This window comes from Nonomuraea rosea, assembly GCF_039539705.1.
GTDB lineage: Bacteria > Actinomycetota > Actinomycetes > Streptosporangiales > Streptosporangiaceae > Nonomuraea > Nonomuraea rosea.
Map to the genome: position 1 here is coordinate 1 of NZ_BAABDQ010000001.1, position 819,345 is coordinate 819,345.

General features: G+C 69.9%; 812 protein-coding genes, 3 tRNA genes, 1 other RNA gene and 4 pseudogenes. 342 read left to right on the top strand and 478 right to left on the bottom strand.

Going from position 1 to position 819,345, the window contains the following annotated elements; translation table 11 throughout:
• On the top strand, positions 1–257 hold a 257-nt coding region (locus ABEA43_RS00005; protein WP_345557258.1), incomplete at its 5' end, for a MerR family transcriptional regulator.
• A gap of 393 nt (positions 258–650) precedes the next feature.
• Here ABEA43_RS00005 and ABEA43_RS00010 read toward each other — a convergent pair.
• The 7 genes from ABEA43_RS00010 to ABEA43_RS00040 all read right to left on the bottom strand — a co-directional run bounded on the left by ABEA43_RS00010 (position 651) and on the right by ABEA43_RS00040 (position 4,378).
• Positions 651–1,250 carry a hypothetical protein gene (locus ABEA43_RS00010; protein ID WP_345557260.1) on the bottom strand — a complete coding sequence of 200 codons (600 nt, stop codon included), beginning with the start codon at positions 1,248–1,250 and terminating at the stop codon, positions 651–653.
• A gap of 92 nt (positions 1,251–1,342) precedes the next feature.
• Positions 1,343–1,651: a hypothetical protein gene (locus tag ABEA43_RS00015; RefSeq protein WP_345557262.1), complete on the bottom strand. Its 309-nt coding sequence runs from the start codon at positions 1,649–1,651 to the stop codon at positions 1,343–1,345.
• Between the two features lie 67 nt (positions 1,652–1,718).
• On the bottom strand, positions 1,719–2,039 hold the full coding sequence (locus ABEA43_RS00020; RefSeq protein WP_345557264.1) for a GlsB/YeaQ/YmgE family stress response membrane protein: 321 nt from the start codon (positions 2,037–2,039) through the stop codon (positions 1,719–1,721).
• Between the two features lie 227 nt (positions 2,040–2,266).
• Positions 2,267–3,238 (bottom strand): LysR family transcriptional regulator, encoded by a 972-nt coding sequence (locus ABEA43_RS00025; protein ID WP_345557266.1) that lies wholly within the window; start codon positions 3,236–3,238, stop codon positions 2,267–2,269.
• Between the two features lie 73 nt (positions 3,239–3,311).
• On the bottom strand, positions 3,312–3,509 hold the full coding sequence (locus ABEA43_RS00030; RefSeq protein ID WP_345557268.1) for a hypothetical protein: 198 nt from the start codon (positions 3,507–3,509) through the stop codon (positions 3,312–3,314).
• A 148-nt stretch (positions 3,510–3,657) separates the two neighbouring features.
• Complete coding sequence (locus tag ABEA43_RS00035; protein ID WP_345557270.1) at positions 3,658–3,831, bottom strand: CsbD family protein; 174 nt, start codon at positions 3,829–3,831, stop codon at positions 3,658–3,660.
• Between the two features lie 235 nt (positions 3,832–4,066).
• Positions 4,067–4,378, bottom strand: coding sequence for a UBP-type zinc finger domain-containing protein (locus tag ABEA43_RS00040; protein WP_345558744.1), 312 nt, complete (start codon positions 4,376–4,378; stop codon positions 4,067–4,069).
• Between the two features lie 125 nt (positions 4,379–4,503).
• Between ABEA43_RS00040 and ABEA43_RS00045 the strand changes: the two genes are divergently transcribed.
• On the top strand, positions 4,504–4,695 hold the full coding sequence (locus ABEA43_RS00045; protein ID WP_345557272.1) for a hypothetical protein: 192 nt from the start codon (positions 4,504–4,506) through the stop codon (positions 4,693–4,695).
• Positions 4,696–4,725: 30 nt separating this feature from the next.
• Here the strand turns inward: ABEA43_RS00045 and ABEA43_RS00050 are convergent, their stop codons facing one another.
• From ABEA43_RS00050 to ABEA43_RS00070, 5 genes are all read right to left on the bottom strand, one after another.
• A complete protein-coding gene (locus tag ABEA43_RS00050; RefSeq protein ID WP_345557274.1) occupies positions 4,726–4,941 on the bottom strand; it encodes a hypothetical protein in 216 nt (71 codons plus the stop codon).
• Between the two features lie 525 nt (positions 4,942–5,466).
• Positions 5,467–6,309: a slipin family protein gene (locus ABEA43_RS00055; RefSeq protein WP_345557276.1), complete on the bottom strand. Its 843-nt coding sequence runs from the start codon at positions 6,307–6,309 to the stop codon at positions 5,467–5,469.
• A 169-nt stretch (positions 6,310–6,478) separates the two neighbouring features.
• The gene (locus ABEA43_RS00060; protein ID WP_345557277.1) at positions 6,479–8,977 is read right to left on the bottom strand and encodes a cation-translocating P-type ATPase; all 2,499 of its coding nucleotides are present in this window, start codon (positions 8,975–8,977) and stop codon (positions 6,479–6,481) included.
• A gap of 75 nt (positions 8,978–9,052) precedes the next feature.
• Complete coding sequence (locus ABEA43_RS00065) at positions 9,053–9,538, bottom strand: CBS domain-containing protein (RefSeq protein ID WP_345557279.1); 486 nt, start codon at positions 9,536–9,538, stop codon at positions 9,053–9,055.
• A 63-nt stretch (positions 9,539–9,601) separates the two neighbouring features.
• Positions 9,602–11,887, bottom strand: a complete 2,286-nt coding sequence (locus ABEA43_RS00070; protein WP_345557281.1) for a phosphoketolase family protein — start codon at positions 11,885–11,887, stop codon at positions 9,602–9,604.
• A gap of 86 nt (positions 11,888–11,973) precedes the next feature.
• Here ABEA43_RS00070 and ABEA43_RS00075 point away from each other — a divergent pair, with 86 nt between their 5' ends.
• The gene (locus tag ABEA43_RS00075) at positions 11,974–12,615 is read left to right on the top strand and encodes a response regulator transcription factor (RefSeq protein ID WP_345557283.1); all 642 of its coding nucleotides are present in this window, start codon (positions 11,974–11,976) and stop codon (positions 12,613–12,615) included.
• A gap of 52 nt (positions 12,616–12,667) precedes the next feature.
• Positions 12,668–13,129 carry a pyridoxamine 5'-phosphate oxidase family protein gene (locus tag ABEA43_RS00080; RefSeq protein ID WP_345557285.1) on the top strand — a complete coding sequence of 154 codons (462 nt, stop codon included), beginning with the start codon at positions 12,668–12,670 and terminating at the stop codon, positions 13,127–13,129.
• On the opposite strand, the gene ABEA43_RS00085 is transcribed toward ABEA43_RS00080, so the two are convergent.
• The 3 genes from ABEA43_RS00085 to ABEA43_RS00095 form a co-directional block, all read right to left on the bottom strand.
• Positions 13,070–14,779, bottom strand: a complete 1,710-nt coding sequence (locus ABEA43_RS00085; RefSeq protein WP_345557287.1) for a sensor histidine kinase — start codon at positions 14,777–14,779, stop codon at positions 13,070–13,072. The genes ABEA43_RS00080 and ABEA43_RS00085 overlap by 60 nt on opposite strands.
• Before the next feature lie 66 nt (positions 14,780–14,845).
• The gene (locus tag ABEA43_RS00090; RefSeq protein ID WP_425570137.1) at positions 14,846–15,394 is read right to left on the bottom strand and encodes a hypothetical protein; all 549 of its coding nucleotides are present in this window, start codon (positions 15,392–15,394) and stop codon (positions 14,846–14,848) included.
• Positions 15,395–15,504: 110 nt separating this feature from the next.
• Positions 15,505–16,485, bottom strand: coding sequence for an Acg family FMN-binding oxidoreductase (locus tag ABEA43_RS00095; protein ID WP_345557290.1), 981 nt, complete (start codon positions 16,483–16,485; stop codon positions 15,505–15,507).
• A 188-nt stretch (positions 16,486–16,673) separates the two neighbouring features.
• On the opposite strand from ABEA43_RS00095, the gene ABEA43_RS00100 reads away from it, so the two are divergent.
• Positions 16,674–17,414 carry a magnesium transporter CorA family protein gene (locus ABEA43_RS00100; RefSeq protein ID WP_345557292.1) on the top strand — a complete coding sequence of 247 codons (741 nt, stop codon included), beginning with the start codon at positions 16,674–16,676 and terminating at the stop codon, positions 17,412–17,414.
• Between the two features lie 50 nt (positions 17,415–17,464).
• On the opposite strand, the gene ABEA43_RS00105 is transcribed toward ABEA43_RS00100, so the two are convergent.
• Complete coding sequence (locus tag ABEA43_RS00105; protein WP_345557294.1) at positions 17,465–18,316, bottom strand: universal stress protein; 852 nt, start codon at positions 18,314–18,316, stop codon at positions 17,465–17,467.
• Between the two features lie 342 nt (positions 18,317–18,658).
• Between ABEA43_RS00105 and ABEA43_RS00110 the strand changes: the two genes are divergently transcribed.
• Entirely contained in the window at positions 18,659–20,065 is a 1,407-nt protein-coding gene (locus tag ABEA43_RS00110; protein WP_345557296.1) for a wax ester/triacylglycerol synthase domain-containing protein, read from the top strand.
• On the opposite strand, the gene ABEA43_RS00115 is transcribed toward ABEA43_RS00110, so the two are convergent.
• Positions 19,976–20,749: a DUF6544 family protein gene (locus ABEA43_RS00115; RefSeq protein WP_345557298.1), complete on the bottom strand. Its 774-nt coding sequence runs from the start codon at positions 20,747–20,749 to the stop codon at positions 19,976–19,978. The genes ABEA43_RS00110 and ABEA43_RS00115 overlap by 90 nt on opposite strands.
• Before the next feature lie 165 nt (positions 20,750–20,914).
• On the opposite strand from ABEA43_RS00115, the gene ABEA43_RS00120 reads away from it, so the two are divergent.
• From ABEA43_RS00120 to ABEA43_RS00130, 3 genes are all read left to right on the top strand, one after another.
• Complete coding sequence (locus ABEA43_RS00120; protein WP_345557300.1) at positions 20,915–21,583, top strand: pyridoxamine 5'-phosphate oxidase family protein; 669 nt, start codon at positions 20,915–20,917, stop codon at positions 21,581–21,583.
• A 233-nt stretch (positions 21,584–21,816) separates the two neighbouring features.
• Positions 21,817–22,227 (top strand): ATP-binding protein, encoded by a 411-nt coding sequence (locus ABEA43_RS00125; RefSeq protein ID WP_345558746.1) that lies wholly within the window; start codon positions 21,817–21,819, stop codon positions 22,225–22,227.
• A gap of 331 nt (positions 22,228–22,558) precedes the next feature.
• Positions 22,559–22,972 (top strand): STAS domain-containing protein, encoded by a 414-nt coding sequence (locus tag ABEA43_RS00130; RefSeq protein ID WP_345557302.1) that lies wholly within the window; start codon positions 22,559–22,561, stop codon positions 22,970–22,972.
• 116 nt (positions 22,973–23,088) lie between these two features.
• Here the strand turns inward: ABEA43_RS00130 and ABEA43_RS00135 are convergent, their stop codons facing one another.
• Positions 23,089–23,592, bottom strand: coding sequence for a DUF5994 family protein (locus tag ABEA43_RS00135; RefSeq protein WP_345557304.1), 504 nt, complete (start codon positions 23,590–23,592; stop codon positions 23,089–23,091).
• 855 nt (positions 23,593–24,447) lie between these two features.
• Here ABEA43_RS00135 and ABEA43_RS00140 point away from each other — a divergent pair.
• On the top strand, positions 24,448–25,533 hold the full coding sequence (locus ABEA43_RS00140; RefSeq protein WP_345557306.1) for an AI-2E family transporter: 1,086 nt from the start codon (positions 24,448–24,450) through the stop codon (positions 25,531–25,533).
• A 242-nt stretch (positions 25,534–25,775) separates the two neighbouring features.
• Here ABEA43_RS00140 and ABEA43_RS00145 read toward each other — a convergent pair whose 3' ends face one another.
• The 6 genes from ABEA43_RS00145 to ftsE all read right to left on the bottom strand — a co-directional run bounded on the left by ABEA43_RS00145 (position 25,776) and on the right by ftsE (position 30,782).
• Positions 25,776–25,985 (bottom strand): hypothetical protein, encoded by a 210-nt coding sequence (locus ABEA43_RS00145; protein WP_345557308.1) that lies wholly within the window; start codon positions 25,983–25,985, stop codon positions 25,776–25,778.
• 111 nt (positions 25,986–26,096) lie between these two features.
• Positions 26,097–26,480: a transfer-messenger RNA gene (gene ssrA, locus ABEA43_RS00150) on the bottom strand.
• 291 nt (positions 26,481–26,771) lie between these two features.
• A complete protein-coding gene (locus ABEA43_RS00155) occupies positions 26,772–28,628 on the bottom strand; it encodes a penicillin-binding transpeptidase domain-containing protein (RefSeq protein ID WP_345557311.1) in 1,857 nt (618 codons plus the stop codon).
• Positions 28,629–28,648: 20 nt separating this feature from the next.
• Positions 28,649–29,116: an SsrA-binding protein SmpB gene (smpB, locus tag ABEA43_RS00160; RefSeq protein WP_345557313.1), complete on the bottom strand. Its 468-nt coding sequence runs from the start codon at positions 29,114–29,116 to the stop codon at positions 28,649–28,651.
• A 47-nt stretch (positions 29,117–29,163) separates the two neighbouring features.
• Positions 29,164–30,072, bottom strand: a complete 909-nt coding sequence (ftsX, locus tag ABEA43_RS00165; protein WP_345557315.1) for a permease-like cell division protein FtsX — start codon at positions 30,070–30,072, stop codon at positions 29,164–29,166.
• A 20-nt stretch (positions 30,073–30,092) separates the two neighbouring features.
• A complete protein-coding gene (gene ftsE / locus ABEA43_RS00170) occupies positions 30,093–30,782 on the bottom strand; it encodes a cell division ATP-binding protein FtsE (RefSeq protein ID WP_345557316.1) in 690 nt (229 codons plus the stop codon).
• A gap of 202 nt (positions 30,783–30,984) precedes the next feature.
• Between ftsE and ABEA43_RS00175 the strand changes: the two genes are divergently transcribed.
• Positions 30,985–31,176: a hypothetical protein gene (locus ABEA43_RS00175; protein WP_345557318.1), complete on the top strand. Its 192-nt coding sequence runs from the start codon at positions 30,985–30,987 to the stop codon at positions 31,174–31,176.
• Here ABEA43_RS00175 and prfB read toward each other — a convergent pair.
• Positions 31,162–32,277 carry a peptide chain release factor 2 gene (gene prfB, locus ABEA43_RS00180; protein WP_345557320.1) on the bottom strand — a complete coding sequence of 372 codons (1,116 nt, stop codon included), beginning with the start codon at positions 32,275–32,277 and terminating at the stop codon, positions 31,162–31,164. The genes ABEA43_RS00175 and prfB overlap by 15 nt on opposite strands.
• Before the next feature lie 47 nt (positions 32,278–32,324).
• Here prfB and ABEA43_RS00185 point away from each other — a divergent pair, with 47 nt between their 5' ends.
• The 4 genes from ABEA43_RS00185 to ABEA43_RS00200 all read left to right on the top strand — a co-directional run bounded on the left by ABEA43_RS00185 (position 32,325) and on the right by ABEA43_RS00200 (position 35,921).
• Positions 32,325–33,356, top strand: coding sequence for a DUF8094 domain-containing protein (locus ABEA43_RS00185; protein ID WP_345557321.1), 1,032 nt, complete (start codon positions 32,325–32,327; stop codon positions 33,354–33,356).
• 242 nt (positions 33,357–33,598) lie between these two features.
• Positions 33,599–34,081, top strand: a complete 483-nt coding sequence (locus tag ABEA43_RS00190) for a Clp protease N-terminal domain-containing protein (RefSeq protein WP_345557323.1) — start codon at positions 33,599–33,601, stop codon at positions 34,079–34,081.
• Positions 34,082–34,176: 95 nt separating this feature from the next.
• Complete coding sequence (locus ABEA43_RS00195) at positions 34,177–35,079, top strand: ABC transporter ATP-binding protein (RefSeq protein WP_345557324.1); 903 nt, start codon at positions 34,177–34,179, stop codon at positions 35,077–35,079.
• Positions 35,076–35,921 carry an ABC transporter permease gene (locus ABEA43_RS00200; RefSeq protein WP_345557326.1) on the top strand — a complete coding sequence of 282 codons (846 nt, stop codon included), beginning with the start codon at positions 35,076–35,078 and terminating at the stop codon, positions 35,919–35,921. Before ABEA43_RS00195 ends, ABEA43_RS00200 begins: the two co-directional genes overlap by 4 nt.
• 75 nt (positions 35,922–35,996) lie before the next feature.
• Here the strand turns inward: ABEA43_RS00200 and ABEA43_RS00205 are convergent, their stop codons facing one another.
• The 4 genes from ABEA43_RS00205 to ABEA43_RS00220 form a co-directional block, all read right to left on the bottom strand.
• A complete protein-coding gene (locus ABEA43_RS00205; protein ID WP_345557327.1) occupies positions 35,997–40,871 on the bottom strand; it encodes an NAD-glutamate dehydrogenase in 4,875 nt (1,624 codons plus the stop codon).
• 38 nt (positions 40,872–40,909) lie between these two features.
• The gene (locus ABEA43_RS00210; RefSeq protein ID WP_345557329.1) at positions 40,910–41,713 is read right to left on the bottom strand and encodes a tryptophan 2,3-dioxygenase; all 804 of its coding nucleotides are present in this window, start codon (positions 41,711–41,713) and stop codon (positions 40,910–40,912) included.
• Positions 41,714–41,798: 85 nt separating this feature from the next.
• The gene (locus ABEA43_RS00215) at positions 41,799–41,999 is read right to left on the bottom strand and encodes a zf-HC2 domain-containing protein (RefSeq protein ID WP_345557331.1); all 201 of its coding nucleotides are present in this window, start codon (positions 41,997–41,999) and stop codon (positions 41,799–41,801) included.
• Positions 41,999–42,544 carry a sigma-70 family RNA polymerase sigma factor gene (locus tag ABEA43_RS00220; protein WP_345557333.1) on the bottom strand — a complete coding sequence of 182 codons (546 nt, stop codon included), beginning with the start codon at positions 42,542–42,544 and terminating at the stop codon, positions 41,999–42,001. The genes ABEA43_RS00215 and ABEA43_RS00220 overlap by 1 nt, the downstream gene beginning before the upstream one ends.
• 129 nt (positions 42,545–42,673) lie before the next feature.
• Here ABEA43_RS00220 and ABEA43_RS00225 point away from each other — a divergent pair, with 129 nt between their 5' ends.
• The 5 genes from ABEA43_RS00225 (at position 42,674) to ABEA43_RS00245 (ending at position 48,904) form a co-directional block, all read left to right on the top strand.
• Positions 42,674–43,306: a DUF4142 domain-containing protein gene (locus ABEA43_RS00225; protein WP_345557335.1), complete on the top strand. Its 633-nt coding sequence runs from the start codon at positions 42,674–42,676 to the stop codon at positions 43,304–43,306.
• Entirely contained in the window at positions 43,303–44,724 is a 1,422-nt protein-coding gene (locus ABEA43_RS00230) for a DUF1996 domain-containing protein (protein ID WP_345557337.1), read from the top strand. The genes ABEA43_RS00225 and ABEA43_RS00230 overlap by 4 nt, the downstream gene beginning before the upstream one ends.
• Positions 44,725–44,792: 68 nt before the next feature.
• Positions 44,793–45,641 carry a hypothetical protein gene (locus ABEA43_RS00235; protein ID WP_345557339.1) on the top strand — a complete coding sequence of 283 codons (849 nt, stop codon included), beginning with the start codon at positions 44,793–44,795 and terminating at the stop codon, positions 45,639–45,641.
• Between the two features lie 28 nt (positions 45,642–45,669).
• Entirely contained in the window at positions 45,670–47,295 is a 1,626-nt protein-coding gene (locus ABEA43_RS00240; RefSeq protein WP_345557341.1) for an NADH-ubiquinone oxidoreductase-F iron-sulfur binding region domain-containing protein, read from the top strand.
• Between the two features lie 259 nt (positions 47,296–47,554).
• Entirely contained in the window at positions 47,555–48,904 is a 1,350-nt protein-coding gene (locus tag ABEA43_RS00245; RefSeq protein ID WP_345557343.1) for an FAD-binding oxidoreductase, read from the top strand.
• Positions 48,905–48,959: 55 nt separating this feature from the next.
• Here the strand turns inward: ABEA43_RS00245 and ABEA43_RS00250 are convergent, their stop codons facing one another.
• Positions 48,960–49,643 carry a L,D-transpeptidase family protein gene (locus ABEA43_RS00250; protein WP_345557345.1) on the bottom strand — a complete coding sequence of 228 codons (684 nt, stop codon included), beginning with the start codon at positions 49,641–49,643 and terminating at the stop codon, positions 48,960–48,962.
• A gap of 225 nt (positions 49,644–49,868) precedes the next feature.
• Here ABEA43_RS00250 and ABEA43_RS00255 point away from each other — a divergent pair, with 225 nt between their 5' ends.
• Positions 49,869–50,504: a GNAT family N-acetyltransferase gene (locus ABEA43_RS00255; RefSeq protein ID WP_345557347.1), complete on the top strand. Its 636-nt coding sequence runs from the start codon at positions 49,869–49,871 to the stop codon at positions 50,502–50,504.
• A 143-nt stretch (positions 50,505–50,647) separates the two neighbouring features.
• Here the strand turns inward: ABEA43_RS00255 and ABEA43_RS00260 are convergent, their stop codons facing one another.
• The 3 genes from ABEA43_RS00260 to ABEA43_RS00270 are packed head-to-tail and all read right to left on the bottom strand — an operon-like array spanning position 50,648 to position 53,996.
• On the bottom strand, positions 50,648–51,514 hold the full coding sequence (locus ABEA43_RS00260) for an ABC transporter permease (RefSeq protein ID WP_345557349.1): 867 nt from the start codon (positions 51,512–51,514) through the stop codon (positions 50,648–50,650).
• Positions 51,511–53,082: an ABC transporter permease subunit gene (locus tag ABEA43_RS00265; protein WP_345557351.1), complete on the bottom strand. Its 1,572-nt coding sequence runs from the start codon at positions 53,080–53,082 to the stop codon at positions 51,511–51,513. Before ABEA43_RS00265 ends, ABEA43_RS00260 begins: the two co-directional genes overlap by 4 nt.
• Positions 53,079–53,996 (bottom strand): ATP-binding cassette domain-containing protein, encoded by a 918-nt coding sequence (locus tag ABEA43_RS00270; RefSeq protein WP_345557353.1) that lies wholly within the window; start codon positions 53,994–53,996, stop codon positions 53,079–53,081. The genes ABEA43_RS00265 and ABEA43_RS00270 overlap by 4 nt, the downstream gene beginning before the upstream one ends.
• Positions 53,997–54,131: 135 nt before the next feature.
• Here ABEA43_RS00270 and ABEA43_RS00275 point away from each other — a divergent pair, with 135 nt between their 5' ends.
• Positions 54,132–55,427 carry a sensor histidine kinase gene (locus ABEA43_RS00275; RefSeq protein WP_345557355.1) on the top strand — a complete coding sequence of 432 codons (1,296 nt, stop codon included), beginning with the start codon at positions 54,132–54,134 and terminating at the stop codon, positions 55,425–55,427.
• An 8-nt stretch (positions 55,428–55,435) separates the two neighbouring features.
• Positions 55,436–56,104: a response regulator gene (locus ABEA43_RS00280; protein WP_345558748.1), complete on the top strand. Its 669-nt coding sequence runs from the start codon at positions 55,436–55,438 to the stop codon at positions 56,102–56,104.
• Between the two features lie 36 nt (positions 56,105–56,140).
• Here the strand turns inward: ABEA43_RS00280 and rhaS are convergent, their stop codons facing one another.
• From rhaS to ABEA43_RS00305, 5 genes are all read right to left on the bottom strand, one after another.
• A complete protein-coding gene (gene rhaS / locus ABEA43_RS00285; RefSeq protein ID WP_345557357.1) occupies positions 56,141–57,226 on the bottom strand; it encodes a rhamnose ABC transporter substrate-binding protein in 1,086 nt (361 codons plus the stop codon).
• A complete protein-coding gene (locus ABEA43_RS00290) occupies positions 57,223–58,206 on the bottom strand; it encodes an ABC transporter permease (protein WP_345557359.1) in 984 nt (327 codons plus the stop codon). Before ABEA43_RS00290 ends, rhaS begins: the two co-directional genes overlap by 4 nt.
• On the bottom strand, positions 58,196–59,236 hold the full coding sequence (locus ABEA43_RS00295; RefSeq protein ID WP_345557361.1) for an ABC transporter permease: 1,041 nt from the start codon (positions 59,234–59,236) through the stop codon (positions 58,196–58,198). Before ABEA43_RS00295 ends, ABEA43_RS00290 begins: the two co-directional genes overlap by 11 nt.
• Positions 59,237–59,338: 102 nt before the next feature.
• Positions 59,339–60,835 carry a sugar ABC transporter ATP-binding protein gene (locus ABEA43_RS00300; RefSeq protein ID WP_345557363.1) on the bottom strand — a complete coding sequence of 499 codons (1,497 nt, stop codon included), beginning with the start codon at positions 60,833–60,835 and terminating at the stop codon, positions 59,339–59,341.
• 177 nt (positions 60,836–61,012) lie between these two features.
• Entirely contained in the window at positions 61,013–61,966 is a 954-nt protein-coding gene (locus tag ABEA43_RS00305; RefSeq protein ID WP_345557365.1) for an AraC family transcriptional regulator, read from the bottom strand.
• Between the two features lie 118 nt (positions 61,967–62,084).
• On the opposite strand from ABEA43_RS00305, the gene ABEA43_RS00310 reads away from it, so the two are divergent.
• Positions 62,085–63,806, top strand: coding sequence for a zinc-binding dehydrogenase (locus ABEA43_RS00310; RefSeq protein WP_345557367.1), 1,722 nt, complete (start codon positions 62,085–62,087; stop codon positions 63,804–63,806).
• Here ABEA43_RS00310 and ABEA43_RS00315 read toward each other — a convergent pair.
• Genes ABEA43_RS00315 through ABEA43_RS00325 form a run of 3 tightly spaced genes read right to left on the bottom strand, consistent with a single transcriptional unit; the run spans position 63,787 to position 67,595 of the window.
• A complete protein-coding gene (locus ABEA43_RS00315; protein WP_345557369.1) occupies positions 63,787–65,754 on the bottom strand; it encodes an acetoacetate--CoA ligase in 1,968 nt (655 codons plus the stop codon). The genes ABEA43_RS00310 and ABEA43_RS00315 overlap by 20 nt on opposite strands.
• Positions 65,755–65,811: 57 nt before the next feature.
• The gene (locus tag ABEA43_RS00320; RefSeq protein ID WP_345557371.1) at positions 65,812–66,669 is read right to left on the bottom strand and encodes a serine hydrolase; all 858 of its coding nucleotides are present in this window, start codon (positions 66,667–66,669) and stop codon (positions 65,812–65,814) included.
• Positions 66,666–67,595 carry a LysR family transcriptional regulator gene (locus ABEA43_RS00325; protein WP_345557373.1) on the bottom strand — a complete coding sequence of 310 codons (930 nt, stop codon included), beginning with the start codon at positions 67,593–67,595 and terminating at the stop codon, positions 66,666–66,668. Before ABEA43_RS00325 ends, ABEA43_RS00320 begins: the two co-directional genes overlap by 4 nt.
• Before the next feature lie 108 nt (positions 67,596–67,703).
• Here ABEA43_RS00325 and ABEA43_RS00330 point away from each other — a divergent pair, with 108 nt between their 5' ends.
• Positions 67,704–69,296, top strand: coding sequence for a penicillin-binding transpeptidase domain-containing protein (locus ABEA43_RS00330; protein WP_345557375.1), 1,593 nt, complete (start codon positions 67,704–67,706; stop codon positions 69,294–69,296).
• Here ABEA43_RS00330 and ABEA43_RS00335 read toward each other — a convergent pair.
• The 5 genes from ABEA43_RS00335 to ABEA43_RS00355 all read right to left on the bottom strand — a co-directional run bounded on the left by ABEA43_RS00335 (position 69,280) and on the right by ABEA43_RS00355 (position 72,749).
• On the bottom strand, positions 69,280–70,011 hold the full coding sequence (locus ABEA43_RS00335) for an HAD family hydrolase (protein ID WP_345557377.1): 732 nt from the start codon (positions 70,009–70,011) through the stop codon (positions 69,280–69,282). The genes ABEA43_RS00330 and ABEA43_RS00335 overlap by 17 nt on opposite strands.
• Positions 70,012–70,113: 102 nt before the next feature.
• A complete protein-coding gene (locus ABEA43_RS00340) occupies positions 70,114–70,740 on the bottom strand; it encodes an HAD family hydrolase (RefSeq protein WP_345557379.1) in 627 nt (208 codons plus the stop codon).
• 172 nt (positions 70,741–70,912) lie between these two features.
• Positions 70,913–71,365 carry a DUF2690 domain-containing protein gene (locus tag ABEA43_RS00345; protein WP_345557381.1) on the bottom strand — a complete coding sequence of 151 codons (453 nt, stop codon included), beginning with the start codon at positions 71,363–71,365 and terminating at the stop codon, positions 70,913–70,915.
• A 101-nt stretch (positions 71,366–71,466) separates the two neighbouring features.
• Complete coding sequence (locus tag ABEA43_RS00350; protein ID WP_345557383.1) at positions 71,467–71,976, bottom strand: DUF6912 family protein; 510 nt, start codon at positions 71,974–71,976, stop codon at positions 71,467–71,469.
• Positions 71,977–72,089: 113 nt separating this feature from the next.
• The gene (locus ABEA43_RS00355; RefSeq protein WP_345558750.1) at positions 72,090–72,749 is read right to left on the bottom strand and encodes an HAD family hydrolase; all 660 of its coding nucleotides are present in this window, start codon (positions 72,747–72,749) and stop codon (positions 72,090–72,092) included.
• Between the two features lie 204 nt (positions 72,750–72,953).
• On the opposite strand from ABEA43_RS00355, the gene ABEA43_RS00360 reads away from it, so the two are divergent.
• Positions 72,954–73,748, top strand: coding sequence for a F0F1 ATP synthase subunit A (locus ABEA43_RS00360; protein ID WP_345557385.1), 795 nt, complete (start codon positions 72,954–72,956; stop codon positions 73,746–73,748).
• Here ABEA43_RS00360 and nagZ read toward each other — a convergent pair.
• From nagZ to ABEA43_RS00390, 6 genes are all read right to left on the bottom strand, one after another.
• Positions 73,745–75,040 (bottom strand): beta-N-acetylhexosaminidase, encoded by a 1,296-nt coding sequence (nagZ, locus tag ABEA43_RS00365; protein ID WP_345557387.1) that lies wholly within the window; start codon positions 75,038–75,040, stop codon positions 73,745–73,747. The genes ABEA43_RS00360 and nagZ overlap by 4 nt on opposite strands.
• Before the next feature lie 62 nt (positions 75,041–75,102).
• Complete coding sequence (gene ptsP / locus ABEA43_RS00370) at positions 75,103–76,773, bottom strand: phosphoenolpyruvate--protein phosphotransferase (protein WP_345557389.1); 1,671 nt, start codon at positions 76,771–76,773, stop codon at positions 75,103–75,105.
• On the bottom strand, positions 76,770–77,030 hold the full coding sequence (locus ABEA43_RS00375) for an HPr family phosphocarrier protein (RefSeq protein ID WP_345557391.1): 261 nt from the start codon (positions 77,028–77,030) through the stop codon (positions 76,770–76,772). Before ABEA43_RS00375 ends, ptsP begins: the two co-directional genes overlap by 4 nt.
• Before the next feature lie 156 nt (positions 77,031–77,186).
• The gene (locus tag ABEA43_RS00380; protein ID WP_345557393.1) at positions 77,187–77,633 is read right to left on the bottom strand and encodes a PTS sugar transporter subunit IIA; all 447 of its coding nucleotides are present in this window, start codon (positions 77,631–77,633) and stop codon (positions 77,187–77,189) included.
• Positions 77,634–77,643: 10 nt separating this feature from the next.
• Entirely contained in the window at positions 77,644–77,880 is a 237-nt protein-coding gene (locus tag ABEA43_RS00385; protein ID WP_345557395.1) for a PTS sugar transporter subunit IIB, read from the bottom strand.
• A gap of 51 nt (positions 77,881–77,931) precedes the next feature.
• Entirely contained in the window at positions 77,932–78,966 is a 1,035-nt protein-coding gene (locus ABEA43_RS00390) for an SIS domain-containing protein (RefSeq protein WP_345557397.1), read from the bottom strand.
• Positions 78,967–79,090: 124 nt separating this feature from the next.
• On the opposite strand from ABEA43_RS00390, the gene ABEA43_RS00395 reads away from it, so the two are divergent.
• From ABEA43_RS00395 to ABEA43_RS00410, 4 genes are all read left to right on the top strand, one after another.
• A complete protein-coding gene (locus tag ABEA43_RS00395) occupies positions 79,091–79,831 on the top strand; it encodes a GntR family transcriptional regulator (RefSeq protein WP_345557399.1) in 741 nt (246 codons plus the stop codon).
• Positions 79,832–79,918: 87 nt separating this feature from the next.
• Complete coding sequence (locus ABEA43_RS00400) at positions 79,919–81,313, top strand: PTS transporter subunit EIIC (protein ID WP_345557401.1); 1,395 nt, start codon at positions 79,919–79,921, stop codon at positions 81,311–81,313.
• 119 nt (positions 81,314–81,432) lie between these two features.
• A complete protein-coding gene (locus tag ABEA43_RS00405) occupies positions 81,433–82,668 on the top strand; it encodes a PTS transporter subunit EIIC (RefSeq protein WP_425570138.1) in 1,236 nt (411 codons plus the stop codon).
• A 241-nt stretch (positions 82,669–82,909) separates the two neighbouring features.
• Positions 82,910–83,269 (top strand): Rv3235 family protein, encoded by a 360-nt coding sequence (locus ABEA43_RS00410; protein WP_345557405.1) that lies wholly within the window; start codon positions 82,910–82,912, stop codon positions 83,267–83,269.
• A 243-nt stretch (positions 83,270–83,512) separates the two neighbouring features.
• Here the strand turns inward: ABEA43_RS00410 and secA are convergent, their stop codons facing one another.
• On the bottom strand, positions 83,513–86,305 hold the full coding sequence (secA, locus tag ABEA43_RS00415) for a preprotein translocase subunit SecA (protein ID WP_345557407.1): 2,793 nt from the start codon (positions 86,303–86,305) through the stop codon (positions 83,513–83,515).
• 295 nt (positions 86,306–86,600) lie between these two features.
• On the opposite strand from secA, the gene ABEA43_RS00420 reads away from it, so the two are divergent.
• Positions 86,601–86,861 carry an HGxxPAAW family protein gene (locus ABEA43_RS00420; protein ID WP_345557409.1) on the top strand — a complete coding sequence of 87 codons (261 nt, stop codon included), beginning with the start codon at positions 86,601–86,603 and terminating at the stop codon, positions 86,859–86,861.
• 325 nt (positions 86,862–87,186) lie between these two features.
• Positions 87,187–88,386 carry a winged helix-turn-helix domain-containing protein gene (locus tag ABEA43_RS00425; RefSeq protein WP_345557411.1) on the top strand — a complete coding sequence of 400 codons (1,200 nt, stop codon included), beginning with the start codon at positions 87,187–87,189 and terminating at the stop codon, positions 88,384–88,386.
• A gap of 575 nt (positions 88,387–88,961) precedes the next feature.
• On the opposite strand, the gene ABEA43_RS00430 is transcribed toward ABEA43_RS00425, so the two are convergent.
• The 6 genes from ABEA43_RS00430 to mtrA all read right to left on the bottom strand — a co-directional run bounded on the left by ABEA43_RS00430 (position 88,962) and on the right by mtrA (position 96,716).
• On the bottom strand, positions 88,962–89,660 hold the full coding sequence (locus tag ABEA43_RS00430) for a response regulator (RefSeq protein WP_345557413.1): 699 nt from the start codon (positions 89,658–89,660) through the stop codon (positions 88,962–88,964).
• 170 nt (positions 89,661–89,830) lie between these two features.
• Positions 89,831–90,493: a ribosome hibernation-promoting factor, HPF/YfiA family gene (hpf, locus tag ABEA43_RS00435; RefSeq protein ID WP_345557415.1), complete on the bottom strand. Its 663-nt coding sequence runs from the start codon at positions 90,491–90,493 to the stop codon at positions 89,831–89,833.
• Positions 90,494–91,120: 627 nt separating this feature from the next.
• Positions 91,121–91,819 carry a ComF family protein gene (locus ABEA43_RS00440; RefSeq protein WP_345557417.1) on the bottom strand — a complete coding sequence of 233 codons (699 nt, stop codon included), beginning with the start codon at positions 91,817–91,819 and terminating at the stop codon, positions 91,121–91,123.
• Between the two features lie 720 nt (positions 91,820–92,539).
• Positions 92,540–94,282 (bottom strand): LpqB family beta-propeller domain-containing protein, encoded by a 1,743-nt coding sequence (locus tag ABEA43_RS00445; RefSeq protein ID WP_345557419.1) that lies wholly within the window; start codon positions 94,280–94,282, stop codon positions 92,540–92,542.
• On the bottom strand, positions 94,269–96,020 hold the full coding sequence (gene mtrB, locus ABEA43_RS00450; protein ID WP_425570139.1) for an MtrAB system histidine kinase MtrB: 1,752 nt from the start codon (positions 96,018–96,020) through the stop codon (positions 94,269–94,271). The genes ABEA43_RS00445 and mtrB overlap by 14 nt, the downstream gene beginning before the upstream one ends.
• 18 nt (positions 96,021–96,038) lie before the next feature.
• Positions 96,039–96,716: an MtrAB system response regulator MtrA gene (mtrA, locus tag ABEA43_RS00455; protein WP_043620615.1), complete on the bottom strand. Its 678-nt coding sequence runs from the start codon at positions 96,714–96,716 to the stop codon at positions 96,039–96,041.
• A gap of 539 nt (positions 96,717–97,255) precedes the next feature.
• Between mtrA and ABEA43_RS00460 the strand changes: the two genes are divergently transcribed.
• The 5 genes from ABEA43_RS00460 (at position 97,256) to ABEA43_RS00480 (ending at position 102,703) form a co-directional block, all read left to right on the top strand.
• The gene (locus tag ABEA43_RS00460) at positions 97,256–98,287 is read left to right on the top strand and encodes a DUF7847 domain-containing protein (protein ID WP_345557424.1); all 1,032 of its coding nucleotides are present in this window, start codon (positions 97,256–97,258) and stop codon (positions 98,285–98,287) included.
• On the top strand, positions 98,284–99,120 hold the full coding sequence (locus ABEA43_RS00465; RefSeq protein ID WP_345557426.1) for a DUF4129 domain-containing protein: 837 nt from the start codon (positions 98,284–98,286) through the stop codon (positions 99,118–99,120). The genes ABEA43_RS00460 and ABEA43_RS00465 overlap by 4 nt, the downstream gene beginning before the upstream one ends.
• A complete protein-coding gene (locus ABEA43_RS00470) occupies positions 99,117–100,295 on the top strand; it encodes a DUF4350 domain-containing protein (protein WP_345557428.1) in 1,179 nt (392 codons plus the stop codon). Before ABEA43_RS00465 ends, ABEA43_RS00470 begins: the two co-directional genes overlap by 4 nt.
• A gap of 13 nt (positions 100,296–100,308) precedes the next feature.
• Positions 100,309–101,265: an AAA family ATPase gene (locus ABEA43_RS00475; protein WP_345557430.1), complete on the top strand. Its 957-nt coding sequence runs from the start codon at positions 100,309–100,311 to the stop codon at positions 101,263–101,265.
• Between the two features lie 64 nt (positions 101,266–101,329).
• Positions 101,330–102,703, top strand: a complete 1,374-nt coding sequence (locus tag ABEA43_RS00480; protein WP_345557432.1) for a DUF58 domain-containing protein — start codon at positions 101,330–101,332, stop codon at positions 102,701–102,703.
• Positions 102,704–102,804: 101 nt separating this feature from the next.
• On the opposite strand, the gene ABEA43_RS00485 is transcribed toward ABEA43_RS00480, so the two are convergent.
• Positions 102,805–103,797, bottom strand: coding sequence for a stage II sporulation protein M (locus tag ABEA43_RS00485; protein WP_345557434.1), 993 nt, complete (start codon positions 103,795–103,797; stop codon positions 102,805–102,807).
• 51 nt (positions 103,798–103,848) lie between these two features.
• On the opposite strand from ABEA43_RS00485, the gene ABEA43_RS00490 reads away from it, so the two are divergent.
• Complete coding sequence (locus ABEA43_RS00490) at positions 103,849–104,913, top strand: RDD family protein (protein ID WP_345557436.1); 1,065 nt, start codon at positions 103,849–103,851, stop codon at positions 104,911–104,913.
• A 33-nt stretch (positions 104,914–104,946) separates the two neighbouring features.
• Here ABEA43_RS00490 and ABEA43_RS00495 read toward each other — a convergent pair whose 3' ends face one another.
• A complete protein-coding gene (locus tag ABEA43_RS00495) occupies positions 104,947–106,320 on the bottom strand; it encodes an LVIVD repeat-containing protein (RefSeq protein ID WP_345557438.1) in 1,374 nt (457 codons plus the stop codon).
• A gap of 231 nt (positions 106,321–106,551) precedes the next feature.
• Positions 106,552–107,952, bottom strand: a complete 1,401-nt coding sequence (locus tag ABEA43_RS00500) for an LVIVD repeat-containing protein (RefSeq protein WP_345557440.1) — start codon at positions 107,950–107,952, stop codon at positions 106,552–106,554.
• A gap of 167 nt (positions 107,953–108,119) precedes the next feature.
• On the opposite strand from ABEA43_RS00500, the gene ABEA43_RS00505 reads away from it, so the two are divergent.
• Positions 108,120–108,755, top strand: coding sequence for a DUF305 domain-containing protein (locus ABEA43_RS00505; protein WP_345557442.1), 636 nt, complete (start codon positions 108,120–108,122; stop codon positions 108,753–108,755).
• A gap of 161 nt (positions 108,756–108,916) precedes the next feature.
• Here the strand turns inward: ABEA43_RS00505 and ABEA43_RS00510 are convergent, their stop codons facing one another.
• Together ABEA43_RS00510 and ahcY are read right to left on the bottom strand one after the other, a co-directional pair.
• Positions 108,917–110,152, bottom strand: a complete 1,236-nt coding sequence (locus ABEA43_RS00510) for an adenosylhomocysteinase (protein ID WP_345557444.1) — start codon at positions 110,150–110,152, stop codon at positions 108,917–108,919.
• Between the two features lie 357 nt (positions 110,153–110,509).
• Positions 110,510–111,937 (bottom strand): adenosylhomocysteinase, encoded by a 1,428-nt coding sequence (ahcY, locus tag ABEA43_RS00515; protein WP_345557446.1) that lies wholly within the window; start codon positions 111,935–111,937, stop codon positions 110,510–110,512.
• A 104-nt stretch (positions 111,938–112,041) separates the two neighbouring features.
• Here ahcY and ABEA43_RS00520 point away from each other — a divergent pair, with 104 nt between their 5' ends.
• Positions 112,042–112,380, top strand: a complete 339-nt coding sequence (locus tag ABEA43_RS00520; RefSeq protein ID WP_345557448.1) for a MerR family transcriptional regulator — start codon at positions 112,042–112,044, stop codon at positions 112,378–112,380.
• A gap of 107 nt (positions 112,381–112,487) precedes the next feature.
• Here ABEA43_RS00520 and ABEA43_RS00525 read toward each other — a convergent pair whose 3' ends face one another.
• The 5 genes from ABEA43_RS00525 to ABEA43_RS00545 are packed head-to-tail and all read right to left on the bottom strand — an operon-like array spanning position 112,488 to position 116,510.
• Entirely contained in the window at positions 112,488–113,432 is a 945-nt protein-coding gene (locus ABEA43_RS00525; protein WP_345557450.1) for a cation diffusion facilitator family transporter, read from the bottom strand.
• 49 nt (positions 113,433–113,481) lie between these two features.
• Positions 113,482–114,588 (bottom strand): SIS domain-containing protein, encoded by a 1,107-nt coding sequence (locus ABEA43_RS00530; RefSeq protein ID WP_345557451.1) that lies wholly within the window; start codon positions 114,586–114,588, stop codon positions 113,482–113,484.
• Positions 114,585–114,752: a Trm112 family protein gene (locus ABEA43_RS00535; RefSeq protein ID WP_138694732.1), complete on the bottom strand. Its 168-nt coding sequence runs from the start codon at positions 114,750–114,752 to the stop codon at positions 114,585–114,587. The genes ABEA43_RS00530 and ABEA43_RS00535 overlap by 4 nt, the downstream gene beginning before the upstream one ends.
• On the bottom strand, positions 114,749–116,098 hold the full coding sequence (locus ABEA43_RS00540; RefSeq protein WP_345557454.1) for a phosphomannomutase/phosphoglucomutase: 1,350 nt from the start codon (positions 116,096–116,098) through the stop codon (positions 114,749–114,751). Before ABEA43_RS00540 ends, ABEA43_RS00535 begins: the two co-directional genes overlap by 4 nt.
• 43 nt (positions 116,099–116,141) lie before the next feature.
• The gene (locus ABEA43_RS00545) at positions 116,142–116,510 is read right to left on the bottom strand and encodes a DUF3499 domain-containing protein (protein ID WP_113700081.1); all 369 of its coding nucleotides are present in this window, start codon (positions 116,508–116,510) and stop codon (positions 116,142–116,144) included.
• Positions 116,511–116,734: 224 nt separating this feature from the next.
• Between ABEA43_RS00545 and ABEA43_RS00550 the strand changes: the two genes are divergently transcribed.
• Positions 116,735–117,175, top strand: coding sequence for a metallopeptidase family protein (locus ABEA43_RS00550; RefSeq protein WP_345557457.1), 441 nt, complete (start codon positions 116,735–116,737; stop codon positions 117,173–117,175).
• A gap of 25 nt (positions 117,176–117,200) precedes the next feature.
• Here ABEA43_RS00550 and ABEA43_RS00555 read toward each other — a convergent pair whose 3' ends face one another.
• From ABEA43_RS00555 to ABEA43_RS00580, 6 genes are all read right to left on the bottom strand, one after another.
• A complete protein-coding gene (locus tag ABEA43_RS00555) occupies positions 117,201–117,488 on the bottom strand; it encodes a DUF1905 domain-containing protein (protein WP_345557459.1) in 288 nt (95 codons plus the stop codon).
• 17 nt (positions 117,489–117,505) lie between these two features.
• Positions 117,506–117,889, bottom strand: a complete 384-nt coding sequence (locus tag ABEA43_RS00560; protein WP_345557461.1) for a VOC family protein — start codon at positions 117,887–117,889, stop codon at positions 117,506–117,508.
• 108 nt (positions 117,890–117,997) lie between these two features.
• Entirely contained in the window at positions 117,998–119,305 is a 1,308-nt protein-coding gene (locus tag ABEA43_RS00565; RefSeq protein WP_345557463.1) for a DUF5719 family protein, read from the bottom strand.
• 46 nt (positions 119,306–119,351) lie between these two features.
• Complete coding sequence (locus ABEA43_RS00570) at positions 119,352–122,159, bottom strand: glycosyltransferase family 2 protein (RefSeq protein ID WP_345557465.1); 2,808 nt, start codon at positions 122,157–122,159, stop codon at positions 119,352–119,354.
• A gap of 114 nt (positions 122,160–122,273) precedes the next feature.
• Positions 122,274–122,534: a WhiB family transcriptional regulator gene (locus ABEA43_RS00575; protein ID WP_020546325.1), complete on the bottom strand. Its 261-nt coding sequence runs from the start codon at positions 122,532–122,534 to the stop codon at positions 122,274–122,276.
• A gap of 318 nt (positions 122,535–122,852) precedes the next feature.
• Positions 122,853–125,015, bottom strand: coding sequence for a hypothetical protein (locus ABEA43_RS00580; RefSeq protein ID WP_345557468.1), 2,163 nt, complete (start codon positions 125,013–125,015; stop codon positions 122,853–122,855).
• A gap of 182 nt (positions 125,016–125,197) precedes the next feature.
• Here ABEA43_RS00580 and cofD point away from each other — a divergent pair, with 182 nt between their 5' ends.
• The 3 genes from cofD to ABEA43_RS00595 all read left to right on the top strand — a co-directional run bounded on the left by cofD (position 125,198) and on the right by ABEA43_RS00595 (position 128,258).
• Positions 125,198–126,136 (top strand): 2-phospho-L-lactate transferase, encoded by a 939-nt coding sequence (cofD, locus tag ABEA43_RS00585; RefSeq protein ID WP_345557470.1) that lies wholly within the window; start codon positions 125,198–125,200, stop codon positions 126,134–126,136.
• Complete coding sequence (locus tag ABEA43_RS00590) at positions 126,133–127,428, top strand: coenzyme F420-0:L-glutamate ligase (RefSeq protein WP_345557472.1); 1,296 nt, start codon at positions 126,133–126,135, stop codon at positions 127,426–127,428. The genes cofD and ABEA43_RS00590 overlap by 4 nt, the downstream gene beginning before the upstream one ends.
• 92 nt (positions 127,429–127,520) lie before the next feature.
• Positions 127,521–128,258 (top strand): lytic polysaccharide monooxygenase, encoded by a 738-nt coding sequence (locus tag ABEA43_RS00595; RefSeq protein WP_345557474.1) that lies wholly within the window; start codon positions 127,521–127,523, stop codon positions 128,256–128,258.
• 47 nt (positions 128,259–128,305) lie between these two features.
• On the opposite strand, the gene ABEA43_RS00600 is transcribed toward ABEA43_RS00595, so the two are convergent.
• The 7 genes from ABEA43_RS00600 to ABEA43_RS00630 form a co-directional block, all read right to left on the bottom strand.
• Complete coding sequence (locus tag ABEA43_RS00600; protein WP_345557476.1) at positions 128,306–130,054, bottom strand: substrate-binding and VWA domain-containing protein; 1,749 nt, start codon at positions 130,052–130,054, stop codon at positions 128,306–128,308.
• Positions 130,055–130,135: 81 nt separating this feature from the next.
• Positions 130,136–132,688 carry a bifunctional FO biosynthesis protein CofGH gene (locus ABEA43_RS00605; protein WP_345557478.1) on the bottom strand — a complete coding sequence of 851 codons (2,553 nt, stop codon included), beginning with the start codon at positions 132,686–132,688 and terminating at the stop codon, positions 130,136–130,138.
• A gap of 52 nt (positions 132,689–132,740) precedes the next feature.
• Entirely contained in the window at positions 132,741–133,634 is an 894-nt protein-coding gene (locus ABEA43_RS00610) for a DNA-3-methyladenine glycosylase family protein (protein WP_345558752.1), read from the bottom strand.
• 191 nt (positions 133,635–133,825) lie between these two features.
• Entirely contained in the window at positions 133,826–134,905 is a 1,080-nt protein-coding gene (manB, locus tag ABEA43_RS00615) for a mannose-1-phosphate guanylyltransferase (RefSeq protein WP_425570140.1), read from the bottom strand.
• Between the two features lie 32 nt (positions 134,906–134,937).
• Positions 134,938–136,053: a glycosyltransferase family 4 protein gene (locus ABEA43_RS00620; RefSeq protein WP_345557482.1), complete on the bottom strand. Its 1,116-nt coding sequence runs from the start codon at positions 136,051–136,053 to the stop codon at positions 134,938–134,940.
• Between the two features lie 93 nt (positions 136,054–136,146).
• Positions 136,147–137,025, bottom strand: a complete 879-nt coding sequence (locus ABEA43_RS00625; protein WP_345557484.1) for a lysylphosphatidylglycerol synthase transmembrane domain-containing protein — start codon at positions 137,023–137,025, stop codon at positions 136,147–136,149.
• A gap of 77 nt (positions 137,026–137,102) precedes the next feature.
• Complete coding sequence (locus ABEA43_RS00630; protein ID WP_345557486.1) at positions 137,103–137,930, bottom strand: class I SAM-dependent methyltransferase; 828 nt, start codon at positions 137,928–137,930, stop codon at positions 137,103–137,105.
• Positions 137,931–138,024: 94 nt separating this feature from the next.
• On the opposite strand from ABEA43_RS00630, the gene ABEA43_RS00635 reads away from it, so the two are divergent.
• The 3 genes from ABEA43_RS00635 (at position 138,025) to ABEA43_RS00645 (ending at position 141,364) form a co-directional block, all read left to right on the top strand.
• Complete coding sequence (locus ABEA43_RS00635; RefSeq protein ID WP_345557488.1) at positions 138,025–139,209, top strand: SPFH domain-containing protein; 1,185 nt, start codon at positions 138,025–138,027, stop codon at positions 139,207–139,209.
• 112 nt (positions 139,210–139,321) lie between these two features.
• Complete coding sequence (locus ABEA43_RS00640) at positions 139,322–140,395, top strand: TFIIB-type zinc ribbon-containing protein (RefSeq protein WP_345557490.1); 1,074 nt, start codon at positions 139,322–139,324, stop codon at positions 140,393–140,395.
• A gap of 9 nt (positions 140,396–140,404) precedes the next feature.
• Positions 140,405–141,364, top strand: coding sequence for a lysylphosphatidylglycerol synthase transmembrane domain-containing protein (locus ABEA43_RS00645; protein WP_345557492.1), 960 nt, complete (start codon positions 140,405–140,407; stop codon positions 141,362–141,364).
• Here ABEA43_RS00645 and ABEA43_RS00650 read toward each other — a convergent pair.
• The 3 genes from ABEA43_RS00650 to ABEA43_RS00660 all read right to left on the bottom strand — a co-directional run bounded on the left by ABEA43_RS00650 (position 141,265) and on the right by ABEA43_RS00660 (position 145,398).
• Positions 141,265–142,326, bottom strand: coding sequence for a glycosyltransferase family 4 protein (locus ABEA43_RS00650; RefSeq protein ID WP_345557494.1), 1,062 nt, complete (start codon positions 142,324–142,326; stop codon positions 141,265–141,267). The genes ABEA43_RS00645 and ABEA43_RS00650 overlap by 100 nt on opposite strands.
• 2 nt (positions 142,327–142,328) lie before the next feature.
• On the bottom strand, positions 142,329–143,258 hold the full coding sequence (locus ABEA43_RS00655) for a glycosyltransferase family 2 protein (protein ID WP_345557496.1): 930 nt from the start codon (positions 143,256–143,258) through the stop codon (positions 142,329–142,331).
• 106 nt (positions 143,259–143,364) lie between these two features.
• A complete protein-coding gene (locus tag ABEA43_RS00660; RefSeq protein WP_345557498.1) occupies positions 143,365–145,398 on the bottom strand; it encodes a hypothetical protein in 2,034 nt (677 codons plus the stop codon).
• A 157-nt stretch (positions 145,399–145,555) separates the two neighbouring features.
• Between ABEA43_RS00660 and ABEA43_RS00665 the strand changes: the two genes are divergently transcribed.
• The 4 genes from ABEA43_RS00665 to ABEA43_RS00680 all read left to right on the top strand — a co-directional run bounded on the left by ABEA43_RS00665 (position 145,556) and on the right by ABEA43_RS00680 (position 151,273).
• Positions 145,556–147,076 carry a hypothetical protein gene (locus ABEA43_RS00665; RefSeq protein WP_345557500.1) on the top strand — a complete coding sequence of 507 codons (1,521 nt, stop codon included), beginning with the start codon at positions 145,556–145,558 and terminating at the stop codon, positions 147,074–147,076.
• 144 nt (positions 147,077–147,220) lie between these two features.
• Positions 147,221–148,855: an LCP family protein gene (locus ABEA43_RS00670; RefSeq protein WP_345557502.1), complete on the top strand. Its 1,635-nt coding sequence runs from the start codon at positions 147,221–147,223 to the stop codon at positions 148,853–148,855.
• Positions 148,856–149,030: 175 nt separating this feature from the next.
• On the top strand, positions 149,031–150,254 hold the full coding sequence (locus tag ABEA43_RS00675; RefSeq protein ID WP_345557503.1) for an acyltransferase family protein: 1,224 nt from the start codon (positions 149,031–149,033) through the stop codon (positions 150,252–150,254).
• 56 nt (positions 150,255–150,310) lie between these two features.
• Positions 150,311–151,273, top strand: a complete 963-nt coding sequence (locus ABEA43_RS00680) for a glycosyltransferase (protein ID WP_345557505.1) — start codon at positions 150,311–150,313, stop codon at positions 151,271–151,273.
• Between the two features lie 5 nt (positions 151,274–151,278).
• Here the strand turns inward: ABEA43_RS00680 and ABEA43_RS00685 are convergent, their stop codons facing one another.
• Positions 151,279–152,094, bottom strand: a complete 816-nt coding sequence (locus ABEA43_RS00685) for a hypothetical protein (RefSeq protein ID WP_345557507.1) — start codon at positions 152,092–152,094, stop codon at positions 151,279–151,281.
• 89 nt (positions 152,095–152,183) lie between these two features.
• Positions 152,184–152,639, bottom strand: coding sequence for an RNA polymerase sigma factor (locus ABEA43_RS00690; RefSeq protein WP_345558754.1), 456 nt, complete (start codon positions 152,637–152,639; stop codon positions 152,184–152,186).
• Between the two features lie 93 nt (positions 152,640–152,732).
• On the opposite strand from ABEA43_RS00690, the gene ABEA43_RS00695 reads away from it, so the two are divergent.
• Positions 152,733–153,446 (top strand): acetoacetate decarboxylase family protein, encoded by a 714-nt coding sequence (locus ABEA43_RS00695; protein ID WP_345557509.1) that lies wholly within the window; start codon positions 152,733–152,735, stop codon positions 153,444–153,446.
• 9 nt (positions 153,447–153,455) lie between these two features.
• Here ABEA43_RS00695 and ABEA43_RS00700 read toward each other — a convergent pair whose 3' ends face one another.
• The 6 genes from ABEA43_RS00700 to ABEA43_RS00725 form a co-directional block, all read right to left on the bottom strand.
• Positions 153,456–154,340, bottom strand: coding sequence for a glycosyltransferase family 2 protein (locus tag ABEA43_RS00700; RefSeq protein ID WP_345557511.1), 885 nt, complete (start codon positions 154,338–154,340; stop codon positions 153,456–153,458).
• Positions 154,341–154,527: 187 nt separating this feature from the next.
• Entirely contained in the window at positions 154,528–155,295 is a 768-nt protein-coding gene (locus tag ABEA43_RS00705; RefSeq protein WP_345557513.1) for a CDP-alcohol phosphatidyltransferase family protein, read from the bottom strand.
• Positions 155,273–156,313, bottom strand: coding sequence for an iron-containing alcohol dehydrogenase family protein (locus ABEA43_RS00710; protein WP_345558756.1), 1,041 nt, complete (start codon positions 156,311–156,313; stop codon positions 155,273–155,275). Before ABEA43_RS00710 ends, ABEA43_RS00705 begins: the two co-directional genes overlap by 23 nt.
• 28 nt (positions 156,314–156,341) lie before the next feature.
• On the bottom strand, positions 156,342–157,076 hold the full coding sequence (locus ABEA43_RS00715) for a phosphocholine cytidylyltransferase family protein (protein ID WP_345557515.1): 735 nt from the start codon (positions 157,074–157,076) through the stop codon (positions 156,342–156,344).
• 110 nt (positions 157,077–157,186) lie between these two features.
• Positions 157,187–157,795 (bottom strand): DUF5941 domain-containing protein, encoded by a 609-nt coding sequence (locus ABEA43_RS00720; protein WP_345557517.1) that lies wholly within the window; start codon positions 157,793–157,795, stop codon positions 157,187–157,189.
• An 11-nt stretch (positions 157,796–157,806) separates the two neighbouring features.
• Entirely contained in the window at positions 157,807–159,222 is a 1,416-nt protein-coding gene (locus tag ABEA43_RS00725; protein ID WP_345557519.1) for a CDP-alcohol phosphatidyltransferase family protein, read from the bottom strand.
• A 144-nt stretch (positions 159,223–159,366) separates the two neighbouring features.
• Here ABEA43_RS00725 and ABEA43_RS00730 point away from each other — a divergent pair, with 144 nt between their 5' ends.
• Together ABEA43_RS00730 and ABEA43_RS00735 are read left to right on the top strand one after the other, a co-directional pair.
• Positions 159,367–160,656 (top strand): SDR family NAD(P)-dependent oxidoreductase, encoded by a 1,290-nt coding sequence (locus ABEA43_RS00730; RefSeq protein WP_345557521.1) that lies wholly within the window; start codon positions 159,367–159,369, stop codon positions 160,654–160,656.
• 26 nt (positions 160,657–160,682) lie between these two features.
• Positions 160,683–162,419, top strand: coding sequence for a CDP-glycerol glycerophosphotransferase family protein (locus ABEA43_RS00735; protein ID WP_345557523.1), 1,737 nt, complete (start codon positions 160,683–160,685; stop codon positions 162,417–162,419).
• Here the strand turns inward: ABEA43_RS00735 and ABEA43_RS00740 are convergent.
• Entirely contained in the window at positions 162,416–163,432 is a 1,017-nt protein-coding gene (locus tag ABEA43_RS00740; RefSeq protein WP_345557525.1) for a glycosyltransferase family 2 protein, read from the bottom strand. The genes ABEA43_RS00735 and ABEA43_RS00740 overlap by 4 nt on opposite strands.
• 80 nt (positions 163,433–163,512) lie before the next feature.
• Here ABEA43_RS00740 and ABEA43_RS00745 point away from each other — a divergent pair, with 80 nt between their 5' ends.
• The 5 genes from ABEA43_RS00745 (at position 163,513) to ABEA43_RS00765 (ending at position 167,945) form a co-directional block, all read left to right on the top strand.
• A complete protein-coding gene (locus tag ABEA43_RS00745) occupies positions 163,513–164,955 on the top strand; it encodes an LCP family protein (RefSeq protein WP_345557527.1) in 1,443 nt (480 codons plus the stop codon).
• 34 nt (positions 164,956–164,989) lie between these two features.
• Positions 164,990–165,337 (top strand): STAS domain-containing protein, encoded by a 348-nt coding sequence (locus ABEA43_RS00750; RefSeq protein ID WP_345557529.1) that lies wholly within the window; start codon positions 164,990–164,992, stop codon positions 165,335–165,337.
• Positions 165,338–165,454: 117 nt separating this feature from the next.
• A complete protein-coding gene (locus ABEA43_RS00755; RefSeq protein ID WP_345557531.1) occupies positions 165,455–166,285 on the top strand; it encodes a GNAT family N-acetyltransferase in 831 nt (276 codons plus the stop codon).
• Complete coding sequence (locus ABEA43_RS00760; protein WP_345557533.1) at positions 166,282–167,121, top strand: LLM class flavin-dependent oxidoreductase; 840 nt, start codon at positions 166,282–166,284, stop codon at positions 167,119–167,121. Before ABEA43_RS00755 ends, ABEA43_RS00760 begins: the two co-directional genes overlap by 4 nt.
• 86 nt (positions 167,122–167,207) lie before the next feature.
• Positions 167,208–167,945 (top strand): DUF4097 family beta strand repeat-containing protein, encoded by a 738-nt coding sequence (locus ABEA43_RS00765; RefSeq protein WP_345557535.1) that lies wholly within the window; start codon positions 167,208–167,210, stop codon positions 167,943–167,945.
• A gap of 51 nt (positions 167,946–167,996) precedes the next feature.
• On the opposite strand, the gene ABEA43_RS00770 is transcribed toward ABEA43_RS00765, so the two are convergent.
• Positions 167,997–168,821, bottom strand: coding sequence for a hypothetical protein (locus tag ABEA43_RS00770; RefSeq protein ID WP_345557536.1), 825 nt, complete (start codon positions 168,819–168,821; stop codon positions 167,997–167,999).
• Positions 168,822–169,037: 216 nt separating this feature from the next.
• Between ABEA43_RS00770 and ABEA43_RS00775 the strand changes: the two genes are divergently transcribed.
• Positions 169,038–169,208: a hypothetical protein gene (locus ABEA43_RS00775; protein ID WP_345557537.1), complete on the top strand. Its 171-nt coding sequence runs from the start codon at positions 169,038–169,040 to the stop codon at positions 169,206–169,208.
• Positions 169,209–169,264: 56 nt separating this feature from the next.
• Here ABEA43_RS00775 and ABEA43_RS00780 read toward each other — a convergent pair whose 3' ends face one another.
• Positions 169,265–170,404, bottom strand: a complete 1,140-nt coding sequence (locus ABEA43_RS00780; RefSeq protein WP_345557538.1) for a hypothetical protein — start codon at positions 170,402–170,404, stop codon at positions 169,265–169,267.
• Between the two features lie 180 nt (positions 170,405–170,584).
• On the opposite strand from ABEA43_RS00780, the gene ABEA43_RS00785 reads away from it, so the two are divergent.
• Complete coding sequence (locus tag ABEA43_RS00785) at positions 170,585–171,040, top strand: hypothetical protein (protein WP_345557540.1); 456 nt, start codon at positions 170,585–170,587, stop codon at positions 171,038–171,040.
• An 11-nt stretch (positions 171,041–171,051) separates the two neighbouring features.
• On the opposite strand, the gene ABEA43_RS00790 is transcribed toward ABEA43_RS00785, so the two are convergent.
• On the bottom strand, positions 171,052–171,474 hold the full coding sequence (locus ABEA43_RS00790) for a nuclear transport factor 2 family protein (protein WP_345557541.1): 423 nt from the start codon (positions 171,472–171,474) through the stop codon (positions 171,052–171,054).
• A gap of 311 nt (positions 171,475–171,785) precedes the next feature.
• Here ABEA43_RS00790 and ABEA43_RS00795 point away from each other — a divergent pair, with 311 nt between their 5' ends.
• A complete protein-coding gene (locus tag ABEA43_RS00795) occupies positions 171,786–172,115 on the top strand; it encodes a helix-turn-helix domain-containing protein (RefSeq protein ID WP_345557543.1) in 330 nt (109 codons plus the stop codon).
• 505 nt (positions 172,116–172,620) lie between these two features.
• Here ABEA43_RS00795 and ABEA43_RS00800 read toward each other — a convergent pair.
• Positions 172,621–173,049, bottom strand: coding sequence for an ATP-binding protein (locus tag ABEA43_RS00800; RefSeq protein WP_345557545.1), 429 nt, complete (start codon positions 173,047–173,049; stop codon positions 172,621–172,623).
• A 186-nt stretch (positions 173,050–173,235) separates the two neighbouring features.
• On the opposite strand from ABEA43_RS00800, the gene ABEA43_RS00805 reads away from it, so the two are divergent.
• The 3 genes from ABEA43_RS00805 to ABEA43_RS00815 all read left to right on the top strand — a co-directional run bounded on the left by ABEA43_RS00805 (position 173,236) and on the right by ABEA43_RS00815 (position 175,686).
• Positions 173,236–173,532, top strand: coding sequence for a putative quinol monooxygenase (locus ABEA43_RS00805; RefSeq protein ID WP_345557547.1), 297 nt, complete (start codon positions 173,236–173,238; stop codon positions 173,530–173,532).
• Positions 173,533–173,534: 2 nt separating this feature from the next.
• The gene (locus tag ABEA43_RS00810) at positions 173,535–174,731 is read left to right on the top strand and encodes a helix-turn-helix domain-containing protein (RefSeq protein WP_345558758.1); all 1,197 of its coding nucleotides are present in this window, start codon (positions 173,535–173,537) and stop codon (positions 174,729–174,731) included.
• 580 nt (positions 174,732–175,311) lie between these two features.
• Positions 175,312–175,686 carry a hypothetical protein gene (locus tag ABEA43_RS00815; RefSeq protein WP_345557548.1) on the top strand — a complete coding sequence of 125 codons (375 nt, stop codon included), beginning with the start codon at positions 175,312–175,314 and terminating at the stop codon, positions 175,684–175,686.
• Between the two features lie 477 nt (positions 175,687–176,163).
• On the opposite strand, the gene ABEA43_RS00820 is transcribed toward ABEA43_RS00815, so the two are convergent.
• Positions 176,164–177,327: an acyl-CoA dehydrogenase family protein gene (locus tag ABEA43_RS00820; RefSeq protein WP_345557550.1), complete on the bottom strand. Its 1,164-nt coding sequence runs from the start codon at positions 177,325–177,327 to the stop codon at positions 176,164–176,166.
• Positions 177,328–177,452: 125 nt separating this feature from the next.
• On the opposite strand from ABEA43_RS00820, the gene ABEA43_RS00825 reads away from it, so the two are divergent.
• On the top strand, positions 177,453–178,766 hold the full coding sequence (locus ABEA43_RS00825; protein ID WP_345557552.1) for a UDP-glucose dehydrogenase family protein: 1,314 nt from the start codon (positions 177,453–177,455) through the stop codon (positions 178,764–178,766).
• Positions 178,767–178,813: 47 nt separating this feature from the next.
• Here ABEA43_RS00825 and ABEA43_RS00830 read toward each other — a convergent pair whose 3' ends face one another.
• The 3 genes from ABEA43_RS00830 to ABEA43_RS00840 form a co-directional block, all read right to left on the bottom strand.
• Positions 178,814–179,695 (bottom strand): GNAT family N-acetyltransferase, encoded by an 882-nt coding sequence (locus ABEA43_RS00830; protein ID WP_345557553.1) that lies wholly within the window; start codon positions 179,693–179,695, stop codon positions 178,814–178,816.
• Positions 179,696–179,960: 265 nt separating this feature from the next.
• Complete coding sequence (purE, locus tag ABEA43_RS00835; RefSeq protein ID WP_345557555.1) at positions 179,961–180,470, bottom strand: 5-(carboxyamino)imidazole ribonucleotide mutase; 510 nt, start codon at positions 180,468–180,470, stop codon at positions 179,961–179,963.
• The gene (locus ABEA43_RS00840; RefSeq protein WP_345557557.1) at positions 180,467–181,615 is read right to left on the bottom strand and encodes a 5-(carboxyamino)imidazole ribonucleotide synthase; all 1,149 of its coding nucleotides are present in this window, start codon (positions 181,613–181,615) and stop codon (positions 180,467–180,469) included. The genes purE and ABEA43_RS00840 overlap by 4 nt, the downstream gene beginning before the upstream one ends.
• 353 nt (positions 181,616–181,968) lie before the next feature.
• On the opposite strand from ABEA43_RS00840, the gene ABEA43_RS00845 reads away from it, so the two are divergent.
• Positions 181,969–182,451, top strand: a complete 483-nt coding sequence (locus tag ABEA43_RS00845) for a GtrA family protein (RefSeq protein ID WP_345557558.1) — start codon at positions 181,969–181,971, stop codon at positions 182,449–182,451.
• Here the strand turns inward: ABEA43_RS00845 and ABEA43_RS00850 are convergent.
• The 9 genes from ABEA43_RS00850 to ABEA43_RS00890 all read right to left on the bottom strand — a co-directional run bounded on the left by ABEA43_RS00850 (position 182,435) and on the right by ABEA43_RS00890 (position 189,643).
• Complete coding sequence (locus ABEA43_RS00850) at positions 182,435–183,712, bottom strand: ATP-binding protein (protein ID WP_345557561.1); 1,278 nt, start codon at positions 183,710–183,712, stop codon at positions 182,435–182,437. The genes ABEA43_RS00845 and ABEA43_RS00850 overlap by 17 nt on opposite strands.
• A 3-nt stretch (positions 183,713–183,715) precedes the next feature.
• Positions 183,716–184,384 (bottom strand): response regulator transcription factor, encoded by a 669-nt coding sequence (locus ABEA43_RS00855; protein WP_043620820.1) that lies wholly within the window; start codon positions 184,382–184,384, stop codon positions 183,716–183,718.
• A 309-nt stretch (positions 184,385–184,693) separates the two neighbouring features.
• Positions 184,694–185,179 (bottom strand): bacterioferritin, encoded by a 486-nt coding sequence (gene bfr / locus ABEA43_RS00860; protein WP_345557564.1) that lies wholly within the window; start codon positions 185,177–185,179, stop codon positions 184,694–184,696.
• A 25-nt stretch (positions 185,180–185,204) separates the two neighbouring features.
• Complete coding sequence (locus ABEA43_RS00865; RefSeq protein WP_345557566.1) at positions 185,205–185,381, bottom strand: (2Fe-2S)-binding protein; 177 nt, start codon at positions 185,379–185,381, stop codon at positions 185,205–185,207.
• A gap of 129 nt (positions 185,382–185,510) precedes the next feature.
• Positions 185,511–186,131, bottom strand: a complete 621-nt coding sequence (locus tag ABEA43_RS00870; RefSeq protein WP_345557568.1) for an MBL fold metallo-hydrolase — start codon at positions 186,129–186,131, stop codon at positions 185,511–185,513.
• Positions 186,132–186,159: 28 nt separating this feature from the next.
• Positions 186,160–187,245 (bottom strand): S-(hydroxymethyl)mycothiol dehydrogenase, encoded by a 1,086-nt coding sequence (locus ABEA43_RS00875; RefSeq protein WP_345557570.1) that lies wholly within the window; start codon positions 187,243–187,245, stop codon positions 186,160–186,162.
• 15 nt (positions 187,246–187,260) lie between these two features.
• Positions 187,261–188,238: an adenylate/guanylate cyclase domain-containing protein gene (locus tag ABEA43_RS00880; protein ID WP_345557571.1), complete on the bottom strand. Its 978-nt coding sequence runs from the start codon at positions 188,236–188,238 to the stop codon at positions 187,261–187,263.
• A 14-nt stretch (positions 188,239–188,252) separates the two neighbouring features.
• Positions 188,253–188,768, bottom strand: a complete 516-nt coding sequence (locus ABEA43_RS00885) for a PH domain-containing protein (protein WP_345557573.1) — start codon at positions 188,766–188,768, stop codon at positions 188,253–188,255.
• 53 nt (positions 188,769–188,821) lie between these two features.
• On the bottom strand, positions 188,822–189,643 hold the full coding sequence (locus ABEA43_RS00890; RefSeq protein WP_345557575.1) for a biotin--[acetyl-CoA-carboxylase] ligase: 822 nt from the start codon (positions 189,641–189,643) through the stop codon (positions 188,822–188,824).
• Between the two features lie 59 nt (positions 189,644–189,702).
• Here ABEA43_RS00890 and ABEA43_RS00895 point away from each other — a divergent pair, with 59 nt between their 5' ends.
• The 3 genes from ABEA43_RS00895 (at position 189,703) to ABEA43_RS00905 (ending at position 193,897) form a co-directional block, all read left to right on the top strand.
• The gene (locus ABEA43_RS00895) at positions 189,703–191,907 is read left to right on the top strand and encodes an FdhF/YdeP family oxidoreductase (protein WP_345557577.1); all 2,205 of its coding nucleotides are present in this window, start codon (positions 189,703–189,705) and stop codon (positions 191,905–191,907) included.
• Positions 191,904–192,743, top strand: coding sequence for a formate dehydrogenase accessory sulfurtransferase FdhD (gene fdhD / locus ABEA43_RS00900; RefSeq protein ID WP_345557579.1), 840 nt, complete (start codon positions 191,904–191,906; stop codon positions 192,741–192,743). Before ABEA43_RS00895 ends, fdhD begins: the two co-directional genes overlap by 4 nt.
• A gap of 74 nt (positions 192,744–192,817) precedes the next feature.
• Positions 192,818–193,897: an alpha/beta fold hydrolase gene (locus ABEA43_RS00905; RefSeq protein WP_345557580.1), complete on the top strand. Its 1,080-nt coding sequence runs from the start codon at positions 192,818–192,820 to the stop codon at positions 193,895–193,897.
• A 29-nt stretch (positions 193,898–193,926) separates the two neighbouring features.
• Here the strand turns inward: ABEA43_RS00905 and ABEA43_RS00910 are convergent, their stop codons facing one another.
• The 3 genes from ABEA43_RS00910 to ABEA43_RS00920 form a co-directional block, all read right to left on the bottom strand.
• The gene (locus ABEA43_RS00910; RefSeq protein ID WP_345557582.1) at positions 193,927–196,545 is read right to left on the bottom strand and encodes a phosphoenolpyruvate carboxylase; all 2,619 of its coding nucleotides are present in this window, start codon (positions 196,543–196,545) and stop codon (positions 193,927–193,929) included.
• Positions 196,546–196,612: 67 nt separating this feature from the next.
• On the bottom strand, positions 196,613–198,178 hold the full coding sequence (locus ABEA43_RS00915) for a hypothetical protein (protein ID WP_345557584.1): 1,566 nt from the start codon (positions 198,176–198,178) through the stop codon (positions 196,613–196,615).
• Positions 198,175–198,951: an ABC transporter ATP-binding protein gene (locus ABEA43_RS00920; protein ID WP_345557586.1), complete on the bottom strand. Its 777-nt coding sequence runs from the start codon at positions 198,949–198,951 to the stop codon at positions 198,175–198,177. The genes ABEA43_RS00915 and ABEA43_RS00920 overlap by 4 nt, the downstream gene beginning before the upstream one ends.
• Before the next feature lie 36 nt (positions 198,952–198,987).
• Here ABEA43_RS00920 and ABEA43_RS00925 point away from each other — a divergent pair, with 36 nt between their 5' ends.
• From ABEA43_RS00925 to ABEA43_RS00955, 7 genes are all read left to right on the top strand, one after another.
• The gene (locus ABEA43_RS00925) at positions 198,988–200,577 is read left to right on the top strand and encodes an acyl-CoA carboxylase subunit beta (protein WP_345557588.1); all 1,590 of its coding nucleotides are present in this window, start codon (positions 198,988–198,990) and stop codon (positions 200,575–200,577) included.
• On the top strand, positions 200,574–200,783 hold the full coding sequence (locus ABEA43_RS00930) for an acyl-CoA carboxylase subunit epsilon (RefSeq protein WP_345557590.1): 210 nt from the start codon (positions 200,574–200,576) through the stop codon (positions 200,781–200,783). Before ABEA43_RS00925 ends, ABEA43_RS00930 begins: the two co-directional genes overlap by 4 nt.
• 107 nt (positions 200,784–200,890) lie before the next feature.
• Positions 200,891–201,832 (top strand): NYN domain-containing protein, encoded by a 942-nt coding sequence (locus ABEA43_RS00935; RefSeq protein ID WP_345557592.1) that lies wholly within the window; start codon positions 200,891–200,893, stop codon positions 201,830–201,832.
• Positions 201,833–201,984: 152 nt separating this feature from the next.
• Complete coding sequence (locus ABEA43_RS00940) at positions 201,985–203,388, top strand: AlkA N-terminal domain-containing protein (protein WP_345557594.1); 1,404 nt, start codon at positions 201,985–201,987, stop codon at positions 203,386–203,388.
• Entirely contained in the window at positions 203,385–203,885 is a 501-nt protein-coding gene (locus tag ABEA43_RS00945) for a methylated-DNA--[protein]-cysteine S-methyltransferase (protein WP_345557596.1), read from the top strand. The genes ABEA43_RS00940 and ABEA43_RS00945 overlap by 4 nt, the downstream gene beginning before the upstream one ends.
• Positions 203,886–203,928: 43 nt before the next feature.
• On the top strand, positions 203,929–204,057 hold the full coding sequence (locus tag ABEA43_RS00950; protein WP_345557598.1) for a hypothetical protein: 129 nt from the start codon (positions 203,929–203,931) through the stop codon (positions 204,055–204,057).
• A 129-nt stretch (positions 204,058–204,186) separates the two neighbouring features.
• Positions 204,187–204,411: a hypothetical protein gene (locus ABEA43_RS00955; RefSeq protein WP_345557600.1), complete on the top strand. Its 225-nt coding sequence runs from the start codon at positions 204,187–204,189 to the stop codon at positions 204,409–204,411.
• A 46-nt stretch (positions 204,412–204,457) separates the two neighbouring features.
• Here ABEA43_RS00955 and ABEA43_RS00960 read toward each other — a convergent pair whose 3' ends face one another.
• Entirely contained in the window at positions 204,458–205,612 is a 1,155-nt protein-coding gene (locus ABEA43_RS00960; protein WP_345557602.1) for an MFS transporter, read from the bottom strand.
• Positions 205,613–205,703: 91 nt separating this feature from the next.
• Here ABEA43_RS00960 and ABEA43_RS00965 point away from each other — a divergent pair, with 91 nt between their 5' ends.
• Positions 205,704–206,135: a MarR family winged helix-turn-helix transcriptional regulator gene (locus ABEA43_RS00965; RefSeq protein ID WP_345557604.1), complete on the top strand. Its 432-nt coding sequence runs from the start codon at positions 205,704–205,706 to the stop codon at positions 206,133–206,135.
• Here the strand turns inward: ABEA43_RS00965 and ABEA43_RS00970 are convergent.
• From ABEA43_RS00970 to ABEA43_RS01025, 12 genes are all read right to left on the bottom strand, one after another.
• Positions 206,132–207,073, bottom strand: coding sequence for a hypothetical protein (locus tag ABEA43_RS00970; RefSeq protein ID WP_345557606.1), 942 nt, complete (start codon positions 207,071–207,073; stop codon positions 206,132–206,134). The two genes, ABEA43_RS00965 and ABEA43_RS00970, sit on opposite strands and share 4 nt — an antisense overlap.
• Positions 207,073–207,699, bottom strand: coding sequence for a hypothetical protein (locus ABEA43_RS00975; protein WP_345557608.1), 627 nt, complete (start codon positions 207,697–207,699; stop codon positions 207,073–207,075). Before ABEA43_RS00975 ends, ABEA43_RS00970 begins: the two co-directional genes overlap by 1 nt.
• The gene (locus ABEA43_RS00980) at positions 207,696–210,458 is read right to left on the bottom strand and encodes an AfsR/SARP family transcriptional regulator (protein ID WP_345557610.1); all 2,763 of its coding nucleotides are present in this window, start codon (positions 210,456–210,458) and stop codon (positions 207,696–207,698) included. Before ABEA43_RS00980 ends, ABEA43_RS00975 begins: the two co-directional genes overlap by 4 nt.
• A 69-nt stretch (positions 210,459–210,527) precedes the next feature.
• Positions 210,528–210,944, bottom strand: a complete 417-nt coding sequence (locus tag ABEA43_RS00985) for a TadE/TadG family type IV pilus assembly protein (RefSeq protein WP_345557612.1) — start codon at positions 210,942–210,944, stop codon at positions 210,528–210,530.
• Positions 210,931–211,332: a TadE/TadG family type IV pilus assembly protein gene (locus tag ABEA43_RS00990; protein WP_345557614.1), complete on the bottom strand. Its 402-nt coding sequence runs from the start codon at positions 211,330–211,332 to the stop codon at positions 210,931–210,933. The genes ABEA43_RS00985 and ABEA43_RS00990 overlap by 14 nt, the downstream gene beginning before the upstream one ends.
• Positions 211,329–211,835: a TadE family protein gene (locus ABEA43_RS00995; protein WP_345557616.1), complete on the bottom strand. Its 507-nt coding sequence runs from the start codon at positions 211,833–211,835 to the stop codon at positions 211,329–211,331. The genes ABEA43_RS00990 and ABEA43_RS00995 overlap by 4 nt, the downstream gene beginning before the upstream one ends.
• Positions 211,774–212,013 carry a hypothetical protein gene (locus ABEA43_RS01000; protein WP_345557618.1) on the bottom strand — a complete coding sequence of 80 codons (240 nt, stop codon included), beginning with the start codon at positions 212,011–212,013 and terminating at the stop codon, positions 211,774–211,776. The genes ABEA43_RS00995 and ABEA43_RS01000 overlap by 62 nt, the downstream gene beginning before the upstream one ends.
• A complete protein-coding gene (locus tag ABEA43_RS01005; protein WP_345557619.1) occupies positions 212,013–212,933 on the bottom strand; it encodes a type II secretion system F family protein in 921 nt (306 codons plus the stop codon). Before ABEA43_RS01005 ends, ABEA43_RS01000 begins: the two co-directional genes overlap by 1 nt.
• A complete protein-coding gene (locus tag ABEA43_RS01010; protein ID WP_345557620.1) occupies positions 212,926–213,774 on the bottom strand; it encodes a type II secretion system F family protein in 849 nt (282 codons plus the stop codon). The genes ABEA43_RS01005 and ABEA43_RS01010 overlap by 8 nt, the downstream gene beginning before the upstream one ends.
• 3 nt (positions 213,775–213,777) lie before the next feature.
• Positions 213,778–215,073 carry a TadA family conjugal transfer-associated ATPase gene (locus ABEA43_RS01015; protein ID WP_345557622.1) on the bottom strand — a complete coding sequence of 432 codons (1,296 nt, stop codon included), beginning with the start codon at positions 215,071–215,073 and terminating at the stop codon, positions 213,778–213,780.
• Positions 215,070–215,786, bottom strand: a complete 717-nt coding sequence (locus ABEA43_RS01020; protein ID WP_345557624.1) for a hypothetical protein — start codon at positions 215,784–215,786, stop codon at positions 215,070–215,072. Before ABEA43_RS01020 ends, ABEA43_RS01015 begins: the two co-directional genes overlap by 4 nt.
• 1 nt (position 215,787) lies before the next feature.
• Complete coding sequence (locus ABEA43_RS01025; RefSeq protein ID WP_345557625.1) at positions 215,788–216,414, bottom strand: hypothetical protein; 627 nt, start codon at positions 216,412–216,414, stop codon at positions 215,788–215,790.
• A gap of 479 nt (positions 216,415–216,893) precedes the next feature.
• Between ABEA43_RS01025 and ABEA43_RS01030 the strand changes: the two genes are divergently transcribed.
• On the top strand, positions 216,894–222,620 hold the full coding sequence (locus ABEA43_RS01030) for an FtsK/SpoIIIE domain-containing protein (RefSeq protein ID WP_345557627.1): 5,727 nt from the start codon (positions 216,894–216,896) through the stop codon (positions 222,618–222,620).
• Between the two features lie 326 nt (positions 222,621–222,946).
• On the opposite strand, the gene ABEA43_RS01035 is transcribed toward ABEA43_RS01030, so the two are convergent.
• On the bottom strand, positions 222,947–223,507 hold the full coding sequence (locus tag ABEA43_RS01035) for an ArsR/SmtB family transcription factor (protein WP_345557629.1): 561 nt from the start codon (positions 223,505–223,507) through the stop codon (positions 222,947–222,949).
• Positions 223,508–223,586: 79 nt separating this feature from the next.
• Between ABEA43_RS01035 and ABEA43_RS01040 the strand changes: the two genes are divergently transcribed.
• Entirely contained in the window at positions 223,587–225,110 is a 1,524-nt protein-coding gene (locus ABEA43_RS01040) for an alpha/beta hydrolase family protein (protein ID WP_345557631.1), read from the top strand.
• A gap of 86 nt (positions 225,111–225,196) precedes the next feature.
• Complete coding sequence (gene eccB / locus ABEA43_RS01045) at positions 225,197–226,612, top strand: type VII secretion protein EccB (protein WP_345557633.1); 1,416 nt, start codon at positions 225,197–225,199, stop codon at positions 226,610–226,612.
• A gap of 10 nt (positions 226,613–226,622) precedes the next feature.
• On the opposite strand, the gene ABEA43_RS01050 is transcribed toward eccB, so the two are convergent.
• Both ABEA43_RS01050 and ABEA43_RS01055 read right to left on the bottom strand, forming a co-directional pair.
• A complete protein-coding gene (locus ABEA43_RS01050) occupies positions 226,623–227,489 on the bottom strand; it encodes a hypothetical protein (protein ID WP_345557635.1) in 867 nt (288 codons plus the stop codon).
• 9 nt (positions 227,490–227,498) lie between these two features.
• The gene (locus ABEA43_RS01055) at positions 227,499–228,605 is read right to left on the bottom strand and encodes a hypothetical protein (RefSeq protein ID WP_345557637.1); all 1,107 of its coding nucleotides are present in this window, start codon (positions 228,603–228,605) and stop codon (positions 227,499–227,501) included.
• Positions 228,606–228,875: 270 nt separating this feature from the next.
• On the opposite strand from ABEA43_RS01055, the gene ABEA43_RS01060 reads away from it, so the two are divergent.
• Genes ABEA43_RS01060 through ABEA43_RS01085 form a run of 6 tightly spaced genes read left to right on the top strand, consistent with a single transcriptional unit; the run spans position 228,876 to position 233,251 of the window.
• Positions 228,876–229,211, top strand: a complete 336-nt coding sequence (locus ABEA43_RS01060) for a WXG100 family type VII secretion target (protein ID WP_345557639.1) — start codon at positions 228,876–228,878, stop codon at positions 229,209–229,211.
• Positions 229,212–229,254: 43 nt separating this feature from the next.
• Positions 229,255–229,566, top strand: a complete 312-nt coding sequence (locus ABEA43_RS01065) for a WXG100 family type VII secretion target (protein WP_345557641.1) — start codon at positions 229,255–229,257, stop codon at positions 229,564–229,566.
• A 48-nt stretch (positions 229,567–229,614) separates the two neighbouring features.
• Positions 229,615–229,974 carry a hypothetical protein gene (locus ABEA43_RS01070; RefSeq protein ID WP_345557643.1) on the top strand — a complete coding sequence of 120 codons (360 nt, stop codon included), beginning with the start codon at positions 229,615–229,617 and terminating at the stop codon, positions 229,972–229,974.
• Positions 229,974–231,422 carry a hypothetical protein gene (locus ABEA43_RS01075; RefSeq protein ID WP_345557645.1) on the top strand — a complete coding sequence of 483 codons (1,449 nt, stop codon included), beginning with the start codon at positions 229,974–229,976 and terminating at the stop codon, positions 231,420–231,422. Before ABEA43_RS01070 ends, ABEA43_RS01075 begins: the two co-directional genes overlap by 1 nt.
• On the top strand, positions 231,419–231,835 hold the full coding sequence (locus ABEA43_RS01080; RefSeq protein WP_345557647.1) for a hypothetical protein: 417 nt from the start codon (positions 231,419–231,421) through the stop codon (positions 231,833–231,835). Before ABEA43_RS01075 ends, ABEA43_RS01080 begins: the two co-directional genes overlap by 4 nt.
• 21 nt (positions 231,836–231,856) lie before the next feature.
• Complete coding sequence (locus ABEA43_RS01085) at positions 231,857–233,251, top strand: hypothetical protein (protein WP_345557649.1); 1,395 nt, start codon at positions 231,857–231,859, stop codon at positions 233,249–233,251.
• Positions 233,252–233,293: 42 nt separating this feature from the next.
• Here ABEA43_RS01085 and ABEA43_RS01090 read toward each other — a convergent pair whose 3' ends face one another.
• From ABEA43_RS01090 to ABEA43_RS01100, 3 genes are read right to left on the bottom strand one after another with little or no spacing between them, the layout of a single operon-like run.
• Entirely contained in the window at positions 233,294–233,731 is a 438-nt protein-coding gene (locus tag ABEA43_RS01090; protein WP_345557651.1) for a YbaB/EbfC family nucleoid-associated protein, read from the bottom strand.
• Positions 233,732–233,775: 44 nt separating this feature from the next.
• Entirely contained in the window at positions 233,776–234,738 is a 963-nt protein-coding gene (locus tag ABEA43_RS01095; RefSeq protein ID WP_345557653.1) for a hypothetical protein, read from the bottom strand.
• Entirely contained in the window at positions 234,738–235,064 is a 327-nt protein-coding gene (locus ABEA43_RS01100; RefSeq protein WP_345557655.1) for a hypothetical protein, read from the bottom strand. The genes ABEA43_RS01095 and ABEA43_RS01100 overlap by 1 nt, the downstream gene beginning before the upstream one ends.
• A gap of 110 nt (positions 235,065–235,174) precedes the next feature.
• Between ABEA43_RS01100 and ABEA43_RS01105 the strand changes: the two genes are divergently transcribed.
• Positions 235,175–235,609 (top strand): YbaB/EbfC family nucleoid-associated protein, encoded by a 435-nt coding sequence (locus ABEA43_RS01105; protein WP_345557657.1) that lies wholly within the window; start codon positions 235,175–235,177, stop codon positions 235,607–235,609.
• Between the two features lie 13 nt (positions 235,610–235,622).
• Here the strand turns inward: ABEA43_RS01105 and eccD are convergent, their stop codons facing one another.
• Positions 235,623–237,080: a type VII secretion integral membrane protein EccD gene (gene eccD / locus ABEA43_RS01110; protein ID WP_345557659.1), complete on the bottom strand. Its 1,458-nt coding sequence runs from the start codon at positions 237,078–237,080 to the stop codon at positions 235,623–235,625.
• A 101-nt stretch (positions 237,081–237,181) separates the two neighbouring features.
• On the opposite strand from eccD, the gene eccCa reads away from it, so the two are divergent.
• From eccCa to ABEA43_RS01125, 3 genes are read left to right on the top strand one after another with little or no spacing between them, the layout of a single operon-like run.
• On the top strand, positions 237,182–241,159 hold the full coding sequence (gene eccCa / locus ABEA43_RS01115) for a type VII secretion protein EccCa (RefSeq protein ID WP_345557661.1): 3,978 nt from the start codon (positions 237,182–237,184) through the stop codon (positions 241,157–241,159).
• Between the two features lie 36 nt (positions 241,160–241,195).
• Complete coding sequence (locus ABEA43_RS01120; protein WP_345557663.1) at positions 241,196–241,528, top strand: hypothetical protein; 333 nt, start codon at positions 241,196–241,198, stop codon at positions 241,526–241,528.
• Positions 241,525–242,631 carry a transglycosylase SLT domain-containing protein gene (locus ABEA43_RS01125; RefSeq protein WP_345557665.1) on the top strand — a complete coding sequence of 369 codons (1,107 nt, stop codon included), beginning with the start codon at positions 241,525–241,527 and terminating at the stop codon, positions 242,629–242,631. Before ABEA43_RS01120 ends, ABEA43_RS01125 begins: the two co-directional genes overlap by 4 nt.
• Positions 242,632–242,692: 61 nt before the next feature.
• Here ABEA43_RS01125 and ABEA43_RS01130 read toward each other — a convergent pair whose 3' ends face one another.
• The 3 genes from ABEA43_RS01130 to ABEA43_RS01140 form a co-directional block, all read right to left on the bottom strand.
• Positions 242,693–244,912: a serine/threonine protein kinase gene (locus ABEA43_RS01130; RefSeq protein WP_345557667.1), complete on the bottom strand. Its 2,220-nt coding sequence runs from the start codon at positions 244,910–244,912 to the stop codon at positions 242,693–242,695.
• Positions 244,913–245,036: 124 nt separating this feature from the next.
• Positions 245,037–246,179 (bottom strand): S8 family serine peptidase, encoded by a 1,143-nt coding sequence (locus ABEA43_RS01135; RefSeq protein ID WP_345557669.1) that lies wholly within the window; start codon positions 246,177–246,179, stop codon positions 245,037–245,039.
• A 159-nt stretch (positions 246,180–246,338) separates the two neighbouring features.
• Positions 246,339–246,611 carry a WXG100 family type VII secretion target gene (locus ABEA43_RS01140; RefSeq protein ID WP_165960088.1) on the bottom strand — a complete coding sequence of 91 codons (273 nt, stop codon included), beginning with the start codon at positions 246,609–246,611 and terminating at the stop codon, positions 246,339–246,341.
• A 125-nt stretch (positions 246,612–246,736) separates the two neighbouring features.
• On the opposite strand from ABEA43_RS01140, the gene ABEA43_RS01145 reads away from it, so the two are divergent.
• The 4 genes and pseudogenes from ABEA43_RS01145 to ABEA43_RS01160 all read left to right on the top strand — a co-directional run.
• Positions 246,737–247,456: an SDR family NAD(P)-dependent oxidoreductase gene (locus ABEA43_RS01145; protein WP_345557676.1), complete on the top strand. Its 720-nt coding sequence runs from the start codon at positions 246,737–246,739 to the stop codon at positions 247,454–247,456.
• Between the two features lie 75 nt (positions 247,457–247,531).
• A complete protein-coding gene (locus tag ABEA43_RS01150; protein WP_345557678.1) occupies positions 247,532–249,277 on the top strand; it encodes an ATP-binding protein in 1,746 nt (581 codons plus the stop codon).
• A gap of 125 nt (positions 249,278–249,402) precedes the next feature.
• The gene (locus ABEA43_RS01155; RefSeq protein WP_345557680.1) at positions 249,403–250,785 is read left to right on the top strand and encodes a hypothetical protein; all 1,383 of its coding nucleotides are present in this window, start codon (positions 249,403–249,405) and stop codon (positions 250,783–250,785) included.
• Positions 250,786–251,157: 372 nt separating this feature from the next.
• Positions 251,158–251,334 (top strand): annotated as a pseudogene (locus ABEA43_RS01160) (IS630 family transposase); the annotation flags it as partial.
• A gap of 130 nt (positions 251,335–251,464) precedes the next feature.
• On the opposite strand, the gene ABEA43_RS01165 reads toward ABEA43_RS01160, so the two are convergent.
• Positions 251,465–251,722 (bottom strand): helix-turn-helix domain-containing protein, encoded by a 258-nt coding sequence (locus ABEA43_RS01165; protein ID WP_345557682.1) that lies wholly within the window; start codon positions 251,720–251,722, stop codon positions 251,465–251,467.
• Positions 251,722–252,336 (bottom strand): DUF2975 domain-containing protein, encoded by a 615-nt coding sequence (locus ABEA43_RS01170; protein WP_345557684.1) that lies wholly within the window; start codon positions 252,334–252,336, stop codon positions 251,722–251,724. Before ABEA43_RS01170 ends, ABEA43_RS01165 begins: the two co-directional genes overlap by 1 nt.
• Before the next feature lie 155 nt (positions 252,337–252,491).
• Here ABEA43_RS01170 and ABEA43_RS01175 point away from each other — a divergent pair.
• Positions 252,492–252,616, top strand: a pseudogene (locus ABEA43_RS01175) (IS630 family transposase); the annotation flags it as partial.
• Between the two features lie 456 nt (positions 252,617–253,072).
• Here the strand turns inward: ABEA43_RS01175 and ABEA43_RS01180 are convergent.
• Together ABEA43_RS01180 and ABEA43_RS01185 are read right to left on the bottom strand one after the other, a co-directional pair.
• A complete protein-coding gene (locus tag ABEA43_RS01180) occupies positions 253,073–253,462 on the bottom strand; it encodes a hypothetical protein (RefSeq protein WP_345557685.1) in 390 nt (129 codons plus the stop codon).
• Between the two features lie 316 nt (positions 253,463–253,778).
• Entirely contained in the window at positions 253,779–255,089 is a 1,311-nt protein-coding gene (locus tag ABEA43_RS01185) for a DUF5994 family protein (RefSeq protein WP_345557687.1), read from the bottom strand.
• Between the two features lie 207 nt (positions 255,090–255,296).
• Between ABEA43_RS01185 and ABEA43_RS01190 the strand changes: the two genes are divergently transcribed.
• Positions 255,297–256,556, top strand: coding sequence for a PP2C family protein-serine/threonine phosphatase (locus ABEA43_RS01190; protein ID WP_345557690.1), 1,260 nt, complete (start codon positions 255,297–255,299; stop codon positions 256,554–256,556).
• 70 nt (positions 256,557–256,626) lie between these two features.
• Here ABEA43_RS01190 and ABEA43_RS01195 read toward each other — a convergent pair whose 3' ends face one another.
• Positions 256,627–256,833: a cold-shock protein gene (locus tag ABEA43_RS01195; RefSeq protein WP_103960032.1), complete on the bottom strand. Its 207-nt coding sequence runs from the start codon at positions 256,831–256,833 to the stop codon at positions 256,627–256,629.
• 576 nt (positions 256,834–257,409) lie between these two features.
• On the opposite strand from ABEA43_RS01195, the gene ABEA43_RS01200 reads away from it, so the two are divergent.
• Positions 257,410–257,721, top strand: coding sequence for an STAS domain-containing protein (locus tag ABEA43_RS01200; protein ID WP_345557697.1), 312 nt, complete (start codon positions 257,410–257,412; stop codon positions 257,719–257,721).
• 29 nt (positions 257,722–257,750) lie between these two features.
• Positions 257,751–258,290 (top strand): GNAT family N-acetyltransferase, encoded by a 540-nt coding sequence (locus tag ABEA43_RS01205; protein WP_345557699.1) that lies wholly within the window; start codon positions 257,751–257,753, stop codon positions 258,288–258,290.
• Here the strand turns inward: ABEA43_RS01205 and ABEA43_RS01210 are convergent.
• From ABEA43_RS01210 to gvpJ (ABEA43_RS68085), 10 genes are all read right to left on the bottom strand, one after another.
• Positions 258,212–258,697: a sigma-70 family RNA polymerase sigma factor family protein gene (locus tag ABEA43_RS01210; protein ID WP_345557700.1), complete on the bottom strand. Its 486-nt coding sequence runs from the start codon at positions 258,695–258,697 to the stop codon at positions 258,212–258,214. The genes ABEA43_RS01205 and ABEA43_RS01210 overlap by 79 nt on opposite strands.
• Positions 258,694–259,071 carry a sigma factor gene (locus ABEA43_RS01215; protein ID WP_345557703.1) on the bottom strand — a complete coding sequence of 126 codons (378 nt, stop codon included), beginning with the start codon at positions 259,069–259,071 and terminating at the stop codon, positions 258,694–258,696. Before ABEA43_RS01215 ends, ABEA43_RS01210 begins: the two co-directional genes overlap by 4 nt.
• Positions 259,072–259,140: 69 nt before the next feature.
• The gene (locus tag ABEA43_RS01220; RefSeq protein WP_345558760.1) at positions 259,141–259,455 is read right to left on the bottom strand and encodes a gas vesicle protein K; all 315 of its coding nucleotides are present in this window, start codon (positions 259,453–259,455) and stop codon (positions 259,141–259,143) included.
• Positions 259,452–259,676: a gas vesicle protein GvpJ gene (gvpJ, locus tag ABEA43_RS68080; protein WP_425570141.1), complete on the bottom strand. Its 225-nt coding sequence runs from the start codon at positions 259,674–259,676 to the stop codon at positions 259,452–259,454. Before gvpJ (ABEA43_RS68080) ends, ABEA43_RS01220 begins: the two co-directional genes overlap by 4 nt.
• Complete coding sequence (locus ABEA43_RS01225) at positions 259,673–260,689, bottom strand: GvpL/GvpF family gas vesicle protein (protein WP_345557704.1); 1,017 nt, start codon at positions 260,687–260,689, stop codon at positions 259,673–259,675. The genes gvpJ (ABEA43_RS68080) and ABEA43_RS01225 overlap by 4 nt, the downstream gene beginning before the upstream one ends.
• The gene (gene gvpJ, locus ABEA43_RS01230) at positions 260,682–261,020 is read right to left on the bottom strand and encodes a gas vesicle protein GvpJ (RefSeq protein ID WP_425570142.1); all 339 of its coding nucleotides are present in this window, start codon (positions 261,018–261,020) and stop codon (positions 260,682–260,684) included. Before gvpJ (ABEA43_RS01230) ends, ABEA43_RS01225 begins: the two co-directional genes overlap by 8 nt.
• A gap of 1 nt (position 261,021) precedes the next feature.
• Complete coding sequence (gene gvpO, locus ABEA43_RS01235; RefSeq protein WP_345557707.1) at positions 261,022–261,330, bottom strand: gas vesicle protein GvpO; 309 nt, start codon at positions 261,328–261,330, stop codon at positions 261,022–261,024.
• A 22-nt stretch (positions 261,331–261,352) separates the two neighbouring features.
• Positions 261,353–261,583, bottom strand: a complete 231-nt coding sequence (locus tag ABEA43_RS01240; protein ID WP_345557709.1) for a gas vesicle protein GvpG — start codon at positions 261,581–261,583, stop codon at positions 261,353–261,355.
• 2 nt (positions 261,584–261,585) lie between these two features.
• Positions 261,586–262,395, bottom strand: coding sequence for a GvpL/GvpF family gas vesicle protein (locus tag ABEA43_RS01245; RefSeq protein ID WP_345557711.1), 810 nt, complete (start codon positions 262,393–262,395; stop codon positions 261,586–261,588).
• 5 nt (positions 262,396–262,400) lie between these two features.
• Positions 262,401–262,853, bottom strand: coding sequence for a gas vesicle protein GvpJ (gvpJ, locus tag ABEA43_RS68085; protein ID WP_425570143.1), 453 nt, complete (start codon positions 262,851–262,853; stop codon positions 262,401–262,403).
• Between the two features lie 177 nt (positions 262,854–263,030).
• On the opposite strand from gvpJ (ABEA43_RS68085), the gene ABEA43_RS01255 reads away from it, so the two are divergent.
• Entirely contained in the window at positions 263,031–263,642 is a 612-nt protein-coding gene (locus tag ABEA43_RS01255) for a putative glycolipid-binding domain-containing protein (protein WP_345557712.1), read from the top strand.
• Positions 263,643–263,664: 22 nt separating this feature from the next.
• On the opposite strand, the gene ABEA43_RS01260 is transcribed toward ABEA43_RS01255, so the two are convergent.
• The 3 genes from ABEA43_RS01260 to ABEA43_RS01270 form a co-directional block, all read right to left on the bottom strand.
• Positions 263,665–264,669, bottom strand: coding sequence for a LacI family DNA-binding transcriptional regulator (locus ABEA43_RS01260; protein WP_345557714.1), 1,005 nt, complete (start codon positions 264,667–264,669; stop codon positions 263,665–263,667).
• The gene (locus ABEA43_RS01265) at positions 264,666–267,449 is read right to left on the bottom strand and encodes a glycoside hydrolase family 3 C-terminal domain-containing protein (RefSeq protein WP_345557716.1); all 2,784 of its coding nucleotides are present in this window, start codon (positions 267,447–267,449) and stop codon (positions 264,666–264,668) included. Before ABEA43_RS01265 ends, ABEA43_RS01260 begins: the two co-directional genes overlap by 4 nt.
• A gap of 98 nt (positions 267,450–267,547) precedes the next feature.
• Positions 267,548–268,759: an ROK family protein gene (locus ABEA43_RS01270; RefSeq protein WP_345557718.1), complete on the bottom strand. Its 1,212-nt coding sequence runs from the start codon at positions 268,757–268,759 to the stop codon at positions 267,548–267,550.
• Between the two features lie 174 nt (positions 268,760–268,933).
• Here ABEA43_RS01270 and ABEA43_RS01275 point away from each other — a divergent pair, with 174 nt between their 5' ends.
• The 3 genes from ABEA43_RS01275 to ABEA43_RS01285 are packed head-to-tail and all read left to right on the top strand — an operon-like array spanning position 268,934 to position 272,518.
• A complete protein-coding gene (locus tag ABEA43_RS01275) occupies positions 268,934–270,574 on the top strand; it encodes an extracellular solute-binding protein (RefSeq protein WP_345557720.1) in 1,641 nt (546 codons plus the stop codon).
• Positions 270,575–270,611: 37 nt separating this feature from the next.
• Positions 270,612–271,583 (top strand): ABC transporter permease, encoded by a 972-nt coding sequence (locus ABEA43_RS01280; protein ID WP_345557722.1) that lies wholly within the window; start codon positions 270,612–270,614, stop codon positions 271,581–271,583.
• Positions 271,580–272,518, top strand: coding sequence for a carbohydrate ABC transporter permease (locus tag ABEA43_RS01285; protein ID WP_345557724.1), 939 nt, complete (start codon positions 271,580–271,582; stop codon positions 272,516–272,518). Before ABEA43_RS01280 ends, ABEA43_RS01285 begins: the two co-directional genes overlap by 4 nt.
• A 141-nt stretch (positions 272,519–272,659) precedes the next feature.
• On the opposite strand, the gene ABEA43_RS01290 is transcribed toward ABEA43_RS01285, so the two are convergent.
• Positions 272,660–275,344 carry a cellulose binding domain-containing protein gene (locus ABEA43_RS01290; protein ID WP_345557726.1) on the bottom strand — a complete coding sequence of 895 codons (2,685 nt, stop codon included), beginning with the start codon at positions 275,342–275,344 and terminating at the stop codon, positions 272,660–272,662.
• A gap of 193 nt (positions 275,345–275,537) precedes the next feature.
• Here ABEA43_RS01290 and ABEA43_RS01295 point away from each other — a divergent pair, with 193 nt between their 5' ends.
• Complete coding sequence (locus ABEA43_RS01295; RefSeq protein ID WP_345557728.1) at positions 275,538–276,308, top strand: SDR family NAD(P)-dependent oxidoreductase; 771 nt, start codon at positions 275,538–275,540, stop codon at positions 276,306–276,308.
• Positions 276,309–276,312: 4 nt separating this feature from the next.
• Here ABEA43_RS01295 and ABEA43_RS01300 read toward each other — a convergent pair whose 3' ends face one another.
• From ABEA43_RS01300 to ABEA43_RS01335, 8 genes are all read right to left on the bottom strand, one after another.
• Positions 276,313–276,792 carry a DoxX family protein gene (locus tag ABEA43_RS01300; protein ID WP_345557730.1) on the bottom strand — a complete coding sequence of 160 codons (480 nt, stop codon included), beginning with the start codon at positions 276,790–276,792 and terminating at the stop codon, positions 276,313–276,315.
• 82 nt (positions 276,793–276,874) lie between these two features.
• Positions 276,875–277,636, bottom strand: a complete 762-nt coding sequence (locus tag ABEA43_RS01305) for a hypothetical protein (protein WP_345557732.1) — start codon at positions 277,634–277,636, stop codon at positions 276,875–276,877.
• Positions 277,637–277,697: 61 nt separating this feature from the next.
• A complete protein-coding gene (locus ABEA43_RS01310) occupies positions 277,698–280,583 on the bottom strand; it encodes a glycoside hydrolase family 3 protein (protein ID WP_345557735.1) in 2,886 nt (961 codons plus the stop codon).
• Between the two features lie 13 nt (positions 280,584–280,596).
• Entirely contained in the window at positions 280,597–281,418 is an 822-nt protein-coding gene (locus tag ABEA43_RS01315) for a carbohydrate ABC transporter permease (protein WP_345557737.1), read from the bottom strand.
• Positions 281,415–282,272, bottom strand: coding sequence for a carbohydrate ABC transporter permease (locus tag ABEA43_RS01320; protein ID WP_345557740.1), 858 nt, complete (start codon positions 282,270–282,272; stop codon positions 281,415–281,417). The genes ABEA43_RS01315 and ABEA43_RS01320 overlap by 4 nt, the downstream gene beginning before the upstream one ends.
• Positions 282,273–282,278: 6 nt before the next feature.
• Positions 282,279–283,592: an ABC transporter substrate-binding protein gene (locus ABEA43_RS01325; protein ID WP_345557742.1), complete on the bottom strand. Its 1,314-nt coding sequence runs from the start codon at positions 283,590–283,592 to the stop codon at positions 282,279–282,281.
• 17 nt (positions 283,593–283,609) lie between these two features.
• Positions 283,610–285,895: a TIM-barrel domain-containing protein gene (locus ABEA43_RS01330; protein ID WP_345557744.1), complete on the bottom strand. Its 2,286-nt coding sequence runs from the start codon at positions 285,893–285,895 to the stop codon at positions 283,610–283,612.
• A 92-nt stretch (positions 285,896–285,987) separates the two neighbouring features.
• Positions 285,988–286,260 (bottom strand): hypothetical protein, encoded by a 273-nt coding sequence (locus tag ABEA43_RS01335; RefSeq protein ID WP_345557746.1) that lies wholly within the window; start codon positions 286,258–286,260, stop codon positions 285,988–285,990.
• Here ABEA43_RS01335 and ABEA43_RS01340 point away from each other — a divergent pair.
• Entirely contained in the window at positions 286,252–286,647 is a 396-nt protein-coding gene (locus ABEA43_RS01340; protein ID WP_345557748.1) for an aminotransferase-like domain-containing protein, read from the top strand. The genes ABEA43_RS01335 and ABEA43_RS01340 overlap by 9 nt on opposite strands.
• A gap of 4 nt (positions 286,648–286,651) precedes the next feature.
• Here the strand turns inward: ABEA43_RS01340 and ABEA43_RS01345 are convergent, their stop codons facing one another.
• Entirely contained in the window at positions 286,652–288,040 is a 1,389-nt protein-coding gene (locus ABEA43_RS01345) for an NAD(P)H-quinone dehydrogenase (protein WP_345557750.1), read from the bottom strand.
• A 170-nt stretch (positions 288,041–288,210) separates the two neighbouring features.
• Between ABEA43_RS01345 and ABEA43_RS01350 the strand changes: the two genes are divergently transcribed.
• Positions 288,211–288,699: a gamma-glutamylcyclotransferase family protein gene (locus tag ABEA43_RS01350; RefSeq protein WP_345557752.1), complete on the top strand. Its 489-nt coding sequence runs from the start codon at positions 288,211–288,213 to the stop codon at positions 288,697–288,699.
• Here the strand turns inward: ABEA43_RS01350 and ABEA43_RS01355 are convergent.
• Entirely contained in the window at positions 288,696–290,000 is a 1,305-nt protein-coding gene (locus ABEA43_RS01355) for an MFS transporter (protein WP_345557754.1), read from the bottom strand. The genes ABEA43_RS01350 and ABEA43_RS01355 overlap by 4 nt on opposite strands.
• A gap of 110 nt (positions 290,001–290,110) precedes the next feature.
• On the opposite strand from ABEA43_RS01355, the gene ABEA43_RS01360 reads away from it, so the two are divergent.
• The 4 genes from ABEA43_RS01360 to ABEA43_RS01375 are packed head-to-tail and all read left to right on the top strand — an operon-like array spanning position 290,111 to position 294,929.
• Complete coding sequence (locus ABEA43_RS01360) at positions 290,111–291,196, top strand: Lrp/AsnC family transcriptional regulator (protein ID WP_345557756.1); 1,086 nt, start codon at positions 290,111–290,113, stop codon at positions 291,194–291,196.
• Positions 291,193–292,497, top strand: coding sequence for a M20/M25/M40 family metallo-hydrolase (locus ABEA43_RS01365; RefSeq protein WP_345557758.1), 1,305 nt, complete (start codon positions 291,193–291,195; stop codon positions 292,495–292,497). Before ABEA43_RS01360 ends, ABEA43_RS01365 begins: the two co-directional genes overlap by 4 nt.
• A gap of 3 nt (positions 292,498–292,500) precedes the next feature.
• Entirely contained in the window at positions 292,501–293,304 is an 804-nt protein-coding gene (locus ABEA43_RS01370; protein ID WP_345557760.1) for a purine-nucleoside phosphorylase, read from the top strand.
• Positions 293,301–294,929: a phospho-sugar mutase gene (locus tag ABEA43_RS01375; RefSeq protein WP_345557762.1), complete on the top strand. Its 1,629-nt coding sequence runs from the start codon at positions 293,301–293,303 to the stop codon at positions 294,927–294,929. The genes ABEA43_RS01370 and ABEA43_RS01375 overlap by 4 nt, the downstream gene beginning before the upstream one ends.
• A 212-nt stretch (positions 294,930–295,141) precedes the next feature.
• On the opposite strand, the gene ABEA43_RS01380 is transcribed toward ABEA43_RS01375, so the two are convergent.
• Positions 295,142–296,545 carry an ATP-binding protein gene (locus tag ABEA43_RS01380; RefSeq protein WP_345557764.1) on the bottom strand — a complete coding sequence of 468 codons (1,404 nt, stop codon included), beginning with the start codon at positions 296,543–296,545 and terminating at the stop codon, positions 295,142–295,144.
• 121 nt (positions 296,546–296,666) lie between these two features.
• On the opposite strand from ABEA43_RS01380, the gene ABEA43_RS01385 reads away from it, so the two are divergent.
• From ABEA43_RS01385 to ABEA43_RS01395, 3 genes are all read left to right on the top strand, one after another.
• Positions 296,667–297,032, top strand: coding sequence for a hypothetical protein (locus tag ABEA43_RS01385; RefSeq protein WP_345557766.1), 366 nt, complete (start codon positions 296,667–296,669; stop codon positions 297,030–297,032).
• A gap of 266 nt (positions 297,033–297,298) precedes the next feature.
• On the top strand, positions 297,299–297,430 hold the full coding sequence (locus ABEA43_RS01390; protein WP_345557768.1) for a hypothetical protein: 132 nt from the start codon (positions 297,299–297,301) through the stop codon (positions 297,428–297,430).
• Positions 297,430–298,587, top strand: a complete 1,158-nt coding sequence (locus ABEA43_RS01395) for a methyltransferase domain-containing protein (protein WP_345557770.1) — start codon at positions 297,430–297,432, stop codon at positions 298,585–298,587. The genes ABEA43_RS01390 and ABEA43_RS01395 overlap by 1 nt, the downstream gene beginning before the upstream one ends.
• Positions 298,588–298,836: 249 nt before the next feature.
• Here the strand turns inward: ABEA43_RS01395 and ABEA43_RS01400 are convergent, their stop codons facing one another.
• Genes ABEA43_RS01400 through ABEA43_RS01410 form a run of 3 tightly spaced genes read right to left on the bottom strand, consistent with a single transcriptional unit; the run spans position 298,837 to position 301,199 of the window.
• A complete protein-coding gene (locus ABEA43_RS01400; RefSeq protein ID WP_345557772.1) occupies positions 298,837–299,322 on the bottom strand; it encodes a GyrI-like domain-containing protein in 486 nt (161 codons plus the stop codon).
• An 18-nt stretch (positions 299,323–299,340) separates the two neighbouring features.
• A complete protein-coding gene (locus ABEA43_RS01405) occupies positions 299,341–300,387 on the bottom strand; it encodes a sigma-70 family RNA polymerase sigma factor (protein WP_345557774.1) in 1,047 nt (348 codons plus the stop codon).
• On the bottom strand, positions 300,384–301,199 hold the full coding sequence (locus ABEA43_RS01410) for a MerR family transcriptional regulator (protein ID WP_345557776.1): 816 nt from the start codon (positions 301,197–301,199) through the stop codon (positions 300,384–300,386). The genes ABEA43_RS01405 and ABEA43_RS01410 overlap by 4 nt, the downstream gene beginning before the upstream one ends.
• A 109-nt stretch (positions 301,200–301,308) precedes the next feature.
• On the opposite strand from ABEA43_RS01410, the gene ABEA43_RS01415 reads away from it, so the two are divergent.
• From ABEA43_RS01415 to ABEA43_RS01425, 3 genes are read left to right on the top strand one after another with little or no spacing between them, the layout of a single operon-like run.
• Complete coding sequence (locus tag ABEA43_RS01415; protein WP_345557778.1) at positions 301,309–302,001, top strand: TetR/AcrR family transcriptional regulator; 693 nt, start codon at positions 301,309–301,311, stop codon at positions 301,999–302,001.
• Complete coding sequence (locus tag ABEA43_RS01420) at positions 301,961–303,430, top strand: AMP-binding protein (RefSeq protein WP_345557780.1); 1,470 nt, start codon at positions 301,961–301,963, stop codon at positions 303,428–303,430. The genes ABEA43_RS01415 and ABEA43_RS01420 overlap by 41 nt, the downstream gene beginning before the upstream one ends.
• A complete protein-coding gene (locus ABEA43_RS01425) occupies positions 303,427–304,158 on the top strand; it encodes an enoyl-CoA hydratase/isomerase family protein (RefSeq protein ID WP_345557782.1) in 732 nt (243 codons plus the stop codon). The genes ABEA43_RS01420 and ABEA43_RS01425 overlap by 4 nt, the downstream gene beginning before the upstream one ends.
• 6 nt (positions 304,159–304,164) lie before the next feature.
• Here the strand turns inward: ABEA43_RS01425 and ABEA43_RS01430 are convergent, their stop codons facing one another.
• The 4 genes from ABEA43_RS01430 to ABEA43_RS01445 form a co-directional block, all read right to left on the bottom strand.
• Positions 304,165–304,779: a PH domain-containing protein gene (locus ABEA43_RS01430; RefSeq protein WP_345557784.1), complete on the bottom strand. Its 615-nt coding sequence runs from the start codon at positions 304,777–304,779 to the stop codon at positions 304,165–304,167.
• Entirely contained in the window at positions 304,776–305,849 is a 1,074-nt protein-coding gene (locus ABEA43_RS01435) for an adenosine deaminase (RefSeq protein ID WP_345557785.1), read from the bottom strand. Before ABEA43_RS01435 ends, ABEA43_RS01430 begins: the two co-directional genes overlap by 4 nt.
• A gap of 42 nt (positions 305,850–305,891) precedes the next feature.
• A complete protein-coding gene (locus ABEA43_RS01440; RefSeq protein ID WP_345557787.1) occupies positions 305,892–306,242 on the bottom strand; it encodes a cupin domain-containing protein in 351 nt (116 codons plus the stop codon).
• A 62-nt stretch (positions 306,243–306,304) separates the two neighbouring features.
• Positions 306,305–306,940, bottom strand: a complete 636-nt coding sequence (locus ABEA43_RS01445; RefSeq protein WP_345557789.1) for an AMIN-like domain-containing (lipo)protein — start codon at positions 306,938–306,940, stop codon at positions 306,305–306,307.
• A 125-nt stretch (positions 306,941–307,065) separates the two neighbouring features.
• On the opposite strand from ABEA43_RS01445, the gene ABEA43_RS01450 reads away from it, so the two are divergent.
• Entirely contained in the window at positions 307,066–308,859 is a 1,794-nt protein-coding gene (locus tag ABEA43_RS01450) for a hypothetical protein (RefSeq protein WP_345557791.1), read from the top strand.
• Positions 308,860–308,917: 58 nt separating this feature from the next.
• Here the strand turns inward: ABEA43_RS01450 and ABEA43_RS01455 are convergent, their stop codons facing one another.
• Positions 308,918–310,276 carry an MFS transporter gene (locus ABEA43_RS01455; RefSeq protein WP_345557793.1) on the bottom strand — a complete coding sequence of 453 codons (1,359 nt, stop codon included), beginning with the start codon at positions 310,274–310,276 and terminating at the stop codon, positions 308,918–308,920.
• A 135-nt stretch (positions 310,277–310,411) separates the two neighbouring features.
• Here ABEA43_RS01455 and ABEA43_RS01460 point away from each other — a divergent pair, with 135 nt between their 5' ends.
• Entirely contained in the window at positions 310,412–310,807 is a 396-nt protein-coding gene (locus tag ABEA43_RS01460) for a MarR family winged helix-turn-helix transcriptional regulator (RefSeq protein ID WP_345557795.1), read from the top strand.
• 89 nt (positions 310,808–310,896) lie between these two features.
• Here the strand turns inward: ABEA43_RS01460 and ABEA43_RS01465 are convergent, their stop codons facing one another.
• From ABEA43_RS01465 to ABEA43_RS01490, 6 genes are all read right to left on the bottom strand, one after another.
• Complete coding sequence (locus ABEA43_RS01465) at positions 310,897–312,177, bottom strand: thymidine phosphorylase (RefSeq protein ID WP_345557797.1); 1,281 nt, start codon at positions 312,175–312,177, stop codon at positions 310,897–310,899.
• Positions 312,177–312,572 (bottom strand): cytidine deaminase, encoded by a 396-nt coding sequence (locus ABEA43_RS01470; protein ID WP_345557799.1) that lies wholly within the window; start codon positions 312,570–312,572, stop codon positions 312,177–312,179. Before ABEA43_RS01470 ends, ABEA43_RS01465 begins: the two co-directional genes overlap by 1 nt.
• On the bottom strand, positions 312,569–313,849 hold the full coding sequence (locus tag ABEA43_RS01475) for an ABC transporter permease (RefSeq protein WP_345557801.1): 1,281 nt from the start codon (positions 313,847–313,849) through the stop codon (positions 312,569–312,571). The genes ABEA43_RS01470 and ABEA43_RS01475 overlap by 4 nt, the downstream gene beginning before the upstream one ends.
• Positions 313,846–314,985 (bottom strand): ABC transporter permease, encoded by a 1,140-nt coding sequence (locus tag ABEA43_RS01480; RefSeq protein WP_345557803.1) that lies wholly within the window; start codon positions 314,983–314,985, stop codon positions 313,846–313,848. The genes ABEA43_RS01475 and ABEA43_RS01480 overlap by 4 nt, the downstream gene beginning before the upstream one ends.
• Positions 314,985–316,595 (bottom strand): ABC transporter ATP-binding protein, encoded by a 1,611-nt coding sequence (locus ABEA43_RS01485; RefSeq protein ID WP_345557805.1) that lies wholly within the window; start codon positions 316,593–316,595, stop codon positions 314,985–314,987. Before ABEA43_RS01485 ends, ABEA43_RS01480 begins: the two co-directional genes overlap by 1 nt.
• 87 nt (positions 316,596–316,682) lie before the next feature.
• Entirely contained in the window at positions 316,683–317,750 is a 1,068-nt protein-coding gene (locus ABEA43_RS01490; RefSeq protein ID WP_345557807.1) for a BMP family lipoprotein, read from the bottom strand.
• 288 nt (positions 317,751–318,038) lie between these two features.
• On the opposite strand from ABEA43_RS01490, the gene ABEA43_RS01495 reads away from it, so the two are divergent.
• A complete protein-coding gene (locus ABEA43_RS01495; protein ID WP_345557809.1) occupies positions 318,039–319,919 on the top strand; it encodes a Xaa-Pro dipeptidyl-peptidase in 1,881 nt (626 codons plus the stop codon).
• 191 nt (positions 319,920–320,110) lie between these two features.
• Here the strand turns inward: ABEA43_RS01495 and ABEA43_RS01500 are convergent, their stop codons facing one another.
• Positions 320,111–321,334, bottom strand: coding sequence for a M20 family metallopeptidase (locus ABEA43_RS01500; RefSeq protein WP_345557811.1), 1,224 nt, complete (start codon positions 321,332–321,334; stop codon positions 320,111–320,113).
• A 539-nt stretch (positions 321,335–321,873) separates the two neighbouring features.
• Between ABEA43_RS01500 and ABEA43_RS01505 the strand changes: the two genes are divergently transcribed.
• A complete protein-coding gene (locus tag ABEA43_RS01505; RefSeq protein WP_345557813.1) occupies positions 321,874–323,226 on the top strand; it encodes a peptide ligase PGM1-related protein in 1,353 nt (450 codons plus the stop codon).
• On the opposite strand, the gene ABEA43_RS01510 is transcribed toward ABEA43_RS01505, so the two are convergent.
• The gene (locus ABEA43_RS01510; protein ID WP_345557815.1) at positions 323,198–323,422 is read right to left on the bottom strand and encodes an SCO4848 family membrane protein; all 225 of its coding nucleotides are present in this window, start codon (positions 323,420–323,422) and stop codon (positions 323,198–323,200) included. The genes ABEA43_RS01505 and ABEA43_RS01510 overlap by 29 nt on opposite strands.
• A gap of 98 nt (positions 323,423–323,520) precedes the next feature.
• Between ABEA43_RS01510 and ABEA43_RS01515 the strand changes: the two genes are divergently transcribed.
• Positions 323,521–324,621 (top strand): D-alanyl-D-alanine carboxypeptidase family protein, encoded by a 1,101-nt coding sequence (locus ABEA43_RS01515; protein WP_345557817.1) that lies wholly within the window; start codon positions 323,521–323,523, stop codon positions 324,619–324,621.
• Here the strand turns inward: ABEA43_RS01515 and ABEA43_RS01520 are convergent.
• Together ABEA43_RS01520 and ABEA43_RS01525 are read right to left on the bottom strand one after the other, a co-directional pair.
• On the bottom strand, positions 324,610–325,563 hold the full coding sequence (locus ABEA43_RS01520; RefSeq protein ID WP_345557819.1) for a YihY/virulence factor BrkB family protein: 954 nt from the start codon (positions 325,561–325,563) through the stop codon (positions 324,610–324,612). The two genes, ABEA43_RS01515 and ABEA43_RS01520, sit on opposite strands and share 12 nt — an antisense overlap.
• A 47-nt stretch (positions 325,564–325,610) precedes the next feature.
• Entirely contained in the window at positions 325,611–326,894 is a 1,284-nt protein-coding gene (locus ABEA43_RS01525) for an amidohydrolase family protein (protein ID WP_345557821.1), read from the bottom strand.
• Positions 326,895–326,955: 61 nt separating this feature from the next.
• Here ABEA43_RS01525 and ABEA43_RS01530 point away from each other — a divergent pair, with 61 nt between their 5' ends.
• Positions 326,956–327,465 carry a MarR family winged helix-turn-helix transcriptional regulator gene (locus ABEA43_RS01530; protein WP_345557823.1) on the top strand — a complete coding sequence of 170 codons (510 nt, stop codon included), beginning with the start codon at positions 326,956–326,958 and terminating at the stop codon, positions 327,463–327,465.
• Between the two features lie 136 nt (positions 327,466–327,601).
• Here ABEA43_RS01530 and ABEA43_RS01535 read toward each other — a convergent pair whose 3' ends face one another.
• Entirely contained in the window at positions 327,602–328,477 is an 876-nt protein-coding gene (locus tag ABEA43_RS01535; RefSeq protein WP_345557825.1) for a haloalkane dehalogenase, read from the bottom strand.
• Positions 328,478–328,569: 92 nt separating this feature from the next.
• Here ABEA43_RS01535 and ABEA43_RS01540 point away from each other — a divergent pair, with 92 nt between their 5' ends.
• From ABEA43_RS01540 to ABEA43_RS01555, 4 genes are all read left to right on the top strand, one after another.
• Positions 328,570–329,037: a MarR family winged helix-turn-helix transcriptional regulator gene (locus ABEA43_RS01540; protein WP_345557827.1), complete on the top strand. Its 468-nt coding sequence runs from the start codon at positions 328,570–328,572 to the stop codon at positions 329,035–329,037.
• An 80-nt stretch (positions 329,038–329,117) separates the two neighbouring features.
• Positions 329,118–330,308 carry a helix-turn-helix domain-containing protein gene (locus tag ABEA43_RS01545; RefSeq protein WP_345557828.1) on the top strand — a complete coding sequence of 397 codons (1,191 nt, stop codon included), beginning with the start codon at positions 329,118–329,120 and terminating at the stop codon, positions 330,306–330,308.
• Between the two features lie 89 nt (positions 330,309–330,397).
• Positions 330,398–330,592 carry a hypothetical protein gene (locus ABEA43_RS01550; RefSeq protein WP_345557830.1) on the top strand — a complete coding sequence of 65 codons (195 nt, stop codon included), beginning with the start codon at positions 330,398–330,400 and terminating at the stop codon, positions 330,590–330,592.
• A complete protein-coding gene (locus tag ABEA43_RS01555; protein ID WP_345557832.1) occupies positions 330,589–330,876 on the top strand; it encodes a hypothetical protein in 288 nt (95 codons plus the stop codon). The genes ABEA43_RS01550 and ABEA43_RS01555 overlap by 4 nt, the downstream gene beginning before the upstream one ends.
• A 149-nt stretch (positions 330,877–331,025) precedes the next feature.
• Here ABEA43_RS01555 and trpS read toward each other — a convergent pair whose 3' ends face one another.
• Positions 331,026–332,030, bottom strand: a complete 1,005-nt coding sequence (gene trpS / locus ABEA43_RS01560) for a tryptophan--tRNA ligase (RefSeq protein WP_345557834.1) — start codon at positions 332,028–332,030, stop codon at positions 331,026–331,028.
• A 14-nt stretch (positions 332,031–332,044) separates the two neighbouring features.
• The gene (locus ABEA43_RS01565; RefSeq protein WP_345557836.1) at positions 332,045–333,358 is read right to left on the bottom strand and encodes a hemolysin family protein; all 1,314 of its coding nucleotides are present in this window, start codon (positions 333,356–333,358) and stop codon (positions 332,045–332,047) included.
• Positions 333,359–333,444: 86 nt separating this feature from the next.
• On the opposite strand from ABEA43_RS01565, the gene galE (ABEA43_RS01570) reads away from it, so the two are divergent.
• Positions 333,445–334,392 carry a UDP-glucose 4-epimerase GalE gene (gene galE, locus ABEA43_RS01570; protein WP_345557838.1) on the top strand — a complete coding sequence of 316 codons (948 nt, stop codon included), beginning with the start codon at positions 333,445–333,447 and terminating at the stop codon, positions 334,390–334,392.
• Positions 334,393–334,661: 269 nt separating this feature from the next.
• On the opposite strand, the gene ABEA43_RS01575 is transcribed toward galE (ABEA43_RS01570), so the two are convergent.
• Positions 334,662–335,648: a malate dehydrogenase gene (locus ABEA43_RS01575; RefSeq protein ID WP_345557840.1), complete on the bottom strand. Its 987-nt coding sequence runs from the start codon at positions 335,646–335,648 to the stop codon at positions 334,662–334,664.
• Positions 335,649–335,706: 58 nt separating this feature from the next.
• Positions 335,707–337,740 (bottom strand): serine/threonine-protein kinase, encoded by a 2,034-nt coding sequence (locus ABEA43_RS01580; protein ID WP_345557842.1) that lies wholly within the window; start codon positions 337,738–337,740, stop codon positions 335,707–335,709.
• Positions 337,741–337,912: 172 nt separating this feature from the next.
• Between ABEA43_RS01580 and ABEA43_RS01585 the strand changes: the two genes are divergently transcribed.
• The gene (locus ABEA43_RS01585; RefSeq protein WP_345557844.1) at positions 337,913–339,040 is read left to right on the top strand and encodes a saccharopine dehydrogenase family protein; all 1,128 of its coding nucleotides are present in this window, start codon (positions 337,913–337,915) and stop codon (positions 339,038–339,040) included.
• A gap of 11 nt (positions 339,041–339,051) precedes the next feature.
• On the opposite strand, the gene ABEA43_RS01590 is transcribed toward ABEA43_RS01585, so the two are convergent.
• On the bottom strand, positions 339,052–340,080 hold the full coding sequence (locus ABEA43_RS01590) for a polysaccharide deacetylase family protein (protein ID WP_345557845.1): 1,029 nt from the start codon (positions 340,078–340,080) through the stop codon (positions 339,052–339,054).
• A 168-nt stretch (positions 340,081–340,248) separates the two neighbouring features.
• Here ABEA43_RS01590 and ABEA43_RS01595 point away from each other — a divergent pair, with 168 nt between their 5' ends.
• A complete protein-coding gene (locus ABEA43_RS01595) occupies positions 340,249–340,920 on the top strand; it encodes a TetR/AcrR family transcriptional regulator (RefSeq protein WP_345557847.1) in 672 nt (223 codons plus the stop codon).
• An 82-nt stretch (positions 340,921–341,002) separates the two neighbouring features.
• Here the strand turns inward: ABEA43_RS01595 and ABEA43_RS01600 are convergent, their stop codons facing one another.
• From ABEA43_RS01600 to ABEA43_RS01610, 3 genes are all read right to left on the bottom strand, one after another.
• The gene (locus ABEA43_RS01600) at positions 341,003–342,220 is read right to left on the bottom strand and encodes an NADP-dependent isocitrate dehydrogenase (RefSeq protein ID WP_345557849.1); all 1,218 of its coding nucleotides are present in this window, start codon (positions 342,218–342,220) and stop codon (positions 341,003–341,005) included.
• Positions 342,221–342,273: 53 nt separating this feature from the next.
• Positions 342,274–342,573 (bottom strand): DUF3017 domain-containing protein, encoded by a 300-nt coding sequence (locus ABEA43_RS01605; RefSeq protein ID WP_345557850.1) that lies wholly within the window; start codon positions 342,571–342,573, stop codon positions 342,274–342,276.
• A 62-nt stretch (positions 342,574–342,635) separates the two neighbouring features.
• Positions 342,636–343,757 carry a citrate/2-methylcitrate synthase gene (locus ABEA43_RS01610; RefSeq protein ID WP_345557852.1) on the bottom strand — a complete coding sequence of 374 codons (1,122 nt, stop codon included), beginning with the start codon at positions 343,755–343,757 and terminating at the stop codon, positions 342,636–342,638.
• 181 nt (positions 343,758–343,938) lie between these two features.
• Between ABEA43_RS01610 and ABEA43_RS01615 the strand changes: the two genes are divergently transcribed.
• Positions 343,939–344,586 (top strand): FHA domain-containing protein, encoded by a 648-nt coding sequence (locus tag ABEA43_RS01615; protein WP_345557854.1) that lies wholly within the window; start codon positions 343,939–343,941, stop codon positions 344,584–344,586.
• 279 nt (positions 344,587–344,865) lie between these two features.
• On the opposite strand, the gene ABEA43_RS01620 is transcribed toward ABEA43_RS01615, so the two are convergent.
• Complete coding sequence (locus ABEA43_RS01620) at positions 344,866–346,395, bottom strand: glycoside hydrolase family 10-like protein (protein WP_345557856.1); 1,530 nt, start codon at positions 346,393–346,395, stop codon at positions 344,866–344,868.
• Positions 346,396–346,483: 88 nt separating this feature from the next.
• On the opposite strand from ABEA43_RS01620, the gene ABEA43_RS01625 reads away from it, so the two are divergent.
• Positions 346,484–347,941 (top strand): glycoside hydrolase family 3 protein, encoded by a 1,458-nt coding sequence (locus ABEA43_RS01625; protein WP_345557858.1) that lies wholly within the window; start codon positions 346,484–346,486, stop codon positions 347,939–347,941.
• On the top strand, positions 347,938–348,798 hold the full coding sequence (locus ABEA43_RS01630; protein ID WP_345557860.1) for a MurR/RpiR family transcriptional regulator: 861 nt from the start codon (positions 347,938–347,940) through the stop codon (positions 348,796–348,798). Before ABEA43_RS01625 ends, ABEA43_RS01630 begins: the two co-directional genes overlap by 4 nt.
• A 196-nt stretch (positions 348,799–348,994) precedes the next feature.
• Here the strand turns inward: ABEA43_RS01630 and ABEA43_RS01635 are convergent, their stop codons facing one another.
• Complete coding sequence (locus ABEA43_RS01635) at positions 348,995–349,765, bottom strand: IclR family transcriptional regulator (RefSeq protein ID WP_345557862.1); 771 nt, start codon at positions 349,763–349,765, stop codon at positions 348,995–348,997.
• A 102-nt stretch (positions 349,766–349,867) separates the two neighbouring features.
• Here ABEA43_RS01635 and ABEA43_RS01640 point away from each other — a divergent pair, with 102 nt between their 5' ends.
• The 6 genes from ABEA43_RS01640 to ABEA43_RS01665 are packed head-to-tail and all read left to right on the top strand — an operon-like array spanning position 349,868 to position 356,166.
• Entirely contained in the window at positions 349,868–350,806 is a 939-nt protein-coding gene (locus ABEA43_RS01640) for an ABC transporter substrate-binding protein (RefSeq protein WP_345557864.1), read from the top strand.
• On the top strand, positions 350,803–351,600 hold the full coding sequence (locus ABEA43_RS01645) for an ABC transporter permease (protein ID WP_345557865.1): 798 nt from the start codon (positions 350,803–350,805) through the stop codon (positions 351,598–351,600). The genes ABEA43_RS01640 and ABEA43_RS01645 overlap by 4 nt, the downstream gene beginning before the upstream one ends.
• Positions 351,597–352,346 (top strand): ABC transporter permease, encoded by a 750-nt coding sequence (locus ABEA43_RS01650; protein ID WP_345557867.1) that lies wholly within the window; start codon positions 351,597–351,599, stop codon positions 352,344–352,346. Before ABEA43_RS01645 ends, ABEA43_RS01650 begins: the two co-directional genes overlap by 4 nt.
• Positions 352,339–353,109: an ABC transporter ATP-binding protein gene (locus tag ABEA43_RS01655; RefSeq protein ID WP_345557868.1), complete on the top strand. Its 771-nt coding sequence runs from the start codon at positions 352,339–352,341 to the stop codon at positions 353,107–353,109. The genes ABEA43_RS01650 and ABEA43_RS01655 overlap by 8 nt, the downstream gene beginning before the upstream one ends.
• A complete protein-coding gene (locus ABEA43_RS01660) occupies positions 353,106–354,695 on the top strand; it encodes a thiamine pyrophosphate-dependent enzyme (RefSeq protein ID WP_345557870.1) in 1,590 nt (529 codons plus the stop codon). Before ABEA43_RS01655 ends, ABEA43_RS01660 begins: the two co-directional genes overlap by 4 nt.
• 10 nt (positions 354,696–354,705) lie before the next feature.
• The gene (locus ABEA43_RS01665; protein WP_345557871.1) at positions 354,706–356,166 is read left to right on the top strand and encodes a benzaldehyde dehydrogenase; all 1,461 of its coding nucleotides are present in this window, start codon (positions 354,706–354,708) and stop codon (positions 356,164–356,166) included.
• Positions 356,167–356,221: 55 nt separating this feature from the next.
• Here the strand turns inward: ABEA43_RS01665 and ABEA43_RS01670 are convergent, their stop codons facing one another.
• Positions 356,222–357,070 (bottom strand): bifunctional methylenetetrahydrofolate dehydrogenase/methenyltetrahydrofolate cyclohydrolase, encoded by an 849-nt coding sequence (locus ABEA43_RS01670; RefSeq protein WP_345557873.1) that lies wholly within the window; start codon positions 357,068–357,070, stop codon positions 356,222–356,224.
• 220 nt (positions 357,071–357,290) lie between these two features.
• Positions 357,291–358,640: a carotenoid oxygenase family protein gene (locus ABEA43_RS01675; RefSeq protein ID WP_345557875.1), complete on the bottom strand. Its 1,350-nt coding sequence runs from the start codon at positions 358,638–358,640 to the stop codon at positions 357,291–357,293.
• A 357-nt stretch (positions 358,641–358,997) separates the two neighbouring features.
• Between ABEA43_RS01675 and ABEA43_RS01680 the strand changes: the two genes are divergently transcribed.
• The 3 genes from ABEA43_RS01680 to ABEA43_RS01690 are packed head-to-tail and all read left to right on the top strand — an operon-like array spanning position 358,998 to position 365,919.
• The gene (locus ABEA43_RS01680) at positions 358,998–363,290 is read left to right on the top strand and encodes a glycoside hydrolase family 38 N-terminal domain-containing protein (protein WP_345557877.1); all 4,293 of its coding nucleotides are present in this window, start codon (positions 358,998–359,000) and stop codon (positions 363,288–363,290) included.
• 38 nt (positions 363,291–363,328) lie between these two features.
• Positions 363,329–364,657: a DUF7158 domain-containing protein gene (locus ABEA43_RS01685; RefSeq protein WP_345557879.1), complete on the top strand. Its 1,329-nt coding sequence runs from the start codon at positions 363,329–363,331 to the stop codon at positions 364,655–364,657.
• Complete coding sequence (locus ABEA43_RS01690; protein ID WP_345557881.1) at positions 364,657–365,919, top strand: ROK family protein; 1,263 nt, start codon at positions 364,657–364,659, stop codon at positions 365,917–365,919. The genes ABEA43_RS01685 and ABEA43_RS01690 overlap by 1 nt, the downstream gene beginning before the upstream one ends.
• A 186-nt stretch (positions 365,920–366,105) precedes the next feature.
• On the opposite strand, the gene ABEA43_RS01695 is transcribed toward ABEA43_RS01690, so the two are convergent.
• The 3 genes from ABEA43_RS01695 to purN all read right to left on the bottom strand — a co-directional run bounded on the left by ABEA43_RS01695 (position 366,106) and on the right by purN (position 368,590).
• Positions 366,106–366,294, bottom strand: a complete 189-nt coding sequence (locus ABEA43_RS01695) for a hypothetical protein (protein WP_345557883.1) — start codon at positions 366,292–366,294, stop codon at positions 366,106–366,108.
• Positions 366,295–366,419: 125 nt separating this feature from the next.
• Positions 366,420–367,964 (bottom strand): bifunctional phosphoribosylaminoimidazolecarboxamide formyltransferase/IMP cyclohydrolase, encoded by a 1,545-nt coding sequence (gene purH, locus ABEA43_RS01700; RefSeq protein ID WP_345557885.1) that lies wholly within the window; start codon positions 367,962–367,964, stop codon positions 366,420–366,422.
• Complete coding sequence (gene purN, locus ABEA43_RS01705; protein WP_345557887.1) at positions 367,961–368,590, bottom strand: phosphoribosylglycinamide formyltransferase; 630 nt, start codon at positions 368,588–368,590, stop codon at positions 367,961–367,963. The genes purH and purN overlap by 4 nt, the downstream gene beginning before the upstream one ends.
• Positions 368,591–368,665: 75 nt before the next feature.
• On the opposite strand from purN, the gene ABEA43_RS01710 reads away from it, so the two are divergent.
• Positions 368,666–369,085 carry a hypothetical protein gene (locus ABEA43_RS01710; protein ID WP_345557889.1) on the top strand — a complete coding sequence of 140 codons (420 nt, stop codon included), beginning with the start codon at positions 368,666–368,668 and terminating at the stop codon, positions 369,083–369,085.
• Positions 369,086–369,259: 174 nt separating this feature from the next.
• Here ABEA43_RS01710 and ABEA43_RS01715 read toward each other — a convergent pair whose 3' ends face one another.
• The 3 genes from ABEA43_RS01715 to sucC all read right to left on the bottom strand — a co-directional run bounded on the left by ABEA43_RS01715 (position 369,260) and on the right by sucC (position 373,130).
• Complete coding sequence (locus tag ABEA43_RS01715) at positions 369,260–370,897, bottom strand: cell division protein PerM (protein WP_345557891.1); 1,638 nt, start codon at positions 370,895–370,897, stop codon at positions 369,260–369,262.
• A 172-nt stretch (positions 370,898–371,069) separates the two neighbouring features.
• Complete coding sequence (gene sucD / locus ABEA43_RS01720; RefSeq protein WP_345557893.1) at positions 371,070–371,945, bottom strand: succinate--CoA ligase subunit alpha; 876 nt, start codon at positions 371,943–371,945, stop codon at positions 371,070–371,072.
• Between the two features lie 3 nt (positions 371,946–371,948).
• Entirely contained in the window at positions 371,949–373,130 is a 1,182-nt protein-coding gene (sucC, locus tag ABEA43_RS01725) for an ADP-forming succinate--CoA ligase subunit beta (protein WP_345557895.1), read from the bottom strand.
• 278 nt (positions 373,131–373,408) lie between these two features.
• On the opposite strand from sucC, the gene ABEA43_RS01730 reads away from it, so the two are divergent.
• Entirely contained in the window at positions 373,409–374,206 is a 798-nt protein-coding gene (locus ABEA43_RS01730) for a hypothetical protein (RefSeq protein ID WP_345557897.1), read from the top strand.
• 46 nt (positions 374,207–374,252) lie between these two features.
• Here ABEA43_RS01730 and ABEA43_RS01735 read toward each other — a convergent pair whose 3' ends face one another.
• The 4 genes from ABEA43_RS01735 to galE (ABEA43_RS01750) form a co-directional block, all read right to left on the bottom strand.
• On the bottom strand, positions 374,253–374,609 hold the full coding sequence (locus ABEA43_RS01735) for a VOC family protein (protein WP_345557899.1): 357 nt from the start codon (positions 374,607–374,609) through the stop codon (positions 374,253–374,255).
• Positions 374,606–374,857 carry a zinc ribbon domain-containing protein gene (locus ABEA43_RS01740; RefSeq protein WP_345557901.1) on the bottom strand — a complete coding sequence of 84 codons (252 nt, stop codon included), beginning with the start codon at positions 374,855–374,857 and terminating at the stop codon, positions 374,606–374,608. The genes ABEA43_RS01735 and ABEA43_RS01740 overlap by 4 nt, the downstream gene beginning before the upstream one ends.
• Positions 374,854–375,285: a MarR family winged helix-turn-helix transcriptional regulator gene (locus ABEA43_RS01745; protein ID WP_345557903.1), complete on the bottom strand. Its 432-nt coding sequence runs from the start codon at positions 375,283–375,285 to the stop codon at positions 374,854–374,856. Before ABEA43_RS01745 ends, ABEA43_RS01740 begins: the two co-directional genes overlap by 4 nt.
• A gap of 408 nt (positions 375,286–375,693) precedes the next feature.
• Positions 375,694–376,704: a UDP-glucose 4-epimerase GalE gene (gene galE, locus ABEA43_RS01750; protein ID WP_345557904.1), complete on the bottom strand. Its 1,011-nt coding sequence runs from the start codon at positions 376,702–376,704 to the stop codon at positions 375,694–375,696.
• A gap of 768 nt (positions 376,705–377,472) precedes the next feature.
• Between galE (ABEA43_RS01750) and ABEA43_RS01755 the strand changes: the two genes are divergently transcribed.
• The 6 genes from ABEA43_RS01755 to ABEA43_RS01780 all read left to right on the top strand — a co-directional run bounded on the left by ABEA43_RS01755 (position 377,473) and on the right by ABEA43_RS01780 (position 382,415).
• Positions 377,473–378,924 carry a glutamate-cysteine ligase family protein gene (locus ABEA43_RS01755; protein WP_345557906.1) on the top strand — a complete coding sequence of 484 codons (1,452 nt, stop codon included), beginning with the start codon at positions 377,473–377,475 and terminating at the stop codon, positions 378,922–378,924.
• A 5-nt stretch (positions 378,925–378,929) separates the two neighbouring features.
• Entirely contained in the window at positions 378,930–379,565 is a 636-nt protein-coding gene (locus ABEA43_RS01760) for a neutral zinc metallopeptidase (protein ID WP_345557908.1), read from the top strand.
• 98 nt (positions 379,566–379,663) lie between these two features.
• Positions 379,664–379,951, top strand: a complete 288-nt coding sequence (locus ABEA43_RS01765) for a WhiB family transcriptional regulator (RefSeq protein WP_345557910.1) — start codon at positions 379,664–379,666, stop codon at positions 379,949–379,951.
• Between the two features lie 535 nt (positions 379,952–380,486).
• Positions 380,487–381,170 carry a CPBP family intramembrane glutamic endopeptidase gene (locus ABEA43_RS01770; RefSeq protein ID WP_345557912.1) on the top strand — a complete coding sequence of 228 codons (684 nt, stop codon included), beginning with the start codon at positions 380,487–380,489 and terminating at the stop codon, positions 381,168–381,170.
• 610 nt (positions 381,171–381,780) lie between these two features.
• Positions 381,781–382,005 (top strand): type II toxin-antitoxin system VapB family antitoxin, encoded by a 225-nt coding sequence (locus ABEA43_RS01775; protein ID WP_345557914.1) that lies wholly within the window; start codon positions 381,781–381,783, stop codon positions 382,003–382,005.
• Positions 381,987–382,415, top strand: a complete 429-nt coding sequence (locus tag ABEA43_RS01780) for a PIN domain-containing protein (protein ID WP_345557917.1) — start codon at positions 381,987–381,989, stop codon at positions 382,413–382,415. Before ABEA43_RS01775 ends, ABEA43_RS01780 begins: the two co-directional genes overlap by 19 nt.
• A 290-nt stretch (positions 382,416–382,705) precedes the next feature.
• Here ABEA43_RS01780 and ABEA43_RS01785 read toward each other — a convergent pair whose 3' ends face one another.
• Complete coding sequence (locus tag ABEA43_RS01785; RefSeq protein ID WP_345557919.1) at positions 382,706–383,425, bottom strand: PIG-L deacetylase family protein; 720 nt, start codon at positions 383,423–383,425, stop codon at positions 382,706–382,708.
• A gap of 95 nt (positions 383,426–383,520) precedes the next feature.
• On the opposite strand from ABEA43_RS01785, the gene pcrA reads away from it, so the two are divergent.
• On the top strand, positions 383,521–385,773 hold the full coding sequence (gene pcrA, locus ABEA43_RS01790) for a DNA helicase PcrA (protein ID WP_486348720.1): 2,253 nt from the start codon (positions 383,521–383,523) through the stop codon (positions 385,771–385,773).
• A 782-nt stretch (positions 385,774–386,555) separates the two neighbouring features.
• Here pcrA and ABEA43_RS01795 read toward each other — a convergent pair.
• The 3 genes from ABEA43_RS01795 to ABEA43_RS01805 all read right to left on the bottom strand — a co-directional run bounded on the left by ABEA43_RS01795 (position 386,556) and on the right by ABEA43_RS01805 (position 389,466).
• Positions 386,556–387,500, bottom strand: a complete 945-nt coding sequence (locus tag ABEA43_RS01795) for a L,D-transpeptidase (RefSeq protein WP_345557921.1) — start codon at positions 387,498–387,500, stop codon at positions 386,556–386,558.
• Between the two features lie 128 nt (positions 387,501–387,628).
• Positions 387,629–388,261 carry a response regulator gene (locus tag ABEA43_RS01800; RefSeq protein ID WP_138692846.1) on the bottom strand — a complete coding sequence of 211 codons (633 nt, stop codon included), beginning with the start codon at positions 388,259–388,261 and terminating at the stop codon, positions 387,629–387,631.
• Positions 388,258–389,466: an ATP-binding protein gene (locus ABEA43_RS01805; RefSeq protein WP_345557926.1), complete on the bottom strand. Its 1,209-nt coding sequence runs from the start codon at positions 389,464–389,466 to the stop codon at positions 388,258–388,260. The genes ABEA43_RS01800 and ABEA43_RS01805 overlap by 4 nt, the downstream gene beginning before the upstream one ends.
• Positions 389,467–389,579: 113 nt before the next feature.
• Between ABEA43_RS01805 and ABEA43_RS01810 the strand changes: the two genes are divergently transcribed.
• From ABEA43_RS01810 to ABEA43_RS01845, 8 genes are all read left to right on the top strand, one after another.
• Complete coding sequence (locus ABEA43_RS01810; protein WP_345557928.1) at positions 389,580–391,226, top strand: PspC domain-containing protein; 1,647 nt, start codon at positions 389,580–389,582, stop codon at positions 391,224–391,226.
• Positions 391,216–391,416, top strand: a complete 201-nt coding sequence (locus ABEA43_RS01815) for a hypothetical protein (RefSeq protein WP_345557929.1) — start codon at positions 391,216–391,218, stop codon at positions 391,414–391,416. The genes ABEA43_RS01810 and ABEA43_RS01815 overlap by 11 nt, the downstream gene beginning before the upstream one ends.
• Before the next feature lie 70 nt (positions 391,417–391,486).
• Positions 391,487–391,969, top strand: coding sequence for a (2Fe-2S)-binding protein (locus tag ABEA43_RS01820; RefSeq protein WP_345557931.1), 483 nt, complete (start codon positions 391,487–391,489; stop codon positions 391,967–391,969).
• A complete protein-coding gene (locus ABEA43_RS01825; protein WP_345557933.1) occupies positions 391,966–394,380 on the top strand; it encodes a xanthine dehydrogenase family protein molybdopterin-binding subunit in 2,415 nt (804 codons plus the stop codon). Before ABEA43_RS01820 ends, ABEA43_RS01825 begins: the two co-directional genes overlap by 4 nt.
• The gene (locus ABEA43_RS01830) at positions 394,377–395,231 is read left to right on the top strand and encodes an FAD binding domain-containing protein (protein WP_345557934.1); all 855 of its coding nucleotides are present in this window, start codon (positions 394,377–394,379) and stop codon (positions 395,229–395,231) included. Before ABEA43_RS01825 ends, ABEA43_RS01830 begins: the two co-directional genes overlap by 4 nt.
• A gap of 78 nt (positions 395,232–395,309) precedes the next feature.
• A complete protein-coding gene (locus ABEA43_RS01835; protein ID WP_345557936.1) occupies positions 395,310–396,029 on the top strand; it encodes an SRPBCC family protein in 720 nt (239 codons plus the stop codon).
• A 228-nt stretch (positions 396,030–396,257) separates the two neighbouring features.
• The gene (locus ABEA43_RS01840; protein WP_345557937.1) at positions 396,258–398,891 is read left to right on the top strand and encodes a bifunctional glycosyltransferase/CDP-glycerol:glycerophosphate glycerophosphotransferase; all 2,634 of its coding nucleotides are present in this window, start codon (positions 396,258–396,260) and stop codon (positions 398,889–398,891) included.
• On the top strand, positions 398,888–399,937 hold the full coding sequence (locus ABEA43_RS01845) for a glycosyltransferase (RefSeq protein ID WP_345557939.1): 1,050 nt from the start codon (positions 398,888–398,890) through the stop codon (positions 399,935–399,937). Before ABEA43_RS01840 ends, ABEA43_RS01845 begins: the two co-directional genes overlap by 4 nt.
• 10 nt (positions 399,938–399,947) lie before the next feature.
• Here ABEA43_RS01845 and ABEA43_RS01850 read toward each other — a convergent pair whose 3' ends face one another.
• Genes ABEA43_RS01850 through ABEA43_RS01860 form a run of 3 tightly spaced genes read right to left on the bottom strand, consistent with a single transcriptional unit; the run spans position 399,948 to position 403,292 of the window.
• A complete protein-coding gene (locus ABEA43_RS01850; protein WP_345557941.1) occupies positions 399,948–400,988 on the bottom strand; it encodes a sulfotransferase family protein in 1,041 nt (346 codons plus the stop codon).
• A gap of 21 nt (positions 400,989–401,009) precedes the next feature.
• Positions 401,010–401,801, bottom strand: a complete 792-nt coding sequence (locus ABEA43_RS01855) for a CDP-alcohol phosphatidyltransferase family protein (protein ID WP_345557943.1) — start codon at positions 401,799–401,801, stop codon at positions 401,010–401,012.
• Between the two features lie 48 nt (positions 401,802–401,849).
• Positions 401,850–403,292, bottom strand: coding sequence for a glycosyltransferase family 2 protein (locus ABEA43_RS01860; RefSeq protein WP_345557945.1), 1,443 nt, complete (start codon positions 403,290–403,292; stop codon positions 401,850–401,852).
• A gap of 125 nt (positions 403,293–403,417) precedes the next feature.
• Here ABEA43_RS01860 and ABEA43_RS01865 point away from each other — a divergent pair, with 125 nt between their 5' ends.
• Complete coding sequence (locus ABEA43_RS01865; RefSeq protein WP_345557947.1) at positions 403,418–403,942, top strand: GNAT family N-acetyltransferase; 525 nt, start codon at positions 403,418–403,420, stop codon at positions 403,940–403,942.
• Positions 403,939–404,982: a pseudaminic acid synthase gene (gene pseI / locus ABEA43_RS01870; protein WP_345557949.1), complete on the top strand. Its 1,044-nt coding sequence runs from the start codon at positions 403,939–403,941 to the stop codon at positions 404,980–404,982. Before ABEA43_RS01865 ends, pseI begins: the two co-directional genes overlap by 4 nt.
• On the opposite strand, the gene ABEA43_RS01875 is transcribed toward pseI, so the two are convergent.
• Both ABEA43_RS01875 and ABEA43_RS01880 read right to left on the bottom strand, forming a co-directional pair.
• Positions 404,979–405,968, bottom strand: coding sequence for a PseG/SpsG family protein (locus ABEA43_RS01875; RefSeq protein WP_345557950.1), 990 nt, complete (start codon positions 405,966–405,968; stop codon positions 404,979–404,981). The two genes, pseI and ABEA43_RS01875, sit on opposite strands and share 4 nt — an antisense overlap.
• Positions 405,965–406,693: a cytidylyltransferase domain-containing protein gene (locus ABEA43_RS01880; protein WP_345557952.1), complete on the bottom strand. Its 729-nt coding sequence runs from the start codon at positions 406,691–406,693 to the stop codon at positions 405,965–405,967. Before ABEA43_RS01880 ends, ABEA43_RS01875 begins: the two co-directional genes overlap by 4 nt.
• Before the next feature lie 95 nt (positions 406,694–406,788).
• Here ABEA43_RS01880 and pseB point away from each other — a divergent pair, with 95 nt between their 5' ends.
• Both pseB and ABEA43_RS01890 read left to right on the top strand, forming a co-directional pair.
• Complete coding sequence (gene pseB, locus ABEA43_RS01885) at positions 406,789–407,766, top strand: UDP-N-acetylglucosamine 4,6-dehydratase (inverting) (protein ID WP_345557954.1); 978 nt, start codon at positions 406,789–406,791, stop codon at positions 407,764–407,766.
• Positions 407,766–408,890 carry a DegT/DnrJ/EryC1/StrS family aminotransferase gene (locus tag ABEA43_RS01890; protein WP_345557956.1) on the top strand — a complete coding sequence of 375 codons (1,125 nt, stop codon included), beginning with the start codon at positions 407,766–407,768 and terminating at the stop codon, positions 408,888–408,890. The genes pseB and ABEA43_RS01890 overlap by 1 nt, the downstream gene beginning before the upstream one ends.
• A 12-nt stretch (positions 408,891–408,902) precedes the next feature.
• Here ABEA43_RS01890 and ABEA43_RS01895 read toward each other — a convergent pair whose 3' ends face one another.
• Genes ABEA43_RS01895 through ABEA43_RS01905 form a run of 3 tightly spaced genes read right to left on the bottom strand, consistent with a single transcriptional unit; the run spans position 408,903 to position 413,305 of the window.
• A complete protein-coding gene (locus tag ABEA43_RS01895) occupies positions 408,903–410,801 on the bottom strand; it encodes a glycosyltransferase family 2 protein (RefSeq protein WP_345557958.1) in 1,899 nt (632 codons plus the stop codon).
• Between the two features lie 18 nt (positions 410,802–410,819).
• The gene (locus tag ABEA43_RS01900) at positions 410,820–412,433 is read right to left on the bottom strand and encodes a class I SAM-dependent methyltransferase (protein ID WP_345557960.1); all 1,614 of its coding nucleotides are present in this window, start codon (positions 412,431–412,433) and stop codon (positions 410,820–410,822) included.
• Positions 412,430–413,305 carry a hypothetical protein gene (locus ABEA43_RS01905; protein WP_345557962.1) on the bottom strand — a complete coding sequence of 292 codons (876 nt, stop codon included), beginning with the start codon at positions 413,303–413,305 and terminating at the stop codon, positions 412,430–412,432. Before ABEA43_RS01905 ends, ABEA43_RS01900 begins: the two co-directional genes overlap by 4 nt.
• A gap of 164 nt (positions 413,306–413,469) precedes the next feature.
• Between ABEA43_RS01905 and ABEA43_RS01910 the strand changes: the two genes are divergently transcribed.
• The 11 genes from ABEA43_RS01910 to ABEA43_RS01960 all read left to right on the top strand — a co-directional run bounded on the left by ABEA43_RS01910 (position 413,470) and on the right by ABEA43_RS01960 (position 425,567).
• A complete protein-coding gene (locus ABEA43_RS01910; protein WP_345557964.1) occupies positions 413,470–413,718 on the top strand; it encodes an acyl carrier protein in 249 nt (82 codons plus the stop codon).
• Complete coding sequence (locus ABEA43_RS01915; RefSeq protein ID WP_345557965.1) at positions 413,693–414,451, top strand: SDR family NAD(P)-dependent oxidoreductase; 759 nt, start codon at positions 413,693–413,695, stop codon at positions 414,449–414,451. The genes ABEA43_RS01910 and ABEA43_RS01915 overlap by 26 nt, the downstream gene beginning before the upstream one ends.
• The gene (locus tag ABEA43_RS01920; protein WP_345557967.1) at positions 414,451–415,758 is read left to right on the top strand and encodes an AMP-binding protein; all 1,308 of its coding nucleotides are present in this window, start codon (positions 414,451–414,453) and stop codon (positions 415,756–415,758) included. The genes ABEA43_RS01915 and ABEA43_RS01920 overlap by 1 nt, the downstream gene beginning before the upstream one ends.
• Before the next feature lie 160 nt (positions 415,759–415,918).
• Positions 415,919–416,944: a LuxE/PaaK family acyltransferase gene (locus ABEA43_RS01925; protein ID WP_345557969.1), complete on the top strand. Its 1,026-nt coding sequence runs from the start codon at positions 415,919–415,921 to the stop codon at positions 416,942–416,944.
• 128 nt (positions 416,945–417,072) lie between these two features.
• Positions 417,073–418,317 carry an acyl-CoA reductase gene (locus ABEA43_RS01930; RefSeq protein WP_345557971.1) on the top strand — a complete coding sequence of 415 codons (1,245 nt, stop codon included), beginning with the start codon at positions 417,073–417,075 and terminating at the stop codon, positions 418,315–418,317.
• 15 nt (positions 418,318–418,332) lie between these two features.
• Positions 418,333–420,633: a hypothetical protein gene (locus tag ABEA43_RS01935; RefSeq protein ID WP_345557973.1), complete on the top strand. Its 2,301-nt coding sequence runs from the start codon at positions 418,333–418,335 to the stop codon at positions 420,631–420,633.
• Positions 420,634–420,744: 111 nt separating this feature from the next.
• Entirely contained in the window at positions 420,745–421,962 is a 1,218-nt protein-coding gene (locus ABEA43_RS01940; RefSeq protein ID WP_345557975.1) for a glycosyltransferase, read from the top strand.
• Positions 421,963–422,661, top strand: coding sequence for a class I SAM-dependent methyltransferase (locus ABEA43_RS01945; protein ID WP_345557977.1), 699 nt, complete (start codon positions 421,963–421,965; stop codon positions 422,659–422,661).
• A 7-nt stretch (positions 422,662–422,668) separates the two neighbouring features.
• Positions 422,669–423,346 (top strand): class I SAM-dependent methyltransferase, encoded by a 678-nt coding sequence (locus ABEA43_RS01950; protein WP_345557979.1) that lies wholly within the window; start codon positions 422,669–422,671, stop codon positions 423,344–423,346.
• A gap of 42 nt (positions 423,347–423,388) precedes the next feature.
• Positions 423,389–424,057, top strand: a complete 669-nt coding sequence (locus ABEA43_RS01955) for a polysaccharide deacetylase family protein (RefSeq protein WP_345557981.1) — start codon at positions 423,389–423,391, stop codon at positions 424,055–424,057.
• A 31-nt stretch (positions 424,058–424,088) separates the two neighbouring features.
• Positions 424,089–425,567: a hypothetical protein gene (locus ABEA43_RS01960; protein WP_345557983.1), complete on the top strand. Its 1,479-nt coding sequence runs from the start codon at positions 424,089–424,091 to the stop codon at positions 425,565–425,567.
• Here the strand turns inward: ABEA43_RS01960 and ABEA43_RS01965 are convergent.
• The 5 genes from ABEA43_RS01965 to ABEA43_RS01985 all read right to left on the bottom strand — a co-directional run bounded on the left by ABEA43_RS01965 (position 425,564) and on the right by ABEA43_RS01985 (position 431,841).
• Entirely contained in the window at positions 425,564–426,025 is a 462-nt protein-coding gene (locus ABEA43_RS01965; RefSeq protein ID WP_345557985.1) for a response regulator, read from the bottom strand. The genes ABEA43_RS01960 and ABEA43_RS01965 overlap by 4 nt on opposite strands.
• Positions 426,022–427,590, bottom strand: a complete 1,569-nt coding sequence (locus ABEA43_RS01970) for a sensor histidine kinase (protein WP_345557987.1) — start codon at positions 427,588–427,590, stop codon at positions 426,022–426,024. The genes ABEA43_RS01965 and ABEA43_RS01970 overlap by 4 nt, the downstream gene beginning before the upstream one ends.
• A complete protein-coding gene (locus tag ABEA43_RS01975; protein ID WP_345557989.1) occupies positions 427,587–428,807 on the bottom strand; it encodes a PP2C family protein-serine/threonine phosphatase in 1,221 nt (406 codons plus the stop codon). The genes ABEA43_RS01970 and ABEA43_RS01975 overlap by 4 nt, the downstream gene beginning before the upstream one ends.
• Before the next feature lie 149 nt (positions 428,808–428,956).
• Complete coding sequence (locus tag ABEA43_RS01980) at positions 428,957–430,396, bottom strand: FAD-dependent monooxygenase (RefSeq protein WP_345558767.1); 1,440 nt, start codon at positions 430,394–430,396, stop codon at positions 428,957–428,959.
• Between the two features lie 59 nt (positions 430,397–430,455).
• Positions 430,456–431,841 carry an MFS transporter gene (locus tag ABEA43_RS01985; protein ID WP_345557990.1) on the bottom strand — a complete coding sequence of 462 codons (1,386 nt, stop codon included), beginning with the start codon at positions 431,839–431,841 and terminating at the stop codon, positions 430,456–430,458.
• 112 nt (positions 431,842–431,953) lie between these two features.
• Here ABEA43_RS01985 and ABEA43_RS01990 point away from each other — a divergent pair, with 112 nt between their 5' ends.
• Positions 431,954–432,292 (top strand): ArsR/SmtB family transcription factor, encoded by a 339-nt coding sequence (locus ABEA43_RS01990; RefSeq protein WP_345557992.1) that lies wholly within the window; start codon positions 431,954–431,956, stop codon positions 432,290–432,292.
• On the opposite strand, the gene ABEA43_RS01995 is transcribed toward ABEA43_RS01990, so the two are convergent.
• The 3 genes from ABEA43_RS01995 to guaA all read right to left on the bottom strand — a co-directional run bounded on the left by ABEA43_RS01995 (position 432,293) and on the right by guaA (position 435,628).
• Positions 432,293–432,883: a hypothetical protein gene (locus ABEA43_RS01995; protein ID WP_345557994.1), complete on the bottom strand. Its 591-nt coding sequence runs from the start codon at positions 432,881–432,883 to the stop codon at positions 432,293–432,295.
• A 198-nt stretch (positions 432,884–433,081) separates the two neighbouring features.
• A complete protein-coding gene (locus ABEA43_RS02000; RefSeq protein ID WP_345557996.1) occupies positions 433,082–433,987 on the bottom strand; it encodes a DNA-processing protein DprA in 906 nt (301 codons plus the stop codon).
• A gap of 93 nt (positions 433,988–434,080) precedes the next feature.
• A complete protein-coding gene (guaA, locus tag ABEA43_RS02005) occupies positions 434,081–435,628 on the bottom strand; it encodes a glutamine-hydrolyzing GMP synthase (RefSeq protein ID WP_345557998.1) in 1,548 nt (515 codons plus the stop codon).
• 97 nt (positions 435,629–435,725) lie between these two features.
• Here guaA and ABEA43_RS02010 point away from each other — a divergent pair, with 97 nt between their 5' ends.
• The gene (locus ABEA43_RS02010) at positions 435,726–436,712 is read left to right on the top strand and encodes a hypothetical protein (protein ID WP_345558000.1); all 987 of its coding nucleotides are present in this window, start codon (positions 435,726–435,728) and stop codon (positions 436,710–436,712) included.
• On the opposite strand, the gene ABEA43_RS02015 is transcribed toward ABEA43_RS02010, so the two are convergent.
• Together ABEA43_RS02015 and ABEA43_RS02020 are read right to left on the bottom strand one after the other, a co-directional pair.
• Positions 436,703–437,623 (bottom strand): SDR family NAD(P)-dependent oxidoreductase, encoded by a 921-nt coding sequence (locus ABEA43_RS02015; RefSeq protein WP_345558002.1) that lies wholly within the window; start codon positions 437,621–437,623, stop codon positions 436,703–436,705. The genes ABEA43_RS02010 and ABEA43_RS02015 overlap by 10 nt on opposite strands.
• Positions 437,624–437,717: 94 nt before the next feature.
• Positions 437,718–439,211, bottom strand: coding sequence for a DUF885 family protein (locus tag ABEA43_RS02020; protein ID WP_345558004.1), 1,494 nt, complete (start codon positions 439,209–439,211; stop codon positions 437,718–437,720).
• 87 nt (positions 439,212–439,298) lie between these two features.
• Here ABEA43_RS02020 and ABEA43_RS02025 point away from each other — a divergent pair, with 87 nt between their 5' ends.
• Positions 439,299–440,042: an N-acetyltransferase gene (locus ABEA43_RS02025; protein WP_345558006.1), complete on the top strand. Its 744-nt coding sequence runs from the start codon at positions 439,299–439,301 to the stop codon at positions 440,040–440,042.
• A 64-nt stretch (positions 440,043–440,106) separates the two neighbouring features.
• On the opposite strand, the gene ABEA43_RS02030 is transcribed toward ABEA43_RS02025, so the two are convergent.
• From ABEA43_RS02030 to ABEA43_RS02045, 4 genes are all read right to left on the bottom strand, one after another.
• Positions 440,107–441,084: a PLP-dependent cysteine synthase family protein gene (locus ABEA43_RS02030; protein WP_345558008.1), complete on the bottom strand. Its 978-nt coding sequence runs from the start codon at positions 441,082–441,084 to the stop codon at positions 440,107–440,109.
• Positions 441,085–441,191: 107 nt separating this feature from the next.
• Positions 441,192–441,938, bottom strand: coding sequence for an MBL fold metallo-hydrolase (locus ABEA43_RS02035; protein WP_345558010.1), 747 nt, complete (start codon positions 441,936–441,938; stop codon positions 441,192–441,194).
• 28 nt (positions 441,939–441,966) lie between these two features.
• The gene (locus tag ABEA43_RS02040) at positions 441,967–442,554 is read right to left on the bottom strand and encodes a TetR/AcrR family transcriptional regulator (protein WP_345558012.1); all 588 of its coding nucleotides are present in this window, start codon (positions 442,552–442,554) and stop codon (positions 441,967–441,969) included.
• Between the two features lie 22 nt (positions 442,555–442,576).
• Entirely contained in the window at positions 442,577–444,082 is a 1,506-nt protein-coding gene (locus tag ABEA43_RS02045; protein ID WP_345558014.1) for a succinic semialdehyde dehydrogenase, read from the bottom strand.
• 73 nt (positions 444,083–444,155) lie between these two features.
• On the opposite strand from ABEA43_RS02045, the gene ABEA43_RS02050 reads away from it, so the two are divergent.
• The 3 genes from ABEA43_RS02050 to ABEA43_RS02060 all read left to right on the top strand — a co-directional run bounded on the left by ABEA43_RS02050 (position 444,156) and on the right by ABEA43_RS02060 (position 449,709).
• Complete coding sequence (locus ABEA43_RS02050; RefSeq protein WP_345558016.1) at positions 444,156–446,387, top strand: protein kinase domain-containing protein; 2,232 nt, start codon at positions 444,156–444,158, stop codon at positions 446,385–446,387.
• Between the two features lie 32 nt (positions 446,388–446,419).
• Positions 446,420–448,384: a beta-propeller domain-containing protein gene (locus ABEA43_RS02055; protein ID WP_345558019.1), complete on the top strand. Its 1,965-nt coding sequence runs from the start codon at positions 446,420–446,422 to the stop codon at positions 448,382–448,384.
• A 128-nt stretch (positions 448,385–448,512) separates the two neighbouring features.
• Positions 448,513–449,709 (top strand): helix-turn-helix transcriptional regulator, encoded by a 1,197-nt coding sequence (locus ABEA43_RS02060; RefSeq protein WP_345558021.1) that lies wholly within the window; start codon positions 448,513–448,515, stop codon positions 449,707–449,709.
• A gap of 104 nt (positions 449,710–449,813) precedes the next feature.
• Here ABEA43_RS02060 and ABEA43_RS02065 read toward each other — a convergent pair whose 3' ends face one another.
• The 3 genes from ABEA43_RS02065 to ABEA43_RS02075 form a co-directional block, all read right to left on the bottom strand.
• A complete protein-coding gene (locus tag ABEA43_RS02065) occupies positions 449,814–450,293 on the bottom strand; it encodes a DinB family protein (RefSeq protein WP_345558023.1) in 480 nt (159 codons plus the stop codon).
• The gene (locus ABEA43_RS02070) at positions 450,293–452,026 is read right to left on the bottom strand and encodes a glycerol-3-phosphate dehydrogenase/oxidase (protein WP_345558025.1); all 1,734 of its coding nucleotides are present in this window, start codon (positions 452,024–452,026) and stop codon (positions 450,293–450,295) included. The genes ABEA43_RS02065 and ABEA43_RS02070 overlap by 1 nt, the downstream gene beginning before the upstream one ends.
• A gap of 78 nt (positions 452,027–452,104) precedes the next feature.
• The gene (locus tag ABEA43_RS02075; protein WP_345558027.1) at positions 452,105–452,875 is read right to left on the bottom strand and encodes a DeoR/GlpR family DNA-binding transcription regulator; all 771 of its coding nucleotides are present in this window, start codon (positions 452,873–452,875) and stop codon (positions 452,105–452,107) included.
• 127 nt (positions 452,876–453,002) lie between these two features.
• Between ABEA43_RS02075 and ABEA43_RS02080 the strand changes: the two genes are divergently transcribed.
• Genes ABEA43_RS02080 through ABEA43_RS02095 form a run of 4 tightly spaced genes read left to right on the top strand, consistent with a single transcriptional unit; the run spans position 453,003 to position 456,754 of the window.
• Positions 453,003–453,875 carry an SIS domain-containing protein gene (locus ABEA43_RS02080; RefSeq protein WP_345558029.1) on the top strand — a complete coding sequence of 291 codons (873 nt, stop codon included), beginning with the start codon at positions 453,003–453,005 and terminating at the stop codon, positions 453,873–453,875.
• Positions 453,872–455,005, top strand: coding sequence for an N-acetylglucosamine-6-phosphate deacetylase (nagA, locus tag ABEA43_RS02085; protein ID WP_345558031.1), 1,134 nt, complete (start codon positions 453,872–453,874; stop codon positions 455,003–455,005). Before ABEA43_RS02080 ends, nagA begins: the two co-directional genes overlap by 4 nt.
• A complete protein-coding gene (locus tag ABEA43_RS02090; protein ID WP_345558033.1) occupies positions 455,005–455,919 on the top strand; it encodes a 1-phosphofructokinase family hexose kinase in 915 nt (304 codons plus the stop codon). The genes nagA and ABEA43_RS02090 overlap by 1 nt, the downstream gene beginning before the upstream one ends.
• A 10-nt stretch (positions 455,920–455,929) precedes the next feature.
• Positions 455,930–456,754, top strand: coding sequence for a class II fructose-bisphosphate aldolase (locus ABEA43_RS02095; protein ID WP_345558035.1), 825 nt, complete (start codon positions 455,930–455,932; stop codon positions 456,752–456,754).
• Here ABEA43_RS02095 and ABEA43_RS02100 read toward each other — a convergent pair.
• Genes ABEA43_RS02100 through ABEA43_RS02110 form a run of 3 tightly spaced genes read right to left on the bottom strand, consistent with a single transcriptional unit; the run spans position 456,744 to position 458,535 of the window.
• Positions 456,744–457,178, bottom strand: coding sequence for a GNAT family N-acetyltransferase (locus ABEA43_RS02100; RefSeq protein WP_345558037.1), 435 nt, complete (start codon positions 457,176–457,178; stop codon positions 456,744–456,746). The two genes, ABEA43_RS02095 and ABEA43_RS02100, sit on opposite strands and share 11 nt — an antisense overlap.
• The gene (locus ABEA43_RS02105) at positions 457,175–457,951 is read right to left on the bottom strand and encodes a phosphotransferase family protein (protein WP_345558039.1); all 777 of its coding nucleotides are present in this window, start codon (positions 457,949–457,951) and stop codon (positions 457,175–457,177) included. The genes ABEA43_RS02100 and ABEA43_RS02105 overlap by 4 nt, the downstream gene beginning before the upstream one ends.
• Positions 457,948–458,535: a TetR/AcrR family transcriptional regulator gene (locus ABEA43_RS02110; protein WP_345558040.1), complete on the bottom strand. Its 588-nt coding sequence runs from the start codon at positions 458,533–458,535 to the stop codon at positions 457,948–457,950. Before ABEA43_RS02110 ends, ABEA43_RS02105 begins: the two co-directional genes overlap by 4 nt.
• 69 nt (positions 458,536–458,604) lie before the next feature.
• On the opposite strand from ABEA43_RS02110, the gene ABEA43_RS02115 reads away from it, so the two are divergent.
• Positions 458,605–459,171, top strand: a complete 567-nt coding sequence (locus ABEA43_RS02115) for a dihydrofolate reductase family protein (RefSeq protein WP_345558042.1) — start codon at positions 458,605–458,607, stop codon at positions 459,169–459,171.
• Here the strand turns inward: ABEA43_RS02115 and ABEA43_RS02120 are convergent.
• Positions 459,168–459,578: a nuclear transport factor 2 family protein gene (locus tag ABEA43_RS02120; protein WP_345558044.1), complete on the bottom strand. Its 411-nt coding sequence runs from the start codon at positions 459,576–459,578 to the stop codon at positions 459,168–459,170. The two genes, ABEA43_RS02115 and ABEA43_RS02120, sit on opposite strands and share 4 nt — an antisense overlap.
• Before the next feature lie 96 nt (positions 459,579–459,674).
• On the opposite strand from ABEA43_RS02120, the gene ABEA43_RS02125 reads away from it, so the two are divergent.
• Complete coding sequence (locus ABEA43_RS02125; RefSeq protein ID WP_345558046.1) at positions 459,675–460,352, top strand: TetR/AcrR family transcriptional regulator; 678 nt, start codon at positions 459,675–459,677, stop codon at positions 460,350–460,352.
• A gap of 127 nt (positions 460,353–460,479) precedes the next feature.
• On the opposite strand, the gene ABEA43_RS02130 is transcribed toward ABEA43_RS02125, so the two are convergent.
• Genes ABEA43_RS02130 through guaB form a run of 5 tightly spaced genes read right to left on the bottom strand, consistent with a single transcriptional unit; the run spans position 460,480 to position 465,262 of the window.
• On the bottom strand, positions 460,480–461,163 hold the full coding sequence (locus ABEA43_RS02130; protein WP_345558048.1) for an SDR family oxidoreductase: 684 nt from the start codon (positions 461,161–461,163) through the stop codon (positions 460,480–460,482).
• Positions 461,163–462,362 carry an RNA polymerase sigma factor gene (locus ABEA43_RS02135; protein ID WP_345558050.1) on the bottom strand — a complete coding sequence of 400 codons (1,200 nt, stop codon included), beginning with the start codon at positions 462,360–462,362 and terminating at the stop codon, positions 461,163–461,165. Before ABEA43_RS02135 ends, ABEA43_RS02130 begins: the two co-directional genes overlap by 1 nt.
• Positions 462,363–462,378: 16 nt before the next feature.
• Positions 462,379–462,633, bottom strand: a complete 255-nt coding sequence (locus ABEA43_RS02140; protein ID WP_345558052.1) for a hypothetical protein — start codon at positions 462,631–462,633, stop codon at positions 462,379–462,381.
• A 22-nt stretch (positions 462,634–462,655) separates the two neighbouring features.
• Entirely contained in the window at positions 462,656–463,777 is a 1,122-nt protein-coding gene (locus tag ABEA43_RS02145; RefSeq protein ID WP_345558054.1) for a GuaB3 family IMP dehydrogenase-related protein, read from the bottom strand.
• A 3-nt stretch (positions 463,778–463,780) separates the two neighbouring features.
• Entirely contained in the window at positions 463,781–465,262 is a 1,482-nt protein-coding gene (gene guaB, locus ABEA43_RS02150; RefSeq protein WP_345558056.1) for an IMP dehydrogenase, read from the bottom strand.
• Between the two features lie 685 nt (positions 465,263–465,947).
• On the opposite strand from guaB, the gene ABEA43_RS02155 reads away from it, so the two are divergent.
• Both ABEA43_RS02155 and ABEA43_RS02160 read left to right on the top strand, forming a co-directional pair.
• A complete protein-coding gene (locus ABEA43_RS02155) occupies positions 465,948–466,958 on the top strand; it encodes a helix-turn-helix transcriptional regulator (protein ID WP_345558059.1) in 1,011 nt (336 codons plus the stop codon).
• A gap of 39 nt (positions 466,959–466,997) precedes the next feature.
• Complete coding sequence (locus ABEA43_RS02160) at positions 466,998–467,375, top strand: DUF5319 domain-containing protein (protein WP_090930411.1); 378 nt, start codon at positions 466,998–467,000, stop codon at positions 467,373–467,375.
• Between the two features lie 109 nt (positions 467,376–467,484).
• Here ABEA43_RS02160 and ABEA43_RS02165 read toward each other — a convergent pair whose 3' ends face one another.
• The 3 genes from ABEA43_RS02165 to groES all read right to left on the bottom strand — a co-directional run bounded on the left by ABEA43_RS02165 (position 467,485) and on the right by groES (position 470,592).
• A complete protein-coding gene (locus ABEA43_RS02165; protein ID WP_305924480.1) occupies positions 467,485–468,120 on the bottom strand; it encodes a sigma-70 family RNA polymerase sigma factor in 636 nt (211 codons plus the stop codon).
• 468 nt (positions 468,121–468,588) lie between these two features.
• Complete coding sequence (groL, locus tag ABEA43_RS02170; RefSeq protein ID WP_345558061.1) at positions 468,589–470,208, bottom strand: chaperonin GroEL; 1,620 nt, start codon at positions 470,206–470,208, stop codon at positions 468,589–468,591.
• Positions 470,209–470,280: 72 nt separating this feature from the next.
• Positions 470,281–470,592: a co-chaperone GroES gene (gene groES / locus ABEA43_RS02175; protein ID WP_043623565.1), complete on the bottom strand. Its 312-nt coding sequence runs from the start codon at positions 470,590–470,592 to the stop codon at positions 470,281–470,283.
• 361 nt (positions 470,593–470,953) lie between these two features.
• On the opposite strand from groES, the gene ABEA43_RS02180 reads away from it, so the two are divergent.
• Both ABEA43_RS02180 and ABEA43_RS02185 read left to right on the top strand, forming a co-directional pair.
• Positions 470,954–472,147, top strand: a complete 1,194-nt coding sequence (locus ABEA43_RS02180) for a class I SAM-dependent methyltransferase (RefSeq protein ID WP_345558063.1) — start codon at positions 470,954–470,956, stop codon at positions 472,145–472,147.
• 195 nt (positions 472,148–472,342) lie between these two features.
• Positions 472,343–474,232, top strand: a complete 1,890-nt coding sequence (locus ABEA43_RS02185; RefSeq protein ID WP_345558065.1) for an apolipoprotein A1/A4/E domain-containing protein — start codon at positions 472,343–472,345, stop codon at positions 474,230–474,232.
• A 109-nt stretch (positions 474,233–474,341) separates the two neighbouring features.
• Here the strand turns inward: ABEA43_RS02185 and sigJ are convergent, their stop codons facing one another.
• The 13 genes from sigJ to ABEA43_RS02250 form a co-directional block, all read right to left on the bottom strand.
• Positions 474,342–475,172 (bottom strand): RNA polymerase sigma factor SigJ, encoded by an 831-nt coding sequence (gene sigJ / locus ABEA43_RS02190; RefSeq protein WP_345558067.1) that lies wholly within the window; start codon positions 475,170–475,172, stop codon positions 474,342–474,344.
• Between the two features lie 79 nt (positions 475,173–475,251).
• On the bottom strand, positions 475,252–476,283 hold the full coding sequence (gene tsaD, locus ABEA43_RS02195; protein WP_345558069.1) for a tRNA (adenosine(37)-N6)-threonylcarbamoyltransferase complex transferase subunit TsaD: 1,032 nt from the start codon (positions 476,281–476,283) through the stop codon (positions 475,252–475,254).
• Entirely contained in the window at positions 476,276–476,707 is a 432-nt protein-coding gene (rimI, locus tag ABEA43_RS02200) for a ribosomal protein S18-alanine N-acetyltransferase (RefSeq protein ID WP_345558771.1), read from the bottom strand. The genes tsaD and rimI overlap by 8 nt, the downstream gene beginning before the upstream one ends.
• A gap of 11 nt (positions 476,708–476,718) precedes the next feature.
• Positions 476,719–477,378 carry a tRNA (adenosine(37)-N6)-threonylcarbamoyltransferase complex dimerization subunit type 1 TsaB gene (gene tsaB / locus ABEA43_RS02205; protein ID WP_345558071.1) on the bottom strand — a complete coding sequence of 220 codons (660 nt, stop codon included), beginning with the start codon at positions 477,376–477,378 and terminating at the stop codon, positions 476,719–476,721.
• Positions 477,379–477,470: 92 nt separating this feature from the next.
• Positions 477,471–478,403, bottom strand: coding sequence for an aminoglycoside phosphotransferase family protein (locus ABEA43_RS02210; RefSeq protein WP_345558073.1), 933 nt, complete (start codon positions 478,401–478,403; stop codon positions 477,471–477,473).
• 32 nt (positions 478,404–478,435) lie between these two features.
• The gene (locus ABEA43_RS02215) at positions 478,436–478,972 is read right to left on the bottom strand and encodes a class F sortase (RefSeq protein ID WP_345558075.1); all 537 of its coding nucleotides are present in this window, start codon (positions 478,970–478,972) and stop codon (positions 478,436–478,438) included.
• A gap of 3 nt (positions 478,973–478,975) precedes the next feature.
• On the bottom strand, positions 478,976–479,686 hold the full coding sequence (locus ABEA43_RS02220; RefSeq protein WP_345558076.1) for a hypothetical protein: 711 nt from the start codon (positions 479,684–479,686) through the stop codon (positions 478,976–478,978).
• A gap of 169 nt (positions 479,687–479,855) precedes the next feature.
• The gene (gene tsaE / locus ABEA43_RS02225) at positions 479,856–480,314 is read right to left on the bottom strand and encodes a tRNA (adenosine(37)-N6)-threonylcarbamoyltransferase complex ATPase subunit type 1 TsaE (protein ID WP_345558078.1); all 459 of its coding nucleotides are present in this window, start codon (positions 480,312–480,314) and stop codon (positions 479,856–479,858) included.
• A complete protein-coding gene (locus ABEA43_RS02230; protein WP_345558080.1) occupies positions 480,314–481,366 on the bottom strand; it encodes an alpha/beta fold hydrolase in 1,053 nt (350 codons plus the stop codon). Before ABEA43_RS02230 ends, tsaE begins: the two co-directional genes overlap by 1 nt.
• Positions 481,367–481,411: 45 nt before the next feature.
• The gene (gene alr / locus ABEA43_RS02235; protein ID WP_345558773.1) at positions 481,412–482,545 is read right to left on the bottom strand and encodes an alanine racemase; all 1,134 of its coding nucleotides are present in this window, start codon (positions 482,543–482,545) and stop codon (positions 481,412–481,414) included.
• A gap of 135 nt (positions 482,546–482,680) precedes the next feature.
• Complete coding sequence (locus ABEA43_RS02240) at positions 482,681–484,147, bottom strand: NAD(P)H-hydrate dehydratase (protein WP_345558082.1); 1,467 nt, start codon at positions 484,145–484,147, stop codon at positions 482,681–482,683.
• Between the two features lie 9 nt (positions 484,148–484,156).
• The gene (locus ABEA43_RS02245) at positions 484,157–484,507 is read right to left on the bottom strand and encodes a holo-ACP synthase (protein ID WP_345558084.1); all 351 of its coding nucleotides are present in this window, start codon (positions 484,505–484,507) and stop codon (positions 484,157–484,159) included.
• A gap of 24 nt (positions 484,508–484,531) precedes the next feature.
• Positions 484,532–485,935, bottom strand: a complete 1,404-nt coding sequence (locus ABEA43_RS02250) for an alkaline phosphatase PhoX (RefSeq protein WP_345558085.1) — start codon at positions 485,933–485,935, stop codon at positions 484,532–484,534.
• A gap of 138 nt (positions 485,936–486,073) precedes the next feature.
• On the opposite strand from ABEA43_RS02250, the gene coaA reads away from it, so the two are divergent.
• The 6 genes from coaA (at position 486,074) to ABEA43_RS02280 (ending at position 491,501) form a co-directional block, all read left to right on the top strand.
• Positions 486,074–486,976 (top strand): type I pantothenate kinase, encoded by a 903-nt coding sequence (coaA, locus tag ABEA43_RS02255; protein ID WP_345558775.1) that lies wholly within the window; start codon positions 486,074–486,076, stop codon positions 486,974–486,976.
• 169 nt (positions 486,977–487,145) lie between these two features.
• Entirely contained in the window at positions 487,146–488,072 is a 927-nt protein-coding gene (locus ABEA43_RS02260) for a DUF389 domain-containing protein (RefSeq protein ID WP_345558087.1), read from the top strand.
• Positions 488,073–488,112: 40 nt separating this feature from the next.
• The gene (locus ABEA43_RS02265) at positions 488,113–489,021 is read left to right on the top strand and encodes an ABC transporter ATP-binding protein (protein ID WP_345558088.1); all 909 of its coding nucleotides are present in this window, start codon (positions 488,113–488,115) and stop codon (positions 489,019–489,021) included.
• Positions 489,014–489,874: an ABC transporter permease gene (locus ABEA43_RS02270; protein WP_345558089.1), complete on the top strand. Its 861-nt coding sequence runs from the start codon at positions 489,014–489,016 to the stop codon at positions 489,872–489,874. The genes ABEA43_RS02265 and ABEA43_RS02270 overlap by 8 nt, the downstream gene beginning before the upstream one ends.
• Positions 489,871–490,785: an ABC transporter ATP-binding protein gene (locus ABEA43_RS02275; protein ID WP_345558091.1), complete on the top strand. Its 915-nt coding sequence runs from the start codon at positions 489,871–489,873 to the stop codon at positions 490,783–490,785. Before ABEA43_RS02270 ends, ABEA43_RS02275 begins: the two co-directional genes overlap by 4 nt.
• Positions 490,785–491,501 carry an ABC transporter permease subunit gene (locus ABEA43_RS02280; RefSeq protein WP_345558092.1) on the top strand — a complete coding sequence of 239 codons (717 nt, stop codon included), beginning with the start codon at positions 490,785–490,787 and terminating at the stop codon, positions 491,499–491,501. Before ABEA43_RS02275 ends, ABEA43_RS02280 begins: the two co-directional genes overlap by 1 nt.
• A 52-nt stretch (positions 491,502–491,553) precedes the next feature.
• Here the strand turns inward: ABEA43_RS02280 and glmM are convergent, their stop codons facing one another.
• From glmM to rplM, 3 genes are all read right to left on the bottom strand, one after another.
• A complete protein-coding gene (gene glmM, locus ABEA43_RS02285) occupies positions 491,554–492,900 on the bottom strand; it encodes a phosphoglucosamine mutase (protein ID WP_345558093.1) in 1,347 nt (448 codons plus the stop codon).
• Position 492,901: 1 nt separating this feature from the next.
• Positions 492,902–493,426, bottom strand: a complete 525-nt coding sequence (gene rpsI / locus ABEA43_RS02290) for a 30S ribosomal protein S9 (protein ID WP_345558094.1) — start codon at positions 493,424–493,426, stop codon at positions 492,902–492,904.
• A 70-nt stretch (positions 493,427–493,496) separates the two neighbouring features.
• Positions 493,497–493,940, bottom strand: coding sequence for a 50S ribosomal protein L13 (gene rplM / locus ABEA43_RS02295; RefSeq protein ID WP_345558096.1), 444 nt, complete (start codon positions 493,938–493,940; stop codon positions 493,497–493,499).
• Positions 493,941–494,249: 309 nt separating this feature from the next.
• Here rplM and ABEA43_RS02300 point away from each other — a divergent pair, with 309 nt between their 5' ends.
• From ABEA43_RS02300 to ABEA43_RS02310, 3 genes are all read left to right on the top strand, one after another.
• Positions 494,250–495,011: a CAP domain-containing protein gene (locus tag ABEA43_RS02300; protein ID WP_345558097.1), complete on the top strand. Its 762-nt coding sequence runs from the start codon at positions 494,250–494,252 to the stop codon at positions 495,009–495,011.
• Between the two features lie 24 nt (positions 495,012–495,035).
• Positions 495,036–496,475, top strand: coding sequence for a hypothetical protein (locus tag ABEA43_RS02305; RefSeq protein WP_345558099.1), 1,440 nt, complete (start codon positions 495,036–495,038; stop codon positions 496,473–496,475).
• A gap of 105 nt (positions 496,476–496,580) precedes the next feature.
• A complete protein-coding gene (locus ABEA43_RS02310) occupies positions 496,581–499,364 on the top strand; it encodes a hypothetical protein (RefSeq protein ID WP_345558100.1) in 2,784 nt (927 codons plus the stop codon).
• On the opposite strand, the gene truA is transcribed toward ABEA43_RS02310, so the two are convergent.
• The 38 genes from truA to rpsL form a co-directional block, all read right to left on the bottom strand.
• Positions 499,329–500,207 (bottom strand): tRNA pseudouridine(38-40) synthase TruA, encoded by an 879-nt coding sequence (gene truA, locus ABEA43_RS02315; protein ID WP_345558101.1) that lies wholly within the window; start codon positions 500,205–500,207, stop codon positions 499,329–499,331. The genes ABEA43_RS02310 and truA overlap by 36 nt on opposite strands.
• 75 nt (positions 500,208–500,282) lie before the next feature.
• Entirely contained in the window at positions 500,283–500,825 is a 543-nt protein-coding gene (gene rplQ / locus ABEA43_RS02320) for a 50S ribosomal protein L17 (protein WP_345558103.1), read from the bottom strand.
• A 162-nt stretch (positions 500,826–500,987) separates the two neighbouring features.
• Positions 500,988–502,004, bottom strand: a complete 1,017-nt coding sequence (locus tag ABEA43_RS02325; RefSeq protein ID WP_345558105.1) for a DNA-directed RNA polymerase subunit alpha — start codon at positions 502,002–502,004, stop codon at positions 500,988–500,990.
• 105 nt (positions 502,005–502,109) lie between these two features.
• The gene (gene rpsD, locus ABEA43_RS02330) at positions 502,110–502,736 is read right to left on the bottom strand and encodes a 30S ribosomal protein S4 (RefSeq protein ID WP_345558107.1); all 627 of its coding nucleotides are present in this window, start codon (positions 502,734–502,736) and stop codon (positions 502,110–502,112) included.
• 20 nt (positions 502,737–502,756) lie between these two features.
• The gene (gene rpsK, locus ABEA43_RS02335; protein WP_132337049.1) at positions 502,757–503,161 is read right to left on the bottom strand and encodes a 30S ribosomal protein S11; all 405 of its coding nucleotides are present in this window, start codon (positions 503,159–503,161) and stop codon (positions 502,757–502,759) included.
• A gap of 45 nt (positions 503,162–503,206) precedes the next feature.
• On the bottom strand, positions 503,207–503,587 hold the full coding sequence (gene rpsM / locus ABEA43_RS02340; protein ID WP_345558110.1) for a 30S ribosomal protein S13: 381 nt from the start codon (positions 503,585–503,587) through the stop codon (positions 503,207–503,209).
• 222 nt (positions 503,588–503,809) lie between these two features.
• Positions 503,810–503,923 (bottom strand): 50S ribosomal protein L36, encoded by a 114-nt coding sequence (gene rpmJ / locus ABEA43_RS02345; RefSeq protein ID WP_003956441.1) that lies wholly within the window; start codon positions 503,921–503,923, stop codon positions 503,810–503,812.
• A gap of 24 nt (positions 503,924–503,947) precedes the next feature.
• Positions 503,948–504,169: a translation initiation factor IF-1 gene (gene infA / locus ABEA43_RS02350; protein WP_012887858.1), complete on the bottom strand. Its 222-nt coding sequence runs from the start codon at positions 504,167–504,169 to the stop codon at positions 503,948–503,950.
• A 306-nt stretch (positions 504,170–504,475) separates the two neighbouring features.
• Positions 504,476–504,898, bottom strand: coding sequence for a hypothetical protein (locus tag ABEA43_RS02355; RefSeq protein ID WP_345558112.1), 423 nt, complete (start codon positions 504,896–504,898; stop codon positions 504,476–504,478).
• Positions 504,899–504,999: 101 nt separating this feature from the next.
• Positions 505,000–505,431, bottom strand: a complete 432-nt coding sequence (locus ABEA43_RS02360; RefSeq protein ID WP_345558113.1) for a DUF1707 SHOCT-like domain-containing protein — start codon at positions 505,429–505,431, stop codon at positions 505,000–505,002.
• 17 nt (positions 505,432–505,448) lie between these two features.
• A complete protein-coding gene (gene map, locus ABEA43_RS02365) occupies positions 505,449–506,258 on the bottom strand; it encodes a type I methionyl aminopeptidase (RefSeq protein WP_345558115.1) in 810 nt (269 codons plus the stop codon).
• A gap of 110 nt (positions 506,259–506,368) precedes the next feature.
• Positions 506,369–507,019: an adenylate kinase gene (locus tag ABEA43_RS02370; RefSeq protein WP_345558117.1), complete on the bottom strand. Its 651-nt coding sequence runs from the start codon at positions 507,017–507,019 to the stop codon at positions 506,369–506,371.
• Positions 507,019–508,323 carry a preprotein translocase subunit SecY gene (gene secY / locus ABEA43_RS02375; protein WP_345558119.1) on the bottom strand — a complete coding sequence of 435 codons (1,305 nt, stop codon included), beginning with the start codon at positions 508,321–508,323 and terminating at the stop codon, positions 507,019–507,021. Before secY ends, ABEA43_RS02370 begins: the two co-directional genes overlap by 1 nt.
• A gap of 167 nt (positions 508,324–508,490) precedes the next feature.
• Positions 508,491–508,946, bottom strand: coding sequence for a 50S ribosomal protein L15 (gene rplO / locus ABEA43_RS02380; RefSeq protein ID WP_345558121.1), 456 nt, complete (start codon positions 508,944–508,946; stop codon positions 508,491–508,493).
• A 2-nt stretch (positions 508,947–508,948) separates the two neighbouring features.
• Complete coding sequence (gene rpmD, locus ABEA43_RS02385; protein ID WP_262849257.1) at positions 508,949–509,131, bottom strand: 50S ribosomal protein L30; 183 nt, start codon at positions 509,129–509,131, stop codon at positions 508,949–508,951.
• Between the two features lie 2 nt (positions 509,132–509,133).
• On the bottom strand, positions 509,134–509,763 hold the full coding sequence (rpsE, locus tag ABEA43_RS02390) for a 30S ribosomal protein S5 (protein WP_345558123.1): 630 nt from the start codon (positions 509,761–509,763) through the stop codon (positions 509,134–509,136).
• Positions 509,764–509,788: 25 nt separating this feature from the next.
• Positions 509,789–510,172, bottom strand: a complete 384-nt coding sequence (gene rplR / locus ABEA43_RS02395) for a 50S ribosomal protein L18 (protein WP_345558125.1) — start codon at positions 510,170–510,172, stop codon at positions 509,789–509,791.
• A gap of 2 nt (positions 510,173–510,174) precedes the next feature.
• On the bottom strand, positions 510,175–510,717 hold the full coding sequence (gene rplF, locus ABEA43_RS02400; RefSeq protein ID WP_345558127.1) for a 50S ribosomal protein L6: 543 nt from the start codon (positions 510,715–510,717) through the stop codon (positions 510,175–510,177).
• Between the two features lie 16 nt (positions 510,718–510,733).
• A complete protein-coding gene (rpsH, locus tag ABEA43_RS02405; RefSeq protein WP_345558130.1) occupies positions 510,734–511,132 on the bottom strand; it encodes a 30S ribosomal protein S8 in 399 nt (132 codons plus the stop codon).
• Between the two features lie 174 nt (positions 511,133–511,306).
• The gene (locus tag ABEA43_RS02410; protein ID WP_345558132.1) at positions 511,307–511,492 is read right to left on the bottom strand and encodes a type Z 30S ribosomal protein S14; all 186 of its coding nucleotides are present in this window, start codon (positions 511,490–511,492) and stop codon (positions 511,307–511,309) included.
• Positions 511,493–511,496: 4 nt separating this feature from the next.
• Positions 511,497–512,072: a 50S ribosomal protein L5 gene (rplE, locus tag ABEA43_RS02415; RefSeq protein WP_106253395.1), complete on the bottom strand. Its 576-nt coding sequence runs from the start codon at positions 512,070–512,072 to the stop codon at positions 511,497–511,499.
• The gene (rplX, locus tag ABEA43_RS02420; RefSeq protein ID WP_425570145.1) at positions 512,072–512,389 is read right to left on the bottom strand and encodes a 50S ribosomal protein L24; all 318 of its coding nucleotides are present in this window, start codon (positions 512,387–512,389) and stop codon (positions 512,072–512,074) included. The genes rplE and rplX overlap by 1 nt, the downstream gene beginning before the upstream one ends.
• Complete coding sequence (gene rplN / locus ABEA43_RS02425; RefSeq protein ID WP_106253399.1) at positions 512,389–512,760, bottom strand: 50S ribosomal protein L14; 372 nt, start codon at positions 512,758–512,760, stop codon at positions 512,389–512,391. Before rplN ends, rplX begins: the two co-directional genes overlap by 1 nt.
• Positions 512,761–512,966: 206 nt before the next feature.
• Positions 512,967–513,272, bottom strand: a complete 306-nt coding sequence (gene rpsQ, locus ABEA43_RS02430) for a 30S ribosomal protein S17 (protein WP_345558136.1) — start codon at positions 513,270–513,272, stop codon at positions 512,967–512,969.
• Positions 513,265–513,501, bottom strand: coding sequence for a 50S ribosomal protein L29 (gene rpmC, locus ABEA43_RS02435; protein ID WP_138694754.1), 237 nt, complete (start codon positions 513,499–513,501; stop codon positions 513,265–513,267). Before rpmC ends, rpsQ begins: the two co-directional genes overlap by 8 nt.
• Positions 513,501–513,920, bottom strand: a complete 420-nt coding sequence (gene rplP, locus ABEA43_RS02440; protein WP_106253402.1) for a 50S ribosomal protein L16 — start codon at positions 513,918–513,920, stop codon at positions 513,501–513,503. The genes rpmC and rplP overlap by 1 nt, the downstream gene beginning before the upstream one ends.
• A 2-nt stretch (positions 513,921–513,922) precedes the next feature.
• Positions 513,923–514,792: a 30S ribosomal protein S3 gene (gene rpsC / locus ABEA43_RS02445; protein WP_345558139.1), complete on the bottom strand. Its 870-nt coding sequence runs from the start codon at positions 514,790–514,792 to the stop codon at positions 513,923–513,925.
• Positions 514,792–515,145 (bottom strand): 50S ribosomal protein L22, encoded by a 354-nt coding sequence (gene rplV, locus ABEA43_RS02450; RefSeq protein ID WP_345558141.1) that lies wholly within the window; start codon positions 515,143–515,145, stop codon positions 514,792–514,794. The genes rpsC and rplV overlap by 1 nt, the downstream gene beginning before the upstream one ends.
• Before the next feature lie 32 nt (positions 515,146–515,177).
• Entirely contained in the window at positions 515,178–515,456 is a 279-nt protein-coding gene (gene rpsS, locus ABEA43_RS02455; RefSeq protein ID WP_345558143.1) for a 30S ribosomal protein S19, read from the bottom strand.
• An 11-nt stretch (positions 515,457–515,467) separates the two neighbouring features.
• Positions 515,468–516,304 (bottom strand): 50S ribosomal protein L2, encoded by an 837-nt coding sequence (gene rplB / locus ABEA43_RS02460; protein WP_345558145.1) that lies wholly within the window; start codon positions 516,302–516,304, stop codon positions 515,468–515,470.
• A 146-nt stretch (positions 516,305–516,450) separates the two neighbouring features.
• The gene (gene rplW, locus ABEA43_RS02465) at positions 516,451–516,753 is read right to left on the bottom strand and encodes a 50S ribosomal protein L23 (protein ID WP_345558147.1); all 303 of its coding nucleotides are present in this window, start codon (positions 516,751–516,753) and stop codon (positions 516,451–516,453) included.
• Entirely contained in the window at positions 516,753–517,400 is a 648-nt protein-coding gene (gene rplD / locus ABEA43_RS02470) for a 50S ribosomal protein L4 (RefSeq protein WP_345558149.1), read from the bottom strand. The genes rplW and rplD overlap by 1 nt, the downstream gene beginning before the upstream one ends.
• Positions 517,397–518,050 (bottom strand): 50S ribosomal protein L3, encoded by a 654-nt coding sequence (gene rplC / locus ABEA43_RS02475; RefSeq protein ID WP_345558151.1) that lies wholly within the window; start codon positions 518,048–518,050, stop codon positions 517,397–517,399. The genes rplD and rplC overlap by 4 nt, the downstream gene beginning before the upstream one ends.
• A 14-nt stretch (positions 518,051–518,064) precedes the next feature.
• Positions 518,065–518,373 (bottom strand): 30S ribosomal protein S10, encoded by a 309-nt coding sequence (gene rpsJ / locus ABEA43_RS02480; protein ID WP_012887830.1) that lies wholly within the window; start codon positions 518,371–518,373, stop codon positions 518,065–518,067.
• Positions 518,374–518,623: 250 nt separating this feature from the next.
• The gene (gene tuf, locus ABEA43_RS02485; protein ID WP_345558153.1) at positions 518,624–519,817 is read right to left on the bottom strand and encodes an elongation factor Tu; all 1,194 of its coding nucleotides are present in this window, start codon (positions 519,815–519,817) and stop codon (positions 518,624–518,626) included.
• A 147-nt stretch (positions 519,818–519,964) separates the two neighbouring features.
• Positions 519,965–522,013 (bottom strand): elongation factor G, encoded by a 2,049-nt coding sequence (gene fusA, locus ABEA43_RS02490; RefSeq protein ID WP_425570153.1) that lies wholly within the window; start codon positions 522,011–522,013, stop codon positions 519,965–519,967.
• 90 nt (positions 522,014–522,103) lie between these two features.
• Positions 522,104–522,574, bottom strand: coding sequence for a 30S ribosomal protein S7 (gene rpsG, locus ABEA43_RS02495; RefSeq protein ID WP_020542314.1), 471 nt, complete (start codon positions 522,572–522,574; stop codon positions 522,104–522,106).
• Positions 522,575–522,576: 2 nt separating this feature from the next.
• Positions 522,577–522,951, bottom strand: coding sequence for a 30S ribosomal protein S12 (gene rpsL, locus ABEA43_RS02500; protein WP_020542315.1), 375 nt, complete (start codon positions 522,949–522,951; stop codon positions 522,577–522,579).
• A gap of 571 nt (positions 522,952–523,522) precedes the next feature.
• On the opposite strand from rpsL, the gene ABEA43_RS02505 reads away from it, so the two are divergent.
• From ABEA43_RS02505 to ABEA43_RS02515, 3 genes are read left to right on the top strand one after another with little or no spacing between them, the layout of a single operon-like run.
• Positions 523,523–524,773: an FHA domain-containing protein gene (locus ABEA43_RS02505; protein WP_345558157.1), complete on the top strand. Its 1,251-nt coding sequence runs from the start codon at positions 523,523–523,525 to the stop codon at positions 524,771–524,773.
• A gap of 15 nt (positions 524,774–524,788) precedes the next feature.
• Complete coding sequence (locus ABEA43_RS02510; protein ID WP_345558159.1) at positions 524,789–525,388, top strand: hypothetical protein; 600 nt, start codon at positions 524,789–524,791, stop codon at positions 525,386–525,388.
• The gene (locus ABEA43_RS02515; RefSeq protein ID WP_345558161.1) at positions 525,385–525,768 is read left to right on the top strand and encodes a DUF5955 family protein; all 384 of its coding nucleotides are present in this window, start codon (positions 525,385–525,387) and stop codon (positions 525,766–525,768) included. Before ABEA43_RS02510 ends, ABEA43_RS02515 begins: the two co-directional genes overlap by 4 nt.
• 214 nt (positions 525,769–525,982) lie before the next feature.
• On the opposite strand, the gene ABEA43_RS02520 is transcribed toward ABEA43_RS02515, so the two are convergent.
• The 6 genes from ABEA43_RS02520 to ABEA43_RS02545 form a co-directional block, all read right to left on the bottom strand.
• Positions 525,983–529,858 (bottom strand): DNA-directed RNA polymerase subunit beta', encoded by a 3,876-nt coding sequence (locus tag ABEA43_RS02520; RefSeq protein WP_345558162.1) that lies wholly within the window; start codon positions 529,856–529,858, stop codon positions 525,983–525,985.
• A 17-nt stretch (positions 529,859–529,875) separates the two neighbouring features.
• A complete protein-coding gene (gene rpoB, locus ABEA43_RS02525) occupies positions 529,876–533,346 on the bottom strand; it encodes a DNA-directed RNA polymerase subunit beta (protein WP_345558164.1) in 3,471 nt (1,156 codons plus the stop codon).
• Between the two features lie 436 nt (positions 533,347–533,782).
• Positions 533,783–534,268: a hypothetical protein gene (locus ABEA43_RS02530; RefSeq protein WP_345558166.1), complete on the bottom strand. Its 486-nt coding sequence runs from the start codon at positions 534,266–534,268 to the stop codon at positions 533,783–533,785.
• A gap of 8 nt (positions 534,269–534,276) precedes the next feature.
• Positions 534,277–534,777, bottom strand: coding sequence for a hypothetical protein (locus ABEA43_RS02535; RefSeq protein WP_345558168.1), 501 nt, complete (start codon positions 534,775–534,777; stop codon positions 534,277–534,279).
• 580 nt (positions 534,778–535,357) lie between these two features.
• The gene (locus tag ABEA43_RS02540; protein ID WP_345558170.1) at positions 535,358–536,359 is read right to left on the bottom strand and encodes an ABC transporter ATP-binding protein; all 1,002 of its coding nucleotides are present in this window, start codon (positions 536,357–536,359) and stop codon (positions 535,358–535,360) included.
• Positions 536,360–536,486: 127 nt separating this feature from the next.
• A complete protein-coding gene (locus ABEA43_RS02545) occupies positions 536,487–537,053 on the bottom strand; it encodes a TetR/AcrR family transcriptional regulator (protein WP_345558171.1) in 567 nt (188 codons plus the stop codon).
• A gap of 92 nt (positions 537,054–537,145) precedes the next feature.
• On the opposite strand from ABEA43_RS02545, the gene ABEA43_RS02550 reads away from it, so the two are divergent.
• Positions 537,146–537,547, top strand: a complete 402-nt coding sequence (locus ABEA43_RS02550; protein WP_345558173.1) for a nuclear transport factor 2 family protein — start codon at positions 537,146–537,148, stop codon at positions 537,545–537,547.
• A gap of 51 nt (positions 537,548–537,598) precedes the next feature.
• Here the strand turns inward: ABEA43_RS02550 and ABEA43_RS02555 are convergent, their stop codons facing one another.
• The 9 genes from ABEA43_RS02555 to ABEA43_RS02595 form a co-directional block, all read right to left on the bottom strand.
• Complete coding sequence (locus ABEA43_RS02555; protein ID WP_345558175.1) at positions 537,599–539,551, bottom strand: ArnT family glycosyltransferase; 1,953 nt, start codon at positions 539,549–539,551, stop codon at positions 537,599–537,601.
• Positions 539,552–539,741: 190 nt separating this feature from the next.
• Positions 539,742–540,131: a 50S ribosomal protein L7/L12 gene (rplL, locus tag ABEA43_RS02560; protein WP_345558176.1), complete on the bottom strand. Its 390-nt coding sequence runs from the start codon at positions 540,129–540,131 to the stop codon at positions 539,742–539,744.
• 73 nt (positions 540,132–540,204) lie between these two features.
• Positions 540,205–540,729 (bottom strand): 50S ribosomal protein L10, encoded by a 525-nt coding sequence (rplJ, locus tag ABEA43_RS02565; RefSeq protein ID WP_345558178.1) that lies wholly within the window; start codon positions 540,727–540,729, stop codon positions 540,205–540,207.
• A gap of 324 nt (positions 540,730–541,053) precedes the next feature.
• On the bottom strand, positions 541,054–541,875 hold the full coding sequence (locus ABEA43_RS02570) for an SCO4651 family lipoprotein (RefSeq protein WP_345558181.1): 822 nt from the start codon (positions 541,873–541,875) through the stop codon (positions 541,054–541,056).
• 419 nt (positions 541,876–542,294) lie between these two features.
• On the bottom strand, positions 542,295–543,014 hold the full coding sequence (gene rplA / locus ABEA43_RS02575; protein ID WP_345558183.1) for a 50S ribosomal protein L1: 720 nt from the start codon (positions 543,012–543,014) through the stop codon (positions 542,295–542,297).
• A gap of 60 nt (positions 543,015–543,074) precedes the next feature.
• On the bottom strand, positions 543,075–543,506 hold the full coding sequence (rplK, locus tag ABEA43_RS02580; RefSeq protein WP_345558185.1) for a 50S ribosomal protein L11: 432 nt from the start codon (positions 543,504–543,506) through the stop codon (positions 543,075–543,077).
• Positions 543,507–543,628: 122 nt separating this feature from the next.
• Complete coding sequence (nusG, locus tag ABEA43_RS02585; protein WP_345558187.1) at positions 543,629–544,435, bottom strand: transcription termination/antitermination protein NusG; 807 nt, start codon at positions 544,433–544,435, stop codon at positions 543,629–543,631.
• Positions 544,436–544,514: 79 nt separating this feature from the next.
• On the bottom strand, positions 544,515–544,760 hold the full coding sequence (gene secE / locus ABEA43_RS02590) for a preprotein translocase subunit SecE (RefSeq protein ID WP_170246617.1): 246 nt from the start codon (positions 544,758–544,760) through the stop codon (positions 544,515–544,517).
• A gap of 77 nt (positions 544,761–544,837) precedes the next feature.
• Positions 544,838–544,910 (bottom strand) — tRNA-Trp (locus ABEA43_RS02595).
• A gap of 157 nt (positions 544,911–545,067) precedes the next feature.
• Between ABEA43_RS02595 and ABEA43_RS02600 the strand changes: the two genes are divergently transcribed.
• On the top strand, positions 545,068–546,276 hold the full coding sequence (locus ABEA43_RS02600; protein ID WP_345558194.1) for a pyridoxal phosphate-dependent aminotransferase: 1,209 nt from the start codon (positions 545,068–545,070) through the stop codon (positions 546,274–546,276).
• A gap of 59 nt (positions 546,277–546,335) precedes the next feature.
• On the opposite strand, the gene ABEA43_RS02605 is transcribed toward ABEA43_RS02600, so the two are convergent.
• On the bottom strand, positions 546,336–546,842 hold the full coding sequence (locus ABEA43_RS02605; RefSeq protein WP_345558196.1) for a hypothetical protein: 507 nt from the start codon (positions 546,840–546,842) through the stop codon (positions 546,336–546,338).
• Between the two features lie 61 nt (positions 546,843–546,903).
• Positions 546,904–547,599, bottom strand: a complete 696-nt coding sequence (locus ABEA43_RS02610; protein WP_345558198.1) for a hypothetical protein — start codon at positions 547,597–547,599, stop codon at positions 546,904–546,906.
• A 118-nt stretch (positions 547,600–547,717) separates the two neighbouring features.
• Here ABEA43_RS02610 and ABEA43_RS02615 point away from each other — a divergent pair, with 118 nt between their 5' ends.
• Positions 547,718–548,740 carry an adenosine deaminase gene (locus ABEA43_RS02615; RefSeq protein ID WP_345558199.1) on the top strand — a complete coding sequence of 341 codons (1,023 nt, stop codon included), beginning with the start codon at positions 547,718–547,720 and terminating at the stop codon, positions 548,738–548,740.
• Here the strand turns inward: ABEA43_RS02615 and ABEA43_RS02620 are convergent.
• On the bottom strand, positions 548,729–549,550 hold the full coding sequence (locus tag ABEA43_RS02620; protein ID WP_345558201.1) for a hypothetical protein: 822 nt from the start codon (positions 549,548–549,550) through the stop codon (positions 548,729–548,731). The two genes, ABEA43_RS02615 and ABEA43_RS02620, sit on opposite strands and share 12 nt — an antisense overlap.
• Positions 549,537–550,076 (bottom strand): RNA polymerase sigma factor, encoded by a 540-nt coding sequence (locus tag ABEA43_RS02625; protein ID WP_345558202.1) that lies wholly within the window; start codon positions 550,074–550,076, stop codon positions 549,537–549,539. Before ABEA43_RS02625 ends, ABEA43_RS02620 begins: the two co-directional genes overlap by 14 nt.
• Positions 550,077–550,202: 126 nt before the next feature.
• On the opposite strand from ABEA43_RS02625, the gene ABEA43_RS02630 reads away from it, so the two are divergent.
• Complete coding sequence (locus tag ABEA43_RS02630) at positions 550,203–550,943, top strand: class I SAM-dependent methyltransferase (protein WP_345558204.1); 741 nt, start codon at positions 550,203–550,205, stop codon at positions 550,941–550,943.
• Between the two features lie 37 nt (positions 550,944–550,980).
• On the opposite strand, the gene ABEA43_RS02635 is transcribed toward ABEA43_RS02630, so the two are convergent.
• From ABEA43_RS02635 to ABEA43_RS02655, 5 genes are all read right to left on the bottom strand, one after another.
• Positions 550,981–551,865, bottom strand: coding sequence for a carbohydrate ABC transporter permease (locus ABEA43_RS02635; RefSeq protein WP_345558779.1), 885 nt, complete (start codon positions 551,863–551,865; stop codon positions 550,981–550,983).
• A complete protein-coding gene (locus ABEA43_RS02640) occupies positions 551,865–552,749 on the bottom strand; it encodes a carbohydrate ABC transporter permease (protein ID WP_345558206.1) in 885 nt (294 codons plus the stop codon). Before ABEA43_RS02640 ends, ABEA43_RS02635 begins: the two co-directional genes overlap by 1 nt.
• A gap of 68 nt (positions 552,750–552,817) precedes the next feature.
• Positions 552,818–554,083 (bottom strand): extracellular solute-binding protein, encoded by a 1,266-nt coding sequence (locus ABEA43_RS02645; protein ID WP_345558208.1) that lies wholly within the window; start codon positions 554,081–554,083, stop codon positions 552,818–552,820.
• 209 nt (positions 554,084–554,292) lie between these two features.
• Positions 554,293–556,164: an acyl-CoA dehydrogenase family protein gene (locus tag ABEA43_RS02650; RefSeq protein WP_345558210.1), complete on the bottom strand. Its 1,872-nt coding sequence runs from the start codon at positions 556,162–556,164 to the stop codon at positions 554,293–554,295.
• A gap of 30 nt (positions 556,165–556,194) precedes the next feature.
• On the bottom strand, positions 556,195–557,493 hold the full coding sequence (locus ABEA43_RS02655) for an APC family permease (RefSeq protein ID WP_345558212.1): 1,299 nt from the start codon (positions 557,491–557,493) through the stop codon (positions 556,195–556,197).
• A gap of 81 nt (positions 557,494–557,574) precedes the next feature.
• Between ABEA43_RS02655 and ABEA43_RS02660 the strand changes: the two genes are divergently transcribed.
• The 4 genes from ABEA43_RS02660 (at position 557,575) to ABEA43_RS02675 (ending at position 559,455) form a co-directional block, all read left to right on the top strand.
• Positions 557,575–558,036 (top strand): Lrp/AsnC family transcriptional regulator, encoded by a 462-nt coding sequence (locus ABEA43_RS02660; protein ID WP_345558214.1) that lies wholly within the window; start codon positions 557,575–557,577, stop codon positions 558,034–558,036.
• Positions 558,037–558,101: 65 nt separating this feature from the next.
• A complete protein-coding gene (locus ABEA43_RS02665; RefSeq protein WP_345558216.1) occupies positions 558,102–558,533 on the top strand; it encodes a hypothetical protein in 432 nt (143 codons plus the stop codon).
• Positions 558,530–559,141 (top strand): TetR/AcrR family transcriptional regulator, encoded by a 612-nt coding sequence (locus ABEA43_RS02670; protein ID WP_345558218.1) that lies wholly within the window; start codon positions 558,530–558,532, stop codon positions 559,139–559,141. The genes ABEA43_RS02665 and ABEA43_RS02670 overlap by 4 nt, the downstream gene beginning before the upstream one ends.
• A gap of 191 nt (positions 559,142–559,332) precedes the next feature.
• Entirely contained in the window at positions 559,333–559,455 is a 123-nt protein-coding gene (locus ABEA43_RS02675) for a hypothetical protein (RefSeq protein WP_345558220.1), read from the top strand.
• 92 nt (positions 559,456–559,547) lie between these two features.
• Here the strand turns inward: ABEA43_RS02675 and ABEA43_RS02680 are convergent, their stop codons facing one another.
• The 7 genes and pseudogenes from ABEA43_RS02680 to ABEA43_RS02705 form a co-directional block, all read right to left on the bottom strand.
• Positions 559,548–560,693, bottom strand: a complete 1,146-nt coding sequence (locus ABEA43_RS02680; RefSeq protein ID WP_345558222.1) for an acetyl-CoA C-acetyltransferase — start codon at positions 560,691–560,693, stop codon at positions 559,548–559,550.
• A gap of 73 nt (positions 560,694–560,766) precedes the next feature.
• A complete protein-coding gene (locus ABEA43_RS02685; protein WP_345558224.1) occupies positions 560,767–561,420 on the bottom strand; it encodes a hypothetical protein in 654 nt (217 codons plus the stop codon).
• Positions 561,421–561,443: 23 nt separating this feature from the next.
• Positions 561,444–562,208, bottom strand: coding sequence for a class F sortase (locus tag ABEA43_RS02690; RefSeq protein ID WP_345558226.1), 765 nt, complete (start codon positions 562,206–562,208; stop codon positions 561,444–561,446).
• Between the two features lie 6 nt (positions 562,209–562,214).
• Positions 562,215–563,318, bottom strand: coding sequence for a hypothetical protein (locus ABEA43_RS02695; protein ID WP_345558228.1), 1,104 nt, complete (start codon positions 563,316–563,318; stop codon positions 562,215–562,217).
• Between the two features lie 57 nt (positions 563,319–563,375).
• A pseudogene (locus ABEA43_RS68670) lies at positions 563,376–563,498 on the bottom strand (DUF3693 domain-containing protein); the annotation flags it as partial.
• Positions 563,499–563,638: 140 nt separating this feature from the next.
• A complete protein-coding gene (locus tag ABEA43_RS02700) occupies positions 563,639–564,415 on the bottom strand; it encodes a class F sortase (protein WP_345558230.1) in 777 nt (258 codons plus the stop codon).
• The gene (locus tag ABEA43_RS02705; RefSeq protein ID WP_345558232.1) at positions 564,415–565,758 is read right to left on the bottom strand and encodes a hypothetical protein; all 1,344 of its coding nucleotides are present in this window, start codon (positions 565,756–565,758) and stop codon (positions 564,415–564,417) included. The genes ABEA43_RS02700 and ABEA43_RS02705 overlap by 1 nt, the downstream gene beginning before the upstream one ends.
• A gap of 184 nt (positions 565,759–565,942) precedes the next feature.
• Here ABEA43_RS02705 and ABEA43_RS02710 point away from each other — a divergent pair, with 184 nt between their 5' ends.
• Together ABEA43_RS02710 and ABEA43_RS02715 are read left to right on the top strand one after the other, a co-directional pair.
• Positions 565,943–567,088, top strand: a complete 1,146-nt coding sequence (locus ABEA43_RS02710) for an acyl-CoA dehydrogenase family protein (protein ID WP_345558234.1) — start codon at positions 565,943–565,945, stop codon at positions 567,086–567,088.
• 44 nt (positions 567,089–567,132) lie between these two features.
• Positions 567,133–567,294 carry a hypothetical protein gene (locus ABEA43_RS02715; protein ID WP_345558236.1) on the top strand — a complete coding sequence of 54 codons (162 nt, stop codon included), beginning with the start codon at positions 567,133–567,135 and terminating at the stop codon, positions 567,292–567,294.
• Here the strand turns inward: ABEA43_RS02715 and ABEA43_RS02720 are convergent.
• On the bottom strand, positions 567,269–567,724 hold the full coding sequence (locus tag ABEA43_RS02720) for a MarR family winged helix-turn-helix transcriptional regulator (RefSeq protein ID WP_345558238.1): 456 nt from the start codon (positions 567,722–567,724) through the stop codon (positions 567,269–567,271). The genes ABEA43_RS02715 and ABEA43_RS02720 overlap by 26 nt on opposite strands.
• A gap of 20 nt (positions 567,725–567,744) precedes the next feature.
• Between ABEA43_RS02720 and ABEA43_RS02725 the strand changes: the two genes are divergently transcribed.
• On the top strand, positions 567,745–568,152 hold the full coding sequence (locus ABEA43_RS02725) for a helix-turn-helix domain-containing protein (protein WP_345558239.1): 408 nt from the start codon (positions 567,745–567,747) through the stop codon (positions 568,150–568,152).
• Here the strand turns inward: ABEA43_RS02725 and ABEA43_RS02730 are convergent.
• The 5 genes from ABEA43_RS02730 to ABEA43_RS02750 all read right to left on the bottom strand — a co-directional run bounded on the left by ABEA43_RS02730 (position 568,089) and on the right by ABEA43_RS02750 (position 575,337).
• Positions 568,089–569,549, bottom strand: coding sequence for a type 1 periplasmic-binding domain-containing protein (locus ABEA43_RS02730; RefSeq protein WP_345558241.1), 1,461 nt, complete (start codon positions 569,547–569,549; stop codon positions 568,089–568,091). The genes ABEA43_RS02725 and ABEA43_RS02730 overlap by 64 nt on opposite strands.
• Complete coding sequence (locus ABEA43_RS02735; RefSeq protein ID WP_345558243.1) at positions 569,527–571,404, bottom strand: ATP-binding protein; 1,878 nt, start codon at positions 571,402–571,404, stop codon at positions 569,527–569,529. The genes ABEA43_RS02730 and ABEA43_RS02735 overlap by 23 nt, the downstream gene beginning before the upstream one ends.
• Positions 571,405–571,487: 83 nt before the next feature.
• On the bottom strand, positions 571,488–572,270 hold the full coding sequence (locus tag ABEA43_RS02740; protein WP_345558245.1) for an alpha/beta fold hydrolase: 783 nt from the start codon (positions 572,268–572,270) through the stop codon (positions 571,488–571,490).
• Positions 572,271–572,286: 16 nt separating this feature from the next.
• The gene (locus ABEA43_RS02745; protein ID WP_345558247.1) at positions 572,287–574,509 is read right to left on the bottom strand and encodes an ATP-binding SpoIIE family protein phosphatase; all 2,223 of its coding nucleotides are present in this window, start codon (positions 574,507–574,509) and stop codon (positions 572,287–572,289) included.
• Between the two features lie 123 nt (positions 574,510–574,632).
• A complete protein-coding gene (locus ABEA43_RS02750; RefSeq protein WP_345558249.1) occupies positions 574,633–575,337 on the bottom strand; it encodes an iron-dependent transcriptional repressor DtxR in 705 nt (234 codons plus the stop codon).
• A 102-nt stretch (positions 575,338–575,439) separates the two neighbouring features.
• Between ABEA43_RS02750 and ABEA43_RS02755 the strand changes: the two genes are divergently transcribed.
• Positions 575,440–576,057, top strand: coding sequence for a UdgX family uracil-DNA binding protein (locus ABEA43_RS02755; protein WP_345558251.1), 618 nt, complete (start codon positions 575,440–575,442; stop codon positions 576,055–576,057).
• A gap of 85 nt (positions 576,058–576,142) precedes the next feature.
• Here the strand turns inward: ABEA43_RS02755 and ABEA43_RS02760 are convergent, their stop codons facing one another.
• Both ABEA43_RS02760 and pdxH read right to left on the bottom strand, forming a co-directional pair.
• On the bottom strand, positions 576,143–577,378 hold the full coding sequence (locus ABEA43_RS02760) for an MFS transporter (RefSeq protein ID WP_345558253.1): 1,236 nt from the start codon (positions 577,376–577,378) through the stop codon (positions 576,143–576,145).
• A 10-nt stretch (positions 577,379–577,388) separates the two neighbouring features.
• Positions 577,389–578,042 (bottom strand): pyridoxamine 5'-phosphate oxidase, encoded by a 654-nt coding sequence (pdxH, locus tag ABEA43_RS02765; protein WP_345558255.1) that lies wholly within the window; start codon positions 578,040–578,042, stop codon positions 577,389–577,391.
• A 179-nt stretch (positions 578,043–578,221) separates the two neighbouring features.
• Here pdxH and ABEA43_RS02770 point away from each other — a divergent pair, with 179 nt between their 5' ends.
• Together ABEA43_RS02770 and ABEA43_RS02775 are read left to right on the top strand one after the other, a co-directional pair.
• Positions 578,222–579,328 carry a citrate synthase 2 gene (locus tag ABEA43_RS02770; RefSeq protein WP_345558257.1) on the top strand — a complete coding sequence of 369 codons (1,107 nt, stop codon included), beginning with the start codon at positions 578,222–578,224 and terminating at the stop codon, positions 579,326–579,328.
• A gap of 253 nt (positions 579,329–579,581) precedes the next feature.
• Positions 579,582–581,150, top strand: a complete 1,569-nt coding sequence (locus tag ABEA43_RS02775) for a peroxidase family protein (protein ID WP_345558259.1) — start codon at positions 579,582–579,584, stop codon at positions 581,148–581,150.
• On the opposite strand, the gene ABEA43_RS02780 is transcribed toward ABEA43_RS02775, so the two are convergent.
• Positions 581,110–582,000: a LuxR C-terminal-related transcriptional regulator gene (locus ABEA43_RS02780; protein ID WP_345558261.1), complete on the bottom strand. Its 891-nt coding sequence runs from the start codon at positions 581,998–582,000 to the stop codon at positions 581,110–581,112. The genes ABEA43_RS02775 and ABEA43_RS02780 overlap by 41 nt on opposite strands.
• Positions 582,001–582,174: 174 nt before the next feature.
• On the opposite strand from ABEA43_RS02780, the gene serC reads away from it, so the two are divergent.
• Positions 582,175–583,284: a phosphoserine transaminase gene (gene serC, locus ABEA43_RS02785; protein WP_345558263.1), complete on the top strand. Its 1,110-nt coding sequence runs from the start codon at positions 582,175–582,177 to the stop codon at positions 583,282–583,284.
• Here the strand turns inward: serC and ABEA43_RS02790 are convergent.
• A complete protein-coding gene (locus tag ABEA43_RS02790; RefSeq protein WP_345558265.1) occupies positions 583,281–583,652 on the bottom strand; it encodes a BlaI/MecI/CopY family transcriptional regulator in 372 nt (123 codons plus the stop codon). The two genes, serC and ABEA43_RS02790, sit on opposite strands and share 4 nt — an antisense overlap.
• A 99-nt stretch (positions 583,653–583,751) precedes the next feature.
• On the opposite strand from ABEA43_RS02790, the gene ABEA43_RS02795 reads away from it, so the two are divergent.
• Positions 583,752–584,297, top strand: coding sequence for a TIGR00645 family protein (locus tag ABEA43_RS02795; RefSeq protein WP_345558267.1), 546 nt, complete (start codon positions 583,752–583,754; stop codon positions 584,295–584,297).
• Here the strand turns inward: ABEA43_RS02795 and ABEA43_RS02800 are convergent.
• The 8 genes from ABEA43_RS02800 to ABEA43_RS02835 form a co-directional block, all read right to left on the bottom strand.
• Positions 584,294–584,923, bottom strand: coding sequence for a rhomboid family intramembrane serine protease (locus ABEA43_RS02800; protein WP_345558269.1), 630 nt, complete (start codon positions 584,921–584,923; stop codon positions 584,294–584,296). The two genes, ABEA43_RS02795 and ABEA43_RS02800, sit on opposite strands and share 4 nt — an antisense overlap.
• Before the next feature lie 126 nt (positions 584,924–585,049).
• Positions 585,050–585,814 (bottom strand): crotonase/enoyl-CoA hydratase family protein, encoded by a 765-nt coding sequence (locus ABEA43_RS02805; protein ID WP_345558271.1) that lies wholly within the window; start codon positions 585,812–585,814, stop codon positions 585,050–585,052.
• Positions 585,815–585,850: 36 nt separating this feature from the next.
• Entirely contained in the window at positions 585,851–586,624 is a 774-nt protein-coding gene (locus ABEA43_RS02810; RefSeq protein WP_345558273.1) for an SDR family NAD(P)-dependent oxidoreductase, read from the bottom strand.
• Between the two features lie 48 nt (positions 586,625–586,672).
• Complete coding sequence (locus ABEA43_RS02815; protein ID WP_345558275.1) at positions 586,673–587,011, bottom strand: anti-sigma factor antagonist; 339 nt, start codon at positions 587,009–587,011, stop codon at positions 586,673–586,675.
• Between the two features lie 116 nt (positions 587,012–587,127).
• Positions 587,128–587,880, bottom strand: a complete 753-nt coding sequence (locus ABEA43_RS02820) for an energy-coupling factor ABC transporter ATP-binding protein (protein ID WP_345558276.1) — start codon at positions 587,878–587,880, stop codon at positions 587,128–587,130.
• Entirely contained in the window at positions 587,877–588,632 is a 756-nt protein-coding gene (cbiQ, locus tag ABEA43_RS02825; protein ID WP_345558278.1) for a cobalt ECF transporter T component CbiQ, read from the bottom strand. Before cbiQ ends, ABEA43_RS02820 begins: the two co-directional genes overlap by 4 nt.
• A gap of 9 nt (positions 588,633–588,641) precedes the next feature.
• A complete protein-coding gene (locus tag ABEA43_RS02830; protein WP_345558280.1) occupies positions 588,642–589,661 on the bottom strand; it encodes an energy-coupling factor ABC transporter permease in 1,020 nt (339 codons plus the stop codon).
• Positions 589,662–589,738: 77 nt separating this feature from the next.
• Positions 589,739–591,595 (bottom strand): glycosyltransferase family 2 protein, encoded by a 1,857-nt coding sequence (locus ABEA43_RS02835; protein WP_345558281.1) that lies wholly within the window; start codon positions 591,593–591,595, stop codon positions 589,739–589,741.
• A 291-nt stretch (positions 591,596–591,886) separates the two neighbouring features.
• Here ABEA43_RS02835 and ABEA43_RS02840 point away from each other — a divergent pair, with 291 nt between their 5' ends.
• Together ABEA43_RS02840 and ABEA43_RS02845 are read left to right on the top strand one after the other, a co-directional pair.
• Entirely contained in the window at positions 591,887–592,246 is a 360-nt protein-coding gene (locus ABEA43_RS02840; protein ID WP_345558283.1) for a hypothetical protein, read from the top strand.
• Between the two features lie 17 nt (positions 592,247–592,263).
• Positions 592,264–592,629 (top strand): ClpX C4-type zinc finger protein, encoded by a 366-nt coding sequence (locus ABEA43_RS02845; protein WP_345558285.1) that lies wholly within the window; start codon positions 592,264–592,266, stop codon positions 592,627–592,629.
• A 223-nt stretch (positions 592,630–592,852) separates the two neighbouring features.
• Here the strand turns inward: ABEA43_RS02845 and ABEA43_RS02850 are convergent, their stop codons facing one another.
• A complete protein-coding gene (locus ABEA43_RS02850) occupies positions 592,853–593,365 on the bottom strand; it encodes a CHRD domain-containing protein (protein ID WP_345558287.1) in 513 nt (170 codons plus the stop codon).
• 119 nt (positions 593,366–593,484) lie between these two features.
• Here ABEA43_RS02850 and ABEA43_RS02855 point away from each other — a divergent pair, with 119 nt between their 5' ends.
• Positions 593,485–594,432, top strand: a complete 948-nt coding sequence (locus ABEA43_RS02855; protein WP_345558289.1) for a D-2-hydroxyacid dehydrogenase family protein — start codon at positions 593,485–593,487, stop codon at positions 594,430–594,432.
• Between the two features lie 19 nt (positions 594,433–594,451).
• Here the strand turns inward: ABEA43_RS02855 and ABEA43_RS02860 are convergent, their stop codons facing one another.
• Positions 594,452–595,021: a CGNR zinc finger domain-containing protein gene (locus ABEA43_RS02860; protein WP_345558291.1), complete on the bottom strand. Its 570-nt coding sequence runs from the start codon at positions 595,019–595,021 to the stop codon at positions 594,452–594,454.
• Between the two features lie 72 nt (positions 595,022–595,093).
• Between ABEA43_RS02860 and ABEA43_RS02865 the strand changes: the two genes are divergently transcribed.
• Complete coding sequence (locus tag ABEA43_RS02865; protein ID WP_345558293.1) at positions 595,094–595,846, top strand: class I SAM-dependent methyltransferase; 753 nt, start codon at positions 595,094–595,096, stop codon at positions 595,844–595,846.
• 205 nt (positions 595,847–596,051) lie between these two features.
• Here the strand turns inward: ABEA43_RS02865 and ABEA43_RS02870 are convergent, their stop codons facing one another.
• Positions 596,052–597,293, bottom strand: a complete 1,242-nt coding sequence (locus ABEA43_RS02870; protein ID WP_345558295.1) for an RICIN domain-containing protein — start codon at positions 597,291–597,293, stop codon at positions 596,052–596,054.
• Between the two features lie 413 nt (positions 597,294–597,706).
• Between ABEA43_RS02870 and ABEA43_RS02875 the strand changes: the two genes are divergently transcribed.
• Positions 597,707–598,699, top strand: a complete 993-nt coding sequence (locus ABEA43_RS02875) for a helix-turn-helix transcriptional regulator (protein ID WP_345558297.1) — start codon at positions 597,707–597,709, stop codon at positions 598,697–598,699.
• Between the two features lie 319 nt (positions 598,700–599,018).
• On the opposite strand, the gene ABEA43_RS02880 is transcribed toward ABEA43_RS02875, so the two are convergent.
• The 4 genes from ABEA43_RS02880 to ABEA43_RS02895 all read right to left on the bottom strand — a co-directional run bounded on the left by ABEA43_RS02880 (position 599,019) and on the right by ABEA43_RS02895 (position 601,271).
• Positions 599,019–599,384: a VOC family protein gene (locus ABEA43_RS02880; RefSeq protein WP_345558299.1), complete on the bottom strand. Its 366-nt coding sequence runs from the start codon at positions 599,382–599,384 to the stop codon at positions 599,019–599,021.
• A gap of 32 nt (positions 599,385–599,416) precedes the next feature.
• Positions 599,417–600,190 carry an arsenate reductase/protein-tyrosine-phosphatase family protein gene (locus ABEA43_RS02885; protein WP_345558300.1) on the bottom strand — a complete coding sequence of 258 codons (774 nt, stop codon included), beginning with the start codon at positions 600,188–600,190 and terminating at the stop codon, positions 599,417–599,419.
• A 113-nt stretch (positions 600,191–600,303) separates the two neighbouring features.
• Positions 600,304–600,846 carry a 2'-5' RNA ligase family protein gene (locus ABEA43_RS02890; protein ID WP_345558302.1) on the bottom strand — a complete coding sequence of 181 codons (543 nt, stop codon included), beginning with the start codon at positions 600,844–600,846 and terminating at the stop codon, positions 600,304–600,306.
• Between the two features lie 74 nt (positions 600,847–600,920).
• Positions 600,921–601,271, bottom strand: coding sequence for an Imm8 family immunity protein (locus ABEA43_RS02895; RefSeq protein WP_345558304.1), 351 nt, complete (start codon positions 601,269–601,271; stop codon positions 600,921–600,923).
• A 424-nt stretch (positions 601,272–601,695) separates the two neighbouring features.
• Between ABEA43_RS02895 and ABEA43_RS02900 the strand changes: the two genes are divergently transcribed.
• Positions 601,696–602,055: a hypothetical protein gene (locus ABEA43_RS02900; protein ID WP_345558306.1), complete on the top strand. Its 360-nt coding sequence runs from the start codon at positions 601,696–601,698 to the stop codon at positions 602,053–602,055.
• A 75-nt stretch (positions 602,056–602,130) separates the two neighbouring features.
• On the opposite strand, the gene ABEA43_RS02905 is transcribed toward ABEA43_RS02900, so the two are convergent.
• On the bottom strand, positions 602,131–603,120 hold the full coding sequence (locus ABEA43_RS02905) for a zinc-binding dehydrogenase (RefSeq protein ID WP_345558308.1): 990 nt from the start codon (positions 603,118–603,120) through the stop codon (positions 602,131–602,133).
• Positions 603,121–603,331: 211 nt separating this feature from the next.
• Here ABEA43_RS02905 and ABEA43_RS02910 point away from each other — a divergent pair, with 211 nt between their 5' ends.
• Complete coding sequence (locus ABEA43_RS02910) at positions 603,332–604,000, top strand: helix-turn-helix transcriptional regulator (protein ID WP_345558310.1); 669 nt, start codon at positions 603,332–603,334, stop codon at positions 603,998–604,000.
• A 47-nt stretch (positions 604,001–604,047) separates the two neighbouring features.
• Here ABEA43_RS02910 and ABEA43_RS02915 read toward each other — a convergent pair whose 3' ends face one another.
• Positions 604,048–605,250 (bottom strand): MFS transporter, encoded by a 1,203-nt coding sequence (locus ABEA43_RS02915; protein WP_345558312.1) that lies wholly within the window; start codon positions 605,248–605,250, stop codon positions 604,048–604,050.
• Between the two features lie 109 nt (positions 605,251–605,359).
• Positions 605,360–605,686, bottom strand: a complete 327-nt coding sequence (locus ABEA43_RS02920; protein ID WP_345558314.1) for a Rossmann-fold NAD(P)-binding domain-containing protein — start codon at positions 605,684–605,686, stop codon at positions 605,360–605,362.
• Positions 605,687–605,852: 166 nt separating this feature from the next.
• Here ABEA43_RS02920 and ABEA43_RS02925 point away from each other — a divergent pair, with 166 nt between their 5' ends.
• The 3 genes and pseudogenes from ABEA43_RS02925 to ABEA43_RS02930 all read left to right on the top strand — a co-directional run bounded on the left by ABEA43_RS02925 (position 605,853) and on the right by ABEA43_RS02930 (position 606,586).
• The gene (locus ABEA43_RS02925) at positions 605,853–606,005 is read left to right on the top strand and encodes a hypothetical protein (RefSeq protein ID WP_345558316.1); all 153 of its coding nucleotides are present in this window, start codon (positions 605,853–605,855) and stop codon (positions 606,003–606,005) included.
• 12 nt (positions 606,006–606,017) lie between these two features.
• Positions 606,018–606,383, top strand: a pseudogene (locus tag ABEA43_RS68090) (hypothetical protein); the annotation flags it as partial.
• A gap of 17 nt (positions 606,384–606,400) precedes the next feature.
• Positions 606,401–606,586: an alpha/beta fold hydrolase family protein gene (locus ABEA43_RS02930; RefSeq protein ID WP_345558318.1), complete on the top strand. Its 186-nt coding sequence runs from the start codon at positions 606,401–606,403 to the stop codon at positions 606,584–606,586.
• Between the two features lie 31 nt (positions 606,587–606,617).
• Here ABEA43_RS02930 and ABEA43_RS02935 read toward each other — a convergent pair whose 3' ends face one another.
• Positions 606,618–607,460, bottom strand: a complete 843-nt coding sequence (locus ABEA43_RS02935) for a helix-turn-helix transcriptional regulator (protein ID WP_345558320.1) — start codon at positions 607,458–607,460, stop codon at positions 606,618–606,620.
• A 183-nt stretch (positions 607,461–607,643) separates the two neighbouring features.
• Here ABEA43_RS02935 and ABEA43_RS02940 point away from each other — a divergent pair, with 183 nt between their 5' ends.
• On the top strand, positions 607,644–608,402 hold the full coding sequence (locus ABEA43_RS02940; RefSeq protein ID WP_345558322.1) for an SDR family NAD(P)-dependent oxidoreductase: 759 nt from the start codon (positions 607,644–607,646) through the stop codon (positions 608,400–608,402).
• A gap of 49 nt (positions 608,403–608,451) precedes the next feature.
• On the top strand, positions 608,452–609,198 hold the full coding sequence (locus tag ABEA43_RS02945) for an SDR family NAD(P)-dependent oxidoreductase (RefSeq protein WP_345558324.1): 747 nt from the start codon (positions 608,452–608,454) through the stop codon (positions 609,196–609,198).
• A 179-nt stretch (positions 609,199–609,377) separates the two neighbouring features.
• Here ABEA43_RS02945 and ABEA43_RS02950 read toward each other — a convergent pair whose 3' ends face one another.
• Complete coding sequence (locus ABEA43_RS02950; RefSeq protein ID WP_345558326.1) at positions 609,378–609,785, bottom strand: PIN domain-containing protein; 408 nt, start codon at positions 609,783–609,785, stop codon at positions 609,378–609,380.
• Positions 609,786–610,576: 791 nt separating this feature from the next.
• Between ABEA43_RS02950 and ABEA43_RS02955 the strand changes: the two genes are divergently transcribed.
• The 4 genes from ABEA43_RS02955 to ABEA43_RS02970 all read left to right on the top strand — a co-directional run bounded on the left by ABEA43_RS02955 (position 610,577) and on the right by ABEA43_RS02970 (position 614,085).
• Positions 610,577–611,095 (top strand): hypothetical protein, encoded by a 519-nt coding sequence (locus ABEA43_RS02955; RefSeq protein ID WP_345558327.1) that lies wholly within the window; start codon positions 610,577–610,579, stop codon positions 611,093–611,095.
• Positions 611,096–611,877: 782 nt separating this feature from the next.
• Positions 611,878–612,114, top strand: a complete 237-nt coding sequence (locus tag ABEA43_RS02960; RefSeq protein ID WP_345558329.1) for a hypothetical protein — start codon at positions 611,878–611,880, stop codon at positions 612,112–612,114.
• A gap of 188 nt (positions 612,115–612,302) precedes the next feature.
• Entirely contained in the window at positions 612,303–612,524 is a 222-nt protein-coding gene (locus ABEA43_RS02965; RefSeq protein ID WP_425570154.1) for a PIN domain-containing protein, read from the top strand.
• Positions 612,525–613,104: 580 nt separating this feature from the next.
• A complete protein-coding gene (locus tag ABEA43_RS02970) occupies positions 613,105–614,085 on the top strand; it encodes an ankyrin repeat domain-containing protein (protein ID WP_345558331.1) in 981 nt (326 codons plus the stop codon).
• A 183-nt stretch (positions 614,086–614,268) separates the two neighbouring features.
• On the opposite strand, the gene ABEA43_RS02975 is transcribed toward ABEA43_RS02970, so the two are convergent.
• Positions 614,269–614,496: a hypothetical protein gene (locus ABEA43_RS02975; protein WP_345558333.1), complete on the bottom strand. Its 228-nt coding sequence runs from the start codon at positions 614,494–614,496 to the stop codon at positions 614,269–614,271.
• A 999-nt stretch (positions 614,497–615,495) separates the two neighbouring features.
• Between ABEA43_RS02975 and ABEA43_RS02980 the strand changes: the two genes are divergently transcribed.
• Both ABEA43_RS02980 and ABEA43_RS02985 read left to right on the top strand, forming a co-directional pair.
• On the top strand, positions 615,496–615,969 hold the full coding sequence (locus ABEA43_RS02980; protein ID WP_345558335.1) for a hypothetical protein: 474 nt from the start codon (positions 615,496–615,498) through the stop codon (positions 615,967–615,969).
• A 357-nt stretch (positions 615,970–616,326) separates the two neighbouring features.
• Positions 616,327–617,570 (top strand): IS3 family transposase gene (locus ABEA43_RS02985; RefSeq protein WP_345558336.1). Its coding sequence is split into 2 segments (ribosomal slippage): positions 616,327–616,609 and positions 616,609–617,570, totalling 1,245 coding nucleotides; the frame shifts between segments, so codons are not numbered across the junction.
• Between the two features lie 291 nt (positions 617,571–617,861).
• On the opposite strand, the gene ABEA43_RS02990 is transcribed toward ABEA43_RS02985, so the two are convergent.
• From ABEA43_RS02990 to rlmB, 4 genes are all read right to left on the bottom strand, one after another.
• Entirely contained in the window at positions 617,862–618,518 is a 657-nt protein-coding gene (locus tag ABEA43_RS02990) for a 2'-5' RNA ligase family protein (protein ID WP_345558338.1), read from the bottom strand.
• Positions 618,519–618,527: 9 nt separating this feature from the next.
• Positions 618,528–618,974, bottom strand: a complete 447-nt coding sequence (locus tag ABEA43_RS02995; protein ID WP_345558340.1) for a UTRA domain-containing protein — start codon at positions 618,972–618,974, stop codon at positions 618,528–618,530.
• 233 nt (positions 618,975–619,207) lie between these two features.
• A tRNA-Thr gene (locus ABEA43_RS03000) sits at positions 619,208–619,280 on the bottom strand.
• 20 nt (positions 619,281–619,300) lie between these two features.
• Positions 619,301–620,263 carry a 23S rRNA (guanosine(2251)-2'-O)-methyltransferase RlmB gene (gene rlmB / locus ABEA43_RS03005; protein WP_345558342.1) on the bottom strand — a complete coding sequence of 321 codons (963 nt, stop codon included), beginning with the start codon at positions 620,261–620,263 and terminating at the stop codon, positions 619,301–619,303.
• 101 nt (positions 620,264–620,364) lie between these two features.
• On the opposite strand from rlmB, the gene ABEA43_RS03010 reads away from it, so the two are divergent.
• Complete coding sequence (locus tag ABEA43_RS03010) at positions 620,365–620,937, top strand: TetR/AcrR family transcriptional regulator (RefSeq protein ID WP_345558344.1); 573 nt, start codon at positions 620,365–620,367, stop codon at positions 620,935–620,937.
• A gap of 67 nt (positions 620,938–621,004) precedes the next feature.
• The gene (locus ABEA43_RS03015; protein WP_345558346.1) at positions 621,005–622,771 is read left to right on the top strand and encodes an alpha/beta fold hydrolase; all 1,767 of its coding nucleotides are present in this window, start codon (positions 621,005–621,007) and stop codon (positions 622,769–622,771) included.
• Positions 622,772–622,871: 100 nt separating this feature from the next.
• Here ABEA43_RS03015 and cysS read toward each other — a convergent pair whose 3' ends face one another.
• Positions 622,872–624,263, bottom strand: coding sequence for a cysteine--tRNA ligase (gene cysS, locus ABEA43_RS03020; RefSeq protein ID WP_345558348.1), 1,392 nt, complete (start codon positions 624,261–624,263; stop codon positions 622,872–622,874).
• 43 nt (positions 624,264–624,306) lie between these two features.
• A complete protein-coding gene (locus ABEA43_RS03025) occupies positions 624,307–624,693 on the bottom strand; it encodes a PPOX class F420-dependent oxidoreductase (RefSeq protein WP_345558350.1) in 387 nt (128 codons plus the stop codon).
• Positions 624,694–624,745: 52 nt separating this feature from the next.
• Here ABEA43_RS03025 and ABEA43_RS03030 point away from each other — a divergent pair, with 52 nt between their 5' ends.
• A complete protein-coding gene (locus tag ABEA43_RS03030; protein WP_345558351.1) occupies positions 624,746–625,885 on the top strand; it encodes a DUF2637 domain-containing protein in 1,140 nt (379 codons plus the stop codon).
• A 59-nt stretch (positions 625,886–625,944) separates the two neighbouring features.
• On the opposite strand, the gene ABEA43_RS03035 is transcribed toward ABEA43_RS03030, so the two are convergent.
• The 4 genes from ABEA43_RS03035 to ABEA43_RS03050 all read right to left on the bottom strand — a co-directional run bounded on the left by ABEA43_RS03035 (position 625,945) and on the right by ABEA43_RS03050 (position 627,753).
• Positions 625,945–626,214, bottom strand: coding sequence for a GlsB/YeaQ/YmgE family stress response membrane protein (locus ABEA43_RS03035; protein ID WP_345558353.1), 270 nt, complete (start codon positions 626,212–626,214; stop codon positions 625,945–625,947).
• A gap of 98 nt (positions 626,215–626,312) precedes the next feature.
• The gene (locus ABEA43_RS03040) at positions 626,313–626,600 is read right to left on the bottom strand and encodes a GlsB/YeaQ/YmgE family stress response membrane protein (RefSeq protein WP_345558355.1); all 288 of its coding nucleotides are present in this window, start codon (positions 626,598–626,600) and stop codon (positions 626,313–626,315) included.
• 182 nt (positions 626,601–626,782) lie between these two features.
• Positions 626,783–627,253 (bottom strand): 2-C-methyl-D-erythritol 2,4-cyclodiphosphate synthase, encoded by a 471-nt coding sequence (ispF, locus tag ABEA43_RS03045; protein WP_345558357.1) that lies wholly within the window; start codon positions 627,251–627,253, stop codon positions 626,783–626,785.
• 17 nt (positions 627,254–627,270) lie between these two features.
• Positions 627,271–627,753, bottom strand: a complete 483-nt coding sequence (locus ABEA43_RS03050; RefSeq protein ID WP_043624891.1) for a CarD family transcriptional regulator — start codon at positions 627,751–627,753, stop codon at positions 627,271–627,273.
• A 250-nt stretch (positions 627,754–628,003) separates the two neighbouring features.
• On the opposite strand from ABEA43_RS03050, the gene ABEA43_RS03055 reads away from it, so the two are divergent.
• A complete protein-coding gene (locus ABEA43_RS03055; RefSeq protein WP_345558359.1) occupies positions 628,004–628,582 on the top strand; it encodes a copper chaperone PCu(A)C in 579 nt (192 codons plus the stop codon).
• Positions 628,583–628,646: 64 nt separating this feature from the next.
• Here ABEA43_RS03055 and ABEA43_RS03060 read toward each other — a convergent pair whose 3' ends face one another.
• Positions 628,647–629,339, bottom strand: coding sequence for a response regulator (locus ABEA43_RS03060; RefSeq protein ID WP_345558361.1), 693 nt, complete (start codon positions 629,337–629,339; stop codon positions 628,647–628,649).
• Positions 629,336–630,508: a sensor histidine kinase gene (locus tag ABEA43_RS03065; protein ID WP_425570155.1), complete on the bottom strand. Its 1,173-nt coding sequence runs from the start codon at positions 630,506–630,508 to the stop codon at positions 629,336–629,338. The genes ABEA43_RS03060 and ABEA43_RS03065 overlap by 4 nt, the downstream gene beginning before the upstream one ends.
• A 133-nt stretch (positions 630,509–630,641) precedes the next feature.
• Between ABEA43_RS03065 and phoU the strand changes: the two genes are divergently transcribed.
• The 3 genes from phoU (at position 630,642) to ABEA43_RS03080 (ending at position 633,467) form a co-directional block, all read left to right on the top strand.
• Complete coding sequence (gene phoU / locus ABEA43_RS03070) at positions 630,642–631,286, top strand: phosphate signaling complex protein PhoU (protein WP_345558364.1); 645 nt, start codon at positions 630,642–630,644, stop codon at positions 631,284–631,286.
• Positions 631,287–631,493: 207 nt separating this feature from the next.
• Entirely contained in the window at positions 631,494–631,772 is a 279-nt protein-coding gene (locus ABEA43_RS03075) for a hypothetical protein (RefSeq protein ID WP_345558366.1), read from the top strand.
• Between the two features lie 159 nt (positions 631,773–631,931).
• Positions 631,932–633,467, top strand: coding sequence for an ankyrin repeat domain-containing protein (locus tag ABEA43_RS03080; RefSeq protein WP_345558368.1), 1,536 nt, complete (start codon positions 631,932–631,934; stop codon positions 633,465–633,467).
• An 18-nt stretch (positions 633,468–633,485) separates the two neighbouring features.
• On the opposite strand, the gene ABEA43_RS03085 is transcribed toward ABEA43_RS03080, so the two are convergent.
• From ABEA43_RS03085 to mshA, 3 genes are read right to left on the bottom strand one after another with little or no spacing between them, the layout of a single operon-like run.
• Entirely contained in the window at positions 633,486–634,229 is a 744-nt protein-coding gene (locus ABEA43_RS03085; protein WP_345558370.1) for a phosphoglyceromutase, read from the bottom strand.
• Between the two features lie 49 nt (positions 634,230–634,278).
• Positions 634,279–634,758, bottom strand: a complete 480-nt coding sequence (locus ABEA43_RS03090) for a type III secretion system chaperone family protein (RefSeq protein ID WP_345558372.1) — start codon at positions 634,756–634,758, stop codon at positions 634,279–634,281.
• A 23-nt stretch (positions 634,759–634,781) separates the two neighbouring features.
• Positions 634,782–636,059, bottom strand: coding sequence for a D-inositol-3-phosphate glycosyltransferase (mshA, locus tag ABEA43_RS03095; RefSeq protein WP_425570146.1), 1,278 nt, complete (start codon positions 636,057–636,059; stop codon positions 634,782–634,784).
• A 135-nt stretch (positions 636,060–636,194) separates the two neighbouring features.
• Between mshA and ABEA43_RS03100 the strand changes: the two genes are divergently transcribed.
• The 3 genes from ABEA43_RS03100 to ABEA43_RS03110 all read left to right on the top strand — a co-directional run bounded on the left by ABEA43_RS03100 (position 636,195) and on the right by ABEA43_RS03110 (position 640,637).
• Positions 636,195–636,938: an SDR family NAD(P)-dependent oxidoreductase gene (locus tag ABEA43_RS03100; protein ID WP_345558374.1), complete on the top strand. Its 744-nt coding sequence runs from the start codon at positions 636,195–636,197 to the stop codon at positions 636,936–636,938.
• Between the two features lie 19 nt (positions 636,939–636,957).
• On the top strand, positions 636,958–637,776 hold the full coding sequence (locus tag ABEA43_RS03105) for a class I SAM-dependent methyltransferase (RefSeq protein ID WP_345558376.1): 819 nt from the start codon (positions 636,958–636,960) through the stop codon (positions 637,774–637,776).
• Between the two features lie 116 nt (positions 637,777–637,892).
• The gene (locus ABEA43_RS03110; RefSeq protein ID WP_345558378.1) at positions 637,893–640,637 is read left to right on the top strand and encodes an AbfB domain-containing protein; all 2,745 of its coding nucleotides are present in this window, start codon (positions 637,893–637,895) and stop codon (positions 640,635–640,637) included.
• Positions 640,638–640,721: 84 nt separating this feature from the next.
• Here the strand turns inward: ABEA43_RS03110 and ABEA43_RS03115 are convergent, their stop codons facing one another.
• Positions 640,722–641,228 (bottom strand): O-acetyl-ADP-ribose deacetylase, encoded by a 507-nt coding sequence (locus ABEA43_RS03115; protein ID WP_345558380.1) that lies wholly within the window; start codon positions 641,226–641,228, stop codon positions 640,722–640,724.
• Between the two features lie 143 nt (positions 641,229–641,371).
• Between ABEA43_RS03115 and ABEA43_RS03120 the strand changes: the two genes are divergently transcribed.
• From ABEA43_RS03120 to ABEA43_RS03140, 5 genes are all read left to right on the top strand, one after another.
• Positions 641,372–641,728 carry a BlaI/MecI/CopY family transcriptional regulator gene (locus tag ABEA43_RS03120; RefSeq protein WP_345558381.1) on the top strand — a complete coding sequence of 119 codons (357 nt, stop codon included), beginning with the start codon at positions 641,372–641,374 and terminating at the stop codon, positions 641,726–641,728.
• On the top strand, positions 641,725–642,630 hold the full coding sequence (locus ABEA43_RS03125) for a M56 family metallopeptidase (protein WP_345558383.1): 906 nt from the start codon (positions 641,725–641,727) through the stop codon (positions 642,628–642,630). Before ABEA43_RS03120 ends, ABEA43_RS03125 begins: the two co-directional genes overlap by 4 nt.
• Before the next feature lie 61 nt (positions 642,631–642,691).
• A complete protein-coding gene (locus ABEA43_RS03130; RefSeq protein WP_345558385.1) occupies positions 642,692–643,183 on the top strand; it encodes a helix-turn-helix domain-containing protein in 492 nt (163 codons plus the stop codon).
• A gap of 3 nt (positions 643,184–643,186) precedes the next feature.
• Positions 643,187–643,603 (top strand): hypothetical protein, encoded by a 417-nt coding sequence (locus ABEA43_RS03135; protein ID WP_345558387.1) that lies wholly within the window; start codon positions 643,187–643,189, stop codon positions 643,601–643,603.
• Between the two features lie 121 nt (positions 643,604–643,724).
• Positions 643,725–644,093 (top strand): DUF2516 family protein, encoded by a 369-nt coding sequence (locus ABEA43_RS03140; protein ID WP_345558389.1) that lies wholly within the window; start codon positions 643,725–643,727, stop codon positions 644,091–644,093.
• Between the two features lie 14 nt (positions 644,094–644,107).
• On the opposite strand, the gene ABEA43_RS03145 is transcribed toward ABEA43_RS03140, so the two are convergent.
• Entirely contained in the window at positions 644,108–644,794 is a 687-nt protein-coding gene (locus tag ABEA43_RS03145; RefSeq protein ID WP_345558391.1) for an SGNH/GDSL hydrolase family protein, read from the bottom strand.
• A 27-nt stretch (positions 644,795–644,821) separates the two neighbouring features.
• On the opposite strand from ABEA43_RS03145, the gene ABEA43_RS03150 reads away from it, so the two are divergent.
• Entirely contained in the window at positions 644,822–645,556 is a 735-nt protein-coding gene (locus tag ABEA43_RS03150; protein WP_345558393.1) for an alanyl-tRNA editing protein, read from the top strand.
• Here ABEA43_RS03150 and ABEA43_RS03155 read toward each other — a convergent pair.
• A complete protein-coding gene (locus tag ABEA43_RS03155; protein WP_345558395.1) occupies positions 645,553–646,545 on the bottom strand; it encodes a TetR/AcrR family transcriptional regulator C-terminal domain-containing protein in 993 nt (330 codons plus the stop codon). The genes ABEA43_RS03150 and ABEA43_RS03155 overlap by 4 nt on opposite strands.
• A 107-nt stretch (positions 646,546–646,652) precedes the next feature.
• Between ABEA43_RS03155 and ABEA43_RS03160 the strand changes: the two genes are divergently transcribed.
• A complete protein-coding gene (locus ABEA43_RS03160) occupies positions 646,653–647,729 on the top strand; it encodes an FAD-dependent monooxygenase (protein WP_345558397.1) in 1,077 nt (358 codons plus the stop codon).
• Positions 647,730–647,757: 28 nt separating this feature from the next.
• On the top strand, positions 647,758–649,365 hold the full coding sequence (locus ABEA43_RS03165) for a DUF2207 domain-containing protein (RefSeq protein ID WP_345558399.1): 1,608 nt from the start codon (positions 647,758–647,760) through the stop codon (positions 649,363–649,365).
• Here ABEA43_RS03165 and ABEA43_RS03170 read toward each other — a convergent pair.
• Positions 649,362–650,270, bottom strand: a complete 909-nt coding sequence (locus ABEA43_RS03170) for an asparaginase (RefSeq protein ID WP_345558401.1) — start codon at positions 650,268–650,270, stop codon at positions 649,362–649,364. The two genes, ABEA43_RS03165 and ABEA43_RS03170, sit on opposite strands and share 4 nt — an antisense overlap.
• A 72-nt stretch (positions 650,271–650,342) precedes the next feature.
• Here ABEA43_RS03170 and dtd point away from each other — a divergent pair, with 72 nt between their 5' ends.
• On the top strand, positions 650,343–650,768 hold the full coding sequence (gene dtd / locus ABEA43_RS03175) for a D-aminoacyl-tRNA deacylase (protein ID WP_345558403.1): 426 nt from the start codon (positions 650,343–650,345) through the stop codon (positions 650,766–650,768).
• A 213-nt stretch (positions 650,769–650,981) separates the two neighbouring features.
• Here the strand turns inward: dtd and ygfZ are convergent, their stop codons facing one another.
• From ygfZ to ABEA43_RS03195, 4 genes are all read right to left on the bottom strand, one after another.
• The gene (gene ygfZ, locus ABEA43_RS03180; protein WP_345558405.1) at positions 650,982–651,920 is read right to left on the bottom strand and encodes a CAF17-like 4Fe-4S cluster assembly/insertion protein YgfZ; all 939 of its coding nucleotides are present in this window, start codon (positions 651,918–651,920) and stop codon (positions 650,982–650,984) included.
• Between the two features lie 10 nt (positions 651,921–651,930).
• Positions 651,931–652,344 carry a Fur family transcriptional regulator gene (locus ABEA43_RS03185; protein WP_345558407.1) on the bottom strand — a complete coding sequence of 138 codons (414 nt, stop codon included), beginning with the start codon at positions 652,342–652,344 and terminating at the stop codon, positions 651,931–651,933.
• Between the two features lie 373 nt (positions 652,345–652,717).
• The gene (locus ABEA43_RS03190) at positions 652,718–653,014 is read right to left on the bottom strand and encodes a DUF2470 domain-containing protein (RefSeq protein ID WP_345558409.1); all 297 of its coding nucleotides are present in this window, start codon (positions 653,012–653,014) and stop codon (positions 652,718–652,720) included.
• 6 nt (positions 653,015–653,020) lie between these two features.
• Positions 653,021–653,509, bottom strand: a complete 489-nt coding sequence (locus tag ABEA43_RS03195; RefSeq protein WP_345558411.1) for a heme-binding beta-barrel domain-containing protein — start codon at positions 653,507–653,509, stop codon at positions 653,021–653,023.
• A gap of 95 nt (positions 653,510–653,604) precedes the next feature.
• On the opposite strand from ABEA43_RS03195, the gene ABEA43_RS03200 reads away from it, so the two are divergent.
• Entirely contained in the window at positions 653,605–653,967 is a 363-nt protein-coding gene (locus ABEA43_RS03200) for a DsrE family protein (protein ID WP_345558413.1), read from the top strand.
• Positions 653,968–654,068: 101 nt separating this feature from the next.
• Here ABEA43_RS03200 and ABEA43_RS03205 read toward each other — a convergent pair whose 3' ends face one another.
• The 6 genes from ABEA43_RS03205 to ABEA43_RS03230 form a co-directional block, all read right to left on the bottom strand.
• Complete coding sequence (locus ABEA43_RS03205) at positions 654,069–654,869, bottom strand: ArsR/SmtB family transcription factor (protein ID WP_345558415.1); 801 nt, start codon at positions 654,867–654,869, stop codon at positions 654,069–654,071.
• A 76-nt stretch (positions 654,870–654,945) separates the two neighbouring features.
• Positions 654,946–655,995 carry a YihY/virulence factor BrkB family protein gene (locus ABEA43_RS03210; RefSeq protein ID WP_345558417.1) on the bottom strand — a complete coding sequence of 350 codons (1,050 nt, stop codon included), beginning with the start codon at positions 655,993–655,995 and terminating at the stop codon, positions 654,946–654,948.
• Between the two features lie 85 nt (positions 655,996–656,080).
• The gene (locus tag ABEA43_RS03215) at positions 656,081–656,794 is read right to left on the bottom strand and encodes a type 1 glutamine amidotransferase (protein ID WP_345558419.1); all 714 of its coding nucleotides are present in this window, start codon (positions 656,792–656,794) and stop codon (positions 656,081–656,083) included.
• A complete protein-coding gene (locus tag ABEA43_RS03220; protein ID WP_345558421.1) occupies positions 656,784–658,013 on the bottom strand; it encodes a Mur ligase family protein in 1,230 nt (409 codons plus the stop codon). Before ABEA43_RS03220 ends, ABEA43_RS03215 begins: the two co-directional genes overlap by 11 nt.
• Before the next feature lie 73 nt (positions 658,014–658,086).
• Positions 658,087–660,960: an ATP-binding protein gene (locus tag ABEA43_RS03225; RefSeq protein ID WP_345558423.1), complete on the bottom strand. Its 2,874-nt coding sequence runs from the start codon at positions 660,958–660,960 to the stop codon at positions 658,087–658,089.
• Between the two features lie 167 nt (positions 660,961–661,127).
• The gene (locus tag ABEA43_RS03230) at positions 661,128–663,074 is read right to left on the bottom strand and encodes a hypothetical protein (RefSeq protein WP_345558425.1); all 1,947 of its coding nucleotides are present in this window, start codon (positions 663,072–663,074) and stop codon (positions 661,128–661,130) included.
• A 167-nt stretch (positions 663,075–663,241) separates the two neighbouring features.
• On the opposite strand from ABEA43_RS03230, the gene ABEA43_RS03235 reads away from it, so the two are divergent.
• Genes ABEA43_RS03235 through ABEA43_RS03245 form a run of 3 tightly spaced genes read left to right on the top strand, consistent with a single transcriptional unit; the run spans position 663,242 to position 665,767 of the window.
• Positions 663,242–663,901: a hypothetical protein gene (locus ABEA43_RS03235; RefSeq protein WP_345558426.1), complete on the top strand. Its 660-nt coding sequence runs from the start codon at positions 663,242–663,244 to the stop codon at positions 663,899–663,901.
• Positions 663,898–664,554, top strand: a complete 657-nt coding sequence (locus ABEA43_RS03240) for a hypothetical protein (protein WP_345558428.1) — start codon at positions 663,898–663,900, stop codon at positions 664,552–664,554. The genes ABEA43_RS03235 and ABEA43_RS03240 overlap by 4 nt, the downstream gene beginning before the upstream one ends.
• A 7-nt stretch (positions 664,555–664,561) precedes the next feature.
• Positions 664,562–665,767 (top strand): hypothetical protein, encoded by a 1,206-nt coding sequence (locus ABEA43_RS03245; protein ID WP_345558429.1) that lies wholly within the window; start codon positions 664,562–664,564, stop codon positions 665,765–665,767.
• On the opposite strand, the gene ABEA43_RS03250 is transcribed toward ABEA43_RS03245, so the two are convergent.
• A complete protein-coding gene (locus tag ABEA43_RS03250) occupies positions 665,754–667,055 on the bottom strand; it encodes a hypothetical protein (RefSeq protein ID WP_345558431.1) in 1,302 nt (433 codons plus the stop codon). The two genes, ABEA43_RS03245 and ABEA43_RS03250, sit on opposite strands and share 14 nt — an antisense overlap.
• A gap of 168 nt (positions 667,056–667,223) precedes the next feature.
• Between ABEA43_RS03250 and ABEA43_RS03255 the strand changes: the two genes are divergently transcribed.
• Positions 667,224–667,778 (top strand): helix-turn-helix domain-containing protein, encoded by a 555-nt coding sequence (locus tag ABEA43_RS03255; protein WP_345558433.1) that lies wholly within the window; start codon positions 667,224–667,226, stop codon positions 667,776–667,778.
• On the opposite strand, the gene ABEA43_RS03260 is transcribed toward ABEA43_RS03255, so the two are convergent.
• From ABEA43_RS03260 to ABEA43_RS03305, 11 genes are all read right to left on the bottom strand, one after another.
• Positions 667,754–668,506 (bottom strand): methylated-DNA--[protein]-cysteine S-methyltransferase, encoded by a 753-nt coding sequence (locus ABEA43_RS03260; protein WP_345558435.1) that lies wholly within the window; start codon positions 668,504–668,506, stop codon positions 667,754–667,756. The genes ABEA43_RS03255 and ABEA43_RS03260 overlap by 25 nt on opposite strands.
• Positions 668,503–669,063 carry an RNA polymerase sigma factor gene (locus ABEA43_RS03265; protein ID WP_345558437.1) on the bottom strand — a complete coding sequence of 187 codons (561 nt, stop codon included), beginning with the start codon at positions 669,061–669,063 and terminating at the stop codon, positions 668,503–668,505. Before ABEA43_RS03265 ends, ABEA43_RS03260 begins: the two co-directional genes overlap by 4 nt.
• Before the next feature lie 100 nt (positions 669,064–669,163).
• Positions 669,164–669,466 (bottom strand): DUF1416 domain-containing protein, encoded by a 303-nt coding sequence (locus ABEA43_RS03270; RefSeq protein WP_345558439.1) that lies wholly within the window; start codon positions 669,464–669,466, stop codon positions 669,164–669,166.
• Positions 669,466–670,305 carry a sulfurtransferase gene (locus ABEA43_RS03275; RefSeq protein WP_345558441.1) on the bottom strand — a complete coding sequence of 280 codons (840 nt, stop codon included), beginning with the start codon at positions 670,303–670,305 and terminating at the stop codon, positions 669,466–669,468. Before ABEA43_RS03275 ends, ABEA43_RS03270 begins: the two co-directional genes overlap by 1 nt.
• Positions 670,302–670,715, bottom strand: coding sequence for a DUF4395 domain-containing protein (locus tag ABEA43_RS03280; protein ID WP_345558443.1), 414 nt, complete (start codon positions 670,713–670,715; stop codon positions 670,302–670,304). The genes ABEA43_RS03275 and ABEA43_RS03280 overlap by 4 nt, the downstream gene beginning before the upstream one ends.
• Positions 670,716–670,772: 57 nt before the next feature.
• Complete coding sequence (locus ABEA43_RS68095; protein ID WP_425570156.1) at positions 670,773–670,856, bottom strand: putative leader peptide; 84 nt, start codon at positions 670,854–670,856, stop codon at positions 670,773–670,775.
• A 78-nt stretch (positions 670,857–670,934) separates the two neighbouring features.
• Positions 670,935–671,381 carry a TlpA family protein disulfide reductase gene (locus ABEA43_RS03285; protein ID WP_345558445.1) on the bottom strand — a complete coding sequence of 149 codons (447 nt, stop codon included), beginning with the start codon at positions 671,379–671,381 and terminating at the stop codon, positions 670,935–670,937.
• A gap of 59 nt (positions 671,382–671,440) precedes the next feature.
• A complete protein-coding gene (locus tag ABEA43_RS03290; RefSeq protein ID WP_345558783.1) occupies positions 671,441–672,259 on the bottom strand; it encodes an anti-sigma factor family protein in 819 nt (272 codons plus the stop codon).
• 2 nt (positions 672,260–672,261) lie between these two features.
• A complete protein-coding gene (locus ABEA43_RS03295; protein ID WP_425570157.1) occupies positions 672,262–672,810 on the bottom strand; it encodes a sigma-70 family RNA polymerase sigma factor in 549 nt (182 codons plus the stop codon).
• Position 672,811: 1 nt separating this feature from the next.
• Entirely contained in the window at positions 672,812–673,477 is a 666-nt protein-coding gene (locus ABEA43_RS03300) for an LmeA family phospholipid-binding protein (RefSeq protein ID WP_345558447.1), read from the bottom strand.
• Between the two features lie 72 nt (positions 673,478–673,549).
• Positions 673,550–673,801, bottom strand: a complete 252-nt coding sequence (locus ABEA43_RS03305) for a MoaD/ThiS family protein (protein ID WP_345558450.1) — start codon at positions 673,799–673,801, stop codon at positions 673,550–673,552.
• 176 nt (positions 673,802–673,977) lie between these two features.
• On the opposite strand from ABEA43_RS03305, the gene ABEA43_RS03310 reads away from it, so the two are divergent.
• The 3 genes from ABEA43_RS03310 to ABEA43_RS03320 all read left to right on the top strand — a co-directional run bounded on the left by ABEA43_RS03310 (position 673,978) and on the right by ABEA43_RS03320 (position 678,716).
• Positions 673,978–674,670: a response regulator transcription factor gene (locus tag ABEA43_RS03310; protein ID WP_138687819.1), complete on the top strand. Its 693-nt coding sequence runs from the start codon at positions 673,978–673,980 to the stop codon at positions 674,668–674,670.
• A 131-nt stretch (positions 674,671–674,801) separates the two neighbouring features.
• Positions 674,802–678,242, top strand: a complete 3,441-nt coding sequence (locus tag ABEA43_RS03315) for a tetratricopeptide repeat protein (RefSeq protein WP_345558454.1) — start codon at positions 674,802–674,804, stop codon at positions 678,240–678,242.
• Positions 678,243–678,344: 102 nt separating this feature from the next.
• Positions 678,345–678,716 carry a hypothetical protein gene (locus tag ABEA43_RS03320; RefSeq protein ID WP_345558456.1) on the top strand — a complete coding sequence of 124 codons (372 nt, stop codon included), beginning with the start codon at positions 678,345–678,347 and terminating at the stop codon, positions 678,714–678,716.
• Positions 678,717–678,749: 33 nt separating this feature from the next.
• On the opposite strand, the gene ABEA43_RS03325 is transcribed toward ABEA43_RS03320, so the two are convergent.
• The 3 genes from ABEA43_RS03325 to ABEA43_RS03335 all read right to left on the bottom strand — a co-directional run bounded on the left by ABEA43_RS03325 (position 678,750) and on the right by ABEA43_RS03335 (position 681,102).
• Positions 678,750–679,439, bottom strand: coding sequence for a hypothetical protein (locus ABEA43_RS03325; protein WP_345558458.1), 690 nt, complete (start codon positions 679,437–679,439; stop codon positions 678,750–678,752).
• Positions 679,440–679,462: 23 nt separating this feature from the next.
• The gene (locus ABEA43_RS03330) at positions 679,463–680,440 is read right to left on the bottom strand and encodes a zinc-binding dehydrogenase (protein WP_345558460.1); all 978 of its coding nucleotides are present in this window, start codon (positions 680,438–680,440) and stop codon (positions 679,463–679,465) included.
• Positions 680,441–680,547: 107 nt separating this feature from the next.
• Positions 680,548–681,102 (bottom strand): TetR/AcrR family transcriptional regulator, encoded by a 555-nt coding sequence (locus ABEA43_RS03335; protein WP_345558461.1) that lies wholly within the window; start codon positions 681,100–681,102, stop codon positions 680,548–680,550.
• Positions 681,103–681,202: 100 nt separating this feature from the next.
• On the opposite strand from ABEA43_RS03335, the gene ABEA43_RS03340 reads away from it, so the two are divergent.
• Positions 681,203–682,189 (top strand): aldo/keto reductase, encoded by a 987-nt coding sequence (locus tag ABEA43_RS03340; RefSeq protein ID WP_345558463.1) that lies wholly within the window; start codon positions 681,203–681,205, stop codon positions 682,187–682,189.
• Between the two features lie 7 nt (positions 682,190–682,196).
• Here the strand turns inward: ABEA43_RS03340 and ABEA43_RS03345 are convergent, their stop codons facing one another.
• Positions 682,197–683,399, bottom strand: a complete 1,203-nt coding sequence (locus ABEA43_RS03345; protein WP_345558465.1) for an FUSC family protein — start codon at positions 683,397–683,399, stop codon at positions 682,197–682,199.
• A 77-nt stretch (positions 683,400–683,476) separates the two neighbouring features.
• On the opposite strand from ABEA43_RS03345, the gene ABEA43_RS03350 reads away from it, so the two are divergent.
• Entirely contained in the window at positions 683,477–684,091 is a 615-nt protein-coding gene (locus tag ABEA43_RS03350) for a dienelactone hydrolase family protein (protein WP_345558467.1), read from the top strand.
• 61 nt (positions 684,092–684,152) lie between these two features.
• On the opposite strand, the gene ABEA43_RS03355 is transcribed toward ABEA43_RS03350, so the two are convergent.
• From ABEA43_RS03355 to ABEA43_RS03380, 6 genes are all read right to left on the bottom strand, one after another.
• Positions 684,153–685,007 carry a PHP domain-containing protein gene (locus tag ABEA43_RS03355; protein WP_345558469.1) on the bottom strand — a complete coding sequence of 285 codons (855 nt, stop codon included), beginning with the start codon at positions 685,005–685,007 and terminating at the stop codon, positions 684,153–684,155.
• 19 nt (positions 685,008–685,026) lie between these two features.
• Positions 685,027–685,722 (bottom strand): zf-HC2 domain-containing protein, encoded by a 696-nt coding sequence (locus tag ABEA43_RS03360; RefSeq protein WP_345558471.1) that lies wholly within the window; start codon positions 685,720–685,722, stop codon positions 685,027–685,029.
• Entirely contained in the window at positions 685,719–686,231 is a 513-nt protein-coding gene (locus tag ABEA43_RS03365) for a sigma-70 family RNA polymerase sigma factor (RefSeq protein WP_425570147.1), read from the bottom strand. Before ABEA43_RS03365 ends, ABEA43_RS03360 begins: the two co-directional genes overlap by 4 nt.
• A 501-nt stretch (positions 686,232–686,732) precedes the next feature.
• A complete protein-coding gene (locus ABEA43_RS03370; protein ID WP_345558473.1) occupies positions 686,733–687,146 on the bottom strand; it encodes a hypothetical protein in 414 nt (137 codons plus the stop codon).
• Positions 687,143–688,609 (bottom strand): protein kinase family protein, encoded by a 1,467-nt coding sequence (locus tag ABEA43_RS03375; RefSeq protein WP_345558475.1) that lies wholly within the window; start codon positions 688,607–688,609, stop codon positions 687,143–687,145. Before ABEA43_RS03375 ends, ABEA43_RS03370 begins: the two co-directional genes overlap by 4 nt.
• Positions 688,610–688,818: 209 nt before the next feature.
• On the bottom strand, positions 688,819–689,196 hold the full coding sequence (locus ABEA43_RS03380; RefSeq protein ID WP_345558477.1) for a VOC family protein: 378 nt from the start codon (positions 689,194–689,196) through the stop codon (positions 688,819–688,821).
• Positions 689,197–689,279: 83 nt separating this feature from the next.
• Between ABEA43_RS03380 and ABEA43_RS03385 the strand changes: the two genes are divergently transcribed.
• From ABEA43_RS03385 to ABEA43_RS03395, 3 genes are all read left to right on the top strand, one after another.
• A complete protein-coding gene (locus tag ABEA43_RS03385; protein WP_345558478.1) occupies positions 689,280–689,729 on the top strand; it encodes a MarR family winged helix-turn-helix transcriptional regulator in 450 nt (149 codons plus the stop codon).
• A 20-nt stretch (positions 689,730–689,749) separates the two neighbouring features.
• A complete protein-coding gene (locus tag ABEA43_RS03390; RefSeq protein ID WP_345558480.1) occupies positions 689,750–689,878 on the top strand; it encodes a hypothetical protein in 129 nt (42 codons plus the stop codon).
• A gap of 81 nt (positions 689,879–689,959) precedes the next feature.
• A complete protein-coding gene (locus ABEA43_RS03395; protein WP_345558482.1) occupies positions 689,960–690,247 on the top strand; it encodes a hypothetical protein in 288 nt (95 codons plus the stop codon).
• A 28-nt stretch (positions 690,248–690,275) separates the two neighbouring features.
• Here ABEA43_RS03395 and ABEA43_RS03400 read toward each other — a convergent pair whose 3' ends face one another.
• Together ABEA43_RS03400 and ABEA43_RS03405 are read right to left on the bottom strand one after the other, a co-directional pair.
• On the bottom strand, positions 690,276–691,016 hold the full coding sequence (locus tag ABEA43_RS03400) for a VOC family protein (protein WP_345558484.1): 741 nt from the start codon (positions 691,014–691,016) through the stop codon (positions 690,276–690,278).
• A 47-nt stretch (positions 691,017–691,063) separates the two neighbouring features.
• Positions 691,064–691,651, bottom strand: a complete 588-nt coding sequence (locus ABEA43_RS03405) for a PadR family transcriptional regulator (protein ID WP_345558486.1) — start codon at positions 691,649–691,651, stop codon at positions 691,064–691,066.
• Positions 691,652–691,780: 129 nt separating this feature from the next.
• Between ABEA43_RS03405 and ABEA43_RS03410 the strand changes: the two genes are divergently transcribed.
• The 3 genes from ABEA43_RS03410 to ABEA43_RS03420 all read left to right on the top strand — a co-directional run bounded on the left by ABEA43_RS03410 (position 691,781) and on the right by ABEA43_RS03420 (position 695,494).
• On the top strand, positions 691,781–692,389 hold the full coding sequence (locus ABEA43_RS03410; RefSeq protein WP_345558488.1) for a hypothetical protein: 609 nt from the start codon (positions 691,781–691,783) through the stop codon (positions 692,387–692,389).
• Positions 692,390–692,548: 159 nt separating this feature from the next.
• Positions 692,549–694,042 (top strand): M28 family peptidase, encoded by a 1,494-nt coding sequence (locus ABEA43_RS03415; protein WP_345558490.1) that lies wholly within the window; start codon positions 692,549–692,551, stop codon positions 694,040–694,042.
• Between the two features lie 57 nt (positions 694,043–694,099).
• A complete protein-coding gene (locus ABEA43_RS03420) occupies positions 694,100–695,494 on the top strand; it encodes a M20/M25/M40 family metallo-hydrolase (RefSeq protein WP_345558492.1) in 1,395 nt (464 codons plus the stop codon).
• A 41-nt stretch (positions 695,495–695,535) separates the two neighbouring features.
• Here ABEA43_RS03420 and ABEA43_RS03425 read toward each other — a convergent pair whose 3' ends face one another.
• Both ABEA43_RS03425 and ABEA43_RS03430 read right to left on the bottom strand, forming a co-directional pair.
• Complete coding sequence (locus ABEA43_RS03425) at positions 695,536–697,050, bottom strand: M28 family metallopeptidase (protein WP_345558494.1); 1,515 nt, start codon at positions 697,048–697,050, stop codon at positions 695,536–695,538.
• A gap of 120 nt (positions 697,051–697,170) precedes the next feature.
• On the bottom strand, positions 697,171–698,118 hold the full coding sequence (locus ABEA43_RS03430) for a DNA polymerase domain-containing protein (protein ID WP_345558496.1): 948 nt from the start codon (positions 698,116–698,118) through the stop codon (positions 697,171–697,173).
• A 52-nt stretch (positions 698,119–698,170) separates the two neighbouring features.
• Between ABEA43_RS03430 and ABEA43_RS03435 the strand changes: the two genes are divergently transcribed.
• Entirely contained in the window at positions 698,171–698,779 is a 609-nt protein-coding gene (locus ABEA43_RS03435; RefSeq protein ID WP_345558498.1) for a histidine phosphatase family protein, read from the top strand.
• Here ABEA43_RS03435 and ABEA43_RS03440 read toward each other — a convergent pair.
• Positions 698,765–699,394: a maleylpyruvate isomerase family mycothiol-dependent enzyme gene (locus ABEA43_RS03440; protein ID WP_345558500.1), complete on the bottom strand. Its 630-nt coding sequence runs from the start codon at positions 699,392–699,394 to the stop codon at positions 698,765–698,767. The two genes, ABEA43_RS03435 and ABEA43_RS03440, sit on opposite strands and share 15 nt — an antisense overlap.
• 63 nt (positions 699,395–699,457) lie before the next feature.
• Here ABEA43_RS03440 and ABEA43_RS03445 point away from each other — a divergent pair, with 63 nt between their 5' ends.
• Positions 699,458–699,883 (top strand): MarR family winged helix-turn-helix transcriptional regulator, encoded by a 426-nt coding sequence (locus ABEA43_RS03445; protein ID WP_345558502.1) that lies wholly within the window; start codon positions 699,458–699,460, stop codon positions 699,881–699,883.
• Here the strand turns inward: ABEA43_RS03445 and ABEA43_RS03450 are convergent.
• From ABEA43_RS03450 to ABEA43_RS03460, 3 genes are all read right to left on the bottom strand, one after another.
• Positions 699,880–701,994 (bottom strand): carbon starvation CstA family protein, encoded by a 2,115-nt coding sequence (locus ABEA43_RS03450; RefSeq protein ID WP_345558504.1) that lies wholly within the window; start codon positions 701,992–701,994, stop codon positions 699,880–699,882. The genes ABEA43_RS03445 and ABEA43_RS03450 overlap by 4 nt on opposite strands.
• A 22-nt stretch (positions 701,995–702,016) precedes the next feature.
• On the bottom strand, positions 702,017–702,334 hold the full coding sequence (locus ABEA43_RS03455; protein WP_345558505.1) for a hypothetical protein: 318 nt from the start codon (positions 702,332–702,334) through the stop codon (positions 702,017–702,019).
• 139 nt (positions 702,335–702,473) lie between these two features.
• Entirely contained in the window at positions 702,474–706,232 is a 3,759-nt protein-coding gene (locus ABEA43_RS03460) for a S8 family serine peptidase (protein WP_345558507.1), read from the bottom strand.
• Positions 706,233–706,411: 179 nt separating this feature from the next.
• Between ABEA43_RS03460 and ABEA43_RS03465 the strand changes: the two genes are divergently transcribed.
• A complete protein-coding gene (locus ABEA43_RS03465; RefSeq protein WP_345558509.1) occupies positions 706,412–709,354 on the top strand; it encodes a helix-turn-helix transcriptional regulator in 2,943 nt (980 codons plus the stop codon).
• Between the two features lie 161 nt (positions 709,355–709,515).
• Here ABEA43_RS03465 and ABEA43_RS03470 read toward each other — a convergent pair whose 3' ends face one another.
• Positions 709,516–710,694, bottom strand: coding sequence for a sensor histidine kinase (locus tag ABEA43_RS03470; protein WP_345558511.1), 1,179 nt, complete (start codon positions 710,692–710,694; stop codon positions 709,516–709,518).
• A gap of 153 nt (positions 710,695–710,847) precedes the next feature.
• Here ABEA43_RS03470 and ABEA43_RS03475 point away from each other — a divergent pair, with 153 nt between their 5' ends.
• From ABEA43_RS03475 to ABEA43_RS03490, 4 genes are all read left to right on the top strand, one after another.
• Positions 710,848–711,081: a hypothetical protein gene (locus tag ABEA43_RS03475; protein WP_345558513.1), complete on the top strand. Its 234-nt coding sequence runs from the start codon at positions 710,848–710,850 to the stop codon at positions 711,079–711,081.
• Positions 711,082–711,219: 138 nt separating this feature from the next.
• Complete coding sequence (locus ABEA43_RS03480) at positions 711,220–713,229, top strand: GxGYxYP domain-containing protein (RefSeq protein ID WP_345558515.1); 2,010 nt, start codon at positions 711,220–711,222, stop codon at positions 713,227–713,229.
• A 41-nt stretch (positions 713,230–713,270) separates the two neighbouring features.
• Positions 713,271–713,585, top strand: coding sequence for a hypothetical protein (locus ABEA43_RS03485; protein WP_345558517.1), 315 nt, complete (start codon positions 713,271–713,273; stop codon positions 713,583–713,585).
• 177 nt (positions 713,586–713,762) lie between these two features.
• The gene (locus ABEA43_RS03490; protein WP_345558519.1) at positions 713,763–714,203 is read left to right on the top strand and encodes a VOC family protein; all 441 of its coding nucleotides are present in this window, start codon (positions 713,763–713,765) and stop codon (positions 714,201–714,203) included.
• On the opposite strand, the gene ABEA43_RS03495 is transcribed toward ABEA43_RS03490, so the two are convergent.
• On the bottom strand, positions 714,191–714,772 hold the full coding sequence (locus ABEA43_RS03495) for a hypothetical protein (protein ID WP_345558521.1): 582 nt from the start codon (positions 714,770–714,772) through the stop codon (positions 714,191–714,193). The two genes, ABEA43_RS03490 and ABEA43_RS03495, sit on opposite strands and share 13 nt — an antisense overlap.
• A 318-nt stretch (positions 714,773–715,090) precedes the next feature.
• Between ABEA43_RS03495 and ABEA43_RS03500 the strand changes: the two genes are divergently transcribed.
• Complete coding sequence (locus tag ABEA43_RS03500; protein WP_345558523.1) at positions 715,091–715,390, top strand: SCO4225 family membrane protein; 300 nt, start codon at positions 715,091–715,093, stop codon at positions 715,388–715,390.
• Positions 715,391–715,422: 32 nt separating this feature from the next.
• On the opposite strand, the gene ABEA43_RS03505 is transcribed toward ABEA43_RS03500, so the two are convergent.
• Positions 715,423–716,067, bottom strand: coding sequence for a TetR/AcrR family transcriptional regulator (locus ABEA43_RS03505; protein WP_345558525.1), 645 nt, complete (start codon positions 716,065–716,067; stop codon positions 715,423–715,425).
• An 86-nt stretch (positions 716,068–716,153) separates the two neighbouring features.
• Between ABEA43_RS03505 and ABEA43_RS03510 the strand changes: the two genes are divergently transcribed.
• The 4 genes from ABEA43_RS03510 to ABEA43_RS03525 all read left to right on the top strand — a co-directional run bounded on the left by ABEA43_RS03510 (position 716,154) and on the right by ABEA43_RS03525 (position 718,676).
• A complete protein-coding gene (locus ABEA43_RS03510) occupies positions 716,154–716,996 on the top strand; it encodes an NmrA/HSCARG family protein (protein ID WP_345558527.1) in 843 nt (280 codons plus the stop codon).
• Positions 716,989–717,618, top strand: a complete 630-nt coding sequence (locus tag ABEA43_RS03515; RefSeq protein WP_345558529.1) for a maleylpyruvate isomerase N-terminal domain-containing protein — start codon at positions 716,989–716,991, stop codon at positions 717,616–717,618. Before ABEA43_RS03510 ends, ABEA43_RS03515 begins: the two co-directional genes overlap by 8 nt.
• Before the next feature lie 50 nt (positions 717,619–717,668).
• A complete protein-coding gene (locus ABEA43_RS03520) occupies positions 717,669–718,223 on the top strand; it encodes a GNAT family N-acetyltransferase (protein WP_345558531.1) in 555 nt (184 codons plus the stop codon).
• Between the two features lie 69 nt (positions 718,224–718,292).
• Positions 718,293–718,676, top strand: coding sequence for a Cpe/LpqF family protein (locus tag ABEA43_RS03525; RefSeq protein ID WP_345558533.1), 384 nt, complete (start codon positions 718,293–718,295; stop codon positions 718,674–718,676).
• 10 nt (positions 718,677–718,686) lie between these two features.
• Here ABEA43_RS03525 and ABEA43_RS03530 read toward each other — a convergent pair whose 3' ends face one another.
• Entirely contained in the window at positions 718,687–719,286 is a 600-nt protein-coding gene (locus ABEA43_RS03530) for a chloramphenicol phosphotransferase CPT family protein (protein WP_345558535.1), read from the bottom strand.
• A 351-nt stretch (positions 719,287–719,637) separates the two neighbouring features.
• On the opposite strand from ABEA43_RS03530, the gene ABEA43_RS03535 reads away from it, so the two are divergent.
• The 8 genes from ABEA43_RS03535 (at position 719,638) to ABEA43_RS03570 (ending at position 724,660) form a co-directional block, all read left to right on the top strand.
• A complete protein-coding gene (locus tag ABEA43_RS03535; protein ID WP_345558537.1) occupies positions 719,638–720,003 on the top strand; it encodes a hypothetical protein in 366 nt (121 codons plus the stop codon).
• A gap of 365 nt (positions 720,004–720,368) precedes the next feature.
• Positions 720,369–720,626, top strand: coding sequence for a CopG family transcriptional regulator (locus tag ABEA43_RS03540; protein ID WP_345558541.1), 258 nt, complete (start codon positions 720,369–720,371; stop codon positions 720,624–720,626).
• Positions 720,623–721,039, top strand: coding sequence for a DNA-binding protein (locus ABEA43_RS03545; RefSeq protein WP_345558543.1), 417 nt, complete (start codon positions 720,623–720,625; stop codon positions 721,037–721,039). The genes ABEA43_RS03540 and ABEA43_RS03545 overlap by 4 nt, the downstream gene beginning before the upstream one ends.
• 461 nt (positions 721,040–721,500) lie before the next feature.
• Positions 721,501–722,127 (top strand): hypothetical protein, encoded by a 627-nt coding sequence (locus tag ABEA43_RS03550; RefSeq protein WP_345558545.1) that lies wholly within the window; start codon positions 721,501–721,503, stop codon positions 722,125–722,127.
• A gap of 393 nt (positions 722,128–722,520) precedes the next feature.
• Complete coding sequence (locus tag ABEA43_RS03555) at positions 722,521–722,874, top strand: hypothetical protein (protein ID WP_345558546.1); 354 nt, start codon at positions 722,521–722,523, stop codon at positions 722,872–722,874.
• 577 nt (positions 722,875–723,451) lie between these two features.
• The gene (locus ABEA43_RS03560; RefSeq protein ID WP_345558548.1) at positions 723,452–723,829 is read left to right on the top strand and encodes a hypothetical protein; all 378 of its coding nucleotides are present in this window, start codon (positions 723,452–723,454) and stop codon (positions 723,827–723,829) included.
• Between the two features lie 181 nt (positions 723,830–724,010).
• Entirely contained in the window at positions 724,011–724,355 is a 345-nt protein-coding gene (locus ABEA43_RS03565; RefSeq protein WP_345558550.1) for a type II toxin-antitoxin system RelE/ParE family toxin, read from the top strand.
• 5 nt (positions 724,356–724,360) lie between these two features.
• Positions 724,361–724,660 carry a helix-turn-helix domain-containing protein gene (locus ABEA43_RS03570; protein WP_345558552.1) on the top strand — a complete coding sequence of 100 codons (300 nt, stop codon included), beginning with the start codon at positions 724,361–724,363 and terminating at the stop codon, positions 724,658–724,660.
• Between the two features lie 434 nt (positions 724,661–725,094).
• Here the strand turns inward: ABEA43_RS03570 and ABEA43_RS03575 are convergent, their stop codons facing one another.
• Both ABEA43_RS03575 and ABEA43_RS03580 read right to left on the bottom strand, forming a co-directional pair.
• A complete protein-coding gene (locus ABEA43_RS03575; RefSeq protein ID WP_345558554.1) occupies positions 725,095–725,427 on the bottom strand; it encodes a helix-turn-helix domain-containing protein in 333 nt (110 codons plus the stop codon).
• 4 nt (positions 725,428–725,431) lie between these two features.
• On the bottom strand, positions 725,432–725,806 hold the full coding sequence (locus tag ABEA43_RS03580; RefSeq protein WP_345558556.1) for a type II toxin-antitoxin system RelE/ParE family toxin: 375 nt from the start codon (positions 725,804–725,806) through the stop codon (positions 725,432–725,434).
• 658 nt (positions 725,807–726,464) lie between these two features.
• Between ABEA43_RS03580 and ABEA43_RS03585 the strand changes: the two genes are divergently transcribed.
• Entirely contained in the window at positions 726,465–726,953 is a 489-nt protein-coding gene (locus ABEA43_RS03585) for a hypothetical protein (protein ID WP_345558558.1), read from the top strand.
• A gap of 124 nt (positions 726,954–727,077) precedes the next feature.
• Positions 727,078–727,950: a site-specific integrase gene (locus ABEA43_RS03590; protein ID WP_345558560.1), complete on the top strand. Its 873-nt coding sequence runs from the start codon at positions 727,078–727,080 to the stop codon at positions 727,948–727,950.
• Positions 727,951–728,053: 103 nt separating this feature from the next.
• Here ABEA43_RS03590 and ABEA43_RS03595 read toward each other — a convergent pair.
• Positions 728,054–728,124 (bottom strand) — tRNA-Gly (locus tag ABEA43_RS03595).
• 99 nt (positions 728,125–728,223) lie between these two features.
• Between ABEA43_RS03595 and dcd the strand changes: the two genes are divergently transcribed.
• The 3 genes from dcd to ABEA43_RS03610 all read left to right on the top strand — a co-directional run bounded on the left by dcd (position 728,224) and on the right by ABEA43_RS03610 (position 730,718).
• Positions 728,224–728,799, top strand: a complete 576-nt coding sequence (gene dcd, locus ABEA43_RS03600) for a dCTP deaminase (RefSeq protein ID WP_345558562.1) — start codon at positions 728,224–728,226, stop codon at positions 728,797–728,799.
• A gap of 289 nt (positions 728,800–729,088) precedes the next feature.
• Positions 729,089–729,706: a DUF47 domain-containing protein gene (locus tag ABEA43_RS03605; protein WP_106243913.1), complete on the top strand. Its 618-nt coding sequence runs from the start codon at positions 729,089–729,091 to the stop codon at positions 729,704–729,706.
• A gap of 7 nt (positions 729,707–729,713) precedes the next feature.
• A complete protein-coding gene (locus ABEA43_RS03610; protein ID WP_345558564.1) occupies positions 729,714–730,718 on the top strand; it encodes an inorganic phosphate transporter in 1,005 nt (334 codons plus the stop codon).
• Between the two features lie 10 nt (positions 730,719–730,728).
• Here ABEA43_RS03610 and mshD read toward each other — a convergent pair whose 3' ends face one another.
• Positions 730,729–731,649 carry a mycothiol synthase gene (gene mshD, locus ABEA43_RS03615; RefSeq protein ID WP_345558566.1) on the bottom strand — a complete coding sequence of 307 codons (921 nt, stop codon included), beginning with the start codon at positions 731,647–731,649 and terminating at the stop codon, positions 730,729–730,731.
• Between the two features lie 108 nt (positions 731,650–731,757).
• On the opposite strand from mshD, the gene ABEA43_RS03620 reads away from it, so the two are divergent.
• Positions 731,758–733,539, top strand: a complete 1,782-nt coding sequence (locus tag ABEA43_RS03620) for a bifunctional metallophosphatase/5'-nucleotidase (RefSeq protein WP_345558568.1) — start codon at positions 731,758–731,760, stop codon at positions 733,537–733,539.
• Between the two features lie 291 nt (positions 733,540–733,830).
• Here ABEA43_RS03620 and ABEA43_RS03625 read toward each other — a convergent pair whose 3' ends face one another.
• Positions 733,831–735,207: a sensor histidine kinase gene (locus ABEA43_RS03625; RefSeq protein WP_345558570.1), complete on the bottom strand. Its 1,377-nt coding sequence runs from the start codon at positions 735,205–735,207 to the stop codon at positions 733,831–733,833.
• A gap of 208 nt (positions 735,208–735,415) precedes the next feature.
• On the opposite strand from ABEA43_RS03625, the gene ABEA43_RS03630 reads away from it, so the two are divergent.
• Complete coding sequence (locus ABEA43_RS03630) at positions 735,416–736,396, top strand: NAD-dependent epimerase/dehydratase family protein (RefSeq protein WP_345558572.1); 981 nt, start codon at positions 735,416–735,418, stop codon at positions 736,394–736,396.
• Positions 736,397–736,429: 33 nt separating this feature from the next.
• Here the strand turns inward: ABEA43_RS03630 and ABEA43_RS03635 are convergent, their stop codons facing one another.
• Positions 736,430–737,884, bottom strand: a complete 1,455-nt coding sequence (locus tag ABEA43_RS03635; RefSeq protein WP_345558574.1) for an MFS transporter — start codon at positions 737,882–737,884, stop codon at positions 736,430–736,432.
• Positions 737,885–738,307: 423 nt separating this feature from the next.
• Here ABEA43_RS03635 and ABEA43_RS03640 point away from each other — a divergent pair, with 423 nt between their 5' ends.
• Together ABEA43_RS03640 and ABEA43_RS03645 are read left to right on the top strand one after the other, a co-directional pair.
• Complete coding sequence (locus tag ABEA43_RS03640) at positions 738,308–739,714, top strand: purine-cytosine permease family protein (protein WP_345558576.1); 1,407 nt, start codon at positions 738,308–738,310, stop codon at positions 739,712–739,714.
• Positions 739,715–739,779: 65 nt separating this feature from the next.
• Positions 739,780–740,289 (top strand): hypothetical protein, encoded by a 510-nt coding sequence (locus ABEA43_RS03645; protein ID WP_345558578.1) that lies wholly within the window; start codon positions 739,780–739,782, stop codon positions 740,287–740,289.
• A gap of 65 nt (positions 740,290–740,354) precedes the next feature.
• On the opposite strand, the gene ABEA43_RS03650 is transcribed toward ABEA43_RS03645, so the two are convergent.
• The gene (locus ABEA43_RS03650; RefSeq protein WP_345558580.1) at positions 740,355–742,154 is read right to left on the bottom strand and encodes an alkyl/aryl-sulfatase; all 1,800 of its coding nucleotides are present in this window, start codon (positions 742,152–742,154) and stop codon (positions 740,355–740,357) included.
• Between the two features lie 174 nt (positions 742,155–742,328).
• Between ABEA43_RS03650 and ABEA43_RS03655 the strand changes: the two genes are divergently transcribed.
• The gene (locus ABEA43_RS03655) at positions 742,329–743,270 is read left to right on the top strand and encodes a ribose-phosphate diphosphokinase (RefSeq protein ID WP_345558582.1); all 942 of its coding nucleotides are present in this window, start codon (positions 742,329–742,331) and stop codon (positions 743,268–743,270) included.
• On the opposite strand, the gene ABEA43_RS03660 is transcribed toward ABEA43_RS03655, so the two are convergent.
• Positions 743,257–744,072: an SDR family NAD(P)-dependent oxidoreductase gene (locus ABEA43_RS03660; RefSeq protein ID WP_345558584.1), complete on the bottom strand. Its 816-nt coding sequence runs from the start codon at positions 744,070–744,072 to the stop codon at positions 743,257–743,259. The two genes, ABEA43_RS03655 and ABEA43_RS03660, sit on opposite strands and share 14 nt — an antisense overlap.
• 10 nt (positions 744,073–744,082) lie before the next feature.
• On the opposite strand from ABEA43_RS03660, the gene ABEA43_RS03665 reads away from it, so the two are divergent.
• Positions 744,083–744,823: a nucleotidyltransferase domain-containing protein gene (locus tag ABEA43_RS03665; protein WP_345558586.1), complete on the top strand. Its 741-nt coding sequence runs from the start codon at positions 744,083–744,085 to the stop codon at positions 744,821–744,823.
• Between the two features lie 3 nt (positions 744,824–744,826).
• Here the strand turns inward: ABEA43_RS03665 and ABEA43_RS03670 are convergent, their stop codons facing one another.
• Complete coding sequence (locus tag ABEA43_RS03670; protein ID WP_345558588.1) at positions 744,827–745,375, bottom strand: TetR/AcrR family transcriptional regulator; 549 nt, start codon at positions 745,373–745,375, stop codon at positions 744,827–744,829.
• Positions 745,376–745,446: 71 nt separating this feature from the next.
• Between ABEA43_RS03670 and ABEA43_RS03675 the strand changes: the two genes are divergently transcribed.
• The gene (locus ABEA43_RS03675; RefSeq protein ID WP_345558590.1) at positions 745,447–746,076 is read left to right on the top strand and encodes an FMN-dependent NADH-azoreductase; all 630 of its coding nucleotides are present in this window, start codon (positions 745,447–745,449) and stop codon (positions 746,074–746,076) included.
• Between the two features lie 110 nt (positions 746,077–746,186).
• Positions 746,187–746,825 (top strand): maleylpyruvate isomerase N-terminal domain-containing protein, encoded by a 639-nt coding sequence (locus ABEA43_RS03680; RefSeq protein WP_345558592.1) that lies wholly within the window; start codon positions 746,187–746,189, stop codon positions 746,823–746,825.
• Between the two features lie 5 nt (positions 746,826–746,830).
• Here ABEA43_RS03680 and ABEA43_RS03685 read toward each other — a convergent pair whose 3' ends face one another.
• Positions 746,831–747,397: a TetR/AcrR family transcriptional regulator gene (locus ABEA43_RS03685; RefSeq protein ID WP_345558594.1), complete on the bottom strand. Its 567-nt coding sequence runs from the start codon at positions 747,395–747,397 to the stop codon at positions 746,831–746,833.
• A gap of 60 nt (positions 747,398–747,457) precedes the next feature.
• On the opposite strand from ABEA43_RS03685, the gene ABEA43_RS03690 reads away from it, so the two are divergent.
• Positions 747,458–748,633 carry an FAD-dependent monooxygenase gene (locus ABEA43_RS03690; protein ID WP_345558596.1) on the top strand — a complete coding sequence of 392 codons (1,176 nt, stop codon included), beginning with the start codon at positions 747,458–747,460 and terminating at the stop codon, positions 748,631–748,633.
• Between the two features lie 60 nt (positions 748,634–748,693).
• The gene (locus ABEA43_RS03695) at positions 748,694–749,518 is read left to right on the top strand and encodes an NmrA family NAD(P)-binding protein (protein ID WP_345558598.1); all 825 of its coding nucleotides are present in this window, start codon (positions 748,694–748,696) and stop codon (positions 749,516–749,518) included.
• On the opposite strand, the gene ABEA43_RS03700 is transcribed toward ABEA43_RS03695, so the two are convergent.
• Positions 749,479–750,588, bottom strand: a complete 1,110-nt coding sequence (locus ABEA43_RS03700) for an alpha/beta hydrolase family protein (protein ID WP_345558600.1) — start codon at positions 750,586–750,588, stop codon at positions 749,479–749,481. The two genes, ABEA43_RS03695 and ABEA43_RS03700, sit on opposite strands and share 40 nt — an antisense overlap.
• Before the next feature lie 109 nt (positions 750,589–750,697).
• Here ABEA43_RS03700 and ABEA43_RS03705 point away from each other — a divergent pair, with 109 nt between their 5' ends.
• Both ABEA43_RS03705 and ABEA43_RS03710 read left to right on the top strand, forming a co-directional pair.
• A complete protein-coding gene (locus ABEA43_RS03705) occupies positions 750,698–751,834 on the top strand; it encodes a sensor histidine kinase (RefSeq protein ID WP_345558602.1) in 1,137 nt (378 codons plus the stop codon).
• A gap of 116 nt (positions 751,835–751,950) precedes the next feature.
• Positions 751,951–752,598 carry a response regulator gene (locus ABEA43_RS03710; protein ID WP_345558789.1) on the top strand — a complete coding sequence of 216 codons (648 nt, stop codon included), beginning with the start codon at positions 751,951–751,953 and terminating at the stop codon, positions 752,596–752,598.
• 3 nt (positions 752,599–752,601) lie between these two features.
• Here ABEA43_RS03710 and ABEA43_RS03715 read toward each other — a convergent pair whose 3' ends face one another.
• Genes ABEA43_RS03715 through ABEA43_RS03735 form a run of 5 tightly spaced genes read right to left on the bottom strand, consistent with a single transcriptional unit; the run spans position 752,602 to position 758,321 of the window.
• Positions 752,602–753,609, bottom strand: coding sequence for an ABC transporter ATP-binding protein (locus ABEA43_RS03715; protein ID WP_345558604.1), 1,008 nt, complete (start codon positions 753,607–753,609; stop codon positions 752,602–752,604).
• Positions 753,606–754,580: an ABC transporter ATP-binding protein gene (locus ABEA43_RS03720; RefSeq protein ID WP_345558607.1), complete on the bottom strand. Its 975-nt coding sequence runs from the start codon at positions 754,578–754,580 to the stop codon at positions 753,606–753,608. Before ABEA43_RS03720 ends, ABEA43_RS03715 begins: the two co-directional genes overlap by 4 nt.
• The gene (locus tag ABEA43_RS03725) at positions 754,577–755,458 is read right to left on the bottom strand and encodes an ABC transporter permease (RefSeq protein WP_345558609.1); all 882 of its coding nucleotides are present in this window, start codon (positions 755,456–755,458) and stop codon (positions 754,577–754,579) included. The genes ABEA43_RS03720 and ABEA43_RS03725 overlap by 4 nt, the downstream gene beginning before the upstream one ends.
• The gene (locus ABEA43_RS03730) at positions 755,455–756,510 is read right to left on the bottom strand and encodes an ABC transporter permease (RefSeq protein ID WP_345558610.1); all 1,056 of its coding nucleotides are present in this window, start codon (positions 756,508–756,510) and stop codon (positions 755,455–755,457) included. The genes ABEA43_RS03725 and ABEA43_RS03730 overlap by 4 nt, the downstream gene beginning before the upstream one ends.
• The gene (locus ABEA43_RS03735; RefSeq protein ID WP_345558612.1) at positions 756,507–758,321 is read right to left on the bottom strand and encodes an ABC transporter substrate-binding protein; all 1,815 of its coding nucleotides are present in this window, start codon (positions 758,319–758,321) and stop codon (positions 756,507–756,509) included. Before ABEA43_RS03735 ends, ABEA43_RS03730 begins: the two co-directional genes overlap by 4 nt.
• A gap of 147 nt (positions 758,322–758,468) precedes the next feature.
• On the opposite strand from ABEA43_RS03735, the gene ABEA43_RS03740 reads away from it, so the two are divergent.
• Together ABEA43_RS03740 and ABEA43_RS03745 are read left to right on the top strand one after the other, a co-directional pair.
• Complete coding sequence (locus ABEA43_RS03740; protein WP_345558613.1) at positions 758,469–758,828, top strand: ribosomal maturation YjgA family protein; 360 nt, start codon at positions 758,469–758,471, stop codon at positions 758,826–758,828.
• 3 nt (positions 758,829–758,831) lie between these two features.
• Complete coding sequence (locus ABEA43_RS03745) at positions 758,832–759,413, top strand: Pr6Pr family membrane protein (RefSeq protein ID WP_345558614.1); 582 nt, start codon at positions 758,832–758,834, stop codon at positions 759,411–759,413.
• A 7-nt stretch (positions 759,414–759,420) separates the two neighbouring features.
• On the opposite strand, the gene ABEA43_RS03750 is transcribed toward ABEA43_RS03745, so the two are convergent.
• The gene (locus tag ABEA43_RS03750; protein ID WP_345558616.1) at positions 759,421–759,684 is read right to left on the bottom strand and encodes a heavy-metal-associated domain-containing protein; all 264 of its coding nucleotides are present in this window, start codon (positions 759,682–759,684) and stop codon (positions 759,421–759,423) included.
• A gap of 118 nt (positions 759,685–759,802) precedes the next feature.
• Between ABEA43_RS03750 and ABEA43_RS03755 the strand changes: the two genes are divergently transcribed.
• On the top strand, positions 759,803–760,348 hold the full coding sequence (locus tag ABEA43_RS03755) for a type 1 glutamine amidotransferase domain-containing protein (RefSeq protein ID WP_345558618.1): 546 nt from the start codon (positions 759,803–759,805) through the stop codon (positions 760,346–760,348).
• A gap of 21 nt (positions 760,349–760,369) precedes the next feature.
• On the opposite strand, the gene ABEA43_RS03760 is transcribed toward ABEA43_RS03755, so the two are convergent.
• The gene (locus ABEA43_RS03760) at positions 760,370–761,074 is read right to left on the bottom strand and encodes a TetR/AcrR family transcriptional regulator (protein ID WP_345558620.1); all 705 of its coding nucleotides are present in this window, start codon (positions 761,072–761,074) and stop codon (positions 760,370–760,372) included.
• 84 nt (positions 761,075–761,158) lie between these two features.
• Here ABEA43_RS03760 and ABEA43_RS03765 point away from each other — a divergent pair, with 84 nt between their 5' ends.
• Positions 761,159–762,181, top strand: a complete 1,023-nt coding sequence (locus ABEA43_RS03765) for a zinc-binding dehydrogenase (protein WP_345558622.1) — start codon at positions 761,159–761,161, stop codon at positions 762,179–762,181.
• Between the two features lie 98 nt (positions 762,182–762,279).
• Positions 762,280–763,809 carry an amino acid permease gene (locus ABEA43_RS03770; RefSeq protein WP_345558624.1) on the top strand — a complete coding sequence of 510 codons (1,530 nt, stop codon included), beginning with the start codon at positions 762,280–762,282 and terminating at the stop codon, positions 763,807–763,809.
• 46 nt (positions 763,810–763,855) lie between these two features.
• Here ABEA43_RS03770 and ABEA43_RS03775 read toward each other — a convergent pair whose 3' ends face one another.
• Positions 763,856–765,361: an alpha/beta fold hydrolase gene (locus tag ABEA43_RS03775; protein WP_345558626.1), complete on the bottom strand. Its 1,506-nt coding sequence runs from the start codon at positions 765,359–765,361 to the stop codon at positions 763,856–763,858.
• A gap of 303 nt (positions 765,362–765,664) precedes the next feature.
• Positions 765,665–766,300 carry a lipoyl(octanoyl) transferase LipB gene (gene lipB / locus ABEA43_RS03780; RefSeq protein WP_345558628.1) on the bottom strand — a complete coding sequence of 212 codons (636 nt, stop codon included), beginning with the start codon at positions 766,298–766,300 and terminating at the stop codon, positions 765,665–765,667.
• Positions 766,301–766,591: 291 nt separating this feature from the next.
• On the opposite strand from lipB, the gene ABEA43_RS03785 reads away from it, so the two are divergent.
• Together ABEA43_RS03785 and ABEA43_RS03790 are read left to right on the top strand one after the other, a co-directional pair.
• Positions 766,592–767,842, top strand: coding sequence for an AAA family ATPase (locus tag ABEA43_RS03785; RefSeq protein ID WP_345558630.1), 1,251 nt, complete (start codon positions 766,592–766,594; stop codon positions 767,840–767,842).
• Positions 767,842–768,555 carry an RloB family protein gene (locus tag ABEA43_RS03790; protein ID WP_345558632.1) on the top strand — a complete coding sequence of 238 codons (714 nt, stop codon included), beginning with the start codon at positions 767,842–767,844 and terminating at the stop codon, positions 768,553–768,555. The genes ABEA43_RS03785 and ABEA43_RS03790 overlap by 1 nt, the downstream gene beginning before the upstream one ends.
• Positions 768,556–768,878: 323 nt before the next feature.
• Here the strand turns inward: ABEA43_RS03790 and ABEA43_RS03795 are convergent, their stop codons facing one another.
• The 3 genes from ABEA43_RS03795 to ABEA43_RS03805 form a co-directional block, all read right to left on the bottom strand.
• Positions 768,879–769,070: a PspC domain-containing protein gene (locus ABEA43_RS03795; RefSeq protein ID WP_138695460.1), complete on the bottom strand. Its 192-nt coding sequence runs from the start codon at positions 769,068–769,070 to the stop codon at positions 768,879–768,881.
• A gap of 63 nt (positions 769,071–769,133) precedes the next feature.
• Entirely contained in the window at positions 769,134–769,640 is a 507-nt protein-coding gene (locus tag ABEA43_RS03800) for an HAD domain-containing protein (RefSeq protein WP_345558639.1), read from the bottom strand.
• Positions 769,637–770,557, bottom strand: coding sequence for an AraC family transcriptional regulator (locus tag ABEA43_RS03805; protein WP_345558641.1), 921 nt, complete (start codon positions 770,555–770,557; stop codon positions 769,637–769,639). Before ABEA43_RS03805 ends, ABEA43_RS03800 begins: the two co-directional genes overlap by 4 nt.
• Before the next feature lie 75 nt (positions 770,558–770,632).
• Between ABEA43_RS03805 and ABEA43_RS03810 the strand changes: the two genes are divergently transcribed.
• A complete protein-coding gene (locus ABEA43_RS03810) occupies positions 770,633–771,442 on the top strand; it encodes an NAD(P)H-binding protein (protein WP_345558643.1) in 810 nt (269 codons plus the stop codon).
• Here ABEA43_RS03810 and ABEA43_RS03815 read toward each other — a convergent pair.
• The 7 genes from ABEA43_RS03815 to ABEA43_RS03845 all read right to left on the bottom strand — a co-directional run bounded on the left by ABEA43_RS03815 (position 771,439) and on the right by ABEA43_RS03845 (position 778,233).
• Complete coding sequence (locus ABEA43_RS03815) at positions 771,439–771,762, bottom strand: hypothetical protein (protein WP_345558645.1); 324 nt, start codon at positions 771,760–771,762, stop codon at positions 771,439–771,441. The two genes, ABEA43_RS03810 and ABEA43_RS03815, sit on opposite strands and share 4 nt — an antisense overlap.
• Before the next feature lie 267 nt (positions 771,763–772,029).
• Positions 772,030–772,797 carry an ABC transporter ATP-binding protein gene (locus tag ABEA43_RS03820; protein WP_345558647.1) on the bottom strand — a complete coding sequence of 256 codons (768 nt, stop codon included), beginning with the start codon at positions 772,795–772,797 and terminating at the stop codon, positions 772,030–772,032.
• Positions 772,797–773,738, bottom strand: coding sequence for an ABC transporter ATP-binding protein (locus ABEA43_RS03825; protein ID WP_345558649.1), 942 nt, complete (start codon positions 773,736–773,738; stop codon positions 772,797–772,799). Before ABEA43_RS03825 ends, ABEA43_RS03820 begins: the two co-directional genes overlap by 1 nt.
• Positions 773,738–774,580, bottom strand: coding sequence for an ABC transporter permease (locus tag ABEA43_RS03830; RefSeq protein WP_345558651.1), 843 nt, complete (start codon positions 774,578–774,580; stop codon positions 773,738–773,740). Before ABEA43_RS03830 ends, ABEA43_RS03825 begins: the two co-directional genes overlap by 1 nt.
• Positions 774,577–775,491: an ABC transporter permease gene (locus tag ABEA43_RS03835; protein WP_345558653.1), complete on the bottom strand. Its 915-nt coding sequence runs from the start codon at positions 775,489–775,491 to the stop codon at positions 774,577–774,579. The genes ABEA43_RS03830 and ABEA43_RS03835 overlap by 4 nt, the downstream gene beginning before the upstream one ends.
• Positions 775,492–775,495: 4 nt before the next feature.
• The gene (locus ABEA43_RS03840; protein WP_345558654.1) at positions 775,496–777,103 is read right to left on the bottom strand and encodes an ABC transporter substrate-binding protein; all 1,608 of its coding nucleotides are present in this window, start codon (positions 777,101–777,103) and stop codon (positions 775,496–775,498) included.
• Entirely contained in the window at positions 777,100–778,233 is a 1,134-nt protein-coding gene (locus ABEA43_RS03845) for a C45 family autoproteolytic acyltransferase/hydrolase (RefSeq protein WP_345558656.1), read from the bottom strand. Before ABEA43_RS03845 ends, ABEA43_RS03840 begins: the two co-directional genes overlap by 4 nt.
• 115 nt (positions 778,234–778,348) lie before the next feature.
• Between ABEA43_RS03845 and ABEA43_RS03850 the strand changes: the two genes are divergently transcribed.
• Positions 778,349–779,230 (top strand): MurR/RpiR family transcriptional regulator, encoded by an 882-nt coding sequence (locus ABEA43_RS03850; RefSeq protein ID WP_345558658.1) that lies wholly within the window; start codon positions 778,349–778,351, stop codon positions 779,228–779,230.
• Between the two features lie 42 nt (positions 779,231–779,272).
• Positions 779,273–780,103: an undecaprenyl-diphosphate phosphatase gene (locus ABEA43_RS03855; RefSeq protein ID WP_345558659.1), complete on the top strand. Its 831-nt coding sequence runs from the start codon at positions 779,273–779,275 to the stop codon at positions 780,101–780,103.
• On the opposite strand, the gene ABEA43_RS03860 is transcribed toward ABEA43_RS03855, so the two are convergent.
• On the bottom strand, positions 780,072–780,761 hold the full coding sequence (locus tag ABEA43_RS03860; RefSeq protein WP_345558661.1) for a hypothetical protein: 690 nt from the start codon (positions 780,759–780,761) through the stop codon (positions 780,072–780,074). The genes ABEA43_RS03855 and ABEA43_RS03860 overlap by 32 nt on opposite strands.
• A gap of 307 nt (positions 780,762–781,068) precedes the next feature.
• Here ABEA43_RS03860 and ABEA43_RS03865 point away from each other — a divergent pair, with 307 nt between their 5' ends.
• From ABEA43_RS03865 to ABEA43_RS03870, 3 genes are all read left to right on the top strand, one after another.
• Positions 781,069–781,299: a hypothetical protein gene (locus ABEA43_RS03865; RefSeq protein ID WP_345558663.1), complete on the top strand. Its 231-nt coding sequence runs from the start codon at positions 781,069–781,071 to the stop codon at positions 781,297–781,299.
• A 77-nt stretch (positions 781,300–781,376) separates the two neighbouring features.
• Positions 781,377–781,766, top strand: coding sequence for a HEPN domain-containing protein (locus ABEA43_RS68100; RefSeq protein ID WP_425570158.1), 390 nt, complete (start codon positions 781,377–781,379; stop codon positions 781,764–781,766).
• The gene (locus tag ABEA43_RS03870) at positions 781,745–782,539 is read left to right on the top strand and encodes a hypothetical protein (RefSeq protein ID WP_345558665.1); all 795 of its coding nucleotides are present in this window, start codon (positions 781,745–781,747) and stop codon (positions 782,537–782,539) included. Before ABEA43_RS68100 ends, ABEA43_RS03870 begins: the two co-directional genes overlap by 22 nt.
• A gap of 99 nt (positions 782,540–782,638) precedes the next feature.
• On the opposite strand, the gene ABEA43_RS03875 is transcribed toward ABEA43_RS03870, so the two are convergent.
• Positions 782,639–783,607 (bottom strand): hypothetical protein, encoded by a 969-nt coding sequence (locus tag ABEA43_RS03875; protein ID WP_345558667.1) that lies wholly within the window; start codon positions 783,605–783,607, stop codon positions 782,639–782,641.
• Between the two features lie 74 nt (positions 783,608–783,681).
• On the opposite strand from ABEA43_RS03875, the gene ABEA43_RS03880 reads away from it, so the two are divergent.
• The gene (locus ABEA43_RS03880) at positions 783,682–784,296 is read left to right on the top strand and encodes a TetR/AcrR family transcriptional regulator (RefSeq protein WP_345558669.1); all 615 of its coding nucleotides are present in this window, start codon (positions 783,682–783,684) and stop codon (positions 784,294–784,296) included.
• On the opposite strand, the gene ABEA43_RS03885 is transcribed toward ABEA43_RS03880, so the two are convergent.
• Entirely contained in the window at positions 784,245–785,429 is a 1,185-nt protein-coding gene (locus ABEA43_RS03885) for an MFS transporter (protein WP_345558671.1), read from the bottom strand. The genes ABEA43_RS03880 and ABEA43_RS03885 overlap by 52 nt on opposite strands.
• A 58-nt stretch (positions 785,430–785,487) precedes the next feature.
• On the opposite strand from ABEA43_RS03885, the gene ABEA43_RS03890 reads away from it, so the two are divergent.
• From ABEA43_RS03890 to ABEA43_RS03900, 3 genes are read left to right on the top strand one after another with little or no spacing between them, the layout of a single operon-like run.
• Positions 785,488–785,799: an ArsR/SmtB family transcription factor gene (locus ABEA43_RS03890; RefSeq protein WP_345558673.1), complete on the top strand. Its 312-nt coding sequence runs from the start codon at positions 785,488–785,490 to the stop codon at positions 785,797–785,799.
• On the top strand, positions 785,796–788,201 hold the full coding sequence (gene hrpB / locus ABEA43_RS03895; protein WP_345558675.1) for an ATP-dependent helicase HrpB: 2,406 nt from the start codon (positions 785,796–785,798) through the stop codon (positions 788,199–788,201). The genes ABEA43_RS03890 and hrpB overlap by 4 nt, the downstream gene beginning before the upstream one ends.
• 2 nt (positions 788,202–788,203) lie before the next feature.
• On the top strand, positions 788,204–788,857 hold the full coding sequence (locus ABEA43_RS03900; RefSeq protein WP_345558677.1) for a hypothetical protein: 654 nt from the start codon (positions 788,204–788,206) through the stop codon (positions 788,855–788,857).
• Here the strand turns inward: ABEA43_RS03900 and ABEA43_RS03905 are convergent.
• Positions 788,847–790,025, bottom strand: coding sequence for a threonine synthase (locus tag ABEA43_RS03905; protein WP_345558679.1), 1,179 nt, complete (start codon positions 790,023–790,025; stop codon positions 788,847–788,849). The two genes, ABEA43_RS03900 and ABEA43_RS03905, sit on opposite strands and share 11 nt — an antisense overlap.
• Before the next feature lie 56 nt (positions 790,026–790,081).
• Here ABEA43_RS03905 and ABEA43_RS03910 point away from each other — a divergent pair, with 56 nt between their 5' ends.
• Together ABEA43_RS03910 and ABEA43_RS03915 are read left to right on the top strand one after the other, a co-directional pair.
• Positions 790,082–791,524 (top strand): amidase, encoded by a 1,443-nt coding sequence (locus ABEA43_RS03910; protein WP_345558681.1) that lies wholly within the window; start codon positions 790,082–790,084, stop codon positions 791,522–791,524.
• Positions 791,525–791,630: 106 nt separating this feature from the next.
• Positions 791,631–792,992 carry an MFS transporter gene (locus tag ABEA43_RS03915; RefSeq protein ID WP_345558683.1) on the top strand — a complete coding sequence of 454 codons (1,362 nt, stop codon included), beginning with the start codon at positions 791,631–791,633 and terminating at the stop codon, positions 792,990–792,992.
• Here the strand turns inward: ABEA43_RS03915 and ABEA43_RS03920 are convergent.
• The gene (locus ABEA43_RS03920; RefSeq protein ID WP_345558685.1) at positions 792,948–793,814 is read right to left on the bottom strand and encodes a helix-turn-helix transcriptional regulator; all 867 of its coding nucleotides are present in this window, start codon (positions 793,812–793,814) and stop codon (positions 792,948–792,950) included. The two genes, ABEA43_RS03915 and ABEA43_RS03920, sit on opposite strands and share 45 nt — an antisense overlap.
• 268 nt (positions 793,815–794,082) lie before the next feature.
• Here ABEA43_RS03920 and ABEA43_RS03925 point away from each other — a divergent pair, with 268 nt between their 5' ends.
• Positions 794,083–795,438, top strand: coding sequence for a leucine-rich repeat domain-containing protein (locus ABEA43_RS03925; RefSeq protein ID WP_345558688.1), 1,356 nt, complete (start codon positions 794,083–794,085; stop codon positions 795,436–795,438).
• A 43-nt stretch (positions 795,439–795,481) separates the two neighbouring features.
• Here the strand turns inward: ABEA43_RS03925 and ABEA43_RS03930 are convergent, their stop codons facing one another.
• The 4 genes from ABEA43_RS03930 to ABEA43_RS03945 all read right to left on the bottom strand — a co-directional run bounded on the left by ABEA43_RS03930 (position 795,482) and on the right by ABEA43_RS03945 (position 800,047).
• Positions 795,482–796,327, bottom strand: coding sequence for an aldehyde dehydrogenase family protein (locus tag ABEA43_RS03930; RefSeq protein ID WP_345558690.1), 846 nt, complete (start codon positions 796,325–796,327; stop codon positions 795,482–795,484).
• A gap of 179 nt (positions 796,328–796,506) precedes the next feature.
• Positions 796,507–797,934 carry an aldehyde dehydrogenase family protein gene (locus ABEA43_RS03935; protein ID WP_425570152.1) on the bottom strand — a complete coding sequence of 476 codons (1,428 nt, stop codon included), beginning with the start codon at positions 797,932–797,934 and terminating at the stop codon, positions 796,507–796,509.
• 47 nt (positions 797,935–797,981) lie between these two features.
• Positions 797,982–799,235 (bottom strand): tyrosine-type recombinase/integrase, encoded by a 1,254-nt coding sequence (locus ABEA43_RS03940; RefSeq protein WP_345558692.1) that lies wholly within the window; start codon positions 799,233–799,235, stop codon positions 797,982–797,984.
• Positions 799,235–800,047, bottom strand: coding sequence for a helix-turn-helix domain-containing protein (locus ABEA43_RS03945; protein WP_345558694.1), 813 nt, complete (start codon positions 800,045–800,047; stop codon positions 799,235–799,237). The genes ABEA43_RS03940 and ABEA43_RS03945 overlap by 1 nt, the downstream gene beginning before the upstream one ends.
• A gap of 105 nt (positions 800,048–800,152) precedes the next feature.
• On the opposite strand from ABEA43_RS03945, the gene ABEA43_RS03950 reads away from it, so the two are divergent.
• From ABEA43_RS03950 to ABEA43_RS03975, 6 genes are read left to right on the top strand one after another with little or no spacing between them, the layout of a single operon-like run.
• Positions 800,153–800,344 (top strand): helix-turn-helix transcriptional regulator, encoded by a 192-nt coding sequence (locus tag ABEA43_RS03950; protein ID WP_345558696.1) that lies wholly within the window; start codon positions 800,153–800,155, stop codon positions 800,342–800,344.
• A complete protein-coding gene (locus ABEA43_RS03955) occupies positions 800,341–802,767 on the top strand; it encodes an AAA family ATPase (RefSeq protein ID WP_345558699.1) in 2,427 nt (808 codons plus the stop codon). Before ABEA43_RS03950 ends, ABEA43_RS03955 begins: the two co-directional genes overlap by 4 nt.
• A gap of 16 nt (positions 802,768–802,783) precedes the next feature.
• Positions 802,784–803,269, top strand: coding sequence for a hypothetical protein (locus ABEA43_RS03960; protein WP_345558701.1), 486 nt, complete (start codon positions 802,784–802,786; stop codon positions 803,267–803,269).
• A gap of 30 nt (positions 803,270–803,299) precedes the next feature.
• Positions 803,300–803,680 carry a hypothetical protein gene (locus tag ABEA43_RS03965; protein WP_345558702.1) on the top strand — a complete coding sequence of 127 codons (381 nt, stop codon included), beginning with the start codon at positions 803,300–803,302 and terminating at the stop codon, positions 803,678–803,680.
• Complete coding sequence (locus tag ABEA43_RS03970) at positions 803,677–804,018, top strand: hypothetical protein (RefSeq protein WP_345558704.1); 342 nt, start codon at positions 803,677–803,679, stop codon at positions 804,016–804,018. The genes ABEA43_RS03965 and ABEA43_RS03970 overlap by 4 nt, the downstream gene beginning before the upstream one ends.
• The gene (locus ABEA43_RS03975) at positions 804,015–804,290 is read left to right on the top strand and encodes a hypothetical protein (RefSeq protein WP_345558706.1); all 276 of its coding nucleotides are present in this window, start codon (positions 804,015–804,017) and stop codon (positions 804,288–804,290) included. The genes ABEA43_RS03970 and ABEA43_RS03975 overlap by 4 nt, the downstream gene beginning before the upstream one ends.
• An 86-nt stretch (positions 804,291–804,376) precedes the next feature.
• Here ABEA43_RS03975 and ABEA43_RS03980 read toward each other — a convergent pair whose 3' ends face one another.
• Positions 804,377–804,895, bottom strand: a complete 519-nt coding sequence (locus ABEA43_RS03980) for a hypothetical protein (RefSeq protein WP_345558708.1) — start codon at positions 804,893–804,895, stop codon at positions 804,377–804,379.
• Between the two features lie 28 nt (positions 804,896–804,923).
• Between ABEA43_RS03980 and ABEA43_RS03985 the strand changes: the two genes are divergently transcribed.
• Genes ABEA43_RS03985 through ABEA43_RS04010 form a run of 6 tightly spaced genes read left to right on the top strand, consistent with a single transcriptional unit; the run spans position 804,924 to position 809,590 of the window.
• Complete coding sequence (locus ABEA43_RS03985) at positions 804,924–805,310, top strand: hypothetical protein (protein ID WP_345558710.1); 387 nt, start codon at positions 804,924–804,926, stop codon at positions 805,308–805,310.
• Positions 805,311–805,312: 2 nt separating this feature from the next.
• Positions 805,313–805,990, top strand: coding sequence for a hypothetical protein (locus ABEA43_RS03990; RefSeq protein WP_345558712.1), 678 nt, complete (start codon positions 805,313–805,315; stop codon positions 805,988–805,990).
• Between the two features lie 18 nt (positions 805,991–806,008).
• Entirely contained in the window at positions 806,009–806,260 is a 252-nt protein-coding gene (locus tag ABEA43_RS03995) for a hypothetical protein (RefSeq protein WP_345558714.1), read from the top strand.
• A 12-nt stretch (positions 806,261–806,272) separates the two neighbouring features.
• The gene (locus ABEA43_RS04000) at positions 806,273–806,545 is read left to right on the top strand and encodes a hypothetical protein (RefSeq protein WP_345558716.1); all 273 of its coding nucleotides are present in this window, start codon (positions 806,273–806,275) and stop codon (positions 806,543–806,545) included.
• 3 nt (positions 806,546–806,548) lie between these two features.
• Positions 806,549–806,875, top strand: a complete 327-nt coding sequence (locus ABEA43_RS04005) for a hypothetical protein (RefSeq protein WP_345558718.1) — start codon at positions 806,549–806,551, stop codon at positions 806,873–806,875.
• Between the two features lie 6 nt (positions 806,876–806,881).
• Positions 806,882–809,590: a hypothetical protein gene (locus tag ABEA43_RS04010; protein WP_345558720.1), complete on the top strand. Its 2,709-nt coding sequence runs from the start codon at positions 806,882–806,884 to the stop codon at positions 809,588–809,590.
• A gap of 23 nt (positions 809,591–809,613) precedes the next feature.
• On the opposite strand, the gene ABEA43_RS04015 is transcribed toward ABEA43_RS04010, so the two are convergent.
• The 4 genes from ABEA43_RS04015 to ABEA43_RS04030 form a co-directional block, all read right to left on the bottom strand.
• A complete protein-coding gene (locus ABEA43_RS04015; protein WP_345558721.1) occupies positions 809,614–809,874 on the bottom strand; it encodes a hypothetical protein in 261 nt (86 codons plus the stop codon).
• Positions 809,871–810,215 (bottom strand): hypothetical protein, encoded by a 345-nt coding sequence (locus ABEA43_RS04020; RefSeq protein WP_345558723.1) that lies wholly within the window; start codon positions 810,213–810,215, stop codon positions 809,871–809,873. The genes ABEA43_RS04015 and ABEA43_RS04020 overlap by 4 nt, the downstream gene beginning before the upstream one ends.
• A gap of 153 nt (positions 810,216–810,368) precedes the next feature.
• Positions 810,369–810,671 carry a hypothetical protein gene (locus tag ABEA43_RS04025; protein WP_345558725.1) on the bottom strand — a complete coding sequence of 101 codons (303 nt, stop codon included), beginning with the start codon at positions 810,669–810,671 and terminating at the stop codon, positions 810,369–810,371.
• A complete protein-coding gene (locus ABEA43_RS04030; protein WP_345558726.1) occupies positions 810,668–810,811 on the bottom strand; it encodes a hypothetical protein in 144 nt (47 codons plus the stop codon). Before ABEA43_RS04030 ends, ABEA43_RS04025 begins: the two co-directional genes overlap by 4 nt.
• A gap of 407 nt (positions 810,812–811,218) precedes the next feature.
• On the opposite strand from ABEA43_RS04030, the gene ABEA43_RS04035 reads away from it, so the two are divergent.
• Positions 811,219–811,836 carry an Rv1352/Rv1906c domain-containing protein gene (locus ABEA43_RS04035; protein ID WP_345558728.1) on the top strand — a complete coding sequence of 206 codons (618 nt, stop codon included), beginning with the start codon at positions 811,219–811,221 and terminating at the stop codon, positions 811,834–811,836.
• A 494-nt stretch (positions 811,837–812,330) separates the two neighbouring features.
• On the opposite strand, the gene ABEA43_RS04040 is transcribed toward ABEA43_RS04035, so the two are convergent.
• From ABEA43_RS04040 to deoC, 6 genes are all read right to left on the bottom strand, one after another.
• Entirely contained in the window at positions 812,331–813,197 is an 867-nt protein-coding gene (locus ABEA43_RS04040) for an HNH endonuclease (RefSeq protein ID WP_345558730.1), read from the bottom strand.
• A complete protein-coding gene (locus ABEA43_RS04045; RefSeq protein WP_345558732.1) occupies positions 813,194–813,577 on the bottom strand; it encodes a hypothetical protein in 384 nt (127 codons plus the stop codon). Before ABEA43_RS04045 ends, ABEA43_RS04040 begins: the two co-directional genes overlap by 4 nt.
• Positions 813,574–813,927 carry a hypothetical protein gene (locus ABEA43_RS04050; RefSeq protein ID WP_345558733.1) on the bottom strand — a complete coding sequence of 118 codons (354 nt, stop codon included), beginning with the start codon at positions 813,925–813,927 and terminating at the stop codon, positions 813,574–813,576. Before ABEA43_RS04050 ends, ABEA43_RS04045 begins: the two co-directional genes overlap by 4 nt.
• A complete protein-coding gene (locus ABEA43_RS04055; protein WP_345558735.1) occupies positions 813,921–814,301 on the bottom strand; it encodes a hypothetical protein in 381 nt (126 codons plus the stop codon). Before ABEA43_RS04055 ends, ABEA43_RS04050 begins: the two co-directional genes overlap by 7 nt.
• 77 nt (positions 814,302–814,378) lie before the next feature.
• Positions 814,379–814,927, bottom strand: a complete 549-nt coding sequence (locus tag ABEA43_RS04060; RefSeq protein ID WP_345558737.1) for a DUF6907 domain-containing protein — start codon at positions 814,925–814,927, stop codon at positions 814,379–814,381.
• A 480-nt stretch (positions 814,928–815,407) separates the two neighbouring features.
• The gene (gene deoC / locus ABEA43_RS04065; protein WP_345558739.1) at positions 815,408–816,337 is read right to left on the bottom strand and encodes a deoxyribose-phosphate aldolase; all 930 of its coding nucleotides are present in this window, start codon (positions 816,335–816,337) and stop codon (positions 815,408–815,410) included.
• A 207-nt stretch (positions 816,338–816,544) separates the two neighbouring features.
• Here deoC and ABEA43_RS04070 point away from each other — a divergent pair, with 207 nt between their 5' ends.
• On the top strand, positions 816,545–816,691 hold the full coding sequence (locus ABEA43_RS04070) for a hypothetical protein (RefSeq protein ID WP_345558740.1): 147 nt from the start codon (positions 816,545–816,547) through the stop codon (positions 816,689–816,691).
• An 89-nt stretch (positions 816,692–816,780) separates the two neighbouring features.
• A partial coding sequence (locus ABEA43_RS04075) for an ATP-binding protein (RefSeq protein ID WP_345558742.1) occupies positions 816,781–819,345 on the top strand: 2,565 nt, incomplete at its 3' end.

Here is an 819,345-nt window from a genome sequence, read left to right on the forward strand (position 1 = left end):
CCGCCGAGATGCTCGGCGTCACCGCCACGTTCCTGCGGGCTCTGGGCGCCGCCCACCTGATCGAGCCGAAACGCTCAGGCGGCGGTCACCGCCGCTACTCCCGCTACCAGCTGCGCCTGGCAGCCAGAGCCCGCGAACTCGTCGACCAGGGCACCCCCGTAGAATCCGCCTGCCGCATCATCATCCTGGAAGACCAGCTCGCCGAGGCGCTGCGCATCAACGCCGCCTACGAACGCGAGCGCGCGGCCAGGGCCTGACACCGGCGGCCTGGTCTCCCACCGCGTGGACCAGGCCACACCGCACATCAACGACACGTGCGCTCCCAGAGATGCGCAGTGTCTGCAACGGCGGCTGCCCGTACCGCGCGGCAGAGCGCGGCGAACCGCCCCTGGTGCAGGAATCCCCACCGCGCGGCCACACTCGTCACGGTGCACCGGGCGCGATCGCCGGTGGCCGGCTCCTCGTGCACCCGCCGCAAGCCCGTCTTTGAGGAAGGCCGTCGAGATCGGGCCGCGGTCCAGGCGATCCGCCGTGTCCGACGAGAGCAAAGGGCGCGGCACCTCCGCAACAGCCCGAACTCGTCACGATTCACGCCACATTCGGTGGCGTAGACGAGCCGAGGCGCGGTCGTTGCGGAGGTCCATGTCGAGTCACCCTTGCCGGGAGTCGTCGGCGAGTGCTGGTTGCTCGTGGGAGGCTTCGGCGGGTTGAGGGTGGTGCTCGTCGCCGTTGTCGAGGAGTTCCTCGAACAGGGCGCGGTAGTGCACCATGGCTTGGCGCAGATCCTCGGTGGAGGCCTCGCCCGGCGCGGCGCGTCTGCTGATCTCGTGGGCCTGGCGGTAGTGGTGCAGGGTACGGCCGTGCACCACCGACAGATCCGCCAGTTGCTGCCGGAAGTCTTCGGTGGGGTATCCGCGCTCGGCCATGGCGGCCGTGACCAGCTCGCCGGCCTCGGTGACGGCGGGACCCGGCGCGTCCACGAACCGCTCCTGCAGCTTGGTCCATCGCTGGGCGTAGATTTGCCGGGAGCTGGGGGTGAGCGGTGTGATGTCGAGGGTGGCGAAGCGTTTCTCCCGGGCGCGCAGCTCCTGTACGGCCTTGCCGCGACTGTCTTGTTCGTTCAGGGTGTGTTCGTATTCGGGGCCGAAGCGCCGGCGAAGGCGTTGCCGGCGGCGGCGCGGCAGGACGTAGCCGACGGCCAGCGCCAGGACCACCGCCACAGCGACGGCTGTCCAAATCATCGTGGCCATGTATGCCTCCTGGAGATGTCGATGCCTCCGCGCGGGGCTCGTCAGCGCGGGGGTGAAGGCAACGTCTGCGATACGGCCTTGACGCTTCCCCTTTAGAGACGGCGATCGTCCGGGATCCGGCGGATACCACCCTGCCTGCCGTCGCCGCCGGGTGGATCGACCGGGGTGGGCGGCGTCCGGTCGTCGATGCGGTCGTCGATGACGTCCTGGCGGCTGCGGACGGTCGACTGGCTCCAGCGTGACCTGGTGCGCAGCAGGGGAAGCAGCAGGGCGACGGCGCCGCCGAGCATCAGAATCACACCCACGATGCGCAGATCGAGGCCGCCCACCGAGCCGTCGGCCAGGGCGAAGGTGAGGATGGCACCGACGACGATGACCGCGATGGCTACGGCGATGGGCATCACGCCTCACCCCCGCCGCGGCAGGCGCGTGAGCTCGGGGACGGGTTACGGGGCGTGCTGGGCGGGGTCATCGACGGCCGGCCCAGCGGCCGGTTCGTCGGCCAGTGCGCCGGCCGGTTCGTCGGCCAGTGCGTCGGCCGGTGATCAGGTTGTAGGCGAGCAGCAGGCCCGCCGCGCCGGCGATGGCGCAGACCCAGGTGGACAGGTTGAAGAACCCCTTGATGCCCGAGACGTGGAACACCTCGGTGGCCACGAACCCCCCGAGCAGCGCGCCGGCGATGCCGAGCACGAAGGTGATGATCAAACCTTGTGGGTCTTTGCCGGGGACCAGCATTCTGGCCACCACTCCGGCGACCAGTCCGAGAATGATCCAAGCGATGATGCCCATGGCCGAACTCCTTGTGGCGGTGCATCGATGTCTGCGCAGGATCGGTCTTCCGGACCGGTCGAAGCAGGGGGGCGTCCGCCGCATGGTGGCCGACGGTCGAACTCGTTCACTCAAGCCAACACCCACCCATAGAGGGCGGAAACAGGTGATCCGGGAAGGACTCATCTCCAGGAGCGATCACCAGGGTGAAAGTCTCGTAGCGCCATCCAGCGTTGAGACTCAGCCCGTCAGACAGGCTCGTCGCTGTGGCTGGCGGCTGTCGGAGCAGCTTCGCCGGGCGTTGGTCGGGTGGGCGGGGGGATGGGTTCCAGCCAGCCGAGCCGCTCGGCGAGTTGCTGGGCGCTGTTGATGACGGCGGTGATGTGGGGGGAGGGGTTGGCGTCGTGCCACAGCAGTGACCAGGGGTAGTGGGTGACGGGTTCGATCAGCGGCCGCCAGATGGTGCCGGGCCGGTTGGAGGTGCGGAAGGAGGAGGGGACGCAGTGCACGCAGCGGTTCTGGAGTACGAGGTCGGCGGCGGCGCGGGTGCTTTCGACGGTTCCCTCGTAGATGGTGGGCGTGAACCCGGCCGAGCGGCACAGCGCGATGACGAACCGGTTGAGCTCGGGTGTCTGGGTTTCCTCGCCGAGCAGCAGCAGTTCGTCGGCGAGAGCGGCGACGGGGACTCCGTCCAGGCCGGCGAAGGGGTGGTCGTCGGACACCAGCACGCCGAGCGGATCGAGCCTGATCAGCTTGGATGCCACCTCTGGCCAGGTCTGGGAGGTAGGTCCGATGGCGATGTCCAGGCGGCCGTCGGCCAGTTGCCGGTACTGCTCGGGGGTGCCCGCTTCGACCTGGTGGATCGTGATGCCGGGGTGGCTGCGCTGGAGTTCGCGCAGGATCTGCGGCATGGAGTCGTAGCCGGCGTCGATGATGCCGGCACGCAGAGTCGGTGCTGAGGCGACGGCGTTACGTGCGGCCTGCCCCGCCCGGCCCACGTGGTCGAGGATCTGGCGCGCCTCGACGAGGAAGGCCGCGCCCGCCGGGGTCAGATCGACGCGGTGGGTGCTGCGATCCAGCAGCCGCACCCCGAGTTCGCGCTCCAGCCGCTGGATCTGCTGGCTCAGCGCGGACTGCACGATGTGCTCGCGGGCCGCGGCCCGGCCGAAATGCAACTCTTCGGCCAGCGACACGAAGTAGCGCAACTGCCGTAACTCCATGCCTGCCACCCCTTCCGTGCCGGGCCGCCGTCTTCCACTCTAGGTTCCTCGCGGGGTTGTGAAGGTCTCGGCGCTACTTGCTCGGCTGGGGCGTCTGACAGGCTATCTTCGGATTCATGCCGAGGTAGTTGAGCGGGCCTGCCAGGATCGTCACGGCGATGGTGGCCACCTGATTGCAGTTCTCCACCGGTCCCGTGTAGTAGTTGCGCTGGCCTGCCGCGAAGGCTCCGGCGATCAGCCACAAGATCAGCACTATCGAAGCGATACGCATTGCTTCTACCTCCGTCTTTTCGACATTGCGCGGGAGACTGCCGGAGGCGATGAGGGAACGGCGAGTCGTACGGGCTCATTGTGGTTCGATGGCATGAAGCGGGACCGGTTCGCGATCTGGACTCGTCTGGCGGCCTGCAGAAGAGGGGTCAGCGCTTGAATGCGTCCTTGACCCGCCCGCCGGCCTGCTTCAAGGTGCCCACGACCCGATCGCTCTTGCCCGCGGCCTGCTGGCGGCGGTTGCCGGTGACGCGGCCCAACCACCGCTTGGCCCAACCCTTGAGGACCTGGAGCTTGTTGCTGATCTCCCAACGCATACTCATCGCGTTTTCCCTTCACCGCCCCGCTCAGCCATCTGACGGGCAGACCATTGATCCGTCTGCCCGTCAGCCATGACCTCGTGCAGGCGGACGCTCCACCGCGCTCAGGCGGCTTGGAGTCCCAATATCCTCCCGGGCCGGTGGCCGGGGAAACGAGCAATGATGAGGCCGGTTATCACTGAAATCGATGAGCGTTCGCCGGATCAGGTTCAGGGGCCGGGGTCTGGGAAGATGTTGCTCACACAATCCGTCCGTGGACGTAACACCAGCGCCAGGCCGTCTCCGGCGCCAGCGCCGCGACCACCGGATGATCGGTCTCCCGGTAGTGCTCCCTGGCGTGACCGCCCGGCGAATCGTCGCTGCATGCCACCCACCCGCAGGTCAGGCAAACCAGCAATAGTGTCCATGCCTGGCCGAGGGCCAGGCATTCCTTGCATTCGGGTAACCCGGGCTCCACAGCCGGGAGTAGATCGATGTGATCGCAACGCGGCGCCTGACCGTTCAAGCCGACACGCGCGGCCACGTTCATTCCTTCTGCGTCCAGGGTCATCACGACGCCCTCACCGTGACAGCGACGCAAGCTGCGCCGACTGATCGGTCCTCAGTCAAGGCGATCTGCGAGCCGACGGAAACGTCCATTCCCAGCAAGCCCCATCACCAGCAGCGATAGCGAGCATGACGGCGGCGTTGCCGGCGCACCGCGACGTCCTCTGGGGATGGACTCGTGTCGGCGACCTTCGCCTCTATCAACGTTGCCCCGCCGACGCCACCATCGGCGCCACCGCCGAGCAGGAGCTGGGCCTGGCCGACTGCGACAACGAAGGCGGGCAGACCCGACAGCCGGTCCGCGGCGACTACGCGTCCTGATCGCGCGTTCGGCGGGAGACTGCACGACCGTTACGGCTCCCTCCTGGCGAGCGCCTGCTCAGCCGCGGCGCCGAGCAACCGGGCGGCGGCGGCCACCTCACCGAGCTGACCAGGCGTCATGGCCTCCAGACACCCGGCCAGCCGCTGCCGGTCACCGCGGCAGGCCATGCTCACCGCGCGCTGAAGGGCGAGAGTGCGCGAGGCTGTGCCGATCACCTTCAAGACGCCGGCCAGGGCCATGTCCACGCCATCGTTCGGATCTGAGGGCCACGGAGGTTGAGCATTCAACGCCATTCACCGTGCCGTCCTTGAGCTCCGGATTCGGTCCGATCCCGCCGTACCCACCGCGTGCCGGGCTGTGCGACCGGTAGAACCATTCTGATCACCACGCCAGCGTCGGCCCGGTGATCATGGCAGGTAATAAACCTAGTGCAGATTGCCGCTTTCCACCTGATCGAGCCCGCTAGACGATCAGATCATCGCACCAGGCTGCTCCGCTCATGCCGGCCCCGCCCAACGTGTGGGGCTCGGCTCGTTCACGAAACGCTCCTGCACCGCGGCCCAGTGCCTCCCGCCTGAAGACAGGTAACCGGACACCGTCAGTCAACACCGCTTACCCGGAGACGGATATGGGCGTTCCGAGCAAAGCTCATCGGCGGAGCCGATCACAGCTCATACCGCCCGATGGACTGAACTGTCGCCTCGGCCCAGGGCGGGGCACCGTGACGCCCTCGATCCGAGCCTGGCCGGATCGAAGATCTGGCTGCAGCTTCAGGCGGCGTCTGTGACGCCGTTACCCAGGGGGGTTGAGACCGGCACGGGGCCACCCTTGAGGGCGGTGGTGGCGGCGGCTTGTTCGCGGGCCAGGAAGGCGCCGAGTTCGGCGATGGTGGTCATCAGCGGAGCGGGGAAGACGACGGTGCTGTTCTTGTCGACGCCGATCTCGACCAGGCTCTGCAGGTTGCGCAGCTGCAACGCCAGGGGGTGGGCCATCATGATGTCGGAGGCGTCGCCCAGCGCGGCGGCTGCCATGGACTCGCCCTCGGCGTTGATGATCTTTGCTCGCTTTTCGCGTTCGGCTTCGGCCTGGCGGGCCATGGCGCGTTTCATGCTGTCGGGCAGTTGGATGTCCTTCAGCTCGACCAGGGTCACTTCCACTCCCCATTCGACGGTGGTGACGTCGAGGATCTGGCGGATGTCCAGGTTGATGCGGTCGGTTTCGGACAGCGTCTCATCGAGGGTGTGCTGGCCGACGACCTTGCGCAGTGTGGTCTGGGCGATCTGGTCGATGGCGGCGCGGACGTTCTCGATCGCCACGACCGACTTGATCGCGTCGACCACCTTGAAGTAGGCGACCGCGGAGACGTCGACGCTGACGTTGTCGCGGGTGATGATGCCCTGGGACTGGATGGGCATCGTGACGATCCGCATCGACACCCGGCGCAGCACGTCGACGACCGGGATGATCAGTCGAAGTCCAGGTTCTCGCACCCCCTGCACCCGGCCCAGCCGGAAGAGCACGCCCTGCTCGTACTGCTTGACGATCCGTACCGCCAGCGCGAGCACCAGCAGGAGGGCGGCAACGATGATCGTGGTGGTGGTCCAGCCGTTCATGGTCTGGCTCCGTTCGGCTCGCTGGCGGGTTTCATCCGCCCGGCCGCGTTGACACGGGCAGAACCACCGCCCACAGTCGGGTGCCGATAGGCGGCACCCTTGTGGCAAGCCTCATGCCGGGCGAGCCGGCGCGGTAGAGGCGAAGGTCCCTTGTTTGCGTGACCGGATTTCATTGGTGAGGCGGTGGGTCAGAATCGTGGGGCGGTTGGTTCGTCGAATGTTCCGGGGCCGAGCCGGAGAATCTTCGCATCAGGTCGCACAGGATCGGGGTGAGCAGCCCGGCGGCCAGAGCCATGGCCCAGCCGATCGGTGGCAGGGGCACGAGGATGAGCAGGGCGCCCAGCGCGGGCACCAGGGTGACGAGCGCCTGCAGTGCGGCGGCGGCGGTCACGGCGATGAGGACCGCGCGACCGCGCCACCAGCCGTGTTCGAAGGTCCAGCGGCGGGCTCGGGCGACGTAGGCCAGGGTCAGGCGGGCGAAGACGAGGGCGAGTACGGCCTGGGTGCGTACCTGTTCCTCGCTCCAGCCGAGCCGTCTGGCGACCTCCACAGCGGCGAAGACCAGCGCGCCGACGATGAGCGCTCTGGCGGCGATGCGGAGGAGGACGGGCCGGGCCAGCAGTCCGTCACGGCGGGGAGGCGATGCCAGGGGGTCGGCGGCAGGGCGGTCGATGCCGAGGGCGATGGCGGGGATGCCGTCGAGGACCAGGTTGATCCAGAGCAGGTGGACAGGAAGCAGCGGGATGATCAGGTCTGGCCAGACGATCAGGCCGACGATGACGAGGAAGATCTCGGCCAGGTTCCCGGCGAGGAGGTAGCCGATCATGGAGTGGACGTTGTGGCGGAGGCGGCGGCCTTCGCGGATGCCGGTGACGATGGTGCCGAGTTCGCCGTTGGTGACGACGACGGCGGCGGCCTCGCGGGCCACGTCGGTGCCTTCGTCGCCGGCCATGGCCACGCCGACGTCGGCGTGGCGCAGGGCGGGGGCGTCGTTGACGCCGTCGCCGGTCATGGTGACGATCTCGCCGTGTTCGCGTAGGGCGTGGACCAGGTCGAGTTTGGTGGCCGGGTCGACGCGGGCGATGACCCCGGCTTCGCGTAGCCGTTGGGCACGGTCGGGGCCGTTGAGCGCCGCGCCGGTGATGACGGGGTCGGGGTGGATGCCGACCTCTTCGGCGACGGCGCGGGCGGTGTCGGCGTGGTCACCGGTGACCATGACCACACGGATGCCGGCGCCTCGGCAGTCGGCGACGGCCTGACCGGCCGAGGACCGGATCTCATCGCGTAATCCCAGGAGCCCGACCGGCCGCAACCGGCTCGTGTCCAGATCTGCGGTGTTCTGCTCGGCGACCGCCAGGACCCGCAGCCCCCGTCCCGCGAGATCGGATACGGCCTGTGTCAGCCGATCGGTGTGCCGGCCCGGGACGCAGCGGGCGAGCACCACTTCGGGCGCGCCCTTGACGGTCAGAAGCGGGCCGTCGGTGATGACCGCCATGGAGCGGGTCTCGGCGTCGAAGGGACGGCTCGCCAGGCGGCTTTCCCCTGGCGGGAGCCGGATCCCGTTCCGCTCGGCCGCGGTAGCGAGTGCCACGTCGACGCCGTCGCCCAGGCCGTCGCGGGCGTCGTTGCAGCGCAGTGCGGCCAGCCACAGATCGGTTTCGGGGATCGTCACGTGATCCACGACGGTGAGCTTGCCGGTGGTGAGCGTGCCGGTCTTGTCGGTGGCGATCACTGTGGTGGCGCCGAGTGCTTCGATCGCCGAAAGGCGGCGGACGATGAGGCCGAGCCCGGCCATGCGCTGGGAGCCCAGCGCGCGGGCGGTCGTCACGGCGGCGGCCAGGCTCTCGGGCACGGCGGCGATGGCCAGCGCGACTCCGGCCAGGATGATGTCGAGCAGGGCGGCCTCGCCGCGGACCACGCGGGTGAGGCCAAGGGCGATCATCACCAGTGCGGCGGCGATCGCCACCATGCCGATCTTGCGGGACACCTGTGCCAGCTCCACCTCCAGCAGGCCTTTGGTCCTGCCTTCGAGAGCGGAGGCGATCCGGCCCATCTCGGTACGGGCGCCGGTCTGTTCGACCAGTGCCACGCCGGAGCCGCGCACCACAAGAGTGCCGGAGAACAGCGCGCCGTCGCGGTCCCCCAGCAGCACCTCCGAGCCGGAGGCTCCATCGGCTGTCTTGCCGGCCGAGCGGGATTCGCCGGTGAGTGTCGACTCGTCCAGGCCGAGTGAGCTGGCTTCGAGCACTCGGGCGTCCGCCGGAATCCGGTCCCCGGCCGCTACCTCGATCAGATCGCCTGGCACGACGTCGGCCGCCGGGATGCGGCGGGTGATGCCGTCGCGGCGCACCTTGGCCATCGGTGCGGTGAGCGTGCGCAGCGCACGGACGGCCTGGTCGGCTCTGGCCTCCTGGCTGACGCCGATGATGACGTTGACCAGCAGGATGGCCAGGATCGCGGCCCCCTCGGGAATCTCGCGCAGGACCAGCAGGGTGACCAGCCCGGCGATCATCAGCAAGATGGAGAACGGGTCCGCCAGTTGCCGCACGGCGCGGCCGGGCAGGGTCGGCGGGCGAGGCTGTGGAAGCTCGTTCGCGCCGTGCTCGGCCATCAGTCGGGCCGCCTGATCTTCGGTGAGCCCGGAGGTGGCGTCCGCAGTGGTGGTCATACCTGCAGCGGATCATCCAACGTCGCCTGGGTCTGCGGGCGAAGGACACCTTCGGCAGGGACCTTGGTCCCGATCTCAGCTTCGCCGGGCGGAGGGCAGCACGGGTTCGAGGCGGAACATCCCGCCGTGCACCTCGCCCGGCTCCTCTCGGTCGGCGATGCGGCCGGTGATGCGGCCGGCGACCGCTCTGAGCACGTCAGTGGCTGTGATCAGGCCGACCAGCGCCTTTCCTTCGGCCATGACCGGTATGGCGTCGCAGTCCGCGTCGAGCATGGCCGCCACCACCTTGGGGAGCGGGTCGGAGGGGTTCGCGCGCGGCGTGCTGCGGCGGCCGATCAGGTCGCGTACCTGTCTGAGGGATTGCTGCTGCGGGCCGCCGGACCAGTCGGCGGCCAGGTCGTCGCGGGTGAGGATGCCCAGCAGGTCACGGTCGACGACCGGCAGGTGACGGATGCTCGCGCGGCGCATCAGCTCCCAGGCCATCAGCGGTGACTCATCGGGGGTGACGGTGACCAGGATGTGGGTCATCACCTGTTCGGCGGTCAGCTTTTCGACGCTCATGAGTTCCTCCTTCGGGACGTGCGACGGCAGGGCATGCGGTCGCAAGGACGTGAGCCCGGCCGGCTAGTGAAGCCAGGTCCAGTCGCGGATCTCCGGGGTGTCCTCGCCGTGCTCGCGGGTGTGGGCGCGGGCGCGCCGCCGGGCGTCATCCATCCGCAGGCGGAGCTGTGCTTGCTTCACCCGCAGGCCGGGAACGCGGTCGATGACGTCGATCACCAGGTGGTAGCGGTCGATGTCGTTGAGCATCGTCATGTCGAAGGGCGTGGTCGTGGTGCCCTCCTCCTTGTAGCCGCGCACGTGCAGGTGGGCGTGGCCGTGGCGGCGGTAGGTGAGGCGGTGGATCAGCGACGGGTAGCCGTGGAAGTTGAAGATGACCGGCTTGTCAGTGGTGAATATTGCGTCGTACGCGGTGTCGGTCATCCCGTGCGGGTGCTCCGACGGTGGTTGCAGCCGCATCAGGTCGACCACGTTGACGACCCGGACTTTCAGCTCGGGCAGGTGGTCGCGCAGGATCGAGGCCGCAGCCAATACCTCCAGTGTGGGAACGTCTCCGGCGCAGGCGAGCACCACGTCGGGTTCGGTGCCGGTGTCGTTGCTCGCCCATTCGACGATGCCCAGGCCGCGGGTGCAGTGGGTGATGGCCTCGTTGACGGTGAACAGATCGAGGACGGGTTGCTTGCCCGCGACGATGACGTTGACGTAGTCACGTGAGCGCAGGCAATGGTCGGCGACGGAGAGCAGGGTGTTGGCGTCCGGCGGCAGGTAGACGCGCACCACTTCGGCCTTCTTGTTCATCACGACGTCGAGGAATCCGGGGTCCTGGTGGCTGAAGCCGTTGTTGTCCTGGCGCCACACATGGGAGGACAGCAGGTAGTTCAGCGAGGCGACGGGGCGACGCCAGGGAATCCGCCGGGAGGTCTCCAGCCATTTGGCGTGCTGGTTGAACATCGCGTCGATGATGTGGATGAAGGCTTCGTAGCAGTTGAACAGCCCGTGCCGGCCGGTGAGCAGGTAGCCCTCCAGCCAGCCCTGGCACAGATGCTCGCTGAGCACCTCCATGACCCGTCCGCCCGGAGCCAGGTGCTCGTCCGTGGCCAGGATCTGGGCGTTCCAGGTACGGTCGGTGGCCTCGAAGACGGCTTGGAGCCGATTGGAGGCTGTTTCGTCGGGGCCCAGGAGCCGGAAGGTGTTCGGGTTGGCGGTGATGACGTCACGCAGGAGTGCGCCCAGCGCCCGGGTGGGTTCGGTCGACTGCGTGGCTGGGGACTTGACCTCCACTGCGTAGTCGCGGAAGTCGGGCAGCACCAGCGGACGCAGGAGCCGGCCGCCGTTGGCGTGCGGGCTGGCGCTCATCCGGCGCTCGCCGAGCGGGACGGTCTGGCGGATCTCCGCGACCGGCCGGCCGTCGCCGTCGAAAAGCTCCTCGGGCCGGTAGGAGCGCATCCACTCCTCCAGCATCGCCAGGTGCCCGGCATCTTCGCGGACCCGGGTCAGCGGCACCTGATGGGAGCGCCAGGTGCCCTCGACGGGCAGGCCGTCGACCTCGCGTGGCCCGGTCCAGCCTTTCGGGGTACGCAGGATGATCATGGGAGGGCGTCCGCCGTCGGCGATCTCGTCGAAGACGATGTCCAGGGTGCTCGCCATCTCCTCGTGGTCGGGGCCCACGATGTGGGGACGGTGGCCGTATCCCTCCATGAGCTTGAGCAGCTCATCCTCGGGGATGCGGGCCAGGACGGTCGGGTTGGCGATCTTGTAGCCGTTGAGGTGCAGGATCGGCAGCACCACGCCGTCGCGAGCCGGATCGAGGAACTTGTTGGAATGCCAGCTCGCCGCCAGCGGACCGGTCTCGGCCTCACCGTCGCCGATCACACAGGCCACGACCAGGCCCGGGTTGTCGAACGCCGCGCCGTAGGCGTGGGCCAGGGCGTAGCCGAGCTCGCCGCCCTCGTGGATGGAGCCCGGCACCTGCGGCGCCACGTGGCTGGGGATGCCGCCGGGGAAGGAGAACTGGTGGAACAGCCGCCGCATCCCCGCCGCGTCCTGGGACACGCCGGGGTAGATCTCGGAGTAGGTGCCCTCCAGCCACGCGTGCGCCACCGCCGCCGGGCCGCCGTGCCCGGGACCCACGACGTAGAGCATGTCCTGGTCGCGCTCGACGATCACCCGGTTGAGATGGGCGAAGCAGAAGTTCAGCCCGGGGGTCGTGCCCCAGTGCCCCAGCAACCGCGGCTTGATGTGCTCGGCCCGCAACGGCTCGGCCAGCAGGGGATTGTCCATCAGGTAGATCTGGCCCACCGATAGATAGTTCGCGGCCCGCCAGTAGGCGTCGATCTTCGCAAGTCGGTCCATGCGGCCCACGCTCCCCGCTCGCCCGGCGATCGGATAGAGACCAAGGTCCCTACCCTGAGCGGCGGAAGACGGTTACCGTCGACAACATGATTCGAGTCTTCCTCCTCGACGACCACGAGGTCGTACGGCGGGGCGTGGCCGCTCTGCTGGAGTCCGAGGACGACATCGAGGTGGTTGGCGAGGCCGGCACGGCTGAGTCCGCGGTGGCGCGCATCCCGGCGCTCAAGCCCGACGTCGCCGTGCTGGACGTGCGCCTGCCCGACGGCAACGGCGTGGAGGTGTGCCGCGAGGTCCGCTCCAGGCTGCCGGGGCTGGCCTGCCTGATGCTGACCTCTTTCGCCGACGACGACGCCCTGTTCGACGCGGTGATGGCCGGAGCCGCGGGATACGTGCTCAAGCAGATCCACGGCTCGGACCTGGTCGGCGCGGTCCGTACGGTCGCCTCCGGCCAGTCGTTGCTGGACCCGCAGACCACCACCGCCATGCTGAAGCGGCTGCGCGAGCAGAGCGCCAGGAAGGACCCGCTCGCCGCGCTGTCGGAGCAGGAGCACCACATCCTGGAGCTGATCGGCGAGGGCATGACCAACCGGCAGATCGGCGAGCGGCTGTACCTGGCCGAGAAGACCGTCAAGAACTACGTCTCCAACCTGCTGTCCAAGCTCGGCATGCAACGCCGTACCCAGGCAGCGGCGCTCTCGGCGCGGACGAGGGCAGAACGGCCGCAGTGAAGTGACTTTCGGCCCTGCCTGGCAGACCAGACGGCCGAGCAGGCTCAGAGGTATGAGATTCGATTCAGCCGGACTGCGGGTGCTCTCCCGCGAGCAGTGCCTCCACCTGCTGGCCTCGACGTCGATCGGGCGGATCGTCTTCACCGATCGGGCTCTGCCCGCGGTGCAGCCGGTCGTCTTCTGCCTGCACGGCGAGAGCATCGTCATCCGGACGACGGCCGGGTCCAAACTCGCCTCGGCCACCCAGGATACCGTCGTGGCGTTCGAGATCGACGACTTCGACGCCCGGATGAGCACGGGCTGGTCGGTCACGGTGGTCGGACGGGCGCGAGCCGTACACGACCCGGAAGAGATGGCCCACCTGGCCGAGCTTCCCCTGGCGCCGTGGGCCACGAACGGTCGTGATCACTTCGTCGTGATGGGTGCTGAGGAGATCTCGGGACGCCGCACGGCTCTAGCCGAGCGGGACGCTCCACCGCAGCCGGGTCCCGCCCTCGGACGGCTCGGATGGTGAGTCCGCGACGAAGGAGCCGCCCAGCTGCTCGGCCCGCTCCTGGAGGTTGCGCAGGCCGCTGCGCCGGCCGTCGCGGGGCAGCCCGACCCCGTTGTCGGCCACGCTGAGCGTCACCCGGCCGCCGGTCAGCTCCACCGCCACCTCGGCCGTGGAGGCTTTCGCGTGCCGCAGGAGGTTGGACAGCGCCTCCTGCAGGACCGCCAGCAGGTGCTCGGCAACAGGTGGTGAAACCAGGGTGTCCAGTTGCCCCGCCATCACCAGGCCGGGCATGAAGCCCAGATGCCCACGCGCGCCCTGCACCAGATCCACGATCCGTGCCCGCAGCCCGGGATCGCCGCCGGCGTGGGAGGTCTGCAGGCCGAAGATGGTCGAGCGGATCTGCCTGATGGTCTGGTCCAGCTCATCGATCGCGTGCTGCACCCGGCTGGACGCCTCGGGCTGCTGCACCATGCGGACCGCGCTCATCAGCGTCATCGCGACCGCGAACAGCCGCTGGATGACCACATCGTGCAGGTCTTTGGCGATCCGGTCGCGGTCCTCCAGCAGAATCAGCCGTTCGGCGTCTTCACGCGCCTCGGCGAGCTCCATGGCGATGGCGGCCTGTCCGGCGAAGGCGTGCAGCATGTGCAGCTCCGCATGGCTGAACGGGGTTCGGCCCGAGTGTTTGGCCAGCGACAGCACGCCACGCAGCGATCCTGCCGCGCCCAGCGGAACGGCTGCTTCCGGGCCCACGGTCAGGTGCTCGGCCATCATCCGGTGGAAGTCGCCCGCGGCCAGATCGGTGACCATGAGGGGCTGACCACTGGAGTAGACGCTTCCCGCCAGGGACCCTGTCATCGTCGCCGCGGCCCCGACGAGCCGATCCGCGCCCTGGCCGTCCGCGATGATCACCTGTAGGCCGTCACCGTCATCGGCGGGTAGCAGGATCGCGGTGATGTCGGCGTCGGCCATCTGCCTGGCTCTGCGGGCCACCTGGGTGAGTACCTGCTGGACGCCCTGCCCGGACAGCAGGCTGGTGGTGATCTCCGAGGATGCCTGCAGCCAGGTCTCCCTGCGCCTGCTCTCCTCGTACAAGCGGGCGTTGTCGATCGCCACGCCGGCGGCGGTGGCCAGCGCGATGACGACGGCCTCGTCTTCGGCGTCGAACTCGGCGCCGCCGCGCTTCTCGGTCAGGTAGAGGTTGCCGAACACCTGGTCACGGACCCGGAGCGGTACCCCGAGGAACGATCCCATGGGCGGGTGGCCGGGCGGGAAGCCGTAGGACTCGGGGTGATCGGAGATACGCGCAAGCCGCAGCGGCTGAGGCTGCTTGATGAGCAGGCCCAGCAGACCGAGGCCGTGCGGCCAGTGCTCGATGGCGGCGATCTCCTCCTCGCTCAGCCCCACGGGGATGAACTGGATGAGTTCGCTCTCTCGCCCCACCATGCCCAACGCGCCGTAGCCGGCGTCGACCAGGGTGGTGGCGGTCTCCACGATCCGGTGCAGCACCGTCTCCAGATCCAGGTCGCTGCCCACCAGGACGACGGCTTCCAGCAGCGCATGCACACGGTCGCGGGTGGCAAGGACGGTCTCGAGCCGGACGCGGAGCTCTGCCAGCAGTTCGTCGAGCCGCATGTTGGGGATCAGCGGGCGCGGCTCATCGGGGGACATAGCAGGCAGTCTCGCACCAATGCGCAGCGACGCCCACCCTCGAGGGGTGGGCGTCGCTGCCGGCGGCTACTTCAGCACCGGGTAGGAGCGCACCAGTGCGGTACGACCCCACATCCTGCCGATGCCGAGGGTGTCGCCCGCACCTGCCAGGGCCAGGCCGGCCAGGACGATGGCGTAGATGAGGTGCTCGTCCATGAACGGGTTGTTGGCCAGCGGCAGTTCGGCGGCCCACATGAAGACCAGCAGCACAGCGCCGGTGATCGCGGCGATCCGCATACCCGCGCCCAGGATCAGGGCGACCCCGATGCCGAGCAGGCCGAGCATGAACAACCAGTCGACCCAGGGCTGTGCGGCCAGGCTGGAGAAGAAGGCGCCGAGCGCGTTCTCGCCGGTCCCCTTGAGGAAGCCGGTGGTCGGGCTCCCGCCGGAGATCCAGGCCTTGCCGGCCGGCGTGGCCAGTCCCCAGCCGAAGGTCTTGTCGAGGAAGGCCCACAGGAAGATCCAGCCGATGCTGATCCGCGCGGCGGCCCAGACGTAGTCGACGGGCCGGGGCGCCGTCCCAGCGCGCGGGGCGTTCATGACGGGAGCGGACCGGCGCCCTTTGGTGATGGCCATCATCAGTTCCTCTCAGTGCTGTCCGTACGGGTTTCTCGCATCTCCAGCAGATCGCTTTTCCCGGCCCGCCATCAGGGCCGTAGGGCCGGAGTCGATGGGACCTTCGACCCTCATTCCAGGACGTCGGCGAGTGAGCGCCTGATCCCGCTCTTCTCGTCGAACGTGACCCCCAGCCGGACGATCATCTGGGGGTGCGCGCCGGAGAACATCTCCTGCCGCAGGAATTCGCGCAAGAGAGGCATCTCCAGCGCCTGGGTGTGGAAGGCCGCGCTGACACCGGAGACGGAGGCATGCAGCAGGACCCGCTGAATGGCCTGCCCCGCGGCGATCCATGCCGGACGGGAATCCTCCCGGGTGGTGAACACGGCCACGACCCCGGTTGACTTCGCCACGCTCTGGTCGTCGCCTGTGCCCCAGGCCTGGCCTCGGGCGTAGTCGCGCTGGGCGAAGTGCGGATCGGTCCGCCCACCTTCGCTCGGGTAGCCGTCCGCGGGCACCCCGTCCTTGCGGCCGCTGTCCGGCGGCTGAGCCCAGCGGATCAGCTCCAGGCTGAACGCCCGGTCCTTGGACTGCACGCTCTGCGCGACGTTCGTCAGGGCGCTGATCACCTGCTCCGCCTCGGCGGAGCCGACGGGCGTGAGCGTGGCCCCCTCCTGCGCCGCCTGCATGACCAGCCTCTGGACGAGACGATCGGGAACCGGCAGATCGGCGAAACCCGCCCGGTGCGTACGGCGCCGCTCGATCTCGCCGCGCAGCCGCAGGGTGTCCTCGTCCACCTCGACAGCGCTTCCCGGGCGGATGGTCGCCAGCAGCGACGGCCTGTCCGGATCGGGCAGCACCCGGACCAGGGGCTCATAGCCCATCGCGCGCAACGCGGTACGAATGTTGAACAATGCCGCGCCGCAGCTGACCAGCATCTGACGGCCGGTCGCGTCGGCCTGTCTCAACTTACGGTCGGTGTCCGCCCGCAGGCTGATCTCTTCTCCCGCGATCGCCAGCGACCACGGCTGGGTGTTGTGCACCGAAGGCGCCCAGATCGCGGCCTCCGCCGCCGTCCGCACCACCTGCGACAGATCCTCTGATGTGCGCATAAGACGTCACCTCCTCGACGTACACCCAGGCCATCACCAGCCAACGTGGAAGAACAGGGCCGAAAGACCCGGCCGCCCCTGCTTTGTCCCTTCTCCGGACCGGCCTTCGGCGCGACCATTCGTGACGTTCGGCCCTGTCTGTGAAAGCGCAGGCGGGAGATCCTGCCGATGGCAGAGGGAGATGTGCCATGAGTTCGACGCTGAATGCCGCCTCGAAGGAGTCGACAGGCTCTGCCGGCCCCCGCACGCGGCTGTACCGTGGCGGAGACTTGGGCGCCGAAGATCTTTCCGTGGCGGAGAGGGACACGTCGGCGATCCGTCATGCGTGGTCTGGCTCGACCTGTGCTCTCCCATTCGTCACGCGCAACGCCCTCGTCACCGTCAGGGAGAATGACCGCTTCGATATCGACGAGGTGGTCAGGCGGTGGGATTCCAAACCCGATCTCGCCAGGTACGGAGTCGCCTTCCTCTTACACGGGCTCCTCGATGTCGTCGTAGACGGGCACACCTTCGACATACGAAGGAACCTGGTGCGTTTCCGCCGGATCGTGCTGCCCATGCGTGAGGTGGTCAACAGCCTGCTCCGTCACGACCTCTTCGTGGCAGAAGCCGCGATGGCACCCTACTTCCAGGACGTCCACGACCACATCATGCGGATCACCGAGTGGACCGAGTCACTGCGAGAGCTGGTGAGCAACGTCCGCGAAGCTCAGCTGAGCATGCAGGGCTATCACCTCAACGACATCATGAAGAAGGTCACCAGCTGGGCCGCCATCATCGCCGTCCCCACCATGATCACCGGCTTCTACGGGCAGAACCTGCCTTTTCCCGGCTCCGGGCAGCCCATCGGTGTGTGGACCTCCGCGACCATCATGTCGGTCAGTTCGGCCGCGCTCTACTCCATCTTCCGCAGGCGTAACTGGATCTGACCGGGCGGCTGATCACCGCCCGATCGCGATGGACCCTTGCCGGTCGGCGCCTACGGCCGGACGACCGCCACCGCGCTGCGGGCGTGGTGCAGGACGCCGCGGCTGACCGAGCCGAGGACGACGGAGCCGATGGCGCCGCGCCCGTGGGAGCCCACGATGACGAGGTCGGCCCGCTCCGAGGCATCGGTGAGCGCGTCGACCGGATGGGCGCTGTAGACGTCCTCGATAACCGTTACCTGCGGGTATTTCTCTCGCCACGGTTGAAGCTTGTCTGCCGCGATCTGGCGATGGAGCGCACTGACCCTTTCCGGGTCGTAGCCGAACTCCGCGACGTATGCGTTCACCGGCAGTTGCCAAACGTAGACGGCGCGCAGGGTACTGGCACGGAGACCGGCCTGCTCGAAGGCATAGGCGATCGCGGCCTCGCAGGCCGTGGAGTCGTCGATGCCGACGACGATCTCGCCGTGGGTCGTTTCCGGGCTGGAACGGACGACGACGACCGGGCCGTGCGCCTGACCGGCCACGTGGATGCTCACCGAGCCCATGACGGCTCGGGCGAAGCCGCCCAGCCCCCGGCTGCCCACCACGACCTCAGCGGCATCCTCGGCCTGAGCACGCAGCATCACCGCAGGGGCTTCCTGGCTCACCTCGGTGGTGATGTCGAGGTCAGGCAGGCGCTTGCGCGCGGTCATCTCCGCCTCGTCCAGGACTTTCTCCGCGCTCCGGTTCAACGTGCCGCCCAGGTCGGGGATGGGGTACTTCACGATCTGGTACGGCTCACGGTCCACAGCGAAGACGATACGCAGCGGCGCCTTCGCGCGGGCTGCGTCGTCGGCTGCCCACTCCACGGCCGCAGTCCCGCCGGCCGAACCGTCGGCGCCCACAACGATGACATGACTCATGTCTCCTCCTTGTTTCTCCCATACGACGCCTTTTCCGCACTTCCTTCCAGGGCCGTAGGTCCCGAGCCTGCGGGCCCATCGGCCATATCGGACCATCCGAACAAGGCGAACACTGAAGGCGTGCCTGTCATCGCCCCGCGCACGCCGCGTGGAGCGGAGGAGGGAGCGGGAAGCCGCACGCGGACACCGGCCGCTGCCAGGTGCGAGTCGCTCGCGCCGACAACGACCCCCGACACGGTGCACCTCGCGGTGTGCGGCCAAAGCGTTGTCCTGGCCCACGGCGAAAGCCAGACCTTCAACCACCAGGAGGCGGTAGTGATGGCCGGTACAAGGGCCGGGCGCATGATCGATCGGGCGAGCTCTGCCGATCTCACCAATCTCGTGATCGGCATCGGGCCGGTGCCCATGCAGGTCGGCGCCGTGCTGATCCTGGAGAACGACAAGCCGTTCGACCTCGCAGCCGCCCGGGAGGTGATCGGCCGGCGCGTCTCCCGGGTGGTTCGCCTGCGGCAACGTCTCCTCCGCACGCCGCCCGGCTGCGGACGGCCGATTTGGATGTACGACCCCGCGTTCGACATCGGCCGGCACGTCCGGGCGGTGATCTGCCCGCCACCGGCGGACGAAGACGCGGTGCTCACTGTCGTAGCCGCGTTGGTCACCGAGCCGTTACCGCTGAGGAGCCCGCTGTGGTCGGCGACGTTCGTGACCGGGCTCGCCGGCAGGCGGACCGCGCTGGTCCTGGTGATGCATCACGTCCTGGCCGACGGGATCGGCGGGCTGGCCGTGCTGGCCAACCTCGTGGACGGCCCTACGGCGAGCCCGGCCGTGCCGCTCGCATCGGAGGCGACACTCCCTTCCCCGCTTCGGCTGGCCGCCGACGCCTGGATCGCTCGTCTGCGAGCTCTACGCCACTCGATCGGGCATCTGCGCCGGCTCCGTTCCGGCCTGGCCGAGCTTGGCTCGCCCCGCACGCTCCACGCGCCGCCCAGCTCGCTGAATCAGCCGACAGGACCCCGCAGGCACCTGGCAGTCGTGCGGGCCGATCTCACAGCCGTCCACCACCTGGCCCGCCGGCAGGGGGCCAGCGTCAACGACGTCGTGCTCACCGCCGTCACCGGAGCCCTGCGCACCCTCCTGCACCAACGCGGTGAGAGGGCCGAGGAGTTCGTCGTCTCTGTGCCCGTCTCCGCCCGGGTCGCCGCGAGCGCGGCACACCTGGGCAACCAGGTCGGCGCGATGGCGGTGCTGCTCCCGGCCACCGGCGCTCCCCTGCAGCGACTACGACGGATCGCGGCCATCACCCGAGCTCGCAAGGCGACGAACCGCGGATCGTCGGCGGCGGTCCTGGGGCCGCTGTTTCGAGCTCTGTCCGCGGCCGGTGTCCTTGGCTGGTTCATGAATCATCAGCGCATGGTCAGCACCTACGTGACCAACCTGCGCGGGCCTTCGGACCCTCTCACCTTCAACGGCTCGGCGATCCGCGAGATCATCCCCGTCTCCAGCGCACACGGGAACGTGACCGTCACGTTCACCGTGCTCTCCTACACCGGCACGCTCGTCATCACCATCGTCGCCGATCGCGACCGATGCCCCGACCTGCCCGTACTCACCGACGCCCTGCAGGCGGAGATCGACGCCCTGTACCTGATGCAAGCGTCGTCATCGGAAGATCGCCCGGTCGATGGCCAGCCGGATGAACTCGCCATCGGCCCAGCGCTCGGTGCCCGGCCACCAGCCGCCGCGAAGTGAGGAGGGGATCGTGAAGCCCTCGAAGGTGGACTCACGGTCGCACTCGACGCCGAAAATATGCGGCCGGTAGCCGCTCTTGTCCGGGTTTCCCCAGCGTGACACCATCGCCGTCTCAAGAGCCCCGGACGGCCCGACGCGCAAAGTGACCTCGAAGTCCTCGGCGTCGACGGCGAAGCGGGCGAGGGCGTGCGACTCGTCGAGGGCCTTCCACTGGACGCGCGGGTCGAGAGCGGTCGCGGGCGCCATGACGAACTCGCAAGCCAGGCGCCCCGCGGCGCTCCTGGTGACGTCCGCTCCGGTCACCGACATCATCGGGATCGTCCCGATCAGGCGCCAGCGCATCTCTCCCCTGCGGGAGCGGTAGCGGTCGAAGCCTCGGACGGATAACCCGGCGAGACGCGTCGTGGCCGCCCACACATATCCGTTCAGCGGCGCGATGACCTGCACGGCCTCGAAGGGCCGCCACGAGCCGAGCCGGATCGTGCCATGCATCGCCAGCTGCACCGCGCGACGCAGCGGCGTTCCTGGCGCTATCGCGTGCAGCAGCCAACGGCGCGCCGGCTCGGGCAGGTGGGCGGCTTGCTCCGGTTCGAAGACGCCGGTGTCCTCGGCGGGCGCGGCCAACAGATCCCAGTCCTCGCGAGCAGCCTGTGTCAGGTACGGCGGAGCCGCGATGCCGTTCATAAAGTCTTCCCTTCGGGGAGCTTGTCCCCATTCGACCCCGTGACGATGCGGCTCCCCAGGGCCGTAAGTCCCGAGCACGCGGGCCCATTGGCCATGTCCTGTCGACGGGCCGCAGCAAATACTGAGAACGCGAGCCGTACCCCACCGTCAGAAAAGGAAATGCTGATGTCCACAAGAGCAAGCACCCCCGGCGACCTCGGCCAACGCGTCACCTACCACCGCGAACGCCTGAGCCTGACCCGTGAGGACCTCGCCGAGCGGGCGGGCATGGCACCCGGTTACGTCGAGTACGTGGAAGACAACCCAGCCAACGTGACCCAGGGAACGCTGGTACGGCTTGCCGGTGCGCTGGAGACGAGCACCGACGACCTGCTCGGCGGCGGCACGAACCGCCCTCCAGGACACCCCGGCGCGGCGACCAAGCCGATCCTGAACGAGCTCGCCCCCGAGGAGTGCCTGCGCCTGATCGCCCCCGGCGGCATCGGCAGAGTGGCCTTCAGCGGCCCGCCAGGCCCGACGGTCCTCCCGGTCAACTACCAGATGCATGACGGCGCAGTCGTCTTCCGCACCCAAGCAGGCGGCCCGATGGACCAGAACCTGCGCACCGGACTGGAAGGCGTCGAAATCAAGATCGGCTTCGAGGTCGACCGCATCGACGAGGCCAAGCGCGAAGGATGGAGCGTGCTCATCCAAGGGCCCGCCCACCACATCACCCCGGACGAAACACCTGCCTTGTCGGGCAGCCACGTGGACTCCTGGGCAGGCGGCGAACGTGAACTCTCCATCCGGATCATCCCGCACCAGATCACCGGCCGCCGCATCCGCGGCTTCTGACCGGCACCACAGGCAACAGCCGGGATCGTCGAAACGGGCCTGTGAGCTGAGGCACCGCAGTCGACCGAAGTCCTCGCTACACGGGTCTGTCGTGCGGGTGCGGACATAGGCCAGCGTCGATACCAAAAGATCGCTCCTCGCCATCGAAGTTGGGAAGCACCATCCCTGACGAGTACGACGTTCTGCTGTGTGACGGAGGTTAGGCGGTTCGGCCACTCCGCCGAGAGGAAGCGATTCATCATGATCTCCGAGTTCCGGTTACAGCGGCCGATCACCCTCGACCTGGCGGCACTGCGCGAGTCAGTGCACGCCTTCGGTATCGGAGCCGGTCTGACCGGGCAGCCCTGGACGACCTCGTGTTCGTGGCCAACGAAGCCGCTACCAACGTGCTGCAGCACGGCGGCGCAGGCGGCGCCCTCATCGCGTGGAATGACACCACAGGGGTGAGCCTGGAGGTCGTCGACACCCTGACCGAAGCCCATCTGAGCATCGAACCCGGCCACAGCGTCAGCAACGATGTCAGCGACGGCGTCGGCCTGCGGCTGACCCGGCGCTTGTGCGACGAGGTCAGCCTCGAAGACGTTGCGGGCAGCGCCCGGCTACGCATGCGCCTGCGCCGCTCGGCACAGGCCACGGCCTCCTGACCCGGGCGCGAATCGCCCATCGGGGGCCTATCAGCGGCTTGCCTGGTCTGCATCCCGCGGTTCACAGTGAGGCGTGGCGGCCCGGACTCAGGAGATCGGCCTTGCTCGGGGCGAAGTCTCGCCACCCGCACCCCCGCCGGCACCCCGTCGGCGCCTGGCCGGTGATCGCCGGTGATGATAAGCCTGGCTCAAATCGGTGATTTACGCTCCGGCGAGGCTCCTAGATGATCGAGACACTGCACACCGCTCACGCTGGCACCCTCGCAACGTGTTCATGCCGCCTCAAGCCCGCGGCCCTCTTGTCTCCCGTACTCCCCCGTAGGAGCCCGGCATGAACACCACGGACACCGCCAGCGCCCTCGCGGCCATGGTCGTACCATCAGTGATCGCGTCCATCCCGATCACGGCCGCAGACCGGCTCCTGCGCATCACCCCGCTCGCCGACCGTGTGGGCCTGCGGATCGAGGGCGAGCTCGACCACTCCACCCTGCCCGCCCTGACTCGGGCGCTGGCCTCGATGACGAGCGGCGATCGCGGCTTCTGCGTCGATCTGAGCGGCCTGGCGTTCATCGACACAGGCGGCCTGCGCGCCCTGGTCAAGGCCGCCGCCGCACTCCACGACGACGGCGGTGCCCGTGTGCTGACGTTACGCTCGGCGCCCCCGCAGGTGCGACGCCTGCTCAAGCTCACCGGCTGGAACCACACGCCCGGTCTCCACCTCCAGGCGTCGGCGCGCCCCGGCTGACCCACGCCTGGCCCAGCTCATGCTCGGGCGCACGCCCCCAGATGATCACACGGTTCACCTGCCGATGCCGCTCGTTCTCCGGGCCGATGAGCGTGCCCCGGATCTGCGCTGACAGATCAGCGTATGTACGTCTTCGTCGGAAGCCGGTGACGGCCGGGATCGGTGGGCGCGGGGTCGGTGACACGACCGCCCTCGTTCTCCCAGGAGGCTGAGCCGTCCCGGCCGGGCATGTCCGCCTCCGGGACGGCGGGGCGGAGGATGTCGGCCGGACAGAGGCCGACCGTGCCTGCGGCGGCGAGTGCGAGGGCCGCCGTGGCCGTGTCGTTCGTGGTGCCGGGGGGAATGACCAGCAAGGTGACGGGCGCGGTCCCCGCGATGCTGAGGGTGATCATGTAAGGGTCGGCGCTGCGGAACCAGCCCACTCTGACCTGTCGGCCGCGAGCCGGGATGCGGCGCGGTATGTGTTCCCAGGCGTCCAGATACAGGCCCACGCGCAGGACGGCCCTGCCGAGTCGCTGGTCGACAGCGGAAATAAGGGAGGGAAGTTCGGCGGTGGCGTCGCGGGTGAACGGCCACCACGCCCCGTCGACGGTGCCCCTGCGGTCCAGAAGAGGATTCAAGCTGAGCCTGGCCGCGGAATCGGCCGCGAGAACAGGGCTCGATGGCGTGGACGGGCGGAGGAGTGTGGTCATCATCGTGGCCCTGCCTGTCAGACCCTCATCAAGGGGTCAGAAGGATCTATCGCCGCGGGCGGCGTCAACTTGAAGGCCAACGCTCGAAATGTCCTCGGTATTTTGTATGGTACCTCGCCGCACGAGCCAAGAAGTCGTATCGCATCCCCATCAGAGAAATAGACATAGTTATCGATTACGGTGATGACCGGGCCATCGATTTGCTGTTTCCCCGTCCAGCCAAGAAGAGCACTCTTTGGCGGTGAATAGCCAAATCGCCGGCGCAAATCTGGAGGAGCCATGAATCGTGTCATAGTCGTGGGGGCCGACGGTTCGAGCGCTGCGACCGCGGCCGTCGAGCGCAAGCGACAGCCCGGCATCGAGGACGTCCGTCGCGCCCACCCTGGCCACGCTCTCGTCAGCGTTTCCGCCAACTGTCGTGGGCTCTCAGGGCGGAGGGGCGATCGCCGCTGTGATGCTCGGATCCGTCACCCTCGGGATCTTGCACGGCGCACGCAACTCCGTCGCGGTGGTGCGGCCATAAGGGCGCTTCGCTCGGCGACGGTGCGACCTGAGCCGGGGGCCATCAGATAGATCAGCCGGCCCGTGTCGCCGACCCCACCAAGAAATCTGCCGGCCCTCGCGAAGAAGACAGGTAGGGAAAGAAACGCACCCTACCTACGATGCAAGTCTCCAACAGTTCCATGGCTCGAAGTCTCACATTGTGCCTATCTCCGACCGGTGGGGAAAATGGATTCACCTCAGGATCACCTGTTGCGGTTGGTGCCTGCGACCGTGGCGAGGATGGCCGCGTGGTCTGCCTGTCTGATCGTCATCGGCATCGTGGCCAACTACGTGTTCGGCTTCGTGGCGACGATGCGCATCCTCGCCCTGCCGGTCGCGATCGCCCTGCTGCTGACTGCGCTGCTCTTCCCGCTCACCCGACGCCTGCGCGCGTCGGGCCTGCGGGCGATATACGCCACCTGGATCACCATGCTCGTCGCCCTCGCCGCACTGAGCGGGACGGGCTGGATCATCGGCGTCCGGGCCAACGCGGAGTTCCCCGGCCTGGTAACACAGGTCAGGCGGACGGCCAAGACGGTGGAGGACTGGCTCTACACCGGCCCTCTGCACCTGGAGCCCATCCAGCTCAGCCGCTGGGTGGACGAGATCGCCAAGTTCGTCACCGAGCGGCAGCAGCAGATCACCTCGACGGTTCTCGCGGGCACCATGGTGGTGATTGAGGTGCTGGCCTCGATCGTGCTCCTGCTGTTCGTGACGTTCTTCCTGCTCAAGGATGGCGACCGGATCTGGTCCTGGTTCCTCAAGGGGTTCGGCCGAATGGCGCCGCGGGTCGACCGGGCCGGGCGGACCGCCTGGGCCACGCTGTCCCACTACGTGCAGGGCACGGTGGCCGTAGCCGCGGTGCATGGCGTGCTCATGGGTCTGGTGCTGGCGGTCATGGGTGTCCCGCTCTGGGCGGCACTCGCCGTACTGATCTTTCTGGCCAGCTTCATCCCGATCGTCGGCATCCTGTTCGCCGGTGCGGTCGCGACGCTGGTCACACTCGGCGCGAAGGGCCCGATCTACGCGCTGATCTTCATCGGCATCCTGATCGTCGAGCAGCAACTGGAGAATCACGTGCTCCAACCGCTGATCGTCGGCCGGGTGCTGCACTTCCACCCGCTGGCGATCATCCTCGTGCTGGCCGTCGGCGGCATCCTGGCCGGGATCGCGGGCGCGGTCGTGGCCGTGCCGATCACCGCCATCCTCTATCGGGCCGTGCCCGAGCTCTTCAAGGACGATCCGATCCCCGTCCCGGCGGGACCGGCCCCAGAACCACCGGTGCAGGCCTTACCTCCTGGGAAGGAATCCAAGCAGAAGGGCTGACGGGCTCGGAGGCGAGCCCGTACTGGATGGCCGGCGCCACCAGGCCGCCGGGCGGCCGGCGATGCGCCAGGCCAGCGCGCGCGGTGCCGATCGGGCCGTGCGGGTCGTCTGGGATCTCCTCCTGCGGCAGATCCAAGGCGCGGGCTTCGGCGTCGGCCCAGGCGACGAACCGGTCGATGTGCCGGCGCATGGCCGTGCCCCGTATGCCCCGCCGTCCGGGCAGCCTTCGATCGTGTACGGCGTCAGCGCCGCATGGCGGCGGCCAGCGGAACCAACACCGACCTCGGCAAGATCATGCCCGTCGCGGCACCATCCGTCAGCGTGACGGTCGTGTGCAGGAAGTGGTCCTCCAGCGTCTTGCGGTACTGCCCGATGGTCCGCCGCTCGACGTCCGCGAGGGGCGCCGGATACTTGTTGGCGACCAGGTCGAACCGCCGAGGTCGTGCTGACACGAAACCACCAGTCCCTTCGCCATGGGGTGAGGTTCCGTGAAGGTAGAGACTGACCAACAAAAAAACCGCCACTTGCCTGCGATGTTTCCGCAGGTAAGAGGCGGTTTGATCTTGTGGAGGTGGCGGGAATCGAACCCGCGTCCTTCAACCCCAAGTCAGGGCTTCTCCGGGCGCAGCCTGTTGTGCTTTTCTCAGCCCCGGCGATCACACAGGCGAGACGCCGACGGGCTCAGCCACTGTTTGGTTTCCCGATCGTCCCCGTGGCCGGGTCGTTCGGTTGAGCCTTCTAGCGATGCCAGACACCGGGCCGAAGGCACTCCCGGGCTGACAGTGGTTTCGCTGCTTAGGCAGCGAGACCCAGGGAACCCTGGGCCACCACAGTGCGCTTGGAATTGGCACTTGTAGTTTGCGGTCACAGGATTAACGAGGTTATGTCCGCAGTCCTCGGCCCGCTTCACCAAACTTGCAAAGTCGAAGTCGAAGCCAGTCACCCCCTGTGTAGTTGTCAACACACCCCGGTGAGGAGGTGAGCAACACGAATGTACATGGGATAACACCCTCAACGCCAACTTAATTCCTCATGGCGAAACCCCCGGGAGCGCGGCACAGCAGCACGCGCTCCCGGGGGCCGACCGGCAGGGTCGAGCCGGTCCGGACGGCAGGACTTCCCCCGAGATGAAGTCCTGATCTCATCACGGCGACTGGATCCGCAACCCCCCGAGCGGGCCCAGTCACTCTGTAAGACGCCACAGGGCCGCCCGATGGTTGCTCGGTGTCACGAGATTTTCACGGTGAGTTCTTGAGGCCCGCGAAGAAGCTGCCCGCCACCGCTCCGGCGTTGTAGTTCTTCGACAGCACGGCGATGGCCACATCCCCTTGCCAGCCGACGAACCAGGTCAGCCCGCCGCCCGCCGTCGCCGTCACGCCGTAGACGCGGCCACTGCCCGCCTGGGCCGGTGTGCCGGCCGCGCCGGCCCGCATCATCGTCCGCAGCACCGGGAGGACCTTCGGGTCGACGGGCACCGGGGCCGGCTGGACGGTGGGGACGATCTCCGCCGCCGGATCGGGCGACTTGGGGTCGGTGACCAGCACGGGCGGCCGCCAGGTGCCAGAGGCCACCGCCGCGCCCACCAGAGCCATGCTGAGCGGGCTCACCTCGACGTTCTGGCCCGCGATGGCCCTGGCCTTGTCAGCGTCGCTGGACAGCGCCGGCAGCGAGCCGCTGAACGACTTGAGCGGCAGCCGCCACGGCTGCTTCATGCCGAACGCAGAGGCGCTCTTGGCCAGCTCGGCGGCCGTGACGCGGCGGGCGAGCGAGGCCAGCGCGGTGACGCAGCCCTTGGCGAAGTTCTCCTGGAAGGTGGCCGACGACGGCACGCCGGTGCTCTGGCCCGCGTGCACGAACTTGGCGCCGCCCACCGTGCGCTCCTCCGGGCAGGCCAGCCGCTGCTTGGGGCTGACGTTGCTCTTGAGCAGCGCGTCCGCGGCCACGATCGAGAACGCGGTGCCGGCCGGGTATTTGCCGGCCAGCGCGTCCTTCTCCTGGTGCATGTTCTTGGTGGCGACCGCGCGGATCTCGCCCGTGTCGCGCTGCACCGCCACCAGCGCGCTCGTGTCGGTGTCGGCCACCGCCTGCTCGGCCGCGGCCTGGACGGACCGGTCGATGGTGGTCTTCACCGGGACATTCTGGCGGCCCTGCCACTCCTTGAGCCGGGTGACCTCCTTGCCCGTCTTGAGGTCAAGGGTGATCACCTTGGTCTCGGTGGAGCCGGTGAGGTAGTCCTGGTAAGCCTGCTGCAGGCCGCTCTTGCCGATCGAGTCACCGGCCCGCTGCGGCCCGCCGAGCTTCTGCTCGGTCTCCGGCGTGAGCGCGCTGACGGTGCCCACGATCTGGCGGGGCGCGTCGGGATTGACCGGCTGCTTCTGGGGCTGCGTATCGATCCCGGTGATGGCCGCGAGCTTCGAGGTCATGGCCTGGTAGCGCGAGTGCCCGAACGTGACCAGCGGCACGAACTTGTCGGGCGGCGACGACCTGATGCGGCTCAGCAGCCGGTCCTGGGCGTAGCCGGTCACCTCCGACAGCTTGGCCACGACGTCTTCCGCCTGGTCGCCCAGCTTCGACGGGTAGACGCCGACGACGTAGAGGTAGGTGTCGCTCTGCAGGGCGTTGCCGTCCTTGTCGACCACCGGCTGGCGCTCCACCGGCTTGGTGTCGACCGCGAACCGCTGCCCCTCCTTGAGCTGCGGATGCAGCACCGAGGGCGACCAGCGCACCTTCCAGCTGCCGTCGACCAGGTGGAGCGGCAGAATCCCGTCGTATTCCCAGAGCGGGTTGTTCTCGCCCAGGTCGACCTCGGCGTGGAAGTCGGCCTTGGACTCGTCGCCGGTCACGTTGACGCTCTTGATCTTGAAGCGGAACGAGGCCGCGTCGAGCTCCAGCTTGGCGTCGGACAGCGCCTTGCGCACAGTGGCCAGGTCACCGTCGGTGCGGCCCGCCGCGAGGTCGTAGTCCTCGGACTGCCAGCCCACGAGGAAGTCGCGGACCGCGTCGTGCGGCGAGGGCTCCTCGAAGCAGCCGGTCAGCATCGTGCTCGCGACCGCCAGGGTGGCGGTCGCGGCGAGGGTGCGGCGAGCGCGTCTCATCGGTTACGGTGCCGTCGCTCTCATCGGTTGCGGTGCCGCATGGCCCGGGCCATCTCCCGTTTCGCCTGCGCCTCCGCCAGCGACTGCCGCTTGTCCCAGTCTTTCTTTCCTCGGGCCAGGCCGATCTCGACCTTGGCCCTGCCGTCCTTGAAGTAGAGCGCGAGCGGCACGATCGTGAGCCCGCCCTCCTTCGTCTTGGCGGCGAGCTTTTCGATCTCCTTGCGGTGCAGCAGCAGCTTGCGCTTGCGGCGCGCCGCGTGATTGGTCCACGTCCCCTGCGTGTATTCGGGGATGTGGACGTTGAGCAGCCACGCTTCGTTGCCGTCGATGCTGGCGTAGCCGTCGACGAGCGAGGCGCGGCCCTCGCGCAGTGACTTCACCTCGGTGCCCTGCAGCACGAGACCCGCCTCGAAGGTGTCCTCGACGTGGTAGTCGTGCCGAGCACGTTTGTTCTGGGCGATGACCTTCCGCCCGGTCTCACGTGGCATGGTTCGACTTTACCGGCGGCCGGGGCGGCGACGTCCCATGTGCACGGCTACACCCTGAGATAGCGGCGGAGTGTGACGAACGAGGCGAGCACACAGATCACGACGCCGATGGCCATGGTGATCGTGATGGACTGCGCGACGTCGTTCCAGCCGAGCTGCGCGGTGGCATCGCCGAAGAACTTGCCCAGCTCCTCGAACAGGAACACCTTCGTCACGATCAGGATGACCGCTGCGAACACGCCGCCGACCAGGCCGGCGATGACGCCTTCCATGACGAAGGGGAGCTGGATGTACAGGTTCGACGCGCCGACCAGCCGCATGATGCCCGTTTCCCGCCGCCGGTTGAACGCCGACAGCCGGACGGTGTTGCCGATCAGCAGGGCAGCCGCCAGCACCAGGATGATCGCCACTGCCAGCGCGTAGAAGGCGAGCTTGTCCAGCATGGCGAAGAACGGGCCGAGGAGTTGTTTCTGGTCCGTCACCTGGGCGACGCCCGGCTGGCCCTGCATGGCTTGGACGACAGGCGCGTAGTTGTCCGGATCATTCAGCTTGACCCGGAACGACATCGGCATGTCCTCGACCTTGGTGGCGTCGACGAGAGCCTTGCTGGCCGAGAAGGACTCCTGGAAGTTCTTGTACGCGGTCGCCTGGGTCTCGAAGAACACCTCCTTGACGCCCTGGGTGCCCTTGATGTGTGCCTCGAGAGCCTTGGTCTGAGCGGCCGTGATCGCCTTGCCGTTACAGGTCGGCATGGCCGATCCCTTGTTGCACAAGAAGACCGAGACCTCGACCTTGTCGTCCCAGTAGCCCTTCATCATGCCGACCTGGGCGTTGATCATCAAGCCGACGCCCAGCATCGCCATGCCCACCGCCACGGTGATGACAACCGCGATGGTCATGGTCAAATTGCGACGGAGGCCGATCCAGACCTCGGAGAAGATGAAATTCGCCCGCATGTTCTGTCTGCAGCTCCCTGTCAGTACGCCTGGCCGTACACGCCACGCGACTGGTCACGGACGATCTTGCCGTCCTCCAGCTCCACGACACGCTTACGCATGGAGTCGACGATGGCCGCGTCGTGCGTGGCCATGACGACCGTGGTGCCAGTCCTGTTGATGCGGTCGAGCACCTTCATGATGCCGATGCTCGTCGCGGGGTCGATGTTGCCCGTCGGCTCGTCGGCCAACAGGATCATCGGCCGGTTGACGAACGCGCGGGCCATGGCGACGCGCTGCTGCTCGCCGCCGGACAACTCGTCGGGCATGCGGTGGGCCTTACCTTCCAGGCCGACCAGCTCGATGACCTCGGGCACCACCTTGCGGATGAAGCGCCGTGGCTTTCCGATGACCTCGAGCGCGAACGCCACGTTCTCATAGACGTTCTTGTTCGGGAGCAGCCGGAAGTCCTGGAACACGCAGCCGATGCGGCGGCGCAGGTGTGGCACCTTGAAATTGGAGAGGCGGGCCAGGTCCTTACCGGCGACGTGCAGCGCACCGGAGTTTGGCCGCTCCTCCTTGAGGATCAGTCGCAGGAACGTGGACTTGCCTGATCCCGAGGGACCGACGAGGAACACGAACTCGCCCTTGTCCACGTCAACAGATACGTGGTCGAGAGCGGGCCTGTTCTGGTTCGTGTAGACCTTGGTGACATTATCGAAATGGATCACGAGAGCATCACGGCATGCCAGTCTAGGGGTCAGGACGGAAGCGAGGGTGGCACATGCCCACTTCCCGCCGCTGGCCAAGCGGGGGCGTCTTCTTTACCGATGATCGACGTTCCGATTGGCCAGACGACAGTCTAGGGGGAAGACTGGCATGGAACGTCCATAACGGAAACAAAACGATTGTGCGGCTAGACTTGGGGCTGTCATGAGTTGTGAACACCTCGTATGCGCGCAGTGCGCCCACCCCGTCATCGAGGGCCGCTGCTCCCTCTGCCGTGCCAACCGCGAGCGGATGCACAACCACGGCTTCGCCGGGCTGTCACCCGCTCTCATCGCCTTTCTGCTGGTCGTCCTGTTGTTCGTGACCCTGGTGCTCAAGCACCTAAGCGGTCTCTGACTCCTGGCGGCGCATCCAGCGGATCTCCGACTCGATGAACTCGTCGAGGTCGCCGTCGAGCACCGCCGTCGGGTTGCCGGCCTCGGTGCCCGTGCGAAGATCCTTCACGATCTGGTAGGGGTGCAGCACGTAGTTGCGGATCTGCGTGCCCCATGACGTGGTGGTCGCGCCACGCAGCTCCGACATCTTCTCCGCCTCCTCCTGCCGCTTGCGCTCCAGGAGCTTGGCCTGCAGGACGTTCATCGCGGAGGCGCGGTTCTGGAGCTGGGAGCGCTCGTTCTGGCAGGAGACCACGATGCCGGTCGGCAGGTGCGTGATGCGCACCGCCGAGTCGGTGGTGTTGACGCCCTGGCCGCCGGGGCCGGATGAACGGTAGACGTCGATCCGCAGGTCGTCCTCGACGATGTCGATGTGGTCGGTCTGCTCGACGACCGGCACGATGTCCACGCCGGCGAACGAGGTCTGGCGGCGCCCCTGGTTGTCGAACGGGCTGATGCGCACCAGCCGGTGGGTCCCGTGCTCGCCGCGCAGCGTGCCGTAGGCGTAGGGGGTCTTGATCGCGAACGTGGCCGACTTGATGCCGGCCTCCTCCGCGTAGGAGGTGTCGTAGACCTCGGTGCCGTAGCCCTTGCGCTCGGCCCACCGCAGATACATCCGCAGCAGCATCTCGGCCCAGTCGGCGGCGTCGACGCCGCCCGCCTGGGAGTTGATCGTCACCAGCGCCTCGCGGGCGTCGTATTCGCCCGCGAGCAGCGTGCGGATCTCCAAGGCGCCGATGTCGGACTTGAGCGTCACCAGCTCCTTGTCCGCCTCGGCGCGCGTGTCGTCGTCGGCTTCTTCGGCCGCGAGCTCGTAGAGGACGGAGAGGTCCTCGAGACGGCGCGCGACGCCCTCGACACGGTTGAGCTCGCCCTGGAGGTGAGAGAGCTTGCTGGTGACCTTCTGGGCCTGCTCAGGGTCGTCCCAGAGGTCGGGTGCGGCGACCTGCTGCTCCAGCTCCGCGATCTGCTTGCGCATCGCGTCGAGGTCGAGCACGTCCTGGATGCTGCGCAGTGTGCCCGCGAGCTCGTTGATCTCTTCTGCCGGATCGATGCCTGCCACGTCTCCCAAGAGTACGCGACCCTCGCCGGCCCGAATAACATGGCGAGGTGCGTGCTTACGGTCGGCGGAAGTTGCTGGCGCTCGCCGCCGGCGTGCTCGCGGCGGCGACCGCCTGCACCGGCAATGCGGCGCCGGCGCCCAGCAAGGCCGCGGCCGCCGCCTCCGCGACCCCCTCACCCTCAGCGGTCGAGTACGCCGTGACGCCCGCCGAGGCCGCCAAGGTGTTCAGCGAGATCACCGCCTCCGACGACCTGCTGCGGGTGAAGAAGGACCCCTCTCTCGAATCTCTCGAAGGCCGCCTGGCGCTGGCCCAGGACCTGACGACCGGCGGGCAGACGCAGCTCACCGTGGCCGCCTACCTGTCGACCGGCTACGCGCCGCCGCGTTACCGGTGGGGGTCGCCGACGTTCTTCGTGCCCAAGTTCAGGGTGGGCGAGCCGGCGCTCTGGTTCAGCGCGCTGGCGACGCGCAACGGGCAGCCGGCGCTGCTGACGTTCGCCAAGACCGATGACTGGCGGATCAGCTCCGTCGCCGAGCTGCTGCCCGCGCAGGAGCTGCCGGAGATCGAGCTGGACGCCGACGGCTACGCCACGGCGCTGGCGGCCGACGACAAGAGCATCACGATCAGCCCGCAGTTCATGGGCCCCGTGCACGCCAGCGTGGCCGAGACGGGGTCCGCCGGGGTCACGGCCGGGCTGCTCGCGCCCGGGCCCTACACGACGGACGTGGCCGAGCAGATCGCCGCGCTCCGGACGAAGGCCAAGAAGGCCGAGCTCAGCTACGACTCGATCTTCAGCGCCGACAACTATCCGGTCTACGCGCTGCGGACGAAGGACGGCGGGGCGCTGATCCAGTATTCGCTTTCGCGGAACTCGACCACGCGCAACATGCTGGACACGACGTACAAGCTTCCTGTGCCGCCGGAGGCGAGCTGGGCGATCGGCGATCCGACCGTGCCGCTCAGCATCAAGCTCACCGAGACGCATCAGTACGCCACCGCCGTCCCGCCCCTCACCACGCCCAAGGCCGCCACCGTCATCGCCCACCAAGGCGCACTCACCCGCGCCGCCGGCACCTGACCCCCTACTTATCTGTTACGGCGGGGCCTGCTTGGCCGCACGCGCCGACGACCGTTCCGTCTGTCATGGCCGGTCGTGAAGGCTCACGGGTGTTCGCCGTGACGACGCGTCTTCTTGGCCTGTTTCTTCCGTTCCCGCCCTGGCCGCCGCACGGCTCTCTCCCTTCTTAGCAACTTGGGTTGACTATCTTCGGCGTAAGCAACTACGGTTGCTTACATGCTGGAGATTTGTGGGGGGTGCTGGTGAGCGCCATCGATCACTACATCAACGCGGTCGTGCTGCAGGGCGAGCGTGAGGCCAGGGAGGATGGCTCGGCCGTGGTCGAGGCGCATCACGTGCTGCTGGCCATCGCCGTGCACGAGGACACCGCCGCCCGGCGGGTGCTGGTGGAGGCGGGGCTCGATCGGCAGGCGATCAGGGACGCGCTCGACCGCGAGTTCGAGCACAGCCTGAACGCGGCCGGCGTGTCACTCTCCTCCTTCGGCAGCCCTCGTGCGACTCCCGACCCCAGGCGCCGCGTGGGCATGGGGGCCTCCACGAGGCTCGCGCTCGAACGCGCCTTCGCCCACGCCACCGGCAAGAAGGACCTGCGCCCCGCGCACGTGCTGATCGGGATCCTGGAGGCCGAGGTGGGCACGGTGCCGCGTGCGCTCGCCCTGGCCGGTGCGGAACGCGCCGGGCTGATCGAGCGCGTGCGGCAGACGACCGCGACCGAGCACTGGTAACCGGCCGGCTGCTTCTCTTCTGATCCATCCCCTTCCTGCCGTCGCGTGACGGCCGGCGTACTCGGCATGCCCGCGTGCCGGTGAGAGGTGACCTTATGACAGCGACCGAGCAGGTCGTGCTGGACGTCGACGGGCTGCGCATGCGATACGGCGCGACCGACGTCTTACAGGACGTGACGTTCCAGGCCCGGCACGGAGAGGTGCTGGCGCTGCTGGGACCGAACGGGGCCGGCAAGACCACCGCGATCGAGATCCTGGAAGGCTTCCGCATGCGCTCGGCCGGGCACGTCGAGGTGCTCGGCGCCGACCCGGCGCGCGGCGACGAGCGGTGGCGGGCCCGCCTGGGGGTCGTCCTGCAGTCGTGGCGCGACCACGGCAAGTGGCGGGTGCGCGAGCTGCTCGCCCACCTCGGCCGCTACTACGCCGCGTACGGGACGGCCGCGATCCGGCGGCCGTGGGACGCCGACGAGCTCATCGAGGCGGTCGGCCTGACCGAGCAGGCGGGCAAGAAGATCAGGACGCTGTCCGGCGGCCAGCGGCGCAGGCTGGACGTGGCGATCGGCATTGTGGGGCGGCCCGAGCTGCTGTTCCTGGACGAGCCGACGGCCGCCTTCGATCCGCAGGCGCGGCACGAGTTCCACGACCTCGTACGCGGCCTGGCCGACGGCCACGAGACCACGATCATGCTCACCACGCACGACCTGGACGAGGCCGAGAAGCTCGCCGACCGCATCGTCGTGCTGAACGGCGGCCGGATCATCGCCGACGGCACGGCGGCCGAGCTGGCGCGGCGGATCGCCGGCGAGGACGAGGTGCGCTGGGTCCAGGGCGGGCGGCGGCACACGCGCAGGACGGCGGACTCGACCGGATTCGTCCGCGACCTGTTCCGGCGGCACGACGAGGAGATCCACGAGCTGGAGGTCCACCGGGCCTCGCTGGAGCAGACGTACCTGGCCCTGGTGCGCCAGGCCGAGACGACAACGGAGGCGACCCGATGAGCCCTGCCACGGCGGCGCTGCGCGCGGGCTGGTCCCGCGGGCTGATCGAGCTGCGGCAGTCGTTCACCAACGGCGCCGACCTGTTCTCGCACCTCTTCTGGCCCGTGCTGATGCTGACCGCGATGTTCTTCATGCGGGACACGGCGTTCGGGTCCAGCGGGCTGCTGCTCGGCACCCTGGCCCTGCCCGGCATCCTGGGGATGAACGCGTCCTTCGGCCTGGTCAGCATGAGCCAGGCGCTCACCGCCGAGCGCGAGGACGGCACCCTGCTGCGGGCCAAGGCGACGCCGCACGGAATGCGCGGCTACCTCACCGGCAAGGTCGTCTCGGTCGCCGGCGGCACGCTCGCGGACCTGGCGATCTTCCTCGTCCCCGGGCTCTTCATCATCGACGGGCTGGACCCGGGCCCGGGCGGCTGGGTGACCCTGGTCTGGGTGCTGGTGCTGGGCATGGTGGCGACCCTGCCCATCGGCGCGGTCCTGGGCTCGGTCTTCACCAGTGCGCGGGCTCAGGGCGTGCTCCAGCTGCCGATCCTGGGGGTGATCGCGATCTCCGGCGTCTTCTATCCGATCACCGCGATGCCGGAGTGGGTGCAGTGGACGGCCCAGGTCTTCCCGATCTACTGGCTCGGGCTCGGCATGCGCTCCGCGCTGCTGCCGGACGCGGCGGCGAGCGTGGAGATCGGCGAGTCGTGGCGGCAGCTGGAGACCGTGGGCGTGCTGGGGGCGTGGGCCGTGCTGGGGCTGCTGGTCGCGCCCGTCGTGCTGCGCAGGATGGCGCGCAGGGAGTCGGGCTCCACGGTGGCCGAGCGGCGCGAGAAGGCACTCCAGCGAGTCGGCTGACGCCGCCCAGACCACACGACCACACGGGCCCGCCGGGTCTACCGGCGGGCCCGTGGCTCGAACTCCCTAGGCTCCCTATGCCTCCGTGTGCGGGAGGTTGCTGGCGGACACCAGCGTGCGGATCGCGCGCAGCGCCACCGACAGCGTGGCCAGGTCGAAGTGGTCGCTCTCCCAGATCTCCGACAGCGTCTGCCTGGCCCGGGAGACCGCCGCCGAGTTGCCCTCCGACCAGCGGGCCAGGCGCTCCTCCGGCGGCAGCCCCGGCGTGCTGTGCGCGAGCACGTCACGGGTCAGGGACGCGTGCGCGGCGTAGAGGTCGTCGCGCAGCGCCGAGCGGGCCATCGAGTTCCACCGGTTGTCCCTGGGCAGCGCGATGACGCGCTCCCGCAGCCGGGCGAGCTGGAGCCGGTCCGCCAGGTCGAAGTAGACCTCCGCCACCTCGTTGACCGGCCGTCCCGTCACGGACGCGACCTCCACCAGGTCCAGCGTCGAGTAGGCGGGCACCATGCCCGCCACCCGCTCGGCCAGCTCCAGCGGCACCCCCCTGGACAGGAAGGCGTCGCGGCGCTCCTCGTACGCGGCCAGGTCCGGCCCCGTGAGCAGCTTCGGGATGTGGGCGACCAGGCCGTTGACGCCCTTCACGAAGAAGCTGACGGAACCGGCCAGGTCCAGCGGCGGACGGCGGTTGACCAGGAGCCAGCGGGTGCCGCGCTCGGCCAGCTTGCGGGCCTCCAGCAGCATGGCGATCTGGGTGGCCGTGTCCACCTTGTTGTCCAGTGACTCCACCGCCCGGTAGAAGCTGGGCAGGTCGAACACCTCGCGCGCCACGAGGTAGGCCCGGACGATGTCGGGCGTCGAGGCCCCGGTCTCCTCCCCGAAGCGGAACATGAACGTCGTGCCCATGGAGTTGACCAGCTCGTTCACCACGCCGGTGGTGATGATCTCGCGGCGCAGCGGGTGCACGTCCATGTACGACCTGAAGCGCTCGCGCAGCGCCGAGGGGAAGTACGAGACCAGCCACGAGGCCAGATAGGGGTCGTCGGGCAGGTCGGAGCCGAGCAGCTCGGCGTCGGCCACCAGCTTGGTGTAGGCCAGCAGGACGGAGAACTCCGGCGCGGTCAGCCCGAGCCGGGCCTGACGGCGTTCGGCCAGCGTCTTGTCCGAGGGCAGGAACTCCAGCTCGCGGTTGACCAGCCCGTCCCGTTCGAGCCGCCGCAGGTAGCGGGAGTGGATGTGGAGCATCTCCACGGCCTGCGAGCGAGTGGCGGCCAGGACCACGTTCTGGGCGTAGTTGTCGCGCAGCACCAGGTCGGCGACCTCGTCGGTCATCGAGGTGAAGACCTGGTTGCGCTGCTTGTCGGTCAGCTCGCCGTCACGGACGACCTGGTCGAGCAGGATCTTGATGTTCACCTCGTGGTCGGAGGTGTCCACGCCGGCCGAGTTGTCGATGAAGTCGGTGTTGACCAGCCCGCCGTTCAGCGCGAACTCGATCCGGGCGAGCTGCGTGAAGCCCAGGTTGCCGCCCTCGCCGATGACCTTGCAGCGCAGCTCGCCGGCGTTGACCCGGAGCGCGTCGTTGGCCTTGTCGCCCACGTCGGAGTGCGACTCGGCGGTGGCCTTGACGTAGGTGCCGATGCCGCCGTTCCAGAGCAGGTCCACGGGGGCCCGCAGGATGGCGCTGATCAGGTCGTTCGGGGCCAGGGAGTTGACGCCGGCCGCGATGCCGAGCGCCTCGCGCAGCTGGGGCGTGATCGGGACGGACTTCGCCGTACGGGGGAAGACGCCGCCGCCCGGCGAGATCAGCTTGGTGTCGTAGTCCTCCCACGAGCTGCGCGGCAGCTCGAACAGGCGCTGCCGCTCCGCGTAGGAGGCGGCGGCGTCGGGGGCGGGGTCCACGAAGATGTGCCGGTGGTCGAACGCGGCCACCAGCCGGATGTGCTCCGACAGCAGCATGCCGTTGCCGAACACGTCACCGGACATGTCGCCGACCCCGGCCACCGTGAAGTCGGTGGTCTGGACGTTCAGGCCGGTGGTGCGGAAGTGGTACTTGACCGACTCCCACGCGCCGCGGGCGGTGATGCCCATGGCCTTGTGGTCGTAGCCGATGGACCCGCCCGAGGCGAAGGCGTCGCCCAGCCAGAAGCCGTACTCCTTGGCCACGCTGTTGGCGATGTCGGAGAAGGTGGCGGTGCCCTTGTCGGCGGCGACCACCAGGTAGGGGTCGTCGCCGTCGTGCCTGACCACGTCGGGCGGCGGCACGACCTTGCCGTCCACGAGATTGTCGGTGATGTCCAGCAGCCCGGAAATGAACGTCCGGTAGCACGCCACGCCCTCGGCGAGCAGATCCTCCCGTTTTCCGGACACAGGCGGACGTTTAACGACAAAGCCGCCCTTAGACCCGGTTGGGACAATAACGGTATTTTTCACCATCTGCGCTTTGACGAGCCCCAGGATTTCCGTCCGGAAATCCTCCATTCGGTCAGACCACCGCAAACCACCCCGCGCGACCTTCCCGAACCGGAGATGCACGCCTTCGACCCGCGGCGAATAGACGAATATTTCGTACTTGGGCCGCGGCAGCGGCAGCACGCTGATCGCCTCGGGGTCGAACTTCAGCGAAATGTAGTCCTTGCGGCGCCCGTCGACGGTCTGGAAGTAGTTCGTCCGCAGCGTCGACTGGATCATCTCCAGGAACGCCCGCAGGATCCGGTCCTCGTCCAGCGAGGCCACCTCGTCCAGCGCGCCCAGGATCTCCTCGCCGAGCGCCTCCACGAGGTCGATCCGCACGTCGTCGGCCCGCCGTGGGTCGAGCTTGGCCTCGAACAGCCGGACGAGCAGCCGCGCCAGCCGGACGTTCCCGGTGAGCACCCGCTCCATGTAGAGCTGTGAGTACGTGCTCCCGGCCTGCCGCAGATACTTCGCGTAGGCCCGGAGGATCTCGACCTGCTCCCAGGTCAGCCCGGCCCGCAGGATGAGCGCGTTGAAGTTGTCGGCCTGCACCCGCCCCTGCCAGAGCGCGGTGAGCCCCTCCTGGAACAGCCGCTTGAAGTCGTTCCTGTCCACCTCGTCGGACGGCGTGTAGCGCAGCCCGAAGTCGTAGATCCAGGCGTTCTTGGTGGCGGGGTCGTTGTCCCTGTCGATCTCGTAGGGACGCTCGTCCACGACCTCCACGCCGAGCCGCTGGATGAGCGGCAGCGCCTGGGACAGCGAGATCGGCGAGCCGACCTTGTAGATCTTGAGCCGCCGCTCCCCCTCGGCCGCGTCGTACGGCTCGTAGAGGTTGATCCCGACCTCCTCGTCGTCGCCCGCGCCGATGAGCTGCTCCAGCCGGCGCAGGTCGACCACGGCGACCTTGGGCGGGAAGTCCGCCTTGTAGCCCTCGGGGAACGCCGAGGCGTACCGGCGGGTGAGCGCGGGCGCCTCCTCCTCGGAGGTCATCTCGCCCAGCGCGGTGGCCAGGTCGTCCTCCCAGGAGCGGGTGATGGCGGCCAGGCGCGCCTCCAGCTCCTCCACGTCCACGCCCGGCTGCGGGAGCTGCTTGCCGCGCTCGCCGCGCACGACCACGTGCAGCCGGGCCAGCACGGACTCGCCGATCATCGCGCTGTAGTCGAGCGACCTGCCGCCCAGCGCCTTGAGCAGCAGCTCCTGCATCTTCAGCCGCACCTTGGTGGTGTAGCGGTCACGCGGCAGGTAGATCAGGCACGAGATGTAGCGGCCATAGTCGTCGCGCCGCAGGAACAGCTTGACCTGCTTGCGCTCGCGCAGCCGCAGCACGCCCAGGGCGATCGGCAGGAGCTGGTCGATCGAGGTCTGGAACAGCTCGTCGCGCGGGAACGTCTCCAGGATCTCGATGAGGTCCTTGCCGTCGTGGCTGTCGGGCGCCAGCCCGGCCTGGCCGAGCACGGCCGCCAGCTTGCGCCTGAGCACGGGGATCCTGGAGATCGACTCGTTGTAGGCCACGTGCGTGAACAGGCCCAGGAAGCGCCGCTCCCCGATCACCTCGCCGTCGGCCGAGAACAGCTTGACCCCGATGTAGTCGAGGTAGGTCGCCCGATGCACGGTCGCCCTGGAGTTGGCCTTGGTGATGATCAGGAGCTGCTTCTCGCGGGCCTTGGCGCGGACCTCGGCGGGCAGCACGGAGAAGCTCTCCGAGCCTGCCTTGTCGTCGCGCAGGATGCCCAGCGCCGCCCCCGGCAGCGCGCGCAGCGTCTCACCCTCGTCGGTGTGCTCCAGCCGGTATTCGCGGTAGCCCAGGAAGGTGAAGTGCCCGTCGGCGAGCCAGCGCAGCAGGTCGAGGCTGTCCTCGACCTCCGCGGGCTCCAGCGGCGGCGGGTTCATGCTCAGGTCTTCCGCGATCTGTACGGCCAGCGCCCGCATCTTCCTGAAGTCCTCGACCGCGTGCCGCACGTCGGTCAGCACCCGCTGCAGGTCGGCCTCAAGCCCCTTGAGCACCCCGGGATCGGCCTGCCGGTCGATCTCGACGTGGATCCACGACTCGACCAGCATCTGGCCGGTGACGTCCTCCTGGCCGCGGCCGAGCATCCGGCCGGTCATGTCGCGGCGCACCCGCATCTGCGGATGGACCACCAGATGGGTGCCCAGGTCGTGGCGGTCCAGCTCCATCGTCACCGAGTCCACCAGGAACGGCATGTCGTCGGTGACCACCTCCACCACGGAGTGGCCCGGGTCCCAGCCGTTCTCGTCGAGCGTGGGGGTGTAGGCGCGGACCACGGCCCGGCCCTGGGGGCGGATCTCGGCCAGTTGCTTCTGCGACATCGCAGGGCCGTAGACGTCAACGGGGTTGCGGTCGAGCAGGTCCTCCGGCGCGACATACCGATAGTAGAACCGCAGGAAGGACAGCGCCTCCTCGGTGCTCACGTGCTCACTGCTGACCGCGCAACTCTCGGCGGCTCGCTGGAGCAGCTCATCCTTGGCCTCGTCGAGCGGCATTTCGCTCTCACTCCTTTGTGAGGGTTGACCCAAGCTGTTCATAGCCAGGCCCTTAGTTCCCACAACAGCGGGAAATAGTGCAAACGCGTTCTTCCGCGCAGATAAGGGGCACCCGTCGAGCCGCCGGTGCCCGACTTGGTGCCGATCTGGCGTTCGACCATCTGGACATGACGCATCCGCCACTGCGCGGCGGTCTCGTCGTGTGTCAGCAGGTCTTCGGCCAGTTGCCACAGGTCGTCGTAGGACCCGCGGTCTCGCGCCACGGCCAGCAGCGTGTCCATGATCTCCGCATCGGAGATCGGCAGTCCACGCCCGGAGAGGGCGGCGAGGTAGGCGTCCCACAGGGTGGGCTCCTCCAGCCTGCGGCGCAGCCGGGCCAGCTCGGTGTCGCTGGCGTGCCTGAAGCTGCCGAGATAGCGCTCGTCCTTCAGGCCCGACAGGAACTCCAGCTCCCTGAACTGCACGGACTGGAAACCGCTGGCGGGCGCCAGCTTGGCCCGGAACTCGAGAAAGTCCTGGGGCGTCATCGTCTCCAGGACCTCGATCTGCTCGATCAGCACCCGCTCCACCGCGTGCACCCGCTGGAACAGATGCCTGGCCTGCCAGAGCTCCCCCGAGAACATCGTCTCGCGGGCCTTCTCCAGCTCGTGGAGCAGCAGCTTGAACCACAGCTCGTAGACCTGGTGGATGGTGATGAAGAGCAGCTCGTCGGGAGCCTCCGACTGCGGCTGCTGCTGAGCGAGCAGCTCGGGCAGGCGGAGGTAGCCGCCGTACGACAGCCGGCCGCCTTCCTCACCGAACCGCCGATGCGGGGGACCGGGCGCATCGCCGTCGATGCCCACCGAACACCTCCCCCAAAGACGCCCGGCGCTGGTTCACCGGGCGCATGCCTCGCCGTACCGATACCACCCGAAAAGGACATTGACGTCAACGTGACATCGACATCGGGGGCGGATCGTCACCGGAGGCGGAGGGGGCGTTCTTGAGCTCGTCGAGCTCCTCTGGGAGCTCGGCCAGCTCGATGAGCTCCGCCTGGCACTGCTTGCATGTGTCGAGGTGGCGTTCGAACGCCTCGTGCTCCTCTTCATCGAGGACGCCGAGGACATAGGCGGCCACCCCGTCATGCATCAGCCGGCTACCCCCTTGTCCCGCAGCAGTTCGCGGAGAGCCCGGATCCCGTAGTAGAGCCGGGACTTCACCGTGCCCGGTGGTATCCCCAGTATCTCCGCCGCCTCACTTATCGTACGGTCTCGGAGGTACGTCTGCTCAATGACTTCACGGTGTTCTTCGGACAGGCTGCGGAGCGCATCGGCGACAACGATCGCCGAGAGGGCCCGCTCCGAGCCGTCGGGCACGGCCATCATGTCGCTTTCAGGCGGCTCGACCTCGTGAGGCCGGACGCTCTTACGGCGACGTCCATCGATGACGATGCGGCGGGCTACCGTCAGTAGCCACGCCCATATGAGGCTTGGTTCCCATTGCAGTCTTGCCGAGTTACGCCAGGCTCGGACGAGCGTCTCCTGCACCACGTCTTCGGCCCATTGAAGGTCGTTACCTGTCGATTTACGAACGTGGCGCAGCAGAGGGCCGCCGAACTCCTGGTAAAGCACCGCGATGCGATGCTCCGCCTCGGCATCTGCACTCTCGAACCTGCCGTCGAGGTGACCTAGCACGGGGCACATCTTTACACCTTCGTTATCAGTCCGGTAGCCACTCCGATAACTCCAGTCATTTCTAACTATCTCCGGCCATAGGTGAACCACGCCAGGGATGCCCGCGTACCTCCGACCATGCACAGGCTTTTGCGCGGCGAGGTGCTCATGCTCGGCGGCTTCGTCCTGGCGGCTGCAGTGACGATCGCGCTGGTCATGCCACCGTCGATCGATCCCGCCTCCGCTCAATGGACCCAGACGTCGTCTGGCCCCCTCACGGCTGCTGACCGCGATCTGCTGATCAAGGTACGGCAGGCCGGCCTCTGGGAAATGCCCGTAGGCCAGTACGCAGAGACCCGCGCCGAGTCCCAGCGCGTCAAGGAAGTCGGCCAGTTGATCATGAAAGATCACATGAAACTGGACCTGATCACCCGGCAGGTCGCCGCGAAGCTCGGGGTGGCGCTGCCCGACGAGCCCAACCCCGACCAGCAACGCTGGATGGCCCAGCTCGCTTCGGAAAGCGGCCCGGCCTTCGACAAGGACTTCGCGAACCTGTTGCGTGCCGCGCACGGCAAGGTCTTCACCGTCGTGGCGGGCGTACGGGCCGGGACCCGTAACTCCGAGGTCAGGAAGTTCGCCCAAGAGGGCGTGAACTACGTCATGAGACACATGGCCCTGCTCGAGTCCACCGGCCTGGTCGATCACAGCGAGCTTCCTGAAGCCCCGACGCCCTCACCCGCTCCACCCGTCGCATTGGCGGGCGAAAAGAGGAGACAAGCATGAGGAGATCCAGACGCATGGCCGCGGCCATGTCCGCCTTGGCGGTGGCGGCAGGCGGACTGGTGTCCGCGGCCGTCATAGGCGCCGGCCCGGTCCTTGCCGACCACTGCGACCCGGCCCAGGCCACCGCGTCACCCTCGGCGCAGCAGCGTCAGCAGGATCAGAACGGCCAGCAGGACGAAGATCAGCAGCAGCAGCCGGACCAGCAGACCCAGGCCCCCGAAGAGCAGAACACCGCCCAGCAGCAGCCCGACGACCAGCAGACGGCCGACCAGCAGACCGGCGATCAGCAGACCGGCGACGACCAGCAGGGCCAGCAGCAGGAGCAGCAGGACCAGACAGGTCAGGGCGGCGGCGCCGCGGTGCTGGACCCGGCCGCCTCACCCGAGCCGGAGGAGACCGCCTCGACGTTCTCGCGGCGCGGCCGCCAGACGCGGACCCCGACCCCCAGCCCGAGTCCGAGCCAGAGCCAGACTCAGGACCCCGACGACCAGGGGACGGGATCGCCCTCCCCCAGCGCCTCCCCGACGGCCACCGATGAGCACGACGAGTGCCTCGACCTGGGCCCGTTCGTCGAGGACTTCGTCAACATCCGCCAGGTTCAGTCCGTCCAGCAGGACGCGCGCACCGGCAGGAACGGCTCCCGCGGCACGTTCGTCTCCCAGTGCGGGACCAACCGCAACGGCCACAACAACCCCGACAACTTCATCGTCGCCCCCGGCGTCAGCAACGGGGCGCACCACCTGCACGACTACGTGGGCAACCTGTCGACGGACGGATTCTCCACCGACGAAAGCCTGGCCGCCGCGGGGACGACCTGCCGGCAAGGCGACCTGTCCACGTACTTCTGGCCGGTGCTCAGAGACCGCAAGGTGGACGTGAACACCGACGACCCGGACGGCAACGTCGGCCAGGTGCTGCGGGCCCGCTCCGTGACGCTCCAGTTCCGCGGCAACGCCACCTCCAGGGTGGTCGCGATGCCGAGGTTCCTCCGGCTCATCACCGGTGACGCCAAGGCGGCCACGAACGGCACCGCGAACGCCCGCGCCGGCTGGAGCTGCACGGGATTCCAAAACCGCATAAGTCCGGACAAATACACGCTTTGCCCGCGCGGTAGTCAGGTTCTTCGTATCCTGGACTTCCCTAGCTGCTGGGACGGCCAGAACACCGACAGCGCAAACCACCGCACGCACGTGGTCTTCCCCGGCCAGGGTGGTGCTTGCCCGCAGGGCACCAGAGCGATTCCCGCACTTCGCATGACCCTCGCGTACACCGTACCTGCGGGTCCCTCCTACGCCGTGGACGCCTTCCCGGAACAGAAGCACAACCCGGTCACCGACCACGCCGACTTCGCCAACGTCATGCCCGATCGGCTGATGCAGTCCGTCGTCTCATGCATCAACCGGGGCCGCCGTTGCTGACCTGACTGACGCCCCTGCGGGCACTCGCCTTCCGAGTCGCACCCTCACCCGACCTTGGAGGGAAATAGATGCTCCACAGACGACACCCCCTGCACGCCCCCACCAAGCTGGACTCAAGAAGTGTCCGGCTGGGGGCGAGCGCGGCGATCACGGCCATCCTGCTGTCAGCGTTCGCGCTGACCAGGACGGAACGTGGCGTCTCGTTGCTCGGCCAAGGGGTCGGCTTCCTCGAGTTCTACGCGGGCGTGTTCGCCCTGGTGCTGCTGACCGCGACCGTCGCGCTCGGCCTGCTCACCACCGAACGCGTCTTCCTGTCACCGGCCAACCGGGTCCGTGCGCAACTCGCGCACCGGGCCACCGCGCTCATCGGGCTGGCCTACCTGGTGACGCACATCTCACTCATGATCAGCTTGGGGCACGTGCCTCCGGGTGCAGCGGTCGTGCCGGTGGCCGGGCTCTCCGTAGGACTCGGCACTCTGGCCTTCGACCTGATGGTCGTGGCCGTGGTCACGGGAATGCTGAGGGGCCGGTTCGCCGTCAGGACCAAGCCGTGGATGTGGCGGACGTTGCACTCCGCCGCGTACGTGGCCTGGCCGATCGGGATCATGCACGGATTGACGGCCGGCCGTCCGCCGGCCGGCTGGGTGGCCTGGTCGTACGTGGCCTGCCTGGCGGCGGTCGGCTCAGCGCTCATCGTGCGCGTGCTGGCCTCCATGCGCCGGCCGGCCCTGGCACCTGAGCTGGTCCAGGGACCCGCGGTGGCGCCCGCCATGGCTGGATCCGTACCGGCTTCCGGCGTACCAGTGGAACGGCCGCAGACGGCGGCCACAGCGAACGCGGCCGCTGCAGCGGCCGCGAAGGTCAGCGCACCGGTCAGCCTCGCAGAGGCGCGGCGCAGATACCGGGAGGCCGGATGAGCCCGACCGCGTTCCCCATGGAGCGACTGTGATTCCGGCCCGGGTGCCGCGGGTGTTACGCATGGGCCCGGCCCGGCTGACCGCCGGGCTCGACCACTGCCGGCGCCTCGACCTCCCCGCCCACCGCACCCTCCACGGCGTCATGGAGCCTCGTGAGCTCGGTGAGCTCATCTCCGCCGCCAACGACGTGGACATGCGGGGGCGGGGCGGCGCGGCCTTCCCCTTCGCTCGCAAGCTGCGGGCCGTCGCCGACGCGGCGGGCTCGGGCGACAGCGTCGTCCTGGTCAACGGGGCCGAGGGCGAGCCGGCCAGCTCCAAGGACGCCATGCTGCTCACCCGCAACCCGCACCTGGTGCTGGACGGCGCGGTGCTGGCGGCCGAGGCGCTGGGCGCGCGCGAGGTGGTCGTCGCCACGGCCGGTGGCGAGGTCGCCGAGGCGTCCGTCGCCGCCGCCGTGGCCGAGCGCCGCAACGCGAACATCTCCGGCGGAGCGGAGAGCCGCGTCCCGATCAGGGTGGTCGGGATCAAGGAGCGGTTCATCTCCGGAGAGGGCGGCGCGCTCGTCCGCGCCGTCAACGGCGAGGAGGGCATCCCGCCCGGCAGGAAGAAGCGGGCCGCCACGAGTGGCGTGGACGGCCTGCCCACCCTGCTGTCCAACACGGAGACCTACGCCCAGTTCGCGCTGCTGGCTGAGTACGGGCCGGAGAAGTACGCCGAAGTGGGCACCACCAAGGAGCCCGGCACCATCCTGCTCACCGTCAGCGGCGGCGCCGCCAACGGCGCGGTCATCGAGGCGCCCACGGGCACCCTGCTGGCCGACGTCCTCGCCCTGTGTGAGGCGGAGGCAGGCGACGGGGTGCTCGTCGGCGGCTTCCACGGCGCGTGGCTGTCGCCCGACGAGGCCGAGACCGCCGTGATCTCACGCGAGGGCATGAAGGCGGCAGGGGCCACCCTGGGCGCCGGGATCATCGTCCCGCTCGGCGAGTCCACCTGCCCCCTGGGCGAGGCCGCGAGAGTGGCCTCGTACCTGGCGGCCGAGTCGGCGGGCCAGTGCGGCCCGTGCCGGCTCGGCCTGCCCGACGTGGCCAGGGCCCTGTGCGCGCTGGCCGAGGGCACGGGCTCGGTGGACGCGGTACGGCGCTGCGTCCGCGTGGTCGAGCGGCGCGGCGCGTGCTTCCACCCCGACGGCACGGCCAAGTTCGTGCTGTCGGCGCTGGACGCGTTCGAGAGCGAGATCGCGCTCCACCTGGAGCACGGCTCGTGCGGCCGCCCGGTACGCGGCATCCTCCCGATGCCCGAGCGCGAGGCGGAGGTCGAATACCGGCTGGAGGTCGACTGGTCCCGTTGCCAGGGGCACGGGCTGTGCGCGCACCTGCTGCCGGAGTTCGTGGACCTGGACGACTACGGGTTCCCGTCGTTCAGGAGCGTCCCCGGGTTCATGGCCAAGGAGGCGCGCAGGGCGGTCGAGATGTGCCCGGCGCTGGCCCTGCGGCTCTCGGAGACGACCGGCGACGGTCCCAAGCCCGTCGGGTCGCCGCTGCGCCTGGTCAAGGACGGAGTGCTCAAGAAAGCCGGGACGGCTGCGCCCCGGCTGACCAGGGTGGCCTCCACGTCCGCCCAGAACGCCGCCGGATTCGGAGGGACGGCCGGGTGATCCCGAAGTGATGGACATGTGACCAACCTGGCGGCTCGTTCAGACGTCTCACCGATCGGCTCCACACGATCAGCTCGGGGAGACGTCCATGGACCGCCGCGAATTTCTGCATGCCGCCGCTCTCGCCCCATTGGCCGGGTCGGCTCTTTCTGCTGCGCCCACACTTTCCGGGCCGGCTCGTGGGCCGGCCCTTTCGGCGTCGGCTTCTTCTGCGTCCGCTCTTTCTGCGTCGGCTTCTTCTGGGCCGGCCTTTTCTGGGTTGGCTGGGCACGCGCCCCCGCCGAACTGGGCCGGGCTGCGGCGGCGGCTGACGGGCACGCTCGTGCTGCCCGGCGACGGCGGTTACGACGGCGCGCGCCGCCTGTACAACCCGGCCTTCGACCGGGTCAGGCCGGGCGGCGTCGCCTATTGCGCGAACGCGGCCGACGTGTCCCAGTGCCTGGCCTTCGCGCGGGCCGGCGGCGTGCCGGTCACGACCCGTTCTGGCGGGCATTCGTACGCGGGCTGGTCGACCGGCACCGGCCTGGTCATCGACGTGTCCAGGATGAGCTCGGTCGCCTACGCGGGCGGCCGGGCCACGATCGGGGCCGGCGCCAAGCTGATCGACGTCTACGACCGGCTCGCCCGCCACGGCGTGAGCATCCCCGCCGGCTCCTGCCCCACGGTCGGGATCGGCGGCCTCACGCTGGGCGGCGGGCTCGGGGTGGTGTCCAGGCAGCACGGGCTCACGTGCGACGTCCTGGAGTCCGTACGCCTGGTCACGGCCGACGGCCGGTTGCTGACCTGCGACGCCCAGCATCACGCCGGGCTCTTCTGGGCCTGCCGCGGCGGTGGCGGGGGGAACTTCGGCGTCGCGGTGTCGTTCACGTTCAGGACCCACGCGGCGCGCGAGCTGACCGTGTTCTCGCTGCACTGGCCCTGGTCGCGGGCGGGAGCGGCGGTACGCGCCTGGCAGTCGTGGGCGCCGTCCGCGCCTGCCGAGCTGTGGTCGTCGCTGCACCTGGGCAGGGGGGCGGGCGGGCTGGACGTGCAGATCGTCGGCACGTACGCGGGGCGGAAGTCCGCGCTCGACCGGCTGCTGGCCCCGCTCACCGGGAAGGCCGGGCGGCCGTCGGCGCGGATGGCCAGGACGGTCTCCTATCTGGACGCCATGAAGTTCATGGGCGGCTGCTCGTCGATGTCGGTCGCCGAGTGCCGCCGGATGCCTCGGGTGGCGTTCTCGGCCAAGTCGCACCTGGCGTACCGGGCGCTGCCGGCGGATGGCGTGCGGGCGCTGGTGAGCGGCGTGGCACGGGGCGGGCGGCATTCGGTGCTGCTGGACGCGATGGGCGGCGCGATCGGGCGGGTGGCTCCGGCGGCCACCGCTTTTCCGCATCGGGCGGCGATGTACAGCGTGCAGTATTACGCGGAGGGGACGAGCCGGGAATGGTTGCGCGGGCTCCACAGCGACATGTCCCGACATTTCGGGGACCATGCCTATGTGAATTACATTGACCCTGATTTGAGGAATTGGCGCAATGCGTATTATGGGGCGAACGCGGCGCGGCTGGCCGAGGTGAAATCCACCTACGACCCCGGCCGGCTGTTCCGGCTGCCGCAGGGCGTGTAGGCCGGCGCGGGCGGGGCTGGGGCGCTTACCGGCGGGCCGGTGCGAGCGGGTCGGGTCAGAACTTCCCGCGTACGTACACGGGCTCGCCCACCTTGATCATCTCGTACAGGCGCTTCGACGTGGTCAGCGGCAGGCGTACGCAGCCGTGCGAGGCGGGCCGCAGCGGGACCTGCGTGGAGCCGTGCATGGCGATGCCCCCGACGAAGTACAGCGAGTTGAACATGGAGCCCAGCCGGCCGGTCGTCCAGCCAGGCGTGCGGTTGTTCACCCGGAAATCCCCCACCGGCGTGACGGCGTTGCCGCAGTGGCCATTGTGGCAATAGGCCACCTCAGCACCGGTCGAGATGTGCGAATACAACACCGGTCGCCGGTGCCGGTAGACGGTCAGCAACTGGTCGCGCAGGCTGATCTCCACCCGGTCCGCGCCGCCGTCGGGCACCAGGGGCCGCACGCGGGCCGGCTTGTCGAGCGCCCGCCACACCTCCGAGCCCGCCGCCTCCCTGGGCTTCAGCCGCCGGTTCTTCTGAAAGGCCCAGACCGCGTACTTCGTCTGGTCGTCGTAGACGCCGTTGATCTTGCCGTAGTAGTAATGGGCCTCGTGCAGACGGCGCTGCAGCAGCCGGACGGACTCGCCCCGATCGCCGGGCCGCACCACCGCCGGCGCGTCGGCGGCAGGCTCCTCGGCGCCCCGCCCGGCAGCACCGCCCCGCTCGGCGGAGGCGGGAACGACGGCCAGCATCGGCAGCCCACATCCCACGACGAAAGCGACGATTCCTCGAAATTTTATGATCATAAATCAATGACTACCCAGTTCGCCGCCAATTCACCTCTAGTGAAGGTTTTGTCGGGCAAAAGGCCAGGCGAATTAGCGAATGCCAATAAAGACGGGCATTTCGCATTTATACGCCAAGAACCGAAAAAAGCAGTCGCGAGTCGGCCGGGACGTCTGGGAGGATCCGGTGGCATGCGTAACTGGCCACTGTCCGAGCTGTCCATCACCACGCCGCGCCTGGAGCTGCGTCATCCCTCGCTCGACGACCTCGACGAGCTGGGAGACCGGGCGGCGGAGGGCGTCCACGAGGACGGCTTCATGCCCTTCCTCTTCCCCTGGACGGACACCGACCCGGCCGGGCGAGCCAGAAGCACGATGCAGTACCACTTCCGCATGTGGGCCGAGCTCTCCCCGGCGAGCTGGTCGATCGACTTCGTCGTGGTGCACGACGGCCGGATCGTCGGCACCCAGGGCATCGCGGCGAAAAACTTCCTCGTCACCCGCGAGGCCGGGACCGGCTCCTGGCTCGGCCGGCGCTTCCAGGGCCAGGGCATCGGCACCGAGATGCGCAAGGCGGTGCTCCACCTGGCCTTCGCCGGCCTGGGCGCGAACTACGCCGTGACGGAGGCGTTCGAGGACAACCACGCCTCGCTGGCGGTGACGCGGAAGCTCGGCTACCAGGGCGACGGCGTCACCATGCACGACCGCCAGGGCAAACCCGCCCTCACCCACCGCTTCCGCCTGGCCAGGGAGGACTGGACGGAATCGCCCGGTTTCGAGATCCACAACCTGGCCGGCTGCCTCCCCCTCTTCGGCCTCGACACCTGACCGAGACGCCCAGGCCGAGACGCCCGACCCGCGCCCCCCAGGCCGAGACGCCCGGCCCGCGCCCCCCAGGCCGAGACGCCCGACCCGGGACGCCCGACCCGCGACACCGGCCCCCGAGCCGCCTGGCCCGGGGGCGAAGCGGGTCAGGCGTCGCGCCGGCTCAGCAGCAGCCCGCCGCCCAGCAGCGCCGCCACCGCCCAGGCCGCCAGCACGCCCAGGCCGGCCCACGGGCCGATGGGGAAGCCGGGCAGATCCGTGGTGGCCTGCACGGTCAGCCCCGCGTTCGTCGGGGAGATCGTCCAGAGCAGGCGCTGCACGTCCGGGTCGCGTACCACGAGGATGGCGAACGGGAACGCGTACAGCAGGCCGAGCACGACCCCGGTGGCCGCGGCCGAGTCGCGTACGGCGGTGGCCAGCCCCAGGCTGAGCAGCCCGATCAGCGCGAGATACAGGACGGAGCCGGCGGCGGCGCGCAGCGTCGGCCCGTCGGCCAGGGAGAGCGGCGGATAGCCGTGCGCGGGCGTGTACCCGCTGCCGGGCAGGATCAGCCGCCCGGCCAGGACGGATCCGAGCACGGCCACACTCCCCGCGGCCAGCGTCAGGCCCGTGACCACGACCCCCTTGGCGGCCAGGGCGGTGACCCTGCGCGGCATCGCGGTGAGGCTCGTACGGATCATGCCGGTGCTGTACTCGCCGCAGACCGTCAGCACGGCCAGCAGGGCGACCATGGCCTGGCCGAGCTGGACCCCGATCAGGCTGATCCTGGTCGCGTCCTGACCGCACCCCGCCGCCGCGCAGGGCACGACCGCCGCCGCCGTGGCGCTCAAGGCCACGGTCAGCACGACGACCGCGACCAGAAGCCACGCGGGCCCGGGGAGCGTGCGCACCTTGGTCCACTCGGCGCGCACCGCCCACCGCAAGGACCGGTCCCCCGCCACGTCCCGCCCCCGGGTCCGCACCGCCACGCCGTCGATCACCCGAGCCCTGTGCCCCACGTGCCCCCGCCTCATACGTCCCTCCTGCGCAGCCGGTACGCGGCCAGCCCGAGCACCAGGCCCGCGTACGCGCACATGACCGCGAACCCCGCCCACGGCGGCAGCGGGAAGTACCCCTCCGTCGGCGCGAACCGCGCGGTCGCCTGCGGATACGCGATCAGGCTCTGCTGGATCGCGAACCCGGCCGCGGGAGTGACCCGCAGCAGCCACTTCGCCGCCTCGTCGGGCAGGATGGACGCGGTCGCCAGCACGTACGGCACCAGGAAGGCCGCGACGGCCACCACCACCGCCATGGCGCTGCGCCGGAACAGAGCCCCCAGCCCGAGCGCGAAGACGGCGGCGACCGCGAGCAGCCCCGCGGTGCCCGCGATCACCCGCAGCTCGGTCGGCAGCGGCGCGAACGCGATGGGCATCCCGTTGGCCGCCAGCAAGGACCGCCCGACGGGCACCGTGACGGCGACGCCGAGCAGCCCGCAGGCGAAGGCGGCCCCGGCGACCACGACCGCCTTCGCCGCCAGCATCCGCCCGCGCCGCGGACCGGCGATCAGGGTGGTCCTGATCAGCCCCCGCCGGTACTCCACGGTGACGAACAGCACCCCCACCACGATCACCGCGATCAACCCCATCAGCGCCCCGACCAGCAGGCGCTCGATCGGCAGGCCCTCCGCCAGCGGCGCGATGTCGCCGACCCCGGTGACGGTGAACGTGCCGCCGGACAGCACGGACCGCCCGGGATGGTGCGGCGTCCCGTCGAGCTCCTTGGTGACACCGATGTCGTCACGGCTCCACGTGCCGCCGGCGGCCGGGCCGCGCAGCGTGACCCGGTCCATGACGGCGGTGGCCTCGGCGAACCGCGACGCCGTGGCCGACCCTCCGAGCACGTTCCGCGAGACCGTCAGATCGCCGGGAGAGGCGGCGAACAGCCCGATGCGCACCTTCTCCGGCTGCCCGGCCAGGCGGGCCGTGCCCACCTTCGTCCACCGCTCGCCGTCGGCCGACTCCTCGCCGGTGATCGTGTCGCCGGTCCTGGTCAGCCGCAGCCAGCGCGGTGCGGACGCCGAGACGCGGCCGGGAAGCCCTGCCACGTCCTCGGTGAAGTCGTGCTGCATCCGGACGCCGTGCTCGCCGGTGATCATCACCGCCGCGTACGTGGCCCCCTGCCGGGTGCTCTCCTTGATCATGACCCCGGCCTTCGCCCAGGGCACGACTCCGGGGACCACGTTCCTGACGCCGGGGGTGACATCCGGTTTGCGGAGCTCGCCGGTCAGGGAGCTCACGCGTACGGTGATGCTCCCGTCGCCGTCCAGCGGCTGGTGCACGAAGTAGAAGTGATCCTCCACCGCCTCCCCGCCCGGCCCGGTGGGCGGCACGGGACAGGGCACCTCGACCGGCCCGGCGCTGCACGAGGACTGGCTGCCCGCCGCGAAGATCAGCCCGAGCAGCACGATGAGCAGGGTCGAGAGCGCCATGCCGATCATCCAGCCGCGTACCGTGCGGAGCTTGGTCCACTCCGCGCGGAGCGCCTGCGCGAAGCCGTCGCGCCCGGCCGCCTGACGCGACCGGTAAGGCGTGACCGCGGTCATCGCGCCGCCCCCCTGAACTCGACCGCGTCCCTGGTCAGGTCCAGGTACGCCTCTTCCAGCGTGGCGCGGTGCGCGGACACCTCGGAGAAGGCCACCCCCTGCGCCCCGAGCAGCCGTACGATGTGCTCGGCCGCCAGCCCCGAGACGATCAGCGTGTCGCGCTCCGTCACGGTCACCGTGGCCCCGGCGCCGGCCAGCACCGACATGGCCTCCGGGCGGGCCGCGGTGCGCAGCGTCACCCGGTCGCGGGACGCGGTCGTGATCAGGTCGGCCACGCTGGTGTCCGCCACCACCCGGCCCCTGCCCACCACCACGAGATGGCCGGCGGTGTCCTGGAGCTCGCTCATCAGATGGCTGGACACCAGCACGGCACGCCCTTCCGCGGCCAGCGACCGCAGGAAGCCGCGGATCCACACGATGCCTTCCGGATCGAGGCCGTTGAACGGCTCGTCCAGCATGAGCACCGGAGGATCGCCGAGCAGCGCCGCGGCGATCCCGAGCCGCTGCCGCATGCCCAGCGAGAAGCCGCCGGTCTTGCGCCGGGCGGCCGTGCTCAGCCCGGCCTGCTCGATCACCTCGTCCACCCGCCCGGCGGCCAGGCCCTGGGAGTGGGCCAGCCAGAGCAGGTGGTTGCGCGCGGTGCGGCTCGGCTGCAGCGCGCCGGCGTCCAGCAGCGCGCCGACGTGGCTCAGGGGGCGGCGCAGGCTCGCGTACGGCCGCCCGCCCACCAGCGCGCGCCCCTCGTCGGCGGCGTCCAGGCCGAGCACCACCCGCATGGTGGTGGACTTGCCCGCGCCGTTGGGCCCGACGAACCCGGTGACCTGACCTGGCAGCACGGTGAACGACATGTCGTCCAAGGCCAGGGTCCGGCCGAACCGCTTGCGCAGGCCGGTGACTTCGATGGTTGCTTCCACGCCAGGCAGACTAGGCAGCGAAGGCGGTCGCGGTCGTCACGCGGCGGAGTGATCCGCGGCGTCGCTGGCTCCAGCTACCCCTCATCCCTCACACGAGGGATGCCAGGACTCCGCAGGCCCGTGACAATGGGTTTCGTGGAGCGAGTGGTGGATGGGAGCGGCCGGCCGGCCCGGTGGAGACGCCGGATCGCGAGCGCGTCGCCGTTCGGCCCGTCCGTGGCCGCTCACCTGCCGATGGTGGCCGGCACGCTGCTGGCGCTGCTGGCCGTGGCCGAGTCGATCACGCAGGCGGGCGGCGCGACGGCGTTGGGGAGCACGGAGAGCGTGCCGGTGGGCGCGATGCCCATGCCCTCTGACGACGTCCCGGAGGCCGGCTCAGGGCCACCCCTGCTCTTCCTGGTCTTCCCGCTGCTGGCCCTGGCCACGACGCTGCCGCTGCCGCTGATGTGGGCGCAGCCGGTCGCCGCGGCGCTCCTGGCCACGGGCGCCGGTGTGCTGTCGATCCTGGCCTTCCACACGATGACCGCGGCCGGCCTGGTCGCCCAGCTGGTCACCGGCTACCGGTTCGGCCGTCGTGGGTCCCCGGTGGCCGCCGTGCTGGTCACGGTCCCGTACCCGCTGCTGGCGGTGCTCGTCCCGGCCGATCAGCCGGACGGCCGGCTGCGGGTCTACACGCTGCTCCTGGCCTGCCTGGCGCCGGTGGCGGCGCTGACGGGGATCGCCGTCCGCGTGCGCGGCCGGACCATCGCCGACACCGCCGCCCGCCAGGTCATCGCCGAGAGCCTGGTGGAGCACACGGCGCGCGGCGAGCGCGCCCGCATCGCCCGCGAGCTGCACGACGTGGTCGCCCACCACATCTCCATGGTCGCGGTGCAGGCCGAGACCGCCCGGCTCGCCGTCCCGGGCATGCCGGCGGCGGGCGCGGAGCGGCTGCTGGCGATCGGCGACACGGCCAGGGCGGCGCTGACCGAGATGCGGCGGCTGCTCGGCGTGCTGCGCGCGGACGCCGACGAGGAGGCGGCCTGGCGGCCCCAGCCGGGCCTGCGCCTCGGCGAGCTCAACGAGCTGATCGACGAGGCTCGGGACGCTTCTGGCACGGGCACTCGCCTGATCCTGCGCGGCACGCCTGTCGTGCTCGACCCCGGGGTGGAGCTGGCCGCGTACCGGATCATCCAGGAGGCGCTCACCAACGCGCGGCGGCACGCGCCCGGGGCCGCGGTGGACGTGGAGCTCGACTACACCGGTGCCGAGCTGCTCCTGTCCGTCAGAGACAACGGCCCTGGCAGCGGGGATGCGGGCGGGGGCCATGGGCTGTCGGGGATGCGCGAGCGCGCCGCGGCCGTCGGGGGCGAGCTGCGCACCGGCCCGGCGCCCGGCGGCGGCTTCCGCGTCGAGGCCCGGCTGCCGGGCAAGGACGAGGAAGCCGGGTGAGCGCCGGGATGAGCGCCGCGGTCAGGGTGGTGATCGCCGACGATCACCTGGTCGTGCGCACCGGGTTCGCCGAGCTGCTCGACACCCAGCAGGACTTCGAGGTCGTCGGCACCGCCGCCGACGGGTCGGAGGCGGTGCGGATCTGCCGCGAGCTGACGCCCGACGTGGTGCTCATGGACGTGCGCATGCCGGTCATGGACGGCATCGAGGCCACCAGGCGGCTCACCGGCGACGGCGGGCCCAAGGTGCTCATCCTGACCACGTTCGACCTGGACGAGTACGTCTACGACGCCCTGCGCGCGGGAGCCAGCGGCTTCCTGCTCAAGGACGTCACCGCCGAGCGGCTCTTCGACGCGGTCCGCGTCATCGCCGCCGGGGAGGCGCTGCTGGCCCCGGCCGTCACCCGCCGGCTGATCAGCGAGTTCACCCGCATGGGGCCGAGGTCCGGCGCCCCGGCCAAGGCGCTGGCCGCGCTCACCCCGCGCGAGACGCAGGTGCTCCGGCTCGTCGCCGAGGGCCTGTCCAACCCCGAGGTCGCGGCCCGGCTGACGGTGACCGAGGAGACGGTCAAGACGCACGTGAGCCGCGTGCTGAACAAGCTCGGCCTGCGTGACAGGACCCAGGCCGTGGTGGCGGCGTACGAGACGGGGCTGGTCGTGCCGCGCGGGCGGTCGTGAGCGGGCGCGGCGCCCGCCCACGACCGATGCGTACGGTCAGAAGTCGAACTTGTCGATGTTCTCCTTGTTGAACACGGTCGGCTTGCCGAGCAGCACCTCGCCCTTGGCTCCGACGGTGTACTCGCCGAGCTTGCCGGCCTTGAACTTCTCGCCCTCGGTCCCGGTGATCTGCCCCGAGGCCAGCGCGGCGGCCGCGTACGAGGCCAGGTACCCCAGGTCGGCCGGATTCCACAGCTCGAACGCCTCGATGGTGCCGTCCTTGACGAACTTCCTGAGCTGGTTCGGCGTGCCGAGACCGGTCAGCTTGACCTTCCCCTTGGACGGGGAGTCCGACAGGTAGCGGGCGGCGGCGGCGATCCCGACGGTGGTCGGCGAGATGATGCCGGCCAGATCCGGATATGAGCGCAGCAATCCCTGGGTCTCGGTGAACGACTTCTGGTCGTCGTCGTTGCCGTAGGCGACCTTGACCAGCTCCATGTCCTTGTACTCGGGCTTCTTGAGCTCATCCTTCATGAACTCGATCCAGGTGTTCTGGTTGGTCGCGTTCGGTGTGGCGGAGAGCACGGCGATCTTGCCCTTGTGGTCGATCTGCTCGGCCAGGAGCTGCACCTCCGTACGGCCGAGGTCCTCGGCACCGGCCTGGTTGACGAACACGTCACGGCCCTCGGCCGCGGTGTCGGAGTCGTAGCTGACGACCTTGATCCCGGCGGCCCGTGCCTGCTTGAGCGCGGGGACGACCGCGTTGGGGTCGTTCGCGGAGATCACGATGGCGTCCTGCTTCTGCTGCATCAGCGTGTTGATGTAGGACACCTGCGAGGACGCGCTGGCGTCGGACGGGCCGACCTCCTTGCCCTCGCCACCGAACTCCTTGGCGGCCTCGATGCCGCCGTTGTCGGCGATCGTGAAGTACGGGTTGTTCACCTGCTTCGGCAGGAAAGCGATCTTCAGTCCTTGCTTGAGCGGGGCGTTCGGATCGGCCGCGGCCGACGACGCGGCGGTGGCGGCGGGCGCGGAGGACTGCTGCTGCGCCACGTCGGTCTTCGTGGTGCCGCCGCAGGAGGCTGTCAGCAGGACGAGTCCCGCTATGAGCGCTGTAGAACGCCAAGGGGTGCGCGTTGTCATGAAACGGACTTCCCTTCCACTTGTGGAGTTGTGCGCCGCCGCCAGAACGCCCCCAAGTTCGGCGCCAGCACGGATGCGACGAGTAGCAGGCCCGTCACGAAGTTGAGCACCTCGTTGGCCACATCGGCCAGGATCAGCGCATTGCGTACGACGCCGAGCAGCAGCACCGCCATCAGGACGCCGGGCAGCGTGCCGCGGCCGCCGAAGATCGACACACCGCCGAGCAGTACGGCGGCCACCACGGCCAGCTCCAGGCCGACGCCGTTGTCCGCCCGCGCGCTGGCGTACCGGAAGGTGTAGACGAGGGAGGCCAGCGAGGCCATCACCCCGGAGGCCACGAACAGCCAGAGCTTGATCCGCTTGACCCGGACGCCCGAGAAGTAGGCGGCGTCCACGTTCGAGCCGAGCGCGAAGATCGAGCGGCCGAGGCCGGTCGCGTGCAGCACCACGCCCGCCACCGCCGCCAGCACCACGACCAGCAGCGTCGCCAGCGGGATCGGGCCCACCGAGGCCGTGGCCAGGCTCGTGTAGGCCGGGGGCAGGTCGGCGACCGCCTGGTCGCCGAGCATCACGTACGCCAGCCCGCGGAACAGCGCGAACGTCCCGATCGTCACCGCCAGCGAGGGCAGGCCGAGCCGGGTGACGAGCAGGCCGTTGAAGGCCCCGCACGCCGCGCCGACCAGCAGGCAGATCGGCATGATCGCCTCGATCGGGAGCCCGGCGTTCCACAGCCAGCCGAGCACCGCGCAGGACAGGCCGAGCGTGGAGGCCACCGACAGGTCGATCTCGGCCGCCACGATCACCAGCGTCATGGTGAGCGCCATCAGGGCGATCTCGGTGGTGTCGAGGAGCAGGAAGGAGACGTTGGAGACGTTGGCGAACCCGTCGATGCCGAGCGAGGCCCAGAGCACGACGGCCACGAGCAGGACGAGGATCAGCCCTTCCCACCGGCGAGCCACCCTGGCGAGGTCAGCGGGCATCGTGGAACCTCCTGCGGCGGAGTGCGGCGGCGACCCGCAGCGCGAGCACCCGGTCGAGGACGATGGCGGCGATCAGCAGCGCGCCGTTGATGGCCGTCTGCGCGAGCGCGTCCACCCGCAGCACGGCCAGCGCGCTCGTGATCCCGGCCAGCAGCAGCGCCCCGAGCGCGGCCCCGTACACCGTGCCGCTGCCGCCGAAGATCGCCACACCGCCCACCACGACCGCCGCGATCACGTCGAGCTCCTTGCCCGTCGCCACGGTGGCGTCCACGGTGCCGAAGCGGGCCGCCCACATGATCCCGGCCAGCCCGGCCAGCGCCCCGTTGGCGACGAAGGCGGCCACGATCCTGCGCCGCACCCGGATCCCGGCCAGCACGGCGGCCTCGGGGCTGGAGCCGATGGCGTACAGCTCGCGACCGGCCCGCAGGTTGCGCAGCATCCAGCCGACGACCAGGAGCACGGCCAGGGCGACCAGCGCGGGCAGCGGAATCCCGAGCACCGATCGGGTGCCGAGGGACAGGAAGCTCTCGGGCATGTCGGCCGCGTTCACCTGCCGTCCGCCCGCCCAGGCGTAGTCGATGCCGCGGAAGGCGTACAGGGTGCCGAGGGTGGCCACCAGCGCGGGCACCTTGGCCACGCCGACGAGCAGGCCGTTGATCGCCCCGCAGGCCGCGCCGAGCAGCACGCACCCGGCGATCACCACCGGGATCGGCACGCCGGGGTTGTCGGCCAGGATCAGCGCGCCCCCGAACGCCGACAGCCCGACCACCGAGCTGACCGAAAGGTCCACGTTCCTGGTGATGACGACGAGGGTCTGCCCGACCGCGAGCATGGCCACGATCGCGGAGTTGAGCAGGATGTCGCGCAGGCTGGCGTAGGTCAGGAAGCTTGGGTTCACCGCGCCGGTGACGCCGAACAGGATGCCGAGCGCCACCACGATGCCCAGCTCGCGCACCCTGGCGACCCGGTCGACCAGCCGCCGGCCGCCGTTGGACCGTCGGGTCTCCGCCTCGGCCTCGGTCACGGTCACCCGGCACCCCTTCCGGTGACGGCCGCCCGCACGCGACCCCTGGTCCTGCTCACGCGGCACCCCTCCCGGTGGCGGCAGCCCGCACGCGACCCCTCATCCCGCTCACGCGACGCTCCTCCCGGTGGCGGCCGCCATCACGCTCTCCTCCGTCGCCTCCGCGCGGCCGATCTCCGCGACCAGCCGCCCTTCGTGCATGACCAGCACCCGATCGGCCATGCCCAGCACCTCCGGCAGCTCCGACGAGATCATCAGCACCGCCACCCCACCGGCCGCCAGCTCGGACAGCAGGCGATGCACCTCGGCCTTCGTGCCCACGTCGATGCCCCGGGTGGGCTCGTCCACGATCAGCACGGACGGCTTGCGGGCCAGCCACTTGGCCAGGACGACCTTCTGCTGGTTGCCGCCGGACAGCACGTTCACCGGATCCGTCAGCCGCCCGAACTTCAGCCGCAGCCGCACCGCCCAATCCCTGGCCCGCTCCCGCTCGGCCGGCCGGGAGATCAGCGGCCCCCTGCGTACGGAGGCCAGCCCGGCGAGCCCGATGTTGCGCTCGATGGACAGGTCCATGACGAGCCCCTGCTGCCGCCGGTCCTCGGGCACCAGCGCCAGGCCCGCCGCCATCGCGGCCGTGGGGCTCGCGGGCCGCAGCCGCCGCCCGTCCACCTCGACGCTGCCCGCGTCCCACCGGTCGATCCCGAACACGGCCCGCGCCACCTCGCTGCGCCCAGCCCCGACCAGCCCGGCCAGCGCGACGATCTCGCCGCGCCGCACCTCGAAGGACACGTCGGTGAACACGCCCTCACGGGTGAGCCGGCGCACCTGGAGCGCCACCTCGCCGGTGTCCGTCTCCTGCTTGGGGAACAACGCCTCCAGGTCCCGGCCGACCATGCGGCGTACGAGATCGTCGGCGCTGATGTCGGCGATCAGGTCGCTCGCCACGAAAGCGCCGTCGCGCAGGGTGGTGACCCGTTGGCACAGCTCGAACATCTCCTCCAGCCGGTGCGAGATGAACAGCAGCGCGCACCCCTGCTCGCGCAGCGTCCTCGCGACGCCGAACAGCCGGGCCACCTCCTTGCCCGACAGCGCCGCGGTCGGCTCGTCCATGACGAGCACCCTGGCCCGCAGCGACAGCGCCTTGGCGATCTCGACCAGTTGCTGGTCGGCGATGGACAGGCCGCGGGCCGGCTGGTCGGGGTCGAGCCGCACGCCGAGCCCGGCGAACAGCTCGGCCGCGCTCGCGCGCATGGCCCGCCGGTCGATGCCGAGGCGGGAGCGGGGCTGGCGGCCCATGAAGATGTTCTCCATGACCGACAGGTCGGGGAACAGGGTCGGCTCCTGATAGATCACCGCGACCCCGGCGTGCTGCGCGTCGGCGGGGCCGCCGAACTCGACCGGCTCGCCGTCCAGCAGGATCCGCCCGGAATCCGGCCGGTGCACGCCGGAGAGGATCTTCACGAGCGTGGACTTGCCCGCGCCGTTCTCCCCCGCGAGCGCGTGCGCCTCGCCGGGGAACAGGTCAAGGGACACCTCGCGTACGGCCCTGACCGCGCCGAAGGACTTGCTGACCTGTGAGAGGGATAGAACGGGAGATACATCCATTACCGCACTCCCGGAAAAATCGTTTTAAGCGGTGGGAGGACGGTAGATCAGCCAGCGCCCCGGCGTCAATGGTTGGTTACGACGAGATTTCCATAAGCCCTCTCGCCTGCCAGCCGCGTCTTGATTGTTACGTTTTAAGCCCTTTACCCATGGGAAAAGGAGAATCCCGCCGCAGGATCAACGGGACAGGGCGGTCGCAGGCGGAGGGCAGACCTCGCGGCGGTAGCGGCCGGGGGCCACGCCGTGCTCCCGCTTGAAGGCGTTGGCGAAGGCGAACTCCGAGCCGTAGCCGACCTCGGCCGCGATCTCGCCCAGCGGCGCGCCGGACTCCCGCAGGAGACGGGCCGCCGTGGACAGCCGCCACCAGGTGACATAGGCGAGCGGCGGCCGGCCGACCAGCGTGCTGAACCGGCGGGAGAAGGCCGCCCGCGACAGCCCCGCCCGCGTGCCCAGCTCCTCCACCGTCCACGGATGCGCGGGATCCCGGTGCACGGCGTCCAGCGCGGCGCTGACGCCCGGATCCGCCAGCGCCTGGGCCCACCCGCCGACCTCGCAACGGCCGGGCCCGGCGTCGAACCAGGCCCGCAGCAGGTAGAGCAGCAGCATGTCGAGGAGCGACGTCACGACCGTGTCCGCGCCCAGCCGGGGGTGCTGGATCTCCGCTCCCAGGAACTCGACGGCGGCACGGAGCTCAGGGTTGAGGCCGAGCCTGGCCGGCAGATGGATCAGGTCAGGCAGGTCGCGCAGGATCGGGTGCGCCCGGCTCGGGTCGAGCCGGTAGCCGCCGCACAGCAGCACCGTGACCTGGCCGGGGCCGTCCATCGAGGCGGAGGCGAACAGGCCGGGCCCCTCCTCCAGCGGGTCGCAGGCGGGCTCGGCCACGGGCGTGGCCGGCGAATCGGCCATGACGTAGCCGTGACCGTGGGGGAAGAAGACCACGTCGCCCACCGACAGCGCGATGGGGTCGCCGTCCGGCGGGAGCAGCCAGCCCGACCCTTGCAGGACGACCTGGAACCCGGCGGAACCGGGCACCGACGGGAACCGCTGGCCCCAGGGCGCGCGCCATTCGACGCGCGCCGAGCGGGGGTGTCCGGTACGCATGTTGGCGATCACGTCGCTGAGCACGTCCACAGCGAAAGTCTAGACCACATGGACCGGCAAGACGATCGCGTATTAAATTTACGACAATCACGCATTGGAGGTCTTCCTCCGGGCTTCTACTGTTGGTCCCCGACGAAAGGAGTGCTTCGTGAGCACGGTTCTGGTGACGGGGGCGACCGGCACGGTCGGCCGGCAGGTGGCGGCGCAGCTGGAGGAGGCGGGGGCGAAGGTCAGGGCCTTGATCAGGGGTCTGGGGGGCGGCGACCTGACGGTGCCGGAGTCGCTGCCGCTCGACGGGGTGGACGCGGTGTTCCTGGTGTGGCCGTTCGCCACGGCGGACGGGGCGCGAGCGGTGATCGAGGCGATCGCCGCGCGGGCCCGGCGCGTGGTCTACCTGTCCTCCGCCGCGGTGCGCGACCACGAGCGCGAGGTCGAGCGGCTGATCGAGGAGTCGGGGCTGGAGTGGACGTTCCTGCGCCCGCACGCCTTCGCGGCCAACGCGCTGCGCTGGGCCCGGCAGGTGCGGGCGGGGGTGGTGCGCGGGGCGTACGGCGCTGCTGCCGTGCCGCCGGTGCACGAACGGGACATCGCTGCGGTCGCCGTACGGGCCCTGCTGGATGACGGGCAGCACGGGGCCGTTCACGAGCTGACCGGTCCGGAGTCGATCACTCAGGCCGACCAGGTCCGCATCATCTCCGAAGTACTGAAATTTCCGGCGCACTGGGCGGAGATCCCACCCCACCAGGCCCGCGCCGACCTGCTGGCCACGGGCTGGCCTCCCGAGGCGGTGGACGGCGTCCTCCGCTTCCAGGCCGACCTCGTGCACCACCCGGCCCCGGTCACGTCAGCGGTCGAGGAGATCACGAAGGCCGCCCCCAGAACGTTCCGCTCCTGGGTGATCGACCACGCCACCGACTTCACCCTGCGCGCCCCCGGCCCGGAAGCGTCAGGCCGCGCCCCCGGCGCGCCCGAAGCCACCGTGCCCGCCACCATGCGCGCCGCGCGGCTCCACGAGTACGGCGACGCGTCCGTGATCCGTCACGACCGCGTCCCCACCCCCAGCCCCGCCCCAGGAGAGGTCCTCATCGAGGTGGCCGCCACCTCCTTCAACCCGTCCGAGATCGGCCTGCGCACCGGGCTGCTGAGCGGCATCCTCCAGGTGACCCTGCCGCACACCCTCGGCTGGGACGTGGCGGGCACGGTCGTCGAGACCGGGCCGGGCGTCACGGACCTGGCTCCTGGCGACCGCGTGTTCGGCCTCGTCGAGGCGGCGGCGGCCGACTACGTGACCGCGCCCGCCGCCCTCCTGGCCAGAGCACCGGAGCACATCCCGCTCGCCCACGCGGCCGCCATCCCGACTGCCGGCCTCACCGCCTACCAGGCCGTCCACGAGCACGCCCGCCTCACCAGCGGCCACCACGTCCTGATCAACGGCGCCGGCGGCGGGGTCGGCATGTTCGCGGTCCAGCTCGCCAAGCTCGCGGGCGCGACCGTGACGGCCACGGCGAGCCCGCGCAGCGCGGCGGCCGTCGCACGGTACGGGGCGGACCACGTGATCGACTACACCGCCGAGCCGCTCCCCGGCGGCATGGACGTGGTCCTGAACCTGGCCGGGCTGGACGAGCGGGCCGCCGCCGCCCTGGCCGGGCTCGGCAAGACGGTGATCACGATCGCCACCCCGATCGAGGGCGGCACGCACTTCGTGGCCCGCAACGACCCCGCCCAGCTCGCCACGATGGCCGCCATGGCCGACGCGGGCACGCTGGCCGTCGAGGTCGCCGAGTCGCACCCGCTGTCAGAGCTGGCCGCGATCCACCGCAGGGCCGAGTCGGGCGGCACCCGCGGGAAGATCATCCTGTCCGTGGCCTGAAGTGCTCCAGCACCTCCGGGTTGGCCATGGCGTCCGGGTTGGCCGCCTGCTCCACGGGGGTGCCGAGGAGGATCTTGCGTACGGGGACCTCCAGCTTCTTGCCGGAGAGCGTACGCGGGATGCCGGGGACGGCGTGGATCTCGTTCGGGACGTGCCGCGGCGACAGCTCCTTGCGCAACGCCTCGCAGAGCGCGCGTTCCAGCGGCTCCTCCATCGTGACGCCCTCGGCGAGCGTCACGTACAGCAGCAGCCGCCCCTCCTGCCCGAGCTGACCGGTGTCGATCACCAGGCTGTCGGCGATCTCCTCGAACCGCTCGACGACCCGGTAGAACTCGCTCGTGCCCATCCGGACGCCGCCCCGGTTCAGGGTCGAGTCGGAGCGCCCGTAGATCACACAGCTCCCGTCCTCCTCGATCTTGATCCAGTCGCCGTGCCGCCACACGCCGGGGTAGACGTCGAAGTAGCTCTCGAAATACCGCTCGCCCGAGGGGTCGTTCCAGAACATCACCGGCATCGACGGCATCGGCCCGGTCAGCACCAGCTCACCCACCTCCCCCACGACGGGCGCGCCCGAGGGGTCGAACGCGGCCACCTTCGCCCCCAGCGACCGGCACGGGATGATCCCCGCCCTGATCGGGTGCAGCATGGTGGCCCCGACGAACCCGGTGCACACGTCGGTGCCGCCGGAGAACGAGCCCAGCGGGATCCCGGGCAGCTCGGCGGCGGCCCAGGCGAACCCCTCGGGCGGCAGCGGCGAGCCGGTCGAGCCGACGCCGCGCAGGCGCTCCAGCCCCTCGGGATGGATCCCGGCCTTCAGCGAGGCCATGATGTACGGCGCCCCGACCCCGAAGTACGTCACGTCCTCCGAGTCGGCGATCCGCCACAGCGCGGCCGGCGACGGGTAGGTGGCCGAGCCGTCGTACATCACGGGCGTGGCCCCCACCAGCAGGGCGCCGATGAGGTAGTTCCACATCATCCAGCCCGTGGTGGTGTACCAGAAGAACACATCGCCCTCGCCCAGATCCTGGTGGAAGGCGAGCGACTTGAGGTGTTCGAGCACCACGCCGCCGTGCCCGTGCACGATCGGCTTGGGCAGCCCGGTCGTGCCGCTGGAGTAGAGGATCCACAGCGGGTGGCCGAACGGCACCCGCTCGAACTCCAGCGGCCCCTCCTCGGCCCGCAGCCCCTCCCAGCCGATCACCTCGCCGTGCGGCGGCTCCTGGGTGTGTGCCTGGCCGGGCTCGGCCTGCTGCGGCGCGCGGCCCTCCTCGACGGCCGCCAGGTACGGGATCCACACGGTCGCGCGCAGCGTGGGCAGCTCGGCGGCGATCTCGTTGACGGCGGCCGAGCGGTCGTAGCTCTTGCCGTTGTAGTGGTAGCCGTCGACCGCGATGAGCACCTTGGGCTCGATCTGCCGGAACCGGTCGACGATGCTCGGCACCCCGAAGTCGGGCGACCCCGCCGACCAGATCGCGCCGAGCGACGCGGTGGCGAGGAAGGCGATGAGGGCCTGCGGGATGTTCGGCAGGTAGCCGGCCACCCGGTCGCCACGGCCGACGCCCAGGGCGATCAGGCCCGTCCTGACGCGGGCGACCTCCTCGCGCAGCTCCGCCATGCTCAGCTCCTGGCGGGCGCCGTCCTCGGAGACGAACACGACGGCGGTGCCCTCGGTGCGACGCAGCGCGTTCTCGGCGTAGTTGATCGAGCTGCCCGCGAACCACTCCACGTCCGGCATGGTCCCCGACAGCACCGGCCCGTCGCCGCGCTCGCCGAGCACGTCGAAGTAGTCCCAGATCGACGTCCAGAACTCGGCGGGGCGATCGACGGACCACCGCCACGCGTCCTCGTAGGATCCGGACCGCCCCAGCGACTCCAGGTAGCGGGTCAGCCGGGCCGAAGCGACGGCCTCTTCACCCGGCTCCCAGAGAAGCTCGCCCTCAGCAACCATGTGTCCATCCTGTCGCCCGATCAAGGGAAAGTCATACCTGACTCCCCACACAACTTGCTATCTCCGTAGGTGGTCCACCGCCATACGCGCGGCCGTGCCGATCACCGCGTCGGCGCGCGGCTGGTTGAGCGCGGTGCTGAGCGAGCGGGTGAAGACCGCCACCGCGTAGCGCCGGCCGTCGGGGTATTCGACGACGCCCGACTCGTTGCGCAGCGTCGGGAACGTCCCGGTCTTGCCGCTGACGGCCACGTCGTCGTACGGGAAACCGGAGGCCAGCCGGTGCGGCCACACCTGCATGTTCAGCACGCCGCGCATCCACGCGCACGACTCCGCGGAGGCCGCCTCGTCCCGCCAGATCAGCCCGAACAGCCGCGCCATCTCGCGGGGGGTGCTCCGGTTCGACCGCGCGGGGTCGAGCACCCGCAGCAGCGCGATGTCGTCGGGATCCACGTACGGCCAGCCGTGCCCGGTGTCCCAGCGCATGCTCTCGTTGGACTCCTTGCAGCTCTGCGAGACATGCGTGCCGTCCAGCCCGAACCCCGCCAGCATGGCGTTGACCGCGTCGAACCCGATCAGGCGCAGCAGCACGTCGGCCGAGCTGTTGTCGCTCACCGCGATCATCAGGTACGCCAGGTCGCGCAGCGAGATCGTCACGTCGTCGAGCATCGAGGAGATCCCCGTGGGCCCGGTCACCCGGTCGGCCTCGGTCACGGTCACCCGGGCGGCGGGGTCGAGCAGCCCGGCGTCCGCCTGCCGGCAGAACTCCACCAGCAGGGGCACCTTGAACATCGACGCGGCCGGCAGCGGCTCGTCGGCGCCGTGGCCGATCTCGCGGCCCGTGTCGATGTCGGCCGCGTACAGCCAGCCGGTGACTCCGGCCATCCGGAACAGTGCCTCGAAGTCGGGCGCGCTCATGCCAGCATCCCCGGCCTGCGGCTGATCCGGCGTACGGGCACGGCGCCCTCGTCCGTCATCCCGGCGTTCTCCTTCAACGTGCGTACCGCCACGGCCGAGAAGTCGGCGACCAGGTCGCCGACCGGGGCCGTCGCCGCGCGCCAGGCGGTGGAGACCCGGCACGTGATCGGCGAGCCTAGCAGCGGCCGCCAGGCCACTCCCGGGTGCTCCGCCTTCGGCCCGAACGCGACCGCCGCCCCCGCCAGCACCAGCCCCAGCCCGGCGCCCTGGTGCACCTGTACGGGCACGTAGCCGTGGCGGCGGCACTCCGACAGCATCTCCGCGTGCAGCCCCGGCTCGCCCTCCTTGGGCGGCATCAGCAGCTCGCGCCCGGCCAGGTCGGCCAGGTGCACCTCGCCAGCGCCGGCCAGCGGGTCGCCGTCGGCCAGCAGCACGCCCTGCGCCTGCACGAGGACCTGGCCGAAGCGCAGCCCAGGCGCGGCGACCGGATGGCGGACCACGCCGACGTCGATCACGCCCTCGGTCAGCGCCGCCACCTGGTCGGCGGTCCAGATCTCGGCGGGCGCGAGGCGTACGCCCGGGTTGGTCTCGCGGAACCCCGCGACCAGGGCGGCGATCACTGCGGGGGCCAGGTCGGGCGGGACGCCGACCTTCAGCACCGCGCCCTCGCCGTGCCTGGCCAGCTCGTGCAGGCGGTCCACCCTGGCCACGATCTCGCGGGCCTCGGCCAGCAGCAGCCGGCCCGCCTCGGTGAGCCGGACCTGGCGGGCCGAGCGGTCGAACAACCGCACGCCGAGCTCTTCCTCCAGCCGCTTGATGCGCTGGCTGAGCGGCGGCTGCGCCATGCCGAGCCGGATCGCCGCGTTGCCGAAGTGGAGTTCCTCCGCCACCACGGTGAAGTAGCGGAGATGCCGGACAAGGTCCATGACCAGCAAATATATCCACATTTATATCTATGAAGAAGCTATATCAGTATTGGACACCATCACCGCCCCTCTGGTGTCCTCTGCCTCATGGCACCACAAACGGGGACAATGTACGCACACCTCCAGCCGGAGGAGAGATCACGGCGGCGGCGCAGATGGCCGTGGATCGTCGCGGGGCTGCTGGCCCCCATCGTCGCGACGGCAGGCGTCGTCTGGGCGCTGCGCACGGAGGGCTCGCCCGAGGAGACGGCCGACCGCTATCTCGCGGCCTGGTCCGCCGGGAACTACCCGGAGATGCGCGCGCTGGTCGCCGATCCGCCCGCCGACTTCGAGACCTGGCACCGGCGCTTCCGTACGGGCCTGAAGCTCACCCAGGCCGACTTCCACCGGCCCAGGCCCTCGGGGGTGTTCGCCGCCTCGGCCGCGGACGGCGACGGCGTGGTCGGCTTCAGCGCCAGGCTGGCCGGGCCGCGTGACTGGGACTACAGCGGGCAGCTCAAGCTCGTCGAGCGCGACGGCGGCTGGCGGGTCGCCTGGACCCCGGCCGCCATCCACCCGCTGCTCAAGAAGGGCCTCTCGCTGCGCGTGGTCACGCAGGACGGCGACCCGCTCCAGGTGCTGGCCGCCGACGGCACCCCGGTCAACTCCCCGGACGCGCCCGGCTCCGTGCAGCAGCTCGTCGAGGGCGTCAAGGAGACGCTCCCCGACCGCTTCAAGGCCCAGAACCGCGCCAGGATCGACCTCGTCCAGGGCGACCAGGTCATCAAAACCGTGGTCGAACCGGGCGGGAACCGGCCGATCCAGACCACGATCGACCTCAAGGTCCACCGTGCCGGCGCCGCGGCGCTGGACGGGGTGCGCAAGCCCGCCTCCCTGGTCGCGCTGCGGGCCTCCACCGGGGAGATCCTGGCCGTGGTCAACAAGCCGGGCGGGTTCAACAGGGCGCTGCTCGGCAAATATCCGCCCGGTTCGACGTTCAAGGTCGTGACGGCCTCCGCGCTGGTCGCGGACGGGGCCGAGCCGGGCAAGCAGGTCTCCTGCCCGGCCGAGAAGAACATCGGCGGCTTCCCCTTCCACAACGCGGGCTTCGAGGACTTCGGGACGCTGACGTTCCAGGAGGCGTTCGCGCATTCGTGCAACACCACGTTCGGGGAGATGAGCGTCGCCGAGCTGAACGACGGCAGGCTGGCCAAGGTCGCCGGCAGCTTCGGCTTCGGCACCCCGATCACGCCCGGTGTGCCGGCCGTGCGCGCCGAGTTCCCCGCGCCCAAGGACGACACCGACCTGGCCTCCGCCTCGATCGGGCAGGGCCGGGTGCTGGCCAGCCCGCTGAACATGGCCTCGGTCGCCGCGGCCATCGCCTCGGGGGCCTGGATCGCGCCCAGGCTCGTCACCGGCGAGTCGATCCCGGACGCCCAGCCGGACAACCCGCGTCCGCTGGAGCAGAGTGTCGTGGCCGCGCTGCGCGAGCTCATGCCCGCCGTCGTCACCGACGGCACCGCCCACGCCGTGAGCTTCCCGTCCGGCACGGCGGGCAAGACCGGCACGGCGGAGTACGGCTCGGGCAAGGAGCCGCCCGCGCACTCGTGGTTCATCGGCTACAAGGACGACCTGGCGTTCGCGGTGATCGTCGAGGGCGGCGGCGCGGGCTCGGCCGTCGCGGCGCCCATCGCGGCCCGCTTCCTCAACGCCATGAGCTGAAATCGGGCTGCCCGGGCCGGGGGTCCATGGAGGACGTCAGGCTCGCCACCGCGGCCACCACCTCGGAGGAGTCGGACAGGTCGGGCAGCACGAGATCGGCCCCCGCTTCCCGCAGCTCGCTCGCCATCGAGCGCCCGGAGGCGACCCCGATCATCCCGGCTCCGCCGATCTTGGCGGCCTGCACGTCACGCGTGGAGTCGCCGATCACCACGGTGTTGGCCGCGGTGAACGGGGTGGCGAGCCGCTGCTTGGCCCGCCCCTGGGCGACCTGGAGCAGCGTCGCCTTGGGATAGACCTCCTCGCCGTAGCCGCCCAGCTCGAAGTCGACGTACTTGTCCAGCCCGAACGCCTTCAGCTTGTGCACGGCGTTGCCCTTGATGGTGCCGGTCAGCACCGTCTGGACCACGCCGTCGAGCCTGGACACCGCCTTGAGCGCGGCCTTGGCCCCGGACATCATCCGCCCCTCCTTGGCCAGCCGCCCGCGCCGGTCGGCGAAGGCCAGGGCGAGCGCGGACAGGAACTTGGGCAGGTGGTCGTCCTCGGCCTGGATCCCGTTGACCGCGAGCGTCTCGAAGACGATCTCGGAGTCTGGACGGCCCAGCGCCGGCACGAGCTTGACCAGCGGGCGCCCGGTCACGATGCGGAACGCCTCGGCATAGGCGTCTCTGGTCACGATGGCGACGTCGACCAGGGTCAGGTCGATGTTCCAGAGCACAAGGCGGTTAATGGCGGCCTCCTGGGGGGACCCTTGCAGGGTAAGGCGGACGCCGGGCTCAGAGCCGCCGCATGAGCGATTTAAGCATGACCAGGTGCGACTCTATGCGTAGTCCAGCGCCTCCGCGAGGGTGTCCACCACCGGCAGCCCGGTGCCCTCCAGCTCGGCCCGCGTGGTCATCCCGCCGGTGTAGAGCACCGCCTTGGCCCCCACGTGCTTGGCGGCGAGCCCGTCGTCCACGCTGTCGCCGATCACCAGGACCTCGCCTGGATCGACGCTGATGGCCTCGATGTGCGCGGTCATGTGCGCGGCCTTCTCACCGCCGGTGGTGCCGAGCAGGCCGTCGACCCTGGTGAAGTGCCGGGTGATGCCGAACGAGTCGACGAGCGGCACCAGGTGGGCGTGCGGCGCCATCGAGCAGAGCGACTGCGTGCCCGTCCAGTTCGCCAGCGTGAGCAGCGCGTCGGCGGCCAGCCCGCAGGCCACGCTCAGCCGGAAGTAGTGCTCGTGGAACCCGTCGTCGAGCAGCTCCCACTCGCCTTCGGCGAGCGGGCGGCCGAGCATGCGCTCGTAGGCGACCCAGATCGGGCGGGTGTAGACGGCGCGGAAGCCGTCAGCGGTCATCTCAGGCAGCTCATACGGCCTGAAGACCTCGTTGGTGGCTCCGACCACGGCGTCGATGTCGTGGAAGAGCGTGCCGTTCCAATCCCAGATGATGTGCTTTGTCATGTCGCATCCAGCTTAATCGGCCGGTGTGACATTCCGGTGAACGGGAGGGCCATGACTGTCAGGCCACGGCCCTCCCGGGACCGCTCAGCCGCAGGCCGTGGCCGTCAGGCCGACGATTCCGCGACTGCCCGGACGCAGGCCGTGACCGTCAGGCCACGGCCCCCGGGATTGCCTAGCCGCAGGCCTTGGCCGTGGTGCCGGCGCCGTTCTGGCCGCCCCTGCCGCCGTTCCACTGGACGCTGGCGCCGCCCCAGGCGCACATGTCCTTGGCCCAGACCATGTTGCCCCAGTGCCGGCCGCGGTTGCCGGCCTTGAAGCTGAACTTGTCGTAGCGGCCGTCCTCCGTGTACACGCTGATGATGCCGTGCGCGGACGTGGCGGTGCTGATCTCGATCCAGTTGGTCTGGCACTTGCCGGACCACATGAGCTTGATCGTCCCGACCTGGCCGTTGGCCCGGCTGTTGATCTTGCCGGTCTTCACGACGCGGGCCGCGTTGCCGCACCCGGACTTGTACGGGTCCTTGTGGTCGTACCGGTGCGCCGCCACCTGGGCGTTCGCGGGGGAGGCTGCGAAGAGGGCCACCGCCGCCACCCCGATCGCGGTCGCCACAACTCGAAGCTTCACTGAGAACCCACTCCTTTGGTCAGACAAATGGTGCTGCGTCGGGACCTTAGCGAGATCTCTGTGAGGTGTGTGGGGCGGGGGGTGCCGATGTGACGTCACCGTTATGAATCCAGCAGGTCAGGGATCTCCTGCGTCGCGTACCACATGAGCTCGTGCGCCTCCGCCCCGTCCACGGTGAACCTCGCGTCGTCGTCGCCCTCGTCGGCGGCGGGCAGCGCGGCGATCGCGGCCTCGACGTCGGAGACGGCGTAGAGGTCGTCCACGTGCACCGCGGCCACCTTGGCCAGCGGGATCGGCTCCGCGAGGCGTACCCTCGCCCGCTCCTCCAGGTCGGCGCCCGCCGCGGCCGACCGGTCCGGCACCTCGGCCACCACCACCACGCGGCGGGAGGCCGCCGCGACGCCGTCGGCGCGGCCGGCGGCGAGCATCCGCAGCGACGCGCGGGCCGCCTCGGTGAGCGCGACGTATTCGAGCTCCTCGGAGTCGCCCGAGGCATACCACTCGATCAGCGCGGGGGTCACCGCGTAGCCGGTCAGCGGGACCGGGCCCAGCTCCCCCGCCTCGACCGCGGCGGCCAGAGCAGGAAGAGTGCACGGCAGATAGACGCGCATGACGTACCTTTCAGAGCTTGCGAGGGCGCCGCAACGCGTCGCCGACCGACACCCTACTGATACGGCCTGGTCAAGACCTCATTACCGGCCGACTTCGCACCGTTTTCGGTAGATCATGCCCTTCGCAGCGTGAAACGGAAGAGCGTTTCGAGCTCCGCGATGGTCGTGTCGGCGTCCCTGTGGTGGATGCCGGCGATGCCGAGCGAGCGGGCGGCCAGGATGTTGGCCTCGATGTCGTCGATGAACACGCACTCCTCCCCCGCCAGCCCGATCTGGCCGAGCGCGTGATGGAAGATGCGGGGCTCCGGCTTGCGCATGCCGACCTCGCCGGAGATCACGACCGCGTCGAAGATCTCGTCCCAGCCGTCGCGCGGGTAGACGTTGGACCAGGAGTTGGACAGCAGGCAGGTCTTGACGCCCTGAGCGCGTACGTCGCGGAGCATGTCGTACATCGCGTCGACCCGGTCGAAGTTCGCGAACATCCGCTCCAGCAGCCCTTCGGCCACCGGTGGCACCCCGTCCACGGTCAGCAGCCTGGCGGCCAGGTCGCGCTCGAAGGCGGGGCCGTCGAGCTCGCCGCGTTCGAGGGCGTGCACGGTGCTCTCGACAGTGCCCTCACCGTTGCTCTCGCGGTAGGCGTGGTCGATCATCTCGCGCATCACCGTGTGGTAGTGGACGCCGTCGATCCGGTCCATCGCGATCCACCGCGCGATGGAGTCGGAAAGACTGGTCGTCAGCACGCCACCCCAGTCGATGAGCACACCCGTGACCATGACCACCTCCGGCTCGAATCCCGTTCTAGGATAGAACGCCACCAGAAATGACCTTAAATGCACTCACTCATTGCATTTCACACCGGGTGTGCAGACATCAGCACATGATCAGAAATTTCGTCTCTTAACCCCCTAAAAAGGTCATCCGAAAACGGTCGTTAAGGTGATTTTCCAGCGTTAGCTCGCTACCCAGAAGGGACCGCCGTGCGAACGACGATCCTGATCACCTCCCCCGACCAGTGGCACGCTCCGGGGCTCGAACTCTTCCAGTTCGCCCCTCTCTTCCCCGGCGGCCCCGAGTGGCTCACCAAGCCGGTCCTGATCGTCCTGCTCAGCGCGGTCATCGTCATGGCCGTGTGCTGGGCCGCGTTCGCCAAACCGAAGCTCGTGCCACGGGGCTGGCAGAGCATCGGCGAGTACGCCTACGTGTTCGTACGCGACCAGATCGCCAGGCCCAGCCTCGGCAAGGACGCCGACCGATGGATGGGCCTGCTCCTCACGATCTTCCTGACCGTGCTCATCTGGAACGTGATGGGCATCGTCCCGTTCATCCAGTTCCCCGTCGCCGCGTACATCGCCTTCCCCATGGTGCTGGCCGTCAGCGTGTACGGCATCAAGCTCTACCTCGGGGTCAGGCACCACGGCGTACGCGGCTACCTGCGGGGCATCGTCCACCTGCCCGGCCTGCCCGGCTGGGCGTACGGGATCTACGCCCCGCTGATCCTGGCCGAGGTGTTCCTCAACTCACTGTTCACCCACTTCCTCCGGCTGTTCGCGAACATGTTCGCCGGCCACATCCTGCTGGCCTTCTTCAGCTCGGTGGGCTTCTGGTTCATCTTCGAGCGGCTCACCCCGCTGGGCGTGGGCATCGGGGTGCTCGGCGTGCTGATGACCATCGCGATGACCGCGTTCGAGATGTTCGTCCAGGTCCTGCAGGCGTTCCTGTTCGCCATGCTGGCCTCGATGTTCATCGCCAGCGGACTGCACGGCTCGCACTAACGCGCGGCGCGGGCCACCTTGGCGGCCAGCTTGCGGTGCTCGGACGAGCGCAGCACGCCGGCCGCCTCCTCCGCCGAGGCGACGGGCGCCTCGGTCAGCAGGCCCTTGGCCTGCTTGAGCTTCAGCAGCCTGGTGACGGACTGGTCGAGCCGCTGCGCGGAGATCCGGCCCGACTTCACCGCGGCCAGCACCGCCTGGTACGCCTTGGGCAGGTCGTTCGGCATGAGCAGCAGATCGGCCCCGGCCAGCACGGCGCGCACGGAGATCTCGCCGTCGTTGTACTTCTTGCGCACGCCCCCCATGTTGAGCGCGTCGGTGGAGATCACGCCGTCGAAGCCGAGCTTCTCCCGCAGCAGGCCGGTCAGGATCGGCTTGGACAGCGTCGCCGGGTCGCCCGAGGGGTCGAGCTTGGGGAAGACGAGGTGGGCGCTCATCACGGCGTCCACCCCGGCCTCGATCGCGGCCTTGAACGGCGGCGCGTCGATGCGCTCCCACTCGGCCTTCGTGTGCTTGATCACCGGCAGCCCGGTGTGACTGTCGACCGCGGTGTCACCATGGCCGGGGAAGTGCTTGGCCGTGGCCGCCACCTTCGCGTCGGCGAACCCCTTGACCGCCGCGGCGACCATCGTGGCCACCCGCTCCGGGTCGTCGCCGAAGGCCCGCCGGCCGATCACGGGGTTGCGCGGGTTGACGTTGACGTCGGCGACAGGCGCGAAGTCGAGGTTGACGCCGAGCGCGCGCAACTCCTCGCCGGTGGCCTTGGCCACGGCCCGCGACAGGGCGGGCTGCTTGGTCGCGCCGATCGTGGCGGCCCCCGGGAAGGGGGTCATGAGCGCGGACATCCTGGACACCAGGCCGTTCTCCTGGTCGGTGCCGACCAGGAGCGGGACCTTCTTGGCGGAGCGCTGCAGGCCGTTGGTCAGGCCGACGACCTGGCTGGTGCTCTTGACGTTCTGCGGGAAGAGGATCACGCCGCCCAGGTGGTATTTGGCGATCACCTTGGCCGGGGTCTGGGCTGCGTATCTCGCCTGGTTCTCGCCCGAGACGGTGTCGGGCGCGGTGCCGTACAGGACGGGCATGAAGAGCTGGCCGACCTTCTCCTCGACGCTCAGCTTCGACAGGACGCGCTGCACCGGATCGGCTTGCGCCTGCGGCGGGCGCGAGGTCTGCGGCGGCGTGCTCTGCGCGGGCGGCGCGGCCTTGCCCCCCGTGGGGGCCGCGCCTGCCCCGCCGCCGCCGCAGGCCGTCATAGCGAGCACCAGGAGACCCGTCGTACCGATCCGTCGAAGCATGACTCCAAAGGTATCCATCCGACGACCCCGCCGAGCCTCGCGCTTACCGAAAGCGGCCGGAACTACAACCCCAGATTGTCGAGCCCGGGCAACTGCTCGCGGGCCGCCTCCCGCGCCTGCGCCGCCGTCACCTGCTCCCGCGCCGCCTCAGCCGCCAGCACGCACTGCTCCATCGTGTGCGCGGCCAGTGCGGCGCGTACGGCCGCCAGCGCGGACGCCCCCATCGACAGCGTCGAGACCCCCAGCCCGACCAGCACGCACGCCAGCGCAGGCCCGGCCGCCGCCTCCCCGCAGACCCCGCACGACTTGCCGGACTCCGTCGCGGCCGCGGCGACCATGGCGATCAGGTCGAGCAGCGCGGGCTGCCACGGATCGTGCAGCGCGCTCACGGCGGCCAGCTCGCGGTCGGCCGCGAAGGCGTACTGGGCGAGGTCGTTGGTCCCGATCGAGACGAAGTCCACCGGCGCGAGCAGGTGCTCGGCCCGCAGCGCGGCCGACGGGACCTCGATCATCACGCCCACGCTCGCCAGCCGCCTGGACCGGCACGCCCGCGCGAACCACCGGGCCTCCTCGGCCGTGGCCACCATCGGCGCCATCACCTGGAGCCGCTCGGACGCGACGGCGGCGAGCGCGCTGAGCTGCGCGTCCATGACCTCGGGGAACCTTCTGGTCCTGCGCAGCCCGCGCTCGCCGAGCGCCGGGTTCGGCTCGGCGGCCTGGTCGGGCAGGAAGGCCAGCGGTTTGTCCGCGCCGCTGTCCAGCGTGCGCACGACCACGTTGCCGGCCGGGAACGCCTCCAGCGCGGCCCGGTAGGCGTCGCGCTGCTCCTCCTCGGACGGCGGCTCGCTCCTGTCCAGGAAGAGGAACTCGGTCCGGTAGAGCCCGATGCCCTCGGCGCCCGCCGCGACGGCCGCGGCGAGCTCGGACGGGCCGCCGATGTTCGCGAGCAGCGGAACCGGCTGCCCGTCCGCAGTCCTGCCCGGCCCCTTCGACGACGAGAGCGCGGCCTGACGGGCGGTGGCCGCGCCGAGCGCGTCGGCGACGTCCGACTCGGCCGGGTCCACGCGTACCTCGCCGGTGCTGCCGTCGGCCATCACCCGCACACCCGCCGGGATGGCGGTCGCACCCGGGCAGGCCACGACGGCGGGCACGCCCATCGCCCTGGCCATGATCGCGGTGTGGCTGGTGGGGCCGCCCTCCTCGGTGACGAACGCGGCCACGTGCTCCCTGGCCAGCATCGCCGTGTCGGCGGGCGCGAGATCCCGTGCCACCAGCACGTACGGCTCCACGGGCGACACCGGCAGCCCCGGCATGGCCTGCCCGTAGAGCAGCGCGATCACGCGGTCCCTGATGTCGTCCAGGTCGGCGGCCCGCTCGCCCAGATAGCCACCGGAGCCGGCCAGCACTTCCCGATATTTCACGAAAGATTCGTAGATCGCCCTGGGGGCGGCCAGACCACGGTCGATCAGTGAGGTGACCTTCACGATCAGACCGGGGTCCTCGGCCATCATGGCCTGGGCCTTGAGTATGTCCTCGGCCTCGCCGCCCGCCTGGTTGCCGCGGGCCTCCAGCTCGCCCGCGACCTGCGTGAGCGCGACCATCGCGCGCTCTTTCTCCTGGTCCGCCGCACCGGTGTAGGTGGCGCCCTCGGGGGGTTCGGGCACGGAGACGGTCAGAACGTAAGCGGGGCCGTGCCCGATGCCCGGGCTGACCCCCACCCCCCGCAGATTCATGGCGTACTGGCGATCGCGGCCAGCTCGTCGAGGATCTCCTCCGAGCCGTCGCCCTCGGCGCAGATCACGACGGTCTCGCCCTGCCGGACGTCGAGTGCCATGATCGCGAGGATGCTCTTGCCGTTGACCGGGCCCCCACCGTGGGACTTCTCCACCGTGATGTCCATCGGGGCCTGCTTCGCCCGCTGCACGAACGTCGCCGCGGGACGGGCATGCAGCCCCACCTCCGCCGCCACGGTGACCTTGCGCTCACCCATGTAACTTCTCCTCCTTCTGCTGCCGGTCCGGACCAGCCGGACCGTCGTGCTCGGCAGCCTGCCGATCGCGGTCACATCGGCGGCGGGCCTATTGTCTCGTCTTCCGCGGGTATGCCGTGGCCATCGGCGTCCCGTCCAAGCCTCACGGGCGGGCGGCTATTCCCATCTGAACAGCTCGTCCCCCACGTGCACCGCCCCTTCCGCCACTCCGGTGACGGACTCGGAAAGGGCGTCCAGCGCGACGACCGGACACACGGGCGAGCGCCCGCCCGCCTCGATCGCCGCCGGGTCCCAGGCCACCACCGGCTGCCCGGCGCTCACCCGGTCGCCTTCGGCCGCCAGGAGCTGGAAGCCCCGGCCTTTGAGCTGGACCGTGTCGATACCCAGGTGCACCAGCACGCCCTTGCCGTCGTCCCCCACGATGACGTACGCGTGCGGATGCAATTTCATGATTTTTCCCGCGATGGGGGCCACGGCCTTGCCCGGCCCCCTCAGCGGATCGATCGCCGTTCCCGGCCCCACCATGCCCGCGGAGAACACCGGATCGGGCACGGCGGCCAACCCCACAGCTGCCCCCTCAACCGGGGCGAGAACAGTCGTCATGGTCTCGCCCTTAGCCGATGATGTCCTCGATGTCGCTGGCGATCGTGTCCGCCTCCGGCCCGACGACGACCTGGACCACGTTCCCGGCGGCCATCACGCCATGCGCGCCCGCCGCCTTGAGCGCGGCGTGATCGACCTTGGACGCGTCGTGCACCTCCGTGCGCAACCGGGTGATGCAGGGCTCGATGTCGATGATGTTGCCGGCACCGCCGAGCCCGGCGATGATCGCGTTTGCATCCGCCGCCATCCGGTCCTCCCTAGCACTAACACTGCGACCAGGCTAAACGACGCTCAGTGATCAGTCGGTCTGGGTGACCTTGTTCAGCCCGCGCGGCGCGTCGGGGTCGATGCCGAGCCGGCGGGCGAGCGCCTCGGTGAGGAGCTGGCCGGGCACGATCAGGCCCATGGGCGCCACCCATTCGGGCAGGTCGGGGCCGTTCAGCGCGGCCGTGCCCGCCTCGGCGAGCGCGGGTCCGCCCCCGATCGTGTACGCCGCCGCGCCCGCGGCCACCACCCGCTCGGCCAGCGCGACGGTCCCGGACAGCGTCGGGCTGTTCTCGGCGGCGACCAGCAGCGCCGGGGTGTCGGCGTCGACCACCGCGATGGGCCCGTGCAGCAGGTCCGCGTAGGACAGCCCCATGGCGTGCAGGTAGCAGGCCTCCTTGAGCTTCAGCGCCGTCTCCAGCGCCGTGGAGAACGCCAGCCCGCGCCCCGACACCACCACGCCCGGCTTGTCCAGCAGGCCCGCGACCACGGCCTCCAGGTCGCCAGGCTCGGCGATCAGCTTCTCCACCGCGTCGGGGACCCGGCGCAGGTCGTCCGCGTCCACGTCGGCGCCCAGGCCCAGCGCCAGCACGGCCAGCGCGGCGAGCTGCGTGGTGTAGGTCTTGGTCGCGGGAACGGCCTTCTCCTCCCCCGCCACCGTGCACAGCGCCACGTCCGCGGCCTGCGCGAGCGGGCTGTCCGGGCCGCCGTTCGTGATGCCGACCGTGCTGGCGCCGCAGTCCTTGGCCCAGGCCAGCGTCTCGACGATCTCCTCGGTACGCCCCGACTGCGAGATCGCCACGGCCAGCACGCCGTCCAGGTCGAGCTTGCGCTTGTACGTCGTCGCGATCGACGGCGCGGCCAGCGCCGACAGGCGGCCGGCATGTGATTCGACCAGGTAACGGCCGTACACTGCTGCGTTGTCGGAGGTGCCACGCGCGATGAACAACAGCTGGCGGGCCCGCTCGCCCACCGCTCTCACCTCGTCCACCCGCGGGAGGAGGGCGTCCAGAGTGGCTCGCAGCGCGGCCGGCTGCTCGGCGATCTCGCTGCGCATCTTGGTGGTCATCTCGGGCTCATTTCTCAACTCACTACGGTTCGGGCTTGACCGTCTTTCCTGCCATGTGGTCTAGTCCGGACTAGACCAGTACGAACCATAACCCATTGCCTATGTCAGATCGAGGGGAGGATCCGTGGCGCACATCGATCCGGACAGCCCGGTGCCCAAGTACTTCCAGCTTCGCGAGATCCTGCTGGACCTCATCGACAGCGACGAGCTCAGCATCGGGGCGGCCATCCCGTCCGAGCGTGAGCTCTGCCAGCGCTTCGGCCTGTCCAGGATGACCGTACGCCAGGCCGTCGACCACCTCGTGTCCGAGGGCCGGCTGCATCGCGTACCGGGCAAGGGGACCTTCGTCGCCCGGCCCAAGATCGAGCTGGCCCTGCAGCTCACGTCGTTCTCCGACGACATGAGGGCCCGCGGCATGATCCCCGGCTCGCGCGACCTCGACCGGCGGATCGTGCGCGCCAGCGCCCACCTCGCCAAGGAGCTGGGCATCCAGCCGGGCGAGGAGGTGCACTTCATCGAGCGCCTGCGGACGGCCGACGGGGAGCCGCTGTCCATCGAACGGGCGCACATCCCGGTCAAGCTCGCCCCGGGCCTGGCCGACCAGGACCTGTCGGACAGATCACTCTATGAGCTGCTGGAGAGCCGCTACGGCCTGGTCATGGACGCCGGCGAGCTCACCATCGACGGCGGCATCGCCGACCCGAGCGACGCCGACCTGCTGAAGCTGCCGCGTGGCGGCGCCGTGCTGCTGCTGCAGCGCAGGTCGTACTCCGGCGGCACCTGCGCCGAACTCGGCGTGTCCACCTACCGTGCGGACCGCTACCAGTTGCGCACCATCCTCGAAATGCCCGTGAGACGGGGCTGAGGGCCCGACCCGGCCGGCTCTTGCCCTTCCGGCTTTCGCCCTCCCGGCTCCTGTCCTCCCCGGCTCCACCCCCCGGAGGAACACCCGGTGAACGAGACCAAGGCCGCACGGCCTTCGCCGCTCGCTCGCGTGATGACCGTGCTCCAGCGGCTGGGCCGCTCGCTGATGCTGCCCATCGCCGCCCTGCCCGCGGCCGCCCTGCTGCTGCGCTTCGGCCAGCCCGACATGCTCGGCTCCAACGGCGCCGAGCCGGGCGGCCTGGCGGACGTGGCGGGGTTCGGCTGGATGACCGAGGTCGCCGACGTGCTGGCCGCCGCCGGCGAGGCGCTGTTCGAGAACCTGCCGCTGCTGTTCGCCGTCGGCGTGGCGATCGGCTTCGCCCGCAAGTCCGACGGCAGCACCGCGCTCTCCGCCGTGGTCGGCTACCTGGTCTTCGACCGGGTGACGAAGGTGATGTTCTTCGGCTCCGACATCAGGGACACCGTCCTGATCAAGCAGGTGCAGGACCAGGGCGTCAAGGAGATCATCGACTACGGGGTGCAGAACCCCACCAAGGTGCTCGGCGGCATCGTGATCGGCCTGGTCGCCGCCCTGCTCTGGCAGCGCTTCCACCGCATCAAGCTGCCGTCCTGGCTGGCGTTCTTCGGCGGGCGCAGGTTCGTGCCGATCATCACCTCGATCGTGGCGCTGCTCATCGCGGTGGTCTTCGGCTGGCTCTGGCCGGTGATCGGCGAGTGGATCCGGCACGCGGGCGAGGCCCTGGCCGCCATCGGCCCGGTGGGCACCGGCATCTACGGCCTGATCAACCGCCTCCTGATCCCCCTCGGCCTGCACCACTTCGTCAACTCCGTCGTCTGGTACGTGGTGCCGCAGTGCGACGTGGGCGGCCGGGTCATGGGCGGCGACTGGAACTGCTACTTCGGCGGCGCCGCGCACTCCGGCCAGTTCATGGCCGGGTTCTTCCCGATCATGATGTTCGCCCTGCCCGCCGCCGCCCTGGCCATGTGGCGCGCGGCCCCGCCCCACCGCAGGGCCGCCGTGGGCGGCATCATGCTGTCGGCGGGCCTGGCGTCGTTCGTCACCGGGATCACGGAGCCGATCGAGTTCGCCTTCCTCTTCGTGGCGCCGCTGCTCCTGGTGGTGCACGCGATCCTGACCGGCCTGGCCATGGCGTTGACCACCCTCATCGGCGGCCAGCTCGGCTTCGGCTTCTCCGCGGGCCTGCTCGACATGCTGCTGAACGCCAGCAAGTCGAACACCCAGAACTTACCCGGCATCCTGCTCCTGGGCGTGATCTACGGCGCGATCTACTACGTCGTCTTCACGTTCCTGATCCGCCGGCTCAACATCCTGACGCCGGGCCGCGAACCCGAGCTCGACGTCGACTCGGGCGAGACCACCGACGAAGGCGAGCGCGACGACGCGGGCGGGGGCGGCGCGGGGGAGACCGGCGGCGTTTCCCCGCGCCCCGACCCGGGGTAGAACCCAGCCATCCCCCACGAATGGATCAACGGCGGATCGCCGTGCGGGGGTGAGCACGCGTGCCCAGAGCCTCAGAACCACCTTCTGCCTGGTCATCCGTGTGGTCATCGGCCTTCGCGGTGCTGCAACGCATCGGCCGCTCGCTCATGATGCCCATCGCCGTCCTGCCCGCCGCGGGCCTGCTCTTCCGCTTCGGCCAGGACGACCTGCTGGGCAAGGACGGCCTCGGCGCCGTGCTGCCCTGGCTGCTGCCCGTGGCCAAGGTCATGGCCGCGGCCGGCGGCGCCCTCTTCGACAACCTGCCCCTCCTGTTCGCCGTCGGCGTGGCCATCGGCTTCGCCCGCAAGTCCGACGGCAGCACCGCGCTCGCCGCCGTGGTCGGCTACCTGGTCTTCGACCGGGTGACGAAGGTGATGTTCTTCGACGCGGGCCAGGGCGCGGTCTACGAGAAGGTCCTCCGGACCCTCCAGAACGGCACCCCCGCGCTCGACCTGGGCGCCCAGAACCCGACGGGCGTGCTCGGCGGCATCGTCATCGGCATCACGGCCGCCCTGCTCTGGCAGCGCTTCTACCGCCTGAAAGCGCCCTCCTGGCTGGCCTTCTTCGGCGGCCGCCGCTCGGTCCCGATCGTCACCGCCATCGCCGCGCTGCTCCTCGGCGTCGTCTTCGGCCTCTTGTGGCGCCCTATCGGCGACTGGCTCGCGCAGGTGGGCGACTGGCTCTCGGTCCACGGTACGGCCGGCACCGGCATCTACGGCGTGGCCAACCGCCTGCTCATCCCCATGGGCCTGCACCACTTCCTCAACACCATCGTCTGGTTCACCCTCCCCGAGTGCCACGCGGGCGTGGACGGCGCCACCAGGGCCGCGGCAGGCGACCTGAACTGCTATTTCGCCGGCGAGCAGGGCGCGGGCATCTTCATGACCGGCTTCTTCCCCGTCATGATGTTCGGCCTGCTGGGCGCGGCCATCGCCATGTGGCGCGCGGCCCCGCCCGAGCGCCGCCAGGCCGTCGGGGGCATCATGCTCTCGGCCGGTCTGACCGCCTTCGTCACCGGCATCACCGAGCCGCTGGAGTTCGCGTTCATCTTCGTGGCCCCGGTGCTCTTCGTCGTGCACGCGCTCCTGACCGGCCTGTCGATGGCCCTGATGGCGGAGCTGGGCGCCCGGCTGGGCTTCACGTTCTCCGGCGGGGCCATCGACCTGCTGCTGAACGCCAGCAAGTCCAACACCCACGGACTGGGCACGATCATCGTCTTCGGCCTGGCGTACTTCGTCGTCTATTACGCGATCTTCGCCACCCTCATCCGCTATCTCAACCTCCCGACACCCGGCCGCGAACCCGCCGAACCGTAGATTTGGGGTTGCCGAAACATCGAGCGGGGAATCCAGCTCTCCCCCACTTTCCGCAGCTAAAAGGGACAAAGGCCGACGGGAATCGAGGAAGTTGGCGGCCAACGTATATTCCGGCAGGGCCGAAAACTCCTTATATCGATTCTTTCTCCACCCGGATATCGGAGGACGCGTGTCCAGAGCCCCCCACCCAGCCACCGCCGCCGCTGCCATCGCATCCATCCCGGCCCCACGCTCGGCGGACATGCCCTGCGGAGCCCCGGCGACGCACCCCCTGGTCTGGGGCCCGCCGGGCTCCATGCCGGACGAGCGCCGGCTGCGCCACCTGGGCCAGGCCCTGGCCGAGGTCCTGGCGGGCCGGCGCCCTCCCGAGACCCTGGTGGACCGCCTCACCGACCAGGCCTACCGGGACCTGGTACGGGCCGGGCGGATGCTGCACGCGTCCCAGCCGCCGCTGGCCAAAAGCCTCCACGTGAACGAGCCACGCGACGGAGCCATCGAAATGTGCGTGCTCGTCCAGTGCGGCGAGCGCAACCACGTCCTCGCCATCCGCCTCGAACGGCACGGCGTCCAATGGCTGTGCACCGACTTCGAAACCGCCTAGAAACCGCGTAGCGGCCCCACGATCATGGGGCCGCTACGCTTCCCGCGAAGCGCCGACACCACTGCCATCAGGCAGAACGCAGCTGCGATTCCAACGAGAAGCGACACCCACGGCTTCCCGTTCGTGACCAAGAATGCCAATAGCGGCCCCGTGATCACGGGGCCGCTATTTTGAGCTACTTCGGTGTCCCGAAGAAGCGGCAGGGCCGGCGTCAGGTGACTAGGTCACCCACCCAGAACGGCCTCAGACGGCGTTCTTCGGGTCGCCGTGGCAGCGCTTGTACTTCTTGCCGGACCCGCACGGGCAGGGCGCGTTCCGCTCCACGTTGCCGTAGGCGGCCCGCTCGGCCTGCGTCGTGGTCACCTTGGTGTGCTCGACGTCCCCCTGCTCGCCAGGAGCGGAGTATTCGAGCTCCGCAGGCCGCTCAGGCCCACGCAGCCCGCGCGCGATGATCGAGCGGGTCTCCGCCAGGACCGCGTCCTCCTGCTCTTCGACGATCGGGTTTTCCTGCACCTCGACCTCGAGGTTGAACAGGAACCCGACGGAGTCCTCCTTGATGCCCTCCAGCATCGCGGCGAACATCTCGAAGCCCTCGCGCTGGTACTCGATCTGCGGGTCCTTCTGCGCGTAGGCCCGCATGCCGATGCCCTCGCGCAGGTAGTCCATCTCGTACAGGTGCTCGCGCCACTTGCGGTCGAGAACGGACAGGATCACGCGCCGCTCAAGGTCACGCGTGGTCTCGGGGCCGAACTCCTCCTCGCGCCTGGCGTACGCCGCCAGCGCGTCGGCCTTGATCTTCTCCGAGATGAGGTCGGCGGACAGCTCCTCGCGGCCACCGGCCTCCTCGATGACGTCCTCGATCCTGACCGTGACCGGGTAGAGCTCGCCGAACGCCTTCCACAGCTTCTCGAGGTCCCACTCCTCCGCGAAGCCCTCGGCCGTGGCGCCCTGGACGTAGCCCTCGATCACCTCGCCGACGAAGCCGCTCACCTGCTCGTGCAGGTCGGCGCCCTCCAGCACGCGGTGCCGCTCGGCGTAGATGACCTTGCGCTGGCGGTTCATCACCTCGTCGTACTTCAGAACTTCCTTGCGGATCTCGAAGTTCTGCTGCTCGACCTGGTGCTGGGCGGAGGCGATGGCCTTGGAGACGATGCCGGACTCGATCGGCTGGTCGTCGGGGATCTGCAGCCTGGTCATGATCGCCTCGACCCTGGCCGAGTTGAACAGGCGCATGAGGTCGTCGCCGAGCGAGAGGTAGAACCGCGACTCGCCGGGGTCGCCCTGACGGCCGGAACGACCGCGGAGCTGGTTGTCGATGCGGCGCGACTCGTGGCGCTCGGTGCCCAGGACGTAGAGGCCGCCGAGCGCGGTGACCTCGTCGTGCTCGGTCTTGACCGCGGCCCTGGCCTTCTCCAGCGCCTCGGGGTAGGCCTTCTCGTACTCCTCCGGCGTCTCGACCGGGTCGAGCCCGCGCTGGCGCAGCTCGATGTCGGCGCGGAACTCGGAGTTGCCGCCGAGCATGATGTCGGTGCCTCGACCGGCCATGTTGGTGGCGACGGTGACGGCGCCCTTGCGGCCCGCCTCGGCGATGATCGACGCCTCACGCGCGTGGTTCTTCGCGTTGAGCACCTCGTGCTGCACGCCACGCCGCTTGAGCGCCTTGGACAGCCGCTCCGACTTCGCCACCGAGGTCGTGCCGACGAGCACCGGCTGACCGGCCTCGTAGCGCTCCTTGATGTCGTCGACCACCGCGTTGAACTTGGCGTCCTCGTTCTTGTAGACCACGTCGGCCTGGTCCTTGCGGATCATCGGCCGGTTGGTCGGGATCGGGACGACGCCCAGCTTGTACGTCTGGTGGAACTCGTTGGCCTCGGTGACGGCGGTGCCGGTCATGCCGGACAGCTTCTCGTAGAGGCGGAAGTAGTTCTGCAGGGTGACCGTGGCGAGAGTCTGGTTCTCGTCCTTGATCTTCACACCCTCTTTGGCCTCGATGGCCTGGTGCATGCCCTCGTTGTAGCGGCGCCCGTGCAGGATGCGGCCGGTGAACTCGTCGACGATCAGGACTTCGCCCTCGGTGACGATGTAGTCCTTGTCCTTCTTGAACAGCTCCTTGGCCTTGAGCGCGTTGTTCAGGAAGCCGACGAGGTGGGTGTGCTCCGGCTTGTACAGGTTGTCGATGCCGAGCCAGTCTTCGACCTTCTCGACGCCGGCCTCCAGGATGCCGACCGTGCGCTTCTTCTCGTCGACGATGTAGTCGCCGGTGCTCTCTTCGCCCGGGTTCTTCGCCTCGACGCCCTTACGCAGACGCGGCACGATCTTTGCGAACTCGTTGTACCACTTGCCCGACTGCTCGCCAGGACCGGAGATGATCAGCGGCGTGCGGGCCTCGTCGATCAGGATCGAGTCGACCTCGTCGACGACCGCGAAGTTGTGGCCGCGCTGCACGCACTCTTCGAGCGACCAGGCCATGTTGTCGCGCAGGTAGTCGAAGCCGAACTCGTTGTTGGTGCCGTACGTGATGTCGGCTTCGTACTGCTTGCGGCGCTCGTCGGGCTGCTGGCCGGACAGGATCATGCCCACGTCGAGACCGAGGAACCGGTAGATGCGGCCCATGTTCTCGGCACCGACCTTGACCAGATAGTCGTTGACGGTGATGACGTGGACGCCCTTGCCGGAGATGGCATTGAGGTACGCCGGGAGCGTACAGGTCAGGGTCTTGCCCTCACCGGTCTTCATCTCCGAGATGTTGCCCATGTGGAGGTTGGCCCCACCCATGATCTGCACGTCGAAGGGCCGCTGGCCGAGCACGCGGCGGGCCGCCTCGCGCACGGTCGCGAACGCTTCGGGAAGCAGATCGTCGAGGGTCTCGCCATCCGCATAGCGTTGTTTGAATTCGTCCGTCATGGCGCGCAACTCCGCGTCGGACAGGCTCGTGAAGTCGTCCTCGATGGAGTTGACCTGGTCTGCGATCCGCTTGAGCTTGCGCAGGATCTTGCCTTCGCCGGCACGTAGGATCTTGTCGAGAATGGCTGCCACTTTATGTAAAGCTCCTCGCAGGTCTACCCCGGCGGCGCCGCCAGGAGGAGAGGCCGAGACAAACTTCCCCGATGCCCATCGTAGGCGGTTCAGCAACCAGACACAGCCACCGTCGCGACACCGTGGTGAGAGCGTGGCGGACACGTTGGTGGACACCTTGGCGGACACTGTGGCGGACACCGTGACGGCGAGGCCGCAGACCGCGTCTGGGAGAATGGTGCAAGGCAGAGAGTATGCCGGTTGACAGCCGGCTCGCACCAATAAGCGGGATATCCGGCAAAGGGAAGGATTTGTCATGGTTGAGGGGAAGAAGTCGGAGCAAACGGAGAATCTCGGCAGCCACGGCGGCCGCGCCTCGTCCTGGCTCGCCGTGACGGTGATGCTGGTGGGCACCATCGTGGCCGGCTTCGGGATGACGGCCGACAACTGGACACTCGTCTGGATCGGCGCCGGAGTGTTCGTGGTGGGCGGCATCCTCGCCCTGGTCTTCGACATCTTCACCGACGTCGTGATCGATGCGCCCCGGGTGGGGATGCACGCGGAAGACCACCGCTGACGCACGCTTCAACGGCGGGCACCCGACCTCACGGGTGACCCGCCGTCGCCATCTCCACCCAGCCGAGTACGCCCTCACCTCCCGGGCACACCTCCGCACGAGACCGCCCACTCTTGCCTCGCCCGCCAGCCGGATGCGGCCACCAGCGCGGACGCATCCCAGCCTGCGAGTGCAGCCACCAGCACGGACCCACCCAGCCTGCGGGTGCAACCCTCGACACCCACCGGGCTCCATCCACCGGGCTCCACCCGCCGATGCCGGCCACCGTTTCTGTCGGTGCCGCCCGCTAGATTTCTCGCATGCATCCCCGTACGGACCCGCAGCCATGAGCGAGCACCCGACCGATCTGACCGCCGACGAGGCACGCCGGGTCATTCTGCGCTCCCAAGGGCTGATCGGCGCCGACGCGCGCAAGGGCGGGGTGCACGCCATGCTGCGCAGACTGGGCGCCGTCCAACTCGACACGATCTCGATCCTCGCCCGCTCCCACGAGCTGGTCGCATACGCCCGCCTGGGAGCGGTGGGCAGACCGAAGATCGAGCGCGCCTATTGGCACGATCCCGCCCAGAGCTTCGAATACTGGTGCCACGCCGCCTGCATCCTGCCCATCGAGCATTGGCCCCTCTACTCCTTCAGGCGCCGGGCCTACCGCGAGCGGCGCTTCCGCTGGCACGAGGTCCCCGACGGGGTGGAGAAGCTCCTTGACCAGGTCCGCGAGTCCGGCCCGCTGACGACCTCCGACGTGGGCGGCGCCAAGAACGGCGGCCCGTGGTGGGACTGGTCAGACTCCAAGATCGGCCTGGAGTGGCTGCTCGACATCGGTGAGCTGGTCTGCAGCCGGCGTGTCGGGTGGCGCCGCGTCTACGACCTGGCCGAGCGCGTGGTCCCCGCCGACCTCCTGGCCGACGACCTCTCCGACGAGGAGTGCATTATCCGGCTGGCCGCCATCGCAGGCCGCTCGCTGGGCGTGGCCAACCGGACCGACCTCATCGACTACCTGCGCCTCAAGGGCCGTTACGCGGCGATACTCGACGAGGTCCTGCTCAGCGGCGCGACGGGCCTGGTGCCCGTGAGCGTCGCCGGCTGGCCGGGCAAGAAGGGCCAGGGGAACGCCTGGGCGGACCCGGCTGCCCTCGAGTCCGAGCCGCGCGGCGGCCGCCATCGCACGACGCTGCTGTCGCCGTTCGACTCCCTCATCTGGCATCGGGGCCGCACCGAGCGGGTCTTCGGCTTCAAATACCAGCTCGAGCTCTACGTGCCCAAGCACAAGCGCGTCCACGGCTACTTCACGATGCCGGTCCTGGCCGGTGGCCGCCTGATCGGCCGCGTCGACCCGGCCCGCGAAGGCACGACCCTGGTGATCAGGCAACTCCACCTGGAGCCCGGCCTCTCGCCCGCCAAATACGCCGGCGCGTTAAGCGACGCCGTGTGGTCGGCCGCCGAGTGGGTGGGCTGCGACGCCGTACGCGTCGAACGCGCCGACCCCCCAGAGCTCATCCCGCTCCTGACCACCCAAAAACCCTGAGCACTGTCCCCCTGCCACCAGAACGCACCGAACGCCCGCCAGCACCCCCTCCGGACACGCGTCCAGAGGGGATGGCGCCCTGCCGAGAAGCCCTCAACAGCGAGCCCCAGACGTGCCCACATTGTCCTGAGCGGGCGACACCCCCCTCGCGACGGAGGGCGTTGAGCACGCCCTTGTCCCGGTTGGTCAGATGCAGGCCTGGCGTGAGGTTGGACGCTGCTCAACCGCTCCGTTGGTCGGCACGGTCCTGGTGGCTGGGCATAAAGGGTGCGTCGCTCGCTAGGGACTGAACGTCCGAGCCGATGACCTGAGCACCCCACCACGAGCCGATGGCTTGAACGCCTGACCCGGAGCGAACGGGCTGAAGCGCTCCAACCGCGAGGGCACCAGCCCCACCGCGAGGCGATGAGCCGAGCGGCCCCGGGCAAGCGAATGCGCTGAGCGCCGCCGCGCCCGCGAGGCGCGGTGTCAGAGCTCAGCGTCTCCACATGTCCAGACCGGTCCCAGCCAGTACACGGTACGGTCCCGGCCAGTACGGGTGTACGGGTCCGGTATGGGCCCAGCCTCCGCTAGCCCTATGTGATCTCCAGCATGCGCTCCCGCACCGCGTAGACCACGGCCTCCATCCGCGAATGCAGCTGCAGCTTGTCGAGGATGTTGCGGACGTGGTTCTTCACGGTGTTCTCCGAGATGAACAACTGCTTGGCGATCTCGCGGTTGTTCATGCCCTTGGCCACCAGCCGCAGGACCTCCATCTCGCGTTCCGTCAGCCGCGGCACCGGAAGCTGAGGCGGGCGCTCGTTCTCCTTGCGGCTCATCGTCTGGAACTCGTTGATGAGCTTGGCGGCCATCGCGGGGTTGATTAACGACTGACCTTCGTGGACGCCGCGCACCGCAGCAGGGACGTCGTTGATCTGGACGTCCTTGAGCAGATAGCCGGTGGCTCCCGCCTTGATGGCCTCGAAGAGGTCTTCTTCCTCGTCGCTGACCGTCAGCATGATGATGCGGGTGCTGGGGACGGAGGCCTTGATGCCCTTCGTGGCCTCGATCCCGTCCTGCCGGGGCATGCGTACGTCCATGAGGGCGACGTCGGGCATGAGGCGGTCGGCCAGTTCGACCGCCTCTTGCCCATCGCTCGCCTCACCAACCACCTCTATGTCCGGCTCAGCAGCCAACGCCAGCGCCAGGCTCCGCCTGATCAGCTCGTGATCGTCAACGATCAGGACGCGGATCGGCTCGCTCTCCGGCGGGCGCACCTCACCAGACTCGGTCACGAGACCTCCTTGATCCGCCTCGCGACTGTACCCTCGCTTCGCTCGCTCATCTGAACCTGACTGAGCTCGCTCACGTCTCCTCCTCGTCGGGGGGGCCAGAGCCGTTGAACCGCAATGATGGCACGTATGCCACGGTTCTCGGGTGGTCGAGAAGATCTTTTAGCGGACGATCAGGGCTCTACGAGCCGCAACACGCCGTAGTTATAGCCGCGTCTGTTGTAAACGACACATGGCTGGCCGCTCTCTTTGTCACGGAACAGGTAGAAATCATGGCCGACCAGCTCCATCTCCAGCAGGGCCTGGTCGATGGTCATGGGTTCTGCTCTGTGGAATTTCTCCCGCACGATGAGCGGCCCATCGCCGTCCATCTCGATCGGGACGATGTCGTCGTAGCGTTTGTCGCTCTGTACCAGCTCGTCCTCGTCGGGCTCGGCCGGTTTGGGGACGGGCGGAGCCGTCCGCGTGGCCAGGTCGGCGTCGGGGAGCGTTGCGGTGATCTCCGCCACGGAAGGCGGGCAGTGGTTGCCGTGATGGACTTTGCGCCGGTCGGCCAGTCGCCTGAGGCGGCCTTCCAGCTTGTCGAGGGCCATGTCGAGGGCTACGAATCGGTCGTCGGCCGAGGCTTCGGCGCGGATGGCCGGTCCTCGAGAGTGAATGGTGAGCTCGACGCGCTCCCGCTGTGCGGCGAGGCGCGGATTGCGTTCTTTGGACACCTCCACGTCGACTCGGATGAGTTTGTTGTCCAGACGTTCGATCCTGGCCAGCTTGGTCGCCACTTGGTCGCGGAACCGATCACTCACTCCTGTGTGCCGGCCCTTGACGATGATGTCCATGCAACAGCCCCCCTTCGTCTAACGACTGAGCAAGAGCGCCCGGCAACGTGCCTGCCGGACGGGGTCTTCTGTCCGCCTTCCTGTCACCGTTCCCCTCTTCCGACTCGGTGGTACCGGGAACTCGGGTGGCACCCGCCCGGCCGACCTGGTCTTCGACCCCACATCCGCCTGCTGAGGATTTCGCAGCTCTGTTGCCACTACTGCCCTTCTCTTCTGGCGAGGGACATCTGGCCCCTCGGGAAGGCAGGACTTACCCCTAAGCCGCACCGTGATCGGTCGACAAAGAGTCGCCTTACGTGGACCGTTTTGCCTGCGGCTGGCATCGGCTAGCAGAGCCGGGGACTCCGGCCCTGCGCAACCACGGACCCGAACGGGTGCCATGTCAGAACGCTATCCGCATCCAGGGCGAATGTCAGCTGAGCCGTGTGCCAAAGGATCACTTACCGTGATTTCCGCAGGGCCCATATGGCCATTCGGGCACCCCACTTAACCGATCGGCAACCCTTATGGGCGCGCGGCTCCCGTCCGCTGAGCTGCCCCACCGCCGTCCTCGGGGAAGTGACATGTGACCTCCAGGTGAGGGTTGCGATTTGGATCTTTCTTTACTCACCGTCACCGTAACGGTTTTCAAGATCTTCGGCGTGTCGCGGCGACAGTGACCGCCAAAGGTGCTGCCACCCCAGCTGAGCGGAGGGCTCTGGCGGCTTCCACCAGCGTGGCGCCGGTCGTGACAATGTCGTCCAGGAGCAGCACACGGGCCGCTGGAGGCCCTTTCGCAGCTCTGGGCACCCGGAGGGACCCGGCGAGGTTGGCGCCTCTCTCAGCGGAGCTCAGGCCCGCCTGGTCGGCAACCCTGCGGGCCTGGACCAGCGCCGTCCACAGCTCGGCCCGCAGCCCGTACGCCCGAAGGTGCCGCACCACCAGCACGGCCAGCCGTCCCACCGGATCGTGGCCCCTGGCTCGCCGGCTGAGCCGCCCGCTCGGCACCGGCACCACGGCGAACGGGCGCGCCGCCGCCCCGAACGCCGTTGTCCCGAACGCCCCCGCGCCGATCGCCGTCAGCACCGTGAACGTCAGGACCTGCGCCAGCACCCCGGCCAGCGCCACCGCGCCCCGCTCCTTGTACGCCACGACCGCCCGGCGGACCGCGCCCTCGTAGCGGGCCGCCGACCAGCAGTCGGGCAACCCGACCGGCACCGGCTCGGGCAGCCGCCGCGCGGGGGCGGCGGTCAGCTCGGCGAGGCAGCCCCCGCAGCACCGTGCCCCCGTGGCGCCGCAGCCGGCGCACACCTGGGGAAGGACGAGATCGAGTACGGCGTTCAGCACGCGTTCAGGATGCCGCCCGCCACCGACAATTCCCGAAGCCCGGCCTCTCTCGCTCGACAGGTCGGTCCAGGAACCCGGAGGCAACCGGTCCAGACCAGTCAGCTGCGATGCCAGCTCATGGGCCCGCTCCACTTCGACCTGGGCAACCGGTCCAGACAGGTCCCTTCAAGCAGGTGGCCGCTGGGCGGTGGGGGTCGAATGTCGCGGGGCACTTCCCGGACGCCGCCAACCGCCCGAGAACCGGAGGCGGGGCAGGGCCGGAGGGCAGGTCAAGCAGGTGGCCGTCGGGGGTGGTGGAGGTCGAATGTCGCGGCGCACCGCCCGGAGGCCGCCCGGGAACCGGAAGCGAGGGCTGGGGGGCGGGGACAGGGGCGAAGCCGGCGCCGAGCCGGGGGCTGGGGGCCGGGACAGGGCCGGAGCCGGGGGCCGGAGCCGGGGGGCCGAAAGCGGGGGTCGAAAGCGGGGTCGAAAGCGGGGCAGGGGGCAGGGCCTGGGCCGGGACCCGAGGGCGGGACCGGGCGGGGCAGGGCCGGGGGCAGGGCCGGGGGCAGGGCCGGGGGCAGGGCCGGGGGGGCAGGGCCGGGGGGCAGGGCCGGAGCAGGGGCCTTCAGTGGTCAGGCGGCTTGTGGTGTCGGAGCGGGCGGTGGGGTGGGGCGGGCGTGGGGACCGGTGGCGGCGGGTCCGTAATGGTGCGGTCTGGGAGGTGCTGTAATCGCCGGCTCAGCCCAGCGGGAACAGCGGCGTCCCCGCCCCCTGCTCGATCTTCGCCGTCCAGCTCTGCCGGTCCTGGTTGAGCTCCATGACCTTGACGCCCTGGTCCGTGCTGAACTCCCCCAGCACCCGGCCCCCCGCAGCCGCCAGCCGGGTCAGCTGGTCCTCCAGCGGGATGCCGACCGTCTCCCCGTCCCCCACGTTGATCTGGCTGAGGATCTGCCCGGCCTTGATGCCCACGAGCACGAGCAGGTGCTCGTCGTCCGCCCAGGCCACGTCCAGGATCTCCTTGCCCGTCTCGGTCGTGGTCAGCGACTGGAAGTTCCCCAGCATGGTCCCGGACACGTCATGGGTCAGCGCGCCGATCTGGACCGTGTTCTTGCCGGTCGTCACGGCCACCCTGACCCCGTCCCTGGCGATCCGCAGCCGCGTCACGTCCAGGCCCTGGAGCTTGGGCGCCGAGACCCGCTCGGGCCCGCGCCCGGTGGCCGGGTCGTAGCGCAGCAGGAACCCGTTCTTGGTGTCGTACGTCCACAGCGACCCGTCCTGGTGCCACGTCGGCGGCGTCAGGCCGGTGCCCTGGATGACCTCCTGCCACTGCCCCTCCGGAGCGAGCTTGGCCACGGAGATGCCGGTCGAGGTCGTCGCGGCGACGAAGGAGGTGGCGGTGCCCTCCTTGGACAGGGTGTAGTTCGAGTAGCCGTCGCGCGGCTGCCCGGCCGGTCCGGGCACGACGCCGGCCGGCCCGTCCTTGCCCATGTAGTGGACCGCGCCCTTGCTGACGTAGTAGGCCGAGTCGCCGCTGTCGTCCAGCCAGCCCTCGTCGGACTCGGGCCGGTCGATGAAGTACGGCTCACCGTCCAGCTGCATCTCGATGACGCGCCCCTTGGCGACCTCGTTCTTGCTGAGGCTGTACCTGACCTGGGCCCGCAGGGAGTCCTCGGTGCTCAGGTCGTTGGCGTCGATCGGGCCGGACAGGTTGATCACGACGCGCTCCTCGCCCGACCACCTGATGGACTCGATCTTGGTGCCGGGCGGGAAGCTGGAGGTCACCGCGCCGCCTTCGAGGGCCGCGGTCTGCGGCTTGAGAAGGCGTTCGAGGATGGTCTGCGCGAAGCTCTCCGTCGGCTTGAGCCTCAGCCGCACGCGGTCGACGACGAGCTGCTTCTGCGAGTTGCCGCTCATGTAGTAGAGGTTCGTCGGACGGTAGGCCCGCATCACGTCCGAGTTGGTCAGCACCAGCCCGGTCGGCAGGCTCTTGACGCGGTAGCCGCTGCCCTGGACCTTCACCAGGTCGAACGGGCGATCCCACGAGCCGGCCGTCGGCGCGTAGGAGTCGTCCTCCTTGATGCTGGCCACCACCTGCGCCTTGACCTGGAGCTTCTCCACCGCCCCCGTGGTGTCGCGCGGCGTCTGGGGCACCACTTCGAAGCCGTCCTCGATCACCGTCACGGGCCCCGCGGGGCTCCACTTGGCCAGCGCCTCGGCGGTCAGGTATTGGGGCAGGATCGTCGGGTCGTCGGGATAGGCGGCCATGGCGGCCTGCAGCCCTCTGATCGTCTCCTCGGGCCCCCATCCCTCCTGGGGCGGGATGGCGATCATGCGCTGGAAGGACTTGGTCAGGGGGTCGCCCGCACCGACCTCGCTGACGGTGTACGGGCCGCTCACGGGGATCACCGTGCAGCCGCTGCTCGCGCAGGCCACGGCGGCCGCGATCGCCACGACGGCCCCGAGCCGCCTAGTCGTCGTCATGGCCGCCCCCGTCCCCTGACGCGGGCAGCAGCACGGGCGTCATGGCCCCGCGCCAGGTGCGCCGCATCTCGATCTCGGGCGGCACCAGCGACAGCGGCGAGCCCTTCAGGTCGGCCCCGGCCATCCTGGGCAGCGTCAGCCTGAACTGCGAGCCCTCACCCGGCTGCCCCCAAGCCTGCAGCCAGCCGCCGTGCAGCGTGGCGTCCTCGCGCGAGATCGCCAGCCCCAGCCCGGTGCCGCCGATGGTCCTGGCCCGCGACGGGTCGGCCCGCCAGAACCGGTCGAACACCATCGTGTCCTCGCCCGCCTTCAGCCCGATCCCGTGGTCGCGTACGGCGACGGCCACGGCGTCCCTGTCGGCCCCGACGGTGACCACGATGCCCCGGCCCTCGCCGTGCTCGATGGCGTTGAACAGCAGGTTGCGCAGGATCCGCTCGACCCGGCGGTTGTCGATCTCGGCCATGCAGGGCTCGTTCGGCAGCCTGAGCTCGAAGCGGGTCGCGTGCCGCTCGGCCAGCGCCTCGGAGTCGCCGATCGCGCGCAGCACCACTTCGCGCACGTCCACGGGGTCGAGGTCGAGGGTGGCCGCGCCGGCGTCGTAGCGGCTGATCTCCAGCAGGTCCGCCAGCATCGACTCGAACCGCTCCAGCTGCGCCTGCATGAGCTCGGCCGAGCGGGAGGCCATCGGGTCGAAGTCCTCGCGGGCGTCGTAGAGGAGGTCGGCGGCCATCCGGACGGTGGTCAGCGGGGTGCGCAGCTCGTGGGACACGTCCGAGACGAACTGCCGCTGGACCTGCGACAGCTCCTCCAGCTGATGGATCTTCAGCGCCAGGTTGGCGGCCATCTCGTTGAACGAGTTCGCCAGCCGGGCCAGGTCGTCCTCGCCGCGTACTTTGAGGCGTTCGTCGAGCTTCCCGGAGGCCAGGCGTTCCGCGGCCTCGCGCGCGAGCCGTACGGGGGAGACGACCTGCCGGGTGACCAGGTACGCGATCGCGGCGAGCAGCAGCACGAGCCCGAAGCCCACCACGATGATGGCCAGGCGGACGTTGTACAGCAGCTCCTCTTCCTCCCCGAACGGGAAGAAGTGGTAGACCTCGTAGTTCTGGCCGGTGGAGGGCACGTGGACCACGCCGCCGACCACGTACGTGAGCATGGGCTGGCTCTGCCCGGTGAACGTGATCTCCTCGATCGAGCCGACGATCTTGTCGAACTCGAACTTCTGCACGTTGCGCTTGAGGTTCTGCTCCAGCGCCGAGGGGACGTTCGCGCGGACGACGCTGCCGGAGGCCCGCGACTGGCCGGGTGCGGTCCTGTTGAGGATCAGCACGTCGTAGCGCTTCTTGGAGCCGTCTTCGCCGGACCCGGTGACGGTGTCCATGACCTCGTCGAGCGGGCTGGGCGAGCCCTTCTTGCCGCTGTCGGCGGCCTTGCTCTGCTCGTCGGTGTCCAGCGCGAGCGCGTCGGCGATCTGCAGGCGGTCGGCGAACGCCTCGCTGACGGAGGAATCCTGGCTGCTCTTGACGACGGACCTGTTGATCTGGTCGAACAGGAACGCGCCCAGCACGACGACCACGGTCACGGAGATCACCAGTGTGCTGGTGACGACCTGGAGCTGGAGCGAGCGCCGCCAGACGCGCCGCACCTTGCCCGCCGCGCGACGTACCCGCCGACGAACGCCGCCGAGAATCTGGCGGAATGTCCGTCGGCGAGTTCTGCGCTTCTTCGTCGTCGGGGGCATGGCAGGGCAGGGGGGAGACTACGCCGGGCCGGCTTTGTAGCCCACGCCGCGGACCGTCACGACGATCTCGGGGTGCTCGGGGTCCTTCTCGATCTTGGCCCTGAGCCGCTGCACGTGCACGTTGACCAGCCGCGTGTCGGCCGCGTGCCGGTAGCCCCAGACCTGCTCCAGCAGGACCTCGCGGGTGAACACCTGGCGCGGCTTGCGAGCCAGCGCCACCAGCAGGTCGAACTCGAGCGGCGTGAGGTTGATCGTCTCCTCGCCGCGCTTGACCGAGTGGCCGGCCACGTCGATGGTGATGTCGCCGATCTGCAGGATCTCCGGTGTCGGCTCGTCGGTACGGCGCAGCCGCGCCCGCACCCGCGCCACCAGCTCCTTCGGCTTGAACGGCTTGACGATGTAGTCGTCGGCGCCTGACTCCAGCCCGAGCACGACGTCGATCGTGTCGCTCTTGGCCGTGAGCATGACGATGGGCACCCCCGACTCAGCCCTGATCCTGCGCGCCACATCGATGCCGTCGGCCCCCGGCAGCATCAGGTCGAGCAGAACCAGATCCGGGCGTGTATCCCGGAACGCGTCGAGGGCCTTGTCGCCGTCGGATACAAACGACGGCTCGAAGCCTTCCCCTCGCAGCACGATCCCCAGCATCTCGGCGAGAGCGGCGTCGTCGTCGACGACCAGCACGCGACCTTTCATGGCCCCTCATTCGTTCTACGCATTGTGGGACATACCCGCACGATCGCTGAAGGTTACCCTTGGCGAGCCCGTGAGTGTGACCTGAGCCCTACAAAAGGCGAATTTTAGGTCCGCCCCCGCGACCGCATTCTCAGTCTGCGGTAACAGAGCGACTTTCGGCCATCCCTGGACGCGAACCTTGACCCGATTCGCCGTGAAATGCGGGCAAGATGAAGCAGCGAATCCGCTCCGCGACACCACCGCCCCGCCCAGCGTGCCAGGATTGGGATATGTCAGACGGTCACGGTCCCCCGCCCGAGACGCCATCCGGCTGGTCGGCCGAACAGCCCCCGCCCTACAGCGCCCCGCCGGCCTCGCCGTGGACCGCGCCGGGCGCGCCAGAGCAGGTGCCCTACGGGCAACCCTATGGACAGGCGCCACAACAGCCCCCGCAGCAGCAGGCCCCGTATCAGCAGCCGCCGCAACAGCAGCCGCAGCACGGGGCCGGGCCGCAAACACCATACCCGGCTTATCCCCAGCAGCAGCCAGGATACGGCTACATGCCGCCGCCCGCGCTCCGCCCGGGGATCATCCCGTTGCGCCCGCTCGGGCTCGGCGACATGCTCGACGGCACGATCAAGCTGATCAGGTCCAACCCCAAGGCCGTGCTCGGGCTGTCGGCGGTGGCCGCACTGCTCGCCTCCGTGCCGCTGGCCATCGGGCAGGCGTTCGTACTCAACACCATGGGCACGACGCTCGCCGACCCGGAAAACCTGACCACCAGCTCCGGCGAGCTCACCAGCCTGTACGGCTTCGCCGCCCAGTACGGCGGCAGCCTGGTCTCCTACGCGATCCAGTTCGTCGTGGTGACCCTGCTGACCGGCGTGCTGACCCGGATTCTCGGCCGGGCCGTCTTCGGCGGCAACATCACGGCCGGCGAGGCGTGGCAGCTGGTCAAGGGCAGGATCCCGGCGCTGTTCGGGGTCGTGGGGCTGATGAGCGTCATCATGCTGGTCCCGGTGATCGTCTTCGTGCTGCTCATCGTGGCGCTGTCGGTGAACGCCTCCACCGACGACCTGGGCTGGCTGGCCGGGCTGACGATCCTGTTCGTCCTCGCGTACATCTGCTACTACCTGTTCTTCAGGACCCGCTTCGCGTTCGCGTCCGCCGCCGTGGTCCTGGAGGGCCGTGGCCCCGTCGACGCCATGCGGCGCTCCTGGCACCTGGTGAGCGGCGACTTCTGGCGGGTGTTCGGCATCCTGCTGCTCACCTCCGTGCTGGTCGGGCTCGTGGCGGGCATCCTGTCGGTGCCGTTCACGCTCGCGGGCACGGTGTTCGGCATGTTCGGCGCCGGCTCGGTGGCCACGACCATCGTGTCCGCCGTGCTGATCGCGATCGGCGGGACGCTCGGGGCGATGTTCACCTATCCGTTCGAAGCCGGGGTCGCCGGCCTGCTCTACGCCGACCGTCGCATGCGCAGCGAGGCGTTCGACCTCGTCCTGCAGACCGCGGCCATCGAGCAGCAGCGGCAGGGGTGGGTGCACGCCTCGGCCGACGAGCTCTGGCACCCGTCCAACTCCGCGAGGTCGTGAGCGTGGTCATGGCCGCGCTCGCCGCGACCTCCTCCTGGCCGTCCGCGTCCGGCCTGTGGCTCGAAACCCCGATCGGCAGGGACGAGGCCGGGCGCAAAGCCATCCAGGAGCTGGCCAAGCCGGCTTACGAGCGAGAGCCGTGGATCGACCAGATCTACCGGCGCATCATGCAGTTCCTCGGCGACCTGGTGGACGCGGCCACGGGCGGCGGCTCCGCCGGCGGGGTGATCGCGGCCGCGGTGATCGTGGCGATCATCCTGGGCGTGATCGTGCTCATCTCCTGGCGCCTGCGCAAGACCGCCCGCAAGGGCACGGCCGCGACCGGCGCGCTGTTCGGGGACCAGGCGATGAGCGCGGCCGGGCATCGCGAGCTCGCCGGGCAGCTGGCCGCCGAAGGTCACTGGACGGAAGCCATCCAGGAACGCCTCCGGGCCATCGCCCGTGACCTGGAAGAACGCGCGCTGGTTGACGGCATGCCCGGCCGGACGGCCGACGAGCTGGCCGCGGAGGCGGCGGTGTCGATGCCCGGCTTCGCCGCGGAGCTGGGGGCCGCCGCCCGCTCGTTCGACGACGTCACGTACGGCGGGGTGGCCGGGACGCGGGAGGCGTACGAGGCGATGAGCAGCCTCGACGAGCGGCTCCGCCAGGCCAAGCCGATCCCGCTCCGCACCGCCGTCCCCGTCGGCGCCGGACCGTACGCGCCACCGCCGACCCCGGGGAGCGGTCCCGTGGTGGGGCCGCCTCCTCCGGGGAGCGGGCCTGTAGCAGGGCCGCCGCCGGGTAACGGGCCTGTGGCGGGGCCGCCGAGTGAGACGGATGGAGGAGGGTCATGAGCGTCGCCGCGCCGCCCGCGGACGCGGGCCGGTCCCACTCCACCTCCCCCACCGCGCGCTCGACCTGGCGCGGCGGACGGATGATCGTCCTGCTCGGCGCCATCATCGTGCTCGCCGCCGTCATCGGCGTCCTGATCGGCCCGCAGCGCGGCGAGTCCCGCTACCTCGACCCCGACGACACCTCCCTGTCCGGCTCCAAGGCGCTGGCCGAGATGTTGCGCGGCCGCGGCGTGCAGGTGGACAGGGTCGACTCCGTGGACGCCGCCGCCGACAAGGCCGTGGGAAGCAACAGGGTGCTGCTGATCACCGACATGTCGTACTTCGACCAGATCGCCCTCAGCCAGATCCCCGGCGACCGGCTGATCGTCGGGGACGTCTTCGGCCTCCCCGCCCTGGCCCCCGGCGTGCGCACCGAGGCGGCGGGAACGCGCGTCCGCTCACGCGAGCCCGAGTGCACACTGCCCGCCGCCACGGCCGCGGGCAGCGCGTACCTCGGCGGCGTCGCCCTCCGCGGCCCCACGGGAGCCTCCGCCTGCTACCCGGCGGGCGACGGGCACTCCCTGATCAGCTATCCCAACGCGGGCGGCGTCACCACGGTCGTCGGCGACGGCGCGTTCATGACCAACATGCGCCTGGCCGAGGACGGCAACGCGGCACTCGCGCTCAACCTGATCGGCACCGGCAAGGCCGTCACCTGGCTGGTACGCCCGCAGCAGCCGCCCGCGATCGACCTGCCGGGCGAGCGCGGCGCGTCGATGTACGACCTGATGCCCGACAGCATCCGCTGGACCGTCTACATGGCGATCATCGCGCTGGCGGTCACCGCGTTCTGGCGGGGCCGGCGCCTGGGACCCGTGGTGACGGAGAAGCTGCCCGTCATCGTGCGCGCGGCCGAGACGGTCGAGGGGCGCGGCCGGCTCTACCGGGCCAGGCGGGCCAGGCAGCGTGCGGCCGAATCGCTGCGCGCGGGCACGATCGACCGGCTCACGCCCAGGCTGGGGCTGGGCTCCGGCGCGGGGGGCCACGAGGTGGTCGCGGCGCTCGCCGCCCGTACGGGACAGGACCCGCACCAGATCGGCGCGGCACTGTACGGGCCGCCGCCCGTGGACGACAACGGGCTCGTCGGGTTGGCCGGATACTTGGACTTCATCGAAAGGCAGGTCAGTGAACTCTGAGGAGACTTACCGCGTGTCGAGCTCGGGCGACTCGGCCAGAGACGCGCTGGGCGCGCTGCGCGCCGAGGTGTCCAAGGCCGTGGTCGGGCAGGACGCGGTGGTGACGGGGCTCGTCATCGCGCTGTTGTGCAGGGGGCATGTGCTGCTCGAAGGCGTGCCCGGCGTGGCCAAGACGCTGATGGTGCGCACGCTGGCGGCGGCGCTGGCCCTGGACTTCAAGCGGGTGCAGTTCACGCCCGACCTGATGCCGGGTGACGTGACCGGATCGCTGATCTATGACACGAAGACCGCGGAGTTCGAGTTCCGCGAAGGGCCCGTGTTCACGAACCTGCTGCTCGCCGACGAGATCAACCGCACCCCGCCGAAGACGCAGGCGGCTCTGCTGGAGGCGATGGAGGAGCGGCAGGTCAGCGTGGAGGGCACGGGCAGGCCGCTGCCCGACCCGTTCGTGGTGTGCGCCACCCAGAACCCGGTCGAGTACGAAGGCACCTATCAGCTCCCCGAGGCGCAGCTCGACCGGTTCCTGGTCAAGCTGACCGTGCCGCTGCCGCCCCGCGATCAGGAGATCTCGGTGCTGGAGCGGCACGCCCGCGGCTTCGACCCGCGCGACCTGTCGGAGGTCAAGGCCGTCGCCACGGCCGAGGACCTGGCGCTGGGCCGCGAGGCGGTCGCCAAGGTGCACGTGGCCCCTGAGGTGCTCGGCTACATCGTGGACGTGGCGCGAGCCACCAGAAACTCGCCGTCGCTGCAGCTCGGCGTCTCGCCGCGTGGCTCCACGGCGCTGCTGGCGGCCTCGCGCGCGTGGGCGTGGCTGTCCGGGCGGCCCTATGTCACGCCTGACGACGTCAAGGCGCTGGCCAGGCCCGCGCTGCGGCACCGGATCCAGCTCAGGCCCGAGGCGGAGCTGGAGGGCGCGACCGCCGACGGCCTGCTCGACGGCATCCTGGCCTCGGTCCCGGTCCCGCGCTGATGGCTCTGACGGGACACGCAGGCCCGACGAGACACATAAGGTCCGGGAACACGGTGATCTGCTGATGGCTCTGACGGGACGCGCCGGGCTGGTCGCGGCGATCGGGATCGTGGTGGTGCTGCTGGCGCCGCAGCCGGGCGCGGCGCTGGCCGGGGTCTGCCTGCTGCTGGCCGCCGCGATCACCGTGGACCTGGTGTTCGCGGGCGCGGTCCGCTCGCTCAGGTTCCACCGCTCGGGCGACACCCTGATCCGTCTCGGTCAGCGCGCCACGGTCGAGCTGATCGTCGAGAACCCGGGCGGCAGGCGCGTACGCGGCCTGCTCAGGGACGCCTGGCCGCCCTCCGCGGGCGCCGAGCCGCGCGTCGCCCCGCTCGACGTGCCGGGCGGCGAGCGCCGCAAGATCGTGGTGACGCTCAACCCGACCAGGCGCGGCGACCGCTCGTCCGTGGCCGTCACCGTGCGCTCGGTCGGCCCGCTCGGCCTGGCCGCCCGCCAGGGCAGTCACCAGGCCCCCTGGTCCGTACGCGTGCTGCCGCCGTTCCTGTCGCGCAAGCACCTGCCCTCCAGGCTGGCCAGGCTCCGCGAGCTCGACGGCCAGCACCCGGCGCTCGTACGCGGGCAGGGCACCGAGTTCGACTCGCTGCGCGAATACGTGGTGGGCGACGACGTCCGTTCCATCGACTGGCGGGCCACCGCGCGCCGTCACGACGTGGTCGTACGCACCTGGCGCCCCGAGCGCGACCGCCGCGTGCTGATCGTGCTCGACACCGGCCGCACCTCGGCGGGCCGGGTGGGCGACGCGCCGATCCCCATGTCGGGGGCCACGGCGGGCGGCGGCGGCCTGCTGGTCAGGCCGGATCCACGGCCCGCCCCCGGCTGGCCGCGGCTCGACTGGTCGATGGACGCGGCGCTGCTGCTGGCCGCCCTCGCCGCCAGGGCCGGCGACCAGGTGGACTTCCTGGCCTACGACCGCGCCGTACGCGCCTGGGTGGGCGGGGCCTCACGCACCGAGCTGCTGTCCTCGCTGGTCAACGTGATGGCGCCGATCGAGGCCGAGCTGGTCGAGGCCGACTCGCAGGGCATGGCGGCCGCGATCCTGTCGCGGGCCAAGCGGCGCTGCCTGGTGGTGCTGCTCACCGACCTGAACTCCGCGGCGCTGGACGAAGGGCTCATGCCCGTGCTCCCCCAGCTCTCCTCGCGGCACCTGGTGCTGGTGGCGGGCGTGTCCGATCCGCGGGTGGCGGCCATGGCCGGTAAGCGGAGCTCGGCCGAGGAGGTCTACGACGCGGCGGCGGCCGAGCACGCGCAGCTCGGGCGCAGGCGCATCACCGCCAGGCTGCGGCGGCACGGGGTCGAGGTCGTGGACGCGCCGCCGGAGGACATCGCGCCCGCGCTCGCCGACGCGTACCTGGCGCTGAAGGCCGCCGGGCGCCTTTGAGCCCGTTTCCCGAGCTTGAGGGCCGCCGGACGCCCTTGTCGGGCCCGCCGGCCGAGCTTGAACCTTGGCGCCCGCTTCCCGGGCTGTCCCGCGTGGCGGGGCTAGGCCGTCGGCGCGACGTCGGGGGCGCGTTCGATGTCGCCGGTCTCGTTCTCGCGCAGGGCGCGGCGGCCGAAGACGATCACGTACGCGAGGAAGGTCAGCTCGGCGAGCACCCCGATGCCCACGCGCGCCCAGGTGGGCAGCCCCGACGGGGTCACGAACGCCTCGATCAGCCCCGACACGAACAGCACCACCACCAGCCCCAGCGCCACGCTCATCACGGCCCTGCCCTGCTCGGCCAGCGCCTCGACCCGCTTGCGCGGCCCCGGGTCGATGACCGTCCAGCCCAGCCGCATGCCCACGGCCGCCGCCAGGAACACCGCGGTCAGCTCCAGCAGCCCGTGCGGCATGATCAGGCCGAAGAAGATGTCCAGCTTGTCCCTGGAGGCCATCAGGCCGCCGGAGACCGCCACGTTCTCGGCGTTCGCGTAGAGCGCGTACGGGATCGGCAGCCCCAGCAGGACCGAGTAGATGATCATCAGGGCCGAGACCCACGCGTTGTTGACCCAGACCTGGGTGGCGAAGGAGGCGGCCGGGTTCTCCGAGTAGTAGTCGGCGAAGTCCTCGTTGACGAGCTGGGTGATCTCGTCGGGGGTGGCGATCGCCGCCTGCACCTCGGGGTTGCCCGCCACCCACGTGCCCATCGCGAACGCGACCGCCAGGAAGGCCAGCGCGCTGGCCAGCCACCACCACCGCGCCCGGTAGGCGACCACGGGGAACGACACCGTGAAGAATCTCACCAGCTCCCGCCACGCGGGCGTGTGCGCGCCGGTCACCGCGGACCTGGCCCTGGCCACCAGGGCGGACAGCCGCCCGGTCAGCATCGGGTCCTTGGAGGCGGATCTGACGATGGACAGGTGCGTCGAGACGCGCTGGTACAGGTCCACGAGCTCGTCCACCTCCGCGCCCGTCAGCGACGAGCGGTTCTTGATCAAGTGGTCGAGCCTGTCCCATACGGGGCGGTGTGCTGTGACGAACGCATCGATGTCCACCCGAACATTCTGGCCGCTCTACCAGAGCGACATAGCCGTTAGGCTCCACATATGTCAGAGGTTGTGACCGGCGATGCCGTCGTCGTCGAAGTGCGCGTGGCGCAGATGCCCTCTCGCGCCCTGGCGATCGTCATCGACATGGTCGTGCAGTTCACGGTGCTGGTCGCCGCTTACGCGCTCTTAGGAGCGTTCGCGGTGGTCTCGGACTTCGCCATGTTCGGGGCCGTCATGATCGTGCTGGTCGTGCTGGTGCTTGTGGGCTATCCGGTGATCTTCGAGTCTCTCAGCAGGGGACGCAGCCTCGGCAAGCTGGCGCTCGGGCTCCGGGTGGTCAGCGACGACGGCAGCCCCGAGCGCTTCAGGCAGGCGCTGTTCAGGGGACTGGCCGGGGTGGTGGAGTTCTGGCTGCTCTCCGGGGCGCCCGCGCTGATCGCCTCGCTGGTGTCGCAGCGCGGCAAGCGGCTCGGCGACGTCTTCGCGGGCACCATCGTGATCTCCGAGCGGGCTCCGCGCGACCGGGGGCAGCTGATCGTGATGCCGCCGCCGCTGGCGAGCTGGGCGGCCACGCTGGAGCTGTCCCAGTTGCCCGACGAGGTGGCGCAGGCGGCCAGGCAGTACCTGTTGCGCTGGCACGATCTGGCGCCGCAGGTCCAGCACGAGATGGGGGTGCGGATCGCGACCCAGGTCTCGGCGTTCGTCTCGCCCGCGGCTCCGGCCGGCGCGCCGCCGCACGCGTACCTGAGCGCGGTTCTGGCCGAGCGGCGCAGGAGGGAGCAGATCCGCTTCGCGCGGCACGCGGCGAGCAACGGCCTGCCGTCCCCGGCACCCCAGCCCTATGCGCAGGCCGGGCCGTACGCGCAGAGCGGACCTTATCCCCAGGCCGGGGCCCCGCAGCCCGGCCCGTACGCGCAGCCCGGCCCGTACGCGCAGCCCGGCGCGTATCCACAGGGTTGGCAGTATCCACAGGCCGGCGCGTATCCGCAGGCTGGGCCGTACCCGCAGGCCGGGGGTTATCCACAGCCGCAGCCGCAGGCTCCGGTCGGCGCGCCGTATCCGGGCCCGCCCGCACCGGAGCCGCCGCAGGCGACTCCGGGCGGGTTCGCGCCGCCTCAGTGAGCGCGGTCGTCAGAGGCGGGCGAGACCGGGCGGTCAGTGGCGGTTGTAGGACTCCTGCGTCTGGACGTTCAACCGGTCGGTACGCACGCCCTTGGCGCTGTTCGTGAGCGGGTCGGTGATCTTGATGACGTCGAGGCCCTCGTGGAAGTCGGCCCCGTAGATGTAGCCGTTGTAGTAGTAGGCGGACCAGATGCCGCCACCGCTGCCGTCGGCCCGGGGTCCGCGCTCGAAGTAGCCGATCTCCCTCGGGTGGGCGGAGTCGGTGAAGTCCCAGATCGACAGACCACCCATGTACCAGGCCTGGACCATGATGTCCCGGCCCTTGACGGGGATCAGCGAGCCGTTGTGGGCGACACAGTTCTCGGAGTCGGCCTGGAAGCGCGGGATCTTGAAGTAGCTCTTGAACGTGAACTGCCCGCGCGAGATGTCGTAGATCGCGTCCGCGCCGCGGTTCGGCCCCGTCGCCTCGTTACACGTGGCCGCGCCGCCGCCGCCGAGCTCATCGGTGAAGATGACCTTCCTGGCGTCGTTGCTGAACGTGGCCGAGTGCCAGAACGCGAAGTTCGGGTCCGTGGTCCGCGCCGTGACCCTCGGGTTCAGCCGGTCGGAGATGTCGAACAGCACGCCGTCACCCATGCACGCACCGGCCGCGATGTCCTTCTCGGCGTAGGCGGTGATGTCGTGGCAGCCGGAGGTCGGGATCAGCAGCCCTGGCTGGGTCTCGTTGCCGCCGTCGGGGAAGATCACCGGCGTGGCCGCGACGGCCGCGGCGGCCGGGTCCCTGAGCGGCACCTTGATGATCGAGATCTTGTCGTGCGGCGGCAGGCAATCGGGGAAGTTCGCGGCCGGCAGGTACGAGGAGACGTAGACGTAAACGTTCTTGTGCCGGTCACGGCCCTTGCCGGGGACCAGGGTCAGGGTGTGGGAGCCGCAGTTCGTCTCCACCGACTTGATGTACTTCGGGTTGGCCTTGTCGGAGACGTCGAAGATGCGCACGCCCTCCCACGACTCCTTGATGGAGGCGGACTGGCCGACGCTGGCGCACGAGTCGTTGTTGCGGGAGGAGTCGACGGCGGCGAACAGCAGGTCGCCGTACACGGTGACGTCCATCTGGGAGCCCGGGCACACGACGGAGCTGACCGGCTTGGCCCGCTTCGGGTTCCTGATGTCGTAGATGGAGAAGCCGCCGTAGTTGCCGACGTAGGCGTAGTCGCCCTGGAACGCGATGTCGGTGTTGATGGTCGCGGCGATCGGGGCGGGTTTGGGGATGTTCAGGACGTGGGTCACGTTGGGGCTGGTGACGACGGTGTCCGGTGGCGGTATGTCGGTGGCCAGCGCAGGCATCGCCGTCAGCGCTAACGCGACGGCCGCCCCGGCCACGAGAAGGGCACGGCAGGGGTTGGACACTCGAGAGCCTCCTTGATCACGTATGTCCGAAAGAAGACATAAGTGATCAAATCTTGCGCCTAACCCCCCTTTTCCACTAGATGTCATGATGTCAAGAAATTTCGTGACATGACGGCTTGCAAGCCGCATACGGCCGTCATACCCTCTACGGCGTTTCTGCACGGCGAACGGCGAGGACCGCGCAGGCCCTCGCCGTTCACTTGTTGCGCTGCGGATCGGTTTCGCGGTGGGTCAGTGATCGTGGCCGTGGCCGCGCTCGGGGTAGGACGCCTGGGTCTGCGCGTTGAGCGAGTCCATCTTGACGCCGTTCGCCCGGTTGGTACGCGGGTCGTTGATCTTCAGCACGTCCAGGCCCAGGTTGAAGTCGGAGCCGTAGATGTACCCGTTGTAGTAGTACGCCGACCAGAAGCCGCCGCTGAGCGCCGGAGCGGTGTTGTCGGGGCCGCGCTCGAAGAAGGCGATCTCCTGCGGGTGCGCGGAGTCGGTGAAGTCCACCACCGAGATCCCGCCCTGGTACCACGCCTGCACCATGATGTCGCGGCCCTTGACCGGGATGAGCGAGCCGTTGTGGGCCACGCAGTTCTCCGTGTCGGCCTGGTGCCGCGCGATCTTGAAGTAGCTCTTGAACGCGAGCTGCCCGTTCACGATGTCGTAGTACGCGTTGGCGCCCCGGTTCGGGCCGATGGCCTCGTTGCAGGTCGCCCTCGTGCCGCCGCCGAGCTCGTCGGTGAAGATCACCTTCGTGCCCGAGTTGTTGAACGTGGCCGAGTGCCAGAAGGCGAAGTTCGCCTCGTCGCGCACGGTCGCGGTGACCCTTGGCTGCTCCGGGTTGCGGATGTCGAGCAGGATGCCCTCACCCATGCACGCGCCGGCCGCGATGCCCTTCTCCGGGTAGGCGGTGATGTCGTGGCAGCCTGTGGTGGCGGACTTGCCGTCGGGATAGGGCAGCGGAAGGCCCGGGTTGCCGCCGTCGGGGAACAGGTTCGGCGTCGCGATGACCGTGGCGGCCGTCGGGTTGCGCAGCGGCACCTTGATGATGGAGATCAGGTCGTGCGGCACCTGGCAGTCCGGGTACGTGGCGTTCGGGCTGTACGACGAGACGTAGATGTAGAGGTTCTGCCGCCGCCTGTCGGGCACCAGGGTGTGCGTGTGCGAGCCGCAGTTCGTCTCGACCGACTTGATGTACTTCGGGTGGGCCTTGTCGGAGACGTCGAAGATGCGGATGCCCTCCCACGACTCCTTGATCGTGGCGCTCTGCGAGGTGCTGGCGCACGAGTCGTCGTTGCGCGAGGAGTCCACGGAGCCGATCAGCAGGTTGCCGTAGACGGACATGTCCATCTGGCCGCCGGGGCACACCACGGAGCTGACAAGCGAAGTACGCTTCGGGCGCCTGATGTCGTAGATGGAGAAGCCGTAGTAGTTGCCGACATATGCGTAGTCGCCCTGGAAGGCCATGTCCGTGTGGATATCGGACAGGGCCTCGGGCTTGGGCACGTTCGTGACGTGCTGGATGTTGGGGCTCATGACGATCTCGCCGGGAGCCGGGATGTCCGCAGCCTGTGCCGGCAAGGTGCTGCCCGCCATCGCGACGAGCGCCGCGACCAGGATGAGGGCCCTGCGGGGGGTGAACACTCGGAAACCTCCGATAAAGGGGGCATAAATCTAGGTCATCCTCCCTTTTCACGGGCAACGCAGGCCAGCGTCCAATCTGTCAAAATTTGTTCCTCTTCGCCCTCTTTCCACCTGCACCCTTATGACCTAGAGTGCGCATTCTCCACCGAGTCAGTCAGGGAGGCTGAGTGCGCGCCGCGCTCATCGTCATCATGGGCACGGTCCTTGCCCTGTCCGGTTGCAGCGCCAGCACGCCGCCCCAGGCGCCCCGAGCCGACTCGACGGCGCCGGTGATCGCCCCTGGACGTCCTGGCGAGCAGGCCAAGACGCTCTCACCCGCCGAGGCCGCCACCGCCGTCCCCGCGCCGACCGCGAACGCCGCCGACATCAAGTACGTCCAGGACATGGTCATCCACCACCGGCAGGCGCTCGACATGGCGCTGCTGGCCCCGAGCAGGGCGGACTCGGCCAAGCTCAAGAGCCTGGCGGACCGGATCAAGGCCGCTCAGGGGCCGGAGATCCAGTACATGACCACCTGGCTGCGGGAGCAGGAGCAGAAGGTGCCCGACCATCACGCCGCCCACGAGGGCATGCCGGGGATGGCCACGCCCGAGCAGATCGAGGCCCTGAAGGCGGCCAAGGGCAAGGACTTCGACCAGATGTTCCTGCAGCTCATGATCAACCACCATCTGGGCGCGCTCAAGATGTCCGAGCGGGTGCTGGCGGGCGGCTCGCACATCAAGATCGAGGAGCTGGCCAACGACGTCAGCGTGACCCAGATGGCGGAGATCCGCCGCATGCAGGAAATGCAGACACCCCGCTGACCGCCCGGCCACCGTCCCAGACCAGCCCCGCCATCCAGACGGCCCCGCCATCCCGGACCAGCCGCCGTCCCAGACCAGCCCCGCCATCCAGACGGCCCCGCCATCCCGGACCAGCCACCGTCCCCGGGCCGGCACCCGCCCAGGCGCGCTGACGAAGGTCCTCAGGAGCCGACGCGCCACGAGTGGAGGTAGTCCTCCTGATCGGGGGTCAGCACGTCGATGCCGATCCCCGTCGCGGCCAGCTTGAGCCTGGCCACCTCGTGGTCGATCTCCTCAGGCACGTCATAGACGCCGGGCGCGAGCTCCAGCCGCGCCCCCGCCAGCCATGCCACCGCGAGGGCCTGCGCGGAGAACGACATGTCCATCACCGCCGCCGGATGCCCCTCCGCCGCGGTGAGGTTCACCAGCCGCCCCTCGGCCAGCAGGAGCAGCCGCCGGCCGTCGGGCAGCACGTACTCGTCGGTGTTGGGGCGCACGCCGCGGTGCACCTCGCCGGCCAGCTCGTCCAGCGCCCGCACGTCGATCTCCACGTCGAAGTGCCCCGCGTTGGCCAGGATCGCGCCATCCCTCATGATCGACAGATGCTCGGCCCTGATCACGTCGCGGTTGCCCGTCACGGTCACGAACAGATCCCCGATCAGCGCGGCCTGCGCCATCGGGCGCACTTCGTAGCCCTGCAGGGTCGCGTCGAGCGCCTTGACGGCGTCGATCTCGGTCACGATCACCCGCGCCCCGAACCCCTTGGCCCGCTCGGCCACGCCCCGCCCGCAGTACCCGAACCCGGCGACCACCACGGTTCGCCCGGCCAGCATGGTGTTGGTGGCCCGCATGATCCCGTCGAGCGTGGACTGCCCGGTGCCGTACCGGTTGTCGAACATCCGCTTGGTCCGCGTGTCGTTCACCGCCACGACCGGGAAGCGCAGGGCGTCCTCCGCGGCCATCTGGCGCAGCCGGATGATCCCGGTGGTGGTCTCCTCACATCCGCCGCTGACGCCTTCGAGCAGGTCGGTCCGCTCGGTGTGCAGGATGTTCACCAGGTCGCAGCCGTCGTCGAGCACCAGGTCGGGCCCGAAGTCGAGGGCCTGATGGATGTGCCGGTAGTAGGCGGCGCGATCGACGCCGGCGCGGGCGTGCACGCTGATCCCGTAGACGCGCAACGCCTCGGCGACGTCGTTCTGGGTGGACAGCGGGTTGGAGGCGGCGAGCGCGATCTCCGCCCCGCCCGCTTTCAGCGCCCCCATGAGCACGGCCGTCTCGGCGGTGACGTGCAGGCAGGCCGCGATCTTCAGACCGTCCAGCGGGCGTTCGAGCGCGAACCTCTCACCGATCGCGGTCAACACCGGCATCGAACGAGCGGCCCAGGAGATCTGCCGCTCACCGCTTTCACTGAGGTCCATGGGTACGCCTTCGACCGAAGAAGGCGGCCCAGGATACGCGTCGTCACGGCGCCCGGCCCGTGAGCCTTCACGACCGGCCATGACGGTCGGGAAGGGGCTACGGCGCGTGCGGGTAACCTGGCCCGCCGTACAGGATGGGATTGAGAAGGGGGCTACGGCGCGTGCGGGCAACCTGGCCCGCCGTACAGGATGGGATTGAGAAGGGGGCTACGGCGCGTGCGGGCAACCTGGCCCGCCGTACAGGATGGGATTGAGAAGGGGCTACGGCGCGTGCGGGCAACCTGGCCCGCCGTACAGGACGGGGATGGGAGAGCTCCGGGCGGAGAGACCCCCTCCCGGAGCACTTCTCAAAAGGCGTCAGTAGCGGTAGGCGTCCGTCTTGTACGGGCCCTCGACGTGGACGCCGATGTAGGAGGCCTGCTCCTTGGTCAGCTCCGTGAGCTTGACGCCCAGGGCGTCGAGGTGCAGGCGGGCCACCTTCTCGTCCAGGTGCTTGGGCAGCGTGTAGACGCCGATCGGGTATTCGGTCGTCTTCGTGAACAGCTCGATCTGCGCGATCACCTGGTTGGTGAACGAGTTCGACATGACGAAGCTCGGGTGGCCGGTGGCGCAGCCGAGGTTCATCAGACGGCCCTCGGCGAGGACGAGGATCGAGTGCCCGTCGGCGAAGACCCACTCGTCGACCTGCGGCTTGATGTTGTTGCGCTGGATCCCCGGCAGCTTGGTGAGCCCGGCCATGTCGATCTCGTTGTCGAAGTGGCCGATGTTGGAGACGATCGCCTGGTGCTTCATCTTCGCCATGTGCGCGGCGGTGATGATGTTGAAGTTGCCGGTGCAGGTGACGAAGATGTCCGCGATGCCGACGACCTCGTCCAGCGTGGTCACCTGGAAGCCGTCCATGGCCGCCTGGAGCGCGCAGATCGGGTCGATCTCGGTCACGATGACGCGGGCGCCCTGGCCGCGCAGCGCGTCCGCACAGCCCTTGCCGACGTCGCCGTAGCCGGCGACCACGGCGACCTTGCCGCCGATCAGCACGTCGGTGGCGCGGTTGAGGCCGTCGATGACGGAGTGGCGGCAGCCGTACTTGTTGTCGAACTTCGACTTGGTGACCGAGTCGTTGACGTTGATCGCCGGGAAGAGGAGCTGGCCGTTCTTGTGCATCTCGTAGAGACGGTGCACGCCGGTCGTGGTCTCCTCGGTGACGCCCTTGATGCTCTCGGCGATCGCGGTCCACCGCTTGTCGGCGCCGACCGTGCGGTTGAGCAGGTCGATGACGACGTGCCATTCCTCCGGGTCCTCGGCGGTGGCGGCGGGTACGGCGCCCGCCTTCTCGTACTCGGCGCCCTTGTGCACCAGGAGGGTGGCGTCACCGCCGTCGTCCAGGATCATGTTGGGGGTGTCGCCGTTCGGCCAGGTGAGGGCCTGCTCGGTGCACCACCAGTACTCCTCCAGCGTCTCGCCCTTCCAGGCGAACACCGGCACGCCCTTCGGGTCGTCCACGGTCCCGTCGGGGCCGACGACCACGGCGGCGGCGGCGTGGTCCTGGGTGGAGAAGATGTTGCAGCTGACCCAGCGGACCTCGGCGCCGAGCGCCACGAGCGTCTCGATGAGAACGGCGGTCTGGATGGTCATGTGCAGCGAGCCCATGATCTTCGCGCCGCGCAGGGGCTGGGTGGCCGCATATTCCTTGCGGACCGACATCAGGCCGGGCATCTCGTGCTCGGCGAGCCGGATCTCCTTGCGGCCGAAGTCGGCAAGTGAAAGGTCTGCGACCTTGAAGTCCATCGGGTTTCCCCTCGCGTCACGGATGGTGTGTCGCGGATGAGTTTAGGCGGCTCTACCGAGGGGGCGCATCTCAAGGGGGCTGAAACTGACGTAAGAATGTAAGGATGCGCATCACGGAAGCGGCCAAGCGGCTCGGCATGTCCCCGCGAATGCTCCGATACCGGGAGGCATTGGGCCTGTTGCCGCCGGTGCGGGAGCAGGGCGCGCACCGGCGGTTCGGGCCTGACGAGCTGGCCGCCGTGGCGCAGGGGGTGGAGCTGGAGAAGCGGTTCGACGTGTCGCCGGCCGAGCTGGCGTTCGCGCTGCGGGTGCTGAGCGAGCCGGGGGTGGCGGCGGCCGTACGCGATCTCGGGGTGCGGATCGGGCGCATCCAGGTGCCCCGCAGGGCCCTGGACTTCGAGAAGGAGAAGGCCCTGCGACTGCTGCGCCCGCCCGGCAGATAACGGCGCCAAGCGCCGTACAGGCCTCAGGTGCCAGTACGGCGCTTCAGGCGCCCTACGGGAAAAGGCGCCCTACGGGAAAAGGCGCCCTACGGGAAAACGACGGTGCCTCAGGCGCCCGTCGGGGAGGCGTCAGGGGTGGTGCGGGCCCGGTCGAGGTCGGGCTCCAGGTAGATGACCCGGGCGATCGGCACGGCCTCGCGGATCCGCCGCTCCGCCTCGTCGATGCCCCTGGCCACCTCGCCGGCCGTGTCCTCGCCCGCGACCGCGATCTTGGCTCCCACCAGCAGCTCCTCGGGCCCGAGGTGCAGCGTGCGCATGTGGATGATCCGGGCGACCTCCGGCGCGCTCTCCAGCGCCTCGCGGATCTGCCGCTCCATCTCGGGCGTCGCGCCCTCGCCGACCAGGAGCGACTTGGTCTCCATGGCCAGCACGACCGCGATCACGGCCAGCAGCACGCCGATCATCACGGTGCCGATGCCGTCCCACGTGCCGTCGCCCGTGATGACCGCCATCGTCACGCCGAACAGCGCGAAGATCAGGCCGAGCAGCGCGCCCAGGTCCTCCAGCAGGATGACGGGCAGCTCAGGCGACTTCGACCGGCGGATGAAGGCCACCCACGACTGCTTGCCGCGTACGGCGTTGGACTCCACGATCGCCGTACGGAACGAGAAGGCCTCGGCGATGATCGCGAAGATCAGCACCGCGAACGCCCAGATCGGCGCATCCACTCCATGCGGAGCGACGATCTTGTGGATGCCTTCGTAGAGCGAGAACGCCGCGCCGATCGTGAACAGCACCACGGCCACCACGAACGCGTAGAAATAACGCTCCCGGCCGTAGCCGAACGGATGCTCCTTGGTGCTGGCCCGGGCCGCCCGCTTGCCGCCGATCAGCAGCAGCACCTGGTTGCCCGAGTCGGCGACGGAGTGGATGCCCTCGGCGAGCATCGACGACGACCCGGTGAAGGCCGCGGCCACGAACTTGGCCACGGCGATTGCCAAGTTCGCACTCAACGCCGCAATGATCGCTTTTGTACCGCCGCTCGCGCTCACCGAAAGTCTCCACTCATAAAGATCACGTACAAAGGCCTAAAAGGGGATCCTATTGCGAAATTCTGGCCTTCAGCTCCGTGATCGCTGACACAGGGGTCGGATCGATGGCATACCCCAGGGCCAGATACGTGCTGGCGTAGTCACCCAGGGCAATCAGCGTAGCGATCCGCTCCAGGGGATGCGTGCCTTCCGCCATGAGCTCACTGACCGGCACGTCACGCTCGCGCGCCAGGCGTAGCGCCGCCTCGCGCCGCCGCGTCACCTGCGGATGCTCCTCGACGTCGCGCAGCATGACGAGCCTGATCGTCTGCCCGGCCGAGTCGGCGAAGATGTCGCGCCCGGCCATCGGCCCGTCGAAGGTGACCACCTGGTTGTGGCCGGCCTCGGGCAGCTCACCGTGGATGGCCGGATATTTCGCGTTCGTGTTGAGCTGGCAGGCCAGCCGGTAGGCCGCGACGGCCGCCGGGGGCGACGAGCCCCAGATCATCGGCAGCGTCTCGGCCAGATCCAGGGCCAGCGTCTTGCCCGGGTTGATGAACGACTCGCTGGACGGCCGGCACCGGTGCGCGATGTCCTCCAGCGACTTGGCCACCCGTTCGAACAGGTCCGCGTCCGCCGGTACGAGCCGCAGCGCCGCGGCGGCCACGATCAGCGGGATCGTCAGCAGCCAGATGCCGGCCCTGGACTCGCCGCCGACGGGAACCGGCACGTAGATCCCCGACGCCTGGGTCGCGATCGCCTCCAGCGGCGATCCGGGCGCGCCCACGGCGAGCAGCGTGCAGCCGCGCCGCACCGCCTGGGTGGCGACGGACAGCGTCTCCTCGGTGTCCCCCGACCCGGAGACCGCGATGACCAGGTCGGTCGCGCCGATCCAGCCGGGAAGCTGGTAGGAGCGCAGCGTCACGACCGGCAGCGGCGCGCCGTTGCCGACGACCGCCGCCAGGATGTCGCCCGCGATGGCCGAGCCGCCCATCCCGGCGACCGCGATGGCACGCGGACGCCCCTGGCCGGCCACGCGGTCGACGTGGGACTCGACGGCGTTGCGGTAGCCGGTGCGCACGTGAGCGGCGGAGGCGGCGACCGCCGGCAGCATGCCGCCGGGATCCGCCTCGCTGAGGTGCCGCTGATCGTCGAGCCGCCCCGGCTCCCAGGTCACGGCTTCCTGGCTTCGTCGACGAGCAGGACGGGGATGTCATCCCGGACGGGGTAGATCAGGCCACAACCCGTGCAGACCAGCTCCTCGGCCTCGGTCTCGGCGCGCAGGGCAGCCTTGCACGCCGGGCAGGCCAGGATCTCCAGCAGCCAGTCGTCGATCTTCACTCTGACACCTTTCCCACAATGGCGAGGACCTCGTCCTTGATCGCCGTCATCTTGCCATCGCCGGCCGCCTCGGCGTTGAGCCTGAGCAGCGGCTCGGTGTTGGACGCCCGCAGGTTGAACCACCAGCCGGGCCCCGTCACGGTCAGCCCGTCGAGCTCGTCGAAGTCACCGCGGTCCGCGAACGCCTCGCGTACGCGCCGCAGCGCCTCGCCCTGGTCTGCCACGGCGCTGTTGATCTCGCCGGAGGCGTGGTAGCGGGAGTAGGCCGACACCACCTCCGACAGCGGCCTGTCCTGCTCTCCGAGCGCGGCCAGGACGTGCATCGCCGCCAGCAGGCCCGAGTCCGCGAACCAGAAGTCACGGAAGTAGTAGTGGGCCGAGTGCTCGCCACCGAACACGGCTCCGGTGCGGGCCATCTCGGCCTTGATGAACGAATGCCCGACGCGCGTGCGCACGGGAACGCCACCGTGCTCGCGGACGATCTCGGGCACGCCCAGAGACGTGATCAGATTGTGAATGATCGTCGCGCCCGGATATTTGGCCAGCTCGCGCGCCGCGACCAGCGCCGTGATCACCGACGGGGAGACGGACTCCCCGCGCTCGTCGATCACCCAGCACCGGTCGGCGTCGCCGTCGAAGGCCAGCCCCAGGTCGGCGCCGCCGGCGAGGACCGCGCGCTGCAGATCGACGAGGTTCTGCGGCTCGATCGGGTTGGCCTCGTGGTTGGGGAAGTTTCCGTCCAGCTCGAAGTAGAGCGGGGTCAGCTCGATCGGCAGCCCCTCGAACACGGCGGGAACGGTGTAGCCGCCCATGCCGTTGCCCGCGTCGACGACCACCTTGAGCGGCCGGATGCCGGACAGGTCGACGAGCGTGCGCAGGTGGTGGGCGTAGCCGGAGAGCAGGTCCTTCTCGATCAGCGACCCCGAGGGCGTCCCGGAGATCCCGGCCAGCTCGGCGGCCCTGTCGCGGATCTCGGTCAGCCCCGTGTCGCCGCCGATCGGCACGGCTCCCGCGCGGCACATCTTCATGCCGTTGTAGCGGGCCGGGTTGTGGCTGGCGGTGAACATCACGCCGGGCAGCCCGAGGCTGCCGCTGGCGTAGTAGAGCAGGTCGGTGGAGCCCAGCCCGGCGTGCACGACGTCGGCCCCGCGCGAACGGGCGCCACGGATGAACGCCTCGGCCAGCGGCACCGACGACTCGCGCATGTCGTGCGCGACGACCACGGACTCGGCGCCGGTCACTTCCACGAAGGCCGCGCCGACGGCCTCGGCGGTCGGCTCGTCGAGCTCGTCGGGCACCACCCCGCGAACGTCGTACGCTTTGAAGATCTTGGCGAGGTCGCCCACTCTCCAGCTCCGCCCTTAGGTCGTTTCTCCGTGTAAAACGAGCCTACCGGTCGCGGTGCTGCTGGGCCGACCTCAGAACGCGCAGGTGCCCGCGCCTGCCGACCTCGACGCCCTGACCCACCGGCTCACCACCGCCGGACGGAGTCGGCCGCGCGGCCTCCCTGACCGCGTTGGCCAGCGCCTCGAGATCGTCGGAACTGGGCGAGCCGCCATCGGTCGGCAGCCGGACCACCTCCCACCCGCGGGGAGCGGTCAGCCGCTCGGCGTGTTCGGCGCACAGGTCGTAACAGTGTGGCTCCGCGTACGTCGCCAGGGGGCCGAGAACAGCGGTCGAATCGGCGTATACGTACGTGAGCGTGAAGACGGCAGGCTGGCTGCAGGCGGTGCGGGAACAGCGGCGGACGGGGCTCACGGAGGGACCGTATCTGCTAAGAGTGCGAGGCGCCACTACCTGAGCGCTCTTAACGAGCGTGTCGCCACAATTCGGACACCTGTCGCAGCCTTTCCACCCACATGCCCCGATGACGCCACCCCGCGGCCGTACGCCATCACGGCGGGATCGGCGGCCCCGCGGACGGCGCCCGGCGACGGCGCTGCTTCCGTGGCCGGACGCGGGCGCCCTCTACACTTGCTGTCGTGACTCAGAAGCGCGGTCCCAGACGGCGCGATCGCCACGGTCGCGGCCTCCGCGGCCCGCTCGCCCCCTCCCACGTCCCCATGGCCAAAGCCCGCAGCGAACGCTTCGACGACCTCGTGCTCGACGCCGTCGACCGGCTCCGGCCGCGCTGGGACCGGCAGCTCTCAGCCGTGGAGTTCGCGGTGGAGGAGGTGCCGCCGCTGAGCGAGCTGGGCGACGGGCCCGGCGTGGGCGCCGACCCGATCCCGTTCGGCCGGGCGGACACGGCCAGCGGCCAGCGGCCGGCGTCGATCGTGGTCTACCGGCGCCCGCTGGAGGCCCGCGCCAGAGACCGCGACACCCTGGGCGCGATGGTCCACGACACGGTGGTGGAGCAGGTGGCGACCCTGCTGGGCCTGTCACCGGAGACCGTGGACCCGGGCTACGACGACCGCCGCTAGGCCCCGAAGCCCCCCTCCGCGACCGTCATCTGATCCGTTCCCACAGGTGGATCGTGACGGTGTCGCCCGGACCCTTCCCGATCACCTCGCGGAGCTCGTTCTTGACGGGCAGCTTGTGCGTGCCGTCCCCGAGCGCCATGAACGAGCTCTGGAACGGATGACCATCGACGGTCCCGCGGATCTTCACCAGCCCCCGCGTCCCGAAGAACCCGGCGGAACCGGGCATCACCACATACGTCCAGCCGCCCTTGCCCGGGCTCTTCAGCAGCGTCGCGGTGAACTCCTTGTCGAGCACAGCGTTCTCCTGCGCCATCGTGACTCCCCGCTCCATCATTCGACGATCTCGAGGCCGTTGCCGTCCGGGTCACGCAGAGCGAACATCGGCGGGACGCCGCCCCAGAGCAGCAGGTCACCCACATCGATCCCGCCTGCCACCAGCTCCTTGTGCAGCGACGTGGCGTCCGCCGTTGTGAGGCGTATGCCGGTCTCGACCCCGGGTTTCGCTCCCGGAGACGCCGGAAGGAGTGCGATCGTGGTCGTCGCTCCGGGGGGCGCCACCTCGATCCACCGTCCGCCGAGTTGCTCGACCGGCGCGTCCATACGCTTCTCCAGCCCCAGCACCCCCACGTAGAAGGCGACGGCCCGGTCCTGGTCGGTGACGGGCACGCCAACGGTCCTGACGCCGGTGATCGCGGTGCTCACTTGCTCGCCCACTGCGGGCCTCCTGTCGTTCGGTTCGCCAGGTTGGACTCGCCGGCTGAGCGAAACTCATCGCCCTTCCTGCGGCGAAATGCCAGAGATCGCGCAGAGCCCCAAGCCCGCTCAGGGCAGGACGACCCGGGGGTCGTCGGCCAGGGGTGGGAGCATCGTCCACATCCGCGCCGCCGCCAGCGGTTGCGCCGTGATGAGCAGGCCCGTCTTCAGGCGTTCCTCCACCACCCGCCCCCCGTAGACCTCCCCGGAGACCGGCGTGACCACCAGCGCGAACTCGCCCTTGGCCTTGATGCCCACGTTCCTGGTCCGCCCCGCCGGCACGTCTACGTCGAACGGCTGCTCCGCCGCCCCCTTCGCCGGCACCACCTGCACCCGCACCTTGCCCGGCCCGCCGAGTGCCGTGAGGACCAGGCGGGAGCCCGTCGCGTTGCGGGCCACCGCGCTGCCCAGCTCCAGTGACGGCGTGCCGGCGGTGTAGGCGACGTCGGAGCGCTGGCCCGTGCCCGTGATCACCACCCCGGCCACGATCGGGACCGGCGAGGTGAGCACGAGGGCGGCGGACGAGGCCCCCACCCCCGTGGTCACGTCCAGCGAGACCACGCTGCCCGCCGGGATGTCGAGCGTCTCCCGGCCCTTCATCGCGTACTCGGCGTCCTCGCTCACGGCCTTGAGCCGCACCACGGCGTCGCTCTCGCCGGGGGCGGCGACGAGGAGCTCGCGGCGGCCGCCCCCGCCGGGGATCCCGGGGACGACCACGCGCGTGGCGGGCGGCGCGGCGGCGGGGAGCCAGTCGACGCCGCCGGTCTCCAGCGTGGTCCTGGCGGCGACGGCGACGCGGCCGAAGACGGTGGTGACGCTCACGGTCATCACGTCGGCCGACGGGGCCAGGTCTTTCAGGTCGATCTCGCGGTGCTCGCCGGGCGCGATCTCCAGGCCGATCCCCTTGTCGCCGGAGACGGGCCCCTCGGCCGCGTACACCTGGACGTCGGCGAGCGCGGGCGCCTTGTCCGCGTTGGTGAGGTGCAGGCGCACGTCGGCGCTCGCGGGGCCGGGGCCCACCAGCCAGGTCTCGGCGGCGGGCTCGGTGCAGCGGACCCCGGCCAGCCCGCGCGCGCCGCCCTCGGCGGCGCGGGTGAGGTAGCCGGCCTCCAGCCCGCCGGGGCCGTTCGTCACGTACGGCTTCCCGTCCCGCATCGTCTCGCCGGACAGCGTGCCCGGCAGGTAGACGTTGACGTGCTCGCCCTTCGTCCCCGGGCACACGGCGGTGACCGACTCGACGGCCACCTTCCTGGGCCCCTCGGGGACGGGGACCACGGGGCCTGGCCTGGTGACGAACGCGACGCCGTACATGGCGATCAGCGCCACGACGACCAGCGCCAGCAGCCCGAACCGGTTCTCCACGAAAGCCTTCACCACGCACCCGCCACTGCATATCGGCCGGGACCACCGCGAAAGGCCCTCATCAGGCACCCGCCAGAGCAGCGGCCGGCGCTTCCACGCTCTCCCCCGCGCTCTCCCGCCGCCCCGGCGCGGCCAGGAGCGCCACCAGCAGCACCAGCGCCCCCTGCGCCCACAGCCACGGCAGGTGCAGCACGCTCTCCGGCTGGGCGGGCACGCGCGTGACCGGCTCGGCCAGCCGCCACAGCCCGCCGAACTCCGACAGGCTCAGGCGCTGCAGCGACGGCTGGGAATCGAGCGTCTTGGTCAGCTCGGCCGTGAACGGCGGCGCCACGGCGATCATCGCGATGCCGTGCTGCGCCAGCGTGGCCGCGTCGCCGCCGCGCCCGCCGACGAGGCCCTGCGCCGCCGTGGCCACCCGGGTACGGGCCTCGGACGCGACGGGCAGCTCGGATTCGCCGATCAGCGGCATACGGCCGTGCAGCACGGTGAACGCGGACCCCTTGAGCACGAGCGTCCGCTCGCCGTTCGCGGTGCGGGCCGCCGCCAGCATGGGCAGCACGTCGGGCGCGTCGCCGACGAGGGGCCCGCGTACGCCGTTCACCATCCAGTGGCCGGCGGCGAGCAGCGGCGTGCTGAACGCCACGGCCGCGACCAGCGTCGCCCCCACCCGCCGCAGCCCGCCGCCCGCGCGCAGCTCGGTCAGGCGATGCGCGGTCAGGCCCACGAGGACCAGGAGCCCGGTCCCCGCGAACGCCAGCGGCACCCCCGGCCAGGCCCGCGCCCCTTCGACGGAGATGCGGCTGACCACGATGGCCGCCAGCACCCCGTACAGGGCCACGCCCCAGCCGATCGCGACGATCATCCGCTGGCGGCGCATGAGCAGCGCGGCCAGCGCCGCCGCCACGAGGCCGGCGCTCACCCAGAACGGCGGCAGGCCGGGACCTCCGGGGCTGAGCGCGAGCAGCGACTCGGCGGGCAGCGCGGGATCGACGAGGGCCGGGTCGTGCAGCCCGGCTTCGAGCAGGATCCTGCCCGGATCCGTCACCAGGCCCGCCAGCCACGGGAACAGCAGCGCCACCGGCACCACCAGCGCCACGGCCATGGACGTCGCCACGCCCCGCCGCCCCCCGCCGAACGCCACCGCCCCGAGCACGCCCAGGACGGCGAAGAGCGGGTAGACCAGCGGCACGAACGCCGTCCCCACGGCCAGCGCCAGGCCCAGTCCCCAGGCCGCGCGGCGGGCCCGGCGGCGCTCTGCGGACAGCAGCGTCGTGCCGAGCGAGGCGTAGAGGGGCACCAGCACGAACACCACGGCCGTCCCCAGCCGCCCCGACGCGATCGCGCCGGTCGCGACGGGCAGCAGCGCGTACGTCCCGGCCGCCCACGCCCGCGCGGGCACCGCCGGGATGACGTGCCGGGTCGCCAGGTACGCCGTCGCGCCCGCCAGCGGCACCGAGCCGAGCAACAACGCGGAGACCGCCAGCCAGGTCTTGCCGAGCGTCAGCGTGGACAGGGCGGCGAGCACGGCGACGTATGGAGGTGCCCAGGCGGCCGAGCCCAGGCCGAGATCGTGGGAGCCCTCGGTGTAGAAGGCCCAGAGGTCCGCCGCGCCGCCCGTCACCGGGACGAGTGCGCCGCCGCCGAGCCGTTCGCCTCCCAGGAGGGAACGCTCGGCGATCAGGGAGACGACGGCCAGCGCGAGCATGAGGACCACGCCGGGACGGGTGATGAACCGCTTGACCGCGCCCGAGTCGTGCGGCACGGCCGCGAACTCGTCCTCCGGGGAGGCCGGGGTGGTGGCGTGGTGGTGGCGGCCGGTCGAGTCCACGGGCGCTTCGCCGGCGATCAAGCTCTGCACCATGTCGGTGAGCCGCCGGTAGGCCGCCCACCGCGAGGTCATCAACCGCTTTATGCGGATATATCCCTTCTTGCGGCCGTGACGGCGCGCTCTCCGCGCCTTCATCAGCCGGAACGGGTGCGCCAGGATCGAGCCCATGGCCACGACCTCGTCCAGCGCGTTCGCGGGCTGCTTGCTCACGATGAACAGCAGCGTCCTGAAGGCCGAGCCGAGCACGTTGCGCAGCAGCGCCCACAGCATCGCGCCGAACGGCAGGTTCGCCATCACCACGAAGATCGCGTTTCGCCGGTCCAGCCGGCGCGGATGGTCGCCGCTGACCGCGATGCGCCGCCGCCTGCGCGAGGCCGCCTCGGCGTGCCAGGCCACGGCGGAGGTCACGTTCAGCACCCTGTGCCCGGCGTTGCGCACCCGCCAGCACAGGTCGAGGTCGTCACGGAACAGCGGGAAGAACGGATCGAGCCCGCCTGCCCGCTCCCACACGTCGCGGCGGATCAGCATGCCCGCCGTGGACACCGACAGGACCTCCCGGGTCCCGTCGTGCTGCCCCTGGTCGAACTCGCGCGGCTCCAGCCCCGTGTCCCTGCGCCCGGTACGGCCCACGGTGACGCCCACTTCGAGCAGCCGCCTGCGGTCGATCCAGTCGAGCAGCTTCGGGCCCAGCACGGCGGCCTTCTGATCCTGCTCGGCGGCGTGCAGCAGCGCCTCCAGCGCGTGCCGGTCAGGGGCGCAGTCGTCGTGCAGCAGCCAGATCCACTCGTCGCGGCCGGGCGGCAGCTTCGCGAGCGCCTCGGCGACGGACTCGCCGAAACCGGCGGAGCGGGGCAGGGAGATCACATTGGCGTTGCCGAACATCTGGGCGAGCAGGCCGGCCGAGCCGTCCCTGCTGCCGTTGTCGACGCCCGCCACGCGGTCGGGCCTGCGGCTCTGGCCGGCCAGCGCCCGCAGTGTCTCCCCGAGCCAGCGCGCGCCGTCATGAGCGACGACGATCGCGGTGACGTAGGGACGGGACATGGGTGGACGACTCCTGGGGGGTTGATCAGGCGCGCCCACCATACAGGTGCAAGCTCAATATTCATGCGAAAAAGGGCCACACGGACAACCCGCGTGACCCCCTCGCCCATATACCTAAACGGCCTGGCGCTTGATCCGTCTGCGCTCCCTCTCGGACAGTCCACCCCAGATGCCGAACCGCTCATCGTGCTCGAGTGCGTATTCCAAGCACTCTGCACGGACCTCGCACGATCGGCAGACCTTCTTGGCCTCTCGGGTAGAGCCGCCCTTTTCCGGGAAGAACGCCTCTGGATCCGTCTGCGCGCACAAGGCACGCTCCTGCCAGCCAAGTTCTTCAGCGTCAAGCTGATCCTGTGCGATGACCGGATCGGTCACTGCACACCTCCCTGCCGCCCGCCCGCAATGGAGCCCCCCATGGACGCCTTCCTTACTACCCACCCACTGGAAGGCGTAACAACATGGTTGTAATTACACGCGCGTGCCGTACGTGACGTCAAGCGGCATGCGGGTATCCGGGGAAAGACCAGATCTCGCCCCGGTGTGCTCGGCATGTGATGTTCGCACCCGGCCAGCGCCCTGCGTACATGGCGCCGACCAGGCGTTTTCAATGCTGTCAGCGGTCGGAACCGTACCAGGGCGGGATAGACGCCCGCCCGTGGCCCACCTTCTCTCTAGCCGTACATTGCCGGTCCGTTACCTGCGTGGCTCATTGGGGGTGTATATGGCGGTCGGGTCGATCGGGTCGTCCCCCGGCCGGCGCTGGTCGCCGCCGAAGGAGCCCGATGCGAACGACGTGGGATCGAGCCGCATCGTCGATTCGCCCTGAGCCTCGCTCCAGCCGGCCGGGGCCTGGTGGGTGGGCTGGTACTGGCCCTGCTGGGGCTCGTACCCGCCGGCCGGCTGCTGGTGCTGCTGCTGGGGGGCCTGCTGCTGCGGGTGGCCGAACGGGTCGTCGTACGAGCGGCCCGCCTGGCTGGAGTAGTCGGGGACGCGCAGCTCGGGCGGGGCGTACTGGGCGCCCGAGTGCTGGTACGTCTCCGCCTGCTGGTAGGCGTCCATGAGCTGCTGCGAGCGCGGGTCCACGGGCGCGTCCGGCTCCTGGTAGGCGGCCGGCGTGGCGTACTCGTGGCCCGAGTAACCGGTGAACGGCTGACCGCCCTGCGGACCCGGCTGCCCCTGGGGACCGCCCTGGGGGCCGCTCTGCTGGTCGAACGCGCTCTGCCCGAAGAAGGAGGACCCCTGGCCGAACTGCTGCTGCTCGGCCTGCGGGTACGGGACGCTCGGCGCGGTGTCGCCCGCCGGGTACGCCTGCTCCACGGGGGCGGCGAAAGCGTTGGGCGTGGTGTCCGGCGGCGCGTACTGGCTCTGCTGGTCCCCGGGCGGGGCGTACGGGTTGAGCTGGTCGGCGGCGGCCGGCGCGTAGGGGTTCGGGCTCGGCTGGCCGACGCCCGGCTGGCTGTCCGCCGGGACGTAGGGGGCGGGGGTGTACTCGCCGGCGGGCGGGGTGGCGTAGTCGAGCGGCGGCTGGACCGACGGCGTCGTGTCCGCCGGCGCATAGGCCGGCTGGCCGAAGCCGGAGTCCTGGCCGGTGCCCGGGTTCTGCCCGAAGCCGGAGTCCTGACCGAGCCCGGGGCCCTGACCGGCACCCGGGCTCTGCCCGAAGCCTGAATCCTGACCGAAGCCTGAATCCTGACCGAAGCCTGAATCCTGACCGAAGCCTGAATCCTGGCCGAAGCCGGCGTCCTGGCCGAAGCTCTGCGGCGGATACGCCTGGTCGGCCTGGCCGAACTGCGGCTGCTCAGGCTGGCGCCGGTCCGAGGGCGCGGCGGGGAGGGCGGCCCTGATCGGCTGGTACGCCTCCGGCTGCGCGTACAGCGGCTGGACCGCCTCGGGCTGGCCGGCGGGCGCGTAGGAGCCCTGCTCAGGCTGGCCGCCGTAGCTCGGCGGCTGCTGACCGTAGCCCTGACCGGGCGGCATCTGCTGACCGGACGGAGGCTGCGGGCCGTAGCCGAGCTGCTGACCATAACCACCGGGCTGGCCCGACGGGGGCTGCTGACCCGACGGGGGCTGCTGACCATAGCCAGGCTGGCCGTAGGGCGCCTGCTGGCCGGGCTGGGGCTGACCGGGAGGGGACTGCTGACCAGAGGGCTGACCGGGAGGGGGCTGCTGACCTGAGGGGGGCTGCTGGCCGTAGGGCGGCTGCTGACCGGACGGAGGCTGCTGGCCGTAGCCGGGCGGGGCCTGCTCCTGCTGTCCCGCCTGCCCGTAGCCGGGCTGAGCCTGCTCCTGGTGCCCGTAACCGGGCTGGCCCGACGGCGGCTGCTGACCGTAGCCAGGCTGACCGTAGGGCGCCTGCTGACCGGACGGAGGCTGCTGGCCGAAGTACGGCGCCTGCTGCCCGAAGTCCTGGTGGTAGACCTGCGCGACGGGCCGCTCGGGCAGCACCTGAGGCAGCAGATAGACCAGCGCGATGGCGGTCAGCGCGAGCGTCGGCACGCCCAGGAGCACGAACTCCACCGTCCCGCGCACGCCGCCCCCGGAGAACAGGCCGAGCACCAGCGACAGCATGCCGAACACCGCGGCGAGCAACAGCCCGGCCGCGGACCCGTACATGATGGGCTTGGCCTTGGGCGACGGTTCGCCGACCTTGGTGACGAGCACCACGGCGCCCAGGAGCAATGCCGTCACGAGCGGGCTGGTCAGGCTCGAGAAGTTCTGAGCCGCGCGTTCCATGAAGGACGAGCCGACCGAGCCGATCACGATGTGGCCGATCGCCAGCAGCACGTTCAACAGTCCGGTGACAAGCATGATCCAGGCGGCCGGCTCCCTCAGCCGGGCGACGTCAAGTTTGCTCATAGCTAACCCCCAACGGACCCTTTGGCCCGAAGGGAGTTTGCCACATCACTCGCTTACTCGGCGGAAGTCCCAAGAACCTCATACATCCCAATTCGGCCCATACCAGCAAGGACACCCCTACCGAGATGGAGAAAACCACTCCCGGGGTGGGGTTGTCAGAGCCCGGTGGAAGACTGGGCCGCATGCACATCGTGTCCCTCGCCGGCGGCATCGGCGGCGCCCGTTTCCTGCGTGGTCTGCGCCTGACGGCGTCCGACGCCTCCATCACCGTGATCGGCAACACCGGTGACGACATCACCCTGTTCGGCCTGCGCGTCTGTCCCGACCTCGACACCGTGATGTACACCCTGGGCAGCGGCATCGACGAGGAGCAGGGCTGGGGGCGGGCCAAGGAGTCCCACGTCGTCAAGGAGGAGCTGGCCGCGTACGGCGTCGAGCCGCAGTGGTTCGGGCTGGGCGACCGCGACTTCGCCACCCACATCGTCCGCTCGCAGATGCTGGAGGCGGGCTATCCGCTCTCCGAGATCACGCAGGCGCTGTGCGCGCGCTGGCAGCCGGGCGTGCGGCTGCTGCCGATGACCGACGACCGCTGCGAGACCCATGTCGTGATCGAGGACGATCAGGGCAAGCGCGCCATCCACTTCCAGGAGTGGTGGGTCCGCCTGCGCGCCTCCGTCCCCGCGCAGTCGTTCGCGCTGGTGGGGGCCGGCACCGCCAAGCCCGCGCCGGGCGTGCTGGAGGCGATCGAGCAGGCCGACGTGGTCATCCTGCCGCCGTCCAACCCGGTCGTGAGCATCGGCACGATCCTCCAGGTGCCCGGCATCCGCGCCGCCCTGCTCGCCAAGACCGTGGTCGGCGTCTCGCCGATCATCGGCGGCGCGCCCGTGCGCGGCATGGCCGACGCCTGCCTGACGGCCATCGGCGTGGAGACGACGGCGCAGGCCGTCCTCGACCTGTACGGCTCCGAGCTGATCGACGGCTGGCTGGTGGCCGAGGAGGACGACGGCGTCGCGCTCGACGGCGTCCGGGTGGTCGCCCGCCCGATCCTCATGCACGACGCGGAAGCCGCCGCCGCCATCGCCCGCACCGCCCTCGACCTCGCACTGGAGCTCGCCCGATGACTTCTCCCCTGGCCACCCCCGGCGTGCCGCGCCGCGTCGAAGTGATCGCCGTCGAGGGCATCGGTGAGGTGCGGCCCGGCGACGACGTGGCAGGGCTGCTCCAGGACGCCGGTCTGCGCGACGGCGACATCGTGGTCGTCACCTCCAAGATCGTGAGCAAGGCCGAGGGCCGCGTCCGCCAGGCGCCCGACCGGATCCAGGCGATCGAGGACGAGAGCGAGCGCGTGGTCGCCAGGCGCGGCGACACCGTGATCTCCCAGACCCGCCACGGCTTCGTCATGGCCGCCGCCGGGGTCGACGCCTCCAACACCGAGCCGGGCACGGTGCTGCTGCTGCCGGAGGACCCCGACGCCTCGGCCGAGCGGATCAGGAAGGGCCTGCCGGCCCGGACCGGCGTGATCGTCTCCGACACGTTCGGCCGCCCGTGGCGCAACGGCCTGACCGACGTGGCCATCGGCGTGGCGGGCATGCGGCCGCTCGACGACTTCCGCGGCTCGTCCGACGGCTACGGCAACGCGCTCAACGCCACGGTCACGGCGCTGGCCGACGAGATCGCGGGCGCGGCCGAGCTGGTCAAGGGCAAGCTCTCCGGGGTTCCGGTGGCGATCGTGCGCGGGCTGGCCCACCTGGTCACCGACGACGCGGGGCCGGGCGTCCGGCCGCTGGTCAGGGCGGCCGACGACGACCTGTTCCGGTTCGGGTCGCGGGACGTCGTGTTCGCCCGCCGGACGATCAGGGAGTTCGCCGACCGGCCCGTCGACGGCGACGCCGTGCGCAGGGCGGTGGCGGCGGGCATCGCCGCGCCGGCGCCGCATCACACGACGCCGTGGCGGTTCGTGCTGGTGGAGTCGCCGGAGACCAGGACGAAGCTGCTCGACGCCATGCGCGACGCGTGGATCGAGGACCTGCGCGGCGACGGGTTCACCGAGCAGTCGATCGCCAAGCGGGTCAAGCGCGGCGACGTCCTGCGCAAGGCCCCCTACCTGGTGGTGCCGTGCCTGGTGATGGAGGGCTCCCACACCTACCGGGACGAGCGGCGCAACGCCTCGGAGCGCGAGATGTTCATCGTCGCGACCGGCGCGGGGGTGGAGAACTTCCTCATCCAGCTCGCCGTCGAAGGGCTCGGCTCGGCGTGGGTCTCGTCCACGATGTTCTGCCGTCCGGTGGTCCGCGAGGTGCTCGATCTGCCCGGGTCATGGGACCCGATGGGCTGTGTGGCGGTCGGCCACGCGGCCGCGCCGCCGCGCGATCGCGCACCCCGCGACCCGGCGGATTTCATCGTCACACGCTGACCGCGTTTTCGGACCACGGTCAGCCAGCCGTTTACCGTTAGGAAAGTTTCCTTTACATTTGGAGCATCCCCCCATGTAAAGGAGCCAACTTCATGAGAAGGATGCTCACGTTAGTCGCCGTGGTGGTGATCGGCGTCGCGACGACGCTGTTCAACACCACTCCGGCGTTCGCACACGGCTACGTCAACTCGCCCCCGAGCAGGCAGGCCAACTGCGCCCAGGGCAGGGTGTCCAACTGCGGCAACATCATCTACGAGCCGCAGAGCGTGGAAGGCCCCAAGGGGCTGCGTAACTGCCACGCCAACCTGGGACAGTTCGCCCAGCTCAGCGACGAGAGCAAGGCGTGGCCCGTCGCGTCGGTGGGCAGCACGGTGACCTTCAACTGGACGTTCACCGCCAGGCACGCCACCCTGAACTACGAGTACTACATCGGCAACAGCCGGGTGGCCGTCTTCAACGGCAACGGCCAGCAGCCGCCGGCGACCCTCTCGCACACGGTCAACTTCTCCGGCTACTCCGGCCGGCAGAAGGTCCTGGCGATCTGGAACATCTCCGACACCACCAACGCCTTCTACTCCTGCATCGACCTGAACATCGGCGGTGGCGGCGGCAACCCGACGCCCACGCCGACCCCGACCGTCACCCCGACGCCGACCCCGACGCCGACGGTGACCCCGACGACGCCCTCCGGCACGTGGAGGGCCGGCGCCACATACGCGACCGGCAGCACCGTGACCTACAACGGCTCCACCTACCGGTGCGTCCAGGGTCACACCGCCATCGCCGGCTGGGAGCCGCCCAACGTCCCGGCCCTCTGGCAGAAGGTCTGATCAACCAGCGAAAAGGGGGCGCTCACGCGCCCCCTTTTTTCGTCCGGTCAGGTCGTGGGCTTGCAGGTGGGATGGCACAGCCTGCGGGCCAGGGCCGCGAGGAACACGTCGATGATCTCGCCCGGCTCCTGGGCCTCGTGCAGGGAGCCGTTCGTGGCCGCGGTGATCTGGGACAGGCTCGCCCGGTCCACGCCCTTGCCGAAGGCGATGATGACGATCTGTACGGGCTTGTCCGGGTTCCACTCGCGGCGGAGATGATCCAGGAGCTGCGTCAGGTTCGAGCCCTTGCCGTCGTCCCGGCCCGCCGTGATCACCAGCAGCGAGTTGTTCATCTCCTCGCGGTAGTCGCCGGTGACCTCGCGGAAGCCGCTGAGTATCGCGTCGTAGAGCGAGCTGTCCCGCTTGGGATGGGCGGTGATCGTGCTGGTCAGCTCGTCCAGGCGGCTGCGCCGGATGACCTGCCCGCTGGCCGGCTCGCTGATCGGGCCGAGCCCGACCCGCTCCTGGTAGCCCTTGATGCGCCCCAGCTTGTCGGCGAACTCCCACATGCCCATGTGCGTGGAGTTCGGGAAGAGCTGCAGCCCGATCTTGGCCGCGTCCAGCGCCACCCTGACCTTGGTGCTGCCGTTCATCGGCTCGGCCATGTGCTTGGAGGTGTCGGCCAGCACGAGGATGTTCGTCGGCGGGGCCAGCCTGCTCCAGGCGCGCAAGGCCTCGTCGATGTCCTGCGGCGACACCGACGGCCTGGCCTTCGGGGCCGCGGACGGGATCTGCGGCCCGGGCGAGAGCGGGCCCTGGGTGCCGTCTCCCGACCTGAACCCCGCCCGCCGGATCACGTCCTGGGCCTGCGCGCCGGTCAGCCAGCCGGCGAAGACCGTGGACGCCTCGGCGACCGTCGGATCGGTGGCGGTGACGACGTACGGGTAGTCCAGGTTGATCGTGCCCTCGCGCGGGTGCAGCGCGACGACCGGGTCGGCGGAGGGTCGCAGGTTGTGGTTCCACACCGACTGCTCGGGGACGATGACGACCGGGCGCTGCCAGAAGGTGTGGTCGTCGACCGCGGCCAGCATGCTGCGGTAGTCGGGCGCCGAGCCCGCCTGCGCCCAGCGGACGAACGCGGTCAGCGCCTTGTCCGCCGCCGGGCCCGTGCCGACGACGTCCCTGGCGGCGGCCACGGTCGCGATGCCCGCTCCGGCCAGCGACGGGTCGGGGACGCGTACGACGTCCGGCTCGTTCGCGTTGGGCGTGAGCCGCCCGCGCACGGTCGAGGGGAAGACCATCCGCCAGTTCATCTCCGTCTTGCCCACGGAGAAGCGCTGGGCCAGCGACGACCGGGTGGCGAACACCAGCGGCGACGTGGCCACCACGCTCTCGCCCGCGGGCAGCGCACTCGCGCCCTGCTGGCGGGCCAGCCTGATCCAGGCCGAGGAGTCCGCGATCCAGCCGTCGGGCCGCTCGCGCAGCACGCCCGCCCGGTCGCCGATCAGCGTGCGCAGCACGGTGGCCGGCGGCTGCTCGGTGACCTGCACGAGCACGCACCGGCCGCCCACCGAGGTCTTCGTCTCGTTGAAGCGCCCGGCGGCCTCCATGACCGCCGGCGCCACATCGACCGCGGCGGCCACACCGACCAGAACAGGCTCTCGTGTGGTGCACAGCGTGGCGCCGCCGCCGAACAGCACGACGAGGGTGGCCGCGACCACGACGACCACCGTGGTTCCCGCCAGCATGCCGCGCTGGAGCGCCTTCCTGCGTCGCTGCTCGGGGAGCAGCGCGGCGCGGTGCCGACCCAACCGCACGGTGAACCTCTCTCCCAGGGGAGTGATGATTCTCCCAGCGCCTCCCATAGCGGGCGCAAGACTTGTTAGAACATGTTATAACTACGCCATCGGCAGTACCCGCCGCACGCTCTGGCACACACCGTCGCTCGCCTCGGAGGCCAGCAGCCGCTCGGGGCTCGGGATACCGTACTCGGTAGTGCGCTGCCTGACTGGCCGGCCGGTCACCTCGACCATCTCGCGCAGCTCGCTGATGGTCTTGTAGGAGCCGTTCTCCGAGCCCGCCATCCTGCTGATGGTCTCCTCCATCAGCGTGCCGCCGAGGTCGTTGACGCCGCCCTGGAGCACCTGGCGGCACAGGTCGTCGCGGAGCTTCACCCAGGAGCACTGGATGTTGTCGATCGCGCCGTGCAGCAGGATCCTGGCCAGGGCGTGCACGGCCCGGTTCTCCTGCGCGGTCGGCCCCGGCCTGGCGATGCCGGCCAGGTAGATGGGGGCGCTGGTGTGCACGAACGGCAGCAGCACGAACTCCGAGAACCCGCCCGTCTTCTCCTGGATGCTCCTGATCAGCTTGATGTGCTTGACCCAGTGCAGGTGGTTGTCGACGTGCCCGTACATCATCGTGGACGTCGTGGGGATCCCCACCTCGTGGGCGGTGGAGATGACGTCGATCCACTCGGCGGCCGGCAGTTTGCCCTTGGTGAGCACCCAGCGCACGTCGTCGTCGAGGATCTCGGCCGCCGTGCCGGGCAGCGAGTCCACGCCCGCCTCCTTGGCCGCCTCCAGCCAGTCGCGGACGGAGAGGTTCGTGCGGCTTGCCCCATTGATGACCTCCATCGGGCTGAACGCGTGCACGTGCATGCCGGGCGTCCTCGCCTTCACGGCTTTGGCGATGTCGAAGTAGGCGGTGCCCGGCAGATCGGGATGGATGCCGCCCTGCATGCACACCTCGGTCGCGCCGGCCTCCCACCCCTCCTGCGCGCGGTCGGCCACCTGGTCCAGGCTCAGCGTGTACGCGTCCGCGTCGGTCCTGCGCTGGGCGAAGGCGCAGAAGCGGCAGCCCGTGTAGCAGACGTTGGTGAAGTTGATGTTCCTGTTGACCACGTAGGTGACCTCGTCGCCCACGGCCTGCCGCCTGAGCTCGTCGGCGATGGCGGCCAGCTCGTCGAGCGCCTCCCCCTCCGCCCCGAGCAGCGCGACGGCCTCGGCGTCGGTCAGCCCGGCCGGGTCGGCCCCGGCCCGCCGGAGCGCCTGCCGGAGGTCGCCGGGGATCACGGCGGCCGTCTGGGGCAGACGGTCGCGCAGGGCCTCCCAGTCGCCGTAGACGTTGTCGAAGTCGTCACGCCGGTCGTTCGTGCGCCCTGAGGTGTCCACCTCGACGTGCAGGTCCACGCGGCCGGACGCGGCGAACCCGCCGTCCGGCTCCTGCCACGGCAGCCCCTGCGGCCGGGCGTCCGCGCGGGCCAGGCCGGTGACCGGGTCCGCCAGGGCGGACACGTGCGCGATCAGGCGCGGGTCCAGCCAGGGCTCGCCGGCCAGGACGTACTCCGGGTAGATGGTCAGCCGCTCCCGCAGCTCGAAGCCGGTCTCCGCGGTACGGGCCGCGAGGTCGTCGATCTGCGGCCAGGGGCGCTCGGGGTTCACGTGGTCCGGGGTCAGCGGCGACACCCCGCCCCAGTCGTCGATCCCCGCCCTGATCATCAGCTCGTACTCGGCGTCCACCAGGTTGGGCGGGGCCTGGAGGCGTACCCGGGGGCCGAGGACGAGGCGGGCGACCGCGATGGTGGCGGCGAGCTCCTGCAGGTCCGCGTCCGGCAGGCCGCGCATGGCGGTGTCCGGCTTGGCGCGGAAGTTCTGGACGATGACCTCCTGGATCCCGCCGTACTCGCGGGCCACCCGCCGGATGGCGAAGATCGACTCGGCCCTGTCGGTCACGGTCTCGCCGATGCCGATCAGGACTCCCGTGGTGAACGGCACGTTCGTCCGCCCGGCGTCCTCCAGGACGCGCAGCCGCACGGCCGGGTCCTTGTCCGGCGAACCGTAGTGGGCCTGCCCCTTCTCCTCGAACAACCGCCGCGACGTCGTCTCCAGCATCATTCCCATGGACGGCGACACGGGCTTGAGCCGCTGCAGGTCACGCCAGCTCAACACGCCCGGGTTGAGGTGCGGCAGCAACCCGGTCTCCTCCAGCACCCTGACCGCCATGGCGCGTACATAGGACAACGTGTCGTCATAGCCGTGCGCGTCCAGCCACTCCCTGGCCTGGTGCCAGCGGTCCTCCGGCCGGTCCCCCAGCGTGAACAACGCCTCCTTGCACCCCATCGCCGCACCCTGCCCGGCGATCTCCAGCACCTCGTCCGGACTCAGAAAGGGCGACTCCAGCTTGTGCGGCGCGGTCGCGAACGTGCAGTAGCCGCACCGATCACGACACAACCGGGTCAACGGGATGAACACCTTCTTGCTGTAGGTGATGATCCCCTCACGGCCCACCGCCTTCAGCCCGGCATCGCGTACGCGGGAGGCGTGTTCGAGAAGAGCGTCGAGGTGCTCACCCCTGGCGTGCAGCAGGACGGTCGCCTCGGTGACGTCGAGGGTCTTGCCGTCGCGGGCGCGGGCGAGAGCACGGCGGAGCGCGGAATCGCTGACGAGATTCATAAGGGCACAGTACGACGGGCTGAGTTCACCACCCGCACCCAGGGGGCACGTGTCAGAAGGACCGGTAGTCGCGGGCGGGCATCCTGGGCCCCCGCGCGGGCGGGCGCAGCCCCGTCAGCCAGACGAAGATCGTCGCCCGATGCCGATGCCCCCGGTACGGCTCCAGCAGCCGCAGCATGCCGGGATCGTCGGTCTTCTCCCCCGTCAGCGCGTAGCCGACCAGCTTGGCCAGATGGAAGTCGCCGACGCTGACGGCGTCCGGGTCGCCGAACGCCCGCTGGCGCACCTCGGCCGACGTCCACACGCCGATCCCCGGCAGCGCCCGCAGCAGCCGGTCCAGCTCCTGCGTCGTCGCGGCGGCCTCCAGCTTGTCCGCGTGCCAGGCGGCGTTCGCGATCGTCCGCGCCCGCACGGCCTCCGCGCCCGCGCGGTGCCAGTGCCAGGTCGGGATCTGCCGCCACACCACCGGCTCGGGGACGACCCGCATCCCCTCGGGCGCCGGCCCTGGTGCGGGCTCGCCGTAGTGGTCCAGCAGCCACCGCCAGGCGCGCCACGCCTCGCGGCCGACCACCTTCTGCTCCAGCACGGCCGGTACGAGGGCCTCCATGACCCGGCCCGTCCTGCCGATCCGCAGCCCGGGATGCCTCTTGACGGCCTCCGCCAGGACCTCGTGCCTGACGCTGAACCCGGACAGGTCGTCGAGGGCCCCCAGCATCGCCGGCATGGACTCCAGCGCGTGCTCGGCCCCCGGACCCCACGCCTGCCCGTGCACGGCCCCGGCCTTGACGCGCACTCTGAGCGTGCACGGCCCGCCGGGCGTCCTGGAGGTGCGCCACACGGCGCCGTCGCCGGTCTGGCGCCACGTGGGGTCGCCGCTGCCGCGCTTGTGCGGGGCCAGCGCCAGCCCCGCGTCCAGCGGCCCGCCGGGCACCCACGTCCGCTCCATCACGTGTCCAGTCTGCCCCCGGCCAGGACCTGGTCAGACCCACCGCCGAGCGGAAGCCGTGCAGCCGCCAGTCTGAGGCCGCGCGGACTCCCGACGAAAGCCGTGCGACCGCCTGGCGGGAGCCGTGCAGCCGCCTGGCGGGAGCCGTGCAGCCGCCGGGCGGGAGTCGTGCAGCCGCCGGGCGGGAGTCGTCAGACGTCGCTGGAGTAGCGCATCGCCCGCTCGGGCAGCTCGATGCCCGGCCAGATCCGCACGCCGTTCTGCAGCTCGTTGCCCGGCCCGACGATGGCCCCGTCGCCGATCACCGCGTCGCGCACCACCGTGCCCGCGCAGATCCGCGCACCCTGGCCCACCACGGAGTCCGTCACGCTGGCGCCGGACTCGATGACGCAGTCGTCGGTCAGCACCGAGCCCACCACCGTGGCGCCCGCGTGGACGACGACCCGCGCGCCCACCACCGTGCCGCCCTGGACCTTGGCCTCCGGCGAGATGCTGGCCCCTTCGAGCGCCAGGTATTCGCCCGTGGCCCCGGGCAGCGCGGGCGAGGACAGCCGCCCGAGCACGAGGTCGCGCGAGCCCTGCACGTAGGCGGCAGGAGTGCCGACGTCGAGCCAGTAGGTGCGGTCGGCGTAGCCCAGCACGAGCTCCCCCGACTCGATCAGCCCGGGGAACGTCTCCCGCTCCACCGACACGATCTCGTCGCGCGGGATCTGGTCGATCACCGACCGGGTGAAGACGTAGCACCCGGCGTTGATCCGGTTGGTCACCGGATTGGGCGTCTTCTCCAGGAACGCCGTCACACGTCCCGTCTCGTCGGTCGGCACGCACCCGAACCGGGAGGGATCATCGACTTCTGTCAAATGGAGCGTTACAGCGGCCTGCCGCGCACGATGGCTGCGTACCTGATCGCCGATGTCGTGACCGGAGAGGATGTCGCCGTTCAGGATGAGCACCGGGTCGGACGGGCCCGCTGTGAGCGCCTCCGCGGCGTTGCGGATCGCGCCGCCGGTGCCGAGCGGAGTCTCCTCGGTCATGTATTCGAGCGAGAGCCCGAACGCCGACCCGTCGCCGAAGGCGGGCTCGAACATCGACGCCTTGTACGAGGTCGCGAACACGATCCGGCGCACACCGAACGATCGCGCACGGGCCAGCTGGTGAGCCAGGAACGGCACTCCGGCGGTCGGCAGCAACGGCTTCGGCGTGCCCAGTGTCAGCGGACGCAGGCGCGTGCCCTGCCCCCCGACCAGGAGGATCGCCTCGAGGTCTGGCAAAGAGCTCTCCATCACTCCGTGAGGTTACCGAACTATTCGATCGCGCGTTGATAAGAGCTGAGATGGGCCTCGGCCGAGGCCTCCCAGGTGAACTCGCGGGCTCTCGCCAGCCCTGCCTCCTGCAACTGGCGCCTTCGCTCGGAAGAGGCCAGGAGCTGCCCGAGCGCCGTGGCGATGCTGTCGGCGTCGGGCTCGGTGTAGGCGACCGCGTCCCCGCCCACTTCGGGCAGCGAGGAGCGGTGCGTGGTCAGTACGGGGGCGCCGCAGGCCATGGCCTCCAGCACCGGCAGCCCGAACCCCTCGCCACGCGAGGGAAAGGCCACCACGAGCGCCCCGCCGAGGAACCCCGGCAGGTCCGGCGCGCGCAGGTAGCCCGGCCGCACGACCTTGACCGTCGCCTGGACCTCCCTGCATGCGGCGTCCACGTCGACCTCGTGCACACCTCCGCCGAGCACCAGCGCCGGCGGCTTCTCCAGCCGCTTCACGGCGGCGGCGAACCCGCGGATGAGATTGGGCACGTTCTTGCGCGGGTCGAGCGCGCCCAGGAACGCCACGTACGGCTGGCCGTGCAGCCCGCATCTCATCGCGGCCCGCAGGATCTCCTCCTCGCTGGGCGGATGGAACTGCGCCAGATCCACACCGTGGTAGGCGACGTCGATGCGGGTGGGATCGGCGGCCAGCACCCGGATGAGCTCGTCCCTGGTCGCCTTGGACGGCACGATCACCCGCCGGGCATGGCGGACGGCGGTGCGCGTGGCGGAGCGGAAGAACGACGCCCGGGGGCTGAGCTGATCGGGCTCGGTGAACCAGGTGGCGTCGTGAATGGTCACGACGGTCGGCAGGCCTGAGCTGAGCGGAATGGAGTAGTAGGGGGCGTGGATGACGTCCGCCCCGGCCTGGCGGGCCAGCAGCGGCAGGCCGCTCTGCTCCCAGGCGAGCCTGGCGGCCCTGTTGGTGATGGCGACGGGACCCGGCATGATCCGCGCAGAAGGTGCGAGCGACCGGTAGCGCTCGGCCTCCGACCGCTGGCAGACCACGGCGAGGTCGGCGCCCGCCCGGTCGAGCCCGGCGACGAGCCCGTCCACGTATCTGATCAACGCGCCACGGTCCGCGGGGACCGCCGCCGCGTCAACGAGCACTCGAGGCATACGAAGATCTTCTCCCCTCAAGATCATCGTGGGACCTGATGTCCCCCTCTGAAGTTCAGCTTATGACCAGCCTCCCCTAAATCGTGGGCCAAATCACACCGAGTCCCGACGCGCCGCAATTCCCGCCAAGCCCGCGCAGATCAGATCGCCCACGATGATGACAATGCGGGAGGAAAGTGCCACTGCAATTGCCGCACCCGAGTCAAGCTGGGGCCCCAAGACCGCGACCATGGCGACTTCCCGCACGCCGGCACCTGCGGGGATGACGAAGGTCAGGATGCCCAGCGACCACGACAGCGCGAACGCTCCGACGGAGAAGACCAGGCCGATCTGGGGGGCGATGAAGTAGAGGTGCACGCCGTAGGCGGCCCAGCCGGCCAGCGACCAGCCGAACGCCGTGAGCATGCCGCGCCGGGTGAGCGGGCGTTCGAGCGGCTCGCGCTTGAGCCTGCGCAGGGCGTAGCCGATGACGGTGTTGATGACCTTGGGTTCGAGCAGCACCAGCAGCAGCGGGATGAACAGCAGCAGCCAGCCGTACTTGTCCCAGCCGAGCGTGACGAGGGTGACCAGCAGGCCGGTGGCGAGCTGGATGGGCATCATCAGGAAGAACGCCGCGGCGCTTCGCGACCGGGGCACCCCCAGGTCGCGGCCCATCTCCATCTGGGCCAGCACGGGCCAGACGGCGCCGGGGATGTATTTCCCGAGCTGGCCCACGAAGAAGACCTTGGCCGCCGGCCTGAGCGGCAGCGGCGAGCCGAGATCGGCCAGCAGGGTACGCCAGGTGAGCATGGCTCCGAGCAGCGCGGCGACCACCGCGACCAGCGACCCGGCCAGGGCGGGCGCGGACAGCCTGGCGAAGCCGGCCACCACCGCGTCCCACTGCTTGCCGACCGCCCACACACCGAACGCGAGCGCGATGGCCAGGAACACGTATCTGACGAGTCTGCGCGCCGGCGACCGCCGCCGCGGCACCGCCGCAGCGCCTTCTTCCGCAGCGCCTTCTTCCACGGGGTCCTCTGCGGCGGGGTCCTCTTTGGCGGCGTCCTGGCTCACAGCGGGCGTACCCGCTCGGGGGGCTGCGGCAGCGCGGCCCCCACGGGACGGCGCGCGGTCTTGGTCGCCACCCACAGGTACGTCGGCACCACGGGCAGCAGCAGCCGCAGCACCTCGCGCGGCATCCTGGCCAGCACGCCCTGCACCACCCGGCCCAGCGCGCCGGGGAACAGCTCGGACCCGGCGAACTTGGTCGGCGTGGCCAGCACGGGGAAGGTGTAGTCCCACACGTGGAAGGCCCGCAGCATCCGGCGCAGCCCGCGCCGCGTGCGGAAACGCTCGTAGTAGTGGTCGGCCCGCCCGGACGCCCGCACGTAACGGTCGGCCAGCGCGGGCGGCAGGTAGGACAGGAACGGCAGCTTGTAGTGGGGCTCCATCACGCCCAGCCGGTTTCCCAGCCCGAGGTAGAGCACGCCGTCGTCGGACAGCACCCGGTGCATCTCCGCCACCACCGCGTCGGGATCGACCACGTGCTCGTAGATGTGGTTGAACACCAGCACGTCGACCGAGCCGTCGGGGAACGGCAGCGCCGTACCGTCACCGCACACGAACGCCACCCGCTCGCCGAACCGGTCGGCCGCCTTACGCAGCCCCGGCACGTCGATGTCGATGCCCAGCGTGTGCTTGGCCCCCGCCAGCGCGAGCTCGTCGGCGATGAACCCGGCCGAGCAGCCCACGTCGCCCACGGTCAGCCCGCCGAGCGGCCCGTGGAAGTGCTCCAGGACGGCGATGATCTTCGCAGCCTTCCGCCTCCGCTTCTCCTCATCGAGCATGGCGGACTGGAACTCCGAGTATTCGAGCTGCGCGACGCGTTGCTTCCCCACGGGTCCCCACAGTACCGACCCTTGCGCCAATCCGATGTCAAACGCCCTTTGGTACGGTGGCCGACCTGGTCATACAGCGACGCATGGGGGCTAAGTGGCGCTTTTCGCCAAAATCCGGGGCGAGTTCATCGACATCGTCGAGTGGCTCGACGACAGCCGCGACACCCTCGTCTGGCGCTTCCCCCGCTACGAGAACGAGATCAAGATGGGCGCCCGGCTCGTCGTGCGTGAGTCGCAGGTCGCGGTGTTCGTCAACGAGGGCCGGATCGCGGACGCGTTCGCGCCGGGGACGTACACGCTGGAGACCGCGAACCTGCCGATCCTGTCGACGTTGAAGGGCTGGAAGCACGGCTTCCACTCGCCGTTCAAGTCCGAGGTGTACTTCGTCAGCACCCGTCAGTTCGCCGACTTCAAGTGGGGCACGCAGAACCCGGTGATGGTGCGCGACCCGGAGTTCGGGCCGGTGCGGCTGCGGGCGTTCGGCGCGTACGCGGCCAGGGTCACCGACGCGCCCGCCCTGCTGCGGGAGCTGGCGGGGACCGACGCCCAGTTCCGTACCGAGGAAGTGGAGGGCTACCTGCGCCAGCTGGTCGTGGGCCGGCTCGCCCACGCGCTCGGCACGGCCGGCGTCGCGCTGCTCGACCTGGCCGCCGGGCAGCACGAGATGGGCCGGCGGCTGGCGGAGGCGCTGACGGCCGACCTGGCGGGGGTGGGCCTGTCGATCCCGACGTTCACGATCGAGAACATCTCGCTGCCTGAGGAGGTCGAGCGGGCGCTGGACAAGCGGTCGCAGATGGGGATCGTGGGGGATCTCGGGGACTACGCGCGGTTCCAGGCCGCGAACGCGCTGGAGAGCTCGGACGGGGCCGGCGAGGGCATGGGGCTCGGCATGGGCATCGCCGCCGGCCAGCACCTCGCCTCCACCCTCGCCCCACAGCCTGCCCCCCAGACCCAGCCCGCGCCGCATCCCCAGCCGAGCCCGCAGGCCCAGCCCACCCCATACCCCCCGCCGAGCCCGCAGGCCCAGCCCACCCCACACCCTCAGCCCGCGCCGCAGGATCAGGCCGGGCCGCCGCCGCTTCCCCGTCCGGACGAGTGGTATCTCGGGGTGGACGGCGAGCGGCGCGGCCCGTTCGACGCGGCCGGGCTGGCCACCGCCGGGCTCACCCCGGACGCGCTGGTGTGGCGGGCCGGGATGCCGCAGTGGACGCCCGCACGCGACGTCCCCGAGCTGGCCGCCCTCCTGCACAGCACCCCGCCCCCGCTACCCCCCGCCTGAGCCCGCCGCCTGAGACGCCGGAACCGCTGCCAGAGACGCCCGAGACGCCAAGAGCCGCCGCCAGAGCCCAGCGCCGGACACCTGCCGGAAGCCGGTCACCGAGAGGATCCCCGTGACGTCCCCCACCCGGACCCCCGCCCACCCGTGCACGGGTTGCGGCGCGAGCGTGGCCTTCGCCCCCGGCACCACCGCACTGCGCTGCCCCTACTGCGGCCTCGAACAGCAGATCGCCGCACCGGCCCGGCACGTGCGCGAGCACTCCTACGACGCCTTCCTGGCCAAGCCGCGCGTCCACACCCTGGCGCCGCACCAGTTCGCCTGCCCGGGCTGCGCCGCCCGCACGGAGAGCGACGCGATCTCCAAGCTGTGCCAGTTCTGCGGCACCGTCCTGGTCGCCGACACCACGGCGGACAGCCAGGTCGCCCCGGAGGCCGTGCTGCCGTTCGGGCTGGACCGCGGCGGCGCCAGGACCGCCCTGCGCGCCTGGGTGAAGACCCGCTGGTTCGCCCCCAACCGCCTCAAGAGGGTCACCGAGGCGGAGTCGATGAAGAGCACGTACCTGCCGCACTGGACGTTCGACGCGGCCACCGTCTCCGACTACACCGGCCAGCGCGGCCAGCACTACTGGGTGACCGAGAGCTACACGGTCAACGGCGAGCGGAAGACCCGCCGGGTGCGCAAGACCCGCTGGTACCCGGCCGCCGGGCGGGTGGCGCGCGACTTCGACGACGTGCTGGTGGCGGCCACGGCCCGGGTCTCCAGGGAACGGCTCGACGGGCTCCAGCCCTGGCCCCTGGAACGGACGCTCCCGTACGACCCGCGCTACGTCGCCGGGCACCACAGCCTGCGTTACGACACCGAGCCGCAGGCCGGCCTGGAGCAGGCCAAGGCCGTCATGCACGGGGTCATCCAGGGCGACTGCCGCGCGGACATCGGCGGCGACGTGCAGCGGGTGCACACGGTGGACACCTCCTATGCCGGCGTCACGTTCAAGCTGGTGCTGCTCCCGGTGTGGATCGGCAGCTACCTGTTCGCCGGCAAGACGTACCAGGTGCTGATCAACGGGGTGAACGGGGAGGTCCAGGGCGATCGGCCGTACAGCGCGGTGAAGATCACGCTGGCGGTGCTGGCCGCGCTGGCGCTCGTCTCGGCCGTCGTCTGGCTTTACCTGGCGAACCGCGCGTAGCCTGAGCCAATGCTCCGCCGCCTGCTGCGTATCGTCCTCGCCCTGGTCGCGCTCGGTTTCCTGGGCTACGGCCTGGCCCGCAACTGGGACGAGACCACGAGCGCCGTGGCCGCGATGTCGCCGTGGGCGGTGCTGGGGGCGTTCGCCGCGGTGCTGCTCGGCCAGTTCTTCATGCTGGTGGCCTGGCGCGCGATCCTGGCGGGGCTCGGCACCCAGGTGCCGTTGCGGGTGGCCGGGCGGATCATGTTCGTGGGGCAGCTCGGGAAATACATCCCGGGCGCGGTCTGGGCGTACGCGGCGATGATGGACCTCGGCCGCGACCACGGCAGCCCGCCGCGGCGCACGTTCGCGACGATCTCGCTCGGGCTGGTGATCAACCTCGGGGTCGGCATCTCGATCGCCGCCGCGACGCTCAACTCGCTGGAGGCGGTGCGCCAGGCCTGGTACCTGGTGCTGCTGGTGCCGGTGATCATCGTCTGCCTGCACCCCAAGGTGCTCACCTGGGGCCTCAACCTGGCGCTGCGCATCGCACGCAAGGAGCCGCTGGAGACCGTGCTGCCGGGCCGTACGGTGGTCGTCGCGGTGGTGTGGACCGCGCTCGGCTGGTTCGTGTACGGCCTGCACATCTGGCTGCTCGCCGGCCGATGGGACCTCTACCTCGTCGCCACCGGCGCCTACGCGTTCGCCTGGGCGACCGGGATCCTCACCGTCGTGGTCCCCGCCGGGGTCGGGGTCAGGGAGGGCGCGCTGGTGCTCGTGCTCGGCCCGGTCGTCGGCACCCCCGTCGCGCTCGCGGTGGCGATCGTGTCGCGGCTGGCGTTCACGCTGGCGGACGCGACGGCCGCGGGCATCTCGTTCCTGCTCGCCCGTCAGACGGTCAGCAGCGCGCCCGCGTACGCCGACCAGAACGGCTCGGGATCGACCGCCTTGACGCCCGACCGCAACCTCTCCGGCTCGCCCGAGGCGTAGAACCGCTCGATCGTCTCCCGCAGCGCCCCGGCGTCGTCCGGCTCGACCAGCAGCCCGTCCACGCCGTCGGTGACATGGTCGGCGAGCGCGCCGACGCGGGTGGCGATCACGGGGACGCCGTGCTCGTGGCCGAGCCAGACGTTCTGGCTGGCGGTCGCGTTCCGGTACGGCAGCACGAGCGCGTCGGCCGCGGCGAACAGCTTGGGCACGTCCCCCGCCGCCACATAGCCGGGCCGCAGCTCCACCCGGTCGCCGAGCCCCAGCTCCGCGATCAGCGCCTGGGTCTCCTCCAGCCCGCCCCAGAACTCCCCTGCCACGGTCAGCCCGACCCCGTCAGGCAGGGCGCGCAGCAGCAGGTCCAGCCCCTTGTACGGCCGGACCATGCCGAAGAACAGCAGCCGGCGATGAACCTGCGCGGACCTCTCCGCCGTGGTCGAAGGCAGGTGCGGCGGCAGCCCGGCCACGCGGACCGGCTTGCCCGTGAGCCCTCTGGCCAGCTCGGCCTGCGGCTCGGAGTGGGCCAGCACGCCATCGACCCGCTTGAGCAGCGCCTTCATGAGCGGCTCGTCGTAAGGCTTCCGCTCGTGCGGCAGCACGTTATGACAAAGCGCAACTGTCCTGACTTTTCGCCCTATCCCGTACAAAATCCCCAAATAGGCGGGGACCTGCACCGGGCTCAGCACCACCAGCACCACCAGATCCGCCGACCGCAACCGCCGCCCCGCCGACACCCACCCGCCCGGCCACCGCCAGTCGAGCCTGCGCACGACCTTCGGAAAGGGCGTACCCTCCGGTGCGGAGATCGTCTGCTGCCCCGGATAGAGGAACGACGGATACTGCGCCCGCCACGACTCGATCACCACGTCGTGGCCCTGGGCCGCGAGCCGGTGCGCCAGCTCGGTGGTGTGCTGCGCCCCGCCGCCCTTGTACGGATAGGCCGGCCCGACGATCGCGATCCGCAACGTCACTCTCCTCGCGAGCGCACGATCAGGTCGGCGAGCAGCGCCACGGATCCGATCAGCAACCCGGACAGGAAGATCATCACGGTGTTGGCCGGGAAGTAGAAGGGCTGCCGGATCATGTCCCAGACCCCCTTCACGAACCCGATCGCCACCAGCCACAACGCGGGCGGCATGAGCACCTTGAGCGGGTTGAAGTACATGATCATCCGCAACACCTGCAGGATGTAGCGGTAGGCGTCGGACACGAAGCTGAACTTCGACTTGCCGGCCCGCTTGGCGTAGCCGATCGGCAGGTAGTAGACGTCGTGCTGGTTCGACAGGAACGACAGCGTGATCGTCGTGACGCAGGAGAACCCGGGCGGCAGCAGCCGCAGATAGGGCTTGGCCACCGACTTGCGGAAGGCCCGCAGCCCGGAGTTGAGGTCGGGGATCTTCTGCCCGGCCAGCTTCTCGGCCACCTTGCGGATCACCCACTTGGCGGGCACCCGCAGCAGCTTGTGCGAGCCCTCCTCGCTGGTGCGCGCGCCGACGACCTGGTCGACCGTCTGATCCTTCTCCAGGATCTGGACCAGCTCGGGGATCCGCTCGTTGGGGTAGGTCATGTCGGCGTCGGTCCAGACGACGATCTCGCCCCGGGCCTCCTGCGTGCCGATCCGCCGCACGGTGCCGGAGCCGCCGTTGCGGTGGAAGGCGCGGACGCGCAGGTTCGGATATTCGGGGGCGGCCTCTTCGAGCTTGGCCAGCGTGTCGTCGGTGGAGCAGTCGTCCACGGCCACGAGCTCGTAGGTGTAGCCGCTCGAGTCCATCGCCTTGGTGATGCGCTCTACCTCGTCGATGACGTGATCCTGCTCGTTGTAGCAGGGGAGGACGATCGTGACGTACGGCGCTTCTTCCACGGCAATTCCACTCTTGGGGGTCTCAAGCGTGCTCACGGGGGTCGAGGTTACTCTGCCCAGCCGAAAGCCGAGTCCACATGACCTCATTCGGAGCTCCCGGTTCGGCGTTCATTTCACCAGGGCCGCCCGGTCTCCGCCGTGCTCAGGCCACCGCCATCCACACCCCGACCGTCAGTGACCACGTGCCGTTCGGGGCGTCCACCAGCGACCGCTCGTCCTGGCGGGTGGCCAGCGCCATGACCTGAACCGCCGGCCCGTACGGCGAGACCTGCGAGTCGCCGGCCCCCAGCACGACGGGGACGCGGCCGGCGGCGCGCACGCGGCCGATCAGGCGGCGGACCTCGGCCTCAGGCGCGGTGTCCGCGTTGTTCACCCTGGCCACCCTGGCCGCGGGCAGGTCGCACATGCCGCGGACGACCTGGGTGAGGCGATCGCCGGTGACCCGCTCGACGATCAGCACCGACGCGTCGCGCGGGATGCGCGCGCACATGGCCGCCACGGCCGCCGCCTCGCCCCGCTCGACCGGTGTGAACGCGGTGCCGATCGAGGTCACGGCCGCGGGGGCGACGAGGAGCAGGACAGCGAGCGGCATCCCCCACCGCCGGAGCCCGGGCCTGGACCGCCGCCGCCCGGCGAGCTCGCGCAGCCAGGCCAGCCCGTACGTGGCAAGCAGGATCAGCCCGGGGATCACCACGGGCACCAGGCGGCGGGCGGCCCACGGGTGATCGGGGGTGATCTCGGGCCGCAGCAGCGTGGTGACGGTCGTCCAGCCGACGACCGCGAGCGGCAGCAGCCACTCGAACGGGGTGCCGTCGCGCAGCAGCCTGCGCACGAGCACGGCCGCCGCGAGCGTGGCCAGGACGACCACGGGCAGGCCGACGTACCAGACCACCCAGTGCAGGGAGCTCTCCACGTAGAGCCTGGTGCCGTCGACGGGCAGGACGTTCGCGCGCTGGGTCTGCTCGATCATCTCGAAGGTGCGCCGGTCCTCGACGTTCGCGGGCACGCGGGTGACGGTCTGCACCCACGGGCGCGCGTACAGGGCAATCATGAGCAGCACGACCAGCCCGGCCCCCGCGGCGGGCAGCCACGCCGGCCGCCGGATCCTGGCCAGCAGCGGCGCGGCGGCCGTACCCAGGAGGGTGACGACCAGCACGGCCCCGCAGATGAGCAGCAGCGGCCGCACAGAACCGGACAGATACTCCAGGTAGGGCCGGGCCAGCAGGTACGCCGCCAGCAACCCGAGCCCCGCCCCGGCCACCAGGCCGCCCAGCAGCGGCAGCCCCAGCGCGCCCTGCGGCCTGGCGAAGCGCCGCATCGCGATCAGCAGCCCCGCGAACGCCAGCATCGGCAGCAGGTCACGCAGCCCGTCCACCCTGACCAGCACGGCCAGCCCGAACACCAGCCCCGCCAGCAGCCCGCGCCACCGCCCCTGCCCGCGATCGGCGGCGGCCTGCGCGTCGTGCGCCAGGGCCAGCCCCCCGAACAGCAGGATCAGCGACGGGATCTCGCTGAACGTGGTGCGCGAGGTGTAGAGGATCGGCAGGCTCACCGCGAACGCCAGCGCTGCGGGCACCGCCCACCGCGCCCCGGCCAGCCGCGCGACCACCCCGGACACCGTGAGCACGGCCAGCGCGCCCAGCAGCGGCGGCACCAGGAACGGCAGGCCCAGCCAGTCCCCCGCCGCGAACAGCAGCGGCGGCCCCGGCATGAACTGCGGCGTCACCGCCCCGCCCACGTCGTAGAACCCGACGCCGGCGAAGACCAGCCAGGGGTCGTCGCCGCCGAACGCCGCCACCGGGTCGGGGATCGGCAGCGAGCCGTGGCCGGCGATCCAGGCCGCGTACTGGGCGTAGGTGGCCGGATCGCGCCGGACGACGAGCTGCTCGGAGTGCATGACGGCGTTGAACACGCCCGTGACCGCGGCCACCGCCACGACCCCCGCGACCTGCCGGGAGGTGGCCTCGACCACCTTGCCGAGCCGCCGCGTCCCCGCCCAGCACAGCAGCGCGGCGGCGGGCAGCCCGAGCAGCGCGGCGGGCAGCGGCGCGAACCGGCCGAGCAGCAGCAGCGGCAGCCCCGCGAGCAGCCAGCCGGCCACGGCGAGCGCGGGCGCCACCGAGAGCGCGGCGAGCACCTGGCCGGGCTGCCGGAGGCCCGGTCGTTGGAGTTCCATCGGTGAGCGAGCGTATCCAATCCCGCGCCTGTGAAGCCCGCGGCACGGGTGCCGGGTGCCGGCGAGGCGACCCGGCAAACGCAGGTAGCGTACGCGGCGTGCCGGCGACCAGTGAGAGCAGGAGCGAGGGGACGTGCGCGTGACGTCGGGGGATCCCGTGAGGACCGGTCGTGGCAGGCGGCGCCTGCCCCGCAGCCCGCTCAAGAGCCTGCTGAACGTCCTGCTGGACGTCCTGTCGCGCGGCCGTGCGCGCCTCGTTTCGCTGGTCCGGGACGGTCTCGTACGGCGGCACGGATGGTTCCTGGCCGTCCTGGCCCTGGGCACGGCGCTGCGCGCCCTGGCGATGCTCGGCTACCGGCCCGCCCTGTGGTTCCCCGACACCTACACCTACGTCGTCACCGTCTTCAAGCCGCGCCCCGACCTGGTCCGGCCGGCGGGCTACTCGATCTTCCTCAAGCTGCTGGAGCCGTTCCACGCCTTCGGCCTGGTCGCCGCCGTGCACCACCTGCTCGGGCTGGCCACCGGCGTGCTGATCTACCGGCTCGCGCGCCGGGCGCCCAGATGGCTGGCGACGCTGGCCACGGTGCCCGTGCTGCTGGACGCGTACCAGGTCGAGCTGGAGCACCTGCTGGTCTCCGACACGCTGTTCATGTTCCTGGTCGTGGCGGCCGTGGCGCTGTGCTCGACTGCGCGCCCGGCCACCATCGCCGCGATCGGGCTGCTGCTGGCCGCCGCCACCCTGACCAGGACCGTCGGCCAGCCGCTGATCGTGGTCCTGGCTGCCTGGTTCGTGCTGCGCAGGAGGGTGCGGCTGGCGGGGGTGCTGCTCGCCGCCGCGCTGGTGCCGATCCTGGCCTACGGCGCCTGGTTCTACGCCACGTACCAGCGCGTCGGCATCGTGGGGGCGAACGGCGCGTTCCTCTACGCCCGCACGATGGCGTTCGCCGACTGCGCGAAGATGGACCCGCCCGCCGACCTGAAGGTCCTGTGCGACCCACGCCCGCCGGAGCAGCGGCCGCCCTCCCAGGAGTACATCTGGGCCAAGGATGCCCCGCTGGTGCTGCTGCCGGGCATCACGTTCACCAAGGAGAACGACGATCTGGCGGCCAGATTCGCCATGCTGGCGATCACCCGGCAGCCGCTCGACTACGCCGCCTCGGTGCTGACGGAGCTCGGCCGCACCTTCGCCTGGGGGCGGCCGGTCTATCCCGACCCGGAAATCTACGGTTACTACCAGTTCCCGGTGACGCCACCCGGGCCACCTGGCCGCTATCCCGCGCAGGTCGGCGCCGAATATGCCAAGCTTTATGAGCAGGGTGCGATCGGTACGAAGATCGTCGAGCCTTACGCCGGATGGCTGCGGGCCTACCAGAGCATTGCGCGGTTGCCCGGACCGGTGCTGCTGGGGGTTCTGCTGGTGCCGCCGGTGGCGGCCATGGTGCGCAGGCGTAAGGGGATGCGCCTCGCGGAGTCTCCGGCCTGGCTGGTGCCCTGGTCAGCGGCCGTCGTGCTGCTGATCACGCCAGCCGCGGCAGCCGAGTTCGACTATCGGTACGTGTTGCCGGCCGTACCCCTGGCCTGTTTGGCGGCGGCCCTCAGTATCAGGCCTGACGTGCTGAAACAGTCCGGTAGTCAGAAAGAGTTTGGCGATGATATTCCACCCAATGTCCGGCTCTGAGTATGCTGTGCCGCGGAAACATCACGCTCGGATCACGACCGCTTCCCGCGATCGGGACTCTGAGCACGCCGTACGTGACCTAGTCTCGTGGCGCGGAGCGACCAAGCCAGCGCGTCAGGCGCAAGAAGTGAGGCTGGGGGGCGTATGAGCGACTACAGGCACGCGCCGGCGGTCGATCCGGAGCAGGGTTACCGGTCCGCCCCGACGCAACCTGGCAGCAGGATGGCCCGCAGGGCGGCCGCGGCGGCTCCGCCGCCACCGCCGGACGACCGGCCCCCGCGTGGCCACCGCGGCAACGGGGGCGGCGGCGGCAAGATGCGCGTGCTGGCCTGGGTCAGCATCGGCGTCACATCACTCATGGTCGCGGGCGCGCTGACCGGCTACACCGTCTACCGCGACGCCTTCGGCAACATCACCCAGAAGGACGTCAAGGGCGACATCATCAACCCACGCCCCTTGGACACCGGCGCACTCAACGTCCTGCTCGTCGGCTCCGACACCCGCGCGGGCGACGGCAACGCGAAATACGGCCAGAAGCAGGCCAGAGAGGCCGACGCGGGCGGCAAGCGCACCGACACGATCATTCTCATGCACATCTCCCCCAACCGGGACCAGGCACGCCTGATCAGCTTCCCGCGCGACTCGATGGTGCAGATCCCGAAGTGCAAGAACGAGACCACCAAGCAGGAGATGCCGCCGCGCCGGGACATGATCAACTCGGCGTACAACTCCGGCGGCATCGCCTGCACGATCTCCACCATCGAGACGCTCACCGACATCCGCGTCAACCACTTCGTCGAGGTGGACTTCAGCGGGTTCAAGAACATCGTGGACGCGCTCGAAGGCATCGAGATCTGCCTGAAGTCGGGCGTCAACGACAAGGCCTCCAAGCTGGTCCTGCCACCGGGCAGGAGCACGCTCAACGGCGAGCAGGCGCTGGGCTACGTACGCCTGCGCCACTACGGCGACAACAGCGACATCGGCCGCATCAAGCGCCAGCAGATCTTCCTCAGCAAGGTCGTCGCCAAGGCCACCAGCAATGATCTGCTCACCGACATCGGCAAGCTGACGGACTTCATCGCCGCCGTAGCCGGGTCGGTCACCATGGACCCCGAGCTGGCCAACGACACCGAGCAGCTCATCCAGATCGCCACGAGCGCCAAGGCCCTGACGGCCAAGGGGGTCCAGTTCACCACGATCCCGTGGGGGCCCGACCCGCAGGACAAGAACCGCGTGGTCTGGACGGAGCCGGACGCCACCGAGCTCTTCACCTCGATCAAGAACGACACCGAGGTCGCCGCTCCCACGCCGTCCGCCAGTGCGAGCGCCAAACCCAAGGTCACCGTCAAGCCCGAGCAGGTGCGGGTCCAGGTGCTCAACGGCACCACCACCTTCGGCAAGGCCCGCGAGGTCGCCGACCAGCTCGTCAAGCAGGGCTTCACCGTCACCGGCGTGGGCAACTACACGGCCGCCGGGGGCAAGAGCCTGGCGAAGAGCGAGATCCACTACGCCAAGACGATCACCACCGCGCCCGACCACGCCGACACCCTGGCCGGGGCCGTCCTGCCCAAGCCCGCGCCCGCCGCCGGCAAGGTCGCGGCGACCAACCCGCAGCCCTACTCCACCACGGTGACCACCGCGGGGGCCGCCACGAAGGGCACTCCGGTGATCCAGCTCGTGGTCGGCGAGGACTTCGATTCGATCAAGGTGACCAAGCTCCCCGACAGCGTGAAGAACAGCACGATCACCGCCTCGGAACAGCGCAACGTCTGCACCTGAGCCTCCAAGTTCCCTGTGTAACCGGGCGTTCTCGACTCGCTCAAGAGACAGGAGCCGCCCGGCGGGATAGTGTGTTGCGGGTCGGCGACGCAGCGCGACACGGAGCAGTAAGATCATCCGGCGGTCGCGTTGCCGTCGTGTTCCCCGGCCCCGAGCGAAGCTGAGCGACTCCCCTGTGTCTGACACCAGATCCTCCCCACCGGTCACCACCCCGCGTAGCCCTGAGGAGGACGGTGGTCCGGCCAACACCGGAGCCCGGTGGCCGCTGCCGGAGGAGACGTTCTGGAGCGAGGAGACCGATCCCCACGGCGTCGCGCCGGGCGAGCGCACCGAGCCGCAGAAGGCCGTCCAGGAAGCGCCACCCGCGCCCCGGCCGGAGCCGCAGCAGCAGCCTGAGCCGGCCAAGCGCAAGCGCGACCCCTATCTCGACAACGTCAAGTTCGTCCTGATCGCGCTCGTCGTCGTGGGCCACTCGCTGGTGCCGACGCTCTCGGCCGACTCCTCCAGGGCCCTCTACATCTTCATCTACACCTTCCACATGCCGTTGTTCGTCCTGATCAGTGGCTACCTGTCCAGAAATTTCTGGAACTCCAACGCGAAGACCAACAAGCTGGTCGACACGTTTCTCGTCCCGTACGTGATCGTCGAGGTCGGCTACGCCGCACTCCGCTTCGGGCTGGGCCAGAAGTGGAGCCTGACGATCATCGACCCGGCGTGGCTCAACTGGTATCTGCTGGCGCTGCTGTTCTGGCGCCTGTCGACACCGGTGTGGAAGCGGATGAAGCATCCCGTGCCGGTGGCCATCGCGATCTACCTGTTCGCCGGGTTCTCGCAGATCGAGGGCGACTTCAGTATGGACCGCTTCTTCGGTCTCATGCCGTTCTTCGTGATCGGCCTGGTGATGCAGCCCGAGCACTTCGAGATGCTCAACCGGCGCTGGATCAAGATCGTCTCGGTCGTCACGATCCTGTGCGCGGCCGCCGTGGCCATCGTCGTCGCGCCCAAGGCCCCGCTCGACCCCTTCTACTTCAAGAGCAGCTACCAGGACCTCGACCTGTCCTGGTGGATGGGTCTCGGCATGCGCACCGGCCTGCTGGTGTGCGCGCTGGCCATGTGCTTCGCCGTGCTGGCGCTGGTGCCGCGAGGCGAGACCTGGTTCTCCGACCTCGGCACCCGCACGCTCTACTGCTACCTGCTGCACGGCATCCCCGTGCTGATCGCCAAGGATCAGGGCTGGCTGGAGTTCCCGTGGCTGCACGGGCCGCTCGGCGTGCTGGCGATCAGTTTCAGCTGCTTCGCGCTGGCCATCGTGCTGTGCCTGCCGGAGACCCGCACCGTTTTCAAGTGGGTGCTCGAGCCCCGCCTGGTGTGGCTCTATCGCCGCCCCTCCCGAAGTTAAGCGACCGTTCCACCCGCATTAACGCCTTTGACCTGGTAGGCGCGGAGCATCGACACATGCGCGCATGTGTCGCCACCACCGTCCATCATCCCGAGGACGCCCGGATCATGCACAGGCAGATCCGGGCGCTGATCGACGCGGGCCACGAGGTGACCTACGTCGCGCCTTTCACCTATTTCAACGTGACCCCCGCCATGGGGATCGCCGCGGTCGACGTGCCGCACCACGCCTCCTACGGCCGGGCGCGCACGGCGCTCAGGCGCGGCGTACGCGACGCGGACCTGCTGATCGTGCACGACCACCGCCTGCTGCGTGCGCTCCCCTACCGGCGGCCGCCGGTCGTCTGGGATGTCCGCGAGCGGGTCACGTCCAGGCTCCTCGCCAGAGCCGGGCGGCGCCACCGGCTGATCGGCCCCGCGGTGGTGCCCGAAGCGACCCTGGTGTCGTCCAGCCCGCCTCCTCCCGGCGACACCAGGGTTGTGCACATCGGCCGCCTGTCCACCGAGTGCGGCGTGACGGAGCTGATCGGCCTGGCCGAGCGCCTGGTCCCGCACGGGATCAGGATGGACCTGATCGGCGCCGCCGCACCCGGCGTGCGGCCGCTGCTGCGTGACGCGCAGCGGGTCGGCCTGCTCGACTGGTTCGGGTACGTGCCCAACCGGCACGCCCTGCGCATGGCCGAGGGTGCGCTGGCCGGGCTCTCGCTGTCCGGTGAGACCGTGCGGACGCCGCCGACGAAGATCATGGACTACATGGGCCGCGGGCTGCCGGTGATCACCACGCCGCAGGGCGGCTCGATGGTGGAGGCCGCCGACTGCGGCGTCGTGGTGCCCCTGGACGTGGACGCGGCGCTGAACGCCGTGCTGGACCTGAAGGAGGACCCGGCGCGGCGGCTGAAGCTGGGCACGCGGGGCCACGCGGAAGCGCGGCTGCGCCACCACTGGCCGGACCACGCCGCGGCCTTCGCCGGCCAGGCCGAGACGTGGGCGGGACTCGGCGCCCACGCGCTGGCCGTCTAGGCGGCTCAGGGGCGGTCCAGGTCGAAGGTGGCGTCGGCGAGCCGGATCGTGCGGACGCGCGGGTCCTCGATGAGCTCGCGCAGCCGCTTCACGGAGACGCGCGAGTCCACGTACGCATAGGCCAGGCCGTCGCCCGCCGCCTTGCGCAGCCGGCTCAGGGACAGGTCGAAGCGGCGCAGGTTCGCGTTGTCGTAGCCGCGGAGCTTGGCGACCCAGGAGCGGAAGTTGCCCAGGCCGACGCCGCACGGCTCTTTCCCCTCGGCGAACTTCCCACGGTCCCAGGTGGTGTCGCCCCAGGTGATGGGCAGCGAGCCCGTCCTGCGCTCGTAGACCACCTTCGCGGCGCACGACTCGTTCTGCTCCAGGAATGCCTTCAGGCCGGCCGCGGCGAGAGGCGTCGCGAACTCCACGACGGCCAGCGCGTTGAGCCCTTCCGGCAGACTGGCCAGCACCTTGCGGACGTCCTCCTTGGGCGCCAGCGTGCCGCCGACGTCGTAGAGCGCGATGGCCAGCCGGGTGTTGGCGGTGCTGCCCATGGGCAGGTGGCCCACACGGCCGAAGAAGTCCTGGCTGATCGTGTAGGTGTCGCTGCCGACCGGGTAGAAGCCGCCGGCGGCGCGCAGCGGGGCCGCGAACGCCTCGAACGACATCGACACCGGCGTGGTCTCGCAGCATTCGCCCGTGGTCACCGTGTAGGCCGGGTTGTACAGCTTGAAGGCGGTGCCGAGCACGTCCATCATGCGCTGCTCGCGGTCGCCGCGCTGCTGCGCCAGCGCCGAGCCGAACGTGGCCGCCAGGACGAGCACGAGAATGATCGCCAAGGCGCTGAAGGTGGTCCTGAAGAGTCCGCGCCGGACCGCCTTCCTGGTCACCTTAGGGTCAAAGTCCGGCATTTCCGGAAAGTCATCAGTCATGGCGTTTCTCCGTAGATGTCGGCGAAGGCGTTCCTGGCCCGCCACACGGCGGTCTTGATCGAGGCGTGCTTCCTGCCGGTCATCGCGGCCACCTCCACCAGCGAGAAGCCCTCGAAGTAGACCAGCGTGAGCAGCCGGCGATGCTGCTCGGGAAGCCGGTCGAGGGCGTCGCGCACGTCGAGGGCGGCCACGTGGAGCGGCGGCACGCCCAGCTCGTCGGGATCGGGCAGGGCGAGCTCGCGCCGGCCGCGGCGGACGTGGTCGACGAGGACGTTGCGGGCGATCGTGAGCAGCCACGCGGCCGGGTTCTCACCGCGCCAGCCCAGCAGCGCTCTGGTCGCCTTGACGAACGTCTCCTGGGCCAGGTCCTCCGCGAGATGGGGATCACGCGTCCTGCGCAGGAGGAACCCGCACACGAGCGCCCAGTGCTCGCGGTACAGCTCCTCGATGATGACGCCCCCCGTGTTCTGCCGATTGTCACATCACACGTAGACGCCCCCAGGGCGGGAATGGTCACATGGCTTCGAGGTTGATGTACTGGGGGCATGGCATCGCATCTGATCCAGGGCCGGACGGTGGGCATGCCTGTGCGCGTGAGGGATGCCGAGGTCTGCAGCGCCTTCTACCCCGTGCGCGCCGACGCCGCCAGGGCGGTGATCGCCTACTCCGGCCTCGACGTGGCCGAGGTGCTTCCCGGCAAGGCCGTCTGCGTACTGCTGTTCGTGGACTACCGGGACGGGGACCTCGACACCTACCACGAGTTCGGCATGGCCTTCCTGGTGCGCCCGCCCGGCGTGCCCGGCTCCGTGGGGCTCGGGGACCTGCGGCAGGCCGGCGTGTTCGTGCACTGGCTGCCCGTGGACCAGTCGTTCACGATGGAGGCGGGGCGGACGCTCTGGGGGTTCCCCAAGGAGCTGGCGGACATCGAGCTGCGGCTGGACTCGCCGTACAAGCGGTGTGTCCTGCGCAAGGACGGCAGGCTCGTGCTCGACCTGCTGATCAAGCCGGGCGCGCCCGTGCCGGGCGCGACGGTCATGACGCCGCGGGACGCCTACACGCACCGGGAGGGGGTCACGCGGCGCGTTCCCTGGACCGTACGCGCCCGCGGCGCCCGCATCCGCCCGAGCGGCGCGCTGATCCGGCTCGGCAACCACCCCATCGCCAAGGAGCTGAGCGAGCTGGGGCTGCCGAAGCGGGCCATGTTCAGCTCGACCGTCTCGCGGGCCGCGATGACCTTCGGCGAGGCCGCGCGCCTCTGACCCGGCGGCTCAGACGATGGGGGGACGGCCGAGCTTGACCATGCGCCACGCCGTACGCCAGGCCATGGGACGGCGCTCGCCCGCCGGGGTCCGCAGGCCCTCGAAGAAGCCGGTGAACCACGCCTTGAGCGGCGCCCCTGAGGCGCGCTCGCGGATGATGGTGAGGACGACCCAGTTGGTCAGGTACAGGAACGCCAGCGGCCATGGCAGGTTGCGCCGGGCCAGCCAGACCCGGTTGCGGGCGTTGAGCCGGTAGAAGTCGGTGTGCCGCGTCGGCGGGACCTGCGGGTGGTACATCACCGTCTCGGCGTCGTACTCGATCCGGTAGCCCTCGCCCAGCAGCCGCCAGGCCAGGTCGGTCTCCTCGTGCGCGTAGAAGAACCGCTCGGGCAGCCCGCCCACCTGGAGGAAGGCCGAGCGCCTGATCGCCGAGGCCCCGCCCAGGAACGTCGTGACGGGCGAGGAGCGCTGCGGATCGCCCGCGCGCAGCCTGGGGACGTGCCGCCGCTGACCGATGCCGCCGTCGGGGTCCATCACGCGGAAGGAGATCACCGCGAGGTCCGGCTCCGTGGCGAAACGGTCGCGTACGTGGGCCACGACCTTCTGGTCGGCGTACCAGCCGTCATCGTCGAGGAACAGCACGACATCGCCGGAACACTCCTCCACGCCGCGATTACGGCCTGCAGGAATGCCGGTGTTCTGGTCGAGCCGGATCGTCTTCACGACCGCGGCCGACCCCTCGGGTGGCGTCGCCGGCACCGCTGGCACGTCTGCCCCATTGCCCACGATCACCACCTCGACGTCGCCGTCGATCTGGTTGAGCGCGGACTCGACTGCCCGGTTCAGCTCCGCGACCCGGTTTCCCATGGTGAGGATGACGCACGAGATCTTCAACGAATCATCGTCCTGACGCGTCGAGAACACGGGCGGAGCATTCTTTCATGATCACCGAGTCTGCTGGTATGCATAATTCCTGATATTGGTGGAGCTAAGCGTATCGGAACCGATGGTGAACCCCCACCGAACGGAGGACGTCCGATGAATACGACGGACGGGAAGCGCCTCCGGTTCCGACATGAGATCACGCCAGCCGCCTCGATGCCAGGATGCTGACCAAATGCAGGACAACCTGTAGGCAGGCCGCGACGAAACACGCGACCACGAGCACCCTCGTGGCCGTGAGGTCTCCGGTCACCATGTCGATCACCGCGGTCACGAGAGCGAGCATCGACAGCTCGATCGGCTGCACGATCCGGTGGAACTTCGTCGCCCCCAGCACCCGCCTGCCCAGCCCCAGCAGCCCGGAGCGGAACTGCGCCACGGACGCCTCGGTGGCCGTCGACAGGCCGCCCTTGGCCCGCGCCACGTCCACGAGGTCGGTCTCGGCCTTGATGAGGATCGCGCCGAGCGCCCCCGCGAGGCCGAGGACGGTGTACCAGTCGGGCAGCACGGCCGAGGCCCGCCAGCCCAGGCCGACGAGCACGGCGGCCTCGGTGAAGTAGGCCCCGACGCGGTCGAGGTAGACGCCGGCCAGCGAGGTCTTCCCCGTCCACCGGGCCAGCTCGCCGTCGGAGCAGTCGAGCAGCAGGTAGACCTGGACGAGCAGGGCCGCCGCCAGGGCCGCCCACAGGCCCGGCAGCGCCAGCACGACGCCGGCCAGCACCCCGGCCACCGTCATCACCCAGGTGAGCTGGTTGGGCGTGACGGGGGTCTTGGACAGCAGCCAGGTGACGTAGATGGACAGCCTGCGCATGTAGAGGACGCCGGCCCAGTGCTCGCCGTTCTTGCGCTCCAGGTGGCCCTCGGGCTGGGCCACCCGCCGCAGGTCAGTGACCGAAGGCCCGGACATAGTCCTCCACCCGATCGCGGATCTCGGAGTCCTGCATGCGCAGGTGCTCCAGGATCGTGTAACGGCCGGGACGGGTGGCCGGCGCCAGGGCGACGACCTCGGCGAACTGCTGACTGGTCAGCCCGATGTCGGCCGGGACGACCGGCAGCTGGTGTTTGCGCAGGCAGGCGACGACCTGCTGGACCCGGGCCTCGTCCTCCCTGAGGAAGAAGCAGAAGGCGGCACCGATCCCGGCGAGCTCGCCGTGGTTGGAGGTGCCGGGAAAGAGCTGATCCACGGCATGAAGGATCTCATGATCTCCGCCGCTCGCGGGCCGTGAGGAGCCCGCCACCACCATCGACATGCCGGACAGGATGAGCGACTCGGCCAGCACGGTCAGGAACGCGTCGGACTCGATGGAGTCCGTACGGCCGATCAGCGCCTCGGCGGCGGTGCGTGACATCGAGCAGGCCAGCCCGTCGATGGGCTCGCCGCGCTCGACGTTGCCGAGCTGCCAGTCCTCGATCGCCGACAGGTTGCTCACCACGTCGCCGACGCCGGCCCTGACCAGCGACTGCGGCGCGCTGTGCACGAAGTCGAGGTCGACCAGGATGGCCAGCGGCATCGGCACCCCGAAGGAGCCCTTGCCGCCCTCGTAGACCAGGGAGGCCGTGGGCGAGCAGATGCCGTCGTGGGAGAGGTTGGTGGCCACCGCGACCATCGGGATGCCCGCCAGCGACGCGGCGTATTTGGTCACGTCGATCGTCTTGCCGCCGCCGACGCCCACCACGACCTCGTAGGCGGCCTTGCGCAGGTCTGCGCCGAGTGAGACGGCCGCGTCGACCGTCCCGTCGGCCACCCTGAACACCTCTGCCTCGCCCAGGGTGGGCGCGATCAGGCTCTCGATGTGGTCGCCCTGCCCAGGGCCGACGGCCACCGCGACCCTGCCGGAGGTGGCCACACGGCTGTCGGCCAGCAGGGCGCCGAGCTGCGCCACCGCGCCACGCCTGACGTCCATGGTCAGGGGCGCCGGCAACATCCTCGCTAGAAGCGGCATCCGCGCCCCCTCAGTAGCGCACGGCTATGGTGCGAGCCTTCGCCAGGTCGTCGTGGTTGTCCACTTCGACCCAGTCGACCTCGCCGATCGGCGCGGCGTGGATGATCTCGCCGCGCTCGACCATCTCCTGGTAACCGTCCTCGTAGTAGAGCTGGGGGTCGCGCTCGAACGTGGCCTTGAGCGCGTCGGCCAGCCGGTCGGCCGCGCCCGGCCTGATGAGGGTGGCGCCGATGTACTCGCCGTAGACGGTGGCCGGGTCCATCAGCTTGGTGATGCGGCGCAGCGAGCCCTCGGGGGTCAGCGTGACCTTCATCTCCTCGTCGGCGAGCTGCTTGACGTCGTCGACGGCGAGCAGGATGTCGCTGGTCTCAGGAGCGGACAGCAGCGTCTTCTCGACCGAGACCGGGTGCACGGTGTCGCCGTTGACCAGCAGCGCGCCCTGCGCGAAGTAGTCGCGGGCGCACCAGAGGGAGTAGGCGTTGTTCCACTCCTCGGCCTTGTCGTTGTGGACGAGGGTGAGCTTGACGCCGTGGCGCCGCTCCAGCTCGTCCTTGCGCTCGTGCACGGCCTGCGCCGCGTACCCGACGACGACCACGACCTCCCGCAGGTCCACCTCGGCGAGGTTGCGCAGCGAGATGTCCATGATCGTGGTTTCGCCGTCGACCGGCACGAGCGCCTTGGGCAGCGTGTCGGTGTACGGCCGCAGGCGTCGTCCGGCTCCAGCAGCCAGAACCATTCCCAGCAACGTGCACTCCTCAGTCGAGCATGTCTACGTTCGGTGCGGCGAGCGCACAGCGCAGCCCACCGTAAGCCCAAAGAGTATTCGTCTTTGGCCCCTCCGCGGGTAATCCGGCGTTAGTCTTGCGTTCCCATATCGGTCGCTTCCACCCCGGATCGGGGCGCGGCCAACCAGCAGGTCAGGCTCTCCCAGCCGAACAGCCCCCACAGGTAGACGGCGAGCACCAGGTAGCCACCGGTCAGCCAGCCCGTGAGGGCGACCAGCGAGACCGCCATCATCCGGCCGTCCCAGCCGAGCCCGAGCGTGGCCAGCCACGGTGGCGGATAGACGTGCTGCCGCAACCGGTAGACAAGATCATAGTGGTGGAAGGCCAGCGCTCCGAGCAGCAGGAAGATCAGCACGGGATGCACCGCGTGGGCGAACCCGCAGGCCGCGATGAAGCTGTATTCGATGAGCCGCAGGATCGGCGGCACCAGCCAGTCGAAGCGCCCGTCATGCGGATGCGAGCTGCCCGGCCCGGCCAGCAGCAGCGTCACGGCGGGCGCGAACACGGCCAGCCCGTCGGAGCCCGCCACGCCGATGAGCAGCAGGACGCCGGTGACGAACGTGCCCGCGATCACCGGAGGCAGCGGCGGGAGCTGGCCGGCCACGAGCAGGCCCATGGCCCGCGAGAGCGGCCCGTCGTCGCGGTAGGCCACGACGGTGCTGTTGGGGACGGGTGTCATGTGGACCGAAATCATCGTGCCGACCTCGCGATCCGTCCGGCGAGCTGGTAGAGGGCCGCCACGCCGCCCCAGCAGAGCAGGGCCAGGAACGTCACCCGCGCGTTCCAGCCGGCGGCGGTGACGGCGATCAGCGCCATGCGCTCGCCGATGGGCAGCACGATGATCTTCTTGATCCAGCGCGCGATCGTGTCCCGCTCCATGAGCTGGGCCAGCCCGAGCACCCCGGGGGCGCGGCGGGCGTCCTCCGACTCCAGCAGGGAGCGGGCCGGGCGGCCCCACATGGCCCCGATGCGGGCCGCGTCGGTGACGGCCCCCGCGTAGGTGTAGTCGATGGCGTGCCGTACGACCTGGACGATCATCGCGGCCACGGCGAGATACCAGATGTCGTAACCGCCGAAGCCGAAGGCCAGCCCCACGTAGACGGCGTATTCCTTGAACCGGTCCGACATGCCGTCGGCCCAGGCGCCGAGCGGCGAGAACGAGCGGGTGTAGCGGGCGAGCTGGCCGTCGAGGCAGTCGAGCGCGAACGACAGGTAGAGCAGCAGCGCCCCGGACAGCCGCCCGAGCGGGGTGCCCGCGGAGAACCAGACGGCCGACAGCAGCGCCAGGCCGGCGGAGATCCCGGTGACGGTGTTGGGGGTGAGCTTGAGCCGGACGGCGGGCTTGACCAGGTAGCGGGACCAGGAGGAGACGAGGAAGGTGGCGAAGAAGCCGTCGTCCTCCTTGACCGAGGTGTCGAGCCTGACCTTCGCCTCGTCGACGTCGGCCAGCCGGGTGACCGCGCTGTCGGCGGCGTTCTGGCCGGTGACGCGATCGGCGTGCAGCGGGCCGAGCCCGGCCGCGCGAACCGGCACGCCCGACCTGACCAGCCCGACGAGCAGCAGGTCGACCGCCTCGACCGCGGTGACGGGGCCGAGCCTGCCCGTGTCGGCCAGCTCGGCCAGCTCCTCGGCGATGTCGGCCAGCGAGGCCAGGTCGGCCTCGCCCGCCTGGAGCACGCCTCTGAACGTGGCGTTCGCCTCCGGCACCAGGTGGAACGAGCTGCCCGCGGCGACGATCCGGCCGCCCTCGACGCGTACGGGCGGCCGCATGGGCGCGGCGGCCGGGTCGTGCGAGATCAGCGCGCCCGTGTCACGCGCGGGGTGTTCGAGCAGCAGCGCGATCGCCTCGGTGTGGGCGACGAGGTCGGCGGGGAGCACGGCGACGGCCCCTGTGGACGTACGGGCGATCTTGGCGACGCCCCGGAGATCGGCTCCGAGGCCGCCGCCGGGAGTCACCACCTGGACGTCACGGATGGGCAGGACGGCGAGCTGGTCGCTGATCCTGTCGAGCAGGGTGCCGTCGGCACAGGACAGTCTGCAGGCGGGAGTCGTGGCGAGCAGCACCACCGACGTGGTCGTGCTCTCGCGGATCAATGAGTCGGGCAAAGCGCAGGCCTCCTCCCGGTCGCTCGGGAGTGCTTGGACTCGGGAGTGCATGGACTTGGGAGTGCTCAGACGCGGGGGGTGCGTAGACACAGCGTAGCGACCGGTCATCGCGATATCACGGAACAGGACCGTTACGCTCGCGGTATGGATTCACGGCTGCGGTCGGTCGGAGTGCTCCTCGCGGGCGGCGTGGGGCAACGGGTCGGGCGCGACACGCCCAAGCAGCTCATCGAGGTCGCGGGCCGGACGATCATCGAACATTCGCTGGCCGTCTTCCAGGACGCGCCCGAGATCGACGAGATCGTGGTGCTGATGACGCCGGGGTTCGGCGACCGGGTGCGGGAGATCGTCGCGAAGGGCGGCTATGACAAGGTCGCCCAGGTCGTGGACGGGGGCGCGAGCCGTACCGAGAGCACTTGGCGGGCGTTGCGGGCGATCGGCGCGGCGGAGTGCAACGTGCTCCTCCACGACGCCGTACGCCCCCTCCTGGAGCCCCGGATCATCACCGAGTGTGTCAGGGCGCTGGAGACGCATGTGGCCGTCAACGTGGCGATCCCGAGCTCCGACACGGTGCTCGTGGCCGTCCCCGGAGCCGGCGGCGAGGTCATCGGCGAGGTCCTGGACCGGTCGCGGCTGCGGCGCAGCCAGACGCCGCAGTGCTTCCGGCTGTCGGTGATCCGCGAGGCGTACGAGCGGGCCATGGCCGACCCCGGCTTCGCCGGCCGGCCCGCCACGGACGACTGCGGCGTGGTGCTGCGTTACCTGCCGGAGGTGCCGATCCACCTCGTGCCGGGCAGCGAGCACAACATCAAGGTCACCCATCCCGCCGACCTGCACATCGCGGAGCGGCTCTTCCAGCTCGCCGCCCCCCGGCCGCCGGCCGCCGCCGCGGGCGCGCTCGACGGCAAGAGCGTGGTGGTCCTCGGCTCCTACGGCGCGGGGGCCGAGCTGGCCGGGCTGGCCGCCGCGCACGGAGCGCGGGTGCACGCCTTCTCCAGGGCCGACGGCGTGCGCGTGGAGGACGCGGGCTCGGTGGCGAAGGCGCTGGCCGGGGTGGGCGGCGTCGACCACGTGGTGAACGCGGCGGGCGTGAGCCACCTGGGCAGGCTCGCCGAGGTCTCCGACGAGAGCGTCGCCGACGTCGTGGGCATCGGCTTCCTGGGCGCTCTCAACGTGGCCCGCGCCGCCCATCCGCACCTGCGCGAGAGCCTGCTGCTGCACGTCCCGCCCGGCTCCGGCGCGCTGCACGCCTCGGCCGCGGGCGCGGTGGCCGGGCTGACCCGGACGCTGGCCGCCGAGTGGGCCGCCGACGGCATCAGGGTCAACTGCGTCAATACCACCGCGTCTGCGCACCTGGCCGCTCAGACCTCACTGGACATCCTCATCTCCGCTCTATCCGGGCACGTCATAGACGTGCGCCTGGACGCCCCTTGACCTGAAGCTTGTTACCGTGCGATCACATGGGGAGACTCATCGTGATCGCCGCCCTGCTCGGCTGCTACCCGGCACTGCTGGTGACGGCGCTCTGGCCGGCGCCGGCGCTGTTCGGGCTGATCGCCGCGGCCTCCTACGCCGTCGAATACGCCGCGCCGCGCGCCGGACGGCCGCTGCCCGACGTGCTCGGCAGGGTGCACCTCGGGCTCACGATGCGGTTCGCGGCCAGGGAGACCATGGCGCTGCTGCTGGTGGCGCGGACGGCCGGACCCGACTCGCCGTGGTTCGCCGCGCTGGCGGCCGGCCTGTTCGCGATCCACGTGGTGCGGGCGCTGCACACGGGCCTGGCCATGCGGCTCAAGCAGACGCTCAGCAGGATGCCGGTGACGACCCGCAACCTCGACGTCTCCGCGCTGCGCATCCCCAAGCTGCCGCCCGGATTCCTGCGCGACTCCAGGAGCGTGCGCTTCCTCTACCTGGACGCGCTGCCGGTGCTGGGCGCGGCGGTCGGCGTGCTGCCCGCGGCGCTCGGCGCGGGCCTGGCGGTGGCGCTCGGCGCGGCGGGCGCGCTCGCCCTCATCCCGTACGTACGGCGCGCCACCCCGCTCACCGACACCGCCAGGGTCCTGGAGGTCGTGGGCGAGCAGGTCAAGGCCTACCGGCCCGAGGTCATCCTGTACTTCTCCGGCGCCACGGCGGCCGCCTACCAGGCCAGGATGTGGCTGCCCACGCTCGAACGCATCAGCAGGCGCGCGATCGTCGTGCTGCGCGAGCGCGGCATGGCCACCCATCTGGAGTCGACCACGCTGCCGATCCTGTGCATCCCGTCGTCGGCCGACCTGATGAGCTTCCGCGCCCTGTCCAGCGCGAAGCTGTGCCTGTACGTCGCCAACGTCGGCAGGAACGTCCACATGCTGCGCATCCCGGCGCTGCGCAGCGCGTTCCTCAACCACGGCGACAGCGACAAGGAGGCCTCGTTCAACCCGTTCTCCCGGGTGTACGACGAGGTGTGGGTGGCCGGGCCGGCCGGACGTGACCGCTACCGCCGCGCCAAGGTGGGCGTCAGGGACGAGGACATCCACGAGGTCGGCCGGCCGCAGCTGGAGGGCATCTCGACGGAGGGGCCGGCGCTGCCGTACCGGACCGTCTTGTACGCCCCCACCTGGGAGGGCTGGAACGACGACCTGTTCCACACGTCGCTGATCACCATGGGCCCGCGCATCGTGCGCGCCCTGCTCGACCACCGGCCGGCGGTGCGCGTGATCTACAAGCCGCACCCGCTGACCGGCCACCGCGCCAAGGCCGCCGCCCGCGCGCACCGGAAGATCGTGGCCATGATCGAGGCGGTCGAGCTGGCCGAGTCGAAGGCCAGGCACCCGTCGAGCGCGCCCGCCGAGACCTCGCAGATCAGGCACCTGATCGTGACCGGTCCCGAGCCGCATCTCTACGACTGCTTCAACCAGTGCGACCTGCTGATCAGCGACATCTCCAGTGTGGTGACCGACTTCCTGGCCAGCGAGAAGCCGTACGCGGTGACGAACGTCGCGAGCCTGCCCGAGCGCGCCTTCCACGAGCGCTATCCGAGCGCCGAGGCGGGCGTGCTGCTCGGCGAGGACCTGGCCGGGCTCACGGAGCTCCTGGACGGAGAGGACACGCTGGCCCGAGCGAGGATCAAGCTGAGAAGCCACCTGCTCGGGCCGGAGTATCCGGATGCGCTGACCCGCTTCGACGCGGCGGTCGAGCGGGTCGTGTCAGGGTCTTAGCGTGGCGGCCTGGCCAGCTTCTTCGGGCTGGTGATGAAGCCCCAGCCCCAGGAGCAGTGCATGGCCGCGTACACGATGGGCAGCCGCAGCTTCGCCGCCGCGGTCAGCCCGCCGCCCGTCAGCGCCGAGCCCGCCACGATGGCCACGGCGTAGCCGCCGGGGATGATCAGGGCGAGCGGGAAGAACGGCGAGACGACCAGCCCGAGCAGCATCGCCAGCACGGCGGCGGGCGGCGCGAGGTAGCGCAGGTTGATCGTGCCCTCGTGGGTGCGCGAGACCACGCGCCGCCACCTGCCGTAGTGGAAATACTGCTTGGCCAGCGCCTTGACGTTGGGCCGCGGCCGGTAGGAGACCCGCATGCGCGGCTGGAACCAGACGAGGCCGCCGCTCTGGCGGATGCGGTGGTTCATCTCCCAGTCCTGGGCGCGCTGGAAGTGCTCGTCGTAGCCGCCCACCCGGTCGAGCGCCGAGCGCCGGAAGACGCCGAGATAGACGGTGTCGGCGGGACCAGGCGTGCCGCCCACGTGGAAGGCGGCGGCGCCCACGCCGATCTTGGAGGTCATGGCGCAGGCGACGGCCTGTTCGAAGGGCGTGATGCCCTCCGCCGCCATGATGCCGCCGACGTTGTCGGCACCGGTCTCCCCTAGCGTCTCGACCGCGACGCGCAGGTAGTCGGAGGGCAGCATGGCGTGCCCGTCGACCCTGGCGATGATGCCGTTGCGCGAGGCGGCGATCGCGGCGTTGAGCGCGTTGGGGGTGCGGCCCGTCGGGTTGGGCACCACGGTCACCCGGGGATCGGCCGCCGCGATGGCGTCGGCGACCTCCTGGGTTCGGTCTTGGGATGGACCCACGGCGAGGACGACTTCGATCTCGCCCGGGTAGCTCTGGGCGAGGACCTGGTCGACGGCCTCGCGTAGGTGCCGCTCCTCGTTGAGGACCGGCATGACGACGGAGATGGGGGGCCAGCCGCGCGTCTCCGCGGGCGCGTGCGGCGAGTCGGGGAACTGCTTCATGGCGGGGCTCACGCTACTGTACGACCAGGGGAGGAGGGCAATCGAAAGCCCGATCTTCCGGGGTGACAAAGGGGGACGGGATGAGCGACCCGGACGAGGAGGACGCCGGTGTACTCGTGGGCGGGGACGCCTACGGAGGCGTCAAACTCGCACCCGGCCCTGCCCGCAAGCCGCCGAAGAGGAGCGCGAAGGCCCGCCGCCGCAACGTGCTCCTGGCCGGCTTCCTGTCCGCCGGAGTCCTGGTCACGACCGGTGTGGTGTGGGCGACGCCGCGCCAGATCGGCACCGTCGACGCGGGTGTGACCGCCGCGTCGAGCAGCGGCGCCGAGAACATCCTGCTGGTCGGCGTCGACAAGCGCGACGACCTCAGCCGCCGCCAGCAGAATCAGCTCAAGCTCGGCCGCGAGTCCGGTCAGCGCACCGACACGATGATGGTGATCCATCTGTCGGAGGACCACAGGCAGGTCACCGTGGTGAGCCTGCCGCGCGACACCTGGACGACGGTTCCCGGCAAGGGCGATCACAAGATCAATTCGGCGTACCAGTTCGGCGGGCCCAAGCTCGCCAAGCAGACCGTCGAGGCGGCCACCGGGCTGCAGATCAACCGCTACATCGAGGTGAACATCCTCGGCTTCATCGACGTCGTCGACTCCCTCGGCGGCGTCACCGTCTGCACGCCGGTGCCGATCAACGACCCCAAGATCGCCCTCAACCTGCCCGCGGGCACCCATCAGCTCGCGGGCGTGCAGGCTCTCGGCTACGCCCGCACCCGGGCCACCGCCCGCTCCGACCTCGACCGCATCGACCGGCAGCAGCAGGTCATCTCGGCGCTGCTCAACCGCGCGCTGAGCGCCGACACGCTGGCCAACCCGGGCAAGCTGGCCTCGTTCGTCAACACGACGCTGAGCACGGTCAAGGTCGATCCCGACGACGGGCTGATCGGCCTGGCCACGCAGCTGCGGGACGTCTCGCTGGAGAACGTGCGCTTCGCCGAGGTCCCGCTGTCGAACGTCGACTTCAAGGCGCCCACGGGCGAGTCCGCGGTGCTGTGGGACAAGCAGGCGGCGCGCGACCTGTTCACCAAGATCGACGCGGACCAGGACCCGGCCAAGCCGACCCCGACGGCCACGGTCAAGCCGTCCGCCAAGCCGTCCGCGATCCCGCCCGAGCGCATCTCGCTCAAGGTCAAGAACGGCACGCTCGTCACGGGTCTCGGCGCGCGCACGAAGACGGCGCTGCAGGCGTACGGCTTCAAGGTCACCGGCGAGCCCGGCAACACCACCAAGAAGGACTACAAGAAGACCCTGGTGCGCTACGGCGGCGACAACGAGGCCGCGGCCCGCGTGGTGGCCGGCGCGATCCCCGGGGCCGAGCTGCGCAAGGCCGACCTTGAGGGCATCGAAGTGATCATCGGCAGCGACCAGCCGAAAATCCAGAAACACAAGTCCACTGGCACACCAACTGCGAAGCCCAGTGTTACACCAACGACCAAAACGGCAATGCAGAACATATGTAAGAAATAGACATATCTTTCTGCAGTTCGGGCAGGTGAGGCCCATGGTGGTCAGGTGTTGGCAGGAGGATCCTTGTACGGTCCTCCACGTCGTGGGTGACCTCGACGTGGCGGGCGCCCCGCGATTGCGAGCCGAGATCGACCAGGCGATCTCCGCCGCCGACCCGCTCAACCTGGTCGTCGACCTGAGCGAAGTCCCGTTCTGCGACTCCGTCGGACTCGGCGTGCTCGTGGCCACACTCAACTACGTCCACCACATGAACGGGCGCATGATCCTCGTGCTCGCGCCCGGCATGATCCGCCATCTGCTGGTCATCACGAATCTCGACCGGCACTTCGAGACCAGCGGATCACTCGTGGAGGCGCGCGCGGCCCTCGGCAGCGCCGCGTAAGTAGGCGGGCTTCAGGGATGGGAGGTGTGCGAGAACATGTTCATGTCATCGCGGGCACACCTCCTCACGGCACCATGACGTCGCGGGAGAGCCCCCTCACGTGTGGAGGCTTGCACGTTGTTCGAGCAGTTCCCCGAGCCCGCGCGCACCCAGCTCGCGTCCGCCTTCGACGAGGGCAGGACGCGGCCTGAATGGTGCTTCGCTGAGGGGCAGGCCCGACTCGCGTTCTGGGCGCCCTTCGCCGGCTCGGAGCCAGTGATCGTCTGGCAGTTCGACCCGGGTCACGACCCCGTCGCCGCCGCGGAGCTCCTGCGCCGCAGCCTGGCCACGATGGGGCTGACCAAGATAATCCACGACATCTCCCTCAAACCCGGCCTCACCCCCGTCGTCGATCGCGCCGTGGAGCACGAGGCGCTGACCCTGGCCGGGTTCGCCATGGAGGTCGAGCGGCTCAGACTCGAATGGGTGACGGGCACCGACCTCCCCGCCGACCCCGGCCGGCTCACCTACCGCCCCGCGCGCCGGATGGCGCCCGACGAGGTGCTCGACCTGCTCGTACGCATCTCGGAAGGCTCCCTCGACTACGACACGCAGATCGAGGTGGCCACGGCGGGCGCCGCGCACGAGGCCCGCTGGATGTACGACGACCTGGTCAACCGCAAGGGCAAGCCCGACTGGTTCGTGGTCGGCCACCTGGGCGACTCCCCCGTCGGCCTGGTGGCCCCCGACGACCACTCGATCGCCTACATCGGCGTCGTCCCCGAGCACCGCGGCCACGGCTACGTGGACGACCTCCTGGCCAGGGGCACCCGCACGCTGGCCGAGGCCGGGCTGGAGCGCATCGTCGCGGCCACCGACCTCGCCAACGTCCCGACGGCGAACGCGTTCCTGCGTGCTGGATACTCGGAGGTCGGCCGGCTGTATCGCTATTACTGGAGGACATCGTGAGACTTGGGGTCATGTTCGACAGGGACCTGCCGCCCGAGCAGCTGATCCCGTTCGCCAGGGAGCTCGACGAGACCACCGTCGACGACCTGTGGGTGGTGGAGGACCTGGGCTGGACCGGCGGCATCTCGGCCGCGGCCACCGCGCTCGCCGTCACCTCCCGGCTGCGCGTCGGCATCGGGATCACGCCCGCTCCCCTGCGCAACCCGATGCTGCTGGCGATGGAGCTGGCCAACCTGGCCCGCGTGCACCCCGGGCGGCTGGCGGCCGGCATCGGGCACGGCGTACAGGACTGGATGCGCCAGGTGGGCGTGGCCGCGTCGTCGCCGCTCGCGCTCCTGGAGGAGACGATCACGTCCGTACGCGCGCTGCTGCGCGGCGAGACGGTCACCCTCGACGGGAAGTCGGTCCGGCTGGACGGGGTCTCGCTGGTGCATCCGCCCGCCGAGCCGCCGCCCGTGCTGGCCGGGGTGAAGGGGCCGCGTTCGCTGGCGCTGTCCGGGCGCGTGGCGCAGGGCACGATCGTGCCCGAGGGCGTGGGGCCCGCGCAGGTGCCGGGGATCCTGGAGCAGATCGACGGCGGCCCTGAGCACGAGCTGGTGGTGTTCACCTACCTCCACACGGGCGACGGCGCCGCCGAGGCGACCGGGGCCATGGTGGCGGGGCAGGCCGAGTTCCTGGGGATCAGCCCTGACGAGGTGGTGATGGCCGCGGGGACGCCCGCGGAGGCCGCGGCTCAGGTGAAGGCGTTCTGGGCGGCCGGGGCGTACACGGTGGCCCTGCGGCCCCTGGGGGCGGACCCGCTGCGGCACGTGCACGCGGTCCTGTCGGCCCTGTAGATTTTTCGCGGCTCTGACCGAATGGTCGATGGTGGTCGGTCGGATGGCCGATGGCGGGCATTCCGCCCTCGGCCACGATCACTCTCATGAGGCGACCCATGAAGCGAGTCGTGGCACTCGCGGCGAGTGCGGCACTGGCGGCGACGGCCGGCTGCGGCGTGCGGCTGGAGGCCGAAGAGGTCAGCACCGCCCAGTCGTTCCCCTACACCGGGACCGAGCTGAAGATCAGCTCCTCGCTGGGCGGGGTCCGCGTCCTGCCCGGCAGCGGCGGCAAGGTCGAGGTGGAGCGGTGGGTACGCGGCAAGGCGGCCGACTCCCCCGCCTGGTCATTACGGGACGGAACGCTGCGGCTCAGCGCGAACTGCTCCATGGTCTTCGGCGACTGCGGCGCCCGCTACCACATCAAGGTGCCGCCGGGGGTGCGGCTGTCGATCGACGCGGCGGACGGCGTCATCCTCAAGGACCTCGGCCAGGACGTGGACGTGTCCAGCCGGGACCGCATCCAGGTGTCCGGCACCTCGGGACGGCTGCGGCTGCTCAGCGAGGGGCCGATCACCGGCGACGGGCTCACGTCCGCGAACGTCCGGTGCAGGACCGCCGACGGGGCGATCGACCTGACGTTCGCGGGCGCGCCGACGGGGCTCGACCTGCAGTCCCGGGAGGGACGGGTGACGGCTACCGTGCCGCCGGGGTCTTACGCGGTGACGGTCAGGAGCAAGGAGGGCGGCGAACGTTCTGAGATCAAGAACGACGCCGGGAGCAGCAGGACGATCGTGGCGCGCAGCACGTCCGGCGACATCCGGATCCTGGCCCGCAGACCGTGACGGCGGGGCGACCACCCTGCTTTCGTTTACTGCCAGATGGCGGCTTCCGCTTTACTGCCAGATGGCGGCGTACCTGCCGTTCTCGGCGTTCACCTGGACGGGCGCCAGGCCCTTGCTCTTGAGGTCGTCGAACCGCTTCTGGTAGCCGGAGCTGGACATGTCGACGTAGTGGGCCCAGGACTTGACCCCGTCCTTGCGCCAGATCGCCGAGTACGTGCCGTCCGGCGCCACGGCCACCCCGACCGGCCGGAAGCCCTGCTTCTTCTTGGCGTAGAAGTACTCCTCGTGCGCGTCCCGGGACTTGCCGTAGGAGTAGTACCAGGCCCCGCCCTTGTTGGCGGTCCACACGCCCACGTAGCGGATGTCGCCGGGGGTGCCGTACGCGTCGACCGAGGCCAGCGCGAGCCCCTTGGACACCGCCTCCTTGTTGAGCGCGGCGAACTTGTCCCCGGTGAGGTTCGACTTGGTGACGAAGCTTCCGCTCTTCTTCTGGAAGATGGCGGTGAACACGACCGAGTCGCCCGAGCCGGTGGCGGAGACGGAGATCGGCTGCGCCCCCTCCTTCAGCGCCGCGTCGAAGCGCTGCTGGAACGCCTCGGGCGACATGCCCTGCCAGATGCCCCACGCCGCCGACGAGCTGTCCTTGACCCAGACGGCCGCGTACCGCTCGCCGTCCGAAACGTTTACCGTGATCGGCCGATACCCCTGGCCCTTGAGCTGCTTGACCCGCGCCACGCTGTCGGAGGCACTGAGGTTGTGGTACGCGACCCAGGCCGGGGCTGTCTGGGCACTGGCCGCAGGCGCCACCGCCACCACCGGCGCTGCCGCTCCGGCCAGCACGGACGCGACAACTGCGATTTTCCTGGCGGTCAGCATGACCCTCCCATGCAGGTTTCTTTACTCGTTCAAGGGGTGAGGGACGACCCTAACAGCAATTACTGACTGTCCGCTGGCAGGCCGACGGGGGCGGAAAACGGCTGCTGAACGTTTCATTTCGTGGCCACCGAGGCAGTGGACATCCACCGGATCGGCGCCGAGGATGGGGCAGTCGAGTGATCGCCCTTGATCGCCCTTGATCGCCCTGGAGGCCGCATGAAGGCTCAGCAGCGCGGGCCGGTCCGGCGGGTGGCCGCGTCCGCCGCCGTCATCCTCGTCACCCTGGCCCTGGCCACCCCACCGGCGCAGGCCGGCGGCGATCCGGACACGGACACGAACGTCATCCGGAAGCCGCAGACCGCCGAGTGCCACTACGCCGACGCCTGACGGGCGCACTCAGCTTTCGAGCTCCCGCGCCTCTGGGGGCCAGAGTGGTCGCTCGCTCAGCCGACCTTCTCGAAGGGGGTCGGCACCTGGCCCGTCCAGCGGTAGAGCTGCGCGGCGCCGGTGTGCTTGGTGACGCCGCCTTCAGTGGTCGTCCCGGCCTTGGAGACGTAGTAGCGCCCGCCGCCGAGCGAGATCAGGCCGTACTCACCGGTGAACTCCCATCCCCTGACCCCCGTGGCGTCGTGCTGGAGGCCGCCCGGCGCCAGGGTGAGCAGCTTGCCCTGCTCAGGCTGGGGCTGCCCGACGAGGTCGCCCGTCTTGGGCCGCTCGGCGGCCGGCACCATGAAGAAGGAGTAGTTGGGGAACTGCGGCTTCTTGCCCTTGTAGACGGCCATCATCCAGTTGCCGGTGTGCTCGTCGTACTGGAGGTTCTGCACGCCGTAGGTGGTGTTGCCGGTGTAGGCGAAGTACTTGCCGTCCACCTGCTCGGGGCCGCTCTTGTGCGGGGCGCTCTCGGTGAGCGGCTTCTCGTACTTCTTCCACTGCTGGATGTCGTACTGAAGCAGGACCTGGTAGTCGTTGTCGGTCCGGTTGAGGTTGGAGTAGATGCCGTAGGCCACGGTCAGCTTCTGCTGGCCGTGCTTCCTGCCGAACTCGGGGCCGAAGGACACGCCGTCGATGCCGCTGCAGCCGTACCGGTGGTCGGGTGTGTTCGCGATGTTGCCGTCGAACTTGCCGTCGCCGTTCATGTCCGCGGCATAGTCGGCCACGACCTCCTTGAGGTAGACCGTCTTGACCACGTCGGTGGTCTGGGCGTCCATGTTCATGCTGGTGATGCGGTCGACGTCGAAGATCGCGATGTAGAAGGACTCCTGCTCCTTGTACTCAAGGGAGCCGTATATCCGGCCGTCCTTGGTGTTGAAGTCCAGGTCGCCGAGGTGCCCGGTGAAGCCCGTCACCGAGCCGACCGGATTGCCCTTGAGGTCCGTCTTGACCAGGACGTTGGTGAAGGAGAAGTACATGTACCCCTTGCGCTGGTCGATGGCGATGCCCTGGACGTGCCCTTCGGCCCAGGCGCCCCCGTTGACCTCGGTCGGGAACGGCTGCGGACGGTCGGCGGGGGCGGCTGCCGCAGGGGCGGAGAGCAGGCCGAAAGTCGTGGTGGCGGCGAGGGCCAGCGTCAGGAGGTTGCGCATGTTGCAGTACCTGTCTTCGGGTTTCTCGGGTTAAGGAACAGACCGAAACCAGACGCTATACCGATCAAGTGCCGATGTCTGACAGACGAGTGAACTAGCCGTGAAGAGCGACCAAACTACCCAGCCCGCCCAATACACCCCGCCGATTCGCTGTCACTCCTGCTGGCTAACCTCCGGTGCATGACAGTCCCGGGAATCATCCCGATCATGTACGAGCCCGGCTATCACACCGACACGATCGGCCACTGGGCGGGCGGGCAGTTCTTCGGCTCCGTCATCTCCGCCTTCCGCGAGGGCTACACCGCGACGGACGACTGGCTGTCGCACAAACGCTGGTACGCCGTCCTGCACACCTTCGACACCACCGGCCACCACCTCGGGTCCCGCATCGAGCACACCGGCACCGACGACCACCATCGGGCCGCCGTAGACGACGCACAGGCACGACTGGACCGCTGGCTCGACGAGCTCCCCGCTCGCCGCCTCGACGACATCGCCATCCGCCCATTCCGGCACCTGCACGACGGAGTGGTGTTCGGTCTCGTCATCGAGACCTTCGAGGGCGAGGACCACGCCGAGTTCTACCCGAACCGCATCGGCTTCTACGACCCGTGGGACGGCTCATACGACACCTGACCGCAGGGGGCTCACCCGCTGCCGGACACCAAGCGTTGCGCCCTGGCGGTGTCCATGAACTCGCGCACCCGATGGATCAACCCATCCCGCAGCACGAACACGAAACAGTAGTCGTTGCGGTACGCGTTCCCGTTGGCCAGCGTGGCCCGCATGCTCTCCTCCACCACGACCACATCGCCATCGGCATAGAACCCATGGAACTCCAACGCGACATCGGCGACGAACATGCGCCCGAAGTCGACCGTGAGGAAGCGGAGGATGGCGTCCCTCCCCACCATGTGATGCGTCACACCGAGCGTCACGGCGGTCGCATTCTCAGGTGGTGCCAGCCATTCCGCGTCCTCGGTGAAGAAGGTCGCGATCAGGTCTTTGTCCCGGGTCGAGAATGATCGCCACGCCTGTTTCACCAGCTCGCGATTCCGCTCAGAGCTCATGCCGAGCAGCTTAGACACCCGCCCGCTGAGAAACCGGCCACATCCGGACACGCCCACCGGCAGGCAGAGCCCGCGTCCTCCCTGGGCCCTCTTACGGCCATCACGGTGGCCGCCTGCGGGAAACAGTCGATAATGACCGAGGCCACGCGGGAGGGTGCTTGGGTTGCAGTCGTTCGGCAGCGATCGCCGGGCTACGCCTCAAGGCTGGCAGATGATCGCGCTGGTCTGAGGAAGCGACCCCCATCGGCCAAGGCACGCTACGCCGAGTACCGCGCCGCGAAGTCGGCGGAGACGAAGAGGGAGGACAGGTGATGAGCCCAGGACGCAACTGGCGTGAGGTCAAGGCGGAAGCACACCGGTTGTACCCCGAGATGGCCGACCCTCAGCGACAGGCCGTCGCCGATGCGCAGCTGGATGCCTACGTCGCCGGCCACCATCTGAAGGAACTGCGCAAGTCTGTCGGCAAGACGCAGTCCGAGGTAGCGGCTGCCCTTGAGATCTCACAAGCACGCGTCTCCCAGATCGAGAACGGTGATCTGGACTCGATGAAACTCGAGACCATCCGCGCCTACGCAGCTGCTCTCGGTGGCCATGTCGATGTGACGATCAGCGTCGGACCTCACTCGGTACGGGTCGCTTGACCGTGAGCCCAACCGTCGAATCGGTATGCGACATCCCACGCTCCTGGCGCCGCGACCGGCCGCAGAGCCACAGCGCGTCCAGCGACCGGCCCAACGCGCACAGACCGCCGCAGGCGGACTTCTACCCAGGTGCGGTGCCTACGCGACGACGCCGAGTCTCGGCGGAGCGAGTCCCCGCTGCACGACGGACTGGTGGCGATAGGCTGCCGTCTCATCATGCGGTCGCTCGCGCCCGTGGCTACCGGACGCGTCCTTCGAGTAGGGCCTGCCACATTTGCGTGCCCCTGTCGCATGCTCATGCGGTGGGTCTCCACGCCCTTCTCCGTCGCTGGGTCTGTGCGCCAGAGGAAGGCTTGGCCGCCCGTGGCGCGCAGCTCGTAGACGATGTCATCGCAGTGGCAGGTCCAGAGCAGCACCCCATGCCGTGGCTCATTCCGTGACTTGAGCCAGATCAGGCGCTTACAACCCGGCTGCGGTTCTGGGAGGTGGGGAGACAGGCAGTCGCTCATACTGCCCGGTCGGCGGGTGCGAAAGGGATGAGTGCCCACACAGTGCGGCCGGCGTGGTCGCCGTGGACGCCCCAGCGGGCGCTCAGCGTCTCCACGAGGTAGAGGCCGCGGCCGCTCTGGTCCTCGTCATCGGCCTCGCGCAGGTGTGGGGTGGTGGGGCTGCCTTCGTCGTGGACGGCGACGATCAGCAGGGTGCTGCCTGCGTGGAGGGTGACGCCGAATCGTCCGCCCGGTAGACCGCTGCGGGTGTGGCGGATGGCGTTGGTGGCGAGTTCGGAGACGACGAGTTGTGCGGTGTCGGCTTCGCAGCGGTCGCCGAGATAGCCAGCGATGAACTGGCGTGCCTCGCTGATCTGGGCCCTCGCGCCAGGAAAGCTGCGACACCACCGGTGGATCTCTGCGGAGCCGTTGAGTGCTGGGGACATCGCTATTTCCTCGCGTTCATGCAGGTCAAAGCACTGCGATCCGCCATCGGTACTTAAAGTACTAGTGCTATACTTCGAGTACAAGCGACTTGATGTACTTGCGCCGCACAAAAAGTACTGGTCGAGTAAAGAACCGGGATCCCCAGACACCGGCGGCAACCCAGGAGGGTGCACATGTTCGGACTAATGGTTCGATTCACCTGCAAGGACGAGGCGAGCACTACGGCGTTCGACACTCTCGTCGGTGAGACAATCGAGGCGATCCGCCGGCACGAGCCGGGAACGATCGTGTACGCCTCGCACCGGGTGGACGGTCAGCCGCTCCAGCGGATCTTCTACGAGCTGTACCGGGACCGGGACGCCTTCGACGCCCACGAGCGGACCGAGCACACCAGGCGCTTCCTGACGGCCCGGGAGGATCTGCTGGCCTCGGTGGAGGTCGACTGGCTGGATCTGCTGAGCGGGAAGGGCACGACGTCGTGAGCATGGAGTATCAGCGGGCGCTCGGACGGCGTATCGCCCAGGACCGTAAGCGGCGCGGTCTTTCGCAGGCCGAGCTGGCCCGGCTGGTGGATCGGTCGGTGGCGTGGATCTCGCAGGTGGAGCGGGGCGTGCGCAAAGTCGATCGCATGTCCGTGCTGGAGAAGGTCGCCGAGACACTGGGCCTGCCGCTGTCGGAACTGGCCGCCGAAGCGCCCGTGGTCGCCGCCACCAACGAGGAGATGCCGGGGGTGGCCGGGCTACGACTGGTGCTCTCCGGTGCCCACTCGCTGCAGGCCATGTTGCACGCCATGCCGGTGCCGGCCACCGACCAGCTCAAACCGCGAGCTGATCACGCCTGGGAGCTGACACACCAAAGCCGCTATGTCGAGCTGACCGACTTGCTGCGTGGCTTGGTGCCCACTTTGGAGAACGCAGTCCGGTCCGCGCCGGTTGAGCAACAGGCCGAGTTGTTCGAGCTGCTGGCGGTGACGTATCAGGCGTGTTCGGCGTCGCTGGCCAAACTCGGCGAGCCGGAGGCGGCGTGGATCGCGGCGGATCGGGCCATCGGCGCGGCTGAGCGGGCGGGCAACCCGTTGATGATGGCGGCCGGGGCGTTCCGGCTGGGCATCACGTTCCTAGGGGCGCGTCACTTCGATCAGGTGGAGGAAACGGCACGCACGGCTGCTGAGGCGCTGTGGTTCCTGACCGAGCAGGGCGGCGTGGAGGCAATGTCGCTGTGGGGCGGGCTGACCTTGCAGCGGGCGCTGGCTGCCTCGTGGCTCAATCAGGCCGATGTGGCGTACGAGCATCTGTCGCGAGCCCGTGAGATGGCGGCGCGGGTGGGCGAGGGGCGCAACGACTACAACACCGAGTTCGGGCCGGCCAATGTGGCTCTGCATGAGGTGGCCGTGGCGGTGGAGGTGGGCGACGCAGGGCATGCCCTGCGGGTCGGGGCCACGGTGGACACCTCGACGCTGTCGGCTGAGCGGCGGGCGCGGCTGGCCATCGACCTCGCGCGGGCGCACGCGCAGCGTCGTCAGGTGGATGAGGCGGTAGCGCAGCTTTTGGAGGCGGAAAGCATCACGCCTGAGCAGATCCGTAACCATCGGGTGGTGCGGCAGCTCGCGTCCGATCTGTTGTCGATGCAGGACCCGGCGTCGGCAGAGCTACGGGGACTGGCCGACCGAGTGGGGGCATAAACGTATGTGCAGAGCGTCTGGTTGCCGGCAGGCTTGAACAGCGCGCGCCGAACGTGCCACCGCTATCCGTCTGATCGGCCGTTCCGGGCTCGCCATTCTGCGTCTCATCAGCCTGCGGCGCCATCTGGGATGGGTTACTGCCGGCCAGTCCGGTAACCAGGCAACGGGTGTGCCCGAAGGCGCAGGGGTGCGCCGAAGGCGCCCCAATGAGAGCACCTGAGCCCCAGAACGCGAAGCGCTCCCGCGAAGGCCTTTGTGCGGGCCGAAGGCACGCCCCAGGAAGGCGCCCGAGCGGAGCGAGGACCGCTCGGGGCGGGATCCGCCAGGCAACCACCCAGACGGGCAACGAGTGGGTGTAGCCCAACCCACCTACTTCAGGAACTGCCGGGCATCACCATCCGCTGGATCTGGTTGGTGCCCTCGTCGATCTGGGTGATCTCCGATACTCTCCGTGGCCACCTGTAGAAACCTGTCGATCAAGAGCCTGAGCAGGGGTTACGGTTGCAACTGGCTCTCGTCGTTTCTCGCCACTCTCGGCCATCCCACTGAACGGCAGCGGAACAGGGCAGGAGGTTGCTTCATGGCGATCCCGAAGAAGGGTTCGCGGCTCATCACCGTCGACGGCACCATCTTCCGCTGGCGCGTCCGTCGTAAGCCCACGTACTGCCAGGGGAACAGTTGGGGCCCGATGACGTTCTCGGTGGAGCTAGCCGATGCGCCGGGTCGCGTACTCCTGGCGTCGCTTCCCTGCTCCCGGCCGGACGCGTGGTTGGGAGAGCGGACGATCGCCATTCGGCCGGCGCTTGTGACGGCGACCGTACGCATGGCGCTCGGTCACGGCTGGGGTCCGCGGCAAGCAGGCAACGCCTTCGACCTTGCACTCACCGATAGTGACCTGACCGAGTTGATGAACGGCCAGCCGCCTGCCTACGACGTCCCTTTCATGCGGGGATAATTCCCTCCGCGACCAGCACGACCGTCGCTTTTCATGCGGACCGATCCGCCTGCTCGGCTGATCACGATCACCGCGACATCGGGATGGGTTGCCGCCGGCCAGCCAGTAACCAGGCAACGGGTGGGCCCGATGGTGCCGAAGGCGCGGGGGTGCCAACGGCGCCGAGGCGCGGGAGGTGCGCCGAAGGCGCCTCAATGAGAGCGCCTGAGCTCCCAGTGCGCGAAGCGCCCCAAGCGAAGACCTTTGTGCGAGCCGAAGGCGCGGGGGTTGCCGATGGCGCCGAAGGTGCGTGGGTTGCGCCGAAGGCGCCTCAATGAGAGCGCCTGAGCCGCCAGCGCGAAGCGCCTCCCGCGAAGACCTTTGTGCGGGCCGTAGGCACGCCCAGGAAGGGTGCCCGAGCGGAGCGAGGACCGCTCGGGGTGGGATCCCGCCAGGCAACCACCCAGACGGGCGACGGGTGGGTGTAGTCAGGCCCACCTACTTCAGGAGCTGCCGGGCCATCACCATCCGCTGGATCTGGTTGGTGCCCTCGTAGATCTGGGTGATCTTGGCGTCTCGCATCATGCGCTCCACCGGGAAGTCCTTCGTGTAGCCGTACCCGCCCAGGAGTTGCACCGCGTCCGTGGTGATCTCCATGGCGGCGTCCGAGGCGGCGCACTTGGCGGCGCTCGACAGGAACGTCAGGTCCTTCTGCGGCTCGCCGTGCATCGCGAGCTCCGACTTCGCCGCCGCGTGGTACGTGAGCTGCCTGGCCGCCTCCAGCTTCATGGCCATGTCGGCGATCATGAACTGCAGGCCCTGGAAGTCGGCGATCGGGCGGCCGAACTGCTTGCGTTCCTTGACGTAGCCGATCGCGTAGTCGAGCGCGCCCTGCGCGATGCCCAGGGCCTGGGCGGCGATGGTGATGCGGGTGTGGTCGAGGGTGGCAAGGGCGGTCTTGAAGCCGGTGCCAGGGGCGCCGATCATGCGGTCGGCCGGGATCCGGACGTTGTCCAGGATCACCTGGCGGGTCGGCGAGCCCTTGATGCCGAGCTTGCGCTCCTTGGGGCCGAAGGAGACGCCCTCGTCCGACTTCTCCACGACGAAGGCGGAGATACCGCGCGGCCCGGCCGACGGGTCCGTGACGGCCATCAGCGTGTAGTACTCCGACACCCCGGCGTTGGTGATCCACATCTTGGTGCCGTTGAGGACGTAGAAGTCGCCGTCCGCCACCGCCTTCGTCTTCATCGCCGCCGCGTCGGAGCCCGCCTCCGGCTCCGACAGCGCGTACGAGAACATCCCGTCCCCCTTCGCCACCGGCCGCAGGTAGCGGGACTTCAGCTCCTCCGAGGCCGAGAGCAGGAGGGGGACGGTGCCCAGCTTGTTGACGGCGGGGATCAGGGAGGACGACGCGCAGGCGCGGGCCACCTCCTCGATGACGATCACCGTGGCCAGCGCGTCCGCCCCGGCGCCCCCGTACTGCTCAGGCACGTGTACGGCGTGCAGGTCGGCCGAGACGAGCGCCTTGTAGACGTCCCAGGAGAACTCCTCGTTCTCGTCGGCCGCCGCGGCATGCGGGGCGATCTTCTCGTCGGCCAGGGCACGGACGCTCTCCCGGAGCATGTCGTGCTCTTCGGCGGGCGCGTAAAGAGGGAAGCTCATGCGTCAGATCCTAGGACGTCCGACCATCTTGTTACCAGTCAGTACGGTTTGCGGGTAGGTGCAGGTGGCACGTAGGAGGTAGCGGAGGCCGGTAGCATGCCTGCGCGATCGAAAGGAGCTCCCTCGTGCCATATCGCCTCACGGTGATCGGGACCGGATACCTGGGCATCACGCACGCGGCGTGTATGGCCGATCTCGGATTCGACGTCCTGGGCCTCGATATCGACGCTGACAAGATCCACCGGCTGAACAACGGTGAGCTCCCCATCCACGAACCCGGCCTCGAACCGGTGCTCCGCCGCGGCCTCCAATCCGGCCGCCTCCGCTTCACGACCTCCTACGACGAGGTCGCCGCGTTCGGGGACGTGCACTTCGTCTGCGTGGGCACTCCGCAGAAACGCGGCGAGTATGCCGCAGACGTTACTTACATGGACAACGCCATCGAGGCCCTGGCACCGCGTCTCGATCGGGCGTGCCTGGTGGTGGGCAAGTCCACCGTGCCCGTCGGCACCGCCGAGCGGCTCTCCGACAAGCTCGCCCGGCTGGCTCCGGCCGGTGGCGATGCCGAGCTGGCGTGGAACCCGGAGTTCTTGCGGGAAGGGTTCGCCGTCGAAGACACCTTGCACCCCAACCGCATCGTCCTGGGCGTTCGCACCGAACGTGCGGAGAAGGTGCTGCGCGAGCTGTACGAGCCGCTGGGCGACGTTCCGTTCGTGGTGACGGATTTCGCCACGTCCGAGCTGGTCAAGACGGCGGCCAACGCCTTCCTCGCCACCAAGATCTCCTTCATCAACGCCATGGCCGAGGTCTGCGAGACCGCCCACGCCGACGTCAAGCAGCTCTCCGAGGCGCTGTCGTACGACGACAGGATCGGCGGCCGGTTCCTGAACGCCGGGCTCGGGTTCGGGGGCGGCTGCCTGCCGAAGGACATCAGGGCCTTCATGGCGCGGGCCGGGGAGCTGGGGGCCGATCAGGCGCTGACGTTCCTGCGCGAGGTGGACGCGATCAACATGCGCCGCCGGGCCCGCATGGTGGACCTGGCCAGGGAGCTGGCCGGCGGCTCGTTCCACGGCTGCACCGTGGGCGTGCTGGGGGCCGCGTTCAAGCCGAACTCGGACGACATTCGCGACTCCCCCGCCCTCGACGTCGCCGTGACCATCGGCCACCAAGGCGGACAGGTCACCGTCTACGACCCGATCGCGCTCGACAACGCTCGTAAGGCGCACCCTGAGCTGAACTATGGCGGATCGGCCGTCGAAGCGGTTCGAGGCGCGCATGTGGTTCTGCTGCTCACGGAGTGGCAGGAGTTCGTGCAGCTCGACCCGGAGCAGTTGGGGGGAGTGGTCGCCACCCGGCGCATCGTGGACGGGCGCAACGCGCTCAACGCGGAGACCTGGCGGGCGGCCGGCTGGCACTACCGGGCGCTGGGACGCCCGTAGCGTCCCGGGCTTGGCTCACCTCCCGTGGCGGGCCCACCGAGCCCGGCTCACCTTTCGTGGCGGGCCCACTGGGTGATCAAGGGGCGGTAGCCCTGGCGGGCCCAGAACGGGGTGGAGAGCGGGTTCGGAAGAGCGTGGTGCAGCGTCATCCACGTCACGCCCTGCGCCGCCGCGTACCCGTGCGCCACCGCCGCCAGCGCGGCGCTCACGCCCTGCCCCCGTACGTGCGGCTCCACGTACATGGCGCTCAGGTACGCCACCGGCCCCACGCTCACGGTCCTGGCCATCCAGGACGATCGGGCGGGCGGCTGGACGATGACGCACCCCACCGGCTCGCCGTCCAGCTCGGCGATCCAGCACCACTCCAGGGACAGCACCTCCGTGGCCAGGAACTCCCTGATCCGCGCCGACGTCGACGCCCGTACGGACACCCAGCCGAACTGCGCTTCGTACGCCAGCAGGCGCTCGTACATCCGCGCCACGCCAGCCAGATCGCCCTCGCCGGCCCGGCGGACGGACGGGGCGCTCACCGTGCGCTCCCGCAGCCGGCGAACCCCGGCCACGGCGATGGGCGCGAAACCGCGCACCGCCAGCGCGCGTACGGGGGCGGTGTCCCGGCTCGGCCAGGTCACCGCGAGCGCCTGCTCCGCCCACCGGTCGAGCCGCAGGCCCGCCGTCCACCGGTCGAGCAGGCCGCCGAGCGCGGCCTCCGGGTCGGGGCCGCTCACCCTGGCCTGGAGCCGGTGCACGAGCAACGGGGACCAGGAGGCTCGCATGCTGCCGGGATCGATCCGGTCGACGGTGGCCAGGCCGGCGGCGGCGCGGGTCTCGATCGGCGCGGCGTTCGGCTCCGCCAGCTCGTCCTGGCCCGCGACCAGTGGATCCGCGGCGCGTACGCGAGCGGCATGGTCCCTGATCACGTCGTCCATCCCGGAACCCTAGCCCCCGGAACGCCCCGCGAAGAAGGCCCCAGAGGCCAGCGACGGGGTTGCCATCCCAGTCCCGGCCCCAGTCCCGGTCCCTGAGCCCGGCCAAGGCTCAGGGACGGCGAAAGCTCAGGTGACGGTCGCGGCTCAGGAACGGCCGAAGCTCAGGTGATGGTGGCGGCTCAGGAACAGCCGAAGCCCAGGAACGGCGAAAGCTCAGGTGACGGTGGCGGTTCAGGGACGGCCGAAGCTCAGGTAAGCCAGAGGCTCAGAGCCCGGCGGCCTCGGCGCGTAGTTTCTCGCCCTTGGCGTAAGCCTGCTCCTTCAACCGCACCTGGAACTCCTCCATCCGCTCCCGCAGCCCAGCATCGGCAGCCGCCAGGATGCGCACGGCCAGCAACCCGGCGTTACGAGCCCCGCCCACCGCCACCGTCGCCACCGGCACCCCGGCCGGCATCTGGACGATCGACAGCAAGGAGTCCATCCCGTCGAGGTATTTCAGCGGCACCGGCACCCCGATCACCGGCAGCGGCGTGACGGAGGCCAGCATGCCGGGCAGGTGGGCCGCACCGCCGGCGCCCGCGATGATTACCTGGAGGCCCCGGGAAGCGGCCTGACGACCGTAGTCGATCATCTCGACCGGCATCCGGTGCGCGGACACGACGTCGGCCTCGAACGGCACCCCGAACTCCGCGACAGCCTCCGCCGCGGCCTTCATGACCGGCCAGTCGGAGTCGCTGCCCATCACGATGCCCACGCGAGCGGGAGTCTCGGTCATGTGTATTCCCCGGTGGTGAGGTAGACGGCGGCGTGGCGGGCGCGGGCCCGCACGGTCTCCAGGTCGGCGCCGAGGGCGGTCACGTGGCCGATCTTGCGGCCAGAACGCACCTCCTTGCCGTAGAAGTGCAGCTTGATGCCCGGATCGTGGGCCAGCACGTGCTCGTAGCGCTTGAACAGGTCGGGGTCGTCGCCCCCGAGCAGATTGGCCATGACGACGACGGGGGCGGTCGTCGCGGGCGAGCCGAGCGGCAGGTCGAGCACCGCCCTCAGATGCTGCTCGAACTGCGAGGTCGTCGAGCCCTCGATCGTCCAGTGGCCGCTGTTGTGCGGGCGCATGGCCAGCTCGTTGACCACGAACCCGGCCGCCGTCTCGAACATCTCCACCGCCAGCAGCCCGGTCACCCCGAGCTCGTGGGCGATCTGCAGCGCGATGCGCTGAGCCTCGGCGGCCTTCTCCGGGTCGAGCCCGGGAGCGGGCGCGAGGACCTCGACGCAGATGCCGTCCTGCTGCACGGTCTCGACGACCGGGTAGCTGACGCCCTGCCCGTGCGGCGAGCGGGCCACCAGCACCGCCAGCTCCCGCTCGAACGGCACGAACGCCTCGGCCATCAGCTCGACGCCGGTCCCGAACGCCTCCGCGACGTCCGCCGCCGTCCGGCACACCCACACGCCGCGGCCGTCGTAGCCGCCGCGCACCGCCTTCAGCACCATCGGCCAGCCGTGCTCGTCGCCGAAACCCGTGGCGTCGTCGACCGAGGACAGCCGCGACCAGGCCGGGCAGGGCACGCCGATCGCGGTCAGCCGCTCGCGCATGATCGCTTTGTCCTGGGCGTGCACGAGCGCGTCCGCTCCGGGGTGCACGACGTAGCCGTTGGCGGCCAGCGACCGGATGTGCTCGGTCGGCACGTGCTCGTGGTCGAACGTGATCGCGTCGCATCCCTTGGCGAAATCGCGGAGGTCGCCAAGATCGCGGTAGTCTCCGATGCGCGTGTCGACGATCACTCGCGCGGCGCTCTCGTCAGGAGAGTTGGCCAGCACCCGGAGCTCGACGCCGAGCGCGATGGCGGGCGGCTGCGACATCCTGGCCAGCTGGCCCGCGCCGACGATGCCGACGACCGGTCCGATGGGGCTGTAAGAACTCACGCCAGGTGAGCTTACCGGGACGCACCGACTTGCCCTGACGGGGACAGGCCGTAGGGGCGTCGCGTGGGAGCGTGGGAGCGCCGCAGCGGCGTCGCCTGGGAGCGTGGGAGCGCCGTAGCGGCGTCGTGTGGGGGCTGGGCGGCCGTTCCGGGTTGCCGTGCAGGCACGACCGCCCAGCGGTAGGGCGCGATCTGCACCGCAGCGTAAACCCCGCCCCTCCGGAATGCCGGTCATAGGACGATATTTCTAAAGATGTTCTTTGCGCGGTATGTTCATCTGTCTGACGCCGAAGCCACATCGTGGCCGGTACGCTGGTTGGGCAAGCGCGACTACGGAGAGGACCGAGCAGAGACGTGGACTTCGTTAAGCGCCTCTACGAGCGGTTCGAGTCTCTCGTACACGAGCTGGCCAAGTTCGGCAGCATCGGCGCCATCGCCTTCGTCATCGACACCGGCCTCTACAACGTCTTCCTGCTGGGGCTGGAGTGGGGGCCGCTCACGTCGAAGGTCCTGGCCACCACGATCTCGGCGACCTTCGCCTACGCGGGCAACCGCTACTGGACCTTCCGCCATCGCGAGCAGAGCGGTCTGGGGCGCGAATACTTCCTGTTCTTCCTGCTCAACGGCATCGCCCTGTTGTTCGGGCTGCTGATGATCGGCTTTGCCAAATACACGCTCCACCTGCACGACGGCCTGAGCCTCAACATCGCCAACTTCGTCGGAGTGGGGCTCGGCACCCTCTTCCGATACTGGTCGTACAAGAAGTGGGTGTTCCTGGAGGCCACCGAGCCCATTCCGGTGGAGCTGCCCGAATCCGGGATCAAGCAGGACCGCTGACCACCCGGTTCCTGCCGTCCTCCTCCGCGGGACGCAGGAAGATGGCGAACGTCGCCGGCCTCCGGCGTACCAGCTCCAGTCTGCCGCCGTCGGCGGCGGCCAGCGCGCGGGCGAGGGTCAGCCCGAGCCCGGTGCCTCCGCCCCCGCTCACGTTCCGCTCGAAGATCTTGGGTGCGATCTCGTCGGCGATGCCCGGACCCTCGTCCGAGACCTCGATCACGATGTAGTTGTCACCGCTGGTGGTGGTGACGCTCACGGCGCCGCCGCCGTGGCGCAGCGAGTTTTCCAGCAGGGACGCGATGACCTGGCCGAAGCCGCCGGTGGTGGCCAGCGCCTTCAGGCCGCGGGAGCCTTCGAGCTGGAGGGCACGGCCCGCGTCGCGGAAGACCGGCTCCCACTCGGTGATCTGCTGGATGAGGACCTCGTCGATGGCGACCGGCTCGGCCTGGGCATGGCGCTGGCGGCGGGCCGCGGCCAGCAGCTCGTCGATCACCGCGGTGAGCCGCTCGGCCTGCACGATCGCCGCCTCGCCCTCCTCGCGTACGACGTCCGGCTCGTCCGAGGCGGCGACGATCTCCTCCAGGCGCATCGTGAGGCCGGTCAAGGGGGTGCGAAGCTGATGGGAGGCGTCGGTGGCGAACTCGCGTTCGCGGGTGAGCAGGTCGGAGATGCGGGTGGCGCTGCGGTCGAGCACCTGGGCCACCCGGTCGAGCTCCGGGATCCCGTAACGGTGCTTGCTCGGCCGCGCGTCGCCCGAGCCCAGCCGGTCGGCGATCTTCGCCAGGTCCTGCAGGGGCAGCGTCAGCCGGCGTGACTGCACGACGGCCAGGCTCACGGCCACCGCCAGGGCGGCCACGGCCAGCGCCACGATGAGCAGGAGCCGGGCGCGTACGTCTCGCTCGACCTGGTCGCGGTCACGACTTATCCGGACGTAGACGCCGGTGTTGGTCTGGGCGTCCTCGGTCATCAGGTGACCCGACGCCGGGGGGGTTCCGACGACGGTCACCCTCAGAGGGGTTCCGCGTTCCCAGATCTGGATGTACCGGCCCGGGTATTTCTGCTCCAGTTGCTGGGGGTCGAGCGGCGTCTCCTGGACGCGGGCGTACTCCACCTCTCCCACGAGACGCTTGGCTTCCGCTCCGAGCTCCTGAGCCGCCTCATCGACGATCAGGCGGCTGACGACGACGCCCAGGGGGACCCCCAGCAGCAGGACCGCGATGACCGCGACGACCAGGGTGGAGGAGAGCAGTCGGCGGCGCATCCCCTACTCGCGCTCGAACCTGAAGCCGACCCCCCGGACAGTGGTGATGTAGCGGGGCTTGGCCGCGTCGTCCCCGAGCTTGCGGCGTAGCCAGGAGATGTGCATGTCGAGCGTCTTGGTCGAACCCCACCAGTTCGTGTCCCAGACCTCGCGCATGATCTGCTCGCGGGTGACCACCTTGCCCGCGTCGCGGACCAGGACCCGCAGCAGGTCGAACTCCTTGGTCGTCAGGTGCAGCTCCTTCTCCCCCATCCAGGCGCGGCGGGAGTCGGCGTCGATGCGCACGCCCTGGACGACCGGGGTCTCCGAGGTGCCGCGGCGCAGCAGGGCGCGTACGCGGGCGAGCAGTTCGGCCAGCCGGAACGGCTTGGTCACGTAGTCGTCGGCGCCGGCGTCGAGGCCGACGACCGTGTCGACCTCGTCGACGCGGGCGGTGAGTATCAGCACCGGAGTGCCGTGGCCCTCGGCCCGGATGCGGCGGGCGACCTCTAGGCCGTCCATCTCCGGCAGGCCAAGGTCAAGAACGATGAGGTCGATGCCGCCCGACAGGGCCCTTTCCAGGGCCTGCGGGCCGTCGGGGCTCACCTCTACCTGATAGCCCTCGCGGCGTAGCGCACGCGCGAGTGGCTCGGAAATCGAGGTGTCATCCTCGGCGAGAAGTACGCAGGTCATAAAGCGATCGTAGGACCTTAGGCGATCGTTTCCCGGGCGCAGCGCGCGGTTTGACTTGTCGTTGACCCATCCATTGACCTGGGCAAACACAGTTAAATATCGATTATTCCGGACTAAATCACCAGGTTTTCCGGCCATGATTCGGTATACGAACTGATGGCTCCAGCCCTCAGGCCTTCCGTACGATCAACCGCTCGTCGGGATCGGGGCACTCGGGGACTCCGAGGCAGCGGAAAGCAGGCTTCTCAAAGCAGGGGGGCGCGCGGCAGGTTCCGGGCGGGCACGGAAGGCCCGCCCGGTCACCGGTTGTCAGTCGTCCACGGACGGCGGCTCGGCGTAGCGAGCCAGGTAGAGCTGCTCGCCCAGGCTGCGGATCAGCGAGAGCTCCGTCTCCAGGTAGTCGATGTGCTGCTCCTCGTCCTCGAGGATCTCCTCGAAGATGCGGGCCGAGGTGACGTCACCCTTCTCCCGCATGAGCTGGATCGCCGGCCGTAGCCGTTGCACCACCGACAGCTCGACCTCCAGGTCCGCCCTGAGCTGCTCCTCGACGGTCTGCCCGATGTGCAGGGTGCCTAGGCGCTGGTAATTGGGCAGGCCCTCCAGGAAGAGGATGCGATCGGTGAGGCGCTCGGCGTGGCGCATCTCGTCGATCGACTCGTCGCGGGTGTGCTTGGCGAGCTTCGTGTACCCCCAGTTTTCCTGCATCTTCGCGTGCAGGAAGTACTGGTTGATCGCGGTGAGCTCGGCGGTCAACTGCTCGTTGAGCAACTCGATGATCTGCTTGTCGCCCTGCATGAACGGGCCCCTCGTTGCTATCCGGCTAAGCGGTCGTCAATTCGTCAGACCGTTTCAGGATGGCACAGATCTTCCGCACACATCGGGCACAGTCCCCACCAGCACCGGTAGTGTCGCGGATCTGTTTGGCGCTCGTCGCCCCGGAGGCGATGCAGTCGTGGACCTCGTTCTCGGTCACAGCACGACATATGCACACGTACATCCAGGGATAGACCTCTCACGCAGGGCGGGCACCATAAGGTTAGGCACACCTAAGGTAGCTCACTATGGTAAGGCTTGCCTACGTTAGGTAAGCCACACTCGTCTACCCCTCTGCGTGAACGGCCCGCGCTCAGCTCCCCCTGGCGATCCACTCCTCCAGGTGCGGGGCCTCCGCGCCGATCAAGGTCGAGTCGCCGTGGCCGGTGTGCACGACGGTCTCCGCGGGCAGTGTCAGCAGCCGTTTCCTGATCGACTCGATGATCGTGTCGAAGGAGGAGTAGGACCGGCCGGTCGCCCCGGGGCCGCCCTTGAACAGCGTGTCGCCGCTGAACAGGGCCGCCAGATCCGGCGCGTGCACGCAGACCGCGCCGGGCGAGTGGCCGGGCGTGTGCAGCACCTCCAGCGCGATCCCGCCGACCGCGATCTGCTCGCCGTCGCTCAGCGGCTCATAGCGCACCGCGTCCCCGTACTCCTGCTCCCACAGCACTTGATCGGCCGGATGCAGCCTGATGGGCGCCCCGGTCAGCTCGGCCAGGCCCTGCGCGGCGTTGATGTGGTCGTTGTGCGCGTGCGTGCAGACGATGCTCTTGACCGTGCGGCCGCCCACCCGCTCGGCGATCGAGGCGGCGTCGTGGGCGGCGTCGATGATGACGACCTCCCGGGCGTCACCGATCAGCCAGACGTTGTTGTCGACCTCCCAAGCGCCGCCGTCCAGCGAGAACGTCCCCGAGGTGATGACCCGGTCGATCACAGCGCCTCCCCATCCTTGAGCGGATCCATCAGAAGACCACCACCGAGCGCAGCACCTCGCCGCGGTGCATCTTCGCGAACGCCTCCTCGACCTGGTCCAGCCCGATCGTCTCGGACACGAACCTGTCCAGCGGCAGCCGGTGCTGCAGGAACAGGTCGATCAGCATCGGGAAGTCGCGTGCGGGCAGGCAGTCGCCGTACCAGGAGGACTTGAGCGCGCCGCCGCGCCCGAACACGTCCAGCAGCGGCAGCTCCAGCGTCATCTCCGGCGTCGGGACGCCCACCAGCACGACTGTGCCGGCCAGGTCGCGGGCGTAGAACGCCTGCTTGTACGTCTCAGGCCGGCCCACCGCCTCGATGACCACGTCCGCGCCGAAGCCGCCGGTCAGGTCGCGGATCGCCTCGACGGGGTCGCTCTCGCGCGAGTTGACGGTGTCGGTGGCGCCGAATCCGCGAGCCCATTCGAGCTTGCGGTCGTCCACGTCCACCGCGATGATCTTGGCGGCGCCCGCGAGCTGCGCGCCGAGGATGGCCGCGTCGCCGACCCCGCCGCAGCCGATGACGGCCACGCTGTCGCCGCGCGTCACGCCGCCGGTGTTGATGGCGGCGCCGAGTCCGGCCATGACACCGCAGCCGAGCAGGCCCGCGACCTGGGCGGGCGCCTCGGCGGAGACCTTCGTGCACTGGCCGGCGGCGACCAGCGTCTTCTCCAGGAACGCGCCGATGCCCAGCGCGGGCGACAGCTCGGTGCCGTCGGCGAGCGTCATCTTCTGGGCGGCGTTGTGGGTGTTGAAGCAGTACCAGGGGCGGCCGCGCAGGCAGGCGCGGCACTGGCCGCACACGGCCCGCCAGTTGAGGATCACGAAGTCGCCCGGCTCAAGGCCGGTCACCCCGTCGCCGACCGCCTCGACGACGCCCGCCGCCTCGTGCCCCAGCAGGAACGGGAAGTCGTCGTTGATCCCGCCTTCCCGATAGTGCAGGTCGGTGTGGCAGACCCCGCAGGCCTGCACGTTCACCACCGCCTCGCCCGGCCCCGGATCCGGCACGATGACCGTCTCTAGCGAAACTTCCTGGCCCTTGCCTCTGGCGATGACGCCCTGCACTTCGTACGGCATGCCAGCCATCTTGTGTCAGGAGGATGATCTCCGCAAGACATGAGGCTGGACCACGCCGAGGCCGCGCGCGGGCCGCCGCCTGATCCGGTGGAGCTCGAACCCGCCGAGCCCCGCCAGCCCCTCGGCCAGCGCCGCGTCGACCAGGATCGTGCCCGGCCTGGCGATGGCGGTGAGCCTGGCTGCCAGGTTGACGGTGGTGCCGAAGACGTCGCCCATGAGGGGCACCACCGGGCCGTAGGCCACGCCGATGCGCAGCTCCTCGCCGCTCTCGACCAGATCGAGGGCGATCGCCGCCGCCTGGGCCGGCGTCGGCGCGGTGAACAGCACCTCGTCGCCCAGCGTCTTGACCAGCCGGGCGCCGTGCGAGGCCACCACGTCGGAAGCGCGCGACTCGAACCCCTCGACCAGGCTCGCCAGCGCCTTCTCGGCCAGCTCGCGGGCCCGCCTGGTGAACGACACCAGGTCGGCGAAGCCCACCGCCATCGACACGCGGGTCGGCACCAGCTCGTCGTTGATGTCGGCGATGGCCAGCAGCCTGGTGCCGGCCGCGGCGAGCTGGGCCCGCCAGACGTGGCCCAGGACGAACTCGAAGTCGGGCATCAGCCGCTGCGCCGTGTCGAGCACCCGCGCCAGGTCCTCCTCCGTCGGCTCCCGCGGCAGGATCGCGCCCATCATGATCTCGGCCTGCCACTGCGCCAGCCTGGCCGTGGTCTGGCCGAGCGCGCGGGCCATGCGGACGATCGTCTCCTCGTCGAGCAGCCCGCCGTCGAGCATCCTGCGTACCCTGCTCAGGGCCTTGATGTCGTCGTCGGTGAACGCCACGGTGCCGGCGGCGCTCTGGGCGAAGCCGAGCGCGCGCCAGATGCGCTCGGCCAGCTCCTGCGACACGCCCGCCTGGGCCGCGACCTGTTCTCCGGTGAAGCGGGGCGGCCGGCCGAGCAGCTGGCGCTCGATCTCCTCCGCGGTCGGCTGGCCGCGACGAGGTTCGTCCACGGGAGGAGGCTACTTCAGCGGCCGTCCACCTCGCCGTCGGAGGCGTCCTCGACGAGCCTGAACAGCTCGGTGCGTACGTCCTGGATGTGCGGGATGTCGCGCAGCACGATCTCCCCGCGATCGCCCGCGGACTCGACGGTCAGCGTGCCGCAGCCGAGCAGGCGCTCGGCGAACGACTGGTCGGAGCTGACCGTGTTGACCTTGGTGATCGGGATCTCGTCGGTCGACTTGTTGAGCACGCCGGTGCTGATCGTGAAGCGGTGGGTGGTGAGCACGTAGCCGGTGTTCTTCCACCGCAGATAGGGCACGAACGACCAGATCGTCAGGAGGATGAGGGCGATGACGCCGATCCCGATCCTGACGTAGGTGGCGTTCTGCTCCCATGCGGCCGGTACGAAGTAGATCGCCGCGCCTGAGGCGGCGGCGATGAGGACCAGCGCGATGAGGGGGACGATGAGCCGCTTCCAGTGGGGGTGGAAGGATCGGACTCGCCGCTCACCCTGCGTCAGGTGATGGTCGGGAAGGGTCATGGGCAAATCGTGCCACCATCGCCGCCCGGCTGCTACGGCGACGGCAGAACGGGTCATTCCGCGCTGCGGACGTGCACCACGTCACCGGCGCTCAGCGTGTATCGCTCATGCCCGGAATCCACCTGAAGGTGCCCGGCGTGGTCGATGCCCGTCGCCGTCCCGGTCAGCGCCTGGCCGCCCGGCAGCTCCACCCTGACCTGCCGGCCGATCGTGGCGCTGGAGGCCTGGTAGGCCGCCCGCAGCCCGGCCGCCTCCGCGTCGCCGCCCGCGGCCGCCCAGTCGCGGTAGTGGCTCTCGACCTCGCGCAGCACGGCCCTGAGCAGCGGATCGCGGTCGACGCACGCCGCCTCCTCGATGCCCAGCGACGTGGCCGTCTCGACGGGGAGCTCGTCCGTCCTGAGCGACACGTTCAGGCCCATGCCGATCACGACGCCGTCGTCGGTCCGCTCGGCCAGCACGCCGGCCAGCTTGCGCTCGCCGATCAGCAGGTCGTTGGGCCACTTGAGCCGTACGTCCACCTCGGCCAGCCGGCGCACGGCCGAGGCGGCGGCGACGGCGTACAGGAGGGGCAGCCAGCCCTGCGCGGTGGGCGGCACCTCCGGTTTGAGGAGGATGGAGACCATCAGGCCCGAGCGCGGCGGCGCCGACCAGACGCGGCCGAGCCGCCCGCGGCCGGAGAGCTGCGTCTCCGCCACCAGCACCGTGCCCTCCTCGGCCCCTTCCTTGGCGGCCTCGGCCAGGTCGGCGTTGGTCGAGCCGGTGCTCTCGACGACGGTGACGCCGCTCCACAGGGAGCCGGGATGGACCAGGGCGCGGTTGAGCGCCGCCGCGGACAGTGGCGGACGGTCGAGGTCGGAGTAGCGCGAGTTGGGCATCCACCCATCTTGGCTGATGACCGGCTGTTCGAGGGCACACCTGGGGGCAAGATGGGAGGATGAGCAAGCGTCTGAACCCAGCCAACTGGGCCTCTTTGCGACCGTTCGGCATCGGGTTGCGCAAGCCGAACAATTACCTGGAGCTGTGGAAGGCGTTCAGGTCGGTGAAGGGCAACAGGCGCTACGCCTGGCGGATTCTCAACCAGGGCACCTGCGACGGCTGCGCGCTCGGCACCCAGGGCATGCGCGACTGGACGATGGACGAGATCCACCTGTGCAACATCAGGTTGCGGCTGCTGCCGCTGAACACGATGCCCGCGCTGGACGTCTCCCTGCTGAGCGACGTCTCCGGGCTGGCGGGCAAGCGGAGCGCCGAGCTCCGGGACCTGGGGCGGCTGCCGTACCCGATGCTGCGGCGCGCGGGCGAGCCCGGCTTCCGGCGGATCTCCTGGGACGAGGCGCTGGGGCTGGCGGCGGGAGAGCTGCGCGAGTCGCGCTTCGGCGCGTACCTGACCAGCCGCGGCATGCCCAACGAGAACTATTACGCGGCCCAGAAGGCCGTGCGGGCGCTCGGCACGAACAACATCGACAACGCGGCCCGCATCTGCCACTCGCCCTCGACGGTCGCACTCAAGGAGACGATCGGCGCGGCGGCCACCACCTGCTCCTACACCGACTGGATCGGCTCCGACCTGATCGTGTTCATCGGCTCCAACCCGTCGAACAACCAGCCGGTCGCGATGAAATACCTCTACCACGCCAAGAAGGCCGGCACCCGCGTGGCCATGGTCAACGCCTACCGCGAGCCGGGCATGGACAAGTACTGGGTGCCCTCGAACGCCGAGTCCGCCCTGTTCGGCACGAAGATCACCGACGAGTTCTTCGGGGTGAACGTGGGCGGCGACATCGGCTTCCTCAACGGCGTGCTCAAGCACATGATCGAGAACGACTGGGTGGACAAGGAGTTCGCCGACCAGCGCACCACGGGCTTCGAGGAGATGCGCGCGGCGCTGGCCGGCCAGACCTGGGCCGAGCTGGAGGCGCTGTCCGGGGCCTCGCGCGACGACATGTTCCGGCTGGCCGAGCTGCTGGGCGCGGCGAAGTCGGCGGTGTTCGTGTGGTCGATGGGCGTCACGCAGCACACCTACGGCGAGGACAACGTCCGCTCGATCGTGAACCTGGCGCTGGCCGGGGGCTTCCTGGGGCGCGACCGGTGCGGGCTGATGCCGATCAGAGGGCACAGCGGCGTGCAGGGCGGGGCGGAGATGGGCGCGTACGCGACCGGGCTGCCCGGCGGGCTGCCGATCACGCCGGAGAACGCCACGAAATTTGCTGACATGTGGGGATTCGAGGTGCCGGCGACGCCCGGCCTGACCGCGACCGACATGATCGACGCGGCCCACAGCGGCGACCTCGACGCACTCGTCTCCTCCGGCGGCAACTTCCTGGAGGTCCTGCCCGACCCCGCCTACTGCCGCGAGGCCCTGTCCCGGCTCAGGCTGAGAGTGCACATCGACATCGTGCTGTCGTCGCAGATGCTGGTGCCGGGCGCGGGCGACGTGCTGCTGCTGCCCGCGCAGACCCGCTACGAGATGGTCGGCGGCGTGACCGAGACCTCCACGGAGCGGCGGATCATCTTCTCGCCCGAGGTCGAGGGCCCGCGCGCCGGCGAGGCGTGGCCGGAGTGGAAGATCTTCACCGAGCTGGCCGCCAGGGCCCGACCCGAGCTCTCCGCAAAAGTCCGGTTCACCGGGACCCCGCAGATCCGTGCGGAGATCGAGCGGGCCGTCCCTTTCTACGAGGGCATCGCCGGCCTCGCGAAGTTCGGCGACAACGTCCAGTACGGCGGGCGCCACCTGTTCGCCGACGGCCGCTTCCAGACGCCCGACGGGCTGGCCAGGTTCTCCGTCGTCGAGCCGCCTGCCCTGGAGCGCCCCGACGGCTCGTTCATGGTGGCCACCAGGCGCGGCAAGCAGTTCAACAGCATGGTGCACGAGCGGCTCGACGGCTTCAACGGCGCGACGCGGGAGGCCGTGCTGATGAGCCCGTACGACGCCGACCGCCTGGGGCTGCCCGACGGGGCCGCGGTCGAGCTGCGCTCGGGCGAGCGGACCTACCACGGCAAGGTCCTGCGGGCCCCGCTGATGCCCGGCAACCTCCAGGTCCACTGGCCGGAGGGCAACGTCCTGCTGGACGAGGCCCGCCGCTCCGCGCAGGCGCGGATCCCCGACTACAACGCCCTCGTCACCGTGCGGCCGCTGTGAAGGGGCGGCCGGGTCCCACCACCCGCATCAGGATCAGGGAGCTGTCCGGGGCCGTCGGCCGGGACCGCCGCGACGACCTGGCCACGGAGGAGCCGCTGGAGATCCGGCTCACCGCGCCCGACGGCGCGCGCAGGACCGTGGCCATCACCATGCGCACCCCCGGGCACGACTTCGAGCTGGCCGCCGGGTTCCTGCACGGCGAAGGGCTGGCCGGGCCGAAGGAGATCGCGGCGATCGCGTACTGCACCGACGAGGACCTCCCGCCCGAGGCCCGCTACAACACGGTGACGGTCCGCCTGCACGGCCCCATCCCCGACCTGCCCGCGCTCGACCGGCACTTCCTCACCTCCAGCGCGTGCGGCGTCTGCGGCTCGGCCAGCCTCGACGTGCTGCGCGACCGCTGCGTCCCGATCCCCAGGGGCCTGCTGGAGCTGACCCCCGAGCTGCTGTACGGGCTGCCGGACGCGCTGCGCGGGGCGCAGGGCGTGTTCGGCAAGACGGGCGGGCTGCACGCGGCCGGGCTGTTCACGGCCGCCGGGACGCTGCTCGCGCTGCGGGAGGACGTCGGCCGGCACAACGCGGTGGACAAGCTGGTCGGCTGGGCGGGGCTGACCGAGCGGCTGCCGCTGGCCGAGCACGTGCTCATGGTCAGCGGGCGGGCCAGCTACGAGATCATGCAGAAGGCGCTGGCGGCCGGGATCGCGGTGGTGTGCGCGGTGTCCGCGCCGTCGTCGCTGGCCGTGGAGCTGGCCAGGGAGTTCGGCATGACGCTGGTGGGCTTCCTGCGCGGCGAGCGCTGCAACATCTACGCGGGTCAGGAGCGAATTCTCGGCTAACTATGGAATGAAGCATTCCGTTCTGTTAGTATTGGAACAGAACGAACCGTTCCGCAGCTTCGAGAGGATCCGCCATGAGCATCACCCCCTTCCGCGTCGAGATCTCCCAGGCCGACCTCGACGACCTCCAGGCGCGTCTCGCGCTGACCCGCTTCACCGACGAGATCCCCGGCGCCGAGCAGGGCGTGGCCGTCGAGCGGGTCCGGCGGCTGGTCACCCACTGGCGCGACGGATTCGACTGGCGGGCGCAGGAGGCCAGGCTCAACGCGTACCCGCAGTTCACCACCGAGATCGACGGGCAGAACATCCACTTCATCCACGTACGCTCCGACAACCCCGACGCCCTGCCGCTGATCCTCACCCACGGCTGGCCGGGCTCGATCGCCGAATACCTCGACGCCATCGAGCCCCTGTCGCGCCACTTCCACCTGGTCGTCCCCTCGCTGCCCGGCTACGGCTTCTCCGGCCCGACCAAGGAGCTGGGCTGGAACAACCTGCGCATCGCCAGGGCGTGGGCCGAGCTGATGACCCGGCTCGGCTACGAGCGCTTCGGCGCGGTCGGCAACGACGCCGGCTCGATGATCTCGCCCGAGCTCGGCAGGATCGCCCCCGACCGGGTCGTGGGCGTGCACGTCACGCAGCTGTTCTCCTTCCCCTCCGGCGACCCGGCCGAGTTCGCGGGGCTGAGCGAGGAGGAGCAGGCGGGGCTGGCCGTGCTCGACTGGTTCTGGAAGGAGAAGGGCGCGTTCAACGTGCTGCAGTCGCAGCAGCCGCAGACCCTCGCCCACGCGATCGCCGACTCCCCCGCCGGGCTGGTGGGCTGGCTGGCGCAGCTCTTCGACGAGGACCTCGACGACGACTTCGTGCTGACCAACGCCTCGATCCACTGGTTCACCGGCACGGCGGGCTCCGCGCTGCGCCTCTACTGGGAGAACGCCCGGGCCGAGCAGCCCAAGGAGCCCACTACCGTGCCGACCGCGCTGGCCATGGCGGCGGGCGACTTCGCCTCGATCCGCCGCTTCGCCGACCGGGACCACGCGAACATCGTCTCCTGGAAGACGCTGGCGGCCCCGGCCCACGGCCACTACACCGCGCACACCGCCACCGAGACGCTCACCTCGGACATCCGCGCCTTCTTCGACAGCCTCCGCTGAGTCTGCTCAGAAGGGCGGATGTCCCCTGATCAGCCGGTGTTCTGCAGGCCCGCGGCGACCCCGTTGACCGACAGCAGCAGGAGCGTGGACAGCCGTTCGCGCTCCTGCTCCGACGGGTTGCCGGTGCGCAGCGAGCGCAGCGCCCTGAGCTGCAGGTGCGACAGCGCGTCCACGTACGGGTCGCGGAGCTGGACGGCCCGCGAGAGCACCTTGCGGTTCTCCAGCAACCGCGTGTGGCCCGTGATCCGCAGCACCAGCTCGCGCGTCCTGTCGTACTCCTCCAGGACCTGCCTGGCGAAGTCATCCCGGCCGCCCAGGGCCAGGTAGCTCTCGGCGATCGAGCGGTCGGTCTTGGCCAGCGACATCTCGGCGTTGTCCAGCATCGCGTTGAACAGCGGCCACTCCGCGTACGCGGCCCGCAGCTCGTCGAGGGAGGCGACGGCGGCCAGACCGGTGCCCAGGCCGTACCAGCCGGGCAGGTTGACCCGCGTCTGCGCCCACGCGAACACCCACGGGATGGCCCGCAGGTCGTCGAGCGAGCGCGGCGCGCCCAGGCCGCGGCGCGAGGGACGGGAGCCCAGGCGCAGCGTGCCGATCTCCTCCAGCGGGCTGACCAGCCCGAACCACTCGGGGAAGCCCGGCGCCTCGGTCAGCGCCCGATAGGCCTGCTCGGAGGCCTCGGCCACCTGCCCGGCCAGGCCGCGGAACCGCTCGGCGGCGGCCGCCGTGCGGGCGCCGACCGTGGGCGAGGAGGCCAGCAGCACGGCGTTGGCCACCTGCTCCAGGTGGCGGCGGGCGATGGCGATGTGGCCGTAGCGGGCGAAGATGACCTCGCCCTGTTCGGTGACCTTGAACCGGCCGGCCACCGAGCCGGGGGCCTGGGCCAGCACCGCGCGGTTGGCGGGACCGCCGCCGCGGCCGAGCGCGCCGCCGCGGCCGTGGAACATCCGCAGCCGCACGTCGTGCTTCGCCGCCCAGGCGGTCAGCGCCTCCTGTGCCTCGTAGAGCCGCAGCGTGGCGGCGGCCGGGCCGAGCTCCTTGGCGGAGTCGGAGTAGCCGAGCATGATCTCCATGCGCCGGCCGGTGTCGGCCAGGCGCCGGCGCATCTGCGGGATCGCCAGCATGCCCGACAGGACGTCCGGCGAGTTCGCCAGGTCCTGGCCCGACTCGAACAGCGGCACCACGTCGAGCACGGGCGCGCGCTCGCCGAGCGCGAAGTCGGCCAGCTCGTAGACGGCCGCGATGTCGTCGGCCGAGCGGGTGAAGGAGACCACGTAGCGGGAGCAGGCCGTGACGCCGAACCGCTCCTGGATCCAGCCGATCACCCGGATCGTGGCCAGGACCTCCTCGGTGCGCTCCGACAGCTCGCCGCCGGCCCGCAGCTCCTCCAGCGCCGACGCGTGCACCTGGGAGTGCTGGCGCACCTCCAGCTCGGCCAGGTGGAAGCCGAACGTCTCCACCTGCCACATGAGGTGCTGCAGCTCGCCGTACGCCTGCCGCGGCGCGGACTCGGCCAGCGAGTCCTGTACGAGCCGCAGGTCGGCCAGCAGCTCGGTGGGCGAGCGGTAGGCCAGGTCGAGGTCGCGGCGGCGGGTGGCGGCGATGCGCGCGGCCACGAACAGCAACCACTGCCGGTGCGGCTCACGCGGTGACCGGGTGGCCAGCTCGGAGACCAGCTCAGGTTGCGCGTCCACGGCCGCGGCCAGCGCCGACTTCAGCGCGGGCGAGCACGGGGCGAACTGCCCGGAGGCGGTCAGCGTGCGCGCGATGCGCGTGCAGGCGGTCTCCAGGGCGGTCAGCACGTGCTCCGACTGGATCTGGATGGTCTCGCGGGTGACCTTGGAGGTGACGTTGGGGTTGCCGTCACGGTCGCCGCCGATCCAGCTTCCGTACCGGATGAAGGGCCTGGCCTGCGGCGGACGGGTGCCGGTGCGGTCGTCGAGCGCCGCGTCGAGCGCGCGGTAGACCTGCGGCACCATGCGGAACAGCGTCTCGTCGAAGGCGGCCATGGCCGTGCGGACCTCGTCGAGCGGGTCGAGCTTGGTGGAGCGGAGCTGGGCGGTGCGCCACAGAAGGTCGATCTCCTCCAGCAGGCGCCGCTTGCTGTCCGCGCGCTCGGAGGCGCCGCGGCCGGGCGTGTTGTACTCCGTGAGCTGGCCGCTGATCCGCTGGATGGCGGTGACCACCGCCCTCCTGCGCGCCTCCGTGGGGTGTGCGGTGAGCACCGGGTGCAGCTCCAGGCCTTCCAGCAGCTCGGTGACACGATCGTGCCCGAGCTCGTGTACGGCCTGGGCCAGCGACTCCCGCTGAACCCACCCCCCTGCGTCCCGCTCCCTGAGCGTGCGGATGCGGTAGTGCTCCTCGGCCAAGTTCGCCAGGTGGAAATAGCATGTGAACGCGCGGGCGATCTCCACCAGCCGTTCGATCTCCCATTCGGAGACCATGGCGGTGATCTCGTCAGCCGAGATTTCACCCCTTCGCGCTGCGATGACGGCCTTGCGCAGCCGTTCGACGTCGGCCAGCAGGTCTTCACCACCCTGCTCGGCGAGCACCTGGCCGAGCAGCTTGCCGAGCAAGCGCACATCATGGCGCAACTCGTCCGGCATCTCCACGGCCGCGCTGCGACGTTCGAGCCCCTGGTCAATCATGCTTCGACGATATCGAGTCGATTCCCGCGCCCGTAGCCCGGTCTCACCAATTGGACTAGACCACTTATCACGAAGCTTTGGAGACGGCTCCGAGGAGGTCCGGGAGTCTGGCGTAGCCGATCTTGGCGGCGAGGCGACGGCCGAAGACCTCGGCGAGCAGGCCGTAGAACGGGGCCAGCACGCACACCCAGTACAGGCCCAGCATGAGCGGGATCACGAACGGCAGCGACAGCAGCCCGATGCCGAGCGTGGCGCCGAACGCCGAGGCGAACGCCTGCCCGCCCTGGCCCGGGACGGCGCCGCTGAAGGCGTTCATCCGCTCGGGCACGGAGTAGGGGACGATCACGCTGGTCATCGAGCCGACGCCGAGCCCGATGCCGAGCGCGCCCCAACCGGCCAGCATCCCGGGCACGATCGTCTCGGGATGCCCGGCGAACAGACCGGCGCCGGCGGCGATCGCGGCGAGCAGCGGCAGCGCGATCACCGCGTTGGCCAGGTGCCGCCCGGCCAGATCGGTGCGCAGGCCGTGCTCCGAGCCGAAGGCCACGGCGTTCATCCACAGCGAGCGGCCGTCGATCCCGAACGCGTTGCCCGACTGCAGCGCGATCATCAGCGCCCCGATCGCGCTCAGGAAGATCGGCATCCCGGCCCCCGGCCCGCCCTGCGACTGCCCGCCCATCGAGAACGCCAGCACGGCCGTGACCGCGATGGCGCTGAACCAGCCCACGCGGAACCTCGGCTCACGCCTGATGTACTTCAGCTCCTTCGTGACCACCGCGGCCAGCGGCCCGTCCGGCAGGAACCTGTCGACCAGACCGCTCTCCCTGCGTACGGAGGCCGCCTGACTGGAGGAGTCGGGCGTGACCAGCGCCCGGCCCAGCGCCTTGATCCACAGCCAGGCCAGCGCCACCACCAGCACCGCCACGACGGCCAGCTCGGCCAGCCCGACCAGGCCGCCGTCCGCGATGGCGTGCGCCGCCATGCCGGACGGGGTCCACCGAAGCGCCCCTGCCATCTGGTGCAGCATGGCCGTCGGGTCGCTGAAACCGCGGTTCATCAGCAGGTTGGGCAGCTGGGCGAGGACGACCACGAACACGGCGGCCACGGCCAGCACGTCGCGGCCGCGCCGGGTACGCAGCGCGCCGGACAGCGCCGTGGTGATCAGCCTCGACGTCACCACGCACAGCGCGAACTGCAGCAGCACCGCGAGCACGCCGAGCAGCACGCCCCCCGGGCTCGTCGCCAGGGCCACCAGCGCGCCCGCCGTGACGATCAGCATCGCCGCCGGCCAGACGCCGGTCACGGACGCCGTGAACATGCCGACCGCCATCTCCCGCGTGCGCAGCGGGAACAGCGACAGCCGCGCCGGATCCAGCGTGTCGTCGAGCCCGAACAGGAGCAGCGGCACGATCATCCAGCCCACCAGGAAGAACGTGAAGGAGACGATCACCAGCGAGGTCGTGATGTCGTCGGGCGCGAACCGCAGCAGGCTCATCAGGAAGAAGCCGAGCACGGCCAGGCCGGTCGCCATCAGCAGGGTGAAGATGAAGCCCAGCTTGCGCTGGAGGTCGCCGCGCAGGTTGCCCGCGAGCAGGCGCAGCTTGAGCTGCGCGAAGAGCACGACCGTGCTCACTGGCTCTCCCTGGGCCGGGAGCCGAGCCAGGTCAGGCCCCCCTCGCCGTTGTCGCGCGAGCCGCCGACCAGCTCCAGGAACGCCTGGTTGAGGCTGCGACCACCGCGTACGTCCGCCAGCGCGCCCTGCGCGACGATGTGGCCCGCGCTCATCACCGACACCCAGTCGCACAGCCGCTCGACCAGCTCCATGACGTGGCTGGAGAAGATGACGGTGGAGCCGGAGGCGGTGAAGCGCTGGAGCACGTCGGTGAGCGTGTTGGCGCTGACCGGGTCGACGCCCTCGAACGGCTCGTCGAGGAAGAGCACGGAGGGGTTGTGCAGCAGCGCCGCGGCCAGGCCGATCTTCTTGCGCATGCCGGTGGAGTAGTCGACGACCAGCTTGTCCGCGGCGTCGGTCAGATCCATGACGGCCAGCAGCTCGCCCGCGCGCTCCTCGACGTCGGCCTTGGGGATGCCGCGCAGCCGGCCGTTGTAGATCAGCAGCTCGCGGCCCGACAGCCGCTCGAACAGGCGCAGCCCCTCGGGCAGCACCCCGATGCGCGCCTTGACCGCGATGGGGTCGCGCCAGACGTGGAACCCGTCGACCTCGGCCGAGCCCCCGTCGGGACGGAGCAGCCCGGTGATCATGCTGAGCGTGGTGGTCTTGCCCGCCCCGTTGGGACCGACCAGCCCGGCGAAACTCCCGGCGGGGACGACGAGATCGACCCCCGCGACCGCGATCTGCGGACCATAGCGTTTTAACAGGCCTTCGGTGCGAACCGCATCCGTCATAGAACCACTTTAGGAGGACGGGCTAGCCTTGCGCGCATGAGTACAGCGGCTGAGTCGATACCGGAAAAGCCGGATATTCACACCACGGCGGGCAAAATCGCCGATCTGGAACGGCGCCTCGACGAAGCCGTTCACGCGGGCTCCGCGGCCGCGGTGGAGAAGCAGCACGCCAAGGGCAAGATGACCGCCAGGGAAAGAGTGCTGGCGCTGCTCGACGAGGACTCCTTCGTGGAGTTCGACGAGTTCGCCAGGCACCGGTCCTCGATGTTCGGGCTGGAGAAGCGGCGGCCGTACGGCGACGGCGTCATCACCGGCTACGGCACCGTGGACGGCCGGCAGGTGTGCGTGTTCTCGCAGGACGTGACCGTGTTCGGCGGCTCGCTCGGCGAGGTGTACGGCGAGAAGATCGTCAAGGTGCTCGACATGGCGATCAAGACCGGCTGCCCGATCATCGGGATCAACGAGGGCGGCGGCGCGCGCATCCAGGAGGGCGTGGTGGCCCTCGGCCTCTACGCCGAGATCTTCAAGCGCAACGTGCACGCGTCCGGCGTCATCCCGCAGATCTCGCTCATCATGGGCGCCGCGGCCGGCGGGCACGTCTACTCCCCCGCGCTCACCGACTTCATCGTGATGGTGGACCAGACCTCGCAGATGTTCATCACCGGTCCCGACGTGATCAAGACGGTGACGGGTGAGGAGGTCACGTTCGAGGAGCTCGGCGGGGCCCACACGCACAACACCAAGTCCGGCGTGGCCCACTACCAGGCCGCCGACGAGGACGACGCGCTGGAGTACGTCAAGGGGCTGCTGTCCTTCCTGCCGTCCAACAACCTGGACGAGGCGCCGATCTTCGAGGCCGCCGCCGACCTGGAGCCGGATCCCGAGCTCGACGAGCTGATCCCCGACTCGGCGAACCAGCCGTACGACATGCACCGGGTGATCGAGCACGTGCTGGACGACGGGGAGTTCCTGGAGGTCCACGCCCTGTTCGCGCCGAACATCGTGGTGGGGTACGGCCGCGTCGACGGCCAGTCGGTCGGGATCGTGGCCAACCAGCCCATGCATTTCGCCGGATGTCTGGATATCAACGCCGCCGAGAAGGCCGCCAGATTTATTCGAACATGTGATGCTTTTAATATTCCGATCCTGACTTTTGTTGATGTACCGGGATTCCTTCCTGGGACCGATCAGGAATGGAACGGAATCATCCGCCGCGGCGCCAAGCTCCTCTACGCCTACGCCGAGGCCACCGTGCCGCTGATCACGGTCATCACGCGCAAGGCGTACGGCGGGGCGTACGACGTCATGGGGTCCAAGCACCTCGGCGCGGACGTGAACCTGGCCTGGCCGACCGCGCAGATCGCGGTCATGGGCGCGCAGGGCGCGGTCAACATCCTCTACCGGCGCGAGCTGGCCGCCTCCGCCGATCCCGAGGCCGAGCGCGCGAGGCTCGTCACCGAGTACGAGGACACGCTGGCCAACCCGTATATCGCGGCGGAGCGCGGATACGTGGACGCGGTGATTCGGCCGGCCGAAACCCGGAGTCAAGTCGTCAAGGCCCTCCGGGCCCTCCGGAACAAGCGCGCCACCCTGCCGCCCAAGAAGCATGGGAACATCCCGCTATGACGGCTCACCTGCGTATTGTCCGCGGCGACGCCACGCCCGAGGAGATCGCGGCTCTCGTGGCCGTACTCGCCGCACGGGGAAGCTCGCGGGCCGAACCGGAGACGCCTCGCACACCGCGACGACAAACGTGGCGAAACCCGGCTAGAGGTATGCGTAACCCTGTCGTCCCAGGGAAGTCGGCATGGCGGATGAGCGCTCTACCCTAGATAGATCCCGGGAATCGGGTGTCAAGTTCCCCGGGAGTTGGGACTATCTAGAGAAAGTAGGCGTATATAGTCAGCCGATCAACTAACACCGCGGCCTGGAGGACGACATGGCCATCCCAGACCTCATGCCGCATCCTGTGGCAGCCAAGTACGCCGTCCTAGTGGATGTCGGTTATCTGTACGCGGCGGCAGGTGAAGTGCTGCTCGGCGCGAAGGAACGCAAGGAATATCGGGTGGCCGCCGATGAGCTCATCCAGAGTCTACAGAAACATGCAGAGGAACGTATTTCCGGCGAACTCCTGCGGATCTATTGGTATGACGCCGCCCGTGACCGCGTGCCGACCGTCGACCAGCGGGTCATCGCCCAGCTTCCCTGGGTCAAGGTCCGGCTTGGCAACCTGAACGCCCGTGGCCAGCAGAAGGGCGTGGACGCGCAGATCAGGAGCGACCTGGAGGCGCTGGCCAGGCACCACGCGGTGACCGACACGATCCTGCTGGCCGGCGATGAGGACATGGTTCCGGCGGTCGAGGCGGCGCAGGCGTACGGCGTGCGCATCCACCTGTGGGGCGTCGAACCTCCTTACGGCACCAACCAGGCCGAACGCCTGGTCTGGGAGTCCGACACCGTGGAAGTCATCTCTGCTGAGTTTCTAAGACCCTTTTTCAGCCGTGCTCCCCAGCCCGTTCCGGTCACCCCGCCGGCCGCCGCTCCCTCGCCCGCCCAGGTGTTCGCCGGGCGCGCGCCGGTCAAGCCGCACGCCAAGCCGGGCCAGGTGGCCAAGCTCGGGCCGAGCCGCCCGCGCGTGGAGGACGTCGGCGAGCACGTGGCGCAGAAGTGGATACTCACCCGCGGCCGCGACAACATCAGGGACCTGCTTCCCGGCCCGATATTGCCGACCGTCATCGACACCGAGCTGCTCATCGAGGCGGAGAAGGAGCTCGGGCACTCGCTGCGGCCCTACCCGGAGGCCCGGGTCTGGCTGCGTGACGGGTTCTGGGCGCGGGTCTACCGGGAGTTCGACCTGGGCGTCGGGGTCTCGTCGAAGTAGCGGCCGGCTGCCGCCGTACGGGTGTATCGCCCCGTACGGCGGCCGTGTCTGATTCCCGCTGGTCGACCCTTCTGACCTGCTGACTTGGCAGATGACGTTGGAGTCCGATTTCCGCCAGTCAGCACCCCGGGCGAACGCATAATCTCGGAGTCATGTCGCCACTAGAGCTCGATTTCGACTCCTGCTACCGGGCCGTCTCCGCCAGAGACTCCCGGTTCGACGGGCGGTTCTACACGGCGGTGACGACCACACGTATCTACTGCCGTCCGATCTGCCCGGCACGCACGCCCTCGTCGCGCAACGTGCGCTTCTACCGGCACGCCGCGTCGGCCGAGGCCGCCGGGTTCCGCCCGTGCAAGCGCTGCCGCCCCGAGCTGTCCCCCGGCGATCCCGGCTGGGACCTGCGCGGCGACCTCATCGGCAGGGCGCTGCGGCTGATCGACGACGGCGCGGCCGACGAGCGGGGCGTCGCCGGGCTGGCCACCCGGCTGCACATCACCGAGCGCCATCTGCACCGGCTGTTCGTGGCCGAGCTGGGCGTCGGGCCGCTGGCGGTGGCGCGTACCAAGAGGTTGCTGCTGGCCAAGCAGTTGCTGACGGAGACCAGGCTGCCGGTGACGGAGGTGGCGTTCGCGGCGGGGTTCGGGAGCGTGCGGCAGTTCAACGCGACGATGCGCGAGACGTACGGCTTCACGCCCAGCGAACTGCGCGCCACGGCCGCCACGCCCCTGACCGTCGACGTGGCGGCCGGACCCGCGTCGCTGCGGCTCCGGCTGCACCGGCGGGAACCGTACGACGTCGAAGGGGTTTTCGCCTTCCTCGCGTCCCGGGCGATTCCCGGGCTGGAGGTGGCGGATCGGACGTCGTACGCCAGGGCCGTGCCGGGCGGGACGATCACGCTCACCCCGCGACGCGACCACGTGGCCCTGGACGTGGCCGTGGACGACACGCGGCAGCTCGCCCGCGTCGTCGCCCGCTGCCGCCGGCTGCTCGACCTCGACGCGGACCCGGACGCGATCTCGGAGATCCTCGGCCAGACCTCGCTCGGCCCCCTGGTCGCGGCGCGGCCCGGGCTGCGGGTGCCGGGCACGTTCGACGGCTTCGAGCTGGCCGTGCGGGCCGTCGTCGGGCAGCAGATCTCGGTGGCGGGCGCCCGTACGCTGCTGGGCCGCATCGTCGCCAAGGCCGCCGCGCCCGAGGGTCTCTTCCCCACTCCCGGCCGGCTGCTGGAGACCGACCTCACCGGCCTCGGCCTGACGAACCGCAGGATCGCCACGCTCAAGGTCCTGGCCGCACGCCTGGCGGAGGGCCTGATCGACCTGGACGGCGGCCAGGACCCGGCCGAGGCGGTGGCCGGACTGCTCGAAATCCCCGGCATCGGCCCGTGGACCGCCAGCTACATCGCGCTGCGCGCGCTGCGCGACCCCGACGCCTGGCCCACGGGCGACCTCGTGCTCAACAAGCGCATGGCCGCCCTGGGCATCCCCGACGACCACATCGAGCGGTGGCGCCCATGGCGGGCGTACGCCGCCCTGCACCTCTGGAGTTCCTCATGATCGCTGCTCAGCTCGTACCGACTCCCGTCGGGCCGCTGGCCCTGCTGACCCGCGAGGGCGTGCTGGTCGCGGCCGGCTTCACCGCCGAGCCCAAGGAGATGTTCGTCCGCCTCACGCCCGCGCTGCAGTCGGAGGGCCTGGACGTGGTGTCCGACCTCGGGGCGCCGGCGGAGGCCGTCCGCGCGTATCTGGCGGGCGACCTCTTCGCGCTGGACGACATCCCGGTCTCGCAGCCCGGCACGGCCACGCGCAAGCGGCTGCACGAGGCGCTGCGCGAGGTCGAGGCGGGGACGACCGTCTCGTACGCGGAGCTGGCCGTACGCGCCGGGATGCCGAAGACGGCCGCTCGCGCGGCGGGCTCGGCCTGCGCCCAGAACCTCATCGCCCCCTTCGTGCCCTGCCACCGGGTGCTGCCTAGCGGCGGGGGCTACGGCGGCTATTACTACGGCGTACCCGTCAAGGAATGGCTCCTTCACCACGAAGCCGGACAAAAGTAAAACCCAACGTAATGGCTCGACTGCGTTCGGTAATGTTTTCGATATGCCCACGCAGGAGCACGAGCTCCTCATCGAGCTGGTCCAACATCGCCCGTCTCTGGTCGCCACGCTGCTGGCCGAGACGGGCGTGACGGTTCCGGCCTACAAGGAAGGCTGCACCCGATCGTCCTGAGTCCCGATCAGGTGTCCATGATCACCGATATCCCCCGAGCGATCGCCGACCCCGAGCTCACCGCCCTCTCGGGAGGTGGTACTCGCCCTGCTACCGAAGTCCGTCGTCACCAAGTTCAGGGAGATCGCAGTGGCCATCGTCGATGAGATCGAGCATCCATGGGTCCGCAGCTGGGTCGCTCATGGGGAAGCTCGCGGGGAAGCCAAGGCTGTTCTGATCCTCCTGGACAACCGGGGCATCCCGGTTTCCCGCGAAGCGGAAGAACGCATTCTCACCTGCACGGACCAGGAGCTCCTCGCGTCCTGGATCGTCAAGGCGGCCGCCGCAGAAAGCGTCGAGGAGCTGTTCGGCTGAGCGGGCGCAGGGACGGCACCGCGCGAGGGCCGTCCCTGGCGGCTGGTCAGGCGGGGACGAGGCGGCGGGCCTGGAGGCCGGCCGCGCCGGCCACCGCCAGGCCCGCCAGGCCCAGGAGGGCGGCGGTCCAGGCGGGGGCCGTGTAGCCGAGGCCGGCGTCGATGGTGAGACCGGCGGCGAACGAGCCGATCGCGTTCCCCAGGTTGAAGGCGCCGATGTTGGCCGCGGAGGCGAGCGTCGGCGCGCCCGCCGCGGCGTCCAGGACGCGGGTCTGCAGGGGCGGCACGGTGGCGAAGGCGGCCACCCCGAACAACGTGATGGCGATCACGAAGGCCACCTGGTCCCCCGCCACCAGCGCCACCGCCACGGCCAGCAGCGTGAGCAGGGCCACCGAGCCGTAGATGCTGGGCATGACCGCACGGTCCGCGAGTTTGCCGCCGATCAGGTTGCCCACCACGAGACCCACCCCGAACAGGGCCATGACCACCGGCACGGCGCCCGGCGAGAAGCCGCCCACGCCGGTCATGATGGGCGCGATGAACGTGATGACGGCGAAGACCGGAGCGAAGCCGAAGACGGTCATCGCCAGCGCCAGCCAGACCCCGGCCTTGCGGAACGTGGCCAGCTCCCGCAGGATGCCGCCCCCCGCGGGCCGGGGCTGACGAGGGACGAGGGCCAGCACGCCGGCGAACCCGGCGAACCCGATGACGACCACGACCCAGAACGTGGCCCGCCAGCCGAACGCCTGACCGATCCAGGTCCCGAGCGGGACGCCCAGGACGTTCGCAAGCGTGAGGCCGGTGAACATCAGGGCGATGGCGCTGGCCCGCTTCTGCGGCGCGACCAGGTCGGCGGCCACCACCGAGCCGACCCCGAAGTACGCGCCGTGCGCGAAGGCGGCCAGGAACCGGCCAGCCATCAGCACCCCGTACGAGGGCGCCAGGGCGGACAGCAGGTTCCCCGCGATGAACAGCACCATCAGCCACAGCAGCATGGTCTTGCGCGACAGCCGCCCGCCGAGCATGGTCAGCGGCGGCCCGCCGACGGCGACGCCCAGGGCGTACCCGGAGACGAGCAGCCCGGCGGCCGGGATCGTCACGCTGAAGTCCGCGGCCAGCTCGGGCAGCAGCCCGTTGATGATGAACTCCGTGGTCCCGATGCCGAAGGCGCTGATCGCGAGGGCGAACAGGGCGAGAGGCATAGAATACTCCTCAGACGACGTTAGTGAGCGTGAGCATTATTTGCACACGCCGACTAACTGACCATACAACCACCTTCGTGGAGGTCGCCACATGGCCATCGCCGATGACGCCGTCGAAGCGCGCGCACAGGGCTGGCGCACCCTCGCGGCGCTGCACGCCAAGATCGAGGAGCGGCTGGAGAAGACGTTGCAGAAGGAGCACGAGCTGAGCGTGAGCGAGTACACCGTGCTCGACGTGCTGGCCAGGCAGGACGGCTGGCACATGCGGATGCAGCAGCTCGCCCGCGCGGTCGTGCTGAGCCAGAGCGCCACCACGCGCCTGGTGACCAGGCTGGAGAACCGCGGGCTGCTCAAGCGCTATCTGTGCGAGGACGACCGGCGGGGCATCTACTCCGAGGTCACGCCGGCCGGGCGCGAGCTGCTGGAGCAGGCGAGCCCGGCGCATGACGCCGTGCTGAAGGAGGTGCTGGCCGAGGCGGCGGAGCAGCCGGAGCTGGCCCCGCTCGCCGCGGTGATCGCCTAAGGTTTGACGTTGCTCTGGATCTCGCCGACCGGGACGTCCCTGGTCGCCTCCAGCTCAACCGGCGCGAACTGGAACGGCACCACGCTGCCCTGGGCCGTGACCGGCCAGACGGCCGACACGGTGAGCGGGTAGGTCTCACGCGGCTGGTCGATCGACGAGCGCAGGTAACGCACTCCACACGTGAAGGCACTGCCCTTGACGTACGGCTTGCCGCTGGTGCCGCAGCCCTCCTCGTTCTTCTCCGCCCGCTCCTCCGTGGTGCCAGGGTCGATCTTGATGCTCTGGAGCGTGGCGACCACGGTCACGCTCATGAAGCCGGGCACCTCCGCGGTGACCGTGCGGGTCGGCTCGCCGATGCCCTCCAGCCAGACGTAGGTCGGCAGGTTCACGAAGCTCTTGGCGTCGGGGCTCAGCTTGATCGTGTGCTCGGGGACGGTCATCGCGGCCCTGGCGATCTCCGCCAGTTGTTCGAGCGTGATGCCCGAGGCCGGCGTGGTGTTCGGCGGGACGAACACGAACGACTGCAGCTCTCCCCAGCAGGCGGCTCCGGCAGGGTCGCCCTTGTTGTAGGACGGCAGCCACCAGAGCCCCTCCTGCCCCCTCCGCTCGTCGAACTGCTTCAGGAAGTCCTCGAAGTGCTTGTCCTGGGCCACGGCGGTGTGCGTCTGGTTACGGGGATCGGTCTGCAACGCCCACATCTCTTCGGCGTTCAGGAAGGGCTCGTACCAGCAGGGGCGCTTCATGCGGAAGCCGTCGCCCTTGCCGCCCTTGGTGCCGGTGCCGGAAAGGCGCACGCCCTGGGCGGATTTCACGAACAAGTCGACATGACGGCCGCCCTTGCCGCTTTGGTCCACGCCGACCTGACCGCCGGGAACGGTCTTGGGAGAGGGGTCGAGCAGGAGGAGTCCCGCCGTCATCAATGCCATGAGGGGTTTCATCAGCTACACCGTTCGGATATGTCCAGGTAGGTTCTGATGCGCCACACCCCGTCGTCACCGCGATGCGCGACCACGGCCTTGGGGTAGGGGGTGCGGAGCCAGGCGGGTTGGCGCGCCACGGCCTTCCCGGTGGTGGCGGAGATCACCCGGATCCCCGTCTCGTCGATGCACGCGTTGATCTGCGCGCCCTTGCTCCGGCGGGCGAAGACCCGCAGGTTGTAGATCCGCCCGACCCCGCGCCACGACTGACCCTGCTCGACGAACTCGCGGATCCAGCCGTTCGACTGGTTCTCCGCCTCGATCTCCATGTTGCGGTTGTAGACCGTCTCGCCTTCGGCGATCGCCTTGCGGGTGCCGATGTACTGGTCGACCATGACCTTCAGCAGCGGGTCCGGGTTCGCGGGCCACTCGATGCGCAGCCGCAGGTTCTTGCCCGCCTGGATCGTCTGGGGGCCGGACGGCAGGTCCTCCTCCTCAGCGGGATCGGCCTGGTCCGGGCTCTTCGGCGGGTCCTTCGCGGGGCTCTGCACCGCCGTGGACGCGCTCTTCGGCTCGTACGGCTGCTCGGCCTGACCGCAGCCGGCCATGACCAGGAGCAGGGCCAACGTCGTCGCCGTTCGTCTCATGCCGTCGACTCCCTCACCACGTGGATGCGCCAGGTAGGCAGCAACTCCTCGATCAGCGCCTCCGTCTCGGGCGCCATCCCGCCGCCGTACGGGTGCGAGGACGCCCTGCGGGTCAGCCCCTCGACGACGGCGCGCAGGCGTACGTTGTCCTCGGTCGCGTGCGTGGCCCGCAGCAGGTCGCGCCAGAGCCCTTCGTCGTCGGCCGCCAGCAGCAGCGCGGCGCGTACGGCGGCCACCGCGGCGTCCGGCTGGCCGTGCGCGAGCCTGATCTCGCAGAGCTGGTGCGCCACGTCGGCCACCGCGGCGGCGACGTCGTACTCCAGGTCGTCGGCCGCCAGCCAGGCGTATCTCCCGGGCGGGCGGCCGGTCAGCAGGGGGCCTCTGACCAGGCCGAGCGCCTTCTCCAGCAGCACGGCCCTGGCCGTCGGGTCGCCCTGCGAGCGGCGTACGAGCTCGCGGAACAGCGCCCAGTCCGTACGCACCTCGGGCCCCAGCCGCAGCCGGCCGGCCTCGTCGGCGCGCAGGTGCTCGGGCCCCAGCCATTCGGCGACCCTCGCGATCGTCGCGTCCCTGACCATGTCCTGCACGCCGCGCGGCCACAGCACCCCGCCGAGCACCACGGGATGCACGCCGCCCGGATGCGTGGCCAGGTACACCAGCAGCTCGGTGGCCAGCGCCATCCGGCCTTCCTCCAGCGGGCGGAGGCCGGCCACCTCGATGGGGCCGAGCACTCTCACCTCGACGACGGGCGGATGCAGCCCTTCCAGCGGCTCCGCCTCCGGGATGGCCTCGCCGTCGAGCCGACCGGCGGCGCGGAAGAGGTCGATGAGCGCCTTGTAGTGGCGTCTGGGCAGGAGCTGCGCCTCCACCTCGAAGCCGAGCTCCGCGATCTTGGCCCGGCCGTCCTCGCTGATCTCCAGGGTCCAGGTGGCGTGCGGAATCTCCCCTGTCACGACATATCCGGCGGTGTCCTTGCGGGCCAGCAGCGCCAGGCGGCGCGCCTCCTCGTGCGTGGGCGCCACCGCCGAGAGCAGGTAGTGGGCGGGCCGCGGGCTGCCGGTGACGCGGCCGGTCAGCACCTCCCTGCGCGGAGCCGCCGTCGCCTCCAGCTCGGGCAGCACCTCGGCCAGACTGCCCACCGCCCTGATCCGGTCGGGGGCGATCACGGTCAGCTCCTCGCCGAACCCGACGAGCGTGATGCGCATGCGGTCGGACCAGCGGTTCGTGGCCAGCTCGACGGCGATGGCGGCCAGCGCGGCGGTGGTCTGCGGGCCGCGTACGTTGATCAGGCCCTGCGCCGCCTCCAGGTCGATCAGCACCCGCCCGCCGTCGTCCGTGCCGATGGAGACCAGCCCCGGGTACGGCGCTCCGCCCGGCTGCGCGTGGTGCGAGCCGGTACGGGGATCGCCGTCGCCCTCCATGATCCGCCGTTCGGGCAGCAGGCGGCCCTCGTGCGCGGGCAGCCGCCAGACCTGGCCGCCGTCCTGGGCCGTCCACGGCTCTGGCGGGTCGTCGTCCGGCGGATGGATCCACAGGTCGAGCGAGCGCGCCGACAGGTGGGCCCCGTACACGGTGGGCGGCGTGCGGTTCTGGGCAGCCAGCTCGGCGCCGAGCACTCTGAGACCGAGGTCCAGGATGCGGGCGCCGGGGGCGTCGCCGCCGAGCCTGAGCGCGACCTCGGCCTGCGCGGCGTCGTCACGCGGGCGGACGATCCGGCGGCCGAACACCCGGCGCCAGAGCTGCTCGCGACGCCGCCTGGCCAGGATGAGCAGCAGCCCGGCGGCGGCCAGCGAGGCCGGCGCGAGGTAGTCGAACAGGTCGGCCCGCCGGCCCTCCTGGATGATGGGCTGCTGGTCGGCCCGCTTGTCGTCCTGCTGCTGCTCGGGCAGACGGTGCTTGGCCTCGCCCCGCTTGGGGGTCTCGGCCTTCTTGCCGGCCTTGTGGTCCTTCTGGTCGGTGTCGTGGGGGATGTGCGCACGGCCCGGGTGCTCCCGCAGCGTCTGCTCGCGCGCCTGGCCGGAGGGGACGATGTGGACATTGCGGGCGTCGTCCGGCATGTCGAGCACCCAGCCGGGCCTGATCAGGTCGGCCATCCGGAGGCGGGTGCCGTCCGGCTGCGCCTTCGCCTGGTTAAGCCGGTAAATTTCGGGATATCGGCGGCCGTCTCCCAGGCACTTCTCGGCGATCTCCCACAGGCTCTCGTGGTGGCGGCCGTGCGGGGGCTGCACCACGTACACCTTCTTGGTCTTGTGCGTTTCGAGGCTCTGCTCGACGATCGGCGCCGAGTACGCGACCGCCGTCACGGGCGGCGCGGCCGGGGTGGGCGTCAGCTTGGCGATCGGCGCGACCATCGCCCCCGCCGTGAACAGCAGCAGCACCGCCGAGACCAGCTTGTTGGCCAGCGCCTGGGTGCCGCCGGAGAGTGGCACGCGGGCGGGCATGCCGACCCGGCGGACTCCGGCGTACACCTCGACGAGCACGCACACGAAGAGCTGGAACCAGGCCAGCCACACGAGCAGCACCAGCAGGGCCAGCATCGTGCTCGGGCCGACGTTGCTGGTGATCAGGTCGAGCCTGAGCAGCTCGGAGGAGAGCGGCGGCCCGACGAACATGAGCAGCGCGTACGGGACGCCACCGATGAGCCCGACCAGCACGGCCAGCGAAGCCAGCCCGGCCAGCACGTCACCGGTCGTGCGCCGGGCCGGTACGCGCGCGGGCACATGACGTCTGGGCGGGCGCGCGGGCTCTCGCGTGGGCATCGCCTCTCCCTTCTCCGATCCAGCGTGGTGTCTCGTGCGTCCCGCATCCATCGAGTGGTGGGATTCGGTCTATCTCGCTTCTGGCGCGGCGTTCGCCTCGCCGGTCATCTCGGAGCCCGGGAACCCGATCGCGCTCAGGAAGAACGCCTCCCACCGCACCGTGACGGTGACCGTCACCTGTGCCCGGCCCTCCCCGACCGCGCACTCGCCCCTGGCCACGTCGTCGCCGCCCTGCGCCTGGACGATCTCGTCGGCCCTGGCGCACACCTGGTCGTCGCCGAGCAGCCGGGTCTGCCCCGTCGTGCGGAGGTGGTCGACGTCGATCTGGTCGGCGCCGGCCCGCGCGGCCTGCTCGGCCACGTCGGCGGCGCGCAGCCTGGCGTTGATCGCCGAGCCGCCGTCCACCAGCAGCCCGGCCAGCAGGAACACGACCACGGAGAACAGCACGGTGAACACCGACATGGACCCCCGCTCACCGCGCCTCATCGACCCTCCTGAACTGCTCGATCGGCACGACCGCGGTGCCGGTCATTTCCTTCGTGCCGCCGAACCCGAGGAACCCCAGGTCCAGCTGGCAGGTGACCTCCGCCTGGACCTGGCCGCCCTGCTCCCACTCGGACTCGTCCAGGGAGACCGACGGGGTCTGGCAGTGGCCCTCGAGCGCGCCCGTGGCGATGGTCTCGGCCGCGCCCTCGGCGTCTTCGAGCGAGCGCTGCACCGACGCGGCGCGGGCGGCGTCCCTGGCCGCTCCGTTGACCCGCCCCTGCGACTCCACCAGCACCCCCGCACCGGCGAGGAACATCAGGAACAGCAGGAAGACCGGGGCCAGCATCACCGTCTCCACGGCCATCGAGCCCCGCTCGGCCGCCTTCATTCGCAGTCCTCTCCGCCGTTGTCGGGGCGGAAGCACTCGACGGGCCCGCCCGCGGTGGCGGTGATCGTGAACGTGAGCGGCGGCAGCAGCGGAATGACCTGTACGGCGCTGCCGGTCACGGTGACGAAGCGCTCGTCGGGCTCCTTCTCGGAGGTCGTGGCGGTGGCGTCCCCGAGCAGTTTCGGGCCGATCGCCTTGATGATCTCCGTGGCCTTCGCGGCGGCCTCGCCCTCCCAGGCGCCCGAGTCGAACGGGGCCGACCTGGCCACGCGCGCGCCTTCCTGTGCCGCCGCCTCCGCGACCTGACGGCCGTGGAACCAGAGCGCCACCTGCACGATGAGCAGCGAGACGGCGAGGATGACCGGCATGAGCAAGGCCAGCTCGATCACCGTCACACCGCGCTCGCCGCCGCCCGGCCGGCCGCGCGCACCCCGGGAGCGGTCAGCCGGCCGGGTCGCCATCGCCGCCGTCACCGCCGCCGCCGAAGGTGCCTTGGAGATCACTCTGTTTCTGCTCGACCAGCGTCTTGATCAACGTGGCCAGGCCGAGCGCGACACCGGCGATGATCGCCGTGATGATCACCCATTCGACGGCTGACGCGCCTCTGGTGGGCGCGGTGCGGGCGCGGTGGACGCGCACGCTCAGGCAGGCGGTGAGGTAAACGATCCAGGGATGGTTCATCAGGCCCCCAACATCTTCATTGCGGCAGGAAAACTAAGAAAGATCACGAAACCGGCGCAGAGCAGCAGCTGGGCCACGAGCATCGACTGCGACCGCTCGCCCGCCCGCCCCTCGATCTCCGCCAGCTCGCGGCGGCGCAACGTGGCGGCTCTGGCCGTCAGCGAGGCACGCACCTTGGCGCCGTCGTCGGCCACCAGGCCGAGCGCGGCGGACAGGTCACGCAGCTCGTCGACGTTGATCTCCTCGCCGAGCTGGCCGAGTGCCTGCCATGGGGTGATGCCGACGATCCTGGCGCCGCGCAGCGCGTCGCGGATGCGGCCCATCGCCCAGTTGGGCTGCTCGCCGCTGACCGAGACAGCCATCATCAGTGCCTCGGGGACGCCGCGCCCGCCGGCCAGGTTCATGGAGACGAGGTCGAGGAACGCGCCCACGACGTGCCTGAAGTCGCGCCGCCTGGCCGCGGCCTCCTTCTTCACCTGCAGATCGGGCAGGAAGAAGAACAGGATCGCCACGAGCACCGCGGCCCAGAACGGGATGGCGAGCGAGGTGCCCCATTCCATGAGCACCAGCCAGCCCAGCAGCAACGGGAACGCGAGCAGGCCGCTGGCGGCCAGCAGCACCTTGGTGGCGAGGAACGCCTCGAACGAGCGGCCGATGAGTGCCAGGTCCGCCTTGACGGATCTGACCTCCCAGCCGCGGGCGCCGTACAGGCGGGCCAGGCGGGCGCCGAGACCGCGGCGGAACGCGCTGACCTCCTCCTCGGGCAGCAGGAGCTGGATGCGGGGCGCGCCCGCGTCCTCGCGCACGGCGTCGAGCGCGAGCAGCCGCGCCACCAGCCCGGGGCGGGCCGGGAAAAGCGCCTTCAGCAGTACGAGCAGACCGAGCCCCAGAACGGCGCCGGCCAGTGCGCCCTCAACCATTGCCGCCTCCTCCCATGAGCAGCCGCGTCGGCTTGTCGAACCTGGCCAGCCGCCGCATCCAGGCGAACCCCGCCCCGAACAACCCCGCCACGACCACCAGGACGGCCTGGCCGAGGACGGAGGTGTACTCCTTGACGTATTCGGGGTTGAACACGACGAGGATCCCGGCGAAGGCCAGCGCGGTGCCGACGACGATCTGGACGCTGCGCCTGGTGGCGCGGCGTTCCGACTCGACGCGGCGGCGCATGTCGAGCTCCTCGCGGGCCGAGACGGCCAGCGCGCCCAGCACGTCGCGCAACCCGGGGCCGCGCAGCCTGGAGTTGAGGATCAGGGCGGCGATCACCAGGTCGGCCGAAGGGTCGTCGAGCTCGTCGGCGAACAGCGCGAGCGCCTGGGGCAGCGCCATCCTGGTGTGCAGGCGGTCGATCATGGCGCGGAGATGAGGTCTGAGCATGGGGGCGGCGGCCCTGATGGAGGACGGGATGGCCTGTTCGAGGCCCGCCGCGCCGGCGATCGTGTCGCGCAGCGACTCCGTCCAGGCGGCGAGCCCTTCGAGCCGGTGCATCGCGGCGCGTTCCTCTGCGGCGCCTCCCGACAGTCCGCGCCAGGCGAACACGAGCAGCACCGTGCCCACCGCCACGACCGGCCAGCCGGTGATGATCAGGACCATGGTGGCGGCCACCGCTGCTATCGCGGTGCGGGTGGTCAGCATCTTGATCAGGTGGCGCTTGGGCCTGGACGGGCGGGGGCGCAGGCCGTACAGGGCCATGCAGAACAGGAACAGGCCGCCGCCGGCCACGGCTCCCGCCAGCATCGCCAGCGGATCGAAGGTGATCGGCATCCGTCACCAGCCTCCCGGGTTGTAGCCGTGGGCGGCGAGCTCTTCGAGGCAGGAGACCGGCGCGTGCGGGACGGCGGTGCCGTCGGGGCCCGGCGTGAACACCTCGCTCGACAGGACACGGCCGTCGCAGCCGTTGACCTCGCGGATGCTGGAGACGTAGCGGCGCAGGGTGCCACCGACGTGATAGTCGTTGCGCTTCTCGATGAAGACGACGAAGTCGATGGCGCCCGCGATGAGCATGTGGGTGGCGTCGATGGGCAGCCGCTCGTTGGCCTGCAGGGCGTAGGTGGAGATGCGGTTGAAGACCTCCATGCTGGAATTCGCGTGGATGGTCGACAGGGAGCCGTCGTTGCCCTGGGTCATCGCGTTGAGCATGGTGACGATCTCGTCGCCGAGCACCTCTCCGACGATGACGCGGCTGGGGTTCATCCTGAGCGAGCGTCTGACCAGCTCGGCCATGGTGATCTCGCCCTGGCCCTCGGAGTTGGGCAGGCGCTGTTCGAAGGCGACCACGTTGGGGTGGAGCTCGGGGAACTGGTCGAGGCCGAGCTCCAGGGCGCGTTCGACGGTGATGAGGCGCTCGGTGGGCGTGATCTCGTTGGCCAGGGCTCTGAGCAGGGTGGTCTTGCCGGCGTTGGTGGATCCGGCGATCATGAGATTCTTGCGGGCGGCGACTGTCGCGCTCAGAAACCTCCCAATGTCCGGACTTATCGTGCCGTTGCCCACTAGGTCGGACATGAAGACCTTGCCGAGGCGGGCGCGGCGGATCGAGACGGACGGCCTGACCGTCACGTCCATGACGGCGCTCAGCCGGGAGCCGTCGGGCAGGCGCAGGTCGAGCTGGGGGTTCGCGGTGTCGAACGGCCTGCTCGACAGCCCCGAGTAGGCCGCAAGGATCTGGATCAGCTCGATCAGCTCGTCGTCGGAGTCGGCGACCGGGTCCTGCATGATCTCCTGGCCGTCGGCGTAGCTCACGAAGACCTTGTCGCAGCCGTTGATGTCGATGTTCTCGACCTCGGTGTCGTCGAGCAGCGGCTGCAGGCGGCCCACGCCGAACAGCGCGGCGTGGATCCCGGCCGCGAGCCCCTCCTCCTCCTCGACCGTGGGCGGGGTACGGCCGAGGCCGATCTCGCTGCGGGCGTGATCCTCCAGCACCTGGGAGATCAGCGCCCTGGCGAACTGGCGCTCGTCCTCGCCCGTCATCGCGGGCAGGCCGTTGGCCTGGTCGAGGCGGCGCTGGTGGGCCAGGCGGTCGCCGACGTCCTGGCGGAACCGCTTGACCAGCGAGTGATCGATCATCGGTGACTCACCAGCCTCGCCGCCAGGTCGCGGGCCGTACGGATGAGGAGTGAACGGTCCAGGCGGCCGCCCCACTGGCCGCGCAGGAGCTCCGCACCCTTGATGTCGTACGCGAGCCCGTGCACGAACTGGACGCTCGGGCCGACGATCCTGCGTACATCGTCGATCGAGGCGCGGTAGTTGCGTGGGTCGGCGATCACGACGACGCCGTGGGCCTTGGTGATCTGGAGGCGTTCGCGCAGGTGGGCGACGTGGTCGAGGGTCGCCCTGGTGAGCAGCACGACCTGTTCGGCCTCCGCCATCAGGTCACCGAGCTGCGGGTGGGCGCCGAGCCGGCCGCAGTCGGCGATCACGTCGGCGTTCGGGATGGCGGCCAGCGCCCTGCCCAGCGGGCCCCACATCCAGGTGAGCCCGGCGGCCTGCTCGCCGTGGGTGAGCCCGGCCAGCACGTCGAGCCCGCCGATGATCTTCTGTGTGTGCATGTGGATCTGCGCGGGCTCCAGGCCGCGCCGCGCCGTGGCGCCCAGGGTGAGCAGGCCCTTGCCCGGGTTGAGCACGCCGCCGTCAGGGGCGGGCAGCCGGTAGGCCAGGTCGCCGCCCGCCGGGTCGCATTCGGCCAGCAGCACGGGCCGTGGCCAGACCGCGGCCAGAGCCGTCGCCGCGGTGGTCACGCCCGGCGCGCCCTTGTCGGCGGCCAGTACGATCAGCGCCACGTCAGCGTGCCCCCGGGAGCTCGGCCACAGCGACCTCGCCGCTGGAGGCGAAGGCCACGATCTCCGGCGAGGCCGACGAATCAACGATCACTGTCATCTGACCGGAATTTCCCGTTCTCGATCTGTCGCCCACGGCGAACACGAGCGCGCTCTCGGCGAGCACGCGGCTTTGTCCCTGGCTCGACCGGCTCGGTACGAATATCACCTGGACGCGGTCGCCTTGTTGCACGCCCGCGGGCATTTGGCCGGGCTTAAGGGAAAGTCCGACGGTGGCCTTTCCCGGGCCGAGTTCGGTGCTGGCGCGCAGGCCCATCTCGTTCGTCAGGAGCGTGCCGGGGAGGATCGTGACGGCCGCGAAGCTGTTGAGCACTTGTGCGCGCTGGGACCAGCTCACGTATTCGATGCCGGTTCCGGCGATCTTGACCTCTTCGAGCGCCGGCGCGGTGAACTTCTGGCCTGCGCCGACCTGCTGGGTGATGCGGATGGCGGAGATGCGGTCGCCGCTGCGCAGCACGAGCAGGGTGGTGGCCAGCGCGCCGCCCAGGATGAGCAGGACCGCGAGCGCGGCGAGGGCCGGCTTGCGTTCTCGGGGGGGCACGGGGAGCTTGCGCGAGGCCGGGCCGGACAACCCCGCCGCCGCGTTGGCGGCAGGCTTTTCACTGGTCCTCATGGGTGGGGGGCTCCCATTGTGAATTGGGGAATTCACGCCATTATGTGGGGTTGATCGGCGCGGCGGAGGCGGAATGCGAGGACCCATGCTCGTTTCGCAGGTGACAGGATGTCAACCGGAAATAATCGATGCTTATTGTTTCTATCGAGTTGACGGGTGTTGATTTTTACGGCTAGTCGCCACTTTATTCACACCAGTCACTCTATTTACGACTTGCGCCCATTTATCCCACCCAAACCCCCCAATCACCCCCGCCCCAACGCCTCACCGGGGCCCGGTGCGGCGGCGTGCGCGTTGAGTTGTCCACAGGCAGCCGGAGCTCCATCCCCTCCTCGTCCACAGCGGCGGCTTGTCATGCCATTGCCGTCATCCAGCGGGCCTAGCCTCGCTTCGGGCGCTACCTTGGGCGGCCCGAGGTCGAGCGAGGAGACTGCACCATGCGGATCATGCTCACCGTGCTCGGCGGGCAGAGCGGTCGTGACGTCGTGATCGACGGCGACGACGGCGCCACAGTGGCGGCGGTGAGCGAGGCGCTCAGCGATCGCGGGCCGTTGGCGAAGGTCGTCCGGCTGCCCAGAGCGCGTGCGCCCTACGGTCTGTCGGCCGACGGCGCGCCCTTGGAAGAGCAGCCCGCGCCCCGTGTGCCCCGTCCGCGACGGCCCGAACTCACCGGCAGGGGGAACGACCCCGCCGACCGCCACGGCGGCGGCCGCCATGGCGGCGGGTCTGGAGGCGTGCCCCACGACGGTGTTCCCGGTGATGGCTCCTGGGGTGGACTCCGTGATGCCTCCCGCGACGGCTCCCGCGACACTCCCCGTGACGGTTTCCGTGACGGCTCCCGCGACACTCCCCGTGACGGTTTCCGGGACGGCTCCCGCGACGCTTCGCAGGACGGGTTCCGCGACGCTTCCTGGGACGGTTCCCGTGGTGGCTTCGGCGAAGCTCCCCGTGGTGGCTCGCGTGGCCGCCACGGAGGTGGTCTCAGCGCTGGGACGGACCCGGGCGAGTTCGGGGACGTGCTGTGGCGCAACGGGCGGCCGCTCGATCCGCGGGCGCGCGCCGCGACCGTGCTGCGCGACGGTGACATCGTCACGCTCGACCCCCGCCTCGCCCGCGCCACCCTCATCGAGGAGCCTGGCGGGGTGGCCGAGGTGCGGGTGGTGGGCGGTCCCGCGGCGGGGGCTGTGCACCGGCTCGGGCTGGGCGTCCACGTCATCGGCTCCGATCCGACGTGCGCGGTGGCCGCCGACGATCCGGCGCTCGCTCCGGAGGCGGCGACCGTACGCGTGACTCCGGACGCGATCACCGTCGAACGGACCTGGCAGCAGCCGGGTGAGGCCCCGAGGATCAAGCTCAAGGGCCGCTGGGCCGAGGAGGTCGCCGAGCTCACGGCGCGGGTCGCGGAGCGGGAGGCGGCCGAGTTCGCCGCGGGCTATGAGGAGATCCCCGAGCTCGACGCCCAGCCGCTCACCGAGCCGGTCGAATGGCCCGACGGCGCGGTGCTGACCTGCGGAGCGTCGGTGTTCGTGCTGACCTCGATCGAGCCGCGCGACGCGCACCTGGCGCCGAGGAACGAGGGCGGCGTGGCCTACAACCGCCCGCCCAGGCTCCGGCGTCCCGAGCTTGAGCGCAAGTTCGTCAAGCCGAAGGAGCCGGGCAGGAACGAGGGCCTGCGGCTCCAGCTCCTCGCCGCCTTTCTGCCCGCCGTCCTCGGGGTGACGCTGGCCTTCGCACTGAATCAGTGGTACTACCTGCTCGTCGCCCTCATGACGCCCGTCATCATGATCGGCCAGTGGTGGAGCGACCGTCGCCACGGCAAGAAGCAGCACAAGAAGGCGATCAAGGAGTTCAAGGAGCAGGTCGAGGCGTACGACGAGGCGGTCGAGCGAGCCAGGGTGGCGGACCAGGCGGCGCGCCGGGCGGACGCTCCCGACCCGGCTCAGGTGCTGCTCACGGCCACGGGCCCGCGCAGGCGGCTGTGGGAACGCAGGATCCACGACACCGACGCGCTCAGGCTCAGGGTCGGGCTGGCCGATCTGCCCGCCAACCTGGAGCTGTCGGAGGAGCAGGGCGGGCCCATCGATCCGCCGATCTGCCGTTCCGTGCCCGTGGCGCTGGCCATGCGCAGGCTGGGGGTGGCGGGCGTCACGGGTCCCCGTACCCCTGCGACGAGCCTCGCGAGCTGGCTGATCGCGCAGGCCGCGACCCTGCACAGCCCCCGTGACCTGGCCATCGTGGTCGTGTCCGCGCACGCGGACGGCGAGCGGCGCTGGGGCTGGATGCGCTGGCTGCCGCACTGCGCGCCGCGCGCCGGCGAAGACTGCGTCGCGCTGGTCGGCACGGACCCGGAGTCGGCGGCCCGCCGCGTCTCCGAGCTGGCCGCCCTCATCGACGAACGCCAGAACACCGCCATCCCCGAGCTCGGCAAGATCCCCACCGGGTGGGACGACCTCGGCGGGCCGGAGAAGCCCACGTTCTCCTCCTATGACGTACGCCCTTACGACGTGCTGGTGATCCTCGACGGCGCCCAGGTGCTGCGCGGGCTGCCCAACATGCCGCAGGTGCTGCGGCAGGGGCCGCGTTCTGGGGTGTTCACCCTGGCCATCGACGACGACCAGCGGCTGCTTCCCGAGGAGTGCCAGACCGTGGCCGCGTGCGGCGACGACGGTCTCGTACGCCTGCTCGGCGGCGGCCTCGACGTCATCGGCCCGGTGCTCGCCGACCTCGTCTCCCCCACCTGGTGCGATCGCCTCGCCAGGGCGCTGGCGCCCATCCGCGACGTCAGCAGGGACGACCCGGGGGGCAACCTCCCCGGCGCGGTCCGCCTCCTCGACCTGATGGGCATGCCCAGCCCGGCGGGTCAGGCGCTGGCCGCCAAGTGGCAGGACCGGGGCTCCACGCGCGCGCTGATCGGCGTGGGGCCGGACGGCCCGTTCTCGGTGGATCTCAAGCTCGACGGCCCCCACGGCCTGATCGCCGGTACGACGGGCGCGGGCAAGTCCGAGCTGCTGCAGACGCTGATCTGCTCGCTGGCGGTGGCCAACCGGCCGGACCAGCTGACGTTCGTGCTGATCGACTACAAGGGCGGGGCCGCCTTCAAGGAGTGCGTACGCCTGCCGCACACGGTCGGCATGGTCAGCGACCTCGACGGCCATCTGACCCAGCGGGCCCTCGACTCGCTGGCGGCCGAGATCCGCCGGAGGGAGCGCCTGCTGCTGGCCGCCGGGGCCAAGGATATCGACGACTACACGGGCACCGGCATGCCGCGCCTGGTGCTGATCATCGACGAGTTCGCCGCGCTGGTGGCCGAGCTGCCCGACTTCGTCGCGGGCCTGGTCGACATCGCCCGCCGGGGCCGCTCGCTGGGCATCCACCTGATCCTGGCCACGCAGCGGCCGGCCGGTGTGGTCACCGCCGACATCCAGGCCAACACCTCCTTGCGGATCGCCCTGCGGGTGACCGAGCCTGCCGAATCATCCGATGTCATCGACTTGCCCGACGCGGCGCACATCTCCAAGTCGACGCCAGGCCGGTGCTATGTGCGCTCGGGGGTCGGGGCGGCGACCGCCGTACAGACTGCCAGGGTGGGGGGCCGCAGCCCGGCCGCGTCGCCGGACCCGTTCGGCGGGGCACAGGCGCGCGTACGGGTGCTGAACGTGGAGTGGTGGACCCTGGGCAAGGCGCTCCCGCCGCCGCCCGAGCCGGCGGAGGACTCGTCGATCACCGACCTCACCCTCGTCGCGGACGCCCTCATCGAGGCCACCCGCCTGGCCGGAGTGCCCAGCCAGCCCAGCCCGTGGCTCGACCCCCTCCCCACCCACTTCGTCCTCGACCTCCCGGCACTCACCTCCTCCCAGGACCCTCCGGCAGGGGACCCCGCACACCTCCTGCCGGGCGACCCGGCACAGCACTCTCCCGGCGATCCCGTACGCCTCTCAGGCGACCCTGGACGCCGCTCGCCCGGTGACCTCACACACCCTTCAGACGATCCCGAGCGCCGCTCGCCCGGCGATCTCACACACCGTTCGGACGACCCCGGACGCCGCTCGCCGGGCGATCTCGCGCACCACTCGGGCGACCCTGCGCAGCGTCTGCCGGGTGACCTCGCCCGCCGCCTGTCGGGTGGCAGCGTCCATCACCCATCGGATGATTCGGCGTATCGCCAGCCACGCGATCCCGCTCATCGCCCGCTGGACGGCTCTCACGGCGCACCTGCCTCGGACCCGAGGCCGGCCTCGCTGAAGGGCTCGGGCCAGCCGTCCCTCGGGGCTCCGGGCCACGGCGATCGCTCTTCACCTGGCACGCCTGACCATGGCGACCGCTCCTCCCCTGGGTCCCCCCGGCACGGCGACCGCTCCTTGCCTGGGGCCCCCCGGCACGGCGATCGCTCCTTGCCTGGGGCCCCGAATCACGGCGATCGCTCCTTGCCCGGGACGCCGAATCACGTCGCCGGCCAGGCCGATGGGATCCATCCGGCGTCGGCGGCCCCGAGCCATCCCTTCCCCGCCGGCCGCGACCCGGCATCGGAATCGGAGGCGTTCGTCGAGGTGGCGCCGCTGCCGTTCGGTGTCACGGACCGGCCGTGGGCTCAGGACCGTCGTCCTCTGGCGCTCGACCTGCCCCACGGAGGGCACCTGCTCATCGCGGGGGCGGCGCGCAGCGGCAGATCGACGGCGCTGCGCACGATCGCGGGCTCCATCGCGGCGCTCGCCTCTCCAGAGGACGTCCACGTACACGCCGTCGACTGCGGGTCGGGAGCACTCCTGCCGCTGGTGGCGATGCCGCACTGCGGCGCCGTGGTGACGCGCGACCAGCTCGACCGGGTAGAGCGCCTGCTCACCCGGCTCAGGGGCGAGGTGGGGCGTCGGCAGCAGCTCCTGGCCGAAGCCGGGCACGCTTCCCTGGCCGAATACCGCCAGGCGGGTCACCGTCTCCCCTGGATGGTGTTGCTGCTCGACCGCTGGGAAGGCTTCGTCGCCGCCTTCGAGAGCTACGACTACGGCCGCCTGATCGAGGCGCTGATGCAGCTCCTGCGGGAAGGGCCGGCGGTGGGGCTCAGGGCGGTGGTCACCAGCGACCGATCCGGACTACTCGGCCAGGTTTCGACCGTTTTCGACGACCGTCTGCTCCTGCGACTCTCCGACCCGTCCGACTACGGCCTGGCCGGTTTCCCGCTCAAGGGCTTGCCTGCGTCGGTCCCACCCGGCCGGGCACTCTCGATAGGTGAGCACGGCATCGTCGAGCACCACATCGCCCTGCTGTCCGCCGACCCGGCGGGCCCGGCGCAGGTGGCGGCGCTCCAGGCGCTGGCGCGTACCGCCACCGCTCCTCCCGGCCGCTATGGCCGGGATTCGGAGCTCGCCGCGCAAGGCATGAGCGGGGGCGGTGATGGGCTGGGAGAGCGCCGTGGGGCGAGCCCGGCTCATGGTCGGGCGCCTGCGGCCGGCACGGGCGGGTGGCATTGGGCAGGTGAACCACCCCTGCGGGTGGACGCCCTGCCGATGCGGATCACGGCGTCCCAGACGCTCGCCCTGGATCCGGCGTTCAGCCCCCCATCGCCCTTGTGGGGATTGATCGGCGCCGGTGGCGATGCCCTTGCGCCGCTCGGGCTCGATCTGCTCGCGTTCGGGCCCGGGGCGGTGATCGCGGGTCCGTCGCGGTCCGGGCGTTCGTCTGCTCTGATGACGGCGGCCTATTCGCTGATCGCCCAGGGGACGCCGGTCATCGCCGTCGCCCCGAGACGCAGCCCGTTGCGCGAGTTGGCCGGGGCGGTGGCGGTGCTGGACGGTAACGCCACCGACCTGCCCGAGCTGGTCGCCGACCTGCAGCAGTATGTGGTGCTGGTGGACGACGCTGAGCTGATCAATCCGGATGCGCCGCTGGGGACGGCGCTGGAGGAGGTGCTTCGTTCTGGGCGGGATGGTGATCACGGGCTGCTGATCGCTGGGACGACTGGGGATCTGGCCGTGGCCTATCGCGGTTTCGCGGCCGAGACGCGCAAGTCCCGTACGGGGCTGTTGCTGGCGGTTCAGAGCCAAGCTGATGGGGACATCTTCACCATCCGCCTCCCGCGCGGGACCGTGGGCGGGCCGCCGGGGCGCGGGTTCTTGGTGACGACCGGCAACCTCACCCCGATCCAGACCGCCTTCCCGGACAACGGCTGAGGCCTTCCCGACCGCTTCCCGTGGTGTGTGGGCGGCGCGGGCCATCTGGAAGGGCTGTGTGGGTCGTGTGGAGAGGCCGTGTGGGCCGCCTGGAGGCCCCCCGCCTGGAAGGGCCGTGTGGGTCGCGTGGAAGGGCCGTGTGGGACGTCCGAAGGGGGTTCGGGAGGTCCGGAGGCTTGTGGGACGGCCGGGGGGTGTGGGACGGCCCGCGAAGGGTTGGGGCGCTGCCGCTCCGCGTTGTCCGGGCGGCCGGGGCCGGTCTGGGGTGCGCGTTTCGGTTTCGGGCCGCGTTCCCTCGGTGGCTCGGGCGGTTGCCTTGGGTGGGGTCAGTCGTCGGCGGGGAGGGTGAAGAAGCGGACGTACAGGGGGCGGGCGTCGGGTGGGGCGTCCTCCGCCCGGCGGCTGTACTTGAGGAGCAGGGCGACGTACTCGTCGTGGAACTCGTTCAGCTCCTGCTTGGTCATCCGGGCCATCCCCCGTGAGCCCCTCGCCCAGTCCGGGTCGGCGCGGTAGGCGGCTGGGAAGCGGTCCAGCAGCGCCCGGTCCTCCTCGAAGCCGATTCGGTGGAACTCGGCCAGGACCGCCCGGTTCTCCGGTGCGACGTCGTCGGGCTTGGGCAGGCGCATGTCGCGGGGGATCTCGGCGCGTCGCCACCAGCGTTCGCGGCCCGACGAGCGTTCGGGGATCTCCTCGATGAAGCCGTACTTCTCCAGCTGGCGCAGGTGGTAGCTGGTGGTGCCGGTCTTGGCGCCGAGCAGTTCGCCGAGGGTGGTCGAGGTGGCCGGACCGTGGATGTTCAGGTGGGTCAGCATGCGCCGGCGCATGGGGTGGGCCAGCGCCTTGAGCCTGTCCGGGTCGTCGAGCACGAACGGTTCGTCGTCCTTCATGAGGAGAAGGCTAGTCCTTGAGAAGGATATCTGCAGACATGTCTTTGCCGAGAAGTCTCTGCAGACTAGTGTCGGCGGTATGCGAACGTTGATCGCGGCCCTGGTGGTCGCACTGTTAGCGCTGGTGTCCTCTCCCGCGCTGGCGGATGGCGGTGAGCCACTGGCGCTGCCCGCAGATCTGGTGGCCGGCGAGGTGAGCTTTCCGGGCAGCGGCGGGCTCGTGCTGCACGGCAGCGTGGTCAGTCCGGTAGGCGCCAAGAGCGGGCGGCCCGGCGTCGTGCTCGTGCATGGCGCGGGTACGGGAACCCCGCGGGAGAAGCTGCTGGGTGAAGCCGTGGCCTTCGCCCGGCAGGGGCTGTCGGTGCTGATCTACGACAAGCGTTCCGAGGGGTACTCGCTGTTCAAGCGGTCCTACTCGCAGCTGGCCGACGACGCGCTGGGCGCCGTCGGAGCACTGCGGAAGCAGCCGGGGGTCGATCCGGCCAAGGTCGGGATCTGGGGGCTCAGCGAGGGCGGATGGGTCGCACCGCTCGCGGCCTCGCGATCCCAGGACATCGCCTTCGCGATCGTCGTCGGCGCCAATGCGCTGCACCCCTTGCGGCAGCAGTCCTGGGCGGTGGCGGCCGGGCTGCGGAAGGCGGGCGTGGGCGGGCCTCTCGTCGAGAGGGTGGAGCCGAATCTCTACCGGGTCATCGCGGACGGCGGGATGACCCCTGAGCCCTACTACGACCCTGAGCGAGTCCTCGCGAATGTTCGGCAGCCCGTGCTCGGGATCTGGGGCGTGCACGACCTGCTGACGCCGCCCAGGGAGACGCCGCCGATCTTCGCCGCGGCGCTGGAGAAGGGCGGGAACCGGCAGTACACGTTCCGGTTCTTCGCGGACGCCGATCATGCCGCGCACCGGACGCCGGACGGCGGGGTCACCCGGCTGCCGGAGCTCGCTCCCGGCTACGCGGAGCTGGTCGGGAGCTGGGTGGGCGAGGTGACCACCGGTCAGGCGCCCGAGGCGCAGGTGTCGGGGCCCGCGCCGGTGCAGGCCGACGACTCCGTGGGGGTGCCGCCGGTCGCGTGGTGGGAGTCGTCCGGGGTGCAGGCGGCGGCTTTGGTGCTGTTCCTGGTGGCGTTCGGGGGATATCCCGTGGTCGCGGCGGTTCGCCGGGTGCGGCGCCGGGGTGGCCCGCCGCCGATCAAGGTGGCCCGCGTGGTCAGCGCCGGTGGGCTGGCCGTGGTGCTCGGCGGGTTCGCCTACCTGTTCTACCTGATCATGACGGGTGGGAAGCTGTCCGCGCCAGGACCGTTGGTGGCCGGCAGGCCGCTCGTCTGGCTGGTTCTGCAGGCGCTCACGGTGGTGACCGTCGTCTGCACCGCGCTGACGGTGCTGCGCCTGCGCAAAGCGACCACAACCCAGGCCACAACCCAGACCACAACCCAGACCGCACCTCAGACCGCACCCCAGCGGGATGACCTGGCGCCGCGCGGCGAAACGGTGCGGCGGCAGCCTGAGCAGGTGTCGCGTGGTGAGCGGGTGCGGGTCGGGGTGCTGGTCGCGGGGGGTGTGGTGCTCGTTCCCTGGGCGTTGTACTGGGGTTTGCTGCTTCCTTAGCCGGGCTGTCGATATGGTGCGCGAGAGGTTGTCGGGACAAAAGGGCGTTTATGCTGATGCGCGGGTTCTGACCGCGGGGAGGCGCTGTGCAGACCAAGAAGGACCTCTATCAGGCGCACCGCCTGATGCAGCAACGGCTCGGCATGGCGCTCCTGCAGGCCGAGCCGGACGTGGCCGAGTCGCCCATGCGGCGGCAGAACGTGGCCACCTTCGGCGGGATCCTGATCGGGATCCTGGTGATGGCGGTGTTCGGCATCTGGGGGCTGGTCAGCCCCGGCAACGCCACCAAGCTGACCGACCCGGGCCAGCTGCTGGTCGAGGAGGAGAGCGGGGCCAAGTTCGTCTACAACCAGCAGCAACAGAGGCTGCTGCCGGTGGCGAACTACGTCTCGGCCCGCCTGGTGCTGGGCGGCGGCGAGATCAAGACCCGGAACGTGGCGGCCGCCTCCCTGGCCGAGCTCACGCGGGGGCCGCTGATCGGGATCTCCGGCGCGCCAGACTCGCTGCCGGTCAAGAAGAAGCTGGTCAAGGCGCCGTGGTCGGTGTGCGTGGTGGAAGGGCCCGACAACCTGGGCGGGCGTAAGCCGTACACGACCTTGGTGGGCGGGACGGACGTCGGCGGGAGGCCCGTGGGCGGGGACGCGATGGTGGTCTCCGACGGGCAGCAGAACTGGGTGATCTGGGGCGATCGCCGGCTGCGGGTGAACGAGCACGGCGTGCGGGCGCTCAACGCGCAGCCCAGGAAGGTGCCCGCGGCCTGGCTGAGCGCGCTGCCCGCCGGCCACGACTTCAGGGGACCGCGAGTGGCGAACCTGGGCCGCAAGGTCCGGGCCAACGGCAAGGTCACGGCGGTGGTCGGCCAGGTCTTCACGGTGCCGGCCCTGCCGGGCACCGCGGCCCGCTGGTACGTGCTGCTCAACGACGGCCTGGCGCCGATCTCCGCGGTGCAGGCCAGGCTCCTGCTGGAGGACCCGGCCAGCAAGAAGGCGTACGGGACCAAGCCGGTGCAGGCGGTACAGATCGACGCCGCCTCGGCCAACGCGTCGCCCTCGCGCCAGACGGTCATGGACAACACCCTGCCGGCGTCCATGCCCAAGGTGATCAACGTGCCCGCCACGGTGCCGCTCTGCTCGGTCTACCCGAACACGGCGGCGGGCTCGGTCGCGACGAAGGTGACGGTCGGCAGCAAGATCGCGATTCCGACGCCGTCGAACGGAGGCGTTCAGGATCGTTTCGACCAGGTTCTGCTCCCGCCGGGCAGCGCCGTCGTGGCCGGGGTCCTGCCCGGTGAGGGCCAGCTGGCCGCGGTGACGAGCGCGCTGTCGCTGATCACCGACCAGGGGGTGCGCTATCCGGTGCCGTCGGCCGACGCGCTCACGAGCCTGGGCTACGAGGCCACGGACGTCGCACCGGTGCCCGCGAGCCTCATGCACTCGATCCCGCAGGGACCGGCGCTCGACCCCGTGGCGGCCAGATCGCCCCTGACCGCCGCCAGCAGGTAGCGCCCGGTCCTCACCAGCCGAACTCGGGCAAAGGCGAGGCGCTTTCCAGCTGGCTCGTGTCGAACTGGCTCTCCGGCGAGTCGCCGATGTCCGCCTCCGCCGGGTTGTAGATGGCGCTGGCCTCCATCAGGTTCGGCTTGCTGCCCGACACGGCCTGCAGGCCCGGCAGGTCCTGGGCGAACTGGTTGTAGGCGACGCCCGCCAGCCCGAGGATGACGCTGGCCTTGAGCACGAGCTTCCAGTGGTTGGCGAACACCTCCTTCATCGTCGTGTGCATGGTGGTCACGAAGCTGAACGCCTGTCCTTCGGCGGGCGCCGCCCACGCCACGGAGGCCCGCGCCAGCGAGACGTAGGCCGCCAGCGCCGCCAGCGCCGCCGCGATGGCCACACAGAACACCATCAGCGCGTGGAACCCCTGCGCCGAGGCCTTGAGCGTGTTGCCGGTGCCTTCCCTGTTGCTGTCGAGCGTGGCCAGGTGCCCGTCGAGCACCTCGACCTTCTCCAGGAACGACGAGTACGCCCGGCCCGCCCAGTCGTCCGAGGTGCCGATGTCCTTGCTCAACCGGCGCAGCTCGCTGCGGAGGTAGGCCAGGTCGCTGGTCCCCGCGTCGGGCCGGGCCGGCTCCACCATCGGCGGGTGGAACTCCTGCCGCGTCTGCTGGACGAACGGCGACCCGGTCGCGGCCGGGGCCGCGGCGATGCTGACGGAGTTCTTGTCGAGCCACTGCTCGGCCGCCCGGTGCTGCTCCGCGGGATCCGCGATCAGCATCCCCATGAGCCCGACGATCGGCCACGCGTACGGCATCACCACCGCGGCCGTCGTCGCGGTCGCCTGGGCTCCGATGAAGAGCTCTAGATCCCCGTCGTAAGACGCCACTTGCCTCGCCTATTCCTCCCTGCCGAGCACCGCCGGCGCGTAGTCGTCGTCCATGCCCCACACGCCCTCTTCCTCGGGGACGTGCGCGCCGCGTTCGCGGTCCTTGTCCTCGCCGCCCGCGCCGCCGGCGCCGCCGCCCATGGGGGGCGGGTAGATCGGCGTGCCCGTGTTGAGCGCGCGGGCGATGCTTCCCGGCGCGCCCACGCCCGTCGCCGGGCCGGCGCTTCCGAGCGTGCCCTCCGGATAACCGACCGTCGTCCGCGGGATGGAGGCGGACGTGCGCGGATCGTACGCCGTGGTGTCCGGGGTGCGGACCTGCGGGATGGCGGTGTTGGCCAGGTTCGGGTCCACGCCGGCGAGATCGGTCTTCGGGGGCTGATTGACGCTGCTCAGATCGGGGACCGCCGTGTTCGGCTGCTGCGCCGAGGACAGGTCCGGGGTGGTCAGATCCGGCTGGTTCACATTGGGCTGGGTGAGGTCCGGCTGCGTCACGTCAGGCTGGGTCAGGTCGGGCTGGTCGAGATCCGGCGTGTCCACGTCGGACGGATCCAGGCCCGGCGTGTCCAGATCGCCCGGCTTGGGGGTGTCGATCCCCAGGTCCCCAGGATCGACCTTGTCCTTGCCGAGATCGCCCAGCCCGGTGTTCGGGATCTCGCCCGCCCCGGTGGTCGGCATCTTGCCCATCCCGGCGGTGGGCATCTTGCCCATGCCGGTGGTGGGCGTCTTCGGAAGCTGGGGGGTCTTGGGCGTCTTGTCGGTCTTGCCGGCCTCTTCGGCCTGCTGGGTGTTGTCGGCCGCGGTGGCGAGCGCCTCTTTCCAGGAGTCGAGCACGTCCTTGCCCTGTTTGAGCGCGTCGGCCGCGTGATCGCGCACCGAGCGGTGGGCGACGTTGAGGCCGCCGCCGATCACGCCGAAGGTCATCGTGTGCATGTCGATGGACCGGGTCTTGTCGCTCATGTGCGTCAAGTCCTGGCCGTAGCTGCCCACGTTCGTGCCCAGCGTCCTGACGCTGGAATGGCGCATCTTGAAGTTGGGGTCGATGGAGCCCGGGTCCATGCTCGTGCCCAGGTTCGCGTAGTCCCCGAAGGGGTTGTCGCTCGCGGATGTGTCGGCCATGTGCCCCCCTTGTCACTTCGCCCCCATACGCTACGCCAGTCTCACAGGCGTCGTACAGGCAGATAGCGCGACATTACGGTCAGTCGTCGCCTACGCCCACCAGGGGTCCTAAATCACTGCGTTCTGGGAATACACCCACCATCCGCCCCAATGATATGGAAAATTAACGTCAGCACGTGCGACGCTAGAGACTGAAGTTCACTAATGTGACGAACCTGCCGACTCTAGGTGTCGGCAGGAGTCAGCCGACCAGCAAGCAAGGGAGACCCTGTGGGGGCCGAACCGCAGACTCAAGTAAGTGAAGCCGATCTCAAGGCAGCGATCACCCTCATCGAGGACGCAGCCACGCGCCTGCGCACGATCCAGATGAACCTCGACACCGCGGGTGTGACCCTGAAGGTGCACTGGGTCGGTCAGTCCCAGGCCGCGTTCGACGCCGTCCACAAGAAGTGGCACGAGCGCATGGACGTCATCCTCGGGAGCCTGCGCCGCCTGGCGGAGAACATCGGGACGAGCAACACCAACTACACCGCGTTCAACCAGGAGCGGACGGAGGCGATCAACCAGATCGCCGCGCTGATCAACGCCGCCCCGATGTCGCGCTGACCACCAGCCGCAGGTGACCAACTAAGCAGCACTGGAGGCCGCAATGCCCGCTGATGACATTTTCGATATCACAAAGGTCAACTTCTCCGGGCTCGGAGAGGGTGAGGACGCCTTCGCCAGGGCGTTCAACGACATGGTCACGACTCTGGAGCAGCTGGAGCGGGACCTGCTGGCCAAGAGCGCGATCTGGCAGGGCCAGACCAAGACCGTCTTCGACGAGGTCCGGCAGGTCTGGGAGACCGAGGCCAGGGACATGTCGCAGTTCGTGGACCTGATGAAGAAGAACATCAACATCACGAACATGAACATGCAGCAGGTCGAGCGGGTCAACGCCCAGATCTTCGACGGCAAGTAGGACAGCCGGGGTGGTACCGCCGGGGGGCGCTGACAGCAGAGAGGGCGCATGGGCACCGATCGTGGGGTAGACCTCAGCCGACGAGCGATCAAGGCCGCCAGGACCGATCTGGAAGAGGCCCTCGCGCTCCTGCGCCCCGAAAGCGGCAAGGGCAAGGGCGGCGGCAGCGCCGCGCCCGTTCTGGCTCAGTCGGGGTCGGTCGTCCAGCTGAACGACGACGCCGAGGCCATGAGCGGGTTCTGGCCGGCCGCCCTCGGCTTCCAGACGAGCGCGGGCAACGGCATCCGCGCCGTCACCACCTCCTACACCAACATCACCGACCAGGTGGAGAGCGTCATCGAGCTGTTCAACGCGGCGCTGCGCAACTACGACAACGCCGAGGGCGGCGAGGATCGGCGGCAGGTCTGATGGCCGAATACGAGCAGCCGATCAGGACGCAGATCGACGGTGACGAATTCGACGGCGCGACGCTCGACATGCTTCGGGAAACTCTCTCCAAGAACAAGCCCGAGCTGCTGCGCAACGCCGCCTCCGAGCTCCTCACCGCCAAGCAGCGCCTCGACAACCTGGTCGGAGTGATCGACAAGCACCTCCGGGAGCTGGACCTGCACTGGACCGTGGGCGACGACGCGAAGACGGTCAAGTCCTCGCTGCGCAGGCTGCGGGACGCCGCCGCGGACGTGTCCACCACGATCACCGACCAGCCCGTCAACGCCGAGCAGTGCCCCAAGAACCCCTCCGGCGTCGCGCCCGCGCTGCTTCTGCAGGCCCACACGCTGGCGGCGTTCAGCGGGGACAAGCTGCCCGAGTCACCTGATCGCGACGTCTCCATCCTGGAGGGCGCGTTCCAGGGAGGCATGGTGGGGACGGCCGGCGGCGCGATGATCGGCGCCGTGCCCGGAGCGGTGATCGGCGCCGTCGTGGGCACGATAGCCGGAGGCGTCACCGCCATCTTCACCGACGGCCCGATGCAGAACCTCTTCGGCGACTCGAAAGAGGAGCAGGACAGGAAGAAGGCGAAAGAGCACATCCGGTTGCTGACGGACGCGACCAAGCTCAACAACAACGTCTTCCCCGCGAATCTCAGGACCGAGATCCCCCAGTTCGGCGGCCTCCCCCCGGACGTCCCGACCATCCCCGTGAACAACGGCAACGGGCTCACCAACGGCCTGCCGACCGGGCCGGGCCAGCCGTACCTGCCGGCGAGCACCGGCCCAGGCAACCTGGGCTACCCGAACCAGGACGGCCTGCAGGACCCGAGTCAGCACCAGATCCCGGGGCTCGGCGACCCGAACCTGCCGGGCGGGCTCCCCGACGGCACGTTCCCCGGCTCGAACACCGGCACGGGACCGGGAACGGGCCCGGGCACGAACCTCGACGGGATCGGCACCGGACCGGGGACCGGCACGAACGGGCTGAACACCCCGGGCGTCACCACCCCCGGTGCGACCACCCCGGCCGCGCCGGACACCAGCGTGGACCGCCCGAACACCTCCTTGGCAGGGTTCCCCGACCCGACGGCCCTCAACGCCCCTGGCACCACCGGCCTGCCGAACGCCACCACGGGCATCGGCAGCCCGTACGCGGGACCGAATGCGGGAACGGGCAACCTCGGGGTGCCCGGCGCCGGCAACGCCGCCGCCAACGCCGCCAACGCCGCCAACGCCGCGAGTGCCATGCGCGGCAGCGGCGGCTCCTCCATGATCCCGATGGTTCCGCACGGCGGCTCCGGCGGCGGCCAGGAGCAGCAGGAGAGGACCAGGTCCACGTGGCTGCTCGAAGACGAGGAGTACTTCAGGAGCGACGAGGCGACGACGAATCCCTACATCCGCGGTGAATCGAAAGGCAAGGCATGAGCCGCCCAGCAGACGGGGGCTCGCCCCCACCGGAATTGGAGCTGGCCAGGAACTTCCCCGGGCTCGGCGACGACGACGGCCGCGGGCCGTACGTCGATCACAAGGGTGTCAGGGACGTGATCGGGCGGCTGCGCGAGAATCTCGGGGCGCTGTCCGGCAACCCGCTCCCGAACATGAGCGCCACCTACAGCGGCCCCGGCACGGTGCCCAACGTGGCGGGACTGGCCATGGTCGGGCCGGAGTCCTCCGGCTCGTGGGAGGTCGCCAACTACTTCGGCCTGAACGTCGAGAACGCCTATGAGGTGTTCGTGGACAGCTACTCGAAGCTCCAGGAGCAGGCCGACAAGTGGGCGGACGCGGTGGAGCAGGCCATCGTGAACTACGAAAAAGGCCACCAGGACAGCAGTGCGTGAGAAGCGGCAGGGATGACATAGATGGCTGACCAGTGGAAGCCGATCAGGATTTACGACTATCTCGGTGCCACGGCTCCCGGCGGCAACACCACCAGGGCCCAGGTCGCCGCCTGGCTGAACAGCGCTGACCCGGACCGGATCGAGCGTGCCGGTCAGAGCTACCTGGACGCCGCCAAGCTGGTCAGGGGCGACGACGGGGTCGAGGCCGCCTTCATGAAGGCGGCCGAGGAGCTGGCCAAGGTGTGGCAGGGCGAGGGCGCCACCAAGGCGCTGAAGGCGCTGCGGCTGCTGCACGCCAGCGCGGGCGCGCTGGGCACCGCCATGCACCAGACCGGCGAGCCGATGACCCAGTACGCCGCACGGGTCAGGCACTACAAGTCCACGATGCCCGCCCCCTCCATCCAGGAGAGCCTGAACGGCGGCTCGGCCGGTGGCACGGGCGTCGGCCCCGACGGGACGAGCCCGCTGATCACCTCGGAGAACACCGGAGGCGGGCTCACCGGCAGCCCGACGCTGCCGTCGCTCACCCCGGACGCGCGCGCCAGGAAGCACCTGGAGAACCTGAACAACGAGATCCTCGATCTGAACGCCAAGATCTCCGAGGGCCTGGCGTTCGAAGTGCCCGAGATCAACCCCATCTCGGTCGACACCGAGAACGCGCCGAAGCTGAACCCGGGCAGCGGCACAGATACGCCCACGGGCAAGACCACGTACTGGACCGGCGGCGGCACGGACGGCACCGGCACGGGCGGCAGCACCGGGAACGATCAGAGCGGCACCTCAGGGGACCGGCCGTCCAGCCAGAACCCGGGCCAGGACCAGAGCCAGAACCCGAGCCAGAACCCGGGCCAGGACCAGAACCCGGGCCAGGACTCCGGCCAGGACCAGACGCCCGGCCAGGACGACTCCGCCACGAATCCGCAGGACCCGTCCAACCCCGGGCAGAACGGCACCGACAACCCGTCGCAGAACCAGCCGGGGACCCAGGACAGCACCGATCAGCAGAGCGTGCCCCCGGTCATCAGCGCGGACAACCAGACGCAGCTCGCCGACGCCAACCCGGCCAACCCCACCACGCCGACGACGTCGAACCCGTACCAGTCCACGCCGACCACCACGGTCACCCCTACGACCCAGATGCCCACGACCACGACCACGCCCAACCCGTACTCGGCCGCGCCGGGACAGCCGGGCACCGGCACGTGGTACGGGACGGGTGGCACGGGGCCGACGGCGAGCCCGGCGGTGCTCAGGGGCGGGGCAGCATCCGGCTCCGGCTTCATGGCCTACCCGCCCGGGATGGGGATGGGCGGCGGCGCCGCCGACCAGAGCAGCGAGCGCGACCGGGAGATCTACGACCCGGAGGGCGACATCTGGTCCTCACCGCACCAGACGAGCCCCGAGAAGATCGGCTAGCACGCCCGCGGCAGGGCCGGCCCCGCGATTCGCGATCCGGGGTCAGCCCTCCATGCGCTGGCGGATCTTGTCGAGCTCGCCCATGAGGTCCCCGACGGTCCTGTTGTAGGCCGCCTCGGACTCGCGTACCTGCTCCATGGCCCCGTCGGCGTCGGTGCCGAAGCGCATGGGGTTCTCCTCGCCGAAGGTCTCCGCCATCATCGCCGCCACCTGGCGCTGCAGGTCGGCCGCGGCCTCCTTGACGAGGTCCTTGATGCGCTCGGAGAGCTCGCCCGAGGTCAGCCGCATGGCCTTGGGGTGCAGGATGAGCTCCTTCAGCCCCGCGCTGGCGAACTCGACCTTGACCAGGCCGTCCTCGTCCTCAGCCCGGCCGACCAGCTCGGCCATGGACGTCCGCAGCTCCGCGGCGCGCGCCATCTGCGCGTCGGCGTTCTTGAGGATCCTGCCGAGGTCCAACGCCCCGAACTCGCGCTCGATCATCCTCACACCCCAAATGCCCCAGAAGACGGTTTCGTTCGGCAACTCTAGGGGGTCGCGGCGGAAGTTTCCCGCTTCGGCTCGATCCAGTCGAAGTCCTGGTAGCGCGGAGGCAGCCCGGTGTTCTGGGCCGGCTCCTCGAACGAGGGGTACTCCCTGGCGTCGATCGTGATCGTCTTGAAGTCGATCGCGGCGTCCCCACCCGGCGTGATGTAGCTGAACTGGTGGTTCTTCTTCACCATGGTCGAGAGCACGTCGCCGCCCTCCTTCAGCGTGCTGGCCAGCGAGGTGGCCAGGAAGAGCGTGGCGATGTTGACCTCGGCGGTGATGTACCTCTCCAGCAGCAGCCCCCACACCGACGTGTTGGGCACCCGCTGCAGGCTCTTGGCGATCACGAGCAGGCCGATCGCGGCGAAGCTCATCCGCATGACCCAGGTCCAGAAGCTCCGGTACGACGCGGCGACCTCGTCGAGCATGCCGCTGCCCTTGGCGATCACGTTGCGCAGCGCGCCGATCTCGCGGTGGAACGTCCAGATCACCCGCTCGAACTCGTCCCGGTCCAGGGCGATCCAGCCGTCCCTGGCCGTGTTGAGGATCTGCGGGAGCAGCTGCTTGATGCCGTCGTCGAGCCGCGCGGCCATGCCGCTGTCCAGGACGCTGACCGCCTGCGCCATGCCGGGCTCGTTGGCCAGCATGCCGCCCGCGATGGCGATGGCCGGGGCCAGGCCCAGGGCGAGCTTGCCGGCCCGCTTCAGCACGTTGAGCGCCCGGTCCCCCATCGAGGTCATGTAGGGGTTGCGCCAGGCGGACACCGCCTGCTGCGGCGCCGGGGTGGCGTAGGGGCCGGGGTTCGGCGCACCGAACCCCTGCGCGCCCGGATACCGGGGAGCGCCGAAGCCGCCGCTGCTCGGCGGCGTGGTCGGCGTGCCCGCCGGGGTGGCGTACGGGTTGCCGGGCACCGGCTGGTTCGGCGTGGCGCGGGTGTGTGCCCAGGGGTCGGGGGTGCTCATCAGCCGCGGTACCGCACGATGCTGGCCTCCTCGGCCGCGCGCCAGTTGCGCTTGGCCCGGTCGAGGGACTCCGTCCAGCTCGTCACCGCGCTCTCCGCGTCGGTCATCGTCGTGTCGAGCCAGCGGCGGAACTCCTCGTACGCGGGGCCGATCATCATGCCGCCGATCGCTCCGAAACCGAGCCCGTCCACGACCGTCAGCGGCTGGAGCCCGTGCACGAACTCGACGGAGGGCAGCAGCTCCTCGTCGACGCGCTTGCGTGTGTGCGCGATCGTGGATGACGTGACGTAGATCTCCTGGCCAGGACCCTGCTGAGTATTCGACACAAACGTGATTGTTGTCCATATTTCGGCGGGGACAGGCGGGCTTGCCGTGATCTTCATGGGCGGTTCAGCAACCCGCCAGCTCAGGCTCGCCTTTCATTAACCGGCCGCCGATGACGTGGCGTGCCATGGACTACAGCGAGCACGACGTGGAAGAGCTGCTGAAGGAGAACGAGCGCGAGCTCTCCCGCCTGGCCGACGCCGCCGCGGGCCTGCGGGACATCATCGGCAAGGGCGAGAGCCGCAGCGGGCTGGCCACCGCCGTCGTGGACGCCGACGGCCGCCTGCAGAGCCTGACCCTCTCGCCCCGCGTGCTGCGCATGGACGTGGGGGCCCTGGCCGAAGAGGTCGTCCAGGCGGTCCGGCAGGCGCAGGAGAACCAGGACCGCCAGGCTCGCGAGCTGCTGGCCGTACCGGGATCGCAGCAGATCGGGCTGGCGGAGATCCAGCGACAGTTCACCGAATTTCAGGAGATGTTCGGCGCGGAGACGGCCGGCCGGAACGACCGGCTGCGGCGGCTGGCCGAGCGCGACCCCCGCGACGACTGACGTCCGCGGGTGGCTATCCGGCCAGGCCGCGGATCCAGGTGTAGACCTCCAGCACGCCGAGCGCCAGCGGGAAAAGCGCGATCAGCAGGATGACGTCCACGATCTCCCCCGCGCGGCCCCAGAACGGCGAGAGGCGCCCGGACGGCAGCCACAGGCCGAGGCCGACGACGAGCATGGCGAGCCAGAGCACGCCCATCACGACCGCGGCGGCGGCCACCGTGCCCGCGCCCGTGCTGATCGCGACGCCCACCGCCATCAGGCCGCCGAGGCCCGCGCACAGCAGCCAGAGGCGCTGGCCGAGGCCGTGGAAGACGCGGGCGCGCAGCAGCAGGACCAGGGAGAGCACGATCGCCATCGAGATCGCCATCCAGCTCGGGGTGGTGACCAGGTAGACCAGGGCCCCGATGGCGGTCAGGCCGATGCCGGTGACCATGCCGGTGGCGTACCGGCTGGCCTGCGCGGTGCGGGTGATGACGGCCTCGCTGTCCAGCCGCTGGTTGTCGGCGCGCAGCTCCTCGGCGCTGGTGGGCAGGGCGGGCAGCGGCACTCTGGCGATCTTGAACGACAGGCCGGGGATGAGCGGGCTGAGCGCGATCAGGATCGTGACCGTCATGGCGGCCGCGCCCGCGGCGGGCACGCCGGTCACCATGACCACGGCCGCCGCGATCGCTCCCACCACTGTCGCGATCGCCGTGCCGAGGAAGCCGGCGACGCCGTCGGCGACCACGGTTCCGCCGATCGTGGCCACCAGGGCCGTACAGGTCAGCGCGGCCAGCAGGTGTGGTGCGCCGAGCCCGGCCAGCGTGGAGCCGCTGACGAGGCCGTACAGGCCGGCCAGGAAGGCGTACGGGAGCGCGGCGTAGCCGATCAGCGCGCCCGCGGAGGAGTCGCCGACCGCCCTGGACAGGGCCGCGCTGACGCCGATCAGCAGCACCGCCAGGATGCCCGCGACCACGGTCACGCCCAGCGGCGCGCTGCCCGACAGGACCAGCGCGGGCGCGCCGAGCGCGAGGATGACGGCCGCCGCTCCCGTGCCCATGGCCTTGGTGTGGCGGCTCTCCCACTTGCCCGTGCTCTCCTTGACACCGCTGGCCACCACGTCGGCCACGTCGTCGTAGAGCGCGGGCGGCAAGGTGAACTCGCGGGGCCGCAGGTACAGCAGCTCGCCGTCGAGCACCCCCAGGGACGCGAGCGTCTGCCCGAGGTCGAACGGCGCGCCACCGAGCCGCTGGAGCACCCAGCCGGGCGAGCCGGAGGCGTCGCCGCCCGCCTCGCCGACCGCGCGCAGCAGCCCGGGCAGCACGTGCGGCAGCGGAACGTCGGCCGGCAACGCCAGATCCACCCTGCGGCGCGGGGCCACGATCGTGACGTGGCACAGCGGCGCCAGCGGCGGGCGCATCTGCGGCTGACCGCCCTGCGGGAACGGTGTCGGCTGCATCGGCTGCATCGGCTGATGTGCGAGCGAAGTCACGGTTACTCCAGTTACGGCTGGATAAATCCGACACGCCGAACATATAGGGACGGCGGGTCTGGTAAGAAAGTGTTCCAGGTGACAGGAGGGTTGTCCCGTCAGTGAGCATTGTTGTCGTACGACGTCCTGAGCGCAGGCCGAGCCCACAGCCGCCGCGCGGCGAGATCCTGCTGGAATCCCCACCGGAGATTCCCGAGATCCAGCCCGCCGGCCTCATGGGCATCCTCATGTACGTCCCCATGCTGGCCGGAGGCGCGGCGATGGGGCTGATGTTCACCGCCGGCGGCAACTCCAGCCCCATCATGTACGTGGCCAGCGGCCTGTTCGCCGTCTCGATGCTCGGCATGACGGTCGGCCAGTTCGGCCGCAACGCCGGCGAGCGCAAGAACCGGCTCAACGGCCTGCGCAGAGACTACTTCCGCTACCTCTCCCAGATCCGCAAACGCGTCCGCAAGGCCGGCGTCCAGCAGCGCGAGGCGCTGGAATGGAGCGGGCCCGCCCCGGACACGCTCTGGTGGGTCGCCATGGGCCCGCGGCTGTGGGAGCGCAGGCCGCGCGACGACGACTTCGGCACGGTACGCCTGGGCACGGGCGTGCAGAAGCTGGCCGTGCAGCTCGTCCCGCCCGACTCCAAGCCGGTCGAGGACCTCGACGCGCTCACGGCCGGCGCGCTGCGCAGGTTCGTCAGGGCCCACTCCACGGTGTCGGGCCTGCCCGTGGCGGTCGCGCTCAACTCCTTCGCGCGCATCCGGCTCAGCGGTGACAAGCGGGCCGTCCGCGGCCTGGTCAGGGCCATGATCGCGCAGCTGGCGACGTTCCACTCCCCCGACGACATGCGGATCCTGGTGTGCGCGAGCAAGGAGTCGATGCCGCACTGGGACTGGGTGAAGTGGCTGCCCCACGCGCTGCATCCGGAAGAGGTGGACGCGGCCGGGCAGGTGCGGCTGATGGGCGAGAACCTGGCGCAGCTCGACCAGCTCGTGGGCGACGAGCTGAAGGAACGGGCCAGGTTCCGGCCGGGCACGGCCGCGGACGCGCTGCCGTACCACCTGGTGATCGTGGACGGCGGGCACGTGCCGCACGACTCCCAGCTCGGCACGGACGCCATCCAGGGCGTCACCGTGATCGACCTGTCGGACTCGTCCGGGCCGGTCGAGGAGGCCAGCACCCTCAGGCTGGAGATCCTGCCCGACGGGTTCCACATGGTGAAGATCGACCACGCGGGCAAGCGGTCCACGACCCGGCTGGGCGACCCCGACCAGCTCGACTACGCGCGGGCCGAGGGCCTGGCCAGGCAGCTCGCCCCGCTGCGCGCCTCCGCCCACTCCGGCGGCGAGTCGCACGACCTGCTCGGCACCAACACGACGCTCACCGACCTGCTCGGCGTGGGCGACCCCGCCCGGCTGCAGACCACCGTCACCTGGCAGGCCAGGGCGGGCCGCAACAGGCTGCGCGTGCCGATCGGCCTGGGCGCCGACGGCCGGGTGGTCGAGCTGGACATCAAGGAGTCGGCGCAGGGCGGCATGGGCCCGCACGGGCTCGTCATCGGAGCCACCGGCTCCGGCAAGTCGGAGCTGCTGCGCACGCTCGTGCTCGGCCTGGCGATCACGCACTCCTCCGAGATCCTCAACTTCGTCCTGGTCGACTTCAAGGGCGGCGCGACGTTCCTCGGCCTGGAGACGCTCACCCATGTCTCGGCCGTGATCACCAACCTGGAGGACGAGCTTCCCCTCGTCGACCGCATGCACGACGCGCTGCACGGCGAGATGGTGCGCCGTCAGGAGCTGCTGCGCTCCTCGGGCAACTACGCCTCGCTGCGCGACTACGAGCGCGCCCGTGAGCAGGGCGTGGACCTGCGGCCGATGCCGACGCTGTTCATCGTGCTGGACGAGTTCAGCGAGCTGCTGGCGGCCAAGCCGGAGTTCATCGACCTGTTCGTGATGATCGGCCGGCTGGGCCGCTCGCTCGGCGTGCACCTGCTCCTGGCCTCCCAGCGGCTGGAGGAGGGGCGGCTGCGCGGCCTGGACACGCATCTGTCGTACCGGGTCGGCCTGCGGACGTTCTCCGCCATGGAGAGCCGGGTCGTGCTGGGCGTGGCGGACGCGTACGAGCTGCCCTCCGCGCCCGGCAACGGCTACCTCAAGTTCGACACGACCGGCATGACCAGGTTCAAGGCCGCGTACGTCTCGGCCGCCCACCATGACGACCCGGCCCAGGCCCCTGTGCCCGACGGCCAGGCGACGATCCGCGAGGTCGTCGAGTACGGCCCCGCCCACGTGCCGCTCCCCGAGATCACCACCCCCGTCCAGGTGGGCCCGCAGTCCGACGACGAGCCCGCCGGCACCAGCCAGCGCAGCCTGCTCGACGTCGTGGTGGGCCGGCTGGCCGGGCAGGGCCCCGCGGCCCACCGCATCTGGCTGCCGCCGCTGTCCGAGCCGCCCACGCTGGCCCATCTGCTGCCGCCGCTCTCGGTCACCCCCGAGTACGGCCTGACCACCACCGGCTGGAGCGGCAGGGGCCGGCTGCACGCGGTCGTCGGCATCATCGACAAGCCGTTCGAGCAGCGCCGCGACCCGTTCTGGCTGGACGTGTCCGGCGGCGCGGGACACGTGGGCATCGCGGGCGGCACGCAGAGCGGCAAGAGCACCGTCGTACGGACGATGGTGGCCAGCATGGCGCTGCTGCACACCCCGCGCGAGGTCCAGTTCTACTGCCTCGACTTCGGCGGCGGCGCGCTGGCCTCGCTGGAGGGGCTGCCGCACGTGGGCGGCGTGGCCACCCGCCTCGACACCGACCGGGTACGCCGCACGGTGGCCGAGATCAGCGGGATCCTGGAGCGGCGCGAACGGGACTTCGGCGAGCGCAGCATCGAGTCGATGTCCTCCTACCGGCGGCTGTGCGCGGAAGGCGCGATCGAGGGCGACGGCTGGGGCGACGTGTTCCTGGTCGTGGACGGCTGGCTGACGCTGCGGCAGGAGTTCGACACGCTGGAGCCGATCATCACCGACATCGCGGCGCGCGGGCTCGGCTACGGCATCCACCTCGTCGCGGCCACCAACAAGTGGTCGGAGTTCCGGCCGAGCATCCGCGACCTGCTCGGCACCAAGATCGAGCTCAAGCTCGGCGACGCCTACGAGTCCGAGGTCAGCAGGAAGAAGGCGCTGGCCGTGCCCGAGGGCGCGGCGGGACGCGGGCTGACCAAGGACGGTTTCCACTTCCTGTCCGCGCTGCCCAGGATCGACGGGGTCCAGAACTCCTCCGATCTGGGGACCGGGGCGCGCGGGATGGTGCAGGCCGTCCGCGAGTCGTGGCAGGGACCGCCCGCGCCGCCCGTCAGGCTGCTGCCCGCGATCCTGCCCGTCTCCGCGCTGCCGGACGACCCGGAGCGGATCCCGATCGGCATCGACGAGGCCACGCTGTCGCCCGTGTCGCTCGACTTCGACGCCGACCCGCACTTCGTGGTGTTCGGCGAGAACGAGAGCGGCAAGTCGAACCTGCTGAAGCTCATCGCCGAAGGCCTGGTGAGCAGGAAGCAGCCGAGCCAGGCCATGCTGATCGTGATCGACTACCGCAGGTCGCTGCTCGACTCCGCGGCCACCGAGCACCGCATCGGCTACGCCGCCTCCAGCACGGCCGCCGCCGAGCTGATCAACGACGCCAAGGGCGCCCTGCTGAACCGGCTGCCCCCGGCGAACCTGACGTCGGAGCAGCTGCGCGAGCGCAGCTGGTGGCAGGGCTCCGACCTGTACATCTTCGTCGACGACTACGACCTGGTCGCGACGTCGTCCAACCCGCTGCTGGCGCTGGCCGACCTGCTGCCGCAGGCCCGCGACATCGGCCTGCACCTCGTGCTGTCCCGCCAGATGGGCGGCGCGAGCCGTGCCATGTTCGACCCGATCATCCAGCGGATGAAGGACATGGCCACCCCGGCGCTGCTCATGTCCGGCAACAAGGACGAGGGCTACCTGTTCGGCAACGTCCGCCCGCAGCCGCTCCCCCAGGGACGCGGTCACCTGGTGGACCGCCGGTACGGGGCCCGCCTGATGCAGACGGCGTTCATGGACGCCGGCCGGGAATGATCGTCCGCAACCGTTCGCGAGGAGGACTGCCGGGCAATGGCGGATCTTGACATTCATCTGTCCGCGCTGGACAGGTGCCGCACGGCCATCCACACGGCCGCCGGCCAGTACGAGGACACCCTGACCGAGCGCAACCCCGGCAAGCTCACGTACGGCGACAACGGCGAGCCGCACAACAACAGGACGCCCGTCGGCGCCGACACCTTCGGCCACCTGACCGACTCCGGCACCCTGGCCTCGGCCGCGAACGACGTCTGGTCCGCGGTCATCGGCGAGATGGACGAGGCCCGCAGGAAGCTGGCAGGGACCGAGCGCGGCCTGAGCAACGTGGAGGAGAACATCCGCAAGACCCACAAGGCAACCTCATGAGCGTCGCGCACCTGCCAGGAGGCGACGCGCTCGACGCGATGCTGCGCAAGGTGACCGGCGATCCCGGCAAGATCGACACCCTCGCCACCGCCTGGCGGAGCGTGTCGGGCGACATCAACGAGTTCGCCGGGGCGCTGGGCGCGGCGGTCCAGACGGTGGACGACGCGTGGCAGGGCCGCTCAGCCGACCAGTTCGACACCTACATGCGCAAGTACGGCACTGCGGCCGAGGGCCTCAAGAACGCGCTGTCCAACGCCGCGGGCTCACTCGACGGCGCCGCCAGTGCGCTGCGCGAGTCGCACACCGAGATCAGCTCCATCTGCCGCGACCTGAGCACCAACGCCGGCAACTACCGGACCCGCTACTTCGCCAACAACCCCGACGCCACGGAGGACGACGTCAAGCCGGGGCTGACCAAGCTGGTCAACCAGGCGAAGACGGACGCCCAGCCGTGGGTGGACTCGGCGGACCGCGCCGTGACCAAGGCCAAGAAGGCCATCAACCTGGTCATGGACGAGCGCGAGCTGACCTTCCACGGCATCCCCGAGGTGTCCACCCAGGACTTCACCCCTGAGAAGGGGCGCACGATCGACTGGCAGCGGGATCCCAGCTACCAGGAGCGGAACCGTACCTCCACGGAGTCCTACTCCGGCGGCGGCACGCAGGGCACCTCAGGCACCTCAGGCGGCTTCGGCGGTTACGGCCCCAGCGGCCCGCCACCGGCCGGCGGCGGGCCCGCGCCGACGGGCAAGCTCAAGGAGTGGATCGACGAGGCCATGAGGATCCTGGCGCAGAACGGCGTCCCGGCCTCGAAGATGAACGCCAGCGACATCGCCATGATCATCCGGCACGAGTCCGGCGGGAATCCCAACGCCATCAACAACTGGGACTCCAACGCGGCCAAGGGCACGCCGTCCAAGGGGCTGATGCAGACCATCGACCCCACGTTCAGCTCGTACTCGCTGGCCGGGCACAAGAACATCTACGACCCGGTGGACAACATCATCGCGGGCGTGCGGTACGCGATCTCCCGCTACGGCTCGGTCTCGAACGTGCCCGGCGTGGTCGGCAGCAAGAGCGGCTCGGGCTACGTCGGCTACTGACCGCGCGTGATGAGAAAGGCCGAAGGCCCGGACCTCTGGTCCGGGCCTTCGTCGGTTCTGCTCAGCCGCAGTTGGCCCAGCCTGCGCTGGTGCTCTGCGAGCCGACGCTGCCGGAGAAGCGCACGCACTTGCCCTTCGCCGTCAGCTTGATCGGCCCCGCGTAGTACTCGTAGCTGCCGCTGTCGGTCTGGCTGCCGCCGCCCTGAACCTCCAGCGTGGCACTGACCGGGGTCTTCTTGCCGACGTCCGCGGACTTCATGGTGACCACGCAGTTCTGGCTGGTGCTGTTGTTCCAGAGCTGGTACGTGGTGCCGCCCGAGAACGCGCTGGTCCGCTGGATCGAGAAGCCCGAGCCGCACACCTGCGTGGCCGTGTAGGGGTTCTTGGCCGGGGTCGACGGCGTCGGCTTCGCGGTCGTCTTCGTCGGGGTGGGCTTGGCCGTCGTCTTGGTCGGCGTCGGCTTCGCGGTCGTCTTCGTCGGCGTCGGCTTGGCCGTCGTCTTCGTCGGCGTGGGATCCGGCTCCTGGGTCGGCGTCGGCTCCTTCGTCGGCTCCTGCGTCGGCGTCTTGGTGGGCGGCACCGTCTTGGTGACGGTCGCCGTCGGCTTGGCGCGCTGCTTCTTGGTCTTGGTCGGCTGCGCCGTGGCCGACTGCGTGACGGTCGGCTGGGCGGTCGGGATCGCGACCGGCTGCGTGGGCACCGGCGCCGGGGTGGTCGGCACGCTGGTCAGGTCGGGCACCGGCACCCCAGGCGTGCCCGACGCCCATTCGGTGGGCAGCAGCAACGGGCCGACGCCCGCGTCATCGGGGCTGGCCGTGGTGCCCCAGGGCACCGTGGGCTGGGGCTGCGCCTGCTGCGGGTCCGTCCCGGCGGGGTCGGTCCCCGGCGGGGCGGGCGTCACATCGGCGCTGGCCGGAACCGGGATCCCGTTCGCGTTGGCCTGCGCCACGGAGGCGGGGTTGACCTGCTGCAGCCGTACGTAGTTGTTCGCGCCCCACAGGCCCACGCCGGACAGCAGCGCGACCACGCCGACGCCGGCGATCAGCGCCATGGGGAAGCCGCGGCGCGGCGTCTGGGAGGCGGGCCTGGACGGCATCGCCTCCAGCCGGATCTGGTGCGGCGGGTGCGGCTCCGCCTCCGGAGGCCCCCACATCGGCGCCTCGGGCTGCTGCGGCACCGGCAGTCCTGGGCCGCCCTGCATGGGCATGCCCTGCATGGGCGGGCCTTGCATCGGACCCTGCATCGGGCCCTGCATGGGAGGACCCTGCATCGGCGTGCCCTGCATCGGGGGTCCTTGGATGAACGGTCCCGGCGGCGGGCCCTGCATCGGCGGCCCCTGCAGCATGGGTGCGCCCTGGACCAGCGGCGGGACCTCCAGCAGAGTCGGCGGATCCTGCCTGGCCGGGCCGCCCGGGCTGGGGATCGCGAGCCCCTGGAGCGGCACGCCCTCCAGCGGCGGCGCCTCGACACCCTTGGCTTCCGAGCTCTTCGCCGCTGTGCTCTTCGCCGCTGTGTTCTTAGCCTCTGGGTCCTTCGCCGCGCTGGTGTCGCCGAGGACCTGCATGAGCGCGCTGTACGTGGTCGGCCGCCCGCCGACCTCCTTGGCCAGCGCCGACAGCAGCACCCTGCGCATCGGCTCGGCCTGGATGCCCACCTCGGGCTCGGCGTTCAGCACCGCGTCCCGGTCGGCGAACGGCGGCTTGCCCGTCCCCGCGAACACGATCGTCGCGGCCCAGGCGAACACGTCCGCGTACGGGCCGTACTGCAGGCCCTCGATCTGCTCGGGAGCCTGGTAGACGACCTCGCCCACGGGCTCACCGAGCGCCGCGTCCGTCACCCTCGGCCCGTCCGGCCCGATGATCACGTTGTGCGGCGTGAGCGACCTGTGCGTCAGGCCCGCGAGGTGCACGGCCGACAGCGCGGTCAGCACGCCGACGGCGACCCGCTCCAGCGCGTCCCCGCTCAGCGGCGCGTCCTCGGCCACCATTTCGGCCAGGCTCTTGCCCTCGACGTGCTCACGGACGACGTACGGGCGATCTTCCAGGAATCCGGCGCTCAGCACCCGCGCGACGTACGAGCTCGAAACGCGCGTCGCGCCCATATACCGGGCGAGCGCATCAGGACCCGCGTCGGGCACGGCGGGGAGCAGCTTGATGGCGACGATCGGACCGTCCTCGGACTCCTGCCCGAGGAAGACCTCGCCCCGCGGCCCTTCTCCCAGCAGCCCAACGACGCTGTAATCGCCGATCCGCTCTGGGTCACCAGGGCGCAAAGGGTTCATGGCCAAACCTTTCACAGCAAAGCATGATCTCGTTACATTCAACCAGATCTGTCACATACGCATCAGGGGTTTCGGGCCGTCCCCGACAATTCACTGTCCCGTTTCCTTGCAGACCCAGTGAGGGTCACTCCGCGCGGCCCGGCCGCCAGCCTCTGCGCCGCCCCATCGGGAGCATCACGCGCGCGACCGCCACCAGCAGCGAGAGCCCCGCCGCGCAACCGGCGATGATCAGCGCAAGGTCGATCGCGCCCTGGTCCACGGGCGGGACCCCGGCCACGGCGCCCGCCGGGAGCGGGCTCGCGGGAGGGGGCGCGACCACGGGGGCGTTGGCCGGCTCGTAGGGGAGGATGGCGCTCACCGCCTGCATCGGGTTGACCATGCCCGCGCCCTTGCCGGTGCCCGTGGCGCCGTCCGCCGTGGCGATGATGCGCTGGCGTACCTGGGCCTGGTCCAGCGTGGGGAACCTGGCGCGGACGAGAGCCGCCGTCCCGGCCACGTAGGGGGCGGCGTAGCTCGTTCCGTCGAGGTCGGTGTTGTAGGCGCGGCCGGGCCAGGTGGAGGTGATGTCCTGGCCGGGGCCGAGCACGGCGACGGGGGTCTTGGCGTTGGAGAAGTCGGTGAGCGCGCCGCTCTGGTTGACGGCGCCGACCGCGAGCACCCCCTCATAGGCCGCCGGATAGGCGGGAACAGGGGTGCCGTCCTCCTTCTTGACGTTCCCGGCGGCGGCCACGATCACCGCGTCCTTGGCGAGCGCGTACTCCACGGCGCTCTTCAGCGCGGGCTGGTCCTGCGTCGAGATCGACACGTTGATGACGTCGGCGCCCTCGTCCGCGGCGGACTTGATGGCGTTGACCAGCAGCGCCGGGTCACCCTCCCGTTCGGAGGTGGTCTGCTTGTACGACAGCAGCCGCGCCCCCGGGGCCATGCCGTAGAACAGCACGCCCTGCATGTACTGGGCGCCGATGATGCCCGCCACCGCGGTCCCGTGCCCGAGGCAGTCGCGGTCGTCGGTGCCGGTGAGATCGGCCTTGCCCGCCAGCCTGAGCTGTGGATGTTGCAGGTCGACCCCACTGTCGATGATCGCCACGGACACACCGGCGCCGGTGGACAGCGACCAGACGCGTTTCGGGTCGAGCCGTTTCTGCGCCCACGACTCCCCGACCTGCAGGGTGCCCCTCGCGGGCTCGCAGGCCGTGGCTGCTGCCGCGGCCGGCATCAGCGGGAACTGCAGGGCGAGCGCACTCGCCACGAGGGCGCGACCAATCATGGGCGAAAAGCGTAGCCTGCCCGATTAGCCGGAAAGAAGGCCCCGTGGGCTCGGCGGGGAAACCCGGCCGACGCGATGGGGAAGCCGGGCCGACGCGATGGGGAAGGCCCGGTCGACGGAGAGAAGCCCCGGCGCCTTCGCCAGGGCCTCCGACCGTGGTCATTTCGTGGCGGACTCGATGTTCTGCCGGTAGGTGCCGATGACCCGGGACGCTTCCTGGAGCTCCTCGGTCATCCGCTGGAAAGCCGTGCGGTAGTTCTGCCAAGCCTGTTGGAAACGCTGTGCGCCGGGCCCCGTCCACGCGGTGCCGACCTTGGCGGCCTCGCGATCGAGCGCGGTCATCGTGGTGCGGACCGCCTCGGACTGCTGGGTGAACTGGGTGGACATCTGCTGCATTTCCGCGGGGTCGCCGCCGAGCATACTTTGGCTCATGCATACCTCCTGGACCATGTGAAAGCGGCTTCACCCTAAGGGTGCCTACGGGCTGTCGCCGGTGTTATGCCCAGCGGCTATGGTCGTCCCGAGGATTATTCGGATCGATCGGAAGCGGTCGGGGCATGCGCGAGGTAGTGGTGACCGGCGGTGGCACCGGCATCGGATACGCGATCGCCGGGGCCTTCACCTCACTCGGCGACCACGTGACGATCACGGGCCGTCGCGACCACGTGCTGAAAGAGGCCGCGGAGCGGATCGGCGCGGCGTACGCTTCCTTCAACGCCGCCAGCCCCGTCGCCGTCAAGGAAGCGCTCGCCGACCTGCCGCCGAACGTGGACGTACTGGTCAACAACGCCGGTGGCAACACCAACCTGGACCGCAGGCAGTCCGGCGAGCTGATGGACGTGGCCGAGGCGTGGTGGGCCAACCTCAACGCCAACCTGATGTCGGCCGTGCTCGTCACGACCGCGCTGGCGCCGCGCATGAACAAGGGCGGCCGGGTCATCTCGATCGGCTCGATCGCCGCACGTGGCACGGGCTCGGGCTCGTACGGCGCCGCCAAGGCCGCCATGGAGTCCTGGACCGCCGACCTGGCCGCCGAGCTGGGTCCCAAGGGCATCACCGCGAACATCGTCTCCCCCGGTCTCGTCGTGGACACCGAGTTCTTCCGCGGCAGGCTGACGGACGACGGAATCAGGGCCCGTGTGGAGAACACGCGCAACGGGCGCCCTGGAACTCCCGCTGACGTGGCAGATACCGTTCTTTATCTGGCCTCCGCGGGAGCCAGGCACGTCACTGGGCAGGTGCTTCACGTCAACGGCGGCGCGTATCTGGGCCGCTGAGACCCGGGCCACCCAGACCCGGGCCGCGGCGACTCGGGTCGCCGAGCCGCAACTCGCGCAGGAAGGACAAGGTCGGTGCGGAAGGTTCTGATCGCCAACCGTGGCGAGATCGCTGTGCGGGTGGCACGCGCCTGCAAGGACGCCGGGATCGGCAGCGTGGCCGTCTACGCCGACCAGGACATCGACGCCCTGCACGCCAGGGTGGCGGACGAGGCCTACGCCCTGGGCGGACAGTCTCCCGCCGAGACCTATCTCGACATCGGCAAGCTGCTCGACGTCGCGCGGCGGGCCGGGGCGGACGCCGTACATCCTGGATACGGTTTCCTCGCCGAGAACGCCGACTTCGCGCAGGCCGTCATCGACACCGGCCTGACCTGGATCGGGCCCCCGCCCGCCGCCATCGCCGCGCTCGGCGACAAGGTCCAGGCCAGGCACATCGCGCAGAAGGTCGGCGCGCCGCTGGTCGCCGGCACCAAGGACCCGGTGTCCGGGGCCGCCGAGGTGGTGGCGTTCGCGGAGGAGCACGGGCTGCCGATCGCGATCAAGGCCGCGTACGGCGGCGGCGGACGCGGCATCAAGGTGGCGCGCGAGCTGCCGGAGGTCGCCGAGCTGTACGAGTCGGCCGTGCGCGAGGCGGTCGCCGCGTTCGGGCGGGGCGAGTGCTTCGTCGAGCGCTACCTCGACCGGCCGCGCCACGTCGAGACCCAGTGCCTGGCCGACCACGAGGGCAACGTGGTCGTGGTCAGCACCCGCGACTGCTCGCTCCAGCGCCGCCACCAGAAGCTGGTGGAGGAGGCGCCCGCGCCGTTCCTGTCCGACGAGCAGATGGAGATCCTCTACACCAGCTCCAAGGCCATACTCAAGGAGGCCGGCTACGTAGGGGCGGGGACGTGTGAGTTCCTCGTCGGGCAGGACGGCACCATCTCCTTCCTCGAGGTCAACACACGGCTGCAGGTCGAACACCCGGTCACCGAGGAGGTCTCGGGGATCGACCTGGTGCGGGAGATGTTCAGGGTCGCCGACGGCGAGACGCTGGGCTACGACGACCCGGTCCTGCGCGGGCACTCGATCGAGTTCCGGATCAATGCCGAGGACGCGGGCCGCAACTTCCTGCCCGCCCCCGGCACCCTGACCGTCATGCGCACCCCGTCGGGGCCTGGCGTGCGGCTCGACGCCGGCTACGAGGCCGGGATGACGGTGCCCCAGACGTTCGACTCGCTGGTGGCCAAGCTGATCGTCACCGGCCGCACCCGGCAGGAGGCGCTGGAGCGGTCGCGGCGGGCGCTGGCGGAGTTCGAGATCGACGGGATGCCGACCGTCCTGCCGTTCCACCGGGCCGTCGTCAGTGACGCGGCCTTCACCTCCGCGCCGTTCGCCGTACACACGCGGTGGATAGAGACCGAGTGGGACAACACGATCACCCCGTACGCCGGGGACGCCGCCACGGCGGAGGCCCCAGGGCGCGAGACGGTGACCGTCGAGGTCGGCGGCAAGCGCCTGGAGGTGGTCCTGCCCGCGGGTCTCGGTACGTCCTCCGCTGCGCCGAGCGCGAACAAGGCGCCGAGGCACGGCGGCAGCAGCGCCAAGAAGGCGGTAGCCGGCGGCGACGCGCTCGTGAGCCCGATGCAGGGCACGATCGTCAAGGTCGTGGCCTCGGACGGGACCGAGGTCAGCGAGGGCGACACGGTCGTGGTGCTGGAGGCCATGAAGATGGAGCAGCCGCTGACGGCGCACAAGTCGGGCACGATCACGGGCCTGACGGCCGCAGTCGGGCAGACGGTGACCTCGGGCGCGACGATCTGTGAAATCAAGGACAGCTGACGGGTTATGTGGCCGGGGGAAGACCATCACATGTGCGCCCTCGGCCACTCCGCCGGGTAACGTCGGCAGTGAGGAACTTTGCCGACCGCCCGTTCGTCTTCATGGGCGAAGGAGGCTTGCTGCCAATGACCCATTCGCTGCGCCGAGCAGGGGCCGCGATCGCGGCTCTGATCGCCGGTCTATTCGTCGTTCTTGCGCTGTCCCCTGCCGCTCACGCGGCGGCTCCCCCTGACGCCAACTCGGTGGTGTCCTTCTGGAAGGACAAGCAGGACCCGCTTTATGTCGAGTCGGGCTCGCCACTGACGTCAGACCAGCAGAATGAGATCCGTGACGCGCTGAAGGGGGCCGACAGCAAGGTCTACGCTGTCGCACTGCCCGACGGCACGGTGGACAACTCCAGCATTGAGTCCTACATGACCCAGCTCAACACCTCGTTGACGGCTGCGGGCCGCAACCGCGCCACGTACGCGGTGCTTGACGGCACGACGCTGTTCGCCGCCTCCAGCGCTCTGCGCCAGGCGGGTCTCGCGGGCGAGCTGGCCAACCGTGCGGTCACCGCCAACGAGGGCGACGTCGTGGCCGGCATGAAGGACTTCACCAACCGTGTGGACCTCGCCGTCAAGGGCAAGCGCTCGGCGCTCGACTCCGGCAGCCAGGCCAACCCCGGCGCGGGCGGCACCGCCGCGCTGATCGCCCTCGGCGGCCTCGTGGTGGTCGGCGGCGGCGGCTACTTCCTCTACTCCAGCAACAAGAAGAAGAAGCGCGCCATCCAGGACGCGAAGGACCTCGCGGCGGTCAAGCAGACCGTCGAGGAGGACGTCACCAAGCTGGGCGAGGAGATTGCCGCGCTCGACTCTGACGTGGTGCTCTCCGGCGAAGGCGGCAAGCACATCGACGAGTGGCAGACGGCGCTCGACTCCTACGAGAAGTCCAAGACCCAGCTCGCCACCGTGCAGCGCGCCGACCAGGTCCGCGAGGTCACCCAGACCCTCGAGGACGGCCGCTACGCGCTGGCCGTGGTCAAGGCCAGGGTCGACAATGAGCCGATCCCCGAGCGGCGCGCTCCCTGCTTCTTCAACCCGCAGCACGGCCCCTCGCTCCGTGACGTCCGCTGGGCCCCGCCCGGCGGCGCGGTCCGCGACGTACCCGCGTGCAAGATGGACGCGGAAGCCGTGGAGCGCGGCTTCGACCCGCAGATGCGCGAGGTCATGGTCGACGGCCAGCGCAGGCCCTACTACGACGCCGGCCCGGCCTACCAGCCGTACGCCTACGGCTACTACGGCGGCTTCGGCGACGTCATGACCGGCATGTTCATCGGCACCATGATGGGCAGCATGCTCAGCGGCGGCTTCGGCTACGGCGGCTACGGCGCCGGCTACGCGGACGGCGCGGCGGACTCCGGCGGCGGCGGAGACTTCGGCGGCGGCGACGCTGGCGGCGGCGGCTGGGGCGACTTCGGCGGCGGCGGAGACTTCGGGGGCGGAGACTTCGGCGGCGGCGACTGGTAAACCCGACAAGCGCTCCCCGTGGATTCGTTCCACGGGGGGCGCTTTCGCATTTCCAGACCGGATGAACAACCAACACCGCATAGGCCCGCCACGCGCGTTCGGGCTTCGGGCAATGCCTCCCAGAGGGCCAGCCCCCTTCGACCCCCGAAACGCAAGGTCCTTCGCGGTGGGGGCGCTACGCGCCATGAAAGCTCGGGCTGTTCTGTGTGGGGGACACCCCCATACCCCCGGGCGGGGGTCTGCCGACCCCCACACCCCCGGCCGTGGGACGAGTCCGGCGGAACGTGCTCGTCAACCACTCGCGCCACCGTCGAACCTTCGGGCCACTCTTCGCACTGAGCACTTCGTAGCGGTCTAGAAGACCGGTAGCGGATCGTGCGGCGAGGCACGATGAGTACGGTGGCCTATTGGCGGGCGATGATCCTCCTGGCCTCGGCCGACGGCGATACCGTGCCGCTCATCGCGCGCCTGGTGCACGCCGATGAGAACGCTGTGCGCGATGTGATCCACATTTCAACGAGAATCGGGCTGGCCTGCCTGGACCCTCAAGAGCGTCGACCACCGGCACCCGCCGCCTGAAGCCTCTCACCCAACCCGGTGATCGTTTCTGGTCACAGCACCACCAGCCAGCTTCGAACGCGTTTGGGCCAATACCAAGGCGCGCACACAGTAGACCTGATCAGCCTCTTGGATGTTCCGGCCCATCGGATGCATGGGATGGGTCATAGTGAAGAAGGTCGCCGGGCTGGCAGTCCAGTTCGCGGCAGAGCGCGGTGAGCGTGGAGAAGCGGATCGCTCGCGCGCGGCCGTTCTTCAGTATCGACAGGTTCACGATCGTCACACCGACCCGTTCGGAGAGCTCGGTCAGGGTCAGTCCACGCTCGGCCAGCAGCTTGTCCAGGTGGACGGTGATGCGGTGGTCGTCTTCCGGCGGCATCAGACCAAACCCTGGACATCGGAGCGGAGTCTGCTGCCCTGGCGGAAGAACTCGGCCAGGGCCAGGACGCTGAAGCCGACGACCGGCGCCCAGCGGTAGTCTTCCGCGGCGTGCAGGGCTACTCCTTGCAGCGGGGTGCCGGAGACCAATGTGTGCAGGACCCATTCGTCCACCTGCGGGATCACGGCGACGCAGATCAGAAGCACGCCGATCACGGCGAGCCTTCTGGCGTTCTTCGGCGTGAAGGGATCACCCGTGTGGAAGCTGCGCATCATCAGGAGAAGAAACACCGCGACGACACAGAGCACCAGCGTGAGCAGCAACTCGGGCAGGATCAGAAGGAAGCTCTGCCAAGGGCTCGGCTCAGCGATGGTCAGCGTGGCATTGAATGCGGGCTCTACGAGGCTGACCGTTCCCGGAGGGCCGGTGGGCGCGGGCGCCGGGTTGTCGGCGGTGGTAACGGTCGCATAGGGATTGACGGAAACGTAACGCGTGTCGGTCCTGGACCCGCCGAAGACTGCGAAGAGGCTGGCCAGGAGCATGACTAGAGCGAAACCGAGCCCTAACCACACGGTCACCTCGAGGATGCGGATGCTCACCGGCGGTCTGGCCATGACTAGCCCCTCGCTCGGATATCGATTTTCGTTAACAACGATAAACGATAAGTTCGGAGCGAACAAGACTGCTGTTGTCGTGGGCGGTCACGGCGAGCATGAGCGGCAAGCACCTGGATCACCATCACCCAAGATCGAAATAAAGATCGGAAAGCATCCGCGCGTGGGTCGCAAAACACAAGGTCAAGCTACTGTTCACGCCGACCTGCGCCTCCTGGCCAACCCGATCGAGGCCCACTTCGGACCCTTGCGCCAATCACCCCTGGCCAACTCCGACCATCCGCTGGGGCAGCCGACCACTGGCACCCGCCGCCTGAAACCTCCCACCCAACCACCTGGTGATCGTTTCCGGTCACAGCACTAACTGCGCAAAATGCTCGACGGCTCCATGCCTGCGATGCCTGGAGGAGCGGCGCTGGGGATCGACGGCTCCATGAGCAAATGGCGAAGACTTGCCGCCGGACTCGTCTCACGGCCGGGGGTGTGGGGGTCGGCAGACCCCCGCCCGGGGGTGTGGGGGTGTCCCCCACACAGAACAGCCCGAGCTTTCATGGCGCGTAGCGCCCCCACCGCGAAGGACCATGCCTTCCGGGGGTCGAAGGGGCTGGCCCTCTGGGAGGCATTGCCCGAAGCCCGAACGCGCGTAGCGCCTCCGCTGCGAAGGACCAAGCCTTTTGGGCGGTGCTGCCCGGAGCCCGCGCGCGTAGCGCCCCTGCGAGGACCACGCGGTGTGCGGTCAGGAGTGGACGGCGCGGATCTCGGTCACGGTGAAATCGTCGACGATGTGCCGGTTGTCCACCAGGAACCCGACGAGCCCGGCCACCGCCTCCGTCCCCGTAGCGGCTCTCACCTGACCGCTGAGGAGGAACACCAGCGGGGTGGACGGCTGGTCGAGTGCGAAGCGGCGGCCGTGGCGGTGGACGTCGTGCAAGGCCCTGATGGGCATCGGGCGCGCCGAGACGAACCACGCCGCCACCTCCCACTGCGGCAGCGCCGGGTCGTCGGATGCGGAGGCGTGGTAGCAGGTGACGCAGCCGTCGCCTGCGTGCCTGCCGTGCGGGCAGGTCCAGCGGGCGATGTCGGCGTGGGTTTGGTTGCGGACGCTCAGGTTCGCCGTCTCGGTCACGCGGCGGCGCACCGGTCGTGGCGGGGGCTCGGGCCAGGAAGCGTGGGCGTTGACGGTGATCGGATCCTCCGGATGGGTCGACGAGGCTGGAGGGAGAGCTGTGGCTGGGGAATCGGGAGTAGCAAGGAAGAAGCAGGAGTAAGAGTGCAAGAAGCTCGGGTGACGTTGAAGTTCAGGGTGACGAGGAAGCTCTGGTGGCAAGGATGCTCAGGTGAAGGACGCTCGGGCGGCAAGGACACTTGGGTAATGGACGCTTGGGTGACAAGGACGCTCGGGTGACCAGGAACTGCGGCTGCGACAGGGCTGAGGCTGGTCGTCAGGCGGGACCGCCGAGGAGCGGATGGTCGGGGACGTTGCGCCGGGTGTAGGAGACGAGGTGGTCGATCTCGGTGAAGCCCGCGTCCTCGAACGCCCAGCCCGGTTTCCCGCTGGCCGGGTCGGCGGCGGCGTACAGGATCGTCTCCGCGGCCCCGTGCTCGCGCAGCAGGAGGTCGGCCCGCTGGAGCAGGGCCCGTTCGAGGGCCTCGTCGGCGTGGCGGGGGCCGGCGCTGAACCACCACAGGACGCCGAGGCCGTTCACCGGCTCCTGGGCGACGACCTCGGCGGAGGAGTCGTCGTCCTTGGCCTTCAGCCACCAGCCGGGCGGCGACTGGCTGTCGACGACCTCGACCGGCGGGCAGTCGGCGGCGTGGTCGCAGGCTTTCGTGCGGCGCAGGTAGCGCCAGGAGTTGCGGCCGGAGAAGCCCGCGTGCTCCAGCACCTTCCGGGTCACGGGCCGGCGCCCTGTCGGGAGGGCGGGCAGGCCGAGGCCGAGCGCGGCGGTGAAGGCGTGCATGACCTTGCCGCCGCTCAGTTCGAGCAGGGCATGGGCGACGAGTGCTTCGACGATGTCCGGTATCTCCTGTCCGTGTAGCCAGAGGATCTCCCCCGAATCCTCCGTCTGATGCGCCGCGTAGGAGATCACGCCCATGATGTGGTCTTCCTGGTCCACCAGGACGTCGGTCCTGGGGCGTTCGAGGTCGGACCAGAGGACGGGCTCGCGGCGTGAGGTGCCGGCCATGGCCTGTGCGAGGATGCCGGGCGTGCATTCCGGCTGGCCGGGCAGGCGGTCGGCTTCGACGAGGGCGAGGACGGCCTGCTGGTCGGCGGGCCGGTAGGGGCGCATCCGCATGCTCGGCGCGGGTATGTGGGCGGGGGCCCGGCAGTGGGCGAGGATCTCGCTCGCGGACAGGGTGTTGCCGGTGCGCGCGGCGGTTCGCATCGCGGCCGTGGCGGCGGGTGCGGCGGTCTCGGGCGGGACCACCAGGAGCAGATAGCCGTCCTGGTCGCCGCGGATCACCCTGATCGTGTTCGCGGTGCCGGTGAAGCCGCTGACACGCAGGAACCGGCCGCGGACGAGCAGGTGGGCGGGGGTGTCGTCCCAGGCGGCCAGGTTGAGCCTGACCCGCATGATGGGGCCGAGCTGGTTTTCCAGGATGGTGACGAGCGCGGGCAGCTCACGGTGCAGGTCGGTGGTGCGGGGCCACCAGGCACCGTCGAGGGTTCCGTCCCTGGCAAGGGTCGGCTCAAGGAACACACGGGCCGGGCGGAGCGCGATGGGTGCGGGATGTAGGTCGTGAATCGGCATCTGGTGCCGCCCGTCTCCGGTGCCTGACCGGTCGTGCCTGAGGTGATGCCGACGTGGTTGCCGGCATACGGAAGAGCCCAGGTGAATCCACCATACGCCCCTCGGTTGACGTCGTTCTCCCCCCGCGCGGCGCCTGTGTCGTACGAGCGTCGACGGTGGCCTGAAGTGCGATGATCTCGGTGAGTGTCCGCGGGGATGAGGAGCGTCATGGAGCTGGCTGACCTGGACTATCTGGGGCTGCTCTCCGAGGTGTCCGCGGCCGTGAACAGCAGTCTCGACGCCGACACCGCGCTGCGCCGGCTGTCCAGGATCCTCGTGCCCAGGCTGGCCGACTGGTGTGCGGTCGATCTGGTCGAAGGGGAGAGCCTGCGGCGGGTGAGCGTGGCCGCGGCCGGCGTGCATACGCTGAGCGCCGAGCTGCCGGGCGCGATCGGGGCGCTGCCGCTGGAGATGGAGGACCTGCTCCTGCGCATGCTGCGGACGTCCAGCGCGCTGCTGATCAGCACGGCCACCGCGAACGCCCCCGCCGGGGCCGTGCCGGGCGACATCAGACAGCGGCTGCACCTGCTGCTGGCCGCCGACTCGGCGATCGTGGCGCCGCTGCGCGTGCGCGGCAACGCGCTCGGCATGCTGACCCTCGTCCGGGTGCATCCAGGCGCGCCGCTGACGGCCGCGTACCTGCCGTTCGTGGAGGATCTGGCCCACCGCACGGCCCTCGCCGTCGACAACACCCGCCTGTACGGCCTGCAGCACGAGATGGCCAGCCGCCTCCAGCACTCCCTGTTGCCGAGACTGCCCGACCTCAGCCCGCTCAGCCTGGCCTCCGGCTACCTGCCGGCGCGGGAGTCGTCGCAGGTGGGCGGCGACTGGTACGACGCGTTCCGGCTCTCTGACGGGACCCCCGCCCTGGTGATCGGCGACGTCGCCGGCCACGACATCACCGCCGCGACGCAGATGAGCGAGGTCCGCAACATGCTGCGCGGCCTGGCCTTCGACGGGCGGGAGGCGCCGGCCCGGGTGATGGCCCGCCTGGACCGGGCACTCGTGGGGCTGGGTGAGAGCTTCCTCACGACCATGGTGCTGGCCAGGGTGGAAGGCGGCGAGGCCGGACCTTGGCGGCTGCGCTGGACCAACGCGGGACATCCGGCGCCGCTGCTGGTCACCCCTGACGGCGGCACCCGGTTCCTGGAGGCGGGACGCGGACCGCTGCTCGGCCTCGATCCCAAGCTGCCACGCGGCGACGGCGCGGAGCCGCTGCCGCCCTGTTCGACACTCGTCTTCTACACCGACGGGCTGATCGAGCGCAGGAAGGAGCCGCTGGACCGGGGCATGACCCGGCTGCGCAGGCAGATGGGCGGCCTGGCGGGCGCGGATGTGCAGACCATCTGCGACGAGCTGCTCGCCGCCAACGACACGGCCAACGAGGACGACATCGCGCTGCTCGCCGTGCGGCTGCCCGCGGGCTAGAAACCCTGGAAAACGGCAGCCGGGGCCCGCACCGATCAGGTGCGAACCCCGGCTCCGAGCATGCGCTACGTCAGGCGGCGACGATGTTCTCCGCCTGCGGGCCCTTCTGGCCCTGCACGATGTCGAACGAGACCTTCTGGCCCTCGGTCAGCTCGCGGTAGCCACCGTTGGAGACGATGTTGGAGTAGTGGGCGAAGACGTCGGCGCCGCCGCCGTCCTGCGCGATGAAGCCGAAGCCCTTTTCACTGTTGAACCACTTCACGGTTCCGCTTGCCATGTCTATCTCCTCTAGATAATTGCAGAGATGAAATCCGCACCGCGCGAATTCCGTGTCGCCGCGATGAGCCCATCCGGAGATACCGGCAAACAAAAAAACGCTCCTGAAGATCAACTCTGTCAGGCGCGCACAAAGTCTTTATGGGTACCACAATGCAACGCTCACAAGGTAGCACACGCGATGGGCGCACCGTACGCCGGATCGGCCAGAAGAGGGCCCTCCGCGGGGCGAATTCGCGGCGTGTCCTGTGGGAACTCTGATCTTGAGAATTTCGGTGACCACGGTGCGGCAGGGTAGGCTGAGGCCACCGAGGACACCTCGTGCGTTGGCATTTGGGCTGGCGTCGCCCGCGGCGATACACCTCCCCGGCCCCCGCGAAGGGGCCTGACAGGCCTGGCAAGCATGATGCCCCGACTGCGCACGCATCCTGAGCCACCCAGCGTCATCGTCATCGCGATCCCGCCTACCGGCCCGTCCACCAGCACGGCTGACTCCAGCCGCACGGAGTTACCCGCCGGGCCGCCGGAGGGCACGAGTCCTCATGGTTTCTGTCTCCTCACCGAATCGGAGCATCGCTTGACCGCTCTCGCCATATCAGCGCCCGGCCAGTCCGCGACCACCGTCCGGCTGTCCGGCGAGATCGACATCTTCACCAGCAAAGCCCTGCGCGAACAACTGATGAACATCCTCTACGCCAGCCGCAGGCTGCTCGTCCTCGACCTGTCCGAGCTGGTGTTCTGCGACTCCTCCGGGCTGGCGATCCTGGTCGGCGTGCAGCGCCGGGCCAAGTCCATGGGCATCACCCTGGCCCTGGCCTCGCCCACCCCCTACATGTCCAACCTGCTGCGCGTCACCGGCCTGGGCCGCGCCATCCCGGTGGTGGCCTGATCGCCGGGGCGCCGGGTAAGATCATCTGGATGTCGGCCGCGACTCATCTCGCCCAAGGGCCCCGGGTGGCGCTGCGCCATGTCTCGCCCGGAGACGCCGGAGAGCTCGCCACGCTGCATCGGGAGAGTGCCGACCTGCTCGGCCGCTGGATGCCCGGCCCGCCGCTGACCACGCGCGAGGAGTTCGTGACGTACCTCGCGCGGTTCGAGGACCCGGCCCACGAAGGCTTCCTCATCTGCCTGCGGGACACCGGTGCGATCGTCGGCAGGGTCAACGTCAACGACATCCTGCGCGGCTCGCGCCAGAGCGCGACCATCGGCTACTGCGCGTACGCGGGCACCACCGGCCACGGCTATCTGACCGAGGGTCTCAAGCTGCTCGTCCGGCACGCCTTCGGCGAGATGGGGCTGCATCGCCTGGAGGCCAACATCCAGCCGACGAACACACGCTCCCTGAGCCTGATCCAGCGGCTCGGGTTCCGGCGTGAGGGCTATTCGCCGGCCTTCCAGCTCATCGACGGCGCCTGGCGGGACCACGAGCGCTGGGCCATCACGGCCGAGATGATCTGACGACGGGACGATACGGACCCGGGTGGCGCATCGCCCACACGGTGCCCCGGGTGATGGCCTTCTTGAAGGCGGCGGAGGCGCGGCCGGTCAGCACGGCGTCCAGCGGCGTCTGGCACGACATTCCGGACCGGCCGGGCGGCGTTGTCCGGTGCGGCCGCGTCGCCGACGCCGAACACCTCCGCGTCGCGGATCAGCGCGGCGGGCTCGCCGTTGACCTCCAGGAGCTCGATCGCCGCCCCGGCCGCCTGCGGGCGCCCGCTGAGCCCGCGCAGGTAGCGCGCCACCGTCGCCCGCCCCCGCACGGGCCGGCGCGCGGCCGTCGTGCCGCCGCCGTCCGCCCAGGCCACCGCGTCGTCGGCGAGCAGCCGTTCCAGCGCGGCGACGTCACCGCTCAGCGTCGCCTTCATGAAGCCCCGCACGATGCGCCGATGCTGCTCGCGGTCGCTCTCGAACCGCTTACGCGGCTCCCCACGTGCGCCCTGGCCCGGCGGTGGAGCCGGCGGGAGTGCGCCTCGCCGATGCCGAGCAGGCCGGCGATCTCCGCATGGCTGTGCCCGAACGCCTGCCTGCGTGCCGAGGCGAGCTGGTTCAGGCAGAGGTTCGCGGCCACCTTGGTCAGCCACGCGGCGGGCACCTCGACCGGTCCCGCCTTGCTCCAGCGCAGGTACGCCTCCTGCACCATGTCCTCGGCCTCGGCGGCGGAGCCGAGCACCCGGTACGCCAGGCCGGACAGCCGCGGCCGCTGCCCCTCGAACAACTCAACCGGCGTCCGGGGGTTCATCGCGACCGAGCAGATCCACTCACCCGATGCTAAATCACCGCTGATCCGGTGCGGAAAGCGGCGTCGAGGTCATGACGTGGGCAGGAGCGTGCCGAGGGGACCGAGGTCGAGGTTGAGGTCCTCCGGGGTGAGGCCGAAGCGCTCGCAGAGGTCCTCCATCGCCTCTTCGAGGCGCATCAGGGTCATCCCGAGCACCTCGATCTGCTCGTCGGACAGCCCGCCCCCGTCCATGCGCCGCACGCACTGCCGCTCCACGAGCTGGCGGATCAGCTCCACCAGGGTGAGGACGAGCCGCGACAGGTCGCGCTCGATGGTCTCCGTGTCGGCGGCGATGCGCCAGCGGGGCGCTGTCACCTCGACGTGTTCGCCCGTCGACGTGCTCACGTGTTCATGCTCCCGCCTGAATCGTCCCCTGAATCGTCCACTGAGTCGTCCACTGACACGAGGATGGTCCTGAGCGAGATGCGTACGAGGTCGACGTCGGCGATCGACAGGACGAGGTCGCCGGTCACCACCACGCCGCCCGCCAGCAGCCGGTCGAGCAGATCCACGAGGGCCACGCGCTCGGGCGGCAGGCGGTCGTCGACCACCACGTCCCGTCTCAACGCGACTCCAGGATCGTGAAGGAGTAGGGGGCCCACGGGCCGGTGAGCCGGAGGTCCACCCCGTTCCCGCCGAGCTCCCCCGCCACGGCGGCGAACTCCTCGACGCGGCCCTCGTCCACGAGGTAGGCGCCGTTGAGCAGCATCGACTCCTCGCGCCCCGACAGCCGCGAGTCCTGTGCCCGGTGGCGGCGGCTGGCAACGGCGACGGCGGCCAGGGCGGCGTGGATGTCCTCCGCGCGCCTGGCGGCCTGCCTGCGGGCCTGCTCCCGGACGCGCAGGCTGGCCTGGCGCCGCTTGAGGTAGGACGTCCCCGGCCGCTCGGTCGCCGTGCCGCCGCCCGAATGGGCACTGCCCTTCGCGGCGGGCTCCGCGGCCTCGCCGCCTCGGGTTTCGCCCTTCGCGGCGGGCGCCGCAGGCTCCGCGGCCTCGCCGCCTCGCGCGGTCTCGCCACCTCGCGCGGCCTCGCCACCTCGCGCGGCCTCGCCACCTCGGGCGGCCTCGCCACCTCGGGCGATCTCGCCACCTTGGGCGGTGCCGCCACCTTGGGCGGTGCCGCCGCCCGTTCGGGCGTTGCCGTTCATGGCGGGTGGCGCGGACCGGCCCGCGTACGCCTGTACGCCCCACTCCTTGCGGCCCGTGACGTGGGTGAGCACCGCCACGAAGTCGTCGCCGCGCCGCTCCAGCAGGTCGCCCACCTGCTCGTCGTCCCCGTACACCGTGACGAGCCGGACCGGCGCGGTCGCGGTCGCGGCCACCACGGCCTCCACGACGCCGTGGTGCGCGCGGGCCGTATCGGCCAGCCAGTCCATGTCCTCCAGCGAGCGGCGCAGCGGCTCCTCGCCGAACTCGGCGAGCGGCACCGTGCTCACGTACGCGATCAGGCCCGCGCCGGCGATCGTGCGCACCGGCGCACCGGCCACGCCCGTCATCCGGCTGACGGGAACGTCGTCGCGGGCGACCGCGTAGACGTACGTGCCGACGTCGCTCATCCCGTTCTCGCCGACGTCACGCATCCGTGTCCCGCCCCTCCACGGCGGAGAGCCGGCGGCGCAGCCTGCGGTTCTCCTCGATCAGCTCGCGATCCCTGCCGGTGAGCCAGGGATCGTGCTCCCACCAGTCGATGCCCAGCTCCCTGGCCGTGTCCACCGACGCGATCAGCAGCCGCAGCTTGATCGTGAGCAGCTCGATGTCCAGCAGGTTCACCCGGATGTCGCCGGCGATCACCACGCCCCTGTCGAGCACGCGCTCCAGGATGTCGCCCAGGTTGGCCGGCTCGCGGCTCCCCATCGGGACCGCGCCGGAGGACTGGCGGAGAACGGACCCACTCTGTGCTGTTCTGTCCATCTCACAACGCCTGTCCGTAGTCGCCGTTGGCCCGCCGGTATCGCCGGAGCCGTCGATAGGACTGCAAGTCGCCCCCCGCGTCGAGCTGGGCCTCGTAGATCGCGAGGATGTCGCCGGAGGACGGGATGCGGCGGTCCTCGACGACCTCGACGTTCACCACCCAGCCGCCGTCCGCGGGCTCGACCGAGGTGACGCCCTCGGTGTCCTTCGCGGTCAGCTCGGCGATGGCGCGCAACCCGGCGCCTCCGGCCGTGGCCGCCGTGAGCGTGGGAGCCGTCAGTGTGGGAGCGCGCTTCTCATGCGTGGCCATAAGGCGCCTGGTGGGCACGTGATCACCTCCTGTTTCCTGTCACCCGCTGGAGCACCTGCTGGTACAGGTGGTTCTGCTCCTCTTCCGTGATCTCCCCGGCGGCCCTGGCGGCCTCGATCTCCTCAAGCTGCCGCCGGACCGCCATGGGGTTGTTGAACTCCCGTTCGGCCTGCTCCTGGATGCGCTGGGCGAGCCACACCACCCCACGCACGGGCAGGAGCGGCCAGCCCATGATCGAAGTCAGCAGGCCCACGGTCACGCCTCCTCTGCCTGCGCCGTGACGAAGTCGTACGGCGCGAGCGGCCCGAGCAGCCGCAGCTCGACGCGGCCCTCCCAGCGCTTGCCCAGCTCACTCATGGCGCGTTCCAGTGCCTTCTGATCGCCGGTCTTGACGAGCATGGCCATGTGCACGGCGTCCTGCTCGTGGGTCGGCTCCCGGATGAGCGCGCTCGTGAAGTGGCCGTCCAGCGCGTCGACCGCCATCTGTGTGTCAGCGTCCCGCTTGGCCTCCAGCGCGGCGGCGATGATCTCGCCGAGCCTGATCCGCTCGTTCCTGGTGGCGTCCTCGGACTGGTCGCGGATGGCCTCCAGCAGATTGGCCGCCTCCGGGTTCTCCGCGAGCACCTCGCCCAGCACCACCTGCTCGACGTAGCGGCCCCTGACGATGTACTCGGCCTGCCCCTTGACCTCGTTCAGCGCGGCCAGGAACTCGTCGTGGTGCGGCGTGAGCAGCTCCTCCACGACCGCGTCAGCACCGGCCAGCACGCCGCCGAAGCGGAACGGCAGCACCGGGCCCTTCGCGGCGACCGCGTCCAGCAGCCTCTCGTGTGCCAGGTAGTCGCCGGGCTGGCCCAGCGGCTGATCCACATCGACCTCGCTGACCAGGGCGGCGATCTCGCCGTGGCGGACGAGCTTGACCTTGCCCGCCGGGTCGCCCAGCCCGTCCTGCGGGGCGCCCTTGGTGTCCGCGGGCACGATCCCGTAGACGTAGGCCCCGAGGTTCTGGGTGCGGCGGGTGCCCTGCTTGGGTACGGAGGCTCCGGAAACCTTGGTGGATCGTCCCATCTCACTTACTCTTTCTGTCGCTTCCGGCTGGGCTTCAGTTCTGGCTCTTCCGCGGCCTCTGGGTTCGTGGCGTCGTCGGCGAGGCGGTCCAGCTCGTCGTCCGACCGCTCGATCTCCCCCTGGATCACGTTCTGGTCCTGCTCGGCGTCCTGCTGCTCGGCCTGCTGCCCGGCCTGCTTCATGGCACTGGCGGCCTTGCTCTGCTCCAGGAGCCCCGGCAGGCCCTTGGGGCCGGACGCGTTCATGTCGAGCCGGTTCGCGGCTTCCGCGAAACGCAGATAGGTGTCCACGCTGGCGATGACCACCCGCGTGTCGATGGTCAGGATTTCGATGCCGACGAGCGAGACCCGGACGTACGCGTCGATCACGAGACCCTTGTCGAGAATCGTGTCGATGACGTCGGCCAGGCCCGTCGGTCCCCCGCGTCCGGCCGCTTGGCTGGCGCCCGCGGGCTGCACAGACGTAGTCATATATTTCCCCCCTCGCCTTCCGCCAGCCTGCCCGCGAAAAACCGACACAGAACTACATAAAGCGAAATAACGGGCAGGCTTGACGCGCCCCGGGAGTGCCGCTGATTACCTGCCGCAATCTTGATCCGAGGGGATGTTTGCCGCAGAAGCTGACACGATCGGATCATGACCTTCGCCCCGCCCCCGGAGACCGCGGCCTGGCGGCACGTCGCCGCACGTACGGGCTTCGAGGTCGTCTTCTTCCGTCCGCTGGAGAGCGGGCCACTCGAAGGCGGACACCGCATCGAGGGGTGTACGACGGCGGTGGAGGACCTCCGGACCTGGGTCGTCGACTACGCCATCGACGTGGACGACGGCTGGACCACCCGCCGCGCCCGGATCACCAGCAGGTCCGCGGCAGGCGTCCGCCACACGCTCCTGGAGGCCGACGGCCGGGGCGACTGGCTGATCGACGGTGCTCCGGCGCCGCATCTGGGCGATTGCCTGGACGTGGACCTGGAGTCCTCGGCGCTGACCAACGCGTTCCCCGTCCACAGGATGCGCCTCGCGGTGGGGGCCGGGTCCGCCGCGCCCGCCGCCTTCGTCCGGGCCGCCGACCTCGCCGTCGAACGGCTCGACCAGCACTACACCCGGATCCCTGACGAGCCGGACGGAGATGCGCGTGGTGGTCCGCGCTACGACTATGCGGCGCCGGTCTTCGACGTCTCCTGCCGCCTCGTCTACGACGAGTCCGGCCTGGTCCTGGACTACCCGGGACTGGCCGTACGGGCCGCTTGACCGAGCCCCGGCAACAACGGCGTCAGGTGCTGGCGCGGGCGGTCAGGAGCGGGGTGAGGAGCGTGGACTCCGGGACGACGCGGCCCTCCAGCTTGTCCATGACCAGCCGCACCGCCTCCCTGCCCACCTCCTCCGCCGGGATCAGCACCGAGGTCAGGGGCGGCCCGGCCCGCTCGGCGACGTCGTCCGGGCAGATCGCCACCACCGCCACGTCGTGCGGCACCCGCCGGTCGAGCTGACGCAGCGCGGCCAGGACGTGGCTGACCGCCGCCTCGTTGTGCACGACCAGGCCGGACAGTCCGGGCCGGTCGAGCAGCAGGTCGCGGACGGTCTCGTACACCTCGTCGAACGTCTCCTCGCAGGGCAGCGCGGCCCCCTTGAGCCCGTGGGCGTCCAGCGCCTCCACGAACCCCTCGCGCGTCCTCCTGGCGAAGCCCGTGCCCCGCTCGTACACCACGGAAGGGGCCCCGAGCAGGGCGATCTCCTCGTGGCCGCGGTCGGCGAGGTGCTCCACGCAGCGCGCGCCCGCGGCGGCGAAGTCCAGGTCCACGCAGGTCAGCCCGGCCGGTGAGGCGGGGAAGCCGATGAGCACGCTCGGCTCGGCCAGCTCGCGCAGCAGCGGCACCCGGCGGTCGTCCAGCTCGACGTCCATGAGGACCAGAGCGTCCACCAGCGCGCTCGCGGCCACCCGCCGGATCCCGGCGGTGCCCTCGTCGGCGGTCAGCAGCAGCACGTCGTGGTCGAAGCGGCGGGCGGCGGTGACCACGGCGCTGGCGAAGCGCATCAGGACGGGTACGTGCATGCCGGCGCGCAGCGGCAGCACGAGCGCGATCACGTTGGACCGCTTGCTGGCCAGGGCGCGGGCGCCGGCGTTCGGGTGGTAGCCGAGCGTGCTGATGCTGTCGAGCACCCGCCGCCTGGTGTCGGCCGAGATCGTCCGCTTGCCGCTGAGCACGTAGGAGACCGTGCTGACGGCCACCCCCGCGTGCTTGGCGACCTCGGAGATCGTGACCGTGCGCCCGCTCAAGCCCCGGCCCCGAAATCGAGCCTGGCCAGCGTCACCCCGTCGTTCTCGAACACCACATAAAGATCGTGCACCCCGTCCGCCGCCGCAAGGGATGACGTGATGGCGTGATAGGTGTATCGGTCGGTCCTGGGCACGGGGAAGGCGGCCAGCACCTGGCCGTAGAGGGGGTCGCCGCGGCGGAGAGTGATCATGCCGCCCTCCGTGCTGCCCGCCGTGGCCACGCAGGCCGCGGCGCCGGTCAGGTCCACCTGCCTGAACAGGATCCAGGCGCCTTCCACGTCGGACCTGACGGCGTCGCCGTCCGCCTTGGTCTCGTCCACGAACGTGATCGCGTCGTACTCGTCGTGGCTCGCCGCGTACAGGGGGCCCGGCTGCGGCGGGATGGTCTCGCCGGAGATCTCGAAGCGGGCGCTCAGGCGCACGTCGGTGGCGCTGCGGCCGACCATGAGCTGGTGCGGCGCGCTCTCCACGACGTACCTGCTCCGCGTCACGTCCCAGAACGCCAGGTCGGGGACGGGCAGCGTCAGCGTGACCGTACGGCTCTCGCCCGGCTCCAGGCGCACCTTCTCGAAGCCGCGCAGGCGGCGCAGCGGCTGCTTGACGCGGGAGCGCTGCTGGTGGGTGTAGAACTGGACGACTTCGACGCCGGGCCGCCGGCCCGTGTTCGTGATCGTCGCCTCGGCGCGCAGGACGTCGCCGTCCACGTCGACGCGCAGATCGGCGTAGTCGAATGTGGTGTAGCTCAGGCCGTGGCCGAACGGGTGCAGCGGGACGCCGCGGAAGTACAGGTAGGTGGCGTCCGAGGCGATGATGTCGTAGTCGAGGAGGTCGGGCAGCTCCTGCTCGGAGCGGTACCAGGTCTGGGTGAGGCGGCCCTCCGGGTCGGCGTCGCCGAAGAGCACCTCGGCCAGGGCGTGGCCGTACTCCTGGCCGCCGTGCGCCGACCACAGCACGGCGGGGACCTCGTCGTCGGTCCACGTGAGCGGGTAGCCGCTGCTTATGACCATGACCGTGCGCGGATTCGCCTTGCGCGCGGCCTGGAGCACGGCGTCCTGGGCGGGGGCGAGGGCCAGGCTCATGCGGTCCTCGGTCTCGCGGCCGTTCACGAGGGGGTGGTCGCCGACCACGACGATCGCCACGTCGGCGGCGGCGGCCAGCTCGGCGGCCTGCTCGGTGCCGCTCCTGACCACGTCCATGGCCAGCCACACGGCCTGGTCGGCGTCGTCCACCAGGCGCAGCACGCCGTCCTCGCCCGCGCCGACGTAACAGCCGGTCGAGATGTGGCGCAGGGCGAGCGTGCCGCGCGGGCGCTCCTCCATCCGGAACGTCTGGCGCACCTCCCACCCGTTCGGCCCCGGCTGGTCGTTGACCAGAGGCGCCCCATCCGTGGAGCCGTCCACCGACACGAAACGGCCGGTGGTCACGGCCCGCAGCGCGTAGGCGCCGCCGCCCCAGTCGAACAGGTCGAACTCGCCCAACTCCGTGCCCGCGCTCAGCGGACCGCCCGCCGGGTCGGCGGCCACGGGCCCGGCGTCCGAGGTCAGCGTGACCCGGTCCACGGCCTCACAGAACACCGTCTCGCACCGCTCGCCCAGCCCCGCGCGGGCGGTGACGGCGTAGGGCAGGGTGCCGCTGTACCAGTCCTCCATCAGCGTGTCGCCGAGCTGCCCGAGCACCGCGACCTTGGTGACCGCGCCGCTCAGCGGCAGCAGGCCGTCGTTCTTGAGCAGCACGAACGAGCGCCGCGCCGCCTCCCTGGCCAGCCGCTGGTGCTCGGAGCAGTTGACCACGCTGTCGGTGATGTCGTCGTACGGCGTGGCCGGGTCGAACTCGCCCAGCCTGAACCGGACCGACAGCGCGTGCCGCACGGCCCTGTCGACGTCCGCCTCACCCAGCAGGCCCTGCGCGAGGGCGTCGCGCAGGTGACCGAGGGTGGCCTCCGTGCGGTCGTCGTCCTGGGTGAAGCTGTCGAGCCCGGCCTTGACCGCGTGCGCGTACGCCTCCGGCAGCGTGTCGTGGTAGCCCTGCAGCGCGGTGAGGTTGCCCGGCGCGTACGCGTCGCTGACGACCAGGAGGTCATCGGGCGCCCAGGCCCGCAGGACCTGCTCGATCAGCGGGCTGAGGTGCGCGGGACGGCCGTTGACCAGGTTGTAGGAGGGCATGACGGCCACCGCGACGCCCTGCTCGATGGCCGGTCGGAAGGCGGGCAGCTCGTACTCGCGCAGCACGCGCGGCGGCAGGTTGCTGGACGTCGTGCAACGGTCGGTCTCGTTGTTGTAGGCGAGGAAATGCTTGAGCGTGGGGGCCGTCTTGAAAGTTTCGGGAGCGCTCCCACGAAGCCCACGGGCATAGGCCGCGGCCGTGACGCCGGTCAGCCACGGATCTTCCGAGTAGCCCTCCTCGTTACGCCCCCAGCGGGGGTCGCGCAGCGGGTTGACCACGGGAGCCCACACGTTGAGCCCGGCGCCCGCCGGGTCCTTGTGGTGGAAGGCCACGACCTCGTCGCCGGTCGCCTCCCCCACCCTGCGCACCAGGTCGAGGTCCCAGGTCGAGGCCAGGCCCACGGCCTGCGGGAACACCGTCGCGGGACCGAGCCAGGCCAGGCCGTGCAGCGCTTCCGTGCCGGTGCGGAACGCGCCGACGCCGAGCCGCTCGACCGGAGCCTGGTACTGGTGCAGCAGGTTCACCTTCTCTGCGAGGGTGAGCCTGCGCACCAGGTCGTCGATCCGGCCGGACAGGGGGACCGCCGGGTCGCGGAAGGGGGGTTCGTGCATGGTCATCCCTCTGAGTGTGTCGAAGCGCTTCGACGACCGGTCTGGGGAAGTTACGCGGACGTTTCGGTGGGTTGACTGAAGGGTGCACGTCCCGGTGACCAAGGTCAAGGGATTCGCGACAATCCTCCCGGCAATCTTCCCGAATCGACGGAGTCGAGCACCCGTGCCGCGCCCCCCAGCGCGGCCGCGTCGTGACCCAGCGTCGAGGCCACGACCTGGCATCCACCGGCCGCCGAGGCGACGACGCGGTCGCTCAGCTCCTCCTGGACGGCGGGCAGCAGCCAGGGCGCCAGCGGCACGTAATAGCCCCCCAGGATCACCACTTCCGGATTGAGCAGGTTGGCCAGGATGGACACGCCCTGGCCCAGGCTCCGGCCCGCCGACTCCAGCGTGGCCAGGGTGCCGGCGTCGCCCGCGCGCGCCAGGCGTGCGCACTCCTCGATCTCGACCTGGATCTCCGCCGGAGGCGGGATCCTGCGCAGCACGGCGCCGATCCCCGCCATGGCCTCCAGGCAGCCGCGCCGGCCACAGTGGCACTCGGGGCCCTCGGGGTCGAGCTGGACGTGGCCGATCTCGCCGCTGTAGCCGAGCCCGCCACGGCGCAGCCGCCCGTCGAGGATGATGCCCGCGCCCACGCCCACCTCGCCGGTGAGGTAGATCAGGTCGGAGGCGCCCGCGTGCGCGCCGAAGCGCTGCTCGGCCAGGGCCGCGAGGTTGGCGTCGTTGTCGACCTGGATCGGGAAGCCGGGGTCGCGCAGCGCCTTGGCCAGGTCGCCGCCGAGGTCGGCGTCGCGCCAGCCGAGGTTGGGCGCCAGGCGTACGGTGCCCTGCACGTCGACCAGGCCGGGCACGGCCACGGCCAGGCCCAGGATCTGGCGCTCCTCCTTGGCCATCCGGCCGACCACCCGCCGGATGATCGCGCCGACGCCGGCCACCCCCTGGTTGACCGAGTCGCCGCCCGAGAACGAGCGCCGCCACGTCAGCAGCCGCTGCCCCGCCAGGTCGGTGGCCACGGCGGAGACGTAGTCGACGTTGATCTCGACCCCGATGGCCGCGTAGGGGGAGCCGTCGAGCACGAGCATCGTGGCCGGCCTGCCCACCCGGTTTTCCGTCAGCCCCGTCTCACGCACCAGCCGCCGGTCGATCAGGTCCGCGACCAGGCTGGACACCGTCGCCTTGTTCAGCCCGGTGGAGGCCGCGATGTCGGCGCGTGAGCACGGCGCGTGCTCACGGACGAACCGCAGCACGACGGCCAGGTTGGTGGCGCGCACGTCGGCGAAGTCGGCCGGCTGAGGGCCGGTCGTGGAAGTGATCAATATCAGCCCCGTTCCCACCAAGAGATGACCCCAGCATGCCGCATCGACGGGCCTCCTTCACCAACCTGTGACCGCCATGGTCCCTTGTGGCCGCGGTCACAGTCTACTAATTTGTTTGGTCGCAATACCAACTAATTTACAGAGGCCATCCCCACCCTTAGAAGGGAGCGAGCCATGTCAAATATCACGACTCGCCGGGCGTTCCTCGGTCTGGTCGGTACGAGCGTTCTGGTAGCCGGCTGCGCTGAGAAGAAAGAGCTGTCCAAGGGCACGGCCGTCGCGGCCGACAAGCTGAAGAGCCTGGTGCCCACGAAGGTCCCGTTCGCGATCCCCGGCCTCAAGCCCGACCTGCCGGGCGGTGAGTTCGTCCAGCCCGGCTATCTGACCCGCCCGGCCGCCATGGTCCAGGCCATCACCACCAAGCCGCTGACCAGCGGCAAGGAGGTGACCGCGATGACGCCGCTGTGGGGCACGGTGCCGCCGGGGCTGGGCAGCAACTCCTACTACGACATCGTCAACGAGCGCCTCGGCGGCTCCGTGCGGTTCAACATCTCGGACGGCAACACCTACGGCCAGAAGCTCAGCACGGTGCTGGCCAGCGGCGACGTGCCCGACATGGTCTGCGTCCCGAACTGGGAGCTCATCAAGATCGCCCGCTTCACCGAGGCGGCCAACAAGCTCTTCGCCGACCTGTCGCCCTACGTGGCCGGGGACAAGGCCAAGGAATTCCCCATGCTGGCCAACTACGACACCGCGGCCTGGCAGTACGGCGTCTTCGGCGGCGTCCTCCAGGGCATCCCGTGGCAGAACGACCCGTTCCCGTTCGCCACCTTCGTCCGCCAGGACATCCTGGAGGCGCTCGGCCTGCAGCACCCGAAGAGCGGCGACGACCTGATGGCGCTCGGCAAGGCCATCACCGACGAGAAGAAGAAGCGCTGGGCCTTCGGCGGCGGCATGGAGCAGGAGATGCAGCGCGCCTACGGCGCTCCGCGCGAGTGGCGCAACAAGGGCGACGGCACGCTCATCTACAAGTACGAGACCCCCGAGTTCGCCGCGTCGATCGAGTTCATGACCAAGCTCTACGCGGCCGGGTACGTCCACCCCGACGTCGTGGCCAACAAGGACGCCGACAACAAAGGCATCTTCGGCAGCGGCCAGATGGTCGTCTACCGGGACGGCCTCGGATCCTGGCACGAGAACCTCGGCCGCTTCCAGCCCGACAACCCGAAGTTCCGCCAGCAGATCGTCACCCCCTACCCGGCGCAGGCCGGCGCCAAGGCCATCATGTGGCGCAACGAGCCCGCCAGCATGTTCGCCTTCATCAAGAATGGCCTCGGCGAGGCCCGCACCCGCGAGCTGCTCGCGCTGGCCAACTGGACGTCGGCGCCGTTCGGCACCCAGGAGTACGAGCTGGTCTTCAACGGCGTCGAAGGCAAGCACTACAAGGTCGACGGCGGCAAGGTCCAGCAGACCGCGCTCGGGCGCAAGGAGGTCGCGCCCACGTACATGTTCCTGTCGGGGCGGCCGAACGCCAACGAGAAGAGCCAGTACGAGGGCCTCGTCCAATCCCTGTACGACTGGTCGACGCAGGCCGCGCAGCTCCTGGAGAACGACCCGTTCGTGGGGATCCGCGTCGAGACGCCGTCGAAGATGGCCGGCCTGGTGACGCCCACCGAGGACAAGATGCAGGAGATCTTCCGCGGCAAGCGGCCGGTCTCGGAATGGCCCAAGATCCTCAAGGAGTGGCAGGACCAGGGCGGGAACGAGGCGCGCGAGTTCTACCAGAAGGTCGCCCGCGAGAACGGCAGGCTGTGACACCAGTGAGGCGACGCCAGGGCGCTGGGAGCCTGTCATGGGCGTGGTGACCACCAAGCGCCCCGTACGACCCGGTACCACCACCGCCAAGCCGGCGGCCCTGACCTGGCGCGCCAAGCTGCGCAGGGACTGGCCGCTGCTGGTGATGAACCTGCCGATGCTGCTGATCGTCCTCGCCTTCTGGTGGATCCCGGCGCTCGGCAACGTCATCGCGTTCCAGGACTACAACCCGTACACGGGCGGCATCGCCGGCAGCCCGATCATCGGGTTCACCAACTTCGCGCTGCTGCTGGAGGATCCGCAGTTCCTGCGCGCGGTGGTGAACACGCTGTCCATCACCGCCTTCCAGCTCGTCTTCTACTTCCCCGTGCCGATCATGCTGGCGCTGCTGCTGAACAGCATCGCCTCGGCCCGGCTGAGGGCGTTCGTGCAGGGCGTGGTCTACATGCCGTTCTTCTTCTCCTGGGTGCTGGTCGTGGCCATCTTCCAGCAGATGTTCGGCGGGGCCGGGCTGCTGGCGCAGATCCTGCGGGAGAACGGCCGCGAAGCTGTGGACTGGATGACGAACTCGGACACGTTCGTCCTGCTCATCACCTCCCAGACGATCTGGAAGGACGCGGGCTGGGGCGCGATCATCTTCCTGGCCGCGCTCAGCACCATCGACCCGAACCTGTACGAGGCCGCGGCCGTGGACGGCGCCCGCCGGTGGCGGCGGATGTGGCACATCACGTTGCCCGGGCTCCGTCCCGTGATCGTGCTGCTGCTGATCCTGCGGCTGGGCGACGCGCTGAACGTCGGCTTCGAGCAGTTCATGCTGCAGCGCAGCGCCGTCGGCAGCGCGGCGTCCGAGGTGTTCGACACGTTCGTCTACTGGTCGGGCCTGCGTACCGGCGACCTCGGGTACGGGGCGGCGGCCGGGTTGTTCAAGGGCCTGGTCGGGCTGCTGCTCATCGTGGCGGCCAACCGGCTGGCGCACGCGTTCGGTGAGCGAGGGGTGTATTCGAGATGACCACGCTGACGTCCAGGCCCCGCAGGCCAGGGGCGCGTGCCAGGAAGCCCGCCGGGCTGGCGCCGTGGGAGGAGCGGCCGTCGCCCGCCGGTCAGGCCGGCAAGGGCGGGCTGGTGGCGCTGATCGTGCTGATCGTGCTCGGCCCGCTGTACACGATCGTGCTGACCAGCCTCAGCTCCTCCGCCACCGTCAACCGCGTGGGCGGGCTCGTGCTGGTGCCCGACGGGCTCACGCTCGACGCCTACCGGCAGATCTTCTCCGACACGGTGGTCAGCCGGGCCGTGCTGGTCAGCACCGGGGTGACGATCGTCGGGACCCTGATCAGCGCGGGGGTGAGCGTGCTGGGGGCGTACTCGCTGTCGCGGCCCGGCTCGTTCCTGCACCGGCCGCTGTTGTTCAGCGTCCTGCTGATGTTCGTCTTCTTCCCCGGCATCATCCCCGTCTACCTGATGGTGAGCGGGCTCGGCCTGAAGGACAGCCTCTGGTCGCTGATCCTGCCGACGGCCGTCTCCGCGTTCAACGTGGTGGTGCTGCGCTCGTTCTTCATGAGCATCCCCGGCGAGGTGCTGGACAGCGCGCGGATCGACGGAGCCGGGGAGTTCCGCATCCTGTGGCGGATCGTCCTGCCCATGTCGAAGGCGGTCACGGCCGTGGTGGCGATGTTCTACGCGGTCGGCTACTGGAACGCGTGGTTCAACGCGATGCTCTACATCGACGACACGCGCAAGTGGCCGCTGGCGCTGATCCTGCGCCAGTACGTCGTGGACTCCAATCCGCTGCCGAGCGCCACCGCCGGGGTGACGGGCGACGCGCCGCCGACCCTGGCGATCAAGATGGCCATCGTGGTGATCGCGGTGATCCCCGCGCTGATCATCTATCCCTTCGTGCAGCGCCACTTCACCAAGGGCGTCATCGTGGGGGCCATCAAGGGCTGATGAACGCAGCGTCGCCGTCGATCTCAAGGTCAGCCGGCTCGTGGACGTGCCGAGCTTCCTGGTGTCGGCGTTCCTGCCGGAGGACATCTTCGTCGAGTAACGCGAGAGGGCTCGCAGGCCCTCTCGCGCGCGAGCTCCTCCTTAGACGGGACTGCAGGTGAGGGTGGCCGGCGGGGTGTTGGTGCCGGTGTAGCTGCCGTTGAAGCCGAACGACGTCGAGGCGCCGGCCGCGAGGGTGCCGTTGTAGGGCGCGTTCACGACGCCGATGCTGGTGCCCGTCTGGGCCGGGGTGCCGCCCCAGAGCTGGGTGACCTTCTGATCACCCGGCCAGGTCCAGGAGACCTTCCAGCCGGTGAACTGGGCGGTGCCGGTGTTCTTGACCGTGACGTCCGCCTGGAAACCGCCCGGCCAGGAGTTGCCGGCCTGGTAGGTCGCCGTGCAGCCGCTGCCCGTGGTGGGAGTGACGGTCGGGGTGACGGTCGGGGTCGGGGTCACGGTGGGTGTGACGGTGGGGGTCACGGTCGGGGTGGGCGTGATCGTGGGCGTGGGGCCGGTGCGGTCGCCGTACAGGATGCCCCGGCCGTTGGTGCCCAGGTAGACGCGGCCGTAGACGCGCGGGTCGCCCGTCAGGGCCTCCCCCATGTTGCCCCACTGGTGCTTGTCGTCGTTGATCCGCACCCAGCTCGATCCGCCGGTGTCGGAGCGGTACAGGCCGGTGATGCCGTCGATCGTGGCCACCGCGAAGACCGCCTGGTACGTGCCGCCGGGCGCCGCCTTGCCGAAGCCGACGTTGACCGCGTTCGTGATGCCGGACAGCTTGGTGAAGGAGGCCCCGCTGTTGGTCGAGTGCCACATGCCGCCCTCGCCGGCCACCCAGAGGTCGCCTTCGATGCCGGGCACGGCCTTGATCTTGCCGCCGGTGGCCGGGAGCCCCGTGGCGGCGGTGGCGGTGAAGGTGGCGCCGCCGTTCGTGCTGACGTAGACGCGGCCGCCGCTGAAGCCGTAGAACTTCATCGCGTTGACCCGGTCGGACTCCACGATCGCGCCGGTCGGCAGCCCGGACGCCTGCTGCCAGGAGTTGCCGTAGCCCACCGAGTAGACCGGGGTCACGCCCTTGGGGGCCCAGACGAAGCGGGAGCCGTCGGCCGCCGCGGCGACCGTGCCGCCCTCGTTGACGCCGCCGGGCTCCGTGCCCTGGAACCAGTTCGCGCCGCCGTCGGTGGAGAAGGCCACGTGGCTGTCGTTCGGGCGGTCGGCGTCGGTGAAGTTGCCCGCGCGGACCATCACCGACGGCGACTTCTCGGCGTAGTCCAGGCTGGTGGTGGAGGTGAAGTTCGGCGCGGTGAACAGCATCGCCGGTACGGCGTCCAGGCTGTTGTGGCGGAAGCCGCCGATGTCACCCAGGCCGCTGACCAGCGGCGCGCCGGTCGGCGGGCTGATCAGGTCGAGGACGGCGGTTTCCTCCAGGCCCTTGGCCATCGGCCTGATGGTGAACTGGCCGCCCGTGTCCCACTGCGCGAGGTTCTCGGTGCCGTAGAGCGTGGCGCCGGTGCCGTACATCATCCTGTTGGAGTCGAACGGGTCGATCTCCAGCGATTCGGTCATCCAGCCGAGCTTGGGCGTGACCTCGGGCGGCTGCGGGTTGGTGCCGAACGTCAGCCACGGGTTCTCGGTGACGTTCATCGTGTAGCGGAAGCTGCGGCTCGGGTACGACGTCCAGTCCCACACACGGGTCCACGTGGCGCCCGAGTCCGTCGATCTGAAGAAGATCACGTCCGGCCACCAGGAGATCTGGGTGGCCACCATCAGCGTGCCCGGTTTCTGCTTGTCGATCGTCAGGCCGCTGTAGCCGAAGTAGTCGTCGGCGCTGGAGGACGGGATCGGGCTGATCTGCGTCCAGACGCCGGTCGCGGTGGCGTAGCGCCACACGTCGCCCTTGGCCCCGTCGTACGGGCCGCCGGTGTCGCTCGTGGCGAGGTACAGGTAGCCGTTGACCGTGTCGAGCACGCCCTTGTGCGCAATGTAGCCGGTCGGCTGCCCGGCCACGCGTGACCAGGTCGTGCCGCCGTCCGTGGTGCGGTAGACCGTGTTCTCCTTGTCGGCGACGCCCACGTAGATGGTCTTGGTGGCGGTGCCCGCGGTGGACGAGCGCTTGTCGTAGGTCACCCACACGACGCCGGGGCGGTGGCTGAGGTAGCCGTTGGGGTCGCTCGGGTCCTGGGCGTAGTTGCCGGGGTTGGTGAAGCTCGCCACCTTGGCCCAGGTCGCGCCGTAGTCGGTGCTGCGCCACAGGCCGTTGCCGTTGGGCGTGCCGAAGTACAGGATGCTGTTGTTGTTCGGATCCACGGACAGCGCCTCGCCCATGCCGCGGCCGGGCATGTTGCCGCCGAGCTTGAAGGGAAGGGGCGTGACCTGCCAGTTGTCGCCCTTGTCCGTCGAGCGCAGGATTGCGCCGTTGTTGGGGTCCCAGGTGTTGGTGTACATGCCGACGGCGGCGTACACGCGGTTGGTCTGCACCGGGTCGGTGGCCATGCTGATCACACCGTTGTAGCCCCACTTGTCCCAGCCCGCCCAGTCGAGCAACGGGGTCCAGGACTTGGTGGACTGGTTCCACCGGTACGCCCCGCCGATGTCGGTGCGGGCGTAGATGAGGTTCCTCTCCGTCTGGTTGAAGATGATGCCGGGCACGAAGCCGCCGCCATCGATCCTGACGTTCTTGTACGCGTACGGATCCGAGGCGACGGCCGATACCGGCGACATCCGCACGATCGCCGCCACAAGCAGGACTGCGGCGATCGTGAGCATGACGAATAATCTTCTTCGCATGCGCGGCTCTCCCTTTCCAGGCACGCCAGCAGGCGCCCCAAAGGCTTCAGATGACCGCCATGCACGAGCAGAGTGCAGGACCCTGACCGTCACCGCGCCTTCCGCGCATGAGCTCACCAGCAGGCTCACACACCGGCGCATCGAAGGTCAATAGTTTGGATAGACAACGAATTAACGCTGAAAAGAGGCAGGCGTGGAAGCATTTCCCGAATACCGCGTGGACGGCAAGATCGCCCTGGTCACGGGCGCGGCGCGAGGTCTCGGCCGGGCGATCTCGCTCGCCCTGGCCAACGCGGGAGCCGACGTCGCTCTGGGCCTGCGGGACGCCGAGGCGGACGGAGGGCTGGCCGGCGAGATCACCGCGCTCGGGCGGGAGGCGCTCCCGCTCCAGATGGACATGACCGTCCCCGGGCAGATCGCCGGGGCCGTGCGCGCGGCGCGGGAGCGGTTCGGCCGGATCGACATCCTGGTCAACAACGCGGGCGTCGCGCCGGGCAATCCGGCGGAGGACGTCACGGAGGCGGACTTCGACCGCACGCTCCAGGTCAACCTCAAGGGGACGTTCCTGGCCAGCCAGGCCGCCGGACGGATCATGATCGAGCAGGGCGGCGGCACGATCGTCAACGTGGGCTCCCAGGCCGGCGAGGTCGCCCTGCCCGGCGAGTCCGTCTACTGCATGACCAAGGCGGCCGTCGCCCACCTGACCCGCTGCCTCGCGATCGAGTGGGGGCCGCACGGCGTCACCGTGAACAACGTGGCCCCCACCTTCATCCGCACGCCGGGCACCGCGCCGGCCCTGTCCGACCCGGCGTTCGAGGCCGACGTCGTCGAGCGGATCGCGGCCCTGCACCGCATCGGCGCGCCCATGGACGTCGCCGGCGCGGTGCTCTTCCTGGTCTCCCCCGCCGCCTCGCTGGTCACCGGGCACACGCTCGTCGTCGACGGCGGCTGGACGATCCGGTGAAGGGTCACACCCTGGCGCGCTCACGCTCGCCCGCCGCCGCCCAGACGGCGATCCCGATGTACAGGACCTGCTCGGGGATCCGCTCCCACAGCGGCGTCGCCGTCCCGCCCGCGAACGCCACGTCGGCCACGGCCGCGTAGATGTTCGCGGGCAGCAGGAGCACGAACAGGACGGCCAGGCAGACCCCCGCCGCCCTGCGCGTGCCCGCCAGCACCAGCCCCGCGGCCCCCGCCAGCTCCAGCACGCCGGTCAGGTAGACCATGAGAGCCGGCAGCGGCACGAACGGCGGCACCATGGCCAGCATGTCGGCGTGGTTCGGCATGAAGGTCACGCCGGCCGGCACGAAGTGCGCGCTCGCCGTCATCACGAGCATCACGGCGAGCCCGTGGGCGGCGCTCACCCGCCAGCCGCCGAACCGGCCCACGCCCAGCACGCCCAGGAGCCGGAACGCCAGCGTGGCGACCAGCAGCACGATCACGGTCATCGCTTCCCCTTAATAGATAGCAGCACTATCCGCTTGTTGGATAACACTACTATCCAATAAGCGAAAGGGGAAGCGCCGGAGCTCAGCCGGCCGTCTGGCCCTTCGGCGGAGCACTGATCCTGACCTTGGCGCCCCATCCCGTGTAGCGGGTTTCCGTGCTGATCTTGCCGTCCCCGACCGCCACGTTCTCGGCCACATGGCTGGCGGCCAGGTGCGCGGTGACGAGCCGGCGGGGCAGGTTGTCAGGGCCGAGCGTGAGCTCGTACTCAAGCACCGTCTTGTCCCCCCTGCCCAACGGCAAGGAGGCACGGAACCACGGCGACACCTTCTCCAGCGCGGCGTAGGTGAGCTTGCCGGAGTAGCTGCGCCCTTGCTTCTTGCCCTTGAGCAGCACCTTCAGCGTGGCCGGCTCGGCCGGGTTGACCAGCTGGGAGTACGTGCCCGTCCAGCCGCCGGTCGTGGCGATGGGCTCCCTGACCCACTTCTTGCCCTCGGGCACCGCGCTGAAGAACGGGGCCGTGGAATAGCTCTTCTTGCCCATCCAGATCGTGCGGCCCGACGTCACGTTCTGCATGTAGTCGAAGATGCCGCCCGTGTGCGACCGGACATCGGCGGAGATGTCGGACGCGACGATGCCGGACTTGCCGAACTGCGCCTTCCCCGTACGCCTGAGGAACGTCGTCTTCTCCGAGTCCTGCAGTAAGGAGGTGACGTCGGTGAACTTCACCCCCTTGCCCGCCCCCAGCTTCGCCTTCAGCGCCTGTAGGGGGTCGGCGGCCTGGGCCTGGGCGGGTGTGGCGGCCACGAGCACGGTCATGGCCGCCACGACGGCACCTGCGATCATCCGCTGCATGGAAGTCCCTTCTGAGGATGCGGAGTGGATCGCAGATTCTGCCGTACCTTGATCACGAGCGGGTCAACGAGAAGTCCTTGATCCGCAGGTCGCCCTTGAAGACGAGGTACAGGTTGCCCTTGCCGGCCTTCAGCGTGGCGCCGGCCGTACCCCATTGGTAGATCCCGCCGGTGGCGGGCACCTGGACGGTGGCGAGCAGCGCGCCGGTCGGCGAGCCCGAACGCACCTCGAAGGAGCCGCCGGACGCCGAGGCCACCGAGGCGGTGAGACGGGAGCCGTACGAGGTGTCGGTGAAGGAGATCCAGTCCCCCGCCGTGCCCTCCACGACGTCGCCGCTGATCTTGGTCTCGTCCGCGAAGGCGACGCCCGAATAGTCGTCGAAGTCCATCGCCCTGGTGGTCCTGGTCAGGTCACGCACGGGGATGGTCTCACCGGACACGCGCAGGGTGGTGGACTGGCGGATCCGGTCGGAGGCGGAGCCGACGAGGATGTCGTGGGTGGCGCTCTCGACGGCCCACGTGTTGCGGGTGTAGTCCCAGACGGCCAGGTCGGACTTCTTCAGGGTGAAGGTCACGGTACGGCTCTCACCCGGGTTGAGCGTGACCCGCTGGAAGGCGCGCAGCTGCTTGACCGGCTGCTTGAAGCGGGAGCTCTGCTGGTGGGTGTAGAGCTGGACGACCTCGTCGCCCTTGACCTTGCCGGTGTTGCTGACCTTCACGCTCACCTTGTCGCCCTGGGCCTTCAGCCCCTGGTAGCCGAACGAGGTGTAGCTGAGCCCGTGGCCGAAGGAGTAGAGCGGCTTGGCCTTGCCGTACAGGTAGGTCATCCCGGTCTTGGCCAGGTCGTAGTCGAAGATGCTCGGCAGGTCGTCCGAGGCGGGCCAGGTCTGGGTGATCCGGCCGGCCGGGTTGACGTCGCCGAAGAGCACGTCGGCGACGGCGTGCCCGGTCTCGGGGCCCGCGTGGGTGGTCCACAGCAGGTTCGGCGCGTCCACGATGACCGGGTAGCTGGTCTCCAGGACGACGACGGTCTTCGGGTTGGCCTTGCGCACGGCCTCGATCAGCCGCCGCTGGCCCTCGCCGAGCTGCAGGTTGTCGCGGTCGTGGAACTCGCGGCCGGCCACGAACGGGTGGCTGCCCACGACCACGACCGCCACCTCGGCCTTGGCGGCCTGCGCGGCGGCCTCGGCGACGCCGTCCGAGACGACCTCCTTGCCGAAGCGGGACGCCTGAGCCTTGGGGGCCAGGCCGAGCGTGCCGTCGGCGGCGACGCTGACGTACGGGTCGGGCAGCGCGTACCAGCCCTCGACGGTCTCGTACCCGGCGTACCTGATCAGGTAGCTGCCGTCGGACTGCTTCTCCAGCGCGAACTGCTGGGAGACGTACCAGCCGTCGGGTTCGGCGTCGTCGGTGTCGAGCGAGCGCCAGTCGCCGCCGAGCAGCTTGCCGTTGCCCGCGTTGCGCAGCGTGGAGACGCCGCCGGTCCAGTCCGTCAGGTCCCACTGCGAGGCCGCGCCGGGCGCGGTGTCGGTCAGTGCGGCGTTGTCGTCGGGGCCGGTGCCGGTGGCGGTGATGTACTTGCCGGAGTCCAGGTGCTTGAGCGCGATCCGCTCCAGGCCCTGGCCGGTGGCGACGTTGCCCACCCGCTCCTTGATCCCGTCGAGCGGGGTGACCTGGTAGGGCAGCTGGCCGGCGTACCAGTCGCGGTAGAGCTTGCCGGACAGCGGGCCGACCACGGCCGCCGAGCCGGGCTTGGCGAGCGGCAGCACGCCGGAGTTGCGCAGCAGCACCGCCGCCTTGCCCGCGGTCTCACGGTTCAGCCGCTGGTTCGCGGCGCTGTTGATGACGTCCTTGGTGATCTTCTTGTACGGCCCGCCGTCCGGGTCGAAGTGCCCCAGCCGGGTCCTGATGGAAAGGACGCTGCGCACCGCCTGGTCCACGTCCGCCTGGGTGATGAGGCCCCGGTCCAGCGCGGCCGTGAGGTTCTGCATCATCGGCCCGATGTCGCTGCCGTCGATCGTGTAGCTGTCGAGCCCGGCCTTGAGCACGGCGGCGAACGCCTCGGGCTTGTCGTCGTAGTACTTCTCCAGGTCGGTCAGCGCGTGCGGCCCCCAGGCGTCGCTGACGTTGTAGAGCGTCTTGTCGGTCCACGACCTGACCTGCGTGTTCAGGTCCGTGTTGACATGGTTCGGGCGCCCGTTGACCAGGTTGTACGACGCCATGACCCCGGTCACCGCGTCGGCCGAGATCGCGGCCTTGAAGGCGGGCTCGTAGTACTCGTGCTTGAGCTTGGGCGTCAGGTTGGAGGAGCTGAGGCTCCGGTTGTTCTCGTTGTTGTAGGCCAGGTAGTGCTTCAGCACCGGCGCGGTCTTCAGGTAGAAGGGGTCGTCACCCTGCAGCCCCTTGCCGTAGGCGGTCGAGATGGCCCCGGTCAGCAGCGGGTCCTCCGAATAGCCCTCCTCGTTGCGGCCCGCCCGCGGGTCGCGCAGCAGGTCCACCACGGGAGCCCACATCTGCAGGCCCCACAGCACGGGATCGACGGCGTTGTAGCCGCGCGCCTCGTCGCCGACGGCCGAGCCGACCTTCTTGATCTGCGCCGGGTCCCAGGTGCTGGCCAGCCCGACCGCCTGCGGGAACACCGTGCCGCTGGCGAACTTCTGGTTCCAGTTGTCGTTGAGGTGGTTGGACCAGCCGACGCCGTGCAGCGCCTCGGTGCCGTTCTTGTGGTAGCCGATGCCCAGCCGCGGGATCGCCGGCTGCGACTGGTGCAGCAGGCTGAGCTTCTCCTGGAGGGTCAGCCGGCCGAGCAGGTCGCTGACGCGCTGCTCCAGCGGCAGGGCCGGGTTCTGGAAGGGGTAGTCCGCCGCCTGGGCCGGCGGCGCCGCGAGCAGCGCGGCGGCCAGGGTCAGGGCGGCTAACAGGGGGGTTCTTGAACGCATGGATGGGTCTCCATCACTTGATGGCGCCGACCGTCACACCTCGGGTCAGCGTGCGCTGGAAGATCAGGAAAAAGGCGATCGCCGGTACGACGCCGAGCAGGGCGGAGGCGCTGGACATGGTGGCGTCCATGTACTTCTCGCCTTGCAGGACACCGAGCGCGACGGGCACCGTCTGGGTGTCGTTCGAGATGAGGAAGATCAGTGGCAGGAAGAACTCGTTCCAGGTCCAGATGAAGAAGAAGATCAGCAGGACGTTGAGCGTGGGCCGGCTGATCGGCACCACGATCCGCCACAGCGAGCGCAGCCGTCCCGCGCCGTCGATCGCCGCCGCCTCCAGGATCTCCTTCGGGAACTGGCTCAGGACCGCGCTCAGCAGGTACGTGCCGAACGCCGCCTGGATCACCGTCATGACGATGATCACCGCGAGCTGGGTGTCGTAGAGGCCCGCGGCCTTGGCCAGGTAGTACAGCGGGTAGGCCAGGGCCTCCTGCGGCAGCGTGTTGGCCACCAGGAACAGCACGAGGATCGACAGCCGCCCCTTCACCCGGCCGATGCCCAGCGCGTACGCGTTGAGCACCGACAGCACGACCGCGAGCACCGACACCGAGGCGCTGATGACGAAGCTGTTCCAGAGCTTGGTGCCGAAGTCGACCCGGTTCCAGAAGTCGACGATCCCCTGGAGATAGAGCCCGTCGGGCAGGCTCAGCGGCCCCTGGGAGCTGTACTCGGCCGGCGACTTGACCGCGTTGATCGCCACGATCGCGAACGGGAACACCATCACGACCGCCAGCACGACCAGCGCGAACAGCACCGCCCACCGGCCCGGGCCCCTCATTGGTCACGCTCCTGCACACGCAGGAACAGGAACGTCACCACGATGATGATCACGGCCAGCACCGTGGCGATGGCCGAGCCGTACCCGACGTTGCTCTTCTGGAAGAAGTTCAGGTACGAGAAGTACGACGGCACCATCGTGGCGTTGCCAGGACCGCCCCGCGTCAGCACGAAGATCGGCCCGAACACCTTCAGCGCCGCGATCGTGCACGTCAGCAGCACCACGAAGATCTCCGGCCGGATCTGCGGGATCGTGATGTGCCAGAACTTGCGCCACCACGAGGCCCCGTCGATCTCGGCCGCCTCGTAGTACGCGGGGTCCACGCGCTGCAACCCCGCCATGAAGATCACCACCGGATAGCCGAGCTGGAACCAGACCATGACCGCCATGACGGTGGCCAGCGCCAGGCCGGGATCGCCCAGCCAGTCGAGGTCCAGCCCGAAGATCTGGTTGACCGCGCCGTAGGAGGGGTGCAGCATCCAGCCCCACACCACGCCGGCCACCGCCACCGGCAGCACCTGCGGCAGGTAGTACATCGCCCGCAGCGCCGAGGCCGTACGCGGCCCGAACCGGCGGCCGATGTAGTCGAACAGGGCCGCCGCCAGCACGAGGCCGATCGCGGTCGGCACGATGGCCATGGCCACGATCAGGCCCACGTTGTGCTGGAACGACTGCCAGAACCGCTCGTCCGCCAGCAGCCTGGTGTAGTTGTCCAAGCCGATCCACCGCGGCGTGCCCACCCCTGACCAGCGGGTGAAGCTCGCCCCGACGTTCATCAGGAACGGCACGACGATGACGACCAGGAACAGCAGGAGGCTGGGGACGAGATAGAGCCAGTACCCCTTGGTGCGCATCCTCATCTAGTTGCCAATGTCGGCGAGGTTGTCCTCGTACGGCTTGGCGATCTCGTCCAGCACCTGGGCGGAGGTCTTGCTGCCGTTGATGAGGTTCTGGACCCCGGCCACCAGCACGTCGTAGTAGCCGGGCGCGGGCCAGTCGGGGTAGAAGGCCAGGCCGTCGCCGGTGGTCAGCTTGTTGAAGGTCTCGATGAGCTCCTTGCTCTTCGCGTCGGTGATCGCGGCCGGGTCGGCGGCCACGGGGACGCCGCCCGAGTTGCCGAGCAGGTTCTGGACGTCCTTGCTCATGGTGATGTCGATGAAGTCGTAGGCCAGGTCCTTGTTCTTCGACTTCTCCGGCACGACCCAGACGTTTCCGCTCGAACCCGGGGACATCGTGGCGCCGGGGAAGAGGAAGTGGCCCCACTCGAAGTCCTTGATCTCCGAGGCGAGGCGGCCGTACCACCAGCTACCGCTGATCATGATGGGGAGCTTGCCGTTCATGAACGCCACGCCCATGTCCTCGGCCTTGAGCCCGGAGGAGTTCTTGGCGATGTAGCCCTTCTTCACCCAGTCGGCGAACGTGTCCGCGCCGTAGGTGAACTCGGGACCGTGGAAGTCCACCTTGCCCTTGTAGGACTGGAAGGCGTCCAGCCACGGCTTCTGCGCCTTGGACAGCGCGAGCTGGTAGAAGATCTGCTGGGCCGGGTACTCGGCGCCGGCGTTCGCGATGGGCGTCACCCCGGCCTTGACGAACGTGTCCAGCCCGGCCGTGAACTCCTCGAACGAGGTCGGAACGGCCACCTTGTTCTTCTCGAACAACTTCTTGTTGTAGTAGACCATGACGAACTCGCCGTAGTTGGGCACGCCGAACCACTTGCCGGAGCCCATCACGCCACGGTCGTCATATTTGGCGGTGGTCTGCAGGCCGCCGGGCAGCAGTTTGTCCCAGCCGCGCTTGGTGACCTCCTCGCTCAGATCCGTCAGCAGACCCTGCTTCGACAGCAGCCCGGCGGTGGCGTTGCCCTTGTTGTACTCCATGATGTCCGGCGCCTCGTCGGAGTTGAGCACCATGCTCGCCGTCTTCTGGATCTGTTCGAAGCCCTTCTCCTCGAACTTGACCGTCACGTTCGGGTGCGACGCCTCGAACTTCTTGATCGCCTCGGCCCACGCCTTGCCCATGGCGCTGTCGGCCGTCTCGTAATGCCACAGCTTGAGCACCCGGGGCTGGGAGCTCGTCGCGGGCGAGGCCTCAGAGCCGGAACCGGCGCCCGAGCCACAGGCCGACATAACCAGAACCGCGGCGGCCAGTGCCGCAGCGCCTCTCAACTTGACCATGATCCCTCCAGGGGGTGTTACGAGATGACGGCCCGCGCGGGGGCTCCGGTCACCGGGGCGATCTCGACCCCGGTCACACGCTTCGGGCCGGTGACGGCGACATGCAGCTCATCGCCGTCCCTGGTGGCGACGGCGACCGTCAGGCCGTCGGCGTCGTGGATTTCCGCAGTGCCGTCGCCGCCCCCGAAGGCGACGAGGGTGATCTCGGCCGGCACGGTCACGGTGTCACCTGGCTGCGTGACGGGAATGAGCGCGCCGAACCGGACGAAGAGGGGGATCTGGTCGAGCGGCTTGCTGACCGGGACGTAGCGGGAGCCCGTCAGGACCTCGCCCGTCCAGTAGTCGACCCACTCGCCGCGCGGCAGGTACACCAGGCGGTTGCCCTCAGGTGCGGTCATGGGGGCGACGAGCAGGTCGCGGCCGAGCAGGTACTGCAGATCGGCCTGCCAGGCCACCGGATCGTCCGGGTAGTCCACGCACAGCGCCCGCATCATCGGGGCGCCGGTCCGCGCGGCCTCGACGGCCGCGGAGTAGATGTAGGGCATCAGCCGGTAGCGCAGCTTCAGCGCGGCCACGGCCTGCTCCTCGACCTCGGGGAACTCCCACGGCTCGCGGGTGGTCGTGCCGTGCAGGCGCAGCAGCGGGGAGAGCGCCCCGAACTGGGTCCAGCGGACGTACAGGTCGTCGGTGGGCCTGCCGGTGAAACCGCCGGCGTCGTGGCTCCAGAACGGCACGCCGGACAGGCCGTGCGCGAGCCCGCCGCGCAGCGTGCTGCCCATGGCGGCGTAGCTGGTGTAGGTGTCGCCGCCCCACTGGGCGCTGTGCCGCTGCCCGCCCAGGTACGACGAGCGCGCCCAGACCAGGTCGTGCCCGTTGACCTCGCGGGTGACGGCGGCGACCGCGTCGTTGAACAGCAGGGTGTAGACGTTGTGCAGGTCGGTGCCGGACATGCCGTTGAAGGCGACGGAGTCGCTCGGGACGCCTTCGGCGAAGTCGGTCTTGAACGCGGCCACGCCCTGGCGCAGCAGCGTGCGCAGCCGGCCGGTGAACCAGGCGACGGCGTCGGGGTTGGTGAAGTCGACGATGCCGCAGGCCGGGAAGGACCCGTGCCAGCAGTCGGCGACGTAGACCTCACCCTCCTGATTTTTCAGGAAATATCCGGCTTGCGCTGCTTCCTTGAACGCCGGGCTCAAATGGGAGATGTAGGGATTCATCCACAGGCAGACCTTGAACCCCATCCCGTCCAGCTCGGCCAGCATCGCGTCCGGATCGGGGAAGTTCACCGGGTCCCAGCGCAGGTCCGACCAGTGCCCGTCGGTCTGCCAGTACGTGTCCAGGTGCAGCACGTCGCACGGAATGCCGCGCTCCCTGATCGTGCGCGCCCTGGCCAGCACCCGCTCCTGGCTGTCCACGCAGAAGCCCGAGGAGATCCAGGTCCCGAACGCCCACTTCGGCGGCAGCGCGGGCCGGCAGGTCAGCAGGTCGTAGCGGTTGAGCACGTCGGACGGCGTCGGCCCGGCGAGCACGTAGTAGTCCAGCACGTCGTCCGGCACCACGATCTGCACGACGCTGTGCGTGGACTGGCACACGTCGAACTCGGCCGGCGCCCCGGTGTCGACGAGGACGCCGTAGCCCTTGCTGGAGACGTACAGGGGGACGTTCTTGTAGGCGCGCTGCGACTCGGCCCCGAAGGCGTCGAAGTTCCACATGAGGGGGCGCTGGCCGCGCTTGTCCAGGCGGGTGAACGACTCGCCGAACCCGGCGAACGCCTCGTCGGGGGCCGCGGCGAAGCTCTCGTGGTAGGCCACGGGGGCGCCGTTCGAGGTGGAGCGGCCGAAGGGCAGCGTACGCAGCCGGCCGCTGATGTCGGTGTGCCCGCGGTCCTGCTCGACCAGCGTGGCCCCGGACGCGTCGGTGAAGCGCAGGTGCCACGGCGCGAGGCTGATCTCGGCCCGCAGCGAGCCCGCGTCGATCACGATCGGCTCACCTGGCGCGACCCCGGCACGTGCCCCTGGATACGTGCCGGGGGTCACCAGTGAGATGGCCCCTTCCGAGCGCGGCCTGGCGCTCGCGTCCTCGGACAACCGCACCCTGATGACGCCCTCGCCCGCCACACCCACCTGGACGAGCAGCGACTCCTCCGCGGTGGTCACCGCCTTCAGCAGCACCTCGGCACCGTCGGCCGCGACCAGCTCGGCGGCGCTCAGCGCCGACAGGCCACCCTCGCCGTGCGCGCGCACCGGCAACTCGGGCGGGTCCGCGACGAAATACTCGTGCGGCACCAATGGGGGGCGATAGGGCATGGAAGCTCCTTCGAACGCTGCGCCAACTCGTGAATTAGTTTGGTGGCCATACCAACAAAGGTCAACCATTGACGCCCAGTCGCCCCCGCCGGTCAGCGCCTTGTCAGCTCGGCGACCCCCGCCCGCGCCTGCCACCCTTCGACGGCGAACGTCACCAGCGCCACCGGCGCGGGCCCGCGGTCGAGCAGGCGCACGCCGGGGAGTCCGGCCGGCCGGTCACGCAACCGCGCGGCCAATGCGGGCGTGCGCCCGGTCCCCGGCCCGACGGACGCCGACGACTTCGCGCGGCAGCTCGGCAGCTCGGCCATGGCCGCCCGCTGCCCCGCCCGCTCGTGGCCGGCGACCGCGACGGGACGGTGATCCACCTCGCCTCGCTGACCAGGCCGGCCGCGCCGAGCCTGCGCATCGGCGCGGTGATCGCCCGTGGTCCTGTGCTGCGGCGGCTGCGGGACATGCGGTTCGTGGACGACTTCTTCACCGGCTGGCGGCTCGCCCATCGCCCGTCGGGCGGCCTGCACGTGTGGGCCGAGCTCCCGCCCGGTGATCAGGACGCGGCGGTCGCGCGGGCGGCGCGGACCGCCGGCGTGGCGGTGGACGCGGGCACGCGTTACTTCCCGGCCGAGCCCTCGGGGCCGTACGTGCGCCTGGGCTTCGCCGCCGCCATGGACCCCGCCGGGTTCCGCGAGGCGGTCCGCCGTCTCGCTGCCATGCGAGAGATCCGCCGTCTGGCCGCCGCGGCAAGAGCCGCGTGAGAGGTCAGATGGAGACGCCCGGCTGCATGAGGCGGCGGGCGGCCTCGGTGATGGAGCCCGACAGCGACGGGTAGACCGCGAACGTGTGGGCGATCTGATCGACCGTGAGCCGCTGCTGCACGGCCACCGACACGGCCAGGATCAGCTCCGACGCCCGCGGCGCCACCACCACGCCACCCAGCACGATCCCGGTGTGCGGACGGCAGAACAGCTTGACGAACCCGTCGTTGAAGCCCTGCATCTTGGCCCTGGCGTTGGTGGCGAGGGGCAGCTTGACGACGTTGGCCTCGATCTCCCCCGCCTCGATCGAGCGCTGCGCGACGCCGACCGCCGCGATCTCCGGGTCGGTGAAGATGTTGGAGGCCACCGTGGCCAGCCGCAGCGGCTGGACGGCCTCGCCGAGCGCGTGCCAGACCGCGATCCTGCCCTGCATGGCCGCCACCGAGGCCAGCATGAGCACGCCGGTGCAGTCGCCGGCCGCGTAGACGCCGGGCGCGGAGGTGCGCGAGACCTTGTCGACCTTGATGAAGCCGCCCTTGTCGAGCTGGACCCCGGCCTCCTCCAGGCCGATCCCCGCGGTGTTGGGCACCATCCCGACCGTCATCAGCGCGTGCGAGCCCTCGGCCGTGCGGCCGTCCTCCAGGGTCACGACGACGCCGTCGGCCGTGCGCTTGACGGAGGCGGCGCGGGAGCGGCCCATGACGTTCATGCCGCGGCGGCGATAGACCTCTTCGAGCACCTCGGCGCCGTCGGCGTCCTCGTTGGGCATCATCCGGTCACGGCTGGAGACCAGGGTGACCTCCGCCCCCAGCGAGCGGTAGGCTCCGGCGAACTCCGCGCCCGTGACGCCCGAGCCGACCACGATCAGGTGCTCGGGCAGCTCCTCCAGGTCGTAGAGCTGACGCCAGTTGAGGATGCGCTCGCCGTCGGGCTCGGCGCCCGGCAGCACGCGCGGGGTCGCGCCGGTGGCCACGAGCACGACGTCGGCCCGCACCGTACGGTCACCCGCCCGGACCACCTGCGGATCCACCAGCCGCCCGCGGGCCTTGATGATCTCGACGCCCTCCGCCTCCACCCGCGTGGCGATGTCGGCGGACTGGGCCTGGGCCAGCTCTTTGACCCGCTTGTTGACCAGCGGCAGGTCGACGCCCACCACGCCCGCGTCGCCGTCGGGGCCCCCGGAGAAGGCCACGCCGAGCGAGGGCGCGTCGAGCAGCGCCTGCTTGCGAACCGAGGTCGCGATCAGGGTCTTGGACGGCACGCAGTCGGTGAGCACGCACGCGCCACCGGGGCCGTCCTGCTCCACCATCGTGACCTGCGCGCCTAGTTGAGCGGCCACCAGCGCCGACTCGTAGCCGCCTGGTCCGCCGCCAATGATCACGATCCTCGTCACGTGTCCCATTGTCCCGCACGCGCTCACCCAAGCTGCAACTGGGCCATTACCACGCGCGCCGGACACGTCGTGCTCGCGTCCGTACGCCGATGGACCGACTCGGCGCTCCGGCGTGACAGGATGGCGCGGTAGCCGGATGACGAAGCGGCACTCGGTGAGAGGGGTGGATCGTGGCGTGGCTATCGGATCATTCAGACAAGCCGAATGAGCCCCGGCTTTATGCCTCCTACGGCTTGAACATGGACCCGGAGCAGATGGCCATGCGCGCCCCGCACTCGCCGATCTGGGGCTCCGGCTGGCTGCCCGGCTGGCGACTGACCTTCGGCAAGACCGACCGCACCGGTGAGGGCGCGATCGCCACCATCGTGGAGGATCCCGACGAGCACGTGTTCGTCGTCCTCTACGACGTGCCCGATTGGGAGGAGTCCTCGCTCGACCAGTGGGAGGGCGCCGACCGCGGCGGCTACCACAAGGTGCGGCTGCGGGTGCAGACCCTCGAAGGCGCGGTCGTGGCCTGGTTCTACGTGCTCGACGGCTACGAGGGCGGCCTGCCCTCGGCCCGCTATCTCGGCACCCTGGCCGAGGCGGCCGAGCGCGCGGGCGCCCCCGACGACTACGTCAAGGAGCTGCGGGAGCGCCCCTGCACCTCGTTCGGCTAACGCAGCGGCTGGTCCTTGGTCTCCTTCAGCACGAAGACGTAGACCAGCGTCGAGATCAGCGCGAGCGCCGACATGTACCACGGGAAGAGGCCCGGGTTCTCAGCCTCCTGCAGCGCGGTCCCGATCAGCGGGGCGGTGCCGCCGAAGAGGGCCACGGTCAGCGAATACGGGAATCCGGCTCCGGCCGCCCGCACCCGGGTCGGGAAGAGCTCGGAGTTCACCGCGGCCGAGATCGAGGTGAAGCAGCCGAGGAAGACCATGCCGACGAGCTGCACGAACAACAGGCTGCCGTACGACGCGGACAGCGTGCTGAGCAGCGGCACCGGCAGGATGAGGAAGCCCAGCCCGAACGTGATCAGCAGCGGCCTGCGCCCGACGCGGTCCGACAGCATGCCGAGCAGCGGCTGCAGGATCATGAAGAAGACCAGCGAGATGGTGCCGATCTGGAGCGATTCCGCCTTGTCGAACTTGACGGTGATCTGCGCGTACGTCGGCAGGAAACTGGTCCACGTGTAATAGGCGACGGTGCCGGCGATCGTGATGCCCACGATGGTGAGCGCCGACCTCGGGTGGTACTTGAGGAACTCGAACATCTTGGGCCGCTCGGCCTCGCCCCGCCGGATCTCCTCAGCCACGGCCGAGGTCTCGTCGGCGCCCTTGCGGATCCACAGGCCGACGAGGCTGAGCACGGCGCCCACGATGAACGGGATGCGCCAGCCGTAGGAGCCCATGTCGGCCTCGACCAGGCTCGTGGCCAGCAACGCGGCCAGACCGGAGGCGAGGAGCTGGCCGATGGTGGTGCTGACGTACTGGAAGCTGGAGAACAGGCCGCGACGGCCGGGCGGGGCGGACTCGACCAGGAACGTGGTCGCGGCGGCGAACTCGCCGCCGACGGACAGGCCCTGGATGAGGCGGGCGAGGGTGAGGATGATCGGCGCCAGGACGCCCACCGCGGCGTAGGTGGGGGTCAGGCCGACGAGCAGGGAGCCCGCTCCCATCAGCACGATCGTGAAGGTCATCGCGGCCTTGCGGCCGTATCGGTCGGCGAACGCGCCGACCAGCAGGCCGCCGAGCGGCCGCATGAAGAAACCCACCGCGAAGACGGCGAACGAGCTCAGCAACGGCACCAGGCTGTTGCCCGAGGCCGCGGGGAAGACCTGCTTCGAGAAGTAGATGGCCAGGAAGGTGTAGGCGTACCAGTCGTACCATTCGACGACATTGCCGATGCTGGCCGCCATGAGCTGGCGAACCCGGCTCTTGGGGATGCCGAGGGGGGACTGAGCCACAGGGGAGGTCGCCACGTGGGCTCCTTTGCTGACAAGTGCGGTGATGGCCTACTGTGCAAGCGGACGACCGAAACAGTCAAATGTCTGGGCACAAATTTACGAACCCGACACAGAAACGGTTGCATGTGGATGTTCTCGACCGGCGACTCGTCGCCGCGCTCCAGGTCAGCCCACGCGCCTCGTGGGGCGAGCTCGGCCGGGCGGTGGGCGAGCACGAGCGCACGGTCGCCCGGCGGCTGCAACGGCTGATCACCGAGGGGATGGTGCGGGTCACCGCCATCTACGACGACCTCCGCACCGGCCACGGGCGGCCCGCGCACCTGCACGTCCACGTACGCCCGGGCACGGCGGGGCAGGTGGCCAAGGCGCTGGCCGACCGGCCCGACACGCGCTCGGTCTACTCGCTGACCGGCGCCGCCGACCTGGGCTGCGAGCTGGTCCCCCCGTCCAGGGACGACCTGCACCACATCCTGTCCTCGCAGATCAGCGAGATCGACGGGGTGCTGCAGACGCAGACGCAAGTCGTGCTCCACACGTTCAGGACCGTGGCCGAGTGGCACGCGCCGTACCTCACCGAGCAGGAGATCGCCGAGCTGCGGCCCGCGCCGCTGCCCGACTGCCTGCCCGACGAGGAGGGCCTCTCACCTCTGGAGCAGGAGATCGCCGAGCTGCTCGCCGCTGACGGCAGGATCGCCTTCACCGCGGTCGCCGAACGCCTCGACATCTCCGTGCCGACCGCGCGCAGGCGGGTGACCTCGCTGATCGAGCGGCGGCTGCTGCTCCCGCGCGCCGAGGTCGAGCCCGCCCTGCTCGGGCTGGAGGTCGAGGCCATGCTGTGGCTGAAGGTCCGCCCGTACGGGCTCGATCTGGTCGGCCAGCGACTGGCCGCGCACCCGAACGTGCGTTACTGCGCCGCCACCTCGGGCACCCACTCACTGATCGTCCAGGTGGTCGCCGCGCACGAGGCCGACCTCTACCGTTTCATGACCGGGGTCGTCGGCCGGCACGACGAGATCACCGACAGCGACCTCACCCTGATCACCCGCGCCTACAAACGCGGGCACCTGCACAAATCCGGCCTGCTCACGCTGGACTCGCCGGACGACCCGCTGCACCACCCGCTGGACAATCCGCTGCACCACCCGCTGGACAACTCGCTGCACCACCCGCTGGACCACCCGTTGGATCACCGTTGGGAGAGAACGCCATGACACCCGCCGAGAACGAGGTCGCCGACCTCTGCGTGGAGCTGATCCGCGCCGACAGCAGCAACTACGGGGACGGCAGCGGCCCCGGCGAGCGGGCCGCGGCCGAGGTCGTCATGGCCAGGCTGGCCGAGGCCGGCATCGAGCACACCTACATCGAGAGCGAGCCGGGCCGCGGCAACGTGATCACCCGCGTCGAGGGCAGCGACCCGTCGCTGCCGGCCCTGCTCGTCCACGGCCACCTGGACGTCGTTCCCGCGAACGCCGCCGACTGGTCGGTGGACCCGTTCGCCGGCGAGGTGCGCGACGGCTACATCTGGGGCCGCGGCGCCGTGGACATGAAGGACATGGACGCGATGATGCTGGCCGTGCTGCGCCAGCTCAAGCGCGAGGGGCGCAAGCCGCGCCGCGACATCGTGTTCGCCTGGGTGGCCGACGAGGAGGCGGGCGGCGTGTACGGCGCCAAATACCTCACCGCCCACCACCCCGAGCTCTTCGAGGGCGTCACCGAGTCGATCAGCGAGGTCGGCGGCTACTCCCTGGAGGTGGACCCGTCGCTGCGGCTCTACCTCATCGAGACGGCCCAGAAGGGCCTGGCCTGGATGAAGCTGATCGCCGACGGCACCGCGGGGCACGGCTCGATGCTGAACTCCGACAACGCCGTCACCGAGATCGCCAAGGCGGTGGCCAGGATCGGCGAGCACGACTGGCCGCTCACCTACACGCCCACCGTGCGCCGCTTCCTCACCGAGGTCGCCGACGCGTTCGGGATCCCGTTCGACGAGAACGACCCCGAGCCGGTCCTGGCCAAGATCGGCCCCCTGGTGCGCTTCGTCGGCGCGACCCTGCGCAACACCGTCAACCCCACCCAGCTCAACGCCGGCTACAAGTCGAACGTGATCCCCGGCCAGGCCACGGCCGTGATCGACGGGCGGTTCCTGCCGGGCTACGAGGAGGAGTTCTTCAAGACCGTCGACTCGCTGCTCGGGTCGTCGGTGCGGCGCGAGTTCGTGCACCACGACATCGCGCTGGAGACCACGTTCGACGGCGACCTGGTCGAGTCGATGATCGCGGCGCTGAAGTCCGAGGACCCGGCGGCGCGGGCGATCCCGTACTGCATGTCGGGCGGCACCGACAACAAGACCTTCTTCGCCGATCTGGGAGTGCGCGGATTCGGGTTCGTGCCGCTGCGACTGCCCGCGGACATGGACTTCGCGTCGATGTTCCATGGCGTGGACGAGCGTGTTCCGGTCGACGCGCTGCAGTTCGGGGTGCGGGTGCTGGACAAGCTGCTCCTACACTACTGACGTGTGAGCAAAGACCCGTACACCCTCGCCGGCGAGGCCGCCGCGGCGCTGTCCAGCGCCGCCGGCCTCGACACCTTCGACGTGGCGCTCGTCATGGGCTCGGGGTGGGTGCCCGCCGCCGACGCGCTCGGCGAGACGGTGAGCGAGATCCCGTTCACCGAGCTGCCCGGCTTCAGCGCACCCGCCGTGGCCGGGCACGGCGGCAAGATCCGCGTCGTCCGCACCTCCGCAGGGCGGCACGTGCTGGTCTTCCTCGGGCGCACGCACCTGTACGAAGGGCTCGGCGTGGACGCGGTCGTGCACGGCGTCCGTACGGCGGCCGCGGCCGGAGTCCGTACCCTCGTGCTGACGAACGCGGCCGGCGGCCTGCGCCCCGAGACGCAGAACGTCGGCGACCCGGTCCTGATCAGCGACCACATCAACCTGACCGGCGCCAACCCGATCACCGGCACCACCTTCATCGACCTCACCGAGGTCTACTCGCGCCGCCTGCGCGACCTGGTCCGCGAGATCGACCCGAGCCTCGCCGAGGGGGTCTACGTCGCCTTCCGCGGGCCCACGTACGAGACGCCCGCCGAGATCCGCATGCTCCGCACGCTGGGCGGCGACATGATCGGCATGTCCACCGTCCTGGAGGCCATCGCCGCCCGCGAGGCCGGCCTGGACGTCCTCGGCGTCTCCCTCGTCACCAACCCGGGCGCGGGCCTGGCCGGCGAGCCGCTCAACCACGAGGAGGTCCTGGAGGTCGGCCGCGCGACGGCGGCCCGCATGGGCGTCCTGCTGGCCAAGGTGGTGGACCGGCTGTGAGCCTGCTCAGGGAGGCCCGCGACTGGCTGGCTCAGGACCCCGACCCCGACACCAGGACCGAGCTGTCCGACCTGATCGAACGCGCCGACCTGGCCGCTCTGGAGGAGCGCTTCGGGGCCAAGCTGGAGTTCGGGACCGCGGGCCTGCGCGGCGAGCTGGGCGCCGGCCCCAACAGGATGAACCGCGTCACCGTCATGCGCGCCGCCGCCGGCCTGGCCAAGGTGCTCGGTCCTGGCAAGCACGTGGTCATCGGCTACGACGCCCGGCACAAGTCCGACGAGTTCGCCCACGACACGGCCGCCGTGCTGACCGGGGCCGGCCTGCACGTCTCGCTCCTGCCGTGCCCGCTGCCCACCCCCGTCCTGGCCTTCGCCGTACGCCACCTCGACGCGGACGCCGGCGTGACCGTCACCGCCAGCCACAACCCGCCCAGGGACAACGGCTACAAGGTCTACTGGGGCGACGGCTCCCAGATCGTGCCGCCGATCGACAGCGAGATCTCGGCCGCCATCGACTCCGTGGGCCGGGTCGACCAGCTCCCGCTCCACGGGCCCGGCACACTGACGGAGCTGGGCGAGAGCATCGTGGACGACTACATCGACGCCGTGCTCGAACTCCCCCTCGGCGACGCCCGCGATCTGCGGATCGCCTACACGCCGCTGCACGGGGTGGGCGCGGCCACCCTGACCGGCGCCTTCATGGCCGCCGGCTTCGAGACCCCGATGGCGGTCGAGGAGCAGCGCAACCCCGACCCGGACTTCCCGACGGTCTCCTTCCCCAACCCGGAGGAGCCCGGCGCGATGGACCTGGCCGTCGCCCTGGCCGCCAAGCTCGGCTCCGACCTGGTCCTGGCCAACGACCCGGACGCCGACCGATGCGCGGCCGGCGTCCCGCTCCCCGGGGGCGGCTGCCGCATGCTGACCGGCGACGAGATCGGCGGCCTGCTCGCCGAGCACGTGATCACGCACACCACCGGAGACCGCATGGTGGCCACCACCATCGTCTCCTCCACCCTGCTCTCCAAGATCGCGAACGCGCACGGCGTCCGATACGGCGAGACGCTGACCGGCTTCAAGTGGATCATCAAGGCCGGGCCAGGGCTGGTGTTCGGCTACGAGGAGGCCATCGGCTACAGCGTCGGCTCCGACGCCGGCCTCCCGGTCCGGGACAAGGACGGGATCGGCGCGGCGCTGACCCTGGCGGGCATCGCGGCGACGGCCAAGCGCGACGGACGCACCCTGCTGGACCTGCTGGACGACCAGGCCCGGCGGTACGGGCTGCACGCCACGTCCCAGCTCTCCTTCCGGGTCGACGACCTGTCGCTGATCGCCGACGCCATGGGGCGGCTGCGCGCGACTCCGCCGAGCACGCTCGGGGGGCGCGCGGTCGCGCGGGCGGACGACCTGGCGAAGGGTGACGGGGGCCTGCCGCCGACGGACGGGCTGCGCTACCTGCTGGCCGGGGACGCCCGCGTGGTCGTCCGGCCTTCGGGGACGGAGCCCAAGCTGAAGTGCTACCTGGAGGTGGTGGTGCCGGTGACGGGCACGGTGCCGGACGCGCGGGCGCAGGCCGGCCGGCACCTCGACGCCCTGAAGACGGACCTGACCACCCACCTCGGCCTTTAGACACCGGGAACACGCGGGGTGCTCGGGCCCAGAGCACCCGGGAGCTCGGGGCTCACCTGCATCGCCTTCCCGACGGGCGCGCTTCGCGCGTCGGGTGCTTCAGACAGCACCCTGTGGGGCCCCACACCCCCGGCGAGGGGACTCCCGTCCCCTCGCGCTCCCCTGCCATGGGCCGCCTGACCCACAAAGACGCGCAGGCCGACAAACAGCCCTCACCGCCAGACGGCCAGCAACTCTTCCGGCGTGATGTGCCTGACCCCATCCACCTCACACCCGCTGCGCGAAACCACGTACAAGGGAGTGGAGGTGTCAGCGCCCGGGATCTTGGCGCGATGGACGATGAGCTCGCTCAGATCATGATGGTCAAAGGGCCGATTCTCGAGCCACTTCACCGAGCCGACCATCGTGACCTTCTTCGCGATCGGCTCCCGATCGGCCCCCACGAGATCGACCTCAGGGTCGTTGGTCCTCGTCCAGTATCCGCCGATCGCCCCGGTGGCCTCGGGCAACCCGTCCATGCGACGCAGAGACTCGCGGATGACGGGCTCCACGGCGGTGCCGCGCCAAGCCGTCCAGGAGCGCTCTATCCGCCGCAGCACGAGATCGCCACGATTGCGGTTGATCTCCGGCATGCCCGGCTCGATGAAGGAGAGCCAGAACCGCAGGTGGGTGTCCGCGATGTGGTACCGGCGATCCTTGGACGGGTGGGCGGACAGCGGCAGCTCGGCCGTGACCATGCGCTTTTCGATGAGAATCTGCAGGCCACGCTGGATTGACGTGGCGGGCATCCCGCCGGAGGACTTGGAGATGGAGGAGAAGGTGCGCTGCCCTGACCCGATCGCTTTGAGCAGGCGCCTGGCCTGCGCCTCTGGCGGGAACTCCGCCGCCATGGCGCGCTCACCGCTCACTGCCAGCGCTGAGGTCGGGTCGAGGACAACAGTGTTCAGAAAGTCCCGCGCGGAAGCCCCGGCGGGCCACTCATCCAAGATCATCGGGAGACCGCCCGTGATCAGGTAGGCATCGATGGCTTCGGCCGGCGGCAGTCCGAGCTTCTCCGCCACGTCGGCGGGGGTGAGCGGATTGATCACCATCTCTGACGCTCGCATGTAGAACGGCCGGTCGTACTGGTTGATCGCCTCCATGATGGACAGGTCGGAACCGATCAGTATGAGCAGCATGGGCCGACGGGAGAACTCGCGGTCGAAGAGGCGCTGCAACCTCCCTTCGAGATGCGAGTCTTCCGCAATCATGAAGGGCAGCTCGTCCAGGACCACGATGCTGGGCGAGTCTTGCGGAACGGCCTGGGACAGCAGCCGAAGCGCGCTGTCCCACGAGTTGGGAGTTTCCTCCTCGAAGAGGGAGGCATCGGGCAGGTCCGAAGCCGCCGCATCCGCGATGAAGCGTCCAATCTGGTCCGAGAGCGGCTCCTGGGCGGCGGTGAAGAACAAGCTGGGCACGCCACTCCGGTGAATGAACTCTTCAGCGAGGCGCGACTTCCCCACCCGGCGACGGCCGCGCATGAGGATGGCACGTCCTGGCCGATCGCCCGCCCCTACTCGTGCGAAGTATCGGTGGAGCGCCTCCAACTCCCGGTCGCGGCCGATGAACCCGTCCACAAGCCCTCCTTGATACAACCAAATTTGGTTGTGCCAGATCTGGTACAACCAAATTTGGTTGTATCTCATTCTGCCCCAAGCCGGGTGAGGTCCGCTGCGGGAATCGCCTACCGTGCTGACCGTGGAAGACTTCAGCGACCTCACCGCTCGGGTGCAGAGCGACGCCCGGGTGCTCGGGCTGGTGCTGAGCGGCTCCCAGGCCCGCGAAGGCACCGCCACCGAGCACTCCGACCACGACATATACCTCGTGGTCGCCGACGAGGCGGCCGACGCCATGTCGGCGGAGACCCGCAGGGACGCCCGCCTGGACGTGGTGGTCATGCCGCTGCGCGAGTTCCGCCCGCACGCACTCTCCGGCTCGGGCACCGAGTGGAACCGGCGCTGCACCGGCGGGTGCGCCCGTACAACAAGTATCTGGTCTGGGAGCTGGACCACCATCCCCTGGACCGGCCCGAATGGTCTCGCGACAGGCTGGTCCCGCGGCTGACGGACGCACTCTCGCCGGAGGCGCCGCAGGTGATCCGGAGCCTGTTCACCGAGCTGGAGCCGCGCGCCCGCGCCGCCGGTCATGGGCCCGTGCTGGACGGCTGGGGCGACGATCTGGCCTTCCTGCGCGGGGAACGCGCCTGACGCCCACCCTGGCCGAAACATCATCCGAGGCCCCTCATCCGTGACGACCTGCGTGGCTTTGCCGGAGCATTACGTAGTCGTACCATCACAGTGAGCGTTCCCGATGGAGCAAAGGAGATCTTGGTGGGCCGGCACGAAGACCCGGACAGCCCCAAGGCCAAGCCGCTCGACCCCGATAAGGGCGGCCAAGGAAGCAACGACGACGAGAACAAGACGAGCTCGGGCAAACACAGCAACGACGAAGGCGCCAAGTAGTGGACCTCGCCGCGCGGATGGATCGCCTGATCGCCGGCCTCCGCCCTGCGGGAGAGGTGGGCGACCGTGTCGAGCAGGCGATCCGCGCGGTGCCCCGCCACCTCTTCATCCCCCCGGTCGGGCTGATCTCACCACGCAGGACCGGCCACGCGTACGTGATCGACCGCGACGCCGACCCCGGCGCCTGGTGGGATGCGGTCTACTCCGACACCAGCATCGTCACCCAGCTCGACGATGGCGCGACCGGCCTGCGCGACCTCAAGGGCGACTACACCTCCTCGGCGTCCGCGCCCAGCACGGTCGCGGATCTGTTGTCCCTGCTGGCCCCCGAGCGCGGCGATCGGGTTCTGGAGATCGGCACGGGCACCGGCTGGACCGCCGCGCTGCTCGCCCATCTGGTGGGCGCATCGGGCAGCGTCACCTCCGTCGAGGTGGACGCCTCGATCGCGGAGCAGGCTGCGAAGAACCTCGTGGCGTTCGGGACACCCGCGCACCTCGTCGCCGGTGACGGCGTGGACGGCTGTCCCGATCATGCGCCGTACGAGCGCGTTCATGTCACCTGCGGCATTCGCACCGTCCCGTACGCCTGGATCGAGCAGTCTCTGCCCGGAGCGATGATCGTCCTCCCGTACTGTCCCGGGTTCGGCACCAATCACGCCTTGCGGCTGGTGGTCATGCCGGACGGGACCGCGCAGGGCCGGATCCCCGGGTTCGCCTCTTACATGATCATGCGCTCCCAGCGCCGAGCGGCGGATCGTCCGGCACGCGGCCCCGCGGACGAGCACCACCTGACCACACGCATCGACCCGCGTACGATCGCCGAGGCCCCGGCCGGGGCAGACCTGGCCATATCAGCGCTGACCGGCCTGTCCTCCAACGGCAGCGCGGAGCCCGATGAGGACGGCCCGCTGTACCGGATGTGGGTGTCCGATCCCGATGACCCGTATTCCTGGGCCGCGGTGGACTGGCGGCCGGGGGTCAGTGAGTACGAGGTCTACCAAGTCGGCGACCGGCCGCTCTGGGACGAGGTGACCGAGGCTTACGCGCGGTGGGTGAGCTGGGGAGAGCCTGATTACCGGCGCTTCGGGATGACGATCACGCCCGAGGGACAGCGGATCTGGCTGGACCGGCCGGAGCGGGTGCTCGGGAAGCCGTGAGCGTGCAGGGTGTCTCGGAGATCGCGCCTTTTGAGATCGACGGAGTCCTTGAGATCTTGTTTGCTGGGGTCGGCTCTGTAGGGACCACGCGCTTCCGGTTGTTGAGACCGTGCAGGTCAGGGCTGGGGAGCGGGAGGGTACGGAAGTCCCCCCTCGCCTGGGGGTGTGGGGGGCCGCGCCCCCCACACAGCACTGACTAAAACCTCACGCGCGAAGCGTCCCTCGCGAAGGCGATGCTTGGAGTACGGATCAGGCCAGGCGGAATTGCAGGTCGATGTCCCAGTTGTTCAGGTCAGGCTCGATCTGCGGATTCGTGCCGTAGAGCTCCAACCGGCAGCCCCAGTGCTCCGTTCCGTCCTTTTCGGTCATGTCCCAGGTCAGGCCCTCTCCCTCGGCCCACTTCAGCATGGCCGCAGTGACACCCATGAGCTGGTCCGGGTGGCCGTGGTGGGAGACGGTGACGTAGCGGCCGGCCGGGAGGGTGGCGGTGAAGTAGTCGCGTTCCGCCTCCACCGGCGCGGTCACGGGCACCCCGGCTTCCACCACCAGCCGGTCCGCCGGCATGTTGATGGAGTCGTACCGGAAGAACGGGGCTCCGACGGGGGCCTGACCGCGCTCGGCGAGCCAGCCGATCAGCTCACCGATGCGGTCCCCGACCACGCCGAAGCTGGTCATCGTGATGGTCGCGCGCACCCCGACGTAAGGACGCGCCGGAAATTCAACGATCTGTGGCATGTTCTGTTGCCTCCTTCGTCATTCAGTACGGAGTGCGCGCCCCAAACTCATCGGCAGGCCGAAGAACGGGAACAGATCGGGGTCCAGGTACGTGGTCGTGTCCGTGATGCGGCCGTCGGCGATGTCGAAGACGACCAGGGCGAACGCCTCGCCATCGGTGTACTGGCCGAAGGCAGGGGAGCCGTTGGCACGCGTCGGGAGGAGGCGCGATCCCGCGCACGGCGCGCCGGATCCGCTGGGCTCGCCAGACCCGTCGGAGCCGCCGTACGCACCCGACGTGCCGGCCGTACCGGGCTCGCCGGATGCGGCTGCGAGCAGGACCGTGCGGATGGACCCGCGACCCCGCAACCACCAGGTGAACGGCGGCATCGACATCGTGGCGTCCTCGTGCAGCAGCGACACCAGCGCCGCCACGTCATAACGCTCGAACGCCGACACGTACCGCGCCAGCAGCTCCTCGTCCACAGCCCCCGACGAGGGCATCGGTGGCGAGGTGGCGGGGAGCTTGGCCCTGGCTCGCTGCAGGGTGCTGTTGATCGAGGTGACGGTCGTCTCCAGGAGGGTCGCCGTCTCGGCCGCGCTCCACTTCAGCACGTCGCGCAGGATGAGGACCGCGCGCTGCCGGGGCGCGAGCCGCTGGAGCGCCGCCACGAACGCCAGCCGGATCGTCTCCCGCGCCACCGCCAGCTCGGCGGGGTCGGCGGGCAGGGCCATGGTGTCCGGGATGGGCTGGATCCACCGCTCAGGCGGCAGCGGGACTCCCAGGTCGGCGCCGGGGACGGCGGCAGGGGCGAGGTCCATCGCGCGGGCGCGGCGTTGCGGGCCTCTGAGCATGTCGAGGCAGATGTTCGTGGCCAGGTGGAACAGCCATGAGCGCAGCGGCCCCCGGTCCGGATCGTACGTCCGCCACGCCCGCACGAACGTCTCCTGCACCGCGTCCTCAGCCTCGAACCCCGAGCCGAGCATCCGGTAGCAGTAGCCGGTCAGCTCGACCCGATGCCGCTCGAAGTCCACCGGCTCCCCTTGCACCCGCGCCACGTCACGGCCGCCCGGCACCGTCGTCACGCCCCCGTCACCTCGATCTGCATCTCCGTCACCCACTCCGCCAGGTCCGCAGGACAGTGCAAGGAGATCTCCCTGGCCAGGTCGAGGGACCGGTAGCCGTTCTCCTCGATCCAATGAGCCAGCGCCTGGAACGTCGCCCCGGCCGCCTCCATCGGCCCATGGTGGATGACCGTGGCCGCCATCTCCATCCCGGGCAGGTCGTGCACCAGGAAGTCGTACGACCCGACGTCCACATTGACCGGCAGGCACGCGTGGGCCATGACCGAGCCGTCGTCCTCCGCCCGGTAGTACGCGATCCCGGGCCCCGCGATCCGGATCCCGGCCGCCTCCACCCGCCGGCAGAGCTCGGCGAACAGCGGCTTGATCACGGGCCCGATGTCCTCCGCCACGTAGCCGGCCGCCCTGGCGCCGAGCTCCGCGACGCGGATCGGGCTCACCTTCTTCAGCACGACCTCCGCCGTCCGCAGGTGCCCCTCCGTCTCGATGGTACGCAGCCGCGACTCGACGCCCCTGAGCCTGGCCAGGTCGGCGCTGATCTGGGCCTCCAGCTGGGCGCGGCGCAGGCGCACCATGCCATGCAGCTCCTCCGTGCTCACCTTCTCGTCGAGGATGGCGCTGACCTGCTCCAGCGTGAAGCCGAGATCCTTGATCGCGACGATGCGGTTGAGCCTGGCCAGCTGCGCGGCCTGGTAGGACCGGTGGCCGGTGAACGGGTCCACGTGTGCGGGGCGCAGCAGGCCGATGGCGTCGTAGTGCCGCAGCATGCGTACGGACACCAGCCCCAGCCGGGCGAAGTCTCCGATGCCGAACATGTCCTCCCCAGGGGCTCACGCGGTGTCAGGGTCAACCTATGGCGATTTCCCGTCAAATGGGCTATTTTCCGAAGAAGGAGAGACCGAACGTTCGGTAGGACGGGTGATCTTGGATCTCACAGACCGCGACGCGGATGCGAACGTGCGGATCAGGACCGCTGCGGTGCTGCTGTTCGCCCGGCGGGGCTATGCCGCGACGAGCATCAGAGACCTCGGCAAGGCGGTCAACATGACCAATGCCGGGATTTATCATCACGTGTCGAGCAAGGAGACCCTGCTCGCCGACCTCATGCGGGTGGCCCAGCGCGGCCTGATCGACGCCACCGAGCACATGCTGGCCCACGCCGTACGCCCCGCCGACCGGCTCGCCCTGCTGATCGGCTCCCTCACCGCCATCCACGCCCTCAACCCGATGACCACCCGGGTCATGGACGGCGAGCTGCGCTCCCTGACCCCCGGCTCACCCGCTCACGCCGAGATCATCGACCTGCGCGACGCGTACGAGGACCACTGGCGCCGCGCCCTCGCGGACGGCGTCTCCGAGGGCGTCTTCCGCGTCGCCGACCAGAGGCTGACCCGCCTCGCCCTGATGTCCATGTGCACCGGCACCAGCGAGTGGTACCGCCCCGACGGCGACTCCACGCTGGAGCAGGTGTGCGCCGAGTTCGTCACGATCGGGCTGGCCGCCGTGCGCGCCCCCGCGCCGGCCGCGGTGACGCCCGATCTCTCCCTGCTGCCCGACTTCCCGTGGGAGCCGCCGGATGCACGAAACGATCCCCGACCTGATGAGGCATGCCGCTAGCACGTACGGCACGCGCGAGTTCCTCCGCTTCCCCGACACCTCGCTGACCTTCGCCGACGCGGACGCCCGCTCGGACCTGCTGGCCCAGGCGCTGATCGGCCATGGCGTGCGCCCAGGCGACCGGGTGGCCGTGATGCTGGACAACGTCCCCGAGTGGCCGCTGAGCTGGTTCGCGATACTCAAGGCCGGGGCCGTCGCCGTCCCGGTGAACGCCCGCTACCAGGCGGCCGACCTGGCCCACGTCCTCAGCGACTCGGGCGCGGTGCTCACCCTGACCACCGCCGGGTACGCCGCCGCCAACCCCGGCCCCTGCCTGGACCCCGGGACGCCAGACAAGCCCGCAAAGCCACTACACACCGCTAAAGCCCAAGATGTCGCGAATTTTCAGTACACGTCGGGTACTACTGGCTTCCCCAAAGCCTGCATGCTCACCCACGACTACTGGCTCAGAACCGCCCAGATCGCCGCCGACCAGGTACGGCTGCGCGACGACGACGTCATGCTGATCGCCCAGCCCTACTCCTACATGGACCCCCAGTGGGCCACCCTCCTCTGCCTCCTCGGCGGCATCCCCCTCGTGGTGCTCCCCCGCTTCTCCGCCTCCGGCTTCTGGGCCTCGGTCAGGGAGCACGGCGCGACCCTCACGTACGTGCTCGGCACCATGCCCCTGCTGATGCACAAGCAGCCGCCCCACCCCCAGGACCGCGACAACAGGATGCGGCTCGTGCTCTGCTCGGGCATCCAGCCCGACCTGCACAGGACGTTCGAGGAGCGGTGGGGCGCGCCGTGGCGCGAGCTGTACGGCTCCACCGAGAGCGGCCCCGACCTGGTGGTGGCCGCCGACGCCGAGGACACGGTCAGCACCGGCGCCATGGGCCTCGCGCCGCCGGGCAAGGAGGTCAGGATCGACGAGGAGACCGGCGAGATCCTGGTCAGGGGCCACCCCATGATGCGGGGCTACTGGAACCACCCGGAGGCGACCGCCCACGCGTTCAGAGGCGGCTGGTACCACACGGGTGACCGGGGCTTCCGCGACGCCGCCGGCTACATCCACCACGCCGGACGGCTGAAGGACATGGTGCGCAGAGGCGGCGAGAACATCTCGTGCGCCGAGGTGGAGAGCGTGCTCAACCAGCATCCGGCGGTGCTGGCCACGGCTCTGGTGCCCATCCCCGACGACCTGTTCGGCGAGCTGCCCAAGGCGTTCGTCCAGCTCAGGCCCGGGCACGACGCCGACGGGAGCACCGCCATGAGCGTCATCGAGCACGCCAGGCGCAACCTGGCGCGGTTCAAGATCCCGGCGTACGTGGAGTTCGTCGAATCGTTCTCGCTGACCCCGTCGGCCCGCATCGAGAAGCGCCACCTGCTCAACCCGGAACGCGACCAGCGTGCCGCCCCCGCCATCGCGATCGACAAGGACAGATCATGATCGATGTGACAGAACGCGACGAGGTCGCCCTCATCACCCTCGCTCGCCCGGAGAAGCTCAACGCCCTCACCGCCGCCATGCGCAGGGACCTGGCGGCGGCGGTACGCGGCTACGGGGACGGCAAGCGGGTCAGAGGCATCGTGGTCACCGGCACCGGCCGGGCGTTCTCGGCCGGCGAGGACATCGACCAGGCCGTCGGGCAGTCGCTGGTGGCGGAGGTGGCGCTGTTCCACGACATGACCAGGGCCGTACTGGAGACGCGGGTCCCGGTCGTGGCGGCGGTCAACGGCCTGGCCGTGGGCGGCGCCGCCGAATGGACGCTCTGCTTCGACACGCGCATCGGCACCCCGGCGTCCGGGTACTTCCTGCCGGAGAACCACATCGGCCTGTCGATCTCGAACGCCGCCAGCTACCTGCTCCCCCGCCTCGCCGGCGCCAGGGCGCTGCGGCTGGTGCTCGACTCGACCCGGATGAGCGCGGAGGACGCCCTGGCGGCGGGTCTGCTGGACGAGCTCGTCGCCCCGGAGGCGCTGGTGGCCACGGCCATCGCCCGCGTACACCACTGGACGGAGCCCGGCACGGCCACCGAGGTGCACCTCAGGCTGCTGCGGCCGGCACTGGCCGAGGTCGAGCGGGCGTTCGCGGCGGAGACGGAGGCGGCGCTGCGCGTGGAGGAGTCGGGGATCGCCCAGGCCGGTATGTCCCGTTTCGTCAACAGGACGAGGTGATGGGGATCAGGCGATGACGATGGCCGCGATCGCCAGCGCCACCGCGACCGCGACCATCGCGATGGAGTCGTAGGACCAGCTCACCCGGGCCGGCGTCGCCTCCTCGTCGCGGCGCCTGGCCGACTCCGACCGCTCACGGATCTGGTCGCCCACCCAGTCGGCGTGCGTCTTGCCCGCGAACGCCTCCGCCGCCGCCTGCTCGCCCCTCGACAGCGTCGGCTCGGCCGAGAACCGGCCCCGGCGCTCCTGCTTGGGCATGCCGCGCCGCTGCGCCCTGGCCCGCTCCCGCGCGCTGCTCATCGGCGTCCAGAGCCGCAGCTCCTGCTCGCCGCTGTGGTGAACGTTGATGGAGTGCGACACCGTCACGTCCTCGACCGAGGCCCACGGCACGAACGTGGTGCGGAACGGGTTTCGCCCCACCAGGCCCGCCTCCGTGAACACGGTGGCGGGCCTGAGCGCGATCACGTAGACGAGCGCGGTCAGCGCGCCGAGCACGGCCAGCGCCACCAGCGAGGGCTTGCCGTTGTAGTGGGCGATCAGGTCCCAGACGTTGAACGCGACGAAAGCCAGCCACACCCAGCCCAGCACGAACCCGGTCTTGGCGCGGTAGGTCTGCTTCACGGCTGCCACTTGAGCTGCGCGAACCCCGGCTTGATGACGCCGTTGATCAGCGCCAGCCGCTCGTCGAACGGCAGGAACGCCGACTTCATCGCGTTGACCGTGAACCACTGGAGGTCGTCCCACCCGTAGCCGAAGGCCTCCACCAGCTTGGCGAACTCCAGCGACACGCTCGTGGAGCTCATCAGCCGGTTGTCGGTGTTGACGGTGACCCTGAAGTGCAGCCGCCGCAGCAGCCCGATGGGGTGGTCGGCGATCGAGTCGGCGGCCCCGGTCTGCAGGTTGGAGGTGGGGCACATCTCCAGCGGGATCCGCTTGTCACGCACGTACGCGGCCAGCCGCCCGAGCTTGGCGGACCCGTCGCCGGCCACGGAGATGTCGTCGATGATCCGCACCCCGTGCCCGAGCCGGTCGGCGCCGCACCACTGGATCGCCTGCCAGATCGACGGCAGCCCGAACGCCTCGCCCGCGTGGATGGTGAAGTGCGCGTTTTCCCGCTGAAGGTATTCGAACGCGTCGAGGTGCCTGGTGGGCGGGTAGCCGGCCTCGGCCCCCGCGATGTCGAACCCGACCACGCCGACGTCCCGGTAGCGCACGGCCAGCTCGGCGATCTCCATGGACCTCGCCTGGTGCCGCATGGCCGTCAGCAGGGTGCCGACGCGGATACCGCGCCCCGCCGAGCCCTGCTTGAACCCTTCGAGCACCGCCTCCACCACCTCGTCGAGGCTCAGCCCCAGCGTGGTGTGCTGCTCGGGCGCGTAGCGCACCTCGGCGTAGACCACCCCGTCGGCGGCCAGGTCCTCGGCGCACTCGGCGGCGACGCGGATCAGCGACTCGCGCGTCTGCATCACCCCGACGGTGTGCTCGAACGTCTCCAGGTAGCGTTCGAGCGAGCCCGAGTCCGCCGCCTCCTCGAACCACAGGCGCAGGTTGTCGGCATCGGCCGTGGGCAGCCGGTCGTAACCGGACTCCCGTGCCAGCTCGACGATCGTCTCGGCGCGGAGACCGCCGTCGAGGTGATCGTGCAGCAGCACCTTGGGAGCCCGCCGGATCTCGTCACGCGTGAGACTCATCTGGCCATGATATGAGCAGCGCCCGCTCTCCAGGGCACCGATTCAGTCGCGCCCGGCCGCGTCCGGGGCGAAGGCGGGCAGGCACACGGCGATGTACTCGGCGCCTTCCGGCCCCACGCGGTAGCGGACCTTCTCCCCCGGCTCGGTCACCAGGGACTGGCCGGCCGCGACCTCAGTGACGCCCTCGGCGTGCTCCACGATCACGGTGCCGCGCAGGACCACGGTGTACTCGGTGAACGACGGCGTCTGCGCCGGCTCCTCCCAGCCCGGCGGCGCGGTCATGTGGGCGATCGAGATCGCCTCGTCGCCGCTGCTGACACGTCCGACGTGCTCGTCGATGAGCTTGCCGCCGGGTACGGGGATACGGGCCGGGCCCTCGATCTTCCTCACCACGCGCTCAGGCTAACGTCTCCGCCGCGCCGGCAGGTGAGTGGGCCGCGCCGATATCAAGCGATTCAGTGGGCCACGTCGATGATCAGGCGGCTCGGCCCGCCCTTCTCCTGGACCTGGAATCCGGCCTGCTTGGCCAGCACGAGCCCGATGCCGACGCGGCCCTCGAAATCGCCCGTCCTGACGATGTCGGTGAGGTTGGTGAGGTTCGCCGGGTAGATCGGGCCGCCGCTCCAGGAGGGCACGCCTTCGTCGTCGTGGGCGTTCGCCGGGAAGAGCGTGAGCTGCAGGTATGCGCCGCCGTGGACGTCGATGGGCTTGCCCGAGGCATCCTCCACGAACGCGTCGACCCACTTGACGCTGTATCCCGGCACGCCGCCCTTGAGATCGACGACCAGGCGGTCGTACGTCTCGTGGGCCCCGTAACGCACGGCCGTCACCATGGCGGGCTCGACGCCGTCCCGCTCGACGTCCACCTCGGTGGTGCTGGTCGGGGTGTCGGGGTCGGACGTGGCCCGGCCGGCGGTCGGCCCGGCGGTGGAGTCTGCGGTGGAGTCTGCGGTGGAGTCGTCGGCGGCCGGGGTCTCGGGCAGGGCGGTCTGCGGGGCCGTACCGCAAGCGGTCAGTACGGCGAGGCAGGCGAGCAGGGCGACGGCGCGGGAGCGCGACGACCGGACGCCATGCGGGGATGACGAGCGCATGCCCGGTAGATGCCCAGCCCACAGGCCTGCAAGCGGTGCCACGGCCGATCGGTGCCCCCGTTTACCGGGCCTTCCGCGAAACCGGGGCTCCCTCTACCCTTATCAACCCACAAGGAGTCATATACGTGATCAAATCAAACGAGTTACCGACTTTTCTGGCTAACTACGGACCTTCGTTCGCCCGGACCGCGTACCTGCTGACGGGCGACGCGGAGCAGGCGCGAGACCTCGCGACCAACGCGCTGGTCACGGTCTGCCGCCGCTGGTCCTCGGTGCGCTGGAGCCAGCCGGCCGGGACCGTCCTGCGCGAGCTGTACCGGCGCTACCTGGGCGTACGGGTGCCGCCGGCGACCGGCGAGCACCCGCTGGCCGCGCTGCGACCCAGGGCTCGGGCGGCCGTCGTGGCGCAGTTCCACGACGGGCTGCCGGCTCAGCAGGCGGCGGCGGTCACCGGCCTGTGGATCGCCGTGCTGACGCAGGAGACGCAGCAGGCCCGTACAGACCTTAGAGCGGCCCGCCCCGACCTCTTCCCCGCCCCGACCACGCCCGAGCCACAAGAGGACCCCACAGCAACCCCGGCAGACCCGACAGAAGCCCCGCCCCAGACAGAAGCCCCGCACCCGGCGGAAAGCGCGGACCCGGGAGAAGACGCAGACCCGACGGACGACGCAGCCCCGGCCCAATGGGCGGCGCCCTGGGGGTCCCCCGGCGTCGCGCCCAGAGCGGCCGACGCCCCGTGGACGGTCCCCGCCGCATCCTGGGACGCGCAGGACCCGGCCGCCGACGACCCCGGCCTGCGCGCCGCCCTGATCCGTGTCGCGGCCGGCATGCCGCACGTCCACCTCTCCGAGCCCGTGCTGAGCCGCATCACCAGGCGCCGCCGGATCCGCGCGCTCACGTGGACGGCCGCGTCCCTGGGTGCGCTGGGCGCCCTCGTGGCGATGACCACGCTCGGCCTGGACGCCCTGGCCCGCAACGTCGAACGCGCGACCGCTGAGCGCACCCCAGGACTCGACTACACGCCGACACCGCAACGGCTCCCCGACGCGCTGCCGGCCAAGCTGAGCGACCCCGTCAGCCACGCGAACCTGAACTACTGCGAGGAGAGCGGCGACTCGAACGACCCGCCGCCCTGCGGCCAGTGGCGGCTGACGACCGCGTCGGGCGAGGAATGGCGGCTGCAGGGCGCCCGCGCGGGCTACGACAAGGGCAACGGCTCCACCCTGCCCCTCGCGATCAGCCAGGACGGCCACCGCCTGGCCTACCGGGACACCACGGGCGCGTACGTCGTCCGCGACCTGCCCACCGGCCGGGTCAAGACGATCGGCGTACAGGACCGCCCGGTGGACCCGCACCTCACGACGTCGCCCAACGGCCGGTTCTTCGCCGTCGACTTCGGCGTCTCCGACGGCGCGACGCTCGACTTCGAGACGGGCGTGACCCACTACGACCACGGCGAGGCGGTCCGGATCCTGGCCGTGCGCGACGACGGCTCGCGGCTGGTCACCGAGCAGGAGGACGTGGACGACGTCCCCGGCCATGCCTCCATCACCACCATCCGCCTGGGCAAGCCGGGCACCGTGGAGGGCGCCTTCCGGATCGACCCCGGGCTCGTCGAGTACGGCGGCGCGCTCTCCCCCGACGGCCACACGCTGGCCCTGGTGACGCAGGACTCCAAGGTCATCACCATGGACGCCCGCACCGGCCGCGTCACCGGCAAACGCACGGCGCTCGAAGACTACGAAGTGCTCGCGGTCGAGCGCTGGATCAGTGAAGACGAGGTCCTGATCCGCCAGTGGGACGACGAGTACGTCTTCCTGACCAAGGTCGACGTGCGTTCGGGCGCCACCGGCGAGATCGCGGAAGAGCTGTCGGAGTCGCTCGAATACGACTCCCCGCTCGGCGCGCTGAGCGACTGAGACGGCCGACGCGAAAGGGACCCCGCCCGGGCGGCGGGGTCCCTTCGCGTTCAGGTGCTCAGACGGTCTCGTAGACCGGCACGCTCTCCTTCTCGGTGGCCACGGCCTTGCGCGTGCGCCACCCCGCGGCGGAGATGGCCAGCCCGACCAGGGCCAGGACCAGCGACACCACGATGGCCGCACGCAACGCGCCGATCGAGAGCGTCTCGCCGCCCGAGGTGAGCACGGCGGTCACGACGGCGAGCACGATCGCGCCACCCACCTGGCCCGAGGTGTTGAGCAGCCCCGAGGCCAGCCCCTGCTCGTCGTCGTCCACGCCGTTGGTGGCCTGGATGTTCAGCGAGGGGAACGACAGCGCGAACGCGATGCCCAGCAGGATCATGCCGGGGATCACCATGCCGCCCAGGCTCGGCGTGCGGTCGATGCCGAGGAAGATCGCGTATCCGCCGGCGAGGGCGGCCGCGCCGATGACGATCAGCTTGCCGGTGCCGAACCTGTCGGCGAAGTCGCCCATCTTGGTCGAGGTGACCGCGACGAGCAGGCCTGCGGGCAGGAACGCCATGGCGGTGCCCAGGGCCGACCAGCCCAGGAGGTTCTGGAAGTACTGCATGGCCACGAACTGGAACGAGACGTACGAGCCCATCAGGATCAGCAGCCCCAGGTTGGCCCGCACGATGGAGCCGGAGCGCAGGATGCCGAGCCGTACCAGCGGGTGCTTGATCCGCAGCTCCGTGAAGACGAACAGGCCGAGCAGCACCGCCACGCCTGCCAGCGAGCCGATCGTCTGCAGCGAGGCCCAGCCGGCCTCGGGCGCCTGCACGACGGTGAACACCAGCAGCAGCATGGACGCGGTGATCAGCACGGCGCCGACGAGGTCGTGGCCGCCCTCGGCCCGGTCCTCGGCGCCACGCGGGAGCAGCTTCAGCGCGGCGACCAGCGCGATGATCGCGACGGGCACCGGCATCAGCAGCGTCCACCGCCAGCCGATCTCCGTCAGCAGGCCGGACAGGACGAGGCCGAGCGAGTAACCGCTGGCGCCACAGGCGGTGAAGATGCTCAACGCCTTGTTGCGCTCAGGTCCTTCGGGAAAGGTCGTCGTGATGATCGACAAGGCCGCCGGTGCGGTGAACGCCGCGGCCACACCCTTGACGAACCGGGCCGCGATCAGCAGCCCGCCGTCGTCCACGACACCACCGAGCAACGACGCCACGGCGAAAACACCCAGCGCGACCAGGAACACCCTGCGTCGCCCGAGCAAGTCGGCGGTCCTGCCCCCGAGCAACAGAAGACCGCCATAACCGAGCACGTAGCCGCTGACCACCCACTGCAGGGAAGAAGTGCTCAGGCCCAGGTCGTGCTGGATGGCCGGCAGGGCGACACCGACCATCGAGACGTCCAGGGCGTCAAGGAATATCACTGCACAGAGCACGGCGAGCGCGCCCCAACGGGATGAGGAAGAGGACATGAGACTGGAGACTACATGCATCCGCATCTAATGCAAACGCATTTAATGCTGTTGCATGAGTTTTAGCGAAGTGGTAACCTCCGCGACATGGACGAGGAGTTCGTGGTCGAGACCTGGCACTACGTCCTGGCCAAACATGCCAAGGCCATGTGCGCGCTGGAGCGCGAGCTGGGCGATCGGCACGGGCTGGGGCCCAGCGAGTTCGAGGTGCTGGATCGGATCGTCCATCACGACAGAAAGCTGCGCATCCAGGAGCTCTGTGACGAGGTCCATCTGAGTCAGAGCGCCCTGTCCCGGGTGGTGGCGCGCCTGGAGAAGGCCACGCTGGTCTCACGCGGCGTCTGCGACGCGGACCGCAGGGGCGTGTTCGTGTGCATCACCGACGAGGGCCGCGCCCGCCACGCGGAGGCCCTCCCCACTCAGCGAGCGGTCCTCGCCGGCATCTTCACCGAAGCCGAAGCCCCCGCCGCCCTCTCCCGCTGAGAGCCCGCTCCACCGCTTCCCCAAAGCGACCGCCAGGGGCCACCGCTTCCCCAAAAGGACCTCAGCGCAGGCCGGCGCGAAAGCGACCGCTACGAGGCCGTGATCCGGTCGATCACCAGCGGAAGCTGCTCCGCGCGTGCCGTCCCGACCGCATACCCGCCCTCCAACGCCTCCAGAGCCCGCCCGAACCGGGCCGTCTCATCGGCGTGCAGCGTCAGCAGAGGCTGTCCCTCGCGCACCAGATCCCCCGGCTTGGCGTGCAGCACGACGCCCGCCCCGAACGACACCGGGTCCTCCTTGCGCGCCCGCCCGGCCCCCAGCCGCCACGCTGCCAGCCCCACCGCGTAAGCGTCCAGCCTGGTCAGCATCCCGGACGACGGCGCTTCGACGGTCATCGTCTCGGCCGCCCGAGGCAGCAGCGCGTCGGGGTCCCCGCCCTGCGCGGAGACCATGCGCCGCCAGGCGTCCATGGCCGACCCGTCCTCCAGCGCCTTGGCCGGATCCTTGGCCGCGGAGACTCCTGCGGCCTCCAGCATCTCCCGCGCGAGCCGTACGGTCAGCTCCACCACGTCGGCGGGCCCGCCGCCGGCCAGCACCTCGACGGACTCGGCGACCTCCAGCGCGTTGCCCACGGCCCGCCCCAGCGGCCGGTCCATGGCCGTCATCAGCGCCACCGTGCGCACGCCCGCGTCCGTGCCGAGCGCGACCATGGTCTCGGCCAGCTCCCTGGCCGTCTCAGGCGTCTTCATGAACGCCCCGGAGCCCACCTTCACGTCGAGGACGAGCGAGCCCGTCCCCTCGGCGATCTTCTTGGACATGATCGACGACGCGATCAGCGGGATCGACTCGACGGTGCCGGTGACGTCCCGCAGGGCGTACAGCTTCTTGTCGGCCGGGGCCAGGCCGGAGCCGGCGGCGCAGACGACCGCGCCCGCCGTGCGCAGGACGTCCAGCATCTCGTCGTTGGACAGCGAGGCCCGCCACCCGGGGATCGACTCCAGCTTGTCGAGCGTGCCCCCGGTGTGGCCGAGGCCGCGGCCCGAGAGCTGCGGCACGTACGCCCCGCACGCCGCCACCAGCGGCGCCAGCGGCAGCGTGATCTTGTCGCCGACCCCGCCGGTGGAGTGCTTGTCGGCGGTGGGCCGGTCGAGCGCGGACCAGTCCATGCGCTCGCCCGAGCGGATCATGGCCTGGGTCCAGGAGGCGATCTCGCGCCGGTCCATGCCGTTCAGCAGGATGGCCATGGCCAGCGCGGACATCTGCTCGTCGGCCACCTCGCCGCGGGTGTAGGCGTCGATCACCCAGTCGATCTGGGCGGTCGTCAGCTCGCCTCCGTCCCGCTTGGCGCGGATGATCTCGATCGCGTCCATCACAGGCTCTTGCTGAGGTCTTGGGGCCCGAACGCGTAGGGGAGGATGTCGGCCATCCGCTTGGGCCCGTCCACGGTCTCGACCAGCAGGTCCTCGCCGCCGAACTCGTACAGGAGCTGCCGGCAGCGCCCGCACGGCATCAGCAGCTCGCCGTGGCCGTCCACGCAGGTGAAGGCCACCAGCCGGCCGCCGCCCGAGAGCTGCAGCGCCGACACCAGGCCGCACTCCGCGCACAGCCCCACGCCGTAGGAGGCATTCTCGACGTTGCAGCCGGTGACGATCCGCCCGTCGTCGACGAGCGCCGCCGCGCCCACGGGGAACTTGGAGTACGGCGCGTACGCGTGGTGCATGGCGTCCACCGCCTCGTTCCGCAGGCCGTCCCAGTCGATGTTCAATGTTGTTCCCCTCGGCGGTAGCGCACTCCGTCCGCCGCGGGCATCCGCAGGTTCTGCGAGGCCACCAGCAGGACCAGCAGCGTCAGGACGTGCGGCGTGATGAAGACGAATTCGTTCGGCAGCTTGTCCACGGTGAGCCAGAGCCACACCAGCACCACCGCGCCGACCGCGGCGCCGGCCATCAGGGTGTATTCCCTGGAGGCCCGGGTGACGAGCTCGGCGGGCTGGTTCGAGCCCAGCATCCCACGCATCTTGACGCCGATGTAGATGAGCAGCAGCACCGCGCCGAACAGGAAGAACGACGTCACCGCCCCGGAGTTGCGCTGCTGCAGGCCGTCGGCGTAGCCGAACAGCGCGGCACCCGCGGCGAGCCCGCCAGGCCGCCAGTTCCCGAAGATCATCGCGGCCAGGCCGATGAACCCGCGGCCCGTCGTCTGACCTTCGACGTACTTGCTGGTGATGAAGACCAGGAACACGCCGCCGAGCCCGGCGAAGGCGCCCGAGATGACGACCGCGACGTACTTGATCCGCAGGACGTTCACGCCCAGTGACTCCGCCGCCCACGGGTTCTCGCCCGCCGAGCGCAGCCGCAGCCCGAAGGCCGTGTACCAGAGCACGAAGAACGTCAATGGCAGCATCAGGACGGCCACGATGACCAGCACGTTCACGTCGTGCGTGAGCCCGCGCAGGATGCCGGCCAGGTCGGAGAGGAGGAAGATGTGGGTGTTCTCCAGCATGCCGAGCAGGTCGGGCCCCGAGGACAGCAGGGGCAGGCTCGCCTCCGGCGCCTGCGAGGACATCCCCGGCGAGGTGGTCAGGCCCGCGCCCGCGGCGGCCGCGGAGGTGCCCTCCTTGTAGAAGGTCTCCGACAGGAAGCGGGTGATGCCGGGGCCGAGCAGGTTGATGGCGACGCCGCTGATGATGTGGTCGACGCCGAACGACACGGTCGCGATCGCGTGCAGCAGCCCGCCCAGCGCACCGGCGATCAGCCCCGCGAGCAGCGCGGCCATGAAGCCCCACTGGTATCCGGCCCAGCCGGCGAACCAGGTGCCGAGCACCATCATGCCTTCGAGACCGATGTTCACCACGCCGGCCCGCTCCGCCCAGAGCCCGCCGAGCCCGGCCAGCCCGATCGGCACGGCCAGCCCCAGGGCGGCGGCGAAGGTGCCGGACGAGGTGATGTCGTCGTAGCCGGTCACGATCCGGATCAGCGACATGAGCAGGATCAGTACGGCGAAGCCGATGAGGGCCAGGTGATACTTGCTGAGCCTCGTCATGCCCCCACCTCAACCGGAGTGTTCCTGCCGAGCTGCCTGGCCGCGTAGCGCTCCTCGCGCCGCACCGCGATCCGGCCGGTGATCTCGTTGGCGATGACCACCAGCAGCACGATCGTCCCTTGCATGATCACGATGACGGAGGACGGCAGGCCGGCGATCTGCAGCGGCCCCTGCGCCCGGTCGAGGAAGCCGAACAGGAGCGCGGCGATCGCGATGCCGACCGGCTTGTTCCGCCCGAGCAGCGCGACCGCGATGCCCAGGTAGCCCAGCCCCGGGGTGAAGCCGGAGTTGAAGGCGTGCTTGTCGCCGAGGATCTCCGGCAGCCCGATCAGTCCCGCGATGGCGCCGGAGAGCACCATCGCCGAGATGACCATCTTCTTCGCGTTGACGCCCGAGGCCACGGCGGCCGTCGCGTTCAGGCCGCTCGCCTTGATGTCGAAGCCGAACCGGGTGCGCTCCAGCACCACCCAGAGCACCACGCCGAGCACGACCGCGACGAGCAGGAAACCCCAGAGCCCGCCGCCGCGCGGGGCCGGCAGGCCGAACGCCCCGAAGATCCAGTTGAGGTTGGGGAACCACGCCGACTGGGGCAGCGTCTGCGTCGTGTTGGCGAGCTGGCCTTCGGCGCGCTGGCCCGCGAACGGGCCGCGGACCAGGAAGGAGGCGATGTTGATCGCGATGAAGTTCAGCATGATGGTCGAGATGACCTCGCTGACCCCTCTGCCGGTCTTCATCAGCGCGGGGATCAGCGCGTAGAGGCCGCCGACCACCATCGCCACCAGGATGATGACGGTGATCTGCAGCCAGGACGGCCCGACGAAGACGGTGCCGACGTACGCGGCGCAGATCGCCGCCAGGCGGTACTGGCCCTCGACGCCGATGTTGAAGAGGTTCATCCGGAAGCCGACGGCCACCGCGAGCCCGGCGATGAACAGCGGGACGGCCCGGTTGATCATGGCGGCCAGGCCGGTGGCCAGCGTCCGGTCGGTGGCGCCGAAGTTGAAGAACGCGGCGAAGGCGTCACCCGGGCTGGCGCCCGCGGCGATGATCGCCACACTGGAGATCGCGATGGCCAGGACGATCGCGGCGACGGCGCCGGCGAAGGTCAGCAGCGCGCGATAGAGCCCCGCGGGCATCACGTCTCCTCAGTGCCGGCGATGGCGCCGGTCATGTATCCGCCCAGCTGCTCGGGCGTGACGTCGGAAGGGTCGAGCCCGGCCACGAGCCGTCCCCGGTAGATCACCCGCAGCGTGTCGGACAGGCCGATCAGCTCGTCCAGGTCCGCGGAGATGAGCAGCACGGCCAGCCCCGCCGCCCTGGCGTTGCGCAGGTGGTCCCAGATGGCGGCCTGCGCGCCGACGTCCACGCCGCGCGTGGGGTGCGCGGCGATGAGGAACTTGGGCTCGCCGCTCATCTCCCTGCCGACGATCAGCTTCTGCTGGTTGCCGCCGGACAGGGCCAGGGCGAGGGTGTCGATGCCGGGCGTGCGCACGTCGTAGTCCTTGACGATGCGCTCGGTGTCGGCCTTCGCGGCCCGCCGGTTGATGAAGATGCCGCTCTTGGACGGCCGCCTGGTCTGGTGGCCCAGCACCCGGTTCTCCCAGAGTGAGCCCTCCAGCAGCAGTCCTTGACGGTGCCGGTCCTCGGGGACGTAGCCGATGCCGGACTCCCTGCGCCGCAACGTGGACCAGGAGCTGATGTCGGCGCCGTTCAGCTCGATGCCGCCGATCGCGGGACGCAGGCCCATGATGGCCTCGATCAGCTCGCTCTGGCCGTTGCCCTCGACGCCGGCGACACCGAGGATCTCGCCCTCGTGGATGTCGAACGACACGTCGTCGAGCAGCAGCCGCCGGCCTTCCGCGCGCAGCGTCCCGGCGTAGCCCTCGGCGGAGACGCCCTTGGGCAGGACGGTCCTGTGGCCTTCCGCGTCCATGGTCAGGTGCGAGACCCGCACCGCGACCTTCTCGGTCACCGTGGACTCGCGGGTCTCCGGCGTGGGCAGCTCGCTGCCCACCATCAGCTCGGCCAGCCGGCGCGCGGTCACCTCGCTCGGGCTCACGCTCGCGACCGTGGTGCCGCGCCTGATCACGGTGATCGCGTCGGCGATGTCGAGCACCTCGTCGAGCTTGTGCGAGATGAAGATGACGGTCAGGCCCTCGGACTTGAGCTCGCGCAGGTTCTGGAAGAGCTCTTCGACCTCCTGCGGTACGAGCACGGCCGTCGGCTCGTCGAGGATCAGGATCCGGGCGCCGCGATAGAGCACCTTGAGGATCTCCACGCGCTGGCGGTCGCCGACGCCGAGGTCCTCCACCCGCCTGTCGGGGTCGACCCGCAGGCCGTGGGCGCCGGCCAGGTCGGTGATGCGTCTCCTGGCGGCGGATATGTCGAGAAAGCCGACGTTCTTCGGCTCCGCCCCGAGGATGATGTTCTCCAGGACGGTGAAGTTGTCGGCCAGCATGAAGTGCTGGTGGACCATGCCGATGCCGACGCCGATGGCGTCACTCGGCGTGCGGAAGCTGACCTCCGCACCGTTGACCTTGATCGTGCCCTCGTCCGGCTTCTGCATGCCGTAGAGGATCTTCATGAGGGTGGACTTGCCGGCGCCGTTCTCCCCGACGATGGCGTGCACCGTGCCGGGTTCGACGGTGATGCGGATGTCGTGGTTCGCGACGACGCCGGGGAAACGCTTGGTGATGCCCTCCAGCTCTACGGCGGGTTTCGCCGTGGCCAGGGTGTCAGCACTCATGTCGCCTCTCCAGAGAGCGGGAGCGGGGGTAGACGGAAGGCCCGAAGTCTGGGACTCCGGGCCCTCAGCTGTCACTCCTACCCCGAATTACGGCTTGGACGGAACGGTGATCTTGCCGTCCACGATGTCCTTCTTCGCCGCGTCGAGCTTGTCCTTCAGGTCGTCGATCTCGCCGCCCGTGGTCGCCAGGCCCACGCCGTCGACCTTGAGGTCGTAGACGACGTTGTTGCCGCCCTTGGCGCCGCCCTGGAAGGCCTTGACGAACTCGAACACGCCGACGTCGACGCGCTTGAGCATGGAGGTCATGATGACCGGCTGCAGCTTGGCGTCCTTGATGGTCTCGCGCTGGTCGGAGTCGACGCCGATGGCCTTCTTGCCGGCCGCGGCGGCCGCCTGGAACACGCCGGTGCCGGAGTCGCCGGCCGCGTGGTAGACGATCTCCGCGCCGTCCTGGAACATCTTGTCGGCCGCGACCTTGCCCTTGTCGGGCGCCTTGAAGCCGATCGCGGGGTCGGCGGAGATGTACGCGACGTCGATCTTCGCGTCCTTCTTGACCGACTTGACGCCGGCCACGAAGCCCGCCTCGAACTTCTTGATCAGGTCCATCTCGACACCGCCGACGAAGCCGACGTGGCCGTTCTTGGCCTTGTTCGCGGCGACGACGCCCGCCAGGTAGGAGCCCTGCTCCTCGGCGAACTGCAGTCCGGTGACGTTCGGGCCGCTGGAGAGCGAGTCCACGACGGCGAACTGGATCTCGGGGTACTCGGCGGCGACCGTCTTGATGTCGTTGTCGTAGAGGAAGCCCACGCCGATGACGGGGTTGTAACCGGCGTCGGCGAGCTGACGGAGCAGCTCACCCCGATTGGAGCCGTCGGACGACGGGCTCAGGTCCTTGATCTCCGCGCCGAGGTCGGTCTTCGCCTTCTCCAGGCCGACGTAAGCCGCGTCGTTGAACGACTTGTCGCCGCGCCCGCCGACGTCGAACGCCAGGCCGACCTTGAGCGCGCTCTTCGGAGCCTCGCTGCTCGCGCCGGCGCTGCTGGGCGCCTCGCTCGCCGTGGTGCCCCCACCGCTGCCGCCACAGGCGGCGACTGCCATGAGCATGACCCCGGCCACCGAACCGACGGTCATCCTGCTGAATCGCTTGCCGAGCAAGGCGACTCCCTTCCATTTCCCCGCCGCCGAACTTCATCGCAGGCGCGAAGAAACGTACGGCACCTGCACGGAAGATAGTTGCTTGACCAGGGCGAACCAAACCGGCACACAGTGTCGCAACCGCTCCGTTATCGACATCAGTCGCGTCCGTGACCTGAATCGCGATTCAGGCACTCGACACGAGCTTGGAAAGTTTTGCCCAACTTTGGCATGCGATCACCTCTTGCCGAAGACCGGATCTTGGCAGAGATTCCCACCGACGGACGAATCTTCGTATCGGAGCCCCGTATGCAGCCTTGGAAGGCCATAGCCGTACCGCTGGCCGCGCTACTCGTCGCGAGCCTCACCGGTGCCACGCCGGCCTCAGCCGACACCCCCACCATCAAGATCGAGAACAACGCCACCCAGCCGATCTTCTCCCGGGCGGACGCCATCTCCCAGACGGTGTTCGTCGAGGTAGCGGGCACGGACAGCGACAACGACGGCAACCCCGACCGGGTCGCCGTGGACATCCTGCGCCCCAAGGAGACCGACGCGGGACTGAAGGTACCCGTGATCATGGAGGCCAGTCCGTACTACGCGGGCGGCAACGACGTCGCCAACCATCCCGTGGACGTGGACGCGAACGGCAACCCGCTGCCCGCGCTGACCAGAGCCGCGAACAAGCTGGCCGCCGAACCGTTCGACGGCTACTACGACAACTACTTCCTGCCCCGCGGCTACGCCATCGCCCTCGTGGAGAACCTGGGCAGCGGCCGCGCCACCGGCTGCCCGACCTCGGGCGACCGCAACGAGACCGCGGGCCCGAAGGCCGCGATCGACTGGCTGAACGGCCGCGCCAAGGGCTTCGACGCCGCCGGCGACCCGGTCGAGGCCACCTGGTCCACCGGCAAGGTCGGCATGATCGGCGTCTCGTACAACGGCACCCTGCCGAACGCGGTCGCCTCGACCGGCGTCGAGGGCCTGAAGACGATCGTGCCGATCGCCGCGATCTCCAGCTGGTACGACTACTACCGCGCCAACGGCGGCGTCCTGGCCCCCGGCGGCTTCCAGGGCGAGGACCTGGACGTCCTGGCCAAGTACGTGCTGACCAGGCAGAACGGCCAGGAGGTGTGCGGCGCTCTGATGGACACGCTCACCGCCACCCAGGACCGCGTGACCGGCGACTACAGCCCGCTATGGAACGACCGCAACTACCTGAACGACGTGGGCAAGGTCAAGGCGAGCGTCTTCCTGGTGCACGGGCTCAACGACTGGAACGTCAAGACCAAGCAGTTCGCCCAGTGGTGGTACGCCCTGTCCAAGCGGCACGTGCCGCGCAAGATCTGGCTGCACCAGGGCACCCACATGAACCCCTTCAACCTGCGCACGGTCGAATGGCTGCGCCAGTTGCACGGCTGGTTCGACTACTGGCTGCACGGCATCGACACCGGCATCATGCGCGAGCCGCAGGCGGACGTGGAGTTCGCGGCCGGCCAGTGGGCTCAGCACGCGTCGTGGCCGCTGCCCGGATCGGCGACCGTGCCCCTGTATCCCGGCTCCGGCTCGACGCTGGGCCTGCTCCCCCGCCCGCGCGCGGCCGCCGAGTCCTTCGTGGACCAGAAGGTCAGGACCGCCGAGCAGCTCGTGGAGTCGGCAGGGGCCGATCCGAACCGGCTGGCGTACACGACCGGCGCCCTCCCCGCCGACGTCCGGATCTCCGGCACGCCCACGGTGTCGGTGCGGGCTTCCTTGAAGGACGGCGCATCGCCGTACCTGACGGCTTTGCTGGTGGACTACGGCACGGACGTCCGCCCGAACGGCACCCTGCTCTCGACCGGCCAGTCCTACTGCTACGGCCAGGGCATCCCGGGTGACACCGGCTGCACGACCCTCAGGACGCTCGGCACCGCCACCACCCCGTACAAGATCGTCACCAGGGGCTGGCTCGACGTCCGCAACCGCCACCGCCCGGACCGCACCGAGCCCCTGCGCCCGGGCAAGGAGTACACCTTCGCCTGGGACTTCCAGCCGACGGACTACGTCTTCAAGAAGGGCCACCGGCTGGGCCTGGTGCTCATCTCCACCGACTTCGACTACACGCTGCGCTACCCGCCGGGCACCAAGATCACCGTCTCCCCCGCCCGCTCCTCACTCCGCCTCCCGGTAGTCCTCGGCAAACTGCTCTAACCCAACCCCCTCTTCCGAACGGAGGACCTGGGGACCGCACCCCCGCCCCACCCCATCAGAAGACCCCCACCGCACCCCCTGAAAGGACCCCAGCCGGAGGACGGCGGAGGCCAAAGGACCCCAGGCCCGCCACCCCACAAAAAAGACCCCCGCCGGAGTACGGCGGGGGTCGGAGGGGTCAGGGCCCCGGGTCAGGCCATGGCGCTGGTGATCGAGTCGAGCGGCCCCACGTCCCACAACGCGGTCAACGCGGTGGCGGCCATCACCCGCACCCCCATCGAGATCGCCTTCTCATCCACGTCGAACGTCCCCTGATGGATGTCATACGTGAACCCGTCAGGCGACCGAGTCCCCAGCCGGGCGAACGCCCCGGGGATCGACTCGAGGTACCAGGCGAAGTCCTCCCCGCCGAGCGACTGCTGCGTCGGCACCACGGCGCCCGCGCCCAGCGCCCGCTCCGCCGCCTCGGCCAGCATCTCGACGCTGACCTCGTCGTTGACCACCGGCGGCACGCCGCGGGTGTAGTCCATCGTGGCCTCCACGCCATAGGCGCCGGCCACGGACTCGAGCAGGGACTTGATCAGGTCGGGAGCGGCGTGCCAGGCGTTCTCGTCGAGGCAGCGCACGGTGCCCTCGGCGATCCCGTCGTCGGGGATGGCGTTGGCCGCGGATCCGGCCTCGACCTTGCCCCAGACGAGGCTGAGCGACGAGCGCGGGTCCACCCGGCGCGACAGCGCGGCGGGCAGCTCGGTGAGGATCTTGGCCAGCGCGAAGACCAGGTCGGCCGTCAGGTGGGGACGGGCGGTGTGGCCGCCGGGACCGGAGACGCGGACGACGAGCTTGTCGCACGCCGAGGTGATCGGGCCGGACCTGAGCCCGAGCTGGCCGACGTCCACGCGGGGGTCGCAGTGGAGGCCGAAAATGCGGTCCACACCGCTGATGCCACCCTGCGCCATGACTTCGAGCGCGCCGCCGGGCAGCTCCTCCGCGGGCTGGAAGATCAGGCGTACGCGGCCGGGCAGCAGCCCCGCCGCGGCCTGCTGGGCGAGGAAGAGCGAGGTGCCGAGCAGGATCGTGGTGTGCACGTCGTGCCCGCACGCGTGGCAGGCGCCGGCGATCGTCGAGCGGTAGGACGCGTCCTTCTCGTCCTGCAGCGGCAGCGCGTCGATGTCGGCGCGCAGTGCCACGGTCGGACCGTCGCCGCTGCCCACGTCGCAGATGAGGCCGGTGCCACGAGGAAGCACCGAAGGGGTCAGCCCGGCGGCCGTGAGCCGATCGGCGATCCGCTGTGTCGTGCGATATTCGGCGAAGGCAAGCTCTGGATGCATGTGGAGGTCGCGGCGGAATGCCACGAGCTCCGGCTCGATCTCCGCCAGGAACGCGTCGAGTTCCCCCCGCAGCTCACGTCCCCGCATATGTCACCATCCCGTCCCAATGCCGCGGGCCCCAAGATTGCGGCGATCGCGGCGCATGCGCTGTGAATACTCGTCCATCCCGCGTGTGGCCACCCTGGTCGAGCGGCCGCTCGGCGAATCAAAAAACACACCCCCTGGTCGAGGTGCGCGAGTTCGTCAGCACGGGCGTTGCGTTCGTCTGTCGCGAGTGCCGCTGCAGCCTGGGTGGCACGGCGGTCGGCCGTGAAGCCCGATGGCGATGCTTCGACTTTATCGCTCTCGCGCGACTTCTCGCCGACAGATACACCAAAAGCTAGCCGACGGCCTGCCCGAAACCGCAGGTGGTCACGGTACGTGAACGGCCCCATGATCCGGAAATAGTCACAAGGGATCATTAGATAGTGACCCGATGTCGCCACTTCCAAACGTGGTCAGCGATTCCGAATCCTGTCACCTTCCGTCATGGTCATGACACTCCGGCGATGGCTGCATTTGAGAAAAATGCGTGTTTCACTCACTATATGATCACTAATATCCCGTTCGGGGAGAAGCATGCTGGATTGAGCATCTTCAAGCCGAGCGAGGGGACCCTGGTGGTCGTACCCTCGCTCTCCCTGCCGCAGGACGAGCTCCGTCGCATCACAGCGGCCAGATCGTACGAGGAGCGGTTGCTTTTTCTGCTCCTCACGCTCCGGGAACCCGGGGTCAAGGTGATCTACCTCTCCTCCGCGCCGATCGATCCGGACATCATCGACTACTACTTCGCGTTCCTGCCCGATCCGGATGATGCGGCCAAGCGTCTCACCTTGATCAGCCTCGACGACCCGTGGTCCCAGCCGCTGACCCAAACCCTGCTCTCTCGTCCCGACGCGATCGAGCAACTACGCAGCGCCATCGACGGTGACTCCTGGCTCGTCCCCTTCGTCCTCAGCGAGCTCGAAGAGGAGCTGGCTTCGCTACTCAACGTTCCCATCTACGGTCCGGCCACCTCCTTGGCCTATTACGGCTCCAAGAGCGGCTCCCGCGAGGTCGGCCACGAGGCCGGCGTGCCCATGGCGCGCGGCTTCAGCGACGTTCGGTCGGTCGTCGAGATCGAGGAGGCGATCGAGGCCCTGCCGGGTGAGCGGGTGATCGTCAAGCTGAACGACGGGTATTCGGGATTGGGCAACGCGATCGTCTCGAAGGCCGACAGATCGCTGATCAGCTTCTCGGCGGCCGGTGAGACCTGGAGCAGCTTCACCACGAAGATCAGGGGCCGGGGGGCTGTGGTCGAGGAGTTCATCGAACATCGCCCGCTCTACTACCCGAGCGCGCTGGCCCAAATCACGCCCGGCGGCGAGGCCCAGGTGCTCGCCACGCACGACCAGGTGCTCGGCGGCGCCAACAACCACGTCTACCAGGGCTGCACGTTCCCCGCGGCGCCCGAGTACCGGGCCGAGGTGGGCGCATCGGCCGCGCGGATCGCGGAGATCCTCGCCGGGCGCGGGGTGGTCGGGCTGTTCGGGATGGACTTCTTCGCGCTGAAGGCCGACGGAGGCTACGCGGCGCTGCTGTGCGAGATCAACCTGCGCATCGGCGGCACCACGCACCCGTTCGGCGCGGCGGTGCTGACGACCGGGGCCACGTACGACCTGGGCACCGGCCTGCTCATGGCCGGCGACCAGCCCAAGTTCTACACCGCGACCGACAACTGCGCCTCCTCCTGCCTGCGGGGACGCACCCCCGGCGAGGTCATGCGCGCGGCCGGCCGGATGGGCGTCGGGTTCGACGCGGAACGGCGTACCGGCAACGTGTTCCACCTGCTCGGAGCCGTCCCCGAGTACGGCAAGCTGGGCTTCACCACGATCGGCGACTCCCGCGAAGAGGCGGACGAGCTGCACGCGCTCACCCGGCGTCTCCTCTGCGGCCCTTGACGGAAGCGCCGCGGAGGCCTCGCCAGCCGATGACCCCCAGGACGACGGCGAGGACGATGTTGACCGCGATCAGGATGCCGTGCACCACGTAGAAGGCGGTCGGATGACCGTCGGCCAAGTTAAACCCCAGGTTGACCCACTCGAAAATCATGAACGCGCCGAGGATGATGAGGAATCCGGCGATCTTTCGTGACATGCCCATCTCTCTAGTATCGAAGGTGGATCTTCGGGGGATGTGTCGCCACATGGACATTCACCCGGAGCTACGCTGAGACCGCCATGTGGACGAAAATCGTGCCAGTCACGGCACTCATCGCCTCGGTCTCGCTCACTGGCGGGACCGCATATGCCGCACCGACGACGCCGGTCGGCGGCGAGGCGCTGGGCAGCCGCGGCCTGGTCGCACCTGCGGGCGTCAAGAAGCCGCCCAAGACCAAGGCTACTTCCTACGTCGTCGCGGACGCGGACACCGGCCAGGTGCTGGCGGCCAAGGACGCCCACGGGCGCTACCTGCCCGCCAGCACGCTGAAGACGCTGACCGCGCTCACGCTCATCCCGAAGCTGGACAAGAACCGCAAGATCCGGCCGAGCAGGAACGCCTGCAACCAGGAGGGCACCGCGGTCGGCCTCTCGGTCAAGGCCACGTACAAGATCGACGACCTGTTCAAGGCGCTGATGATGTCGTCGGGCAACGACGCGGCGATGGCCCTCGCCGAGACGAACGGCGGCCTCGCGCAGACCATGAGTGACATGAACGCCGAGGCCAAGCGGCTGCAGGCGAACGACACCGTGGCCAAGACGCCCAGCGGCCTGGACAAGCCCGGCCAGAGCAGCTCGGCCTACGACCTGGCGCTCATCGCGCGGGCCGGCCTGGCCAACCCCGAGTTCAAGCGCTACATCAGCACGAAGACGTCCACCTTCCCGGCGCCCAAGGGCCACTACGAGATCAGCAACCACAACAAGCTGCTCTGGCGCTACAAGGGCATGGTCGGCGTCAAGAACGGCTGGACCTCGAAGGCGCTGGGCAGCTTCGTCGGCGCGGCCACCCGGGGCGGGCACACGATCGTGGTGAGCGTCATGCGGCACGAGGGCTACTTCTGGGAGGAAGTGGCCGATCTGCTCGACTGGGGCTTCTCGGTCAGGGGCAACGCCACGCCGGTCGGTCAGCTCGTGGACCCGCTGCCCGACGCGCAGGCCGCTCCCCAGCCAGGGGCGTCGGCGCCGGCCACGCAGGTCACCCCGGCCGCCCAGCCGCCGTTGCTGGACACCGCCGCCAAGAAGCAGACCGACTCCAGCAAGACGGTCGGCATGGTGGTGATCGGCGGCGGGCTGCTGTTCGGGCTGATCTGGCTCGGCTACGGGATCCGCCGCAGGCGCGGCAGGTCACGCCTCTGACGTCCGGCCGCCGGGCACGTCCGTGTCCAGGGGAACCGGTGTGGGGGCCGGCGGCGGGCAGATCCCGGCGGTGTCCGTCCAGGCGGCGACGAAGAGGATGAGCCGGGCCGAGAAGTTGATCCAGACCAGCAGGCCGACGATGACGGCGAACGTTCCGTAGATCGGGTTGCCCAGGGTCGTCCCGAGCAGCAGCGTGGCCACCTGCTTGAGCAGCCCGAACCCGATCGCGCCGAGCAGCGCCCCCCTGGCCGTCATCCGGAACGGCTGCGTCGGCCTGGCCACCCAGCCGAGCAGGATCAGGAACAGCAGCCAGTCGGCCGCCACGCTCAGCACCAGCCCCAGGATCCTGATCCCCAGGTTGGCCGCCGGGGAGCTGTCGCCGAACACCGTGTCCATGACCTTGTCCGTGGCCGTGGTGGCGAATCCCGCGACCAGCACGGACGTGAGCATTGTGACCCCGATCATGACGGTCGAGGCCAGGTCGCGCAGCTTGCCCAGGAAGAAGTTGAGCGGCGGCGTGGTCGTCATCGACATCTCGCGCAGCGCCCCGCGCAGCGCGTCCATCGCGCCGAGCCCGGCGTAGAGCAGGCCGAGCAGGCCGATGATCCCGGCGGCCGCCTTGGCCTCGCCGATGGCCTTGAAGTCGATCTGCGCGCCGATGCCCGGCAGCCGCTCGGTGATCGCCTGCGCCATCGCGTTCCTGGCGGCCTCGCTGGTCGCCACCACGAACCCGAGCACCGCGTACGACAGCGCCACCAGGGGGAAGAAGGACAGGAAGGCGAAGTACGTGACCGCGCCCGCCAGCCGGTCGCCCCACTGGCCCTCGTAGCGCTGGACCGCCCTGATCAGATGATCGATCCACAGCCTGCGCACCCGCAAGGCGGCCACCTTGCCGCGGCCCCAGGCCTTCACCGACTCGATCCGCTGCGCCACACTCGCCATCCGCACCCACTCCCCGGGAATGCCCTACCCCCGAGCCAGGGCGATGATCACGCGCGCGTCAGCGTATCCGCCGATTCCGCCAGCGCCGCGAGGACCGTCGCCAGGTCGTGGTGGAGCAACTGCCCACCACGCTTGACGACACGCCCCCCGACCATGACCGTTTCCACCGTACTGGTGTCGGCGTTCAGCACGACGGCGCCGATCGGGTCGTGGGCCGCCGCCATGCCGAGCGTGTCGGTGCGCAGCATCACCAGGTCGGCCTGCTTGCCCGGCCGCAGCGAGCCGACGACGTCGCCCAGCCCGAGCACCTCCGCGCCTTCGATGGTGGCCATCCGCAGCGCGTCACGCGTGCTGAAGCCCAGCCCCGCGCCGCCGGGACGGCCGCGTTCGAGCAGGTGGGCGGTCCGCATCTGGCTGAACATGTCGCCCGGCGCGCACACCACGGTGTCGGCGCTGAGCCCCGTCGGGATCCCCGCCGCCCTGGCGCGGCCGGTGGTCGGGTAGCCGAGGGCCAGGTTCATCTCGTCCACGGGAGAGACCGAGACGCTGCCGCCGGCCGCGGCGATGCGCTTGAACTGCTCGTCGGTGTAGTGCAGCGCGTGCACGAAGGTGGTGGGGGTGCCGAGCAGGCCGTTCGACTCCAGGAACGCCAGGCCGCGCTCGGCGCTCTCGCTCCCGTGCCCGCCCAGGTGCGCGGTCACCGGCAGGCCGAGCTCCGCGGCCAGGCGCCACTCCTCCAGCGCGCGCTCCTCTCCGGCGATCTCGGGGCCCAGCGCGGCGAGGACCATCGTGACCAGGCCGCCGGAGGCGCCGAAGAGCTGCTCGTGTACGCGCCTGGTCTCGTTCGCGAGCCCGCCCTCCGCGCCGCCGTAGCAGTAGCCGAACACGCCCCTGATGCCGGAGTCGCGCAGCGCCCGCACGGCGGAGTCGGTGTGGCCGGGGGTGAACTGGATGTGGGACCAGTCGAGCAGGGTGGTGATGCCCGCGTCGAGGCATTCCAGCGCGCCGGCCAGGTTGCCCGCGTAGACGTCCGCGGCCTGGTAGCGGGGGGCGAGCTCGCCGAGGATCCGGCTCAGGTAGCCGGGGAAGGTGATGTCGGGCGTGACCGCCCTGATGCCGGCCTGCCAGGTGTGCCGGTGGGTGTCGACGAACCCGGGCAGCACGAGGCGGCCGGTGGCGTCGATCACCTCCACGCCCGGGCCCACAGTCAGGTTGGGGCCTACTTCGGCGATGACGCCGTCCTCGATCCGCACGTCCGCCGGCCCCAGCACGACGGGCTCCGGCTCGGTGTCGATGACGATGCCGTTCTTGATCAGAGTGGTGGTTGCCATGCCTAAAAGCTTAACGAGAAGCTTTTAGAAAAGCAATCGGCTGATCGGTATTCTCGATGGGGTGAAACCGGATGAGGTCGACGCGATGGTGCCCCGCTGGGTGGAGGCGGAGCTGTCGCCGTCGCTCATCGCCACGCTGGAGCTGGGCAAACGGCTGACGCGGCTGCACCAGCAGTTCGACCAGGCGGTCAAGGCCGAGCTGGCGGAGCTGGGGCTGACCTATGCCGAGTTCGACGTGCTGGCCGCGCTCAACAGGGCGGAGCCGCCGACGTACCGGCTGCGGCCGAGCGAGCTGTCGAAGGCGCTGTTCCTCACCTCGGGCGGCATCAGCAACGTGCTCCAGCGGCTCACCGCGGCCGGCTACGTGGAGCGCGAGGCCAACTCCGGCGACGCGCGCAGCCGCTGGGTCCAGTTGACGGACGAGGGGCGGCGCATGGCGGTGGCCGGGCTGGAGGCGGCGGCCAGGGGCTACGAGGAGGTGGCGGGCGGGGTGCCCGAGGAGACCCTGCGGGCGGCGGCGGACACGCTGCGCGAGGTGATGTCGCACACGAGCCGCCGCCGTTTCCGCTAGCCCGGGACTGTCGCCACCGGCGCCGGACCGGTACGGCTAGCCCCGGACTGGCGCCACCGGCCCTTGACCGGTGCCGCCGGCCCTTGACCGGTGCCGCCAGCCCTGGGCCGGTGCCGCTAGCCCTGGGCCGGTGTCGCTAGTTGCCGTGGCGGGACGCCCAGGCGGCGATCGCCGCGGCGATGGCCGCGGGCCGATCCTCCGGCGCGTGATGCCCGGCCGGCCCGCAGTGCTCGGTCTCCAGCGCGGCGATGTTCCGCGCGCACCAGGCCGCCAGCTCCGCGCCGACCAGCAGCGTCGGCGAGGAGTCGAACGTGAGCAGCAGCTTGGGGACGTCGTCACTGCTCGCCAGCCACTTCCCGGACCGCTCGACGGTCTCGGCCACGTCGGCGGGATCGCCGTCGAGCGGGATGGAGCGCGCCCACGTCAGCAGCGGGCGGCGGCTCTCACGAGTCGGGTACGGGGCCAGGTACGGCGCCTTCTCCTCCTCGCTCAACGCCGTCAGCACCCCGCCGGTGAACGCGCTCTCCACCAGGAAGTTCTGCTCCAGCGCCAGAGCCTCGCCCTCCGGACCGCGGATCAGCTCCGACCGGGCCCGCGGCGCCTCACCCAGGTCCGCCCAGCTCAGCGGGCGGACGAACGTCTCCATGAAGGCCACCCCGCGCACCCGCCCCGGATGGCGGACGGCCCGGTCGAAGGCCAGCACGCCACCCCAGTCGTGCCCGACGAGGACCACCTCCTCCAGCCCCAGCGCGTCGAACCAGGCGTCGAGGTAGCGGGCATGGTCGCCCAGCCGGTAGGGGATGTCGGGCTTGCCCGAGCGGCCCATGCCGATCAGATCGGGGGCGAGCAGCCGCCGGCCGGGGGCCGCCACCCCGGGCAGCACATTCCGCCACAGGCGCGATGAGGACGGGTTGCCGTGCAGGAAGACGAACGTGGCGCCATCACCGGCGGCGCCGGGGGTCGTCACGTCTTCGTAGTACATCGTCGAGCCGAGCACGTCGATCTCAGGCATGCCACTCTCCCATTCGTTCGTTGGACTAACGTTCGTGGCACTAACGAACGTACATCGTTAGTGCCACTAACGCAACGGGATAGGATCACCGCATGACGGACCCCATGGACGAGCAGGAGACCCCCGCCCCGCTGCGGGTCCTGCCCAGCCGGATGCTCTCGCTGGTCGCCATGCACTCCGACCGGCTGGTCAGCGACGGGCTCGCCGGCGCGGACGCCCGCAAATGGCACTACGCGGCCCTCGTGGCGCTGCGCGAGAGCGGCCCGATGAGCCAGGCGGAGCTGAGCAGGCGCACCGGCATCTACCGCAGCGACCTCGTCGCCGTCATCAACGAGCTGGCCGAACGCGATTACGTCGAGCGCGCGCCGGACGCCGGAGACCGCCGCCGCAATGTCATCACCATCACGTCCCAGGGCCGCCGGCACCTGAGCCGGCTGGACAAGCTGATCTCGGAGCTCCAGGAGGACCTGCTCGCGCCCCTGACCGGTCCGGAACGTGAGCGATTCACGGATTTTCTGGCCCGTCTCCTGTCTCACCACTCAGGGCGCGGCCCCTCCTGAGCAGGGCGGAAACCATGGCAGCCGCCTTCTTGGAGCCCTAGCCTGTGGGTGTCGGGACAGAGCCAGGAGGCATCGCGCCCATGACCGAAATCAGCACCGGGCAAATGGTCAGGCTCCAGCGCGAACGGCGGGGCATGAGCACCACCGCGCTGGCCACCCAGTCCGGATGCACCACCAGGCACATCGAGCTGATCGAGCACGGCAAGCGAACCCCCTCGCTCCCCCTCCTGCGCGAGATCGCCAAAGTGCTCGGCGTGCGCACCGCCGTGCTGTTAGGCGAAGCCCCGCGCGACTCGCACGAGCCCAGCCGGCCGCAGATCAGCGACATCGAGCGCGCCCTGTTCACCGGCCGCACCTCGCCGCCCGACATCGAGCCGCCCGACGCCGAGCAGCTCTCAGAACGCGTGACGGCGGCCCGCAACACCTGGTTCACCTCGACGCGCCGCTACTCGGTCCTGATGGCGGCCCTGCCCTCGCTGGTCTCCGATGCCGAGCACCTCGCGCTGGAGCGCACGCCGGCCGCGTACAGCGTGGCGACGGACGCGTACATGCTGGCCAGGGGTGTGCTCAAGCACCTGCAGCGGGTGGATCTCGCCCATATGGCCGCCGACCGGGCCATGCGCTTCGCCGAGGAGTCCGGCGATCCGCTGATGCTCGGGTGGTCGTACTGGAATCTGGGGCAGTCGATGCTGTCCGACGACATGCACCAGATCGCGTACGACGTCGCGCGGCGCGGCATCGAGATCCTCCAGCCGCACGTCGGGGACGGCGACGAGCGCCACATCAAGGCGCTGGGCGCGCTGCACCTGCTCGCCGCCATCAGCGCGGCCCGCTGCGGCGACGACGACGAGGCCAGGGAGACGGTACGCGGGCCGGCGGCGCAGCTCGCGGAGCGCGTCGAGGACGGGTCGGGGGCCTACGACCTGGCCTTCTTCGGCCCCACCAACGTCGCCATCCACATGGCCAGCATCGAGAACGACACCGGCCGCCCCGAGGCGGTGCTGCGCATCGCCGACGACATCGACCTGCGCCAGACCCCCTCCATCGAACGGCGCACCACCCACCTGGGGCACGTCGCCCGCGCCTGCGAAGACCTCGGCGACGACGCCGCCAGCCTGCTCCACCTGCTGAGAATCGAGCGTGAATGCCCGGAGGAGCTCGACCACAAGCTGCTGCTGAGAGAGATGGTCCGGTCGCTGGCGCGACGGGCGCGGCCGTCCTGGGCGCCGGAGGCGCGCTACCTCGCCGAGCGGCACGGCATCCTGCCCTGAGGTACGAACTCAGAGTTCGGTCATGGCGAACCGGGAGATCTGTCGCCACAGTTCGTCACGCACCGGTGCGCCGATGCCACCCTGCGTTCATGACCACAGCGCCGAGTGCCGATTTCGTCATGGAACGCCTGCTGCAGGAGGCTACGCGGGAGTTCCCCGGGTGGGCGTTCGAACGAGATCACACCGGGTGGACCGCCGCACGCGGCGAGATCCGGCTCACCAGGCCCAGCCTGGCCGCTCTGCGCGCCATCCTGCGCGTGCACAGGGAGACGCGACGGAGATGATCGACACCCCGGCCGAAGGGCGGGCCGAGAGCGACGGCCCGCTCGCCGGGCGTCAGCTCGACGCCCTGCGCACCACGTATCCCGCATGGGAGATCCAGCATCTCCCGGAGGGGCCGGGCCAGGCCAGGTGGACGGCCAGGCTGCGGCGGCCGATCACGGCGCAGTTGCGGGCCGTGGGGGTGCAGGAGCACGTCGCGGGGCCCGACGCCTTCACGCTCGCCTCGGCCCTGGCCCACCAGGCCGCGCTCCTCCACAACCGGAGATCGAGAACCTGGTCCACCTGATCCGGCGCCTCGTACACCCGATCCGATGCCTGGCCTCGATCTGATGCCTGGCCCACCGATCGCCTCCGCCTGCTGTGCGGGCGGAGGCACCGGGCAGAGGCACCGGGCAGAGGCACCGGGTGGGCGGAGGCCCGGGACATCGCGGCGGACTACACCGTGGGCAGGAAGCCGACCTTGTCGCGGACCTCGGCCATGGTCTGCCGCGCCACCGCCGACGCGCGCTCGGCGCCGATGGCCAGCAGGCGGTCGAGCTCCACCTCGTCCGACAGCAGCTTCTCCGTACGCTCCCTGATCGGCGTGAACGTCTCCACCACCGCCTCGGCCACCTCCTTCTTGAAGGTGCCGTAGCCCTGGCCCGCGTAACGGGCGACGAGCTCGGGGATGGGCGTCCCGGTCAGCGCCGACTGGATGCGGAGCAGGTTGGAGATGCCCGGCTTGTTCTCCTCGTCGAACAGCACCTCAGAGCCCGTGTCCGTGACCGCCCGCATGACCTTCTTCCGCAGCGGTCCCGGCTGCTCCAGGACGTCCAGGATGCCGGCCGGGCTGGAGGACGACTTCGACATCTTCGCCGTCGGCTCCTGGAGGTCGGTGATCTTCTCGACCTCCTTGAGGATGTGCGGCTCGGGCAGCGTGAAGGTGTCGCCGAAGCGGTGGTTGAAGCGCTGCCCCAGGTCGCGGGTGAGCTCCAGGTGCTGCTTCTGGTCGGCGCCCACCGGGACCCGGTTGGCCTGGTAGATCAGGATGTCGGCGGCCTGCAGGATCGGGTAGGTGAAGAGACCGACGCTGGCCGCGTTCTCGCCGAACTTGGCTGACTTGTCCTTGAACTGCGTCATCCGCGCCGCCTCGCCCATGCCGGTGAGGCAGATGAGCACCCAGGCCAGCTCGGTGTGCTCGCGCACGTGCGACTGCACGAAGACGGTGGAGCGCTCCGGGTCGAGCCCGGCGGCGAAGAGCTGCGCGGCGGCCACCCGGCTGCGGCGGCGCAGGGCGGCCGGCTCGGTGGGCACGGTGATCGCGTGGAGATCGACCACGCAGTAGAACGCGTCGTGGGTCTCCTGCAAGGTGACCCACTGGCGGACCGCACCCAGGTAATTGCCCAGGTGGAAGGAGTCCGCCGTGGGCTGGATGCCGGAGAGTACACGAGGTCTGGCCATAGCCGGCAATTGTGTCAGGAATCCTGCTCGGGCGGCGACTCGGCGACCGGTCGGCGTTTCACTCTCACTTTCGCGATACGGCGGCCGTCCAGCTCGGTCACGGTCAGCTCGAAGTCCGTGACCTCCACGCGCTCGCCGGCCGCGGGCACGTGGCCCAGCATGGCCATGACGAACCCGGCCAGCGTCTCGTAAGGACCGTCCGGCAGCCGGATGCCGGTCTCGGTGGCGAAGTCGTTGAGGTTGGTCAGGCCGTCGATCTCGATCTCGCCCGCGGGCAGGATCACCACGTCCTCCTCGACGTCGTACTCGTCCCTGATGTCGCCGATCAGCTCCTCGACCAGGTCCTCCATGGTGACGATGCCGGCTGTGCCGCCGTACTCGTCCACCACGATCGCCAGGTGCTGGCCCTCGTCGCGCATCTCGTTGAGCGTGGTGAGCAGGCGCTTGGACGCGGGCACGAACTTGGCCGCCCGGATCGGCACGACCGCGCCGATGGGCTCGACCCGGCCGGTGAGCTCGGGGTCCAGCAGGTCGCGTACGTGGACGAAGCCGACGATCTCATCGTAGGACTCGCGGTAGACGGGGAAGCGTGAGTGCGGGAGCCCTGCCGCGAGCCGCGCCGCCTGGTCGAGCGGCGTGTCGATGTCCATGAACTCGACCTCGGTGCGGGGCAGCATCACCTCCCTGAGCTGCCGCTTCCCTGCGGCGAAGACCTCGCCGATCAGCTTGCGCTCGTCGGCGGTGAGGTCGGTGTGCCCGACCACCATGTCGCGCAGCTCCTCGGTGGTGACCTCCTCCCTGTCGGCGTCGGGGTTGCCGCCGAGCAGCCGGACCACGCCGTCGGTGGACTTCGACAGCGTCCAGATGATCGGCCGCGACAGCGAGGCGATCCGGTCGAGGAACGGGGCCACGTACAGCGACAGCCCTTCCGCCCGCTGGAGCGCCAGGCGCTTGGGGGCGAGCTCTCCCAGCACCAGCGAGGCGTACGAGATCGCCAGCGTCACCAGCACGAGCGCGAGCACCGGCGAGACGGCGACGGGCACCCGCCACTCCTCCAGCACGGGCACGAGCTGGGCCGCCAGCCGGTCGGCGCCGAACGCGGCCGACAGCATGGTGGCGACCGTGACGCCGATCTGGACGGCGGACAGGAACCGGTTGGGGTCTCGGGCGAGCTTGGCCACGCGCTCGCCTCTGCGGCCCTTCTGCGAAAGCTTGCGGACCTGGCTGTCCCTCAGGGAGACCATCGCGATTTCGGCGGCGGCGAAGAATCCCCCGATGAGAATGAAGAGCAGGACCAGGGCGATGTTGGCCGCGACGGTGTCAAACATGGTGGTTGGCAGCGTACTCGGCGGCTTTCCCGCGTATGCTGAACCGCGAGCCGTACAAAATCAAACATATCTGAACAGGAGTAAACATGAGGCTGTTGGTCACCGGAGGTGCCGGCTACGTCGGCAGTGTCGTCGCGGCGCAGCTCATCGAGGCGGGACACGAGGTGACCGTGCTCGACGACCTGTCCACGGGACACGAGGACGCGGTCCCGGAGGGCGCCCGCTTTGTGGGCAAGCCCATCACCGAGGCGCACGACGCGCTCGGCGAGGTGGACGCGGTGCTGCACTTCGCGGCCAAGTCCTTGGTGGGCGAGTCGGTGCAGCAGCCGGGGCTCTATTGGGCCAACAACCTGGGCGGCACGCTGGCCCTGCTGGAGGCCATGCGGGAGCAGGGCGTGGGCAGGATCGTGTTCTCCTCGACGGCGGCCACGTACGGGGAGCCCGAGCGCACACCCATCCAGGAGAGCGATCCCACGCGCCCGACCAACCCCTACGGCGCGTCCAAGCTGGCCGTGGACGCGGCCCTGACGGCGTACGCGCAGCTCCGGGGGCTGGGCGCGGTGAGCCTGCGCTACTTCAACGTGGCGGGCGCCTACGGCCGCTTCCGCGAGCGGCACACGATCGAGACCCACCTCATCCCGAACGTGCTCAAGGTCGCCACCGGCGAGCGCGAGTCCGTGAACGTGTTCGGGACCGACTACCCGACGCCCGACGGCACCTGCGTGCGCGACTACGTGCACGTGTCCGACCTGGCCAAGGCTCATGCGCTGGCGCTGGAGGCGGTCACGCCCGGCGAGCACAAGATCTACAACCTGGGCAGCGGCACCGGCTTCTCCGTGCAGGAGGTGATCTCGGTCTGCCGCGAGGTCACCGGGCACGAGATCCCGGCCGTCATCGGGGAGCGCCGCCCCGGCGATCCGGCCGTGCTGGTCGCCTCGTCCGCCAAGATCCAGCGCGAGCTGGGCTGGAAGGCCGAGCGAGCCGCGCTGAAGGACATCGTTTCCGACGCATGGGGAGCGCTTTCCGGCAAATGAGTGATGCGGGAGCCGGATATGTGCTGTGATACCGAAATGTGAGGAGCTTTTCACCAAGGGTCACGAAGCTGCTCTTTGGTGCCCTCATCACGGTCGGCAGCCTGACGGCCGCCGCCGGCGTCATCTTCGCCACCCCGCAGCCGGCTCCCGCCGTCGGGCCGTCGCCCTGCCCGCTGACGAGCCGCCCCACGCCACCCGAGGTGGCGCCCTGAGCTCGGGAACGGCGACGGCGCCCCCCGTGGATGACGGAAGGCGCCGCAGGCGGAGCGTCAGATGAGGCCGAGGCCCTTCACCGCGTCGCGCTCCTCGGCCAGCTCACGAACGCTGGCGTCGATGCGGTCGCGGGAGAACGCGTCGATCTCCAGGCCCTGGATGATCTCGAACTGGCCGTTCACCGCGCGCACGGGGAACGACGAGATGAGCCCCTCTGCGACGCCGTACGAGCCGTCGGAGACGACCGCGGCCGAGGTCCAGTCGGTGCCGTTGACCCAGTCGTGAACGTGGTCGATCGCGGCGTTGGCGGCCGAGGCGGCCGAGGAGGCGCCGCGGGCCTCGATGATGGCGGCGCCGCGCTTGGCCACCGTCGGGATGAACGTCTCGCGCAGCCACTCGCCGTCGACCTGCTCGGCCGCGACCTTGCCGCCCACCTCGGCGTGGAACAGGTCGGGGTATTGCGTCGCGGAGTGGTTGCCCCAGATGGTCATGTTCTTGATCTCGGTGACGGGGACCTGGAGCTTGGCGGCGAGCTGGGACAGCGCGCGGTTGTGGTCGAGCCGCGTCATCGCCGTGAAGCGGTCGGCGGGCACGTCGGGCGCGTTCTGCTGGGCGATGAGCGCGTTGGTGTTGGCCGGGTTGCCCACGACCAGGACCCTGATGTCGTCGGCGGCGTGCTCGTTGATCGCCTTGCCCTGCGGGCCGAAGATGCCGCCGTTGGCGCCGAGCAGGTCGCCCCGCTCCATGCCGGCCTTCCGCGGCATGGCGCCGACCAGCAGACCGACGTTGGCGCCGGCGAAGGCGACGTTGGGGTCATCGGTGATCTCGATGCCCGACAGCAGCGGGAACGCGCAGTCGTCCAGCTCCATCGCGGTGCCCTCGGCCGCCTTCACGGCTGCCGGGATCTCCAGCAGGCTGAGCTTCACCGGGACGTCGGCGCCGAGCAGCTGCCCCGACGCGATGCGGAACAGCAATGCGTAGCCGATCTGCCCGGCGGCTCCGGTGACGGTCACCTTGACGGGCACAGTGGCTGACGACGCCATGGCCTTCCCCTAACTCGCAGGACGATTCGTTGACGTTGGGGATGTTACCCGCTCGTCATCAGCAGGTTTCCATCGCGGGCACCTTCAGCTCAGGTTCGAAGTCCACCTTTGCGAACTGCCTGGTCAGGAGTTGCTTGATGACGCCCTTGGCGTAGAGGTCGGCGATGACGGCCTTCACCGCCTTGCAGCTCTTCACGTCGCCGTCCTTGATGCCGACGGCGTAGCGCTCGTTGTTGAGCTTGGCGCCGAGGATCTTGTAGCGCATGTTCTCCCTGCTGGCGAAGCCGGCCAGGATCACGTCGTCGCCCGGCACCGCGTCCACGCCGCCGCTCCTGAGCAGGTCCATGCAGATGGCGTAGTCGCCGGCCGCCACGGGCTTGACCTTCACCTTGTCCTGCACCGCGCCGACGGACGGGCTGTCGGGGGCGCAGAGCTTCTTGCCCTCCAGGTCCTCCAGGGAGTCGATGCCGCTGCCCGAGCGTACGAGGACGTCCCGGTGCGCCACGTAGTAGGGTCCGGCGAACTGGACCTCGCTGTCGTCGACGGAGTAGGTGGCGACGATGAGGTCGACCCGGCCGTCGTCCAGCGCGCTCGCCCGGTCGTCCCGGCCGATCTTGACGAGCTCCGTCTCCCTGGCCCCTAACCCGGTGGCGATGCGCTTGGCGATCTCGATGTCGAAGCCCTGGAAATCGTCGCCGTTCTGCAGCGCGACGCCCGGCAGGTCGCCCTTCACGCCGATCACGATCCGCCCGGTCTGAGCGACCTTGTCCACCACGGTGGCGAACGGGCCCTGCTCGGACGGCTCCTGCCCGGAGGTCGTCGGCTCGGGCTCCGCGCCGAACCCCGGCCAGTCGTTCAGCGCGAGCGCGAACGCCGCGGCGGCGACCAGGACGAGCGCGGTGAGCCCGGCGATCCACAGCTTCACCCGGCCGCGCCGCGCGGGCGCGCCCGGCTCGGTCACGGGGTACGGAGTCCCGCCCGTCTCCGGCGGCACCACGAGCGCCTGGAGGCTGCTGTGCGCCCCAGAGCCGCCCGAATGCCCCGAAGTGCCCGTGTCGGAGTGCGCCGGGACGCTCTGGCCCGTGGACGGCGCGGCAGAGCCCGAGTGCCCCGGCTGCCCCGAGCCCGCATGCGTCGGGCCGCCCGCCCGGCTCGGCGGCGCGGTGGTGCCCTGGCCGGGCTTGTCGGTGATCGACCCGGCCGACACCCGCGTGAACGGCGTGGTGTCGTCGCTGGCCACCTGCACACCCCTGGTGAGCACCGCCGTGGAGGCCCCCACCGTGGACGACTGCCCGAGCAGCCGCAGCAGGATCTGGTCGGCCGACGGACGCTCGGCCGGGGACTTGCTCAGCGCGGAGCGCACCACGCTCTGCAGCGGCTCCGGCATCATGGTGACGTCGACCTCGTGGTTGAGGATCCGGTTGAGCACCACGGCGATGGACTTGCCCTCGAAGGCGGTCTTCCCCGTCGCCGCGAAGGCGATGGTCGCGCCCCACGAGAACACGTCGGTGTAGGGGCCGATGTCGTCGCCTGCGATCTGCTCGGGCGCCATGTAGGCGGGCGTGCCGATGGCCCGGCTGGTGATGGTGCCCGTGGAGTCGATGATCCGGGCGATCCCGAAGTCCACCACGCGCGGCCCGTCGGCGGCGATCAGCACGTTGTCGGGCTTGAAGTCCCTGTGCACGATCGAGGCGTGGTGAATCGCGGTGAGCGCGGTGGCGGTGCCGATGGCGAGCCGGTCGAGCACGGTGCCGCTGAGCGGCCCGTCGGTCTCGACGATCTCCCTGAGCGGGCGGCCGTCGATGTACTCGCTGGCGATGTACGGCGTGTCGCCGTCGAGATCGGCCGCCACCACCCGGGCCGTGCAGAACGAGGCGACCCGCTGCGCCGCCTTCAGCTCTCTGGCGAACCGCGACCTGGCGATGGTGTCACCGGTGAACTTGACGTGCAGCAGCTTGATCGCGGCCTGCTCACCGGCGTCGGTGAGGCCCAGATAGACGATGCCCTGACCACCTTCTCCGATCCGTCCGGACAGCCGGAACGGTCCCAGCTCAGTGGGATCGCCGGCGACCAGCGGCGAGATTTGCGGCATACGTCATCCCCACGTGTCCTGAACCCCAACGAGGCAAACTTTACGACGCTCAGCAACTTCACAGGGATCCGTTAACCGTTCGTGACGTCACGGTTTGCCTTATTCGTCATGGAATCGGTCAGATAATCGAGGTCCCTTGCGTCTCTGGGCTCCTGCGAGGAATCTCCAGATCATGGATCGTCCGTACGACATCGTGCTCTTCGGAGCGAGCGGCTTCACCGGCGCGCTCACGGCAGACTATCTCGCCAGGACCGCACCTGCCGGCACCCGCTGGGCGCTGGCCGGGCGCGACCGGGCCAAGCTGGAGCGGCTCGGGCTGGACGTGCCGATCCTGATCGCCGACGCCGCCGACCCCGCCGCGCTGGCGGAGCTCGCCCGCGGCACGCGCGTGCTGGCCACCACGGTCGGCCCCTACGTGACGTACGGCGAGCCGCTCGTCGCCGCCTGCGCCGACGCCGGCACCCACTACCTGGACCTCACGGGCGAGGCCGAGTTCGTGGACCGGATGTACGTGCGCTACCACCACCGGGCCACGCGGAGCGGCGCCAAGCTGGTGCACGCCTGCGGCTTCGACTCCATCCCGTGGGACCTCGGCGCCCTGCACACCGTCAGCCGGCTCCCCGAGGGCGTCCCGCTCAAGGTCAGCGCCTTCCTGCGGGCGAACGCGAGCGCGTCGGGCGGCACCATCGCGTCCGCGATGACGATCGCCGGCCGCGTCCGCCAGCTCGTCGAGCAGGGCACGCAGCGCCGCTCCGCCGAGCCCCGGCCGAAGGGCCGCAAGGTGAGCGCGCTGCCCGGCGGCGTCCGCTACGTGGGCGGCTGGGCCCTGCCGATGCCCACCCTCGACCCGCAGATCGTCGGCTACTCGGCCCGCCTGCTCGACCGGTACGGCCCGGACTTCACCTACCGCCAGTACTACGCGGTCAGGACCCTCCCCGCGGCGCTGGCGACGGTGGCCGGCGCGGGCGCGCTGGTGGCGCTCGCGCAGATCCCCGCCGTCCGCGAACGCGTCCAGGACCGGATGCGGCCGGGCGAGGGACCGTCGCCGGAGCGGCGCGCGAAGAGCTGGTTCAAGGTCACGCTGCTCGGCGAGGGCGGCGGCGAGCGCGTGGTGACGGAGGTCGCGGGCGGCGACCCCGGCTACGACGAGACCGCCAAGATGCTCGCGGAAGCCGCCCTGTGCCTGGCCTTCGACGACGTGCCCGAGCGGGCCGGCCAGCTCACGACGGCCTCCGCCATGGGACGGCCGCTGATCGAGCGCCTGCACCGCGCGGGCATCACGTTCACCGCCCGGTCCTGACCACCGCCCCGTCAGTAGGCCAGGCTCCAGGTGGCGAAGGACTTACGCAGGTACGGGGCCTTGTACTTCGGGTACGCGACCGTCCGCACGTCACCGTCGGAGGTGTAGCGCATGTCCGGGTTGTTCTTGAGCCAGTCGAGCCAGGCCGCCGAGCAGAACTGGGCGCAGTCGCCCTTCTTCTCCATCGCCTTGATGCGCGGGATCCCGGCCGCGTCGAACGACTTGCTGAACGGCGCCGGCGCGGGCGTGTAACCCGCGAGGAACACGCCCTTGTGGTTGTAGAGCTTGCCGGTCAGCGCCCAGTTCTTCTTGCTCGGCTGGTTGCCGTACGGCAGGGCGATCGTGCTGGGATTGATGGCGGACAAGGAGTTGATCTGCTTGGCGATCGTGCCGATCTGCTCCTCGACCTCCTTCTGCGAGCGGCCCCGCAGGTTGATGTGGTCGCGGGTGTGGTTGCCGATCTCGAACCCGTTGTCCTTCAGCCAGATCAGCGCCTGCGCCTGCTCCTCGCGTACGGTCTTGCCGAACATGTCGCGGGTCACGTAGAACGTGGCCGCCGGGCGCCAGCCAGGATGCTTGGCGGCCACTTCCTTCAGGATCGCGACGGCGGTGTCCTTCTGCGGCACGCCCATCTCGTTCAGGGTGAGCTGAGAGGGCGAGGAGTCGTCGAAGGTCAGGACGACGGGGTGCTTGCCCGCCGGGATGTCGATCTTGCCGGCCACCATCTCGGCGGCCGTGACCGGCACGTAGTCCTCCTTGACCAGCCGCTCCAGGTCTGCCCGGAACTGCTCGGGCGACCTGTCGTCCGTCGTGGCCGGCTTCGGGATGATCCGATGGAACATCAGCACCGGGATCTGCCCCAGCTCGTTGGCCTTGACCGCGGCAGCGGCCTTGACCTTGGCCGCCTTGGTCGCCTTGAGCTTGGCGGCGGAGTCGGCCTTGGTGTCGGCTATCTTCACGGTGGCGGGCTGCGAGTCGCACCCGGTCAGGATCGCGGCGGCGGCCAGCAGTCCCACCCCGCCCAAAATACGCAGTCGCATCCGAACCCCCCGAGACGCGCACGACTGTTACGTGATGGCTCCTACCCCACTGATCAACTGCGCCACGCCCCGCTCACCGTCAAGAGATGGTCTTGGAACTGCGTGCCCTGGTCGATGTAGATCGCGAGCGAGTGAGTGTCACTAGCGTTCCTGATAGCCTCTAACTGAGTGGGGAGAGGCGGCCAGGCCATGGCGGAGACGGGCACGAAGGCCCCACGCGAGCGCTACCGCGCCCAGGTGCGCGCGGAGATCAAGGAACACGCATGGGAGCAGATCGCCACCGCGGGCGCCTCCGCGCTCTCCCTCAACGCGATCGCCAAGCGGCTGGGCATGAGCGGGCCCGCCCTCTACCGCTACTACGCCAGCCGCGACGAGCTGATCACCGAGCTCATCAGGGACGCCTACCAGAGCCTCGCCACCACCGTCCGCGCGGCCGCCGAGCCCGGCCCTGACGTCGCCGCGCTCGCCCAGGCGCTGCGCCGCTGGGCGCTGGACGACCCCCAGCGCTACCTCCTCATCTACGGCACACCGGTCCCCGGCTACCACGCTCCCGACGACATCACGGCGATCTCGGCGAGCATCATGGCGACCCTGCTCGACGCCTTCGCCGCGCTGCCCTCCGGCGGCCCCGCGACACCGCTCGACGCGCACCTCGGAGAGCACCGGGAATGGGCCGGCGACCATCCCGCCCCGCCCGCCGTGCTCCGCCGGGCCCTGACGCTCTGGACCCGCCTGCACGGCGTCCTGTCGCTGGAGCTCGCCGGCCACTTCGCCGGGATGACCATCGACCCCGCCCAGCTCTTCACCGCCGAGGTGGACGACCTGCTGGACGCGAGGTGACCGGTGCCGCAGTGCGCCCCGACATGGGAAACGGCCCCTACCTAGCGGCGTAACCGCAGGTAGAGGCCGTGTCCGGCGACGGCTAGGCCGACATCTTCTTCTTGAGGTTCTCGTCCAGCGCGCCCAGGAAGTCCTGGGTGGTGAGCCACTTGGCGTCGCCGCCGACCAGGAGCGCGAGGTCCTTGGTCATCTGGCCGCCCTCGACGGTCTCGACGCAGACCTCCTCCAGCTTGTTCGCGAAGTCGGTCACGGCGGGGGTGTTGTCGAGCGTGCCACGGTGGGCCAGGCCGCGCGTCCACGCGAAGATCGAGGCGATCGGGTTCGTGGAGGTGGGGTTGCCCTTCTGGTGCTCGCGGTAGTGGCGGGTCACCGTGCCGTGGGCGGCCTCGGCCTCGACGGTACGGCCGTCGGGGGTCATCAGGACCGAGGTCATCAGGCCCAGCGAGCCGAAGCCCTGCGCGACGGTGTCGGACTGCACGTCGCCGTCGTAGTTCTTCGCGGCCCAGACGTAGCCGCCCTCCCACTTCATCGCCGCGGCGACCATGTCGTCGATGAGGCGGTGCTCGTAGGTGAGGCCGGCCTTCTCGAAGTCGCCCTTGAACTCGGTCTCGTAGATCTCGGCGAAGATGTCCTTGAAGCGGCCGTCGTAGGCCTTGAGGATCGTGTTCTTCGTGGAGAGGTAGACCGGGTAGTTGCGGTTGAGGCCGTAACGCATCGAGGCGCGGGCGAAGTCGCGGATCGACTCGTCGAGGTTGTACATCGCCATCGCGATGCCGCTGCCGGGAAAGTCGTACACGTCGAGCTCGATCGGCTCCGAGCCGTCCTTCGGCGTGAAGGTCAGGGTCAGCGTGCCCTCGCCGGGGATCTTCAGGTCGGTGGCGCGGTACTGGTCGCCGAAGGCGTGACGGCCGACGACGATCGGCTTGGTCCAGCCGGGTACGAGCCGCGGCACGTTCGACATGATGATCGGCTCGCGGAAGATGACGCCGCCGAGAATGTTGCGGATGGTCCCGTTGGGGGACTTCCACATCTTCTTGAGACCGAACTCCTCGACCCGCGCCTCGTCCGGGGTGATGGTGGCGCACTTCACACCGACGCCGTACTTCTTGATGGCGTTGGCGGAATCGATGGTGACCTGGTCGTCCGTGGCGTCGCGGTGCTCGATGCCGAGGTCGTAGTACTTCAGATCGACGTCGAGGTAGGGAAGGATCAGCTGGTCCTTGATGAACTGCCAGATGATCCGGGTCATCTCGTCGCCGTCAAGCTCGACGACGGGACCCTCCACCTTGATCTTGGGCATGCGAATGGTTCCCCTTCGATGAATTGATGCGTTGAGGCTATCGGACCGTCCGGTCAACGGTCGAAAAGGGACAGCAGCAACGCCTTGAGCCCGCTGTTGTACAGCAAGAGCGAGGTCAGGACCACGACGAAGCCGAAGCCGGCCAGCGTGATGATGTCGGTCCTCTTACTGCGTACGGACAGCTGCCCGCCGTAGCCGGCGAAGCGCAGCGCGGCGGCGACCATGATGACGGCGCCCAACGCGAACCCGCCCCAGCGCGGGTTCGCAAACAGGATCACGAGCACGCTGATGACCGCACCCGCCAGGATCAGCGGGTACGGTCCCCAGCTCTCGCGTTCGGTCCCTCGGCTCAACGCGCCCGCTCACGGTCGCATGCGCTACGAACCTGCGTTGGCATCGGTCCTCGCTCTTCCCATCATCTTTCGTCTATCGGCTTCCACTTCTGGTCGGTCTCACCGATGTACTCGCTGTCCGGCCGGATCAGCCGGTTGTCGGCATGCTGCTCGATGACGTGCGCCGTCCAGCCCGACATGCGGCTGATCGAGAAGACCGGGGTGAACAGGTCGGTGGGGATGCCGAGGTAGTGATACACCGACGCGGCGTAGAAGTCCACGTTGGGATAGAGGCCCTTCGTCTCGAAGACGACCTCCTCCATTTCCTTGGACATCCGATAGTAGGTGTCGTCGCCGCTGGACTCGGCCAGTTCGGCGGACATCCTGCGCAGGTGCGTGGCGCGTGGGTCCTCGGTCTTGTAGACGCGGTGGCCGAAGCCCATGATCTTCTCGCCCGCCGCGAGCTTGTCGCGCACCGCCTGGGCCACGCCACCGGGAGACAGCGACTCCAGCAGCTTCATGACCTGCTCGTTCGCCCCGCCGTGCAGGGGGCCCTTGAGGGTGCCGATGGCGGCCACGATGGCGGAGTGCATGTCCGACAGAGTCGCGGCGCAGACGCGGGCGGCGAACGTGGAGGCGTTCATGGTGTGGTCGGCGTGCAGGACCAGGCACTCGTCGAAGATCTCGACTTCGCGGGGGTCCGGGGTGTGACCGGTGACCTGGAGCAGGAAGTTCGCGGCGATGCTCAGTGAGGCGTCAGGCTCGGGGGCGCTGCCGCCGGAGCGGGCGGCGTGGTAGCGGGCCACCAGAAGGGGCTGCTGAGCGGTCAGCCTGGCCGCCTTGCGCAGGTTGGCGTCGGGCGCGATGGAGTCGTTGTCGTCATCGTCCGCGCCGGACAGCGACACCAGCGAGCGCAGCGCCTCCATCGGTTTCTGTTTTTCGGCGATCTCGGCGATGTTCGCGGACACCAGCGCGCCGAGTTCCCTGCCCTGCGCCAGATCGACGCCGTACGAGTCGAGCTGCGAGCGGGTGGGCAGCTTGCCGCGTTGCAGCAGGTGTGCGGTCTCCTCGAACGTCGCGCGGCCGGCCAGGTCGTGGATGTCGTATCCACGGTAGAAGAGCCGACCGGCCTTTCCGTCAATGTCGCTCAGCGCTGTGGACGCTGCGACGACATCGGCCAGACCTTTCGTTGGCTTGTCCGCCATGAGTGTTTCCTCCGCTTATCTCCGCCCGAAGTCTACCCGTGAGCAGGTAAAACCGTCCGCGAAGGTCCAGGCCAATTTCACGTCGGATTCTCCTTTCGGCAAAGGCGATTCCGCATCCCCTCGTTTGGGTAAGCCGGAGCTGTAGTAATAGTTACGGCGGGCTACCTGGGGAGGAACTGCCGTGGAGGGGCCGTTCATACGCATCGAGGACACTGGCGAGGTGGTCCCGTTGCGCCCCGAGATCACGACGGTAGGGAGGGGCCGGGGTGTTGACATCCGGCTCACCGATCCGAGCGTGTCTCGACTCCATGCCGAGTTCGTCAGACGAGGACCCTACCTGTATGTCGTGGACCTGGGACTGTCCAGGAACGGCACACGGGTGAATGGCAGGCCGATCGCCCGGAGGGTCCTTGACGACGGCGACGTCGTATCTTTCGGCGCGGCGCGGGGTCGCATCGGCGGAGTCCCACGTGAGGACTTCGCACCCGAGGTCGAGTTGCGCAGGGCAGCGGCGCCCGAGCTGACCAGACGTGAGGTCGATGTGCTGACCTCGCTCTGCAGGCCGGCGCTGTCGGACGAGGCGTTCGTCGCTCCGGCGACGGCACGTGAGATCGCCGACGACCTGGTCGTGACCGAGGCCGCGGTCAAGCAGCATCTGCTGCGGCTCTACCAGAAGTTCAGGATTCCCGAGGGCACCAACCGGCGCACGCGCCTCGCCAACGAGGTCGTCGCGCTCGGTCTGGTCCGCCCGACCCCTGTGGTGCCACCACAGCGGGCAGCGGGAGCTACGACCGAGCAGCCATCGGCGGCTGGGCGCAGGGCTTCTTAGAACCAGATCGCGACCGGGGCTTCGGCGAGGGGTTCCGGCAGCGTCGGAACCTGTGCACCACCATGCCCATGGGGCACGGTGACGAGCGGCGGCACGTGGCCTCACACCGAGATCCATCGGTGTGAGGCGGACATGCCGGGCTCGTCGACGGTCTGGAAACCGGCCGGCGGCGCGCGCAAGCGCAGCATGCCCGCGGGCCGGTCCCAGTCAGCCGTCGATCCACAGCGTCAGATCCCCGTCACAGATCCCTGCGTCAGAGCCCAAGGTCAGGGCACGGCGTCAGATCACGCGGAAGCCGTTGCTCGGCTTGCTGGTCCTGTTGGCGCGGTCCACCGCCACGACGTAGTAGTGGTGGCCGCGCTTGCCGTCCGGGTCGGTCCAGCGCACCTGCCGGTCCCCCGGCACGACCGCGACCAGATTGCGCGCGTCGGCGAAGGCGCCGGACGACACGTGCCGGTCGAAGCGGAAGATGGCGAACACGAACGGCTCGTCCCTGCCGGTCGCCACCGCCCGCACCTCGACCCCGCCGGAGCGGCGCAGCGCGTACGCGAGCACGGGCCGTTTGGGCTGCTCGCCGCCGGCCAGCCGGGGCAGGACGGGCGCGAGCGCGGGCCGCTGGTAGTGGTCGTTCACAGCGGTCGAGATGGAGCCGATCCGGTCCACCTTGACGTCGTTGGCGTTGTACCAGATGTCGCCGCCGACCTCGGGATGGTCCCTGTTGAGCGTGAGGTGCTTCGACAGCTCGGCCGGGACCTGCCACTCCGCCACCTGCGCGGGGTCGCCGGCCTTGTAGGCGGCCTGGCCGATCCACAGCAGCGTTTTCGTGCCGCTGGCCACGTCCGACCACCACGGCACCAGCTTGGAGTAGTCGGCCGGCGGCTGCCCGATGTACCAGTAGAGCTGCGGCGCGATGTAGTCCAGCCAGCCCTTCTTGACCCAGCCGCGGGTGTCGGCGTGCAGGTTGTCGTACGACTGGCCGCCGTTGGTCTCGGAGCCGAGCGGGTCGGTCGCCTTGTTGCGCCAGATGCCGGACGGGCTGATGCCCCAGGCGATCTCCGGCTTGGCCGCCAGCACGCGCTGCTGCATCTCCTGGACCATGAGGTCGACGTTGTTGCGCCGCCAGGTGGCCAGGTCGGGGAACCCGGCGCCGTACTTGGCGAACTCCTCGGCGTCGTCGAAAGCCGTCGTGTTCGTCGGGTAGAAATAATCGTCGAAGTGCAGGCCGTCGATGTCGTAGCGAATGATCGCGTCCATCATCGCGTCCTGACAGAACTTGCGTACCTCCGGCATGCCGGGGTTGTAGTACAACTTGCCGCCGAACGGCAGGATCCAGTCGGGGTGCTGCCGCCCGGGGTGGTCGGGGTGCAGCTTGGCCGGGTCGGCCTGCATCGAGACGCGGTACGGGTTGAACCACGCGTGGAAGGCCAGGCCGCGCTTGTGGGTCTCCGCCACGGCGAACCCGAGCGGATCGTAGCCGGGGTCCTGGCCCTGGGTGCCGGTCAGATACTGCGACCAGGGCTCGAAGGCCGACGGCCAGAACGCGTCGGCGGTCGGTCTGATCTGCACGAACACCGAGTTCAGCTTGCGCTGCACAGCCACGTCCAGCCAGGCGAGGTACTCGGCCTTCTGCTCGTCGGCGGTCAGTCCGGGCTTGGAGGGCCAGTTGATGTTGACCACGGAAGCGATCCACATGCCGCGCATCTGACGTAACGGCGGAATGTAGTCCGCCGCCGCGAACGCCGGCAGCGGTACGGAGGAAGCGGCGGCGGCGAGGGCGAGGCCCTTCAGGAGAGTCCGTCTGCTGGGCATTGGGGGGTGGCCTCCCGGAAGTGGTTGTGTCGAGGGCGACGATGACAGAAAATTACCTTCAGATCAACAACTGTGAAGGAAAATGCCGATGAGCGGTGACCTGTACAGACTGGCGATGACCGTGCTGCATCCGGGGTACGAGGGGACCTCCGCCCCCGACTGGTTGCGCCGCGCGCTGGGCGAGGGTCTGGGCGGGGTGGTGCTGTTCGCCCGCAACGCCATCGACGAGCGGCTCGTACGGCATCTGCGGGCCGAGAACCCGGGCACCGTGATCGCCATCGACGAGGAGGGCGGTGCGGTCACCCGGCTCGAAGTCCTGGCCGGCAGCTCCTTCCCCGGTAATAAGGCGCTGGGCGTGGTGGACGACGTGGCGCTCACCGAACGGGTGGGCCGCCAGATCGGCAGAATGCTCGCCGAGCTGGACATCACCCTCGATTACGCGCCTTCCGCCGACGTGAACGCCAACCCGGCCAACCCCGTGATCGGCGTCCGCTCGTTCGGGCCCGACCCCGAGCTGGTCGCCCGCCACACCGTCGCCTACGTGGACGGCGTGCAGGGCGCCGGGGTGGCCGCCTGCGCCAAGCACTTCCCGGGGCACGGGGACACCGTCACCGACTCCCATCTGGCGCTGCCGACCGTGCACGCCTCACGCGAGACGCTGTTCGAGCGCGACCTTCCGCCGTTCAGAGCCGCGATCGGCGCCGGGGTGCGCTCGGTCATGTCCGGCCACCTGCTCGTGCCCGCTCTCGACCCGGCGCTGCCGGCGACGCTGAGCCGTACCGTCATGACGGAGCTCCTCAGGGGCGAGCTCGGTTTCGACGGGATGCTCGTCACCGACGCGATCGAGATGCAGGCGGTGGCCGACATGTTCGCCCCCGGCGAGATCGCGGTGCGCGCGCTCAGCGCGGGCGTGGACGCCATCTGCGTGGGGCTGTCCACCGAGGACAGCCTGCACGAGATCCGTGACGCGGTCGTGGCGGCGGTGCGCGCGGGCGTCCTGCCCGAGGAGCGGCTGGCGGAGGCGGCCGCGCGGGTGCGCGCGCTGTCCGACTGGTACGCCGCCCAGCAGGCGCTGCGCGACAAGGTCCGCGGCGACCTGGACCAGGGCGTCGGCCTGGACGCGGCCAGGGCGGCGCTGACCACCTCGGGCAGCGTCCTGCTGGACCGCGGGCCGCTGGTCGTCGAGGTGAACGCGCGCTTCAGCAAGGCGGTGGACCCGGCCACGCCCACCGGCATCACGGCGGCGCTCATCTCCCTGCTCCCGAACACCGCCAGGGTGCAGATGGAGCCGGAGGGCGAGCTGCCCGCGTTCGACGACCGGCCGGTGGTGCTGGTGGTGCACGACGCCGCCCGGCACGCGTGGGTGCGTGAGACCGTGGCCAGGGCCGCGGCGCTGCGGCCCGGCGTGATCGTGGTGGACACCGGCATCCCCGCCCCCGCGCCCGCCGGGGCCGCGCACGTGGCCACGCACGGGATCTCCCGGGTGTCCGCGCAGGCGGCGGCGGAGTGGCTGACGGGCGGCCCGCAGGCCGGAGCGGGTCAGTGACCGCCGAGGCCGCCAACCCGGTCGCGACCGTACGTGCCGTCCTGCCGTCGCTCACCCCGGCGGCGCAGGCCATCGCCCGCATCATCCTGGACGACCCCGGGCTGGTCGTGCGGAGCACGATCACCGAGTTCAGCGCGGTGTCGGGGACGAGCGAGGCGACGATCGTGCGCACCGCCAGGGCGCTCGGTTTCGCCGGCTACTCGCAGATGCGCTTCGCGCTGGCCGCCGCCGTGGCCAAGGAGCCCGAGCGGCTGGTGCCCGGCGACCTCGGGCCCGACGACCCGCTGACCGACGTGATCGCCAAGGTGGCGCGGGCGGAGTCGGAGGCGCTGGCCGACACCGCGGCGCAGCTCGACCCCGACCAGCTCGGCGAGGTCGTGCAGGCCATCTCGGCGGCGCGGCGGGTGGACGTGTACGGGGTGGCCGCCTCCGGGCTGGTCGCCGCCGACATGTCGCAGAAGCTGCTGCGGATCGGGCTGTCCAGCCATCCGTTCAGCGACGCTCACCTGGCGCTGACCAGCGCGGCGCTGCTGCGCGAAGGGGACGTGGCGGTGGCGATCAGCTGCAGCGGCGAGACGCCCGACGTGCTCGTGCCCGCGCGTACGGCGGCGGAGGCGGGGGCGTTGATCGTGGGGATCACCAACAATCCGCGGTCGTCGCTGGCCGGGCTGGCGCATCACACGCTGGTGTCGGCGGGGCGCGAGACGGCGTTCCGGCCGGGGGCGCTGGCCAGCCGGATCAGCCAGTTGCTGATCGTGGACTGCATCTTCGTGGGACTGGCGCAGCGGACCTACGATCGGGCGGACGCGGCCATCCGGGCTACTCGGGATGCGACTGATCGGTATCGGAACCGCTGACCCCTTTTCGAGTTTCCGCCGACCTCCATGTGACCGCAGTCGGAGGTAACTGTCCCTTTGGAGGGAGAAGGGGGAGGGTGGGCGACCCCGCGACGCCAGGCCGCGGACGGGAGCAGCGAGCGGGCGGCCCCACGGCCCCTGGCGCCAGGCCCGCGGACGGGAGGAGGCGGGTGGGCGAGTTGAGATGCCGGGTTTGTCAGGGTTTGGGGACGGTCAGGGAGGCGAGGTCGGCTTCGATCTTGGTGGCGGTGGCCAGCAGGGGCGGGAGCAGGGTGCGGGCGGCGGCCTGCAAAGTGGTGCGGCTGGCGTGGGTGGAGACGTTGACGGCCGCGACCGTACGGCCCGAGCGGTCGCGGATCGGTGCGGCGATCGAGCGCAGCCCTTCCTCCAACTCCTGGTCCACCATCGCCCAGCCCCGGCCGCGCACCTGGTCCAGCTCCGCACGCAGCGCGGCGGGCAGGACGATCGTCCGGGACGTGAGCCGGCGCAGATCCGCCCGTTCCAGATAGTCGTCGAGCTGTCCGGGCGGGAGCGCCGCCAGCAGCACCCGTCCCATGGACGTGCAGTAGGCGGGGAACCGGGTGCCGATGCTGATCGTCACCCGCATGATCCGGGCCGTGGCGACCCTGGCGACGTAGACGACGTCCTCGCCGTCGAGCACCGCGACCGAGGCCGACTCGTGCACCTCGGCGGCCAGCCGTTCCAGGTGCGGGTCCGCGACCTCGGGCAGTGACAGGCTCGACAGGTAGGCGTACCCGAGCTCCAGCACCCGCGGCGTGAGCGCGAACAGCCGCCCGTCGCTGCGCACGTAGCCGAGGTCGGCGAGCGTGATGAGGAACCGCCTGGCCGCCGCCCTGCTGAGCCCCGTCGCGCGGGCGACCTGGCTGAGCGTCAGCTCAGGCTCCGTGGCGCTGAACGCCCGGATCACCGCGAGTCCGCGCGCCAGCGACTGCACATGATCGACCATGCTGATCCCCCTTGACACGAGCCGACAAAGGCGTAAGTTCCGCGATACGGGGTGGTTCGGTCAGAGAATACATGTGCGCATCGCGAACAAATAGGAGCAACCGTGCGTCGCGCTCTCATCCTCCTCTCCGCCTTACTCGTGACCGCCTGCGGTGGCACGCCGGCCGCGGCGCCCAGTCAGAGCGGCGGAAAAACCAAGGTCAACGCCGGTGTGATCGCCATCGTGGATACGGCCCCGATCCACCTGGGCAAGGCCAAGGGCTTCTTCGACGAGCAGAACATCGACCTCACGATCACCCCCGTCCAGGGCGGTGCGGCCAGCATCTCCGGCGCGGTGAGCGGCCAGTTCCAGTTCGCCTTCGCCAACACGACCTCGCTGCTGACCGCCAAGCAGCAGGGGCTGGACGTGAAGGTGGTCGCCAACGGTGTCTCCTCGACCGGCGAGCAGGGCAAGGACTTCAGCGCGGTGCTGGTCAAGCAGGACAGCCCGATCAAGGCGCCCAAGGATCTGGCGGGCAAGAAGATCTCGGTCAACCAGCTCAAGAACATCGGCGACACGACCGTACGCGCCTCCGTGCGCAACGCGGGCGGCGACCCGACCGGCATCGAGTTCGTCGAGCTGCCCTTCCCCGACGCGCCCGCCGCGCTGCAGAGCGACCGGGTGGACGCCATCTGGGTGGTCGAGCCGTTCGTCAGCCAGGCGCTGAGCCAGGGCGCGCGGGCCGTGGCCTGGAACTTCGCCGACGCCGCGCCCGACCTGACCGTCGCCATGTACTTCACCACGGGCAAGACCGACGCGGACCTGACCAAGCGGTTCACGGCGGCGATCCGCAAGTCGCTGGAGTACGCCGACACGCATTCCGACGAGGTCAGAGAGGTGCTGAAGACGTACACGAAGATCGCCCCTGACGTGATCGCGAAGATCTACCTGCCGAAGTGGCCGGCCGAGGTGAACAAGGCGTCCGTGCAGACGATCGCCGATCTGGCGGTGGCCGACGGCGTGCTGAAGGACAAGGTCGACGTGTCGGCGCTGGTGCAGTGACCGCACGCCGTCCGGGTGCCGCCGCTCTGGCCCGGCTGGGCTACGGCCTGGCCGGGCTGGGGGCGCTGCTCGCGCTGATGGAGGTCGTGCCGCGGCTCGGCCTGGTCGACGAGCGGTTCCTGCCGCCCGCCTCGCGGATACTCGGCACCCTGGCCGCGCAACTGGGCACGCCCGAGCTGTGGATCGCGCTCGGCGAGACCATGCGCGGCTGGGCGCTGGGGCTGGCGATCGCGTTCTGCGCGGCGGTGGTGATCGGCGTGGTCATCGGGATCGTGCCGGGGCTGCGCGCGCTGACGAGCTCCACCGTGGAGTTCCTGCGGCCGATCCCGTCGGTCGCGCTGGTTCCGCTGGCCACGCTGCTGTTCGGGCCGTCGCTCGGCTCGACGCTCATGCTGGTGGTCTACGCGTCGTTCTGGCAGGTGCTCATCCAGGTCCTGTACGGGGTGGCGGCCGTGGACTCCGTGGCCTTCGACACCGCGCGGTCGTACGGGTTGTCGGCCTGGTCGCGGGTCAGGCATCTGGTGTGGCCGACCGCGCTGCCGTACATCATGACCGGGCTCAGGCTGGCGGCGGCGGTGGCGTTCATCCTGGCGGTGACGGCCGAGCTGGTCATCGGCAGCCCCGGGCTGGGCGCCGAGATCCAGGTGGCGCAGAGCAGCGGAGCCGTCCCGGCCGTGTACGCGCTGATCGTGCTGGCCGGGCTGGTCGGCATCGGGGTGAACGCGGCCGTACGCCTGCTGGAGCGCAGGGTGCTGGCCTGGCATCCCGCCGTGCGGTCGGAGGTGGCCGCGTGAGAGCCGTCAACCTGCTGGCACTGCCGGTCCTGCTGGTGCTGGGCTGGTGGGCGATCAGCGGGAGCTCCTTCTACCTGCCGAGCCCCGAGGCGGTCGGGCGGGCGTTCGTGGCGACCTGGTTCTCCGAGCGGCTGGCCGATGACGTGCTGCCGAGCGTGGGCCGGCTGCTGGCGGGCTACGCCGTCGCCGCGCTGGCCGGTGTCGGGCTGGGCGTGCTGATCGGGCTGTCGCGGCGGCTGCGGGCCACGCTGGAGCCGGTGCTGGAGTTCTTCAGGGCCATCCCGCCGCCGGTGCTGGTGCCGCTGATCATGCTGCTGGCCGGGATCGACACCCCCATGAAGGTGCTGGTCATCGTCTCGGGCTGCGTCTGGCCGATCCTGCTCAACACCGTGGAGGGCGTACGGGCGCTGGACGAGGTCCTCGCCGACACCTGCCGCATGTACGGCGTACGCGGCGCGTCCAGAATGCGGCGGTTCGTGCTGCGCGGCGCCAGCCCGCAGATCATGACCGGGCTGCGGCAGGCGCTGTCCATCGGGATCATCCTCATGGTCATCAGCGAGATGTTCGCCAGCTCCAGCGGGCTGGGGTTCACGATCGTGCTGTTCCAGCGGCAGTTCCAGATCGCCGAGATGTGGAGCGGGATCCTGCTGCTCGGGCTGCTCGGCCTGGCACTGTCCCTGATCTTCCGCCGCGTGGAGCGGTGGGTGTTGTCCTGGTACTACGGCAGTGGAGCCGCTCGTGCTTGAGATCTCCTCGTTGAACAAGGTCTACGAGAGCCCGGGCCGCCGGGTCGAGGCGATCGGCTCGATCACCTTCGGCGTCGGGGACGGCGAGCTGGTGTGCGTCGTGGGGCCGTCCGGCTGCGGCAAGACCACGCTGCTGCGGTGCGTCGCCGGGCTGCTGCCGCCCACCGGGGGCGAGGTCCGGGTGGCCGGCACGCCCGTCACCGGCCCGCCGCCGAGCATGGCCGTGGTCTTCCAGGAGTACGGCCGCAGCCTGTTCCCCTGGATGACCGTGCGCCAGAACGTCGAGCTGCCGCTGAAGGAGAAGAAGCTGCCCGCCGCGCGGCGGCGCGAGCTGGTCGCGGACTCCCTGGAGTCGGTCGGGCTCGGCGACGTGGCCGACGCGCATCCCTGGCAGCTGTCCGGCGGCATGCAGCAGCGGGTGGCCATCGCCAGGGCGGTGGCGTACGAGCCGCAGGTGCTGCTCATGGACGAGCCGTTCGCCGCCGTGGACGCGCAGACCAGGGCGGACCTGGAGGACCTGATCCTGCGGCTGTGGCGCGATCTCGGCGTGACCACGCTGTTCGTGACCCACGACATCGACGAGGCCGTCTACCTGGGCCAGCGGGTGATCGTCCTGTCCTCGTCGCCCACCGTGATCATGGAGGACCTGAAGATCGAGCTGCCGCCTGAGCGCGACCAGCTCACCACGCGGTCGCTGCCCCAGTTCGGCGAGCTGCGCGGGCACGTCTACCGCCAGATCCAGCGGGCCAGGGGGACGCGATGACCACGGTCAAGGAGGCCGCGTTCGACGTGCTCAGGCGACACGGGCTGACCACGATCTTCAGCAACCCCGGGTCCACCGAGGTGTCCCTGCTGACCGGGCTGCCGGACGACCTGCGTTTCGTGCTCGCCCTGCACGAGGGCTCCGTGGTCGGCATGGCCACGGGGTGGGCCATCGGGCGCGACGCTCCCGCGCTGGCCCTGCTGCACACCACCGCCGGGCTGGGCAACGCGGTCGGGGCCATCGCCACCGCACGGGCCGGCCGGGTGCCGCTGGTGATCCTGGTCGGGCAGCAGGACCGGCGGCATCTGGCGCTGGAGCCGTTCCTGGCCGGGCGGCTGGGCGGGCTGGCGGGCGACTACCCGGTCTGGGCGGACCAGCCCGTACGGGCTCAGGACGTCCCCGGCGCGCTGGCGCGCGCCTGCCACGAGGCGGCCACGTCGCGCGGTCCCGCGCTGGTCGTGGTGCCGATGGACGACTGGGCGGCGGAGTTCGACGGCGAGATCATGGCGGCCCCGAAGCGGCTGCTGCGCCTTGCGGCCGTGGCGGACCATGAGCTCGCGCCGCTGGTGGAGCTGCTGGCCGGGGCGCGCTCGCCGGCGATCGTCACGGGCGCGGGCGCGGACTGGGCGTCCCTGGTGTCGCTGGCCGAGCGGCTGGCCTGCCCGGTGTTCCAGGAGTCGTTCGGCGGGCGGGCCGGGTTCCCGCAAGACCATCCGCAGTACGCGGGCGTGCTGCCCGCCGACAGGACGCGGCTGCGTACGGTGCTGGGGGCGTACGACGTGGTGCTCACGGTGGGCGCTCCCGTCTTCCGTCAGTACCCGTACGTTCCCGGGCCTCTGGTGCCGCCCGGCACGTTCGTCGCGCTGGTCACCGCCGATCCGGCCGAGGCGCATCGCAGCCCGGCCGACCTGGCCTTTCTCGCCCCGCCCGCCGCCGTCTGCGCCCGGCTGGCGGCGCTGCTGCCCGCCCGCTCCGGTGCGCCGGTGACGCCGTGGGAGGTCCCGGCCGTCCTGGAGCCGCCCGCGGGCGGCCGGCCGTTGCGGGCCGCGCACGTGCTGCGCGAGCTGGCCAGGCGCCTGCCCGCGGACGCCGCGCTCATCGAGGAGACGCCGTCCTCCCGCCCCGACCTGCACCGGCTCGTACCGGCCAGGAACCCGCTCGGCTTCGTGTCGGCCGCGATGGGCGGGCTGGGGTTCGCCGTGCCCGCCGCGGTCGGCCTGCGGCTGGCGCTGCCCGACCGGCCCGTGGTCGCGGTCGTGGGCGACGGGTCGGCACTCTACGGCCTGCACGCCCTGTGGAGCGCCGCGCACTACCGGGTGGGCGCGCTGTTCGTCGTCCTCGCCAACGGCCGTTACGCGGTCATGGACCGGCTGGCCGACAAGCAGGGCGGCAAGGCGCCGTGGCCGCCGTTCACCGAGGTGGACATGGGCGGCCTGGCCAGATCGCTGGGCTGCCCGGCCAGACGGGTGGACACCTACGACGAGCTGACGGCGGTGCTGGACGAGGTGCTGCCGTCGCTGTCCGCCCGCGAAGAACCCCTGCTGCTCGATGTGACCGTGACCGTGGACCCGGATTTCCAGCCCTAGGAGGCTCACCATGACGTTCCTCGACCCCAAGATCTGGACGGGATCGATCTTCGACGGCGGCTGGACGGCCTCGCGGTCCGGAGACGCGCCGGTCGTCGAGCCCGCGACCGGCGACGAGCTCGGCCGGGCCGGCACGGCGGGCGCCGACGACGTGGCGGCCGCCGCCGTACGGGCGCGGAAGGAGCAGCGGGCCTGGGCGGCGACGCCGTACGAGGAGCGGGCGGCGCTGCTGCGGCGGGCCGGACGGCTCTTCGAGGAGCACGCGCAGGAGATCCAGGACTGGATCGTCCGCGAGTCGGGCGGCGTGCCGGGCAAGGCGGGCTTCGAGACCCACGTGGCCGCGCAGGAGTGCTACGAGGCCGCGGCGCTGGCCTCACAGCCGCTCGGCGAGGTGCTGCCGACGGCACGCAAGCGCCTCAGCTTCGCCCGGCGCGTGCCCTGCGGGGTGGTGGGCGTCATCGCGCCGTTCAACTTCCCGCTGATCCTGGGCATCAGGTCGGTCGCACCGGCGCTCGCGCTGGGGAACGCGGTCGTGTTCAAGCCCGACCAGCGCACCGCCGTGTGCGGGGGGTTCTCGATCGCGCGGGTCTTCGAGGAGGCCGGGCTGCCGAGCGGGCTGCTGCACGTCCTGCCCGGCGGTCCCGAGGCCGGGCAGGCGCTGGTCGCCGACCCGAACATCCCCGTGATCTCCTTCACCGGCTCCACCGCGGCCGGGCGCAAGGTCGGCGAGGCCGCGGCGCGTCAGCTCAAGCGGGTGCACCTGGAGCTGGGCGGGAACTCGGCACTCGTGGTGTTCGACGACGCCGACCTCGAACCCGCCGTGTCGGCGGGCGCGTGGGCGTCGTTCTTCCACCAGGGGCAGATCTGCATGACCTCCGGCCGGCACCTCGTGCACGAGGCCGTGGCCGACGAGTACGTCGAACGCCTCGCCGCCAAGGCCGCGGGCCTGCCGGTCGGCGATCCGGCCACCGGCCAGGTCGCGCTCGGCCCGCTCATCGACGCCGGGCAGCGCGACCGGGTGCACCGGCTGGTCACCGAGAGCGTGGCGGCCGGGGCCAGGCTCGCCGCGGGCGGGACCTACGACAGGCTGTTCTACCGGCCCACCGTGCTGGCCGGGGTGACGGCGTCCGCGCCCGCGTACGCGGAGGAGGTGTTCGGGCCGGTGGCGCCGGTGATGACGTTCTCCTCGCTGGAGGAGGCGGCGGCGCTGGCCGCCGACTCCGAGTACGGCCTCTCGCTCGGCATCCTCACCCGCGACGTCATGAAGGGCCTGGCCCTGGCCGACCTGGTGCCGACCGGCATCGTGCACATCAACGACCAGACCGTGGACGACGAGGCGGTGGCCCCGTTCGGCGGGATGGGGGCCTCGGGCACGGGCACGCGGTTCGGCGGGACGGGGGCGAACATCGACGCGTTCACCGAGACGCAGTGGGTCACCATGCAGGGCGACGTGGCCGCCTACCCGTTCTAGCCATCGTGGCGATACCGGGGAAACGCCCGGTATCGCCTCCGCCGGACGGAGTCGCCTATGGGAGCTGCTCGGCCGCCTCCACCACGTTGGACAGCAGCAGGGCGCGGGTCATGGGGCCGACCCCGCCGGGGTTGGGCGTCAGGAACCCGGCGACCTCCGCCACGTCCGGCGCCACGTCACCGGCGATCTTGCCGTCCACCCGGGACACCCCGACGTCGAGCACGGCCGCGCCCGGCTTGACCATGTCGCGGGTGATGAGCCCGGGCACGCCCGCCGCCGCCACCACGATGTCGGCCCGGCGCACGTGACCGGCCAGGTCCTGGGTGCCGGTGTGGCAGAGGGTCACGGTGGCGTTCTCGCTGCGACGGGTCAGGAGCAGCCCCAGCGAGCGGCCCACCGTGATGCCGCGGCCGACCACGGCCACCTCGGCGCCCTTGACCGGCACGCCGTATTCCTGCAGAAGCAGCACGATGCCGTGCGGGGTGCACGGGAGGGGCGCGTCGACCATGTGGACGAGGCGGCCGAGGTTGACCGGGTGGAGGCCGTCGGCGTCCTTGGCCGGGTCCATCCGCTCCAGCAGGGCCATCGTGTCGAGGTGCTTGGGCAGGGGGAGCTGGACGATGTAGCCGGTGCACTCAGGGGAGGCGTTGAGCTCGTCGATGGCCGCCTCGACCTCGGCCTGGGTGGCGGTCGCCGGAAGGTCGACGCGGATGGAGGAGATGCCGACCTCGGCGCAGTCGCGGTGCTTGCCCGCGACGTAGATCTGGCTGCCGGGGTCGTCGCCGACGAGCACGGTGCCCAGGCCCGGCGTGATGCCGCGCTCCTTGAGCGCGGCCACCCGGGTCGCGAGGTCTGCCTTGATCTTGGCGGCGGTCGCCTTGCCGTCGAGTTTCACTGCGCTCATGCCGCAATCCTTCCATGCCTCCCGCAGGTCCCCGTCACGCCCTCCCGCCGATCCCCGTGCGGCGTCGTCTCCGTGCGGCGTCGTCTCCGTGCGGCGTCGTCTCCGTGCGGCATCGTCTCCGTGCGGCGTCGTCTCCATTCGGTACGGGCTTCGCGGCTCGTCACCCGGACAGGCGTGCGACGACCCCGCCCACCCCCTGGCCGGCCACCGGCGACGCCGCTCAGGCCGGGACCCAGTTGCCGTGGAAGCCGGCCGGGACGCGGACCGGGACATGCACCTCGGCCAGCGGCGGCGCGGCCAGGTCGGCGGCGTTCAGGATGGCCAGATAGCCGCGGTCGGTGGCCCGGTCGTGGGCGAAGGTCATCAGGTAGCCGTCGTTCTCCCCGCCCGCGCCCGCTGCCACGAACACCGCCTCGCCGCAGGTGTGCCCGGCCGGGAAGCGGTGCACCGCCCGTGCGCCGCCGTCGGCCAGGTCGTAGGCGTAGATCTCCGACCGCTCCGGCTCGGCCGTCAGGGCGAAGCTGGTGGTGTAGCCGTAGCGGTGCGGCAGCCCGATCGTGCTGTCGGCGACCCGCGGGTACTCGCTGGGAGCGTCGTCGATGGGACCCTCCGCGACCGTGCCCGCACGCGGGTCCAGGGTCCAGCGGTACAGCGTGGGCAGGCCGCCGCCGACGTCCTCGGGGCCGCCGCGCCACAGCGACGGCACCCGGGTGCCGGTGACCGTGATCGTGCCGGTGGCGGGGTCCTCGAAGGCATTCATGGTGTGCCAGACGTAGCACGGCGCGATGTCGAACCAGCGTACGGGCGCGTCGTCGCCGGCCGTGCGCGGCAGGACGCCGAACCTGGCCTGATGGGCGTCGTCCCAGCGCCATGGCAGTGCACCGGCGGCGGCCTGGGCCGCGTCGAAGACGACCGGCAGGTCCAGGAAGATCACGTGATCGCGGGTGACGGCGAAGTCGTGCATCATCGTCGCCCGCGGCACGTCGATCACCCGCGTCTGCACCACCTTCCCCGTAGCGTCGGCGCGGTAGTACGTCAGGTACGGCGGGCGCAGCCGGTAGCCGAAGAACAGCAGCTCACCGGTGATCGGGCAGGTCTTCGGGTGCGCGGTCATCGGCGTCTGCAGCGTCCCGTCGAAGGTGTAGGCCCCGATGGTGGCCAGGTCGGGCGTCACCTCGTACGGAAAGCCGCCCTCCTCCAGCGCGAACAGCCTGCCCGCGTGCGCGATCAGGTGCGTGTTGGCTGTGGTCACCCGGTAGTCGATCCGGCCTGTGCCGGGATCGAAGGCGAGGGCGAACCGGGACTCGCCGGGGTGCTCGTACATCGGCGTGCGGACGTACCGGTTGCGGTACCAGCGCGCCCGGCCGCCATCCAGCGCGATCGTGTGGATCATGCCGTCGCCCGCGAAGGAGTGCGGCGACCAGCCGGTGCGCGGGTTGGGCCCGTTGCGGAAGAACTGGCCCGACAACTCAGCGGGGATCTCGCCCGTCACCTTGGTGGGCTCCAGCGTCACCTCCTCCGCGACCGGCGCGTTGTTGCCCGCGAGATGCAACGGGACGGTCTCGGCCATGGTGGATCTCCTGTCGTCGTGATCGGGGGGACGCCGACCACCATGCGCGGAGAAATCCGCAAAAAACAGTCTTGTTCTCCCGGACGCCGTCAGCCGGACGGCGTACGCGCAGGCCAGGGCGGTGCGAAAATCTTCGGCGGCAGGCTCGGACGGAGGGTGGGACGCCACCTATCCGCGCGACCTCTTACGCGAGAGCTCCTCACGAGTTGCCCTTCAGGAGTTATCCACAGAGGCCAGGCAGCCGCCTCCGGTTATCCACAGGCTGTCACTGACATCGTTGTCATTGATCTTGGAAGGGCTTAGTGTTACGGGCGCCAGCAACATGCTCACGGAGGTCCCCCCTTGCCTTTCCGCCTGTTGTCCGCAGAGTCGACCGACCTGTTCATAGGCTCGCCTGACGAGCCGCGTCAAGTGCTGCGCGTCACCGTCGCCGAGGCCGCGCGCGAGTCCTCGCTGGAGCTACACGGCGACGGCGTCCGGCTGGCCGCGCCGGTGACGGTCCCGCCCGCCGCCGGCGTGCTGGAGCTCCCCATGGTCGTGTCGGCGCCCCCGGGCACCACCGTCCCGTGCCTGCTCACGCTGGACGGGGAAGAGTCGCTGGAGGTCGCGGTCACGGCGGAGGAGCCGGGCTGGACGATGTTCATGGTCTCCCACTTCCACTACGACCCCGTGTGGTGGAACACGCAGGCCGCCTACACCACCCCCTGGGAGCTGCTCTCCGCCGACGCGACGACCAGGCCGTTGTACGAACACAACGCGTTCGCGCTGGTCGAGGCGCATATCGAGCTGGCGCTGCGCGATCCCGACTACCGTTTCGTGCTGGCCGAAGTCGACTATCTCAAGCCGTTCTTCGACGTCCACCCCGAGCGGCGGGCCGACCTGCGTGCGCTCATGGCGGAAGGCCGGGCCGAGCTGGTCGGCGGCACCTACAACGAGCCCAACACCAATCTGACCGGGGCCGAGACCACCATCCGCAACCTGGTCTACGGCATCGGCTACCAGCGCGACATCCTGGGCGGCGACCCGCGCACGGCGTGGCAGCTCGACGTGTTCGGGCACGATCCGCAGTTCCCCGGCTACCTCGCGGCGGCCGGGCTGACCGGCAGCGCGTGGGCGCGGGGGCCGTTCCACCAGTGGGGGCCGATCAGCAAAAACTTCAAGGAGGCGAAGAACGACGCGGCCCTGATGCAGTTCCCGAGCGAGTTCGAGTGGATCGCGCCGTCCGGGCAGGGGGTGCTGACCCACTACATGCCGGCCCACTATTCGGCCGGGTGGTGGATGGACTCCGCGCCGTCCCTGGAGGCGGCCGCGCAGGCGGTCTACGACCTCTACCGCTCGCTCAAGCCGGTGGCCGCGACCAAAAACATCCTGCTCCCGGTCGGCACCGACTACACCCCGCCCAACAAATGGGTGACAGACCTCCACCGCACGTGGGCGGCCCGTTACGTCTGGCCCAGGTTCGTCTGCGCCACGCCCGCCGACTTCCTGAACGCCGTACGCGCCGGCATGTCGTCCTTCAGCCCGCAGACCCGCGACATGAACCCCATCTACACCGGCAAGGACGTCTCCTACATCGACACCAAGCAGGCGCAGCGCGCCGCCGAGGTGGCGGCGCTGGACGCCGAGCGGCTGTCGGCGTTCGCGGCCGTGCTCGGTCTGGGCCGCTACCCGCACACGGCGCTCGACAAGGTGTGGCGGCAGCTCGCGTACGGCGCGCACCACGACGCGATCACCGGCTCCGAGTCCGATCAGGTCTACATCGACCTGCTGACCGGCTGGCGTGAGGCGCACGACCTGGCCGCGGCCGCCCGCGACACCGCGCTCGACGCCCTGACCGCCCGGATCGCGGTGGACGGGCGCGCCGTCGTGGTGACCAACACCCTGCCCTTCTCCCGCGACGGCCTGGTCCGGATCCCGCTGCCCGACGGCCAGACCCTGGCCGGCCCGTCCGGGGCCGAGGTGCCCGCCGTGGCCGAGCGCGGCACGCTCACCTTCCTGGCAGACGACGTGCCCTCGATGGGCTGGCGCACCTACCACGTCGTCCCCGGCTCCCCCGGCGGCTGGCGGCAGACCCCGGCCGGCGACGCGGCGGCCCCCGTCACCATCGCCAACGACCGCTGGCAGGTCACGGCCGACCCCGCCCTGGGCGGCACCCTGACCTCGATCACCGACCGGGCCTCCGGCCAGGAGCTGCTCACCGGCCCGGGCAACGAGCTGCGCCTCTACGACGAATATCCCCAGCATCCCGACATGGGTGAGGGCCCCTGGCATCTCATCCCCACCGGCCGCGCCGTGGGGTCCGCGGGGGCTCCTGCGGCGACCATCCTCGTGGAGACGAGCCGGATCGGGCAGCGCCTGATCGTCACCGGCCAGGTCGGCGAGATCGCCTACGAGCAGACCGTCACCCTGCTGACCGGCTCCGACCGGATCGACTTCGCCACCCGCGTGCTCGACCACACCGGCGCCGACCGCCTGCTCCGCGTCCGCTTCCCGGCCCTGGTCGAGGGCGCTCTCCCGGTGTCCGACGTGTCGGGGGCGGTGGTGGGGCGCGGCTTCGCGCTGCCCGACGTGGACTCGGCCGAGCATCCGTGGACGCTCGACAATCCCGCCAACACCTGGTTCGGCCTGTCGGCCACCGCGAAGGTCGATCTCGGGGAGGCGGGCGCGCGGGCGCTGGGCGTCGCCGAGATCGTCGTGCCCACCCTCGCCGACGCCCCGAAGGCCCGTGACCTGGTGGTGGCCCTGGCCCGGGTGGGCGTGACGGCCACCACGTCGTCCGCCCCCGGCACCCGCTACGGCTGGCTGGACGTCGACTCGAACCTGCCCGACGTACGCATCGTCCTGGGCGGCCCCGACGACAACCCGCTGGCCGCCGAGCTGCTCTCCCGGGCCGACCCGGCCTACCTCGACGCCCTCAAGTCGGGCGCCCCCCGCGTGTGGATCCCCGCGGAGCGCCCGCTGGCCGAGGTCTGGCAGCCCAGCGCCGATGTCCGCGACCTGCGCGCCCTGCCCGCCCTGATCGTCTCGGGCTCGATCGCCGACCTGGTGGCCGACCTGGCCGACGCCACGATCGAGGCGGTCTGCCCGCTGGGCGCGGAGCGGCTCGACGACCGTACGGTCGCGCTGCTCACCTACGGCCTGCCCGGCTTCGCGGTGGACCCGTCGGGGGCCCTGCACCTGTCGCTGATGCGCTCCTGCACCGGCTGGCCGTCGGGCGTCTGGCTGGACCCGCCCCACCGCACGACCCCTGACGGCTCGGGCTTCCAGCTCCAGCACTGGACGCACGAGTTCGCCTACTCGCTGGCGGCCGGATCGGGCGACTGGCGGGCGCTGCAGGTGCCCGCCGCCGCGCAGGAGCACATCACCCCGCTCCATGCCCGCCTGGTGGACATCCCCCAGCCCGGCGACCTCCCCCCGACCCACTCCCTGCTCACCCTCACCCCAGCCCGCGACGTCCTGCTCAGCACTCTCAAGGCCACCGGCAACCCCCACGCCCACGGCCTGACCCCGCTGGCGAGCGCCGCCACCACCTCCCCGCCCGGCGATACCGCCGCGCCCCTGCCGAGCAGTACCGCCGAGCCCTCGACAAGCGAGGCCACCGCACCCCTGACGAGCAGTACCACTGCGCCCCTGACAGGCGATCCGGCCGAGCCCATGGTGACCATCCGCCTGATCGAGTCCACCGGCCTGGGCAGCGCGGTCGAGCTGGCCTCCCCCGTCCTCGCCCTGGACGGGCTCACCCACTCAGACCTCCTCGAACACCCCGGCGCCCCGGTCACCAGCCTCCGCCTGACCGGCTCCGAGATCGCCACCTACCTGGCCCCCGCCCCGGCACCACCGGCGGACCACGAGCTCGGCCCCACGACGGAGCAGGCCCAGCCCGTCTACAGCCGCTACTGGCTGCACAACAAGGGCCCCGCCCCGCTCGGCTACCTGCCGATCTCCATCGCCCTCACGCCCGGCCTCGTCACTTCGCCCGAGGGCCCTTTCGAGGTGGAGGCGGTGCTCTCCTCCCACCTGACGGACGAGCCGCACGAGGGCCTGGTCGAGGTGCGCGTACCGGAGGGATGGAGCGCCACCCCCGCCCAGCGCCCGTTCCGTCTCGCGCCCGGCGGCCACCTCCGCTTCCCGGTCACCGTGACTCCCCCGCCGTCCGCCGCCGGGACCGGCGGCCTGTACTTCATCTCGGCCCGCACTTCAGCAGGCGGCCAGTCGATCGAGGACGTCACCACCGTGGCCTTCGGCGCCGCCCCGGAGCTCCCCGTGCCGGGCCCGCCCCCTGAGCACCACATCGCCACCCGAGGCACCAAGTCCACCGAGTCCCGCCCCACCGGCCTGTCCGTCTCCGTCGTCACCGAAGCCCTCACCCTGCGCCCCGGCGACCGCGCCGCGCTCGTACTGCGGCTCACCAACACGACGTCCGACGAGATCCGCGGCGAGGCCCAGCTAGCGTCACCGTGGGGCACCTGGTCCCTGCTTCCGCAGGTCATCCAGGGCTTCACGGTGGGAGCGGGCGCGACCGCGGACGTGTCGTTCCCGGTCGAGGCGCCCGCGGACGCCGCGGACGGCCATTCCTGGGCGCTGGCCAAGGTCATGTGGTTCGGCCGCTGCCAGTACGCCCCGGCGGTCCGGCTGGAGGTGACCCGATGACCCATCGCCCCCACGTCCATCCACCCACTATCGCCAGCGTGGGCGGAGACACCACGACCGTCGGCCTGAGCGGAGGCACCACGACCGTCGGCCTGAGCGGAGGCACCACGACCGCTGGCGTCAGCGCAGGCACCACTACCGCCGGCGCAGGTGCGATCATCGGCTGGGTCGGTGATCAGCCCGTTCCGCGAAGCCTCCTTGATCGGCGCATCGCCGATCTTCGCGAGGGCCCTCTCAGGGCGGCGCTCCCCGTGCCGGGAAGCTCCGAGGACCGCCAGCTCGCCCGGTGGCTGACCCAGGTCATCCTCACCGAGTCGCTCTGCGAATCGGCCGCCGCCGAGCTCGGCTTGCCCCCGCACGACGAGCCACCGCGCAGCGTCGCTTCCCGGCCCGACCTCCAGCCCACCCAGCACCAGGTGACCTTGCCCAGTCCCCCGAACGCCCACGACGACGACCGCAGGACTGCGAGCACGCCGCCCCACTCTCAGCCCGAGCACCACGATCACAAGGCTGCGGGCACCTCGCTCGACCGCGTGGCCGCCGTGGAGCTGGGCTCGATCAACGCCGCCGCCTACAACGGCAGCCGGTGGGTACGCGCGATGTTCCAGCACGTCACCGCCGCAGTGACCGTGCCTCCGGAATGGCGGGAACCTGCCGTGCGGCGGGAGCGCCCGCCCCTTCACCTCGTACGGCATGGCCTTTTCGCCGACCACTCGCGTGCCACCGCGGCGACCGAGTCCGATCTCGAACCACTAGGTGCGGTGACCCTCGACTCTCTACCGTCCGCCATCGCCGGAGCCATCGGACGCCAGCCCTACGGCACGCTTGTGGGCCCGGTGGAAGATGCGCTGGGCTGGCATGTCGCGGTGGCCACCCCGGCGCCCGCGCCGCAGGAGCCCGCGACGCCTCGGCTCGCACGACAGGAGCACATGCCACACCACTCGGCCCTGAGCCCACCGGCCCCCAGCCCATCGGCCTGCGACTCAACCGTGCCGGGTGCATCCGCATCCGGCCCATCCGCCCACGACACAACCGCATCCCGTCCGTCCGCATTCAGCCCATCGACCCTCGACTCGACCGCGCCCGGTGCATCCGCATCTGGCCCATCGACCTACGACTTGACTGCGCCCGGTGCGTCCACGTCCCGCCCATCGGGCTCCGGTTCGTCCACGCCTGACTCGTCCGCAACCGGCCGACCGGCGCCTGAGCTGGGAGTGGTCGAGCGTGGGTCGTCGCTCGTGGAGGCGGCGCGGCGGAGAGCCTTCGCGCGATGGCTCGACGACATGCGTGCCCAAAGGGTAAGACTCATCCCCGGCCTCGAACATCCTGGCGATCCCCGCCAGCCCGACAACCACCACAAACACTGATGACCTGCGTACTTGCCATTGATATCGGAGGAACCAAGCTCGCCGCCGCCCTGGTGGACGAGGCCGGTTCCGTCCTGTTCTCCGCTACCCGGCCCACGCCGCGTACGGACGTCATGTCCGCCCTGGCGGCCCTCATCGCGGAGGTGACGGACGGCGGCCCGCCGCCCGAAGCCGTCGGCGTCGGCTGCGCGGGTCCTCTGGATCTCGCCGCCGGGACCGTGAGCCCGGTGAACATGCCCAGTTGGCGCGGGTTCCCGCTGCGCGACGAGGTGCAGAAGCTGACGGGGCTGCCCACCATGCTCGCGGGCGACGCCCAGTGCTTCGCTCTCGGGGAGCACTGGCTGGGAGCCGGCCAGGGATGCACGTCGCTGCTCGGCGTCGTCGTGTCCACCGGGATCGGCGGTGGCCTGGTGATCGACGGCGCCCCGCTCCTGGGGCCGACCGGGAACGCTGGGCATGTCGGGCATATGAGTATCGACCCCTACGGCGAACGCTGCGAGTGCGGCGGCCGGGGATGCGTCGAGCGCTACTCCAGCGGCCCGAACCTGGTCCGCTGGGCCCTGGAGAACGGCTGGTCCCCCGGTGCCGTCCATGAGCCATCCGATGAGCGCTCCGACGACCCGTCCCAGTCCGGTGCGCGACCCGGTCACCCGTCCACGCTCCGCGCGGGACCCGGCGACCCCTCCCCATCGGGTGAGCGACCTGGAGACCTGCCCCCCTCCGGTGAGCGACCTGGAGACCTGCCCCCCTCCGGTGCGCGACCTGGAGACCCGTCCCCATCCAGTGAGCGACCCGGCGGCCCGCCCCCATCGGGTGAGCAACCTGGAGACCCGTCCCCATCTAGCGAGGGACCGGGTGACCTGTTCCCGTCTGGCGAGCGACCGGGTGGCCCGTCCGGTGGCTCGTCGGGGAAGGTGACGTTGCGGGGGCCGGGTGAGGAGGCCGATGCGCGCATGCTCGCCGAGGACGCCTCAGCAGGAGATCCCGTCGCGGTGGCGGCGTTCGAGCGCGGCGCCAGGGCGCTGGCCGGCATGATCGCCTCCACGGCCGCCACGGCCGAGGTCACCACCGTGGTGATCGGGGGTGGAGTGTCGGCTGCGGGCAAGGTCCTGTTCGATCCCTTGGAACGCGCTCTGGACGACGTAGCCGGTCTGGCCTTCGTACGGGCTGTCCAGGTCAAGCAGAGCACCCTCGGCGTACGCGCTGCGCTCGCCGGAGCGGCCAACCTGGCCTGGCAGGCGATCCGGCCACCGGGCGCCTGAAGCCGCACGCGACGCACAGGGCAGTACGCGGTCCGCGGCCCGGAAGGACAGCGCCTTCCGGGACCCGCCCAGCACAACCCAGCGCACCTGCGGATCGGCACCGCCCGGCCTGGGGAACCCGTCTGGCCCTTGGGGAACACTGTGGCCAAGTCAGGCCGCGTGACCGGGTCAGGCCGTGGGGCCGGGTCAGTCGCGTTCGGCGGCGGCGGCAGCGGCCTGGGCTTCGCGGCGCTCGATGATCCGGCGGGTGAACGGGATGACCTCCACGACCCGGCTGCCGAGATAGGCGCCGATGAAAGCGAGTATCAGGAGCACGAAGGGACTGGTCGCGAAGCCGTTCACGGTGACGAACACCTGCAGGACCGAATCGAGCATTGTCATAGGGGAGCTCCGGGGGAATGAGGCGGGAGAGGCAATCAGGCTAACCGTAGATAACCGATGCTCGCCTCAAAAACAGGAAAAGGGCGACATGATCGCTCATGCCGCCCTCAACCGGACGATCAGTGGAAGAAGTGCCGAGTACCGGTGAAGTACAGGGTGATCCCGGCCTTCTCCGCAGCCTCGATCACCAGCTCGTCCCGAATCGAGCCCCCCGGCTCGACGATGAACCGGACCCCGGCGTCGATCAGCACCTGCGCCCCGTCAGGGAAGGGGAAGTAGGCGTCGGAGGCCGCGACCGCGCCCGCCGCCCGCTCGCCCGCCCGCGTGACCGCCAGCCGGCACGAGTCGACCCGGTTGACCTGCCCCATGCCCACGCCCACGGTGGCTCCGTCGCTGGCCAGCAGGATGGCGTTCGACTTCACCGAGCGGCACGCGCGCCAGGCGAACTCCAGGTCCGCCAGCTGCTCGGCCGAGGCGGGCGCGCCGGTCTTGAGCTCCCACTGCGTCGCCGCGTCGCCGGGCGCGTCCACCCGGTCCACCGACTGCACCAGCAGGCCGCCGTCGATCTTGCGGAACTCGGTCGGCGTGGCCGGCCCGTCGGCGCACTGCAGCAGGCGCAGGCTCTTCTTGGCGCGCAGCACCTCCAGCGCCTCCGCGTCGTAGGCCGGCGCGACGACGACCTCGGTGAACACCTCGGCGATCTGCCTGGCCAGCTCCACGGTCACCGCGCGGTTGACCGCGATCACCCCGCCGAACGCCGACGTGGGGTCGCACGCGTGCGCCTTGCGGTGCGCGTCGGCCACGTCGGAGCCGATCGCGATGCCGCAGGGGTTCTGGTGCTTGATGATGGCCACGCAGGGCTGCGTGAAGTCCCAGGCCGCGCGCCAGGCGGCGTCGGAGTCGAGGTAGTTGTTGTAGGACATCTCCTTGCCGTGCAGCTGCTCGGCGTTGGCCAGCCCGCCCGTGCCGCCGGTGTAGAGGGCCGCCTGCTGGTGGGGGTTCTCGCCGTAGCGCAGGGTGGCCTTGCGCTCGTACGTGGCGCCGGTGAACGCGGGGAACTCGCCCTCGCCCGCCTCGTACGCCTGCGCGAACCAGTTCGCCACGGCCACGTCGTACGACGCCGTGTGGGCGTAGGCGAGGCCGGCCAGCCGCCTGCGGTCGGTGAGCGTGAAGCCGTCCTCGGCCACCGCCTTGAGCACGTCGCCGTAGGCGCTGGGGTCGACCACGACGGCGCAGGTGTTGTGGTTCTTCGCGGCGCCCCGGATCATCGCGGGCCCGCCGATGTCGATCTGCTCGACGCACTCCTCGTCGGACGCGCCGGAGGCCACCGTCTCCTGGAACGGGTAGAGGTTCACCACGACGAGCTGGAACGGGTCGATCTCCAGCTCGTCGAGCTGGGCCACGTGGTGCGGCTTGGTGACGTCGGCCAGCAGCCCGGCGTGTACGCGCGGATGCAACGTCTTGACCCGGCCGTCCAGGCACTCCGGGAACCCGGTGAGCTGCTCGACCTTCGTCACCGGAATCCCGTAGGAGGAGATCGCGGCGGCCGTGCCACCAGTGGAGACGATCTCCACTCCCGCGCTGTCGAGGCCCCTGGCCAGCTCCTCGAGCCCGGACTTGTCATAAACAGCGATCAGCGCGCGCCGGATGGCGATGCGAGTCACGTGGATTCCCCTCCTGATTGATTGCCGATTCGGACGATACGTCCGCTGACCGTCCAGCCCTCCCGGGCCATCCGGCCGACGATGTCGACGAGCAGGCGGCGCTCGACGGTCTTGATGCGTTCGTGCAGCTCCGCCTCATCGTCCTCCGGATGTACGCTCACCGCTTCCTGCGCGACGATCGGCCCGGTGTCGATCCCCGAGTCGGCCAGCATCACCGTGCAGCCGGTCACCTTGACCCCGTGGGCCAGCGCGTCGCGCACACCATGGGCGCCCGGGAACGACGGCAGCAGCGCCGGGTGGGTGTTCAGCACGGGGAACGCGCCGAGCGTGGGCGCACCCAAAATTTTCATGAAACCGGCTGAGACCACCAGGTCGGGTTCGTAGGCTGCGATCTTGGCCGCGATCGCCGCGTCCCAGTCCGCCCGTGTCGCGTAATCGCGCAATTTTTCCACAAATGTCGGGACTTCTGCCTTCGACGCTCTGGCCAGCCCTTCGATCCCATCCCTGTCGGCGCCGACTGCCACCACGCGAGCCCCGTACGACGGGTCGGCAGAAGCGTCCAGCAGGGCCTGTAGGTTGGTTCCAGAGCCGGAGACGAGGACGACGAGCCGCCCAGCCTTAGACACGCACACTCTCCAAGAGGAAACAGGGTGGGGGTGCCAGGGTATCTGTTCCTCGCCCGGCGACGCAGAGGAGGTCAGGTGTCGACACCGGTGCAGGCACCGGCAGGCCAGCAGCCCGCTGACTCAGCGGGCCGCCGAGCGATCTGGTTGTCGATCGCAGCGCTGGCCATGACGTTCATGTTGCCGCTCGCCGGCCTGGTCATGGCGCTGTTCGCGCTCATGGCCGGGATCCGCGCGCTCCCGTTGCTGCGAGGTGCGCGCAAGCCCACCGGCATCGCCGTGGGCGGCATCACCATCTCCTCGATCGCGCTGGCGCTGTCCGCCCTGGCCACTGCGATGCAGCTCTACCTGATGGACGAATACTCGGCCTACACCGAGTGCCTCAAGGGCGCCGGCACGGTGTCCTCGCAGGGCGAGTGCTTCACCCAGTTCAGGGACGCCGCTCAGCGCAAGCTGCCGGCCGACGTGCTCGACGTGCTCGGCGCCATCCAGCCGTAACACTCCCGGGGCGGAAAATCGGCTGCGCTCCGCCCGCAGACGAGCCAAGGATCGGCACGGCGAGCAACACCGGCACCGAACGCTACCGACGCCTCATCCAACGGCTCGGCCTGCGCCGATGACACCCGTGCCGGGGGAAGCAACGGCTTTCCCCGGCACCGCCCGGGGCGGCCGCTAGTCGCGGTCCCAGGCGTAGGGGTCGACGTAGATGACCTTGCCTCCCCGGTCGTCGGACTCGTCCACGATGTCCTTACGCGGCGGGCGTGCCTCACCGGGCTCCGGCTCCTGCGCGCGCGGGCGTGCCTGGGCCAGCGTCTCCGCCTCCGCCGAGGCGTGCTCGTCCTGCCAGTCGTCCCTGATGACCGGGATCTCCTGGGTGTCGGCCTCGGTGGCGTCCATCCAGTGGCCGGGCAGCGGGCGCGGGTCAGACTCGGCCAGCCCGACCCTGCTCGCCGCCTTGGCGATCGCGGCGCCGGCCTTGCGCACCGGGGCGGCCGCCCGGTCGAGCGGCGCGCGGGCCTTCTTGTTGAGCAGCAGCAGGTTGGCCACGCCCGCCGAGATGCCCGCGGCCACGCCGACCTCCAGCGCCACCGACAGGGCCACCTCCCAGGGCGAGGGCCCGACCGCCGCCAGCCGCCCGCCGCCGATCGGCCCGCCGGACAGCGCCGCCAGCAGCCCCGACACCAGACCGGTGGAGACGCCCGTGAGGAATCCCCAGAGCGGCGCGGCCTCGTACGAAGGCGAGGGCGAGATCCTGGCCACCACCACCCCGGCCACGGCCCCCGCCGCGAACGGCAGCGCGATCACCGCCATCATCCACCCCGGCACGGGGCCGCTCTCCGGCAGCGCCCCGAGCAGGGGCAGGCTCGGCACCGAGCCGAGTTGCACGCCCGTGGGCGCGACCAGGGTGTCCGCGCCGATGGCGAACCCGGGTCCGGCGATGTAGGAGGAGGCCCAGATGACGGCGTTGAGCGCGTAGAGAAGCTGGAGCAGCAACAGCAGCACCCCGCCCACGAACCCGGGCGAGAGCACCTCGGACAGCTCCCTGATCTGCCCGAAGTTCAGCACGACCGCGACCAGCACCAGCGCGAGCCCGGCAACGAGCAGCACCGCCGTGGCCATGGCCGTGCCGACGGTCATGGCCCGCACCCGCTCGGGCAGCAGCCGCAGCATCGCCCGCCACGGCCCGATCGTCCGCGCCGTGGCCAGCGCGCCCGCCAGGAACGCCAGCACGAAGTGGCTCAGCAGCGCCTCGCCGATGAACGGCTGCGTGATCTCGTTGCTGGCCACGAGCGCGATCAACCCCGCGAGCAGCGCGTACGGGGCCGCCAGCGACACCCCGGCCTGGCCCACGAGGATGAGCTGGGCCCGGCGCCGGGCCCCGGCCTGCTCCTTCGGGCTGTTCTTCGGCAACCGGGCGGGCAGGCGCAGCCGCAGGTCGGCGTCGCGCGCCATCCATCGTCCGGCGCGGTAGAGGAGCATGGCGGGCAGGATCATCAGCCCGAGCGGCAGCAGCCCGACCCGCCCGCCGGGGATCGCGAACCCGGCGTGGTGCGCGGCCAGCCACAACTGCGCGGCCGTACGGAACACACCCGGCAATCCGGCGCCCAGCGTGCCACGCGGCGCGGCGATCCAGCCGACCAGCGTGAGCGTGGTGAGCGCGGCCAGCCCGACGCCCAGCGTGCAGGCGGCGGCCAGCATCCCCGACACGGGCAGCGGCCGCCTCGTCTCGTCGTCGTCGCTCGACCCCCCGGGCAACTTGCCGAGCACAGACCGGGGGGCAGTACGCAACTGGTCGAGAATCGCCGTCACAGTAGGCGATTTTCTCAAGGTTTCCCGACCAGCGCTTGGTTGACGCGCCGGTCTCGGGCGGCTTTGTCATTACGAACTGAGCACGCGAGGCCACCCGCCGGGGTCCCGGGGAAAGAGAAAGCCCCGCGCGGCGAGCACCGCACGGGGCTTTCTGCAGAGATCCGCAACGCGATCAGCGAGCCTGCATGATCTCGCGCATCAGGCGGGCCGTCTCGGAGGGGGTCTTGCCGACGCGGACGCCGACCTTCTCCAGGGCCTCCTTCTTGGCCTGCGCGGTGCCGGCCGAGCCGGACACGATGGCGCCCGCGTGGCCCATCGTCTTGCCCTCCGGCGCGGTGAAGCCCGCGACGTAGGCCACGACCGGCTTGGAGACGTGCTGCTCGATGTACGCGGCGGCGCGCTCCTCGGCGTCGCCGCCGATCTCACCGATCATCACGATCGCGTCGGTGGCCGGGTCCTCCTGGAACGCCTGGAGCGCGTCGATGTGCGTGGTCCCGATGACGGGGTCGCCACCGATGCCCACCGCGGTGGAGAACCCGAAGTCGCGCAGCTCGTACATGAGCTGGTAGGTGAGCGTGCCCGACTTGGAGACCAGGCCGATGCGGCCGGCGGTGGTGATGTCGGCGGGGATGATGCCGGCGTTGGAGGCGCCGGGCGAGGCGATGCCGGGGCAGTTGGGCCCGATGATGCGGGTCTTGCCACCCTTCGCCACCGCATACGCCCAGAACTCCGTGGAGTCGTGCACCGGCACGCCCTCGGTGATCACCACGACGAGCGGGATCTCGGCGTCGATGGCCTCCTTGACCGCGTCCTTCGTGAACGCCGGCGGCACGAACACGACCGACACGTCCGCGCCGGTCTGCCCCATCGCCTCCTTCACCGTGCCGAACACGGGCAGGCCCTCGTGCGTGGTGCCGGCCTTGCGGGCGTTGACACCGCCCACGACGCGGGCGCCGGAGGCGAGCATGCGGCGGGTGTGCTTGGTGCCCTCACCGCCGGTCATGCCCTGAACGATGATCTTGCTGTTCTCAGTCAACCAGATGGCCATGGGTCACACACCTGCCGCAGCGAGCTCGGCGGCCCGCTTGGCCGCGTCGTCCATCGTGTCTACCAGCTCGACCCGCGGAAGCGCGGCGTCGGCCAGGATCTGCCGCCCGAGCTGGGCGTTGTTGCCGTCGAGGCGGACCACCAGCGGGTGGGTCACGGCCTCGCCGCGGCTCTCCAGCAGCTTGAACGCCGAGACGATGCCGTTGGCGACGGCGTCGCAGGCGGTGATGCCGCCGAAGACGTTCACGAAGATGGACTTGACGCTCGGGTCGGAGAGGATGATCTCCAGGCCCGCGGCCATGACCTCGGCCGAGGCGCCGCCGCCGATGTCGAGGAAGTTCGCGGGGGACGGCTTGCCGGGGAGCGCCTCACCGGCGTAGGCGACCACGTCGAGCGTGGACATGACCAGCCCGGCGCCGTTGCCGATGATGCCGACGTCGCCGTCGAGCTTGACGTAGTTGAGGTCCTTCTCCTTGGCTTTGGCCTCGAGCGGGTCCTCGGCCGCCTTGTCGGCGAGCGCCTCGTGGTCGGACTGGCGGAACGCCGCGTTCTCGTCCAGCGTGACCTTGCCGTCGAGGGCCTTGACCTGGCCGTCGGCCGACAGGATCATCGGGTTGACCTCGACGAGCGTGGCGTCCTCGTCGACGAAGCAGCACCAGAGCTTCTCGATGAGCTCGGCGGCGCCGTCGAGCGACTTCTCCGGCAGGCCGCCGGCCGCCGCGATCTCGCGGGCCGTGGCGCGGTCGACGCCGGTCAGCGCCGAGACCGGCACCTTGGCCACCTTCTCGGGCGCGGTGTGGGCGACCTCTTCGATGTCCATGCCGCCGGCGGCCGAGCAGATGGCGAGGAAGGTACGGTTCGCGCGGTCGAGCAGGAAGGAGAAGTAATATTCCTCCGCGATCGCGCTGGCCTCCTCCACCAGCACCTTGTGGACCGTGTGGCCCTTGATGTCCATGCCCAGGATGGCCTCGGCCTTGGTCACCGCGTCGGCGGCGTCATCGGCCACCTTCACGCCGCCGGCCTTGCCGCGACCGCCGGTCTTCACCTGGGCCTTGACGACAACGCGGCCGGTCAGCTCGGTGGCGGCCGACCGCACCTCCTCCACGGTGTGAGCGACGATGCCGCGTGGCACCGGGATGCCGTAGTCAGCGAAGAGTTCCTTCGCCTGATGTTCGAACAGGTCCACGAGGGTCCGTCCTTGCTTATCCGACTGATGTTCGACGGCCCGGGCAACCCCGTGCGTGCCGGGCGTTTCCGCCAGTGAAGCCTAGCCCGAAGCTTGACCTGCCCAGGTCATCGGGTCGGGGTTCTCCCGGTATGTGACGGTCATCTCACTTCTCGACGATGGCTCCTGCACAACAATTGCATGGTTTTGGAGCCGTACGCCCCGATCTCCGATATATGGTCGTGATCTTCAATTGGCAGGATTCTGCCCCCCTCTCCTTTTGAATCGAAGGAAAACGTATGAAGCGAATTCTCGCGGGCCTGGCGTTAACCACGGCCGCCGCGCTCGTGACCGCGACGCCTGCGCTTGCCGCGCCGGTGGATCCGGTGAAGGCGCTGAAGAAGCAGTTCGTCTCGGGGCACGGGGTGCGGATCTCCGAGACGACGCGACTGACCGTGGACGGCAAGAGCTCGTCGGCTGGAAAGACGACCGGCACTTTGGAGTTCGGCAAGTCGGGGGTCGTCGCCTCCGATCTGAAGAACCGGGCCCCCGGCGGCCTGGCGGCCGCGTTCGCGCCGCCGCGCATCATCACGGTCGGCGGGCACAGCTACGCGCAGGGCGGTGCGTTCAGCGAGGAGCTGCCCGAGGGCAAGAAGTGGGTGCGCTACAGCGGTGTGGCGACCGGCGGGACCTACAACCAGAGCATCGACGTCTTCGAGCCGAAGGTGCTGAAGGCCCTGGTGTCCCACGCCAAGAGCTTCAAGTCCAGCACGTACAAGGGGTCGCTGACGTACAGCGAGCTGAGCAAGGTGTACGGGCAGAAGCTGACCGGCAAGATCGGTAAGATCAAGATCGACTACTCGGTGGTCGTCAACTCCAAGGGCCTGGTCACCCACCTCAAGTCGAGCTGGACCATGGACTTCGGCGTCCTCGGCAAGTACCGCTCGACCACCGAGTCCCGGTACACCGGATGGGGCTCCAAGGTCAAGATCAAGGCTCCGGCCGAAGACCTCTGGATCGACGTCAGCGACCTCAGCGGCGACACCGAGGTTCCGAAGGACATCCCGGACAACTCGATCAACTCGCTCGGCAACTAGCCCGGACGTCCCCTCCTGCCCTGGTGGCGGGAGGGGACTTTCCCGTTCAGGGCGGGGACGTGCGGGAGAGGTGGGGTTGTTTGGCGTAGTCGGTCAGGCCGATGACGTTCCCCCACGGGTCGGGCACTTCGACCGTCCAGCCGGTGAACACCTCGAACGGCTCGATCCCCAGCTCACCCGCCACCTCGCGGGCGTCGGGCACCTCCAGCCAGACGCGCATGGAGCCCGGCCGGCCGTCCTGGACGCATACCAGCAGGCCGGGGGTCTCCGCGCCGATCGCGTACAGCGCCATCTCCCCCGTCGAGAACCGCTCCGCCAGCCCCAGCACGCCCTCGTAGAACTCCTTGGCCCGCGCCAGATCCCCCACGCCGACCAGGATGTTGTCGACACCGAGAGTCTTCACGAGACCAGCCTCGGGTGGTCGCGCCAGGCGGGCATCGACCGCATGTAGGCCCTGGTGGCCGCCTCGGCCTCGGCTCTGGGCTGGCCGGTGTGCTGCGTCTGCCACTGCACCATGCGCTCGAACCGCTCGTCGAAGTCCTGCAACGTGCCGTCAGGCTTGGCACACAGCCTGCACCAGGTGCTGTCCGGATGGCCCGGCGCGTGGTCGGCCGCCGTCTCCATCGGCATTCCGCAGTTTTCACAGCTCATGGCTCGTCCTCTCTGAGCAGCGCCTTGAGCCCTGTGACGAGCCCTTCACGCTCCCGTGGCGTCATCTTCCGCACGGCCCGCGCCAGCAGGTCGTCTTCGAGCACGCGTGGTGAGGCCGCGGCGGCGGCCGCCCTTCCGTCGTCCGTCACCCAGACGAACACCCGGCGCCGGTCGCGCTCGTCCCTGATCCTGGCCACCAGACCGCGTTCCTCGACCCGGTTGACCAGCTCGGTCGTCGCGGCCTTGGACAGGTGCAGGTGCTCTGCCAGCTCGCTCAGGGTGAGCGGGCCCGCGGCCAGGAGGTGGGCGAGGACTGCGTGCATCCTGGCGGTCAGGCCGGCGGCGACCGGCCTCCTGGACGCCTTGAACCGCCGGTAGATGGCCGGGTAGAGCCGCGCGACCTCGCGGGCCGCCTCCGCTTCTTCCATCACTTCTTTCGTGTACGAACTATTCGTGTACGAATCGTACTGCGCGACACCACACCGGTCCAGGGTCCATCGGACCGGCGTGAGCCGATTTCCGGCAAGGGGAACCCCAGACCGGCGGATCCCCAGGCGGCGGGTCCCCAGGCGGCGGACCCCCGGGCGGACAGCGGGGGCCCGGACAGCGGGGACCCCAGGCCGACGGACCCCCCGGACGGTGGATCCCCGGGCGGCGGGGCCCAGGCCGACGGACCCCGGCTGGCGGACCCCCGGGCGGCGGGCCCCCGGCTGGCAGATCCACTGACGACGGGCCCCCGGCCGACGGGCCCCCGGCCGACAGAGCCCCGGCCGACGGCCCCCTGGCCGGCAGAACCCCGGGCGACGAACCCTCGGACGGCGGGTCGAGGGAGCGGGCTAGTGGGAGGCTTCGGCTGGGAGCCCGCCGGGGTCGCCGAGGCGGGAGTCGCGCAGAGCGGCCCATTCGAGCGAGTGCCTGATCCCCTCCTCCACGGAGTAGCCCGCCTGCCAGTCCAGCAGGCGACGGGCGCGGTCGCTGCGGGTGTAGGCCCCGGCCACGTCACCTGGGCGGGCGGCGGCCTCGACGACGTCGATCGGACGGTCCGAGACGCGGTTGAACGCCTCGGCCAGCTCCCGCACGGTGGTGCCCGAGCCGGTGCCCAGGTTGATCACGTCGACGTCCAGCTCGTCGAACCGGCGCAGCGCCGCCACGTGCGCGCCGGCCAGGTCCCAGACGTGGATGTAGTCACGGATGCCCGTGCCGTCGCTGGTCGGGTAATCGGTGCCGGTGATCTGGAAGGGGACGCGCTCCTCGTACGCCTCGATCATCTTGCCGAGGGCGTGGCTCGGACGGCGCAACTGCAGGCCGGTACGCATCTGGGGGTCGGCGCCGATCGGGTTGAAGTAACGCAGCGAGAGGATCCTGATCGGGCGACCGGCGGCGATGTCGGCGAACATGGCCTCGCACACCGCCTTGGTCTGCGCGTACGGGCTCTGCGGAGCGAGCGCGGAGTCCTCGTCGACCGTGTGGTCGGGGCCCGCCTCGTAGATGGACGCGGACGAGCTGAAGATCATCCGACGGCAGCCGTTGCGGAGCAGGTGGTCGACGAACTCAAGGCTCTTGGCGACGTTCGCGCGGTAGTAGCCGATGGGGTCGGCCACGGAATCCGGCACCACAATGAGCGCCGCGCAGTGCACGACTGCTTCGATATCCGGATTTTCGGCAAATATCTTGTCAATCAGCGGGCCGTCGCTGATATCCCCCTCATAGAACGCCCTTCCCTCCGCGAACTCCTTCCGCCCGGTCACGAGACTGTCGAGAATCACGGGGGTGATCCCGGCGTCGAGACACGCCGACGCGACCGTGCTGCCGATATAACCCGCCCCACCAGTAATCAGTACGCGCATGCCCGAAGCCTATTGCCTGCCGTGGCGGCCAAAAGTGGTATCCCGCGGAGCTCCGCGACAAGCGAAACTCCCACCCCCCAGGGGCTCGGGGCGCCGAGGTCGGGCGCGGGTTCGCGCGCGTGGTTCTGGGGGGTTGGGGCGGAGTGGTCGCGGTGGTGGGTGGATGGTCGCGGTGGCGGTTCAGGGGAGTGGGGTGTTCGCGGTGGTGGTTCAGGGAGTGGGGTGAGCGGTCGCGGGCGCGGGCGCGGGCGATCGTGGTCGTGGTCGTAGTCGTGGTCGTGGGCGATCGTGGTCGTGGTCGTGGGCGATCGTGGTCGCGGACGGTCGTGGGTGGGTGGTCGCGGTGGTGGGCGGCGGTCGTCCAGGGAACTGGTCAAGGAGTCGTCCAGGGAGGCGGCCAAGGAGTCCGTCCACGGAGGTGGCCAAGGATGCGCGTCGTAGCGGTGGCGCGCCACTGACGGGTCAGCGGCCGTTTCCTGGAAGGTCGCCGCCGGAGTGCGGCGGGTGGTGGCCGGCCGCGCGGAGCCGTACAGGATGGGGGGCTCGGGTTTGGAATGCCGGCGCACGAAGCCGCCCGCCGCGCTCCCGCCCCAGCCCGAACCGCGCCCACGCCTGCATTCACCCCCAGCCCGAACCGCGCCCCAGCCTTCATCCACCGCCGGGCATTCGAAATTGCTGGCCAAGTCCGTCAAAGTCCATGACCAAGTAAGCCCATCGGTCTGGCCTTGTCGGCGCTGGCGTGCGACATTGCCTGATATGGGCAGGGACGTGCCAGTCGTCGTGTTCAGCAGGGACGACCGCCGGAACTATCGTGAAAAGGTCCACCGATGTCTTGACGTCTTCGCCGCGATGCTGCGCGAATCCCGCTTCGAGCTGGAAAGCCCGCTCGCCGGCCTCGAGATCGAGCTCAACATCGTGGACGCGCGCGGCGAGGCGGCCATGCGCAACGCCCAGGTGCTCGCCGCGATCAAGCAGCCGGATTGGGCGACGGAGCTGGGCCAGTTCAACATCGAGATCAACGTCGAACCCCAGGACCTGGGCGGCGACGGCGCACGTCTCCTGGAGGACGATGTCAGGGCCCGGCTCAACCACGCCGAGGAACGCGCCCAGTCCCAGGACGGCCACCTGGTCCTGATCGGCATCCTCCCCACACTGCGCGAACAGGACATCGGCGAGGGCACGCTCTCCGCGAACCCCCGATACCGCCTGCTCAACGAACAGATCTTCGCGGCCCGGGGCGAGGACCTGCACCTGTGCATCGAAGGCGTCGAACGCCTCGACACGCACGCGGACAGCGTCGCGCCCGAGGCCGCCTGCACGAGCGTGCAACTGCATCTGCAGGTCAGCCCCGACGCGTTCGCCGCGCACTGGAACGCGGCGCAGGCCATCGCGGGCGCTCAGGTGGCGGTGGCGGCCAACTCGCCCTATTTGTTCGGCAAGGAGTTGCACCGTGAGACCCGGATCGCGCTGTTCGAGCAGGCCACGGACACGCGTCCGGCGGAGTTGAAGGCGCAGGGCGTACGGCCGAGGGTGTGGTTCGGGGAACGGTGGATAACCAGCGTTTTCGACCTGTTCGAGGAGAACGTCAACTACTACCCGGCCCTCCTCCCCCTCTGCGAGGACGAGGACCCGCGCGCCGAGCTGGACCAGGGACGTATCCCCCAGCTCCACGAGCTCACCCTGCACAACGGCACGATCTACCGGTGGAACCGCCCGGTGTATGCGGTGGTCGGCGGAATGCCGCACTTGCGGGTGGAGAACCGCGTGCTGCCGGCCGGGCCCACGGTCGCCGACATCGCGGCCAACGCCGCCTTCTACTACGGGTTGATGCGGGTCCTTCCGTATGTCGAGCGGCCGATCTGGAGCCAGATGTCGTTCCAGGCGGCGGAGGACAATCTCGGCGCCGCGGCCAGGCACGGGCTCGACGCCCGGCTCTACTGGCCGGGCATGGGTGAGGTGCCGGCGGCCGAGCTGATCCTGCGTCGCCTGCTGCCCATGGCCCGTGAGGGGCTGGCCATCTGGGGCGTGGACGCGCCCATCGCCGACCGCCTGCTCGGCATCATCGAGGGTCGCTGCCTGTCCGGCCGCACGGGGGCAGGCTGGCAGGTGGAACGCGTACGCGCGCACGGCGGTGACCGGCACGAAGCGCTGCGTGCCATGACCCTCGACTACATCGAGCGCATGCACTCGAACGAGCCCGTACACACTTGGGACGTGTGACACCCGTGACCCGTGCTCTGATCCTCGCCGCGATCCTGCTGGTCTCCGCTTGCGGCCTCGTCCGGCCGCCTTCCATGAACACGAAAGGCCCGGACACTTTCGAGGACGACGTCCGCACCGCGTACACGCTGACGGAGGCGTTCTGGAAGCAGCAGTTCGCCCAGCTAGGACGGACTTACCGCCCTATTTCCGACTTCGTCCCCTACTCCGGGACCTCCGGGCCGAGCTGCGGCGGCCAGCCGTCCACCCCGAACAACGCCTTCTACTGCCCCGCCGGCCACTTCATCGCCTACGACCAGGATTGGATGCAGTCGCTCTGGGATGAGATGGGGGACGGATCGGTCTATGTGATCATTCCCCATGAGTTCGGGCATTCCGTGCAGAATCAGCTCCAGACCAGCTTCGAGCTGAACGTCCAGATGGAGCTGCAGGCGGACTGCTACGCGGGCGGCACCCTGTCGGCCCTCGTCAACTCGAATGCGCTGCAGGCCGACGAGGGTGACGAGGGCGAACTTCTCATCAGCCTGGAGGCGGCCGGCGACCCCACGGACGACTGGCTGAACCCGGCGGCCCACGGAACGGCGGAGCAACGGCAGGAGTCGTTCGTCATGGGTTACCAGAGCGGGGTCGGCGCCTGCTGAGGTCGTACACGCCCCCGCGCCGTAAGGCTCTGGGATGTACGCGCCGATCAACCCAGAGGATGATGTATCTGATCATGCCCACGCTCTACCTTGGGTCCATGCCATTGGAGGAGATCGGCTGGCTGCGCCGGGGGGCGTGTAGATCCAGCGACCCTGAGCTCTTCTTCCCCCTCGCCCCCACGCCGTCGCAGGAGGCTCGCGCCAAGGCCGTCTGCGCGAGCTGCCAGGTCATGGAGCAATGCCGCTCGTACGCCTTACGCGCAGGCGAGTCGGACGGCATCTGGGGTGGCCTGACGCCGGAGGAACGCCGCCGTACCCGCTTCCCCGAAGGCTGGCGCCGCCCCGCCGCCCCTGAGGCCGCCGCTCCTGAGGCCACTGCCTCCTGACGCCATCGCCTCCCGAGGTCACCGCCTCCTGACGCCATCGCCTCCCGAGGTCACCGCCTCCTGACGCCATCGCCTCCCGAGGTCACCGCCTCCCGACGCCATCGCCTCCCGAGGCCACCGCCTCCCGACGCCACCGCCCCCGGCGACGGCGCCCGCCGAGGCACGTCCACGACCAGCCACCCCTGACCACCACCCACCACCAGCCAACCGCCGGCCCGAGCCACCACCCCGCCCGGGCCGGACCCACGGCACTCCCCAGGAGGGCCGACCCAAGCCGGGACGGATTCAGGTCCCGAACCATTCCCCAGACGGGTTCAGGTCCCGAACGATTCCCCATCCGAGACCGACCCGAGTCCTCGAACCGCCTCGCACCGCAGACCCCTGGAACGCCGACTCACACAAACGCCTGTCGAACCAGTTCGTCCACGCTCAAAACACCCACTTCAGCTGAAACATCAGGAAGTTGCGGCCGGCGCCCCTGCATGCCGCACCCAGTGCGGGTTGGCAACGGCGGGTTGCGACGTAGCCTGCAAGGGTGCTGCTCCGATCGATCGCCGTCCTCGCCGCTGCCAACATCATGAACAACAAGGTCGCCCCCCGCCTGGGGCCACTGACCTCCGCCGTCGCGACGGCGGCGTTGGTCACGATGGCCCGCAAGTCCGGTTTGTCGTGGCAGGAGCTCGGCTTCGAGCACGGCCGTCGGGGCGCGATCGCAGGAGGCGCCTTAGCGGCGGCGGTGGCGGCCGTCTACACCGTCGGCGTCGCGATGCCGCGCACGAGGCCGCTGTTCCACGACGAGCGCGCCCTGTCGCTCTCTCGTGCCCGCGTACTGGAGGAGGCCCTTCTCCAGGTGCCGATGGGGACCGTTCTGCTGGAGGAGGTGGGTTTCAGGGGCGCCTTGTACGCCATGCTGCGCAAGAGCCATGGCACGGTCGCCGCCACGGGGGTCTCGTCGGCGTTGTTCGGGCTGTGGCACATCCTCCCGTCCATCGACATGGCGCGCGCCAACCCGGCTCTCGGCGCCCTCACGGCCGGTGAGTCCCCTGGGCATCTGGACACCGCCCGGGTGGTGGCGGGAAGCGTGGTCTCGACGGCGGCGGCGGGGGTGCTGTTCTGCGAGCTGCGCCGCCGTGGCGGCCTTCTGACCCCTGCGATGCTGCACCTGGCCACCAACTCGTTCGGCTACCTCTTCGCCCGGATCGCCGCCAAACGCAAGTAGCCCCGTTGCCTTCTTCCACGCCTCCCTTCGTCCCTTCGCGCCCCCGCCCGTCTCTTCGCGTCCCCATTCGTCCTTCCATGTCTCCGCCGCCCCTTTCGCGCCCCGGCCTTTCGCACCTCCACCCGCGCCATCGCGCCCCTACGTCTCCGCTCATTCCTGCGCGCCGTCGTCGAAGCCGGTTGTGCCTCGGACTCCGTCCGCGCGACAGCGTGTCCTTCGCGTCCGTGTGTCCTGTGCGCTTTCGCCGTCTGTTCCGTCTGTTCCGTCGGCTTCGTCCGCTCCTCCATTCGTGCGCGGCGGTGGGTGGGCGATGCGGGTGAAGTCGCACATGGCGCGACTTCCTGCTCCGAACGGGGATTCGCGCTGCTACGGCGGGGCGTACTCGCCTCATCGCGAGCGACACGAGTAGATCGTCGGCTCTCGCGGGGTGAAGGTTTTCGCCTGCTGGATGAGAATCCTCACCCCAACGCGGATCGCGCCACTTCACCCTTCACCTGGCTGCTCTAACGTCTCCGCGACGCTCTCCTCCGGACGCTCCCGTTCCCGGCGCGGAGCGTATATCAAGATCGCGCAGGCTTATATACGCTGGAGGTAGGAAGGGTGGTGCTGCATGCGTACGGTCATCGACATCGACAAGGAGCTCCTGGAAGCGGCCCAACGGAAGCTAGGCACGATGACAATGAAGGAAACGGTTCACGCCGCGCTGCAGGCGGCCGTCGACCGGGACGAGGAAAAGGCGAGCGCGATCGAGGCGTTCGAGTTCTGGCGCACGGAGGGGAGCCCGGATCTGCTGGATCCGGAGGTCATGAAGCATGCGTGGCGACGACAGGACTGATGTATCTCCTCGACAAGAGCGCTCTGGGGCGCATCCGCACCAGCGATGTGGTCGCCAAGGCCCTCTATCCGCTCTACGCCGCGCGCGTCGTGGCGACGTGCAGCATGATCGATCTTGAAGTGCTCTACAGCGCCAGGAACTTCCCGCACTACCAGCGCATTCTGCAGGCGCAGCGCCAGTGCATCCTGCTGCCGGTGGATCAGGAGGTGCAGGCTCGGGCTCTGGAGGTGCAGAGACAGCTCGTCGAGATCTCGCAGCACCGTGGCATCGGGACGAACACGCCGCTGATCGCCGCCTGCGCCGAGGTGCGCGGGGCGACGATCCTGCACTACCACCGGGACTTCGACATCATCTCGGAGGTCACCGGGCAGCCGTCGCTCTGGGTGGTCCCGCCAGGGTCCATTCCATAGCGAACGTTCAGGGCTCCGGGCATCGGGCTGAGATGGCCGTTCAGGGCTCCGGACGTCGGACTGTGTTGGTCGTTCAGGGCTCCGGACGTCGGACTGTGTTGGTCGTTCAGGGCTCCGGGCATCGGACTGTGTTGGTCGTTCAGGGCTCCGAGTGTTAGGCCGTGATCGCTGTTCAGGGCTCCGGACGTCACGGCGTGATGGTCGTTCGGGGTGGGTCGTGGTGGTCGTTGTTGGAGGCTTCGGGTTCCGGGCCGGCGAAGGCGGCGGGTTGCGGCGTACCGAAACCGGGGTCAGCCTGTCGGGACGACCTGGAAGCCTTCCGCGTAGCGGCCCTCGCCGAACCCGGCCTGCTTGGCCCAGGCGGCGAAGCGGCCCTTGACGAAGTCGGCGAAGCCCTCCACGTGCGACACCTGACTCACATGCGACTGCAAGGCCGCGAGCTTGCGGTCCATGACCTCGGTGACATCCACGTAGTGGTTGGGGGTGGAGCCGCCGTTCAGCCACACCTCACGCACGGTCCACGCCTCCAGGCCCTCGTCCTTGAACAGCTCGGGGAACGCGTAGGGGTTACGGGCGTCCGGATAGACCGCGTCCAGGGTGGCGCCGCCCACGGCACGGTGGTCGGGGTGACTCGGGGCGATGAACTGGTAGTTGCGATCCGGGTGGTGGGTGATGACGATGTCGGGCCTGACCTGGCGGATCACTCGGGCGATGGCGCGCCGCAGCTCTAGCGAGGGCACCACCTGGCCGTCGGAATAGCCGAGGAAGCGCACGTCAGTGACGCCGACCGCCTTGGCCGCCGCCAGTTGCTCGGTCCTGCGGAGCTCGGCCATGCCGGTGTTGTCCAGCGTGCGCTCGTTGCCGCCCGCGTCACCGTCCGTGGCCAGCAGGTAGGTGACCTCCACGCCCCTGTCGGCGAACAGCGCCACGCTTCCGGCCGAACCGAAATCGGCGTCGTCCGGATGAGCGGTCACGACCAGCACCCGGTTGATCTCGGCTTCAGGCAGCATGATTCCCCTTTCTGGACCTTCCATGGAAGACAACCGGGACCCTGCCGATGGCATTCCGGGCGCCGATTGTCGGTGGGGCGTCTTAACCTAGGTGCGTGCCGACCCAAGTCTCTGTTGACCACCCCTTGCTCGATGGCCTCAACCCGCAGCAGCGCGAGGCCGTGATCCATCATGGCAGTCCGCTGCTCATCGTGGCGGGGGCGGGATCGGGGAAGACGCGGGTGCTCACCCACCGCATCGCCTACCTGCTGGCCGAGCGCAAGGTGCATCCGGGCGAGATCCTGGCGATCACCTTCACCAACAAGGCCGCCCGCGAGATGAAGGACCGCATCGACAAGCTGGTCGGGCCGCGTTCCAAGGCGATGTGGGTGATGACGTTCCACAGCGCCTGCATGCGGATCCTGCGGCGGGAGGCCAAGCGGCTCGGGTTCCCCTCCAGCTTCTCGATCTACGACCAGGCCGACTCGCAGCGGCTCATGGCCATGGTGTGCAGGGAGATGGAGCTCGACCCGAAGCGTTATCCGCCGCGCTCGTTCTCGGCTCAGGTCAGCAACTTCAAGAACGAGCTGATCGACTACGAGACCGCGATCGACAAGGCGGGCTCGCATCTGGAGAAGACTCTCGCGCAGGCGTACAAGGCCTATCAGCTCAAGCTGACCGAGGCCGGGGCGATGGACTTCGACGACATCATCATGAACACGGTGACGTTGTTCCAGCTCTTCCCCGAGGTCGCGGAGCACTACCGGATGCGGTTCAGGCATGTGCTGGTGGACGAATACCAGGACACCAACCACGCCCAATACATCCTCATCAGGGAGCTGGTCGGGCATCCCGAGCTGCGCACGGCCGACGGCGACGTGGTGCGCGCCGGGGCCGACCAGTCCGAGCTGTGCGTGGTGGGTGACGCCGACCAGTCGATCTACGCGTTCCGGGGCGCGACGATCCGCAACATCCTGGAGTTCGAGCGCGACTATCCCGACGCGCGGACGATCCTGCTGGAGCAGAACTACCGCTCGACCCAGAACATCCTGGCCGCCGCCAACGCCGTGATCTCGCGCAACGAGTCGCGCAAGCCGAAGAACCTCTGGTCCGACCAGGGTGATGGCCCCAAGCTGGTCGGCTACGTCGCCGACAACGAGCACGACGAGGCCATGTTCGTGGCGCAGGAGGTCGATCGGCTCAGCGACGAGGATGGCGTCAAGGCGAGCGAGGTGGCCGTCTTCTACCGGACCAACGCGGCCTCCCGGGTGTTCGAGGAGATCTTCATCAGGACCGGGCTCCCGTACAAGGTCGTCGGGGGTGTGCGCTTCTACGAGCGCAAGGAGGTCAAGGACCTGCTGGCCTACCTGCGCGTGCTCGCGAACCCGGCCGACGTGGTGTCGATGCGCCGCATACTCAACGTGCCCAAGCGCGGCATCGGCGAGCGGGCCGAGGCGATGATCGAGGCGCTGTCGTCGCGCGAACGCATCTCGTTCTGGGACGCGCTGCGCCGGGCCGACGAGGCGTACGGCATGGCCACGCGCTCGCTCAACGCCGTACGCGAGTTCGTCGCGCTCATCGAGGAGCTGATCGGCAAGGGCGCGGGCATGCCGCCGTCGGCGCTGGCCGAGGAGGTGCTGGTGTCCACCGGCTACCGCGCCGAGCTGGAGGCCTCCGAGGATCCGCAGGACGAGTCCCGCCTGGAAAACCTCAACGAGCTCATCTCCGTGGCCTCCGAGTTCGAGGAGGCCAATCCGGAGGGGACGCTGGTGGAGTTCCTGGAGCAGGTTTCGCTCGTGGCCGACGCCGACCAGATCCCCGACGCGGACGGCGGCCAGGGGGTCGTCACGCTGATGACACTGCACACGGCGAAGGGGCTGGAGTTCCCCGTCGTCTTCCTGACGGCCATGGAGGACGGGGTGTTCCCGCACATCCGGTCGCTCGGGGAGCCCAAGGAGCTGGAGGAGGAGCGGCGGCTGGCGTATGTGGGGATCACGCGGGCGCAGAAGCGGCTCTACATCACGCGGGCGGCGGTGCGCAGCTCTTGGGGGGCGCCGTCGTTCAATCCGGCCTCGCGCTTCGTGAGCGAGGTGCCGGGGCAGCTCATCGACTGGCGTACCGATCCGGAGAAGTCGGCTTGGAGCGCGGCCACGGCGCGAACGCCTGCCGCGCGGCCGACGCCGGCGAAGAGCGGTGGGCGAACGGTGCCTACTCTGACGCCTGGTGATCGGGTCACGCATGACGCGTTCGGGCTGGGCACGGTGGTGGCGGTCGATGGGGTGGCGGAGAAGACCAAGGTCAAGATCGACTTCGGTAGTGGTGGGGAGAAGACGCTGCTGCTGGCTTACGCACCGCTCGAAAAGCTCTGAGCCGGCTTCTTCTCCCCGGGTGCCCCAGGTTGGTCTTCCTGGGGACGTTCGGTAGCCGAGTGGAGTCGAGTGGGCTTTGCCGGTGGCCGAGTGGGCTGTTGATGGCTTGGGGGCTGTTGGTGGGCTGCCGGTAGCTGGGTGGGCTGGTGGTGGCTCGGGTGCGCTGCTGGTGGCTGAGTGCGCTGGTGGTGGCTCGGGTGAGCTGTTGGTGAGCTGGTGGTGGCTTGGGTGAGCTGGTGGTGGGTGTGTGGAGGGTTGTCCGTGGCTGGGTGGAGGTCTGGGCGTTAGGGCGGGCTTCAGGGCGTCAGTGGCGGTCTGAGAGGCGGCGGTGGCCAGCCTGCTGCGGGCCGCGTCCGTGCGTCGGCGATCGAACGCCGGCGGGACGGGACGGCCGTACTCGTACGCGACGTCCGCGATGTCTCGCACCGTGGGATCCCATCCGCGTCGGGCCAGCCAGGGATCGAGGTCCTCCGAAGGGCCGCCCTGCCACAGGTCCAGCAGGTCTGGCGAGACCTGCACGCGGGCGGCGCATGGCACCACCCAGCCGCTCAAGCTGGGCCGTGACGGCGGGTGCGCGGGGAGGTCGGTAAGCGTCTCCCTGGAAAGTGGGCCACCCGGTGCGGCGGGTGGTGCCCACTGTGCGCAGCCGTAAAAGCTGGTGGGGTTGGCGGTCGGGTGCAGCCGCATAGGCCGGGGTTGACTGTCGGGTGCAGCCGCAAAGGCCGGGGTTTACCGTCGGGCGCTGCCGTAAAGGTGCTGGGGTGTAGCCCTAAAGGGGGCGTTTACAGGGCGCTGCCCTTCTTCCATTGGGTCCAGTTGAGCTGCCAGTAGCTCCAGCCGTTGCGCCAGTCCAGTTTGCGCTTAGTGCCGGTGATCTTGACGACGTCCCCGCGCTGTGCGATCCCGTAGAACCACTTGGCGCCCGCCGGCGTCGCCCGCACGCACCCGTGGCTCTGGTTCGAGCGGCCGAGGTACTGGTAGTAGCCGGCGCTCTGGTGGACGTACTCGCCGCTGTCGGAGATCCGCACCGCCCAGGGGATCTCCTCCTTGTAGTAGCGCGGGTCCTTGGGGTCCGTCACGCCCATCCACGACGAGGTCATGGTCTCCACGGCCTTCTTGCCCATCGTGAGATGGACGCCGCTGGTGGTGAGGTAGACGTCCACGCCGTTCCGGACGAAGCCGCCCTTGCCCGCGCTGATCTGGATCTTCTTCGCGATCTTGCCGTCGCGGTAGACCTTCATGATGTGGCTGCGGGTGTTGACCACGGAGATGTTCGAGGTGCCGACGGCGAAGCGGCGCGACACGTCCTTGGCGGCGGTGTTGCCGGGAAGCTGCGACAGCCGCGCGGTGAACAGCACCTTCTGGTGCGGCTTCCAGTACGTCTTGGTGCGGTAGATGACCTTGCGCTTCGACACCCAGCGCCAGGCGCCATCGACCGGCTTGTCCGCCTGGACCTCCAGCAGCGCCTCTACGGCCGCCTTGTCTTTGACGTCGCGATCGAACGTGACGATGATCGGGAAGCCGACGCCCACTTTCTCGGACTTCTCCCCCATCGGGGTGATGTCGGCGATGTCGAGCTTGAGCTTCGCCGGGGCCGTGACGGCGGTGCCGCCTGCGACCTGGGCCACCGCCGCCTGGGAGACGGGGGCAGAAGGGCTTTCCGCCGCACAGGCCGTCATGGCGGCGAGTGCGATCAGGGCCGGTAGCATCCGGGGGACGCGTTTCAAGGGGATTACTCCTGGACTATGTGCTTACTCCTTACTGTGTGACAGCTGAGACGGATGTTTCGTTAGCCAAAAGCCGATAACTATCCCGCAACGGTCCAAAACGCGTATGCAGGGGTAAGGGGGGCGGGTCAGACGAGGCGGCGGGCGGTCGCCCAGCGGGACAGCTCGTGCCGGTTGGAGAGCTGCAGCTTGCGCAGCACCGACGAGACGTGCGTCTCCACGGTCTTCACCGAGATGAACAGCTCCTTGGCGATCTCCTTGTACGCGTAACCGCGCGCGATCAGGCGCAGCACCTCGCGCTCGCGCTGCGTCAGCGAGTCGAGCTCCGGGTCGATCGACGGCGCCTCCGACGACGCGAACGCGTCCAGCACGAACCCCGCCAGCCGCGGCGAGAAGACCGCGTCACCGTCGGCCACCCTGCGGATGGCGTCGGTCAGCTCCTTGCCGCTGATGTTCTTGGTGACGTAGCCCCGCGCGCCGCCCCTGATGACGCCGATGACGTCCTCGGCCGCGTCGGAGACCGACAGCGCCAGGAACCGGACCTGGGAGCCGGAGCCGAGCACCCTGCGCAGCACCTCCTGGCCGCCGCCGCCCGGCATGTGGACGTCGAGCAGGACCACGTCGGGCTCCTTCTCGGCGATCGCCTTGACGGCCGTCTCCACGTCCTCGGCCTCGCCCACCACTTCGATCGAGTCGCCCAGCTCGGCGCGCACGCCGGAGCGGAACAGCCGGTGATCGTCGACGATCAGTACGCGCGTCATGCCTTCTCCACCTTCATCGTCAACATCACTTCCGTGCCCTCACCAGGCTCGGTACGCACCCGGGCCGCGCCGCCGTGACGTTCCATTCTCCCGATGATGGACTCCCTGATCCCCATCCTGTCGAGCGGCACCGCCTCGAAGTCGAACCCCTTGCCCCGATCCTTCACGAAAATCGTGACCTCTTCACCCTCTACTTCGGCATAAACAGAAATAGACGAGCTCCCAGAGTATTTGGCCGCGTTGACCATCGCCTGCCTGGACGCCTTCAGCGTGGCCGCCAGCTTGCCCGCCGCGTCGAGATCGATGTCGCCCACGCAGACGACCTCGATGGGCACGCCGTGCGCGTCCTCCTCCTCGGCGGCGATCCTGCGTACGGCGGCCGCCAGCGTGGCGTCGGCGTCCTGGGCCGGCTGGTAGAGCCAGTTGCGCAGGTCGCGTTCCTGGGCGCGGGCCAGGCGGGTGACCTCGCGCTGGTCGTGGGCCACGCGCTGGATCAGCGTGAGCGTATGCAGCACCGAGTCGTGCACCATGGCGGCCACCTCCGCCCGCTCCTCCTGCCTGATGCGCTCGCGCCGCTCCAGCTGCAGCTCTTTCCACAGGCCGGCGAGCCACGGCGTCGCGATGACCGCCAGGCCGCCGACCACCACGATGGTGAACAGCAGTCCTGGCCTGGCCTGGTCGAGCTCGCCCTGCGCGGCCAGGAACCCGGTCGCGCCGATGACGACGAGCACGATGCCGATCAGCGTGCGCACGCGGTTCTTCCTGATGCTGCGCGACGCGCCGCTCACCCAGCTCTTGCGGCGTTCCGGGTCGGCCTGCTGCCACAGGATCAGCGCGCCGATTCCGCCCACAGCGAACGGCAGCATGCCGACCCCGCCTTTGGAGGCCCCCGTGAGCCAGCCGAACGCGAACAGCGCCACCCCGATCGCGCTGAACGCGGCGAGCTGGCTCCAGTCCCGCTGTGGCGGCTGCCCCTCGTACGGCTGGCGCGGCGTGACCATCCACAGCACCGCGTACGCCACCATGCCGACCCCGCCGACAACGCTGAGCAGCACGAACATGAGCCTGATCACCACGGGATCAAGCGAGAGTTGCCTCGCGAGCCCTTGGGCAACGCCGCCGAGCAGGCGGCCCTCCATGGGTCGCATCATCCGGCGATAGGGCACGTCGCCGCTGGGCTCGGCAAGAGTCTTCTGGTCAGCCATAACATCGTCATCGTCACATGTCGGGGGCACTTCCGGCATCAGGGAACAACCCCCGGGTCGGATCAGGGGTGTCCCGGATGCGAGCACATCGCCCGTAGGTCCACGATGGTTTCATGACAGAAGCTCCGCCCAGGGAACCGGCCGCTTCCCCCCGTGCGCTGCGCCGCAGCAGCGAGGGACGCTTCCTCATGGGAGTCTGCGCGGGCCTGGGCCGGCACACCGGCATCGACCCCGTGGTGTTCCGCGTGGCCTTCGCCGTGCTGTTGCTGGGCTCCGGGATCGGCCTGTTCGTCTACCTGGCCGCGTTCCTGCTGATGAAGGAGCCGAACGGCAAGCCGGGGATCATCGAGCAGTGGACGCGCCGCGACTTCGACGCCGAGGCCGTGATGGCGCTGCTGACCGCGGTGCTGGCGTTCGGGCTGGCGATCAACCTGGCGACCGTGTGGCTCGACACCGGAACACTCGTGGTGGGCATGCTCCTGGCGGTGTCGCTGCTGGCCGCGCATTCGAGCGGGGTGGACCTGCTCGGGCTGGCCCGGTCGATGCCGGAACGGCTCAGCAGGCGCAGGAGCAGCGAGCAGCCGCCGGTGGCGTCGTACACGCGCGCCGCGCCGACGCCTCCCGTGCGTCCGGCCAGGCCCGAGCCCGCCGCGGGGCCGGAGTTCCCGGTAAGGCCCGAGACCGCCGCAGGGCCCGAGTTCCCCGTACGGCCGGCGCCGGAGCCCGGCCGCGCCACGTTCGGGACAGCAGCGGCCGCGACGCCCCTGGCAGCCTCAGCCTCGATGGCCGAAGGCGCCGCCCCGGAAGCCGCACGCGCCGAGGAGCAGGCCGAGGAGCAGGCCGGCGAGACCGTCCAGCGGGCCGCCCAGGTCCAGGAGCCCGCCGGCACGAAGAGCCCCAACCGCCTCGACGAGGAGGAGTCGGCGCGGGCCGACGCGCTGACCGCGGAGCACGCGGTCCCGACGCACCACCAGCCCGCCTACCGCCCCCAGCCGAAGACGGCCGTCGAGCACGCCGCCTACGGCGAGCCGTTCGCGCCGAACGGCCCCTTCCGGCCGCTGGACCCCGCCAGGCGCGGCGGCGGCTACTCGCCCTACGACCCCGCACTGTACGGCCGCCCGCTCCCCAGAGCCGAGCGGCCCCGGCGGCCGAAGTCGTTCATCGGCGTCATCGTCTTCCTGCTGGCATTCATCATTGGAGGGATCGTCGTGGCCGTCCAAGCCAGGTCGGCCGCCGGAGTGAGCCCTACCATCGTCGGCGGCGCCATGCTCATCACGATCGGCGCCGGCCTGCTGGTCGCCGCCTGGTGGGGCCGGGGCGCGGGCCTGGTGGCCGCGGGCACCACGGTCGCGCTGATCGTGGCCGTGGGGCTGATGCTCGGCGGCCTGCCCAGGAACGTCGGCGAGTCCGCCTGGGCACCCTCCAGCGTCGCCGAGGCGAACCGGATCTACGACGTCGGGGTCGGCGACGGCCGGCTGGACCTGTCGGAGCTGAAGCTGGCGGCGGGATCGACGGTGACGTTCAACGCCTCGGTCACGGTGGGCGAGCTGGTGGTGATCGTGCCACCGACGGCCAGGGTGGAGGTGCACGCCGCCAACAAGGTCGGCGACATCAAGATCGACCAGTCGATCAGGGGCGGCGTGGACATCAGGACGAACAAGGTGCTGACGCCCGAGATCGCTCCTGACGGGAAGGCCGCCACCATCGTGCTCAACCTCAAGGGCGGCATCGGCGACATGGAGGTGCGGCGTGCCGCGTGAGGTCGAGACCAGGCGGACGCACAGGACGGACTGGATGGCCCTGCTCAGCGGGATGCTGTTCATCGTTCTGGGCATTCTGCTCGTGACACGCGCGATCACGGATTGGCTGGTCCTGGTCGGCGTCATGGTGCTGGGACTGGCGTTCGCAGGGCTGGTGGCGATCATCGCGCGGGTGGTCCGCGGCAAGTAACCCTTGACCGGGAAAAACACCGGCGTACGTTCGGAGTGTCCGCCTTTCCCCTGCTCCTGAGGGAGGACGCATGCCCCGAATCACCGTCACCGTCGACGGGGTCAAGTACGAGGAGGACGTCGAGCCGCGACTCCTGCTCGTCCACCTACTACGCGAACGGCTGGGCAAGACCGGCACCCCTGTCGGCTGCGACACCAGCAACTGCGGCGCCTGCACCATCATGCTCGACGGCAAGAGCGTGAAGAGCTGCTCCGTGCTCGCCGTGCAGGCCGACGGCTGCGACGTGGTCACCATCGAGGGCCTCGGCACGACCGGGTCGATGCACCCGATGCAGCGGGCCTTCCACGAAGAGCACGCGCTGCAGTGCGGCTACTGCACGCCCGGCATGGTCATGGCCGCGATCGACCTGCTCAGGGACGATCCCGACCCGTCGGAGGAGACGATCAGGCACGGCCTGGAAGGCAACCTCTGCCGGTGCACCGGCTACTGCAACATCGTCCGCGCCGTACGCAGAGGCGCACAGGAAATGGGTCAGGCGGTGAGCACGCCATGACCGAGCTGGACGCCGGCCGGGTCGCCGATCAGATAGCGCAGAGCGACCAGATCAACGAGCCGGTGGGCACGTCCGAGGTCGGCAGGCCGCGGCGGCGCAAGGAAGACGCCCGGCTGCTCACCGGACGCACGCAGTGGACGGACAACCTGTCGCGTCCCGGCATGCTGCATGTGATGTTCCTGCGCAGCCCGATGGCGCACGCCAGGATCGTCAGGGTCGACGTCTCGGCGGCCCGTGACCTGCCCGGCGTGGTGGCGGCGTTCAGCGGCCAGGACTTCGCGGCCGAGCAGGGCAGCCTGCCGTGCGCGTGGCCGGTGAGCGAGGACATCATCATCCCGGAGCATCCGCCCATGGCGCTGTCCGAGGTGCGTTACGTCGGTGAGGCCGTGGCCTGCGTGGTCGCGACCGACCGCTACCGCGCCGCGGACGCGCTCGACGCCATCGACGTCGAGTACGAGCAGTTGCCCGCCGTTCTCGACATGAACCAGGCGCTGACGGCGGACAGCCCGAAGGTGCACGAGACGGGCAACCAGGCGTTCACCGCGAAGATCGTCTCAGGTGACATCGAGGCGGCGTTCAGGGACGCGCCCGTCGTCATCGACCGTACGTATGTGCAGCAGCGGCTCATCCCGAGCGCGATGGAGCCGCGGGCGGTGGTGGCCGACACCGACGGCGAGGCGTTCACGATCTGGTCGTCCACGCAGATCCCGCACGTCCTGCGGGTCATGCTCGCGGTCGTGACCGGCATCCCCGAGCACAAGCTCCGCGTGATCGCTCCCGACGTCGGGGGCGGCTTCGGCTCGAAGCTGCAGGTCACCGCGGAGGAGGTGCTCTGCCTGCTGCTCACGAGGAAGCTCGGCAAGCCGGTCAAGTGGGCCGAGACCCGTTCCGAGGGCAACCTGACCGTGCACCACGGCCGCGACCAGATCCAGCACCTCAGGCTGGCCGCCGACGCCGACGGCCGCATCCGCGGCCTTCAGGTCAGCCTGCTGGCCGACATGGGCGCCTATCTGATGCTGGTCACGCCGGGCGTCCCGATGCTGGGCGCGGCCATGTTCAACGCGATCTACAAGATGGACGCGTACGAGTTCGGCTGCGTCGGCGTGTTCACCACCAAGATGCCCACGGACGCCTACCGTGGCGCGGGCCGTCCCGAGGCGACGTTCGGCATCGAGCGGATGATGGACGAGCTGGCCGCCGAGTTGCGCATGGACCCGGTGGAGGTGCGCAAGCGCAATTGGATCAAGCATGAGGAGTTCCCGTACACCACGATCTCGGGGCTGACCTACGACTCGGGCAACTACGAGGCGGCCACGGACAAGGCGCTGTCGCTGTTCGGCTACGACAAGCTGCGGGCCGAGCAGTCCGACCGGCGTGACAGGGGCGACCCGGTCCAGCTCGGGATCGGCGTGAGCACGTACACGGAGATGTGCGGCCTGGCGCCGTCCCGGATGCTTGGCGCGGCCAACTACGGCGCGGGCGGCTGGGAGCACGGCGCGATCCGCATGCTGCCCACCGGCAAGGTCGAGGTCATCACCGGCACCTCGCCGCACGGGCAGGGCCACGTTACGTCGTGGAGCCAGATCGTCGCGGACGCGCTCGGCGTGCCGTTCGACGACGTGACGGTGCTGCACGGCGACACGGCGATCTCGCACAAGGGCATGGACACCTACGGCTCGCGCTCGCTGGTCGTCGGCGGCATGGCCGTGCTGAAGGCGTGCGACAAGGTCAAGGACAAGGCGCGCGTACTGGCCGCGCACGTTCTGGAGTGCTCGCCGGACGACCTGGAGTTCGACGCCGGGGCGTTCAAGGTGCGCGGCACCGACTCGCAGAAGACCATCCAGGAGCTGGCCTACGCGGCGTTCGTCGCCCACGACCTGCCCGACGGGGTGGAGGCGCGGCTCGACTCCGACGCCACGTTCGACCCGGAGAACTACTCCTTCCCGCACGGCACCCACCTGTGCGCGGTGGAGGTGGACACCGAGACCGGCATGGTGAAGATCCGCTCGTACGTGGCGGTCGACGACGTCGGCAAGGTCGTCAACCCGCTGATCGTCGAGGGCCAGGTGCACGGCGGCATCGCGCAGGGCATCGCCCAGGCGCTGTACGAGGAGGCCGTCTACGACGCCGAGGGGAACCTGCTGACCACCACGATGGCCGACTATCTGCTGCCGTCGGCGGCCGATCTGCCCGCGGTGACCCTCGACAGGACCGAGTCCCCCGCGACCAGCAACCCGCTGGGCGTCAAGGGAGTCGGTGAGGCGGGCACGATCGCCTCGACCCCGGCCGTCGTGAACGCCATCGTGGACGCCCTGCGCCCGCACGGCATCCAGGACGTCCGGATGCCGTGCACGCCGGAACGCGTCTGGCGGGCAATCAACGAGCGGACGCAGGAAGGAGCGCGGCAATGATCCCCGCGCAGTTCGACTACGTGCGCCCCGGCTCGCTGTCCGAAGCCTGCCAGGCGCTCGGCTCCGACGAGGACGCCAAGGTCCTGGCGGGCGGGCAGTCGCTGCTGCCGCTGCTGCGGCTGCGGCTGGCGTACCCGTCGAAGCTGGTCGACGTCGGCCGGCTGCCCGAGCTGACGGGCGTGCACGACCGGGGCGACCACGTCTTCATCGGCGCGCTGGCCACGCACGACGAGGTGCTGCGCTCCGGCGTGGTGAACGCCGACTGCCCCCTGGTGGCGATCGCCGCCGCCACGGTGGCCGACCCGGCGATCCGGCACCGGGGCACGTTCGGCGGCTCGCTGGCCCACGCCGACCCCGCGGGCGACCTGCCCGCGGTGGCGCTGGCGCTGGACGCCGTGTTCGTGGTCAGGTCCGAGCGGGGCGAGCGGGAGATCCCGGCCGCCGCCTTCTTCATCGACTATCTGGAGTCGTCGCTGGAGCAGGGCGAGATCCTGGTCGGGGTGAAGATCCCGAAGCTCGGTCCGGGCTGGGGCTTCCACTACGAGAAGTTCCACAGGACCGCGCAGGCGTGGGCCATCGTCGGCGTGGCGGCGGCCGTCAAACGCTCCAACGGCTCGATCGCCGAGGCCAGGATCGGGCTGACGAACATGGCGTCGACCCCGCTGCGCGCCCGCGCGGTCGAGTCCGCCCTGCAGGGCGCCGAGCTGGGCGATCAGGTACGTCAGGCGTGCGAGGAGGCGGCGGCGGACACCTCGCCGACGGCCGATCTGCACGCCCAGCCCGACTATCGCCGGCATCTGGCCAGGGTCCTGACCCACCGCGCGGTACGCACGGCGGCCGGATCGCCCTGACCGGTTCAGGGGGCGTCCTCTTCCGGGGCGCCCCCGCTCCGACGTAGTCTCGCAACCACCGGGAGAAGGAGCGGATCGATGGCGATGCGGTTCGAGCACGAGTTCACTGTTCTTGTTCCGGTCGAGCAGGCCTGGGCCGTGCTGCTCGACGTCGAGCGGGTGGCGCCGTGCCTGCCAGGGGCGACGCTGGACATCTTCGAGGGCGACGAGTTCACCGGCAGGATGAAGGTCAAGGTCGGCCCGATCGTGGTGACCTACAAGGGCTCGGCCAAGTTCGAGGACGTGGACAAGGACTCCTACTCGCTCGCCATCCAGGCGTCGGGCAGGGAGGCCAGGGGCTCGGGCACGGCCTCCGCCACCGTGAAGGCGCGGATGACGCCGAGCGGCGAGAACGCCACGACGGTGATCGTCGAGACCACGTTCAACGTGACCGGGCGGCCCGCGCAGTTCGGGCGCGGCGTGATGGCCGAGGTCGGCGGGAAGCTCATCGAGCGGTTCGCGAGCAACCTCGCCGACCTGCTCTCCGAGCCCACAGTCGAGCAGACCGCGCCGCCGCTGGATCCGGCCGCCGCCCAGGGCACGCCCGGCCAGGATGAGCGGCATCTGAGCGCGGTGCCCACGCCCGAGCAGGACGCGCGGCCGGCCGGCACGTTGCGGACCTCGCGCACGCCCGACGAGGAGGCGCTCGACCTGCTGGAGATCGCCGGGCAGCCGTTGCTGAAGCGGCTGGCGCCCATCGCGGGCGCGATCGCGGCGCTCGTGCTCATCGTCTGGCTGATCCGCAGGCTCACGCGCTGAGTCTGGCTGACCCGCAGGCTCACGCGCTGAGTCCGGCTGATCCGCAGGCTCACGCGCTGAGTCTGGCTGACCCGCAAGCTCACGCGCTGACCTCGCAGGTCACGTACTGGGCGATTTGTCGGCTTATACGCTGTTTTTGGGCAAATACTCATTCAAGTCCGGACACTTCGCCGCAGCTCGGGGAAGTGCCATTCCCGCAGGTGATTGGACCAGCGGGGGGACTTTGGCATGCCGGACTGCACCGTGGTCGTGATCTCGTACAACGACGCGGCCCGCCTGCCCAGGGCCGTCGGCTCCGTGCTGCGTCAGTCGCTGCGCGACGTCGAGGTGATCATCGCGGACGACGCGAGCACGGACGACACGCCCGAGGTGGCGGCCGGGCTCGCGGAGCGCGATCCGCGGGTGCGCTACCTGCGCAGGCCGGTCAACAGCGGCGGCTGCGGCGCGCCGCGGAACGACGGCATCGACGCCGCCCGCTCCCCCTACGTCATGTTCCTGGACAGCGACGACGAGCTGCCCAGGCACGCGTGCAAGAGCCTGCTCGCCGAGATCGAGCGGACCGGGGCCGACTTCGTGTCGGGGCAGATCTCGCGGCTGTTCGAGTCGAGCGGGCGGCTGCGGCCGTACTATCCCTCGTTGTTCGCCAGGCGGCGGGTGGTGGCGGGCATCAGGGAGGAGCCCGAGCTGTTCCTCGACTCCTTCAGCACGAACAAGCTCTACAACGTGGCCTGGCTGCGCGACCACGTGCTGCGCTTCCCCGAGGACATCCACTACGAGGACCACGTCTTCGCGACCGAGCTGTACGCCGTGTCGCGCAGGTTCGCGATCGTGCCGTGGGTGGTCTACCACTGGCACCGGGCGGAGACGAACGACTCGATCTCGCTCAGCATCAACGACCTGGACAACGTGCGGCAGCGGGTCATCGCGGCCCGGCTCAGCGACGACATCCTGCGCGGCTACGGGGCCGCGGACCTGGTGCCCCACAGGCAGCGCCGGTTCCTGCGCCAGGACCTGCGGGTCTATCTCAATCCGCTGCCGGCCAGGGACCTGGTGTGGGTCAAGGAGTTCGCCGCGCTGGTGCGCCCGTACCTGGAGGAGATCCCGGCCGAGGTGATGGCGGAGATCGACCCGCTGGACCGGGTCTGCTGCCGGCTCATCCTCGATGACCGGGCCGAGGACCTGCGGACGGCGACGGGCTCGCTGACCGGGCCGCGGGCCGCGCCGCGGGCGGCCGTACAGGTGGGCGGGCGTACGTACTGGGGCACCTCGGCGGAGCCCGGCATGGACATCACCCGGCTGCGGCTGGCGGAGCTGCCCTTCACGGCCTCCAGGCTGCGGCACGAGGTGGCGGCGATCTCCGCGGACGGCGACCGGGTGCGGATGACCGTGCGGACCTACGACCCGTTCGGGGCGCTGCCCGCGGAGTGGACGGCGTTCCTGCAGCTCGGCAGGGAACGGATCCCGATACGCCCCGAGCCGTCCGGCGCGGGCGGGTACGTCAGCGAGATCGTCTTCACCCCCAAGGGCAGGTGCGACCCGCGCATCGGCTTCACCAGGACCTCCGACGGGCACACGACGACCGACCGGCTGATCATCGATCCGCACACCAAGCCGATCGAGCTGACGCGCTGCACGCTGACGGCCGAGGGCTACACCGCCTACCTGTGCGTACGCCCCGACTCCATCCCGCAGTCGGTGTGGCGGCGGGTCAAGCGGCGGCTGATGAAGCGCTTCAACACGCCGCGGAACAAGCTGCGGGCCTACAAGGTGCTGATCAAGGTCGTGCCCAGGCGGCGGGACCTCGCGCTGTTCGAGTCCGACGTCGGCAAGGGTTACAGCGGCAGCCCGCGGGCCATCTACGAGGAGCTGCGGCGGCGCTCGCTGCGGATCGACGTGGTCTGGTCGGTGGCCAAGGGCCGCAAGAACTTCCCGGCCGACGCGCGCCTGGTCCGCCGGGGCAGCTGGCGCTACATCTGGACGATGGCCCGCGCCGGGATCTGGGTCGACAGCCACGGGTTCCCGCTGGACTATCCGAAGCCCGCGGGCACCCGCTACCTGCAGACGTGGCACGGTCAGGGCATCAAGTCGATCGGGTTCGACGCTCCCGACCTGCGCGGGGACTTCGACAAGCCCCGGGCGCAGTGGCGCGCCGCGGTGGCCAGGTGGGACGCGCTGGTCTCGCCGAGCGCGGAGTTCTCGCGGGTGTTCCTGCCCTCCAACGGGTACGCGGGCAAGGTCTACCGCTGCGGCACCCCCCGATGCGACGCCCTGGTCAGGGCCGAGCCCGCCAGGGACGAGGTGATCGAGCGGCTGGAGATCCCGCCCGGCAGGAAGATCCTGCTCTACGCGCCCACCTACCGTGACCGGGTCAAGGGCAGCGGCAAGTCGATCAGGGCGGACCTGGAGCTGCTGGCCGAGGAGCTGGCCGGCGAATGGGTGCTCATCCTGCGGACGCATCCGGTCGAGCGCTACCGCCCGCCCGAGCACCTGAAGCACTTCGTGCGCTCGGCCGGGTCCTATCCCGAGATCAACGACCTGATGCTGGCCTCGGACGCGCTCCTGACGGACTACTCCTCGGTGATGTGCGACTACGCGCTCACCGGCAAGCCCATGCTGTTCTTCATCGACGACTGGGACGACTACCGGCTGTCGGAGCGCGGCGTCTACCACGACCTGCCGGCCATCGCGCCGGGGCCGTGCGTCTCGACGACCCCCGAGCTGGTCGCCGCGCTGCGCGACCTGCCCGCCGTGCACGCGGCCTTCGCCGAGCGGTACGCGGCCTTCCGCGAGCTGTGGTGCGCCGACGAGCACGGCGACGCGGCGGCGCGGATCGTGGACGACTTCTTCGAGGGGGCCCGATGAGCGTCGTCTTCGCCTGCATGGACGCCGACACGCTCGGCGGCATCCAGCAGGTCACCCACACCCTCGCCCAGGGGCTGGCGCAGCGCGGGCACGAGGTGCACGTCGTGGGCCTGCGCCGGGCCGCCACGCCGTTCACGTACGTGGACCGGCCGCTCTACCACCATCACGTGGTCGGGTCGCCCGGCCTGCTGGCGCAACGGCGGGCCGACCGGCGGCTGAAGGAGCTGCTCGCGACGATCCCGCCGGGCTACGCGGTCATGACCTCGCCGTCGGTGGTGACCCGGATGTCGGGGCTGCTGCCCGCCGGGCTCCGGCCGATCGGCCAGTACCACGGCTCGTACGGCCACGCCCGCGACTGCTGGCACCTCGGCTCGATCAGGCGTCACTACCCCGCGCTCGACCAGGCCGTCTTCCTCAGCGGGGACGACGCGTGGCTGTTCGCCGAGCACGCGCTGCTGCCCAACACCTGGACGCTGCCGAACCCGCTGGCCACCTGGCCTGAGGAGATGTCCGCGCTGACCGCGCCCCGGGTGCTCGGCGTGGGCCGGCTGGAGGGAGTCAAGCGCTTCGACCGGCTGATCAGCGCGTTCGCCCGCTCCGGCGCGCCGCCGCCGTGGGAGCTGCACCTGATCGGCGACGGCGCCGAGCGCGAGCGGCTGCGCGCGCACGCCGCCGCGGAGGGCGTCGGCGACCGGGTGGTCTTCAGAGGGCTGGTGCCGGCCGCGCGGATGCCCGCCGAATACCTCGGCGCCTCCATCCTGGGCCTGACCAGCGAGCACGAGGGCCTGCCCATCGTGCTGCTGGAGTCGGCCGCGCACGGCGTGCCGTCGGTGGCGTTCGACGTGTCGGGCGGCGTGCGGTCCGCCGGGCCGCTGCTGGTGCCGCCCGGCGACGTGGACGCGTTCGCGGCCGGGCTGGCCGGGCTCATCGACTCCCCGGAGGAGCGGCGGCGCCTCGGCGCCGACGCCCGCGCACGGGCCGAGGGCTTCCGCCTCGACCACGTGCTCGACCGGTGGGAGTCGATGTTCGCCCACATCGAGCGCTGAGCCTCAGGTCTCAGACGGCGGGTTCGGTGAGCTCGGCGCGCTGGTGCGGCACGCCCGCCATCGTCCGCTGGCCCGTGGTCAGCATGGCGGCCACGGGGCTCGGCTCGCGCAGCCGGTTCAGCCGGTCGCGCATCGCCTTGCGCATGCGGCTGGCCTTGCGCTTCTGCATGGTCTTCTGGGCGGCCGTCACGTGCTCCTTGGCCGGCTTGGGCGCGCCGCTCAGCTCGTACCCCATGGACTCCAGGCGGTCGCCGAGCATGTGCTCGCACAGCGCGATCTCCCAGTCGTCCAGCCGGTTCGCCCAGCTGCCCACGCGGGCACGGGTGACCTCCTGGTGCGTGTTGCTGTGCCAGATCTTGTGCTGCGGCACCGCCACGCTGGCCGCCTCCCGCGGGGAGATCATCGACGGCGAGAACTCCTCGTCCAGGAAGTGGCAGAGCTTCTTCAGCTCCGTCATCGGGTCGTCGGTGAGGTCCTCGTAGCGCAGCTCGTAGTAGGTGTCCGCGGCCAGCGTCCGCTTGAGCCGGCCGCCCGCGTCGATGGCCTCGGCCCAGGTGGAGACGGCGTGGAAGGAGTCCAGCGTGTACCAGGGCATCTCCTTCAGCGAGGCCACGCAGTCGCGGCCGTCCCTGATGAGGTGGATGAACTGGGCGTCGGGGAAGAGCCTGAGCAGCAGGTCCACCTGCTTGACGTAGCTCGGCCGCTTGTCCCCCCAGCGGGCCTTGTCGAACCGGTCGGCGTACATCCGGAAGGCCGTGCCGATCACCGAGCCCAGCGAGCCCGGGCCGTCCACGGCCTGCGCGATGAACTCGTCCTTGTCGATCTTGAGCTCGCGGAACTTCGTGCTGCGGTCGGTCGCGATCCACTGCGCCAGGGCGCGGCGGCGGGCGGCGACCCGGAGGTCGCCCCACGTGCGACGCCGGTAATAAGCGGGAACGAGGAAGCGCGTCTCCGGCGGCACCGCCATGCGCGGATGCGAGTGGAGCATGAGCTGGAGCATCGTGGTGCCGGACCGCGGGCATCCGATGACGAAGACTGGCCGGTCTGACATTTCGTACTAACCCCCGAAAAATTAGACGAGAACGTGCTCTCTGCTCTCCTGGGTGGAGGCCACGCTGTGCCTGCGCGTGAAGAGCCACATCCGGTAGACAAGGAAGACTTCGTTGGTGAGCAGCAGCACTCCCGACAGCACGGCGAGCGGGATCAGCGCCCACGCCCCCGCGATGGGCGCGATCACGAACACCGCCGCGTGAAACTCGATGCCGCTGATCAGGTGCGAGCGGACCCGGCGCCTGGCCAGGAACCTGTTGAGCCGCTTGGGAAAGCTGCGCCCCCGCGGCAGCCGGTCCCCACGGTCGTCGTCGGGCTCCGGGAGCCCGCACTCCTCCCTGACGGCCTCGCGCACCCGCTTCATCTGCGGCGCGTTGACGTACCTGAACAGGTCCAGGACGGCCACCGCCGCGCCGAGAACGACATAGATCACATCTCCGGTCAGGGCGTACTGCCCGTATGCCAGCCCCCCGGCACACAGGACCACCCTGATCCGGTCCCCCACGTAGTCCAGCCACAGGCCGAAGGGCGTCCCCGTGCCCTTGAGCCGGGCGATTTTGCCGTCCACGCAGTCGATCATGAAGCTCAGATAGAAGACCAGAGCGCCCGCTACGAGCTGGTTCATTGCGAAACAGGCGGCTGACACCGTGCCGAGGACCAGCGAGAGCACGGTAAGCCCATTGGGCGTCAGCCGGGTGTGGTTGGCGACGGGAAGGGCGACCCGGCAGGCGACCGGGTCCACGAAATACACGGTCCACCAGGAGTCTCTCCGCTTGCGTGTCTCGTAGACGTCATCGAGCGAATAGGTCCTCATGGATCCCAGCATGAACACCGATCGCGCCCGAGCGATTACTGTCTGGAACTACTGGGTGATGTCCATGCCGGTTCTTGACCAACCCGGCACGGAAAACCGCCACGCGGAGTTCGCGTCACCGTCCCTGCACCACCCCTTGAGCACCAGGCCGCGGGTCTCGGCGCGCACTTGGAGCCGCCAGCTCGGCCCGCCGCCCGCCAGCCGCGCGGGGTCGATGGCCGCGGCCACGCCGTAGCGGCCCGAGCGCCGGACCTCCAGCGGCACCCGGCGGCGGCCGTCGCTGAGCCACAGCCCGACCTTGCCGACCTTGCGGTCCACGCGGTGCATGGCGACCTGCCCGCGCAGGCGGAACTCGGCGCCGGTCCACTCGCACGCCTCGACCCTGGCGACGAGTTTGAGCTCCTCGCGGGCGTCGAACACCTCGTCCGGGATCCGCAGCCGGCGGTCGCGGAAGAAGGGGTAGTCGCCGTACCAGTTGGTGGTGCGCAGCCCGCGCGGCACGATGCGGGTGCCGTCCGCGTGGGCCCGCCGGAAGTCGCGCACCCTGCGCAGCTCCGCGATCAGGCCGCGCCTGACCAGGTGCAGCTCCAGGCGGCGCAGCGACGGCGCGGTGGCCAGCACGTTCGCGCCCAGCTCGGCCAGCCAGGCGTCGGCCAGCTTCAGCAGCGGCCCGCTCTCCGCACCGGCCTCCAGCGCCTGGAACAGGAACAGGATGTCCTTCTCCAGCACCAGCGCGTCGAACCCGTCGAGCAGCTCGGGCGCCCGCTCGTCGAGGAACGCCCGGACCGAGCGGATGGCCGCCAGCCGCTCGTAGAGGTTGGGCAGCTCGGCCCGGCGCTGCGTGATCGAGGTCTCCCCCGACTCGCGCTTGCGCCAGTGGTAGACCACGTCGCCGACCATGTCCACGCTGGTGGCCAGGACGTGCGCCTGCATGGCGACGGGCACGTCCTCGTAGATGCCCGCGGGGAACTCCAGGCCGTGGCGCTCCCAGAAGTCGCGCCGGTAGACCTTGTTCCACACCGTGCGGTCCCTGACGAGCACCTGCTTGTCGGTGATGTGGGTGCACAGCTCCGGCCGCCTGAACGCCTTCTCGTGCAGCGTCGACTCCTCCAGCACGCCTTCCACGAGCCGCCCCACCGCACCGCACGCGAGGTCCGACCCGGTCTCGGCGAGCTTCGCGACGAGCACCTCGTACGCCTCGGGCGGCACGACGTCGTCGCTGTCCGCGAAGGCCAGGTAGGTGCCGCGGGCCTGCCGGATTCCCTCGTTGCGCGCGGGACCTGGCCCCATGTTGGACTGGTCGATCAGCACGAAACGGCTGTCCCGGGCGGCGAAATCCTCGGCCACCCGTCTGCTGCCGTCGGCGGAGCCGTCGTCCACGAGGATGACCTCGATGTCGTCCAGAGTCTGCGCTGCGAGCGATTTCAGGCACTCGGTGATGTACGGCTCCACGTTGTAGACGGGGACCACGACACTGAGCAGGGGGATCATGCCGATTGCTCCTTGGCTCGGGATGGGGATCGAGGGCAGCATGCCTCGCCGGCCAGACGGATTCCCGGTCCCATACCCGTCCCTGATGAGCTCTTTACCGGACGCGTAATCCGCTACGTTGTGCAATGGATCGAGCACGAATAGTAGGGGGAGCGGTGCTGAGAGACGTCCAGGACGATGATCTGCCGGTTATGCTCCGCTGGCGTAACCACCCGCGCGTGCGCGCCGCCAGCTTCGAGACGCACGAGATCGGCGAGGACGAGCACGCCCGCTGGTGGGCCACCGCCCGCTCCGACGCGGGCAAGCTCGTGCTGATCTACGACCACGAGGGGGCCGCGGCCGGCGTGGTGACCTACGCCGGCCTGCCGTCCGGGACCGCCCGCTGGGGGTTCTACCTGGACCTCGACGGGCTGGAGCGCTCGGGGGCGCTCCTGCGGGCCTGGATCGGCCTGGAGCGGGCGGCCATCGAGCACGCCTTCGGGCCGCTCGGGCTGAGCGTGCTGCGCGGGGAGGTGCTGGCCGGCAACGAGCCGGTCAGGCGGCTGCACAGGCGGTTCGGGTTCGAGGAGATCGGCGTCTACCAGCGGATCGTGGACGGCGTTCCGCGCGACGTCGTGGTCATCCAGCTCAACAGGAAGGAAGAAGCATGATCTCCATCGCGGGGCGGCCGATCGGGGCCGGGCATCCGCCGTACGTCGTGGCCGAGCTGTCCGGCAACCACAACGGGAGCCTGGATCGGGCGCTGGCCATCGTGGACGCGGTGGCCGCCGCCGGCGCGCACGCGCTGAAGCTGCAGACCTACCGGCCCGACACGCTGACCATCGACTTCGACGGGCCCGCGTTCCGCCTGGGCGACGATCACAGTCTGTGGGGCGGCGAGAACCTCTACCAGCTCTTCGAGCGCGCCCACACGCCGTGGGAGTGGCACGAGCCGATCTTCGAGCGGGCGCGGGCGCACGGGCTGGCCGCCTTCTCCGCGCCCTTCGACCCCACCGCGGTCGAGCTGCTGGAGAAGCTCGGCGTGCCGGCGTACAAGATCGCTTCTTCGGAGATCGTGGACCTGCCGCTGATCAGGCTCGCGGCGGCCACGGGCAAGCCGGTGATCATCTCGACGGGGATGGCCTCGGTCGGGGAGATCCACGCCGCCGTGAACGCCGCCCGCGAGGCCGGGTGCACGCAACTCGCCGTGCTCTCCTGCACGGCCTCCTACCCGGCCGCGCCCTCCGAGAGCAACCTGCGGGCGCTGCCGCTGCTGGCCGCGCTCACCGGGGAGGTCGTGGGGCTCTCCGACCACACGCCGGGGCTGGGGGCCGCGCTGGCCGGGGTCGCGCTGGGGGCCTGCCTGATCGAGAAGCACGTCACCCTGTCGCGCGACGAGGGCGGGGTGGACGCGGCCTTCTCGCTGGAGCCGGCCGAGCTGGCGGCGCTGGTGACGGAGAGCGAGCGGGCCTGGGAGTCGCTGGGGAGCGCGGTGATCGGCCCGCGTCCTTCGGAGCGGGAGGGCCTGCGCTTCCGCCGGTCGCTGTACGTGGTGCGGGACGTGCGCGCGGGCGAGCGGGTGACGGCGGAGAACGTCCGCTCGATCCGGCCCGCGGGCGGGCTGCCGCCCGAGGCCGTACGCGAGGTGATGGGCCGCGCCTTCGCCAGGGACGTGCCGTTCGGCACCCCGCTCACCTGGGATCTGATCTAGCGGCAGGCTCGCAGCAGGGCGTCGGCGACGCGTTCCCTGCCCCGCCCGTCCACCAGGCCGCCGCCCCGCCTGCCGTGCTCCTCGCGGGCGGCGGGGTCGGCGAGCAGCCGGGCGAGCACGCCGACGGCCGCCGCATCCGGGGCCCGCCCGAGCCCGGCCGCCGCGCCCCTGCCCACGAGCTCCTCGTAGCCGATGAGCTGGTTGTCCGCCACCCAGCTCAGTGCCGTGGGCACGCCGAGGTAGAGCAGCTCCCAGATGGCCGAGCCGGCCGCCGTGACCACGAGGTCGGCTCCGGCCATGAGCTCGGGCAGCCGGTCCGTGGGCGGGATCACGGTGATCGGGCCGTCCGCCGCGAACGGCGCCGGGCTCACGACCGTGGCCTCGAACGGCCGCCCGGTCGCCACCAGCGCCCCGGCCCACGCGGGGGCGACACCGGCGCTGTCGGTGCCGCCGAAGAAGCACAGCACGCGCGGCACCGGCTCCCGTCGCGGCTCCCGCCCGCGCCGCCGCACGCTGTCACGCAGCAGCGCGTAGCGTGCCCCCGCCAGCCGCGTGGCCGCCGGCGCGGGCGGGTCGAAGGGGCGGCGTTCGGCTCCGAGGTTCTGGTCGAGGTAGAGGTCGGCCTCCTGGCCCAGCGGGTCGCCGTCGATGACGGCCAGCACCGGCAGCCCCGCCTTCCTGAGCGCGGCCCCCGTGCCAGGGGGCAGGTCGTAGGAGTCCAGCACCACGGCGTCCAGGCGCAGCTCGCAGGCCAGCGCGGCCAGGCGTACCGGGGCCGAGGGAGCGGCCGACAGCGGCAGCCCGCGATCGCGCAGCTGCGCCGACGCCCACGGCGAGCCGGACACCTCGCCCAGGAAGACCACCTCGGCGCCACGGGCGCGCAGCTCCTCGGCCAGCGCCACGCAGCGCACCAGATGACCGGCCCCGCCACGAACCCCGGCGTCGCAGCGCACGCCGATCCGGACGGCCGCGTCGTTCGCGCTCACGCGTCCTGCAAGGCCTTCTGCCGCACGTGGGCGTTGAGCCCGCACACCTCCGGCCTGGCCCGCAGCCAGCTCACGAGCGTCCCGACCGGCACGCAGCGGTCGCCCAGCTCCGCGACCACCCGGGAGATGAGCCGCCAGTCGTCCTCGGTGTCGAGCGTGACGCGCAGGTCGTCGGCGGCCGGCTGGTAGGCCAGCCCGAGCAGCCGCGTGTCCCCGGGCTCCGTGTAGACGTAGGAGGTCACGTGGGTCCGGTGGTGCGCGACCGCCTCGCGGTCGGCCCGCTCCAGCGCGGCCCCGCTCACGATCTCCACGTCGGCCCCGCGCGGCAGCGTGCGCGCCAGGCTCGTGCTCAGGTAGCCGAGCCCCGGCACGGCCCTGAAGACCAGCGCCGCCTCCCTGATCACGGCGGGATCGAGCAGCGGGCAGTCGGCCGTGAACCTCATCACGGCCTCCCCCTGCCGCCCCGCCAGCGCCTGGACGAACCGGGTCAGCACGTCGTCCACCGGCCCCCGGTGGCAGGCCACGCCGAGCCTGCGGCACTCCGCCACGACCGCGTCGTCCTCGGCCAGCGTCGTGGTCGCCACCACGAGATCGTCGAGCACCTCCGCCTCGCGTACGGCGCGGATCACCCATCCCAGGACGGATCGGCCCCCCAGCTCGCGCAGCACCTTCCCCGGCAGCCGCGTCGAACCCATGCGAGCCTGAATAATTCCGACAATACGCACCGAAGCCCCATTCCCCTATGTGACAGTGCGTGGTTGAACGATCGCGCTATGCTACCGGCTGCTTGAACGACCACAGCGCGATTTCAGGGGGCCACATGAGCATTCTCAGTGGATCGTCCATTCTGATCACCGGGGGCACGGGGTCCTTCGGCAAGGCTTTCATCCGCCACGCACTCGACTCGCTCGGCGTCCGGCGCCTGGTGGTCTTCTCCCGCGACGAGCTCAAGCAGTACGAGCTCAAGCAGCTCTTCGACGACGACGAGCGCCTGCGCTGGTTCATCGGCGACGTCCGGGACCGCGACCGCCTGACCCGCGCCATGCACGGCGTCGACCACGTCGTCCACGCCGCCGCGCTCAAGCAGGTGGACACGGCCGAGTACAACCCGTTCGAGTACGTCCGCACCAACGTCGCCGGATCCCAGAACGTCGTGGAGGCCGCCATCGACTGCGGCGTGCGCAAGGTGGTCGCGCTGTCCACCGACAAGGCCTCCAGCCCGATCAACCTGTACGGCGCCACGAAGCTCGTCGCCGACAAGCTGTTCGTGTCGGCCAACCACTACGCCGCCGCGCACGACACCCGCTTCTCCGTGGTCCGCTACGGCAACGTCGTGGGCAGCAGGGGCTCGGTGGTGCCGTTCTTCCTGCGGCTGGCCGAGCAGGGCGGCAGCCTGCCGATCACGGACAAGCGCATGACCAGGTTCTGGATCACGCTCGACCAGGCGGTCAGGTTCGTGGTCGACTCCTTCGAGCTGATGCAGGGCGGCGAGCTGTACGTGCCGCGCATCCCCAGCATGCGGATCACCGACCTGGCCGAGGCGCTCGCGCCGGACAGCCCCGTCTACGAGATCGGCATCAGGCCGGGCGAGAAGCTGCACGAGGAGATGATCGGGCCCGACGACGGCCGCAGGACGCTGCGCCTGGACGACCGCTACGTGGTCCAGCCGACGATCGCGACCTGGGGCTACACGCCGCCGCAGACCGGCGAGCTGCTGCCGGAGGGCTTCTCCTACCGCTCCGACTCCAACGAGCAGTGGCTCTCCGTGGACGACCTGCGCGGCATGGTGACCGCCTGATGCTCCCCTACGGACGGCAGTCCATCGCCGAGTCCGACGTCGAGGCCGTCGCCGAGGTGCTGCGCGGCGACTGGCTCACCACCGGGCCCGCGGTCGGCCGGTTCGAGGCCGAGCTGGCCCGGTGGACGGGCGGCGTGCCGTGCGTGTCGGTCACGTCGGGCACGGCCGCGCTGCACGTCGCGTACGTGGCGGCCGGGGTGGGGGCGGGCGACGAGGTGGTCACGTCGCCGCTGACGTTCGTGGCCACGGCCGCCACGGCGGCGCTGCTCGGCGCGCGGGTGCTCTTCGCCGACGTGCAGGACGACACCGGCAACCTCGACCCGGACGCCGCAGCGGCGCTCGTCACCTCGCGGACGCGGGCGGTCACGGCGGTGGACTACGCGGGCCATCCGGCCGACTACGACGAGCTGCGCACGGTCGCCGACCGGGCCGGCGCGGTGCTGGTGGGCGACGCGGCCCACTCGATCGGCTCGGCGTACAAGGACCGGCCGGTGGGGGCGCTGGCGGACCTGACGACGTTCTCGTTCTTCCCGACCAAGACCGTGACGACGGCGGAGGGCGGCGCGGTGGCGGCGGCCGATCCTGAGCGGTTCGCGCGGGCCGCCCGCTTCAGGAACCACGGACTGGTCAGGGAGCCCGCCGAGCAGCGGCATCCCGGCGAGGGCGGGTGGCACCAGGAGGTGCACGAGTTCGGGCTCAACTACCGGCTGCCCGACGTGCTCTGCGCGCTCGGCCTCAGCCAGCTCGGGCGGCTGGCGGGCTTCCGCGAGCGCAGGACCGAGCTGGTCACGCGCTACAACCTGCTGCTGCGCGACGTGCCGGGGCTCGGGCTCCCGGCACAGCGCGCGTACGTCACGCCGAGCTGGCATCTCTATCCGGTCAGGGTCCGCGACGGGCGCAGGCGCGAGGTCTACGAACGCATGCGGGCCGCTGGCATCGGGGTGCAGGTCAACTACGTCCCCGCGTACTGGCATCCGGTGTTCGAGGATCTCGGCTACCGGCGTGGCCTCTGCCCGCGGGCCGAGGCCTACTACGCCGAGGAGCTGTCGCTGCCGTTGTTCCCCGGCCTGACCGACGCGCAGCAGGACCGGGTCGTGGAGACCCTCGCGGGCATCCTGGCCTGACCGGCCGCCCGCTCAGCGCTCGGCCAGCAGCAGGCAGCCGTCCTCGCCCCTGTCGATGAGGAAGCGCCGGTCCGCGACGGTCGCGACCGGCCGCGCCTTGGTCCGCACCAGCGGTCTGATGGGCCTGCCCTGGTCGATGACGACCTCCCACCACGACTCGTGCCCGACGCTCTCGTCGATGTCGGCCAGCGGCACCCGGGCGTGGAAGTCCTGGCCCGACAGCGCCACCGGGAAGTACATCTCCTCGCCGTCGCTCCTGCGCCGCAGCCTCAGCACCGGATCACCGTCGCCGACGTCGGCGATCTCACCGGAGAACACCAGGTCGCCGCCGTCCACCCGGCACTCGCCGATGGTGGCCTGGGCCTTGCGCAGCCGTACGCCCCAGGCGCCCTTGGCCGTGCGCACCGGCACCAGCCACACGCCCGATCTGCGGCGCGGCGCGGGCATCAGCGGCGGCAGCCAGCGCGGCCCGGCCACCCGCCCGTCGAGCCGCAGCCCCTGGCTCCTGAGCTGGAGGCACAGGTCCCAGTGACCGCGCCTGCCGAGCTGCGCGGCCGACAGCGCCGCGGGATCGAAGGCGAACCTGAACGGGAACGCGTGCTCGGGCAGCCGTGACCCATCCTCCTGCTCGACGTTCTCCCAGGTCGGCGCGGTGTCCTGCTCGGAGAGCAGCACGCTCTCGCCGGTCCTGCGCTCCTCCATCCACACGCGTACGCGCACGCGGCGCAGCCCGCCGACGTCGAACCTGCCCACCGCCACCCGGCCCACCCCGCTGAGCACGCCGTCGCGCCAGTCGAGGCTCACCAGCCTGGCGGCCAGGCCCAGCTCGCCGGAGACCTCCGACAGGCGTTCCGGCATCGACGGGTGCCGGCCGTACCAGCGCTTGCGCAGGAACCCGGCCGAGCCGACCCGGGGCTGCAGCTGCCCGGCGCCGGCCTGCTCGTGGACGTCGGCCAGCTCATCCAGCCGCCGCTGGTGCAGCAGGTGGACCTGGAGGCGGTGCGCGAACGGGATGCTCTGCCACGCCTCGCGCGACACGCCGTCGAGGTAGCGGACGATCAGGTCGAGCAGATCGCCGCCCGGCGCGGCGCCCGCGGCCGTCATCGCGGCCACGGCCTCCACCGCCACGCCCATGTCGATGTCGAGCGTGTCGCGGTCGAAGTCGCGCCTGAGCGCCGGCGCCGCTCTGCTGAGCAGGTCGGCGGTCGCCAGCACCGACAGCAGGCGGTCACGCAGGTTGCCGGGCTCCAGCCGGCGCTGGGTGATCGAGGAGCCCGGCTCGTCGCGTTGCCGCCAGTGGTAGACGATCCTGGCCAGCACGTCCACGGACGTCGCACCGACGTGGGCGGCCATGGCGACGGGCTGGTCCTCGTACATCCGCTCGGGGAAGCTCAGCCCGAGGTACTCCCAGAAGGAGCGGCGGTAGACCTTGTTCCACAGCATGCGGTCGCGGATCAGCAGCGGGTGGCGGGTGATGTGAGTGCGTTTGATGGGCTTGGCGAACGCCTCCCGGTGCGCCCACGACGGGATGAGCAGGTTGCGGTAGAGGCGCATGACGTTGCCGCACGCCAGGTCGGAGCCCGTGGACTCCAGCGAGGACACCAGGCGCTTGAACGCGTCGGGGGGCACGGTGTCGTCCCCGTCCACGAAGGCCAGGTAGCGGCCCCGCGCCTGGCGCACGCCCACGTTGCGGGCGTGCCCCACCCCCTTGTTGTCCTGGCTGACCAGGCTGATCCTGGGGTCCTCCGCCTGCCTGGCCGCGACCACGGCGGGGCCGCCGTCGCCGCTGCCGTCATCGACGCAGATGACCTCCAGGTCGCCCAGGGTCTGGGCGGCGATGGAGTCCAGGCAGGGTCCGATGTACTTCTCGACGTTGTAGAACGGGACGATCACCGAAAGAACCGGCAACATGCACTCCTCATGGTTTCGTCAGCCGGACAGCAGGCGTATGACTCGGCGGGCGACCTTGCGGGGGCGGGCCAGACGTCGGGAGAGGCGGTAGCCCAGCGTCCTGCGGTAGGCGGTGGCCTTGCGCTGGGTCCTGCGCAGCTTGGCCTTGGCCCTGACCAGCTCGCGTTCGCGGTAGGAGAGCTTGGTCTCCAGGCGCGAGATCCTGGCCAGCGCCGAGGTGAGCTGGTCGGCCAGGCGGTCGCGGGCGCCGAGCAGGTCGCGGAACGTCGGCGCCTGCTCGGCCAGCTCCGCGGGCTGGCCCAGCTCGGCATCCAGCTTGCGGGCCAGGTCGAGGTCGCCGGGGCCGCAGGGGCGCCCGGCCATGCCGCACAACGTCAGCGTGAGCTGGTCGGCCTCCAGCGGCCACGGCCACGGGTGGTGATGACCCGCCGCCAGCAACCTGACCGCGAACCGCCACAGGATCCGGCAGAGCACCACCCTCGGCTCCGGCGTCCTGGACGGGATCCGGCCAGGGCCGATCGCCGCGAACCGCTCGCCGTCGTAGACCAGGCCGTCGGTCGCCGACCAGGCGTCGCCGCTCTCCTCCACCCAGGCGGCCAGCGCGGCGAGCAGCTCGCGCACGGCTCGTACGTCCTCGCGGGCGCACGCCTCGACCAGGATCTCCTCGACCACCCGGCCCGCCGGGACCGGCCGCTCCTCGCCGTCGGGCAGCCTCCTGGTGCCCGACCGGGTGAGCTCGTGCAGCGCCGAGCCCTCCTCGATGAGGCCGAGCGGCAGCTCGGCCGACTCGCCCGCGCCGCCCGGCCGGGTGGCCACGGCCAGCCACAGCGGGGCCAGCTCCTCCCCCAGCCGGTGCCGGAACACCAGCCTCGTCAGCCGCAGCGGGTCGGCCACCAGCATCCGGTCGCCGCCCTTGGCGCTCAGCGGGAACGTGAGCGCCTCGGGCAGGTCGAAGGCCAGCGCCTCGCGGGCGAGCAGCGCACGCGGCGCCTGCCGGGAGGGATAGGCCGCGTAGCAGCGCAGGAGGCTCAGCCCCGCGGTCTCCAGACCGCTGTCGAGCGCCCCCGGCCCGCCGGGGTAGCTCGGGTCGAAGCCGTGCGGCGCCCACTGGTCGTCGGCGCCCTCCCTGTCGGCCGGCCTGGCCTCCATGAACCGGTCGACGCCCAGGTCGTTGCGGACGCCGAGGACGAGCCTGCCGCCCGGTGCGAGCAGCCCGGTCAGCGCGCCGAGCGACTCGCTCCAGGCGGCGGCGGGCGCCTCGGCGGAATGCGTGCGCAGCAGCCCGTCGAGGGCCAGCACCAGGTCGTACGGCTCGTCGGCGTCGAACACCTCCAGCCGCCCGCAGAAGACCTCCAGCTCCGGGTGCCGGTCGCCGAGCGCGCAGGCGTCGGGGTAGGAGCGCAGCAGCACGGCCGTCGCCTGGGCCCGCGCGACCACGTCGTCCACCAGGAGCTGCGGATGCGGGCCGACCAGGAGCACCCGGCCGTTCGGCGGGATCATCCGCCTGACCAGCTCCAGCGCCGCGCCACGCCAGTCCGTGACGCCGGCCATGTTGGACATGTCGGACCACAGCAGCATCTCGCCGCCGATCAGCCGGACGTTCTCTGGCGCCTCGTTCATGCGCGTGCTCATGACCTCACTCCGCGCGGCACGCACGGCAGCGCGTGCGCCGTCTCCTCGCGCAGCCGCTTCCATCCGAACATTCGCCGTAGCTCCTCCGGTGTCGCCTGATACTCGAATCCCAGCTCGCGCCGCGCCACCTCCGCCGCCAGCCCGGGATCGACGCTCGTGCCGTGCAGCTCTGGCCACAGCCGCATCCGGCGCGCCGTGCCCCCGTATTCGGGGCGCTCGTCCTCGAACTGCATCGGGTCGCCGTACACGGCCACCTCGCATCCGACCGAGGCGCCGTAGAACAGCGCGCTGCCGAGCCGGTTGGAGGCGACCCTGCGGTGGCGCCGCAGCTGGACCAGCTGCTTGCGCAGGAAGTCGCGGCCCTTCCCTTCCCAGCGGGAGCCGCGCTCGCCATGACAGATGACCCGAAATCCCCTCGATTCATACGAACGCCGAATGTCCGGATTCGCGAATTCCAGCCAATAAAGGCAGACTGTGACCGGTTCATTCTCGACATCTCGGATTTCGTCGGCGAGTCGCGCGTGGTCACCGCTCACGGAATGTTTCTCCCAACCGTGAAAGGGATACCAGATCGTACCCTTCCGCTCAGAGACCACGCCGAGGTCGGGCTCCTGGTAAAGGAGGTAAATCCAGGGCGCTCCGATCAGGTAGTGGCCCCTGCGGCCCATCGACCAGCCCCTGCGTCGCAGCACGTCAGACCAGATGAATCGGGGGTATCCGGGGCTGCACCAGTGATCGTTGGGCGGAAATCCATGGAGATAGTTCCATCCATGCTGGAGGAAACCTTGAATGCGCTTTGGGGCCTCGTCCGGCAGGCCGCAGTAGCTGCCGAGTATGCGGGAGTGCCCGTACCAATGATTGGATTCGTCCATTATTCCCCCTGAAGCGGTTGGCGTGCCCCATCCGACATTCCCAGCACCCAACCTGCGCCACGCGCCGTTATACGCTTCCATTACTCGGGACGGGGTCTTGGTTTTTCCTCGCGCACAATTCCCGCTACACTACGTCGTGGCTTGAGGACAGAGAGTGAGTGATCATGAGTCATCTCGATCGCCTGCGGGCCGTCTTCCGCGTGGCGCTCAACCTTCCGGCCGACGCCGACGTCGACGGCCTCGAATACCGTGCCATCTCGCAGTGGGACTCGCTGGCCCACATGGCGTTGGTCGCCGCGATGGAGGACGAGTTCTCCGTCATGATCGACACCGACGAGATGATCGACATGAGCTCGTTCGCGAGGGCGGCCGAACTGCTGGAGAAGCATGGCATCGGCGCTGCCGCCAGCTGAGGTCAGGGTCGCCCTGGTCACGGGCTCGACGTCGGGCATCGGCCGGGCCATCGCGGCCCGGCTGGCCGCGACCGGCCACGACGTCGTGCTGCACGGCCGTGACGAGGAGCGGGCCGCGAAGGCCGCCGCCGAGGTCGCGTCGGAGACCGGCGGCCTGACCGACTCCGTCCACGGCGACGTCGGCGACCCCGGGCTCGTCTCGGCCATGATGCGGCAGATCTACCAGCGGCACGGCCGGCTCGACGCCCTCGTGATCAACGCCGGCATCCACGCGGCCGGCCTGCTCGGCATGGTCCGCCACGACACGATCGGCCGGCTGTTCGAGGTCAACGCCATCGGCGCGACGCACACGCTGCAGGCCTCGCTCCGGTTGCTGCGCCGCGGCACCGACCCGGCGGTGGTGCTCATCTCCTCGATCATGGGCCGCACGGGCGGCCCGGGGCAGGCCGTCTACTCCGCCACCAAGGCCTCGGTCATCGGCCTTGCCCTGGCCGCGGCCAAGGAGCTGGGCCCGTCCGGGGTCAGGGTCAACGCCGTGGCCCCCGGCTACATCCAGACCGACATGCTCGCCACGCTCGACGACCAGGCCCGCGCGGACACGATCGCGGCGACCCCGCTCGGCCGCCTCGGCAGGCCCGACGACGTCGCCCGCGCCACCGCGTTCCTGCTGTCGTCCGACGCGTGTTTCATCACCGGCCAGGTCCTCGGTGTGGACGGCGGGCTGGTGCGGTGATGTTCCCACACCCCGAAGCCCGGCTCGTCGTCGCAGGAGAACCGGCGGGCCTCGGCGGCGACGAGCTGGCCCATCGCGTCACCCGCACCGCGGACGCGCTGGCCAGGCTGCGGCCGGGGCCGCTGTTCTGCGGCATGCGCAGCAACCTCGCCTCGGTGCTGCGCTATCTGGCCGCGTGGCAGTCGGGCCGGCCGATCGCGCTGCTCGACCCCGACCTGTCCGCCGGGGCGCTGGCCGCCCTGGCGGGGCGGTTCAGGCCGGCCGCGCTGCTGGGGTTCACGCACGCGGCTGACGGTTCGCCGCCCGCGCGCCGCGACGCTCCCGATCCGCATCCCGACCTGGCCGTCCTGCTGGCCACCTCGGGCTCGACCGGCAATCCCAAGCTCGTCCGCCTCTCGCGCCAGGCCGTGCTGGCCAATGCGGCCGCCATCGCCTCCGCGCTGTCCATCCTGCCCGGCGAGATCGCGCCCACCAGCCTGCCGTTGCACTACAGCTACGGCCTCTCGGTGCTCAACAGTCATCTCGTGGCCGGGGCGAGCGTGATGCTGACCGAGGCGGGGCTATTGGAGCGCTCGTTCTGGACGCATCTGGACGCGCACCGGTGCACGTCGCTGGCCGCCGTCCCCTACCAGTACGAGATGCTGCGCAGGCTCCGCTTCGACCGCGCCGACCACCCGGCGCTGACCACCCTCACGCAGGCGGGCGGGCGGCTCAGCCCGGAGCTCGTCGCGGAGTTCGCCGGCCAGTGCGACCGGTTCTTCGTCATGTACGGCCAGACCGAGGCCACGGCCCGCATCGCGGTCCTGCCGCCCGACCGGCTCGCCGGCAAGCTCGGCTCGGCCGGGGTGGCGATCCCGGGCGGTCGGCTGAGCATCGACGAGGGCGAGGTCGTCTACCACGGGCCCAACGTCATGATGGGCTACGCCGAGACGGCCGCCGACCTGGCCAGGGGTGACGACCTGGGCGGGGTGCTCCGCACGGGCGACCTCGGGCGGCTCGACGCCGACGGGTTCCTGCACCTCACGGGGCGGCTCAAGCGCATCGCCAAGATTTTCGGGGTCCGGATCAACCTCGACGACGTCGAGCGCCTGCTGCGCGACGCGGGGCCGGTGGCGGCCACGAGCGGGGACGACCGGGTGACGGTGTGGGCCGAGGGGCTGGACGCCGCCGGATGCGTCGGGCTGGCCCGGCGGCTGGGGGCCGAGCTGCGGCTGCACTGGAGCGGGTTCGACGTGCGCGGGGTCGATCGGCTGCCGCTGCTGGCCACGGGCAAGGTCGACTACCGGGCACTGGAGTCACGCACATGATGGTCGGTCGGCGGGCGCTGGGGGCCGGTTTCCGGGTGGCGGGGGCTGGTTTCCGGGTGCCGAGGGAGCGTAGGAAGGCTGGTCGTTGGGTGGCGGGGGCTGGTTTCCGGGTGCCGAGGGAGCGTAGGAAGGCTGGTCGTCGGGTGGCGGGGGCGGGCGGATGAGTGTGTTCACGCTGGCCGAGGGCGAGCGGGAGGCGGTGCTGGCGGCCGAGCTGGCGGCGTTGACCGCGCGGCATCGTGAGACGTGCCCGCCGTACCGCCGGATCCTCGACGCCATCGGCGCGGCGCCGCCCTACGAGCGGGTGGCGGACCTGCCCTGGCTGCCGGTGCGGCTGTTCAAGACGCACGAGCTGCGCAGCGTGCCGGAGTCGGCCGTGTTCAGGGTGCTGACCTCCAGCGGGACCACCGGGCAGCAGCCGAGCCGGATCTACCTCGACCGCGAGGCGGCGGCGGCGCAGACGCGCATGCTGGCGGCCACGGTCAAGGCGGTGCTGGGTGAGCGGCGGCTGCCGATGCTGGTCGTCGACAGCCGATCCGTCGTACGCGACCCGACCCTGAGCGCGCGCGGAGCGGGCGTGCTCGGGATGATGAACTTCGGCAGGGACCACACCTTCGTGCTCGACGAGCACGGGCGGGTGGACGCGGAGGCGGTCAAGGGGTTCCTGGCCCGCCACGGAGGCGAGCCTTTCCTGATCTTCGGGTTCACCTTCATGGCCTGGCTCTACCTGCGTGACCTGGGAGCTGACCTGTCGCAAGGGGTGCTGATCCACTCCGGCGGGTGGAAGAAGCTGGCCGCGCAGGCGGTGGACAACGCCGAGTTCCGCCGGCGGCTGGCGGCCGAGTGCGGGCTGAGCCGGGTGCACAACTTCTACGGGATGGTCGAGCAGATCGGGACCGTCTTCCTGGAGGGACCCGATGGGGATGGGCTTTACTGCCCCGATTTCGCCAATGTCGTGATCCGCGATCCGGAGACCTGGCAGGAGGCGCCGCCTGGCGTGCCGGGGCTGATCGAGGTGGTCAGCACGCTGCCGACGTCCTACCCGGGGCATGTGCTGCTGACCGAGGACCTGGGCGTGGTGCGCGGCGTGGACGACGGGTGCTGGCCGGGCAAGCGGTTCGAGGTGCTCGGCAGGCTGCCCAGGGCCGAGGCGCGTGGCTGCAGTGACACCTTTGGGCAGGGCTGATGCTGGACGACGCGGACACCGCCATCGACGCCGGCGCTGACGTTGGCCCCGGCACTGGCATGGGCACTGGCACTGGCACTGGCGTCGGCGTCGGCGTCGGCACCGGCGCTGGCGCTGCGCTTGGCGAGGTGCTGGATGACGACGCCGCGTTCGGCGGGCCGGCGCTGGAGGTCAGGTTTCCCGCCGCCGGGGTCGTGCCCGTCGAGGCGCTGCTGGGTGAGCTCAGGCCAGGCGGGCAGCTCGCGGTCGGGGACGGGCGGGTGCGCGCGTTCCTGTCGGCCTTCGGCAAGCGGCTGTTGCGGCCCGCGCTGGCACGGCGGCATCCCGAGCTGGGCTCGCTCGGCTTCTTCCTGCGGCCCAGCGAGCTGGCGAGGACCGTGGAAGCGCTCGGGACCGAGCACATCCGCGTGCCGCGCGGCCTGATCTTCCACGTACCGCCCGCGAACGTGGACACCGTCTTCGTCTACTCCTGGGCCCTGTCGGCCCTGATGGGCAACCGCAACGTCGTACGCCTCTCGCCCCGCGCGGGCGCGGTCGCCGAGGTCATCGTGGAGACGCTGCACGAGTCGCTCGCCGAGGCCGATCCGGTCGTCGCCGCCACGCAGCGGATCGTCTCCTACGACCGCTCCGACGCCATCACGGCCGCGCTGTCGGCCGCCTGCGACCTGCGGGTGATCTGGGGCGGCGATCGCACCGTACACGCGATCAGACGGCACGCGCTCGCCCCGCACGCTCGTGACCTGGTCTTTCCCGACCGATCCTCGTTCGCCGTGGTGCGCGCGGCGGCGTGGCTGTGCGCGCCCAGGGCGGCGCGGGTCACGGTCGCGGAGGGGTTCGTCAACGACACCTACTGGTTCGACCAGGCCGCCTGTTCCTCGCCGCGGACCGTGTTCTGGGTGGGGGCGGCGGGCGACTGCGACGCGGCCAGGGCGGACTTCAGCGACCACGTGTCGCGGGTCGTCACGGTGCGCGGCTGGGGGGTGGACACGGCGATGGCCGTGGAGAAGCGCGTCTCCACCTACGGGCTGGCCGCCGACGGGCTGGCCGAGAGCGTGGAGTTCCGCGGCAACGCGCTGGCCAACGTGACGCTGGCCGCCGCGGCCGCCGCGCCGAGGCAGTGGCTGGGGGCGGGGACGTTCGCGCACGCCAGGCTCGGTGCGCTGGCGGAGCTGGCGGCGCTGGTCGAGCGGCGGGATCAGACGATGACGCACTTCGGGTTCGGTCAGGACGAGCTGGAGGAGCTGGCCAGGGGGCTGGCCGGGCGCGGAGTCGATCGGATGGTGCCGGTGGGCAGCGCGTTGAGCTTTCACCGGGTGTGGGACGGAGTTGACCTGCCGGGCGAGTTCACCCGACTGGTGACTGTGATCAGGTGACCGGCGGGTGATCAGATGACGCTGGCGCCGCCGGAGAGCGCGCTCGACCGCCGGCCGACCTCGTCGGGGCGGCGGTTCGGCTCTGGGTGGGTGCCTGCCGGGCTGGTGTGCGCCGGTGCGGTGGCCGTGCTCCTGTCGTGCGGGGTGTCCGCCCGTGACCTGGCGGCCTTCGCGGCGTACGTGGTGCTCGGGGTGGCGCTCCCGGGGACGCTCCTGTGGCGGGCGCTGACCGGGAGCGGGCGATCCAGCGGTGGGCCGTCGCAAGGCCCGCCCTCGCGTGCCCCCTCGTTGGGGGCCCCCTCGCTGGGCGCGTCGCCGCAGGGCGCGCCCTCGCAAGGCGGGCCGTCCAGTGATGGGCGGTCGCGGGCCGGGGATCTGGCGGCTGGGCTGGCGGTCGGGTATGCGGTCGAGGTGCTGGCCTACATTCCGGCCAGGGCCGTCGGGCTGCCGTTGCTCGTGCTGGTCCCGCCCGTGGCCGTGCTGGGCACGTTCGCCTGCGTGCCGGGCCTGCGGCGGCACTGGCGGGGCGAGGGCGAGGGCGGGGGCGGGGACGGTGGCGGGGGCGGCGGGGAGCGCATGCCGGTCTGGTGTGCCTGGGCGCTCGCAGGAGTGGTCGCCTACCTGATCGCGTGGAGCACGCTCTTCCTCTATCGCGTCCCCATCGGCGGCGCGTACGTGGACATGCCCTACCACCTCGCCCTGGTCGGCGAGGTGAAGAACCACGTGCCGCCCACCGTCCCGTCCGTGCTGGGCGAGCGGCTGTCCTACCACTGGTTCGTCTACGCCGAGATGGCCGCCACGAGCTGGGCCACCGGGATCGAGCCGGTGACGCTGGTCTACCGGCTGGCCACGCTGCCGATGATGGCGGCGATGGTCGTGCTGGTGGCCGTGCTGGGGCGGCGGCTGAGCGGGCGCTGGGGCGGCGGGGTCGCGGCGGTCGGGGTGACGTACTTCCTGTTCGGGCCGGTGCTGCAGGAGGGTGTGGTCTTTCCGACGCGGTCGATGTTCACCGCCTGGGCGAGCCCCACGCAGACGTTCGGGGCGTTGCTGTTCGTGCCCGTGGTGCTGCTGCTCACCGGCCGGTGGCGGCGGCCCGCCCTGGTGGTGCTGGGTGTGCTGTTGCTGGCGCTGACCGGGGCGAAGGCCACGTTCCTGCCGTTGCTGCTGGCCGGGTTGCTGGTCGTGGTGGCCGTGCGCGGGGTGGTGGAGCGGCGGCTGCGGGCCGAGTGGCTGGTCCCGGCCGCCGGCACGCTGGTGTGCCTGCTGATCGCGCAGTTCGTGGTGTTCGGGAGAGGGGCGCAGGGGACGGCGGTCGCACCGTTCGCGACGATGCGGACGCTCTGGGGCCTGGTGGCGGAAGTGGACATGCCGGCGCTGGCCGACGCGTCCCCGGTGCCGCTGGTGGTGCTGACCGCCGTGCACCTGTTCTGCCTGGCCTGCGTGTGGGGCGGGGTGGCCGGGCTGGGCGCGCGGCTGCTGGAGCCGCCCGTGCTGCTGGTGCTGGGCGTCGGGGCGGCCGGGGTCGGCGCGGTCGTCGTGCTGGGGCATCCGTCGGACGCGCAGCTCTACTTCCTCGAAGGGGTCAGACCCTACCTGTCGGTCGTGGCGGTGTGCGGGGTGCTGGCCGCGCGGCGGGTGCCGCTGTGGCTGGCCGGCGGCATGGTGGCGCTGGGGGTGGCGGCGGCCGTGCTGGTCTCGCACGCCGGGGTGTCCGGCGGGGCGCTGCTGCGGGTCGTGGTGCCGTACCTGATGCTCGTGGCGGTGGCGGTCACGGTGTGGCGGCGCGGGTACGTGCTGGCGGTGGTGGCGCTGCTCGGCGGGTACGCGCTGCCGACGTCCGCCCGCGAGGTGGCCGGGCACGTGACGCCCGAGGAGCGCGGGCGCGAGCTGCTGATCCCGCAGGGTGCGCAGGAGGCGGGCCGGTGGTTGCGCGAGCACTCGTCGCCCGGCGACGTGGTGGCCACCGACCTGCACTGCCGTCCTGTCGCGTGGCCGGAGTGCGACAGCAGGCACTTCTGGGTGTCGGGATTCACCGAGCGGCGGGTGCTGGTGGAGGGCTGGGCGTACGCCGAGAGCTCGCTGTCGCGGGCCGAGCTGTTCACGATCCCCTACCTCATGGTGCCGTTCGCGGATCCGGGCCGGTTGGCGGAGAACGACGCGGTGTTCCGGAGGCCCTCGGCGGCAGGCGTCCGGCTGCTCAGCCAGAAATACGGCGTCAAATGGCTGTTCACCGGGATAAATCCAGAGTTGCGGAAATTCGCCCGGTTGCGCTTCCGGAACGCGACGTCCTCGGTCTACGAACTCACCGGACGGTAAAAAGTCTGCCCGTTCATCGGAATGGTGCGGAGAAACAGCACGCGCCCCGCTGGACGCGCCCAGCACCATTTTCCCTGGAGGTCGGCCACCGAGCTAGAAGTCAGGGGATTTATGGACACGCGTGCCGCCATGGAGCCGGGCCCCCGCGTCCTCGACACCACCGCCAGGCTGGCGAGTGTCGACATCGTCATCCCCGTGCTCAACGAGGAGCGCGCGCTGCCCGGCTGCGTGAGCACCCTGGCCGGCTTTCTCGACGAGCGGTTCCCGCTGCCGTGGCGCATCACGATCATGGACAACGGCAGCACCGACGCCACCTGGCCGGTCGCCACCGCGCTGGCCGACGAGTACGACCGCGTGCACGCGCAACGGCTCGACATCCGCGGCCGCGGGGCGGCGTTGCGCGCGGCCTGGCACGACAGCCCTGCCGACATCGTCGCGTACATGGACGTCGATCTGTCCACCGACCTCGACGCCCTGTTCCCGCTGGTCGCCTCGGTGGCCAGCGGGCACTCCGAGATCGCCATCGGGACGCGGCTGGCCCCCAGCTCGCGCACCCGGCGCTCGATGCGCCGCGAGCTGGTCTCGCGCGGCTACAACGCCCTGCTCAGGTACGGGTTCGGCGCGGGCTTCAGCGACGCCCAGTGCGGTTTCAAGGCGGCCAGGACCGAGGTCGTCAGGCCGCTCATGGACAAGATCGAGGACGACGCCTGGTTCTTCGACACCGAGCTGCTCCTGCTGGCCGAGCACAACGGGCTGCGGGTGCACGAGGTGCCCGTCGACTGGATCGAGGACGTCGACTCCCGGGTGCGGGTGGTCAAGACGGCGATCGACGACCTGAAGGGCCTGGCCAGGGTGGCCTGGTCGATGTCGATGGGCCGGGCGGAGGTGGAGGTGACGCGGTCCGAGCCGACGCCCACGCATCCGGACGCGGTGGTGGCCCGGCCGCGGGCGGTGACGATGGCGAAATTCACCTCGTTCGCCGCTATAGGCATTATTTCCGGAATTCTGTACACGCTGCTTTATCTGCCGCTGCGCCAAATCTGGTCGCCCACGATGACGAATCTCGGCGCGCTCGTCCTGGCCGGGTTCGTGAACATCGAGGCCAATCGCCGCTGGACCTTCGGCCACATACGGCGTACCACCATGCATTTCCGCGCGGCCGTGCTCTTCCTCGCCAATTACGCGCTCACCACGGCGGCCGTGCTCGCGGTGCCCCCGATGGCCGGGCACCTGGCCGAGGTGGGCGCGGTCGTCGCCACGTACTGCCTGCTCACCCTGCTCCGCTTCACCGCTCTGGACCGCTGGGTCTTCTCCCGTACGAGGAACTGAATGGAAACCACTGAGATCCGCCGCCTGATCGCGCTCGAGGACCGCCACTGGTGGTATCGCGAGCGCCGGGCCATCCTGCGCAGGGAGCTGCGTGAGCTTGGCCGGCCGGGGCGGGCGCTGGACATCGGCGCCGCCGGCGGCGGGAACACCAGGGTGCTGGCCGAGGCGGGCTGGAACGCCACCGCGGCGGACTACTGCGAGACGGCGGTGGAGGTGGCCAGGGAACGCGGGCTGAAGGCCGTGCGCGCCGACGCGCGGGCGCTGCCGTTCGAGTCGGGCAGCGTGGACCTGGTGACCGCGTTCGACGTGCTGGAGCACATCCGCGAGGACCACCTGGTGGCCGAGGAGATCGCCAGGGTGCTGTCGCCCGGCGGGCACGCCCTGATCGCGGTGCCGTGCGACATGGCGCTGTGGTCGGCCCATGACGACGCCGTCGGCCACGTACGCCGCTACGGCCGCGAGTCGCTGACCGTCGTCGTCGAGAAGGCCGGGCTGCGCGTCGATCGCGTCTGGAGCTGGAACGTGCTGCTGCGTCCCCTCGTGGCCCGGCACCGCCGCCGGTCCGAGGGCAGCGATCTGCGGCGGGCGTCGCTCCTGGTCAACGCGGGCCTGTCGGCGGTCGTGCGGGCCGAGCGCTATCTCCCGGTCAAGTCGCTCAGGGGCGTGACGTTGTTCCTGCGCGCCCGGCTGGGGAGGTGAGCGCGGCGTGTCGCTCGTACACGACCGGCCGCCGTTCGACCGGCGGCTGCTGGTCCAGGACGCGTGGCGGCTCTACGCGGAGGCGCCGCCCGCGCAGCGGCTCAGGCAGCGGCTGCGGGTGCTGACCTGCCCGTACGAGGAGACCATCGGGTACGTACACGACGGCGCCACCGTGCTCGACGTCGGCTGCGGGTCCGGTCTGGCCCTGGGACTCATGGCGGCCAGGGGGCTGCGGATCGAGGGGCACGGGTTCGATCCGTCCCCGATCGCCGTCGGGCTGGCCGCGCGGATGGCCGCCAGGGCCGGCGACACCGGGTCCAGCCTGCACTTCGAGTATCGCGACGCCCGCTCCCGCTGGCGTCCCCGTACCTACGATGTGGTGATCTTGCAGGACGTGCTCCGGCAGGTGCCGGAGCCGTGGCAGCGCGGCGTGTTCGGGAAGGCGTGCGCGGCCGTCCGCCCCGGCGGGATCCTGATTTATCAGGACATGAGGGTGCGGCCGCTCTGGCACAACCTCACCGGCCGCCTGCACGATCTCCTGGTCGCCCGCCAGTGGATCGCCCCCGTGCCGGTCACCACCGTGGAGGACTGGGCGGCGGAGCACGCACTCGCGCCCGAGGTCTCACGGACCCTGCGCCGGGCGGTGTACGGCACCGATTTGAGAGTGTTCGGAAAGAGAGATTAGGCCGTCACACGAACGATCACCTTTGGCCATAGGCTGTCACATGTGGTGATTCATGCCCTACTCGCGGCCGCCCTGGCCATGACCTCTGCCCCCGCCCAGACGACGGTCGACTGCGACCGGGTCAAATGCCTGGCGCTGACGTTCGACGACGGTCCGGGGCCGGGCACGCCCGCGCTGCTCAAGACCCTCAAGAAGGAGGGCGTCAAGGCGACCTTCTTCCTCGTGGGCAAGAAGGTCGAGCAGTCGCCCTCGGTCGCCAAGCAGACGCTCAAGCAGGGGCACGCGATCGGCAACCACACCTACTCTCATCCGTCGCTGCCGACGCGGGGCGACGACGAGATCCTCAACGAGCTCAAGGCCACCCAGGAGCTGATCGAGCAGGCCACGGGTTACCGGCCGCAGATGTTCCGGCCGCCCTACGGGCACACCGACGATCGCGTGCTCGGGCTGGCGGACCAGACCGAGCTGAGCCAGATCTTATGGACGGGCACGACGCTCGACTGGAGTCTGCGCGACCCCAAGAAGATCAAGGCGGCCGTGCTCAAGCTGGCTCAGCGCAACGGCGTGCTCCTCATGCACGACACGGTGCCCGAGACGGTCAAGGCCATGCCGGGGATCATCAAGGAGCTCAAGAAGCGCGGCTACCACCTCGTCACGGTGCCGGCCTTGCTACGGGGCAAGGGCCCGAAACCCGGAACAAGCTACTTCTGACACGTCTCCCGGCGACTCGGGATAGGGAACCATGGGGAGCGACACCACAGCCGCGACCGTTGCCAAGCCCAGACCGTGGGTCGCGCTCGCGACCTTCCTCATCATCCAGGCAGTGCTCGGATGCTGGTGGGCGGCCTTCTACCCCGGCCTGTTCAGCCGCGACTCGGTCCTCTATCTGAGCCACACCATCGCCGGACCGTGGATCAGCGATCACTCGGTGGTCTACGACACGCTGATGTGGCTGAGCTTCACCAAGACCGGTGACCTGGGCGCCGTCTCCTTCGCGCAGACGACGGCCATGGCGGGGGCGCTGACGTTCCTGGCGCAGTCGCTCAAGGCGCTCGGCGCCCCGCGCCTGCTCACCACCGGGGTCGCGGTGCTGATGCCGCTGGCGCCGCCCGTGGGCGCGTTCGCGGTGACGTTGTGGAAGGACGTGCCGTTCACGATCTGCGCGATCGCGATCGCCGGGGTGTGCGCGCGGATGGCGGCCAGGCGCACCGTGACCGTGCCCGCGCTGATCGGGCTCGGCCTGCTGATCACGCTGCTGGGGCTGTTCCGCGCGAACGGCTTCCTCGTCGTGGGCGTGGCCGTCCTCGCGCTGATCCTGATCGTCACGGCCAAGCGGGTGCGCCTGCTGCTCACCGGCACCCTCGCCGCCGCCCTTCCGCTCCTGCTCAGCAACCTGGTGTTCCCGCAGTTCGGCATCGCCGCCCCGTCGAAGACGTACGTCTACCACACGGCCTTCGGCGACATCGCGGTGGCCTTCCGCGACCGTCCCGACCTGTTCACCGCTGAGGACAAGGCGCTCATCTCGACGGTCGCGCCGCTGAGCCGGTGGTGGGAGGGCGGCACCTGCTACACGGTCAACCCGCTCATCTGGCGGCAGGACTTCAGCTGGCAGCAGGCCGACGCGCACGCCACCGAGCTGCTCTCCCTGTGGCAGCGGCTGCTGACGACCGAGCCGGCCATGATCGTGGACACCCGCCTGTGCCGGGGGTCGATCGCGTGGCGGCCGGTGCAGGACGACCTGGCGACGGGCGGGATGACGTACCGGTTCTCGCGGCGGCCCAACGCCGACACGTACGTGGGGCCGGCCAAGGTGCCGGACTTCCCCGGGCGGTGGGTCTTCACGCTGCGGCCGTTGTCCATGGAGCTGAACCGGGTGGCCGATCCGTACCTGACGGGGGCCCTGGCGCCGGAGTACGACTGGGTGCTGTGGCGCGGGGCGCTGTGGTCGTACGTGTCGTATCTGGCGGTGGCGCTGGGGGCGCTGGCGCTGCGGAACCGGTACGTGCTGGGGGTCGCGGCGGTGGTGGCGGGCCAGCAGCTCACGGTCCTGGCCAACATCTCGGCGCAGGACTTCCGGTACATGGCCGCGCCGATCCTCATCGGGGTGCTGCTGGTGCCGCTGCTGCTGGGGAGTGCGGGGCGGCTGCTGCTCGATCTGGTACGGCTCGCGCGGCGCGCCCCCGATCCCGCGCCGGTAGCCGAGGAGACCCGGCCGGACTAGTTCGCTTGACCAGGGGTGCGGGCCTGGCCCGGCAGCCGCACCACCGTGACGAAGAACTCGTCTATCTGGCGGATCACGGCCAGGAACCGGTCCAGATCCACGGGCTTGGTCACGTACGCGTTGGCGAACAGCTTGTAGCTGCGCAGAATGTCCTCCTCCGCCGAGGAGGTCGTCAGGACGACGATCGGGATCGCCCGCAGCTCCGGATCGCCCTTGATCTGCTCCAGGACCTGCCGGCCGTCGTACTTGGGCAGGTTCAGGTCCAGGAGGATGAGGTCGGGGCGGGGCGCCTCGGTGTGCGCGCCCCGCCGGTAGACGAAATCCAGGGCCTCCAGGCCGTCACGGACGACGTGCAGCCTGTTCTTGATCTTGTTGTCCTCGAACGCCTCGCGCGTGATGAGCTCGTCACCGGGGTCGTCCTCGACGAGCAGCACTTCGATCGAATGCGGGGTGGTCACGAGCTGGTTCCTTCGATCTCGTGCTGGGTGGAGGCGGGGAGGGTGAAACAGAGCCGGGCGCCGGTCGTGCGGGCGGTGTCCAGCCAGATCCGGCCTCCGTGGTTCTCAACGATCTTCCGGCACATCGCCAAACCGATGCCGGTGCCGGTGTAGGCCTCGCGGTTGTGCAGGCGCTGGAAGATGATGAAGATCTTCTCGGCGAACTCGGCCTCCACGCCGATGCCGTTGTCGGTGACCGCGAACTGCCAGCCTCCCTCGTCCGCGGGCTCGCAGGTGATGCGGATGCGCAGCGGGCGTTCCTGGTCGCGGAACTTGATGGCGTTGCCGACGAGGTTCTGCCAGAGCAGGCTCAGCATCGTGGGGTCGCCGACGACGTCCGGCAGCCGGTCGGGGCGCTCGATCTCGGCGCCCGACTCCTCGATGGCCGCGGACAGGTCGTCGAGCGCCTTGTCGAGCGCCTCGTCCAGCTCCACCGGCTTGTGGTCGTCGTACAGGCGGCCCACCCGCGAGAAGCTCAGAAGGTCGTTGATCAGCACCTGCATCCGGGTCGCGCCGTCGACCGCGAAGTGGATGTACTGGGCGCCGCGCTCGTCCAGCACGTGCCCATACCGCTTCGCCAGCAGCTGGCAGAACGTGGCGATCTTGCGCAGCGGCTCCTGCAGGTCGTGCGAGGCCACGTACGCGAACTGCTCCAGCTCGCCGTTCGAGCGCCGCAGCTCCATCGCCTGCTCGCGCAGCAGGCCCTGCTGCTCGCGGGAGTCGGCCAGCGCCTGCACCATCTTGGTGCGCATCTGCTCGACGTCCCGCGAGACCTCGCGCAGGTCCGCCGGGCCGTGCGCGGGGATGGGATGCTCGAAGTCGCCGGTCGCGATGCGGCGGGAGGCCAGGCGCAGCTGGTCGAGCGGCCGGCCGACCGCACGGCGCAGCAGCACCGCCATCGCGAACCCGGCCAGCAGGAACAACGCGAGCATGGCGGCGAACGCCCAGTCCCGGATGCTCTCCACCTGCCTCAGCTCCGCCTGAACCTGCGTGCGCGACTCGCCCAGCCGCTCGGCCATCCGCTCCAGCAGCGTTCTGACCTCGTCGAACGCCTGCTTGCCGACCGTGACCGCGGTGTTCGAGACAGTGTCGTCCGCCTGCTTGGCGGCGGTGGCGGGCTCGGCGTAGTCCGTACGCCAGCCGGCCGCCGCGGCGCCGATCGCGTTCAGCTCCTTCAGCAGCTCGGGACGGTCTCCGACGAGGCCCGCGATGTTCTCGACGCTGCGCCGCTCGGCGGCCAGGCCCTCCGTGTACGGGCGCAGGAACTCGCGGTCGCCGGTCAGCAGGTAGCCGCGCACGCCGGTCTCCTGGTCGAGCAGGGCGTTCTGCAGCTGGGCGGCTTCGATCCTGGCCGGTGAGAGGCGTTCTGTGAGCTCGTCGGACAGCTGGGCGGTGCGGCCGAGCATGACCGCGGTCAGGACGGCACAGGTGACGACGAGGACCGTGACGGTGGCGAGGACCACGACGAACCAGCCGTGCACCGTCAGCCGCCGCCAGAGCGTGGTGGAGGTGGCGCGCCCGCTCAAGACACGTCTTCCCGGTGGAGGCTGACGTTACCGTCCGGGCTTATGACGTCGTTCCAGCGGAGATGTACCACGGCGATGTCGTCCGCGGCGGTCTCGGACTCGGCGATCGCCTCGACGTCGGCGATCAGCGCGTCGAGGAAGCGTTCGCCGTCGAGCCCCGCCCGCTTCCTGGCGAGTTCGAGCAGCCCTTCCTCCCCCAGCCACCGGGGCGGCTCACCGGGCAGGCGGCGCTCGAACAGTCCGTCGGTGAACAACGTGAGCCCGAAGCCCGCGGGCAGCTCCATGACGTGCTCGCGCCAGTTCGCCTCCATGGGCAGGCCGAGCGCCGGTCCCGGATCCGGCTCGGCCAGCGACACCCCGTCCGGGGAGTGCACCAGGATCCCCGGATGGCCGGCCCGCCAGACGCGTACCGTCCGCTGGTCCGGCTCCAGCATCAGCGTGGACAGCGTCGCGAAGACCTCCGCGCCCGCCCGCTCCGCCTCCAGGATCCGTTCGAGCTGACGGAGCAGCGACGTGCCCGTCACGCCGCTGAGCACCAGCGTCCGCCAGGCGATGCGCAGGCAGACGCCCAGGGCGGCCTCGTCGGGGCCGTGGCCGCACACGTCGCCGATCACCACGTGCACGACCTTGTCGTCGGACTCCACGACGTCGAAGAAGTCGCCGCCGAGCGTGGCCGAGCCCCTGCTGGCCCGGTAGCGGGAGGCGACCTCGATCGGCATGTCGCCGAGCAGCGGCGTGGGCAGCAGGCCGCGTTCCAGGCGGGCGTTCTCCTTCGCGCGCGCCCGCGCGGCGTGCAGCGCCACCGCGGCCTGCTCGGCCTGCTTGCGCTGGATGGCGTACCGCAGCGTCCGGCCCAGCCACTCGGCCTCCACCCGGCCCTTGACCAGGTAGTCCTGGGCGCCCGCGGCCACCGCCGCGAGGCCCGCCTGCTCCTCGGCCCGCCCGGTCAGCACGACGACCGCGGCGTCCCCCGCCTCCTCCAGCACGGAGGGCAGGGCGGAGAACTCGTACGCGTCCGGCAGACCGAGATCCAGCAGCACGCACTGTGGCCGGAGCCGCGCCAGCTCCCTGCGCGCCTCGTTCACCGAACGCGCCCACTCCAGACGCACGTTCAGGCCGCTGTCGTCCAGCAGCTCCTGAACGATCAGCGCATCCTGCGGATCGTCTTCGACGAGCAGCACCAGCGGCTGCTTGCCACGGTCACGTACATGGGCCATGTAGGCAGGTCACCCTTCTTGACGCGCCACGGCTGCCGGCGCATCAGGCGTCTCATTGCCAACTACCGTACGAAGTTGGCCCAGGGGTGCCCACTTTTCCCAGAACAAGTCGTTGTATGCGTACATAGCCGAATGATTTTACTGCGAGGTCATTCTTCGTCACACGCGCCGAACCACCGTTCAAGTGCCGCTTCGAGCGAATGCCCCCGCGCCGCCGACGTCCACGCCACATACCCGTCAGGCCGTACGAGCAGGGCGTCGGCCTCGTGGTCCGCGCGCGCCCGCAGCACGTCCACCCGGCTCCCCCACCGCGCGGCCGTCTCCGCCAGGTCGTCCCGCCCGGCGAGGTCGAGCAGCAGCGCCCGGCCGCCGTGCAGCGTCTCCGCCAGGTGCAGCACGTCCCCGTCGGCGGTCTTCAGCTCCAGGTCGGGCGCCATCCGCCCGGCTCCGGGCACGCCCACGTCATAGGTCGTGTCCACCGCGCTGATCATCCCGCTCAGGTACTCGTTGACCTCGTCGAAGCGCATCAGCTCGGCGAAGAGCTCGCGCAGCGGGTCCACCGCGGGGTCGGGGTCGGCCAGCGCGGTCTGCGCCCGTACGTTCCACAGCACCCGGGCCGCGACCGGGTGCCGCTCGGCGTGGTAGCTGTCGAGCAGCCCGCCCGGCGCCGTCCCGCGCACCTCGGCGGCCAGCTTCCAGCCCAGGTTGAACGCGTCCTCCAGCCCGGTGTTCAGGCCCTGGCCGCCCCATGGGAAGTGCACGTGCGCGGCGTCCCCGGCAAGCAGGACGCGGCCCGCGCGGTAGGTCTCGGCCTGGAGGGCGGCATCGCCGTACCGGGACAGGCCGCGCGGGCCGGCCATGGGGACCGGGCGGCCGGTGATGTGCTCGGCGGCGGCCTGGAGCTCCTCCAGCGTCACGGGGGCCTCCCGGTCGGCGTGGGGGGCGCGGAAATCGTAGGTGGTGATGCGGCTGTGGCCGGCCGGGTTCAGCCAGACGATGATCCAGCCGCGCGGGGTGCGGGTGTAGCCGGGCGGCACGCCGTAGGGGTCCAGCAGCCGTACGTCGCCCATCAGCGCGGCAACGCGCGCGCCCGTGCCGGTGAACGGGATGCCGGCCGCCTTGCGCACGGCGCTGCGGGCGCCGTCGGCGCCGACGACGTACCGGGCGGCCACCTCGCGCCCGTTGACGGTCAGCACCACGTGGTCGTCGTGCTGCACCAGCCCGGTGACCTCCTGCCCGCGCCTGATCTCCGCGCCGAGCGCCGCGGCGCGGCGCGCGAACACCTGCTCGGCCCACGCCTGCGGGCTGCCCACGATGCTCGGCCCACCCTCCGTGACCGCCCCCAGGTCCAGCCCGAACATCCCGGAGAAGTGGAAGCTCACGCTCCCGTACGTGGTACGCCCCACCGCCTCCAGCAGCCCGCGCCGGTCCAGGCTCTGGGCGGTACGCGCGTGCAGCGTCCCCGCCTTGGACTCCCCCGGAGGGGCCGGGTGCCGTTCGAGCACCAGCGGACGTACGCCCTGCAATCCCAGCTCGGCGGCCAGCAACATGCCCACCGGACCGCCACCCACGACGGCGACATCGAACATCGTCAAGCTCGTCAACCTCCTCGATCTCGCTGTTGAACACCGGTGCCACGGCCGCGGATTCAGGCGGGCACCGGCTCAGGGATCGCGGCCTTCCTGGCGAAGGTGAGCGTGAGCGCCGCGCCGAGCACCATGCCCGCCGCCGCGACCAGCACCGCGGTACGCAGCCCGCCCGCGAGCGCCGTGCCCGACGCCTCCCCGAGACCGCCGGCGGCGACCAGGACGGCGAGGCCGAGCGCGGAGCCGACCTGCAGCGCGGTCGAGGCGAGCCCCGAGGCCACGCCCTGCTCTCCCGCCGCCACCCCGGTCGCCGCGGCGATCCACATGCCGGTCCAGGTGAGCCCCTGGCCGACGCCCATGACCACGATCCCGGGCAGCACGCCCCAGTAGGAGCCGCCGGCACTCACGCCGAACGCCAGCAGGGTCGTGCCTGCGGCGCCGCCGGCCATGCCGATGAGGAGGGTGGCGCGCATGCCTGCCCGTCCGGCCAGCCGCCCGCCGAGCTGGGTGCCGAGCGCGATCAGCAGCGACGGCACCAGGAACGCCAGCCCGGTCGTCACCGCGCCGTAGCCCAGAACGTCCTGGAAGTAGACCGTCAGGAAGTACGGCAGCGCGTTGAACGTGGCGCCGAAGACCAGGATGACGGCCACGGCGGAGCGGAGGCTGCGGTTGCCCAGCAGCGCCGGCGGCATGAGCGGATCGGCGCCGCGCCGCTCGGCCACGACGAACGCGGCGAGCAGGACGAGCGCGAGGCCCATGGCCGCGACGATCGGGGGCGCGCCCCACCCGGACTCCGGCCCCTGGATGAGGACGAACGCCACCAGGCTCACGCCCGCGGTGGCCAGCACCGCGCCCGGCAGGTCGAACCGCCGGCCACGGGCGCGGGGGCCGTCGGCCGGGATGAGCGCGTACGCGCCGGCGATGGCGACGGCGGTCAGCGGCACGTTGACGTAGAAGACCGCCTCCCAGCCCCAGGCCCCGGTCAGCAGCCCACCGAGCAGCGCGCCGAGCGCGAGCCCGCTGGCGCCCGCCCCGCTCCACACGCCGAGCGCCCGGTTCCTGGCCGCGCCCTCCTCGAAACGGGTGTTGACCAGCGCGAGCGTGGCGGGGAAGACGAACGCGCCGCCGAGCCCCTGCACCGCCCGCGCGGCCACGAGCACCGCCTGACTCTCGGCGAGCCCGCCGGCCAGCGAGGCGAGAGCGAACAGCGCCAGCGCCGCCACGAACATCCTGCGATGCCCGAACAGGTCGGCCGCCCGGCCGCCGAGCAGCAGGAACCCGCCGTACGCGACCGCGTAGGCGCTGGCCACCCATTGCAGCGTCTGAGCGGAGAAGCCCAGGTCACGGCCGATGTCCGGCAGGGCGACGTAGACGATGAAGAAGTCCAGCGAGGTGATGAGCTGGGAGAGCGCGAGCAACGCGAGCGTCCAGCCGGTCTTGTGAGCCAATGCAGATCCTTATGAATGTACGGGACAGACGAACAGTTCCTATATACGGGATCCTCGTACATAAGGGCGCGGGTCGTCAAATTATTGTTCGCAAGTTCCGTACAATGGAGGCATGTTGCACCCATCGCGTGATCAGATCCAGTTGGTGGACGTCTTCGCCGCGCTCGGGCACCCGGTGCGGGCGCAGATCGTCCGGGCGCTGGCGTCGGGCGAGGAGCGCTTCTGCGGCGAGGTGGTGCCGGACGTGCCGAAGTCCACGCTGACCGGCCACTGGCGCGCGCTGCGCGAGGCAGGCGTCATCTGCCAGCGTCCGGAGGGCCGCAAGCTGTTCATCCGGCTCCGCCGCGACGACCTCGACGCCCGCTTCCCTGGGCTGGTCGAGCTGGTCCTGGCGGAGGCTCCCCTGGAGGTCCCGGCCGGGAGATCGGCAGACGAAGGGGCGGCGGTCTGATTACACGCAGTCGCCGCCGGTTATGGGACAGATGTCCAGGGAGTATTCGCGATCGGTGAGGATCCGCTGGAGCGATGCCTCTACAGGTGATCGCTGGAAGTCCGTCCGGATGCGGCGAGCGATGACCAGAATGCTCACCTCCGCAGCTCCCGCCAGCAAGAGCGTCGCAGCCGCGGACTGTGCGTGGCCGCCCGTGACCCACGCGTCCTCGATCACGACGATGTGCCCGCCGAGCACCGCGGCCGAGTCCGGCAGGATGAAATGCTCGGGCCGCAGGTCGCGCCGCTGACTCTCCGGAACGCCGAGAGCCGCTCGGAGCTCTGCCCGCGCCCAGTGGCTGGGAAGGGCCGCCGCGAGAGTGGCGAGCGGATGGGTGCCGGTCCGCCCTCGAAGCGAGGGAACCACGATCATGCCCGTGACCGGCCGGAGCGCGACGACATCGAGACACGATGCGTGGGCATCGGCGAATCCGAGGAGAAGAAGGAGCAGCCGCTGATAGGAGGGGTTGCGGAGCCGCTGGGCAGCCGGCATCAGATCCTTGTAGCGGTACATGTCCCGATCCGCCTGGGTGCCCACGACGGCGTAGGTCAAGGGAACAACTCTGCGCGCGACGGGCACGGCTTCTCGGCGGGCGTCCGTGTGGCAGCGGTAGCACCTCGCGTACGGCGAGGGGACGGGTCCCGTGCAGACGTCGCAGGTGACGTTCGGTATCCGGAGAGGGTTTGTCATGATCGCGCCAAGCCGCTCGCGAATCATCTCTCGGAGGTCGGACAAAGCTCCGCTGGTGAGTCAGCCGATCCTGGGAAGGTAACTCTCAAGGAGCTGAGGCCGCTCCAGCAGGCGATCGACGGTGGCCATCGCCTCGTCGGCGTCCCGAGCCACGTGGACGTCGGGCCTGCCTGCCGTGACCCGCCCCCACTGCGTACGATCGATCACCGACTGCATCAAGATCACAGGTCGGCCATGCTCTACGGCCTTGCGCGCCTGGATGCGGGTCCCGCTTCGCTCGCTCGCCTCGACGATGATCGTCGCCAGACTGTAGCCCGACATCGTGCCGTTGCGCAGCGGGAACGTCGTTTTGTCCGGCCCTCTGTCCGGCCAGAACTGGGAGAACACGGCTCCATGCTCGGCGACCTCTCGATGAAGATCGCGATTTTCCGGCGGGAAGTGCTTGCAGATCCCGGTGCCGATGACGGCCACCGTTCGCCCGCCCGCCCGGAGCGCCGCCTGATGAGCTGTGGCGTCGACGCCGGCGGCCAGACCCGAGACCACCGTAAGATCGCGCTCCACGAGCCGCGTGGCCAGCTCAGCCGCCGTTGACCGGCCTTCCGGCGAGACCGTCCGGGAGCCGACCACAGCCACGCCGTCGTCCTCCTCCCGGAGGATCCCGCGAGCGAACAGCAGCGCAGGGCGATCGAACACGTCACGCAGCCGGTGCGGGTAGCGATCGTCCGCCAGGGTGATGACGTGGATGCCGTCCTGCTCCCAGGCGGCGACCTCCGCTGCGGCCTCGGCTGTCGCCTCCTCTACCGGATCCGAGAAGAGATCGACGGGAGCCAGGCGTTCGCGCAGCAAGGCGGTCGCCGTGGCCCCCTCGGTGAACTGCTGAACGAGCTGACGCTCACCCTTTTCCGTGGAGGTACGGCGAAGCAGCGCCACCATCGCGGCGCGCTCTCGCTCGTCCCACCGGCCCACAGCCACAGCGTAGTGTCCCGGCCGGTCTTCCGTCACTCCAGACATCGAACACATGTGCCGATACAGGCCGGCACGACGCGATCTCTTGAAGTGTCACTCCCACTCGATGGTGCCCGGGGGCTTGCTCGTCACGTCGAGCACCACCCGGTTGACGTCGCGGACCTCGTTCGTGATCCGCGTGGAGATGCGCGACAGCACGTCATAGGGCACGCGCGCCCAGTCCGCCGTCATCGCGTCCTCCGACGTCACCGGCCGCAGCACCACCGGGTGGCCGTACGTGCGCCCGTCGCCCTGCACCCCCACCGACCGTACGTCGGCCAGCAGCACCACCGGGCACTGCCAGATCTGGCGGTCGAGGCCGGCTCGCGAGAGCTCCTCGCGGGCGATCGCGTCGGCCTCGCGCAGCAGGGCCAGGCGGTCGCGGGTGACCTCCCCGACGATGCGGATGCCCAGGCCGGGGCCGGGGAACGGCTGGCGCCAGACCATCGCCGCCGGCAGGCCCAGCTCCTCGCCCGCGCGCCGCACCTCGTCCTTGAACAGCGCCCGCAGCGGCTCCACCAGCTTGAACTGCAGGTCTTCCGGCAGGCCGCCGACGTTGTGGTGGGACTTGATGTTGGCGGTGCCGGTGCCGCCGCCCGACTCCACCACGTCGGGGTAGAGGGTGCCCTGGACCAGGAACTCCACCGGGCCGTCGGCCATGATGGCGCGCTGCTCGTCCTCGAAGACGCGGATGAACTCGCGTCCGATGATCTTGCGCTTCTCCTCCGGGTCGCTGACGCCTTCGAGCGCCTTCAGGAAGCGGTCGGCCGCGTCCACGACGCGCAGCTTGACGCCCGTGACGGCCACGAAGTCGCGCTCCACCTGCTCGGCCTCGCCCTTGCGCAGCAGGCCGTGGTCGACGAAGACGCAGGTCAGCCGCTCGCCGATGGCGCGCTGGACGATCGCGGCGGCCACCGCGGAGTCGACGCCGCCCGACAGGGCGCAGATGGCACGGCCGTCGCCGACCTGACGGCGTACGGCCTCGACGGAGTCTTCGACGATGTTGAGCATGGTCCATGAGGGGCGGCAGCCGGCCGCGTCGAGGAAGTGCTTGAGCACCGACTGGCCGTGCTCGGAGTGCAGCACCTCCGGGTGGAACTGCACGCCGTAGAGGCCGCGCTCGACGTGCTCGAACGCGGCGACCGGCGTCTCGCTGGTCGAGGCGGTCACCGCGAAGCCTTCCGGCGCGGCGGCGACGCTGTCACCGTGTGACATCCAGACGGTCTGGCTGGTGGGCAGGCCCGCGAAGATGACGCCCTCGTCGAGGACCTCCAGCGCGGTGCCGCCGTATTCGGCGACGCCCGTGCGGGCCACCTCGCCGCCCAGCGCCTGCGCCATCGCCTGGAAGCCGTAACAGATGCCGAACGTGGGCACGCCCGTCGAGAACAGCCCGTGCGGCACCGGCGGTGCGCCCTCGGCGTAGACCGAGGACGGGCCCCCGGACAGGATGATCGCCTTGGGGCTTTTCGCCATCATCTCCTCGACCGGCATGGTCGAGGGCACGATCTCGGAGTAGACGTGGCACTCGCGCACGCGCCTGGCGATCAGCTGCGCGTACTGCGCGCCGAAGTCGACCACCAGGACTGTGTCGAATTCAGACACCGAGAGAACCCCCCAAAGGCGAAATGCGGTGCCCTCAGTGTATCGGCCTTGCGCATTACGCCTGGCCTGGCACCGGCACTCGTGCTAACACAGAACAATGGATCTTGTCTGGCCGGCGACGGCGTGGGCTCTGTGGGTCGCCACGCTGGCCGCCGCCTTCAAGCTGTCCAGCCGCAGGCGCGTGCCCGGCCTGTCCGAGCAGGGCGAAGTGCCCGCGCCCGTGGCGGAGCTCTTACGGGGTATGCGGTCGCAGGAGGTGTTCCACACGACGTTGTCCGGGCTGGCCGGGCGCGGGCGGGTGGTGATCGAGGGCGACCGCCTGTCCCTGGTGGACGGCGGTGGCGGGGCGCTGCCGCCGTACGAGCGGGTGGAGGGCGGTGGCGGGGCGCTGCCGCCGTACGAGCGGTGGGTGCTTGAACGGGTCACCGCTCGCCTCGCCGGCGCCCCGCACGCGCCGGTGGTGTCGCTCATGCCCGAGGGCCCCGACCTCGACGGCGGCCTCGTGCCCCTGGTCCGGCAGTGCGCCATCGACCTCGGCCTCGCGCGCCGGCGCTGGCCGAGCATGATCGTGCCGGTGCTGCTGGCCGCCGGGCTCGTCGTCCCCTGGTACGCCACCGTGTCGGCGGCCGGCCTGTCCTGGCCGGGGATGATCGCGACGATGGTGTCGTTCGTGGCCGGGGTGGGGCTGCTCATGGCGGGACGCGGGTTCCTGCTGACAGCGCGCGGACGGGAGATCGCCAGGTCCGGGCCGGCCCCGGTGAGCCCGGAGCAGGAATGGATCTTCACCGGCAGCGGCTGGCACGGCACGGAGATCGAAGCGGCCGGCGCGGTCCCCGAAGGTCCCAAGCGGCAGGAGGTCACCGGCCACGTCGTCAAGCGATGGGTCGTCGCGGAGCCGGGCGGCGGCGGCGACGCACCGGACTTCTACCTGGCCCTGCACGACGGCAGCTCGGAGAAGGCCACGGCGTTCCTGGTCGACCAGGGCGTCTACCAGGACGTGCTGCCGGGCGACGCCGTCCGGCTGCTGGTCAGTCCGCGCAGCGGCACGGTGGTGCGGGTGCTGGCGCACGAACGTCACTGGTAGCCGGGCAGGCTGCCGGTGAGCAGGGTCTCGGTCTGCTGCCGCAGCCGTTCGGCGTATTTCGGGTCGGTCAGCACCAGGAACCGGTCCTCGTGGACGGCCTGCACGACCAGCTCCGCCAGCTCGGCCGGGTCGATGCCGCGCTCGGCCGACCTGCTGACCGCCTGCTCCGCGTCGAGCTCGTCCTGGGTTGGGTAGCTGACGAGCCCGTCGGGGCGTAAACGTCCCGAGTCGGCGATGCGGGTTTTGACCGCACCGGGGCAGAGCGCGGTCACCCGCAGCTTCGATCCGGCGGCGGCCAGGTCGTGGGCGAGCGCCTGGGAGGCGGCCAGCGCGGCGTACTTGGTGACCGCGTAACCACCCGCCCCCTGTGTGGCGAACAGCCCGGCCACCGACACCGTGTTGACGATGTGGCCCTCGGTGTCCTGCTCGATCATGCGCGGCACGAACGAGTGGATGCCGTGCAGCACGCCCCACAGGTTCACGCCGAGCAGCCAGGCGAAATCCTCCTCGGTACGGGTCCACATGTGGCCGCCCTGGAAGACGCCGGCGTTGTTGCAGAGCAGGTGCACGGCGCCCAGCTCGCCGAAGCAACGGTCGGCCAGGTGCTGGACGGCGGCGGCGTCGGACACGTCGGTGACCTGCGTGAGCACCCTGGGACCCCGGACCTGCGCGAAGCCTCCCGCGGCCCTGCCGGTCCCCGCGGACCTCTGGGTCCCCGCGGCCTGCGCGGTCCCCGCGGCCTGCGCGGCCCTGCCGGTCTCCGCGAGCATGCTGGTCTCCGCGAGGCCGCCGGGATCGACGTCGGCGAGCATCAGCGTCATGCCCTCGGCCGCCAGCCTGACGGCCAGCGCCCGTCCGATCCCGCTGGCCGCACCCGTGACCACCGCCACCTTGCCGGAGAGCTCGCGCACAGATCAACCTCCCTGCCGACCGCCGCCACAGAACGCCCAACGACCGGCCAGGCCGGTGGGCTGCCCCAGGCGACCGCGCCGCTCAGCTCGGACGCTACAGGATGCCGCCGATCAGCCCCAGAGGCGGCGAACCGAGATCGAACAGCGCCTTGTGGAAGCGCTGCAGGCTGAACCCCGCGCCCCACTCCTTGCGCGCCTGCTCGCGCAGGTCGAGGATGAGCAGCTTGCCCCAGGTGTAACGCCCGTACGTCGGGTCGAACGACGCCCGCCGCGCCTCCGACAACGCGGCGGGACCCGCCAGATGCGTGTCGGACTCGAAGCGCCTGGCCCCCTCCTCGACCGTCATCTGCCCGGTGTGCACACCGATCGCGCAGGCCAGGCGGGTGACGCGGATCAGCGCCTCCACCCACACGCCGATCTCGAAGCGCGGGTCTCCGGCCTCGAACCCCTCCTCGACGCACAGTTCCTCGGCATAGTGCGCCCAGCCCTCGATGAACGACACCGACTGCAGCAGCCGACGCACCTCCGACGGCGCCCGCAGCAGCGCCCTGCCGTGCGAGAAGTGCCCGGGAGCGACCTCGTGCACGTTGATCGCCGGCAGCGTCGTGCGGCTGAACACCTCCAGCCACTCCTCCTGATCCTGCTCGGGCCAGGATGCGTCGGGCGGCGTGATGTAGTACCAGGACGGGCCCTCGGCCTCGCCCGGCGAGTTCCAGGCCATCATCGCCATCGCCCAGCGCCGCGACTCCGGAGCCAGCCCGACCAGGCACTCACCGTCGTGGTAGGGCACGAGGTCCTTCTCGCGGGTGAACGCGATGGCCTTCTCGGTGCCGATCCGCGCCGCCTCGATCACGCCGCCGGCGTCGGGGTGATCCTTGACCAGCTCGCGTACGACGTCGAGCGGCGCCCGCCCCTTCTCCCCCAGCTTGGCGCAGGACTCGGCGAGCAGCGCCATCAGCCGGTCGCGTTCGGCGTCGGCCCGCTCCGCCAGCCTGCCGAGGTCGACCGGCAGCCCTTCAGCCGTGCCCATCAGCCTGGCCAGGGCCGCGCCGCCGAGCGCCGCGTCGGGGTCGCCGCCGGTCACGGCGCGTTCGATGTGGGCGACGAGCCGGCCGTGCGCCTCCAGCGCGGGCTCGTCCGTGATGCCGGCCGACAGGCCCTTGGCCGCGCCGATCAGCGACTGCGCGACGGGGGCCGGGACCTGGTCGAGGGAGTCGATCGCGTGGCGCACGGCGTCGGGCCAGAGCGCCAGGTGGGCCGCCTTGGCGGCATCGCGCTCCTCCTGGGGGCCGTAGTCGCGGTCGTAGCAGGCGAGGTCGAGGTTCGAGAGGTGGATCAGGGGGTTCTTGCGGTGCAGCTCCAGCTCACCGAGCTGGGTCCGCAGGCTCTCCTCGAACACCTCCAGGTGCCTGGCGTCATGCGGATCGGCGGGCGCGGGCCCCTCGCCGAGCCTGGCCAGCCCGGCGCGTACGCCGCTGGGCGACAGGTCCTGGATCCGGCCGTCGTACTCGTGCCGGCCTGCGCCTTCACGCGCTTCGGCGACGGTCAAGTCGGTGATGGCCCGCAACCTGGCATCAAGTTCTGTCATGCCGCCGACGCTAGCGCACGCCCGCGTGCCGGATCGGGCCCAAAAATCTGGCGCTTTCCGGTGCTGCGGAATGTGAAAATGATCCGCATGGCGCTCAAGATCACGACCCTCGCCGAACGTCCCGAGCTCGGGTCGTCGTTGTTCGACATGGACCACACGTGGCACGAGTTCATGTTGCAGGATCCGATCGCCGACCTGTTCTACCCGTTCGCGGCCACGACCCTCGCCGAATACGTGCTGGTGGCCGACGATGACACGGAGCCCGGGCGGCCGGTGGCGCGGGCCTGCATGACCCCGTACGTGGTGAAGGGGCCCGACCTGCCGGACGACGGATGGGACGGCGTGATCCGGTCGGGGTGGCTGGGCCGCGAACAGGACGCGCGGCCGGACGGCGTCTCCGCGCTGGAGATCACCGTACGCCGGGACCTCCAGGGCACGGGGCTGTCGTCGCGGATGCTGGCCGCCATGCGCGAGCACGCCGCCCGCCTCGGCTACCGCGAGCTGGTGGCGCCGGTCAGGCCGAACGGCAAGCACCTCGAACCGCACACCCCCATGACCGAGTACGCCCACCGCACCCGCCCCGACGGCCTGCCCCACGACGCGTGGCTGCGGGTGCACGTGCGGGCGGGCGGCAAGATCGTCAAGGTGGCGCCGCGCTCGATGACGATCGCGGGCACCCTGGAGGAGTGGCGGACGTGGACGGGGCTGCCGTTCGACCGCACGGGGGCGATCGAGGTGCCCGGCGCGCTCAGCCCGGTGCACTGCGACGTGGCACACGACCACGCCGTCTACGTGGAGCCGAACGTCTGGGTCAGCCACCCCCTGGTCTGAACACCGCTCCCCTCATGCGCTCTGATCTGAACACCGGCCCTCGCCGGTCTGAGCACCGGCCCCCTCACACGCTCGTACGCCGCCGCAGCTCGTCGACGAACTGCCCGGCATCCAGCCCCTTTCCGGCAGCCCACTCGTCGTCGTGACATGTCGCCAGATGCCGCTCGGCAGCATCACCGATCAGCGACACCACCGTCCCGGTCTCGCCCCTGGCCCGCATGCGCTCGACCAGCTCCAGCGCCGCCCACAGCGCCGTGCCGGAAGAGCCGCCCACCGGCAGCCCCGTGACCTCTCTGAGCTGCCTGGCCGCCGCCACGGACGCCGCGTCGGGCACGGGGATCACCAGGTCGATGAGGTCGGGGCGGAACCCGGGCTCGATGCGCGGCCGGCCGATGCCTTCGATCCGCGACGGCATCCCGGTGGCGTAGTCGGGCGTGTCCAAGGTCCAACCCGGGAAATACGCTGAATTATCCGGATCCGCCACCACGACCCGGCAGCTCCCGCCCCTCGAACGGACCCACCCGCCGAGCGTCGCCGACGTCGCGCCGGTGCCCGCGCCCGTCACCACCCAGTCGGGCCGCACCTGACCGAACAGCTCCTCCGCCAGATCGTGCTCGGCCGCCCGCCCGAACTGGTCGAGGAAGTGCCCGTCGATCCGGCGCGCCGCGTCGTAGATCGCCAGCGGTGGCGTCACGAACCTGCATTCCCCGCCCAGCGCCTCCACCGCCCGGGCCCGCGCCTGGCTGCGGGCGCCCGGCATGACCGCGATGTACGGCAACCCGAGCCGCTGGGCGAACCACGCCTGGGCCACGGCCGCGTTGCCGCCCGTCGCCTCGACCACGGTCGTGCCCTCGGTGACCAGCCCGTCGAGCACGGCCTGGCGGAACAACGCCCTGGCATGCCGATGCCGCAGGCTGCCGGTCGGCTGGGCCGACTCGTCCTTCAGCAACAGCCTGATCCCGGTCCCCGGCAAGGGGAAGTCGATCAGCGGGGTGGGCGGCCCCGCCGCCAGCACGTCGAGGGCTCGCGCGTTCCAGCTCACCGCTCCACCCTGTCAGGCCCGCCCCACGAGGACCGCACCCGTTCGCCACAGGCGAGCGCCTGTTCGCCGCAGGCGAGCACCCGCCCGCACCGGCGGGCGGGCAGCGCTCAGGAGAGCGAGACCCGGTCCCCCGGCGCGAGCAGCTGGAGCCGGTCGCCGTACCCGGCGAACGCCCGCGCCACCGTGTCCCGCCCCTGCGTGAAGTGGTCCCAGTGCTCGAAGTGCAGCGGCACCACGTACCGCGCCCCGAGGATCTCGGCGGCCCTGGCCGCGTCCTCACTGGACAGCGTCAGATCGCCCTCGACCATCGGCGCCCGGGCCCGCCCCGCGAACAGCAGCGCCACGTCCACCTGCCCGGCCCACCCGGAGACCGCGCGCACCACGTCCAGCGAGGCGTTGTCCCCGCTCACGTACACGGTCGGCAGCCCTTCCCCGCTGATCACGAACCCGGTCACCTCCCCCATCAGTTCCTCGGTCCCCGGCGGCCCGTGCTGCGCGGGCACCCCGGTCACCCGCAACGTCTCGCCGAACTGGTGGAACGCCCAATTGGGCAGGGCACGCACGGACACCCCGGGCAGCCGCGAGGCGGCCGACGTGGTGGAGAGCACCAGCGGCGCGTAGGACAGACAGCTCCGCCCGGCGTTGTCCAGGTTGTCCGGGTGCTGGTCGTGCGAGAGCAGCACGGCGTCCACCGGACCGATGTCGTCGAACCCGATGGCGGGCCCCGACGTCTTGTGCAGCGCCCAGCTCCCGATCGGATACTTGCCGGGCGGGTCGAACGTGGGGTCGGTCAGCAGGCGTAAGCCGCCGATCTCCACCACCGCGGTCGGCCCTCCGACGTAACGAATCTCCATGGGCTCAACCACACACCGTCGTTCGCCGCTAGTCCAACAACAACCCATTAATGACTCGCCACGTCGACCGGTGGCAGAGCGCCCGGAAGTCGGCCTCGTCCATCCCGATCCGCCCGCTCAGATACTGCTGGACCAGGCCCTGCGCGCACGACGTGACGGTCAGCGTGGTCTCCAGGAGATCGTCCTCGCGCAGGAGCCCCGTCCGCATCCCCTCCTCCACCAGGGCGGTCACGACGCTGAACGGCGGCCCCTGCCCGTCGCGGAAGTCCTCGGGGAAGCGCCGCGCCCCCGCCCACGCGTCGGACATCAGGAACCGGTAGAGGTGCGGGCTGCCGAGCGCGACATCGAGGAAATCGTCCAGAGCCCCCGAGATCCGCTCCTCCAGCTTCCCCCCGGCCGAGGACCGCCGCGTCCACGCCTCGGCCAGCTCCCTGGCGCTGCGGTCGGCCACGGCCCGCAACAGGGCCTCCCTGTTCGGGTAGTGCCGGTAGATGGCCATGGCCGTGATGCCCACCGCGTCGCCGACGCGCCGCATGCTGACCGCCTCGACGCCCTGCTCGACGAGTATCCGCTGCGCGACGGTCACGATGCGCGCGGCCGTACCCTGATCGTTCACGTATACAGCGTATACGCCCGCGCTACTTCAGCCGTAGTCTCCGCATCGTCTTGAGCGTGGCGGCCAGCGCGTTCGCCCACTTCTCGTACGTCAGCCCGCGCGGCGGCTCGAACCCCAGCCAGCTCGCCTGCGCGGCCACCGTCTTCGACTCCGTGTAACGCAACAGGCCCTCCGCCCCGTGCCTGCGGCCGAGCCCCGACGCCTTCATGCCGCCCATGGGCGCGTCGTAGGAGGCGTAGGCGGAGGCGTACCCCTCGTTGATGTTCACGGTCCCGGCACGGACGCGGGCGGCGAGCGCGCGGCCGCGCGGGAGGCTGGAGGTCCAGATCGAGGCATTGAGGCCGTAGATGGTGTCGTTGGCCAGCTCCACCACCTCGTCGTCGGAGGAGAACGGATAGAGCGCCACCACCGGCCCGAACGTCTCGTTCCGGCACAGCTCCATGTCCTCGGAGACCCCGGTCAGCACGGTCGGCTCGTAGAACAGCGGGCCCAGGTCGGGCCTGGCCCGGCCGCCGGTCAGCACCGTCGCGCCCTTGGCCACGGCGTCGGCCACGTGCGCGCTGACCGCGTCGAGCTGGCGCTGCGAGGTGAGCGAGCCCATCTGCACCGACCAGTCGTGGCCCGCGCCGAGCTTGAGCCGCCCGGCCTCCTCGGCGAAGCGCCCGGCGAACGTGTCGAAGAGCGCGGCGTGCACGTAGAGGCGTTCGATCGCCAGGCAGAGCTGTCCCGCGTTGGCGAAGCACGCCCTGATGGCCCCCTGTACGGCCAGGTCCACGTCGGCGTCGTCGAGCACCACCATCGGGTTCTTGCCGCCGAGCTCCAGCGAGCAGCCGATGAGCCGCTTGGCCGCCTCCTCGGCGATCTTCCTGCCGCCGCGCGTGGAGCCGGTGAACGCCACGTAGTCGGCGTGGTCCAGCAACGCGTCGCCGATCTCGGCCGGCTCGCCCAGCACGACCTGCCAGATCTCGCGCGGCATGCCCAGCTCCGCCAGCAGGTCGATGGTCCACAGCGTGGACATGGCGGTCTGGGTGTCCGGCTTGTGCACGATCGCGTTGCCGGCCAGCAGCGCGGGCACCGCGTCGGTGACGCCGAGCGCGAGCGGATAGTTCCACGGCGAGATCAGCGCGACCACGCCCTTGGGCTGGCGCAGCTCCGCCACGCGGGTGGCGGCGGGGAAGATGCCCTTGCGGCCGCGCGGGGCGAGCAGGCCGGGCGCGCGGCGGGCGTAGTAGAGGCTGCAGCCCGCGACGTCGAGCACCTCTTCGAAGGCGTGCTTGCGCGCCTTGCCCGTCTCGTTCTGGACGATGTCGAGGATCTCGCTCCTGCGATCGAGGATCGCGTCGTGCAACAGCAGGAACGGTTTCGCCCGCGCCACCGCGGATCTGGCCGACCACTCGATCTGGGCGGCCCTGGCCCGTTCGTACGCTTTCCGTACGTCGTCAGCGTCCGATATGGGCAGCTCAGCGATGGTTTCGCCGGTAAAAGGGGAGACGGCGTGCCGTGTCCTACCGCTGGACGTCACGTGCATGCCAGAAGGATATTCCGTCGAGCTACCCACGGGTAGTTTTTGCGGATGCGCGGCATGGGGCCAGAATCCCTTCATGGCATCCTTCGCTCCGCTACGACCCGGAGATCCACAGCGGCTGGGGGGCCTCAATCTCCTCGGCAGGCTCGGAGAGGGCGGTCAGGGCGTCGTCTACCTCGGTGAAGACCACTCGGGCACGCAGGTGGCCGTCAAGTGGCTGCGACCCGATCTGTCAGGCGACCAGGTGAGCGTCGAGCGGTTCCTGCGCGAGGTCCAGGTGGCCCAGCAGGTGGCTCCGTTCTGCACCGCCGCCGTCCTGGGCACCGGGGTCGAGCAGGACCGGCCGTACATCATCAGTGAGTTCATCGAGGGGCCGTCGTTACAGCGGGTCGTGCAGGAGGAGGGTCCGCGCACGGGGACGGTGCTGCACCGGCTGGCCATCGGCACGGCCACCGCGCTGGCCGCCATCCACCAGGCCGGGATCGTGCACCGCGACTTCAAGCCGGCCAACGTGATCATCGGGGCCGACGGGCCGCGGGTGATCGACTTCGGCATCGCCCGCGCGCTGAACGCCACCTCGACGATCAGCAGCATGGTCGTGGGGACGCCCTCGTACATGCCGCCCGAGCAGATCATGGGGCACACCGTCGGGCCCGCCGCGGACATGTTCTCGTGGGGCAGCGCGATGGTCTTCGCCGCGTCGGGGCGGGCGCCGTTCGGGAGCGACACGATGCCCGCGGTGATCAACCGGGTGCTCAACCAGAATCCGGACCTCAGCGTGCTCGACGGGCCGCTGCGTGACGTGGTGGCCGACTGCCTGGCCAAGGACCCCGCGCACCGGCCCACCGCCGAGCAGGTGATCATGCGGTTGCTGCAGCATCCGGCGCCGAAGTCCGGCATCCTCGCGCAGGCCGCCGCCGAGGCCGCGCCGCAGCCCTTCCCGTCGGGCCCGGTGCCGCCGCAGAGCTCCATGCCGCACCACTCGGGGCCGGTGCCACACCACTCGGGGCCGGTGCCGCAGGGCGCCCCCTACTCAGGCCCCGTCCAGCACCCCGGGCCACCGTCCGGCCCCGTGCCGCCGCCCTCGGGCCAGTTCGCGCCGCCACACCAGGGACAGTGGTCCCAGCCCACACCGCCCTACGGGCCGCACACGGGCCAAAACCTGGGCCAGCACGTCGGCGCCTACGGCCCGCCCACCCAGCGCAGCAAGAACCGGGCCCCGCTGATCGCCGGCATCACGGTGGCCGTCGCGCTGCTGCTGCTCGCCGGCGTGGTCGTGGTCATCCAGATCGACAAGGCGCGGCTGACGGCCGAACCCACCCCCTCCCCGACGAAGACCTCGAACCGGCGGACCACGACGCCCAGCACGTCCCCGACCCAGGCCGCCTCCGTGCCGAGGACCGGCACCAAGCGGGCACTTCCCGGCGGCGACATCTCGCTCTACGAGAACCCGGCCGACGCGATCGTCCTGACCTCCTACGAGATCTACGACGAGAAGCTCAAGGAGTGGACCGACTACGCCCGCGGCTCGCTACGCGGCACGTTCACGAAATACTCCGGCAACCGGGAGTCGATGGTCTCTCCTGACGGCCGCTACCTGGCGACCAGGAGCAAGAACTACAGCTCGGACGACTTCGACTTCATCGTCGTCCTCGACCGGCAGACGAGCGGGCGTACGACGATCAAGACCGTCAAGGAGCCGGCGATCAGCAGCATCAGGGCCTGGTCGAAGGACGGCTCGAAGATCCTGCTGAACGTCGAGAAGAAGACCGGCAGCACCTGGTACTACACCGGTTTCGTGGTGGTGGACGTGGCCGAGAAGACGGCCGTGCCGATCGCCGTCCAGGACACCTCGGTCAGGAAGACGGCCTACGGCTTCGACGGCGGCGACGAGGGCGTGGTCAACGTCTACGGCGACGAGAAGAACCTGGGCCTGCGCTTCTTCGACGCCAAGGGCAAGGCCACGCGCTCCGCGTCCGGCATCGGCACCCTGTCCGCCGGCACGCAGGACATCTTCTCGCCCTCGGGCGAGTCGTTCGTCACCAACTGCCCCAACGGCGGCGACGGCGACCACTGCCTCTGGGACTCCTCCTCGGGCAAGCGCGTCCGCAAGTTCTCCTCCGACTGCGACAAGGTCCTCGGCTGGTACGACGAGAGCCACCTCTACTGCTGGGAGCAGAACAACAACCCCAACGACGAGATCCAGGTCGTCGACTTCAACGGCAAGCTCCTGCGCAAACTGCTGGAAGTGCCGGACGACCTCGACTTCAGCCCGATTTTCACCATCAACCCGAACAGGAGCTCCTGAACCATCCGGCCCGGACAACCGTCAATGAGGGCATGAAGACGCTGATCCGTACGGTTGTGACGGCCGCGGCACTCGCGACGGTCACGGCCGCCTGCACCTCTTCCACAGGAGGAACGGCGCCGCCCCCCAAGGTGAGTCTCGGCGCCGTCCGGCTGGTGGCCTACAACGACTGCGACGACGCGCTGTCCGGCCTGCGCGAGCACGCGGCCCAGAACGTCGGCGCGTGGGGGTTCGGCAACGCCGTGCCCGTGATGTACATGGAGGACGCCAGGTCGGTCTCCCCCAACGCCAAGAGCGCGGAGCAGGCGCCCGAGCACTCCACGACCAACGTCCACGAGGCGGGCGTGGACGAGCCGGACCTGGTCAAGACGGACGGCAACCGCGTCATCACGGTCAACGACGGGACCCTGCGGATCGTCGACACGGCCACCAGGAAGGTCACCGCCTCGCTCAAGCTGACCGACTCGGGCAGGCCCGCCGGCGGCGCCGCCGACCTGCTCGTCTCCGGGGACCGCGCGCTGGTGTTCTTCCGCGGCGGCGACATCATGTACAAGTCCTTCGCGCCGCCCGGCGAGACCGAGTACGTGCTGGTCGACCTGGCCGGTGAGCCCAAGGTCCTGAGCAGGATCAAGCCGCAGGGCTCGTACGTGGACGCCAGGATGATCGGCTCCACGGTCCGGCTGGTCACCCGCAGCGGGCCGGAGATCACGTTCCCGCAGCCCAAGGACGACGTCTCGGAAGCCGACCGGATCAAGGCCAACCAGGAGGCCGTGCGCAAGACGCCGCTCGACGCCTGGCTGCCCAAGATCGAGATCACGGACGCGTCCGGGACCGTCAAGAAGGACACGGTCGCGTGCGAGCGGGTCAGCCACCCGGCCGACTACACCGGCACCTCGCTGCTCACCGTGCACACCCTCGACCTGGCGCAGGGCGTGACCTCGGCCGGCACCGACCCGATCAGCCTCGCCGCCGACGGCGACACCGTGTACGGCACCGGCACCAGCCTCTACGTGACCAGCAACCCGCGCTGGTGGTTCGCCCCGGTACGCCCGCTGCCGGTCGAGGACACCCCCACCACCTCCTCATCTTCCGGCGCCGCCCCGGCCGAAGAGCCCACCCCGACCGACCCCACGGTCAGCGCGCAGCCCACCCCCACGACCCCGCCTGAGGAGACCGAGGTCCACCGCTTCGACATCAGCTCCGCCGGCGCCCCCGCCTACGTGGCCTCGGGCAAGGTCCCGGGCCGGCTGCTGAACCAGTACTCGCTCTCCGAGTACGAAGGTCACCTCCGCGTCGCCACCACCCTCTCCTCCGAGGACGGCACGAAGAGCTCCAGCGCCGTCTACGTGCTCAAGGCCGACACCCTGGCCAAGACCGGCGAGGTCGGCGGCCTGGGCGAGGGCGAGCGCATCTACTCGGTCAGGTTCATCGGCGCGGTCGGCTACTGCGTCACGTTCAAGCAGGTAGACCCGCTCTACACCCTCGACATGAGCGACCCGGCCGCCCCCAAGGTGACCGGCGAGCTGAAGATCACCGGCTACTCCGCCTACCTGCACCCGGGCAACACGGGCCGGCTGATCGGCATCGGCCAGGAGGCCAGCGAAAAGGGCAGGACGCTCGGCACGCAGATCTCGCTGTTCGACGTCAGCGACCCCGTCAACCCGCGCAGGCTGTCGCAGCTGTTCCAGAAGGACGCGGGCTCTGAGGCCGAGTGGGACCCGCACGCGTTCCTGTACTGGCCCAAGACGGGAATGTCGGTCATCCCGCTGAGCCAGCAGAACGAGTCGGGCGCGCTCGTCCTCAAGATCGACGACTCCGGCGTGTCGAAGCTCGGCATGATCAAGCACCCCGCGCAGGAGCAGGGCGAGAACACTTACCAGCCCGGCATCCAGCGTTCGATGGTCATCGGCGACTCGCTCTGGACGCTCTCCTACGACGGCCTCCAGGTCAACGACGCCACCACGCTCGCCGAGCAGGCCTGGATCTCGCTGCGCTGATCCGCCGCGCCAAACCAAGGGTGCCGATTTGTAATGGATCGGCACCCTTTCTCTGGACACATACCTACAAATAATGAAAAATCCACTGACAATGTGTTGTCGGGCCAGGCAGGTGCGTCATGCCTTTCGTGGGACGAGAGCGCGAACTCTGTCAGCTCACCGGCGCTCTCGCCCGTCCACCGGTCGTGATCCTCATCGAGGGCGAGGCAGGCGTGGGCAAGACACGCCTCCTGCATGAGCTGACCGGCCGTTCGATGCTGTTCGGCAGCTGCCACCCCATGCGCTTCCCGTACGGGCCCGTCGTCGAGGCCCTGCGCGAAGCGTGCCCGCCGAAGGACCTCAACCCGATCACCGGCGCGCTGCGCCCCCTCCTGCCCGAATGCGCCCACCTCCTCCCGCCCGCCCCACCGGCCCTGCAGAACGCCCAGGTCGAGCGGCATCGCCTGTTCAGGGCCGTCCTGTCGCTGCTCGACGCGCTCGGCCCGATCACGCTGGTGGTGGAGGACGTCCACTGGGTCGACCAGGACACCAGGGAGCTGCTGGGGTTCCTGGTCCGCTGCCTGCCGCCGACCGTCAACCTGGTGCTCACCTACCGCGGGGAGGACCTGCGCCACCCGGTGGCCGAGCTGCTCGCGCACCTGCCGCCGCGCATCGACCACGCCGAGCTGGCTCTGGCGCCGCTCGACGTGGAGCAGACCGCGTTGCTGGCCAAGCACCTGCTGCCGGGCGCTGTCGACCTCTGGCCGCTGACCTGCGGCGTGCCGTCGGCGATCGAGGAGCTGGCCCGCATGCTGGCCGACGGCAGGCCGCCGGGCACCCCGCCCGCGCTGCGGGACACCGTACAGCTCAAGCTGGACGCGCTGCCGCCCGTCGCCCGCAGGATGGTGCAGGCGGCGGCCATGCTGGACGAGCCGGCCGCGCCGAAGGCGCTGGCCTCCGTCGCGGGCATCCCGCCGGAGCAGGGCGAGCGCGGCCTGGCCGAGGCGCTGCGCCGCGGCCTGCTGCGCGAGTGCACCCCCGGCGCGTACGGCTTGCGCCAGCCCCTGGCCAGGCAGGCGGTACGCGAGTCGATCACCCCCATGGTCAGGCGCAGGCTGAGCCGCAGGATCGACGCGCCCACCGAGCCTCTGGGCATCCTGTCGCCCAGGGAGGAGCAGGTGATCGGCCTGGCCGCGGACGGGCTCACGAACAAGGAGATCGCCGAGAGCCTGTTCCTGTCGCCGCGCACGGTCGAGGTGCACGTGGCCAACGCCCTGCGCAAGCTCGGCCTCACCTCGCGCCGCCAGTTCCAGCGCACCGCGCCGCACACCACCCGGCGGACGTGAACGGGCATGGACGTTTGCCGGCGGCTCAACGGGTAGCAACGCCCTGACGACCATCCCGGAACGGGCGGTCCACGGATCCCGCAGCACCGTGGGCCGCCCCTCCCTCAGGGGCCGGCCAGCTCGCGGGCGATGTCGAGGTGGCCCGCGTGCCGCATGTACTCCTCCAGCACGTGGAACATGATCCAGCCCAGCGTCGGCGCCTCCTTGGGCGGCAGGAACCGGCCGGTCCGCGCGGCCAGGTCGGACGGCCGTGCCTTGGCCACGATCTCCCTCGACCGCCGGCACTGCGCCAGGTAGAAGTCCCTGATCTCCTCGAACGACTCGGTGGAGACCAGCTCCCCGCTCTCGTCGCGATCACCGTGCGGCGCCTCGACCTGCTCGCCCTCGAAGCCCCAGACGAACCAGCGGCGCTCCATGTAGGCCAGATGCTTGAGCAGGGCCAGCGGCGTCCATCCTGACGGCACCCGGCTCACCCCTGGCTCGGGGAACCCCTCCAGCGCGCGCAGGATCTCCTCGCGGTAGAAGTCGAGATATCCGGCCAGCAACTCCTGGGGGTCGGACAGCTGTCTTGACGGCTCAGGCATCAGTGCTCCGGGACGACGACGGGGACGATCTCGGGCGCGCCCAGCCTGATCGCGTCCGCCTCCTGGTCGGAGTCCTGCTCCTGGGAGCGGCGTTCGGCCTCCACGCGCTTGGTGAAGTATTCCACCTCTCTCTTGACCTGCTCGCCGTCCCAGTCGAGCGGCTCGGCCAGCAGCTCGGCGGCCTCCTGCGCCACGGCCAGGCCCCGGTGGAAGGTCTCGATGGAGATGTGCGTACGCCGGGTCAGCACGTCGTTGAGATGCCTGGCGCCCTCGTGCGTGGCCGCGTAGACGATCTCGGCCCGCAGGTAGTCGTCGGCCCCCGACAGCGGCCGGCCCAGCGCCGGATCGCGCTCGATCAGCTCCAGCACCTCGTCGATCAGTGACCCGTACCGCTGGAGCAGGTGCTCGATCCTGGCCACGTGCAGCCCGGAGGTCTGGGCCAGGCGGTGCCGGGTGTTCCACAGCGCCGGATAGCCCTCAGCGCCGACCAGCGGGACGCGGTCGGTGCACGAACGCGGCACCCGCTGGTCGAGCCCGTGGGCGACGGCATCGACGGCATCCTGCGCCATGACCCGATAAGTCGTGTATTTTCCTCCGGCGATCATCACCAGGCCGGGCACCGGATGCGCGACCACGTGCTCCCTGGACAGCTTCGACGTCTCGTCGGACTCCCCCGACAGCAGCGGCCGCAGCCCCGCGTAGACGCCTTCGACGTCGTCGCGGGTCAAGGGCACGGACAGGACGGCGTTGACGTGGTCGAGCAGGTAGTCGATGTCCACCCGGGAGGCCGCCGGGTGGCTCTTGTCGAGCGTCCACTCGGTGTCGGTGGTGCCGATGATCCAGTGGCGGCCCCAGGGGATCACGAAGAGCACCGACTTCTCCGTGCGCAGGATGATCCCGGTCAGCGAGTGGATCCGGTCTCTGGGGACCAGGAGGTGGATGCCCTTGGAGGCGCGTACGTGGATCTGGCCGCGACCGCCGACCAGCTCCTGGATGTCGTCGGTCCAGACGCCGGTGGCGTTGACGACCTGCCGGGCGCGTACTTCCAGCTCGTCGCCGGCCTCCAGGTCGCGTACGCGCACGCCGGTGACCCGCTCCCCCTCCCGCAGGAACCCCACCACCTGCGCCCTGGGGGCGATCTGGGCGCCGTAGGTGGCCGCGGTGCGCAGCATGGTCATCACGTAGCGGGCGTCGTCGACCTGGGCGTCCCAGTACTGGACGGCGCCGGTGAAGGAGCTCTTCTTCAGCGCGGGGGCCAGCCGGAGCGCCCGCGCCCTGGACAGATGCCGATGCCCCGGCACGCCGCGGGTGACCCCGGTGGCGAAGCCGAGCGTGTCGTAGAGCGCCACGCCCGCGCCGACGTAGGGCCGCTCCCACGCGTAGTGGGTCATCGGGAAGAGGAACGGCACCGGCCTGACCAGGTGCGGTGCGATCCGCTGCAGGAGCAGCGCGCGCTCGCGCAACGCCTCGCGGACCAGCTCGAAGTTGAGCTGCTCCAGATAGCGCAGGCCGCCGTGGATGAGCTTGGACGAGCGCGAGGAGGTGCCGGAGGCGAAGTCCCTCGCCTCGACCAAAGCCACGTCGAGCCCCCGGGTCGCGGCGTCGAGCGCGGTCCCCGCGCCCACCACGCCGCCGCCCACCACGACCACGTCGAACTCCTGCGCCGCCATGCGCTCCAGCGCCTGCGCCCGCTCTTGCGGCCCTAGCCGCGCCGCACCCCTGCCCGACGCCATGACTCCCCCCTGAGTTGGCTTTGTCGCTTGCGCTCCATACCTACCCTCCACGAGCCGCACCTGTAACGCCAGTGAGCGTCAGGCCCGTACGACCTTGACGCCCGCGTCGGTGAGCTGCCCGGCGAGGAGGTCGGAGAGCTGGGCGTCGGTGACGAGCGTGTCGATCAGCTCGATCGGGCAGATGCGGGAGAACGCCCGCTTGCCCACCTTGGAGGAGTCGGCCACCACCACGACCTGCCCGGCCCGGCTGATCAGCAGGTTGTTGACGCTCGCCTCGCCCTCGTGGTGCGCGGAGGCGCCCAGCTCGACGTCGAGCGCGTCCACCCCGAGGAAGGCCACGTCCAGCGTCACCTGCTCCAGCACGCCGGTCGCCAGCGGCCCGATCAGCTCGTACGACTGCTGCCTGGCCACCCCGCCGGTCACCACGATCTTGACGTGCTGGCGGACGGTGAGCTCGGCGGCGATGTTGAGGGCGTTGGTGACGATCGTGAAGCCGCTCTCCAGCGTGGCCGCCGTGGCGAGGGCGCGGGCGAGCTCCGAGGTGGTGGTGCCGCCGTTGAGCCCCACCACGGCCCCCGGCGTGACCAGCTCGGCGGCGGCGGAGGCGATGCGGTGTTTCTCGTCGGCGTGCCTGGCCGTCTTGTAGCGCAGCGGCAGGTCGTAGCTCACGCTCTGCGCCACCGCGCCACCGCGCGTGCGCATGAGCATCTGCTGCTGAGCGAGCTGGTCGAAGTCCCGTCTGATGGTCGCGGTGGACACGTCGAGCGCCTGGGCGGCCTCCTCCACCGACAGCCTGCCCTCCTGGGCCAGCAGCTCGAGGATGGCGTTCCAGCGGTCGTAGCGGGACACGAAGGCCTCCCTGGGATGCGGTCAGGAGCAAGGGTGGCACAACCGGCCAGGCCAGAGCCACCGGTGCACAATGTTGCACTTTCCTGGTATATAAGAAGCAGAAACAATCAATTTCGGGAGGCAAGTGGTGACCACCCACACCGAGGCCGAGATCGCGTCCCAGCCGTCGTGCTGGCGCCGTGCCGTCGCTGACGTTCCGGCCGGCGCGCTGCCGCGCCACGGCGAGCGGGTCGCCGTCGTCGGCTGCGGGACGTCGTGGTTCATCGCGATGGCCTACGCCGTCCTCCGCGAGCGGGCCGGGCACGGGGAGACCGACGCCTTCGCCGCCTCCGAGGTCCCCGACGGGCGCCCCTACGACCGCGTGCTCGCGCTGACCCGCTCCGGCACCACGACCGAGGTGCTGGAGCTGCTGTCCAGGACCACCACGAAGACCACGGCCATCACCGCCGACCCCACCACGCCGATCATGACGGCCGCCGACGAGGTCGTCGTGCTCGACTACGCCGACGAGCAGTCGGTGGTGCAGACCAGGTTCGCCACCACGCAGCTCGCCCTGCTCCGCGCCAGCCTCGGCGAGGACCTGACGCAGGCGATCGCCGACGCCGAGGAGGCCGTGGCCGCGCCGCTGCCCGACGCGCTGGTCAAGGCCGAGCAGTTCAGCTTCCTCGGCACCGGCTGGTCGGTGGGGCTGGCCCAGGAGGCCGCGCTGAAGATGCGCGAGGCGTCCCGCTCGTGGACGGAGGCGTACCCGGCGATGGAATACCGGCACGGCCCGATCAGCATCGCCGCGCCCGGGCGCGTCACGTGGATGCTCGGCACCGCGCCCGAGGGGCTGCGCGCGCAGGTCGAGGAGACCGGCGGCACGTTCTTCGAGACCGCGCTCGACCCCATGGCCGAGCTCATCAGGGCCCAGCGGGTGGCCGTCGCCAGGGCATTCGCCCAAGGGCTCAACCCCGACGAGCCCATGCACCTCACGCGATCTGTGATCCTTTCTTCATGAGCCTTACTCTTGCCGACGCCAGGATCGTGACTCCTGAGGGAGTTCACGACGGGTGGCTGACCATCGAAGACGGCCGCATCACGCATGTCGGCCACGGATCCGCCCCCGGTCCAGGACTCAGCGTGGGCGGCCGGCACGTCGTGCCGGGGTTCGTCGACGTGCACAACCACGGCGGCGCGGGCGGCTCCTTCCCGACCGGCGAGCAGGACAAGGCATGCGAGGCGGTGGCGCTGCACCGCCGCCACGGCACCACCACCACGGTGGCCAGCCTGGTCACCGACTCCGTCGAGGGGCTGACCAGGGCCGCCGCCGCGCTGGCCGAGCTGTGCGAGGAAGGGCTGCTGGCCGGGATCCACTACGAGGGCCCCTACATCGCCAAGGCCCGCTGCGGCGCGCACGACCCGACGTTGCTGCGCGAGCCGTCGCCGCAGGAGTTCGCCGGTCTGGTCAAGGCGGGGCGCGGGCACGTGCGGATGGTCACCATCGCGCCCGAGCTGCCCGGCGCGCTCGACACGATCAGGATGGCCGTCGCGGAAGGCGTGATCGCGGCGCTCGGGCACAGCGACGCCGACTACGACCAGACGATCACCGGCATCGAGGCCGGCGCGAGCGTGGCCACGCATCTCTACAACGCGATGCCGCCGCTCGGGCACCGCGCGCCGGGTCCCGTGGCGGCGCTGCTCGACGACGAGCGGGTGACGGTCGAGCTCGTCAACGACGGCGTCCACGTGCACCCGGCCATGCTGCGGCTGGCGTACGAGGTGGCCGGTCCCGGCCGGACGATGCTGATCACGGACGCCATGTCGGCCACCGGGCTGGGCGACGGCGACTACGTGCTCGGCCCCATGCAGGTGCGGGTGGAGGGCGGCGTGGCCAGGCTGGTCGAGGGCGGCTCCATCGCGGGATCCACGCTGACCATGGACGTCGCGTTCCGGCGCAGCGTCCAGGAGGTGGGCATGTCGCTGCCCGACGCCGTGCAGGTGGCCTCGCTGACGCCCGCGCGGGTGCTCGGCCTGGCCGGCCGGATCGGCTCGATCGCCGTCGGCAAGGCCGCCGACCTGGTGGTGCTCTCCGACTCGCTGGAGGTGGCCGGGGTGATGAAGGACGGCGTCTGGATCACGGAGCCCTGATGATCCTCACCGTGACGCTCAACCTCGCACTCGACGTGACGTACCAGGTCCCCGGCGTCCCCGGCGTGGACTGGGACGGCGTCAACCGCGTCAGCTCCGTGCACAGGCGCGCGGGCGGCAAGGGCGTCAACGTGGCCCGCGTGCTCGCCGCGCTCGGCCAGGACGTGCTGGTCACCGGCCTGGCGGGCGGGCCGACCGGGCAGGCGGTCGAGGACGACCTGCGCTCGGCGGGGCTGCCGAGCGCGCTGTCCCGCGTCGCGGGCGACTCGCGCACGACGCTGGCGGTCTCGGAGCACGAAGGGCGCACCGCGCTGTTCAACGAGCCGGGGCCCGAGATCACGCCTGCAGAGCTGGCCGCCTTCCTCCAGCACTTCGAGTCGCTGGTGGCCGCCGCCGACGCGGTGGTCATCTCGGGCAGCCTGCCGCGCGGCGTCCCCCTCGACGTCTACGCGACCCTGGCGGCGATCGCGGCAGAGCGCGGCGTGCCCGCCATCGTGGACGCCGACGGCGAGCCGCTGCGCCACGCGCCCAAGGGCCGACCGTCCGTGGTCAAGCCCAACGCGGAGGAGCTGGCCAGGGCCGTGCCCGGCGGCACCCCGGCCGAGGGCGCTCACGAGCTGCGCAGCCAGGGAGCGGAGGCCGTGGTGGTGTCCATGGGCTCCGACGGGCTGCTGGCCGTCACCGGCGAGGGAACGTTCAGGGCGCGGATGCCGTACACCGTGCGGGGGAACCCGACCGGAGCGGGCGATTCGCTCGTCGCGGGGCTCGCGCTGGGCCTGGTCGAGCCGGCGCCGTGGCCGGAGCGGCTGAGGCGGGCCGCGGCGCTGGGCGCCGCGGCCGTGGCCGCGCCGGTGGCCGGCGACTTCGACCCAGACGTGTACGCCGACATACACCCCCAGATCACCATCACGTAAGGAGCAGGCCATGCCCCTCGCCGCCATCGGCGACATCGTCACCCAGTCGCCCGCAGGGGTGGGCGCGTTCAACGTGATCCAGCTGGAGCACGCCACCGCCATCGTCAGCGGCGCGGAGGCGCTCGGCCTGCCGGTCGTGCTGCAGATCAGCGAAAACTGCGTGCGCTACCACGGCGCGCTGGAGCCCATCGCGCTGGCCGCGCTCGCGGTGGCCAGGCGGGCCGAGGTGCCCGTCGCGGTCCACCTCGACCACGCCACCGACCGCGTGCTCGTGCGGGAGGCGGTGGAGCTGGGGCTGGGCTCGGTGATGTTCGACGCCTCCGCGCTGCCCGACGACGAGAACGTCCGCGTCACCGCCGAAGTGGCGACCTGGTGCCACCAGCACGGCGTGTGGGTCGAGGCCGAGCTGGGCGAGGTCGGGGGCAAGGACGGCGTGCACGCGCCCGGGGCCCGCACCAAGCCGCACGAGGCGGTCGACTACGTGGCCAGGACCGGCGTGGACGCGCTGGCCGTGGCCGTGGGCACCTCGCACGCGATGACCACCAAGGACGCGGTGCTCGACCTGGAGCTGATCGCGGAGCTGCGGGCCGCCGTGCCGGTGCCCCTGGTGCTGCACGGCTCGTCCGGGGTGCCCGACGAGGTGCTGCGCGAGGCCGTACGGCAGGGCATGAAGAAGATCAACATCGCGACGCACCTGAACAAGGCGTTCACCGGCGCCGTCCGCGACTACCTGGCCCACGACGAGCGGGTCGTGGACTCCAGGAAATACCTCAACGCCGGTCGCGACGCGGTGGCCAGAGAGGTCTCGCACCTGCTCGGCGTGCTCACGAGCTGAGCTCTTTACGCATCAGCACGGCGGAGCGCCCCTTGATCCCCTCCCGGCCCGTCTCGACGTAGCCGAGCGAGGTGTAGAGGGCGATGTTGGTGGCCATCTTGACGTTCGTGTAGAGGCGCAGCGCGGGCAGCCCGAGCCTGCGCGCCTCCTCCTCGGCGAAGGCCAGCAGCCCGCGCCCGATCCCCTTGCCATGGCTCTCGGGGCGCACCGCCACGTTGTCCACCAGCAGGACGCCGTCCTCGGGGACGAGCACGATGAGGCCTTCCAGCCCGTCGGTGACGTGCACCAGGCCCGCGGCGATGAGCGCGCCGTAGTCGGCCTCCATCGGGACCGGCCGCATGCCGACGACCTCGATCCACGGCTCGTAGGCATCGTGCACGAGGCTCTCGACGGCGGCCAGGTCGGCCGCCCGCGCCGGTCTCATGCCCCCAATCTTGCCAGGACCCGCTCGGCCTGCCGCTGGAAAGTGCCGGGCGGATTGCGCGGGTGCTCGTACGACAGCAGGTAGAACCACACGAGCACGTGCGCCTTGCGGCACTCCCGCAGCCGCCGCTCCTCCGCCCGGCTCAGCTCGAACCGGTCCACGATCTCCACCTCGCCGTCCACCCACAGCGACACGTGCTCGGCCAGCTCCGCCAGCTCGAACGCCAGGTCGCTCGACCCGGAGTCCTCGTAGTCGACGATGCGGATTCGGGAGCCGTCCCACATGAAGTTCGCCAGGTTGCCGTCACCCGCCCCGAACACCGGCCTGATCCCCTCGTCGCCGGGCTCCCAGCTCTCCAGCCACCGGGCGCCCTCCTTCGCCGCCAGGTCCGTCAGCGGCTCCCTCGACGTCCACTCCGCGTGCCTGTGGCCGATCCACTCGACGATCGCCGCGCGCTGCCACGGGCGTAAGGGAACACCGCCGAGCACGTGCGCCGGCACCGCGGCGTGCAGCTCGGCGAGGGCCGCGGCCATGGCGGCGGCGTGCTCGGCGGTCACGGAGCTCCCGTGCAGCGAGACCCCGTCGATCCTGGACATCCGCACCGCGCCGTCCTCGAACGCGATCGGCTCGGGCGCCAGGCCGGGGGCGTGTTCGGCCAGCAGGCTCAGGGCCCGCCATTCGCGCTCAGCGGCACCCAGCTTGCCGTCGATGTAGCGCTTGGTGACGAGGCCGCCCTCATAGGTCAGGTCGTGGGTGTGTTTGACGTCGGTCACGCCCCGGACTCTAGAGGCAGCAGCCGCTCGACCGCGGCGGCCACCAGCTTGTGGGTCTCCTCCTCGCCGAACACGCCGGGCAGCGTGAGCCGCTCCACGATCAGCCAGTTCATCGCGAGATAGAGCAGCACCACGGTGGTGGCGTCGCCGGGCAGGCCGGAGTCGAGGTGGTAGCGGACGTTCGCGTCGACGTCGGCCCGGATCCGCTCGGTCAGCACGGCCCGCAGGTCCTCCCGCCTGGTCGCCTCCAGCCGCAGCTCCAGCAGCGCCAGATAGCCGGACCTGAACGACGACACCCGATCGACCAGCTCGTGCATCAGCTCGGCCACGCGGTCACGGTCGCGCGGCCCGCCCAGGCTGGCGGCGATCACCGCCGCGTCCGGCTGCAGCCGCTCGTAGATCCGGCCGCCCGCCTGGGTGAACAGCTCGTCTCGGCTGGCGAAGTAGTTGGAGGCCGTGCCGGTCGGCACCGCCGCCTGCGCGTCCACCGCCCTGAACGTCAGCCCGCGGGCCCCTTCCCTGGCCAGCACCTCGATCGCGGCATCGACCAGTGCCGCCCGCCTGGCGACGTTCTGCCTGACCACCTTGACACCACTCCATCTGTAGTACTACGGTCAAACCACTTCACTCATAGTACTTCAACTGGAGTCATTTTGCGCAAGCTGGTCTATTACATCGGCACCTCCATCGACGGTTACATCGCCGGTCCGGGCGGCGAGGTCGACTTCTATCCGCTGGCCGACGACATGGCGGCCGACATCAACGCGCAGTTCCCCGAGACGGTGCCGACGCACATCCGGGCCCAGATCGGCCTCGACACGCCCAACCTGCGCTTCGACACCGTGGTCATGGGCCGCGGGACCTACGAGCCCGCGCTCGCCGTCGGCGTGACGAGCCCGTACGCCCACCTGAGGCAGTACGTCGTGTCCGGCACCATCAAGAGCATCGACGACCCGGCCGTGGAGCTGGTCGCCGACGACCCGCTGGGCCTGGTGCGCCGGCTCAAGCAGGAGGACGGGCTGGACATCTGGCTGTGCGGCGGCGGGAGCCTGGCGGCGGCCGTCCTGCCGGAGATCGACGAGCTGATCGTCAAGTGCTACCCGGTGGTGGCCGGGTCGGGCATCCCCGCCTTCCACGGCGACTTCCGGCCGACGGCGTTCGCCCTGACCGGCACGCGGACGTTCAGCAACGGGGCGGTCGTGCTGACCTACACCCGCTAGACCTCGCCGCGGTAGGCGGTCAGGGGCTGCGGGTTGCTGTAGTCGCGCGAGTGCGCGATCAGGCCGTCCTCGATGCGCATCACCATGATGTACGAGCGCTCGAAGGGCTCGCCCGAGGGGACGAGGCTGCCGAGCAGGTCGTACTCGACGATGACCGTGCTGGGGTCGGCGGTCTCGTGGAGCCGGACGTTGTCCACCTTGTCCATCCTCGTCCGGGACCCTGCCATCGCGAACCTGCTCCGGTGCCCCTCCCTGCCCTCGAACCGGGTGGGGATGCCCGGCGGCGCGAACGGGATCTCGATCACGGAGTGCTCGGCGTACAGGTCGGCCAGCGCGGGCAGATCGCCGCCGACGGTCACCTGCAGGAAGCGCTCGGCCACTTCACGGGCAGAAGGCTGGTCGGACATCTCATACCTCCGGAGAGAGTTAGAATACGGAACGTAAAACCCGCTTAGACCTTACGGAACGCTCGTTCCGGTTGTCAATCGCCCCGGGAGGCCCGCATGACCGTCCCGCACCGCGCGGACGCCCGCCACAATCGCGCCCGCGTCCTGGCGGCGGCGCAGGCGGCCTTCGCCGAGCAGGGGCGCGCCGTGCCGCTCGACGTCATCGCCGGGCGCGCCGGGGTGGGCGCGGGCACCGTCTACCGGCACTTCCCGAGCAAGGAGTCGCTGCTCTCCGCCGTGATGAGCGAGCGCATCGAGCGGCTGGTCGCGGAGATCGGGGCGCTGACCGGCGACTCGGCCGATCCCGGCGCGACCTTCTTCGCCGCGTTCGAGCGGTCGGTCGAGCAGGTGGTGCTGAACAAGGCGCTCTGCGAGTCGATGGCCTCGGGCGAGCAGGTCCGGGTCGAGCCCGGCGTCCGTGAGCGCTACCTGGCGGCGCTGGAGCCGCTGCTGTCGCACGCCCAGGAGGCCGGCGCCGTCCGCGCCGACGTGGCGCTGCACGACGTGATGACCCTGATCGCGGGCTGCGCCACCATGCGGGCCGCCGGCGGCGCGGTCGGCACCTCGGTCGTGATGGACGGCCTCAAAGCTGCCACTGCCGTAACGAAACGTAACGAAACTCGGTGTGTGGAGTGCGGCGATCCCGTCCCGCCCGCCGGCACCGGCCGCCCGGCCCGCTACTGCGGCAACGCCTGCAGGCAGCGCGCCCACCGCCGCCGCCACGCATCCGGCTGACCGATCATGCCGACAGCGTCGGCACGCGCCTCACCCCAGCAGCGCCGCCGCCCGCGCGCCTCATCCCAGCAGCGCCACCGATCTCAAGCCGCCGCCCGCTCACCCCGTCACACCAGCGCTGCCGGTCTCACCACGGCACGGGGTGGCCGTCGCGGAAGAATCCGCCGGTCGGGCCGCCGTCCGGCAGGTCGACCGCCCACAGGACGCTCGCCGCCCCCTCCGCGACCGGCCGCCCGCCCGGGCCGCCCATGTCCGTCGCCACCCACCCGGGGCAGACGGAGTTGACCAGGATGCGCTCGCTGCGCAGGTCGGCGGCGAGCATCTTCGTCAGCGCGTTGAGCCCGGCCTTCGACACCGCGTACGCGGGCGTCCCCGACCCCATGGAGGCCATCGACCCCGCCTCGCTGGAGACGTTCACCACCCGCCCGTGCCGGCTCGCCCGCAGCAGCGGGAGCAGCGCCTGCGTCACCCGCCACGCCCCCAGCAGGTTGGTGTCCAGCGCCTCCCGCACCACCGTCAGATCGGCGCCGGCGGCCCGCTGCCACGTGTCGTAGTGAATGGCCGCGTTGTTGACCAGGACGTCCACCCGCTCGTGCCGGTCGCCGACCTCCCTGCCGAACCGCTCGGCCGACTCCGGGTCCGACACGTCGAGCTGCCAGGCCCGCGCCCCGATCCCCGCCGCGGCCTTCTCGGCCTTGCCCAGGTCTCTGGCGGTCAGCAGCACCGTGTCCCCGGCCGCCGCGAGCTGCCTGGCCACCTCCAGCCCGATCCCCCGATTGGCCCCGGTGACCACGCAGACGCGTCCGGCCATCACATCCTCCTCCGCAGGAAGTCCCGCTCGACCTCGTTGCCCGCACGCGCGACCGCCGCCGTGTACGCCTCCCCGGCCTCCGCCTCGCGGCCCAGCCGCCGCAGCAGATCGGCGCGTACAGCGTGGAACAGGTGGTAGTCGCTCACGTCGAGCCTATCGACCAGCCGCAACGCCGCCTCAGGACCCTCCACCTCGGCCACCGCCACGGCACGGTGCAGCGCCACGACCGGCCCGGGATCGAAGGTCGTCAGCAGGTCGTACAGCCGCAGGATCTGCCCCCAGTCGGTCTCCTTCGCCGTCGGCGCGTCGCTGTGCACGGCGTTGACGGCGGCCTGCACCTGGTACGGGCCGGGCTCGTCCCGCCGCAGGCACCACCGCACGAGCTCCTGCCCCTCCGCGATGAGCGCCCGATCCCACAGCCTCCGGTCCTGCTCCCCGAGCGGCACCAGATCGCCGCTCTCACCGGTACGCGCCGCCCGCCGCGACTCGACGAGCAGCATCAGCGCCAGCAGCCCCACGACCTCGGGCTCGCCCGGCATCAGCGCCGCCAGCAGCCGCCCGAGCCTGATGGCCTCGCGGCACAGCTCCTCCCGCACGAGCCGGTCGCCGGAGCTGGCGGTGTACCCCTCGTTGAAGATCAGATAGACCACGGCCAGCACGGCCCGCACCCGCTCGGGCAGATCGCCCTCCGCGGGCACCCGGTACGGGATCCGCGCGTCCCGGATCTTGCCCTTGGCCCGCACCAGCCGCTGCGCCATGGTCGCCTCCGGGACCAGGAACGCCCGCGCGATCTCCGCCGTCGTCAGCCCGCCGATCAGCCGCAGGGTGAGCGCCACCCGGGCATGGACGGCGAGCGCGGGATGGCAGCAGGTGAAGATCAGCCGCAGCCGGTCGTCCTGTACGGGCCCCTCGTCCTGCGGCTCATCGGGGACCTGCAGCAGCGCGGCCTGGGCGTGCTTGCCGGGCCGGGCCGACTCCTTGCGCAGCCGGTCCACGGCCCGGTTGCGGGCGGTCGTGATGATCCACCCCGCGGGGCTCGGCGGCAGCCCGGCCTCCGGCCACTGCCGCACCGCCACCGCGAACGCCTCCTGCACCGCCTCCTCGGCGACGTCGATGTCGCCGAAGGAGCGGACGAGCACGGAGACGGCCCGGCCGTACTCCGCACGGAACACCCGCTCTATCTCAGGTTCGATGAGCATGCGCCGTCCGCCGGGGTCACCGGTCGAGCGCGGCCCCGCGCTGGATGTCCTCCACCACCGTCTTGGCCACGAGCAGGGTCGCCCCGGTGACCTTGCGGTAGATCGCGATGGCCTTGACCGTCTTTCCGTCGCGCAGCGCCGCGTAGAACTCCGGCGGCAGCAATTCACCGTCGGTCACGGCGTCGACCAGCACGGGGTCGACGCCGAGATGCCGCTGCAGATAAGCGACCTGCTTCTCAAGCCGGGCGAGTCTCTCCTCAACGGATTCCATGGCCGAAACCCTACCCGGCGGATCAGCGCTGGGTCGGCGCCACCACGACCTCGACCCGCTGGAACTCCTTGATGTCGGAGTAGCCCGTGGAGGCCATCGTCCGCTTGAGCGCGCCCATCAGGTTCATCGAGCCGTCCGCGACGCTCGACGGCCCGTGCAGGATCTGCTCCAGCGTCCCCACCGTCCCGAACTCGACCCGCCGCCCGCGCGGCAGGTCCGGGTGGTGCGCCTCGGACCCCCAGTGGAACCCGTGCCCGGGCGCCTCGGACGCCCTGGCCAGCGGCGAGCCGACCATCACGGCGTCCGCGCCGCAGGCGATCGCCTTGGCGATGTCGCCGGACGTGCCCATGCCGCCGTCGGCGATCACGTGGACGTACCGGCCGCCCGACTCGTCCATGTAGTCGCGCCGCGCGGCCGCGACGTCCGAGATCGCGGTGGCCATCGGCACGGCCACGCCGAGCACGTTGCGCGTCGTGTGCGAGGCGCCGCCGCCGAACCCGACCAGCACGCCCGCCGCGCCGGTGCGCATGAGGTGCAGGGCCGCGGTGTAGGTGGCGCACCCGCCGACGATGACCGGCACGTCGAGCTCGTAGATGAACTGCTTGAGGTTGAGCGGCTCGGCCCGCCCCGAGACGTGCTCGGCGGAGACGGTCGTGCCACGGATGACGAAGATGTCGACGCCCGCGTCGATCACGGCCTTGTGGTACTGGACGGTGCGCTGCGGCGACAGCCGGACGGCCGTCGTCACCCCGGAGGCGCGGATCTCCTCGATCCGGCGGCCGATCAGGTCCTCCTGGATCGGCGCGGCGTAGATCTCCTGGAGCCGCCTGGTGGCCGCCTCCGTGTCGAGGACGGCGCACTCCTCCAGCAGCGGCGACGGGTCTTCGTACCGGGTCCACAAGCCTTCGAGGTCGAGCGGCGCGAGCCCGCCGAGCCGGCCGATCTCGATCGCGGTGGCGGGCGAGACCACGCTGTCCATGGGAGCGACGACCACGGGCAGCTCGAACCGGTAGGCGTCGATCTGCCAGGAGATCGAGACCTCCTCCGGGTCGCGGGTGCGCCGCGAGGGCACCAGGCCGATCTCGTCAAGCGCGTACGCCCGCCGCCCGGTCTTCCCCCGGCCGATCTCCACCTGCTGAGTCATGACTTACCTTCTGTGATAGTTCGGAGCTTCCACGGTCATCTGGATGTCGTGGGGGTGGCTCTCCTTGAGGCCCGCTGCCGTGATCGGCATGAGCTCGCAGTCGGTGTGCATCTGGGGGATCGTCCGGCAGCCTGCGTACCACATGCCCTGGCGCAGCCCGCCTATGAGCTGGTGGGCGACGGCCGCGACCGGCCCGCGGTAGGGGACCTGACCCTCGATGCCCTCGGGGATGTACTTGTCCTCGCCGCCGACGTCGGCCTGGGCGTAGCGGTCCTTGCTGAAGGAGGTGCCGCCGCGCTCGCGGTTGCGTACGGCGCCGAGCGAGCCCATCCCGCGGTACGACTTGAACTGCTTGCCGTTGATGAAGATCAGCTCACCCGGCGACTCCTCGCACCCGGCGAGCAGCGAGCCCAGCATGACCGTGTCCGCGCCGGCCGCGATCGCCTTGACGATGTCGCCGGAGTATTGCAGGCCGCCGTCGCCGATCACCGGCACCCCGGCGGGCGCGCACGCCTTGGAGGCCTCGTAGATCGCGGTGACCTGCGGCGCGCCGACCCCGGCCACCACCCGGGTGGTGCAGATGGAGCCCGGCCCCACGCCCACCTTGACCGCGTCGGCGCCCGCGTCGACCAGCATCTGGGCGCCCGCCCTGGTCGCGATGTTGCCGCCGATGACCTCGACCTTGCTGTTGGCCTTGACCTTGGCGATCATCTCGGCCAGGCCCTTGGAGTGCCCGTGGGCCACGTCGACGACCACCACGTCGACGCCGGCCTCGATCAGCGCCTTGGCCCGCAGCTCCGCGTCGCCGCCGACGCCGACCGCCGCGCCCACGATGAGCCGGCCGTCCGCGTCCTTGGTGGACAGCGGGTACTGCTCGCTCTTGGTGAAGTCCTTGACCGTGATCAGCCCGCGCAGCCTGCCCTCGGTGTCGACCAGGGGAAGCTTCTCGATCTTGTTCTGCCTGAGCAGCGCGAACGCGTCGTCGCGCGACACCCCGACCGGCGCGGTGACCAGCGGCATCTTCGTCATGACCTCGCGTACGGGCCGCGACTGGTCCGTCTCGAAGCGCATGTCACGATTTGTCACGATCCCAACGAGCGTGCCCGACATGTCCGTCACCGGCACCCCGGAGATCCGGTACGTCGCACACAGCCGCTCGACGTCGGCCAGCGTGTCGTCGGGACTGCAGGTGACCGGGTTGGTGACCATGCCGGCCTCGGACCGCTTGACCAGGTCCACCTGCTGGGCCTGCTCCTCGACGGACAGGTTGCGGTGCAGGATGCCGATGCCGCCCTGCCTGGCCATGGCGACCGCCATGCGGGCCTCGGTGACGGTGTCCATGGCCGCCGAGACGAGCGGGATGGACAGCGTGACGCCCCGCGACAGGCGGGATCTGGTCTCTGCCTCTCCTGGTTGGAGATCTGAATAACCGGGCACCAACAGCACGTCGTCGAAGGTCAATCCGACCTCGGTGAACTTGGACATGCTGCGGCCCCCTCCTGCCGATGCGCTGATTCAGCTAAGTCTAGGGCCTGCATCCAAATAGCGTTTAACGGCCTCTGCTCCGCAGAGGCGGGCTCGGTCGCCTCATGCCGCCGTCTTCCCCCGCTCTGGTCGCTGCGCTCCCGCCACTCCTCCAGACGACGGCACTCCCTCGCAAACCCCAGACCTCGCTCCGCGAAACGGGCGCGGTCGCCCGCCGCCGCCTTCCCCCGCTCTGGTCGCTACGCTCCCGCCGCTCCTCCAGACGACGGCACTCCCTCGCAAACCCCAGACCTCGCTCCGAAACAGGGTCCGCACGGGGTCTGGACGCAGTGATGCCGGGAGGACGATGACCCCCACGGCCCTTCGTACTCCCGGCATCGAAAAGTGCCGGGGGATGAGGCGGTCGGTGATCCGTCCCATCCCCCGGCCACCGGCATCCGGGCGCGATGGCGCTCCGCGCCACCGAACCCCCCTCCGCGTCCTGATGGCCGGCGCCACCGCTCCCTTGTCTGGATGCCGACGCTAAGTAAAGCCTGCGTTACTCAACGGAACATCGCAATGGGAAAACGTGCAATTGCACGAAGTTGCACATCCGCCTCCACGAGTCAGCGCAACGACCGGACACAGGAGTAACGCGGGGTTATCCTCGCGGCACGCCCGTGTCCCCCCGACGGAGCTGCCGAACATGCGCAACGAGTCCCGAACCGTGTCGGATCCCTTCGAGACGCTGGGTCTCGACCCTGGCCAGACCGCGCTCTACACGGCCGTGCTGAGGCTGCACCGCGCCACCCGCACCGATCTCGCGCAGGCCATGAACGGCCCCGTCGAGAAGGTCGGCCGCCAGCTCGACGACCTCGTGAAGCTCGGGGTGGTCGACGAGCAGTCCGGCGAATACCTGGCCAGGCACCCGGCCGCGGCGCTGGGCCGGGTGATCGCCGAGCGGCTGGACCGGCTGGCCGCGGAGAGCCGCATGATCGACTCCGCGCTCGGTTCGATCCGCGGGCTGATCCGCGACTACGACGCCGGCCGCGACTACCAGAGCGGGCCGTTCACGGTGGAGATGGTGAGCGGGGCGGACGTGCTCTACGAGAGCGTGCTCGGCATCGCCGTCCAATCCCCGCCGATGGAATTACTCACGGCGATTCCGGACGATCGCACCATGATCGACTTTGCCCAGAAATTTGCGGACCCGTGGATTGACGCACAGAAACGGAAGCTCCTCACGGTTCACGCGATCATCCCGGTCTCCACCCTCACCCTCCCCGGCGTACGCGACCAGCTCACCGAGCTGATCGAGACCGGCGGCAAAGTACGCACGCTCGACCGGATCCCGAGCTGGTTCATGACCGCAGGGCCTGAGGTGGCGGGCCTGCCGCCGTTCTGGGGCGGCAACCTGCCCGACCACGCCTACAACTTCTACCTCGTACGCACGCCGATCGCCGTCGGCCTGCTCAGGACGCTGTTCGACGAGCTGTGGGGCAGAGCCGTGCCCCTGCCGTGGGGCCGCCGGGGCGGCGGGATGGTCAAAGTGCTGCGCCTGGCCGCGCAGGGCATGTGCGACGAGTCGATCGCCCGCCAGCTCGGCGTGTCGGTCCGGACGGTCCGGGCAAGATTCGCCGACGCCATGGCCGAGTTGGGCGCGCAATCACGCTTCCACGCTGGGGTGGAGGCCGCCAGACGCGGATGGCTGAGCTAATAGCCACCGCTGGGGCCGCTTCGGTCATATGGTGGGAAGGTGCTGGAAGACGTCCCCCGCGACCCGTTCGCGGACGACCCGAACGACCCTTCCTCTGCGATGGGTGCGCTCGACGACGCCGAGCCACTCACCGCGGCCGAACGCGATGAGGCCATCACCGACCTCGCCGACGTCGAGGTCTTCCGCTCCCTGCTGGAGCCGCAGGGCGTACTGGGTCTCGTCCTCGACTGTCCCGAATGCGGCGAGCAGCACTTCTTCGACTGGGAGCTGCTGCGCGGCAACCTGCGGCAGATGATCGAGAAAGGCCAGCCGCAGGTTCACGAGCCGGCCTTTCATCCGGACCCGGCCGACTACGTCAGCTGGGAATACGCCAGAGGCTATGTCGATGGCGTCATCGACACGGAGGAACGCCGCTGACCGACATCATCGAGCAGCGCGGCCAGCAGCCGCGCGGCTCGATCGCCTGAATCAGGCACTTCTCCGCGACCGAGCGCGTCGAGCAGCGCGTCGGTCTCCTCTTCTGGCGTCAAGCCGACTCCAGCTCGGCCATCTGCCGCAATCTGGCCAGCGCCCGATGCTGGGCGACGCGGACCGCACCTGGTGACATACCGAGTACATTACCGGTCTCCTCCGCCGAGAGCCCCGACACCACCCGCATCAGCAGCAACTCGCGCTGGTTCTCGGGCAGTCTGGCCAGCAGCCTGCGTGCGTGCTCCACCTCGATGTAGCGGACGACCGTCTCCTCGGGCCCAGGCCCGTCGTCCGGCCCGTCGGGCAGATCTTGAGTAGGTACGGCCGAGCGCACCGAGCTGCGCAGCGCGTCGGCCACTTTGTGCGAGGCGATCCCGAACACGAAGGAGGCGAACGGCCGCCCCATGTCCCGGTATCGCGGCAGCGCGGACAGGACCGCGATGCACACCTCCTGGGCTACGTCATCGGCAATGTGATATTGCCCTGAAACCCTGCCCAGCCTGGCGCGGCAATACCGCACCACCATCGGACGCAACTCGCCGAGCAGGGATTCGATCGCACTGCGATCACCCTGTACGGCGAGGCTCGTCAGTTCCCTTAGGTCGGAGTCATCCGTCCGTGCCGGAAGTCTCGACGCGAGCCTTACCCCAATTTTGGCGTCGGCGACGCTTCCCTCGCTCACGATAGGCATGATGCCCGCACTGATCCGGCCTGTCGTCATTGCGAACGGCTACGGATTGGTCACATTGAAGCGACGATAACTAAGAGTAATCGTATGACTACACTAAGACTTAACTGCTGACATAATGTTTCATCCCATAACCCGAAATGCACGACAATTGTCAGACCCTGACGCTTATCGCCTGCTTCCGGTTTACTCCATTAATCCACCTTTTTCCCCACTTCTACTCGCCCGGAGGCCACACTGCCCTCCCCTGCCCCCTCGTCCCCCATGCTTCCCAGCCCTGATTTCGCACCCGACCGAAAACCCCACTCCGCACCCGCTGGAACGCTCCATGGCCACGAGCGCCCTCCCGCGCCCCTCCTGCCGGACCCCTGCAGGGCCCCTGTGCGGCTCTCCAGGCACGTACAGGGGCGCAAAAACCGTACGGCCCGCACCCCCTCCGGGTGCGGGCCGTACGGCTGAAGAGAAACCAGGTCAGTGGCCGTGGCCGTGACCGTGACCGCCGCCGGCGGCCGGAGACTCGTCCTCGGGCTTGTCCACCACGAGAACCTCGGTGGTGAGCAGCATGCCCGCGATCGAAGCCGCGTTCTGCACAGCCGAGCGCGTGACCTTCACCGGGTCGATGACGCCCTGGGCGAGCAGGTCGCCGTACTCGCCGGTGGCGGCGTTGAGGCCGTGACCGGGCTTGAGCTCGGCGATCTTGTGGGTCACCACGTAGCCCTCGAGACCGGCGTTCTCGGCGATCCAGCGAGCCGGCTCGACCAGCGCGCGGCGCACGACGCCGACACCGGTGGCCTCGTCGCCCGTCAGACCGAGGTCGTCGAGCTCCTTGGAGACGTGGATGAGCGCGGAGCCACCGCCGGAGACGATGCCCTCCTCGATGGCGGCGCGCGTCGCGGAGATCGCGTCCTCGAGGCGGTGCTTCTTCTCCTTCAGCTCCACCTCGGTGGCGGCGCCGACACGCAGCACGCACACACCGCCGGCGAGCTTGGCCAGACGCTCCTGCAGCTTCTCGCGGTCCCAGTCGGAGTCGGACTGCTCGACGGCAATCTTGATCTCCTTGACCCGGTCCTCGATGGCCGCCGCGTCGCCCGCGCCGTCGACGATGGTCGTGGTGTCCTTGGTGACCACGATGCGGCGCGCGGTGCCGAGCACCTCGGTGCCGACGTGCTCCAGCTTCAGGCCGACCTCTTCGCTGACGACCTGGCCACCCGTGAGGATGGCGATGTCCTGCAGCATCGCCTTGCGGCGGTCGCCGAAGCCCGGGGCCTTGACGGCCACGGAGGTGAAGGTGCCGCGGATCTTGTTGGTGACCAGAACGGCCAGGGCTTCGCCCTCGACGTCCTCGGCGATCACGAGCAGCGGCTTCTTCGTCTGCGCGATCTTCTCCAGCAGCGGCAGGAAGTCCGCGATGGAGGAGACCTTGCCCTGGGTGATCAGGATGTAGGCGTCCTCGAGGACGGACTCCATCCGCTCGGGGTCGGTGACCATGTAGGCCGACAGGTAGCCCTTGTCGAACTGCATGCCCTCGGTGAACTCGAGCTCCATGCCCATGGCGTTGGACTCTTCGACGGTGAGGACACCGTCCTTGCCCACCTTGTCGAACGCCTCGGCGATCAGATCGCCGATCTGCGCGTCCTGAGCGGAGATCGTCGCGACATTGGCGATCTCCTTCTTGTCCTCGACCGGGCGCGCGCTGGCGAGCAGCTTGTCGCTAATCGCCTTGGCGGCCTTGTCGATGCCGCGCTTCAGCGACAGCGGCGAGGCGCCGGCGGCCACGTTGCGCAGGCCCTCGCGGACCATGGCCTGGGCCAGGACGGTCGCGGTGGTGGTGCCGTCGCCCGCGATGTCGTTGGTCTTGGTGGCAACTTCCTTGGCGAGCTGGGCGCCGAGGTTCTCGTAGCGCTCCTCCAGCTCGATCTCACGAGCGATGGTCACACCATCGTTCGTGATCGTCGGCGCACCGAACTTCTTGTCGATGACGACGTTGCGGCCACGCGGGCCGAGGGTAACCTTCACGGCGTCCGCGAGGGCGTTCACTCCGCGCTCGAGCGCGCGGCGGGCGTCCTCGTCGAACTCCAGGATCTTCGCCATGCTGAAAGTCCTCTCCTAGCATCGAAAGCCCCGGTCGCCCTGAAGAGCGCCCGGGGCCCGACACATCCGGCTCTACTTCTCGATGATCGCGAGAACATCGCGGGCGGAGAGCACGAGGTACTCCTCGCCGCCGTACTTGACCTCGGTGCCGCCGTACTTGCTGTAGAGGACGATGTCGCCCTCCGAGACGTCGAGCGGAATCCGCTTGTCGCCGTCCTCATCCCAGTTGCCGGGGCCCACCGCGAGGACCTTGCCCTCTTGCGGCTTCTCCTTGGCGGTGTCCGGGATGACCAGGCCAGAAGCGGTGGTCTGCTCGGCCTCAAGCGGCTGAACCACAATGCGGTCGCCGAGCGGCTTAACGGGAACCTTGGTGGCGGTCGTCACGATCGGACCTCCCCTTCAGATTTGAATGATCTAGAAGAGGCGACCAGTTGGGCCTGCCGTCGCGGGTGTCAGACCTGCCTCGTCGCACGTTGGCACTCTCAATGGGAGAGTGCCAACAGGAAACATATGCAAGAGGGGCTTGACAGTCAACACGAACGCGTCTGCTGAGAGCGATACGGCCCACGAGCCGGTCAGGGAATCCCCTGGTCCGCGCATGTCGCCAACGGCCGTACCCAGTCTTTCATGTGCTCTCCCACATGGGCGAACATCCGCGCCGACACTTCGCGTCCCGCTCGTCCCGGCCGGCGGCGGCCGGGCCTTCGGGCCGGCGCGCCCTTCCCTCGCGCTAACGTCGTCCTACGTGGACCTGGACGCCTTCAACGAGTTGCTGACCCCGCGCGGGCAGCGGGCGCTCGCCGAGGCCGTGGAGCTGACCGGCAAGGACCCGGTCGCCGCCGCCACGACGCTGCGCAAGACGTACGACGCCGCTCTCACCTCCGCAGCCCTCACCCAGGCAGGGCTCAGGGAGCGGGCGAAGGCGAAGTTCGGGGCGGACGCGAAGGTGATGTACTTCACGCCGCACGGTTTGGAACAGTCCACACGGGCGGAGGTCGCCGAGCATCGCGCCCGCCGGCTGGTCGCCTCGCATCGCGCCGGCGCGCCGGAGTCCGCGCGGCCGCCCACGGTGGTGGACGCCTGCTGCGGCATCGGCGGCGACCTTCTCGCGCTGGCCCGCGCGGGCTGCGCCGTCGCGGCAGTGGACACCGACCCGCTGACCGTCGCCGTGGCCAGGGCCAACGCCGAGGTGTCCGGGCTGGGCGACGCGGTGACGGTGACCGTGGGCGACGCGGCCGGGATCGAGCCCGAGGGGTACGACGTCCTGTTCGCGGATCCGGCCCGGCGGACGAGCAGGGGCAGGACGTTCGACCCCATGGCGTACTCGCCGCCGTGGCCCGTGGTGCTCGACCTGGTCGCCAGGGCCCGCCTGGCCTGCCTCAAGGTCGCCCCCGGCATCCCGTACGAGTTCATCCCCGAGGACGCCGAGGCCGAATGGGTCTCCTACAAGGGCGAGGTCAAGGAGGCCGCGCTCTGGACCGGCCACGGGACGGGCAGGCGGGCCACGCTGCTGCCCGGCGGCCACACCCTGACCGCCACCGGGGTCCAGGCGCCCGTCGGGCCCGCCGGGCGATACGCGTACGAGCCTGACGGCGCCGCCATCCGGGCGCACCTCGTGGGCGAAGTGACCGAAATGGTGAACGGACGGCTGCTCGACCCGATGATCGCCTACATCACCGGCGACGTCCCGATAGACACTCCATGGGCCGCTCGATATGAAATCGAGGAGGTCATGCCGTTCTCACTGAAAAGGCTGCGCGCCGCACTCCGTGAGCGACAAATCGGCAATGTCACTATCAAGAAGCGCGGCTCCGCCGTGGACATCGAACGCCTGCGCGCCGATCTGCGACTCAACGGGAAGAATTCCGCAGTAATCATCCTGACCAGAATTGGCGATAAACCGTTCGTACTCATCTGTGACACGCCCCCACCAGCCTGAACACCTCAAACCGGTCATTCTTCCGTTAACCGCGATCTTTCAATTCAGCCCTGACGGACCTTGATCGAAAGGCTAAGGTGGGCGGGCGGGAGTTCTCCCCCCTAATGCGGTTAACCGCGTTCTCTCTCTTCCATCTGCAGACCGGACCTATCCCACCGCTGCGCGGCAGACCGTCGGCGAGCGAAGGAGCTTTCGGTGGACCATTCCAACCACACCACCACCCTTCTTCAGGCAGGCGGCCACGCCGCCATCTCCGAGAGGATGCGAGACCTGCTGGCGCGCGCCGCACAGGACCATGTGTACGAGCAGCGCACCCAGGGAGCCGTGCTCGACGAGATCCGCCAGCGACTCGAAGGCATGGAGTGGCTGCTGCGTGAGGTGCGTGAGCGTGAGCTGGGCGGCCTCAGCGGCACCTTGCAGGCGGTCAGCGGGCGGCTGGACGACATCACCGCCAAGCCGCCGATGTGGGCTGAGGGCCTGGCGCAGCACGTGGAGGCGGTTCGCGACCATGTGGACGCCGTCGGGGAGAAGGTGGGCGACGTCGATGCCCGCGTGGCCCCGGTCGCCGAGTTGCCGAGCCTGTGGGCCGACCTCGGCACTGTCGGCGAAAGCGTGGACGAAGCACTCAACCGCCTGCAGACCGTGCTCAACACCACTGATGGCATCACCCGGGGAATGTCCGACTTCGCCGCCACGCTGGCCACCCTCAACTCCAGCATGGAAGCAGCCGCGAGCCGTTTCACCAGGCTCGACAAGTCCATGACCGAGCTGGCCACGCGCACCGACCGGGTCGAGATCGTGGTCGCCGACCTCTCGGAGGGCATCGGCGAGCGACTGGCCGGGACGGCCGAGCAGCTGTCCGACAAGGTGGACGCCGCCGAGCAGCGCCTGACGGCCCGGCTGGACGGGACCGACCAGCGTCTGACCACCAGGCTCGACGAGACCGACCAGCACGTCGCCGCCCGGCTCGACGAAACGGACCGGCAGGTCATCGCCCGGCTGGACGAGACCGACCGGCACGTCACCGCCCGGCTCGGCGAGACCGACCAGCGCCTGACCACCAGGCTCGACGAGGCCGACGAGCGGCTCTCGGTCCGGCTCAAGGAGGCCGACGAGCAGCTCACGACCCGCCTGTCCGACGTCGAGCAGCGGCTCGCCACGCGGCTGGACGAGGCCGACCGCCACCTCGCCGTCGAGCTGGGCGAGAGCGAGCAGCGCCTGGCCGCCCGGCTCGACGGCGTCGACTCCAAGCTCGACCGGGCCGAGGGCAAGCTCGTCGGCCTCGACTCCAGGCTGACCGGCTTCGACAGCCGGCTGGAGTCCGCCGACGAGGCCCTGGCCGACATCGACACCCGGCTCGACGGTCTCGACGGCACGGTGGGCGGCGTCGACAAGCGCCTCACGTCCGTCGACGGCCGGCTCGGCGGTGTGGACAAGCGGCTGGGCACCATGGACGGGCACCTGGGCCGTCACGACGACCGGTTCGACGCCCTCGACGTACGCATCGACGCCCGTTTCACCGCGCTCGACGAGCGGATGGCCACCACCGACCAGCACCTCAGCGAGGGCGCCACCCGCAACGAGGGCCGCTTCAACAAGCTCGACACCCAGATGGACGCCATCGACGAGCGGCTGGTCGAGGCCGAGGAGCACCTGAGCAGCCGCTTCGACGCCATCGACGGCCAGTTCGGCGGGCTCGACACCCGCTTCAACGGCCTCGACACGCACATCAACGGGCTGGCCACCCGCGCCGAGCAGGCCACCGAGCACCTGGAGGCGGTGGACGACCGCATCGAGGCCGTCAACCAGCGCGTGGGCCAGCTCCCGGCCACCCTGGCCATCCCCGAGCGGGTCGGCGAGCTGATCCAGTCGCAGGCCGGCGAGCAGGCCGAGCGCCTGACGGCCGCCACGGAAGCGCTCACCGAGCTGGTCAGCTCGCGGCCCGACCGTGACGATCTCACCGAGACGGTCACGGGCATCGTCCAGCCCGCCACCACCGACCTCAACAAGCGCCTCGGCGCCCTGGAGGAGACCATGCTGGTGCTGGCCGAGGCCCTCCTCAGGCCGACGAGGACCAAGGACTGAGCCCTCCCAGAGCAACAGCCACGCCCGCCCAGCGCCAGCTCCCCGGAGCGACAGCCGTCCCCGGCCAGGGCCAGGTCCCCGAAGTGAGGACCTGAGCCCGGGGCCGGGTTCAGCCGATTTCGGGGAGCTTGTCCGGGTTGACCAGGGCGTACACCGCTTGGACCCGCATGCCCGAGGCGTCCGGCTCGACGGTGAGGGCGGCACGGACCTCGCCGTGGTACATCAGCAGGAAGGTCGCGCCCGCCCACCGCACCTCCAGCGCCGTCCACCGGGGCCCCAACCTGGCCATCAGCCGCGCCACCTTGGCCGCCCCGCGGATCGGCCGCAGCGCGGCCCGCACCTGCCCGCCGCCGTCGTTCCACAGCGTGACGTCCGGGGCGAGCACGTCCATCAGGTCCGCCAGGCTGCCGCCCAGCGCCGCGGCCACGAACCGCTCCGCCGCCTGCCTGGCCTGCCCGGGATCGGCCTGGAAGCGCGGCCGCCTGGCCTGGACGTGCGCCCTGGCCCGGTGCGTGAGCTGCCGGGCGGCGGCCGGCGTGCGGTCCAGGATCCTGGCGATCTCCGCGTGCTCGAACCCGAACGCCTCCCGCAGCACGAACGCCGCCCGCTCCAGCGGCGACAGCGTCTCCAGCACCACCAGCAGCCCCATGCTGATGCCGTCGGCGCGCGACACCGGGTCCTCGGCGCCCACCAGCGGCTCGGGGAGCCACGGCCCCACATAGCTCTCCCGCGCGGTCCGCAGGGCCCGCAGCCGGTCGAGCGAGCGCCGCACGGCGATGCGTACGAGGTAGGCCCTGGGGTTGTCCAGCTCGGCCCGATCCACCCTGGACCAGCGCAACCACGTGTCCTGCACGACGTCCTCGGCGTCCGCCACGCTGCCGAGCATGTCGTACGCCAGCGTGAACAACAGCTTCCTGTGCTCGCGGAACACGTCTTCCACAATCCTCACTCCTCAGCCGGGCGCCTGGCCATAAGACTCGTGGGCACCCCGAGAACGTGACATGCGGAAGACGCGGACCTCAGACGTGGACCGTGGTGATCGGCAGCGAGGAGTCGGCGGGGATCTGCAGCGAGGACGGCGTGACCCCGGCCGCGACCAGGTCGGAGCCGAGTGCGGCGACCATGGCGCCGTTGTCGGTGCACAGCCCGGGACGCGGCACCCGCACGCGTACGCCGGCCGCGTCGCACCGCTCCTGAGCCAGCGCCCGCAGCCGGGAGTTGGCCGCCACGCCGCCGCCGATCAGCAGGTCGTGCACGTCGTATTTCCGGCAGGCCTGCAACGCCTTGCGGGTCAGCACGTCCACCACGGCCTCCTGGAAGGACGCGGCCACGTCGGGCACGTGGACGGCCTGCCCGGACGCCTCCCGGGCCTCGACCCAGCGCGCCACGGCGGTCTTGAGCCCGGAGAAGGAGAAGTCGAGCGTGCCGTCGTCCACCTTGCCGCGCGGGAACGCGATCGCGGTCCCCGAGCCGTCGAGTGCGGCCCTGTCGATGTGCGGACCGCCGGGGAACGGCAGCCCCAGCACCCGCGCGACCTTGTCGAACGCCTCCCCGGCCGCGTCGTCCACGGTCGAGCCGAGCGAGATCACGTCGCCGGCCACGTCGGGCACGAGCAGCAGCGAGGAGTGGCCGCCGGACACCAGCATGGCGATGCACGGCTTCGGCAGCGGCCCGTGCTCAAGCTGGTCGACGGCGACGTGGGCGGCCAGGTGGTTGACGCCGTAGAGGGGCACGCCGAGCCCGAGCGCGTAGGACTTGGCCGCGGCCACGCCGACCAGCAGCGCCCCCGCCAGCCCAGGACCTGCCGTCACGGCGATCGCGTCTATGTCGGAGAACCTGAGCCCGGCGGCCGCCAGCGCGGCCTCCACGGTGGGCGTCATGGCCTCCAGGTGAGCGCGCGAGGCGACCTCGGGCACCACGCCGCCGAACCTGGCGTGCTCCTCCATGCTGGAGGCGATCGTGTTGGCCAGCAGCGTGTGGCCCCTGACGATGCCGATGCCGGTCTCGTCGCAGGACGTCTCGATGCCCAGGACCAGGGGTGCGTCAGTCACCAAGCTTCCTTCTCATCATGATCGCGTCGGTGCCGTCGTCGTAGTAGCGGCGGCGGGTGCCGATGTCCTCGAACCCGAAATGCCGGTAGACCGCCTGCGCCCTGGGGTTGTCGGCGCGCACTTCCAGGAAGATCTCGCGCGCTCCCCTGCGGACCGCCTCGCCCAGCAGCTCGGTCAGCATGGCGCTGCCGATGCCGGTGCCCTGGTGCTTCTCCAGCACCGCGATGGTCTGCACGTCGGCCTGGTCGGCCGCGGTGGCGAGCCCGGCGTAGGCCACGATCTCCTCGTCGACCAGGACCACCACGTAGTGGCGCGAGCGCGGCATGTCGGCGATCTCGCCGCGCATCATGCCCTCGCTCCACGCGTCGAGCGGGAACGTGGCCCGCTCGATCGCCATGACCGCGGGCAGGTCGGCCGCGGTCATCTCTCTCAGTTTCACGCCGTCACCCTCTTGGGCGCGCCGGGCGCGACGGCGTCGGGCCTGCGCAGGTAGATCGGGCGCGGGAGGTCGAGCGGCGTGCCCTCGGCCAGCCGCTCGGCCGCCAGGGCGGCCAGGGCTCCCGCGTACGGGTACGGCGGCACGTCGTCGAGGACAGAGCCCTCTTGTCCCAAAATTTCGGCATAAAGCGCGGCACCAGCCCCTACGACCGGCACCCCCTTCACCGGCACCTCGGCGGGCCGGTCCACGAAGGGCCCGTCGATCCGGGTGCGCATGTCGGCGTATCGCGCCCAGAACACCTCTTTGCGCCGCGCGTCGGTGGCCACCAGGAACGGCTCAGCGAGCCCGCTGCCGTAGGCGACCGCGTCGAGCGTGCAGATGCCGTACGCGGGCACACCCAGCGTCGTGGCGAGCCCCTGCGCGGTCATCAGGCCCACGCGCAGCCCGGTGTAGGGCCCGGGGCCACTGCCCGCCACGATGGCCGTCACGTCGCGCAGCGCCGCCCGCGCCTCGCCCAGCACGAGCTCGATGGTGGGGACGAGCAACTCGCCGTGCCGCCGGGCGTCGATCGTCGTGGATTCGGCGAGCACCCGCTCACCGTCGTGGAGGGCAGCGGTGACGGCGGGCGTCGCGGTATCAAAGGCCAGGACCAACACGACTGTTTAGCCTACCCGCCGCACCGGTCCCGCCCGGCCCATACGGGTCAGGCCCAGCCCTGTCAGGCACAGCCCTGTCAGGTACAGCCCTGTCAGGCCCAGCCCGTACGCCGCTTCAGCCAGTCGAGCGCCACCACGCCCTGCGCCCGCTGGAACGCCCTGACCGTCGGGAGTCCCGGCGGGTCCGGCAAAGGGCCATGCCGGACGAAAAAGCCGGTGAGCGCGGCGACGACCGACGTGACGCCCGGATCGGGGTCGGCGAACAGCTCGTGCGGCGCGGGCCCGCCCTGCATCCCGATCGAGGGCAGCAGGCACACCAGGTCGAACCAGGGCGCGCCCACGCACGCCCACGGCCAGTCCACGACGTACACGCGGTCGTCGGTGAGCAGGATGTTGTCGGCCCGCAGGTCCGCGTGGACCAGACTGTCGCCCGCCGCGGCCGCGGCCCAGCCGGACTCCAGCTCGGCCAGCGCGCCGAGGTGACGCGCCACCCACGGGTCGAGGCCGGCGGTGTCCTCCTCCTCCAGCAGCTGCCGCCAGCCCCGGAGCATCGGTCCGAACGACTCGGCGATCGGCGGCGCGGCGATGGGGGCGGGCGTGAGCGCGGCCGACATCTCGCCGACGGCCGCCAGCACCTGGTCGAGCTCGTCGCGCCGCCACGGCTGCGCGGGGTGGCGGCCTTCGATGTCCTCGAACACCAGCGCCACCCACCCCTCGACCTCGAACCCGGTCAGCAGCCTGGGCGCGGGCACCGACGCGGGCAGCGCCGCGGCGATCGCAAGCTCGGACCGGTAGATGGCGGGGGTGTCGGGGTTCGGCTCCGGGCCGACGGCCTTGACGAAGGCGCGCCTGCCGCCGTCGGTGCGCACCCGGACCGCGGCCGCCGGGGAGAATCCGCCCGGCTGGGTGTCCGCCTCGACCACACGCCCGCCGAGGAACTCCGCCACCGCCTCGCGCACCAGGGGATGCACCTCCGGCCATGGCACGCGAACACCCGCCGCCGGCGGATTCGTCTCTACGCTCATGGCTCCATGGTCCCGATGGACGCAAGCCTTTTTCAGATTTCTGAGGCGTACACGATGATGTTGTCGAGGTATTCGCCCGCGGCGTAGTCGAACTTGCCGCCGCAGGTGACCAGTTTGAGCCCGTCCTCCATGTAGACGCGTTTGGTGGGGAAGGAGTCCTTGTGCACCTGTTCGATCGCGTCGACCTTGAAGCTCACGACCTTGCCGTCGCTGCGCTCGACCTTGACGGTCTCGCCCTTGCGTAACTGCCTGAGCTTGTAGAACACGGCGGGCGCCGTCTTCGTGTCAACGTGCCCGATGATCACCGAGGCGCCCTTCTCGCCGGGCACGGCGCTGCCGGTGTACCAGCCCGCGACCTTCGGCTTCTCATAGGGAGGCAGCTCGACCTCGCCGTTCTTCTCCAGGCCGAGCTTCATGAGCGGGGCCTCGACGTCGATCGAGGGAATGTCGATGCTCTGCGGCACGACGGCCGCGGCTGGGGTGGTGCCTGTCTGCATGCTCTTGCCGAACGCGACCAGCAGCAGGCCGGTGACGGCGCCGGCGAGCACCACCCGTCCTGGGCGGGCCATGGTCTACGCCTTGCTGCGACGCTTGATCGCGATGCCGATGCCGGCGGCCAGCGCGAGGCCGATCAGCACGCCGGCCGGCCCGGCCGGGATCGAGGACTCGTCACTGGCTTCCTGCGCGTACGTGCCGCCGCCGCCCGCCTTGGGCGCCTTGCTCGGCACGCTGCTCGGCGGGTTGCTCGGCGGGGCGTCGGCCGCGACGACCCTGAGCGTGGCCCGGCCCATGTCGTTGGTGCCGTCGCACTTGACGTCCACCCGGTAGTTGCCGCGTCGGACCGTTCCCGAGACCCGCGCCTCGCCGCGCACCCAGGGCGAGCCGTTGGCCGGGGTGGCGAGGGCGGTCGGGGTGACGGACGCCAACGGGACCGGGTTGAGCGAGACGCCGTTGACGAAGGCCCTGGAGGTGGCGGTGCCGGTGTGCGCGGGGCCGCCGGTCGGGACCGGGCAGTTGGCCAGGATCCACACGCTGGAGGTCTCGCCCGCGGTGACGCGGTCGGGGTTGAGCTGGACCTGGATCGTCGGCCTGGTGGTGGTCGTGGTCGGCTTGGGCGTGCCAGTGGCGGTGTTGCTGGGGGTGCCTGCGCTGGTGGCGGGGGTCGTGGGGGTGCCGCTGGCAGTGGGTGTCGGTGTGGGTGTGGACTCTGCCGAGGCTGAACAGCCGGTCAGACCGACCATGACGATGGCCCCCGCGTACGCGACTCGCCTGACCCTGAGCACCGGCCGCCACCCCACCTTTGCCGTCTTGCACCAAGCATCCACCCAAAATGTGGATGTCGCCCCACCTGATACCCATAATTTCTGGGTGAATCCCTAGCCAATGATCATGATTTACATCTTTGGCCTGGTACGTCAAGGGTGCCAGCATTGCCGGGGAATGACCGGGGTTTTAACCTTCTAGCGGATCAGACGGCGTGTCGGCCCAGCGCGGACCCACCCCGCGCAGCCTCACCAAGCGTGCCTCGTCGCCCGCCTCGCGGTCGATGTGGATCTCCAGCCGGTCGTCGGCCAGGCCCTCGACCAGGCCCTCGCCCCACTCGACGACGGTGACGGACTCCTCCAGCGAGGCGTCCAGGTCGAGGTCGTCAACCTCCAGGTCGCCGCCGAGCCGGTAGGCGTCCACGTGGACGAGCGGCGGGCCCTGGCGCAGCGACGGGTGCACCCTGGCGATCACGAACGTGGGCGAGGTGATCGGGCCGCGTACTTTGAGCCCTTCGGCGATGCCCTGCACGAGCGTCGTCTTGCCCGCGCCGAGCGGCCCCGACAGGACGAGCAGGTCTCCGGCGCGCAGCCGGGCGGCCAGACGGGTGCCGTATGCGCGCATGTCCTCGGCGGTCGCCAGCCTCACTACAGCTCCACCCTCTTGACCAGGTCGCGCAGGGCGTCGTTGACGACACCAGGGCGTTCGAGCTGGATCAGGTGCGAGGTGTCGGGGACCTCGGTGAAGTGGGCCTTGGGCAGCGCCGCCGCGATGGCCTTGCTGTGGTCGGGCGGGGTCAGCCAGTCGTGGTCGCCCACCAGGATCGCGGTGGGCACCGGGTCGAGGACGTGCAGCGCGGAGAGCTTGTCGTGGTTCATCAGCGCCGGGTAGAAGTCGGCGAACACCTCGGTCGGTGTCGCCCTGATCATCGACTCGGCGAAGTCGACGACGGTCGGGCTGATGTTCTTCGAGTCGCCGAAACCCATGTAGCGGGTGATCAGGAAGGCGATGTCGCTGCCCGCGTGGCGGGTCCTGTCGATCAGCGCGCCCCCCTTGCCCAGCATCGAGATGGTCGAGGGGGCGACCTTGTGCACGGCCTTGGACAGCATCGCGGGCAGGCCCAGCGTCAGCTCGGCCAGCTTGCCGGCCGAGGTCGCGATGAGGGCCACCGCGCGGATCTTGTCGCCGAACAGCTCGGGGTGGCGGTCGGCCAGCGCCATGATCGTCATGCCGCCCATGGAGTGGCCGACCAGCACGCACGGGCCCGGCACGTATTTCTCGATCACCTCGGCCAGGTCCTCGCCCAGCCGGTCGATCGTGCTGTCGTCGGCCGTCGCGCGCTGCGAGCGGCCGTGCGAGCGCTGGTCCCAGAGCACCATCCGGTAGTTTTCGCGCAGGTCCTTGCGCTGGTAGTGCCAGGACTCCAGGTTGAGGCAGTAGCCGTGGCAGAACACGATGGTCAGCGGCGCGTCCTCGGGGCCGTCGACCTCGATGTGCAGCGCCATCCCGTCGGAGGTGACGTGCGTGCGCTCCCTGCCCCGCAGCTCGCCGAACGGCTCACTCGCCTCGGTGTCGGGGCGCAGCCTGATCCGGCCTACCGCGTAACGCTTGGCCAGTGCCGCTGCCGCGACACCGGCGGAAGCCGCACCGACGAGCGCGCCGGCGATCCCTACCCTGCGCCGTGTTGTCGTCGTCGTCATGTCCCCGATCCTTCTCCGCTCATGGCCGTCGCGAAGTGCCCTTCGTCACTCCGAGCTCCTGCGCTCGTGGACTCGCGGCACGCGCGAGCCGATCCTGGTCACGATCTCATGCGTGATCGTGCCGAGAGTATCCGCCCACTCCTGGGCGGTCGGCTCGCCCCCGTCACCCGGCCCGAACAGCACGACCTCGTCGCCTGCCGACAGCGGGTCGTCCCCCATGTCGATCATGAACTGGTCCATGCACACCCGGCCCGCGATCCGCCTGCGACGTCCGCCCGCGAGCACCTCGGCTCTGCCCGTCGCGTGGCGGAGTATGCCGTCGGCGTAGCCGAGCGGCACGAGCGCGAGCGTGGTCTCGCGGTCGGTGACGTAGAGGTGGGCGTAGGAGACGCCGGAGCCTTCCGGGACCCGCTTGACCAGTCCGGCCTGGGCCACGAGGGTCATCGCCGGTCTGAGCCCGAAGTCGCCCAGCTCGGGGATCGGGCTCAGGCCGTACATCGCGATGCCGGGCCTGACCAGGTCGTAGCGGGCGGCGGGGAGCGTCATGGCGGCCGCCGAGTTGGAGAGGTGCCTGATCACGTGGGATCCGGCGGCGCCGGCCTGCTCGGCCAGCTTCAGCGCCGTCTCGAACGCCTCGATCTGCAGCGCGATCGACGGGTGGCCTGGAATGTCGGCGCAGGCGAAGTGGGACCAGAGGCCCACGACGTCGACGACGCCCTCCGCGCGCAGCTCCAGCGCCCTGGCCAGCAGGCTCGGCCAGGCGGCCAGCGGGGCGCCGCCCCTGCTCATGCCGGTGTCGGCCTCCAGGTGCAGCTGGGCGGTGCGCCCTGTGCGCCGCGCGGCCCGCGCGATCTCGTCGAGCAGCGGCACGCCGGCGGCCGACAGCTCGATGCCGGCTTCGAGCGCCTGGTCCAGCGGCTCGTCCGGGGTGATCAGCCAGGACAGGATCGGCGCGGTCACGCCGCCCTCCCGCAGCGCGAGCGCCTCTCTGACGAACGCGGTGCCCAGCCGGCTCGCCCCTCCCGCCAGCGCCGCCTCGGACGCCGGCACCAGGCCGTGCCCGTAGGCGTCGGCCTTGACCGCGCCCATCAGCTCCGCGCCGCCTGCCTGGTCCTTGAGCAGGGACACGTTATGCCTGATCGCGGCCAGATCGACCCGCGCCTCGGCCGGGGTGGCCATCGAGGAGTACATCCTTCTAGTGTGTCAGCTCGCGCACGTGGTCGAGCGCGATTTTCACCGCTCGCGGACGCGACCGCACCTCATGCTCACTGGGCGCTCACTGGGCCGCTCCCCGCGCGAGGCGCACTCACCCGCTCACCCGTTCGCACCGTGCGAGGCGCGGCCTGTCACGGCGCGGATGGCCGCAGGGACGGACGCGGCCACGTCCGCCGCGGTCAGCGGCGCGCCCTGGGCGGCCAGCTGCCCGGCCAGCCCGTGCAGGTAGGCGCCGCACGACGCGGCGTCGTAGCAGCTCAACCCCTGCGCGAGCAGCGCGCCGGCGATGCCGGACAGCACGTCGCCGGTGCCGCCGGTGGCCAGCCACGACGTGCCGGTGGTGTTGACCCGCACCGGCCACGCGTCCTCGGCCACCACCGTGGTCGAGCCCTTGAGCAGCACGGTCACGCCCAGCTCCGCCGCCGCCCCGCGGACGTGCTCCAGCCTGGCCGCCTCGATGTCGGCGCGGCCGGCCCCGATCAGCCTGGCCAGCTCCCCGGCGTGCGGCGTGATCAGCACCGGCGCGCTGCGCCGCAGCAGCTCCCGGTCTTCGGCCACCAGCGTCAGCCCGTCGGCGTCGATCAGCACGGGCACGTCGGAGCCGAGCACCGCGGCCGCCAGCTCGTGCGCCCAGTCATCGGTGCCGAGACCGGGCCCGAGCACCCAGGCCTGCACCCGCCCCACGTCCTCGATCGAGGGCCGCGTCAGCTCGGTCACCACGGCCTCCGGCCAGTGCGAGCGCACCTGCGTGACCGGTGCGCCCGGCCCCGCGTAGCGCACCATGCCCGCCCCTGCCCGCAGCGCGCCGCCCACGGCCAGCACGGCGGCCCCGGTGAACCGGTCGCTCCCGGCCGCGACCCCCAGCACGCCTCTGCGGTATTTGTCCGACTCCTCGCCCGGCTTCGGCAGCAGACCTGCGACGTCGTCCCTGTCCGGCGCCGTGACGTCGGGATCGGGCAGACAGGGCCCGAGCCCGATGTCCACCAGCTCGATCCGTCCTGTGCGGGACGCGCCCGGGTCGACGAGCAGCCCGGTCTTGCGGGCCCCCATGGTCACGGTCACGTCGGCGCGGACGGACGCACCCCGCACCTGGCCGCTGCTCGCGTCGACCCCGCTCGGCACGTCCACGGCGACGATCGGGGCGCGGGCGGCGTTCGCGTCCTCGGCCAGCCGCGCGTACGGCTCCCGCAGCGCCCCGGCCGCCCCGATGCCCACCAGCCCGTCGATGATCAGGTCGGCCCCGTCCAGCGCCGCAGCGTCCACGACCCGCCCACCGGCCTGCCTGAGCGCCGCCAGTCCTGCCTCGTGCGTCTTGGACCCGGCAAGCACCGCGCCCACCCACGCGCCCCGCCTGGCCAGGCGCTCGCCCGCGTAGAGCGCGTCGCCGCCGTTGTCGCCGCTGCCGACGAGGAGGACGACGCGTTTGGCGTACACGCTGCCCAGCAGGTCGGCGCAGACGGCGGCGAGCCCGGCGGCGGCCCGCTGCATGAGGGTCCCCTCGGGCAGCCGCGCCATGAGCACGTGCTCGGCGCCCCGGATCTGGTCAGCGGTGTAGGCAGTGCGCATGATCCGAAGCTATCCCTCCGCGATCACATAGGCCACGGCGACGCCCGCGTCATGGCTGAGAGAGACGTGCCAGCGCTTGACCCCCAGCTCGTAGGCGACCTCGGCGGCCTTGCCCGTGATGTGCAGCTCGGGCTTGCCCAGCTCGTCGCACCGGACCTCGGCCTCCAGGTGGCCCAGCCCCTTGGGCGCGCCGAGCGCCTTGGCCACGGCCTCCTTGGCGGCGAACCGCGCGGCCAGCGACTGCACCGGCAGCGGCCGCTCGGCCTGGGTGAACAACCGCTCCAGCAGCCGGGGCGTCCGCTCCAGGGACGCCTCGAAGCGGGCGATGTCCACGACGTCCACGCCGATTCCCAGGATCATCGTCCCAGGCTAGACCCGCCGGGCTCAGAACGGGCCGCGCTCCCACGGCCCCCAGATCGCGATCGACATGCCCGTCCTGGCCTGGATGTTGACGTACAGCGTGTGGCCGCCGGGGCCGAACGTGGAGCCCGCGAACTCGGCCCCCTCGTCGCCCGAGATCGGCTCCAGCCGGCAGAAGTCGAAGATCTCCCCCGCCTTGCTGAGCCCGCGCAGGTAGTTGTCGCCGTCGCCGTCCTCGCACAGCACGAGCGTGCCGCGCTTGCTGGCCGTCACGTTGTCGGGCAGGTCGAGGACCGACGAACGCGGCGACTCGTAGGCGAGCTTGAGCCGCCCGCTCCACGTCTCGTACGCCCACACCTGCCCGCGTCCCTTGCCGAACCCGGAGGGGATGGTGTCGCCGGGCGCGTTGAGCCCGCCCTGGGTGGAGACGAAGTACACGGTGCCCTGGTGGTAGACCGCCCCCTCCAGCCTGGAGAAGATCGCCGCGCCCTCCTCCCTGCCCTGCTTGCCCACGGCCTGGACGGCCACGTCGTTGGTCGGCCTGCCGGTGAACGTGGGATCGGGATCGTCGATGTCCACCCAGACCGTGGCGTACGCGGTGCCGGGGCGCTGCGCCACGGACAGGTCCTTGCGCTTCTCCCCCTTGACCGCGAGCATCTGCAGCCTGCCGCCGTCGAGCAACCGCCCGGCCTGTACGGGATGCTTCGGCGGCAGATACCGATAGAACCCGGACGGAAAGCCGAAGTTGTCCTCCGTCAGATAGATCGCCCCCGTCGAGGGGTCGAACGCCGCCGACTCGTGCGCGAACCGGCCCGCCGACTTGATCGGCCTGGCGCTGGCGGCGCGGCCGAGGGGCACCTCGAAGATGTAGCCGTGCTTCTTGGTGAGCTTGGCGTTGTCGCCGCCGGAGAAGTCGCCGGCCACGTCGGGGCCGTTGACCGTCTCCTCGCAGCTCACCCAGGCCCGCCATGCCATGGGTCCGCCGGAGCAGTTCATCATGGTGCCGTTGAGCGAGGGCGCGCTCTTGAGCACCTCGCCGTAACGGGTGACCTGCAACGTCGAGGTCCCGCCGCCGGCCATCGGGTCGTAGGCCTTGCTCTTGTCGCCGAACGCGCCGACCGGCCCGTTGACCTCGTGGTTGCGGACCAGGATGGCGTTGCCCTTGGGTCCGGAGAACGCCGCCATGCCGTCATGCCGGCCCGGCACCACCGACCCGTCGGTGAACTTGTCGCCCGCCACGCTGAACGAGCGGTATTTGAACCCGTCCGGCAGGTTGAGCCGCACCTTCCCGTCGCGGAGATCGCGTACGGGGCTCAGCGGCCCGTACCCCCGCACCGGCTTGGCGCCTCCCTGCGCTCCCGCGCAGGCGACCCCGGCGAAGGGACCGGCGATGGCGAGCACGTTGGAGATGAAGCGACGACGGTCCACAAAACCTCCCAGTCATACGGCCCCCGCACCCTAACCCGGCGGGGGGCTCCACCTCTCAGCTTCCCTCAAAAGGCGTGACACCCGCCCGGACCGCACCTTGTGGCGCATCGCTACGCTGCCTAGGTGAACAACGGCTACGTGGATCTGAGCAGGGAGCAGTGGAGGGAACTCCGCAAGAACACGCCCTTGACTCTCACCGCAGACGAGCTGGAAGAGCTGCGCGGCGTCGACGACCCCATCGACCTCACTGAAGTCACCGACATCTACCTTCCCCTGACCCGGCTGCTGAACTTGCACTTCACCGGGTCCAAACAACGCAGCAGCGTGCTGAGCGCGTTCCTCGACCATCCCGATCAGCGAGTCCCGTACATCCTGGGCATCGCGGGCAGCGTCGCGGTCGGCAAGTCGACCACGGCGCGGCTGCTGCACACGCTGCTGGCCCGCTGGCCAGAGCATCCGCACGTGGAGCTGATCACCACCGACAGCTTCCTCTACCCGAACGCGGTGCTCGAGTCGAAGGGAATCATGCACCGCAAGGGCTTCCCCGAGAGCTATGACCGGCGGGCGCTGGTCAGGTTCGTGGCAGAGGTGAAGGCGGGATCACGAGAGGTGCACGCACCGGTCTACAGCCACCTTGAGTACGACATCGTGCCCAAGACAACCCAAATCGTAAAAAATCCGGATATCTTGATCATTGAGGGCCTGAACGTCCTCCAGCCCGCCCCGCCCACCTCGCTCGCGGTCAACGACTACTTCGACTTCTCGATCTACGTCGACGCCAAGGTCGAGGACATCCGCGACTGGTACGTCGACCGCTTCCACAAGCTCCGCCGCACCGCCTTCGAAGACCCGAAGTCGTACTTCCGGCACATCGCCGAGCTCTCCCAAGACGAGGCCACCAGCTTCGCCCGCAACGTCTGGCGCGACATCAACGAGCGCAACCTGGTCGAGAACATCGCCCCCACCAGGGGCCGGGCCGACCTCGTACTGAAGAAGGGCGCCGACCACGCGGTACGCCGGGTGCGGCTGCGCCAGACCTGAACGCCTCTTCAAGCACGTACCGGCCGAACCTGCCCCCGCACTCCTGGTCGTCGATGCCGGCGAACCAGCACTCCTCACCGTGGTCATGGCATATCAAGCGGATCATGTGAGGCAGCCTCGCGAACGCGTGTCAACAACACGTCAACGTTCAATGGACAACAATGGCTGCGTGCTACACCTGCGACTGATCAGCCCGTCCGCGCGCACCGGCGAGGTGACGGCGGTGTTGGAGGAATGCCCAGGCGTCACCAACATCGTCGTCCTGCCGGGCGCCGCCCGCGAGCCCAAAGGCGACGTGATCTTCGGCGACGCGGCCAGGGAGTCGGCGAACGAGGTGCTGGCCAAGCTCAAATGGCTGGAGGCCGAGGGCTCCATCGCCGTCGAGCAGATCGATCTCGCACTGTCCAAGGCGGCGGACGACGCGGTCGAGGAGGCACCAGGCGATCCCGACGACGCGGTGGTGTGGGAGGAGCTGGCCCATCGGGTGTCCAGCGACTCCCGCATCACCTGGGCCTATCTGGTCTTCCTGGCCATCGCCACCCAGCTCGCCGGCATCGGCGTCCTGCAGAACTCCCCCATCCTGATCGTCGGCGCGATGGTGCTCGGCCCCGAGTTCGGCGCCATCGCGGCCATCTGCTTCGGCCTGCTGCACCGCAGATGGCACCTGATCATCTCCTCCTTCAAGACCCTGGTCGTCGGGTTCACGGTGGCGATCGCCGTCACCTTCGCCTGCGCGCTCGTCTCCAACTGGCTCGGCTGGATCGACATCGACAACCTCACCAGGAACGAGGAGGTCCAGTTCATCGTCAAGCCGGACCGGTGGTCGTTCATCGTGGCCCTGCTGGCCGGCGCGGCCGGGGTGCTGTCGATCACGGCGGGCAAGTCGTCGGCCCTGATCGGCGTCTTCATCTCGGTCACCACCGTGCCCGCGGCCGGCTACCTGGCCGTGGCCCTGGCGCTGGGCGACTGGACGGAGGTCGCGGGCTCGGTCTCGCAGCTCGCCGTCAACATCATCGGCATGATCATCTCGGGCACCGCGACGCTGTTGGTCCAGCGGAAATTCTGGCCTCAAGTAGGACGTCGTTCATCCGTCTGAACGAGGCGGCGGCCACGACACGCCGGGTAGGGTCCGGCACATGCACATCCTCGCCACCGAGGGACTGACGAAACGCTTCCCCACGGTCACCGCGGTCGATCAGCTCACCGTCACCGTGGGACCGGGGGTCACCGGTCTGGTCGGGGCGAACGGCGCGGGCAAGTCGACACTGATCAAGATCCTGCTCGGCCTGCTTCCGCCCACCGGCGGCACGGCCAGGGTGCTCGATCTCGACGTGACCGCACAGGGGGCCGATATCCGTCGTCTCGTCGGCTACATGCCCGAGCACGAATGCCTCCCGCCTGACGTCTCCGCGACCGAGCTGGTCGTCCACCTCGCACAGATGTCCGGGCTGCCGCGTACGGCCGCCCGCGAACGCGCCGCCGACGTCCTGCGCCACGTCGGACTGGCCGAAGAGCGCTACCGCGCCGTGGGCGGCTACTCCACGGGTATGAAACAGCGCGTCAAGCTGGCCCAGGCCCTGGTGCACGACCCCAAGCTGATCTTCCTCGACGAGCCGACCAACGGCCTCGACCCCCGCGGCCGCGACGAGATGCTGACGCTGATCAGGCGCATCGGCACCGAGTTCGGCATCAGCGTCCTGGTCACCTCCCACCTGCTGGGCGAGCTGGAGCGCATCTGCGACCACGTGATCGTCATCGACGCCGGGCGGCTGCTGCGCTCGTCCGCGATCGGCGAGTTCACCCAGGCCACGGAGACGGTCACGGTCGAGGTCGACGAGGGCCTGGAGCCGCTGGCCGCCCGGCTGGCCGAGGACGGCCAGACCGTTTCCCAGCAGGGCCGCCTGCTGGTGGTCAAGGTGCTCGGGCCGGAGACGTTCGACGCCATCCGTGACGCCGCCGTCGATCTGGACCTCTGCCTCATCCGCCTCGAACAGGGACGCCACCGCATCGAGGACGTCTTCAGGGAGGAGACCGCAGATGTCTGAGATCTACGACATCGGGTATCGCCACTACGAGGGGGTCCGGCTGGGCCGCGGCTACGCGGCCAGGGCGCTGACCCTGCACAGCCTGCGCGGCGTCTTCGGTCTCGGCCGTCCTGCCCGCAGCAAGATCGTGCCGTTCGCCCTGGCGGGCATCATGTTCCTGCCCTCCATCGTGACCATCGCGATGATGGCCCTGGCCGGCCAGCGCGGCATCCCCTACAGCGGCTTCGCGGTCGTCATGCAGGCCGTGGTGGCGATCTTCCTGGCCGCGCAGGCCCCCACGGTCGTCGCGCCCGACCTGCGCCATCGCGTGCTGCCTCTCTACCTGTCCCGTCCCGTCTCGGTCGCCGAGTACGTCGGCGCCAAGGTCGTGGCGATGACCATCGCGCTGTTCCTGCTGGTGGCGCTGCCGCTCACGCTGATCTACGTGGGCGAGCTGGTGGTGGACATGCCCGGGCCGCCCGCCACGGGCGAATATCTCGGCGCCGTGCTCATGGCACTGGTGCTGGCGCTGCTGCTGTCGGCGTTCGGCCTGGCGCTGGCCTCGTTCACGCCGCGGCGCGGGCTCGGCGTGGCCTCGGTCATCACCGTCTACCTGCTGTCGTCCGCCTCGGTCCCGGTGATCTACGCGACCCTCGAGTCGACGGGCGACGATGCCGCCGCCGCCTGGGCGTGGCTGATCAACCCGTTCTGGCTGGTCGACGCCGTGCAGTCGTGGCTGTTCGGGACGCCGCCGCACTCCATCGAAGCCGGCGACTACCCCAGCGGCCCGGCCCCGGCCGCGATCCTCATCGTGCTGATCGCCGGCGCGCTCGTCGCCCTCGCGCTGCGTTACAGGAAGGCGGCCTCGCGGTGAAGATCGAGCTCTCCCAGGTTTCCCGCTGGTACGGCAACGTGGTGGCGGTCAACGACGTGACGATGACGATCGGCCCCGGCGTCACCGGCCTGCTCGGCCCCAACGGGGCGGGCAAGTCCACGCTGCTCCACATGATGGCCGGGTTCCTGGCGCCCTCGGGCGGCTCGGTGACGCTCGACGGCACCCGAGTATGGAAGAACCACCAGATATACCGAAATATCGGCCTAGTTCCGGAACGTGAGGGCGTCTACGGGTTCCTCACCGGCTGGCAGTTCGTCCTGTCCGCCGCCCGCCTCCACGGCCTCTCCGACCCCGACGAGGCCGCCCGCAAGGCGCTGGCCACGGTCGAGATGGAGGAGCCGAAGGACCGGCGCGTGGAGACGTACTCCAAGGGCATGCGCCAGCGCGTCAAGGTGGCCGCGGCGCTCGTCCACGACCCGCCGGTGCTGCTGCTGGACGAGCCGTTCAACGGCATGGACCCGCGCCAGCGCATGCACCTCATGGACCTGATCCGCAACATGGGCACGGCGGGCAAGACGATCCTGTTCAGCTCGCACATCCTGGAGGAGGTCGAGCGGGTCGCCCAGCACATCGAGGTGCTGGTGTCGGGCCGGCACGCGGCGTCGGGCAACTTCCGCGAGATCCGCCGCCTGATGACCGACAGGCCCCACCTGTTCATGATCCGCTCCAGCGACGACAGGAAGCTGGCCGCCGCCCTCGTCCGTGACCAGTCGACCGGCGGCATCACCCTGCGCCCTGACGGCCTTGAGGTCCAGGCCACCGAGTTCCGCCGGTTCGCCCGGCTCCTGCCCCGGGTCGCCCAGGCCGAGGGCGTACACCTGCACCAGGTCTCCCCGGCGGACGAGGACCTGGAGAGCGTCTTCTCCTACCTGATCACCAGGAGCACCTGATGAACACCGTCGTAGCGGGAATCACCTACCGGGCCCTGCTCGGCCGCCGCCGCATCATCCTGCTGCTCCTGCTCCCGCTGGTCCTGATCGGCCTGGCGGTGCTGCTGCGCCTGGTGGGGAGCGCCGACCAGCGCTCGGCCGTGCTGCTGATGCAGAACTTCGCCATCAACACCATGCTCCCGCTGCTGGGCCTGATCGCGGGCACGGGCGTCATCGCGCCGGAGATCGACGACGGCACCATCATCCACCTGCTGTCCAAGCCGATCTCCCGCCCGGTCATCGCGCAGACGAAGTTCCTGGTGGCGGCCTCGCTCCTGGCCGTGTTCGCGGCCGTGCCGACCTACGTCGCCGCGTGGCTCCTGGTCAGCAACGAGGACGGCATCGCCCCGGGCTTCGCGCTCGGCGTCCTGGTGGCCGGCTTCGCCTACGCCGCCGTCTTCCTCCTGCTGGGCGTCGTCACCCGGCACGCGGTCACGATCGGCATCGTCTACGCCCTGGTGTGGGAGAGCGTGGTGGGCGGCTTCGTCCCGGGCGCCCGCAAGTTCTCGATCCAGTACTGGGGCCAGTCGATCGCCGACCAGATCTCCGACTCGGCGTTCCTCACCACGAACGTCTCGCTCAGCTTCGCCATACCGGCCCTGATCGTGGTCACCCTCGGCGGCGTCCTCTGGGCCGGGCACCGGCTCCGGGCGTTCGCCCTCACGGGCGACGAATAAACGACATCGGGTACGGCACCACGCTCTGGTGCCGTACCCGATGGGAAAAACCTCAGACGCAGGCCGTACGCACCACGTCGGCCAGGCGCCCGGCCACCTGCGTGGCGTGCTCCTCCGACGCGGCCTCGACCATCACGCGGATCATCGGCTCGGTCCCGCTCGGCCTGATCAGGACCCGGCCCGTCTCACCGAGCTCGGCCTCGGCCGCGGCGACGGCGGTGACCAGCTCGGGCACCGACGCCTTGCCTCGGTCCACGCCCTTGATGTTGATCAGGATCTGCGGCAGCGGCGTCATCACCGCGGCCAGCTCCTTCAGCGGGACGCCCGACTTGGCCACCACGCCCAGCAGGTGGAGCGAGGTGAGCAGGCCGTCGCCCGTGGTGGCGTGGTCGAGCATGATGACGTGCCCCGACTGCTCGCCGCCCAGGTTGAAGCCGTCGGACTTCATCCGCTCCAGCACGTAGCGGTCGCCCACCGCGGTCTCCACCACGGTGATGCCCGCGTCGCGCATCGCCAGCTTGAAGCCCAGGTTGGACATCACGGTGGCGACCACGGTGTCCTTCGACAGCATCCCCTCGCCGTGCATCGCGGCGGCCAGGATCGCCATGATCCGGTCGCCGTCGATGATCGTGCCCGTGTGGTCCACCGCGAGGCAGCGGTCGGCGTCGCCGTCGTAGGCCACGCCCATGTCCGCGCCGCGCGACACGACCACCTGCTGGAGCTTGTCCATGTGGGTCGAGCCGTGGCTGGCGTTGATGTTCAGGCCGTCGGGCCTGGCGCCGATGGCCTCGACCCTGGCGCCCGCACGCACCAGCGCCTCAGGGGCGACCATGTGAGCGGCTCCGTGAGCGCAGTCGACCACGATGCTGAGGCCGTCGAGCGCCGCGTTCATCGTGGTCAGCACATGCGAGATGTAACGGTCGGCCTCGCCGTACGCGTCGCGTACGCGGCCCACGGCCGAACCGACCGGGAAAGTCCACTCCTCGCCCAGCCGCCGCTCGATCTCGTCCTCGACCGCGTCGGACAGCTTGAAGCCGCCACGGGCCAGGAACTTGATGCCGTTGTCCGGCGCCGGGTTGTGCGACGCGGACAGCATGACGCCGAGATCGGCGCCGAGTGCGGCGGTGAGGTGGGCGACGGCCGGGGTGGGCAGCACGCCGAGGCGCAGCACATCCACTCCAGACGCCGCAAGGCCGGCGACCACTGCGGCCTCCAGGAATTCCCCGGAGGCACGCGGGTCCCGGCCTACGACGGCCACGGGACGACGTCCCGTGGCCGCGAACGCGCCCGCATCGCCGAGGACGTGAGCCGCCGCGACCGAAAGGTCCATGGCGATCTCGGCCGTGAGGTCGCGACCCGCGACCCCGCGTACCCCGTCGGTGCCGAAAAGGCGCGCCAATTTAGCGCTTGCTGTACTGCGGAGCCTTGCGGGCCTTCTTGAGGCCGTACTTCTTCCGCTCCGTGGCGCGGGCGTCACGGGTGAGGAAGCCGGCCTTCTTCAGCGGCGCACGGTTGGCCTCGACGTCCAGCACCGCCAGGGCGCGGGACAGGCCCATGCGCAGCGCGCCGGCCTGGCCGGTCACGCCGCCGCCGTCGATGCGCGCGATGACGTCGAACGCCTCTTCGGCACCGAGCACCACGAAGGGCTCGTTGACGATCTGCTGGTGGACCTTGTTCGGGAAATAGCCGTCCAGCGATCGGCCGTTGATCGTCCACTTGCCGGTGCCGGGGACGATGCGCACGCGGGCGATCGACTCCTTGCGGCGGCCGGTGCCGTACGAGTTGCCCGTGGTGACGGGCTTGCGCACGGGAGCGTCAGCGCTGGCGGTGGACTCGGTGGTGTACTCGGAAGGGAACTCCTCGCTGGAGGTCTCCTCCAGCTCAGCCGTCTCAACGACCGTCTCGACACCGGTGGGCTCAGCCACGGTTCTCCTCTAACTTTCGAAACTCGATGCCCCGTCAGGGGCATGCGGGAGGTATCCCCCCGCAGGTCAGCTACTGGGCGATCTGGGTGATCTGGAACGGCACCGGCTGCTGGGCCTGGTGCGGGTGCTCAGAACCCGCGTAGACCTTCAGCTTCTTGGCCATCTTCCGGCCGAGGGAGTTCTTCGGCAGCATGCCACGGACGGCCTTCTCGACGGCCTTGTCGGGCCGCTTGTCCATGAGCTCGCCATAACTGACGGAACGCAGACCGCCCGGGTAGCCCGAGTGACGGTAGGCCTTCTTCTGCTCACGCTTGTTGCCGCTGAGCGCGATCTTCTCCGCGTTGATGATGACGACGAAGTCACCAGTGTCGACGTGGTTGGCGAAGATCGGCTTGTGCTTGCCGCGGAGCAGGATCGCGACGTGACTGGCCAGCCGGCCCAGGATGACATCGGTCGCGTCGATGACGTACCACTGACGCTGAACGTCGGCGGGCTTCGGTGAGTACGTGCGCACGGTCGTAGCCTTCTTTATGCTCGCGTCTTCGGCGCTGTCGGATGTGACAGCTAACATTTGTCGGTCGGTGCGGGCACACGACAGCCCGGACCTTCCGTCTCCTCATAAACGGGAGATGACGCCGGACGCGCCGCGCATTGGTCACGCTGGACCTGTGCACACAACGAACGATTAGGCTACCCGCCCGGAGGCGTGCAGGTCAAAAGACCGGTAACCCTGCACGAGTCTACCCGACTCAGAACGGTTCGGTTTCGTTTCCCTGGGACCCCTTCTTTCCCAGGACCAGACATCCCTATCGTTGGCGGCGGTATGTGGCAGAACTCTCACACCCGGCAAACCCAGCGGGGCGCTCGGCGCCGGAATCACCTGGGCGTGCTGGCCTGCCTCATGACCGTCCTGTTCACGGGCGTGCTGATCGGCCGGTTGACCGACGACGCCGAACCCGCGGCCCACATCTTCCTGAACGAGACCGCTCCGCCCGCGGCCGCCACCGCCAACCCGGCGCCGACGACGGTGAAGAAGGCGCAGCCGCAGGCCGAGATGATCCCCAGGGAGACCACGACCAGGACGCGGCCCCGGGGCACCCCCACACCGAAGCCTGCCAAGTCCCCCAAGGACCACATCGCCGGCTTCAACTCCGAGGACTCGCCCACCCAGGTGCTCGGCGACGAGAGCGACTCGGCCCAGCTCCTGCCGGGGATGGCGAGCAGGGTGGTCGCCCTGACCAACTCCGCCAGGTCCAAGCACGGGTGCGGGCCGCTCAGGGTCAACGGGGGGCTGACCCGCTCAGCGCGTACGCACTCGCTGGAGATGGCCAGGAGCGGGCAGCTCAGCCACAACTCCCCCAGCGGCGCGTCGCCGTGGGACCGGATGGAGCGCGCCGGCTACCGCTGGGGCGCCGCCGAGAACATCGGCGCCGGCTACGGCACGCCTGACGAGGCGGTACGCGGCTGGCTCGAGAGCCCCAACCACCGCAAGAACATCCTCGACTGCGGCCTGAAGGCCATCGGCGTCGGCGTCGCATCCGGCCCCGGCGGGCCCTGGTGGACCCAAGACTTCGGAACTCAATGACGAACATCACGGTAATGTCGCCGCATGGGTTTTCCCGAGGAACGTGAAAACGGCAAGGGTGGCGCCCCCTACGGGACAGGGAGCGCGCCCTACGGGACGGGCGGCAACGCTCCCTTCGAACCGCGCGGCAACGCGTCCAACGGCCGGGGCAACGGTCACTCGGGCGGCTCGCTCTTCGACGCGGGCTCCCCGGCCGGCGGCGGAGGTGGCGGCAACGCGCCTTCCGGCCCGGGCAACTCCTTCTTCGAACCGAACAACCCTCCCTCCGGCCGGGGCAACCCGCCGTCCGGTCCGGGGAACGGCCCCAGTGGTGGGCCCAGTGGTGGGCCCAGTGGTGGGCCCGGTGGTAGGCCCGGAAACGGGCAGGGCAACGGACCCGGAAACGGGCAGGGCAATGGCCCGGGCAATGGGCCCGGCAACGGCCCGGGGAACGGACCCGGGAACGGCCCGGGCAACTCTCCCTTCGGCGCCCCTTACGGCCAGGGCAACCAGCCGCCCGGAGCGCCCGGTCCGGGCAGAGGCCCCGCCGGTCCCGGAGGCGCTCCCCCCGGTCCCGGTGGCGCGCACGCCGGCCCGGGCAAGCCGCCCGGCGACGCTCCCGACGATGCCGGGGCCGAGAAGGGCCGCCGCGGCTCCCGCCGCGCCCGCAAGGACCCGGCCGCCAAGGACGAGAAGAAGCAGCCCGCCGAAGCGGCCGCCGTCGACAAGGCGCCGCAGAGCCGGCATGGATGGAGCCCTTACGACGAGGGGCGGAGCTCGCGCGCGCCGCTGTGGTTCGCGATCGGCGGCATCGCGGTGCTGGGCCTGCTCGGCGGCGGCCTCGCGCTGATGTGGAACGCCGACGACGCCGTCACCGCCGCCGAGACCGCCGACCCGCGCCCGACCACCGCGCCGGTGCCCACACCCCCGGCCGGCAAGTACGGCTTCGCGGCCAGCCGCACCACGGACCCCGACCCGATCTCGGTCAAGGAGATCTTCGGCTCGAAGAAGAAGCTGACGGTCTCGGGCCGCGGCTACGAGATGACGATCACCAGCAAGGACAAGAAGTGCACCGACGGCGCCCTGGGCGACGCACTCCAGAAAGCCCTCAAGTCCGGCAAGTGCACCCAGTTCGTCCGTGCGAGCTTCCGCGACAAGGACGGCAAGGTGATCGGCACGGTCGGCGTGGCCAACCTCAAGTCGAGCAAGAACGCCAGCTCCGTGGCCAAGGCAGGTAACACCAAGAACTACGTGAAGCCGCTGACAGGTAAGGACAGTGTCACCAAGCTTCTAGGGTCCGGCAGCGGTGGTGCCAAGATCTACACGCACGGCCACTACGCGATCTTGGTGTGGTTCCAGAACAAGGACGGCACGAAGCCGGACAAGAAGGGCTCGAAGCGCCTGTTCGAGGCCATCAACGACATCACCAAGACCACCGTGTTCCCGGCCCTGGACAACCGCACGCTGACTGGAAGCTCGGGCTGAGCTAATCCGGCTTTGGACGCGTTATCCCCCCAAACGGGATGCCGGATGCGCCTGGGAACGCCCATACCGACATAACGATCTCGCTACTCTCGCTAGGCTCGCCTTATGCGTGGCCAGGAACCCGGGTCTGAGCACGATCGCAGGGAAGCCGACGGCTCGGCAGCACCCGCGACGCCACCGCCGAGCTTCGGCCAGACCAACGGGCGAGACGTTCCACCGGCGTTGACTCCCTCGGACGAGGCGGCCGACGCCGAGGCGCGGCCGGTCGTTCCCATCTTCCAGGGACCGCCGCCCGACCTGCCCGAGCCGGACGGCGTACCGGCGTGGGAGCTGCCGGACGACGACGCCGCACCCTACGACTGGTTCACCGACCACCCGGAAACCGACCTCGACCTGCCCGACGGCACCCTGCCCACCCACCCGGCAGACCGGACCCAGGCCGACTTCACCCGGGCCGACCCCACCTGGGCCGACCACGTCCGGCCTGGCCACCCGCAGGCTGACGACGTCCGGCCCGACCTGGTCGGGCCCGACCACACCCGGCCCGGCCACCCAGTCGTCGGCCGCTCGCTGTCCGACCCCGCGTGGGCCGCCCCGTCGCCGCCCCACCAGCCGCTCCCCGAGCACCCGCCGACCACCCAGGGCGGGCCACCGCACCCAGCGACCGCCCAGAGCGGGCCACCGCACGCATCAGCCGACCCCGAGTCGCCCCGGCACCTGTGGGAGACCAAGAGCGGGCACGCACCAGGCGACCCCGAACCGGCTCGGCACCCGTGGGACGCACAGAGCGGGCCACCGCACACACCGGGCGACCCCGAACCGGCTCGGCACCCGTGGGACGCACAGAGCGGGCCACCGCACACACCGGGCGACCCCGAGCCGGTCCGGCACCCGTGGGACGCCCAGAGCGAGCTGCCGCACACACCGGGCGGCCCCGAGCCGGTCCGGCACCCGTGGGACGCCCACGAAGGCCCCCCGCCCCCATGGCCGGCGAACCCGGCGGACCAGGCGGACCAGGCGGACCAGCCGCCCGTCTGGTCCGCCAACTCTCCTGACCAGCCACCCGCCTGGCCGAAGAAGGCGGACGGACCGCCGGCCCCCTGGCCGGTCGAGCCGGTGGTGCCCGGCGCGCCGCCATGGGAGCCGCCCCCGGCGTTCACGGCCGCGGCGGCGGGCATGCCCGTATGGCCCGCGCCCGTCACCGACCCGCACGCCATGCCGCCCTGGCCGGCCGCCACCGGCGAGCTCGTGGCGGAGCCGGACGCCGACGAGCCGGAGACCACCGCCGCACGCTTCGCCGCGTCCTTCGACCCGCCCTTCGACGCGCCCCTCGACGCGCCCTTCGACGCGAACGCCACCAACCCCGAAGGCTTCACCCGCCCGGCCAACTTCTTCGACCCGGACGCCATCCAGCAGCAGGACACCACCCACCCCGTGCTCAAGGCCCCGGGCCTCAGCGACCAGAACACCGAAAAGCCCGAAGCCGGCCAGCAGCAAGCCGGTCAGCAGCAAGCCTGGGCCGCCGGAGAACAAACCGCCCGAAACGACGACAGCCGCGCCGAAGGCCCCAAAGACGCCCGAAACAAAGACGCGCAGAACAAGGACGCCCAGGACGACGACGGCCGCGACCAGGACGCCACCCGCCCAGGCTCCCCCCTACCGCGATCCCTTCGCCCCGGCGGCGCCCCCATGCTCCCCGCCCCCACCGCACCACCGGCAGCACCACCCCGCGAGGAGACCCAGCCGTTCGCCCACGAGGACATCGCCCGGCCCCTCGGCCACGACCCCGCGAAGTCCGAGCAGGACGCCACCCGCCCGGCCCACTACTTCGACCCGGTCGCGGCCAGACACGACTTCGCGGCCATGTTCGACCCCCACCCCACCAACCCGGCAGCCAGCCCACCTGCCAACCCCTCCGGCAACCCGCCGGAGCCAGGCGACGTGCCCGTCTGGCCCCCCGTTCCGCCCACTCCCACTCCCACTTCTTCTGGAGAAAAGCTGCCCGACCTACCGTTCTCCAGAGACACGTGGGGCCAGCGACCCACCACCTCGCTGGAACTCCCCACGCCACCCCCCGGCGGCGGTGCGTTCCCACCCGGAGCGTTCAAGCAACCGCCGTTCCAGACCCCACCGCCACCGCCCGCACCGCCGGGCAGGAGCAAGCGCGCCCTGCTGGTCACACTCGGCGCGCTGGCCCTGGCGGGCGTGGCCACCGGCGGCTTCTTCGCCTGGCAGGCCGTGAGCACCCCCACCCCCACGACGGCCGCCGCCCAGCCCAGCACGTCCGTCACCCAGCCGGACAGCCTGGCGGCGGGCACCGATCCGGCCGTCACCCCGACGATCGAGGTCCCCGGCGCCTCCGTACTCAACTCGGAGCAGACCGACCCGCAGAAGCTGTCACTGTCGGAGGCGTTCCCGAAGAAGAAGGTGAGCGCGGCGGGCACGACGTTCACGAGGGTCAAGGCGGCAATCGAGACGACGTGCGAGAAGGCCGCCACGGGCGCGTTCGCCGACGCGCTCAAGGAGCACAAGTGCTCCCGTGTCCTCAGAGCCACCTACGTCGACAGCAAGCGCCGCTACGCCGTGACGACGGGCATCGCCGTGCTGCCGACCAAGGACGCGGCGACGACCGCCGACCAGGCGAAGAGTCTCACCCGCAACGTCTGGTTCCGCCCGCTTCCGGGCGCGGCCGGCACGGGCGGCGAGCGCGTCCACATCGCCGGCGGCTACGCGGCGGGCCTGGTGTGGGGCCGCTACATCGTCTTCAGCTACGCCACCCACGCCGACGGCCACACCCCTGAGGCCGAGGAGAAGACGCTGCCCAAGGTCAGCGGCGCGTTCCGGGACCAGACCTCACTCGTCCTCGAGCGCCGCATCACCAAGGGCTGACAGCGTACGCACTCGCCGCGTGGCATCGGCCCGCGCGGCGAGCTCCCGCTCCGGCGGATAGCCGACCTCCTCCAGGCACAGCCCGTGCGCGGGCGCCACGTGCACCCCGGAGTCGCGTACGGCCCGCGTCAGCACCTCGCCCGGCCACTCCACCGGCCGCCGGCCGTCGCCGACCGCCAGCAGCGAGCCGACCAGCGCGCGCACCATCGAGTGGCAGAACGCGTCGGCCACGACGGTGGCGACCAGCGTCCCGTCCCGCTCGCGTACCCACTCCAGCCGCTGCAGCTCCCTGATCGTCGTGGCCCCTTCGCGCTTCTTGCAGAACGCCGCGAAGTCGTGCTCGCCGAGCAGCCGGGCCGCCGCCGCGTTCAGCGCGCCGAGATCGAGGGCCCGGTTGTGCCAGACGACCTCACGCCGCCGCAGCGGATCGACCCCGCCCGCCCTGTCACTCACCCGGTACGCGTAGCGCCGGAACGTCGCCGAGAACCGGGCGTCAAAGCCCTCAGGAGCCACCGAGACCCGATAAATCCGTACATCGGGTGCCAGGACCCCACCCAGCCGTCTGACAAGCGCAGAGAGCCGCTCATCGACGCTCAGCGGCCCCCGGTTCCCGTCGAGCTCCCCCAGCGAGTCCTCGGGTACGTCCACATGCGCGACCTGCCCGCGCGCGTGCACACCGGCATCGGTACGCCCGGCCACGGTCAGCACGGCAGGCCCGCCGAGGCGCAGGATCTTGCCGATCGCCTGCTCGATCTCCCCCTGAACGGTACGGAGCCCCGGCTGCCGGGCCCACCCGGAGAAGTCGGTCCCGTCATACGCGAGGTCGAGCCGAAGCCGTACCACGATGGTCCTCCTCAACGTGAAACGGGCCCGCACCCCCGTGAGGGGATCCGGGCCCGTTTCAGCCGGCCTGGAAGATCAGGCCTCGTCCTTCTTCGCCTCAGCCTCGGCGGCCGGGGTCTCCTCGGCGGCGGCCTCAGTGGCCTCTGCCTTGGTCTCCTCGGCGCTCTCCGCGGCCTCAGCGGCCTCGGTCTCCTCCGCAGCCGGCGCAGGCGCGGCAGCGGCGGCGGGAGCCTCGGTACGGCGGGTGGTGACGCCGCCCAGCGGCTCGGTCACCAGCTCGATGACCGCCATCGGGGCGTTGTCGCCCTTACGCGCACCGATCTTGGTGATCCGGGTGTAACCACCGGGCCGCTCGGCGAACGTCACCGCGATGTCGGTGAAGAGGTGGTGCACGACGCCCTTGTCCTTGACCACGGTCAGGACCTGGCGACGGTTGTGGATGTCGCCCTTCTTCGCCTTGGTGATCAGGCGCTCCGCCAGCGGACGCAGGCGCTTGGCCTTCGTCACCGTCGTACGAATCTTGCCATGGCGGAACAGATCGGTGGCCAGGTTGGCCAGGATCAGCCGCTCGTGCGCCGGGCTGCCGCCAAGACGTGCACCCTTGGTGGGCTTGGGCATTTCATCTCTCCTTGTGGGTTAACCCGCCCCGGCCGTACCAGGTACCGGAGTCGGGCCGGCATCGCACAAGCGACACCGTTACTTTCGCACCGGCCGGCCAAGCAGGATGCTCGGCGACCGGTCAGCCACGCATGGGAACGGACCTCAGCCCCCCTGCGGGGTTCAGTACTGCTCGGTCTCCACGTACGCGCTGTCGTCGTCGTCGTAGCCGCCGCCGGCCACCGCGCTCGGGTCGAATCCGGGCGGGGAGTCCTTGAGCGCCAGCGTCATCTCGTGCAGCTTCTGCTTGACCTCTTCGATCGACTTGGCGCCGAAATTCCTTATATCGAGAAGGTCCTGCTCGCTGCGGGCGACGAGCTCACCCACGGTGTGGATGCCCTCGCGCTTGAGGCAGTTGTAGGAGCGAACGGTCAGGTTCAGCTCCTCGATCGGCAGCGCCAGGTCGGCGGCCAGAGCGGCGTCGGTCGGCGACGGGCCGATGTCGATGCCCTCGGCCTCGACGTTGAGCTCGCGGGCGAGGCCGAAGAGCTCGACGAGGGTCTTACCGGCGGAGGCCACCGCGTCGCGGGGCTTCATGGCCGGCTTGGTCTCGACGTCGAGGATGAGGCGGTCGAAGTCGGTACGCTGCTCGACTCGGGTCGCCTCGACCTTGTAGGTGACCTTGAGCACCGGGGAGTAGATCGAGTCGATCGGGATACGGCCGATCTCCTGGCCGGGCTGCTTGTTCTGGGCGGCGGAGACGTAGCCGCGACCGCGCTCGACGGTCAGCTCCATCTCCAGCTTGGCCTTGCCGTTGAGCGTGGCGATGCGCAGCTCGGGGTTGTGCACCTCGACACCGGCCGGCGGCGCGATGTCGGCGGCGGTGACCTCACCCGGGCCCTGCTTGCGCAGGTACATCACGACCGGCTCGTCGTGCTCGGAGGAGACGACCAGCTCCTTGAGGTTGAGGATGATGTCGGTGACGTCTTCCTTGACCCCGGGAACGGTCGAGAACTCGTGCAGCACGCCCTCGACGCGGATGCTCGTCACGGCCGCGCCCGGAATGGACGACAGCAGCGTGCGGCGCAGAGAGTTGCCGATGGTGTAGCCGAAGCCCGGCTCCAGCGGCTCGATGACGAATCGGGACCGGGTGTCGTCGATCGACTCTTCGAGAAGAGTCGGACGCTGAGCGATCAGCATGAGCGGGATCTCCCCTTTACGTGTGGCGCCCGCTATATGACGCCACTCCGATAAACAGCTTAGCCCGGGTACAGAGGCCTGTACCCGGACCGCGCGAGTGACTACTTACTTCGAGTAGTACTCGACGATGAGCTGCTCCTGGACCTGGGTGTCAATCTGCTGGCGAACCGGCAGCTGGTGAACCAGGATGCGGAGCTTCTCCGGCACGACGCCGAGCCACGGGGGCACAGTGCGGTCGCCGGCGGTGGCGCGAGCCACCTCGTAGGGCAGCAGGTTGCGCTTGGTCTCGCGGACCTCGATGATGTCGTGCTCGCGAACGCGGTAGGACGGGATGTCCACCTTCTTGCCGTTCACCAGGATGTGCCCGTGACGGACCTGCTGGCGAGCGGCGTCACGCGACTGCGCGAAACCGGCGCGGTAGACGACGTTGTCGAGACGGCTCTCCAGGATCTGGAGCAGCACCTCACCCGACTTGCCGCTCTTGCCCGCGGCCTCCTCGTAGTAGTTGTGGAACTGCTTCTCGAGGACGCCGTAGATGCGGCGGGTCTTCTGCTTCTCGCGAAGCTGAAGCTGGTACTCGGACTCCTTGGGGCGTCCGCGACCGTGCTCACCCGGGGGGTAAGGACGGATCTCAATGGGGCACTTGGCGGACTCGCACTTGCTGCCCTTGAGGAAGAGCTTGGTCTTCTCGCGACGGCAGAGCTTGCAGTCCGCGCCCGTGTAACGAGCCATTTCTCAATTTCTCCTGGGATTCAGACGCGGCGGCGCTTGGGCGGACGGCAGCCGTTGTGCGGCACCGGGGTGACGTCCTGGATCGAGCCCACTTCGAGGCCGGTGGCCTGCAGCGAGCGGATCGCGGTCTCACGGCCGGAGCCGGGACCCTTGACGAAGACGTCGACCTTGCGCATGCCGTGCTCCATGGCGCGGCGAGCAGCGTTCTCGGCGGCCATCTGAGCGGCGAACGGGGTGGACTTACGGGAGCCCTTGAAACCCACGTGGCCGGCGCTGGCCCAGGAAATCACGTTCCCGAGCGGGTCCGTGATCGAGACGATCGTGTTGTTGAACGTGCTCTTGATGTGGGCGTGCCCATGAGCGACGTTCTTCTTTTCCTTGCGGCGCACCTTCTTGGGCGCACCCTGGCGGCTCTTAGGAGGCATTGTTTGCCTTCACTCCTGAGGTGTTCGGTCCCGCGGCTGCGTGGACTACTTCTTACCGGGCTTCTTCTTGCCGGCGACGGTCTTCTTCTTGCCCTTACGGGTGCGCGCGTTGGTCTGCGTGCGCTGACCGTGCACGGGCAGGCCCTTGCGGTGCCGGATGCCCTGGTAGCAACCGATCTCGATCTTGCGACGAATGTCGGCCTGAACCTCGCGGCGCAGGTCACCCTCGATCTTGAAGTTCGCCTCGATGTAGTCACGCATCGGGACGAGCTCGGTGTCGCTGAGCTGGTGGACCCGGAGGTCACCACTGACACCGGTGGCCTCGAGGATCTCCTGGGCGCGGGTGCGGCCGATTCCGAAAATGTAGGTGAGAGCGATCTCCAGCCGCTTTTCGCGGGGGAGGTCGACGCCAACCAGGCGAGCCATGGTCGGGCATTCTCCTTCGTTGTGGCGGAGGTCTTGCGCCTCACTACCCCTCCCCATGCCCGGGGTGAGGGCCCCGGCCTCCGACCGGGGGTCGCCTGGGAGGTTCGGGTCTTTCCGTGGAAAGCCCCGCCTGCTCAGGTGTGAAACGCGATTACTGACTCAGGCTCCTCATGCGTCGAGCCCGCTCCCTGCTGGGGCGGACTCGGAGGAGCCTTGCGGCGACTAGCCCTGACGCTGCTTGTGGCGCAGGTTGTCGCAGATCACCATGACGCGACCGTGCCGGCGAATCACCTTGCACTTGTCGCAGATCTTCTTAACGCTCGGCTTTACCTTCATTGTCCTTCGTGTTCCTCAGACGTCTTACTTGTATCGGTAGACGATCCGCCCACGACTGAGGTCGTAGGGGCTCAGTTCAACGACTACCCGGTCGTCAGGAAGGATCCGGATGTAGTGCATCCGCATCCGTCCGCTGATGTGGGCCAGGACCTTATGGCCGTTGTCGAGCTGCACCCGGAACATGGCGTTCGGGAGCGACTCGACCACAGTGCCCTCGATCTCGATGGCGCCGTCTTTCTTGGCCAAAATTCCTCGCGTTTCACTGATCGATCGTCTGAGGCTTCGGTCCACTAAGCAGCCGCGACCTCACGCTTCGAAGAGAGCGGCAACCGCAATGGCCGCCGACGCGCGATAGTCATAGTGAGCCGACTAAGGAGTGTACGACACCTGAGCCAAAAACGCGAAACGCGTGCCAGGTGTCCTGACACAACCATGTAAGAGTCTACCCCACGTTCACCGCCGCCCAGACCGGTGCCGCGCCCCCACAGGCCCGCACACAGCGGAAGACCCGCCAGGGGAGAGATCCCGGCGGGCCTTCCTGGGAGTGGGCTCTTAGTAGATGCGGTGGACCGAGCCGCAGTACTTGTACTTGCCGCCCCAGCAGGTGTAGGTGTACAGCTTCTTGATGCCCTTCTGGCTCCAGGTCGAGTTGTAGGAGCCGTTCCAGGAGTAGAAGCGCTTGCCGGTGCTTCCGTTGCCGTACTCGTAACGGAACCAGACGTAGCCCTTCTTCGGCGTGTACTCCTTGCCGTACCAGTGGGTGTAGACCTTGCCGTTCTTCTTCCAGGTCTTGCCGTAGGTGTAGGCCTTGTGGTTGCTGGAGTAGTACTTGCCCCAGTTGCCCATCGAAGTGGCCGTCTGCGCGGCGGTCTGAGCGGCGGACTGGGTGGTGGCCGCCTGCGCGGCGGGGGCGACGGCGAGACCGGTGATGGCGATCGAGCCGGCGAATGCGGCGGCTGCAAGGACCTTGCGCATGTGGTTTCCTCCGTGAGTGGTGTTCGGGATAACCCTCACGTTAGGGATCCGGGCATATCCGGACTGCGCACGAATGCACACAGTGCACAAGTGCACAAACGCTATCCGCGCTTCGGCTGGCCGTTCCCGAAGATGGTGCTCATCAGCAGGATCACGCCCCAGGGGCCCATGACCCACAGCGGCCAGGGGTAGATCAGGTCGCCCGACGTGAGGCTCACGATCAGCCAGATCACCCAGTTGATGCCGCTCGCCGCGGCCCAGGCGCCCCATGCCGCCCGCATGCCGGGATGCAGCCCGCCTTGCGGCGCGGGCGTGGACGACGCCACTTTGGCCGGGCGATGGCGCAGGTCCACGTCAGGCAGGTCCACCGTCACCTTGGCCAGCTCACCGTAGGTCTTGCTGGCGTAGACGTTCTCGAGCCGCTCGTTGAACTCCTCCATCGTGATGCGGCCCTGCGCGGCGTGCTCTCGAAGGATGGCGGCGACCCGGTCCCGGTCGACGTCGGAGGCTCGCATCTCGGGGCTGTTCGCCATCCCGCATCTACTCCCGCCTAGTTCTGCAGTTGGGCCAGGCGCTCTTTGCCACCATCTAGGGCGGTAAGCACCCAAGGACCATTATGTGTCACCGCGACGCTGTGTTCGAAGTGTGCGGACGGCTTCCCGTCGATCGTCACCACGGTCCAGTCGTCGGTCAGCACGCGCGTACGCTCCGTGCCCAGGTTGACCATGGGCTCGACCGCCAGGCACATGCCCTCTTCCAGCAACGGGCCCCTGCCGGGCTTGCCGTGGTTGGCGATCCACGGGTCCATGTGCATCTCGGTGCCGATGCCGTGGCCGCCGTACTCGGGCGGGATGCCGAAGCGGCCCTGCGACTTGACGTACCGCTCCACCTCGTAGCCGATGTCCGACAGGTGGCGGCCGATGCTCAGCGCGGCGATGCCGCGCCACATGGCCTCCTCCGTGATCCGCATCAGCTCCGTCAGCTTCGCGTCGACCTCGCCGACCGGGACGGTGACGGCCGAGTCGCCGTGCCAGCCCTCCAGGATCGCGCCGCAGTCGATCGAGATGATGTCGCCCTCACGCAGCTTGCGGGCGTTCGTCGGGATGCCGTGCACGACCTCGTCGTTGACCGACGCGCAGATCGTCGCCGGAAAGCCCTGGTAGCCCTTGAACGACGGAATCGCACCCTCGTCCCGGATCGCCTTCTCGGCGATGACGTCGAGGTCGAGCGGCGTCATGCCGGGCTCGACCGAGCGCTTGAGCAGATCGAGCGTGCGCCCGACCACCAAGCCGGCCGCCCGCATCATGTCGAGCTGCTCGGCTGACTTGATCTGGATTCCGTGCCTGTTGCGTTTGAACACTTTTGCCCCCCAGGGTCTCAACGGGCCACGATGGGGGCCCAATTCCCCCCACAATAGCCGCGAGGTGGCACGGAAACCCGTGCCACCTCCGCAAATCGGTCGTGCTGCAGCTAGCCCATGAACGGGCGGATCGCCTCCATGGCCCGCTGAGTGACCTCTTCGACCGGGCCGGTCGCGTCCACCCCGACGAGGATGTCCTCGTCGGCGTAGTAGGACACGAGCGGCGCCGTCTGCTCCTGGTAGACCTCCAGGCGGTGCCTGACGGTCTCTTCCTTGTCGTCGTCACGCTGGAACAGCGCGCCCCCGCACGCGTCGCATTTGTCGTCCTTCTTGTCGTCGAACTCCACATGCCAGATGCGGCCGCACTGGCTGCACGTACGCCGCCCGGCCAGCCGCCTGACCACCTCGTCGTCATCGACGACCAGCTCGAGCACCGAATCGAGCGCCTGGCCCCAGTCCTTGAGCATGTCGCGCAGGATCTCGGCCTGCGCGACGTTCCTCGGGAAGCCGTCGAGCAGGAAGCCGTCCTGCGCGTCGTCCTCGCCGAGACGGTCGCGGACCATGGCGATGGTGACCTCGTCGGGCACCAGGTCGCCACGGTCCATGTACGTCTTGGCCAGCTTGCCAAGGTCCGTGCCGCCCGAGACGTTGGCACGGAATATGTCACCTGTCGAGATCTTCGGGATGGACAGGTTCGATGCGATGTACTGGGCCTGTGTCCCCTTACCCGCTCCGGGGGGCCCGACCAGAACGAGACGCACTACCGCAGGAAACCTTCGTAGTTACGCTGCTGCAGCTGGCTCTCGATCTGCTTAACCGTGTCCAGGCCGACGCCTACCATGATCAGGATACTCGTCCCTCCGAACGGGAAGTTCTGGCTCGCACCGGACACCGCGAGCGCGACGATCGGGACCATGGAGATGAGACCCAGATAGAGCGAGCCCGGCGCGGTCAGACGAGTGAGCACGAAGTTCAGGTATTCAGCCGTCGGACGGCCGGGACGGATGCCCGGAATGAACCCACCGTACTTCTTCATGTTGTCGGCGACTTCAGCGGGGTTGAACGTAATCGACACGTAGAAGTACGTGAAGAAGATGATCAGCAGGAAGAACGTGGCCATGTAGATCGGGGTGTCACCCGTGGCCAGGTTCTGGGAGATCCAGCGGATCACCGCGTTGTCCGTGGACTGGAACAGCGAGGTGATGAGCTGCGGCAGGTAGAGCAGCGAAGAGGCGAAGATGACCGGGATGATGCCGGCCTGGTTGACCTTGAGCGGGATGTAGGTGGACGTGCCTCCGTACATCCTGCGGCCGACCATCCGCTTCGCGTACTGGACGGGGATGCGCCGCTGAGCCTGCTCGACGAAGACCACCGCGGCGACCATGAAGATGCCGACCACCAAGACGACCGAGAAGGTGAACTTGTTCGCCTGGAAGATGTTGGTGAGCTCGGAGGGGAAGACTGCGACGACCTGGGTGAAAATCAGGATGGACATGCCGTTGCCGACGCCGCGGTCGGTGATGAGCTCACCGAGCCACATGATGACCGACGTTCCGGCGGTCATGATGATCACCATCGTGACGATGCCGAAGATGTTGTCGGGGTCGAGCAGCACGTCCTGCTGGCAGTTGGGGAAGAGCTGGCCGGTGCGGGCCAGAGCGATGAAGGCGGTCGACTGGAGGATGGCGAGGCCGATGGTCAGATAACGCGTATACTGCGTGATCTTGGTCTGACCGGCCTGACCTTCCTTCTTCAGCGCCTCAAGTCGTGGAATCACCACGACGAGCAGTTGCAGAATGATGCTCGCGGTGATGTACGGCATGATGCCCAGCGCGAACACCGACAGCTTCAGGAGCGCACCACCGCTGAAAAGCTGCACCATCCCGTAGATGTTGCCGGCGGCTCCGTTACGGGCCTGATCGAAACAGGCCGCGAGGTTCTGGACGTGAACTCCCGGAGTCGGAAGAACCGAGCCGAGACGGAAAAGCGCGATGATGCCCAGGGTGAAGAGCAACTTTTTGCGCAGGTCCGGTGTCCGGAACGCCCGGGTAAACGCGGTCAGCACGGTCCCTCCTGCGCGCCTTTACGGCGGTGTGAGTATGGCGATGGTGCGGGGATCTGCCATCTAAGTCTTGGGTCTGACGAGCCGAGCAGATGCCTGCCGTCTCGCGAACTCTAACGCACTACGGGCGTGGGGGCATTTGTCAAAGCCCCCACGCCGCGTAATAGCTCTTACAGCTCGGTAACGGAACCACCGGCTGCGGCGATCTTCTCCTTCGCCGCGGACGAGAAGGCATGCGCCTGCACGTTCACCGCAACGGAGATCTCGCCGGTGCCGAGCACCTTGACGAGCTGGTTCTTGCGGACAGCACCCTTGGCGACCAGCGTCTCGACGGTGACCTCGCCACCGTCGGGGAACAGCTCGCCGATCCTGTCCAGGTTGACGACCTGGTAGGTCGTCTTGAAGAGCGCGTTGGAGAAGCCCTTGAGCTTCGGCAGACGCCTCTGCAGCGGCACCTGTCCACCCTCGAAACCGAGAGGAACCGTCGTACGGGCGTGGCTGCCCTTGGTGCCGCGACCGGAGGTCTTGCCCTTGGACGCCTCGCCACGGCCCTTACGGACCTTGGACTTGTTGGCGCCAGGGGCAGGCCGCAGGTCGTGAATCTTGAGCGGAGCCTTGTCAGTCATGACTAGTCGACCTCTTCCACCTCGACGAGGTGCGTCACCACGGAGACCATGCCGCGAATCTCGGGCCGGTCCTCCTTGACGACGACGTCGCCGATTCGCTTCAGGCCAAGAGAACGCAGCGAGTCACGCTGGTTCTGCTTGCCGCCGATCTTCGAGCGAGTTTGAGTGATCTTCAAACGCGCCATGACTAGCTCACCGCCTTCGCGGCAGCAGCCTCGGCGATGCCCTCGCGCTGAGCCTTGAGCATCCGGGCCGGAGCCACGTCCTCGATCGGCAGGCCACGGCGGGCGGCGATCTCCTCGGGGCGGGAAAGGCCCTTCAGAGCCGCCACAGTGGCGTGCACGATGTTGATCGGGTTGTCCGAGCCGAGCGACTTGGACAGCACGTCGTGGATGCCCGCGCACTCCAGGACCGCGCGCACCGGGCCGCCGGCGATGACGCCGGTACCGGCCGATGCCGGACGGAGGAAGACGACACCGGCCGCCTCCTCGCCCTGCACGGTGTGCGGGATGGTGCCCTGGATCCGAGGCACCTTGAAGAAGTGCTTCTTCGCCTCTTCGACGCCCTTGGCGATGGCCGCGGGGACTTCCTTGGCCTTGCCGTAGCCGACGCCGACCATGCCGTTGCCGTCACCGACGATGACGAGGGCGGTGAAGCTGAAGCGACGACCACCCTTCACGACCTTGGCCACTCGGTTGATCTTCACTACGCGCTCGATGTACGAGACGCCCTTGTCGGCGGCGCCACCGCGGCGATCGTCACGACGGTCACGCCGCTCGCCACCGGTGCCGCCACCGCGACGCGGAGCTGCAGCCATCAGTGGTTCCTCTTCTCAGTTGCCATCAGAACTCGAGCCCGCCTTCGCGGGCGCTGTCCGCCAGGGCCGCGATGCGACCGGCGTAGCGGTTGCCACCGCGGTCGAACACGACCGCCGTGATCCCGGCTTCCTTGGCCCGCTGAGCGAGGAGCTCGCCGACCTTCTTGGCCTTCTCCGTCTTGTCCGCCTCCAGCGTGCGCAGCGAGGGGTCCATGGTGGACGCGCTCACCAGCGTGTGGCCGACGGTGTCGTCCACGATCTGGACGAACAGGTGACGAGTCGAACGGTTGACGACCAGGCGCGGACGCGAGGTCGTGCCGACGACGTTCTTGCGGACGCGGCGGTGGCGGCGGGCCCGCGAGACGGTGCGGGCAGCCGTGTGCTTGCTGAACGCAGTCTTGGGAGCCATGCCTACTTACCAGCCTTTCCGACCTTGCGGCGGATTTGTTCGCCTTGGTAACGCACGCCCTTGCCCTTGTACGGGTCAGGCTTACGCAACTTGCGGATGTTGGCCGCGACCTCGCCGACCTTCTGCTTGTCGATGCCGTCCACGTGGAACAGGGTCGGCTTCTCGACTCGGAAGGAAACGCCCTCGGGGGCGTCGACGATGACCGGGTGACTGAAGCCCAGAGCGAACTCCAGCTGCGTCGGGCCCTTGGCCTGAACGCGGTAACCGACGCCGACGATCTCCAGGGTCTTGGAGTAACCCTGGGTGACGCCCTGCACCATGTTGGCGATGAGCGTCCTGGACAGGCCGTGCAGCGCACGGACCTTGTTCTCGTCGTTGGGCCGGGAGACGGCGATGGTGCCGTCCTCGTCACGCGCAACCGCGATGGGCTCGGCGACCTTGTGAGAAAGCGTGCCCTTCGGGCCCTTGACCTGGACATCCCGGCCGTCGATCGTGATGTCTACGCCGCTCGGCACAGGGATGGGCAGCCGTCCGATTCTCGACATGCTGTGTTCCTCCCCTCTACCAGACGTAGGCGAGGACTTCCCCGCCCACACCACGCTTGCCGGCCTGCTTGTCGGTCATGAGACCGGCGGACGTCGAGATGATCGCGACGCCCAGCCCGCCCAGGACTCGAGGCAGATTGTCCTTCTTCGCATAAACCCGCAGACCGGGCTTGGAAACCCGGCGCACGCCCGCGAGCGAGCGCTCACGGGTGGGGCCGAACTTGAGCTCCACCACGAGGTTCTTGCCAACCTTGGCGTCTTCGACGGTCCAAGCCTGGATGTAACCCTCCTGCTGGAGGATCTCGGCGATGTGCGCCTTGATCTTCGAGTACGGCATCGTCACGCTGTCGTGGTACGCCGAGTTCGCATTTCGCAGACGCGTGAGCATGTCTGCGATCGGGTCGGTCATCGTCATGGCCAGTGGCCTTCCTCGCCGCGGTTTCCAGTCGGTGAAGCCCAAATCAATGGAAAGCTGCTCTACCGGTGGACCTTCGGCGCGGTCATGGGCGCTCAGGAGAGCGCCCGGGTCATTTCTGGATATATGTACGGCTGGAGCTCAGAGGCGGCGCGCAGCCGCCCCCAAGGCTATCTACCAGCTCGACTTGGTGATGCCGGGCAGCTCGCCCCGGTGCGCCATCTCACGGAAGCACACGCGGCAGAGCCCGAACTTCTTGTAGACGGCGCGCGGACGCCCGCAACGCGTGCACCGCGTGTAGGCCCGGACCTCGAACTTCTGCTTGCGCCCCGCCTTGGCGATCAGCGACTTCTTCGCCATCGGTTTAGGCCTCCTTGAAGGGGAACCCGAGGAGCTTCAGCAGCGCCCGGCCCTGGTCGTCGTTCTTCGCGGTGGTCACGATCGTGATGTCCATGCCCCGCGGCCGGTCGACCTTGTCCTGGTCGACCTCGTGGAACATGACCTGCTCGGTCAGACCGAACGTGTAGTTGCCGTTGCCGTCGAACTGCTTCGGCGACAGACCGCGGAAGTCCCTGATACGGGGCAGCGCCAGTGCCAGCAGCCGGTCCAGGAACTCCCACATCCGGTCGCCGCGCAGCGTGACGTGCGCGCCGATCGGCATGCCCTCACGCAGCTTGAACTGGGCGATGGACTTGCGGGCCCGGACGACGGCCGGCTTCTGGCCGGTGATCACGGTGAGGTCGCGAACGGCGCCTTCGATGAGCTTGGAGTCACGAGCCGCCTCGCCGACACCCATGTTGACCTTGATCTTGGTCAGGGCCGGGATCTGCATGACGTTCTCGATGCCGAACTGCTCGCGAAGCTGAGCCGCGATCTCCTCGCGGTACTTCGTCTTGAGTCGCGGCGTCGGGCGCTCGGTCTCAGTGGTCGTGGCAGTCATCAGCTGTCCTCACCCGTCTCGTCGGCCTTCTGCTCGTCGGCCTTCTCGTCGGCGGGCTTCTTGGCGGCGGGCTTGTCTTCCTTGAGCTTCTTCACGTTGGACACGTGAATGGAAGCCTCCATGCTCTGCACGCCGCCGGTCTTGGCGCCGCGCGGGCCCTGGTGGGTCTCCTTGGTGTGCTTCTTGATCATGTTGACGCCCTCGACCACCACGCGGTCCTCGCGCGGGAACGTGGCGATCACGTGACCCTTGGCACCCTTGTCCTTACCGGCGACGACCTGAACCAGGTCGCCCTTCTTCACATGCAGCTTCGGCATTACAGCACCTCCGGGGCGAGCGAGATGATGCGCATGAACTTCTTGTCGCGCAGCTCGCGGCCGACCGGGCCGAAGATACGAGTGCCACGAGGGTCACCGCTGTCCTTGATGATGACGGCGGCGTTCTCGTCGAAGCGGATGTAGGAGCCGTCGGGCCGGCGGCGCTCCTTGACCGTGCGGACGATGACGGCCTTGACCACATCGCCCTTCTTGACGCCGGTGCTGCCGGGCAGCGCGTCCTTGACTGTGGCGACGATGATGTCACCGATACCGGCGTAGCGTCGGCCCGAGCCACCGAGAACACGGATGCAAAGGATCTCCTTCGCGCCCGTGTTGTCGGCGACCTTGAGCCGCGACTCCTGCTGGATCACTGTTACTCCTGTTAGTCGCGCCGGTTCTCAATCTCTGAGCCTGGCGGAACCCATAGTTGTCTTGTTCCCCCGGCTACAACCCCGAGAAGGCTCACACCCTCCGTGGCCGCACCGCAGGCGACGCGAGGCCCTGTCGGACCTCGCGTCCTTGGACGCCGTCATGGGGGCCCTGAGACCCCCACGAGGCGCGGTATAGCCGAGAAGCCTTACTTGGCCTTCTCGAGGATCTCCACGACCCTCCACCGCTTGGTGGCGGAGAGGGGGCGGGTCTCCATCAGCAGCACGCGGTCGCCGACGCCACAGGCGTTGGCCTCGTCGTGCGCCTTGTACTTGGTCGTACGGCGGATGACCTTGCCGTACAGACGGTGCTTGACGCGGTCCTCGACGGCGACGACGACGGTCTTGTCCATCTTGTCGCTGACGACGAGCCCTTCGCGGACCTTGCGGAAGTTCCGCCCGGTCTCGTCCTGGGTCTCAGTGGTGGTCTCGGTGGTGGTCTCAGTCTCAGCCATCGCTCGTCTCCTTCTCGACCGTGACGATGCCGAGCTCACGCTCGCGCATCACGGTGTAGATACGGGCGATCTCGCGGCGGACGGCACGCAGCCGCCCGTGGCTCTCCAACTGACCGGTCGCTGACTGGAAGCGAAGGTTGAACAGCTCCTCCTTGGCCTCCTTGAGCTTCTGGACCAGGGTGTCCTGGTCCTCCACCCGCAGCTCGCCGGCGGTCAGGCCCTTAGCCATCACGCCTCACCCACTTCACGCTTAACGATCTTGCACTTCATCGGCAGCTTGTGAATCGCCCTGGTGAGGGCCTCACGCGCGACCGACTCCGCCACGCCGGACAGCTCGAACATCACGCGTCCGGGCTTGACGTTGGCGATCCACCACTCCGGAGAACCCTTACCGGAACCCATGCGGGTCTCGGCGGGCTTCTTGGTGAGGGGACGGTCGGGGTAGATGTTGATCCACACCTTGCCGCCACGGCGGATGTGACGGGTCATGGCGATACGAGCGGACTCGATCTGGCGGTTGGTCACGTAGGAGTGCTCAATCGCCTGAATGCCGAACTCGCCGAACACGACCCTGGTGCCGCCCTTGGCGGCTCCGCTGCGGTCAGGCCGGTGCTGCTTGCGGTGCTTGACCCTGCGCGGGATCAGCATGGTCAGCTCCCTTCAGCACCCGGCTGCGCAGCCGGGCCGGTCTCGGGGGCCGCCTGGGAGGCGGCCTCAGTGCGGGGGGCGCGGTCACCACGGCCGCCGCCACCGCCACCACGACGGGGACGGTCGCCGCCGCCACCACGACGGGGACGGTCGCCGCCGCCGCCACCGCCGCCACCGCGACGGTCGTCGCGGTCACGACGCTGGCCGGCGCGAGCACCGGCGGCAGCCGCCTCGCGCTCGGCGCGGCTGGTGGGGGCCTCGCCCTTGTAGATCCAGACCTTCACGCCGATGCGGCCGAAGGTCGTACGGGCCTCGTAGAAGCCGTAGTCGATGTCCGCGCGAAGGGTGTGCAGCGGCACACGGCCCTCACGGTAGAACTCCGACCGCGACATCTCAGCGCCGCCGAGACGACCGGAGCACTGGACACGGATGCCCTTGGCGCCGGACTTCATGGCGGACTGCATCGCCTTACGCATGGCGCGGCGGAACGAGACACGGCTGGACAGCTGCTCGGCAACGCCCTGCGCGACGAGCTGCGCGTCGATCTCCGGGTTCTTGACCTCGAGAATGTTGAGCTGAACCTGCTTCTTGGTCAGCTTCTCCAGGTCGCCACGGATACGGTCCGCCTCGGCGCCACGACGGCCGATCACGATGCCGGGACGCGCGGTGTGGATGTCCACCTGCACGCGGTCCGTCGTGCGCTCGATCTCGACCTTGGAGATGCCGGCCCGCTCCATGCCCTTCTGCAGCATGCGGCGGATCGACACGTCTTCGGCGACGTACGACTTGTACAGCTTGTCGGCGTACCACCGGCTCTTGAAGTCGGTCGTGATGCCGAGGCGGAACCCGTGCGGGTTAACCTTCTGGCCCACTATCGGGTCCTTCCCTTCGGCTCGCGGGACTCCACGATCACGGTGATGTGGCTCGTCCGCTTGTTGATCCGATAGGCGCGACCCTGTGCACGCGGACGGAACCGCTTCAGCGTCGGGCCCTCGTCGACCCACGCGCGGCTCACGACGAGCGAGCTGGGGTCGAGATCGAAGTTGTGCTCAGCGTTCGCCATGGCGCTGCTCAGCACTTTGTAGATCGGCTCGCTCGCCGACTGGGGAGCGAACTGCAGCACGGCCTGCGCCTCCGAAGCGGGCAGCCCGCGAATAAGGTCCACCACGCGGCGGGCCTTGAGGGGCGTGACACGGACGAACCGCGCCTGAGCCCTGGCTTCCATCGCTTACTCCTCTTAACTGCTTCTGAAGGCGTCTATCGCCGGCTGCGCCGGTCGTCCTTGACGTGGCTGCGGAAGGTCCGCGTGGGGGCGAACTCTCCAAGCTTGTGGCCGATCATCGACTCGGTGACGAACACCGGGACGTGCTTACGGCCGTCGTGCACGGCGATCGTGTGACCGAGCATGTCGGGCACGATCATGGAGCGCCGCGACCACGTCTTGATGACGGTCTTGGTGCCCTTCTCGTTCTGGACTTCGACCTTCTTCTGAAGGTGGTCGTCCACGAAGGGACCCTTCTTAAGGCTACGTGGCATATCGGCTGCTCCTACCGCTTCTTCCTCTTGCTCCGACGACGGATGATCAGCCGGTCGCTGGACTTGTTGGCCTGGCGGGTGCGGCCCTCGGGCTTACCCTTCGGGTTCACCGGGTGGCGACCACCGGAGGTCTTGCCCTCACCACCACCGTGCGGGTGGTCCACGGGGTTCATGGCGACACCACGGACGGTCGGGCGCTTGCCCTTCCACCGCATACGGCCGGCCTTGCCCCAGTTGATGTTGGCCTGCTCGGCATTGCCGACCTGACCCACAGAGGCCCGGCAGCGCACGTCCACCATGCGCATTTCGCCGGACGGCATACGCAGCGTGGCGTAGGTGCCCTCCTTGGCGAGCAGCTGGATCTGGGCGCCCGCGGAACGGCCGAGCTTGGCGCCACCGCCCGGACGGAGCTCCACCGCGTGGATGAAGGTACCGGTCGGGATGTTACGCAGCGGCAGGCAGTTGCCCGGCTTGATGTCGGCGCCGGGGCCGTTCTCGATGCGGTCGCCCTGCTTGAGGCCCGTCGGCGCGATGATGTAGCGCTTCTCGCCGTCGGCGTAGTGGAGCAGAGCGATATTGGCGGTGCGGTTGGGGTCGTACTCGATGTGAGCGACCTTCGCCGGGATGCCGTCCTTGTCATGCCTACGGAAATCGATGATCCGGTAGGCGCGCTTATGACCGCCGCCCTGGTGGCGTGCGGTGACTCGGCCGTGTACGTTCCGGCCGCCCTTGCTGTGAAGGGGTGCAAGCAGCGACTTCTCGGGGGTGCTGCGGGTGATCTCGGAGAAGTCCGAGACACTCGACCCGCGGCGACCCGGAGTCGTCGGCTTGTACTTACGGATGCCCATCTTTTTCGTTCATCCTTCGTCGACCAAGGAATCCGGAGAATTCCGAGGTACTTCTAAATTCGTGCGAAGCGTGAAGCCCTTGATCCCTGACCGCCGGAAGGCGGCGCAGAGAGGATCGCGGGGGGCGGAGCCCCCCGCGGAAGGGTTCAGCCGATCTGACCGAAGATGTCGATCCGATCGCCTTCGACCAGGCTCACAATCGCGCGCTTGGTGTCGGGACGCTTGCCGTAACCGGTACGGGTGCGCTTGCGCTTGCCCGTCCGGTTGATGGTGTTCACGCTGGTGACCTTGACCCCGAAGATCTGCTCAACAGCGATCTTGACCTGAGTCTTGTTCGCAGTCTTCTTCACCAGGAACGTGTACTTGTTGTTCTCATCGATCAGGCCGTAGCTCTTCTCAGAGACGACCGGCTTGATGATGATGTCGCGCGGGTCGGCGATCTTCTCCATCAGGCGTCTTCCTTCCCGCCCTGGCTCAAGCGAGCGACGGTCTGGTCGTACGCCTCCTGGGTGAAGACCACGTCGTCGTGCACGAGCACGTCGTAGGTGTTGAGCTGCCCGGCGTCCAGCAGGTGGACCTCCGGGGCGTTGCGCAGGCTCATCCAGGTCAGCTCGTCGGCCTCGTCGACGACGAGGAGAACGCGCGGAGCCTGGGTGATCTTACGCAGAGCCTCGAGGGCAGTCTTGGTCTTGGGGGTCTCCCCCGCGACCAGCGAGCTGACCACGTGGATGCGACCGCCGCCGGCCCGGTCAGAGAGCGCGCCGCGGAGAGCGGCGGACTTCATCTTCTTGGGCGTGCGCTGCGAGTAGTCGCGCGGCACCGGGCCGTGGACGACGCCACCGCCGGTGAACTGCGGCGCACGGGTCGAGCCCTGACGGGCGCGGCCGGTGCCCTTCTGCCGGTACGGCTTCTTGCCGCCGCCGGAGACCTCACCACGGGTCTTGGCCTTGTGGGTGCCCTGCCGGCGAGCGGCGAGCTGGGCCACGACCACCTGGTGGATCAGCGGGACGTTGACCTTCGTACCGAAGATGTCCTCCGGCAGGTCAACTGTGCCGGCCTTGGCACCGCTGGCGTCGAGGACGTCAATGCTTGTCACTTCGCAGCCCCCTTCTTGGCAGCGGTGCGGACGAGGACCAGGCTGCCGTTGGCGCCGGGGATCGCACCCTTGATCAGGATGAGACCGTTCTCGACGTCCACGGAGTGAACCTTGAGGCTCTGCACGGTGGTGCGGACGTTACCCATCCGGCCAGCCATGCGCAGACCCTTGAATACGCGGCCCGGGGTGGCGCAGCCACCGATGGAACCCGGCGAGCGGTGCTTGCGCTGCGTACCGTGCGACGCGCCCAGACCCTTGAAGCCGTGCCGCTTCATGACACCGGCGAAGCCCTTGCCCTTGCTCTTGCCCGTCACATCGACGAACTGGCCGGCTTCGAAGGTGTCGGCCAGCAGCTCCTGGCCGAGGGTGTAGTCGCTCGCGTCGTCGGTGCGGATCTCCGCGAAGTAACGGCGCGGGGTGATGTCGTGCTTACGCAGGTAGTCGCCGAGCGGCTTGTTGACCTTCCGGGGGTCGACCTGCCCGAAGCCGAGCTGGACGGCGGTGTAGCCGTCCTTCTCTGCGGTGCGGACCCTGGTCACCACGCACGGACCGGCCTCCACCACGGTCACCGGAACCATCCGGTTGTCCGCGTCGAAGACCTGGGTCATGCCGAGCTTCTTGCCCAGGACGCCCTTGATCGTCTTAGCCATGTCAGTGCGTTCCCTCAGAGCTTGATCGAAATGTCGACACCCGCGGGGAGGTCGAGCCGCATGAGCGAGTCAACCGTCTTGGGGGTCGGGTCGATGATGTCAATCAGCCGCTTGTGCGTGCGCATCTCGAAGTGCTCGCGGCTGTCCTTGTACTTGTGCGGCGAGCGGATGACGCAGTACACGTTCTTCTCGGTCGGCAGCGGCACCGGGCCCGCGACCTTCGCGCCAGTCCGCGTCACCGTCTCGACGATCTTCTTGGCCGAGCTATCGATGACCTCGTGGTCATAGGCCTTAAGCCGGATGCGGATCTTCTGTCCCGCCATAATGGCCTCGGTGTCCTTCGCTGTCGTCTGAAAAAGTATCGTGCGGCCTGTTGCCGCTGTGCTGGTGCAGGTCAAAGCCTGCGTAACCCCACGAGGCAGACGTAGTCGATCTGCCTTTTCTTCCGTGATCCGGCAGTGACTTCGGTCACGTCGGCCGAAGCTACTGCTGGATCACGGCGCCTTGCATGGGGTCTACACGGTTCGGCGGTCGGTCCCTGATGCGGGGCCGACCGCCGCCCCGACGGTCTAGCTACTTGATGATCTTCACAACCCGGCCGGCGCCGACGGTGCGGCCACCCTCACGGATCGCGAACTTGAGGCCTTCCTCCATGGCGATGGGCTGGATCAGCTCAACGCGCATTTCGGTGTTGTCGCCCGGCATGACCATCTCGGTGCCCTCGGGGAGGTTCACCACACCGGTCACGTCAGTCGTACGGAAGTAGAACTGCGGGCGGTAGTTGTTGAAGAACGGCGTGTGGCGGCCACCCTCGTCCTTGGACAGGATGTAGACCTGGCCGGTGAACTCGGTGTGCGGCGTCGTCGTGCCCGGCTTGATGATGCACTGGCCACGCTCGACGTCGTCACGCTTGATGCCACGGAGCAGCAGGGCCGCGTTGTCGCCGGCCTGACCCTCGTCGAGCATCTTGTTGAACATCTCGATGCTGGTGACGGTGGTCGTGGTCTTCTCGTCCTTGATACCGATGATGTCAACCTGCTCGTTGACCTTCACGATACCGCGCTCGATACGACCGGTGACGACGGTGCCACGACCGGTGATCGAGAAGACGTCCTCGACCGGCATGAGGAACGGCTTCTCCGTCTCACGCGGGGGCTCGGGCACGTTCTCGTCCACGGCGTGCATCAGCTCGACGATGCTGTCGGCCCACTTCTCGTCGCCCTCAAGAGCCTTGAGCGCGGAGACGCGGATGACAGGCAGGTCGTCGCCGGGGAACTCCTGAGCCGAAAGAAGCTCACGGACCTCGAGCTCGACGAGCTCCAGGATCTCCTCGTCGTCGACCATGTCGGCCTTGTTGAGGGCCACGACGATGTAGGGGACGCCGACCTGGCGGGCCAGGAGGACGTGCTCCTTCGTCTGCGGCATCGGGCCGTCGGTGGCGGCGACCACGAGGATCGCGCCGTCCATCTGAGCGGCACCGGTGATCATGTTCTTGACGTAGTCCGCGTGACCCGGGCAGTCAACGTGCGCGTAGTGACGCTTCTCCGTCTGGTACTCGACATGCGCGATCGAGATCGTGATGCCGCGAGCCTTCTCCTCGGGCGCCTTGTCGATCTTGTCGAACGGGGTCGCCTTGTTGAGCTCGGGGAAACGGTCGTGAAGCACCTTGGTGATCGCCGCGGTCAGCGTGGTCTTGCCGTGGTCGATGTGTCCAATGGTGCCGATGTTCATGTGCGGCTTAGTCCGCTCGAACTTGGCCTTGCCCACTGGTTCTCTCCTTGAGAATCTGACTGACTTTCGTCTACACACTCGGGCCCGGGAACCCCCGAACCCCTTGGCGGCGGGGTGGCTCGCACCACCCCACCAGGGACCAGGACTCAAGTCCTGGACCGGTCTCAGCGACCGGACCAGGAACTATTCGCCCCGGGCCTTCGCGACGATCTCCTTGGCGATGCCCGGGGGCACCTCCGAGTAGGAGTCGAACTGCATGCTGTAGCTCGCGCGCCCCTGCGTCTTGCTACGAAGGTCGCCCACGTAGCCGAACATCTCGTTCAGCGGCACGAGCGCCGTGATGACGCGAGCGCCTGCGCGCTCGTCCATCGCCTGGATCTGCCCGCGACGACCGTTGAGGTCGCCGATGACATCGCCCATGTAGTCCTCGGGCGTGGTGACCTCAACGGCCATCGTCGGCTCGAGAAGCACAGCGTCCGCCTTGCGCGCGGCCTCCTTGAAGGCCATCGAGCCGGCGATCTTGAAGGCCATTTCCGAGGAGTCGACGTCGTGCGCGGCACCGTCGGTCAGCGTAACCTTCACGCCCACCATCGGGTAACCGGCCAGCACGCCGAACTCGGCGGCCTCCTGAGCGCCCGCGTCGACCGAGGGGATGTACTCCCTCGGGACCCGGCCACCCGTGACCTTGTTCTCGAACTCGTAGCCGTCGTTGCCTTCGCCCAGCGGTTCGAGGTTGATGATCACCCGCGCGAACTGACCGGAACCACCGGTCTGCTTCTTGTGGGTGTAGTCGACCTTCTCCACCTTGCGGCGGATGGTCTCGCGGTAGGCGACCTGGGGCCGGCCGACGTTGGCCTCGACCTTGAACTCGCGACGCATACGGTCGACGAGGATCTCCAGGTGAAGCTCGCCCATGCCCCAGATGACCGTCTGACCGGTCTCCTCGTCACGACGGACCTGGAAGGACGGGTCCTCCTCGGCCAGTCGCTGGATCGCGATCGACAGCTTCTCCTGGTCGCCCTTGGTCTTGGGCTCGATGGCGACGTTGATGACCGGAGCCGGGAACGTCATCGACTCGAGCACGACCTGGTTCGCCGGGTCCGAGAGGGTGTCACCGGTGGTGGTGTCCTTCAGGCCCATGACCGCCACGATCTGACCAGCGATCGCCGTGGGGCGCTCTTCGCGCTTGTTGGCGTGCATCTGGTAGATCTTGCCGATCCGCTCCTTCTTCCCCTTCACCGAGTTGATGACCTGCGACCCGGTCTCGAGCGTGCCCGAGTAGATGCGGATGTAGGTCAGCTTGCCCAGGTGCGGGTCGCTGGCGATCTTGAATGCCAGCGCGGAGAACGGCTCGGTCGGGTCGGCGTGCCGCTCGATCACCTTGTCCTCGTTGCCGACCGCGTGGCCCTTGAAGGCAGCCAGGTCGGTCGGGGCGGGGAGGTAGGCGACGATCGCGTCGAGCAGGGGCTGCACGCCCTTGTTCTTGAACGCGGTGCCGCAGAGCACCGGGTTGATGGCGCTGGCCAGCGTGGCGCGGCGAATGGCCGCGACCAGCTGCTCCTCGGTGGGCTCCTGGCCCTCGAGGAAGAGCTCCATCAGCTCGTCGTCGTTCTCGGCGACCGTCTCGATGAGGCGGTCACGCCACTCGCGAGCGGACTCGGCGTGGTCGGCCGGGACGTCGACGACGTCGTACATCTCGCCCTTGGCCGCCTCGGCGCTCCAGATGAGACCCTTCATCTTGATGAGGTCGATGACGCCCTTGAAGTCGGCCTCGACGCCCCACGGCAGCTGAATGACAGCCGGGGTCGCGGCCAGCCGGGTGATCATCATGTCGACGCAGCGGTGGAACTCCGCGCCGACCCGGTCCATCTTGTTGACGAAGCAGATCCGGGGGACTTCGTACCGGTCGGCCTGCCGCCACACCGTCTCCGACTGCGGCTCGACACCGGCGACGCCGTCGAACACGGCGACGGCACCGTCGAGGACGCGGAGCGAACGCTCCACCTCAATGGTGAAGTCGACGTGACCCGGGGTGTCGATGATGTTGATGGTGTGACCGATCCACTCACAGGTGGTCGCGGCAGACGTGATGGTGATGCCGCGCTCCTGCTCCTGCTCCATCCAGTCCATCGTGGCAGCGCCCTCGTGGACTTCACCGATCTTGTAGTTGATGCCGGTGTAGAACAGGATGCGCTCGGTCGTGGTGGTCTTGCCCGCGTCGATATGGGCCATGATCCCGATGTTGCGGACCTTGGCCAGGTCAAGAGCGGTCGTGGTGGCCACTTCTCTCGCGTCCTCGTCGTCTCGTCGAAGCCGCCGGTATTACCAGCGGTAGTGGGCGAAGGCCTTGTTGGACTCGGCCATCTTGTGGGTGTCTTCGCGCTTCTTGACGCTCGCCCCGAGGCCGTTGCTGGCGTCGAGAAGCTCGTTCATGAGGCGCTCGGTCATGGTCTTCTCGCGGCGGGCGCGGGAGTACTGCACCAGCCAGCGCAGGGCCAGGGTGGTGCTGCGCGCGGCGCGCACCTCGACCGGCACCTGGTAGGTCGCGCCACCGACCCGGCGGCTGCGAACCTCGAGGGTGGGCTTGACGTTGTCAAGCGCGCGCTTGAGGGTGACGACCGGGTCGTTGCCCGTCTTCTCCCTGCAGCCCTCGAGGGCGCCGTAGACGATCGACTGCGCGATGGAGCGCTTGCCGTCCAGGAGCACCTTGTTGATCAGGGCGGTGACGAGCGGCGAGCTGTAAACCGGGTCAGCCATGAGCTGACGGCGGCCAGGAGAACCCTTACGAGGCATAGTTAGCTCTTCTCCTTCTTCGCGCCGTAACGGCTACGGGCCTGCTTGCGGTTGCGGACACCCTGGGTGTCGAGCGAACCGCGGATGATCTTGTACCGAACACCAGGCAGGTCCTTCACACGACCGCCACGCACGAGCACGATGGAGTGCTCCTGGAGGTTGTGACCCACACCGGGGATGTACGCCGTGACCTCGATGCCGTTCGTGAGCCGAACACGGGCCACCTTGCGCAGCGCCGAGTTGGGCTTCTTCGGAGTCGTGGTGTAAACGCGCTGGCACACGCCGCGCCGCTGCGGACTCCCCTTGAGGGCAGGAGTCTTGGTCTTGGAGACCTTGTCCTGCCGGCCCTTGCGGACCAACTGCTGAATAGTGGGCACTGCCACTCCGTTTCGTGCCTTGGCCGGTGTTACGTCGTCATCTTGCTTTTCGCAGGTTCTGCCGGTGTCATGACCTGCTGGTTTTCCTTGCCCCGGTGCCCCCGCGCTCGGGCGTGTCGCGCTATTCGCACAGACACATCCGCGAGGATTACGAGCCAGGAAGCCGTCCCCGTGCCCGCAATGAGCGCACGGCCGAGAGCCCGCATAGAGACGGGCACGATGTCCAAGACTACCTAGGCCCATGCGACACGTCAAAACGGCGCGACAAGACCCACAAGTCTTGCCACTCCGGATCGCCCGGGGCCTACTTCATCCAGCCCATCTACAGCTCCGGCATCAATGATATAGGGCGTCGGGGGCTTTCGTGCCCGAGTCTGCGAACCGCCATCCGACCGTAACCCGGCCTTCTCACCTGCGCCGTCTTCTGGGCGGGAACCCCGCGCATCCCTAGGGTAATCCCTAGGTCACTCCCTGAAGCGGCGGCCGCGGCGCCGGATTAGCGTCCTGTCCACCCGTCGAGAGGGAGGACAGATGACACTGATCCGGCACGACCCTCAGCGCGGAGGGCGGATTGTCTGAGCAGGCCGCGCCCTGGCCGGGGCCGCCCCCCTTCCACGCCTCCGCAGTCGAGCTCGTCATCCTCGCACCCCAGGAGCTGCGCGGACGCAGCTTTCCCGTCTCGGAGACCCCCGCCGAGCTCGGCCGCACGGCGGAGCTGCGGATCGACTCCGAGGAGATCAGCCGCAGGCACGCCAGGATCTGGTCGTCCGCGGGCGCGGTCTGGATCGCCGACTGCGGCTCGACGAACGGCACCTGGGTCAACGGCACGCGGATCATGCAGCCCGTATGCGTCGAGCCGGGCCAGCACATCCGCCTGGGCGGCGTCGAAGCCGTCCTGCAGGTCACCGCCGCCTTCCCCCAGGACGCAGGACCTGACGAGCACCACGCCACGACCTCCGCCCCGATCCAGCGGCCCGCGAACACCACCCGCTACCTCTGCGCGGCCGGCTACATCGACGAGTCCTTCTGCCACGAGGTCATCAGCGAGACCTTAGGCCGCCCCTACCGCGCCAGCGCGCCCTCCTACGGCGTGGACCTGCCCGCCGTCGTCAAGCACGCGCTGGCCGCCGAGCGCCACCGTACGATCCGCGACGTGCTCCTGCTGCTCATCGGCCTGGCCATGGCCGGGCTGGTGGCGGCGGGCGCGGCCGGGGCGCTGCCCGACCTGGACGCGCTGGAGGACATCACTGACGTCGGCAGTTCGAGCGCGTTGCGGCTGGCCGTGCTCGCCCTGCTGCCGCTGACGCTGGCGTGGCTGGTGGTGGCCGTGCACCTCTTCTACACGCGGGTCGTCGTGCTCGGCGGCCGGCTGGCCAGCCGCCGCTTCTCCCCCAGCAGAGCGCCGACGCCGCTCGCCCCGAGCGCCCGCCGCCAGACGAGCCGCCTCCTGCAAGCCCAGCGCGGCAACGTCACGGTGTTCGCCGACTATCTGCCGTTCGTCGGGAGCGGCGTCGACTACCACGCCTGGTCGTTCGCCATCGACACCACCAAGGCCGCGCGCAAGGACCGGCCCCCGAAGCCCTTCCACGCCGACGACGTGCACGCCTGCCTGGCCAAGGAGGTCGCGGCCACGGGGCTGCCCAACCTGCGGCTGTCGGAGCAGCTGTTCATCAACGGCGTGGACATCAACAACGCCCCCGGCCTGCTGCCCGACCCGCTCGCGCCGCCGGTGACGTCGGTCGACGCCGACCTGCTGCAGGCGGTCACGCGCTCGCCGGAGTCCTCAGGCCGCGTCTACCTCAGCGTCGAGGTCGCCGGCTGAGGCGGCCAGCTGATCGTGACCGTCTTCCTGCGTGCCGTACGGCTGCGCGGCTCGCTCTTCCTGGAGGGCGCCACGTTCATGCTGTATCCGCTGGCGCGCAGGTTCTTCCTCGTGGACAAGGTGTCCACCGACGTGCTCACCGGTTTCGTCGTGGCGGTGGGCCGCGGCGCGGCCACGACGGTCCCCCTCCTGCTCGGCTCCCCGTATCGGCTCGGCAAGCGCTGGGGCCGCGCCGCCGCCAGGCACCGGCGCGAACGCGACGACCGCGCCGTCATCCAGAGCCGCGGCCTGTACGACTACGGCGCCCGCGTGAGCGTACGGGAGCTTGCCATGGGCGCCGACCTGCGGCGCTTCTTCATCGAACGCGACGTCGAGATGTTCGACAAGGTCGTCCACGAGGCCGTGTTCAAGGGCATGGCCAAGTTCCTGGTGGAGCACGACATCGACACCGGCGAGGCGGCCCAGCTCATCACCCAGATCACCAACAACAAGATCGACCTCCGTGGCGCCCAGGGCCTCAACTTCGGCAACGCCCCCGGCTCCAACTTCGGCAACGCGCAGGGCTCGAACTTCCGCGGCAGCTCCGCCGAACCGCAGAAAGGCGGCACTCCATGAACGACCATCCGGCACGCGACAGGGACGGCGGCCACACCGGCGGCGTCAACTACGGCAACGCCCCCGGCTCCAATTTCGGCACGGCCAACAACTCCGACTTCCGCGGCACGATCAACAACTACGGCGACCCCGCCCAGCAGGAGGAGCTGCGGGCCCTGATCGCCGGCCTGCAAGCCGCCGTCGCCCGTTACCACCATCAGCTGGCCGATCCCCAGGGCGCCACGACGGCGGTCGAGATGCTGCAGGAGGAGGCGCGGGGCGAGCAACGCCCGAATCGCCTCACCTCGTTCCTGGCCATGCTGACCGCCTCCGCCGGCGGCGTGACGGCGATCACCGAGGCCGCGGCCAAGGCCAAGGAGCTCATCGCCTCGATGCTGTGACCCTGCGCGGACCACGGAAGGGGCCCACAGGGCGGCGTGACGGCGCTCAGCCGGTGACGGGCTCAGCAGGCGTCTCCCTGGAAGGCCCCCGGCCCCGTGCGGCGTCTGGGGCTACCACGGCACCGCGTAACGGGGAGAAAGACCGCAAAGCACCGCGCCCGGGCCTCTCAGAACGAGAGACCCGGGCGCGGTGTCTACCAGCGACTGAAAACGATCACCGGTTGTACTGACCGAAGTCGTACTCCTCCAGAGGCACGGCCTCGCCGCTGCCGGTGCCGAAGGTGTAGTCGGCCGCGGAGCCGTCGTAGCCGCCCACGGTGTACATGGCGGCCTTCGCCTCCTCGGTGGGATCCACCCGGATGTTGCGGTACTGGGGCATGCCCGTACCGGCCGGGATGAGCTTACCGATGATGACGTTCTCCTTCAGGCCCAGGAGCGAGTCGGACTTGGCGTGGATCGCCGCGTCCGTCAGGACCCTGGTCGTCTCCTGGAAGGAGGCCGCCGACAGCCACGACTCGGTGGCGAGCGACGCCTTCGTGATGCCCATGAGCACCGGACGACCGGCGGCCGGCTGGCCGCTCTCCGCCACCGTCTCGCGGTTCATCAGCTCGAAGCGCGGACGCTCCACGAGCTCGCCGGGCAGCAGGCTGGTGTCGCCGGACTCCAGCACGTTCACGCGCTTGAGCATCTGCCGCACGATGATCTCGATGTGCTTGTCGTGGATCGACACACCCTGCGACCGGTAGACCTGCTGGACCTCCGCCACCAGGTGCAGCTGCACGGCCCGCGGGCCGAGGATGCGCAGCACCTCGTTGGGGTTGACCGCACCGGCCACGAGCTGCTGGCCGACCGTGATGCGCTGGCCGTCCTGCACGAGCAGGCGCGAACGCATCGACACCGGGTACGCGATCTCCTCCGAGCCGTCGTCGGGGGTGATCACGATCTTCCTGGTCTTGTCGGTCTCGTCGATGCGAGCCCGGCCCTCGGCCTCGGAGATCGGGGCGACACCCTTGGGGATGCGCGCCTCGAACAGCTCCGTGACACGGGGCAGACCGTGAGTGATGTCGGCGCCGGCCACACCACCGGTGTGGAACGTACGCATGGTCAGCTGCGTGCCCGGCTCACCGATCGACTGGGCGGCGATGATGCCGACCGCCTCGCCGACGTCCACGAGCTTGCCGGTGGCCAGCGAGCGGCCGTAGCAGGTCGCGCAGACACCGATCTTGGCCTCGCAGACGAGCGCACTGCGGGTGCGCACGGTCTCGACGCCGGCCTCGACCAGCGCGGTGACGTGAATGTCGTTGATGTCGACACCCGCGGGGGCGACGATCTTGCCGTCGACCTCGACGTCCTCGGCCAGGATGCGGCCGTGCACGTTGGACTCGGCGTTCTCCGCCTTGACCAGGTTGCCGGACGCGTCACGGTCGGCCACGTGCAGCGGGACCGCGCGGTCGGTGCCGCAGTCGATCTCACGCACGATGACGTCCTGCGCCACGTCCACCAGACGACGGGTCAGGTAACCCGAGTCGGCGGTACGCAGAGCGGTGTCAGCCAGACCCTTCCGCTGACCGTGGGTGGAGATGAAGTACTCCAGCACCGACAGGCCCTCGCGGAACGAGGCCTTGATCGGCCGCGGGATCGTCTCACCCTTGGTGTTGGACACCAGGCCGCGGATGCCGGCGATCTGCCGGACCTGCATCTTGTTACCACGGGCGCCGGAGTTGACCATCATCCAGACCGGGTTGGTCGCCGGGAAGGCGTTGACCATGTCGGTCTCGACGTCGGCCGTCGCGTGCGTCCAGATCTCGATGAGCTCCTGACGGCGCTCCTCGTCGGTGATCAGACCGCGCTCGTACTCGCGCTGAACCTTGTCGGCCCGGCGCTCGTAGTTCTCCATGATGCTGGTCTTGTTCGGGGGCGCGACGACGTCCTCGATCGAGATCGTGACACCGGAGCGCGTCGCCCAGCGGAAGCCGGCGTCCTTGAGCGCGTCGAGCGAGTTGGCGACATCGATCTTGGGGTAGGTCTCCGCCAGCTCGTTCACGATCGTGGACAGCTGCTTCTTGCCGACCTGGAAGTCGACGAACGGGTAGCTGTCGGGCAGCGTCAGGTTGAACAGGCACCGGCCGAACGTCGTCTCCAGCCGGATCGCGTCACCCTGCTCCCAGCCCTCGGGAGCGACCCACTCGCGCGGCGGCAGGACGTCCTTCATCCGGATCTGGATCTTCGCCTGAATCTCCAGCTCGCCCCGGTCGAAGGCCATCTGCGCCTCGGCGATCGAGCCGAACACGCGGCCCTCGCCGATCGCCCCGTCCTTCTGGGTGGTCAGCCAGTAGAGGCCGATGACCATGTCCTGGGTGGGCATCGTCACGGGCTTGCCGTCGGCCGGCTTGAGGATGTTGTTGGTCGAGAGCATCAGGATGCGAGCCTCGGCCTGGGCCTCAGCCGACAGCGGCAGGTGCACGGCCATCTGGTCGCCGTCGAAGTCCGCGTTGAACGCGGTGCAGACGAGCGGGTGGATCTGGATGGCCTTGCCCTCGACCAACTGCGGCTCGAACGCCTGGATGCCCAGACGGTGGAGCGTCGGAGCACGGTTGAGCAGCACCGGGTGCTCGGTGATGACCTCTTCGAGCACGTCCCACACCACAGGGCGGGCGCGCTCGACCATCCGCTTGGCCGACTTGATGTTCTGGGCGTGGTTGAGGTCCACGAGCCGCTTCATCACGAACGGCTTGAACAGCTCCAGCGCCATCTGCTTGGGCAGACCGCACTGGTGCAGCTTGAGCTGCGGGCCGACGACGATGACCGAACGGCCGGAGTAGTCGACTCGCTTGCCCAGAAGGTTCTGGCGGAAGCGGCCCTGCTTGCCCTTGAGCATGTCGCTCAGGGACTTCAGCGGCCTGTTGCCGGGACCCGTCACCGGGCGACCGCGACGGCCGTTGTCGAACAGCGCGTCCACGGCCTCCTGGAGCATCCGCTTCTCGTTGTTCACGATGATCTCGGGCGCGCCGAGGTCGAGAAGCCTCTTGAGGCGGTTGTTCCGGTTGATGACCCGGCGGTACAGGTCGTTCAGGTCGGAGGTCGCGAACCGGCCACCGTCGAGCTGCACCATCGGGCGCAGGTCCGGCGGGATGACCGGGATGCAGTCGAGCACCATGCCGCGCGGCGAGTTGGTGGTGTTCAGGAACGCCGACACGACCTTGAGCCGCTTGAGCGCGCGGGCCTTCTTCTGGCCCTTGCCGCTGCGGATCGTCTCGCGCAGGCTCTCAGATTCGACGTCGAGGTCGAAGCTGATCAGGCGGTCCTGGATCGCCTGCGCGCCCATGCCGCCCTTGAAGTAGCGGCCGAAGCGGTCGCGCATCTCGCGGTAGAGCAGCTCGTCGCCCTCGAGGTCCTGGACCTTGAGGTTCTTGAAGCGGCTCCAGACCTCGTCGAGCCGGTCCAGCTCGCGCTGGGCCCGGTCGCGGAGCTGACGCATCTCGCGCTCGGCGCCCTCGCGGACCTTGCGGCGCTGGTCGCCCTTGGCGCCGGCCGCCTCGAGCTCGGCCAGGTCGCCCTCAAGCTTCTTCTGCCTGGCTTCGACGTCGGCGTCGCGGCGCTGCTCGATGTGCTGCCGCTCGACGGAGATCTTCGCCTCCAGCGACGGCAGGTCACGCTCACGCATCTCGGTGTCGACATGCGTGATCATGTAGGCCGCGAAGTAGATGACCTTCTCCAGGTCCTTCGGGGCCAGGTCGAGCAGGTAGCCGAGCCGGGAGGGAACGCCCTTGAAGTACCAGATGTGCGTGACAGGCGCGGCCAGCTCGATGTGGCCCATCCGCTCACGACGCACCTTGGCGCGAGTCACCTCGACGCCACAGCGCTCACAGATGATGCCCTTGAAGCGGACGCGCTTGTACTTGCCGCAGTAGCACTCCCAGTCGCGGGTCGGACCGAAGATCTTCTCGCAGAAGAGCCCGTCCTTTTCCGGCTTGAGGGTTCGGTAGTTGATGGTCTCTGGCTTCTTGACCTCGCCGTGCGACCACTGACGGATGTCATCGGCGGTCGCAAGACCGATCCTGAGCTCGTCGAAGAAGTTGACGTCTAGCATTTTGTGCGATCTCCCCCTCAGACTTCTTCCACGCTGCTCGGCTCACGCCGGGACAGGTCGATACCGAGCTCTTCCGCCGCGCGGAAGACGTCCTCGTCGGTGTCCCGCATCTCGATGGACATGCCGTCGCTGGAGAGCACCTCGACGTTCAGGCACAGCGACTGCATTTCCTTGATGAGGACCTTGAAGGACTCGGGGATACCGGGCTCGGGGATGTTCTCGCCCTTGACGATCGCCTCGTAGACCTTCACGCGGCCCAGGACGTCGTCGGACTTGATGGTCAGCAGCTCCTGCAGGGCGTAGGCCGCGCCGTACGCCTCCAGCGCCCACACTTCCATCTCACCGAAACGCTGGCCGCCGAACTGGGCCTTACCGCCGAGCGGCTGCTGGGTGATCATGGAGTAGGGACCGGTCGACCGTGCGTGGATCTTGTCGTCGACCAGGTGAAGCAACTTAAGGATGTAGATGTAGCCGACCGAGATCGGATAGGGGAACGGCTCGCCTGAGCGGCCGTCGAACAGGCGGGCCTTGCCGCTCTGCTGCACCATCCGGTCACCGTCGCGGTTGGCGATGGTGCTGTCGAGCAGGCCGACGATCTCCTCCTCATGGGCGCCGTCGAAGACCGGCGTGGCCATGTTGGTGCGCGGGGCGACCCTTTCGAAGCCCTTGTCGCGCAGCCGTCCGGCCCAGGCCTCCTGGACGCCGGAGATGTCCCACCCTCTGGCGGCGATCCACCCGAGGTGGGTCTCCAGCACCTGGCCGACGTTCATTCGGCCGGGCACGCCCAGGGGGTTGAGGATGATGTCGACCGGGGTGCCGTCCTCCAGGAACGGCATGTCCTCGACCGGGAGGATCTTGGAGATGACGCCCTTGTTACCGTGCCGACCGGCGAGCTTGTCGCCGTCGGTGATCTTGCGCTTCTGGGCCACGTAGACGCGGACCAGCTCGTTGACACCCGGCGGCAGCTCGTCGCCCTCCTCGCGGCTGAACACGCGCACGTGGATGACCTTGCCCTGCTCGCCGTGCGGCACCTTCAGCGAGGTGTCGCGGACTTCGCGGGCCTTCTCGCCGAAGATCGCGCGAAGCAGCCGCTCCTCCGGCGTCAGCTCGGTCTCGCCCTTGGGCGTGACCTTGCCGACGAGGATGTCGCCGGGTACGACCTCGGCGCCGATCCGGATGATCCCGCGCTCGTCGAGGTCGGCCAGGACCTCTTCGGAGACGTTGGGGATGTCGCGGGTGATCTCCTCCGGGCCCAGCTTGGTGTCACGGGCGTCGACCTCGTGCTCCTCGATGTGGATCGAGGAGAGGACGTCGTCCTGGACCAGCCGCTGAGACAGGATGATCGCGTCTTCGTAGTTGTGGCCTTCCCATGGCATGAACGCCACGAGCAGGTTCTTGCCCAGGGCCATCTCGCCGCCGTCGGTGCAGGGACCGTCGGCGATGACCTGGTTGACCTCGACCCGGTCACCCTCGGCGACGATGGGCTTCTGGTTGAAGCTCGTGCCCTGGTTGGAGCGCTTGAACTTCGCCACCCGGTACGTCGTCCGCGTCCCGTCGTCGTTCATGACCGTGACGTAGTCGGCGGAGACCTCCTCGACCACGCCGGCCTTCTCGGCGCTGATGACGTCGCCGGCGTCGGTCGCGGCACGGTATTCCATGCCGGTGCCGACCAGCGGCGCCTCGCTCTTGAGCAGCGGCACCGACTGGCGCTGCATGTTGGAGCCCATGAGCGCGCGGTTGGCGTCGTCGTGCTCCAGGAAGGGGATCATCGCGGTGGCGACCGACACCATCTGGCGCGGCGACACGTCGATGTAGTCGACCTCCTCGGCCCGCATGAGCTCCGTCTCACCGCCCTTGGTGCGGACCAGGACGCGGGCCTCGGCGAACGTGCCGTCGGCGTTGAGCACCGTGTTGGCCTGCGCCTTGACGTAACGGTCTTCCTCGTCGGCGGTGAGGTAGTCGACCTGTCCGGTCACCCGGCCGTCGACGACCTTGCGGTAAGGCGTCTCGACGAAGCCGAAGGCGTTGATCCGGCCGTAGGAGGCCAGCGAGCCGATCAGACCGATGTTGGGACCTTCGGGGGTCTCGATCGGGCACATCCGGCCATAGTGGGACGGGTGCACGTCACGAACCTCGAAGCCGGCCCGCTCACGCGACAGACCGCCCGGACCCAGCGCGGACAGACGCCGCTTGTGCGTCAGCCCGGCCAGCGGGTTGGTCTGGTCCATGAACTGCGACAGCTGCGAGGTGCCGAAGAACTCCTTGATCGACGCCACGACCGGGCGGATGTTGATCAGGGTCTGCGGGGTGATGGCCTCGACGTCCTGCGTGGTCATCCGCTCGCGGACGACGCGCTCCATGCGGGCCAGGCCCAGGCGGACCTGGTTCTGGATGAGCTCGCCGACGCTGCGCAGGCGGCGGTTGCCGAAGTGGTCGATGTCGTCGACCTCGACGATGACCTCGCGGTCATTGGCGCCCGGCATCGAGTCCTCGCCCGCGTGGAGGCGGACGATGTACTCGATCGTGGCGACGATGTCCTCTTCGGTCAGCGTGCCCTGAGTGATCTCGGAGTCGACACCGAGCTTCTTGTTGATCTTGTACCGGCCGACCTTGGCGAGGTCGTACCGCTTGGGGTTGAAGTACAGGTTCTCCAGCAGGGTCTGCGCCGACTCCTTGGTCGGCGGCTCACCCGGGCGCAGTTTGCGGTAGATGTCGAGCAGCGCGTCGTCCTGGCCGGCCGTGTGGTCCTTCTCCAGGGTGGCGCGCATCGACTCGTACTGGCCGAACCGCTCGAGGATCTGCTCGCTGGTCCATCCCAGTGCCTTGAGAAGCACGGTGACGGCCTGCTTGCGCTTGCGGTCGATGCGCACACCGACGCTGTCGCGCTTGTCGATCTCGAACTCCAGCCAGGCACCCCTGGACGGGATGACCTTGCAGCCGTACAGGTCCTTGTCGGACGTCTTGTCGACATTGCGTTCAAAGTAGACGCCGGGCGAACGGACCAGCTGGGAGACCACGACACGCTCGGTGCCGTTGATGATGAAAGTGCCTTTCGGGGTCATGAGCGGGAAGTCGCCCATGAAGACCGTCTGGCTCTTGATCTCACCCGTGGTGTTATTGATGAACTCCGCCGTGACGAACATCGGGGCGGAGAAGGTCATGTCCTTGTCTTTGCACTCATCGACTGAGTACTTGGGCGGCTCGAACCGATGGTCGCGGAACGACAAGGACATGGTCCCCGAGAAGTCCTCGATGGGACTGATCTCTTCGAAGATCTCTTCGAGGCCCGACTGGGTCGGGACGTCCTTGCGCCCGGCCTGGCGAGCCGCCTCTACCCGGGCCTTCCACTTCTCGTTGCCGAGCAGCCAGTCGAAAGACTCGGTCTGCAGAGCGAGAAGATCAGGAACTTCGAGGGGCTCCTGGATACGCGAAAACGAGACGCGACGGGGACCAGCGGGTACGGCGGAGGCGTTGCGCGAGGCTGCCAACAGATGTCCTTCCGAGGGCTCGCGGCGGACTGACTACACGCACGCCAGACAACCTCGCAACGTGAGCAAGCATCACGGGTCGTCAAAGGGCAGCGCAAAGGGGCAGTGTAGCCGAACGGCACACGCCTGTCCACTTCGCTCTCGCTGCATGCTTCACGTTGGTCGCAGCATCGCCCGTTCAGGCGGAAACGTCAAGCCCACAAGCCCGACTTTTAGCCGACTAGGGGCCCGGACGCTGGGTTTTCTCCCCTGTGTGACCGGTCGCCTACCGCCAGGCCCAAGACGATACCCGCGATCGTGGGCGGTTAACGCTCTGTCACACCGAGGGTCGAACCCATACCGACAACCGGTGTAGCTGTGACTGAGGTACCCCTGTCAATGGCTGCGCTAAACCTGATTTTTAGTAACAATTGAAGTAAGCGGCGCGCCCGTGCCGTCAGGCAGTGCCCAGGAGGGTCGAAAGATCAGCCACCAGCCACTGTGAATCTTGCCGCACCATGACGAACCTGGCGCGGCCCTGGGTGAACTGTTGCTCAGCCCCATCTTTACCTGGGATCTCCTTGACCGTACCAGTGTTCACGAAGAGCAGGACGTCGACACGATCGGGCTCCGCGCGCTCGATTCCGGCCCCCGCGACGGCCGCCGTCTGCACCATCTTCTGTGCCTTGGCCTTCGAGACCAAGGTCGTCGTCAGCTCCTTGTAGTGCTTGGTCAGTTCGCCTGTCGTGTGCGCGCCGGCCCGCGCCAGATCGGCCTCCACCGTCCGGTAGTCGTACGAGAGCAGATCCGGCGCGAACTTCCTGGCCGCGGCCATGGCCGCGGCACCCGACGCGTCGGCGTCACGCAGGTCGCGCAGGTTGAACCACATCGTCGGCACCAGCACGCCCCCGACGACCACCAGGACGCCCAGCAGGACGATCATGAAGGTTCTCACTTCACCTGCACCGCCTTCGACACCAGCCAGCCGCCGCCCACCTTGGTCAGGTCCATCGACCACCGGTAGAACCGCTCCTGCGGCGCGCTCTTCGAGCCGTCCCAGCGGATCTCCACGTCGGCCACGACCAGCACCTTGGCCGCCGTGTCCGTCATCGAGACCAGCCCGGTCGCGCGCAGCACGCCGTGCTGGACGACCTTGTTCGCGAGCGTGGTGGCCTTGAGCTTGCCGGCGTTGGCCGCGTACTCGGTCCTGGCCGCCCCGGTGGAGGTGTCGAGTATGCGCTGCACGTCCGTGGCGACGGTCTTGTAGTCGAGCGAGATCAAGTTCTTCGCGTGGGTCCCCGCCGCCAGCAGCGCGGCCTGCTTGTCGCCTGCCCTGCCCTGCTCGTCGCGCGCCTGCGCCGCGATCCACACGCCTGTGCCGACCAGCACCGCCAGCACCCCGCTGAGCGCCGCGATCAGGATGCGAGCGGGCCGGACGACGACTCCTGCCACGGCTGCTCACCCCTTCCCCGGTCGGTCGCCGGATCATAACGTGACACCCGCTCAGGAAGTCCTCGAAACAACCGAGACGGTTGGGCAACACCGCCCCGCCCCCGCCGGCCCACCCTGCCACGCGACTGGCTGTACGCCCGCCTACGGCCTCTCCGCGACACGTCAGCGCGCCGGCTCACCGGGCGCTCACGTCGGCACGTACGGCGCTCGCACACGACGCGTGCGTCACTCACAAGGCGCGTGCGTCACTCGTGCAAGGGCGGCGGAATTCCGGCGGCATGTCCGACTGAACGCAGGCACCTTTCCTGAGCGAATCGGTCAGGGCCGCCAGATTCCCCGCAAATGCCTCCAGAAGGCCCTCAGCGGCCCGCTGAGCGCCCAACGGGTCCTTCCCCTCCTCGGGCACCAGGGCGGCGTTCGAGAGCGGCGCGCAGGCCCTTCAGCAACGCCGCCACGAACGCCCCCGCCGCTACCCATGATCCGCGACCCGCGGGCTGACTCCGAGCCGAGCCGCCTCGTGTCGTGTCGTGTCGCGCAAGTCCAGCATCCCGAAAACCTGCGCAATGCGCGGCGCCTACCCCTACCTGATGCCGTGGAGATGGGCGTTGATCAGGCGGGGATACTCCTCCAGCCAGTTACGCCCACGCTCGTCCACGAACGACCCCTGCGGCGGGATCACCCCGTTGGCCGCCAGCCACGTGCCGGGCGGCTGCTGAGTACGGCGGATCTTGTTGCCGCTCGGCATGAGCTGCGGCGGGATCGGCGGCAGCGCACCCGGATCCTGGCCCATCTGCGCCTCGGCCTCCAGCTCGGAGACGTCCTTCTCCTCCGACATGCCGATCGGCCCGTGCTTCCTGGCGTTGAGGAACTGCCGCACCACCGGCTCGTCGCTCGACAGCAGCATCTCGCGCTGGCCGAACATGACCAGTTCCCGCCTGAACAGCAGGCCGATGCTGTCGGGGACCGTACGGGCGGTGTTGATGTCGTGGGTCACGATCAAAAACGTCGCCTCGATCTCGGCGTTGAGGTCGACGATGAGCTGGTTGAGGTACGCGGTACGTACCGGGTCGAGGCCCGAGTCCGGCTCGTCGAACAGGATGATCTCCGGGTCCAGCACCAGCGCCCTGGCCAGCCCCGCCCGCTTGCGCATGCCGCCGGAGATCTCGCCCGGCAGCTTGGACTCCGCGCCGAGCAGTCCGACGAGCTCCATCTTCGCCATCACGATCTGGCGGATCTGCGCCTCGGTCTTCTTGGTGTGCTCGCGCAACGGGAAGGCGATGTTGTCATAGAGGTTGAGCGAGCCGAAGAGTGCGCCGTCCTGGAACAGCACCCCGAACAACCGGCGCAGCTCGTAGAGCTTGTTCTCGTTGCAGTTGGCCAGGTCGTAGCCGTCGATCCAGATGTGTCCGCGATCGGGCCGCAGCAGCCCCACGAGCGTCTTGAGGAAGACAGACTTGCCGGTGCCCGACGGGCCGAGCAGCACCGAGATCTCGCCCGCAGGCAGCGTGAGCGAGACGTCCTCCCAGATGACCTGCCTACCGAACGACTTGGTCAACCCGTCGACCATGACTTCGACGCCCACTGGTCACCTTCCCGAACGCAGGGAGTATTCAGGGGATCACGTACCGCCGACTTTACGGGCAGAATGCCATCACCGTAGCGGCGTTCCGCCGAATTGGAACCTGTTCCAATAACTTGTTACGGGGCGGTTATGAGACGTCGGGTCCAGTAAGCGCCCGCAGCCCGGGGCGCAGCACGCGGGCGATCTCGTCCTGCGGCACTTCGCGCAGCTCGTCGAGATCGAGCAACTGGTGCCCGATGGTCACGCCCAGCATGATCGTCGTGATCAGCGCCGCCCGCAGCCGCGCGTCCTCGCCGGGGATCGACTCCGCCAGCCGGTCGATCTGCCGGCTCAGCGTCTGGCGCGCCGACGCGGCCGCCTCGGGATGCGTGAGCATGGAGCGCATCATGGCCAGCGTGCTCTGCGGCAGCTCGCCCATCTTCAGGTTGAGCGCACCGAGCACCTGCTCGACCAGCTCCTCCGCGCCCATGTCCGGCCCCGCCACCGGGGTCACGCGGACGGCCTGCTGGAAGAGCTCCTGCTTGCTGCCGAAGTACTGCATCACGAGCGCGGGATCGACCTCGGCCGCCTTGGCGATGGCGCGGATCGTGGCGCGCTCGAACCCCACTTCGGCGAAGAGTGCCCTGGCCGCGTCGAGGATCCGGCCCTCGGTCCTGCGCCGCCTCTCCACGCGCGGAAGCACCTTCTCACCCACGCCCTGACTCTACATGCGTTGACCGTTCCCTCATTTTCGCTCTACGCTCGTTGAGTCAACGTCCGTTGAGCGACTGCATCAAGGAGATCCCCATGTCCATCGACGAGATCGTCACCGGCTACCACGAGGCGATGCTGCACAAATCGGCCGACGAACTGGCCGACCTCTACGCGGTGGACGCGCTGCACGAGTTCCCGTTCGGGGGGCTGCCGCCGTTCAAGGGGCGGGAGGAGGTCCGCGCCGGCTATCACGCGATGTGGGACCCGGCTCCTTTCCGCGCCGAGGAAGTACGCCTGGAGGCGCTGCGCCGGACGCAGGATCCCGAAGTGGTGGTGGTCGAGCAGACCACCTTCGTCAAGGTCGGCGACCAGTCCATCACCGTCCCCGGCCTGCTGGTGCTCCGGATCAGGGACGGACAGATCATCCACACCAGGGACTACATGGACACCAGCGCCATCACCCAGGTCCGCCACGCCACCGGACTGCCGGCCTAGAGACCCACGGACGACTCTCAGCCGACACGTTGCGGCTGCGTCCTCGTTAGATCACCCCTTCGTGAGGTCGAAGACGGTGGTGCCGCCAACCGTGGTGCTGGTGAAGGTGTCCTGAACCCAGGCCGCGATCTGCGCCGCCTCGTCACTGCCACCCGTGCTCCCACGACCACCCCCCATGCCCGTACCGACGAAGTAGTGGATCTTCTTGTCAGCGACGTACTGCTTGAACTGCTCAAGCGTCGGCGCGGGATCGGTGCCGTTGAATCCGCCCACGGCCATCACGGGCGCTCCGCCGGCGAGCTGATAGGCGGCCGCGTTGTTGGAGCCCACGGTCGCGGCCGTCCACGTGTAGCCGGATGCGCCGCTCTCCAGCACAGCGGTCAGCTCGGCGGACGGCGTACCGGCGTTGAGCAACCCGCCCATGCCCATCCCGCCACGACCCATCCCGCCCCGGCCCATTCCACCCTGGCCGGTCCCCCCTTGAGCTGTACCACTTTGACCTGTGCGGCCCTGGGCCGTACCCGGCGGCTGTCGAGGTGACTGACCGCCATCACCAGCAGGAGGCTGTCCGGCCGCCTGGCCACCGCCCGGCCGCTGGAACCCACCGCCGCCCGGCCTCCCGAACCCACCGGTGGACGGCCCCGCCGTCGGGATGGCCCCGGTGTGCGCGGACGTGGCCGTGTCCACCGCGTACGCGGCAGGCCCCGCCAGGCAAGCGACGCACGCCACCACCGCGACAGTGACGACCACCACGACCCGGCGCGCGAAGAGCATCGCCAGGGCCGCGCCCAAGCCGGCGACGAGCACAGCGGCGCCAAGCCACGAGTTCCAGTCGGTGCTGCGCGACAGCAGGAAATAGGACCACACGGCCGTCCCCGCGGTGATCATGGCAAGCAGCCGGTACGCCTTCCGCTCCCACAGCACAGCCGCCCCCATGCCCACCAGCGCGGCGATGGCCGGCGCCAGCGCCACGGTGTAGTAGGCGTGGAAGATCCCCTGCATGAGGCTGAAGACCAGCCCGGTCACGACCAGCCAGCTCCCCCACACCCAGAACGCGGCCCGGACCGGATCGACCCGAGGCGCCCGCCGCGTGAACCAGGTCCCGGCCACCAGCAAAACCAGCGCCGCCGGCAGCAGCCAGGAAATCTGCCCGCCCGCCTCACTGTCGAACAGCCGCAGCCAGCCGGCCTCCTGGTTCAGATTGCCGAGCCCGCCGTAGTCGGCGCCGTTGAGCCGCCCGATGCCGTTGTAGCCGAGCGCCAGCTCCAGCACGCTGTTGGTCTGAGAACCCCCGATGTACGGCCGATCCGCCGCCGGCACCAACGCCACGGCCACCAGCCACCACCCCGCCGAGACCACCATGGCCGCACCCGCGAGCAGCAACTGCCACACCCGCCGCCAGAACGCCACCGGGGCCGTCACGAGGTAGACCAGCGCGAACCCCGGCAGGACCAGGAACGCCTGCATCATCTTCGCCAGGAACGCGAACCCGATCACGCTCCCCGCCAGCACCAGCCACCGCGTGCCGCCCCGCTCCTGGGCCCGCACCACGCAGTATCCGGCGACGGTCAGCAACAGCACCAGCAACGCGTCGGGGTTGTTGAACCTGAACATCAGCACGGCAACGGGAGTGAGCGCCATGACGGCCCCGGCCAGCAGCCCCGCCCAGGCGGTGAACAGCCGGCGCACGGAGGCGTACACCATCGCCACCGAGCCGACGCCCATGAGCGCCTGGGGGAGGAGGATGGCCCACGAGTTGAGCCCGAACAGCCGCACGCTGAGCACCATCGGCCACAGCGAGGCGGGCGTCTTGTCGACGGTTATCGCGTTGGCGGCGTCAGAGGCCCCGAAGAAGAACGCCTTCCAGCTCTGGCTACCCGCCTGCACCGCCGCCGAGTAGAAGGAATTGGCCCATCCTGAGGCCCCTAGACCCCAGATGTAGAGCACACCGGTGCCGACGAGCAGCCCGGCCAAGGCCCAACGAGACTTCGCTTCGATAACCACACCCGGAACGCTAGGCAAGCCCTTTGGCGTGGCGATGAGACGAACATGAAAATCTTCTAAGCCCCAGCACGCCCTGCCCGATCAAACGGACTCCGCGCGTGCCGCACCCCCAGGAATGCGAAAAGAGGCGGTACACCCGGCACCTGGGTGTAGCCGCCTCTTCTCGAAGAGACTTGCGTGAAGGGGGAAGTTACTTCACGGTCACGGTGGCGCCGGCGCCCTCGAGGGCAGCCTTGGCCTTCTCCGCCTGCTCCTTGTTGACCTTGCCGTCGAAGACGGCCTTGGGAGCGCCGTCCACCAGGTCCTTGGCCTCCTTGAGGCCCAGGGACGTGAGGGCGCGGATCTCCTTGATGACCTGGATCTTCTTGTCGCCGGCAGCCTCGAGGATGACGTCGAACTCGTCCTGCTCCTCAACGACGGCGGCCTCGCCACCACCGGCGGCGGCGGGGGCGGCAACCGCGACGGGGGCGGCGGCCTTGACGTCGAAGACCTCTTCGAACTGCTTCACGAACTCGGACAGCTCGAGGAGGGTCATCTCCTTGAACGCGCCGAGCAGCTCGTCGGTGCTGAGCTTCGCCATGATGCTTTCCTTACGTTTAGGACTTGCTGAGAACTAGGAACGGGACCGCGGGATTTGCGGCAACCCCCGGGTGTTACTCGCCCGCCTCTTCGCGCTTCGCGCGGAGGGCATCGGCCAGCTGAGCCATGTTGGTGGGCAGCGCGGCGAACATCGCAGCAGCAGCGCTCTGCTTCGCCTTGATCGCGCCAGCAAGCTTCGCGAGGAGAACCTCACGGGACTCGAGGTCGGCGAGCTTGGTGATCTCGGTGGCGTCGAGCGTCTTACCGTCGAGGACACCACCCTTGATCACCAGAAGGGGATTGGCCTTGGCGAAGTCACGCAGACCCTTGGCCGCCTCGACAACGTCGCCGTTGACGAAGGCGATCGCGGTCGGACCGGCGAGCAGACCATCGAGGCCCGCAAGACCGGCCTCGTTGGCCGCAATCTTGGTCAGGGTGTTCTTCGCCACGGCGAACTTCGCATTCTCACCGAGAGAGACGCGCAGCTCCTTGAGCTGCGCAACGGTGAGACCGCGGTACTCGGTCAGAACGGCGGCAGCGCTGCCTTCGAACTCGCTCTTGAGCTCGGCAACCGCTGTCGCCTTATCCGCCCTCGCCATGGGCCTCCTTCCAGATGTGCCACCGGCGAAGGCCCAAAAATGAGAACGGCCCCGGGCGCAGGGCGCACACGGGGCTCGCACACGGAAACAACCATGTGGAAACTCGCATCACACCTGCGCGGGCCGTCCACGTGACGTGGATCCTTCGGTCGCCAGGCTTTGAGGCACCTGACGACAACCGGCGGTCTTCGGCAACAACAGAGTACGTGCTGCCCGCCGAGTTTCCAAATCGTGCTGCGGTCTTTCCGAGCTGTTCTCAGTCTTGCGGTTCTCGTCCTGCTCCGAGGTCTGGGTTGGTCCAGCTCTCAGATTCTGGCGTACGCGTCAGTTCGTCGTGCCCTTGGGCAGCTCTCCCACCTGGTCGGCGGGCGGGGCGTCGATGGTGACCGACTCGTTGAAGCCCTTGAAGAGCAGGGTCGCGTCGAGCGTGGCGCCTTCCTTCGAGCCGTTCAGGGCCAGCTTGCGCGGCAGGCCGTCACCGGCCACCCAGAGGTCGAACTTGACGTCCTTGAGCTCCGCCAGGCCCGTACGAGCCTGCTCCTGCTTGTCGGCCGGCAGCAGCAGAACTGCGGCGTCGACCGGGAAGCTGCCGCTGTAGTGGGTGGTGTCCTCGCCGTTGACGCTCTCGTTGCCGACCGACTTCACGTCCTGTGAGGCGGTGACGAGCTTGGTCATGTTGGCCAGGTCGAACTGCTGGATCTGGCTCAGGTACTGGTTCACCTGGCTGGAGTCACCCATCTCGCTGAGCGAGACCTTGATCCACGGCTTGGTGGCGCCGACGAGGTCCTTGAGCGCGTCGACCTTGACGTAGACGGTGTCGCCCTGGAGCACGGCGCGCACGCCGCCCGGCAGGCTCTTTCCGCCCATGTCGACGGTGTCCAGCGTGAGGTCCACGGCGAGCTGGGGCTTGCTCTGGTAGAGCATGCGGCCCTGCACCTTGCCCGAGCCTTCCTGGGGGTGCGTCACGTTCACCACGGCGTCGACCGTGTAACTGGTGACCTCCGCGGTCTTCTGCGCGGCTTGCGCGAGCACCTCTGAGGCAGCCAGGTTGACCTGAATGGGCTGCGCGTTCGATCCACAACCGGCGACCGCGGCTACGACGAGCGCGGCACCGGCCGCTGTGAGAGTTATCGTGCGCTTCAGCATGTCTTGACCTTACGTTTGGATTATCCCGCCGTGGCGTCTTCCCCGCACAATTCGGGGAAAACCCAGGGTTATCCCCCACACGGTCTCCACAATCCCTGCACAATCGGCCTTCCAGGTCATACCCCGCACTTCCACGAAGCCGACCTCTCCATGATCGGCCACCGGCCCTGGCGGGGCGACCACCGGTACCGACCGAGACCGAGTGCGGGGCGAGAGTGGCTCGGACTGGTGCTGAAGCCGGTACGGGGGCGCAGGCGGGGCGGACGGTCGTGCCGTACTGGGAGAGTCGGAGGCGGGACGGGCCGCCGTACCGGGAGAGCGGAGGCGGGACGGGTGCCGTGCCTTACCGGGAGAAAGGCTCGCTGGACGTGCGAAAGCCCCGCCCGGACGGACCAGGCGGGGCTTTCGGGAAAGCTGTGTTACTCGGCCAGCTCGCCGGTGAGGCCGCGGGTGACGTTGGGGTCGACCGGGACGCCCGGACCCATCGTCGTGGAGAAGGTGACCTTCTTCAGGTAACGACCCTTGGCCGCCGACGGCTTGAGACGCAGCACCTCGTCAAGGGCGGCGGCGTAGTTCTCGATGAGCTGACGCTCGGGGAACGACGTCTTGCCGATGATGAAGTGCAGGTTCGCCTGCCGGTCGGTACGGAACTCGATCTTGCCGCCCTTGATCTCCGTCACGGCCTTGGCGACGTCGGGCGTCACGGTGCCGGTCTTCGGGTTGGGCATGAGACCACGCGGGCCGAGCACGCGGCCCAGCCGGCCGACCTTGCCCATCAGGTCCGGCGTGGCCACGACCGCGTCGAACTCGTTGAGCCGGTTGCCCTTGGCGATCTCGTCGATCAGTTCGTCGGCGCCGACGATGTCGGCACCCGCCTCGCGGGCTGCCTCGGCACGGTCACCGGTCGCGAAGACCAGGACCCGGGCGGTCTTGCCGGTGCCGTGCGGGAGGTTGACCGTGCCGCGCACGATCTGGTCGGCCTTGCGAGGGTCGACGCCCAGCCGCAGCGCGACCTCGACGGTGGAGTCGAACTTGGTGGTCGACGTCTCCTTGGCCAGCTTCGCGGCGTCGGCGGGCGTGTAGAGCTTGTCGTGGTCGACCTTGGCCGCCGCGTCTTTGTGCGCCTTGCTGCGCTTCATTCTTACTCCTGAGTGGTTCGGCGAGCCCTGCGAAAGGGCCCTCCCACGTTGGGGGAAAACTTAGTCGGCGACCGTGATGCCCATCGACCGGGCGGTGCCGGCGATGATCTTCTCGGCGGCCGCGATGTCGTTGGCGTTGAGGTCGGGCATCTTCGTCTCCGCGATGCTGCGGAGCTGCTCACGGCTGAGCCTGCCGACCTTGTCACGCTGCGGGACCGCGCTGCCCTTGTCGATGCCCAGAGCCTTCTTGATCAGCTCGGGCGCCGGCGGCGTCTTCGTGATGAAGGTGAAGCTGCGGTCTTCGAAAATGGTGATCTCAACGGGGATGATGTTGCCCCGCTGGGACTCCGTGGCAGCGTTGTACTGCTTGACGAAGTCCATGATGTTGACGCCGTGGGGACCGAGGGCGGTACCCACCGGCGGCGCCGGGGTGGCCTGTCCAGCGGGGAGCTGGACCTTCACCAGAGCGGCGATTTTCTTCTTCGGAGGCATTAGTCCTTCTCCGGGTCCTGATTGCGATGCGGTCCGGCCCGTCGGATTGCGGGCCCGGACATGTCGGAAGGCCGCCCTCGCGAAGAGACGGCCAGCCGAACGTCTAAGTGTATGTGATCGTCTTAGATCTTCGAGACCTGGTTGAACGACAGCTCGACCGGCGTCTCACGACCGAAGATCGAGACGAGCACCTTGAGCTTCTGCGACTCGGGGCTGATCTCGCTCACCGAGGCGGGAAGCGTGGCGAACGGACCGTCCATGACCGTGACGGACTCGCCGATCTCGAACTCGACCGTCGGGCCCGTGCTCGTCTTGGCCGAGGCCTTCTTGCTCTCCTCGGTCGGCTCCGGCGCGAGCAGCTTGGCGACCTCGTCAAGGCTGAGCGCGCTCGGCTTGTTGGACAGGCCCACGAAACCGGTGACGCCGGGCGTGTTGCGCACGGCGGCCCAGGACTCGTCGGTCAGCTCCATGCGCACCAGCACGTAGCCGGGCAGCACCCGCTCCTTGACCGGCACCTTCTTGCCGCTCTTGAACTCCTGGACGGTGTGCGTCGGCACCTCGACCTGGAAGATGAAGTCCTCCATGTTGAGCGACACGTTGCGGCTCTCGATGTTGGACTTCACCCGGTTCTCGTAACCGGCGTAGGAGTGGATCACGTACCACTCGCCGAGCTGACCGCGCAGCGAGGCCTTGAACTCCTCGATGGGATCGACCTCGGGAAGGTCGGCGTCATCCTCGACGGCCTCGACCTCGGGAAGATCGGCACCGTCCTCGTCGGCGACGGCCTCGTCCTCGGCCGCCTCCTCCTCGTCGCTCTCCTCGACCTCGGCCTCTTCGATGGCCGCCTCGGCGGCCTCCTCGGTGGCTTCTTCCAGCTCGTCACCCCACTCGTCGCGGGGTCCCTCCGCCGGAACTGAAGACTCGGACACGGTGACTCTTCCTCTTTCGTCTAGTCGTTCAGCTCGTATCGCATGGCGACTCCGTCAGGCGACACCGGCGGCTGCTGGATCAGGATCCACCGAAGACACGGAGGACCGCCCAGCCCAGCGCGGCGTCGAGCCCGTACACGATCGCAACCATGATCAGAACGAATATCAGAACGACCGTGGTGTAGGTGATGAGATCCTTGCGTGTCGGCCAGATGACCTTGCGAAGCTCGTTGACGACCTGCCGATAGAAAAGGGCAGGTGAAGTGCGTGTCTTCTTTTCGCCACTCGGCTTGCCTGCGGTCTCGCCGCGCGTGTCGATCGCCACAGTCCTCACCTGAATCTGTCGTGTCCAACGCAGTTTGCGGCGCGCTTACACGCCCATTATTGCGCGGACCGCACTCGCAGGGCACGAGGGACTCGAACCCCCAACCGCCGGTTTTGGAGACCGGTGCGCTACCAATTGCGCCAGTGCCCTATGTCGATGACCAGACTACCCTGATCGCCTCACTGCCTGGACCGAACCGCTCGCCGACATGCGGCGGAAGGACCAGGCGAAATCATACGGGGGAATGCCCGGTACGTCGAACCGAAACCCGATCGCCCAGGTCACGACCGCGTGGGACCATGGACACATGTCCACCCGACCCCGCATCTCCGCAAGAATTTCCGCGATTTCCGAGTCCGCGACCCTCGCCGTGGACTCCAAGGCCAAGGCGATGAAGGCGGCGGGCCGTCCCGTCATCGGCTTCGGCGCGGGCGAGCCCGACTTCCCGACGCCCGGCTACATCGTCGAGGCCGCGATCGAAGCGGCGGGCAACCCGCGCTTCCACAAGTACACTCCCGCCGGCGGGCTGCCCGAGCTCAAGCAGGCCATCGCCGCCAAGACGCGACGCGACTCCGGCTACGCCGTGGAGGCCGCGCAGGTGCTGGTCACCAACGGCGGCAAGCAGGCGGTCTACGAGGCGTTCGCGACGCTGCTCGACCCGGGTGACGAGGTCGTGGTCATCGCCCCCTACTGGACCACCTACCCCGAGGCGATCAAGCTCGCCGGCGGCGTGCAGGTCGACGTCGTGACCGACGAGTCCACCGGCTACCTGGCGACCGTGGAGCAGCTTGAGGCGGCGCGCACCGAGCGGACCAAGGTCCTGCTGTTCGTCTCGCCGTCCAACCCCACGGGCGCCGTCTACAGCCGCGAGGAGACCGTCGCGATCGGCCGCTGGGCCGCCGAGCACGGCCTGTGGGTCGTCACCGACGAGATCTACGAGCATCTCGTGTACGGCGACGCCGAGTTCACCAGCATCGCCACCGCCGTGCCCGAGCTGGGCGACCGGGTCGTGATCCTCAACGGCGTGGCCAAGACCTACGCCATGACCGGCTGGCGCGTGGGCTGGCTGATCGGCCCGGCCGACGTGGTCAAGGCGGCGACCAACCTGCAGTCGCACGCCACCTCCAACGTCTCGAACGTGGCCCAGATGGCCGCGCTGGCCGCGGTCTCCGGCGACCTGTCCGCGGTGGCGGAGATGCGTACGGCGTTCGACCGGCGGCGCCAGACGATGGTGCGGATGCTCAACGAGATCCCGGGCGTGTTCTGCCCTGAGCCGAAGGGGGCGTTCTACGCATATCCCTCGGTCAAGGAGCTGATCGGCAAGGAGCTGCGGGGCAAGCGGCCCCAGTCGTCCGCCGAGCTGGCCGAGCTGATCCTGGAGGAGGCCGAGGTCGCGGTGGTGCCCGGCGAGGCGTTCGGCACACCCGGCTACTTCCGGCTGTCGTACGCGCTGGGCGACGACGACCTGGTCGAGGGCGTCAGCCGGCTGGCCAAGCTGCTGTCAGAGGCACGCTGACCCACGCGAGACCCGATGACCGCCGCCTCGCGCGAGCTGGGCCGCAGCCGTAGCCGGCGTCAGGGCGCCGGGCTCGGGGTCACGCCGGCGGCGATCTGCCTGATCTGACCGGCCAGGCCGGGGGTGGCGCCGATGTACACGGCGGTGCCCGGCCGCTCCAGCCACATGAAGTTGCGCAGCCCGGTGCGCGTGTTCCAGCGCAGCGCCGGCCTGCCCTTGTACGCCGTCAGCGCCGACCTGGCGACCAGCGTCGCGAACTGCTCGGCCGTACGCACCCCGCAGACGACCCCGACGTACACCTGCTCGTCGTTCTGACGCCAGGTCACGCCCTTGACGTCGAGCCGCCGGGTGAGCGAGCCCAGCCGCCGGAACGTGCCGGCCCGCTCCAGCCCCGCCGGCATGGCGGGAAGCTGCATCTTCGTGGCGCCGCAGGTCAGGGCGATGCTCTTGCGCGTGGTCGCCGGTTTGGGCGGCGGCGGCGTGACGTGGGTCTCCGGCGTGGCGCCGCCGCCACCTCCGCAGGACGTGAGCGCGAACATGAGGAGCATCGCCGTCAGACGTCGCATCGACCCCCCATGACGCTCAGTGGAAATCCCGGAAACCCCGGAAACCCCGGGAAAAGGGCTCTTAGTCTCCTACAGGAGCCCTGACGGAAGCGGCAATAGCCACCAGATCCTTACCCAGCGAGTCGCTGACCCTGATCCACGCGCCCGTCCCCGCGCGTTCGAGCCAGACGATCACCCGTCCTCCGCCCGGGTGCCTGCCGACCACGGCGGGCTTGCCGCGTACGGAGGTCGCTCGGGCGTTCAGCACCGTGACGCGCCGGCGGTAGGCCGCCCAGTCGGCGGCCACCGTACCGCGCTCGACCCGGACCTCGACGAACCGGCTCCCCGCCCCGAACCTGGCCCAGCCCCCCGCGACGCCGGCCTCCGCCTTGACCGCTCCCCCGGCGCTGCGCACCAGCCCCGGCGGCAGGTACGTCAGCCAGAAGTCGCCCGAGACGACCGCGAGCGGGGCGCCGCCGGGGATGACACGGCTCGGCTCGGCGGCCGAGGCGGCGGAGGCGGCGGCCGGGCGGCTGTCCTCCGGGTTCGCGGCCGGACTCACGGTACGGCTCACACCCGGGTCCAGGGCTGGGTCCTGGGCTGGGTTCTGGGCCGGCGACGGGATGGCGACGGGCTGCGGCGTCTCCTCGACGGCGTGCGGAGGGCGGCCGAAGCCCGAGGAGAAGAGCGCATAGATGACCAGCGATGTCACCCCGAGCGCCAGCGTCGTGAGCGCGGCCCGCCCGCCCTGCCCCATCTGGTGCCCCTCGGGGATCATTCCTTCTTGATCCCCAGCCGGGGCTCATCCGTACCACGCGTTCCCCTTGCCTCCCCCATCTTTCTCCGCCTGTCCCCTCTCGCGAACTCCGACCGACGCCGAGTGGCAAGATATGTAAATGCAACGCCCCTTGCACACGCTTCCCAAAGCCCATCTCCATCTGCACTTCACCGGCTCGATGCGGCATTCGACGCTGATCGAGCTGGCCAGGGGCCAAGGGCTGCACCTGCCGGACGCCCTTGAGGAGGACTGGCCGCCCCAGCTGCACGCCACGGACGAGCGGGGCTGGTTCAGGTTCCAGCGGCTGTACGACATCGCCAGGTCCGTGCTGACCCGGCAGGAGCACGTCTACCGGCTGATGCGCGAGACGGCCGAGGACGAGGTGGCGGCCGGGTCGCGCTGGCTGGAGATCCAGGTGGACCCCTCGGGGTTCGCGCAGCGGTTCGGCGGGCTGACGGCCACGCTGGAGCTGATGCTCGACGCGGTCAAGCAGGCCGCGGAGCACGCGGGGATCGGGATCGCGGTGATCGTGGCCGCGAACAGGACCAGGCACCCCCTCGACGCCAACACCCTGGCCAGGCTCGCCACCCAATACACCGCCGCGGGCGTGGTGGGGTTCGGGCTGTCCAACGACGAGCGGCGGAGCGAGGCGCGCGACTTCGAGCGGGCGTTCAGGATCGCCAAGCGCGGCGGCCTGCTCGCCATGCCGCACGGTGGCGAGCTGCTGGGGCCGCGCAGCGTGGCGCAGTGCGTGGACGACCTGGGGGCGGACCGGGTCGGGCACGGGGTGCGCGCGGCGGAGGACCCGTGGCTGACGCAGCGGCTGGCCGACCGGCAGATCTGCTGCGAGGTCTGCCCGACCTCGAACGTGGGGCTGGGGGTCGTCGAGCGGGCCTCCGACGTGCCGCTGCGGCGGCTGTTCGACGCGGGGGTGCCGATCGCGCTGGGGGCGGATGACCCGTTGCTGTTCGGTTCGCGGCTGTTGCGCCAGTACGAGCTGGCCCGCGACGTCTACGGCTTCAGCGACGCCGAGGTGGCCGAGCTGGCGCGGCAGTCCGTACGGTCGTCGACGGCTCCCGAGTCCGTACGCAAGGAGCTGCTCAAGGGTGTGGACGACTGGCTCACGGGCTCACTTGAGTGACGTGGCGATGCGGACCGCCTCCCGAGCCGACGACACGCCCTCCAGGCGATAGCTCATCGTGCCCTGCTGCCAGATGAGCGTGGGGCCGGCCTGGCGCAGCGGGACCTCCGTGCCGTCCGCGCGCCTGATGTAGCCGAGCGGGTGCGCGCCCGGGATCCACCAGCCCTGGTAGGGGCCGACCTCGACGTAGTCGGGCCAGGGCGGGCCGAGCTTCTTGAAGACGATCGGGTCCAGGCCGCCGTCGAACTGGTCGAGCCGGATCCCGCCGGGCCAGAACATCGACACCACCCTGCCGCCGTCCGCGACCGTGGCGCTCCGGGGGTTGCCGAGGGCGGCCGGGGACTTGACCGGGAACTTGGCGCGGCCGGCCAGGTCCGCCGGGGAGACCGTCTGCTCGCCGGGCATGGGCGCCGTGGTGCGGACCGGCGGGGGCGGGTTGTCGCTTATCTGGATCTCGATCCCGGCGAAACGCAGGATCTGCACGACGGCGGCGCGGCCCTGGGGGGTGGCCGCGGTGACGGCGATGACGGCGACGACGACGGCCGTCACGATCTTCCACCTGGCACGCCGGGCACGCCGCGCCGGCCGCCGCCCGTCCGCACCGGGAGCGGGAGCCGGAGCGGGAACGGGGGCGGGAACGGGGGCGGGAACGGGGGCGAGGTCGTGGGCGGGGTCGGGCCCGGGGGTGGGTTCGAGGCGGGCGCGGACGGCGGCGGCCACGTCGGCCGGCGGCGGGCTGGGGACGTCGAGCAGGTCTCCCAGCGCCAGCAGCTCGGCTTCGAGGTCGTCGAAAGGCTCACGCGAGTTCATCCCCCACCTCCCTCCGCAGCCGCGCCAGCCCCCGATGGGTGCTGGACTTGACGGTGCCGACCGGCCAGTCGAGCACCTGTGCCGTCTCCGCTTCCGTCAGTTGTAAGAAGTACCGGCAGACGACGGCCTGGCGTTCCCGCTCGGGCAGCTCGCGTACGGCGGCCAGCAGGCGCGTACGGCGGTCGGTGGCCACGGCCGCGCCCTCCGGGTCGTCGGGCGCCTTGACCTCGGCGGTGCCGCCGAGGCGTACGGCCAAGTCGGACCTGCGCCCCCGCGACCGGGTGAGATTGTGCGTCTCGTTGGCCACGATGCGCAGCAGCCACGGGCGGAAAGGCGCGTCCCTGCGGAAGCTCGGCAGATGCCGGAACGCCTTGACGAACGCCTCCTGCACCACGTCCTCTGCCTCGTCACCCGCGCCCAGCATGGCGGCGGTGCGATGGGCGAGCGCGCTGTAGCGGGTGACCAGCGCCTCGTAGGCCGCAAGGTCACCGTCGAGCGAGCGCGTGATCGCCTCGTCGTCGTCCATGGCGAGTCAGATTCCACCGCATCGGAGTGCCTCCGGGGAAGGGTCTTTCGCGGATCGCGTGACCCCGACCCCTTACTGGGGCATTAGACTCGGGCAATCCATGAGCACCCTCGAAGGAACGGGACTATGTCTTCTGGGTATGACCGTGTAGTGCAACCGGCGGCCGGTGACGAGGCCCTGGAGAACCACCTGGGTGGGGACGAGGCCAAGAACTATCGGCAGTACGAGTTCGACATGGTCGCCCCGCATGTCGGCCGGTCGATGCTGGAGATCGGGTCGGGGCTCGGCCACTTCGCCGAGCAGTTCCTGCCGAGACTCGACCGGCTCGTGGTGAGCGACTTCGACCCCTACTGCGTCGAGCAGCTCGAAAAGCGGTTCGCGGGGCGCGACGAGATCGGTGTCCTGCAGTTCGGGCTCCCGACGGAGATCCCGCTGGAGGACAAGGTCGACACCGTCGTCATGATGAACGTCCTCGAGCACATCGAGGAGGACGCCGAGGCCCTGCGCTCCCTGGCGCGCGTCACGCAGCCGGGCGGGCGGATCATCATCTGGGTGCCCGGCTACCCGCAGCTCTACGGAGACTTCGACCGCAAGGTCGGTCACGTCCAGCGCTACACGCCCAAGACGCTCGGGCGGACCGTGGCCAGGGCGGGGCTCGACGCAGAGGTGCTCAAGCCGATCAACTTCCTGGGCGGCATCGCCTGGTGGGCGGCCGTGCGGCGGGGCGGCGTCGGTTACCCGGACCCACGGCTGGTCAAGATCTACGACCGCACGGTGGTCCCGCTGACGCGGCTGATCGAGCGTTTCGTCAGGCCGCCGTTCGGCCAGACGGTGTTCTGCGTGGCCCGCGTCCCGCAGGAGAAGTAGGCAGCGAGAGGTCCCGGGCCGATGGCCCGGGACCCGCTCACTTGATGGAGCCGGCCGTCAGGCCGCCCACCACCTTCCGCTCGATCAGGGCGAAGAGAATGATCACCGGGATGGTGGCGATCACGGACCCGGCGAACAGGTTCTGCCAGTCCACCTGGTACTGCCCGATGAACGAGTTGAGCGCCACCGTGAGCGGCTGGTTGGCCGGGGTGGTGGTCAGGGTCAGCGCGACCACGAACTCGTTCCACGCGGCGATGAACGTGAAGATCAGCGCCGTGATGACGCCCGGCATGGCGAGCGGCAGCGTGATCCTGAACAACGCGCCGAAGCGCCCGTTGCCGTCGATGAACGCCGCCTCCTCCAGCTCACGCGGGATCGAGGCGAAGTACGCGTTCAGGATCCACACCGCGAACGCCAGGTTGAACCCGCCGTTGACCAGGATCAGCGACCAGATCGAGTCCACCAGCCCGAACTGGTAGAACTCCCGGTAGATGCCGACCAGCATGGCCGTGGGCTGGAACATCTGCGTGATCAGCACCAGGATCAGGAACGCGGTGCGCCCCCTGAAGTTGTGCCGGGCCGAGTAGTAGGCCGCGGGCAGCGCCACCAGCAGCACGAGCACCGTCGAGCCGCCGGCCACCTTGAGCGTCACCCACAGGTTGCCCGCCAGGCCGCTGGTCCAGAAGTTGGCGAGGTTCGACCAGACCCACTCGTCGGGCCAGAACGTCACGTCGCGCAGCGAGTCCTGGGAGCGCAGCGAGGTGAGCAGCATCACCACGTACGGGAACAGGAAGATGAGCGAGACGACGTACGCGCTGGCCGCCACCACCACGGTCTTGAGCCGGGGCATGCGGCGCGGCGCCGCCCCGCGCGGCCTGGCGTGAGGATGCGGCTTGGTCTTGGTCATCGTGTCGACGGCCATCACGCCACCTCCTTGTTCCAGCGGGAGACCTTGAGGAAGACCGCGGTCAGCACGATCACCATGCCGAAGTTGACGACGGACATGGCCGCGGACTCACCGATGTTCGAGCCCTTCAGGATGAACATCAGGATCGTCGACGTGGCCGTCGAATAGCCGGGCTGGCCGTGCGTCATCGCCCAGATGATGGGGAAGCTGTTGAAGACGTTCATGACGTTGATCAGGGCCGCCACGGTGAGCGCGGGGCGCAGCAGCGGCAGCGTGATCGACCAGTACGTCCGGAGCTTTCCCGCCCCGTCCATCGTGGCCGCCTCGTAGACGTCGGACGGGATCGTCGCCAGCCCGGCCAGCAGCGCGTACGTGGTGAACGGCACCGACACGAACACGGCCACGAACACCAGCCACGGCAGGGCGGTGGAGGCGTCGCCGAGCTGGTCGGCCGAGGCGCCGCCCATCGCGTCGATCAGCCCCAGTTTCAGGCGGATCTGGTTGATCACGCCGACCTCGGGGTCGAGCATCCACTTGAAGATGATCGCCGTCATCAGCACCGACGCGGCCCAGGGCGCGATCAGCGCCCATCGGGCCACCTTGCGCAGCGGGAAGCGCTGGTTGAAGAGCTGGGCGAGGGCCAGCGAGATCAGCACGGTGAACGCGACGACCGCGACCACCCAGATCACGCTGCGGGTCATGATGTCGGCGAAGTCCTTCTCGCCGAACAGCTTCTCGTAGTTGGCCCAGCCGTTGTCCCCCTGGACCACGCCGAACCGGCTGATCTTGAGGAACGACGACCTGATCATCTCGACCACGGGCCAGAGGACGACCAGCGCGATCAGCAGCACCGCGGGCCCGACCCAGGCCAGAGGCTCGAGGGCACGCAACCTTCTCATGAAACACCTTCCAAGACGGTACGGCCGACGCCACCGGGGCGACGCCGGCCGTACGGACCCCCGATCGGTCAGCCCGCAGCTTCCGCGGTCTTCTGCAGCTCACCGAGGACCTTGGCCGGGTCGTCCTTGACGGCCCCGCCGATGGTCTGCTTGATCGCCGGGTTCACCTCGGCCCACTTGGGGTCCTGGAAGGGGTAGAAGCTGGCGTTGGGCAGCGCGTCGAGGAACGGCTTGAGCTTCTCGTCGCTGGCCAGCTTCTGGATGCCGCCGTTGGTGACGGGCAGCAGCTTGTAGGTGTCGGAGATCTTCGTCGCGGCGTTGCCGGTGTAGAAGAAGTCGAAGAACTTCTTGATCTCGGCGGCGTGGCCGTTCTTGTTGAACGCCATGATCCAGTCCATGACGCCGAGCGTGGTGTCGAGCGGGCCGGCCTTGCCGGGGATCGGCGCGACGGCGTAGTTCTTCAGCCCGGCGGCGTCGAAGATCGGGATGGACATGGGTCCGCCGTTGACCATGCCGACCTTGCCGGCCCCGAAGTCCTCCCAGACCGTCTTGCGGTCCTTGGTGCCGGGGTTCGGGGTGGTCAGGCCCGCGTCCACGAGGCCCTTCATGTACGTGAAGGTCTCGACGTTCTGCGGCGAGTTGATCGCCCACTTGCCGGCGGCGTCCTTGTAGCCGCCGCCGTTGCCGAGCATCCACAGGAAGGACTCGCCCTGCGCCTCCTCCTGGCCCAGCGGCAGGCCGAACGGCTGCGTGACGCCGGACTTCTTCAGCTTCTCCGCGGCGGCCTTGAGCTCGTCCCACGTCTTCGGCGGCTCGGTGATGCCGGCCTTCTCGAAGAGGTCCTTGTTGTAGAACAGGGCGCGGGCCGAGGAGACGAACGGGATGCCGTACGAGGCGCCGTCCACCTTGCCGAACTCCGCGAACTTCTGCAGCATGTCGCCGGAGACCGCCGGGGACAGGACCTCGTCCGTCTTGTAGAGCAGCCCGTCCTTGACGAAGCCGGAGTAGTCGCCGGTCTGCAGGATGTCGGGCACCTGGCCGTTCTGGACCATGGTGGCGACCTGCTTGTCGATGTCGTTCCAGTTGATGACCTGGACATCGACCTTGATGGTCGGGTTGGCGGCCTGGAACTCGTCCACGACGCCCTTCCAGAACGTCTCGCCCGAGTTCGGCTTGCCGGGGCCGTCGCCGTAGTCGGCGGCGACCATCTTCAGCGTGACCTGGCCCCCTGCCGAGGCCTGCGTGTTGTTCCCGCCACCGGAGTCGGTGGACCCACAGCTGGACAGGACCAGCACCGTGGCGAGGCCGAGTGCGGCGCCGCCTGCAAGCTTCATGTTCACTGGAGATACCGCCTTCTCGTCGGACGGGTGAAGCTGGTCCGTACCAGCCAACGGACCCCGTCCTGGGGGATGAGGCGCGCGAACCCAAGGCTCGACGCGTTTGCGTCAGCGTAAGCCTGAGTTAAGGAGCCGGTCTATACCGGCTTGTCTCGGTTTGACAACACTCAGGCCATCAAAACCTCACAACCGGTCTAGACCGCGCGTCAGGGGATCTTACGCCGGACGTTCTCCCCGCCCTGCGGCGTGCCGATCCACGGGCCGTCGATGGACGGGTCGAGAATGCCCTCCTCGACGAAGGTGTAGCGGCCGTCGAGCACGTAGCCGGCCAGCCGTACGTCGTGGCTGTCGCTGTTGTCCCAGAGGCGGTCGAACAGGGCGTCCACGCGGCGTCTTGCCTGGTGGCAGAAGGTGTCGGCGAGCTCGTACGGCCGCCGCCCCAGGTCCCTGGAGTCCTCGTCCGCCTTGACGCAGGCGGCCGTCATGGCGAACAGCTCGGCCCCTATGTCGACGATCCTCCCGAGGAAGGCCTGCTTGTGCTCCAGCCTCCCCTGCCAGCGGGACATGCCGTAGAAGGTGGACCTGGCCAGTTTCCTGCTGGTCCGCTCCACGAAGCGCAGATGCGCCCCCAGCGGGCCGAACTCGGCGTACGACGTGGGCAGGTTCCCGCTGCCGGCCACCAGCGTGGGCAGCCACTTGGCGTAGAACCGGCCGGCCCGCCGCAGGGCCTGGGCGCGCTCCTGGCGGGAGGCCTCCGGGTTGATCAGCTCACCGGCGGCCGACAGGTGCGCGTCCACCGCCTCCCGCGTGATCATCAGCTGCATGATCTCCGAGGAGCCCTCGAAGATGCGGTTGATGCGCGAGTCGCGCAGCATCTGCTCGGCGGGCACGCCGCGCTCGCCGCGGGCCGCGAGCGACTCGGCGGTCTCGTAGCCGCGCCCGCCCCTGACCTGGACCAGCTCGTCGAGCGCCCGGTACGACAGCTCCGACGCGTACAGCTTGGCCAGCGCCGCCTCGATCCTGATGTCGTTGCGCTGGTCGTCGGCCATCCGGCTGGTCAGCTCGCAGACGGCTTCGAGCGCGTACGCGGTGGCCGCGATGAAGGCGATCTTCGTGGCGACGGCCTCGTGCTCGCCGACCTTGCGCCCCCACTGCACGCGGGCGTTGGCCCACTCGCGGACGATCTTCACGGCCCACTTGGCGTTGCCCGCGCACGTGGCGGGCAGCGACAGGCGGCCGGTGTTCAGCGTGGTCAGGGCGATCTTCAGGCCCTCGCCCTCGCGGCCGATCAGGTTCTTGACCGGCACTCTGACCTGGGAGAACTCGGTGACGCCGTTCTCGATGCCCCGGAGTCCCATGAAGCTGTTGCGCCGCTTGACCGTGATGCCGGGAGAGTCGGCCTCGACCACGAACGCGCTGATCTTCTTGCCGGTCCTGGCCATGACCACCAGGAGGTTCGCGACGACGCCGTTCGTCGTCCACAGCTTGACGCCGTCGAGCACGTACTCGTCGCCGTCGCGGACCGCGGTGGTGGACAGCCGGGCCGGGTCGGAGCCCACGTCGGGCTCGGTCAGCAGGAACGCCGAGATCTCCCCCGCCGCGCACCTCGGCAGGAACTCGCGCTTCTGCTCCTCGGTGCCGAACAGCTTGAGCGGCTGCGGCACGCCGATCGACTGGTGCGCGGACAGCAGCGTGGCCAGCGCCGGGCAGTAGGAGCCGACGAGCATGAGAGCGCGGCAGTAGTACAGGTAGGGCAGGCCGAGCCCGCCGTACGCCTCGCTGATCGTGATCCCGAACGCGCCGAGCCCGGCCAGCCCCTTCACGACGTCGTCGGGCACCTGCGCGGTGCGCTCGATGAGCGCGGGATCGACGTGCGCGTCGAGATAGCGCCGCACCGCCCGGACGAACTCCTCACCCCGCTTGGTCGCCTCGTCGGACAGCTTGGGCGCCGGATGCACCAGATCCAGCTGGAAGTCGCCGAGGAACAGCTGCTTGGCGAAGCTCGGGCGCGTCCATTCCTTCTCCCGCGCCTGCTCGCCGACCTCCCTGGACTCCGCGTACTTGGCGTGCTCGGTCATAGCACCCTCCCGACGTTGCGCCGTCCTGTGCTAGGAGTACTGCCCGCCTGACGGCGCCCTGCGCCGTTTATAGCCCCTTTTTGTACGACGGGCACCCCCCGGCGACGCCGGACGTGGCGCGGCGACCCTCAGCGCCCCCCAGGCCACCAGCGCCAGCACGGCGGGCACCACGAGATAGAGGCCGCAGAACGCGAGCGCCACGAGCGACAGCCCGCTGCCCACCATGGCCGTGCGACGGTGCCGTCCCGGCGGCAGCAGCCGCACCGCCGCCGCCACGCCCGCCGCCGTGACGGCGGCCAGGCACGCGGACGTCGCCCGCATCAGCAGGTCCAGGTCCACCGCCCACACCAGCACGGGCACGCTCAGCACGGCCAGCAGCCCCAGGCTCCGGTACGGCGTCTCACCGGGCGCCCCGCCTCTGGCGAACCAGCCGGGCAGCGCCCCGTCCCTGGCCAGCGCCGCCCCCAGCCGCGCTGCCCCGGCCAGGTAGGTGTTGATCGCCCCGAACGTCAGCAGCACCGCCACCACCCCCGTGACGGGCCGCGCCGCGCCGCCGATGCCGGTCTCCAGCATCGCGGTGAGCGGCACGCCGGTCATCCCGGGGCCGAGCACCCCGACGGAGACGACGGACACGCCGAGGTAGAGCAGGGCGATCACGACCAGGGTCACCACGGTGGCCCTGATCAGGCCCTTCCCGCGATCGGCGAACTCGGCCGACAGATGGCTGGCCGCCTCCCAGCCGACGAAGGCGAACATGAGCACGCCCGCCGCGCTGGCCACGCCCGCGGCGCCGTACGGGGCGAAGGGGGTGAAGTTGGCCGGGTCGGCGTGCGGCGCGGCCGTGACCACGGCGGCGGTGAGCAGCGCGACGAGCAGGACGACGAAGCCGATCTGCAGCCCTCCCGAGGTGCGCAGGCCCGCCGCGTTGGTCGCGAAGGCGGCGGCCAGGATCAGGCCGCCGGCCAGCGTGCCGTTCACGCCCAGGCAGGCTTCGACGTACTGGCCGCCGACGAGCGCGCCCGCGACCGTGCCGATGGGGACGGCGCCGAAGAACCACCAGCCGGCCACGGCGGAGGCGGGCCGGCCGAACGCCAGCCCGACGAAGCTCGCCACGCCGCCGCCGTCGGGGTAGCGCGCGCCCAGCGCGGCGAAGGTCAGCGCGACCGGGACGCTCAGCGCGAGCAGGCCCGCCCAGGCCAGCACGGAGGCGGGCCCGGCGGCGGTGGCGGCGAGGTGCGGCAGCACCAGCATCCCCGGCCCCAGCACCGCCCCGACGAGCAGCGCCGTCCCATGACCGGCGCTAATGCCCCCATACGTTCGATTCGTCATGCCGCCGAAGCTAGTCCAGATATTCGGCGACGCCCCCTGTCCAGCGAACGTATGACCGGAAGAGCATGCCAACATCGGCTCATGGACGAACTTGATTCGGCGATCATACGGTTGCTCCAAACGGATGCGCGGCAGTCCAACAGGGAGCTCGCCCGCCAGCTCGGCATCGCGCCCTCGACCTGCCTGGAGCGGGTCAGGGCGCTCACCCGCCGCGGGGTCATCCGCGGCTACCACGCCGACATCGACCCGGCCGCGCTCAACCGCAGCGTCCAGGCCATGGTCTCGGTCCAGGTACGCCCGCTCAGCCGGCCGGTGATCAACGCGTTCAAGTCGTCGGCCGCCGCGATGCCCGAGGTGCTCAGCGTGTTCGTGCTGGCGGGCGGGGACGACTTCCTCCTGCACGTGGCCGTGCAGGACCTGGACCACCTGCACTCGTTCCTGCTCGACCGGCTGAGCAAGCGCAAGGAGATCGTCGGGTTCCGCACGTCGGTGGTGTTCCAGGAGGTCCAGAACGCCGTCCCCGAACGTCTTCCCGACGCCTGAGCCTCTTGTTTTAGTTTGCGTACTATGTAAGCTTACAAGGTACACAAACTCAAAAGGAGCCTGCCGTGCACGCTGTCGCGATCGTCGTCCCCCTCGTCTGGCTGGCCTGGCTGGTCGTCATCGACTGGCTGCCCATGTTCCCGCTCAACGACCTGACCCACGCGAACGTGCGCGGCCGGCTCCTCGCTGCGGCGATCAACTACCCGTTCCCGTTACTCATCGCCGGCGGCGTCGCGCTGGGGCGGACGTGGTCGCTGGTCGCCGCCACCGCGTTCTGCGTCCTGATCATGGCCGGGCATGTGCAGAGCTGGTGGCTGCCCTACCTCGGCCTCAGCACGGCCGCGCAGCGCGAGGTCTACCGGCACGACTACAGCCGCACGCTGAAGATCCTGCCCAGCGCGGGCCACGACATGGTCATCGACGTCCAGCACCTGGTCGTCGGGGCGCTGTCCCTGATCATGCTGACGACCACGCTCATCGCTACGCTGAACGCATGAACGAGGCGGCCTCCCCAGGCAAGAGACGCGCCGGGCGGCCCGCCGTGCTCACCATCGACCGCATCGTGGCCGCGGCCGTCGAGATCCTCGACGACGAGGGCCTGGAGGCGCTGACCATGCGCCGCCTCGGCACCCGGCTCGGCGTCGCGGCCATGTCCCTCTACCGCCACGTCCCCAACCGGGAGTCGCTGCTCGGCGAGGTGGTCAACCGGCTGTTCGCCGAGGCGGCGGCGGGCGGTCAAGTCCCGGAGTCGGCCTGGCCGGAGGCGCTGACCGGCTTCGGGCGGGCCTACCGGCGCATGCTGCTGGCCCACCCGCACGCCGTGCCGCTCCTCGCCGTCCACCCCGTGGACGTCGATCTGGGGCTGGAGCTGCTCACCGGGCTGCTGTCCTGCTTCGAGTCGGCCGGCGTCCCCGCCCAGGACGCGCTCACAGCCGTGCAGTCGGTCGGAGTCTTCGTCCTCGGCCACGCCCTGGCCCAGGTCGGCGCCCCGCCCGGCGGTGCGGCGGCCGCCCAGGACGAGGCCGCCCTGCGCTTCTACGACGAGTGGTTCGACTCGGGGCTGCTCGCCATGGTGACCGGGTTCGAGCGGCAGCTCGTGGGCTGAGATTAATTCGGTTGCACCGGATTCCGGCCGGCCCGTACTGTCGTGGCCATGCGCCTTTACCAGTAATTCGCGGGGCTGACCCAGCCCACTCAGCGACGAGATCCGCCTCAGTCCATCCAGACGCGGCAGCTGAGCCATGCCGACCGGCCACATCCGTGCCGCGTCGTGAGTTACGTAAAGGAAGCATCCTTATGCGAGTTCGCCGTTCCGGCAAGAACAGAAGCCTGCCCGAGCTGCCCTTGACCAGGCAGCTGCCCAAGATGCCCCAGCGGCCGATCGCGCCGCCCAGGCGCATTCCGCCCAAGGGGCGCTAGGACAACTACCCGGGATGGTAGTTAGCGAGCGCCGCCCCCGCCTTACGCCAGGGGGCGGCGCTCGCACCTTTTCGGCTCCCGCGCGGTAGCGGTCAGAGCCGCTCGATGATCGTGACGTTGGCCTGGCCGCCGCCCTCGCACATCGTCTGCAGCCCGTAGCGGCCGCCGGTGCGCTCCAGCTCGTGCAGCAGCTTGGTCATCAGGATCGCTCCCGTGCCGCCGAGCGGGTGGCCGAGCGCGATCGCGCCGCCATTCGGGTTGACCCGCGCGGGGTCGGCGTCGAGCTCCTTCATCCAGGCCAGCGGCACCGGCGCGAACGCCTCGTTGATCTCGATCGCGTCGATCTCGCTCATCGACAGGCCGGCCTTCTTCATCGCCCGCTGCGTGGCGGGGATGGGCGCGGTCAGCATGAACACCGGGTCGTCGCCCATGAGCGCGAGCTGGTGGATGCGGGCACGCGGGGTGAGCCCGTGCTCCCTGACGGCCTGCTCGGAGGCGATCAGCACCGCGCCGGAGCCGTCGGAGATCTGCGAGGAGGTGGCCGCGGTGATCTTGCCGCCCTCCTTCAGCGTCTTGAGCCCGGCCATCTTCTCCAGCGTCGTGTCGGCGCGCGGCCCCTCGTCGTCCTCCACGCCGTTGATGGGCGCGATCTGGTCCTTGAAGTGGCCGTTCGCGATGGCCTTGGCGGCCCGCTGGTGGGACTCGAAGGCGTACTGCTCCAGCTCCTCGCGCGTGAAGCCCCACTTCTCGCACATGAGCTCCGCGCCGCGGAACTGGGAGATCTCCTGCTTGCCGTAGCGCTCGACCCACTTCTCGCCGAACGGGAACGGCATTCCCTTCTCCAGCGCGGCCGTGATCGAGGAGCCCATGGGGACCACGCTCATCGACTCCACGCCGGCCGCCACGACGAGGTCCTGGGTGCCGGACATGACGCCCTGGGCGGCGAAGTGGATCGACTGCTGCGAGGAGCCGCACTGCCGGTCGATGGTGACACCGGCGGTGGTCTCGGGCAGCCCGGCCGACAGCCAGGCATTTCGCGCGATGTCCATGCTCTGGGGGCCGAACTGCATGACGCACCCCATGATCACGTCCTCGACCGCCGCGGGGTCGACGCCGGTCCGGTCGATCAGTGCCTTCAGCGTGTGAGCGGCCAGGTCCGTGGGGTGGACGGTGGAAAGACCGCCCTTCTTCTTGCCGACCGGGGTGCGGACCGCCCCGACGATGTACGCCTCTGCCACAGTGCCCTCCTGGAAACCGAGCATTATTCGGTTACTAGAGGCAGAGTACAACAGAACGACGTTCTGTGGCTCCTCACGCAGGCGGCACAAGCTCCTCCGCCGCGTCCACCCGGAACCGCCAGCGGTCCACGACCAGGCCGTTGAGCGCCTCGGACAGCTCCAGGGCCAGCGCGCCGAGCTTGACGGGCTCGTCGCCGCGCAGCTCGATCGCGGTCAGCTCGGTGGCGAAGGGCAGCAGCTCCTGTACGGCGGGCGGCTGGCCCTTCTGCGGGATCAGCGCGGCCCGGATGTCGCCCGCGGTGAAGGTGAACTCGTCGTCCTCCTGCGGCTCCAGGAGCGGTGCCAGCTCCTCCGCCGTGGGCCGGGCCGGCAGGATGACCGCAGGACCGCTCTCCTGCTCGTCGGCCGGGTCGATCACCTCGCCCCGGCACACCGCGAGCCCCTTGAGCCGGAAGGCCAGGCCCTCGGCGAGGTAGCGGTCGAAGAAGTCCAGCGGCAGCGGGCCCTCGGCGGCCACCCTGACCGCCCAGACCTGCTCCAGCTCACCACCCGTCAGATCGGCCTCGGCCTCGACCGGGGCGTACACCCGCACGTCCGTCGCCACGATGTCGTCGCAGTCTCTCCTGGCGCTGGGGTCCGCCAGCTGGACGATGCGCAACAGCTCGGCTGGATCCGGTTTGGCGGGCAGTGCCGCCGTCGGGCCTGTACGCAGTCTCCGCTTCGCCATCCAGCCCATGCCCGCCTCCGCGCTCAGCTTCGATAAGAGCTCGTCATCGTCGCGTAGACGATGACGTTGTCGGTGTAGTGCCCGATCGTACGGTCATAGGCGCCGCCGCAGGTGATGAGGTGAAGCTGGGCGTTCGCCTGATCCCCGTACACCCGCTGGGTCGGGAACGTCTTCTTGCTCGCCTGCTCCACGCCGCCGACCGTGAAGACGGCGGTGGTCTTGTCCTGGCGCTTGATCTCGATGGTGTCGCCGTTCTTGATCTCGGGAAGGCGACTGAACACAGCGCTGCGCGTCCTGGTGTCCTTGTGCCCGAGCAGCACGGCCGGGCCCTTCTCACCCGGGGTGGACATGTTCCGGTACCACCCGGCCAGGTTGGGGTTGTCGGCCGGCGGCACCTCGATGGTCCCGTCCTTGGCCAGGCCCACCGACTTGATCGGCGCGTTGATGCCCAGGCGCTTGATGATGATCTTCACCGGCGTGGACGGCAGCATGGCGGGCGCGGGAGTGATCTGCGGCAGCGGGGGCGGCACGTCGGGGGCGGCCTGGAACAGCGCCTGCTCGGGCTGTCCCGACGCCTTCCCGTCCGGCTGCGCCTGCAGGCCCAGCTGGTCCCTGTTGCTGGGCAGGCCGTACTCCTGGGGGGAGTTCAGGACGATCAGCAGCCCGGCCACGACCGTCACGACGCCGGCCATGGCGGCCACGATCAGCACGGTCCTGAGCGCCGTGCCGCCCTTGTTCTCAGGCGGCGGCGCTGCGGGGGGTCCGCCGTACGGGTAGTGTCCGGACACCCCTGATCAGCCCTTGATCGATCGGCGGCGGATGACCAGGCCGCCGACTGCCGCGGCCCCGATGAGGGCGCCGCCCGTCAGGATGAACAACCGGCCGTCCGGCCCCATCTCGCCACCCGCGCCCGTGTCGGCCCCGGCCTTGGGGGTCTGCGACGTCTTCTTGGTGCTGGTGGGGGTGATGGTGACGGTCGCCGTCTTGGTGTTCGTCGGCTTGGGGGTGGAGGACGTCGTCGTGGCCGTGGGGCTGGCGGTGCCGGCGGTGACCGTGAAGGTGTACGCCTTGAGCCCGGTCGTCGGGGCCGTGCACTTGATCGACGGCGAGGTCGAGGAGGTGCCGAAGGAGATGTCCCCGGCGGTCAGCGACACGGTGCCGGCGGTGGTGGGCTTGATCTTCACGGTGACCGTGGGCAGCGTCAGGATGTCCGACCCGGCCGTGACGCCGGTCAGGGTGCCTTCGCCGGTCGCGGTGGCGGGGGTTCCGCCGCCGGTGGACTTCACGGTGACGAACATCTTGGGACTGGTGGTCGGGAACCCTACGGGGGCCGTCAGCGGGTCGCCCGTGCTCTGAATGGCCCCGGTCCAGGTGATGGAGGCGTCGACGTTGGTCGTGGCGCTCGTGGGGGGCGTCATGACGACCTTGATGTCGACGGCGTCCTCGGCACCGGCGGTGCCGGCGACGCAGGTGTAAGCGACCACGTCATCGCCGGTCCCGCCGCCACCACCGGTCTGCACGGGGATGGAGACGCTCGTGGGCGCGGCCGACACGTAGGTGCAGGTCGTCGCCTCAGTCCCGACCGTGATGGTCAGCAGGGTCGTCGAGGCGGTCGTCACCGGCGTCAGGACGAGGTTGCCGCCGGTGGTCGCCGTCACGCTGACCGACGCGGTCATCTTGGGCGGCGTATACGTCGCGTTCGCCGCGACCGCGGTGGCCGTGCCGCTGCCGGCGCCCTTCAACGTCGCCGGCGTCCCGCCCGTGACCGTGAGATCGCCACCGGCGGTCGTGACCGCTGTCTGAGCGGTGATCGCCTTGGTCGCGGTCATCGCGGGGAAGGTCCACTCGATCGTGGCCGTCGCGGACGGCGCCACCGTCTGGGGCGGAGTGGCCGTCACGATCACGGAGTCGGCCGCCAGATAGCCGCCGGTGCACTTGTATGTAAGTTTCAGCGGATCGACGGCTGCGGCCTGGGCCGGGGCTGCCATCGCCAGAATCGCGCCGACGAAGACGACAAGCGTGCTTGCAAGCCCCGCAGCGGACGTCTTATGGGCGAGGCGGCGCCACGCCTGGGACATAAGCACGGGTCCATCTCCGTTTCAAAGCAGTGTCAACAGTCGTGCCAGAATTCCAGCCATTGGTCACGGTTAGGTAGAGATCATACGAACTGTCCCTGTCAACTTCCCGTAAACCGCAAAACCGGCCACACGTTACCGCTTCAGCCCTTCTTCTTCGACAGCGTTGCGTACACGATGATGTTGTCCGTGTAACTATGCGCCGTCTTGTTGAAGACTCCACCGCATGTCACGAGCCTGAGCTGAGAGTTCGTGGTGTTCCCGTAAACCCGGGAAGTCGGGAACGACTTCTTGCTGGCTTGTTCGATCCCACTGACCGTGAACCGGGTGACCTTCCCGTCCGACCGATACACGTAGATCTGGTCGCCCTTTGCCAGCTCGTGGAGCCGGTCGAAAACGGCGGGACCCTTGCGGGTGCTCACGTGGCCGTTGATGATCGCCGGGCCGAGCTCACCGGGCACCGGCGAGAAGCGGTACCAGCCCGTCTGCTTCGGCTTGGTCAGCGGCGGGGTGCCCAGGTTGCCCTTGATGTCCACGGTGACGCCGCCGATCACGGAGTTCACCTTGATCTTGGGGATCTTGATCCGGGTCGGCCGGGCCTTGGCCTTCTTGGTCTTGGCCGGCGGGATCGCGGACACGACCGGCGCGGCGGCCAGCGGCGGGGGCGCGTCGAGGCGGGCCGGGGTGAGCGGCACGTTCTTGCCGCCGGGGCCCACGGTGGCCGGGAGCACGAACGCGCCCGCGTTCTGCACCTCGACCTTCGTCGGCTGGTCCTGCGCCGCCGCCAGCGGGCCCGAGCCGTCGTCCACGGGGGGCGCCAGCGAGAGCAGGCTCACCATGACGATGCCGACGCCGGCCAGTGAGCCCGCGATCAGCAGTCCCGGCAGCGCCCGCTGCATCGTCACCTTCTGCTCGGCCATCAGTTCGCTCCTCCCGCGTGCGCGGCCCTGCGTCTGCGCAGCAGCAGCCCGCCGCCCGCGCTGCCCATCACGAGCGCGGCCCCGCTTGCCAGCAGCCCGAACGGCTGGTCACCGGCGTCCGGCGCCTCGCCGCTGTCCACACCGCCCTTGGGCGTCTTGGGAACCTGCGCCTTGTAGTACTTCGTCGCGGTCGGCCCGGTGGACTTCGGCGTGGACGTGGTGGTGCCGGTGCCCGCGGGAACCACGCTCACGTGCCCCAGAATGTCGGTCGTGGTGACGGCGTGCGGCGGCGTGGTGTTCGTGCTCGGGTCGTCGGTCGGATCGTCCGTGGGGTCGTCCGTCGGGTCATCGGTGGGGTCGTCCGTCGGGTCGTCCGTCGGCGTCGTGGTGGTGCCGGGGACGGTGATGTCGATGGCTCCAGGGTCGCCCTGGAGCGCGCAGGTGGCCTGGTCGTGGATCGGCGGCTGGGGGATGTCACCCGTGGTCACCTTGAACGCGTCCAGGTAGGCGCCCTTGGCCTCGACGTTGACGATCTCGACGGTGTGCGGCTCGTAGTCGAGCTCGGGGGACTCCCACAGGACCTGCTGGGTCTCGGTGCCCGTCATGGCGTTGCCGCTGCGGTCCAGGCCCGGCTGGACCAGCGGGTCGGTGACGATCTGCCCGTCGAGGACCACCCTGATCGGCCCGAGGTCCTTCTCACGCCTGCCGATGTAGGCGACCTTGGTGCCGATGAACTCCAGCTTGGCCACGGCCCCCTGCGTGCTGGTCTTCTGCACGTCGTTGAGGAAGTCGTCGTACTCCGGCGCGGTGTAGTCGTGGTCCCAGGGCGGGCTGTAGGTGACCTTCCGGTTGTTGTTCACCATCACCTCGCCCTCGGCGGGGGTGAACCTGACGGCCAGCGTGGTCGGCTTGAGCCGGATGGTTCCCGTCTCCGTGATGGTCGCGCCGTGCGACAGCCCCTCGGGGAGCTCCAGGTAGTTGCCCGGCAGCAGCTCGCCCTGGTCCTTGCCGCCGGTGGGCTTGAGCTGGCCGAACCAGGCGCCGGTGATGTCCACCGCGCCCTCCAGGCTCAGCCGGGAGCCCGCCGGGAAGAAGCCGGGCGAGCCGAACCTCGGCAGGCCCTTGTACTTCATGTCCCAGCGCACGTTCAGAGTGCCGGAGCTGATCTCCGGAGTCATGCGTGCTTCCAGATCCACGCCCGAGCCCGCGATCCCGCCCGTACACCGATAATTGATCACCAGCGAGGACTCGGCCTGACCAGGGATCGAGGAGGTCACGATGAACGCGGCGGACGCAGCCAGGCCCACCGTTGCGGCGATCGCCGCCTTGCGCCACCGACTCACGGGAGACTCCGATCACCACAAATATGCCGAGGGTAGATCTTAGGGTTGAAAACACTCGCAACACATGCCGAACGCGGCAACTCTCGGCACTTGTGATGAACCCGTGTCCAGCCGCTCCTCCGCCCAGAGAAAAGCGGGTATACCTGGCGGTAACAGAATTGCATTCTGTCACTGGAGGCGACTGATGCAGCGAGACCTCTTCGAGGAGGAGCACCTGCTCTTCCGGGAGACCGTGCGCGAGTTCATGGCTCGCGAGGTCGTCCCGCACCACGAGCAGTGGGAGAAGGACGGCATCGTCCCGCGCGAGGTCTGGAAGAAGGCCGGCGAGCTGGGCATGTTCGGCTTCGCGGTCCCGGAGGAGTACGGCGGCGCGGGCATCAAGGACTTCCGCTACAACGCCGTGATCGTCGAGGAGATCATCAGGGGCGGCGCCTCCGGCCTCGGCTTCTCGCTGCACAACGACGTCATGGCCCCGTACGTCGTCGATCTGACCGACGACGAGCAGAAGCAGCGCTGGCTGCCCGGATTCGTCAGCGGCGAGCTGATCACGGCCATCGCGATGAGCGAGCCGGGAGCGGGCAGCGACCTGCAGGGGATCAGGACCACGGCGCTCCGCGCGGGCGACCACTACCTGGTCAACGGGCAGAAGACGTTCATCACCAACGGGATCAACGCCGACCTCGTCGTCGTGGTGGCCAAGACCGACCCCGAGGCGGGCGCCAGGGGGACGACGCTGCTCGTCGTGGAGCGCGGCATGGAGGGGTTCGGCCGCGGGCGCAACCTGGCCAAGATCGGCATGAAGGCCCAGGACACCGCCGAGCTGTTCTTCGAGAACGTCCGCGTGCCCGTCGCCAACCGCCTCGGCCCGAACGACGGCGAGGGCTTCGTCCAGCTCATGAACAACCTGCCCCAGGAGCGCCTGTCGATCGCCGTGGCGGCGGTGGCCGCCGCGGAGGCCGTGCTGGAGCAGACCATCGAGTACTGCAAGACCCGCCAGGCCTTCGGACGCAGCATCGGCTCGTTCCAGAACACCCGGTTCGTCCTCGCGGAGCTGGCGACCGAGACCGAGATCGCCCGCCACTACGTCGACAAGTGCATCCTCGCGCTCAACGCGGGCGGGCTCACCGTGGTGGACGCGGCCAAGGCCAAGTGGTGGACCACCGAGCTGCAGAACAAGGTCATCGACCGCTGCCTCCAGCTCCACGGCGGATACGGCTACATGATGGAATATCCGGTCGCCAAGGCCTGGATCGACAGCCGGGTCCAGACGATCTACGGCGGCACCACCGAGATCATGAAGGAGATCATCGGCCGGTCATTCGGCTTCTGAGCCATCCCGCGCGGCCGGCCGGATGAAGCCGCATACTGGACAACATGGACCCCGGCCTGATCCTCCTGGTTTTCCTGGCGTTGCTGTTCGCCTGGGGCCTCAACAAAGTGCGCCGGGCGATCCGCCTGGGTCCTGTCGGCTACGCCGGCGTGATGCTGGTGTTCATCATCGTCATGCTGCTCATCTGGGGTCAGACTCTTCGCTGACCCCGGATGGACCTGCCTCGACGAAGCGGGTGAGCAGCCGGGCGAACTCCGCCCGTTCCGACGCCGACCACCCCGCCATCGCCGCCGCGAACGCGGCCTGCCGCGTGCGGTGGGCCTGCTCCATGGCCGCCGCGCCCGCCTCCGTCAGCACCAGCCACGCCTTGCGCCCGTCCGCCTGATCGGCCTCCCGCCTGACCAGACCGGCCGCCACGGCGGCCGCGACCAGCCGGCTCGCCCTCGGCTGGTCCACGCTGAGCGCCTCGGCGACCGTGGACACACCGACCGGCTCGCTCGCGCCCTCGATCACGTCCAGCACCTCGAACTCCGGGCCTGTCGCCCCCTGCGACTTCGCCAGCACACGCCTGCGCTGCCGGCGCCGGATGGCGATCATGGCACGTTCGACCGCGGCAATTTCATTGTCTTCATACATATAGTTGTTAATATACATGCATGGACAAACCTATGGGGTACTGGCTCAAGCACCTCGACAACCTGCTGGAGAGCTCCATGGAGCAGGCGCTCCAGGGCGTCAGCCGCCGGGAGTGGCAGCTGCTCAACGCCGCCGCGCTCGATGAGACCTGGCCTCTGCCGTTCCAGGGGATCGACGAGGCCGAGGCCCGGCTCGCCGCCAGGGGGTGGCTGGCGGACGGGCGGCTCACCGACGCCGGCCGGGCCGCGCACGCGGAGATCGCCGAGCAGGTCGGCGGCTTCAGGCGGCAGGTGACCGAGGGGGTCACCCAGGAGGAGTACCAGGCGACCGTCGGCGTGCTCCGCCGCATGGTGGCCAACCTCGATCACGGGCGTGGATCCGCCGCGGGATCGGGAGAGGACCAGGTGGAGAAGATCGTCCTGCCGTAGGGGGTGAGCTCCAGGACGGGGATCGACTGCCTGAGCGGATTGCCGTCCCGGTCGATCACGAGGTCCCCGCTGGCGCCCTGGACGGAGATGGTGCCGCTGCGCAACATGGCCGCCACCTCGGGCGGGCCCAGGGTGTCCAGGCTCTCCTTGGCGTACCTGTCGATGGCCTTGATCGCGATGTACAGGGCGTCGTGATGCATGATCGCATGGCCGTCGTCCAGGGACTCCCCTGCGAACATCCGCACGTACCCCTTCTCGTCGCCGTTGCCGAACCTGGTCTTGATGGCGGCCAGCACGGTGCTGGTGCCGTCGGAGATGTTCGCCGAGTGGGCGAGCGCGGTGTAGTACAGCCGGATCTTGCCGCTGCTGTCGTTCCAGATCGGGTTGGGCACGGGACGGCTGTTCTCGCTGGTGTCGTCCCCGGCGATCACGTTGATCCCGCGCTCCGCGCAGCGGCGCGACAGGCTGAGGCCGCGCAGCAGCGACGGGAGGTGATGGGCGCGGCCCGCGTAGAAGACCGTGTTGGCCTCGGAGGTGCACACCGTGTCCGCGATGTTCCCGATGATCGTCCCCGCGGCCTTCACCGACGAGTCGAACGTCAGCGGCTGGATGCGGTCCTTGGGGCCGACGACCCCGGCGAGCGTCTTGTCGAACGACTCGCTCAGCGTCTTGCTGTAACTGTCGCCCGGGTTGGTGTCCATGACGATGACCGGCTTGAGCGCCGGGATGGCCTTGGCCGCGAACCGCACGGACGCCTCGGCCTGGTCGCTGTTGAGCGGCGCGACCCGGACGAGCGCGTTGGACTTCTGCAGCTCGTCGGAGGTCAGCACGGCGGCCACCATCGCGAACTTGTCCTTGCCGAGCTGATCGATGACCCGCTTGGTGGCGTCGATGCTGGCGCCGAGCCCGGTGGCGGCGACGATGCGCTCGCTCTCGACCCGGGCCCGCACGTCCTCGACGGTGTCCGCCCACGCGTCCGGGCTGATGTCCCCGACCAGCAGCCGGATGTACGGCGGCGCCGACCGCTCGCTGTTACGCCACAGCTGCGCCAGGTACGAGCCCTGCAGAGCGTGCCGGACGGTTTCCAGGCCCATGCCCGTCCTGCTCACGTCGCCGGACATCGGCAGGAGCACCAGAACCGTCTTGTACTCGTCCGGATGCTCGGTCGCCACCTTCTCGTTCTCGGTGTGGATGCGGCCCATGATGTCCGACAGGCCCTCGTCGAAGGCGCCGGCCGAGTCGGTGAGGCTGGGCTCCCTGCCGAGGATGACGTAGAGCCCGGCCGCGACGACCAGCGCGGCGACGGCGGAGATCACGCCGATCCGCCAGAGGAGACGGCGTCTGCGGTAGGCGGGCGCGGCCGGGATCTGGCGGCTAACGCCTGGGACGTTGCTCATACCTCTCGGCCTCCCGTGTGAGGATCGCCCGGCCGGTCTTGGTGAACCCGGCGAGTTGCCGGAACTCGCGCGCGATGTCGTCCGTACGCCGCCCGGAGGGGTCGAGCAGGGGGTCGAGCCAGAACCAGCGGGCCACGACCAGCTCCCTGATCACCGAGGTCCGTTCGCGCCGCTCCGTCTGCGCCGGGTCCACCGCCAGCGAGTCGTAGAGCTGCTCCACGTCCACGTCGAGCGGCAGCCGGTTGGGGGCGGAGGACACCTGTTCGTAGAGGTGGATCCACTCCTGGAGGCGGCTGCCGCGCCGGCCGTAGGCGTCGAGCGGGCCGAACCTCTCGCTCAGGAACGCCACCACCGCCCCCAGCTCCGGGTCGTCCCCGGCCGTCACCCGGGCGAGCTTGTGATACATGGCCGCGCCGTCGTGATTGCCGTAGAAGCGCTCCATCGCCTCGTGCACCTGGTTCCAGTGCGTCTCCTTCACGGACAGGCGATGCAGGAGCAGCCGTCTGAGCCAGGGATGCAGGACGGTGATCTCCGCGCCGCCCGATGCCGTCCGCTCGCCGCTGCGGTTCGCCTCCTCGCTCTGCGTGGTGAGCCAGAGCTGGTCGGCCAGGTCCTGGCGCAGATGCGAGGCGCTGCCGGTCCCCTCGAACGCGGTGTTCTCGGCGTCGTCCACATTCCTGACCGCCGACCACGCCACCAGGCGGTCGCGCTGGGGCAGGTGGTCGGGCAGCAGCCGGTGCAGGGTGTGGTCGCTGTGCAGGATGCCCCGGAACTTGTGGTCGTCGCCGGCGCTCCTGAGCAGCTCGGTCAGCTCGCGGGTGGCGTGCAGATAGCCGCCGGTCAGGTCGTGGATCGCGCTCGCGTACGGCGCCCCGGCCCGGCCGTCCGGCAGCGGCGGCAGCAGCACCGGGTACCACCAGGCCTGCTCGCCCTGCCCGCGCCGCGCCAGCCAGCCGTCGTAGGAGGACTCGGCGAGCAACGGCGGCCTACCGGTCCCCGGCGTGCCCGGCCGCGTCCACCCCGTCACGCCCTTCGGCCAGGTCTTCGACGCGGCCACGACGACCAGCGGATCCATGACCGCGGAGTCCTGCGCGCGCCGGGTCCTGGCGGCGACGAGGGCGTGCAGGAACGCGCCGCCCACCGGGGTCTCGGCGTCGTCCAGCGTCAGGAGCAGGTTGCGGGGATAGCGGCGCTTCGCCCAGCCTTGCGCGAGGTCCTCCAGGAAGGCTTCGAGGAGGATCCCCTGCGCGAACTCCACCCGATCCGCGCCGCGTTTGTGATGATCTCGCGCGAGGTCGAGGATATTTCCGCGAACGCGTCCGGCGAGCCACGACCTGGCCGTCCCATGGACGCGGCCGACGGCGTCGTAGTGACGCCCGAAGAACTCGGCGAGGCTTATCAGGATTTTCAGGTAAATGCCAAAGTCAGGCAGCAGCGAGGCCAAATCCTTCCACGGCTCAAGATCCTCGCGAGTTATGCGAGGTTTGCCGTGTAACTGCTCCTCCAACTGCTTTTCCAGCTTCGCGTCGTCGAGTTCCGCATTGAGGCCGAGGACCACGAGGGTGAAGACCGTACGGGGCATCTTGACCCCGTTGAGCTTCTCCAGGTTGTAGGCGAGCCGCTGGACGACGTCCGTGACGGACACGTGGGGCTCCGGGTGGAGCGCCAGGCTGACGACGGGAGAGCGCGGCTTGCCGATGCTGCCCGCGATCTGGGCGAGCGTGCTGGACTTTCCCGTCCCCGGCAGACCGAGCAGCAGAATGACGGGCAGCTCGTACGTCCCCGGGGGATGGTTTTTGTGGAGACATTCCTGCAGTAACGCATACCAGGAGTCATCCGTTATGAACTCCGCCATACGGACCCCATCGGAATATTCAGCGCCCTCCCACGCGGGCACTCAAATGGGGAATCTACCTCATCGCATTGGCGAAGACCTACCTATCGCCCAATAGGGTCAGTTTCCAGGATGACGCGCGCCACAAGCTCCGGATCATCGCTCATCGGCACATGTCCGCAGCCTTTCAGCAGCTTGACCCGCTGGCCCGACCACCGGGCCGCGCGTACCGCCTGGCGGCGCAGCAGGAGCCGGTCGTGCTCGCCCCACGCGATCGTGATGGGCGACTTGGGCGGCGCGGGCGGCATCAGCCCGGCGAACGACTCCAGCGTCTCGTCGAAGCCGCTCGCCGCGCCCAGCGCCTGGCCGGCCGCGACCAGCGCGGCGGGCTCCAGCCTGGACGGGTGCGCGACCAGCAGCCCGGCCGACAGGGCGCGCAGGAACGGGCTCTCGGCCGCCATGACGGCCTGCTCCGGCGACATCGCCCTGGCCGAGCCCCGCAGGGCGCGCAGCGCCAGCCGGCAGTAGAGCAGCTCGGAGCGCGACCAGAAGCCTGTGGGCGACAGCGCGGTGGCCGTCCGCACCACGCCGCGCGAGGCCAGCTCCAGCGCGATGTAGCCGCCCAGCGAGTTTCCCGCCACGTCCGGCTCACGGACGCCGAGCAGCGCGCAGAACGACTCGACCGCGTCAGCCAGCGACTCGGCGGTGTACGGGGTGCGTGGCGGCAGCCCGGGCGACACCCCGAACCCGGGCAGATCGACGGCGATCACCGTACGGGTGACCGCCAGCCGGTCCATCACCGGCCGCCAGGCCTGCCAGTGATGGCCGATGCCGTGGATCAGGATCAGAGGCGCGCCGGTGCCCCGTCGCTCGAAGGCCAGCTCCATTGCGCCAGTGAATCATTCACCTGCCACGCGTGGGAATCTCGAACCAGACGGCTTTGCCTTCCCTGGTGGGTCGCGAGCCCCACCGCCTGGCGAGCTGGTCGACGAGATAGAGGCCGCGGCCGCCCTCGTCGTTCTCCCCCGCGCTGCGGATGCGGGGCAGGCGCAGGTCCTGGTCGAACACCTCGACCCAGACCGCTTCCTCGCCCCTGCGCAGCCGCAGCGTGAACTCCTTGTCGCCGATCACCTCGTCCTCGAAGCCGGGCATGTCCCAGGACTCCTCGAACGGCAGCGGCGGCCCCTCCACGACCAGCTCCCTGCGGGGCACGTTGGCGGTGGAGGCGTGCAGCACCACGTTGGTCACGACCTCGGAGACGAGCAGACAGGCCAGCTCGGCCCGCTCCTCCGGCACGTTCCAGCCGGAGAACGCCTCGGCCGCCATCCTGCGCGCCTCCCCCACCATGATCGGCTGGGCGGGGAACGTGCGCTCCTCGACGTCGAGGTCCTCGTCGCTGGAGCGGACGACGAGGATCGCCATGTCGTCGTCGATCTCGCCGGGCACCGCCACCGTGGCCGCGTCGGCGATCCGCTCGACCTCCGCGTCGGACATCTTGGAGAGCTTCTCGCAGAGGACGCCGAGCGTCTCCTCCTCGCTCGGCAGCCGCCCGTCGCGGCCGGGCCGGCGATCGACCAGGCCGTCGGTGTAGAGGAGCAACGCGGCTCCCGGCGGCAGGGTGCGCGTCTCCTCCTTGTAGACCAGGTCGGCGTGCAGGCCCTTGGCGCGTACGCCGAGCGGCTGGCCGACCTCCTCGATGTCGAGCTCCACGCACTGGCCGTCGACCAGCAGCAGCGGCGGGGCGTGGCCCGCGTTGGCGAAGGACAGCGTGCGCGACCAGGCGTCGTAGACCAGGTATTGGCAGGTCACGATGGGCGGGATGCTGACCTCGGCGCCGTTGTCGTCCTGCTCGGGCGTGGCGATGATGCGGGTCCACTCGTCGAGCCTGGCCAGGATGTCGGCCGGCGACTTGTCGTCCTGCGCGAACGCCCGCAGCGCCGCCCTGAGCTGGCCCATGATCGCGGCGGCCTTGGCGCCCCTGCCCTCGACGTCGCCGATCACGATGCCGACGCGGCCGGCCGACAGCGGGATCACGTCGTACCAGTCGCCGCCCACCTGGGTCTGGATGCCCTGTCCGTGGGAGGCCAGCGGGGCGGCCGGGTAGTAGCGCACCGCGATCTGCAGGCCGTCGAGCTGGGGCAGCGCCCTGGGCAGCAGGTGCTTCTGGAAGGACTCCGCCGTGTGACGCTCCTCCTCGAACAGCAGCGCGTTGTCGATCGCCAGCGCGACCCTGGTCGCGATCGCGCCCACGAAGTCACGGTCGAAGGCGTCGTAGTGGGGGCTGCGCCGGTCGGTGAGGTTGGACAGGCCGAGGTACATCAGCCCGAGCGTCTCCCCCCGCACCAGCAGCGGGGCCACGATGGCCGACGTCATGCCGATCTCGCCGCACAGCCGGGCGCTGCCTTCGTGCGGGACGGGGAAGCTGCTGGCGGCGAAGTCTTCCACCAGGATGGTCTCCTGGCGGCGCAGCGCCGTGTCCGCGTAGTGGCCGGTGGGGTAGCGGATCTCGGCACCCACCGGCTTCCATGTTCCCGACGGCGGCGTCCACCCCTGTACGTGCTGAGAAACCCGGCGGACGAGCCTGTCGCCCTCCAGGAGCTCGATGAAGCAGTGGTCGGCGAACTGCGGGACCAGCATCTCGGCGACGCGCTTGAGGGTCTCCTCCACGTAGAGGGAGCCGGCCAGCCGCTCGCCGATGCGCTCCAGCAGGCCGAAGCGGTCCTTCTCGCGCTCGTTGCTGCGCAGCGCCTCGCGGGCCATGATGACGATGCCCGTCACCGAGCCCGACTGGTGGCGCAGCGGCACGGCCTGCGCGCGTACGTAGACGATGGTGCCGTCGCCGCGTCTGACGTCGAACGTGCCTTCCCACACACCGCCCTTGAGCACGTGCTTGGCCAGCTCGACCGCCAGCGGATGGTCCTTCTCCATGACCCCGAGGGACAGGAGGGACGTGTCTCGCGTAGGCGACTTACCCGGACGGCCGAAGAGCTTTTCGGCGAAAGGGTTCCAATAGAGGAGATTGCTGAAACGGTCAGTGACGACCACCGCCATTTCAGCGTGATCGAGCACGGATCCGGCAGAAAGGTGATCAGCCGTTTCTTGTGACAGATCCCCCCATCGCTTCATCCGGAGACCACTCCTCGGGGTGGCGTGTATGCAAAGCGGACCACGGGCGCTCCTGCAACAGTCTTGGCCAGGGGAGAGTGGAGGGCCTCCCAAGAGGGATTCAACCAAGCAGCTGCGTGCGCGTCAGCGCTTGGAGACAAAAACGTGCGCAGCGACATCGCGCGGAAGCTCCGCGGGAGTGTCGTTAGCGTCACCGTCACCTGTCACCCGCACACCGTCGTCGCTCGCCGCGAGCGTCACCTCGCGTCCGGGTTGTATCCCAACTTGCTTGAGTTTAAGCATCACAGCGGGATCGCTTTGCACTTGTTCGCTAATTCGTCGCACGACGACGGGTATATCTCTGGGCCCCGCGAGATCCGACATCGAGGTCAACGCGTTGGCGCTGCCCTCAGCCGCTTCCTTGGCGCCCAGCTCGGCCAGCCCGGGGATGGGGTTGCCATGCGGGCAGGCGGTCGGGTTGTCCAGCAGGGTCACCAGGCGTGCCTCGACGGACTCCGACATCACGTGCTCCCAGCGGCACGCCTCGATGTGCACCTCTTCCCATGGGAGGCCGATCACCTGGGTCAGCAGGCACTCGGCGAGGCGGTGCTTGCGCATCACCCGGGTGGCCAGAGTGCGTCCCAGATCGGTCATCGACAGGTGCCGGTCGCCCTCGACGCGAACGAGGCCGTCCCGCTCCATGCGGGCGACGGTCTGGCTCACGGTGGGGCCGCTCTGCTGGAGGCGCTCGGCGATGCGGGCGCGCAGAGGGACGATGCCCTCCTCCTCGAGCTCGTAAATCGTACGGAGATACATCTCCGTCGTGTCGATCAGGCCGTGTGCGGTCAAGGCAGTCCTCCCAACTGAATGTTACGCCGGTCGTGGCGGGGACTGGGCCCGTCCGCAGCGGGCACAGGAATCACAGGAACCCTATTGGGAGAACGACCGACAATGGTTAAGGATGGCAACAACGGGGCAGCCCGATTCCTTCCCGCCCAGCTCGACCTCGCCTCGCTGCGCGGTGCCGCGGCCTGCTGCGAGGGGTGTGACCTCTACCGGGACGCGACGGCGACGGTGTTCGGGGAGGGTCCGCGCCGGGCCAGGTTCATGCTGGTAGGCGAGCAACCTGGTGACCAGGAGGACCGGCAGGGGCACCCGTTCGTCGGGCCCGCGGGCCGGCTCCTGGACAGGGGGCTGGAGGAGGCCGGCATAGCCCGGGACACCGTTTATCTCACGAACGCGGTCAAGCACTTCTCTTTCACCCTCAAAGGGAAAAGACGTATTCATCAGAAGCCGACGGCCGCCGAGATCGACGCCTGCCGGCCGTGGCTCAGCGCCGAGCTGGCCGCGGTGGATCCCCAGGTGATCGTGGTGCTCGGCGCGACGGCCGCGCGCTCGCTGCTCGGGCGCGAGTTCCGGGTGACCAGGCAGCGCGGGGAGCCGGTGCCGCTCGGCGACGCGGTGGCGGTGGCCACCGTGCACCCGTCGGCGGTGCTGCGCGCGCCCGACAGGGACGAGGCGTACGCGGGCTTCCTGGCCGACCTGAAAACCGCCGCCGGAATGGCCTGATGTTCTAGCGGGCCCGGTAGTTCCTGATGTGCTAGCGGGCCCGGTAGTTCCTGATGTGCTAGCGGGCCCGGTAGTTACGGATGTTCTAGCGGGCCCGGTAGTTACGGAAACCGGCCACCGACAGCCCGACGACCACCACGATGACCGCGCACGCGATGCCGCCGCCCACCCAGGCCCCGGTCACCCCGAAAGCCGTTGCCGTGGCCCCGGCCCGCAGGTCGCCCAGGCGCGGCCCGCCCGCCACGACGACCATGAACGCCCCCTGCATCCGCCCCCGCATCTCGTCGGGCGCGTAGAGCTGCAGGATCGACTGCCGCCACACCGACGAGATCACGTCCGCCACCCCGCCGACGGCCATGAACAGCACCACCAGCCAGAGGTCGTTCGCCAGCCCCGCGGCGGCCACGGCCAGGCCCCAGACGGCGATGACGACGACGAGCGCCACGCCCTGCCGCGAGACCCGGCCCACCCACCCGGAGAACAGCGCGCCCGCGACGGAGCCGATGGCCAGGGCGGAGGTCATCCAGCCGAGCGCGAACATGGAGCCCCCGAACCTGTCGGCGGTGAGCTCGGGGAAGAGCGCCCGGGGCATGGCGAACACCATCGCGATGATGTCCACGACGAACGACATCAGCAGCACCGGGCTCCTGACGATGAAGCTGAGCCCCTCCAGGACGGCTCGGGCACCCGGGCGCGTCACTTCGCCCAGCGGAGGCAGTGAGGGCAGCCTGAGGGCCGCCCAGAGGCTAGCGGTGAACAACAGGGCATCCACCGCGTACGCCGCCGCGAACCCGCCGGAGGCCAGCACGACCGCGCCGATCATCGGCCCCGCCACCGCGCCGATGCTGTAGACGAGCGAGTTGAGCGCGTTCGCCGCCGGCACCATCTCCCGATCGAGAATACGGGGAATGATGGCGCCTCTGGTCGGCCCGGTGATCGCGAACCCGGTGGCGTTGAGCGCGACCGCCGCGAAGATCAGATAGACGTTGCCCAGCCCGAGTAACGCCTGCGCCAGGATGAACAACGTGGCCGCCCAGGCGATGACCGAGCCCACGAGGAGCAGCTTGCGCCGGTCCACGGCGTCGGCGACCGCGCCTCCCCACAGCCCGAACACGACCAGCGGGATCAGGTTGGCCATGCCGAGCAGCCCGACCCAGAGCGAGGAGTGGGTCAGCTCCCAGATCTGCTGCCCGACGGCGACGACGGTGACGCCGACGCCGACGTGCGAGACCGCCTGGCCCAGCCAGATCCGCCGGTATTCAGGCACCCCCAGCGGCCGGGTGTCCACCAGATGACGCTTGACCAGCTCCCCGAATGCCACTTAAAGCACATTAGGGGGCAAGTCTCTCCAGGGCCCATCCGGGGCGCGTGCGCCGGTAGCGGAGCCTGTCGTGCATCCGATCAAGCTGTCCCTGCCAGAACTCCACCTCCACCGGGATCACCCGGAAACCGCCCCAGAAGTCGGGCACCGGCGGATCCTCCGGCCAGCGCTCCGCCAGCTCCTCATAACGGGCGTCCAGCTCCTCCCTGGACCGCACGACGGCCGACTGGCGCGAGGCCCAGGCTCCGATGCGCGAGCCGTACGGGCGCGAATTGAAGTAGTCGGCCGACTCCGCGTGCGAGATCCGGCTCACCGTGCCCTCGACGCGGACCTGGCGGCGGATCGAGTGCCAGGGGAACAGCAGCGAGGCGCGGGCGTTCTCGGCCAGGTCGCGGCCCTTGCGCGACTCGTAGTTGGTGTAGAAGACGAATCCCCGTTCGTCATAGCCCTTCAGCAGGACCGTCCTGGCGCTGGGGCGGCCTCCGGCGGAGGCGGTGGCCAGCACCATGGCGTTGGGTTCTGGCAGGCCGGCGTCGAGCGCCTGCTGGAACCAGGTGGTGAATTGCGCGATGGGATCCGGCGCGAGGTCGGATTCGAGCAGCGGCTGGCCCTCGTACGTACGGCGAAGCCCCGCCAGCACGGGCGGGCGCGGGGTGGCATCCACGAGACGGTATTCTTGCGCGCTTGTGTGGCGGATCCCACGCACCGCTCCCGACCAGGCGCTTTGAGGTTTCGGCGGGTCCCGAGACTGAGCACGAGCAGGGAGGGGGTTAAATTGACCCGCCGGTATCTCGACATCAAGGCATTGCCCAAACATGGCAAGGGAAAGGGAGGCGGCCGAGTATGTCCGACTTCAAACCCGGCCTCGAAGGCGTCGTAGCTTTCGAGACCGAGATCGCGGAACCGGACAAAGAAGGGGGCGCCCTTCGATACCGGGGTGTCGACATTGAGGAGCTGGTCGGCCGCGTCCCGTTCGGGGCTGTTTGGGGCCTGCTGGTCGACAACAAGTTCCAGCCGGGGCTGCCCCCGGCGGAGCCGTACCCCATTCCTGTCCATTCTGGTGACATCCGCGTAGACGTGCAGAGCGCGCTCGCCATGCTGGCTCCGGCCTATGGCTTCAAGCCCCTGCTCGACATCAGTGACGAGGAGGCCCGCGACCAGCTCGCGCGCTCCTCCGTGATGGCGCTGTCGTTCGTCGCGCAGTCCGCTCGCGGGCTGGGCCTGCCGATGGTGCCGCAGAGCCGCGTCGACGAGGCCAAGACCATCGTCGAACGCTTCATGGTCCGCTGGCGCGGTGAGCCCGATCCCAAGCACGTCAGGGCCATCGACGCGTACTGGACCTCCGCGGCCGAGCACGGCATGAACGCCTCCACCTTCACCGCCCGCGTCATCGCCTCCACCGGGGCCGACGTGGCGGCGGCGCTCTCGGGCGCCGTGGGCGCGATGTCGGGCCCGCTGCACGGCGGCGCCCCGGCGCGCGTGCTGCACATGATCGAGGGCGTCGAGCATCTCGGCGACGCCAAGAAGTACGTCCAGAGCGAGCTCGACAAGGGCAACAGGCTCATGGGCTTCGGCCACCGCGTCTACCGCGCCGAGGACCCGCGCGCCCGTGTCCTGCGCCGCACCGCCAAGGAGCTCGACGCGCCTCGCTACGAGGTCGCGGCGGCGCTGGAGCAGGCCGCGCTTGAGGAGCTGCACGCACGCAAGCCCGACCGCGTGCTCGCCACGAACGTGGAATATTGGGCCGCCGTGGTGCTGGACTTCGCCGAGGTGCCCTCCCACATGTTCACCTCGATGTTCACCTGCGCCCGCACGGCCGGATGGGCCGCGCACATCCTGGAGCAGAAGCTGACGGGCAGGCTCGTCCGCCCGAGCGCGAACTACATCGGCCCGGCCTCTCGCCCGCTCAGCGAGGTCCCGGGCGCCGGCGAGGTGGCCGGCACGCTCTGAACCGCTCTTCCCCTGGCTACCGCGTGGCTCGCGCCCGCGGTAGCCTTTCGGTTTCCTGGAACGGTCCTGTCCCCTGCGACCGAAAAGCACTAGGGGAAAGTTGTCCTTGACCGCCTCCTGTCAAGGGATCAGCCTGACTGCAGGCACCCCCACCCTCCCGTGAGCAGGCCTGACGATCACCCTGACATCGACCGTCGGCGCCCGCCTGCGCTCCTGCCTGCTCTCGGACGGGAGGCCGGCAAGGAGGCATGTCATGCCCCGATCCATCGACGATCCCCAACATGGTGTGAGCAGGCGCGGCTTTCTCACCGGCGTGGGAGCCGGGGCCGCGGCCCTGACGCTCACCCCCGCGGAAGCCCTCGCCAAGGTCGTCACGGCCCGCGCCGGCGGCCTGGCCACCTCCCCCGACATGTTCGGCCGGATCTTCAACCTCGCCCCGTTCGCGGACCTCAACGCGCCGAGCCTGCGCCAGGCGCTGATGGAGATGGGCCGCCCCGGTGGCCTGATCGACGCCAAGGACCCGCTGCAGGAGGGCCCCATCCGGCTGATCACCAATCCCGAGCTCAGCCCGAACAACCTCGACAACGGCACCCACACCGCCGGGGTGACGTTCTTCGGCCAGTTCATCGACCACGACATGACCTTCGACGAGACCTCGCCGCTCGGCGTGCCGACCGCGCCCGAGCAGTCGCCCAACACCAGGACGCCGGGCCTCGACCTCGACAGCCTCTACGGTGGCGGCCCCACGGCCACCCCGCAGTTCTACGACCCCGCCGACACCGCGAAGTTCCGGGTGGAGAGCGGCGGCAGGTTCGAGGACATGCCGCGCCGGGCGAACCGGAGCGCCATCATCCCCGACCCCCGCAACGACGAGAACCTGATGATCTCCGGTCTGCACGCCGCCTTCCTGCTGTTCCACAACAGGGTGGTAGACCACCTGCGCGCCCAGGGCCAGCAGGGCAACGTCTTCGAGGCCGCCAGGCAGCAGGTCAGGTGGCACTACCAGTGGCTCGTGATCAAGGAGTTCTTACCCCTGATCATCGGGCAGAGCGTGGTCAACGACATCCTCACGAACGGGCGGCGCTTCTACCGTCCGGTGGCCGGCCAGCAGTTCATCCCCGTCGAGTTCCAGGGTGCCGCCTACCGGTTCGGGCACAGCATGGTCCGGCCCTCCTACCGGGCCAACCTCGCGGGCAACCCCGACGGCACGCCCTTCTTCGGGTTCATCTTCGACCCCGCGGGACAGGGCCAGGCCGATCCCGTCGACCTGCGCGGCGGGGCCAGGGCGGCCAGGCGGTTCATCGGCTGGCAGACGTTCTTCGACTTCGGCGACGGCGAGGTGCGGCCGAACAAGCGCATCGACACCAAGATCTCCACACCGCTGTTCAACCTGCCGCTGGCCGCGATCCCCTCGGCGGATCCGCCGACCTCGCTGGCCACCCGCAACCTGCTGCGCCACATCACCTGGTCGATCCCGTCCGGGCAGAACATCGCCCGCGCGATCGGCGTACAGGCCCTGGAGGCGCAGCACTTCCCCGAGTTGCAGGCGATCGGGCACGGCCTGCCGTCCAGCACCCCCCTCTGGTACTACGTGCTCAAGGAGGCCGAGGTCCTGGGCGGCGGCCTCAGGATGGCCGGCGTGGGCGCCAGGATCGTGGGCGAGGTCTTCATCGGGCTGCTGCAGCTCGACCCGAGCTCCTACCTCGCGACCAACCCGGCCTGGCGGCCCACCCTGCCGCGGCGCGCCGGGGCGACCGGCGACTTCCGGATGGTGGACCTGCTCACGTTCGCGCGGGTTGACCCGGCGAGCCGCGGGCAGTGATCGCGACGGCGGGGCGATCCTGCCCCGCCACCAGCCCGGTCCGATAGGCGATGGCCAGCGCCTGTGACCTGTTGCGCGCGCCGAGCTTCCTGAACAGACGGGCGCGCGTGCTCTCCACGGTCTTGCTCGCGATCCCGAGCAAGCGGGCGGTCTGCCTGATGGTGTGACCGTCCGCGATCGAGGCCAGCACGTCGCGCTCCCGCGCGGTCAGCCGCGGTACGAGCTCGGGCCGCCCGCTCGCCCCCACCACCACGTATCCCTTGGCCACCAGGTCGAGGACCGCGCACAGGTGCTCGGGCACGTCCTGCAGCCACAGCACGGCGTACGCGCCGCGGGCCATCGCCTCCGTCACCGCGGCCGGGCCGGGCGGCTCCGAGGGCACCGCGACGGTACGGGCCCCGAGCCGGACCGGCAGCAGCCAGTCGCCGGGCACGGGATCCACGAGCACCGCCGTGAACACGATCGTGGACCAGCCCTCCACATGGTCCTCACAAGGGGCCACGGTCCTGACCGCGACGACCGCCCGCCCGCACCCGATCATCGTGCGCGTCACCAGCTCAGCGGCCACGACACACCGGGCGTGCACCACCACCAGCTGCCTGCCGAACGGGGCCGCGGCCCCGGACGACCGCAGGGGCACGGCGCGCGGGTCCAGCGCGAGGCCCATGGCCACCGCCTGGCTCGGGCCCGCCACGCCGAGCTTGTGATAGATGCGCCGCCGGTGGTTCTCCACCGCGCAGCGGGAGATGCCTACCAGGGCCGCGATCTCCTGGGCGCTGTGCCCGGAACCGGTCAGTGAGAGGATCTCCAGCTCCCTGCCGGTAAGGATGTCGTTTTCATCCATGGTCATCACGCCTCATACGACTTGCCAGGAAAGGTGCGGGTCTCAGCGCATTACGTCAAGTCCCCTGCCGGCCACTTGCCCCTGACCTGGCGTCCAGCACGACCAAACATGAACGTTTCACAGGTCTCAGAATCCGGACCGCGTTCAAGCCATTCCGCGCCTCTCGGTAGGCTCCATTACGTGGCTGACATCGTGATTCCCGCTGACATCAAGCCCGCCGACGGCCGATTCGGCTGCGGGCCATCGAAGGTTCGCACCGAGCAACTGGCCGCGCTCGCCGCCTCCGGCGCGAGCCTCATGGGCACCTCCCATCGCCAGAAGCCGGTCAAGAGCCTGGTCGGCCGCGTACGCTCCGGGCTCGCCGACCTCTTCTCGCTGCCAGAGGGCTACCAGGTCGTCCTGGGCAACGGCGGCACCACCGCGTTCTGGGACATCGCCGCCTTCGGGCTCATCCGCGACAGGTCGCAGCACCTGTCGTTCGGCGAGTTCTCCTCGAAGTTCGCGACGGTCGCCAAGAAGGCGCCCTGGCTGGGCGAGCCGAGCGTGATCAAGTCCGAGGTCGGCACCCACCCGGTCGCCGTCGCCGAGGACGGCGTGGACGTCTACGCGCTCACCCACAACGAGACCTCGACCGGCGTCGCGATGCCGATCACCCGCGTGGGCGGCGACGACGACCTGGTCCTCGTGGACGCCACCTCCGGCGCCGGCGGCCTGCCCGTCGACATCGCCGAGACGGACGTCTACTACTTCGCCCCGCAGAAGAGCTTCGCCTCCGACGGCGGCCTGTGGATCGCGATCATGTCGCCGCGCGCCCTGGCCAGGGTCGAGGAGATCGCCGCGACCGGGCGCTTCGTGCCGGAGTTCTTCAGCCTGCCGGTCGCGATCGACAACTCCGCCAAGGACCAGACCTACAACACGCCGGCCGTGTCCACCCTGTTCCTGCTGGCCGACCAGCTCGACTGGATGAACGGCAACGGCGGCCTGGCCTGGACCACCGCCCGCACGACCGACTCCAGCCAGCGCCTCTACACCTGGGCCGAGAAGACGTCCTACACCTCGCCGTTCGCCGCCCCCGAGTTCCGCTCGCAGGTGGTCGGCACGATCGACTTCGCCGACGAGGTGGACGCCGCGGCCGTGGCCAAGGTGCTGCGCGCCAACGGCATCGTCGACACCGAGCCCTACCGCAAGCTCGGCCGCAACCAGCTGCGCATCGCGATGTTCCCGGCCATCGACCCGGCCGACGTCGAGGCGCTGACGGTCTGCGTCGACCACGTGGTCGAGCGCCTCTAGTCAGCCGCGCGCCGGCCCGTCCTGCGGGCCAGCTCGTCCAGGAGCGCCAGGGCGTCCTCCTCCTCGACGCTCTGCGCGAACTTCGCCAGCACCGGCAGCCGGTCGGTGCTGGCTTCCAGAGCTGCCAGCATGAGGCTGGAGACGTGTTCGTCCCGTGTCATGACCGCGGCGTAGCGGAAGGCGTTGCGGTACGGCGTGCGTACGAGCAGGCCCTTGCGCACCAGCCGCTCGGCCACGGTCTGCACCGTGGTGTAGGCGAGCTCGCGCTCCTCGTTGAGCTTGCCGAGGAGCTCTCTGACCCGCAGCCCTTTCCCGGCATCCCACAGCACGTCCATGATCGCGCGTTCCAGGGATCCCAGGTTCGCCAACAGACCAAATCCCTCCGGCTCGATTAGTAGGAAACATTCTTGCCCGAAAAACCCCGATTCGGCCAGAGGACCGCGCGACCGAAGAGCCTCGGTTATCTGATGTTTGCCAGCCGCTGGCTCCAGGTCCCCCTCTACCTGGGCCTCATCGTGGCCCAGGCCGTCTACGTCTGGCAGTTCGCGCTGGAGCTCTGGCACCTGATCGAGACGGTGTTCCTGCACAAGGAGTCCGTCCAGGCGGCGGCCGCCCCGGCCGCCGAGGTCGTGGTCATGCTCACGGTCCTGGCGCTCATCGACGTGGTGATGATCTCCAACCTGCTGATCATGGTCATCATCGGCGGCTATGAGACGTTCGTCTCGCGCATCGACCTCAACGACCACCCCGACGAGCCCGAGTGGCTCTCGCACGTCAACGCGAACGTGCTGAAGGTCAAGCTGGCCACGGCCATCATCGGCATCTCGTCGGTGCATCTGCTGCAGACGTTCATCAGGGCGCAGACGACGCCCAACGACAAGATGATGTGGCAGACGATCATGCATCTGGCGTTCGTGGCCTCCGCCATCGGCCTGGCCTACATCGATCGGCTGCTGTCCAGCTCACCGGCCGAGCACACGCGCTCGCACCTGACCTCCGGCGAGTCTTCCTAGAAGGAGGGGCGGGCCGGCAGTGCGCGCTTGCGGCGCAGCACCCAGCCGGCCACCACGCCGCCGAGCAGCCCGAACAGGTGCCCCTGCCAGGAGATGCCCTGCTGGTTCGGCAGCAGACCGGCCAGGATCCCGTAGTAGGCGATGCCCACGCCGATCGCGATCGCGATGTCGAGGAGATGGCGGTCGAACACGCCGCGGGCCAGGATGAAGCCGAAGTAGCCGAAGACCAGGCCGCTCGCGCCCACCGTGTAGACGCCCGGGCTGGTGAGCCAGGTGCCGAGGCCGCCGATCAGGATGATGAGCGCGCTGGCCCACAGGAACTTGCGCACGTCGCGCAGCCCGGCCAGGAAGCCGAGGACCAGCAGCGGCAGCGAGTTGGCCATGAGGTGACCGAAGCCGCCGTGCAGGAACGGGGCGAACAGGATGCCGATCAGCCCGTCGGGCTCCCAGCCGATGATGCCGAACTGCCGGTCGAGCGTGCCGTTGAGGAAGAAGTCGACGCCCTCGACGACCCACATGACGGCGAGCATGCCGACCACGATGATGAGCGAGCTGAGCGCACCGGACAGGAGGGCTCCGGCGCCGCGCTTGGCCGACTCGTATCTGGAACCCGAATAGTCGCTCATGCGCTCTCCTGGTAGGTCGTCTCCTCTCTCTTTACCGTACGCAGGAAGAGCCGTGCGTGCGTCATGGAGAGCCCTCCCGTTCCGGCGGGAATCTCACGGAAGCGGGAGGGCGGCTCGTTCGAGGGGCTATTCGCCCTTCCACTGAGGCGCGCGCTTCTCGGCGAAGGCCGCGGCGCCCTCCATGGCGTCCTTCGAGCCGAACACCGGGTTGATGATCGCGCCCTGCTTCTTGAACATCTCCTCGCGCGACCAGTCCTGCGACTCGATGACGACCTGCTTGGTCGCGGCCAGGGCCAGCGGGGCGTTGGCGGCGATCTTGCGGGCCAGTTCGAGCGCCCCTTCCAGCGCCGCGCCCGGCTCGGTGATCCGGTTGACCAGGCCGAGCTCGTACAGGCGGGCCGCCGGGTAGTGCTCGCCGGTCAGCGCGATCTCCATGGCCACGTGGTACGGGATCCTGCGCGGCAGCCGCATGATGCCGCCGGCGCCCGCCACCAGGCCGCGCCTGGGCTCGGGCAGGCCGAAGGTGGACTCCGACGAGGCCACGATGATGTCGCACGCCAGCGCCATCTCGAACCCGCCCGCGAGCGCGTAGCCCTCGACGGCGGCCACCAGCGGCTTCTTCGGCGGCGACTCCGTCAGGCCGCCGAAGCCGCGGCCTTCAACCACCGGGAAGTCGCCGGTCAGGAACCCCTTCAGGTCCATCCCCGCGCAGAAGGTGCCGCCGGCGCCGGTCAGCACGTACGCGGAGACGTCCGGGCGGGCGTCGAGCGCGTCCAGCGCGTCGGCGATCCCCCGGGCCACCGCGCCGTTGACGGCGTTGCGCGCCTTGGGGCGGTTGATGGTGATGACGGCGACGTTGCCGGACTCCTCGACGAGCACTTCGTCAGACACGGGAAACCTTTCCGATCGGGGGTGTCGCTGGGGGCCTCACTTGGGCTGGAAGCGGATGCCGCCGTCGAAGCGGATGACCTCGGCGTTCATGTAGTCGTTCTCGACGAGGGACCTGACCAGGTGCGCGAACTCGTCGGCCCGGCCCATGCGCTTGGGGAACACCACCGGCGCCACCAGCTTGGCCTTGAAGTCATCGGCGTTGGCCGAGAAGCCGTAGATCGGGGTGTCGATGATCCCGGGGCAGATGGTGTTGACGCGTACGCCGATCGCGGCCAGGTCGCGCGCCGCGGGCACCGTCATGCCCACGATTCCGCCCTTGGAGGCCGAGTAGGCGAGCTGTCCCGTCTGTCCCTCCAGAGCGGCCACGGACGCGGTGTTGACCACCACGCCGCGCTGCCCGTCGGCGTCGACCGGCTCGGTCTTGGCGATGGCGGCCGCGCCGATGCGCATGAGGTTGAACGTGCCGATCAGGTTGACCTCGATGACCTTGCGGTAGGAGGCCGGGTTGTGCGGGTTGCCGTCACGGTTGACCGTGCGCTCCGCCCAGCCGATTCCGGCGCTGTTGACCACGACGCGCAGGGGCTTGCCGGTGGCCACGGCGGCGTCCACGGCCGCCTGCACCTGCTCCTCGTCCGACACGTCCGTCTTGGCGAAGACGCCGCCGAGCTCGTCGGCGACGGTCTTGCCGCGCTCCTCGTTGAGGTCGGCGATGACCACGGTGGCGCCCAGGCGCGCCAGCTCGCGCGCCGTGGCCTCGCCGAGCCCGCTGGCGCCGCCGGAGATGATTGCTGCAGATCCGTTCACGTCCATATCCCGGACCCTAACCCGCCAACCGAATGAAGTTCTACTCGGGGGCGGTTAAATTCCCCCCACGGCACTGTCGACGTCGGAATACACCTTGATGCGCCGGTCGAGACCCGTCGTGCGGAGAATGCGCGCCACGGGAGCCTGGGGCGCGGCCAGAGACACGCCGCCGCCTTCTCCCGTCGCCAGCCGCCAAGCCTCGATCAGCACGGAAAGCCCGCTGGAATCCATGAACGACAGCTGCTGCAGATCGAGCACGAGCCTGGCGCCGTCCTGCTTGATGGCATCACGCACCTCATCACGCAGGAACGGTGCGGTGAACAGGTCAAGCTCTCCCTCAACGGCCACCACCACGGCGTCACCCAGGGCGTGTCGCGCAAGCCGCAGCTTCATTTGGCCCCTCCTCGATGAGCCACTGTACTTCGACATCCCCGGATACCGGGCATGCAGAAACTACGAGAAGTAGGAAGTATCGGGACAAGCCGGGTATAGAGCTCGCATAAACCGTCTCAGACGGCGGGGATGGCGAAGCCGTACGGGAGCTCCAGGCGGTGTTCGGCCAGCAGATCCGTGTCCGCGAGCAGCTTCCGAGTGGGCCCGTCGGCGGCGATCACACCGCCGGAGAGAATGAGCGAGCGCTCGCACAACTCCAGCGCGTACGGAAGGTCGTGCGTGACCATGAGCACGGTCACGTCGAGGGAGCGCAGGATCTCGGCCAGCTCCCTGCGGGCGGCCGGATCCAGGTTGGAGGACGGCTCGTCGAGCACCAGGATCTCGGGCCGCATCGCCAGCACGGTCGCCACGGCCACCCTGCGCCGCTGCCCGAACGACAGGTGGTGCGGCGGCCGGTCGATGGCCTCCAGCATGCCGACCCGCTCCAGGGCCTCCTTCACCACACGGTCCAGGTCCGCGCCGCGCAGGCCGGCGTTGGCCGGGCCGAAGGCGACGTCGTCCCTGACCGTGGGCATGAAGAGCTGGTCGTCGGGGTCCTGGAAGACCAGGCCGACGCGCTGCCTGACCTCTTTGAGCGTGTCACCGCGCACCGGGGTGCCGGCCACGGTGACGGTCCCGTGCCCGGCCGTGAGAATGCCGTTGAGGTGCATGACGAGGGTGGTCTTGCCGGCCCCGTTCGGGCCGAGCAACGCGACGCGCTCGCCGCGGGCGATGGACAGGTCCACGCCGAACAGGGCCTGCGTGCCGTCGGGGTAGGCGTAGGCGAGCTGCCGCACCTCAAGGGAGTTCGTGCCATCGAGTACGTTCACCAGGACAGTCCCAACACTGCGAGTGCCATCGCGGGCAGGGCGAGCGCCGCACCCCATTGGCGAGCCGACGCCGACAGATCCTGAAATATCGGCATCTGACCTGTATATCCCCGACTGAGCATCGCCAGATGCACCCGCTCACCCCGCTCGTACGAGCGGATGAACAGCGCGCCCGCGGACCGCGCGATCACCGGGATCTGCCGGAAATTTCGCGCCTCGAACCCACGAGACTCCCGAGCCACCCGCATCCGCCGCATCTCATCCATGATCACGTCCAGGTATCTCAGCATGAACATGGCGATCTGCACCAGCAGGCCCGGCAGCCTGAGCCGCTGGGCCCCGATCAGGATGGCCCGCGGCTCCGTGGTGGCCGCCAGCAGGATCGAGGCGATCACCCCGAGCGTGGCCTTGGCCAGGATGTTCCAGGCCGCCCAGAGGCCGGGCACGCTCAGCGACAGGCCGAGCACCGTGGTCCGCTCCCCCAGCCCGACGACCGGGATCAGGAACGCGAACAGCACGAACGGCACCTCGATCACCATCCGCCGCAACACGTGCGCCGGCGGCACCCTGGCGGCCAGCGCCACGCCGCCGAGCAGCACCGCGTACGCCGCGAACGCCCAGAACCGCTCCCGCGGCGTGGCCACCACGACGATGGCGAAGGCGAAGACGGCCAGCAGCTTGCACTGCGGCGGCAGCCGGTGCACGGCCGAGTCGCCCGGCAGGTGGAGCTGATGATGATGCCCGGCGCCCACGTGTCACACCTAGACCTTGTTCGGGATCTCGTCAGAGATCTTGCTACGGCTGCGCGCGGCGTAGGCCAGCGCCCCGGCGATGACCAGCACGAGCCCGACGCCCACGATCCCGGCCACGCCGACCGGGATCCCGCCCACGTCACCGTAGTCTGCCAGGGCCCACCCGCCGAACAGGTGGTCGCTCGCCTGGTCGAGGAAGCCCTTGTTCTCGGCCACCGCCTCCAGCCCGTCGGGGGAGGAGGAGGCGAAGAACGACACGATCCCGGCCAGCACCAGTGTCACGCCGACGCCGCCGAGCAGGAACGGCTTGAGCCGGCCGGGAGCGGCCACCGGCGCCTGCTCGCCCGCCGTCGTGGTCGTGCCCTCCGCACCGCGCAGGACCAGCGGCTTGGTCAGGCCGCGGGCGCCGTACACGAGGTCGGGACGCACGGCGAGCACCGCGCCGACCGTCGCCGCCGTGATCAGGGCCTCGCCGATGCCGATGAGCACGTGCACGCCGCCCATCGCGGCCGCCACCGTGCCCACGTCGATCGGCGCGGTCCCGCCGATCCAGAACAGCAGCGAGAACACCAGCGCGGAGGCCGGTACGGAGATCAGCGCGGCCAGGAACGCCGCGGCCACGACCTTGCCCTTGGCCATCCCGGCCACCAGCCGGAAGACCCCCCAGCCGACCAGCACCGTGACGATGCCCATGATCGTGATGTTGATGCCCAGCGCGGTCAGCCCGCCGTCGGCGAAGAACACGCCCTGCACCAGCAGCACCACCGCCATGCACAGGACGCCCGTATAGGGCCCGACGAGTATCGCGGCCAGCGCGCCGCCCAGCAGGTGCCCGCTGGTGCCCGCGGCCACCGGGAAGTTGAGCATCTGCACGGCGAAGATGAACGCGGCCACGAGACCCGCCATGGGTGCGGTCCTGTCGTCGAGCTCCCGCCGCGCCCCCCGCAGGCACACGGCCACGCCTGCGGCCGCCACGACTCCAGCCGAGATGGAGGTGACCGCGTTGAAGAAGCCATCGGGTACGTGCACGACACTGCCTCCCGGAAAGGGACGAAACAAACGTTCCTACTTTACGACATCGTCTTGCACCTGCACATAGATGGCAATTAGGGCAAGATTTTTCGCAGGACCGTCCGAGCCGTCAGTCGTCGCACCACGGTGCTCAGCCGCCCCTTGCCCGGCGTCGCGTACGGCCGCACGCTCCGCATCAACGCGGCGCCCCACCACCTGCGCGGCCCGACGACCGTCTCGGCGTCGGCCTCGATCCTGAACCGCGCGGGCGGCCCGCCCAGCCCCAGCTCCAGATAGGCGTCCCAGGTGCCGGGCGGGAACCGGCCCACGGCCGGCCGCCCAGCGAAGCCGCCCCCGGGCAGGGCCAGCACGCGCTCGACCCGCTCGCAGCCGGTACGCCGCTCGCGCCAGACGATCTGCCTGATCGCCGCCGCGGAGGGGGCGGTGCCGACGACGCTGACCTCGCCGTCGATGAGCAGCCGATGCCCCATCGCCCACCTGGTCCTGATCAGCCGGACGGTGCCGGGCACCGCGACCACGTGCCCGCCGACGTCGATGCTCAGGTTGCCGTTGTCCCTGGTGAAGTACGGCAGCGCCACGACGCCGCCGATCAGCCGGGGCGGCGGGCGGGTGATGCCGCTCTCGCGGTCCGCGCCGAGCCTCCCGAGCCGCACCACGCCCTCGATCTCGACCGCCACCCGCAGGTCCCAGATCCCGGAGCCGAGCGCGCCCATGTCCAGGCGCACGGTGAACTCGCTGCCCTGCCGCTCCGCGGGGACGACCAGCTCGGTGGCGGGATCGTGCCGCAGGCGCAGCACCACGGCCAGGCCGTCGTCCCTGGTGATCCCGTCGAGGCGGGCGGCGCCCGTCACGATCAGGTGGTCGCCGTCCCAGCGCAGCCCCGTCAGCCTGCGCCGGACGGTGGCGTTCTCGATGCGGGCCAGGCGTACGAGGCGGTCGATGTCGTCCAGCGCGGTGGCCCGCTGCCTGTCGATGCTGTTGAGGCGCTCGTGCACGCCGGGGGTGTACCACTCGTCGCAGAGCGCCGCCACCTCCCGCGCGATGTCCTTGCGCCGCACGTCGTCGCTCTCCAGGAACACGGTCCCGAGCTGGGCGAACACGTCGAGCCTGAAGTGCCTGCGCAGCAGGTGGTCGCGCAGCGGGCCCGGCTCGACGTGCCTGGCCATGAGCTCGATCGGCGCGCGGATCATGGCCAGCCAGGAGATCGGGTCCCTGCTGCCGGCCTGCTGCATGATGCTGCTGCCGTCGGGCCTGGAGACCAGGTGGTAACAGTCGTAGTCGGCCACCACGGAGATCACGTCCGCGTGGCAGTAGGCGTGCACGGTGAACAGGATGTCCTCGCCGACGAGCATCCCCTCGCCGAACCTGATCCTGTGGCGCTCCAGCAGCTCTCTCCTGAACAGCTTGAAACAGCTCAGGCTGTTGTAGACGGTGCTGTCGGCCAGGCCCACCCGGTCGGCGCCCTGCTGGAACATCGACATCGGCGCCCGCCTGCCGTGCCCCACGATCTTGCCGAGGACGATGTCGGAGTCGTTCCTGTCGGCGACGGCGACCATGCGTTCCAGCGCCTCGGGGCCGAGGTGGTCGTCGGCGTCGCAGAAGAACACGTACCGGCCGGTGGCGTGCTCGATGCCGATGTTGCGCGGGCGGCCCGCGCCGCCGCTGGCCGGGATGTGGATCACCTTGACGCTGCCCTTGTGGTAGGCGGCGTAGAGGTCGAGCAGCTCCGAGCCGCCGTCCGTGGAGCCGTCGTCCACGACGATCAGCTCTTTCTTCACCCGCTGCACGAGCGCGGAGGTCAGGCATCTGTCGAGGTAGGCCCGGCAGTTGTGCGCCGGGATGACAACGCTGACATCCACCGCGTCGTCATCGTCACCGATTTCCGGCATCGCCACCACCGCCGCCACTTCAAAGTCACATTGCGCTGTCATCCCGTTTCAGTATGTGACGAGAGGCGGTACCCGTGAGGGGCGATCGGTCGTCTTCATCACGGGCTTTTGTGATCAGCGGAGATTCGCGGCAATCCACCAAATAGGGCCCAGCAAGCCCGCCAAATACCACATTTAGCCCGCACCGAATGGGTTTCGGGGAAGAGGATTTCCATCCCGGTGGTAGAAACCTCTCCGCTAGGTGCATTCAGATACTCCCGGCCCAAGCGAGTGATCCTCTCGCGGGGGTTGCGCGTCTACAGTTAGGCAACCTTGACCGGGAGGTGGCGGGAAATGGGATCGAATCTCCGCAGGCGGACGGCCGACGGCTCGGCCGTGCACACTGCTGAGTTCATCATCTCGTCGGCACGGCTGACGGAGCTGCACGAATGCGCGGCTCTGCTCCGGCGTACGAGGATGCGGGCCGAAGAGATCGTGGACGAGGCTCGTACGTTGCTGGCGGAGGCCGAGCAGTTCGGCGACACCGACCGGGTTCCGAGCCTGACCGAGCAGCTCGAACAGGCGCGCAACGCGTACGACAAGGTGCTGACCGCGTACTTGATGCTCAGCCGCAGGATCACCGACGAGCGGCAGACGATCCTGCAGGCGCAGCTCGAACGTGATCGCCCGTCGGGGTTGTCAGGCGCAGCCTGACGGACTACCGTCAGGTCATGCCTGACTGGAAAGAGAAAATCCACTGCTCCTTCTGTCATAAGAAGAGCACAGATGTGGACAAGATGATTGCCGGTCCTGGAGTGCACATTTGCAACGAATGTGTAGGGCTGTGCGGCGAAATTCTCGAAGGGGAGAAATTAGCTTCCTCCACTGATCCACGGCTCCCCGTGTGGGAGACCCTGACAGAAGAGCAAATCCTCGAGCATCTTCCGAAAATAGCCGCCGTGCAGGCGCAGGTGGACGACAATCTGCGCGATTGGGTAGGGCACCTGCGCGGCAGGGACGTCAGCTGGGAGCGCATCGGCGGCTCGCTCGGCATGACCCGGCAATCCGCGTGGGAACGCTTCAAGAGCGAGACGTAAACCCTTGTGGCTCGTGGGGCGTCCTATGGTCAGGGAGGCTCGACATGCGCGTCCTAGACGACCCCACGCGATCCGATCTGGCGGAGCTTCAGATAGAGCTCGTGCTGATCCTCGCGATGCACGAAGAGGCGGAACGGCTGACCGCCGAATGAACGGGCTCCAGCTCCCCGGGCCGCCCCCGGGGAGCTGGAGCAGGGGACCGTCTAGTAGGGCATCGAGCTGCTCATGCGAGCTGGCCGCGGATGGCGCCGGCCGGATACCTCTTGTTGTGCACGTTGGCGTAGTAGAGGTGTGGCCACTTCACGATCCCGCGCAGCTCGCGCCTGGTGAGGGTCATGGTGGCGTTCTTGGCGTTCTGGTGCTTGACCGCCTTGATGCAGCCGCGGGCGAAGCCCTTGGCCGGAGCCTTCAGCGCGACGACGATCGGGCCGGCCACGCCCTTCTTGCCCTTGTGGATGTGGGCCATGGTCGCGGGCCTGATCTTGCGCGCGGTGATGACGTAGCAGAGCTGCCAGCCGCGCACCTGGTAGACGAACGTGCCGGAACCGTTGCGGTCACCGGGGCCCGGGACTTCCTGCCTGCCGTTCAGCCTGACGCGGTGCGCGTCGACGGCGGTGGTGGCGGCGGTGGTGGCGGCGGTGGCGGCGGTGGTCGCGCCGGCTGGGCCGGGGAGCGCGACGATCGCGGTGAGGGTGGCGGCGGTAGCGAGGGTGGCGGCCGCCAAACGTCTACGCATGGGATGATTCCTCTCCCATCGGACTTCAGGACACCCTTTCGCACGTCCGGGCGTCTGGGATGGTTCGGGAGGTAAGGGGAAAGCCGCCCTGCGGTTAGGGTCCACGTAAGATTTCGGCCATGCTGCCGCGCTGCGCCGTACTCGACGACTATCAGGGCGTGGCCCTCGGCCTGGCCGACTGGTCCAGGGTGCGGGCGACGAGCTTCCGCGAGCACTTCACCAGCCAGGACGACCTCGTCGCGGCGATCTCCGACGCCGAGATCGTGGTCGTCATGCGGGAGCGCACGCCGTTCACCGCCGGGTTGTTCGCCCGGCTGCCGAACCTGCGGCTGCTCGTCACCACGGGCCTGCGCAACGCCTCCATCGACCTGGCCGCCGCCCGCGAGCACGGGGTCACCGTCTGCGGCACGGGCAGCAGCTCCACCCCGCCGGTCGAACTGACCTGGGCTCTCATCCTCGGCCTGACCCGCCACCTCGTCCCCGAGGCCACGGCCGTGCGCGCGGACGGCCCCTGGCAGCACACCCTCGGCACCGACCTGCACGGCCGCACGCTCGGGCTGCTCGGCCTGGGCAAGATCGGGTCGCGGGTGGCGGCGGTCGGCCTGGCGTTCGGGATGGATGTCCTGGCCTGGAGCGAGCACCTGACGAAAGACCGGGCCGACGCGGCCGGCGTGCGCCTGGCCCCGGACAAGGACGCGCTGCTGTCCGGGTCCGACGTCGTCTCGGTCCATCTCGTGCTCAGCGACAGGACGCGGGGGCTGGTCGGGGCGCGCGAGCTGGCGCTGATGCGTCCGGAGGCCTACCTGGTCAATACCGCGCGGGCGGCGATCGTCGACCAGGACGCCCTGGTGGCGGCGCTGCGGGCGGGGCGGCTGGCGGGGGCCGGGCTGGACGTGTTCGAGCGGGAGCCGCTGCCTGCCGGGCACGCGCTGCGGACCTTGCCGAACGTGCTGGCCACGCCGCATCTCGGGTACGTGACCGAGGCCAACTACGAGACGTACTTCCGTGAGGCCGTACAGGACATCGAGTCCTTTCTCGACGGCGCGCCGATCCGCCTGCTGACCTGAGCCACTCCGCCCTGACCTGTCACTCCGCCTTGCTTCTGGCTCGGAAGGCGGCCGTCTTGACGCGGTTCTGGCACGCCGTGGAGCAGAACCTCCTGGTGCCGTTGCGCGAGACGTCCACGTAGACGCGGTCGCAGTGCGGCGCCGTGCAGACGCCGAGCCGATCGCTGAACTCGCTGCCCAGCACGATCGCGAGCCCGGTGGCGCAGCTCGCCGCCCAGTCCCCGGCCACCGTGCCGTCCTGGCCGTGGAAGTGCAGGTGCCACGGCTCGCCGTCGTGCCTCTCCAGCATCGGCCTGGCGTTGGTCTCCGCCAGCAGCGCGTTCACCTGCGTGGCGGCGGTGTCGACGTCGGCCGCGGCGACCGCGGCGAAGATCCGGCGCAGCCGCTCGGCGACGTGGGCCAGCTCGGCGCCCTCGGCCTCGGTGATCGCGCGCCAGGACGGATAGACGGTACGCAGGGCCTCGGTGGCCGCGACCCCCTGGTCCGCCGGCCACTCGAAGACACGTCCGCGCTGCTCACCTGGGGTCAGCGCGTTGACGAGGGCCACCGCGACTCTGACCACCGTATCCGTGTGACTGTTGTAATCCACTTGACCGGTTACACCTTCGTGTTCTACGTTGTGACTGTCGAAATTCTAAACGACGGTTACAAGGAGACGTTCGTGCTCACTCACGATGCCGCACTGGAGTGGATCGCGCGCTGGGATCGCCAGCAGGAGGGCTACCTTCCTGATCGCGAGGAGCGGTTCACCGCCCTGATCGACGCCGTCGAGGCGCTGGGGCGGCCGGACCCGCTGGTCATCGACCTGGGTTGCGGTCCCGGCTCATTGTCCGGCCGGTTGCTGGAGCGGCTGCCCCAGGCCAGGGTGATCGCCGTGGACGCCGACCCGCTGCTGCTGGGGCTCGGGCGGGCGGCCTATCCGCACCTCACGTTCGTCTCGGCGGACCTGCGTACCAGTGGGTGGACGAGCCTGCTCGGTTTGGACGGCCCTGCGGACGCCGCGGTCAGCACCACGGCGCTGCACTGGATCTCGGGGCCCGAGCTGAAGGGCGTCTACGCCGAGCTGGCATCCGTGCTGCGGCCCGGCGGGCTGCTGCTCAACGGCGACCACATGGACACCGGCGACGCCACCCCCGCCCTGTCGCGGCTGGAGCACGCCGTGCACGACCGGGAGACCGCGCGGGCGTTCGGCGCGAACCCGCCGGAGGACTGGCGGACGTGGTGGGACGCGATCGGGGCGGACCCGGCCCTGTCCTCGCTCAACGAGGAGCGCACCACGGCGGGGGCCGATCACCACGGCTCGGAGTCCCACCTGCTCTCGCATCACGTCACGGCGCTGGGGGAGGCGGGTTTTACCGAGGTCGGGACGCTGTGGCAGCGCGGCAACAACCGGCTGCTCTGCGCGGTCCGCTGAGCAGACGCCTGTAGGCCCGGCTAACCCACCGCTCCCGGATCGGCCGCACCCTCGGGGCCGGGTCCCGCCCGCAGCGGACCACGACGCCCTCGCATTCCATCACGCTTTTTGCTTCGCGACTATTCTCAAGAGAGCGCGTTCTCGCTTTTGCGCGACAAACTGCAGGGCCTCTTCTTCGAAAGAAGAGGCCCTGCTGCCGGGATTCTCAGCTACGCGTCCAACGCTGGTTGGCGCCGCTCCCGCAGTCCCAGATCTGCAGCCGGGTGCCGTTGGCCGAGCTGGCACCGGCGGCGTCGAGACACCTGCCGGACTGGGGATTGACGATCTGGCCGGTGCCGGAGTTGTAGGTCCATCGTTGCGCGCCGGTGCCGTTGCAGTCGTACAGCTGCACCTGTGCGCCGTTGGCCGTCGAGGCGGCGGTGACGTCCATGCACTTGCCGAGCGCGCGCACCGAGCCGTCGCTGTTCCAGGCCCAGCTCTGGGCGCCGGAGCCGTTGCAGTCCCAGAGCTGGACCGCCGTGCCGTTGGCGGTGGCCGCGCCGGCCACGTCGACGCACTTGCCGCCGATGCCGGTGACCTGCCCGCCGGTGCCGCCGGTCGGCGCCGCGTAGACGCGCACGTAATCGACGGCCAGGGACTGCGGGAACGTGGTGGTGCCGTCGGGGTAGCCGGGCCAGTAGCCACCGACCGCGACGTTCATGATCATGAAGAACGGGTGGTCGAAGACCCAGCGGTTGCCATTGAGGCTGGCCGGCGTACGGCGCTGGAACTCGTTGCCGTCGACGTACCAGATGATCAGGTTCGGGGACCAGTCGATCGAGAACGTGTGGAACGCGTCGGCGAAGGCGCCGCCGATCGAGTAGGGGGCCCCGATGCCGCCCGCGCCGGAGTAGCCGGGACCGTGGATGGTGCCGTGCACGGTGCTGGGCTCGCGGCCGATGTTCTCCATGATGTCGATCTCACCGCTGTTGGGCCAGCCGGCCGAGCCGATGTCGTTGCCGAGCATCCAGAAGGCCGGCCAGATGCCCTGGCCACGCGGCAGTTTCATGCGCGCCTCGAACCGTCCGTACGCCCGCGTGAAGGTGGCGGACGTGAGCAGGCGGGCGGAGGTGTACTGGCAGGTGCCGTAGTGGCACTGGAAGTTGGACGGGTTCTCCCGGCGGGCGGTGATCACCAGGCTGCCGGCGCCGTCCATGGCGGCGTTACGTGTGCTGTTGGTGTAGTACTGCTGCTCGTTGTTGCCCCAGCCGCTGCCGCCGATGTCGAAGCGCCACTTCGACTGGTCGACGGCGCTGCCTGCGGATCCGTTGAACTCATCTGACCACACCAGCGGCCCAGGGGCGGGGGCGGCGTTGGCGGTGGCGGCCATCGGGACGAGCAGCGCGATCACTGCGGCGAGCGCGGAACCGATGGCGAGCAGCGTTCTTGAAAGGGGGGTGCGTGCCATACCGGGTACCTCATCCGATCCACGGGATATGACTTTACCGAAACCTTCCGGCAACACGGGCTCCGCTGTCAAGAGAGCGCTCTCTCGCAATCGTCCCGGCTTCAGGCCGGCGGGCGGAGCGCGTTCGAGCCTCCCCCAGACCCTGCTCGGAGACGGCCACACTCACCTGGATTCGCGGCCGGCCCTTAATTCAGTTGACCTTCCGATGCACGGGAATGACAATTCAAAGGCCATGCCGGAAAGCCCTTCTCCATATCCCCAATTTCCGGATTGCGGCGATTTATCGGCCATTGTGAGAGCCCAACGAAAGAAGGCGGCCCGGTGATCAGAGAATTGCCGTCGGGGTGACGGACAACGATGGGCGGATTGCCCATGAATTGTGCGCGGCAATCGTTCAATCCGGTGGCTCCGCAGTGGTGGGTGCGGCGATCTCGCACATCACCGGCCGCCGGGTGGCACACGACGCGCTCCGGCTGGTCGGCGTCAATCCGGCGACCGGTCTCGGCCTGGGCGCGTTCAGTTTCTGGCACGAATACGAGCCGGCGCTCATCAGCGCCCTGGTCCTCAACCGGTATCTGCACGGCGAGCCCTGCCCTCTGCCGGACCTCGCCCGGCAGAGCATGCCGCTCGGCGTGGTGGGGGCGGGCGGCGGCGACTGCCGCCGCAACGCGCTGATCCGGCAGGTGCTGGCCGCCCACGGCGTGGGCAGCGAGCTGCGCCTGGTGATACGCGATCACCACGGGGTCTGGGGGCTGCTCGGCCTGCTCCGCGCCGAGGGCGGCAGGCCCTTCGGCGCGGCCGACTTCCACCAGGTGCAGCAGCTCGGCCCGCCGTTGTTGCGGGCGTTGCGGGGATATGTGACAGCGGGTCCGCTGACGCCCACGGTCCCCGCGCTGCCGACGGGGGTCATCACGGTGAGCCCCGATCACACGGTCCGGTCCGTCTCTCCCCAGGCGAGGGCATGGATGCGGCAGATGTGGCCGGCCGCCGGGAGCGGCGTACCGGATTGGATCGCCGACGCCTTCTGGGTCGGCCTGTCGCTGCACGTACGCGCCCATGCGCGCGACCCGCGCGCCTGGCCGCCGACCGTCTGCGCGCCGGCCGCGAACTTCGGCCGCTGGGTCCTCATCCACGGCCAGCCGCTGGATGAGCGCGGCGACAGCGACGTCGCCATCCTCATCCAGCCGGCCGGCGGCGAGCTCCTGCTCCCCTCGTTCTGCGACTGGTACGGCATCACGGCCGGCGAACGCCGCATCATCGAATATCTGCATGCCGGAGCCGCGCCGAAACAGATCGCCCGAGCCCTGGACCTGTCCGCCTACACCATCAACGACCACCTGAAATCGATATATCGCAAGACCAGGGCGCAGGGCCGGGACGAACTGATCGCGGCGATCGCCGGCTGACGCCCCGCGTCAGACCTCGCCGACGCGTACGGGATGGCCCCACGGCGACGCTTGAACCCGGCCTTCGCCCCTCCATCCGCGCTTGCCGGCGACACTGGCGACGCGGCCGAGGCTCGTATTTCCAGCGCGGCACCGACGGACACGCGCACGTTCGGCGCTTGAGGTGGCCCCTTTCTACGGGAGATCTCCGGCACACCCGTTCGTCAGCCGAACGGAGCCGTTTCCGCCTCTTCAGAATGCGGAATCCGGCGACACCGAGCAATCCCCAAGTTTGGGGATTGCCACCACCCTCATAACCTCAGGGCCATATGCACGGCTATTACCGGCTTGGCGGAGACGCCGCTGGTTCGAATAGTTCGACCACATTGCCGGCCGGATCCTCGATCAGAATCTGCTTACCGCCAGGACCGCTGACGATCTCGTTCCTGAAGCGCACGTTCTCACCGCGCAGCCGGGCGACCTCAGCCGCGATATCGGGCACGATGAGGTGAATCCGGTTCCAGCCGCCCGGCTCGGGCGTGCGCCCGTCGGGCATCGGCCGGCCGGCCGAGCTCTTCGGCCCGGCCAGCAGCAGCCGCAGATTGCCCCGGGTGACGTCGGCGAACGCCGGCGCCGCACTGGTACGCACCGCGAAGCCGAGGTGGCCGGTGTAGAAGTCGACGGCTTCCTGCACGTCATCGACCATGTAGCGAACGCTGACCATGTCTTGCGGGCTGGTCATGAGACCTCCTGGACATGTGTATGGGCGGACCCGACGGTGGCCAGCCAGAACCCGATGCGGGTCTCCAGCTCCGCCGCCATCGACTCGAACCCTGGATGGGTGTCCTCCTGTTTGCCGGCGGAGGCTGCCGGGTCGGGGACGCTCCAGTGGATGTACGCGGGCCGGCCGGGAAAGTCCGGGGAGACCTCCCGCACGCGATCGCACAAAGTGATCACGTGACTGAACCGCCGTCCGGCGAACACGCTGAAGTGCTTGGACCGCTGCCCCGCCATCTCGATGCCGCGCGCCGCCATCACCCGCTCCGCGTCGGGATGCAGCGGTTTGGGCTGACTGCCCGCGCTGAACGCCGGCACCCGTCCCTCTGCGCGAACCCGAACCATCGCTTCAGCCACCTGCGACCTGGCACTGTTGCCCGTGCACAGGAACAGCACGGGGCCGCCTTTCAGCGGCGGGGCCGGAGGTGCGGGTGCGAGCCGCAGGGCCGGATGCACGGCCGCACCGGCCTCCGCCAGCGCTTGACCGCATCGCCCCAGGTCGAGGCGATAGTACGTGTCCCGGCCGTCGAAGCTGCTGCGCCGCGCCACCACCAGCCCACTCGCGCGGAGCCGGCCCAGATGGTAGGAGACCAGATTCTGCGGCTGGCCGACCAACGCCACCAGCTCCCGCACTCTGCGATCGCTGTGGGCGAGCTCGCCCAGCAGCCGCCAGCGCAGCGGATCCGCCGCCATCCGCGCGAACGGTGGCGGTCCGGACTGTGCGCCTGATCCCACCCTCCGGACGATACATCAACCTACTTTGATGGACCAGCCTTTGACGTCCGGGGCCTCAGCCAAGCCGTTCGGCTCGTAAGATCCTCACCGAGCACATGGCATCCGGCGACGATCTACCCTCCGAGCAGCGCGAATTCGGCACGCCGGTGCCACCGATCACCATCGCTGACGAAGAGCCCGACCGACGCAACGTGGGCGGTGATGGGCAATTGCGCAGTAAGCGCGGCTTCCGCCTCATCGAGAGCCTGCGCCTGCAGGCCATGGGCAACAGTCAGATGCGGAACGATCTCCGCGAACTGCCCACCGTAGGGCGGCACTTCCGGCCACCGCGCCACAACAGCCTCAGTCAGCGCACGAAACGCCTGGTCAGGCGTCGGCGCGAGGTACAGCACGCCAGGAAAACGCCGGCACCGATCGAACCGAACCGCGAACGAGCCATGCCCACCGAACAGACCCCGAAGCTCGTCGATCACTCCAGCATCGACGCGATCCGCGTCCAGAAACGGCACAAGCACCGTCACATGCGCGGGAACACCGGCCAAGGCGGCAGGATCGAAACGCCGCCGCCAGGGCTCCACCACCGGCTCGGCCTCCTTCACCACCGCCAGCAAAGCCGTCTCACCTACGCGGTACCGTCCTGAAGCGTCGTCCGACATGCACGGATGATCCCAACCGCGAACCACACCTGCCACGCATTTACGCCCCGGGTCCCCTCGCAATACCGAGCACCTCAGCCGCTGTAATCCTCGAACTCCCACTCACCGATCCGACCGATCTTCTCCGCCAGCTCATTCCAGGTGCGCGCCTCCAGCACGGCGATCCGATCCCTCAGCCACTCCGTCACCTCGTCGGGATGAAACTCGGCAACGAAGAGCCAGTGCCGACCGATGAGAAAGGGCCGCTGTCTCAGCTGCTCCGCGAGGGCCGATGGGGTGCAGACGATGAGCTGGAATCGCTCCTCGCCCGGCTCACCTTGAGGACCGACATACATTTCCAGGAGTTCGTAAGCATGGGCTGGATCGTCGATCCGCCGCCCCAACTCGAGATCGACCCAACGGAACTCCGCTACTCGCGCTCTCACCACCCCATGATTACGCACCAGCGGGGCGATCAGCTGGGGCGCGCCCCTTTATCCACAACCTGTGGATAAGACTCGAACAACTGGAGAACCTGACTCGTCGACAGCCACATCCGAGGAAGCCGAGCAACTCTTCGAGCCCCAAGCAATGGCCGTCTCGCCACATGCGGAACGTGAGCATCCGAGTCGCTGCCACCGGGACTCCACGCCATCTGAAAGACCACGTTGCTGCACGGAGATCAGAAAGCCCTCCGGGATTTTCCCGAAGGGTCGTGAGATGCGAGCCGTCACCGATGCGTTCATCGCCGAGCAGACCCCGCTGCTGGATGGAGTGATCTTCCCCTACTGGGACGACCCGTCCACGCCGCCCAGAACCCGACGGTCGCCTACGTCGAGGCGGTCACCAAGAAGGCGCTCGAGCACGTCAGTGCAGGAGCAGCTTCTCCTCAACGGCAGGGTGGTGTGGGAGCGGGACGTCGCCGCTGATCCGTCTGCGTGGCAGCAGACCACGATCGACCTGACAGCCAAGCTGAGCGAGGCGACGAGCGCGACGCTGCAGTGGCGGCTGTACGAGCGCAAGGGCGTGAGCAACTACTTCGCCGACGTGCGCGTGGGCGACATCGTGACCACCGGCCTGCAACTGAGCGACCCCGGCGTGGCGAACGCCGCCACGTGGACGGCCGGCCTGGCATGGGTGGGCGGTCCGGTCTACTGCTCCGCCCAGGTCTATCACCCGAACCATGGCGCAGATACCAGCGCGCGCGCCGCCCAGCTGTACGCCGGATAGCATCCCCGGTGTTCCTGCGACCAGACGCCAGGCGATCTTCCCTGGAGCGACGGCATGGAGGCCGCCACCGATCACCTACGGCACCACGACGACCTTCCCGGTTGCCTGGTCGTTCTCCATGTACCGGTGGGCCGCAACGATGTCGTCCAGGCCGAAGACACGGTCGACGTTGGGTCGATAGACGCCGGCCTCGACCTCGTGGACGATCCGCTGCAGCACAGTCGCTCCCGCGCTCCCCTTGAAGTCGTCGCTGTGGAAAGCCGTGAGCTTCGTCCCAGACGGCACCATCGCTATCGGCTCGAAGTCCGGGATCGCCCACCCGCTGAGGGAGCCCGACACACACACCGTCCCGCCACGACGGACCAGGTGCAGCGAGTCCACCGCCGTGCGCGCCCCGACGAGATCCAGAACATGGTCCGGACCCTCGGGCCAGACCGCGTGCACGCTCGCCGCCAGCGATCCCCCGGCGTCGACGAGCACATGGTCGACCCCGGCCCCGGTCAGCGCGCCGACCTTGCCTGGCCGCCGGGTCGTGGCGGCGGTCTCGACGCCGTAGCCGGCCGCGATCGACGCGGCCGCCATCCCCACCGACGACGTTCCGCCGCGGATCAGCAACCGCCCCTGGCCACCCGCTACGACCCCCAACGCGTCCAGCGAGCCCCGCGCGGTCAGGTACGTCTCAGGTAGCGCGGCCAAGACGTCCCAGGGCAACGTCGTGGTGATCGGCATCAGCAGCGCGTTCGGCAGCAACGCGTACTCCGCATAGCCCCCGTCGAACTCCCGCCCCATCTCACCCATCACCGCCGCGACGGTCGTCCCGTCCGGCAACGCGGGATCGGTCGAGGCCGCCACGATTCCCACACATTCGATGCCGAGCACACGCGGGAACGTCACGTTCGGGGAATGCCCCTGGCGGGTCCTCAGCTCCGACCGGTTCAGGCCCGTGCCCTTCACCTGCACCAGGCTCCAGCCCTCCCGGACCGCCGGCACCGGCAGCTCACGGATCTCCAGCACCTCCGGGCCACCCGCCTTGACGCAGACCGCCGCGCGCATGGTCATACTCATCTCACATCACCTTGGAGTCATGGGTTGTCGCGATGCATCCACTGTCGCGGGAAAGCGCCATGACCTGCCACCGGTAGAATGCCAAGTTATGCCCGTTGGCCGCCAAGTTGCCGAGCCTGGTCCGACGTCACATCTGTGGCCGTCCGGAGGCGTGCATCTCTGGCCTTCGGGCGGAGCCAGCTCGGCAGACTCCCATTCGCGTGGACATCTGGTGTACGCGGCCCGTGGCGTCCTGTCCGTCCACACCGAACGCGGCACATCGATCGTGCCGGCCAACCGAGTCGCATGGACCCCCGCCCGGTTCACGCACTACCACCGCGCCCACAGCAACACCGACATGCGGATCGTCTTCCTACCGGCGTCCCTGGCCCGGCTCGTACCCGGTCATCCTGCCGTGTTCATGGTCTCCGACCTCGCCCGTGAAATCCTGCTCACCCTCACGGGCCCACGCAACTACGACCGCACCGCGGGCGACCCCGACCGGGCCGCGAGCGCTCGCCTCCGCCGCGTCCTCGTCGACGAGCTCCACGAAGCACGCGAGCAGCCACTGCACCTGCCCGAACCGCACGATGACCGGCTGCAGGCCATTGCCCGGATGATGTACGAGCAGCCCGGAGACAACGCCTCACTCGCCGAGCTCGGGCAGGCGATCGGGGCCAGTGCCCGCACTCTCAGCCGGCTGTTCCACGACGAACTCGGCATGACCTTCTATGAATGGCGTACACAGCTGCGCATCCATCACGCGCTCATCCTGCTCGCCGACGGCCACGACACGACCCGTGTCGCCCACGCTTGCGGCTGGGCGAATCCCAGCAGCTTCATCTCGGCGTTCACCAACATCATCGGCACCACCCCGGGCCGCTACCGCTCCGCGAGCTGAGCCGTAGATCAAGAAGGCGTGCCGACGACGTCAGCACCAGCAACGACCTATCCGAGCGGCGCCGTCCGGACGTCGGGCGTCGCAGCCAGCAGGAGCGCCGACAACGCCGCGAAAGCCGCCGCACCGACGAAGACCAAACCCGGTGAGGCGTACGCCAGCGACCACCCGAACGCCGCGCCGGCCGCAACCGGCACCACGGTCTCGGCAATGGCGCCGATTCCGGTCAGCGCGCCCTGCACGGTCCCTTGCTCATCGGCCCGGACATTGCGCGAGATCCACGACTGCGCGGCCGCACCGCCGACCGAGCCGAGCACGCCGACCGCCTGCAGGACGTAAAGCATCCACGGTACGGACACGAACGCCGTACCCATCAGCGTCCCGACGCCGATCAGGCTGCCGGCCACCGCGGCCCGCTTGTCGCCGAGCCACCGGACGACCGGTCCGACGGCCCGCGCCTGGAAGACCGCGCCGACAAGCGCGCCCGCCGCCATCACCACGCCGACGTGCGCGGTGCTCCAGGAGAACTGGTACGTGAGGAAGAACGCCCAGGTCGACTGGTGGATCATGCGGGAGACGTCGGCGCAGAAGCGGGCGTACGCGAGCCGTCCGAGCACCGGCCGGCGCAGGACGACGGTGACGGCGGTGACCGGGTTCGCCATCCGCAGGGTCAGCTGGGTCGTCCGGTCACCGGGACGCGACTCGGGCAGGACGAACCAGCCGTACGCGACGTTGGCCAGGGACAGCGCGGCCGCGGCGAAGAACGGCAGCCGTACATCGACGGCGCCGAGCAGACCGCCGATGATCGGGCCGGCGACGAAGCCGAGCCCGAACGCGGAGCCGATCAACCCGTACGCGCGAGCCCGCGACTCGGGCTCCGTGACGTCCGCGATGTAGGCGTTCACCACGGTGTTCGTTCCCGCGCACGCGCCGGCGAGGGCGTGGAACACCAAGAGGGTCCACGGGCTGGGCGATACCGCATGGGCCAGCCAGTCGACGCCGAGGCAGGTCAGCGACACGAGCAGGACGGGCCGCCGGCCGTACCGGTCGGAAAGCCGCCCGAGCAGCGGCGAGACGACGAACTGCAGCAGGCCGTAGGTCGAGCCGAGCAGGCCGGACCAGAAGGCGGCAGTGGTGGCGTTGTCGGTGACGGCCGACATCAGGGCCGGCACGATGGGCACGATCAGGCCGAGCCCGAGCATGTCGAGAAAGACAGTGACGAGGAGGAAGGAGAGGGCGGGCGCCCGGCGCATTGCGGCTCCTGAGTCTTGAGAGGGCAGGGCCCCCTCGCGACTCACGGTCCGCCGAAAGCACGGAGGATCAGACTATCTGTGCTGTCAAATCGTTTTACCGGTACGGCGCTCAGGCTGCGTCGTCGCGCGCGGTGGCGGCGGACTTCTCCCGCCAGGGGGCTACGTCCTGCTCGACCCGGTCCAGCTTGACCTGCAGCCGCTCAAGGGTGTCGGGCCCGAGGTACAGATGCCCCGGCAGCTTGTCCTGGCAGGTGACCTCGTAGATCAGCGCGGCGCCCTTGACCGGGTCTCCGAGCTGGGTGTGGTTGGCCTCGCCTGCCCAGTCCAGGGTGACGTGGGCGGGGGTGCCGTCGTACGCGTCGATGCGGTGCGTGGCGGTGGACAAGGAGCTGGTGTCAAGGAAGTCGGTACGGAAGACACCGGGCTCGACGACCATGCACTGGATCCCGAACGGTTCCAGCTCCGCCGACGGCGGCCATCGTGCAGACCCTTGGCCCGGCCGTCGGATCGGGAACGGTGACCGCCTGTTCCGGTCGGCGAGTGAGCATCGCCCTCGCCGGAAGCAGCAGCCGACGCCGCGCCCGCCCACCCAGGAGGACACCATGCCGACCGTTTCACCCGTGATCGAGGTCAGTGACGCCGACCTGCGCGCCACCAGGGTCCCTGAGCCCTGGCCGGTCGGCGGCTGGCAGGCCGGCACCGACGTCACGGAGCTGCGCCGCCTCGTCACCCACTGGGCCTCCGGCTCCGACTGACGGACCCACGAGGCCGCCATCAGCGCACTGCCCTCCCACCTCGCCGACCTCGACGGCACGCTGGTGCACTACCTCCGCTACGACGGCGAACACCCGGACGCGCTACCCATCGTGCACGACTGGCCCAGCTCCTTCCTGGAGCTCACCGCCCTCGCCGGGCGATTGGCCGCACCCTCCCGGTATGGAGGAAAGCCAGAGGACGCCTGCACCGTGATCGTCCCCTCACTGCCCGGCTTCGCCTTCTCCCCGCAGCGGCCCCCGGCTACCTCGCCTCCGTCACGGCCTGGCAGGCTGAGGAAGCCGGCTACCTGCACCACTGGTTCACGGACACGATCTCCACCTCGTTCCGGCCCTACTACGAGTACGCGCACGATCTGACCCGGCGGGTGCGGCGGGTGGACGTCCCCACGGCCCTCGCCCTGTTCCCCGCCGACCTGAGCCGGCCGCCGCGGAGCTGGGCCGAGCGCACCTGCACCATCACGCGCTACACCCGCATGCCCCGTGGCGGGCACTTCGCCGCGCACGAGGAGCCCGAGCTGCTCGCCCACGACATCACCGCGTTCTTCCTCGCCTACCGGTGAACACCGGAGACCCGTACGGCGAGTCGGACTCCTACCGCCGCGATGCGCTCCGGCGCCGGGTGGCGTGGATGGAGCCGAGAAGATCGAGGGCCTGGGCGCTTGGGCTGCCCGGTTCGGCGTGGTAGATCACGAGCTGCTGGCCGGGGGCCTCGCGTACGTCGAAAGCCTGGTAGGTGAGCGCGAGGGGGCCGACGTCGGGGTGCAGGAAGTGCTTGGCGTCCTGGGTCTTGCCCCGTACGGTGTGGGCGTTCCAGAGGCGGGCGAAGTCCGGGCTCCGGACCGTGAGTGTGCGGACGAGGTCGGCCAGGTGGGGGTCGTCGGGGTCGAAGCCGGCCGCCTGGCGGAGGTTGGCGACGGCGGCTTGTGCCGCTCGGTCCCAGTCGGTGTAGAAGCTCCGGCCCGCCGGGTCGAGGAAGGTCATGCGGGCAAGGTTGTCCGCCGGCTCGAACGGGGCGTAGAGGGCGTCGGCCAGGGCGTTGGCAGCCAGGATGTCCAGGGTCCGGTTCATCACGAACGCCGGCGTGTGGGGATAGCCGTCCATCAGCTGGCGCAGCGCGGGGCTGACCCGGCCCGCGAGGTGGGCGCGGGGCCGGTCGCCCGGCACCGCCCCGGCCAGCCGGTACAGGTGCTCCCGGGCATCGGTGTCGAGGCGCAGCGCGCGGCTGAGGGCGTCGAGCACCTGGGGTGAGGGGTTGCGCTCGCGGCCTTGTTCCAGGCGGGTGTAGTAGTCGGCGTTCACTCCGGCCAGGACGGCGACCTCCTCGCGGCGCAGCCCGGCGACTCTGCGGGCACCGTAGCTCGCCATGCCGACGTCCTCCGGCCGCACGGCGGCGCGACGGGCGCGCAGGAATTCTCCCAGGTGGTTGCCGTCCATGTGGCCAGATTATGCGGCGGCTGGGTGTGCTGCCTGGGTGCGCCGCACCCAGGCGGCACGCGTCCTGGTTGATAGCCGCTGACCTGTGCAAACTCGGTGGAGCGGGGCTGAACGCGCTCCGCCGCGAGAAGCGTCGTCACCGCGACCGGCAGACGACATCAACCACAGTTCGGGGGATCTCTCATGGCAGGACAACGACTCGCCGGCAGGGTCGTGCTGATCACCGGTGCGACCGGCGGCATCGGCACGGCGACCGCCGAACTCTTCGCCCGCGAAGGCGCCCGGCTGGTGATCACCGATGTCGCCGAAGGGCCGCTGCGGGACCTGGCCCATCGGACCGAGGCGCTTGGCGCGGAAGTCGTCGCCGCCCGCCTCGACGTCTCCTCCGCGCGGCAGTGGGACGACGTGATCGGCCTCGTGGACGACCGTTTCGGCACGCTGAACGTGCTGGTGAACCTGGCCGGGATCGTGGACTGGCCCGGTATCGAGGACACGCGGGAGGACGCCTGGGACCGCGTCATCGACGTGAACCAGAAGGGCACCTGGCTCGGCATGAAGGCGGCGATGCCACTGCTGCGCGCGAGCGGCAACGCGTCGGTGATCAACACCTCGTCGGTGCTCGGGCTCGTGGGCAGCGGCTCCGCCGCGGCCTACCAGGCCTCCAAAGGCGCCGTGCGCCTGCTGAGCAAGACCGCCGCGGTCGAGTACGCGCAGCAGGGAGTACGGGTCAACTCCGTGCATCCCGGGGTCATCGCCACCCCGATGATCCAAGAGATCCTGAACGAGCAGGGCGACCAGCAGCCGGACATCCAACGCACCCCGATGCGCCGGGCCGGCCACGCCGACGAGGTCGCACCCGCGTACCTCTTCCTGGCTTGCGACGACTCCTCATTCGTCACCGGCTCCGAGCTCGTGATCGACGGCGGGCTCACCGCGTACTGAGCGACCAGACCCCGAAATGGCGACCCATCATCAACCCAGGGAATGAACCATGACATCAGCCGAGTTCGCCGGCAAGGTCGCCATCGTCACCGGGGCGGCGCGCGGCGTGGGCAAGGAGACCGTACGCCTGCTGCACCGCCGCGGCGCGCGCGTCGTCGCCCTCGACCAGCGCCAGGAAGTGAAGGAACTGCCCGTCGAGTTTCCGGGCGTTCACTCCTTCCTCGATGATGTCACCGATGAGGCGGCCGCTCAGCGCGCGGTGCGGGCGGCCGTCGAGGTCTTCGGTGGTCTCGACATCCTGGTCAGCAACGCCGGACGCAGCCTCAACAAGCCGATCACGGAGACGACGGCGCAGGACTGGGACGCCGTGATGGCGGTCAACGCGCGCGGCTCGTTCTTCTTCGCCCGTGAGGCGTTCCGCGCGATGCGTGAACGTGGCGGGGGAGCCATCGTGAGCACGGGTTCCTACGTCTGCACCGTCGGCATGCCGGAGGGCGCCGCCTACGCCGCCTCAAAAGGGGCTCTGGCACAGCTCACCAAGGTCCTCGCCGTCGAGGGCGGACCGCTGGGCATCCGGGCGAACCTCGTGGCAGCGGGCGTCATCGAGACCGACTTCCTCGACACCTTCCGCTCTGACAGCCGCGCGTACCTGGCCTCCTTCGCCGGCGCCCAGCCGCTCGGCCGGGTGGCCCAGCCCGAGGAGATCGCCGAGGTGCTGTGCTTCCTCGCCTCGCCGCGCTCCAGCTTCATCACCGGCGCCGTTGTCCCCGCCGATGGCGGCTTCACCGCAATGTGACGTGCGCTTCCCCCGGCTGCGGACCGGTGCAGCGTCGCCATGGTCGGGCGGGCGCGCTCCACGAATCCTGACCTTGCGATCAGCCCGTTTCCCCGGCCCGCACGTGCACCCAGACCACAGGGCTCCAAGCCCGAGGAACGGAGTCAGCGACAGCATTACCGTTTGTTGAGAAGCCGCATTCAACGAGGAACTACCTGAGCGCGCACGCCTGGTAGATCGTCGAGTGCAGCAGACGCATCCATCGTCAGCACCGTTCTCGCGGTCGCGGCGGCCGTAGCCGCGATCAGCAGATCGTACGCGCTTCGCGACTTGCCCTCTCGTCGAACATGCGTCATAAGACGGGCGTGGGCTCTGGCGACGTCCGTCGTGTACTCCTCGACAGGGATCAGCGCGAGAATTTGGTCCACAAAAGCCTGCCGATCAGGCCGTTGGGCCGCATCGGCCAGTTCCACGCCGACGAGCATCTCGGCCACAGTGATCGCCGAGATCGCCACATCATCGGCGTCTCCTATCACCGCGTCGACGGATGCCTTGCCTCGCTCGGCGGCAATGAGCACACCGGCGTCAAGGATCAGACGTAGGGCCACGTGCCCCTCATCTCGTTGCCGATCGCCTCGCGGGCCGCCGCTATGTCAGCTTGGAAATCGGCGTCCAACGTCCCCGCTCTGCTTGCCAGAAACGCCTTGCCCATACGTCCCGGCGCGGTCGGCGCGGAGCTGATCACAGCGATCGAGGCGCGTAATCATTGATTATCCAATCCTTGCAGAAGGATCCGCCGCCGTTCTCAAAAAATCCGATGCTGGCACCGACTTGAGTGCAGGTCCTAATCCGTACCACCTTAATGTCGGGAGGGCACGGCATCGCCGGTACGGAAGGAACGATTGGCCGCCTTCCGGGTCACCGGCTCGCGGCGGTTCTGCTTGAGCCCGCCGTAGGACCAGGTGCAGGGCTCAGCCGAGATCAGGTTCCGCTCGTTGATCCAGGCGTGGACCCGACCATCTCCGCGCTGTCATCACCTGGGTGCGCAAGACCCAGCGCCGTATTCCGGCCATATTCCGCGAATATACCGAGGTCGTATAAAGTTTGGTCGGCGCAAAAATCGAAGAAGGCCTTGAAGAAAAGGAATTGTAGCGACCGGCAGGCAGAAGAGAATTGCAGGCGTTGTGCCCGTTCTCGGCGTTTCGGCTGGCGTCGTTGTCGGGGCGGCACCGAGATGCTGATTTGCAACAGCCACGCGCTCGGCGCCCGCGGTTGATTGGCTCCACTTTCACCCGGCTCGACACTCACTCTTCGACCTAACTGCGCTTCTCAATAGTATCTTCTGACCAATCAGATGATCGTCTGTCCAGGAATGCCTTTGCATGGAGAAGGAGAACCAGTGCGACCCCTCACACGGCTCCGGGTTCCCACGATCGGCGTGGCTCTCACCGCCACCCTCGGCGCCGGGCTGCTCATGGCACCCGCTGCGCACGCCGCGCCCGATCAGAAAATCAGCTACGTCAAGCGAATCAGGCCGGTCCAGTCCGTGACCACCTATGTCACGATCAAGAACAGCGTCGGCCAGAAGTACCCGATCAAAGTGACCACCACCTGGGCCTACAAGTCCGCCAAGTCGGCGCAGCTGCGATCCATCGTGATCCGCGAGAACGGCTTCCCCAGGGGCGGATGCATCTTTCCAGACCTCTACTTCGCGAACGCGAACGACTGGGAGGCCCAGCGGGGCAGATACGGCAAGATCTGCGACGGCGACCACAAGGCATATTCGGTCATGAGAACGGTCCGAGTACGCAGCGGCCGCACCCTCGGGCAGCTCTGGATCCGCACTCCCAACCCGGGTCACCCTGGCTGCTGCGGAGCGCGGCAGTACACCATCCAGTACAACATCGCGAGGCGCTGACCTCTTCTCCGAGTACGGCAAGAACCGCGATCGGGTGCAGCAGCATGGCCAGAGCACCGGAGACCACCAGCCCTCCGGCGCTCCCGGCCAACTCGATCAGCGCCCCGCCCGCGACCAACGTCGAGCCGGTCGGTGAACAGCGCCCATAGCCCGATCGCGATCAGCACATGCCGCTGCGGCAGGTCGCGCAACTGGTTGACCAGCGAGGCGCCGATGAACGCACCCACACCCAGCGCGCCCCACAGCAAGCAGAACCCCCGAGAATCAGCTTCCTCACGGCCTCCGACACGTCCACGCCACCACGCTTGCTTCTTGCGGGCGTACCCGTCCACGTTGTGGCGGCCCGGCTCGGTCACGCCGACCCAGCCACCACTCTGCGCGTCTACGCCCCCGTCATCCACGAGCAAGCGATCAAGGAATGCCGGGAGCCACAACTGTTGCCCTGACAACCCAAGAAGCCCCTGACGGCGAATCCCCTGTTCAGGGGCTTCCTGTTGCAGAGCCGAAGAGGGGAATCGAACCCCTGACCTTCTGTTCACAAGAACGATTCGACTCGTCCACGCGTGTCCGTCGCCGACATCCTCTAAAGTTCATGGCCTTGCGCGCCACACGCTCAGTCCTCGCCCGTCCATGATCGTCCACAACCGTTGTCAGCGAATGCGCTAGCAAGATCCGCTCTACCCCCGCATGGCAGAAGCGATCCTTTTGCTATGAAGACAGAAGCCTTCGCTCAGAGCCGATGAACAGGTATCGATCTTCCCTGGCAGCGTAGACTCGACGGCATGAGCGCGGCACATGAGGAGTACGAAGACCTTCACCGCTTGGTCGACCGCTTGACCTCGACCCAGGTGCGAGCTTTGCGTGCGGTCGCGCTGGAGCTCGTTGACGATCACACTGATCCTGAAGTCCCTGACACCGAGCGACGGCGAACGCTCTCCTTCGCCGGGCTCATCTCGGACGACCCTGATGCTGCGCGGCGCTCAGAGGAGATCATTCGCGACCTGTCACGGCAGAGCTGATGCTGATCTGCGACACCGGCCCCTTGTACGCCGTGCTGAATCGCAAGGATCAAGAACACAGTCGGTGTCTGGCCCTCTTGGAGACCCATCCAGGTCCGCTCATCGTCCCTGGCCCTGTGCTCACCGAGGTCTGCTAGCTTCTCGAATCCCGCGTCGGCCCAGAAGCCGAGGCTCAGTTCCTCCAGTCGATCGTCACTGGAGAACTCATCCTTGAAGCGCTGACTACGGAAGACGTCGCCCGCATGATCGACCTTGTCCGGACCTACGCGGACTTCCCACTTGGTGCAGCCGACGCCTCTGTGATCGCGGTAGCCGAGCGCCTCAACGCCCGTGAGATCGCCACCCTGGACCGCCGGCACTTCCACGCGGTGAAGCCCAAGCACCCCAGCGCTTTCACCTTGTTGCCGTAGCTCCCTCACGTTGATCAACCGCAGTCCCCAGTTGAGCTTCTCAGAATCCGCACCAGGCTGAGCACGCGGACGATCATGTGGCATCTCCACGAGGCACCCGCTCGCTGTACGGAGCTGCTGTACAACCTCGAAACCAGCCCGACAATCACCGCCGTACGCCAACAGCGCGGAGCACCAACGTGTGAAGCGCGCCCACAAGCGAGTCCCAAGCATGCCAAAGGGCCCTCTCAGATCTCCCGGAAGGGCCTCCAGAAGCACAGAGCCGACGAGGGGAATCGAATCCCTGACCTTCTGTTTACAAGCCACTTCGAGACCGTCCACGGGTGTCCACGAACCTCCGCCAACCCAGCTTGCGCACCACCATGGGGGCCTGGTCATCCATGTGCATCCACGAGCGTCCACGGCCGCTGTTAGCATCCGCGTTAGCAAGATCACAGGACCTGGAATCATGGGCCTGCCCCGAGGCTGGACCAACGTGAACTGCCGGATCTCCGATACCGCGCGAGACGCCAACCAGAATTGTCGGCCCTGTAAGCCATGATCGGTAACGCATGTGTCCCCGCGTTGTTCAAGGAGTGCCATGACTGCCACCGATGACGACGGATGGTGGATCGTCGGCTATGGCGGGGACGGATGGGCAGACCTCGACCTGATCCGCAACCGGCTTGCCGCGGGCGCTGATCCCAACTCCGGCGTGAATGTCTTCGACAAGCCGCTGCACGTAGCGGCTGATCGGGGATCGCCCGAAGTGGTCGCCGAGCTAGCCGCGCGCGTTGACGATGTCGATGCCGAACATCGGGGCCGTACCGCGCTCTGGATGGCCGTCTTCGAAGGGCGCGAGGACAATGCTCGAGCCCTCGTCGCCGCTGGAGCGGACCCGTGGCGCCTCATGATGGACGGCTGGTCCCCCGGCCACCTCAGCCTGGCCGGACCCGCTCCCGGCCTCTTCCCCATCCCCTCACCGGAGATCGGTCTCTCCGAGGCCGAGGCCGCCGCCGCAGCGGAAGCCAAACGGCTGATCCCCGCGCTGGGAGACTTCTATTACGACGGCCTGAGCCTGGCCTGCGTGGCCGGCATCAGCGCAGCCAAAGCCACAGCCCGCCTTGAAGCCACACCGGCCGACGACGTGAACATCGACGCCCTGTACGAGGCCTGGTACAACGTCCCGGACGCCGACAGGATCGTCGGCATCACCGACGTGCCCGGCGGGTGCGTCATCACCCAACCCTGGGGATACACCCCCGACACTCCCGGCCTGGTCAAGCGCGTTTCGCCGGACACGGTCTGCTACAGCATGTACTCCAACCCCAAGGGCGGCATCAGCGGACACGTCGCCCGGGACGGCACGGTCGTAGCTTGGGAGGCGCACACCGCCTACCTGACTCCCCCTGATGCCCTTGCTGAGGAGATTCTCGCCGCTTACCTCTACCGCAACCACCCGCCAGCGTTTTGCTGCGCCGGTGCAGGCCTGCGCCTGGCCGACGCTCGGCCAATCACCGGCCCACCCAGCGCCTGGCTACGACTGCCCGAGCGGGCTGGTGGAATTGATCAAGCGGCATAGGAACGCCCGGCTCCATGATCTGGAACCGGGCCTTTATCTTGGTTGCGGGATGAGGAGATTCGAACCTCGACCCCTACGATGCGAAGCCACTTGCTGCTGACCGCTACCGGACGGGTTACGCCGCTGACCTGGGCGTTCGGCCTCCAGCAGTCCGCGAACATCCGCAGGCGTACACCTCGATCGTCACTCACCGCTTCGCCGATTCATGGGCTTGAGCTCAGCCAGCGCGTCGAAGAACTCATGCCGCGAGATCTCGAAGGGCGAGAACTCCTCCAGATCAAGGTCTGCGTAAGTTAATCCGCCGAACTCGTCATCATCGTGCTGCTCGTCATACGCGAGGGCTACTCCGTTGGCGTATACCTCGACCTGCTGCCGAGCGGTTCCGGTGCCGTCGATCGCGAGGTAGTACACCGACGTTCCCCAGCTGGCGTACTGATCCCCACGATCATCGTCCCAGGGTCGGCGAAAATACCTTACCGAATCCGTCTCGGGCCGGTCGTCGCTGCTGTCGTCAATAGATCCGTCCGCTCGTCGGCGGGCAGGAGGACGCCTCCCGCGAGATTGCAACCGATCGACCAGAGAACTTCTGCTGATTCACTCCGCATAGTGTTCCTCCCTTCTTGACTCGGGCTTCCCGAGGACCGATCAAGCAAGTAGCGGACTACGGTCAGTGTCACCACGAGGATGACCCATACTGCAATCACGGCCGGAATTGAACCGACAGCCTGCCCGATCGACCAACGGACGGATCCACACAGGCCAACGAGCATCAAATCTTGAAGGTTCCCAGGGCCCGTCAGGCCTAGGTTGACGCCCGCGAAATCGACACGCACCCTGATGAGCCCTTAGTTACAAGGGCAAGGCAAACGGCTTGTCGATCACCTTCACGTTGCCCTGAACAGCAGTCATAGATGGCCACGGTGCGGTTGAGTGAGTCGGCGTTGCTGTACAGCGGACCTCAGGCCTCGGAGTCGATGGCAAGGACCGACGGAGTCGGTCTGCGGCAGCAATCGCCCCAGCCATCAACGATGAGTACCGAAGTCTGCGATCGTCACGGCCTCGACCGCTTCGATGCGAAGCCACTTAGCCATGATCGCCAGCTGCGACAATAGGGGCCATGACCTGCAGCGGGAGTCTCCGAACGTCCGTGAACGTCCGGAGGTGTTCGCCTCGATCGTCACTCTCCGTGTCACTCAGGAATCCGACTGTACTCTCACCATGCAAGTCGTCCGCGACGACACCAGTGCGATGACGCCTTGTCGCACTCGCTACCGCTGCTGCGCCTCAGCGGGGCGACATGCAATCTCAAGGAACTGCGTCAGCCCGTCACCCCATCCACTAGCTCAACCGTGGCGGCCTCGGTAATCTAGCGCGAATCATCCATGATGCATCAAGCACCGGAGAACAGTGATGTTGTTCAACCGTAGGCGAGCAAGCTCAATAGCCAGGCATTTACTTGCCGCCATATTGGCCACGACCACGATTTCCGCCTGCACAGCATTTATCCACGAGACACTAGAGGTCGATTCCGCAGCCGTAGACAATGCTCGCAAGATTGGCGCAGTAGTGCTACACACCAAGTCGGAATATACCTACAAGAACAGTACGCAGATCGACGAAATTCTGGTCATGGACGTCGGGGCATCAGACTCCGAGGAGGCAGCGGTGGAAGCCCGGGCACGCCTGCTTCGACAAGGATGGGCCGAGCTAGGCGCGGGCCTCGTAGAATCGCGAAAATGGAGACACATAATCGTCTCGTTTGATTCCTTGGATGGACTAGAAGCATATGGTGCCACTTTGAAGGCTGAAATTGAGGGTGCCGTCCGGGCAGCTTCAATGGAAGCCGACAAGCTTGTGATAGTTGACCTTGCTCCGATGGAGTAGAGCCAAACTGACGATCACCTAACATCAGGCTGGCCGAGTCTCCGCCACCAGCACCTACCTCCTGATCACCTCGTACGCCGTCGACTCACCGCGTAGCGGCAGCGGGCCGGGGACGGAGTGTCAAGCACGGCTTCGCGTGTACGTTCGCCGGTCGCCGTTCCTCGATCATTCGTTGCCCTACCTGCAGAGCCGGGCTTGATACGAAGGAGTCGGTCTGCTGGGCTTGCCTGAGTCGATGGTGTGCGAGGTGATCAGCCCCCAGCCACCCATCTACGGTCAGGGCCGTGTGGCGATCACCTCGGTGCCTGAATCGCCCCGGGTTCGGTGGAGACTTGATCTCTTGAGAGGATCGAGTCCATGCCAGGTAAGTCCCCCTATCCCGCCGAGCTGCGCCGCCGAGCGGTGCGGATGGTCGCCGAGGTGCGGCCGGATTATCCGACCGAGTGGGCCACGATCAACGCGGTCGCGACCAAGCTCGGTATCGGCACCGCCGAGACGCTGCGCACGTGGGTCCGCCAGGCCCAGATCGATGAGGGCAGCCGGCCCGGCCGCACCACGGATGAGTCGGCCGAGCTGAAGCGGCTGCGCCGGGAGAACGCCGAACTGCGCCGCGCGAACGAGATCCTGAAGGCCGCCTCGGCTTTCTTCGCGGCCGAGCTCGACCGGCCACACACGCACTCGTGAGCTTCATCGACCAGCACGCCGAGGTGTTCGGTGTCGAGCCGATCTGCCGTGTCCTGACCGAGCACGGCCTGAAGATGTCCACCAGCACCTACTACGCCGCCAAGAACCGGCCGCCCTCGGCCCGCGCCCTGCGCGACGCCGAGCTGGACGCCCACGTCGTGCGCATCCACGCCGACAACTACGGCGTCTACGGCGCCCGCAAGATCTGGCAGCAACTCCTGCGGGAAGGGCATCAGGTGGCCCGCTGCACCGTCGAACGGCGGATGCGCGCGCTCGGCCTGCAGGGCGCCCGGCGCGGCACAAGGGTGCGCACCACCGTGGCCGACCCGAGCCATGAGCGGGCGCCTGACCGGCTGCGGCGCGATTTCACCGCGACCCGGCCGAACGCCGCCTGGGTGGCCGACTTCACCCACGTTGCCGCCTGGTGCGGCGTGGTCTACGTGGCGTTCGTGGTCGACGTCCACTCCCGGGCGATCGTCGGCTGGGCGGCCGCGCTGTCCAAGCAGACCAGCCTGGTGCTGGATGCCCTGGACATGGCGTTGTGGCGGCGCGAGCGCGCAGGCCGTCCGGTCGAACGCGGGTTGATCCACCACTCGGACGCGGGCAGCCAATACACCTCTTTCCGGTTCACCACCCACCTGCTGGCGGCCGGCATCGACGCTTCCATCGGCACGGTCGGCGACGCGCTCGACAACGCCCTGATGGAATCGCAGATCGGCCTCTACAAGACCGAGCTGATCAAGCCCCGCGGCCCCTGGCACAGCCTGGCCGACGTGGAACTGGCCACCGCCGAATGGGTGGCTTGGTTCAACACCACCCGCCTGCACTCGGCGATCGGACACCTTCCACCTGAGGAGTTCGAGGCAATCTATTACGCTCAACACCACCCCAACGAAGCCCTAGCAATCAACCGCTGAGGTCTCCATCAAAGTCGGGGCGGTTCTGCCGGAGTGCTCCCGCCGGAGGCATGCTTTGACCTCATCGGCTCTGTCCGGGGCCGGCGCCTTGCATGGTGTTGGTGAACGTCCTGTGCATGGTTCTTCCTGCGTTCGTTGGTGCGGCGGGGTGGCCGGGCGGGACCGGCCCGGAGAGGCCGCACGCCCGCCCGGACCGCTCGGCCGCCCGCGCCCAGCGGGCGGCGGCTTGAACCCGTATAGAGTTGTAACCACTCAGCCGCTGCCAGGCCACCGCCGCTGTCTTGCTGCCGCTCAGGGGCGGTTCTCGGCTCCCAGAGGTACTACCGCGTGTGTGTTCCAGCGGTACACCCATTCAGGCTCAAGAACCCGGTCCTGAACGATCAGCGCAACGCGATCCACTGCCACCTTGACCGGCTCGGCCGCAACCCCGCCCAACGCCTCCGCGTAGGGCTGCGCTGGGCCTGGCATGTTGATGTAGGTCAGGCTCACGTGCGGGCGAAACCCTCTGACCTGCTCTGCCGCTGTGGGCGCCGCGCCGGTCACCTCGGCGATCCCATTTCTGATCTCGGCCCAGATCTCGTGCAGTGGTTCTACTGGAGTGGGGGCAAGAGCTACCCCCTCCCCCATGACCGCAGGACGATGGAACGTCAGCTCAACGGGAGCGAGTTTCCCCAGCCGTGCGCCGACCGTGTCGGTGACGCGGTCGAGCAGCTCGTTCTCCACCTCATCGGCCCATCCCACGCCTTGCAGCGTGAGGTGAAGCCACTGCTCCGGGATCGGGTTGTGGCTTCCGACCGTGACAAGGGCTGTCAGGTAGCGCTCGGCGAGTTGGTGGAGTTGCGGCGCGTGCTCGAAGGTCAGGTGCCAGGTGTACACCAGGCGGCCCGGCCGCCAGCCTTCTCGTGGCCACCAGTGGGAGCGAACCTCGTCCACGTTGCGGATCGTCATGGGCCTGCCTCAGATCTGGGAGGGCGCGTCCGGGACGTTCGCCTCCTGGTCGATCAGGTACTCATCGATGATGGTTACCCTGTCTGCGGGCCAGATCGACTCTGAGACTTCCAGGATCGCGCCATCTTCCGCCCGCGCGGTGTGGATGACGTGCATGACCTGCGCACCTTGCGTCAGGCCGAGGGTGATGGTTCCCTCCAGTGTGGCGCTGCGGGCGATCCATTGGTCGCGGGCGTGATGGTAGCGCTTGCCGCTGAGCTCCTCCACGCAGAGGAACAGCGCCTTGGGGACGACTTCTCGCTTCTCAAGGTACGTTCCGCGAGCGATGTCGGCCGGGAGGTAGCTCGACCCGATCTCCTCAGGAGTGTCGGTGTTCTTGTCGTACAGCACCCGGCGGCGAGTGATGACCTCGGTGTCTTCAGGGACGCCCATGGCTTCGGCGATGGTGGCCGGCACTTGCTCCAGTCCGGCGAACACAATGTCGTGGCGCAGGTGTGAGGTGAGTAGCTTGCCGTCGCTGCGGGCTCGGCTGTAGCGGCATTGGGAACGGCGTTCGAGGCGGTGATCCTGCCGTACGAACGTGCCGACTGCTAACGGCGATCAAGGTCAGGAGCAGGCAAGCTGACGCGGTTGCTGTATAAAGATCAAAAAGGCCCCTTCCACGTCGCGGAAGGGGCCTTTGAGCTGCGAGCCGACGAGGGGAATCGAACCCCTGACCTTCTGTTTACAAGACAGATGCTCTGCCGATTGAGCTACGTCGGCACGGCCTACCAGTGTAGACGCTAGGGACGCCTGTGACGAGCGACTTCGTACAGCGCCACCCCCGCGGCGACCCCCGCGTTGAGCGACTCCGCCGCCGCCTGCATCGGGATGCGGGTGACCACGTCGCAATGCTCGCGCACCAGGCGTGAAAGGCCCTTGCCCTCCGAGCCCACGACGATCACCAGCGGCTCCGTCAGCAGGTCGACGTCGCCGATGTCCGTCTCGCCCGCCCCGTCCAGGCCGATCACGAACAGGCCGGCGTCGCGGTATTCGCGCAGCGCCGCGGTCAGGTTGGCGGCCCGTGCCACGCGCAGGTTGGCCAAGGTGCCGGCCGACGTCTTCCAGGCTCCTCCCGTCACCCCGGCCGAGCGGCGGGAGGGGATGAGCAGGCCATGAGCGCCGAACGCGGTGGCCGAGCGGGCGATGGCGCCGAGGTTGCGCGGGTCGGTGACCGAGTCGAGGGCCACGATGAGGGGCGCCTCGGCGGCCTCGTGCGCGAGCTCGACCAGGTCCGATGGGTGCGCGTAGTCATAGGCCGGGATCTGGAGCGCGATGCCCTGGTGGGCGAGGCCGTCCGTCATGCGGTCGAGCTTGTCGCGGCTGATTTCGAGCAGGGCGATGCCGCGTTCGGCCGCGATCTTGATGGCATCGCGTACGCGGTCGTCGTTGTCGATGCGCTGGGCGATGTAGAGCGCGTTGGTGGGAACCCCCGCCTGCAGGGCCTCCAGCACCGGGTTGCGGCCGCCGATGTATTCGGGCGCGTCGTCTGAACGCCGCTGCCTGACCGGTCCGGTACGCCGTCCGTCGCCTCGCTCCTCGCGGACGATCCGCTCGGTGCGCGCCTTGTCTTTGTACCAATGCCGCATTTCGGCAGGCGGAGTCGAGCCCTTGCCCTCCAGCGACCGGCGCTTCTGCCCTCCGGTGCCTTTGGACGGGCCCTTTTTCTTTGCGGGCCTGCCCGATGCCCTGCCTCCTGCTGCCATGGCATCAAGGGTACTCGGGCCGTCGCCCACCTCATCCCGCGTCCGCAGGATGCGCGAGGTTCTGCTGGACAAAATATATAGATCGGTCTATTTTATCGACTATGGCGATCAAGGGCGACCAGACGCGGGCACGGCTGATCGACGCCGCCCGCACCCTGGTCGAGGCACGGGGCTACTACGGCACTGGCCTCAACGAGGTGATCGCCGCCGGCCATGCCCCCAAAGGCTCGCTCTATCACCATTTCCCCGGCGGCAAGGACCAGCTGACGGCGGAGGCGCTCACCGCCTCCGCCCGCGAGATCGACGCCCTGATCAAGACCCTGACGGAGGCCGCCCCCAGCACCCAGGCGCTGCTCGAGGCAATGCTCGACGCGCTGGCCGACCGCATGGAAGAGGCCGGCTACAACAAGGGGTGCCCGATCGCGACGGTCGCCCTGGAGGTGGCGGCCACTCACGACGAGCTGCAGAAGGTCTGCGCGGACGCCTACGGCGGCTGGCAGCGAGCCCTCACGGACCGGCTGATCCTCGACGGCCGCGCCCCCGGCCCCGCGGACGACCTGGCCTGCTGCCTGCTCGCGATGATCGAGGGAGCGCTCGTCCTGGCCCGCGCCCGGCGCAGCCGCGAACCCATCCAGAAGGTACGACGCTCCGCGGCAGTCCTGCTCAACGCCTGACGCGCACAGGCGATCAGGCAAAGACATCGAACAAGAATATGTAGATCGGTCTAGAGAAAGAGTGCACATGGAACCCGACACCTTGGTCACCGGCGCGACCGGCCTGGTCGGCCGCTGGCTGACCGCGGAGCTGCTCACGCGCGGACGGCCGGTCGCCGCCACCGTCCGCGGCAACCCCGCCGGGCTGCGCACGTGGCTCCGCGAGCACGACGCCGACGACACCGCCCTCACCGTCGTCAAGGCCGACATCACCCGGCCGGGGCTCGGGCTGAGCCCGGAGGACGAGGAACGGCTGGCCTCCGTACGGGACGTGTTCAACGCCGCCGCCGTGTTCCGCTTCGGCCTGGGCCGCGACGAGGCCCGCCGTGCCAACGTCGACGGCGCCCTGAACGTCCTGCGCTGGGCCGGTACACGCCCCCGCCTGCGGCGCCTGGTCCACATCTCCGGCTACCGCGTGGGGGTCCCGGACTCACTCGCCGGGGACGAGCTGTACCGGCGCTACGGCGCGTACGAGGCCTCCAAGCGCGAAGGCGACACCGCGGTACGGATCGCCGCCGCGGAAGGCGGCATCCCCTTGACCGTCGTGAACCCCGCCAACCTGATCGGCCATTCCGTCACCGGCGAGGCCGGGCAGTACATCGGCCTGGCCGACATCGTCGAGAAGCTGTGGACGGGCCGGCTCCCCGCGCTGGCCGGCACCCGGCGTACGTTCACGCCCGTGGTCACCGTCGACCACCTCGCCCGGTTCCTGGCCGCCGTGCCCGAGCACGACCACGACCCCTACAGCGCCCACTGGGTGCTCGACGACGCCACCCCCGACCTGCCCGACCTGGTGAAGCTCCTGGCGCGGCACCTCGGCGTGCCCGCTCCGCGCGCTGTCCTGCCGACCGGCCTCGTACGACGGCTGCCCCGCGCGCTCACCGGCCTGGACCCCGAGACCCTGCCCTTCCTGTCCGAGGATCGTTACGACACCGCGTCCGCCGACGCCGTCGGGCCGAGCCATCCGCCCGTGCGGGACGCGCTGCGCCGCTGGGCCGACCGGCTGGTCGCCGACCGGTTCGGGCGCGCGGAGCCGCCGCTGAAGGGTGGCTTCCAGCTGGTCGGCGGGGCTCCCGCCTACGTCGCGGGCGACCGCGTCTCCCCCGGCTACGTGCTGCTGCACGGCCTGCCGCTGAACGCGGAATCCTGGCAGGGCGTCCTGCCCGAGCTGGACGCCGGCGCTCTGGTGGCGGACCTGCCCGGGCTCGGCCGCTCCGCCCCGTCCGCCGCCGGCCCGGCCGGCTGGCTGGAAGAGCTCCTCGCACCGGTACGTACCCGGCCGATCCTCGTCGGGCACTCGGCGGGCACCGCGCTCGCCCTGCGGTACGCGCACGCCCATCCGGAACGCGTCGCGGGCCTCGTCCTCGTCTCGCCCTACTTCCTCCAGCGGCGCGCCCCCTGGCACCTTCGCGTACCGGCTCTCGTCGGCCCGGCTCTGCGCACGACTACGGCGCAACGCCTCGCCAAGGCCCTGCTGGGGGATCAAGCTCTGCCGGCTGACGGAAAGAGCGCGGCGCTGGACGACGCGGCCGAGCAGTTGCGACGGCCGGGCGTCGCACGGCGTACCGCGCGATGGTTGAGCCGGGCGCAACGCCTGAGCGAGCGAGCCGAGCTACGGGCGCTGACCGCGACCTGCCCGGTGCCGGTCCACATCGTGGCCGGCGAGCTCGATCCGCTCGTCGGCGAGGCTCCCGGCGCACCGGTGACCGTCGTGCCAGGAGCCGGGCATCACCCGCAGCTCAGCCACCCCGCTCAAGTGGCCGCCGCCGCCAAGACGACCCTCAAGGTCGGATGACCAGGCGGACCGGCGCCTGCCGAACACACGCGGAGACCCGCACAGCCGCGCCCTCAACGCCGGGTGACCGCACAAGCCCACCCGCTCAACGGCCTCACCGCTACCGGCTCAGCTCCCACCGAGCCCCGTGCGGAGTGTCCTCGACCGTGATCCCGGCCGCCGCCAGCTGGTTCCTGATCGCGTCCGACGCCGCATAGTCCTTACGCTCCCGAGCCGCCTTACGCTGCTCCAAAGCCACCGCCACCAGGGCGTCCACCACCGGCGACAGATCCGAGCCCGCCCCCCGCCACTGCGGCGAGCGCGGGTCGAGGCCGAGCACGTCGAGCATGTTCTGGGTCTCGGCCAGCAGCCGCGCCACCGCCTCCTTGTCGCCCCGCGACAAGGCCACGTTGCCCTCGCGTACGACCTCGTGCACCACGGCCAGCGCCTGAGGTGTCCCGAGGTCGTCGTCGAGCGCGTCGGCGAACGCCTGCGGCAGCGGCGCGTCGGCGTCCACGTCGTGGATCACCTCGGCCGCCCGCGTGACGAACCCCTCGATCCGCTGGTACGCCGCGGCGGCCTCCAGCAGCGCCTCCTCGGAGTAGTCGATCGAGGAGCGGTAATGCGGAGCCGCCAGGTAGTAGCGCAGCTCCACCGGCCGGACCTTCTGCACCATCTCGGGGATCAGCAGGGAGTTGCCGAGCGACTTGCTCATCTTCTCCGCGCCGATCTTGAGCATCCCGTTGTGCATCCAGTAGCGGGCGAAACCGTCGCCGGCCGCCTGGGACTGGGCGATCTCGTTCTCGTGGTGCGGGAAGATCAGGTCGATCCCGCCGCCGTGGATGTCGAACGCCGAGCCGAGGTATTTCGTCGCCATGGCCGAGCACTCCAGGTGCCAGCCGGGACGCCCGGGGCCCCACGGGGTCGGCCAGGTCGGCTCGCCCGGCTTCTCGCCCTTCCACAGGGCGAAGTCGCGCGGGTCGCGCTTGCAGGACTCGTCGTCGGTGTCGGCGGCGGCCCGCATGTTGTCCAGCTTCTGGTTGGACAGGCTGCCGTAGCGGTCGGCGTAGGAGCGCACGTCGAAGTAGACGTCGCCGCCCGAGGCGTAGGCGTGGCCGAGCCCGATCAGCCGCTCCACGAGCGTGATCATCTCGGGCACGTGCCCGGTCGCGCGGGGCTCGACCGTCGGCGGCAGGCAGCCCAGCGTGTCGTACGCCCAGGTGAAGGCCCGCTGGTTGCGCTCGGCCACCACGAACCAGGGCACGCCCTCGGCGGCCGAGACTCTGATGATCTTGTCGTCGATGTCCGTGACGTTGCGGCAGAACGTCACGTCATAGCCTGAACGCGACATCCAGCGCCTGAGCACGTCGAAGTTCACACCCGAGCGGATGTGGCCGATGTGCGGAGGAGCCTGCACAGTGGCCCCACACAAGTAGATAGACGCCCGGCCGGCTTCGACCGGAACGAATTCGCGGATGGCGCGCGTACTGGTGTCGTAGATGTGCAGGCTCACGAAGGCAAGGCTAACGCCTGAGAGCCGCCCTGACGCCGATAAATCAGCCCCGCAACGTGACCCTGTCCGGCGAGATCCGGACAATGAGTCGCTCAACGCCCGGCTTGTCCTCCCATGACTGTCCTTGGTACTTCTGCGAGAGCTCCTCGATCAGCGCGCCCTCGGGGTCGGCGGTCATGGTCACCCGCCCGCGAATCTCCACATACCGGTACGGATCCGCCGGATCGATGACCAGCAGGCTGGCCCGCGGGTCGCGCTCGAAGTTCCGCGGCTTCCTGCGGCCCTTGGCGGTCGAGAACAGCACGTCATCGCCATCCGTGCGCACCCACACGACGGACGACTGCGGCCCGCCGTCGGGGTTGATACTGGTCACCGTCGCAAAGTTCGGAGCGTCCAGGAGATCGCGGACATCTTTTGACAGCTCGGCCATGTGTCTCCCTTGATCGGTCTTGATCCTCATTCTTCTGTAGGCTCGAACCGCCATGGACGTGACTCCCCCCTCTACGCTCCGCCGCCTGGGCATCGCGCTGGCCGGGCTCGCGGTCGCCGCCCTGACCGGGGCCGCGTGCGCGCTTTCCTTCGATGACCTGCGTGCGCTGGCCGTCACCGGCGAGGCCCGCCAGGACCTCGCCTTCCTCTATCCGGCCGCCTTCGACGCCCTCCTGGTGGTCGCGCTGGTCTGCGTCCTGCTGCTGCGCGCGGCCAGGACGCTCGTACGCGTGCAGGCGGCCATCGTGCTGGTCCTGCTCATCGTGGCCGCGGCGGCGGTGAACGTGGCGTCGGCGGTGCGGTTCACGTTCGACGTACGGCAGACGGCCGTGGGCGTGGCCCTGGCGCCCTGGGTCATACTCGCCGTGGCCCTGTGGCTCTGGCTGCTGCTGATCAAGCACGTACAGGCGCACCGCGGCGCCGGCCACGACGAGGGCACCGCCGCGGTGGAGCAGGACATCGTGCCGTTCCACCGCGCGCATCCCGCGGAGACGCCGCCGCCGCTGCCCCAGAACGCGCCCCCGCCCGTGCTGGAGCCCACGCCGATCGTCGGCCCCACCGCCGCCCCTGAGACGCCGCCGGTGTCGACGCGGGTCACTGAATGGCCGGTTCCGCGCGAGCAGGACGCCGAGCCCGCGTTACCCGAGCCGGCGCCGCCCCAGCCAGAACCGGAGCCAGAACCGGAACCGGAACCGGAACCGGAACCGGTCCAGGAGCCGGTCCCCGAGCCGGCGCCGAAGGACGAGTCGGAGATCAGGACACGCCCCGTCCGCTGGGGCGACCGCGTCAAGCCGGCCGACGTCCTCGTTCACCCCCGCACGACCGGCGCCCCCGACGACAGCGCCGACGACAGGGACGCCGACACCCAGCCGCACCCGATCATCGAGGACGACAACCCCGATCCGGAGCACGGCTCCAATGCCGCAGACCCCCAGGAACGCGTCAGGGCGAAGCTGGAGGACACGGTGGCCGGGGACGGCAACCCCGACCCCGAGCACGGCCCCAACGCCGCAGACCCGCAGGAGCGCGTCAGAGCGGAGCTGGAGGACACGGCCCCGCACCCGGTGGTCGGGGACGACACCCCGGCCCCCTCAGGACGCTTCCGCAGCACGCCCCGCCCACCCGAAGACTGAAGCCAGAAAGCTGAAAGGCCCGCCAGGGAGCGACTCCCTGGCGGGCCTTCATATGTCGTCTAGACGCTGGAGCCGCGCCGCAGACCGGCGACCAGGCCGACGCCGACAATGGCCAGCACCACCTGCATCACCAGCTCGATCCAGTCGATGCCGGAAGTCGTCTCCACGCCGAGCACCTGCGCGATCAGCGTGCCGATGAGAGCGGCAACGATGCCGACGACGATGGTGAGGATCCACCCGATGGCCTGCCTGCCGGGAAGCAGCAGGCGACCGATTGCGCCAATCACGGCGCCAATCACGATGGCGCCAAGGATGGACTGGATTGTCATGACTCGAAACCTCCCCGCGAGGGTGAGCGGTTCACTCTCACGGGGTTGCTCGCTACCCGATCTACGGCGATTATTCGCCTAAATCTTGAAGCAGCAGGTCAGGTCTGTGTTCTGCCGGTGCGGCCGGATCGTCCCGGGCCCATCCTCGTCACGAGGAGCACACCGACGACCGCCAGCACCAGCTGGAGGATGTGCTCGAGCCAGTCGATCCCCTTGGTATCGGCCCAGCCGAACGCGTGCGCGATCAGCGTGCCGATCAGCGCGGCCACGATGCCGACGATGAGGGTGAGTCCGATGGACATGTTCTGCCTGCCGGGCACCAGCAACCGGGCCAGCGCACCGACGATGGCGCCGATGACTACTGCGGAAACAATCGCGCCGATCATGTGTAGCTCCCCCCGAGACGTTCACATGTCTTGGGGAGACCTACCCTCTGAGCAGGCAAACTACCCTGTGGAAGGCGGCGGCCCGTACCGCGCCAGTGACGAACCGCCGCCCCCGCACTCGGCGGGCTCGGCGACGGCCCGCCAGGACACCCTCACGCATCCCTGCATAGGACGCCTGGCGCTCAGGAAAGGTTGACGACCAGCGCGGTCGCGAACGCCGCGATTCCCTCGCCGCGCCCGGTCAGCCCGAGCCCGTCGGTGGTGGTCGCGCTGACGCTCACAGGCGCGCCTACGGCGGCGCTGAGCGCCTTCTCCGCTTCGGTACGGCGCGGCGCCAGCTTGGGCCGGTTGCCGATCACCTGAATGGCCACGTTGCCGATCTCGTAGCCCGCGGCACGAACCTGGCGCGCGGTCTCTTCGAGCAGGGCGGCACCGGAGGCACCCGCCCAGCGCGGATCCGCCGTGCCGAACAACTGCCCCAGATCGCCCAGGCCGGACGCGGACAGCAGCGCGTCACACGCGGCGTGCGCTGCGGCGTCACCGTCGGAATGACCGTCGAGCCCGGTCTCACCCGGCCAGTGCAGGCCGGCGAGGTTGAGCTCGCGCCCCGACTCACCAGAAGCGAACGGGTGGACGTCGACTCCGACGCCCACCCGTGGAAGATTCGCGTTCAGGAGTTGAGAACCTCGTCGAGCAGGGCCTCAGCCTTGTCCTCATTGGTCTTTTCGGCCAAAGCGAGCTCGCTGACCAGGATCTGACGTGCCTTGGCGAGCATGCGCTTCTCACCCGCGGACAGACCGCGCTCGCGATCCCTCCGCCACAGGTCCCGAACAACCTCGGCGACCTTGTTGACATCGCCGGAGGCGAGCTTCTCCAGATTGGCCTTGTATCGACGAGACCAGTTGGTCGGCTCTTCCGTGTGCGGCATCCTCAGAACGTCGAAAACCCGCTCAAGGCCTTCCTGGCCGACAACATCGCGCACACCGACGAGTTCTGCGTTTTCAGCTGGCACCTGGACGGTAAGGTCGCCCTTGTCGACCTTGAGCACCAGGTAGGTCTTTTCCTCACCCTTGATGGATCGCTTCGTGATTGCTTCGATCCGAGCAGCCCCATGGTGGGGGTAGACGACAGTGTCGCCGACCTGGAAAGTCATGTGACAAGTACCCCTTCCGCTGTACTCCAGAGTACCACGTATCCACAGCCTCCCGGAACAGTGAAACCCTCATAACTGCAGGTCAAAGCCGCATATTGGGGCTTGACAAGCGCCCAACTCTATGAATCGCATTTCCGGACATAGCGAATGACCTGCGGGGGTGCGGATATGACCATGCATTCGGGTGGATATGGTGGGCGCTGCCCATGCACATGCGCGTGTCCTGCGCAAGACCAAGGAGTACCCGTCCGTGACCAGCCCTCGCTGGATTGTCGTAGCCGCCGCGTTCTTGGCAGCCCCCGTACTCGCGGGCTGCGGGGCTGGATTCGACGCCACCACCAACAAGCCATACGCCCCCAACGAGGCGCAGGCGCTCATAGATCAAGGTTCTTACGGCAAGCGCGACATTCAGATCCCGCAGGCGTTCATCCTCGGTCCTGACTCCGGAGCGCAGCTGGCGTGGCGTGGCTCCGCCCCGATCTACCTGAACATCCTCAACACCGCCGGCACCCCCGACACGCTGCAGGCGGTCTCCGCGGGGAACATGGGGACGGTCAAGGTCACGGCCCCGATCCAGCTTCCGAGCAACCAGCTCGTCAACACCGGCAAGCCGGCCCCTCAGATCATGCTTGAAGCGATCTCCAAGAGCCTCAGAGGCGGCGAGAGCATCAAGTTGGACCTCCAGTTCGCCAAGGCCGGGATCGTGTCCCTGAACGTGCCTGTGGTCACGCGCAGCCGCGAATACAAGGACTACCCGCCGGCCCCGAACGCCACTCCGGCCCCCACGCCCACCCCGACGCCCTCCGCCCACGCGGAAGAGGCCCACTGACGCGGGCGAAAAACAAGCGAGAACCCTTGTTCCGGTACGCGCGCCGTACCGGAACAAGGGTTCTTCAGTCTTCGGTCGCGTCGAACTTGTAGCCCAGGCCGCGGACGGTCAGGATGCAGCGCGGGTTGGACGGGTCGGATTCGATCTTGGCGCGGAGCCGCTTGACGTGCACGTCGAGGGTCTTGGTGTCGCCCACGTAGTCGGCGCCCCAGACGCGGTCGATGAGCTGCCCGCGGGTCAGCACGCGACCGGCGTTGCGCAGCAGCACCTCCAGCAGCTCGAACTCCTTGAGCGGGAGCTGCACCTGCTCGCCGCGTACGGCGACGACGTGCCTGTCGACGTCCATGCGCACCGGGCCGACGGCCAGGACCGCCGTCTCCAGCTCCTCGATGACGTCGCCCTGGCGGCGCAGCACGGCGCGGATGCGGGCCACGAGCTCGCGTGAGGAGAACGGCTTGGTGACATAGTCGTCGGCGCCCAGTTCGAGGCCCACGACCTTGTCGATCTCGCTGTCCTTGGCCGTCAGCATGATGACCGGGACCTTGGAGCGCTGCCTGAGCGAGCGGCACACCTCCGTACCGGGCAGACCCGGCAGCATCAGGTCGAGCAGCACCAGATCGGCGCCGTTGCGGTCGAAGGTGTCGAGCGCCTCGGGCCCGGTCGCCGCGACCGACACCTCGAAGCCCTCCTTGCGCAGCATGTAGGAGAGTGCGTCGGAGAAGGACTCCTCGTCCTCCACGACCAGTACTCGGGTCATTTGGCGGCCTCCAGGGGAATCGAGGGTGGTACTGCCACCGCCGTGCCGCCGAAAGCGGGCAGGCGGAGCGTGAAGGTGGAGCCGGACCCTTCCTTGCTCCAGACGGACACCTCGCCCGCGTGCGCGGCGGCGACGTGCTTGACGATGGCCAGGCCGAGCCCGGTCCCGCCGGTGGCACGCGACCTGGCCGCGTCGACACGGAAGAAGCGCTCGAAGATGCGCTCCAGCGACTCTTCGGGGATGCCGATCCCCTGGTCGCTGACGCTGATCTCGACGGAGTCGCCCGCGGGTCGCACGCTGACGACGACCCTCGTGTGCTCGGGACTGTAGGCGACGGCGTTGTCGATCAGATTGCGCAGGGCGGTGACGAGCAGCTCGTCGTCGCCCCAGATGCGCAGGCCCTCGGTGCCTCCGAAGACGAGCGTGATGTCCTTGGCTGCGGCCTTGGTGTTGCAATGGTCGATGGCGTCGTGAATCGTCTCGTCGATCGTGACCTGACCGGGGGTGGGGATGGGCTCGGCACCCTGGATCCTGCTGAGCGTGATCAGGTCTTGTACGAGGTAGGTGAGCCGGGCGGCCTCGTGCTGCATGCGCCCGGCGAAGCGGGTGACGGCCTCGGGATCGTCCGCGGCGTCCTGGATGGTCTCGGCCAGCAGGCTCAGCGCGCCCACCGGGGTCTTCAGCTCGTGGCTGACGTTCGCGACGAAGTCACGGCGTACCGCCTCGACCCTGCGGCGCTCGGTCTGGTCCTCGGCGAGCACCAGCACCTGGCCGAAGGAGCCGAGCGGGGCGACGCGGACGGCGAAGTTCGTGGTCTCCTGACCGAACTTGTGTCCCGCGACGTCGATCTCGCTCTCGCGGATCTCGCCGTCGCGGCGTACCTGCCTCGCCAGTGCGAGCAGCTCAGCGGCCATCAACCGATCGCCCTTGACCAGCCCGAACGCCCGTGCGGCCGAGCTGGCGCGCAGCACCTTGTCCTGCGCGTCGAGCACCACGGCGGACGAGGGCAGCACGGCCAGGACGGACGCCACACCCTGTGGCAGCGCGGCTCCGGTCTCGACGCCTTCGGTTGACTCGGTCCTGTTCGGGGCCTCGATCTGATTGCGGTAGAACAGGACCGCCAGGGCGCCGACGACGAACCCGGCCAGGGCCGCGAAGCTCATGGCCATCTCACTCATGACTCCGATGGTAGGTGGCCTTCCCCCAGGGACAGACCCTCTCATCAGGGGATGAACGCCCCTTTCCTGGAAAGTTCATCTGTCTGTAGGGGTTCGTTCATCGATCGGCACGTACGGTGACCACATGCGCGACGCGTACCATGAAGAACTTGATTTGCTGACTGACAAGCTGGTCGAGATGACCAGGCTTGTCCGCTCGGCCATTTCCCGTGCCACCACGGCCCTCCTAGACGCCGATCTCCAGCTCGCCGAGAGTGTCATTTCCCGCGACGCGGAAGTGAACGCCACCTTCGCCGACATCGAGACGTCGATCTTCGAGCTGATGGCCAGGCAACAGCCGGTCGCGGTGGACCTGCGAATGGTCATCACGGCGCTGCGCATGGGCACCGACCTGGAACGCATGGGCGACCTCGCCGTCCACGTCGCCAAGGTGGCCCGGCTGCGGCACCCCGAGTCGGCGATCCCGCCGGAGACGCGCTCGACCATCGTCGAGATGGGGCAGATCGCCGAGAACCTGGTCACGAAGGCCGGGAGCTGCGTGGCGTCGCGGGACGTGGACTCGGCCCTGGAGCTGGAGCAGGACGACGACGCGATGGACCGGCTGCATCGGAGGCTGTTCAGGAACATCTTGGCCAAGGATTGGGCGCACGGAGTGGAGCCGGCGATCGACATCACGTTGATCGGCCGATATTACGAGCGGTACGCCGATCACGCGGTGCGGGTGGCGGGGGACGTCGTCTACATGGTCACCGGGTCCCGGCCCAGCTGATCGCGCACCCCTGAGGCGAGGTCCGTCGTCCGTCCAGCGCCCCGCAGGCGAGCTCGTCGCCGGGGGCGCTACGCATATGAGCCAGGAATGATTGGTGCGCTCTCTTGCGCGAGCATCCGATGTAGGGCTGTGTTGAGGTGTGAGCTGTTTCCGCGCCGTTCGTCACACGACAGCTCTGGACGCGATGCGGAAGAAGGGCGGCATCGGATGACAGGCGAGCCAGCCACGACGACCGGGCGCTGTTACGCGTGCAAGGGCACGTTCAGTTTCGATCCGAAGAAGGTCGAGACGATGCTGGTCGATCCCAAGACGAACCTCCCGCCGGGGATCACGGCCCTGGGCACCCTGCGGCCCGCCACGCCGGAAGCGGTGGCCAGGTCCGTCGACGAGCCGATCTGCCCCGAGTGCATCGAGAAGGCCAGGCGGATCAGCAAAACCCTGCACCAGCCGCAGCACTGGGACAGCGAACCGCCCGCGAGCTTCTAGGAGGCGCGGCCGGGCCGGAGCTAGACTGGCGTCGGCTGCCAGGAAGCCACCGGTCCGCGGGAATGGGCTCAGCCCACCTGGCGCGTGCACCAACGTGTCACCCTTCGTTCTCCTTTCGGCCTGACCGTGCGGACATCAGGCATACGAGAGGAGGCCATTGTGCCGACCCTGGACATGCCCGACCGTCCCCACCTCGACAGCTTCCGCCGCCAGGCCCGTGCCCTGCAGCGAGCCGTGCGGGCGGGCGACCCCGACGCCCTCGCGCGGCTGGTCCGCCACCATCCCGGTGGAGCGCTCGACGACCCCGGCGATTTCCGGCTCAGCGCGGCGCAGCTGGTCGTCGCCCGCGAATACGGGTTCGCCAGCTGGCCACGGCTCACGCGATACCTGGAGACCGTGGCGGAGCACACCTGGGAGACCAGGCTCGGCTCGGCGCCCGCGGCCGATCCTGCGGAGGAGTTCTGCCGCCTCGCCTGCCTGACGTACGGCCGCGAGGACGGCCCGGCCCGCTGGGCGCGCGCCCGTCAGCTGCTCGCCCAGCACCCCGATCTGAGCACGGCGAACATCTGGGCCGCCGCGGCGGCCGCCCGCACGGACGATGTCGGCCGGCTGCTCGCCGAGCGGCCGGGGCTCGTGGCCGAGCGGGGTGGCCCGTTCCGCTGGCGGCCGCTGTACTACCTCGTCTACTCGCGCTTCGACCTGGACGTATCGGCTGAGCGGGTGCTCGCGGTCGCCGGGCGGCTGCTCGACGCCGGCGCAGACCCCAACGAGGGCTATCTGTTCGACGCGCTGCCGTCGCCGTTCACGCTGCTGACCGGGGTGTTCGGTCACGGGGAGCTGGGCCAGGGGCGTCAGCCCGCCCACCCGCACTGGCTTGCGCTGGGCCGGCTGCTGCTCGACGCGGGCGCCGACCCCGACGACGCCCAGACCCTGTACAACCGGATGTTCGAGCCGGACGACTCGCACCTGGAGCTGCTGTTCGAGTACGGCCTCGGCACGGGCGGCGGCGGGCCGTGGAAGACGCGGATCGGCGACCTGGGGACGTTCGCGAACATGCTGCGCATCCAGTTGCGCTGGGCCATCGAGCACCACCAGCCCGGCCGGGTGCGGCTGCTGGCCGAGCACGGCGTCGACTTCCGATCACCGTTCGAGGGCGACGGGCCCGCGTGGAGCCCCGGCGACGGCCGGACGCCGATCGAGCTGGCCCTGCTCAACGGCGACACGGAGATCGCCGGCTATCTCGTCGCCCAGGGCGCCGAGCCGCCCGGCCCCGACCCGGTCCGTGAGCTGATCGCCGCGGCGTTCCGCGCCGACCGGCCCATGGTGGACCGCGTCCGTGCCGGGCATCCCGAAGCCCTGGCGGAAGCCCGTCGCAGCCGCCCCGGGCTCATCGTGTGGGCCGCGACCCAGGCGTCCGTCGAGACGGTCACGCTGCTGGCGGAGCTCGGCTTCGACGTGAACGCCTACGGGCGCGGCGACGCGCCGGTCGAAGCGGAGTGGGAGACCGCGTTGCACCACAGTGCCCTGAACGGCGACGTCGAGCTCACCCGGCGGCTGCTGGACCTCGGCGCCGATCCCGGCCTGCGCGACCGGCGCTTCGACGCGACTCCGCTGGACTGGGCCAGGCACTTCCATCAGTCGCCGACCGCCGCACTGCTCGAACCCCTCACGGCGCCCCCGGAGACCGGCGACTGATCCGGTCGCCGGATCGGCTCAGCGGCCCTGGTTGGCGACGGCTTCGATGGCGGCCTTGGCGGCGTCCGGGTCGAGGTAGCGGCCGCCGCGGACGGTCGGCCGGTAGTCGGCGTCGAGCTCGTACAGGAGGGGGATGCCCGTCGGGATGTTGAGACCCGAGATCTCGTCGTCGCCGATCCCGTCGAGGTGCTTGACCAGGGCCCGCAGGGAGTTGCCGTGGGCGGCCACCAGGACCGTCCGCCCGGCGGCCAGGTCGGGGACGATCTCGTCGTACCAGTAGGGGAGCATGCGCTCCACCACGTCCTTCAGGCACTCCGTGCGGGGCATCAGCTCCGGCGGCAGCAGGGCGTAGCGGGCGTCGCCCGCCTGGGAGTATTCGTCGTCGTCCGGGATCGGCGGCGGCGGGACGTCGTAGGAGCGGCGCCACATCATGAACTGCTCGTCGCCGAACTCCTCGCGGGTCTGCGCCTTGTTCTTGCCCTGCAGGGCGCCGTAGTGGCGTTCGTTGAGCCGCCAGCTCCGCTTGACCGGGAGCCAGAGCAGGTCGGCCTCGCCCAGCGCGAGCTGGGCCGTCTGGATGGCCCTGGTCATGAGGCTGGTGTGGACGACGTCGGGGCGCAGTCCGGCGTCCTGGAGGAGCTTGCCGCCGCGGCGGGCCTCGTCTTCGCCCTTGGCCGACAGGCTCACGTCCACCCATCCGGTGAACAGGCCCTTCGCGTTCCAGTCACTCTCGCCGTGCCGTAGCAGCACCAAAGTCGCCATGGGGCCAATCCTATGGTTTGCGGCGGGCCCCAAGGGTCAGCGGTCCGGGTCAGCGGTCCGGGTCGGCGAAGCGGGCGAACGCCTGGAGGTTGGCCAGCGACTCCCCCCGCTTGGCCCGCCACTCCCACTCCCGCCGGATCGACGAGGCGAATCCCAGCTCCAGCGCCCGGTCGAACCAGTCGTCGGCGTACGTCAGCACGCACCCGAGCAGCCGGTCCACCTCGTCCTCGGAGATGGCCGTCAGCGGGACGCGGCCCACGAGGTAGACGTCGCCGACGGAGTCGAGGGAGAAGTGAACGCCGTACGTCGAGCCGTTCTTGCCGAGCAGCCAGCGGTAGAACTCGGTGTGGTTCTCGTCGGGCTGGCGGCAGAAGAAGGCTTCGACGTGCAGCGCCTGCTCTCCGACGATCAGCCAGGTCATGGTGGCGAGCTTGTGCTGACCGGGCAGTTTGACCAGGAACGCCCCAGGCCGCGGCTCGTCGTAGGAGACGTCCGCGGCCTTGAGTGCTGCTTCGACGACATCGCGCATAGGACCAGAGTAAAAGTACGGGGCTAGAAGTTCACCGCCACGGGGATCTGGTGCAGATGGGCGACGGCGGCGGCGTACACCTCCGTCAGGCGCGACGACGTGGCCTGCCAGCCGAACGCGGCGGCATGCGCGCGGGCGCCCTCCGAGAGGTGGTCGCGCCACCGCGGCGCGACCACGAAGCGGCTCAGCGCCTGCGCCCACTCGGCCGGGTCGTGGCCGTTCACGAGCACGCCGGAGACCCCGTCGCGGACGGCGGTGCGCAGCCCGCCCACGGCGGCGGCCGCCACGGGGGTGCCGCAAGCCTGGGACTCCAGCGCCACGAGGCCGAACGACTCGCTGTAGGAGGGCACGACGGTCACCGAGGCGGCCCGGTACCAGTCGGCCAGCTCCTCCTGCGGCGCGGGCGGCACGAGCCGGACGACGTCGGCGATGCCCAGCTCGCCGGCCAGCTCCGTGAGGATGGAGGGCCTGGCCAGGCCGTTGCCCGAGGGTCCGCCCACACAGGCGATCACCAGCCGCTCCCGCAGCGAGGGATCGTCGATGAGCATCCTGGAGGCGGCGCGCAGCAGCACGTCCGGTGCCTTGAGCGGCTGGATCCGGCCCACGAACAGCAGCACGTGCGCGTCCTGCGGCAGCCCCAGCCGGTGCCGGGCGGCGCCCTGCGAGGCGGGCTGGAAGACGGTCAGGTTGACGCCGGGGTTCACGACGGCGACGCGCTTCTCGGGGGCGCCGTACAGGCCGATGAGCTCGCGGGCCTCGTCCACGGTGTTGGCGACCAGCCGGTCGGCGATGTCCACCACCTGCTGCTCGCCCACCACCCGAGCCTGGGGCTCCGGCTTGTCGCCGGCGGCGAGCAGGAGGTTCTTGACCTTGGCCATGGTGTGCATGGTGTGCACGAGAGGCACGCCCCAGCGCTCCTTGGCCAGCCAGCCGACCTGGCCGGACAGCCAGTAGTGGGAGTGGATGACGTCGTAGCGGCCCGGCTCGTACATGGCCTCCGTGCGCAGCACCTCCGACAGGAACGCGCAGAGCTGGCTGGGCAGGTCGGCCCGGTCCATCTCCTCGTACGGCCCCGCGGTCAGGTGGCGGACGAGGACGCCTGGGGCGAGTTCGGCCACGGGTGGCAGGTCGCGCGCGGTCGACCGGGTGAAGATCTCCACCTCCACGCCGAGTTGAGCCAGCCGTTTGGCCGACTCGACGATGTACACGTTCATGCCGCCGGCGTCGCCCGTACCGGGCTGGTCCAGCGGCGACGTGTGCATGCTGATGGTCGCGACCCGGCTGACCCGTCGTCGCCTCACTCGACACCACCTCCAAGCGGATTACAACTATCCAAATTTTTGCGACATTCCCGACATGCAGTCACAATCGGGGGTTCAACGGCTCCGGCCCTCCTGCGACGGCCCCGCCCGCGGCGTGCTGGCAGGATGTTGGCCATGCGTAGAACAGCTGTGGTGACCGGTGCGAGCAGCGGTATCGGGGAGGCGACCGCGCGCCGGCTCGCCGCCGAGGGTTACGAGGTGGTGGCGGGCGCGCGACGCCGCGACCGGCTCGACAAGCTGGCCTCGGAGGTGCCCTCGATCAGGCCGGTGACGTTGGATGTGACCTCGCAGGAGTCGGTGGACGCGCTCGCGGGCTCTCTCGATCGTTGCGACGTGCTGATCAACAACGCCGGTGGCGCGCTCGGTCTCGATTCGGTCGCGGAGGGGCGGCTGGATGACTGGCAGCGGATGTACGACACGAATGTGCTCGGTTCTCTTCGCATGACCCAGGCGCTCGTTCCCAAACTCGTCGAGTCGGGTGACGGCGTGCTGGTGATGCTGACCTCCACGGCCGGGCTGACGTCGTACGAGGGCGGGGGCGGCTATTGCGCGGCCAAGCACGCCCAGACCTCGATGGTCGAGACGCTCCGCCTGGAGCTGGTCGGGCAGCCGGTGCGCGTCATCGAGATCGCGCCGGGCATGGTGAAGAGCGAGGGGTTCGCGGTCAACAGGTTCGGCGGCGACGCGGCCGCCGCCGAGCGCGTCTACGCGGGCGTGCCCGATCCGCTGTCCTCCGACGACGTGGCCGACGCGATCGCCTGGTGCGTCACCAGGCCCGCCCACGTGAACATCGACCGCATGGTCATCCGCCCCCGTGCCCAGGCCGCGCAGCACAAGGTGCACCGCGTCAGTGCCTAGACCGGCCGGATCCGGGTCAGTGCCCAGACCGGCCGGATCCGGCAAACCGGTCGGCACGGTGACCCGGGGCACCACCGGGCACAACCGGCTACGGCGCTCGGACCGGTGGATCGCCGCCGTGCACGGTGGCCTGCTGCGCGCCGCGGACCGGCCGCTCGTCGTGGATCTCGGGTACGGCGCCTCGCACACGACGACGCTGGAGCTGTTCACCCGGCTGCGCCGGGTCGCGCCCACGGTCGAGGTGGTGGGGATCGAGATCGATCCGGCCAGGGTGGCGGTGGCGAAGCCGTACGAGCGGGAGGGGCTGAGCTTCCGGCTGGGCGGCTTCGAGCTGCCCGTCCCGCGCCCGCCGACGCTGGTGCGGGCGTTCAACGTGCTGCGGCAGTACGGCGAGGCCGAGGCGTGGCGCTACTGGGACCTGCTGCGGAGCGAGCTGGCTCCTGGCGGCGTCCTGGTCGAGGGGACGTCGTCGGAGAACGGGCGGCGCGCGGTCTGGGTGGGACTCTCACCGGAAGGGCCCAGGACGGTCACGTTCTCCGCCCGTTTCGACGCCTTCGAGCGGCCTTCCGACCTGGCCGACCGGCTGCCCAAGACCCTCATCCACCGGAACGTGCCCGGTGAGCGTATTCATGCGTTCCTGAGCGACTTCGACCATGCCTGGGCGGTCAGCGTGCCCTACGGGGTTCATGGGCTGCGGCAGCGCTGGCTGGCCTCCGTGCAGCTGCTGGCCCGATCGTGGCCGGTGCCGCCGCGGCCGCCGCTGGGCGGTGCGGCGAGATGGCGGCTGGGCGAGCTGACGCTGCCCTGGACCGCCGTCAGTCCGTCACAAGTGGTCTAAATCTTACTATTTCGCACAGGTGATCTCCGGTATATGGTCCAGATGCGATCTAACTCGTTCAAGTTCGGTCGCAATCTGTCGGGGGAGTTCAGGACGTTCCTCGTCAAGGAGCCGAGATGAGCAGATTCTCGGGCTGGGTCCGCCGGATGACGGCGGTACTGGTCCTCTCCGGAGCAGTCGTCGCCTTACCCGTGCAGGACGCGCTGGCCGCGCCCCCGCTCACCACCCCGTGGACCGCCGAGGTGACCCCGGCCAACGCCCTGCCGGACTATCCACGGCCACAACTGGTCCGCGCCGAATGGCAGAACCTGAACGGCCTGTGGCAGTTCGCGGGCACGGGCTCGATCACCACCCCGCCGGTCGGGCAGAGCCTCGCCGAGCAGGTGCTGGTGCCGTACCCGATCGAATCGGGGCTTTCGCGCATCCAGCGGCACGAGGACCGCATGTGGTACCGCAGGACGTTCACCGTCCCCAGCGCCTGGTCGGGCCGCCGGGTGCGGCTCAACTTCGGCGCGGTGAGCTGGGAGACCAGGGTCTGGGTCAACGGCACGTCGGTCGGCACCCACACCGGCGCGTACGACCCGTTCTCCTTCGACATCACCCCGGCGCTCACGGCCGGCTCGAACGAGATCATCGTCGGCGTGCACGCCCCGGTGGACTCGGCCGGAGTCCCCATCGGCAAGCAGCGCCGCTCCCCCAGCGGCATCTTCTACACCGCGCACTCCGGCATCTGGCAGACCGTGTGGATGGAGCCGGTCAACGCCGCGGGCATCACGCGCCTGGACACCGTGCCCGACGTGGCCGCCGGGCAGCTCGACCTCGTCGTGCAGGCGGCGGGCGCCTCGGGACAGCAGGTGCGGGCCGAGGTCATGACGGGCGGGAGCGTGGTCGGCACCGCGACCGGCGCGATCGGGGCGCACCTGCGGGTCCCCGTGCCGAACACGCGGCTGTGGACGCCTGACGACCCCTTCCTGTACGACCTCAGGGTCACGCTGACCGGAACCGGCGGCGGCGACGCCGTATCCGGATATTTCGGGATGAGGTCGGTCGGGAAGGCCATGGTCGGCGGCGTGCTGCGGCCGACCCTGAACGGCAGGTTCGTCTTCCAGATGGGCACCCTCGACCAGGGCTACTGGCCCGACGGCATCTCGACCGCGCCCACCGACGCCGCCCTCCGCTTCGACCTGGAGCAGCAGAAGGCGCTCGGCTTCAACACCGTGCGCAAGCACATCAAGGTCGAGCCGGCCCGCTGGTACTACTGGGCCGACCGCCTCGGCCTCATGGTCTGGCAGGACATGCCCGCGATGCGCACGGGCGTCAGCCCCTCGACGGCCGACCGCGCCAACTTCGAGAGCGAGCTGCGCCGCATGGTCGACCACCTGCGCGGCATCACCTCGATCGTGCAGTGGATCCCGTTCAACGAGGGCTGGGGCGAGTACGACCCCGCCCGCATCGCCGACCTGGTCAAGGGCTGGGACCCGAGCCGCCTGGTGAACAACAACTCCGGCTCCAACTGCTGCGGCTTCGACGGCGGCAACGGCGACGTGGCCGACGACCACATCTACGTGGGCCCAGGCACGCCCCAGCGGCCCAGCGCGACGCGGGTGGCGGTGCTCGGCGAGTTCGGCGGCCTCGGCCTGGCCAGTCCGGGGCACCAGTGGCCGGGGACCGGCTTCGCGTACGAGATGACCTCCGACGCCACGGCGCTGACCAACCGCTACGTCTCCGTCAACGAGCAGCTCAAGCCGCTGATCGTGAACAACGGGCTGTCGGCGTCCATCTACACCCAGCCGACCGACGTCGAGAACGAGATCAACGGCCTGTGGACGTACGACCGCAGGATCCTGAAGATGAACGCCGACCGCGTGCGCACCGTGAACCGCTCGGTGATCCAGGCGGCCACCGGCCTCGCCGCGGGCAGCCTCGTCTCACTCCGCGTGACCACCTCCGGCTACACCGACCGCTACCTGCGGCACCAGAGCTCGCTGGCCCGCACCGACGTGGTCACCGCGGCCGGCGCGGACGGCCTCAAGCAGGACGCCACGTTCTGGGCGCGGCCCGGTCTGGCGAACGGCGCCTGCTTCTCCTTCGAGTCCCGCAACTTCCCCGGCCAGTACCTGCGCCACTCCGCCTCTCGCGTGCGCAAGGACGCCCGCGACGGCACGGCCCTGTTCGACCAGGACGCCACGTTCTGCGCCCGCGCCGCGCTGGCGGGCACCGGCGTGTCGCTGGAGTCGCTCAACCAGCCCGGCTCCTTCCTGCGCCACTACGCGGAGGAGGTCTACATCGCGCGCAGCGGCGGCCCGAACGCCTGGGACGCCGCCGGCTCGTTCGCCGCGGACGCCACCTGGCTGCCCAGCACGCCCTGGTGGCGCAGCGGCGCCGACCTGACGGCAGGGGCGGCCCAGTCGCTGCGCGTGACGACCCCCGGCTTCACCGACCGCTACCTGCGGCACCAGGACTCCCTGGCCAGGACGGACGTGGTGAACGCGGCCAGCCCCGAGGTGCTCAGGCTGGACGCGACGTTCTACGTGCGGCGCGGGCTGGCGGACGGCAGCTGCTACTCCTTCGAGTCACGCAACTTCGCCGGCCACTACCTGCGCCACGCGGACTTCCGGGCACGCAAGGACGCGCGTGACGGGACGGCGCTGTTCGACCAGGACGCCACGTTCTGCGCCCAGCCGCCCCGCGCCGGGTCCACGGGGGTCAGCCTGGCCTCCTACAACATCTCCGGCCACCACATCCGCCACTACGCCGAGGCCGTCCACATAGCGGTGCCCGGCGGACCGCACGCCTTCGACGCCCCGGCCGGCTACGACCAGGACGTCACCTGGGCCGTCGCACCACCGTGGGCGCCCTGACCCGAGCGCTCCCGCCCGGCGCGGCCGCCACCGCGCCGGGCGGCTCAAAAAGGCGGCTCGGGGCGCGGCTCGACCGACACACGTTCAGGACAGCCGCGCCTCGAAGACCCCGTAAGCATCCGCGTCGAACAGGACGAACCTGACATCGTCCACGGCCGCGCCGGACTCCCGGACCGCGTCGAGGGCGATCCGCGCCGCGTCATCCATGGGCCAGCCGTAGATGCCGGTCGAGATCGCCGGAAAGGCCACGGACGCGGCCCCGAGGGAGTCGGCCACCCGCAGCGACTCCCGATAGCAGGAGGCCAGCAGCTCGGAGCGGTCCTCCGACGCCGAGTGGACCGGCCCGACCGTGTGGATCACCCACCGCGCGGCCAGCCGCCCCGCCGTCGTGGCCACCGCCTGCCCGGTCGGCAGGCCCTTGCCGTAGTGGGCGGCCCGCAGCTTCCTGCACTCCTCCAGGATCTCCGGCCCGCCCCGGCGGTGGATGGCGCCGTCCACGCCGCCGCCGCCCATCAGCGAGGAGTTGGCGGCGTTCACGATGGCCTCCGCCCGCTGCTCGGTGATGTCGCCTCGTACCAGAGTGATCTTCATCTCACAGAGCCTGCCCGTTCGCCCCCGCGTTGCACCATCGATCTCGCTCAGGACGACGACACCGCACGTCACAGGCCCGCTACACAGGGAGACGCGGCGACCCGGATGCCAGCTCGACGCCTTGTAGAGCTAGTCTGAAGGGCGTGAAGGGTCTTGGCGAGCTTGAGCGCAGCATCATGGACATCCTCTGGGCGGAGAGCGGCGCGCTGACCGCGCGCGAGGTCGGACGGCTCATCGCCGACCGCGATCTCGCCCCCACCACGGTGATGACCGTGCTCGACCGGCTCACCCGCAAGGGCTTCCTTGAGCGGACCCGCGACGGCCGCGCGTGGCGCTATCAGCCCGCGGCGAGCCGTGACGCCTACATCGCCGAGCTTATGCTGGAAGCATTGGACCTGACGGGCGACCGATCCGCCGCCCTGACCCGCTTCGCCCAGGCTGTCTCTGGCACCGAGGCGGAGATCCTGCGTAGAGCCCTCACGGAGCTGGAGGACGAGTGATCACGGCAGTGGTGCTGGCAGCGCTCGCCACGGCGTGCGCGCTCGGCTCCTGGCGTTTCACCACAGCCGAGTGGACCTCACGGGCACCACGGCTGGCCATCATCGTCTGGCAGTCCCTGGGCGTGGCCTGGGGCCTGGCCACCACCGGCGCCATGCTCGCCTACGCCGTCCAGCCCTACGGCGTCAGCGTGCTGCCCGGCCTGGTCGCGTTCGCGCAGGGGAAGCCGCCGGTCCAGGCGTGGGACCCGCTGCACGTGCTGGCCCTGATCGCCGGGCTCACCTCGCTCGCCGTGCTGGTCGTGGTGCTGCTCACCGCGGGCGTGCAGGCGCTGCGTGCGCGCAGGCGGCACCGCATGCTGCTCGCGCTGATCTCCCACGACGACCCGGGCGTGCCGGGCGTGCGGGTGCTGGCCCACCCGGGGGCCGCGGCCTACTGCGTGCCCGGGCTGCGCTCGCAGGTCGTGGTCAGCGAAGGGGCGCTCAAGCTGCTGTCGGAGGACGAGCTGGCGGCCGTGCTCGCGCACGAGGCCGCGCACGTGCGCGAGCGCCACGACCTGGTGCTGCTGCCGTTCGCCGCGTTGCGCAGGGCGCTGCCCTGGTCGAAGGTGGTGGCCGACGCGCAGGCCCAGGTGGAGCTGCTCATCGAGATGGCCGCCGACGACCGCGCCCGCCGCTACTGCTCGCCGCGCAGGCTCGCCACGGCGCTGCTCAGGTTCGGTACGGCCGGCGCCATGCCGACCCCTCACGGCATGCTGGGCGTCCACGCCCACAACGTCATGGCCAGGGTCGATCGCCTGATCAAGCCGGGTCCCGAGCTCGCCACGTCGGTCCGTTCCGGATACATCGCACTCTCTGTGACATTGGTCACCGCCACTCCCTTCCTGTGGGTTATCCAGCTCTAACGTGCTTGCTGGGGTTAATCACGCGTTTGCAATTGCAAGCACCGCGCGGCAGACTAGAGGCATGGCACTACCCAAGGTCGGCTCGATCGGTGAATACATCCGCGAGCAGCGGCAGCAGGCGAAGATCTCGCTTCGCCAGCTCGCTGCGGCGGCGGGGGTCTCCAACCCCTACCTGAGCCAGATCGAGCGCGGGTTGCGTAAGCCGAGCGCGGAGATTCTCAACCAGATCGCGAAGGGTCTGCGGATCTCCTCGCAGGCGCTCTACGTGCAAGCGGGCCTCATCGAGGACCGCGAGCCGCCCAGCGACGTGATCACCGCCATCAGAGCCGACGCTCTGCTCAGCGAACGGCAACGCCAAGTGCTGATCGACATCTACGAGTCGTTCCGGAAGGAGAAGCGCACCGAAGACGAGCAGACCTCCCAGAACGCTCGCCCTCGGCACGACTCCGGATCGGACGACGAGCCGCTGCCCGAGGAGTTTCTCGCCGCACTTGAGCCCTTCGCGGCGACCCCAAGCAACGGCAACGTCACCCAGGAAACCAAGGAAGGTTAACTCATGACGCTCGCCACCGAGGTCAAGAAACTCACCGAGTCCAAGCCGTTCTACGCCGTCGCGGGTGTCGGCGACTTCGCGGTGGAGAAGCTGCGCGAGCTGCCCGACCAGCTTCTGAGGCTTCAGTCGCGCCGCACCGAGATCGCCAAGGACCTGCCCGAGCGGGCCCGCGCGGCCGCCGACAGGGCCGAGGGCATCGCCAGGGAGCTCCCTGAGAAGGCCCGCGAGTACGCCGACCTTCTCGGCCACAAGGCCACCGAGGTCTACGAGGACTTCGCCTCGCGCGGCCGCAAGGTCGTCAGCAAGGCGAGCGGCGAGGCCGCCCTCGAGCTCGAAGAGGTGTCGGTGGCCGCTGAGCCGCCCGTCGCCGAGCCGGTCGAGCCGGTCAAGAAGACCCGCACCACCAAGGCCAAGGCCTGATCCGACAGTGAGGCCCGTCTCCCATCGGGAGGCGGGCCTTTCCGTTCGAGGGTGCCCGCCTGTCGGGGGTGCCTATTAGGCTGAAGCCGATTTCATCGCGGCGTTGGGCGGAGCCAACAACATGAATTTGATCAATGGTGTGTTCAACCTTCTCTTCTTGGTGCTCGCCGCCATCATCTTCGGCATGTCGATCTACGCGCTGGTGCACGCGTTCCGGGTGCCGACCAATGCGTTCACCTCGGCGGGCAAGCTGCAGAAGAATCTCTGGCTGCTGATCCTCGTGCTGGCCACGCTGTTCTCCGGCGCGGGCGCGTGGAGCTACTTCAACGCCTTCATGATCGTCGGCAGCGCCGACTTCATCGGCATCGGCCTGGGCTTCTTCTCGATCCTGGCCGTCATCGCCGCCACCATCTACATCGTGGACGTCAAGCCCGCCGTCAAGGGCATGGGCGGCCGGGGCGGCAACAACGGCCCCTACGGGCCCTGGTAAGGCTTACACGTAGGTCACACCAGCTCGCTCGCGAGCCACGCGGCGATGCGCTCGTGCCCGGCGGCCGTGGGATGCACGCCGTCGGGCAGCATCACGTCCGACGGCCGGCCCGTGACCCAGCGCTCGCGCATCGGGTCGAGAAACGGCACGCCCTCCCGCCCGGCGGCCCGCGCCAGGGCGTCGCGCACCCGATAGGCCTTCGCCGGCGCGCCGTCCAGCCAGATGGGGCCGACCATGACGATCCTGGTGCCCGGCCAGTGCGCGCGCACGTCCTCCACCAGGCGCTCGGCGGCGCGGCCCACGCGTACGGTGCTCCAGCGCTGGTCGTTGTGGCCGCCGGAGAGCACCAGCACGTCGGGCTGCGGGCGCCAGGCCAGCTCCACCTCGAAGGAGCGCTGGAACGTCCGCCCCACCCGGCCGCCGTTGAGATAGCCCGTGCCGCCCGCTCCCGCGATGACCGGCTGCCAGCCCAGCAGGCGCCCGGTCTCCGACGCGTACGTCCGCCACGCCGGCACCGGCCCCGACCCCACGGTGAAGCTGTCGCCCACGAACATGAGCACGGGCGCCACCTGCCGCGCCGGCACGGCGGGCGTGACGGGCGAGCGCGCCGGGGTACTGCCGGCGACCGCGCCACTGCAGCCGGACAGCGCCATCATCGCGATGACCGGCGCGATCCGGGAACGACGCGTCAGGCCGCGCATGACCACCTCGGGCACTAAGCTGCCGATATGACCCACGACCTGCACGGACGCACAGAACGACTGGAACTGTCGGACCAGAATCTGCGTGACTTCGAGGCCGTCGTGCTGGACGCGACGCCTGAGGGGATCGTGCTCAGCAGGTCGGCATTCTATCCGGGCGGAGGCGGTCAGCCCGCGGATCACGGCGTACTGATCTGGCAGGGCGTGGAGACCCGCATCGCAGGGGTGCGCAAGGGCGACGACCTCTACCTGATCCCGGCGGAGGGCGACCCGATCCCGCCCGCGGGGACTGTGGTGGAGGCCGCGGTGGCGGACGCGCGGCGCTCGGCGCTCATGCGTACGCACTCGGGGCTGCACGTGCTGTGCGGGGTCGTGTTCAGGGACTACGGCTGCCTGGTCACCGGCGGCAACATGGACGAGCTCAGCGCCCGGATGGACTTCGACCTGCCCGAGGTGCCCGCCGGGTTCAAGGAGGCCGTGGAGGCCGCCTGCAACGCCGAGATCGTCGCCGACCGGCGCATCGACGTGCGGGTCCTGCCTCGTAAGGACGCCTTCGACATTCCCGACATCATCCGTACGGCCACCAACCTGGTGCCGGAGACCGTGGCGGATGTCCGGATCGTCGACATCGTCGGCCTCGACACGCAGGCGGACGGCGGCACCCACGTGGCCTCGACCAAGCAGATCGGCCACATCAAGGTCGCCAAGATCGAGAGCAAGGGCCGCGGCTTCCGCCGCCTGCGCATCCAGATCTCCGACTAGCGCCCCTCGATCAGCGGGGTCAGCCCGTCGAGCAGCGGGCGCAGCCCGAACTCGAAGAGCCAGTCGAGGTCGAGGTCGAAGTCGCCCAGCTCGGCGAGCATCTCGGCCAGGGCCGGGCTGCCCGTCGTGATCAGCCGCAAGAGATCTTCCTGGCCCTCGACCCACTCGTCGCCGGTGACGCCGGTGGCCGCCTTGGCCTGCCGCTCCAGCTCGATGTGGGTGGCGATGCCCTGGACGTAGCTGTAGATCAGGATCTGCACGTACATCTTGGTCTGGGCGTCGACGCCGGTGCTCCGCAGCGCCTCCATGACGAACTCGCTGTGCCTGAGCAGGCTGGGCGAGGCCAGCGGCCGCGTCAGCGGCGTGACCCCGGCCGACCACGGGTGGGCCCGATAGACCGCCCACTGCAGGCGGGCCGAGATCTCCAGCCGGGCCCGCCACTCCGGCGGCGCGTCCCCGGGCAGCGGGAACCGGCCGATCGCGGTGTCGATCATGAGCATGACCAGGTCCTCCTTGCCGGCCACGTGCCGGTAGAGGGACATGGTCGCCATGCCGAGCGCGTTCGCGACCCGGCGCATGGTCAGCTCCGCCAGCCCTTCCGCGTCGGCGATCTCGATGGCCGCGCGCACGATGCGCTCACGGACCGGATCGGGCACCGAGGCGGCCGCCCGCCGCGTCCCCTTACCACCGGAAGCCCCCTCGCCCGCACCGCTGGAAGTCCCCTCGCCTGCCTTCATCCCGGTCTCCGCGCGCGGGCCCGCCCCGACGCTCCCCGCGTGCGGATCCGCCACGATGCTGCCCACGCGCGGCTCCGCCACCACCACGCCCTCCTGCGCCAGGCGCGTGAGCACCTTGGCGGCCGTGGCCAGGGCCACGCCCCAGTCTCTGGCGAGCTGCCTGGTGGAGGGCACCCGATCGCCGGGGCGCAACCTGCCGTCGGCGATGCGCTGCTTGATGTCGGCCGCCATGCGCGCGCCCGGATTCGTCATGAGCCCTCCCTGTACTAGTACAGATCTTCGCACATTACCGTTGTCAATTGCTGTCTGTACGCCGTACATTCAGTCCTGCGTACAACGTCAACAGCAAGGAGCGCACCATGAAGGTCCTCATCTCCGGAGCGAGCGTCGGCGGCCCCGTCCTGGCCTACTGGCTGCGGCGGCACGGGCACGACGTGACGGTCGTCGAGCGGGCCCCGGCCCCGCGCAAGGGCGGCCAGGCCATCGACATCAGGGGCGCCGCGCTGACCGTGGCCGAGCGGATGGGCGTGCTGGAGGAGATCAAGAAGCTGCGCACGACCATGCGGGGCATGTCGATGGTGGACACCCAGGGCAACGAGCTCATGCGCGACGAGCAGGCCACGCTCAGCGGCGGCGCGTTCGACAGCCCGGACGTCGAGATCATGCGGGACGACCTCAACGGCATCCTCATGGCGGCCTCCGACGCCACGTACCTGTACGGCGACTCGATCGCCACCCTGGCCGAGGACGGCGAGGTCACCTTCGAGGGCGGCGGGAGCGGCCGCTACGACTACGTGATCGGCGCCGACGGCCTGCACTCCAACGTGCGGCGGCTGGCCTTCGGCGACGAGTCGCAGTTCCTGCACCACCTCGGCACGTACCTCTCCATCTACACCGCCCCCAACTTCCTCGGCCTGGACCACTGGCAGACCTGGTTCAACGAGGGCCAGGCGGGCGGCGCGCTCTTCAGCGACCGCGACACCAGCGAGATGCGGGTCAACCTGGGCTTCAGATCCGATGTGATCGACTACGACTACCGCGACATCGAGCAGCAGAAGCGGCTCATCCAGGAGCACTGCACCGGGGTCTATGAGGCGCCCAGGCTGCTGGAGGCCATGTGGAAGTCCGATGACTTCTACTTCGACTCCATGGCCCAGGTCAAGATGGAGCACTGGTGCAAGGGGCGGGTCGCGCTCGTGGGCGACGCGGGCTACTGCGCCTCGCCGCTGTCGGGGCAGGGCACGAGCCTGGCCATCGTGGGGGCGTACGTGCTGGCTCAGGAGCTCGTCGCGGACCGGGCGACGGCGTTCGAGCGCTACGAGGAGCGCATGCGCCCGTTCGTGACCGCCAACCAGGCGCTGGCCCTGGAGAACCCCGGCCAGGGCGCGGCTCCGGAGAGTGTTCAGCGGGCGGCCGGCAGCATCTCGCTGGACTGAGAAGTCCGAACCGATACGATTTGCCGCCATGACGGGTTTCAGACTCACGATGGCCACCCTGGTGGCCACCGCTCTGACGTTGACCGCCGCCCCCGCTGTGGCCGCGGAGGCCGGGATCACCGACGAGGTGACGATGACCCTCGGCAAGAACGGCATCCTGCACGTGGTCGAGAAGATCGGCGGGGCGTCCGGGCAGCTCAAGCGGATGTTCATCACCAGGACGCGCTACGACGACAGCAACGACCGCGTCTACCGGATCTCGAACGTCAAGGGCGGCACCCTCGCGGGCGACGTGCTCACCGTGACGGGCCAGACCGTCGAGTACGACGTCATGGGTGCGGTGACCAGCTCGGGCGGCGTCGAGGAGCTGCGCTGGTTCGCCGTGAACGGCTGGAACACCCAGGTCGCCAAGGCGACGGTCAAGGTCGACGGCCCAGGGCAGGTGCAGAACCTGTCCTGCTTCGCCGGCGAGCTGACCTCGGCCATCGGCTGCACCTCCGCCTCCATGGACCACTCGGCCACCCAGGCCGACTTCGAGCAGGAGAACATCGGCCAGGGCCAGGCCCTGACCGTGGTCGTCGGCTATCCCAAGGGCTCCAGCGGCGGCACGCCCATCCTGGAGAAGCGCTTCTCCCTGGCCGCCGCCTTCACCCTGAACACCGTCACCGGCGGCGCCCTGGCCGGCCTGCTCCTGCTGCTGCTCGGCGGCCTGGGCCTGCTCTACTGGACGCGGGGCCGCGACGCCAGGGTCGCCGGCCACGAGAGCGGCGCGCTCGATCCGGTGCAGAACGGGCACTTCTCCCCGCCCGACGGGGTGCGCCCCGGCCAGATCGGCACGCTGGTGGACGAGCAGGCCGACGTGATCGACGTGACCGCCACCATCGTGGACCTCGCGGTCCGCGGCTTCCTGCGGATCGACGAGCAGCCCCGCCAGACCTACGACGCGCCCGACTGGCTGCTCGTCCGGCTGCCGAACGCGCCCGTCAACACGCTCCTGCCGTACGAACTCGCGCTCTACCAGGCCATCTTCGACGGACGGGACGCGGTGCTGCTGTCGCAGCTCTCCGGCGCGTTCGCGAGCCATCTGGGCAAGGTACGCGACGCCCTGTACGCCGACGTGGTCAAGCAGGGCTGGTTCGCCCGCCGCCCGGACACCGAGCGCACCAGGTGGACGACGATCGGCGTGATCCTGATCGGGATCGGCCTGGTGGCCACGGTCGCCCTGGCCTGGTTCACCACGTACGGGCTGCTGGGCCTGGGCCTGGTCATCGCGGGCGGCGCGCTGGCCGTCGGCGGCCAGTACATGCCGGCCAAGACGGCCAAGGGCTCGGCGGCGCTGGCGCACACGATGGGCTTTCGCGAGTACCTGTTCTCCGGCGAGCTCGGCGAGGTGCCCGAGCAGCACCGGGTGGAGCTGTTCTCCCGCTACCTGCCCTACGCGGTGATCTTCGACGGGGTGGAGCACTGGTCGCGGGTGGTGGCCTCGGTCACCGGCAACGGCCACCCGTCCGACAACCTGTACTGGTACCACGGGCCGGCGGAGTGGGACCTGTCCAAGTTCGCCGGGTCGATGCGCACGTTCACGACGACGACCTCGGGCGCCATCTCCGCCACCCGCCAGTTCCGCACGCTCTAGCGGATCCGCAGCTCCCCGACCGGGCGGCCGCCGCCGAGCACCGGCGGGACGGCCAGCTCGGCCAGCTCGGGAGAGTCCAGGCCGAGCGAGCGCAGCGCCGCCACCGTGACGGGGACACGGGCGCGCGGCGAGCCGTCCTCGATCTTGACCGTCCCGGCACGCCCGTCCTCGAACGCGAACGCGTCGAACGCCTCCGCGCCCGCCTTCAGCATGAGCCCGGGCAGCGCGCGCATGAGCTTGGCCTCGGGCCGGTCGGTGCCCGACGTCCACTCGGGATAGGTGCGCATGGCCTCGAAGATCTTGCGCTCGTACGAGTCCTCCGACGACATCGGGAACGACCTGAACGCCTTGACCACGCCCAGCATCGACACGAAGAACAACGGCGCGCCGCACCCGTCCACGCCGGAGGCCGCGATCCGCTCGCCGGTCAGGTCCTCCACCGTGTGCCTGATGGCGCGCTGCAGCGGGTGCGCGGGCTCCAGGTAGGTGGTCAGCGGCCAGTCGTTGAGCACGCAGGTGGCCAGCATGGCCGCGTGCTTGCCCGAGCAGTTCATGTAGACGCGGCCGCGCTCGGTCGCCGCCCGGTCGAACGGGTAGTCCTCGGGACACAGCAGGGCCGACTCCTCCAGCCCCGCCCCGGCCAGGATCTTCCGCACGCCGTCCACGTGGAACGGCTCCCCCGAGTGCGAGGCGCAGGCCAGCGCGAGCAGCTCGCCCTCCAGGCGCAGCCCGGCGCGGAGCATGCCGAGCGCCTGCAACGGCTTCATCGACGACCGTGGCGACGCGGGAACGTGCACCGCGCCCCGAGCCTCGACCGGGCGTCCTTCCGCGTCCACCGTCAGCATGCGAGCCTGATGCGTGGACTCCACGAACCCGGACCGGACAACTTCCACAACCATCGACATTTCACTTCCCCTTTCGGCATGAGTCTACGGACCGGTTTTGCCGGTGTTTTTCCTGGTCCAGAATGGGGACTCATGCGAGCAGTGGTGCAGCGGGTGAGCTCGGCGTCGGTTGAGGTCGAAGAGCGTGTGGTCGGGGCGATCCAGGAGCCGGGGCTGCTGGTCCTGGTGGGGGTCACGCACACGGACACGCGGGCCGAGGCCGCCAAGCTCGCCGCCAAGCTCTGGGGGCTGCGCATCCTGCACGGCGAGAAGTCCTGCTCCGACGTCTCCGCGCCGCTCCTGGTGATCAGCCAGTTCACCCTGTACGGCGACGCGCGCAAGGGCCGGCGGCCCACGTGGCAGGCGGCGGCCCCTGGGCCGGTCGCCGAGCCGCTGGTGGAGGCCGTGGTGGCGGAGCTGCGCGGGCTGGGCGCGCACGTGGAGACGGGCGTGTTCGGGGCCGACATGCGGGTGTCGCTCGTCAACGACGGCCCGATCACCCTCGTCCTCGACGTCTGACACGGTCCGAGGCCGGAAGCGCCGTCGCCGTCGCACAGGCCAGAAGCGCCGTCGCCATCGCACGGGCCGGAAGCGCCGTCGCCATCGCACAGGCCGGAAGCGCCGTCGCCGTCGCACAGGCCGGGAGCGCCGTCGCGCCGGGAGCGCCGTCCTGGCGCGCCCTTCGGCGGCCCGCTGAGCGGCCGGGCCCTGGCTGGAGGGCCCGGCCCGGGGTCAGCGGATGCGGCGGCGCAGTGACGGGTCGATGCTGACGTTGCGGCCCGCGTCCGGCGGCACGACGACCTCCTGCGCCGCGGCCACCCCACCGGCCAGCAGCGGCGCGTCCACCGGGACCGTGCGCTTGACCACGGCCAGCGCGATCGGCCCGAGCTCGTGATGCCGGGCGGCCGAGCCGACCACACCGACCTCCTGGCTCTCGAAGATCACCGGAGCGCCGTGCACCGGCAGGGTGTCGACGCTGCCGTCGAGGTGCAGGAACACCAGGCGGCGCGGCGGATGCCCCAGGTTGTGCACCCGGGCCACCGTCTCCTGGCCCCGGTAGCAGCCCTTGCTCAGATGCACGGCCGACCCGACCCACGCCACTTCGTGCGGAATCGTCTTGTGATCGGTCTCGAACCCCAGCCGCGGCCGATGCGCCTCGATGCGCAACGCCTCGTACGCCCACAGCCCCGCCACCGGCTTGCCCAGATGCTCGGCCAGCTCAGCGCGCGGCACCAGGAAGTCCTCGTCGGCCGTGGACAGCACGGCCAGGTCGTCGGCCCGCGTCACCTCGACCCGCAGCATGAACCGCATGCGGTCGAGATAGTCGACGAGGCTCTGCGCGGTGCCCGGCTCGACGTGGGCCAGCAGGCTCTCGCCGTCGTCGACCAGCGTCAGGTGGTGCAGCACGCGGCCCTGCAGATCGAGGTCGAGCGTCTGCGTCCACTCACCGGGGGCCAGCTTGTCGAGCTTTTGCGAGGTCAGGTCGTTGAGCCATTTCAGCCGGTCCGCGCCGGAGACCCGGATCACCTCGCGGTTGCTGCGGTCGACGACCGCCTCGCCCTTGGCCAGCGCGCGCTGCTCGGCGAACAGATCGCCGTAGTGCGCGGCTACATCGGAGTCGGGCCCGTCGGCCGCGACGGCGCCGGGGAGATCGAGCAGAGGGCTACGCATGTCTTCCAGGCTAGCGGCAGTTGCGGCAACGGCCGAAGACGGTCAGGTGATGGACGTCGGCGCTGAACCCCAGCTCCTCGTCCAGCCCCTTGACCAGCCCTTCCGCCAGCTCCGGCCGCACCTCGAACACCTCGTCGCAGCCCCGGCACACCAGATGCACGTGATCGGACTCGGAGGCCAGGTGGTAGGTCGGCGCGCCGTGCCCGAGATGGGTGTGGGTGACCATGCCGAGCTCTTCGAGCAGCTCCAGCGTGCGATAGACCGTCGAGATGTTCACGCCGCGGGCCGTCTCGCGGACCTTGACGCAGATCTCCTCCGGAGTGGCGTGCTCCAGCGCCTTGACCGCCTCCAGGACGAGCTGGCGCTGGGGAGTGACCCGGTAGCCCTTCGCACGGAGTTCTTCGTGCCACTGCGTCTCCGTCATGACCCGAGTGTACGGCCCGGTGATATTCACTTGCCCGTTTCGCGCAGGAGCGCATAGCTTCGTTGGTACGCGGAAAGGAGGTGGTCCAAACAATGGTGATTCATAGTTGGACTAGCGAGGTGGTTGTCCGCTGACGTCGCGGACTGTTGTCTCGTGCCGTTAGGCGAATTCGAGGCAACCACCGGGGCCCCTGGCAGCCGGAGGGCGGGATCTCATCCTGACCCGTTGGTCCATCCGGCCCGCCTGCACGGCAGGCGGAGTGTTGCCCGGGGCCCTCTTCATGTCCAGGGCCAGTACTGATGTCCCAGGGCCAGGGCCCGAATGCCGAATGACCCAGGCCGGCGCTCGATGTCCGAAAGGTCAGTGCTCGCCTTCAGTGCTCGCCGCGGGCCGGCAGGCCGAGCTTGGCACACGCGTCCTGATAGAGCCGCACCACGGCCTTGCGGACCTGGGCCCGCTCGGTCAGCGTCTCCCCCCAGGGCACCCGCACCCGCTCCCCTCCGTCCACGGTGAACTCGATCGCCTCGGCGTCCACGTCACTCGTCACGGCCGAGGCGGCCTCGGGCCGCCCGCCCAGCGCACGCACGATGAGCAGAGAGTCGTCGGCGTGGTCGTCATTCATGTGGCGCTTGATCGCCTCGACGGCGTCAGCGGTGAAAGGCGTGCTCATACCGGCTCAAGTTACCTTCTTCAGCTCCGCCGACATATGGTCGGTCAGCGGATGGCCGACGGCCGCCATCTCGTACGCCCACATCAGGTTGCCCTTGACGAGGCCGTAGAGCCGGTGGCCCGCGGTGTACTCCTTGGCCGTGGCGGTGCGCGCGACGACGTCCGTACGCAGCTCGATCTTGTGGAAGACGACCTCGCCGACGTAGATCTCGACGACCCCGGTCGGGTGCGCCAGCACGACCTCGACCTGCCTGCCGGGCTGCGGCCGCCAGTAGCCCGACTCGGTCGCCAGCGGCCTGACCCGGTTCCCGTCCTGGTCGAGCAGCCAGGTGCGGCTGACGTAGCTCAGGAACGGCTTCCCGTTGTGCCCGAACTCGATCTCCTGGCCGAAGTTGAAGCTCTCGATGGTCGGGTAGCCGCCCACCCCCGCGCCTTCCCACCGGCCGAGCAGGAACGCGATGGGCTCCAGGTCAGGGTGCACCTCAGGTTCTTCCATGGTGGTCAAGGGTAGTGCTCCTGACCCGCCGTACGACGGCGCGTACGAGCATGCTCCTCCTCCGTGCGCGGGCGGCGGGGGTTAGGGTGACGGACATGGCACGATCACTGGTGATCAAGGTGACCGCCGGAGCCGACGCCCCCGAGCGCTGCAACCAGGCGTTCACGGTCGCGGCCGCGGCGCTCGCGAGCGGCGTACCCGTTTCTCTGTGGCTCACCGGCGAGGCGTCGTGGTTCGCGCTGCCGGGGCGGGCCAAGGAGTTCAGCCTGCCGCACGCCGCCCCGCTGCCCGACCTGCTCGACGCCATCCTGGCGGCCGGACGGGTGACGCTGTGCACGCAGTGCGCGGCCCGCAGGAACATCACCGTGGACGACCTCATCGACGGGGTCCGCATCGCGGGCGCGCCCGCGTTCGTCGAGGAGGCGGTCAGGGAGGGAGCCCAGGCGCTGGTCTACTGACCGGCCGGTCCTGCCGGGCTAGAGGCCGGCGGGGTGCCTGCGGATGAGCCTCGCGGTCCGTACGGACGGGATGTGCGTGAGAAGCGGCGTGTCGTTCATGGTCATGTTCCTTCCTTGTGCCGTGGCAGGGGCTGGCCGGTCTCCAGGAGGGTCTTGAGGCCGGCGACCAGCTCGGGCCAGCCGCCGCTGACCGCCGCCCTGACGGCGCTGCCCGCCTCGAAGCCGCCGTGCACGATGGTCAGCTTGACCATCTCCCCCAGCGGCTCGATCTCGAAGGTCACTCTGGACCTGGGCTCCGCCGCCATCCGTGCGCGGGTCTCCTCGCTCAGGCCGGCCTCTTCGGCGAACTCCGGCGTGAACGTGTGCCAGGTGTAGGCCAGGCGGCGGCCGGGCTCGGACTCCAGCACGACCTGCTCGGGATCCGCGATCGTGACGCCGCCCTGCTTCCAGGTGAGCGCGGACCCGGCCGTCCACTCGGACTCCAGCGCCACCCCCCAGTAGCGCTCGGTGAAGGCGGGCTCGGTCAGCGCCTGCCAGAGCCGTTCAGGGGTGGTCTTGATGTAGGTGGTGTAGACGAAGTCGTGCTCTCCCATGGGGTGCTCCTCCAATGCCGTCTTGAGGGCGGCCAGCGCGCCGGCCCTGCGGCGGTCGTACTGGTTGATCCAGCGGTCGGCGATGGCGTTGATCGGCACGGCGTTGAGGTGGTGCAGCTTCTCCCGGCCCCGCCACGCGGTGGTCACCAGGTTGGCCGACTCCAGTACGGCCAGATGCTTGCTGACCGACTGCCTGGCCATGTCCAGCCGGGCGCACAGCTCGCGCAGGGTCTGCCCGTTGCGCTCGTTCAGGCTGTCCAGCAGCCTGCGGCGACTCGGGTCGGCCAGCGCCTTGAAGACCTCGTCCATGGACCGCCATCCTGACATGCAGCCGATTGGCTGCATGTCCGACAATAGGCAGCCATCCGGCTGCATGTCAACGGGGTCAGGCCCGGCGATCCGGCCTGCGCGTGGCTCTGAGCAGCCCGCGCGCCGTGGCGAGCGCGGCGGAGCCGACCGCGCCGACCAGGGGCTCGCGCTCCTCCGCCGCCGTGGGCCCCGAGTCGGGATGGGCGGGCGTGCCGCATCCGGCGCGGCAGGCTTCGAGCTGCGCCGCGAACGCCATCCCCAGGAAAAGCGCGATCGAGCTGAGGAACGACCACAGCAGCAGCGCCATGACCGCCGTCAGCGGCCCGTACGTGTCCCCGAACGTGCCGTTCAGCTCCGTGTACAAAGCCAGCGCCAGCGTGAACAGCGTCCAGAGGCCGAGCGACACCAGCGCGCCGGAGGCCAGCCACGTGTGCCCCGGCTGCCTGCGCCTGGGCGAGGCGCGGAACATCGTGACGGTGGACGTCAGCGCGAGCAGGAAGCCGACCGGCCAGCGGGCGACCCCGAAGGCCTCGCGCGCCCCCGCGCCCCAGTCGTACACCTTGGCCAGCGCGTGGCCGAGCTCGCCGCCGCCGACCAGGACCGTGAACCCGGTGATCATGCAGACCCCGGCGGTCAGGGCGAGCACGGCCGCCCTGGCGTACTTGCGGTGGAACGGCCGGTCGCGCTCGACGCCGTAGATCCGGTTCGAGCCGCGCTCGAACTGCGCCATCGCCGTCGTCAGCGCCGCCAGCGTGGTCGCCAGGCCGAGCCAGAGCGCCAGCTCGTCCCCGGTACGGTTCCCGCCTCCCAGCGCCTCTGTGACCGCCTCCGCGCCGCCTCCGGGCACCAGGCCGCTCAGCGTGAGCTTCAGCACCCGGCCGAGCTCCTCCTGATGGACGAGCGCGCTCAGCCCGACCAGCGCGATGGCGCCGGGGATGATGGCCAGGCAGAGCTGGAAGGCCAGCGCCCGCGCGTGGCTCATGCCGTCGCCGTACCTGAACCTGATCAGCGAGTCACGGGCGAAGTGCCAGCCGCCGTATTTGCGCAGGGTCTCCCACGCGTCGTCGGCGGCCAGCTCGGCACCGCTCATCGTACGCGTCTGGGGGACGGTGACAGTGGATCCCACGGCGCACGCTCTACCCCGCTTCGGGGGATTCACCAGACTTGCCGTGAAACGGCCGCCGCGCCCGGCCGGAGCGCGGCGGCGTCGATCAGGCCGGTACGACGGCCGCCAGGCGTTCGCGGCGCAGCGCCTCGTAGCGCGAGTCGTCGAGCGGCGCCAGCTCCCCCGCCCGCCACGACAGCAGCAGGTCCGCCAGCGCGGGATTGCGGGCCAGCGCGGGCCCGTGCAGGTAGGTGCCGACGACGTGGCCCGCGTAGCAGCCCTCGAAGCCGTTGCCGTTGCCCACGCCCACGCTCGTCTTCGACAGCGGCCGGACCCCGGGACCCAGGTGGGTGACGCCCATGTGGTTCTCGAAGCCGGTCAGCGTGGGCAGGTTGAGTGCGGCGTCCACCTCGGCCACCAGCTCGCCCACGGCGCGCGCGGGGCCGCGCGTGCTGGCGATGTCGAGGAGCGAGATCCCGTCGACCGGCTGCCCCTCCTCACCGCCGAACGTCGTGCCCATGATCTGGTATCCGGCGCACACGGCCAGCATGGCGGCGCCGCCGGCGATGGCCCGGTGCAGGCCGCCGTCCCTGCGCAGCCGCTCGGCGGCCAGGATCTGCGGGCGGTCCTCGCCGCCGCCGATGAGGTAGATGTCGCCGCTCTCCGGGACCGGGTCGGCCGAGCGTACGTGGATCGTCTCCGTCTCGATCCCCCTGCGCTGCGCGCGCTGCTCCAGGACGAGCACGTTGCCCTGGTCACCGTACGTGCTCAGCAGGTCGGGGTAGATCCAGACGATGCGAAGGGCGCTGTCAGACGGCACGACCGAACTCCGATCGGATCGCTTGGAAGGCGGTGTAGTTGGCGATGACGTCCACCCGGCCGGGCGGCTGCATGGCCAGCGCCTCCGTGAATGAGTCGCACAGCGTGAAGGGCACCTCGGCCACGTCGAGCCGCAGCGCCAGGTCCAGGCGGCGCTGGCCGGTGACGAAGACGGGACGGCCGCGCAGGATGCGGTAGTCGACGTCCCACAGCCACGAGGTGTCGCGGCCGTCGGGGCCCTGCGCGTTGACCGACAGGATGATCGGGAACTGCGGGTCGGCGACGTCGAACGCCTCCAGCCAGCCCGCCGGGTTCTTCGCCAGCAGCAGCCGCGCGTGCCGGCCGTCGCGCTCGACGGTGGTGTAGCGGCCCGCCACCGAGGTCACCTCGCGGAGATGGGGCAGCGCCCGCTCCACCGGCAGCCCGAACGCCTCGGCCACGGCCAGCGCCATCACCGCGTTGGAGCGGTTGGCCAGGCCGGGAAGCTGGATGTCGAGATGCCACCGCTGCCCGCGCGGATCGACCGCCACCTCGTCGTCGATGGCCCACTGCGGCTCGGGCCGGTGGAACGTGCACTCCCTGCACGCCCAGTCCGCGTCCTTGCGGTCGAGCGGGCCGCCGCACTCGGGGCAGCACCAGGAGTCTTCCTTCCACCGCTGGCCGCCGGCGACCCAGGTGACCTTGGCGGCCGTGGAGGCGCCCCAGGTCACGAGCGGGTCGTCGCAGTTGGCGATGACGTGGGTGGGCTTGCCGGACAGCGCCCTGCGCCACTTCTGCGCGAGCAGCCAGATCTCGGCCGCGCGGTCCATCTGGTCGCGGCTGAGGTTCATCAGGCAGACGACGCTCGCGCCGGTGGTGTCGAGCACCTCGGGCAGGTATTTCTCGTCCACCTCCAGCACGCCGTAGGGTGCGCCCTTCTGCTCGGACAGCGCGGAGACGTGACCTGCGGGCATGTTGGCGCCGAACGCGTTGGTGGCCACCTCGCCGAGCTCGAGCAGCGCCGAGGTGATCAGCCTGGTCGTGGTGGTCTTGCCGTTGGTGGCGCTCACCAGGGCCAGCTTGCGGTCACGGGCCAGCTTGCGCAGCAGATCTGGCTCGAGCAACAGGCCGACCCGCCCGCCGATCACCGAGCCGTCACCGCGCCCGGTCATCCTGGACAGTGTGGCGGCACTGCGGCCCAGGGCGCTGGCGAGCTGAGCCCGCAGAGGAAGCTGGGTCATGCCCAAGGATCCTAGTCGGCGTTGGCCGTTGATCTGATGACGCACACGAAAACACGGCGTTCCGGTGCCGGCTTCACGTGCTGGGGGAATCGGCGAAAGCGATCTCCGGGGCGCCTCCGTGGTCGAACGGGAGCACGAAACGGCGCGGCCACGAGAGCACCCCCTCCAGCCACCCGGCCCCCATCGTCTGCCCCACGTGCCGCAGCCGGGCCGACGACTCGATGCCGATCGCGACCGTCGTGACGTCCCGCTGGACCGCCTCATTCTCGTCGTCCCCGAGGATGACCCGCCAGGCCAGCGCGCGGTTGTGGTCCACCTCCATCGACAGCGGGTGGTGCCGCAGCGCCTTGGCCCGGTGGCCGAGCAGCTCGGTGTGGACGAGGTCGCTCGATCCCGCGCCGTCCGGCAGGCGGAAGAGCGCGTACTCCATGGGCGGGGCGGGGCTGCGCAGGTTCGGGGCCGGCTGGCCGTACGGGAAGAGCCTGTCCACCTCGTGCAGCCAGCGCACCTGCGGGATGACCCACGCGGCCCCCGGCCGCTCGCCGCCGCTCTCGACCGCGGACAGCAGCCGGTTTGCCGTCTCCGCCGCCTTCTCCGTGAGCAGCGACGGGTCGAACCAGCTGCGCAGCGACCAGGCCCGCCGCTGGACCGAGCGCTCGACCAGGGTGGCGAGCAGGCACTCCCTGCGCCGGGCCGGCAGGTCGGACCAGCCGGCCGCCAGGGCGCGCGGCACGCCGGGCAGCGGCCGGTTGCTGACGAAGGCGAGGACGACCGTGTCGCACCAGATGCGCAGCCAGGCCCAGTCGGGCGAGTCGGCGAGCACGTCGGCCTCGCGCAGCTCCACCAGCGTGCAGGCCAGCCCCGTGCGGCACTGCTGGCCGCACGCCGCCGACCTGCGGCCGCGGATGGGCGGCGGCGGTCCCGGCAGGACCTTCTCCCTGGACTCCCCCAGCGGTACGCGGACCCGCAGCGGCCGGTCCATCCCGTCGGCGAACACCGCCGCCGAGCCCGGCTGGAGCGAGACGACATGGCGGGACTGCTCGTCGCTGAGGTTCATGGCGGCGCCGACGAGCTTCCTGTCGTCCTCGGCGGGCAGCCGGTGCACGACCTTGAGCGCGGTGTTCTTCACCACGTCGGGGACGAGCTTGGTCGGGATCTGCTCGGCCACCACGATGCCCTCGCCGTACGCCCTGATCTCCGCGAGCAGGCCGGCCAGCAGCTCCACCGCGTGCGTCGAGGCCCGCCCGTGCCCGCGGTCGCGCAGCAGCCGGTGGGCCTCCTCGATCACGATCACGTGGCGCAGGCCGGTGGTCTTCTCCTTCCTGGCCCGCATCCGCAGGTGCTCGACGATCCTGATGATCAGCGTGCCCATGAGGAACGCCTTGTCCTCGTCGTTGGCCACGTCCTCGATCGCCAGCACGACGTCGCGTTCGAGCAGGCCGCCGATGTCGGCGGGGTGCCCGCCCTCGAAGAAGCGCCCGGCCGAGCCGACGCGCAGGGAGCGCAGCCTGAGCGAGATGAAGCCCTCGACGTCGGCCTGGACCTCGCGGCCGTACCCGATCTCCTTGATGACGTCCATGGCGTGCTGCTGGAGCTGTTCGAGGTTGGGGATGCTGGGCGGGACGTTCGAGCCGGGCACCGCGCCGCCCGTGACGACGTCCCAGCCGGTGGCCTCGTAGACGCGCTGCAGGGCCAGCGACATGATCTGCGGGAACGGCTCCTCCGCGTCGAACGCCGCCATGAACAGCGCTCTGACCATGTCGATGTGGGCCTGGACCGGGTAGCCGGGCTCGGGTTCGAGCGGGTTGATGCTGAGCGGCACGCCGTCGGGGGCCGACGGGTTGATCACCGTGACCGGGTCGTCGAGGCGGCCGGCCATGGCGGCGTACTCGGACTTGGCCGGCTCGATGGCCAGCCACGGGATGCCGGCCCTGCTGAGCTGCTCCAGCAGGTGCCTGACGGTCTGGGACTTGCCGGAGCCGGTGGCTCCGGTCACGAACGCGTGCCTGTTGAGCGTGGCCAGCGGCACCCTGAACGAGCCGACGCCCCTGTCCTGGCCGTCGAGGATCTCGCCCAGCTCCAGCTCGCCGCCGTCCGCCTCGGAGGTCACGTCGAAGAAGCCGGAGTCCAGCACCCGTACGCCGGGGACCTCGCGCCTGGGCAGCCCGGCCAGCGCCGCGAGCGCGCCCGCGGTGGCCGCGAACGGGGCCGCGGCGCCGTCGGCCGGGTCCTGCATGGTGATCGCCAGCGCCTCCGACAGCGCGTAGACGGCGCCGTGCGAGCTGCGCAGCCGGTAGGGGTGGTGGCTCATCTCGACGGAGCCGACCAGGACGGGCGCGATCTGCCGCAGCTCGTCGGCCGTGGCGCCGCCGGCCAGCACCCGCACGTTCCACAGCCCCGCCTCGCGGAAGGCGTCGAGCTCCTGCATGCGGCGTTCGGCGCGCTCGGCGTCGAAGCGGGAGCGCTCGGAGGCGTCGCCGTACTGCCTGAGCACGTTGAGCTGCGTACGCAGGTGCGCCACCTCGGCGTCGAGCAGGTCGGTCGGCTCGGCCACCACCAGCCAGGCGAACGGCCTGGACATGAGCGTGACCAGCGTCGACTCGAACAGCGTCGGCCGTTTCAGCTCGTCAGGGTCGAGGTCGGCGTACTCGCGCCCCCTGCTGCCGAGCGGCGGCGCCTGGCGGCCTGGACACGGCGTCCACACCAGGTCCGCCAGGTCGGCGAGATACTCCTCGTCGAGCTGCACCCCGCGCGCCCCGCCGGGGAACAGCAACGGCTGCGGCCCGCTCTGGCGGTCGGGCGCGTCGGTCGCCCTGCGCGGCTGTCGCGGCGGCGACAGCGGCCCCGCGTTGGTGATGAGCTCCAGCGGCGCGCCGGAGCCTCGCGACAGCCACCCGATCACGAACGGGCGGTCGCGCTGCGCGGCCGACAGCACCGCGGGCAGCACGGTGACGAAATCCCACTCGGCCGACGAGCTTCGCGAGGGTGCTGCGATCGACTGGATTCGATACCAAGGACCACTCAGCGCCACACTCGGCTGCATTTCATTCCCCCACAGACGGTTCTTTAGTAAATTCCGCCAACCGTCAGTCCGTCACCTTGACATTGACCATGTCATTGCCTGCCCTTGCGCCAGTCCAGGCGTGGCGGTGGTGGCCCGAGGTTCGGTGGCGGCTCTCCGTCGCCGTTCTGGTCCTGCGGGTCGAGCGCGAGCACGGCCTCGCGCACATCCTCCAGCTCGCCGAGCGTGGTCTTGGGGAAGGTCAGGATGGCGGGGTTCGCGTCGGCCAGGCGTACGCGCCTGCCGTCGGCCGTCGCGTCCGTGACGATCACGGAGGTCGTGGGGAGCTGCTGGAGCCGGTGCGGCTCGACGAGGAACTCGCGAGAGCGCTGCAGCACGCGCTCCTTCTCCGAGATCTTGTCGGCGGTCCGCCCCCATTCGGTGGACTCGGTGATGTCTCCCACGAGATCCGCCTGGTTGTCGTCGCGCTCCTCCCTGAGGTCCTCCACCTGCGCGATGGTGGAGGTGTAGCCGCCGTCGAGGCCGGGCAGCGAGTCGCTGATCGTCTCGGTGAGCTGGGCCAGCTCCAGCCGGTGCTCCGTGCCGACGTGCTCGCTGGCGACCCGCGCGTCCTCCGCGTTGCCCAGCCGCATGAACGCGACCGCCGCGTGCCCCCTGCCGAGCCGCTCGCGCACGGTCGGCGTCAGCGACCGGTAGGTGAGGACGAGGCCGGTGCGTGAGGTCTCGCAGGCGTCCATCAGCCGGTCGAGCACGTCGCCGCGGAGCTTGTCGGCCCCCGCCACGATGATCGTGTGATACCAGGGCCGGTCGGAGGCGGGCGACTGGCGCAGGATGTGGGTGAGCGCGGTGGCCACGTAGGTGCCGAGCACCCGGTTGCCGAACACGCCCGCCTGCCGGTCCATGCTCACCACGCGGAGCCTGGCGGGCGGCAGGCGTACGGCCTCGGTGCCGAGCGTCTCCAGCTTGCGCAGCTGCGACTCCAGCGCCCAGGCCCGCTCGATCACCACCCGGTCGCTCACCCCGCGCCCGAACAGCGTGCCGATGCGTTCGAGCTGCGTGGCGGTGATCAGCCCGAACTTCAGGTCGTCGCGCGGGTCGCCCACCTGGGCCAGCGCCCGCAGCGCGGCGGTGACCTGGCTGATCGTCGCGTTCTCGCCGAGCACCTCCAGCACGCGCTCCAGGATCGCGTTGTCGAAGCTGAGATCGCGGGTGCTGCGGTGCTCTTCGCTCACGCTCACCACGTGCGCGAGCACGTCCGCGAACGCCTCAGGCTTGAGCGTGGCGCCCAGGTCGAGCTTGGGCAGGTCGACGGGCAGCACCCAGACCAGCGGATCGTCGCCGCCCTTGCGGGCCAGCTCGATCAGGTCCTTGGCGATCGCGCCCTCCGACAGGTCGAGCACGGTCAGGTGCCCGCCGCTGTAGAGCCGCGTCGCCCCTAACAACGTGATCAGCGCCGACCATCCGGGTAACGTGCCGCCCGCCACGTCGATGCGGTCGAGCTCGTCGGGCACGGCGACCGCGTACCAGGTGAGCTGCTTGTCGTGCCGCTCCTTGGACTCCTGCCACTCGCGGTAGCGCTCGGCGTGCTCCTCCTGGGCCCGGAACAGCTCCTTGTCACGTTCCTGGCGCCGGCGGTCGTCCCTGGCCTGCTGCTCCAGCACGCGGTATTTGACCGCCCTGTCGCCCTGGAGGAGCGCGTAGCTGCAGATGGCCGCCACGCCTCCGGCGGCGACGAGGCCGAGCAGCGCGAACGACCACGCAAGGTAGCCGGCCACGGCCGCGGCCACGATCAGGACGGTCAGCACGAGCATGAACACGCGGAAGACCCGGACGGGCCGGTTGAGCATGTCCTCCTGGAGGCGCTCGCGGCGCATGAGCTCCAGCTGGGCGGGGTCGGGCCCGGTGGCGGTCTGGCTCTCCTGGACGGGCGAGGGGCGCTTCGGCGGCGGCCCGGGGTCGGGGTGCAGCACGATGTACTGCCAGCCCAGGTAGATGCGGTCCGCCTGGAGCTGCGCATGCTCGGGATGCACGTCCGCCACGTGACCCTCCGGCCGCGATATGTCGTTAGGTGTAGGGGCCAGCCCTTCCGCTCCGTGACAGCGTATGAGCTACAACCCCTATAGCGGCAGGGTTCTCGGCAATTCAACCGGTCCGATGGGAGCATTGCGGCAGATGGGACAAGCGATACCTATTACCATCTTTACCCATGACGGAACCCTCCGGCGGCAGCGAGAACAAGCACCGACGCCCGGTAGTGGTGCCCGCTGTGGCCCTGACGGCGTTCACCGCCCTCGGCATCACCGCGTTGCTGGGCGGTCTCGGCGAGGCCCCGGAAGCGCCTGACCCGCTGGGCCCGGGGGCGGTGCTCGACCAGGGCCGGTTCGACACCAAGTTCGTCGAGTCACGGGTGCGGGTGGAGAAGGCCAAGTCCCGGTGGGAGGACGACAAGCGGTTCGTGGAGCTGGTCTTCGACGTCACCAACAAGGGGAACGAGACCGCCATGGTCGGGCTGCCCCCGGCCAGGCCGGACCAGGCGACGCTCACGTCCTTCGCCGGCTCGCTGGTCAAGATCACCCCGGCCTTCCCCGAGGACGCCGGCCCGTTCACGTACGCGTTGAGCAAGGGCGGCGAGACCCGCCAGCTCCATCCCGGGGTGACCAGCCAGGTCATCGTCCGTTACAAGCTCAAGGACAACGAGCAGCCGCCGGAGAAGATGACCATGGACGTGGCGGCCTTCGAGTTCGCGAGCACCTTCAACAACGTCACCCCCGAGTGGAAGATGATCTCCAAAGAGGCCGGCGACAAGGTGGTGCCGGAGATCAAGGCGCGGGTGACCCTGCCCGTCAAGAAAGGTGACGCCTCGTGACCGCCACCGAGCAACGCTCCGCCGCCGCCCCCGCCCGGCGCACCAGGCGGGCCGGGCAGTCCGGGCGCCGCCGCGGCGACGGGTCCAAGCTGCTCGGCCTGGCCGCCGGGCTGATCCTGATCGCCGGCGCCGTCGGGATGCAGACCCTCGCGCTGAACGAGGGGGACATGGGCGGCCCGCTCACCTACTCCGGTGCGAAGGGCGAGACCGTGGACGCCGGGCGCTTCACCACGCGGCTCGACTCCTTCCTCACGGCGAAGTCGATCCAGTCCGGGTCCGAGACGCTCAGGACGGACAACGTCTTCCTCATCGTCAACGCCTCCGCCAAGACCAGCCTCAAGCCCTACCACCTCGGTCAGCCGCTGCTCAAGACGTCCGACGGCAAGACGTTCGACGCCACGGACCGGGTGGACGGCAGCATGACGCTGGCCGCCAAGTGGGCGCAGCCGGACATCTGGGTCAGCGGCCGGTTCGTCTTCGAGGTCCCGGCCTCGGCGCTGCCCGGTGCGGCGGTCCGCTTCCGCCTGCCGCCGACGGCGGGGCTCCAGGAGCCGTACCAGCCGGAGATCGAGTTCGATCTCGGCCTGGACGAAGAGGGCGCGCGCAAGCTCACGGCCTCGGCGCAGGACGTCTACTCGACTGTTGAGAAGTGATCGCAGCATGAGCACGAACGACGAGCGTGACTGGTTCGCGCCCAAGCAGGACCGGGCGCCCGACCAGGACCAGCCTCCGCCGCCGCCGAGCCAGGAGCCCCCGCCCGGCCTCGGCCCGCTCTCCGGCCGTGGCGGCCCTCCCGTCGACGACCCGCACGCCACGCTCCCCGGCCAGGGCGTCCCGCCCGCGCAGGGCATGTACCCCGGCCAAGGGGCGCCAAGGGCGGAGGGCCCGCAGGCCCGGCGGCGGGCCCGTCCCGGCCGCCCGGACAGCAGGGCTTACGGGCAAGGAGCGCCGCAAGGCCCGGCCGTGCCGCCCGGCCAGTACCCCCCGCCGAGGCACGGCGCGCCGCAGGGCCCCGGGCTGGGGCAGGTCACGCCGGGCCGTGGCCGGCACACCCATCCGGACCAGCAGGTCTGGCCGCCCTTCCAGCGCGAGCCCGCCGGCGGCGCCACCCAGCCACTTCCCGCTGTACGACTCCCCGCGCCGCCCCCGGCCGGCCCCCCTCCCCAGGGCGCTCAGGCGCCGGCACCGCCGGGCGACCGGCAGAACCCGCCGCCCCATGCCTCGCCGCAGCCCCCTCCCGTGGGTCCGCCCCCTCCCCAGCCCGCGGCGGCCGACGCCCCGCGTCCGCCGCGCCGCCGCCGCAGGCTGCTGATCGCCGCCGGCGCCGTCGCGGTGTCACTGGCCATCACGGCCGCGACCACCTACGACGGCTACGTCATCTACAACAGGGAGATCACGAGGGATCTCCCTGTCGTCGAGACGGCCGTCGCCGCCGGCCAGGCGGGCAAGGCCTACAACATCGAGTGGAAGGCCGCGCTCTCGCCGATGAAGGCCCCGGCGGGCACCAAGCACGGCCCCGAGGTCGCGTGGCTGCGGGTGGACATCACGGAGAAGATCCTCGACGAGGGCCACGCCACCATGACCGCGCTGCCCACGCTGACCAAGCTGACCGACCGCGCCGGCCGCACCTGGACCGTGCAGATCAAACGGGAGGGCGACGAATACCTGGGCGACAAGCTGGACGTCGGCAGAGAGTACAAGATCATCGGGGCGGCCGTCGTGCCGGTCGCGGTGGTGAACGAGGTCGAGCTCAGCTTCAAGCCGAGCACCTATCGCTCGGACACCCCGACCGAGGACCTGTTCAAGCTGGACAAGGTGCAGAAATTGGAGACCGACAGCATCGTCCTGCGGTTCAGACGTCGGTGAGCGGCTCGCCCTTGAGGCGGGCCCTGGTGGCCGCGATGTCGTACGCGGCCGCCAGCAACGCCATGGTGAGCACGGTCACGATCATCTCGCGGAGGAACGACACCGGCGCCTCCTGATAGGCCCACACCCATTCCTCGCGCGAGCCGACGAGCGTGATCACGGCCCGCTGGGCGTAGTCGCCGGCCACCTTGATCGACACGTAGCACAGGCACAGCATGCCGAAGAGCGGGAAACCGCTCCTGAAGACGATCCGCAGAGAGTTCGCCAGCGGCAGCCACCGGTCCCTGAACCCGCCGGTCAGCTGGTCGAACGACCTCTGGGTGAGGTCGTGACTTCCTTCGAGCCGGTCCACGCCCTTCTCCAGACGGGTGCCCTTGACCAGGGTGCGGGTCTCGTCGGAGTAGGCGCCGAAGACGAGCATCGCCACGGTGAGCCAGGCCAGCGGGACCGCGACGGCGCTGAGGATCAGCGGCCAGTACTCGCCGAACCAGCTCGCGACGGCCTCCCACAACGGCACGCTCTTCCTGGCCTCGGTCCAGACCTCCTGCGTGTTGGCGACCACGTTCCTGTGCGACATCCACTCCGAGCGCGCCGTGCCGATGGCGACGGTGGCGTTCAGACCGTAGAAGACGAACGCGAACTCCGACAGGGCGCCGAGGACGCCGTAGAACTTGCCCTTGTTCTTCTCCACGAACTTGGCGAACAGCATCTTCAGCCCGAAGGTGACGGCCATCGCCCCGAGCGAGACGCGCCAGTCGAGGTCGATGAGCCCTCTGCCGACATCGGTTCCCTCGCCGAACCATCCGGCGCCCGTCAGGTCGTAGAAGTGGTGGGCGATGTCCATCTGATAGACGTCCCTGGCATCCTCCGTCTGGAATCCCCATGCCAGGTAGAGCACCGCGAAGGCCGGGGCGACCCGGTCCAGCATCCGGTAGAAGTGCTCGTCCTGCACGCCGTCCGCGGCCCTGGCCCGCATCTCCCACAGCGCGCTGCGCAGCGTGTAGAGCATGCCGGTCGCGACCGTCAGCGCGGACAGGACGATGAGCGTCAGCAGCGTCATGACGGCGACCAGGCGGACCTGCCTGAAGTCGCCGTAGGCCACCTCGGTGGCGCCGTACAACAGCGCGAAGCGCGCCAGCTCCCCGGCGGCGAACCAGAGGATCAAGGGCAGCGCGCATCTCCCTGCGAGGCGAAGCGCGTGCAGGGGCAGCGAGTACGGCGACGGCATCCGCTGAGCCGGTGTGGGCCCAGGTTGCGGCGGCGCCATCACACCTGTCGAACCGGACATCTGTGGAATCGTATCGGTCTGCCCCTTGTGCCGCAGCCGCAACTCCTGAAAAGCGCTACTCTCGGCGCACGGATCATGAACGCGCGGCGACCATCCGGCGTCGCCACAGAAGAATTATCCGTACTGATTCCCGGACACGAAGCCCGATGCGTGCGGCAACATGGCGGTATGGAGCCGCTGCCCGCGTTCGATACCGACCCGGTGATTGTGGGAGATCGGCTGCGGCGGCTCAGGCAGGCGCGCGGCGTGTCGCTGTCCGAGCTGGCCAAGCGAGCCGGTATCGGCAAGGCCACCCTGTCGGGCGTCGAGACGGGCACCCGCAACCCGACCCTGGAGACGCTCTGGGCGATCACCGCGCAGCTCGGCGTGCCCATCGGGGCGATACTCGACACACCGGCCGAGCCGCAGATCATGCGCGGCACGGCGATGGAGGCCGAGCTGCTGGAGGTGTTCGAGGACGACCGCGTCACCTACGAGCTCTACCGCGTACGCGTGCCGCCCGGCCTCACCCAGACCTCGCCCGCGCACCACGAGGGCGTCAGCGAGCACGTCACGGTCTTCAGCGGCACGCTGAGCGCGGGGCCCATCGACGAGCCGCTCACGGCCGGGCCGGGCGACCACATCTCGTGGGCCTCCAACGTGCCGCACGGCTACCGGGCGCACGGCCCGGACATCGTGCGCGCCACGCTCCTCATGCGCTACCCGACCAAGCCGCCCTCCTGAGCGGGCCTGCAGGTGCGGCAGGGACGGTAACCCGCCGCCCTGGCCTGGGCGATGCTGCGGAACCCGTGCCGGTGCCTCGGCGTGATCCGCCTGGCGTTGTGGCAGGTCGGGAAGCAGACCACGCCCGTGGTGTCGCTGGCCAGGTAGAACACCCGCTCGCCGGCCAGCTCGCGGACCCGGTCCAGGTCCACGCCCTCGGCCAGCAGCAGCCGCTCCTTGGCCGCCGGGCCGAACACGTAGTCCCCCGCGACGCCGTCGGACCTGGTGACCCGATGGCAGGGGATCAGCAGCGGCACCGGGTTGTTGCCGAGCGCCGTGCCCACCGCGCGCACGGCCGTGGGCCTGCCGATCTGCGCCGCGATCCACGCGTACGGGCGGACCTCGCCGCGCGGGATCGTACGGGCCGCGTTCAGCACGTCCCGCTGGAAATCGCTCAGCCCGCGCAGATCCAGCCGCAGCCCGGACGACCGGCCCGTGCGCAGGGCGGGCAGCAGCCCGGCGGGCGGCCGCTCGGCGGCCAGCAGCGGGCGGCCGAAGCGCTTCCTGAACGCCGGGGCGAACCCCTCACCCGCGTGCACGTACGCGACGCCCTGGTCGGTGAACGCGACCCGCAGCTCCCCGATCGGCGCGGGCACGCTCACCCAGCGGGCGGCGATCCGATCGAGCAGCCCGTCCGGCGCGTCGGCGGCCAGCGCCGCGAGTCCGGTGATCAGCGGATCTTTGGTCATCGGGCACCTCCCATTGCTCGTAGCCGCTTCAACCCCCGCGAGACGTGCGATTTGACCGTACCCTGCGGGATCTTGAGCACTTCTGCGATCTCACTGACCGGCAGGTCCACGACGTGCCTGAGCACGACCGCCGCCCGCTGTTCTTCGGGCAGCCGGCCGAGCAGCTCGGCCAGCTCGTCGCCGGTCTCGCGGCGCACCGCCGCCGCCTCCACGCCCTCGCCGGGATCGACGGTGTCGACCGGCTCGTCACGCAGGTCGGGCGGCGGTTTGCGGGACTTGGTGCGGGCGCAGTTGCGCCAGACGTTCATCAGGATCGTCATCAGCCAGGCTCGCGGCTGAAGCGCGGCGATCCGGTCGGCGTCGTAGCCGGCCAGCGCGCGGTAGGCCCGCAGGAACGCCTCTGCGGTGAGATCCTCGGCGTCGGCCCAGCGCCCGCTCAGCCGCAGCGCGGTCGAGAAGACCAGGCCGCGATGGGCGCCGTACAGCTCGGCGAACCCCTCGTCGAGGTCGTCGAGCAGCGCCTTACGCACCGGGTCGAGACAGTCGATGTCACTCACATGGGATACAACACCGCCGTATGCGCTTTCGTTGCAGCCGTTCCCAAGAGAAAAGGTGAAGCCCGCGTCCGAGAGGACGCGGGCTTCACCTTCAGCTTGGCTAGACGGCCACCGCGAGCTGGGCGACCTCGCCCAGCTTGGCCTCGACCTGGATGTCCCTGGTGACGCCGCCGCCCGCGATGATGCGGACGGTCCAGTCACCGGGAGCGGCGAAGAAGCGGAAGACGCCGTCGTCGGAGACCACGACCTCGCCGGTGAACTCACCGGACTGGTCGAGCAGGCGGGCGTAGGCCGTGCCCGCCCCGGTCACGATGCCCTGGATGACCGCCTGGTTCGACAGGTCGATCCCGGCGGGCAGGGCGATCGTCTGCTCCGGCGCTCCGCAACCCTGTGCAGCCGTCATCAGCGGGCCTCCCCCAGCTCGATCGGCACGCCCACGAGCGAGCCGTACTCGGTCCACGATCCGTCGTAGTTCTTCACGTTGGTCTGCTCGAGGATCTCGTGCAGCACGAACCACGTGTGCGCCGAGCGCTCGCCGATGCGGCAGTAGGCGATGGTGTCCTTGCCGAAGTCGACCCCGGCCTCGCCGTAGAGCGAGCGCAGGTCGTCGTCGGACTTGAACGTGCCGTCGTCGTTGGCCGCCTTGGACCACGGGATGTTGCGGGCGGTGGGCACGTGGCCGCCGCGCTGCGCCTGCTCCTGCGGGAGGTGCGCGGGAGCGAGCAGCTTGCCGGTGAACTCGTCGGGCGAGCGCACGTCGACCAGGTTGAGCTTGCCGATGGCGGTCACCACGTCGTCGCGGAAGGCGCGGATCGCGGAGTCCTGCTCCTGCGCGGTGTACTGCGTCTTGGCGCGCTCGGGGACATCACGCACGAGCTCGCGCGAGTCGAGCTCCCACTTCTTGCGGCCGCCGTCGAGCAGCTTGACGTCCTGGTGGCCGTAGAGCTTGAAGTACCAGTAGGCGTAGGCGGCGAACCAGTTGTTGTTGCCGCCGTAGAGCACGACGGTGTCGTCGTTGGCGATGCCGCGATCCGACAGCAGGGCCTCGAAACCGGTCTTGTCCACGAAGTCGCGGCGGACCGGGTCCTGCAGGTCCTGCCTCCAGTCGACCTTCACGGCGCCACGGATGTGGCCCTTGTCGTAGGCGCTGACGTCCTCATCGACCTCGACGAGAACGACTCCGGGGGTGTCGAGGTTGGCCTCGACCCATTCGGCGTCCACCAGGGCGGCGGAGCGGCTCATTGGGAAACCTCCATTTTGGCGGCGGGCAGTAGACGGCGAAGGAGCAGGTACGTTTCGCAGCCGAGGCAGAATCCGAAGGCTGCGTTGAGGAAAGCGGCGAGGAGAGCCGCGGCCGTGGCCACGAGGGCCAGCGGCGTGATTCCCGTGAGATATCCGATCAGGCCCACGACCGCGAAGGCCAGCCCGACACCCTGCGCGAAGCGCGGCGGGCGGGCATCCTCGGTCTCCTTCGGGGCGCTCTTGACGAACGCTTTGAAGAGCATCGTGTACGGCGAGCGATAGATGACCCCGAGCGCGAAGACCACCGCCTGGAAGGCGAGCAGCCACACGCTTCCCGTCACCAGGACGACGGCGAGGACCAAGGTGGTGATGGCCGCGCCGAAGCGCAGCGCTCTAGGATCGGCACGCATCGCAGGATGCTCCTGAAGGGTTCGATTGGAGCGGATCGGATGTCCGCGAGATCGTCCTCAGGCAGCGCGACAGAGCGCGGTGGACACGCGGCAAAAATCAACCGCGCGCCGCTTCGTCAGCAGCTCTGTCGATGGGTTCATAGCGACGACACTACTCGGCGTCTCGGCATCTGTCACATGTCGTCCGGTTGGTGAGACGACTCGTGAGACGCCGCGCAGTCATGTCCCCGGTACGGCGTCGGCGAGCGCGGCCAGGACCTCGGCCTTGCGTGGCTGGCCAGAGGCTCGTTTGACGATGTTCCCCGACGGGTCGAGCACCAGGACCGTCGGCGTCCGCATGATGTCCAGCCGGCGTACGAGGTCCAGCCGGGACTCCGCGTCCACCTCGACGTGACGCACGCCCGGCACGATCGCGCTCACGTCGGCGAGGATCCGCCTGGTGGCCCGGCACGGCTGGCAGAACGCCGTCGAGAACTGCACGAGCGTGGCGCGCTCGCCCAGCTCGTCGCCGAGGTCGGCCGCGCTGAGCCGGTGCGCGCCGTCGCCGGAGTCGCCGGAGCCAGTGGAGTCGCTGATGTCACGCACCCGTCCGTCGCGGCGCAGGCGGACCACCCCGATCAGCGAACCGAGCGCCAGCGTCACCAGCGCCACCCAGAATCCCGTCATCCACCCGTGCAACCGCCGGCGGCCGCGAATGCTTCCCCCGCCGGCTACTTCGGGGCCGGCTACTTCGGCACCGGGACCTTGACGAGCACCTTCCCCGCCTGGTCGACGATCTCGAACCGGGCGATCTCCCGCATCCGCATCGACGTCATGCGCTTGAACGCGGCCTTGCCCTGGTAGCTGTCCCGGCTGACGATCCAGCTCTCGGTGCTCTCGCGCCGCCCGTCCTTACCCACGATCACGAGGCTGCAGGTCGTGTCGACCGGCACGCCGGTGACGCGCACGCCCAGCTCCGTGCCCTCGTCGTCCGGCCAGGCGAGCACGGTGGCGTAGTACTCCCTGACCTCGTTCTCGCCGGAGAACTCCCGGCCGTCCACGGCCTTCTTCGGGGTCTTCCGCGGCGCGGGCGACTTGCTCACGGACGGCCTGGGAGAGGCGGACGGCTGAGGCTCGTCGAAGGCCTTCGCCCTGATCTCGGAGTCCTGGGCCGCCTCCGGCGCCGCCTGCGACCGGGCCGCCGCGGGCGCCGCCGCGCTGCTCTCCTGCGGGCTCGATCCGGTCTGCACGACCGTCCAGACCGTGCCGCTCACGGCCAGCACCGCGACGGACGCGGCGACGGCCAGCAGCATGCGGCCCCGCCTGCTGCGCTTGGCGCGGGCGTTCAGCAGCCGGTCGAGCACCTGCCGCGGCGGGCTGGACACCAGCTCGACGTCGCGCTCGGACACCTTGCCCAGGAACGAGGCCACTCCTTCGAGATCGAGCAGCTCGGCCCCGCACGCCTCGCACGTGGCCAGATGGTCGTCGATCTCCAGCGCCTCTTCGGGGTCGAGCGCGCCCAGCGCGTGCGCGCCCAGGGCCAGCCGTACCTCCTCGCACGTCATCGTCACGGCGCCAGCCCCCGCTCTTCGAGCGCCAGCTTCAGCGCCCGCAACGCGTAGTAGGTGCGTGATTTGACCGTGCCTGGCGGAATGCCCAGCGTCGCCGACGCCTCCTTCACCGATCGCCCCCGGTAGTAGACCTCCATCAGCACCTCGCGATGCTCCTGCCGCAGCACGGCCAGCGCCTCCGCCACGGCCCACGACTCGACCGCGCGCTCCAGCTCGTCGTCGGCCGGCAGCACCGCCAGCGCCTCGTCGCCCGTCTCCGGCGGCCTGGCCTTCCTGGCCCGGTGCTGGTCGACGACGAGGTTACGGGCCACCGTGAACAGCCACGCGCGAATGGGCCGGTCGGACAACGCCTCGGGATGGCGCCAGGCCCGCACAAGCGTCTCCTGCACCACGTCCTCAGCCCGCCCAGAGTCACCGGTCAGTCGCAGAACGTAGCCGTACAAGGGCCCGGCGTGCTCGTCGAAGAGGGTCCTCACGAGTTCCTCGTCGGCGGTGCCGGCTGCGCTCACATCCTCATCACGTACGACGGGGCGCAGCGGTTCAATGTCATCCACGAAGCGGCACGTCAGACGCTTCGGCAGCGAACTCCAGCCCTTCGGCCACGCTGCGCACCCCCGTCACCCGCACGTCGAAGGGCAGCTTCCCCTTGAACGGGATCGTGTACGAGACGAACTGCGCGAGCTGGGCCGGCACGCCCTTGATCTTCTCGGCCTGGAGCTTGATGCCCCCGTCGGCCACCAGGACTTTCATCTCGGCACTGAACTTCACCTTGTTCACCCCCACCATCACCTCGCCCGACGCGACCAGCCGCTGCCCGTTGCCGCTGATCTTGACTCCTTGCGGCGCGTACTTGTCGATGGTCGCGCTGGTCAAGGTGCCGCTGATGGTCACGCGCCGGGCTTGGATGTTGGCTCTGTTCTGGAGGACGTCGGCCAGGGGTGCCGTCACGTCGTAGGCGGCGCCCCGCAGGTTCTTCACCGGTACGCCCCCGTAGGTGAGCGTGCCGAGATTGAACCGTACCTCCGGATAGCGGCCGGAGATGGCCTGTGTGAGAAATGGGATGCCCTCAATCGTCACCGTGGGCGTGCCCGAGAGATCGGACGCGGCGGCGATCCTGTTCGCGAGATCGCGCTCCACCCCTGCGACGGCGACCCGGTCCACGGCGACAAGGAGGATGATCAGCACGATCAGAAAGATGGCCAGCTTGCGCATGGGGCTCCCTGTCTGGGGCGGGGGTCAAGAGCCTATCGATTGGCATCACCCATTCCCCCGCAAAGCGTTCGATCACCCGCCGGCGAAGGGCGGCAGCACCTCCACGGTCGCGCCGTCGCCGAGAACCACCTCGTCATGCGGCCGTCTGCCGACCGGCGAACCGTCCACGAGGAACGAGCAACGGCCCATCACCTTGGCCAGATCTGCACGATTTTGTGTGATTTTCGTCATGAGTTCACCAAGAGTGACCGCTTCGAACGGTTCCTCCGCGACCCCGGCTGCTTCCTTCGCCGCGGCCCAATAGCGTATTTTTCCTGTGCCCATGCCATCCTCACAATCAGTTTCCGCCCTATTGTGCGCCGCCCTTAACAATCTTGTTTCAGGAGACGCGCTGTTCACCTGGTGGACGCGCAATGGACGCGACTTACTCGTGGGATATCCTCACCTACAGGACCTGGGCGACGTAGCCCCCGGGTCCTTGCGTGTTTGAGGAGGCCGTAATGAGCAATCTGCTCCTGCTGACGAACGCCCTCGAGCCGTCCGCCGAGGTGTTGCCGGCCTTGGGGTTGCTGCTCCACTCGGTCCGCGTCGCTCCAGCGGAGGCGTCCGCGCTGATCGACACACCACCGGCCGACGCCGTTCTCGTGGACGCGCGTAAAGAGCTCGTGCAGGCCAAGAGCCTGTGCCGGTTGATCCGCACGACCGGGATCGACTGCCCGCTGCTGGTGATCGTCACCGAAGGCGGGCTGGCGGCGATGACCGCGGAGTGGGGCGCTGACGACGTCCTGCTCGACAGCGCCGGGCCGGCCGAGGTGGAGGCGAGACTCCGCATGGCCACCGGCCGCATCTCCCAGGCGGCGACGGAGGACGTGCCCGACGAGATCCGCAGCGGCGACCTGGCGATCGACGAGGCCACCTACACCGCGCGGCTGCGCGGCCGGGTGCTCGACCTGACGTTCAAGGAGTTCGAGCTGCTCAAATACCTCGCCCAGCACCCTGGCCGGGTCTTCACCCGCGCCCAGCTGCTGCAGGAGGTCTGGGGCTACGACTACTTCGGCGGCACCAGGACGGTCGACGTGCACGTCCGCCGCCTGCGCGCCAAGCTCGGCACCGAGTACGAGTCGCTCATCGGAACGGTGCGCAACGTCGGCTACCGCTTCGTCCCCGACCGCACCGACAGCGTGCACGCCTGAGTCTCCCCGGCGGCTCCCCGATTGACGGGAAGCCGCTCTCTGGAGTCCACTGATGTGACAGGCCGTCGTTCGGGCTGTTTCATGCCTGTCAGGTCGCGGACACCGCCGTCCCGGAGATTGGTGGTGTCGGGGTGGGTCTGTTCAGGTCGTTGGTGGACGAGGGTGCCCGCCCTCGCGTCTACCGGCGTAACGAGACGATTTTCTCCTCATTGCGGCCGGCCGCCCGCGTTTACGTCATCGACTACGGCTACGCCCGCGAATACACGCCCACCGGGGAGCGCGAGGCCATTCACGACCTGCGCGGCGACGGCGACCTCGTGGGCGAGCTGGCCTTCTGGAGCCCGGGCGAGCGGGTCAAGATCGACGCCCTGACCGAGCTGCGGGCCTGGCCGATCGACATGCGGCGGCTGCGCGAGCACGCCTCGTCGAGCCAGGCCGTCGCGACCGCCCTGGTGCAGGAGCTGTTCGCCAGGAACATGGCCGCCCGCAGGCACGAAGCCCTCGCCCGCGCCCCCGTCGCCGCCCGGCTGGCCGTCTGGCTGCTGCACCTGGACGAGCGCTACGGGCTGGCCTCGGAGTCCGCGCCGCCGCTGTCCATGGAGACGCTGGCCGACCTCGTGGGCAGCTCTCCCGACGTGGTGCAGCGCCAGCTCACGCAGTGGGTCCACCGGAACTGGCTGGTACGCCCCGGCTACCGGCGGCTGCGGATCGAGGACCCGGCGGCGCTGCGCGGCGCGGCGGGCAGCTGGGAGCACCTGTCGGCCCCCTGGGAGGGGCGGGTGACGCCGTTCCTGACCCGGCAGGGCTCGGCGGCCGGGCCGCTGCCCGTGGGCGAGGTGCCGAAGCCGCGCCAGCTCCCCGCCGACGTGTCCGACTTCACCGGCCGCCAGCAGAGCCTGGACCTGCTCACCGCCTGGCTGGAGCGCCCGCGGCGGACGAACACCATGGTCGTGCAGGGGCTGCCGGGCGTGGGCAAGACCGCGCTGGTGACGCACTGGGGGCATCTGCAGGCCGACCGGTTCCCCGACGGCCAGATCATGATCGACATGCGCGGGCAGTCGCCGAGCCAGCCGCCGATGACCGCGGTCGAGGCGCTCGGGCAGATCCTGCGCTCGCTCGGCATCGGCGAGCCCGCCTCCGACGAGGCCGAGCTGATGCTGCTCTACCGCAGCAGGATCGCGGGCCGCCGGCTGCTGCTCATCCTCGACAACGCCGCCGACCCCGCGCATGTGCGCGCGCTGCTGCCGGGCAGCAAGGACTGCGTGGTGCTGGTGACCAGCAGGACGCGGATGGCGCCGCTGCGGGCGACCGGGCACGCCGACCTCATGGACCTGCCGGTGCTCGACCCGGGCAACGCGGTGGCGCTGCTGGTCGCCGTGCTCGGGGCGGACTCGCCGCGCGCCGCCGACCGTGACGCGCTGGCCGCGCTGGCCAGGGTGTGCTCGTACCATCCGTTCGCGCTGCGGATCTCGGCGGCCAAGCTGGCCGAGAACCCCGAGCTGAGCGTGCAGTCTCGGGTGCGCGAGCTGCGCAAGCCGGAGCGGCCGCTGGTGGGCGATCCGGAGGAGGCGTTCAGGTCGGCGCTCGACCTGGCGTACGAGTCGCTGAGCCCCGGGCAGCGGCGGGCCTTCAGGCACGTCGGGCTGCTGCCTGGACGGGACTTCACGCCCAAGGTGCTGGCCGCCGCGCTCGGCGTGCCGGTGAGCGAGGCCGTGATCGCCGTGGAGGGACTGCACCGGGCGTACCTGGTGGAGCCGCTGGCCGGGCCGCGCTACCGGGTGCACGACCTGGTCAAGCGGCTGGCCAGGGAGCTGGGCAGGCACGCGGAGGCAGGCGTGCGCGAGGCCAGGGTGCGGCTGCTCGACCACTACCTGGCGGTCGCGGCCGATCCGGAGACGGCGCGCGAGTGGTTCGAGGCGGAGCGGCGTTCGCTGGTGTCGGCCGTACGGCTGGCGGAGGAGAGCCGCGCGCACGGGATGGCGTGGCGGCTGGCGGAGGCCGTGTTCGCGCCGTTCAGGCGGCTGCGCTTCTACGAGAACAACCTGGAGATCCAGCAGGCCGGGCTGTCCTCGGCGATGCAGGTGGGCAACCGGCGGGCGATCGCGCTCATGCGCAGCCACCTGGGCTCGATCCACCGGGACATCGGCCCGTCGACGCTGGCGGCCAGGTTCATCGGTGAGGCGCTGGCCGACTTCACCTGGCTCGGCGACAGCGTCGGCCGGGCCAGGGCGCTCAACGACCTGGCCGAGGTGCACGGCATCGCGGGCAACAGCGAGGAGGCGCTGCAGTGCGCGGGTGAGGCGCTCGACCTCTACCGGAAGATCGACGACCTGGCCGGGGTGGCGAGCTGCCTGCACACGCTGTCGCGGCTGCACCTGTCCCAGGAGCGGTACGAGCTGGCGCTGCAGCACGCCGGGCAGGCGCTGGACGTACGCGAGGAGATCCGCGACCGCAGGGGCACCGCGCAGAGCCTGATCATCCTGGCCAGGGTGCAGCGGAGCCTGGGCGAGCCGAACGCGGCGCTGTCGGAGGGCCTGGAGGCGCTGTCGATCTGCCATGAGCTGGGCGACGAGCACGCCGAGGCCGAGACGCTGCTCTGCCTGGCCGAGATCTACGACCTGCTGCGGCTGCAGCACGACGCGCAGCGGGACGCCGAGCGGGCCCTGGCCGGGTACACCGCCACGGGCGACCAGCACGGCTGCGGGCGGGCGCTGTGCACGCTCGGCCGGATCGCGCGCAACCGCTCGCGCTACGACGACGCGCTGGCCTGCTACGAGCAGGCGCTGACCGTGCAGGTCGAGCTGCACCACGAGCAGGGCAAGGCGGAGACGCTCGGGGACATCGGGCTGGTGCACTGGCGGCTGTCGGACTACCTGCGCGCCGACGACTACCTGAACCAGGCGCTGGCGATCAGCCGGGTGATCCGCGACGAGCCGGTGGAGGCCCGCATGCTCAACCGGCTCTCCCGCGTGCGGCGGCGGCAGGGGCTGCCGCAGGTCGGCTTCGTGTACGCGCTCGAAGCCCTGGACATCGTGCAGGGCCTGGGGAACCGGCGGGCGGAGGCCGAGGTCCAGGAGACGCTGGCGTACACGTACCTGTCGCTGGGGCAGCACAAGCCGGCGCTGAAGGCGGCGAAGGCGTCGCTGGCGATCAGGGAGGATCTGCGGGACAACCGGGCCAGCTCGCTGCTGTCGGTGGCGGTGGCGCTGCACACGGCGGGCAAGCCGGCCGCCGCGCTGGAGCCCGCCGTGGAGACGGTCGAGCTGCTGAACGAGACCGGCACCAGGGACCGGTGGGCGGCGGCGCTCACGACGCTGGCCATGGTGCTGCTCGATCTGGACCGCCCTGAGGAGGCGCTGGTCCACGCGCGGCAGTCCAGGGAGGTCCATCTGGAGTGCGGGACCAGGCGGGACCTCGGATGCGCGCTGCGGGCGCTCGGGCTGATCTCGGCGCGGCTGGGGAACATGGGGGCCGCGGCGGGATATCTGGGCGAGTCCGTGCGGACCCTTGAAGAGGTGGGGGACGTGGCGGAGGCGCAGCGGGTGGCGGAAGAACTACGCGGCCTGAGCTGAAATTTCGCTAAAAGTCGTGAAATCTCGATTGTGAGGTCGCAGATCTTCTCCGGCTCTTCTCGTTAGCTGGTGCTACCAGCGACGACAAGCGAGGTGATCCGGATGCTCAAGAACCATCTGCGTCGAGACCTTCAGTGGCTCAAGCGCCAGGCAGGCAGGGAGCGGCGGATCACGCTCATCCTGCTGACCGGCGTGCTGGCCGCCTGGGGACGCCAGCTCGCGCCGTGGCCCGCCGCACCCACGGGGTCGCAGGTGCTGCTCGGGCTCTCGTTCGTGCTCTTCGCGGGCTCGGGGCTGGCCTGGCTGGCCTCGGCGTACCTCATCACCAGGACCGTGCGGGTGCACAAGGAGCCGGTGGAGGACCTGCGCTGGGTGTCCAGGATCACCAGGAGCAAGGAGTGGGCGTTCTGGTCGGTGAGCGCCTACGTGGCCTGGCACCTGCTGCAGTTCGTCACCGCGCTGCTGCTGGACTGACCCGCTTCCCTGGCCGGGGGCGTCGGCGGGGCGTCACCTACGGAATGGGGCCGGGTGGCGTCCCGTCGTCCCGGCTTGTTCCAGGGCTTTCACCTGGATACTCGTGCCGGTATGGACGAACTGGACGATTTCCGCGGTGGTCAGCTCGGCCACGCCGAAGTCCGCGTCCGCGTGGTCGTCGCACCACCGGATGATCTTCGCCGGCTCGGCGAGCGGGCCGGCGAAGTGGACGAGGCTGACGTACCAGCGGTCGCGGATCCGGCCGTGCTCCAGGTCCCGCACGTCACGGGCGGCCAGCGCGGCGGCGAAGCGCCGCCAGAGCGTGGTCACCGTGTCGTCCTCCGGGTGGCCGTAGACCAGGACGCCGCCTCGGTGCGGGCTCACGCCCGACAGGCGGATCCGTACCGGGGGCAGATCGTCGGCGGCCTCGGCGAGCGCCGCGCCGTACGCCCGGCGGAGCGGGTCGTCCTCGGGGATCCGCGCGCGGTACGGCTCCAGGGATCTGAGCGTGACGTGCAGGGTCCGGCCGCCGTGCACCCAGTGGCCGGGGGCCTCGATGGTCGCGGCCAGCTCGGACAGCCGGCTCAGGACCTCGCCCGTGGGCCGCAGCACGGCCGCGGCGCCCCATCGCTGTGCGCCCTCCACCATGGGGACGTCGTACGTGGCCCCGCCGGACAGCAGGGCGGCTCGCCCTTCGGCTCGAAATTCGGCAAAATCGGACATCCGAGCAGTATGCGGTGATGACCTCACGAGATCAACAGGGACTTGCCGAGCGTCTGGCGGGCCTCCATGGCGGCGTGGGCGTCGGCCGCCCGGTCCAGGGGGAAGGTCTGGCCGATCACCGGGCGCAGCGTGCCCGCCGCCGCCTGCGCGAACGCCTGCCCGGCCAGGCGCAGGAAGTCCGCGGGCGAGAACGGGCCGTCCTCCATCCCGCGTATCGTGATCCCGCGCCGCTCGGCCTCCGCCTTGTCGAGGTCGGGAAAGCCGGCGGACATCCCGTGCGCGGAGAACCGGCCGCCGTCGGCGGTGACGCCGAAGGCGACGCTCCCCAGCCGTCCGCCCGCCCCGTCGAACACCAGGTCGGCGCCGCGCCCGCCGGTCAGCTCGCGCACCCGTCCGGCCCATCCCGGCTCGGCGTAGTCGATCGCGGCGTCGGCTCCCGCCTCCTCGACCGCGTCGAGCTTGCGCCGCCCGCGCGCGGCCCCGATGACGTGGGCGCCGGCCGCCTTCGCGAGCTGGACCAGCAGCAGGCCCATGCCGCCGCCGGCCGCCGTGACCAGGACGTGGTCGCCGGGCTCGATGCCGATGCGCTCGATCAGCCCGAGCGCGGTGACGCCGTCGTGCAGCAGCGCCGCGGCCTCCCGCGCCCCGAGCTCCCCCGGCACCGGGATCAGTGCCTCGGCCGGCACCGCGGCCTGCTCGGCGTAGCCGCCCCAGCCGCCGCTCCCGCCCGTGTGCGCCGCGACCGTCCGGCCCGTCCAGGCCGGGTCGACGCCGTCGCCCGTGGCGATCACCTGCCCGGCCACGCCGTTGCCCGGCACGTACGGGGGCTCGATCGGGAAGAAGCCCGCACCGGCTCCCGTACGGATCATCAGATCGACGGACAGCACGTCCGACGCCGCGACCCGGATCACGACCTGCCCTGGTCCCGCCACGGGGTCCGGGGCCCCGGCCGGGCTCAGGACTTCCGGACCGCCGAATCGGGTCGCCTGTATCACTCGCACGTGTGCCGCCCCCTCTGCCTGGTTCCCTACGCAGTCTCGGACCTCAACCGCGATCGAGGTCAAGGGGCGGGTGATTACGGAGGGCCTGAATTCTCTTGGGCTCTGGGTCAGGCGCGGAGGCCCTCTCGGACGATGGCCAGCATGCGGGCCCTGGCGACGGGATCCGCGGCCTTCCTCTCCCGGTCGATGCAGCCCGTGAGCAGGGCCTTCACGTCGGCGATGTCGGCGTCGGCGCGGATCGCCCCCGCCCGCTGCGCGCCCTCCAGGAGCTCGCGCCACGCCCCCATGACGTCGTACTTGCTCTCCGCCGCCACGGCTCCGAAGTCGAATCCGGCGCCCGCGAGCGCGTCCACCAGACCGCGGTTGGCGGCGCCCTCCCCGACCATCAGGGAGAAGAAGGCGAAGAATCCCTCCGCGGCCCCCTCGCGTCCGGCCAGCTCGGCGGCCTGCCGTACGAGCTGCTCCATGCGGCCGAGCAGGATCGCCTGGAACAGCGACTCCTTGGTCGGGAAGTGCCGGCTGACCGTCCCCGTGCCCACGCCCGCCCGGCGGGCGATCTCGTGGACGGGCACCGACAGGCCCTCCGCCGCGAACGTCTCGGCCGCCACCTCCAGGACGCGCGCCCTGTTGCGCTGGGCGTCGGCGCGCAATGGCCGGCTCATCCTGACTCCGTTCGATAGACAAGCGGGATGGGCGTCCCGTATATTCTCGAGGCATAACCGGGACGACCATCCCGATTCTACCTGTGACGGGAGACACGTCATGCGCATGGTCAAACTCGGCGGCCTCGAAGTCTCCGCCCTGGGGCTCGGCTGCATGGGGTTGAGCGAGTTCCTGGGCCCGACGGACAGGGACGAGTCGCTCACCGCCCTCAGGAAGGCCGCCGAGCTCGGCATGACCTTCCTCGACACCTCCGACTACTACGGCATCGACTTCGCCAACGAACGCCTGATCGGCGACTTCCTGGCCGAGCGGCCGCGGGAGGAGATCACGGTCGCCACCAAGTTCGCGGCGATCCGCGCGCCGGGGACCGGCGAGCTGGTGGGGGTGCGCAGCGATCCCGAGCACGTGCGCGCCGCCTGCGAGGCGAGCCTGCGCCGCCTGGGCACCGGCCACCTCGATCTGTACTACCTGCACCACCCCGACTACACCACGCCGATCGAGGACACGGTGGGCGCCATGGCCGAGCTGGTCGCCGCCGGCAAGGTCCGGCACCTGGGGCTGTCCAACGTCTCCGCCGCCCAGCTCCGCGCCGGTCACGGGGTGCACCCCATCGCCGCCGTGCAGAACGAGTGGTCGCTGTTCTCCCGCGACGACGAGTCCTCGGTGGTGCCGGTCTGCGCCGAGCTCGGCATCGGGTACGTCGCGTATGCGCCGTTCAGCCGCGGCTTCCTGACCGGGAAACACCTCTCCACCGACGGCTTGGCCGAGGATGACGTGCGGCGCGAGCTGCCCAGGTTCGAGCCCTCGAACGCGGCACGCAACGCCGCCCTGCTCGCCCCCGTCCGGCGCGTCGCCGAGGCGCGGGGCGCGACGATGGCCCAGGTCGCGCTCGCCTGGCTGCTGCACCGGCGGGAGGCGCACGACGTCCAGGTCGTGCCGATCCCGGGCACCCGCAGCCCGGTCCGGCTTCTGGAGAACGCCGGCGCGATCGACGTGAAGCTGACCGGCGACGACCTCGCCGCCCTCGAACCCATCTCCGCCCAGGTGGCCGGGGACCGCATGCCGCCGCCCCCGGATCTGAGCTGAGCCTGGCTCAATTGCGGGCGATCGCCGGGAAGGCGGCCTTGTGCGGCCCGGTGTCCGGGTCGAACTCGTGGCGGATCCTGGCGCAGTCGTCCAGCAACGCGCCCTGCAGCGCCCTGAACTCCTCGCTGTCCGTCCGCCCGAACGCGTGGGCCAGCTTGGACTGCAGGCGCTCGCCCTCGTCCAGGGCGGCGCACAGGTCGTACAGGTCCTCTTTCCTGCCGTGGCCGATCTGGAGGCGGCTGAAGGCGCGGAAGATGCGCGACAGGACCATCAGCTGCTCCGCCAGAGCCCTCGGAAGGTCCGCCCCCTCCTCGCCCGGCAGGCCGCGTACGCCCGCTATCAGGTCCATCAGGCCGCGCGCGATCCCCCTGAGCTGGTGGCAGGCGTGGTCCAGGCAGGTGGCGGCGGCGGCCACCTGGCGCAGGCGGCGGTCGTACCGGCGACGGCGGCGCAGCGCCAGGCGCACCGACTCCGCCGCCTGGTCCGCGGACTCCTTCGTGTCCTCCAGCCGCTGCGACAGGCTCCTGGCCCGCTCCAGCCACTCGCGGGCCATGTCCTCGTCCCAGCCCTTCCCGAGCCCCTTGGCCATGTCCTCGGCCAGCTCGGCCAGCTCGCCGGACAGGCCGCACACCTCCCTGACCGCCTCGTCCACGAAGCGCGGCGGGAGCACCAGCAGGTTCGCCACGATGCCCAGCCCGGCGCCCAGCAGCACGTCGGCGAGCCGTTCGAAGCCGTAGGTCTTCCCCAGCGCGAACACCAGCAGCGCCGTGATCGGGATCTGCACGTTCTGGGCCGGAAGGTTGAGCAGCCTGGTCAGCACGAGCCCGGCGACGACCAGCACCGCCAGCGTCGCCGCGTTGATGCCGATCAGCCAGGTCACGGCGGTTGCCGCGCCCACCCCGACGAGCACGGCACCGACCTGCTGGAATCCCCTGATCATCGTGCTGTACGCCGTCGCGGAGACCGTCAGGAGCACGCCCACCGGCACGAGGATCGGCAGGTCCAGCTTGAGCACATAGGCGGCCAGCCACCAGCCCAGCACGCAGGTGCCGGTGACCTTGACGGTCTGGACGAGCGCATCCCGTTCCATCCGCAGCCAGCGCCGGAAGCCGAGGGTCCGCAACCGCCCGAGCGCCGCCGCCCCGCCCTTGACGACGCGTTCGAGCGGGGCGGCGGGCAGGTCGATCCTGCGCCCGGAATCCGTCTCCATGACAAGGTCCCTGCCCAGGGACGCAGCGGATAGAGCTGGGCTTATGCGGGTAGCGGCAAGGCTGAGGGAGGTGGCACGTGTCCGGCGACCTGATCGTTCCCGACGCCGCTCAAGGAGTGGTGATCTTCGCGCACGGCAGCGGCAGCGGCCGGCACAGCCCGCGCAACCGGTACGTGGCCGGCGTGCTCAACGAGGCGGGGCTGGGCACGCTGCTGTTCGATCTGCTCACGCCGGAGGAGGAGGCCGATCGGGCGAACGTGTTCGACATCGGGCTCCTGGCGGCCCGGCTGCTGGAGCGTACCGGCTGGGTGCGCGCGCGACCCGAGGCCGCAGGGCTGGCGATCGGGTACTTCGGCGCCAGCACCGGCGCGGCGGCGGCGCTGTGGGCGGCGGCCGAAGCGGAGGGCGAGATCGCCGCGGTCGTCTCACGCGGCGGCCGGCCCGATCTGGCGGGCGCGCGGCTGTCAGCGGTACGCGCGCCGACCCTGCTCCTCGTGGGCGGCCGGGATCCGGCGGTGGTGGAGCTGAACGAGCAGGCGCAGCGGAGCCTGGGCGCGGAGAGCCGGATGATCGTGGTGCCGGGGGCGACCCATCTGTTCGAGGAGCCGGGGGCGCTGGAGGCGGTGGCCGGGCACGCCCGGGACTGGTTCGGCACCCACTTCGCGGGGCCGCGCGAACGGACGCGCGCTTAGCGGGGCCACGCGCTTTAGCGGGGCCGTGCGCTTTAGCGGGGCCGTGCGAACGGACGCTTGCTTAGCGCGGCGGCGCTGTGATGGGGGTCGCGCCCGTGGCTGTGGCGGTCAGGCGCTCGTAGACCTCGGCCGCCGTCGTCTCGCAGCCCAGCCGGTGCCCGGTCAGCTCCCCGTGGTCGTCGCTGGACCCCGTCACGGCCAGCCCGAGGTCACGCGCCAGCCCGCGAACGTGCTCCCGCGCGCCGGCGTCGTGATCCAGATGGTCGGCCTCCACCCCGAAGAGCCCGGCCGCCGCCAGCTCGGCGATCCACTCGTCCGGCACGACCTGGCCGCGCTCGACCGCCTTCGGATGGGCCAGCACCGCCACCCCGCCGGCCGCCCGCACCAGGCGCACCGCCCGATCGGGCGCGAGCGCGTAACGGGTGACGTAGGCGCGGCCCCCCGTACCGATCCATTCCGGGGTGAACGCGAGCTGCGGGTCGGTGATCGCCCCGGCCGCGACCATGGCGCGGGCGATGTGCGGCCGCCCGACCGGCCCGCCCGCGGCCAGCTCGGCCACCTGCTCCCAGGTGACCGGCACGCCCAGCTCGACCAGCCGCTCGACGGTCACCCGGCCGCGCTCCTCGCGGGCCTCCCTGATGCGTACGCACTCCGCCTGGAGCTCGGGCTCCAGCGGATCGAAGAGGTAGGCGAGCAGATGGATGCTCTGCCCGGCCCGCCGGCAGGACAGCTCCATGCCCGGCACCAGCGTCAGCCCGGCGGGCAGGGCCTCGATCGCCGCCCGGTGCCCGGCGACGGTGTCGTGGTCGGTCAGCGCGAGCACGTCGAGCCCCCGCTCGCGAGCCCGGCGCACCACGTCCGCCGGGGGCTGTGTCCCGTCGGACGCGGTGCTGTGGCTGTGCAGATTTATGCGCATCGTCGTCGATCGTAGGCCGTCACACCGCGACGGTGCCCAGGGTCCTGCCGTCGAAGGTCTCGATGGTGAAGTGGTTCAGGTCGGATTGGGGGAGGCTGGTGCCTCCGTGCAGGACGAGCGGATCGGGAGAGCCGGGCACGCCGTACCCCTTGGCCGGCACCCCCCAGCTCGCCACGACCTCGGAGCGGCCGTCGTCGCCGACCGCCAGGAGGCGGCACTGCAGCGGGCCCTGGACGCCTTTCAGCTCCAGCGCGACATGGGTGCCCCAGCCCTTGTCCTCCAGGCCGACGACGCCGGACACGCCGGACGAGGAGTCGGACAGCGCGTACGTGTGGCCGGTCATGAGCAGGTCGCGGGCCGGGCCGTGGACGCTGTCCGGGTTCGGGGCGCCGGTCATGGAGCTGATGGCGAGGAAGACCCCGGCCGCGACGACCAGGCACGCGGCGGCGGACATGAACGTACGGTGCATCCGGCGGCGCCGCCGCTCCGTGGCGGCCCGGCGGACCAGGAGGGACTCGACCTGCGGATCCGGCATGCTGGGCAGCAGGTCGTCCGGATGCACACCCTTGATCAGCTCACCCATCGCCGCGAAGGCCCCTACTTCGTCGGCGCAGCTATCACATCCCCGTAGATGGTGTTCGAACTCTGCCCGCTCCCCTTGGTCGAGCAGGCCGAGCGCGTACGCGGCCACGTCCTCGTGACGCACCTCCGTCATGGCAACGTCACCCCCCTTTCTTCGAGCGCCACGCGCAGCGCGCGCATGGCGTAGTACACCCGTGACTTCACCGTGCCGACCGGCACCCCGATCGCTTCAGCCGCATCCTGAGCCGTCCGATCCAGCAGAAACGTTTCCGTGAGCACCTGGCGGTGGGCAGGTGAGAGCGAGAGCATCGCGTCCGTCACGACGATCTCGCGGAGCAGGCGCTCGTCCTCGGCGGCCACGGGCTGGACGCGGTCGGAGATGTCCTCGACGGTGTCGAGCGGGCGCGCGCCTGAACGGCGGTGGTTGTCGATGACGACGCGGCGGGCCACCGTAGCCAGCCAGGGCATCAGCGAACCTGACTCGGTCCGCAGGTCGTGGAGGTTGCGCCAGGCGCGTACCAGGGTTTCCTGTACGACGTCTTCGGCCCAGCGTCGATCGCCGCCCGTCAACCGGACGGCGAACGCCATCAGGGGGGCGCCGTATTCGCGGTAGAGGGCTCGGACCATGGCCTCGTCGGTCACGCGGTGATTCACAAGGGTGTGAGCTCCTTGCGCTGCTGATTTCCTGAAATATCGCGCTGATATTGGAATTGTTACTCTAGCCACCTACAGGGGCCTGAGGCAGGTACTTTGCCTCTCTCGCTATGCATCTAGATTTAGTGCATAAATCGTGCGCGACCCCCCGAAGCGGGGATTATGATCATTAGGTTGGCCATTAGCGATCTTGTAACGACTTCCGCGCGTCCGATGCCCAGGTAACGAGGAAGCCGATCGGGGCCGCCCGCTGCTCTCATCGTCGGCGGCCGCTCGTGCGGGAACCGGACGATCCGCGCCGGTGGCCCTCTTGCGCCGCCGCCCTTCCCGCCTCTGCTGCTTGAATCTGGACTAAATTCCGTTTTGCACAAAAATGCGCGCTTTTCAGCGGGAGCGCCAACCTGATGGAAATTCGTACCGGTCAGAGTGACGAAAAGTACAGCGGCGCGTGGCCCCGGATCGAGCGGATCGATGAGCGGCGAGGGCGAGTCAGCTGTAACGGCGCTCCTGCATGGGGCCGGCACCGCCCAGAGCCCTCTTGGGCGGTGCCGTGTCATGGTCCGCCTCCGGATACGGATCATCCTGCGGCGGTGCCGTGCCGTAGTCCTCGTCCGGGGTGGGATCCGACGAGGGAGCCGTGCCGTAGCCGTCGTCCAGGGGAGGCGCCGTGTCATAGTCGTCCTCCGGAGCCGAGTCCGATGGAGGGGCTGTGTCGTAGCCCTCTTCCGACGGAGGTGTCGTGGCGGGGCTCTTCTTCGGGACCGGGGCCGGCGAGGACTGCTCGACGCGGACCGGTCTTGTGGTGGTCGCCGGAGAGACGCCATCCGTCAGCGCGAACGCCACGGACGCCGCGACCGTCGCCGCCAGGACGCCGGTGAGCACTCCTAGGCCGAGTGGCTTCATCCCGCGCTCCCTATCCGGATCTGCAGCGGCTCGCCGAGGCTCGCGTTCTGGGCCCCTCCCTGGCGGGCCTGACCGGCGATCATGGTGACGGCTGCGGCCAGGGCCGCGACGATCAGGATGCCGATCACGATGCCGGCGAGGAACGGCGGACGACGCCAGAGCGGCGCGGACGGCGTCTCGAGGACCTCCGGCTCGAACAGTCGTCGATTGAGCTCGGCCGCCCTGAGACGGCCTGCTTGCAGCCGGTCCGAACCGAGTGGGCCCGGTCCGAGGCGGTCCGGCTCGATGCGGGTCCCTTCCATCCAGTTCGGCTCGATGGGGCTTGGTTCCAGCCAGTCCGGATCGACGTCGCTTGATTCCGGCCAGTCAGGCTCGACGTGAGCCGGCTTCAACCGGTCCAACCCGAGCTGAGCGGACTCCACCTGCTCCGACCTGGCACGAGCCGCGCCCCTGCGAGCCGACCGGCCACGACGCGATTCCCGCCGGGCCGATGCGAAATGGCCGGCTTCCAGCTGATCCGGCTCAACACGACCCGGCGCCACCCGATCCGAGCGGACGTGCTCCTGATCCACCCGATCGGATCGGACACGGGATTGATCCGCCCAATCCGGACGGACGCCTGCTTGATCGACCCGATCCGAGCGGACGCGAGCCTGATCCGCCCGGTCCGAGCGGGATCCGGGTGGCTCCGGCCGGGTCGAGTCGGTACGGCCGGGTCCGAGCTGGACCGGCCCGTAGCCGCCCAAGTCCACCCGAGCCGACCAGACACGAGCCGGGTCGCCACCGCCCGGCGTTCCCTCCCGGGCCGTGCCCTTCCGCGTCGTCCCCTCACCTGCCGCTTCCGCCCGAGCCGTCGCCTCCCAGGCCGCCTCGGCCCGAGCGGCGGCCCCTGCGCGGGCCCGCTTCGATCGGGGCGGCTGGGCACGGGCGGGCTCGGGCTCCGGTTCGTACGGTCTCGTGCGGTTCTCCGCCTCCAGCAGGAGGTCGTTCAGCGTGGCGCGCTGAGGGGTTCCCGGGTAGCCGAGAAGGGTGTGCACCAGATCGACGGCGGTCGGGCGGGTCGAGGGGTCCCGGCGGTGACAGTCGCCGATCATCGTGCACAGCCTGGGGAGCAGCCAGTCGAGCCCGGGTTCGGGGCCCTGCCACTGCCCGGTCGCGGCGAACACGATCACGTCCGCCCAGTCCAGTACGTCGCTCGACGGGAACTGGCTGTCGCGCGGCCCGGGAGCGAAGGACACCTGCCCCCGGGCCCCGATCATCACGTTCCGCGGGTTGAGCCGCAGGCCGGCGATCCCGGCCAGGTGCAGCCGCGCCATCGTGGCGGCGCTGCCGAGCGCGAACAGGTAGAGCGCCTCGCCCTCGATCGGCCCCGCAGCCCGTACGATGTCGGCCACCGAGTCGCCGTCTTCCACGTAATCGCGCGGCGTGAGCGCCAGCCCGCCGCTCCATCCCTGAAATTCCATCGCCATTCCCGTCCAAGCTGGTCACCGCTTGCGGGCACACCGATGTTCGCGCAGGTGGGTCGGCATTTTTCCGGCCATCGGCGAGTGCCGTTTCCGTCTCGTTGTACGCCGCCACCGCAGGGCGGGTTCAACCGCCGCGGGGTAAATCTTCGCGACCGACGAAATGGTTATGGCAGAGCGGCGCACACGTACCCCGAACCGGCGTCCGGTCACAGCGGCGGGACTGCGGTGAACAGTTCGTAGCTGTGCCCGTTCGGGTCGCGCACGTACACGCCGCGCCCGCCGCCGAGGTGGTTGATCTCGCGGTCCCAGCCGTTCATGGGGCCGGAGCCGTAGTCGATCGACGTGCCGCGCCGCAGCCGGTCCAGCACCGCGTCGAACGTGGCGTCGTCCACCAGGAAGGCGTAGTGACCCGGCTGGGCGAGGTGGCGGTCGTCGAAGTCGAGCGTCAGGTCGTCGTTCACCCTGACGGGGGCGAACGGGCCCGCGGGCACGCCCACCCGCAGCCCCAGCAGATCGGCGAAGAACGTGGCCGCCGCGTGCCTGTCGGCGGCGGGCACGATCAGGTGGTTCATGGTGATGGTCATTCCGGCATCCCTCTCTCGAATGCATGCGATTTGCACACAATAACATGTGCGATTCGCATGGGATTTGCCGTAGGGTGTGGGGCATGGGAGTGGCGGAGGTGGACGGCGGGCCCGCCCTGTTCAGGCTGGTGCGCTTCTGGTCGCGGCGATGGGCCGGGCGGGCGTCGGAGGAGCTGACCGGGGAGTCGCGCCACGTGCAGCACATCCTGGTCGTGGAGGCCGCCTGCACGAGCGCGGACGAGGGCGAGCCGCCCACCGTGGGCACCGTCGCGCACCAGCTCGGGCTCGACCACTCGGGGGCCAGCCGCATGGTGAAGGACGCCGTGGAGGCGGGTTACCTGGCCCGCGACACCTCCGCACGCGACCGCCGCCGGGCCTCGCTGCGGCTCACGGAGAGCGGGCACGCGTTGCTGGCCGGGTCGCGCCAGTGGCAGCGGGAGGCGTTCGAGGAGCTGACCGCCGGGTGGGAGGAGGCGGATCGGCGGCAGTTCGGGGCCTACCTGCGCCGGCTGGCCGACGACGTCGGGGCCTGACCGCCTCCCGCCGTACCGGCGTGGAGGCGGGCGATCGGGAGCAGCGCCGCCACGGTGAGCACGCCCAGCAGGCCGAACGCGAGCCGGAAATCCCCCGTCGCGTCCCGCAATGCGCCCACCAGGACCGGGCCAGGGCCGCGCAGGCGTAGCCGACGAAGAAGGCCAAGGCGCTGATCCGCCCGGCCTCGGCGGCGTCCCGGCTGACCACCACCGGCAGGGTGAGCACCAGCGTGAACAGGCCCCCGTGGCCGACCCCGAGCCCGGCGATCCACAGCCACGTCACCGCGCCGGGCGCGACGGCCAGGCCCAGGAAACCGGCGGCGATCAGCAGGGTCGTGATCGCCAGCCCGGTCCGCTTGTCCCGGCCCTCGCCGAGCAGCGCGGGCACGGCCAGCATGGCCACGACCTGGACGGAGATCATCGCGGTCAGCAGGACGCCGACGGCGACCGTACCGATGCCGCCGCTCTCCTGCAACAGCGGCGAGCGCCACCGTGGCTGGCTCACGACAGCAGACTGACCTCGGCCCGCCCCCTGCTGGGGCCGGGTCAGGGCTGCTGGGCGGGCCGGAGGACGGCCTCCATGTCTTCGAGCGAGGCCAGCGTCCCGGCGAGCCTGCCGCGCTCGCTCTCGGAGAGGGTGAGCGCGCGGGCCCGGGCGAGAGCGTCATCGGCGGCGGCGGGGGCCTCGGCGCGGAGTGCGAGCTCGGCGCGGTAGGCGAGCGCTTCGAGCAGCTCGGCCGCCGTCGCGGTGTCCTTGTCCCGCTCCAGGGCCGCGTCCAGGATCTGAGCCGCCCGTACGTGCTTGCCGTGGGAGTCGCCCATCACCACCGCCCGCTGCAGAGTCGTCATGAGCTTGCCGGCGACCACCCCCTTCGCCCCGGGCTCCTCGGGCGTGGGTTTGGCGGCCATGATCCTGATCCAGTTGCCGCCGGGGTCGATGACGGTGAATCCGGAATGGTTCTCGGCGTTCTTGCGCTTGCGGGGCCGGGTCATCCGGGGGATCCCGGAGACCAGGAGTTTGCCGTGGACTTTCCGCATGCCCGCGGCGAACGCCTCGAAGAGCTCCCCGGTGTCGGGCACGATGACCAGGCAGGACCCGTAGGAGTCCGCGGGGTCGAAGTCCGGCATGCCGAAGAAGTGGAGCTGGAGGTCTTCGCGTTCGAGTGACACGTACGGGTTCGGGCGGACCTGGTAGTAGGCCCGGGTGAAGCCCAGCATGGTGTAGAACTCGACGATCTCGTCGATGGACCGGCAGGGCAGCAGCGGCACGGTGATCTCGTTGGCCATGGGTTTCTCCGTCCGATGGAGATTGGGTCGCGGTGACCGGCGGGCCGCTATTCGGCCGGCCGGGTGGGTGCGGGGTCCTCGCCGGCCATGGTGAACGCCCCTTCTTCCAGGCGGCGGATCAGCCGGTGGGTCCATTGGGCGCCGGTGTCGGCGGTGGTCAGCCACAAGGACAGGACCTCGCCGATCGGCCCCCAGGTGTCCAGATCGGTCTCCGCGGGCAGGTGCGAGGTGATGCTGGTGCGCCACTCGTGCATCGCGTCGGCCCGCCGGCGCAGCATCTCCAGGGCACGCTCCCGGGGAAGGTCCTCGATCAGGCCGACGGCCGCGCCCAGCACGTCCAGGCTCGGCTCGCGATCGGCGAGAGCCCGGCCCAGGAGGGCGAAGTATTCCTGCTCGCCTTCGCCGGTCAGCTCGTACTCGATCCGCGGCGGACCCCCGGCCTCCGAGGGGACCGTCTCGTGCGTCACCAGCAGTCCTTGCCCGGCCATGCTCTTGAGCGCGTGATACACCGAGCCCGACGTGGCCGTGGACCACTCGTGCGCACCCCACGACTCCAGATCCGCGCGAACCTGGTAGCCGTGGGCGCGTCCGCGCCTGCGCAGCGCCCCCAGAACCAGTAGCCGTACCGACTTCATCGAGCTCCCCAGAAAACCTCAGCTAGCCAAATTTGGCTAGCCTCTCCAAGAGAGCGTACCAGGCTTGACCTTGACGCGACGTCAACGTGTCCAATGGGAGGTGATCACCCCAAAGGAGGAGGAAACCCGATGGTCAGAGCGGTGTTGCGGATCGTGGGATTCGAGCTGAAGGGCTTCGGCGCCATCGGGCTGTGGGTCGTGCGCCGCCGGCTCGGCGTGCCCGCGGGCGCGACCGCCGCGACGTACGCCAAGGAACAGTCGTTCATGCTGATCCTGATGCTGTTCGCGATGGCGATCGAGACGGTGGTCATCGATCTGCTGCTGGTCGCGTTCGAGGTCCCGGCCGCGGTGCGCTACCCGGTGCTGATCGCCGACGTGTACGGCCTGCTGTTCGGGGTCATGCTCGCCGCCGCCTGCGTCACCCGGCCCCACGTCGTCACCGAGGGCGAGCTGCGCATCCGGTACGGAACCTACTTCGACCTGCGCGTCTCCCGCGACCTGATCGCCGCCGTGCACACCAGCCGCAGGTACAACGAGGGCAAGATGGTCTCCGCCGAGGACGGGCGGCTCTCCGTGGCGGTCGCGTCGCAGACGAACGTGACGATCGAGCTGACCGAGCCGATCACCTTCGTCCGCCCGCTGGGCAGGCGCGGCGAGGCGAGCACGATCCGGTTCTTCGCCGACCAGCCGCAGATCGTCGTGGCGGCACTGCGGGAGGGGCAGCCCGTGCGGTCGTAGCGCGAACCAGGCCGGTCGTAGCGACGAACCAGGCCGGGAACGGCGGATCCCTAGGCGAACCCCTTTTGCGGGGTTACGTTCCATACAGCACCATCTCGGGATCTTCCACCCTCGACCTCGGATGGAGGCGCCGCCATGCCGCTCACCTGGAGAAAAGGCATGAGATCACCCATCGTCGCGGCGATCGCAATCCTCTCGTTAACCATGGCGGGCCTGCCCGCCCAAGCCACCGCAGCCGCCGCCCCGGACCTCTCCCTGGCCAACGTCAAAGCCCACCTGTCCCAGCTCCAGTCCATCGCCACCGCCAACGGCGGCAACCGGGCGCACGGCCGCTCCGGCTACCTGGCCTCGGCGAACTACGTCATGGGTCAGCTCGACGCCGCCGGATTCAGCACCGTCCTCCAGTCGTTCACCTACAACGGCGCCACCGGCTACAACGTCATAGCCGACTGGCCGGGAGGCGACCCCAACGACATCCTGATGACCGGCGCGCACCTCGACAGCGTCACCGCGGGCCCCGGCATCAACGACAACGGCTCGGGCAGCGCGTCCATCCTGGAGACCGCGCTCGAAGTGGCCCGCCAGTCGCTCCAGCCGGCCAAGCACCTGCGGTTCGCCTGGTGGGGCGCGGAGGAGCTGGGGCTGCGCGGCTCGCAGTTCTACGTCAGCAACCTGCCGGTCGCCGAGCGGGCGAAGATCAAGGGGTATCTGAACTTCGACATGGTCGGCTCGCCGAACGCCGGATATTTCGTCTATGACGGCGATAATTCCGACGGCACCGGCTCAGGTCCCGGCCCGGCCGGCTCCGCGGCGCTGGAGCGGACCATCCAGGACTACTTCACCTCGATCAGCGTCCCGACCAGGGGCACCGACTTCGACGGGCGCTCCGACTACGGGCCCTTCATCGCGGTCGGCATCCCGGCCGGCGGCACGTTCACCGGCGCCGAGGGCATCAAGTCCGCCGCCCAGGCCACGTTGTGGGGCGGCACGGCAGGACAGGCGTTCGACGTCTGCTACCACCGCGCCTGCGACACGACGGCCAACATCAGCGACACCGCGCTCGACAGGAACGCCGACGCGATCGCCTACACGGTGTGGACGATCGCCACCGCCGTACCGCCGGCCGTGGTCTGGCAGGACACGTTCGAGACCGCGACCGGGTGGACCGTCAACCCGAACGGGACGGACACCGCCACACTCGGGCAGTGGGAGCGCGGCGACCCAGAGGCCACCACCTCCAGCGGCGCCAAGCAGCTCGGCACCACCGTGAGCGGCGTGAACGACCTGGTCACCGGCAGGCCGGCGGGCACCTCGGCGGGCGCGTTCGACGTCGACGGCGGCATCAGCTCGATCCAGTCGCCGCCGATCACGCTGCCCACCGGCACGCTGAACCTGTCGCTGTCGTGGTACCTGGCGCACGGCTCGAACGCCTCCAGCGCCGACTACCTCCGCGTCCGTGTGGTCGGCAGCACCACGGCGACCGTGCTCCAGCAGCTCGGAGCGGTGTCCGACCGTGACGGCGCGTGGGCGGCGACGACCGTCGGCCTCAACGCCTTCGCCGGTCAGACCGTCCGCATCCTCATCGACGTGGCCGACGCCTCAGGAGCCTCCCTGGTCGAGGCCGGCGTGGACGACGTCAAGATCACTCGATAGCTCCCCCGCGGGCCCGGTCGTATCGGCCGGGCCCGCCATACCTCGTGGAGCCGTGCCATGGCACACCAGTCATCCTCCCGTGCTCGAAAAGCAGCCAGAAGAGCGGCGCTCCCCTTCATGGCCGCCGTCCTGCTCGCCGGGGTGCTGACCCCGGCCGCCGAAGCGGTCGCGCCGCGCGACCGGGAGATCGAGAAGATGGTCCAGCAGGTCGACGCACGCAACCTGGGGCGGATCATCGCCAAGCTGGCGTCGTTCGGGACCAGGCACACGCTGTCCAGCCAGGACGACCCCGTACGCGGCATCGGCGCCGCCAGGGACTGGATCCACGCCGAGCTCTCCGGGATCGCCGCCACCTCGGGCGGGCGGATGACCGTGGAGAAGGAGTCGTTCGTCCAGCCCGTCTCGCCGCGCGTCCCCGTCCCCACCGTGATCACGAACGTGGTCGCCACCCTGCGCGGCACCCAGGACGCCTCCTCGGGCCGCACGTACGTCGTCAGCGGCCACTATGACTCCCGCTGCTCCGATGTCATGAACGCCACCTGCGACGCCCCGGGCAGCGACGACGACGCCTCGGGCGTGGCGGTCGCCATCGAGGCCGCCAGGGTGATGGCGACCCGCACGTTCGACGCCACCGTGGTCTTCATGGCCGTCGCGGGCGAGGAACAGGGCCTGTACGGCTCCGCGTACCACGCCCAGCAGGCCAAGCAGAACAACGTCGACATCCAGGGCATGTTCACCAACGACATCGTGGGCAGCGCGGACGGCGAGAACGGCCGTGACCCGAAGGCCGTCCGCGTCTTCTCGGAAGGCGTGCCCACCTCGGAGACCCCGGCCCAGGCCGCCGTCCGCCAGTCCGTCGGCGGCGAGAACGACGGCGTCTCCCGCCAGCTCGCCCGCTTCGTCAACGAGACCGCCCGGCAGTACGTGCCCTCGTTCGACGCCCGCATGTACTACCGCAGGGACCGCTACCTGCGCGGCGGCGACCAGATCCCGTTCCTCCAGCAGGGCTACGCCGCCGTGCGCTTCACGGAGGTGCACGAGGACTACCGGCACCAGCACCAGGACGTACGGGTGGAGGACGGCGTCCAGTACGGCGACCTGCTCCCCTTCGTCGAGAACGACTACGTGGCCCGGGTCACGCAGGTGAACCTGGCCGCGCTGGCCGCACTCGCCCGCGCCCCCCGCTCCCCCGGCCGGGCGGCCGTCGTCACCAGCAGGCTCACGAACGACACCGACCTGCGGTGGGACGCGAACCCGGAGCCCGACGTCGCCGGCTACGAGGTGCTCTGGCGGGACACGACCGCGCCCTCGTGGACGCATTCGCGCTTCGTCGGCGACGTGACCTCGTACACGGTGGCGGGGTTGTCGAAGGACAACTTCCAGTTCGGCGTGCGCGCGGTGGACAAGCAGGGCCACCGCAGCCCGGTGAGCTATCCGGCGCCCGCGAGCTGAGGGGGCGCGGGGCCGCCGTGCGGCGGCCCCGCGCCCGATGGTCAGCTCACGCTCTCCACCGCGTGGGCGGTGGTGGCGGCCCGCTTGGCCGCCGCCGCCGTCCTCGGCGGGATGGAGCTCAGGTTGAAGGCGTACCTGGCCATGGAGTCGGCGATCGCGTCGGCGTCCACGTCCAGCGCGGTCGCGTTGATGTTGGCGATCGTGTCGCACGCCTGGTGGTAGCAGACGTCGTACGCGACCCCGGCCGTGCCGCCGAACAGGGCCGCCTCCTCGGCCGTCTTGATGCCCTCCGCACCGGTGAAGATGCCGCCCGACGGGATGCCGACCGCGATGAAGGGGCCGTAGTCGGAGCGGCCGTCGAAGTCGGTGCCCACGGTGGGCAGGTTGCGGGTGCCGTAGAAGGCCTGGAGCTGCTGCTCGATCTGGGCGGATCCGGGCGGTCCCGGCGGTGAGCCTTCGGCGTCGGAGTCGTCGCCGTCGTAGAGCTTGTAGGCGTAGTTGGGCGAGGCCACCATGTCGAAGTTCAGGTAGACCTTGATCCGGTCGCGCTGCGCCTGGGACAGGGACGCGACGTACTGGTCGGAGCCGAGCAGGCCGATCTCCTCACTCGCCCAGAAGGCGAAGCGGAGCTTGTGCTTGACCGGGTAGAGCGCCATCTCCTCGGCGACCTCCAGGATGGCGGCGGTGCCGGAGCCGTTGTCGTTGATGCCCGGTCCCGCGGGGACGCTGTCGAGGTGCGCGCCGGTCATCACGACGTTGCGCGGGTCGCCGAAGCGGGACTCGGCGATGACGTTGTCGTTGGTGCCGAGCACGAGCGTCGCGTCGACCTTGAGCCGGACCGTCGCGCCGGCCGTGGCGGCCAGCTCGTTGCCCACGGCGAAGTCGGCGAACACCATCGGCACCCCGGCCCGCCACTCACCGATGTCCAGCGGGAACGCGTCGGTCCTGCCCGGCTGGCCCTCGTTGAACACGATGATCCCGGAGGCCCCCGCGACGCCCGCGTTGCGGATCTTCTGCGCGAAGGCGCAGGTGCCACGCTGGATCAGGGCGATCCGGCCGGCCACGAACCCGGCGAAGTCCGCCGCCTCGCAGCCGCTGGTCGAGGTGGGCGTCGGGGTCGGCGGCAGCGTCAGGTCCACACCCTGGACCTGCGCGGTCACGTCTCCGGCCGGTGACGGCTGGAAGGTGAAGAAGTCCTCGTTCGGCGCGTACGTCTTGGCGGACGGCGCGGTGAGGTTCAGCGTGGGCGGGCTGTTCTCGGTCCAGCTCTCCACGAAGTTGGTCGGCTGCAGCGTGACCTTGTAGCCGGCTTTGCGCAGCTTGCCCGCCACGTAGTCGCGGGAGGCGTCGTAACCGGGCGTGCCCGCCGCGCGGGTGCCGCCGTTCGCGGTGGCGATGGCCTGTAGCGCGTCCAGGTGCTTCTTGACGTTCGAGCCCTTGACCTGCTTGACGAGTAACTTGGCGAAAAGGTCGTCCAGCCCTCCCGCGTTGGCCGGAGTGGCCATGGCCATGGGTAAGGCCAGAGCCATGATCATTGCGATGACGATTCTGCGCATGAAGGTTTTCCCCCTGGTGACCAGGAACACGGACATTTCCCCCGAGCCGCGAACGGAACGTAACCCGGCCGGGAATCGCTGGGAAGACCCACTAATGCGTCAAAATCCGGACATAGCCGCTTACTCGCTGCGGCGCTCCCGGGCGCGGCGCTTGCCCTCGTGCATCGCCTGTACGCGGGCGATCGGGATCGTGTGCCCCTCCTCGACCAGGTCGGCGGGCAGCCGCTGCGGCTCGGGCATGAGCTCGGCCCACGGGTCCGCGCCCTTGAGCAGCCCGGCCGCCGTGTGGATGGTGAAGTCGCCCGGCGCGACCCGGTCGAGGTCGTCCCAGGGCACGGGGAAGGAGACAGGGGCGCCGGGACGCACGCGGGGGCTGTAGGCGGCCACCACCGTGGCGCCGCCCGCGCGGGTCGAGTCGAGGAACACCTTGCCCGCGCGGTCCTCGCGGATGAACGCCGTCGTGGCCAGCGCCGGATCCACCCGCTCGGCGCGGGCGGCCACGGCGCGCGTGGCCGCCGCCAGGTCCTCCACCGGGATCCCCGCCACCACGGGCACGAACACGTGCACGCCCTTGGCCCCGCTGGTCTTCACCGCGCCCGTCAGCCCGGCGTCGTCGAGCGCCTGGCGGACCAGCAACGCGCCGCGCACGGCCAGCGAGAAGGCCTCGCTGCCCTCGGGCGGATCGAGGTCGAGCACCAGGTGGGTGAAGTGGTCGCCGGCGAACAGCGCCGGGTGGTATTCCACCGCCCGCTGGTTGGCGAACCACAGCAGGGTTTTCCTGTCGTCGCACAGCGCGTACGTCACCTGCCTGCGGGACGCCTCGGCCCAGTGGGCGACCGACTTCACCCACTCGGGGGCGTACTTGGGCAGGTTCTTCTGCATGAACGGCGGCTGCCCCGGGCGTACCCGGATCACCGACAACGCCCGGCCGCGCAGGGCGGGCACGATGCGGTCGCTGACCGCGTCGAGATAGTCGACCAGGTCGCGCTTGGTCGCGCCCGCCTCGTCGAACAACGGCTGGTCGAGGTTGGTCAGTGCCACCCCGTCACGCGTCTCATCGCTGGCCACCCGCCCTACGATGCCCATACCCCCATTTACGGTCAACACCATCAGGAGTGGCATGACCCGATATCTCTATCTCACCCGCCACGGCGAGGCGGCGCCGGACGGCCTCGGGCTGACCGAGAACGGCCGCCGGCAGGCCGCGCTGCTCGGCGAACGGCTGCGCGGCGTCCCGTTCGCCGCCGTCCACCACGGCCCGCTGCCCCGCGCGGCCGAGACCGCCAGGCTGATCGGCGAACGGCTGCCCGGCGTCCCCCTGCGCGAGTCGGAGGTCGCCGGCGACTACGTCCCCTACGTGCCGGAGAAGGAGGAGCTGGACCCGGAGTTCCGCGATCACCTTCTCCGCTTCCTCAGCCAGACGACCGAGGAGGAGCGCGTCCAGGGCGCGGCGCTGGCCCGCGAGGCCCTGGAGCTGTTCACCGGCCCGGTCGAGGAGACCAGGCGCGAGCTGATCGTCACGCACAACTTCCTGATCGGCTGGCTCGTACGGGCCGCCATGGACGCGCCGGCGTGGCGCTGGCTCGGCCTCAACCACTGCAACGCCGCGCTCACCGTCATCCGCTACACGCCAGGACGCCCGTCGTCGGTGATGTTCTCCAACGACATGTCCCACCTGCCGGACGACCTGCGCTGGACGGGCTTTCCGCCCGAGCTACGCCTGGAGTGACAGCCCCGCCACGCCCTTGCCGCTGAGGCTCGCCAGCGCGGCCGGGCGACCGCTCAGCAGCAGGAGCAGCGCCTGCACCGGCCCTTCGACCACGTCGCCGTCCCCCGCCGACCAGTCCACGTCGGTCGCCGTCAGCCGCAGGCCGCGCAGCCGCCGCTGCGGATAGAAGGGCCAGCCGCGGCTCCAGATGTGATCGGCGCAGGCGCGGGCCGGGCCGAGCGGCATGGGGCGGGCGATGCCCAGCGGCACGGCGATGTCCTGGCCGTGGACGAGCACGTCGAACAGCGGGTCGAGCGGCTTGGTCGCGGGCGCCCGCCCGTGCGCGGCCGCCGACTCGCGTACCTGCCCGGTGAGCTCGCCGACCGGCAGCCGGGCGTGCCGCACGGCCGTGTCGCGGATCATGCGGTTGGCGTCGCCGCGCGCCCTGACGAGCGCCGCCAGCGCCCATGGGATCGACGCGCGGGTGGCGAGCGCGAGGTGGGCGGCCACGTCGCGGACCCGCCAGCCGGCGCACAGCGAGGGCCGCTCCCAGTCGCCGGCCGGCAGCGCGCCCATCAGGTCGGCCAGCCCGCGCCGCTCGACCGCGAGCGCGGCCCAGATCTCGTCCTGGTCCATGGGAGGACTCCGATCTACTAAGGTAGCCTTAATATAAGTCTCCCTTAGTAATTGGAGAAGACGTTGGCCGCCACTCATCCGCCGCACGTCGTGGCCCTGCTCTACGAGGCCTACCTGCGCCTGCAGGGGACGGTGGAGGAGGCGGGCCGGGCCTATGACGCCCGGGTCAGGCCGGCCCACTCCGCCGTGTTCTTCCACATGGAGCACGAAGGCATCCGGCTGAGCCGGCTCGCGGAGAAGGCCCAGATGACCGCCCAGGCGATGGGTGCGCTGGTCGACGACCTCGAAGAGCTGGGCTACCTGCGCCGGGTGCCCGACCCGGCCGACCGCAGGGCCAAGCTCATCGTGTTCACCGAGCGCGGCGACGATGCGCTGCGAGTCGGCTACGCGGCCATCGACGACGTCGAACGCCGCCTCGCGGCGCTGCTCGGCGAGGAGGGCCTCGCCGAGCTGAACGCCACGCTGCGGCGCGTGATCACGCAGTTCTAGGGGCTCTTCGCCATCAGCTCGCGCTCCTCCCTGGTCGGGATGAGCCCGGCGGGGGCGAGGATCTTCGACTCCTCGAACGGAGCCTCCGTGTCCGGCAGCGGCTCCCGCGCCCTGATCGCCTTGATCCATATGCGCGCGGCGTCCAGGATGACCACGATGATCAGCACCGCGAACAACGCGGCCAGGATGCCGTCCACGGTGGAGTTGATGACGACCTGCTGCATCGCCTCCGGCGTCTTGGCGGGCGGGAGCAGCTTGCCCTGGTCCAGCGCGGCCTGATAGCGGTCGCGCTGGGCGAAGAAGCCGAGCGTCGGCTCGGCGGAGAACACCTTCTGATAGCTGGCCGTCAGCGTGACCGCCACGTCCCAGGCCAGCGGCACCCCGGTCACCCAGGCCCATTTGAGCCGCCCGCTCTTGATCAGCAGGGTGGTGGCCACGGTGAGCGCCACCGCGGCGAGCAACTGGTTGGCGATGCCGAAGAGCGGGAAGAGCTGGTTGATCCCGCCGAGCGGGTCGTTGACGCCCTGGTAGAGGAAGTAGCCCCAGGCCGCCACGACGACCGCGCTGGCCGCGACCAGCCCTGGCCACCAGCTCACCCGGCCGATCGGCTTCCACAGGTTGCCGAGCGTGTCCTGCAGCATGAACCGGCCCACCCGCGTCCCCGCGTCCACGGTGGTGAGGATGAACAGCGCCTCGAACATGATCGCGAAGTGGTACCAGAACGCCTGCAGCCCCGCGCCCCCGATGAACCCGGAGAAGATCTGCGAGATGCCCACCGCCAGCGTGGGCGCGCCTCCCGTGCGCGCGATCAGCGTCTGCTCCTGTACGGCCGCCGCCGCGGCCTGCAACTCCTCGGGCGTGATCACGAAGCCCATGTTGGCGACCGCCTGCGAAGCGGTCTGCACGGTGGCCCCGACGACGCCCGCCGGGGAGTTCATGGCGAAGTAGAGGCCGGGGCTCAGGACGCAGGCCGCGGTGATGGCCATGATGGCGACGAACGACTCCATGAGCATGGAGCCGTAGCCGATCATCCGGACCTGGCTCTCCTTCTGGATCATCTTGGGCGTCGTGCCGGAGGAGATCAGCGAGTGGAAGCCCGACAGCGCCCCGCACGCGATGATGATGAACACGAACGGGAACAGCGACCCCGCGAAGACCGGCCCCTTGCCGCTGAAGGCGAAGTCGGTGAAGGCCGTGGTCCGCAACGGCGGCATCGTGATGACGATCCCGATGGCGATCAGCACGATGGTGCCGATCTTCATGAACGTGGACAGGTAGTCGCGCGGCGCGAGCAGCATCCACACGGGCAGCACCGCGGCGACGAACCCGTACGCGATCAGCCACAGGGCCAGCGCCGACGGGCTCAGCGTGAAGATCGGCGCCCAGCTCGACTCCTGCACCCAGCCGCCGGCCACGATCGACAGCAGCAGCAGCGCGACGCCGATCACGGTGGTCTCGACGACCTTCCCCGGCCGGATCACCCGCATGTAGAAGCCCATGAACAGGGCGATGGGGATGGTCATGGCGATGGAGAAGACGCCCCACGGCGACTGGGCCAGCGCGTTGACCACGACCAGCGCCAGCACGGCCAGCAGAATGATCATGATGGCGAAGACCGCGATGAGCGCCGCCGCCCCGCCCACCGGCCCGATCTCCTCGCGCGCCATCTGCCCGAGGCTCCTGCCGTTGCGCCGCATGGAGAAGAACAGGATCACCATGTCCTGCACGGCGCCCGCGAAGATCACCCCCGCGACGATCCAGATGGTGCCGGGCAGGTAGCCCATCTGGGCCGCCAGCACGGGCCCCACCAGCGGCCCCGCTCCCGCGATGGCGGCGAAGTGGTGGCCGAACAGGATCCGCCGGTCGGTCGGCTGGTAGTCGATGCCGTTGTCGAGCCGCTCGGCCGGGGTGGCCCTGCGGTCGTCCGCGCGCAGCACCTTGCGCACGATGAACTTGGCGTAGAACCGGTAGGCGATCGCGTACGAGCCGAGGGCGGCGCACAGCAGCCACACCGCGTTGACGTTCTCGCCCCTGGACAGGGCGAGGACTCCCCACCCCACAGCACCGACGAGAGCGACCGCCGTCCAGATGATGATGGAACGCAGCTTCACCGGTTACCTCCCATATATCGGGCTATACACGGCGCCCTAGACAAAGGCGCAGTCCGGCGTCCGGCGGCAGATCGGTGGTGAAACGCCGCCAGCGCCACAGCGGACGGCAGTCGATCGTGACGGGAAGCTCGGCGAGATGCACCCAGGCGGTCGGATGGGCGTACACCAGATCGGCCCCGAGCCTGCGTGCGCGCCTGGGCAGTCGCGAGCGGCGCAGCGGCCTGATCGAGAACTCGCCGGCGTCGGCGCAGCAGAGTCCGGTCACATGCCAATCGAAGAAGACGACCTCTTCGTCTTGCAGCGCTTCACGGGCGGCGGGGGTGAGCGTGATACGCGACATCTGGGGCTCCTGAATATCAGGTAGCTCAGAATTTAACCCCGGCCTTACCCGGTGAACCGGTCGCCGAAACGCGAGATTCCGCACAGCGGAGCGCCCCTGGCTCGGGTGCGAGCCAGGGGCGCCGGTCAACCGGAAACGGTTACTTCTTCCACGGTTCGACGTACGCGACGGTCGCGAAGTCGATCTCCAGGGCGTCCGGCGGGAGCCCGCCGGTCGCGCTCGATCCGGTCACGAAGATGCGCACGCCGGCGCCGCCGGCCGCGTCCACGGCCAGCGCGTGCGCGGTGTCCCGCGCGCCGACCGCGCCGTCGTAGCGGCCGAGCCAGGTCTGCTCGCCGCCGGCCGCGTCGTAGGCGATCGTCACGTAGTCGCTGCCCTTGTCCGCGACGTCGGTGCTCTCACCGGTGACGATCACCTTGCCGCCGTCGGGGGTCACGGCGACGTCCCAGCCGTAATCCTCGGCCTTGGCCGCGCCGTCGTAGCGCTGCACCCAGGCCCGCTGCCCGGTGGCGGCGTCGAGGGCGATCGTGGTGTAGTCCGCGCCCGTGCCCTCGCCGGTGGTGTTGCCGGTCACGTACACCTTGCCGCCGTCGGGCGAGAGGGTGATGTCGTGCGGGGTGTCGCTGGTGTGCGCGGGGCCGTCGTACGTGTCCGCCCAGATCTCCTTCCCGGTGGCCGTGTCGTACGCGACCGTGACCACGTCGCTCTGCGTCCCCTTGTTCGCGTCGGAGCCGGTGACGAAGACCGCCTTGCCGTCCGCGCCGACCGTCATGCCGGAGGGGATGTCGATGCCGTTGTCCGTGCCGTTGTGGCCGGTGGCCCAGAGCTGCTCGCCGGTGCCCGCGTCGTACGCCACGGTGCCCCACTCGGTCAGCCCCGTGCCGGCGACGCCCGAGCCCTGGCCGGTGACGATGACCTTCGACCCGTCCGGGGTCACCGTGATCTCCCGCGCGTCGTCGGTGCCCCCTCCGGGGCCCGCGTACAGCTTCAGCCACTTCTGCTGTCCGTTGTCCGCGTCGTACGCGACCGTGAAGTAGTCGGCCTCGCCGCCCGCGACGGTGGTCATGCCGGTGGCGTAAAGGCTCTTGCCGTCGGCGCTGACCGCGACCCCGTTGGCGTGGTCGGAGGCCTCGCCAGGCCCGGTGTACCTGGCGACCCAGAGCTCCGCGCCCGTGGCCGCGTCGTAGGCGATCGTCACGCCGTCGCCGCCGGTGCCCGTCCCGGTGCTCGTGCCGACGACGTAGAGCCGGCCGCCGTCAGGGCTGACCGCGATGGCGTAGGGCTCGTCGAAGGTGCTGCCGGGACCCACGTAGGTCTTGCTCCACAGCTCCGCGCCGGTCGCCGGGTCGTAGGCGACGGTGGCGATCTGCGGGCTGAGCAGGCCGGGCCGGTTGCCGAAGCTGGCGCCGGTCGCGAAGAGCCGCCGGCCCTTGGGGTCGAGCGCGGTGAACTCGGCGGAGTCGTTGCCGCCCGCCGCCCCGTACGTGGCCGCCCACTTCTCGGGCGTCGCCCGTACGGTGACCGGCACGCGCACGGTGTGCCTGCCGTCCTTCCAGGTCAGCTGCCCGCCCACGTAGACGTTCATGGGCGCGGTGGTCTGCGTGAACGAGACCGTGAACGACTTCGTCTGGCCCGGCCGCAGGGTGAGCCTGCTCGGGCTGACCTTGGCCGTGATCCCGCTCAGGCCGGTGACCGAGGCGCGGTAGGTGGCGGTCGAGCGGCCCACGTTCGTCACCTCGCGGGTGACCGTCTGGGTGCCGGGCAGCCGGCCGACCGCGATCGAGGGGCCGTTCATGTCGCTCGCGTCGAAGGTGTAGCCCTTCTTCGCCAGCAGGTCGCAGACCTTCTGCTCGACGCCCTTGGTCGTGCCGCAGAGGAAGGCGATCCAGTCCCTGATACCGCTGTCGTAGACGAGCCCGGGGTCGGCGGCGCTGTTGGGGGTGACGTGGCCGGCGCCCTGGCCGAAGATCACCGTGGGGTCGGTGCCCGGCCCGTCCAGGACGTCGCGGCCGGTCGTCATCAGCGCCGACTTGACGGCCATCGGCGACCAGTCGGGGTGCAGGTCCTTCAGCAGCGCGGCCAGGCCCGCGACGTGCGGCGCGGCCATCGAGGTGCCGCTGGAGAGGTTGAACTCCAGCCCGTTGTTGCCCGCGGGCGCGGTCGCCGCCAGGATGTCCTGCCCGGGAGCGGTCAGGTCGGGCTTCAGCACGTCGCCGCCGCCGGCGCTCAGCGGTCCCCTGGAGGAGAACGCCGCCACGTAGGGGGCCGGGGCATCGGTGGTGATCTTCGCCTGCTCGATCGTGGCCGTCGCGCCGCTGGTGGCGGCGTAGTCCTTGACGGCCTTGCGGTCCTTGTCCGTGAGGTGCACGGTGGGGATGGAGTGCAGGTCGGTGTTGAGCGAGTTCTCGTCCACGTTGGTCAGGACCAGGCCGATGCCGCCCGCCTCGGCGACCGCGACGCTCTTGTTGACGCGCGGCGTCTCACCGCGGTCACAGACGACGATCTTGCCCTTGACCTTCTCCGGGTCGAGTACGGGCTTGCCACCGTTGTCCCTGGCGGCGTAGCACTGCGCCACCCGCGTGGGGTCCGCGCCGGCCAGCGCCGCGGCCGTGGAGTCGATGAGCGGCGCCGGGCCCGCCTTGGTCGCCAGCGAGGCCCCGCTGTACGCGGCCCCGTTGCCCAGCGTCACCGAACCGGCGGTGGCGCGGTTGTGCGTGCCCGCGGCGACCGTGGTCACCCACGGGGACGGATGCGCGACGGTGCCCGCGGCCGGACCGCTGTTGCCGCCCGCCGCCGAGACGAACACGCCGGCCTCCGCTGCGGCCAGGAACGCCATCTCCACCGGGTCGAGGAAGTCGGTGCTCGTGCCCGAGACGGAGTAGTTGATGACGTCCACGCCGTCGGCCACCGCCTGGTCGATCGCGGCGACCAGGTCGGAGTTGTAGCCGCTGGCCGTGGAGGCGTCCTGGGTGGACCAGAGCGCCTTGTAGGCGGCGATCCTGGCGCGCGGCGCGATGCCGCTGACCGACCCGAACACCGCGGCCGCCCCGGTCGCCGGCACGTTGTGGTTGCCGCCGGCCGTCGAGGCCGTGTGGCTGCCGTGCCCGTTGTAGTCGCGCGGGGACAGGAACTCCCACGGCAGCTGCTCCTTGACCGCCGCGTCACCGCCCCACGCGGTGTTGAAGTGCCGGGCGGAGATGAGCTTGCCGTTGCACAGGTCCGTGGTCCAGGAGGAGTCGCCGCCGGCCGGGCACGTGCCGTGGAAGCCGCGTACCGGGTGGTACTTCTTCCCGGTCATGTCGGGGTCGGCGAAGCTCTTGCCCGGCCAGATGCCGCTGTCGATCACGCCGATGACGAGCCCGTCGCCCGCGCCCTTGTTGCCCGTGGGGCCTCCGAGCTGCTGCCAGAGGCCGCCGCGCTGGTCGAGGCCCAGGAAGGAGGGCGTGGACGAGGTCTGCAGCGACACCTTCCTGTCCTCGGCCACCGCCACGACGTCGGGCAGCGCCCGCATCTGCGCGGCCTGCGTCTTGGTCAGCTTGGCGGCGAAGCCCTCGTAGGAGTAGACGTACTCGTAGAGCTTCTTGCCGCCGCCGACCTTCTTGAGCGCCGCGTCGTGCCGGCCGCGTACGTGGTCGACGTATTTCGTCACCTCGGCCGAGCGGGGGTCGATCTTCTCGCCCCGCTTCGGCTTCGTCTCCGTCAGCCCGGCCACGTCGCCCTCATAGGTCACGACGGGGTCGAGGGCCATCTGCACAATGTAGGTCTTCTGTTCCTCCGGAGCCGGATCGGCCGAGGCCGGAGCGCCCGGCCAGGCGACCGAGGTCAGCATCAGCCCCGTCAAGGCCGCCGTCATCGACAGGCGCTTGCGGGTTCTCCCAGGAGATTCGGACAGGTCCATCGTTGCCCCTCCATGCGTCGCCGCTGATCAAGCGGACGATCGCCGAGGCTAATGAGGACCGTACGGAGGGAGCATCCGTACCGAATACGGATTTTTGGGCGGCACTAACCGCGAGTTGGAGATCCGGTAACCTGATCGTGCCGATTTGCCACCATTGCGCAGGTAAGGGGTAGGCCGCCTTGTCCTCGAACCCGGCCGGCGTCGCCCCCTACGGCTCCCTGTCCGACGTGCTCGTCGGACGCCGGGCCGAGCTCGCCCTCCTGCGTACGGCCATCGCCGCCGCACCCTCGCTCGCCCTGATCGAAGGCGAGGCGGGGATCGGCAAGAGCCGCCTGGTGGGAGAGCTGTTCGCGACCCCGGAGCTGGCCGGGACCCGCAGGCTCGTCGGCCAGTGCGAGCAGCTCCAGGAGCCGCTGCCGCTCTCCCCGCTGCTGGACGCCTTCCGCATGGCCGGCGACGAGCTGGCCCGCGCCAGGCCGGCCAACCCGGTCACCGGCGCGCTCGCCCCGCTGCTCCCCGAGATCGCCGGGCACCTGCCCCCGCCCCTGCCTCCGCTGCACGACCAGCGGGCGGAGCGGCACCGGGTGTTCCGGGCGGCCGTCGCCCTGCTGGAGCACCTGAGCCCGCTGGTCCTCGTCCTGGAGGACGTGCACTGGGCCGACGGCGGCACCCACGACTTCCTCGCGTTCCTGGCCGCCCACCAGCCGCGAGACCTTTCGGTGATCCTCACCGTGCGCACCGAGTCGGGGCTGCTGCCGATCCGCGAGGCCTTCGCCCGCGCGCCCTCCGGTCCCGCGCGGGTCGTCACCCTCACCCCGCTGACCAGGCCGGAGGCGGACGAGCTCGCGCGCCGCATCCTCCAGACCGACCTGCCCGGTACGTTCGCCGCCCTCCTCTACGAGAAGACCGGCGGCATCCCGTTCGTCGTCGAGGAGCTGCTGCGCACGCTGCTGGAACGCCTGCCCGCGAACGAGATCCCCGGCCGCCCCGACGTGCTGACCGGCCTCGCCGTGCCCACCGTGCTGCGTGACGTCGTGCTCCAGCGCCTGTCCTCGCTCGACGACCCCGTACGGGAGATCCTCGAAGCCGCCGCCGTCATCGGCATGACCCCCGACGACCGGATCCTGTCCGAGGTCACCGAGCGCGACCCGGCCGAGGTCGCCAAGGCGCTCGGCCGGGCGCAGGCGGCCGGGCTGCTGCACGAGGAGGACGGCGGCTGCCGCTTCCGGCACGCGCTGGCCAGGCAGATCGTGTACGAGTCCGTCGCCGTCTCCGGCCGCCGCTGGCTGCATCTCAAGACGGCCCGCGCCCTGGAGTCCGCCGCCGGTCCGAAGCCGGTGGCCAGGCTCGCCCACCACTACCGGCTCGCCGGGCGCACCGCCGACTTCGTGGGCCACGCGGAGGCCGCCGCCGACACGGCGCTCTTCCACGGCAACGACGCCACCGCGGCGCGCTTCCTCCTCCAGGCCCTGGAGATCGGCGAGCTGTCCGGCGAGGTACGCGTGCGGCTGGCCGTCAAGCTCGGCCGGTCGGCGGTGGACGGGCTGGCGCACGCGGAGGCCGTACCGATCCTGGAACGCCTGCTGGCCACCGAGCCCCTGCCCGCCCGCCTGCGCGGCGAGCTGCGCTTCGCCCTCGGCCGCCTGCTGCGCCAGCAGGGGGAGGCGCGCGCGGGTTACCTGCAGATCGAGAGCGCGGTCGGCGACCTCGGGGACCGGCCCGCGCTGCTCGGACGCGCCCTGGCCGTGCTCGCCGCGCCCGAGACCATCGTGGACCGGCACGTCAGCGAGCACGCCGCGCGCTGCGACGAGGCCGAGGCCGTCGCGCGGCGCAGCGGCGACCCGGACATCGGCGTCGCGGTACGCATCGCCAGGGCCTCGCTGCTACTGGAGCAGGGCGATCCGGCGAGCTGGCGGCTGATCGACGAGCTGCTGCGCGACGACGGGCTCAGGGACGCGCCGAGGGAGCACGCCCGCGCCTGCCTCAACTGGGCCCAGGCCGCCCTGCACGTCGGGCGCCTCGACCGCGCCGAGTCCCTGCTGGCCGAGGGCCGGCAGGTGGCGGACCAGGCGGAGTACCTGCGGGTGGCGGAGGTCGTCGAGCTGGTCACCGCCGTCGTGGACCGCGCGGCGGGGCGCTGGGACGGGCTGGAGCCCCGGATCCGCCGGCTGTCGGGGGCGGCGGCCACCTTCGCCACCTTCGCCGCCGCGTCGCTGGACTCGCGGCTGCTGCGGGGCTCGCTGCTGGCGGCGACGGGGCCGGCCGAGGAGGCGGTGGCGTGCCTGGGCGAGGTGATCGCGATCGCCTCGCGCGTGGGGGCCGTGTGGCCGCTCCTGTCGGCGCGGGTGACCTTGGCGCGGCTGCTGCTGACCTTGGACGATGCGGCGGGGGCGGTCGAGCACGCTACGGCGGCGCTCGTTCTGGTACGGGCCAAGGGGAACTGGGTGTGGGGCGCGGAAACCGTCCTGACCCTGATCGACGCCCTCACCACGTCGGGAGCCCTGCACCTCTCGACCGCCCCGGACACCGCCGCTGGCACCGTCCCGGACACCGGCCTGGACGCTGCCGCGCTGGTCGCCGAGTTGGGGGCCGGGATCGACGGCGCGGATGCGCCCGTGGCGCAGGCGGCGCTGCTGAGCGCCCGGGCCCTTCTGGCGCGTTCGCGCGGAGAGCTGCCGGAGGCCGACCGGCTGCTCGACGTCGCGCGGGCCACTCTCCAGGACGCCGGGCTGCGCTACGAGGAGGCGGTGGCCGCCGAACGCCTGGGCCGCTGGCGCTGCGCGGACGGCCCGGCCGCCGGCGGGCCGCTGCTGGAGAGCGCATTACGCCTGTACGGGTCGATGGGCGCGGACCGGGACCTCGCCCGGGTCAGCCGGATCATGCGGCAGAACGGCGTGCCCATCCCCTACCCGTGGCGCGGCGGCCGCCCGTCCCACGGCCAGACGCTGTCGTCACGAGAGCGCGAAGTGGCCCTGCTCGCGGCGGCGGGCAAGACGAACCAGGAGATCGCCACCGCGTTGTTCCTGTCCAGGCGGACGGTCGAGAGCCACATCGCCAGCGCGCTGCGCAAGCTCGGGCTGCCGTCGCGAAAAGAGCTCAGAGGGCTGACAACACTGCCTTGACGCCGCCTGCCAAGCCCAGCTCACGCTCTCGCAGCACTGCCATGACGCCGCCGCCTGCCAAGCCCGCTCGCTCTCGCAGCACTGCCTTGACGCCGCCTGCCAAGCCCGGATCACGGTCCCGGCGGTCTTACCCGCGCACCGAGGTGAAACAGCTCCGCCGGTCATCGGCGCGTCCCCGACGGCAGGGGCACGGTGGCCAGCACGGACCAGCCGCCCTCGGGGCGCGGCCCCGTACGGAGCGAGCCGCCCAGGCCCTCCACCCGTTCGCGCATCCCGACCAGGCCGTATCCCCCGGCCCCTGACGGCCGGCCGGCCGCCGGTGCGGCGTCGTCCACGACCTCGACGGTGAGCGTGTCGCGATCCTGCGTCACCCCGACGGTGACCGAGCGAGCATGCGGGGCGTGGCGGGAGACGTTGGTCAGCGACTCCTGCACGACCCGGTGAACGGTGCCGGCCACCTCCCGCGGCCAGGCCGGCTCGCCGTCGGGCAGCCGCAGGCGCACCGCGGGCCCGTTGAAGCGCTCGACCAGCTCACGCAGCAGCGCCGGGCCCGGCACGGCCGCGGCCACCTCCTCGCCGTCGCGGAGGAGGCCGACGACCTTTCTGGTCGCGGCGAGGGCGTCGGAGCCGGCCGCCTCGATGTCGGCCAGCGACCCCGCCACCTGCTCAGGGTGCTTGCGTGCGCGGATCTGGGCGGCCTGGGCCTGGAGCACGACGCTGGTGACGTGGTGGGCGACGACGTCGTGCAGCTCCCTGGCCAGCGTGAGGCGTTCGCTGCGGCGTACCCGATCGGTGATGGCGCGGCGGCGGGCGGCGAGCAGGCGCGGCGTCAGCCCGATCGCGACGGCGGCGAGCCAGCCGAGTCCGCCCAGCAACGTCAGCGTGGGGCCGGACGAAGCGGTCAGACCGCCGGCGGCCACCGCGAGCCCACCGGCGGCGACGGCGCACGCGGGGACGACAGGCAGCGTACGGACCGCGGAGCCGACGAGCACGGACAGGCCCAGGGACATGGCCGGACTGGGCTCCCCCGGCAACCCGGCCGTCCACGCGACCACGACGGCGACCGCCGCGACCGCCAGGCCCGCGACCGCCGCCCAGAGCCGGTCGAGCCGCCGCGCCAGGGCGATCGAGCACACCACCGTCCCAGCGGCACAGCCGAACACCCAGTAGCCGCCGCCCCAGCTCACGGAGAGCCGGTACGCCTGGAGGGCCAGCGCCGCCGCGAACCCGGCGCCGAGCCCGACCTCGGCCGCGACCCCCGCCCACCGTCCCAGCACCCGCACGCCGCCCAGGCTAGAGCCCCCGATCACCCCCGCGACACCGGCCGAAAGTACGGTCACGCCTCCTTCGCCCTCAGTCGCGCGCCTTCGTCTTCGGTCGCATGCCGGCCGCCGCAGGGCTTGTCCGCGCCCGGCGGCAGGCGGGATGATCAGCCCTCGGCGGCCATCAGGCGCATGGCCCGACGAGTTCGCGATCCGGAGGCTCCACACCCCATGACCGACGCGCCCGCCGCCGTCCTCCTGCTGGTCTTCGCCGCGATCGCCTGGACCCTGCTGACGGCCCTGGTGAAGAACGCCGGCGAGAACACCAAGGACGGCCGCGCCATCACCCTCTTCACCGCGTTCACCATCGCCGCGGCCATGCTCGGCTCCGGCCTCCTCCTGCTCCTCCTGACCGGCGCCATGGCCGACATCACCGACGCGCTGAAGAGCGCACTCCGCCCCTGAGTGCGCAGGGGATCAGCCCTGTGTCAGCCGGGAGAATGGTGGGCTTTACGCCGTAGACAACTTTCCGTCACGTTGTTACGTTCGCGGCAGATGACAGCGATGTCAATCCTGGTCTTCCACGAGGAGCAGTGATCGCCGATGGTGTCACGACGTACCTTCCTGCGAGCGAACAGCGTGGTGTTCGCGGCCGGCGGCCTCGGGCTCGCCCTGCCGTCCACCGCGACCGCGACCACCCTCACCACCACCCCACTCCTGCCCGGCTTCGGCCGTCCCACCAGGCTCGACGTCGCCGACGTCAGCACCCTGCACGGCGACGACCAACTGCTGCTGACCACCCTCCAGGGCGTCGTCAACCGCCGCCGCCCGCGCCTCTACTTCAACTACACGGCGGAGAACTACGACCTGCGCTGGTTATCCAGTACCGGCGCCGCCGTCACCCACCACGACCGCCCGCTCGACCTCGTCACCCGCTACCGTGGCGAGATCCGCGGCGCGATCCTGCACGACCCCGGCGTCCCCGACTCGGTGAACGTGGCCACCACCCTGGCCGGCCTGGAGAACGCCGTGGCCGCCACGGCCGAGCAGGCCACCGCGTACGGCCTCAGAACGATCACCGACCTGCGCGGGCGGTTCGACGCCGGCGACGTTCTGGGCACGTACCGCTGGCAGCTCGCCAACCTTTTCCCGCGCTGCACCCGTGCGCTGCTCGGCGGGCTGCCGCCGACCAGGACGGTACGCGTGGACGGCGTCCAGTGGCGCGAGGTCGCGCGGGAGACCGAGCGCATCAGAGACTCCTCCAACCGGGAGGTGCGCACGTTCGACCTGAGCCAGGAGCTGTCCGGCCAGGACGGCGTCTACCTGCGCTTCCAGGACTCCCTGGGCGACGACGGCTGGGGCGCCTCCGTCGGCTCGATCAAGGTCAAGGCCGACGGCGCCGAGATCGTCTCGTTCACGCCCGGTACGGACGCCGAGACCCCGTACCTCTTCGACGGCGTCAACTCCGCGCACGGCGGGGACGCCAACCGCTTCTCCGACGGCGGCGGCTACTTCATCTACCGCTTCACCGCGCCCGCGGGCACCCGGCAGCTCGTCGTCGAGGTGGACCTGTGGAACCAGTTCCTGGTCACCGCGACCACGACCGCGCCGACGCGGGTGGAGCCCTTCCCCTACTTCCGCGACTACACGGTCGCCATGCGCGCCATGGTGTTCTGGCTGCCGCCCTCCGGCCAGACCGGCGAGCTGCTCGACGAGATCCTCGGCAAGGTCGAGCCCACCACGCCGTACGCGGGCTGGTTCTCCAACGACGTGGCGGGTGAGTGGGGCGGCGTCGACCGGGCCTCGCAGCACGCCGTCGAGGTGGTGCCCGCCGACTACTACATGAACGCCACGGTGCACGCGGGCGTCGCCGCGAAGGTCTCCAACCGTGTGCGTCCGAGGCCGGCGGCGAGCCTGCGCAACCGGGTCTACCTCACGCTCACCGTGGGCGAGGGCGACAACATCCAGTACTGCCAGCGCAGGATGAGGGAGATCTGGGACGACCCGCGGCGCGGCGCGGTGCCCGCGAACTGGACGGTCAGCCCGCTGCTTGCCGACATCGGCCCCGCGCTGCTGGCGTACTACCAGCGCACGGCGACGGCCAACGACCTGCTGATCGCCGGCCCGTCCGGCGCGGGCTACACCTACCCCGGCTCCTGGCCCACACAGGCGCTGGACGCCTACACCGAGCTGACCGGGCGGTTCCTGCGCCGTACCGGCATGGATCTGGTCTATGCCTACAACCACCGCAAACCGGAAGGCGACGGGTGGGTGGCCTTCGACGAGCGCATCGCCCGCTCGTACCGGAAGAACACGCCGCTGCGCGGCATCATCCAGTCGTGGGAGAGCGGCGACCTGCAGATCCGCCCGGCGGGCCTGCCGGTGATCGGCAACTTCTCGCCGCAGGGCAAGGCGCAGGAGTACCGGGACACGCTGGTGAAGCGCATCGAGGGCTGGGACGGGGCCGCGCCGCTGTTCATCGCCGGCGCGGTCAACGCCTGGAACTGGACGCCGTCGGACATCGCGGAGCTGGGCGAGCTGCTCGGCGACCCGTTCGAGATCGTGCGCGGCGACACGTTCTTCGCGTTGCTGAACGAGCACACCGGACGCTGACGAACCGGGGCCCTTCGTACGTCCGACATATGCTGTGAAGCATGTCCGATTTGGAGAAGCAGCAGGATGTCCGCATCGAAATCAAGATGACCATGTCGCTCACCGACGTGCGGGCCCTGCAGGACGCGGCGATCGACCTGATCGAGAGGGAGGGCGTCTGGCACATCGGGTCCGACCCGACAGAGGCCCAGAAGCAGGACGAGATCCGCCAGATCAGGAGCGACCCCGCGCACGCGGTGAGCAACCTGATCGCCTTCATGAACATCGACACCATGATCGCGGAGCGCATCCCCGGCCTGGAGGTCGAGAACGCGAGCGTGGGTGCGAAGGTGGGCGAGCTAGGCGATTTCGACTGACCCGGGGTGGGGCCGGCTGGGGCAGTCGGGGTGTTCTGCGCGACAAACCCGTGGCCACACGGTAAAACTGCGTCCCAGAGCTCCTGGCCGTGGCGGACGAGGTTGTGGTGGCCCACCCGCCGCGCCGGGAGCTCTGCCATTCCCCCGTACGCGGTCCCTCCCGCCAGAATGCTCCACATGACCGACACGCCGGCCACCACCGGAGCCCTGCACCACGTCGAGATCTGGGTCCCGGACCTGCCCCGGGCGCTGGCGAGCTGGCCGTGGCTGCTGGAGGAGCTCGGCTACACCCTCTTCCAGGACTGGCCCGACGGCCGGAGCTGGCGGCTCGGGGCCACGTACGTCGTCCTGGAGCAGTCGCCCGCCCTGACTTCCGACCGGCACGACCGCCGCCGGCCCGGCCTGAACCACCTCGCCTTCCACGCCGGCGACCGGGCCCTGGTCGACTCCCTGGTGGCGCGGGCGCCCGAGCACGGCTGGAGCCTGCTGTTCCCCGACCGGCACCCTTACGCGGGAGGCGAGCAGCATTACGCCGCCTACCTGGAGAACGCGGACGGCTTCGAGGTCGAGCTCGTGGCGGCGCTTGAGCAGCAGCAGCCGGCGCTTCAGGACCAGTAGCCGGCCGACCGCGCGGCTCCCGCTGTGATGGCCGCGCCGTCGAGCTCGACCAGGGTCAGCTCGATGCCGCCCAGCGGCCACTCGACGGCGAGCTCGAACGTCTCGGGCGGCGGCAGCGGCCACAACCACAGCACGACGTGCAGGGCGGTCAGCCCGCCGTCGAGACGCATCGCCTGCAGCAGCGGACCGGCCGGCGCCGCACGGCGCCGATCGATGCTGGTGACCTTCGTCCCGTCGGCATAGCGCACGCCCCACCGCAGCAACCGAGGGGAAAGCCGTTCGCCCGCGCGCAGCCTGACCGGCGCGGAAGGGACCATGGTCATGTGCAGGTCCCAATAATCGGTCACGCTGAGATCGCCCTGACGCAGGGCTATTTCCACATGGAACGTGCAGCCCGTCCGATAGGCGCGGATGGTCGGCAGGAGGAGGACCGCATTGTCACTGCGGGCGATCAACCGCTCCATGGCCAGCACCGCCCCCATTTCCGGAAATGCCGGGCATAGCCATGGCGGAAGCTCCGGAGATATCGGGAGATCCGCCTCTTCGGTCTGCAGGGACTCGAAGAACATCGGCCCATGCTATGACCCCCGATGAATTCATGGCCGAGCAATAACCGAATTCATCGCGTTCGAAATTCCCCTCGCAATTCGACCGTTGGTTTCCTCAGACCCTGAGGAGGCCGGCCCGGAAAACGAGTGGCGTGGTGGCGGGCGCCATGAGCTGGCTCTCCGCCCAGGTCCGCGCGGGCGCGCTCGAACGCCAGAGCCCTGATCTGGAGCGCGTGCTCGGCAGACCCGCCATATCCGTCGCTTCCCCGACCAAGCCTGACCCCGGATCGTAGATCGGCGGTAGGCTCGGCGCTTTGCCCGTCCGAGGAAGGTGACCTGATGCGCCGCTACCGCAACGGCAGGGGCGCGGCGCTCACCGCCGGCGTCTACGGCGGCCTGGTGCTGCTGCTCGGCGTCGTCTCGCTGGCCATCCTGCTGACCACCCCCGATCCCACCCTGCTGACCGGCGTGGCTCTCGTCGCCGTCACGTTCCCGCTCGGCTGGCTGATCTGGTGGGCCTGGGACCTGTTCCCGGACCTGGTGGGACGGCCCGTGCTGCTCACCGTCCTGCTCATCGTCGCGGGCCTGGTGCAGGCGTGGCTCATCTGGCGCTTCGCCCGGGGGCCTGCCCGCCCCTGAACCACGGCACGCTCCCACCCGGCCGGTCGACCTCATCGGGCGCCCCAGAGAGCCTGGTAGCGCCGCAGGTCAGGCGGGTTCCCCGGCAGCGGGCCAAGGTGGTCGTGAGCCTTGAGGCCATCGAGGGCGATGGCCAGCAGCCGGCCACGCACCTCTTCGCCGGCCTGCCAGGACGGAGCCGGTGCCGGACGGCCGAACTGGCCGATGAGCAGGGAGACGTCCATGGTGGTGACGTCGGGGCGAAGCACGCCCGCCTGATGCGCGCGAGCGACCAGCTCGTCGGCCAGCTCCTGCGCCCGTTCATTGGTCCGCCGCATGCCGGGCGTGACCTCGATGGCGCCGGCCAGCGGCGCGAGAACGCCGAACCCGAACGCCACGCATTCCCGCACGTAATGGGCGAACCCCTCCCAGGGATCCTCGTACGCCAGGCCGTCCTCAGCCGCCGCCGCGACGCGTTCCATCGAGTCGGCGCACAGCCGCTGGAGCAGCTCCTCCTTGGTGCGGTAGCGACGGTACAGGCTGCCCATCCCCACGCCCGCGCGCGCGGCGACGGCGGAGACCGGCGCGTCGAACCCCTGCGTGGTGAAGACCTCACGGGCGGCCTCGATCAGCGCCTGGTCGTTGCGGGCGGCCAGAGCCTGGGGCCCCCTCTTGCGCGGAGTCGCGGCGTCGGACATGGACGGCAGCATACCCGTTGCGGAGCGTTCCGCTCCGGGTTAATGTAACTCGGAGCAAATCGCTCCGAGTAAGGCGGTCACTCCACATGTCTCCTTCCCACGTCGTTCTCGTCACCGGCGCGACCGGCAACCAGGGCGGCGCCGTCGCACGCCGGCTGCTGGCCCGCGGCTGGACCGTGCACGCGCTGGTACGCGATCCGGCCAAACCCGCCGCACAGGCACTGCGCGACCAGGGCGCCGTACTGGTCCAGGGCGATCTCGACGACCCCGGCTCCCTGCGTAGGGCGATGCGCGGCGTACACGGGGTGTTCAGCGTCCAGGCGCTGGCCTACGAGCCGGAAACCCTCGCCGCCGAAGTGCGCCAGGGCAAGACGGTGGCCGACATCGCCCAGGACAGCGGCGTCGCCCACCTGGTCTACAGCTCCGTGGGCGGAGCCGAACGCCACACCGGCATCGACCACTTCGAGAGCAAGGCCGAGATCGAGCGGCACCTCCTGGCGCTGAGCGTGCCGGCCACCGTCCTGCGGCCGGTGTTCTTCATGAACAACCTCCTGCACTACGCCCAGGCCGAAGGCGAGCGGCTCCTGTCGCTGCCGGTCAAGCCGGACAAGCCCATGCAGCTCATCGCCGCCGAGGACATCGGCGTCTTCGCCGCGGACGCCTTCGACGATCCGGCCGGGTTCGTCGGGCGGCAGATCGAGCTCGCCGGCGACGAGCTCACGTTCCCGGAGGTCGCCCGGGTCTACGAGCGCGTCAGCGGCACCCCGACCAGGTTCGAGGCGCTGCCGATCGAGGAGCGCATGTTCGAGTGGTTCGCCGAGGAGGGCTACCAGGCCGACATCCCGGCCCTGCGCCGTCAGCATCCGGGGCTGCTGACCTTGGAACAGTTCCTCGGCCGCTCGATCGGTAGGGTCGATGTCCATGAATGACGCCTACCTGAGCACCGCAGGACAGGCAGTGGCGCTGCTGGAGACCTCGGAGGTCGCCGAGGCATGGGAGCAGCCGAGCGCGCTGGCCATGATGACGGTCGGCGGCCTGGCCGGCCACCTCGCCTACCAGATCTTCAGCGTCAGCTCCGCCCTGCGCGAGCCCGAGTCGCGAACGGCGCCGATTCCCCTGCTGGAGCATTACGCACGGGCCGCCTGGATCGGCGCGCCGCTTGACGGGGAGGTCAACGCCGGCATTCGGGCGAAGGGCACGGACGTCGCGGCCGAAGGGGCGGCGGCGCTGGCAGCTCGCGCCCGCACGGCGCTCGCCGAGCAGCGCACCGAGCTGGCCAAGCGTGCGGGCGACCATGAGGTGTTCATGCCGCAGACGGGGTGGGCGCTGCGGCTCGACGATTTTCTGGTCACGCGGACGCTGGAGCTCGCCGTGCACATGGACGATCTCGCCGTCAGCGCGGGACTGGACGTGCAGGAGCTCCCGGAGGCCGCCTTCGACCCGGTACTGGTGCTGCTCACCCGGCTCGCCGCCCGGCGGCACGGCCAAGCCGCCTTGCTGAGAGCGCTGACCCGGGTGGAGCGAGCACCCGCGGCGATCAACGCGATCTGACCCACCTTCCGCCGCACCGCATGTGATCGTTTCGCTGGCATGATGTGGGCATGAACAGCCCCCTCGTGGTGCCGGAGCTTCCGGCCGGTGAGACGTTCCTGCTCCGTCCGTGGCGGCTGGACGACGTCACGGTGGTGGAGGAGGCGTCTGCGGATCCGTACATCCCGCTGATCACCACCGTGCCGTCGCACTACTCGCCCGAGGAGGGCGCGGCCTTCATCCGCCGGCAGTGGACCCGGTCGGCCGACCAGGTCGGCTACTCGTTCGCCATCGCGATCGCGGACACCGGGCACGGCCGGGCCGTGGGCCAGATCGGCCTGTGGCCGGGACAATCCGGACGGGCCACCGTCGGCTACTGGGTCGCCACGTCCGTCCGCGGTCAGGGCGTGGCATCCGCGGCACTGCACGCCGTCTCGGCCTGGGGCCTGGAGCGGCTGCGGATTCCGCGCCTGGAGCTGCACGTGGAGCCGTGGAACGAGCCGTCGTGGAAGACCGCCGAACGGGCCGGATTCGTCCGCGAGGGCCTGCTGCGCAGCTGGCAGGAGATCGGCGGCGAACGCCGCGACATGTACGTGTACTCGAAACTCGCCAGAGATTTCAGCTGAGCTCCCCGCTCTCCACAAGGGCGACCCCTGCCACAACGGGGGCCTAACCTTGATCACCAGGAGTCCCCCATGCGATTGATCCCTGCGTTAGCCGTTCTGCTCACCGCCCTTGTGACGGGCTGCACTGCCGCGAATGACGCAAAAGCCATCGCCATCCCCGACAGCCCGGCCGGCAAGCAACTGCAGTGGTACCTGGAAGCTGTCAATCGAGCTCCGATCCCCGAGAAAGAGCTCAACGAGCACCTCGGCAAGGCTTTCCTCGCGGATGTGCCGGCGGAGAAGTTCAACGAGCTCGCCAAAGGCGTCGCCGGGCTGAAGCTGGAGGAGCTGAGCAGCACGAAGCCGACGGAGTTGATCGGGCTGACGTCCATTCCCCTGGGACAGAAGTACGACACGAAGATGTCCGTAGGAGCCGACGGCAAAATCGACTACCTGCTTCTGGACCCGAAGTAACGGCGGCCTCTTACGCGCCGCGTTCACCTGCGGCATCGAGAGGAATCAGCGCCCGGCGGACCCCTCGCGTCCGCCAAGCGGTCAGCACCGACTCGGCAAGCTCGGCCGAGACACCCTTGGTGGTATCCACTTCATAGTCGTACGGACCGAACATATGTATGCCGTCGACCTCGACATGCCCACGCCCTTCCCCGATCCGGCGATCCCCGCGCACCCGCTCCCTCCGGTCGATCTCCGCGAGGTCGCAATGCACTCCCACCAGGAACACATCGAATCCCGCCAGCAGGCGCGACAACTGATCGCGCCACGTACGGAACTCGATGACGTGCTCCACGACCAGGTCGTTACCCGCGCCCGCCAGAGCGGGAAGACACCGGTGAAAGCCCTGGAAGAACCGCGGCCGCATTTCGCCCCACCAGGAGAAGGGGCCTTCCGCGTCACGCCGCTCGGGCAGCATCCCGCTCGCCACGAACTGATCGGAGGAGACGTACATGAACGGCTCGTCAAGCGAACGCTGCAATTCCTTGGCCAGGGTCGATTTCCCGGAACTGGACGCACCATTGAGGATGATGACACGTCCTGGGCCGCGATCCGGTGGGGTGGGTTCCATAGCAGCACCAATCATCTAGCGGCCTTTCACTTCCATGAGCAACCCCGCGAGACGGCCCGCGAACCCGGCGAGCCGACGCGATCGCGATCGAGCTCCGCGGCCTCGGCGGACATCCAGCGTACGGTGAACGGCCTTGCGCAGGTCATCCACTTCGACGAGCGCCAGCGCTCGCGCTTGAGAATCACAGAAATCTTGGCTTGTAGAGACACCGGTTTGGGGCGGAAGGCGGTCGTGAGCGACCCCCGTCGCCCCTCTCGATGGCACGACCGACCAACGCATGACCCGCGGGGACAGAGCGAGTTGATGCCCTCCCCGTTGCAGGGTCCCGTGATGCTCGACAGGGTGGGGCTCGTGATCGAGATCGATGGCGCCTTCTACCGCATCAGCAAGCCCGGCTTCGAGATGCTGATTCCTCGCTGGGAAGGGTATTCCCCCGAGACCGCCGACGAAGCCGACGCGACCATCACACTGTCCGACGGCACCTGCCGGTACGCGACGTTCATGACGCTCGGAGTCGTCCGCAAGATCATGGATCGTTGGCAGGACACAGGTGAGTGCCGCAACGGCCAGTACTTCTGGTGTTCCGATCTGGTCGTCATCCGTGAACCCGGCTTCGACTCGATGATCGTCGCAGTGCAGGACATGATCGCGACTGGAGAAATCGAAAACGCTTGCGGCGTCCTTCCGCCTCTTGATGAGGAGGATGTGGATCAGTAGTGGATGGCCAACCCGGAATCCACCAGCAGTAAAGCAGTTCATCGTTTCTCTTGCCCCGCCGCGCAAGGGCGACAAGCTCCCCGACCAGATCCAACACGTCGTCAACCTCGACGAAGGGGCAGAGGGGCTCCATCGTCCAACGCCGGGCACTTCCAGCAGGCGGGAGTCATCGACCGGTGAACGCATCCCGCGCGACGCCGGTACCAAGCCCGCGCGAGGACTTCGCACGGTCGCTATGCCTGAACCGGAACCAGTGACCTTCGCTTGCAAGGAGACCGCTCAGCTCTCGCCCGGTGCGCAAACTCGCCGACGGTGATCCTTCCGACGCAAGTAGACGGTCGCGACCCAGCGGGAGGATAGGGAGTATGAGAGAGCCTACCGGCAAGTATTCGATCACCATGCCACGTGACATCGCCGAGGCCGCCCGATCCCGGAGTGGTCCTTCCGGCTTGTCCGCTTATGTCGCCGCCGTCGCTCGCCAGATTGAGCGCGACAACCTCAGCGAACTCATCCAGGTAGCCGAGGCCGAGCCTGGCCCCATCACCGACGACGAGGTACAGGCAATGCGCGACCAACTCCACCAGGCCCGCCAGGGACAGGCCAATGGCGGGACGGCTGCGTGACCCGTTCTCCCGCCACTCCCGGCGGCACCCTTGTCCTTGACAGCGAGGGGCGGCTGGCCAAGGCCGTCCTGCGCGACCGTACGGTCACCGCATGGCTTGCTCTCGCCCGTGCTGACGACCTCCGCGTCATCACCTCTGCCGCCATCCTCGTCGAGGTGGTCCACCCCCGCGTCAATCGGCCGGCTCTGAAGTGGACGCTGTCCCGCCTTGTCATCGAGCCGGTCACCGAGCCAATCGCCCGCCACGCCGCCACCCTCTTGTCCAACACCGGCCTGCATGGGCACAAGTACGCCATCGACGCCACGCTCGGCGCCACTGCTCTGGCTGCCCCAGGCCCCGTCACGGTCCTCACCTCCGACCCCGAGGACCTCGCCGCACTGTGCGGTGCACGCGTCACTGTCATCAAGATTTGAGCTATGCCCCGTCCCGCTGGTTCCGACAGGGTGATCATGGGCCCAATGGCACGCGGAGATCAACAACATCAGGAAACACCAAAGCCCAGGCCCCGAATTCATCGGCCTACCTGGGCTTTCACAGTTTGGAGCAGGTGTCCGGTATCGAACCCCACTCTGCCAGCTTGGGAACTCGTTCAAGACCACAGCATTTGACCAAGAGAAACGCCGACCTGGGCCGATGCCGGTCGAGTGACCGTTCCCGCAACTCCCCGTTGATCGCCGCCCGAACCGGCACGCAGCGGGCACGGCCTAACGAACCCCACGCACTCCGCTCTGCTCAGGCATCCACCGCAGCACCTACGGCCTTCAGCCGCATGCACGTACATGGCGTCACCCCAAAGCTGGAGCGCCCCACCAGAGAGTGGCTCGTGATCGTAAAGGGTTGGACAGCGCCGCTGCGCGAGCAAGAAGATCCCGGCATGGGAACCAGCATCCACGGGTTCATCGAGTGCCGCACGTGGACACGTGGGCTCGACATAGGCGAGTCCGCCTGGTGCGCCGCGATCTCTCTGTCGATGCTGGGAGTGCACAGAGAGTACGGCGCCTTCGATTGCCTCTTCGGGGTTCGCAGCTCAGGCGCCTGGCGACCGATCGCGGCCGATCACGGACTCCCCCAGGACGCGTCGGAGACCGCCAAAGCGGAATTGGGGCAATGGGGGGAAGCCGCCTTCGGTGTCACTTGGTTGGGCTGGGAAGAGGTCACCGCGATCGATTGGGATGAACCGGCCCTCCATCCGACGGACGTAGCCCAGTATCGGCAGCTTCCCGATCAAAGCCTGGAACTCGTTTACCGCTCGGTATGGAGTCGTAGGTTCGCTCGCGTGAGTGGCGTCGACACCTTAACGGTTGATCCCGGCCAGGTCGCGCTGTGGGACGAAGGCACCGAGTGGAAGGCCGGAAGTACCGTCTTCCGTGTCGAACGCGCCACGCGACGCCATGTCGTACCGTCGGACGGTTACTGGCACGCGGCGTGGACAGTCATGCGCACGCTCGCGCACGTTCATGGAGACGATGCTGTCCGCTTGGTGGCCTGGTTTGAGGAGTAGGCGATTCAGCAGGCGGACAGCCATGGCTCGGGGTCGAAGAACGATCCCTGACCCGGCTTTCGTATTGAAGAATGGGTGACGGGAATCGAACCCGCGCTGTCAGCTTGGGAACTGCATCGATCACGGCCCACGGGGCGCTGAGATGGGCGGCAGGCCGGTCCTGAGTGACCGTGGCTGACCCCTCGTTACCGCCCTTGTCGGCACGCTGATGGCACGACGATCACGGTCTTGAGCTGTGGGATCGGCTTGGCTCCGATGGCATGCGCAGGGAAAGGGAGAGACTATGAGCAGCCTTCTTCGCTCACTCACGGACGAGGTGAGACCCGGATACAGGCTCTTCGCAGTCGCCAGCGTATCGACGGCCAATTAGCAGGCTCGGCGGTCGAAGGGGAGATGGACCCACCGAACGGCAGGATCGCAGCAGGGCACGACGGGCTCATCATCCAGACGGCATACTCCAACGGATATGTGCATACGATCCACGCCCGGTTCGAGCGGTGGGACGGGCCGCCACCTGCGGATGACTGGGAAGAGCTGTGGGCTGGGCCGCTCTCTCTGAAATCCGGACTGATCGGTGTCGCAGCCTGGGCGACTGGCTATTCGCACCATATGGAGTTCAACCTGGGGAAAACTGGTAACACCTGGTCCACACGGGTAGCCACCAAGATCCTTCGGACCGAACAGGAGCCCGACTTCCCCCACGCGTTCGCCCGGATCGAGCTATACAAGATCCAGTTTTGGGTCTGAGCGCTTACGCACGTGAGACGCCGATCAACCCTGCAACGGGTCGTCTCCAGCCAGAGTGACTTCCAGATCGTCGGCCGGAAGATTAAGGTCCCGACCCGGCATCCTCTTGAGCGGTGCGCCTCTGGGCTTGTCTCAGCCTCTCGGGCCAAGGCCAGCCGGCGGGGTGCTCGAGGGGCGGCAGCCCCTCGATCGGGGCTTGGGGCGGAGCCCCGATCGGACACAGTCTGAGCCCAAGGGCGCGAAGCGCCACCCAGCGAAGGCGATGCAGTTGAAGCCGGGGCGTGGGGGCCGCGCCCCCACTTGGACACTGTCTGGAGGTCCAACGCGCGAAGCGCATCCGGAACGGAAGGCCGTGCAGTTTGAGAGCGGGTGACGGGAATCGAACCCGCGCTGTCAGCTTGGGAATTGCTGTGATCACGGGCTGCGCTCCTCGGCTTGCCTGGTCAGCGTGATTGGCGCGGTGGTCGTGAGTGACCGTGGTTGACCCCTCGTCACCGGGGTTAATGGCACGCTAATGGCACGACGATCACGCACTGACCTCTTGCTTCGTCTCGCCTGGCCGTGGTGCGCTCTCTCTGTGAGTTACAGTCGCTACCCCGGTTCGCTCTCCTTCCCCCTGCACTTCCCGAACCGCCGATTTCGGATCTGGAGCTACGTGCCCTCACACAGCGAACTCGTTCTACGGACGGAGTTCGAGCCGGATGCACTTCACATCGAGCTGCTGTTCAAAGGCGTCCGAAAGATCAACCTTCCCGTGACGATGACGCACGGGCTCGTGGTGGACATCACGCCCACGATCGACGCTGATCCGGACGGCGTGGTCTTCCTGCTCAGCAACGATCGCTTCTCCGGCCACGTGTGCGCCGACTACCTCTTTCACGAGCAGGAAGAACGATCAAGATACAGTTCCTTCTCACTCTTCCACGGCCACCTGCAAAGTGACTTCGAGCGTTGACTACGCGCACCCCGCCCGCCTGATCTCCCGTCAGCCGTCGACCCACACCCGAAGGGGAAGCGGGCCTGGACCACGGGACATTGGCGTCCGAATGCACATCGTCCGCCAGCCATGTGGCACGTAACAGGGCAATTTCGCTTCTCCAAGACCCGGCTCTTGCCCGCGCTATAACGTTCGTGTTATGAACTGGGGAGAGGTGGAGCTGGAACCAGAGATTGATGAGTGGTTCGACACCCTTGATCAGGAAGACCAGGAAACAGCAGCGTTCTACATCGACCTACTGGCCGCACGTGGTGTCCTGCTCGACGAGCCCTACACTCGTCAACTCCGCGGCAAACTACGTGAGCTGCGGTTTCACCTCCACCGAGAGGCGGTGCGGATCACCTACTGGATCGCTCCGGGGAGACGGATCATCATGCTGACGGTGTTCCGCAAGCAGCGGATGCGCGAGACCGCTGAGATCGATCGTGCGTGGCGGGCCATACAGCGGTGTATCGCTGAGGCGCACACCACTGATGAGGAGTGAGCGGAGTGAGCGAGCGCAGGACCTGGGCCGACAAGAGGTCCGAAATACTGAGTCGCCCCGGTGCCGGAGCGGCTTACGAGGCAGCCAAGATCCGGTTCGAGCTGGGCGAGGCTGTGAGACTGCGGCGTGAGCAACTGGGGCTGACCCAAGCTGAACTGGCGGAGCGCACTGGGCTGAAACAGCCGGCGGTAGCACGGTTCGAGGCAGGGGGGACCATGCCGACCATCCCCATGTTGGAGCGCCTGGCAGACGCTCTGGAGATGCGGCTCAGTGTCGAGTTCCAGCCGCTACGTGAGGCTGGCTGATCTCGCTCGAAAGCAGTGTCGGCAGTCACAGCCCGACTGCCGACACTGCGTCGTAAGTTACACGGAAGATCGAGAGCGGCTTCTGAAACGATCAAAGCCAGGTCGGAACCCATCCCTAACCTGGCTTTCAGTCTGAGAGCGGGTGACGGGAATCGAACCCGCGCTGTCAGCTTGGGAATTGCATGGATCTCGGCTCGTAGGGGCGTTGACCTGCGGCTGAGGCCGGTCGTCAGTGACCGTGGTTGACCCCTCGTTACCGCCCTTAATGGCACGCTAATGGCACGACGATCAGCCCGCGACCTGCTGTTCTTCGTACGAGGCACACCCCGCTGCCCACCTAATTCATCCTGTCTGCCGTCGACCCGCCCGAAGGGAAAGCGGGTTAGCCTTTCGCATCGCGTCAGCCTTATAGGTCGTGTCACGGCACCTCTTCCTCACGCGGCGGTGATGGCCCGAAACTCCACTGACGCGGAGACATCACCATGCATCACCACATCGATCTCCAACGCCGCTGCCAACCGCACCATCAGCGGAATCGTCGGCATGTGCGCTCCACCTTCCAAGCGGGAGACTTGCGGCTGCGTCATGCCTGCTCGCTCGGCCAGTTCCGTCTGCGACAGGCCCAGCTCGATCCGGCGGCGGTAGACGGCCGCGCCGAGTTCCTGCCCCAGTCGTGCCTCCTCCACCATCGCGGCGTACTCGGGCCTCACTTCCTCACCAGCAAGCCGCTTGGCCTTGATCGTCTTCCACTTGCTGTGCCCGGCCATCCTTTCAGCCCCTTCCCTCATAGATCCAATGCGCGGCGCCGTGCTCCAAGCCGCCGGCCATGCACTCGGCCATCGCCTTACGGGCGCGCTCCACATCGCGCGGCTGCCTGTCGCGCGTCTTGTAGAAGGCGGTCAGCAGCACCGCCCGGCGGCCCTCGGCCAGCCAGTAGGTGAGGCGCACCGAATGGTGTGCAATATCGAAGCGCAACTCCCACAACCCGTCACCCAAGTCGCGAGCGTGACCATACGGCATCCGGTCGCCGAATTCAGCGAGCCGTTCGACAGCGGCCTCGACAGCGGCATGATCTCGGTCGGACAAAGTGTCCAGCCAAGCCTCCACCGCTGGCTCCAGCTCGATGTCGTACAGCTCTTCACTCATGCAACACAGTGTATATGCCAAGCTTTGCATAACCTGATTCTGCAGGGCGCAGCAACCATGCGAGATGAACTGTCATCGAGGTCAACGACTCCTGCTTCGTGGGCGATGACGCCTGCGGCGGTGTCCAGGGGTTGTCACTCGACATGATGCCGGCGTCGATCTGGCTGTCTGCCGCCCTGCTGAACAGGCCGGCCCAGGGACCGAGGGGCGGCAACCTTCTCGACGACCAGCGGGAATGCCTGGAAGGGACAATGGGAGCGATCAGCGAAGCCAGGTCGGGGTGAGGCCAGCCCACCGTGTAGCCAGGGAACGGGCGGGCCTAGTGCGAGCGAAGCGAGCGGGCTTGGCGGGGGTCGAAGGGGGCGGAGTCCCCTGGGAAGCGCTGTCTGAAGCCCCAAACGCGCGAAGCGCGCCCTGAAAGCGGAAGGCCTTGCAGTTTGAGAGCGGGTGACGGGAATCGAACCCGCGCTGTCAGCTTGGGAACTGCATCGATCACGGCCCGTTGGGGCGCTGAGCTGGGTCGAAGGTAGGCATTGAGTGACCGTGGTTGACCCCTCGTCACCCCCCTTAATGGCCCGCTAATGGCCCGGCGATCAGCCTGCGGCCTGGTGTTACTCGCGCCACACGCGCGCCGGTTGATCGGTGGTGAACTATACCGGTGAAGGCATATACGAGGCTGATGAGCGTCCTACTTGTGGCTTGTCTTGGAATCGTGTTAGTCACCGGCGCTTACCTGACGTTTTTCTACTCGCCGGCAGACAACCCGATCTATGACGGCCCCTATGAGCCACTGCGCGGTGTAGAGATGAGCGCCGCCTACGCCTCGGAGCTGAAACTCACCTTTGAGACACCTGGTGGCCTGCTCGTGAGAGCGTTGCATCAGTGGTCGGGGCTGGCTTTCCTGCTGGTGGCAGTCTTCCGACTGATACTCATCCGGAGGTTCCTCCCGGCTCTGCCCGTGCTCGCGCTGCTTGGGCTGGGTGCGCTGAACGTGGTCGTGGGGCTCGTGACGACCGGCGCTGTGCCCGCCAGGGAGACCTTCGAGGAGGTACCGACCATCTGGTGGTACAGCGTGCACCTTCTGCTGGCGCTCACGACGGCGGGAGCCCTGATGGTCGCCTGGCGCCAGCAATCGCGGCCGGATTGATCTATGGGCTTTAGTCAGCAGCAACTGTTCGGCGTCGATCAGCCATCGTGAACGGTGAGCCAAGGTGAGGAACGAACCCTGGATCGTCGATCGCCCCCGAGCACGTACGGCGACTGGCCATGCAGTGGCGATCGTAGGGCTGCATCTGTGCGGCGGCGGGGCAACCCCGGTCGGGGGGTTCGGTTGGTACGGCGGGGCCGGCGTGCAGGTGTTCGAGCTGGCCGACCGAGTCGGGCTACGTCCGATCGGCAATGTCCGCAAGGTCAAGGACGAGGCGTACCGGCTGCGCTTTCAACGGCACGGCGCGATGCGGACCCATCCGGAGATCTTCCACGCGCGTGCGGCGGCCGAGCGTGCACTGTGGAAGATGGCCATGGAGGGAAAGGCCGACTCGACCCAGGACCGGCGGTTCCGCGCGATGGTGCTGCTGGCCACCTTCGCGAGCCTGCGTTGGGGTGAGGTCAGCGCACTACGCAGGATGGACGTCGATCTCAAGGCGCGTACGGTCCGCGTCCGGGTCGCCTTCGTCGAGCGCTCTGCCGGCGGGCTGGTGCTGGGACCGCCCAAGTCCAAGGCCGGTCGCCGGACAGTGGGCGTTCCGCAGAGCATCGTCCCCATCCTCCAGGAGCACATGGACACCTACGTCCAGAGCGAGCCGGGCTCGCTGATGTTCCCAGCAGCCAAGGGCGGGCCGATACCCCGCAGCGGTTTCAACACCCGCACACGGTGGGTGGACGTCGTCACGGAGATGGGCCTGCCTGGGCTTCATTTCCACGATCTGAGGCACACGGGCAACATGCTGGCCGCCGAGTCCGGCGCGGGGCTCAAGGACCTCATGGCGCGCATGGGACACGACAACGTCCGAGCGGCCATGATCTACCAGCACGCGGTCAGAGGAGCCGACGAGGCGATCACCAACGCCATCGATCGGCAACTCGAAGCACGTGACGATGACGGCGACGAGGGCACGGCGGGCATACTGGTCCCGGCAGGGTGATCACGAGCTAATGGCCCGTTTATGGCCCGCGAAGATCAACAAGTCTAGAAACAATCAGGCCCAGGGTCCGGGGATTCCGTCCTACCTGGGCCTGAAGTATGAGAGCGGGTGACGGGAATCGAACCCGCGCTGTCAGCTTGGGAAGCTGATGTTCTACCATTGAACTACACCCGCGTACGGCCCGAAGCCGCGTCCACCACTGTAGCGGAAACTTGGCGCGCTACAGCAATCCCGAGGCCCCAGAGTTTCCTGCCGGGCGGTAGGTTGCTCACCGTGTTGCTATCTGACCGTGACATCCTCGCCGAGATCGATTCCGGCCGGCTCGCGCTCGACCCCTTCCACGAGGAGATGATCCAACCCTCCAGCATCGACGTACGGCTTGACCGGTTTTTTCGGGTCTTCGAGAACCATCGGTACCCGCACATCGACCCAGCCGTGGAGCAGCCGGACCTTACGCGGCTGGTCGAGCCCGATGGGGAGGAGCCGTTCATCCTGCATCCGGGGGAGTTCGTGCTGGCCTCCACCTACGAGGTCATCACCCTGCCGGACGATCTCGCGTCCCGGCTGGAGGGGAAGAGCTCGCTCGGGCGGCTGGGGCTGCTGACGCATTCGACGGCGGGGTTCATCGATCCGGGGTTCAGCGGGCACGTCACGCTGGAGCTGTCGAACGTGGCCACGCTGCCGATCAAGCTCTGGCCCGGGATGAAGATCGGGCAGCTGTGCGTGTTCCGGCTCAGCACGCCCGCCGAGCATCCGTACGGGTCGGACAAGTACGGGTCCCGCTACCAGGGACAGCGGGGGCCGACGCCGTCCCGGTCGTTCCAGAGCTTCCACCGGACCAAGATCTAAGGTCGTGCGAGCTGTGAGAGCCAGATGAATTTCGGGATGCAAAACAGTCCGCCAACGTCGTAATCGGACGGAACGGGTCGTCTCACGACGACACACCGTGAGGCTCACCGATAGGCGCGAGCCCTGGCCGGTAAGGGGTTCCCAGCAAAAAGGCGCTCAAACTACCAGCCCCCCGGGTTCGTACAACATACGTAGGGTAGCCAGAAGGAGAAGGGGACATGAAGTTCGCATTTCGCCTGGTAACCCGTACTCTCTTCCACGGACCATCCCCGCACATCTGGAGAACGACGTGCGCCTGCGTCTCACGCCACGTGAGGACAGCTACTACGACCTGTTCGCCGACTCGGCGAACAACCTGGTCACCGCATCCCGCCTGCTGGTAGAGATCATCAGCGACGGATCGGACAGGGAGGCCCTGGCCGAGAAGATGCGCGCTTGCGAGCACGCCGGGGACGAACGCACCCATGCGATCATGAACCGGCTCAACGAGAGCTTCATCACTCCGTTCGACCGCGAGGACATCTACCGTCTCGCCTCGAACCTCGACGACGTGATGGACGCCATGGAGGCCGCTTCCGACCTCATCGTGCTGTATCAGATCGACCACCTGCCCAAGGACGTCGTCCGACAGGTCGAGGTGCTTGAGCGGGCCGCCGAGCTCACCGCCGAGGCCATGCCGCGGCTGCGTTCGATGAAGAACCTCAACGAGTACTGGATCGAGGTCAACCGCCTGGAGAACCAGGGCGACCAGGTCTACCGGAGGCTGCTGGCCAAGCTGTTCAGCGGCGAGTACGACGCACTCACCGTCATGAAGATGAAGGAGGTCGTCGACGCTCTCGAAGAGGCCGCCGACGCCTTCGAGCATGTGGCCAACACCGTCGAGTCGATCGCGGTCAAGGAAAGCTAGGCCTTAGGTGGACCTCACGCTCGCCCTCGTCATCGGCGTGGTCGTCATCGCTCTGGCCTTCGACTACACCAACGGGTTCCACGACGCGGCGAACGCCATCGCGACCTCCGTCTCGACCAGGGCCCTCACCCCCAGGGCCGCGTTGTTCATGGCCGCGGCCATGAACTTCATCGGCGCCCACCTGGGGACCCAGGTCGCACAGACGGTCGGCAAGGGCATCATCGACGCTCCGAACGGCTCACACGGCCTGGTCATCGTGGCCTCGGCGCTCATCGGCGCGATCGCCTGGAACCTGATCACCTGGTATTTCGGCCTGCCGTCATCCTCCAGCCACGCCCTCATCGGCGGCCTGGTGGGCGCCGCGCTGGCTTCCGCCAGCATCGTGCACTGGGACGGAGTCTTCGAGAAGGTCGTCATCCCGATGATCTTGTCGCCGCTGATCGGGTTCACGCTGGCCGCCGCGATCATGATCGCAATATATTGGATCTTCCGCAACAGCCAGCCGGGCAAGACCAACCGGGGCTTCCGCTACGCGCAGACCGTCTCCGCCGCCGCCATGGCGCTGGGGCACGGGCTGCAGGACGCGCAGAAGACGATGGGCGTCATCTTCCTGGCGCTCACCGTCGGCGGCTATGCCACTCAGGGCGATCCCATCCCTCAGTGGGTCATCCTGTCCGCCGCCGGGGCGATCTCGCTCGGCACGTACGCCGGTGGCTGGCGCATCATGCGCACGCTGGGCCGGCGGATCATCGCACTCGACCCCCCGCAAGGGTTCGCGGCGGAGTCGGCGGCGGCGACCGTGCTGTACGCGGCGGCCATCGGCTTCGGGGCGCCCATCTCCACCACGCACACGATCACCTCGGCGATCATGGGTGTGGGCGCCACCAAGCGGCTCAGCGCCGTGCGGTGGGGCGTCGCGGGGAACATCGTGACCGCCTGGATCCTGACCATCCCGGCCGCCGCCCTGGTGGCCGCAGTCTCCTACTTCATCCTCCACGCGATCATCGAGTAGGCCGCCGCCCTCATTCAGCGGCTTCCTGTCCGCTCGCGTACATCACGTCCACGTCCCATCGGTTGAAGCCGAGGGCCTCGTACACCCTGATCGCCGCCGTGTTGGCCTCGTCCACGTACAGCATCGCCTGGGCGAGGCCACGCGAGCGCAGGTGGCAGAGGCCGGCCAGGGTGAGCGCCTTGCCCAGGCCGGTGCCCTGCCGGCCGGGGTCGACGCCGACCACGTACACCTCGCCCAGGGGCTCGTGGCCGTGGTCGGAGGAGCCGTGGATCTTCGTCCAGTGGAAGCCGACGAGCCGGTCGTCGTGGAAGGCCAGGAAGAAGCCCTCCGGGTCGAACCAGGGCTCCTGCTCGCGCCGCAGCAGATCGTCCATCGTCCAGGCCCCCTGCTCGGGGTGGTGGGCGAAGGCCGCCGCGTTGACCTTGAGCCAGGCCTCCTCGTCCTGGCCGGGCACGAACGTCCGCAGAGTGATGCCGGCCGGCAGGTCGTAGGCCGTGAGCGGGGCGAAGAGGGAGCGGCGCATCTGCCACAGGGAGCGTACGCGCTCGAAGCCGAACGCGACCGCCAGCGCCCCCGCTCCCACCTGGCCACCGTGGGCCCACAGCCGGAGCCGGCCGCCGGTCAGCTCGATCACCGCCTGGAGCAGGCGCGCGCCGTTGCCCCGACGCCGGTGGGCGGGGTGGATGACGAGCTCCACGCTGGGTCCCTCGACCTCGTCGGTGGGATCGACGTGGGCGTAGCCCAGCAGCGTGCCGCCGTCCTGCAGCAGCAGGGAGCGGGCCTGCGGATCGCCGCCGTAACGCAGGTGGAGCATCACATGTTCGTTGAGCGGGCGGACGCCGTCGGCCTCCGTGGCCGCGCCCACCAGGCCGAGCACCTCGGCGATCTCTTGGTCATCGAGCTGTTGCCTGATCTGCACGCGCGCGCTCACAGAACGAACTCTAGGCGCATGACTGGCAAATAACGCCATGTGACAGCCCGGCAAATCGTTACCTTTGCGACATGGGCTGCATAGATTCCCACCGTAACGTCTTGGGCCATGACGTCTCGTTCCCTCCTCCGGCTGGCGCTGGCCGGAGCCGTCGCCTCGGGTGCGGTCCTGCTCGCCACCCTTCCGGCGGACGCGAGCAAGGCCCCCAAGACGGTTCCCGTCCGGCTGCTCGCTCTCAATGACTTCCACGGCAACCTCGAACCGCCGACCGGATCCTCCGGCCGCATGGTGGACGAGAACGGCAACACCGTCGACGCCGGTGGCGCGGCGTACGTCGCCACTCACATGAAGGCCCTCGCCGACAAGAACACCATCGCCGTCGCCCAGGGCGACCTCATCGGGGCGACGCCGCTGATCTCGGCGGCCTACCACGACGAACCGTCGGTCGAGTTCCTGGGCAAGCTGGGGCTCAAGGTGGCCGCGGTGGGCAACCACGAGTTCGACGAGGGCTACGCGGAGCTCCGGCGGATCATGAAGGGCGGCTGCCACCCGGTGGACGGCTGCTCGCCCGCGGGCACGTGGAAGGGCGCGCAGTTCGACTATGTCGGGGCGAACGTCCTGTTCAAGAACCGCGACGAGAAGACCGACGCCCTCGCCGCGCTCGGTCAGCAGCCGCAGGTCAAGCAGCTGCTGAGCGACTGGGGCGTGCCCGCGCTGCCGCCGGTCAGCATCAAGTGGATGAACGGCGTGCCCATCGGCTTCATCGGCCTCGTCACGCAGACCACGCCGAGCATCGTCACGAGCGAGGGGATCAAGGACCTCAAGTTCGTGGACGAGGTCAAGGCGGCGAACGTGGCCTCCAAGCTGCTCAAGCTGGTGGGGGTGAAGGCCCAGGTCGTGCTGGTGCACGAGGGTGACCAGGTGACCGCGGGCCAGTCGCCCGACGCGTGCAGCGCCATCCCCGGGGCGGGCAACCGCATCGCCACGCAGGTGGACGCCGAGGTCGACCTGATCCTCAGCGGCCACTCGCACCAGGCGTACATGTGCAAGGTCAAGGACCCGGCGGGCAACGACCGGGTGTACTCGCAGGGCGGGTCGTTCGGGCGTGTCATCACGCAGGTCGATCTGAACGTGAACGTCAAGTCGCGCGACATCGACCGCGCTTCGGTCGTGGCGGACAACCACGTCGTGACCCGCACGGTCGCCGCCGATCCCGAAATTTCGGCTTTCGTGCAGACGTGGAAGGACCGCGTCGCGCCGGTCGCCAACAAGGCCGTCGGCACCATCTCCGCCGACATCACGAACGTGGCCGCGCCCTCCGGCGAGTCGGCGCTCGGCAACTTCATCGCCGACTCCCAGCTCGCCGCCACGAAGACGGGCGGCAACGCCCAGATCGCGCTGATGAACCCGGGCGGGGTGCGGGCGTCGCTGTCGTACGCGACCTCGCCGGTGAACGAGGGCGACGGCGTCGTGACGTACGGCGAGGCGTTCACGGTGCAGCCGTTCAACAACCTCATGCAGGCCGTCACGCTGACCGGCGCGCAGCTCAAGACGGTGCTGGAGCAGCAGTTCACCGGCGGGCCGAACAACCAGGCGTTCACCAAGATCCTGCAGCCCTCCGCGAACTTCACCTACACCTACAACAGGACCGCCGCCTGGGGCTCCAAGGTGTCGGACATGAAGATCGACGGGGTCGCGGTGACGGACACGCAGTCCATCCGGGTCGCGGCGAACAACTTCCTGGTGGGCGGTGGTGACGCGTTCCTGGCCTTCAGGGACGGGACCGACTTGTGGAGCGGGCCACTGGACATCGACGCGTTCGTCGAGCATCTGGGCAAGAACAACCCGATCGCCCCGCCCGCCACGAACCGCATCACCGCGGTGGGCTGACCGCCTTCCTGTACGGCGGGCGCGTCCCGCCGCACAGCCCTGACTGGGATGCCCCCGCCGTGCGCCTCATCCCGCGCGGCGGGACACTCCGGCCGTACATCTCATCCCGGCGGCGGGACACTCCCGCCGTACACCTTCAAACCCCCCATCCTGTACGGCGGAGCCGGCGGCACGCCGCCCGCCGCACAGGGCTGAGGGCCTCCAGGGAGACGCGCGCTGACCCGCACAGGGCCCGCCGCCGTCACGGCGCGACGTGGGCCGGTTACCGGCCCGACCCCTGGGCCGCCGGACTCACGCCCCCGCCGGCTGGTCGTGCACGGGCAGGACGCATACGAGGCAGGCCCCCGGCGTGTGCTCGGCGACCGAGAGGGTGCCGCAGTGGGCCATGGCGATCTCCCTGGACAGGGGCAGGCCGAGGCCGCTGCCGCCCTTGTCCTTGGCCCGCGCGTTCTGCAGCCGGGTGAACCGTTCGAAGACCCGTTCCCTGTCATGCGGCGGGATGCCGTCCCCGTCGTCGGCCACCGTCATGATCACCCGGCCGCCCTCCGTCGCCACCCTCAGATCGATCCTGGTGGCGGCGTGCCTGGAGGCGTTGTCCAGGAGGTTCGTGAGGAGGCGGTCGAGCTGCACCTGCGAGCCGAGCACCGGGGCCGTGCCGCACTGGTCGAGGTGGATGGGCACCCTGCCGCCCGCGCGGCGGCGTACCTGATCCTCGGCAAGCCGGCACATGTCCACCACGCGGCGTTCTGGCATCGCGCCCGCGTCGAGTTTGGCCAGCATCAGCAGCTCGTCGATGATGCTCGTCAGGCGCTCGGCGGCGGCCAGGGCGCGCTTGCCCGTGGCCGGCCAGTCCGCCTCGTCCGGGTAGGCGTTGGCCACCTCCAGCTGGGCGCGCAGGGCCGAGATGGGGCTGCGCAGCTCGTGCGAGGCGTCGGCGACGAAGCGGCGCTGGGTCTCGGCGGAGCGTTCGAGGCGGTCGAGGGTGTGGTTCGTGGTGGCGGCCAGGTAGGTGATCTCGTCGCCGGTGTCCGGCACGGGTACGCGCCTGCTCAGGTCCTGGCCGGTGATCTCGGCCATCTCCGCGCGAATGCGTTCGACCGGGCGCAGGGCGAACCCGACCACCGCCCACGAGAGGCCCGCCACGAGCACCAGGACGAGCGGGGCGCCGAGGAACAGCAGAAGGTAGATCCACCTGAGCGCCCCGTCCACGTCGGTCAGCGCCGACGCGCCGTAGATCGTGGCCGGGCCGTCCGGTGTGTTCACCCTCAGGCCCATGACGAGGTAGTGGACCCCGGTCTCGGTCCCCTTCCTGGTCAGCCTGCGCTCGGCGGTGTAGACCCGTTCGAGGTCGGGCACCGGGAACGGCGTCATCCGCGGCCCGTCCCTGAGGCTGGGACTGGCCGCGATCATCTTGCCGTCCGCCGAGACCACCTGGAGGAGCTGGACGCGTGGCGGCGGCACCAGCACCTTGGGCAGCTCTCCCGTACGTGCGTCGCTGGCGACCCGCCGCACGGCGAGCTCCACCCTGTTCTCGACCACTCCGCGCAGGTTGCCGGGCACGGTGGCCAGCGTGAGCAGGGACGTCGCGGTGAAGACGATCGCCGCCACCAGGGTCGCGATCGTGGTCAGGCGCGCCCGGATCGAGCGAGGAAAGAGCCTATGCAGCACCGCATCCCCTCCCCCGTCATCACTATCAGTGACACTTACCCGCAGCCAGGATTTGCAACATGATGGCTTCTGAACTGCTCATACAAGAGAAGCAGCGCCTGCCGATGGTCACTCTTCGTGCACGGCATCGGCGAGTTCGCTCCGGGCGATTCCGCTGAGGGCGTGCATGGCTTCCGCTCACGAGCTCGGGCGGCCAAGGTGGGATGCCATGAGGGTCTTGGTGCTGGGTGGCACAGAGTTCGTGGGTCGGGCGTTCACGCTGGAGGCGCTGACGCTGGGCTGGAAGGTGACGACGTTCAACCGGGGCCGGCACGAGCCGGCCGAAGGGGTCACGGCGCTGCGCGGCGACCGGTCGGCGCCCGGCGGGCTGGCGGCGCTGGAGCGGGGCGAGTGGGACGTGGTGGTCGACACCTGGTCGTGGGCGCCGTCCGCGGTCAGGGACACCGCCGCCTTGCTGGCGGACCGGGCCGGAAGCTATGTCTACGTGTCCAGCCGGTCGGTCTACGCCGGCCCGGTGCCGTTCGGGGCGGACGAGAGCGCGCCCGTGGTGGCGGCGTCGGCCGATGACGGCGACGGCGACTATGCCAAGAACAAGGCGGGGGCCGAGCTGGGCGCGGTGGCGGCCTTCGGCGAGCGGGCCCTGCTGGCCAGGGCCGGGCTGATCCTCGGGCCCTACGAGAACATCGGCCGGCTGCCCTGGTGGCTGACCAGGATCGCCCGGGGCGGCCCCGTGCTGGCTCCCGCGCCGGGTGAGCTCGGGCTCCAGTACATCGACGCGCGCGACCTGGCCACGTGGTGCCTGCGGGCGGCCGAGCAGGGGCTCGGCGGGGCGTATGACGTGGTGAGCCCGCACGGGTTCACCACGATGCGGGAGCTGCTCGAAGCGTGCGTACGGGCGACCGGGTCGGACGCCGAGCTGCGCTGGGTGGCGGCGGAGAAGATCCTCGCCGCGGGGGTGACGCCGTGGATCAACCTGCCGATCTGGCTGGTGGGCGAGGACTACGACTTCATGCACGGGAGTGATGTGTCCAAGGCGGTGGCGGCTGGGCTGCGGTGCCGTCCGGTGGCGGAGACGGTGGACGACACGTGGGCGTGGCTGCGCGCCATCGGCGGCCAGGCCCCCATGCGCCCCGACCGCCCCGCGGTCGGCCTCGACCCCGCGGTGGAAGCCGCCCTGCTGAACTCCTGAGTCGTCTTCTTTCACCGGGGGGCTGGGCTTTGGCTACTGGCTGTTGGGGGTGGTGCGATAGGTGCGGATGAGGTCGTAGACGGCGGCGACCAGGGCGATGAGCACAGACGTCAGCACCACGAGCAGCCCGTGCCGGAACGCCGTGGCCCAGCCCTGCCCCAGCGCGCCGAAGAACGTCGAGCCCGTCGCCGCGATCCCGATGGCCGCCCCCAGCCGCTGCCCCGTCTGCAGCACCCCCGCCGCGCTGCCCCCGCCCTCCGGCGGCACCTCGGACAGCGTGATGGCCTGGTTGGGCGAGATCACGAGGCCGCTGCCCACACCCGCGATCAGCAGCGGCAGCGCGGTCGCCAGGCCCACCATCTCCCCGGGCACCAGCGCGGTCGCCGCCATCGTCGCCAGGAGCCCCACGATCACCGTGGCGAGCCCGAACGCCACCAGCCGCCGCCCGGCGCGGGCGACGAGCCGCCCGCCGACCACCGAAGCCGACGCCGAGCCCAGCGCGAACGGAGTGATCGACAGCCCGGCCATCAGCGCGCTGTACTGGTGCCCGCTCTGCAGGTAAAGCGTGAAGATGAAAAAGATTCCCGTGAAACCGGCGAAGTAGAAGAGCGCGATGATCGACCCCAGGCTGTACGACCGCTTGCGGAACAGCGCGAGGTCCACCAGCGGCTCACGCCAGTAAAACCGCTCCCACGTCACGAACCCGGCCAGCACCACCAGCGCCGCCGGAATGAGCAGCCACTTGGTATCCCCCTCCCACTGGTGCCGCTGGATGAACGGCAGCAGCAGGCCCGCCACACCTATGCCGAGCAGCAGCACGCCCACCGGGTCCAGACTCTCCCGCCGCCGCTTCCCACGCGACTCCGTACCCGGTGGGACGCCCTCCTCCATGCTCGCCGGGGCCGGCTGCGGTGCGGGCAGGAACTTCCTGGCCAGGGGCAGGAGCACGATGCCGATCGGCACGTTCACCAGGAACACCCAGCGCCACCCCTGCTCGTGCCCGAACGCGGTGACCAGCGCGCCGCCGATCAGCGGCCCGGCCGCCGTGGACACTCCGATGGTGGCCCCGAGCGCGCCGAACGCCCGGCCCCGCTCCTGTCCACGGAACATCTGCTGGATCAGCCCCGAGACCTGGGGGTTCACCATCCCGGCCGCCAGGCCCTGGACGAGCCTGGAGACGATGAGCACGTTCATGTCCCAGGCGAACCCGCACGCCGCGCTGGACACCGTGAACAGCACCACGCCCCACATGAAGAGCGTCCGCCGGCTCCGCGCGTCCCCCAGCCGCCCGGCAGGGACCAGCAGCAGGCCGAACGTGAGCGCGTAGCCGGACAGGATCCACTGCAAGCCGTCCTCGGTGGCGTGCAGCCCCTCGCGGATCGACGGCAGCGCGACGTTGACGATGCTCACGTCCAGTCCGGACATGAATGCCGCCGCCAGGCACACGGCCAGCGCGCGCTTGCGGGTGTCGACCCCGGACGCCACCATCACGGCAACCTCTCCGCCCTACGGCAGCAGAAGACGGTACCGGCTACCGCATGAGGCACATGATTCCCACCAGGTCGCGAAATATCACCCACCAAGCATTTCTTTGCCGCCCCAGCAACCGACTGAAGGGGGGAAGGCGGAGAGCCAAAGGGGGTTGGGCCGAGCGGAGCCGAAGGCGGGCGGAGCATCCGAAGAGGGTGAGGGCCGGAGGCGGGCGGACGGGCCAGCGCCGGAGAGTGCGAGACCGAAGAGAGCGGGCCAGAGGGGCGGGCGTCCGAAGGAGTCGCCAGGGCCGAACTGTCCGAAGGGGTGGAACGGGTCCGAGGGGCCGAAGAGGTCCGAGGGGCTGGAGGAGGCGTACTGGTTGGGTGCGTTCTGGGGGTAGAGGTTCGTTTCTTTGCGGATGCCGGGTAACGTCCGATCATGGACACGATGGCCGTCGAGCAGAACGGCATCAACGCGGTCCCAGAAGCCGAGCGGCGCGGCCGGCCGCGGGACCTCTTCTGGCCGTGGGCAGGCTCGAACCTGTCCTTGTTCGGCATCGCCTTCGGCGTCTACATCGTCGGTCTCGGCCTGGGCGTCCTGCCCGCGATCATCACCGGAGCCATCGGGTACGCCCTGTCGTTCCTGCTGGTCGGCCTGGTCGCGATCGGCGGCGCGCGCTCGGGCGTGCCCACCATGACGCTGGGCCGGGCGCCGTTCGGCTACCACGGCAACAAGCTGCCCACGGCGTTCAGCTACATCTCGAACGTCGGCTGGGAGATCGTGCTCGTCACCCTCTCCGCGCAGAGCGGCAAGGCGATCCTGGCGCGTCTCGCCCCCGGCGTCCCGGCCACGACGGCCACCGCGCTCTGCTTCGCCGTCGCCGCCGTCGTGGTGATCGTCGTAGGCGTGTACGGGCACGCCATGATCATGGCGGTGCAGCGCTACCTGACGTACGTCTTCGTCGTCCTGACGGTCGTCTACCTGGTGCTGATGGCGCCGAAGCTCGGCGTGTCGCTGGAGAGCACGGCGGGGCCGGGCGGCTGGGCCGGCGGGATCATCTTCGCCATGACCCTGCTCGGCCTCGGCTGGGTCAACTGCGGCGCCGACTACTCCCGCTACCTGCCGTCGAGCTCCCGCCCCCGGTCGGTGGCGCTGTGGACGATGCTCGGGGGCGCGTTGCCGCCCATGGTGCTGCTCGTGTTCGGGGTGCTGCTGGCGGGCGGTGACCCCAAGCTGGCCGCGGTCGCGAGCGTCGATCCGGTGGCGGCGCTGGCGGGGGCGTTGCCCACCTGGTTCCTGCTGCCGTACCTGCTGACCGCCATCGGCGGCTTCCTGGCGGGAGCGATCATGGACATCTACTCGTCGGGGCTGTCGATGCTGGCGCTCGGCGTGCCGGTCAGGCGGCACTACGCGGTGCTGATCGACGGGGTGCTCATGGTGCTCGGCGGCTACTACCTGCTGTTCGTCTCCACCAGTTTCCTCGGGACCTTCCAGGCGTTCCTGGCGATCGCCGGCGTGGTGATGGCCGCCTGGGTGGCGATCTTCCTGGTGGACATGTGGCGGCTGCGCGCGGGCGGCGCCGCTTACGACGAGCGGCTGCTGCGGGCCGGCGCGCCCGCGCTCAACCTGGCGGGGCTGGTGTCGCTGGTCGTGGCCTCGGTCGTGGGACTCGGGCTGATCACCTCGTCCGACCCGAACATCGCCAAGGTCGTCGGGTTCCTGATGAGCGACGAGGTCAAGGCGGGCACGTTCGGGATGGCGAACATCGGGGTGGTCATCGCGCTCGTGCTGGCGGGGCTGCTGTACTTCGCGATCACGAGCGTGACCCGGCGCAGGGTCGTCTGAGGAACGGCGGGCCGGAACGGTTGTTTTGGACGGCACCTCAACTCTGTGGTTACTGTTGGTCATTGATGATGGACATTCCGTTGCGACTGCTGCGCTGGGCGGTGCACGTCACCGGCGGCGGGCTGCTCGTGATCGCGGTGCTCACCGTACTGCGCGAGGACGGCGGGGCGCAGGCGGCCGGGGGCGTGCTGCTCGGCCTGCTCTATGCGGCGGGCGCGCCGGTCGAGCGCTGGTGGCCGGGGGCGAGACCGGGGTGGCTCGGGCTGGTGACGGCGGGGTGGGCGGTGCTGGCCGTGGCGGGCGCGCCGTTCGTGTGGCTGGCCTTTCCGTTGCTGTTCGCGTACCTGGATGTGCTGCCGTTGTGGGGGGCGATGTTCGGGGTGGGGGCGCTGACCTCGGCGGCGATCCTGATGGCGGCCTGGCATGCGGGCGAGCTGACGCTCCCGCTGGTGGTCGGGCCGGGTGTCGCGGCCGTGGTGGTGGTGTTGCTGGCCCTCGCCTGCCGGGCACTGCATGCCGAGATCCAGGAACGGCGCCCTGAAGAGAAGGCACGGCCCCAGCCTCTCAAGCCGTAACGGCCAGGCACGTGGCAGGCAGGCGCGTGACCGTCAGGCGCGTGGCAGGCAAGCGCGCGTGACCGTCAGGCGGTGACGATGGCGAAGTCGGGGACCGGGCGGTCGAGGACGGCGACCAGGCGCTGCAGCACCGTCGTGTCGCCCTCGCGTTCCACCCCCTCCACCCCCTTGCCCGCCAGCAGCCCCACGAGCTGCGCCTTCGTCAGCCGCAGGGTGAGGTCGGCGAGCTCGTCCTGCGGATCCGGCTGCTGGATCAGCGCGCCGTTGGACAGCAGCGTGCGGTGCCGGCGCCCCAGATCCGTGAGGTGCCAGTCGATGGACAGGCGCTCGTGCCAGGCGCGCGGGCCGTTCACGCGGATGGCGATCGAGTCGAAGATCTGCTCCACGCTCAGCGCCGCGAACAGGTCCAGCGCGGTGGCCTCCATGGTCGCGGGCACGATGCCGTCGGTCAGCTCCAGCGCCCCCATCAGGTAGAAGTTGCGCCACGTCGCGTTCTCCGCCCCGTGGCCGAGCCGCGTGTAGACCTCGGCGAGCAGGTCCCTGGCCTCCTTGTTGCCCTCGTCGGCGAACACGGCCTGGTTGAGGAGCTGGGCGGCGAAACGCAGGTCGTTCTCGTCGATGTAGCGCCTGGCGAACGCGACCACCGCCGAGCCGCCCCCCAGGCACTCCACGTAGCGGATCGCGCTCTCCCTCGGCGGGTGCTCCCACAGATGCGCCGGATTGCCGTCGAACCAGCCCAGGTAGCGCTGGTAGATGGCCTTGACGTTGTGGCTGACGGAGCCGTGGTAGCCGTGCGTGTGCCAGGACTGCTCCAGCTCGGGCGGCATGTGGACGGCCTCGGCGATCTCGGCCGCAGTCAGCCCTTTGTTGATCAGCCGCAGCGTCTGGTCGTGCAGGTAGGCGTACATGTCCCGCTGCTGCTCCAGGAAGCGCACGATCGCGTCGCGGCCCCAGGTGGGCCAGTGATGCGAGGCGAAGGCGACGTCGGCCCGGTCGGCGAACAGGGCCACGGCCTCGGTCAGGTAGCGCGCCCAGACGCGCGCGTCGCGCACCTCGGCGCCGCGCAGGCTGAGGAGGTTGTGCTGGTTGTGGGTGGCGTTCTCGGCCAGGCAGAGGGCGCGGTGGGCGGGGAAGAGGATGTTCATCTCGGCGGGGGCCTCGGTGCCCGGCGTGGGCTGGAAGACGACGCTGACACCGTCGATCCGCTCCTCGTGGCCCGTACGCACGATTTCGACCGTGGGCGGGATGAGCGACATGCTCCCCGTCGAGACGGTCAGGCCGAGCCCGCAGCCGATCTGGCCCTCGGGCGAGCGCGACAGGGCGGGGCCGTAGAGGTAGACGGCGCGGCGGGTCATCGCGGGGCCCGCGTAGACGTTCTCGGACACCGCGTGGTCCATGAACCCGCCGGGGGCCAGGATCGGCACGTTTCCGTCGGTGACGCCGCGTACGCCGCCGAAGTGGTCGGAGTGCGAATGCGTGTAGATGACGGCGGTGACCGGGCGGTCGCCGCGGTGGTCGCGATAGAGCTTCAGCGCGGCGGCGGCGCACTCGGTGGAGATCAGCGGGTCGATCACGATCACGCCTGTGGCGCCTTCGACCAGGGTCATGTTCGACAGGTCCAGGCCGCGTACCTGGTAGACGCCGTCGGTGACCTCGTACAGACCTTGTCTGGCGCACAGCTGGCTCTGCCGCCAGAGGCTCGGGTGGGCGGTCTCCGGACATTCTTCCTGAAGGAACGCGTAAGAGTCGTTGTCCCAGATGACCCTGCCGTCCGTCGTTTTGATCACGGCGGGGCTGAGTTTCGCGATGAAACCGCGGTCTGCGTCGTCGAAGTCGCCCTTGTCGTGAAATGGAAGGTCTGCCATGCATAGCCGCATGCCCTGGATCCGAGCCAGGTAGCTCAATAAACGCCCCTATTAGCATGAATCTCGGGCAATAGGGACAGGAGCCACAGGCAGGTGTCCGCGGCTCGCCACAGACCGCGTGCCGCCGGGTCGCTCTCGTGCGGTCCGGCACGAGGTCGCTAAGCTTACGGAATCGTGCGAGACATCACGGTATTCAGCGGCAGCGCCCATCCCGACCTGGCCGAGGAGATCTGCTCCCACCTGGGCACACGCCTGCATCCCGTCCGGCTCAACCGCTTTGCCAATGACGTTCTGGAAGTGCAGCTCCAGGCCAATTGCCGCGAGCGCGACGTGTTTCTGATCCAGCCCTTGGTGCCACCCGTGCAGGAGCACCTGGTCGAGTTGCTACTGATGCTCGACGCCGCGCGCGGCGCGTCCGCGGCCAGGATCACGGTCGTTCTCCCCCACTATGCCTACGCCCGTTCGGACAAGAAGGACGAGCCGCGCATCTCCATCGGCGCGCGCCTGGTCGCCGATCTGATGGTGGCCGCGGGTGCCAGCCGGGTGCTGGCGATGACGTTGCACTCGCCACAGGTGCACGGTTTCTTCAGCGTGCCCGTCGATCACCTGCACGCGCTGCGGGAGCTGGCCGCGCACTTCCGCCAGTACGACCTGTCGAACACCGTCGTCGTCTCCCCCGACCTCGGCAACGCCAAGGAGGCCGCCCACTTCGCCCGCCTGCTCGGCACCGGCGTCGCGATGGGCGCCAAGCAGCGCTTCAGCGACGACCGCGTGGTGATCAGCTCCGTGATCGGCGAGGTGACCGGCAAGGACGTGATCATCCTGGACGACGAGATCGCCAAGGGCAGCACGGTCATCGAGCTGCTCGACCGGCTGCGCGAGCAGCGCGTGCGTACGGTGCGGGTGGCCTGCACGCACGGGCTCTTCGCGGGCGGGTCGATCGAGCGGCTCAGCTCGCTGCCCGAGGTCGAGGAGATCGTCTGCACCAACACCGTGCCGCCGCCGCCCAAGCCCAGCGACAAGCTCACGGTGCTGTCGATCGCGCCCGCCCTGGCGGAGGCCATGCGCCGCATCCACGACGGCGAGTCGGTGAGCGCCCTGTTCAGTACATCCTGACGATCTGCGCGGTGACCCGCCTGCCCTGGTGAGAGGCCAGGAACGTGATCACCTCCGCCACCTCCTCCGGCTGGGCGACACCGAGGAACACCGGGCTGTCGGCGACCGACCGCTCCACCTCCTCGTTGACCCAGCCGGTGTCGGTCACGGGCGGGTAGACCATGTTGGCCGTGACGCCGTACGCGCGCAGCTCGTGCGCGGCCGACATGGTGTAGTTCTCTTGAGCGGCCTTCGCCGCGCCGTAGGACACCTCGGTCGGGAAGCCGCCGGGGCCGCCGGAGGTGAGGCCGATGATGCGGCCCCAGGACGCGCCGCGCTCGACGTGCCGCCGGGCGAACTCGGCGATCAGCAGTGCGGCGGCGCGCACGTCCACCGCGAACTGCCGGTCGTGCGTCTCGGCGTCCACCGGCCTGAGCGTACGGCCGAAGCTGTCGGACGCGCTCGGCGTGAAGGTGTTGCCGAGCGAGGCACTCGCGTTGTTGACCAGGATGTCCACCGGGCCGAGCGCCTTCTCGGCCTGGTCGAACAGGGATCCCGGGGTCGCGGGGTCGGCCAGGTCGGCCTCGGCGGCCTCCGCCGTGCCGCCGGCCGCGCGGATGCGGGCGACCACCTCGCCGGCGTCGCCGCCGCGAACCTGGTCGTAGGCGGCGGGATAGGCCGGATCGCGCAGCGGGGTCAGGCGCTTGTAGGTGAGGAAGACGGAGACGCCCTCCGCGGCGAGCGCGATCGCGGTGGCCGCGCCGATGCCCTGATTGGCCCCCGTGACCAGCGCGACTTTCCCAGTCAGGCGGGTATCGATCATAGTGGCCATCATGCACGCAGCGACTGACCACCTGCTACGGCATTTTCTGGAACGTGTCGAACCGGCCGTCCCCCTGGTCGCCCTGTGGGCCCACGGCTCACTGGCGGCGGGCGACTACCGGCCGGGGAGGAGCGACCTCGACCTGATCGCCGTCCTGGACGCACCCGTGACGATGGAGCAGTGGCGGCGGATCAAGGCCGTGCACCGGGGGATCGACTCGCCGCTGGCGGGCCGGTTGCACTGCTCGTACATGGCCAGGCAGGAGCTGGCGGACCTGGGCACCGAGCACGTGTCGTGGGCGCACGAGCAGATCTTCCGCCGTCCCGTCACCGCGATCACGCGGCGCGAGCTGCACGAGGGCGCGCTGCTGCTGTCCGGGCCGCCGCCCGCCGGGCTGCTTCCCGAGGTGTCCGACCAGGAGCTGCACGACTTCGTCCGGACGGATCTGCGGGACTACTGGCTGGAGAAGACGCGTGGCCGGCGGCGCTGGCTGCGCGACGTCTGGGTGGACCTGGGCATGGTCACCGTGGCCAGGGCCACGGTCACGCTCAGGGACGGGCGCCTGATCAGCAAGCTGGCGGCGCTCGACGTGCTGGCCGAGCTGGGCGCGCCGGAGAGCGTGGTGGCCGACGTGCGCGCCCGCCGGTACGACACGCCCGCTCCGGTGCTGAGCCGGTTCAGGAGGGGCAAGCTGGCTCGGGCCTTCATCAGGTCCGCGATCAGGAAGGCCTTGAGCGAGACCTCCGGATGAGAGTCAGCTCAGAGTGGCGGTCAGGGTGGTCAGGGCCTCGATGATCTGCTCCGGGGTCAGCCCGAGTGTGCCGCGCTGGTGGCCGTACACCTCGGGGGCCAGCGGGGCCAGCAGGACGTCCACCAGGGCGTCCGGGTTCGGTGTGCCGGCCGCGACGAGGAGCGCGCGTACGTGCGCCCGCCAGAACCCGTACGCGCCCGTCTCGAAGCGCGAGCGCCCGACCTCGGTCCCGAGCACCAAGTGGGAGTGCTCCTCCAGCAGCCGCACCATGGCCGCGTAGAAGGCGGCGAGCCGCTCGGCCGGCGGCGCTCCCGGGCCGAGCGGCGGTTCGCCGCGCAGCAGCCGCTCCTGCAGGGCCCGCTCGTGCTCGTCGAGCAGCGCCACCGCGATCGACGCGCGGTCGGGATAGCGCCGGTAGAGCGTGCCCCGGCCCACTCCGGCCTTCTTGGCGATGTCCTCCATGGTCACCTCCTGTGGGGGCCGGTCCGCGAAGAGCAGGGCGGCGGCGTCAAGGATCCTGGCGCGGTTGCGGGCGGCGTCGGCTCTCTCCATGCGCCCATTGTAGGTGGACATATCGTCCGGTTATAGTGAAGCGGACGATATGTCCACTTAAAGGAGTCCTCATGCTGCTGCACCTGGACGCGAGCGCCCGGCGCGCGGGCTCGTTCTCACGCACGCTGTCGGCCCGGTACGCCGAGACCTGGCGCGCGGCCCACCCGGGCGGCCGGTACGTCTACCGCGACCTCGCGGCGCAGCCGGTGCCGCACATCGGCGAGGCCTGGACCGAGCTGTGCGACTACGTCCTGGAGCACGAGATCACCGACATCGCCCGTTATCGGGAGGCGGTGCGCACGCCCGCCCAGCAGCGGGCGTGGGCCGTCCTGGCGCCGCTGCTCGACGAAGTCGTGGCGGCCGAGGTGATCCTGATCGGCACGCCGATGTACAACTACTCGATCCCGTCCGCGCTGAAGGCCTGGCTCGACCAGATCACCTTTCCCAGAATGTCGCTCGCGGGCCGCTCGTTCGTGGTGACGGGAGCGCGCGGCGGCGCGTACGGGCCCGGCACGCCGCGCGAGCCGTACGACCACGAGGAGCGCTACCTCCGGGACTTCTTCAAGGGCCACTTCAGGGTCGAGGACGTCACCTTCGTGCACGCGGAGCTGGTCAACGCCCGCCTCGACCCGGCGCTGGCGCACCTGCGCGACCGGCACGAGGAGTCCCTGGCGGCGGCGCTCAAGGAGGTGGCACGGTGAACCCTCAAGGAGGTCGCATGGTGAACACGACCAGGACGGCCGACCTCGCGCCGAGAGGCGGGGGATAGTCTTGGCGCGAGTTACCACCTGAACCAGGGGAAGGGCGACAAATGGGGGAAATCAGGCAGTCCTATCTGGTGGCCGCGAGCTCGGCGGTGTCGCTCCTCCGCGACCCGGCCGTGAAGGCGGCATGGGACAAGCCGAGCGCGCTCACGGAGTTCACCGTCGCGGGGCTGGCCGGGCACCTGGCCCACCAGCTCGTCAGGGTCGGCGACGTGCTCTCCCCGAACGGGGAGGTTCAGGAGCCCGTCGAGCTCATCGAGCACTACACGCGGTCTCCGTGGGTGCAGGCCGGCCTCGACCACGAGAGCAACGTCGGCATCCGGCGGGCCGGCGAGGCCTCGGCCGCCGCCGGGCCCGACGCGCTGGTCGGCAACGCGCAGTCGCTGCTCGACCAGCAACTGGCCGCGCTGCCCGCCGAGCCGGCCGAGCGGGTCGTGTTCGTACGGTCGTCGGGATGGTCGCTGCGGCTCGACGACTTCCTGCTCACCCGGCTGGTGGAGCTGGTCGTGCACTCCGACGACCTGGCGGCCAGCGTCGGCGTGGAGACGCCCGAGCTGCCCGCGCCGGTCATCGATCCCGTGGTCAAGCTGCTGGCCAGGCTCGCCGTGCACCGCCACGGCGCGACGGCGGTCATCCGCACGCTGAGCAGGGCCGAGCGCGCCCCCGCCACCATAAGCGCCTTCTAGCCCGCTCAAGCGGTGATCATGCGCAGGGCCGCGACCACCTCGCGGCCCGACAGCGCGCTGTCCGGATCGAGCAGCCACTGTGACAGGAACCCCGTCAGCATGGCCTGATAGACCGTCCCGGTCAGCCGCCCCCGCTCGGGGTCGCCGCCCGGGTCGACGCCCTCGAACAGCTCGGCCAGCCCCAGCCGCCCCTCCTTGATGCCCCGCACGAGCTGCTCGCGCACCTCCGGCATGTGGTCGATCTGCCCGAGCAGCTCGAACTGCGTGACCCACATGGGCCGCAGCCTGGTGAACGACTCCACCACCCGGTCCCACGCCGCCTCGAACCGCTCCAGCGGCGTGGCGTCCGCCTCCACCTCGCCCGCCAGCGTCACCGCGAGCTCGTCGCCCCACTCCCGCATGGCCGCGAACACCACCTCGTTCATCAGCGCTTCCTTCGACCTGAAGTGATAGCCGATGCCGGCCAGGCTCACGCCCGAGGCGTTGGCTATGTCACGCGCCGTCGTCCGCGTGTAGCCCTTCTCGATCAGGCACTGCTTCGCCCCGGCCAGGAGATCTTCCCTGTTTCCCATATTGAAAAGATTAGCACAATCGTCCTAGACAAGCGTCTGAGACAGATGTACTTTCAAGCCATGACGAACATCCTCATCTCCGGGGCGAGCATCGCCGGCACCACCACCGCCTACTGGCTCCGCCGCCACGGCTGCACCGTGACCGTCGTCGAGCGAGCCCCCGCGATCCGCGAGGGCGGCTACAAAGTGGACATCCGCGGCGCGGCGCTCCAGGTGATCGAGCGCATGGGCCTCTTAGACGCCGTCCGCGCCAGGAGCACGGACATGCGGATCGCCACCCACTACGACGCCAAGGGCCGCCGGGTCGCGACCCTGGACGCCGACCTGTTCGGCGGCCGGATGAGCGACGACCTGGAGATCATGCGCGGCGACCTCAACGAGCTGCTGTACGACCTGACCAGCGACGACGTCGAGTACATCTTCGACGACTCCATCACCGCCATCGCCGAGGACGGCACGGTGACGTTCGAGCGCTCGGAGCCGCGCACGTTCGACTTCGTCATCGGCGCCGACGGCGCCCACTCCACCACCAGGCGGATCGCCTTCGGCGAGGAGTCCCGTTTCGCCCGCGACCTCGGCTACTACATCTCGATCTGCACGGTCCCCAACACGCTCGGCCTGGACCGCGAGGAGGCCGTGCACGCCGCCCCCGGCAGGACCGCGAACGTCTACAGCACCCGCCAGGACACCGGCGCCAAGGCCCTGTTCATGTGGTCGTCGCAGCCGCTGGACTACGACCACCGCGACGTGGCCGGGCAGAAGGAGCTGCTGACGCGGGCCATGGCCGGGTCGGGATGGCAGGTCCCCGCCCTGCTGGAGGCCGTGCGCGACGCCAAGGACTTCTACTTCGACTCGGTGAGCCAGATCCACATGGACCACTGGTCGAAGGGGCGCGTCGTGCTCGTCGGCGACGCGGGCTACTGCGCCTCCCCCGCCTCGGGGCAGGGGACGAGCCTGGCGCTCGTGGGGGCGTACGTGCTGGCGGGCGAGCTGACCGCCGGCGGCGGGGCGGACGGGTACGAGCGCGAGATGCGCACGTTCGTCGAGGCCAACCAGGCGCTCGGGCCGGCCAACGTCAAGGGCATGGTGATCGGGTCGCGGGCGGCCCTGTGGTTCCAGACCAGGATGATCAAGCTGCTCCCCCACCTGCCGGGCCGCGACCGCATGGTCGAGCGGGTCACCGGACCGATCTCCAGGGCAGCGAACGCCATCACACTCAAGCAGTACGTGGAATAAAGCGTTCCGTTCTGCTATAGTAAGAGCAGAACGTTCCGTTCCACAGCAAAGGGGTTTGTCATGACCATCCTCGTCACCGGTGCCACCGGGACCGTCGGCCGTCTCGTCGTCGAGGAGCTCCGCGCGGCCGGGCAGCAGGTGCGGGCCCTGACCAGGAACCCCGCCAAGGCGGGCCTGCCCGAGGACGTCGAGGTCGTCGCCGGAGACCTCGCCGAGCCCGACTCCGTGGCCGCCGCCTTCGAGGGCGTCACCGGGGTCCACTTCATCAACTTCGCGGGCGACGACTACGCGCCGCTCCCCGACGGCGCGCGGCTGGTCGAGCTGGCCGTCAAGGCGGGAGTACGGCGCGCCACGGTGCTCGGCGGCCGCGCGGACGGCGCCCTTGAGCAGGCGCTGGCCGGCACCGACATCGAGTGGACGCTGCTGCACCCGGTCGAGTTCATGTCCAACACGCTGCGCTGGTGGGCGCACACGGTCAGGACAGAAGGCGTCATCAAGGAGCCGTTCGGCGAGCGCCTGAGCGCCCTGGTGCACGAGCGCGACATCGCCGCCGTGGCCGCGACGGTGCTGGTCGAGGGGGGCCACGGCGGCAGGACGTACACGCTGACCGGTCCCGAGGCGATCACCCTCCAGCGGAAGGTGGCCATCCTCGGGGCGGCGATCGGCAAGAACGTGGAGTTCGTGGAGCTGACGGTGGACGAGGCCAGGGCCAAGTGGGCGGCCGACGGCATGGGCGAGGAGACCATCGAGTTCCTCGTCGGCGCGCTCGGCGACACCCCCGAGGCCGGCTACACGGTGGTCCCGACCGTGCGCGAGGTCACCGGCCGGGACGCGCGCGGCTTCGCTCAGTGGGCCGCGGAGAACGCCGACGCGTTCCGCGACTGATCGGTGACCTCGGGGAAGTCCTCGACCGGGGTCCGCTCGCCCAGCAGGTGCCGGTCGAGGAACGCGGCCAGGTGCGCACGGGTGATCCGCAGCGCCCGCGTGCCGTCGAGCTCCTGAGCGGGGATGCCGAGCGCGGGCCTGAGCACGGCGTAGTCCACGAACGCCGAGTGGTCGGTGCCCGCCACGGTGATCCAGCGCTTCCAGCCGGTCAGGTTGGCCCAGGACTCGCGCCACGACTCGTCCGCGCCGCCGGGCGTGTGCTTCGGCGACCCGATCAGCAGGAACGGCCGGTCGAGCGGCGCCACGATCGGGTTGAACGTGCCGTCCAGGTTCACCCCGGCCTTCACCCGCGAGTCGGCGAGCATGGCCTGGGCGGCGCTGTTGCCGCCCATCGAATGGCCGGCCATGGCGATCGCCGAGCGGTCGATCACCTTGCCCCACCGGCCCTTGAGCAGCTCGTCCAGCACGAACCGCACGTCCGTCACGCGGCTCGCGGCCACCTTGGCGCCGTCCTGGCCCTTCACGCACGCCAGGCAGGAGGTGGTCCGGCCGTCGGGGAACGTGGTGGCGACCGACTCGTAGGTGTGCTCCACCGCCGCGACCAGGTATCCCCTGCTGGCGAGGTCCTCGGCCAGCGAGGTGAGGGTGGCGCGGGGGAACGTGAAGCCGGGCGACATGATCACCAGCGGCAGGCCGCCCTTGGCGGTCCGCACGGGGGCGCCGGTCCTGGCGTGCGTCCTGGTCTTGGTGAGCGCGTCGGGGGCGACGCCCTCCAGGCCGGGCACCTCCTTCAGGATCGCGGCGGACTCTTGCGGGGTCACGTAGGGGGCGCGTTTCCCGGTGGCCCGTTTCGCGGGGTACCAGAGCGAGACCATGAGCTCGCGCTTGTCCGCCTCGGGGTTCCACGGGTCCCGGCGGCTCGCGTCGACCAGGTACAGGCTGGTCGTGCCGACGGGCTTCGCTCCGGTCGGCGCGGGGAGCGCGAGCTCGGGCCGTGCTTGGGCTTGGGCTTGGGTGGCGCCGGACAGGACGATCAATGACAGGGCTGAGACAGCCAGGGTTCTCCGCATGGGGACCAGGCTGGCCGCCACGGCCGTCGCACCGTCCGCCCCGATCGTCGATCGGCTTCTACGACTTTCGTCGTAATATCCTTTCCTGACCGGCCCATACGCTGTGACCATGCGGTTCGTTCTGCTCGGCGCCGGTGTGGGCGCGCTCTCGCTGCTCGTGGTGCACGGCCAGGCCGGGGTGCGGTCGGACCTGCCGCTCCCGGTGCTGGTCGCGGTGGCCGCGGTGGCGGGCCTGGCCGCCTGGCGGGCGCAGCGGTCCTGGTGGCCGCTGGCCGCGGCGGGCGCCGTCGCCTACGTCTGGCTGGTGATGTGGCCGCCGCTGCTGGCCGCCTCCTTTTTCGCCGGTACGACGCTGCGCAGGGGCCGCGAGCTGGCCGCGTACGTCGGCGCCGCCGTGGCCGTGGTCGGGCTGTCCGCCGTGGTGGGCCTGGTGCGGGGCGGCGAGCACGAGCTGGCCACGGCCACGACCGGGAACGCGCTGCTGACGGCGACGGCGGTGATCGGGCTGCCGCTGGCGCTGGGGCTCTGGTACCGCGCCAGGCGGGAGGTGCAGGCGGCGGCCAGGGAGCGGGCCGGGCGGCTGGAGCGCGAGCAGGTCATGCGCGCCGAGCAGGCCAGGGCGCAGGAGCGGGCCAGGATCGCCAGGGAGATGCACGACGTGGTCGCGCACCGGGTCTCGCTGATCGTGCTGCACGCGGGGGCGCTGGAGATGCGGGCGGGCGACGAGGAGACGGAGCGGGCCGCCGCCCTGATCGGCGGGATCGGGCGGGAGGCGCTGACGAACCTGCGCGACGTGCTCGGCGTCCTCCGCACGCCCCTGCCCGAGGGCGTCGTCTCGGCGGGGCGGGAGGTGGCGCTGCGCCCGCAGCCGACGCTCGGGGACCTCGACCGGCTGCTCGACCAGTCCCGCGCCCTGGGCATCGCCGTCACCAGGCATGACGAGGGTGCGCCGCGGCCGGTCGAGGCGACCGTGGAGCGGACGGCGTACCGGGTGGTGCAGGAGGCGCTGACCAACGTGCACAAGCACGCCGGGAACGCGGGCACGGACGTGCGCATCCGCTACCTGGACGACGAGCTGGAGGTGGAGGTGCGCAACGGGACGCCGGCCGTGTCACGCGAGGAGCTGCCGGGCGCGGGCTGGGGCCTGGTGGGGCTGCGGGAGCGCGTCGAGCTGCTCGGCGGCACGCTGCGCACCAGCGCGCAGGCCGGCGGCGGCTTCCTCGTCCACGCCAGGATCCCGGCATGAACCCGCCACCCGGCCGCGACCCCGGCATGCCCGAGACGCCCGGCCGCGACCCCGGCGTGCCCGCCCCTCCCGGCCGCGACCCCGGCGTGCCCGAGACGCCCGCTCGTGGCCCTGGCATGATCCGGGTGCTCGTCGTGGACGACGAGGAGCTCGTGCGGTCGGGGCTGCGGCTGATCCTGGAGGCCGCGGGCGGCATCGCGATCGCCGGGGAGGCCCGCGACGGCCACGAGGCGGTCTCCGCCGTGCGGCGGCTGCGGCCCGACGTCGTGCTGATGGACGTACGCATGCCGGGCCTCGACGGCCTGAGTGCCGCCGCCCGCATCCTGGCCGGCCAGGACCCGCCCAAACTGGTCATGCTCACCACGTTCGACCTGGACGAGTACGTGCACGAGGCGCTTCGCCTGGGCGCGGTCGGGTTCCTGCTCAAGGACACCCCGCCGCGCGAGCTGGCCGCCGCCGTCCGCACGGTCGCCGGCGGCCAGGCCATGCTCTCCCCGTCGGTCACCAAGCGCCTGCTGGCCTCGTACGCGACTCGCGCCCCCTCACGGGCCGAGGCCGCGCGCAAGCAGCTCGCCGGGCTCACCGGCCGCGAGGAGGACGTGATCAGGGCGCTGGCCCGCGGCCTGTCCAACGCCGAGATCGGCCGCGAGTTGCACCTCACGGAAGCCACCGTGAAAGCGCACGTCAGCCGCGTCCTGGCCAAGCTGGGCCTGGCCAACCGGGTCCAGGCGGCCATCCTGGTCCACGACGCGGACCTCGGCTGAGCCTCAGCCGATGAGATCCGCGTAGTGGCAGGCCGCCTGCGCGTCGGGCACGGCGGGCAGGACGTTCAGCGGCTGTGACTTGCACCGGTCGGCCACCCCCGCCTCGGCCGCCCGCCCGGAGGCGAGCACCTGGCAGCGGGCGTGGAAGCGGCAGCCGCCGGGGATCCTGGTCGGGTCCGGCGGCTCGCCGGTCAGCACCACCCGTTCCGGCGACTCCGGCAGCACCGACATCAGCGCCTGCGTGTACGGGTGCCGCGGCGCGGTCAGCACCTGCTCCACGGGCCCGGACTCGACGATCCTGCCCAGGTACATCACGGCCACCCGGTCGGCGATGTTCCAGGCCAGCCCGAGGTCGTGCGTGACGACCAGCGCGGACAGCCCCAGATCCGCCCGCAGCTTGAGCATCAGGGCCAGGATCTCACCGCGTACGGACGCGTCCAGGGAGGCCACCGGCTCGTCGGCGATCAGCACCTTCGGGTTCAGCGCCAGCGCGCCGGCGATCACCACGCGCTGCCGCTGGCCGCCGGACAGCTCGTGCGGGTAGCGCAGGAAGAACCGGTCGGGCGGTCGCAGCCCCGCCCTGGACAGGGCCTCGGCCACGACCTCCTGCTCGTCCGGCAGCCCGTGGATGCGCGGCCCCTCGGCGACGGCCTCGTACACCGTGTGCCGGGGGTTGAGCGAGCCGGTCGGGTCCTGCAGGACGAGCTGCACCTCCCTGCGGTAGGCCTTGAGCGCCTTGGAGCGGTAGTCGAGCGCGGCGCCGCTGTAGCGGACCTCGCCCGAGGTGGGGCGTTCGAGGCCGAGCAGCGTGCGGGCCAGCGTGGTCTTGCCGCAGCCGGACTCGCCGACCAGCGCCACGATCTCGCCCTCGCCGATGGACAGGTTCACGCCGTCCACGGCGCGGGCGCGGCGCCCGCGCGCGGAGAACTCCACGTGCAGGTCCCGCGCCTCCAGGAGGCTCGTCCGCGCGGTGGCCACGGCCTCCTTGGTGCTCTGCGTCGTCTCGGTCATGAAGCGTCCTCCTTGGCCCGGACGTGCACGCAGGCGGCGGTACGGTGCTCGCCCGCCGGCCACAGCTCCACGTCCAGGCTCGCGCATTCGTCCAGCGCCACCGGGCAGCGCGGATGGAACGAGCACCCGCTGGGCAGCTGCATCGGGTCGGGCGGATCGCCGCCGAGCCCCTTGGGCGCGAGCCGCGACGCGGGGTCGCCCACCGTCGGGAACGCCGCCGCCAGCGCCCTGCTGTAGGGGTGCTTGGCGTCGTGGAACACCTCGCCGGACGGGCCGTGCTCGACGACGCGGCCCGCGTACATGACCGCGAGCTGGTCGCAGACGTCGGCGAGCACCGACAGGTCGTGCGAGATCATCAGCAGCGAGATGCCGTGCTCGGCCACCAAGTCCTTGATCAGCGTCAGGACCTGGGCCTGCACCATCACGTCGAGCGCGGTGGTCGGCTCGTCGGCGATGATCAGGCGGGGCGAGCAGGCCAGCGCCATCGCGATCATGACGCGCTGCCGCTGGCCGCCGGACAGCTCGTGCGGGAAGCTGCGTGCCCGCCAGGCGGGCATCCCGACCTGGTCGAGCAGCTCGGCCACCCGCTTGCGCGCGGCGTCCGGCTTGGCCAGGCCGTGCACCAGCAGCGGCTCGGCGATCTGGTCGCCGATCTTGCGCACCGGGTTGAGGCCGTGCTGGGCGCCCTGGAAGACGATCGAGGCCTCAGCCCACCGCACGGCGCGCATGCGGCCCCAGTTCATGGTGAGCATGTCCTCGCCGTCGAGCAGGATCCGGCCGCCGACGCGCGCGTCCCGGGGCAGGAGCCGGAGCAGCGCCATGGCCAGGGTCGACTTGCCGGATCCCGACTCGCCGGCGACTCCGAGTGCCGCTCCGGAGTCGAGGGTCAGCGACACACCGCGCACGGCGGGCACCTCGCCCGAGGCGATGCGGTACGTCACGGACAGGTCGTCAAGCTCAAGAAGAGTCATGCGGCCCTCCTCAGCCGGGGGTTGAGCACGGCCTCCAGGGCGCGCCCGACCAGGGTGAACGCCATGACGACGACGAGGATGGCGAGACCGGGGATGAGGATGTACCACCACGCGCCCTCGGTCGCCGCCCCGTAGTCGTAGGAGCCGCGCAGCATGGTCCCCCAGGAGGTCTTGTTCGCGCTGGCGCCGAGGAAGGCCAGGGTGGACTCGGTGACGATCGCGCTGGCCACCTCCAGCGTGGTGCTGGCCAGCAGCAGCGGCGCCACGTTGGGCAGGACGTGCCGGGTGGTGATGTGCCAGTGCCCGGCGCCGAGCGCCTTGGACCGCTCGATGTACGGCCTGGCCTCGACGGCGAGCGTCTGGGCCCTGATCAGCCGGGCCGTCGAGGGCCACGTCGTGACGCCGATCGCCATGATGATCGTGAACGTCGTACCGCCCAGGATGGCCGCCAGCACCAGCGCGGTGACCAGCGACGGCAGCACCAGGAACCAGTCGGTGACGCGCATGAGCACGCCGCCCAGCCAGCCGCGGAAGTGCCCGGCCGCGATGCCGACGACCATGCCGATCACGATGCTGAGCAGCGCGGCCAGGAAGCCGATGAGCAGCGAAGCGCGCGAGCCCCACCAGATCATCAGCAGCAGGTTCCGGCCGGACTCGTCGGTGCCGAAGGGGAAGGCCAGGCTCGGCCCGTCGAACTCCTTGCCCGGCGCGTCCACGACGCTGGTCACGCTCTCGTCGATGAACAGCGGCGCGATCAGCGCGAGCACCACGGCGACGAGCAGGACCACCAGGCCGGTCATACCGGCGCGGTGGGTACGGAAGCCGACCCAGAAGCGGCTCAGCGCGAGCTTCCTGCGGGCCGCTGTGACGCTGGTCATGCCGACCTCACCCTCGGGTCGAGCACGTGGTAGACCACGTCGGCCAGCGTGTTCATGACGATCACCGCCACGGTGATCAGCAGGAACGTGCCCTGCATGAGTGTGAAGTCAGGCACTCTGACCGCCTCGTAGAACAGCTGCCCCAGACCGGGCCAGGTGAAGATCGTCTCCACGGTGACCGCGCCGCCGACCACGAAGCCGATGCGCATGAAGACCAGCGTGACCGTGGGCAGCAGGGCGTTCGGCACCGCGTGGCGGCGGCGTACCTCGTCGTCGCGCAGGCCCTTGGCCCTGGCCACGGTGATGTAGTCCTGGCTGACCTCCTCCAGCAGCGAGGAGCGCATGACCAGGAGGTACTGCGCGTAGACCACGGCCACCAGCGTCAGGCACGGCAGCACCATGTGGGAGGCCACGTCCAGGATGTACGCGAAGCCGTCGGGCGCGTCCACGCTCTCGATGCCCCGGAAGGGGAAGATGCCCGGGATCGGCCCGATGCCGACGCCGAACACCATCATCATCAGCAGTCCGAGCCAGAACGTCGGCACGGACCACAGCACCAGCGACGCGCCGGTGGAGAACCGGTCGAACCGGCTGCCGTTCCGCCAGCCCGCCCTGGTGCCCTGCCAGATGCCCAGGCTGACCGCGATGACCAGGCCCGTGCCCGCGAGCAGCAGCGTCGGGCCGAGCCGCTCGCCGATGAGGTCGAGCACCGGCCGCTTGTACTCGTAGGAGGTGCCGAGGTCGAGACGCACGGCCTTGCCCACGAAGTCGAAGAACTGCTCGATCAGGGACTTGTCCAGGCCGAGCCGGTGGCGTTCGAGGTTGAGCTGGGCCGGGGTCATGTTGCGGCCCTGTGCCATGTTGCGTACCGGATCGCCGGGCAGCAGCCGGAACAGGAAGAACGTGCCGACGATCACCATGGCGATGCTGAACAGCGCTCCACCGGCCTTCGACAGCGCGTACTGCAGCGTGCTCCGGCCGGTGGAACGCCCGTCGCCAGGGCCCGCCGCCTGGGCGGCGGCGGGCTCTGTTGCTTCGAGCGGAGTTGTCATTCGCGTTCGTCTGCGACGCTCTTACGCCGCCTGGTCAGGAAGAAGACCACGAGTCCGATGACCACCACGCCGCCGACGACGCCGGCGATGAGACCCGTGTTGGAGCCGCCGTCGGCGCTGGCGCCGCCGGTGGCCGTGGCCTTGACGTCCACGGTGTAGAACGGCCAGTAGCCGCTGCCGCCGTACAGGAGGCCCTTGTCCTCAGGGATCGGGGTGATGCTGGTGATCCGGTCCTTGCGGTAACCCTCAAGGTCGTTGGTGTAGTAGATCGCGATGATCGGAGCGTCGGTGTAGAGGCGCTCCTGCATCTGCTTGAGGAGCTCGGCCCGCTTGGGCCGGTCGAGCTCGCCGAGCTGCTCCTTGTAGAGCTTCTCGAAGGTGTCGTCACAGTAGAAGGACTCGGTGCCGCCGCCCTCGCCGCCCGGAGCCGGCCTGCGGCTGCACAGGTGCGTCGCCATGACCTCTTCGGGGTCGGGGTTGACCGACCAGCCGCTGATGGCGATGTCGAACAGGCCGGTGACGCCGGTCTCCTCGGTGAACTTGCTGGAGTCGAGCTTCTTGGTGGTCAGCGTGACGCCAATCTCCTTGAAGAAGCCCGTCAGGTATTCGGCGAGCTTGTCCTCGATCGGGGTGTCGGTGTGGATGCTGAAGCGGAACTCCAGCTTCTTGCCGCCGTCGGGCATCGTACGGACGCCGTCGGCGCCCTTCTTGTAGCCGGCGTCGTCGAGGATCTTGTTGGCCTTGGCCACGTCGTAGGTGACCTTGGTGTCGCCGGTGGCCTCCCAGAAGAAGTCCTTGTACATCGGCGGCACGATCGAGCCGTCGGCCGGCTTGGCCAGGCCGCTCTGCACCTCGGCGACCAGCTTCTGCTTGTCGATGGCGTAGTGCAGCGCCTGGCGGACCTTCACGTCCTTCAGCGCCGGGTGGCCGTCGCCGAGGGCCTTGTCGTCGGTCGTCGTGGCGCCGTGGTTGATCTGCAGGTAGGACGCGCGGCGGCCCTGGGTGTTCCAGGCCTCGATGTTCGGGTCGTTCTGGATGGCCTGGAACTCCGGCGGCGTCATCCGGCCGAGCAGGTCGATGTCACCCTTCTTCAGACCGGCGATCGCGGCCTGCGGGTTGTCGTAGAAGATGACCTGCAGCTCGTCGATCTTCGGCTTGCCCCGCCAGTAGTTGGGGTTGGCCTGCAGCTTGACGTACTGGTCCTTCTTGTGCTCGACCGCGATGTACGGGCCGCTGCTCACCGACGGGTACTTCTCGGCGTCGTAGTTCGCCATGTCGGTGACCGACTCCCAGACATGCTTGGGCATGATCGGGACCGGGTTCTCCAGCATGGACGCCTGCGGGGACTTGAGCTTGATCGTCAGGTCCTGGCCGCTGGCCGTGACGCTCTCGAAGTTCTCCACCGCCGGGCCGTTGGCCGTCTTGGCGGCCTCGTCCGTCATCATCTTGTTGAACGTCCAGGCGGCGTCGTCGGCCGTGACGGGCTTGCCGTCCGACCACTTGGCCGCGCGGATCTTGAACACCCACGTCAGCCCGTCGGGGGACGTCGTCCACGACTCGGCCAGGTCCGGGCTGGGCTGGAGCGTCTTGGAGTCGGGCACCGTGAGATAGCCGTACATCCAGCGGTGGATCGACGTCGAGACCAGGCGGACCGCCAGGAACGGGTTCATGGAGTCCATCGACTGGGTCGCGCCGACCCGTACGGTCTTCTTCCCCGCCGCCGGTTCTTGGGCAAGAGCGGCTCCAGCGCCCTGGCCTGCTACTAATAGCGCGACGCCCAGCACAGCCAGGCGTGCGAACCATTTCCTCATAAGTGCCTCACCTTCAGGCGGGGGATTCCTGTGTAGAGAAAGGCACACCATACGGAGACCGCGTGTCAACGCGTGGCGGAAAATTGTTTCATTCTCGTTTCCTTTTGCGGTGTAAATTTTCAGCACCCTTGGCACTATCGTGATCTAGTGCCCCGCCTGCCCGTCCTCTACGCCGCGGCCCTCACCGTCGCGCTCGGAGTGGGCGTCCGGGTGCTCTGGGACGGGCCCGTGCCGAAATACGCGGGCGACGCCCTCTACACCGTGCTGATCTACACTCTGGTCCTGCTCGTCCTGCCCAGGATGCGGCCGTGGGCGGCGGCCGCGACCGCCGCCGGGCTGAGCTGGGCGATCGAGTTCGCCCAGCTCTGGGAGATCCCCGCGCCGCTGCGGCCGGTGCTCGGCAGCACGTTCAACCCGCCCGACCTGCTCTGGTACGCCGTCGGCGCCGGCCTCGCGTGGGCCGTGCACGCCCTGTGGCTCAGCCGGCTGAGCCGGGCGGGCGGCTGAGCCATGCCGACGATATGGCGGATCCTGCTCGTCGCCGCCGCCGCGTCGGGTCTCGTCTGCCTGGCCGTGTCGATCCGCAGCCCGTGGGCGTACTTCACCGTGCAGAGCAACGTCATGCTGGCCCTCTACTACGGCTGGCGGCTGCTCGGCCGCGGGACGCCGGCCACGCTGAAGGGCGCGGTGACGCTCTACCTGCTGGTCACCGGCCTGCTCAACTACGTCTCACGCGACCTGGCGAGCCCGCTGACGCTGCTGGACGGCGGCGTGCGCGGCCTGGGGAACTTCCTGCTCCACTACGTCACGCCGATCATGGCGGTCATCGACTGGCTGGCCTTCGACCGGTCGAGCCGGGCCCGGTGGGCGGCGCCGTTCGCCTGGCTGGCCTATCCGCTCGCGTACGGCGTCTTCGTCCTGCTCGCGGCCCCCGCCCTGCCCAGGCGCTACGTCTACCCGTTCCTGAACGTCGAGCGGCTCGGCTGGTCCGGCGCCGCGCTCATGGCGGGGGCGGTGCTGGCGGGCTTCGTCGTCCTCGGCTACGCGCTGCTCGGCCTCCACCGGCTCACGGCCGGGCCGGTGGAGACCTGAGCGCGTCTCAGTGGCAGCCGCCGGAGCCGCAGCAGGAGCCGCCGGCCTGCGGGAGCAGCTCGACCTTGCCGGCCAGCTCGTAACCGGCCTCCACCACCGCCGCGTCGATCACCGTGCGGTCGAGCGGCTCCTGGCTGGTGACGGTCACGGCTCCGGCCGCCAGGTCCACCTCGACCCCGCTCACCCCGGCGACCTTGCCGACCTCCTCGGTCACGGAGCTGACGCAGTGGCCGCAGGTCATGCCCTCAACCTGGTACGTCGTCACAGTCATGCCGCACTCCTCACTCTCGTTACTCCTGCGGGCACACTATACCCCCTAGGGGTAAAGACGCATACATCGGGCCGTGCCGGTTAGGGGGTGGGGATCAGGCATCTCAAGGAGGGTTCACATGCTGAACGGCAGAACGATCGCATTCCTGGTCGCTCCTGAGGGCGTCGAGCAGGTCGAGCTCACGGAGCCCTGGAAGGCCGTCAAACAGGCGGGCGGGACGCCCAGGCTGGTCTCCACCTCCCCCGGGCAGGTCCAGGGGTTCAACCACCTGGACAGGGCCGACACGTTCGCCGTGGACGAGACCGTGGACGGTGCGGATCCGGCCTCCTTCGACGGGCTCGTGCTCCCCGGAGGCGTCGCCAACCCCGACTTCCTGCGTACGGTCCCGGCCGCGGTACAGTTCGCGCGGGCCTTCTTCGAGGCGGGCAAGCCGGTGGCCGCCATCTGCCACGCGCCCTGGACCCTGGTCGAGGCGGACGTGGTGCGCGGCCGGACCCTCACGTCGTGGCCCAGCCTGCAGACGGACCTGCGCAACGCGGGGGCGACCTGGGTGGACCGGGAGGTCATGGTCTGCACGGCGGGGCCGAACACGCTGGTCAGCAGCCGCAAGCCGGACGACCTCAAGGCCTTCTGCCAGGCCGCCATGGACGCGTTCTCGCAGTAGCTTTCGCGGCCGGGGGCGGTGTCAGGCGAGGAGGGCGGCTGCGAGGCCCCTGACGGAGGACTTGAGCCGCGCCACCCCGCCGTCCGCCATCACGTGACGGGCCAGGTCGGCGTCGAACGAGCCGAGCAGCGCGTGCGCGGCGAACTCCGCGTCGAGCCTGTCCCCGTCCGGCCCTGCGCCGTCCAGCCCGTCCCCTGCGCTGTCCGGCGCGTCCCCTTGCCCGTCCCCGTCCGGCCCGTCCCCCGCACCGTCCGGCCCGCCCCCGGGCCCGTCCGGCCGGGCGTGGGCGGCTTCGCGCTGCCGCTCGCCCCCGGCCGCCGCCTCCACGATCAGCGCGGTCACGTGGCGGTGCCAGCGGAGATAGGTCGGATCCCGGTATTTGTCCTCCGCGCATGCCCGCTCATGCGCCGCGAACAACGCCAGGTTGCGCTCGGCCAGCTCGGCCAGCTCGTCCAGGAAGGCGAGCAGCCGGTCCTCGGGCGGTGCGCCGGGGCCGAGCGCCGAGCCGGGCGACTCGATCGCCAGCGCCAGCGCGGCGGCGCGCTCGGCGAGCAGCTCCTGGAACAGCCCGGTCCGGCTGCCGAAGCGCCGGAAGAGCGTGCCCTTGCCCACCCCCGCGGCGGCGGCCACCCGATCGAGCGAGATGTGCTCGGCGCCGTGCGCGGCCAGCAGCTCCTCCGTGGCGCGCAGGATCGCCTCCCGGTTGCGGGTCGCATCTGATCGCACCCGCACACTCTACCGTTGCAAGCGGACCGTCAGTCCCCCTAGCATCTAAGCGGACCGTTAGTCCGTATCGATGGAAGGGGAAGCATGCGCGCACTGATCGCCGGGCCCGGCGGCGAAGGCCGGCTCACGGAGGTGCCCGAGCCGGAGCCCGGCCCCGGGCAGGTGCTCGTGGAGATCCGCCACGCGTCGGTCAACTTCAGCGACCTGCGGCACATGAGCCACCTGCCGGAGGGCACGGTGCTCGGCTACGACGCCGCCGGGATCGTGCTCCGCGCCGCCGAGGACGGCACGGGCCCCGCCGTGGGCGCCAGGGTGGCGGCGTTCGGGCCGGGGGTGTGGGCGGAGCGGGCGGTGTTCGGCACGGACGCGGTGGCGGTGGTGCCCGCCGACGTGGACCTGGCCACGGCCGCCGCCCTCCCGATGGCCGGCCTCACCGCACTACGCTCACTCCGCGCGGCCGGCCTGAACGTGCCACCCCGAACGCCCGGCACGCCGGCGCCGCACCCCCTCCAGCCGACCGGCACGCCGGCAGCGCCCCCGCCCGGTGCGGCCGGGAGCGGGGTGCGGGTGCTGGTGACCGGGGCGTCCGGCGCGGTGGGGCGGCTCGCCGTACAGCTGGCCGCCCTGGCCGGCGCCCACGTCATCGCCTCCGTCAGCCACCCCGGCCGCGCCCGCGACCTGACCGCCCGCCGCGCCGGGACCGATGCCCCGGGGACCGTGGAGGTGGTGACCGGGCTCGACGGCGTCGACCCCGTGCACGTCGTCGTCGAAGTCCTCGGCGGCCCCACCCTCGTCACCGCGTGGGGCCTGCTCGAACCGGGCGGCAACCTCCAGAGCATCGGCTGGGCCTCCGGCGAGGACGCCGTCTTCGTCCCGAACTCGACCTTCTCCCTGGGCGAGGCCAGATCGCTGAGCTCGTTCGGCGACGTGACCGCCCCGGCCGCCGACCTGGCCCAGCTCCTCGCCCTCATGGAAACCGGCGACCTGGCCGTAGACGTGGGCCTGCGCGTCCCCTGGGAGCGGCCGGCAGAGGCACAGACCGCCCAGCTCGCCCGGACCGCGTCCGGCAAGATCGTTCTCGACGTCACGAGCCACCAGCACCCCTGACGAGATCGAAACTCGTCTGTAACGCCTTGTCCCCTGGAAAGAAATGGTCTAGACGTAGACCAAATGGAGCGTCCTCCGCGCCCCCCAGGGAGACCTCAATGACCACTGAAGAGGATTCCAGGCGACTCGCCGAGCTCGGCTACAAGCAGGAGCTGGCCCGCACCTGGAGCGGTTTCTCCAACTTCGCGATCTCTTTCTCCATCATCTCGATCCTCGCCGGCTGCTTCACCACCTTCGGTCAAGCCTGGAACTACGGCGGCCCCATCGCCATCTCATGGGGCTGGCCGTTGATCTCCGTCTTCATCCTGATCATCGGTTTCTGCATGTCGGAGCTGGTGTCGGCGTACCCGACGGCGGGCGGCATCTACTGGTGGGCCGCCAAGCTGGGCAAGCCGATCCACGGCTGGTTCACCGGCTGGCTCAACCTGATCGGCCTCATCGCCGTCACCGCGTCCGTCGACTACGGCTGCGCGACCTTCCTCAACATCACCCTCAAGCGCCTGACCAGCGGCGGATGGGAGGGCACGCTCTCGCAGGCGTTCCTGCTGTTCGTGATCATCCTCGCGCTGCACGCCCTGATCAACATCTTCAGCCACCGGCTGATCTCACTCCTGCAGAACGTCTCCGTCTGGTGGCACGTCGCCGGCGCGGCGATCGTGGTCGCCATCCTGATCTTCGCGCCGAGCGACCACCAGTCGCTCGACTTCGTCTTCACCGGCACGAACAACAACTCCGGCTTCGGCGACGGCTCCGACGGCCTGCCCTTCTGGCTGTACGTGCTGCCGCTCGGCTTCCTGCTCACCCAGTACACGATCACCGGCTTCGACGCCTGCGCGCACGTGTCGGAGGAGACGCAGGGCGCGGCCAAGAGCGCGGCGCGCGGCCTGTGGCAGTCGATCTTCTACTCGGCGATCGGCGGCTGGATCCTGCTGCTGGCGTTCCTGTTCGCGGCGACGAACGTGGACGAGATCAACAAACAGGGAGGATTCGTAGGCGCCATCTTCGAAACCGCCGTGTCGTCCCCGCTGGCCACGGCGATCTTCGCGATCTCCACCATCGGCCAGTTCTTCTGCGGGATGAGCTGCGTGACGTCGATGTCGCGGATGACGTACGCGTTCTCGCGCGACGGCGCGATCCCCGGCTGGCGACTGTGGTCGAAGATCGACCGCAACCGCACACCGGTCAACGCGATCATCGCGGGCTGCGTGGTGGCCGCCCTGATCACCCTGCCCGCGCTCTACGCCCCTCCCGGGTTCACCACGCCGGTCGCCTTCTACGCCGTCGTGTCGATCGCGGTCATCGGGCTCTACCTGGCGTTCCTGATCCCGATCTGGCTGCGGCTGCGCATGGGCGACAAGTTCCAGGCCGGCCCGTGGACGCTCGGCAGGAAGTACAAGGCCCTGTGCTGGATCGCCTGCGTCGAGATCGTGATCGTCTCGATCTACTTCATCATGCCGTTCTCGCCGGCCGGGGTGCCGGGCAATGAGAAGTTCGCGTGGACGTCGGTCAACTACGCGCCGATCGCGGTCGGCATCGTGATCATCGGCATCGCCCTGTGGTGGGCGCTGTCGGCACGACACTGGTTCACGGGTCCCCGCCGCACGGTCGACGAGGTCCCCACCCCGTGAAAAGGTCATGGGTACGGCTCGCGCGAGCCGTACCCATGACGTCGTGCTAGTGGGAGACGCCCCAGGACAGGGAGTCCGACGGCCAGGTCCGCTGCTGCGGCTGGCGCTTGAGCACGCTCTCCTCAGGGGTGCCCACGGCGCAGCGGGTGCCCTGCGGAGGCACGGTCAACGAGATCAGGTACTCGTCGAAGATGTCCGTCTGGCACTTGTCCTTGCCGTAGATGCGGTGCCCCCAGCCCTCGTACGTGACCAGCACGGCCTTGGGGCCGAGCTGCTTGGCCACGTTGGCCGACCAGCTGAGCGGCGTGGCGGGGTCGTGCATCGAGTTCCCGAGCAGGATCGGCGCACTTCCCGTGTAGCGCAGCTGGTGCGGCGGGTTGGTGGTGGCGGAGTTGAGGCAGATCGGCATGTCGTCGATCGGGTACGGGTGGTACTTCATGTCGGGAGCGAGCCGGGCGGAGCTGTACCTGAGCGCCGCGTACTCCCAGTAGCTGCGTACCCGGAGGTTGTAGTCCTGGCACAGGATGCGGGTCGGCAGGTGGGCGACGTCCCCCTGCACCGGCTGACGGCCGGGCAGGTCGGGCAGCCACTCCGGCGGCGGCCCGCCGGCCAGGGTGTTGATGACCTCGCTCAGCAGGTGCCAGTCGGGGCCCTCGTTGCCCAGCACGCCGTTGTAGATGACCTGCAGCTCGGTCATCGGGCGGTCCGTCACACCCGGGTAGTACAGCTCGCCGCGCCGCGCCTTGGCCAGCAGGTCCTTCCAGATCGCGCGGATGTCCTTGCCGTGCAGGACGCAGCTCGTGTCGTTCTCGCACCAGGCGACGAACTCGTCGAACCCGTCCTCGGCGGCGATCGCCTCGGTGTCCAGGAATCCCTTGACGCCGAGGCTGTGGTCCATGTTGCTGTCGAGCGCGAGCGCCCTGATCCGGTTCGGGAACAGCTCGGCGTACATCTGGCCGATCAGGGTGCCGTACGAGATGCCGTAGTAGGTGAGCTTCTCCTCACCGAGGGCGGCCCGCAGGGCGTCCATGTCCCGCGCGACGTCGACCGAGTCGACGTGGTCGTACAGCGGGCCGGTACGCGCCCGGCAGTCCTTGTGCAGCTTCTTGGTGAAGGCGTCCCAGGCGTTGTAGTCGGCCTGGCTCGCCATGACGGTGTGCGGCATCTGGTTGTACACCGACGCCGAGCAGATCACCGGGTTGCTCCGGCCCACGCCCCGTGGGTCGAAGCCGACGAAGTCGAACCGCCGCTGGAGCTCCTCGGTGTAGGAACCGGGAGCGCCGTAGACGGCCTCCACGCCCGACCCACCGGGGCCGCCCGGGTTGATCACCAGCGACCCGACGCGCGCGGCCGGGTCGGTGGCCTTACGCCGCGCGACGGCCAGCTCGATGGTGGGGCCGGCCGGCTCGGCCCAGTCGATCGGCACGGCCAGCTTGCCGCACTCGGCCGAGGGCTCCTCCTCGCAGGGCGCCCAGGTGATGCTGCCGGTCGTGGTCGTGTTCTCAGCGTCCGCGCTGGCGGTCGAAACAGGTAAGAGCGTCGTCAGCGCCACGAACGCGGCAGCTAGCAGAGACGTCCTTTTTCGCATTTTGCTCCAATCGTCGGTCGGTGCGCCCCCCGAGGGCACGCGGCCGAGCCTGATCATTCCTGGCCAGCGCCACGAATGGAGCAAAATCTGAAAATTTCTCGCACGCGCTTGCGAGTCGGTTGCAAAGCCGCACGCGGCCGGCTCTCGCTTGTCGCCGTTCGGCTGAGTCCGGCTCTCGCTTGTCGCCGCGCGGCTGGAGTCCAGGTCTGCGCGATCCGGACCGCGGACGTCAAGTGTCCGGGTCTGCGCGAACCGGGACTGCGGCCGTCAGGAGGCCTCGAACGCCTCCGCCACCGTCGCGCGCACCTCGTCCATGGAGGCGGACTCCAGCTCGCGCTTGACCGACGTCATGTCCACATCCGGCATCCCGCAGGCCACGGCCCAGTCCCACGGCGTCAGGTCGCCGTCGACGTTGAGCGCGAACCCGTGGCTCGTGACGCCCCGGCTCTGCCGCATCCCGATCGAGACGATCTTCCGCCCGCTCCCGGAGGTCCAGACCCCGGTCAGCAGCTCGGACCCCGGCGGCGTGTCCCGGCGCTCGGCGGGCAGCCCGAGCTTGCCCAGCGCCTCGACCATGCGCAGCTCCACCTCGCGCACGTAGTCGACGATGCCCTCGTCCTCGGCCAGCTTGACGATGAGATAGCCGACGAGCTGGCCAGGCCCGTGGTAGGTGAGCTGGCCGCCGCGCCCCGTCTCTAGGACGGGGATGCCCCGGGTGGGGTCGGGCAGGTGAGCGACCGGCGTGCGGCGCCCGACCGTGTAGACGGACGGATGGCTGAGCAGCCAGAGCGTGTCGGGCCGCTCGTCCCGCTGCCGCTGCCCGACGAGATCGGTCATGCGCTCCATCGCCTCGTCGTAGTCGACGAGCTCATCCTGAACGAGTGTCAGCCGCCTTGCCCTCATCCTTCGAGGATAAGTCGCCTCCCGGACAGCGATGCACACGGCTCACGCCCCAGGCCGGAGGCCCAGTGAGGCGACTAGATCGCTCATCTCGTCGCGGTAGACGCCAGCGGGCACGGCGTCGCGCGCGAACTCGGCCGCGCAGCCGGCCCCGCCTCCTGCGCGCGTCGGCTGCCCGGGGCGCCGTGCGCGGGGCGCTGGAAGCTGCACAGCTTCCGCGAAGTGCTGTACTGCGTGGATAACTTGCAACAGAGTGCTTAAGATGGATTCGATAGTCTGTTTAAGGGGTGACCCGTGTTGCTTCGCTTCAGAGGAGCCAACCACAGATCGTTTCGGGATGAGTTCGAGGTCTGGCTGGCCGCCAGCAAGTTCAACCAGGGGACACGGCGTCCGGCGGGGCTCGCCGAAGATCCTGAGCTGGCCTATCTGCCGACGACCGCGATCTACGGCTCGAACGCCTCAGGCAAGTCGAACGTCCTGTACGCCATCCGCTGGATGCGCCATGCCGTGCTCAACTCTGTCCACGGCTGGTCCACCCTCGACGGCATACCCCGCGAGCCGTACGAGCTCGACCAGACCGCACGTACGGACACCTCGCTCTTCGAGGTCGACATCGTCATCGACGCAGACCGGTACGTCTACGGCTTCGAGGTGTCCGACGAGCGAGTCGAGACCGAATGGCTGCACGCTTACCCGGGCGGGCAGGCCCGCAGACAGGTCTGGTTCGAGCGGGACGCCGACTCTGACGATCCGTTCACCTTCCCCGGCGAAGGGCTGAAGGGGCCGAAGGAGAGCCTGGTCCCGCAGACCCGGCCCAACGCGCTGTTCCTGACCGTCGCGGCCGCCTTCAACCAGCCCCACCTCCAGCCGATCCACGAGTGGTTCCGGCACAACCTCTGGTGGATCAGCCCCGGCCGCGATTTCGAGAAGCGGCACAGCTTCACCCGCGAGATGCTCGACGACCCCCGGCATCGCGACCGGATCACCGGCCTGCTCAAGGTCGCCGACCTGGGCATCGCCGGAACGGAGATCGACAGCCTGACCGGCGAGCTCCGGCTGCTGCACCAGGGACCCAACGGTCCTGTCGCGTTGAGCTACGAGCGGCAGGAGTCGATGGGAACCCGCTCCTGGTTCGCTTTCATCGGGCCCCTCCTGACGGCCCTCGACCATGGGGCGACCCTGCTCGTCGACGAACTGGACACAAGCCTGCATCCGCTCTTCGCCGCCGACGTCCTCCGCCTCTTCCAGGACCCGGCGGCCAACCCGAACCATGCCCAGCTGTTGTGCACGGTTCATGACGCGAGCCTGCTGGGCCGGACGCACATCGCTCAGCCGCTGGAACGCGACCAGGTGCGCATCACCGTGAAGAACACGGAAGGCGTGTCCGAGATCTACCCGCTGACCGATGCCCGTCCCCGTAAGACCGAGGCTCTCGACCGGAACTACCTTGCCGGGGCTTACGGCGGCGTGCCGACGCTGACCGTGGGCGAGATCGCCGAGACGCTCACCGGGCGGCTCACGGATGCGGGAGAGGTGCCCGGCTGATGCGCAAACGCGGGGTGCCCGGCGGAGACTCGGCTCCGCGCCCTGGGGCAGGCGACCGCAGGAAGAACAAGGTCGTGTTCATCGTCTGCGAGGGGCAGACCGAGCGGAGCTACTTCCACTTTCTCAACCACCGCTACGGTGCCGTGCACAACTTTCAGATCCAGCTCACCCCTCGGAAGGTCACCGAGGGGCAGCAGTTCAATGGCTACAAACCCGTCCCGGCAGTTCGAGAGGCGATCCGGTTCAAGAAGAACACGGCGGGGATCAAGAACACCGAGTTCTGGGCGGTCTTCGATCGTGACGAGAACGACGACATTTACGAGGCGTATCGCCTCGCCCGCCAGAACGGCATCAACATCGCGTTCTCCCACCCGCACTTCGAGCTCTGGCTCTGGCTTCACTTCGCTTCGGGTTCACCGGGCCGGCTCGGCGGAGACCGCACGCTGATCCCGGCGAAGCTCCGGAGGGTCAAGGAATTCGAGGACTTCGAGAAGTTCGTCGAGCCTCATCATTTCGACGAGCTGAGCAGGGGGGATCGCCAGGCGAAAGCGGTCAAACTGGCCCGGCGTCTCGTGTCCGGCTGTCCGAGCGGGCGCTGCGCTCCGGCGTCGGAGCTGGGGCTGAATGGTCACGCCGCGAACTGCGACGTCCTCCTGCGCGACCCGTCCACCGATGTCTACCTGCTTCTTGAGGTGCTCGGGGTCTTCTCATAACCCGTTGGCGTTCACCGTGTCCGGCAAGCGTGCGTCTGACGCAGTGCTCGGGACACGTCGCTGGTGGCCGGACAGCCCGCTCGGCTGGTCGGGTGGGCGTCGGGCGGCCCACTCTCCCAACGGGCAACGGGTGGCGACCAGCGCGCCGCCAGGCGCGCGAGACCACGGCGCCGCCAGGCGCGGGGGTGCGCCGGAGGCGCTTCGAGGAGGGCGGCTGAGCCCTTGTGCGCGAAGCGCCTCCGTGCGAAGTCCTTTGTGCCCGGGGCGGGCCTCAGATCAGCCCACCGGGTAACCGGGCAACGGGAGGGTGGCTCCCGCCCCGCCTACGCGGCGCGGTAGCCCTTCGGCTCCTCCGGGACGAGGATCCACATGGCGACGTAGACGACCCAGAGCGGCCCCGGGATGAGCGACAGCAGCAGCCAGAGGATCCGGACAAGGGTAGGGGGCATGCCGAGCTTGTCGGCGAGCCCGCCGCAGACGCCGGCCAGAATCCTGTGCTCTCGTGAGCGGTACATGCTGTTTCCTCCGTGTGGTTACGACCTACCTGTAGAACGGGCGGGCCCGCCGAAGGACTCCCGTCAGGGACCCTGAGAAAACCCTGTAAGGGTCAGCCACTCATGTGCCATGCCCAGATGACGGCTGGTCAGTCCCTGTCTGGGATCCACGTGGATCAACAGGAAGTCGTCAAGACCCTGACGCACCCTGAGGTATTCCTCGTCCTCCGCCCACACCTGGTCGTCGAACCACACGAACGGCCGCCGCCCCGCGTACTCCGCCACGTGCCGTGTCTTGAACATCTCGCCGAACTCGCTCGGCTCTCCGGGGGACATGGGGATGACGGGCAGCGTGGGCAGGCCGATCCTGGGAGCGATCCATTCGTTGGCGTGGTCCTCCCACGTGGTCGCCCACACCAGCTCGGAGCCGGTCGCGAGGGCCAGGTCGAGGAGTCTGCGGCCGTGCCTGGCGTTGAGGTGGACGGTGTAGACCTCGGCCCCGACCGTGCACCGGTAGCGCCTGAAGTCGGGCGCGGCCCGGCCCATCGGGTTGAGCACACCGTCCACGTCGATCAACAGCAGCGGTTTCACTGAGCGGCTCCGGCCCGGTGTTCCTGCGGGCTGATCCCGCGTACCCGCTTGAAGGCCGCGCTGAGCGCGAACGGGCTGCCGTACCCGACCTTCCTGGCGACCGAGCCGACCGTGGCGTCGGGCTCGCGCAGCAGGTCGGCGGCCAGCGCCAGGCGCCAGTCCGTGAGGAAGGACATCGGCGGCTCGCCGACCAGGTCCGTGAAGCGCCTGGCCAGGGACGCCCTGGAGACGCCGACCTCGGTGGCCAGGGTCGCGACGGTCCACGGGTGGGCGGGGTTGTTGTGCAGCATCCGCATGGCCTTGCCGACCACCGGGTCGCTCAGCGCGCGGTACCAGGCGGGCGCCTCGTGCGTGGCGAACCAGGAGCGCAGCACCGCGATGAGCAGCAGGTCGAGCAGCCGGTCGAGGACCGCCTCCTGCCCTGGCTCGTCCTTGACGATCTCGGCGCCGAGCAGCGAGATGATCGGGTCGCCCGGCTGTACGATCAGCATGGGCAGCGCCTCCAGCAGCCGCCTGCTGACCTCGCCCTCGAAGTTGTAGGTGCCGGTGAGCAGCACGGTCCCGCCGTCCGGGTTGTTGCCCCAGGTGCGGATGCCCAGGTCCATGGCCTGGTAGAGGGACTCGCCATCGAGGGTGGTGCAGTGCTGGCCGGGGTGGATGACGATCTGCGGCCTGGTGGCGGGGTGGTCGGACACCGTGTACGGCTCAGGCCCCCGGTTGATCGCCACCTCCCCCGGCCGCAGCGGCACGGGGTCGCCGCCGTCGAGCACGATCCACGCCTCCCCGCGTACCAGAGCGGTCACCGACAGCGGAGCCTCGTCCTGGATGCGTAGTGACCAGGGCGGATCCAGGATCGACCGGAGCAGGAAGGCGCCACGCGCCCGCGGGCCGTCGAGTAGCGCCGCGAGCTGGTCCATGGGTTAGACGATCGCATATGGGAATGCGCTTCTCAACCATGGAGAGTCTTATCGGTATGGTGACTTACTAGATGCATGATGATTTTGGTGCTCGGCGGCACCGGCAAGACCGGCCGCCGCATAGCTGACCGGCTCACCGCCCGCCACCTGCCCGTACGCATCGGGTCCCGCTCCGCCGTACCGGCCTTCGCGTGGGACGACCGCACCACCTGGGGACCCGCGCTCGACGGCGTCACGGCCGTCTACCTCTCCTACTATCCCGACCTGGCGCTCCCCGGCGCGTACGACGACGTCAAGGCCTTCACCGAGCTGGCCGTGCGCACGGGCGTGCGGCGGCTGGTGCTGCTGTCCGGAAGGGGCGAGCCGGAGGCGCAGGCCAGCGAGGTCACGGTCGCGGAGTCGGGGGCGGAGTGGACGGTCGTCCGCTGCAGCTGGTTCATGCAGAACCTCAGCGAGGGCTTCCTGCACGGCCAGGTGCTCGGCGGCGTCATCGCGCTCCCCGGACCCGACGTGGCGGAGCCGTTCGTGGACGTGGACGACATCGCCGACGTGGCCGTGGCCGCGCTCACCGAGGAGGGCCACGCGGGCCGCCTGTACGAGCTGACGGGCCCGAGGCTGCTGACGTTCGCGCAGGTGGCGGCCGAGCTGTCGGAGGCCACCGGCAGGCAGATCGTCTTCCAGCAGATGACGCCGGAGGCGTATCGGGCGGCGGCCGTGGCGGAGGGACTGCCGGAGGACGAGGCGGCGGGCCTGACCGAGATGTTCACGGGGATCATCGACGGCCGCAACGCCTACCTGGCCGACGGCGTACATGAGGCGCTCGGCCGGCCCGCCCGCGACTTCGCCGACTACGCCCGGGCGAACGCCAAGGAGTGGACGATCTAGTCCGGCAGCCCCTCGCACAGTCCGTCCAGGGGCGTGCTCTCGTGCATCGCGAGCCGCCCGCCGGCCAGCGCCGGGCCGACGAGGGTGATGTGCTCCAGCACGGCGACCACGCGCCCCAGCCCGGCGAAGACGCCGGTGCTCACCGGCACCCAGGCGGGCAGCGCGCGGCTCAGGTAATCGACGATTTCGCCGGTGCGGACCGACGCCCGCCGATTCCTGCGCCATTCTTTGTACGCCTGAGCCCAGCGATCCGCTTTGTCCTCTCCGTGGACGCTCCCATTTCTGCGCTGACCGGCGACCCAGAGCAGGAATTCGGTCATGGGAAATCGCGGCGCGGGCATCAGGGAGGAGGCGATGCGCCGGCGTCGTCGCCGACGACGAAGACGAGCACGGGCAGGTGCCGGTCGCGCCGCCACACCGGGGGCCGCCTGATGAGATCCCCGACCGTCTCGTGTCGGGCATACGGTGCTCCCCTGCCGAGTTCCGTAATCGCGGAAACCCACAGCTTTACACCGTGCCGACAATGCCGATGAGGGAATGGAAACGCCTGCCATACCAGCACGTTATGACTGACGGATTTATCCGGACTAATGGCTCCTAACCACTTTGGCGGGATCCCATCCGGGCCGTGGCACCGAATCGAGCAGCAGCCTGGTGTAGACGTGCTCGGGCTCGGCCAGCACCCGCGCGACCGGCCCCTGCTCCACCACCACCCCTCGGTGCAGCACCAGCGTGTCCTCGCACAGGTGCCGCACCACGGCCAGGTCGTGGCTGACGAACAGCAGCGCGACCCCCGAGTCCCTGCGCACCTGCGCGAGCAGTTCGAGGATCTGCGCCTGGATGGACACGTCGAGCGCGGCCACCGCCTCGTCCAGCACGAGCACGGACGGCTCCACCGCCAGCGCCCTGGCGATGGCCAGGCGCTGGCGCTGGCCGCCGCTGAGCTGGTGGGGCCTGGCCCCGGCCTCGCGGGTGCCCAGCCCGACCTGATCGAGCAGCTCGGCGGCCCGCGAGCGGTCCTTGCCGTGCAGCCCGAGCGCGGTGTGCAGGCACTCGGCCGCGGTGAGCCTGGGGTCGAGCGAGAGGTACGGGTCCTGGAACACCATCTGGATCTCGCGCGCCCTGCGCAGCCTGGCGGCCCGGCCGCGTTCGCGCGCGGAGCGGGCCCGGCCGGCCACGGAGATCGTGCCCGAGTCGGGGGTGACCAGGCCGACGAGCATGCGGGCGATCGTGGTCTTCCCCGACCCCGACTCGCCGACCAGGCCGAGCGAGCCTCCCTGCGGCAGCTCGAACGACACCCGGTCGGCCGCCTTCGTACCCTGGAACGACTTGCACAGATCGCGTACGGCGAGCATCACACCTCCACCAGACGGCAGGCCGCGGACCCGCCGGACACGGTCACGGGCCGCGGCTGCCACTCCCCGCACGCCTCCGCCGCGTCCGGGCACCGGGGCGCGAACGGGCACCCGCCGAACACGTCGTCCAGCGAGGGCGGCCGGCCGGGGATGGGCCGGATCGGCCGGGGATCGCCGAGCTCGGGCGTGCAGGCCAGCAGCCCGGCGGTGTAGGGGTGGCGCGGATCCTCGAACAGCTCCTTGGCCGGCCGCGACTCCACCACCGTCCCCGCGTACAGGACGTGCACCCGGTCGCAGAAGGCCGCCGCCAGCTGCAGGTCGTGCGTGATGAACAGCATGCCGAGCTCCCGCTCCGCCTGGATCCCGCGCAGCAGCGCCAGCGTCTCGGCCTGCGTCGTGACGTCGAGCGCGCTCGTCGCCTCGTCGGCCAGCAGCAGCGCGGGATCGGCGGCCAGCGCGGCGGCGATGACCACGCGCTGCAGCATGCCGCCGGACAGCTCGTGCGGATATTGCCGCATGCGCAGCTCGGGGTCGCGCATGCCGACGGCGGCCAGCAGCTCCAGCGCCCGCGCGCGGGCCTCGGCCTTGGGCCGGCCCAGCGTGAGCACCATGCGCTCGGTCAGGAAGTCGCCGATCCTGCGGACCGGGTTGAGCGACGAACGCGGGTCCTGATAGATCATCGACACCCGCGCCGCCCGCAGGTCCCTGAGCGCGGCCGGGCCCATCGTGAGCACGTCCTCACCCGAGACCAGCACCCGGCCCGACACCCTGGCCGCGGCGGGCAGCAGGCGCAGCACCGAGCGCGCGATCGTGGACTTGCCCGAGCCGGACTCGCCGACCAGCCCCACGATCTCGCCCTTGCCGACGGTGAGCGACACCTCGCGCAGGATCGGCCGCCGGCCGCCCGCCTCGATCGTCAGCCCTTCCACGGAGAGCAGCATCACGTCCCCCTCACGCCCATGCGGTCGGCGAGACGTACGCCGATCACGTTGAACGACACGACCACCAGGGCGATGGCCGCGCCGGGCACCAGCACCGGCAGGAACGCGCCCTGCACGATCGCCGGCTGCCCCTCCTTGACCATGAGCCCCCAGTCGGAGGACGGCGGCTGCGCCCCGAACCCGAGGAAGCTCAGCGTGGCCAGGCTCATCAGCCCCTCGCCGAACAGCACGACGAGGTAGCCGACGATCGAGCGCGCCATGTTGGGCACCAGGTGCCGGACGCAGATGGTGAACCCGCCCATGCCCTGCACCCGGTAGGCGTCGATGTACGGCTTGCCGCACTCGCCCAGCGCGACGCTCCTGGTGTATTTCGCGATCGTCGGCGTGTAGGCCAGCCCGAGCGCCAGCACCGCCGTGGTCATCCCGTTGCCGAACACGGCCACGATCAGCACCACGAACAGCAGCCCTGGAAAGGCGTACATGACGTCGGTCAGCCTGGACACGACGGCATCCACCCAGCCCCGGTGCCAGGCGGCCAGCGTGCCCAGCGCGACGCCGAGCGCCGAGGCGATGGCCAGCAGCGCCAGCGGCCCGATCAGGGAGGTGCGGGCGCCGTACAGGGCTCTGGAGAACAGGTCGCGGCCGGACTGGTCGGCCCCGAGCAGGTGCCCGGGCGACACGGGCGCGAGCGTGGCGGCGAAGTCGACCGCGTCCGGCTCGTAGGGCGCCACCAGCGGCGCGAGCGCCGCCGCCGCCACGACCAGCAGCAGGAACGCGGAGGCCAGCCAGTAGCCGAGCGGCCGCGCCGCCTTCGGCGACAGCGTGGCGACCATCGTGGTCATGCCCGCCTCCTCACTCGGGGATCGATCAGCGGCTGCAGCAGCTCGACCGCCGTGGTCACGGCGATGTAGCAGGTGACCATGAGCAGCAGCACCGCCTGCGTGACGGGGAAGTCGTGGGTGTTGATCGCGTGCACCAGCAGCGAGCCGATCCCGTTGAGGCCGAACGCGGTCTCGATGGTCACCGTGCCCGCGAGCATGCCCGCCGTGACCAGCCCGCACATGGTCACGATGGGCCCGAGCGCGCCGCGGAAGACGTGCCTGACCACGATCAGCCGCTCGGCCAGCCCGGAGGCGCGGGCCACGCTCACGTGGTCGAGCTCGCGCTGCTCGACCATGGCCTGCCTGGTCACCCGGCTGATGATGGCCAGCGCGCCGAGCGCCAGCGTCACGGCGGGCAGCGTCAGATGCCACAACGAGCCGCCGCCCATCACGGGGAACCAGCCGAGTTGCACGCCGAACAGCGAGATCAGCACCGTGGCGACCACGAAGGACGGCACCGAGGTGGCGAACGTCGTGCCCGCCACCACCGCCGAGTCCGTACGCCCGCCGCGCACCGCCGCCAGCACCCCCAGCGCGATCCCGAACACCACGAACAGCACCGACGCGTACGCCACCAGCCCGAGCGTGCTCGGCAGCCGGGCCAGCAGCAGGTCGCCGACCTGGTCGTTGTATTGAGTCGAGCGCCCGAGGTCGCCCGTCACCGCGTCGCCCAGCCACCGGCCGTACTGCACCAGGAACGGGTCGTCGAGGTGGTATTGGGCCCGGACCGCGGCCAGGTATTCGGGCGTCAGGTTCTCCTTGCCGCCCGCCAGGAACGTGACCGGATCGCCGGGCGCCGCGTAGGACGCCCCGAAGATCACGAACGAGGTGGCGAGCAACGTGGCGACGAGCCCGGCCAGCTTGCGCACCACGGGCTCAGCCCTTGGCCCCGAGGTCGGCCGCCCAGGGATAGCCCATGTGGACCTGGGAGGCCGGCGGGCCGGTCACCTTGCCGCCGAGCACGACCGCGTTGGGCACCTCGACCAGCGAGATCCACACCATGTCGGCGGTGAAGCGGCGCTGCAGCTCGATCACGTCCTTCGCGCGGGCGGCGTCGTCGGTGGCCTCCAGCGCCTTGGCGACGAGCTGGTCGTACTCGGGCGAGCTGAAGCCGACCCAGTTGTTCGCCGAGCCGGTCAGCCCGTTGTCGTAGAAGCCGATGGGGTCGGACTTGGTGATGTACCAGTCGTCGGGGACGAGATCGACCTGGGCACGCAGTGATTTGTCGGTATAAAAGCTGCCGAACTCGCTTCCCGGGACCGACTTGATCTGCGCCGTCAGCCCGATCTTCTTGGCCGCGTCCACGACGGCGTTGGCGATGACCGTGCGCGACTGCTCGCCGTCGGTCGCCACCACGATCGGCTCCTTCGGCGACCCCGCCTCCTGCACCAGCTTCTTGGCCTCCTCCAGCTGCGGCGACTCCGGCGCGCCCTGGAGCTGGTCGTAGGCGGCCTGGAACGCCGCCTTCTCGTAGGACCACGCCCCCGCGCCGACCGGCACCTTCCACGGCCTGGCCAGCCCCGCGAACCCGGACTTGGCGATGCCCGCCCGGTCGACGGCCAGCGACAGCGCCCGGCGGATCTTCGGGTCCTTCATCACGCCGCGATCGGTCGGCAGCAGCACGAACACCCTCGTCGTCGCGCCGTAGGCCACGCTGACCGCCTGGTTGCTCTGCAGCGCGACGGCGGGCCCGGTGTCGGACAGGTAGGCGCCCTGCGCCTCCCCCGTGACCAGGCTGTTGACCAGCGCGGTGTCATCGGCCCACTTGAACGTGACGCTCTTGGTGAGCGGCTTGACGTCCTTGTTCCAGTACGCGGCATAACGCTCGATCGTGAGCTGCCCGCCCGACTTCCACTCCGCCAGCCGGTAGGGGCCGCTGCACGCGTCGTCGTGCCCCGGCGTGCCGAACTCCTTGCCGAGCTTCTCGACCACCTTCTTGTTGAGCACGATGCCCGCGCCACCGGCGAGGGCCTGCACGAACAGCGCGTTCGGCCTCTTGAACGCGATCGTCACCTCGTGCTCGCCGCTCTTGCGCACGGACTCGACGTCCTCGAACTCGTCGGACTCGTCCATGCCGTCGCCCGCGTGCCGATCGAGGCTCCACACCACGTCGTCGGCCGTGACCGGCGAGCCGTCGTGGAACGTGGCGTCCTTGCGCAGCGTGAGCACCATGGTCGCGGGGTCGGGCTGCGCGGCCTGCTCCGCCAGCCACGGCTTGACCGTCATGTCGGGCTGGGTCTGCATCAGGCGCTCGCAGACGTTGGACATGACCGTGCGGTTGGCGGTGCCGCCGTCGGCGTCGAGGTCGAGCGTGCCCGGCTCCTCGTCGAGCAGCCAGACGGCGTTGTCGAGCGGGCCCGCCGCCTTGGCGGTGCGGTCGACCAGCGTGAGCTTGGCCGGGTCCGGCGCCTTGGTGGTGGCGGCGGGCCCACCGCACGCGGCGGTGAGACCGATCAGCCCGACGAGGGCGAGAGTCTTCTTCACGGGGTCACTTCTCCATGCGGTCCGTCGTAGAGGTTCCAGGGCACGCGCTCGTACTCGTGGTCGCAGGGCGTGCCGGCCGCGATCAAGTAGTCGCCCGTGGTGAGGTCGACGCAGCTCGACAGCAGGGTCGCCCACCGCTTCACGGCGGGCTGGGTCTCGTCGGGGTGGGTGCAGAGGGACTCGGGGTAGCCCAGGTGGTCGGACATCGCCTGCCTGATGCGCTTGCGGGCCTCGTCGGTGCCGGACGCCTCGCGCACGGTACGGAGCCCGCCCTCGGCCCGCGGCACCCGGAACAGCGAGTCGGCCGAGCCGGGCCGGTAGGTCGCGGCGAGCTGCGGCGGCACGAACGCCTGGTAGTGGTTGCCGTGCACGAGCAGCCCGTCCGCCGGATACATCCAGCCGACCGCGCCTGGCGTCGTCTCCAGGTCGATCGCGAACCCCTCGCGATGCGTGATCAGCGCGTTGCTCGCGATGTGGGCCCGCGACTTGGTCAGCGCCTCCAGCGCCGAGTTGAGGTTGTCGCTGTCGAGGACCCTGCGCCTGATCAGCGTCTGCGGCACGCCCACCGAGTCGTCGAAGCGGCCGCCGAGCCCGTTGGCGTTGAGTGCGATGCCCGCCGAGTTGGCCCCCTGCCGCCCGACCTGCCCCGCCTCCACGTGCATGATGACCGTCGGCCGGCCCGGCTGGACCACCCTGAGCACCATCAGCGTGTCGGACACGCCGTCGCGCCAGTCCCAGTTTTGCCCCGCGTAGACGTGGCCGTCGCCGGCGGCCTCCCCCATCAGCGCGAACGAGGTGCACCCGTCGGGCTCCATGGCGCTGAAGGTGGTGTCATAGATGATCTCGCCGCGGGCGTTGAGCGCGACGATGTCGAGGAAGCCGGCTCCCGCGCCCTCGGCGATGCCCTCCATCTCCGCCACCAGCTCGGGAGCGAACGCCCGGCTCGGCGCGACCCAGCGCGCCGCGCGCTCCACGACCTGCGCCCACGACAGGCCGCTGGAGTGCGCGAACGCCTCGGCGTAGTAGGCCAGCGCGCGCTCGATGCGCCCGCGTGCCTGCTCACCGTATTGCCGGCCGCGTTCGCGCGGAGCGCCGGAGATCTCGACGAGGGGCAGGGAAGTGAGGCTCAATGGTGCTCCTTGGACCGGCCGGAAGCCTGTAACGTTCATTTCAGGAAGCGGCGAGTCTGTAGCGGTCGTTTCCAAGGCCAGAGTAATGAGCGCTACACGGGAGTCAAGACCTGTAATGGAAAATACACACGGTCCGGTCGAACAGCTCAGAGCCATGGTCAGGCAGCTCTGGGAGGAGCTGTCGCCGGCCGAGCGGGCAGTGTGCCACTATCTGATCTCCACCACGCCCGAGCAGATCCTGTTCGCCAGCGCTCAGGAGCTGGGCAGCGCGACGGGCACCAGCAACGCCACCGTGGTGCGCACGATGCAGCGGCTCGGCTTCGGCGGCCTGCCGGGGCTCAAGCGGGCGCTGGCGGCCGAGTTCACCTCGGCGGTGGCTCCCGACGTACGCCTCAAGCAGCGCATCGGCCACGTCGGCCAGGACCTGCGGGGCATCTGGGAGCGGGTCTTCGACGAGGCCCGCGAGCGCGTCGAGCACTGCAGCAGGCTGCTCGACGAGGAGGCGTTCAAGAAAGCGGTCGAGCTGCTGGTCAACGCGCCGGGCGTGTTCGTCTACGGCGCGGGCGCCTCCGAGCCGGCCGCCCACCACCTGGCGCTCAAGCTCAACCGGCGCGGCCACCGCACCAGGGCCGTCTCCGCCACGGGGTTCGCGCTGGCCGACGACCTGCTGTGGCTCTCGCACGGCGAGGTGCTGGTGATCTTCCAGCCGGCCCGCAAGCTCAAGGAGATCACCGTGCTGATCGACCGGGCCAAGGCGGTCGGCGCCGGCACCGTGCTGATCTCCGACGAGCTCGTCGGCTCCTTCGCCGACCAGGTCGACGTGGTGCTGGCCGCCCCCCACACGCCCACCGGCATCACGGCCGAGCCGCTGACGGGCATCATCGTGGCCGACGCGCTGCTGCTGGCGCTCGACACGCTCGACGAGCCGCGCTCGGTCGAGCACTCCCATCAGCTCAACGCATTACGCGAACAACTCCTCGGTCCCCGTATCCGCTAGCCTCACCCTCGTCACTCCCGTGTTTTCCGAAGGGTGTTAGTCGTGATCGGCTGGCTAGAAGCGGTGGTTCTGGGGTTGGTCCAGGGGCTCACGGAGTTCCTGCCGATCTCCTCCAGCGCTCACATCCGTGTGGTGTCCGCGTTCGCCGGCTGGCAGGACCCGGGTGCCGCGTTCACCGCGGTCATCCAGCTCGGCACGGAGACGGCCGTGCTGATCTATTTCCGCAAGGAGATCTGGGAGATCATCTCCACCTGGACCCGTTCCCTGTTCGACAAGGAGCTGCGCAGCCACTGGGCCGCGCGCATGGGCTGGTACGTCATCGTCGGCACGCTGCCCATCGGCATCCTCGGCCTGGCGCTGAAGGACCAGATCGAGACCGTCTTCCGCGACCTGCGGGTGGTGGGCACCACGCTGATCGTCTTCGCCCTCATCCTCTGGTTCGCCGACCGCACGGCCCGCAACAAGCTCACGCTCGAAAAGCACCTGAGCTTCACCCACGCCGTCGTGTACGGCTTCGCCCAGGCCTTCGCCCTGATCCCCGGCGTCTCCCGCTCCGGCGGCACCGTCACCGCCGGCCTGCTGCTCGACTACCGCAGGGAGGACGCGGCCAAATACTCGTTCCTGCTGGCCATCCCGGCCGTCCTGGCCTCCGGCCTGTTCGAGCTGAAGGACATCGGCGAAGGCCCGGCCCCCGCGTGGGGGCCGACGATCCTCGCCACCGTCATCTCCTTCATCGTCGGGTACGCGGCCGTGGCCTGGTTCCTGCGTTACATCAGCACCCACCGCTTCACGGTCTTCGTGATCTACCGGATCATCCTCGGCTTCTTCGTCATCCTCGCGGTCACCTTGAACTGGATTCCAGCTCTGGGCTGACCGGCGCCCGGTAGTAGGCCGCCCACGCGTCGTCGCCCATGCGCAGGATCTTCAGCCCGATCCAGCCGAGCGCGGCGACGGGGACGGTCCAGAACGGCACGGTCATGGGCCCGTACTCGACCAGGAACCCGCCGAGATAGCCGACCGCGACCAGCAGCGGCGCCCACCACCCGACGAACCCGGTCCGCCACACGGCCACGGTCAGCAGCGGCAGCCCGACGAAGCCGAAGAACATCCACGGCAGCTGGAAGCCGAAGATCACGCCGGGCAGGTTCAGCATCTCGTCGAGGATGCGCTGCGCCTCCTCCGGCGAGTGGTGCTGCCCCAGCCACCACTCGACGGGGTCGATGAGCAGCAGCCCGGACAGCTGGAGATAGCCGATCACGGCCAGCGCGCCCGTCACGTGGCCGAACCACGTGGCCTTGCGCCTGGTCAGGTGCACCAGGCCGATGACGGCCACGGCCATCAGCATCCAGCTCCAGTGGTAGAGCGCGGACTGGGCCTGGGCGAGCGCGGGGTTCGCACCGAAGCTGACCGCCTCCCGGTCGTCTCCCCAGGTACCGGGATCGACGAGGACGGCTATGGCCTGGAGCAGCGGGGCCACGATCAGCAGCACGCCTGCCGTGACGCGGCGAAAGGTCACCTGGTCTCTCAACATGCCGCCGACGGTAGGCGCGGCGGGCGCACCCCGTCGTCCGCCTGCTGGACGACGGGGTCTCCCCTGCGCGACGGAGAAGATCGCCGGACCGGGGCACAGCACGTGCGGCTGGTGCCGCCGTCAGCCCTGCCCGCGCCGCCGTGTCGGCAGGCCGTTCTCGCGAGCCACGCGGCGCACGTATGCCTCTGTGAACGGCGAACGCGTGGCCGACAATGTACCCCCTGGACCATGCGCCCGCCTCTCGCGGTGCAGCATCGATCACCCTGCCAGGCCCGCCGACTGCGAGCATGTAAGCAATACGATCGATTTGTCCGACCTCACGCATCGGCTGACGGTGGTTCGCTGGCAACTCGAACGTCGCGGAACCCTGCTCAGCCAGCCCAAGATTCGCATCACGTACGGACCCTTCAATCCTGCCCTGAATCCCACATGGCTTGACCTCAACCAAGACGAAGCCGATATTCTCGCTGAGATTCTCGGCCAACTCACCCCGAACAGCACCGCCGGACTTATCGCCGGTTTGTACGAGTTCGCCTAATATGCGACGTCCACACGTCTCTCACGACGCTACCCGACCGAGGAGCAACGCTGGCACCGGCAGCAGACTTCCGAACTATCGCTCGCACTCGCATCCGCGAAGCCCAGATCCTGCTCGAACAAAAAGAGTGGTCGGGGGCCTATTATCTGGCGGGATACGCCGTTGAGTGCGGGTTGAAAGCGTGCATAACGCGCGAGTTCCGCGAATACTGCATGCCGGACTTACAGCTGGTCAAAGACAGTCATACTCATGACCTCACAAAGCTCGTCAACCTAGCCGACCTCAAGGGCTCACTGTCGCTACAGGAGCACTCGGACTCGGTTTTTGCCATGAACTGGACGCTCACGAAAGACTGGAACGAAAGCAGCCGATATAGCGTATGGACAGAGAGCGAGGCCAGGGCACTGCACAACGCAATCAGCCAGCGCGATCATGGGGTGCTCGAGTGGGTGAAACGACACTGGTGAAGCGGGACATCGAAGAGGGCGCACGCCTGGTCCAAGAGCTGGAAGATCGCGGCTTCCCGCTGAGCGCTGCCCTGTGGGCGCACATGGAAGACTCCGACGAGTGGCTCCTAGTCATCGCAGCACCCTCAGAGGTGGTCACCTCCAGGGCGACGGCATACCAGTTGATCCAGGATGCCCTTCGGGATCTCGGCCTGAACGTACCCCTCAGCCGCATCACCCTGGTAAAAGACGAAGATCGAACCATTCAGAATCTCCGTGCTCTCGCCGAAGCCGAAAGAAGCCGCACACTGGGCCTGAAATTCGGCCCGGCCAGCATCTCCAGCCAGCATGTCACCGAAGGTTATGTCTATCTGCGCGGCCCGCTCGAATATGAGCGGCAGGTGTTCGACGCGCTCCGGCAGATGGCCGACCTGGGACAGGTGCTCGACGCCCGCGGGAGCCGATTGTTCGCCGACGCGCCGAGTCGGTTCGACTTCATTTTCAGCAGTGCCCGAAAAATAGTGCTCGTCGAGGTGCACGCGCTCACACACAGACTGCCAGCTGATCACATAAGAGACACTGTGGCCTGGCATTCACGAGCGGCCCACGCGTCCCCCGCTCCGGTGGCATTGCTCGTTGTCGCCAAGAATGGATTCACCGAAGCAGCCGAAGAGTGTGCGCGGGAGTTTCAGGAAATCCTTCGCCTGATCACCTGGAGCGGAAGCGCGGACATCTCCACACTACGTGCGGGAATTACAGATCTGCTCACGGAAGAGGATGGTGTTTCTCGCTGAAGCTCTTCCTCGCCCGGAACGGGCTTGTCATGCGACTAGAGCGATCGTCCAGCACATCCGCCATCCGTGGCGCACGCATGACAAGCCGCAATGATCAGGTCATACGGCCACCGGGGTCCTGGGCGTCACGGGAGCCGCCTGGGCCCGGCGGCGGCCCGGCAGGGCGAGCAGGACGAGGCCCAGGAGCCCCCACAGGGTCAGGATGCCCACCGGCGTCCACAGGGCCGCGCCGCCGAAGAAGACCGTGTTGCGCACCGCGTCCGCGGCGGGCCCGATGGGCAGGAACTGGCCGATGGCGGCGTACCACTCGGGGATGTAGCGCGCGCCCAGCGGGCCGCCGCTGGCCGGCAGGCCGATCGGGATGAACAGCAGCGCCGCCACCCCGACCCCCGGCGTCCCCAGGAGCTTGACCAGCCCGGCGACCACCAGCCCGATCGTCAGCGAGATCCCGGACGACACCAGCACCAGCCAGCCGAACCGGCCGGGCAGGGCCCCGAACACGGCGTCGGCCAGCCACGCGTTGGCCGTGCCCGCGACCAGCGAGCCCGCCATCAGCACCCCGGCCCGGCCGCCGAGCCCGAGCCCGGGTGCCACCTGGGACAGCAGCACGGCCAGTGCGATGCCCGGCAGGACCAGGCTGAGCACGTAGAACATGCCGGAGATGCCGCCGGAGTCCCCAGGAGGCAGCGGCACCGCGTCCTCCACCCGCAATGCGCGCCCCTGCGCCTGGGTGGCGGCCTGGAAGGCCGCGGTGATGACGGTCGCCCCCGTGCGCCCGCCGGCGCCCGCCACCACGAGCCGGCCCTCCTGCGGCACGAGCACCGCGTCCACCTCCCGGTCGAGCAGGGCGGCGCGCGCGACGTCGGCCGAGGTGTATTCGCGCAGCTCGAAGGCCCCTCGCCGACGCTGGTCGATGCCCGCCTGCAGCTGACGGACCTGCTCCCCCGGCGCGACGACCGCGACGGGTACGCCGTGCGGCTCCGGCTGGTGGAACGCGCCGAGGAACGAGCCGGCGAACAGCATCCCCAGCAGGGCGACCCCGACCACGAGACCGATGATCTTGCCCATCCTTTTTCACCACCTGATGACTTCATCAATGTTGAATTCAAAGGTAGATGAATTCCACATGGTTGAATAGCCCCATGGCCGAAGAACGGGGCAGGCGCCCGGGCAACCCGCAGACCAGGGAGTCGATCCTGGAGGCGGCGATCGAGTCGTTCGTCACCGAGGGCTACGGGGGGACGACGATCAGGGCCGTGGCCCGCACGGCAGGCGTCGATCCGGCCCTGGTGATGCACTTCTTCGGCAGCAAGGACAAGCTGTTCGAGGCCGCGATCAACGGCACCATGCCGGTCGCGCTGCTGGTCGAGGCCATCGACGGCGACGAGGAGCACCTCGGTGAGCGGCTCGTCAGGAGATACCTGGGGCTCTGGGAGGACCCGGTGCACGGCCCGAAGCTCGCCGCCGTGGTGCGTTCGGCCGCCGCCACGCCGGCGACGGCCGAGCTGCTGAAGGAGCTGATGACCAGGGAGCTGCTCGGCCCGGTCGCCCGCAGCCTGTCACACGACCACGCTCACATCCGCGGCCTGCTCGCCGCCTCGCAGCTGCTGGGCCTGGCCGCGATGCGTTATCTGCTCAAGATCGAGCCGCTGGCCTCGCTCCCCGCCGACCTGGTCGTGGCGGCGGTGGCGCCGGGCATCCAGCGCTATCTGACCGGCACGCTCTCCTTGGCCGAGGCCACGGTGGTGCCGCGATAGGTCGCCAGCGTGAACAGCAGCGCCACCAGCCCGAGCCCGGTGGCGAGCACGACCACGCCGGTCCTGCCGTACCAGTCGAGCGCCGCGCCGCCGGCCAGCCCGGCCACGAACAGCCCGACGTACTGGGCGGAGGACAGCAGCCCCAGGCCGATCGGGACGTTGCCGGGCACCGCCGCGACCGTCCTGAACTGCTGGGCCGGGCCCACCAGCCAGCCGAGCCCGCCCCACAGGAACGCCCACACCAGCGCGATGGGCAGCGCCAGGTTCGCGATGGGGATGAGCGCCATGAACACGGTGGCCGCCCCGATGCCGATCAGCACCATCGCGCGGGGCCCGTACGTGTCGGTGAAGCGCCCGCCGAGCTGGTTGCCGACGATGCCCCCGAGCCCCCACGCCCACAGCACCGCGGGCAGCGGCAGGTCGAACAGCGACCCGATGTAGGTGTAGGCGCTGAACGCCGCCGCGAACATCAGCAGCTGCGTCACCAGCACCGCCTGCACCCGCCGGTCGGCCAGCGGCGCGAACCGCTCCCTCAGCCGCCCCGACGTCGGGATCCTGACCTCGGGGACCACCGCCGCGACCCCGGCGAACCCGATCACGCCCAGCCCCACGACCAGCCACAGCGTGGACCGCCAGCCCGAGACCGAGCCCAGCCAGGTGCCCAGCGGCACGCCGATGGCGGACGACACGGTCAGCCCGCCCATCACCAGCGCCAGCGCGCGCCCGCGGCGCTCGGGCGCGGTCAGCGCGTTCGCCACGCCCGACGCGGTGGGCGTGAACATGGCCGCACCCGCCGCCGCGATCACTCGCGTGGCCATGACCAGCGGGTACGTCGGAGCCAGCGCGGTCAACGTATTGCCTGCGACGAACACGGCCATGGCCACCAGCAACAGGGTCCTGCGCGACAGCCGCGCGGTCACGGCGGCCAGGATCGGCGACAGCACCGCGTACGCCAACGCGAACACGGTCATCAGCTGCCCGGCGGCCGATCGGGAGATCCCCAGATCAGCCGAGATAGGGGGCAACAGGCCAGCAGTCACGAACATGCCGGTGCCTATCGCGAAATTTCCCACAGCAAGCGGATAGAGCCGCGACCCCATGAAGCCTCCACACACAAAAAGTTGGACGCTCATCAAACTGTCTTATAGTTGGATCGTTGTCAAACAATAAGACGGAGGTAGGGTTTCCACCATGCGCCTGCTGCCCCATCCCGCCACCGACGACATCGAGCTCACCGAGGTCCTGCGGGCGCTGTCCGACCCCGTCCGCCTGGAGATCGTCGCCCGCCTGTCCGCGAGCGGCGAGATGACGTGCGGCACCGCGGGCGACGACCTCGGCATCCACAAGTCGACCGCCTCACACCACTACCGGGCGCTCCGCGAGGCCGGCGTGATCTTCTCCAAGCAGGAAGGGCGGCTCAAGTACATCAGCCTGCGCCGCGACGACCTCGACACCCGCTTCCCCGGCCTGCTCGACTCCGTGCTCTCGGCGACCCGCACGTGACCCGTCCCGACGCGCTGCCGATCCGGCACGTGCTGGCCGAGCTGCTCGCCGTGCTCGACCGGCAGGGCGCCGCCGTCCTGACCGCCCCGCCGGGCACCGGCAAGACGACGGTGGTGCCGCTGGCCATGGCCGAGGCGGGGATGCGGGTGCTGGTGGCCGAGCCGCGCCGCCTGGCCGTCCGCGCGGCGGCCAGGCGCATGGGCGTCAGCTACACGATCCGCGGCGAACGGCACGTGGGCGCGAACCCCATGGTCGAGGTCGTCACCACCGGCGTGCTGCTGCAACGGCTCCAGCGGGACCAGGAGCTGGCCGGGGTGGACGCGGTCATGCTCGACGAATGCCACGAGCGCCACCTGGACGCCGACACGGCCCTGGCGTTCCTGCTCGACGTACGCGACACGCTCAGGCCGGATCTGCGGCTCCTGGCCACCTCCGCCACCGCCGACGCCGCGCCCTGGTCCACGCTGATCGGCGGCCCCGTCGTCGCGGCGACCGGCACCCCGCATCCCGTCGAAACGGTGTGGGCCCCGCCGCCCCGCCCGGTCGCCCCGCCGCACGGGCTGCGCGTCGATCCCGCGCTCCTGTCGCACGTGGCCTCGGTCGTCCGCCGGGCGCTCGCGGAGCAGGAGGGCGACGTGCTGTGCTTCCTCCCGGGCGTGGGCGAGATCGCCAGGGTGGCGGGCGCGCTGTCCGGCGGCCTCGACGGCGTCGAGCTCCTCCAGGTGCACGGCCAGGCTCCCGCGCACGTTCAGGACGCCGTCCTGGCGCCCGGCCGGTCCCGCAGGGTGGTGCTGGCCACGTCGGTGGCCGAGTCCAGCCTGACCGTCCCCGGCGTGCGGGTGGTGGTCGACTCGGGCCTGGCCCGTGAGCCGCGTACGGACCACGCCCGCGGGCTCGGCTCCCTCACCACGGTCAGGGCCTCGAAGGCGGCGGCCGGCCAGCGGGCGGGACGGGCGGGCCGGGAGGCTCCCGGCACGGTGTACCGGTGCTGGGCGGCCGCCGAGCACGAGCGGCTGGCAGCCTACGCGCGGCCCGAGATCGCGCTCGCGGACCTGACGGGGTTCGCCTTGCAGGCGGCCTGCTGGGGTACGCCAGGCGCGACCGGCCTCGCCCTCCTGGACCCGCCGCCGGTCGCCGCGATGTCGGCCGCCACCCGTACCCTCGAAGTCCTCGGAGCCGTGGACGCCGGCTCCAGGGTGACGGGGCGCGGGCGGCGGATGGCGCTGGCCGGCGTGCACCCGCGCCTGGCCAGGGCCCTGCTCGACCTCGGGCCGCGCGCCGCCGAGGTGGTGGCCCTGCTGTCCGAGCAGCTTCCGCGCGAGGCGGGCGACGACCTCGCCGAGGTCTGGCGCACGGCCCGGCGCGGCGGAGACGGCTTCGCCGCCCGCTGGCGCCAGGAAACCAAACGCCTGCGCCGCACCACCGCTGAGCCCGGCACCACCCAGGACGGGCGCGGGTTGGCCGATGACGCCTTCGCCGGGCTGGCCGTGGCGTTGGCGTTTCCCGAGCGGGTGGCGCGGCGGCGCGGCGGCGGGTACCTCATGGCGTCCGGCACCCAGGCCCAGCTAGCCGAGGGCTCCAAGCTCAGGACCGCTTCCTGGCTGGCCATCGCGATCGCCGACCGGCCGACCGGCGCGGCGTCGGCCCGCGTCCGCCAGGCCGTCGTGATCGACGAGGCCACCGCCAGGCTGGCCCTGCCCATCACGACGGAGGACGAGGTCACCTGGCGCGTCCCCCCGGGCGAGCGGCGCGGCGACGTGTCCGCCCGGCGGGTCGAGCGGCTGGGCGCGATCGAGCTGTCCGCCACCCCGCTCAAGAACGCCGACGTCCGCGCCGCCATCCGGCACGGCCTGCGCACGGAAGAGGTCCTGACCTGGACGAGAAAGGCCATGGACCTCAAGGACCGCCTGGCCTTCTGCCACCGAGCGCTCGGCGACCCCTGGCCCTCGATGGACGCGCTCGCCGATCTGGCCGACCAATGGCTCGAACCCGAGCTGTCCCGCGCCCGCAACCGCGCCGACCTGGAGCGCATCGACGTCGCCACGGCACTCAAACGCCTCATCCCGTGGAGCGAACGCCTGGAGCCGGTCGCACCCGAGCGCATCGAGGTGCCCAGCGGCTCCCACATCCGCATCGACTACTCGGGCGAGCAGCCGGTGCTGGCGGTGAAGCTGCAGGAGCTGTTCGGCTGGGTGGAGACGCCCGAGATCGCCGGCGTCCCCCTGCTGGTGCACCTGCTGTCCCCCGCGGGCCGCCCGGTGGCCGTGACCGCGGACCTGGCCTCGTTCTGGCGCGACGCCTACCGTTCGGTACGCGCCGAGCTGCGCGGCCGCTACCCCAAGCACCCCTGGCCCGAGGACCCGCTCACCGCCGCGCCCACCCGCCGCACGAACAGGAGCTAGACATGATCACCGCAGCGGCCCGCGACAACGCCGGCTGGTGTGACCTGGTGTGCCGCGCCCACGGCGCGCCGGGCGTCTTCACCGAACGGGCCTGGACCAGCCGGGTCAGGACCCCGCCCTGCTACCCGGACGCCGTCACCCTCACCCCGGGAGCGACCGCGGCGGACGTGCTCGGCCCCATCGACACCGGCTCGGGCGCCTCGGTCAAGGACAGTTTCGCCACGCTCGATCTGCCGGGCTTCGACGTGCTGTTCGAGGCGCAGTGGATCCACCGCCCGGCCGCGGACGCCGTACCGGAGACCACCACCGTCTGGGAGGTCGTCGACGCCGCCGCCCTGCCCGCCTGGGAGCAGGCGTGCTTCGACGGCGAGGTGACGGGCCTCTTCCGCCCCGGGATCCTCGGCGAGGCGACGGTCCTGTGCGGCCGGAGCGGCGGTGACATCGTCTGCGGCTCGGTGCTCAGCAGGTCAGGCCGGGTCGTCGGCGTCTCGAACGTCTTCGGCCCCGACGAGGACGCCGCCTGGTCGGGCACGCTGTCCATGGCCGCCGCGCTCTTCCCCGGCCGCCCCCTGGTCGGCTACGAGAGCGACCCGGCAGCCGCGCTCCGCCACGGCTTCAGCACGATCGGCCCGCTCCGCGTGTGGCTCAAGCCCTGAGGTCGTCCAGCGTCGGGTGCTCCAGGACCGGATACGTCTGGGCTCCGACTCCGAGATCCTTGAACCCGCTGGACGTCCCAACGCACACGACGGGCCCGCCGAACTCGCGCCGCAGCTTCCGGTAGCCGGCCACCCCGGCCGCGCCCGACAGCTCCTGCCACAGGCCCTGCCCGGCGAGGTCCCGCTGCGCGAGCCGCATCTCCTCGTCGGTCACCAGCACCGCCTCGCCGCCGCTGTCGCGCACGGCCAGCACCCCGCGGTGCCCGCCGACCGGGCCTGCGATGCCGTACGCCGCGCTCGGGAACGTCTCCACGATCGCCGCGGGCGCACCCGTGGCCAGCGCGCGGGCGTGGGGACCGTCGGCGGCCGGCTCGCAGGCGAACATCCGCGGCGTCGTCCCGGTCAGCCCGAGCAGCTTGAGCTCCACGAACCCCTTCCAGACGCCGTAGAGCAGCTCGGCATACCCCGTGGGCGTGAAGACCGCCGCCGGAGCCTGGCCGAGCTGCAGGAACAGCTCGTACGCGATCGTCTTGTACCCCTCCGGCCCGAACGGGTGGCCGGTGTGCGTGACGGTCTGGTTGCTGACGGGGTGGTAACCCAGCCGGTCCACGACCTCCCGCAGCAGCGGCCACCGCGCCTCGGCCGGTACGGAGACGACGCGGGCCCCGTACGCGCGGGCGAACGCCTGCACGGCGGGCGGCGAGTCCGCCGAGGTGAGCACGATCGCGCGCAGCCCGGCCCGCGCGGCGTAGGCGGCGGCCGAGGCCCCGTGGTTGCCCGACGACGCCACGACCACGCCGGGCGCGCCGGCGGCGAGGGCGGCGCTGACCGTGACCCGGTTCAGGCGGTCCTTGTGCGACCAGGTCGGGTTCCTGGACTCGTCCTTGAAATGGATCCCCTCGAACTCCACCAGCGGCGTCCCGCCCTCGCCCAGCGTGGGCGCGGCCAGCGGCGGCAGCAGCGGCGACCAGCGGGCGATGTCGGTCCCCGGCGTCTGATCGAACAGACCGGGATCGACCCGCGCGTAGTCGTAGCCGACCTCCAGCGGATAGGCGATCTCGTCGGTGCTGCTCTTGGGACAGCCTCGCGTCAGGGGCGGGAACAGCGGGAACTCCGCCGTGAGGTCGCCCAGAGAGCGCTGGCGGATGGCGAGCGAAGGTCCGTTCACGTGGACGGAGTTTATCTAGCCTCGCAACAAAGAGTGAAAACCTGCACACTCTAGACATGTTGTGGGCAGGCAGGCCCGCTGCCGAGATCGCGGCGGCCGTCCGGCAGGGCGAGGTGACGGCCACGACCGTCGTCGAGGAGCATCTTCACGCCATCTCGGTACGGGATTCCAAGGTAGGGGCGTTCCGGCTCGTCAGAGAGCAGGCCGTGGACGAGGCGCAGGCCGTACAGAAACGGCGTGACCTCGCGGACCTGCCGCTGGCCGGCGTGCCGGTGGCGGTGAAGGACAACCTGGAGGTGGCCGGCGAGGCCACCCGCGGCGGCTCCGCCGGCACGGCGGACGTGCCCGCGCGGGAGGACCACGCGACGGTGGCGCGCCTGCGCGCGGCCGGCGCGGTGATCGTCGGCCTGACGAACCTGCCCGAGCTGGGGCTCGTCGCGTTCGGCGACAGCGCCTACGGCATCGTGCGCAACCCGTGGAACCCCTCGCGCACGGCCGGCGGCTCCTCCTCGGGCAGCGCCGCGGCCGTGGCGGCGGGCATGGTGCCGATCGCGCTCGGCAACGACGGCATGGGCTCCTTACGCATCCCCGCCGCGTGCTGCGGCGTGCTCGGCTTCAAGCCGGGCACCGGCCTGGTGCCGCCGCCGAGCGACAACTGGGACGAGCTCACCGAGAACGGCCCGCTGGCCACGACCGCGCAGGACCTGGCCCTGATGCTGTCCGTGCTGGCCGCGGATCCGTCGCTGGCCGAGGCGTGGCGGGCCGGCCGGCGGATCGAGCCGCGGCCCCGCATGCTGCGCTCGGTCTGGGCGGACGACGACGAGGTGTGGGAGCAGCCGCCGCCGCAGGACAGCCCCGAGCCGTTCGACCTGCGGGTGGCGTACGCGGCCCAGCCGCTGCCCTCGGGACTGCCCATGGACAAGGAGTTCCAGGCCGCGGTCCGCGCGGCGGCCGAGACGCTGCGCGTGGCCGGGCACACGGTGGTCGAGCACGGCAGCAGGCTGCCCGCCGCGCTCGGCCCCGCCACCGTCGCCACCTGGCTCACCCAGGCCGCGAAGTCGGCCGAGGGCCTGGACCGGCGCCGGCTGGAGCGCCGCACCCGCGCTCTCGCCCGCGCCGGGCGGCTGCTGGCCGCGGTCAAGCTCGACGGTGTACGGACCCGCGAGCGCTGGAGCGGGTACGGGGCCGACCAGTGGTTCGGCGACGCCGACGTGCTCATCATGCCCGCGCTGGCCGCAGTGCCCCCCAAGGCGGAGCGCTGGGGCGAGCGCGGCTTCGTGCGCAACGCGCTGGCCAACATCAGGTACGCCCCCGTCACCGGCCCGTGGAACATGTGCGGCTGGCCCGCCGTCACCGTCCCCCTGGCCACGCACTCCAGCGCGCTGCCCATCGGCGTCCAGCTCGTCGCACCACCCGGCGGGGAGCCGCAGCTCCTCGGCCTGGCCGCCCAGCTCCAGGCGGTCCACCCGCCCCTGCGCCCACCCGGCTTCTCCTCCTGAGCCGCCAGGGTCGGCATCACCACCCTGGGCGCTGAGCCTGCACCTGGCAGGTGTACCCCCAGCAGGGCGCTGGTTGCCCGCTCGCCGGCGGCGCAATGTGGCTCGCATGACGAATCAAACCCTTGGAGCCCGCGGCTGGCTCGTACTGATCACTTTGTGCGGTGCGACGTTCATGACAGGGCTCGACTACTCGATCATCACGGTCGCCCTCCCCGAGATCGGCCGCGACCTGGGCTTCGCCACGCGGGGTGACCTGCAGTGGGTCGTGACGGCCTGCCTGCTGCCGACGGCCGCGTTGATGCCGCTGTTCGGGCGGGCGTCGGACGTGGTGGGGCGGCGCAGGATGTTCGCGCTCGGCGTGACGGCGTTCACCGGCTTCTCGCTCCTGGCGGCGCTGGCCCCGATCCCGGCGGTGCTGGTCGGCGCCAGGGCCGGGCAGGGCGTGGCGGCGGCCATGATCGGCCCGACCGCGCTCGCCCTGATGACCACCGCCTTTCCCGAAGGGCCGCAGCGCACCAGGGCCATGGGCGTCAACGGCGCACTGCTGTCGCTCGGCTTCGTGGCGGGGACCATCGGCGGCGGGCTCGTCACCAGCGGGCTGAGCTGGCGCTGGACCATGCTGATCCTGGTCGGCATCGGCGCGGTCGTCCTGGCGGGCGCGCTCACCGTGCTCCCGCGCACCAGAGGGCGCGGCGCCGCGAAGCTGGACGTGCCCGGCGCGGTGCTGGTGGGCGCGGGGCTGTTCGCCCTGGTTTACGGCATCTCCACGCTCGGCTGGACGACTGTGGCGGTGGCCGTGCTGCTGCTCGGGACGTTCCTGGCGGTCGAGGCCAGGCACGCCGCCCCGCTGGTGCCGCCGCGGCTGCTGCGCCGCCCCACCGTGGCGTGGGGGATGGCGGTCGCGCTGGTGACGTTCGCGATGTGCGGCGGGGCGACGCTGCTGCTCAGCGTCCACATGCAGGACGTGCTCGGCTGGTCGGCGCTGCAGACGGGGCTCGGGTTCCTCGGCGAGGGCGTGGCGGCGCTGGCCGCGGGCGGTGTGGCGGCCAGACTGCTCAACGCCCGCGGCGCGGCCACGGCGGTCACCGCGGGCCTGGCCGTGCAGGCGGCGGGCACGGCGGCGATGGCGTTCCTGCCCGCCTCCGGAGGGCTCGGTCTGCTGCTGGTGACCTCGGCGGCGATGGGGTTCGGGCACGTGCTGACCGTGGTCGCCGCGATCACCACCATCACGTCCGGGCTCGACCAGGCCGACCAGGGGGTGGCGGGCAGCCTCGCGCAGCTCCCGACGTTCGTGGGGGCCGTCGGGGTGGCGGGACTGACCGCGATCGCCGCCGCGCACGCGGACCTGCTGACCGGCCTGCACACGGCCTTCCTGACGGCGGGCGCGGTCGCCCTGCTGGGCGCGCTCGGCGGCGGCCTCCTGCTACGCCGCACCGCCTCCGCGGCGTCCGTCCGGGCCTCCCGGTGAAGCCAGAGCCGAGAGCAGGGCTTCGGACTCCGGATCCGGCTGGAAGATCACGATCCCCTGCCCCTCGTCGTCGGGCGTGCGCAGCAGCTCGGCGGTCAGCGTGAGCACGCCCAGCTCAGGATGCCGGTAGCCGCGCGAGATCGAGGCGCAGTTGCTCACCGGATGCTCCGCCCACATGGCGCCGAACTCCGCGCTGCCCGCCGTCAGCTCCTCGACCAGCTCGCGCAGCCCCTCGTCGCCGGGGAAGCGGCCCATCGACACCCGCAGGTACGCGATGTCGTCGCGAGCCTTGCTCTCCCAGTCGACGTAGGCGTCACGGTAGCGGTCGTCGAGGAAGTCCATCCTGGCGAAGTTGGGCCGCGGCTCACGCTCCGGCGCGTCGAGGTCGAGATGCGGCGCGAAGAGGGCGTGGGCCAGACGGTTCCAGGCCAGCACGTCGGCCCGGCGGCCCACCGCCCAGGCGGGCACGTCCGCGAACGACTCGACCGTGCGCTTGATGCCCGGCCTGAGCAGCTCGGGCCGGGCGGGCGGGTGCGGCTGGGCGGCGGCGCGGGCCAGGCGGTGCAGGTGGGCCCGCTCGTCGTCGTCCAGCCGCAGCACCCTGGCGATCGCGTCGAGCACCTCGGCGGAGACGTGCGGGCCCTGCCCCTGCTCCAGCCGGGTGTAGTAGCCGACGCTGACGCCCGCGAGCGGCGCCAGCTCCTCCCTGCGCAGCCCGGCCACCCGCCGATGTCGTACGCCGGGCCGCAGCCCCACCTCTTCCGGCGTGACCCGGCCACGCCGCGACCGGAGGAACTCTCCGAGAGCCGAACCTGGATACATGCCTCGTCCATCACTGATCGTCATCGCCGGCGACGACGTACGGGACGCCGTCGCCCCCAAGCTACCGCCGCGCTCCAACCGCCCCGCATCACGCCCACGGCAGGACGGCGACCACGATCCGCATCACGCCCACGGCAGGACGGTGACCACGATCCGCATCGCGTTCACGGCGGGACGGTGGCCACCGCATCGCGTTCACGGCGGAGCACGGGACGCGGACACGCTCCTGACCCCGGATTGTCCGTGCCGCCCCGTAGGGTGCCGTGGCATGACACCCTCCGCAGCACCGCTGGATCTGGCGGCACACCGCGCCAAACTGGCCTCCGCGTCCCCCAAAAGCGCCTGGAAGGAAATCAGGCAGCTCGCGCTGCACGGCAGGGGCGACGCGCTGGAGCTGGCCGCCGAGTTCGCCGAGATCGCGCAGCCGGGCCCCGACGACCTGCTCAAGCTGTGGCCGCAGGCGCTCGACCCCGACGGCTTCGCCGAGCACCTGCTCGCCCCGGCCTTCGACGCGGAGGGGCGCGATCACCTGGAGGTGCGCAGGCGCGACTCGCTCACCGGGCTGCGCCACCTGACGACGCTGCGGACGCTGCGCCTCGATCACTGCAAGGGCCTGACGGACCTGTCCGAGCTGGCCGCACTGACCGGGCTGATCGATCTGGAGCTCGACGGCTGCGCGGCCGTCAGCGACCTGCGGCCGCTCAGCGGGCTCGTGGCGCTGGAGGCCGTCAGCCTGCTGAGCTGCACCCGGGTGTCCGACATCTCCCCGTTGCTCGGCCTGCACCGCCTCAGGCGGCTCGATCTGCGCAGCAGCGGGGTGACCGGCGTCGCGGGGGCCGGCGCGGCATTCCCCCGGCTCGAATACCTCAGCCTGAACAACTGCCGGTTCATCGACGACGTGAGCCCTCTGTCCGGGCTGAGCCGGCTCACCGAGCTGGACGTGAGCCGTACGAAGATCACCTCGATCGAGGGGCTGCGCGACCTCGGCTCCGTCACGGTGCTGACCATGCACTGCGCCCGCCTGACCGACCTCGGCGGCATCGCCGCCATGCCCGCGCTGGAAACCCTGTGGCTCGAGGGCTGCACCAACCTGAAGAGCCTCGACGGCCTGGGCCACCATCCCCGTCTCACGACGCTCGGCCTGCCGAGCGCGCCGATCCCCGACCTGCGCCCGCTGTCGCGGGTGCCCGCGCTGACCAGGCTCACCATCGAGCGGTTCCAGCGGTTCACCTCGCTCGACGGGCTCGAAGGGCATCCGTCGATCGCCGAGGTCCACCTGTGCTACACCACGGACCTGCGCGACTTCTCCGCGCTCGCGCGCATGCCCGCCCTGCGCGACCTGACGCTCCAGGGCCTCGACCAGCTCGCCGATCTCGTCCCGTTCTCGGGGCTGCGGCAGCTGGAGAGCCTGCGCGTGGTCTACACCGACACCCTGCGCACCCTCGGCGACCTCGAAAAACTGCCCGCCCTGCGCACCCTGGAGCTCGACTCCTGCGGCGTGCTGCGGGACCTGGGCACGGCGGAGGACCTCCCGTCGCTCAAGGAGGTCCTGGTCGAAGAGTGCCCGGCGCTGCCGGCCGCCGTCCTCGACGGCCTGCGCGCCCGGGGCCTGCTGACAAGCTGAGGGCCCCGGGCGCGCGGCTCAGACGCCGGACGGTTCGCGCGGATCAGACGCCCGACGGATGCCAGACGGTCTTGGTCTCCAGGAAGCGGGTCATGCGCCTCGTCCCCGGGTCGGCCCCGAGGTCCGCCGCGGACGGGCGCAGGACGCGCTTGAGGTTCTCCGCGGCGGCCTGTTCGCAGCGCAGCGCCAGGTCGTCGTCCTCGACCCCGGTCAGGTCGAGCCCGTTGACGTCCATGTGCGCCGCCAGCCAGGGAGCGAGCTCGGCCTGCTGCCCGGTGAGGATGTTCACCACGCCGCCGGGCAGGTCGGAGGTGGCCAGCACCTCCGCCAGCGTGATCGAGGCGAGCGGCGAGGGCTCGGAGGCCACCACCACGCACGTGTTGCCGGTCACGATCACGGGCGCGACCACCGACACCAGCCCGAGCAGCGGATCGGCGGGCGCGATCACGCCCACCACCCCGGCCGGCTCGGGCGAGGACAGGTTGAAGTACGGCCCCGCGACCGGATTGGCCGACCCGTGCACCGCGGCGATCTTGTCGGACCAGCCCGCGTACCAGACGAGCCGGTCCACCGTGGCGTCCACCTGCTCCAGCGCCGCCCGCTTCCCGACGCCGAGCTCCTCGGCGAACTGGGCGCGACGGCCCTCCAGCATCTCGGCGATCCGGTAGAGGATCTGGCCCCGGTTGTAGGCGGTGGCCCCCGACCAGCCGGCGAACGCCTTGCGCGCGGCCACGACCGCGTCGCGGACGTCCTTGCGCGAGGCCTTGGAGGCGTTGGCGAGGAAATCGCCCTTGGGCGAGGTCACGGGGTAGGACCTCCCACTCTCCGAGCGCGGGAACGCCCCGCCGATGTAGAGCTTGTAGGTCTTTCTGACGGACAACCTACTCATCGCCCCGCCCTCTCCACGTGGACTCCTGCGTCATCTCGACCGGCACGAAGACCTGGCCGCACCGGCTCACGCCGCAGCGGTGGGCGTACCAGCCGGTGCGCACGGGGCGCCCTGGCCTGGCGTAGGCATGGTCGCGGGTGGCCTGCGCCCGCCGTTTCGCGCGGCGGGGACGGCGGTGGTCACACATCAAGGTAGGCCTCCAGCCCGTGCAGCCCGCCCTCGCGGCCGTAGCCGCTCTCCTTGTAACCGCCGAACGGCGAGGCAGGGTCGAACTTGTTGAACGTGTTGGCCCACACCACACCCGCGCGCAGCCGGTCGGCCATCCACAGGATGCGCGAGCCCTTCTCCGTCCACACCCCGGCCGACAGCCCGTACGGCGTGTTGTTGGCCTTCTCCACGGCCTCCGCCGGCGTACGGAACGTCAGCACCGACAGCACCGGCCCGAAGATCTCCTCCCGGGCGATCGTGTGCGACTGCGCCACCCCGGTGAACAACGTCGGCGGGAACCAGAATCCCCGCTCCGGCAGCTCACACGCCGGCGACCACCGCTCGGCGCCCTCGGACTCGCCTGCCTCCGACAGCGAGCGGATCTTCGCCAGCTGCTCGGCCGAGTTGATCGCCCCGACGTCGGTGTTCTTGTCCAGCGGATCACCGAGCCGCAACGTGCCCAGCCGCCGCTTCAACGCCGCCAGCAGCTCCTCCTGCACCGACTCCTGCACCAGCAGCCGCGACCCGGCACAGCACACATGCCCCTGGTTGAAGAAGATCCCGTTGACGATCCCCTCCACCGCCTGGTCGATGGCGGCGTCGTCGAACACGATGTTCGCCGCCTTGCCGCCCAGCTCCAGCGTCAGCTTCTTGCCGGTGCCCGCGACCGTCCGCGCGATGATCCGGCCGACCTCGGTCGAGCCGGTGAAGGCCACCTTGTTCACGTCCGGGTGCGCCACCACGGCCGCGCCGGTCTCGCCCGCGCCGGTCACGATGTTCACCACGCCCGCCGGCAGGCCCGCCTGCCGGCAGATGTCGGCGAACAGCAACGCCGTCAGCGGCGTCGTCTCGGCCGGCTTGAGCACCACCGTGTTCCCGCAGGCCAGCGTCGGCGCGATCTTCCACGCCAGCATCAGCAGCGGGAAGTTCCACGGGATGACCTGTCCCGCCACGCCCAGGGCCTTCGTGCCGAACCCGGCATAGGCCAGCTTGTCGGCCCATCCCGCGTAGTAGAAGAAATGCGCCGCCACGAGCGGCACGTCCACGTCGCGCGACTCCCTGATCGGCTTGCCGTTGTCCAGGGACTCCAGCACCGCCAGCTCACGCGCGCGCTCCTGGATGATCCGGGCGATCCTGAACAGGTATTTCGCCCGCTCCGCGCCGGGCAGGGCGCTCCAAGCCTCGAACGCCTTGCGTGCCGCACGCACCGCCCGGTCCACGTCCTCGGCGGTGGCGGTGGCGACCTCGGCCAGTGGCTCCTCGGTCGCGGGGTTGATCGTCTTGAAGCTGGGGCCGCCGCCGTCGGCGAACTCCCCATCGATGAACAGCCCGTAGGACGGCTGGAGATCGACGACGTCGCGCGACTCCGGTGCGGGGGCGTACTCGAAGATCGCCATCATCAGTCCAGGGTGAAGTATAGAGACATCACGTCTGCCAGCGTAGACGGTCAGACTGAGTGCCCCGAGGGCACATCCAGGGCACAGGACACATCCGCGACGCCCTCGAAAAAGGCGTTCATCGCCTTACGTGCGCGTTCGGCGGCGTTCGGCATCAGGTGGCTGTACACCCTCAGCGTAAAACCCGGATCGTCGTGCCCCAGATACTCGGCCACGGTCCGGATGTCGACGCCTTCAGCGAGCCAGGCCGACGCCGCAGTGTGCCGCAGGACATGCATGCCGTTCTCCCGGGTGGCCGGCACCCCGGCCACTACCCGACTCGACCGCCACAGCCGGTTGAAGTCGTTGCGGTTGAGCGCTCGACCGTCCTCGGTCGTGAACAGCAGCTCAGCGGTGTGCGGGTCGCCGGCCGGGGTCCTCCATGGCAGCGTCACCCGCACGGGCTTGTGCTGCTGGATATGGGCCGATAAGCGCATCCCGATCGCGTCCGGCAGCGGCACCGTTCGTGTCTTGTCGCGCTTGGGCAGGCTGAACACGAGCTCGCCGTTGATGATCCGGACTTGGCGGCGCACGTGCACGACGCGCTGGAGAAAGTCGATGTCGTCGACCGCGATGGCGAACAGCTCACCTTGCCGGTGCCCGCACCCGGCGCCCAAGTACGTCATCTCGGCATAGCGGCTCGGCAGGCCGTCAGCGACCGCGAGCACCGTTCCCAGCGTCCACGGCACCACGTCCTTACTGACGACCTTCGGCGGCTTCACCGACTTCACCAGGAGCGGATTGCGGGCGATCAGCCCGTCATCCACCGCCGCGTTGAAGATCGTGGAAACCCACATCACGATGCCGCGGATCGTCGACGCCTCCAGGCCACCATCTTGCATTTCCCGAATCCACGCCTGGAGTAGCCGGGGCGTCTTCGCCAGAGCGCTCAGCGTGTGCTCGCTGATCTTCCGGCCGAACACCCACTTACCCAGACGGCTGTCGATCTGCATGAGCGTGGAAGGGTCGGGCGACGTCAGCGTGTCACGCCACCGCTGCCCATACACCTTGAGCGTGACCTTGCCAGCCTTCGGGTCGATGTAGTCGCCCCGATCGAGACTGGCCTTGATCTGGGCGTCCTTGCTTTCCGCGGCGGGCTTGTTCTCGAAGTTGAGCTTCTGTTCCTTGCCCGCCTCGTCACGCCAGCGGACTTGCCACCGCATGCCCTTGCCGTGAGCAGCCGTCGGCACCTTGGCCGGCCTGCACTTGCACTTCGACTCACCCGGCTTGGGCCGGGACTTGTGCCACTGGTCGTAGACGGACATCAGGTCTCCGTATCTGCCGCCGGCCTCTTCGAGGCCGCCAGGAACGCGCGCACCTCTTCGTCGGGGAGCTGCCGCCAGTTGTCGGACGCGCTCCGCAGGTTGTAAAGCTGGTCCCCCACGGTCACGAGTTCGCGCTCCGAGCCGTCGACGCGCTCGAACATGGCGTGTTGGGTCACGGACTCCATGAGGAAGTCGAGCACGGCAGGCAGCGACATGCCCGCGTCGACGGCGGCCTGGGCCGCGCTGGCGGCCCTGCTGAGCGCTTCGTGATGCTTGGCCCAGTCGCGAGACCGGTCGATGCGGTGGTGTGGCCGACTCTCCGTGTCCCACCGCCGGCCGCGCTCATCCCAATAGTCCGACCACATGCCGAAGTCGTCGGCCTTGGCCTGCGCGAGCTTCTCCTTGTCTACGGACGGGTCATCCTCCGGCGGGAGAGGCTGCTCTCCGGATGCCCAGGTCCACAGCCGGAACGAGCTGACGGGCCGCCCAACGCCGGTGACCTCACCGACACCGCGCGCGGTGGGCGGGAGCAAGAGCGCTGAGACGTTTACGCCGAGCACGAGCGCCAGGGCGACCAAGTCGTCAGCGTCGACTCGCCGCTCCCCCTTTTCGATCCTCGACAGACCGAGCGTCGGAATCGGCCGGCCTATCCTCGCCAACTCGTCCGAGAGCTTTTGGAAGGTGAAGTTGCGGGCTTCCCGGATGCGCCTGATGTTGGCCTTGAGCTGCTCGCCTGTCACATCGAGCGGGTTTTTCGCTGTCTTATCTGCCACCTGCCCCACGATCGCATCACTTTGATAGGCACGCAACACATGTGGACACTTCTCGGATACATCTTGACACCCAACCACCGATACCTACACTCTTGATCGCATCACCTATCACTTCGATAGTTCATACTCTCGAAAGCGAAGGACATGACGATCAACAAGCCTCTCGGGAAGCCCCCCGAGGTCGCCAAGTACCTCGGTGTCTCTGAAGAGACCCTCAAGGGGTGGCGCTGGAAGGGCGTCGGCCCTGACTACGTTCCGGTCGGGCGTCACGTCCGCTACCGGTGGAGCGCCGTCGAGAAGTGGCTCGACCAGCAGGCGGCGCGGCGGTCCGCGTGAGTGGACCGTACGACCGCGCCGAGGAATACCGCCAGCTCGGCTGGACGGGCACCCTCCCCTTGCCGCTCGGCGCGAAGACGCCACCGCCGAGCGGGTTCACCGGCGCCCAGGGCGCCATGCCGACGACCGACGACCTGCACGCCTGGCGCACCAAGGGGTACGTGGTGCGCGGCGATGACGGGAAGCTGGTCAAGCACTTCCCCGGCAACATCGCTCTCAGGTTGCCGCCGATCGGCCTCGGACTCGACGTCGACGCTTACGACGACAAGCCCGGCAAGATCACTCTCGCCGCCCGCGAAGCCCAGTGGGGGGCGCTCCCCGCGACGTGGCGCAGCACCTCCCGCGACGACGGCGTGTCCGGCATCCGGCTCTACCGCATCCCGCCAGGACTCGCCTGGCCGAACCAGGCCGGGCCCGGCATCGAGATCATCCGCCACGGCCACCGCTACGCCCTGGGGTGGCCGTCCCTCCACCCCGAGGGCGGCATGTACCGGTGGATCGGCCCAGACGACCAGGACAGTCCGCCCCCGGCGTTCGCCGACCTCCCCGAGCTGCCCGCCGCGTGGGTCACCGGGCTGACCGGCGGTGTCACCGAGGACGACGGACGCCCCAGCAGTCTCGCTGCCGGGCGCGGCGAACGAAAGGCCGGCCGCGGCTGGCTCGCCCAACTCCCCGCCGGTGAGCCCTGCCCGTTCGTCGGGCAGCGAGCCGCCGACGCGCTGGCCGCCGCGCGCCGCGAAGAGGGCAACGCCTACGACCACACCCGCGACGCCGTCATGTCCCTCCTGAGGGCAGGCGAGACCGGCCACCCCGGCGTACCCACCGTCCTGGCCGCCATCCGGAAGGCGTACGTCGACACCGTGCACGGCGACCGTAAGAACGGGCGCACCGTGGCCGAAGGCGAATTCGACCGCTTCACCGAAGGCGGCGCCGCCCGCATCCTCGCCGAACCCGGCGAGCGTGCCGGGCGCGGCTGCGACTGCACGCGCACCGTCCAAGCCAACGGCTTCACCGGATTCGCCGCGTGGGACGCGCGAGACCCGTACGACCTCACCGGAACTGACGGCAACCTCGCCACCGTCCACCAGCTGCCCCACGGGGCGCCCGCCGCGCAGGCCGTCGAATCCCACGAGCCTGCCCGCAAGCTCGTGCTCACCCCCGCGTCGGCCATCAAACCGCGCCGCGTCCGCTGGCTGTGGAAAGGCCGCATCGCGCTCGGAAGCCTCAGCCTCCTGGCCGGAGGCGAAGGACTCGGCAAGTCGACGCTCGGCTACACCGTGGCGGCCGACGTCACCCGCGGCACCCTCGAAGGCGAATTCCACGGCACACCGCGCGCCATCCTCGTGTGCGCCAGTGAAGACTCCTGGGAGTACACCATCATCCCCAGGCTGATGGCCGCGAAAGCCGACCTCGACATGGTGTTCCGCGTCGAAGTACAGACCGCCGACAACATCACCGTAGGGCTGTCCCTGCCGCGCGACCTCGCCGACGTCGAAGCCGCCGCCGCCGAAGTGGGCGCCGCCCTCATGATCCTCGACCCGCTCATGTCCCGGCTCGCCGAATCCATCGACACCCACAAGGACGGCGAAGTCCGCCGAGCCCTGGAACCCATGGTGGCGCTCGCCGACCGCGCCTCCATGGCCATCCTCGGGCTCATCCATCACAACAAGTCGGGCTCAGCCGACCCCATGCAGCGCGTCATGGCGTCTAAGGCGTTCACCGCCGTCGCCCGCTCCGTACACACAGTCGTCGTCGACCCCGACGACGAGAACGAGAAGCGCCGCCTCTTCGGCACCCCCAAGAACAACCTCGGCCGGACCGACCTGCCCACGCTCGCCTTCACCATCATCGGCCACACCATCGAGACCGACGAAGGGCCCACGAGCACCGGGCAACTCGTGTGGGCGGGTGAGGTCGACGGAAGCATCGGCGACGCCATGAAGCGTGCGCTCGGCAGCGACGACGAACGAACGGCGGGCAGCGAAGCCGCCGACTGGCTCACGGATTACCTGACGAGCAAGGGCGGCACCGACGACTCCGCCACCATCAAGCGCGAAGGCCTGAAGGCAGGCCATTCCCAGGACGCGCTTAAGCGCGCCCGCAAGAAGATCAGGGCCGAGGTCGAGTCGCGCGGCTTCCCTCGCCGCACCTTCTGGGCCATCCCCGGCACTCAGCCGACGACTCCCAACCTCCCGTTCAAGCAGCCCAACACAGGCGGTGCGCCAGTCGGTGCAGCGCCTAGGGGAGACACACCAACTGCACTAACTGCACTCACTGAGGACCAGTCGGTGCAGTCGGTGCAGTCGGTGCAGTCGGTGCAGGCCCCCGAGACGCTGCCCTCACTGACGCTCGACTCGCCGTCCGAACCCGGATGGCCCGCCGACTCGATCGGCGCAGAAGCGAACGACCCGACCCCACAGTGACCACGAAGGACCGACTATGAACGCTGCCACCACTTCCCTGCTCGACCAGGCCCAGGCCGCCACCCACCACAGCCTCGCCATCCTCCAAAACGTCGCCGTGCGCATCAATGGCGCCTGCAACGAATCCCAGCCCGGCCCCATCGCCGCCCGCCTGCTCGAACGCTTCCACACCGGCGTGCACACCCTCGACATCGCGTTCTGCCCCCACCTGACCGCCACCACTCCCCAGCCCGCCTTCTGGGTCCCCTACGCCGCCGGGCTCATCCGCTGCCCTGCCTGCATGAGCCGCCGCCTCCACCGCAGCCTCAAAGGCACCGAGACCCACCGTTGCGACAACTGCCGGCGCCGCGCCGTCACCATCCACGTTTACGGCGTGCAGATCCCCGCCGTCGTCCTCGAACTGTCCGACCGTGCCGTCTCCCTGCCGCCCGTCCAGATCCATTTCGGCCTGTGCCCGCCCTGCAAGCAGATCGACCAGCAGCCGGTCAAGGCCACCGCCTGACCACCACCGACCGAAAGGCGATGACTCAAATTGGCCGAAAATGTCCCGCGCAAGGGAGAAGAGGCAGTACTTGTTGCCCTCGCGAGCGGCAGAACGGTCACCGACGCCGCGAAGGCCGGCGGAGTCGCTCGCCGCACCGTCTCCCGCTGGCTCGCTGACGACCACACGTTCGCCCTCAGGGTGAAGGAGCTCCGCGGCGAGCTGCTCGACCGCGCCGTGGGCGCCCTCGTGGACGCCTCATTGGAGGCGATCGCCACTCTGCGCTGCTCGCTGCACGCCGACAACGAGCACGTCCGCGTGCGCGCCGCCACGGCCATCCTGAGCGCCGTCGTGACCATCCGCGAAAGCGTCGACCTGGAGGAGCGCCTGGCCGCTCTGGAGGCCGCCGAGCAGGAAAGCCAGCACCGGTGACCCGCCAGGGCCTGGCGAAGCGTCTCGCCGCCCTGGAGGCGCTTGGGCGCGGCGACAAGTGGCCGTTCCGACTGGAGGACGGCCGCACCGTGTTCGTGCCCACGCTCGCCGTCCTGGCCGTGTTCACGGAGGGGCTCGACTGGTGCCGGGACGACTTCAGCGACGAGCCGCGACCCGGGGAGGGGTCGTTGGGCCCGTTCAGCCACTATCTAGAGCTGCTCAGTCAGGCCGTAGCGTCCCCGGATGACTCGATGATGGCGGCCGGCGTGGTGGCCATCTCCCGCCGCGCCCGCGTTTGCCGCGACACCGGCCAGCACCCCCCGATCGAGCCGTCATGATGTCCGGCCGGGAAATCGAGATCCTGGTGTGGGATGTGCTCGCCGCCGTGCTCGCCGATGACCAGGACGGGCTGCACGAGCTGATGCAGCCGCTCGACCGCGATGAGCTCGACTTCCTCCTGACGAGCGTGCTTTCCCTCGTGGCCGCCATGGTGATGTCCCCCATGCGGAAGGCCGGCCACTCCGACCCGCGCGGCCAGGCCCTGCATCTGGTCCGTGAGTTCGCGGTTGAGGCATCGATGCGTCACGCCGTCCGCGAGTCCGGCGAGTAGCTGTGGCCGCGCGCGAGCACGATCACGAGACGCCCCCCGGCCAGCCCCAAGAGGCTGCAGGCGTTGCCGTACTCGTCTCAGTGCGCCTACGGCCGGAAGCTCTCCGCGCTCCTGACCTGGCGCCCATTACCGAGATCGACCTGCCCCCACATCTGCACCAAGGCCGGATCAATTTCGAATGTCTCGCGGCCGGCCTTGAGGAAGTGCATGACCTGTTCCAGGTCGATGGCCCACGTCTCGGTATCGCCGACTTCCAGACGGTGAGGCAGATCGGGGCCGACCATGCCGCCCGGGACACTCAGCGACATGCCCTTGAGCGAGCTCGGCAGCGAGATCCCGGTGACGGTGACGGGGAGCCGACCAATGTTGCGTGCGCGTACGGCGATCACGGGCGTAGTGAACCCCTGTTCTACCAGGCGTGTGAGGTTGTCGGGCGTCATGGAGTCGATGGGGCCCGTGGCGATGCCTCCCCGGCCGAGAGCGCCAATGAGCAGTTCTGTCTTGGTACGTGCCCCCGAGAGCAGGAACGTCGTCACCTGCCAGGTGAACGAGGCGGTCCCGAGGACGGCGCCGAAGATGGCGATGACGAGCGTGACGGTCTGCATGCCTGCCGAGCGTAATCACGCTAACGCGTTGCGTCCTCCCCTACGCGAGGCGGCCGTCACCGTACCTCCAGTGCCCGCCGAGTACGCGATGCCGGTGTGGCGCATCCTCCGCGACCAGCTCGCCCGCCACCGCGCCGACGGAGCCCAGATCCCGCCCGCACTGGCCGCCTGGCTCGACCAGCTCCGCGCGGTCGCGCTCGCCCAGCTCATCCCGCTTCCGGACATTCCCGCGCCGCTTCCGGACATTTCCGCAGACTGCGTGTACGTCTCCACAGACCGGGTCGCCGGCCTGCTTGAGGTCACCGACCGGCACGCCCGCCGGCTGATGGCCGAGGCCGGACACCGGCAGCCGCGGCGCGGCCTGTGGAGATCCCAGGACGCCGCCGCCCTCGTAGCGGCCCGAAAGAGGAGATGACGATGACCGAGCCCGCACCGCTTGGCCCGACCCGCGACGACCCCGCCGTGCAGGCCGCCGCCGCCACCCAAGACCCGTACGTCGCCCGGCTCGACGCCATCCGCAACGACCCGGCCCTGTCCGAGCTGGCGAAGGCCGAGCAGGTGGCCGAAGCGTACGACCAGCAGATGAAGGCGCTCACCGAACACGCCACCGACCTGCACAACCGGCGCATCGCCCGCCTGGAGCATTTGCAGGGCAGTGTGCCGACCGGGCCGGGCATCCCGACCGACGCCAGCCAGGCCGACAAGGCAGTGCTTTCCGCTTCGTTCCGTGCCGCGCTCGACCAGGCCCGCGCCGCCGACTTCGATCAGCGGCGCGCCATACTCGCCGACGCTCTCAAGTTCGGCGACGACACCACCCTCCGCGCCCTGCTCACCGCCGCCCACGAGAACAGCGACACCAAGCTCGTGGACGTGTGGGCGGACGCGACCGGCAACACGCCGGTCATCGCCGAGATTCGCGACCTGCACACCCAGATGCACGGCATCCACGCGGGGAGTTCGTGGCAGAGCAAGGCGTTTAACGCGCCGAAGCGGCCCGGCGAGATCCCCAACATCCCGATCCTGAGGCAGCGCGCCGAGCAGCAGCAGCGCGACGACGCGCGCGCCCGCCAGTACAGCGGCATCAACCGCTACTGACCCGAAAGGACCACCATCGTGCCCACATACCCAGGCTTGAACGGCGGCTACCAGTTCCCCGCACGCCCCGGCGACGGGCAGCGCGGCGATACCCCGTGCACGTGCCCTACGGAGGAGCTCACGGTCACCATCCCGACGTACATCGCCGATCAGATGCGGCATGAGGCCACCAAGTCCGGCAACACCGTCGACCAGCTGGTGGCCGGCGCCTTCCGCAACGTGCAGACCGGCGAGCACGCGCCCGTCGACCCCTGCATCGCGATCAAGTAGGAGACCCACATCATGCAGCTCGCAGTCGGTGCCGCGGTCTCCTTCACTCCCGCCCCGCCCGGATGGGGGGTGCGGGTCAAGCCCACCCCCACCGACCCAGCGCGCGGCCCCTCCGCGCTGGTCGGATGGTCGGTGGTCGTCACCGAGGTCAACGTTGATGAGACGGTGATGACCGAGACCACCCCCATGTTCGTGTTCGGGAATCGTCTGCTAACTCTGGCCGACATTCGCGCCGAGGTGTGGCCAGAGGCTGTGCTTGAAGTTGTCCCGCCGGCTGGGTCCTGACCGATGGCCGATGAGCAGCCCGCCATCACCGCGGCCGACGTCGCCCACCTCACCCGCGACCCGCTCACGCTCGCCATCGGCCTCATCACCGCCTGCCGGGCCGGCCTGCCCGGCAACCAGCTCGGCGCGGTGACCGTGTCCAGCGTGCGCGAGCTGCTCAAGGATCGCGGCCAGCGGGAGAAGGCGGCAGACCTGAGCCGCTTCGTCCTGCACCTGGCGGACCTGGCCGCCCGCGCACTGGCCGAATGGGAGCTCGCCACCGGCGACCGCGCCCGCGTCGACGCCGCCCTACAGGAGTGGGGCCGTATCGCAGCAGAGATCGGAAGGTAACACCTGATGGCGTTGACCGTTGGCGAGCTCGTCGCCTATGCGAAGCTCGACCGCAAGGACTTCACATCCGGGGTCAAGGAGGTCGAGCGGTCCCTGAAGTCCATGCAGGGCTCCACAACGTCCGCCACGGGCCGAATCGAGCAGGACGTGTCCCGTTCGATGGATCGCATGACGCGGGATGTCGTAGACAGCTTCCGCGACGTCACGCGCGAGGCCGGCAAGTCGGGCCAGTCCAGCGGCGGCGCGTTCTCCAGCAACCTGAAGAGGGCGCTCGACGACGTCGAGCGGATCGCGGGCCGGGCCGGGCACGACGCGGGCAAATCCTTCACCGACGAAGCACGCGACATGCTGCGCTACGGCGAGTTCGACTTCAAGGTCGACGCCGAAATCGCATCCGCCCTGGCCTCCATAGCGGAGGTTGAGCGGGCCCTCGACGGCCTCGACGACGAGCGCGTGAAGGTCGACGTCGACACCAGCTCGGCGACGGACAGCGTCGACAAGCTGGCCGGCCTGGCGGCCGGGCTCGGCGGCAAGTTCGACAGCGCGCTGTCGGTGATCGGCTCCGGAGGGCCCGCAAACGTCGCTGTTCTGGCCGCGGCGATCGCCGCCCTGCCGACCGTGGCCGGGGTGGCCGCGTCCGGGATCGTGCTCGCGATCGGCGGCGGCCTGCTCGCGGCCGGGATCACTGCGGCGGCCGGGGCCGACAAGGTGAAGCACGCCTGGTCGGAGGCGGCCGACGCGATCAAGGCCGATCTCGCCGACACGGCCGAACCGCTGGAAGACAGCCTCGTGCACGCCGCCGACGTGGCCGAGAAGTCGTTCGACCGGCTCAAGCCATCCCTGGCCAAGATCTTCAAGGATCTGGTGCCCGACGTTGACCAGTTCATTGACGCGGTCGGCGATGGGGTCGCCTCCCTGGGCCCCAGCCTGGAGCGGGTCGGCAGCAGCTTCGGCAAGCTGCTCAACGGCCTGTCTGACCGGATCCCCGACATCATGGACAGTCTCGGCGACACGTTCACCACGTTCTCCGACATCGTCGACGAGCACCCCACCATGCTCGCCGACCTGGTCACCGACGCCGCCGAGCTGCTCGAAGCGGGCGCCAAGGTTCTCTCCTGGGCGGATGAGCTGAAGGTGGTGTTCTCGGCGCCGCTGGGCCCCGCCGGCAGCCAGGCCGGGACCGACTACTTCATGAAGCAGATGTTCGGCGCCACCCAGGAAGAGCTCTTCACCGGGATGGAGGAGTTTTCGGGCCTGATCGGGAAAACCCACATCGAGGCCATGAAGGGCATCGACGCCATGCGCGGTGTGGGCGGCGCCGGCGACCAGGCGGCGGCCGGGGTGCGCAGCCTCTCCGACGCCCTGGAGAACATGTTCGACCCGGCCGCGAAAGCCCTCGACGCCGAAATCCGGTTGAAAGAGGCGATCGAGGACGCCAACCAGGCGGCCAAGGACGACAAAATGTCGACCCTCGACCGGCTTCGCGCGGTGCAGGACACGACGAAGGCGATCGCTGACGCCGCGAAAACCGAGTCGGAGCGGACCGGGAAGACGAAGGACGCCACCGCGGCGTACATGGATCAGCTTCCCCACCTGAACGAGTGGGCGGGCAAGAACGACGCGGCGAAGGCCTCCGTGGCGGCTCTCGGCGACAGCCTGGGCGTGACCACGGTGGCGACGAACAAGGGGAAGTTCGCGGTCGACGCGTTCGGCAACGCCGTCAAGCTGCTGCCGAACGGCAAGACGACCAAGGTGGACGCCGACACCAAGGAGGGCAAGCGGCTCCTTGAGGAGCTCAAGAGGAAGATTGACGAGATCAAGAACAAGACCGTCACCATGACCGTCAAGGTCCAGCAGGACGGCACCGTCAACCTCCCGGGCAACCTGAAGGCGGACATCAACGCGGCCGGCGACATCCACCGGTACGCGGCCGGCGGTTTGCGCGCGTTCGCCGCGGGCGGCCGGATGTCGCCGGCGCCGCACATCGCCACCGGGCCGACCATCCTGTTCGGTGAAGGCTCCGACGATGAGGCATTCATCCCGTACGCGTCCCAGCACCGGTCGCGCGCCGTCGACCTGCTGAAGCAGGTGGCGGAGGATTTCGGGTTGGAGGTGTACAACAAGGCCGCGGCCAAGCGCATGTCCGATGTGGGCGCGACGATCGACGCGACCGGCATGCAGGTGTCGCACGGCCTCGACGCCGCCAAGGCGGCAGTGACCGACGCGCTCGGCGGTTCGGGTTCGCTCACCACCGTGATTCAGCAGCTCGGCGCCGCTGGCGATTCGCTGGTGGACGGGTGGAAGGTCGGCTCCGACATCATCAGCAAGTCGGCGACCGACGGGAGCACGGTCGTGGCCGCGAGCGTCACCGACATGACCGAGTCCATGACGAGCTCCATCCAAGGGCTGACCAGCAGCGTATCGAGTCTCGCCGGTGTGATCGGGCAGGCCCAATCGATTACGGCCGGCGGCAAGGGCAAGAGCGACACCGGGTCGCTGTACGAGCTGAGCAAGTTCTCGGTGCCGCGCAAGCCGCCCGGCGGGATGGTGGAGGGCCACAACGCGGGCGGCTTCGTCTCGGACAGCTCCGCGTCGCTCTCGCAGGGCAGCAAGGGCGGGGTGACGGTCAACATCGAGAACGCCACGGTTCGACAGGACGCCGACATCGCCGCAATCGGGCAGGAGTTCGCTTTCGAGTACATGGCCCGCGCCTGAGTAAGAGCGTGGTCCCGACGCGACTACGAGCGTCTCTTCCTCCGCGCTGCTGCCTTGAGCGACATGCCGCGCATGTGCGCCCTGTGCGCGTTGCGGGCCGCGGCCGGAATGTCCTGCTCGCGCACAATTCCTTCGGTCCGGATTTTCGCGATCCAGTAGTCGAGCGACATCGGCGACGCCTTGCGGCCGGCCTCGGTGCGTTCGGCGCGGTTGGGAGTGCGCGCCCACGAGATGTCGGCGGCGATCGCCCGCTGTGCGGAGAGCCGCTTTTGGTCGGCAGTCACAGGTCGTCCTTCGGACGCCATCCCCGCTCCCAGGCCTCGTGCCGGTTCTGGTGATACTCCAACTTCTCTGCCCTATTACGGGCACGTGCCTTCGCCGACTTAAGCGCTCGGCGTCGCATCTCGGCCGAGCGAGCGTTGACCGCTGCCTTCGAAATGTCCTCTTCGCGAACGACGCCCTCCTCTCGCAGCTTCTTCTCCCAGTACTCCAGAGAGACCGGAGACGCATTGGTGGCGGGTTGTGTACGTTCGCGCCGGTCTGGCGTTTGCGCCCACGAGCTGTGGGCCGCGATCCGTGCAGCACGGGACCGTTCTTCCGGAGTTGCCATGGTGGCGCCTTCCATGAAGCAGACGAGAAACCGTCCACCTCTATCAGGCGTCCTCTGGTCCACTCTGGGTCAGATACACGCATGCTTAAGCACGCATAAGCATGCGTACCTATAGGTAGCTGTAGAGCGGTTCACACCCGGAATGCGCCAGGCCCAAGAGGCGATGGTCTAGTCAGCGACGCATCTACACGGCACCGTGATCAGGGTGCCCGCCTCTTCGTCGACGTGCGTCAACTTCCGCGCACCGAGGCAGAGGCGGCAGCCGAACGCGGCCGCGATCCACGGATCCGACCACACCGGATGATTCGACGCGGTCGGCGGCGGCGGGGGAGGCTTCGCCTCCCGTTCGGCCGGCTCATTGTCGCCGCCGACCCAGCCGAGGCCGCCGCAGAACTGGCAGGCCAGGAACAGGCCGCCGAGCAGCTTCCCGCGGTCGCCCTGGCATTCGGGGCAAGTGATGGGGTCGGTCACGCCCGGCCGCTTCCGCCGCACGAGTCGCACGGCACCCACTTGCGTTCCTGGCCTTTCTTGCCGTTCATCTCCATCCATTCCCCGCCGGCGCCCAGGCAGGTTCCGCACACCGGCGGAGCTTCGTCATCGTCCTTCGGCATACCCGGAAGGTAACCGTGTGTGCGCGCCCTGTCTGTCACCTCGTGGACGGCGTTCGACTTACCTCCCGCCGCCGTGGCACCCTCGCGGCCCGGGGGCGGGGGGTTGGGGGGTGGGTGTTACAGGCCAGAGGGGGTGCCACGGTTTCTGGCACCCTCCGTGGCACCCGGCCTGGCACCCCTCTGGCACCCCTTGAGTCAGGAGCGTGGCACCCTTGGGGCCCTTACCTGGCACCCGTGCACGACCCGTGTGGCACCCGTGGACGACACGTGACGGGCACGGATCCGATCACGGAACGCGACCCGGCCGGGCCTGCGCGAACACGGGACGCACGGAACGCGGGCAACCTACGATCCGTGAAGCGCGTCCTCTTCACACTGGCCACTCAGGCACCCCCGGAGGCAACCCCGTGCGCACACCCCTCTTAGCCGTCCTGCTCGTCGTGGCCGGATGCGGGCAGCCCGCCACCACCGCGGCCAGCACGCCGCCGCAGACATCCACACCGGCCCCCGCCCCGTCGTCGACGCCGCAGCCGACCGACAACGTGCCGGACGAACCCGAACTCAGCAAGAAGGAGCTCCGCTACCTCACCGCGCTCGCCAAGGCGATGGGAGAGAAGGACGTCCAGTCCCTGACGGCGTACAGCTACGTGGATGACGGCTACATCGTGTGCGGCCGAGGCGACGAAGGGCCGCCCACGGTAGACCTGATCGTCGAGAACTTGGAGGAGGACGGCGACATGTACGCCGCCGCCATCAAGCACCTGTGCCCGAAGTACCTGCCCGTGTGGCGGAAGGCCGCGGGCGGCTTCACAGACGGCGTGTACACGGTGGGGAAGGACATCCGGGCGGGCACGTACCGGACCACGCCGGGGCGGCTCACGAAGTGCTACTGGGAGCGCTCGACCGGGGCCGGCCGCATCATCGACAACCAGTGGGTCACCAACGCGCCCAACGGCGCGACGGTGTCGGTACGGCGCGGTGAGGGCTTCACGAGCGAGGGGTGCGGCAACTGGATCCGTGCCTGACCGGGGTGTCGCCGACAGGGGTGGGGGTGTCACGCGTGGGCTGCTACTGGTCGGAGCTTCGCGACAGGTGTCACGACACCCTGCGACACCCCTTCCGACACCCTCGCGACACCCGCTGGAATCGGACTCGACATCCGAAAGCTCCGCCCGTGACACCGCTCCGACACCCGGGGCCGACAGTCCGCGACACCCTGATCCAAGATCAAAAATGCTCGAGGTCGTGGAACCCACGCGCAGCCGTGTACGCGACCGCCCATCCGACCTCGCACCGTCCCTGAAACGCCCTCCTGTTGCCTGGAGAGAGCGCAGGAGACCTCCGGGAAGGGAGACGAGCATGAGGACACGCGAGCAGGGACGGGGCGCCTGGTGGCCGGTTGTGGCACGCCTGGTTTTGGTCGTAGTCGAGTGGCTGTTACGCCAGTCCAGCGGGTAGCCGTGCACGCGCGCATGTGACCGTCTCCGTGACCACGCTGGAGGTCACGGAGACGGTCACATCACGCTGCGGCGGCCAGCACGCCCACGGCGGGCCGGAAACGCGCCAGAAGCAGCCACACGAGCGGCCACGGCAGCCGATCGCCCTTCGCCCCGTTGCACGGATCACAGGCCAGCACCAGATTCCACGGCGCGTTGTGGCGGCCCGTCAGCCACAGCGCGGACGGCAGGTAGTGGTCGAAGGTGGCTTCCGTGGATGGGTCGGCGAACGGCGCCCGGCAGTAGAAGCAGCGCGGCCCGTCCCGGAACGCGAGCAGGGCGCGGAAGATGCGACCGTGCTCACCGCTCATGTGCCGCGGCTTGCGCCGCCCGCCGGCCCGGGCTCGGCTACGGTGGCGCGCCCCCCACGACGGCAGGGTGCGGTGTACCCGCCTGTACTTGACGCGCCGCCCGTCCACCACCCGGCCCGCTCTCGCGACGCCCGGCATGTACCACCACATTCCGGCCTGGCCTGGCCAGGTACGGGCCGGGTACGGGGCGGGTACACGCACCCAGGCCGCATCCCTGCCGCCGCCGCGCCGCCGTCCCGGGCCGCGCACCACCTTCGCCCGATCGATCCACGAGTAGCGTGCCGGGAACACCCGGCCGTGCCCCGGGTACGCGCCGGGTACGGTCGCAGGCCCGCGCACCCCTGACGGAGCGGCGTACGCGTACCGGCCCGCACCGCCCGCCCGCACCCGTACGGAGCCCGGCGCACACGAGTGCGCGCACCGCCCGTACAGGGCCCGTACGAGCGCCGCCACGACCAGCCACCACACCACCCGAATCGGCGGCTTCACCAGGGCGGACCGGCGGGCCCGCACTCGCCCGTACACCACCCGTACAGGCGACGTACGAACCGGGACGGGCGCGGCCGGGAGGACGGTCACCGCGCACCCTCTACAGTCACCAGGCGCGCCGCCTCGACGAGCGCGGCGGCCAGGCCGGAACCGCCGTACACGGTTTGCAGGACGTCCCCCAGGGCGGCGCCCTCGACCGGGTCGACGTCGACCGACTGCATGCCGTCCAGCTCGCCGCGCTCCCACATGACGGTCACCACGGGCGAGCCGACACGCGTGTATCCGGCACGGCCGCCGGTCGGTGTGGCCCACTCGCGGTGGTCGTTGCGCTGGAACAGCCAGACGAGCAGACTCATCCCGTCCTGCTCGTCGTGCAGCAGGAGATGGGCGTGGTGGTCGTGGTCGTCATGCCTGCCGATCGCGTCGCACCAGGACGGGCACGTCAGGATTCCGCGGAGTTTGGCGTTCACCACGGCACCTCCCGATCGTGCTCGGGGTCGATGGTGTCGGCGGCCCGGTACAGCATGCCGGCCACGTCGCTGACGTCGTCGACCATGTCGGGGTCGAAGAAGTCGAGCACGTCGGCGACGGCGTGCGCCTGGCCGGCGTCGAGTTCGAGCACGCGCCGCTTGCCGCTGTCGTGCACCAGCTCGGCGCGCACCACCGGCTCGTACGGGTCGCCCTGGAGGATGTTGGCGTCGACGACGACGGGGCCGACCCGCCACCGCCCCAGGGGCGCGCTGTGGCTGCTCGCCCACTCCGGAAGGCTGTGGTCCGCCCGGCACCACGTCCAGGCCGGGCAGGCGGCCGGGGTCACCACCGGGTCCTCCTGCGGCGCTGGTGCGGCCCCTCCAGGGTGTGGCGGAGCGCGTGCACCAGCTGCGGAAGAGTCCCGCCGTCGAGCAGCTGCAGAAGGTCTGCGAGGGCGGCGGCGGCCGGGAACGGGATGTCGAGCGCCTCCAGCGGGCCGAGGTAGTCGAGCCCGAACCGCACCTGCACGAACGGGCGCGTCCCGTCCGGCTGGTCGCTGGCGTAGCAGACTTCGATGGTGGACGGGCCGGGGTCGATGTCGGCGACGGCCTGCCAGTGCAGGCGGTCCGTGGCCTGCACGTGGCGGTGGTCGGCCTCGCAGAACAGGACGGTGCAGTCTGCGGGGTGGGGCGGTTTTGGCGTGCGGGGGTAGTCTTCCGACACGGTCTCTCTCCTGGTCACATCAGGGGATGGGTCGAGCCCCCGGGCAGGTGCTCTAACACCGGCCCGGGGGCGTTCTGCTATCTGGAGCTGGCCGCGCGGGCGGCCATGGCCTTGTTGATGAGCCCGTACGCCGCCTGGAGCGCCTCCTCCGGGGTTAGCTCCACCTCCGCGTCGCCAAGGTGCGTGTGGATCGACAGGGACACGCGGGCGGCCCCGCCGGGCTGCTGGTAGATGCCGCCGCACACGTCGCCGAACCGCTCGCCCTCCGTGAGGGAGGAGCTGACCAGGTCGGCCACGCCGGAGTCGTGTTCGAAGTCGATCGCCGGGAAGCGGTGGGCGTGCTCGGGGTTGCACCAGGCCGGGCAGCCCGCCGCCATCGCCGTCAGCGGGGCGGGGCTGTCCGGGATGCGGGCCGACAGTCCGTGCTCGACGACGGCCAGGCAGTCGTCGCACCCGTACTTCGGTCCGTCGCCGCCCTCGATGAGTGCGCGCACCAGCTCGACCGCCCGGCGGAGACGGCCCGGCTTGCGGCACCAGGCGCACACGGCAGCGATGCTGGCGAGCGCGGTGATGGTGGCGGCCGGGACAGTGACGGGGCGGGCGGGAGCGTGCGTAAGCTGGGTCATGGTTCTCTTCCTGGTAGAGCAGGGAGTTGGCCTGGGCCCGTCCGGTGTTGGTAGCACTGGGCAGGGCCCGTTCTTTTTGTGGCTAGCCACCCCTTACCCGAGGTGGCTAGCCACCACTTTGGCACATGCAATGGACGGGTGGCAAGCCACCGTGAGAAACTTCGTCCATGCCGAACCAGCACAAGCTGAGGTCCCGAGCCTTCCGCCCAGAACCAGACGAATACGAAGACGCCAAGGGCGCACTAGGGCGTGAGCGAACCATGGACGGCTTTCTACGGGCCTGCCTGCGTTGGCTTCGCCACGATCCCGCCAAGGCAATGGCCACCCTTGCGCCGTTCTGGCCAGAGCCCAAGATGTCAGGGCACAGCGAGGGCACATCGCGCCGACACTCAACGAACCCTAACGACACTTCGGCACACCTATAAGTGCAGGTCAGAAGGGTTAAAGGGGGAGTCTCCGCAGGTGGGAGACTCCCCATCATCAGTCCAGGGTGAAGTAGTCGGGACCGGCGTATCGGCCGGTGGCCAGCTTCTGCCGCTGCATCAGCAGGTCGTTCAGCAGCGAGGAGGCGCCCAGCCGGAACCAGTCCGGGCTCAGCCAGTCTTCTCCCGCACTCTCGTTGACCAGCACCAGGTTCTTGATCGCGTCCTTGGTGGTGCGGATCCCGCCCGCGGGCTTGACGCCCACCTGCCGCCCGGTCACCTCGCGGAAGTCCCGTACCGCCTCCAGCATCACCAGCGTCACCGGCAGCGTCGCGGCCGGCGCCACCTTGCCGGTGGAGGTCTTGATGAAGTCGGCGCCGGCCAGCATCGCCAGCCAGGAGGCCCGCCGCACGTTGTCGTAGGTGGCCAGCTCACCCGTCTCCAGGATCACCTTCAGATGCGCGGCCCCGCACGCCTGCTTGACCGCGACGATCTCCTCGAACACCTTCATGTAGCCGCCGGACAGGAACGCGCCCCGATCGATCACCATGTCGATCTCGTCCGCGCCGGCCGCCACCGCCAGCGCGGTGTCGGTCGTCTTCACCTCCAGCGACGTACGGCCGCTGGGGAACGCGGTGGCCACCGAGGCCACCTTCACCCCCGACCCGCGCAGCGCCTCGACGGCCACCGCCACCAGGTCCGGGTAGACGCAGACGGCCGCCACCCGAGGGGCGCCGCCGCCGGGGTGCACGGCCTTGGTGCACATCGCGCGCACCTTGCCCGCCGTGTCGGCCCCTTCGAGCGTGGTCAGATCGACCATCGAAATGGCCAGGTCAATGGCCATGGCCTTGGCCGTCGTCTTGATCGAGCGGGTGCCCAGCACCGCTGCCCGCTGGTCCGCGCCGACCCGGTCGACCCCGGGCAGGCCATGCAGGAAAGCTCGCAACGAGGCCTCGGACGAGGCCACCTCCGCGAGCGAGGTAGTCACAGTTGACACCCTCACAGCATCGCCGACCAGGGCCTCTACCTCCAAACCGGATCTATTACCTAGGCCCCCGCACGTCTCCGACCAGGCCCTAGGTATGTGCCATAGGTATCCGGGCGCAGGAGATAAGGCATCCACCCGATGTGCCGGACCGGGCCTTAGACCGAGCATTAAAGGTGTCAGGAAGAAGCACGAACAGGGAGAAACCCCATGTACCCCGAGATCGAATACCAGCTCATGAAGGACCACGCCAGCGAGCTGCGCAAGGCGGCCGCCGACCACCGCCGGGTACGCGAGGCCATGCGGGGCAACAAGGCGGAGCGCCGCTCGTTCTTCGGCAAGCGCCGTTCCTCATGACCACCCCACGAGCGCCCGGCCGCAGCCTCCCTCGCGGCCGGGCCTCTCAACCCCCTTAAAAGCGTCGAAAGCAATCAATAGGACGTGACATGCTGGATGACATGCGGGGACGTACGGTCAGTCCTGTCTTCGTCGGGCGGGAAGAGGAGCTGGGAGCTCTCGCCGAAAGCCTGGACGAGGCACGAAAAGGCCAGGCGACGGCCGTACTTCTGGGAGGCGAGGCCGGGGTCGGCAAGACCAGGCTCGTCCAGCGCTTCGCGGAGCGCTGCGCCGACGGTGGCGCGCACGTGCTGTTCGGCGGCTGCGTCGAGCTGTCCACCGAGGGTCTGGCCTACGCGCCCTTCACCGCCGCGCTCCGGCAGCTCGTCAGGGAGCAGGGGCCGGCCGCGGTCGCCGCGCTGCTGCCCGAGGGCGCCGAGCGCGATCTTGCGCGGCTGCTGCCCGAGTTCGGGGAGCCCAGCGGCGACGGGGAGACCGACACCGGGCGCGCGCGGCTCTTCGAGCAGTTCCTCACGCTCCTCGAACGCCTCGCGGACACCCGTCCCACCATCCTCGTCATCGAGGACATCCACTGGGCCGACAGGTCCAGCCGCGACCTCATCGCCTTCCTCAGCCGCAACCTGCACGCCCCGCAGGTCCTGATCGTCATGACCTATCGCTCCGACGACCTGCACAGGCAGCACCCGCTCAGGCCGGTGCTCGCCGAGCTGGGCAGGGTCAGCGGCGTGCACCGGCTCGACCTGCCCCGCCTGTCGCGCGACGAGGTCGCCGAGCAGATGACCGGGATCCTCGGCGAGGTCCCCGAATACGCCAAGGTCGAGAAGGTCTACGAACGCAGCGAGGGCATCCCGCTGTTCGTCGAGGCCATGCTGGAGGGCGGCGCGGACTGCTCGTTCCCCGAGTCCATGCAGGACCTGATACTCAACTCCGTCGAACGCCTGCCCGAGGAGACCCAGCGCGTGCTGCGCGTGGCCGCCGCGGGCGGCATCCGGGTCAGCCACGCGCTGCTGGCCGCCGTGAGCGGCCTGTCCGACGTCGAGCTGGAGACCGCGCTGCGGCCGGCCATCGCGGGCAACGTCCTGCAGATCGCCGACAGCCGCGCCTACGTCTTCAGGCACTCCCTGATCCGTGAGGCCGTTCACGACGAGCTGCTGCCCGGCGAGCACCAGCGCCTGCACGCCAGGTTCGCCGAGGAGATCTCCAAGGACCGTCAGCTCGTGCCGCCCGGACGGGCCGCCGTCGAGCTGGCACACCACTGGTACGGCGCCCGCGACGACCACTGGGCACTGATCTCCGCATGGGAGGCGGCGCAGAAGTCGTTCAAGGCGTTCGCGTACACCGAGGCCGTCCCGTTGCTCGAACGCGTCCTCATGCTCTGGGACCGGGTGCCCGACGCGGCCCGGCTCATCGAGGCCGACCACACCGCCGTGCTCGAACGCGCCTCAGAGGCCGCGAACTCCGGCGGCGACGTGGACAAGGGCATGAAGTTCGTCAAGGCCGCCCTGTCGGAGCTGGACGCGACCAGGGAGCCCGCGCGCGTCGCGCAGCTCATCGTGCGGCGGGCGGCGTTCAAGAGCTCCAAGGGCCATCAGGGCGTCATCGAGGACCTCTGGGAGGCCCTGCGGCTCGTCCCGGAGAACAGCCTCGACCACGCCGAGGTCGTCACGCCGCTCAGCCGCCACCTCATGCTCAGGGGCGAGATCGCCGAGGCGAGCCAGCTCATCGCCGACGCGCTGCTCCAGGTCAGGCAGCTCGGCGACCGGTGTCTCGAAGGCGACCTGCTGATGAACCTGGCGCTCGGCCACTCGCTCGGCGGCGAGCTGGAGTCCGCGATCGTCATCAACGAGCAGGCCCTGGAGATCGGCCGGCAGGAGCGCTCAGGCCGCCTGATCACCAGGGCGATCGGCAACAACATCGACGCGCTGTGCGACATGGGCCGCGAGGACGAGGCCCTGCGCATGTCGGTGGACGGCTGGGAGGTCGCCAAGAAGTACGGCCGGCTGCGCGGCAGCGGCCTGTTCATCAAGAACAACTGGGCCGAGGCGCTGGAGTCGCTCGGCCGCTGGGACGAGGCCGTCGAGATCGTCGACGGCGCGCTCGGCCACGGGCCGGCGCTCCGCACCAGGCACGCCCTGCTGCGCGTGCGCGCCGACATCGCGCTGGCCAGGGGCGAGCTGCAGCTCGTCGAGGGCATTCTGACGGAGATCGGCGTGCTGAAGGGCCGCCCAGAGGACTTCGTCCAGGACGTCATCGTCAACGCGCGGCTGCACATCGGCTGGCACCTGCTCAGGGGCGAGCCCGGGGCCGCGCTCGGCGTGGCCGAGCACGTGCTCGCGCATCCCAGGCAGTCGAGCAAGGCCATGCTGAGCTGGCGGCTGCTGTCCCTGCTCCGCACGGTCTGCGACGCGGCCGAGGCCGCCGAGCCCGGCAGGACGGCCGCGGTACGCGAGCACGCCGCCGGCGTGGAGGCCGAGCTGTCGCTCATCGGGCCGGTCGCGGAGGCGTACCGGCTGTCGTACAGCGGGGACTTCGACGCCGCGGCGGCGGCCTGGGAGCGACTCAAGCGCCCGCACAACCAGGCCAAGTCCCTGCTGCGCGCGGCGGGCGTGGCGACCGGCGCCGGCGACCGCGACGGGGCGGCGGCCCGGCTCCGG

Bases quoted from the DNA above. Each gene is read 5' to 3' on its own strand.
- ABEA43_RS00010 (WP_345557260.1), bottom strand. From the start codon at position 1,250: ATGGCCACGATGATTTGGACAGCCGTCGCTGTGGCGGTGGTCCTGGCG.
- ABEA43_RS00015 (WP_345557262.1), bottom strand. From the start codon at position 1,651: ATGCCCATCGCCGTAGCCATCGCGGTCATCGTCGTCGGTGCCATCCTC.
- ABEA43_RS00020 (WP_345557264.1), bottom strand. From the start codon at position 2,039: ATGGGCATCATCGCTTGGATCATTCTCGGACTGGTCGCCGGAGTGGTG.
- ABEA43_RS00025 (WP_345557266.1), bottom strand. From the start codon at position 3,238: ATGGAGTTACGGCAGTTGCGCTACTTCGTGTCGCTGGCCGAAGAGTTG.
- ABEA43_RS00030 (WP_345557268.1), bottom strand. From the start codon at position 3,509: ATGCGTATCGCTTCGATAGTGCTGATCTTGTGGCTGATCGCCGGAGCC.
- ABEA43_RS00035 (WP_345557270.1), bottom strand. From the start codon at position 3,831: ATGAGTATGCGTTGGGAGATCAGCAACAAGCTCCAGGTCCTCAAGGGT.
- ABEA43_RS00040 (WP_345558744.1), bottom strand. From the start codon at position 4,378: ATGACCCTGGACGCAGAAGGAATGAACGTGGCCGCGCGTGTCGGCTTG.
- ABEA43_RS00045 (WP_345557272.1), top strand. From the start codon at position 4,504: ATGACGGCGGCGTTGCCGGCGCACCGCGACGTCCTCTGGGGATGGACT.
- ABEA43_RS00055 (WP_345557276.1), bottom strand. From the start codon at position 6,309: ATGAACGGCTGGACCACCACCACGATCATCGTTGCCGCCCTCCTGCTG.
- ABEA43_RS00060 (WP_345557277.1), bottom strand. From the start codon at position 8,977: ATGACCACCACTGCGGACGCCACCTCCGGGCTCACCGAAGATCAGGCG.
- ABEA43_RS00065 (WP_345557279.1), bottom strand. From the start codon at position 9,538: ATGAGCGTCGAAAAGCTGACCGCCGAACAGGTGATGACCCACATCCTG.
- ABEA43_RS00070 (WP_345557281.1), bottom strand. From the start codon at position 11,887: ATGGACCGACTTGCGAAGATCGACGCCTACTGGCGGGCCGCGAACTAT.
- ABEA43_RS00075 (WP_345557283.1), top strand. From the start codon at position 11,974: ATGATTCGAGTCTTCCTCCTCGACGACCACGAGGTCGTACGGCGGGGC.
- ABEA43_RS00080 (WP_345557285.1), top strand. From the start codon at position 12,668: ATGAGATTCGATTCAGCCGGACTGCGGGTGCTCTCCCGCGAGCAGTGC.
- ABEA43_RS00085 (WP_345557287.1), bottom strand. From the start codon at position 14,779: ATGTCCCCCGATGAGCCGCGCCCGCTGATCCCCAACATGCGGCTCGAC.
- ABEA43_RS00090 (WP_425570137.1), bottom strand. From the start codon at position 15,394: ATGGCCATCACCAAAGGGCGCCGGTCCGCTCCCGTCATGAACGCCCCG.
- ABEA43_RS00095 (WP_345557290.1), bottom strand. From the start codon at position 16,485: ATGCGCACATCAGAGGATCTGTCGCAGGTGGTGCGGACGGCGGCGGAG.
- ABEA43_RS00100 (WP_345557292.1), top strand. From the start codon at position 16,674: ATGAGTTCGACGCTGAATGCCGCCTCGAAGGAGTCGACAGGCTCTGCC.
- ABEA43_RS00105 (WP_345557294.1), bottom strand. From the start codon at position 18,316: ATGAGTCATGTCATCGTTGTGGGCGCCGACGGTTCGGCCGGCGGGACT.
- ABEA43_RS00110 (WP_345557296.1), top strand. From the start codon at position 18,659: ATGATCGATCGGGCGAGCTCTGCCGATCTCACCAATCTCGTGATCGGC.
- ABEA43_RS00115 (WP_345557298.1), bottom strand. From the start codon at position 20,749: ATGAACGGCATCGCGGCTCCGCCGTACCTGACACAGGCTGCTCGCGAG.
- ABEA43_RS00120 (WP_345557300.1), top strand. From the start codon at position 20,915: ATGTCCACAAGAGCAAGCACCCCCGGCGACCTCGGCCAACGCGTCACC.
- ABEA43_RS00130 (WP_345557302.1), top strand. From the start codon at position 22,559: ATGAACACCACGGACACCGCCAGCGCCCTCGCGGCCATGGTCGTACCA.
- ABEA43_RS00140 (WP_345557306.1), top strand. From the start codon at position 24,448: ATGGCCGCGTGGTCTGCCTGTCTGATCGTCATCGGCATCGTGGCCAAC.
- ABEA43_RS00155 (WP_345557311.1), bottom strand. From the start codon at position 28,628: ATGAGACGCGCTCGCCGCACCCTCGCCGCGACCGCCACCCTGGCGGTC.
- smpB (WP_345557313.1), bottom strand. From the start codon at position 29,116: ATGCCACGTGAGACCGGGCGGAAGGTCATCGCCCAGAACAAACGTGCT.
- ftsX (WP_345557315.1), bottom strand. From the start codon at position 30,072: ATGCGGGCGAATTTCATCTTCTCCGAGGTCTGGATCGGCCTCCGTCGC.
- ABEA43_RS00175 (WP_345557318.1), top strand. From the start codon at position 30,985: ATGAGTTGTGAACACCTCGTATGCGCGCAGTGCGCCCACCCCGTCATC.
- ABEA43_RS00195 (WP_345557324.1), top strand. From the start codon at position 34,177: ATGACAGCGACCGAGCAGGTCGTGCTGGACGTCGACGGGCTGCGCATG.
- ABEA43_RS00200 (WP_345557326.1), top strand. From the start codon at position 35,076: ATGAGCCCTGCCACGGCGGCGCTGCGCGCGGGCTGGTCCCGCGGGCTG.
- ABEA43_RS00205 (WP_345557327.1), bottom strand. From the start codon at position 40,871: ATGCCGCTCGACGAGGCCAAGGATGAGCTGCTCCAGCGAGCCGCCGAG.
- ABEA43_RS00215 (WP_345557331.1), bottom strand. From the start codon at position 41,999: ATGCATGACGGGGTGGCCGCCTATGTCCTCGGCGTCCTCGATGAAGAG.
- ABEA43_RS00230 (WP_345557337.1), top strand. From the start codon at position 43,303: ATGAGGAGATCCAGACGCATGGCCGCGGCCATGTCCGCCTTGGCGGTG.
- ABEA43_RS00235 (WP_345557339.1), top strand. From the start codon at position 44,793: ATGCTCCACAGACGACACCCCCTGCACGCCCCCACCAAGCTGGACTCA.
- ABEA43_RS00250 (WP_345557345.1), bottom strand. From the start codon at position 49,643: ATGCTGGCCGTCGTTCCCGCCTCCGCCGAGCGGGGCGGTGCTGCCGGG.
- ABEA43_RS00255 (WP_345557347.1), top strand. From the start codon at position 49,869: ATGCGTAACTGGCCACTGTCCGAGCTGTCCATCACCACGCCGCGCCTG.
- ABEA43_RS00260 (WP_345557349.1), bottom strand. From the start codon at position 51,514: ATGAGGCGGGGGCACGTGGGGCACAGGGCTCGGGTGATCGACGGCGTG.
- ABEA43_RS00265 (WP_345557351.1), bottom strand. From the start codon at position 53,082: ATGACCGCGGTCACGCCTTACCGGTCGCGTCAGGCGGCCGGGCGCGAC.
- ABEA43_RS00280 (WP_345558748.1), top strand. From the start codon at position 55,436: ATGAGCGCCGCGGTCAGGGTGGTGATCGCCGACGATCACCTGGTCGTG.
- rhaS (WP_345557357.1), bottom strand. From the start codon at position 57,226: ATGACAACGCGCACCCCTTGGCGTTCTACAGCGCTCATAGCGGGACTC.
- ABEA43_RS00290 (WP_345557359.1), bottom strand. From the start codon at position 58,206: ATGCCCGCTGACCTCGCCAGGGTGGCTCGCCGGTGGGAAGGGCTGATC.
- ABEA43_RS00300 (WP_345557363.1), bottom strand. From the start codon at position 60,835: ATGGATGTATCTCCCGTTCTATCCCTCTCACAGGTCAGCAAGTCCTTC.
- ABEA43_RS00315 (WP_345557369.1), bottom strand. From the start codon at position 65,754: ATGGTTGCTGAGGGCGAGCTTCTCTGGGAGCCGGGTGAAGAGGCCGTC.
- ABEA43_RS00320 (WP_345557371.1), bottom strand. From the start codon at position 66,669: ATGAGCGCGCCCGACTTCGAGGCACTGTTCCGGATGGCCGGAGTCACC.
- ABEA43_RS00325 (WP_345557373.1), bottom strand. From the start codon at position 67,595: ATGGACCTTGTCCGGCATCTCCGCTACTTCACCGTGGTGGCGGAGGAA.
- ABEA43_RS00330 (WP_345557375.1), top strand. From the start codon at position 67,704: ATGTACGCACACCTCCAGCCGGAGGAGAGATCACGGCGGCGGCGCAGA.
- ABEA43_RS00340 (WP_345557379.1), bottom strand. From the start codon at position 70,740: ATGACAAAGCACATCATCTGGGATTGGAACGGCACGCTCTTCCACGAC.
- ABEA43_RS00350 (WP_345557383.1), bottom strand. From the start codon at position 71,976: ATGCGCGTCTATCTGCCGTGCACTCTTCCTGCTCTGGCCGCCGCGGTC.
- ABEA43_RS00355 (WP_345558750.1), bottom strand. From the start codon at position 72,749: ATGGTCACGGGTGTGCTCATCGACTGGGGTGGCGTGCTGACGACCAGT.
- nagZ (WP_345557387.1), bottom strand. From the start codon at position 75,040: ATGCTTCGACGGATCGGTACGACGGGTCTCCTGGTGCTCGCTATGACG.
- ptsP (WP_345557389.1), bottom strand. From the start codon at position 76,773: ATGAATCTGCGGGGGGTGGGGGTCAGCCCGGGCATCGGGCACGGCCCC.
- ABEA43_RS00375 (WP_345557391.1), bottom strand. From the start codon at position 77,030: ATGGGTGAGCGCAAGGTCACCGTGGCGGCGGAGGTGGGGCTGCATGCC.
- ABEA43_RS00380 (WP_345557393.1), bottom strand. From the start codon at position 77,633: ATGACGACTGTTCTCGCCCCGGTTGAGGGGGCAGCTGTGGGGTTGGCC.
- ABEA43_RS00385 (WP_345557395.1), bottom strand. From the start codon at position 77,880: ATGGCGGCGGATGCAAACGCGATCATCGCCGGGCTCGGCGGTGCCGGC.
- ABEA43_RS00390 (WP_345557397.1), bottom strand. From the start codon at position 78,966: ATGACCACCAAGATGCGCAGCGAGATCGCCGAGCAGCCGGCCGCGCTG.
- ABEA43_RS00410 (WP_345557405.1), top strand. From the start codon at position 82,910: ATGCCCTGCGGAGCCCCGGCGACGCACCCCCTGGTCTGGGGCCCGCCG.
- ABEA43_RS00420 (WP_345557409.1), top strand. From the start codon at position 86,601: ATGGTTGAGGGGAAGAAGTCGGAGCAAACGGAGAATCTCGGCAGCCAC.
- ABEA43_RS00425 (WP_345557411.1), top strand. From the start codon at position 87,187: ATGAGCGAGCACCCGACCGATCTGACCGCCGACGAGGCACGCCGGGTC.
- hpf (WP_345557415.1), bottom strand. From the start codon at position 90,493: ATGGACATCATCGTCAAGGGCCGGCACACAGGAGTGAGTGATCGGTTC.
- ABEA43_RS00445 (WP_345557419.1), bottom strand. From the start codon at position 94,282: ATGACGACGACTAGGCGGCTCGGGGCCGTCGTGGCGATCGCGGCCGCC.
- mtrB (WP_425570139.1), bottom strand. From the start codon at position 96,020: ATGCCCCCGACGACGAAGAAGCGCAGAACTCGCCGACGGACATTCCGC.
- mtrA (WP_043620615.1), bottom strand. From the start codon at position 96,716: ATGAAAGGTCGCGTGCTGGTCGTCGACGACGACGCCGCTCTCGCCGAG.
- ABEA43_RS00460 (WP_345557424.1), top strand. From the start codon at position 97,256: ATGCCGCCGCCCGCGCTCCGCCCGGGGATCATCCCGTTGCGCCCGCTC.
- ABEA43_RS00470 (WP_345557428.1), top strand. From the start codon at position 99,117: ATGAGCGTCGCCGCGCCGCCCGCGGACGCGGGCCGGTCCCACTCCACC.
- ABEA43_RS00480 (WP_345557432.1), top strand. From the start codon at position 101,330: ATGGCTCTGACGGGACGCGCCGGGCTGGTCGCGGCGATCGGGATCGTG.
- ABEA43_RS00490 (WP_345557436.1), top strand. From the start codon at position 103,849: ATGTCAGAGGTTGTGACCGGCGATGCCGTCGTCGTCGAAGTGCGCGTG.
- ABEA43_RS00510 (WP_345557444.1), bottom strand. From the start codon at position 110,152: ATGGACCTCAGTGAAAGCGGTGAGCGGCAGATCTCCTGGGCCGCTCGT.
- ahcY (WP_345557446.1), bottom strand. From the start codon at position 111,937: ATGGACTTCAAGGTCGCAGACCTTTCACTTGCCGACTTCGGCCGCAAG.
- ABEA43_RS00520 (WP_345557448.1), top strand. From the start codon at position 112,042: ATGCGCATCACGGAAGCGGCCAAGCGGCTCGGCATGTCCCCGCGAATG.
- ABEA43_RS00555 (WP_345557459.1), bottom strand. From the start codon at position 117,488: ATGGCGCAGGAGAACGCTGTGCTCGACAAGGAGTTCACCGCGACGCTG.
- ABEA43_RS00570 (WP_345557465.1), bottom strand. From the start codon at position 122,159: ATGTCCCGTCCCTACGTCACCGCGATCGTCGTCGCTCATGACGGCGCG.
- ABEA43_RS00580 (WP_345557468.1), bottom strand. From the start codon at position 125,015: ATGAGCAAACTTGACGTCGCCCGGCTGAGGGAGCCGGCCGCCTGGATC.
- cofD (WP_345557470.1), top strand. From the start codon at position 125,198: ATGCACATCGTGTCCCTCGCCGGCGGCATCGGCGGCGCCCGTTTCCTG.
- ABEA43_RS00590 (WP_345557472.1), top strand. From the start codon at position 126,133: ATGACTTCTCCCCTGGCCACCCCCGGCGTGCCGCGCCGCGTCGAAGTG.
- ABEA43_RS00595 (WP_345557474.1), top strand. From the start codon at position 127,521: ATGAGAAGGATGCTCACGTTAGTCGCCGTGGTGGTGATCGGCGTCGCG.
- ABEA43_RS00605 (WP_345557478.1), bottom strand. From the start codon at position 132,688: ATGAATCTCGTCAGCGATTCCGCGCTCCGCCGTGCTCTCGCCCGCGCC.
- ABEA43_RS00610 (WP_345558752.1), bottom strand. From the start codon at position 133,634: ATGGAGCGGACGTGGGTGCCCGGCGGGCCGCTGGACGCGGGGCTGGCG.
- ABEA43_RS00620 (WP_345557482.1), bottom strand. From the start codon at position 136,053: ATGCCTCGAGTGCTCGTTGACGCGGCGGCGGTCCCCGCGGACCGTGGC.
- ABEA43_RS00645 (WP_345557492.1), top strand. From the start codon at position 140,405: ATGCTCCGCCGCCTGCTGCGTATCGTCCTCGCCCTGGTCGCGCTCGGT.
- ABEA43_RS00660 (WP_345557498.1), bottom strand. From the start codon at position 145,398: ATGGAACTCCAACGACCGGGCCTCCGGCAGCCCGGCCAGGTGCTCGCC.
- ABEA43_RS00670 (WP_345557502.1), top strand. From the start codon at position 147,221: ATGAGCGACTACAGGCACGCGCCGGCGGTCGATCCGGAGCAGGGTTAC.
- ABEA43_RS00680 (WP_345557505.1), top strand. From the start codon at position 150,311: ATGCGCGCATGTGTCGCCACCACCGTCCATCATCCCGAGGACGCCCGG.
- ABEA43_RS00695 (WP_345557509.1), top strand. From the start codon at position 152,733: ATGGCATCGCATCTGATCCAGGGCCGGACGGTGGGCATGCCTGTGCGC.
- ABEA43_RS00705 (WP_345557513.1), bottom strand. From the start codon at position 155,295: ATGTCCGGGCCTTCGGTCACTGACCTGCGGCGGGTGGCCCAGCCCGAG.
- ABEA43_RS00710 (WP_345558756.1), bottom strand. From the start codon at position 156,313: ATGTTGCCGGCGCCCCTGACCATGGACGTCAGGCGTGGCGCGGTGGCG.
- ABEA43_RS00720 (WP_345557517.1), bottom strand. From the start codon at position 157,795: ATGACACCCGTCCCCAACAGCACCGTCGTGGCCTACCGCGACGACGGG.
- ABEA43_RS00730 (WP_345557521.1), top strand. From the start codon at position 159,367: ATGGATTCACGGCTGCGGTCGGTCGGAGTGCTCCTCGCGGGCGGCGTG.
- ABEA43_RS00735 (WP_345557523.1), top strand. From the start codon at position 160,683: ATGGGGAGACTCATCGTGATCGCCGCCCTGCTCGGCTGCTACCCGGCA.
- ABEA43_RS00740 (WP_345557525.1), bottom strand. From the start codon at position 163,432: ATGAAGCAGTTCCCCGACTCGCCGCACGCGCCCGCGGAGACGCGCGGC.
- ABEA43_RS00745 (WP_345557527.1), top strand. From the start codon at position 163,513: ATGAGCGACCCGGACGAGGAGGACGCCGGTGTACTCGTGGGCGGGGAC.
- ABEA43_RS00750 (WP_345557529.1), top strand. From the start codon at position 164,990: ATGGTGGTCAGGTGTTGGCAGGAGGATCCTTGTACGGTCCTCCACGTC.
- ABEA43_RS00765 (WP_345557535.1), top strand. From the start codon at position 167,208: ATGAGGCGACCCATGAAGCGAGTCGTGGCACTCGCGGCGAGTGCGGCA.
- ABEA43_RS00770 (WP_345557536.1), bottom strand. From the start codon at position 168,821: ATGCTGACCGCCAGGAAAATCGCAGTTGTCGCGTCCGTGCTGGCCGGA.
- ABEA43_RS00775 (WP_345557537.1), top strand. From the start codon at position 169,038: ATGAAGGCTCAGCAGCGCGGGCCGGTCCGGCGGGTGGCCGCGTCCGCC.
- ABEA43_RS00780 (WP_345557538.1), bottom strand. From the start codon at position 170,404: ATGCGCAACCTCCTGACGCTGGCCCTCGCCGCCACCACGACTTTCGGC.
- ABEA43_RS00785 (WP_345557540.1), top strand. From the start codon at position 170,585: ATGACAGTCCCGGGAATCATCCCGATCATGTACGAGCCCGGCTATCAC.
- ABEA43_RS00790 (WP_345557541.1), bottom strand. From the start codon at position 171,474: ATGAGCTCTGAGCGGAATCGCGAGCTGGTGAAACAGGCGTGGCGATCA.
- ABEA43_RS00795 (WP_345557543.1), top strand. From the start codon at position 171,786: ATGAGCCCAGGACGCAACTGGCGTGAGGTCAAGGCGGAAGCACACCGG.
- ABEA43_RS00800 (WP_345557545.1), bottom strand. From the start codon at position 173,049: ATGTCCCCAGCACTCAACGGCTCCGCAGAGATCCACCGGTGGTGTCGC.
- ABEA43_RS00805 (WP_345557547.1), top strand. From the start codon at position 173,236: ATGGTTCGATTCACCTGCAAGGACGAGGCGAGCACTACGGCGTTCGAC.
- ABEA43_RS00810 (WP_345558758.1), top strand. From the start codon at position 173,535: ATGGAGTATCAGCGGGCGCTCGGACGGCGTATCGCCCAGGACCGTAAG.
- ABEA43_RS00815 (WP_345557548.1), top strand. From the start codon at position 175,312: ATGGCGATCCCGAAGAAGGGTTCGCGGCTCATCACCGTCGACGGCACC.
- ABEA43_RS00820 (WP_345557550.1), bottom strand. From the start codon at position 177,327: ATGAGCTTCCCTCTTTACGCGCCCGCCGAAGAGCACGACATGCTCCGG.
- ABEA43_RS00830 (WP_345557553.1), bottom strand. From the start codon at position 179,695: ATGGACGACGTGATCAGGGACCATGCCGCTCGCGTACGCGCCGCGGAT.
- purE (WP_345557555.1), bottom strand. From the start codon at position 180,470: ATGACCGAGACTCCCGCTCGCGTGGGCATCGTGATGGGCAGCGACTCC.
- ABEA43_RS00850 (WP_345557561.1), bottom strand. From the start codon at position 183,712: ATGCGCCGCCGACTGCTCTCCTCCACCCTGGTCGTCGCGGTCATCGCG.
- ABEA43_RS00855 (WP_043620820.1), bottom strand. From the start codon at position 184,384: ATGACCTGCGTACTTCTCGCCGAGGATGACACCTCGATTTCCGAGCCA.
- bfr (WP_345557564.1), bottom strand. From the start codon at position 185,179: ATGCAGGGCGACAAGCAGATCATCGAGTTGCTCAACGAGCAGTTGACC.
- ABEA43_RS00865 (WP_345557566.1), bottom strand. From the start codon at position 185,381: ATGTACGTGTGCATATGTCGTGCTGTGACCGAGAACGAGGTCCACGAC.
- ABEA43_RS00875 (WP_345557570.1), bottom strand. From the start codon at position 187,245: ATGCCGTACGAAGTGCAGGGCGTCATCGCCAGAGGCAAGGGCCAGGAA.
- ABEA43_RS00885 (WP_345557573.1), bottom strand. From the start codon at position 188,768: ATGACCCTTCCCGACCATCACCTGACGCAGGGTGAGCGGCGAGTCCGA.
- ABEA43_RS00890 (WP_345557575.1), bottom strand. From the start codon at position 189,643: ATGCCCAACTCGCGCTACTCCGACCTCGACCGTCCGCCACTGTCCGCG.
- ABEA43_RS00895 (WP_345557577.1), top strand. From the start codon at position 189,703: ATGAGCAAGCGTCTGAACCCAGCCAACTGGGCCTCTTTGCGACCGTTC.
- ABEA43_RS00905 (WP_345557580.1), top strand. From the start codon at position 192,818: ATGAGCATCACCCCCTTCCGCGTCGAGATCTCCCAGGCCGACCTCGAC.
- ABEA43_RS00910 (WP_345557582.1), bottom strand. From the start codon at position 196,545: ATGATTGACCAGGGGCTCGAACGTCGCAGCGCGGCCGTGGAGATGCCG.
- ABEA43_RS00920 (WP_345557586.1), bottom strand. From the start codon at position 198,951: ATGACGGATGCGGTTCGCACCGAAGGCCTGTTAAAACGCTATGGTCCG.
- ABEA43_RS00925 (WP_345557588.1), top strand. From the start codon at position 198,988: ATGAGTACAGCGGCTGAGTCGATACCGGAAAAGCCGGATATTCACACC.
- ABEA43_RS00930 (WP_345557590.1), top strand. From the start codon at position 200,574: ATGACGGCTCACCTGCGTATTGTCCGCGGCGACGCCACGCCCGAGGAG.
- ABEA43_RS00935 (WP_345557592.1), top strand. From the start codon at position 200,891: ATGGCCATCCCAGACCTCATGCCGCATCCTGTGGCAGCCAAGTACGCC.
- ABEA43_RS00940 (WP_345557594.1), top strand. From the start codon at position 201,985: ATGTCGCCACTAGAGCTCGATTTCGACTCCTGCTACCGGGCCGTCTCC.
- ABEA43_RS00945 (WP_345557596.1), top strand. From the start codon at position 203,385: ATGATCGCTGCTCAGCTCGTACCGACTCCCGTCGGGCCGCTGGCCCTG.
- ABEA43_RS00950 (WP_345557598.1), top strand. From the start codon at position 203,929: ATGCCCACGCAGGAGCACGAGCTCCTCATCGAGCTGGTCCAACATCGC.
- ABEA43_RS00960 (WP_345557602.1), bottom strand. From the start codon at position 205,612: ATGCCTCTCGCCCTGTTCGCCCTCGCGATCAGCGCCTTCGGCATCGGG.
- ABEA43_RS00965 (WP_345557604.1), top strand. From the start codon at position 205,704: ATGGCCATCGCCGATGACGCCGTCGAAGCGCGCGCACAGGGCTGGCGC.
- ABEA43_RS00970 (WP_345557606.1), bottom strand. From the start codon at position 207,073: ATGAAACCCCTCATGGCATTGATGACGGCGGGACTCCTCCTGCTCGAC.
- ABEA43_RS00975 (WP_345557608.1), bottom strand. From the start codon at position 207,699: ATGAGACGAACGGCGACGACGTTGGCCCTGCTCCTGGTCATGGCCGGC.
- ABEA43_RS00980 (WP_345557610.1), bottom strand. From the start codon at position 210,458: ATGCCCACGCGAGAGCCCGCGCGCCCGCCCAGACGTCATGTGCCCGCG.
- ABEA43_RS00985 (WP_345557612.1), bottom strand. From the start codon at position 210,944: ATGAGGCGCGGTGAGCGGGGGTCCATGTCGGTGTTCACCGTGCTGTTC.
- ABEA43_RS00990 (WP_345557614.1), bottom strand. From the start codon at position 211,332: ATGAAGGCGGCCGAGCGGGGCTCGATGGCCGTGGAGACGGTGATGCTG.
- ABEA43_RS01000 (WP_345557618.1), bottom strand. From the start codon at position 212,013: ATGAACCATCCCTGGATCGTTTACCTCACCGCCTGCCTGAGCGTGCGC.
- ABEA43_RS01005 (WP_345557619.1), bottom strand. From the start codon at position 212,933: ATGGTTGAGGGCGCACTGGCCGGCGCCGTTCTGGGGCTCGGTCTGCTC.
- ABEA43_RS01010 (WP_345557620.1), bottom strand. From the start codon at position 213,774: ATGCCGATCACCTTCGATCCGCTGGCGATGCTGGCGGGAGCCGTGGCC.
- ABEA43_RS01015 (WP_345557622.1), bottom strand. From the start codon at position 215,073: ATGATCGATCACTCGCTGGTCAAGCGGTTCCGCCAGGACGTCGGCGAC.
- ABEA43_RS01030 (WP_345557627.1), top strand. From the start codon at position 216,894: ATGCGGATCATGCTCACCGTGCTCGGCGGGCAGAGCGGTCGTGACGTC.
- ABEA43_RS01035 (WP_345557629.1), bottom strand. From the start codon at position 223,507: ATGAAGGACGACGAACCGTTCGTGCTCGACGACCCGGACAGGCTCAAG.
- ABEA43_RS01040 (WP_345557631.1), top strand. From the start codon at position 223,587: ATGCGAACGTTGATCGCGGCCCTGGTGGTCGCACTGTTAGCGCTGGTG.
- ABEA43_RS01055 (WP_345557637.1), bottom strand. From the start codon at position 228,605: ATGGCCGACACATCCGCGAGCGACAACCCCTTCGGGGACTACGCGAAC.
- ABEA43_RS01065 (WP_345557641.1), top strand. From the start codon at position 229,255: ATGCCCGCTGATGACATTTTCGATATCACAAAGGTCAACTTCTCCGGG.
- ABEA43_RS01070 (WP_345557643.1), top strand. From the start codon at position 229,615: ATGGGCACCGATCGTGGGGTAGACCTCAGCCGACGAGCGATCAAGGCC.
- ABEA43_RS01075 (WP_345557645.1), top strand. From the start codon at position 229,974: ATGGCCGAATACGAGCAGCCGATCAGGACGCAGATCGACGGTGACGAA.
- ABEA43_RS01080 (WP_345557647.1), top strand. From the start codon at position 231,419: ATGAGCCGCCCAGCAGACGGGGGCTCGCCCCCACCGGAATTGGAGCTG.
- ABEA43_RS01085 (WP_345557649.1), top strand. From the start codon at position 231,857: ATGGCTGACCAGTGGAAGCCGATCAGGATTTACGACTATCTCGGTGCC.
- ABEA43_RS01090 (WP_345557651.1), bottom strand. From the start codon at position 233,731: ATGATCGAGCGCGAGTTCGGGGCGTTGGACCTCGGCAGGATCCTCAAG.
- ABEA43_RS01095 (WP_345557653.1), bottom strand. From the start codon at position 234,738: ATGAGCACCCCCGACCCCTGGGCACACACCCGCGCCACGCCGAACCAG.
- ABEA43_RS01105 (WP_345557657.1), top strand. From the start codon at position 235,175: ATGACGTGGCGTGCCATGGACTACAGCGAGCACGACGTGGAAGAGCTG.
- ABEA43_RS01120 (WP_345557663.1), top strand. From the start codon at position 241,196: ATGGCGGATCTTGACATTCATCTGTCCGCGCTGGACAGGTGCCGCACG.
- ABEA43_RS01125 (WP_345557665.1), top strand. From the start codon at position 241,525: ATGAGCGTCGCGCACCTGCCAGGAGGCGACGCGCTCGACGCGATGCTG.
- ABEA43_RS01130 (WP_345557667.1), bottom strand. From the start codon at position 244,912: ATGAACCCTTTGCGCCCTGGTGACCCAGAGCGGATCGGCGATTACAGC.
- ABEA43_RS01135 (WP_345557669.1), bottom strand. From the start codon at position 246,179: ATGATTGGTCGCGCCCTCGTGGCGAGTGCGCTCGCCCTGCAGTTCCCG.
- ABEA43_RS01140 (WP_165960088.1), bottom strand. From the start codon at position 246,611: ATGAGCCAAAGTATGCTCGGCGGCGACCCCGCGGAAATGCAGCAGATG.
- ABEA43_RS01145 (WP_345557676.1), top strand. From the start codon at position 246,737: ATGCGCGAGGTAGTGGTGACCGGCGGTGGCACCGGCATCGGATACGCG.
- ABEA43_RS01155 (WP_345557680.1), top strand. From the start codon at position 249,403: ATGACCCATTCGCTGCGCCGAGCAGGGGCCGCGATCGCGGCTCTGATC.
- ABEA43_RS01165 (WP_345557682.1), bottom strand. From the start codon at position 251,722: ATGCCGCCGGAAGACGACCACCGCATCACCGTCCACCTGGACAAGCTG.
- ABEA43_RS01170 (WP_345557684.1), bottom strand. From the start codon at position 252,336: ATGGCCAGACCGCCGGTGAGCATCCGCATCCTCGAGGTGACCGTGTGG.
- ABEA43_RS01185 (WP_345557687.1), bottom strand. From the start codon at position 255,089: ATGCCGATTCACGACCTACATCCCGCACCCATCGCGCTCCGCCCGGCC.
- ABEA43_RS01190 (WP_345557690.1), top strand. From the start codon at position 255,297: ATGGAGCTGGCTGACCTGGACTATCTGGGGCTGCTCTCCGAGGTGTCC.
- ABEA43_RS01195 (WP_103960032.1), bottom strand. From the start codon at position 256,833: ATGGCAAGCGGAACCGTGAAGTGGTTCAACAGTGAAAAGGGCTTCGGC.
- ABEA43_RS01205 (WP_345557699.1), top strand. From the start codon at position 257,751: ATGTCGGCCGCGACTCATCTCGCCCAAGGGCCCCGGGTGGCGCTGCGC.
- ABEA43_RS01210 (WP_345557700.1), bottom strand. From the start codon at position 258,697: ATGAAGGCGACGCTGAGCGGTGACGTCGCCGCGCTGGAACGGCTGCTC.
- ABEA43_RS01215 (WP_345557703.1), bottom strand. From the start codon at position 259,071: ATGAACCCCCGGACGCCGGTTGAGTTGTTCGAGGGGCAGCGGCCGCGG.
- ABEA43_RS01225 (WP_345557704.1), bottom strand. From the start codon at position 260,689: ATGCGTGACGTCGGCGAGAACGGGATGAGCGACGTCGGCACGTACGTC.
- gvpJ (WP_425570142.1), bottom strand. From the start codon at position 261,020: ATGGACAGAACAGCACAGAGTGGGTCCGTTCTCCGCCAGTCCTCCGGC.
- gvpO (WP_345557707.1), bottom strand. From the start codon at position 261,330: ATGGCCACGCATGAGAAGCGCGCTCCCACACTGACGGCTCCCACGCTC.
- ABEA43_RS01245 (WP_345557711.1), bottom strand. From the start codon at position 262,395: ATGGGACGATCCACCAAGGTTTCCGGAGCCTCCGTACCCAAGCAGGGC.
- ABEA43_RS01255 (WP_345557712.1), top strand. From the start codon at position 263,031: ATGACCTTCGCCCCGCCCCCGGAGACCGCGGCCTGGCGGCACGTCGCC.
- ABEA43_RS01265 (WP_345557716.1), bottom strand. From the start codon at position 267,449: ATGACCATGCACGAACCCCCCTTCCGCGACCCGGCGGTCCCCCTGTCC.
- ABEA43_RS01275 (WP_345557720.1), top strand. From the start codon at position 268,934: ATGTCAAATATCACGACTCGCCGGGCGTTCCTCGGTCTGGTCGGTACG.
- ABEA43_RS01280 (WP_345557722.1), top strand. From the start codon at position 270,612: ATGGGCGTGGTGACCACCAAGCGCCCCGTACGACCCGGTACCACCACC.
- ABEA43_RS01285 (WP_345557724.1), top strand. From the start codon at position 271,580: ATGACCACGCTGACGTCCAGGCCCCGCAGGCCAGGGGCGCGTGCCAGG.
- ABEA43_RS01290 (WP_345557726.1), bottom strand. From the start codon at position 275,344: ATGCGAAGAAGATTATTCGTCATGCTCACGATCGCCGCAGTCCTGCTT.
- ABEA43_RS01300 (WP_345557730.1), bottom strand. From the start codon at position 276,792: ATGACCGTGATCGTGCTGCTGGTCGCCACGCTGGCGTTCCGGCTCCTG.
- ABEA43_RS01305 (WP_345557732.1), bottom strand. From the start codon at position 277,636: ATGATCGCAGGTGCCGTCGTGGCGGCCATGACCGTGCTCGTGGCCGCC.
- ABEA43_RS01310 (WP_345557735.1), bottom strand. From the start codon at position 280,583: ATGCGTTCAAGAACCCCCCTGTTAGCCGCCCTGACCCTGGCCGCCGCG.
- ABEA43_RS01315 (WP_345557737.1), bottom strand. From the start codon at position 281,418: ATGAGGGGCCCGGGCCGGTGGGCGGTGCTGTTCGCGCTGGTCGTGCTG.
- ABEA43_RS01320 (WP_345557740.1), bottom strand. From the start codon at position 282,272: ATGCGCACCAAGGGGTACTGGCTCTATCTCGTCCCCAGCCTCCTGCTG.
- ABEA43_RS01325 (WP_345557742.1), bottom strand. From the start codon at position 283,592: ATGGTCAAGTTGAGAGGCGCTGCGGCACTGGCCGCCGCGGTTCTGGTT.
- ABEA43_RS01330 (WP_345557744.1), bottom strand. From the start codon at position 285,895: ATGCCCTATCGCCCCCCATTGGTGCCGCACGAGTATTTCGTCGCGGAC.
- ABEA43_RS01365 (WP_345557758.1), top strand. From the start codon at position 291,193: ATGACACCCGCCGAGAACGAGGTCGCCGACCTCTGCGTGGAGCTGATC.
- ABEA43_RS01400 (WP_345557772.1), bottom strand. From the start codon at position 299,322: ATGCCACAGATCGTTGAATTTCCGGCGCGTCCTTACGTCGGGGTGCGC.
- ABEA43_RS01410 (WP_345557776.1), bottom strand. From the start codon at position 301,199: ATGTTCGGCATCGGAGACTTCGCCCGGCTGGGGCTGGTGTCCGTACGC.
- ABEA43_RS01420 (WP_345557780.1), top strand. From the start codon at position 301,961: ATGCACGAAACGATCCCCGACCTGATGAGGCATGCCGCTAGCACGTAC.
- ABEA43_RS01425 (WP_345557782.1), top strand. From the start codon at position 303,427: ATGATCGATGTGACAGAACGCGACGAGGTCGCCCTCATCACCCTCGCT.
- ABEA43_RS01435 (WP_345557785.1), bottom strand. From the start codon at position 305,849: ATGAGTCTCACGCGTGACGAGATCCGGCGGGCTCCCAAGGTGCTGCTG.
- ABEA43_RS01445 (WP_345557789.1), bottom strand. From the start codon at position 306,940: ATGCGCTCGTCATCCCCGCATGGCGTCCGGTCGTCGCGCTCCCGCGCC.
- ABEA43_RS01460 (WP_345557795.1), top strand. From the start codon at position 310,412: ATGGACGAGGAGTTCGTGGTCGAGACCTGGCACTACGTCCTGGCCAAA.
- ABEA43_RS01465 (WP_345557797.1), bottom strand. From the start codon at position 312,177: ATGGACGCGATCGAGATCATCCGCGCCAAGCGGGACGGAGGCGAGCTG.
- ABEA43_RS01475 (WP_345557801.1), bottom strand. From the start codon at position 313,849: ATGACGAGGCTCAGCAAGTATCACCTGGCCCTCATCGGCTTCGCCGTA.
- ABEA43_RS01480 (WP_345557803.1), bottom strand. From the start codon at position 314,985: ATGCCCGCGGGGCTCTATCGCGCGCTGCTGACCTTCGCCGGCGCCGTC.
- ABEA43_RS01485 (WP_345557805.1), bottom strand. From the start codon at position 316,595: ATGAGTGCTGACACCCTGGCCACGGCGAAACCCGCCGTAGAGCTGGAG.
- ABEA43_RS01495 (WP_345557809.1), top strand. From the start codon at position 318,039: ATGCAGCCTTGGAAGGCCATAGCCGTACCGCTGGCCGCGCTACTCGTC.
- ABEA43_RS01500 (WP_345557811.1), bottom strand. From the start codon at position 321,334: ATGCGGGGACGTGAGCTGCGGGGGGAACTCGACGCGTTCCTGGCGGAG.
- ABEA43_RS01510 (WP_345557815.1), bottom strand. From the start codon at position 323,422: ATGTCACGAAAGATCGCCGGATTCCTCATCATCCTCGGCGCGTTCATG.
- ABEA43_RS01520 (WP_345557819.1), bottom strand. From the start codon at position 325,563: ATGGCGAGTGTGGCGCAGCGGATCGAGTCGGTGAAGGCCTGGGGCCGC.
- ABEA43_RS01525 (WP_345557821.1), bottom strand. From the start codon at position 326,894: ATGGCAACCACCACTCTGATCAAGAACGGCATCGTCATCGACACCGAG.
- ABEA43_RS01535 (WP_345557825.1), bottom strand. From the start codon at position 328,477: ATGCCTGAGATCGACGTGCTCGGCTCGACGATGTACTACGAAGACGTG.
- ABEA43_RS01540 (WP_345557827.1), top strand. From the start codon at position 328,570: ATGACGGACCCCATGGACGAGCAGGAGACCCCCGCCCCGCTGCGGGTC.
- ABEA43_RS01545 (WP_345557828.1), top strand. From the start codon at position 329,118: ATGACCGAAATCAGCACCGGGCAAATGGTCAGGCTCCAGCGCGAACGG.
- ABEA43_RS01550 (WP_345557830.1), top strand. From the start codon at position 330,398: ATGACCACAGCGCCGAGTGCCGATTTCGTCATGGAACGCCTGCTGCAG.
- ABEA43_RS01555 (WP_345557832.1), top strand. From the start codon at position 330,589: ATGATCGACACCCCGGCCGAAGGGCGGGCCGAGAGCGACGGCCCGCTC.
- trpS (WP_345557834.1), bottom strand. From the start codon at position 332,030: ATGGCCAGACCTCGTGTACTCTCCGGCATCCAGCCCACGGCGGACTCC.
- ABEA43_RS01565 (WP_345557836.1), bottom strand. From the start codon at position 333,358: ATGTTTGACACCGTCGCGGCCAACATCGCCCTGGTCCTGCTCTTCATT.
- galE (WP_345557838.1), top strand. From the start codon at position 333,445: ATGAGGCTGTTGGTCACCGGAGGTGCCGGCTACGTCGGCAGTGTCGTC.
- ABEA43_RS01575 (WP_345557840.1), bottom strand. From the start codon at position 335,648: ATGGCGTCGTCAGCCACTGTGCCCGTCAAGGTGACCGTCACCGGAGCC.
- ABEA43_RS01580 (WP_345557842.1), bottom strand. From the start codon at position 337,740: ATGCCGCAAATCTCGCCGCTGGTCGCCGGCGATCCCACTGAGCTGGGA.
- ABEA43_RS01585 (WP_345557844.1), top strand. From the start codon at position 337,913: ATGGATCGTCCGTACGACATCGTGCTCTTCGGAGCGAGCGGCTTCACC.
- ABEA43_RS01590 (WP_345557845.1), bottom strand. From the start codon at position 340,080: ATGCGACTGCGTATTTTGGGCGGGGTGGGACTGCTGGCCGCCGCCGCG.
- ABEA43_RS01600 (WP_345557849.1), bottom strand. From the start codon at position 342,220: ATGCCCAAGATCAAGGTGGAGGGTCCCGTCGTCGAGCTTGACGGCGAC.
- ABEA43_RS01610 (WP_345557852.1), bottom strand. From the start codon at position 343,757: ATGGCGGACAAGCCAACGAAAGGTCTGGCCGATGTCGTCGCAGCGTCC.
- ABEA43_RS01620 (WP_345557856.1), bottom strand. From the start codon at position 346,395: ATGCCCAGCAGACGGACTCTCCTGAAGGGCCTCGCCCTCGCCGCCGCC.
- ABEA43_RS01625 (WP_345557858.1), top strand. From the start codon at position 346,484: ATGAGCGGTGACCTGTACAGACTGGCGATGACCGTGCTGCATCCGGGG.
- ABEA43_RS01635 (WP_345557862.1), bottom strand. From the start codon at position 349,765: ATGGTCGATCATGTGCAGTCGCTGGCGCGCGGACTCGCGGTGATCCGG.
- ABEA43_RS01660 (WP_345557870.1), top strand. From the start codon at position 353,106: ATGACCACGGTCAAGGAGGCCGCGTTCGACGTGCTCAGGCGACACGGG.
- ABEA43_RS01665 (WP_345557871.1), top strand. From the start codon at position 354,706: ATGACGTTCCTCGACCCCAAGATCTGGACGGGATCGATCTTCGACGGC.
- ABEA43_RS01670 (WP_345557873.1), bottom strand. From the start codon at position 357,070: ATGAGCGCAGTGAAACTCGACGGCAAGGCGACCGCCGCCAAGATCAAG.
- ABEA43_RS01675 (WP_345557875.1), bottom strand. From the start codon at position 358,640: ATGGCCGAGACCGTCCCGTTGCATCTCGCGGGCAACAACGCGCCGGTC.
- ABEA43_RS01690 (WP_345557881.1), top strand. From the start codon at position 364,657: ATGACCTGCGTACTTGCCATTGATATCGGAGGAACCAAGCTCGCCGCC.
- ABEA43_RS01695 (WP_345557883.1), bottom strand. From the start codon at position 366,294: ATGCTCGATTCGGTCCTGCAGGTGTTCGTCACCGTGAACGGCTTCGCG.
- sucD (WP_345557893.1), bottom strand. From the start codon at position 371,945: ATGGCCATCTGGTTGACTGAGAACAGCAAGATCATCGTTCAGGGCATG.
- ABEA43_RS01730 (WP_345557897.1), top strand. From the start codon at position 373,409: ATGAAGCGAATTCTCGCGGGCCTGGCGTTAACCACGGCCGCCGCGCTC.
- ABEA43_RS01740 (WP_345557901.1), bottom strand. From the start codon at position 374,857: ATGAGCTGTGAAAACTGCGGAATGCCGATGGAGACGGCGGCCGACCAC.
- ABEA43_RS01745 (WP_345557903.1), bottom strand. From the start codon at position 375,285: ATGGAAGAAGCGGAGGCGGCCCGCGAGGTCGCGCGGCTCTACCCGGCC.
- galE (WP_345557904.1), bottom strand. From the start codon at position 376,704: ATGCGCGTACTGATTACTGGTGGGGCGGGTTATATCGGCAGCACGGTC.
- ABEA43_RS01765 (WP_345557910.1), top strand. From the start codon at position 379,664: ATGCCATTGGAGGAGATCGGCTGGCTGCGCCGGGGGGCGTGTAGATCC.
- ABEA43_RS01775 (WP_345557914.1), top strand. From the start codon at position 381,781: ATGCGTACGGTCATCGACATCGACAAGGAGCTCCTGGAAGCGGCCCAA.
- ABEA43_RS01785 (WP_345557919.1), bottom strand. From the start codon at position 383,425: ATGCTGCCTGAAGCCGAGATCAACCGGGTGCTGGTCGTGACCGCTCAT.
- ABEA43_RS01800 (WP_138692846.1), bottom strand. From the start codon at position 388,261: ATGACGCGCGTACTGATCGTCGACGATCACCGGCTGTTCCGCTCCGGC.
- ABEA43_RS01805 (WP_345557926.1), bottom strand. From the start codon at position 389,466: ATGGCTGACCAGAAGACTCTTGCCGAGCCCAGCGGCGACGTGCCCTAT.
- ABEA43_RS01810 (WP_345557928.1), top strand. From the start codon at position 389,580: ATGACAGAAGCTCCGCCCAGGGAACCGGCCGCTTCCCCCCGTGCGCTG.
- ABEA43_RS01820 (WP_345557931.1), top strand. From the start codon at position 391,487: ATGCCCCGAATCACCGTCACCGTCGACGGGGTCAAGTACGAGGAGGAC.
- ABEA43_RS01825 (WP_345557933.1), top strand. From the start codon at position 391,966: ATGACCGAGCTGGACGCCGGCCGGGTCGCCGATCAGATAGCGCAGAGC.
- ABEA43_RS01830 (WP_345557934.1), top strand. From the start codon at position 394,377: ATGATCCCCGCGCAGTTCGACTACGTGCGCCCCGGCTCGCTGTCCGAA.
- ABEA43_RS01835 (WP_345557936.1), top strand. From the start codon at position 395,310: ATGGCGATGCGGTTCGAGCACGAGTTCACTGTTCTTGTTCCGGTCGAG.
- ABEA43_RS01840 (WP_345557937.1), top strand. From the start codon at position 396,258: ATGCCGGACTGCACCGTGGTCGTGATCTCGTACAACGACGCGGCCCGC.
- ABEA43_RS01845 (WP_345557939.1), top strand. From the start codon at position 398,888: ATGAGCGTCGTCTTCGCCTGCATGGACGCCGACACGCTCGGCGGCATC.
- ABEA43_RS01850 (WP_345557941.1), bottom strand. From the start codon at position 400,988: ATGTCAGACCGGCCAGTCTTCGTCATCGGATGCCCGCGGTCCGGCACC.
- ABEA43_RS01855 (WP_345557943.1), bottom strand. From the start codon at position 401,801: ATGAGGACCTATTCGCTCGATGACGTCTACGAGACACGCAAGCGGAGA.
- ABEA43_RS01860 (WP_345557945.1), bottom strand. From the start codon at position 403,292: ATGATCCCCCTGCTCAGTGTCGTGGTCCCCGTCTACAACGTGGAGCCG.
- ABEA43_RS01865 (WP_345557947.1), top strand. From the start codon at position 403,418: ATGGATCGAGCACGAATAGTAGGGGGAGCGGTGCTGAGAGACGTCCAG.
- pseI (WP_345557949.1), top strand. From the start codon at position 403,939: ATGATCTCCATCGCGGGGCGGCCGATCGGGGCCGGGCATCCGCCGTAC.
- pseB (WP_345557954.1), top strand. From the start codon at position 406,789: ATGAGCATTCTCAGTGGATCGTCCATTCTGATCACCGGGGGCACGGGG.
- ABEA43_RS01890 (WP_345557956.1), top strand. From the start codon at position 407,766: ATGCTCCCCTACGGACGGCAGTCCATCGCCGAGTCCGACGTCGAGGCC.
- ABEA43_RS01895 (WP_345557958.1), bottom strand. From the start codon at position 410,801: ATGTTGCCGGTTCTTTCGGTGATCGTCCCGTTCTACAACGTCGAGAAG.
- ABEA43_RS01900 (WP_345557960.1), bottom strand. From the start codon at position 412,433: ATGAGCACGCGCATGAACGAGGCGCCAGAGAACGTCCGGCTGATCGGC.
- ABEA43_RS01905 (WP_345557962.1), bottom strand. From the start codon at position 413,305: ATGGACGAATCCAATCATTGGTACGGGCACTCCCGCATACTCGGCAGC.
- ABEA43_RS01910 (WP_345557964.1), top strand. From the start codon at position 413,470: ATGAGTCATCTCGATCGCCTGCGGGCCGTCTTCCGCGTGGCGCTCAAC.
- ABEA43_RS01915 (WP_345557965.1), top strand. From the start codon at position 413,693: ATGGCATCGGCGCTGCCGCCAGCTGAGGTCAGGGTCGCCCTGGTCACG.
- ABEA43_RS01920 (WP_345557967.1), top strand. From the start codon at position 414,451: ATGTTCCCACACCCCGAAGCCCGGCTCGTCGTCGCAGGAGAACCGGCG.
- ABEA43_RS01925 (WP_345557969.1), top strand. From the start codon at position 415,919: ATGAGTGTGTTCACGCTGGCCGAGGGCGAGCGGGAGGCGGTGCTGGCG.
- ABEA43_RS01935 (WP_345557973.1), top strand. From the start codon at position 418,333: ATGACGCTGGCGCCGCCGGAGAGCGCGCTCGACCGCCGGCCGACCTCG.
- ABEA43_RS01940 (WP_345557975.1), top strand. From the start codon at position 420,745: ATGGACACGCGTGCCGCCATGGAGCCGGGCCCCCGCGTCCTCGACACC.
- ABEA43_RS01945 (WP_345557977.1), top strand. From the start codon at position 421,963: ATGGAAACCACTGAGATCCGCCGCCTGATCGCGCTCGAGGACCGCCAC.
- ABEA43_RS01960 (WP_345557983.1), top strand. From the start codon at position 424,089: ATGGGGAGCGACACCACAGCCGCGACCGTTGCCAAGCCCAGACCGTGG.
- ABEA43_RS01975 (WP_345557989.1), bottom strand. From the start codon at position 428,807: ATGGCCCATGTACGTGACCGTGGCAAGCAGCCGCTGGTGCTGCTCGTC.
- ABEA43_RS01980 (WP_345558767.1), bottom strand. From the start codon at position 430,396: ATGTTCGATGTCGCCGTCGTGGGTGGCGGTCCGGTGGGCATGTTGCTG.
- ABEA43_RS01990 (WP_345557992.1), top strand. From the start codon at position 431,954: ATGTTGCACCCATCGCGTGATCAGATCCAGTTGGTGGACGTCTTCGCC.
- ABEA43_RS02010 (WP_345558000.1), top strand. From the start codon at position 435,726: ATGGATCTTGTCTGGCCGGCGACGGCGTGGGCTCTGTGGGTCGCCACG.
- ABEA43_RS02020 (WP_345558004.1), bottom strand. From the start codon at position 439,211: ATGACAGAACTTGATGCCAGGTTGCGGGCCATCACCGACTTGACCGTC.
- ABEA43_RS02025 (WP_345558006.1), top strand. From the start codon at position 439,299: ATGGCGCTCAAGATCACGACCCTCGCCGAACGTCCCGAGCTCGGGTCG.
- ABEA43_RS02035 (WP_345558010.1), bottom strand. From the start codon at position 441,938: ATGGAGATTCGTTACGTCGGAGGGCCGACCGCGGTGGTGGAGATCGGC.
- ABEA43_RS02045 (WP_345558014.1), bottom strand. From the start codon at position 444,082: ATGCACGTGACGTCCAGCGGTAGGACACGGCACGCCGTCTCCCCTTTT.
- ABEA43_RS02050 (WP_345558016.1), top strand. From the start codon at position 444,156: ATGGCATCCTTCGCTCCGCTACGACCCGGAGATCCACAGCGGCTGGGG.
- ABEA43_RS02055 (WP_345558019.1), top strand. From the start codon at position 446,420: ATGAAGACGCTGATCCGTACGGTTGTGACGGCCGCGGCACTCGCGACG.
- ABEA43_RS02065 (WP_345558023.1), bottom strand. From the start codon at position 450,293: ATGCCTGAGCCGTCAAGACAGCTGTCCGACCCCCAGGAGTTGCTGGCC.
- ABEA43_RS02070 (WP_345558025.1), bottom strand. From the start codon at position 452,026: ATGGCGTCGGGCAGGGGTGCGGCGCGGCTAGGGCCGCAAGAGCGGGCG.
- nagA (WP_345558031.1), top strand. From the start codon at position 453,872: ATGAGCCTTACTCTTGCCGACGCCAGGATCGTGACTCCTGAGGGAGTT.
- ABEA43_RS02090 (WP_345558033.1), top strand. From the start codon at position 455,005: ATGATCCTCACCGTGACGCTCAACCTCGCACTCGACGTGACGTACCAG.
- ABEA43_RS02095 (WP_345558035.1), top strand. From the start codon at position 455,930: ATGCCCCTCGCCGCCATCGGCGACATCGTCACCCAGTCGCCCGCAGGG.
- ABEA43_RS02100 (WP_345558037.1), bottom strand. From the start codon at position 457,178: ATGAGACCGGCGCGGGCGGCCGACCTGGCCGCCGTCGAGAGCCTCGTG.
- ABEA43_RS02120 (WP_345558044.1), bottom strand. From the start codon at position 459,578: ATGTCCGACCAGCCTTCTGCCCGTGAAGTGGCCGAGCGCTTCCTGCAG.
- ABEA43_RS02125 (WP_345558046.1), top strand. From the start codon at position 459,675: ATGACCGTCCCGCACCGCGCGGACGCCCGCCACAATCGCGCCCGCGTC.
- ABEA43_RS02130 (WP_345558048.1), bottom strand. From the start codon at position 461,163: ATGGCCGGACGCGTCTGCGTGGTCACCGGGGCCAATCGGGGGATCGGG.
- ABEA43_RS02135 (WP_345558050.1), bottom strand. From the start codon at position 462,362: ATGCTCATCGAACCTGAGATAGAGCGGGTGTTCCGTGCGGAGTACGGC.
- ABEA43_RS02140 (WP_345558052.1), bottom strand. From the start codon at position 462,633: ATGGAATCCGTTGAGGAGAGACTCGCCCGGCTTGAGAAGCAGGTCGCT.
- ABEA43_RS02145 (WP_345558054.1), bottom strand. From the start codon at position 463,777: ATGACTCAGCAGGTGGAGATCGGCCGGGGGAAGACCGGGCGGCGGGCG.
- guaB (WP_345558056.1), bottom strand. From the start codon at position 465,262: ATGTCCAAGTTCACCGAGGTCGGATTGACCTTCGACGACGTGCTGTTG.
- ABEA43_RS02155 (WP_345558059.1), top strand. From the start codon at position 465,948: ATGCGCAACGAGTCCCGAACCGTGTCGGATCCCTTCGAGACGCTGGGT.
- ABEA43_RS02165 (WP_305924480.1), bottom strand. From the start codon at position 468,120: ATGCCTATCGTGAGCGAGGGAAGCGTCGCCGACGCCAAAATTGGGGTA.
- groL (WP_345558061.1), bottom strand. From the start codon at position 470,208: ATGGCGAAGATCCTGGAGTTCGACGAGGACGCCCGCCGCGCGCTCGAG.
- rimI (WP_345558771.1), bottom strand. From the start codon at position 476,707: ATGACCGCGGCCGACCTGCCCGCGGTCATGGCGATCGAGCGGGCCACG.
- ABEA43_RS02210 (WP_345558073.1), bottom strand. From the start codon at position 478,403: ATGAGCGTAGAGACGAATCCGCCGGCGGCGGGTGTTCGCGTGCCATGG.
- ABEA43_RS02215 (WP_345558075.1), bottom strand. From the start codon at position 478,972: ATGGCCCGCCCAGGACGGGTGGTGCTCGCCGGCGCCGTCACCGGCCTG.
- ABEA43_RS02230 (WP_345558080.1), bottom strand. From the start codon at position 481,366: ATGACGACGACGACAACACGGCGCAGGGTAGGGATCGCCGGCGCGCTC.
- alr (WP_345558773.1), bottom strand. From the start codon at position 482,545: ATGGCCACCCCGGCCGAGGCGCGGGTCGATCTGGCCGCGATCAGGCAT.
- ABEA43_RS02240 (WP_345558082.1), bottom strand. From the start codon at position 484,147: ATGCGCACTGCCTACACCGCTGACCAGATCCGGGGCGCCGAGCACGTG.
- ABEA43_RS02245 (WP_345558084.1), bottom strand. From the start codon at position 484,507: ATGATCCTGGGAATCGGCGTGGACGTCGTGGACATCGCCCGCTTCGAG.
- ABEA43_RS02265 (WP_345558088.1), top strand. From the start codon at position 488,113: ATGCACATCCTCGCCACCGAGGGACTGACGAAACGCTTCCCCACGGTC.
- ABEA43_RS02270 (WP_345558089.1), top strand. From the start codon at position 489,014: ATGTCTGAGATCTACGACATCGGGTATCGCCACTACGAGGGGGTCCGG.
- ABEA43_RS02280 (WP_345558092.1), top strand. From the start codon at position 490,785: ATGAACACCGTCGTAGCGGGAATCACCTACCGGGCCCTGCTCGGCCGC.
- ABEA43_RS02300 (WP_345558097.1), top strand. From the start codon at position 494,250: ATGTGGCAGAACTCTCACACCCGGCAAACCCAGCGGGGCGCTCGGCGC.
- ABEA43_RS02305 (WP_345558099.1), top strand. From the start codon at position 495,036: ATGGGTTTTCCCGAGGAACGTGAAAACGGCAAGGGTGGCGCCCCCTAC.
- ABEA43_RS02310 (WP_345558100.1), top strand. From the start codon at position 496,581: ATGCGTGGCCAGGAACCCGGGTCTGAGCACGATCGCAGGGAAGCCGAC.
- rplQ (WP_345558103.1), bottom strand. From the start codon at position 500,825: ATGCCCAAGCCCACCAAGGGTGCACGTCTTGGCGGCAGCCCGGCGCAC.
- ABEA43_RS02325 (WP_345558105.1), bottom strand. From the start codon at position 502,004: ATGCTGATCGCTCAGCGTCCGACTCTTCTCGAAGAGTCGATCGACGAC.
- rpsD (WP_345558107.1), bottom strand. From the start codon at position 502,736: ATGGCTCGTTACACGGGCGCGGACTGCAAGCTCTGCCGTCGCGAGAAG.
- rpsK (WP_132337049.1), bottom strand. From the start codon at position 503,161: ATGCCTCCTAAGAGCCGCCAGGGTGCGCCCAAGAAGGTGCGCCGCAAG.
- rpsM (WP_345558110.1), bottom strand. From the start codon at position 503,587: ATGGCTCGCCTGGTTGGCGTCGACCTCCCCCGCGAAAAGCGGCTGGAG.
- rpmJ (WP_003956441.1), bottom strand. From the start codon at position 503,923: ATGAAGGTAAAGCCGAGCGTTAAGAAGATCTGCGACAAGTGCAAGGTG.
- ABEA43_RS02355 (WP_345558112.1), bottom strand. From the start codon at position 504,898: ATGCGCAAGGTCCTTGCAGCCGCCGCATTCGCCGGCTCGATCGCCATC.
- ABEA43_RS02360 (WP_345558113.1), bottom strand. From the start codon at position 505,431: ATGGCGAACAGCCCCGAGATGCGAGCCTCCGACGTCGACCGGGACCGG.
- rplO (WP_345558121.1), bottom strand. From the start codon at position 508,946: ATGACTGACAAGGCTCCGCTCAAGATTCACGACCTGCGGCCTGCCCCT.
- rpmD (WP_262849257.1), bottom strand. From the start codon at position 509,131: ATGGCGCGTTTGAAGATCACTCAAACTCGCTCGAAGATCGGCGGCAAG.
- rpsE (WP_345558123.1), bottom strand. From the start codon at position 509,763: ATGGCTGCAGCTCCGCGTCGCGGTGGCGGCACCGGTGGCGAGCGGCGT.
- rplR (WP_345558125.1), bottom strand. From the start codon at position 510,172: ATGGCTCCCAAGACTGCGTTCAGCAAGCACACGGCTGCCCGCACCGTC.
- rplF (WP_345558127.1), bottom strand. From the start codon at position 510,717: ATGTCGAGAATCGGACGGCTGCCCATCCCTGTGCCGAGCGGCGTAGAC.
- rpsH (WP_345558130.1), bottom strand. From the start codon at position 511,132: ATGACGATGACCGACCCGATCGCAGACATGCTCACGCGTCTGCGAAAT.
- ABEA43_RS02410 (WP_345558132.1), bottom strand. From the start codon at position 511,492: ATGGCGAAGAAGTCGCTGATCGCCAAGGCGGGGCGCAAGCAGAAGTTC.
- rplE (WP_106253395.1), bottom strand. From the start codon at position 512,072: ATGACTGCCACGACCACTGAGACCGAGCGCCCGACGCCGCGACTCAAG.
- rplX (WP_425570145.1), bottom strand. From the start codon at position 512,389: ATGCCGAAGCTGCATGTGAAGAAGGGCGACCTGGTTCAGGTCGTCGCC.
- rpsQ (WP_345558136.1), bottom strand. From the start codon at position 513,272: ATGGCTGAGACTGAGACCACCACCGAGACCACCACTGAGACCCAGGAC.
- rpmC (WP_138694754.1), bottom strand. From the start codon at position 513,501: ATGGCTAAGGGCCTGACCGCCGGCGAGCTGCGGGTGGAGGACCAGGAC.
- rplP (WP_106253402.1), bottom strand. From the start codon at position 513,920: ATGCTGATCCCGCGCAGGGTCAAGCACCGCAAGCAGCACCGGCCTGAC.
- rplV (WP_345558141.1), bottom strand. From the start codon at position 515,145: ATGGAAGCCAGGGCTCAGGCGCGGTTCGTCCGTGTCACGCCCCTCAAG.
- rpsS (WP_345558143.1), bottom strand. From the start codon at position 515,456: ATGCCACGTAGCCTTAAGAAGGGTCCCTTCGTGGACGACCACCTTCAG.
- rplB (WP_345558145.1), bottom strand. From the start codon at position 516,304: ATGGGCATCCGTAAGTACAAGCCGACGACTCCGGGTCGCCGCGGGTCG.
- rplW (WP_345558147.1), bottom strand. From the start codon at position 516,753: ATGGAGAAGATCGCCGACCCGCGCGACATCATCATCAAGCCGGTCGTC.
- rplC (WP_345558151.1), bottom strand. From the start codon at position 518,050: ATGGCTAAGACGATCAAGGGCGTCCTGGGCAAGAAGCTCGGCATGACC.
- rpsJ (WP_012887830.1), bottom strand. From the start codon at position 518,373: ATGGCGGGACAGAAGATCCGCATCCGGCTTAAGGCCTATGACCACGAG.
- fusA (WP_425570153.1), bottom strand. From the start codon at position 522,013: ATGGCCCATATCGACGCGGGCAAGACCACCACGACCGAGCGCATCCTG.
- rpsG (WP_020542314.1), bottom strand. From the start codon at position 522,574: ATGCCTCGTAAGGGTTCTCCTGGCCGCCGTCAGCTCATGGCTGACCCG.
- ABEA43_RS02515 (WP_345558161.1), top strand. From the start codon at position 525,385: ATGAACGACCATCCGGCACGCGACAGGGACGGCGGCCACACCGGCGGC.
- ABEA43_RS02520 (WP_345558162.1), bottom strand. From the start codon at position 529,858: ATGCTAGACGTCAACTTCTTCGACGAGCTCAGGATCGGTCTTGCGACC.
- ABEA43_RS02530 (WP_345558166.1), bottom strand. From the start codon at position 534,268: ATGATCGTCCTGCTGGGCGTCCTGGTGGTCGTCGGGGGCGTGCTGGTG.
- ABEA43_RS02550 (WP_345558173.1), top strand. From the start codon at position 537,146: ATGTCCATCGACGAGATCGTCACCGGCTACCACGAGGCGATGCTGCAC.
- rplL (WP_345558176.1), bottom strand. From the start codon at position 540,131: ATGGCGAAGCTCAGCACCGACGAGCTGCTCGGCGCGTTCAAGGAGATG.
- rplJ (WP_345558178.1), bottom strand. From the start codon at position 540,729: ATGGCGAGGGCGGATAAGGCGACAGCGGTTGCCGAGCTCAAGAGCGAG.
- ABEA43_RS02570 (WP_345558181.1), bottom strand. From the start codon at position 541,875: ATGCTGAAGCGCACGATAACTCTCACAGCGGCCGGTGCCGCGCTCGTC.
- rplA (WP_345558183.1), bottom strand. From the start codon at position 543,014: ATGAAGCGCAGCAAGGCGCACAAAGACGCGGCGGCCAAGGTCGACCAC.
- rplK (WP_345558185.1), bottom strand. From the start codon at position 543,506: ATGCCTCCGAAGAAGAAAATCGCCGCTCTGGTGAAGGTCCAGCTCCCC.
- ABEA43_RS02600 (WP_345558194.1), top strand. From the start codon at position 545,068: ATGTCCACCCGACCCCGCATCTCCGCAAGAATTTCCGCGATTTCCGAG.
- ABEA43_RS02605 (WP_345558196.1), bottom strand. From the start codon at position 546,842: ATGCGACGTCTGACGGCGATGCTCCTCATGTTCGCGCTCACGTCCTGC.
- ABEA43_RS02610 (WP_345558198.1), bottom strand. From the start codon at position 547,599: ATGATCCCCGAGGGGCACCAGATGGGGCAGGGCGGGCGGGCCGCGCTC.
- ABEA43_RS02615 (WP_345558199.1), top strand. From the start codon at position 547,718: ATGCAACGCCCCTTGCACACGCTTCCCAAAGCCCATCTCCATCTGCAC.
- ABEA43_RS02620 (WP_345558201.1), bottom strand. From the start codon at position 549,550: ATGAACTCGCGTGAGCCTTTCGACGACCTCGAAGCCGAGCTGCTGGCG.
- ABEA43_RS02625 (WP_345558202.1), bottom strand. From the start codon at position 550,076: ATGGACGACGACGAGGCGATCACGCGCTCGCTCGACGGTGACCTTGCG.
- ABEA43_RS02630 (WP_345558204.1), top strand. From the start codon at position 550,203: ATGTCTTCTGGGTATGACCGTGTAGTGCAACCGGCGGCCGGTGACGAG.
- ABEA43_RS02635 (WP_345558779.1), bottom strand. From the start codon at position 551,865: ATGGCCGTCGACACGATGACCAAGACCAAGCCGCATCCTCACGCCAGG.
- ABEA43_RS02640 (WP_345558206.1), bottom strand. From the start codon at position 552,749: ATGAGAAGGTTGCGTGCCCTCGAGCCTCTGGCCTGGGTCGGGCCCGCG.
- ABEA43_RS02645 (WP_345558208.1), bottom strand. From the start codon at position 554,083: ATGAAGCTTGCAGGCGGCGCCGCACTCGGCCTCGCCACGGTGCTGGTC.
- ABEA43_RS02650 (WP_345558210.1), bottom strand. From the start codon at position 556,164: ATGACCGAGCACGCCAAGTACGCGGAGTCCAGGGAGGTCGGCGAGCAG.
- ABEA43_RS02655 (WP_345558212.1), bottom strand. From the start codon at position 557,493: ATGACGAATCGAACGTATGGGGGCATTAGCGCCGGTCATGGGACGGCG.
- ABEA43_RS02660 (WP_345558214.1), top strand. From the start codon at position 557,575: ATGGACGAACTTGATTCGGCGATCATACGGTTGCTCCAAACGGATGCG.
- ABEA43_RS02670 (WP_345558218.1), top strand. From the start codon at position 558,530: ATGAACGAGGCGGCCTCCCCAGGCAAGAGACGCGCCGGGCGGCCCGCC.
- ABEA43_RS02675 (WP_345558220.1), top strand. From the start codon at position 559,333: ATGCGAGTTCGCCGTTCCGGCAAGAACAGAAGCCTGCCCGAGCTGCCC.
- ABEA43_RS02685 (WP_345558224.1), bottom strand. From the start codon at position 561,420: ATGGCGAAGCGGAGACTGCGTACAGGCCCGACGGCGGCACTGCCCGCC.
- ABEA43_RS02700 (WP_345558230.1), bottom strand. From the start codon at position 564,415: ATGGCCGAGCAGAAGGTGACGATGCAGCGGGCGCTGCCGGGACTGCTG.
- ABEA43_RS02710 (WP_345558234.1), top strand. From the start codon at position 565,943: ATGCAGCGAGACCTCTTCGAGGAGGAGCACCTGCTCTTCCGGGAGACC.
- ABEA43_RS02715 (WP_345558236.1), top strand. From the start codon at position 567,133: ATGGACCCCGGCCTGATCCTCCTGGTTTTCCTGGCGTTGCTGTTCGCC.
- ABEA43_RS02720 (WP_345558238.1), bottom strand. From the start codon at position 567,724: ATGTATGAAGACAATGAAATTGCCGCGGTCGAACGTGCCATGATCGCC.
- ABEA43_RS02725 (WP_345558239.1), top strand. From the start codon at position 567,745: ATGGACAAACCTATGGGGTACTGGCTCAAGCACCTCGACAACCTGCTG.
- ABEA43_RS02730 (WP_345558241.1), bottom strand. From the start codon at position 569,549: ATGAGCAACGTCCCAGGCGTTAGCCGCCAGATCCCGGCCGCGCCCGCC.
- ABEA43_RS02735 (WP_345558243.1), bottom strand. From the start codon at position 571,404: ATGGCGGAGTTCATAACGGATGACTCCTGGTATGCGTTACTGCAGGAA.
- ABEA43_RS02740 (WP_345558245.1), bottom strand. From the start codon at position 572,270: ATGGAGCTGGCCTTCGAGCGACGGGGCACCGGCGCGCCTCTGATCCTG.
- ABEA43_RS02745 (WP_345558247.1), bottom strand. From the start codon at position 574,509: ATGAAGCGATGGGGGGATCTGTCACAAGAAACGGCTGATCACCTTTCT.
- ABEA43_RS02755 (WP_345558251.1), top strand. From the start codon at position 575,440: ATGGTTAAGGATGGCAACAACGGGGCAGCCCGATTCCTTCCCGCCCAG.
- ABEA43_RS02770 (WP_345558257.1), top strand. From the start codon at position 578,222: ATGTCCGACTTCAAACCCGGCCTCGAAGGCGTCGTAGCTTTCGAGACC.
- ABEA43_RS02775 (WP_345558259.1), top strand. From the start codon at position 579,582: ATGCCCCGATCCATCGACGATCCCCAACATGGTGTGAGCAGGCGCGGC.
- ABEA43_RS02780 (WP_345558261.1), bottom strand. From the start codon at position 582,000: ATGACCATGGATGAAAACGACATCCTTACCGGCAGGGAGCTGGAGATC.
- ABEA43_RS02795 (WP_345558267.1), top strand. From the start codon at position 583,752: ATGTTTGCCAGCCGCTGGCTCCAGGTCCCCCTCTACCTGGGCCTCATC.
- ABEA43_RS02800 (WP_345558269.1), bottom strand. From the start codon at position 584,923: ATGAGCGACTATTCGGGTTCCAGATACGAGTCGGCCAAGCGCGGCGCC.
- ABEA43_RS02810 (WP_345558273.1), bottom strand. From the start codon at position 586,624: ATGGACGTGAACGGATCTGCAGCAATCATCTCCGGCGGCGCCAGCGGG.
- ABEA43_RS02815 (WP_345558275.1), bottom strand. From the start codon at position 587,011: ATGAAGCTGCGGCTTGCGCGACACGCCCTGGGTGACGCCGTGGTGGTG.
- ABEA43_RS02835 (WP_345558281.1), bottom strand. From the start codon at position 591,595: ATGACAGCGCAATGTGACTTTGAAGTGGCGGCGGTGGTGGCGATGCCG.
- ABEA43_RS02840 (WP_345558283.1), top strand. From the start codon at position 591,887: ATGGGATCGAATCTCCGCAGGCGGACGGCCGACGGCTCGGCCGTGCAC.
- ABEA43_RS02845 (WP_345558285.1), top strand. From the start codon at position 592,264: ATGCCTGACTGGAAAGAGAAAATCCACTGCTCCTTCTGTCATAAGAAG.
- ABEA43_RS02850 (WP_345558287.1), bottom strand. From the start codon at position 593,365: ATGCGTAGACGTTTGGCGGCCGCCACCCTCGCTACCGCCGCCACCCTC.
- ABEA43_RS02855 (WP_345558289.1), top strand. From the start codon at position 593,485: ATGCTGCCGCGCTGCGCCGTACTCGACGACTATCAGGGCGTGGCCCTC.
- ABEA43_RS02870 (WP_345558295.1), bottom strand. From the start codon at position 597,293: ATGGCACGCACCCCCCTTTCAAGAACGCTGCTCGCCATCGGTTCCGCG.
- ABEA43_RS02880 (WP_345558299.1), bottom strand. From the start codon at position 599,384: ATGGTCGATGACGTGCAGGAAGCCGTCGACTTCTACACCGGCCACCTC.
- ABEA43_RS02890 (WP_345558302.1), bottom strand. From the start codon at position 600,846: ATGTCGGACGACGCTTCAGGACGGTACCGCGTAGGTGAGACGGCTTTG.
- ABEA43_RS02905 (WP_345558308.1), bottom strand. From the start codon at position 603,120: ATGAGTATGACCATGCGCGCGGCGGTCTGCGTCAAGGCGGGTGGCCCG.
- ABEA43_RS02915 (WP_345558312.1), bottom strand. From the start codon at position 605,250: ATGCGCCGGGCGCCCGCCCTCTCCTTCCTCCTCGTCACTGTCTTTCTC.
- ABEA43_RS02920 (WP_345558314.1), bottom strand. From the start codon at position 605,686: ATGGTCGTCGAGCCCGGTGTCTTCCGTACCGACTTCCTTGACACCAGC.
- ABEA43_RS02925 (WP_345558316.1), top strand. From the start codon at position 605,853: ATGCCGACCGTTTCACCCGTGATCGAGGTCAGTGACGCCGACCTGCGC.
- ABEA43_RS02935 (WP_345558320.1), bottom strand. From the start codon at position 607,460: ATGGACGGCAACCACCTGGGAGAATTCCTGCGCGCCCGTCGCGCCGCC.
- ABEA43_RS02940 (WP_345558322.1), top strand. From the start codon at position 607,644: ATGGCAGGACAACGACTCGCCGGCAGGGTCGTGCTGATCACCGGTGCG.
- ABEA43_RS02945 (WP_345558324.1), top strand. From the start codon at position 608,452: ATGACATCAGCCGAGTTCGCCGGCAAGGTCGCCATCGTCACCGGGGCG.
- ABEA43_RS02960 (WP_345558329.1), top strand. From the start codon at position 611,878: ATGAGCGCGGCACATGAGGAGTACGAAGACCTTCACCGCTTGGTCGAC.
- ABEA43_RS02970 (WP_345558331.1), top strand. From the start codon at position 613,105: ATGACTGCCACCGATGACGACGGATGGTGGATCGTCGGCTATGGCGGG.
- ABEA43_RS02980 (WP_345558335.1), top strand. From the start codon at position 615,496: ATGTTGTTCAACCGTAGGCGAGCAAGCTCAATAGCCAGGCATTTACTT.
- ABEA43_RS02990 (WP_345558338.1), bottom strand. From the start codon at position 618,518: ATGACGATCCGCAACGTGGACGAGGTTCGCTCCCACTGGTGGCCACGA.
- rlmB (WP_345558342.1), bottom strand. From the start codon at position 620,263: ATGGCAGCAGGAGGCAGGGCATCGGGCAGGCCCGCAAAGAAAAAGGGC.
- ABEA43_RS03010 (WP_345558344.1), top strand. From the start codon at position 620,365: ATGGCGATCAAGGGCGACCAGACGCGGGCACGGCTGATCGACGCCGCC.
- ABEA43_RS03015 (WP_345558346.1), top strand. From the start codon at position 621,005: ATGGAACCCGACACCTTGGTCACCGGCGCGACCGGCCTGGTCGGCCGC.
- ABEA43_RS03025 (WP_345558350.1), bottom strand. From the start codon at position 624,693: ATGGCCGAGCTGTCAAAAGATGTCCGCGATCTCCTGGACGCTCCGAAC.
- ABEA43_RS03030 (WP_345558351.1), top strand. From the start codon at position 624,746: ATGGACGTGACTCCCCCCTCTACGCTCCGCCGCCTGGGCATCGCGCTG.
- ABEA43_RS03035 (WP_345558353.1), bottom strand. From the start codon at position 626,214: ATGACAATCCAGTCCATCCTTGGCGCCATCGTGATTGGCGCCGTGATT.
- ABEA43_RS03040 (WP_345558355.1), bottom strand. From the start codon at position 626,600: ATGATCGGCGCGATTGTTTCCGCAGTAGTCATCGGCGCCATCGTCGGT.
- ABEA43_RS03050 (WP_043624891.1), bottom strand. From the start codon at position 627,753: ATGACTTTCCAGGTCGGCGACACTGTCGTCTACCCCCACCATGGGGCT.
- ABEA43_RS03060 (WP_345558361.1), bottom strand. From the start codon at position 629,339: ATGACCCGAGTACTGGTCGTGGAGGACGAGGAGTCCTTCTCCGACGCA.
- ABEA43_RS03065 (WP_425570155.1), bottom strand. From the start codon at position 630,508: ATGGCCATGAGCTTCGCGGCCCTGGCCGGGTTCGTCGTCGGCGCCCTG.
- phoU (WP_345558364.1), top strand. From the start codon at position 630,642: ATGCGCGACGCGTACCATGAAGAACTTGATTTGCTGACTGACAAGCTG.
- ABEA43_RS03075 (WP_345558366.1), top strand. From the start codon at position 631,494: ATGACAGGCGAGCCAGCCACGACGACCGGGCGCTGTTACGCGTGCAAG.
- ABEA43_RS03085 (WP_345558370.1), bottom strand. From the start codon at position 634,229: ATGGCGACTTTGGTGCTGCTACGGCACGGCGAGAGTGACTGGAACGCG.
- ABEA43_RS03090 (WP_345558372.1), bottom strand. From the start codon at position 634,758: ATGCGCGATGTCGTCGAAGCAGCACTCAAGGCCGCGGACGTCTCCTAC.
- ABEA43_RS03100 (WP_345558374.1), top strand. From the start codon at position 636,195: ATGCGTAGAACAGCTGTGGTGACCGGTGCGAGCAGCGGTATCGGGGAG.
- ABEA43_RS03110 (WP_345558378.1), top strand. From the start codon at position 637,893: ATGAGCAGATTCTCGGGCTGGGTCCGCCGGATGACGGCGGTACTGGTC.
- ABEA43_RS03115 (WP_345558380.1), bottom strand. From the start codon at position 641,228: ATGAAGATCACTCTGGTACGAGGCGACATCACCGAGCAGCGGGCGGAG.
- ABEA43_RS03130 (WP_345558385.1), top strand. From the start codon at position 642,692: ATGGCACTACCCAAGGTCGGCTCGATCGGTGAATACATCCGCGAGCAG.
- ABEA43_RS03135 (WP_345558387.1), top strand. From the start codon at position 643,187: ATGACGCTCGCCACCGAGGTCAAGAAACTCACCGAGTCCAAGCCGTTC.
- ABEA43_RS03140 (WP_345558389.1), top strand. From the start codon at position 643,725: ATGAATTTGATCAATGGTGTGTTCAACCTTCTCTTCTTGGTGCTCGCC.
- ABEA43_RS03145 (WP_345558391.1), bottom strand. From the start codon at position 644,794: ATGCGCGGCCTGACGCGTCGTTCCCGGATCGCGCCGGTCATCGCGATG.
- ABEA43_RS03150 (WP_345558393.1), top strand. From the start codon at position 644,822: ATGACCCACGACCTGCACGGACGCACAGAACGACTGGAACTGTCGGAC.
- ABEA43_RS03155 (WP_345558395.1), bottom strand. From the start codon at position 646,545: ATGACGAATCCGGGCGCGCGCATGGCGGCCGACATCAAGCAGCGCATC.
- ABEA43_RS03160 (WP_345558397.1), top strand. From the start codon at position 646,653: ATGAAGGTCCTCATCTCCGGAGCGAGCGTCGGCGGCCCCGTCCTGGCC.
- ABEA43_RS03165 (WP_345558399.1), top strand. From the start codon at position 647,758: ATGACGGGTTTCAGACTCACGATGGCCACCCTGGTGGCCACCGCTCTG.
- ABEA43_RS03170 (WP_345558401.1), bottom strand. From the start codon at position 650,270: ATGTCGATGGTTGTGGAAGTTGTCCGGTCCGGGTTCGTGGAGTCCACG.
- dtd (WP_345558403.1), top strand. From the start codon at position 650,343: ATGCGAGCAGTGGTGCAGCGGGTGAGCTCGGCGTCGGTTGAGGTCGAA.
- ygfZ (WP_345558405.1), bottom strand. From the start codon at position 651,920: ATGCGTAGCCCTCTGCTCGATCTCCCCGGCGCCGTCGCGGCCGACGGG.
- ABEA43_RS03185 (WP_345558407.1), bottom strand. From the start codon at position 652,344: ATGACGGAGACGCAGTGGCACGAAGAACTCCGTGCGAAGGGCTACCGG.
- ABEA43_RS03190 (WP_345558409.1), bottom strand. From the start codon at position 653,014: ATGAGCACGCCTTTCACCGCTGACGCCGTCGAGGCGATCAAGCGCCAC.
- ABEA43_RS03195 (WP_345558411.1), bottom strand. From the start codon at position 653,509: ATGGAAGAACCTGAGGTGCACCCTGACCTGGAGCCCATCGCGTTCCTG.
- ABEA43_RS03200 (WP_345558413.1), top strand. From the start codon at position 653,605: ATGGCACGATCACTGGTGATCAAGGTGACCGCCGGAGCCGACGCCCCC.
- ABEA43_RS03205 (WP_345558415.1), bottom strand. From the start codon at position 654,869: ATGGACGAGGTCTTCAAGGCGCTGGCCGACCCGAGTCGCCGCAGGCTG.
- ABEA43_RS03220 (WP_345558421.1), bottom strand. From the start codon at position 658,013: ATGACCCAGCTTCCTCTGCGGGCTCAGCTCGCCAGCGCCCTGGGCCGC.
- ABEA43_RS03235 (WP_345558426.1), top strand. From the start codon at position 663,242: ATGACGGAACCCTCCGGCGGCAGCGAGAACAAGCACCGACGCCCGGTA.
- ABEA43_RS03245 (WP_345558429.1), top strand. From the start codon at position 664,562: ATGAGCACGAACGACGAGCGTGACTGGTTCGCGCCCAAGCAGGACCGG.
- ABEA43_RS03250 (WP_345558431.1), bottom strand. From the start codon at position 667,055: ATGTCCGGTTCGACAGGTGTGATGGCGCCGCCGCAACCTGGGCCCACA.
- ABEA43_RS03255 (WP_345558433.1), top strand. From the start codon at position 667,224: ATGGAGCCGCTGCCCGCGTTCGATACCGACCCGGTGATTGTGGGAGAT.
- ABEA43_RS03260 (WP_345558435.1), bottom strand. From the start codon at position 668,506: ATGACCAAAGATCCGCTGATCACCGGACTCGCGGCGCTGGCCGCCGAC.
- ABEA43_RS03270 (WP_345558439.1), bottom strand. From the start codon at position 669,466: ATGACGGCTGCACAGGGTTGCGGAGCGCCGGAGCAGACGATCGCCCTG.
- ABEA43_RS03275 (WP_345558441.1), bottom strand. From the start codon at position 670,305: ATGAGCCGCTCCGCCGCCCTGGTGGACGCCGAATGGGTCGAGGCCAAC.
- ABEA43_RS03280 (WP_345558443.1), bottom strand. From the start codon at position 670,715: ATGCGTGCCGATCCTAGAGCGCTGCGCTTCGGCGCGGCCATCACCACC.
- ABEA43_RS68095 (WP_425570156.1), bottom strand. From the start codon at position 670,856: ATGAACCCATCGACAGAGCTGCTGACGAAGCGGCGCGCGGTTGATTTT.
- ABEA43_RS03285 (WP_345558445.1), bottom strand. From the start codon at position 671,381: ATGACGGGATTCTGGGTGGCGCTGGTGACGCTGGCGCTCGGTTCGCTG.
- ABEA43_RS03290 (WP_345558783.1), bottom strand. From the start codon at position 672,259: ATGACGTGCGAGGAGGTACGGCTGGCCCTGGGCGCGCACGCGCTGGGC.
- ABEA43_RS03300 (WP_345558447.1), bottom strand. From the start codon at position 673,477: ATGCGCAAGCTGGCCATCTTTCTGATCGTGCTGATCATCCTCCTTGTC.
- ABEA43_RS03305 (WP_345558450.1), bottom strand. From the start codon at position 673,801: ATGGGCACAGGAAAAATACGCTATTGGGCCGCGGCGAAGGAAGCAGCC.
- ABEA43_RS03310 (WP_138687819.1), top strand. From the start codon at position 673,978: ATGAGCAATCTGCTCCTGCTGACGAACGCCCTCGAGCCGTCCGCCGAG.
- ABEA43_RS03320 (WP_345558456.1), top strand. From the start codon at position 678,345: ATGCTCAAGAACCATCTGCGTCGAGACCTTCAGTGGCTCAAGCGCCAG.
- ABEA43_RS03325 (WP_345558458.1), bottom strand. From the start codon at position 679,439: ATGTCCGATTTTGCCGAATTTCGAGCCGAAGGGCGAGCCGCCCTGCTG.
- ABEA43_RS03335 (WP_345558461.1), bottom strand. From the start codon at position 681,102: ATGAGCCGGCCATTGCGCGCCGACGCCCAGCGCAACAGGGCGCGCGTC.
- ABEA43_RS03340 (WP_345558463.1), top strand. From the start codon at position 681,203: ATGCGCATGGTCAAACTCGGCGGCCTCGAAGTCTCCGCCCTGGGGCTC.
- ABEA43_RS03345 (WP_345558465.1), bottom strand. From the start codon at position 683,399: ATGGAGACGGATTCCGGGCGCAGGATCGACCTGCCCGCCGCCCCGCTC.
- ABEA43_RS03355 (WP_345558469.1), bottom strand. From the start codon at position 685,007: ATGCGCATAAATCTGCACAGCCACAGCACCGCGTCCGACGGGACACAG.
- ABEA43_RS03360 (WP_345558471.1), bottom strand. From the start codon at position 685,722: ATGACGGAGGTGCGTCACGAGGACGTGGCCGCGTACGCGCTCGGCCTG.
- ABEA43_RS03370 (WP_345558473.1), bottom strand. From the start codon at position 687,146: ATGAAGCCACTCGGCCTAGGAGTGCTCACCGGCGTCCTGGCGGCGACG.
- ABEA43_RS03375 (WP_345558475.1), bottom strand. From the start codon at position 688,609: ATGGAATTTCAGGGATGGAGCGGCGGGCTGGCGCTCACGCCGCGCGAT.
- ABEA43_RS03380 (WP_345558477.1), bottom strand. From the start codon at position 689,196: ATGACCATCACCATGAACCACCTGATCGTGCCCGCCGCCGACAGGCAC.
- ABEA43_RS03385 (WP_345558478.1), top strand. From the start codon at position 689,280: ATGGGAGTGGCGGAGGTGGACGGCGGGCCCGCCCTGTTCAGGCTGGTG.
- ABEA43_RS03400 (WP_345558484.1), bottom strand. From the start codon at position 691,016: ATGGCCAACGAGATCACCGTGCCGCTGCTGCCCTGCCGGTCCATCGAC.
- ABEA43_RS03405 (WP_345558486.1), bottom strand. From the start codon at position 691,651: ATGAAGTCGGTACGGCTACTGGTTCTGGGGGCGCTGCGCAGGCGCGGA.
- ABEA43_RS03410 (WP_345558488.1), top strand. From the start codon at position 691,781: ATGGTCAGAGCGGTGTTGCGGATCGTGGGATTCGAGCTGAAGGGCTTC.
- ABEA43_RS03415 (WP_345558490.1), top strand. From the start codon at position 692,549: ATGAGATCACCCATCGTCGCGGCGATCGCAATCCTCTCGTTAACCATG.
- ABEA43_RS03420 (WP_345558492.1), top strand. From the start codon at position 694,100: ATGGCACACCAGTCATCCTCCCGTGCTCGAAAAGCAGCCAGAAGAGCG.
- ABEA43_RS03425 (WP_345558494.1), bottom strand. From the start codon at position 697,050: ATGCGCAGAATCGTCATCGCAATGATCATGGCTCTGGCCTTACCCATG.
- ABEA43_RS03435 (WP_345558498.1), top strand. From the start codon at position 698,171: ATGACCCGATATCTCTATCTCACCCGCCACGGCGAGGCGGCGCCGGAC.
- ABEA43_RS03440 (WP_345558500.1), bottom strand. From the start codon at position 699,394: ATGGACCAGGACGAGATCTGGGCCGCGCTCGCGGTCGAGCGGCGCGGG.
- ABEA43_RS03455 (WP_345558505.1), bottom strand. From the start codon at position 702,334: ATGTCGCGTATCACGCTCACCCCCGCCGCCCGTGAAGCGCTGCAAGAC.
- ABEA43_RS03460 (WP_345558507.1), bottom strand. From the start codon at position 706,232: ATGGACCTGTCCGAATCTCCTGGGAGAACCCGCAAGCGCCTGTCGATG.
- ABEA43_RS03475 (WP_345558513.1), top strand. From the start codon at position 710,848: ATGACCGACGCGCCCGCCGCCGTCCTCCTGCTGGTCTTCGCCGCGATC.
- ABEA43_RS03480 (WP_345558515.1), top strand. From the start codon at position 711,220: ATGGTGTCACGACGTACCTTCCTGCGAGCGAACAGCGTGGTGTTCGCG.
- ABEA43_RS03485 (WP_345558517.1), top strand. From the start codon at position 713,271: ATGTCCGATTTGGAGAAGCAGCAGGATGTCCGCATCGAAATCAAGATG.
- ABEA43_RS03490 (WP_345558519.1), top strand. From the start codon at position 713,763: ATGACCGACACGCCGGCCACCACCGGAGCCCTGCACCACGTCGAGATC.
- ABEA43_RS03495 (WP_345558521.1), bottom strand. From the start codon at position 714,772: ATGTTCTTCGAGTCCCTGCAGACCGAAGAGGCGGATCTCCCGATATCT.
- ABEA43_RS03500 (WP_345558523.1), top strand. From the start codon at position 715,091: ATGCGCCGCTACCGCAACGGCAGGGGCGCGGCGCTCACCGCCGGCGTC.
- ABEA43_RS03505 (WP_345558525.1), bottom strand. From the start codon at position 716,067: ATGTCCGACGCCGCGACTCCGCGCAAGAGGGGGCCCCAGGCTCTGGCC.
- ABEA43_RS03510 (WP_345558527.1), top strand. From the start codon at position 716,154: ATGTCTCCTTCCCACGTCGTTCTCGTCACCGGCGCGACCGGCAACCAG.
- ABEA43_RS03515 (WP_345558529.1), top strand. From the start codon at position 716,989: ATGAATGACGCCTACCTGAGCACCGCAGGACAGGCAGTGGCGCTGCTG.
- ABEA43_RS03520 (WP_345558531.1), top strand. From the start codon at position 717,669: ATGAACAGCCCCCTCGTGGTGCCGGAGCTTCCGGCCGGTGAGACGTTC.
- ABEA43_RS03525 (WP_345558533.1), top strand. From the start codon at position 718,293: ATGCGATTGATCCCTGCGTTAGCCGTTCTGCTCACCGCCCTTGTGACG.
- ABEA43_RS03530 (WP_345558535.1), bottom strand. From the start codon at position 719,286: ATGGAACCCACCCCACCGGATCGCGGCCCAGGACGTGTCATCATCCTC.
- ABEA43_RS03540 (WP_345558541.1), top strand. From the start codon at position 720,369: ATGAGAGAGCCTACCGGCAAGTATTCGATCACCATGCCACGTGACATC.
- ABEA43_RS03550 (WP_345558545.1), top strand. From the start codon at position 721,501: ATGGGAACCAGCATCCACGGGTTCATCGAGTGCCGCACGTGGACACGT.
- ABEA43_RS03555 (WP_345558546.1), top strand. From the start codon at position 722,521: ATGGACCCACCGAACGGCAGGATCGCAGCAGGGCACGACGGGCTCATC.
- ABEA43_RS03565 (WP_345558550.1), top strand. From the start codon at position 724,011: ATGAACTGGGGAGAGGTGGAGCTGGAACCAGAGATTGATGAGTGGTTC.
- ABEA43_RS03575 (WP_345558554.1), bottom strand. From the start codon at position 725,427: ATGGCCGGGCACAGCAAGTGGAAGACGATCAAGGCCAAGCGGCTTGCT.
- ABEA43_RS03580 (WP_345558556.1), bottom strand. From the start codon at position 725,806: ATGAGTGAAGAGCTGTACGACATCGAGCTGGAGCCAGCGGTGGAGGCT.
- ABEA43_RS03620 (WP_345558568.1), top strand. From the start codon at position 731,758: ATGACGTCTCGTTCCCTCCTCCGGCTGGCGCTGGCCGGAGCCGTCGCC.
- ABEA43_RS03630 (WP_345558572.1), top strand. From the start codon at position 735,416: ATGAGGGTCTTGGTGCTGGGTGGCACAGAGTTCGTGGGTCGGGCGTTC.
- ABEA43_RS03635 (WP_345558574.1), bottom strand. From the start codon at position 737,884: ATGGTGGCGTCCGGGGTCGACACCCGCAAGCGCGCGCTGGCCGTGTGC.
- ABEA43_RS03640 (WP_345558576.1), top strand. From the start codon at position 738,308: ATGGACACGATGGCCGTCGAGCAGAACGGCATCAACGCGGTCCCAGAA.
- ABEA43_RS03645 (WP_345558578.1), top strand. From the start codon at position 739,780: ATGATGGACATTCCGTTGCGACTGCTGCGCTGGGCGGTGCACGTCACC.
- ABEA43_RS03650 (WP_345558580.1), bottom strand. From the start codon at position 742,154: ATGGCAGACCTTCCATTTCACGACAAGGGCGACTTCGACGACGCAGAC.
- ABEA43_RS03660 (WP_345558584.1), bottom strand. From the start codon at position 744,072: ATGATCGATACCCGCCTGACTGGGAAAGTCGCGCTGGTCACGGGGGCC.
- ABEA43_RS03665 (WP_345558586.1), top strand. From the start codon at position 744,083: ATGCACGCAGCGACTGACCACCTGCTACGGCATTTTCTGGAACGTGTC.
- ABEA43_RS03670 (WP_345558588.1), bottom strand. From the start codon at position 745,375: ATGGAGAGAGCCGACGCCGCCCGCAACCGCGCCAGGATCCTTGACGCC.
- ABEA43_RS03675 (WP_345558590.1), top strand. From the start codon at position 745,447: ATGCTGCTGCACCTGGACGCGAGCGCCCGGCGCGCGGGCTCGTTCTCA.
- ABEA43_RS03680 (WP_345558592.1), top strand. From the start codon at position 746,187: ATGGGGGAAATCAGGCAGTCCTATCTGGTGGCCGCGAGCTCGGCGGTG.
- ABEA43_RS03685 (WP_345558594.1), bottom strand. From the start codon at position 747,397: ATGGGAAACAGGGAAGATCTCCTGGCCGGGGCGAAGCAGTGCCTGATC.
- ABEA43_RS03690 (WP_345558596.1), top strand. From the start codon at position 747,458: ATGACGAACATCCTCATCTCCGGGGCGAGCATCGCCGGCACCACCACC.
- ABEA43_RS03695 (WP_345558598.1), top strand. From the start codon at position 748,694: ATGACCATCCTCGTCACCGGTGCCACCGGGACCGTCGGCCGTCTCGTC.
- ABEA43_RS03700 (WP_345558600.1), bottom strand. From the start codon at position 750,588: ATGCGGAGAACCCTGGCTGTCTCAGCCCTGTCATTGATCGTCCTGTCC.
- ABEA43_RS03705 (WP_345558602.1), top strand. From the start codon at position 750,698: ATGCGGTTCGTTCTGCTCGGCGCCGGTGTGGGCGCGCTCTCGCTGCTC.
- ABEA43_RS03710 (WP_345558789.1), top strand. From the start codon at position 751,951: ATGATCCGGGTGCTCGTCGTGGACGACGAGGAGCTCGTGCGGTCGGGG.
- ABEA43_RS03715 (WP_345558604.1), bottom strand. From the start codon at position 753,609: ATGACCGAGACGACGCAGAGCACCAAGGAGGCCGTGGCCACCGCGCGG.
- ABEA43_RS03720 (WP_345558607.1), bottom strand. From the start codon at position 754,580: ATGACTCTTCTTGAGCTTGACGACCTGTCCGTGACGTACCGCATCGCC.
- ABEA43_RS03725 (WP_345558609.1), bottom strand. From the start codon at position 755,458: ATGACCAGCGTCACAGCGGCCCGCAGGAAGCTCGCGCTGAGCCGCTTC.
- ABEA43_RS03730 (WP_345558610.1), bottom strand. From the start codon at position 756,510: ATGACAACTCCGCTCGAAGCAACAGAGCCCGCCGCCGCCCAGGCGGCG.
- ABEA43_RS03735 (WP_345558612.1), bottom strand. From the start codon at position 758,321: ATGAGGAAATGGTTCGCACGCCTGGCTGTGCTGGGCGTCGCGCTATTA.
- ABEA43_RS03745 (WP_345558614.1), top strand. From the start codon at position 758,832: ATGCCGACGATATGGCGGATCCTGCTCGTCGCCGCCGCCGCGTCGGGT.
- ABEA43_RS03750 (WP_345558616.1), bottom strand. From the start codon at position 759,684: ATGACTGTGACGACGTACCAGGTTGAGGGCATGACCTGCGGCCACTGC.
- ABEA43_RS03755 (WP_345558618.1), top strand. From the start codon at position 759,803: ATGCTGAACGGCAGAACGATCGCATTCCTGGTCGCTCCTGAGGGCGTC.
- ABEA43_RS03765 (WP_345558622.1), top strand. From the start codon at position 761,159: ATGCGCGCACTGATCGCCGGGCCCGGCGGCGAAGGCCGGCTCACGGAG.
- ABEA43_RS03770 (WP_345558624.1), top strand. From the start codon at position 762,280: ATGACCACTGAAGAGGATTCCAGGCGACTCGCCGAGCTCGGCTACAAG.
- lipB (WP_345558628.1), bottom strand. From the start codon at position 766,300: ATGAGGGCAAGGCGGCTGACACTCGTTCAGGATGAGCTCGTCGACTAC.
- ABEA43_RS03790 (WP_345558632.1), top strand. From the start codon at position 767,842: ATGCGCAAACGCGGGGTGCCCGGCGGAGACTCGGCTCCGCGCCCTGGG.
- ABEA43_RS03795 (WP_138695460.1), bottom strand. From the start codon at position 769,070: ATGTACCGCTCACGAGAGCACAGGATTCTGGCCGGCGTCTGCGGCGGG.
- ABEA43_RS03805 (WP_345558641.1), bottom strand. From the start codon at position 770,557: ATGGACCAGCTCGCGGCGCTACTCGACGGCCCGCGGGCGCGTGGCGCC.
- ABEA43_RS03810 (WP_345558643.1), top strand. From the start codon at position 770,633: ATGATGATTTTGGTGCTCGGCGGCACCGGCAAGACCGGCCGCCGCATA.
- ABEA43_RS03815 (WP_345558645.1), bottom strand. From the start codon at position 771,762: ATGACCGAATTCCTGCTCTGGGTCGCCGGTCAGCGCAGAAATGGGAGC.
- ABEA43_RS03820 (WP_345558647.1), bottom strand. From the start codon at position 772,797: ATGCTCGCCGTACGCGATCTGTGCAAGTCGTTCCAGGGTACGAAGGCG.
- ABEA43_RS03825 (WP_345558649.1), bottom strand. From the start codon at position 773,738: ATGCTGCTCTCCGTGGAAGGGCTGACGATCGAGGCGGGCGGCCGGCGG.
- ABEA43_RS03830 (WP_345558651.1), bottom strand. From the start codon at position 774,580: ATGACCACGATGGTCGCCACGCTGTCGCCGAAGGCGGCGCGGCCGCTC.
- ABEA43_RS03850 (WP_345558658.1), top strand. From the start codon at position 778,349: ATGGAAAATACACACGGTCCGGTCGAACAGCTCAGAGCCATGGTCAGG.
- ABEA43_RS03860 (WP_345558661.1), bottom strand. From the start codon at position 780,761: ATGTTGAGAGACCAGGTGACCTTTCGCCGCGTCACGGCAGGCGTGCTG.
- ABEA43_RS03875 (WP_345558667.1), bottom strand. From the start codon at position 783,607: ATGGGCAAGATCATCGGTCTCGTGGTCGGGGTCGCCCTGCTGGGGATG.
- ABEA43_RS03880 (WP_345558669.1), top strand. From the start codon at position 783,682: ATGGCCGAAGAACGGGGCAGGCGCCCGGGCAACCCGCAGACCAGGGAG.
- ABEA43_RS03885 (WP_345558671.1), bottom strand. From the start codon at position 785,429: ATGAGCGTCCAACTTTTTGTGTGTGGAGGCTTCATGGGGTCGCGGCTC.
- ABEA43_RS03890 (WP_345558673.1), top strand. From the start codon at position 785,488: ATGCGCCTGCTGCCCCATCCCGCCACCGACGACATCGAGCTCACCGAG.
- ABEA43_RS03900 (WP_345558677.1), top strand. From the start codon at position 788,204: ATGATCACCGCAGCGGCCCGCGACAACGCCGGCTGGTGTGACCTGGTG.
- ABEA43_RS03910 (WP_345558681.1), top strand. From the start codon at position 790,082: ATGTTGTGGGCAGGCAGGCCCGCTGCCGAGATCGCGGCGGCCGTCCGG.
- ABEA43_RS03915 (WP_345558683.1), top strand. From the start codon at position 791,631: ATGACGAATCAAACCCTTGGAGCCCGCGGCTGGCTCGTACTGATCACT.
- ABEA43_RS03920 (WP_345558685.1), bottom strand. From the start codon at position 793,814: ATGTATCCAGGTTCGGCTCTCGGAGAGTTCCTCCGGTCGCGGCGTGGC.
- ABEA43_RS03925 (WP_345558688.1), top strand. From the start codon at position 794,083: ATGACACCCTCCGCAGCACCGCTGGATCTGGCGGCACACCGCGCCAAA.
- ABEA43_RS03930 (WP_345558690.1), bottom strand. From the start codon at position 796,327: ATGAGTAGGTTGTCCGTCAGAAAGACCTACAAGCTCTACATCGGCGGG.
- ABEA43_RS03935 (WP_425570152.1), bottom strand. From the start codon at position 797,934: ATGATGGCGATCTTCGAGTACGCCCCCGCACCGGAGTCGCGCGACGTC.
- ABEA43_RS03940 (WP_345558692.1), bottom strand. From the start codon at position 799,235: ATGTCCGTCTACGACCAGTGGCACAAGTCCCGGCCCAAGCCGGGTGAG.
- ABEA43_RS03950 (WP_345558696.1), top strand. From the start codon at position 800,153: ATGACGATCAACAAGCCTCTCGGGAAGCCCCCCGAGGTCGCCAAGTAC.
- ABEA43_RS03960 (WP_345558701.1), top strand. From the start codon at position 802,784: ATGAACGCTGCCACCACTTCCCTGCTCGACCAGGCCCAGGCCGCCACC.
- ABEA43_RS03975 (WP_345558706.1), top strand. From the start codon at position 804,015: ATGATGTCCGGCCGGGAAATCGAGATCCTGGTGTGGGATGTGCTCGCC.
- ABEA43_RS03980 (WP_345558708.1), bottom strand. From the start codon at position 804,895: ATGCAGACCGTCACGCTCGTCATCGCCATCTTCGGCGCCGTCCTCGGG.
- ABEA43_RS03990 (WP_345558712.1), top strand. From the start codon at position 805,313: ATGACCGAGCCCGCACCGCTTGGCCCGACCCGCGACGACCCCGCCGTG.
- ABEA43_RS04000 (WP_345558716.1), top strand. From the start codon at position 806,273: ATGCAGCTCGCAGTCGGTGCCGCGGTCTCCTTCACTCCCGCCCCGCCC.
- ABEA43_RS04005 (WP_345558718.1), top strand. From the start codon at position 806,549: ATGGCCGATGAGCAGCCCGCCATCACCGCGGCCGACGTCGCCCACCTC.
- ABEA43_RS04010 (WP_345558720.1), top strand. From the start codon at position 806,882: ATGGCGTTGACCGTTGGCGAGCTCGTCGCCTATGCGAAGCTCGACCGC.
- ABEA43_RS04020 (WP_345558723.1), bottom strand. From the start codon at position 810,215: ATGGAAGGCGCCACCATGGCAACTCCGGAAGAACGGTCCCGTGCTGCA.
- ABEA43_RS04030 (WP_345558726.1), bottom strand. From the start codon at position 810,811: ATGCCGAAGGACGATGACGAAGCTCCGCCGGTGTGCGGAACCTGCCTG.
- ABEA43_RS04060 (WP_345558737.1), bottom strand. From the start codon at position 814,927: ATGACCCAGCTTACGCACGCTCCCGCCCGCCCCGTCACTGTCCCGGCC.
- ABEA43_RS04070 (WP_345558740.1), top strand. From the start codon at position 816,545: ATGTACCCCGAGATCGAATACCAGCTCATGAAGGACCACGCCAGCGAG.